The 911,018-nt window shown below is 64.8% G+C and carries 866 protein-coding genes, 5 tRNA genes, 3 rRNA genes and 17 pseudogenes; 404 read left to right on the forward strand and 487 right to left on the reverse strand.

Annotated features, from left to right (window positions below; genetic code table 11):
• Positions 1 to 8: 8 nt before the first annotated feature.
• From rrf to murA, 4 genes are all read right to left on the reverse strand, one after another.
• Positions 9 to 123: ribosomal RNA gene (gene rrf / locus ACWW36_RS00005) — 5S ribosomal RNA — on the reverse strand.
• A gap of 108 nt (positions 124 to 231) precedes the next feature.
• Positions 232 to 3,361: ribosomal RNA gene (locus tag ACWW36_RS00010) — 23S ribosomal RNA — on the reverse strand.
• Between the two features lie 401 nt (positions 3,362 to 3,762).
• Positions 3,763 to 5,285, reverse strand: a 16S ribosomal RNA gene (locus ACWW36_RS00015).
• The 16S, 23S and 5S rRNA genes sit together here, the layout of an rRNA operon.
• 307 nt (positions 5,286 to 5,592) lie before the next feature.
• Positions 5,593 to 6,846 (reverse strand): UDP-N-acetylglucosamine 1-carboxyvinyltransferase, encoded by a 1,254-nt coding sequence (gene murA / locus ACWW36_RS00020; protein ID WP_456139585.1) that lies wholly within the window; start codon positions 6,844 to 6,846, stop codon positions 5,593 to 5,595.
• 71 nt (positions 6,847 to 6,917) lie between these two features.
• Here murA and ACWW36_RS00025 point away from each other — a divergent pair, with 71 nt between their 5' ends.
• Positions 6,918 to 7,496, forward strand: a complete 579-nt coding sequence (locus ACWW36_RS00025) for a cob(I)yrinic acid a,c-diamide adenosyltransferase (RefSeq protein ID WP_456139586.1) — start codon at positions 6,918 to 6,920, stop codon at positions 7,494 to 7,496.
• On the opposite strand, the gene ACWW36_RS00030 is transcribed toward ACWW36_RS00025, so the two are convergent.
• The 11 genes from ACWW36_RS00030 to ACWW36_RS00080 all read right to left on the reverse strand — a co-directional run bounded on the left by ACWW36_RS00030 (position 7,493) and on the right by ACWW36_RS00080 (position 17,316).
• On the reverse strand, positions 7,493 to 7,939 hold the full coding sequence (locus tag ACWW36_RS00030) for a DUF2550 domain-containing protein (RefSeq protein WP_456139587.1): 447 nt from the start codon (positions 7,937 to 7,939) through the stop codon (positions 7,493 to 7,495). The two genes, ACWW36_RS00025 and ACWW36_RS00030, sit on opposite strands and share 4 nt — an antisense overlap.
• An 8-nt stretch (positions 7,940 to 7,947) precedes the next feature.
• Positions 7,948 to 8,313, reverse strand: a complete 366-nt coding sequence (locus ACWW36_RS00035; protein WP_456139588.1) for a F0F1 ATP synthase subunit epsilon — start codon at positions 8,311 to 8,313, stop codon at positions 7,948 to 7,950.
• Positions 8,314 to 8,342: 29 nt separating this feature from the next.
• Positions 8,343 to 9,866: a F0F1 ATP synthase subunit beta gene (atpD, locus tag ACWW36_RS00040; RefSeq protein WP_456139589.1), complete on the reverse strand. Its 1,524-nt coding sequence runs from the start codon at positions 9,864 to 9,866 to the stop codon at positions 8,343 to 8,345.
• Positions 9,867 to 9,886: 20 nt separating this feature from the next.
• Positions 9,887 to 10,810, reverse strand: coding sequence for a F0F1 ATP synthase subunit gamma (locus ACWW36_RS00045; protein ID WP_456139590.1), 924 nt, complete (start codon positions 10,808 to 10,810; stop codon positions 9,887 to 9,889).
• Between the two features lie 5 nt (positions 10,811 to 10,815).
• A complete protein-coding gene (gene atpA / locus ACWW36_RS00050; RefSeq protein ID WP_456139591.1) occupies positions 10,816 to 12,462 on the reverse strand; it encodes a F0F1 ATP synthase subunit alpha in 1,647 nt (548 codons plus the stop codon).
• A 52-nt stretch (positions 12,463 to 12,514) separates the two neighbouring features.
• A complete protein-coding gene (locus ACWW36_RS00055; RefSeq protein ID WP_456139592.1) occupies positions 12,515 to 13,852 on the reverse strand; it encodes a F0F1 ATP synthase subunit B/delta in 1,338 nt (445 codons plus the stop codon).
• A gap of 4 nt (positions 13,853 to 13,856) precedes the next feature.
• The gene (locus ACWW36_RS00060) at positions 13,857 to 14,366 is read right to left on the reverse strand and encodes a F0F1 ATP synthase subunit B (protein WP_456139593.1); all 510 of its coding nucleotides are present in this window, start codon (positions 14,364 to 14,366) and stop codon (positions 13,857 to 13,859) included.
• A gap of 9 nt (positions 14,367 to 14,375) precedes the next feature.
• The gene (locus tag ACWW36_RS00065; protein WP_456139594.1) at positions 14,376 to 14,621 is read right to left on the reverse strand and encodes a F0F1 ATP synthase subunit C; all 246 of its coding nucleotides are present in this window, start codon (positions 14,619 to 14,621) and stop codon (positions 14,376 to 14,378) included.
• Between the two features lie 65 nt (positions 14,622 to 14,686).
• Positions 14,687 to 15,442: a F0F1 ATP synthase subunit A gene (gene atpB, locus ACWW36_RS00070; RefSeq protein WP_456139595.1), complete on the reverse strand. Its 756-nt coding sequence runs from the start codon at positions 15,440 to 15,442 to the stop codon at positions 14,687 to 14,689.
• Positions 15,439 to 15,885 (reverse strand): ATP synthase subunit I, encoded by a 447-nt coding sequence (locus ACWW36_RS00075; RefSeq protein WP_456139596.1) that lies wholly within the window; start codon positions 15,883 to 15,885, stop codon positions 15,439 to 15,441. Before ACWW36_RS00075 ends, atpB begins: the two co-directional genes overlap by 4 nt.
• Positions 15,886 to 16,122: 237 nt before the next feature.
• Positions 16,123 to 17,316 (reverse strand): glycosyltransferase family 4 protein, encoded by a 1,194-nt coding sequence (locus ACWW36_RS00080; RefSeq protein ID WP_456139597.1) that lies wholly within the window; start codon positions 17,314 to 17,316, stop codon positions 16,123 to 16,125.
• A gap of 116 nt (positions 17,317 to 17,432) precedes the next feature.
• Here ACWW36_RS00080 and ACWW36_RS00085 point away from each other — a divergent pair, with 116 nt between their 5' ends.
• Complete coding sequence (locus ACWW36_RS00085) at positions 17,433 to 17,915, forward strand: hypothetical protein (protein WP_456139598.1); 483 nt, start codon at positions 17,433 to 17,435, stop codon at positions 17,913 to 17,915.
• Here the strand turns inward: ACWW36_RS00085 and ACWW36_RS00090 are convergent, their stop codons facing one another.
• From ACWW36_RS00090 to rpmE, 4 genes are all read right to left on the reverse strand, one after another.
• Complete coding sequence (locus ACWW36_RS00090; RefSeq protein ID WP_456139599.1) at positions 17,916 to 18,569, reverse strand: L-threonylcarbamoyladenylate synthase; 654 nt, start codon at positions 18,567 to 18,569, stop codon at positions 17,916 to 17,918. It abuts the gene before it with no gap.
• Positions 18,566 to 19,405, reverse strand: a complete 840-nt coding sequence (gene prmC / locus ACWW36_RS00095; RefSeq protein WP_456139600.1) for a peptide chain release factor N(5)-glutamine methyltransferase — start codon at positions 19,403 to 19,405, stop codon at positions 18,566 to 18,568. The genes ACWW36_RS00090 and prmC overlap by 4 nt, the downstream gene beginning before the upstream one ends.
• Entirely contained in the window at positions 19,402 to 20,466 is a 1,065-nt protein-coding gene (prfA, locus tag ACWW36_RS00100; protein WP_456139601.1) for a peptide chain release factor 1, read from the reverse strand. Before prfA ends, prmC begins: the two co-directional genes overlap by 4 nt.
• 75 nt (positions 20,467 to 20,541) lie before the next feature.
• On the reverse strand, positions 20,542 to 20,778 hold the full coding sequence (rpmE, locus tag ACWW36_RS00105; protein WP_456139602.1) for a 50S ribosomal protein L31: 237 nt from the start codon (positions 20,776 to 20,778) through the stop codon (positions 20,542 to 20,544).
• Between the two features lie 268 nt (positions 20,779 to 21,046).
• On the opposite strand from rpmE, the gene ACWW36_RS00110 reads away from it, so the two are divergent.
• Positions 21,047 to 21,652, forward strand: a complete 606-nt coding sequence (locus ACWW36_RS00110; RefSeq protein WP_456139603.1) for a TetR/AcrR family transcriptional regulator — start codon at positions 21,047 to 21,049, stop codon at positions 21,650 to 21,652.
• Here the strand turns inward: ACWW36_RS00110 and rho are convergent.
• From rho to argS, 6 genes are all read right to left on the reverse strand, one after another.
• Entirely contained in the window at positions 21,649 to 23,544 is a 1,896-nt protein-coding gene (gene rho, locus ACWW36_RS00115; RefSeq protein ID WP_456139604.1) for a transcription termination factor Rho, read from the reverse strand. The genes ACWW36_RS00110 and rho overlap by 4 nt on opposite strands.
• Before the next feature lie 290 nt (positions 23,545 to 23,834).
• Positions 23,835 to 24,779 carry a homoserine kinase gene (thrB, locus tag ACWW36_RS00120; RefSeq protein ID WP_456139605.1) on the reverse strand — a complete coding sequence of 315 codons (945 nt, stop codon included), beginning with the start codon at positions 24,777 to 24,779 and terminating at the stop codon, positions 23,835 to 23,837.
• 4 nt (positions 24,780 to 24,783) lie between these two features.
• A complete protein-coding gene (gene thrC, locus ACWW36_RS00125; RefSeq protein WP_456139606.1) occupies positions 24,784 to 25,866 on the reverse strand; it encodes a threonine synthase in 1,083 nt (360 codons plus the stop codon).
• Positions 25,863 to 27,188: a homoserine dehydrogenase gene (locus tag ACWW36_RS00130; RefSeq protein ID WP_456139607.1), complete on the reverse strand. Its 1,326-nt coding sequence runs from the start codon at positions 27,186 to 27,188 to the stop codon at positions 25,863 to 25,865. The genes thrC and ACWW36_RS00130 overlap by 4 nt, the downstream gene beginning before the upstream one ends.
• A complete protein-coding gene (lysA, locus tag ACWW36_RS00135) occupies positions 27,185 to 28,606 on the reverse strand; it encodes a diaminopimelate decarboxylase (RefSeq protein WP_456139608.1) in 1,422 nt (473 codons plus the stop codon). Before lysA ends, ACWW36_RS00130 begins: the two co-directional genes overlap by 4 nt.
• A complete protein-coding gene (gene argS, locus ACWW36_RS00140) occupies positions 28,603 to 30,255 on the reverse strand; it encodes an arginine--tRNA ligase (RefSeq protein ID WP_456139609.1) in 1,653 nt (550 codons plus the stop codon). Before argS ends, lysA begins: the two co-directional genes overlap by 4 nt.
• Before the next feature lie 104 nt (positions 30,256 to 30,359).
• Between argS and ACWW36_RS00145 the strand changes: the two genes are divergently transcribed.
• The 3 genes from ACWW36_RS00145 to ACWW36_RS00155 all read left to right on the forward strand — a co-directional run bounded on the left by ACWW36_RS00145 (position 30,360) and on the right by ACWW36_RS00155 (position 31,581).
• A tRNA-Arg gene (locus tag ACWW36_RS00145) sits at positions 30,360 to 30,432 on the forward strand.
• A gap of 145 nt (positions 30,433 to 30,577) precedes the next feature.
• A complete protein-coding gene (locus ACWW36_RS00150; RefSeq protein ID WP_456139610.1) occupies positions 30,578 to 31,225 on the forward strand; it encodes a hypothetical protein in 648 nt (215 codons plus the stop codon).
• A gap of 152 nt (positions 31,226 to 31,377) precedes the next feature.
• The gene (locus tag ACWW36_RS00155; RefSeq protein ID WP_456139611.1) at positions 31,378 to 31,581 is read left to right on the forward strand and encodes a hypothetical protein; all 204 of its coding nucleotides are present in this window, start codon (positions 31,378 to 31,380) and stop codon (positions 31,579 to 31,581) included.
• 135 nt (positions 31,582 to 31,716) lie between these two features.
• Here the strand turns inward: ACWW36_RS00155 and ACWW36_RS00160 are convergent, their stop codons facing one another.
• The gene (locus tag ACWW36_RS00160; protein WP_456139612.1) at positions 31,717 to 32,070 is read right to left on the reverse strand and encodes a DUF732 domain-containing protein; all 354 of its coding nucleotides are present in this window, start codon (positions 32,068 to 32,070) and stop codon (positions 31,717 to 31,719) included.
• A 228-nt stretch (positions 32,071 to 32,298) separates the two neighbouring features.
• Positions 32,299 to 32,532, reverse strand: coding sequence for a hypothetical protein (locus tag ACWW36_RS00165; RefSeq protein ID WP_456139613.1), 234 nt, complete (start codon positions 32,530 to 32,532; stop codon positions 32,299 to 32,301).
• Between the two features lie 170 nt (positions 32,533 to 32,702).
• Between ACWW36_RS00165 and ACWW36_RS00170 the strand changes: the two genes are divergently transcribed.
• Complete coding sequence (locus ACWW36_RS00170; RefSeq protein WP_456139614.1) at positions 32,703 to 32,939, forward strand: hypothetical protein; 237 nt, start codon at positions 32,703 to 32,705, stop codon at positions 32,937 to 32,939.
• A 136-nt stretch (positions 32,940 to 33,075) separates the two neighbouring features.
• Here the strand turns inward: ACWW36_RS00170 and ACWW36_RS00175 are convergent, their stop codons facing one another.
• From ACWW36_RS00175 to ACWW36_RS00190, 4 genes are all read right to left on the reverse strand, one after another.
• Entirely contained in the window at positions 33,076 to 33,849 is a 774-nt protein-coding gene (locus ACWW36_RS00175) for a cyclase family protein (protein ID WP_456139615.1), read from the reverse strand.
• Positions 33,850 to 33,913: 64 nt separating this feature from the next.
• Positions 33,914 to 34,780, reverse strand: coding sequence for a DUF4436 domain-containing protein (locus ACWW36_RS00180; RefSeq protein WP_456142308.1), 867 nt, complete (start codon positions 34,778 to 34,780; stop codon positions 33,914 to 33,916).
• Between the two features lie 196 nt (positions 34,781 to 34,976).
• Positions 34,977 to 35,852 (reverse strand): LLM class flavin-dependent oxidoreductase, encoded by an 876-nt coding sequence (locus ACWW36_RS00185; RefSeq protein WP_456142309.1) that lies wholly within the window; start codon positions 35,850 to 35,852, stop codon positions 34,977 to 34,979.
• 41 nt (positions 35,853 to 35,893) lie between these two features.
• On the reverse strand, positions 35,894 to 36,319 hold the full coding sequence (locus ACWW36_RS00190; RefSeq protein WP_456139616.1) for a DoxX family protein: 426 nt from the start codon (positions 36,317 to 36,319) through the stop codon (positions 35,894 to 35,896).
• Between the two features lie 96 nt (positions 36,320 to 36,415).
• Here ACWW36_RS00190 and ACWW36_RS00195 point away from each other — a divergent pair, with 96 nt between their 5' ends.
• The gene (locus ACWW36_RS00195) at positions 36,416 to 36,829 is read left to right on the forward strand and encodes a VOC family protein (RefSeq protein WP_456139617.1); all 414 of its coding nucleotides are present in this window, start codon (positions 36,416 to 36,418) and stop codon (positions 36,827 to 36,829) included.
• Here ACWW36_RS00195 and ACWW36_RS00200 read toward each other — a convergent pair whose 3' ends face one another.
• Positions 36,830 to 37,672: a class I SAM-dependent methyltransferase gene (locus tag ACWW36_RS00200; RefSeq protein WP_456139618.1), complete on the reverse strand. Its 843-nt coding sequence runs from the start codon at positions 37,670 to 37,672 to the stop codon at positions 36,830 to 36,832.
• Positions 37,673 to 37,693: 21 nt separating this feature from the next.
• Positions 37,694 to 38,818, reverse strand: a complete 1,125-nt coding sequence (locus tag ACWW36_RS00205) for a TDT family transporter (protein ID WP_456139619.1) — start codon at positions 38,816 to 38,818, stop codon at positions 37,694 to 37,696.
• A gap of 91 nt (positions 38,819 to 38,909) precedes the next feature.
• Between ACWW36_RS00205 and ACWW36_RS00210 the strand changes: the two genes are divergently transcribed.
• Genes ACWW36_RS00210 through ACWW36_RS00220 form a run of 3 tightly spaced genes read left to right on the forward strand, consistent with a single transcriptional unit; the run spans position 38,910 to position 41,766 of the window.
• Complete coding sequence (locus ACWW36_RS00210) at positions 38,910 to 40,226, forward strand: histidine kinase (protein WP_456139620.1); 1,317 nt, start codon at positions 38,910 to 38,912, stop codon at positions 40,224 to 40,226.
• A complete protein-coding gene (locus ACWW36_RS00215; RefSeq protein WP_456139621.1) occupies positions 40,214 to 40,858 on the forward strand; it encodes a response regulator transcription factor in 645 nt (214 codons plus the stop codon). Before ACWW36_RS00210 ends, ACWW36_RS00215 begins: the two co-directional genes overlap by 13 nt.
• 20 nt (positions 40,859 to 40,878) lie before the next feature.
• Positions 40,879 to 41,766 carry a DUF4097 family beta strand repeat-containing protein gene (locus tag ACWW36_RS00220; RefSeq protein WP_456139622.1) on the forward strand — a complete coding sequence of 296 codons (888 nt, stop codon included), beginning with the start codon at positions 40,879 to 40,881 and terminating at the stop codon, positions 41,764 to 41,766.
• A gap of 82 nt (positions 41,767 to 41,848) precedes the next feature.
• On the opposite strand, the gene ACWW36_RS00225 is transcribed toward ACWW36_RS00220, so the two are convergent.
• Together ACWW36_RS00225 and ACWW36_RS00230 are read right to left on the reverse strand one after the other, a co-directional pair.
• Entirely contained in the window at positions 41,849 to 42,862 is a 1,014-nt protein-coding gene (locus ACWW36_RS00225) for a nitronate monooxygenase (RefSeq protein WP_456139623.1), read from the reverse strand.
• Between the two features lie 18 nt (positions 42,863 to 42,880).
• Complete coding sequence (locus ACWW36_RS00230) at positions 42,881 to 43,411, reverse strand: GNAT family N-acetyltransferase (protein ID WP_456139624.1); 531 nt, start codon at positions 43,409 to 43,411, stop codon at positions 42,881 to 42,883.
• Positions 43,412 to 43,448: 37 nt separating this feature from the next.
• Between ACWW36_RS00230 and ACWW36_RS00235 the strand changes: the two genes are divergently transcribed.
• Positions 43,449 to 43,835 (forward strand): VOC family protein, encoded by a 387-nt coding sequence (locus ACWW36_RS00235; protein ID WP_456142310.1) that lies wholly within the window; start codon positions 43,449 to 43,451, stop codon positions 43,833 to 43,835.
• Here the strand turns inward: ACWW36_RS00235 and ACWW36_RS00240 are convergent.
• Positions 43,804 to 44,460 (reverse strand): maleylpyruvate isomerase family mycothiol-dependent enzyme, encoded by a 657-nt coding sequence (locus ACWW36_RS00240; protein ID WP_456139625.1) that lies wholly within the window; start codon positions 44,458 to 44,460, stop codon positions 43,804 to 43,806. The two genes, ACWW36_RS00235 and ACWW36_RS00240, sit on opposite strands and share 32 nt — an antisense overlap.
• Positions 44,447 to 45,346: an alpha/beta hydrolase gene (locus ACWW36_RS00245; RefSeq protein WP_456139626.1), complete on the reverse strand. Its 900-nt coding sequence runs from the start codon at positions 45,344 to 45,346 to the stop codon at positions 44,447 to 44,449. Before ACWW36_RS00245 ends, ACWW36_RS00240 begins: the two co-directional genes overlap by 14 nt.
• Before the next feature lie 76 nt (positions 45,347 to 45,422).
• On the opposite strand from ACWW36_RS00245, the gene ACWW36_RS00250 reads away from it, so the two are divergent.
• Positions 45,423 to 46,052 carry a TetR/AcrR family transcriptional regulator C-terminal domain-containing protein gene (locus ACWW36_RS00250; RefSeq protein WP_456139627.1) on the forward strand — a complete coding sequence of 210 codons (630 nt, stop codon included), beginning with the start codon at positions 45,423 to 45,425 and terminating at the stop codon, positions 46,050 to 46,052.
• Here ACWW36_RS00250 and ACWW36_RS00255 read toward each other — a convergent pair.
• Together ACWW36_RS00255 and ACWW36_RS00260 are read right to left on the reverse strand one after the other, a co-directional pair.
• On the reverse strand, positions 46,049 to 46,525 hold the full coding sequence (locus ACWW36_RS00255; protein WP_456139628.1) for an Rrf2 family transcriptional regulator: 477 nt from the start codon (positions 46,523 to 46,525) through the stop codon (positions 46,049 to 46,051). The two genes, ACWW36_RS00250 and ACWW36_RS00255, sit on opposite strands and share 4 nt — an antisense overlap.
• Before the next feature lie 39 nt (positions 46,526 to 46,564).
• Entirely contained in the window at positions 46,565 to 47,785 is a 1,221-nt protein-coding gene (locus ACWW36_RS00260) for a cytochrome P450 (protein ID WP_456139629.1), read from the reverse strand.
• Between the two features lie 93 nt (positions 47,786 to 47,878).
• Between ACWW36_RS00260 and ACWW36_RS00265 the strand changes: the two genes are divergently transcribed.
• Positions 47,879 to 48,508, forward strand: a complete 630-nt coding sequence (locus ACWW36_RS00265; protein WP_456139630.1) for a TetR/AcrR family transcriptional regulator — start codon at positions 47,879 to 47,881, stop codon at positions 48,506 to 48,508.
• Positions 48,509 to 48,518: 10 nt separating this feature from the next.
• On the opposite strand, the gene ACWW36_RS00270 is transcribed toward ACWW36_RS00265, so the two are convergent.
• From ACWW36_RS00270 to cysD, 4 genes are read right to left on the reverse strand one after another with little or no spacing between them, the layout of a single operon-like run.
• A complete protein-coding gene (locus ACWW36_RS00270) occupies positions 48,519 to 49,118 on the reverse strand; it encodes a cysteine hydrolase family protein (RefSeq protein ID WP_456139631.1) in 600 nt (199 codons plus the stop codon).
• A 10-nt stretch (positions 49,119 to 49,128) separates the two neighbouring features.
• On the reverse strand, positions 49,129 to 49,881 hold the full coding sequence (locus ACWW36_RS00275; RefSeq protein WP_456139632.1) for a 3'(2'),5'-bisphosphate nucleotidase CysQ: 753 nt from the start codon (positions 49,879 to 49,881) through the stop codon (positions 49,129 to 49,131).
• Positions 49,878 to 51,722: a sulfate adenylyltransferase subunit CysN gene (gene cysN / locus ACWW36_RS00280; RefSeq protein WP_456139633.1), complete on the reverse strand. Its 1,845-nt coding sequence runs from the start codon at positions 51,720 to 51,722 to the stop codon at positions 49,878 to 49,880. The genes ACWW36_RS00275 and cysN overlap by 4 nt, the downstream gene beginning before the upstream one ends.
• Positions 51,723 to 51,753: 31 nt before the next feature.
• Complete coding sequence (gene cysD / locus ACWW36_RS00285) at positions 51,754 to 52,680, reverse strand: sulfate adenylyltransferase subunit CysD (protein ID WP_456139634.1); 927 nt, start codon at positions 52,678 to 52,680, stop codon at positions 51,754 to 51,756.
• 205 nt (positions 52,681 to 52,885) lie between these two features.
• On the opposite strand from cysD, the gene ACWW36_RS00290 reads away from it, so the two are divergent.
• On the forward strand, positions 52,886 to 53,311 hold the full coding sequence (locus ACWW36_RS00290; protein WP_456139635.1) for a PaaI family thioesterase: 426 nt from the start codon (positions 52,886 to 52,888) through the stop codon (positions 53,309 to 53,311).
• Here the strand turns inward: ACWW36_RS00290 and ACWW36_RS00295 are convergent.
• The 6 genes from ACWW36_RS00295 to ACWW36_RS00320 form a co-directional block, all read right to left on the reverse strand.
• Positions 53,308 to 53,799, reverse strand: coding sequence for a beta-class carbonic anhydrase (locus ACWW36_RS00295; RefSeq protein WP_456139636.1), 492 nt, complete (start codon positions 53,797 to 53,799; stop codon positions 53,308 to 53,310). The genes ACWW36_RS00290 and ACWW36_RS00295 overlap by 4 nt on opposite strands.
• A gap of 314 nt (positions 53,800 to 54,113) precedes the next feature.
• Positions 54,114 to 56,003: an ArnT family glycosyltransferase gene (locus ACWW36_RS00300; RefSeq protein ID WP_456139637.1), complete on the reverse strand. Its 1,890-nt coding sequence runs from the start codon at positions 56,001 to 56,003 to the stop codon at positions 54,114 to 54,116.
• A 29-nt stretch (positions 56,004 to 56,032) separates the two neighbouring features.
• Positions 56,033 to 57,307 (reverse strand): glycosyltransferase, encoded by a 1,275-nt coding sequence (locus ACWW36_RS00305; protein ID WP_456139638.1) that lies wholly within the window; start codon positions 57,305 to 57,307, stop codon positions 56,033 to 56,035.
• A gap of 47 nt (positions 57,308 to 57,354) precedes the next feature.
• Entirely contained in the window at positions 57,355 to 59,214 is a 1,860-nt protein-coding gene (locus tag ACWW36_RS00310) for a glycosyltransferase family 39 protein (RefSeq protein WP_456139639.1), read from the reverse strand.
• Positions 59,215 to 59,236: 22 nt separating this feature from the next.
• Positions 59,237 to 60,811, reverse strand: a complete 1,575-nt coding sequence (locus ACWW36_RS00315) for an ATP-binding protein (RefSeq protein WP_456139640.1) — start codon at positions 60,809 to 60,811, stop codon at positions 59,237 to 59,239.
• Entirely contained in the window at positions 60,789 to 61,493 is a 705-nt protein-coding gene (locus tag ACWW36_RS00320) for a response regulator transcription factor (protein WP_456142311.1), read from the reverse strand. Before ACWW36_RS00320 ends, ACWW36_RS00315 begins: the two co-directional genes overlap by 23 nt.
• A gap of 175 nt (positions 61,494 to 61,668) precedes the next feature.
• Between ACWW36_RS00320 and ACWW36_RS00325 the strand changes: the two genes are divergently transcribed.
• Positions 61,669 to 62,226, forward strand: coding sequence for a hypothetical protein (locus ACWW36_RS00325; protein ID WP_456139641.1), 558 nt, complete (start codon positions 61,669 to 61,671; stop codon positions 62,224 to 62,226).
• Positions 62,227 to 62,228: 2 nt separating this feature from the next.
• Here the strand turns inward: ACWW36_RS00325 and ACWW36_RS00330 are convergent, their stop codons facing one another.
• The 3 genes from ACWW36_RS00330 to ACWW36_RS00340 form a co-directional block, all read right to left on the reverse strand.
• Complete coding sequence (locus tag ACWW36_RS00330) at positions 62,229 to 62,468, reverse strand: hypothetical protein (protein WP_456139642.1); 240 nt, start codon at positions 62,466 to 62,468, stop codon at positions 62,229 to 62,231.
• A 133-nt stretch (positions 62,469 to 62,601) separates the two neighbouring features.
• The gene (locus tag ACWW36_RS00335) at positions 62,602 to 62,844 is read right to left on the reverse strand and encodes a hypothetical protein (protein ID WP_456139643.1); all 243 of its coding nucleotides are present in this window, start codon (positions 62,842 to 62,844) and stop codon (positions 62,602 to 62,604) included.
• 127 nt (positions 62,845 to 62,971) lie between these two features.
• The gene (locus tag ACWW36_RS00340) at positions 62,972 to 63,232 is read right to left on the reverse strand and encodes a hypothetical protein (RefSeq protein ID WP_456139644.1); all 261 of its coding nucleotides are present in this window, start codon (positions 63,230 to 63,232) and stop codon (positions 62,972 to 62,974) included.
• Between the two features lie 216 nt (positions 63,233 to 63,448).
• Here ACWW36_RS00340 and ACWW36_RS00345 point away from each other — a divergent pair, with 216 nt between their 5' ends.
• From ACWW36_RS00345 to ACWW36_RS00360, 4 genes are read left to right on the forward strand one after another with little or no spacing between them, the layout of a single operon-like run.
• Positions 63,449 to 64,426 carry an ABC transporter permease gene (locus tag ACWW36_RS00345; RefSeq protein ID WP_456139645.1) on the forward strand — a complete coding sequence of 326 codons (978 nt, stop codon included), beginning with the start codon at positions 63,449 to 63,451 and terminating at the stop codon, positions 64,424 to 64,426.
• Positions 64,423 to 65,352 (forward strand): ABC transporter permease, encoded by a 930-nt coding sequence (locus ACWW36_RS00350; protein WP_456139646.1) that lies wholly within the window; start codon positions 64,423 to 64,425, stop codon positions 65,350 to 65,352. The genes ACWW36_RS00345 and ACWW36_RS00350 overlap by 4 nt, the downstream gene beginning before the upstream one ends.
• A 26-nt stretch (positions 65,353 to 65,378) precedes the next feature.
• A complete protein-coding gene (locus ACWW36_RS00355; RefSeq protein ID WP_456142312.1) occupies positions 65,379 to 67,184 on the forward strand; it encodes a dipeptide ABC transporter ATP-binding protein in 1,806 nt (601 codons plus the stop codon).
• An 11-nt stretch (positions 67,185 to 67,195) separates the two neighbouring features.
• The gene (locus ACWW36_RS00360) at positions 67,196 to 68,866 is read left to right on the forward strand and encodes an ABC transporter family substrate-binding protein (protein ID WP_456139647.1); all 1,671 of its coding nucleotides are present in this window, start codon (positions 67,196 to 67,198) and stop codon (positions 68,864 to 68,866) included.
• Here ACWW36_RS00360 and ACWW36_RS00365 read toward each other — a convergent pair.
• On the reverse strand, positions 68,853 to 70,109 hold the full coding sequence (locus tag ACWW36_RS00365; RefSeq protein ID WP_456139648.1) for an alpha/beta fold hydrolase: 1,257 nt from the start codon (positions 70,107 to 70,109) through the stop codon (positions 68,853 to 68,855). The genes ACWW36_RS00360 and ACWW36_RS00365 overlap by 14 nt on opposite strands.
• 145 nt (positions 70,110 to 70,254) lie before the next feature.
• Here ACWW36_RS00365 and ACWW36_RS00370 point away from each other — a divergent pair, with 145 nt between their 5' ends.
• Positions 70,255 to 71,622, forward strand: a complete 1,368-nt coding sequence (locus ACWW36_RS00370) for a wax ester/triacylglycerol synthase domain-containing protein (RefSeq protein ID WP_456139649.1) — start codon at positions 70,255 to 70,257, stop codon at positions 71,620 to 71,622.
• Here ACWW36_RS00370 and hutI read toward each other — a convergent pair.
• From hutI to ACWW36_RS00415, 9 genes are read right to left on the reverse strand one after another with little or no spacing between them, the layout of a single operon-like run.
• Positions 71,619 to 72,797 (reverse strand): imidazolonepropionase, encoded by a 1,179-nt coding sequence (gene hutI / locus ACWW36_RS00375; protein WP_456139650.1) that lies wholly within the window; start codon positions 72,795 to 72,797, stop codon positions 71,619 to 71,621. The genes ACWW36_RS00370 and hutI overlap by 4 nt on opposite strands.
• Positions 72,794 to 74,152, reverse strand: coding sequence for a formimidoylglutamate deiminase (locus tag ACWW36_RS00380; RefSeq protein ID WP_456139651.1), 1,359 nt, complete (start codon positions 74,150 to 74,152; stop codon positions 72,794 to 72,796). The genes hutI and ACWW36_RS00380 overlap by 4 nt, the downstream gene beginning before the upstream one ends.
• On the reverse strand, positions 74,149 to 75,375 hold the full coding sequence (locus ACWW36_RS00385; RefSeq protein ID WP_456139652.1) for an allantoate amidohydrolase: 1,227 nt from the start codon (positions 75,373 to 75,375) through the stop codon (positions 74,149 to 74,151). Before ACWW36_RS00385 ends, ACWW36_RS00380 begins: the two co-directional genes overlap by 4 nt.
• A complete protein-coding gene (gene hutU, locus ACWW36_RS00390) occupies positions 75,372 to 77,039 on the reverse strand; it encodes a urocanate hydratase (RefSeq protein ID WP_456139653.1) in 1,668 nt (555 codons plus the stop codon). The genes ACWW36_RS00385 and hutU overlap by 4 nt, the downstream gene beginning before the upstream one ends.
• A gap of 43 nt (positions 77,040 to 77,082) precedes the next feature.
• Positions 77,083 to 78,015 carry an ABC transporter substrate-binding protein gene (locus ACWW36_RS00395; RefSeq protein ID WP_456139654.1) on the reverse strand — a complete coding sequence of 311 codons (933 nt, stop codon included), beginning with the start codon at positions 78,013 to 78,015 and terminating at the stop codon, positions 77,083 to 77,085.
• Positions 78,016 to 78,064: 49 nt separating this feature from the next.
• A complete protein-coding gene (locus ACWW36_RS00400; RefSeq protein WP_456139655.1) occupies positions 78,065 to 78,817 on the reverse strand; it encodes an ABC transporter permease in 753 nt (250 codons plus the stop codon).
• Complete coding sequence (locus ACWW36_RS00405) at positions 78,790 to 79,434, reverse strand: ABC transporter permease (protein WP_456139656.1); 645 nt, start codon at positions 79,432 to 79,434, stop codon at positions 78,790 to 78,792. Before ACWW36_RS00405 ends, ACWW36_RS00400 begins: the two co-directional genes overlap by 28 nt.
• Positions 79,431 to 80,537 carry an ABC transporter ATP-binding protein gene (locus ACWW36_RS00410; RefSeq protein WP_456139657.1) on the reverse strand — a complete coding sequence of 369 codons (1,107 nt, stop codon included), beginning with the start codon at positions 80,535 to 80,537 and terminating at the stop codon, positions 79,431 to 79,433. The genes ACWW36_RS00405 and ACWW36_RS00410 overlap by 4 nt, the downstream gene beginning before the upstream one ends.
• Positions 80,534 to 81,214: an IclR family transcriptional regulator gene (locus ACWW36_RS00415; protein WP_456139658.1), complete on the reverse strand. Its 681-nt coding sequence runs from the start codon at positions 81,212 to 81,214 to the stop codon at positions 80,534 to 80,536. The genes ACWW36_RS00410 and ACWW36_RS00415 overlap by 4 nt, the downstream gene beginning before the upstream one ends.
• A 162-nt stretch (positions 81,215 to 81,376) precedes the next feature.
• Here ACWW36_RS00415 and ACWW36_RS00420 point away from each other — a divergent pair, with 162 nt between their 5' ends.
• Positions 81,377 to 82,819, forward strand: a complete 1,443-nt coding sequence (locus tag ACWW36_RS00420; protein WP_456139659.1) for an aromatic amino acid lyase — start codon at positions 81,377 to 81,379, stop codon at positions 82,817 to 82,819.
• A gap of 8 nt (positions 82,820 to 82,827) precedes the next feature.
• Here the strand turns inward: ACWW36_RS00420 and hutH are convergent, their stop codons facing one another.
• From hutH to ACWW36_RS00440, 4 genes are read right to left on the reverse strand one after another with little or no spacing between them, the layout of a single operon-like run.
• Positions 82,828 to 84,366, reverse strand: coding sequence for a histidine ammonia-lyase (hutH, locus tag ACWW36_RS00425; protein WP_456139660.1), 1,539 nt, complete (start codon positions 84,364 to 84,366; stop codon positions 82,828 to 82,830).
• A 33-nt stretch (positions 84,367 to 84,399) separates the two neighbouring features.
• Positions 84,400 to 85,911 (reverse strand): GMC family oxidoreductase, encoded by a 1,512-nt coding sequence (locus ACWW36_RS00430; protein WP_456139661.1) that lies wholly within the window; start codon positions 85,909 to 85,911, stop codon positions 84,400 to 84,402.
• Between the two features lie 36 nt (positions 85,912 to 85,947).
• Positions 85,948 to 86,802, reverse strand: a complete 855-nt coding sequence (locus ACWW36_RS00435) for an alpha/beta fold hydrolase (RefSeq protein WP_456139662.1) — start codon at positions 86,800 to 86,802, stop codon at positions 85,948 to 85,950.
• Positions 86,799 to 88,361 carry an MFS transporter gene (locus tag ACWW36_RS00440; protein ID WP_456139663.1) on the reverse strand — a complete coding sequence of 521 codons (1,563 nt, stop codon included), beginning with the start codon at positions 88,359 to 88,361 and terminating at the stop codon, positions 86,799 to 86,801. Before ACWW36_RS00440 ends, ACWW36_RS00435 begins: the two co-directional genes overlap by 4 nt.
• A 78-nt stretch (positions 88,362 to 88,439) precedes the next feature.
• Between ACWW36_RS00440 and ACWW36_RS00445 the strand changes: the two genes are divergently transcribed.
• Positions 88,440 to 89,099 (forward strand): winged helix-turn-helix transcriptional regulator, encoded by a 660-nt coding sequence (locus ACWW36_RS00445; protein ID WP_456139664.1) that lies wholly within the window; start codon positions 88,440 to 88,442, stop codon positions 89,097 to 89,099.
• Positions 89,100 to 89,158: 59 nt separating this feature from the next.
• Here the strand turns inward: ACWW36_RS00445 and ACWW36_RS00450 are convergent, their stop codons facing one another.
• The 5 genes from ACWW36_RS00450 to ACWW36_RS00470 all read right to left on the reverse strand — a co-directional run bounded on the left by ACWW36_RS00450 (position 89,159) and on the right by ACWW36_RS00470 (position 95,476).
• The gene (locus ACWW36_RS00450; protein ID WP_456142313.1) at positions 89,159 to 89,974 is read right to left on the reverse strand and encodes a hypothetical protein; all 816 of its coding nucleotides are present in this window, start codon (positions 89,972 to 89,974) and stop codon (positions 89,159 to 89,161) included.
• 220 nt (positions 89,975 to 90,194) lie between these two features.
• A complete protein-coding gene (locus ACWW36_RS00455; RefSeq protein ID WP_456139665.1) occupies positions 90,195 to 90,818 on the reverse strand; it encodes a DUF1326 domain-containing protein in 624 nt (207 codons plus the stop codon).
• A gap of 14 nt (positions 90,819 to 90,832) precedes the next feature.
• Positions 90,833 to 91,606 (reverse strand): DUF2182 domain-containing protein, encoded by a 774-nt coding sequence (locus ACWW36_RS00460; RefSeq protein ID WP_456139666.1) that lies wholly within the window; start codon positions 91,604 to 91,606, stop codon positions 90,833 to 90,835.
• 73 nt (positions 91,607 to 91,679) lie between these two features.
• A complete protein-coding gene (locus ACWW36_RS00465) occupies positions 91,680 to 94,331 on the reverse strand; it encodes an AAA family ATPase (protein ID WP_456139667.1) in 2,652 nt (883 codons plus the stop codon).
• The gene (locus ACWW36_RS00470) at positions 94,328 to 95,476 is read right to left on the reverse strand and encodes a metallophosphoesterase family protein (RefSeq protein ID WP_456139668.1); all 1,149 of its coding nucleotides are present in this window, start codon (positions 95,474 to 95,476) and stop codon (positions 94,328 to 94,330) included. Before ACWW36_RS00470 ends, ACWW36_RS00465 begins: the two co-directional genes overlap by 4 nt.
• Positions 95,477 to 95,579: 103 nt before the next feature.
• Between ACWW36_RS00470 and ACWW36_RS00475 the strand changes: the two genes are divergently transcribed.
• A complete protein-coding gene (locus ACWW36_RS00475) occupies positions 95,580 to 96,086 on the forward strand; it encodes a SixA phosphatase family protein (protein ID WP_456139669.1) in 507 nt (168 codons plus the stop codon).
• Here ACWW36_RS00475 and ACWW36_RS00480 read toward each other — a convergent pair.
• Together ACWW36_RS00480 and ACWW36_RS00485 are read right to left on the reverse strand one after the other, a co-directional pair.
• Positions 96,083 to 96,643: a DUF3558 domain-containing protein gene (locus ACWW36_RS00480; RefSeq protein WP_456139670.1), complete on the reverse strand. Its 561-nt coding sequence runs from the start codon at positions 96,641 to 96,643 to the stop codon at positions 96,083 to 96,085. The genes ACWW36_RS00475 and ACWW36_RS00480 overlap by 4 nt on opposite strands.
• Entirely contained in the window at positions 96,640 to 97,212 is a 573-nt protein-coding gene (locus ACWW36_RS00485; protein WP_456139671.1) for a DUF3558 domain-containing protein, read from the reverse strand. The genes ACWW36_RS00480 and ACWW36_RS00485 overlap by 4 nt, the downstream gene beginning before the upstream one ends.
• A gap of 298 nt (positions 97,213 to 97,510) precedes the next feature.
• Between ACWW36_RS00485 and ACWW36_RS00490 the strand changes: the two genes are divergently transcribed.
• The 5 genes from ACWW36_RS00490 to ACWW36_RS00510 all read left to right on the forward strand — a co-directional run bounded on the left by ACWW36_RS00490 (position 97,511) and on the right by ACWW36_RS00510 (position 112,616).
• Positions 97,511 to 101,488 (forward strand): hypothetical protein, encoded by a 3,978-nt coding sequence (locus ACWW36_RS00490; RefSeq protein WP_456139672.1) that lies wholly within the window; start codon positions 97,511 to 97,513, stop codon positions 101,486 to 101,488.
• 23 nt (positions 101,489 to 101,511) lie between these two features.
• The gene (locus ACWW36_RS00495; protein WP_456139673.1) at positions 101,512 to 106,647 is read left to right on the forward strand and encodes a hypothetical protein; all 5,136 of its coding nucleotides are present in this window, start codon (positions 101,512 to 101,514) and stop codon (positions 106,645 to 106,647) included.
• A gap of 152 nt (positions 106,648 to 106,799) precedes the next feature.
• Positions 106,800 to 108,527 (forward strand): ABC transporter ATP-binding protein, encoded by a 1,728-nt coding sequence (locus ACWW36_RS00500; RefSeq protein ID WP_456139674.1) that lies wholly within the window; start codon positions 106,800 to 106,802, stop codon positions 108,525 to 108,527.
• Positions 108,476 to 110,422, forward strand: coding sequence for an ABC transporter ATP-binding protein (locus ACWW36_RS00505; protein ID WP_456139675.1), 1,947 nt, complete (start codon positions 108,476 to 108,478; stop codon positions 110,420 to 110,422). Before ACWW36_RS00500 ends, ACWW36_RS00505 begins: the two co-directional genes overlap by 52 nt.
• Positions 110,423 to 110,438: 16 nt before the next feature.
• Entirely contained in the window at positions 110,439 to 112,616 is a 2,178-nt protein-coding gene (locus tag ACWW36_RS00510; RefSeq protein WP_456139676.1) for a molybdopterin-containing oxidoreductase family protein, read from the forward strand.
• Here the strand turns inward: ACWW36_RS00510 and ACWW36_RS00515 are convergent.
• On the reverse strand, positions 112,613 to 113,188 hold the full coding sequence (locus tag ACWW36_RS00515; RefSeq protein ID WP_456139677.1) for a hypothetical protein: 576 nt from the start codon (positions 113,186 to 113,188) through the stop codon (positions 112,613 to 112,615). The genes ACWW36_RS00510 and ACWW36_RS00515 overlap by 4 nt on opposite strands.
• A 41-nt stretch (positions 113,189 to 113,229) precedes the next feature.
• Positions 113,230 to 113,850: a class I SAM-dependent methyltransferase gene (locus ACWW36_RS00520; protein ID WP_456139678.1), complete on the reverse strand. Its 621-nt coding sequence runs from the start codon at positions 113,848 to 113,850 to the stop codon at positions 113,230 to 113,232.
• A gap of 45 nt (positions 113,851 to 113,895) precedes the next feature.
• Here ACWW36_RS00520 and ACWW36_RS00525 point away from each other — a divergent pair, with 45 nt between their 5' ends.
• A complete protein-coding gene (locus ACWW36_RS00525; RefSeq protein WP_456139679.1) occupies positions 113,896 to 114,336 on the forward strand; it encodes a MerR family transcriptional regulator in 441 nt (146 codons plus the stop codon).
• Here ACWW36_RS00525 and ACWW36_RS00530 read toward each other — a convergent pair.
• Positions 114,323 to 114,523, reverse strand: a complete 201-nt coding sequence (locus ACWW36_RS00530) for a hypothetical protein (RefSeq protein ID WP_456139680.1) — start codon at positions 114,521 to 114,523, stop codon at positions 114,323 to 114,325. The two genes, ACWW36_RS00525 and ACWW36_RS00530, sit on opposite strands and share 14 nt — an antisense overlap.
• Before the next feature lie 18 nt (positions 114,524 to 114,541).
• Complete coding sequence (gene dtd, locus ACWW36_RS00535; RefSeq protein WP_456139681.1) at positions 114,542 to 114,973, reverse strand: D-aminoacyl-tRNA deacylase; 432 nt, start codon at positions 114,971 to 114,973, stop codon at positions 114,542 to 114,544.
• Positions 114,974 to 115,118: 145 nt separating this feature from the next.
• Here dtd and ripA point away from each other — a divergent pair, with 145 nt between their 5' ends.
• Positions 115,119 to 116,456: an NlpC/P60 family peptidoglycan endopeptidase RipA gene (gene ripA / locus ACWW36_RS00540; protein WP_456139682.1), complete on the forward strand. Its 1,338-nt coding sequence runs from the start codon at positions 115,119 to 115,121 to the stop codon at positions 116,454 to 116,456.
• A gap of 15 nt (positions 116,457 to 116,471) precedes the next feature.
• On the opposite strand, the gene ACWW36_RS00545 is transcribed toward ripA, so the two are convergent.
• Complete coding sequence (locus ACWW36_RS00545; protein WP_456142314.1) at positions 116,472 to 117,263, reverse strand: polysaccharide deacetylase family protein; 792 nt, start codon at positions 117,261 to 117,263, stop codon at positions 116,472 to 116,474.
• A gap of 182 nt (positions 117,264 to 117,445) precedes the next feature.
• On the opposite strand from ACWW36_RS00545, the gene ACWW36_RS00550 reads away from it, so the two are divergent.
• The gene (locus ACWW36_RS00550; RefSeq protein WP_456139683.1) at positions 117,446 to 118,162 is read left to right on the forward strand and encodes a hypothetical protein; all 717 of its coding nucleotides are present in this window, start codon (positions 117,446 to 117,448) and stop codon (positions 118,160 to 118,162) included.
• Positions 118,163 to 118,171: 9 nt separating this feature from the next.
• Positions 118,172 to 119,530 (forward strand): adenylate/guanylate cyclase domain-containing protein, encoded by a 1,359-nt coding sequence (locus ACWW36_RS00555; protein WP_456139684.1) that lies wholly within the window; start codon positions 118,172 to 118,174, stop codon positions 119,528 to 119,530.
• Between the two features lie 33 nt (positions 119,531 to 119,563).
• Here ACWW36_RS00555 and ACWW36_RS00560 read toward each other — a convergent pair whose 3' ends face one another.
• Positions 119,564 to 120,508, reverse strand: coding sequence for a M56 family metallopeptidase (locus tag ACWW36_RS00560; RefSeq protein ID WP_456139685.1), 945 nt, complete (start codon positions 120,506 to 120,508; stop codon positions 119,564 to 119,566).
• Positions 120,505 to 120,891 carry a BlaI/MecI/CopY family transcriptional regulator gene (locus ACWW36_RS00565; RefSeq protein ID WP_456139686.1) on the reverse strand — a complete coding sequence of 129 codons (387 nt, stop codon included), beginning with the start codon at positions 120,889 to 120,891 and terminating at the stop codon, positions 120,505 to 120,507. Before ACWW36_RS00565 ends, ACWW36_RS00560 begins: the two co-directional genes overlap by 4 nt.
• 233 nt (positions 120,892 to 121,124) lie before the next feature.
• Here ACWW36_RS00565 and ACWW36_RS00570 point away from each other — a divergent pair, with 233 nt between their 5' ends.
• Together ACWW36_RS00570 and ACWW36_RS00575 are read left to right on the forward strand one after the other, a co-directional pair.
• Positions 121,125 to 122,327: a L,D-transpeptidase gene (locus tag ACWW36_RS00570; protein ID WP_456139687.1), complete on the forward strand. Its 1,203-nt coding sequence runs from the start codon at positions 121,125 to 121,127 to the stop codon at positions 122,325 to 122,327.
• 79 nt (positions 122,328 to 122,406) lie between these two features.
• Positions 122,407 to 123,003, forward strand: coding sequence for a class I SAM-dependent methyltransferase (locus ACWW36_RS00575; protein ID WP_456139688.1), 597 nt, complete (start codon positions 122,407 to 122,409; stop codon positions 123,001 to 123,003).
• Positions 123,004 to 123,040: 37 nt separating this feature from the next.
• Here the strand turns inward: ACWW36_RS00575 and ACWW36_RS00580 are convergent, their stop codons facing one another.
• Both ACWW36_RS00580 and ACWW36_RS00585 read right to left on the reverse strand, forming a co-directional pair.
• A complete protein-coding gene (locus ACWW36_RS00580; protein ID WP_456139689.1) occupies positions 123,041 to 125,293 on the reverse strand; it encodes a heavy metal translocating P-type ATPase in 2,253 nt (750 codons plus the stop codon).
• Between the two features lie 32 nt (positions 125,294 to 125,325).
• Positions 125,326 to 125,532, reverse strand: coding sequence for a heavy-metal-associated domain-containing protein (locus ACWW36_RS00585; protein ID WP_456139690.1), 207 nt, complete (start codon positions 125,530 to 125,532; stop codon positions 125,326 to 125,328).
• Between the two features lie 345 nt (positions 125,533 to 125,877).
• Here ACWW36_RS00585 and ACWW36_RS00590 point away from each other — a divergent pair, with 345 nt between their 5' ends.
• The 4 genes from ACWW36_RS00590 to ACWW36_RS00605 all read left to right on the forward strand — a co-directional run bounded on the left by ACWW36_RS00590 (position 125,878) and on the right by ACWW36_RS00605 (position 129,368).
• Entirely contained in the window at positions 125,878 to 126,105 is a 228-nt protein-coding gene (locus tag ACWW36_RS00590; RefSeq protein ID WP_456139691.1) for a DUF2933 domain-containing protein, read from the forward strand.
• A 94-nt stretch (positions 126,106 to 126,199) separates the two neighbouring features.
• Positions 126,200 to 126,847 (forward strand): ATP-binding cassette domain-containing protein, encoded by a 648-nt coding sequence (locus ACWW36_RS00595; RefSeq protein WP_456142315.1) that lies wholly within the window; start codon positions 126,200 to 126,202, stop codon positions 126,845 to 126,847.
• Positions 126,844 to 128,370 carry an ABC transporter permease gene (locus ACWW36_RS00600; RefSeq protein WP_456139692.1) on the forward strand — a complete coding sequence of 509 codons (1,527 nt, stop codon included), beginning with the start codon at positions 126,844 to 126,846 and terminating at the stop codon, positions 128,368 to 128,370. Before ACWW36_RS00595 ends, ACWW36_RS00600 begins: the two co-directional genes overlap by 4 nt.
• Positions 128,367 to 129,368 carry a Gfo/Idh/MocA family protein gene (locus tag ACWW36_RS00605; protein ID WP_456139693.1) on the forward strand — a complete coding sequence of 334 codons (1,002 nt, stop codon included), beginning with the start codon at positions 128,367 to 128,369 and terminating at the stop codon, positions 129,366 to 129,368. Before ACWW36_RS00600 ends, ACWW36_RS00605 begins: the two co-directional genes overlap by 4 nt.
• 28 nt (positions 129,369 to 129,396) lie before the next feature.
• On the opposite strand, the gene ACWW36_RS00610 is transcribed toward ACWW36_RS00605, so the two are convergent.
• The 6 genes from ACWW36_RS00610 to ACWW36_RS00635 form a co-directional block, all read right to left on the reverse strand.
• A complete protein-coding gene (locus ACWW36_RS00610; protein ID WP_456139694.1) occupies positions 129,397 to 130,593 on the reverse strand; it encodes an MBL fold metallo-hydrolase in 1,197 nt (398 codons plus the stop codon).
• 160 nt (positions 130,594 to 130,753) lie between these two features.
• Positions 130,754 to 131,281, reverse strand: coding sequence for a pyridoxamine 5'-phosphate oxidase family protein (locus ACWW36_RS00615; protein WP_456139695.1), 528 nt, complete (start codon positions 131,279 to 131,281; stop codon positions 130,754 to 130,756).
• 24 nt (positions 131,282 to 131,305) lie between these two features.
• On the reverse strand, positions 131,306 to 131,509 hold the full coding sequence (locus ACWW36_RS00620; RefSeq protein ID WP_456139696.1) for a DUF2933 domain-containing protein: 204 nt from the start codon (positions 131,507 to 131,509) through the stop codon (positions 131,306 to 131,308).
• Between the two features lie 182 nt (positions 131,510 to 131,691).
• Positions 131,692 to 134,046 (reverse strand): heavy metal translocating P-type ATPase, encoded by a 2,355-nt coding sequence (locus tag ACWW36_RS00625; protein ID WP_456139697.1) that lies wholly within the window; start codon positions 134,044 to 134,046, stop codon positions 131,692 to 131,694.
• A gap of 53 nt (positions 134,047 to 134,099) precedes the next feature.
• Positions 134,100 to 135,266 (reverse strand): permease, encoded by a 1,167-nt coding sequence (locus ACWW36_RS00630; protein WP_456139698.1) that lies wholly within the window; start codon positions 135,264 to 135,266, stop codon positions 134,100 to 134,102.
• A 9-nt stretch (positions 135,267 to 135,275) separates the two neighbouring features.
• On the reverse strand, positions 135,276 to 136,775 hold the full coding sequence (locus ACWW36_RS00635; protein WP_456139699.1) for a multicopper oxidase family protein: 1,500 nt from the start codon (positions 136,773 to 136,775) through the stop codon (positions 135,276 to 135,278).
• 269 nt (positions 136,776 to 137,044) lie between these two features.
• On the opposite strand from ACWW36_RS00635, the gene ACWW36_RS00640 reads away from it, so the two are divergent.
• Together ACWW36_RS00640 and ACWW36_RS00645 are read left to right on the forward strand one after the other, a co-directional pair.
• Complete coding sequence (locus tag ACWW36_RS00640; RefSeq protein ID WP_456139700.1) at positions 137,045 to 137,779, forward strand: response regulator; 735 nt, start codon at positions 137,045 to 137,047, stop codon at positions 137,777 to 137,779.
• Positions 137,776 to 138,876, forward strand: a complete 1,101-nt coding sequence (locus ACWW36_RS00645) for a HAMP domain-containing sensor histidine kinase (RefSeq protein WP_456139701.1) — start codon at positions 137,776 to 137,778, stop codon at positions 138,874 to 138,876. The genes ACWW36_RS00640 and ACWW36_RS00645 overlap by 4 nt, the downstream gene beginning before the upstream one ends.
• A 4-nt stretch (positions 138,877 to 138,880) precedes the next feature.
• On the opposite strand, the gene ACWW36_RS00650 is transcribed toward ACWW36_RS00645, so the two are convergent.
• From ACWW36_RS00650 to ACWW36_RS00665, 4 genes are all read right to left on the reverse strand, one after another.
• Positions 138,881 to 139,612 (reverse strand): DUF305 domain-containing protein, encoded by a 732-nt coding sequence (locus tag ACWW36_RS00650; protein ID WP_456142316.1) that lies wholly within the window; start codon positions 139,610 to 139,612, stop codon positions 138,881 to 138,883.
• A 72-nt stretch (positions 139,613 to 139,684) separates the two neighbouring features.
• A complete protein-coding gene (locus tag ACWW36_RS00655; RefSeq protein ID WP_456139702.1) occupies positions 139,685 to 141,061 on the reverse strand; it encodes a 13E12 repeat family protein in 1,377 nt (458 codons plus the stop codon).
• Between the two features lie 75 nt (positions 141,062 to 141,136).
• Positions 141,137 to 142,258, reverse strand: a complete 1,122-nt coding sequence (locus ACWW36_RS00660; RefSeq protein ID WP_456139703.1) for an adenylate cyclase regulatory domain-containing protein — start codon at positions 142,256 to 142,258, stop codon at positions 141,137 to 141,139.
• A 10-nt stretch (positions 142,259 to 142,268) separates the two neighbouring features.
• The gene (locus tag ACWW36_RS00665) at positions 142,269 to 143,387 is read right to left on the reverse strand and encodes an adenylate cyclase regulatory domain-containing protein (RefSeq protein WP_456139704.1); all 1,119 of its coding nucleotides are present in this window, start codon (positions 143,385 to 143,387) and stop codon (positions 142,269 to 142,271) included.
• 43 nt (positions 143,388 to 143,430) lie between these two features.
• On the opposite strand from ACWW36_RS00665, the gene ACWW36_RS00670 reads away from it, so the two are divergent.
• Positions 143,431 to 143,925 carry a DNA-deoxyinosine glycosylase gene (locus ACWW36_RS00670; RefSeq protein WP_456139705.1) on the forward strand — a complete coding sequence of 165 codons (495 nt, stop codon included), beginning with the start codon at positions 143,431 to 143,433 and terminating at the stop codon, positions 143,923 to 143,925.
• Here the strand turns inward: ACWW36_RS00670 and ACWW36_RS00675 are convergent.
• From ACWW36_RS00675 to ACWW36_RS00685, 3 genes are read right to left on the reverse strand one after another with little or no spacing between them, the layout of a single operon-like run.
• Positions 143,920 to 145,299 carry an amidase gene (locus tag ACWW36_RS00675; protein ID WP_456139706.1) on the reverse strand — a complete coding sequence of 460 codons (1,380 nt, stop codon included), beginning with the start codon at positions 145,297 to 145,299 and terminating at the stop codon, positions 143,920 to 143,922. The genes ACWW36_RS00670 and ACWW36_RS00675 overlap by 6 nt on opposite strands.
• Before the next feature lie 17 nt (positions 145,300 to 145,316).
• Entirely contained in the window at positions 145,317 to 146,141 is an 825-nt protein-coding gene (locus tag ACWW36_RS00680) for an AraC family transcriptional regulator (RefSeq protein WP_456139707.1), read from the reverse strand.
• Positions 146,107 to 146,385, reverse strand: a complete 279-nt coding sequence (locus ACWW36_RS00685) for a hypothetical protein (RefSeq protein WP_456139708.1) — start codon at positions 146,383 to 146,385, stop codon at positions 146,107 to 146,109. The genes ACWW36_RS00680 and ACWW36_RS00685 overlap by 35 nt, the downstream gene beginning before the upstream one ends.
• A gap of 78 nt (positions 146,386 to 146,463) precedes the next feature.
• Between ACWW36_RS00685 and ACWW36_RS00690 the strand changes: the two genes are divergently transcribed.
• From ACWW36_RS00690 to ACWW36_RS00700, 3 genes are read left to right on the forward strand one after another with little or no spacing between them, the layout of a single operon-like run.
• Positions 146,464 to 146,937, forward strand: a complete 474-nt coding sequence (locus tag ACWW36_RS00690) for a VOC family protein (RefSeq protein WP_456139709.1) — start codon at positions 146,464 to 146,466, stop codon at positions 146,935 to 146,937.
• 17 nt (positions 146,938 to 146,954) lie between these two features.
• On the forward strand, positions 146,955 to 147,392 hold the full coding sequence (locus tag ACWW36_RS00695; RefSeq protein WP_456139710.1) for an HIT family protein: 438 nt from the start codon (positions 146,955 to 146,957) through the stop codon (positions 147,390 to 147,392).
• A 5-nt stretch (positions 147,393 to 147,397) separates the two neighbouring features.
• Positions 147,398 to 147,850, forward strand: a complete 453-nt coding sequence (locus ACWW36_RS00700; RefSeq protein ID WP_456139711.1) for a nitroreductase family deazaflavin-dependent oxidoreductase — start codon at positions 147,398 to 147,400, stop codon at positions 147,848 to 147,850.
• Between the two features lie 22 nt (positions 147,851 to 147,872).
• On the opposite strand, the gene ACWW36_RS00705 is transcribed toward ACWW36_RS00700, so the two are convergent.
• Positions 147,873 to 148,910, reverse strand: coding sequence for an LLM class flavin-dependent oxidoreductase (locus tag ACWW36_RS00705; RefSeq protein WP_456142317.1), 1,038 nt, complete (start codon positions 148,908 to 148,910; stop codon positions 147,873 to 147,875).
• Between the two features lie 190 nt (positions 148,911 to 149,100).
• Between ACWW36_RS00705 and ACWW36_RS00710 the strand changes: the two genes are divergently transcribed.
• Positions 149,101 to 149,241 carry a hypothetical protein gene (locus ACWW36_RS00710; protein WP_456139712.1) on the forward strand — a complete coding sequence of 47 codons (141 nt, stop codon included), beginning with the start codon at positions 149,101 to 149,103 and terminating at the stop codon, positions 149,239 to 149,241.
• On the opposite strand, the gene ACWW36_RS00715 is transcribed toward ACWW36_RS00710, so the two are convergent.
• On the reverse strand, positions 149,234 to 150,064 hold the full coding sequence (locus ACWW36_RS00715; RefSeq protein ID WP_456139713.1) for a uracil-DNA glycosylase: 831 nt from the start codon (positions 150,062 to 150,064) through the stop codon (positions 149,234 to 149,236). The genes ACWW36_RS00710 and ACWW36_RS00715 overlap by 8 nt on opposite strands.
• A 75-nt stretch (positions 150,065 to 150,139) precedes the next feature.
• Here ACWW36_RS00715 and ACWW36_RS00720 point away from each other — a divergent pair, with 75 nt between their 5' ends.
• A complete protein-coding gene (locus ACWW36_RS00720) occupies positions 150,140 to 151,387 on the forward strand; it encodes an MFS transporter (protein WP_456139714.1) in 1,248 nt (415 codons plus the stop codon).
• On the opposite strand, the gene ACWW36_RS00725 is transcribed toward ACWW36_RS00720, so the two are convergent.
• A complete protein-coding gene (locus ACWW36_RS00725) occupies positions 151,356 to 152,360 on the reverse strand; it encodes an acyl-ACP desaturase (protein ID WP_456139715.1) in 1,005 nt (334 codons plus the stop codon). The genes ACWW36_RS00720 and ACWW36_RS00725 overlap by 32 nt on opposite strands.
• Before the next feature lie 100 nt (positions 152,361 to 152,460).
• On the opposite strand from ACWW36_RS00725, the gene ACWW36_RS00730 reads away from it, so the two are divergent.
• From ACWW36_RS00730 to ACWW36_RS00740, 3 genes are read left to right on the forward strand one after another with little or no spacing between them, the layout of a single operon-like run.
• A complete protein-coding gene (locus ACWW36_RS00730; protein ID WP_456139716.1) occupies positions 152,461 to 153,825 on the forward strand; it encodes an FAD-binding oxidoreductase in 1,365 nt (454 codons plus the stop codon).
• A gap of 45 nt (positions 153,826 to 153,870) precedes the next feature.
• A complete protein-coding gene (locus ACWW36_RS00735) occupies positions 153,871 to 155,112 on the forward strand; it encodes a cytochrome P450 (RefSeq protein WP_456139717.1) in 1,242 nt (413 codons plus the stop codon).
• Positions 155,112 to 155,693 carry a TetR/AcrR family transcriptional regulator gene (locus tag ACWW36_RS00740; RefSeq protein WP_456139718.1) on the forward strand — a complete coding sequence of 194 codons (582 nt, stop codon included), beginning with the start codon at positions 155,112 to 155,114 and terminating at the stop codon, positions 155,691 to 155,693. The genes ACWW36_RS00735 and ACWW36_RS00740 overlap by 1 nt, the downstream gene beginning before the upstream one ends.
• Here the strand turns inward: ACWW36_RS00740 and ACWW36_RS00745 are convergent.
• Both ACWW36_RS00745 and ACWW36_RS00750 read right to left on the reverse strand, forming a co-directional pair.
• The gene (locus ACWW36_RS00745) at positions 155,667 to 156,866 is read right to left on the reverse strand and encodes an acyltransferase family protein (protein ID WP_456139719.1); all 1,200 of its coding nucleotides are present in this window, start codon (positions 156,864 to 156,866) and stop codon (positions 155,667 to 155,669) included. The two genes, ACWW36_RS00740 and ACWW36_RS00745, sit on opposite strands and share 27 nt — an antisense overlap.
• Entirely contained in the window at positions 156,863 to 158,554 is a 1,692-nt protein-coding gene (locus tag ACWW36_RS00750; RefSeq protein ID WP_456139720.1) for a DEAD/DEAH box helicase, read from the reverse strand. Before ACWW36_RS00750 ends, ACWW36_RS00745 begins: the two co-directional genes overlap by 4 nt.
• A 133-nt stretch (positions 158,555 to 158,687) precedes the next feature.
• On the opposite strand from ACWW36_RS00750, the gene ACWW36_RS00755 reads away from it, so the two are divergent.
• From ACWW36_RS00755 to ACWW36_RS00775, 5 genes are all read left to right on the forward strand, one after another.
• Positions 158,688 to 159,296 carry a TetR/AcrR family transcriptional regulator gene (locus tag ACWW36_RS00755; RefSeq protein ID WP_456139721.1) on the forward strand — a complete coding sequence of 203 codons (609 nt, stop codon included), beginning with the start codon at positions 158,688 to 158,690 and terminating at the stop codon, positions 159,294 to 159,296.
• A gap of 94 nt (positions 159,297 to 159,390) precedes the next feature.
• Complete coding sequence (locus ACWW36_RS00760; RefSeq protein WP_456139722.1) at positions 159,391 to 160,977, forward strand: FAD-dependent monooxygenase; 1,587 nt, start codon at positions 159,391 to 159,393, stop codon at positions 160,975 to 160,977.
• A gap of 71 nt (positions 160,978 to 161,048) precedes the next feature.
• Positions 161,049 to 161,585, forward strand: a complete 537-nt coding sequence (locus tag ACWW36_RS00765; RefSeq protein ID WP_456142318.1) for an LppP/LprE family lipoprotein — start codon at positions 161,049 to 161,051, stop codon at positions 161,583 to 161,585.
• 48 nt (positions 161,586 to 161,633) lie between these two features.
• Complete coding sequence (locus ACWW36_RS00770) at positions 161,634 to 165,035, forward strand: TM0106 family RecB-like putative nuclease (protein WP_456139723.1); 3,402 nt, start codon at positions 161,634 to 161,636, stop codon at positions 165,033 to 165,035.
• The gene (locus tag ACWW36_RS00775; RefSeq protein WP_456139724.1) at positions 165,032 to 166,378 is read left to right on the forward strand and encodes an FAD-binding oxidoreductase; all 1,347 of its coding nucleotides are present in this window, start codon (positions 165,032 to 165,034) and stop codon (positions 166,376 to 166,378) included. Before ACWW36_RS00770 ends, ACWW36_RS00775 begins: the two co-directional genes overlap by 4 nt.
• Here ACWW36_RS00775 and ACWW36_RS00780 read toward each other — a convergent pair.
• Positions 166,375 to 168,570: an MFS transporter gene (locus ACWW36_RS00780; RefSeq protein ID WP_456139725.1), complete on the reverse strand. Its 2,196-nt coding sequence runs from the start codon at positions 168,568 to 168,570 to the stop codon at positions 166,375 to 166,377. The genes ACWW36_RS00775 and ACWW36_RS00780 overlap by 4 nt on opposite strands.
• A gap of 88 nt (positions 168,571 to 168,658) precedes the next feature.
• Complete coding sequence (locus ACWW36_RS00785) at positions 168,659 to 169,945, reverse strand: multidrug effflux MFS transporter (protein WP_456139726.1); 1,287 nt, start codon at positions 169,943 to 169,945, stop codon at positions 168,659 to 168,661.
• A 174-nt stretch (positions 169,946 to 170,119) separates the two neighbouring features.
• On the opposite strand from ACWW36_RS00785, the gene ACWW36_RS00790 reads away from it, so the two are divergent.
• The 5 genes from ACWW36_RS00790 (at position 170,120) to ACWW36_RS00810 (ending at position 176,908) form a co-directional block, all read left to right on the forward strand.
• Positions 170,120 to 170,863, forward strand: a complete 744-nt coding sequence (locus ACWW36_RS00790; protein ID WP_456139727.1) for a hypothetical protein — start codon at positions 170,120 to 170,122, stop codon at positions 170,861 to 170,863.
• A gap of 231 nt (positions 170,864 to 171,094) precedes the next feature.
• The gene (locus ACWW36_RS00795; RefSeq protein ID WP_456142319.1) at positions 171,095 to 174,766 is read left to right on the forward strand and encodes a multifunctional oxoglutarate decarboxylase/oxoglutarate dehydrogenase thiamine pyrophosphate-binding subunit/dihydrolipoyllysine-residue succinyltransferase subunit; all 3,672 of its coding nucleotides are present in this window, start codon (positions 171,095 to 171,097) and stop codon (positions 174,764 to 174,766) included.
• A gap of 12 nt (positions 174,767 to 174,778) precedes the next feature.
• Positions 174,779 to 175,195, forward strand: a complete 417-nt coding sequence (locus tag ACWW36_RS00800; RefSeq protein ID WP_456139728.1) for a hypothetical protein — start codon at positions 174,779 to 174,781, stop codon at positions 175,193 to 175,195.
• Positions 175,196 to 175,245: 50 nt separating this feature from the next.
• Entirely contained in the window at positions 175,246 to 176,016 is a 771-nt protein-coding gene (locus tag ACWW36_RS00805; protein ID WP_456139729.1) for a class I SAM-dependent methyltransferase, read from the forward strand.
• A 61-nt stretch (positions 176,017 to 176,077) separates the two neighbouring features.
• On the forward strand, positions 176,078 to 176,908 hold the full coding sequence (locus ACWW36_RS00810) for an SDR family NAD(P)-dependent oxidoreductase (protein WP_456139730.1): 831 nt from the start codon (positions 176,078 to 176,080) through the stop codon (positions 176,906 to 176,908).
• A gap of 83 nt (positions 176,909 to 176,991) precedes the next feature.
• On the opposite strand, the gene ACWW36_RS00815 is transcribed toward ACWW36_RS00810, so the two are convergent.
• The 3 genes from ACWW36_RS00815 to ACWW36_RS00825 are packed head-to-tail and all read right to left on the reverse strand — an operon-like array spanning position 176,992 to position 180,029.
• On the reverse strand, positions 176,992 to 177,828 hold the full coding sequence (locus tag ACWW36_RS00815; RefSeq protein WP_456139731.1) for a glycine betaine ABC transporter substrate-binding protein: 837 nt from the start codon (positions 177,826 to 177,828) through the stop codon (positions 176,992 to 176,994).
• A 3-nt stretch (positions 177,829 to 177,831) separates the two neighbouring features.
• Positions 177,832 to 179,001, reverse strand: a complete 1,170-nt coding sequence (locus ACWW36_RS00820; protein ID WP_456139732.1) for an NAD(P)-dependent malic enzyme — start codon at positions 178,999 to 179,001, stop codon at positions 177,832 to 177,834.
• Between the two features lie 41 nt (positions 179,002 to 179,042).
• Positions 179,043 to 180,029, reverse strand: a complete 987-nt coding sequence (locus ACWW36_RS00825; RefSeq protein ID WP_456139733.1) for a malate dehydrogenase — start codon at positions 180,027 to 180,029, stop codon at positions 179,043 to 179,045.
• Between the two features lie 133 nt (positions 180,030 to 180,162).
• On the opposite strand from ACWW36_RS00825, the gene corA reads away from it, so the two are divergent.
• Positions 180,163 to 181,266, forward strand: coding sequence for a magnesium/cobalt transporter CorA (gene corA, locus ACWW36_RS00830; RefSeq protein WP_456139734.1), 1,104 nt, complete (start codon positions 180,163 to 180,165; stop codon positions 181,264 to 181,266).
• 12 nt (positions 181,267 to 181,278) lie between these two features.
• On the opposite strand, the gene ACWW36_RS00835 is transcribed toward corA, so the two are convergent.
• From ACWW36_RS00835 to ACWW36_RS00860, 6 genes are all read right to left on the reverse strand, one after another.
• Positions 181,279 to 181,872 carry a suppressor of fused domain protein gene (locus tag ACWW36_RS00835; protein ID WP_456139735.1) on the reverse strand — a complete coding sequence of 198 codons (594 nt, stop codon included), beginning with the start codon at positions 181,870 to 181,872 and terminating at the stop codon, positions 181,279 to 181,281.
• The gene (locus ACWW36_RS00840) at positions 181,869 to 183,089 is read right to left on the reverse strand and encodes an ABC transporter ATP-binding protein (RefSeq protein WP_456139736.1); all 1,221 of its coding nucleotides are present in this window, start codon (positions 183,087 to 183,089) and stop codon (positions 181,869 to 181,871) included. The genes ACWW36_RS00835 and ACWW36_RS00840 overlap by 4 nt, the downstream gene beginning before the upstream one ends.
• A 4-nt stretch (positions 183,090 to 183,093) precedes the next feature.
• Positions 183,094 to 183,930 (reverse strand): carbohydrate ABC transporter permease, encoded by an 837-nt coding sequence (locus ACWW36_RS00845; RefSeq protein WP_456139737.1) that lies wholly within the window; start codon positions 183,928 to 183,930, stop codon positions 183,094 to 183,096.
• A 1-nt stretch (position 183,931) separates the two neighbouring features.
• The gene (locus tag ACWW36_RS00850) at positions 183,932 to 184,867 is read right to left on the reverse strand and encodes a carbohydrate ABC transporter permease (RefSeq protein WP_456139738.1); all 936 of its coding nucleotides are present in this window, start codon (positions 184,865 to 184,867) and stop codon (positions 183,932 to 183,934) included.
• On the reverse strand, positions 184,864 to 186,261 hold the full coding sequence (locus tag ACWW36_RS00855; RefSeq protein WP_456139739.1) for an ABC transporter substrate-binding protein: 1,398 nt from the start codon (positions 186,259 to 186,261) through the stop codon (positions 184,864 to 184,866). Before ACWW36_RS00855 ends, ACWW36_RS00850 begins: the two co-directional genes overlap by 4 nt.
• Positions 186,262 to 186,418: 157 nt before the next feature.
• Positions 186,419 to 186,946, reverse strand: a complete 528-nt coding sequence (locus ACWW36_RS00860) for a general stress protein (protein WP_456139740.1) — start codon at positions 186,944 to 186,946, stop codon at positions 186,419 to 186,421.
• A 106-nt stretch (positions 186,947 to 187,052) separates the two neighbouring features.
• Between ACWW36_RS00860 and ACWW36_RS00865 the strand changes: the two genes are divergently transcribed.
• Together ACWW36_RS00865 and ACWW36_RS00870 are read left to right on the forward strand one after the other, a co-directional pair.
• The gene (locus tag ACWW36_RS00865; RefSeq protein ID WP_456139741.1) at positions 187,053 to 187,760 is read left to right on the forward strand and encodes a DUF4190 domain-containing protein; all 708 of its coding nucleotides are present in this window, start codon (positions 187,053 to 187,055) and stop codon (positions 187,758 to 187,760) included.
• A gap of 2 nt (positions 187,761 to 187,762) precedes the next feature.
• Positions 187,763 to 188,200 carry a DUF4190 domain-containing protein gene (locus tag ACWW36_RS00870; RefSeq protein ID WP_456139742.1) on the forward strand — a complete coding sequence of 146 codons (438 nt, stop codon included), beginning with the start codon at positions 187,763 to 187,765 and terminating at the stop codon, positions 188,198 to 188,200.
• An 18-nt stretch (positions 188,201 to 188,218) separates the two neighbouring features.
• On the opposite strand, the gene ACWW36_RS00875 is transcribed toward ACWW36_RS00870, so the two are convergent.
• The gene (locus ACWW36_RS00875) at positions 188,219 to 189,175 is read right to left on the reverse strand and encodes an HpcH/HpaI aldolase/citrate lyase family protein (RefSeq protein WP_456139743.1); all 957 of its coding nucleotides are present in this window, start codon (positions 189,173 to 189,175) and stop codon (positions 188,219 to 188,221) included.
• Positions 189,176 to 189,200: 25 nt separating this feature from the next.
• On the opposite strand from ACWW36_RS00875, the gene ACWW36_RS00880 reads away from it, so the two are divergent.
• From ACWW36_RS00880 to ACWW36_RS00895, 4 genes are all read left to right on the forward strand, one after another.
• Positions 189,201 to 190,496 (forward strand): magnesium transporter MgtE N-terminal domain-containing protein, encoded by a 1,296-nt coding sequence (locus tag ACWW36_RS00880; protein ID WP_456139744.1) that lies wholly within the window; start codon positions 189,201 to 189,203, stop codon positions 190,494 to 190,496.
• On the forward strand, positions 190,493 to 191,041 hold the full coding sequence (locus ACWW36_RS00885) for a DUF1003 domain-containing protein (RefSeq protein ID WP_456139745.1): 549 nt from the start codon (positions 190,493 to 190,495) through the stop codon (positions 191,039 to 191,041). Before ACWW36_RS00880 ends, ACWW36_RS00885 begins: the two co-directional genes overlap by 4 nt.
• A gap of 84 nt (positions 191,042 to 191,125) precedes the next feature.
• Entirely contained in the window at positions 191,126 to 192,478 is a 1,353-nt protein-coding gene (locus ACWW36_RS00890; RefSeq protein WP_456139746.1) for a lytic transglycosylase domain-containing protein, read from the forward strand.
• A gap of 45 nt (positions 192,479 to 192,523) precedes the next feature.
• Positions 192,524 to 193,675, forward strand: a complete 1,152-nt coding sequence (locus ACWW36_RS00895; RefSeq protein ID WP_456139747.1) for an Mrp/NBP35 family ATP-binding protein — start codon at positions 192,524 to 192,526, stop codon at positions 193,673 to 193,675.
• A 65-nt stretch (positions 193,676 to 193,740) separates the two neighbouring features.
• On the opposite strand, the gene tatB is transcribed toward ACWW36_RS00895, so the two are convergent.
• From tatB to sigE, 4 genes are all read right to left on the reverse strand, one after another.
• On the reverse strand, positions 193,741 to 194,136 hold the full coding sequence (gene tatB, locus ACWW36_RS00900) for a Sec-independent protein translocase protein TatB (RefSeq protein ID WP_456139748.1): 396 nt from the start codon (positions 194,134 to 194,136) through the stop codon (positions 193,741 to 193,743).
• A 2-nt stretch (positions 194,137 to 194,138) separates the two neighbouring features.
• Positions 194,139 to 195,632, reverse strand: coding sequence for a serine protease HtrA (gene htrA, locus ACWW36_RS00905; protein ID WP_456139749.1), 1,494 nt, complete (start codon positions 195,630 to 195,632; stop codon positions 194,139 to 194,141).
• A 73-nt stretch (positions 195,633 to 195,705) separates the two neighbouring features.
• Entirely contained in the window at positions 195,706 to 196,101 is a 396-nt protein-coding gene (gene rseA / locus ACWW36_RS00910) for an anti-sigma E factor RseA (RefSeq protein ID WP_456139750.1), read from the reverse strand.
• Between the two features lie 88 nt (positions 196,102 to 196,189).
• Positions 196,190 to 196,921, reverse strand: coding sequence for an RNA polymerase sigma factor SigE (gene sigE, locus ACWW36_RS00915; RefSeq protein ID WP_456142320.1), 732 nt, complete (start codon positions 196,919 to 196,921; stop codon positions 196,190 to 196,192).
• Between the two features lie 253 nt (positions 196,922 to 197,174).
• Here sigE and ACWW36_RS00920 point away from each other — a divergent pair, with 253 nt between their 5' ends.
• Positions 197,175 to 197,834: an O-methyltransferase gene (locus ACWW36_RS00920; RefSeq protein WP_456139751.1), complete on the forward strand. Its 660-nt coding sequence runs from the start codon at positions 197,175 to 197,177 to the stop codon at positions 197,832 to 197,834.
• Between the two features lie 3 nt (positions 197,835 to 197,837).
• Here the strand turns inward: ACWW36_RS00920 and ACWW36_RS00925 are convergent, their stop codons facing one another.
• Complete coding sequence (locus tag ACWW36_RS00925; protein ID WP_456139752.1) at positions 197,838 to 199,055, reverse strand: acyl-CoA dehydrogenase family protein; 1,218 nt, start codon at positions 199,053 to 199,055, stop codon at positions 197,838 to 197,840.
• A gap of 199 nt (positions 199,056 to 199,254) precedes the next feature.
• On the opposite strand from ACWW36_RS00925, the gene ACWW36_RS00930 reads away from it, so the two are divergent.
• The 5 genes from ACWW36_RS00930 to ACWW36_RS00950 are packed head-to-tail and all read left to right on the forward strand — an operon-like array spanning position 199,255 to position 203,848.
• Positions 199,255 to 199,947 (forward strand): TetR family transcriptional regulator, encoded by a 693-nt coding sequence (locus tag ACWW36_RS00930; RefSeq protein WP_456139753.1) that lies wholly within the window; start codon positions 199,255 to 199,257, stop codon positions 199,945 to 199,947.
• Positions 199,910 to 200,851: an ABC transporter ATP-binding protein gene (locus ACWW36_RS00935; protein ID WP_456139754.1), complete on the forward strand. Its 942-nt coding sequence runs from the start codon at positions 199,910 to 199,912 to the stop codon at positions 200,849 to 200,851. Before ACWW36_RS00930 ends, ACWW36_RS00935 begins: the two co-directional genes overlap by 38 nt.
• A complete protein-coding gene (locus ACWW36_RS00940; protein ID WP_456139755.1) occupies positions 200,851 to 202,476 on the forward strand; it encodes an ABC transporter permease in 1,626 nt (541 codons plus the stop codon). The genes ACWW36_RS00935 and ACWW36_RS00940 overlap by 1 nt, the downstream gene beginning before the upstream one ends.
• Before the next feature lie 12 nt (positions 202,477 to 202,488).
• Positions 202,489 to 203,163 (forward strand): methyltransferase family protein, encoded by a 675-nt coding sequence (locus ACWW36_RS00945; protein ID WP_456139756.1) that lies wholly within the window; start codon positions 202,489 to 202,491, stop codon positions 203,161 to 203,163.
• A 10-nt stretch (positions 203,164 to 203,173) separates the two neighbouring features.
• On the forward strand, positions 203,174 to 203,848 hold the full coding sequence (locus ACWW36_RS00950; protein WP_456139757.1) for a methyltransferase family protein: 675 nt from the start codon (positions 203,174 to 203,176) through the stop codon (positions 203,846 to 203,848).
• Here ACWW36_RS00950 and ACWW36_RS00955 read toward each other — a convergent pair.
• Positions 203,821 to 204,222 (reverse strand): hypothetical protein, encoded by a 402-nt coding sequence (locus tag ACWW36_RS00955; RefSeq protein ID WP_456139758.1) that lies wholly within the window; start codon positions 204,220 to 204,222, stop codon positions 203,821 to 203,823. The genes ACWW36_RS00950 and ACWW36_RS00955 overlap by 28 nt on opposite strands.
• 91 nt (positions 204,223 to 204,313) lie before the next feature.
• Here ACWW36_RS00955 and ACWW36_RS00960 point away from each other — a divergent pair, with 91 nt between their 5' ends.
• A complete protein-coding gene (locus ACWW36_RS00960) occupies positions 204,314 to 205,165 on the forward strand; it encodes a sigma-70 family RNA polymerase sigma factor (RefSeq protein ID WP_456139759.1) in 852 nt (283 codons plus the stop codon).
• A gap of 10 nt (positions 205,166 to 205,175) precedes the next feature.
• Complete coding sequence (locus ACWW36_RS00965) at positions 205,176 to 205,766, forward strand: DUF4126 domain-containing protein (RefSeq protein WP_456139760.1); 591 nt, start codon at positions 205,176 to 205,178, stop codon at positions 205,764 to 205,766.
• Positions 205,767 to 205,812: 46 nt separating this feature from the next.
• On the opposite strand, the gene glgC is transcribed toward ACWW36_RS00965, so the two are convergent.
• Positions 205,813 to 207,027: a glucose-1-phosphate adenylyltransferase gene (glgC, locus tag ACWW36_RS00970; RefSeq protein WP_456139761.1), complete on the reverse strand. Its 1,215-nt coding sequence runs from the start codon at positions 207,025 to 207,027 to the stop codon at positions 205,813 to 205,815.
• 125 nt (positions 207,028 to 207,152) lie between these two features.
• On the opposite strand from glgC, the gene glgA reads away from it, so the two are divergent.
• Positions 207,153 to 208,316 carry a glycogen synthase gene (glgA, locus tag ACWW36_RS00975; RefSeq protein ID WP_456139762.1) on the forward strand — a complete coding sequence of 388 codons (1,164 nt, stop codon included), beginning with the start codon at positions 207,153 to 207,155 and terminating at the stop codon, positions 208,314 to 208,316.
• A 6-nt stretch (positions 208,317 to 208,322) separates the two neighbouring features.
• On the opposite strand, the gene ACWW36_RS00980 is transcribed toward glgA, so the two are convergent.
• From ACWW36_RS00980 to ACWW36_RS01010, 7 genes are all read right to left on the reverse strand, one after another.
• Positions 208,323 to 208,490, reverse strand: coding sequence for a DUF3117 domain-containing protein (locus ACWW36_RS00980; RefSeq protein WP_003931055.1), 168 nt, complete (start codon positions 208,488 to 208,490; stop codon positions 208,323 to 208,325).
• 93 nt (positions 208,491 to 208,583) lie between these two features.
• Positions 208,584 to 209,183, reverse strand: a complete 600-nt coding sequence (locus ACWW36_RS00985) for a DNA-3-methyladenine glycosylase I (protein ID WP_456139763.1) — start codon at positions 209,181 to 209,183, stop codon at positions 208,584 to 208,586.
• Positions 209,180 to 209,554, reverse strand: a complete 375-nt coding sequence (locus tag ACWW36_RS00990) for a DivIVA domain-containing protein (protein ID WP_456139764.1) — start codon at positions 209,552 to 209,554, stop codon at positions 209,180 to 209,182. The genes ACWW36_RS00985 and ACWW36_RS00990 overlap by 4 nt, the downstream gene beginning before the upstream one ends.
• A gap of 33 nt (positions 209,555 to 209,587) precedes the next feature.
• Positions 209,588 to 210,532, reverse strand: a complete 945-nt coding sequence (locus ACWW36_RS00995; RefSeq protein ID WP_456139765.1) for a glucosyl-3-phosphoglycerate synthase — start codon at positions 210,530 to 210,532, stop codon at positions 209,588 to 209,590.
• Positions 210,529 to 211,353 (reverse strand): dihydropteroate synthase, encoded by an 825-nt coding sequence (folP, locus tag ACWW36_RS01000; RefSeq protein ID WP_456142321.1) that lies wholly within the window; start codon positions 211,351 to 211,353, stop codon positions 210,529 to 210,531. Before folP ends, ACWW36_RS00995 begins: the two co-directional genes overlap by 4 nt.
• 120 nt (positions 211,354 to 211,473) lie before the next feature.
• Positions 211,474 to 213,279: a long-chain-acyl-CoA synthetase FadD6 gene (fadD6, locus tag ACWW36_RS01005; protein WP_456139766.1), complete on the reverse strand. Its 1,806-nt coding sequence runs from the start codon at positions 213,277 to 213,279 to the stop codon at positions 211,474 to 211,476.
• A 52-nt stretch (positions 213,280 to 213,331) separates the two neighbouring features.
• Positions 213,332 to 213,892: an LOG family protein gene (locus tag ACWW36_RS01010; protein WP_456139767.1), complete on the reverse strand. Its 561-nt coding sequence runs from the start codon at positions 213,890 to 213,892 to the stop codon at positions 213,332 to 213,334.
• 29 nt (positions 213,893 to 213,921) lie between these two features.
• Between ACWW36_RS01010 and ACWW36_RS01015 the strand changes: the two genes are divergently transcribed.
• Complete coding sequence (locus tag ACWW36_RS01015; protein WP_456139768.1) at positions 213,922 to 215,997, forward strand: AAA family ATPase; 2,076 nt, start codon at positions 213,922 to 213,924, stop codon at positions 215,995 to 215,997.
• 76 nt (positions 215,998 to 216,073) lie between these two features.
• Positions 216,074 to 216,868, forward strand: coding sequence for an ESX-1 secretion-associated protein (locus ACWW36_RS01020; RefSeq protein WP_456139769.1), 795 nt, complete (start codon positions 216,074 to 216,076; stop codon positions 216,866 to 216,868).
• On the opposite strand, the gene ACWW36_RS01025 is transcribed toward ACWW36_RS01020, so the two are convergent.
• The 5 genes and pseudogenes from ACWW36_RS01025 to dapE form a co-directional block, all read right to left on the reverse strand.
• Positions 216,869 to 217,570 (reverse strand): hypothetical protein, encoded by a 702-nt coding sequence (locus ACWW36_RS01025; RefSeq protein ID WP_456139770.1) that lies wholly within the window; start codon positions 217,568 to 217,570, stop codon positions 216,869 to 216,871.
• Between the two features lie 18 nt (positions 217,571 to 217,588).
• Positions 217,589 to 218,722, reverse strand: a complete 1,134-nt coding sequence (locus ACWW36_RS01030) for a hypothetical protein (protein WP_456139771.1) — start codon at positions 218,720 to 218,722, stop codon at positions 217,589 to 217,591.
• Positions 218,723 to 218,788: 66 nt separating this feature from the next.
• Positions 218,789 to 219,745 carry an ATP-binding cassette domain-containing protein gene (locus tag ACWW36_RS01035; protein ID WP_456142322.1) on the reverse strand — a complete coding sequence of 319 codons (957 nt, stop codon included), beginning with the start codon at positions 219,743 to 219,745 and terminating at the stop codon, positions 218,789 to 218,791.
• A gap of 111 nt (positions 219,746 to 219,856) precedes the next feature.
• Positions 219,857 to 220,351: pseudogene (locus tag ACWW36_RS01040) on the reverse strand (ATP-binding cassette domain-containing protein); the annotation flags it as partial.
• Between the two features lie 78 nt (positions 220,352 to 220,429).
• On the reverse strand, positions 220,430 to 221,497 hold the full coding sequence (gene dapE / locus ACWW36_RS01045) for a succinyl-diaminopimelate desuccinylase (RefSeq protein ID WP_456139772.1): 1,068 nt from the start codon (positions 221,495 to 221,497) through the stop codon (positions 220,430 to 220,432).
• A 1-nt stretch (position 221,498) separates the two neighbouring features.
• Here dapE and dapD point away from each other — a divergent pair, with 1 nt between their 5' ends.
• Together dapD and ACWW36_RS01055 are read left to right on the forward strand one after the other, a co-directional pair.
• Positions 221,499 to 222,476 carry a 2,3,4,5-tetrahydropyridine-2,6-dicarboxylate N-succinyltransferase gene (dapD, locus tag ACWW36_RS01050; protein ID WP_456139773.1) on the forward strand — a complete coding sequence of 326 codons (978 nt, stop codon included), beginning with the start codon at positions 221,499 to 221,501 and terminating at the stop codon, positions 222,474 to 222,476.
• A gap of 319 nt (positions 222,477 to 222,795) precedes the next feature.
• Complete coding sequence (locus ACWW36_RS01055; protein ID WP_456139774.1) at positions 222,796 to 223,731, forward strand: alpha/beta fold hydrolase; 936 nt, start codon at positions 222,796 to 222,798, stop codon at positions 223,729 to 223,731.
• A gap of 71 nt (positions 223,732 to 223,802) precedes the next feature.
• Here ACWW36_RS01055 and ACWW36_RS01060 read toward each other — a convergent pair whose 3' ends face one another.
• From ACWW36_RS01060 to ACWW36_RS01070, 3 genes are read right to left on the reverse strand one after another with little or no spacing between them, the layout of a single operon-like run.
• Positions 223,803 to 224,360 carry a M15 family metallopeptidase gene (locus tag ACWW36_RS01060; protein ID WP_456142323.1) on the reverse strand — a complete coding sequence of 186 codons (558 nt, stop codon included), beginning with the start codon at positions 224,358 to 224,360 and terminating at the stop codon, positions 223,803 to 223,805.
• Positions 224,361 to 224,386: 26 nt separating this feature from the next.
• Positions 224,387 to 224,737 carry a VOC family protein gene (locus ACWW36_RS01065; protein ID WP_456139775.1) on the reverse strand — a complete coding sequence of 117 codons (351 nt, stop codon included), beginning with the start codon at positions 224,735 to 224,737 and terminating at the stop codon, positions 224,387 to 224,389.
• Positions 224,734 to 226,131: an acyl-CoA synthetase gene (locus ACWW36_RS01070; protein WP_456142324.1), complete on the reverse strand. Its 1,398-nt coding sequence runs from the start codon at positions 226,129 to 226,131 to the stop codon at positions 224,734 to 224,736. The genes ACWW36_RS01065 and ACWW36_RS01070 overlap by 4 nt, the downstream gene beginning before the upstream one ends.
• 43 nt (positions 226,132 to 226,174) lie before the next feature.
• Between ACWW36_RS01070 and ACWW36_RS01075 the strand changes: the two genes are divergently transcribed.
• Complete coding sequence (locus tag ACWW36_RS01075; protein WP_456139776.1) at positions 226,175 to 226,717, forward strand: NUDIX domain-containing protein; 543 nt, start codon at positions 226,175 to 226,177, stop codon at positions 226,715 to 226,717.
• Here ACWW36_RS01075 and ACWW36_RS01080 read toward each other — a convergent pair.
• On the reverse strand, positions 226,714 to 228,042 hold the full coding sequence (locus tag ACWW36_RS01080) for an MFS transporter (RefSeq protein WP_456139777.1): 1,329 nt from the start codon (positions 228,040 to 228,042) through the stop codon (positions 226,714 to 226,716). The two genes, ACWW36_RS01075 and ACWW36_RS01080, sit on opposite strands and share 4 nt — an antisense overlap.
• 96 nt (positions 228,043 to 228,138) lie before the next feature.
• On the opposite strand from ACWW36_RS01080, the gene ACWW36_RS01085 reads away from it, so the two are divergent.
• The 3 genes from ACWW36_RS01085 (at position 228,139) to ACWW36_RS01095 (ending at position 229,818) form a co-directional block, all read left to right on the forward strand.
• Positions 228,139 to 228,675 (forward strand): pyridoxamine 5'-phosphate oxidase family protein, encoded by a 537-nt coding sequence (locus ACWW36_RS01085; RefSeq protein ID WP_456139778.1) that lies wholly within the window; start codon positions 228,139 to 228,141, stop codon positions 228,673 to 228,675.
• A 164-nt stretch (positions 228,676 to 228,839) separates the two neighbouring features.
• Positions 228,840 to 229,244 (forward strand): YybH family protein, encoded by a 405-nt coding sequence (locus tag ACWW36_RS01090; RefSeq protein ID WP_456139779.1) that lies wholly within the window; start codon positions 228,840 to 228,842, stop codon positions 229,242 to 229,244.
• A gap of 70 nt (positions 229,245 to 229,314) precedes the next feature.
• Positions 229,315 to 229,818, forward strand: coding sequence for an Rv2253 family sensor-like surface protein (locus ACWW36_RS01095; protein WP_456139780.1), 504 nt, complete (start codon positions 229,315 to 229,317; stop codon positions 229,816 to 229,818).
• Here ACWW36_RS01095 and ACWW36_RS01100 read toward each other — a convergent pair.
• Together ACWW36_RS01100 and pruA are read right to left on the reverse strand one after the other, a co-directional pair.
• Positions 229,815 to 230,783, reverse strand: a complete 969-nt coding sequence (locus ACWW36_RS01100; protein WP_456139781.1) for a proline dehydrogenase family protein — start codon at positions 230,781 to 230,783, stop codon at positions 229,815 to 229,817. The two genes, ACWW36_RS01095 and ACWW36_RS01100, sit on opposite strands and share 4 nt — an antisense overlap.
• Positions 230,784 to 232,412: an L-glutamate gamma-semialdehyde dehydrogenase gene (gene pruA, locus ACWW36_RS01105; protein WP_456139782.1), complete on the reverse strand. Its 1,629-nt coding sequence runs from the start codon at positions 232,410 to 232,412 to the stop codon at positions 230,784 to 230,786. It abuts the gene before it with no gap.
• 93 nt (positions 232,413 to 232,505) lie between these two features.
• Here pruA and ACWW36_RS01110 point away from each other — a divergent pair, with 93 nt between their 5' ends.
• Complete coding sequence (locus tag ACWW36_RS01110) at positions 232,506 to 234,095, forward strand: PucR family transcriptional regulator (protein ID WP_456139783.1); 1,590 nt, start codon at positions 232,506 to 232,508, stop codon at positions 234,093 to 234,095.
• Between the two features lie 71 nt (positions 234,096 to 234,166).
• Here the strand turns inward: ACWW36_RS01110 and dapC are convergent, their stop codons facing one another.
• A complete protein-coding gene (gene dapC, locus ACWW36_RS01115) occupies positions 234,167 to 235,255 on the reverse strand; it encodes a succinyldiaminopimelate transaminase (RefSeq protein WP_456142325.1) in 1,089 nt (362 codons plus the stop codon).
• A gap of 29 nt (positions 235,256 to 235,284) precedes the next feature.
• Positions 235,285 to 235,611: a ferredoxin gene (fdxA, locus tag ACWW36_RS01120; protein WP_353382732.1), complete on the reverse strand. Its 327-nt coding sequence runs from the start codon at positions 235,609 to 235,611 to the stop codon at positions 235,285 to 235,287.
• Positions 235,612 to 235,935: 324 nt separating this feature from the next.
• On the opposite strand from fdxA (ACWW36_RS01120), the gene ACWW36_RS01125 reads away from it, so the two are divergent.
• Complete coding sequence (locus ACWW36_RS01125) at positions 235,936 to 236,496, forward strand: YceI family protein (protein ID WP_456139784.1); 561 nt, start codon at positions 235,936 to 235,938, stop codon at positions 236,494 to 236,496.
• A gap of 21 nt (positions 236,497 to 236,517) precedes the next feature.
• On the opposite strand, the gene ACWW36_RS01130 is transcribed toward ACWW36_RS01125, so the two are convergent.
• Together ACWW36_RS01130 and ACWW36_RS01135 are read right to left on the reverse strand one after the other, a co-directional pair.
• Positions 236,518 to 236,979 carry a DUF2231 domain-containing protein gene (locus ACWW36_RS01130; protein ID WP_456139785.1) on the reverse strand — a complete coding sequence of 154 codons (462 nt, stop codon included), beginning with the start codon at positions 236,977 to 236,979 and terminating at the stop codon, positions 236,518 to 236,520.
• A gap of 47 nt (positions 236,980 to 237,026) precedes the next feature.
• Positions 237,027 to 239,606 carry a bifunctional FO biosynthesis protein CofGH gene (locus tag ACWW36_RS01135; RefSeq protein ID WP_456139786.1) on the reverse strand — a complete coding sequence of 860 codons (2,580 nt, stop codon included), beginning with the start codon at positions 239,604 to 239,606 and terminating at the stop codon, positions 237,027 to 237,029.
• Positions 239,607 to 239,846: 240 nt separating this feature from the next.
• Between ACWW36_RS01135 and ACWW36_RS01140 the strand changes: the two genes are divergently transcribed.
• On the forward strand, positions 239,847 to 240,920 hold the full coding sequence (locus ACWW36_RS01140; RefSeq protein WP_456139787.1) for a hypothetical protein: 1,074 nt from the start codon (positions 239,847 to 239,849) through the stop codon (positions 240,918 to 240,920).
• Here the strand turns inward: ACWW36_RS01140 and ACWW36_RS01145 are convergent.
• Together ACWW36_RS01145 and mshB are read right to left on the reverse strand one after the other, a co-directional pair.
• Complete coding sequence (locus ACWW36_RS01145; protein ID WP_456139788.1) at positions 240,855 to 241,283, reverse strand: hypothetical protein; 429 nt, start codon at positions 241,281 to 241,283, stop codon at positions 240,855 to 240,857. The two genes, ACWW36_RS01140 and ACWW36_RS01145, sit on opposite strands and share 66 nt — an antisense overlap.
• 113 nt (positions 241,284 to 241,396) lie before the next feature.
• Positions 241,397 to 242,272 carry an N-acetyl-1-D-myo-inositol-2-amino-2-deoxy-alpha-D-glucopyranoside deacetylase gene (gene mshB, locus ACWW36_RS01150; protein WP_456139789.1) on the reverse strand — a complete coding sequence of 292 codons (876 nt, stop codon included), beginning with the start codon at positions 242,270 to 242,272 and terminating at the stop codon, positions 241,397 to 241,399.
• Between the two features lie 50 nt (positions 242,273 to 242,322).
• Here mshB and ACWW36_RS01155 point away from each other — a divergent pair, with 50 nt between their 5' ends.
• Positions 242,323 to 243,564 (forward strand): chloride channel protein, encoded by a 1,242-nt coding sequence (locus ACWW36_RS01155; protein WP_456139790.1) that lies wholly within the window; start codon positions 242,323 to 242,325, stop codon positions 243,562 to 243,564.
• Between the two features lie 439 nt (positions 243,565 to 244,003).
• Positions 244,004 to 245,302, forward strand: a complete 1,299-nt coding sequence (locus tag ACWW36_RS01160; protein ID WP_456139791.1) for a hypothetical protein — start codon at positions 244,004 to 244,006, stop codon at positions 245,300 to 245,302.
• Positions 245,303 to 245,361: 59 nt separating this feature from the next.
• Here the strand turns inward: ACWW36_RS01160 and ACWW36_RS01165 are convergent, their stop codons facing one another.
• From ACWW36_RS01165 to ACWW36_RS01190, 6 genes and pseudogenes are all read right to left on the reverse strand, one after another.
• Positions 245,362 to 247,182 (reverse strand): ABC transporter family substrate-binding protein, encoded by a 1,821-nt coding sequence (locus ACWW36_RS01165; protein ID WP_456142326.1) that lies wholly within the window; start codon positions 247,180 to 247,182, stop codon positions 245,362 to 245,364.
• Between the two features lie 63 nt (positions 247,183 to 247,245).
• Positions 247,246 to 249,135: a translational GTPase TypA gene (gene typA, locus ACWW36_RS01170; protein ID WP_456139792.1), complete on the reverse strand. Its 1,890-nt coding sequence runs from the start codon at positions 249,133 to 249,135 to the stop codon at positions 247,246 to 247,248.
• Between the two features lie 133 nt (positions 249,136 to 249,268).
• Positions 249,269 to 250,348 (reverse strand): hypothetical protein, encoded by a 1,080-nt coding sequence (locus tag ACWW36_RS01175; protein ID WP_456139793.1) that lies wholly within the window; start codon positions 250,346 to 250,348, stop codon positions 249,269 to 249,271.
• A 65-nt stretch (positions 250,349 to 250,413) separates the two neighbouring features.
• Complete coding sequence (locus tag ACWW36_RS01180) at positions 250,414 to 250,983, reverse strand: N-acetyltransferase family protein (protein WP_456142327.1); 570 nt, start codon at positions 250,981 to 250,983, stop codon at positions 250,414 to 250,416.
• A gap of 12 nt (positions 250,984 to 250,995) precedes the next feature.
• Positions 250,996 to 251,376, reverse strand: a pseudogene (locus tag ACWW36_RS01185) ((deoxy)nucleoside triphosphate pyrophosphohydrolase); the annotation flags it as partial.
• A 23-nt stretch (positions 251,377 to 251,399) separates the two neighbouring features.
• Positions 251,400 to 251,861: a hypothetical protein gene (locus ACWW36_RS01190; protein ID WP_456139794.1), complete on the reverse strand. Its 462-nt coding sequence runs from the start codon at positions 251,859 to 251,861 to the stop codon at positions 251,400 to 251,402.
• 85 nt (positions 251,862 to 251,946) lie between these two features.
• Between ACWW36_RS01190 and ACWW36_RS01195 the strand changes: the two genes are divergently transcribed.
• A complete protein-coding gene (locus tag ACWW36_RS01195; RefSeq protein ID WP_456139795.1) occupies positions 251,947 to 252,234 on the forward strand; it encodes a 4a-hydroxytetrahydrobiopterin dehydratase in 288 nt (95 codons plus the stop codon).
• Here ACWW36_RS01195 and ACWW36_RS01200 read toward each other — a convergent pair.
• Positions 252,176 to 253,405 (reverse strand): mannosyltransferase, encoded by a 1,230-nt coding sequence (locus ACWW36_RS01200; RefSeq protein ID WP_456142328.1) that lies wholly within the window; start codon positions 253,403 to 253,405, stop codon positions 252,176 to 252,178. The genes ACWW36_RS01195 and ACWW36_RS01200 overlap by 59 nt on opposite strands.
• A 138-nt stretch (positions 253,406 to 253,543) precedes the next feature.
• Here ACWW36_RS01200 and ACWW36_RS01205 point away from each other — a divergent pair, with 138 nt between their 5' ends.
• Entirely contained in the window at positions 253,544 to 254,077 is a 534-nt protein-coding gene (locus ACWW36_RS01205; RefSeq protein ID WP_456139796.1) for a hypothetical protein, read from the forward strand.
• A gap of 44 nt (positions 254,078 to 254,121) precedes the next feature.
• Positions 254,122 to 255,060: an Rv1157c family protein gene (locus ACWW36_RS01210; RefSeq protein WP_456139797.1), complete on the forward strand. Its 939-nt coding sequence runs from the start codon at positions 254,122 to 254,124 to the stop codon at positions 255,058 to 255,060.
• A 12-nt stretch (positions 255,061 to 255,072) separates the two neighbouring features.
• Here the strand turns inward: ACWW36_RS01210 and ACWW36_RS01215 are convergent, their stop codons facing one another.
• Positions 255,073 to 255,219 carry a DUF1059 domain-containing protein gene (locus ACWW36_RS01215; protein WP_456139798.1) on the reverse strand — a complete coding sequence of 49 codons (147 nt, stop codon included), beginning with the start codon at positions 255,217 to 255,219 and terminating at the stop codon, positions 255,073 to 255,075.
• Positions 255,220 to 255,255: 36 nt separating this feature from the next.
• Between ACWW36_RS01215 and ACWW36_RS01220 the strand changes: the two genes are divergently transcribed.
• Both ACWW36_RS01220 and ACWW36_RS01225 read left to right on the forward strand, forming a co-directional pair.
• Positions 255,256 to 255,915, forward strand: a complete 660-nt coding sequence (locus ACWW36_RS01220; RefSeq protein ID WP_456139799.1) for a nitroreductase family protein — start codon at positions 255,256 to 255,258, stop codon at positions 255,913 to 255,915.
• A 59-nt stretch (positions 255,916 to 255,974) separates the two neighbouring features.
• Entirely contained in the window at positions 255,975 to 256,361 is a 387-nt protein-coding gene (locus ACWW36_RS01225; RefSeq protein WP_456139800.1) for a recombinase family protein, read from the forward strand.
• Between the two features lie 29 nt (positions 256,362 to 256,390).
• Here the strand turns inward: ACWW36_RS01225 and ACWW36_RS01230 are convergent, their stop codons facing one another.
• Complete coding sequence (locus ACWW36_RS01230; protein WP_456139801.1) at positions 256,391 to 256,969, reverse strand: HhH-GPD-type base excision DNA repair protein; 579 nt, start codon at positions 256,967 to 256,969, stop codon at positions 256,391 to 256,393.
• A 114-nt stretch (positions 256,970 to 257,083) separates the two neighbouring features.
• Between ACWW36_RS01230 and ACWW36_RS01235 the strand changes: the two genes are divergently transcribed.
• The 3 genes from ACWW36_RS01235 to ACWW36_RS01245 are packed head-to-tail and all read left to right on the forward strand — an operon-like array spanning position 257,084 to position 260,303.
• Positions 257,084 to 257,437 carry a DUF485 domain-containing protein gene (locus tag ACWW36_RS01235; RefSeq protein WP_456139802.1) on the forward strand — a complete coding sequence of 118 codons (354 nt, stop codon included), beginning with the start codon at positions 257,084 to 257,086 and terminating at the stop codon, positions 257,435 to 257,437.
• Positions 257,434 to 259,062: a solute symporter family protein gene (locus ACWW36_RS01240; protein ID WP_456139803.1), complete on the forward strand. Its 1,629-nt coding sequence runs from the start codon at positions 257,434 to 257,436 to the stop codon at positions 259,060 to 259,062. Before ACWW36_RS01235 ends, ACWW36_RS01240 begins: the two co-directional genes overlap by 4 nt.
• A 35-nt stretch (positions 259,063 to 259,097) precedes the next feature.
• Positions 259,098 to 260,303: an MFS transporter gene (locus ACWW36_RS01245; RefSeq protein ID WP_456139804.1), complete on the forward strand. Its 1,206-nt coding sequence runs from the start codon at positions 259,098 to 259,100 to the stop codon at positions 260,301 to 260,303.
• Here ACWW36_RS01245 and ACWW36_RS01250 read toward each other — a convergent pair.
• Both ACWW36_RS01250 and ACWW36_RS01255 read right to left on the reverse strand, forming a co-directional pair.
• Entirely contained in the window at positions 260,300 to 260,953 is a 654-nt protein-coding gene (locus ACWW36_RS01250; RefSeq protein WP_456139805.1) for an enoyl-CoA hydratase/isomerase family protein, read from the reverse strand. The two genes, ACWW36_RS01245 and ACWW36_RS01250, sit on opposite strands and share 4 nt — an antisense overlap.
• 9 nt (positions 260,954 to 260,962) lie before the next feature.
• Positions 260,963 to 261,559 (reverse strand): TetR/AcrR family transcriptional regulator, encoded by a 597-nt coding sequence (locus ACWW36_RS01255; RefSeq protein ID WP_456139806.1) that lies wholly within the window; start codon positions 261,557 to 261,559, stop codon positions 260,963 to 260,965.
• 158 nt (positions 261,560 to 261,717) lie between these two features.
• Here ACWW36_RS01255 and ACWW36_RS01260 point away from each other — a divergent pair, with 158 nt between their 5' ends.
• Positions 261,718 to 263,049: an acyltransferase family protein gene (locus tag ACWW36_RS01260; protein WP_456139807.1), complete on the forward strand. Its 1,332-nt coding sequence runs from the start codon at positions 261,718 to 261,720 to the stop codon at positions 263,047 to 263,049.
• Here the strand turns inward: ACWW36_RS01260 and ACWW36_RS01265 are convergent.
• Genes ACWW36_RS01265 through ACWW36_RS01275 form a run of 3 tightly spaced genes read right to left on the reverse strand, consistent with a single transcriptional unit; the run spans position 263,007 to position 264,250 of the window.
• Positions 263,007 to 263,618: a LysE family translocator gene (locus ACWW36_RS01265; protein WP_456139808.1), complete on the reverse strand. Its 612-nt coding sequence runs from the start codon at positions 263,616 to 263,618 to the stop codon at positions 263,007 to 263,009. The two genes, ACWW36_RS01260 and ACWW36_RS01265, sit on opposite strands and share 43 nt — an antisense overlap.
• 2 nt (positions 263,619 to 263,620) lie before the next feature.
• Positions 263,621 to 263,791, reverse strand: coding sequence for a DUF5302 domain-containing protein (locus ACWW36_RS01270; RefSeq protein ID WP_456139809.1), 171 nt, complete (start codon positions 263,789 to 263,791; stop codon positions 263,621 to 263,623).
• Positions 263,792 to 263,806: 15 nt separating this feature from the next.
• The gene (locus ACWW36_RS01275; RefSeq protein ID WP_456139810.1) at positions 263,807 to 264,250 is read right to left on the reverse strand and encodes a PPOX class F420-dependent oxidoreductase; all 444 of its coding nucleotides are present in this window, start codon (positions 264,248 to 264,250) and stop codon (positions 263,807 to 263,809) included.
• Between the two features lie 114 nt (positions 264,251 to 264,364).
• On the opposite strand from ACWW36_RS01275, the gene ACWW36_RS01280 reads away from it, so the two are divergent.
• On the forward strand, positions 264,365 to 264,883 hold the full coding sequence (locus ACWW36_RS01280) for a DUF1697 domain-containing protein (RefSeq protein ID WP_456139811.1): 519 nt from the start codon (positions 264,365 to 264,367) through the stop codon (positions 264,881 to 264,883).
• Positions 264,880 to 265,719 (forward strand): class I SAM-dependent methyltransferase, encoded by an 840-nt coding sequence (locus tag ACWW36_RS01285; protein WP_456139812.1) that lies wholly within the window; start codon positions 264,880 to 264,882, stop codon positions 265,717 to 265,719. The genes ACWW36_RS01280 and ACWW36_RS01285 overlap by 4 nt, the downstream gene beginning before the upstream one ends.
• Here ACWW36_RS01285 and ACWW36_RS01290 read toward each other — a convergent pair.
• Positions 265,716 to 266,081 carry a GntR family transcriptional regulator gene (locus ACWW36_RS01290; RefSeq protein WP_456139813.1) on the reverse strand — a complete coding sequence of 122 codons (366 nt, stop codon included), beginning with the start codon at positions 266,079 to 266,081 and terminating at the stop codon, positions 265,716 to 265,718. The genes ACWW36_RS01285 and ACWW36_RS01290 overlap by 4 nt on opposite strands.
• 36 nt (positions 266,082 to 266,117) lie before the next feature.
• Between ACWW36_RS01290 and ACWW36_RS01295 the strand changes: the two genes are divergently transcribed.
• Positions 266,118 to 266,831 carry an NAD-dependent deacylase gene (locus ACWW36_RS01295; protein WP_456139814.1) on the forward strand — a complete coding sequence of 238 codons (714 nt, stop codon included), beginning with the start codon at positions 266,118 to 266,120 and terminating at the stop codon, positions 266,829 to 266,831.
• Positions 266,832 to 266,885: 54 nt separating this feature from the next.
• Here ACWW36_RS01295 and ACWW36_RS01300 read toward each other — a convergent pair whose 3' ends face one another.
• The 3 genes from ACWW36_RS01300 to ACWW36_RS01310 are packed head-to-tail and all read right to left on the reverse strand — an operon-like array spanning position 266,886 to position 270,478.
• Positions 266,886 to 267,521: a class I SAM-dependent methyltransferase gene (locus ACWW36_RS01300; protein WP_456139815.1), complete on the reverse strand. Its 636-nt coding sequence runs from the start codon at positions 267,519 to 267,521 to the stop codon at positions 266,886 to 266,888.
• Positions 267,499 to 268,197, reverse strand: a complete 699-nt coding sequence (locus tag ACWW36_RS01305; RefSeq protein WP_456139816.1) for a TetR/AcrR family transcriptional regulator — start codon at positions 268,195 to 268,197, stop codon at positions 267,499 to 267,501. Before ACWW36_RS01305 ends, ACWW36_RS01300 begins: the two co-directional genes overlap by 23 nt.
• A gap of 1 nt (position 268,198) precedes the next feature.
• On the reverse strand, positions 268,199 to 270,478 hold the full coding sequence (locus ACWW36_RS01310) for an MMPL family transporter (protein WP_456139817.1): 2,280 nt from the start codon (positions 270,476 to 270,478) through the stop codon (positions 268,199 to 268,201).
• 230 nt (positions 270,479 to 270,708) lie between these two features.
• On the opposite strand from ACWW36_RS01310, the gene ACWW36_RS01315 reads away from it, so the two are divergent.
• Together ACWW36_RS01315 and ACWW36_RS01320 are read left to right on the forward strand one after the other, a co-directional pair.
• Positions 270,709 to 271,254, forward strand: coding sequence for a DoxX family protein (locus tag ACWW36_RS01315; protein WP_456139818.1), 546 nt, complete (start codon positions 270,709 to 270,711; stop codon positions 271,252 to 271,254).
• Between the two features lie 125 nt (positions 271,255 to 271,379).
• On the forward strand, positions 271,380 to 271,511 hold the full coding sequence (locus ACWW36_RS01320; RefSeq protein ID WP_101953086.1) for a hypothetical protein: 132 nt from the start codon (positions 271,380 to 271,382) through the stop codon (positions 271,509 to 271,511).
• 77 nt (positions 271,512 to 271,588) lie between these two features.
• On the opposite strand, the gene ACWW36_RS01325 is transcribed toward ACWW36_RS01320, so the two are convergent.
• Genes ACWW36_RS01325 through ACWW36_RS01335 form a run of 3 tightly spaced genes read right to left on the reverse strand, consistent with a single transcriptional unit; the run spans position 271,589 to position 274,477 of the window.
• Positions 271,589 to 272,587 (reverse strand): NAD(P)H-dependent flavin oxidoreductase, encoded by a 999-nt coding sequence (locus ACWW36_RS01325; RefSeq protein ID WP_456139819.1) that lies wholly within the window; start codon positions 272,585 to 272,587, stop codon positions 271,589 to 271,591.
• A 28-nt stretch (positions 272,588 to 272,615) separates the two neighbouring features.
• Positions 272,616 to 273,368: a 3-hydroxyacyl-CoA dehydrogenase gene (locus ACWW36_RS01330; protein ID WP_456139820.1), complete on the reverse strand. Its 753-nt coding sequence runs from the start codon at positions 273,366 to 273,368 to the stop codon at positions 272,616 to 272,618.
• Positions 273,369 to 273,385: 17 nt separating this feature from the next.
• Positions 273,386 to 274,477, reverse strand: coding sequence for a CaiB/BaiF CoA transferase family protein (locus tag ACWW36_RS01335; protein ID WP_456139821.1), 1,092 nt, complete (start codon positions 274,475 to 274,477; stop codon positions 273,386 to 273,388).
• Positions 274,478 to 274,553: 76 nt separating this feature from the next.
• On the opposite strand from ACWW36_RS01335, the gene ACWW36_RS01340 reads away from it, so the two are divergent.
• On the forward strand, positions 274,554 to 275,375 hold the full coding sequence (locus ACWW36_RS01340) for an enoyl-CoA hydratase (RefSeq protein WP_456139822.1): 822 nt from the start codon (positions 274,554 to 274,556) through the stop codon (positions 275,373 to 275,375).
• A 12-nt stretch (positions 275,376 to 275,387) separates the two neighbouring features.
• On the opposite strand, the gene ACWW36_RS01345 is transcribed toward ACWW36_RS01340, so the two are convergent.
• The 3 genes from ACWW36_RS01345 to ACWW36_RS01355 are packed head-to-tail and all read right to left on the reverse strand — an operon-like array spanning position 275,388 to position 277,830.
• Complete coding sequence (locus tag ACWW36_RS01345; RefSeq protein WP_456139823.1) at positions 275,388 to 276,107, reverse strand: CPBP family intramembrane glutamic endopeptidase; 720 nt, start codon at positions 276,105 to 276,107, stop codon at positions 275,388 to 275,390.
• Positions 276,104 to 277,255, reverse strand: coding sequence for an NAD(P)H-binding protein (locus ACWW36_RS01350; protein WP_456139824.1), 1,152 nt, complete (start codon positions 277,253 to 277,255; stop codon positions 276,104 to 276,106). The genes ACWW36_RS01345 and ACWW36_RS01350 overlap by 4 nt, the downstream gene beginning before the upstream one ends.
• A 59-nt stretch (positions 277,256 to 277,314) precedes the next feature.
• Positions 277,315 to 277,830 carry a sigma-70 family RNA polymerase sigma factor gene (locus ACWW36_RS01355; protein ID WP_456142329.1) on the reverse strand — a complete coding sequence of 172 codons (516 nt, stop codon included), beginning with the start codon at positions 277,828 to 277,830 and terminating at the stop codon, positions 277,315 to 277,317.
• 133 nt (positions 277,831 to 277,963) lie between these two features.
• Between ACWW36_RS01355 and ACWW36_RS01360 the strand changes: the two genes are divergently transcribed.
• The gene (locus ACWW36_RS01360) at positions 277,964 to 278,974 is read left to right on the forward strand and encodes a TIGR03617 family F420-dependent LLM class oxidoreductase (protein ID WP_456139825.1); all 1,011 of its coding nucleotides are present in this window, start codon (positions 277,964 to 277,966) and stop codon (positions 278,972 to 278,974) included.
• Between the two features lie 4 nt (positions 278,975 to 278,978).
• On the opposite strand, the gene ACWW36_RS01365 is transcribed toward ACWW36_RS01360, so the two are convergent.
• Positions 278,979 to 279,935, reverse strand: a complete 957-nt coding sequence (locus ACWW36_RS01365; RefSeq protein WP_456142330.1) for a GlxA family transcriptional regulator — start codon at positions 279,933 to 279,935, stop codon at positions 278,979 to 278,981.
• Between the two features lie 83 nt (positions 279,936 to 280,018).
• Between ACWW36_RS01365 and ACWW36_RS01370 the strand changes: the two genes are divergently transcribed.
• Both ACWW36_RS01370 and ACWW36_RS01375 read left to right on the forward strand, forming a co-directional pair.
• Complete coding sequence (locus ACWW36_RS01370) at positions 280,019 to 281,290, forward strand: MFS transporter (protein ID WP_456139826.1); 1,272 nt, start codon at positions 280,019 to 280,021, stop codon at positions 281,288 to 281,290.
• Positions 281,291 to 281,380: 90 nt separating this feature from the next.
• Positions 281,381 to 282,094, forward strand: a complete 714-nt coding sequence (locus tag ACWW36_RS01375; protein WP_456139827.1) for a fasciclin domain-containing protein — start codon at positions 281,381 to 281,383, stop codon at positions 282,092 to 282,094.
• A 3-nt stretch (positions 282,095 to 282,097) separates the two neighbouring features.
• On the opposite strand, the gene ACWW36_RS01380 is transcribed toward ACWW36_RS01375, so the two are convergent.
• From ACWW36_RS01380 to ACWW36_RS01390, 3 genes are read right to left on the reverse strand one after another with little or no spacing between them, the layout of a single operon-like run.
• A complete protein-coding gene (locus ACWW36_RS01380) occupies positions 282,098 to 283,240 on the reverse strand; it encodes an acyl-CoA dehydrogenase family protein (RefSeq protein ID WP_456139828.1) in 1,143 nt (380 codons plus the stop codon).
• A gap of 5 nt (positions 283,241 to 283,245) precedes the next feature.
• Positions 283,246 to 284,046 (reverse strand): crotonase/enoyl-CoA hydratase family protein, encoded by an 801-nt coding sequence (locus tag ACWW36_RS01385; RefSeq protein ID WP_456139829.1) that lies wholly within the window; start codon positions 284,044 to 284,046, stop codon positions 283,246 to 283,248.
• A complete protein-coding gene (locus ACWW36_RS01390) occupies positions 284,043 to 285,188 on the reverse strand; it encodes a thiolase family protein (RefSeq protein ID WP_456139830.1) in 1,146 nt (381 codons plus the stop codon). The genes ACWW36_RS01385 and ACWW36_RS01390 overlap by 4 nt, the downstream gene beginning before the upstream one ends.
• Before the next feature lie 170 nt (positions 285,189 to 285,358).
• Here ACWW36_RS01390 and ACWW36_RS01395 point away from each other — a divergent pair, with 170 nt between their 5' ends.
• Positions 285,359 to 286,150, forward strand: a complete 792-nt coding sequence (locus ACWW36_RS01395) for a FadR/GntR family transcriptional regulator (protein ID WP_456139831.1) — start codon at positions 285,359 to 285,361, stop codon at positions 286,148 to 286,150.
• Between the two features lie 107 nt (positions 286,151 to 286,257).
• Here the strand turns inward: ACWW36_RS01395 and ACWW36_RS01400 are convergent, their stop codons facing one another.
• The 5 genes from ACWW36_RS01400 to ACWW36_RS01420 form a co-directional block, all read right to left on the reverse strand.
• On the reverse strand, positions 286,258 to 286,623 hold the full coding sequence (locus ACWW36_RS01400; RefSeq protein WP_456139832.1) for a hypothetical protein: 366 nt from the start codon (positions 286,621 to 286,623) through the stop codon (positions 286,258 to 286,260).
• A gap of 4 nt (positions 286,624 to 286,627) precedes the next feature.
• On the reverse strand, positions 286,628 to 288,370 hold the full coding sequence (locus tag ACWW36_RS01405; RefSeq protein WP_456139833.1) for a DUF3556 domain-containing protein: 1,743 nt from the start codon (positions 288,368 to 288,370) through the stop codon (positions 286,628 to 286,630).
• Positions 288,371 to 288,431: 61 nt separating this feature from the next.
• Positions 288,432 to 288,962 (reverse strand): DoxX family protein, encoded by a 531-nt coding sequence (locus ACWW36_RS01410; RefSeq protein ID WP_456139834.1) that lies wholly within the window; start codon positions 288,960 to 288,962, stop codon positions 288,432 to 288,434.
• Between the two features lie 56 nt (positions 288,963 to 289,018).
• A complete protein-coding gene (locus tag ACWW36_RS01415; protein ID WP_456142331.1) occupies positions 289,019 to 289,906 on the reverse strand; it encodes an NAD(P)H-dependent flavin oxidoreductase in 888 nt (295 codons plus the stop codon).
• Between the two features lie 64 nt (positions 289,907 to 289,970).
• Positions 289,971 to 290,294, reverse strand: a complete 324-nt coding sequence (locus ACWW36_RS01420; RefSeq protein ID WP_456139835.1) for a winged helix-turn-helix transcriptional regulator — start codon at positions 290,292 to 290,294, stop codon at positions 289,971 to 289,973.
• A gap of 75 nt (positions 290,295 to 290,369) precedes the next feature.
• Between ACWW36_RS01420 and ACWW36_RS01425 the strand changes: the two genes are divergently transcribed.
• Entirely contained in the window at positions 290,370 to 290,978 is a 609-nt protein-coding gene (locus ACWW36_RS01425; RefSeq protein WP_456139836.1) for an NADPH-dependent F420 reductase, read from the forward strand.
• Between the two features lie 125 nt (positions 290,979 to 291,103).
• On the opposite strand, the gene ACWW36_RS01430 is transcribed toward ACWW36_RS01425, so the two are convergent.
• The gene (locus ACWW36_RS01430) at positions 291,104 to 292,363 is read right to left on the reverse strand and encodes a DUF1298 domain-containing protein (RefSeq protein ID WP_456139837.1); all 1,260 of its coding nucleotides are present in this window, start codon (positions 292,361 to 292,363) and stop codon (positions 291,104 to 291,106) included.
• Positions 292,364 to 292,386: 23 nt separating this feature from the next.
• Here ACWW36_RS01430 and ACWW36_RS01435 point away from each other — a divergent pair, with 23 nt between their 5' ends.
• Positions 292,387 to 293,190, forward strand: a complete 804-nt coding sequence (locus tag ACWW36_RS01435; RefSeq protein WP_456139838.1) for an SDR family NAD(P)-dependent oxidoreductase — start codon at positions 292,387 to 292,389, stop codon at positions 293,188 to 293,190.
• On the opposite strand, the gene ACWW36_RS01440 is transcribed toward ACWW36_RS01435, so the two are convergent.
• The 13 genes from ACWW36_RS01440 to ACWW36_RS01500 all read right to left on the reverse strand — a co-directional run bounded on the left by ACWW36_RS01440 (position 293,187) and on the right by ACWW36_RS01500 (position 306,534).
• The gene (locus ACWW36_RS01440; RefSeq protein WP_456139839.1) at positions 293,187 to 294,092 is read right to left on the reverse strand and encodes an alpha/beta fold hydrolase; all 906 of its coding nucleotides are present in this window, start codon (positions 294,090 to 294,092) and stop codon (positions 293,187 to 293,189) included. The genes ACWW36_RS01435 and ACWW36_RS01440 overlap by 4 nt on opposite strands.
• A gap of 1 nt (position 294,093) precedes the next feature.
• Positions 294,094 to 294,756, reverse strand: coding sequence for a hypothetical protein (locus ACWW36_RS01445; protein ID WP_456139840.1), 663 nt, complete (start codon positions 294,754 to 294,756; stop codon positions 294,094 to 294,096).
• A complete protein-coding gene (locus tag ACWW36_RS01450; RefSeq protein ID WP_456139841.1) occupies positions 294,753 to 295,448 on the reverse strand; it encodes an Mce protein in 696 nt (231 codons plus the stop codon). The genes ACWW36_RS01445 and ACWW36_RS01450 overlap by 4 nt, the downstream gene beginning before the upstream one ends.
• Entirely contained in the window at positions 295,412 to 296,914 is a 1,503-nt protein-coding gene (locus tag ACWW36_RS01455; RefSeq protein WP_456139842.1) for an MCE family protein, read from the reverse strand. The genes ACWW36_RS01450 and ACWW36_RS01455 overlap by 37 nt, the downstream gene beginning before the upstream one ends.
• Position 296,915: 1 nt before the next feature.
• Positions 296,916 to 298,070: a virulence factor Mce family protein gene (locus ACWW36_RS01460; RefSeq protein WP_456139843.1), complete on the reverse strand. Its 1,155-nt coding sequence runs from the start codon at positions 298,068 to 298,070 to the stop codon at positions 296,916 to 296,918.
• Positions 298,067 to 299,383 carry an MCE family protein gene (locus tag ACWW36_RS01465; protein WP_456139844.1) on the reverse strand — a complete coding sequence of 439 codons (1,317 nt, stop codon included), beginning with the start codon at positions 299,381 to 299,383 and terminating at the stop codon, positions 298,067 to 298,069. Before ACWW36_RS01465 ends, ACWW36_RS01460 begins: the two co-directional genes overlap by 4 nt.
• Positions 299,380 to 300,714: an MCE family protein gene (locus ACWW36_RS01470; RefSeq protein WP_456139845.1), complete on the reverse strand. Its 1,335-nt coding sequence runs from the start codon at positions 300,712 to 300,714 to the stop codon at positions 299,380 to 299,382. Before ACWW36_RS01470 ends, ACWW36_RS01465 begins: the two co-directional genes overlap by 4 nt.
• Positions 300,711 to 301,742: a virulence factor Mce family protein gene (locus ACWW36_RS01475; protein WP_456139846.1), complete on the reverse strand. Its 1,032-nt coding sequence runs from the start codon at positions 301,740 to 301,742 to the stop codon at positions 300,711 to 300,713. Before ACWW36_RS01475 ends, ACWW36_RS01470 begins: the two co-directional genes overlap by 4 nt.
• Positions 301,743 to 301,777: 35 nt before the next feature.
• Positions 301,778 to 303,229, reverse strand: coding sequence for an MCE family protein (locus tag ACWW36_RS01480; protein WP_456139847.1), 1,452 nt, complete (start codon positions 303,227 to 303,229; stop codon positions 301,778 to 301,780).
• Positions 303,230 to 303,232: 3 nt separating this feature from the next.
• Positions 303,233 to 304,087 carry an ABC transporter permease gene (locus ACWW36_RS01485; protein WP_456139848.1) on the reverse strand — a complete coding sequence of 285 codons (855 nt, stop codon included), beginning with the start codon at positions 304,085 to 304,087 and terminating at the stop codon, positions 303,233 to 303,235.
• Positions 304,084 to 304,851, reverse strand: coding sequence for an MlaE family ABC transporter permease (locus tag ACWW36_RS01490; RefSeq protein WP_456139849.1), 768 nt, complete (start codon positions 304,849 to 304,851; stop codon positions 304,084 to 304,086). The genes ACWW36_RS01485 and ACWW36_RS01490 overlap by 4 nt, the downstream gene beginning before the upstream one ends.
• A 555-nt stretch (positions 304,852 to 305,406) precedes the next feature.
• A complete protein-coding gene (locus ACWW36_RS01495) occupies positions 305,407 to 305,880 on the reverse strand; it encodes a VOC family protein (protein ID WP_456139850.1) in 474 nt (157 codons plus the stop codon).
• A gap of 57 nt (positions 305,881 to 305,937) precedes the next feature.
• Positions 305,938 to 306,534, reverse strand: a complete 597-nt coding sequence (locus ACWW36_RS01500) for a TetR/AcrR family transcriptional regulator (protein ID WP_456139851.1) — start codon at positions 306,532 to 306,534, stop codon at positions 305,938 to 305,940.
• Between the two features lie 101 nt (positions 306,535 to 306,635).
• Here ACWW36_RS01500 and ACWW36_RS01505 point away from each other — a divergent pair, with 101 nt between their 5' ends.
• From ACWW36_RS01505 to ACWW36_RS01515, 3 genes are all read left to right on the forward strand, one after another.
• Complete coding sequence (locus ACWW36_RS01505; RefSeq protein ID WP_456139852.1) at positions 306,636 to 307,499, forward strand: alpha/beta fold hydrolase; 864 nt, start codon at positions 306,636 to 306,638, stop codon at positions 307,497 to 307,499.
• Positions 307,496 to 310,393 (forward strand): aminotransferase, encoded by a 2,898-nt coding sequence (locus ACWW36_RS01510; protein WP_456139853.1) that lies wholly within the window; start codon positions 307,496 to 307,498, stop codon positions 310,391 to 310,393. The genes ACWW36_RS01505 and ACWW36_RS01510 overlap by 4 nt, the downstream gene beginning before the upstream one ends.
• 189 nt (positions 310,394 to 310,582) lie before the next feature.
• A complete protein-coding gene (locus ACWW36_RS01515; protein ID WP_456139854.1) occupies positions 310,583 to 310,993 on the forward strand; it encodes a hypothetical protein in 411 nt (136 codons plus the stop codon).
• A 5-nt stretch (positions 310,994 to 310,998) separates the two neighbouring features.
• Here ACWW36_RS01515 and ACWW36_RS01520 read toward each other — a convergent pair whose 3' ends face one another.
• Positions 310,999 to 311,952 (reverse strand): hypothetical protein, encoded by a 954-nt coding sequence (locus ACWW36_RS01520; protein ID WP_456139855.1) that lies wholly within the window; start codon positions 311,950 to 311,952, stop codon positions 310,999 to 311,001.
• A 31-nt stretch (positions 311,953 to 311,983) separates the two neighbouring features.
• Between ACWW36_RS01520 and ACWW36_RS01525 the strand changes: the two genes are divergently transcribed.
• Positions 311,984 to 312,766, forward strand: a complete 783-nt coding sequence (locus tag ACWW36_RS01525; protein ID WP_456142332.1) for an adenylate/guanylate cyclase domain-containing protein — start codon at positions 311,984 to 311,986, stop codon at positions 312,764 to 312,766.
• Here the strand turns inward: ACWW36_RS01525 and ACWW36_RS01530 are convergent.
• Positions 312,763 to 312,927, reverse strand: a complete 165-nt coding sequence (locus tag ACWW36_RS01530) for a hypothetical protein (RefSeq protein WP_456139856.1) — start codon at positions 312,925 to 312,927, stop codon at positions 312,763 to 312,765. The genes ACWW36_RS01525 and ACWW36_RS01530 overlap by 4 nt on opposite strands.
• 41 nt (positions 312,928 to 312,968) lie before the next feature.
• Here ACWW36_RS01530 and ACWW36_RS01535 point away from each other — a divergent pair, with 41 nt between their 5' ends.
• Both ACWW36_RS01535 and ACWW36_RS01540 read left to right on the forward strand, forming a co-directional pair.
• Positions 312,969 to 313,646, forward strand: coding sequence for a guanylate cyclase (locus ACWW36_RS01535; protein ID WP_456142333.1), 678 nt, complete (start codon positions 312,969 to 312,971; stop codon positions 313,644 to 313,646).
• Positions 313,647 to 313,794: 148 nt separating this feature from the next.
• Positions 313,795 to 313,995 (forward strand): hypothetical protein, encoded by a 201-nt coding sequence (locus ACWW36_RS01540; RefSeq protein ID WP_456139857.1) that lies wholly within the window; start codon positions 313,795 to 313,797, stop codon positions 313,993 to 313,995.
• Between the two features lie 11 nt (positions 313,996 to 314,006).
• Here ACWW36_RS01540 and ACWW36_RS01545 read toward each other — a convergent pair whose 3' ends face one another.
• The 4 genes from ACWW36_RS01545 to ychF all read right to left on the reverse strand — a co-directional run bounded on the left by ACWW36_RS01545 (position 314,007) and on the right by ychF (position 318,336).
• Positions 314,007 to 315,005, reverse strand: a complete 999-nt coding sequence (locus ACWW36_RS01545) for an LmeA family phospholipid-binding protein (protein ID WP_456139858.1) — start codon at positions 315,003 to 315,005, stop codon at positions 314,007 to 314,009.
• Positions 315,006 to 315,074: 69 nt separating this feature from the next.
• Complete coding sequence (locus tag ACWW36_RS01550; protein ID WP_456142334.1) at positions 315,075 to 316,355, reverse strand: serine hydrolase domain-containing protein; 1,281 nt, start codon at positions 316,353 to 316,355, stop codon at positions 315,075 to 315,077.
• A 49-nt stretch (positions 316,356 to 316,404) separates the two neighbouring features.
• Positions 316,405 to 317,151 carry a class I SAM-dependent methyltransferase gene (locus ACWW36_RS01555; RefSeq protein WP_456139859.1) on the reverse strand — a complete coding sequence of 249 codons (747 nt, stop codon included), beginning with the start codon at positions 317,149 to 317,151 and terminating at the stop codon, positions 316,405 to 316,407.
• A gap of 111 nt (positions 317,152 to 317,262) precedes the next feature.
• Complete coding sequence (gene ychF / locus ACWW36_RS01560) at positions 317,263 to 318,336, reverse strand: redox-regulated ATPase YchF (protein WP_456139860.1); 1,074 nt, start codon at positions 318,334 to 318,336, stop codon at positions 317,263 to 317,265.
• 84 nt (positions 318,337 to 318,420) lie between these two features.
• Here ychF and ACWW36_RS01565 point away from each other — a divergent pair, with 84 nt between their 5' ends.
• Positions 318,421 to 319,464 (forward strand): DUF6542 domain-containing protein, encoded by a 1,044-nt coding sequence (locus ACWW36_RS01565; protein ID WP_456139861.1) that lies wholly within the window; start codon positions 318,421 to 318,423, stop codon positions 319,462 to 319,464.
• Here ACWW36_RS01565 and ACWW36_RS01570 read toward each other — a convergent pair.
• Positions 319,461 to 321,239: a penicillin-binding transpeptidase domain-containing protein gene (locus ACWW36_RS01570; RefSeq protein WP_456139862.1), complete on the reverse strand. Its 1,779-nt coding sequence runs from the start codon at positions 321,237 to 321,239 to the stop codon at positions 319,461 to 319,463. The genes ACWW36_RS01565 and ACWW36_RS01570 overlap by 4 nt on opposite strands.
• A gap of 29 nt (positions 321,240 to 321,268) precedes the next feature.
• Entirely contained in the window at positions 321,269 to 322,270 is a 1,002-nt protein-coding gene (locus ACWW36_RS01575; RefSeq protein ID WP_456139863.1) for a 4-hydroxy-3-methylbut-2-enyl diphosphate reductase, read from the reverse strand.
• Between the two features lie 54 nt (positions 322,271 to 322,324).
• Between ACWW36_RS01575 and ACWW36_RS01580 the strand changes: the two genes are divergently transcribed.
• From ACWW36_RS01580 to ACWW36_RS01595, 4 genes are read left to right on the forward strand one after another with little or no spacing between them, the layout of a single operon-like run.
• Positions 322,325 to 322,885 carry a lipid droplet-associated protein gene (locus tag ACWW36_RS01580; protein ID WP_456139864.1) on the forward strand — a complete coding sequence of 187 codons (561 nt, stop codon included), beginning with the start codon at positions 322,325 to 322,327 and terminating at the stop codon, positions 322,883 to 322,885.
• Complete coding sequence (xseA, locus tag ACWW36_RS01585) at positions 322,882 to 324,117, forward strand: exodeoxyribonuclease VII large subunit (protein ID WP_456139865.1); 1,236 nt, start codon at positions 322,882 to 322,884, stop codon at positions 324,115 to 324,117. The genes ACWW36_RS01580 and xseA overlap by 4 nt, the downstream gene beginning before the upstream one ends.
• On the forward strand, positions 324,114 to 324,326 hold the full coding sequence (locus tag ACWW36_RS01590) for an exodeoxyribonuclease VII small subunit (protein WP_456139866.1): 213 nt from the start codon (positions 324,114 to 324,116) through the stop codon (positions 324,324 to 324,326). Before xseA ends, ACWW36_RS01590 begins: the two co-directional genes overlap by 4 nt.
• A 51-nt stretch (positions 324,327 to 324,377) precedes the next feature.
• Positions 324,378 to 325,514 carry a 3-beta-hydroxysteroid dehydrogenase gene (locus ACWW36_RS01595; protein ID WP_456139867.1) on the forward strand — a complete coding sequence of 379 codons (1,137 nt, stop codon included), beginning with the start codon at positions 324,378 to 324,380 and terminating at the stop codon, positions 325,512 to 325,514.
• On the opposite strand, the pseudogene ACWW36_RS01600 reads toward ACWW36_RS01595, so the two are convergent.
• A pseudogene (locus ACWW36_RS01600) lies at positions 325,489 to 326,008 on the reverse strand (2'-5' RNA ligase family protein). The gene ACWW36_RS01595 and the pseudogene ACWW36_RS01600 overlap by 26 nt on opposite strands.
• A 3-nt stretch (positions 326,009 to 326,011) precedes the next feature.
• On the reverse strand, positions 326,012 to 326,290 hold the full coding sequence (locus ACWW36_RS01605) for a DUF1876 domain-containing protein (protein ID WP_456139868.1): 279 nt from the start codon (positions 326,288 to 326,290) through the stop codon (positions 326,012 to 326,014).
• A 143-nt stretch (positions 326,291 to 326,433) separates the two neighbouring features.
• On the opposite strand from ACWW36_RS01605, the gene ACWW36_RS01610 reads away from it, so the two are divergent.
• Genes ACWW36_RS01610 through ACWW36_RS01620 form a run of 3 tightly spaced genes read left to right on the forward strand, consistent with a single transcriptional unit; the run spans position 326,434 to position 329,730 of the window.
• Complete coding sequence (locus ACWW36_RS01610; protein ID WP_456139869.1) at positions 326,434 to 327,978, forward strand: arylsulfatase; 1,545 nt, start codon at positions 326,434 to 326,436, stop codon at positions 327,976 to 327,978.
• Positions 327,979 to 327,980: 2 nt separating this feature from the next.
• On the forward strand, positions 327,981 to 328,862 hold the full coding sequence (locus ACWW36_RS01615) for an HAD family hydrolase (RefSeq protein ID WP_456139870.1): 882 nt from the start codon (positions 327,981 to 327,983) through the stop codon (positions 328,860 to 328,862).
• Complete coding sequence (locus tag ACWW36_RS01620; protein WP_456139871.1) at positions 328,852 to 329,730, forward strand: formylglycine-generating enzyme family protein; 879 nt, start codon at positions 328,852 to 328,854, stop codon at positions 329,728 to 329,730. The genes ACWW36_RS01615 and ACWW36_RS01620 overlap by 11 nt, the downstream gene beginning before the upstream one ends.
• Here ACWW36_RS01620 and ACWW36_RS01625 read toward each other — a convergent pair.
• Positions 329,727 to 330,179, reverse strand: a complete 453-nt coding sequence (locus ACWW36_RS01625) for an SRPBCC family protein (RefSeq protein WP_456142335.1) — start codon at positions 330,177 to 330,179, stop codon at positions 329,727 to 329,729. The genes ACWW36_RS01620 and ACWW36_RS01625 overlap by 4 nt on opposite strands.
• 96 nt (positions 330,180 to 330,275) lie before the next feature.
• Between ACWW36_RS01625 and ACWW36_RS01630 the strand changes: the two genes are divergently transcribed.
• The 3 genes from ACWW36_RS01630 to ACWW36_RS01640 are packed head-to-tail and all read left to right on the forward strand — an operon-like array spanning position 330,276 to position 333,088.
• The gene (locus ACWW36_RS01630; protein WP_456139872.1) at positions 330,276 to 331,043 is read left to right on the forward strand and encodes an SDR family NAD(P)-dependent oxidoreductase; all 768 of its coding nucleotides are present in this window, start codon (positions 330,276 to 330,278) and stop codon (positions 331,041 to 331,043) included.
• Positions 331,040 to 331,870 carry an SDR family NAD(P)-dependent oxidoreductase gene (locus ACWW36_RS01635; RefSeq protein ID WP_456139873.1) on the forward strand — a complete coding sequence of 277 codons (831 nt, stop codon included), beginning with the start codon at positions 331,040 to 331,042 and terminating at the stop codon, positions 331,868 to 331,870. The genes ACWW36_RS01630 and ACWW36_RS01635 overlap by 4 nt, the downstream gene beginning before the upstream one ends.
• Before the next feature lie 45 nt (positions 331,871 to 331,915).
• Positions 331,916 to 333,088, forward strand: a complete 1,173-nt coding sequence (locus ACWW36_RS01640) for an AI-2E family transporter (RefSeq protein ID WP_456139874.1) — start codon at positions 331,916 to 331,918, stop codon at positions 333,086 to 333,088.
• A gap of 115 nt (positions 333,089 to 333,203) precedes the next feature.
• Here the strand turns inward: ACWW36_RS01640 and ACWW36_RS01645 are convergent, their stop codons facing one another.
• Positions 333,204 to 334,031, reverse strand: a complete 828-nt coding sequence (locus ACWW36_RS01645) for a dienelactone hydrolase family protein (RefSeq protein WP_456139875.1) — start codon at positions 334,029 to 334,031, stop codon at positions 333,204 to 333,206.
• 9 nt (positions 334,032 to 334,040) lie between these two features.
• Positions 334,041 to 334,685 carry a DUF4245 domain-containing protein gene (locus ACWW36_RS01650; RefSeq protein ID WP_456139876.1) on the reverse strand — a complete coding sequence of 215 codons (645 nt, stop codon included), beginning with the start codon at positions 334,683 to 334,685 and terminating at the stop codon, positions 334,041 to 334,043.
• A 54-nt stretch (positions 334,686 to 334,739) separates the two neighbouring features.
• On the opposite strand from ACWW36_RS01650, the gene glpX reads away from it, so the two are divergent.
• The 5 genes from glpX to ACWW36_RS01675 all read left to right on the forward strand — a co-directional run bounded on the left by glpX (position 334,740) and on the right by ACWW36_RS01675 (position 343,227).
• The gene (glpX, locus tag ACWW36_RS01655) at positions 334,740 to 335,768 is read left to right on the forward strand and encodes a class II fructose-bisphosphatase (protein ID WP_456139877.1); all 1,029 of its coding nucleotides are present in this window, start codon (positions 334,740 to 334,742) and stop codon (positions 335,766 to 335,768) included.
• A gap of 16 nt (positions 335,769 to 335,784) precedes the next feature.
• Positions 335,785 to 337,206: a class II fumarate hydratase gene (locus ACWW36_RS01660; protein ID WP_456139878.1), complete on the forward strand. Its 1,422-nt coding sequence runs from the start codon at positions 335,785 to 335,787 to the stop codon at positions 337,204 to 337,206.
• 99 nt (positions 337,207 to 337,305) lie between these two features.
• Positions 337,306 to 340,062, forward strand: a complete 2,757-nt coding sequence (locus tag ACWW36_RS01665; RefSeq protein ID WP_456139879.1) for an ATP-binding protein — start codon at positions 337,306 to 337,308, stop codon at positions 340,060 to 340,062.
• Between the two features lie 141 nt (positions 340,063 to 340,203).
• Positions 340,204 to 342,918 carry a helix-turn-helix transcriptional regulator gene (locus ACWW36_RS01670; protein WP_456139880.1) on the forward strand — a complete coding sequence of 905 codons (2,715 nt, stop codon included), beginning with the start codon at positions 340,204 to 340,206 and terminating at the stop codon, positions 342,916 to 342,918.
• Positions 342,919 to 343,014: 96 nt separating this feature from the next.
• The gene (locus ACWW36_RS01675; protein ID WP_456139881.1) at positions 343,015 to 343,227 is read left to right on the forward strand and encodes a hypothetical protein; all 213 of its coding nucleotides are present in this window, start codon (positions 343,015 to 343,017) and stop codon (positions 343,225 to 343,227) included.
• Here ACWW36_RS01675 and ACWW36_RS01680 read toward each other — a convergent pair.
• The 5 genes from ACWW36_RS01680 to ACWW36_RS01700 form a co-directional block, all read right to left on the reverse strand.
• Positions 343,224 to 344,105 carry a polysaccharide deacetylase family protein gene (locus ACWW36_RS01680; RefSeq protein ID WP_456139882.1) on the reverse strand — a complete coding sequence of 294 codons (882 nt, stop codon included), beginning with the start codon at positions 344,103 to 344,105 and terminating at the stop codon, positions 343,224 to 343,226. The genes ACWW36_RS01675 and ACWW36_RS01680 overlap by 4 nt on opposite strands.
• Positions 344,106 to 344,135: 30 nt before the next feature.
• Positions 344,136 to 345,449, reverse strand: a complete 1,314-nt coding sequence (locus ACWW36_RS01685) for a PhoH family protein (protein ID WP_456139883.1) — start codon at positions 345,447 to 345,449, stop codon at positions 344,136 to 344,138.
• A gap of 193 nt (positions 345,450 to 345,642) precedes the next feature.
• Positions 345,643 to 346,464, reverse strand: a complete 822-nt coding sequence (locus ACWW36_RS01690; protein ID WP_456139884.1) for an acyl-ACP desaturase — start codon at positions 346,462 to 346,464, stop codon at positions 345,643 to 345,645.
• Between the two features lie 60 nt (positions 346,465 to 346,524).
• Positions 346,525 to 347,988, reverse strand: coding sequence for a glycine hydroxymethyltransferase (locus tag ACWW36_RS01695; RefSeq protein ID WP_456139885.1), 1,464 nt, complete (start codon positions 347,986 to 347,988; stop codon positions 346,525 to 346,527).
• Positions 347,989 to 348,198: 210 nt separating this feature from the next.
• Entirely contained in the window at positions 348,199 to 349,395 is a 1,197-nt protein-coding gene (locus ACWW36_RS01700; protein WP_456139886.1) for a DUF885 domain-containing protein, read from the reverse strand.
• A 30-nt stretch (positions 349,396 to 349,425) separates the two neighbouring features.
• On the opposite strand from ACWW36_RS01700, the gene coaA reads away from it, so the two are divergent.
• Entirely contained in the window at positions 349,426 to 350,364 is a 939-nt protein-coding gene (coaA, locus tag ACWW36_RS01705; RefSeq protein ID WP_456139887.1) for a type I pantothenate kinase, read from the forward strand.
• Positions 350,365 to 350,404: 40 nt separating this feature from the next.
• On the opposite strand, the gene ACWW36_RS01710 is transcribed toward coaA, so the two are convergent.
• From ACWW36_RS01710 to ACWW36_RS01725, 4 genes are all read right to left on the reverse strand, one after another.
• The gene (locus ACWW36_RS01710; RefSeq protein ID WP_456139888.1) at positions 350,405 to 350,815 is read right to left on the reverse strand and encodes a hypothetical protein; all 411 of its coding nucleotides are present in this window, start codon (positions 350,813 to 350,815) and stop codon (positions 350,405 to 350,407) included.
• Between the two features lie 81 nt (positions 350,816 to 350,896).
• Positions 350,897 to 351,316 carry a hypothetical protein gene (locus ACWW36_RS01715; RefSeq protein WP_456139889.1) on the reverse strand — a complete coding sequence of 140 codons (420 nt, stop codon included), beginning with the start codon at positions 351,314 to 351,316 and terminating at the stop codon, positions 350,897 to 350,899.
• Between the two features lie 82 nt (positions 351,317 to 351,398).
• A complete protein-coding gene (locus tag ACWW36_RS01720; protein WP_456139890.1) occupies positions 351,399 to 352,751 on the reverse strand; it encodes a hypothetical protein in 1,353 nt (450 codons plus the stop codon).
• A 15-nt stretch (positions 352,752 to 352,766) separates the two neighbouring features.
• Positions 352,767 to 353,558, reverse strand: a complete 792-nt coding sequence (locus ACWW36_RS01725; protein WP_456139891.1) for a (2Z,6E)-farnesyl diphosphate synthase — start codon at positions 353,556 to 353,558, stop codon at positions 352,767 to 352,769.
• Between the two features lie 55 nt (positions 353,559 to 353,613).
• Between ACWW36_RS01725 and trhA the strand changes: the two genes are divergently transcribed.
• Positions 353,614 to 354,351, forward strand: a complete 738-nt coding sequence (gene trhA, locus ACWW36_RS01730) for a PAQR family membrane homeostasis protein TrhA (RefSeq protein WP_456139892.1) — start codon at positions 353,614 to 353,616, stop codon at positions 354,349 to 354,351.
• Between the two features lie 6 nt (positions 354,352 to 354,357).
• Here trhA and ACWW36_RS01735 read toward each other — a convergent pair whose 3' ends face one another.
• From ACWW36_RS01735 to mca, 4 genes are read right to left on the reverse strand one after another with little or no spacing between them, the layout of a single operon-like run.
• Complete coding sequence (locus tag ACWW36_RS01735; RefSeq protein ID WP_456139893.1) at positions 354,358 to 354,732, reverse strand: nuclear transport factor 2 family protein; 375 nt, start codon at positions 354,730 to 354,732, stop codon at positions 354,358 to 354,360.
• Between the two features lie 10 nt (positions 354,733 to 354,742).
• Positions 354,743 to 356,734, reverse strand: a complete 1,992-nt coding sequence (locus ACWW36_RS01740) for a thioredoxin domain-containing protein (protein WP_456139894.1) — start codon at positions 356,732 to 356,734, stop codon at positions 354,743 to 354,745.
• Complete coding sequence (locus ACWW36_RS01745; protein ID WP_456139895.1) at positions 356,718 to 356,948, reverse strand: hypothetical protein; 231 nt, start codon at positions 356,946 to 356,948, stop codon at positions 356,718 to 356,720. Before ACWW36_RS01745 ends, ACWW36_RS01740 begins: the two co-directional genes overlap by 17 nt.
• Positions 356,945 to 357,814 (reverse strand): mycothiol conjugate amidase Mca, encoded by an 870-nt coding sequence (gene mca / locus ACWW36_RS01750; protein WP_456139896.1) that lies wholly within the window; start codon positions 357,812 to 357,814, stop codon positions 356,945 to 356,947. Before mca ends, ACWW36_RS01745 begins: the two co-directional genes overlap by 4 nt.
• Positions 357,815 to 357,938: 124 nt before the next feature.
• Between mca and ACWW36_RS01755 the strand changes: the two genes are divergently transcribed.
• The 3 genes from ACWW36_RS01755 to ACWW36_RS01765 all read left to right on the forward strand — a co-directional run bounded on the left by ACWW36_RS01755 (position 357,939) and on the right by ACWW36_RS01765 (position 359,823).
• Positions 357,939 to 358,361, forward strand: a complete 423-nt coding sequence (locus ACWW36_RS01755) for a DUF4307 domain-containing protein (protein WP_456139897.1) — start codon at positions 357,939 to 357,941, stop codon at positions 358,359 to 358,361.
• A gap of 241 nt (positions 358,362 to 358,602) precedes the next feature.
• The gene (gene greA / locus ACWW36_RS01760) at positions 358,603 to 359,097 is read left to right on the forward strand and encodes a transcription elongation factor GreA (protein ID WP_456139898.1); all 495 of its coding nucleotides are present in this window, start codon (positions 358,603 to 358,605) and stop codon (positions 359,095 to 359,097) included.
• 63 nt (positions 359,098 to 359,160) lie between these two features.
• Positions 359,161 to 359,823 carry a GOLPH3/VPS74 family protein gene (locus tag ACWW36_RS01765; RefSeq protein ID WP_456139899.1) on the forward strand — a complete coding sequence of 221 codons (663 nt, stop codon included), beginning with the start codon at positions 359,161 to 359,163 and terminating at the stop codon, positions 359,821 to 359,823.
• 79 nt (positions 359,824 to 359,902) lie between these two features.
• Here ACWW36_RS01765 and ACWW36_RS01770 read toward each other — a convergent pair whose 3' ends face one another.
• Positions 359,903 to 361,057, reverse strand: coding sequence for a cystathionine gamma-synthase (locus ACWW36_RS01770; RefSeq protein WP_456139900.1), 1,155 nt, complete (start codon positions 361,055 to 361,057; stop codon positions 359,903 to 359,905).
• Positions 361,058 to 361,122: 65 nt separating this feature from the next.
• Between ACWW36_RS01770 and ACWW36_RS01775 the strand changes: the two genes are divergently transcribed.
• A complete protein-coding gene (locus ACWW36_RS01775) occupies positions 361,123 to 361,965 on the forward strand; it encodes an alpha/beta fold hydrolase (protein ID WP_456139901.1) in 843 nt (280 codons plus the stop codon).
• On the opposite strand, the gene ACWW36_RS01780 is transcribed toward ACWW36_RS01775, so the two are convergent.
• A complete protein-coding gene (locus ACWW36_RS01780; protein WP_456139902.1) occupies positions 361,962 to 363,446 on the reverse strand; it encodes an FAD-dependent oxidoreductase in 1,485 nt (494 codons plus the stop codon). The two genes, ACWW36_RS01775 and ACWW36_RS01780, sit on opposite strands and share 4 nt — an antisense overlap.
• Before the next feature lie 149 nt (positions 363,447 to 363,595).
• On the opposite strand from ACWW36_RS01780, the gene ACWW36_RS01785 reads away from it, so the two are divergent.
• A complete protein-coding gene (locus ACWW36_RS01785) occupies positions 363,596 to 364,768 on the forward strand; it encodes an acyl-CoA dehydrogenase family protein (protein ID WP_456139903.1) in 1,173 nt (390 codons plus the stop codon).
• 7 nt (positions 364,769 to 364,775) lie between these two features.
• On the opposite strand, the gene ACWW36_RS01790 is transcribed toward ACWW36_RS01785, so the two are convergent.
• The 4 genes from ACWW36_RS01790 to ACWW36_RS01805 form a co-directional block, all read right to left on the reverse strand.
• Positions 364,776 to 365,519 (reverse strand): RDD family protein, encoded by a 744-nt coding sequence (locus ACWW36_RS01790; RefSeq protein ID WP_456139904.1) that lies wholly within the window; start codon positions 365,517 to 365,519, stop codon positions 364,776 to 364,778.
• A gap of 28 nt (positions 365,520 to 365,547) precedes the next feature.
• Positions 365,548 to 366,195: an RDD family protein gene (locus tag ACWW36_RS01795; RefSeq protein WP_456139905.1), complete on the reverse strand. Its 648-nt coding sequence runs from the start codon at positions 366,193 to 366,195 to the stop codon at positions 365,548 to 365,550.
• A gap of 139 nt (positions 366,196 to 366,334) precedes the next feature.
• Positions 366,335 to 367,729, reverse strand: a complete 1,395-nt coding sequence (locus tag ACWW36_RS01800; RefSeq protein WP_456139906.1) for a cystathionine beta-synthase — start codon at positions 367,727 to 367,729, stop codon at positions 366,335 to 366,337.
• A 29-nt stretch (positions 367,730 to 367,758) separates the two neighbouring features.
• The gene (locus ACWW36_RS01805) at positions 367,759 to 368,811 is read right to left on the reverse strand and encodes an alpha/beta hydrolase (RefSeq protein WP_456139907.1); all 1,053 of its coding nucleotides are present in this window, start codon (positions 368,809 to 368,811) and stop codon (positions 367,759 to 367,761) included.
• 196 nt (positions 368,812 to 369,007) lie between these two features.
• Between ACWW36_RS01805 and ACWW36_RS01810 the strand changes: the two genes are divergently transcribed.
• Together ACWW36_RS01810 and ACWW36_RS01815 are read left to right on the forward strand one after the other, a co-directional pair.
• The gene (locus tag ACWW36_RS01810) at positions 369,008 to 369,973 is read left to right on the forward strand and encodes an SGNH/GDSL hydrolase family protein (RefSeq protein WP_456139908.1); all 966 of its coding nucleotides are present in this window, start codon (positions 369,008 to 369,010) and stop codon (positions 369,971 to 369,973) included.
• A 33-nt stretch (positions 369,974 to 370,006) separates the two neighbouring features.
• Complete coding sequence (locus tag ACWW36_RS01815) at positions 370,007 to 371,224, forward strand: acetyl-CoA C-acetyltransferase (protein ID WP_456139909.1); 1,218 nt, start codon at positions 370,007 to 370,009, stop codon at positions 371,222 to 371,224.
• A gap of 54 nt (positions 371,225 to 371,278) precedes the next feature.
• Here ACWW36_RS01815 and ACWW36_RS01820 read toward each other — a convergent pair whose 3' ends face one another.
• Both ACWW36_RS01820 and ACWW36_RS01825 read right to left on the reverse strand, forming a co-directional pair.
• Complete coding sequence (locus ACWW36_RS01820) at positions 371,279 to 372,133, reverse strand: endonuclease domain-containing protein (protein WP_456139910.1); 855 nt, start codon at positions 372,131 to 372,133, stop codon at positions 371,279 to 371,281.
• Positions 372,134 to 372,279: 146 nt separating this feature from the next.
• Entirely contained in the window at positions 372,280 to 373,125 is an 846-nt protein-coding gene (locus ACWW36_RS01825) for a Bax inhibitor-1/YccA family protein (protein ID WP_456139911.1), read from the reverse strand.
• 153 nt (positions 373,126 to 373,278) lie between these two features.
• Here ACWW36_RS01825 and ACWW36_RS01830 point away from each other — a divergent pair, with 153 nt between their 5' ends.
• The 3 genes from ACWW36_RS01830 (at position 373,279) to ACWW36_RS01840 (ending at position 376,871) form a co-directional block, all read left to right on the forward strand.
• Positions 373,279 to 374,319, forward strand: coding sequence for an enoyl-CoA hydratase/isomerase family protein (locus ACWW36_RS01830; RefSeq protein ID WP_456139912.1), 1,041 nt, complete (start codon positions 373,279 to 373,281; stop codon positions 374,317 to 374,319).
• Between the two features lie 73 nt (positions 374,320 to 374,392).
• A complete protein-coding gene (locus ACWW36_RS01835; protein WP_456139913.1) occupies positions 374,393 to 375,166 on the forward strand; it encodes an enoyl-CoA hydratase in 774 nt (257 codons plus the stop codon).
• Between the two features lie 10 nt (positions 375,167 to 375,176).
• Complete coding sequence (locus ACWW36_RS01840; protein WP_456139914.1) at positions 375,177 to 376,871, forward strand: alpha/beta hydrolase; 1,695 nt, start codon at positions 375,177 to 375,179, stop codon at positions 376,869 to 376,871.
• Between the two features lie 85 nt (positions 376,872 to 376,956).
• Here the strand turns inward: ACWW36_RS01840 and ACWW36_RS01845 are convergent, their stop codons facing one another.
• The 3 genes from ACWW36_RS01845 to ACWW36_RS01855 form a co-directional block, all read right to left on the reverse strand.
• On the reverse strand, positions 376,957 to 377,598 hold the full coding sequence (locus tag ACWW36_RS01845; RefSeq protein WP_456139915.1) for an NADPH-dependent F420 reductase: 642 nt from the start codon (positions 377,596 to 377,598) through the stop codon (positions 376,957 to 376,959).
• Positions 377,599 to 377,736: 138 nt separating this feature from the next.
• Positions 377,737 to 378,111 carry a rhodanese-like domain-containing protein gene (locus tag ACWW36_RS01850; RefSeq protein ID WP_456139916.1) on the reverse strand — a complete coding sequence of 125 codons (375 nt, stop codon included), beginning with the start codon at positions 378,109 to 378,111 and terminating at the stop codon, positions 377,737 to 377,739.
• Positions 378,111 to 378,662 (reverse strand): cysteine dioxygenase, encoded by a 552-nt coding sequence (locus ACWW36_RS01855; protein ID WP_456139917.1) that lies wholly within the window; start codon positions 378,660 to 378,662, stop codon positions 378,111 to 378,113. The genes ACWW36_RS01850 and ACWW36_RS01855 overlap by 1 nt, the downstream gene beginning before the upstream one ends.
• Positions 378,663 to 378,774: 112 nt before the next feature.
• Here ACWW36_RS01855 and ACWW36_RS01860 point away from each other — a divergent pair, with 112 nt between their 5' ends.
• Together ACWW36_RS01860 and ACWW36_RS01865 are read left to right on the forward strand one after the other, a co-directional pair.
• Positions 378,775 to 379,206 carry a lipoprotein LpqV gene (locus tag ACWW36_RS01860; protein ID WP_456139918.1) on the forward strand — a complete coding sequence of 144 codons (432 nt, stop codon included), beginning with the start codon at positions 378,775 to 378,777 and terminating at the stop codon, positions 379,204 to 379,206.
• A 76-nt stretch (positions 379,207 to 379,282) separates the two neighbouring features.
• Positions 379,283 to 380,236, forward strand: coding sequence for a patatin-like phospholipase family protein (locus ACWW36_RS01865; protein WP_456139919.1), 954 nt, complete (start codon positions 379,283 to 379,285; stop codon positions 380,234 to 380,236).
• Here the strand turns inward: ACWW36_RS01865 and ACWW36_RS01870 are convergent.
• A complete protein-coding gene (locus ACWW36_RS01870; RefSeq protein ID WP_456139920.1) occupies positions 380,233 to 381,090 on the reverse strand; it encodes a patatin-like phospholipase family protein in 858 nt (285 codons plus the stop codon). The genes ACWW36_RS01865 and ACWW36_RS01870 overlap by 4 nt on opposite strands.
• A 37-nt stretch (positions 381,091 to 381,127) precedes the next feature.
• Between ACWW36_RS01870 and ACWW36_RS01875 the strand changes: the two genes are divergently transcribed.
• Positions 381,128 to 381,853, forward strand: a complete 726-nt coding sequence (locus ACWW36_RS01875) for an HAD family acid phosphatase (RefSeq protein WP_456139921.1) — start codon at positions 381,128 to 381,130, stop codon at positions 381,851 to 381,853.
• Here ACWW36_RS01875 and ACWW36_RS01880 read toward each other — a convergent pair whose 3' ends face one another.
• Positions 381,854 to 382,717, reverse strand: a complete 864-nt coding sequence (locus tag ACWW36_RS01880) for a class II glutamine amidotransferase (RefSeq protein ID WP_456139922.1) — start codon at positions 382,715 to 382,717, stop codon at positions 381,854 to 381,856.
• Positions 382,718 to 382,751: 34 nt separating this feature from the next.
• On the opposite strand from ACWW36_RS01880, the gene ACWW36_RS01885 reads away from it, so the two are divergent.
• Together ACWW36_RS01885 and ACWW36_RS01890 are read left to right on the forward strand one after the other, a co-directional pair.
• Positions 382,752 to 383,795: a zinc-binding dehydrogenase gene (locus ACWW36_RS01885; RefSeq protein ID WP_456139923.1), complete on the forward strand. Its 1,044-nt coding sequence runs from the start codon at positions 382,752 to 382,754 to the stop codon at positions 383,793 to 383,795.
• Positions 383,792 to 384,532 (forward strand): SDR family NAD(P)-dependent oxidoreductase, encoded by a 741-nt coding sequence (locus ACWW36_RS01890; protein ID WP_456139924.1) that lies wholly within the window; start codon positions 383,792 to 383,794, stop codon positions 384,530 to 384,532. The genes ACWW36_RS01885 and ACWW36_RS01890 overlap by 4 nt, the downstream gene beginning before the upstream one ends.
• A gap of 79 nt (positions 384,533 to 384,611) precedes the next feature.
• Here ACWW36_RS01890 and ACWW36_RS01895 read toward each other — a convergent pair whose 3' ends face one another.
• Entirely contained in the window at positions 384,612 to 385,664 is a 1,053-nt protein-coding gene (locus ACWW36_RS01895; protein ID WP_456139925.1) for an NAD(P)H-dependent amine dehydrogenase family protein, read from the reverse strand.
• Positions 385,665 to 385,744: 80 nt separating this feature from the next.
• On the opposite strand from ACWW36_RS01895, the gene ACWW36_RS01900 reads away from it, so the two are divergent.
• The 7 genes from ACWW36_RS01900 (at position 385,745) to ACWW36_RS01930 (ending at position 391,661) form a co-directional block, all read left to right on the forward strand.
• The gene (locus tag ACWW36_RS01900) at positions 385,745 to 386,878 is read left to right on the forward strand and encodes a BTAD domain-containing putative transcriptional regulator (protein WP_456139926.1); all 1,134 of its coding nucleotides are present in this window, start codon (positions 385,745 to 385,747) and stop codon (positions 386,876 to 386,878) included.
• A 48-nt stretch (positions 386,879 to 386,926) separates the two neighbouring features.
• Entirely contained in the window at positions 386,927 to 388,669 is a 1,743-nt protein-coding gene (locus ACWW36_RS01905) for a serine/threonine-protein kinase (RefSeq protein ID WP_456139927.1), read from the forward strand.
• Between the two features lie 126 nt (positions 388,670 to 388,795).
• On the forward strand, positions 388,796 to 389,137 hold the full coding sequence (locus ACWW36_RS01910; RefSeq protein WP_456139928.1) for a DUF732 domain-containing protein: 342 nt from the start codon (positions 388,796 to 388,798) through the stop codon (positions 389,135 to 389,137).
• 68 nt (positions 389,138 to 389,205) lie between these two features.
• Positions 389,206 to 389,532, forward strand: a complete 327-nt coding sequence (locus ACWW36_RS01915) for a rhodanese-like domain-containing protein (RefSeq protein WP_456139929.1) — start codon at positions 389,206 to 389,208, stop codon at positions 389,530 to 389,532.
• A gap of 66 nt (positions 389,533 to 389,598) precedes the next feature.
• Entirely contained in the window at positions 389,599 to 390,789 is a 1,191-nt protein-coding gene (locus ACWW36_RS01920) for a lipid-transfer protein (protein WP_456139930.1), read from the forward strand.
• 90 nt (positions 390,790 to 390,879) lie between these two features.
• Positions 390,880 to 391,200, forward strand: a complete 321-nt coding sequence (locus tag ACWW36_RS01925; RefSeq protein ID WP_456139931.1) for a hypothetical protein — start codon at positions 390,880 to 390,882, stop codon at positions 391,198 to 391,200.
• A gap of 149 nt (positions 391,201 to 391,349) precedes the next feature.
• The gene (locus tag ACWW36_RS01930; RefSeq protein ID WP_456139932.1) at positions 391,350 to 391,661 is read left to right on the forward strand and encodes a hypothetical protein; all 312 of its coding nucleotides are present in this window, start codon (positions 391,350 to 391,352) and stop codon (positions 391,659 to 391,661) included.
• Positions 391,662 to 391,744: 83 nt separating this feature from the next.
• Here ACWW36_RS01930 and ACWW36_RS01935 read toward each other — a convergent pair whose 3' ends face one another.
• Positions 391,745 to 392,050 (reverse strand): hypothetical protein, encoded by a 306-nt coding sequence (locus ACWW36_RS01935; protein WP_456139933.1) that lies wholly within the window; start codon positions 392,048 to 392,050, stop codon positions 391,745 to 391,747.
• 209 nt (positions 392,051 to 392,259) lie between these two features.
• Entirely contained in the window at positions 392,260 to 393,639 is a 1,380-nt protein-coding gene (locus ACWW36_RS01940; RefSeq protein WP_456139934.1) for a cation:dicarboxylate symporter family transporter, read from the reverse strand.
• A 101-nt stretch (positions 393,640 to 393,740) separates the two neighbouring features.
• On the opposite strand from ACWW36_RS01940, the gene ACWW36_RS01945 reads away from it, so the two are divergent.
• Both ACWW36_RS01945 and ACWW36_RS01950 read left to right on the forward strand, forming a co-directional pair.
• Complete coding sequence (locus tag ACWW36_RS01945) at positions 393,741 to 395,291, forward strand: sensor histidine kinase (protein WP_456139935.1); 1,551 nt, start codon at positions 393,741 to 393,743, stop codon at positions 395,289 to 395,291.
• Positions 395,288 to 395,977, forward strand: coding sequence for a response regulator (locus ACWW36_RS01950; protein ID WP_456139936.1), 690 nt, complete (start codon positions 395,288 to 395,290; stop codon positions 395,975 to 395,977). Before ACWW36_RS01945 ends, ACWW36_RS01950 begins: the two co-directional genes overlap by 4 nt.
• Here the strand turns inward: ACWW36_RS01950 and ACWW36_RS01955 are convergent.
• The 8 genes from ACWW36_RS01955 to ACWW36_RS01990 form a co-directional block, all read right to left on the reverse strand.
• Complete coding sequence (locus ACWW36_RS01955; protein ID WP_456139937.1) at positions 395,864 to 396,913, reverse strand: DMT family transporter; 1,050 nt, start codon at positions 396,911 to 396,913, stop codon at positions 395,864 to 395,866. The genes ACWW36_RS01950 and ACWW36_RS01955 overlap by 114 nt on opposite strands.
• Positions 396,894 to 397,961: an aminotransferase class I/II-fold pyridoxal phosphate-dependent enzyme gene (locus ACWW36_RS01960; RefSeq protein ID WP_456139938.1), complete on the reverse strand. Its 1,068-nt coding sequence runs from the start codon at positions 397,959 to 397,961 to the stop codon at positions 396,894 to 396,896. Before ACWW36_RS01960 ends, ACWW36_RS01955 begins: the two co-directional genes overlap by 20 nt.
• A gap of 119 nt (positions 397,962 to 398,080) precedes the next feature.
• Complete coding sequence (locus tag ACWW36_RS01965) at positions 398,081 to 399,142, reverse strand: hypothetical protein (protein ID WP_456139939.1); 1,062 nt, start codon at positions 399,140 to 399,142, stop codon at positions 398,081 to 398,083.
• Between the two features lie 444 nt (positions 399,143 to 399,586).
• Entirely contained in the window at positions 399,587 to 400,000 is a 414-nt protein-coding gene (locus ACWW36_RS01970) for a YkvA family protein (RefSeq protein WP_456139940.1), read from the reverse strand.
• A 10-nt stretch (positions 400,001 to 400,010) separates the two neighbouring features.
• Positions 400,011 to 401,033, reverse strand: coding sequence for a peptidoglycan-binding protein (locus ACWW36_RS01975; protein WP_456139941.1), 1,023 nt, complete (start codon positions 401,031 to 401,033; stop codon positions 400,011 to 400,013).
• A 92-nt stretch (positions 401,034 to 401,125) separates the two neighbouring features.
• On the reverse strand, positions 401,126 to 401,314 hold the full coding sequence (locus ACWW36_RS01980) for a hypothetical protein (protein ID WP_456139942.1): 189 nt from the start codon (positions 401,312 to 401,314) through the stop codon (positions 401,126 to 401,128).
• A 9-nt stretch (positions 401,315 to 401,323) separates the two neighbouring features.
• Positions 401,324 to 402,229, reverse strand: a complete 906-nt coding sequence (locus ACWW36_RS01985) for an esterase family protein (protein WP_456142336.1) — start codon at positions 402,227 to 402,229, stop codon at positions 401,324 to 401,326.
• A gap of 147 nt (positions 402,230 to 402,376) precedes the next feature.
• A complete protein-coding gene (locus tag ACWW36_RS01990; RefSeq protein ID WP_456139943.1) occupies positions 402,377 to 403,222 on the reverse strand; it encodes a 2OG-Fe(II) oxygenase in 846 nt (281 codons plus the stop codon).
• A 392-nt stretch (positions 403,223 to 403,614) separates the two neighbouring features.
• On the opposite strand from ACWW36_RS01990, the gene ACWW36_RS01995 reads away from it, so the two are divergent.
• Entirely contained in the window at positions 403,615 to 405,810 is a 2,196-nt protein-coding gene (locus tag ACWW36_RS01995) for a PE family protein (protein ID WP_456139944.1), read from the forward strand.
• A 101-nt stretch (positions 405,811 to 405,911) separates the two neighbouring features.
• Here ACWW36_RS01995 and ACWW36_RS02000 read toward each other — a convergent pair whose 3' ends face one another.
• Entirely contained in the window at positions 405,912 to 407,192 is a 1,281-nt protein-coding gene (locus ACWW36_RS02000) for a hypothetical protein (protein WP_456139945.1), read from the reverse strand.
• Positions 407,193 to 407,713: 521 nt separating this feature from the next.
• Between ACWW36_RS02000 and ACWW36_RS02005 the strand changes: the two genes are divergently transcribed.
• Positions 407,714 to 408,667 (forward strand): alpha/beta hydrolase family esterase, encoded by a 954-nt coding sequence (locus tag ACWW36_RS02005; RefSeq protein WP_456139946.1) that lies wholly within the window; start codon positions 407,714 to 407,716, stop codon positions 408,665 to 408,667.
• Between the two features lie 300 nt (positions 408,668 to 408,967).
• Positions 408,968 to 409,519 (forward strand): hypothetical protein, encoded by a 552-nt coding sequence (locus ACWW36_RS02010; RefSeq protein ID WP_456139947.1) that lies wholly within the window; start codon positions 408,968 to 408,970, stop codon positions 409,517 to 409,519.
• A 62-nt stretch (positions 409,520 to 409,581) separates the two neighbouring features.
• Here the strand turns inward: ACWW36_RS02010 and ACWW36_RS02015 are convergent, their stop codons facing one another.
• Positions 409,582 to 411,048 (reverse strand): PQQ-dependent sugar dehydrogenase, encoded by a 1,467-nt coding sequence (locus tag ACWW36_RS02015; RefSeq protein WP_456139948.1) that lies wholly within the window; start codon positions 411,046 to 411,048, stop codon positions 409,582 to 409,584.
• A gap of 1 nt (position 411,049) precedes the next feature.
• Here ACWW36_RS02015 and ACWW36_RS02020 point away from each other — a divergent pair, with 1 nt between their 5' ends.
• On the forward strand, positions 411,050 to 411,580 hold the full coding sequence (locus tag ACWW36_RS02020; protein ID WP_456139949.1) for a hypothetical protein: 531 nt from the start codon (positions 411,050 to 411,052) through the stop codon (positions 411,578 to 411,580).
• 576 nt (positions 411,581 to 412,156) lie between these two features.
• Positions 412,157 to 412,720 (forward strand): hypothetical protein, encoded by a 564-nt coding sequence (locus ACWW36_RS02025; RefSeq protein WP_456139950.1) that lies wholly within the window; start codon positions 412,157 to 412,159, stop codon positions 412,718 to 412,720.
• Positions 412,721 to 412,907: 187 nt separating this feature from the next.
• Here ACWW36_RS02025 and ACWW36_RS02030 read toward each other — a convergent pair whose 3' ends face one another.
• Positions 412,908 to 413,405, reverse strand: a complete 498-nt coding sequence (locus tag ACWW36_RS02030) for a cupin domain-containing protein (RefSeq protein WP_456139951.1) — start codon at positions 413,403 to 413,405, stop codon at positions 412,908 to 412,910.
• A gap of 96 nt (positions 413,406 to 413,501) precedes the next feature.
• Positions 413,502 to 413,578, reverse strand: a tRNA-Leu gene (locus ACWW36_RS02035).
• 238 nt (positions 413,579 to 413,816) lie between these two features.
• Between ACWW36_RS02035 and ACWW36_RS02040 the strand changes: the two genes are divergently transcribed.
• Genes ACWW36_RS02040 through ACWW36_RS02070 form a run of 7 tightly spaced genes read left to right on the forward strand, consistent with a single transcriptional unit; the run spans position 413,817 to position 421,899 of the window.
• Positions 413,817 to 413,912 carry a potassium-transporting ATPase gene (locus tag ACWW36_RS02040; protein WP_456139952.1) on the forward strand — a complete coding sequence of 32 codons (96 nt, stop codon included), beginning with the start codon at positions 413,817 to 413,819 and terminating at the stop codon, positions 413,910 to 413,912.
• Positions 413,909 to 413,995 carry a potassium-transporting ATPase subunit F gene (locus ACWW36_RS02045; protein WP_456142337.1) on the forward strand — a complete coding sequence of 29 codons (87 nt, stop codon included), beginning with the start codon at positions 413,909 to 413,911 and terminating at the stop codon, positions 413,993 to 413,995. The genes ACWW36_RS02040 and ACWW36_RS02045 overlap by 4 nt, the downstream gene beginning before the upstream one ends.
• Entirely contained in the window at positions 413,995 to 415,665 is a 1,671-nt protein-coding gene (kdpA, locus tag ACWW36_RS02050) for a potassium-transporting ATPase subunit KdpA (protein ID WP_456139953.1), read from the forward strand. Before ACWW36_RS02045 ends, kdpA begins: the two co-directional genes overlap by 1 nt.
• Positions 415,665 to 417,800 (forward strand): potassium-transporting ATPase subunit KdpB, encoded by a 2,136-nt coding sequence (kdpB, locus tag ACWW36_RS02055; RefSeq protein ID WP_456139954.1) that lies wholly within the window; start codon positions 415,665 to 415,667, stop codon positions 417,798 to 417,800. Before kdpA ends, kdpB begins: the two co-directional genes overlap by 1 nt.
• A 1-nt stretch (position 417,801) precedes the next feature.
• A complete protein-coding gene (locus tag ACWW36_RS02060; RefSeq protein ID WP_456139955.1) occupies positions 417,802 to 418,674 on the forward strand; it encodes a potassium-transporting ATPase subunit C in 873 nt (290 codons plus the stop codon).
• Positions 418,652 to 421,210 carry a DUF4118 domain-containing protein gene (locus ACWW36_RS02065; RefSeq protein WP_456139956.1) on the forward strand — a complete coding sequence of 853 codons (2,559 nt, stop codon included), beginning with the start codon at positions 418,652 to 418,654 and terminating at the stop codon, positions 421,208 to 421,210. Before ACWW36_RS02060 ends, ACWW36_RS02065 begins: the two co-directional genes overlap by 23 nt.
• On the forward strand, positions 421,207 to 421,899 hold the full coding sequence (locus ACWW36_RS02070) for a response regulator (protein WP_456139957.1): 693 nt from the start codon (positions 421,207 to 421,209) through the stop codon (positions 421,897 to 421,899). Before ACWW36_RS02065 ends, ACWW36_RS02070 begins: the two co-directional genes overlap by 4 nt.
• Here ACWW36_RS02070 and ACWW36_RS02075 read toward each other — a convergent pair.
• On the reverse strand, positions 421,881 to 422,231 hold the full coding sequence (locus ACWW36_RS02075) for a hypothetical protein (protein ID WP_456139958.1): 351 nt from the start codon (positions 422,229 to 422,231) through the stop codon (positions 421,881 to 421,883). The two genes, ACWW36_RS02070 and ACWW36_RS02075, sit on opposite strands and share 19 nt — an antisense overlap.
• A 135-nt stretch (positions 422,232 to 422,366) precedes the next feature.
• Between ACWW36_RS02075 and ACWW36_RS02080 the strand changes: the two genes are divergently transcribed.
• Positions 422,367 to 424,370, forward strand: coding sequence for an APC family permease (locus tag ACWW36_RS02080; RefSeq protein ID WP_456139959.1), 2,004 nt, complete (start codon positions 422,367 to 422,369; stop codon positions 424,368 to 424,370).
• Positions 424,371 to 424,384: 14 nt separating this feature from the next.
• Here the strand turns inward: ACWW36_RS02080 and ACWW36_RS02085 are convergent, their stop codons facing one another.
• The 3 genes from ACWW36_RS02085 to ACWW36_RS02095 all read right to left on the reverse strand — a co-directional run bounded on the left by ACWW36_RS02085 (position 424,385) and on the right by ACWW36_RS02095 (position 426,357).
• A complete protein-coding gene (locus tag ACWW36_RS02085; protein ID WP_456139960.1) occupies positions 424,385 to 424,855 on the reverse strand; it encodes an SRPBCC family protein in 471 nt (156 codons plus the stop codon).
• Positions 424,856 to 424,972: 117 nt separating this feature from the next.
• Positions 424,973 to 425,452, reverse strand: a complete 480-nt coding sequence (locus tag ACWW36_RS02090) for a DUF309 domain-containing protein (RefSeq protein WP_456139961.1) — start codon at positions 425,450 to 425,452, stop codon at positions 424,973 to 424,975.
• 41 nt (positions 425,453 to 425,493) lie between these two features.
• On the reverse strand, positions 425,494 to 426,357 hold the full coding sequence (locus ACWW36_RS02095; protein WP_456139962.1) for an alpha/beta fold hydrolase: 864 nt from the start codon (positions 426,355 to 426,357) through the stop codon (positions 425,494 to 425,496).
• A gap of 42 nt (positions 426,358 to 426,399) precedes the next feature.
• Between ACWW36_RS02095 and ACWW36_RS02100 the strand changes: the two genes are divergently transcribed.
• Positions 426,400 to 428,271 (forward strand): propionyl-CoA synthetase, encoded by a 1,872-nt coding sequence (locus ACWW36_RS02100; RefSeq protein WP_456139963.1) that lies wholly within the window; start codon positions 426,400 to 426,402, stop codon positions 428,269 to 428,271.
• A 27-nt stretch (positions 428,272 to 428,298) separates the two neighbouring features.
• Here the strand turns inward: ACWW36_RS02100 and ACWW36_RS02105 are convergent, their stop codons facing one another.
• Positions 428,299 to 430,008, reverse strand: a complete 1,710-nt coding sequence (locus ACWW36_RS02105) for an alkaline phosphatase family protein (RefSeq protein WP_456139964.1) — start codon at positions 430,006 to 430,008, stop codon at positions 428,299 to 428,301.
• Between the two features lie 175 nt (positions 430,009 to 430,183).
• The gene (locus ACWW36_RS02110; protein ID WP_456139965.1) at positions 430,184 to 431,011 is read right to left on the reverse strand and encodes a PaaX family transcriptional regulator C-terminal domain-containing protein; all 828 of its coding nucleotides are present in this window, start codon (positions 431,009 to 431,011) and stop codon (positions 430,184 to 430,186) included.
• Between the two features lie 19 nt (positions 431,012 to 431,030).
• Between ACWW36_RS02110 and ACWW36_RS02115 the strand changes: the two genes are divergently transcribed.
• The 3 genes from ACWW36_RS02115 to ACWW36_RS02125 all read left to right on the forward strand — a co-directional run bounded on the left by ACWW36_RS02115 (position 431,031) and on the right by ACWW36_RS02125 (position 433,370).
• Entirely contained in the window at positions 431,031 to 432,200 is a 1,170-nt protein-coding gene (locus tag ACWW36_RS02115) for an aromatic ring-hydroxylating oxygenase subunit alpha (RefSeq protein ID WP_456139966.1), read from the forward strand.
• Entirely contained in the window at positions 432,197 to 433,012 is an 816-nt protein-coding gene (locus tag ACWW36_RS02120; RefSeq protein ID WP_456139967.1) for an enoyl-CoA hydratase/isomerase family protein, read from the forward strand. The genes ACWW36_RS02115 and ACWW36_RS02120 overlap by 4 nt, the downstream gene beginning before the upstream one ends.
• 88 nt (positions 433,013 to 433,100) lie before the next feature.
• Positions 433,101 to 433,370: a hypothetical protein gene (locus ACWW36_RS02125; RefSeq protein WP_456139968.1), complete on the forward strand. Its 270-nt coding sequence runs from the start codon at positions 433,101 to 433,103 to the stop codon at positions 433,368 to 433,370.
• 1 nt (position 433,371) lies between these two features.
• Here the strand turns inward: ACWW36_RS02125 and ACWW36_RS02130 are convergent, their stop codons facing one another.
• Positions 433,372 to 433,581 carry a three-helix bundle dimerization domain-containing protein gene (locus ACWW36_RS02130; protein ID WP_456139969.1) on the reverse strand — a complete coding sequence of 70 codons (210 nt, stop codon included), beginning with the start codon at positions 433,579 to 433,581 and terminating at the stop codon, positions 433,372 to 433,374.
• Positions 433,582 to 434,100: 519 nt separating this feature from the next.
• Here ACWW36_RS02130 and ACWW36_RS02135 point away from each other — a divergent pair.
• Positions 434,101 to 434,565 carry a DUF4383 domain-containing protein gene (locus ACWW36_RS02135; RefSeq protein WP_456139970.1) on the forward strand — a complete coding sequence of 155 codons (465 nt, stop codon included), beginning with the start codon at positions 434,101 to 434,103 and terminating at the stop codon, positions 434,563 to 434,565.
• Here the strand turns inward: ACWW36_RS02135 and ACWW36_RS02140 are convergent.
• Complete coding sequence (locus tag ACWW36_RS02140) at positions 434,562 to 434,966, reverse strand: group III truncated hemoglobin (protein WP_456139971.1); 405 nt, start codon at positions 434,964 to 434,966, stop codon at positions 434,562 to 434,564. The two genes, ACWW36_RS02135 and ACWW36_RS02140, sit on opposite strands and share 4 nt — an antisense overlap.
• Before the next feature lie 45 nt (positions 434,967 to 435,011).
• Between ACWW36_RS02140 and ACWW36_RS02145 the strand changes: the two genes are divergently transcribed.
• The 3 genes from ACWW36_RS02145 (at position 435,012) to ctaD (ACWW36_RS02155) (ending at position 438,520) form a co-directional block, all read left to right on the forward strand.
• On the forward strand, positions 435,012 to 435,668 hold the full coding sequence (locus ACWW36_RS02145) for a helix-turn-helix transcriptional regulator (RefSeq protein ID WP_456139972.1): 657 nt from the start codon (positions 435,012 to 435,014) through the stop codon (positions 435,666 to 435,668).
• A gap of 47 nt (positions 435,669 to 435,715) precedes the next feature.
• Positions 435,716 to 436,654, forward strand: coding sequence for an Acg family FMN-binding oxidoreductase (locus tag ACWW36_RS02150; protein WP_456142338.1), 939 nt, complete (start codon positions 435,716 to 435,718; stop codon positions 436,652 to 436,654).
• 135 nt (positions 436,655 to 436,789) lie between these two features.
• Complete coding sequence (gene ctaD, locus ACWW36_RS02155) at positions 436,790 to 438,520, forward strand: aa3-type cytochrome oxidase subunit I (protein ID WP_456139973.1); 1,731 nt, start codon at positions 436,790 to 436,792, stop codon at positions 438,518 to 438,520.
• An 8-nt stretch (positions 438,521 to 438,528) separates the two neighbouring features.
• On the opposite strand, the gene ACWW36_RS02160 is transcribed toward ctaD (ACWW36_RS02155), so the two are convergent.
• The 5 genes from ACWW36_RS02160 to ACWW36_RS02180 all read right to left on the reverse strand — a co-directional run bounded on the left by ACWW36_RS02160 (position 438,529) and on the right by ACWW36_RS02180 (position 442,674).
• Entirely contained in the window at positions 438,529 to 439,467 is a 939-nt protein-coding gene (locus tag ACWW36_RS02160) for a Ppx/GppA phosphatase family protein (protein ID WP_456139974.1), read from the reverse strand.
• Positions 439,464 to 439,955 (reverse strand): DUF501 domain-containing protein, encoded by a 492-nt coding sequence (locus ACWW36_RS02165; RefSeq protein ID WP_456139975.1) that lies wholly within the window; start codon positions 439,953 to 439,955, stop codon positions 439,464 to 439,466. The genes ACWW36_RS02160 and ACWW36_RS02165 overlap by 4 nt, the downstream gene beginning before the upstream one ends.
• The gene (locus ACWW36_RS02170; protein ID WP_456139976.1) at positions 439,948 to 440,571 is read right to left on the reverse strand and encodes an FtsB family cell division protein; all 624 of its coding nucleotides are present in this window, start codon (positions 440,569 to 440,571) and stop codon (positions 439,948 to 439,950) included. The genes ACWW36_RS02165 and ACWW36_RS02170 overlap by 8 nt, the downstream gene beginning before the upstream one ends.
• 3 nt (positions 440,572 to 440,574) lie before the next feature.
• Complete coding sequence (gene eno, locus ACWW36_RS02175) at positions 440,575 to 441,864, reverse strand: phosphopyruvate hydratase (protein WP_456139977.1); 1,290 nt, start codon at positions 441,862 to 441,864, stop codon at positions 440,575 to 440,577.
• Between the two features lie 78 nt (positions 441,865 to 441,942).
• Complete coding sequence (locus tag ACWW36_RS02180) at positions 441,943 to 442,674, reverse strand: lytic transglycosylase domain-containing protein (protein WP_456139978.1); 732 nt, start codon at positions 442,672 to 442,674, stop codon at positions 441,943 to 441,945.
• Positions 442,675 to 442,846: 172 nt separating this feature from the next.
• Here ACWW36_RS02180 and efeU point away from each other — a divergent pair, with 172 nt between their 5' ends.
• The 3 genes from efeU to efeB are packed head-to-tail and all read left to right on the forward strand — an operon-like array spanning position 442,847 to position 446,206.
• Positions 442,847 to 443,761 carry an iron uptake transporter permease EfeU gene (efeU, locus tag ACWW36_RS02185; RefSeq protein WP_456139979.1) on the forward strand — a complete coding sequence of 305 codons (915 nt, stop codon included), beginning with the start codon at positions 442,847 to 442,849 and terminating at the stop codon, positions 443,759 to 443,761.
• The gene (gene efeO, locus ACWW36_RS02190; RefSeq protein ID WP_456139980.1) at positions 443,758 to 444,912 is read left to right on the forward strand and encodes an iron uptake system protein EfeO; all 1,155 of its coding nucleotides are present in this window, start codon (positions 443,758 to 443,760) and stop codon (positions 444,910 to 444,912) included. The genes efeU and efeO overlap by 4 nt, the downstream gene beginning before the upstream one ends.
• Positions 444,893 to 446,206 (forward strand): iron uptake transporter deferrochelatase/peroxidase subunit, encoded by a 1,314-nt coding sequence (efeB, locus tag ACWW36_RS02195; RefSeq protein WP_456139981.1) that lies wholly within the window; start codon positions 444,893 to 444,895, stop codon positions 446,204 to 446,206. The genes efeO and efeB overlap by 20 nt, the downstream gene beginning before the upstream one ends.
• A 293-nt stretch (positions 446,207 to 446,499) precedes the next feature.
• Here efeB and ACWW36_RS02200 read toward each other — a convergent pair whose 3' ends face one another.
• Genes ACWW36_RS02200 through ACWW36_RS02210 form a run of 3 tightly spaced genes read right to left on the reverse strand, consistent with a single transcriptional unit; the run spans position 446,500 to position 451,922 of the window.
• Positions 446,500 to 447,612 (reverse strand): nucleoside triphosphate pyrophosphohydrolase, encoded by a 1,113-nt coding sequence (locus tag ACWW36_RS02200; RefSeq protein WP_456139982.1) that lies wholly within the window; start codon positions 447,610 to 447,612, stop codon positions 446,500 to 446,502.
• Entirely contained in the window at positions 447,609 to 451,268 is a 3,660-nt protein-coding gene (mfd, locus tag ACWW36_RS02205) for a transcription-repair coupling factor (RefSeq protein WP_456139983.1), read from the reverse strand. Before mfd ends, ACWW36_RS02200 begins: the two co-directional genes overlap by 4 nt.
• 48 nt (positions 451,269 to 451,316) lie before the next feature.
• The gene (locus tag ACWW36_RS02210) at positions 451,317 to 451,922 is read right to left on the reverse strand and encodes a TetR/AcrR family transcriptional regulator (RefSeq protein WP_456142339.1); all 606 of its coding nucleotides are present in this window, start codon (positions 451,920 to 451,922) and stop codon (positions 451,317 to 451,319) included.
• Between the two features lie 174 nt (positions 451,923 to 452,096).
• Between ACWW36_RS02210 and ACWW36_RS02215 the strand changes: the two genes are divergently transcribed.
• The 8 genes from ACWW36_RS02215 (at position 452,097) to pth (ending at position 458,021) form a co-directional block, all read left to right on the forward strand.
• Positions 452,097 to 452,168 (forward strand) — tRNA-Gln (locus ACWW36_RS02215).
• Positions 452,169 to 452,172: 4 nt separating this feature from the next.
• A complete protein-coding gene (gene glmU, locus ACWW36_RS02220) occupies positions 452,173 to 453,648 on the forward strand; it encodes a bifunctional UDP-N-acetylglucosamine diphosphorylase/glucosamine-1-phosphate N-acetyltransferase GlmU (protein WP_456139984.1) in 1,476 nt (491 codons plus the stop codon).
• A 74-nt stretch (positions 453,649 to 453,722) separates the two neighbouring features.
• Positions 453,723 to 454,703 (forward strand): ribose-phosphate diphosphokinase, encoded by a 981-nt coding sequence (locus ACWW36_RS02225; protein WP_456139985.1) that lies wholly within the window; start codon positions 453,723 to 453,725, stop codon positions 454,701 to 454,703.
• Positions 454,703 to 455,047, forward strand: coding sequence for an arsenate reductase (glutaredoxin) (arsC, locus tag ACWW36_RS02230; RefSeq protein WP_456139986.1), 345 nt, complete (start codon positions 454,703 to 454,705; stop codon positions 455,045 to 455,047). The genes ACWW36_RS02225 and arsC overlap by 1 nt, the downstream gene beginning before the upstream one ends.
• On the forward strand, positions 455,044 to 455,703 hold the full coding sequence (locus tag ACWW36_RS02235; RefSeq protein ID WP_456139987.1) for an LpqN/LpqT family lipoprotein: 660 nt from the start codon (positions 455,044 to 455,046) through the stop codon (positions 455,701 to 455,703). The genes arsC and ACWW36_RS02235 overlap by 4 nt, the downstream gene beginning before the upstream one ends.
• A 22-nt stretch (positions 455,704 to 455,725) precedes the next feature.
• Positions 455,726 to 456,595 (forward strand): oxidoreductase, encoded by an 870-nt coding sequence (locus tag ACWW36_RS02240; protein ID WP_456139988.1) that lies wholly within the window; start codon positions 455,726 to 455,728, stop codon positions 456,593 to 456,595.
• 163 nt (positions 456,596 to 456,758) lie between these two features.
• Positions 456,759 to 457,430, forward strand: a complete 672-nt coding sequence (locus tag ACWW36_RS02245) for a 50S ribosomal protein L25/general stress protein Ctc (RefSeq protein ID WP_456139989.1) — start codon at positions 456,759 to 456,761, stop codon at positions 457,428 to 457,430.
• Positions 457,431 to 457,442: 12 nt separating this feature from the next.
• Positions 457,443 to 458,021, forward strand: coding sequence for an aminoacyl-tRNA hydrolase (gene pth, locus ACWW36_RS02250; RefSeq protein ID WP_456139990.1), 579 nt, complete (start codon positions 457,443 to 457,445; stop codon positions 458,019 to 458,021).
• A 3-nt stretch (positions 458,022 to 458,024) separates the two neighbouring features.
• On the opposite strand, the gene ACWW36_RS02255 is transcribed toward pth, so the two are convergent.
• Positions 458,025 to 458,741 (reverse strand): cutinase family protein, encoded by a 717-nt coding sequence (locus tag ACWW36_RS02255; RefSeq protein WP_456139991.1) that lies wholly within the window; start codon positions 458,739 to 458,741, stop codon positions 458,025 to 458,027.
• 55 nt (positions 458,742 to 458,796) lie between these two features.
• The gene (locus tag ACWW36_RS02260; RefSeq protein WP_456139992.1) at positions 458,797 to 459,825 is read right to left on the reverse strand and encodes an epoxyqueuosine reductase; all 1,029 of its coding nucleotides are present in this window, start codon (positions 459,823 to 459,825) and stop codon (positions 458,797 to 458,799) included.
• A 97-nt stretch (positions 459,826 to 459,922) separates the two neighbouring features.
• On the opposite strand from ACWW36_RS02260, the gene ACWW36_RS02265 reads away from it, so the two are divergent.
• Complete coding sequence (locus tag ACWW36_RS02265) at positions 459,923 to 460,477, forward strand: DUF6611 family protein (protein ID WP_456139993.1); 555 nt, start codon at positions 459,923 to 459,925, stop codon at positions 460,475 to 460,477.
• A 2-nt stretch (positions 460,478 to 460,479) separates the two neighbouring features.
• On the opposite strand, the gene ACWW36_RS02270 is transcribed toward ACWW36_RS02265, so the two are convergent.
• Genes ACWW36_RS02270 through ACWW36_RS02280 form a run of 3 tightly spaced genes read right to left on the reverse strand, consistent with a single transcriptional unit; the run spans position 460,480 to position 463,111 of the window.
• Positions 460,480 to 461,208: an SDR family NAD(P)-dependent oxidoreductase gene (locus ACWW36_RS02270; RefSeq protein ID WP_456139994.1), complete on the reverse strand. Its 729-nt coding sequence runs from the start codon at positions 461,206 to 461,208 to the stop codon at positions 460,480 to 460,482.
• Positions 461,205 to 461,645 (reverse strand): VOC family protein, encoded by a 441-nt coding sequence (locus ACWW36_RS02275; RefSeq protein ID WP_456139995.1) that lies wholly within the window; start codon positions 461,643 to 461,645, stop codon positions 461,205 to 461,207. The genes ACWW36_RS02270 and ACWW36_RS02275 overlap by 4 nt, the downstream gene beginning before the upstream one ends.
• On the reverse strand, positions 461,642 to 463,111 hold the full coding sequence (locus tag ACWW36_RS02280; RefSeq protein WP_456139996.1) for a flavin-containing monooxygenase: 1,470 nt from the start codon (positions 463,109 to 463,111) through the stop codon (positions 461,642 to 461,644). Before ACWW36_RS02280 ends, ACWW36_RS02275 begins: the two co-directional genes overlap by 4 nt.
• Positions 463,112 to 463,354: 243 nt before the next feature.
• Here ACWW36_RS02280 and ACWW36_RS02285 point away from each other — a divergent pair, with 243 nt between their 5' ends.
• The 4 genes from ACWW36_RS02285 to usfY all read left to right on the forward strand — a co-directional run bounded on the left by ACWW36_RS02285 (position 463,355) and on the right by usfY (position 466,427).
• Positions 463,355 to 464,710, forward strand: coding sequence for a hypothetical protein (locus ACWW36_RS02285; protein ID WP_456139997.1), 1,356 nt, complete (start codon positions 463,355 to 463,357; stop codon positions 464,708 to 464,710).
• Between the two features lie 284 nt (positions 464,711 to 464,994).
• Entirely contained in the window at positions 464,995 to 465,615 is a 621-nt protein-coding gene (locus ACWW36_RS02290) for a sigma-70 family RNA polymerase sigma factor (RefSeq protein ID WP_456139998.1), read from the forward strand.
• The gene (locus tag ACWW36_RS02295; protein ID WP_456139999.1) at positions 465,612 to 465,992 is read left to right on the forward strand and encodes a hypothetical protein; all 381 of its coding nucleotides are present in this window, start codon (positions 465,612 to 465,614) and stop codon (positions 465,990 to 465,992) included. The genes ACWW36_RS02290 and ACWW36_RS02295 overlap by 4 nt, the downstream gene beginning before the upstream one ends.
• A 123-nt stretch (positions 465,993 to 466,115) precedes the next feature.
• Positions 466,116 to 466,427 (forward strand): protein UsfY, encoded by a 312-nt coding sequence (gene usfY / locus ACWW36_RS02300; RefSeq protein WP_456140000.1) that lies wholly within the window; start codon positions 466,116 to 466,118, stop codon positions 466,425 to 466,427.
• A 346-nt stretch (positions 466,428 to 466,773) separates the two neighbouring features.
• Here usfY and ACWW36_RS02305 read toward each other — a convergent pair.
• The 24 genes and pseudogenes from ACWW36_RS02305 to ACWW36_RS02420 form a co-directional block, all read right to left on the reverse strand.
• Positions 466,774 to 467,724: pseudogene (locus tag ACWW36_RS02305) on the reverse strand (nitrilase-related carbon-nitrogen hydrolase); the annotation flags it as partial.
• A gap of 60 nt (positions 467,725 to 467,784) precedes the next feature.
• A complete protein-coding gene (locus ACWW36_RS02310) occupies positions 467,785 to 469,023 on the reverse strand; it encodes a thiolase family protein (protein WP_456140001.1) in 1,239 nt (412 codons plus the stop codon).
• A gap of 98 nt (positions 469,024 to 469,121) precedes the next feature.
• Positions 469,122 to 469,508 carry a hypothetical protein gene (locus ACWW36_RS02315; RefSeq protein ID WP_456140002.1) on the reverse strand — a complete coding sequence of 129 codons (387 nt, stop codon included), beginning with the start codon at positions 469,506 to 469,508 and terminating at the stop codon, positions 469,122 to 469,124.
• Between the two features lie 461 nt (positions 469,509 to 469,969).
• The gene (locus tag ACWW36_RS02320) at positions 469,970 to 471,040 is read right to left on the reverse strand and encodes a sodium:calcium antiporter (protein ID WP_456140003.1); all 1,071 of its coding nucleotides are present in this window, start codon (positions 471,038 to 471,040) and stop codon (positions 469,970 to 469,972) included.
• A gap of 133 nt (positions 471,041 to 471,173) precedes the next feature.
• The gene (locus ACWW36_RS02325; protein ID WP_456140004.1) at positions 471,174 to 471,824 is read right to left on the reverse strand and encodes an RraA family protein; all 651 of its coding nucleotides are present in this window, start codon (positions 471,822 to 471,824) and stop codon (positions 471,174 to 471,176) included.
• A complete protein-coding gene (locus ACWW36_RS02330; RefSeq protein ID WP_456140005.1) occupies positions 471,824 to 472,099 on the reverse strand; it encodes a DUF6510 family protein in 276 nt (91 codons plus the stop codon). The genes ACWW36_RS02325 and ACWW36_RS02330 overlap by 1 nt, the downstream gene beginning before the upstream one ends.
• Positions 472,100 to 472,113: 14 nt before the next feature.
• Positions 472,114 to 472,854: a ferredoxin reductase gene (locus tag ACWW36_RS02335; protein WP_456140006.1), complete on the reverse strand. Its 741-nt coding sequence runs from the start codon at positions 472,852 to 472,854 to the stop codon at positions 472,114 to 472,116.
• A gap of 3 nt (positions 472,855 to 472,857) precedes the next feature.
• Positions 472,858 to 473,457, reverse strand: coding sequence for a sulfite oxidase-like oxidoreductase (locus ACWW36_RS02340; protein ID WP_456140007.1), 600 nt, complete (start codon positions 473,455 to 473,457; stop codon positions 472,858 to 472,860).
• 511 nt (positions 473,458 to 473,968) lie between these two features.
• Positions 473,969 to 474,493 (reverse strand): YetF domain-containing protein, encoded by a 525-nt coding sequence (locus ACWW36_RS02345; protein WP_456140008.1) that lies wholly within the window; start codon positions 474,491 to 474,493, stop codon positions 473,969 to 473,971.
• Positions 474,490 to 474,801, reverse strand: a complete 312-nt coding sequence (locus ACWW36_RS02350; RefSeq protein ID WP_456140009.1) for a hypothetical protein — start codon at positions 474,799 to 474,801, stop codon at positions 474,490 to 474,492. The genes ACWW36_RS02345 and ACWW36_RS02350 overlap by 4 nt, the downstream gene beginning before the upstream one ends.
• A gap of 10 nt (positions 474,802 to 474,811) precedes the next feature.
• Positions 474,812 to 475,108: a hypothetical protein gene (locus ACWW36_RS02355; protein ID WP_456140010.1), complete on the reverse strand. Its 297-nt coding sequence runs from the start codon at positions 475,106 to 475,108 to the stop codon at positions 474,812 to 474,814.
• Between the two features lie 299 nt (positions 475,109 to 475,407).
• A pseudogene (locus tag ACWW36_RS02360) lies at positions 475,408 to 475,635 on the reverse strand (cytochrome ubiquinol oxidase subunit I); the annotation flags it as partial.
• Positions 475,632 to 476,777: a transaldolase gene (gene tal, locus ACWW36_RS02365; protein WP_456140011.1), complete on the reverse strand. Its 1,146-nt coding sequence runs from the start codon at positions 476,775 to 476,777 to the stop codon at positions 475,632 to 475,634. The pseudogene ACWW36_RS02360 and the gene tal (ACWW36_RS02365), both read right to left, overlap by 4 nt.
• A 147-nt stretch (positions 476,778 to 476,924) precedes the next feature.
• Positions 476,925 to 477,473 carry a peptide-methionine (S)-S-oxide reductase MsrA gene (gene msrA, locus ACWW36_RS02370; protein WP_456140012.1) on the reverse strand — a complete coding sequence of 183 codons (549 nt, stop codon included), beginning with the start codon at positions 477,471 to 477,473 and terminating at the stop codon, positions 476,925 to 476,927.
• Positions 477,470 to 477,967, reverse strand: a complete 498-nt coding sequence (gene msrB / locus ACWW36_RS02375) for a peptide-methionine (R)-S-oxide reductase MsrB (protein WP_456140013.1) — start codon at positions 477,965 to 477,967, stop codon at positions 477,470 to 477,472. Before msrB ends, msrA begins: the two co-directional genes overlap by 4 nt.
• Before the next feature lie 51 nt (positions 477,968 to 478,018).
• Positions 478,019 to 478,795, reverse strand: a complete 777-nt coding sequence (locus tag ACWW36_RS02380; protein ID WP_456140014.1) for an SDR family NAD(P)-dependent oxidoreductase — start codon at positions 478,793 to 478,795, stop codon at positions 478,019 to 478,021.
• Between the two features lie 495 nt (positions 478,796 to 479,290).
• Entirely contained in the window at positions 479,291 to 479,713 is a 423-nt protein-coding gene (locus ACWW36_RS02385) for a GNAT family N-acetyltransferase (RefSeq protein WP_456140015.1), read from the reverse strand.
• A gap of 254 nt (positions 479,714 to 479,967) precedes the next feature.
• A complete protein-coding gene (locus ACWW36_RS02390) occupies positions 479,968 to 480,315 on the reverse strand; it encodes a hypothetical protein (protein WP_456140016.1) in 348 nt (115 codons plus the stop codon).
• 469 nt (positions 480,316 to 480,784) lie between these two features.
• Positions 480,785 to 481,255, reverse strand: coding sequence for a DUF5709 domain-containing protein (locus ACWW36_RS02395; RefSeq protein WP_456140017.1), 471 nt, complete (start codon positions 481,253 to 481,255; stop codon positions 480,785 to 480,787).
• Between the two features lie 251 nt (positions 481,256 to 481,506).
• A complete protein-coding gene (gene trxA, locus ACWW36_RS02400; RefSeq protein ID WP_456140018.1) occupies positions 481,507 to 481,836 on the reverse strand; it encodes a thioredoxin in 330 nt (109 codons plus the stop codon).
• A complete protein-coding gene (locus tag ACWW36_RS02405) occupies positions 481,833 to 482,810 on the reverse strand; it encodes an NAD(P)/FAD-dependent oxidoreductase (protein ID WP_456140019.1) in 978 nt (325 codons plus the stop codon). Before ACWW36_RS02405 ends, trxA begins: the two co-directional genes overlap by 4 nt.
• On the reverse strand, positions 482,810 to 483,151 hold the full coding sequence (locus tag ACWW36_RS02410; protein WP_456140020.1) for a tryptophanase: 342 nt from the start codon (positions 483,149 to 483,151) through the stop codon (positions 482,810 to 482,812). Before ACWW36_RS02410 ends, ACWW36_RS02405 begins: the two co-directional genes overlap by 1 nt.
• Positions 483,152 to 483,988: 837 nt before the next feature.
• On the reverse strand, positions 483,989 to 486,094 hold the full coding sequence (locus ACWW36_RS02415; RefSeq protein ID WP_456140021.1) for a LuxR C-terminal-related transcriptional regulator: 2,106 nt from the start codon (positions 486,092 to 486,094) through the stop codon (positions 483,989 to 483,991).
• A gap of 842 nt (positions 486,095 to 486,936) precedes the next feature.
• Positions 486,937 to 489,723, reverse strand: a complete 2,787-nt coding sequence (locus ACWW36_RS02420) for a helix-turn-helix transcriptional regulator (protein ID WP_456140022.1) — start codon at positions 489,721 to 489,723, stop codon at positions 486,937 to 486,939.
• 289 nt (positions 489,724 to 490,012) lie between these two features.
• On the opposite strand from ACWW36_RS02420, the gene ACWW36_RS02425 reads away from it, so the two are divergent.
• From ACWW36_RS02425 to ACWW36_RS02445, 5 genes are all read left to right on the forward strand, one after another.
• Positions 490,013 to 490,471 (forward strand): hypothetical protein, encoded by a 459-nt coding sequence (locus ACWW36_RS02425; protein WP_456140023.1) that lies wholly within the window; start codon positions 490,013 to 490,015, stop codon positions 490,469 to 490,471.
• A gap of 293 nt (positions 490,472 to 490,764) precedes the next feature.
• A complete protein-coding gene (locus tag ACWW36_RS02430; RefSeq protein WP_456140024.1) occupies positions 490,765 to 492,549 on the forward strand; it encodes a sigma-54-dependent Fis family transcriptional regulator in 1,785 nt (594 codons plus the stop codon).
• 197 nt (positions 492,550 to 492,746) lie between these two features.
• Positions 492,747 to 493,085 carry a hypothetical protein gene (locus ACWW36_RS02435; RefSeq protein WP_456140025.1) on the forward strand — a complete coding sequence of 113 codons (339 nt, stop codon included), beginning with the start codon at positions 492,747 to 492,749 and terminating at the stop codon, positions 493,083 to 493,085.
• Positions 493,086 to 493,095: 10 nt separating this feature from the next.
• Complete coding sequence (locus ACWW36_RS02440; protein ID WP_456140026.1) at positions 493,096 to 493,854, forward strand: SDR family oxidoreductase; 759 nt, start codon at positions 493,096 to 493,098, stop codon at positions 493,852 to 493,854.
• A gap of 132 nt (positions 493,855 to 493,986) precedes the next feature.
• Positions 493,987 to 494,436 (forward strand): hydrogenase, encoded by a 450-nt coding sequence (locus ACWW36_RS02445; RefSeq protein ID WP_456140027.1) that lies wholly within the window; start codon positions 493,987 to 493,989, stop codon positions 494,434 to 494,436.
• 43 nt (positions 494,437 to 494,479) lie between these two features.
• Here the strand turns inward: ACWW36_RS02445 and ACWW36_RS02450 are convergent, their stop codons facing one another.
• From ACWW36_RS02450 to ACWW36_RS02530, 17 genes are all read right to left on the reverse strand, one after another.
• Positions 494,480 to 495,397, reverse strand: a complete 918-nt coding sequence (locus tag ACWW36_RS02450; RefSeq protein ID WP_456140028.1) for an LLM class F420-dependent oxidoreductase — start codon at positions 495,395 to 495,397, stop codon at positions 494,480 to 494,482.
• A gap of 232 nt (positions 495,398 to 495,629) precedes the next feature.
• A complete protein-coding gene (locus tag ACWW36_RS02455; protein ID WP_456140029.1) occupies positions 495,630 to 496,265 on the reverse strand; it encodes a nitroreductase family protein in 636 nt (211 codons plus the stop codon).
• 105 nt (positions 496,266 to 496,370) lie between these two features.
• On the reverse strand, positions 496,371 to 496,961 hold the full coding sequence (locus ACWW36_RS02460) for a GNAT family N-acetyltransferase (RefSeq protein ID WP_456140030.1): 591 nt from the start codon (positions 496,959 to 496,961) through the stop codon (positions 496,371 to 496,373).
• A gap of 3 nt (positions 496,962 to 496,964) precedes the next feature.
• On the reverse strand, positions 496,965 to 498,500 hold the full coding sequence (locus tag ACWW36_RS02465) for a dihydrolipoyl dehydrogenase family protein (RefSeq protein ID WP_456140031.1): 1,536 nt from the start codon (positions 498,498 to 498,500) through the stop codon (positions 496,965 to 496,967).
• Positions 498,501 to 498,584: 84 nt separating this feature from the next.
• Positions 498,585 to 499,211, reverse strand: a complete 627-nt coding sequence (locus ACWW36_RS02470) for a hypothetical protein (RefSeq protein WP_456140032.1) — start codon at positions 499,209 to 499,211, stop codon at positions 498,585 to 498,587.
• An 82-nt stretch (positions 499,212 to 499,293) separates the two neighbouring features.
• Positions 499,294 to 500,064, reverse strand: coding sequence for an SDR family NAD(P)-dependent oxidoreductase (locus tag ACWW36_RS02475; protein ID WP_456140033.1), 771 nt, complete (start codon positions 500,062 to 500,064; stop codon positions 499,294 to 499,296).
• A 247-nt stretch (positions 500,065 to 500,311) separates the two neighbouring features.
• Positions 500,312 to 501,673: a cysteine--tRNA ligase gene (cysS, locus tag ACWW36_RS02480; protein WP_456140034.1), complete on the reverse strand. Its 1,362-nt coding sequence runs from the start codon at positions 501,671 to 501,673 to the stop codon at positions 500,312 to 500,314.
• 251 nt (positions 501,674 to 501,924) lie between these two features.
• Entirely contained in the window at positions 501,925 to 503,334 is a 1,410-nt protein-coding gene (gene lpdA, locus ACWW36_RS02485; protein ID WP_456140035.1) for a dihydrolipoyl dehydrogenase, read from the reverse strand.
• Positions 503,335 to 503,428: 94 nt separating this feature from the next.
• Positions 503,429 to 503,944, reverse strand: coding sequence for a YkgB family protein (locus ACWW36_RS02490; RefSeq protein ID WP_456142340.1), 516 nt, complete (start codon positions 503,942 to 503,944; stop codon positions 503,429 to 503,431).
• 277 nt (positions 503,945 to 504,221) lie between these two features.
• Complete coding sequence (locus ACWW36_RS02495; RefSeq protein WP_456140036.1) at positions 504,222 to 504,908, reverse strand: sigma-70 family RNA polymerase sigma factor; 687 nt, start codon at positions 504,906 to 504,908, stop codon at positions 504,222 to 504,224.
• A gap of 602 nt (positions 504,909 to 505,510) precedes the next feature.
• Positions 505,511 to 505,945 (reverse strand): cupin domain-containing protein, encoded by a 435-nt coding sequence (locus tag ACWW36_RS02500; protein WP_456140037.1) that lies wholly within the window; start codon positions 505,943 to 505,945, stop codon positions 505,511 to 505,513.
• 205 nt (positions 505,946 to 506,150) lie between these two features.
• Entirely contained in the window at positions 506,151 to 507,071 is a 921-nt protein-coding gene (locus ACWW36_RS02505) for an NADP-dependent oxidoreductase (protein WP_456140038.1), read from the reverse strand.
• Between the two features lie 602 nt (positions 507,072 to 507,673).
• Complete coding sequence (locus ACWW36_RS02510) at positions 507,674 to 508,726, reverse strand: alpha/beta hydrolase (RefSeq protein WP_456140039.1); 1,053 nt, start codon at positions 508,724 to 508,726, stop codon at positions 507,674 to 507,676.
• Between the two features lie 530 nt (positions 508,727 to 509,256).
• Entirely contained in the window at positions 509,257 to 509,670 is a 414-nt protein-coding gene (locus ACWW36_RS02515; protein WP_456140040.1) for a phosphoenolpyruvate carboxylase, read from the reverse strand.
• Between the two features lie 747 nt (positions 509,671 to 510,417).
• On the reverse strand, positions 510,418 to 511,197 hold the full coding sequence (locus tag ACWW36_RS02520; protein WP_456140041.1) for a universal stress protein: 780 nt from the start codon (positions 511,195 to 511,197) through the stop codon (positions 510,418 to 510,420).
• A 39-nt stretch (positions 511,198 to 511,236) separates the two neighbouring features.
• The gene (locus ACWW36_RS02525) at positions 511,237 to 511,608 is read right to left on the reverse strand and encodes a hypothetical protein (protein ID WP_456140042.1); all 372 of its coding nucleotides are present in this window, start codon (positions 511,606 to 511,608) and stop codon (positions 511,237 to 511,239) included.
• A gap of 11 nt (positions 511,609 to 511,619) precedes the next feature.
• Positions 511,620 to 512,390, reverse strand: a complete 771-nt coding sequence (locus tag ACWW36_RS02530; protein WP_456140043.1) for a GTP pyrophosphokinase — start codon at positions 512,388 to 512,390, stop codon at positions 511,620 to 511,622.
• 76 nt (positions 512,391 to 512,466) lie between these two features.
• Between ACWW36_RS02530 and ACWW36_RS02535 the strand changes: the two genes are divergently transcribed.
• Positions 512,467 to 513,264 carry a helix-turn-helix transcriptional regulator gene (locus tag ACWW36_RS02535; protein WP_456140044.1) on the forward strand — a complete coding sequence of 266 codons (798 nt, stop codon included), beginning with the start codon at positions 512,467 to 512,469 and terminating at the stop codon, positions 513,262 to 513,264.
• A 168-nt stretch (positions 513,265 to 513,432) separates the two neighbouring features.
• Here the strand turns inward: ACWW36_RS02535 and ACWW36_RS02540 are convergent, their stop codons facing one another.
• The 3 genes from ACWW36_RS02540 to ACWW36_RS02550 all read right to left on the reverse strand — a co-directional run bounded on the left by ACWW36_RS02540 (position 513,433) and on the right by ACWW36_RS02550 (position 516,749).
• Positions 513,433 to 514,665 (reverse strand): NAD(P)/FAD-dependent oxidoreductase, encoded by a 1,233-nt coding sequence (locus ACWW36_RS02540; RefSeq protein WP_456140045.1) that lies wholly within the window; start codon positions 514,663 to 514,665, stop codon positions 513,433 to 513,435.
• A 154-nt stretch (positions 514,666 to 514,819) separates the two neighbouring features.
• The gene (gene tal, locus ACWW36_RS02545) at positions 514,820 to 515,926 is read right to left on the reverse strand and encodes a transaldolase (RefSeq protein WP_456140046.1); all 1,107 of its coding nucleotides are present in this window, start codon (positions 515,924 to 515,926) and stop codon (positions 514,820 to 514,822) included.
• Positions 515,927 to 515,999: 73 nt separating this feature from the next.
• Complete coding sequence (locus tag ACWW36_RS02550; protein WP_456140047.1) at positions 516,000 to 516,749, reverse strand: helix-turn-helix transcriptional regulator; 750 nt, start codon at positions 516,747 to 516,749, stop codon at positions 516,000 to 516,002.
• Positions 516,750 to 516,840: 91 nt separating this feature from the next.
• On the opposite strand from ACWW36_RS02550, the gene ACWW36_RS02555 reads away from it, so the two are divergent.
• From ACWW36_RS02555 to ACWW36_RS02565, 3 genes and pseudogenes are all read left to right on the forward strand, one after another.
• Positions 516,841 to 517,320 (forward strand): hypothetical protein, encoded by a 480-nt coding sequence (locus tag ACWW36_RS02555; protein ID WP_456140048.1) that lies wholly within the window; start codon positions 516,841 to 516,843, stop codon positions 517,318 to 517,320.
• Positions 517,321 to 517,413: 93 nt separating this feature from the next.
• Positions 517,414 to 517,738, forward strand: a pseudogene (locus tag ACWW36_RS02560) (GTP cyclohydrolase I).
• A gap of 16 nt (positions 517,739 to 517,754) precedes the next feature.
• Positions 517,755 to 518,150 carry a DUF488 domain-containing protein gene (locus tag ACWW36_RS02565; protein WP_456140049.1) on the forward strand — a complete coding sequence of 132 codons (396 nt, stop codon included), beginning with the start codon at positions 517,755 to 517,757 and terminating at the stop codon, positions 518,148 to 518,150.
• A 41-nt stretch (positions 518,151 to 518,191) separates the two neighbouring features.
• Here ACWW36_RS02565 and ACWW36_RS02570 read toward each other — a convergent pair whose 3' ends face one another.
• The 3 genes from ACWW36_RS02570 to ACWW36_RS02580 all read right to left on the reverse strand — a co-directional run bounded on the left by ACWW36_RS02570 (position 518,192) and on the right by ACWW36_RS02580 (position 521,265).
• Entirely contained in the window at positions 518,192 to 518,653 is a 462-nt protein-coding gene (locus tag ACWW36_RS02570; RefSeq protein ID WP_456140050.1) for a VOC family protein, read from the reverse strand.
• Positions 518,654 to 518,954: 301 nt separating this feature from the next.
• Entirely contained in the window at positions 518,955 to 520,700 is a 1,746-nt protein-coding gene (gene ctaD / locus ACWW36_RS02575) for an aa3-type cytochrome oxidase subunit I (protein WP_456140051.1), read from the reverse strand.
• Positions 520,701 to 520,974: 274 nt separating this feature from the next.
• Positions 520,975 to 521,265: a DUF2249 domain-containing protein gene (locus ACWW36_RS02580; RefSeq protein ID WP_456140052.1), complete on the reverse strand. Its 291-nt coding sequence runs from the start codon at positions 521,263 to 521,265 to the stop codon at positions 520,975 to 520,977.
• A 47-nt stretch (positions 521,266 to 521,312) separates the two neighbouring features.
• On the opposite strand from ACWW36_RS02580, the gene fdxA (ACWW36_RS02585) reads away from it, so the two are divergent.
• The 10 genes from fdxA (ACWW36_RS02585) to ACWW36_RS02630 all read left to right on the forward strand — a co-directional run bounded on the left by fdxA (ACWW36_RS02585) (position 521,313) and on the right by ACWW36_RS02630 (position 529,091).
• Positions 521,313 to 521,657, forward strand: coding sequence for a ferredoxin (gene fdxA, locus ACWW36_RS02585; protein WP_456140053.1), 345 nt, complete (start codon positions 521,313 to 521,315; stop codon positions 521,655 to 521,657).
• A complete protein-coding gene (locus ACWW36_RS02590; RefSeq protein ID WP_456140054.1) occupies positions 521,657 to 522,352 on the forward strand; it encodes a helix-turn-helix transcriptional regulator in 696 nt (231 codons plus the stop codon). Before fdxA (ACWW36_RS02585) ends, ACWW36_RS02590 begins: the two co-directional genes overlap by 1 nt.
• Entirely contained in the window at positions 522,349 to 522,777 is a 429-nt protein-coding gene (locus ACWW36_RS02595) for a hypothetical protein (RefSeq protein WP_456140055.1), read from the forward strand. Before ACWW36_RS02590 ends, ACWW36_RS02595 begins: the two co-directional genes overlap by 4 nt.
• 33 nt (positions 522,778 to 522,810) lie before the next feature.
• Entirely contained in the window at positions 522,811 to 523,098 is a 288-nt protein-coding gene (locus tag ACWW36_RS02600; protein ID WP_456140056.1) for a hypothetical protein, read from the forward strand.
• Positions 523,099 to 523,115: 17 nt separating this feature from the next.
• The gene (locus ACWW36_RS02605) at positions 523,116 to 523,493 is read left to right on the forward strand and encodes a cupin domain-containing protein (RefSeq protein WP_456140057.1); all 378 of its coding nucleotides are present in this window, start codon (positions 523,116 to 523,118) and stop codon (positions 523,491 to 523,493) included.
• 155 nt (positions 523,494 to 523,648) lie between these two features.
• Positions 523,649 to 525,178 (forward strand): PucR family transcriptional regulator, encoded by a 1,530-nt coding sequence (locus tag ACWW36_RS02610; RefSeq protein ID WP_456140058.1) that lies wholly within the window; start codon positions 523,649 to 523,651, stop codon positions 525,176 to 525,178.
• A 217-nt stretch (positions 525,179 to 525,395) separates the two neighbouring features.
• On the forward strand, positions 525,396 to 526,055 hold the full coding sequence (locus ACWW36_RS02615) for an Rv1733c family protein (protein ID WP_456140059.1): 660 nt from the start codon (positions 525,396 to 525,398) through the stop codon (positions 526,053 to 526,055).
• Between the two features lie 406 nt (positions 526,056 to 526,461).
• Positions 526,462 to 527,727 (forward strand): NAD(P)/FAD-dependent oxidoreductase, encoded by a 1,266-nt coding sequence (locus tag ACWW36_RS02620; RefSeq protein ID WP_456142341.1) that lies wholly within the window; start codon positions 526,462 to 526,464, stop codon positions 527,725 to 527,727.
• A gap of 139 nt (positions 527,728 to 527,866) precedes the next feature.
• Complete coding sequence (locus ACWW36_RS02625) at positions 527,867 to 528,433, forward strand: GreA/GreB family elongation factor (RefSeq protein ID WP_456140060.1); 567 nt, start codon at positions 527,867 to 527,869, stop codon at positions 528,431 to 528,433.
• Between the two features lie 175 nt (positions 528,434 to 528,608).
• Entirely contained in the window at positions 528,609 to 529,091 is a 483-nt protein-coding gene (locus ACWW36_RS02630; RefSeq protein ID WP_456140061.1) for a GreA/GreB family elongation factor, read from the forward strand.
• Between the two features lie 145 nt (positions 529,092 to 529,236).
• Here the strand turns inward: ACWW36_RS02630 and ACWW36_RS02635 are convergent, their stop codons facing one another.
• On the reverse strand, positions 529,237 to 529,380 hold the full coding sequence (locus ACWW36_RS02635; protein WP_456140062.1) for a hypothetical protein: 144 nt from the start codon (positions 529,378 to 529,380) through the stop codon (positions 529,237 to 529,239).
• 587 nt (positions 529,381 to 529,967) lie between these two features.
• On the opposite strand from ACWW36_RS02635, the gene ACWW36_RS02640 reads away from it, so the two are divergent.
• Positions 529,968 to 530,453, forward strand: a complete 486-nt coding sequence (locus ACWW36_RS02640; protein ID WP_456140063.1) for a DUF5994 family protein — start codon at positions 529,968 to 529,970, stop codon at positions 530,451 to 530,453.
• Positions 530,454 to 530,822: 369 nt separating this feature from the next.
• A complete protein-coding gene (locus tag ACWW36_RS02645) occupies positions 530,823 to 531,395 on the forward strand; it encodes a hypothetical protein (RefSeq protein ID WP_456140064.1) in 573 nt (190 codons plus the stop codon).
• 68 nt (positions 531,396 to 531,463) lie between these two features.
• Here ACWW36_RS02645 and ACWW36_RS02650 read toward each other — a convergent pair whose 3' ends face one another.
• A complete protein-coding gene (locus tag ACWW36_RS02650; RefSeq protein WP_456140065.1) occupies positions 531,464 to 532,312 on the reverse strand; it encodes an ABC transporter permease in 849 nt (282 codons plus the stop codon).
• Positions 532,309 to 533,295 carry an ATP-binding cassette domain-containing protein gene (locus tag ACWW36_RS02655; RefSeq protein ID WP_456140066.1) on the reverse strand — a complete coding sequence of 329 codons (987 nt, stop codon included), beginning with the start codon at positions 533,293 to 533,295 and terminating at the stop codon, positions 532,309 to 532,311. The genes ACWW36_RS02650 and ACWW36_RS02655 overlap by 4 nt, the downstream gene beginning before the upstream one ends.
• A 92-nt stretch (positions 533,296 to 533,387) precedes the next feature.
• Between ACWW36_RS02655 and ACWW36_RS02660 the strand changes: the two genes are divergently transcribed.
• Both ACWW36_RS02660 and ACWW36_RS02665 read left to right on the forward strand, forming a co-directional pair.
• Complete coding sequence (locus tag ACWW36_RS02660) at positions 533,388 to 534,836, forward strand: lipase maturation factor family protein (protein ID WP_456140067.1); 1,449 nt, start codon at positions 533,388 to 533,390, stop codon at positions 534,834 to 534,836.
• A gap of 103 nt (positions 534,837 to 534,939) precedes the next feature.
• The gene (locus tag ACWW36_RS02665) at positions 534,940 to 535,383 is read left to right on the forward strand and encodes a hypothetical protein (protein ID WP_456140068.1); all 444 of its coding nucleotides are present in this window, start codon (positions 534,940 to 534,942) and stop codon (positions 535,381 to 535,383) included.
• Positions 535,384 to 535,468: 85 nt separating this feature from the next.
• On the opposite strand, the gene ACWW36_RS02670 is transcribed toward ACWW36_RS02665, so the two are convergent.
• Together ACWW36_RS02670 and ACWW36_RS02675 are read right to left on the reverse strand one after the other, a co-directional pair.
• Positions 535,469 to 535,978: a hypothetical protein gene (locus tag ACWW36_RS02670; RefSeq protein WP_456140069.1), complete on the reverse strand. Its 510-nt coding sequence runs from the start codon at positions 535,976 to 535,978 to the stop codon at positions 535,469 to 535,471.
• Between the two features lie 194 nt (positions 535,979 to 536,172).
• The gene (locus ACWW36_RS02675) at positions 536,173 to 536,442 is read right to left on the reverse strand and encodes a DUF4190 domain-containing protein (RefSeq protein WP_456140070.1); all 270 of its coding nucleotides are present in this window, start codon (positions 536,440 to 536,442) and stop codon (positions 536,173 to 536,175) included.
• A 290-nt stretch (positions 536,443 to 536,732) separates the two neighbouring features.
• Between ACWW36_RS02675 and ACWW36_RS02680 the strand changes: the two genes are divergently transcribed.
• Complete coding sequence (locus ACWW36_RS02680; protein ID WP_456140071.1) at positions 536,733 to 537,446, forward strand: DUF4189 domain-containing protein; 714 nt, start codon at positions 536,733 to 536,735, stop codon at positions 537,444 to 537,446.
• A 60-nt stretch (positions 537,447 to 537,506) separates the two neighbouring features.
• On the opposite strand, the gene ACWW36_RS02685 is transcribed toward ACWW36_RS02680, so the two are convergent.
• Together ACWW36_RS02685 and ACWW36_RS02690 are read right to left on the reverse strand one after the other, a co-directional pair.
• Complete coding sequence (locus tag ACWW36_RS02685) at positions 537,507 to 539,141, reverse strand: fatty acyl-AMP ligase (RefSeq protein ID WP_456140072.1); 1,635 nt, start codon at positions 539,139 to 539,141, stop codon at positions 537,507 to 537,509.
• A gap of 380 nt (positions 539,142 to 539,521) precedes the next feature.
• The gene (locus ACWW36_RS02690) at positions 539,522 to 540,487 is read right to left on the reverse strand and encodes a 4-(cytidine 5'-diphospho)-2-C-methyl-D-erythritol kinase (protein ID WP_456140073.1); all 966 of its coding nucleotides are present in this window, start codon (positions 540,485 to 540,487) and stop codon (positions 539,522 to 539,524) included.
• A gap of 105 nt (positions 540,488 to 540,592) precedes the next feature.
• Between ACWW36_RS02690 and ACWW36_RS02695 the strand changes: the two genes are divergently transcribed.
• Together ACWW36_RS02695 and ACWW36_RS02700 are read left to right on the forward strand one after the other, a co-directional pair.
• Positions 540,593 to 541,390, forward strand: a complete 798-nt coding sequence (locus ACWW36_RS02695; protein WP_456140074.1) for a serine/threonine-protein kinase — start codon at positions 540,593 to 540,595, stop codon at positions 541,388 to 541,390.
• A gap of 80 nt (positions 541,391 to 541,470) precedes the next feature.
• On the forward strand, positions 541,471 to 542,961 hold the full coding sequence (locus ACWW36_RS02700; protein ID WP_456140075.1) for an amino acid permease: 1,491 nt from the start codon (positions 541,471 to 541,473) through the stop codon (positions 542,959 to 542,961).
• Positions 542,962 to 542,964: 3 nt separating this feature from the next.
• Here ACWW36_RS02700 and rsmA read toward each other — a convergent pair whose 3' ends face one another.
• The 3 genes from rsmA to ACWW36_RS02715 form a co-directional block, all read right to left on the reverse strand.
• Entirely contained in the window at positions 542,965 to 543,945 is a 981-nt protein-coding gene (gene rsmA / locus ACWW36_RS02705) for a 16S rRNA (adenine(1518)-N(6)/adenine(1519)-N(6))-dimethyltransferase RsmA (RefSeq protein WP_456140076.1), read from the reverse strand.
• Positions 543,900 to 545,027: a transglycosylase family protein gene (locus ACWW36_RS02710; RefSeq protein ID WP_456140077.1), complete on the reverse strand. Its 1,128-nt coding sequence runs from the start codon at positions 545,025 to 545,027 to the stop codon at positions 543,900 to 543,902. Before ACWW36_RS02710 ends, rsmA begins: the two co-directional genes overlap by 46 nt.
• An 82-nt stretch (positions 545,028 to 545,109) precedes the next feature.
• Positions 545,110 to 545,952 (reverse strand): TatD family hydrolase, encoded by an 843-nt coding sequence (locus ACWW36_RS02715; RefSeq protein ID WP_456140078.1) that lies wholly within the window; start codon positions 545,950 to 545,952, stop codon positions 545,110 to 545,112.
• Between the two features lie 24 nt (positions 545,953 to 545,976).
• Between ACWW36_RS02715 and metG the strand changes: the two genes are divergently transcribed.
• The 6 genes from metG (at position 545,977) to ACWW36_RS02745 (ending at position 553,368) form a co-directional block, all read left to right on the forward strand.
• Complete coding sequence (gene metG, locus ACWW36_RS02720) at positions 545,977 to 547,533, forward strand: methionine--tRNA ligase (RefSeq protein WP_456140079.1); 1,557 nt, start codon at positions 545,977 to 545,979, stop codon at positions 547,531 to 547,533.
• Between the two features lie 71 nt (positions 547,534 to 547,604).
• Complete coding sequence (locus ACWW36_RS02725) at positions 547,605 to 548,903, forward strand: NtaA/DmoA family FMN-dependent monooxygenase (protein WP_456140080.1); 1,299 nt, start codon at positions 547,605 to 547,607, stop codon at positions 548,901 to 548,903.
• The gene (locus tag ACWW36_RS02730; RefSeq protein ID WP_456140081.1) at positions 548,903 to 550,204 is read left to right on the forward strand and encodes an NtaA/DmoA family FMN-dependent monooxygenase; all 1,302 of its coding nucleotides are present in this window, start codon (positions 548,903 to 548,905) and stop codon (positions 550,202 to 550,204) included. The genes ACWW36_RS02725 and ACWW36_RS02730 overlap by 1 nt, the downstream gene beginning before the upstream one ends.
• Position 550,205: 1 nt before the next feature.
• Positions 550,206 to 551,342: a 3,4-dihydroxy-2-butanone-4-phosphate synthase gene (ribB, locus tag ACWW36_RS02735; RefSeq protein WP_456140082.1), complete on the forward strand. Its 1,137-nt coding sequence runs from the start codon at positions 550,206 to 550,208 to the stop codon at positions 551,340 to 551,342.
• Between the two features lie 32 nt (positions 551,343 to 551,374).
• Entirely contained in the window at positions 551,375 to 552,502 is a 1,128-nt protein-coding gene (locus ACWW36_RS02740; RefSeq protein ID WP_456142342.1) for an MFS transporter, read from the forward strand.
• A gap of 233 nt (positions 552,503 to 552,735) precedes the next feature.
• Positions 552,736 to 553,368 (forward strand): GntR family transcriptional regulator, encoded by a 633-nt coding sequence (locus ACWW36_RS02745; RefSeq protein ID WP_456142343.1) that lies wholly within the window; start codon positions 552,736 to 552,738, stop codon positions 553,366 to 553,368.
• Positions 553,369 to 553,386: 18 nt separating this feature from the next.
• Here ACWW36_RS02745 and ACWW36_RS02750 read toward each other — a convergent pair.
• From ACWW36_RS02750 to ACWW36_RS02770, 5 genes and pseudogenes are all read right to left on the reverse strand, one after another.
• Positions 553,387 to 554,499, reverse strand: a pseudogene (locus tag ACWW36_RS02750) (MFS transporter); the annotation flags it as partial.
• Positions 554,500 to 554,510: 11 nt separating this feature from the next.
• On the reverse strand, positions 554,511 to 555,506 hold the full coding sequence (locus ACWW36_RS02755) for an ABC transporter permease (RefSeq protein WP_456140083.1): 996 nt from the start codon (positions 555,504 to 555,506) through the stop codon (positions 554,511 to 554,513).
• The gene (locus ACWW36_RS02760; protein WP_456140084.1) at positions 555,506 to 556,384 is read right to left on the reverse strand and encodes an ABC transporter permease; all 879 of its coding nucleotides are present in this window, start codon (positions 556,382 to 556,384) and stop codon (positions 555,506 to 555,508) included. Before ACWW36_RS02760 ends, ACWW36_RS02755 begins: the two co-directional genes overlap by 1 nt.
• Positions 556,385 to 556,419: 35 nt before the next feature.
• Complete coding sequence (locus ACWW36_RS02765) at positions 556,420 to 557,736, reverse strand: NtaA/DmoA family FMN-dependent monooxygenase (protein ID WP_456140085.1); 1,317 nt, start codon at positions 557,734 to 557,736, stop codon at positions 556,420 to 556,422.
• A gap of 62 nt (positions 557,737 to 557,798) precedes the next feature.
• On the reverse strand, positions 557,799 to 559,793 hold the full coding sequence (locus tag ACWW36_RS02770; protein ID WP_456140086.1) for a dipeptide ABC transporter ATP-binding protein: 1,995 nt from the start codon (positions 559,791 to 559,793) through the stop codon (positions 557,799 to 557,801).
• Positions 559,794 to 559,989: 196 nt separating this feature from the next.
• Between ACWW36_RS02770 and ACWW36_RS02775 the strand changes: the two genes are divergently transcribed.
• Entirely contained in the window at positions 559,990 to 560,475 is a 486-nt protein-coding gene (locus tag ACWW36_RS02775; RefSeq protein WP_456140087.1) for an NADPH-dependent FMN reductase, read from the forward strand.
• A complete protein-coding gene (locus ACWW36_RS02780) occupies positions 560,472 to 560,972 on the forward strand; it encodes a flavin reductase family protein (RefSeq protein WP_456140088.1) in 501 nt (166 codons plus the stop codon). Before ACWW36_RS02775 ends, ACWW36_RS02780 begins: the two co-directional genes overlap by 4 nt.
• On the opposite strand, the gene ACWW36_RS02785 is transcribed toward ACWW36_RS02780, so the two are convergent.
• Both ACWW36_RS02785 and ACWW36_RS02790 read right to left on the reverse strand, forming a co-directional pair.
• The gene (locus tag ACWW36_RS02785) at positions 560,969 to 562,594 is read right to left on the reverse strand and encodes an ABC transporter substrate-binding protein (RefSeq protein ID WP_456140089.1); all 1,626 of its coding nucleotides are present in this window, start codon (positions 562,592 to 562,594) and stop codon (positions 560,969 to 560,971) included. The genes ACWW36_RS02780 and ACWW36_RS02785 overlap by 4 nt on opposite strands.
• A gap of 139 nt (positions 562,595 to 562,733) precedes the next feature.
• Complete coding sequence (locus ACWW36_RS02790) at positions 562,734 to 564,047, reverse strand: NtaA/DmoA family FMN-dependent monooxygenase (RefSeq protein ID WP_456140090.1); 1,314 nt, start codon at positions 564,045 to 564,047, stop codon at positions 562,734 to 562,736.
• A 128-nt stretch (positions 564,048 to 564,175) separates the two neighbouring features.
• On the opposite strand from ACWW36_RS02790, the gene ACWW36_RS02795 reads away from it, so the two are divergent.
• From ACWW36_RS02795 to ACWW36_RS02810, 4 genes are all read left to right on the forward strand, one after another.
• Positions 564,176 to 565,357 (forward strand): NAD(P)/FAD-dependent oxidoreductase, encoded by a 1,182-nt coding sequence (locus ACWW36_RS02795; protein ID WP_456142344.1) that lies wholly within the window; start codon positions 564,176 to 564,178, stop codon positions 565,355 to 565,357.
• Positions 565,354 to 566,256, forward strand: coding sequence for an RNA polymerase sigma-70 factor (locus ACWW36_RS02800; RefSeq protein WP_456140091.1), 903 nt, complete (start codon positions 565,354 to 565,356; stop codon positions 566,254 to 566,256). The genes ACWW36_RS02795 and ACWW36_RS02800 overlap by 4 nt, the downstream gene beginning before the upstream one ends.
• Positions 566,257 to 566,376: 120 nt before the next feature.
• On the forward strand, positions 566,377 to 566,655 hold the full coding sequence (locus tag ACWW36_RS02805; RefSeq protein ID WP_456140092.1) for a 2TM domain-containing protein: 279 nt from the start codon (positions 566,377 to 566,379) through the stop codon (positions 566,653 to 566,655).
• Positions 566,656 to 566,701: 46 nt separating this feature from the next.
• The gene (locus ACWW36_RS02810) at positions 566,702 to 567,937 is read left to right on the forward strand and encodes an aminodeoxychorismate synthase component I (protein ID WP_456140093.1); all 1,236 of its coding nucleotides are present in this window, start codon (positions 566,702 to 566,704) and stop codon (positions 567,935 to 567,937) included.
• Here ACWW36_RS02810 and ACWW36_RS02815 read toward each other — a convergent pair.
• Positions 567,879 to 568,616 carry an alpha/beta fold hydrolase gene (locus ACWW36_RS02815; RefSeq protein ID WP_456140094.1) on the reverse strand — a complete coding sequence of 246 codons (738 nt, stop codon included), beginning with the start codon at positions 568,614 to 568,616 and terminating at the stop codon, positions 567,879 to 567,881. The two genes, ACWW36_RS02810 and ACWW36_RS02815, sit on opposite strands and share 59 nt — an antisense overlap.
• Positions 568,617 to 568,628: 12 nt before the next feature.
• Positions 568,629 to 569,465 carry a 16S rRNA (cytidine(1402)-2'-O)-methyltransferase gene (gene rsmI / locus ACWW36_RS02820; protein ID WP_456140095.1) on the reverse strand — a complete coding sequence of 279 codons (837 nt, stop codon included), beginning with the start codon at positions 569,463 to 569,465 and terminating at the stop codon, positions 568,629 to 568,631.
• Positions 569,466 to 569,489: 24 nt separating this feature from the next.
• Between rsmI and ACWW36_RS02825 the strand changes: the two genes are divergently transcribed.
• Positions 569,490 to 571,031 (forward strand): dolichyl-phosphate-mannose--protein mannosyltransferase, encoded by a 1,542-nt coding sequence (locus ACWW36_RS02825; protein WP_456140096.1) that lies wholly within the window; start codon positions 569,490 to 569,492, stop codon positions 571,029 to 571,031.
• Between the two features lie 948 nt (positions 571,032 to 571,979).
• Here ACWW36_RS02825 and arcA read toward each other — a convergent pair.
• Positions 571,980 to 573,212 carry an arginine deiminase gene (gene arcA, locus ACWW36_RS02830; protein WP_456140097.1) on the reverse strand — a complete coding sequence of 411 codons (1,233 nt, stop codon included), beginning with the start codon at positions 573,210 to 573,212 and terminating at the stop codon, positions 571,980 to 571,982.
• Between arcA and soxR the strand changes: the two genes are divergently transcribed.
• Both soxR and ACWW36_RS02840 read left to right on the forward strand, forming a co-directional pair.
• Positions 573,211 to 573,645, forward strand: a complete 435-nt coding sequence (soxR, locus tag ACWW36_RS02835) for a redox-sensitive transcriptional activator SoxR (protein WP_456140098.1) — start codon at positions 573,211 to 573,213, stop codon at positions 573,643 to 573,645. The two genes, arcA and soxR, sit on opposite strands and share 2 nt — an antisense overlap.
• A 32-nt stretch (positions 573,646 to 573,677) precedes the next feature.
• Positions 573,678 to 574,274 carry an alpha-ketoglutarate-dependent dioxygenase AlkB gene (locus ACWW36_RS02840; protein ID WP_456140099.1) on the forward strand — a complete coding sequence of 199 codons (597 nt, stop codon included), beginning with the start codon at positions 573,678 to 573,680 and terminating at the stop codon, positions 574,272 to 574,274.
• On the opposite strand, the gene ACWW36_RS02845 is transcribed toward ACWW36_RS02840, so the two are convergent.
• Positions 574,271 to 574,936, reverse strand: coding sequence for a DUF5642 family protein (locus ACWW36_RS02845; RefSeq protein ID WP_456140100.1), 666 nt, complete (start codon positions 574,934 to 574,936; stop codon positions 574,271 to 574,273). The genes ACWW36_RS02840 and ACWW36_RS02845 overlap by 4 nt on opposite strands.
• 28 nt (positions 574,937 to 574,964) lie before the next feature.
• Positions 574,965 to 575,618, reverse strand: a complete 654-nt coding sequence (locus ACWW36_RS02850; RefSeq protein WP_456140101.1) for a DUF5642 family protein — start codon at positions 575,616 to 575,618, stop codon at positions 574,965 to 574,967.
• An 87-nt stretch (positions 575,619 to 575,705) separates the two neighbouring features.
• Between ACWW36_RS02850 and ACWW36_RS02855 the strand changes: the two genes are divergently transcribed.
• Together ACWW36_RS02855 and ACWW36_RS02860 are read left to right on the forward strand one after the other, a co-directional pair.
• Positions 575,706 to 576,011: a hypothetical protein gene (locus ACWW36_RS02855; RefSeq protein WP_456140102.1), complete on the forward strand. Its 306-nt coding sequence runs from the start codon at positions 575,706 to 575,708 to the stop codon at positions 576,009 to 576,011.
• Positions 576,012 to 576,115: 104 nt separating this feature from the next.
• Complete coding sequence (locus tag ACWW36_RS02860) at positions 576,116 to 576,409, forward strand: hypothetical protein (RefSeq protein ID WP_456140103.1); 294 nt, start codon at positions 576,116 to 576,118, stop codon at positions 576,407 to 576,409.
• A gap of 7 nt (positions 576,410 to 576,416) precedes the next feature.
• On the opposite strand, the gene ACWW36_RS02865 is transcribed toward ACWW36_RS02860, so the two are convergent.
• Positions 576,417 to 578,069: a PE-PPE domain-containing protein gene (locus ACWW36_RS02865; RefSeq protein WP_456140104.1), complete on the reverse strand. Its 1,653-nt coding sequence runs from the start codon at positions 578,067 to 578,069 to the stop codon at positions 576,417 to 576,419.
• A gap of 345 nt (positions 578,070 to 578,414) precedes the next feature.
• On the opposite strand from ACWW36_RS02865, the gene ACWW36_RS02870 reads away from it, so the two are divergent.
• Entirely contained in the window at positions 578,415 to 579,113 is a 699-nt protein-coding gene (locus ACWW36_RS02870) for an LpqN/LpqT family lipoprotein (protein ID WP_456140105.1), read from the forward strand.
• Positions 579,114 to 579,154: 41 nt separating this feature from the next.
• On the opposite strand, the gene ACWW36_RS02875 is transcribed toward ACWW36_RS02870, so the two are convergent.
• Both ACWW36_RS02875 and ACWW36_RS02880 read right to left on the reverse strand, forming a co-directional pair.
• Positions 579,155 to 579,973, reverse strand: coding sequence for a shikimate 5-dehydrogenase (locus ACWW36_RS02875; RefSeq protein ID WP_456140106.1), 819 nt, complete (start codon positions 579,971 to 579,973; stop codon positions 579,155 to 579,157).
• The gene (locus ACWW36_RS02880; RefSeq protein WP_456140107.1) at positions 579,973 to 580,971 is read right to left on the reverse strand and encodes a GNAT family N-acetyltransferase; all 999 of its coding nucleotides are present in this window, start codon (positions 580,969 to 580,971) and stop codon (positions 579,973 to 579,975) included. The genes ACWW36_RS02875 and ACWW36_RS02880 overlap by 1 nt, the downstream gene beginning before the upstream one ends.
• Before the next feature lie 443 nt (positions 580,972 to 581,414).
• On the opposite strand from ACWW36_RS02880, the gene ACWW36_RS02885 reads away from it, so the two are divergent.
• Together ACWW36_RS02885 and ACWW36_RS02890 are read left to right on the forward strand one after the other, a co-directional pair.
• Complete coding sequence (locus ACWW36_RS02885; protein WP_456140108.1) at positions 581,415 to 583,169, forward strand: AMP-binding protein; 1,755 nt, start codon at positions 581,415 to 581,417, stop codon at positions 583,167 to 583,169.
• A 229-nt stretch (positions 583,170 to 583,398) separates the two neighbouring features.
• The gene (locus ACWW36_RS02890; protein WP_456140109.1) at positions 583,399 to 583,863 is read left to right on the forward strand and encodes a hypothetical protein; all 465 of its coding nucleotides are present in this window, start codon (positions 583,399 to 583,401) and stop codon (positions 583,861 to 583,863) included.
• 18 nt (positions 583,864 to 583,881) lie between these two features.
• On the opposite strand, the gene ACWW36_RS02895 is transcribed toward ACWW36_RS02890, so the two are convergent.
• Positions 583,882 to 584,601: a glycosyltransferase gene (locus ACWW36_RS02895; RefSeq protein ID WP_456140110.1), complete on the reverse strand. Its 720-nt coding sequence runs from the start codon at positions 584,599 to 584,601 to the stop codon at positions 583,882 to 583,884.
• 25 nt (positions 584,602 to 584,626) lie between these two features.
• A complete protein-coding gene (locus ACWW36_RS02900; protein ID WP_456140111.1) occupies positions 584,627 to 585,406 on the reverse strand; it encodes a glycosyltransferase family 2 protein in 780 nt (259 codons plus the stop codon).
• 439 nt (positions 585,407 to 585,845) lie between these two features.
• Here ACWW36_RS02900 and ACWW36_RS02905 point away from each other — a divergent pair, with 439 nt between their 5' ends.
• The 3 genes from ACWW36_RS02905 to ACWW36_RS02915 are packed head-to-tail and all read left to right on the forward strand — an operon-like array spanning position 585,846 to position 588,309.
• Positions 585,846 to 586,778, forward strand: coding sequence for an ATP-binding cassette domain-containing protein (locus ACWW36_RS02905; protein ID WP_456140112.1), 933 nt, complete (start codon positions 585,846 to 585,848; stop codon positions 586,776 to 586,778).
• Positions 586,775 to 587,518, forward strand: coding sequence for an ABC transporter permease (locus tag ACWW36_RS02910; RefSeq protein WP_456140113.1), 744 nt, complete (start codon positions 586,775 to 586,777; stop codon positions 587,516 to 587,518). Before ACWW36_RS02905 ends, ACWW36_RS02910 begins: the two co-directional genes overlap by 4 nt.
• Positions 587,515 to 588,309, forward strand: a complete 795-nt coding sequence (locus ACWW36_RS02915) for an ABC transporter permease (protein ID WP_456140114.1) — start codon at positions 587,515 to 587,517, stop codon at positions 588,307 to 588,309. The genes ACWW36_RS02910 and ACWW36_RS02915 overlap by 4 nt, the downstream gene beginning before the upstream one ends.
• A 31-nt stretch (positions 588,310 to 588,340) precedes the next feature.
• Here ACWW36_RS02915 and ACWW36_RS02920 read toward each other — a convergent pair whose 3' ends face one another.
• On the reverse strand, positions 588,341 to 591,532 hold the full coding sequence (locus ACWW36_RS02920; protein ID WP_456140115.1) for an MMPL/RND family transporter: 3,192 nt from the start codon (positions 591,530 to 591,532) through the stop codon (positions 588,341 to 588,343).
• 421 nt (positions 591,533 to 591,953) lie between these two features.
• Between ACWW36_RS02920 and ACWW36_RS02925 the strand changes: the two genes are divergently transcribed.
• Positions 591,954 to 593,219 carry a glycosyltransferase gene (locus ACWW36_RS02925; RefSeq protein WP_456140116.1) on the forward strand — a complete coding sequence of 422 codons (1,266 nt, stop codon included), beginning with the start codon at positions 591,954 to 591,956 and terminating at the stop codon, positions 593,217 to 593,219.
• 11 nt (positions 593,220 to 593,230) lie between these two features.
• Here ACWW36_RS02925 and ACWW36_RS02930 read toward each other — a convergent pair whose 3' ends face one another.
• From ACWW36_RS02930 to pks2, 6 genes are all read right to left on the reverse strand, one after another.
• A complete protein-coding gene (locus ACWW36_RS02930) occupies positions 593,231 to 594,994 on the reverse strand; it encodes an AMP-binding protein (RefSeq protein ID WP_456140117.1) in 1,764 nt (587 codons plus the stop codon).
• A gap of 177 nt (positions 594,995 to 595,171) precedes the next feature.
• Complete coding sequence (locus tag ACWW36_RS02935; protein ID WP_456140118.1) at positions 595,172 to 596,545, reverse strand: hypothetical protein; 1,374 nt, start codon at positions 596,543 to 596,545, stop codon at positions 595,172 to 595,174.
• Positions 596,545 to 597,867 carry a hypothetical protein gene (locus ACWW36_RS02940; protein ID WP_456140119.1) on the reverse strand — a complete coding sequence of 441 codons (1,323 nt, stop codon included), beginning with the start codon at positions 597,865 to 597,867 and terminating at the stop codon, positions 596,545 to 596,547. The genes ACWW36_RS02935 and ACWW36_RS02940 overlap by 1 nt, the downstream gene beginning before the upstream one ends.
• 96 nt (positions 597,868 to 597,963) lie before the next feature.
• The gene (locus ACWW36_RS02945) at positions 597,964 to 599,322 is read right to left on the reverse strand and encodes a hypothetical protein (protein WP_456140120.1); all 1,359 of its coding nucleotides are present in this window, start codon (positions 599,320 to 599,322) and stop codon (positions 597,964 to 597,966) included.
• A 40-nt stretch (positions 599,323 to 599,362) separates the two neighbouring features.
• Positions 599,363 to 600,796: a condensation domain-containing protein gene (locus tag ACWW36_RS02950; RefSeq protein ID WP_456140121.1), complete on the reverse strand. Its 1,434-nt coding sequence runs from the start codon at positions 600,794 to 600,796 to the stop codon at positions 599,363 to 599,365.
• A 28-nt stretch (positions 600,797 to 600,824) separates the two neighbouring features.
• Entirely contained in the window at positions 600,825 to 607,118 is a 6,294-nt protein-coding gene (gene pks2 / locus ACWW36_RS02955) for a sulfolipid-1 biosynthesis phthioceranic/hydroxyphthioceranic acid synthase (protein WP_456140122.1), read from the reverse strand.
• A 900-nt stretch (positions 607,119 to 608,018) separates the two neighbouring features.
• Between pks2 and ACWW36_RS02960 the strand changes: the two genes are divergently transcribed.
• From ACWW36_RS02960 to ACWW36_RS02980, 5 genes and pseudogenes are all read left to right on the forward strand, one after another.
• Positions 608,019 to 608,753 (forward strand): hypothetical protein, encoded by a 735-nt coding sequence (locus ACWW36_RS02960; RefSeq protein WP_456140123.1) that lies wholly within the window; start codon positions 608,019 to 608,021, stop codon positions 608,751 to 608,753.
• Between the two features lie 52 nt (positions 608,754 to 608,805).
• Positions 608,806 to 609,375, forward strand: a complete 570-nt coding sequence (locus ACWW36_RS02965) for a nucleoside deaminase (protein WP_456140124.1) — start codon at positions 608,806 to 608,808, stop codon at positions 609,373 to 609,375.
• Between the two features lie 78 nt (positions 609,376 to 609,453).
• Positions 609,454 to 610,035: a TetR/AcrR family transcriptional regulator gene (locus ACWW36_RS02970; RefSeq protein WP_456140125.1), complete on the forward strand. Its 582-nt coding sequence runs from the start codon at positions 609,454 to 609,456 to the stop codon at positions 610,033 to 610,035.
• Positions 610,032 to 610,856: a hypothetical protein gene (locus ACWW36_RS02975; protein ID WP_456140126.1), complete on the forward strand. Its 825-nt coding sequence runs from the start codon at positions 610,032 to 610,034 to the stop codon at positions 610,854 to 610,856. Before ACWW36_RS02970 ends, ACWW36_RS02975 begins: the two co-directional genes overlap by 4 nt.
• 467 nt (positions 610,857 to 611,323) lie before the next feature.
• A pseudogene (locus ACWW36_RS02980) lies at positions 611,324 to 611,389 on the forward strand (hypothetical protein); the annotation flags it as partial.
• A 56-nt stretch (positions 611,390 to 611,445) separates the two neighbouring features.
• On the opposite strand, the gene ACWW36_RS02985 reads toward ACWW36_RS02980, so the two are convergent.
• Positions 611,446 to 611,631: a hypothetical protein gene (locus ACWW36_RS02985; protein ID WP_456140127.1), complete on the reverse strand. Its 186-nt coding sequence runs from the start codon at positions 611,629 to 611,631 to the stop codon at positions 611,446 to 611,448.
• Positions 611,632 to 611,766: 135 nt separating this feature from the next.
• Entirely contained in the window at positions 611,767 to 612,462 is a 696-nt protein-coding gene (locus tag ACWW36_RS02990) for an SDR family NAD(P)-dependent oxidoreductase (protein WP_456140128.1), read from the reverse strand.
• Between the two features lie 225 nt (positions 612,463 to 612,687).
• On the opposite strand from ACWW36_RS02990, the gene ACWW36_RS02995 reads away from it, so the two are divergent.
• The 3 genes and pseudogenes from ACWW36_RS02995 (at position 612,688) to ACWW36_RS03005 (ending at position 614,663) form a co-directional block, all read left to right on the forward strand.
• On the forward strand, positions 612,688 to 613,224 hold the full coding sequence (locus ACWW36_RS02995; protein WP_456140129.1) for a sigma-70 family RNA polymerase sigma factor: 537 nt from the start codon (positions 612,688 to 612,690) through the stop codon (positions 613,222 to 613,224).
• A gap of 19 nt (positions 613,225 to 613,243) precedes the next feature.
• Positions 613,244 to 613,669, forward strand: a complete 426-nt coding sequence (locus ACWW36_RS03000; RefSeq protein ID WP_456140130.1) for a VOC family protein — start codon at positions 613,244 to 613,246, stop codon at positions 613,667 to 613,669.
• Positions 613,670 to 613,765: 96 nt separating this feature from the next.
• Positions 613,766 to 614,663 (forward strand): annotated as a pseudogene (locus ACWW36_RS03005) (IS5 family transposase).
• Here the strand turns inward: ACWW36_RS03005 and ACWW36_RS03010 are convergent.
• Together ACWW36_RS03010 and ACWW36_RS03015 are read right to left on the reverse strand one after the other, a co-directional pair.
• Positions 614,637 to 614,816 carry a hypothetical protein gene (locus ACWW36_RS03010; RefSeq protein ID WP_456142696.1) on the reverse strand — a complete coding sequence of 60 codons (180 nt, stop codon included), beginning with the start codon at positions 614,814 to 614,816 and terminating at the stop codon, positions 614,637 to 614,639. The pseudogene ACWW36_RS03005 and the gene ACWW36_RS03010 overlap by 27 nt on opposite strands.
• A 7-nt stretch (positions 614,817 to 614,823) precedes the next feature.
• Positions 614,824 to 615,597, reverse strand: a complete 774-nt coding sequence (locus ACWW36_RS03015) for an SDR family NAD(P)-dependent oxidoreductase (RefSeq protein WP_456140131.1) — start codon at positions 615,595 to 615,597, stop codon at positions 614,824 to 614,826.
• 120 nt (positions 615,598 to 615,717) lie between these two features.
• On the opposite strand from ACWW36_RS03015, the gene ACWW36_RS03020 reads away from it, so the two are divergent.
• The 3 genes and pseudogenes from ACWW36_RS03020 to ACWW36_RS03030 form a co-directional block, all read left to right on the forward strand.
• Positions 615,718 to 615,855 (forward strand): hypothetical protein, encoded by a 138-nt coding sequence (locus ACWW36_RS03020; protein ID WP_456140132.1) that lies wholly within the window; start codon positions 615,718 to 615,720, stop codon positions 615,853 to 615,855.
• A 115-nt stretch (positions 615,856 to 615,970) separates the two neighbouring features.
• A complete protein-coding gene (locus ACWW36_RS03025) occupies positions 615,971 to 616,621 on the forward strand; it encodes a TetR/AcrR family transcriptional regulator (protein WP_456140133.1) in 651 nt (216 codons plus the stop codon).
• A gap of 40 nt (positions 616,622 to 616,661) precedes the next feature.
• Positions 616,662 to 616,736: pseudogene (locus tag ACWW36_RS03030) on the forward strand (hypothetical protein); the annotation flags it as partial.
• Between the two features lie 264 nt (positions 616,737 to 617,000).
• Here ACWW36_RS03030 and ACWW36_RS03035 read toward each other — a convergent pair.
• Positions 617,001 to 617,561, reverse strand: coding sequence for a TetR/AcrR family transcriptional regulator (locus tag ACWW36_RS03035; RefSeq protein WP_456140134.1), 561 nt, complete (start codon positions 617,559 to 617,561; stop codon positions 617,001 to 617,003).
• A 98-nt stretch (positions 617,562 to 617,659) separates the two neighbouring features.
• Between ACWW36_RS03035 and ACWW36_RS03040 the strand changes: the two genes are divergently transcribed.
• From ACWW36_RS03040 to ACWW36_RS03055, 4 genes are all read left to right on the forward strand, one after another.
• Positions 617,660 to 618,598 carry an SDR family NAD(P)-dependent oxidoreductase gene (locus ACWW36_RS03040; protein ID WP_456140135.1) on the forward strand — a complete coding sequence of 313 codons (939 nt, stop codon included), beginning with the start codon at positions 617,660 to 617,662 and terminating at the stop codon, positions 618,596 to 618,598.
• 424 nt (positions 618,599 to 619,022) lie between these two features.
• Positions 619,023 to 620,246 carry a cytochrome P450 gene (locus tag ACWW36_RS03045; RefSeq protein WP_456140136.1) on the forward strand — a complete coding sequence of 408 codons (1,224 nt, stop codon included), beginning with the start codon at positions 619,023 to 619,025 and terminating at the stop codon, positions 620,244 to 620,246.
• Between the two features lie 13 nt (positions 620,247 to 620,259).
• Positions 620,260 to 621,249: an SDR family NAD(P)-dependent oxidoreductase gene (locus ACWW36_RS03050; protein ID WP_456140137.1), complete on the forward strand. Its 990-nt coding sequence runs from the start codon at positions 620,260 to 620,262 to the stop codon at positions 621,247 to 621,249.
• A complete protein-coding gene (locus ACWW36_RS03055) occupies positions 621,134 to 623,578 on the forward strand; it encodes a CoA transferase (RefSeq protein WP_456140138.1) in 2,445 nt (814 codons plus the stop codon). The genes ACWW36_RS03050 and ACWW36_RS03055 overlap by 116 nt, the downstream gene beginning before the upstream one ends.
• Before the next feature lie 125 nt (positions 623,579 to 623,703).
• Here ACWW36_RS03055 and ACWW36_RS03060 read toward each other — a convergent pair whose 3' ends face one another.
• The 4 genes from ACWW36_RS03060 to ACWW36_RS03075 form a co-directional block, all read right to left on the reverse strand.
• Complete coding sequence (locus tag ACWW36_RS03060) at positions 623,704 to 625,314, reverse strand: class I adenylate-forming enzyme family protein (protein WP_456140139.1); 1,611 nt, start codon at positions 625,312 to 625,314, stop codon at positions 623,704 to 623,706.
• 102 nt (positions 625,315 to 625,416) lie between these two features.
• On the reverse strand, positions 625,417 to 626,559 hold the full coding sequence (locus ACWW36_RS03065; protein WP_456140140.1) for an acyl-CoA dehydrogenase family protein: 1,143 nt from the start codon (positions 626,557 to 626,559) through the stop codon (positions 625,417 to 625,419).
• A gap of 105 nt (positions 626,560 to 626,664) precedes the next feature.
• Positions 626,665 to 627,843: an amidohydrolase family protein gene (locus ACWW36_RS03070; protein ID WP_456140141.1), complete on the reverse strand. Its 1,179-nt coding sequence runs from the start codon at positions 627,841 to 627,843 to the stop codon at positions 626,665 to 626,667.
• 284 nt (positions 627,844 to 628,127) lie between these two features.
• Entirely contained in the window at positions 628,128 to 628,349 is a 222-nt protein-coding gene (locus ACWW36_RS03075) for a zinc ribbon domain-containing protein (protein ID WP_456140142.1), read from the reverse strand.
• A 129-nt stretch (positions 628,350 to 628,478) separates the two neighbouring features.
• Here ACWW36_RS03075 and ACWW36_RS03080 point away from each other — a divergent pair, with 129 nt between their 5' ends.
• Positions 628,479 to 629,471 (forward strand): NAD(P)H-dependent flavin oxidoreductase, encoded by a 993-nt coding sequence (locus tag ACWW36_RS03080; RefSeq protein WP_456140143.1) that lies wholly within the window; start codon positions 628,479 to 628,481, stop codon positions 629,469 to 629,471.
• A 119-nt stretch (positions 629,472 to 629,590) separates the two neighbouring features.
• Complete coding sequence (locus ACWW36_RS03085) at positions 629,591 to 631,075, forward strand: FadR/GntR family transcriptional regulator (protein ID WP_456140144.1); 1,485 nt, start codon at positions 629,591 to 629,593, stop codon at positions 631,073 to 631,075.
• 10 nt (positions 631,076 to 631,085) lie between these two features.
• Here the strand turns inward: ACWW36_RS03085 and ACWW36_RS03090 are convergent, their stop codons facing one another.
• From ACWW36_RS03090 to ACWW36_RS03130, 9 genes are all read right to left on the reverse strand, one after another.
• Complete coding sequence (locus tag ACWW36_RS03090) at positions 631,086 to 631,862, reverse strand: enoyl-CoA hydratase/isomerase family protein (RefSeq protein WP_456140145.1); 777 nt, start codon at positions 631,860 to 631,862, stop codon at positions 631,086 to 631,088.
• Positions 631,863 to 631,900: 38 nt separating this feature from the next.
• Complete coding sequence (locus ACWW36_RS03095; RefSeq protein WP_456140146.1) at positions 631,901 to 633,133, reverse strand: CaiB/BaiF CoA transferase family protein; 1,233 nt, start codon at positions 633,131 to 633,133, stop codon at positions 631,901 to 631,903.
• A gap of 82 nt (positions 633,134 to 633,215) precedes the next feature.
• Positions 633,216 to 633,638, reverse strand: coding sequence for a hypothetical protein (locus ACWW36_RS03100; protein WP_456140147.1), 423 nt, complete (start codon positions 633,636 to 633,638; stop codon positions 633,216 to 633,218).
• Positions 633,635 to 634,840: an acyl-CoA dehydrogenase family protein gene (locus tag ACWW36_RS03105; RefSeq protein ID WP_456140148.1), complete on the reverse strand. Its 1,206-nt coding sequence runs from the start codon at positions 634,838 to 634,840 to the stop codon at positions 633,635 to 633,637. The genes ACWW36_RS03100 and ACWW36_RS03105 overlap by 4 nt, the downstream gene beginning before the upstream one ends.
• 18 nt (positions 634,841 to 634,858) lie before the next feature.
• A complete protein-coding gene (locus ACWW36_RS03110; protein WP_456140149.1) occupies positions 634,859 to 635,893 on the reverse strand; it encodes an acyl-CoA dehydrogenase family protein in 1,035 nt (344 codons plus the stop codon).
• Positions 635,894 to 635,899: 6 nt separating this feature from the next.
• Complete coding sequence (locus tag ACWW36_RS03115) at positions 635,900 to 637,387, reverse strand: class I adenylate-forming enzyme family protein (protein WP_456140150.1); 1,488 nt, start codon at positions 637,385 to 637,387, stop codon at positions 635,900 to 635,902.
• Positions 637,384 to 638,586: an acyl-CoA dehydrogenase family protein gene (locus tag ACWW36_RS03120; RefSeq protein ID WP_456140151.1), complete on the reverse strand. Its 1,203-nt coding sequence runs from the start codon at positions 638,584 to 638,586 to the stop codon at positions 637,384 to 637,386. The genes ACWW36_RS03115 and ACWW36_RS03120 overlap by 4 nt, the downstream gene beginning before the upstream one ends.
• 22 nt (positions 638,587 to 638,608) lie before the next feature.
• The gene (locus tag ACWW36_RS03125; RefSeq protein ID WP_456140152.1) at positions 638,609 to 639,718 is read right to left on the reverse strand and encodes an acyl-CoA dehydrogenase family protein; all 1,110 of its coding nucleotides are present in this window, start codon (positions 639,716 to 639,718) and stop codon (positions 638,609 to 638,611) included.
• 3 nt (positions 639,719 to 639,721) lie between these two features.
• On the reverse strand, positions 639,722 to 640,567 hold the full coding sequence (locus ACWW36_RS03130; protein ID WP_456140153.1) for an enoyl-CoA hydratase/isomerase family protein: 846 nt from the start codon (positions 640,565 to 640,567) through the stop codon (positions 639,722 to 639,724).
• Between the two features lie 304 nt (positions 640,568 to 640,871).
• Here ACWW36_RS03130 and ACWW36_RS03135 point away from each other — a divergent pair, with 304 nt between their 5' ends.
• Together ACWW36_RS03135 and ACWW36_RS03140 are read left to right on the forward strand one after the other, a co-directional pair.
• Positions 640,872 to 641,063 carry a ferredoxin gene (locus tag ACWW36_RS03135; RefSeq protein ID WP_456140154.1) on the forward strand — a complete coding sequence of 64 codons (192 nt, stop codon included), beginning with the start codon at positions 640,872 to 640,874 and terminating at the stop codon, positions 641,061 to 641,063.
• 99 nt (positions 641,064 to 641,162) lie between these two features.
• The gene (locus ACWW36_RS03140; RefSeq protein WP_456140155.1) at positions 641,163 to 642,368 is read left to right on the forward strand and encodes a cytochrome P450; all 1,206 of its coding nucleotides are present in this window, start codon (positions 641,163 to 641,165) and stop codon (positions 642,366 to 642,368) included.
• Between the two features lie 343 nt (positions 642,369 to 642,711).
• On the opposite strand, the gene ACWW36_RS03145 is transcribed toward ACWW36_RS03140, so the two are convergent.
• Both ACWW36_RS03145 and ACWW36_RS03150 read right to left on the reverse strand, forming a co-directional pair.
• A complete protein-coding gene (locus tag ACWW36_RS03145) occupies positions 642,712 to 643,965 on the reverse strand; it encodes an acyl-CoA dehydrogenase family protein (RefSeq protein ID WP_456140156.1) in 1,254 nt (417 codons plus the stop codon).
• A 32-nt stretch (positions 643,966 to 643,997) separates the two neighbouring features.
• Positions 643,998 to 645,284, reverse strand: a complete 1,287-nt coding sequence (locus ACWW36_RS03150; protein WP_456140157.1) for an FAS1-like dehydratase domain-containing protein — start codon at positions 645,282 to 645,284, stop codon at positions 643,998 to 644,000.
• A 195-nt stretch (positions 645,285 to 645,479) separates the two neighbouring features.
• Here ACWW36_RS03150 and ACWW36_RS03155 point away from each other — a divergent pair.
• Positions 645,480 to 645,828 (forward strand): annotated as a pseudogene (locus tag ACWW36_RS03155) (alpha/beta fold hydrolase); the annotation flags it as partial.
• Positions 645,829 to 646,424: 596 nt separating this feature from the next.
• On the opposite strand, the gene ACWW36_RS03160 reads toward ACWW36_RS03155, so the two are convergent.
• Positions 646,425 to 647,228 (reverse strand): crotonase/enoyl-CoA hydratase family protein, encoded by an 804-nt coding sequence (locus ACWW36_RS03160; RefSeq protein WP_456140158.1) that lies wholly within the window; start codon positions 647,226 to 647,228, stop codon positions 646,425 to 646,427.
• Positions 647,228 to 648,373: a thiolase family protein gene (locus ACWW36_RS03165; RefSeq protein ID WP_456140159.1), complete on the reverse strand. Its 1,146-nt coding sequence runs from the start codon at positions 648,371 to 648,373 to the stop codon at positions 647,228 to 647,230. Before ACWW36_RS03165 ends, ACWW36_RS03160 begins: the two co-directional genes overlap by 1 nt.
• A 244-nt stretch (positions 648,374 to 648,617) precedes the next feature.
• Here ACWW36_RS03165 and ACWW36_RS03170 point away from each other — a divergent pair, with 244 nt between their 5' ends.
• Entirely contained in the window at positions 648,618 to 649,391 is a 774-nt protein-coding gene (locus tag ACWW36_RS03170) for an enoyl-CoA hydratase/isomerase family protein (protein ID WP_456142345.1), read from the forward strand.
• Between the two features lie 320 nt (positions 649,392 to 649,711).
• On the opposite strand, the gene ACWW36_RS03175 is transcribed toward ACWW36_RS03170, so the two are convergent.
• A complete protein-coding gene (locus tag ACWW36_RS03175; RefSeq protein ID WP_456142346.1) occupies positions 649,712 to 650,374 on the reverse strand; it encodes a nitroreductase family protein in 663 nt (220 codons plus the stop codon).
• Between the two features lie 148 nt (positions 650,375 to 650,522).
• On the opposite strand from ACWW36_RS03175, the gene ACWW36_RS03180 reads away from it, so the two are divergent.
• Positions 650,523 to 650,753 (forward strand): (2Fe-2S)-binding protein, encoded by a 231-nt coding sequence (locus ACWW36_RS03180; RefSeq protein WP_456140160.1) that lies wholly within the window; start codon positions 650,523 to 650,525, stop codon positions 650,751 to 650,753.
• 853 nt (positions 650,754 to 651,606) lie between these two features.
• Positions 651,607 to 652,128 (forward strand): DoxX family protein, encoded by a 522-nt coding sequence (locus ACWW36_RS03185; RefSeq protein ID WP_456140161.1) that lies wholly within the window; start codon positions 651,607 to 651,609, stop codon positions 652,126 to 652,128.
• Positions 652,129 to 652,898: 770 nt separating this feature from the next.
• Here ACWW36_RS03185 and ACWW36_RS03190 read toward each other — a convergent pair.
• Both ACWW36_RS03190 and ACWW36_RS03195 read right to left on the reverse strand, forming a co-directional pair.
• Positions 652,899 to 653,585 (reverse strand): hypothetical protein, encoded by a 687-nt coding sequence (locus tag ACWW36_RS03190; protein WP_456140162.1) that lies wholly within the window; start codon positions 653,583 to 653,585, stop codon positions 652,899 to 652,901.
• Complete coding sequence (locus tag ACWW36_RS03195) at positions 653,582 to 654,292, reverse strand: Mce protein (protein WP_456140163.1); 711 nt, start codon at positions 654,290 to 654,292, stop codon at positions 653,582 to 653,584. Before ACWW36_RS03195 ends, ACWW36_RS03190 begins: the two co-directional genes overlap by 4 nt.
• Positions 654,293 to 654,394: 102 nt before the next feature.
• Between ACWW36_RS03195 and ACWW36_RS03200 the strand changes: the two genes are divergently transcribed.
• Complete coding sequence (locus ACWW36_RS03200; protein WP_456140164.1) at positions 654,395 to 654,850, forward strand: Zn-ribbon domain-containing OB-fold protein; 456 nt, start codon at positions 654,395 to 654,397, stop codon at positions 654,848 to 654,850.
• Positions 654,851 to 655,050: 200 nt separating this feature from the next.
• Here ACWW36_RS03200 and ACWW36_RS03205 read toward each other — a convergent pair.
• The 4 genes and pseudogenes from ACWW36_RS03205 to ACWW36_RS03220 all read right to left on the reverse strand — a co-directional run.
• Positions 655,051 to 655,267 (reverse strand): annotated as a pseudogene (locus ACWW36_RS03205) (LLM class F420-dependent oxidoreductase); the annotation flags it as partial.
• 49 nt (positions 655,268 to 655,316) lie between these two features.
• Complete coding sequence (locus ACWW36_RS03210; RefSeq protein ID WP_456140165.1) at positions 655,317 to 655,691, reverse strand: hypothetical protein; 375 nt, start codon at positions 655,689 to 655,691, stop codon at positions 655,317 to 655,319.
• Between the two features lie 1,011 nt (positions 655,692 to 656,702).
• Positions 656,703 to 657,896 carry a thiolase family protein gene (locus tag ACWW36_RS03215; protein WP_456140166.1) on the reverse strand — a complete coding sequence of 398 codons (1,194 nt, stop codon included), beginning with the start codon at positions 657,894 to 657,896 and terminating at the stop codon, positions 656,703 to 656,705.
• Positions 657,896 to 658,105, reverse strand: a complete 210-nt coding sequence (locus ACWW36_RS03220; protein ID WP_456140167.1) for a hypothetical protein — start codon at positions 658,103 to 658,105, stop codon at positions 657,896 to 657,898. The genes ACWW36_RS03215 and ACWW36_RS03220 overlap by 1 nt, the downstream gene beginning before the upstream one ends.
• A gap of 106 nt (positions 658,106 to 658,211) precedes the next feature.
• Here ACWW36_RS03220 and ACWW36_RS03225 point away from each other — a divergent pair, with 106 nt between their 5' ends.
• Both ACWW36_RS03225 and ACWW36_RS03230 read left to right on the forward strand, forming a co-directional pair.
• A complete protein-coding gene (locus ACWW36_RS03225) occupies positions 658,212 to 659,402 on the forward strand; it encodes a thiolase family protein (protein ID WP_456140168.1) in 1,191 nt (396 codons plus the stop codon).
• A 1-nt stretch (position 659,403) separates the two neighbouring features.
• Positions 659,404 to 659,829, forward strand: coding sequence for a Zn-ribbon domain-containing OB-fold protein (locus ACWW36_RS03230; RefSeq protein ID WP_456140169.1), 426 nt, complete (start codon positions 659,404 to 659,406; stop codon positions 659,827 to 659,829).
• 167 nt (positions 659,830 to 659,996) lie between these two features.
• Here ACWW36_RS03230 and ACWW36_RS03235 read toward each other — a convergent pair whose 3' ends face one another.
• From ACWW36_RS03235 to ACWW36_RS03245, 3 genes are all read right to left on the reverse strand, one after another.
• On the reverse strand, positions 659,997 to 660,869 hold the full coding sequence (locus tag ACWW36_RS03235; protein ID WP_456140170.1) for an alpha/beta fold hydrolase: 873 nt from the start codon (positions 660,867 to 660,869) through the stop codon (positions 659,997 to 659,999).
• Positions 660,870 to 660,998: 129 nt separating this feature from the next.
• Positions 660,999 to 661,301: a hypothetical protein gene (locus ACWW36_RS03240; protein ID WP_456140171.1), complete on the reverse strand. Its 303-nt coding sequence runs from the start codon at positions 661,299 to 661,301 to the stop codon at positions 660,999 to 661,001.
• Positions 661,298 to 662,800 (reverse strand): class I adenylate-forming enzyme family protein, encoded by a 1,503-nt coding sequence (locus tag ACWW36_RS03245; protein ID WP_456140172.1) that lies wholly within the window; start codon positions 662,798 to 662,800, stop codon positions 661,298 to 661,300. The genes ACWW36_RS03240 and ACWW36_RS03245 overlap by 4 nt, the downstream gene beginning before the upstream one ends.
• 78 nt (positions 662,801 to 662,878) lie before the next feature.
• Here ACWW36_RS03245 and ACWW36_RS03250 point away from each other — a divergent pair, with 78 nt between their 5' ends.
• A complete protein-coding gene (locus ACWW36_RS03250; protein ID WP_456140173.1) occupies positions 662,879 to 664,030 on the forward strand; it encodes a thiolase family protein in 1,152 nt (383 codons plus the stop codon).
• Between the two features lie 118 nt (positions 664,031 to 664,148).
• On the forward strand, positions 664,149 to 665,279 hold the full coding sequence (locus ACWW36_RS03255) for an acyl-CoA dehydrogenase family protein (RefSeq protein WP_456140174.1): 1,131 nt from the start codon (positions 664,149 to 664,151) through the stop codon (positions 665,277 to 665,279).
• Positions 665,280 to 665,349: 70 nt separating this feature from the next.
• On the opposite strand, the gene ACWW36_RS03260 is transcribed toward ACWW36_RS03255, so the two are convergent.
• Positions 665,350 to 666,687 (reverse strand): TetR/AcrR family transcriptional regulator, encoded by a 1,338-nt coding sequence (locus ACWW36_RS03260; RefSeq protein ID WP_456140175.1) that lies wholly within the window; start codon positions 666,685 to 666,687, stop codon positions 665,350 to 665,352.
• 11 nt (positions 666,688 to 666,698) lie between these two features.
• Complete coding sequence (locus tag ACWW36_RS03265; protein ID WP_456140176.1) at positions 666,699 to 667,010, reverse strand: acyl-CoA synthetase; 312 nt, start codon at positions 667,008 to 667,010, stop codon at positions 666,699 to 666,701.
• A 96-nt stretch (positions 667,011 to 667,106) separates the two neighbouring features.
• On the opposite strand from ACWW36_RS03265, the gene ACWW36_RS03270 reads away from it, so the two are divergent.
• Positions 667,107 to 668,306 (forward strand): amidohydrolase family protein, encoded by a 1,200-nt coding sequence (locus tag ACWW36_RS03270; RefSeq protein WP_456140177.1) that lies wholly within the window; start codon positions 667,107 to 667,109, stop codon positions 668,304 to 668,306.
• A 75-nt stretch (positions 668,307 to 668,381) separates the two neighbouring features.
• Here ACWW36_RS03270 and ACWW36_RS03275 read toward each other — a convergent pair whose 3' ends face one another.
• Positions 668,382 to 669,188 carry an SDR family NAD(P)-dependent oxidoreductase gene (locus ACWW36_RS03275; protein ID WP_456140178.1) on the reverse strand — a complete coding sequence of 269 codons (807 nt, stop codon included), beginning with the start codon at positions 669,186 to 669,188 and terminating at the stop codon, positions 668,382 to 668,384.
• A gap of 258 nt (positions 669,189 to 669,446) precedes the next feature.
• Here ACWW36_RS03275 and ACWW36_RS03280 point away from each other — a divergent pair, with 258 nt between their 5' ends.
• Both ACWW36_RS03280 and ACWW36_RS03285 read left to right on the forward strand, forming a co-directional pair.
• Positions 669,447 to 670,442 carry an NAD(P)H-dependent flavin oxidoreductase gene (locus ACWW36_RS03280; protein WP_456140179.1) on the forward strand — a complete coding sequence of 332 codons (996 nt, stop codon included), beginning with the start codon at positions 669,447 to 669,449 and terminating at the stop codon, positions 670,440 to 670,442.
• Positions 670,443 to 670,586: 144 nt separating this feature from the next.
• Positions 670,587 to 671,024 (forward strand): FAS1-like dehydratase domain-containing protein, encoded by a 438-nt coding sequence (locus ACWW36_RS03285; protein ID WP_456140180.1) that lies wholly within the window; start codon positions 670,587 to 670,589, stop codon positions 671,022 to 671,024.
• Positions 671,025 to 671,291: 267 nt separating this feature from the next.
• Here the strand turns inward: ACWW36_RS03285 and ACWW36_RS03290 are convergent, their stop codons facing one another.
• Positions 671,292 to 672,428, reverse strand: coding sequence for an NDMA-dependent alcohol dehydrogenase (locus ACWW36_RS03290; RefSeq protein ID WP_456142347.1), 1,137 nt, complete (start codon positions 672,426 to 672,428; stop codon positions 671,292 to 671,294).
• Between the two features lie 130 nt (positions 672,429 to 672,558).
• On the opposite strand from ACWW36_RS03290, the gene ACWW36_RS03295 reads away from it, so the two are divergent.
• The 6 genes from ACWW36_RS03295 to ACWW36_RS03320 all read left to right on the forward strand — a co-directional run bounded on the left by ACWW36_RS03295 (position 672,559) and on the right by ACWW36_RS03320 (position 678,986).
• Complete coding sequence (locus ACWW36_RS03295; protein ID WP_456140181.1) at positions 672,559 to 673,734, forward strand: amidohydrolase family protein; 1,176 nt, start codon at positions 672,559 to 672,561, stop codon at positions 673,732 to 673,734.
• Positions 673,727 to 675,169 carry an aldehyde dehydrogenase gene (locus ACWW36_RS03300; protein WP_456140182.1) on the forward strand — a complete coding sequence of 481 codons (1,443 nt, stop codon included), beginning with the start codon at positions 673,727 to 673,729 and terminating at the stop codon, positions 675,167 to 675,169. The genes ACWW36_RS03295 and ACWW36_RS03300 overlap by 8 nt, the downstream gene beginning before the upstream one ends.
• 12 nt (positions 675,170 to 675,181) lie before the next feature.
• Entirely contained in the window at positions 675,182 to 676,369 is a 1,188-nt protein-coding gene (locus tag ACWW36_RS03305) for an amidohydrolase family protein (protein WP_456140183.1), read from the forward strand.
• 80 nt (positions 676,370 to 676,449) lie between these two features.
• On the forward strand, positions 676,450 to 677,709 hold the full coding sequence (locus tag ACWW36_RS03310) for a cytochrome P450 (protein ID WP_456140184.1): 1,260 nt from the start codon (positions 676,450 to 676,452) through the stop codon (positions 677,707 to 677,709).
• Positions 677,710 to 677,743: 34 nt separating this feature from the next.
• Complete coding sequence (locus ACWW36_RS03315) at positions 677,744 to 678,241, forward strand: SRPBCC family protein (RefSeq protein WP_456140185.1); 498 nt, start codon at positions 677,744 to 677,746, stop codon at positions 678,239 to 678,241.
• 4 nt (positions 678,242 to 678,245) lie between these two features.
• Positions 678,246 to 678,986 (forward strand): alpha/beta fold hydrolase, encoded by a 741-nt coding sequence (locus ACWW36_RS03320; protein WP_456140186.1) that lies wholly within the window; start codon positions 678,246 to 678,248, stop codon positions 678,984 to 678,986.
• A gap of 300 nt (positions 678,987 to 679,286) precedes the next feature.
• On the opposite strand, the gene ACWW36_RS03325 is transcribed toward ACWW36_RS03320, so the two are convergent.
• The 5 genes and pseudogenes from ACWW36_RS03325 to ACWW36_RS03345 all read right to left on the reverse strand — a co-directional run bounded on the left by ACWW36_RS03325 (position 679,287) and on the right by ACWW36_RS03345 (position 682,997).
• On the reverse strand, positions 679,287 to 680,078 hold the full coding sequence (locus ACWW36_RS03325; RefSeq protein ID WP_456140187.1) for a TetR/AcrR family transcriptional regulator: 792 nt from the start codon (positions 680,076 to 680,078) through the stop codon (positions 679,287 to 679,289).
• Positions 680,079 to 680,138: 60 nt separating this feature from the next.
• The gene (locus tag ACWW36_RS03330; RefSeq protein ID WP_456140188.1) at positions 680,139 to 680,657 is read right to left on the reverse strand and encodes a nitroreductase family deazaflavin-dependent oxidoreductase; all 519 of its coding nucleotides are present in this window, start codon (positions 680,655 to 680,657) and stop codon (positions 680,139 to 680,141) included.
• Positions 680,658 to 681,001: 344 nt separating this feature from the next.
• Positions 681,002 to 681,883 carry a thioesterase family protein gene (locus ACWW36_RS03335; protein WP_456140189.1) on the reverse strand — a complete coding sequence of 294 codons (882 nt, stop codon included), beginning with the start codon at positions 681,881 to 681,883 and terminating at the stop codon, positions 681,002 to 681,004.
• Between the two features lie 88 nt (positions 681,884 to 681,971).
• Positions 681,972 to 682,106: pseudogene (locus ACWW36_RS03340) on the reverse strand (nitroreductase family protein); the annotation flags it as partial.
• A 9-nt stretch (positions 682,107 to 682,115) separates the two neighbouring features.
• Positions 682,116 to 682,997, reverse strand: coding sequence for a TIGR03619 family F420-dependent LLM class oxidoreductase (locus ACWW36_RS03345; RefSeq protein WP_456140190.1), 882 nt, complete (start codon positions 682,995 to 682,997; stop codon positions 682,116 to 682,118).
• Between the two features lie 232 nt (positions 682,998 to 683,229).
• Here ACWW36_RS03345 and ACWW36_RS03350 point away from each other — a divergent pair, with 232 nt between their 5' ends.
• From ACWW36_RS03350 to ACWW36_RS03435, 18 genes and pseudogenes are all read left to right on the forward strand, one after another.
• On the forward strand, positions 683,230 to 684,813 hold the full coding sequence (locus ACWW36_RS03350; protein WP_456140191.1) for an AMP-binding protein: 1,584 nt from the start codon (positions 683,230 to 683,232) through the stop codon (positions 684,811 to 684,813).
• A 108-nt stretch (positions 684,814 to 684,921) separates the two neighbouring features.
• Entirely contained in the window at positions 684,922 to 687,072 is a 2,151-nt protein-coding gene (locus tag ACWW36_RS03355) for an acyl-CoA dehydrogenase (protein ID WP_456140192.1), read from the forward strand.
• A gap of 194 nt (positions 687,073 to 687,266) precedes the next feature.
• The gene (locus tag ACWW36_RS03360) at positions 687,267 to 688,151 is read left to right on the forward strand and encodes an HpcH/HpaI aldolase/citrate lyase family protein (protein ID WP_456140193.1); all 885 of its coding nucleotides are present in this window, start codon (positions 687,267 to 687,269) and stop codon (positions 688,149 to 688,151) included.
• Positions 688,148 to 689,419 (forward strand): acetyl-CoA hydrolase/transferase family protein, encoded by a 1,272-nt coding sequence (locus tag ACWW36_RS03365; RefSeq protein ID WP_456140194.1) that lies wholly within the window; start codon positions 688,148 to 688,150, stop codon positions 689,417 to 689,419. Before ACWW36_RS03360 ends, ACWW36_RS03365 begins: the two co-directional genes overlap by 4 nt.
• A gap of 1 nt (position 689,420) precedes the next feature.
• Positions 689,421 to 690,188 carry an enoyl-CoA hydratase/isomerase family protein gene (locus ACWW36_RS03370; RefSeq protein ID WP_456140195.1) on the forward strand — a complete coding sequence of 256 codons (768 nt, stop codon included), beginning with the start codon at positions 689,421 to 689,423 and terminating at the stop codon, positions 690,186 to 690,188.
• A 256-nt stretch (positions 690,189 to 690,444) separates the two neighbouring features.
• Positions 690,445 to 691,641, forward strand: coding sequence for an acyl-CoA dehydrogenase family protein (locus tag ACWW36_RS03375; protein ID WP_456140196.1), 1,197 nt, complete (start codon positions 690,445 to 690,447; stop codon positions 691,639 to 691,641).
• A gap of 254 nt (positions 691,642 to 691,895) precedes the next feature.
• A pseudogene (locus ACWW36_RS03380) lies at positions 691,896 to 692,060 on the forward strand (acetyl-CoA hydrolase/transferase C-terminal domain-containing protein); the annotation flags it as partial.
• A gap of 10 nt (positions 692,061 to 692,070) precedes the next feature.
• Positions 692,071 to 692,982, forward strand: coding sequence for an SDR family NAD(P)-dependent oxidoreductase (locus tag ACWW36_RS03385; protein ID WP_456140197.1), 912 nt, complete (start codon positions 692,071 to 692,073; stop codon positions 692,980 to 692,982).
• 547 nt (positions 692,983 to 693,529) lie between these two features.
• Positions 693,530 to 694,063, forward strand: coding sequence for a hypothetical protein (locus ACWW36_RS03390; protein WP_456140198.1), 534 nt, complete (start codon positions 693,530 to 693,532; stop codon positions 694,061 to 694,063).
• Between the two features lie 49 nt (positions 694,064 to 694,112).
• Positions 694,113 to 695,357 (forward strand): alkyl sulfatase dimerization domain-containing protein, encoded by a 1,245-nt coding sequence (locus ACWW36_RS03395; protein ID WP_456140199.1) that lies wholly within the window; start codon positions 694,113 to 694,115, stop codon positions 695,355 to 695,357.
• Positions 695,282 to 696,616 (forward strand): sulfotransferase family protein, encoded by a 1,335-nt coding sequence (locus ACWW36_RS03400; RefSeq protein WP_456140200.1) that lies wholly within the window; start codon positions 695,282 to 695,284, stop codon positions 696,614 to 696,616. The genes ACWW36_RS03395 and ACWW36_RS03400 overlap by 76 nt, the downstream gene beginning before the upstream one ends.
• 19 nt (positions 696,617 to 696,635) lie before the next feature.
• A complete protein-coding gene (locus tag ACWW36_RS03405; protein ID WP_456140201.1) occupies positions 696,636 to 697,418 on the forward strand; it encodes an SDR family NAD(P)-dependent oxidoreductase in 783 nt (260 codons plus the stop codon).
• 118 nt (positions 697,419 to 697,536) lie between these two features.
• Entirely contained in the window at positions 697,537 to 698,337 is an 801-nt protein-coding gene (locus ACWW36_RS03410) for a mycofactocin-coupled SDR family oxidoreductase (protein ID WP_456140202.1), read from the forward strand.
• A 40-nt stretch (positions 698,338 to 698,377) separates the two neighbouring features.
• Complete coding sequence (locus tag ACWW36_RS03415; RefSeq protein ID WP_456140203.1) at positions 698,378 to 699,208, forward strand: carboxymuconolactone decarboxylase family protein; 831 nt, start codon at positions 698,378 to 698,380, stop codon at positions 699,206 to 699,208.
• Positions 699,201 to 700,217: a cyclase family protein gene (locus tag ACWW36_RS03420; protein WP_456140204.1), complete on the forward strand. Its 1,017-nt coding sequence runs from the start codon at positions 699,201 to 699,203 to the stop codon at positions 700,215 to 700,217. The genes ACWW36_RS03415 and ACWW36_RS03420 overlap by 8 nt, the downstream gene beginning before the upstream one ends.
• A 33-nt stretch (positions 700,218 to 700,250) precedes the next feature.
• The gene (locus tag ACWW36_RS03425) at positions 700,251 to 701,411 is read left to right on the forward strand and encodes an acyl-CoA dehydrogenase family protein (protein ID WP_456140205.1); all 1,161 of its coding nucleotides are present in this window, start codon (positions 700,251 to 700,253) and stop codon (positions 701,409 to 701,411) included.
• A gap of 117 nt (positions 701,412 to 701,528) precedes the next feature.
• Positions 701,529 to 702,863, forward strand: a complete 1,335-nt coding sequence (locus ACWW36_RS03430) for a phenylacetate--CoA ligase family protein (protein WP_456140206.1) — start codon at positions 701,529 to 701,531, stop codon at positions 702,861 to 702,863.
• A gap of 159 nt (positions 702,864 to 703,022) precedes the next feature.
• Positions 703,023 to 703,853, forward strand: coding sequence for a thioesterase family protein (locus ACWW36_RS03435; RefSeq protein WP_456140207.1), 831 nt, complete (start codon positions 703,023 to 703,025; stop codon positions 703,851 to 703,853).
• A gap of 350 nt (positions 703,854 to 704,203) precedes the next feature.
• Here the strand turns inward: ACWW36_RS03435 and ACWW36_RS03440 are convergent, their stop codons facing one another.
• Genes ACWW36_RS03440 through ACWW36_RS03450 form a run of 3 tightly spaced genes read right to left on the reverse strand, consistent with a single transcriptional unit; the run spans position 704,204 to position 706,469 of the window.
• Positions 704,204 to 705,025, reverse strand: coding sequence for an NAD(P)-dependent oxidoreductase (locus tag ACWW36_RS03440; RefSeq protein WP_456142348.1), 822 nt, complete (start codon positions 705,023 to 705,025; stop codon positions 704,204 to 704,206).
• 2 nt (positions 705,026 to 705,027) lie between these two features.
• Complete coding sequence (locus ACWW36_RS03445; RefSeq protein ID WP_456140208.1) at positions 705,028 to 705,246, reverse strand: ferredoxin; 219 nt, start codon at positions 705,244 to 705,246, stop codon at positions 705,028 to 705,030.
• A complete protein-coding gene (locus ACWW36_RS03450; RefSeq protein ID WP_456140209.1) occupies positions 705,243 to 706,469 on the reverse strand; it encodes a cytochrome P450 in 1,227 nt (408 codons plus the stop codon). Before ACWW36_RS03450 ends, ACWW36_RS03445 begins: the two co-directional genes overlap by 4 nt.
• A 107-nt stretch (positions 706,470 to 706,576) precedes the next feature.
• Between ACWW36_RS03450 and ACWW36_RS03455 the strand changes: the two genes are divergently transcribed.
• A complete protein-coding gene (locus tag ACWW36_RS03455) occupies positions 706,577 to 707,233 on the forward strand; it encodes a TetR/AcrR family transcriptional regulator (protein ID WP_456140210.1) in 657 nt (218 codons plus the stop codon).
• Between the two features lie 82 nt (positions 707,234 to 707,315).
• Here the strand turns inward: ACWW36_RS03455 and ACWW36_RS03460 are convergent, their stop codons facing one another.
• Both ACWW36_RS03460 and ACWW36_RS03465 read right to left on the reverse strand, forming a co-directional pair.
• On the reverse strand, positions 707,316 to 707,912 hold the full coding sequence (locus tag ACWW36_RS03460; protein WP_456140211.1) for a TetR/AcrR family transcriptional regulator: 597 nt from the start codon (positions 707,910 to 707,912) through the stop codon (positions 707,316 to 707,318).
• Positions 707,905 to 710,364 (reverse strand): CoA transferase, encoded by a 2,460-nt coding sequence (locus ACWW36_RS03465; protein WP_456140212.1) that lies wholly within the window; start codon positions 710,362 to 710,364, stop codon positions 707,905 to 707,907. Before ACWW36_RS03465 ends, ACWW36_RS03460 begins: the two co-directional genes overlap by 8 nt.
• Positions 710,365 to 710,578: 214 nt before the next feature.
• Here ACWW36_RS03465 and ACWW36_RS03470 point away from each other — a divergent pair, with 214 nt between their 5' ends.
• The 12 genes from ACWW36_RS03470 (at position 710,579) to ACWW36_RS03525 (ending at position 722,120) form a co-directional block, all read left to right on the forward strand.
• On the forward strand, positions 710,579 to 711,718 hold the full coding sequence (locus ACWW36_RS03470; protein ID WP_456140213.1) for an amidohydrolase family protein: 1,140 nt from the start codon (positions 710,579 to 710,581) through the stop codon (positions 711,716 to 711,718).
• Positions 711,719 to 711,722: 4 nt separating this feature from the next.
• The gene (locus ACWW36_RS03475) at positions 711,723 to 712,922 is read left to right on the forward strand and encodes a thiolase C-terminal domain-containing protein (protein WP_456140214.1); all 1,200 of its coding nucleotides are present in this window, start codon (positions 711,723 to 711,725) and stop codon (positions 712,920 to 712,922) included.
• On the forward strand, positions 712,919 to 713,371 hold the full coding sequence (locus ACWW36_RS03480) for a Zn-ribbon domain-containing OB-fold protein (protein ID WP_456140215.1): 453 nt from the start codon (positions 712,919 to 712,921) through the stop codon (positions 713,369 to 713,371). The genes ACWW36_RS03475 and ACWW36_RS03480 overlap by 4 nt, the downstream gene beginning before the upstream one ends.
• Positions 713,364 to 713,576, forward strand: a complete 213-nt coding sequence (locus ACWW36_RS03485) for a hypothetical protein (protein ID WP_456140216.1) — start codon at positions 713,364 to 713,366, stop codon at positions 713,574 to 713,576. The genes ACWW36_RS03480 and ACWW36_RS03485 overlap by 8 nt, the downstream gene beginning before the upstream one ends.
• Before the next feature lie 17 nt (positions 713,577 to 713,593).
• Positions 713,594 to 714,409 (forward strand): mycofactocin-coupled SDR family oxidoreductase, encoded by an 816-nt coding sequence (locus ACWW36_RS03490; protein WP_456140217.1) that lies wholly within the window; start codon positions 713,594 to 713,596, stop codon positions 714,407 to 714,409.
• A gap of 16 nt (positions 714,410 to 714,425) precedes the next feature.
• Positions 714,426 to 715,889 (forward strand): aldehyde dehydrogenase family protein, encoded by a 1,464-nt coding sequence (locus ACWW36_RS03495; protein ID WP_456140218.1) that lies wholly within the window; start codon positions 714,426 to 714,428, stop codon positions 715,887 to 715,889.
• A 132-nt stretch (positions 715,890 to 716,021) separates the two neighbouring features.
• Positions 716,022 to 716,921 carry a DUF2889 domain-containing protein gene (locus tag ACWW36_RS03500; RefSeq protein ID WP_456140219.1) on the forward strand — a complete coding sequence of 300 codons (900 nt, stop codon included), beginning with the start codon at positions 716,022 to 716,024 and terminating at the stop codon, positions 716,919 to 716,921.
• 175 nt (positions 716,922 to 717,096) lie between these two features.
• Positions 717,097 to 718,299 carry an acyl-CoA dehydrogenase family protein gene (locus ACWW36_RS03505; protein WP_456140220.1) on the forward strand — a complete coding sequence of 401 codons (1,203 nt, stop codon included), beginning with the start codon at positions 717,097 to 717,099 and terminating at the stop codon, positions 718,297 to 718,299.
• A 44-nt stretch (positions 718,300 to 718,343) separates the two neighbouring features.
• Complete coding sequence (locus ACWW36_RS03510; RefSeq protein ID WP_456142349.1) at positions 718,344 to 719,294, forward strand: acyl-CoA dehydrogenase family protein; 951 nt, start codon at positions 718,344 to 718,346, stop codon at positions 719,292 to 719,294.
• Positions 719,295 to 719,300: 6 nt separating this feature from the next.
• Positions 719,301 to 720,443, forward strand: coding sequence for an acyl-CoA dehydrogenase family protein (locus ACWW36_RS03515; RefSeq protein WP_456140221.1), 1,143 nt, complete (start codon positions 719,301 to 719,303; stop codon positions 720,441 to 720,443).
• Positions 720,444 to 720,546: 103 nt separating this feature from the next.
• Positions 720,547 to 721,287: a FadR/GntR family transcriptional regulator gene (locus tag ACWW36_RS03520; RefSeq protein WP_456140222.1), complete on the forward strand. Its 741-nt coding sequence runs from the start codon at positions 720,547 to 720,549 to the stop codon at positions 721,285 to 721,287.
• Positions 721,284 to 722,120 carry a PaaI family thioesterase gene (locus ACWW36_RS03525; protein ID WP_456140223.1) on the forward strand — a complete coding sequence of 279 codons (837 nt, stop codon included), beginning with the start codon at positions 721,284 to 721,286 and terminating at the stop codon, positions 722,118 to 722,120. Before ACWW36_RS03520 ends, ACWW36_RS03525 begins: the two co-directional genes overlap by 4 nt.
• Positions 722,121 to 722,220: 100 nt before the next feature.
• Here the strand turns inward: ACWW36_RS03525 and ACWW36_RS03530 are convergent, their stop codons facing one another.
• The 3 genes from ACWW36_RS03530 to ACWW36_RS03540 are packed head-to-tail and all read right to left on the reverse strand — an operon-like array spanning position 722,221 to position 725,228.
• Positions 722,221 to 723,741, reverse strand: a complete 1,521-nt coding sequence (locus ACWW36_RS03530) for a class I adenylate-forming enzyme family protein (RefSeq protein ID WP_456140224.1) — start codon at positions 723,739 to 723,741, stop codon at positions 722,221 to 722,223.
• Positions 723,742 to 723,799: 58 nt separating this feature from the next.
• Positions 723,800 to 724,165, reverse strand: coding sequence for an SDR family NAD(P)-dependent oxidoreductase (locus tag ACWW36_RS03535; RefSeq protein WP_456140225.1), 366 nt, complete (start codon positions 724,163 to 724,165; stop codon positions 723,800 to 723,802).
• Positions 724,158 to 725,228, reverse strand: coding sequence for an LLM class flavin-dependent oxidoreductase (locus ACWW36_RS03540; protein WP_456140226.1), 1,071 nt, complete (start codon positions 725,226 to 725,228; stop codon positions 724,158 to 724,160). The genes ACWW36_RS03535 and ACWW36_RS03540 overlap by 8 nt, the downstream gene beginning before the upstream one ends.
• A gap of 158 nt (positions 725,229 to 725,386) precedes the next feature.
• Between ACWW36_RS03540 and ACWW36_RS03545 the strand changes: the two genes are divergently transcribed.
• From ACWW36_RS03545 to ACWW36_RS03575, 7 genes are all read left to right on the forward strand, one after another.
• A complete protein-coding gene (locus ACWW36_RS03545) occupies positions 725,387 to 726,376 on the forward strand; it encodes a thiamine pyrophosphate-dependent dehydrogenase E1 component subunit alpha (protein ID WP_456140227.1) in 990 nt (329 codons plus the stop codon).
• The gene (locus ACWW36_RS03550; protein ID WP_456140228.1) at positions 726,373 to 727,368 is read left to right on the forward strand and encodes an alpha-ketoacid dehydrogenase subunit beta; all 996 of its coding nucleotides are present in this window, start codon (positions 726,373 to 726,375) and stop codon (positions 727,366 to 727,368) included. The genes ACWW36_RS03545 and ACWW36_RS03550 overlap by 4 nt, the downstream gene beginning before the upstream one ends.
• 24 nt (positions 727,369 to 727,392) lie before the next feature.
• Positions 727,393 to 727,632 (forward strand): biotin/lipoyl-containing protein, encoded by a 240-nt coding sequence (locus ACWW36_RS03555; protein WP_456140229.1) that lies wholly within the window; start codon positions 727,393 to 727,395, stop codon positions 727,630 to 727,632.
• Between the two features lie 18 nt (positions 727,633 to 727,650).
• Positions 727,651 to 729,051 (forward strand): aromatic ring-hydroxylating oxygenase subunit alpha, encoded by a 1,401-nt coding sequence (locus tag ACWW36_RS03560; protein WP_456140230.1) that lies wholly within the window; start codon positions 727,651 to 727,653, stop codon positions 729,049 to 729,051.
• A 13-nt stretch (positions 729,052 to 729,064) separates the two neighbouring features.
• Positions 729,065 to 729,403 (forward strand): 2Fe-2S iron-sulfur cluster-binding protein, encoded by a 339-nt coding sequence (locus ACWW36_RS03565; RefSeq protein ID WP_456142350.1) that lies wholly within the window; start codon positions 729,065 to 729,067, stop codon positions 729,401 to 729,403.
• The gene (locus tag ACWW36_RS03570) at positions 729,393 to 731,036 is read left to right on the forward strand and encodes an FAD-binding protein (protein ID WP_456140231.1); all 1,644 of its coding nucleotides are present in this window, start codon (positions 729,393 to 729,395) and stop codon (positions 731,034 to 731,036) included. The genes ACWW36_RS03565 and ACWW36_RS03570 overlap by 11 nt, the downstream gene beginning before the upstream one ends.
• 63 nt (positions 731,037 to 731,099) lie before the next feature.
• Entirely contained in the window at positions 731,100 to 731,732 is a 633-nt protein-coding gene (locus tag ACWW36_RS03575; protein ID WP_456140232.1) for a TetR/AcrR family transcriptional regulator, read from the forward strand.
• Positions 731,733 to 732,332: 600 nt separating this feature from the next.
• On the opposite strand, the gene ACWW36_RS03580 is transcribed toward ACWW36_RS03575, so the two are convergent.
• Both ACWW36_RS03580 and ACWW36_RS03585 read right to left on the reverse strand, forming a co-directional pair.
• Entirely contained in the window at positions 732,333 to 732,791 is a 459-nt protein-coding gene (locus ACWW36_RS03580) for a MaoC family dehydratase (RefSeq protein ID WP_456140233.1), read from the reverse strand.
• A 272-nt stretch (positions 732,792 to 733,063) separates the two neighbouring features.
• Positions 733,064 to 733,669 carry a TetR/AcrR family transcriptional regulator gene (locus ACWW36_RS03585; protein WP_456140234.1) on the reverse strand — a complete coding sequence of 202 codons (606 nt, stop codon included), beginning with the start codon at positions 733,667 to 733,669 and terminating at the stop codon, positions 733,064 to 733,066.
• Positions 733,670 to 733,837: 168 nt separating this feature from the next.
• Here ACWW36_RS03585 and ACWW36_RS03590 point away from each other — a divergent pair, with 168 nt between their 5' ends.
• The 3 genes from ACWW36_RS03590 (at position 733,838) to ACWW36_RS03600 (ending at position 737,031) form a co-directional block, all read left to right on the forward strand.
• Complete coding sequence (locus ACWW36_RS03590; RefSeq protein WP_456140235.1) at positions 733,838 to 735,073, forward strand: amidohydrolase family protein; 1,236 nt, start codon at positions 733,838 to 733,840, stop codon at positions 735,071 to 735,073.
• 145 nt (positions 735,074 to 735,218) lie between these two features.
• A complete protein-coding gene (locus ACWW36_RS03595) occupies positions 735,219 to 736,061 on the forward strand; it encodes an alpha/beta fold hydrolase (RefSeq protein WP_456140236.1) in 843 nt (280 codons plus the stop codon).
• 136 nt (positions 736,062 to 736,197) lie between these two features.
• Positions 736,198 to 737,031 carry a hotdog fold domain-containing protein gene (locus ACWW36_RS03600; protein WP_456140237.1) on the forward strand — a complete coding sequence of 278 codons (834 nt, stop codon included), beginning with the start codon at positions 736,198 to 736,200 and terminating at the stop codon, positions 737,029 to 737,031.
• Positions 737,032 to 737,091: 60 nt separating this feature from the next.
• Here ACWW36_RS03600 and ACWW36_RS03605 read toward each other — a convergent pair whose 3' ends face one another.
• The 5 genes from ACWW36_RS03605 to ACWW36_RS03625 all read right to left on the reverse strand — a co-directional run bounded on the left by ACWW36_RS03605 (position 737,092) and on the right by ACWW36_RS03625 (position 743,501).
• On the reverse strand, positions 737,092 to 737,898 hold the full coding sequence (locus ACWW36_RS03605; RefSeq protein ID WP_456140238.1) for an SDR family NAD(P)-dependent oxidoreductase: 807 nt from the start codon (positions 737,896 to 737,898) through the stop codon (positions 737,092 to 737,094).
• Between the two features lie 11 nt (positions 737,899 to 737,909).
• Entirely contained in the window at positions 737,910 to 739,124 is a 1,215-nt protein-coding gene (locus tag ACWW36_RS03610; protein WP_456140239.1) for a cytochrome P450, read from the reverse strand.
• Positions 739,125 to 739,527: 403 nt separating this feature from the next.
• Positions 739,528 to 740,619, reverse strand: a complete 1,092-nt coding sequence (locus ACWW36_RS03615) for a zinc-binding dehydrogenase (protein ID WP_456140240.1) — start codon at positions 740,617 to 740,619, stop codon at positions 739,528 to 739,530.
• A 142-nt stretch (positions 740,620 to 740,761) separates the two neighbouring features.
• On the reverse strand, positions 740,762 to 742,228 hold the full coding sequence (locus tag ACWW36_RS03620; protein ID WP_456142351.1) for an aldehyde dehydrogenase family protein: 1,467 nt from the start codon (positions 742,226 to 742,228) through the stop codon (positions 740,762 to 740,764).
• A gap of 58 nt (positions 742,229 to 742,286) precedes the next feature.
• Positions 742,287 to 743,501 carry a CaiB/BaiF CoA transferase family protein gene (locus ACWW36_RS03625; RefSeq protein ID WP_456140241.1) on the reverse strand — a complete coding sequence of 405 codons (1,215 nt, stop codon included), beginning with the start codon at positions 743,499 to 743,501 and terminating at the stop codon, positions 742,287 to 742,289.
• A gap of 251 nt (positions 743,502 to 743,752) precedes the next feature.
• Here ACWW36_RS03625 and ACWW36_RS03630 point away from each other — a divergent pair, with 251 nt between their 5' ends.
• Positions 743,753 to 744,577 carry an enoyl-CoA hydratase/isomerase family protein gene (locus ACWW36_RS03630; protein ID WP_456140242.1) on the forward strand — a complete coding sequence of 275 codons (825 nt, stop codon included), beginning with the start codon at positions 743,753 to 743,755 and terminating at the stop codon, positions 744,575 to 744,577.
• A gap of 179 nt (positions 744,578 to 744,756) precedes the next feature.
• On the opposite strand, the gene ACWW36_RS03635 is transcribed toward ACWW36_RS03630, so the two are convergent.
• On the reverse strand, positions 744,757 to 745,386 hold the full coding sequence (locus ACWW36_RS03635) for a TetR/AcrR family transcriptional regulator (protein WP_456140243.1): 630 nt from the start codon (positions 745,384 to 745,386) through the stop codon (positions 744,757 to 744,759).
• A 113-nt stretch (positions 745,387 to 745,499) separates the two neighbouring features.
• Between ACWW36_RS03635 and ACWW36_RS03640 the strand changes: the two genes are divergently transcribed.
• The 4 genes from ACWW36_RS03640 to ACWW36_RS03655 all read left to right on the forward strand — a co-directional run bounded on the left by ACWW36_RS03640 (position 745,500) and on the right by ACWW36_RS03655 (position 748,084).
• Entirely contained in the window at positions 745,500 to 745,745 is a 246-nt protein-coding gene (locus tag ACWW36_RS03640; RefSeq protein ID WP_456140244.1) for a hypothetical protein, read from the forward strand.
• Positions 745,742 to 746,947 (forward strand): thiolase family protein, encoded by a 1,206-nt coding sequence (locus ACWW36_RS03645; protein ID WP_456140245.1) that lies wholly within the window; start codon positions 745,742 to 745,744, stop codon positions 746,945 to 746,947. Before ACWW36_RS03640 ends, ACWW36_RS03645 begins: the two co-directional genes overlap by 4 nt.
• A complete protein-coding gene (locus ACWW36_RS03650) occupies positions 746,944 to 747,345 on the forward strand; it encodes a Zn-ribbon domain-containing OB-fold protein (protein WP_456140246.1) in 402 nt (133 codons plus the stop codon). Before ACWW36_RS03645 ends, ACWW36_RS03650 begins: the two co-directional genes overlap by 4 nt.
• Before the next feature lie 70 nt (positions 747,346 to 747,415).
• On the forward strand, positions 747,416 to 748,084 hold the full coding sequence (locus tag ACWW36_RS03655; protein WP_456140247.1) for a nitroreductase: 669 nt from the start codon (positions 747,416 to 747,418) through the stop codon (positions 748,082 to 748,084).
• Positions 748,085 to 748,318: 234 nt separating this feature from the next.
• Here ACWW36_RS03655 and ACWW36_RS03660 read toward each other — a convergent pair whose 3' ends face one another.
• From ACWW36_RS03660 to ACWW36_RS03675, 4 genes are all read right to left on the reverse strand, one after another.
• Positions 748,319 to 749,305, reverse strand: a complete 987-nt coding sequence (locus tag ACWW36_RS03660; RefSeq protein ID WP_456140248.1) for an LLM class flavin-dependent oxidoreductase — start codon at positions 749,303 to 749,305, stop codon at positions 748,319 to 748,321.
• 198 nt (positions 749,306 to 749,503) lie between these two features.
• Positions 749,504 to 750,445: a VOC family protein gene (locus tag ACWW36_RS03665; protein ID WP_456140249.1), complete on the reverse strand. Its 942-nt coding sequence runs from the start codon at positions 750,443 to 750,445 to the stop codon at positions 749,504 to 749,506.
• Between the two features lie 2 nt (positions 750,446 to 750,447).
• Entirely contained in the window at positions 750,448 to 751,659 is a 1,212-nt protein-coding gene (locus ACWW36_RS03670; RefSeq protein ID WP_456140250.1) for a CaiB/BaiF CoA transferase family protein, read from the reverse strand.
• Between the two features lie 39 nt (positions 751,660 to 751,698).
• The gene (locus ACWW36_RS03675; protein WP_456140251.1) at positions 751,699 to 753,195 is read right to left on the reverse strand and encodes an aldehyde dehydrogenase family protein; all 1,497 of its coding nucleotides are present in this window, start codon (positions 753,193 to 753,195) and stop codon (positions 751,699 to 751,701) included.
• A 126-nt stretch (positions 753,196 to 753,321) separates the two neighbouring features.
• On the opposite strand from ACWW36_RS03675, the gene ACWW36_RS03680 reads away from it, so the two are divergent.
• On the forward strand, positions 753,322 to 754,188 hold the full coding sequence (locus ACWW36_RS03680) for a mycofactocin-coupled SDR family oxidoreductase (protein WP_456140252.1): 867 nt from the start codon (positions 753,322 to 753,324) through the stop codon (positions 754,186 to 754,188).
• A 382-nt stretch (positions 754,189 to 754,570) separates the two neighbouring features.
• Here the strand turns inward: ACWW36_RS03680 and ACWW36_RS03685 are convergent, their stop codons facing one another.
• Positions 754,571 to 755,215 carry a TetR/AcrR family transcriptional regulator gene (locus tag ACWW36_RS03685; RefSeq protein WP_456140253.1) on the reverse strand — a complete coding sequence of 215 codons (645 nt, stop codon included), beginning with the start codon at positions 755,213 to 755,215 and terminating at the stop codon, positions 754,571 to 754,573.
• Positions 755,216 to 755,339: 124 nt separating this feature from the next.
• Here ACWW36_RS03685 and ACWW36_RS03690 point away from each other — a divergent pair, with 124 nt between their 5' ends.
• The 8 genes and pseudogenes from ACWW36_RS03690 to ACWW36_RS03725 all read left to right on the forward strand — a co-directional run.
• Positions 755,340 to 756,572: an acyl-CoA dehydrogenase family protein gene (locus tag ACWW36_RS03690; protein WP_456140254.1), complete on the forward strand. Its 1,233-nt coding sequence runs from the start codon at positions 755,340 to 755,342 to the stop codon at positions 756,570 to 756,572.
• A gap of 17 nt (positions 756,573 to 756,589) precedes the next feature.
• Positions 756,590 to 757,714 (forward strand): acyl-CoA dehydrogenase family protein, encoded by a 1,125-nt coding sequence (locus ACWW36_RS03695; protein WP_456140255.1) that lies wholly within the window; start codon positions 756,590 to 756,592, stop codon positions 757,712 to 757,714.
• Positions 757,715 to 757,856: 142 nt separating this feature from the next.
• Entirely contained in the window at positions 757,857 to 758,054 is a 198-nt protein-coding gene (locus ACWW36_RS03700) for a ferredoxin (protein WP_456140256.1), read from the forward strand.
• 116 nt (positions 758,055 to 758,170) lie between these two features.
• Positions 758,171 to 759,079 carry an enoyl-CoA hydratase gene (locus ACWW36_RS03705; protein ID WP_456140257.1) on the forward strand — a complete coding sequence of 303 codons (909 nt, stop codon included), beginning with the start codon at positions 758,171 to 758,173 and terminating at the stop codon, positions 759,077 to 759,079.
• A 347-nt stretch (positions 759,080 to 759,426) separates the two neighbouring features.
• Positions 759,427 to 760,182 (forward strand): acyl-CoA thioesterase, encoded by a 756-nt coding sequence (locus ACWW36_RS03710; RefSeq protein ID WP_456142352.1) that lies wholly within the window; start codon positions 759,427 to 759,429, stop codon positions 760,180 to 760,182.
• Positions 760,172 to 760,348: a hypothetical protein gene (locus tag ACWW36_RS03715; protein WP_456140258.1), complete on the forward strand. Its 177-nt coding sequence runs from the start codon at positions 760,172 to 760,174 to the stop codon at positions 760,346 to 760,348. Before ACWW36_RS03710 ends, ACWW36_RS03715 begins: the two co-directional genes overlap by 11 nt.
• Positions 760,345 to 761,136, forward strand: coding sequence for an SDR family NAD(P)-dependent oxidoreductase (locus ACWW36_RS03720; RefSeq protein ID WP_456140259.1), 792 nt, complete (start codon positions 760,345 to 760,347; stop codon positions 761,134 to 761,136). The genes ACWW36_RS03715 and ACWW36_RS03720 overlap by 4 nt, the downstream gene beginning before the upstream one ends.
• A 353-nt stretch (positions 761,137 to 761,489) precedes the next feature.
• Positions 761,490 to 761,658, forward strand: a pseudogene (locus ACWW36_RS03725) (thiolase family protein); the annotation flags it as partial.
• A gap of 210 nt (positions 761,659 to 761,868) precedes the next feature.
• On the opposite strand, the gene ACWW36_RS03730 reads toward ACWW36_RS03725, so the two are convergent.
• Positions 761,869 to 763,083, reverse strand: coding sequence for an acyl-CoA dehydrogenase family protein (locus tag ACWW36_RS03730; protein ID WP_456140260.1), 1,215 nt, complete (start codon positions 763,081 to 763,083; stop codon positions 761,869 to 761,871).
• A gap of 314 nt (positions 763,084 to 763,397) precedes the next feature.
• Between ACWW36_RS03730 and ACWW36_RS03735 the strand changes: the two genes are divergently transcribed.
• Positions 763,398 to 764,465, forward strand: coding sequence for a phosphotransferase (locus ACWW36_RS03735; protein ID WP_456140261.1), 1,068 nt, complete (start codon positions 763,398 to 763,400; stop codon positions 764,463 to 764,465).
• A gap of 229 nt (positions 764,466 to 764,694) precedes the next feature.
• Here ACWW36_RS03735 and ACWW36_RS03740 read toward each other — a convergent pair whose 3' ends face one another.
• The 3 genes from ACWW36_RS03740 to ACWW36_RS03750 form a co-directional block, all read right to left on the reverse strand.
• Positions 764,695 to 765,870 (reverse strand): cytochrome P450, encoded by a 1,176-nt coding sequence (locus tag ACWW36_RS03740; protein WP_456140262.1) that lies wholly within the window; start codon positions 765,868 to 765,870, stop codon positions 764,695 to 764,697.
• Positions 765,871 to 766,006: 136 nt separating this feature from the next.
• Positions 766,007 to 766,687, reverse strand: a complete 681-nt coding sequence (locus ACWW36_RS03745; protein ID WP_456140263.1) for a TetR/AcrR family transcriptional regulator — start codon at positions 766,685 to 766,687, stop codon at positions 766,007 to 766,009.
• Positions 766,684 to 767,913 (reverse strand): CaiB/BaiF CoA transferase family protein, encoded by a 1,230-nt coding sequence (locus tag ACWW36_RS03750; RefSeq protein ID WP_456140264.1) that lies wholly within the window; start codon positions 767,911 to 767,913, stop codon positions 766,684 to 766,686. Before ACWW36_RS03750 ends, ACWW36_RS03745 begins: the two co-directional genes overlap by 4 nt.
• A 350-nt stretch (positions 767,914 to 768,263) precedes the next feature.
• Between ACWW36_RS03750 and ACWW36_RS03755 the strand changes: the two genes are divergently transcribed.
• Together ACWW36_RS03755 and ACWW36_RS03760 are read left to right on the forward strand one after the other, a co-directional pair.
• Entirely contained in the window at positions 768,264 to 769,040 is a 777-nt protein-coding gene (locus tag ACWW36_RS03755; RefSeq protein ID WP_456140265.1) for an alpha/beta fold hydrolase, read from the forward strand.
• A 57-nt stretch (positions 769,041 to 769,097) separates the two neighbouring features.
• Positions 769,098 to 770,558: an MFS transporter gene (locus tag ACWW36_RS03760; RefSeq protein ID WP_456140266.1), complete on the forward strand. Its 1,461-nt coding sequence runs from the start codon at positions 769,098 to 769,100 to the stop codon at positions 770,556 to 770,558.
• A gap of 236 nt (positions 770,559 to 770,794) precedes the next feature.
• Here ACWW36_RS03760 and ACWW36_RS03765 read toward each other — a convergent pair whose 3' ends face one another.
• From ACWW36_RS03765 to ACWW36_RS03820, 12 genes are all read right to left on the reverse strand, one after another.
• Positions 770,795 to 771,079 (reverse strand): DUF1330 domain-containing protein, encoded by a 285-nt coding sequence (locus ACWW36_RS03765; protein WP_456140267.1) that lies wholly within the window; start codon positions 771,077 to 771,079, stop codon positions 770,795 to 770,797.
• A 104-nt stretch (positions 771,080 to 771,183) separates the two neighbouring features.
• Positions 771,184 to 772,332 (reverse strand): acyl-CoA dehydrogenase family protein, encoded by a 1,149-nt coding sequence (locus tag ACWW36_RS03770; protein WP_456140268.1) that lies wholly within the window; start codon positions 772,330 to 772,332, stop codon positions 771,184 to 771,186.
• 7 nt (positions 772,333 to 772,339) lie between these two features.
• A complete protein-coding gene (locus ACWW36_RS03775) occupies positions 772,340 to 773,488 on the reverse strand; it encodes a thiolase family protein (protein WP_456140269.1) in 1,149 nt (382 codons plus the stop codon).
• Positions 773,481 to 774,293, reverse strand: a complete 813-nt coding sequence (locus ACWW36_RS03780; protein WP_456140270.1) for an enoyl-CoA hydratase/isomerase family protein — start codon at positions 774,291 to 774,293, stop codon at positions 773,481 to 773,483. The genes ACWW36_RS03775 and ACWW36_RS03780 overlap by 8 nt, the downstream gene beginning before the upstream one ends.
• A 103-nt stretch (positions 774,294 to 774,396) precedes the next feature.
• The gene (locus tag ACWW36_RS03785) at positions 774,397 to 775,563 is read right to left on the reverse strand and encodes an acyl-CoA dehydrogenase family protein (RefSeq protein ID WP_456140271.1); all 1,167 of its coding nucleotides are present in this window, start codon (positions 775,561 to 775,563) and stop codon (positions 774,397 to 774,399) included.
• Between the two features lie 386 nt (positions 775,564 to 775,949).
• On the reverse strand, positions 775,950 to 776,762 hold the full coding sequence (locus ACWW36_RS03790; protein ID WP_456140272.1) for an enoyl-CoA hydratase/isomerase family protein: 813 nt from the start codon (positions 776,760 to 776,762) through the stop codon (positions 775,950 to 775,952).
• 11 nt (positions 776,763 to 776,773) lie between these two features.
• A complete protein-coding gene (locus ACWW36_RS03795) occupies positions 776,774 to 777,934 on the reverse strand; it encodes a thiolase C-terminal domain-containing protein (protein ID WP_456140273.1) in 1,161 nt (386 codons plus the stop codon).
• Positions 777,931 to 779,145, reverse strand: coding sequence for a Zn-ribbon domain-containing OB-fold protein (locus ACWW36_RS03800; protein WP_456140274.1), 1,215 nt, complete (start codon positions 779,143 to 779,145; stop codon positions 777,931 to 777,933). Before ACWW36_RS03800 ends, ACWW36_RS03795 begins: the two co-directional genes overlap by 4 nt.
• 299 nt (positions 779,146 to 779,444) lie before the next feature.
• Positions 779,445 to 780,275, reverse strand: coding sequence for an enoyl-CoA hydratase/isomerase family protein (locus tag ACWW36_RS03805; RefSeq protein ID WP_456140275.1), 831 nt, complete (start codon positions 780,273 to 780,275; stop codon positions 779,445 to 779,447).
• 120 nt (positions 780,276 to 780,395) lie between these two features.
• The gene (gene fabG / locus ACWW36_RS03810; protein ID WP_456140276.1) at positions 780,396 to 781,154 is read right to left on the reverse strand and encodes a 3-oxoacyl-ACP reductase FabG; all 759 of its coding nucleotides are present in this window, start codon (positions 781,152 to 781,154) and stop codon (positions 780,396 to 780,398) included.
• A 644-nt stretch (positions 781,155 to 781,798) separates the two neighbouring features.
• A complete protein-coding gene (locus tag ACWW36_RS03815; protein ID WP_456140277.1) occupies positions 781,799 to 782,872 on the reverse strand; it encodes a Rieske 2Fe-2S domain-containing protein in 1,074 nt (357 codons plus the stop codon).
• Between the two features lie 60 nt (positions 782,873 to 782,932).
• On the reverse strand, positions 782,933 to 783,541 hold the full coding sequence (locus tag ACWW36_RS03820; protein ID WP_456140278.1) for a TetR/AcrR family transcriptional regulator: 609 nt from the start codon (positions 783,539 to 783,541) through the stop codon (positions 782,933 to 782,935).
• Positions 783,542 to 783,968: 427 nt separating this feature from the next.
• On the opposite strand from ACWW36_RS03820, the gene ACWW36_RS03825 reads away from it, so the two are divergent.
• From ACWW36_RS03825 to ACWW36_RS03845, 5 genes are all read left to right on the forward strand, one after another.
• Entirely contained in the window at positions 783,969 to 784,712 is a 744-nt protein-coding gene (locus ACWW36_RS03825) for a FadR/GntR family transcriptional regulator (protein ID WP_456140279.1), read from the forward strand.
• A 530-nt stretch (positions 784,713 to 785,242) separates the two neighbouring features.
• The gene (locus ACWW36_RS03830) at positions 785,243 to 786,100 is read left to right on the forward strand and encodes an SDR family oxidoreductase (RefSeq protein ID WP_456140280.1); all 858 of its coding nucleotides are present in this window, start codon (positions 785,243 to 785,245) and stop codon (positions 786,098 to 786,100) included.
• A 7-nt stretch (positions 786,101 to 786,107) separates the two neighbouring features.
• Positions 786,108 to 787,256, forward strand: a complete 1,149-nt coding sequence (locus ACWW36_RS03835) for an acyl-CoA dehydrogenase family protein (RefSeq protein WP_456140281.1) — start codon at positions 786,108 to 786,110, stop codon at positions 787,254 to 787,256.
• Positions 787,253 to 788,326 carry an acyl-CoA dehydrogenase family protein gene (locus ACWW36_RS03840; RefSeq protein ID WP_456140282.1) on the forward strand — a complete coding sequence of 358 codons (1,074 nt, stop codon included), beginning with the start codon at positions 787,253 to 787,255 and terminating at the stop codon, positions 788,324 to 788,326. Before ACWW36_RS03835 ends, ACWW36_RS03840 begins: the two co-directional genes overlap by 4 nt.
• Before the next feature lie 30 nt (positions 788,327 to 788,356).
• Positions 788,357 to 789,136 carry an SDR family oxidoreductase gene (locus ACWW36_RS03845; protein WP_456140283.1) on the forward strand — a complete coding sequence of 260 codons (780 nt, stop codon included), beginning with the start codon at positions 788,357 to 788,359 and terminating at the stop codon, positions 789,134 to 789,136.
• Positions 789,137 to 789,878: 742 nt separating this feature from the next.
• On the opposite strand, the gene ACWW36_RS03850 is transcribed toward ACWW36_RS03845, so the two are convergent.
• The 13 genes from ACWW36_RS03850 to ACWW36_RS03910 all read right to left on the reverse strand — a co-directional run bounded on the left by ACWW36_RS03850 (position 789,879) and on the right by ACWW36_RS03910 (position 802,423).
• Entirely contained in the window at positions 789,879 to 790,715 is an 837-nt protein-coding gene (locus ACWW36_RS03850) for an alpha/beta hydrolase-fold protein (RefSeq protein ID WP_456142353.1), read from the reverse strand.
• Positions 790,716 to 790,818: 103 nt separating this feature from the next.
• Positions 790,819 to 791,466 (reverse strand): CAP domain-containing protein, encoded by a 648-nt coding sequence (locus tag ACWW36_RS03855; protein ID WP_456140284.1) that lies wholly within the window; start codon positions 791,464 to 791,466, stop codon positions 790,819 to 790,821.
• Between the two features lie 20 nt (positions 791,467 to 791,486).
• Complete coding sequence (locus ACWW36_RS03860; RefSeq protein ID WP_456140285.1) at positions 791,487 to 791,864, reverse strand: DUF732 domain-containing protein; 378 nt, start codon at positions 791,862 to 791,864, stop codon at positions 791,487 to 791,489.
• On the reverse strand, positions 791,834 to 792,463 hold the full coding sequence (locus ACWW36_RS03865; RefSeq protein ID WP_456140286.1) for a hypothetical protein: 630 nt from the start codon (positions 792,461 to 792,463) through the stop codon (positions 791,834 to 791,836). Before ACWW36_RS03865 ends, ACWW36_RS03860 begins: the two co-directional genes overlap by 31 nt.
• Positions 792,460 to 793,059 (reverse strand): tetratricopeptide repeat protein, encoded by a 600-nt coding sequence (locus tag ACWW36_RS03870; RefSeq protein ID WP_456140287.1) that lies wholly within the window; start codon positions 793,057 to 793,059, stop codon positions 792,460 to 792,462. Before ACWW36_RS03870 ends, ACWW36_RS03865 begins: the two co-directional genes overlap by 4 nt.
• Positions 793,026 to 794,492, reverse strand: a complete 1,467-nt coding sequence (locus ACWW36_RS03875; RefSeq protein ID WP_456140288.1) for an MCE family protein — start codon at positions 794,490 to 794,492, stop codon at positions 793,026 to 793,028. Before ACWW36_RS03875 ends, ACWW36_RS03870 begins: the two co-directional genes overlap by 34 nt.
• A 1-nt stretch (position 794,493) precedes the next feature.
• The gene (locus tag ACWW36_RS03880; RefSeq protein ID WP_456142354.1) at positions 794,494 to 795,600 is read right to left on the reverse strand and encodes an MCE family protein; all 1,107 of its coding nucleotides are present in this window, start codon (positions 795,598 to 795,600) and stop codon (positions 794,494 to 794,496) included.
• Positions 795,601 to 795,635: 35 nt separating this feature from the next.
• On the reverse strand, positions 795,636 to 796,988 hold the full coding sequence (locus ACWW36_RS03885; RefSeq protein WP_456140289.1) for an MCE family protein: 1,353 nt from the start codon (positions 796,986 to 796,988) through the stop codon (positions 795,636 to 795,638).
• Positions 796,985 to 798,349, reverse strand: coding sequence for a virulence factor Mce family protein (locus ACWW36_RS03890; RefSeq protein ID WP_456140290.1), 1,365 nt, complete (start codon positions 798,347 to 798,349; stop codon positions 796,985 to 796,987). The genes ACWW36_RS03885 and ACWW36_RS03890 overlap by 4 nt, the downstream gene beginning before the upstream one ends.
• Complete coding sequence (locus ACWW36_RS03895) at positions 798,346 to 799,374, reverse strand: MCE family protein (protein ID WP_456140291.1); 1,029 nt, start codon at positions 799,372 to 799,374, stop codon at positions 798,346 to 798,348. Before ACWW36_RS03895 ends, ACWW36_RS03890 begins: the two co-directional genes overlap by 4 nt.
• A 37-nt stretch (positions 799,375 to 799,411) precedes the next feature.
• Positions 799,412 to 800,767: an MCE family protein gene (locus ACWW36_RS03900; protein WP_456140292.1), complete on the reverse strand. Its 1,356-nt coding sequence runs from the start codon at positions 800,765 to 800,767 to the stop codon at positions 799,412 to 799,414.
• 4 nt (positions 800,768 to 800,771) lie between these two features.
• Positions 800,772 to 801,656, reverse strand: a complete 885-nt coding sequence (locus ACWW36_RS03905) for an ABC transporter permease (RefSeq protein ID WP_456140293.1) — start codon at positions 801,654 to 801,656, stop codon at positions 800,772 to 800,774.
• On the reverse strand, positions 801,653 to 802,423 hold the full coding sequence (locus tag ACWW36_RS03910) for an MlaE family ABC transporter permease (RefSeq protein WP_456140294.1): 771 nt from the start codon (positions 802,421 to 802,423) through the stop codon (positions 801,653 to 801,655). Before ACWW36_RS03910 ends, ACWW36_RS03905 begins: the two co-directional genes overlap by 4 nt.
• 311 nt (positions 802,424 to 802,734) lie before the next feature.
• On the opposite strand from ACWW36_RS03910, the gene ACWW36_RS03915 reads away from it, so the two are divergent.
• A complete protein-coding gene (locus tag ACWW36_RS03915) occupies positions 802,735 to 803,409 on the forward strand; it encodes a TetR/AcrR family transcriptional regulator (RefSeq protein ID WP_456140295.1) in 675 nt (224 codons plus the stop codon).
• A 1,184-nt stretch (positions 803,410 to 804,593) separates the two neighbouring features.
• Complete coding sequence (locus ACWW36_RS03920) at positions 804,594 to 805,832, forward strand: tyrosine-type recombinase/integrase (protein ID WP_456140296.1); 1,239 nt, start codon at positions 804,594 to 804,596, stop codon at positions 805,830 to 805,832.
• 51 nt (positions 805,833 to 805,883) lie between these two features.
• Here ACWW36_RS03920 and ACWW36_RS03925 read toward each other — a convergent pair.
• From ACWW36_RS03925 to ACWW36_RS03945, 5 genes are all read right to left on the reverse strand, one after another.
• Positions 805,884 to 805,959: transfer RNA gene (locus ACWW36_RS03925), tRNA-Ala, on the reverse strand.
• 53 nt (positions 805,960 to 806,012) lie between these two features.
• On the reverse strand, positions 806,013 to 807,053 hold the full coding sequence (gene sepX / locus ACWW36_RS03930; protein ID WP_456140297.1) for a divisome protein SepX/GlpR: 1,041 nt from the start codon (positions 807,051 to 807,053) through the stop codon (positions 806,013 to 806,015).
• 156 nt (positions 807,054 to 807,209) lie between these two features.
• Positions 807,210 to 807,866 (reverse strand): GNAT family N-acetyltransferase, encoded by a 657-nt coding sequence (locus ACWW36_RS03935; RefSeq protein WP_456140298.1) that lies wholly within the window; start codon positions 807,864 to 807,866, stop codon positions 807,210 to 807,212.
• 20 nt (positions 807,867 to 807,886) lie between these two features.
• On the reverse strand, positions 807,887 to 809,143 hold the full coding sequence (glp, locus tag ACWW36_RS03940; protein WP_456140299.1) for a molybdotransferase-like divisome protein Glp: 1,257 nt from the start codon (positions 809,141 to 809,143) through the stop codon (positions 807,887 to 807,889).
• A 40-nt stretch (positions 809,144 to 809,183) separates the two neighbouring features.
• Complete coding sequence (locus ACWW36_RS03945) at positions 809,184 to 810,095, reverse strand: UTP--glucose-1-phosphate uridylyltransferase (RefSeq protein WP_456140300.1); 912 nt, start codon at positions 810,093 to 810,095, stop codon at positions 809,184 to 809,186.
• 96 nt (positions 810,096 to 810,191) lie between these two features.
• On the opposite strand from ACWW36_RS03945, the gene ACWW36_RS03950 reads away from it, so the two are divergent.
• The 3 genes from ACWW36_RS03950 to ACWW36_RS03960 all read left to right on the forward strand — a co-directional run bounded on the left by ACWW36_RS03950 (position 810,192) and on the right by ACWW36_RS03960 (position 811,934).
• The gene (locus ACWW36_RS03950; protein WP_456140301.1) at positions 810,192 to 810,797 is read left to right on the forward strand and encodes a 5-formyltetrahydrofolate cyclo-ligase; all 606 of its coding nucleotides are present in this window, start codon (positions 810,192 to 810,194) and stop codon (positions 810,795 to 810,797) included.
• Between the two features lie 72 nt (positions 810,798 to 810,869).
• A complete protein-coding gene (locus ACWW36_RS03955; protein WP_456140302.1) occupies positions 810,870 to 811,202 on the forward strand; it encodes an FmdB family zinc ribbon protein in 333 nt (110 codons plus the stop codon).
• Between the two features lie 72 nt (positions 811,203 to 811,274).
• Positions 811,275 to 811,934, forward strand: coding sequence for an SAF domain-containing protein (locus ACWW36_RS03960; protein ID WP_456140303.1), 660 nt, complete (start codon positions 811,275 to 811,277; stop codon positions 811,932 to 811,934).
• A gap of 6 nt (positions 811,935 to 811,940) precedes the next feature.
• Here the strand turns inward: ACWW36_RS03960 and ACWW36_RS03965 are convergent, their stop codons facing one another.
• A complete protein-coding gene (locus tag ACWW36_RS03965) occupies positions 811,941 to 812,141 on the reverse strand; it encodes a hypothetical protein (protein ID WP_456140304.1) in 201 nt (66 codons plus the stop codon).
• Between the two features lie 138 nt (positions 812,142 to 812,279).
• Here ACWW36_RS03965 and mscL point away from each other — a divergent pair, with 138 nt between their 5' ends.
• On the forward strand, positions 812,280 to 812,738 hold the full coding sequence (mscL, locus tag ACWW36_RS03970) for a large-conductance mechanosensitive channel protein MscL (RefSeq protein ID WP_456140305.1): 459 nt from the start codon (positions 812,280 to 812,282) through the stop codon (positions 812,736 to 812,738).
• Here mscL and ACWW36_RS03975 read toward each other — a convergent pair.
• The 7 genes from ACWW36_RS03975 to rpmF all read right to left on the reverse strand — a co-directional run bounded on the left by ACWW36_RS03975 (position 812,735) and on the right by rpmF (position 819,380).
• On the reverse strand, positions 812,735 to 813,397 hold the full coding sequence (locus ACWW36_RS03975) for an MspA family porin (protein ID WP_456140306.1): 663 nt from the start codon (positions 813,395 to 813,397) through the stop codon (positions 812,735 to 812,737). The two genes, mscL and ACWW36_RS03975, sit on opposite strands and share 4 nt — an antisense overlap.
• Before the next feature lie 162 nt (positions 813,398 to 813,559).
• Entirely contained in the window at positions 813,560 to 814,210 is a 651-nt protein-coding gene (locus ACWW36_RS03980; RefSeq protein WP_456140307.1) for an MspA family porin, read from the reverse strand.
• A gap of 707 nt (positions 814,211 to 814,917) precedes the next feature.
• Positions 814,918 to 815,460 (reverse strand): MogA/MoaB family molybdenum cofactor biosynthesis protein, encoded by a 543-nt coding sequence (locus ACWW36_RS03985; RefSeq protein WP_456142355.1) that lies wholly within the window; start codon positions 815,458 to 815,460, stop codon positions 814,918 to 814,920.
• Between the two features lie 23 nt (positions 815,461 to 815,483).
• Entirely contained in the window at positions 815,484 to 816,821 is a 1,338-nt protein-coding gene (locus tag ACWW36_RS03990) for a trypsin-like peptidase domain-containing protein (RefSeq protein WP_456140308.1), read from the reverse strand.
• Between the two features lie 154 nt (positions 816,822 to 816,975).
• Positions 816,976 to 818,454, reverse strand: coding sequence for a HAMP domain-containing sensor histidine kinase (locus ACWW36_RS03995; protein WP_456140309.1), 1,479 nt, complete (start codon positions 818,452 to 818,454; stop codon positions 816,976 to 816,978).
• The gene (locus ACWW36_RS04000; RefSeq protein WP_325336146.1) at positions 818,454 to 819,140 is read right to left on the reverse strand and encodes a response regulator transcription factor; all 687 of its coding nucleotides are present in this window, start codon (positions 819,138 to 819,140) and stop codon (positions 818,454 to 818,456) included. Before ACWW36_RS04000 ends, ACWW36_RS03995 begins: the two co-directional genes overlap by 1 nt.
• Positions 819,141 to 819,206: 66 nt before the next feature.
• Positions 819,207 to 819,380, reverse strand: coding sequence for a 50S ribosomal protein L32 (gene rpmF / locus ACWW36_RS04005; RefSeq protein WP_325336148.1), 174 nt, complete (start codon positions 819,378 to 819,380; stop codon positions 819,207 to 819,209).
• Positions 819,381 to 819,617: 237 nt separating this feature from the next.
• On the opposite strand from rpmF, the gene ACWW36_RS04010 reads away from it, so the two are divergent.
• The 9 genes from ACWW36_RS04010 (at position 819,618) to ACWW36_RS04050 (ending at position 830,166) form a co-directional block, all read left to right on the forward strand.
• Positions 819,618 to 821,312, forward strand: a complete 1,695-nt coding sequence (locus ACWW36_RS04010) for an acyclic terpene utilization AtuA family protein (protein ID WP_456140310.1) — start codon at positions 819,618 to 819,620, stop codon at positions 821,310 to 821,312.
• Complete coding sequence (locus tag ACWW36_RS04015; protein ID WP_456140311.1) at positions 821,309 to 822,469, forward strand: acyl-CoA dehydrogenase family protein; 1,161 nt, start codon at positions 821,309 to 821,311, stop codon at positions 822,467 to 822,469. Before ACWW36_RS04010 ends, ACWW36_RS04015 begins: the two co-directional genes overlap by 4 nt.
• Entirely contained in the window at positions 822,466 to 824,061 is a 1,596-nt protein-coding gene (locus ACWW36_RS04020) for an acyl-CoA carboxylase subunit beta (RefSeq protein WP_456140312.1), read from the forward strand. The genes ACWW36_RS04015 and ACWW36_RS04020 overlap by 4 nt, the downstream gene beginning before the upstream one ends.
• A gap of 7 nt (positions 824,062 to 824,068) precedes the next feature.
• Complete coding sequence (locus ACWW36_RS04025) at positions 824,069 to 826,015, forward strand: acetyl/propionyl/methylcrotonyl-CoA carboxylase subunit alpha (RefSeq protein ID WP_456140313.1); 1,947 nt, start codon at positions 824,069 to 824,071, stop codon at positions 826,013 to 826,015.
• Complete coding sequence (locus ACWW36_RS04030; protein ID WP_456140314.1) at positions 826,012 to 827,172, forward strand: acyl-CoA dehydrogenase family protein; 1,161 nt, start codon at positions 826,012 to 826,014, stop codon at positions 827,170 to 827,172. Before ACWW36_RS04025 ends, ACWW36_RS04030 begins: the two co-directional genes overlap by 4 nt.
• Complete coding sequence (locus ACWW36_RS04035; protein WP_456140315.1) at positions 827,172 to 827,939, forward strand: enoyl-CoA hydratase family protein; 768 nt, start codon at positions 827,172 to 827,174, stop codon at positions 827,937 to 827,939. Before ACWW36_RS04030 ends, ACWW36_RS04035 begins: the two co-directional genes overlap by 1 nt.
• Positions 827,939 to 828,685, forward strand: a complete 747-nt coding sequence (locus tag ACWW36_RS04040; RefSeq protein WP_456140316.1) for a class I SAM-dependent methyltransferase — start codon at positions 827,939 to 827,941, stop codon at positions 828,683 to 828,685. The genes ACWW36_RS04035 and ACWW36_RS04040 overlap by 1 nt, the downstream gene beginning before the upstream one ends.
• A gap of 40 nt (positions 828,686 to 828,725) precedes the next feature.
• Positions 828,726 to 829,487 carry an SDR family oxidoreductase gene (locus ACWW36_RS04045; protein ID WP_456140317.1) on the forward strand — a complete coding sequence of 254 codons (762 nt, stop codon included), beginning with the start codon at positions 828,726 to 828,728 and terminating at the stop codon, positions 829,485 to 829,487.
• A 94-nt stretch (positions 829,488 to 829,581) separates the two neighbouring features.
• Positions 829,582 to 830,166 (forward strand): DUF1707 SHOCT-like domain-containing protein, encoded by a 585-nt coding sequence (locus ACWW36_RS04050; RefSeq protein WP_456140318.1) that lies wholly within the window; start codon positions 829,582 to 829,584, stop codon positions 830,164 to 830,166.
• A gap of 28 nt (positions 830,167 to 830,194) precedes the next feature.
• Here ACWW36_RS04050 and ACWW36_RS04055 read toward each other — a convergent pair whose 3' ends face one another.
• The 8 genes from ACWW36_RS04055 to sfnG all read right to left on the reverse strand — a co-directional run bounded on the left by ACWW36_RS04055 (position 830,195) and on the right by sfnG (position 840,330).
• Positions 830,195 to 830,752 carry a hypothetical protein gene (locus tag ACWW36_RS04055; protein WP_456140319.1) on the reverse strand — a complete coding sequence of 186 codons (558 nt, stop codon included), beginning with the start codon at positions 830,750 to 830,752 and terminating at the stop codon, positions 830,195 to 830,197.
• A gap of 443 nt (positions 830,753 to 831,195) precedes the next feature.
• Positions 831,196 to 833,187, reverse strand: a complete 1,992-nt coding sequence (locus ACWW36_RS04060) for a VWA domain-containing protein (protein WP_456140320.1) — start codon at positions 833,185 to 833,187, stop codon at positions 831,196 to 831,198.
• A complete protein-coding gene (locus tag ACWW36_RS04065; RefSeq protein WP_456140321.1) occupies positions 833,180 to 834,562 on the reverse strand; it encodes a sigma 54-interacting transcriptional regulator in 1,383 nt (460 codons plus the stop codon). The genes ACWW36_RS04060 and ACWW36_RS04065 overlap by 8 nt, the downstream gene beginning before the upstream one ends.
• Positions 834,563 to 834,668: 106 nt before the next feature.
• Positions 834,669 to 836,237 (reverse strand): bifunctional phosphoribosylaminoimidazolecarboxamide formyltransferase/IMP cyclohydrolase, encoded by a 1,569-nt coding sequence (gene purH / locus ACWW36_RS04070; protein WP_456140322.1) that lies wholly within the window; start codon positions 836,235 to 836,237, stop codon positions 834,669 to 834,671.
• A complete protein-coding gene (purN, locus tag ACWW36_RS04075; protein ID WP_456140323.1) occupies positions 836,234 to 836,863 on the reverse strand; it encodes a phosphoribosylglycinamide formyltransferase in 630 nt (209 codons plus the stop codon). Before purN ends, purH begins: the two co-directional genes overlap by 4 nt.
• Positions 836,864 to 836,883: 20 nt before the next feature.
• Positions 836,884 to 838,257 (reverse strand): cell division protein PerM, encoded by a 1,374-nt coding sequence (locus ACWW36_RS04080; RefSeq protein WP_456140324.1) that lies wholly within the window; start codon positions 838,255 to 838,257, stop codon positions 836,884 to 836,886.
• 56 nt (positions 838,258 to 838,313) lie between these two features.
• Positions 838,314 to 839,123, reverse strand: coding sequence for a DUF5336 domain-containing protein (locus ACWW36_RS04085; protein ID WP_456140325.1), 810 nt, complete (start codon positions 839,121 to 839,123; stop codon positions 838,314 to 838,316).
• 76 nt (positions 839,124 to 839,199) lie between these two features.
• Positions 839,200 to 840,330: a dimethylsulfone monooxygenase SfnG gene (sfnG, locus tag ACWW36_RS04090; RefSeq protein WP_456140326.1), complete on the reverse strand. Its 1,131-nt coding sequence runs from the start codon at positions 840,328 to 840,330 to the stop codon at positions 839,200 to 839,202.
• 123 nt (positions 840,331 to 840,453) lie between these two features.
• On the opposite strand from sfnG, the gene ACWW36_RS04095 reads away from it, so the two are divergent.
• The gene (locus ACWW36_RS04095; RefSeq protein ID WP_456140327.1) at positions 840,454 to 841,302 is read left to right on the forward strand and encodes an LLM class F420-dependent oxidoreductase; all 849 of its coding nucleotides are present in this window, start codon (positions 840,454 to 840,456) and stop codon (positions 841,300 to 841,302) included.
• A 64-nt stretch (positions 841,303 to 841,366) separates the two neighbouring features.
• The gene (locus ACWW36_RS04100) at positions 841,367 to 842,209 is read left to right on the forward strand and encodes an alpha/beta fold hydrolase (RefSeq protein WP_456140328.1); all 843 of its coding nucleotides are present in this window, start codon (positions 841,367 to 841,369) and stop codon (positions 842,207 to 842,209) included.
• Here the strand turns inward: ACWW36_RS04100 and ACWW36_RS04105 are convergent.
• The 3 genes from ACWW36_RS04105 to sucC form a co-directional block, all read right to left on the reverse strand.
• Positions 842,206 to 843,732, reverse strand: coding sequence for an acetyl-CoA acetyltransferase (locus ACWW36_RS04105; protein WP_456140329.1), 1,527 nt, complete (start codon positions 843,730 to 843,732; stop codon positions 842,206 to 842,208). The genes ACWW36_RS04100 and ACWW36_RS04105 overlap by 4 nt on opposite strands.
• 115 nt (positions 843,733 to 843,847) lie before the next feature.
• Complete coding sequence (gene sucD / locus ACWW36_RS04110) at positions 843,848 to 844,750, reverse strand: succinate--CoA ligase subunit alpha (RefSeq protein WP_456140330.1); 903 nt, start codon at positions 844,748 to 844,750, stop codon at positions 843,848 to 843,850.
• 10 nt (positions 844,751 to 844,760) lie between these two features.
• On the reverse strand, positions 844,761 to 845,936 hold the full coding sequence (gene sucC, locus ACWW36_RS04115; RefSeq protein ID WP_456140331.1) for an ADP-forming succinate--CoA ligase subunit beta: 1,176 nt from the start codon (positions 845,934 to 845,936) through the stop codon (positions 844,761 to 844,763).
• Between the two features lie 258 nt (positions 845,937 to 846,194).
• Here sucC and ACWW36_RS04120 point away from each other — a divergent pair, with 258 nt between their 5' ends.
• The 9 genes from ACWW36_RS04120 (at position 846,195) to ACWW36_RS04160 (ending at position 857,820) form a co-directional block, all read left to right on the forward strand.
• A complete protein-coding gene (locus ACWW36_RS04120; protein ID WP_456140332.1) occupies positions 846,195 to 847,268 on the forward strand; it encodes a M23 family metallopeptidase in 1,074 nt (357 codons plus the stop codon).
• Positions 847,269 to 847,270: 2 nt separating this feature from the next.
• Positions 847,271 to 847,870 (forward strand): hypothetical protein, encoded by a 600-nt coding sequence (locus tag ACWW36_RS04125; protein WP_456140333.1) that lies wholly within the window; start codon positions 847,271 to 847,273, stop codon positions 847,868 to 847,870.
• Positions 847,871 to 847,990: 120 nt separating this feature from the next.
• Positions 847,991 to 848,827, forward strand: coding sequence for an AfsR/SARP family transcriptional regulator (locus tag ACWW36_RS04130; RefSeq protein ID WP_456140334.1), 837 nt, complete (start codon positions 847,991 to 847,993; stop codon positions 848,825 to 848,827).
• Positions 848,828 to 848,874: 47 nt separating this feature from the next.
• Entirely contained in the window at positions 848,875 to 849,171 is a 297-nt protein-coding gene (locus tag ACWW36_RS04135) for a hypothetical protein (protein WP_456140335.1), read from the forward strand.
• The gene (locus ACWW36_RS04140) at positions 849,168 to 849,923 is read left to right on the forward strand and encodes a hypothetical protein (protein ID WP_456140336.1); all 756 of its coding nucleotides are present in this window, start codon (positions 849,168 to 849,170) and stop codon (positions 849,921 to 849,923) included. Before ACWW36_RS04135 ends, ACWW36_RS04140 begins: the two co-directional genes overlap by 4 nt.
• Positions 849,920 to 850,408 (forward strand): hypothetical protein, encoded by a 489-nt coding sequence (locus ACWW36_RS04145; protein WP_456140337.1) that lies wholly within the window; start codon positions 849,920 to 849,922, stop codon positions 850,406 to 850,408. Before ACWW36_RS04140 ends, ACWW36_RS04145 begins: the two co-directional genes overlap by 4 nt.
• 14 nt (positions 850,409 to 850,422) lie before the next feature.
• Positions 850,423 to 850,986, forward strand: a complete 564-nt coding sequence (locus ACWW36_RS04150) for a hypothetical protein (RefSeq protein ID WP_456140338.1) — start codon at positions 850,423 to 850,425, stop codon at positions 850,984 to 850,986.
• Positions 850,987 to 850,996: 10 nt separating this feature from the next.
• Positions 850,997 to 851,374 (forward strand): PASTA domain-containing protein, encoded by a 378-nt coding sequence (locus ACWW36_RS04155; protein ID WP_456140339.1) that lies wholly within the window; start codon positions 850,997 to 850,999, stop codon positions 851,372 to 851,374.
• 5 nt (positions 851,375 to 851,379) lie between these two features.
• Positions 851,380 to 857,820 carry an FAD-dependent oxidoreductase gene (locus ACWW36_RS04160; protein ID WP_456140340.1) on the forward strand — a complete coding sequence of 2,147 codons (6,441 nt, stop codon included), beginning with the start codon at positions 851,380 to 851,382 and terminating at the stop codon, positions 857,818 to 857,820.
• On the opposite strand, the gene pcrA is transcribed toward ACWW36_RS04160, so the two are convergent.
• A complete protein-coding gene (gene pcrA, locus ACWW36_RS04165; protein WP_456140341.1) occupies positions 857,817 to 860,141 on the reverse strand; it encodes a DNA helicase PcrA in 2,325 nt (774 codons plus the stop codon). The genes ACWW36_RS04160 and pcrA overlap by 4 nt on opposite strands.
• 202 nt (positions 860,142 to 860,343) lie before the next feature.
• On the opposite strand from pcrA, the gene ACWW36_RS04170 reads away from it, so the two are divergent.
• On the forward strand, positions 860,344 to 860,643 hold the full coding sequence (locus ACWW36_RS04170) for a chorismate mutase (protein WP_456140342.1): 300 nt from the start codon (positions 860,344 to 860,346) through the stop codon (positions 860,641 to 860,643).
• A gap of 60 nt (positions 860,644 to 860,703) precedes the next feature.
• On the opposite strand, the gene ACWW36_RS04175 is transcribed toward ACWW36_RS04170, so the two are convergent.
• Both ACWW36_RS04175 and ACWW36_RS04180 read right to left on the reverse strand, forming a co-directional pair.
• Positions 860,704 to 862,689, reverse strand: coding sequence for an acyltransferase family protein (locus ACWW36_RS04175; RefSeq protein WP_456140343.1), 1,986 nt, complete (start codon positions 862,687 to 862,689; stop codon positions 860,704 to 860,706).
• Positions 862,690 to 862,749: 60 nt separating this feature from the next.
• A complete protein-coding gene (locus ACWW36_RS04180) occupies positions 862,750 to 864,198 on the reverse strand; it encodes an NAD-dependent succinate-semialdehyde dehydrogenase (protein ID WP_456140344.1) in 1,449 nt (482 codons plus the stop codon).
• 50 nt (positions 864,199 to 864,248) lie between these two features.
• Here ACWW36_RS04180 and pgi point away from each other — a divergent pair, with 50 nt between their 5' ends.
• Positions 864,249 to 865,916 (forward strand): glucose-6-phosphate isomerase, encoded by a 1,668-nt coding sequence (pgi, locus tag ACWW36_RS04185; protein ID WP_456140345.1) that lies wholly within the window; start codon positions 864,249 to 864,251, stop codon positions 865,914 to 865,916.
• 9 nt (positions 865,917 to 865,925) lie between these two features.
• Here the strand turns inward: pgi and ACWW36_RS04190 are convergent, their stop codons facing one another.
• The 6 genes and pseudogenes from ACWW36_RS04190 to cobF form a co-directional block, all read right to left on the reverse strand.
• Positions 865,926 to 866,300, reverse strand: coding sequence for a hypothetical protein (locus ACWW36_RS04190; RefSeq protein ID WP_456140346.1), 375 nt, complete (start codon positions 866,298 to 866,300; stop codon positions 865,926 to 865,928).
• Between the two features lie 85 nt (positions 866,301 to 866,385).
• The gene (locus tag ACWW36_RS04195) at positions 866,386 to 867,135 is read right to left on the reverse strand and encodes an SDR family oxidoreductase (RefSeq protein WP_456140347.1); all 750 of its coding nucleotides are present in this window, start codon (positions 867,133 to 867,135) and stop codon (positions 866,386 to 866,388) included.
• Between the two features lie 9 nt (positions 867,136 to 867,144).
• Positions 867,145 to 867,612, reverse strand: a complete 468-nt coding sequence (locus tag ACWW36_RS04200; RefSeq protein ID WP_456142356.1) for a zinc finger domain-containing protein — start codon at positions 867,610 to 867,612, stop codon at positions 867,145 to 867,147.
• Between the two features lie 153 nt (positions 867,613 to 867,765).
• A pseudogene (locus ACWW36_RS04205) lies at positions 867,766 to 868,044 on the reverse strand (DNA-formamidopyrimidine glycosylase family protein); the annotation flags it as partial.
• 83 nt (positions 868,045 to 868,127) lie between these two features.
• Complete coding sequence (locus tag ACWW36_RS04210) at positions 868,128 to 868,529, reverse strand: phage holin family protein (protein WP_456140348.1); 402 nt, start codon at positions 868,527 to 868,529, stop codon at positions 868,128 to 868,130.
• 4 nt (positions 868,530 to 868,533) lie between these two features.
• Positions 868,534 to 869,277 (reverse strand): precorrin-6A synthase (deacetylating), encoded by a 744-nt coding sequence (gene cobF, locus ACWW36_RS04215; protein WP_456140349.1) that lies wholly within the window; start codon positions 869,275 to 869,277, stop codon positions 868,534 to 868,536.
• A gap of 206 nt (positions 869,278 to 869,483) precedes the next feature.
• Between cobF and ACWW36_RS04220 the strand changes: the two genes are divergently transcribed.
• Positions 869,484 to 870,374, forward strand: coding sequence for an AurF N-oxygenase family protein (locus tag ACWW36_RS04220; RefSeq protein WP_456140350.1), 891 nt, complete (start codon positions 869,484 to 869,486; stop codon positions 870,372 to 870,374).
• Positions 870,371 to 870,655: a DUF4873 domain-containing protein gene (locus ACWW36_RS04225; RefSeq protein ID WP_456140351.1), complete on the forward strand. Its 285-nt coding sequence runs from the start codon at positions 870,371 to 870,373 to the stop codon at positions 870,653 to 870,655. Before ACWW36_RS04220 ends, ACWW36_RS04225 begins: the two co-directional genes overlap by 4 nt.
• A gap of 11 nt (positions 870,656 to 870,666) precedes the next feature.
• Here ACWW36_RS04225 and ACWW36_RS04230 read toward each other — a convergent pair whose 3' ends face one another.
• Positions 870,667 to 871,851, reverse strand: coding sequence for an MFS transporter (locus ACWW36_RS04230; protein ID WP_456140352.1), 1,185 nt, complete (start codon positions 871,849 to 871,851; stop codon positions 870,667 to 870,669).
• 21 nt (positions 871,852 to 871,872) lie between these two features.
• Positions 871,873 to 872,145 carry a DUF4235 domain-containing protein gene (locus ACWW36_RS04235; protein WP_456140353.1) on the reverse strand — a complete coding sequence of 91 codons (273 nt, stop codon included), beginning with the start codon at positions 872,143 to 872,145 and terminating at the stop codon, positions 871,873 to 871,875.
• Positions 872,146 to 872,211: 66 nt separating this feature from the next.
• On the opposite strand from ACWW36_RS04235, the gene ACWW36_RS04240 reads away from it, so the two are divergent.
• Together ACWW36_RS04240 and ACWW36_RS04245 are read left to right on the forward strand one after the other, a co-directional pair.
• Positions 872,212 to 873,078 carry a TIGR03619 family F420-dependent LLM class oxidoreductase gene (locus ACWW36_RS04240; RefSeq protein WP_456140354.1) on the forward strand — a complete coding sequence of 289 codons (867 nt, stop codon included), beginning with the start codon at positions 872,212 to 872,214 and terminating at the stop codon, positions 873,076 to 873,078.
• A 52-nt stretch (positions 873,079 to 873,130) separates the two neighbouring features.
• Positions 873,131 to 873,898, forward strand: a complete 768-nt coding sequence (locus ACWW36_RS04245; RefSeq protein ID WP_456140355.1) for an STAS domain-containing protein — start codon at positions 873,131 to 873,133, stop codon at positions 873,896 to 873,898.
• A 360-nt stretch (positions 873,899 to 874,258) separates the two neighbouring features.
• On the opposite strand, the gene ACWW36_RS04250 is transcribed toward ACWW36_RS04245, so the two are convergent.
• Positions 874,259 to 874,741, reverse strand: coding sequence for a MarR family winged helix-turn-helix transcriptional regulator (locus tag ACWW36_RS04250; protein ID WP_456142357.1), 483 nt, complete (start codon positions 874,739 to 874,741; stop codon positions 874,259 to 874,261).
• A 98-nt stretch (positions 874,742 to 874,839) separates the two neighbouring features.
• On the opposite strand from ACWW36_RS04250, the gene ACWW36_RS04255 reads away from it, so the two are divergent.
• The 5 genes from ACWW36_RS04255 to ACWW36_RS04275 all read left to right on the forward strand — a co-directional run bounded on the left by ACWW36_RS04255 (position 874,840) and on the right by ACWW36_RS04275 (position 878,400).
• Entirely contained in the window at positions 874,840 to 875,472 is a 633-nt protein-coding gene (locus tag ACWW36_RS04255; protein WP_456140356.1) for an NADPH-dependent F420 reductase, read from the forward strand.
• A gap of 41 nt (positions 875,473 to 875,513) precedes the next feature.
• A complete protein-coding gene (locus tag ACWW36_RS04260) occupies positions 875,514 to 876,449 on the forward strand; it encodes an SDR family oxidoreductase (protein WP_456140357.1) in 936 nt (311 codons plus the stop codon).
• Positions 876,449 to 876,874: a hypothetical protein gene (locus tag ACWW36_RS04265; protein ID WP_456140358.1), complete on the forward strand. Its 426-nt coding sequence runs from the start codon at positions 876,449 to 876,451 to the stop codon at positions 876,872 to 876,874. Before ACWW36_RS04260 ends, ACWW36_RS04265 begins: the two co-directional genes overlap by 1 nt.
• A 62-nt stretch (positions 876,875 to 876,936) precedes the next feature.
• Positions 876,937 to 877,560 carry an NADPH-dependent F420 reductase gene (locus tag ACWW36_RS04270; protein ID WP_456140359.1) on the forward strand — a complete coding sequence of 208 codons (624 nt, stop codon included), beginning with the start codon at positions 876,937 to 876,939 and terminating at the stop codon, positions 877,558 to 877,560.
• Positions 877,561 to 877,656: 96 nt separating this feature from the next.
• Complete coding sequence (locus ACWW36_RS04275; protein ID WP_456140360.1) at positions 877,657 to 878,400, forward strand: SDR family NAD(P)-dependent oxidoreductase; 744 nt, start codon at positions 877,657 to 877,659, stop codon at positions 878,398 to 878,400.
• Positions 878,401 to 878,567: 167 nt separating this feature from the next.
• Here the strand turns inward: ACWW36_RS04275 and ACWW36_RS04280 are convergent, their stop codons facing one another.
• On the reverse strand, positions 878,568 to 879,752 hold the full coding sequence (locus ACWW36_RS04280) for an ROK family protein (RefSeq protein ID WP_456140361.1): 1,185 nt from the start codon (positions 879,750 to 879,752) through the stop codon (positions 878,568 to 878,570).
• Between the two features lie 86 nt (positions 879,753 to 879,838).
• Here ACWW36_RS04280 and zwf point away from each other — a divergent pair, with 86 nt between their 5' ends.
• From zwf to tsaA, 4 genes are read left to right on the forward strand one after another with little or no spacing between them, the layout of a single operon-like run.
• On the forward strand, positions 879,839 to 881,296 hold the full coding sequence (gene zwf, locus ACWW36_RS04285) for a glucose-6-phosphate dehydrogenase (protein ID WP_456140362.1): 1,458 nt from the start codon (positions 879,839 to 879,841) through the stop codon (positions 881,294 to 881,296).
• Positions 881,296 to 882,516, forward strand: a complete 1,221-nt coding sequence (locus ACWW36_RS04290) for an MFS transporter (protein WP_456140363.1) — start codon at positions 881,296 to 881,298, stop codon at positions 882,514 to 882,516. The genes zwf and ACWW36_RS04290 overlap by 1 nt, the downstream gene beginning before the upstream one ends.
• 4 nt (positions 882,517 to 882,520) lie before the next feature.
• Entirely contained in the window at positions 882,521 to 883,282 is a 762-nt protein-coding gene (locus tag ACWW36_RS04295) for an SDR family NAD(P)-dependent oxidoreductase (protein WP_456140364.1), read from the forward strand.
• 7 nt (positions 883,283 to 883,289) lie between these two features.
• Entirely contained in the window at positions 883,290 to 883,703 is a 414-nt protein-coding gene (gene tsaA, locus ACWW36_RS04300; RefSeq protein WP_456140365.1) for a tRNA (N6-threonylcarbamoyladenosine(37)-N6)-methyltransferase TrmO, read from the forward strand.
• An 8-nt stretch (positions 883,704 to 883,711) separates the two neighbouring features.
• On the opposite strand, the gene ACWW36_RS04305 is transcribed toward tsaA, so the two are convergent.
• Positions 883,712 to 884,107, reverse strand: a complete 396-nt coding sequence (locus ACWW36_RS04305; protein ID WP_456140366.1) for a hemophore-related protein — start codon at positions 884,105 to 884,107, stop codon at positions 883,712 to 883,714.
• A gap of 97 nt (positions 884,108 to 884,204) precedes the next feature.
• Positions 884,205 to 886,460, reverse strand: coding sequence for an ATP-dependent DNA ligase (locus ACWW36_RS04310; protein ID WP_456140367.1), 2,256 nt, complete (start codon positions 886,458 to 886,460; stop codon positions 884,205 to 884,207).
• 31 nt (positions 886,461 to 886,491) lie between these two features.
• On the opposite strand from ACWW36_RS04310, the gene ACWW36_RS04315 reads away from it, so the two are divergent.
• Complete coding sequence (locus ACWW36_RS04315; protein WP_456140368.1) at positions 886,492 to 886,719, forward strand: hypothetical protein; 228 nt, start codon at positions 886,492 to 886,494, stop codon at positions 886,717 to 886,719.
• 113 nt (positions 886,720 to 886,832) lie between these two features.
• On the opposite strand, the gene ACWW36_RS04320 is transcribed toward ACWW36_RS04315, so the two are convergent.
• From ACWW36_RS04320 to ACWW36_RS04345, 6 genes are read right to left on the reverse strand one after another with little or no spacing between them, the layout of a single operon-like run.
• Positions 886,833 to 888,104, reverse strand: coding sequence for a DUF4032 domain-containing protein (locus ACWW36_RS04320; RefSeq protein ID WP_456140369.1), 1,272 nt, complete (start codon positions 888,102 to 888,104; stop codon positions 886,833 to 886,835).
• A 2-nt stretch (positions 888,105 to 888,106) separates the two neighbouring features.
• Entirely contained in the window at positions 888,107 to 889,186 is a 1,080-nt protein-coding gene (locus tag ACWW36_RS04325; protein WP_456140370.1) for an ABC transporter ATP-binding protein, read from the reverse strand.
• Positions 889,187 to 889,226: 40 nt separating this feature from the next.
• Positions 889,227 to 890,096 carry a carbohydrate ABC transporter permease gene (locus tag ACWW36_RS04330; RefSeq protein ID WP_456140371.1) on the reverse strand — a complete coding sequence of 290 codons (870 nt, stop codon included), beginning with the start codon at positions 890,094 to 890,096 and terminating at the stop codon, positions 889,227 to 889,229.
• Positions 890,096 to 891,070 carry a carbohydrate ABC transporter permease gene (locus ACWW36_RS04335; protein WP_456140372.1) on the reverse strand — a complete coding sequence of 325 codons (975 nt, stop codon included), beginning with the start codon at positions 891,068 to 891,070 and terminating at the stop codon, positions 890,096 to 890,098. The genes ACWW36_RS04330 and ACWW36_RS04335 overlap by 1 nt, the downstream gene beginning before the upstream one ends.
• Positions 891,070 to 892,434, reverse strand: coding sequence for an ABC transporter substrate-binding protein (locus ACWW36_RS04340; RefSeq protein WP_456140373.1), 1,365 nt, complete (start codon positions 892,432 to 892,434; stop codon positions 891,070 to 891,072). The genes ACWW36_RS04335 and ACWW36_RS04340 overlap by 1 nt, the downstream gene beginning before the upstream one ends.
• A 14-nt stretch (positions 892,435 to 892,448) precedes the next feature.
• On the reverse strand, positions 892,449 to 893,453 hold the full coding sequence (locus tag ACWW36_RS04345) for a sugar-binding transcriptional regulator (protein ID WP_456140374.1): 1,005 nt from the start codon (positions 893,451 to 893,453) through the stop codon (positions 892,449 to 892,451).
• Between the two features lie 105 nt (positions 893,454 to 893,558).
• Here ACWW36_RS04345 and ACWW36_RS04350 point away from each other — a divergent pair, with 105 nt between their 5' ends.
• From ACWW36_RS04350 to ku, 4 genes are read left to right on the forward strand one after another with little or no spacing between them, the layout of a single operon-like run.
• Positions 893,559 to 894,560 (forward strand): NAD(P)-dependent alcohol dehydrogenase, encoded by a 1,002-nt coding sequence (locus tag ACWW36_RS04350; RefSeq protein ID WP_456142358.1) that lies wholly within the window; start codon positions 893,559 to 893,561, stop codon positions 894,558 to 894,560.
• Positions 894,557 to 895,981: a mannitol dehydrogenase family protein gene (locus ACWW36_RS04355; RefSeq protein WP_456140375.1), complete on the forward strand. Its 1,425-nt coding sequence runs from the start codon at positions 894,557 to 894,559 to the stop codon at positions 895,979 to 895,981. The genes ACWW36_RS04350 and ACWW36_RS04355 overlap by 4 nt, the downstream gene beginning before the upstream one ends.
• A complete protein-coding gene (locus ACWW36_RS04360; protein ID WP_456140376.1) occupies positions 895,978 to 896,946 on the forward strand; it encodes a carbohydrate kinase family protein in 969 nt (322 codons plus the stop codon). The genes ACWW36_RS04355 and ACWW36_RS04360 overlap by 4 nt, the downstream gene beginning before the upstream one ends.
• 9 nt (positions 896,947 to 896,955) lie before the next feature.
• Entirely contained in the window at positions 896,956 to 897,891 is a 936-nt protein-coding gene (gene ku / locus ACWW36_RS04365; protein WP_456140377.1) for a non-homologous end joining protein Ku, read from the forward strand.
• Here ku and ACWW36_RS04370 read toward each other — a convergent pair whose 3' ends face one another.
• The gene (locus ACWW36_RS04370; protein ID WP_456140378.1) at positions 897,892 to 898,359 is read right to left on the reverse strand and encodes a glucose-6-phosphate dehydrogenase; all 468 of its coding nucleotides are present in this window, start codon (positions 898,357 to 898,359) and stop codon (positions 897,892 to 897,894) included.
• Positions 898,360 to 898,546: 187 nt separating this feature from the next.
• On the opposite strand from ACWW36_RS04370, the gene ACWW36_RS04375 reads away from it, so the two are divergent.
• The 7 genes from ACWW36_RS04375 to ACWW36_RS04405 all read left to right on the forward strand — a co-directional run bounded on the left by ACWW36_RS04375 (position 898,547) and on the right by ACWW36_RS04405 (position 903,722).
• Complete coding sequence (locus ACWW36_RS04375) at positions 898,547 to 899,338, forward strand: SDR family oxidoreductase (RefSeq protein ID WP_456140379.1); 792 nt, start codon at positions 898,547 to 898,549, stop codon at positions 899,336 to 899,338.
• Positions 899,339 to 899,348: 10 nt separating this feature from the next.
• Complete coding sequence (locus ACWW36_RS04380) at positions 899,349 to 900,422, forward strand: NAD(P)H-dependent amine dehydrogenase family protein (protein WP_456140380.1); 1,074 nt, start codon at positions 899,349 to 899,351, stop codon at positions 900,420 to 900,422.
• A 29-nt stretch (positions 900,423 to 900,451) separates the two neighbouring features.
• On the forward strand, positions 900,452 to 900,739 hold the full coding sequence (locus ACWW36_RS04385; protein WP_456140381.1) for a hypothetical protein: 288 nt from the start codon (positions 900,452 to 900,454) through the stop codon (positions 900,737 to 900,739).
• 38 nt (positions 900,740 to 900,777) lie between these two features.
• On the forward strand, positions 900,778 to 901,026 hold the full coding sequence (locus ACWW36_RS04390; protein WP_456140382.1) for a hypothetical protein: 249 nt from the start codon (positions 900,778 to 900,780) through the stop codon (positions 901,024 to 901,026).
• A gap of 101 nt (positions 901,027 to 901,127) precedes the next feature.
• Complete coding sequence (locus tag ACWW36_RS04395; RefSeq protein ID WP_456140383.1) at positions 901,128 to 901,358, forward strand: hypothetical protein; 231 nt, start codon at positions 901,128 to 901,130, stop codon at positions 901,356 to 901,358.
• A gap of 72 nt (positions 901,359 to 901,430) precedes the next feature.
• Positions 901,431 to 902,657 (forward strand): Nramp family divalent metal transporter, encoded by a 1,227-nt coding sequence (locus ACWW36_RS04400; protein WP_456140384.1) that lies wholly within the window; start codon positions 901,431 to 901,433, stop codon positions 902,655 to 902,657.
• Entirely contained in the window at positions 902,658 to 903,722 is a 1,065-nt protein-coding gene (locus ACWW36_RS04405; RefSeq protein WP_456140385.1) for a poly-gamma-glutamate hydrolase family protein, read from the forward strand.
• Here the strand turns inward: ACWW36_RS04405 and ACWW36_RS04410 are convergent.
• Positions 903,701 to 905,266, reverse strand: coding sequence for an amidohydrolase (locus tag ACWW36_RS04410; RefSeq protein ID WP_456140386.1), 1,566 nt, complete (start codon positions 905,264 to 905,266; stop codon positions 903,701 to 903,703). The two genes, ACWW36_RS04405 and ACWW36_RS04410, sit on opposite strands and share 22 nt — an antisense overlap.
• 61 nt (positions 905,267 to 905,327) lie before the next feature.
• Between ACWW36_RS04410 and ACWW36_RS04415 the strand changes: the two genes are divergently transcribed.
• From ACWW36_RS04415 to ACWW36_RS04425, 3 genes are read left to right on the forward strand one after another with little or no spacing between them, the layout of a single operon-like run.
• Positions 905,328 to 906,092 carry a DUF1365 domain-containing protein gene (locus ACWW36_RS04415; protein ID WP_456140387.1) on the forward strand — a complete coding sequence of 255 codons (765 nt, stop codon included), beginning with the start codon at positions 905,328 to 905,330 and terminating at the stop codon, positions 906,090 to 906,092.
• The gene (locus ACWW36_RS04420) at positions 906,089 to 906,670 is read left to right on the forward strand and encodes a sigma-70 family RNA polymerase sigma factor (protein WP_456140388.1); all 582 of its coding nucleotides are present in this window, start codon (positions 906,089 to 906,091) and stop codon (positions 906,668 to 906,670) included. The genes ACWW36_RS04415 and ACWW36_RS04420 overlap by 4 nt, the downstream gene beginning before the upstream one ends.
• On the forward strand, positions 906,667 to 907,380 hold the full coding sequence (locus ACWW36_RS04425; RefSeq protein WP_456140389.1) for an anti-sigma factor: 714 nt from the start codon (positions 906,667 to 906,669) through the stop codon (positions 907,378 to 907,380). Before ACWW36_RS04420 ends, ACWW36_RS04425 begins: the two co-directional genes overlap by 4 nt.
• Here ACWW36_RS04425 and ACWW36_RS04430 read toward each other — a convergent pair.
• The gene (locus tag ACWW36_RS04430) at positions 907,377 to 908,468 is read right to left on the reverse strand and encodes a glutamate--cysteine ligase (protein ID WP_456140390.1); all 1,092 of its coding nucleotides are present in this window, start codon (positions 908,466 to 908,468) and stop codon (positions 907,377 to 907,379) included. The genes ACWW36_RS04425 and ACWW36_RS04430 overlap by 4 nt on opposite strands.
• Before the next feature lie 169 nt (positions 908,469 to 908,637).
• On the opposite strand from ACWW36_RS04430, the gene ACWW36_RS04435 reads away from it, so the two are divergent.
• Both ACWW36_RS04435 and ACWW36_RS04440 read left to right on the forward strand, forming a co-directional pair.
• The gene (locus ACWW36_RS04435; RefSeq protein WP_456140391.1) at positions 908,638 to 909,459 is read left to right on the forward strand and encodes an LLM class F420-dependent oxidoreductase; all 822 of its coding nucleotides are present in this window, start codon (positions 908,638 to 908,640) and stop codon (positions 909,457 to 909,459) included.
• A 29-nt stretch (positions 909,460 to 909,488) separates the two neighbouring features.
• Positions 909,489 to 909,561 (forward strand) — tRNA-Arg (locus tag ACWW36_RS04440).
• 96 nt (positions 909,562 to 909,657) lie between these two features.
• Here the strand turns inward: ACWW36_RS04440 and ACWW36_RS04445 are convergent.
• Complete coding sequence (locus ACWW36_RS04445; RefSeq protein ID WP_456140392.1) at positions 909,658 to 910,131, reverse strand: SRPBCC family protein; 474 nt, start codon at positions 910,129 to 910,131, stop codon at positions 909,658 to 909,660.
• Positions 910,132 to 910,214: 83 nt separating this feature from the next.
• Between ACWW36_RS04445 and ACWW36_RS04450 the strand changes: the two are divergent.
• Positions 910,215 to 910,469 (forward strand): annotated as a pseudogene (locus tag ACWW36_RS04450) (SDR family oxidoreductase); the annotation flags it as partial.
• Positions 910,470 to 910,489: 20 nt separating this feature from the next.
• Here ACWW36_RS04450 and ACWW36_RS04455 read toward each other — a convergent pair.
• Complete coding sequence (locus tag ACWW36_RS04455) at positions 910,490 to 910,945, reverse strand: hypothetical protein (protein WP_456140393.1); 456 nt, start codon at positions 910,943 to 910,945, stop codon at positions 910,490 to 910,492.
• Positions 910,946 to 911,018 lie beyond the last annotated feature (73 nt).

Consider the following 911,018-nt stretch of genomic DNA (forward strand, 5'->3'; position numbering starts at 1 on the left):
TAATTTGTGTTCGGCGGTGTCCTACTTTTCCACCCGGGTTGGGTAGTATCATTGGCGCTGGCAGGCTTAGCTTCCGGGTTCGGGATGGGTCCGGGCGTTTCCCTGCCGCTATTGACCGCCGTAACTTTATTCACTTTTTTTGAAGTGCCCACTGTGTGTGGTGGGTGGTGTTATTTGGTGGTGGGGCGCAGTGGTTTGATGCGCGTGGATTTTTGGTGTGGTTGCGAGTTTGTGGGTAAGTTTTCGGCCGGTTAGTGCCAGTTCCCTGAACTTATTGCTAAGTGTGTAGGTCTGGTCTATTGATCCCGTGGTCTGCGGGGGGCCTTATCCCACTTGATGGGTGAGAAGCCTGGTCTTGGAGGGGGTTTCCCGCTTAGATGCTTTCAGCGGTTATCCTGTCCGAACGTGGCTATCCAGCGGTGCCCCTGGTGGGACAACTGGTGGACCAGAGGTTCGTCCGTCCCGGTCCTCTCGTACTAGGGACAGGTTTCCTCAAGCTTCTGACGCGCGCGGCGGATAGAGACCGAACTGTCTCACGACGTTCTAAACCCAGCTCGCGTGCCGCTTTAATGGGCGAACAGCCCAACCCTTGGGACCTGCTCCAGCCCCAGGATGCGACGAGCCGACATCGAGGTGCCAAACCATCCCGTCGATATGGACTCTTGGGGAAGATCAGCCTGTTATCCCCGGGGTACCTTTTATCCGTTGAGCGACACCCCTTCCACTCGGGGGTGCCGGATCACTAGTCCCGACTTTCGTCCCTGCTTGACATGTTCGTCTCGCAGTCAAGCTCCCTTGTGCACTTACACTCAACACCTGATTGCCGTCCAGGTTGAGGGAACCTTTGGGCGCCTCCGTTACATTTTAGGAGGCAACCGCCCCAGTTAAACTACCCGCCAGGCACTGTCCCTGAACCGGATAGACGGTTCGAGGTTAGAGGCCCAATACGATCAGAGTGGTATTTCAACAATGACTCCACAACCACTGGCGTGGCTGCTTCTTAGTCTCCCACCTATCCTACACAAACCGTATCGAGCACCAATACCAAGTTGTAGTGAAGGTCCCGGGGTCTTTTCGTCCTGCCGCGCGTAACGAGCATCTTTACTCGTAATGCAATTTCGCCGAGTCTATGGTTGAGACAGTTGAGAAGTCGTTACGCCATTCGTGCAGGTCGGAACTTACCCGACAAGGAATTTCGCTACCTTAGGATGGTTATAGTTACCACCGCCGTTTACTGGGGCTTAAATTCTCCGCTTCACCCCCCGAAAGGGGTTGACGGGTCCTCTTAACCTTCCAGCACCGGGCAGGCGTCAGTCCGTATACATCGTCTTGCGACTTCGCACGGACCTGTGTTTTTAGTAAACAGTCGCTTCTCACTGGTTTGTGCCACCCACTTGTGCTCGAGACCGCGAGGGTCTGTCACACCGTGTGGGTCCCCCTTCTCCCGAAGTTACGGGGGTATTTTGCCGAGTTCCTTAACCATAGTTCACTCGTACGCCTCGGTATTCTCTACCTGACCACCTGTGTTGGTTTGGGGTACGGGCCGTGTGTGTGCTCGCTAGAGGCTTTTCTTGGCAGCATAGGATCACCGAATTCGCCTCACTCGGCTATGCATCACCTCTCGGACTTGTGTGACATCCGGATTTGCCTAGATGTCGTCCTACCGGTTTGCCCCAGTGTTACCACTGACTGGTACGGCTACCTTCCTGCGTCACCCCATCGCTTGACTACTACCAACCCGGGTCCCACGCAGCCGGCGACCGTCGTTTCCCGAAGGATCGGATCGGTCACCTTTTGGGTGGTTAGCAGGATTGTTTCGTCAGGGACGCGCACACACGGGTACGGGAATATCAACCCGTTGTCCATCGACTACGCCTGTCGGCCTCGCCTTAGGTCCCGACTCACCCTGGGCGGACTGGCCTGGCCCAGGAACCCTTGGTCTTCCGGCGGGCAAGGTTCTCACTTGCCTTATCGCTACTCATGCCTGCATTCTCACTCCCACACCCTCCACCACTGAATCACTTCGTGGCTTCACCGGATGCAGGACGCTCCCCTACCCAACGTACAAGTACGTTGCCGCGGCTTCGGCGGTGTGCTTGAGCCCCGCTACATTATCGGCGCACAATCACTTGACCAGTGAGCTATTACGCACTCTTTCAAGGGTGGCTGCTTCTAAGCCAACCTCCTGGTTGTCTTCGCGACTGCACATCCTTTTCCACTTAGCACACGCTTAGGGGCCTTAGCCGGCGATCTGGGCTGTTTCCCTCTCGACGCACGGAGCTTATCCCCCGCCGTCTCACTGCCACACTATTGACTTACCGGCATTCGGAGTTTGGCTGACGTCAGTAACCTAGTAGGGCCCATCGGCCATCCAGTAGCTCTACCTCCGGTAAGAAACATGTAACGCTGCACCTAAATGCATTTCGGGGAGAACCAGCTATCACGGAGTTTGATTGGCCTTTCACCCCTACCCACAACTCATCCCCTCAGTCTTCAACCTAAGTGGGTTCGGGCCTCCACGCGGTCTTACCCGCGCTTCACCCTGGCCATGGGTAGATCACTCCGCTTCGGGTCCAGAACACACCACTACACACGCCACTATTGACGTGATACGCCCTATTCAGACTCGCTTTCGCTGCGGCTACCCCACCCGGGTTAACCTCGCGACATGTCCCTGACTCGCAGGCTCATTCTTCAAAAGGCACGCCATCACCCCACGCAAAGCGAGGGCTTTGACGGATTGTAGGCACACGGTTTCAGGTACTCTTTCACTCCCCTCCCGGGGTACTTTTCACCATTCCCTCACGGTACTAATCCGCTATCGGTCACTGGAAAGTATTCAGGCTTACCGGGTGGTCCCGGCAGATTCACAGCAGATTCCACGGGCCCGCTGCTACTCGGGGAAAACGTTCCACGAAAGCCGTTGAGTTTTCGTCTACGGGGCTCTCACCCTCTACGGACAGACCATCCCAGGCCACTTCAACTAACCCAACGGTTTATCACTTCCGCCCCGGTCGGCGGACCGGAGAAAGAAACGCCCCACAACACCGCACACACAACCCCCGCCGGGTATCACATATGCACGGTTTAGCCATCCTCCGCTTTCGCTCGCCACTACTCACGGAATCACACTTGTTTTCTCTTCCTACGGGTACTGAGATGTTTCACTTCCCCGCGTTCCCCCCCGACACCTATGTATTCAGTGCCGGGTGACACGACATCACTCGCGCCGGGTTTCCCCATTCGGACATCCTCGGATCCACGCTCGGTTGACAGCTCCCCGAGGCATAACGCAGCCTCCCACGTCCTTCATCGGCTTCCAGTGCCAAGGCATCCACCATGCGCCCTTAAACACTTACACACAAAACAATTACATTCTCGGAAAAACAAGAAAATTGCATTAACACCCACAACAAACCACCAACCCCCCAAAAAAGAGAGCCAGCAATTCACTGCGAGATGCTCGCAACCACTATCCACAAATCAAACACCACACCCCACCACCAAAACTCGGGGCAACAACACTCCCTATCTCCGGTTTCCCACTCGGGACGAAGAGATAGCGGGCCTGTTGTCTCAAAGCCCAATAGTGTGCCTGGCAATCATTTTCGACCGGCGCCCCGAAGGGCTTCCCGAACCGGTCAGTTGTTTGTTGTGCACCAGACCCCCACCCACTACAGGCGAAAGGCCATCCAACGAATCGCTTGAGTCACCGAACCCCCACACGATGCGGGCGGGCTCAAGTCTCGTGGTGCTCCTTAGAAAGGAGGTGATCCAGCCGCACCTTCCGGTACGGCTACCTTGTTACGACTTCGTCCCAATCGCCGATCCCACCTTCGACCGCTCCCTCCCACAAGGGGTTAGGCCACGGGCTTCGGGTGTTACCGACTTTCATGACGTGACGGGCGGTGTGTACAAGGCCCGGGAACGTATTCACCGCAGCGTTGCTGATCTGCGATTACTAGCGACTCCGACTTCACGGGGTCGAGTTGCAGACCCCGATCCGAACTGAGACCGGCTTTGAAAGGATTCGCTCCACCTCACGGCATCGCAGCCCTTTGTACCGGCCATTGTAGCATGTGTGAAGCCCTGGACATAAGGGGCATGATGACTTGACGTCATCCCCACCTTCCTCCGAGTTGACCCCGGCAGTCTCTCACGAGTCCCCACCATGACGTGCTGGCAACATGAGACAAGGGTTGCGCTCGTTGCGGGACTTAACCCAACATCTCACGACACGAGCTGACGACAGCCATGCACCACCTGCACACAGGCCACAAGGGAATACCTATCTCTAGGCACGTCCTGTGCATGTCAAACCCAGGTAAGGTTCTTCGCGTTGCATCGAATTAATCCACATGCTCCGCCGCTTGTGCGGGCCCCCGTCAATTCCTTTGAGTTTTAGCCTTGCGGCCGTACTCCCCAGGCGGGGTACTTAATGCGTTAGCTACGGCACGGATCCCAAGGAAGGAAACCCACACCTAGTACCCACCGTTTACGGCGTGGACTACCAGGGTATCTAATCCTGTTCGCTCCCCACGCTTTCGCTCCTCAGCGTCAGTTACTGCCCAGAGACCCGCCTTCGCCACCGGTGTTCCTCCTGATATCTGCGCATTCCACCGCTACACCAGGAATTCCAGTCTCCCCTGCAGTACTCCAGTCTGCCCGTATCGCCCGCACGCCCACAGTTAAGCTGTGAGTTTTCACGAACAACGCGACAAACCACCTACGAGCTCTTTACGCCCAGTAATTCCGGACAACGCTCGCACCCTACGTATTACCGCGGCTGCTGGCACGTAGTTGGCCGGTGCTTCTTCTCTAGGTACCGTCACTTGCGCTTCGTCCCTAGTGAAAGAGGTTTACAACCCGAAGGCCGTCATCCCTCACGCGGCGTCGCTGCATCAGGCTTGCGCCCATTGTGCAATATTCCCCACTGCTGCCTCCCGTAGGAGTCTGGGCCGTATCTCAGTCCCAGTGTGGCCGGACACCCTCTCAGGCCGGCTACCCGTCGTCGCCTTGGTAGGCCATCACCCCACCAACAAGCTGATAGGCCGCGGGCCCATCCCACACCGCAAAAGCTTTCCCCCACCAGTCATGCAACCAGCAAGGTGTATTCGGTATTAGACCCAGTTTCCCAGGCTTATCCCAAAGTGCAGGGCAGATCACCCACGTGTTACTCACCCGTTCGCCACTCGAGCACCCCCGAAAGGGCCTTTCCGTTCGACTTGCATGTGTTAAGCACGCCGCCAGCGTTCGTCCTGAGCCAGGATCAAACTCTCCAAACAAAACCTAAAAAGGCCAATCAGGAAAACATCTGACCAAAGCAACCAGTCAAACTGGCAAAAAAACAAACCACACCCCTAAACGGGAAAAAGAAGTGCGGCAAAAACAACAACAAACAAAAACCACCAAACACACTATTGAGTTCTCAAACAACACACCCGCGCTGCAGGCAACCCTGCCACTGTACTCCACGTGGACAGAGACGTCAAACCGCGTCCTCCAGTCCTAATGGCCTGGGGCCGTTGGCTTCTCGTTAAAGACTACGCCTTCTCCGGCCCAGCCCAAAACTGGCCCCGAGGCCGTCCGAATCTAGACGACTCGCTCTATTTCGGCGCCGAGGCTGACCAGGTTCTCGACGAACAGCGGATAGCCGCGGTCGATGTGGAAAACGTCGTGAACTTCGGTGTCACCGTCCGCGACCAGGCCGGCCAGCACCAATCCAGCCCCAGCCCGAATATCTGACGACCACACCGGCGCGCTGGACAACTGCGGGATTCCCCGCACCACCGCATGGTGGCCGTCGGTCCGCGCGTCGGCACCAAGCCGGACCATCTCCTCGACGAACCGGAACCGAGCCTCGAATACGTTCTCGGTGATCATCGAAGTTCCGTCGGCGATGGACGCGAGGGCGATCGCCATCGGTTGGAGATCTGTCGGGAATCCAGGGAACGGCAGCGTCGCGACGTTGACGGCCTTGGGCCGCTCGTACTGGACCACGCGGAATCCGTCATCGGTCTGCGTGACCGTTGCGCCGGCATCGTGCAGCTTGTGCAGTACCAGCTGGAGATGCTGCGGATCCACACCGGTCACCGAGATGTCCCCTCGGGTCATCGCGGCGGCCAGGCCCCAGGTGGCTGCCACGATGCGGTCACCGATGACGCGATGCTCAGTCGGATGCAACCGGTCGACGCCCGTGATCGTCATCGTCGGCGTGCCCGCGCCAGTGATCTGGGCGCCCATCTGGTTGAGCATCGTGCACAGGTCAACGACGTCAGGTTCACGCGCTGCGTTGTGAATCGTCGTCACGCCTTCGGCGACAACGGCCGCCATCAGAATGTTCTCGGTGGCACCCACCGACGGAAATTCGAGCTGAATCTCCGCGCCGCGCAAGTGGTCTGCCTCTGCGACGACGCAGCCGTGCTCGATATTGCATCGCGCACCGAGCTGCCGCAGACCGGCCTGATGCATGTCCAGCGGCCGTGAACCGATCGCATCGCCGCCCGGCAACGCCACCTTGGCCCGCTTGCAACGGCCGACCAGCGGACCCAGCACGCACACGGAGGCGCGGAACTGCCGTACCGCGGCGAAATCAGCGTCGTACTTGGGTTCGTCGGGCGACGTGACCCGCACGATGTCGCCGTCCAGCTCGACCGTGGCTCCCAGACCCCTCAGGACCTCCGCCATCAGCGGCACATCAAGGATGTCTGGGCAGTTGGTGATGGTGCTGGTGCCCTCAGCCAGCAGCGATGCCGCCATCAGCTTCAATACGCTGTTCTTGGCCCCCCCGACAGCAACTTCGCCTGATAACCGGTTTCCACCGGTCACCACGAATCGCTCGCTCACGCCGGTTAGTGTAAACAGCGCCGCGGGGCAGTGTCAGTTTCCGCGTGTGGTCCGCCTAGTACGGTTTGCGTATGGCAGTTCATCTGACCCGCATATACACCCGGACCGGGGATGACGGGACCACGGGTCTGAGCGATTTCAGCAGGGTGTCGAAGAACGACCCGCGGCTCGCGGCATACGCCGACTGTGACGAAACAAACGCGGCCATCGGCGTCGCGATCGCGTTGGGCGACCCCGGCGAGCAAATCCGAAATGTGCTGCGGCAGATCCAGAACGATCTGTTCGATGCGGGTGCCGACCTGTCCACTCCTGTGGTCGAGAACCCCGAACATCCACCACTGCGGATCACGCAGAGCTACATCGACCGCCTGGAGTCGTGGTGCGACGAGTTCAACGAACCGTTGCCTGCGCTGAATTCGTTTGTGCTGCCGGGCGGTACGCCGCTGTCGGCGCTGCTGCATGTGGCGCGCACCGTAGCGCGCCGCGCGGAGCGTTCGGCGTGGCATGCGGTGGAAACGCACGAAGCTGCAATCAGCGTCTTGCCCGCCAAGTATCTGAACCGACTGTCGGACCTGCTGTTCATCCTGTCGCGGGTGGCCAATCCCGACGGCGATGTGTTGTGGCAACCCGGCGGGCCGGCAACGGATTAATACGTCCGGCGACGCGCGCGGGGCGACGGGCGCGATTCCAGCCACGACAAGAATGCCGTCAGAGCGCCGCGGTCAAGGGCGACTTCATATCCTTGTCGCCGCTCCGGGCTGGTGTCGCGCAGCTCCAGAATGACGATTTCGTCTGTCATGATGTCGAATTCGTCGCCCCGAGGTCCGCGGCGGGACACGATTTCCAAGCCACGGCGGCTGAGTGTCCTGTCGGGCCACCACCGCAGGCTCGACAGCCGATAGAAGCCGGCTTCTCCTCCGCGGTAACGCATTACGCCGTGACGCCAGCCGTGCCCTCCGACGGCAGGAACGTCACGCAGGATGGCTGCCGTGCCGCCGACCTGCCTCAGCTTCCACAGGCGGTAGGACAGGGCGACGACTACGACCAGCAGCACACCGACCAGCGCGACCATGACCATCATGGACGCGCTCATCGGCGGCCCTAATCGATCTTGCCCAGGGCGCGAAGCCTCGCTCGACCCTTGGCGGCAGTTGCGGCATCGTCGGATTCGGCGTCCTGCTGTGCGGCGGCTTCGTCGATCTCCGATTCGAATTCCGCACTCTCGGCCAGCACGGTCACACCCTGCTCCGTGACGGACAGAAAGCCTCCGTCCACCGCTACCCGCAGGTCGTCTTCGCCTTCGCGTTCGACGCGCACCATGGCGTCATCGACAAGCTGCGCCACCAGTGGAATGTGGTTCGGCAGTATGCCGATTTCACCCGAGGTGGTGCGGGTGAACAGAAAGGTTCCCTCGCCCGACCAGATCTTGCGGTCGACCGCGACGATGTCGATGTTCAATTCGGCCATCTCACATCACCTTTCGGTGCGGGCGGGGCCTAGTCATCCTTCTTCTCGCCCTCGTCCTTCTTGTCGGAGCCGTTGTCCTTCTTGCTGGACTGGCCGCCGTCTTCCAGCTTCACGCCGAAGCTCTCGGCCTTCTTGGCCAGGTCTTCGAGACCACCGATCAGGAAGAACGCCTGCTCGGGCACGTGGTCGAACTCGCCCTTGGTCAGCCGGTCGAATGCCTCGATGGTCTCCTTGACCGGAACCGTCGAACCGGGCTGGCCGGTGAACTGCTCGGCGGCCATCATGTTCTGCGACAGGAAGCGCTCGATGCGACGCGCGCGCTGCACCAGCTGCTTGTCCTCTTCGGACAGCTCGTCGATACCGAGAATCGCGATGATGTCCTGAAGATCCTTGTAGCGCTGCAGGATTCGGATGACTTCCTGCGCGACGCGGTAGTGCTCGTCACCGACAACACTCGGGTCCAGGATCGTCGAGCTCGACGCCAGCGGATCCACCGCCGGGAAGATGCCCTTGGAGAACACCGAACGGCTGAGCTCCGTGGTCGCATCGAGGTGGGCGAACGTGGTGGCCGGCGCCGGGTCGGTGTAGTCGTCGGCGGGCACATACACGGCCTGCATCGAGGTGATGGACCGGCCACGCGTCGAGGTGATGCGCTCCTGCAGCTCACCCATCTCGTCGGCCAGTGTCGGCTGGTAACCCACAGCGGAGGGCATACGACCGAGCAGAGTCGACACCTCAGAGCCGGCCTGGGTGAAGCGGAAGATGTTGTCGATGAACAACAACACGTCCTGTTGCTGCTCGTCGCGGAAGAACTCCGCCATCGTCAGCGCCGACAGCGCGACTCGCATACGGGTGCCGGGCGGCTCGTCCATCTGGCCGAACACCAGGGCGGTGTCCTTGAGAACGTCGGCTTCGCCGAGCTCCACCCACAGGTCGTTGCCCTCGCGAGTGCGCTCACCCACGCCCGCGAAAACCGATGTGCCACCGAAGTTGCGGGCGATACGGTTGATCATCTCCTGGATCAGAACCGTCTTGCCGACGCCGGCGCCACCGAACAGCGCGATCTTGCCGCCGCGCACGTACGGGGTGAGCAGGTCGACGACCTTCAGGCCGGTCTCGAGCATCTCGGTGCGCGGTTCCAGCTCGTCGAATGCCGGCGGCTTGCGGTGAATCGGCCAGCGGTCGAAGTCTTTTCCGTATTCCGTGTCGTCCAGGCAGGCGCCGAGCGCGTTCCACACGTGGCCCTTGACGCCGTCCCCGACCGGGACCGAGATCGACGCACCGGTGTCCACCACATCCACGCCGCGGACCAGGCCGTCGGTCGGCTGAAGCGAGATGCAGCGCACCAGGCTGTCACCGAGGTGCTGCGCAACCTCCAGCGTCAGCGTCTTGGCGAGCTCGGAGAACGTGACCTCGGCATGCAACGCGTTGAACAGCTCGGGCACCGAACCGCGCGGGAATTCGACGTCGACCACCGGGCCGGTGACCCGGACCACGCGACCGTTGGCGTCCTTCTTCTTTGCGTTGTCTGTCTTTTCGGCGGTAGCAGTCATCTCTTCTTCTTCCTAACGGGCTAACGTCTGGCATCGGCCAGCGCGTTAGCACCGCCGACGATTTCGCTGATTTCCTGGGTGATCTGGGCCTGCCGCTCGCGGTTGGCCTCCAACGTCAGAGCCTTGATGAGGTCGTCGGCGTTGTCGGTGGCCGACTTCATCGCGCGCTGGCGCGATGCCAGCTCGGAGGCCGCCGCTTCGAGCAGCGCGGCATACACCCGGGTGCTCAGATAACGCGGCAGCAGCGCGTCGAAAAGCGTTGTGGCGTCGGGCTCGAACGAGTACAGGGTCCGAGGACCGAGGTCTTCCTCGACGTACTCGACGACCATCGGCGCAATACGGTGCGCGACGGCGGTCTGCGACATCATCGACTTGAACTCCGTGTAGACGATGTGCAGTTCGTCTGCGCCGAGCACACCGTCGGGGCCGGGATCATCACCCTGGTCGTCGACTCCCGCCATGAAGGTGTCGACCAGCGTCGAGGCGATGTCCTGGGCGTTCTCGTATGTCGGCTGCTCAGAGAAGCCGGTCCACGACTCTGTGATGTTCCAATTGCGGAAACTGTAGTAGTTCAATGCCTTTCGCCCCACGGCGTAGACGATCGGCGTCTTGCCCTCCTGCCGGATCAGCGAGAACAGCTCTTCGGCGCGCCGGAACACGTTGGAGTTGTACGCGCCGCACAGGCCGCGATCCGACGACACCACCAACACGACGACCCGCTGGGGGTTCTCGCGCTCAACCAGCAGTGGGTGATCGAGGGCGGCCTCGTTGCCCAGGTTCGTCAGCATCGAGGTGATCTCGAAGGCGTACGGCCGCGCCGACTGGAGGCGGTTCTGCGCCCTGCCGATGCGCGACGTTGCGATCAGCTCCTGCGCCTTGGTGATCTTCTTGATCGAACCGGCGGAGCGGATGCGCCCCCGCAATTCACGAAGTGTGGCCGCCATATCGACTACTTCTTCTTCGGTGCGGGCTTACGGACCTTCACCGTTTCCTTCTCGAGGTCTTCTTCATCGAGCGCTTCGACATGCTCGTCGGGGACGACCGAGCTGCCGTCCGATGCAGCGAAGCCCTTCTTGAACTGGTTGATCGCCTCTTCGAGTTTCTCGCTGAGTTCGTCGCCGAGCTTTCCGGACTCGCGGATCTCCTTGAGGATCCCTTCCTCCGACGCGCGGAGGTGATCGAGGAATTCAGCCTCGAAGCGGCCAACGTCTTCAACCGGAACCGAGTCCAGATGGCCTTGCGTGCCAAGGAAAATCGAAACGACCTGCGCCTCCACCGGAAGTGGCTGATGCTGCGGCTGCTTGAGCAGCTCGACCAGCCGGGCACCGCGTTCCAGCTGCGCCTTCGACGTGGCGTCGAGGTCGGAGGCGAACGCAGCGAACGACTCCAGCTCGCGGTACTGGGACAGGTCAAGGCGGAGACTTCCTGCCACCTCTTTCATTGCCTTGATCTGTGCGGCGCCACCCACGCGGGACACCGAGACACCGACGTTGATGGCCGGACGCACGCCCTGGTTGAACAGATCGGACTCCAGGAAGCACTGGCCGTCGGTGATGGAGATGACGTTGGTCGGAATGTAGGCCGAGATGTCGTTGGCCTTGGTCTCGATGATCGGCAGACCCGTCAGCGAGCCGCCGCCCATCTCGTCGGACAGTTTCGCGCAGCGCTCCAGCAGGCGCGAGTGCAGGTAGAACACGTCGCCCGGGTAGGCCTCGCGACCCGGCGGCCGGCGCAGCAGCAGCGAGATGGCGCGGTAGGCCTCGGCCTGCTTGGACAGGTCGTCGAACACGATCAGCACGTGCTTGCCGTCATACATCCAGTGCTGGGCGATGGCTGAACCGGTATACGGCGCAAGCCATTTGAAGCCGGCGGAGTCGGATGCGGGCGCGGCCACGATGGTCGTGTAATCCATCGCTCCGCCCTCCTCCAGCGTGTTGTAGACGCTGGCGATGGTGGTGCCCTTCTGACCGATCGCGACGTAGACGCAGCGGACCTGCTTCTTCTCGTCGCCGGACTCCCAGTTCTGGCGCTGGTTGAGGATGGTGTCCACGCAGACCGCGGTCTTGCCCGTCTTGCGGTCGCCGATGATCAGCTGGCGCTGGCCGCGACCGATGGGGGTCATCGAGTCGATGGCCTTGATGCCGGTCTGCAGCGGCTCGCTCACGCCTTGGCGCTGCACCACGGACGGAGCCTGAATCTCCAGCGCGCGGCGGGCTTCGGGCTCGATGTCGCCCTTGCCGTCGATCGGCTGGCCGAGCGGGTTGACCACGCGGCCGAGGAACGCGTCGCCGACCGGCACCGACAACACCTCACCGGTGCGCTTGACCTGCTGGCCCTCTTGGATCTGCTCGTAGTCACCCAGGATCACGGCGCCGACGTTGTGCTCGTCGAGGTTGAGCGCCACACCCAGCACGCCGCCGGGGAACTCCAGCAGCTCTTGGGTCATAACCGAGGGCAGGCCCTCGACGTGCGCGATACCGTCGCCGGTGTCGATGACCGTACCGATCTCCTCGCGCGCAGTGTCTGCGGTGAAACTCGAGACGTAATCCTCGATCGCACCCTGGATATCGTCAGCGGAGATGGTCAACTCTGCCATGGCTTTTCGTCTTCCTGCTCTTACCGTGTGGGGTCTTGTCGTGTGTGGTTGGTCATTCCGGCAGCTTGATTTCGGCGGCTGCCAGTTTCGACGAAAGCGTGCCGTCGATCACCTCGTCGCCGACGGCGATGGACAGGCCGCCGAGCAACGCAGGATTGACGTGCAGCTGCACGGACACCGGATGCCCGTAGATGCGCGTCAGCACCTCGGTCAGCCGCGTCCGCTGCGCGTCACTCAAATCGGCCGCGGCGCTGACGTGAGCCACCACCTCGCCTCTGCGGGCAACCGCAAGCTCGGCGAGGTCGAGGACGGCGTCGTCGGCACGCTGGCCCCGTAGCAACTCGACGGTCTGCGAAAGCAGCTGCACCGTCGTGGCGTTCACGCCGGAGCCGCTTTCGAGCACGTCACGAAGGAGCCTGAGCCGGCCCTCGACAGGGGCCGTGTAGTCACTCAGCAGTGTGGAGAGCTGCGGTTGCGAATCGAGGACGCGATTGAAGCGGAACAGCTGCTCCTCCACGTCGCCGGCCTTGTCTTCGCGTTCTGCACGCACCAGCAGCGCCAACCGCGCGACGTGTTCGGTGGCGTCGACGAGGTTGTCGTCAGACGACCAGCGGCCCGACACTGCAGCCTTCAAGATCTCGAGCGCCGTGTCGCCGACCTTGTCCTCCAGCAGGGTCTCCAGCAGGCCGATCTTGGCCGACGGGTCGTCGGCAGGGTCGGCCAGGTGACGCGTCAGGATCGACTCGTGAGCCAGCAGCTTGGCGACCGAGGCCAGATCCTCTGCCACGGTGGACAATTGATTCGCCTTGAGGTCGGCCGTCGCCTCGTCGAAGCTGTTGACCAATGCCGCCAATGATTGCCGGCTCGCCGAGCGAAGCCGCGCGGTCGCCCGGTCTTCGATCACCGCTTCAGACGGTGCCATCGCGTCGAGCTCGTCGAGGAACCGATCGACGGTCGCCGACTGCGAATCGGGATCGGAAACATGTTCGCGCACCAGTTCGCCTGCGCGGCGGACCGATTCGCTGCCGAGGTCCTGACGCAGCTGACGGATCAACTGCGCGCGCAGTAGCTGAACCTGCTGGGCGCCTTGGACTTTGATCCGCTCGACCTCGGCGTCAGCCTGGGCGCGCAGCTGCTCCACGATGCGCTCGGCGTCTACCTTGGCCTCTTCGGTCACCCGCTTGGCCTCGGTCTTGGCTTGTTCGACGGCCTTCTCGTGCGCCTTCTCGGCCTCGCCCAGACGCTTCTTGGCCTCGGCGCTGTCCTCGAGTTGCTTGCGAACGGTTTCCTGCTGCGAGGTCATCATCTTGCGGACCGGCGGCACGACGTAGCGCCAGATGATGAACACGATGACCGCGAAACCGACGAGCTGACCGATGAATGTCGACATATCGTTACCGTCCCGACGCCGTTGTGGCGGCGTTGATCTCGACGCCCAGTACGCGGCTGGCCAAGGTTGTCGACAGCGTCTCCACCGAGGCACGCAAGTCAGACTCGATGGCATCGGACTGCCGCTTCAACTGGTCTGAGGCCTGCTGCAGTGTCGAAGCCACTTCGTCCGACGCCCGGCCGCGCATGTCCTCCAGGATCTTTCGACCTTCGGCACGCGCGCCGTCGCGAACGCCCGAGGCTTCCCCGCGGGCCTTGCTCATCTCCGCCTGGTAGTCCTCGTCCGCAGCGGAGAACTGGTCGGCCGCCCTCCGGGTGTCGTCGACGGTCTGCTTCACCATCGCTTCGCGGTCGTTCAGCACCTTGGAGATCGGCGGTACCACCCACTTGCCGATCACGCCGAGCACGATCAAGAAGATCGCGAGCACGACGAAGAAGGTGCCGTTGGGGACGAGGAAGTTGCTACCTCCCCCGCCTTCCTCGGCCGCCAATAGGACGACGTTCGGGTCAGGCATGAAAGTGGACTACTTCACCGGGGTGGCGAACACGAACAGCGCCATGAATGCCAGGTTGATGAAGTAGGCCGCCTCGACCAGACCGACCGTGATGAAGAACGGTGTGAACAGCCGGCCCTGCGCCTCTGGCTGCCGAGCGATGCCCGCGATCAGCGCGTTACCCGCTACACCGTCACCTATACCGGCGCCGATTGCACCGCCGGCCATGATCAGTCCACCGCCGATGAGCGCGCCGGCAGCGATAGTGGGATCCATTCCTTATCCTCCTTGATAACTGGTAGCGGTCCTACCAGGTTGTGGGTCCTGCATGTTCGGGTCGGCTAGTGGTGATCCTCGTCCAGTTCCATCGACTGGCTGAAGTACAAAATCGTCAGCAGCGCGAAGATGAAGGCCTGGATCGCGCCGACGAACAAGTCGAAGCTCTTCCAGATCGCGTTCGGCAGCCACATGATGTACGGCGGGAACAGCGCGATCAGCGCGACCAGGATGCCGCCGGCGAAGATGTTGCCAAAGAGTCGCAGCGACAACGAGATCGGCTTCGCCAACTCTTCGACGAGGTTGATCGGCGCGAGGAATGCGACGTGACCCTTGAGCAGCTTCACCGGGTGTCCGACGATGCCGCGGCGCCACACGCCGGCCGCGTGGTAGCAGATGAACACGAAGAGCGCGAGCGCCAGCACGAAGTTGATGTCGGAGGCGGGCGGCTTCAGCAGCTCGTGGGTGCCGCCATCGGAGGTCGTGTATTGCACCGGCAAGACGGACAGCCAGTTCGCGATCAAGATGAATACGAACAGCGTCACCGCGAGTGGCAGCACGAACGGCGCGATCTTCATGCCGATCGCCGTTTCGATCTGGTTGCGCAGCTGAGTCGTGATGGCTTCCCAGAATAACTGGACCCCACCGGGCACACCGGTCGATGTCACCTTGGCACGCAAGTAAAACGCCAGGCCGAGCACGATCACCGCGGCGATCGCGGTGGCGTAGACGGTGTCGGTGTTGACCGTCAGGCCGAACCACTTGGCGGTCTCGTGGTGACCGACCTCGATGGCGGCTTCGGCGAGGATCTTCTCGGTCATTGCTTAGGGGCCTCTCCTTCGAGTCCGTCAGCTGCACCTGCTCGCAGTTTCTTCATGACCGGCAGCGCGGTGGACACCACCAGCACTACCTGAAACAGGGCCATGCCAAACACCACCCCTAGCCCCTGCGGCCGGAAGATGAACGCAATCGTGAGCCCGATAACCGTCATGACCATCAAGCGGGTTGCGGAGTTCAGGGCCATCTTGCGCTTGAGCGGATGCGCATCCGCTGTGATCGCATCGACCGACCGTTGCACCAGCAGGGCGTTGAGCAAACCCAGCGCGAGTCCAACACCGAAGAACACACCGACCATCACGTGTCCAAGAAATCCGGCCGCCAGCGTCGCCAATCCGGCGAGCAGCACGCAGATCACGAACAGGCGCAATGGCCTGAAAGCAACGGACGGAAACACCAACGGCGCGTCTTGCGCTGGCGTCGTCACTGCTTCACCTCAATCCCGCGGTCATGAGTTGCTGTCCCGATGATCCTGTGAGTCGCGCCACGAGCGTATCGGAGGGCGACGGGCTCGCTGGAATCACCCAAGGGGCAGCTCCCTTTGTCGGTCGTTGTTCCGTGCCGATCGGCGGTGAACCGAAGGCCCGGAGGCCGGCAACCCGCGAGGTTTTTTCGGGCTCTAGCAGCACCCTAACACATGGTGAACGCCCCAAAAGGGGGCCTACTACTTTTTGTCGTACATTTCCTCGAGCTGGTCCTCGCGGCGGCGCAGAAGCGGGATCAGCGTGACGACGATCGCGACCACAATCGCTGCCAGCATGACGGCTCCGGTGTAGCGAGGATCGAAGAAAATCGTGCTCGCCGCGCCCAATGCGACGATGCCCACCCACAAATAAATCAACAGCACCACGCGGCGATGCGAGTGACCGATCTGCAGCAACCGGTGATGCAAGTGCATCTTGTCCGGAGTCGAGAAATGCACACCCGCACGGGTGCGGCGAATCACCGCCAGCAGCATGTCGAGCATCGGCACGAACATCACCGCAACCACCAACAGGAACGGTGACAGGAGGGCGAACACGTCGCGCGCCCCGTATGCGTTCTGCGAGATCGGGCCGGCCGCCGTGGTGGATGCTGCGGCCAGCATCAGTCCGATCAGCATCGAGCCCGAGTCGCCCATGAAGATGCGGGCGCGGTGAAAGTTGTGCGGCAGAAAGCCAAGACATGCACCTGCGAGGACGACGGAGATGACGGCGGGCGGGTAGAACAAAACGTCGCCGCCGTGGTCGTGCAGCAGTCCGATGGAGAAGATGCATATGGCCGACGCGGTGATGAGGCCCAGCCCCGCCGCGAGTCCGTCGAGCCCGTCGACGAAGTTCATCGCGTTGACGATCGCCACCGTAAGCGCAAGCGTCAGCAGGATTGAGGACACCTGGTCGAGGACGATGGTGCCGACACCGCCGATCGGGATGTAGAGCACGCTCCATGCCACGCCCATGGTGACCAGCACGCTGGCGGCGGTGATCTGGCCGGCGAACTTCGTCAACGCGTCGAGCCCCCAGCGATCGTCGATCAGACCGATTGCCATGATGAGTCCGCCGGCGACGACGACGGCTGGCATGCCTGACGAATACACGAAGCCCCGCGTCAGCGCCGGAAGCTGTGAGGCCAGAAGTACGGCGGCCACGACGCCGATGTACATGGCGAGACCGCCCATTCGCGGCGTCGGCTCCTGATGCACGTCGCGCTCACGCGGGTAGGCGACGGCGCCCAGCTTGGTGGCCAGCACCCTGACCCAGCCGGTGGCGAAGTAGGTGATGATCGCCGCGGTCAGGCCGACGAGCGCGAGCTCGCGCAGCGGCACGCCCGCGCCACGTTCGTTGAGCGGGAGCAGTCCGCTGGCCAGATCGCTCACCATTCGATGAACCGTACTTGAGAAGGTTGAGAGGACACCCCTCCGTGGCGCGTCAACACATGCTGACGCGTGCGGAAAGGGTTACTGGTCTTCGCCGATTGAAAGCGTACGGTCCCCGCATGCCGTCGTTCTTTTCCAGATTCGTCAGGATCGGTCGGTTGCCGCAGCCCCTGCGGATGCGGCTCGAGCCCGAGGGCATCATCCATGTGGCCGAACGGGTTCGGGTGCGCCAGCGCTTCAGCGGCTCGGCGCCGGGCTTGTTTTCCGCCGTGAGCGTCAACCGTCACATCGGGTTGGTGGTGTTTAGCCGCCAGCGCCTCTACGCGCTGTTGCCCACGATTCCGCGGCTGGGCGGTCCCCTCATCGACCGGCGATGGGACGCCGTCGACGACGGTCCCGTGAAGGTCGAGATTTCGGACTCGGGTGTGCAGATGGACATCGACGCCGGCGAGATCGACGCCCGGTTTCACGGACGCCTCTCGCTGCATTTCAAAACGGCCATTCCCGACGACGTGCTCGCCGCCCTTCCGGCACAGTCGGTGTCGTTCGGTGTGACGCCCGACTATGTGTTTCACCTGTTGGGTCTGCGGGTCCGGAATTGATCACTCGGTGAGCGTCTCGGGCTCCACGCCGAGCACTTCCGCGACGGATTCGACCGTGATGGGACCGGTGCGCAGCACTCGCGGATGCGCGCCGGTGAGGTCGACGATCGTCGACGCCGCCTGCTGTTCGGACGGACCCGCGTCGAGGTACACCTCGACGAGATCACCGAGCTGATTCCGCGCCTCCTCAGCCGTCACGGCGGCGGGGCGCCCGGAGATGTTGGCGCTCGACACCGCCATCGGACCGACGTCGCGCAGGAGTTCGATGGCGATGGGGTGGTTCGGCATGCGCAGCATGACCGTGCCGTGCGCGTCGCCGAGATCCCATTGCAACGACGGCGCCTGCCGCACCACGAGACTCAGCGCGCCCGGCCAGAACGCGCGGATGAGTTCCCGCGCGCTGTTGGGAACCGTGTACACCAGGCCGTCGATGGTGTGCCAGGAGCCGACCAACACGGGGACGGGCATGTCGCGGCCCCGGCCCTTCGCGGACAGCAGCGCGGCGACGGCGTCGCCGTCGAAGGCGTCGGCGCCGATCCCGTAGACGGTGTCGGTCGGCATTACGACGAGGCTGCCGCCCTTGAGTGCGCTGATCGCCGAGGCGATGCCGGTCATCCGCTGCTCGGCGTCGGAGCAGTCGAACAGCTGCGTCATGACGTCAGTATCCGGGTCGCGGTGACGAAGCGCGGCCTGCCCGTCAGGTCGTGTCGGGCGGTGACGTCTGTGAATTGCCCTGCCTGCGTGAAGGCTTCGACAGTGGCCTCTGAGGTGGTGTCGTCGTGCTCGACGGCGCAGCGGCCGCCGCTGCGCAACCAGCGTGCGGCAAGCTCGACGATGCGGTCGATGACCGCCATTCCGTCTGGGCCGCCGAACAGGGCGTGGGCCGGATCATGTTCGGCCACTTCGGGTTCCAGCGCGGCCCCGTCGGGAATGTAAGGCGGATTGGCTACCACGAGATCCACCTGACCGTCGAGTTCGGGAAGCAGATCGGGCCGGGTGACGTCGGCTTTGACGAGTTCGACGGGCGTTCCTGCAACGTTGCGTCGGGCGTAGACAAGGGCCTCGTCGGAGTCGTCGACGGCGACGACGCGGGCGTCGGGCCATGTTTTGGAGAGTGCGAGCGCAAGCGCACCCGAACCCGTGCACAGGTCGACAATTACGGGTTTTCGCGAGAGTTGTTGGGCCACAGCCCATTCCAGCAGCGATTCGGTTTCGGGTCGCGGAATGAACACGCCAGGGCCGACGTCTACCGTTACTGGGCCGAATGCCGCGGTGCCGGTGAGGTGTTGCAGCGGCACGCGACGTGCACGCCGGGTCACGAGGTCGTCGTAGCAGACGAGGAATTCACGGTCAGCTTCGGCAAGAACCAGCCGGCCGCGCTCGGTGCCGGCCGCGTGGGCGGCGAGCAATTCGGCGTCGGTGCGCGGCGATCCGACTCCCGCCTCGGCCAGCGCGACCGCAGCGGCGTCGATCACCTGGCGCATCGTCATGCCTGCTGCAGCCTGGCTTGCTTGTCGGCGGCGGCCAGCGCGTCGAACAACGCGTCGAGGTCGCCGTCGAGGACCTGGTCGAGATTGTGCGCCTTGAAGTTGATCCGGTGATCGGCGATCCGGTTTTCGGGGTAGTTGTACGTGCGGATGCGCTCGCTGCGGTCGACGGTGCGGATCTGGCTGGCACGGTCGGCGGAGGCGTCGGCCTGCGCCTGTTCTTCGGCCAGTGCTTGGAGCCGCGCGGCGAGCACCTGCAGGGCGCGGGCCTTGTTCTGCAACTGCGAGCGTTCGTTCTGACAGGTGACGACGATGCCCGTCGGCAGGTGGGTGATACGCACTGCGGAGTCGGTGGTGTTGACGCCTTGGCCACCCTTGCCCGACGACCGGTACACGTCGATGCGCAGATCGGACTCGTCGATCTGGACTTCCTCGACCTCTTCGGGTTCGGGATACACCAACACGCCCGCGGCCGACGTGTGCACGCGGCCCTGCGACTCGGTGACCGGCACCCGCTGCACGCGGTGCACGCCGCCTTCGAACTTCAGCCGCGACCAGACGCCGTCGGCGGAGTCGCCCTTGCTTCGGATCGATAGCGTCGCGTCCTTGTAGCCGCCGAGATCCGACGTCGTCTCGTCGAGCATCGTGACGGTCCATCCGTGCCGCTCGGCGTAGCGCATGTACATGCGTGCGAGGTCGGCCGCGAACAGGGCGGACTCCTCACCGCCCTCCCCCGACTTCACCTCGAGCACAATGTCGTCGGGGTCGTGTGGGTCGCGAGGGGCAAGCAGGTCGGTCAGATGCGTGTCGAGCTGCTCGACGGTGGCCTCGAGCTCGGGAACCTCGGCGGCGAAGGATTCGTCGTCCTTGGCTAGTTCCTTGGCGGCCTCGAGGTCGCCACGGGCAGCTTCGAGCTTGCGATAGGTCGAGACGATCGGGGCCAGCTGTGCAAACCGACGCCCGACCTTGCGCGCCTTACCCGCGTCGCTGTGCAGGTTCGGGTCGGAGAGCTGACGTTCGAGGTCGGCATGTTCGGCCAACAGCGCATCGATCATGTCTGCCATCTCAACCTCCTTCCCCGAACGCAAACCGACGCCCGGCCTGCGCTAGATGCGACAGATCGGGCGCCGGATAGGCAGCTATTTGTCGTCGGTGCTTTTCTCAGCAGCCTTGCGCTTGCCATAGCGCTTCTCGAAGCGGGCCACACGGCCGCCGCTGTCGAGAATCTTCTGCTTGCCGGTGTAGAACGGGTGGCACTGCGAGCAGACCTCGACGTGGATCTGGCCACTCTTCTTGGTGCTGCGCGTGGTGAACGAGTTACCGCAGCCGCAATGGACCGTGGTCTCGACATAGTCAGGGTGAATGCCCGATTTCATGGTTTCCTCTTCAATCGTGGCTCCGGGTCGCCCCTCCAGGATCTGGAGGTGTCGGCGTGAACCGGAACCGAGGGTCAGCGGTCCATTATGCCAGTTCAACCGCCAGCAGCCTAAACGCGTCGACGGGTACGGCTATTCCTGCGTCGACGCGCGAACGTGGGTTACCGTCACGCCGTCACCGCCAGAAGCGTGTTGGTAACCCACGTTCGCGCGGCGGTTGGGTCGCTGAACACATCGGCAGATGTGTCTACCGTGGCACAATGCCCTGGTGACGAGCAGCACCGCCACCAAGAACGTCCGCGATCGCTTGATCGATGCGGCCGAAGTATGCATGCGCGCCAAGGGGATTCGCGCGACGACGGTCTCAGAAATCGCCGAGGTCGCGGGCGTATCGCGAGGTTGGCTGTATCGCCACTTCCCCGACAAGGTCACGCTGCTCGGCGCGGCGATCGTGCGTCTCAACGACACGTACTGGTCGGAAGCCCACGCGATGCTCGAGCAGTTCGAAGGCTTGGATCGCCAGATCGCCGCAGGTATCCGCCATGGTCGCACCGCCTACGACGACCCAGGGGCACTGCTGATGAAGCTGCGGATGGAAGAGCCCGACGAATTCGCGGCGTGTGCCGGGGCCGGCGTGCAGGGCCTGGTGCCCGACTTGGCCGACTTCTGGTCGCGCTATCTGATCGCTTCCCGCGACCGCGGCGAGATCCATCCCGACACCGACATCGCCGAAGCGTCGGAATGGATTGCGCGCGTGGTGCTTTCGCTTACCACCGTGCCCGGCGACACGCTCGACCCGGCTGATGCCGACGCGGTCGCGGCCTACATGCGGCGCTACGTGATGCCCAGCTTGAAGGCGGATCCGACGGTTTAGTCGGAGTCCATGTTGCCCGGAGCGGTCTTGGAGACCTGCACCAGGAACTCGTAGTTGGTCTTGGTCTTGCGCAGCTGGCTCATCAGCAGGTCGATGGCCTGATGCGGATCAAGACCACTCAGCACCCGGCGCAGCTTGTGCACGACGGCGAACTCGTCCGTCGAGAGCAGCAGCTCGTCCTTACGGGTGCCCGACGGGTTGACGTCGACAGCCGGGAAGACGCGCCGCTCAGCGATCTTGCGGTCGAGCTTGAGCTCGGCGTTGCCGGTGCCCTTGAACTCCTCGAAGATGACGGTGTCACCGGTCGAACCGGTCTCCACCATCGCCGTGGCGATGATGGTCAGCGAGCCGCCGTCTTCGATGTTGCGGGCCGCGCCGAGGAACCGCTTCGGCGGGTACAGCGCGGTCGAGTCGACGCCACCGGACAGGATTCGGCCCGACGCTGGCGACGCGTTGTTGTACGCGCGGCCCAGCCGGGTGATCGAGTCGAGCAGCACGACGACGTCCTTGCCCTGCTCGACGAGGCGCTTGGCCCGCTCGATCGCGAGCTCTGCGGCCTGGGTGTGGTCTGACGGCGGCCGGTCGAAGGTCGAGGCGATGACCTCTCCCTTCACCGAGCGCTGCATGTCGGTGACCTCTTCCGGACGCTCGTCGACGAGCACCACCATCAGGTGGCATTCCGGGTTGTTCTTCGTGATCGCGTTCGCGATGTCCTGCAGGATCGTGGTCTTACCCGCCTTGGGTGGTGACACGATCAGGGCACGCTGGCCCTTGCCGATCGGCATGATCAGGTCGATCACGCGGGTGGTCAGGCGATCGGGCGTGGTCTCCAGGCGCAGCCGCTGGTTCGGATACAGCGGGGTGAGCTTGGTGAAGTCCGGACGCTTCTTGGCGTCGTCGACCGGCTTGCCGTTGATGGTGTCGATGCGCACCAGCGGGTTGAACTTCTGCCGCTGGTTGGGCTGCTCGCCGTCCTTCGGCACACGCACCGCGCCGGTGATCGCATCACCGCGGCGCAGGCCGTTCTTGCGCACCATGTTCATCGAGACGTAGACGTCGTTGGGGCCGGCCAGGTAGCCGGAGGTCCGGACGAACGCGTAGTTGTCGAGCACGTCGAGGATGCCCGCGACGGGCTGGACGACGTCGTCCTCGCGCAGCTCGGTGTCGCGGTCGCCGCCACCGCCGCCCTCACCGCCACGCTCGCGGCGCCGACGGTCACGGAAGCGGCGGCCCCGACGGCCTCCGCGGCCCTCGCCGTCGTCATCGGCGTTGCCGCCGCGGTTCTGGCCGCCCTGATCGCCTTGCTGCTCGCCGCTGTCGGTCTTGGTGTCCGACTTCTCGGACTTGGCCTGGTCGCCGTCGGTGTCGGCCTTGTTCTGCCGGCCGGCGTCCTGCTTGTCCTGCTCTTTGGTCTGCTCGCCGCCGCCGGGCGCGCCGGTCCCACGAGATGCGGTGCGGCGCTCGCGGCGCTGTTGTGTCCGCTGCTGGTCGTTCGCGTCGCCTGAGCCCTGGTCTTCGGTGCCGGTCTCGGTCGCGGTGTCGGCTGCGTCAGTGGTGCCGTTGTCGGCGGCGGCCTCCGCCCGTGGCTTCCCATTGGACTCGCCGCGGCGCTCTTTGATGGCGGCGACGAGTTCGCTTTTACGCATGCCCGAGGCGCCTTCGACGCCGATCTCCTTGGCAAGAGCGCGCAGCTCGGGCAGCACCATGGTCGAAAGCGACGCGGCGCGATCGCCGGAGGCGACATCGGCCGTCGGCGCGGTCTCCGCGGTGGGCGTCGCAACCGGCGCGTCCGCGGGAGCCGCGGGAGTTGAAGTATCTGTATTCACGGTTTCCGGCAGCTCAACGTTGTTTTCGTTGCTGCCGCCAGCCGTGATGAGGTCCGTTTCAGTCACGGATTTCCTTTCTGTCCCCCGCTGATCGACTCACGCGAGGGTTCCGTTGCATTCAGCAAATGCACTGAATGCAGAGGTCCCACCATTGCCTCTGCAACGGTGATCGCAGGGTGTCGCCGGTGTACGGCGAACCGTCATCCACAAGAGGAATTGGTGATCGTCCTAGTGTCGGCGCAGGCTGAGACGCTGCGATTGCCGGACGAGAGCGAGAATAGCCCGCTTCGGTGCTGGAAGCAAGAAACACCATGATTCGCGTGTGACTCCTGTTACCCGGCGTCAGCGCTGGGTAGTCAACTCCGAATGGCTACGCCCGACGTCCACCGGACGCCGTCGCCCACGGTCATCTTGCTGACGGTGAACCCATTGGCGGCGCCGTACTCCAGGGCTTCTGCGGGCAGTTCTGGCTGAGTGCTCAACGCGATGACCGCAGGACCTGCCCCGGATAACACCGCCGCAACACCACAACGCCGGAGTATCCGCAGGTATTCCGCCGATGCCGGCATGGCACTGGCCCGCTGCGGCTGATGCAGGACGTCCTCCGTCGCTTCCATGAGCAGATCGGGCCGCTCGGTCAGTGCGACGACGAGCAGGGCCGCCCGGCTGAGGTTGAACCGCGCGTCGGTGTGGCTGACCTGCTCGGGCAGCAGCACGCGGGTTTCGGCGGTCGACGACCGCTCCTCGGGGATAGCCGGGAACAGGTGGATGTCAGGATGCAGCCGCAGAGGTACCGCCGCGTAGCGCGGCAGCACACCTTCATGCTCGGTCCACGACACCACTGCCCCGCCGAGCACGGCCGCGGACGCGTTGTCAGGATGCCCCTCGAACTCCGACGACAGTTGGATCAGTTCGACTTCTGTAAGAGGCTTTGAACCCGCTTGTACCACAAGACCGTTCACCACAGCGAGTCCGCCGACGACCGCCGCGGCCGATGAACCCAGTCCACGAGAATGGGGAATCGCGTTGCGGCAGCGGACAACCAGGCCCGGTGCGGAGAAGCCCGTCGCCTGTAATCCATGCTCGATCGCCCGCACGACGAGGTGCGAGGCATCCAGCGGAACCTGGCCGGCGCCTTCGCCCTCCACTTCGACCGTGAGACCCGATTCGGTTGTCTCGACGACGATCTCGTCGTACAGACTCAGCGCGAGACCAAGACTGTCGAAGCCGGGCCCCAGGTTGGCGCTGGAGGCCGCGACGACGGCGGTGGCCGTCAGCCCGGCCGACAGAGACTGCGTCACGTCGCTAGACCAACCCCAGCTTCTCGACCACGGCGACGGGATCGACCGGTAGCGCGGTCACCGAAGGCATGCCCTTGAGCGCGGTGTCGGGATCCTTCAGACCATTACCGGTCACGGTGCACACCACGGTCGAACCCTTGGCCACCCAGCCGTCCTCGATCGACTTGAGCAGGCCCGCGATGCTGGCCGCGGAGGCCGGCTCCACGAACACGCCTTCGGTGCGCGCCACCAAGTGATATGCGGCGAGGATTTCTTCGTCCGTGGCGGCCAGGAATCGGCCGTTGGACTGCTGCTGGGCCTCGACCGCGGTCGTCCAGGACGCCGGAGAGCCGATGCGGATGGCAGTGGCGATGGTCTCCGGCTCGGATACCGGCTCGCCCAGTACCAGCGGCGCGGCGCCGGCGGCCTGCGTGCCCAGCATCCTTGGCAGCCGATCCGCGAGGCCGTCGCGGTGGTACTCCTTGTAACCCTTCCAGTACGCGGTGATGTTGCCCGCATTGCCGACGGGAAGGGAATGCACGTCGGGCGCGTTGCCCAGCGCGTCGACGATTTCGAACGCCGCGGTCTTCTGTCCCTCGATGCGGAACGGGTTGACCGAGTTGACCAGCGAAATCGTCGGGAAGTCGGCGGTGAGTTTCCGGGCCAACTCCAGGCAGTCGTCGAAATTGCCGTCGATCTGGATGATCTTCGCGCCATGCATGACGGCTTGCGCGAGCTTGCCCATCGCGATCTTGCCCTGGGGAATCAGTACCGCACACGTGATGCCGGCCCGCGCCGCGTATGCCGCGGCCGACGCGGATGTGTTGCCCGTGGACGCGCACAGCACGGCCTTCTGGCCGCGGGCCACCGCTTCCGTGACGGCCATCGTCATGCCACGGTCCTTGAACGAACCGGTCGGATTCAAACCCTCGACCTTGAGATGCACGGTGCAGCCGGTGTACTCGGACAGACGCGGAGCAGGCACCAGCGGGGTACCGCCCTCGAGCAGGGTGATCGCGGTCCAATGGTCCTCGACCGGCAGCCGGTCGCGGTAGGCGGCGATCAGACCGGGCCAGGGCTGGTGAACCGCCGTGCGCGGTACCGTCATTCGCTGGTTCCTTCCATGCGCAGCACGCTGTTCACGCTTTGCACGACATCGAGATCGGCAAGCGCCGCAACGGTCTCCGAGAGCGCGGCGTCGGTGGCCTGGTGCGTGACGACGACGATGCGTGCGCCGCAACGCTGTCCGCCCTCGTCGACCATGCCCTCCTGGCGCACCTCGGCGATGCTGACCTCTCGCTTACCGAATTCGGTTGCGACAGCGGCCAACACGCCGGGCCGGTCGGCGACGTTCATGTTGACGTAGTACCGGGTCGGGATGAACCCGATCGGCGAGATGGGCAACTTGGCGTACTTGGATTCGCGTGGGCCGCGACCGCCCTGCACACGGTTGCGGGCAGCCATCACGACGTCACCCATGACGGCCGACGCGGTCGGTGCCCCGCCTGCGCCCTGGCCGTAGAACATCAACCGGCCGGCGGCTTCGGCCTCGACCACGACGGCGTTGAACGCGCCGTTGACAGAGGCCAGCGGGTGATCCAGAGGTACGAGTGCGGGGTACACACGGGCCGAAACCCGTTGCTGCCCTTCATCGGTGGTGAGGCGCTCGCAGATGGCGAGCAGCTTGATTGTGCAGCCGAGCGCACGGGCGGACGCGAAGTCAGCCGACGTCACCTTGGTGATGCCTTCGCGGTACACGTCGTCGGCGGTGACGCGGGTGTGAAACGCGATCGAGGCGAGGATCGCGGCCTTGGCGGCGGCGTCGTAACCCTCGACGTCTGCGGTCGGATCCGCTTCGGCATAGCCGAGAGCGCTGGCGTCGGCCAGTGCGCTGGTGTAGTCCGCGCCGGTGCTGTCCATCTCCGAGAGGATGTAGTTGGTGGTGCCGTTGACGATGCCGGCGACGCGCAGCACGTTGTCCCCCGCAAGGGATTGCGTGAGCGGGCGGATGACGGGGATCGCGCCCGCCACGGCAGCTTCGAAGTAAAGGTCGACGTGCGCGTGTTCGGCGGCCTGCGCGAGTTCGCCCGTGGACACCGACATCAGCGCTTTGTTGGCGGTGACGACCGACTTGCGCTGTTCGAGGGCGGACAGGATCGCCTTGCGGGCGGGCTCGACGGGGCCCATCAGCTCGACGACGATGTCGACGTCGTCACGGGACACCAGCTCTTCGATGTTGTCGGTGAGCAATTCGACGGGCACGCCGCGATCGCCGGCGACACGACGCACGCCGATTCCCCGCAGCTCCAGCGGAGCGCCGATGCGCGCGGTGAGGTCGCTGGCGTCCTCCTGAATGATGCGGACCACCTCGCTGCCCACGTTGCCGAGCCCCAACACCGCTACGCCGATGGGCTTTTCAAGACCATTCATTCCGTTACCTCCAGACTGAGTAGATCGTCGACCGTTTCCCGGCGCAGAATCAGGCGGGCACGCCCGTCGCGCACGGCCACCACTGCGGGGCGGCCGATCAGGTTGTAACGGCTGGACATGGAATAGCAGTATGCGCCGGTGGCCGCGACGCCGAGTAGATCGCCCGGCGCAACGTCGTCGGGCACCCATGCGTCTTTGACCACGATATCGCCACTCTCACAATGCTTTCCGACCACACGGCCTAGTGCCGGAGACGCATCGCTGGTGCGTGAGAGCAGGCGCACGTCGTATTCGGCGCCGTACAACGCCGTGCGGATGTTGTCGCTCATGCCACCGTCGATGCTGACATAGCGTCGATGTGCGGTCGGACTGACCGCGACATCCTTGACGGTCCCGACCTGGTACAGCGTGATCGTTCCGGGGCCGGCGATGGCGCGGCCAGGTTCCACCACGAGTCGCGGCGCGCGCAGACCGACCGCCGCTGATTCGTTGTGGACTATGGCGCCGAGCTTGGCGGCGAGGTCTTGCACCGGCGGCGGATCATCCTGGGGCAGATACGAAATGCCCAGGCCGCCGCCAAGGTCGACGATCGTGAGCTGGCTGGTCTTGTCGACACCGAACTCCGCGACGACGTCACGGAGCAACCCGATCACCCGATGGGCCGCGAGCTCGAAGCCGTCGACCTCGAAGATCTGCGAACCGATGTGGCTGTGCAGGCCAACGAGGCGCAGATGGTCGGTGGCGAACACGCGCCTGATCGCGTCCATCGCCGCGCCGCTGGCGAGCGACAGCCCGAACTTCTGGTCTTCGTGGGCGGTGGAGATGAACTCGTGTGTGTGGGCCTCGACGCCGACGGTGACGCGTACGAGGACGTCCTGGACGACGCCGGCGGCGCCGGCGATCTCGTCGAGGCGCTCGATCTCGGTCATCGAGTCGAGCACGACGTGACCGATGCCCGCCTTCACCGCGGCGGTGAGTTCGTCGACGGACTTGTTGTTGCCGTGCAAGGCAATTCGCTCTGGCGGGAAGTCGGCGTGCAGGGCGACGGCAAGCTCGCCCCCACTGGCGACGTCCAGCGACAGGCCCTCGTCGTTGATCCAGCGCGCCACTTCGCTGCACAGGAATGCCTTGGCGGCGTAGTGCACGTACTCACCGCCGCCAAATGCTTCGGCGATTTCACGGCAGCGCGACCGGAAGTCGTCCTCGTCGATGACGAAGGTGGGCGTGCCGAACTCGGCGGCGACGTCGGTGACGGGTACACCGGCGATCGAGACGACACCATCGTCGCCGCGAACGGCGTTGCGGGGCCAGACATTCGGAGCAAGTGTCAGAATGTCGGTCGGCGACTGCGGCCGGGGCGGGGCACCGCCGTGGTGAATCTCCTCAGCGTGCCTGGGGCCGGCGGGATGAGCGATCACATCCGCTCCGGAGCGGTGACGCCGAGGATGGCAAGGCCGTTGGCGATGACCTGACGGGTGGCTTGGCACAGCGCCAGCCGCGCCGCGTGCAGGTCGTTGGGTGGTTCGTCGCCTTGGGGCAGCACTCGGCATGAGTCGTAGAAGCGGTGGTAATCGCCTGCCAGGTCTTCCAGGTAGCGGGAGACGCGGTGCGGTTCGCGCAGGGCCGCAGCGGTTTTGAGTACGCGGGGGAACTCACCGATGTTGCGAATGAGCGTGCCCTCTTTGTCGTCAATGAGGAGCTCGAGGTGTTCGGTGCTGGGCACGATGCCGAGTTCGGCCGCGTTGCGGGCCAGGGCCGAGAGCCGCGCGTGTGCGTATTGCACGTAGTAGACCGGGTTTTCGTTGGAGGCCGATGACCACAGCGCGAGGTCGATGTCGATCGGAGAGTCGGCCGAGGAACGGATGAGCGAGTAGCGGGCGGCGTCTACGCCGATGGCCTCGACGAGGTCGTCGAGGGTGATGACGGTGCCTGCGCGCTTGCTCATCCGGATGGGTTGGCCGTCGCGGACGAGGTTGACCATCTGGCCGATGAGCACCTCGACGGTGGCAGGGTCTTCACCGAGTGCGGCGGCGACGGCCTTGAGCCGGGCGATGTAGCCGTGATGATCGGCGCCGAGCATGTAGATGCACAGGTCGAATCCGCGTTGGCGCTTGTCGAGGTAGTAGGCGATGTCGGCGGCGACGTAGGCGGGCTGGCCGTCGCTCTTGATGACGACGCGGTCCTTGTCGTCACCAAAGTCGGTGGTGCGCAGCCAGACTGCGCCGTCCTTCTCGTAGATGCTGCCCGCTTCGCGAAGCTTGGCGATGGCCTGATCGACGCGTCCGGAGCTGTGCATCGAGTCTTCGTGGGTGTAGACGTCGAAGTCGGTGCCGAAGTCGTGCAGCGATTGCTTGATGTGGGTGAACATCAGGTCGACGCCGATGGCGCGGAAAGTCTCGTGCATCTCGTCGGCGGGCAGGCCCAGCGCGTCGGGGTCCTTGGCGAGCACCTGGGTGGCGATGTCTTTGATGTAGTCGCCGGCGTAGCCGTCGTCGGGCGTGGGTTCACCTTTGGCGGCGGCGATCAGAGAGTTGGTGAAGCGGTCGATCTGGGCGCCGTGGTCGTTGAAGTAGTACTCGCGTACGACTTTCGCGCCTTGGGTGGTCAGCAGCCGGCCGAGGGCGTCGCCGACGGCGGCCCAGCGGGTGCCACCGATGTGGATGGGCCCGGTGGGGTTGGCGGAGACGAACTCGAGGTTGATGCTGTGGCCCTTGAGCACGTCGGAGTGGCCGTAGTCAGGGCCGGCGTCGATGACGTTGTTGACGATGACGCCCTGGGCGGAGGCCTCGATGCGCAGGTTGACGAAGCCGGGGCCGGCGACGTCGGCGGAGGCGATGCCGTCCTGCTCGGCCAGGGCCGCGGCGAGCCAACCGGCCAGCTCACGGGGGTTGGCACCGACTTTCTTGCCGAGCTGAAGGGCCAGGTTGGTGGCGTAGTCGCCATGTTCGGGGTTGCGGGGGCGTTCGACCGTGACGGTGGCCGGCAAGGCTGAGGCGTCGAGGCCGCGCTCGGCCAGCACCGCGGAGGCGGTGGACTTGAGCAGCTCGGCCAGGTCGGCGGGGGTCACGAGGGTCCATCCTATGGTCTGGGGTGGTCAGCCCCCGAATCCGTTTCCCGCCACTTCGATGCGTTAGGCTGTCGGAGCCCATCGGCGCAGTGTCTCTGTCATGCGCCCCCGTAGCTCAGGGGATAGAGCGTCTGCCTCCGGAGCAGAAGGCCGCAGGTTCGAATCCTGCCGGGGGCACAATCTGACCAGCGCAGACGTGCATCCGTGCATGATTCGTGCAATTCGGCACTCGGGGTGGACCCGAAACAGAGGAGTCAACGGCGAGCACTCGGGCACGAGTTGCACGCGGGCAACGTCGAGCGTCATCGACCGGCGGGACAGCATGCGCGTCGGCGTCGGCTTGTCGTACTACCAGGCGGAGGACACCGCTCCCACTTTCGTCGTCCATCTCGATAGCGACAGGGTCGACCCTGACGGCCATCTCCGGATTGACGAGGCGATCTGGTTGCGGGACCAGTGCCGCTACATCGCCGCCGCGCTGAATGTCATGGTTGCAAAGGAGGGTCTGACCTACTACTTGGACCGCCATCCGATCCCCGGTGGCGGGCCGAGTCCCCTTCGGCCAAGCATGGCGAATGGTGTTTCACGACGCGCGCGACCTGTTAGCTTCATGGCAGCCTGGCAACACAGAGAAAGTGGGCGCGCGATGCGCACAGCAAAATCACGAACCGCTCGACTTTCAGTGGCAGTGGGTGCACTGTCCGCCGCGTTTGCCGTTATCGGTGCACCGATTGCCGTCGCTCACGCAGACGATCTGACGTGTTCAAACGGGGAGGTAGCGATGGATGGCACCTGCGTTCCGCCCACGGACAACACCTCCTCTGCCATGGGGCTTCCGCAAGGCAACGTCAGTGACGTGGTTTCGTCGCTCAACAACCCGAGCCTGTTCGAGCCTCCCTACCAGCTCACCGAAGCAGAGGTGGCTTCGCCAGGGTTCAATGCGCATCCCGGTGGCGGCGGCCATCGTTAAGAGTGGATCTCATAGGGTCCACGTGACCCAGATATCTGCATAACGGCGATCCTGTATCGGCTCGCGGAGCACGCCGCTACTGACGCCACAGCCATGGTGTCAGTCCCCGAAAGCTGCGCGCGCCGCCCTTACTAGAGCGCGTCATTACCACGATGTTGTTCGGCCGCGATCAGGCCTACCTCGACCAGCCATGGGTCAGTGCGCGCACCATCCAGGTCGAATCACCCGGCCTGAGCGTTGTCGACTTCGACATCTCCAGAACCGAAATCGAAGACTTCTGCGCGAAAGGCTATGCAGCGGCGCAGGATTTCCTGTCACGGTGGGATTGGCACACCTATCGCGACCGGTTCAGGTGACAAAATTTTTGAGGGTCCTTGCGATAGCGAGGTCGCGGACTTCGCGGCCCAGATATGACATCGGACCTCAGCCAGATACCGTGCACTGGTTGGGATCTAGCCAACCCGTCACCAGAACCTTCGGTGAATACTGGCTCAGTACTCGTCAACCACCGGCGCGGGATTGAGCACGCCATTGGCGTACGCCGACAGGACCGGCCAGGTGTCGGGGCACATGCCGTTCGCCGCCGCCCCCATGATGGTGCCTGTCTCGTAGTCCGCGTAGCCGAGTTGTCCAAGTTTGACGACGACTGTTCCCGGCGCAGTACCGATCCGGAGATCGTGGCAGGCAGCCTTGCCGAGGTCCATCATGTCGGAAATGCTGCCGTTGACGTAGACAACACCGGCATCGTCTAGCGCCGAGATGAAGTCGTATTGGTCTGCATTGGCCGGCGCGGCGAGGCCCATGGCCGTCGCGATGGCCGCGGCAGAAATGATCAGCCGCTTCATTGTTCAAGAACTCCTGTGATGCGTGAATTATTTGATGCTGCAAGAGAAATCGAGCGGATTTTCTTGCTCTCGGTCACACCCACCCCCGATAGGAACCGGACCGTGCATCAAATTGTCGCTCACAGCGCGCATCGACAAATCGGGTGTTTCCCTATGCCCCACAAGGTCGATTGGCAGACACAACGACGGCCACCTCGCAAGCTACGAGGCGGCCATCGCGTCAGTAATTTACTTCCACCACTTCCAGGGCTGATCCCAATGCCCCGGCGGCGGGATAAACGGAAGCTGGGCGATATGCCCAGGCGACGGGACTAATTGCCCAGGCGGCGGCACTGGATCACACCAGCCCCACCAGCACCAGTCGTCATCGGCTTGAGCCGGCCCCGCACCGATACCGACCGAAGCAAACCCGAGCGCCCCCAAGACCGCTGCCCCTGCTGCCATCTTCTTCAGTTTCATCATCGTGAACTCCTCTATCAGCTGGCTGCCTCGCCGCTACCAAGGAAGGCGGCTTGCCGGACACTGGCAAAACGGCAAGGCGCTCACGACTATTTTCCTATATGTTTATCGTCCCACCGGACGCGCCCGTTAGCCACAATGGCGGCGCCGCTTGCTAATTCAAGGAGTTGCGTATGGGCAACGAATGTCTTTCCGAATCACTGAAGGTGCTCGACGAGCTTGGCTACCGCGTGGTGTATGCCAGCTACGACGAGAACCCCTTTCAAGCGGGCTGGCATCCTCCCCTGAACCCAGGCGAGTACTACATAGAGACGTGGATGCCCGACTGGGCCGGCTACAGCCAAGAACATGTCATCCACGTCGAAGTCGATCCGGCCCGCCCGCTGCCGGAGGGCCTCCTCCTCAGGTGAGCCGCAACCGTCAACGGCCACCGCAGTCGCCTGCGCTGCTGCGCTGTCGCCAGCCGGGCAGCCAACCAAAATCCCGTCACGCGAAGAAAACTACAGAGGCCCTCTGACACAGCATTATTTGTGAACGGCTGTGAAATCACTCGTCAAATATGGCGACGGCCCGTGTCCAACCCGCCGACGCGGCGTGGATTTTGACCGGGAAGCAGGCGACCTGAAAGCCGTTGGGGGGCAGGTCTTCCAGGTTGTGGAGTTTCTCGATGTGAGAATATCCGATGGTTCGTCCGGCACGGTGCCCTTCCCAGATCACCGTGGGGTCATGGTCTTTGGCGTAGCGCCGCGCGGTGTAGACGAACGGGGCATCCCAGCTCCAGGCGTCGGTTCCGGTGAGGCGCACGCCGCGTTCAAGCAGATACAGGGTGGCCTCGCGACCCATCCCGCACCCCTTGCTGACGTACTCCGGCTGGCCGTAGTAGCGCCCTGCGCTGGTGTTGACCAGAACGATTTCCAACGGCGCCAGGGTGTGGCCGATGCGGGCAAGCTCGTGATCGACGTCAGCGGCGGTGACGACATACCCATCGTCGAAATGGCGAAAGTCCAGTTTCACTGCCGGCTGCAGACACCACTCCAGCGGCACCTCGTCGATGGTGATCGCCCGCTTGCCGCCGTCCATGGTCGCCGAGTAATGGTAGGGAGCGTCAACATGCGTGCCGTTGTGCGTGGTTATCCGCACCCGTTCGATGGCCCATCCTTCGCGGTCTGGCAGGTCATCGATGGTCGCCCCAGGGAAGAACGACACCACCTCCGCCGCGGTCTGGGCATGGTCGAAATAATCGATTTCCGGTAAGTGCCCGGGTGGATCCGAGGCGATCCCGGCTTGCAGCGGAACCGATATGTCAACGAGCCTGCGCATGCGAGCCATCGTACTTTCGTTCCCAACTACCCAAGCCGGTTTGCATGGGCCGCTGCGTGCTCGCTTAGTCGCCGTGCCGGAACCAGGCCACGAAGAACGTGACCATCGCGGCCACTAACGTGATCAGCACCCAAATGAAAATCGCCTGGTCGATCCATGAACCCGGAGGAGGCGCTCCGGGAAGGACGTTCCGCAGCGGAACGATCGCGAAAAGCATTGCAGCATACCAGGTCCCAAAGGCAGGCTGAAATTTCTTTCTTCCGCGTATGGTCTCGATCGCGACGAACAGCGCCAGTGCGGGCAGAGTGACGACCACCAGGCAGATGCCCAGATCGAAGGCGAGGGGCCCTCTGGCCCGTTCGAAGGTTATCGTCGCATCGTCTTCTCTTGCCGACGACTGGGTCGCGGGGCCGCTGCGGGTACTGCGAATGTTCCAGCCATAGAGATCGCCGGTCACTTCTACCCGTGCCGGGACGAATTCGCGGTTGTCACCCGAACCGACCAGCACTTCGGCGCTGATCGTGTCGGTGGTAAAGCTGTCGAATGGCCATTCTTCCGCGTCGCCTGATGCCGCAATGCTGGTCGTGAGCGAGGAGGGCACGTGCCCTTTCGCATATTGCAGCTCTCCAAGGTCGCTCGACGGATACAAGCGCACAGTAAGATCGGCGGCGAGTACGTCCAGCTGTTGATCCATCAATGATTCGTCGGGTAAAACGAGAACCTTTACATCAAGCCGGTTTTCGGTTGTGTGAAGCGCTTCGAGAGTCACTAGAACCACGGTGTCGGATACGGTCCCCAAATCGGGCGGATCCAACGGCTGTGAGGTACTCGATAACCACTCATAGCCCAGAAGCGAACCGACGTACACCAGCAGGATCGCCAACACCGTGCCGGCGCTGGTAAAGATCGTGCGTAGTCGCTTTCGTCGCATCGACCCTTGCGCACCATCGGCCACAACCGGCAGATGCTATCGGTATACGTAAACGCCTGTCAGCGTTTCTGGTGAACACTGAGCCTCAATTGTCGGCGAAGTTCGAATTCGACTTCGTCACGACCGCGCCAACCCGAGGGTTAAGACTTCCCGAAGCTCTGGGCCACATGGCATTACGACTGGACAGCGACGCGCTCTAAGCGAAGTCCTTCACCACGTCGGCCATTCGCCGCACCTGTTCGACGTCCGCGCTCGTCGGAATCAAATAGATCTCGTCGGTGCCGATCGCCTCGAATTTCCTTAGCACGTCATGCAATTCGTCGTCGCTTCCCGCCCAGCCGGTGGTAGGCGCCATCGCGTCGACGACCCCGCCAGGGATCCAGTTCATGTAGTGACGCAGATGCCGATGGATCTGCTCCCGGGCATCGTCGCCAATCGCGAACCAGAACGACGTCGCCAGGTGGGGGTTCGGCTTACCGGCCTCCGCCCACGCCTGGCGTGCGACGTCGAACAGCTCGTTCTGCTTGTCGACGTCCAAGTCCAGCGTCGTGCCGGCCAGTCCCTCCGCCCAACCCGCGGCGCTCCGCACGGTCTTCGGGCCCATCGTGCCCACCAGCAGCTGCGGGCCGCCGGCCTGAACGGGCGACGGCCCAACCGGGACGACGGTCTCGGTCACCTTCTCGCCGGCCCAAACCCGCTTCATCAAGGCGACGGCCTCGGCCATCGCCCGCATCGTCTGCGTCGAGGGATCGGCACCAACGGCGCGATAGTCCTCGTCGCGTCCACCGACGCCGAGGCCGACCGTCAACCGTCCGCCGCTGAGCACGTCACCAGTGGCCAGCCCCTTGGCCAGCATCACCGGATCATGCAGCTGGGGCACGATCACCGTCGTCACCAGCCGCACTCGGTCCGTCCACGCCGCCAGCGCACCCAACAGCGTCAGGCTCTCGGGATTGTCGAATGCGATCCGCTCGCCCCAGCACAGCGACGAGAACGGGCCGTCGTCGATCACGCGAGCCCAGCCCTTCAGCGTCGCCGCATCCAGGCTGGGCTCCATCACCGGCATGGTCATTCCGATTCGCACGACGGCGATTCTGGCATGGCCGCGCGTGACTAACTCCGGCGCAGGCCGATGACCCTCAGCAATTCCGGTCGCCGCATCGCCAAGCCGACCCACATGAGCACGCCGAGGTACACCGCGAACAACGTGTGGGTGAACAGAGGCGACTCGACGCGCATGTTGGCCGTGACCGCCCCACCCAAATACGCGGTGATCCCGAGCGCGCCCAGCACCGCGGTACGCGGGATCACATACACCGCAACGCAGATGGCGAGGACGAGGCCCATGATGAGTGCCTGGCCGGGTGGGAATCCGAGTGTTTCTGTGCCCTCCTTCACCTGCGGCACTCCTGCGAGCTTGCCGGCGGCGTCGAACACCAGAAACGCCGTGACCAGCGCGCTGATGACGATTCCGGTCTTGCGGGCCCGCGGGTGTTGCTCCGCGCCGTCGTGGACGGGTTCGGTCGAGGTGACGGTCATGATGCTGCTCCCTGTTGTCGTCGAGGTGGTGACGCTTAGACAGACAGCGGTACCGCCGGAAAATCATCGCGCCGCGGCGCCTGGCACCATGAGGCCATGCCGATCAGCACCTCTTCCATTGCCCACGTCCGGTTGACCGTCACGGACATCGAGCGGTCGCGACAGTTCTACGAGAGCGTCTTCGGATGGCGCATCCTCATCGAATCGCCCGAGAACGCCGACGAGGCCACCCGTGAGGCGCTGGGCTTTCTGTTCGGCGGTGTGATCTACGACCTCGGCGGCGCGCTGATCGGCCTTCGGCCCGTCGCGACAGACGCCTTCCATGAAGACCGCTGCGGGCTGGACCATCTGGCCTTCCGCGTCGGCAGCAAGTCCGAATTAGACGATGCAGCAAAGCATCTCGACGACCTGGGCATCACGCATGAGCCCATCAAAGACATTGGGCCGTCTTACATTCTGGAATTCCGCGACCCAGACAACATCGCCCTGGAGCTCACCGCGCCGAAGTAGCTAGCCGCGGGTGAGGCGGGCGACTCCGCTCCAGGTCTTGCCGCCGGGGTTACGCGGATCGGGCTGCGGCAACCACGCCAGAAACCGCATCCACCGCGGCACCCGATGGTATCGATGCGCGACGGTGAAGACAGATTCCACTTCGACGGTGCGCCAGCCCAGGTCTTCGAAATATGAAAGGCCGTTCGCCGGCGCGAACTTGAAGGGTGCCCTGCCCATCAAGCCGCGGGTCGACTTGTTCATCCGCTTCTGAAGGCCCGGCGACGAGAAATCGAGCATCCACCACGCGATCTCGGGCCGTGTGAACGCATCCGACAGCGCACGGACGTCGCTTTCCTCCAGATACATCAGCAGACCCTCGGTCAGCACAAGCGCTTTCGTGACACCCTCGAGTTCTTCGTTCAAGAACGCGTCCCGCGCGGCCGGATCGGCGAGGTCGACGGCGTGTCGCGTCAGCCGGCACCGCGGTGTCTCGTCGGCCAACAACTCCGCTTTTTCCGCAAGCAGGTCCGGTAGATCCGCTTCGACCCAGGCGAAATCGGACGGCAGGTCCAATCGGTACGGCCTGCTGTCCAGGCCGGCGGCCAGGTTCAGAACCTTGTCGCAGCCGTCGGCTATCGCCGCGGTGATCGCGTCGTCGATGATCTTGGTGCGCGCGACAAGCCACCAACCGTTGCGGATCGATCGAGGCGCCGCGGCCACGATGGCACGGCCTTGTTCCCCGGCAAGCCGGTCGGCGAGCGGATCGTGGAACAACGCATCCGGACGTGCCGATTCGATCGCCCGATAGGTCGCCACCCAACGAGCGGTATCCGAGACGTGTGAAATCAGGGGCTCTGTCACATTGCGAGTGTGCCACGCACGCTAGGTAGCAGACGTCGGGTCCTTGTGCGCCTTGACGGGGCCGGCCGGCGGCGGTGCGAATATGTTGCCGCGCAAGCCACCTCGTAACGTCCGCACCGCCACCAGACACCACGTGCTCAGTAGCCCGACGTACGCGATCGCGGCGGCCACGCGGAACGCCGGCAGACCGGTGTGCACGGCCAGTTGCGTAGTACCGGTGACGAAGGTCCCGACTGGGAACGTCAGGCTCCACCAGGTGAGCGCGAACGGCATCCCGCGGCGCGCGGTCCGGACGGTCAATGCGGTGGCCAACGAGATCCACAGCACCGCGAATCCCCACACCGGAACGCCGTACAGAACCGCGAAGACGCCCATGCCGTCCGCCAATTGCGGGGCGACGGCCAGCGCGGCGTTGGTACCGAGAAGGCCTGCGGCCGTGATGGATTGGCCCAGCGGGCCCAGCACGATCCACAGCGTCGGCACGCGCGCGGTGCCCGACGTGCCGAAGTGCGCGAGGCGACTCCACACCATCGTGATGATGATGAGCGACGCGACGAGCGACAGCCCGAACATCGCATAGCAGCCGTAGAGCATGGTTTGGCGTCCGGTGCCCGGCGCCATGTGCGGGATCAGCAGCGCGCCCGTCGCCGCCGACACCATCGGTGGCACCACCGGCATCAGCCAGCCGCCGAATGCCGCGTCGGGCTCGACGCGGTACTGGGTGAACATCAGATACGGGATGCTCATCGCGGTGAACAGGCCGCCGAGCGTCCCTGCCGTCCACAACACCCAGTGGAGGTCGACGGCCGCCCGCAGGCCGATCAGATCTTTGCCGACGAGGACCGCGCCGGCCCCGACCGTGAGCAACGCCATCGGTGCCGCGCCGTAGAAATGACCCATCTGCGGGTTGTACGCGTGACTGCGGGCCACGGTCGGGTGCCGCACCCAATGCGCGACCTCCGCGAGGATGAGGATCACCAGCCATACCGTCGCCGCCACCCACACCGCTTCGGCGAATGCCCGTAACCCGGGCACATGCAGCGGCAACGTCGCACCGGCCGTGGCCACGATGCCCGTTCCCATGACCGATGCGAACCAGTTCGGGCCCAGATTGCTCACTAGCCGGTGCCGCTCAGTCGTCGTCATTTGGTCATCATCGGCTGTGGGGGTTTTCCCCCGGCAGCTTCTCGGGAAAACGCTGTGTCGCGTGTCGGCTGCGGTCCATAAGTTTGAGGGCATGGTCGCAGTCACCGAGCCGATACCCGCCGCCAGTCCGGCGCCCGCCGCCGTCGACGACGGCCCCGCCGCGCCCCGCACCATCGGCGTGGTGCCGACCGCTTCGTTGCTCACCGGCGCGGCCGTCGCGTCGGTGTGGTTCTGGATTCCGTTGACGTTCGTGATCCTCGGCCTCTCCTCGATCCCCAGCGGCATCGGGTTCGCGCTGTCCGCGGTGGTGTTCGTGTATCTGATTCGAGGCGCCGAACATGTCGAACGACTCCGCAGCGAGGCGGTGTTCGGGCTCGGCATCGGCGTTCCGCCGCGGCGGATTTCGCCGTACGCCGGCATTCAGCGATGGCTGCATCAGCTGTGGCTGGACATCAGCAGCGCCCGATTCTGGAAAGCCGCCGCACACAACTACCTGCGGATGATCTACGACATGCTCGCCACGGGTATCGCCTTGGCGCTGCTGGCCTTCGCGTTCGTCGGCCCGGCGGCCGCGATCGCGATACGGCACAGCGACGTCGACGCGGGCTTGTCGTTCCTTTCGCCGCCACTGGCCTGGCTGCTGGCTGTCCTTGCGCTCGCCGCGGCGGTCGGGATTCTGATCTTCGCCCCGGCGCTCGACGCGGCGATCGACCGGTGGCTGCTGTCGCCGTCGCCGACGGCGGCGCTGCAGTACCAGGTCAGCGCGCTTGCCGATGCGCGCCGGGGCGCCGTGTCGTCGGCGCAGACCGAACGTCACCGCATCGAACGCGATCTGCACGACAGCGTGCAGCCGCGGCTGGTGTCGCTGGCGATGACGATCGGGTTGGCGCAGACCAAGCTCGACAGCGATCTGCCTGCAGCCAAGCAGCTGATCGCCGAGGCGCACGACGACGCCAAGAACGCGCTCGTCGAGCTGCGCAACGTGGTGCGGGGCATCGCGCCGACCATCCTGGCCGACCGCGGATTGGACGCGGCGCTGTCATCGGTGGTGCAGCGCACGGAAAACGCAGGGGTGCCGACCATATTGAATCTGCACCTTCCGCGGCGGTTGCCCGACGAAGTCGAGTCGGTCGCGTATTTCGTGGTCGCCGAGGCATTGACGAACATCGCCAAGCATGCGCACGCGTCGCAGGCCGTGGTGACGGTGCGGTTCGACGAGGCCGCCAACCAGCTGTATGTCACGGTGTTCGACGACGGCCGCGGCGGCGCGTCGATCACCACCGACGACAACGCGACCGGCCTGCGCGGGCTGGAAGAACGGGTGCGCGCGGCGCGCGGCACGTTCAGCGTGTCGAGCCCCGCGACGGGCCCCACCATCGTCACCGCGGTGCTCCCATGCGCATCGTGATCGCTGAGGATTCGGCGCTGTTGCGGGCGGGCATCGAGCGCATCCTCACCGATGCGGGCCACGAGGTGGTCGCCGGTGTGCCCGATGCGACCAATCTGCTGCGGCTGGTCAACGAGAAGCGGCCCGACCTCGCGATCGTCGACGTGCGGATGCCGCCGACGTTCACCGACGAAGGAATCCGCGCGGCGGCGCTGCTGCGCAGCCAGAACCCCGAGTCGCCGGTGCTTGTGCTGTCACACTATGTGGAGGAGCGCTACGCCACCGACCTGATCGCTTCGGACACAAAGGGATTCGGCTATCTGCTGAAGGATCGCGTGGCCGACGTTCCCGCGTTCCTCGACGCCGTCAAGGTAGTCGGCGGCGGGGGCACCGTGCTCGACCCCGAAGTGGTGTCGCAGATTCTGGTGCGCTCGCACCGTCGCAACGTGCTCGACGGCCTAACCCCCCGCGAGCGTGAGGTGCTGCAGTTGATGGCCGAGGGTAAGACGAACTCGGCGATCGCGTCGGCACTGCACATCTCTGTCGGCTCCGCCGAAAAGCACATCGCATCGATCTTCACCAAGTTGGACCTGGCTCCCGACGAGAGCGAGAACCGCCGCGTGCTGGCGGTGCTGCGCTACCTCGAGTCCTGAACCATTGAAAGGCTTCCATCGTGACAACTATTGCGCCCCCACCACCGGCACCGGTCACCCCTCCGCCTCCGCTCACCCCCGGCGGACGCACCGCGGTCCGCGTGACGCTCATCGCCGCTGCGGTGGTGCTGGTGGTGGGGGCCGTCGCGTCTCTGGGCACGTTGGCTTGGGGCATTGCCGGCTTCCGGGTGATCACCGACTCCAAGCCGCTGCCCGCGAGCATGCGGTCGCTGGTGGTCGACACCGGCTCCGTGCCGGTGGCCATCCGCATCACCACCGACCGTGCGGCCCGCGAGCCCAGGGCGGACCTCCGGATGGTCAACTCGACCCGCGCGGGCGCGAACCCATTGGCGGTCAACACCGATGCCACCAACGCGCGCATCACCATCAGCAGCGAGCTGTCGACGTTCTTGCAGTGGGGCCGCGCCGGTGAGATCACAGTCGTTCTCCCGCCGGATCTTGCGCGCAAGTTGACGGTCACCACGCAACAGGACACCGGTGTGGTGCTCTCGCAGGCGGACATCGACCAATTGATCGCCCGCACTGACAACGGCGAGGTGGTGTTGAGCGGGTCCGCCCGGCGTATCGAGATCCACACCGACAACGGAGACGTGGTCACTCGCGAACCGATGTCGGTGTCGGAATCGTTTAGCGCTACCACCGACAACGGGGATATCAAGGTGGACTTCTCGGGTGCAGCGCCCCGCACAATCGACGCCAACACCGACAACGGCGACGTCACTATCGCTCTGGCAGCGCGTGGTCCCTACATGGTGAACACGAGCGCCGACCAAGAGATCGGTTCGGCGGAGGTGCGGGTGCCGCAGACGACCGATCGCAACGCAGCTGCGGCCGTTGTCACCGCCCACTCGAACAACGGCGACGTCGTCATCGACGAACTGCGGTAACGGCATGGCGCCGGCGGCTATTCCGGCGGACATGCTTTTCGAACGCGTCAACACATGCTGACGCTTTCAGAAAGGGTGTGGGTTAGGTGAGCTGCCGCATGATCTCGGCCACCGGCCCCGGCTTGGCCTTCTGCCACCCGGTTCCTGCCCACACGTTGACACCGTGCGGATCGCCCGCACGCACCGACGCCGCTCGCACCGGGCTGGTCATCCAGTGGATCTCCGGATACCCGAACGGCGCCTCGGCCTCGTGCTCGTCGATGAACCTGTTGCGCAGGCCGCGGGCATAGCGGCCTGAAAATGCCCGTGTGACAAAGGTTTCGTTGAATTGCGGATCCTGCAACGCTGCACGGTGCACGGGGCTGCTGCCCGCCTCGTCGGAGAGCAGAAACGCCGTACCGAGCTGGGCCGCCACCGCGCCCGCCCGCAACACCCGCGCGACGTCATCACCGGTCATCAGCCCGCCCGCCGCCACGACCGGCACATCGACGGCCCCGATGACGTCGGCAAGCAGCTCGTCGAGCCGTTGAGTGGCCGGCTGCGCAGACGGGTCGAACGTGCCGCGGTGCCCGCCCGCCGACGGACCCTGCGCCGCCACCACATCGACACCGCGCGCAACCGCCTCGCGCGCCTCCGCCAGCGTCGTCACAGTCCCGACGACGGCGACGCCGGCATCGCGCAACCGCAGGCACTCGTCGGCGCTGGGCAGGCCGAACGTGAACGACGCCACCTCGGGCCGAACGTCGAGCAGGACGTCGATTTTCGCCGCCCAGTGATCGTCGTCGTATCGTGGCTCACCCAACTGCGCACCGTAGCGCTCCGCCTCGGGCGCCAGCGCCTTGGCGTACAGCTCGATTTCCTCCGGTATGCCCGCACTAGGTTGGGGCACAAAGAGATTCGCGCCTATCGGTCCGGAGGCAAGGCTTCTCGCCGCGGCGAGGCGCTCAGCGAACACCTCGGCGGTCAGATAGCCCGCGGCGACGAATCCGAGCCCGCCGGCGTTGGTGCCCGCGGCCGCCAGTTCGGGCGTCGACGGCCCACCCGCCATCGGCGCGACGATCACCGGAACAGCGAGATCACGAAAGTCGAACGCCATCGCTCTTTCGTATCACGCTCACCTGAGCGCCATGCCGAACAGCAGGCAGTCCTGCGGCTCGTCGCTGATGTTGGGCAGCACGGCGTAGCGCGCCAACTTGCCCTCGAACGTCAGGCCACTGCGTTCCAGCAGCCGTGCCGACGCGGTGTTGTCGACATGACAGTGGGCCGTCACCCGGTACACCGTCCGGTCACGACGCGCCTTGTCGAGCAGCAGCTCCACTACCTCGGACATGATTCCCTGCCGCCACCATCGGCGACCCAGGCAATAGCCGAAGTCGATGATGTGGGGCTGCGGCCGCCGCCACCCGCACAGACCGATCGGTCCGCCGCCGTCGCGCAAGTCGATGAGCCACGTGGTCTCACTGCCGACGTTGAAGAATTCCTTGATCACCCGACGGGTCTCGTCGACGTCCGGATGCGGTGTCCACGACAGGTACCGCGTCACCTCCGGGTCTGACGCGATCCGCTCGAATATGGCGTCGGCGTCGTCGAGCCGCGGCGGGCGCAGAATGACCCGCGGCCCCTCCAAAACCTCGACTACGGACATTGCCGCGATGTTATCGACAGTGGTTGACTGGATTGACATGGCCATCACGTTCAACCACACCATCGTCGCCGCGAAAGACCGGCAAGGGTCGGCCGACTTCTTCACCGAACTGTTCGGCCTGCCGCCTGCGAAGGAATTCGGGCCGTTTCTGGCCGTGGAGCTCAACCACGGCGTCAGCCTCGACTTCGCACAGGCGGGTGACGACATCCGTCCGCAGCACTATGCGTTCCTGGTGTCGGAAGAAGAGTTCGACGACATCTACGGGCGTATCCGCGAACGCGGACTGCAGCACTGGGCCGATCCACGAGGCAGCAGGCCCGGCGAGATCAACCACAACGACGGCGGGCGCGGCGTGTACTTCCAGGACCCCGCCGGGCACTATCTGGAAATCCTCACCCGGCCTTACGGATCGGGCGCCGGCTAACGCGCGACGCCAGCACGTCGACACCGTCGCCGTCGAGGCGGCCCAGCATTGCGGGCCGGTTGCCGAGCACTGACACCAACTCCCCCGCTCGGCCGTGGACTGCCGGCCCCCGACCGTGTGTCCAGTCGGCATCGGTGGCCACCAGCCGTACACCTCGGCCATTGCGGAAGGCGGGCACGAACGGATTCGGCACGGCCACTTGGGTGTTCAGCACCGCGACCAGTGCCTCCGCCGGGATCGACGGCTCGCGGCCGAGCCCGTAGAGGATGTCGAGTTCGTGGGTCACGTGGTCGCCAAGCAGCAGCCGGCGGGGAAAGTAGCGGCCAAGGCCGCGGGGCCGGTCGACCAATTGCTCGAATTCGCCGAGTAACTCCGCCGGACTCCAGGTCGCGGCCGTCCGCCGCGCCAGGCTGGCGTTCGCCCGGTCGAATGAGCCTGCGTGGCGGAGCATCTCACCCGTCAGGGCGAGCAATGCCGTTCGGTAGCCGACGACCAGGTGGGCCAGCACGTCGTGGTTGGTCCACTCGTCACACAGGCTCGGTTGTGACCAGTCGTCGTCGCTGAAGCCGCCCGCCAATGCACGAAACCGGTCGTCGTTGGCGCGCAGTAGCTCACGCGCAGACATGGAGATGCTCCTTGAGAAACGCGGTTTGGTCAGCGAGCACCGTGTCGACGAGCCGCGGATGGTATATCGCGAAGTGGTCGGAGTCGTAGTGGCGGGCTACGCCTCGAGGCGCGCGACGGGAGAGGTTCGCGGCGTACGCCGGATCCACCAGGGTTTCGCGGTCGCATACGCACACCAACAGGGGCGCGGTGACGGTGCGGGCTTGGCGCATCGCTGAGGTCGCGACCATGGCAACGGCGTCGGCGGCCGCGATCCGGTTGTCGAAGTCTCCGCCCGGCGGAACCGTGGAGTTCCACCCGGCTTCAGCGCCTGCGACGGTCACCATCGCGAAGCTGCCCGGCGGGCCGACGATCGGCACGTACCGGCGGGCGCGCCGTGTGACGATCCGCAGTAGGTCGTCGGCGATCGCGGGAGTCAACCGCAGCGCCGCCGTGAGACCGAGCCTGCGTGCCGCCGACGGCCCGTGCACGATCGGACACTGCACTACGGCCACCGCAACATCGTCGCGTGTAGCGGCGGTCCTGATCACGTTCATGCCGCCAAGGCTGGTGCCCCACAACCCGATGCGGGCGGCGTCGATCTCCGGCAGCGACTTCAGGTGATCCACCGCCTCTTCGACATCCTGACACTGGCCGCGTACCGAAATATGTTGGCGCGGTTGGCCGTCGGAGGCGCCGGTGTTGCGGTAGTCGAACGCCAAGGTCGCGATGCCTGCGGCGGCGAAGTGTTGTTCGTACTGCGCCAGCATCATGTCGTGCGTCGCGCCGAGGCCGTGGACCAGGACGACGGCCGGGTGAGGGCCGGGCGTGGGAGGCAGCGTCAGCCACGCTGCGCATCGGACACCTCGCGATCGGAAGTCGACGCGCTCGGTCGGAATGGTCTGCATGGCGGCTCCTCGTATAAGTACGATGTACGTATTCGCTAGACTGCTTTACGTACGCCGTACTTGTCAAGGGGCCCCGATGCGAGCACGCTTTACCACCGACGAAATCGCCGCTGCGGCATTGGGGATTGTCGACGAGGCCGGATTGGGCGCATTGAGCATGCGGTCGCTGGCCGCCGCGCTGGGCACCGGCCCAATGACGCTCTACAACTACGTCCGCGACAAGGAGGGCCTCGAGGAGCTGGTCGTGGAGGCGGTGGTCGCCGAGCTGGAAGTGCCCGAGCCGGGCGGTGATTGGCAGCAGGACGTGTACGCGATCGCCGACGCGATGTGGAGGGGCATCCGGGCGCATCCCGCCGCGATTCCGCTCGTGCTGACCCGCCGCACCTCCTCAGCGACCGGTTTCGCCGTCGTCGACGCCCTCATCGCCGGGCTCGGCAAGGCAGGGCTGGACGACCGCGACCGCCTTGCGGCCTTCCACGCCGTGCTTGGCTTCGTCGTCGGCGCCGCACAGGCCGAGCTGGCCGGCCCGCTGACACGGGGCCGTGACGCCGCTGACGCAGCGGCCCGCATCGGATCGGTGGCAGCCTCGACATATCCCCATGTGGAGGCGCTGTCCCGCGTCGCAATCGAGACGTCGGTTGACGAGGACTTCGAGCGCGGTCTGCGGATGTTGCTCGACGGCATCGCCGGCCGGGGCCGCCGCTAGTTGGCCGAGTGGCCGCGCTGCTCCTCCTGCCCCCGATAGTCGTCGGCCATCTTGGCGACGTGCCCGGGCAGCGCACCGGACGCGACGTCGGCGAGGCTGGTCTGCTCGAGCACCGAACGCATGCTCGCCCGCAGCGCGCGCCACACATCAGTCAGCGACGCGGTCGGTCCCGAATAGGGCAGGTCGCCGAGCCCGATGTCGCGAACACTGGCGAGCGGGCCGTCGATGCAGCGCAGCACGTCAGCGATGCTGATCTCGGCGGCGGGACGGGCCAGCTCGTAGCCGCCGTCGCGGCCGCGGTGGCTGCGCACGAGGCGGTCGGTGCGCAGATCGGAAAGGATGTCGACGAGAAACTGCGGCGGAATGCCTTGCGCCTTGGCGAGGTCGTCGGTCTTGACCAGGACGCCTTCCTCGACCGTGGCGAGCTGGACCATGGCCCGGACGGCATATTCCGCCTTGGCCGACATTCGCATGTTGGCCAGGTTAGTCGGGAATGTGCTCCAGTTCGGGCATCACCACGTGACGGGCAATTCCTTCATGCCATAGATGCCGGATTCGCCTTTGAACCTCAGTTCGTCGGGCGGCACCGCCAAGCGCAAGCCGGGCAACCGTCGAGCCAGCGTCGCGAAGGCGATCTGCATCTCAACTCGTGCGAGATTCTGTCCGATGCACTGATGCACGCCGTAGCCGAAACCCAAGTGTCCCCGGACGTTTCGGTCGGCGTCCAGCGTTTCCGGGTGGTCGACGAACTCGGTGTCCCAGTTCCCGGCGGGCAGGTTCATCACGAGCATGTCGCCGGCGCGTATCAATTGGCCGCCGATGGTGAGGTCTTCGATTGCCACCCGATCCACCTGGCTGTGCACGATCGTGAGATAGCGCATCAGCTCTTCGACGATGTTCGCGATGACGGCCTGATCCTCGGTGCGGCCGAGCCGTTCGAACATATCGTGATGCTGCAGCAGCGCAACCGTTCCCAACGCGATCATGTTCGCGGTGGTTTCGTGGCCGGCCTGCATCATGATCGCACCGTTGATGGCCGCGGTCTCGCGGTTGAGCTGGCCCGTCGCCACGTAGTCGGTGACGAGGCGGCTGATCAGGTCGTCGCCGGGATCGCGCTCCTTGAGGTCCACCAGCTCCCGGATGTAGGTGAACATCGCCCCGAAGGCCTGGGCCTTCTCCTCGTCGGACGTTCTCGTGTCCAGCCCGATCGTGGTGTTGCGATGGAACTGTTCGAGGTCCGCGGACGGCACCCCCAGCAACAGTGCGATCACCAAAGACGGCACCGGCAAAGCGAAGTCCCGCACGAGGTCGGCCGGCGGCCCGTTGCCGATCATCTCGTCGAGATATCGGTCGACTATCCCCTGAATCTGCGGGCGCATGCCGTCGGCCCGTCTGAAGGTGAAGTCTCGCGTCATCATGCGCCGCAGTCGGTGGTGTTCCGGGTCGTCGGTTCGTGCGAACATCACGGCCCTGTCGGCGTCGTGATCCGTCGGCATGATGGAGTCCGGAATGGTGTCCGCTGACAGCCGTGGATCGACCAGCGCGGCCCTGATGTCGAAGTATCGGCTCACCACCCAGGCCGGCCGGCCTTGGTACATCACCCGCCGCAGCCCGGGCTCTTCCCGCCAGTGCGCGAACTCGGCGGGTGGCGCAAGTGGACATCCAGCGGCGCGCGGGGCCGGGATCACGGGCAGATCAGTGTCGGAGCCGACGCCGGAAGTCGTTGAGGTCATTGACCGTTCCCATTAAGTGTCAGTTGGCTGCCAAGTTTTCTCGAGCGTAAATCCGGCAAGAGTGACAGTCAACTGTCAGGCTATTCTGGCCAAGTGACATCGGTTGCGGACCGACCATTGCGCGCAGACGCGGCACGCAACGCGGCACGCATTCTGCGTGCTGCGCGCGAGGTCTATGGCGAGTTGGGACCGGACGCACCTATCGAGGCCATCGCCCGTAGCGCAGAGGTCGGCGAACGGACGCTCTATCGCAGGTTTCCGACCAAGGGCGACCTGGTGAGGGCGGCGCTGGATCAGAGCATCGCCGAGGATCTTTCACCCGTAATCGAGCGTGCCCGCCGCGCCAAGGACCCCTTGCGCGGGTTCACCGAACTCGTCGAGGCGGCGCTGTCCCTGGGCGCCCGCGAACACAATCTCTTGGCGGCGGCGCGCAGAGCCGGCTCACTGACACCCGATGTCTCCACGCATCTCTACGAAGCGCTGGAGGATCTCGCCCGTCGCGCGCAGCAGGCTGGCCAGATCCGCGCGGATCTGGTAGCCGATGACCTACCGCGGATAGTCGCGATGCTCAACAGTGTGCTCTGGACAATGGATCTCGGAAGCGACGGCTGGCGCCGTTATGTCGCGCTGATGCTGGACGCGATTACCACCGATGGGCGGCGTCGTCTGCCTCCTTCAGCGCCTCTGCGCTACGCAGCCAGCACCAGTAACTGGCCGTTGTGAACACACAGCTCTAATCGGGTATGTCGCCCGCGGCGGGCACCACCACGGCGAACAGGTCGGCAATCGCAGCGAGGCTTGCGCTCTGCACCGCCTCGGCGGGAACCGTGGTGTCGTTCAATCCTGGCAGTGCGCGTGTCGCCGTCGCCGCCGCGACAACCGTCGGCGCGTACCCGAGGTTGAAGGCCCCTCGCGCAGTCGAGTTCACGCACATGTGGGTCATGAAGCCCGCCAGCACGAGGTTCGACGCGTTGGCGGTCTTCAGTACCTCGTCGAGATCCGTCTCCACGAACGCATTCGGATAGTTCTTCACGACCACCGGTTCCCCGTTGTGGGGCGCCACCCGAGACACGATCGCGCCGCTCTCCCCCTCGATGTCGTACAACGAGCCAGCGCCGTCGTCGTGCTGGATGTGGATAATGGGGATGCCCGCCGACCGGGCGCGATCGAGCAGGATCTCGACCTCGTCCAGCGCGGCCTGCACACCCTCGAGCTCCATCACGCCACGCGTGTAGGTGTTTTGGCAGTCGATCAGGACGAGCGTCGATTCAGCGAGGCTTACGGGCTGCTGGGGCATATCGGCCAACGCGCGCAGCGTGGTGGGTTCGGACACGCAGCTGACACTACTGGGCAGAGCCGGTGGAGGTGACTGCGAGCACCGCGTCGGCGAACTCCGGGCGACAGACGACCACGTCGGGCAGCAATGGGTCGGGCCGGTTGTACGCCAGCGGCGAACCGTCGATGCGCGACGTGTGCAGGCCCGCCGCACGTGCGACCGCGACGGGCGCCGCGGAGTCCCATTCATACTGCCCGCCCGCATGCACGTACACGTCGGACAGGCCCTGCACGACCGATGCGACTTTGGCTCCGGCCGAACCCATTTCGACCAGCGTGCCGTCCAGCGCGTCGCGCACCGCCAGCGCGATGGCAGGCGGCCGCGTGCGGGACACCACGATCCGCGGCTTGTCGGCTGTGGCCGGCGGTGGTGTGACGCTCGGCGTGGCCAGCGTGATCCCTTGCGCCGGAAGCGCTACCGCACCCGCGACGAGCTCACCGGCCTGCCACAGCGCGACGTGCACCGCCCAGTCTTCGCGGCCCGGTTCGGAGAACTCACGGGTGCCGTCGAGCGGGTCGACGATCCACACCCGCTCCGCGGACAGCCGGATCGGGTTGTCCGCGCCCTCTTCGGAGAGCACGGCGTCGCCCGGCCGCTCATCAGCCAGCGCCTCCATCAGGAAGTCGTGGGATCGCTTGTCCCCCGCTGCCTTACGTTCGGCCGCGGTCGCGTCGGCCAACTCGGCCCGTACGTCGAGCAGCAGCTTGCCCGCGTCCGTCGCGAGGCGTGCCGCGACTTGATGGTCATTGTGATCGGTCACCGCTTGCTTTCCAGCAGCTCGATCACCATGTCGGCGAGTTCTTCGGTCGTACGCTCCGGAGTCAGCCGGATGTCCGGATTCTTCGGCCGTTGATACGGGCTGTCGATGCCGGTGAAGTGGGTAATCTCCCCGGACCGTGCCTTGGCGTACAACCCTTTCGGGTCACGACGTTCGCAATCCTCCAGCGGGGTGTCGCAGAACACCTCGAAGAAGTCGAGACCCGCTTCGGTGGTCACCTTTCTCGCGAGTGCCCGGTGCTCTTCCAGCGGGCTGATCGCGGGCACCAACACGACCTGGCCGGAGTCGGCGAGAATAGCCGCGATGTGAGCCAGCCTGCGCTGGTTTTCGGCGCGGTCGGCCATGGAGAAGCCGAGGTCGGCGTTGAGGCCGTGCCGCAGGTTATCCCCGTCGAGAACATAAGCGGGAAAACCCTTTTCGAGCAGCTTCTGCTCGACCAGCATCGCCACCGAGGACTTGCCCGAGCCGGACAAGCCGGTGAACCACACGGTGCGGCCCTTCGACAGCCGGTCCTCGGCCGTGCACAGTGATTCGTGGCGCACCGTGTTGGGGCTCGCCGTGCGCGCGGTGACGAACGGCAGGATCATGCCGGCGGCGACGGTACCGTTGGTGTGCGGGTCGATCAGGATGAACGAACCCGTAGCCGCGTTGCGGCTGTACTCGTCGAGCAGCAGCGGAACCTGCGTGCGCAGCGAGATACGGCCCAGCTCATTGAGTTTGAGCGCGGTCGCGGTCTTGTCCCGATGCAACGTGTTGACGTCGAGCCGGTAATCGAGCGCAGTCACCTTCGCCCGCGTGGTGCGGGTCGTGTGCTTGATGATGTAGTCGCGGCCCGGCTCGAGTGAGGATTCGTCGGCCATCCAGCACACCGTGGCGTCGAAGTCCTGCGCCACCCTCGGCTGGTTGTTCGGCCGCGCGATCAGGTCACCCCGTGAGATGTCGATGTCGTCGGCGAGGCTGATCGACACCGCCATCGGTGGAAAGGCTTCCTGCACAGGCCCGCTCGGGCCCTGGATCTCACTGATGCGGCTGGATTTTCCGCTGGGCAGGACGACGACCTCGTCACCGGGACGCATCACACCGCTGGCCACGGTACCCGCATAGCTGCGGTGATCATGATGGTCGAGGCTCTGCGGCCGGATCACGTACTGAACAGGGAACCGAACGTCGACGAGGTTGCGATCGCCTGCGATGTACACCTCTTCGAGATGCGACAGCAGCGACGGTCCGTCGTACCACGGCGTGTTCTCCGACTTGGTGACGACGTTGTCACCCAATAGCGCAGACAACGGAATCGTCGTCACATCATGGACATCCAGTCGCGCGGCGAACTCGTGGAAGTCGTCACGGATCTTCTCGAACTGTTCACGGTCCCAGCCGATGAGGTCCATCTTGTTCACCGCGAGCACGATGTGCCGGATGCCAAGCAGCGACGCGAGGAAGGTGTGGCGGCGGGACTGCTCCAGCAGGCCGTTGCGCGCGTCGACGAGGACGATCGCCAGTTGCGCGGTCGATGCGCCGGTCACCATGTTGCGCGTGTACTGAACATGGCCGGGCGTGTCGGCGATGATGAACTTGCGCTTCGGCGTGGCGAAGTATCGGTACGCGACGTCGATCGTGATGCCCTGCTCGCGTTCAGCGCGCAGGCCGTCGGTCACCAACGCCAGGTCGGTGTAGTCGTGTCCGCGCTCCTTGGAAGTCCGTTCCACAGAAGCGAGTTGGTCTTCCATGACGGCCTTGGAGTCGTAAAGGAGCCGCCCGATCAGCGTGGACTTGCCGTCGTCGACGGATCCGGCAGTGGCCAGTCGCAGCAACGTCGTCATCAGAACTGTCCCTTCTTCGCGCGAGCGCTCATCAGAAGTACCCCTCACGCTTGCGGTCTTCCATACCGGCTTCAGAGATTCGGTCGTCGGCGCGGGTGGCACCGCGTTCGGTGAGCCGTGACACGGCGGTCTCGGCGATCACCTCGGACACCGTGCCCGCGAGCGATTCGACGCAGCCGGTGCATGTGACGTCGCCGACGGTGCGGAATCGCACGGTCTTCTCGACGACCGTCTCGTCCTTGCGCGGCTGCAGGTACTTGTGGACGGCCAACAACATGCCGTCGCGCTCGAAGACCTTGCGCTTGTGCGCGTAGTAGATCGACGGCAGCGTGATCTTCTCCGCGCCGATGTAGGACCAGATGTCGAATTCGGTCCAGTTCGACAGCGGGAACACCCGGATGTGCTCGCCCTTGTGGTGGCGCCCGTTGTAGATGTTCCAGAGCTCTGGCCGCTGCGCCTTGGGGTCCCATTGGCCGAACTCGTCGCGGAAGGAGAACACCCGCTCCTTGGCCCGCGCCTTCTCCTCGTCGCGGCGGGCACCGCCGAATGCGGCGTCGAACTTGTTCTCTCGGATAGCCCTGAGCAGAGTGACGGTCTGCAGGGGGTTGCGCGACGGGATCGTCTCGACCACGCGGCCGGCGTCGATGTCGTCCTGCACCTTGGCCACGATCAGCCGCACACCAGCTTCCTCGACCAACTGGTCGCGCGTCTCGAGCACCTCGTCGAAGTTGTGGCCGGTGTCGACATGCATCACCGGAAACGGCAGCCGTCCGGGCTTGAACGCCTTGAGCGCGAGATGCAGCATCACAATCGAGTCCTTGCCGCCGGAAAACAACAGCACAGGACGCTCGAACTCTGCGGCCACCTCGCGGATGATGTGGATCGCCTCAGCCTCCAGCGAGCGCAGATGGCTGAGCTCATAGCGACCCGCTTGGTTGACCTCTTGAGCTGTGGTCATAGTTTCCTCGTTAAGTTGGTAGAGATGACCAGATTTATTGCCTTAACCCGATATGAAACCAGTCCCGGTCTGCGATGTCAACGCTGCTTCTCTGGCGAACAGACGCAACGTGCTCGGAAACCTCGGCGTGTTGGCGCACGTTGCGTCTGCTCGCGCATGGAGTGGTTACCCCAGAGGTAATTGATCCGCCGCAGATACTGGAGTCATGTCGCTTCCAACAGGTGCCCAGACCGGCGCCCAGGTGATGGCCCAGTTCATCCCCTCCTCGCCGTTCGTCGCCAAACTCGGCATCGTCGCCGACGTCCTGGACGCCGAGGAGGTGCGGCTGCGGCTGCCGTGGGATCCGACGAACGTCACGATCGGCGACATGGTGCACGGCGGGGCGATCGCCGCGCTGGCCGATGTCGCGGTGATGGCCGCGGCGTGGGCCGGCACCGAGGTGCCGGACTCGCTGCGTGGCGTGACGACGTCGATGTCGATGCAGTTTCTGGCGCCGGCGCGGGCGACGGACCTGATCGCGATCGGACGGGTGTTGCGTCGCGGCAAGACGCTCGTCAACTGCGACGTCGACGTGGTTACGGCAGACGGTGAAGCCGTCGCGAAGGCGATCGCGACGTACAAGGTCGGCTAGAGCGTCACTTCGTTGAGCCGGCCGGTGGCGACGTCGAAGATGAACCCGCGCAGGGATTCGTGTTTGGTGACGAACGGGCTGGCCTCGATGCGGCGCAGCGACTGACGCACATCCTCTTCGAGGTCCTGAAACGCCTCGGCAGCCCATTCGGGTTTGATGCCGGTCTCGTCCTGGATCTGTTGTTTGAATCCGTCGTCGGTGAAAGTCAGCATGCCGCAATCGGTGTGGTGGATCAGGATGATCTCTCTCGTGCCGAGCAGTCGCTGGCTGATGGCAAGCGAGCGGATCTCGTCGCCGGTGACGACGCCGCCGGCGTTGCGGATGACGTGTGCCTCCCCGTCACCAAGGCCAAGGATTCGATACACGTCGAGCCGCGCATCCATGCACGCCACCACCGCAACGTGCTTGCTCGGGGGCAGCGGGAGCGGACCCGTGAATGTGCTGGCATACGTGTCGTTGTTCTTCAGATACTGGTCGGTCACGGACATGGGACCTCCTCGATCGCCTGACACGACGATATCGCCGGACACAATAGACACGATCAAAGAAAATCACCGCGATCAGATGGCGACGACGCCCTACCCCTGCACGCCTTTCACCTGGCCAGCGGCGTTCGCCTGACAGATTAGGCCGGGGCGTTAGTGCGTCGCTAGACGGCGACGGCCGCCCTGCCACGGGGGAAGCAGGGCGGCCGTCTGACCGGGCGGGCCGAGTGTCGTCCTTATCTGGGTCGGTCGTGACTACTGAAACGTCTGGTTACCAGCAGCGCGGCGAGAAATCCCGGCCTCATTTACCTTGCTACTCAGCGTGTTTGGCTCAGGTCGTACACGGTCGTGCCACCCACATCGATCGGGGTGAAGTTCTGCTCCACCCACGCCGTGATCTCGCTCCCGGTGCCCGACTTGCCACCCCCCGGCGGACCTTGGCGATCACCGGGGATAAAGTACCGAACCTCGTGGTTGGCGACGTATGCCTGGAACTGCTCGAGCGTTGGCGAATTGTCGCCGCCGGTGAACCCGCCGATCGCCATGATCGAAGCACCGGTCTTGAGCTCGAGACTGCCTACGGTCATCGAGCCGACACCGGCTGCTGCCCACCGGTTGTCGGCGCCCTCGACGAGGTCGGCCAGAGCCGCGTTGTCGGCTTGGCGACCGCCCGGCCCGCGACCTGCCGGTCCGCCAGGGCCACCGTCGAACCCACCCTCACGGGCAGGACCCGACATCGTGCCGGGACCGCTGCTCGAGTGCGTGATGTTGTAGATCGCGAACGCCGTCGGCGCTGCGAGCCCGAAAAGTGCTGCGGCGACGGCTACTACGGCAGTCAACCGGCCGAGCTTGTGCACACCGACAGCGAGTATCGAGGCAACGACGATGGATCCGGCCAGCACGATCCAGCGCAGGGCAGGCATCCAATCCGGTGTCCGGTCGAGCAGGATGAACGCCCAGACGCCAGTGGTCGCGGACATCGCCGCCAGCACTATGCGCGGTGCGAGAAACTCCTTGCCCCGCCATAGTTCTCGCACCGAAATACCCACCACCGCCGCGATCGCCGGAGCAAGCGCGACCGTGTAGTACGGGTGAATCGTGCCGTCCATGAAGCTGAACACCGCACCGGTCACCAGCAGCCAACCACCCCACAGCAGCAGGCCGGCGCGAACGGTTCCGGTACGCGGTGTACGGCGGGTGAACCACAGCCCCGCCAGAAGACCGATCAGCGCCGCCGGCAACAGCCAAGACGCTTCAGCGCCCATCGATTCGCCGAACAGCCGGGTAATTCCCGCTGCACCGCCGAAGAACAGGTTGCCGCCGCCACCCGGACCGCCACCACCACCTGGTCCTCCGCTGCCACCGGCGATGCGATCAATCCCGTTGTAGCCCAACGCCAGCTGCAGCAGGCTGTTGTCGGTCGAACCGCCGATGTACGGCCGCGAGTCCCCCGGCCACAGGCTGACCAATGCGATGTACCAGCCTGCCGACACCACCATCGCCACGGCACCGATGATTAGCTTCCCGATGCGCTTCCACAGCCCGACGGGCGCAGCGACGAGGAACACCAACGCGAAAGCCGGGGCGACAAGGAATGCCTGCAACATCTTCGTCAAGAACGCAAAGCCGATGGCGCAACCTGCCAACGCGATCCAGCGGGTGCTCGCCGTAGCGGTCGCCCGCACCACACAGTAGGCAGCAGCCACCAGCAGCAGCACCAGCAATGCGTCGGGATTGTTGAACCGGAACATCAACGCGGCCACGGGTGTCAGCGCCAGGACCGTGCCGGCGATCAGGCCAGCGGCAGGGCCGCTACTGCGGCGGACGGTCGCGTACAGCAGCGCGACGGCGCCAACCCCCATCAACGCCTCAGGGAGCAGCATCGTGAAGGCGCTGAAGCCGAACAGCCTGCCGGACAGCCCCATTACCCACAGGGCCGCAGGCGGCTTGTCGACTGTGATGGCGTTGCCGGAGTCCAGCGAGCCGAACAACCACGCCTTCCAGTCCTGCGTGCCAGCCTGCGCCGCGGCCGCGTAGTAGTCATTGGCCCAGCCGGACGAGCCCAAACCCCACAGATACAGCACCGCGGTGGCCGCCAGCAATGCCAGCATTGCGGGACGTACCCAACGCGGCTGCACGGTGCGCGCGTCGACGGGTTCTGACTGCGTCGCCGGCGGCACGGCGCCCACGTCGTGAGTGATCGTCATCAATCGATTCCTTTTGCGTTGAAGGGAAGTCAGCGGGATCTGCCGGGATGAAACACCCAGCCGCGCAGCAGCACGAACCGCACCGCGGTTGCCACGAGGTTCGCCAGGACCAGCACGGTGAGCTCAACCAGATGATGCGGCTGGCCGACAACCGCATGCAGCACGTTGAGCGCACCGCTCGTGATGGCCAGCGCGATCGCGAACACGATGAGGCCCTCGATGTGGTGACGGCCGGCGTTCGATCGGCCGCCGACACCAAACGTGAAGCGCCGGTTCGCCGCTGTGTTGGCGATCGCGGTCAGCAGGAGTGCGATCAGATTGGCAGCCTGTGCACCGGCCCAGCCCTGCATGAGCATGAACAACGCCATGTAGGCCGCCGTCGACACGGCGCCGATGGCGCCGAACCGGACGGCTTGTCGGAGTAACGAGCCGGGAGCCGCCGCGCGCCTCGACGAACCCAGCTGTGCGGCAATCATGTTCACCGGTATCGCGCCGTTGGCGAAACCTCGCAACAGCCGGCCGATGCCCTTGAGGTCGGCCGTCGCTGTCGCGACGATGTCGACCCGGCTGTCCGGATCGTCCACCCAGTCCACCGGAACCTCGTGGATGCGCAACCCGCTGCGCTCCGCCAGCACCAGCAGCTCGGTGTCGAAGAACCATCCGGTGTCGGTGACGTGCGGCAGCAGGCGCTGCGCGACGTCGGCGCGGATCGCCTTGAAACCACACTGGGCATCGGAAAAATGAGCGGCCAGAGTGGATTTCAGGATGAGGTTGTAGCAGCGGGAGATGATTTCCCGCTTGGGTCCACGCACCACTCGAGCACCGCGACCCAGCCGGGTGCCGATAGCCAAATCAGAGTGCCCCGAGATGAGCGGTGCGACCAGCGGTGCGAGCGCGGCCAGATCCGTGGAGAGGTCGACGTCCATGTATGCCAGCACCGGCGCATCCGAGTTGGACCACACCGCGTGCAGGGCGCGGCCGCGGCCCTTCTCCTCGAGCCGGACCACCCGAACGTCGGTGAGTTCGGCCGCGAGTTCGGCCGCGATCCGAGGCGTGTCATCGACGCTCGCATTGTCCGCGATCGTGATGCGCGTCGGGACCGTGAAATGGTCCTGAAGGTGGCGATGCAACCGGTGCACCGAATCCGCCAGCGCGGCTTGCTCGTTGTAGACCGGTACCACCACGTCCAGCACGGGCACCCCCGCCGCGCGAGCCGCCAGCATGGCGTTGGGCCGCGATTCGAAACGGGTGCGGTGAGTGCCGGTGATGTCACGCTCAAGCGCGATGTCTGTCATGAAATCCATGGTCGTGGCGCAGTTTGTGTTAGCCGTTGGCTGAAGCTATGCCCGAGCTATGAATTCTGCGCCGGCTGCGTGAGGTCGTAGATCACCACGTGGTCGACGGTCTGCGGGGTGTAGTGCGTTTGCACCCAGTCCGCGATGTCAGTGGCCTCCTGGCCACCGCTCGCACCGCCGCCCCAGTGTCCGATCATCGCGTTGCCGCGGATGAAGTAATGGATCTGCCGGTTGGCGACGAATTGTTTGAACTGCTCGAGCGTCGGCGACGGGTCGGTGCCGTTGAATCCACCGATCGCCATAACCGGCGCACCTCTGGCAAGTTGATAGCCCGCCGCGTTGTTGGAGCCCACCACGGCCGCGGTCCAGGTGAAGTCGTCCGCATTTGCGGTCAGTGTGGCCGTCAAGACCTGGCCGGGATTCGGGGAGTTCAGCAGTCCGCCCGGTCCGGCGAAGCCTTGGCCGGACGGCCCCACCGAGGGAACCGCGCCGCTGTGCGGGGTGGCCGCGGTCGCGATCGAATAGGCCGCGGGCGCGGCCAGGCACGCCACCACAGCCAGGGCTGCTACCACGCGCGCGACCGGTATTGTCAACCGTCCCGCCACGAGCAACAACGCTGCCGCGCCCACTCCCCCAACCGCGACGGCCGCTCGCAGCCAGGGCATCCACTCACCGTTGCGGGCCAGCAGCACCGCGGCGAGAACAGCGGTGACCAAAACCGCGCCGGACATCGCCGTCGCTGCCCGAAGGTCGGTTCGCTTGCGCCACAACAACGTTGCCCCGATACCGATGCCCCCACCGATCGCTGGCGCCAGCGCGACGGTGTAGTACGAATGCAATATGCCGTTGGCGAAGCTGAACACCACAGCGGTAACCATCAGCCAGCCGCCCCACACGATCAACGCCGCCCGCGTCGGGTCGGTGCGTGGTGCACGCCGGGTGATGACGAATCCCGCAGCGATGCAGATCAACGCCGCCGGAAGCAGCCACGCGATGTCCTGCCCCATGCTCGTGCCGAGCAGCCTGCCCCAACCGACGTCGAAGTTGAGGTTGCCGAGGCCGCCGGGCTCGTTGCCCGTCAGGCGTCCGAAGCCGTTGTAGCCCAAGGCAAGTTCGATGATGCTGTTGTGCTGCGAACCGCCGATGTAAGGGCGCGCCGATGCCGGCCACAGCTCGACGAGCACCAGATACCAACCAGCGGAGGCGACGACGGCCCCCGCTGCGACGCACACGTCTACCACCCGCTGCCGCAGCGGGTGATGGCCTGCCACCAGATAGGCGGCGGCGAAGCCGGGCAGCACCAGGAAGGCCTGCAGCATCTTGGTCAGGAATCCGAAGCCGACGACAGCGCCCGCCGCGATCAACCACCAACGGCTGGCATCCTTTTCGCATGCCCGCTGTACGCAATATGCGGCGGCCACCAGCAGCAGCACCAGCAGGGCGTCGGGATTGTTGAACCGGAACATCAACGCAGCGACCGGCGTCAGCGCGAGGACCGTGCCAGCCAACAGCCCTGCACCCGGTCCGCTGACCCTTCGGACCGCGGCGTAGAGCAACGCGACGGCGCCGGCCCCCTCCAGTGCTTGCGGCGCAAGGACACTCCACGAATTCAGGCCGAACAGCCGTACCGAGATGTCGATGATCCACAGCGCGGCCGGTGTCTTGTCGACGGTGATGGCGTTGGCGGCGTCGCTGGAGCCGAACAGCATTGCGGTCCAGTCACTCGCACCGGCCTGCGCCGCCGCCGAATAGAACGCGTTGGCCCATCCGCTGGCCGACAGGTTCCACAGGTAGAGCACCGCGGTCCCGACGAGAAGCACGCCCAGCCCCACCCGCGAGCAGACGGAAAGTATCCCAAAACTGCGGCGTGTCGGGGCCTTTTGCGCCTGCTCGGCATCGAGCGCCAGGGTCGTCACTCCAAGAGTTTCGTTGAGCGCGCTAGGTGGCGGATTTGAGATCGCTGTGGCTTGCCTGTGATTCCGCCGGAAGCGTCACCACGAACTCGGTCCTTCTCGCCACGCTCTGCACGGCGATGGTGCCGCGGTGGGCCCTGACGACCGCCGCGACGATCGCGAGGCCCAGACCGGTGCTGCCGCCGCGGCGCGACCGCGACGAATCGCCGCGGGCGAAGCGCTCGAAGATCTCCGGCCGCAGCCACTCCGGTATGCCGGGACCGTCGTCGGCGACGGTCAACACGGCACCGCCGGCGTCGTCGACCGTGAGCGAGGTGGTGACCGACGTGCCTGGTGGCGTGTGAGTCCGGGCGTTCGCGAGCAGATTGGCCAACACCTGATGCAGGCGGGCTTCGTCGCCGACGATGACCACTGGCTCGTCGGGCAGATCCAGCGACCACTCGTGGTCAGGCCCGGCAACGTGTGCATCGCTGACCGTGTCGACAACCAGACGCGACAGATCGACGGGCTCGCGCTCCAATGGCCGACCGGTGTCGAGTCGCGCGAGCAGCAACATGTCCCCCACGAGTTGCGTCATCCGTTCGGTCTCGGATTCCACGCGGCTCATCGCATGCGCGACATCGTCGGGCAGGTCGTCTCGTTTACGTTGCGCCAGTTCCGTATAGCCACTAATCGCCGCTAGTGGTGTGCGCAACTCGTGGCTGGCGTCCGCGACGAACTGCCGGATGCGTGTCTCGCTGGCATGTCGCGCCGACAATGCGCCTGCGATGCGGTCCAGCATGCGATTGAGCGCCGAGCCGAGCTGACCGATTTCGGTGTGCGCGGCGGCCGGGTCGACCTTGACGATCGGCGTGGGCAACTTCACCTCGCCCGTGTCCAGCTCGAGGTCGGCGACCTGCCTGGCGGCTTCGGAAACCCTTGCAAGCGGGGCGAGTTGCCGCCGAATGATCAGGATGCCTGCCGCGGTGCCGCCGATCAACGCGGTGGCGGCGACCACGCAGAAGATCACCGCCACTGACAGCAACGTGTCGTCGACGTCGGAGGTCGGCAAGCCAGACACGATCGTCTCGCCGGGGCGTGCATGCCTGGCGACGACGCGGTAGCGGCCCAGCCCGTCGAGTTCCACCGTGGTCGGTGTGTCGTTAGGTGCCACGGCCGCAAGCTGTTTCGCTGCGGTCGCGCTGATTTCGGTCTGGGTGCCGTCGGCGGTGATGACTCCGGCGTCGACGGGCGTACCGCGCGAAACCACCGCGCCAACGGTCCGCGCGGCCTGCCCGGGTGCGTTGAGGAAGTACGGGCCTGGACCGAAATCGTTACGAATGATGATTGGCCGCGGAAATCCGGGCGGCGGCACAAAATCAGGGGGCGGCGGGGGTCCGAATTCGAACAACCCCACCGAACGATGGCTGGTTTCGGCAACCCGATCGTCAAGCTGGTCGGTCAAAAACCGTTGCAGCGCAAGCTCTGTGCCCACCCCGATCGCCGCGCACACCAATGCGAGCAGAACAATCTGAGTGGCAAGCAGCCTGACCCGCAGCGACCATGTGCGCGGTGAAAGAATTCGGCTGCGGCCCACCTCAGCGTGCGGGCTTGAGGACATATCCGGCACCGCGCAGTGTGTGGATCATCGGCTCGCGTCCGCTGTCGATCTTCTTGCGCAGATAGGACACGTAGAGCTCGACGATGTTGGACCGGCCGCCGAAGTCATAGCTCCACACGCGATCGAGAATCTGAGCCTTGCTCAGCACGCGTTTGGCGTTGCGCATCATGAACCGCAGCAGCTCGAACTCGGTCGCCGTCAGCGGGATCAGCTCGCCGCCGCGGGTGACCTCGTGGCTGTCCTCGTCGAGCACCAGATCCCCGACAACGATCTTGGCTCCGCCGGTTTCGCTCGCGACGCCCGTGCGCCGCAGCAGTGCCCGCAAGCGCAGCACCACCTCTTCGAGACTGAACGGCTTGGTGACGTAGTCGTCGCCGCCCGCGGTCAGGCCTGCAATACGGTCCTCGACGGAGTCCTTGGCGGTCAAGAGCAACAAGGGCAGGCCGGGGATCTGTTCGCGCAGCCTGTGCAGGACGTCCAGCCCGCTCATGTCCGGCAGCATCACATCGAGGACGACGACGTCAGGCGGGGTGTCCCGCGCCGATGCGATGGCCGAAGCGCCGTCACCCGCCGTGGCGATTTCCCAGCCCTCGTACCGCAGGGCCATCGACACCAGTTCTGCCAACACCGGTTCGTCGTCGACGACCAGCACATGAATCGGATTGCCGTCGGCCCGGCGCATGACGACGCGCGAGGGATCGCTCTCATTGACAGGACTGGCCACGACCTCATTATTCGCAGTGGCCATGGGCGCGGGCTGTGCCTTATCTATGCTTTCGCTGTGAAGATGCCGAGACACACGGAATGCTCAATCGGCACACAGCCAGCACACATCTAGCACTTGCACTGTGGTCGGCATGACCACAGATCCGTTAGCCACGCAAGACCCGGTATGGGGTGCGCCGGACCCGTCCCCTCGGCGGTGGGGCATTCGCGAAACCGCGGTCGCCGTGGGCGTGGCGGCGGTGATCGCCGGACTCGGCGGGGCGGCGATCTACGCCGCGACCGATGGCAATTCGCATTCCATGGGCGGTGCCCACCAGCCGTTCGGAGGCGGACCCGGCGGACCGGGTGGCCAGCGCTTTGGACCTGGCGGTCCCATGAACGGCCCCGGGCCGTTCGGGCCGCCGCCTTTGCACGGCGAATTCGTCGTGCCCGACGGCTCGGGCGGCTACACCACGGAATTGAGCCAAACCGGCACCGTGACGGCCATATCGCCGACCTCTATCACCGTTCGAAGCGAAGACGGCTTCAGTCAGACCTATGTCATCCCGCAGACCACCCAGCCGCCGTTCGCCGTGGATGAACAGGTGAGCGTGCACGCAACACGAACAGGTCAAACTGTAACGGCGACCAGCATCGGCAAGCCCGAGGATGTCGGCCCCGGCGGACCTGTTGGCCCGCCGCACCGCTAGCGCTACGGCGTCGCGAATCCTGAGGGTGTCGTCGCCGTGACCGGCGGGGTTGCCACCGACGTCTCAGGCTTGCTCGGCGGGGTCGTCGTCGTGACGGTGTCGCCAAGCGTGATTTCCGGGCCCTTGCCGAAGGTTCCGTTGCCTGCAGGCGCCTGGGTCAAGACGACGGTGACCGCTCCCATAGCCACCACAGCACTGGCACCGATGCCCGCCGCGATCAGCTTGAGCTGCTTCGATCTCACCTCTGACCACTCCATTCGGTTTCTGGTCAGCCGTCTCGCCTGGCGGGACGGCACCTCGAATAGTTGGCGAGGGGTCCACGTCGACCCCTCCGCTGTCCTGGGTAGCCGAAGCGGTCAGAGGTGAAACGTGGCGTTAGGAGCCGGCGCCGCCGAACGGTGTGGCCTTTACCGCAGGTACCGCAATAGTGGTTTCCGGGGCGGCCGGCGGAGTTTCCTGAGTGCTTGTCGCACCCGTGCTCATCCCCGAGCTTGTCAACGTGGCCGGCCCGGCCTGTTCCTGGGTGATCGCCATGGTGAGCGCCCCCATTGCCACGACGGCGCTGCCGCCGATCACGGCGGCCAGCATCTTCACATTGGTTCGCCTGGTTCCATTCACTGCGTTTGCTCCGTTCTGTCATGAGCCGGTTCGGGCGGTGAACCGACAAACGTGCAGGTCGGAGTTAGTGAATGCGACGAAACTGTGAAGACCCTGTATCAGGGGTGCGAAGTACCTAAGTGAGTGCCTACGGCGCGGCCGGCCCCGCTTCCTCGGACGGCAGCGGTGCGGGGCCTTTCACCCCCGGCGCCGCCATCGTCGTCGCCTCGACCGTCGGCGGCGTCGTCTCGGTGGACGTCGAGCCGACGGTCATGGTCGTCGACTTGGCCGCATTGGCAGGCCCCGCTTCATGCAGCACGATGGCCGATACGGCGCCCATTGCTATCAGCGCGCTGCCGCCGATTACCGCGGCAAACAGTTTCAATGTGTTTCGGTTGGCGTCATCCATAGGTGGGGCTCCTCGTCTTGCTGGCGTTTGTCCACGTCGCCGCGACGCCGAGGCGACCGGTAAACCTGCAGGTAATACAGAGTCAACGCCCCGAAACTGGAAACGGGCTTAAGCGTCGGTAGGAATTCTCTAGCCACGCCGCAGGTGCAAGAACCGGCCGTCGCGGAGCCCATCTCATACCCTGTGCGTCATGCAGGCCGCCCCTGGACGTCACACATGACGCGATTTCTCGCGCGGCGGCTGCTGAATTACATCGTGCTGCTGGCGTTGGCGTCGTTCCTGACGTTCGCGCTGGCATCGGCGACGTTCAGACCGCTCGACAGCCTGCTGCAGCGCAACCCGCGGCCGCCTCAAGCCGTGATTGACGCCAAGGCCGCCGAACTGGATCTCAACAAGCCGATCCCCATCCGCTACGGCCACTGGGTGGCCGGCGTGGTGCGCGGTGATTTCGGCACCACGATCGGCGGGCAACCCGTGTCCAACGAATTGTGGCGGCGTATCGGAGTCAGCCTGCGACTACTGGTCATCGGCTCCGTCATCGGCACTGTGATCGGCGTGGTGGTCGGCGCGTGGGGAGCGATCCGGCAGTACCACCTGTCTGATCGAGTGATCACGGTGCTGTCGTTGTTGGTGATCAGCATTCCCATATTCGTGCTCGCCAATCTTTTGATCCTCGCCGCGTTGCGGATCAACTCGGTGCTGGGCGTGCAGCTGTTCGAGTACACCGGCGAGACCTCCCCGGACGCGGTCGGTGGGGCGTGGAACCAATTTGTCGATCGGGTACAGCACCTGGTGCTGCCGACGTTCACGTTGGCGCTCGGGGCAATCGCGGGATACAGCCGATACCAACGCAATGCCATGCTCGATGTGCTCGGCCAGGACTTCATCCGCACCGCCAGGGCCAAGGGCCTCACTCGTCGTCGGGCCTTGTTCAAACACGGTCTGCGCACAGCGCTGATCCCGATGGCCACCCTGTTCGCCTACAACATCGCCCTCTTGGTCACCGGCGCGCTGTTTGTCGAGACGATCTTCGGCTGGCACGGCATGGGTGAATGGGCCGTGAAAGGCATTGCTACCCAAGACATCAACGTCGTCGTCGCGATCACCTTCTTCTCTGCTGCGATGGTGCTGTTGGCCGGGCTGTTGTCGGACGTCATCTATGCCGCTCTCGACCCCAGGGTGCGGGTGACATGACCGAACCCGTCACGACAGAGACCGCAACGACCGCCAAATCGGGCGTCGACGTCGCACGGTTCGCCACACGACGCACCCTTGTGCTGCGCCGATTCCTGCGCAACAAGCCCGCGGTGGTCTCACTGGCTCTGCTGGTCGCCCTGTTCATCGGGTGCTACGCGTTGCCGCCGCTGCTCCCGTACAGCTACACCGATCTCGATTTCTACGCGCTGCAGGAACCGCCGAGTGTCGATCATTGGTTCGGCACCAACCCCCTCGGTCAAGACCTGCTGGCCCAAACTCTGCGCGGCATGCAGAAATCCATGCTCATCGGCGTCTGCGTGGCGTTCTTCTCCACGATCATCGCCGCGACGGTCGGCTCCATCGCCGGTTACTTCGGCGGCCGCCGAGACCGTGTGCTGATGTGGATCGTCGATCTGCTGTTGGTGGTGCCCGGCTTCATCCTGATCGCGATCATCACACCACGCACGAAACAAGCCGGCACCGTCTTGTGGTTGATCCTGCTGCTGTCCGTATTCGGCTGGATGATCAGTTCACGTGTCGTGCGTGGCATGACGATGAGCCTGCGAGAACGCGAATTCGTCTCCGCCGCACGATATATGGGCGTCAGCAATACACGCATCATCATCCGGCACATTTTGCCCAATGTGGCGTCGTTCCTGATCATCGACACCGCACTGAACGTCGGCATCGCGATCATGGCCGAAACCGGGTTGAGCTTCCTCGGCTTCGGTGTACAGCCACCCGACGTATCCCTTGGCACGCTGATCAACGACGGCAGGACGTCGGTGACGACGTTCCCTTGGGTGTTCCTGTTCCCCGCCAGTGTGCTGGTGCTGATCATCCTGTGCGCCAACCTGGTTGGCGACGGACTGCGTGATGCGCTCGATCCCAGTGCCCGGCCGCTGCGGAGGGCCCGCAAGTGAGCCTGCTCGAGGTCACCGACCTGGCGATGACGTTCCCAACCGATACCGAACGGGTAAACGCCGTACGCGGCATGAACTTTCACGTCTCCGCGGGTGAAGTGGTCGCGCTCGTCGGTGAATCCGGCTCGGGCAAGTCGGCCACTGCGATGGCCGTCGTCGGGCTGCTGCCCGATTACGCCGAGGTGTCGGGTTCTGTCCGGTTGCACGGCGACGAGTTGATCGGGTTATCCGACAACCGGATGTCGGACATCCGCGGAAAGACCATCGGAATGGTCTTTCAGGACCCGATGTCGGCGCTCACGCCGGTCTATACCGTCGGCGATCAGATCGCCGAGGCGCTCGAAGTGCACAACCGCGGAATCGGCAAGGCGACGGCCCGGGCCCGCGCCGTCGAACTGCTCGAACTCGTCGGCATCGCACAGCCCGAACGCCGGGCCCGCTCCTTCCCCCACGAACTGTCCGGCGGAGAACGCCAGCGTGTGGTGATCGCCATCGCCATCGCCAACGATCCCGACCTGTTGATCTGTGATGAGCCGACGACCGCGCTGGATGTCACGGTGCAGGCGCAGATCCTCGAGGTGCTCAAGAAGGCGCGCGACGTCACCGGTGCCGGCGTGCTGATCATCACCCACGATCTCGGGGTGGTCGCCGAATTCGCCGATCGCGCACTGGTGATGTATGCGGGCCGCGCGGTGGAGACGGCCGACGTCGACGTGCTGTACCGCGACCGCCGAATGCCTTACACCGCAGGGTTACTCGGTTCCGTGCCGCGGCTGGACGCGGCGCAGGGGGCTCGGCTGGTGCCGATTCCGGGCGCGCCGCCGTCACTGGCTGCGCTGCCACCCGGATGCCCTTTCGCGCCCCGCTGCCCGCTCGCCATCGACGACTGCCGCGCCGCGGAACCGGAACTTCTCAAGGTCGCCGACGGACATCGCGCGGCATGCATCCGCACCGAGCATGTCGTCGGTCGCACGCCCGCGGAAATCTACGGCGTGTCCACCGAACCGCAAGCCGCGGCCTCCACCGCGGACGCGCCGGTCGTACTGCGGGTACGCGATCTCGAGAAGACGTACACGCTGACCAAGGGAGTGGTGTTTCGCCGGCAGGTCGGCGAGGTCCGCGCGATCGACGGCATCAGCTTCGAGCTGCCGCAGGGTCGCACGCTGGGCATCGTCGGCGAATCAGGGTCCGGCAAGTCGACGACACTGCACCAGATCCTGGAGTTGTCGGCACCGCAATCGGGGTCGATTGAAGTGCTCGGCGCCGACGTCGCCGCTCTCGACCGGCGTGCCCGGCGCGCACTGCGCGGCGACCTGCAGGTGGTGTTTCAGGATCCGGTCGCGTCGCTTGATCCGCGGCTGCCAGTGTTCGACGTTCTGGCAGAACCGTTGCAGGCCAACGGCTTTGACAAGGCCCGCACCGATGAGCGCGTCGCCGAGTTGCTCGGCATCGTCGGGCTGCGCCGTGAGGATGCCAGCCGGTATCCGGCCGAGTTCTCCGGCGGACAGAAGCAGCGCATCGGCATTGCGCGGGCGCTGGCGCTACAGCCGAAGATCCTGGCCCTCGACGAGCCGGTGTCGGCACTGGACGTGTCGATCCAGGCCGGCATCATCAACCTGCTGCTGGATCTTCAGGACCGGTTCGGACTGTCGTATTTGTTCGTGTCGCACGACCTGTCGGTCGTCAAGCATCTCGCCCACCGTGTCGCGGTGATGTACAAGGGCAAGATCGTCGAACAGGGCGACGGCGACCAGGTGTTCGCCCATCCGCAGCAGGATTACACGCGGCGTTTGCTTGCCGCCGTTCCGCAACCTGACCCGAATCGCAGGTAACGTCTGTCGCCATGAAGATCCGCCACTTCGCCATCGCTGCCCTGGTCGCCGCCTTGACGCTGACCGCCTGCTCAGGCGGCAAGAAGGAGACACCGTCGGCAGGCGGATCCGCGGAGATCGGCACCACCAACGACATCAACCCGCAGGACGTATCCGCGCTGCAGCAGGGCGGCAATCTGCGGTTGGCGCTCACCGCGTTTCCGGAGAACTTCAACCCACTGCACATCGACGGCAACTCCGCAGACTCCGCAGGCATGCTGAAGGCCAGCATGCCTCGGGCCTTCCGGATCGCCGCCGACGGGTCGATGACGCTGAACACCGACTACTTCACCGGCGCCGACCTGGTCAGCACCAACCCGCAGGTGGTCAAGTGGACCATCAATCCGAAAGCGGTCTGGAGCGACGGCACCCCGATCACATGGGAGGACATCGCGGCCCAGATCCACGCAACCAGCGGGGTGGACAAGGCTTTTGCGAGCGCCAGCCCCAACGGGGCCGACAGGGTCGCGTCGGTGACGCGGGGTGACGACGATCGCCAGGCGATCATGACGTTCGCCAAGCCGTATGCGGAGTGGCGGGGCATGCTGTCCGGCAACACCATGCTGCTCCCGAAGAGCATGACCGCGACCGCAGAGGCATTCAACAAGGGTCAGCTCAACGGGCCGGGGCCGTCAGCGGGACCGTTCATCGTCTCCAACCTCGATCGCACGGCTCAGCGAATCGTGTTGACGCGCAACCCGAAATGGTGGGGAACTCCCGCGCTGCTGGACAGCGTCACCTATCTGGTGCTCGACGACGCCGCGCGTATCCCCGCCCTGCAGAACAACACCATCGACGCCACCGGGCTGGCAACGCTCGACGAGCTGACCATCGCGCGACGCACCGAGGGCGTCGCGATCCGCCGTGCGCCCGGAAACAGTTGGTACCACTTCACTTTCAACGGCGCTCCCGGCTCGATCCTGGCCGACAAAGCACTGCGGCTGGCGATCGGCAAGGCCATCGATCGGCAGACGATCGCCAACGTCACGCAGCGTGGGCTCGCCGACAACCCCGTGCCGCTGAACAACCACGTCTACGTCGCAGGCCAAGAGGGCTATCAGGACAACAGTGCGGTGGTCGCGTTCGACCCCGAGAAGGCCAAGCAGGAGCTCGACGCGCTGGGTTGGCGGATGAACGGCCAGTTCCGCGAGAAGGACGGACGCCAACTCGTCATCCGCGATGTGCTGTATGACTCGCTGAGCACCCGTCAGTTCGGCCAGATCGCGCAGAACAACCTCGCGCAGGTCGGAGTGAAACTGGATCTCGACGCCAAGGGCGGCGCCGGATTCTTCTCCAACCACATCAATGTCGGCGACTTCGACATCGCCCAGTTCTCCTGGGTCGGCGACGCATTCCCGTTGTCGGGCCTGCCTCAGATCTATGCGTCCAACGGCGAAAGCAACTTCGGCAAGATCGGCAGCCCGGAGATCGACGCAAAGATCGAGCAGACGCTCGAAGAACTGGACCCCGCCAAGGCGCGCAGCCTTGCCAACGAGGTCGACAAGCTGATCTGGGCCGAGGGCTTCAGTCTGCCGCTGACACAGTCGCCCGGAAACATCGCGGTGAGAAGCACTTTGGCGAACTTCGGCGCCTTCGGTTTGGCCGACGCGGACTACACGAAGATCGGCTTCATGAAGCGGTAACGCGCTGCACGGTGCGAGGCACGGCGGCAGGAAGCGCCTGCTCAAGGACGGCCGCCGCGGCGATGCCCCACACCAATAGCCTCACCGCGAACCCACCCGGCGTGGCGTCCAGTTTGTTCGCGCGCGCCGGCAGACCGCTGACCGTGTCGTCGTACACCGCCTTGACGATGTCCAGCGCCGCCCGTTCGCGGAGGTCGATCGCGCTGTGGCCGGCTGTCGCGAGGTTGACGAGTACGGCGTTCGGGATCAGCGATGTGATCCGTTGGGCCACCGTCGGCGGTGTGATCAGGTCGCGGCCGCCTGAGATGACGACCGTCGGCCAAGTGAAATTCGGCATCTCGGCGACGAAATCGAAGGGCTCAACCTCGAACTCCGTTGCATCAGTGGCGAACTCGCGAAACGCGACCGCCTGATCGAGTGGCTTGCCGTCGGGTTCCGCTCCGTAGTTCAGTTCGCGGTAGCCGATCCGGCCGACGAGATCGGGCTCGTGGCGGTACGGCGACTTGCGTTCGAACAGCAGTCGGGCGGCCTGCCCGAGCGCCGACCACAACCACCGGCGGCCGGCCAGCAGCAGATCGAGTTGGCGGTGCAGCACCGCCGGTCCGGCGAAACCGTAGACCGCGATGGCGAGTTGGGCGGCCGTCGGCGTCAGCACGTCGTCCTGCACCAGCTTGCGCACCTTAGGAGCGAGCCCTGCGGTTTCCGACTTCTCGCCGTCCCACAGCACGCGACGGGTGGCTTCCCGCACCGCGACGATGTCGTCGGCTGACAGCACCGGTGAATCGAGCACCATCGCATGCACCCGGTCGGGATGCCGCGCGCCGACCCCGGCGGCGAGGTACGTCCCGTAGGAGGTGCCATAGATGACGGCCTTGTCGACCTGCGCGTCGTCGAGGACAGCGGCCACATCGTCGACGACCTGCTCGATGGTCAATGCTTCGGGCGGCAGGTCGGCGCCGCTGTCGTCGTGGCGGGACATCCCCACACCGCGGTGCTCGACCATGATCACGTCCAGACCGTCGGCCGCGGCGCGGCGGCGAAAACCCCGGTAGAGCGCGATCGATGCGGCGCCTGGGCCGCCGGGGATGACCACCAGCGGATGCGCAGACTTGCGACCGGTGCGCACGTAGTAGAGATCGAACTCCTCGTGGTCACCCGCCCGGATCGGCCTGCGGACCGGACGCACACCGGGCAACGCGGCCAGCTTGTCGTGCGCGCGGCGACGTTTGGCGTTCATCGTCATCGCTGTTCATTCTGCCCCGCGTTGCGGTGATTTAGGACGTTCGAATGTGACCTCGGTAGCGACTTGTAAGGCACAAAGTCCTCGGACGGGTCCAGAGTGGTGACGATGCACGGCTGTGGTCATAGCGTGTGAACGGGAGCACACAATGACCGATTTCATGCGCAACACCGACGCGTTCACCTGGGCGATGGAAAGCGATCCACGGCTGAGATCAACCGTGGTGACCGTGATCATGCTCGACCGATCACCGGACTGGGACGAGGTCCGCAAGCGGTTTGACCTGGCCAGTCGCAAGCTGCCGATGTTCCGGCAGCGCGTGGTGCCGTCGCCTGCGCCGGCGCCGCCGCGATGGGAGCAGTGTCCCGATTTCGACCTCGACTTCCACATGCGCCGAGTCACTGCCGCCAAACCCGGCACTCTCGACACCGTGCTGGAGATGGCCCGGCTGGCTCAGATGGAGGACTTCGATCGCGCGCGGCCGTTGTGGAAGGCCACTTTGATCGATGGACTAGCCGACGGCGGAGCTGCCGTGCTGTGCACGTTCCACCACGCGTTGACCGACGGTGTCGGTGGCGTGCAGATCGGGATGACCCTTTTCGACCTCGACGAGCGGCCGCGGCAACGCGGTCCGCTGCCGGCTCAACCGGAAGCCACTGAGCCGTCGTGGCTGAGCGGTTACGGCGACACATTGCGATACGACGTGGACCTCGCGGGCAAAGCGTTCGCCGGCGCGGTCAAGTCGGCACCGAGCTTGCTGTACAACGGGATTCGGCGCCCGATCGAGACCATCAGCTCCGCGACGGCCACCGCGGCTTCGGTTTACCGGACGGTGCGTCCGGTCAACCGCACCGGCTCGCCCCTGATGAAACGCCGTAGCATGGTCCGCCACCTCGGGGTCTACGAGGTGCCGATGTCTGCGTTGCGCGAAGCGGCGCACCGCGGCGGTGGCGCGCTCAACGACGCGTTCGTCGCAGGCGTTGCCGGAGGTCTGCGTCGCTATCACGAAAAGCATGGAACGACCATCGGTGACCTTCACCTGACGATGCCGATCAGCCTGAGGGCCGAATCAGACACCATGGGCGGGAACCGCATCACGCTGATGCGCTTCGATGTGCCCGCGGGCCTTGCCGATCCGGCAGAACGAATCGGCGAGATCCACCGGCGCGCAAGCAATGTGCGTCACGAACGGTCCCTGCCGCATACGCAGTTGATAGCGGGGGTGCTCAACCTGATGCCCCGCTGGTACATCGGCTCGATCCTTCGCCACGTCGACTTCGTCGCCAGCGACGTGCCCGGCATCCCGGTGCCGGTATTCCTCGCGGGTGCACCGGTTCGCGCTCAGTACGCCTTCGGGCCGACGGTCGGCGCGGCGGTCAACATCACGCTTCTCACATACGTCGACGTCTGCGGCTTCGGCATCAACGTCGACACCGGCGCAATCCCAGATTATGAGGTCTTCCACGACTGCCTCGTCGAGGGCTTCGACGAGGTGCTGGCCTTGGCAGCCGATTAACAGTCCGCAGCTATAGGCGAACCGCCGACCACAACGTCACGCACCAGCGGTACCCCCGGCCGGTAGGCCAGGTAGACGTAGGTAGGCGCATCGAGCCGAACGAAGTCGGCCCGCTTGCCCGGGGCCAGCACCCCGACGTCGTCTCGGCGCAGCGCGGCGGCCCCGCCTGCGGTGGCTGACCACAACGCTTCCGCCGGTGTGAAATTCATGTCCCTGACCGCGACGGCGATGCAGAACGGCATGTTGGTGGTGAACGAGCTGCCGGGATTGCAATCGGTTGCCAGGGCGACCGTGACGCCGGCGTCGATCATCCGGCGGGCGTCCGGCCACGGTGCCCGGGTGGAGAACTCCGCCCCGGGCAACAGTGTGGCCACGGTGGAACCGGACACCAGCGCGTCGATGTCGTCGTCGGTCGCATACGTGCAGTGGTCGACCGATGCCGCGCCGAGCTCGACCGCGAGTTGGATGCCGGCGCCCGGCCCGAGCTGGCCTGCATGCACGCGCGCATGCAAGCCCGCAGTGAGCCCTGCCGTCAGCACGACACGCGCCTCGTCGACGTCGAACGCACCTCGATCGCAGAAAACGTCGATCCACCGCGCCAGTGAAGCGCACGCGTCAAGCATCGGGCCTGTCACCAAGTCGATGTAGCCCTGCCGGTCGGAACCGTACTCGGCAGGCACAACATGTGCACCTAAAAACGTTGTCTCCGTGGTGAATCTGCGCGCCACGGCCAGTGAACGCGACTCGTCCTCGACCGTCAGTCCGTAGCCGCTCTTGGTCTCGAACGTCGTCACGCCCGCGCCTCGTAGTTCGCGGGCGAGTCGGTCGACGCCCGCAGCCAACGTCGTGTCGTCGGCGGCGCGGGTCGATGCGACGGTCGTCGCGATTCCGCCCGCCGCGTACGGTTGCCCGCTCATTCGGGCGGCGAATTCGGCCGACCGGTCACCAGCGAACACCAAGTGCGCGTGGCTGTCGACGAATCCGGGGATGACACATGAACCGCCGCAATCGATACGGTCGTCGGCGTCGGGGGCATCACCCGACGGGCCCACCCACGCGATCGTGTTGTCGCTCACCACGATCGCGCCGTCCTCGACGATGCCCAGTGGGCTGCCGTCGCCCTGCGCCGAATCGTTGGTGACGAGCTCGGCGATGCCCGTGTACAGCGTGCTCACGACTTCAGCGCTTCTCGCGGGACGTCCATGAGGTCGGCGATGGCAGACGACAACTCGGCTGCGGTATCGACGCGGACGTGCCGACGGTCCGCCACTACCACCGTGCCGTCAACCACCACATCGGTGACGTCGCCGGCGGATGCTGCGAATACGACGGTCTCTGCGGTGACCTGTCCCCCGGCTGTGCGTACCGAGTTCATGTCAACGGCAACGAAATCCGCGCGTTGGCCTGTCGCGAGTTGTCCCGCGTCGGTCCACCCGAGTGCCCGCTGGCCGTCTCCGGTAGCGGCGTGCAAGAGGCGGGCGGCGTCGATGACACCACGCTCCTGGCTTGCAAGGCGCTCGTCGAGTTCGACGGCCCGTGCCTCCTCGAACATGTCGATCACGGCATGACTGTCCGAACCGAGGCTGAACGATCCGTCGACGAGCGCAGGCGCCGGGCCTATCCCGTCACCAAGATCGCGTTCAGTCGTCGGGCAGAAACACACGCCTGTCGCCGTGGCGTGCAAATCCGCGATGTCCTCGCCCGTCAGGTGCGTTGCGTGCACGGCAGTCGTCCGTGGGCCGAGTGCTCCGGCGTCGCGCAACACCGCCGTCGGTGTGCGTCCGTATACCGCCATGCACTGCTCGATCTCGGCCTTCTGCTCGGATGAGTGGACATGCAGTGGGGTCTGATTGACCGCGGCCCATTCCACCACCGCCGGCATGTCCTCGACTGGCACTCCACGCACCGAATGCAGGGCTGCGCCGATGAGAACCCGTGGGCTCTGGACTTGTTGGCGCAATGCCTCGACGCGCTGGGCCCAGTCCGCTCCGCTGCCGTCACCGAATCGCTGTTGTGCGCCGGCGTGCAGCGGTGTGCCGTCGGGAGCCGAACTGAGATAGCAGGTGTCCAGGAGGGTCAGCCGAACACCCGCATCGGCAGCACCTTCGATCAACGCGTGCCCCATCGCGTTCGGATCGGCATATCTGCGGCCACCAACGTCGTGATGCAGGTAGTGGAACTCACCGACAGAGGTGATTCCGGCCATCGCCATCTCCGCGTACACGGCGCGGGCCAACGCTCGGTAGCGGTCGGGGTCAAGCCGGTTCGCCGCTCGGTACATCAGGTCGCGCCAGGTCCAGAACGATCCTCGGTCGCGTTGCGTGCGCCCTCGCAGTGCGCGATGGAAGGCGTGCGAATGCGCATTGGCCAGTCCCGGTATCACGAGGCCGTCGAGGCGATGCGACGGCGGCTCGAATGCAGTCCCGGACCGAATCGACGTGATCCGCCCGTCCGCCACGGAGATCAGCACGCCGGCCTGGACGGTCTGTCCGCCGAGCCAGGCATGCTCGCACCACCACGTGCTCGTCATGCGGTGGTCCAGTCCGCCATCACGTCGGCGAGTGCCGAGGCGCCGATGTTGCAGTCAGCCATCTCCGCGTGCTCGGCAGGTGAATGCGAAACACCGGTTGGGTTGCGCACGAACAACATTGCGGTAGGTACGCGGGCGGACAGGATGCCGGCGTCGTGCCCTGCGGCGGTGGGTAGCACCGGTATGTCGCCCAGCTTGCCGAGGGCCTTGGTCAACCGTGCACGCGGGCCTTCCGGGAATTCGACGATCGGCGTGATCGATTCGGCGATGACGTCGAGGGTGATGGAATCCGATGTGGCGTGGTTGCGTGCTTCGGCGGTAATGCGCTCGACGAGCGACGTCAGGGTCGCCTCATCGGGCGCGCGGGCATCCAGCCAGGCACGGATCTGCGAGGGAATCGCGTTGGCCCCGTTGGGAGTGACGATCACCTTGCCGAACGTCGCGACCGCGTCGTATGCGGCAGCGGCGGACCTGGCGGAGTGCACCGAGGAGGCGAACGCGAGCATCGGGTCGCGGCGGTCGGCCAGACGCGTCGCTCCGGCGTGATTGGCTTCGCCGCCGAACGTGAACTCCCAGCGGCCGTGTGGCCATATCGACGATGCCACGGCGACCGGAGCGTCGAGCGGGCCGAGAGCACGGCCCTGCTCGACGTGCAGCTCGACGAACACGCCGACGCGTTCAGCCAGCCGATGGTCCTCGCCGAGGTCCTCGGGATTGCGCCCGACACGAACGAGAGCCTCCGCCAACGTGATTCCGTCGTTGTCGCGCAGCCCGCAAGCCCGTTCCGGCGTCAGCGCGCCGGTGGAGAGCTGCGACCCCACGCACGCGACGCCGAAGCGCGCGCCCTCTTCGTCGGAGAACGCGACCACCGCGACCGGAACCTTCGGCACCACACCTCGTTGTCGCAATTCGTCGACCGCCGCGAAGGCCGACACCACGCCGAGGGGTCCGTCGAACGCACCGCCGTCGGGAACGGAATCCAGATGCGAGCCGGTGACGAACGCGTCGCGGGGGTCTCCGCTCCACGACGGTGGCATCCACCACGCCCAGATGTTCCCGTTGCGATCGACTTCCACGTCCATGCCGCGACGATCAGCACAGTCGACAAACCACTCACGCAACGTCAAGTCGGCGTCGGTCCAGGCGAAGCGGCGATAGCCGCCCGAACCGGCGTCGCGTCCGACGTCGAGGATGGTTGGCCACAGCGCGTCGAACGCCGTCACACGTTCTCCTGCATAGGAATACGCACTCCGCGTTCGTGCGCCACCTTCGCGGCATACTCGTATCCCGCATCCACATGGCGGATCACGCCCATACCGGGGTCGTTGACGAGAACACGTGAAAGCTTCTCCGCGGCGAGTTCGGTGCCGTCGGCCACACACACTTGCCCGGCATGGATGGAACGCCCGATGCCGACTCCGCCGCCGTGATGAATGGACACCCACGACGCGCCTGACGCCGTGTTCAGCAGCGCGTTGAGCAGCGGCCAGTCGGCGATCGCGTCCGAGCCGTCCAGCATGGACTCAGTCTCGCGATAGGGCGACGCGACCGACCCAGAATCCAGGTGATCGCGGCCGATCACGACCGGCGCGGACAGTTCGCCGGATGCCACCATCTCGTTGAACTTCAGTCCGGCCCGGTGTCGTTCGCCGTACCCCAGCCAGCAGATGCGCGCGGGCAGGCCTTCGAACGCCACCTTTTCACCGGCCATGGTGATCCATCGGCGCAGGTGCGCATTGTCTCCGAACAACTCCAGAATCGCCCGGTCCGTCGCGGCGATGTCTGCGGGATCTCCCGACAGCGCCGCCCAGCGGAACGGCCCGAGTCCTTCCTCGAACAGCGGACGGATATAGGCGGGAACGAACCCCGGATAGGCGAACGCGCGATCGTAGCCCCCCTTGCGGGCCTCGTCACGGATCGAATTGCCATAGTCGAAGACCTCGGCGCCCCGGTCCATGAACCCGACCATCGCCTTGACGTGACGTGCCATCGACAACTGGGCCTGCTCGGTGAAATAGACGGGATCCTTGTCGGCCATCTTCTTCATGTCGTCGAAATCCACGCCCACCGGCAGGTACGACAGTGGGTCGTGTGCCGAGGTCTGATCGGTGACGATGTCGATCGGGGCATTGCGTTCCAGGAACGCGGGGAAGACCTCTGCGGCGTTGCCGACCAATCCGATCGACAACGGCCGCTTGGCATCCCGGGCTTCGATCGCCAGCTTCAGCGCCTCGTCGATACTGTCGGCCTTGGTATCGAGATAGCGGTGCGCGATACGCCGGTCGATTCGGCTCTCGTCACAGTCGACGCATATCGCAACGCCCTCGTTCATGGTGATCGCGAGCGGCTGAGCCCCACCCATGCCGCCCATTCCCGCGGTCAATGTGATCGTGCCCGCAAGGGTTCCGCCGAAGCGCTTGCGCGCCACTGCGCCAAAGGTTTCGAACGTGCCCTGCAGGATCCCCTGGGTGCCGATGTAGATCCACGAGCCGGCCGTCATCTGGCCGTACATGATCAAACCTTCCGCTTCCAGCTTGCGGAACTCCTCCCAGTTGGCCCAGTCACCAACGAGATTGGAGTTGGCCAGCAGCACCCGCGGTGCCCACACATTCGTGCGGAAGACGCCGACGGGCTTGCCGGACTGCACCAGCATGGTCTCGTCGTCCTCAAGGGACCGCAAGGTGCGGACAATCGCGTCGAACGCCTCCCAGCTGCGCGCAGCCCGCCCGGTGCCGCCGTACACCACGAGATCATCGGGATGTTCGGCGACTTCGGGGTCGAGGTTGTTCATCAGCATCCGCAGAGCGGCTTCCTGTTGCCAACCCTTGCAGGAGATTTCGGTGCCGCGCGCAGCACGGACTGGACGGGGACCGGCGATCGTTGCCATGGTGACGTGAAAATCCTTTGACGAGTAGTGCTTTGAATGGATGTCAGCTCTTGGAGATGCCCGCGTTGGCGAGCCACTTCTTGGCGATGTCGGACAGGTTGGTGCCCTTGGCCGCCTCAGCGTTCATCGAGATGAGGTCATCGGTGGTGAGCTTGGCCGACACCGCGTCAAGTGTCTTGGTGATCGTGTCGTTCTGTTTGCCCGACTTGATCAACGGAGCCACGTTTTCCGCGGCGAACAACGACTTGTCATCCTCAAGCGCAACAAGGTTGTTCGCCACGAGACCGGGGTCGGTGCTGAAGATGTCTCCGGCCTGGATCTGACCATTGGTCAGCGCCGTCATCGTCAGGGTGCCGCCTGCGTCGAGGCTGACGAAGTCCTTGAAGTTGAGACCGTATACGTCGCGCAGGCCGACCACGCCCTGCTGGCGGGTCTTCCATTCCGGTGGTCCACCGAGAACGAGCTCGCCGGCGACCGGCTTCAGGTCGGAAACCGTCTTCAGCTTGTACTTGTCGGCCGTGGCCTTGGTCACCGCCACCACGTCCTTGTCCTCTGCAGCAGACGGCGTCAGCATCGAGATCCCGGACGGCAGCTTGCCCTTGAGTTCGGTCGTCACCGCGTCGGAGGTCGCAGCGGTCGACTTCGGATCGAGGTAACTCAGCAGCGCGCCGGTGTACTCCGGGACCAGATCGATCGAGCCGTCCTTGAGAGCCGCCATGTAGACCTCGCGGCTGCCGATGTTGAACTGTTCTTTGACGCTGACACCAGCGGACTGCAAGGCCTGCGAATAGATGCTGGCGATCAACTGGCTTTCGGTGAAGTCGGCAGAACCCACAATGACTTGCGAACCCTGCGATCCGCTGTTGTTATCGCCGCCCGACAGCGGGTTACCACCACCGCCGCCGCACGCGGAAAGCGCGAGAACTGCGGTGGCGGCCAGTATGGACAGTCGGGATAGGAGCGTGCGTTTCTTCATCTTCTTTCTCCTGATGTGGTGGGCAGCAATGCTTGATGCCGGACGGCACCTAGGTCGTGGCCGGCTCGAGGACGGCGGTAGCGAGTGGGGAGCTTTCCTTCGTCGCCGTGCGCCGCAGACCGGGCGACACGATGACGCGGCCCAGCCAGGCGAAGCTGAACTCGAGGACGATGGCGAGGATCGCGACGAGGATTGCACCGCCTGCCATTTCGGCGAAGTTCGCCTGCGCCCTGCCGTCGAGGATGAATCTGCCAAGGCCCTGCAGGCCGAGGTACGCGGCGATGGTGGCCGTCGAAACGATCTGCAGTGTGGAAGCCCGAACGCCGGAGATCATCAGCGGCAACGCACACGGGAGCTGTACGCGCAGCAGGATTTGACGCTTGGTGAAGCCCATTCCCCGAGCGGCGCCGACGGCGTCGGGGTCGGCGGTCTGGATGCCGGCGTACGTACCGGTGAGGATCGGTGGAACAGCAAGCAGGACAAGCACGATGACTGTTGGCAGAACATACACGAGCTTGCCGGTGACCACCGGCGAGATGATGAGGAAGAGCAGCACGAGCAGGCCCAGGGACGGGAGCGCGCGCAGCGCGTTCGCGAGCCCGGCGACCAACGCTTCGCCGCGTCCGGTGTAGCCGATCAGAATCCCCAGCGGCACGGCGATGACCAAGGCGACCAGAAGCGCGATGGCGGAGTAGAAGAGGTGATACCCGACCTGGGCCGGTATGCCTCCCGAGCCCGACCAGTTCGACGGGTCGCTGAACCAATCGATGATGTTCACGACGTAACCGTCCTTTGCCGCCATGGGGTCAACAGCCTGTTCGCCAAGATGATCAGGCCGTCGAAGATGACCGCGAGCACCACGCACAGCACGATGCCGGTAACGAGGGGGACGTAGAGCCGAAGCTGAAATCCCTGCGTGAACAGCGAACCGAGCTGCGGGATGCCGAGCAGGGCCGCCATGGTGACGATGCTGACGTTGGAGACCACCGCGACCCGCAGCCCAGCCGCGATGACGGGCACCGCGACGGGAAGTTCGACCAGCAGCAGCCGCTGCCAGCTGCGATAGCCCATGGCCTCCGCTGCGGCGACGGTGTCGTGTGGGACCGAGCTCAGCCCGTCGGCGACAACACGCACCAGAAGGGCCAACGTGTAAAGCGTCAGCGCCACAACGATGTTGATCGGATCGAGGATCTTCGTCCCGAGTATGACCGGCAGAATGATGAACAGCGCCAGTGACGGGATCGTGTACAGCAGTCCTGCGGTTCCGACAATTGCGGCCTGGCCGCGCTTGGATCGATGAGCCCACCAGCCGAGTGGCAGAGCGAGAATGAGACCAACGATCGTCGGTGCCAGGGTCAGCCAGGCATGGCTGATCGTCAGCGAGACGATGCGGTCGATGTTGGACGAGATCCAGTTCATGCTGCCGACCGCGCTTCCTTGGCCCGCCTGATCGCGTCGATTACGTCGTGGTCGGTCGCCGTGCCGAGCAGCGCGCCCGCCTCGTCGGTGACCACACAGCGGCCGCTCGGGCTGGACAGCGCCGAGTTCAGCAGGTCGCGCAGCGGGTCGCCCCGAGTCGCCGAAGTGGCACAGAGGTTGACGTCGCTGTCCTGCACGTAGTCGCCGCGCACACTCTCGGTGTCCACCCATCCGAGTGGTGCCCGGTTACCGTCGACCACCAGGATCCATCGTCCCTGGACCGGCGGGATCGTCGATACTGCTTGTCCCACAGTGATGGTCGGCTCGTCGTTGAACTTCAGCAGCTCATCGGAGTTGTGGAACCCGAGCGCCCGGTAACCGCGTGCCGATCCGACGAAGTCGGCGACGAACGCATCGCTCGGCGAGGCCAGCAGCTCGGCGGGTGATGCCGCCTGCGCCAGAGTTCCGCCTTGGCGAAGGACCACGACCTGATCGCCGAGCTTCAGTGCTTCGTCGATGTCGTGGGTCACCATGACGATGGTCTTGGAGATGTCGGCCTGCAGGCGCAGAAATTCGTCCTGCAACTGACTGCGCACGATGGGGTCGACGGCGCTGAACGGCTCGTCCATCAGCAGGAAAGGTGGATCCGTCGCCAAGGCGCGCGCCACGCCGACCCGCTGCTGTTGCCCGCCGGACAGCTGCCACGGATAGCGCTTGGCGAACTTCGCGTCCAGTCCGACCCGCTCCAGGAGTTCCATTGCCGCCGAACGGGTTTCCTTCTTTCCGCCGCCTAGCAGCCGTGGCAGTGCGGCCACATTGTCGACGACCGTGCGATGAGGAAACAGGCCGGCGTTCTGGATGACGTAGCCGATTCTGCGGCGCAGCGCCACCCGATCGAGGGTCTGGGTATCGACTCCGTCGAGTGTGATGGTGCCCGACGTCGGCTCGATCAGCCGGTTGATCATGCGCATCGAGGTCGTCTTGCCGCATCCGGACGGACCGACCAGCGTGGTGATCTTGCCGTTCGGCGCGACGATCGTCAGCTTGTCGACCGCGACAGTGCCGTCGGGATAGACCTTTGAGACGTTGTCGAAGGTGATCATGATTGTCCTTCTGGCAGGCGGGATTTCGGCCGACTAAGTCCGGCGGACAGAGAGTCCGCCGCCAAGACGAGCATCCGGCCGTATTCGGCCGCTTGGGATGGGCTGAGCCGATAGCTCGGAACCACCAGACTCAGGGCAGCGACGATTCGCGCCTCCGAATGGACCGGGGACGCGATCGCGGTGACATCGGCCTCGACGCCGCGCTCGACGATCACGAAACCTTCGTCGGGCACAGAGCCGCGCAGCGCGTGACCCGCCGCGGAGATGTCGAGAGGCACGGTGCGGCCGACCCAGCTGGCGTGGCGGACCGAGTGGGTGCCCTCGACGATGCTGATGTACAGGGCGGTCCCCGCATGTCCCTCGACACTTAGATACGCGGACTCACCCGTCTCGGCGACCAGCTTCTCCATCACCGGTTTCGCGAAGTCGATCAGCGACTCGTTGGACAGCGCATATGCGCCGAGCTGGATGAGGCGACTGCCGGGGCGGTACATACCGCCGTCCACTTCCTTGCTGACGAACCCGGTGCTCTCCAGCGTGCGCAGTAGCCGAAGCGCCGTGCTCGGGGCGAGGTCACACTCTCGTGCACTGTCCGCGAGATTCGCCGCGCCCCGGTCGCAGATGGTGGCGAGCAGGGCGAGGGCGCGCTCCACGGTCCGCGTGGCCGGTTCGGCCATCGTGACCTCCTCTCACCGCCACGAAATCTACGAGGGCTTTGTTGCGAGCGATCTACCCTTGATTTCTGCTAGGTAAAATTTGAATTCCATCTAGCGGCAATGTGTCGTTTCGGTGATGATAGGTCTCGTCGCGCGTCTGCGATAGGGACCGAGGAGAATTCCATGCTTGTACTTAGCGGATCCGCGAGTATCGCCGACGTCGTAGCGCTCGCGGACCGTCGCGAGCAGGTCTCGGTTTCGCCGCGGGTCCTCGAGGCCGTCGACCGGGCGCACCGGGTCGCCGCGGATCTGAGCACCCGGTTCCCGATATATGGACGAACGACGGGCGTGGGCGCGAATCGCATGACGTCCGTGTCGCCGACCGACACCGAATACGGCATGCGGCTGCTGCGCAGCCACGCCGTCGACGCCGGGGATCCCCTCGACGAGCGAACAGTGCGCGCGATGCTCGCGGTGCGCCTCATCCAACTGTGCGTGCCCGGGGCGGGACTCGATCCCCGGATCTTGGCCGGGCTGGAGGCGATGCTCAATGACGATGTCCTGCCCGAGCTTCGGCAATACGCGTCAATCGGGACTGGAGACCTTGCGCCACTCGCCGGGACGGCGTTGACACTGATCGGAGAGCGCCCCGCATCCAAGCCGTTGACGCCGATGGAACCGTGGGGTGCCGACAGCGCGTTGCCCTTCATGAGCAGCAGCGCGCTGACGGTTGGACGCGGTTGCCTTGCGCTGGATGAACTTTCGCGACTAGAGCTCGCGTCGAGCGTGATCTACGCACTGAGTTTCCTCGCGCTCGACGGGAATCCCGAAGCGCTGTCATCGGTGGCGGCGCAGGCGTCGGCGGCGCCCTATGTCGACACCATTGCGGGCCGCCTGCGCTCGCTTCTGGCGACCAACACACGACCCGCGCGCATCCAGGACCCGTACGGATTGCGGGTGTATCCGATAGCCCAGGCGACCGTGTTGGCGTCGTTGCATTCGCTGGAGGCGCAACTCGAGCGGACGCTCAATGCCGCGCAGGAAAACCCGCTATTCGATATCGAGAACGATACCGTGGTCCACCATGGCGCCTTCTATCAAGCGTCCTTGTCACTGGAATTGGACGGCGCCACTCTGGCGCTCGCGCTTACCGCGCCGATCGCGCACTCGCGGATCCGGATGCTCAACGACCCGGAAACCAACGGCGGCAACGCATTCTTGGCCGCCGAAGCGGACGGGTCGTCCGGGCTGATGATGATTGAATACGTCGCCGCAGGGGCGATCGCCGAGATTCGTAACGCCGCGCAGCCCGCCTCGGCCGGCACGCTCGTGCTGTCGAGGGGCGCAGAGGAGGATGCCACCTTCGCCTCCCAGGGCGTGCAGCAACTCGAGCGCTCGATCGCCGCCTATCGGGTGTTGCACTGCTGCGAACTTGTTGGTGCAGTGCGGCTTTTACGCCAGCGCGGCCTTGATGACCGATTCAGCGGCGTCGTGGGCGATGCACTCGCGCTCGCCGACGTTCTGCCCCGCGACACCGAGGACCGCGACCTGCGGGGGGACATCGAGTTGGCGGAGTCGATCCTGGACGGCATCGGTCGACTGGTTCCCGTCGACAGTCGGCCGTAAGCCGAATGTCACGCGAGAGGACCGGTTACCGACTCCGCCGCGGCCACGAGCTTTCCGTCGCGGGCGAGTTCGACGACGGCCTCGATTTCGGGGGCGAGATGCCGGTCGGCGCCCGGTCCGGGGACCCGAGCGCGCACGGCAGAGATGACCGCACCCGTGGCCGCTGACGGCGCCAGCGGCGCGCGCATGTCGATTCCTCTTGCTGCGGTGAGGATTTCGATCGCAAGGACCCGCGTAAGCCCGTCAATCGCCTTTCGCAGTTTGCGCGCGGCGGACCAGCCCATGGAGACGTGGTCCTCCTGCATCGCCGATGAGGGAATCGAATCGACGCTGGCGGGGTTCGCCAGTCGTTTGAGATCGGAGACGATCGCCGCCTGCGTGTACTGCGCGATCATGTGGCCACTGTCGACGCCGGGATCGTCGGCGAGGAACGGGTTGAGCCCATGGCTCCTCGCGGGATCGAGGAAGCGGTCGGTACGTCGTTCGCTGATGCTGGCGAGGTCGGCGACGACGATGGCGAGAAAATCCAGGACATAGGCGATGGGCGCACCGTGGAAATTGCCGTTCGATTCGACGTTTCCATCAAGGGTGATGACGGGGTTGTCGATGATGCTGGCAAGTTCCTGGTTTGCGACATTGCGGGCGTGTGCCACCGTGTCTCGCGCGGCACCGGCGACCTGGGGTGCACACCGCAGCGAATACGCGTCCTGGACCAGGGTGCATTCCGGCCCGGAGTGGCTCGCCACGATCGGTGAGCCCACGAGGATCCGCGTCATGTTCGCCGCCGCGACGGCCTGCCCCGGCTGGGGCCGTAGTGCCTGCAGATGCGGCGCGAACACGCGGTCGGTGCCGAGAAGACCTTCGACGCTCATCGCCGCCGCGACGTCGGCGAGCACCAGAAGCCGGTCGAGGTCGGTCAACGCCAGAACCAGCTGGCCCAGCATGCCGTCGGTGCCGTTGATGAGGGCGAGACCCTCTTTCTCGGCAAGCACGATCGGTTCGAGGCCGACCTCACGCAAAGCGTCTGACGTTTGCGCCAACGCGCCCTCGGCGGTGCGGATCTGTCCCTCCCCCATGATTGCGAGCGCAACATGCGCAAGCGGCGCAAGGTCTCCGGAACAGCCAAGGCTGCCGAATTCGTAGACGACGGGCGTGAGCCCCGCCGAGAGCAATCCGGCATACGCCTGCGCGACTTCAGCTCGCACCCCGGTGCGGCCCGTCGCCAGTGTCGACAGCCTCAACAGCATCATCGCGCGGACGACTTCGCGTTCGACTTCTGGCCCCGAGCCCGCCGCGTGCGATCGGATAAGGCTGCGCTGCAGGTGAGTTCGCAGATCGTGCGGGATGTGGCGGTTTGCTAGAGCACCGAAGCCGGTCGAAACGCCGTACACCGGAGTCGAGATGTTGGCCAGGGCTTCGATGTGATCACGACTCGTCGTGATCACGGCGAGCGCCTCGGGGGCGGTAACGACCGCAGCGTCGTGTCGCGCCACGCGGACGACGTCGTCGAAAGTGACCGGTCCGATACCGACAACAACTGGAGCCATTCGACGATTGTCCACCGTCCTCACCGGCTGGCCTTAGCCCGCTGGGCGGATCAGGTCGCCAGCTATCTCGCCGATCAGCACGCTCGGCGCGTGGGTGTGCCCGCGGATGATCGTGGGCATTACCGACGCGTCGGCGACGCGCAACCCCTCGACACCGCGCACCCGCAGCTGCGGGTCGACCACGCTGGCGTCGTCGCTACCCATCCGGCAGGTGCCCGCCGGGTGATAAAGGGTGTGCGACAACGAGTTCAGCGCTCTTTCGAGCGTCTCGTCATCGAGGACCGTCGCTCCGAGCGGCCGCGCGACCTTGCCGATCACGTCCTTCAACGCGGGCGACTGCGCGATTGTTGCGCACATGCGCAGGCCCGCCATCAACGCCGCCCGGTCCGCGCCTTCGTCGTCGGTGAGGTATTGCGGGTCGATGACCGGCTTGTCCGTGGGGTCGGGCGACCGCAGCGTGATCGTGCCGCGGCTGTGTGGTTTGAGAAGGATCGGCCCCATCACCACGGCGTGGCGGTCGTAAGGGTCGCCGATGCCCTCCTCGAAATACGGTGCGGGAGCGAAGACCAGCTCCAGGTCGGGCAGCTCGAGATCCGGCCTGCTCTTGACGAACCCGTAGGCCTCACCGACGTTCGAGGTGAGCATGCCGCGCCTGCGCACCAGGTAATTGATCAACTGCACCGGCTTCTCGGCGGTGAACAGGGTGTCGTTCGGCACGTCGAAGCCGAGCGGAACGACCAAGTGGTCAAGCAGATTGGTCCCGACGTCAGGGGCGTCGGCCACCACGTCGATGCCATGCTCACTGAGCTGATCGCGGTCACCGATGCCCGAGAGCATCAGCAGTTGCGGACTGTTGATGGCGCCGCTGCACAGAACGACTTCGCGACGCGCTGTGACCACCTGCCGAGCGCTGGCCCTGTCGAATTCGACGCCGGTTGCGCGCTTTCCGTCGAACAGGACACGCGTCACGGCGGCCTCGGTGAGCAACGTCAAGTTGGTGCGCCGCAACGCCGGTTTGAGATACGCGTCGGCAGTGCTCCACCGCGCACCTCTGCGTTGGGTGACGCGGGTTTCGATGAACCCGTCGTGTCCGCATTCTTCAACGGCGGAGAGCCACGCGGCGGTTGACGAGCGGGGGCTGCGCTGTCGCGAAAGCACCAGCGGCCCGCTTTCGATGCGGTCGAAGTAGGGTTCGACGTTCGCGTAGCTCCACTGCTCGCCGGCATGCTCGGCCCACTCGTCGTAGTCGGCGGGGAAACCTCGCACCCACATCATCGCGTTCATCGACGACGATCCGCCGAGCACTTTTCCACGCGGCCAATAGATTTCGCGGCCGTCGAGTTGCTTCTGCGGTTCGGTCAGGTAGTTCCAGTCCATGTCGCTGCGGAACAGCTTGGCGAAGCCTGCGGGGATGTGGATGAACTTGTCCTTGTCCCGCGGGCCCGCCTCCAAGACCACGACCTGCACGGACGGATCCGCGCTGAGCCGGTTCGCCACGACCGATCCGGCCGAGCCCGTTCCTACGACGATGTAGTCGGCGTCCACGTAGCGGAGTCTAGGAGCCTGGCACGCGGTACACGGTCAATTCGTCCGCCGTAAGATTCTGGTCATTTCGTTGGGCCGCTCGAGAGCGGAGAAGTGGCCGGTGTCGGGCAGCGTGATGCGCTCGACTTCGGCCAGCAGACGTGCGACGTGCTCGCGCTCGGCAGGCCGTGACCAGTCCTGCTCGCTGTAGACCAGCGTCACGGGCACCGATACGTCCCGATAGCGTTCGCGTGCCTGCTGGAACCCTTTCAGGCTTCGGTAGACGGCCCTCGCTACTCGCGCATATCCCTTGCGGCGACCGCCGCGCCGCAGCTCGGCGATGAAGTCGCCGGGCAGCGCGGTCTTGTCGACGACGCCGCCGCGCATCACACCCTTCATGATCAGCGTGTTCTCCATCATCGCGAACACCGGCCCGAGGACCGGCGTGCGAACGCTGCCGATGATGAAGCGGGCGAACAAGTTGCCGCGCTCAAGGCCGCTCGGATAGTCGTAGCTGTTGAAAGCGACGACGCGGCTGACCCGATCCTTGAGGTCGATGGACGCCTGCAACGCCAGCGCGCCGCCGAGCGATTCCCCGGCCAGGGTGACGTCGTGCAGATCGAGTCCGGTGACGAACTCGACCACGGCGGCGCGCAAGTCCGGCTCCTCGTAGCGGGCGCCGGGCACGATGTCCGACCACCCCATGCCGGGGAGGTCGAGTGCGTAGACGGTGTATGCGTCCCACAGCTGCGGGATGACGCGGTGGAAATAGTCGAGCTGGGTGCGGATGGTGTGCATCAGAACCAGCGCGGGCCCGCTGCCTGCCGTGAGGTAGCGCAGGCGGGAACCATCGGATCGGGTGAAGTACTGGACGGAGCCGTGGCCTTCGGTCCAGGTGTCGGTGTAGCTCATGCGCACACCGCCTCAGGCTGGGCCGCAACGGCATTGACAGTTTGGGATGCCCGGGCGGGCAGCATGATCGCCACCGCGATCGCCGCCGCCAGCGCGATCCCGGCGCAGACCAGTGACCCGATCTGCATGCCGTCGAGGAATGCGGCGTTCACGGCCGCGCGGACGTCGGGAACGACCGATTGCGGTAATTGGCCGATGACGGCTTGCGCGGCGGCCATCGACCGATCCATGGTGGCGCGAACCTGTTCGGGCAGCCCGGATACGGCCGCGTTGGCACCGAGCCGACCGGTGTAGATGGACGCGAAAACGCTGCCGACGATCGCGACGCCAAGGGTGCCGCCGAGTTCACGGGTGGTGTCGTTGACGGCCGAACCGACGCCGGCCTTGTCTGCGGACAGCGAGCCCATGATCGATTCGGTGGCAGGGGCTGTCGTCAGGCCGAGTCCACCACCGAGAAGCACCATCTGCAAGGCGATTTGGAGATAGGGCGAGTTGGCGTCGGCGGTGGAGGCCCATGCCAGCCCGGCCGCGAAGATGGCAAGACCCGCGACGACCACCGCGGTGGTGCCGATCCGTTCCACGATCCGCGGGCCGACGATGCTGGCGACGGCGATCGAGATCGCGACCGGCAAGAGCCGCACGCCCGTCTCAAATGCGCTGTAGCCCTTGATGAACTGGAAATACTGGGTGATGACGAAGATGAAACCGAACAAGGTCAGGAAGCCCGCGGTGACGGCGAGGCTGCCACCGGAGAACCGGCGGTTGAGGAACACCGAAACGTCCAGCATCGGGTGCTCACTGTGGTGCTCCCACCATGCGAAGACGGCGAGGACGACGATCGCGAGCGCGAAGCCCGTTGCGGTGCGTGCGCTGGCCCATCCCCAGTTGGGCGCTTCGATGACCGTGTAGACGAGCGCGGTGATGCCGATGGATGACAGGACAAGGCCGGGCACGTCGACCGGCGGTGCGGCGGGGTCTCGTGACGTCGGCACGAACAGCGCTCCACCGATGATGGCTACGACTGCGACGGGCACGTTGACCATGAAGACCGAACCCCACGAGAAGTGTTCGAGCAGCCAGCCGCCGGTGATCGGGCCGGCGGCGACGCCCACGCCGACCATCGCGGCCCACAGGCCGATGGCCTTGGCCCGCTTCACGGGGTCGGCGAAGATATTGGTGATCAAGGAAAGCGTGGTCGGGAAGATGACCGCGGCGCCGACACCCATCGCGGCGCGGGCGGCGACCAGTGCTTCGGCCGAGCCGACCTGGGCTGCGACGGCGGACGTCACCGCGAATAGGGCGAGGCCGGAGCTGAGCCAGCCGCGGCGGCCGTAGCGGTCGGACAGGCTGCCTGCCGACAGCATTAGGCCCGCCATGACCAGGGTGTAGGCGTCCACGATCCACTGCAGCTGTGCGGTGTCCGCGTCGAGTTGTTTCGACAGTGTGGGCAGGGCGACGTTGACGATGGTGGCGTCGACGCTGATGACGAAGACGCTCAGGCAGATGAAGGCGAGCGCGGCGATCGGGTGATCTTTGAAAACTGGAGTTCGGTTACTCATGGACATGACCGTAAACCTTTCAGACAAGTTTTTCAAGTGATATGACTAGATACTAGTCTAAGTGGTAGAGTTATTCCCGTGCCAAGGAGCTATCAGCAGAACTGCCCCATCGCCAAAGGCCTCGACGTGCTCGGTGAGCGATGGACACTGCTGGTCTTGCGAGAACTCATCGGCGGTCCCCGTCGATACGGTGACCTGCGCGCACAGCTGCCCGGTATCGCCACCAACCTGCTGGCCGATCGCCTTCGAGAGCTCGAGGAGGTGGGTCTGGTCGATCGCGAGGAGCTCCCGCCACCGGTTGCCCGCACTGTCTACACCTTGAGTGAGACGGGGTGGCGAAAGGTGCTGCCGGTGGTGAAGGCGATCGCGACTTTCGGTCTGGACATGGTGGTGCCGGACGAAAGCGCACTGACTCCGCTGAACGGATTCCTCGCGGGCATTCTCTTGGCTTTCGAGCCCTCGGTGGCCGGTCACTTGAAGGCGTCGTATCGCGTCGAAATCGACGACCGCCGTTTCGAATTCGCGGTCGACGGTGGTGGGCTGACGGCCGTGAAAGGTGCGCCCGGGGTTACGGTGACCGCGACGGCTGCCGACTTGATCACCGCCCGGATGGGAGCGACGGCCGCGGAACGCAAGGCCGCGCTGCGGCGGGTGAAGTTCCACGGCGACGAGGACGCGGTGGATGCGATGCGAACGGCTTTTGCGCTAAGCGGCGACCCCGGCCTGCTCACCGCTTAATGCGCGAGCAGACGCAAAATGCCCCAATTCCTCGGCGTGTTGGGGCCTTTTGCGTCTGTTCAGCCGGCCAACTCAGCGCGGTCCAAGTGGTAGAAGATCCGTGCTACAAGATCAAGAGGTCTTTTACGCACGTCGTCGACGACGATTGGTATGACGCTGTAGCCGCATTCCTGCAGTCGTGCAGTCTTGATGCGGTCGTGCTTCAGCGCCTCAGGGCCGGCATGCCAGTCCATGCTTTCGTATTCCGCCACAACCATTGCCTCCGGCCAAGCGAAATCGACTCGCCATAGATCTCCGCAGCGGTCCAGGACCTGGTACTGGAGTGTAGGCAATGGCACTCCACCGTCGATAAACACCAACCGCGCTTCGCTTTCCATCGGCGACTCAGCGCGACCATCTGCGAACTGCATGAGTTCTCGCACCTTGACAATTCCGCGTCTCCCCTTTTGTTCGTGGATCGCCGCATTGAGCTCAACAGAGGTGCACAGTCCCGAATGCAGCGCCGCATCGAGCGTCGCAAGTGCACGAGGGCGACGGAGCGTGCGCGCGATTTCCACTGCCGTCCACGCTGGTGCGGTCGCGAGCCGGCGTTCGATCCGCCGCAACGGTGCTCCCACTCGTTGGTGCACCATCAAGCCGGACGTTGGTCGCATGCGAACGCCGGGGTCCAGGATGTGAATCCGGTCGTCGTTCTCGGTATCGAAGCCGTACAGTTGCGCGGCCGTGGCCATGCACGCGACGATCGCCTTGCCGGACAACAGATCCAGACCCGCCAGCCGATCAACCGTGCCAGGCGGATGTAATGCATAGATGCCGTGCCAGACCCTGACGATCGCCCCTGAATTCATATGGGCAGCAAGTGTCTTGCGCGACATCACGGAGAGCACCTGTTCCCTGGTGGCTAGGCCGCTGCCTGAAAAGAAGAGTTCGTCGATGAACACGGTTCCAAGACTGAAGGCGGCGACGTGGTCCCGAGGGACCCAAACAATCAATCTGTGGATAAGTCAGCGACTGTGCATTGCCCAGCAGACGCAAAGGCCTCCGACACGCCGAGAAAATGGAGCAATTTGCGTCTGCTCGCGCAGGGAGGGTGACTCAATTCGACCAGTCGAATTCGTAGTAGATCCAGTTCGTGTCGGTGAAGTCGAGGCGGACACCTTCGGCTTCGACCTGGAACGTCCCGATACCGCACTCACCCTTCTTCCAGATGAACCCGTCCGGCAGGACGATCTGTGCCTGGTGAGGCTCACCGGTGACCGGATTCTTGAAGGTGTCACCGGTGGCGCGGCCGAAGCCCTCGGCCGTCATCGTCGCCGTCACGCCGGCCCCCTCGAAACTGATCGGCGCCTTCACAAGCCCGGCGACCTCAAAGGTCGTGCCGAGTATTCCCCACGGGTCGCCGCCGAGCTGGCCGGTGTAGATCTGTGACAGGCAGCCGACCTGCTCGTCGGTGGTCTCCGGCGCGACGATGAAGACCGCCTTGCCGTTGCCGTCGTGAATCGCCTTCGGCCAGTCGATGACCGCGATCGCCTTGACCCCCGACAGGTCGACGTCACCGCAGGATCCTTCGAGGATGTGGTTGCCCACCATCGCCCTGCAGCTTCCGTCCGGCGACGTCGGAAACCCGTGGAAATTGCACCCACAACCGGGCGCACAGTTGCAGAACTCGTATCCGCGACCCTTGAGGTGATATTGCGTGCGTTGTTCGGTCGTTGTCATGGCGTGCCTTCCGATTAGACGAGACGGGTAACGAATGCTGGGTTGACGACGAGCACGACACCCAGAACCAGCAGCACGACCCCTGTCACCCGGGCGAGCTGTTCACCGAACGGCGCATCCTTCTCCAGCAGGATCAGCACCGCGAAAATCACCATCCACACCAATTGCATTGCGCCAAAAGCAATTAGGAGTGCCATCAACATCCAGCAGCAGCCGACGCAGTACACGCCGTGGCGACCGCCGGCGACGAACGCTCCAGTTGGACGGTCAAGGTTCTTGCCGTGGCGAAGGAAGAACGACATCGGCGACCGGCAATGCCGCAGGCACACCGACTTCAGCGGCGTGAGTTGATACAGGCCCGCGCCGATAGCCACGGCACCCGCAACTCGCCCCGCCCACGGGCTGCCCTCCATGAGCGGCCCGTTGAGCCGCCGCCACGCGAAGTACGCAGGGATGCCCACGAGCGCCCACAGCACGATGTATCCGCCGACGAACACTGCCACAGGTGCGACGTGTCCCCTGGCGGCTGCCCGCGAGTACAACCGGACCACCGGCACCACCGCCGGGAACATCATCGCGGCCATCATCGCCACCCACGCGACCAGAAACGCGACGAACGACACGGCCGGCTGCGGCTGCATCGACATGCCGTCGCCCATCCCGCCGCTGCCCATGTCTCCGGCACTGACTGCCGACCACCACCAGCCGACCCCCGCCAGAATGAGCAGCGCGACCGGCAGCCAGATGTCGCTTCTGGCTGCTACCCCACGGACTTCGCTCGCACCCACGCCGGCCCCCACCGCTTGGTCCCTTGACCAACTATGGCACCGTCAGCGCGCCAAGTCTGCGGATTTGCCAGCGCTACGCGGTCAGTTCGATGTGGTGGCCGCCGACGCTGGCGTAGCGCTCCGGGCTGCACGTCAGCACGATGACCTGGCCATCACCACCCACCGCGTTGAAGACGGCGCCCATCCTGGTCAGCCGGTCGGGGTCGGTGAAGCCCAAGGCATCGTCGATGATCACCGGGACGCTGTCTTCCTTGGCGACCAATGCCGCGCTCGCCAGCCGCGCGACGATGCCCATCTGCTCCTTGGCGCCACCGGACAGTGATTCGTAGGGGACCGTGCGCCCCGACAGCGTGCGGCTGCAAATGCGGAGGTCGCTGTCGATCTCGACTTCGAAGCTCTCGCCGAACACGATGCGGCCCAACCGCTCGACCTGACTGCGGAACGGGTCGACGTACCGACGGCGGGTGGCATCGCGGTGGCGCGTCATCACCGAGCGCAGCAGCTGAGCCGCACGGGCGCGACGGTGCACTCGCAGGTACTCGGCCTCGGCGCGCTCGCGTTCGGTTTCGGCGACGTCGAGCCGACCCTTGCGGCCTTCCGTGCCATAGACCTTCAACTGCGTCGTCACCTCGCGCAGCGCCTCGGCTGCTTCGTCGTGGCGGTCTTGAAGCGAGTCGGCACGGCGGATGGCATTGTCGAGCGTGGCAGCGACGGTCTCCGGTGCGGTGCCTGCCAATTCGGCGCCCAGCTCCGCGACGAGTCCTGTTGCGCGCCGCGCCTCTTCGCCATCGGCCTCCGCCTTGACCGCCAGTCCATCGTCGCTGACGGATTCCCGCTGCAGAGTCAATCTCTCACGCGCAACGGACAATTCGGTCTGTGCGGCTGTCAGCTTCTCTTGCAGCACGTTCGCGCGCGTCGACCGCTCCCCCAGCCGCTTCGCCGCAGCTTCGGCCACCTTGCGATGGGTTTCGCAGTCCGCCATCGCCTGCTTGTGCGCCGCCACCGCGGCGTTGAGCTCGTTACGCGCGGCATGCGGGTCCGCAGCGTCCCACAGCCCGGCTTCGCCGGGTATGCGCGCCTGCAATGCGGCTAGCCGCGTGCGCAGCTCGTCCGCGGCGTCGTCGCCGGTGAGCGCCTCAAATGTGGCGTGCGTCTTCGCACGGGCCGTGACCAACTCGCGCCGGCGCTGGTCGACAACGCGCGCGGCATTGACGTCCTCGACGCCTGCCTTCGCCAAGGCGGTGCCCAAAACCTCTTGAGCCGCTTCGAGTTTCGCCTGCATATCCGACGCAGGCGTTCCCGGCACGACACGTGCGGTCAAGACGCCAGGCAGCTCGATCTCGGTCGGCGCGCTGACGCCCGACGACCACGAGGCGCCCGCATCGAGGGTGACCGGCTCACCGTCGACGCGAAACTCGACGTCGCCGATCGCCGCGATCTCGACGTGGGCCGACGCAAGCTCGACCTGCCCGGCCGCACGTTCAACTGCGGCCGCGGCGGCCTCGATCACGCGCATGCCCTCGTCGGTCAGCGTGATGCCGGCGAGTTCGCGGTCCGTCCGTTCGAGGTCGCGCTGGGCGGTATCGATCTTGGCCAGACGAGCGGCCAACCGGTCGGCCTCCTCGCGAACGGACAGCTGCTCGACGGCGTCGCGCGCGGCGTCGACGCGGGCCTGCGAAGCTTCGACCGCAGCGCGCGCTCCTTCGGCGGCGTCCTCGGCCGCCTCCTGAACCTCCGCGGCGGTCGCAAGCTCTTCGGCGGCCTCGGCGGCTTGGCTTTCGAGTTGGGTGATCGCGGCGCTGCGCTCGTCGATGTCGGCTCGCAGCCGACGCCGTTCGGTGAGCGCGGCCACCGATGCGGCGTGCGTTGCATCGGCCGCTGCGGCGACCACTTCGGCCTGCTTGAGTTGCTGGGTCAGCGCGGCGACGGCTTCGGCGGCGTCGCGTGCGGCGGTGAGCCGTTTCGCCGCCTCGGCGCACTCGCCGGCGAGCCTGGCGATGTCCTCGGTGAGCAAGGTGTGCCGACGCACCGCGTCGTCGACCTCGGCGACCGCGGCCGCGCACCGGGCGACTTCCTCGTCGGCGGCACGCAGGCGGCTGCTCGCGGCCGCCCATTCACCGGTCGGACGGCCGGTGGGTGTGAAGTAGCGCAGATACTCGGCCTCGATGCGGTCGATCAACAACGCGTCCGTAGCGCCGGACCCGGTGCCAGAATATCCGGCGCCCGACAGCTGCACCGCCTCGCCGGCCGCCACGTCGAGAGCGCGCGACAGCGCATCGCTTCCGGACAGGTCCACTTCGTCGACGGACGCCGCCTGCAGAACGCGTTGAGCCTGCCACAGGTCCATGTCGACGGTCTCGTCCAGCATCGCGAGCACCCGCTCGTGCGCCTCGTCGCCGGTGAGCTGCTCGCGGCGCGGGGCCAGTACCGTCAGCTGCGTCTCCGCGCGCTTGTGGAATCGCTTGCGATAGACGAATCGATAAGGGCCCGTTGAGATTTCGGCCGTGATCTCGGCGCCGACGTCGGCGTGTGTCGGCTTGACCTGCTTGACTTCCTTCTTGCCCGAGCGGTCCTTGGCAGCCAGCAGCAGGTCGAGTGCCTCGATCATCGACGACTTGCCGATCTCGTTGGCGCCGCTGACCACGACCACGCCGCGGTCGGGAAATTCGATCTCGCGGTGGGTGATTCCGCGGTAGTTCGTCAGGGCCAGGCGATGCAGCTTCACGCCACACCCCTGTCGACGAGACGCAGCAGCAGCGCCAGCGCCGCGCGGGCGTCGTCGGCGTCGTCACCTTCGGACCGAGCCGTGGCGACCAATTCATCGACCGCGGAGGCCGCGAAGCCGCCGATGCCCAAATCGTCGAATTCACCGTCGGCGGGGATCACCGCGATGTCGGTCCGCTTGTCCCACGGCACGAGCGCGGCGAACAGCCGGGCGTATTTGTCCAGGCAGGCGTCCAGCGTGGCCTTGTTCGTCACCGTCAACGACCCGCTCAGCCCCAGCCGGACCACCGTGCGTTCCTTGTCGGGCATCAGGTCGAGGTTGATGTCGAGGTCGGCCACGTCGCGGCTGTTGTCCACCGAGCGGTGCAGGCTGATGAACCGCCACGTGCCGACACGCCGAGAGTCGACATGCACCGGCCGCGCCGGATCCTTGTCATCGACGTCGACGATCAGCACGTGTCCCGGATCCGGTTCGATGTCGTCGTAATTGGTGACCTCCGGCGACCCCGAATACCAGACCCTGCCGGTGGAGCCGACCTGCATACGAGAGTGCTTGTCGCCCAACGCAACATAGTGCACGGCGCCGCGGTCGATCGCGGCCTCGAGTGACGCCAGCCGGATCAGCGAGGGCCTGTCCTTATCGGGAACGAGAATGTCGACCGCACCGTGGCCGACGACAATGCGGGTGGTGCCGTCCGCGGGCAGATCGTCGAGCACGTCGGCAATCAGGTCGCTAGTCGGCGCTTTTGATCGCCACGGCGCGGCGACGATCTGCAGGCCCGGCCGCACCTGGTGTACACCGGCACGGTCGAGAACCGTGACGTTCTCCGGGCATTCGGTGGTGAACAGCGCGCTGGTGTACACCGACGACGCGTCGAGTGGGTCATGGTTGCCGGGCAGCAGGTAGACCGGAATGCCGATGGCGCGCATGGCTTCCAGTGACTGACTGACGACACGGGGAGCCAGCTGGTTGTCCTCGAAGACGTCGCCCGCAACGACGACGAACTCGGCGCCGGCTTCTTGAGCCAAGGTTCCCAAGGAGGCGACGACGTCGCGGCGCGCGGCCGAATACCGTGGCTGCGCCTCACCGTTCAGGAAGTAACGGGTCATACCGAGCTGCCAGTCGGCGGTGTGCACGAATCGCATCTCGGCCCATCCCTTCTACTCGTATCTCCCTAGGCATCGCGAGCGTAGCTCCGGGCGCCGACAAGTCTCGGGATCCGCATCGGCATGCCCTACGGTTAATCGTGTGACCGACCGCTACCGCACGTTGCTGTTGCTTCGGCACGCCAAGTCGGACTATCCGCCGGGGGTGCCTGATCACCAGCGTCCGCTCGCCTCACGCGGTGAACGCGAGGCAGGGCTGGCCGGTGACTGGCTGCGGGCACATGCTCCCGCGATCGACGCCGTGCTGTGTTCGACGGCGACCCGCACGCGCCAGACCCTGGCGCGTACCCGCATCGACGCGCCCGCGGAGTATGTCGACCGGCTCTACGACGCGACGCCCGGGGCGGTGATCGAAGAGATCAACAAGGTCAGTACCGACGTGGAGACTCTATTGGTGATCGGGCATGAACCGGCGATGTCGTCGGTCGCGCTGGCACTCGCTACCGCTGACGGCAGTAATACGACTGCAGCCGAACGCATTTCGACGAAGTTCCCGACATCGGCGATCGCCGTGCTGCGTACTGCCGAGCCGTGGGAGGTGCTGACGCTCAGCAGCGCTGCGCTAGTGACGTTCCACGTGCCCCGCTAGGACGCAGTCGCCAGCGTCAGCTCCATCAGCTTGATCGCCATCGCGCACGCGTCGATGCCCGGTGCCTGCGGGTTCACCCACCAGCCGACCGCGCCGCCGGCGTCGCTGGCCACCCCGCACGCGCCGTTCGGGTCAGTGGTCCGCATGACGATCGACGGGACACCGGCGATCGAACGGTTCTCGATCTGGTAGTTCAGCTGCTGCGCGGTCTTGCGCTCGTTGTCCAGGCTGTCCTGCTCGAACCAGAAGCGGGTGATGTCGATCAGGCCTGCGGGGTTGGCCGCCTGCCAGCGGCACACCGCCCCGACGAACGTGCTCTGGATGTCCAGTGGGTCGGCACCGACGGTCTTCGCGAGGATGTCCGTGGTCAGCACCTCGCATTCCTTGAGCAGGTTCGGGTACTGCTTTTCTGAGTTGTCGTTGCGCGGCACGTCGCCGCCGCCGGACTTGGCCGCCGTGCCCTCGACGGTCTTCGTGCATCCGGTCAGCACCGAGAAGGCTGCCACGGCGGCGATCAGTGCGGCCAGCGCGCGGCGGCCGAGAAGAGACCGGGTCATTTCGAATTCACTATCGATTGGCGGGTCAGTTCTTTGGCCACATCACAGGGATCGGGGAACGGCTGCTCGGCGAAGCTGATCGACCACTCGATGAAGTCGTCCTTGAACTGGATGCCGACCTCGCAGAGGTTGTTGCCGAGGTTTTGGTCGTCGCCGATCGCGATGAACCCGCTGTGGCCCTCGATGTTGATGTCCTCGACGCTGGTGCGCGACAGCTCTTCTGTCTTGCGTTCCCGCCCGATCGGGCTTCCGCGGTACCAGGTGAACGAGAAGTGCGGTCCCAGGATGCCGCCGCCCTGCAGCCACTGGCATCCGATCGAGTTTCGGGCCGTGTTGACCAGCCCGGTAACCCGCGTCTGCTGGGCGATCGTCTGGTCGGTGACGCCACCGCACTCCGGAAAGAACGGGCCGTGCGTGGCGTTCGGCGTCGGCGGCGGCGATTGCGGCGCGCTAGGAGAGTTCGGCTGCGAATCAGAGGAGCATGCGGCGAACACCGGAATCATCGCCGCAGCCGCAACGGCCAGCGCCTTGGCGCTCGAGCTGCACCTGCTGGTGGTCACGCCATGCACTGTAGCGGCAGCCCACTACCTCAACCACCGACAGGCCGATTGACCAGCTCTTTTATCGAATTCTCAGGTGTTGCGGCCTAACACAACTCGGCGACAATCGCGGCGGAGTCCAGCCCGCGGCACTTACCACGTGACCGGCCACGCTTGGGCGCTGCAGGGATTCGAGTAGTCGATTACTCGTGTGCCGCTGCTTGCCGGCGAAATACGTTCGCACCGTATCGCCGACCGCGATGTCCCGAGTCACACGACTCGTCGGCGCCCAGCGCGCCGAACAACCATGGCGTGAGAGGTCATTCTCATGGAAGAGCTGTTCCGCTTCATCCAGCAGGCGTTCGTGATTTCCGAACCTGGTCGTCCCATCGACCTGGCAACGGAATCGGACTTCCAGAAACAGCTGCGCGATTTGGTTGGCGGCGGGCAACCGTACAGCCAGGTGCGCGCCGCGGCGGCAAAGCTGCTCGACGATGTCTTCGACAACGGTGGCAACAGCCAGAACGCAGTCAACGACCAAAACGGCGGCAGCTACCGCGAGAGCCTCCAGCGGGCCCGACAATACGACCACCTGCACGACACACTGCTGGCGATGACGACGGTCACTGTGGACAACGTCAACCAGACGGTCAAAGACACGTTCGGCGAGTACGCCAGTGAGCTGGTGAAAACCACGCAATTCCAGACCGATAAGACAGTAGCCAGCGACGTCCTCGTCGCGGTCAAACTCGTCACCCGATTCGACCACGTCGACGTCGCCGCGATCACCACAATGCGTCGGGTCATCGCATTCATCGAAGATCTCGCCGCCGGACGCGTGCCGACCGGCTGGCATCCCCTCCAACTCGCGGAACCGTCCAACGCAGCGATCGACGGCGGCGTGGCCGCCGTGACACGCACGCCCACCGACATGTCGGTGTGGTGGATCGGCAAGGACGGCTCCGTGCAGACCGCGCAATGGACCGACACGAAGGGGTGGATCGATCCGGCAGCCGTAGCGGGTCCGCGCAGCGCCGCGCCGTCAAGCGGTCTGGCGGCCGTCAGTCGCAGCGCCGACGACATGCAGGTGTGGTGGGTCGCCGACGACGGGTCGGTACACACCGCCGCGTGGACGGAGACGCACGAGTGGGGCGAACCCGTCGAGGTGGCGGGCCCGCACAGCGCGGCGACGTCGAGCGGACTGGCGGCCCTGAGCCGCAGTGCCAGCGACGTGTTGGTGTGGTGGATCGGTGAGGACGGCGCGCTGCACAACGCGTGGCAGATCAATGGTGGCGACTGGCAGGTCAGTCAGCTCGCCGATCCGCACAGCGCCTCGACAGCCAGTGGCATTGCCGTGTTGTCGCGCAGCGCAACCCACATGGAGGTGTGGTGGGTCGGCGAAACCGGGGAGGTGTCCGGAGCCTGGTGGATCCAAGGCGACGGATGGCACGGCCCGTACACGGTTGCAGGTCCCCACAGCGCCGCGAAGTCGAGCGGTGTCGGGGCCGTGACGCGCACGTCCACCGATATGGACGTGTGGTGGGTCGGCGAGAGCGGTGAGGTACTCGACGCCCATTGGACCAAGGCCGACGGGTGGCACAAGCCGGTGCAGCTGGCCGGCGCGCACAGCGCGTCGACGTCGAGCGGGATTGCCGCGCTTACCCGTACGTCGACGCACATGTTGGTGTGGTGGATCGGTGAAATGGGATCCGTCCAAGGCGCGCAGTGGACTCCCGACGAATGGTCACCGCCTGCCACGGTGGCAGAGGCCAATAGCGCCTCGGCATCCAGTGGTCTCGCGGCGCTGACCCGGATTGCCACACATATGGAGTTGTGGTGGGTCGGCAAGGACGCCGCGGTGCAGGACGTGTGGTGGCTGGACGCACCGACACCTGGCTCCCCCACCGACAACCTGCGCGTGTTTCTCGGACGACCCCTGCAGATTCCGGCGAATTACCTGCCGCCGCCCCCAGCACGGCGGACCGTCGACAACTCGCCAGCCGAGCAAGGCGACGACCCGCACAACGACGTCGTGCGTGAGCACGACGCACTGTATGAGGCCTATCAGACGCTGATGACCGCGCGCCCTGCGCAACTGGCGATCACCGCCCTCGGCCAGCCTGATGCTCCACATCTAGCTGGGCCGGCGGAAGTCGTGCACGACCAGGCCCCCGCGGCCGGGCAATCACCCGCGGCGGCCAGCGAGCAGGCATCGGCCGCCAGCACCGTGCTCGGCGTGGCCTCGGCCACCCTGCAATCGATGGACGCGGTGGTTACCGACCACCTTCGCGCGCAGCTGGGCGACCCGGCTACCGCGTCTCTGCACGACGTTCTCGACGTCGTCAAACGGCGCTGGCTCGCAGTGAGTAGTCAGGTGGAGCCGGCACGAGTCCCCGCCCCGGCACGGATATTTCGGCTCGGAACGAACCTGTTCGCCGTGCAGGACTCCGGCGCCCGCCAACTCCACCTGGCGCAGGACGAGCTGCCTGACTTCAGCCACGCCGTCATCCGGCCGGTGGGAATCGGTGATCTGCAGATCGTGCGCCAGACACTGATCGGATACGAACCTGCAGACATCTCCCACATCGAGAACGCGCTGCCAGGCGAGTTGATGCGGCGGACCATCCTGCGGGAGGAGACAAGTGAACTCGTCATCACCGACGAGACCGAGACCACGCAGAGCCAGGAGCGCGACACCCAAACCACCGACCGCAACGAACTGGTCGCCGAATCGCAAAAAGAGGCAGGACAGCAGAGCAGCACCACGACCGACCAGACCAGCACCTCGAGCTACGGCCGCCTCGTCGAAAACAGCAAGACCAACTACGCGCGCAGCGTCACCGACCGCGCCGTGAACACCCTGACCCAAACCGTGCGCCAGCAACGCGTCCAACGAGAGCGAAAATTCCTCTCCGACAGAGCCTTTCACCAGCTCGATAACTCCGCCGGCCAAAAGACCGTTCGCGGCATCTACCAATGGGTCGACAAGACCTACCAAGTGCAGGTACTCAACTACGGCAAGCGGTTGCTCTACGACGTGGTCATCCCCGAGCCTGCGGCGTTCCTGATCGACGCGCTGAAAAACGCTGCGCAGCCGGAGAATTTCCAACTGACCAAACCCGTGGAGCCGACCCTCTCGCCCAGTGACCTGACTGCGGCCAACTACGCGCTATGGGCCGCGCAGTACGGGGTAACCGGATCGGTGACGCCGCCTCCAGTGGAGCTGACCACCACCTTCGCCAACACCAACGCCGACGTGGCAGGCGGGTCCATGGACGGCTACGGCAACAAATACAACGACAAACAGTTCTTCAGTCACTTCACCATTCAGGTACCCGACGGCTATACCGCGATCGGCGGCTACATCCAGCGCACCAATCTCAGGTTTGACAAGGCCACCGCAGCCCCCGATCAGCGGTGGCTGGAATTCTTCATCGGCGAGAACACCTTCAAACGCTTCTCCACCAATGACGATTTGAATTACTCGTTCACCCTCAACGGCGAAACCGGCCAGATCCCGGTCACCATGCGCACGTTCTCCCCCACACTGCAGTTCAATTACGCCGTCGGCATCAACTGCCGCCGCACCGACAACGCCTATGAACAGTGGCAGCTCAAGACCCACTCTGTGATCGTCGCCGGCTACCAGCGGCAGCGCACCAACTACCTCGACGAACTGTCCAAATACCAAGCTGCCGTGCGTACTCAGATGGCGCTGGCGCATGGCTTCTCCAGGGACTCGACCATGGAACGCCAAGAACTCAAGAAGGCCTTCCTGAACCTGCTCATGAGCGAGCACTTCAGCGACGTCTATTTCCCCACACCAGATCCCACCGCATTCCCGCCCGACCCCGAGTACGTCAAGAAGTGGGGCGCGGTCACCGCGTTCTTCGAGCGGGCCTTCGAATGGGAACACCTCATGTACCTCTATTACCCCTATTTCTGGGGGCGCAGAGCCAAGTGGGGTGAGCTCATCTTGATCCAAGATCTCGACCCGGCATTCGAGGCTTTCCTCACCGCAGGAGCCGCGCGGGTCGTCGTTCCGGTGCGGCCGGGGTTCGAGAACGCCCTCGCGCATTACCACGAAACCGGCGACGTGTGGATGGGCGAAGAGATCCCCGACATGTTCAGCGAGCAATACGTGTCCATCGTCGCCGAGATCAAGGCCCGCAACGCCGAGCCCGGCAATGAAGTCTGCGTCGCCGAATGGGAAGTGCGCCTGCCGACCACTTTGGTTATGGCGCGCGAAGACAACGAACTGCCCAGCTGGCCGAAGGTGTCTTCGACGCCCGCGCCCGACGCCTGATCCCCTGCGGCACCGTCACGGCCATGGGCAACGACCTGCAAGACCACTTGCGTGCGCGGGCACAGTGGTTCTTCGAAACCCAACTACGCCGCCTCAACATGGACACCTTCATGGGTCTGAACGCCGACACCGCCGATGCCGACGACAAGACCCTGCTGAAGCTGATCAGTGAACCGGCCGCGATCCCGGGGGTCCTGCCCGCTGACGCCCCGCTCGTGTACCTGGACAACCAACAGCCGGCATGGACCGGCGACGAGCATGTCCGGCGCAACGCCTTCGCTGCCGGGCTGATCGGGCGACGTTGTGACTGGTTGAATTTCACCGAGCCGCAACGCATTGTCGAGAACCTCGCCATCCTCGCCGAGGCCGCCTCGAAGGACACATTCGGTTCGGTGCTGGAACCCCAAGCCATCACCGCCGGCTTGGGCCCCTCGGCCCCCGGCGTGCTGCCGCGGCGTAAAGACGCCATGACCGACGACAACGCACAGGCGATCGCTCGCGCGATGATCGCCGACTCGAAACCGTGGCTGCTGCCCGAGCTCTACCGCCCGTCCGACCCTGCCAAGGGGCCCGACCAGTGGTTGACCAACCTCGAGCAGTTCATCGCCGACGTCGAAACCGAGCTGAGCATCGACACCGGCGGCGCACCCGGCGACCGCCCGCAGTTCGACCGCGCCGACGCCGACACGTACCGCCAATGGCTGCGCGATGCGATGAGCCGCCAAATCGGGCAGGAGCCGGCCACCACCTCCACCGACGCGCAACGCCAAGCCTTCTTCGACACCGTCAAAGCTCAACTGCTGCAACTTGTCGCCCCGCCGACCAAGCCGTCCAAGCCACCGAAGCGGCACCCCAAGGCGCCCGACCCATACGTGCCAACGCCCCCGCCGCCGCCGAAATACGTGTACGACATCCGCGTTGAAACCAACGGCTACCCGATGGGTAGCGCGGCGGCATACCCACATTCACACAAGGTGCCCTACTGGGCCCGCGCCATCGCCAACCCACTCAAAGAGGTCTACATCAGCAAGCCCGACTCCGACATGGGGCTGGTCACATTGATCCGCACACTGTATCTGCTCGGCACGATCCCCGAGTCAGTGGCCTCCGGCGACAAGATAACCTGGCGGACAACGACATTCAACAAGGACGACTTCGATGAGTTCTTCCGCCGGCGCACCCATGACAAATACTTCTACGACCAGCCTGACCAGTTCGAGCGCCTCGCGGACCTGCAGACCCGTCTGCGGATCATTCTCGAGACGAAGGGCGAATTCCCCGGCGCGGCGGCCCTGACCTTCTCCCCGATCATCGGCCGGGTGCTCCGGCAAGGCCTGCACCACTTCAAGTTCTGGCTCGACGAACCACAACGCGCCGTAAGCAACGACCAACTACAGAAGGCCCGAACGGATCTCGGCTACGACGAGGCCAAAAGCGAGATGGAGTACTGGTCAGAAAACCACTACCTGATGTTCTCCTCTAATGAATACCTCGCGGGGCAGCTGTGGGAATTCGACGACTTCCAGCCCGGCACGTTTTTCGGCCAGACCGACGGGCTGCTGACCGGCGCACAGCGCAAGGCTCGCGGCAAGGCGCGAGTGCTCAAATGGCTCAACCACCGGCTGATGTTCGGCTGGACGGAATTCAACGCTTCTGGATACCTGCGCGAGCACTTGTGGGCGCTGCTCAATCTCGTCGACTTCGCGATGGACACCGAGGTCCGCGAAAAGGCCACTGTCGTCACCGATTTACTGCTCTTCGACGTTGCCCGTTACCACCACAAGGGCGCCGCGGGCGCCGCGGGTGGACGATCCCAATTCAAGTCCAAGGCGTGCGGCTGGGACAACGCGCTCGACGATGTCGTCGAAATCCTTTTCGGGACACGCGGTATGTTCTGCGACGGCGACTCGCTCATCGGCGCGGCCATGGCGACCACCACCTACACAGTGCCCGATGTCTTGCTCGAAATCGGGGTCAATCCACCCCAGATCGCGATCGAGGACCGCTCCCGCGTGTCGATTGCCTTCGACGAGGCCTACCGCTACGGCATATGGTTCTCCCAGGAATCCGACGAAACCACCTCGCGGCGAGACGGTTACGCCGCCAAGCTGGCGCGGCGGTTCCCGTTCATCGCGGCGGTCAACGACGAAATCGCCCGGACCCACACCGACTACGGCGCCGAGGAGGACAGCACCGTCTTCTGGTGGACCACATCGTCGTTTATGAACGAACAAGTGGTCCACAAGTCACTGGACTGCGTCGACAAGTTCGGCCTCAGCGAAACGGGCATCTGGGCCAAACTGCCTAAGCTGCTGACGCTCTGGATCCCGCTGGTCAAAGCCCTCGGCCTGGGCGGCTTCGCCTACGGCGGGCTCTTCGGGACGTTCAAGTTCCTCGCCGGGCTTGGACCGATCGGCGGCCTGCTCGAGTTGATCACCGACGGTGACTCCGAGGATATCGCCGACGAATTCGCTGTTCTGATCGACGGATCCAGCCGCACCCGCGCGAACATCATCACCTACAGCAACGGCGACGTCATGCTTTCCAGCATCCAGAACTTCCGCGCCGGACAGCTCAACTACCAGTCCAACGTCAACCAAGTCACCCTGAACAAGGCGGTCAACGTCTTCACCACCGCCGGGTTCGCCGGCCTGGACATGTCCGCGCTCACCGTCGCCCTCGCCGGTCTGTTCTCACCGGCCGGCCCGATTGGATCGATCATCGCGCTGGCTGTCGAAGGCGGCCAGGAGGGCACCAACATATTCGGCGACGACGTAGACGGGCCCGGTTGGTGGACCGGCTATCTCGGACTGCCACGAATCGTTCAACACCGCGGCACGGCGATCATCGCCTACCAGTTCGGCGACATCCAGGAGACGCTGGCCCAAACGCAGTCGCATGCCTGGTTTCCCAAAGCGGGATTCACGACCACGGCCGAAGCACGCAGCGCCGCCTACGATGATGACAACTTCTTCCTGTCCGAGCCCTTCGACTTCAGCAAGAACGGCCACTGGCTGTTCGGCAAACTGGTGCACCCCGTCGAAGGCGTCGCGGCCGCCGACTGGCCAGAAGCCTACGTCGGGGTGTTCTCCAACAAGCGCCCAGAGTGGCTGAGCAGCGACGAGGACCAGGACGCCGACGTCTACGCTGAACGGCTGAAAAGCACGCGCGACAACCCGCCCGACAACGACGACCTCAAGAAGCGATGGCCGCAGATCTGGGCGGACCCGCTTCCCAAGGACTACTTCGCCGACAAAGACTGGAATGTCGAAGGCGACAACATCTGGATTGTCCAGGTAGGCAACAAAACTGAGTACGGCGACTTCGAGCAATTCAAAGACCGAGTCCGCACCGCCAAAGTAACCATCGACGACGTCGGCGACCTCGAATGCACCTATCACATGCCCAGACCGCTGACCGAAGGCGGCGGCAGCCAGGCTCTCAGCCTCAAGTACGGCGACAGCGGCGAGTTCACCCTCGACGGCGCGCCCGTGCAAACAGACCTCTACCCGCGATTCGAAAGCCCATACATCCGCGGCGTCAACGCATTTCCGGTCAACAACCGGGTTGAATGGGGTCAGCGCTCCTACACCATCGAATACAACGGCAAAATGCTCACACACGACTTCGTGGACTTCGACTTCACCCAGCCCGACGCCAAGCCCGTCCGCACGCAGACCGATACTGCTGGGGACCCAGACACCCTGCGCGCGTTGGTGATCTTCCCTCATACCGCCGGAGAAGAGATGGAGGAGTCGACCGTCGGGGCGGCAAACGTATCGATGGGCTGCCGCACCGTGGCCGACGATGAGATCATCGCAGTCGGCCCGGTCGACGAGGACACCGATCACGACGCTGAATGGATCTTTCTCGACAAGCCCACCCCGCTGACGCCCGACTTGACGATCGAACTTGCCCATCGCGCGTTCGGCGACGGCGATGACGACGCCGAATGGAACGTCACCTACACGCTCAAGGCCCTAATGGCCGATACGCGACTGCGAGACTGCGCGTTGTCGTTTTCCTCCGTGGCGTTCACCGACGACACCCGCCGCAGCGGGCCCATGCCGATCGCGGTCAAGACCGACCGGTGGCGCGGCTGGCAGGACGTCCCCAATAGCCGGATGACGGGCGCCGTGCTCTTGGTGACGCGCCCGCCCTGGCACCTCAGCTATTACGACCATTGCGATCTGCTGGTCGCGACGCCCGAACTATCGCTCTCGCATCGGCGCCTCGAGGTTTGTCTTGACGCCCCCGGGGTATGGTCCCAAATCCCCTCTGCACCAGGAGGCCCCGAGTTCAGTTCGGCGACAGCCGTGCAGGCGTTCTCGCGCTTCCCCGGCAACGTGGTCGCCTTCGCCCTGTCCCACGGCCGATTGTTCAGCGCGTCTGTCGATCAGAACACCCAGTGGTCACCCTGGACGGCCTCCCCGGATCTGACAACCGACTTCCCACCGGCTCCGGTGCCGTTCGCGGAACCGGGGGCGCTGCGCGCCGCGGCGACGGCCACAGGGGCGGAGATCATCGCGACCGGTTCCGACGGCCACCTGTACGCCAGCTACGACTGGCAGCCCGACCGAGTCAATCTGTGGAGCAGGCTGACGGTCACTGGTTTCGTACTCGACCAACACGGCGAGTGCATGGTCGCTAACGACACACTGCTGGTCCTCGGCACCGACGGATCAGTGTGGGCCGCCCCGCTCGACCGAAACCCGCTGGCCGCCGACCCCGGTTGGACGAAAATCAGCCTGCCGGACGTCGCCGTGCGTAATTACACCGTCGTCGACGAAGCCGCGCCGACACGGCTGCTGGCCGTAGCGAGCGATGGGCGTGTATGGGACGTCACGGTGCAGCTCGGCGTACCGCCACAGTGGACCCTTCTCGGCGTACCGGCCGGCCAGCCCTTACCGCCCGAAACCCGCGTCGCCTGCGCTGCTCCCGACAGCGGACGACTCGACATTGCCGCCGTTTCCGGTGGTACCACATACACCCGCACCTGGAGCGAGTCCGCGTGGGGCCCGTGGACATCAATAATGAACGTAGAACAGCCATTCCGTGCCGCCGACAAGTCGCCCCTGCTGATTCACCGGATCAACCGGCAACTCGAGCTTCTCGTCGAAACCGTCGACGGCGACCTAAAGCGCGCATGGTGGTCGTGAGCGCTCGAGTTTGACGTTGATCGTCACCGTTCGAAGATTGCCGCTTGCGGCGATGTCGCTGAGTTGGTGGTAGCAGGAGGTTTGCGGACGCCGCCGTCGCTGCGTGCCGGACGGAACAACTGGCACTTGGCGAGGTATGCGACAGTTACGAGATGCTCTGGGCGCTGCTGCGACGGTATGTGCGGCCGTATCGACGGCTGCTCAGCATCGTCGCCGTGCTCCAGCTGATCAGCACGTTGGCGTCGCTGTACCTGCCCACCGTCAACGCCGCGATCATCGACGACGGCGTGGCCCGGGGCGATCTGCACGCGATCGTGCGGCTCGGCGGCGTGATGCTTGCGGTCACCGCGCTGCAGGTGTTGTGTGCGGTCGGCGCGGTGTATTTCGGCTCGCGCGCAGGCATGGGTTTCGGCCGCGATCTGCGCTGGGCGATCTTTGGCCACGTGACCGGCTTTTCGGCGGAAGAGACGGCGCGGTTCGGTGCCCCGTCGCTGCTGACCCGCACCACCAACGACGTCCAGCAGATCCAGCTCCTCGTCCAGCTGACCTGCACCATGCTCATCACCGCGCCGATCATGTCGATCGGCGGCATCTTCATGGCTGTGCACCAGGACGCCGGCCTGTCGTGGCTGCTGCTCGTGAGCGTGCCGGTGCTCGCAATCGCCAACTACTGGATCGTGTCACACCTGCTGCCGATATTCCGGCGCGTGCAGCGGCTGATCGACAGCATCAACCGCGTCATGCGCGAACAACTCTCCGGCATCCGGGTCATCCGCGCATTCGCGCGAGAACCCTTCGAGCGCAATCGCTTCGCCGGTGCCAACCAGGACCTCGCCGATGCCGCACTGGAGGCGGGCCGCTGGCAGGCGCTGATGCTGCCCGCCACCACGCTGGTCATCAACATCTCCAGCGTCGCGCTGATCTGGTTCGGCGGAATGCGAATCGACGCCGGCCAGATGCAGGTCGGTTCGCTGATTGCGTTCCTGTCCTACTTCATGCAGATCCTGATGGCGGTCTTGCTGGCGACGTTCATGCTGGTGATGATTCCGCGCGCATCGGTCTGTGCCGAGCGGATCTCCGAGGTGCTGTCCACCACGTCCGCGATCGCCAGCCCCGCGGAGCCGGTACGGCCGGATGAGGTCGAGGGTGAGATCCGCTTGGACGGCGCGACTTTCAGCTATCCCGGTGCTGAGCGCCCTGTGCTGCAGGATGTTTCGCTGACCGCACGGCCGGGGACGACGACCGCGATCGTCGGCTCCACCGGCTCGGGCAAGTCGACGATGGTGTCTCTGATTTGCCGGTTGTATGACGTCACCGGCGGCTCGGTGAGCGTCGGCGGCGTCGACGTGCGCGACTACGACACCGAGCAACTATGGTCGGCGATCGGCCTTGTGCCGCAGCGTGGTTACCTGTTCTCGGGGACGGTCGCCGACAACCTGCGCTACGGCAAGGCCGACGCGACCGACGACGAGATGTGGGAGGCGCTGCGGGTCGCCGCCGCCGACGACTTCGTCCGTGCACACGCCGACGGGCTGGACATGCGAGTCGCCCAAGCCGGCATCAACTTCTCCGGCGGGCAGCGGCAACGGTTGGCGATCGCGCGTGCCGTCATCCGCAGGCCCGCGATCTATCTGTTCGACGACGCGTTCTCCGCACTCGACGTGCATACCGACGCCCGCGTTCGCGCGGCCCTGAAGGAGGTGTCTGCCGGTGCGACGGTCGTGATTGTGTCGCAGCGCATTTCGACCGTCGCCGCCGCCGACCAGGTCGTGGTCATCGACGACGGACGCGTCGTCGGCGTCGGCACGCACCAGAGCCTGCTCGCCGATTGCCCGACCTACGCGGAGTTCGCCGACTCCCAGTGGGTGGGCGCCCGGTGACGCGACCACTCGGCAGGCTTGCGCAAGCGCCGGCGGAGCGGTCCCGCGACTTCAAGGGTTCGGCGATCCGCTTGGTCAAGCGGCTCACGCCGCAGCGGGGGTTGACCTCGCTGGTGATCCTGCTCGGCGTCGGCGGCATCGCGATCGGGGTGATCGGGCCGCGAATCCTCGGGCATGCCACCGACCTGTTGTTCAACGGCGTGATCGGGCGCCAGTTGCCCGCCGGCCTGACCAAAGAGCAGGCGATAGCGGCTGCGCGGGCGCGCGGCGACAATACGTTCGCCGACCTGCTGTCTGGCATGAACGTGGTACCTGGACGCGGCGTGGACTTCGGCGCCGTCGGCCGCACTCTGCTGCTGGCGCTCGCGCTGTATCTCCTTGCCGCGCTGCTGGTTTGGCTGCAGGCCCGGATCCTCAACGTCACCGTGCAGCGCACGATGGTGGCGCTGCGGTCCGACGTCGAAGACAAGATTCACCGGATGCCGCTGCGCTATTTCGATTCACGCCAGCGCGGTGAGGTGCTGAGCCGGGTCACCAACGACATCGACAACATTCAGACCTCGTTGTCGATGACCATCAGTCAGCTGCTGACCTCGCTGCTGACGGTGGTGGCCGTGCTGGTGATGATGGTGACCATTTCCCCGCTGCTGACGTTGCTCACCATCGTGACGGTGCCGCTGTCGTTGTGGGTGACTCGGGCGATCGCCAGGCGGTCGCAGCGGCTGTTCGTCGACCAGTGGCGCAACACCGGCCGCCTCAACGCCCACATCGAGGAGACGTACAGCGGCTTCACCGTGGTGAAGACGTTCGGTCACCGGGCGCGAGCGCAGGAACAGTTCCGGGAGTTCAACGACGACGTCTACCACGCCAGCTTTGGGGCGCAGTTCTTTTCGGGCCTGGTGTCTCCCGCGACGGTGTTCATCGGCAACCTCAGCTATGTCGCCGTCGCGGTGGTCGGCGGTCTGCAGGTGGCGACGGGTCAGATCACGCTTGGCAGCATTCAGGCGTTCATTCAGTACGTACGCCAGTTCAACCAGCCACTGACGCAGGTGGCGGGCATGTACAACACGCTGCAATCCGGGGTGGCCAGCGCCGAGCGGGTTTTCGACCTCCTCGACGCCGAGGAGGAATCGCCCGACCCGCCTGCCACGCTTCCGTCCCCCGATGGGCAACGCCGAAGCGGCCGAGTCGAATTCGAGCACATCAACTTCAGCTACCAGCCCGGCACACCGGTGATCGAGGATCTGTCGCTGGTCGCAGAACCGGGCAGCACCGTCGCGATCGTCGGGCCGACAGGAGCGGGCAAGACGACGCTGGTGAACCTGCTGATGCGGTTTTACGACGTCGACTCCGGCCGGATTCTGATCGACGGGGTCAACATCTCGACGATCAGCCGCGAGTCGCTGCGCTCCCGGATCGGGATGGTGCTGCAGGACACGTGGCTGTTCGGCGGGACGATATACGACAACATCGCGTACGGGCGGCCGCGCGCCGCCGAAGGCGAGGTGATCGAAGCCGCCAAAGCGGCCTACGTCGACCGGTTCGTACACACACTGCCCGACGGCTACCAGACGTGGGTCAGCGACGACGGCGGCAACATCAGCGCTGGTGAAAAGCAGCTCATCACCATCGCCCGCGCATTTCTGGCCCGCCCGCAGCTGCTGGTTCTCGACGAGGCCACCAGTTCCGTGGACACCCGAACAGAGCTGTTGATCCAGCAGGCGATGGGCGAGCTGCGCCGCGACCGGACGAGTTTCATCATCGCGCACCGGCTTTCGACGATTCGCGACGCCGACATCATCCTGGTGATGGAGGCGGGCAGGATCGTCGAGCGAGGCAGCCATGCCGAGCTGTTGGAACGTCGCGGCGAATACTGGGCCATGACCCAGGCGTAGAAGGCAGGATGTCGGAATGAATGCTGGGCCGGATTCAAAGACGGTGTACACCTTCTGCCGGTACTGCCTGGCCTGCTGTGGTGTTGAAGTGGCGGTTGAGAACAACCGGGTCACGAAGATCTCCCCCGACAAACAAAACCCCCACACCTGGCACGACTTCTGCGCCAAGGGCAGAACCGCACACCAACTCGTCGAGCACCCTCGACGGATCGTGAATCCGATGCGCCGGGTCGGCGCCGGATACGTCGAGGCGACGTGGGACGAGGCGATCACCGACATCGCGGCGAGAATGAACGCTCTCATCGACGCCGACGGCCCCGACGCGATCGGCATCTATTACGGCAATCCATCCGGCTTCTCGTCGTCGAACATCATCTTCATGAACGCGTGGCTGGATGCCGTCGGCACGCACAACCGGTACTTCGTCGGCTCGGTCGACCAGAACGCCATGCACGTCGTCGCGTCCGCGATGTACGGCTCGATGCTGATGGCACCGGTGTCCGACATCGACAACTGCGATTACTTCCTGCTGGTCGGCACCAATCCGGCGGTGAGCGCGTGGAATTGGCTGGAGACTGTGCCCGGTGGCTGGCGGCGTGCACTGGAGCGGCAGAAACGCGGCGCGAAGATCGTCGTCGTCGACCCGTTGCGTACCGAGACCGCCGACAAGGCCGACGTCCACCTGGCGGTGCGGCCGGGCCAGGACTGGGCACTGCTGCTGGGGATGGTCAAGGTCATCCTCGACGAGGGGCTCGAGCACCGGCAGGACTGCACCGAACTCGCCACGGGCGTCGACGATTTACGCCGGCTCGTCGCCGATGCCGACCTCGACGACCTGGCTTCGCGCTGCGATGTCCCGAGGGCCCAGATCGAAAAGGTGGCACGGGAATTCGCCACCGCCCGCACCGCGATGGCGATCACGCGCACCGGCGTCTCGATGCATCTTGCCGGGACCGTCGCGGAGTGGCTTGGCCACGTGCTCAATGTGATAACCGGACGGATGGACCGCCCAGGCGGCCGCCGGTACGAGCCCGGCTACGTCGACGCATTGCGACTGTCCGACCTCGCCAAGGCCAAGCCGCACAAGAGCCGGGTGGCAGGCCGCGACATGGTGGCCGGTGCCCACGCCCTGAGTGAACTGCCCGGCGAAATCACCACTCCCGGACCCGGCCAGATCCGCGCGATGCTGATCAATTGCGGCAATCCCGTTGTATCCGGCCCCGACGGAGCCAAGCTCGACGAGGCGCTCGCGCAGCTGGATCTGTTGGTGGCCATCGACTTTGTTCAGCGCGAAAGCCACCGCCACGCGCATTGGCTGCTGCCGGCCGTGCATTGGCTGGAGCGCGACGACTTGCTGGCGTTCACCAGCAACATGCACGACGAGCCGTACGTGCAGTACGGCGCGAAGGCCGTGGATCCGCCGCCGGGCGCCAGGCAAGAATGGCGGATCTTCGTCGACCTCGCGATCGCGATGAACAAGCCGCTGTTCGGGGCCAAAGGACTCAACGGCTTTATAAAGACGACGCGTCGACTGGCACGGCTCACGCGCAGGCCCGCCATCGAGTTCGGGCCGCACTGGATCGACCGGTTGGTGGTGGCGACGGGGCGAAAGGTCAACGGCCGCAGGATCAAATGGCGTGATGTGATGGCGCACCCACACGGATGGGTGCTCGGGCCAAGGGAATTCGGTCACTTCAGGGATGCGCTGCGCACCGAGGACAAGAAGGTGCACGCGGCACCACCGGAGTTCGTGCAGCGTGCTCGCGAGCTTCTGGCCGAATCGGGTCCGGCGGCGCCGGAAGGTTATCCGTTCCAAATGGCGAACCGGCGTAATCGGCATTCGATGAATTCATGGCTCAACGAGCTTCCCGGCCTGCATCCGGCGGGCAAGCACAACGAGGTGGTCATCCATCCCGAGGATGCGGACGCACTCGGCATCAGCGACGGTGACCGGGTGAAGGTGTTCTCCCCCGTCGGTGCGATCGAGCTCGACGCCGCGGTCGACGACCGGCCTCGGCGAGGCGTTGTGATCGTCGACCACGGCTGGGGCTCAAGGATTTTCGACCCGCGAGGCGGGACGGATCCGGAGTCCTATGGCGCCAACCGGAATCTGCTCGTCGACGGCGGGCCGGTCGACCCGCTGTCGCAGACGTCCGCGTTGAACTCGTCGTACGTGGGCGTCGAACGCGTCTAGAGTTCCGGGCCTTCGGCGCGCAGATCGTCGACGTTCTTCATCGCCTCACGCAGCTTGCCCAGCCACTCGTCGGCATGCTCACCGACGAGCCGCACCGACCACGCCAGCGCATCAGAGCGCGACCGGGCCACACCGGCGTCGACCAGCGTGTCGAGTACCTGGCGCTCGGGCTGCTTGAGCCGGGTCATCACCGGTACGGCGATGTGGGTGAACAGGATCCGTTCATAGTTGTCGTCACCGACCGCCCCAATCTCGATGCCCCACGCCACCTTGCGGCCATAGCGCGCCTCGGCCTCGTCGGCAATGTGCATGCGCTCGGATCGGGTCTCTTCACGGAAACGGGCGACGCGTCCGGAGGCGTGGGCCTCACTCTCGGCGCTGTCGGTTTCGGGGAGGCGGCCAATGACAGTGATTTCTTCGCGGTCGACGACGACCGTCGGGTCGCCGGCGAACCAGCCGTCGGGCAGTCGACCGGCGAACCAGTCGGCGGCGTCGCTTGCGTCGGGTTGCTCGGCCTGCTGCCAGCCGCCGGGGCGGCCGGCCCGTCGGCCATGGATGTGATGATGTCGCATGATTACATGCTTACACCGTTACAACACTGGTGGCGAGGCTTTCACTGCGGGCGAACGGCGCGGAAGACGTCCAGGCTGGCGAGTTGGCGTCGGCCGACGTCGGTGAAGTGACCTCGCAGCGCCTCCTCGATTCGGCTCAGCTGATCTTCGGTAAGCCGCAGGCGTTTGGCGATGCGCGAAGGCGACGTGCCGCCATGCCAGGCGATCACGACGGTGCCGCCAGGGCGGAGCACCCGGTGCAGTTCGCGGACGCCGCGCGCGAGGTCGGGCCAGATCGCCACGTTGTTGACCGAGACGATGCGATCGACGCTGGCGTCGGGCAGACCGGTCTCCTCGGCGGTGCCGAGGTCGAGGCGGACCCGTCCGGATCTCACGCCAGCTCGGTTGAGCCTGCCGGCTTGATCGCGCATTTCTGGCGAAGGGTCGACGCCGTGGATGCTCGCGGCTTGGGTGCGTTCGGCGAGAAGCCGGATGAGACCGCCGGGCCCATAGCCGACCTCGAGAACGTGGTCGCCCGGATGGACATCGAGAGCGCCGACCACATCGTCCTGCTTGTTGGTCCAGCGCATGAACCGACCGGCAATCCGGCCGAGCCGGCCACGCGGATGCGCGAAGGGGTTATTGGCCGAGGGATCGAAGATGGACAGACTGTGCGCTTCCATGCCACCACGCTGGCACTTCAAGTCGACTTGAAGTCAAATGAAGACATGGAGCTTGTGACGATCGGTGAGGCGGCCCGGACACTGGCGCTCAACACCTCGGCGCTTCGCTACTACGAAGACCGCGGGCTGGTGGCACCCGAGCGCCGCGCCGGAAAACGCATGTACAGCCCGGAGCAGCTGCGGCGGCTGGCATTCATTCAATTGATGCAGCGCCTCGGCATCCGCCTAGAGGCGGCCGCGGCCGTGCTTGACGAGCCCAGCGATCAGTGGCGCGACGTGGTCCGCGACCAGATCGCCGCCATCGACGAATTGATCGCCAGGGCCAACGGCGCGCGCGACTTTCTACAGCATGCGTTGGCATGTCCGGCAGATCATCCTGTCGACCAATGCCCCCACATGATCGAAGCTCTCGACAAGCGGCTTGCCGGCGTCAGCCTCGAAGAGCTCGCCGCGCAACACGGGCAGCCGGTTCCTAACGCTTCATGAGCAGGACGGCACCGCCGCCCACCACCGCCCCGATCAGCAGCAGCACTGCCAGGGTTGGGCTGACCAACCACCACACGAGCCCCAGCGCGATGATCGCAGGCGAGAGCACGAACAGCACCATCAGCGGGTGCTGTTTGATGACCGCGAGAGCGCCCTGCGCCCGGACCCGGTCGATTTCCTTTGCCATGAGACAAGAATGCCAGTCTTACAGCTCGAGCAGCACCGTCACGGGGCCGTCGTTGACGAGTTCGACGTGCATGTGGGCGCCGAACACACCGGTTTCCACGTGGGCGCCGAGTCGCCGCAACGCGTCGGCGAGTGAGTTCACCAGTGGCTCGGCGACAGTGCCAGGCGCCGCGGCGTTCCATGTCGGCCGTCGGCCCTTGGTGGTGTTGGCGTAGAGCGTGAACTGGCTGACCACGAGGATCGGGGCGCCGACGTCGCTCGCGGACTTTTCATCGTCGAGAATGCGCAGTTGCCAAAGCTTTTCGGCCAAACGCTCCGCCTTCTGCTCGTCGTCGGTGTGAGTGACACCGACTAACGCGAGTAGCCCCTGGCCGGCCGGCTGTATTGCGCCGACCACCTCGCCGTCAACGGTCACCGACGCCGACACGACGCGTTGCACGAGAACACGCATGGACGCTGATGCTGCCAGACGGTCATCGTCGTAACCGAATCGTGGCCGTTACAGATGTGACAGATGTTTCTTTTGGGACTCGCCTGATGTACGTTCGCCCTACGTACTGAGTACCTACGTAGATAGTCAGCGGTGAGGGAGACCGATGCGACCAACAACGCTCGTGGTGATCGCACTGACCGCGGGACTCCTCGCCACCCCACCGGGAATCGCACGCGCCGGGCACAATTCGTCTCACCCTGATCCCGATGTCGTCACGCTGACAGCGGAAGTCGCCGAGGCCAACCAACAGCTGTCCGATCTAGGCGCTGCCATCCAGATGCGCCAGGAGGCGGTCAACAAGACGATCGTCGACGTGCAGTCCGCCCGCGACGCCGTCGCCGCCGCTCAGCGCGACGTCGACGCCAACCAACGCGCGCTCAGCGAGGCCAGCGCCGGAATCGACGGTGCCCAGCGGCGCTTCGACAGCCTCGCGGCGTCCACATACGTCAATGGGCCACCCGGCTCGTACCTCACGGGGACGAGCCCAGAAGAGCTCATTGCCACCGCAGCAGCCGGTCAGACGTTGTCGGTGGGATTCCAGCACGCACTGGACGATTTGCGACGTGCGCGAACCGAACTCACGAACAGGGAATCGGCGGCCCGTGGCGCCAAACAGAAGGCGGATGAGGTAGCCGTTGATGCTCGTCGCCGCCAGGACGCCGCCGTGGCGGCACTTACGGAGGCGCAGAAGAGCTTTGGGGCCCAGCAGAGCGAAATCGACAGGCTCGTCGCCCAGCGCGATGCCGCACGGACGCGGCTGGCCGCGGCGCGTGACCGCTGGGATGCCGACGCGCCACCGGGCACCCCGCCTCGAGCCGACACCGGTCAGTGGGACACGACACTGCCCATGGTGCCGAGCGCCAACCTCGGCGATCCCGTGGCGATTGTGAACTCGGTGCTGCAGATCTCCTCGTCCTCGATGCAGGTGACCGCCGAGCTGGGCCGAAAGTTTTTGTCGTCACTAGGGATAAACATGGGCGGTGGTCCGACGGCCGCAGACGCGGGCATCACCAACGGCCGGATTCCGCGGGTATACGGGCAGCAGGCATCCGAATATGTGATCCGGCGCGCCATGTCACAGCTCGGCGTGCCCTATTCGTGGGGTGGCGGAAACGCCAGCGGACCATCTCGCGGAATCGACGGTGGCGCCGACACCGTCGGCTTCGACTGTTCAGGGCTGGTTCTCTACGCGTTCGCGGGTGTCGGAATCAAGCTGCCGCACTATTCGGGCGACCAGTACAACGCGGGCCGCAAGATCCCGTCGTCACAGATGCGCCGCGGCGACTTGATCTTCTACGGGCCCAACGCAAGTCAGCACGAAGCCATGTACCTCGGAAACGGCATGATGCTCGAGGCGCCGTACACCGGATCACAAGTCAGGGTCGCACCGGTACGGTCCGGCGGCATGACGCCGTACGTCACTCGGTTGATCGAGTACTGATCCTGCTCGGCTCGATCACTGTGGCCCACCTGGATTTTGGTTCGGAAGGTCGGTGATCGGCAGATTCGGAGCGGGCCGCGGTGATGGGGTTGGCGGCAATGTGGGTATCTCGGCTGGCGGGATGTCTCGTATCTTGTTAACCGGCGGCCCGTTCTCCCGGCCACCGTAGCTGGTGCCGGGTTGACGATGGCCGAGGAGATGGCTGACCGTGACCATGTGATAGCCGTTGGCAATCAGCACCGGAAGGAACTGATACACAACGTCTACCGTGCTCGAGTAGGTGTCGTGAAGTAGCACGACCGAGCCCGGCCTGATCTGCGTCTTGAGCATGTACACGGTCGCGGCGATATCGGCGTCATTTATCCAATCGAAAGGTATGACATCCCAAAGGATTTCGGCGAGGCCCTGCCTGCCAGCCTCGTTACGAACCGCTGCGTTGGATAGTCCGCCGGCTGGGCGATAGAGGCTTGGTGCCGTCCCGGTGGCCGCGGCAATCGCAGAAGTTGCAGCGCTCAGTTGGCGCGGAATTTCTTCGGGCGCAATTGTGGACATGTTTGGGTGTTCCCAGGTGTGGTTGCCAACCTCCATCCCGGCATCGGAGATCCGTTTTGCCGCCGGCGGATCCAACGCCACCTTGTTGCCGATCAAGAAGAACGTCGCTTTTGCACCCTTGGCAGTCAACACGTCCAGCAACCGATCGGTGAACGGGCTCGGTCCGTCGTCGAACGTCAGCGCCACACACTTAGCCTTAGTGCAGTCCACCTCGTCGGCACTGACCGGACGCCGGGTTTGGACTGCAACCACCATTGCCGCCGCCACCAGGACCACCGCGAGAAGACCAACGGGTATCCACAGGTTGCCGCGCAAGCGATGCACCAGGCCAACTCCTTTGGACAGTCGCGCGCCACGTCGCGATGATCTGCAAACTCAGACAATTCAACAAATCTACTAGTCTGATCAGTAGGTACGTAGATCGCGTTGGGAGAATCATGGGTGCCGGGCAGAATTCCGGATCTGAGTCGTCGCGTACGGCGCACAAAGCGGTCACCCAGGCTCGCTCGGGCCGGCGCGGTGGCAGATGGTGGTGGATCGGCGGGACTGCCATCGTGGTGGCACTGCTAGTGGTCGTGATCGTCACCGCGCTCCGGACGAATGGCCAGCGCAGCTCACCGGATACCTCCGCATCCGGCTTGAACAACCCGCCGGCGACGGTCGCGGCTGGAGGCAATACCCCGCCGCCATGGCCCGCTCCCGCTGATGCCGCCGCGGCAGTGCAGGCCGCGGGATTGCCGATGTTGAACAGCGAGGGTGCGGTCGAGCACATTCACGCCCATCTCGACGTGCTGGTGGACGGGCAGGCGGTGCCGGTGCCCGCGACCATCGGTATCGACGCGAAGCATGGCACCATCAGTCCGCTCCACACCCACGATGCCTCCGGCGTCATCCACATCGAGTCGCCGGTGAAGCGCCAATTCAGCCTCGGCGAGTTCTTTTCGGAATGGGATGTCAGCTTGTCGGCAGACAACGTCGGGGCGTTGCGTGTGGGCGACGGCAAGAGTCTGCGAGTGTTCGTAAACGGCAAGCCGCAGTCCGGCGATCCGGCGGCGATCACATTTGGCCCGCACGATGAGATCGCCGTGGTGTACGGCAAACCGCAGCCCGGTGAGTCGATCCCGGCGAAATACGACTTTCCGCCCGGTGACTAGTGTGACGACATGACCGGGCCGTGGAGTCCGGACAAGCTCGCCGCTACTGCCGGTGAGCCCGAGGAGCGTCTTCGTCGGTATGCCGACGCGGGGTTACTTCACCGGCTAGCCAACGGCGACTTCGAGCCCGATTCACTGCACCGGTTGCGGCTCATTCAGTTCGCGCGCTCTCGCGGATTCGGCGATGAGCAACTCGCGGCGGCGACCGCCCGCCAAGGTGATCTTCTAGGCATTTTTCAGGAAGCCACTCCGCTCGATCTTGTTGCGGAAAACCTCATCGACATTGCCCAGGGTCTCGGCCTCGATGATGCCGTGTTCGGCGAGCTAGCCGAAATTCTGGACTGGGACGTCGAGAAGGGCACCGAATCCGACATCGCCACACTGCGACTGGTTGCCCGAGCGCTGGAGCTCGGGATGCCCCGAGACGCCCTCTTGCAGATTGTCCGCGTTTTCGCCGATGCGACGGATCGGCTTGCTGACGCAGTGGTGCGCACATTCCACAACTACGTCCATGAACGTTTCCGCGCTCAGGGACTTGTCGGACGGGAGCTGCTCGAAGCCACTGAGCGCGTCGGCAAGCCCGCGCTGGACCTTCTCGAGCCAACCTTGCTGCACTTCCATCGACGGGCCTATCAGCGCGCCAACCGTGAGGACCTGCTGCGCCATCTTGTCGAGCAGACCACACCGCCCTCGGCGGTGCCCGGCGAGGAGCAAGCCACCGTGCTGTTCGTCGATCTGGCGAGCTTTACCCCGCTGACCGCAACGATGGGTGATCAGGCGGCGGCAGACGTACTGCGCACGTTCAGCATCACCGTGCGCAGCAACGCGGCCCGGCATACGGGCAGGATTCTCAAACAAATCGGCGACGCGTTCATGCTGATGTTCACGCGGCCGGGCAACGCCATCGAATTCGGGCTGGCGATGGACAGTTTCGTCGACACACAACCCCAATTTCCGGCGCTGCACATCGGCGCGCACCACGGCGCCGTCCTTTACCGCGAAGGTGATTACGTCGGTGGCACCGTCAATCTCGCCGCACGGGTGGCATCGGCCGGCACCGCAGGCCAGTTCCTGATCACTGAAGAACTCCGTGGAGCGGCCGGAAATGTCGTCGATGCCGACTTCGTCGTGTTGCCACCCCGACGCCTGAAAGGCATCCCGGATCCGCTCCAGCTTGTCGAGGTACGCCACCGCATCTCGAAGCGCCAAGACCGGGAGACAGACCCCGTGTGCGGGATGCTTATGCGGCCCGACGACGTGGCGGCTTGGGCGACCTGGCAGGAGAACACCTACGCGTTCTGTGGTGACATGTGCAAGCGTGCGTTCGTCGAAAGTCCCGCTCGATTCGTTGTCGCTCAAGGCGATTAGAAACCAAACTGGTTTCCTATGACCTAGTCGCCATTAGATTCCACATAAGAGCACACCCCACGCTGCTAGCAGTGCGGTCGTCAATGGACCGCCCGCAACGATCGCGATCACGGTGATCGTCAGTGCCATCCGGCCAAAGCCAGCATCCCGTGCCATGACGAGGCGCTCGGCGCGATCCAGGACGGCGATCCCACTCGCCCCAAGTGCGCCGAACGGTGCGGGTGCGGCACGGGTCAGCGCCAGTAGCCCACCAATAAGCGAAGCGGAACCGTGCTTCTTTGCGGCGGTATCGTCAGCGCACATCTCAAGCAATCGCGAAACCTGCTGTGCCCCTTCGATCATGAGGGTCAACTTGGGGAATGTTGCGGCCAGGCTACGCAGGATAGCGATGATTTGCGGGTGGCGCCCTTCGATGTGAGCTCGCTCATGGGCAAGGATCGCTGCAAGCTCGCCTTCACCTAAAGATGCCAGAGCGGCGCTGGTGACAACAACAACGTGTGGGCGTCCTGGAACGCAGTAGGCCGCGGGCTCCGGGGCGTCGATGACCACCGCGTCCACACCCCTGACCCGGCGTCCGACGACGTGCACAGCGCGGGCGTGCCCGTCCGTTCGAGCCCGCATTCGAATAAGGATGCGCAACAACCGCGTGGTGCTGTAGGCGAATAGCGCCGCCCCGAGTCCGACGAGCACGAAGAGCACGACTTGCATTGCCTTGCCGGCGTTCCCGGCGGCAAGGTCTCCCAGGATTGAAAGACACGCGGCAATGGCAGCACCGGGATGGATCCAGTGGTGAGCGACATCGGCGACCGCCAAAGCCGTTGCCCCGAGCCAGGACACCACCACGCTTGCGATCGCGGTGATCCAGGCAGTCGCCCCAAGTCGCGGCGCGTGTCCGAAGCTGGTCAGCCTGCGCAGCAGCGGGGGGCCGCCGATGAGGACCACCACACTGTAGAGGAGGAGACAGACCGCAATACTCACTTGCGTGCCCTTCGGCTTCGTGACGCTATCTTGCGCAGCGCCGCCTGCAGGCGTTCGGATTCCTCGGGACTGATCTGGTCGATGAAGTGGCTGAGGACCAACTCCGAGCGCCCGCCGGATTCAAAGGCGTCGCGCATCAGTCTCGCGCTGTGCTCCTCCCGGGTGAGGGTGGGCCAGTACCGATATGCCTTCCCGTCCTTTTCGCGGGTCAACCATCCCTTGCTGTGCAGGTTATCCATCGTCGACATCACGGTCGTATAAGCGATAGAGCGTTCTGCGGCAAGTTCGTCGAAGATCTCGCGAACGGTCGTGGCCGCTCCCTCGCGGTTCCAGATGCGCTCCATGATGACCGCCTCGAGTTCGCCGAATCCCCGCGAGCGCATATGAACCTCCTACTACCTGGGTACGCAGATCGTAGACCGTCGCCGCGGGGTCATGCGGAGGATCTAGGGCGGGTCCACATGAATTTCGCCTACTATCTACGTACAGAGGCCGTAGGTACCTTTACGGAACCTTCATTGAACGACCAGTCAAGTGATATCGGCGCCACAAAGACTGAGAGGCACACCGCGGCACACCGGACGAATGGAGGTCGACTGATGCGGGGGCCCGCTCGATGACCGACCGACGGCGCAAAATGATCTGGCGGACATCAGTTTCCGCGTTGAGCGCCGCGGCGCTGCTACTCAGTGCGTGCAACCGCGCCCCAACACCTCCGGAGCCGCAGGTTATCAGCGAAAAGGGCACACCATTCGGCGATCTGCTGGTGCCCAAACTGCAGGCGTCCGTGACTGATGGCGCGATCGGCGTCCCGGTGGACTCTCCGGTGACGGTCGCCGCCGGCGACGGGGTACTCGGTGCGGTCAGCTTGGTGGACGACGAGGGCGAATCGCTGGACGGCGAAGTCGGCCCGGATGGCCTGACGTGGACGTCCTCCGAGCCGCTGGGGTACAACAAGCAATACACACTCACCGCCGAAGCGCTTGGGCTGAGCGGCGTCGCCCGTAAGCGCATGACGTTCCAAACGCACTCCCCAGAAAACCTGACGATGCCGTACGTCATGCCAAACGACGGCGAGGTGGTAGGCATCGGCCAGCCGATCGCGGTGCGGTTCGACGAGAGCATTCCCGACCGCGTAGCCGCCCAACGCGCTATCAAGGTCACCGCCAACCCTCCGATCGACGGCGCGTTTTACTGGCTGAGCGATCGCGAAGTGCGTTGGCGCCCAGAGAATTATTGGAAGCCCGGCACCACCGTGGACGTCGAGGTCAAGGCGTACGGCGTCGATCTGGGCGACGGCCTCTTTGGCCAGCAGGACGTCTCGACGCGGTTTACCATCGGCGATGAAGTCATCGCGACGGCCGACGATGCCACCAAGACGATGACCGTGCGGATCAATGGCAAGATCGCGAAGACTATGCCGATCTCAATGGGGAAGAACAGCACGCCGACCGACAACGGCAAGTACATAATCGGTGACCGCTACTCATTTTTGATCATGGACTCGTCGACATACGGTGTGCCGGTCAACTCTCCGGACGGGTATCGCACCGAGGTCGAGTGGGCGACGCAGATGTCGTACAGCGGGATCTACGTGCACTCCGCGCCGTGGTCAGTGGCTAGTCAAGGCCGCAGCAACGTCAGCCACGGCTGCCTAAACGTTAATCCCGCTAACGCAATCTGGTTCTACAACAACACCAAACGCGGGGACATCGTGGAAGTCGCCAACACCGTCGGCTCGACGCTGCCCGGCGCTGATGGCTTGGGCGACTGGAACATTCCGTGGGACCAGTGGCGAGCCGGCAACGCGAGCACCTAACGTCGGCGACAGCCAGGCGGGTTGAAACGTGCTCGATAGTAGCCCTTTCATTTATACCCCGTGGGGGTATAGTGCGGGTATGAAGCTCAATGCGATCGAACGAGCGGCGATGAACAATCCCGTGCGGGCCGCACATCAGCATCGTCGAGAGGCGACTTGGTTTCGACGTTTGGCGGGCGGCGACCTTTCGGGGCAACATGTGCTTGAAGTGGGCTGCGGCCGCGGCGTGGGTGGTGAGGTGATCCTCGACCGCCTTGGCGCCGAGCGGCTGACGGCCTTCGACTTGGACGAATCGATGGTCGAACTGGCCCGAAAACGCCTGCACGGTCGACCGGTATCGCTGTCGGTGGGTGACGTGTGCGAGATCGATCAGCCGTCCGGCGCCACCGACACCGTGGTTGACTTCGGGATCATCCACCATGTCCCCGACTGGCAGTCGTCGATAGCGGAAATCGCTCGCGTGCTGCGACCGGGTGGCTTGCTGTTGTTCGAGGAAGTCCCCCGCCACATTCTCAACACGTGGGCGTTCCGTACGTTTACCGTTCACCCGCGCGAGAACCGGTTCGAGGCAGCTGAATTCGCCGCCGAGCTCGCACGCCATGGGTTGCACGGCACTGGGCGGATCGAAACCCATCTTGGCGGCATGCTGTTCGTCGGCGCCGCGCGGAAGACATGACAATTCACGGCCGAACAAGAAATGCCGGAAGCGGGTTCTACGGTGATCGAGGCGCGCCGGTGGCAGACTCAAATCGCCTGAGCCGCAAGCTGTTGCTCACCACGAATATCGACGAAAAGGCCATCGCCGCACCGGCAAGCATCGGGTTCAGCAGCCCCGCTGCCGCCAACGGCAATGCGGCGACGTTGTAGGCGAACGCCCAGAAGAGATTGCCCTTGATCGTCGCCAATGTCTTGCGGGAGAGCCGGATGGCGTCGGGTACGGCGCGTAGATCGCCGCGCACCAGCGTCAGATCGCTGGCTTCGATCGCGACATCGGTGCCCGTACCCATCGCCAGCCCGAGATCGGCCTGTGCCAGCGCGGCGGCGTCGTTGATCCCATCACCGACCATGGCCACAACCCTGCCCTCGGCCTGCAACCGCTTCACCGTTTCGACCTTGTCCTGCGGCAACACTTCGGCGATCACGCTGTCAATGCCGACCTCGGCGGCGATCGTCCGCGCCGCCGCCGCGTTGTCACCGGTGAGCATGATCGGCGTCAACCCCAGCTCTCGCATCCGCCGAATTGCTTCCGCCGACGTTGGTTTGACGGCATCGGCGACGACGAGCACGGCGCGGGCCTTGCCATCCCAGCCGACCGCGACGACGGTTTTGCCCTCCGATTCAGCCTGAAGGGTCAGCTCCACGAGCCCCTCCGGCAGATGCTGGGACCAGTCGGCGAGGAACCGCTGCCGGCCCACGACGACGGCGTGGCCGTCGACGATGCCATGTACGCCCAGTCCCTCGACGTTCGCGAAGTCTTCGACAGCGGGCAAGTCGCCGACCTTCTCACGGGCGCCCTTCGCGATGGCTCTGGCGATGGGATGCTCGGAGGAATCCTCCAGCGCGCCAGCCAGTCTCAGCACCTCGTCCGGCCGTTCGCCGTCCGCGGTGATTACATCGAGCAACGTCATGGTGCCGGTGGTGACGGTGCCGGTCTTATCGAGCACGATCGTGTCGATTCGCCGCGTCGACTCCAACACCTCGGGTCCCTTGATCAAAATGCCGAGCTGAGCGCCGCGACCGGTGCCAACCATCAGAGCGGTCGGCGTGGCCAGCCCGAGCGCGCACGGGCAAGCGATGATCAGCACGGCCACGGCCGCAGTCAATGCGGCCGAGGCCGATTCGCCTGTGCCGAGCCAGAATCCCAGCGTCGCCACCGCGAGCGCGATGACGATGGGCACGAAGATCCCGGAGATCTTGTCGGCCAGCCGTTGCGCCTGCGCCTTGCCGGCCTGCGCCTCCTCGACGAGCCTGGCCATCTGTGCGAGCTGCGTGTCAGAACCGATCCGGTTGGCGCGCACCACAAGTCGTCCACCGACGTTGACGGTGGCTCCGACAACCTGGTCGTCGGGACCCACCTCTACCGGCACGGACTCCCCCGTCAGCATCGACGCGTCCACCGCCGAACTGCCCTCGATCACGACGCCGTCGGTGGCGATCTTCTCACCGGGACGAACCACGAACTCGTCGCCGACGCTCAGTTTCTCGATCGGAATCCGCTGTTCCACACCGTTTCTGCGAACCGCAACGTCCTTGGCACCCAGTTCGAGAAGCGCTCGCAGTGCTGCGCCCGCGCGACGCTTGGCGCGGGCCTCGAAGAACCTGCCGGCCAGGATGAAGGTCGTGACACCGGCAGCGACCTCGAAGTAGATGTTGGCGGTGCCGTCGGTTCGGGCGATCGTCAGCTCGAACGGGTGCCTCATTCCTGGCATTCCGGCGGTGCCCCAGAACAATGCGTAGACGGACCAGCTGAAGGCGGCGATCGTGCCCATCGAGATCAGCGTGTCCATAGTGGCTGCGCCGTGCCGCAGGTTGGTCCACGCGGCTTGGTGGAAAGGCCACGCACCCCACACAACGACGGGCGCCGCAAGCGTGAGAGATAGCCACTGCCAATTGGTGAATTGCAGCGCCGGGATCATCGCCATCGCGATCACCGGAACGGTTAATGCCAAGGAAATCAGCAGTCGCCGCCGCACCGACGCGGTGGGATCCTCTTCGACTGGCCGGCCTGGCGCGTCAGGAGTGTCAGGCTTGGGCAGCTCAGCGGTGTACCCGGCTTGTTCGACCATCTCCACGAGCTCGTTCGGAGAGACGTCTCCGACGTAGTCGACGCTGGCCTTCTCAGTTGCGAAGTTGACGGTTGCGGTGACCCCGTCGATCTTGTTGAGCTTCTTTTCGATTCGGGCGGCGCAGGATGCGCACGTCATTCCGCCAATCTGCAGCTCGACGTGGCCGGTGGCGGGGTTCATGGTGCGCTCCTTTCTTCGATTCCGGGTCAGTTTCAGCTGGCCAGCTCGTAGCCAGCTTCTTCAACGGCGCCCTTGACTGCTTGGGCCTCGACGTGTTGCTCGCTGTCGATGGTGACCTTCCCGCTGGCCAGGTCGACGTCAACAGCGGTGACGCCGGGAATGCTCCCGATCTCTTCGCGCACCGATGTGGCGCAATGACCGCAGGTCATTCCAGCGACCGTGACGGTGACTGTGTTCATACCGCTCCCTTCTCGCGACGATCAGTTCCCGTCCAACTATACCCCCGTAGGGTATGCAGGTGGCGAAGATTGTGCGTCGGATCACATACCCTAGCAGGGTATGGTATGCGGCAGCGGTTGGAACAACAGGTCGATACGTGCCCGATAGTTCGACAAGAGCTCCGCGGCCCGCTCTATCACGCTATGCCTGGTGATATGCGCCGCTGCGGCGCGGTCGGCGCACGACGAAGGGACTTTAGTCCATCGCAATTGTGACCTCCGTTCTACGTAGCAGCTACGTAGGTCCGTTGGTCTCGTCGCGTCGGTGACGCATCGTTGATCTGACACTGAGCGAGGGAGAGATCAATGAAGCGTCAGTACATGCCCTGGTACGCGGCCGCTCTGGCCGCAGCCGTTATCGGTGCGGTGGCCGTTGGTGTGCCGGCATCGACGATTCTGCTGGTGCTCGTCGTACTCGCCTGCCCGGCAATGATGATGTTCATGATGGGCGGAATGGGTGGAGGTCACGGCGACGGCTCTGATCGTGGGTCAGCCGATACCGGCGAGCACCGCGACCCAGCCGACCGGTCCTAGCCCATCCGCGAGGAGGCCGGTCGTGAACAAGATAGTGAGCGCAGCAGCAGTCACGAGGGCACCGATGGTCGAGGCTGGCTCAACGCCGGTGCTGATGGCCGAGGGCATTGAGAAGTCATTTCACCGGGGCATCTGGCCGATGTCACACCGCCAACAGGTGCTGCGTGGCGTCGATCTCACCTTGAAGCCGGGCGAGGTCGTCGGACTTGTCGGTGAAAACGGTTCTGGCAAGTCAACCATCATGAAGATCCTGGTCGGCGAGATAGCTGCAGACGCAGGCACTGTGACCCGATCCGGCGTGCTGGGTTACTGCCCACAACAGCCGGTCGTCTATGAACGCCTGACGTGCGACGAGCACATTGAACTGTTCGCCCGCGCCTATCGCATGACACACGAGGCCGAGCGGCGTGCACGCCGAGATCTTTACGAGGCGTTGGGATTTGAACGATATGCCGGCACTCGTGCGGATCGGCTGTCCGGTGGCACGCTGGCCAAGCTCAACCTCACCCTGGCCATGCTCGCCGATCCGGCAGTGCTGCTGCTGGATGAGCCCTACGCCGGCTTCGATTGGGATACCTATCTGAAGTTCTGGGATCTCGTCGGCCGTCGCCGCGACGACGGACGGTCGGTGCTGATCATCAGCCACTTCGTCGCCGACGAACAGCGCTTCGATCGCATCGTCAAACTCTGCGACGGGCGATTGTGCGAGGGGCAGTGCGACGGGCAAGAAGCACCACAATGACAACGGCGGCCCACGAACAATGGCGGCCCACACTGCTGCTGACTCGCAGTTTCATCACCGACTATGTACGCAACCCGGTGAACCTGATCATGCTGATCTTGGTGCCACTGGTATTCGTGCTCGTCGCGGCCGGATCGATCGCCGACGCGATGGAACTGTTGCGGGGGCGACCCGGCATCGCGACGCAAACCGCCACGGCCGGCTGGGCGGCCGGCTTCCTATCGGGACTGGCAATGTACTTCCAGATCCGCTCGGCGCGAAGGGCAGACAAGCGAATGCAACTCGCCGGTTTACCAGCTGCACGGCTGCTCGCCGCTCGCGCGGGCACGGGTCTGCTCATGGCCGGGCTCGTCTCGGCTGTAGCGCTCGCCGCCTTGGCCGTGCGCACCGGCATCGACAATCCTGTTCGCGTGATCGTCGGCACGCTGATGTTCGCGGTCATCTACCTGGCGATCGGCGCATTGATCGGGGTGGCGGTCGCCAATCCGGTCAACGGTGCTGTGATTATCTTGTTGATCTGGATGATCGACGTCTTCGTCGGACCAGCGGGCAGCGGCGGTGACTATGTGTTCACCCGCTGGTTTCCTACTCATTTCGTCACGTTGTGGATGGTCGACACGCCGTCACACCACGCCGGGCGGCTCGGCGATCTCGGCCTCGCATCGGTATGGATGGTCGGCGCCGTGGCCGTCGCTGGAGCGGTGGTGGCGGCTGGCTCCCGCACCGCGCGACGGCGTCAGCACACGGCCGGCCAGTTGGTGACCGCGCTGCGGTTCGGTCTGGTCGATCTGCGGCGCAACGCCGTGCTGCTGGCGCTCCTAGTGATCGTGCCGGTGGCGTTCGTACTGTTGGCGAAGGTGACCACTCCTGGACGGCCCCTACCGGTGTCGGTCACAGAGAACGGCACCACGTCCAACCAGCCATTCTGGTTTCCTGATGTACATGCCGGAGCGATGGCCCCCATCGGCATCGGGGCATTGGCTGCACTGGTTGGCATGTTCGTGGTACTCGATGCGGCCGGCGGAGACAGACGCCTACGGCTGTCCGGCTACCGCACTGGCGTTGTGCTCGCAGCCCGGTTGGGAGTAGTCGCCGTGGCCGCCGTCGTCATCACCGCGGCGACCATGGCGGTTACGGCGACCGTCTTCGACGCCAAGCAGTGGCCCGGATACATTGGCGCCAACCTACTGATCGCCACCGTCTACGCGCTGATCGGTGTCGTCATCGGGCCGGTGCTGGGCAAGGTCGCGGGGGTGTTCGTCGCATTCTTGATCCCATTCCTCGATCTGGGAATCATTCAAAGCCCGATGCTTCGCCCTGTACCTCAGGAGTGGGCGCAATTTCTGCCTGGATACGGCCTGACGCGGGTGCTGTTCGACACCAGTCTCACGGCGGGCTTCGATGAAACCTGGCCATTACTAACCGGATTCGCGTGGCTCGGTGGGCTACTCGTCGTTGCGGCACTGGTGCTTGCGCGTGGCGGCGAGGTGGGGACCGGACCAGTGCTAGCGTCTCGTCCGTGACGGGAAACGAGGTCGCCCCGCTGCGCATCGGCATCCTGGGCGCAGCACGCATCGCGCCGATGGCGCTCATCAAACCGGCCAAGCGAAACGCCGAGGTCGTGGTTGCTGCGGTGGCCGCACGAGACCCCTCGCGTGCGAAAGCTTTTGCCGCGAAACACGGCATCGCCCGGGTGCACGAAAGCTACCAGGCCCTCGTCGCCGACCCGGAGGTCGACGCGATCTACAACCCGCTGCCGAACAGTCTGCACGGCCGCTGGACGCGAGCCGCGCTGAACGCCGGCAAGCATGTCCTGTGCGAAAAGCCGTTCACCGCCAACGCCGCCGAAGCTCTTGAGGTCTCCGAACTGTCCGCAAAGTCCGGCCGGGTCGTAATGGAGGCGTTTCACTACCGGTACCATCCACTGGCCTTGCGAATTGAGCAGATCATTGCCTCGGGCGAACTGGGGACGCTCGAGCGCGTGGAGGCGACCCTGTGCTACCCGCTGCCCATGTTCTCCGACATCCGTTACAACTATTCGCTCGCCGGCGGCGCCACGATGGACGCCGGATGCTATACGGTCAATATGGCCCGTACATTCGGCGGTAATATTGCCGAAGTTGTTGCGGCGCAAGCGAAACTGCGTGATCGACAGATCGACAGGGCCATGACGGCCGAGTTGCGGTTCACCGGCGGACATACCGGCCGGATTCACTGCTCGATGTGGTCGTCGAATCTCCTGCAGATGAGCGCCAAGGTCGTCGGTGACCGCGGCGAGCTGCGTGTACTCAACCCGGTGATGCCGCAGTTCTTCCACCGCCTTTCGGTCCGGTCAGCCAACGGCACACGCGTTGAGCGTTTCTCGCGGCGAGCGTCGTACGCGTATCAACTCGACGCATTCGCCGCCGCAGTGCTGCGCGGCGAGCCGGTGAAGACGACACCGCAAGACGCGGTCGAGAACATGACCGTCATCGATGCGATCTACCGCGCCGCCGGCCTCCCACTCCGCGAGCCCAGCTGACGGCGCCAGCCGTGCCCGACGCCGAGAATCATCCGCTTGCCGCGGATAGCACTTCGTTGGCCGCGTCGATCGATTCAACAGGCTTTGGCGAGCGGTAGAAGCTCTTTCTGCGTCGTGGCCCCTTGGTGGCGTAGCCCATCTCGACCAACGACACGGCGATGATCTGCTGTAGGGCCATTGGAAAATAAGGGAATTCCAACGACAGGAAATGCTGCACCACCGGGTCGGCGATGCGTTGTCGAACATGCGTGTAGACCTCGTCGACCGTCAGCCCGTCGTGTGTCTCCACGATGTCTCGCAGTACGGCCTGGAAGTGTTTGTGCTCGGCAAGCAGCGTCCCCAGGAAGGCGACGGCCTCGTCCTGGCCGCGATAGACCATGTGGTGGTGTCCGTCGGTCAACAGCTGCACCGTGCCAGCAGCCGCCATGGCTTGGCATTTGCTCAGCAGCGTGCGGGTCACTGCGCCGTCGGAGGCGGGGAACGTCGGGAAGAACGGGAGCGTCAGATCAGCGGTGTGGAGCAGTTGGTGTTCGGGTAGGTAGAAAATCACCTCATCGGGCGTGTGGCCGCCCGCTTGCAGAACCCAGACGTCGTCATCGCCAAGTGCCCAACCTGTCCAGCTGACGTTTCCGATGACCAGCGACCGCTCGGGCAGCGATTCGTAGGTCTGCATGGTTTCCTGCGACGGATGGCTGGCCCCGAATTTCTTCAGATAGAGCGCAAAGACCAATTTCAGTGCCCGATATTCGCCCACCACCGCCTGTACGAGGTCGCGCCCGATACCTAGCGCCCGCCACCGCATTCGGTGTGCCTGGTAGCCGGATGTCAGGTCGTAGTAATCGCTTACCGTCGAGAACTGGGTGGCGAAATACGAGGGCGCGTCCAACAGAGCCAGCCCTGCTTTCGCGATGTAGTGATGGGTCTCCTTGGCCTGCACCGAGCGGATCACATCGTTGTTTCCAACGTGGTCCGCGTGTCCGTGGCTGTTCAACAGGGTGAACGATTGGACTGGGCCCACGTCGCGGAGCACGCTGAGGATGCTTGCCCGGATGGTCGGGCCGGCTCCGCTGTCCAGCAGATAAAGACGATCGCCTTTGCGGTACACGAGCACATTGGGGACATCCGCGGGCATATCACCGACAACGAACCACAGATTATCAGCCAATGACACGATGTCGCCGAGCATCTGACGCACCTCCTGGAAGAGCGCGACCTTCGCGCTCAAAGTTTGGTCTATATGCAATTACGCCCGCCGCAAGGCAATTCCGTAAGGGCATTTGGTCCCTCAATACATGTGGCTTGTCTCTGCAAAGGCGCTGGGCGTTGATACTCGAGAGGGGTCACAGGTCCCCATCCCCGCATCTGTTTCCGTACGGCGTTGCTTATCAACGATATTCGTCCGGGTTGACCACCTTGGCCGCCCCGGATTCCATGCGCCTTCTGACTTGCCAGATATTGGAGCCGACCATATATGTGTTGATCACGGGATCTGGAGTGATCTTCAGGAAGCAGATCCGCGATTCACCACGGCGATAGGACTTCTGATAGCCGTCCAGGATTCGGCGGCCCATCCAGAAGCGCTTGAAGACGTCAGTCCCCTCTTTATCAGTCCAATCAACGATCTCGGCCTGCCCGTGCAGCTGGATAGTCGGCGGTGGGAGAAACCACAACAGCCGCCTCGTCAAAGGCACCACCAGCGAGACACTCGGATTCTGCGCGATATTCCGCGCCTTCAGTAGATGTCTGCGTGTCATAACGTAAATCACCAGATCGCGACCCGGCGCCGACACACCGTAATTCACTCCGGCCGAGTGCGGCACGGCGTGTTCGTCACTCGTCGACAGCACAGCGAAGTTGCGCTTCCGAAGGTGTTTGAGTGTCAGCTCGAAAATCGCGCGTTGTGTCTTCGCCACGTCTCGACCTCCTCGACGTGGGCGTCAGCCGTCGCGCCGTTCATCCGGTCCGGACTGGTGGTCGCACCCTCGGCCACGGTCACCCCCGCGCATCAACAGCATCATCAATGGACATGCCAGCACCAGCAGGGGCACAAGAAGCGCAGACACGGGGACACCGATCGCAGCCGCGCCAAGGATGATCGTGACCAAAGTCAGCGCGTACCAAGGAAAAGACTTGAGACTCATTGGCGTCTACCTCCACACGACTCAGTTCTCACAGTGCACGCTTTGCCTCGCCACTTCCAACGGGACAACGTAAGCGCCCGAGGGTCCGAACGGCCCAATCCGAACTGACCTAAGACCCTCGACTTAGCACCCAATGCTTCACGGCGCCAATGCGTCCGCGGTGTAGAGCCGAGGACCGTACCTCATAGCCGAGACGGCGTTGGTGCTGGTTCCAACGCGGTTGTCGCAGCCGATGCCGACGATCCCGGGCGAGGAAGCTTGAGCCGTTTGAGCATCAACGCGTTGACTGCCACGATGAGGCTAGACCCCGACATGGACAAGGCGGCGATCTCCGGACGCAGCACCAAACCGAACGCGGGCTCGAACACCCCCGCGGCAATCGGCAATGCGATGACATTGTAACCGACTGCCCACCAGAGGTTTTGGCGCATCTTACGCACCGTGCCCCGCCCGATACGCAGCGCGATGGGCACGTCAAGCGGATCCGAACGCATCAACACCACATCGGCGGTTTCGATGGCGACGTCCGTACCGGCACCGATAGCGATGCCCAGGTCAGCCTGCGCCAACGCGGGAGCGTCGTTGACACCGTCGCCGACCATCGCGACCTTCTTGCCTGCGCGCTGCAGTGCGGCGATCTCGGAGGCCTTGTCGCCGGGCAGGACTTCGGCGATCACCGTATCGATACCGAGTTGGGCGGCAATCCGTTTCGCGGTTGCCTCGTTGTCCCCGCTCAGCATCACGACCTGCACGCCAAGCTCGTGTAGCGCGGCGACGGCGTCCGCCGACGTCTCCCTGGCGGCGTCGGCCAATGCAATGACCCCAACCCCACGTCCGTCCACGGCCACCAGTACCGCGGTCCGGCCACTGGAGGCGAGTTCGTCACGCCGTTCCATCAGCGCGCCGAAGTCGACGTTCTCCTCCACCATCAACTTGCGGTTGCCGACAGCCACGCGGCGGCCTTGGACCTCGGCGGTCGCCCCGTGCCCTGGGACATTGCGGAAGTCCTTGATTGGCAATGGTTTTATCCCGCGGTCGGCGGCGTAGCTCACGATTGCGGCCGCGAGCGGATGCTCCGATGCCGATTCGACCGCCGCCACCAAACCGAGAAACTCACCTTCGTCGATGCCGTCGACCACCACATCGGTGACCTCGGGTTCACCTTTGGTCAACGTGCCGGTCTTGTCCATCACCACGGTGTCGATGCGAGCCGAGGTCTCGAGCGCGGTCGCGTTCTTGAAGAGCACACCACGTTTGGCGCCGAGGCCGGTGCCGACCATGATCGCGGTGGGCGTTGCCAATCCGAGCGCGTCGGGGCAGGTGATCACCACGACGGTGATCGCGAACAGCAGCGCCGTCTGAACACCGGCGCCGACGGCCCACCACACCAAGAAGGTGGCCGTCCCGCCGACGAGAGCGACGAGTACCAACCAGAACGCGGCCCGGTCGGCCAGCCGCTGTCCCGGGGCCTTCGAGTTCTGCGCCTCCTGCACCATCTGCACGATCTGGGCCAGGACGGTGTCAGAGCCCACCTTCGTGGCGCGCACCCGCAAAGTGCCGGTCGTGTTGATGGACGCGCCGATTACCGTCGACCCGGAATCCTTTGTCACCGGCAGGCTTTCGCCGGTCACCATCGATTCGTCGACCTCCGAGTGGCCGTCCTCGACGGTGCCGTCCACCGGGATCTTGGCGCCGGGCCGGATCAACAGCAGATCGCCGACTGTCACCTCGGCGGTCGGGATCTCGACGGGTTCGCCGTCGCGCAACACCACCGCCATCGGCGGCGCGAGTTCCAGCAGCGTGCGGATGGCGTCGTTCGCCCCGCCCCGCGCACGCATCTCGAACCAGTGGCCCAGCAGCACGAAGGTCGTCAGGACCGACGCGGCTTCGTAAAAGACTTCGCCCCCGCCGGTGAGCGTCACACCGACGCTGTACAGCCAGCCCGCGCCGACCGCCACGGCGACGAGCACCATCATGTCGAGGGTGCGCGCACGCAGCGCGCGCCACGCCCCGTCGAAAAAGATCCAGGCCGAGTAGAAGACCACCGGAAGGCTCAGCAAGAGCGTGAAGACGTCGTCGCGCAATCCGAACGGTGCCGGCACCGTGAACCCGAACATGTCGCGGCCCATCGGCGACCACAACATGATCGGGATCGACAGCACCAACGCGACGAGGAAGCGGTTGCGCATGTCGCGGACCATGTGATCCATCGACATTCCGGCGTGGCCGCCGTGGCCCATCATTTCCTGCGGCGTCGCAGCGCCGTGGGCCTCGTGCTCGGTGGGCTCAGCCATCGGATCGCACACATGGCTGGGCACCGATTGGCCGGCACAGTGCAGTCCGCAATCGCGCACCCAGTCCGAGAGCTGAGCCACCGACGTCGTGGCCGGGTCGTATGTCACGGTGGCGGTTTGATTGGCCGCGTTCGCCGCGACGGAAACCACCCCGGGACGTCGCAGCAACGTGGCCTCGACGGACGCAGCCGAGGTCGCCCAATGAAGCCCACCAACGTGCAGCACGACGGTGCTGTTGACCATGGCTAGAGCCTCGCGCCGCGTCGTATGGCTCGGCTAGTCATTCGATGAAGATTTCATGAAGCATGGTGGTCGTGTCCGGCGTGTTCGGCATCGGGCGCGCCGCCCATCATCCGCAGCATCGGTATTCCTCCGGTCCGAACGAACCGAATCAGCAACAGCGCGGTGAGGATCAGGAAGGCGATGTTGAGCCACGTCGTGTAGTTCCAGGTGATGCCTTGTTCCATCACCGCCACGTCGCGATGCTCGGGAATGAGTCCCGCAGCGCCGAAGAGGATTTCGACGAGGTAACCGGCTCCGACCATGGTGAGGTAGAAGGTTCCCAAGAGCACGAACATCATCTTGACGCCGTAGTACTTCCGGTAGATGTTCAGGATCGGAATGATCAGCAGGTCGGCATAGATGAATGCGATGACGCCGCCGAAGCTGATGCCGCCGCTCCACAGCACGGCCGCCAGCGGCACGTTGCCGATAGAGCAGACGAAAGACAGGATCGAGACGAGCGGACCGACAATCGGTCCCCACACCGCCGCAAGTATGGGGTGATCGGTGAGAAAGAAGCCCTGCCAGAACGTTTCCGGAACCCAAGCTGCGATGGCGCCCGCGATCAGCAGACCGAGGACGATGTCACGCAGAATCGCGGCCCATTCCATCACGTAGATATGGGAAACGGCGGTGAGTCCTTGCGGAGAAAAGAGTCTGCGCCAGAAGGACCCTTCGGCCGCAACCGACATGTCCATCGCTGCGTGCCCCTCCATGGAACCGGCGACGCCGCGCTCGGCGTGACTGCGCGCTTCCTCGATCAACCTGGACCGCACGAAGATTCGGAACAGCAGCGCGAGCAACACGATCATGATCGGTCCGCCGACGAACTCGGCCGCGGTGAACTGCCAGCCCATCAGCAGCGCAAGAATGATGCCCAGTTCGATGACCATGTTGGTCGAAGCGATCTCGAAAGCCATCGCGGCGGTGAAGTTCGCACCCTTACGAAACAGCGATCGCGCCAGCGCGACCGCCGCATACGAACACGAGGACGACGCCGCGCCGAGGCCAGTTGCGACCGCCAGTGTGCGAGGCCGGTCGTCACCGAGCAGCCGCACGATTGTGGACTTACGCACCACCGCCTGCACCACCGCAGACAGGGCGAAGCCCAGAATCAGGGCCCACAAGATCTCCCATGTCATGGAGCCGGCGATGGCCAGTGCGTGTCCGATCGCCTCCATACGCCCTCCTTACGCCACGTAGGTCAGGCTTGTCATCATTCCCGCTTCCTGGTGGTACGTGTTGTGACAATGAAGCATCCACTCCCCCGGGTTGTCAGCAGTCAACTGCACGGTCAGCTGCTGCATCGGGCGAACGATGACTGTGTCCTTGCGTGGTCCTCTGATGCCACCGGAATTGAGCACCTGAAACGTATGGCCGTGCAGATGAATCGGATGCCACATCATCGACATGTTGTTGAACGTCAGCGTCACCCGCCGGCCCTCGGTAACCGTCAGTGGTTCGGTGTCTGCGAACGGACGCCCGTTGATCATCCAGTTGTAGCTCATCATCCCGCCGGACAGCTGGGCGGACAGTTCAGTGTCCGGCTTGCCGGCACCGAGGTCGACTTCCGGTGTAGCAGTGAACATGTCGACCGTGCCGACCCGCCCGTTGAGTTCGGGTGGACGGTAGGCGGCGTCCGGGGCGGCCCCGGCGGACGCGGAGAGCAACGCCCGCGCCAACGCATTCTTGCCCTCGGCGAGCGCCACCAACGGGAACACGCCGTCCCCCACGGTGACCAACACGTCGTACCGTTCACCCATACCCAGCAGAACCGCATCAACCTCGGTCGGCTCGACGGGATAGCCGTCCGTGTGGGTGACCGTCATGCGGTGCCCGGCGAGCGCCACGCGGAAGGCGGTATCGGAGCCGGCGTTGATGATCCTGATGCGCACCCGCTGCCCCGGCTTGGCGCTGAATGTGTTCGGGGCTGTCGGAATACGCCCATTGATCAGGTAATACGGGTAGTTGACGTCACCGCCGTCACCGCCCAACAGCGTGCTAGCGCTGCCGCCCATGCCCGACATTCCACCCATACCCGGCATTCCGCCCATGCCGGGCATTCCACCTCGGTGCAGGCCGTCGTAGATCTGTTGGGGGGACGAGCCGACGCCGTCGGTCCAATCATCCAATACCACAACCCATTCGGCGTCGTACCTGGCTGGATCGTTGGGATCGTCGACGATGATCGGCAAGTACAGTCCGGTGTCGGCGTCCAGTCCGGTGTGCGGGTGCGCCCAATAGGTGCCAGGGTGTGGCACCGAGAATCGATAAACGAATTCGGTGCCCGGGTCAATGTCCGGGCTGGCCGGTGAGGCGCCGTCCATGTCGTTGCGCAACGCGATGCCGTGCCAATGTATCGACGTCGGGTGGTTCAGCCGGTTCTTGACGGTAACCGCGAGGTCATCGCCCACATTGGCCCGAATCAGCGGACCGGGAACGGCGTCGCCGTAGGCGAATGTGGCCGCCCGCGTACCGCCGAGATCGATGTCGGCTCGTCCGGGGGTGAGTTCCACGGGGACCGTCCGCCCGGTGTGTGGCCTCGCTGCCTCAACGGCGGCGATCCGGTCGTTGGGGATTCGCACGGACTTCTCGGGCGCGCACGCGGCGAGCGCGAAGCCCGCGGCGACGGTGCCGGCGATAAATGTCCGACGGCTGATTCTGGTCGGGCTCGAAGGGATTTCAATCATGATCATCAGTTCTGCGACGGCGGCGAACTCGGGACCCAGCGGGGAACAGCGCGAGTGTTGCGGCAACTGGTATGGCCCAGAAAGCGACCACCACGAAGGCCACAACCAGCCAGCCGATGGTCATCACCGCCGCCTCCTTCCTGTGATATTCAGCGTCCTCCGTGCGTCCGAGACGATCGGTATGGGTTTTGTGAAGATTCGCTCAAGACTGGGGCCTGTTGTGATGAGGCTGGCCCGCAACCGGTTGGCCCCGGGGCACCATGAATGGCATGAAGCGGATCCCTGGTGGTGATTCGGCCGGGTACCGGGCCCTGGTCGTCGACGACGAGGTGCCGCTGGCCAGCGTCGTCGCCAGCTACCTGGAGCGTGAACACTTCGAGGTCAGCGTCGCCCACAACGGTCACGACGCCGTGGCGATGGCGCGGGAGATCGATCCCGACGTCGTGGTGCTCGACCTGGCACTGCCAGGGATCGACGGCTTGGAGGTGTGCAGGCAACTGCGGACCTTCTCCGATGCTTATGTGGTGATGCTGACCGCTCGCGACACCGAGATGGATACCGTCGTCGGCTTGTCGGTCGGCGCTGACGATTATGTGACCAAGCCGTTCAGCCCGCGCGAACTGGTGGCGCGGATTCGCGCGATGTTGCGGCGGCCGCGGACAGCGGCGGCTGACGTCGGCGCCGTGCCCGATCAACCACCGCCACGAGTCTTCGGTGACTTGCGGATCGATGTCGCCAGCCGGGAGGTGTTCATCGATGACGAGCCGATCACGTTGACTCGTACCGAATTCGACGTGCTCGCAGCCCTGTCCGCGAGACCCGGCGTTGTGTTCAGCCGCAGGCAGCTCCTCGATGGCGTATGGGCGGAGTCGTGGGTCGGCAACGAGCACCTCGTCGATGTTCATATCGGGCATTTGCGCCGCAAGCTGGGCGACGATCCCGCTGCTCCGCGCTATGTGATCACGGTGCGCGGCGTTGGATACCGGATGGGGAGCGGGAAATGAGCCGTCCGGGAATCGGCGCGCGACTGTTGCTGGCGCAGACCTTGGTGCTTGTCGCGGGCGCCGCCACGGTATGGATCGTGGCGGCCGTCGTCGGGCCGCCGCTTTTCCGCGAGCACCTCCACCGCGCGGGGGTGCCCGCAATGTCGAGTGAGCAGATGCATGCGGAACAGGCGTATACCTACGCCACGGCGATATCGATCGGGATGGCACTGGCTGTGTCGGCTCTGGCGGCGCTGGTGGTGACGTGGTATTTCAGCAGGCGCGTACAACGCTCGCTGACGGCGGTGTCGTCGGCCGCGGCCGCGGTCGCCGACGGTCATTACGACTCACGCGTTTCGCCGCCGCAGCTCGGCGACGACTTCGATTCCCTGGCAAGGGCGTTCAACCAGATGGCCAGCCGGCTCGAATCGGTGGAGGCCACGCGACGGCGGCTGTTCTCCGACCTGGCCCATGAGATCCGCACACCGGTCTCTGTGCTGGAAGCGTATCTCGAGGCCGTCGAAGACGGCGTGAAAACCCTTGACCGCGAGACCATCACGATGCTGCGCGACCAGACCCGCAGGCTGGTGCGATTCTCGCAGGACCTCTCCGCGCTCGCGCAGGCAGAAGAGAGCCAGGCCTCGATCGCGCCGACGTCCGTTGCACCCGACACCCTGATCGAAACAGCGGTATCCGCGGCGGCAGATCGCTTCGCCGCCAAGGATGTGACACTGATATCCCGGGTCGACGGCGATCTGCCCTCGCTATGGGCGGATCAGCACAGGCTTGGACAAGTATTGGCGAACCTGCTCGACAACGCGTTGCGCCACACGCCATCCGGGGGTCGGGTCATCATCGCGGCGGGCGCTGACGATGGCGCGCTGAGGATCACGGTGACTGACGATGGAGAAGGGATCCCCGCCGAGCACCTCCCGCATGTATTCGATCGCTTCTACCGGGCCGACGCCGCCCGGACTCGCGAACACGGCGGAGCCGGTATCGGTTTGGCGATCGCGAAGGCGATTGTGGAAGCACACGAAGGCCGTATCGCCGTGGACAGCCGGGGCCAGGGGGCCGGGGCGGCATTTACGATCACGCTGCCGGCCCGCCGCGACTAGGCGTCTATAGCGTGGCCAGGATGCCCTTCATCGTCTCGATTTCCTTCTGCTGCGACGTGACGATCGACTGCGCCAGCTCGATGGAGGCGGGATACTGACCGTCCTTGATCTCGTTCTGCCCCATGGTGATTGCGCCTTCGTGGTGAGCAATCATCTGCGTCAGGAACAGCTTGCTGGCTTCGACGCCTTGGGCGTTCTGAAGGGCTGCCATGTCCTGCCCGGACATCATGCCGGTCATACCGGGCGTACCTGAGGTAGTCGGCATGTTGCCGCCCGGCATGTTCCCGTGGCCCGGCATGTCACCGGATGGCATAGGCATGTTGCCCGACGGCATCGGCATGTTGCCCGATGGCGTTGGCATGTTGCCAGAAGGCATTGGCATGTTGCCCGACGGCATTGGCATGCCCCATTGCTTGAGCCAGCCCTGCATCTTCTCGATCTCCGGACCCTGCGCGGCCTTGATCTGGTTGGCCAGCTCGATAACCCGCGGATCGATGCCTTGCTTCGCCAGCACGATGTCGCTCATCTCGATTGCCTGCTGGTGATGGGGAATCATGTGCATCGCGAACATCGCATCGGCCTGGTTGTGCGCCTCACCGCTCGGCGTGGTCGTCGCGCTCGCTGTGGTGGCTGATTGGCTGCTCGCCTGTTCATTCCCCGAGCTATTACTGCAGCCCGCAGCGATGACGAGCGCAGCCAGGGCTGCCGTTCCGGTCACTAGTGTTCGTGTCCACATCACTCTTGCGAGCATCCCGACCGGCTGTGTGACTCGGCTAGCCGTTCAATGAAGATTCGATAAAGCCGACCGCTATGGACCTTCGTCTTCTTCTGGCAGTAGGTATTTCTCGGGGTGGTGGTAGTTGTTGACCCGGGTTTGGCCGGTGTCTAGGTGGGGTGGTGGGATCCATTCGGTGCGGCCGTCTTTTCGTTTTCGGGTGGTCCAGCCGCTGTGTTCGATGAGGCGGTTGTCGCCTGCGCAGGCCAGGGTCGTGGTGTTGATGTTGGTGTGGCCGTTGGCCGCGTTCCAGCCCTCGACGTGGTGGACTTGGCACCAGTAGCCCGGTGCGGTGCAGCCGGGTCGGGTGCAGCCGCGCTCCAGGGCGTGCAGCACGATGCGCTGGCCAGGGGTGGCGAAGCGTTTGGCGCGCCCGCAGTAGAGCTGTTGCCGATCGTGGTTGTCGTACACCACCAGGTAGTGATGCGACTGGGACGCCAGCCGGATCACGTCGCGCATCGGCAGCAGGGTGCCGCCGGCGGTGACACCACATCCGGCTCCGGCTTCGAGGTCTTGCAGGGTGGTGGTGACGATGATGGTGGCCGGCAGGCCGTTGAGATCACCGAGTTTGCCTGAGGCCAGCAGGGCGCGGCCCATCGCTTTGAGGGCGTCGTGGCGGCGCTGACCCGGCGTACGCACATCGCGTCGGACGAGCTCCTGGGAGGGCTCGCCGTCGATGCAGGGGTGTTCGTCGTCGGGGTTGCACATCCCGGGCGCACCCAGTTTGGCCATGATCGGCTCGAGGGTGGCGGCGCATTCGGCATCCAGGAGCCCGTGCACTTCGGTCAGCCCGTCGAGGCCTTGTTTACCGATCGTGAAGAAACGCCGCCGGGCCCGTTCGGCCTCATCGGGTGGGTCACCGTCCTGGTTGAGCAGTAAGGCCAACCGGTCGGCGGCTTGACCGAACTGTTCGGGCCCCACCCCGGCAGCGATATCGGCCAGGTGGGCTTCGGCGGCCTCCCGGGTCGGGTCGTCGATCCGGTTGGGCAGCGTGTGAAAGAACTTCTCGATCTTGGCAAGGTGTTCGGCCCCGATGTCCCCGCGGGCCTGGGAGGCCGCCACGTTGGGCAGTTGTGGTGGCAGCGGCTCACCGGTCATCGCGGTGCGCGGCCCCAACAGCTCGGCACGGTTGATGCGCTGCTTGGCGTCCTTGATGCTGATGCGCAACGCGGTGGCCAACAGGTCGGCGAGGTTTTTGCCGCCCAACGCTTTCGGATCGGCCTCGGCGGCGAGCCGGGCGATGAGCTGATGCTCGCCAGCGGCATGGCGGCGCGAGAGCACTTCGCGGCGGTTCAACAGCGTCAACAATTCGGTATGACTCAAACGGTCGACCGACAACCCGAGCACCTTGTCGAACGCAGCGTCCAGTTCGTCGTAGGCCGCCAACACGGCGTCGCGATCCGAACCCATACATCGAACACTAGTGCGAACCACCGACAAGCCCGGGAGTTATCCACAAGCAAAACCAAAGTGACACAAGTGAATTCACGGCGTGGCGTCTGCACCCCGCGTGACCCGAAACAGCTTCACTTCACCGCTCACGCCTTTTAGACGTCGGGCACCCGCCGGATGCCAATCAAAGTCTCCTGTGCTGCCAACGGCGTCGCGCGTCGACTCGGCGACCAACACCGTGCCGGGGCGAGCGGCACCAGTCACGCGGCTAGCCACGTTGACCGGACTGCCGAACCAGTCGCCCGCGCGGGTGACTGCACACCCCGAGGCGAGGCCGATTCGAAGGCGCGGCAAGTCATTTGCCGCTGCGGCATCGGCCAAATCGAGCATCGCCGACACCAGTGGTGCGGAGTCGAACGACACCAGCATCACCGCATCGCCGATCGATTTGACGAATCGCACCGGAGTGACGGCCACATCGTGGGCCAGTTCGGCCAACAAGCTGGCCACGTGCTCCAACTCCACTGGCGGCAGCGCCTCACCCAGCCGCGTGAACCCGGTGAGGTCGGCGAACGCCACGGTCACCGGCCGCGCACCGGGCAGAGTGCCTGCGGCTCGTTCGGCGGCGGTCACCGCCTCGATCTCGAACGAATGCCGCAGCACCATGCGAATCAGGTCTTCCATCAGCGGACCGACGTTCGGGGCCGCCAGGAGCGCCAACTGTTCGGATCCCGCGGCAAGCTCGATCTCGCTGGCCCCGGGCCGCATGATTGTTTTCAGCGCCGCCTCGCGCATGATCGCTGCGGCATGACCGAGGCTTTCCACGAGCACCCTCATGACGGCAACGGTGTCGTCAGGGCCAATACCCAAGTCCAGGAACATCTTTGCGTGTGCCGCAGCCTCGCCATCCGCCCGTAGCAAGACCGCGGCGTCCGGATCGTCGATCCTCGGCAAGCCGATGGCCCGCTGCAATCGCTGAAGCAGTTCGAGTTCGACACCGGTCGACTCACAGATCTCACGCGCGGACACGAACTCTCCGTCGTCGCCGAGCACCCGGTAGGCGGGCAGCATCAGCGGAGCGGCGACGGACGTGCGAATGTGCTGGATGGAAAACCCGCGCTCGAGCAGCCACTCGATCAGTTGCGCGCGCTCCTCGCGCGCTTCGCCTTCGAGGCCGTCAAGCAGGCCCAATGCCTCAAAATCGGGGTCCGCCACAGCATCAACCCTATTCCTCGTCGGACGGGCGAGCGCGGAAGAGCTTCACCTCGCCCTTTACCCCCTTGAGGTGCCGCGCGCCCGCGAAAGACCAGTCGAAGCCGTTGACTTCCCCAATTGCCTCACGGGTTGCTTCGGAGACGAGCACCGCGCCGGGTCTGGCGACGCCGGTGACACGACTCGCGACATTCACCGGACTTCCGAACCAATCTCCGGCACGGCTGACGGCCTGTCCCGATGCGATCCCGACGCGCAACTGCGGAAAGTCGTCGTACTTCTCGGCGACGGCGAGTAAAGCCAGGGCGACGCGCAGAAGTGCCACGGGATCGGTGCTGACGAACATCACCGCGTCGCCGATTGTCTTGATGAACCGCACAGGCGGCTCGACAACATCGCGGGCGAGATTGGACAGCCGGCTGGCCAACGATTCCAGCTCCTCGGGCGGCACCGCCTCGCCCAACCGGGTGAAGCCGACAAGGTCGGCGAACGCGACCGAAATGTCGCGGGCACCTGGGATCGTGCCTGCGGCTCGCTCGGCGACGTTCACCGCTTCGGTCTCCAGCGAGTGCCTGAGCTGGATCCGCAACACGTCATCGCATAACGGGCCGAGAAGGGGTGAGACCTGACGCACTACGGCCTCGTATGCCTGCGCGAGCTGTAGCTCCGTGGCACCCGGCTGAATGACCGCCTCGAGGACGACCTGACGCATCGCCTCGGCGGTCTGGGCAAGGCCCTGCCCCAGCACGCGGGACACACTGATCACCTGCTCGCGGCTCAAGCCCATATCGATGAAGACCCTCGCGCGTGCTGCGGACTCGCCGTCGACCCGCAGATGAACAAGCGCGTCGGGGTCCTCGGCGCGGGGAAGGCCCATTGCCCGTTCGATCGCTTCGAGGAGTTCGAGGTCGATACCCGTTTCGGCGCAGATCTGGCGCGCGGACACGCGGACGCCGTCGTCGCCGACGATTCGGCCTGCCGGCAGCAGCATCGGTGCGACCGCGCCGCGGATCTGCTCGACGGTGAACCCCTCGCCCAGCAGCCACTCGATCAGCTCGGCCCGCTCGGCGCGCGCCTGGCCCTCCAGACCGTCGAGCAGGCCGGACGCTTCGAGATCGAAGTCTTCGGCCACCGCCTCAACGTATACCGCCGCGAGCGTGCAATATTGAAGTTCGATGACGGAGACGACGCTCTATGGGCTGCCGCCGATCGTCGGCGACGACGCGCACACGCTGATCCTCGGCAACATGCCCAGCGTCATGTCGCTGGCCGCACAGCAGTACTACGCCAATCCACGCAATGCGTTCTGGCGAATCATGGGCGATCTGTTCGGCTTTGACGCCGAGACGCCGTACCCAGAACGCGTGGCGGCGGTTCAAAACCGGCACATCGCCGTGTGGGATGTGCTCAAGTCATGCCGTCGCGCCGGCAGCCTGGATTCCGCAGTGGAGCCGGACAGCATGGTGCCCAACGACTTTCGGAAGCTGTTCGAGGAGCATGTCGACATTCAGCGGGTGGTCTTCAACGGTGCCGCCGCCGAGAAGAACTTCAACCGACTGGTTCGTGTCGCGTCGGATCTGCAGTACCTGAGACTGCCGTCGACCAGCCCGGCGCAGACCATGAGGTATGCGGAAAAGCTGGACGCCTGGCGGGTGGTCGGCGAGCTATGACACCGGTGGGCGCCGCTGCGCCCATGGTCGCGCCTTTTCGATCTGACCGCTCAAGGACAGCAGCGTCGCTTCGTCGAAGGGCCTGCCCACCAGTTGAATTGACGTCGGCAAGCCGTTCACGTCGAATCCCCACGGCACGACGGCCGCCGGCTGGCCGGTCACATTGAACATCGCCTGGAACGGCACCCTGGCGGCGACGAGCATGAGTGTCGACACCGCACCTCGTCGCTGATACTGGCCGATGCGCGACGGACCCGTTGCGGTGCCGGGCGTGATCACCACGTCGACGTCGTCGAAGATCGACTGAATACGATCGGCCACTTCACCTTCCAAGGCGCGAATCGCCGTCATCCGCCGATCGGAAATCAATCCACCGATCCTGGCGAAACCACGCGTACGGGCGTCCAAACGTTCCGGGTGCGGCAGCATCTTCATATCGTCGTAGGCGCCGCGGAAATACCGCGGTAGTGCCTGCGTGAGCACCGCCGACGGAGGATAGTCCGGATCACGCGTGATCACGTCGTGGCCGAGTTCGCGCAGCAGGTCGCCGGCCTCCTCGACCGCGGCGCGCTGCGCCTTGCCGACACGTGCCGTCAACAGCGGAGGCACCTTGGTACTCAACGCAATTCGCAACCGACCCGGTTCACGCGCTGCGGCCGCCACGAACTCGCCGTCGGTCGTCGTGGCGTCTAGGAAGAGTGCGGCATCCTCGACCGTCCTCGCGATCGGACCGTTCACGCTCAAGCCGTTCCACGCGTCGTCGTGTGGCGCCAACGGAACCCTGTCGCGTTGCGGCTTGATGCCAAACAGCCCGCACCATGTCGACGGAATTCGAATCGAGCCCATGCCGTCTGAACCCAACGCAAAGGGCGCCATACCGGCAGCCACCGCCACTGCGCTTCCACCGCTGCTGCCGCCGGGCGTGTAGTCGGTGTTCCACGGATTGCGGGTCGCCCCGAATGTCACCGTCTCGGTGAACGACCAGATCATCAGCTCGGGCACCGCGGTCTTGCCGAGGATGACCGCGCCCGCCTCGCGCAGCCGTCGCACCACCTCGGCGTCGCGTGTGCAGGCGGGTCCGTGCGCGGCGCTTCCATACGTGGTGAACTCGCCGGCGACATCGACGTCGTCCTTGATCGCGATGGGAACACCCAGCAGCGGCAGCCGCTCCCCTTCGTTCAACCGGTCTTGTGCGATGCCCGCCTCCTGCCGCGCGGAGTCGGCGAGCACAACGCGGAACGAGCGCAGTTCACGGTCCAGCCGGGCGATCCGACGCAGGTACAGCTCGAGCAGCTCGGGTGCGGTGATGGCGCCGGCCGCCAGCATGCGGGCCTGCTCGGCGGCGCCGGTGAAGGCGAGATCGCTGCTGTCCACGGCGGCAGCGTATCGGCTCAATGGCCATGTCTGGCGGCGTATTCGCCAGGCGTGCAACCCAACATCGAGCGGAAGTCGTTGATGAAGTGCGCCTGGTCGTACCAACCGAGCCTTACCGCCAGGTCCGCGAAGTCGGCGCCTGGCCGGCTTTCGATCTCCAGCGCGGCCTGCTGCAGCCGATACCGGCAGAGCACCCACTTGACCGGGACGCCGACGTAGCGGCGGAACATCCGCTGTGTGGTGCGCGCGCTCCACGGCGAATGCTCCATCACCTGCTCCACACGATGGAGCCTGTCGTCGTCGCGTATCCGCTCGACCAGCTTGCGCAGAAGTCCATACGTATCGTCGAGCGGAGTATCGGTCGAGATCGCGGATTCCATTGTCTCCATGCATTTCTCGACGTCATGCGGCGCATCCGGCAGCAGCTCGTCTGCGCGTTCGACGCGGCCGGTCAACGATGCGGCGTCGCGGCCGTAGCGGGCGGTGAACCCGCCGGGATGAAAGCGTGCACCGACGACGGCGCCGGTGCCGCGGATCGTCGTGCGAAACACTCGTTCGACGACACCGTGCAACAGCACCGCAGGAAGCGCATGACCGTGGCGCGTGTCGTCGGTTCCCCACTCGTGGGTCAAGTGCACGGCCGGGAACGTGATCACCGTGCTCTCGAAGGGCTCGTCCAAGGCCCAGCGCACCGCCCAGAAATGCTCAACGAACTGCGCGACCGGACCCGTCGGCACCCACCGATCCAGGTCGAACACATCGCCGCTGGTCGCGCGGCCCACCAGGCCGCGCATCGGCGCCGCCGGGCTAGCTGATGCGGATGACGTACGTTCCGTCTTCATCGCGCTCAACCTGTCGGTCAATCGCACTGACCCAGACAGCGGGCTCGCTGGGCGAGCCCACGAATGCGGCCTGTATTCCGCCGCCCGGCCGTAGATACACGCTCCACTCCTCATTCGGCGAGAAGATGCTGACGATCTCTTCGCCGTCCGCGCGGCGGATCGACAGCGTTTGGGCGTTTTGGTCTTGTTCGTCGATCTCCGCTTCGTCCTCGTCCAACACGTCGGGGTCTACGTCGTCGTACATGGGAGTCAGCGTAGCGGCGCGCGGACATGTCGCGTTTTTCCAAGCATCCGCGCAAACCACGTCACGAGACTGGTGGACATGACCGTCAAACCGATTCCGGAGGGCTACACCAGCCTGACCCCATTCATCTGTGTCGACGGCGCAGCTGCGGCGATCGACTTCTACGTCAACGTGTTCGGCGCGAAGCTCGTGGACCGCATGGACGGCCCGAACCGCACCGTCGCGCACGCCGAACTCGACTTCGGCAACGGTCGGCTACAGCTCGGTGACCCCGCCGAGGCCTACCAGATCGCGGCCCCCGATCCGAAGGCGCCTGCCACCCACTCGATCGCCTTCTACTGCCCCGACGTCGACGACGTGGTGGCGCGCGCCGAGTCGGCCGGCGCCACGATCCGCGAGCCTGCGCAGACGTTCGTCACCGGCGACCGATTCGCGTCGATCCTCGACCCGTTCGGCCAGCGCTGGACCGTGATGACCCGCGTCGAGGACGTCTCGCCCGAGGAACGTGACCGCCGCATGGCCGAGTGGGCCAAGGAGAACGTCGGTAACTGAGCCGATACCGTGGCGGGATGTCCTGTGTGTTCTGCGCCATCGTCGCCGACGAGGCCCCGGCCATCCGGATCTACGAAGACGACGACTACCTGGCCATCCTCGACATCCGGCCGTTCACTCGCGGCCACACCCTCGTCCTTCCGAAACGCCATACCGTCGACCTGACCGACACGCCGCCGGACACGGTCGCCGATATGGTGCGCATCGGTCATCGCATTGCCCGCGCCGCGCGCAAGTCGGGGTTGCATGCCGACGGCAACCACGTCGTCATCAACGACGGCAAGGCCGCGGCCCAGAGCGTCTTCCACATCCACCTGCACGTTCTGCCCAGGCAGAACGGCGACAAATTGTCGTTCGCCAAGGGCATGCTGCTGCGACGGGATCCCGACCGCGAAGAGTCCGGCCGGCTGCTGCGCGAGGCCCTGGCGCAACTGGACTCGGCTACGCAAGACTGAGCCACATGACTGGCATGCCCGCATGGGAGAAGTACATCGGCGTTCCGCTGCTGCAACTGCACGACAGGATCTACAAGGGCACGAATGGCCGGATCGGGCACCGCATTCTGCCCGGCACCCCGCCCAACCTGCTGCTGCACACCGTCGGCGCCAAGACCGGTCAGCAGCGCACGAATTCGCTGACCTACGCCAAGGACGGCGACAGCTACCTTGTCGTCGCGTCCAAGGGCGGCGATCCCAAGGCGCCGGGCTGGTATCACAATTTGAAGGCCAATCCGAAGATCGAAATCAATGTTGGCCCAAAGCGATTCGGCGTGACGGCCAAGCCGGTGCTGCCCGACGACCCGGACTATGCGCGGCTATGGCAGATCGTCAACAAGAACAACGCCAACCGTTACGAGAACTACCAGAAGCGAACGTCACGGCCGATTCCGGTCGTGGTGCTGACGCCCGCCTGATTCGCCGAGGTAGTTCGCGGCCCTAGAACAGTTCCTTGGCGAGCAGTTCCAGCGTCGTATCGCGGGCAGGGGCGGTCGCCGGATCGGTGCCGCGGTACGCCGACGCGACGGGATTGACCATCACCTCGTCGACGCCGAACTCATCGGCCAGCGCGCGAATTTGGTCGGCAGCCTCGGTCGGTGAGCCGACGACCGCACGCCGCAGGGCCGATTCGCCGATTGCCTGCGCTTGCGGGCTGAGCTCGATTTCGGCGGCGTCCTCGACCAGATCCAGCGGTCCAAGCGGCTGGCCGGTGCGCAGCCGCGCCATCATCTGCAGGTTCGGCAGGATCAAAGCCATTGCCTCATCGCGTGTTTCGGCCACCGCCGCGTTGACCGTCAGGAATGTGACGGGCTCCGAAGCCAGGTCGCTCGGCCTGAACTCGCGGCGGTAGACGTCCAGCGCCTCCGCGGTGCCCTGGCCCGAGAAATGGTGCGCGAATACGTACGGCAGCCCCTTGGCTGCGGCCAGGTGTGCGGAGTACATCGAGGAGCCGAGCAGCCACAGCCTCGGCTCCGTCACCGCGGCCGGCGTGGCCTTGAGGATGTAGCGCTGGTTCGGAAAAGGCACCCGCACACCGCGGGCGCTCATCAGCGCGACGACGTCATCGAGATACTCGGGGAACGCCTCGATGTCGCGATCGTCGCGGCCGGCCGCACCGCGCAGCGCCAACGACGTGACGGGGTCCGAACCCGGCGCCCGGCCGATACCGAGATCGATGCGCCCCGGGTGCGCCGCCTCCAGCAACGCGAACTGCTCGGCGACCGCGAGTGGCGCATGGTTAGGCAGCATCACCCCGCCAGAACCCAGCCGCAATTGCGATGTCTGCGCGGCCAGATGGGCGATCAGCACCGGCGGGCTGGTGGCAGCGACAGCGGGCATGTTGTGGTGCTCGGCCAGCCAGTATCGGGTATAGCCAAGGCGGTCGGCGGTCTGCGCGAGATGCGTCGTCGCAGCCAACGCGTCCGAGGTCGACTGGTCGGTACGCACGGGAACGAGGTCCAGAACGGATAGCCGCATGGCTGTCACAACACCTCCCTGGCCGCATGCGTTCCCTCGCGCGGCGAATAGTTGAGAAGGCCAAGGCCCGGCCGATGTCAACGTACCAACGGGTTACATAACGCACGCATAGGTTCCGAACAGGGTCCTCCCATTGCGGCCGCCTAATTTGTCTGCACCACTATGACTTCCAAACGAGGCAGCGGTGTTCATGGATCCCGATTACGAACGGCTCTTCGACCAAGAGCGCCGCGTTGACGACGCCGCCGAAAAATGGACAGGCCCGATACTGCTCGGCATCGTCGTTGCCGTCGTTCTAGTTGCGCTTGCGGTGGTCGTCTGGGTCAGCTGAGCTGCAGGCCCGCAGCGACAGCGGCCTGACGGAAAATGTCGTCGAGCATCGCCGGTGTGAGCTTGCCGGTGAACGTGTTCTGCTGGCTGGGGTGGTAGCAGCCGATCAGGGTCACCGGCCCCAGGGTCGCCGTCGCGCCATGCCCGAACCGGGGAGCGGGCTTCGGCACCGTGCCGCCACCCTCGCGAATCATGTCGAGCGCCGCGCGCCACGCAAACCCGCCCAACGCGACGATCGCCCGCACGTCCGAACCGATCAGCCGCCACTCGGCGTCCAGCCACGGAGCACACGTCGCGCGCTCGGCCGGCGTTGGCGCGTTGCCCGGTGGCGCACACCGTACCGCCGCGGCTACACGAGTGTCGTTGAGCGCCAAGCCATCTGCGGCGTCCACGCACGTCGCCTGATTGGCCAGCCCGGTGCGATGCAACGCGGCGAACAAGAAATCGCCGGAGCGGTCACCGGTGAAGACGCGCCCAGTGCGATTGCCACCGTGCGCGGCGGGCGCGAGGCCGACGATCATCAGCTTCGGCCGCGGCGCCCCCCAGCCGGGAATCGGGCGGCCCCAGTAGGGTTCGCCGGCGAACGACTTGCGCTTGACGACGGCCACCTCTTCACGCCACTCGACCAGCCGCGGGCAGGCTCGGCACACCGAGACCTCCGCGTCGAGTTCCTCGATCGTCTTGACCGCCGCCGCCATCGTCGCGACGTGCGCCGCGGTCTCGGCCACCGCGGTCCTCGCCGTCGCTGGATCTCCCGGCCAGCCGGCGCCGGGCGGCACCGGCGAGTCGAACATCACGCCGGTGCGAGGATGGGCCAACTTCACAGGACAACTGTGCCTGCGCAGGAAAATCGCGTGCCCGGCGGCCCCGGCCGCTGTTAGATTCGGCCGCGATACCTCATGACCAATAGCAAGCGCGGCCCCCTGTTCCTGATCCTGTTCGCCGCGCTGATGGCCGGCGCGGGCAACGGCATATCGATAGTCGCGTTTCCATGGCTTGTGTTGCAGCGCAACGGCTCTGCTTTGGATGCGTCGGTGGTCGCGATGGCGGGCACGCTGCCCTTGCTCGTCGCGACCCTGATTGCAGGAGCGGCGGTCGACTACATCGGCCGCAAGCGGGTCTCGATGATCTCCGACGCGTTGTCCGCACTGTCAGTCGTGGCCGTGCCGGTTCTGGCGCTGACATTGGGTGTGCAGGCTGTCAACGTCGCGGTGCTGGCGGGGCTGGCGGCGCTGGGTGCCTTCTTCGACCCCGCCGGGATGACGGCCCGCGAGACCATGCTGCCCGAGGCGGCCGGCCGAGCCGGCTGGACTCTCGACCACGCCAACAGCGTGTACGAGGCGATTTTCAACCTCGCCTACATCGTCGGCCCTGGCATCGGCGGGCTGTTGATCGCCACGCTCGGCGGCGTTAACACCATGTGGGTGACCGCTTCCGCATTCGGGTTCTCGATCGTGGCCACCGCGGTGTTGCGGTTGGAGGGTACGGGCAAACCGGACCGCACCGCGCTGCCCGACGGCGTCATGGCAGGCATCCTCGAGGGCCTTCGGTTCGTTTGGCACAACCGAGTGCTGCGCACGCTCGCTTTCGTCGACCTGGCCGCGACCGGTCTGTACATGCCGATGGAAAGCGTGTTGTTCCCCAAGTACTTCACCGACCGCAATGAGCCGGCCCAGTTGGGTTGGGTGTTGATGGCGCTCAGCGTCGGCGGGCTGATCGGGGCGCTCGGGTATGCGGTGTTGTCGAAGTACATGAGCCGGCGCGCGACGATGCTGACCGCCGTGATCACGCTCGGAGTGGCGATGACGGTGATCGCGTTCCTGCCGCCGCTACCGCTGATCCTCGTGCTGTGCGCGGTTGTCGGGTTCGTCTACGGTCCGATCGCCCCGATCTACAACTACGTGATGCAGACGCGGGCCCCGCAGCACCTGCGGGGCCGGGTGGTCGGTGTCATGGGCTCGCTGGCCTACGCGGCAGGGCCATTAGGGCTGATCCTGGCTGGGCCGTTGGCCGACGCCGCGGGCTTGCACGCGACATTCCTGGCGTTATCGCTGCCGATGCTGGTGCTGGGTCTGGTCGCCGTGTACCTACCTGCGCTGCGCGAACTCGACCAGGTCACACTGACGCCGCCGACACACCTTCCTTAACGGAGGGCGCTTCGGCCTTGCGGGCCTCGCGGTCCAGGCGACGCTGCTTGGCTTCCTCGAACTTCTGGCAGGTCTCTTCGAGCTCGCCGACGAGCACTGCGAGGTCGTCGCGCATGCGCGCGGCTTCGCCGGTGAAGTCTTCGCGTTCGAAGATGCGCCACTTCTTGAGCACCGGCATCACCACGTCGTCGAGGTGGATGCGCGGGTCGTAGACACCGCCGACGGCGATGACCACGGCCTTGCGCCTGAAGTCCGGAACGGTGTAGCCGGGCATCTTGAAGTTACGCAACACGTGATGCAGCGAGTGCATGGCCTGATTGGGGGCGATCTCGAAGCCGGCCTCGGACACGTCGCGGTAGAAGATCATGTGCAGGTTCTCGTCGGCCGAAACCCGTTGCAGCAGTTGATCAGCGATCGTTTCGTCGCAGGCCTTGCCGGTGTTGCGGTGCGACACACGCGTCGCCAATTCCTGGAACGACACATAGATGACCGAGTCGAACAGGCTCGTGGCAAACAGATCGCTCTCGCCCTGTTGGTTCTGACCCGGACTGAAGCCGCGGGTGACCTGCTCGAGGCGGAGCTGCTCCAGCTCGACCGGGTCGATGGCGCGGGTGACGACGAGGTAGTCGCGCAGCGCGATGCCGTGCCGGTTCTCCTCGGCCGTCCAGCGGTTGACCCATTGGCCCCACGCGCCGTCGATACTGAAGTTCATCGCGATCTCGCGGTGATACGACGGCAGGTTGTCCTCTGTCAGCAAGTTGAGAATCATCGCCACCTGGGCGACCTCGGACAGCTGCGACTGCCCAGGCTCCCAGTCCTGGCCGCCGAGCGCGTAGTAGTTCTTGCCGTCCGACCACGGGATGTAGTCGTGCGGGTTCCAGTCCTTGCGCATCCGCAGGTGCCGATTGAGGTTCTGCTCGACGACAGGTTCGAGTTCCTTCAGGAGCTGCAGATCGGTCATGGCGTGCGTCATATGGGCCTCCCCCGTTATCTGTGCCCGCTCGTCGCAACAACGTACCTGTGTCGCCCAGTAACAGCAATATCGGCACGCCGGGCGCGCCTAGGATTGCTGTGTGGAGTCCGCTGTGGCCGAGCTCATCGCCGAGCTGCCCGAAGGCGTCGTCGTCACCGACCCCGACATCCTGGCGTCCTACCGGCAGGACCGCGCCTTCGACCCGAGCGCGGGTACGGCACTGGCCGTGGTTAGGCCGCGTCGCACCGACGAGGTGCAGACGGTGATGCGCTGGGCCACAAAGCACAAGATCGCCGTCGTGCCGCGCGGCATGGGCACCGGGCTCTCCGGCGGCGCGACGGCCCTGTCCGGCGGCATCGTGCTGTCCACGGAGAAGATGCGCGACATCACGGTCGACCCGGTGACGCGCACGGCCGTCGCACAGCCTGGACTGTTGAACGCCGAGGTGAAGAAGACCGTCGCCGAATACGGGCTGTGGTATCCGCCAGACCCGTCGTCGTTCGAAATCTGCAGCATCGGCGGCAACATCGCGACCAACGCCGGCGGGTTGTGCTGCGTGAAGTACGGCGTCACCACCGACTACGTGCTCGGCCTGCAAGTGGTGTTGGCCGACGGCACGGCGGTGCGGCTCGGCGGCCCGCGGCTCAAGGACGTGGCCGGGCTGTCTCTGACCAAGTTGTTCGTCGGCAGCGAGGGCACCCTCGGGGTCATCACCGAGGTGACGCTGCGGCTGCTGCCGCCGCAGCATGTGGCGAGCACGGTGGTCGCGACGTTCGACTCGGTCGAGGCCGCGGCGGGTGCCGTCGTGACGATCACCGGCAAGATCCGGCCGTCGATGCTGGAGTTCATGGACTCGGCGGCCATCAATGCGGTCGAAGACAAGCTGCGCATGGGCCTCGACCGGTCTGCGGCAGCGATGATGGTGGCAGCCACCGACGACCGCGGACCTTCCGGCGTCGAGGACGCGGAGTTCATGGCGCGTGTGTTCACCGAACACGGTGCCAAGGAAGTGTTTTCGACCGCTGACCCCGACGAGGGCGAGGCTTTCGTCGCCGCGCGCCGGTTCGCGATCCCCGCCGTGGAGTTGAAGGGCTCACTGCTGCTCGAGGACGTCGGCGTTCCGTTGCCGGCTTTGGCCGATCTCGTCGCTGGCATCGCCAAGATCGCCGCGAACCATGACCTGATGATCTCGGTGATCGCCCACGCCGGTGACGGCAACACCCACCCGCTGATCGTGTACGACCCCGCCGATGCCGCGATGGCAGAGCGGGCGCGGAAGGCGTTCGGCGAGATCATGGACCTGGCCGTCGGACTAGGCGGCACGATCACCGGCGAACACGGCGTCGGCCGGCTGAAACGGCCGTGGTTGGCGGGTCAGCTCGGGCCCGAGGCGATGGAGCTCAACCGGCGGGTCAAGCAGGCGTTGGACCCCGACGGCATCCTCAACCCCGGCGCGGCGATCTGACCGCTGCTGTTGACAGGCCCTGGGGTCGTGTCGTACCAATGAGACATGACAGCAACTCTGTCTCACGGTTCGCCGGTTCGATTCCAGCTGGCTGACGCCGACACCTGGCCGAACCCGTGGCCGATGTACGCCGCGCTGCGCGACCACGATCCGGTGCATCACGTCATCCCTGAAGGCAAGCCCGATCACGACTACTGGGTCCTGTCGCGTCATGCCGACGCGTGGAACGCCGCCCGCGACAACGAGACGTTCTCATCGGCGCAGGGGCTGACAATCAACTACGGTGAGCTCGAACTCATTGGGCTGCAAGACAATCCGCCGTTCGTGATGCAGGACCCGCCGGTGCACACCGAGTTCCGCAAGCTGGTGTCGCGCGGCTTCACGCCAAGGCAGGTCGAGGCGGTCGAGCCGAAAGTGCGCGAGTTCGTCGTCGAACGCCTCGAGCGGTTGCGCGCCAACGGCGGCGGCGACATCGTGACCGAGCTGTTCAAACCGTTGCCGTCAATGGTCGTCGCGCACTACCTAGGGGTGCCCGAAGCCGACCGCGATCAGTTCGACGGGTGGACCGAGGCGATCGTCGCGGCCAACACCACCTCCGGCGGTGTCGCCGGCGCACTGGGCGGACTGGGCGATGCGCTCGGCTCGATGATGGCCTACTTCACCGAGTTGATTGAACGCCGGCGCCGCGAACCAGAGGACGACACGATTTCGCATCTGGTCGCGGCGGGTGTCGGCGCCGACGGTGACATCCAGGGCACGCTGTCCGTGCTGGCGTTCACGTTCACGATGGTCACCGGCGGCAACGACACCACGACCGGCATGCTCGGCGGTTCTGTGCAGCTGCTGCACCAGCGGCCCGACCAGCGGCGGCTGCTGGCTTCGAACCCCGACTTGATTCCCGATGCGGTCGACGAATTTCTGCGGCTGACGTCGCCGGTGCAGGGCCTGGCCCGCACCACGACTCGCGATGTGACGATCCGCGACACCACGATTCCGGCCGGCCGCAGGGTGCTGCTGCTGTACGGGTCGGCCAATCGCGATGAGCGCGAATATGGTCCCGATGCAGCCGAACTCGATGTGAGGCGGCGGCCACGCAACATCATGACGTTCAGCCACGGCGCGCACTTCTGCCTCGGCGCCGCCGCGGCGCGCATGCAGTCACGCGTCGCATTGACCGAGCTGCTGGCCCGTTGTCCTGAGTTCGAAGTCGACGAGTCCGGGATCGTCTGGGCCGGAGGTAGTTACGTACGCCGGCCGCTGTCCGTTCCGTTCAAGGTGACGTCCTGATGCCCGGCGACTGGCTGGCCGCGCGGCGGACCGAGGTGGCCGCGGACCGGATTTTGGATGCGGCCGGCGAGCTGTTCGCACACAAGGAGGCCGCCGCGGTCGGCATGCACGAAATCGCCTCGGCGGCAGGGTGTTCGCGGGCCACGCTGTATCGGTACTTCGAAAACCGTGAAGCGTTGTACACCGCGTACGTGCACCGCGAGAGCTACCGGCTCTATCGCGAGATGACCGAGCAGATCAACTCCGTCGTCGACCCGCGCGATCGGTTGATCGAAGGCATCATGGCCTCCCTGCGCAACGTGCGAAAAAGCCCGGCGCTGGCATCGTGGTTCGCCACCACACAACGGCCCATCGGCGCCGAGATGGCCGAACAGTCCGAGGTGATCAAGGCGCTGACCGAGGCTTTCGTCATCTCGCTTGGACCCGACGACCCCGACCTGGTTGCGCACCGCGCTCGCTGGCTGGTCCGGGTGATGACGTCGCTGTTCATGTTCCCCGGACATGACGAGGACGACGAGCGAGCAATGCTCGACGAATTCGTCGTGCCGATCGTGCTACCGAGCCGCCAGGCCACCCAATAAGCTTGAGGCTCTTGTAGTCCTGGGGGGCGCCCAGTTTGAGCGCACGCGCGTGAAGCGGTGCAGCAGCCAGGCCAGCGGAACCGTGACCACGAACGTCACGACGAACAACGCGACGATCGAGCCGGTGTAGATCGGAAAACGCAGGATCTCGACCATCACCAATTCCATCGTGATCAGGTGGATGAGGAAGATTTCGTACGAGATCTCCCCCAGGAACACCATCGGCCGGCTCGCAAGGAATTTGGCGTACCAACCGCGGTCGCCGAGTGCCAGCGGCGCGACCATCAGCGTGGCGATCACGGCGTAGAACGCCGCCTTCACCAGGGCCGCGCGCAATTCGTTCGGAGACGTGGTGGGTTCGCCCGCGATCGGCGTCGAGGCGATGAAGAACGACACAAGCGCCAACGGAACACATGCCATCGCATAAGCCCGCACACCCAGAGGTTGCAGAACCGCCAGCATCATGCCGCCGATGAACCACGCGAGGTATGTCGGCAGCCACAGCCTCGCGCCGTCGGGAAGAAAGTCGGTGGTGTGCACAAGGGTCAGCCACGCCGGTGTGATCAACGCGAACCCGGCGAGCCCGGCAAGCAACAGGCCCGGTCGCCATCGCCGACGGCACAGCACGACGATCAGCAGATAGGCCATCAGTGGCAGCACCACATAGAAGGCGACCTCCACCGCAAGGCTCCACATCTGCGTAAGCCCTTGGTGCAGATACGAATACAGGTAGTTGTCGGTATAGATCTGCGTCAATGTCAGGTTGCGCAGCAACCCCATGGGGCTGTGGCCTGGATTCGGCCCGGCGGTGCGCCAGTGATACAGCAGATAGGCCACCAACACGGTGACGGCGTAGGCCGGCATGATGCGTCGTATCCGGTGCCAGGCGTAGCGGCGCACCGACGGCGGCGAAGTGTCCGACGCGGCGGCCTTGACCCACGGGGCGAACAACAGAAACCCGGACAATACGAAGAAGATCGGCACACCGATCTCCATCCGCGAATACACCAGCCCGACATAGCCATGCGTGTACTTACCGGTCGTGTAGGCGGCATGCGTCGCCATGACCAAAAGCGCTGCGACCGCCCGGATACCGGTCAGGGACGCGACGCGCTCGGCCTTGCTGACCGATTCCAGTCCGCCCTGCGCTGCCACGTCCTTCGACAGTGTCATGTCGATTTGTGGTTGTTCTTCCCGGCCTTGCGTGGCGGCCGGTCGGGTCGCAGATTGATCAGGATTCCCTGAATGCGAGTCCGCTCCAACGCCTTCACAGTCTCGCGGGGCAGCTTGGCGGGCAACTCGACCAGCGAGTGATCCGGCCGGATGGAGATATGCCCGAAATCGCTGCGATGCAGCCCGCCCTCATTGGCGATTGCGCCGACGATCGCACCCGGACTCACCTTGTGCCGCTTGCCAACCGCGATGCGATAGGTCGCGAAGCCCTGCCCCGGTTTGCGCGCATGCTTGGGACCGCGGTCGGACCGCTCGGGCCGCTCGTCGCGTCGACGCTTATCCGGGGGCGGCTCCGACATGAGGAACTGCTCACCGTCGCGGGACTGCGCCGCCAGCGCGGCGGCGATGTCGACCATCGGGACGTCGTTCTCACGCTCGTAGTCCTCGATCATCCGCCGGAACAGTTCGAAGCCCGGAGCGCCGAGGGCGTCGGTGATGGAGTCGGCGAACTTCGCCACACGCTGCGCATTGACGTGGTCGACGGTGGGCAGCTCGGCCTCGGTGAGTTGTTGGCGGGTCGCCTTCTCGATGGATTTGAGCATGTGCCGCTCGCGCGGCGACACGAACAGCAGCGCCTGCCCGGAGCGGCCGGCACGACCCGTGCGCCCGATGCGGTGCACATAGGACTCGGTGTCGTGCGGGATGTCGTAGTTCAGCACGTGCGAGATGCGTTCGACATCCAGCCCGCGGGCCGCGACGTCGGTTGCCACCAGAATGTCGACGGTCCCGTCCTTCAACGCCGCGATCGTGCGCTCGCGCTGCGCCTGTGGGATGTCGCCGTTGATCGCCGCCGCCGAGAACCCACGGGCCCGCAGTTTCTCGGCGACCTCCTCGGTGGCCTGCTTGGTGCGGACGAACACGATCATCGCCTCGAACGGCTCGACTTCGAGGAGACGGGTGAGCGCGTCCATCTTGCGTGGACCGGCGACCTGAATGTAGCGCTGCGTAATGTTTTCCGCGGTGGTGGTTTTCGCCGTGACCGACACCTCGACGGCATCGTGCAGATACTTCTTGGTGATCTTGCGGATCGCCGGCGGCATCGTGGCAGAGAACAGCGCGACCTGTTTGTACTCGGGTGTGTCGGCGAGGATGCGCTCGACGTCTTCGGCGAAGCCCATCTGCAGCATCTCGTCGGCCTCGTCGAGCACCAGGTAGTCGAGGTGGGTGAGATCGAGAGTGCCCTTCTCGAGGTGGTCGATCACCCGCCCCGGCGTACCGACGACGACCTGGGCGCCGCGCCGCAGACCGGCCAGCTGAGGGCCGTAGGACGAACCTCCGTAGATCGGCAACACGTTGATCTGAGGCAGGTGCGCGCCGTAGCGGCTGAACGCCTCGGCGACCTGCAGCGCAAGCTCGCGCGTCGGCGCCAGCACCAGCGCCTGCGTGGTCTTGTTGGCGGGGTCGATCTTGGACAGGATCGGGATGGCGAACGCGGCCGTCTTGCCAGTGCCGGTCTGGGCCAGTCCGACGACATCGGAGCCCGCCATCAACGCGGGAATGGTCGCGGCCTGGATGGCTGACGGCGACTCATAGCCGACGTCGCCGACGGCCTGCAGCACCGATGGGTGAATCTGCAGGTCTGCGAAGGTCAGATCGGCGCTGGTCGCGTCCGGTTCGGAGGACGTCATGTCGGGTCGAGTCTAGTGGCTGGAGGCGGGTTTCCCCGCCACGCGGTATGTCGCGCGGTCCCGGGCTCTGGTTCGAGCACACCTACAATTACTCGGAACGACCACGTTTCGAGTAAATCGGAGGTACCAGGCCATGACCGCCAAGGCCGGGCGAAATCCGGCCCGCTTCGACCGGGCACTGGATGCCGCCATCCTCGATGCGGCCCTCGCGGGCCTCGCCGAGCAGGGCTATGACCGGATGAGCATGGATGACGTCGCTTCGCGCGCGAGGGTGGGCAAAGCGGCAATCTATCGACGCTGGTCTTCGAAGGCCGAGGTGGTCGCTGAGGCGATCGCACATTGGCGACGACAAAGAGGGCCTGGCGCGCCACCGGACACCGGTAGCCTGCGCGGCGACATCGAAACCCTCGTCGCGTCGATACCCGACTACGACGAATCCGACTTGCACACAATAAAAGTGATCGCCGGAGTGGCGACAGCAGCCACGCGGGATCCTGTCTTAGCGGCAGCCATCGACGACCTCGTTCTGTCCACGCCGCGCCAGATGATGAGGTCGGTGCTAGATCGCGCTGTCGCACGCGGGGAAATCCCCGCCGGTCGAGACCTCAGCCTGGTGGCCGACACCGCCCTGGGCCTGAACGTGTTGCGCGTGATCACCGGCAGACCCATCGACCGCGTCTGGGTCCGCCGCATCCTCGAAGACGTGATTCTGCCGTTGGCCACTGCGCCGCCGACTTCGTAGCAATCTGGCCTTGCGTCGGCCTACAGGTCGTGCCACTGTCGAGATAGACGGAACTGATTAGTTCCGTCTGCGGGCTACAGACAGAGGAGGGGTTATGAACACCACACGGACACCCGTCCTGATCGTCGGCGCCGGCGCCGGCGGGCTTGCCATGTCCGCGCTGCTCGCCAAGCACGGCATCGGCTCGATGCTGGTGGAGAAGCGTCGCGAAGTGTTCTTGTATCCGAAAGCGCGCAACCTGAGCTTTCGCAGCCTGGAGATTCTGCGTGGCCTGGGCTTGGCCGACGAGATCCATGCCATCGCCAGCGGGATTTCGGCCATGGCCGTCAAGCCGGCGCTGAACAGCCCAGACGAAGAGCTGATCGACTTCAACTCGATGTTCGCCGAATTCGAGGCGGTGAGCCCCGAACCCTCCGTCCAGTACTGCCCGCAGAGCAGGCTCGAGCCGATCTTGTTGGCCTATACGCGCGGACAGGGCAACGAGGCGCGCTACGGAACAGAGTTGGTGTCATTCGAACAGGACCAGACCGGTGTCACCGCGGTAGTGCGAGATCTGGATTCGGGACAGGACGCCACCGTACGGGCCGATTACCTCGTCGCGGCCGACGGCGTGCACAGCCGCATCCGCGACATGCTGGGGGTGCGCACGACCGGGTACGGCGCACTGCCGATCTACGTAGTCTTCGTCTACTTTCGCGCACCCTGGCAGAGATTTGTTTCGCATCTGGGCGTCGGGGCCGGCGTTCAGGTGAAGAACGCCGATGTGAACGGGATATTTCTCGCAGCTGAGCATGACCTCGGGATGTTCATCCTGACCTATCTGCCCAGCAGCGGCGAGACGGCCGAGCAGTTCACCGCGCAACGGTGCCGCGAGTTGATCGCCAAGGCGGTCGGTGAGCCGATCGATGTCGACATCATCGACGTCGCGCCGTGGCGGCCGTATGAGCGGGTCGCCGATCAGTTCCGCTGCGGCAGAGTGTTTCTCGTCGGCGACGCGGCGCATGCGATGCCGCCTTTCAAGGCCGGTGGCGCCAACGCCGCGATCCAGAGCGCCGACAATCTGGCCTGGAAACTCGCCGCGGACCTGGCCGGGACGGCGGGGCACGGATTGTTGGGTACCTACCACGCCGAGCGATACCCGGTCGGGCGGTTCAGCGCGCACCAGTCACTGACCGGGCCGACTGTCTCATTCCTACGACTTGAAGCCAACGAGCCGATGCTGCCCGCGGACGAAGAGGCGCCGATGTTCGCCCTACTCGCCGGCTACCGGTACCACTCGGCTGCGGTTGTCACGGATGACGCCGGCCCGGCGGACGGCGTGGCGTTTGTCGACGAGTTGCGTGGCCAGGCCGGAACGCGGATGCCTCACATATGGATTGAGCGTGGGGGAACACGGGTGTCTACCCTCGACCTGCTAGGCCCGGGCTTCACACTGTTCACCGGCGACGATGGAGGCGCATGGGATGCGCCCGCGGCTTCAGCGGCAAAGACCGTCGGTGTCCCACTCAATGTTCATCGGCTTGACGAGGATGGGGCGTGGGTGCGTGCTACTGGGCTGGAGCCGGACGGCGCGTTGTTGGTCCGTCCCGATGCGTTCGTGGGATGGCGCACGCCGAGCCTTCCCCAGCGGCCCGATCATGAACTCGTGCACAGTCTGTCGACGATCCTGACTCGAGCGTGACGTCGGCCGGTGTGTCGGCGTATTCCTGCATGCTCGACCATGCAACGGTGGATCAAGTGAAGTGGACGATCATGATCGGCGTTGTGGCCCTGGCGCTCGCGGGATGCGGATCGAGCGACTCGACGGCCTCCAAGACACCGGAGCCGACCGCGGCTTCCCCCGCCCCCGCGACCCCTCGTCCTCCGGCGCCGACGGTGACGATCCCGACGACAACACAGGCCGCCGCCGACCCGTGTGCCGTCAACCTGACCGCACCCGAGATCGCCAAGGCCGTCTCGGAGCTGCCCCGCGATCCGCGCAGCAATCAAGGCTGGAACCCCGAGCCGCTGGCCGGTAACTACAACGAGTGCGCGCAGTTGTCGGCGGTGATCGTGAAGGCCAACACCAATTCCGAGAACCCGAACACCCGCGCGGTGATGTTCCATCTCGGCAAGTTCATCCCGACCGGTGTTCCGGATACCTATGGGTTCAACGGAATTGATCAGTCCACGACCACCGGCGATACCGTCGCGCTGCTGTACTCGGGTGGCGTCGAGGACCTCGCCAGCGTGGTGAAGTTCCGGTGGAACGGCAACGGCGTGGAGCTGATCGGCAACACGCCGGGCTGAGGTATCGCCAGGCGCCGGGGTGTCGGCTAGCTCACATACAGTGGCAGCGTGTTCGTCGCCGACGGCCAAGTGATCTACAGCGCATCCGACCTCGCAGCGGCCGCCCGCTGCGAGTACGCGTTGCTGCGCGCATTCGACGCCAAGCTCGGCTGGGGTCCGGCCGTCGCGGTCGAAGACGAGCTGCTGGCCCGGACGGCCACGCTCGGCGGTGAGCACGAACAGCGCCACCTCGACGAGCTGCGCTCCATCGCCGACGTCGCCATCATCGGTAGGCCGCCCTACACGATTGCGGGCCTGAGCGCCGCCGCCGAACAGACCATGCGCGCGGTCGAGCGGCGCGCACCCGTGATCTACCAAGCCGCGATGTTCGACGGCCGGTTCGTCGGATTCGCCGACTTTCTGGTGTTGGACGGCGAGCGGTATCGGCTACGCGACACCAAGCTGGCCCGCTCCGTCAAGGTCGAGGCCCTGCTTCAGCTCGCCGCGTATGCGGAGACGCTCGCCGAGGCCGGCGTGCCCGTCGCGCCCGAGGTGGAGTTGGTCCTCGGCGACGGCGCGACGGCGACTTACCGTGTCGACGAATTGCTCCCGGTGTACCGGCCGCGCCGCGCCGAGTTGCAGCGCCTGCTCGACGACCATGTCGCGGGCGGCAAGCCGGTCACATGGGAAGACGAAGATGTGCGAGCCTGCTTCCGGTGTCCCGAATGCACGCTGCAGGTCCGTGCCACCGACGACTTGCTCCTCGTGGCGGGCATGCGGGTCAGCCAGCGCGCCCGGCTGCTCGATGCCGGCATCACGACCATGACCGACCTCGCCCACCACGAGGGCGCCGTGCCCGAGCTGCCGATGCGGACGGTCGGATCGCTGACCTCGCAGGCGCGCTTGCAGATCTCCCCGCGTGTCGACGGAAGGCCACCGTTTGAGGTGGCCGACCCGCAGCCGCTGAACCTGCTGCCCGATCCGGACAAGGGCGACTTGTTCTTCGACTTCGAGGGCGATCCGTTGTGGACGACCGACGGCCACGACTGGGGGCTGGAGTACCTGTGGGGCGTGCTGGAGGCCGGGGGCACGTTTCGGCCGCTGTGGGCGCACGACCGCACAAGCGAACGCAAGGCGCTTGTCGACTTCCTGGCGATGGTGCGCAAGCGGCGCAAGCGCTTCCCGAAGATGCACATCTATCACTACGCGGCCTACGAGAAGACCGCGCTGCTGCGGCTGGCCGGCCGCTACGGCGTCGGCGAGGACGAGGTCGACGACCTGCTGCGCAGCGGTGTGCTCGTCGACCTTTTCCCGTTGGTGCGCAAGACCATTCGCGTCGGCACCGAGAGCTACAGCCTGAAATCGCTTGAGCCGCTGTATATGGGATCGGAGCTACGCACCGGTGACGTCACGACGGCCGCGGACTCGATCACGATGTACGCGCGATTCTGCGAGCTGCGCGCCGACGGGCATGCCGATGAGGCCGCCAATGTCCTCAAGGAGATCGAGGACTACAACCGCTACGACTGTCGTTCGACGCACAAGCTTCGTGACTGGCTGATCAAGATCGCGATCGAGTCGAGCGTGCCACCGCTCGGCCCGCAACCGGTGGCCGCCGGCACCACAGTCGAGGACACCGACGAACTCGCCCACACGCTGATGGCCTTCGCCGGCGACGGTGTCGACGAGCGCACCCCGGAACAGACCGCGGTCGCATTGTTCGCGGCCGCGCGTGGTTTTCACCGTCGTGAGGACAAGCCCTTCTGGTGGGCGCATTTCGACCGGCTCAACAACCCCGTCGACGAGTGGGGCGACAAGAGCGACGTGTTTCTTGCCGACTCCGCCGACGTCGTCCAGGACTGGCATCTGCCGCCACGGGCAAGAAAACCGCAACGCTGGGTAAAGCTCACCGGCACGCTGGCCGCAGGAGAGTTGGGCCGCAACGTGTTTGCGCTCTACGAGCCGCCCGCACCCCCCGGTCTCGTCGACAACCCCGACCGGCGCGCGGCGGGCAACGCCGAGATCATCGAGGTCGACGATCCGGCGATCCCGACAGAGGTGACCATCTGCGAGCGGGAACCGGCAGACGGGCCGTTCACACAGGTGCCGTTCGCCCTGACGCCGGGCGCCCCGATTGCGACGAAAAAGCTGCGCGAGTCCATCGACACTGCGGCCGCCGGCGTCGCCGCGATGCTGCCGGACCTGCCGGACACCGCCATCGCCGACATCCTGTTGCGGCGCAGCCCACGCACTCGAAGCGGCGCGCCGTTGCCCCACACCGGTGACGCCACGGCGGACATCACTGCGGCGCTGCTTGATCTCGATTCGTCATACCTTGCGGTGCACGGACCGCCTGGCACCGGCAAGACGTACACCGCGGCCAGGATCATCGCGACGTTGGTGAACGATCACCGGTGGCGGGTCGGGGTGGTCGCGCAGGCCCACGCCGTCGTCGAGAACCTGTTTTGCGGTCTGATCGAGGCCGGCGTCGACGCGACTCGAATCGCCAAGAAGGCGCACGGACGCGGTGCCACGTGGGAGGTCATCGACGAGAAGGCCTATGCCACGTTCATAGCCGACCATCCCGGCTGTGTAATCGGCGGCACCGCATGGGATTTCGCCAACGACACGCGGGTGGATGCCCGCAGCCTCGATCTGCTGGTGATCGAGGAGGCCGGGCAGTTCTGCCTGGCGAATACGATCGCGGTGGCGCGCGCCGCCGAAAACCTCATGCTGCTGGGTGATCCGCAACAGCTGCCACAGGTCAGTCAGGGCCACCACCCCGAGCCGGTCGACGCGTCGGCGCTGGGGTGGCTCGTCGACGCACATCGAACCCTGCCCGAGCAACTCGGCTATTTCCTGGACCGCTCGTATCGCATGCATCCCGCGGTGTGCGGCCCCGTCTCGCGGCTGTCCTACGAAGGCCGGCTACGTTCCGACGAGAGCCGGACCGCCGCACGCACAATCGACGGCTACCCACCCGGGGTGCGTGTGCTGGCCGTCTCGCACGACGGCAACTCGACGAGCAGCCCCGAAGAGGCGACGGCGATCGTGGCCGAGATTCGGCGTCTCCTGGGGTCCGACTGGACCGACGAGCACGACACGCGGCCATTGCGTCAAGACGACGTGCTCGTCGTCGCGCCGTACAACGCCCAGGTGTTGCTGCTTCGACAGCACCTCGACGCCGCGGGGTTCGACGGTGTCGCCGTCGGCACCGTCGACAAGTTCCAGGGCCGGCAGGCGCCGGTGGTGTTCGTCTCGATGACGGCGTCATCCATCGACGACGTCCCGCGCGGAATCTCGTTTCTGCTCAACCGCAATCGCCTCAACGTCGCCGTCAGCCGCGCCAAATACGCCAGCATCATCGTGCGTTCGGAGACGTTGACCGAGTACCTGCCATCCACACCGGACCGGCTGGTTGAGCTCGGCGCGTTCTTGTCGCTGGCCGCGTGTGATACACCCACGGGATGAGCTTGACCGACGAGCTGGCGACAATCGTCGGCGCCGCGCACGTCAGCACCGACGCCGACGTGCTGGAAGGCCGCAGCGTCGACCACACCGGGCGCTACCGCGGACATGCCAGCGCGCTGGTGCGGCCGGGGTCTGCCGAAGAAGTAGCGGCGGTGTTGCGGGCCTGCCGCGACGCGGGTGTCTACGTCACCGTGCAGGGCGGCCGAACCTCACTGGTGGCCGGGACTGTGCCCGAACACGACGACGTGCTGCTGTCCACGGAACGGCTGCGCGATGTCGGTGAGGTCGACGTCGTCGAACGCCGTGTCCACGTCGGCGCGGGCGTGACGTTGGCCGAGGTGCAGCGCGCAGCGGCCGCCGAGGGTCTGGTGTTCGGTGTCGACCTGGCCGCGCGGGATTCGGCCACCGTCGGCGGTATGGCGTCGACGAACGCCGGTGGGCTGCGCACCGTGCGGTACGGAAACATGGGCGAGCAGGTCATCGGGCTCGATGTGGCGTTGCCCAACGGGTCTGTGGTTCACCGGCACAGCAAGGTTCGCCGCGACAACACCGGATACGACCTGGCATCGCTGTTCATCGGCGCCGAGGGAACGCTGGGCGTGATCACCGGGCTGGATCTGCGGCTGCATCCCACGCCGAAGCAGCGGGTGACCGCGATATGCGGGTTCGCCGATCTGGACGCGCTCGTCGAAACCGGCCGTGTATTCCGGGATTTCGACGGCATCGCCGCGCTGGAGTTGATCGACGCACGCGCCAGCGCGCTGACCGCCGAACACGCTGGCGTCGCCGCGCCCGTCGACGGAGCGTGGCAGCTGCTGATAGAACTGGCCGGCGACACCGACCAAACCGAGCGGCTGGCTGATGCGCTGGGCGCCGCTGAGATGTCGGACGAACCCGCCGTCGGCGTCGACGTCGCTGCACAGCAGCGGCTGTGGCAAGTGCGCGAATCAGTGGCCGAGGTGCTCGGCGTGTACGGTCCACCTCTGAAATTCGATGTCTCGCTTCCGCTTTCGGCCATCGCAGCGTTCGCGGCAGAATCGGCTGACCTCGTCGCCAAACATGCCCCCGAGGCGATCGCCGTGATGTTCGGCCACATCGGTGAAGGCAACCTGCACCTGAATGTCGTACGCTGCGGACCCGATGCGGAGCGCGAACTGTATGCGCCGATGATGGAACTGATCGCCCGATGCGGCGGCAACGTCAGCTCGGAACACGGCGTCGGAACCCGCAAGCGCGACTACGTTTCGATGTCGCGCACGGAATCCGACATCGCGGCGATGCGCGCCGTCAAGGCGGCATTCGACCCGTCGGGTTATCTCAATCCCGCGGTGCTGTTCGACTAGTCGCGGCCGGGCATGGAGTGCCTGCCGTAGCGGGTCGCGTCGTCGGGGCCTTCGCCGCGGGAATGCCTGCCGTTGGACTCGAACCAGAACTGCCGCGGCTCGGGCTCGTCGTCCGGCAGATAGTGGCGGGCCCGCCGTCCATGGCGTGGCGGCGTGGGCTCGTCCGGCGGCTCTGGCTCGGGGTCAGGCAACGCCCCGAAATGCTCCTGCTCATCGACGTGAAAACCGTTGTGCGCAAATCCGATTGGTTCGACGTCCGGCTCGGGCAGCGGCTTGGCCGACTTGTCGCCCAGCAGGTCGTCGAGAACGCCGCGCCAGTGCTCCCGCGGCGGCTCCGGCGGCGGTGGGGGTGCTGGCGGCTCGGGCTCAGCTGTCGGCCCGGGCTCAGCGATTTCGTCGTCGTGCGCCCACCGCCACGCCTCGACCGGCGCGGTGTGCCAGGTGTCCGCGGGTGCATGAAGCACATGTTCGGCGCGTGATTCCAACGGTTCGGTGACGTCGTCGTCCTCGACGACCGGCGCGACCGGCTTTGGTTCGTCGTCCCAGTCATCCCACGAGACCGTGTATTCCAGGTACTCGTCGTCGTCGACGAACGCTTCGTCGCCGCCGTATTCGACGGCAAGGCCCGCATCGCGGTCCGGATCCTCACCGTCGAAGGGCTCGACCAGTTCGGCGTTTCCGAAGCCAAGAAGGAACATCGCCGCGACAACGCCGAACAACGCGAAAAAGGCTGGCAGCAGCATGGATTGGGACATCGCCGCGGCGAACGGTTCATGCAGCCACGCGGGCAGCCGCGCGACCGAGCCTTCGCCTTGCGGCGCCGCAGACGGCATCGGCGGCATCTCGGCGCTGATCCGCGACGTCATGAATGCCGCCATGCTCGCGCTGCCCAGCACCGACCCGACCTGCCGCGTGGTGTTGTACACACCGGAGCCGGCGCCGGCCAGATGCGGCGGCAGGTTGCGAGTCGCGGTCGCGGCAAGCGGTGACCATATGAATGCCATGCCGATACCCATCGCGGTAATCGGCAATATCAGTCGCCAGATCGGCGTCGCAGGCGTCGTTTCCAGCGACAGCCACAAGAGCGCAATCGCCAACACCGAGAAGCCGAAGCCGACCACCGGCCGCGGGTGCGAGCGGTCGACGATCTTGCCGACGAACGGCGCCAGCACACCCGTCGCGATCGCCATCGGTGCAATCAGCAGTGCCGAGCGCGTCGGCGAAAGCCCGCACACCGCCTGCGCGTAGAACATCACCGGCAGCAGCATCGCCGTCACCACGAAGCCGATGGTCGCGACGCCGAGATTCGACAGCGAAAAGTCGCGGTCGCGGAACATGACCAACGGCACGAGCGGCTCATTGCGGTTCACCGACTGCCACACCAGGAACGCCGCCGCGAATCCGATGCCGCCCGCCAAAGTGCCCCAGATCCACGGCGCCCAGTCGTGCGACTGCCCCTCCTGCAGCGCGAACACGATCAAGAACATGCCGACGCCCGAGAGCAGCACCCCGAGCACGTCGAACCCGTGCTTCTGGGTAGGTAGCGCGGGAATCAGCCAGACGGCCAGCGCCAGGCCGATCACACCGATCGGGACGTTGACGAAGAAGATCCATTGCCAGCCGAGCCGGTCGACCAGCACACCGCCTGCCAGCGGGCCGACCAGGGTCGCCACACCGGCCGTGGCGCCCCACACGCTCATCGCCACCCCGCGGCGCTCCGCAGGGAAGATCCGCGTGATCGTGGACAGCGTCTGCGGCGTCAGCAGCGCTGCACCGACGCCCTGCACGACGCGCGCGGCGATCAGCATTCCGATGGTGTCCGCCAGGCCGCACCACAGCGACGCCGCGGTGAACACCGCAAGGCCGAGCAGGTAGAGGTTCTTCGGGCCGTACCGGTCGCCAAGCCGGCCGGCCACCAGCAGCGGCACCGCGTACGCCAACAGGTAGGCGCTGGTGACCCAGATGACGGCGTCGTAGCTGGCCCCGAGCTTGTCCATGATGGACGGATTGGCGACGGCCACGATGGTGGCGTCGAGCAGAATCATGAAGAAGCCGACCAGCATCGCCCACAGCGCGTTCCACGGGTTGTCCGGCGTTCCGACAGCGAGCGGCCCCGCCGGTGCGGTGCGGCTGGGCTGGTGGCGCGCTGCGCGAGCGCGGCCGTCTTGCCGGGTAGTCAGCGTCTGAAACATCTCGGGTCGGCCAGGTAGACGAGGATTCAGCCGACGCTACGGACCTGAATATGCCCCGGACAAGTCCGGGTCACACTGGTAACAAACGTCAGGCTGGTTCGGCGACGGCGTCGCCGCTGACGCCGTCGTTCGTGTTGGCGGCTGGCACGCCGACCGCTACCAACGCCAGGAATGCGATCACCATGCCGGTCGTCATCACCAAGGCTAACGCGATCTCGTCGTTGCCGAGCACGCCGACCAGCGGTGCAACCGCGGCGCCGAGGCCGAACTGGGCCGCACCGAGCAACGCGGCCGCGGTGCCTGCGGCGTCGGGATGCCGCGACAACGCCACCGCCGGCGCGTTGGGGATGACGAACCCCATCGCCCCCAGGATCGCCCACACCGGCAGCACGAACCCCGGCAGGCCGCCGACGTGGGCCAACGACAGGCCGACGAACACCACGCCGGCCAGTGAGGCCGCGACTAGAGCCCACAGCACGATGGTTTGCGGCGCGAACCGCCGAAGCAGCACCACGTTGAATTGTGTCGCTCCGATCAGAGCGACGGCGCCGGCGCCGAACACCAGCGCGAACGCCTGCTGGCCGAGCCCGTAATGGCCTTGAAGCACGAACGACGCACCCGCGATATAGGCGAACAGCCCGGACATGCCGAGCGCACCGACCAGCACGAGGATGACGAAACGCACGTCACGCAGTAGTTCGACATAGGTGGCGGCGATACCGCGGACCTTCAGCGGCCGGCGATGCGGCACCGGCAGAGTCTCTGGCAGCGCGAGCGCCGCGAGCAGCAACAGCGCCCCGGCCAATACGACCAGTACGGCGAACACCCAGTGCCAGGAAGCCTTGAGCAGCACCGCGGCGCCCAGCGACGGCGCCACGACAGGCGCGACGCCGAGGATCAGCATCAGCCGCGACATCGCGGTGGCCGCCTGCGATTCTTCGAACAGGTCACCGACGACGGCGATGGCGACGACCATCGCGGCCGCCGCGCCCATGCCCTGCAGTCCGCGGGCCACGCCGAGCAGCGTGATGTTCGGCGCGAACAGGCAGAGGAGCGAGGCCACCATGTGCAGCACAATGCCGGCCATCAGCGGCCTGCGACGTCCGAGCGAGTCGGACAGCGGTCCGACGATCAATTGACCCAGCGCCAGGCCGGCCAGCGTGCCCGTCAGCGTGAGCTGTGCGACCGAAGACGACACCCCGAGGTCGTCGGCGATCTTCGGCAGCGCAGGCAGATACATGTCGATGGTGAGCGGCCCGAGGGCGACCATGGCGCCTAGGACCGCGATCATGCGGGCGCGACTGGGCGGCTTCGATTCCCCTGCCGGGGTCGAGAGATCGGCGATGGTCACGTCCACGTCGGTCGATGCTGCCATGGAAGTGGTTAGCGTCGCTTCTCAATAATTTGTTCCCGACTGGTCCTGGTGTGACTTCGACGACACTTGCCGAAGCATTGCGGCCTGCCGGAGAGACGCGGCACTAGCCCGCGCCGTCGTTCGTTAGCAAAGCGTTAGCCTGAAAGCATCGCTAGCCGGACATGGAGGCCGCATATGAGCGCTCGGTCGAGCACCAAGAGCCAGCTGCCTGCTGTCGCGGACGACAGTCCCGGCGCGGCCGCCAAGATCCTGTCGCAGATCCTCGAACGCGGCAGCCGAGTTCAGGCGCCGGCGATCAAGGCCTATGTCGACCGGCTTCGCGAGCGCAACCACGACGCGACTCCGGCGGAGATCGCCAAGAAGTTGGAGAAGCACTATCTGGCCGCGGTAATGGCCAGCGGTGCCGCCGTCGGCTCTGCCGCGGCGTTTCCGGGTATCGGCACACTGACGGCGATCGGCGCAGTGGCCGGGGAGACGGTCGTGTTTCTCGAAGCCACGTCGGTGTACGTGCTCGCGCTCGCGGAGGTGTACGGCATCCCGGCCGATCACCGGGAACGCCGGCGCGCCCTGGTGCTCTCGGTGCTGGTGGGCGAGGACAGCAAGCGTGCGGTCGCCGACCTGCTCGGGCCGGGCCGCACCAGCGGCGCCTGGGTTTCCGAGGGAGCGGCGACGTTGCCGTTGCCTGCCGTGACGCAACTGAATTCGCGGCTGATGCGCTACTTCGTGAAGCGCTACACGCTGCGACGCGGCGCGATCGCCTTCGGCAAGCTGCTGCCCGTCGGCATCGGAGCCGTCGTCGGTGGCGTCGGAAACAGGATGATGGGTAAGAAGATCATCGCCAACGCGCGCAACGCGTTCGGCAATCCGCCGTCACGGTGGCCGTCGACGCTTCACGTGCTGCCGGTGCCGCGCGACTAGCGAGGACTAGGGGCGGCAGCGCGGCCGCCCCCGGTGATACTGCCGTTCGCATGGTTTGGCCAACGGCAGACGCGTTAGCCTTTAGGCGGGTCAAAAGCGGGTAACCGCGGACCGCGAGAATTGAGGTGGCGAGCGTCTACCAGCACGCTTGCCCGAGTGAAGGAATTGAGGCGAGTAGCTGCCGTGAGCTCACCATCACCATTCGGACAGAACGAGTGGTTGGTCGAGGAGATGTATCGCAAGTTCCGCGAGGATCCCTCGTCGGTAGACCCGAGTTGGCATGAATTCCTGGTCGACTACTCCCCCGAGCCAACTGCCGAGCCGCAACCCACTGGCGGCAACGGGCAACCTGCCAAGGCGGCCGGCCCCGCACCGACCGCGCCCCCGGAACCCGCGCCCGCTCCCGCGCCGAAGGCGAAGCCAGCCGAGAGCAACGGCGCCACCGCGCCCGCGAAGCCGAAGCAGCCCGAACAGGAGCCGGCGAAGCCGAAGACCCCGACCCCCGCGCCCGCCGTCGGGGAGGAACGGCAGGTGCTGCGTGGCGCGGCCGCGGCGGTCGTCAAGAACATGTCGGCGTCGCTCGAAGTGCCGACCGCGACCAGCGTGCGCGCGATCCCGGCGAAGCTGATGATCGACAACCGGATCGTCATCAACAACCACCTCAAGCGCACCCGCGGCGGCAAGGTGTCGTTCACCCACCTGATCGGCTACGCGCTGGTGCAGGCGGTCAAGAAGTTCCCGAACATGAACCGCCACTTCGCAGAGGTGGACGGCAAGCCCACCGCGGTCACCCCTGAGCACGTCAACCTCGGGCTGGCCATCGACCTGCAGGGCAAGGACGGTAACCGACAGCTCGTCGTCGCCGGCATCAAGAAGTCCGAGACGATGCGGTTCGGCCAGTTCATCGCCGCGTACGAAGACATCGTGCGACGGGCCCGCGACGGCAAGCTGACCGCCGAAGACTTTGGCGGCGTGACGATTTCGCTGACCAACCCCGGCACCATCGGCACTGTGCACTCGGTGCCACGGCTGATGCGCGGTCAGGGCGCGATCATCGGTGTCGGCGCGATGGAGTACCCCGCGGAGTTCCAGGGCGCCAGCGAGGAACGCATCTCCGAGTTGGGCGTCGGCAAGCTGGTCACGTTCACGTCGACGTATGACCACCGCATCATCCAGGGCGCGGAGTCAGGCGATTTCCTGCGCACCGTGCACGAACTGTTGCTCTCCGACGAATTCTTCGACGAGATCTTCCGCGAACTCGGCATCCCGTACGAGCCGGTGCGCTGGCGCATCGACAATCCGGATTCGATCGAGGACAAGAACGGTCGCGTCATCGAGTTGATCGCGGCCTATCGCAACCGCGGCCACCTGATGGCCGATATCGACCCGCTGCGCCTGGACAAGGCGCGGTTCCGCAGCCACCCCGACCTCGACGTGCTCACCCACGGGCTGACGCTGTGGGATCTGGACCGGGTGTTCAAGGTCAACGGGTTCGCGGGCAAGGAGTACAAGAAGCTGCGCGACGTGCTCGGGCTGCTGCGCGACTCCTACTGCCGCCACGTCGGTGTGGAGTACACCCACATCCTGGAACCCGAGCAGCAGCAATGGTTGCAGGAGCGCGTCGAGGTCAAGCACGAAAAGCCGACGGTCGCGCAGCAGAAGTACATCCTGTCGAAGCTCAACGCCGCAGAGGCGTTCGAGACGTTCCTGCAGACGAAATATGTTGGGCAGAAACGGTTCTCGCTGGAAGGTGCCGAGACCGTCATTCCCTGCATGGACGCCGTCATCGACCAGGCCGCCGAACACGGGCTCGATGAGGTCGTCGTCGGCATGCCGCACCGCGGCCGGCTCAACGTGCTGGCCAACATCGTCGGCAAGCCGTACTCGCAGATCTTCTCGGAGTTCGAGGGCAACCTGAACCCGTCGCAGGCGCACGGTTCCGGCGACGTCAAGTACCACCTGGGCGCCACCGGTAACTACATTCAGATGTTCGGCGACAACGACATTCAGGTGTCGCTGGTGGCCAACCCGTCGCACCTCGAGGCTGTCGACCCCGTGCTTGAGGGGCTCGTCCGCGCCAAACAGGACCTGCTCGACAAAGGCGACGGGCCGGACGGATTCACCGTCGTACCGCTGATGCTGCACGGCGACGCCGCATTCGCGGGCCAGGGCGTGGTCGCCGAGACGCTGAACCTCGCGCTGCTGCGCGGGTATCGCACCGGCGGCACCATCCACATCATCGTCAACAACCAGATCGGTTTCACCACATCGCCTTCCGACGCCAAGTCGTCGGAGTACTGCACCGACGTCGCGAAGATGATCGGCGCGCCGATCTTCCATGTGAACGGTGACGATCCCGAGGCAGCAGCGTGGGTTGCGCGGCTGGCGATGGACTTCCGGCAGCAGTTCAAGAAGGACGTCGTCATCGACATGCTGTGCTACCGCCGCCGCGGGCACAACGAAGGTGACGACCCGTCGATGACGCAGCCGGCGATGTACGACGCGATCGACATCAAGCGCGGTGTCCGCAAGACCTACACCGAAGCGCTGATCGGCCGCGGTGACATTTCGATGAAAGAGGCCGAGGACGCCCTTCGCGACTACCAAGGTCAGCTCGAGCGTGTGTTCAACGAGGTCCGCGATCTGGAGAAGCACGCCATCGAGCCGAGCGCATCGGTGGAATCCGACCAGATGGTGCCGGCAGGGATGAACACCGCGGTGGACAAGGCGCTGCTCGCCCGCATCGGCGACGCGCACCTGGCGATGCCCGACGGCTTCACCGTGCATCCACGCGTCAAGCCGGTGCTGGAGAAGCGCCGTGAGATGGCCTACGAGGGCAAGGTCGACTGGGCATTCGCCGAACTGCTGGCGCTGGGATCGCTTATCGCCGAGGGCACAACTGTGCGGCTGTCCGGCCAGGACACCCGTCGCGGGACATTCACCCAGCGGCATTCGGTGGTCATCGACCGCAAGACGGGCGCGGAGTTCACGCCGCTTCAGCTCCTGACTGTCAACCAGGACGGAACGCCGACCGGCGGCAAGTTCATGGTGTACGACTCGGCGCTGTCGGAGTTCGCGGCCGTGGGCTTCGAGTACGGCTATTCGGTCGGCAACCCTGACGCACTTGTGTTGTGGGAAGCGCAGTTTGGTGACTTCGTCAACGGTGCGCAGTCGATCATCGACGAGTTCATTTCATCCGGTGAGGCCAAGTGGGGCCAGCTGTCGGACGTGGTGCTGCTGCTGCCACACGGCCACGAAGGCCAGGGGCCGGATCACACGTCGGGTCGTATCGAGCGATTCCTGCTGCTGTGGGCCGAGGGCTCGATGACGATTGCGGTGCCGTCGACGCCGGCGAACTACTTCCACCTGCTGCGGCGCCACGCGCTCGACGGAATCCACCGGCCTCTGATCGTGTTCACTCCGAAGTCCATGCTGCGCAACAAGGCTGCGGTCAGCGACGTTCGGGACTTCACCGAGGACAAGTTCCACTCGGTGATGGAAGAACCCACGTACACCGACGGCGACGGTGACCGCGGCAAGGCCAAACGGATGTTGTTGACCAGCGGCAAGATCTACTACGAGCTGGCGGCGCGCAAGACCAAGGAACAGCGCGACGACGTGGCGATCGTGCGAATCGAGCAGCTGGCTCCGCTGCCTAAGCGACGGCTGTCCGAGACGCTGGACCAGTACCCGAACGTCGAGCAGTACTTCTGGGTGCAGGAGGAGCCGGCGAACCAGGGTGCGTGGCCGACGTTCGGCCTGACACTTCCGGAAGTGTTGCCGGAGAAGCTGTCTGGCATCAAACGGATTTCGCGGCGGGCGATGTCTGCGCCGTCGTCGGGTTCGTCGAAGGTGCACGCGGTCGAGCAGCAGGAGATCATCGACGAGGCGTTCGCGGAGTAGGTTCGGTCGCACATGGCTGAAGACCCGGCGATCAATGATGATTTGACGAGGCAGGTGGAGCGCGAAGACGATCACGCTCGCCACGAGCTCAACACGGCGAAGCTGGTCGCGCCTTTCGCCTCGGCCATTGCGGCAACGTTTCTCGCCACCGCGCTGCAGGAAAAGCAGCCATCGTGCCTGGAAAAAGTCGGGTTGACAGCCAGCGCGATCTCGATGGTTGTTGCGTTTGGTCTCGCGGTCATAGTGGTGTTCTTACGCCGATCGCCGACCCGGGATCTGAGGCGCAAATCGACGGCGGAGCTCAATGCGTTGCTTGGCGCAACGGAGAAAAACGCACAGCGTGTGCACTGGCTCTTAATGGCGACTGTCGGGGTGTCAGCGCTGACGAGCTTCGTATCGCTTCTCACGATGCTTCCCGAATTCGGCTAGTCCAAGTACCTGGCGCCCTACGACTGCTCGCCGCGATCTACCGTGGGTGGATGACGGTTGTAGACCTTCGCGACCATAAGGCCGATTACGGGTATGACGGCGACTATCGCGTCATCTCCGCGCCGGCGCTTGCCGGCATCGTTGGTGCGACAAGTGCCGCGCTGCTCGCGGCGTCCGCTCGAAGTCTGTTGCGCGGCAAGCCGGTTGCCGCGGCGGTCACTGGCGGAACGGGCGCGTTCATCGCCATCACGGCGGCGCTGTTCATCCGCACCACGCGCGTCGGCAAGTTCGAGATCTGGGCGGAGCTGCTTAACAGCCTGAAGCTGCGTGGCGACGAGACCCTGCTCGATATCGGCTGTGGCCGCGGCGCCGTGTTGTTGGCGGCCGCGAAACTCCTACCGAACGGGCGCGCAATAGGCGTGGACATCTGGCGCGCCGACCAGACCGACAACTCCCAGCAGAACACGCTTCGCAACGCCGAACTCGAGGGCGTTGCCGAGCGTGTCGAGGTACGCACCGCCGATATCACCGCTCTCCCCTTCGCAGACAACAGCTTTGACGTGATCGTCAGCAGCCTGGTCGTGCACAACATCCCCGGTGCAAAAGCCCGCGCCAAAGCGATCAGCGAGGCGGCGCGGGTGCTGCGGCCCGGCGGCCGCCTAGTGCTTGCCGACATCTGGGCCACCGGACACCACGTCCGTCAGCTGCGCGACCTCGGGTGGACAGACGTCCGTCGTCGCGGCCTCGGCTGGCGGATGTGGTGGGGTCCGGGCATGGGCACGCACCTGATCACCGGCACCAAACCGGCGGAGCCCGGATAAGGCGGGACCGCGGGTACCGACTAACCTCGTGGCGAGTCGACTGACACGAGGGAGTGTGGACATGGAGGGCTTCGCCGGAAAGGTCGCCGTGGTGACCGGCGCCGGGTCGGGCATCGGGCAGGCATTGGCGATCGAGCTGGCCCGCTCGGGCGCGAGTGTGGCGATCAGCGACGTGAACACCGAAGGCCTCGCAACCACCGAGGAGCGGTTGACGGCCATCGGCGCATCGGTGAAAGCCGACCGTCTCGATGTCACCGAGCGCGAGGCGTTCGAGCTCTACGCCGACGCCGTCAAAGACCACTTCGGCAAGGTCAACCAGATCTACAACAACGCAGGCATCGCGTTCGCCGGCGACATCGAGGTCACCCAGTTCAAGGACATCGAGCGGGTGATGGACGTCGACTTCTACGGCGTGGTCAACGGCACGAAGGTGTTCCTCCCCCACCTGATCGACTCCGGCGACGGCCACGTCATCAACATCTCCAGCATCTTCGGGCTGTTCTCGGTGCCCGGTCAGGCCGCGTACAACGCGGCGAAGTTCGCGGTGCGCGGTTTCACCGAAGCGCTGCGCCAGGAGATGCAGCTAGCCGGCCATCCGGTGAAGGTGACGACGGTCCATCCGGGCGGCATCAAGACCGCGATCGCTCGCAATATGACGACCGCAGAGGGCCTCGACAAGGACGAGCTGGCGCAGCAATTCGACAAGAAGCTCGCCAGCACGTCGCCGCAGAAAGCGGCGCGCATCATCCTCGATGGCGTCCGCAAGAACAAAGCCCGCGTCCTCGTCGGTCCGGACGCCAAGGCGCTCGACGCCATAGTCCGCATCACGGGTTCGGGCTATCAACGGCTGTTCTCCACGGTGATGTCGCGAATGGTGCCCAACGCGCACTGAACCGTTCCGCGAACGTGGGTTACCCGCACGCGAAATGCGGCTCCGGCGTGTGGGTAACCCACGTTCGGCGATGCGCAAGGTGACTAGCGGCCCAGCGGGTGCGCGTCCAGCCACGCGTCGGCCACCAGGCCCGGGTCCTTGCCCTCAGCTACTTGGCGGCGCATGTCAGCGAGCGACCCCGTGTCGAGCACACCCGCAACCTCATTGAGTGCCAGCACCTGCTGCTCGTTCAGCTCGTTGCGGCGGTACAACGGGACCAGGTTCTCCGCGCGGATCAACGACGTCTTATCGGAGAGCACCACCAGCTCGGACGGAATGTTCGGCGTTGCCGCCGTCGTCCACGCCGCAGTGATCTGTCCCGCCCGCAGCGCGGCGAATAGCGTTGCGGCGTCTGGGTATTCGCGCGGCTTCGGCAATTTGCACGTCCCGATCGCCGACGGCGTCCGTGCACCGGTCACCGCGCCCGTCGACACCTTTGCACAGTTGCGCGCCGCCGCCGTCACGTCGCGCCCATCCCAGGCCTTCGCGGTCGCCTCGGTCACCGCGATCGTGGGTTTGTCCTCCGCTGCGGTGGTGTAGTCGCCGGCCGCGACGCCTTCTGGCAGCGCCGACACCATCGCGCGGTACACCTGCGCATCGGAGCGGGCGGCGGCGTCGGGATCAAACCGTTCGAGCAGCCGGCCCGTAAAGCCGGGCACGACGCGGATGGAGCCGGAGTCCAGTTCGTTCAACGGGTCGGGCACCGACTGCACGTCGGCCGCGCTGCCGTAGAACCGCAGCGCCGCCGCGTACAAGTGCGCCACCAATGCCGACTCGGGGTCCGAAGTGGAGCCGACGGCGGTCGACGCCGTGCCGTTGTGGCCGCCGCAGCCGGCGATGATCAGCGCACACAGCGCCAACGCCAGCCGGCGAAAACGCATGGACTAGACGCCGGAAGCCGCCGCAACCGCTTTCGCGACCGCGGGGCCGACCCGGGGATCCAGCGGGCTCGGCACGATCCGGTCCGGTGCGAGATCGTCGCCTGCCACCGAGAAAATCGCCTCGGCGGCGGCCACCTTCATCCGTTCCGTGATCCGCCGGGCACCCGCGTCCAGCGCGCCGCGGAACACACCAGGAAACGCCAGCACGTTGTTGATCTGGTTCGGGAAGTCGCTACGGCCCGTCGCCACCACCGACGCGTATCGCGCGGCGACATCGGGGTGGATCTCGGGGTCCGGGTTCGACAGCGCGAACACGATGCCGTCGGGTGCCATCGTCGCGACCAGATCCTCGGGCACCACGCCTCCCGAAACCCCGAGGAACATGTCCGCACCCTTGAGCGCCTCGACCATGCCGCCGGTGAGGCCGTCGGGGTTGGTGCGCTGCGCGAGCTCGGCCTTCACGCTCGTCAGACCGTCACGGCTGGAATGCAGGATGCCGCGCGTGTCCACCACCGTGATATCCGAAACACCGGCTGCCATAAGGATATTGGTGCACGCGACGCCGGCGGCGCCGACACCGGACACGACGACACGCAGCGACGACATGTCGCGGCCCAGCACCTTCGTCGCGCCCATCAGCGCTGCAAGGACGACGATTGCGGTGCCGTGCTGGTCGTCGTGCATCACCGGGCAGTCCAGCGCGTCGACGACACGTCGCTCGATCTCGAAGCAGCGCGGCGCCGAGATGTCCTCGAGGTTCACCGCCCCGAACGACGGCCGCAGCCGCACCAGAGTTTCGACGATCTCGTCAGGGTCCTTGGTGTCGAGGACGATCGGGATCGAGTCCAGGCCGGCGAACTCCTTGAACAGCGCGCACTTGCCCTCCATCACGGGCAGCGCCGCGGCAGGCCCGATGTCGCCGAGGCCGAGCACCGCGCTGCCGTCGCTGACCACGGCCACCAACCTGTTGGCCCACGTGTAGCGGGCGGCCAGGGTGTGATCGGCGGCGATCGCACGGCTGACCTGCGCCACCCCCGGGGTGTACGCGACCGAAAGCGCACGCTGGGTGTCCAGCGGCGCCTTGAGCTCGACGGAGAGCTTCCCGCCTACGTGGGCCTCGAAAATCTCTTCGTCAGTGATGACGACCTGCGGCGTCTCTGGCTTCTCAGACACGGGCTCAGGGTAATGACGAACTGGTAGGTAACCTAATCGCTTCAGATCAGGCCGAGCTCGGTGACGGCCTTGCGCTCGTCGGCAAGTTCGGCGGTCGACTTGTCGATCTTGCCGCGCGAGAACTCGTCGATGTCCAGGCCCTGAACGATCGTCCAGTCGCCACCCTTGGTGGTCACCGGGAACGACGAGATCAGGCCCTCCGGCACGCCGTAGCTGCCGTCGGAGAGGACCGCCATCGACACCCAGTCGCCCTCGGGGCTGCCGAAAAGCCAGTCCCTGGCGGCGTCGATGGTGGCCGACGCGGCCGAGGCGGCCGAGGAGGCCCCGCGCGCGTCGATGATCGCCGCGCCGCGCTTGGCGACGGTCGGGATGAAGTCGTTCTCGATCCAGGCTTGGTCGTTGACGACCTCGGCAGCGTTCTTGCCACCGACCTCGGCGTGGAACACGTCGGGGTACTGGGTGGCCGAATGGTTGCCCCAGATCGTCATCTTCTTGATGTCGGTGACCGCGGCGCCGGTCTTGCGGGCCAGCTGCGAGACCGCCCGGTTGTGGTCCAGGCGGGTCAGCGCGGAGAAGCGCTCGCGCGGGATGTCGGGGGCGTTGCTCATCGCGATCAGCGCGTTGGTGTTGGCGGGGTTGCCGGTCACCCCGATGCGGATGTCGTCAGCGGCCACCTCGTTGAGGGCCTTGCCCTGGGCGGTGAAGATCGCGCCGTTGGCCTCGAGCAGGTCGCCACGCTCCATGCCCGGTCCGCGCGGACGGGCACCCACGAGAAGGGCCAGGCTCACACCGTCGAAGATCTTGGTCGCATCGGACCCGATCTCGACACCGGCCAGCGTCCCGAACGCACAGTCGTCGAGCTCCATCACGACACCCTCGAGCGCCTTCAACGCGGGCTCGATCTCCAGCAGACGCAGCTCGATCGGGCGGTCGCCCAGCAGCGATCCGCTCGCCAGGCGGAACAACAGGCTGTAGCCGATCTGGCCGGCGGCACCGGTGACGGCGACCTTGAGGGGAGTTGTGCTCACGTCGGACGCTCCTTGGACTCCAATTGGGTTCGGGACGAAACTAGCGCACTCGGCTCCGCGATGAACCTCCGGTCCAACGCGTAGCATTTACCAGGGACTTCTCCCGAATGCCCGGCCGTCAAGGGAGGTTGAGATGCCATCGTTTCGCGCGTTACCTCCATCACTTCGGCCAGTCGTGCGTACGAAGTCCGCCCATCCGGACGCAAAATCCATCCATGTCCCAGTCGCGCGGGCGATGGTCGACTGCGGCATCTATGTCGACGGCCAGCGCGCACCCGGCAAGTACACCCACGCTGCCGCGCTGGCGAAGGTGCGGGAATTGGAGCGCGACGGCAAAGAAGCCTTCGTGTGGATCGGACTGCACGAGCCCGACGAGCACCAGATGCTCGCCGTGGCCGATGTGTTCAACCTGCACGAACTGGCCGTCGAGGACGCCGTTCATGCACACCAGCGGCCCAAGCTGGAGCGCTACGACAACACCCTGTTTCTCGTGCTCAAAACGGTGAACTACGTCGAACACGAATCCGTGGCTCTGGCACGCGAGATCGTCGAGACCGGCGAGATCATGATCTTCGTCGGCCCGGATTTCGTGGTCACGGTGCGGCACGGCGAGCACGGCGGCTTGGCAGGGGTGCGCAAGCGGCTCGACGCGTCGCCGGCGACCTTGAAGCTGGGGCCGTACGCGATCATGCACGCGATCGCCGACCATGTCGTCGACCACTACTTGGAGGTCACCGACATGATGGAAGTCGACATCGACGCGATGGAAGAGGACATCTTCTCGCCGGCCACTCAGACCAACATCGAGTGCATCTATCTCCTCAAACGCGAGGTCGTCGAAATGCGCCGCGCCGTCGGCCCGTTGACGACAGCGCTGCAGCGGATGCTGACCGACCACAATGACTTGATCTCAGTCGAGGTCCGTCGTTATATGCGCGACGTCAGCGATCACGCCAGCCAGGCGGCTGACCGCATCACCAGCTACGACGAAATGCTCAGCTCGCTGGTGCAGGCCGCGCTGGGCAAGGTCGCGATGCAGCAGAACGTCGACATGCGCAAGATTTCGGCGTGGGTGGCGATCGCAGCGGTGCCGACCGCGCTCGCCGGTATTTACGGTATGAACTTCGAGCACATGCCCGAATTGCATTGGGTGTGGGGCTATCCGGCGGTGCTGCTGGTCATGGCCGCCGTCTGCACGACGTTGTATCGGATCTTCCGCCACAACCATTGGCTTTAATTTCGCGGCAGGCTAGCTCGGCCGCGCGGCGGGACGCGACGGGTCGAGCACGTCGACGCCGTCCTGCTGCCATGCTTCGCGCATCGCGTCGGCGCCCTTGAGTCGCACCCACGCCGCCTCGGTCGCGGTGATCGGTGTGGCCGACAGCACCGTGACCGGTGGCAGCGGCGCCGTCAACGCGACGTCGTCAATGTCGCTGCGGCCCAACAGAAACGCGGTGAACGGTGCGGCATCCCACAGTGGCGACTCCAGATCGATCAGCGCGTCGGGCTCCAGCATGAGTCCTTCGACCACCGGTGCTGCGGCCAGGATGGCCACCGACCGAGCCAGTCCTTTGGGCGACGGCCCGCGCAGCGCAACCGTCACCTCGGCGCGAGGACCGTGCAGCGCATCGGTCACCATTTCGGTCGGCTCGAACATCGGATGACGTGAACAACCCAGCGACACATAGTGACTGACACCGTTGGCATCGGGTCCGAAGCGCAGCACGTCGATGCGTTCGGTGCCAAGGAACGTCACACTGGCCGCGTCCGGTTCGGCGGTGAACCCCGTCCCGGCGAAATGCTCGCGCAGATGCGCGCGCACCGCGGCCAGGACGTCGATCACTCGGTCTGCGCAGGCGGCTGCTCGGCCGCAGCCGGCTGGCCATTGGAACCGGCGACCGGGATGGTCAGATTCTCGCCTGTGTCCGCATCGAAGATCGCGATCTTGGAAGTGTCGAACGCCAGCTCGATGGTCTGGCCCTGAGCCGCCTTCGACTCGGTGGAAACGCGTGCCACGAACTCGTTTTCGCCGACGCCCGACTCGGCGGCCAGCTCGGCCAGCTGCGCCGCCTGCGCACCGGCGCCCTCCATCTTGAAATGCACATATTTGTCGGCGCCGAGCGACTCGACCATGTCGACTGTCACCTCGAACTTCAACGCCCGGATCCGGGCGTAGCCGTCGAGCAGCGACGCGTCTTCGAGATGCTCCGGCCGGATGCCGACGACCACGTTGTTGGGCTTCTTGTGCTGCGCGAGCAGGTCGTGCACTTCTTGAGTCAGGGTGACTTCGCCGAAGGGCAGGCGCACACCGACGTCGGTCAGCGTGGCAGGGAAGAAGTTCATCGCAGGCGAGCCGATGAATCCCGCGACGAACAGGTTGACGGGGCTGCTGTACAGCTCCTCGGGTGTGCCGATCTGCTGGGCGACTCCGGCGAGCAGGACGACAACCCTGTCGCCCAACGTCATCGCCTCGGTCTGGTCATGGGTGACGTACACGGTGGTGGTGCCCAGCCGGTGCTGCAGCCTGGCGATCTCCGAACGCATCTGCACACGCAGCTTGGCGTCGAGGTTCGACAGCGGCTCGTCCATCAGAAAGGCCTTGGGATTGCGCACGATCGCGCGGCCCATCGCCACGCGCTGACGCTGGCCGCCGGACAGCTGAGCCGGTTTGCGGTCCAAGAACTCAGTCAGGTCAAGGATTTTCGCGGTCTCTTCGACCTTCTGCGCGATCTCGGCCTTCTTCACCTTGGCCAACGTCAACGGGAACGCGATATTCTGCCGCACCGTCATATGCGGGTAAAGCGCGTAGGACTGGAACACCATCGCGATGTCGCGGTCCTTGGGCGCCTTGTCGTTGACCCGCTCGCCGCCGATGCGCAACTCACCGGAGGTGATCTCCTCCAGTCCGGCAATCATGTTCAGCGTGGTGGACTTTCCGCACCCGGACGGCCCGACAAGGATGATGAACTCGCCGTCGGCGATCGTGAGCGAAAGATCCTTCACGGCCGCCGCGCCGTTCGGGTAACTCTTGGTCACCCGGTCCAACACAATTTCGGCCATCGAATTACCCCTTTACCGCACCGGACGTCAACCCAGCGACGATCCGTCGTTGGAAGATCAGAACAAAGATAATGATCGGAATCGTGATGACCATCGCGCCAGCCGCGATGGATCCCGTCGGCTCCTCGAATTGCGAACTGCCGGTGAAGTTGGCGATCGCCACCGGCGCCGTGATCGCGCGCTGCGTAGCGGTCAGCGACAACGCCAGCAGCAGGTCGTTCCACGCGAAGATGAACACCAGGATCGCGGCGGTGACGATGCCCGGCGCGGCCAGGGGCGCAATGACTTTGCGGAAAGCCTGCCCCGGCGAGGCGCCGTCCATCTTCGCGGCCTTCTCGAGATCCCAGGGGATTTCGCGGAAGAACGCAGACAGCGTGTAGATCGCCAACGGCAGCGCGAAGGTGATGTACGGAATGATCAGTCCGGGCCAGGTGTCGAAAAGGCCGAGCCGCCGTTCGATGTTGAAGATCGGTGTGACCAACGAAATGTGCGGGAACATGGCGATCATCAAGGCGACGCCGATGAGGAGTTGCTTGCCGGGGAACGCCAACCGCGCCACCGCATAGGCCGCCATGCCGCCGATCACCACCGCGATGGCCGTGGTGATCAAACCGATGCCGATCGAGTTGATCAGCGCCGAACTGAACGCGCTGCCGTGAAAGATGGCTTTGTAGTTGTCGAACGAGATCTTCGTCGGAATCAGCTTGCCGTCCTTGACGCTTGACGTCGGCTTCAACGACAACGACAAGATCCACAGCACCGGAAACAGCGCGTAGATGACGACCAGAATGTTGATGATCGTCCAGCCCGTGGCGCGCTGCGGGCCTACTCGCTCGGCCATATCAGCGCCTCTCCTCGTCCGCCCCGGGCGCCGCCGCGCCGAAGACCTTGATGAAGATGAACGCGATCAACGCGACCGACAGGAAGATCAGCACGCTGATCGCCGAGCCGAGTCCCACATTGAAAGCCTTGAAAAGGTTGTCGTAACCCAGGATTGACACCGAGCCCGTGTTGTTGGCGCCGCCGGTGAGGATGTAGATGTTGTCGAAGATGCGAAACGCGTCGAGCGTCCGGAACAGCAGCGCGACGAGAATGGCCGGTTTGATCAACGGGATCGTCACCTTGATCAGCCGCTTCCACGCGCCCGCCCCGTCGACCTGCGCGGCTTTCAGCAGATCCTCGGGCACCAACGCCAAGCCGGCCAGAAGCAACAACGACATGAACGGCGTCGTCTTCCACACCTCGGCCAAGACCACAATCGCCAGCGACGGAATCTGTTCGGTCAGCGGTGCGGAGCCCGTCGGCAGCAGATTGGCGAGATAGCCGGTGCTGGGCGTCCACGCGTAATACCAGCTGTACGCGGCGGCCACCGTCACGATGCCGTAAGGGATCAGGATCGCGGTGCGCACGAGTCCCTTCCCAAAGATCGTGCGGTGCATCACCAACGCGAGTGCCATGCCCAGAACCAACTCGATCGCGACCGAGACGATCGTGATGGCAAGGGTGACGATGAACGCGGTCCACCAGTAGCGGTCGCTGAGGATCGTGACGTAGTTGGACAGCCCGACGAATTGCGTGTCCTCGGGCGTGGCCATGTTGTAGCGCTGCAGGCTCAGCCACACCGCGTACCCGATCGGGTAAGCCGTCACCACCAGCATCAAGATGACGGCAGGCGCGATCAACAGGAATGCCAGCCTGCGCTGGGAACGGACGTCGTCGGTGGCGCGGTTGGCCGCGCCGACGGGCGCGGCGACCGGTTCGGCCGTGACCGCGGTCATGGAATCAGCCCCTTACCCTCGATGGCCTTCTGCACCTGGTCTGTCAACTCGTCGGCCGTCCGTTCCGGGTCGATGTCGGTGATCGGAGCCAGCGTCGCTGAAATCCGCGTGGACACCGCCTGATAGACGGGAGTGGCGGGCCGCACCGCGGCGTTGGTGAGCTGCTCGCGGATGATCGCGTATTGCGGGTACTTGGCCTGGAATGCCGGATCGTCGTACAACGATGCGCGCACGGCCGGCAGTCCGCCCTCGACTGAGGTGTAGCGCTGGTTCTCGACGTTGCGCAGGCAGCGGATCGCCTCGAACGCCTCCGCCTTGTGCTGAGTGGTCTTGGCGACCGCCAGGTTGAGGCCGCCGATCGTCACTTTGGCGGATTCACCGGGAAGCACCCCCGGGTAGTTCGCGAACCCGAACACCTTCTTGCTGGCGTCGTAGGCGGCCGTGAACTGCTCGTCGGTTGGGGAGAAGGTTCCGACGTCATTGATGCTGCCTGCCAAGTTGGCGTCCTTGTTCAGGGGTAAGAACGTCACCCCGCCCTTGACGGCGTTCTCGAGCAGCGAGGGCAACACGTACGGCCAGTTGACCTCCAGTGCGGCGTTGCCCTGTTCCAACGCCAATCGCGCAGTGGTCTCGTCCGTCTGAGTGACCGACGGGTCGGCACCCGGCGCGGTGGCAACGGATTTGATGATCTGCAGCGCCTTGACGGTCGCCGCGCGATGCTCGGACGTGTCGGTGAGCGTGACGGTCTTGCCGTCGTCGGAGAGCACTTGTCCGCCAGCGCTTTCCAGCAAAGTATTGAACCAAACGACAAGGCCTTCATATTGCTTGGCCTGCACGGCAATCCAGCTCGGCTTGCCGGCGGTGTGCAGCCGCGTCGCCTCGGCCACCATGCCGTCCCACGTCGTCGGTGGTTTGTCCATCAAATCCGCGCGGTACCAAAGCAATTGCGTATTCGTCGTGATGGGGGCGGCATAGAGCTTGTCCTGCCACTTGGCGGTTTCCAGCGGCCCGGGCAACGTATTGGTGGTTGCGTCGTTTTCGGCGAGGCCGGACGGGTCATCCGATAACGGCAAAGCCCAACCCGCCTCGGCGAACTCGGCTGTCCACACCACGTCGAGCGCCATCACATCAAGTGTTTTGTCGTTACCGGTGAGCCTTCTGGCCAGCTGAAGACGTTGATCGTCAGCACCCTTCGGCAAGCTGACCTGACGGATGGTGAAGCGCCCGCCGAGTTCTTCGTTGCAGCGCTTGGCCACTGCGGTGAACGTGGCCATCTCGTTAGCCGGGGTGTAGTAATTGATGACAGTGCCGCCGCCGCTTGAACCGCATGCCGACACCATCGACGCCGCCGTCATCGCGGCCAATGCCGCAGCACCTAGCCGCCGAGTGCGCACGTCGCGCCTCCCGTCCGCGTCTGAACGTCGCCGCCGGGGCGGCTCCGCCGGGAACCTCCCGCGCGCAAACCGTATTGCCAGATACGCGTGATTTGCAACACCTAGAAGGCGCGCGTCGCAATCGTGACCTGCGACCGAGCCTTTGGTTGCCGACCCGTTAGATCGTCAAGCGCGCCAGCAGATCCCGGCCCCGTTCGGCGTTCTGCGGATCGCAAAGCACGTCATAGCGACCGGCGACGAGCTGCATCGTCGAGCTGAAATCTCTTGTGCCGCGCGCCATCGCATACGGAATGGCCGACGTGATCAGGCCGAAGAACACGCCGGCGATCAGGCCGGTGATCAGCGCCCCCCACGGGCTGGGACTGAAGAAACCGAGAATCAGGCCGATGAAAAGGCCGAGCCAGGCACCGGTGAGCACGCCGCCGCCGAGCACCTTCGGCCAGGTCAGCCTGCCGGTCACGCGCTCAACCTGCATCAGGTCGACGCCGACGATGGTGACCTGCTGCACCGGGAACTGTTGGTCGGACAGGTAGTCCACCGCACGCTGCGCCTCGGCATAGGTCGGGTAGGAACCGATCGGCCACCCCTTCGGCGGCGTTGGCAGGCCCGCCGGACCACCACGTCCCGGGCTCTGAGCGCCTGCCGCGGCACTGGGATTCTGTCCAGACTGAAATGGGCTGGTCATCGATCTCATTCTCCTCTATGCGCGCCGAAATCTCGCGTCTGCTCTCATCCGGACCAACGCATCTACGGCCGCAATGGTGCCCTGCTCTTGCGCTAGGTTGATCAGCATGACAAATCCGGGCGAGGACGCAGGCCAAACGGCATCATCCGACTCCAGCGCAGGTGCGTCAGAACCGTCATCGGGCGGCTACGAGGCACCGTCGATCGAGCAATCCCAGGACCAGGCCGAGCAGTCGACCGCTCAAACCGACCAGTCCCAGGACCAGCCGGCCGATCCGCAGTCGCCCGAGCAGCCCAGCTACACGCCACCGCCGGCCTATCCGCCGCCAGGCGGATATGAGGCCCCGGGCTACCCGCAGGCGTCGGGATATCCACCACCCAGCTTCCCGCCGCCCGACTACACGCCGCCGCCGAGCTATCCGCCGCCAGGCGGTGCGCAGCCCGGTTACGCGCCGCCGCCCTACCCCGGCGCCCCCGGCTACGGCGCACCGTCGTATCCACCGCCGCAGTACGGGACCCCGCCTCCCGGCTACGGCCCGCCGCCGACCGGCTACCCGGCCCCCGATTACTCGGGCGCCTACGGTCAGCCGACGCAGGGCACCAACACGATGGCGATCGCATCGCTCATCGCGTCGGTCGTCGGGGTGTTGTGCGGCATTGGTTCGCTGATCGGCATCGTGCTCGGTGTGGTGGCGCTGAACCAGATCAAGCAGACCCGCGAAGGCGGCCACGGGCTGGCGATCGCCGGTATCGCCGTCGGGGCGTTCACCTTGCTCGTCAACCTGATCTGGACGATCGCGGTCATAAGTAACTGACGATGACCGGCAGCGGCCCCGAGCAACCCGCCGGCGGGTCCGAGTATCCGTCGGAGGCGCTGGACTACCCCGCGGATGCCGGGTTGCCGCCGCCGGTCTACCCGCCGCCGGTCTATCCGCCTCCGTATCCGGGTGCTTACTATCCGGGCTATCCCGGCGCCTACGACCCGTACCGGCCAACCAAGCCGCCAGGGACCAACGGCAAAGCGATCACCGCGCTGATAACGGCCGTCGCCGGGTTTTTCTGCTGTGGCCTACCGTCGATCGCCGGGCTGATCTTCGGTGTGATCGCGATGCGCGAGACACGGCGCACCGGCCAGGACGGCTATGCGATCGCGCTGGTCGCCACCATCATCGGCGGGCTTGTCACCGCCGGATGGATTGTGTACCTGCTGCTGTCGATCGGCCTGTATGCCAGCAGCTGGCAGTGGGCGCCGTAGCGACCCGGTAGGGAATTGTCAGGCGGGCGGGCGAAACGGTTCGGACGTGCGCTGCATGCCAGCCGCCCTGCCCTTGCCTGCGATCACCAGCGCCATCTTGCGGCTCGCCTCGTCGATCATCTCGTCGCCGAGCATCGCCGCACCGCGCGCGCCGCCGGCCCGCGACGTATGCCATTCGTAGGCTTCGAGGATCAGCTCGGCGTGGTCGTAGTCCTTCTGCCGCGGGCTGAAGATCTCATTGCCCGCCGCAATCTGATCGGGATGCAACACCCATTTGCCGTCATAGCCCAGCGCCGCCGAGCGACCGGCGATGCGACGGAAGCCGTCGACGTCACGAATCTTCAAGTACGGCCCGTCGATTGCCAGGATGCCGTGCGTCCGCGCCGCGACGAGGATTCGCATCAACACGTAGTGATGCGCGTCGCCGACGTCGTAGCCCTCGGGCTGTTCGCCGACCTCGAGCGTGCGCATATTGAGGCTTGCCGCCATATCCGCGGGACCCAACACGAGCGCCTGCATGCGCGGGCCCGCCGCGATCGCGTCAATGTTGGTCAGGCCCTGTGCATTTTCGATCTGCGCCTCGATGCCGATGCGTCCCACCGGGAGTCCGTGCGTGGCTTCGAGTTGGCTCAGCAGTAGATCCAGCGCCTGGATGTGGGAGACGTCAGTCACCTTGGGCAGCACCACAATGTCGAGCGACGCGCCCGCAGTCGAGACCACCTCGATGATGTCGCCGTGGGTCCACGGCGTCGTCCAATCGTTGACTCGCACGCCCCGCAGTTGACCGGCCCAGCCCGGCTCCGCGAGCGCGGCCGCGACCTGGGTGCGCGCCTCGGCCTTGGCATCCGGCGCGACGGCGTCTTCGAGGTCGAGGAACACCTCGTCGGCAGGCAGACCCTTGGCCTTCTCGATCATCTTGGCGTTGCTGCCGGGTACCGAAAGACATGTTCGACGGGGCCGATAGGCGTTTTCCACAGAGATACTCTCTACCCTTTGAGGCATGGCGGCGGTGAACAGGGTCTATGCGGCCCGGCTCGCGGGAATGGTGGTGCTCGGCCCCGACGGCGAGTCCATTGGTCGCGTGCGCGATGTGGTCATCAGCATCAGCATCGTGCGTCAACAGCCGCGAGTGCTCGGCCTTGTCGTCGAATTGCTCACGCGCCGAAGGATTTTCGTCCCCATCCTGCGCGTCACGGGAATCGAGCCAGGCGCGGTCACGTTGGCGACCGGCAGCGTGTCATTGCGACGGTTCGCGCAGCGGCCCGGTGAGGTGCTTGTGCTGGGCCAGGTGATCGAAACTCGGGTACGCGTCGACGATCCCGACCTGCCGCAGCTGGTTGGCGCCGACGTGATCGTCGTCGATCTGGGCATCGAACAAACCCGTACCCGCGACTGGATGGTCACCAAAGTGGCCGTGCGCGCGCAGCGGCGGCTGGGCCGCCGCGGCAATGTCCACATCGTCGACTGGCAGCACGTCCATGGGCTGACCCCGTCCGGTCTGGCCATGCCCGACCAGGGGGTCGCACAGCTTCTCGAGCTGTTCGAGGGACAGCGGGCCGTCGAGGTCGCAGACGCGATCCGGGAACTACCGGCGAAGCGCCGCTACGAGGTGGTCAACGCCCTCGACGACGAACGGCTTGCCGACGTGCTGCAGGAGCTGCCCGAGGACGAGCAGGCCGACGTGCTGCGCCAGCTGAAGACAGACCGCGCCGCGGACGTGCTGGAAGCGATGGACCCCGACGACGCCGCCGACCTTCTGGGCACGATGACGCCCGCCGACGCCGAACAATTTCTGCGCCGGATGGATCCCGAGGATTCCGAGGACGTGCGGCGGCTGCTGTCCCACTCCCCCGATACGGCAGGCGGTCTGATGACGTCCGAGCCGATCGTGCTGGCGCCGGACACCACCGTCGCCGAGGCGCTGGCGCGCGTTCGCGACCCCGACCTCACGCCGGCGCTGGCCTCCCTGGTGTTCGTGGTGCGCCCACCGACCGCCACCCCGACCGGCCGCTATCTGGGCTGCGTGCACCTGCAGCGGTTGCTTCGTGAGCCACCGGCGGAATTGGTCAGCGGGGTCGTCGACACCGAGCTGCCCAACCTGAACCCCGACGATTCGCTGGCCGCCGTCACCCGGTACTTCGCCGCCTACAATCTCGTCTGCGGTCCCGTCGTCGACGAAGAGAACCACCTGCTGGGCGCGGTGTCCGTCGACGACGTGCTCGACCACCTGCTGCCAGACGACTGGCGCGAGCGCATCGAAGAACCCGAACTCTCCGGCTCTGAAGGGGTGACATGAGCGACTTGTCGGCCCGCCAGCGGCTCGACACGCCCCGCGATTCGCGTCGATTCACGTTCAACGTCGATCCGGAGGCCGTCGGCAAGTTCAGCGAGTCGATCGCCCGGTTTCTGGGCACCGGCCGCTACCTGCTTTGGCAGACGATCCTCGTCATCGTCTGGGTGGCGCTGAACCTGTTCGCGGTCAGCCTGCGCTGGGACCCATATCCCTTTATCCTGCTCAACCTGGCGTTTTCCACTCAGGCGGCATATGCGGCGCCGTTGATCCTGCTGGCGCAGAACCGCCAGGAAAACCGGGACCGCGTGATCATCGAAGAGGACCGTCGCCGGGCCGAACAAACCAAGGCCGACACCGAATATCTGGCCCGCGAACTGGCCGCGCTGCGGCTGGCCGTCGGCGAGGTCGCCACCCGCGACTACCTGCGGCGGGAGCTCGAGGAACTGCGCGAGATGCTGGCCGAACTGCACCAGCCGAAGGCCGGATCCGACGGGGACGCGGCGGCCAAACCGGACGGCGCCGAACGGCGGTCAAAACGGCCGGGCTGAATCGGCTCTGACCATTGCTGCAACACGCGTAACGAGACTAGGTATGGTGACCTGGTTCACAAGTCACACAGCTAGGACGGTTGAGTGCATATAGGGGGACAAGCCGCCCGCGAGGCAGCGCGGCGCCGAGCAGGGCGAGCAGTGCGCGCGCCTGCCTTCGGCGTCGCGATCATCACCCCGATAATCCTGGCCGGCGCGGTCGGCGCCTCAGCCCCTTCGGGCACTGCGCCCCTGCGTGACAACGCGGTGACGCCGCTTGCCTCCGTGCAGTCGTCATCGGGCAACCGCTCCGGGGTTTCGGTGGTGGCTGTCACCAAGACGCCGACGGCGTTTCACATCGCCGCCACTTCAAACGTGTCATCTCCCGCGCCCGCTGCGGTCGTGAATTCGCCTGGGACACTTCGCATTCCGGCGATGGCGTTGTCTGCGTATCGCAATGCCGAACAGATGATGGCCGGCGCGTCCCCAGGCTGCGGCATCAGCTGGAACCTGCTGGCCGGCATCGGGCGCATCGAATCGATGCACGCCAACGGCGGCGCTACCGACTCACGCGGCACCGCGGTGCGGCCCATCTACGGGCCGGTGCTGGACGGCACGCTGCCCGGCAACGAGGTCATCGTCCAGAGCCGCGCGGCCGACCGGGTTTCCTACGCGCGTGCGATGGGCCCGATGCAGTTCCTTCCTGGAACCTGGGCGCGCTACGCCTCGGACGGCGACGGCGACGGCAAGGCCGACGTGCAAAACCTGTACGACTCCACACTGGCGGCGGCTCGCTATCTTTGCAGCGGCGGGCTGAACCTGCGCGATCCGTCCCAGGTGATGTCGTCGATCCTGCGCTACAACAACTCCGTCGCCTATGCGCGCAACGTGCTCGGCTGGGCCGCGGCGTACGCGACCGGTGTGGTGCCTGTCGATCTGCCGCCGATCACCGGCCCCGTCCCGCCGATTGGTGATGCGCACCTCGACCGATACGAAGGCCTCGGCCCCGGTCTGCCGACGAACGCCCTGGGACTGCCTGCCAACGATCCGCTGGCGCTGATGCCGCTGATGGGAACGGGAAGCCAGCTCTACCCCGGCCAGACCTTGGGCCCGCTGCCAGGGCCCGCACCTCTGGTGGTTCCGCAGCCGGTGCAAACCGAGCAGCCCGCGGCTCCCCCGTGGGTGCCGCCATGGATGCAGCCGCCGCCACAACAGGAGCAGGCCCGGCCGCCTGGGTGTGCGGTGTTCTGCATCACGACTCCGCCGGCGGCGCCATCAGCGCCGGGCGATGCGCAGCTGCTGATGCCGCAGGCCCCGCCGGCGCCAGGCGCAGCGCCCGCGGTTGCGCCCGGCCCGGCACCCGCAGTTGTTCCCGACGCGGCGTCACCGACGACGGAGCCGGTGCTTCCCCCGGCATTGGGTCCTGCACCTGGCCCCGCGCCCGGTCCGCCTGCCTGACCGCCGGTTAAGGACACCCGTCGAGTCGGCCTAGACTCGGCTTCAATGTCCGAGATGTCTCAAACTCCCACTGACACCGCAGCTGCGGTTCGCGCCGCGCTGGCCAAGGTGATCGACCCCGAGCTGCGGCGCCCGATCACCGAGCTCGGCATGGTCAAGAACGTCACCGTCGACGCCGATGCCGGTGTGCACGTCGAGGTGTATCTGACCACCGAGGCGTGCCCGAAGAAGGCCGAGATCTCTGAGCGTGTCAGCCGCGCCGTCGCCGATGTCCCAGGGACCGGCGCGGTCAAGGTCAGCCTCGACGTGATGAGTGATGAGCAGCGCACCGAACTGCGCAAGCAGCTGCGCGGCGATGCGCGTGAGCCGGTGATTCCGTTCGCGCAGCCGGGCTCGCTGACCCGGGTGTACGCCGTCGCATCGGGCAAGGGCGGCGTCGGCAAGTCCAGCGTGACGGTCAACCTGGCCGCGGCGATGGCTGCGCGGGGGCTGTCCGTCGGCGTGCTCGACGCCGATATCTACGGCCACTCCGTCCCGCGGATGATGGGCACCACCGACCGGCCCACCCAGGTCGAGTCGATGATCCTGCCGCCAGTCGCCCACGACGTGCGTGTGATTTCGATTGCGATGTTCACCCAGGGCAACACGCCCGTCGTGTGGCGTGGCCCGATGCTGCACCGGGCGCTACAGCAGTTCCTCGCCGACGTGTACTGGGGCGATCTCGACGTGCTGCTGCTCGACCTGCCGCCGGGCACCGGCGACGTCGCGATCTCGGTGGCGCAGCTGATTCCCGGCGCCGAGATTCTCGTGGTGACGACGCCACAGCTGGCCGCGGCCGAGGTCGCCGAGCGCGCCGGCGCGATCGCGCTGCAGACGCGGCAGCGGATCGTCGGCGTGGTGGAGAACATGTCCGGGCTGCTGCTGCCCGACGGCACCACGATGCAGATCTTCGGTGAAGGCGGCGGCAAGCAGGTCGCCGAACGGTTGTCCCGCGCAATCGGCGCCGACGTGCCGCTGCTGGGCCAGGTGCCGCTGGACCCAGCGCTCGTCGCGGCCGGCGACTCCGGGGTGCCGCTGGTGTTGTCCGCACCGGATTCGGTGGCCGGCAAGGAATTACGCAAGGTCGCCGACGCGCTGTCGAGCCGCAAACGCGGGTTGGCGGGCATGTCGTTGGGCCTGGACCCCGCCGGCCGCTAGCTCGGCGAACAGACGCAAACGGCTCGAAAACGACGGCGTGTCGGGGCCTTTTCCGTCTGCTCGCGCTACGTGGCGTCGGTGTCGAACGGTGTCGTGGCTGGCTGGCCCGGCGCAGTCATCGGCGGCGGCGGCGACGGGGTTGGCGGCGGCGGAGCCTGCTGAGTCGAGTCGAACTTGCCCGTGAAGATCGAATCATCGCCGTCGAGTAGATGTTTGGTGAGCGCGGCCCGCGGCGTCATCCCCCGCAGCTTGTTCAGCTCACTGAGCGGCTCGCGCAGATCCTCGAATTCGGGTCCGAGGTCTTCGCGCAGCTGGCTCGTCGCGCCGCTGATGTAATCGCGCGCCTGACGCAGCGCATTCGACGTCCAGCGGATCGCGCCCGGCAGTCGCTCCGGACCCAGAATCACCAGACCGGCGACCACCAGGACCAGCATTTCGCCCCAGCCGACGTTCGAGAACATGGCTACGCGCTGTTGTCGGCGCCGGGAGTAACCATCAGCGTGACATGCCGGCCGTCGCGCACCACCTCGATCGGTGCCTCCTGCCCGATGGCCAGCTGACGCACCGCGACGACGAACTCGTCGGCATCGGCCACAGTGCGGTTGCCGACCTTGACGACGACGTCGTTCTCGAGGATCCCGCCCTTCTCAGCGGGGCCGCCGACCTTCACGTTGGCCACCTGTGCACCGGACGCGATGTCGTTGCTCACCGAGCGTGCGGTCAGACCCAGCGTCGGATGCGCGATCTTGCCGTCCTTGATCAGGGTCTCGACGACCTGCTTGACCTCGTTGACGGGGATTGCGAAACCTAGGCCGCTGGCGCTGTCCGACAACGACTTTCCTGCGGTGTTGATGCCGATGACTTCGGAATCCATGTTGATCAGCGGGCCGCCGGAGTTGCCGTGGTTGATCGACGCGTCGGTCTGCACACCGTCGATGACGGTGTCGGTGTCGCTGCCGTCACCCGACAGCGGCACAGGGCGGTGCAGCGCGCTGATTATGCCGTGGGTGACCGTGCTGCGCAGGCCGAGCGGGGCGCCCGCGGCGATCACCTCGTCACCGACGTGGAGCTTCTCGGAATCACCGAAGCGGGCCACGACGAGGTTGTCGACGTTGTCGACCTTCAGCACCGCCAGGTCCGTCTTCGGGTCGCGGCCAACGAGATTGGCAGGCACCTGCTTGCCGTCGTTGAACACCACCGTCGTCTTGTACTGGCTCGGATTCGCCGCGGCCTCGGAGATCACGTGATTGTTCGTGACGATGTAGCCACGGCCGTCGATGACAACGCCGGACCCCTGCGAGCCTTCCTGATCGCTGACGGCCTCGATCGTCACCACCGAATCCGCAACGGCCGCAGCGACTTTCGCGAATCGTCCGGTCGGCTGTTCAGGATTGTCGTCGGTCTCCAGCGTCACCTTCGAGGTGGTGAACGCCTCGACCACCTGGGCGGTCTTTCTGCCTACCCAGCCACCGGCGAGGCCGATGACGAGCGCGATGATCGCGAGCACCGCCAAGGCGACGTAAGACACCTTGCGGCCGAAGAGCACCTCGCGCACGCCGAGCTTGCCCATCCCGAGCGTCGACGACGCCGGCATCGGTTGCGGCAGCGCGGGCGTCCCCAACGCGGCGGCCGCGCCGGGATTGCGCCAAGGGTCGTCGGGCTCGTCGCCGCCTTGTCCGTCACGTTCGGCATCGAGTGCGCCCGCGTCGGCCGGGTGCCGTTGCAGCGACTCGCGCTCGGAATAGGGGCGGCCGAACGCCTCGGCCAGCACGGGGTCTGGCGCCTTGTTGGTCGGCGTGTACTCGCCCAGGTCGCGGTAGCGGTCCAGACCCACGAAGGATCCGTCGACGCCGTCGGGCCGGCCGAACGCGCGTTGCGAGGCCGGATCGACGGGTGGACGCGAGACAGGGCGCGGCTCCAGGCGGTTGTCTACGCCGGACTGGTCCTGATTGGTCACCCGAATATCACTCTCTAGTGGGAGCGCCCCGCCCGAAAAATGGGCGTCCGGCGCGCGTCATTATTCATCCACCCTACCGGCGCTTACGCCGACTCCGCGGCGTGCCGTCAGCTAACTGCGGCTGATCGGGCTGGTCGGGGGGATCTTGCGGAGCGTCATGCGGTATCTGGGACAACATCCCGAGCAGGGTGCTCGGTATGACGATCGGGCACGAGTCCCGCAAAGCGGCGCGGGCCTGACGCTGGGCGTCCACCTCGGCCGCGCAGTCCGGGCACAGCGACAGGTGGTGCGCCGCGCGCAGATGAGCGGTCATTCTCAGCTCGCCATCAACGAAGGCGGCGACGGCCTCGATGGACAGGTGCTCGGTGGAGCCGAACTGCCGCGGCCCGACCGGCGCGTCACTCTGCGAGGCGAACTGAGAAGGCAGCCAGGAGAATGCGCGACGGAACACATGTCCCGGGTCGACCATCGCCCCAGCTCCTTTCATGTACTTGCCTCGCAAAAGACGGTGCTGAGTCGAATGTAGCGCGGCGCGCTGTAACCGACACCCGTGAGCGTCAGGCTGATTTGGCCGTGTTGTCGGGTGCGACGCCGGGATGGCTGGCCAAATAGTCCCTCAGCGCCTGCCTGCCGCGGTGAATTCGACTGCGCACCGTGCCGAGCTTGACGCCCAGCGTGGCGCCGATTTCCTCGTAGGACAGGCCCTCGATGTCGCACAGGACGACGGCGGCGCGGAATTCCGGCGGCAAGGAGTCCAGCGCGGCCTGCAAGTCAGGGCCGAGCCGCGAATCGTGGTAGATCTGCTCCGGGTTCGGCTCGTCGGCCGGCACCCGGTCGTAGTCCTCGGGCAGCGACTCCATGCGAATGCGACCGCGCCGCCGGACCATGTCGAGGAACAGGTTCGTGGTGATGCGGTGCAGCCAGCCCTCGAAGGTGCCGGGCTGGTAGTTCTGCACCGAGCGGAATACGCGGATGAACGTTTCCTGAGTGAGGTCCTCGGCGTCGTGCTGGTTGCCGGACAACCGGTAGGCCAGCCGATACACGCGGTCAGCGTGCTGACGCACCAGCTCGTCCCAGGACGGCATGGTCGCCGCATCTCCTGTGGCGTCGAACACCGCGGTGCCCGACAACTCATCGGATTGTTCGACCCAAGTCCCGTCGGTGTACTGCTCGAGGTGGGCCATCGACGCAGGGGCTGCAGGGGCGCTCACTGTGGTGGTCGTCAGATCCTCCATGTCATCGGCACTTCGCGCGAGCCGCTCATCACTGTCACAGCCGTCAGCGGACATCGACGGCTCGATGTCGACGGGAACACGTCGCAGGTCGTGCTTATTCCCATAAGGCCAACGTCCGCCGTCTTCCATGGGTGTAACCGTCTCCGACCCGGGTGAGGTTGGCATATGAGCAAACTGAACATTTCCTGAGAAAGATCGCTACCCATTTTTCGACCAGGGAAAACCGCACCGTTTCGGGCCGATTCTCGCATTTGCACACGGGCGTGTCGCCGCAGCGGCCCACATCGGTTGGATCTACGCTGCGGGCATGGCCGGCATGGACGACATCATCGGACCGCACAGCCGGGCCGAGTCGATCGTCACGCACGCCGAAGGATCCATTTCCGAGGACGCGATTGTCGCCGCCGCCCGTGAACGGGCCGTCGACATCGGCGCCGGAGCCGTCACTCCCGCCGTCGGTGCGCTGCTGTGCGTGCTGGCCAAGCTGACGGGCGCCAAGGCCGTCGTGGAGGTCGGCACGGGAGCCGGCGTGAGCGGGCTGTGGTTGCTCTCAGGCATGCGCGAGGACGGTGTGCTCACCACGATCGATGTGGAGCCCGAGCATCAGCGGCTTGCCAAGCAGGCATTCACCGAAGCCGGCGTGGGCCCGTCACGCACGCGGCTGATCAGCGGCCGGGCGCAGGAAGTGCTCACCAGGCTGGCCGACGAGTCCTACGACCTGGTGTTCATCGACGGTGACCCGATCGACCAGCCGCAGTTCGTCGTCGAAGGCGTGCGGCTGCTGCGGCCCGGCGGCGCGATCGTCGTGCACCGGGCGGCTTTGGGTGGACGTGCAGGGGATGCGAACGCCAAGGACGACGAGGTCGCCGCGGTGCGGGAAGCGGCGCGGCTGATCGCCGAGGACGAACGGCTCACCCCGGTGCTGATCCCGCTCGGCGACGGCCTGCTCGCCGCGGCGCGCGACTAGCTCCTATCGAATCGCCAGTCCGGTCAATGCCCTTGCCATGACGAGGCGCTGGATCTCGCTGGTGCCCTCGAAGATCGTGAAGATCTTCGCGTCGCGGTGCATGCGCTCCACGGGGTAGTCGCGCGTGTAGCCGTTTCCGCCCAAGATCTGGATGGCTTCGTCGGTGACATACACCGCGGTCTCACTGGCGTAGAGCTTGGCCATCGAGCCCTCCGCAGAGGTGAACGGTTTGTTGTTGCGCTGCATCCACCCGGCCCGCCACACCAGCATTCGGGACGCGTCGATCCGGCTCTTCATATCTGCGAGCTTGAATGCGATGGCCTGGAACTCGCCGATCTTGCGGCCGAATTGCTCACGCTGGCAGGCATAGTCGAGCGCATACTCATAGGCGGCGCGGGCCACGCCGAGCGCCATCGCGCCTACCACAGGCCGGGTGCGCTCGAACGTCATCATCGCGGCCTGGCTCGACGTGCGTTGGCCGTCACGGACTTTCGCGACGCGGTTCTCGAATCGCTCACGGCCGCCGAGGATCAGGCCTCCGGGGAGCCGCACGTCATCGAGGACGACCTCGGCTGTGTGCGAGGCCCGGATTCCATGCTTCTTGAACTTCTGCCCCTGGCTCAGACCCTTTGTGCCCGGCGGGACGATGAACGTCGCCTGCCCTCGCGTGCCCAGATCCGGATACACCGATGCGACGACGATGTGCACGTTGGCGATGCCACCGTTGGTGGCCCACGTCTTGGTGCCGTTGAGCACCCATTCGTCCGCCGCTTCGTCGTAGCGCGCCCGCGTCCGCACGGCACCGACGTCGGAGCCCGCCCCTGGTTCGGACGAACAGAACGCGGCGAGCTGCGGATCGCCCGGGCTGCCGAACATTTGGGGCAGGAACTCGCCGAGCTGTTCCGGCGTGCCACTCGCGACAAGTGCCGCCGCGGCCAAGCCCGTGCCGAGGATCGACAACGCGATGCCGGCATCGCCCCAGAACATCTCCTCGAAGACAGTCAGCAGACCGATGCCGCTGGGCTCCACGGACATCTGCGCGAAGAGGTCGGGCGTATACAACCCGACCTTGGCCGCCTCGGCGATGATCGGCCACGGCGTTTCCTCGCGCTCGTCCCACTCCGCGGCGGCAGGCCGGATCACCTCGGCGGCGAATTCATGCACCCAGTCGCGGACGTGCACTACTTCTTCCGGCAGTTCCAACGAGAAACCGGCGTCCATGTCGATCCCCTTCCTCAAAGTCAGTAAACGACTGTACGCCGACAGCAGAAAAGCCAGTAGACCCTCCCGCGATCCTCGTCTGTTAAATACGCCACAAGATCGGTACAACCGTTCACTCAAATCGCGCGGCGCCATCTTTACGAATCCTTTACGGCAAGGTCCTTGACCACGCACTAAACGCGTGTTTAGTGTATTGAACATGCGTTCAGCCGCAGACGATCGCACGGCCATCGCCCGGATCCGCGATGCCGCGATCGACCAATGGGGACAGCACGGCTTCAACGTCGGGCTGCGGAGCATCGCCGAAGCCGCCGGTGTCAGCGCCGCATTGGTGATCCACCATTTCGGGTCCAAAGACGGGCTGCGCAAGGCGTGCGACGACTACATCGCCGAGGAGATCCGCACCGGCAAGTCGGCGTCGCTACAGACCAAAGACCCCGCCGACTGGTTCGCCCAGATTGCGGAGATGGAGTCGTACGCGCCGATGATGGCCTACCTGTTCCGCAGCATGCAGACCGGCACCGATCTCGCAAAGATGCTGTGGCAGAAAATGATCGACAACGCCGAAGAATACCTCGAAGAAGGGGTACGCAACGGCCTGCTCAAGCCAAGCCGCGATCCGCGGGCTCGCGCAAAGTTTCTCGGCATGACGGGCGGCGGTGCATTCTTCCTCTACGTGCAAATGCACGACACCCCAACCGATCTGCGTGCCGTCCTGCGCGACTACGGCGAAGAGATGGTGCTGCCTGCCCTCGAGCTCTACACCGAAGGCTTGATGACCGATTCGACGATGTACGACGCATTCCTCGAAGCACGTGAAAAGGGCATTCCTTTAACAGGACAAGGAGATGGCGATGACGGCTCAAACAAACGGGTACCCGAAGCGCTTTGACACGACCGAAAGGTCGCAACTCGCTGTCGAAATCCGGGGTCTGTCAAAGTCGTTCGGCCGAACCAAAGCGCTCGACGGCCTCGACCTGACAGTCGCACCGGGTGATATCACCGGCTTCCTCGGCCCGAATGGCGCGGGCAAGTCGACGACCCTCCGCGTTCTGCTCGGGCTGCTTCGCGCCGACGGAGGAAGCACTCGGCTGCTCGGCGGTGATCCTTGGCGCGACGCGGTGGAACTGCATCGCAGGATCGCTTATGTGCCAGGCGATGTCACGTTGTGGCCGAATCTCACCGGGCTGCAGGCCATCGATTTCTTGGCCCGCCTGCGCGGCAACGGCGTCGACACGCGCCGTCGTGACGAGCTGATCGATCGGTTCGAACTCGACCCGCACAAGAAAGCCCGCACGTACTCGAAGGGCAACCGCCAGAAGGTGGCCATCGTCGCCGCCTTCTCCACCAACGCCGAGCTCTATATCCTCGACGAACCGACATCGGGGCTGGACCCATTGATGGAGAAGGCGTTTCAGACCTGTGTCGAGGAGGTCGCAGGCAGCGGCGCGGCGGTGCTGCTGTCCAGCCACATCCTGGCCGAGGTGGAGAAGCTCTGCGACAAGGTCACGATCATCCGCGCCGGCCGAGCGGTGAAGTCCGGCACACTCGATGAACTGCGGCACTTGATGCGCACCACGGTCACAGTGCGCACACGCGGCGACGGCAAGTCGCTGCAGGAGCTTCCGTACGTACACGACTTCAACGCCGACAACGGCCAGGTCCGGTTCTCGGTGGACCGCAACGATCTGGACTTCACCATGGAACACCTCACCGATCTGGGCATCCAGGAGCTTACGGTGACGCCGGCGTCGCTCGAAGACCTGTTCCTTCGCGAGTATCAGGGGGTGAGCTGATGTCCGGCACCGCCACCGTCGAACGGGAAGCCGGCCGGCATGAAGCCGCACCCGCCGGCTCGCCGTGGACCGGCCTCGGCGGCCTTGTCAGGCTGGCGTTGCGGCGCGATCGCGTCCGGCTGTCGGTGTGGATCGCCGTGCTCACGCTGATGATGGTGTACGCGCCGAATGCGGTGAAGCTGGCGTATCCCGAAGAGACGCAGCGGCAGGCCAGGGTGAACCTGCTCAAGACGCCCGCCGGAATCATCATGGGCGGACCGACGTTCGGCATCCGCGAGACCGACCTTGGCGTGATGATGGCCAACGAGCTGATGCTCACGCTGATCGTCGCGGCGTCGATCCTGTCGATCCTCACTGTCATCCGCCACACTCGCGCCGAGGAGGAAAGCGGCGCAGCGGAATTGGTGTTGTCGTCGGTGGTGGGCCGGTACGCCCGCACCTCGGCAGCGCTGGTGGTCGTCGGTGGAGTGAACGCGATTCTCGCGGTGACGATGACGTTGGCGATGGCGTCGACGGGCTTCGCGGTGGTGGACACCGCCGCGATGTGCCTTGGCATCACCGGCGTGGCCACGGTGTTCGGCGCGGTCGCCGCGGTCACCGCTCAGCTGTGGCGGCAGGCGCGCGCCGCGACCGGTGCGGCCATGGGCGCGCTGGCACTGGCCGCGCTGATCCGCGGAATCGGCGACGTCATCAAGAATTCCGGCAGCGCCCTGAGCTGGTTCTCCCCCATCGCGTGGGCTCAGCAGATGCGCTCATTCGTCGACCTGCGGTGGTGGCCGTTCGCACTGCTGGTGGTCCTGACCATCGGGCTGATGGCGCTGGCGGCGATCCTCGAAAGCCGGCGCCAGTACGATGACGGCACCATCCCGTCGACCGGTGAAAGCCCGAACGCGCATCCGATTCGCGGCGTCTTCGGCCTGCACCTGACGCTTCAACGCGGCCAGACGATCGGGTGGACCGTCGGACTGTTCTTGGCGGGCTTGGCTTTTGGTTCGATGACCAAGTCGCTGCTCGACGCGGCCAAGGGCAACGAACTGCTCGCCCGGGTACTCGAGGCGCAGGGCAACGACGGCGTGTACACCACGCTGACGCAGTTCCTCGCCGCCGCGGCCACCGCGTACGTCGTCAGCGCTGTGTTGCGGGTATTCAGCGACGAGGAGTCCGGACTAGGCGAGGCGGTGCTGGCCGGTGCGGTGTCGCGTTGGAAGTGGTTGCTCACGGCAGTGGCGTCGGCACTGGTGGGCTCGGTCGTGCTGATGTTCGTCGCGGGCCTGGGCAATGGGCTCGGTGCGGGCATCACGCTCGGTCAGGCAGACACCGTCGTGCGGTTGACGCTGGCAGGCTTGGCGTACGTGCCTGCGATGGCGGTCATGGCCGGTATCGCTGCGCTGGCCGTGGCGCTGCGGCGGACGTGGATCGGTTGGCTCGCAGTCACTTTCGTCGTGGTGTCGCTATATCTGGGGGCGCTCTTGCGATTGCCCCGATGGCTGATCGACCTGTCGCCGGTCGGGCGGACCACCGTGCCGTCGAGTGTGCCCGTCATCGCGCTCGTCGTGATGGCGCTCGCGGCCGCGGCGCTGGCACTGCTCGCCGGGTGGATCTACCGCCGTCGGGACGCGCTGTAGGAGGCGAGGGACATGAAGATTGCTTTGCAGGCAATGACGTCGGGACTCATCGGCGTCGTAGCGTTCGGGCTGCTGGTGTTCTGGCCGGCGGGCACCTTCGACTACTGGCGGGGATGGGCGTTCATCGCGGTGTTCGCCGCGGCCACGACGATCCCCAGCCTCTACCTCGCAGTGAAGAACCCGGCGGCTCTCAAGCGGCGGATGCAGGCCGGTCCGGCGGCGGAGTCCAGGCCGTTGCAGAAGGTCATCATCTCGGTGGCGTTCCTGTCGATGGGCGCCACGATCGTGGTCAGCGCGTTGGACTTTCGCTTCGGCTGCTCCTCGGTGCCCGCGGCGATCTCAGTGGCGGGCGATGTGCTGGTGGCGGTCGGGCTCGGTATCGCAATGCTCACGACGATCCAGAACGGCTATGCCTCGGCCAACATCACCGTCGAGTCCGGGCAGGAGTTGGTGTCGACGGGTCTGTACGCGCTTGTGCGCCACCCGATGTACTTCGGGAACGTGGTGCTGATGATCGGCATCCCACTCGCGCTGGGCTCGTATTGGGCTCTGCTCTTCGTGATCCTGGGCCTCGCCGTACTTGCCGTGAGGATCCGCGACGAGGAGAACGTGCTGCGGCAGGAGCTGGCCGGCTACCGCGAATACGAGCAGCGAGTGCACTACCGGCTGGTGCCGTACGTCTGGTGAGGGAGGAATCGTGAAGCTGTTGATTCAAGCGGTTGCGGCGAGCCTGTCAGGGTTGCTGTTCTTCGGCGCGTTGCTGTTCTGGCCCGCGGGCACGTTCGACTATTGGCAGGCATGGGTTTTCATCGCCGTCTTCACCGTGGTGTCGTTCGCCCCGACGATGTACTGGGGGCTGCGCAAGCCCGAGGTTCTGCGGCGCCGTATGCATTCCGGACCGCTCGCCGAGACGAGAACCGCTCAGAAGGTGGCCACCGTCGGCATCTTCACGATGATCGCGGCGATGCTGGTCGTCAGTGCCCTCGATCACCGTTTCGGTTGGTCGAGCGTGCCGATATGGCTCGTCATCGTCGGCGACGTTCTGGTTGCCGTTGGCCTCGGCATGTCGATGCTGGTCGTCAACCAGAACAACTACGCCGCCGCCACCATCACGGTCGAGGAGAAGCAACCCGTGATCTCGACGGGTCTGTACGGCGTTGTGCGGCACCCGATGTACGTCGGCGCGGTGATCATGATGGTGGGCATGCCCCTTGCGCTCGACTCCTATTGGGCACTGCTCACCGTCGTGCCCAGCCTGGCGGTGCTTGCGATGCGAATCGACGACGAGGAGAAGATGCTCCGGCAGGATCTCGACGGGTACGGCGAGTACGCGGAGAAGGTGCGCTATCGGTTGGTGCCTGGTGTGTGGTGACGCCGGGCCGCCTGCCACACGACCACGAACACCACCACGACGGTGAAGCGCAGGACGGTGTTGGCGATCATCGTGCCGTCGGCCTTCGTCAAGCTGATGTAGACGACGTCGAGCACGCCGCTGGCCAGATGCAGCGTCACGAAAGTCGTCACGATCAGCCGTAGGGCAGCTAGGTCAGTGATGCGGGTGGCACCGAATGACAGCACGGCGACGGCCAGTTCGGCCGCGGCGACCAGGTAGACCAGCAGGTAATCCGATCGCTCGATGGTGATTCCCACCAACGACGGGATAGCGGTCGGGAATGCAGTCAGCACGACGGCGCCGGCCAGGGTTATCAGTCCGTGCACGACGAAAACCGCTTGAAGCATCCTCATGTCATCCCCTTCCTGTCATAACGACACACAGTCAACCGTCATAGAGATGACGTGGTGAAAGAGCGGAGTATGACGGGAAGGAGGTGTGCGGGTGCAGGCAGAGTCGTTCGAACAGCACCGCCAACACCTGCGGGCGGTCGCCTACCGGATGCTCGGCTCACTGACCGAGGCCGACGACGCCGTGCAAGAGGCGTGGCTGCGGATGGACCGCGCCGACATCAGCGACGTCCGCAATGTCGGCGGCTGGCTGACCACCGTCGTCGCGCGCATCTGTTTGGACATGCTGCGCGCCCGCAGCACGCGATCCGAAGAGCCGCTCGAGGTCGCGCCTGCTATCGCTGCACCAGAGGCGGTCGACCCGCAAGCCGAGGCGGAGCTTGCCGACTCGATCGGTGTGGCGCTGCTCGTGATCCTGCAGACCCTGTCACCGGCGGAGCGGCTGGCGTTCGTCCTGCACGACATGTTCGACCTGCCGTACTCCGAAATCGCGCCGATCGTCGGCCGCTCGGAAAACACTGCGGCACAGCTGGCGTCGCGCGCCCGTCGCCGTGTCCGTGGTAAAACGCCGGACCAGGCAACCGATTTCATCCAGCAACGCCGCCTCGTCGATGCTTTCCTGGCGGCGGCGCGCGACGGCGACTTCGATTCGCTGCTGACGCTTTTGGATAGCGATGTCGTACTTCACGTCGACGCCGCGGCGGCCGGAGCGCCGCGAACCATCCGAGGTGCGCGAGTGGTGGCCGCCAACGCACGGATGTTCTCGGCCAACGCACGCTTTGCCGAGCCCGCGCTCATCGACGGCGCCGTCGGGATCGTCGTCGCGCCTCACGGGCAGCTGTCGATCGTGCTGCGCTTCAAGGTCGCCGCCGACAAGATCGTTGAGATCGACATCGTCGCTGATCCGCAAGCGCTGCGCGGGTTCGATCTGGCGTTGCTCGACTGATAATGCAGATATGGAACTGCTGACCGGCTTGGGCCTTGCCACGGCGGCAGGCCTGAACGCGTACATCCCGCTGCTGGCACTCGGCCTGCTGGCCCGCTTCACCGACCTGGTCTCGCTGCCGCACGCCTGGGCGTGGCTGGAGAACGGCTGGGTGATGACGATCGTCGCCGTGCTGCTCGTCGTGGAGGTCGTCGCGGACAAGGTGCCGGCGCTCGACACCGTCAACGACACCGTTCAGACGTTCGTGCGGCCGACGGCGGGCGGAATCGTATTCGGTTCGGGCACAGCGGCGCAGACGTCGGCGGTCACCGATCCCGGTGCGTTCGCCCAGTCGGGTCAATGGATTCCTGTCGTCATCGGTGTGGTCGTCGCGCTGGTGGTGTCGCTGACGAAATCGACGGTGCGGCCTGCGGCCAATGTCGCCACTGCCGGCATGGCCGCGCCGGTGCTGTCGACGATCGAGGACGTGGTCAGCGTCGTACTGGTTTTCCTCGCGATCCTGATCCCGGTGCTGGTGTTGGTCGCCGTCGTCGCCATGGTGTGGGCCGTCGTGAGGATCGTGCGCCGCCGGCGCCGCCGTCAAGCGCGAGCAGACGCATAAAGACCCGACACGCCGGGAAAATGGAGCACTTTGCGTCTGCTCGCGCTTAAATCCAGACGCCCTTGCCGACCGCGACCACTCCCCCGGCACTGATCGCAAACCGCTCGCGGTCCTTCTCCAGGTCGACACCGACCATCTCGCCGGGGCCCACGACGACGTTCTTGTCCAGGATCGCGTGGCGCACCACAGCGCCGCGGCCCACCCGTGTGCCGGGCATGATCACACTGCCCTCGACGATCGCGCCGTCGTCGACCACCACGTTGGACGACAGCACTGAATTGCGAACGGACGCAGCCGAAATGATGCTGCCGGCCCCCACCACCGATTCCTGGGCTGAGCCGCCGTTGACGAATTTCGCCGGCGCCAGGTTCTCCGACTCACCGCGGATCGGCCAGCGCTTGTTGTAGAGGTTGAACACCGGGTGAACCGACACCAGGTCCATGTGTGCGTCGTAAAACGCGTCGAGCGTCCCGACGTCGCGCCAGTAGCCGTGATCGCGTTCGGTGGCGCCGGGCACCTCGTTGTTGCTGAAGTCGTAGACCGCGGCCATCCCGTCGGAGACCAGCCGCGGGATGATGTCGCCGCCCATGTCGTGATCGGAGTCGTCGTCGTCCGCGTCGGCGCGGATCGCGTCGATGAGCACCTTCGTGGTGAAGATGTAGTTGCCCATCGACGCGAACGTCTGCTCCGGATCGTCGGGCGTCCCTGGCGGGTCAGCCGGCTTCTCGACGAAGCTGCGGATGCGGCCCGATTCGTCGGAGTCGATGCAGCCGAAGGCGGTGGCCTCGGCGCGGGGCACCCGGATACCCGCGACGGTCGCGCCTGCGCCGCTCTCGATGTGGAACTGGACCATCTGCTCGGGGTCCATGCGGTAAACGTGGTCGGCGCCGAATACGACGATGTAGTCGGGGTCCTCGTCGTAGATCAGGTTCAGCGACTGGTAGATGGCGTCGGCCGAACCGGTGTACCAGCGCGGGCCGAGCCGCTGCTGGGCGGGCACCGGCGTGATGTACTCGCCGGCAAGCCCCGATAGCCGCCAGTTCTGCGAAATGTGACGGTCCAGCGAATGCGATTTGTATTGGGTCAGTACGCAGATTCGAAGGTATCGGGCATTGACGAGATTGGACAGGACGAAGTCGATGAGCCGGTAGGCGCCGCCGAAGGGAACAGCGGGTTTGGCCCGGTCCGCCGTCAGCGGATAAAGCCGTTTGCCCTCGCCGCCCGCCAGGACGATGCCCAGCACGTGTGGCAATTCCCGCATGATCCAAACCTATCCGGAGCCGTGCACCAGGGCCAGCATTCGCGCCATGTACGTCAAGCTATTTGGCGCCTGCGACGTTCAAAACACAGCTGCGGCGGCGGGCAACGGACACTACCGTCGTAAGCATGCGGGTGGCGATGATGACTCGGGAATATCCACCCGAGGTCTACGGCGGCGCGGGCGTGCATGTCACCGAGCTTGTCGCGCAACTGAAGCATCTATGCGAGGTCGACGTGCACTGCATGGGGGCGCCGCGGCCCGGTGTGATCGTCGCGCAGCCCGATGCCGCCCTGAAGGGCGCCAACGCGGCGCTGTCGACGCTGTCGGCGGATCTGAACATGGTCAACGGAGCGTCGGCCGCCACGGTCGTGCATTCGCACACCTGGTACACCGGGCTGGCGGGCCACCTGGCCGCGCTGCTGTACGGCATCCCTCACGTGCTGACCGCGCATTCGCTCGAGCCGATGCGGCCGTGGAAGGCCGAGCAACTCGGGGGTGGGTATCGGGTGTCGTCGTGGGTCGAGAAGACCGCGGTCGAGGCCGCCGACGCGGTGATCGCGGTCAGCTCGGGCATGCGCGACGACGTGCTCAAGACCTACCCGGCGCTGGATCCGAACCGAGTGCACGTGGTGCGCAACGGGATCGACACCGACGTCTGGTATCCGGTCCAACCCGAACACGGCGATTCGGTGCTCGAAGAACTCGGTGTCGACCTGTCCCGTCCGATCGTTGCGTTCGTCGGGCGGATCACCCGGCAGAAAGGCGTCGCGCATCTGGTCGCGGCCGCTCACTATTTCGCCCCCGAGATCCAGCTCGTGTTGTGCGCGGGCGCACCGGACACTCCCGAGATCGCGGCCGAGGTGACGTCGGCGGTGCAGGAACTGGCCCGCGCGCGCACCGGCGTGTTCTGGGTGCGCGAGATGCTGCCGATCGGCAAAATTCGCGAAATACTGTCGGCAGCAACGGTTTTCGTATGCCCGTCGGTGTACGAGCCGCTGGGAATCGTGAACCTCGAGGCGATGGCATGCGCGACGGCCGTGGTGGCGAGCGATGTCGGCGGCATTCCGGAGGTGGTGGCCGACCATCAAACCGGGCTGCTTGTGCACTACGACCCGAGTGATGCGGCGTTCTTCGAACGAAGGCTGGCCGAGGCGGTCAATTCACTGGTGGCCGAGCCGGAGAAGGCGCGCCGATACGGCCAAGCCGGCCGGCAGCGTTGTATCCAGGAGTTTTCCTGGGCTCATATTGCCGAGCAGACCTTGGAGATCTACCGGAAGGTGTGCTCGTAGTCGGTACTAGCTGGTGACGCCCTTGAGTTCGTCGCCGAGGGCAGCCGCTTCTTCGGGGGTGAGTTCGACGACGAGTCGGCCACCGCCTTCCAGTGGTACCCGCATCACGATGCCGCGCCCCTCCTTGGTTGCTTCCAGTGGACCGTCGCCGGTCCGGGGCTTCATGGCCGCCATCGAGTGCTCCCTCCACATGAGCTGGCCCGCGTCGGGCTAGTGATCTTCTCCCTATTGTTCCCTATCCGCGCGGTTCGGTGTGCAAAGACCCGGCTAAGGGCGTCGTGACGGCGCCTTCGTGGTGGCAGGAACCCAGCAGCCCGCGGTGTGGTCGTCGACCATTCCGGTCGCCTGCATCAACGCGTACGCGGTCGTCGGGCCGACGAATCGGAAGCCTCGGCGCTTGAGTTCCTTGGCCATCGCGGTCGACTCGGGCGTGACCGCCGGAACATGGGACATGTCGGCGGGCCGCGGCCGCGGCGCCGGGGCGAACGACCACAACAGCTCGGCCAGGTCCACGTCGAGATCCGCGACGGCACGAGCATTGGCGATGGTGGCCTCGACCTTCGCGCGGTTGCGCACGATCCCGGTGTCGGCCATCAGCCGGGCGATGTCCTTGTCGGTGTAACGGGCGATGCGCTCGACGTCGAAACGGTGGAACGCGCGACGGAAGTTCTCCCGCTTACGCAGGATGATCAGCCATGACAGTCCGCTTTGAAACGCCTCGAGGCTGATCCGCTCGAACAGCGCGGCCGAGTCACGCAGCGGCCGGCCCCACTCGGTGTCGTGGTAGTCCCGGTAGAGGATGAAATCAGCTGGCGCTAAACGTGATTCGTCGATCCATGCACACCGGACGCGTCCGTCGTCGGTCATGAGTCGTCGTTTTCTTCCGAGGCGAGCGCGTGCGCACCGCCCTCGACGGGCTCGCCGGGCTCGTCCTGCTCGTCGTCAACGCCGTAGGCGGCCCGCACGGCCGCGAGCTGGCCGCGCAGCAGGTCGAGCTCCTGGCCCAGCCGGTCGAGCACCCAGTCCACTTCGCTGGTCTTGTAGCCGCGCAGCGTCTGGGTGAACTTGACCGATTCGACGTCGTCCCCGGTCACGCCCGAGGCCGGCAACACGGTGGCGGTGGTGGCGCGCGGCAGCGGCGGCAACGGCTCACCGCGACCGAACAGCACGCTGCCCAGTGCGAACAGCACGATGGCCACCAGGATCAGCACTACCAGGTACAGCAGAACCAGGGTCACGCCTCGATATTGCCCGACGGCGCCGACAAGGGGCTAACCGCGCAGCGTGTTCATCGGCGGACGGTCGTCCAGCGACACCGAGGAGGTCCGCGGCGTGTAGTCGTCGCCGTCGGCGAAGAACTGCGTCAGCGCGACGCCGGAGTCCGGGACGCCGCAGCGGGACAGGAGCGTGGCGATGACCTGACGGCTCATGGACGCCAGCTCGGTCAGCGGGCGATTGCGGTGGGTCCGCACGCCGAGGTTGACCTGCGCGATCGCATCCAGGCCGAGGCGGTCGTACGTGTCGACCAGCAGACCGATCTCGACGCCGTAGGCAGGCGCGAACGGCACCGACGTCAGCAGCTCACGGGTGCCGGCGTATTCGCCGCCAAGGGGCTGCATGATGCAGCTCAGCTCCGGCCGCAGCGACGCCAGCAGCGGGCGCGCGACGAGCTCGGTGACCCGGCCGCCGCCATTGGCGTCCTCGCTGCCGCTGACCTTCAGCGGCCGCCGGTAGAACCCCTTGACCAGATGCACGCCGTCGGTGGTCAGCAGCGGACCGACGAGTTTGGGGACGAACATCGGGTCGGGGTCGATCAGGTCGGAGTCGACGAACACGATGATGTCGCCCGTGGCGGCGGCCAGCGAGCGCCACAACACCTCGCCCTTGCCGGGCTGCGGCTCGACCTCAGGCAGCGCGACCTCACGGCTGATCACCCGCGCGCCCGCGGCGAGCGCACGGATCTCGGTGTCGTCGGTGGAGCCGGAGTCCAGCACGATGAGCTCGTCGACCAGGCCGCCGAGCAGCGGGGTGATGGTCTCGACGACGCTGCCGACCGTGTCTTCCTCGTTGAGCGCGGGCAACACCACGGAGATGGTGCGTCCGGCCTTGGCGGACTCGAGCTCGGCGATGGTCCACGACGGCCGGTTCCAGCTGTGATCGGTCAGCCATCTCCCGATGACGACGTCCGTTCCGGGCAACTCGGGTGTCAGTGTCATGCCAGTCCCCTCACCGTGCGCGTCGGCGGACGCACGCCCTGGATCGACGCGACCATGTCCAGCACGCGTCGCGTGGGCCCGACTTCATGCACCCGGAACATCGCGGCACCCTCGGCCGCGGCGATGGCCGTCGCCGCCAAGGTGCCCTCCAGGCGTTCGGTCAGACCCACACCCAGAGTTTCCCCGACGAAATCTTTGTTGCTCAGCGCCATCAGGACGGGCCATCCAGTGTTAACAAGGTCTTTTACGTGGCGCAACAAACTAAGACCGTGATAAGTGTTTTTGCCGAAATCGTGTGTCGGGTCAATTAACACCGCGTCTTTGGAGACGCCGACGGCCACCGCACGCTCGGCCGCTGCGGTCACCTCGGCGATCACGTCGTCGACGACACCGCGTTCGGTGATGCCGTAGTTGACCCGAAACGGTCGCGTCCGTGGCGTCGCGCCGCCGGTGTGCGAGCACACCAGCCCGGCCCCGAATTCCGCGGCGACTTCGGGCAGACCGGGGTCGTGTCCGCCCCAGGTGTCGTTGATCAGGTCGGCGCCGGCCGCGCAGGCCTGTTTGGCCACTTGAGCGCGCCAGGTGTCGACGCTGATCAGCTGGTCAGGGTAGGCGCCACGCAGCCATTCGATGAACGGCACGACGCGAGCGATCTCCTCGTCGACGTCGACGGAATCCCCTGGGCCCGCCTTCACGCCGCCGATGTCGACGACGTCGGCGCCCTCTTCGATCACCCGATGCGCCGCCGACTTCGCGGCCTCGTCCGTGAAGGTGGCGCCGCGGTCGTAGAACGAATCCGGTGTCCGGTTCACGATCGCCATGATCAGCGCGCGATCACCGGCCACCGGGCGGCCGCAGAACGTCGACAACACGCCCTCCAGGCTACGGGCCTGCGACTTGTGTGCAGTTACCCGCGCTCAGCGCGGGTTGGTGCACAGAACTCAGTCGATCACCGAGCCCTTGGGTTTCTTGCCGGCCTTCACTTCCTCGGGGTAGTCGTCGTAGAACTCGACGTAGCCCTCGTCGCGGCCTGACAGCACGTAGATCGGGTCCTCGATGTCGACGTCGTCGCCAGCGCCGTAGCCCTCCTTGCGCAGGTCCACCTTCTGGCTCTTGAACGTCGACGTGTGCGCCAGCTCCTTGACGATCCGCACGAACAAAGGCACCGCGTAGCCGGGCAGCCGCTCGTAGGCAGCCTTGGCCAGCGACTTGCCGTCGAACTTCTCGCCCTCCTTGAGGTGGATGGCCGCCATGCCCGCACGCCCGCCGGTGCCGGGCACCTCGACGCCGAACACCGTCGCCTCCTCGACCTGAGGGTCGGTGGAAATCGCGGCCTCCACTTCGGTGGTGGCGACGTTTTCGCCCTTCCACCGGAACGTGTCGCCGAGCCGGTCGGTGAAGGCCGCATGCCCGAAGCCCTGCGAGCGCATCAGGTCGCCGGTGTTGAACCAGACGTCACCGTCACGAAAAGCGTTGCGCACCAACTTCTTTTCAGATTCCTTCTTGTCCGTGTAGCCGTCGAATGGCTGGAAGCTGCTCACCTTCGACAACAGCAGCCCGGGCTCGCCGTTCTTCACCTTCTTGACGCGGCCGTTCTCGTCACGCAGCGGTTCGCCGCTTTCGCCGTCGTACTGAACGAATGCGACGGGCGTCGGGCAGATCCCGGTGGTCTTGTCGAGGTTCAGCACGTTGACGAACGCCGTGTTGCCTTCGCTGGCCGCATAGAACTCGCACACCCGCTCGATGCCGAAGCGTTCGGTGAACTCGTCCCAGATCGACGGCCGCAGCCCGTTGCCGGCGATCACCCTCACCTTGTTCTTGCGGTCGGTGTCCTTCGGCGGCTGGTTGAGCAGATACGCACAGATCTCACCGATGTAGATGAACGCGGTCGCGTCGTAGCGCATCACGTCATCCCAGAACTTCGACGCGGAGAACGACTTGCCGAGCGCCAGCGTCGCGCCGGAATTCAGCACCGAGGACAACGCAACCGTCAACGCGTTGTTGTGGTAGAGCGGCAGGCAGCAGTACAGCGTGTCGTGGCTGTTCAGACGCATGCCGAGGCCGCCGAAGCCGGCAAGGGCCCGCAGCCACCGGTAGTGCGTCATCACGCTGGCCTTGGGCATGCCGGTGGTGCCCGACGTGAAGATGTAGAACGCCTTGTCTTTCGCGAGGACCGCCGCCGTCGTCGCCGGATTGCCGGTGGGCGCGGTGGCCGCCAGGCGCCGCAGCTCGTCGACGGTCATCAAGCCGGTGGTGTCGGCGCCGCTGTCGTTGATCGCCTCGATCATGTCGGTTTCGGCGACGACGGCCTTCGCGCCGAGCAACCCGAAGCTGTGCTTGAGGACGTCGCCGCGCTGGTGGTAGTTCAGCATCCCGGCGATCGCCCCGCATTTGACGGTGGCCAGCATCAGAAGGACCGAGTCGGGCGAGTTGCGCAACATGATGCCGACGACGTCACCATGGCCGACGCCACGGGCGGCCAGCACTGCGGCATAACGGTTGGCTGTCTCGTTGGCCTCGCGGTAGGTGATCCGCTCGTCGCCGAACTTGATGAACACCTTGTCGGCGTATTGGGCCGCACGGTCCTGGAACACCTTGCCGATGGAGGTCTTGGCCGTCGGGCGGGCTCCGAATCCAGTGATGACGCCGCGCAGGATCGTCGGCGCATCCATCAGCAGCCCCGGCACATGGCTGGCGATGTCCAACAGCCCGACGCTGCCGCGGGTCCCCGAATTCTCGTCACTCATCGCCGCTTGTCCCCTCCACTGTTCGTTTGTCGCAACACCCTAGTGATCACGATCACCCGGTCGGAGAGCAGACCGCCATTGCCGCATCGACGTCATCCACCACGACCAGCCGGTCCAGTGCGCCCTGGGCGACGTACCCGCTGTCGATGAGCCCGTACAGCCACGCCAGCAGGCCGTCGTAATGCCCCATCGGGTCGAGCATCACCACCGGCTTGTCATGCATACCCAAATAGCCAGCTGTCCAGGCTTCGAAGAATTCCTCGAGGGTGCCGATGCCGCCCGGCAGCGCGATGAACGCGTCGGCCCGGTCTTCCATCACCTGCTTGCGCTCACGCATGGTGTCAACGACGACGAGCTCGTCGGCATCGGTGTCGGCGACCTCACGATGCACCAAGGCCTTGGGGATGACGCCGACGGTGCGTCCACCACGCGCGCGGGCAGAAGTCGCCAACGCGCCCATCGCCGAGACGTTGCCGCCGCCGGACACGAGCGTCCAGCCCCGTTGCGCGATCGCTTCACCTACTTGTGCGGCCAGCTCCAGCAGCTCCGGGTGAGTGGGGCCCGACGCGCAGTACACACACACCGCCCAGTCGCGGTCGGTTTTTCCGGACACGCGCACAAACCTAGCCATAGACTCCGGCGGTGCCTGTCGACTGGGTGACCGCACCGCCCGAACCGGCACTCGAACTGATCGAATCAGGCTTACGCGACCGCGCAGGCGCGGTCCTCATCGGACCCGCGGGTGTGGGTAAGACGACGATCGCGCGGATCGCGGCGCAACGGTTCGGCGCCACGTTCGGCCGCGTCGACTGGGCGATGGCGACCGCTCCGGCGGTTCCCTTCGCGGCTTTCGGCCATCTGCTCGACGTGCCGACGACGGGCAGGACCGCCGCGGTGTTGCGGACGGCTCGTGAATCGTTGGGCGACGGGCGACTGCTGGTCGTCGACGACGCCCACGTGTTGGACACGTTGTCCGCCTCACTGGTCTACCAGCTGGCCGTCAGCGGGGCGGCCAAGCTCATCGTGACGGTCGCCGCGGGATGCCCTGTCCCCGAGGAGATTTCGGCCCTGTGGCGTGACGGCCTGCTGACACGGATCGACGTCGAGCCGCCGAACCATGACAACAGCCGGGTCGCGACGCTGGTCGAGCAGTTCGTGTCGACGCTGCCTGGGCCCGTGCATCGGGTGCTGGAGTACCTGGCCGTCGAAAATCCTGTGCCGCGAGCCGACCTGTCGGCAGTGGTGGGCGATGCCGTCGCGGAGGCCGAGTCGTCGGGCGTGATCGTCGTGGAAGGCGACACGGTCCGGCCCGCGCATCCGCTGTTCGTCGACGCGGTTCGCGACGCGCTCGGCGGGCCGGAGCTGCGCCGGCTGCGCACCGAACTGGTGCAGCGACTGGCCGCGTCGGCCCCCCGTGACGTGATCGATCAGCTGCGGCTGGCGGTGCTGGCACTGGACAGCGACCGGCCGCAACCGGTGTCGGACGTCGTCGCGGCGGCCGAAGAAGCGCTGCGGCTGGGCGATTTGGCGCTCAGTGAACGGCTGGGCCGCGCGGCGGTCGAGCGGGGTGGCGGTTTGACGGCCCGCCAGACGCTGGCCTACGCGTTGGCGTGGCAGGGCTGCGGCCGGGACGCCGACGAGGTGCTGGCCGGCGTGGATCCGGCTTCGCTGTCGGAGACGGAGCTGATGGCGTGGGCGTTGCCGCGGGCGGCCAACCAGTTCTGGATGCTGTCCGAGCCGGAACGCGCCACCGCATTTCTGCGGGCGACCCGCAATCGGGTGTCGTCGCCGGGCGCGCAAACCACGCTGGATGCGTTGTCGGCCATGTTCGCGATGAACGCCGGCAACATGGGCCGGGCATTGGAGATCGCCGACGAGGTGCTGGCATCGCCGTCGGCCGACGAAACCGCGGTCGGGTGGGCGGCGGCGGCCGCAGCGTTGAGCTCGGCGCGAATGGGCCGGTTCGCCAACGTCGACGCGCTGGCCGAGCGGGCGATCTCCGCGGGTCAGCCGGGCTTGCTCCGGTTCACCAGCGGATTCGGCCAGACGACGGCGCTGCTGATGGCCGGCGAGCCGGACCGGGCGCAAACTCTTGGGCAGCAGCTGACGGACTTCGCTCAGCTGCAACAGCCCGGCCGCGCGATCGGTGAGGTGTTGGTGGCTGACGTGTTGATCGCCAAAGGCGAACTCGATGCGGCCGTCGGGCTGTTGCGCGGTGCCGCAGCAGCATTGGCGCCCACCGGGTATTCGTGGGGGCCGCTGGCATTGATGCTGCTCGCGCAGGCGCTCGGCCAGCTCGGAGAAACGGTCGAAGCGGGAAAGGTGTTGTCGCGGGCCGAATCTCGGCACGGATTGAAGTCGATGATGTTCGCGCCCGAACTGGCGCTCGCGCGCGCATGGACGATGTCGGCGCGGCGAGACCCGCACGGGGCGGTCGCGGCCGCCCGCGATGCTGCGCGCAGCGCCGAACGCGGTGGGCAGTTCGCCGTCGCGCTGCGCGCGCTGCACGACGCGGCTCGGCTCGGCGACCTCCGAGCAGCCGACGGTATCGCTCGGTTGACGGGCGAAATCGATTGCGCCTTTGGGCAATTGGCGCTTGAGCACGCGCGGGCCGTAATGCGGCGCGACGCCGAGGCGCTGCGTGACGTGGCCACACGCTTCGACGCGATCGGGATGAAGCGGTCGGCGGCCGACGCCGCGGCGCAGGCCGAGAACTGACCGCAAAGTTCATGCGCGGACCATCGCCAGTGCGGCCATAGGATTGAGGCGCGACAGCTAACCCAAGGGAAGTGACATGTCCGATCCGCTATTCGTGCATACAGACGGCGTGCGGTCGATCGCGCAGATCCACGACGAGGTGGTGGCCGGCCTATCGCAGGTGATGGGCGCGGCGGCACCCGAAGCGGCGGGCGTGCAGACCAGTCACGGGGCGATAGCCTCCGCGGTCAGTACCGCATTGAGCAATGTGCTCGGCGCGCGGCAGGGCACGTTGCAGACCACCGCGACGTCCGGCAGCACGATCTCGGAGCTACTCCAGAAGGCCGCCGAGATGTACGAACAGGGCGATCAGCAGGGCGCCGAGAAGCTGAAGGCGGCCGCAGAGGCGCTCGAAGGAAAACAGGGTGGCCAAGGCGCACCGGGCTCGCCGGCTGGTTCCTCCTCGGCCGGCACCCCTGCAAGCGCCGCGGGCACCAGCGGAAGCGGTAGTGGCGGTGGCGCCGAATCGATGGGGCAGATATTCGGCCAGGTCGGGCAGCAGGCTGCCCAGATGGCTCAAGCGGTTATGCAGCCGTTGGGAGCCATCGCCCAAGGGCTGGGCCAGATACCGCAGCAGATCATGCAGGGCGTTCAGCAGGCTGCGCAGGCAGGTCAGTCGTCGGCTGCCAAGGCCGGGGCCGAGCGCCTCGGGGGCGAGCGTCAGGACGACCGCCCGAAAGAGCCGACGTCGGAGAAACCCGAGGAGCGTCGCGAGCAGACCCCGCGAAAGCACGCCGACGGCGCTGCCCCCGGCGCCTCCGCGCAGACTGGGCCCGCGCCAGCGCCGGCACCGCCTCGCGCAGAGCGGGCCCAGACGCGTCCGGCCGACTAGTTAGAGCCGACGGCCGAGATCGTCGCCGCGCGGTTGTGCAGGCGGCGTCACGGGAGCCGCGCCGCGCTGCCCGTCGCTAGAGGGCCCGAACAGTGTCCGGTCGTCGGCGCGATGCAGCGGCTCACGCTCTTCGTGCCGCGGCGTTTCGCGCTCCTCGTGTTCGGTGGGTTGATCTTGGGCTGCGGGCTGCTCCGGCACGGCGTCCTCGCGCTCTTGCGGTTGGCCAACTACGCCGGCCACACCGGCACCGCCAACTGCGCCGGCACCGCCAGCCGCACCGCCCGACGACTGGCCTCCGGCCCCGCCGCCGTGAGCCCCTTGCATGGCCTGTTGCATCAGCGAACCGAACATGCCGGTCTGCCCGCCGAGCGCCTGCATCGGCGCACCTGCCATCTGCCCCATCTGACCGGCTTGCTGGCCGACCTGTCCGAGCATGCCGACGATCTGGCCGACGGACTGCGAGCCGGAGTCGTCGGAGTTCTGATATGCCGCCTGCGCAGCTCCCAGCTTCCCGGAGAACATGTTCTCCTTCGCTGACAGCGTCGCCACGTTGGCGGTGAGCTCAGCCGCCAGTGTCGGGAGCACCGCCGCGATGGTCGAGCTCAACGCGTCCTGGCCCGGCTGGATCGTCGGTATCTCAGGAAGCTCGATAGAGGCCGCATTCCAGCTGATCCCCTCGGGCTTCCTCAGTGGCATGCTCATTGCGCGTCTCCCCTGTCGTCACCAGTCATCGTCGTCGTCGCCTTCATCGAGATCGTGTTCGAGCGGCGCGGGCACCGCCAGGCTGGCAGCCGTGCCACCGCTTTCGCCGCGCTGACCCATATGGGGCGCCATGCCGCCCATTCCGCCCATTCCCGCGGACGTCGGGGCGACCCCGCCAGTGGCGGTGGACCCGGCCATCGCGCCCTCGGGCGGCGCAGTGCTCACCGCCTTCGTGCCCGTGAGTTTTGACATCTGTGATGTCTGCAGCGGCGTTCCGCCGGACCCGGGCAGCGACGCCGCCTTCACCAGACCCGAGCCACCGCCCGCACCCGAGCCGCCCGCGAGCGGATGGTTCGAGAACGAGGAGAACGGCAGGCCGGCGGCTCCCAGTGAATCCGCCTTGCCCCCGGAGCCGAACGTCGACATCAGCTGTTGCAGCGGCTGCGACAACTGCTGCAGCTGCTGGCCCATCTGCTGCGGCACAGCCATCACCGCCTGGCCGAGCTGCATGGGGATCTGCGCGGCCATCGATGCCATCTGGCCCATCATCTGCATGGCCTGCTGCGATCCGCCACCAGCTTGTTTCGCGGCCTCCTCAGAGCTGTCTTTCGCTTCTTTCCCGCCGGGAACCGACGGGGCAGCGCCGGCGAACGGGATGCTCGGGGGCACGGCGAGGGTGTTGGCAAGTTCAGTCGTGTGGGCCGTCACGTTGGCGATGTTCTGGGACAACCCCATCTTGATGCGGCTCTGCACCAGCTCCTGGGCGTTGCTGAACGGCATCGCCGCGATGGCCTCGCACTCATGCTGGACCTCCTGCGCGATCGTGTTTGCCAGCATCTTGGCCTTGACGACGGTGGCCTCCATCGCGCGCAGCTTCATCGCGATCGCTGCCGCGTGGGCGGCGTTGGCCTCGTGGCCGCCGATGATCGTGGTCGCCTCGCCGGTGGCCGCCAACGACCCGACGCCCTCCCATTGGTCGGAGAGCTTCATCATCTGGGCCTGCTGCTGGGGCACGATCGATCCGGTGATTTTCGCGGCCAGCGCCTCATACGTCGCGGCCGCCTCGGCCAGCATCTCCTCGTCGACGTTCGGCCAGCCGGGACCCGTCACCGTCTGTGAGCCGTACGGGCTCGGATCGGGCTCTATTGCCATGACAACCAAATTTACCGTGCTCGCCATAGCTGTCGGTCCGCTAATCGAGTCGCCGATCAGGGCCGACTACGTCGACTCGAGCCGACCCTCCGATAGCCGGAGGCGGCGCTGGATGCCGATCTCGGCGAGGAATCGCTCGTCATGGCTGACGACGACGAACGCGCCCTCGTACGCATTCAATGCGGATGCGAGCTGGCCGACGCTGACGAGATCCAGATTGTTCGTCGGCTCGTCGAGCAACAGCAGCTGAGGCGCCGGTTCGGCGTAGAGCACACACGCAAGCGTGGCGCGCAGCCGTTCACCACCGGACAGCGCACCGATCGGCAGGTGAATTCGGCTGCCGCTGAACAGGAATCGGGCCAGCAGGTGCATGCGGCGGGTCTCGGACAGGCTGGGGGCGAACGTGGCGAGGCTCTCGGCCACAGTGCGATGGTCGTCGAGCAGGTCGAGCCGCTGTGAGAGATAGGCGATTCGGCCGTCTGCTCCGCTGATGATCCGCAGCAGCGTGGACTTTCCCGCGCCGTTCGGTCCGGTGAGCGCGATGCGTTCGGGTCCGCGAACGGTCAGGTCAATGCCTTCGAAGAGGCCCGCGACGGTCAAACCTTCTGCGGCGAACAGCGTTCGCCCGGCGGGCACCTGCGTGTCTGGTAGCTCTAGCGCGATCACGTCGTCGTCGCGAAGTGTGCGCTCAGCGTCGTCGAGCCGCGTCCTCGCGTCGGCCACCCGCGCGGCGTGAACGTCATCGGCTCGGCCCGCCGCCTCCTGGGCGCTGCGCTTGAGCGCGCCCGCGACGATCTTCGGCAGGCCTGCGTCCTTGACGTTTCGGGCGGCGGTGGCCGAACGCCTCGCTGCCCGCTCGCGCGCCTGTTGGCGTTGACGCTTCTCGCGTTTCAGTTGTTGCTCGGCTGTGCGGACGTTGTTCTCCGCGACCCGCTGGGCCTCGCCAACCGCCTGCTCATAGAGCGTGAAATTGCCTCCGTAGAAATGGATTTCGCCGCGGTGCAGTTCGGCGATGCGGTCCATCTTGTCGAGCAGCACACGGTCATGACTGACCAGCAGCAGGCATCCGGTGAAATCGCCGAGCGCGCCGTAGAGCTTGTGACGGGCGTCGGCGTCGAGGTTGTTGGTGGGCTCGTCGAGCAGAAGCACATTCGGACGCTTGAGCAGTTGCGCCGCCAGGCCGAGCGACACCACTTCACCACCGGACAGTGAGCCGAGCCGTCGGTCGAGGGCGATGTGGCCGAGGCCGAGCCGATCCAGTTGCGCGCCCGTACGTTCCTCGATATCCCAGTCGTCGCCGATCGCGGCGAATATGTGCTCGCCGGCGTCGCCCGCCGCGAGCGCAGCGAGCGCGTCGATGGTCGAGACGACACCGAGGACGTCGGCGACGGTTCGCTCGGCGACGAACGGAAGTGTTTGGGGCAGGTACCCGATCGTGCCGTCGACGGTGACCGAGCCCGCGGTCGGGCGGTAATCGCCGGCAATCAGCTTGAGCAGAGTGCTCTTTCCGGCGCCGTTGGGCGCGACGAGGCCGGTACGTCCGTCACCGACAGTGAATGACAGGTCCTCGAACACATGCGTGTCATCGGGCCAGGCGAACGACAGATTGGAACAAACGATGGAAGACATGCGAGAGATCTCTCGTGCATAGACGACGGGGAACGCGAGGTCCGGGTCTCACCGCATGGCTTCAGCGTAGGTGCGTCGTCAACCGGTTAAATATCGCCGCAACATGTCCGTCGCGGCCGTGATCTTGGCCGTCTCGACGCGCTCGTCGGCGCGGTGCGCGAGGTTCGGGTCGCCGGGCCCGTAGTTGACTGCCGGGATTCCCAGTGCGGCGAAGCGTGCGACGTCGGTCCATCCGTACTTGGCGCGCACCTGGCCACCGGCGGCCTGCACGAGCGCGGCGGCGGCGGGCTTGGACAACCCGGGTAGCGCGCCCGCGGCGGCGTCAGTCAGTTCGATGTGCACACCAAGCCCGTCGAATACCTCATGGACGTGTTGCAGAGCTTGTTCTGGACTGCGGTCAGGCGCGAACCGGAAGTTCACCGTCACCGATGCCGCATCGGGGATGACGTTGCCGGCCACCCCGCCGTCGATGCGCACAGCCGACAGCCCCTCGCGATAGACGCAGCCGTCGATGTCGACGTCGCGCGGCCGATAGGCCTTCAACCGGGCGAGCACGTCGCCGAGTTTGTGAATTGCGTTGTCGCCCAACCATGAACGTGCGGAGTGGGCACGGGTGCCGTCAGCGCTGACGACGACGCGCAGCGTGCCTTGACAACCGGCTTCGATGTAGCCACCGGACGGTTCGCCGAGGATCGCGACGTCGGCGTGCAGCCAGTCGGGCAGCTCACGTTCGATGCGGCCCAACCCGTTCGCGGCGGATTCGATTTCTTCGCAGTCGTACATCACCAGCGTGATGTCGTGCGCGGGTTCGGCGATCGTCGCGGCCAGGTGCAGGAAGACCGCGTCCCCGGACTTCATGTCCGATGTGCCGCAACCGTGGAGTTCGGCGCCTTCGAGGCGGCTGGGCAGATTGTCCGCGGCGGGCACGGTGTCGGTGTGACCGGCCAGCAGGACGCGCGAGGACCGACCGAGGTTGGTGCGGGCCAGCACCGCGTTGCCGTTGCGGACCACCTCGAAACCGCCGGCCTGGGCGCGCAGCGCGGCCTCGATCTCGTCGGCGATGCGCTGCTCGTTCCGCGACTCGCTGGGGATGTCCACCAGCGCCGCGGTCAGCGCGATCGGATCGTCGCCCAAATCCAGGCCCACAATGCTTGAGGCTAGTCGAGTACGGTTTTGGACCGTGACTTCTGCTTCTGGCGTCGGGCTGGCGACCATCGCCGCCGACGGATCTGTACTCGATACGTGGTTTCCCGCTCCCGAGCTGGACGCCGACGGCCCATCGGGCACCGTGCGGCTGTCGGTCGCCGAGGTGCCGCCTGAGCTGGCTGACCTGACGGGCCGCGACCACGACCGCGACGTCGAGACGGTGGCGGTACGCACGACGATCGCGTCGTTGGAGGACAAGGCCACTGACGCGTACGACGCATATCTGCGGCTGCACCTGCTGTCGCATCGGTTGGTCCAACCGCACGGCCTGAACGCCGACGGGTTCTTCGGCGTGCTGACCAACGTGGTGTGGACGAATTTCGGCCCGTGTGCCGTGGACGGCTTCGAGACGGTGCGGGCTCGGCTGCGCCGACGTGGGCCGGTGACGGTCTACGGGATCGACAAGTTCCCGCGGATGGTCGACTACGTGGTGCCGTCAGGCGTGCGGGTCGCCGACGCCGACCGCGTGCGGCTCGGCGCGCATCTGGCGTCGGGCACCACCGTGATGCACGAGGGATTCGTCAACTTCAACGCGGGCACACTGGGCAGCTCGATGGTGGAGGGCCGTATCTCGGCGGGCGTGGTCGTCGGCGACGGCTCGGATATCGGCGGAGGCGCGTCGATCATGGGCACGCTGTCCGGGGGCGGCAAGGAGATCATCTCCGTGGGCAAGGGCTGTCTTCTGGGCGCCAATGCGGGCCTTGGCATTTCGCTTGGCGACGACTGCGTCGTCGAGGCGGGGCTGTATGTGACTGCGGGGACTAAGGTGCAGACCGCCGACGGCCAGACCGTCAAGGCGCGTGAACTCTCCGGTGCCGATAACCTTCTGTTCCGGCGCAATTCATTGACCGGGGCGGTCGAGGTGGTGAAGCGTGACGGCAGTGGCATCACGCTCAACGAGGCCCTGCACCAGAACTAGCCCGCCCCGTCCTCCCCCGCGAGCGTGCTTGTCTGCGGGCGACACGCCGTCAAATTTCCGAAGTTTGCGCACGCTCGCGCGGGTCATCAACCCGCCGCGCTGGATTTCAACTGAGGCACCGGTCGAACCAACCCGGAGATCATTGGATTCCAACGACAACGGACGTCCGAGAGAGCGCCCTGCCACGACCGCATGCCGCCGCCGAAACCGATTACCGGTTGACCGCCGATTATCGAGGTGCCGACGCCACCATCACGACATCACGACCCGCGTGCGATGGCATTACATTGCCGCCCAGAACGGTCGGGACACACCATCGATGACACTGCTAGTTTCAGAGCCAGTGAGGACGAGACTATCGCGGCAGACGGCGCCCCCAACGGTGCCGTCGTGGTTCACCACCGCGCTCAGCAACAGGCCTGAGCATATGGATATCGACGTCGATGGCTGCCGTATACACCTGCGCGCGTGGGGACGCCGAGAACAAAGTCCACTGGTGCTCGTTCATGGAGGAGCAGCGCACTCTGGATGGTGGGATCACATCGCACCGTTCTTCTCGCACACCCACCGAGTCATCGCGCCGGATCTGAGCGGACATGGTGACAGCGGTACCCGCGCGACGTATCGCCTGGACACCTGGGCGCGCGAAATCCTTACTGCCGCAACGGCCGCGGGACCATCGGCCCGGCCGTCAATTGTCGGTCACAGCATGGGCGGGTGGATCACTGCACTGGCGGCGCAACTCCACGGTGCGCAGATCGACAGCATTGTGGTTATCGATTCACCGCTGCGCGACCACGCGCCCGAGCAGGCACGACTGCGCAATCGCACGCAAAGGTCGACTGGATACCAGACAAAGGACCAGATCCTGGGTCGATTCAGGCCAGTGCCATCACAAGAGACGGTGCTGCCCTACGTCGGACGTCATATCGCCGAGGAATCCGTGCGAAGGACACTGCGGGGTTGGGTCTGGAAATTCGACCCTGCCATCTTCGATGCACCATTGCTCGACGAAATACCCTCCGAGCAAGAAACGATGGAGCGTACACTCGCCGAAATGCCCTGTCGGATGGGCTATATACGCTGCGAGGCCGGCCTGGTTCCCCCTGATATGGGCGATTTCATCCGTTCCATTCTGGAGCTCAGAGGCCCCTTCGTGGAGCTAGCCGAGGCCGGCCATCATCCCATGCTCGATCAACCGCTACCACTGGTGGCTACTCTCAGGACGCTGCTCGAGATGTGGTCTATCACCTGACCGGCCTGACACGTCGAAGCCTCGTCGTCGTCCTACTGTCTCGCATGGCATTTCCGTAGGAACGGAACGGCTCAACCCGCCGCATTGGGGCGCAGCGGCGGGCAGTGGCCGCGATCGTCGACCGCCAGCTCGAAATGCCAGATCTCGTTCGCGTAGATCTGGCACAGGCCGAACTGGATGCCATTCCGGATCAGCCACTGGTCCGCGGCGACCGGTGCGACGTCCACGGCTTGGCCGAGGACGTGTTTGGACACCTCCGGCGAGGCCACGAATTCCCTTGCGACGTCAACGCTTCCGTACGTCGTGACGGCGTTATCGAACAGCCGCTGCTGAAAGCCAGGCGAGCGCCAGCCCGACGTGATCCTGACATCGATGCCCTCGGAGGCCGCTTTGCGGGTGGCATCCTGGATCGCCCGCAGCAGTGCCGGATCCAGTTGGGCGAGCGCCGGATTCGACACGTCGAACGGGCTGAGTGTCTGGCCTTCGGGAATCCACCCGCCAAACGTGTCCGTTGCGGCCTGGCCGATCGAAAGCTCTGCGTCCGGCCCCGGCGCGACTGACTCGGTGGTCGACACCGGCTCTATCGGCACCGCCGTAGCGCACCCACCGGCGAGCGCAACCACACCCATCGCCGCGGCGAACCGGACTCGCACCGTCAGTCCTTCGACGCGAGGATGCAGAATTCGTTGCCCTCAGGGTCGGCGAGCACCACCCACGTCTGCTCACCCTGGCCGACGTCGACATGGCGTGCGCCCAAGGCGATCACCCGATCCACCTCAGCCTGCTGGTCATCGGGACGGAAGTCCAAATGGATGCGGTTCTTGACCACCTTTTCGTCAGCCACCGCGAGAAACAACCAGTTGGGACCGGCGTCTGGTGGCGCCTCGAGCACGACATCGCCGTCCTTGTCGACATATGTCCGCCAGCCCAACAGCTTCGACCACCACGCACCGAGAGCCTGCGGATCGTGCGCGTCGATGCAGATCTCCTCGAACGTGAGGCTCATTCGGCCAGCTCCTTCTTGAGCACCTTGCCCATCGCGTTGCGCGGCAGACTGTCCACCAGTCGCACCTCCCGCGGTCGCTTGTGGATCGAAAGCTGCTGTGCGACAAAGTCGATCAACGCCTGGGGCTCTGCTTCACCGACGACGAACGCGACGATGCGCTGGCCGAGGTCGTCGTCCGGCAGACCAACGACGGCCACCTCCGTCACGCCTGGGTGCCCGAGAAGCACGGCCTCGATCTCACCGGCGCCCACCCGGAAGCCGCCGGTCTTGATCAGATCCACCGACTCGCGGCCGACAATGCGGTGCATCCCGTCGGCGTCGATGACCGCGACGTCGCCGGTGCGATACCAGTCGCCGTCGAAGGCGTCGGCGGTGGCATCCGGCCGGTTGAGATAGCCGTCGAACATCGTCGGGCTCCGAAGCTGTAGCCGCCCAATCGTTTCCCCGTCATGCGGAACCTCAGCCCCCTGTTCATCGACGAGGCGGGTCTCGACGCCGGACAGCGGCAGACCGACCCACCCGGCCCGCCGCTCACCGTCCGCGCGCGTACTAAGCGTGATCAGCGATTCGGTACTGCCGTACCGTTCCACCGGCTGATGTCCGGTCAGTCCGGCGAGCCTGTCGAACACCGGCACTGGAAGCGGCGCGCTGCCGGACACCAGCAGGCGCGCATCGGCAAGTGCCCGCGCCGCGTCGTCGTCGTCGACGATGCGTGACCACACCGTGGGCACCCCGAAGTACAACGAACCGCCGGCCGCCGCATACAGAGGCGGAGACGGTTTCCCGGTGTGCACGAAGCGATTTCCGATGCGCAACGATCCGAGCAGTCCCAATACCAGGCCGTGCACATGGTAGAGCGGAAGGCCGTGCACCAGGGTGTCGTCGGGCGTCCATTGCCAGGCCTCGGCGAGCATGTCGATGTCGGCCGCGATGGCCTGTCGACTTACCACCACGCCCTTGGGCGGACCGGTGGTGCCCGAGGTGTAGATGATCAGCGCTGTCGACTCCGGCGGCGGTTCGGCGTAGCGGTGCCACGAGCGCGCGTGCAGCCGCACTGGAATATGCGGTAAGCCGTCGGTGTCCTCTGGCTTCTCCCCCAACCACGCCTGCGCGCCGGAGTCGGTGAGGATGTGGCGGCGCTCGGCGGCGCCGACGTCGGCGGGCACAGGGACGACGGGCACACCGGCGATCAGTGCGCCGGTGACGGCCAGCACGGTCGTCGCGGTCGGCGTGGCGAGGACGGCGATCCGGTCGGCGGCGGCGACACGCTCGGCCACCGACGTCGCGGCGCCGACGAGGTCGCTGCGGCTGAGGACATTGCCGTCGATACGGACGGCGTCGCCGATGTCGGCGCCGGCGGCGACGGCGGACGGGTTCAGCGAGGCCAACAGCACGATCGTGAGGTTACCCATACGGCGCCCGCGCGATACTGGGCGCGTGAACCAGATACATCGGGTGGCGTCGCGTGAGGTGTACCGGAACAATTGGTTGACCCTGCGTGAAGACGACATCCGGCGCCCCGACGGCAGCGCGGGCATCTACTCGGTGATCGACAAGCCCACGTATGCGCTGGTGATCCCGCGCGACGGAGAGCGCTTCCACCTCGTCGAACAGTTCCGCTATCCACTGGGCATGCGGCGCTGGGAGTTTCCGCAGGGCACCGCGCCGGGCCAGGAGGATCCGGACCCGATCGAACTGGCCAATCGAGAGTTGCGTGAGGAGACCGGGTTGCGGGCGACCTCGATGGAGCTGCTGGGCATGCTCGATGTCGCCCCCGGGATGAGCAGCCAGCGCGGCCGCGTATTTCTTGCGACGGGAATCACCGAGGGCGAGCACGAGCGCGAGCACGAGGAGCAGGACATGCACAGCGACTGGTTCACGCGCGAAGACGTCGAGCGGATGATTCGCGGCGGCGAGATCACCGATGCCCAGTCGATCGCGGCGTGGACGTTGATGATGTTGGGCGAGGTCACTCGCTAGCCGTGCGCGTCCTGGTCGAGCCTGGGTTTGGCTCCCAGGTAGACGACCATCGCGGCGGCCGCCAGCGACAGCGCTCCAACCACCCACAACGCAAGCTTGGCGTTTCCGGTCAGATCGGTCAGCCACCCGGTGACATAGGGTCCGCTGAATCCACTGAGGTTTCCAAGCGAATTGATCAGGGCGATCCCGCCCGCCGCGCCCACTCCGGTAAGGAATGTGGACGGTAGCGCCCAGAAGACCGGCAAGGCGCACATGACCGAGCAGGTGGACAAGGTAACGGCGACCATCGCCAGATAGGGATCGGTCATGTACAGCGCGGCCGGTATCGACACACCCCCGACGATGGCTGGTATCGCAACGTGCCATACCCGTTCGCCGGTTCGGTCAGCGTGGCGCGCCCAGGGCACCATCACGATGGCTGCGATGGCGTAGGGAATCGACGTCACAAGGCCGCGCTCGATGACGTTCAGATGCGTGCCGTACTGCTCCTGGAAGCCGGCGACGATCGTCGGGAGAAAGAACCCAACAGCGTATAGCCCGTAGGTGATTCCGAAATAGATGAACGCCAGGGCGATGATCCTCGGATGGCTCAGCGCCTTCTTGAGCGGCCAGTGCTGGCCGGTCTCCGCTATCGATCGTTCAAGGTCGAGTGTTGTTTCCAGCCACTGCTTTTCATCGGTCTCCAGCCAGCCGGCCATGGCCGGGCGATCGGTGAGGTAGAACCAGCAGAAGAACGCGACGATGATCGCCGGCAGACCCTCGACCAGGAACATGAAGCGCCAGCCTTCGAGGCCGAGAACTCCATGCCCCCAATCGATAATCAACGAGGACAACGTCGATCCGATGGCGGTGGATACCGGCACCGCCACCATGAACAGCGAAATCGCCTTGGAGCGATGCCTTTCGGGGAACCAGAACGTGAGGTACAGGATGATTCCGGGGAAGAAGCCTGCTTCTGCCACGCCGAGCAGGAACCTCAGGACGACAAGGGTTTCCGCGTTGGGTACGAATGCGATTGCGGTGCTGATGATCCCCCAGGTCAGCATGATCCGGGCGAGCCACCGACGGCCGCCGAACTTGTTGAGCGCGATGTTGCTCGGCACTTCCAGCAGGACATACCCGAGAAAGAAGATGCCCGAGGCGAAGCCGAACATCGTGGAACTCATGCCGAGGTCGTGGTTCATGCCGTTCGGGCCGGCGAAGCTGATGTTGACGCGATCGAGGTAGTTGATGAAGTAGAGAAGGATCAGGAACGGGATCAGACGGCGAGTGACTTTCGTCATCGTCGTCTTTCCCGCGGCCGAATCGGGGAGGTACGTGGTCATCGCTGCCATTGTGCGTTGCTGGATGGGGTCCAGGAGCCGGAATGGGCACCTGGGTGGAGGCGATGAGTTCTGGTAGCCCGCCCGGTCTACACGGGTATGAAGGTCACACAACAACGCAACCTCGACGGCTATGGAACACCGCCGATCGCGTGGGAGAAGGTGAGCGACATCCTCGCCTCCGACCTCACGCAGGCACCCGATACCGGTGGGCCCAACCGGCACACAGCGTGGTTGACCACGATCAACCCGAACGGCATGCCGCATGCCACACCCGTTGGCTTCATCCAGATCGACGGCGTCTGGCACTTCACGTCCGGCCCCGGTACCCGCAAGTCGCGCAACATCGCTGCCGATGCGCGCTGCGTCGTCAGCGTCGCAACCCATCCGTTCGACGTGGTGATCGAGGGCACAGCTCAGCGCGTCACCGATGCCGACGAACTGCACACTGTCGCAGCGGCATACAACGACCTTGGCTGGCCCGCCCAGGTCGACGGTGATGCCTTTACGGCCGAGTACAGCGCGCCGTCAGCGGGCCCGCCGCCGTGGTACGTATACCGAATCACGCCGTCGACGGTGTTCGCGTTCGGCACGACAGAACCCTACGGCGCCACGAAGTTCGAACTGTCCGTGTAACGCTGAACCCACACGAACAACTACACAAGAGAACCGAGTTGAAAGGGGTGACACGATGAACGCCGCGTTCGGAATGATGGCCATGATGCCAGTGCTGTTCGCCAGCGCAGGCTATGTGCTCGTGTCATCCGGAGGCACCAACGAGCGGATGGGACATCACCGAAATGAGCGATGAAGAAGCGATACGAGATCTCATCACCCGCTGGGCGGAAGCTGCCCACACGGGCGACATGCAAACCCTGCTCGCCGACCATGATCCGGACATCGTGATGTTCGACGTACCGCCGCCCTACGACGGGTTGCGCGGCATCGACGCGTACCGCGACTCGTGGCCAGAGTTTTTCGAGTGGCAGCGCCAAGGCGCGGTGTTGGAGATCGTCGAGCTCGATGTGACGGCCGGCGCCGACGTGGCATTCGCGTGGGCGCTGCTGCGGTGCGGTAAGCCGGAAGACCTCGAAGCCAATCCGGACAACCGGCTGCGGCTCACAATCGGTTTGCGTAAGCGCAACGGTCGGTGGGTCGTCACCCATGAACACAGCTCGTTTCCCCTCACCGATATGAATCCGTAATCCGTTCGTAGCCAGGACATGCGGTGTCCCTTGGGCTGTTTTGACGGCCTAGGCAATTAGCCTGCGGTTGATGTGTGCCCGTCGGATGTGTAGCGCGTCGGTGGCTGCCGCCTCCGTTATCGCCGTCTGCGTCGTTACGCCAGCGACCGCAGAGGCGGCGGGTGCGCAATGGAATGGCCGGTACTCCATGGTCACCTACGCCTCGCTGAAGAACGGCAGCAGCTTGGCCAAGCTTCAGCCGGAATCGGACTTCAGCGCTCAATACACGTTGGCCACAGACTGCTCGAGCAGTCTGTGCGTCGCCACCGTCATCGACGGACCAGCGCCGAGCAACCCCACCATCCCGCAGCCGACGCGCTACACCTGGGACGGTTCACGGTGGGTGTTGGCGTACAACTGGCAATGGCAATGCTTCGTCGGCGAGGGTCTACCCAGCGAGTGGGCGCCCGCACGGTCACAGGTGTTCTACGCCCCCGGCCAGGGCGGTTCGCTGTCAGGGACATGGCGCACGGACATCCTCAGCGGGACATGTCGCGGTTTCGTCGTCATGCCCGTCGCCGCGTTTCCCGCTTAGTGCCGCCGTTCGGCCAGCGCGCGCAAGAAGAACGTCAGGTTGGCGGGACGCTCGGCCAGCCGCCGAACGAAGTAGCCGTACCACTGCGTGCCGAACGGAACGTACACGCGGACGTGATTGCCCTCGTCGGCCAACCTGGCCTGTTCGGCGGCGCGAATTCCGTACAGCATCTGGTATTCGAAATCGTCTACACCCCTGGCGTTCTCACGAGCCATTGACGGGACCGCTTCGATGATCTCGGGATCGTGCGAGGCCACCATCGGATAGCCGCTACCCGCCATCAGTACTCGCAGGCAGCGCAGGTATGAGTCGGTCACCTCGTCCCCGGCGCGGTACGCCACCGACGAGGGCTCGTCGTAGGCGCCCTTGCACAGCCGGATCCGCGCACCCGAGGCGGCGAATTCGTGGCAATCGGCCTCAGTGCGCTTCAGGTACGCCTGCAAAACCGTACCCAGCCAACCGAACTCGGTTCGCAGGTCACGCACGATTGACAGCGTCGAGTCGGTCGTGGTGTGGTCTTCGGCGTCCACGGTCACCCACACGCCCAGTTTCTGAGCCCGCTCGCAAATCGTGTGGGCGTTCTCGAGCGCGATCTTCTCCCCGTCGCGTGGCAACGCCTGGCCGAGCGCCGAGAGCTTCAGCGATACCTCCAGCGGGCGGACACCTGTAGTTGCTTCGCTTCGCGTTCCCAACGCATCCATCAGCTTCAGGTACGCGTCGACGGTGGCGTTGGCTGTGTCGATGTCGGTGACGTCCTCGCCCAGATAGTCGATGCTGACCAGGCGGCCCGAGTTCCGCAACTGCTCAACGGAATTCATCGCATCGGCGACTGTCTCACCCGGCACGAAGCGGTGCACCACCTCGCGGGTCACCGGCAGCCTCTCGGCGGTCCTGCGCAACCCCTCCCGCCGGCTCGCGGCCAGAATTGCCGGGCGCGCGACCCGGTGGAAGAGCTCGTCCAACATTTACGACTCCATGTGCGGGTAGTTGTGATCGGTGGGCGGGACGAACGTCTCCTTGATCGACCGGGCCGATGTCCACCGCAACAGGTTCAGCGCCGAGCCGGCCTTGTCGTTGGTGCCCGAACCGCGGGAACCGCCGAATGGCTGCTGTCCCACCACCGCGCCGGTGGGCTTGTCGTTGACGTAGAAGTTGCCTGCGGCGTGCCGTAGCCGCTGCTCGGCCTTCAACACGGCCGCACGATCGTCGGCGATCACGGCGCCGGTCAATGCGTACTTCGCTCCGGTGTCCACGACGTCGAGGATGCGGTCGTAGGCCTCGTCGGGATACACATGCACCGACAGGATCGGCCCGAAGTACTCGGTGCTGAAAGCCTCGTCGGTCGGATCGTCGGACAACAGCACCGTCGGCCGGACGAAATAGCCTTCGCTGTCGTCGTATTCGCCGCCGACCGCGATCGTGACATTAGCTGCGCTCTTGGCACGCTCGATGGCCTTGACATTCTTGGCGAACGCGCGGTCGTCGATCAGCGCGCCGCCGTAGTTCGTCAGATCGGTCACGTCGCCGTAGCGCAGCGCCTCGGTCGCCGAGAGGAAGTCGTCGCCCATGTTCTGCCATACCGAGCGCGGGATGAAGGCACGCGATGCCGCCGAGCATTTCTGACCCTGATAGTCGAAGGCACCGCGAATCAGCGCCGTGCGCAACGCATCTGGCCGCGCGCTGGAATGCGCCAACACGAAGTCCTTGCCGCCGGTCTCCCCGACCAGCCGCGGATACGTGTGATAGCGATCGATGTTGGTGCCGACCTCGCGCCACAGATGCTGGAAGGTTGCCGTCGAGCCGGTGAAATGGATGCCGGCCAGCCGCGGATCGGCAAGGGCCACATCGGAAACCGCGATGCCGTCGCCGGTCAGCATGTTGATCACGCCCGGCGGCAGGCCCGCGGCCTCGAGCAGCTGCATGGTCAGATACGCCGCGAACGTCTGGGTCGGCGACGGCTTCCACACCACGGTGTTGCCCATCAGCGCAGCCGCGGTCGGCAAATTGCCCGCGATCGCGGTGAAGTTGAACGGCGTGATCGCGTAGACGAATCCCTCGAGCGGCCGGTAGTCGGTGCGATTCCACACACCGCGGGTGCTTATCGGCTGCTGCGCCAAGATCTGGCGCGCGAACGCGACGTTGAACCGCCAGAAGTCGACGAGCTCACACGGCGCGTCGATCTCGGCCTGATACGCGGACTTGGACTGGCCGAGCATCGTCGCCGCCGCCAGCTTCTCCCGCCACGGACCTGCCAGCAGATCGGCGGCCCGCAGAAACACCGCCGCGCGTTCGTCGAACGGCGTGGCTTCCCAGTCCGCCTTGGCGGCCATCGCCGCCTCGATCGCCGCGGTCGCGTCGGAGTGCTCTGCGTTGGTGAAGGTGCCCAGCCGCGCCGAGTGGCGATGCGGCTGGACGACGTCGATGTGCTGGCCGCCGCCCATGCGGTGGGTGCCGCCGATGACGTGCGGCAGGTCGATGGCGTCAGCAGCCAGCGCCTTGAGCTGTTCGGTGAGCCGGGTGCGTTCACCCGAACCAGGTGCGTAGTCATGTATCGGCTCGTTGGCCGGCAAGGGCACGTCGGTGATGGCGTCCATGCAGCAAGGATGCCCTCATTGCGACGCGCAACACATGGCCGATCAGACAATGCCAATCAGCATCTATAGTCGAATCGGACAAAGGAGCGCGTGATGGCGGTGCAAGCGGCCGGGCTGGGGCTCGGGCAGCTGTTGCTTGCGCTGGACCGCACCATGGTGTCGCTGGTCGAGGCGCCGCGTGGATTGGACATGCCGGTCGGTTCGGTGGCGCTGGTGGACGCCGACGACGTGCGGCTCGGCCTGGCGGTCGGCCCGGGCTCGGCCGATCTGTTCTTCCTGCTCGGTGTGTCCGACGCGCAAGCCGTGGCGTGGCTCGAGCAGCAGTTTGCAGGCACCGGCCGCGTGCCGGCGGCGATCTTCGTCAAGGAACCTTCGGCCGCGGCGGTCAAACGGGCCGTCGCGCTCGGCACCGCGGTGGTGGCCGTCGAGCCGCGGGCACGGTGGGAACTGCTGTACAAACTCGTCAACCACGCCTTCGAACACCACGGTGACCGCGGCGATCCGCTGTACGACTCCGGGACCGATCTGTTCGGCCTCGCACAGTCCATCGCCGACCGCACGCACGGAATGATCAGCATCGAAGACGCCGACTCGCATGTGCTGGCCTACTCGGCGTCCAGCGACGAGGCCGACGAGCTGCGCCGGCTGAGCATCCTCGGCCGCGCAGGGCCGCCAGAGCATCTCGAATGGATCGGCCAATGGGGCATCTTCGACGCGTTGCGCGCCAGCGGTGACGTCGTGCGCGTCGCGGAGCGCCCCGAGTTGGGTCTTCGTCCGCGCTTAGCGGTCGGTATCCACCTGCCATCGACCGATGCCCGCCGCAGGCCCGGTTTTGCGGGAACGATTTGGCTGCAACAAGGTTCGGCGCCGCTGGCCGACGATGTCGAGGACGTCCTGCGAGGCGGGGCGGTGCTCGCATCCCGCATCATGTCGCGGCTTGCCGCCACGCCGTCAACGCACACCGTCCGTGTGCAAGAGCTACTTGGCCTCGCTGGGGACGACGTCGACATCGCGGCGGTCGCCCGCGAGCTCGGGATCGTCGCCGACGGCCGCGCCGCCTTGATCGGCTTCGTCGGCGTCAAGACGTCGGCACCCGCCGACGTGATTGCGTTGAGCGCCAGCGCATTTCGTTCCGATGCCCAGATCGCGTCGACGGGCGATCGGGTGTACGTGCTGCTGCCCAAGACTGGTGGGGCATCGTCGGTGACATCGTGGGTGCGCGGTGTCGTTGCGGCGCTACGACGGGAACTTGGGCTGACGCTGCGCGCGGCGATCGCCGCGCCGCTGAGCGGGCTCGCCGGCGCCGCGGGCGCGCGTGGCGAGGTGGACCGTGTATTCGACAGCGCCGAACGCCATCCCGGCGCCATCGGGCAAGTCACGACGCTCGACGAAGCGCGCACGACGGTGCTGCTCGACGAGATCGTGTCGCAGGTGGCCGGTCAGCCGCGGCTTGTCGACCCGCGGGTGCGCCAGTTGCGCGACGAGGAGCCGATGCTGGCCGACACACTGCAGGCGTACCTCGACGGGTTCGGCGACATCGCGGCGGTCGCACAGCGGCTGCACGTGCACCCGAACACGGTGCGGTATCGGATTCGCCGTATCGAGAAGCTGCTGTCGACGTCACTGGACGACCCCAACGACCGGCTAGTGCTCGCGCTGGGGTTGCGCGCGACCGAGGGCTGACCGCGGCGCTGAACGTGAGCTTGTGTGCGAAATTTTCGCGATTCTTCGCACACAACCTCACGTTCGCGTTCTCAAGACGTAAGGCGTTGCACCGCAGCGGATATCCGCTCGTCCGTCGCCGTCAACGCGACGCGCACATGATGCGATCCGCGCGGACCGTAAAACTCACCGGGCGCGACCAGGATTCCCCGCTGCGCCAGCCACGCGACGGTGTCCCGGCACGGCTCGCCGCGCGTCGCCCAGATATACAACCCAGCCTCGGAGTCATCGACCGTCAGGCCTGCCGACTGCAACGCCGGCAACAGCGCAGCCCGTCGGCGCGCATACCGCTCGCGCTGATCACGTTCGTGCGCATCGTCGTCCAGCGCGGCCACCATCGCGGCCTGTATCGGCGTCGGCACCATCATGCCCGCGTGCTTGCGCACCGCGAGCAGCTCCGCCACGACCGCCGGATCTCCGGCGACGAACCCGGCGCGATAGCCGGCGAGCGACGACGTCTTCGACAGCGAGTGCACTGCCAGCAGCCCGGTGTGGTCTCCATCGCAGACGTCCGGGTGCAGCACCGAGTACGGCTGCGCGTCCCAGCCGAGGCCCAGATAGCACTCGTCGGACGCCACGAGCGCTCCGCGGTCACGCGCCCATCCAACGACCTTGCGCAGGTGTTCGACACCCAGCACTTTGCCCGTCGGGTTACTCGGCGAATTGACGTAGATCAGCGCCGGCGATTGCGGGCCGAGCTGCGTCAGGGAGTCGGCGCGCAAGACCCGGGTGCCTGCCAGCTGCGCCCCGACTTCGTACGTGGGATACGCCAATTCGGGCACCACGACGAGGTCGTCGGCGCCGAGCCCGACAAGTGTCGGCAGCCACGCGATCAATTCCTTGGTGCCAATCACGGGCAGCACCGCGTCGTCAGCCAGTCCGGTGACGCCGTATCGGCGATTCAGCGCCGCCGCGGCCGACGCCCGCAGCGCGGGAGTGCCTGCCGTCGTCGGGTAGCCGGGCGCACCGCTGGCCGCGGCCAACGCCTCGCGAATCAGCGGCGCCACCGGATCGACAGGGGTGCCGACGGACAGGTCGACGATGCCGTCGGGGTGCGACTGCGCCAGCGAGGTGACGTCGGCCAGGGTGTCCCAGGGGAACACCGGAAGCGACGCCGACACCCGCCGGCGAGCCACGTCAGGCCTGACCGTTACGAGTCCTCACCTTGAGGCGGAAGGTCCTTGACCGACTGCGGGTCGTTCTCGGTCAGACCCACCTTCGACGCGCCGCCAGGCGAGCCGAGCTCGGCGAAGAAGTCGGCGTTGATCTGGGTGTATCCGCTCCACTGATCGGGCACATCATCTTCGTAGTAGATGGCCTCGACAGGGCAGACCGGCTCGCAGGCGCCGCAGTCGACGCACTCGTCCGGGTGGATGTACAGCATGCGTGCGCCCTCGTAGATGCAATCGACAGGGCACTCCTCGATACACGCCTTGTCTTTGATGTCGACGCAGGGTTCGGCAATCGTGTACGTCACTGGGAACTCCTCAAGTCTCCTCGATCTCCTGTCCAGTGGGGCTGCCAATCTGGTCGGGCCCGCGCTGTGAAGTCGCAGCAAGTATCCCAGCGGATACCTGGACGCCTGTCTCAGTGTGCCCTAACTTCCGCGCCGCCCGGTTAAGGGTGGCGCGTGGTTACTGATACTAGACGTAGCACATACAGCTCGCCTAGTGACACACGCCTACTGAATTTGTCGCATCCCGACACCGGTTCGCGGCCCCCGGGAATAGTTCCGGACTGTAGTCCGCTTTGGTGGATGAGGCGTTGGAAAGGCCGACGCCCCGAGGTGAAAGAGATCCACATGACTTCGACCTTTGACGCGACCGCAACCACTGCGCTCGGCGCCGGCACTTGGGCCATCGACCCGGTTCACTCGTCGATCGGGTTTTCCGTACGCCACCTGATGGTGAGCAAGGTGCGAGGCAACTTCGAGAACTTCAGCGGTGCGATCGTCGTCGGCGAGGACGGCGCTGCGTCGGTGACGGCCGAGATCGCAGTCGACTCGATCAATACGAACAACGAGCAGCGCGACGCGCACATCAAGTCGGCCGATTTCTTCGATGTCGACAAGTACCCCACCGCCACCTTCACGTCGACTGGCGTGCGCGCGAATGGCGACACCTATGTGCTCGACGGCGAATTCACCCTGAAGGGCATCACCAAGCCGATCAGCCTGGATCTCGAGTTCAACGGCGTGAATCCCGGCATGGGCCACGGTGAGGTCGCCGGCTTCGAGGCCTCAGTTGTGTTGAACCGCAAGGACTTCGGCATCGATATCGACATGCCGCTGGAAACCGGTGGCGCCGTCGTCGGCGACAAGGTCACCATCACGCTGGAGATCGAAGCCCTCAAGCAGGCCTGACGTCGCGTGGGGGCCGGGGTGTCAGCCGCTCCGGCCCCACACCGACTGCGCGCCGGCATCCCCGATCCGGTACACGCCGACGATCGACGACACACCGACCGCAAGCGCAACGACCGCCACGACGACGGTGGCGATGGTTCTCCGTTTGTCGGACCTGCTTTCAAGAAAGTGCAGGACGGCCAACGCGATGGCGACCACCAGCAGCGCGGCCGAGAAGTAGATCATCCATTCCCCGCGCTCGGCGTGCTCTTGAAGTATCGGGCTGGGCTGTTTTCTCTGGTCGTAGAGCCACTCGCCGGCTTCAGTGGTGAACGGCGTGAGAATGAAATTGACTGCCGCAAGCACAAGCACGAGCCACACCAGCCGTTGACGGGCCGCAGGCCACAATGCGCACAGGATTGCCAGCAGCGCGACCAGCGGCGCAAGCACGACGATTGCGTGAACCAATAGGGCGTGCGCGGGCAATCCCGCGATTGTCGTCATGGACGCACCCTATTCGGCACTTACTGTGAATGCGCTGTAAGTCTTGCCTACGCCGCCAACGGCGCATACGTCGTCGTGCGCTGACGGGCGGGGCGGCCGATGCCCGCGGCGATCTCGACGAGTTCCTCGACGGTCTTGGCCGAACCGAACTCCGAACCGGCCATCCGCGAGATCGTCTCCTCCATCAGCGTGCCGCCGAGGTCGTTGGCGCCGCCCTGGAGCATCACCTGCGTACGCTCGACGCCGAGCTTGACCCAGCTGGTCTGAATGTGAGAGATCCTGCCGTGCAGCATGATCCGTGCCAACGCATGAACGGCGCGGTTGTCGCGATGGGTCGGGCCCGGACGCGCGCCGCCGGCCAGATAGAGCGGGCTGCTCTGATGCACGAACGGCAGCGGCACGAATTCGGTGAAGCCGCCGGTCTGGTCCTGTATGCGGCGCAACACGTTCAGATGCCCGACCCAGTGGTGGGGCTGATCGACGTGGCCGTACATCATCGTCGAGCTCGACCGCAGCCCGACCTCGTGGGCCGTGGTGACGACCTCGATCCACATCGAGGTCGGCAGCTTGCCCTTGGTGAGCACCCAGCGCACCTCGTCGTCGAGGATCTCCGCGGCGGTGCCGGGGATGGTGTCCAGTCCCGCTTCGCGCAGGCTGATCAGCCATTCGCGAATGCTCAAGTCGCCCTTGGTGACTCCGTTGGCGATCTCCATCGGCGAGAACGCGTGCACGTGCATCGAGGGCACCCGCGCCTTGACCGCCCGCACTAGATCCGCATAGCCGGTCACCGGCAGCTCCGGATCGATGCCGCCCTGCATGCACACCTCCGTCGCCCCCGCGACGTGGGCTTCCCAGGCGCGGTCCGCAACCTCGTCGGTCGACAGGCTGTAGGCATCGGCGTCGCCCTTGCGCTGGGCGAAGGCGCAGAACCGGCAGCCGGTGTAGCAGATGTTGGTGAAGTTGATGTTGCGGTTGACGACGAAGGTGACGTCGTCGCCGACGGTGTCGCGACGCAGCGAATCTGCCAGCGCGGCAACGGCATCCATGGCCGGCCCGTCGGCGGTCGCCAGCGCCAGATACTCGTCGTCGCTGCAGCCGGCCGGGTCCCGCTCGGCCGAACGCAGCGCGGCCAACACGTCGGTGTCGATGCGCTCCGGCGCCCGCGCCGCCAGTTCGTGCACCTTTTCGCGGATCGACTCCCAATCACCGAACGCGCTACCCAAATCGCTGCGCGTCTCGGTCAGCCGGCCCTCGGAATCAATCGCCGCGTGCAAGTCGGTGCGGCCCAACGATTCGGTCGCCTCGTCGGGCTCCTGCCACGGCCGGCCCACTGGGTTGATGTCCAAGGCGAAGCCGGTATCCGGGTCGGCCAACGCGTCGACATGTCCGTGCACCCGCGGATCGATCCACGCCGCACCCGCCTGCACATACTGCGGTTGCGCGGTGAGCCGCTGCACCAAGTCATAGCCGGCCTCGGCAGTAACCGCCGACAGCTCGTCCAATGCCGGCCACGGCCGCTCGGGGTTGACGTGATCCGGCGTCAGCGGCGACACACCGCCCCAGTCGTCGACGCCCGCGCCGATCAGCGCGAGACACTCGCTGCGCGACACCAGGTTCGGCGGCGCTTGAATCCGCATCTTCGGACCCATCACCAGCCGCGTGACCGCGACTGTCGCCAGGAAATCCTCGAATCCTGCATCCGGCGTCGACGCCATCGCCGTGTTGTCCTTGGCGCGGAAGTTCTGCACGATGACTTCCTGAACGTGCCCGAACTCCTTGTGCGAGCGGCGAATCGCGTGAATGGTCTCGGCTCGCTCGTCAAGCGTCTCCCCGATGCCGACAAGCAGTCCCGTGGTGAACGGGATCGAGAGCCGACCCGCATCGGTCAAGACCCGTAGGCGTACTTCGGGATCCTTGTCCGGGCTGCCGTAGTGGGCCAAGCCCTTGGTCTCGAACAAGCGCCGCGATGTCGTCTCCAGCATCATGCCCATCGAAGGGGCCACCGGCTTGAGCCGCGACAGCTCCGACCACGACATCACGCCGGGGTTCAGATGCGGGAGCAGACCGGTTTCCTCGAGCACCCTGATCGCCATCGCCCGCACGTAGTCCAGCGTCGAGTCATAGCCCCGCTCGTCGAGCCACTGGCGCGCCTCGTCCCAGCGGGCCTCTGGCCGGTCGCCGAGCGTGAACAACGCTTCCTTGCAACCCAATTCGGCGCCGCGACGCGCGACGTCGAGAATCTCGTCGGGTTCCATGTACATGCCCTTGCCCTGCGCGCGCAGCTTGCCGGGCACGGTCACGAAGGTGCAGTAATGGCAGGTATCGCGGCACAGATGCGTGACGGGGATGAACACCTTGCGCGAGTAGGACACCGGCAACCGACCGTTCGGCCCTCGGCGGCCCGCTGATTCCAGGCCTGCATCCCGTACGCGCGCGGCACTCGCACAGAGATCCGCGAGGTCGTCTCCGCGCGCGGTCAACGCGATCGCTGCCTCGTCGACGTTGAGGGCTACGCCGTCACGAGCCCGTCGCAACACGCGCCGCATGGCGGCAGAGCTGGGGGCACCGGACTTCGGAGGCACCGCAGGGCTGGGCAGATCGGCGCCGCGGTGGGGGTTCAGAGCCACTCCCGTGTAACCCCGGCGTCGTCGAGAATCATCCGCGTGTCTCACAATCTGAAACCACTGCGCCTCGCATATCGGCCACAGTAGTCCCGGCTCGACGCTGCCGTGCGCGCCCGTCCTCCGAGGTGTTGGTGAATGTCGCACGGCGGGTTTAACGCCCGCGTAAGTTCACAGCCGGGGGGACCGCAGTCTGCGGGAGGGGTTCTCATGGTTCGTTCTGTTCGTTCACTTCTGGCGGTTGGCGTGGCAACGATCACCGCGGCGACCATCGCGTTTGTGCCGTCGGCCAAGGAGCCCGTGCCGACGGCGCCGCCGAAGGGTGTCGTGGTCGCGTCGGCGCCGATACAACTCGCCGCGCAGGTCCAACCCATCACGCCCGTGGTGACGGCCACGAATCTGCCGGACCTTCTCGTCGAATGGTTGCAACGGATCACGATTCCGCCGAGCGCCAGCCAGCCCTTCCCCACACCGCAGTTCCCGCCGGTGGTCACGCCCACTTCGATCGGCACCGGAATCAAATCGATCTACAACGCGGTCGAGCCGTGGGTGCAGTGGGGCTTCGACCTGGCTGCCTACGCGGTCGGCTGGGTTCCGTATGTCGGATGGTTGGCGCCGCAGATCACGATCTTTTACAACTTCGGCGAGCAGATCGTGCGCAGCATTACGTTCAACGTCGCTGACTGGCTCGACGGGCAGATCAGCTTCGGCCAGGGGCTGGTCAACGTCGGCGTCGACACCGTCAATGCGTTCATCTACCTCGCCAACGCCCAGCTGGCCTTCTGGTTGCCGCCGCTGCCGCCGATTCCACCGCTGCCGCCGATCTTCTTTCCGTTCTCGGCACCACAGGCGACGACGACCGCGTTGGTCGCCGACACACAGGTCGCGACGACGACGCCTCCGGATGGATTGCAGGACAACCAAAAGCTCAGCGAGATCAAGGAACTGAAGTCGGCAGACCAGACCGCCGACCCCGAAGCAGGGACCGCGACGGGTTCGGAGAAGACGGCTGTCGACGCGAAGGATGGGACGCTCGCCGCGACCGATACGAAGACCACGGAGTCCCCGGACGTCTCGAATACGGAAAAGAAGAGCACCACGACGCCGACGGCTAAAGACGGAACGGAGTCGTCAACCGACGCCTCCGCAACGGACGACGGGTCCGCGACGCACCATGACGCGGCAGCCAACCATGACGCGGCAGCCAAGCACGACGACGCGGGTCAGAAAAAGGACGGACCGAAGGATCGATCGTCAAACGGTACGGACTCGACGCCACAGCACCAGGGCGGGCGGCAGAGCACCCAGCACGATCAATAGCAGCGGCGCATACTCCATGACCCCGACGCCGCCGAACACGATGTCGTCGCCCGGCCCGCCCAGCGTCAGCCCCGCGACGGTCAGCAGCCAGCACCACAACGGCAGTGCGGCCAGCCGAGGACCCGACGTCCACTGAAGAGCCGCCCACACCAGCGCCGCATTGACCAGACCGCTCACGAGCGCGCTGATCGGAAACGGCACCGATCCGATTCGAACGGGAAGGAAAAAAGCCGCCGCCACCGCGGAGAGCACACCATCGACGGCGAGCAGCGTCAGCACGACGGGCCGCAGCCGCGCCGGTTCAAGGGTTGCTGTCAGGTCGGGATGCTGTCGAGTAGGGAGACGAGCGACCCGATCACCCACTGCAGGTTGTCTGCGCGGTCCTGCCAATGCTGCAGGTTGGGATCCATGTCGGGGTCCATTGCCATCCCTTCCACACGCTGGGTTGTTGGGCAGCTTACCGCGCGTCGCTTCTGCTATTCCAGGTTCAGCCCGGCGAGCAGGTCGGTTTCCCATCCGCGGGTGTCGCGTTCTCCGGGCGTTCCCGAGGCGAGGATGTAGTGCTCGACCGGCCCGATCGGTAACGCCATGTTGTTCGACAGCGCGCAGGAGCGTCCGTCGGGCGCGACGGTGACCTGGGTGGCGTGTGCACGCAACGACGCGACCTTGGCCGGCAGCCGGTCGGGCACCTCCATGACGGCGTCGATCGCGTCGTCGGGATAACCGAACGGCACGTCGTCGATCGAGACCCGAATCCAGTCCGGCGGCACGTCCTCCAATGCCTGCAGTCCCGCCGCCATCGCGGACTTCGACATCACTGTCCAGTAGACCTTGGGAACGTTCCACGGGTCGCCGGGAAAGTCGTCGCCACCGGATGCCGCGACGGCCGCCATCGTCACCTCGTGCGCATGGATGTGGTCCGGATGCCCGTAACCACCGTGGGCGTCGTAGGTGACGACGACGTGTGGGCGCAACTCGCGAATGATGGCGACCAGCGCTCCCACGGCTTCACGCGGATCGGCGTCGACGAACCTCTGCCGGTGTCGCGGCGGCGTGCCTTCCATGCCGGAGTCGCGCCAGCGGCCGGGACCGCCGAGGAAGACCGGCTCATCGACGCCGAGGGCGTTCAACGCGGCGGTCAACTCGCCGATGCGGTAGCCGCCCAGCTGATCGGCGTGGTCGACGGCGAGCTGCGCCCAGCGCTCGCCGATCACTTCACCCTCTTCGCCGAGCGTGCATGTGACAACGCAGACCTGCGCTCCCCGAGTGGCGTAGTGCGCGATCGTCGCACCCGTCGTCAAGGTCTCGTCGTCAGGATGTGCATGCACGAACAACAGACGCGGCGTCTCCATTCGCACAAGCTTGCCCGTTCCTCGGCGCTGAAGTGACATAGATTCAGCTCGTGACACGGCGCACCGTTGAGTTCGGATGCGCGATCGTCCTTATCGGCCTACTGGCGGGGGTCGCCGGTGGCGCCACCACCCTGCTGCTGCACAGCGTCGAACACCTCACGTATCACTACACATTCGGCACGCTGCTGACCGGCGTCGGCGGAAGCAGCCCGGTGCGCCGCGCGTTGGGCCCGATGATCGGCGGGGCGCTCGCGGGCTGTGGTTGGTGGATTCTCCGGCGGCGCACCTCGGTGCCGTCGTTGTCTGCGGCGATCAGAAGTCCTGACCCCCTGCCCCGTTGGTCGTTGTCGATCGACGCCGCTTTGCAAGTGTTGCTGGTCGGCGCTGGCGCGTCGCTTGGCCGCGAAGGCGCTCCGCGCCAATTAGCCGCTGCGCTAAGCGATTTCGGCACATCACGGTGGTCACTCACGGCTCGTGACCGCGAGATTCTGCTGGCGTGCGCGGCCGGCGCAGGCCTTGCAGCTGTCTACAGCGTGCCGCTGGGCGGTGCGTTGTTCGCCGCGCGGATCCTGCTCGGGACGTGGCATCCCCGCGCCGTTGGCGTCGCGCTGATCACGTCGAGCCTCGCCGTGGCCGTGGCGTCCCCCGTGACCCATCTCGAGCATGCGCTGACGTGGCCGGAGGCCAAACTGTCCTACCTGTTCGCGTTCCTGGCGTTGGCGATCGCGCCGTTGGCGGCCGCGGTGGGCCTCGCGTTCGATCGCGTCATGGCCGCCGCGCGACCGCGGGTACAGCTGGCCTCCTGGGTGCTGATCCCATCCGTCGCGGCCGCCGGCCTGCTGACCGGAATCTGCTCGATCTGGTGGCCCGAGTTGCCGGGCAATGGCAGGAGCATCCTGACGATCAGCGTGAACAGTGGCCTGACGCTGGGCGCCGCGGCCATCATCTTGGTGCTGAAGCCGCTTCTGACCGCGATATTCCTTCGCGCGGGCGCGGTCGGCGGCATGCTCACACCGGCGCTGGCCACGGGTGCTGCCGCGGGCTCGCTCGCCACGCTGGTGTTGAACCACTTGGCGGGCACCAACATCCACGTGTCGGCGGTGTCGTTGACGTGCGCGGCGGGCGTGCTGGCGATTACGCAGCGGGCGCCTTTGTTTGCGGCACTGTTCGTCTGGGAGCTGGCCCGTCCGCCGTACTGGCTACTCCTGGTGTTCGCCATCGCGGCCTACGCCGCGCACGGACTGCGGGTGCTTCGCGAGCGTCGCGAGGCCGCCGAGCCGTCACACGGCTGACGCGGTTTCGCTCCTGGTGCTTGCGATTGCAAACACGGACGCGTTGTCGCCGACCTTCGGCGGGCCATTGCCCTGTGCCAGGGGCTGAACCCGGACCTACTGAATCGGTTGCCCTGCGAAGCGTTGCCGCCGTGAAATCCCGGCAAAGAGTCCGCGCCGACGGATAACGGCAAAATTGACACTGTAGTAAGACCAGATGACAAGCTCAGCTAATTAACACCCGTTAAGCAATCTGCTCACGTGAGCGCGTCACCACGAGAACGGGCTTCGGATTTCCTTCTTTGCCGAATAGGAGTGAGCCTTATTTGGTCAGCTAAGTGTTGAGAGTTTCTCGCAAAAACCCGTGCCGAATTAATTCGGTGGAACGTGTTCTATTTCGACCTTACTTGCGAGTAAATTATGGCCGGCTGAAGTCACAGCTATGTCAAAAGGAGATGTCATGCAGGTTGCTGTCCGTCCCTATCTCAACGCGGGTGTCGCGCTTGTCGGTGCGAGTGTGATCGCCGCGGCACCGGTAGCGGCGCCGCCGATTCACATCGAAGTCCCGAAGGTGGTTTCAGCGGCAGTCAACCTGACTGCGGCAAGTGCGCTCGACGCCTATGCGGCGTTGCTCAACAACACCATCAACAACACGGGAGCTCTCGCTGGTCAGGCATTCGCGCACGGTGTCGCGCCGCTGTTGCAGCAGTTCATCGTGAACCAACTGACGTTGGCTCAGGGCCTCAACTCGGCTTTCAACGAGGTCTTTTCCTCGTCCAACCCGTCCGGCCTGCCGGCAATACTTCAAACGGCGTTGAGTCAGCTCGCTTCGGGCCACATCCAGGCCGCGGCCGAGACGATCTCGACAGGCGTCATCCAGGTGGCCTTCCCGTTCCTGCCGCCTTTGCTGCAGCCACTGAATAACTTTGTCGCTGTCATCGACCAACTGCCGAATATCGCCCTGGTTGCCGGTATCGGCTTGATAAGTCCGCCGCTCGCGCTGTTGCAAGCAGCCGGCGCCGCTATCCAATCCGTCGTCACCGCAATTTCCACCGGTGATATCGGCGGATTTATCAACGCCGTGATCAGTGCACCCGCGGTCATGCTCGACGGTTTCATCAACGGATATCAGCCGACCCAGACCGGTGGATTGCTCACGCCGGGCCTCGGAACGCTCAGCATCCTGGTCAACATCAGGGACATGATCGTCCAGGCGATCACCCCGCAGGCCGCTGCGACGACGACTGCGGCGAGCACGATGGTGACGTTGAATGTGCCGTCGACGACAGCCGAGGCGACCGCCGCGGCTGCGAAGACGGCCGAAACCACGGCCACTGACGCCGCGGCAACCGCTGCTGCGACCGACGCGACAACCGCGCCCAGCAGCACGGAGACTGCCGCTGCCGCCGCTGCCGCAACGACGCCGTCGGCGACTTCCACCGAGGAAGCGACGTCCGGGACAACCGCGACGGAGGTCAAGGCCGACGCCACCAAGGCCGACGAGGCCAAGACGGATGCGCAGACGAAGCCGGCGACCAGCACCACCGACGCCAAGACCGACACCGATACGGCCAAGGGCGACAACAACACTGGTAAGTCCGGCACCGACGCCAAGACCGACACCACCAAGACGGGCACCGACGCCAAGACCGACACCACCAAGTCCGGTGCCGACACCAAAGCGGGTGCCGACACCAAGGCCGGTGCCGACGCCAAGGCCAGCACCGCCAGCAAGTCCGGCGACTCCGGCAACGAGTAGCCGACCGACAAACGAAGCGGCCCCCTCCACATCGGAGGGGGCCGCTTTCGTATGCAGGACTACTGAGGCGTCTTGACCCACTTGCCTGCGTCGCCGACGATGCCGACCGGCACCGCGCCCGACAGGCTGACGTTCTGCACGCTGGGCCCGGCGGCGACGATCGTCGTGTCCTGCAGGATCGGCAGCACCGTCGACATGTTCCACAGCCGCGGTTCGACGGCGTTGATCACCTCGCCGATGTTCTGCGAGCCGTCGACCGCGGCATCGATCTTCGGCTGAATACTGCGGTCGCAGATGCCGGTGATATTGCTGGGGGCCTGCACCAGTGCGCCGCCTTCGGGCGGCGGGCTCGGCGTCGTCGGCGTAGCGGTTGTCGTCTGCGGCGGCGGCGACGGCGCGTTGCTGGTCGATGTCGACGACGGAGACGGCGTGCCCGGTGTGGTCGTCGAGACCGCCGTCGCCTCGAGCGCCGGACAGCCGTAGCGAGACGACAGGGCGGTGGCAAGGTCGCCGCCGGCCTGATGCCAGCCGACCACGGCGTCGACGCGATTGTTCACCAGCGCATCGCCGTAGAGCGCCACCGGATCCAGCGCCGACACCGACGCCGCGATGCCGACGCTGCGCAGTTGATCGGCAGCAGTGTTGGCGACCGCGACGGCAGTGGGATCGTTGGCGGCCACGCCCAGCCGCACCGCCAGCGGGATGCCGTCCTTGGTGATCTGGCCGCGGTTGTTGTTCGGCGGCGGGACGCCCGGCGTCGGCGGTGGCGTCGACTCTATTGGCGCGATCTGGTACCCGGCGTCGGCAAGCAACGCGAGCGCGGCGTCGCGGCCGAGCGCAGGAGGCGCGGTCGGCACATAGCCAGGGTCGGACGGCGAGCGCACCTGCGCCTGCGCGAGCGTGACGGTGTTGTCGTCGCCGGCGCCCACAGAGGCAAGCAGGTCGACGTCGAGCAAGCCCAGAATCGCTTTGCGCACTTGCGAATCCGCCAGCTGCGGCTGCTGCGCGCGCAGCGTCAACTGCATGACGCGTGGCGTGACGATTCGCGCGGTCCGCACGTCGGGAATCGCGGACAGTTGCGCGAACGCCGCCGCACCGCCGTGCACCTGCGCGACCTGGGTGTCGCCGTTGCGGATCGAGTCGGCCAGTGCGGCAGGCGCGCCGCCGCGACGGAACAGCACCTGGTCCGGTTTGGCCGGCGCGCTCCAATAGCGGTCGTTGCGCGTCAGCAGGATCTCGTCGCGCTGCGGGTCGATGGTTTCGACGCGGAACTGGCCGCCGGTGACCGGCAGTGCCCGCGCCAATCCCGCCGCGAAGCCGCCGGGCACGTCCTTGACGATGTGCGCCGGCAGGATGTCGTTGAACAGCTCACGCCACGCGGGATAGGGCTGCGAGAACGTGACCACCGCCGTCTTGCCGCCCTCGACGGACTGCACGCCGGTGATGAGGTCGTAGCCGGCCGGATCGACGACGCCGGGCTGGCCGACCATCTGCCGCCACAGGTACCAGAAGTCGTCGGCAGCGATCGGCGCGTTGTCCGTCCACTGCGCCTCGGGCCGAATCTTGTACGTGACCGTGAACGGATTCTGGCTGGTGACCTCGGCCGAATCCAGCAGCGTGGTGTCCAGTTCCCAGCGCGAACCGGTCGGCGAGCCGGGGTCGGGAACTGGTCGGAACGAACTCGGCAGGACCAGCGAGCTGATCGCGGCGTTCACCGGCGACTGGTCGGAAAGCAGATGCGGATTGAACCCGGGGCCGATCGAGTCGATGGCCATGATGATCTGCGTCGCGCGCGGAGGTGGCGGCGTTGTCGTCTCCGTCGTGTCCGTGCTCTGGGGTGCAGGCGGCGGGCTGACGGTGCAGCCCGAGACCACCAACATCAGCGCGGATATCGCGGCGACGACGCGTAGGGGGCCCGGCACGCTGTTCAGGGTATCGGCAGGCTATCCGCGGGCCTTGGCCCGCGAACGAGCCCGGGCCCGCGAGGTGGCGTCCAACTCGACCTTGCGTACGCGAACGATCTCGGGTGTCACCTCCACGCATTCGTCGCCGGCGCAGAACTCCATCGCCTGCTCGAGGTCGAGCTCGATGGGTCTGGCCAGCGTCTCGATCACGTCGGCCGTCGAGGACCGCATATTGGTCAGCTTCTTTTCGCGGGTCACGTTGACATCGAGGTCTTCGGCTCGCGGGTTGATTCCGACGACGTGGCCCTCGTAGGTGTCATCGCCGGGCTCGACGAAGAACTGTCCGCGGTCGGCCAGCTGGATCATCGCGAACGGGGTGATTGACCCCGCGCGGTCGGACACCAGCGAGCCGGTGTGCCTGGCGCGGATGTCCCCTGCCCACGGCCGGTAGCCGTCGAAGACGGCGTTGGCGATGCCGGTGCCGCGGGTCAACGTGAGGAAGTCGGTGCGAAAACCGATCAGGCCGCGGCTCGGCACGATGAAGTCCATCCGAACCCAGCCGGCGGCGTGGTTCGTCATCTCTTCCATGCGGCCCTTGCGGCCAGCCATCAGCTGGGTGATCGCGCCGACGAATTCGTCGGGGCAGTCGATGGTGAGCGCCTCGAACGGCTCGTGCAGCTTTCCGTCGATGGTCCGGGTGACCACTTGCGGCTTGCCGACGGTCAGCTCGAAGCCCTCCCGGCGCATCTGCTCGACCAGCACCGCCAGCGCCAGCTCGCCGCGGCCCTGGACCTCCCAGGCGTCCGGGCGGCCGATGTCGACCACGCGAATCGACACGTTGCCGACAAGCTCTTGGTCGAGCCGGCTGCGGACCATGCGGGCCGTCAGTTTGTGCCCGGAGACCTTGCCCGCCAGCGGTGATGTGTTCGTGCCGATCGTCACGGAGATCGCGGGCTCGTCGACGGTGATCCGCGGCAACGCGTGGGCGTGATCGGGGTCTGCCAGCGTGTCGCCGATCATGATTTCGGGCATGCCGGCCACGGCGACGATGTCGCCGGCGACGGCCTCGTCGGTGGGCGTGCGGTCCACTCCTTCGGTGGCCAGCAACTCGGTGATCTTGGCGTTGGTGATCACGGGCGCGCCGTCGACCTCACGCATCCACGCGATCTGCTGGCCCTTGCGCAGCCGGCCGTTGTAGATGCGGATCAGCGCGAGCCGGCCGAGGAACGCCGACGCGTCGAGGTTGGTCACCAGGGCCTGCAGCGGTTTGTCCGCTTCGCCGGTCGGCGGCGGGATGTGCTCGAGGAGCACGTCGAACAGCGGGTCGAGGTTCTCGCCGTCGGGCACCTGTCCGTCCTGCGGCTGGGTGGTGCTGGCGACGCCTGCGCGACCGGAGGCGAACAGCGTGGGCAGGCCCAGCGCGTGCTCGGCGGCCTTTTGGGCTTCGTCGTCGAGGTCGGAGGCGACGTCGAGCAGCAGGTCGTGGCTGTCGGAGACCACCTCGGCGATGCGGGCGTCGGGCCTGTCGGTCTTGTTGACCACGACGATGACCGGAAGGTGTGCGGCCAGAGCCTTGCGCAGCACGAAGCGGGTCTGCGGTAGCGGACCCTCCGACGCGTCGACCAGCAGCAGGACGCCGTCGACCATCGACAGGCCGCGCTCGACCTCGCCGCCGAAGTCGGCGTGGCCGGGGGTGTCGATGACGTTGATGACGGTCACGCTGCCGTCGGCGTGATGTCGGTGCACAGCGGTGTTCTTGGCGAGGATCGTGATGCCCTTTTCCCGCTCAAGGTCACCGGAATCCATCAACCGGTCGATGACATCGTCACCGCGGTGCGTCAGAGCGCCCGACTGGCGCAGCATTGCGTCGACGAGGGTCGTCTTCCCATGGTCGACGTGTGCCACGATGGCGACGTTGCGAAAATCCACGACCGTGATTGTCGCAGTGCAATCGGCCAATCACGAAAACGAGAGACGCCCGTCACTTGTCGCGAAGACGCATTGACTCTGCGCACAGGGCGCGAAAGTGCGAGTAGGTCACGCCCTCACCGCAGAGTCAACGTCATGGATACGACAGCAGCAGCATCACGCGACCGTCGGATGGCGCCTCCGGAAAGTCGTTTACGTCGAAGCCGTAGTACTTCTGCTGGTCTTCGGTGATGGAGTCGATCACCTTGCCCTGCGCCTTGAGTTGGCCGTTGCGGACGTCCTTCATCATGCCGACGAAGTCGGGCACCGACATCGACTCGGCGAGCAGCAGAGCGTCGCCGCCTGACGGAAGCTCAACCAGCACACCGGCACCCGCGTAATTGTTGCCGCCGCGGCCGGTGCCACGCGGCGCCCAGTACACCGCGTCGGAGCCCAATGTGCCTTCGATGCGCCGGTATTCGCCGGCATGCCCGGTGCCGTTGTCGACGGTGACCTCCGGCAGTGCGGCGACCGTCCGCTTCTCCTGCAACCACATCCATCCCAGCGGGATACAGACGATGGCATACATCATCACCATCAGCATCAGCACGGGCTTCCACGCGATTTCCCAGCCGAGCCTGCGTTGCGACATCCCCTCGGCCTCGGCCTGGGTGTCGAGTTGACGACGGCCGAATCGGAAGACGTACCAAGCCAATACGCGCGCCAACGCCATCAGCGCCAGAATGATCAGCCCGACAGTGCCTGCCACCCGCCAGTAGAACGTGCTGTCGCCGTGGTTGGTCGTCATCGCCACCATGACGGCTGGGATCGGAGCGGTGAGCAGAAGCAGCAGCGAGTACGACGGGTGGCTGCTCAAATACTTGTAGTGCGTGGTCCATTGCGGGTTGCCGACCATCACTTTGTAGTCGCCGACGTTGGCGCTCACCATTGGCGTCCACGTGCCCTCCACCACTCGCGGCCGGGTCAGGCTGCGAACAAAGAAGAGACCGCACACCAGCGAGACGACAAGTGCGCCCCAGAACACTCCGGGGATCGAGCCGCCGGTGCCGGGAACGCCGAAGGCGCCCCGGATGTCGATGATCTTGGCGATGAAGAACGCCAGCGGCACCGCGAAGAAGAACTCGATGAGCCAAATCTGGATGAGTTGCGGAATCCGCGATCCGACCCTGTCGAATGCCAGTACACCCCGCCAGATGAACCGCAGCACACGCATGGATCGGAAGAATAATGTGTGCCGACCGCCGGAGGGGCAAACGCGCGGCGAACTCCCCTGCGTCGCTATCGCGGGTAGCGCATGTAGATGCGCGCGCCGAAGCCCTTGAGCCTGCCGAACCGTTCCTTTTCGCTCTTGAAGTCCACGAAGCCGATCTTGCGATAGCAGTCGCGAGCCGAGGTGTTCACGTCCGTCACCTCGAGGACGTATTCGACATGACCGGTCTGCCGGATCACGCCCTCGACGAGTTTGGTGGCGACGCCCTGACGTCGCGCCCTTTCGGCCACCGCGACGAATTCGATGTAGCCGGTGCCGGCCGGGTAGTCGAGGCGAGACATGAAGGGCGGGGCGAGAATTCGTGCGGCAAGGGTCCCTCGGACGAGGCCGAGGTGACGGCGCCAGTCCTCCGCCCGGATGCGCATCGCGCGTCCGGCGTGATCCGTGCAGGCGATGGCTCCGATGACATCGCCGCCGCGATCGGCGACGAAGAACCGCTGGACCTCGATGCCGTCGGCGAGCGCGGCGGCGATCTTTCGCACGCTGCGCGAGAGCGTCGAGAACTCCCGGCGGTAGGCCTGCGCGATGACCGTGGCAATACCGTCGCGGTCGCGCTCGATCGCGGGCCGCACGGTCACGTCGGTCGTCTGCAGAGCCTGCGTCAGCTCAGGAACCCACGCCCGGTCGGCGGGTACCCACGCCAGGCCCTCGAGTTCGTCCGCGGTGATCCACCGCAACTCGCGGTGATCGTTGGGGTGAAGCTCGCCGCCCGTCTGCATGACGCGGTATGCGCGCAGGGTCGTGGTCGCATCGAGTGCGACGTCGACGCCGATGCGAGGACCGACGACTACGTCGACGCCGAGCTCTTCACTCAGTTCGCGCGCCAACGCCGTCGCGTCGCTTTCGCCCGCCGCGACCTTGCCGCCCGGCAGCTCCCACAGACCGGCCAGCTCGGGTGGCCGGGCACGCTGCGCCACGAGCAGCGAGGAGCCTGAAATCAGTGCACCCGCAACGACGATCTGAGCTGACATTGCCCGCGACGGTATACGCCGCGCTATCCGTCGGGAAACAGATGGGGGAACAACTCGTGCAGTCGTGGGTGTCGTGGCGGCGGTGGTGTCATCGTCTCGGCGGTCACCTGCGATGGCGGCATCGCCTCCGTCGGCGCTGCCGTGGTGTCCACAGGACGCGGCTGCTGAGCCGTGGTGGAGGGTAGCGGCATAGGCCCGGCCGACGCCGGACTGGGAGCGTGCGCAGAAGTCGACGTTGGATGAGACGGATTCACTTGCGTGCGTGGGTGTTTCGAATCATCGGATACCCAGATCACCGATATGGCGAGGGCGATGAGAAGGACGACGAAGACGCCTCCTCCGATCACAGCCCGAGCGGGGAGCCTCCGCGCGACGGCCGGCCGGTGGTCGGCGGGCCCAAGCGCACCGGCCGCGGCAGGCACGTCGGTAGCCGTCGCGGCCGGGGATTGCGGCGATGTCGGTCCGTCGTCGAGAAAAGCGCGCACTCCTCAATCTTGCTGGAGAACTCTGTTAGGTGCCTGTTAGGCGACCCATGCCGCCGACCGAACCTGCGGCGGTACGTTGGGCGTCATGGCTGTGTTAACGGACGAACAAGTAGACGCCGCACTGCCCGACCTCAATGGCTGGGAGCGCGCCGAGGGTGCCCTGCGCCGCTCGATCAAGTTTCCCTCATTCCTCGACGGCATCGACGCAGTGCGCCGCGTGGCCGAAAAGGCCGAGGAGAAAGATCACCATCCCGATATCGATATTCGCTGGCGGACAGTGACTTTCGCGTTGGTCACGCACTCAGAAGGCGGTATCACCGACAAGGATGTTCAGATGGCTCGGGAGATCGACGGAATCGTGGGGAACCCGTAGCGGCGATCCACGCCAGCGTGGCCAACGTCGCCACGATGTAGATCAGACCCGCCCAGGCCAGATACCACGGCCGGGGAATCACCCAGATTGTCGGCTGCGCGAAACTCAACAGCCACGGCACCCCGATCAGCGTCAGGGCCAGCCAGCCCCAGCCGAGGATCCGCGCACCCAGCTCGTCGCGCAGCGGGCCGTGCAGCAGCCAGATCATCAACGGGATCAACCACACCCAGTGATGCGTCCAGGAAATCGGCGAGAGCAGCAGCCCGAACAGTTGCACAACCACGATCGCGCCGAGCCGGTCCTCGGCGCCACCGATCGCGCGCCACGCCAGAAACGTCAACACGGCGGTGACAGCGATTCCCGCCAGCACGAGCGGCCCGTAGCCGGCGTCATGCCCGAGAATCCGTGAGATACCTCCACGCCACGACTGGTTGAACGACGTGCCGATCGGCCCCACCCGGCTGGCATCGCCGAGTAATTCCGTGAAGTAGTAACGGGTTTGGTCCCCGACGACGAGCGCCGAGATCGCCACCGTGCCAAGAAACACCACCGCCGAGAACAGCACCGCACCCCAGCGCCGCGCGCCGACGAAATACAACCCGGACACCGCAGGCGTCAGCTTCACACCCGCCGCGAGCCCGACGAGTAACCCGGACAACCACCATCGGGTGCTGTAGACCGCGTACAACACGGCCAGCACCAACAGCACGTTGATCTGCCCGTAGTCGAAGGTGCTGCGCAGCGGCTCGATCCAGATCCCGACGGCGGTCCACAGCATCGCCACGCGCCGGTCTCCGTTGCCCAGCAGTCGCTGGCTGATGCGCGCCACACCGTAGAGCGCGGCCATGATGCCCAGCTGCCAGGCGAAAGCGAGAAACCCGAACGGCAACAAGTGCAGCGGGTAGAACACGACGGCCGCGAACGGTGGATAGGTGAACGGCAGCGGGAAGTCGGGCGTCTGGTCGGCGTAGACGTAGTCGTACAGCGTGCCGGGGTGATCGAGCGCGCCTGCGCCGCCGACATAGACGTGGAGGTCGACGAAATTCGCCCCGTTGGGCACGAGGTAGGTCCACGCCAGCCGCGCGACGATGCTGACCGCCAACAAGACCGGCGCCCACCGGGCGAGCGTCCGCGGCGGGGCGGTGGCTGTGGCGGATTCCGTGGGGTTTATCCGTCCGACTCTAGCGAGCGGTCACCGTATGCCTTCACGTCCGTAACGTTTAAATAACCGCCACACGTGTCACAGAAGTAACACCAGTAACACGGCTAGCTTCGGTTCCAGGCGTGCCATCAACCGATTGGAAATACCATGCAGTTCACCAGAAAAGTGCTTGCCACCAGCATGATCACAGCCGCGAGTGCGGCGGGAGTCGCTTTGGCGCTCAGCGCCACCGCAGCGGCCGACCCCGTGGCTGCACCCGCCCCCTCCCCGGCCGTGCCGGGCCTGCCGTTCCTCCAGCAGCTCGCATCCAATCCAGCTGCGGCGACGCAGCTCATGCAGGGGCTCACCTCGGTGCTGGGCATGGTTCAGCCTGCCGCGGCAGCGCCGGCCGCCGCTCCGCCCGCCGCGAGCGCGTCGGTCAACCTGCCACAGCCGGCGGGCTTGCCTGCCGCCGCCGCGGCGCCGGCCGCCGCGCCCGCACCGCAGAGCACGCTGCCGTTCCTCCCGGTGCCGCTGCCGCAAGCGGGGGCGTTCCCCGGTGATCTCTCGGCACTGATGCCGTCCGCATTGCAGGCGCCGCTGACCAAGGCGGGTCCTGCGACGGCTCCGGAAGCGGCTGCGCCCGCCGCACCGGGTGGCGGACTGGCACCTGTGCTGATGCCGCTGTCCGCTCTGCCCTGACCGGCGACATTCAACGTCCACCACTACCAGGCATTGGGGGACCCATGTCATCGACCAGGACGATGCTCACCACCGCGGCAATCGCGGTGGGCTCGTCAGCCGCCCTTCTACTGGGCGGCGTAACACCAGTCGCCACCGCTGACCCGGCATCACCGGCGCCACCGCTGCCCATCGACGGGCTGCAGGCGCCGGGCTTGTCGGCGGTGCAGAGCCTCGGGCCCGCGATTCAGCAGGCGGCCGCGGACCCGACGAACGCCGCTTCGCAATTGATGGCCGCCGCAGCGGTATTCGCGGGTAACGCGGCAGCGCCGGCCGACTCGCGGAACGTGGCGTCGGCCGTCAACCAGTTCGTCGCTCAACCGGCGACGGCGCATGTGCCCGCGCCGGGCGCGGTGCCGGGCACCGAGGCGCACTTGCCGGCGGGCGTCAATCCCGCGCACGCCGTCGGGCCCGTGCCCGACGTGGTGCAGGCACCCGCTTCGGTGCCCGCGGCGGCACCCGCCCCGGCTCCGGCTCCCGCCGCAGTGCCGGCAGCGGCGCCTGCACCCGATGCGAATCCATCGTTCGGACCGGACTCCCCGCCTACGCAGGACTTCATGTACCCGTCGATCAGTAACGGGTGTCTGTCAGATGGCGGCAATGTGTTGGCGACGGCGATCTCGGTGGCGGGTCCGGCCAAGATCCCGGCACCGGGGCCCGCCGCGGGGCAGACGGCCTACGTCTTCACCGCGATCGGCACGCCCGGCCCGGCGGCCGAGCAGAGGCTGCCTCTCAACGTCACGTGGGTCAACCTGACGACGGGTAAGTCGGGCAGCGCGACACTCAAGCCGCGGTCGGATATCAACCCCAATGGCCCGACGACGCTGACGGCGATCGTCGACACCGGCTCGGGCAGCATCATCTCGACGATCTTCGGTCAGGTCACCACGACCGAAAAGCAGTGCCAGTTCATGCCGACCATCGGCTCGACGGTCGTGCCCTGATTCCGGTGTATTTCAGTAGGCCATGAAGAGGATGGCGTCCCGGTCGTACTCGCGACCGGGGTGCTTCTCAGTCAGGTGAGCCTGCGCCTTCTCGACCAGATCGTCTTCGTCCTCGCCGGTGATCGCTTCGCCGCACGGACAGTTCAAATGCGTCTTCATAGCTTCACAATCGCATAGATCAGCATGATGGGGTTCATGGATCTCTATGACGTGATGCGAACGACGGGTGCGGTGCGCGAATATACCGGCGACCCGCTGCCCGACGAGGTGCTCGAGCGCATCCTCGATAACGCCCGGTTCGCCCCTAGCGGCGGCAACCGCCAGGGCACCCGCGTCGTGATCGTCCGCGACGCGCAGACCCGCGAACGCCTGATCGAGCTCACCATCCCAGGCACCCAGCGATACATCGCCCAGCTTCGCAACGGTGAAGGCCCGTGGAATCCGTTGCAGCCGTGCGGAGTTGACGAGAAGACAATCGCCGAAGTCGAGGTACCGCCCCAAAGCCCGTTCCGTGAGGCAGACGTCGTGTTGGTGGTTTGCGTCGACCTGGCCGTCGTTGCGGCGTTCGACCAGGATCTGGACCGCGTCGGCCTGATTGCCGGCGCGTCGGTGTACCCGTTCGTTTGGAATGTCCTGCTGGCGGCCCGCAACGAGGGCTACGGCGGCGTGCTCACCACAAACGTGGTGGCCGAGGAACCCCGCGTCAAGGAACTGTTGGGCATACCCGACACGTACGCGGTCGCGGCGGTGTTGCCGCTCGGCAAGCCGGTGCGGCAGCTCAGCAAGCTCACACGCAGGCCTGTCGCCGAATTCGCCACCCGGGAACGGTTCGACGGGCAACCGTTCGCCGGTTAGCCACACCGTGATGGGCGTGTCTCTTCCGCAGAGCGTCCACATCGTGAGACCTTGAATTCGTGACCGCCACGCTGGGTTACGCCACAGCCAGCACCAACGGGCAGGCCCTCGATGGTCAGCTCGCGGAATTGACTGCTGCGGGGGTGGACCCGCGGCGCGTGTTCACCGACAAACTGTCCGACTCAGCCGACCGGGTGCGCGCCGGCCTTCACGCGATGCTCAGCTATGCCCGCTCGGGCGACACCGTCGTCGTGGTGGGACTGGATCGCCTGGGCCGATCAGTGGCCGAGGTGACGCGGACGATCGCTGATCTCACCGACCGCGGCATCACATTGCGGGCACTCAAGGAAGGCCTGGACACCGGCACGACGACTGGACGCGTCGTCGCGAACATCTTGCGCCGCCTCGCCGAACTCGACCTAGAGCCGGGACGCCAGACGCACTAGGCCTTGGCGGCCTTCGGTCTGTTGATGGCTCAGGCCTTGGCGGCCTTCGCCGCCGCCTTCGCCTGCTTCTTGTACGAGCGCACCTTCTCCAGCGTGCCCGCGTCTTTGACGTCGGCAACCGACATGAACGAGCCGGCCTTGCCGTAGTCGCCGGCAGCCTCACGCCAGCCGTTCGGCGTCACGCCGTACTGCTTGCCGAGCAGCGCCAGGAAGATCTTGGCCTTCTGCTCACCGAAGCCAGGCAAGCTCTTGAGCCGCTTCAACACCTCCGCGCCGTCGGGGTCGCCGGACGTCCATATCGACGCGGCGTCGCCGTCGTAGCGATCGACGATGATCTGCGCCAGTGTCTGGATCCGCTTGGCCATCGAGCCCGGGAACCGGTGTACGGCAGGGCGTTCGGCGCACAGAGCGGCGAACTTGTCGGGGTCGTAGTCGGCGATCTCGCGGGCGTCGACGCCGCCCATGCGGTCGGCGATCTTCTTGGGCCCGCCGAACGCCACCTCCATCGGGATCTGCTGATCGAGCAGCATGCCAACCAGCAGCGCGAATGGATTGGAATCCAGCAGCGCATCGGCCGCCGGATCTTGGACTAGCTGCAGTTTTGCCACTTGGTCAGTGTAGATCGCGGGTTTGGGCTGTAAGTTGGCTGGGAACCAGCTGACTGTGACGCACGTCTCATGACGCTGGCGCCCACAATTGCACATCGAGGTCAGGAGTCAGCGGTGCCCGAAACCGACCTTCCACCGACGCAAGCCGCCTCATCCGGCGGTGGTCAGTTCGTAGAAATCCAGGCCAGTCCCGAATTCCAAGAACTGCGAAGCCGGTTGCGCCGCTTCGTTTTCCCGATGAGCGCGTTCTTCCTCGTCTGGTATGGCACCTACGTATTCCTCGGAGCATTCGCTCACGACTTCATGGCAATCAAGGTGTGGGGCAACATCAACGTCGGTCTGCTGATCGGGTTGGGCCAATTCCTCACGACATTCGTCATCACGGGCATCTATGTCCGGTTCGCCAACCGAGAGCTCGATCCCCGCGCCGAAGCGATTCGCGCCGAGTTCGAGGGCAGCGTGAAATGAGGATCCTTGCCGCAGGCACGGCGGTTGGTAACCCCGTCGCGAACATCGGAATCTTCGCGCTCTTCGTCGCGGTGACCCTGTATATCGTGATCCGCGCCAGCAAGAAGAACGCCACCGCCACGGAGTTTTTCACCGCGGGCCGCGCATTCACCGGTCCACAGAACGGCATCGCGATCTCCGGCGACTATCTGTCGGCGGCGAGCTTCCTCGGCATCGCCGGCGCGATCGCGGTATACGGCTACGACGGCTTCCTCTATTCGATCGGCTTCCTGGTGGCCTGGCTGGTAGCGCTGCTCCTTGTTGCCGAATTACTGCGCAATGCAGGCAAATTCACGATGGCCGACGTACTGAGCTTCCGCCTGCGGCAACGGCCGGTTCGGATCGCGGCAGCCACCACGACGCTCATGGTGTGTCTGTTCTATCTGCTTGCCCAAATGGCCGGTGCCGGCGGGCTTGTGGCCCTGCTGCTCAACGTCAAGGGCAGCGTGGGCCAGGCCGTCGTGATCGCAGTCGTCGGTGTGCTGATGATCGTCTACGTCCTCGTCGGCGGGATGAAGGGCACCACCTGGGTGCAGATCATCAAGGCCGCCCTGCTGATCGGCGGCGCAGGCCTCATGACAGTCATGGTGGCGGCCAAGTTCGGAGCCAACTTCTCCGAGATGCTCGGCGCCGCACAGTCCGCGGTCTCCGAATCCGCCGACAAGGCGGTGGCCAAGCGCGACGTCCTCGCACCGGGCGCACAGTACGGCGCATCGTTGACGTCGCAGATCAACTTCATCTCACTTGCGCTCGCCCTGGTTCTCGGAACGGCGGGCCTGCCTCACGTCCTGATGCGCTTCTACACCGTGCCCAGCGCCAAGGAGGCACGCCGCTCGGTGGTGTGGGCGATCGCTCTCATCGGCGCCTTCTACCTGTTCACTTTGGCGCTGGGCTACGGCGCCGCGGCGCTCGTCGGTCCCGACAAAATCCTGGCGGCACCCGGCGCGCAGAACTCCGCCGCGCCATTGCTCGCGTTCGAGCTTGGCGGGGTGGTGCTACTCGGCGTCATCTCTGCGGTGGCGTTCGCGACGATCCTCGCGGTGGTCGCCGGGCTGACCATCACCGCGGCGACGTCGTTCGCGCACGACATCTATGCCAGCGTGATGAGGAGCCACGAGGTCACCGAGGGTGAGCAGGTGCGGGTGTCACGCATCACGGTCGTGGTGCTCGGCATCGCCGCGATCGGCCTGGGAATCCTTGCCAGCGGGCAGAACATCGCGTTCCTCGTCGCACTGGCGTTCGCGGTCGCGGCCGCTGCCAATCTGCCGACGATTCTGTACTCGCTGTACTGGCGCCGGTTCAACACGAGCGGCGCGTTGTGGAGCATGTACGGCGGTCTGATATCGACGATCGTGCTGATCATCTTCTCCCCCGCGGTGTCAGGGGCGAAGACGGCGATGCTGCCGCATGTCGACTTCGCCTGGTTCCCGCTGGCCAATCCGGGCATCGTGTCGATTCCGCTGGCGTTCCTGCTGGGTGTCGTCGGCACACTGACGTCGTCGGATCGCGGCGATCCGGAACTCAACGCCGAGTTCGAGGTCCGGGCGTTGACCGGCATCGGGGCGGAGAAGGCGGTCGTGCACTGAGCGCGGAATAACGCGCCCCACTAGCGTCGCTGTTGATGGACGTGCTCGAAACGACGCCAAAAACCCGATTCGCGTTCCCGCTGCTGGCCTATGCGTTCGCCGCCATCATGGTCGGCACCACGTTGCCGACGCCGATGTACGCGCTTTACGCCGAGCACATGCACTTTGCGGTGCTGACGACGACAGTGATCTACGCGACCTACGCCGGCGGCGTGCTGTTCGCGCTGCTGGCCTTCGGGCGATGGTCCGATGCGATCGGCCGACGTCCGATCCTGCTGGCCGGCGTGGTGTTCGCACTGGCTTCGGCCGCAGTGTTCCTCGTCGCCGATTCTGTGCCGATGCTATTGGTTGGCCGGGTGCTGTCAGGGTTGTCGGCGGGCATCTTCACGGGCACCGCGACCGCGGCCGTGATCGAGGCGGCGCCGCCGAACTGGCGTACCAGGGCCGCGGCCGTCGCGACGGTCGCCAACATCGGCGGGCTGGGCGCCGGGCCGCTGCTTGCCGGCCTGCTCGTCGAGTACGCACCCGAGCCGCTGAAGCTCAGCTTCATCGTCCACATCGTGTTGGCAGTGCTGGCCGGTGTGGCGGCGTTCGTCGTGCCCGAAACATCTCAGAAGACGGGACACATTGGGTTGCAGCGGCTCTCGGTGCCGGTCGAGGTGCGGGCGGTGTTCGTCATCGCCGCGCTCGCCGCGTTCGCAGGCTTCGCGGTGACGGGACTGTTCACCGCCGTGGCTCCGTCGTTCCTGGCCAACGTCGACGGCATCGACAACCACGCGGTCGCCGGGCTGATCGCCTGCTCGATCTTCGCGTCGTCGGCGGTGGCCCAGATTGCCGCCGGCGGGCTCAACCCGCAGCGCGCCGTGGCGATCGGCTGCGCCATCCTGGCGGTCGGCATGGTGATTCTCGCTCTGGCACTGCATCTTTCGTCACTGACGGGGTTGATCGCCGCCGCGGTGGTTTCGGGCATCGGACAGGGCATCAGCTTCAGCCGCGGCCTGGCAGCCGTCGCCGAGAAGACGCCGGCCGACCGGCGCGCGGAGGTCAGCTCGACGTATTTCGTCGTCGCCTATGTGGCGATCTCGCTGCCGGTGATCGGTGAGGGACTGGCCGCCCAGGCTTGGGGATTGCGCACCGCCGGAGTCAGTTTCGCCGTCGCCGTCGCGATCCTCGCCGTCATCTGCCTTGCCGCAATTCTGATGAGGGAGGCGCGCGAGGCGCGACGCCTGGTCGCGGTCTAGCCCTGTAGAGCGTCGATCACCGAGCTGAACATCGTCGACTTGATCGCCTTGAGGGTGGGCGCGTGCTTACCCTTCAACCCCGCAACGAGGTCGACGGCCGCGGCGGTGACTTTGCCTTCGGGTGCCGTGGCGGTGACCAAGCCGATCGCCTCTGCCTCGGGGCCTCCGTATCGGCGCGCCGTCGTCATGGCCTCCACTGCCGCGGCCGGCGTGAGTTTGGCCTGTATGAGCGCGGCCATGCCCGGTGTGAACGGGATCTGAATGTCGGCCTCGGGAAAGCAGTAGTAACCGCGGTCGCTTCGCATGACGCGAAAGTCATGGGCAATGCCGAGCATTGCGCCCGCGCCGAACGCGTGGCCGTTGACAGCCGCGACCGTCGGAACCGGCGCGGTGAGAACGCGGCCCAACAATGCGTGCACCTGCGCCACATACCACTCGGCCTGATCGCCGTGCGCGGCAAGCCATTCGAGATCCAACCCGTTGGAGTAGTACTTGCCCTGCCCGGTGGTGACCAAGGCTTTCGCCTCGCCGGCATCCACCCGGTCGAGCGCGTCGTTGACGGCGGCCAGCCACTCAGGCGAAAACCGGTTTTCGTCGTCGCCGAGGTTCAAAACCGCTACATCGTCGGTGATTTCGAGGTGTGTGGTCATAGGTACTCCTTACTTCCTGCGGGGCGGACCGACTGACAAGATCGCCTCGACTGCGGCGGCAAGCCGCCGGCGGGCGTCGGTGGTGGGTGGCATCGGGCGTCGCAACATCAGGCCGGTCGGCAGTCCGACCACGCAGTCCTCGATGACGGCGACAGCCGCGAAGTCTTTGCGGTCAAACACCGCGACCGACAGCCGGATCAGCAGGTCACGAAGTTCATCGTCGAGTGCCTTGAGTTCGGTCTGCACATCCGCGGGCGCATCGCCGATGAGTTCATCGCGCCGGGTAGCGAGCACTAGCCGGGCCGAGACTGGAAATTGCTCACTGAAGACCGCGGGGGCATCGGCCGCAGCCACCACGGCGCCAATCGGGTCGGCGGCCGCATCGACGAGGTCGCGCTGCAGCGCCAGAAATCGGCGTGCTGCCCTGGCCCACGCGCGCCCGACCAGTCCTCCCATCGAGCCGAATGCGTGGTAGATGGCCCCATTCGAGATGCCCGACAACTCGGACACGGCGCGAACGGTTACCGCCTTCGGCCCACCGCCCACGGCCAGCGCTTCCGCGGCGTCGAGCATCGCGTCGCGGTCGTGTACCTGCGGCCGGGGCATTTCCGCACCATAACAGAGCGCTTGCTCTAAAACAAAGGCTGACTCGCGACATGTCGAAAGTCGCTGCGCTGGAATGGGGTCAGTGGCGCCCCAGGCTGGGGGCAATCACCGCAAAGTTGAGTACATCTACCTAGGCGGTCCGGGCTTACCGTTACGGCATGGCAGTTGCCGCGTTGTTCCCCAGCCCGGGCCGGGTCGAGGCGGATACGCCCGCGACCCGTGACCGGGCCATCGACGTCATCCGCATCGTGTCGCTGGTGGGCGTCGTTGTCGGGCACACGATCATGGCCACCAGCACGGTGCGCGACGGCGTGTTCATCTGGACCAACCTGCTCACCGCGTCGCCGATCTTCCAGGCGCTGACGTGGGTCTTCCAGATCATGCCGCTGTTCTTCTTCGCCGGCGTCGCGGCGTCCATCGAGTCGTGGCAGCCGGGAACCAGCTGGGGTAACTGGCTGATGCGCCGATGCACCCGGCTCTACCGGCCGGTGTTCTACTACCTGGCCTTCTGGTGGGCTGCCCTAGCGGTGCTCAGCGCCATGCTGCCCGAGCATGTCTACGAGCCGGTCGCCGGGATTTCCATCCAACTCCTGTGGTTCCTCGGCGCTTACGTCCTGGTACTCGCCACCGTGCCGCTGCTGGCCCGGATCACCACCACCGGCCGTCTCGTCGCCGCGGTGGCAGGCACCTACCTGCTCATCGCGCTCGTCGACGCGATCCGGATCAACGTCGACGGATGGTCCGCGCTGGGCTACCTGAACATGATCGTGTGGGTGATACCGGGAATGTTCGGGGTCGCCTATCGCCGTCATCTGCTGGCCGGCCGTGCTGCGCTGGGGCTGGCCGTGGTGATGCTGGCGGTCAACCTGGCGCTGATGATGTTCGGGCCGTACGAGCTCAGCCTGGTCGGCATCGAGACCCAGCATCTGAAGAACATGACGCCGCCGTCGCTGCTGCTCGCCGGGCACGCAATCATGATGTGCGCCTTTGCAATTGCCGCCGCGCCCGCGATCGCCCGCTGGGCCCAACGGCCACGGGTGTGGTGGCTGACTGCCATCGGCAACTCGGGTGCGATGACGCTCTATCTGTGGCATATCCCGCCACTGCTGGCCATTCATCTGGTGTTCGATTACCTCGGCTACCCGCGGTTCGACCCCAGTTCACCAGGCTTCATTGCCCTGTCGGTGCTGCAGCTACTGATCATGGCCGCGTTGGTCGCGCTGGTGTTCGTCACGCTGCGTCCTCTCGAGAACAACCCGCTGCCACTGTGGGACGGCGGCTTCGTCGCGAGGACGGGCGGTCGCAGCATGGCCGTCGGCGCGTTGTTGTGCGTCGCAGGCGCGGCCACGCTGGCGTCGGTCGGCTGGGGCCTGAAGGACCAGGGCCTTTACCTCGTCGCGGTCATGCTTGTTGCCCTCGGAACCGCACGCTGGCTGGCCGGCGACAGTCAGCGGGTCTGCGCCGCGAGCCTGCCGGCGAGGATGACATAGGTCGCCGCGAAACTCCGCCGCATCCACGCCACGATCCGCGGGCGCGAGATCACCTCGCGACGGACGGCGGCCGCGAACACGCCGTAGATGCTGAACACCACCAGCGTCACCGCCATGAAGATCACGCTGAGCCACACCATCAGCAGCACGGCACCGTCACTGTCGGGCTGCACGAATTGCGGTAGGAACGCGAAGAAGAAAATCGTCAGCTTCGGGTTCAACACGTTCACCAGGACGCCGGACATGATGACGCGCCACGGCGAGACTTTCTCCGGACCGCCCGACACGTCGAACGTCGACCTGTCGCGAAAAGTCTTGACCGCCAAGTAAAGAAGGTACGCAACGCCAAGCCACTTGACGATGGAAAATGCCACCGCGCTGGCGTGCATGATCGCAGCCAGACCCGTCACCGCGGCGACCATGTGCGGCACGATCCCCAGCGTGCAGGCGAACGCGGCGATGAGGCTGGCGCGCGGGCCGCGCGAGAGCCCGGCTGCGACGGTATAAAGCACACCCGCACCGGGCGTGGCCACCACGATGAGCGTCGTCAGCAGGAATTCAGGCGTCACGGCTAGCCGCTCTTGCGGCGAAACTCCCGCCGATTCTCGAGCGGGCCATGCGCTCGCGGCTGCTTGGCGCCGCGGTCTTTGTGGTCGGAGCCGCTTGCCGCTTTGGCTTTCTTCTTCTCCAGCGCTTCCCGGAACTTGCGTTTCGTGTCGTCTTCCGGTGCATCCGATGCCATGTCCGCAGCGTAGTACTACCTCATCCCAGGAGGCATCCCATATACATGCGAAATCGGCAGCGTCATCAACACGCGGCGGTCATCGACCATGGCCCGCCGATAGTCGTCCCAGTCCGGATGCTCACCGGCGATATTGCGATACAACGCGATCAGAGCCTCCACCGTGTCGTCGTCGGGTGAAGCCGCCGCCGGTGTCAGGATCGCATCGCCCTCCGCGACGGCGTACGACCACCCGTCGTCGGAGCTGACATGGATCGCGGCGCGCGGGTCGCGTCGCAGGTTGCGGGTCTTGGCACGCGTTTCGGTGATCGACGCCTGGATGGTCAGATTTCGTTTGTCGAACCAATACGACACATTCGACAACTGCGGCCTGCCGTCGCGCTTGATGGTGGCCAGCACGCCCAGCGAGTTTCCGCCGATCAATGCCAACAGCTTGTCGTCGAACACGTCGCGGCCCATCCTGAGAGCCTACGTCTCTAGGATCGAAGTGATGACGGGCCTTTCTGGGTTTTCTTCAATGGACGGCAAGGGTCGCGAGGGCGTCACCGAGGCCAAGCGGCTGGAGTTCGGCTGATGACTCGCTACGTCGCGTTCCTGCGGGGTGTCAACGTCGGCGGGGTCAACCTGAAGATGGCCGAGGTCGCCAAGGCCTTCGAAGACGCCGGATTCACCGGTGTGCGAACGATATTGGCGAGCGGCAACGTCCTGCTGGAAAGCGGTTCAGGCGTAGAGGCGGTCAGGAAGAAGGCCGAAAAGGCGTTGCGTGACGCGTTCGGCTACGACGCCTGGGTGCTGGCGTACGACGTCGAGACCGTCGCGGCCATCTCCAAGGCCTACCCCTTCGAGCGCGAGGTCGAGGGGCAACACTCCTACGTCACGTTTGTCACCGATCCGAAGGTGCTCGACGAACTCGCCGCGCTCGGCAAGGAGGCCGGGCCCGACGAGAAGGTCAAACGCGGTAAGGGCGTCATCTACTGGCAGGCGCCCAAGGGCACGCTGGGCACCACGATCGGCAAGACGATGGGCAAGAAGCGCTACAAGTCGTCGACGACCACGCGAAACCTGCGCACCGTCGAGAAGGTGCTGAAATGAGTTCCGCACCGACGGCGAAGGCCGACGGCACCGTGTTGACCGGTGTCTCGGAGACGGCGTTGCTGACGTTGTGGGTGCGGGCGCATGAGGCGCGGCGGCCGGATTCCCTGATCGACGATCCGATGGCCATCGAGCTGGCCGACTCCATCGACTTCGACTTCGCCAAGTTCGGCTATTCGCGCCGCCAGGACATGGCGGTACGCGCGCTGGCCTACGACCGGCATACCCGTCGCTACCTTCTCGACCATCCCAAGGCCACGGTCGTCGCGCTTGCCGAGGGATTGCAGACCAGCTTCTACCGCCTCAACGCCGCCGATGTTGGTGACGAATTCCACTGGCTGACAGTCGATTTGCCTCCGATGATCGAGCTGCGCCGCAAGCTGCTTCCGGCGTCGGACAGGGTGCGCATGTGCGCGCAGTCGGCACTGGACTTCAGCTGGATGGACCTGGTCGACCCACAGCACGGGGTGTTCATCACCGCCGAAGGGCTGCTGATGTACCTGGAGCCCGACGAGGCGCTCGGGTTGATCACCGAATGCGCCAAACGCTTCCCAGGCGGGCAGATGATGTTCGACCTGCCTCCGGCGTGGTTCGCGGCGTGGGCCCGCCGCGGCTTGCGGACCTCGCTGCGCTACAAGGTGCCGCCGATGCCGTTCTCCCTGTCGCCAACGGAAGCGGCAAATCTGGTCGACACCGTGCCGGGCATCCGGGCCGTGCACGATCTGCCGATGCCGGCAGGCCGCGGCAACGTTTTCAACATCATGTTGTGGACCGCCCAGCGTCTGCCGTTGTTCGATCCGGTCCGGCCGGTGTTGGCCCTGCTGGAATTCGGTTAGCCGAACGACGCCTCGACGTATCGAAGCGCCTCGGCCTTGCTGATGCCGAGCGCCTTGGCCGCCGAAACGTAGGTATGCGCGGCGGTTGCCATCGCGGCGTCGGCAGGGTCCGCACGAGCGACGAAAGTACCGAAGCGCCCCCGGGTTTCAAGAATTCCCGCCGACTCCAGCTCACGATATGCGCGTGCCACCGTGTTGACAGCCAGGCCCAGCTGGCCCGCGAGTTCGCGCACCGTCGGCAACCGCGTACCGGGCGGCAGCACGCCGTCCCGGACTCCGTCGATGATCTGCGTCCTGAGCTGGTCGAAAAGCGGCCTTGCGGCATGTGGATCGACGCGCACCCAATCCCCCAACTCGGCCACGTGCTCAGTATCGCTTAAACCCGCTAGTTTGGTGGTGTGCAAGTGACGGTGCTCAGCGGAGCGGGCATTTCCGCCGAGAGCGGCGTGCCGACCTTCCGCGACGCCGAAACCGGCCTATGGGCGAAGGTCGACCCGTATGAGATCTCCAGCGCGCAGGGGTGGCGGTCGAACCCGGACAGGGTGTGGGCCTGGTACCTGTGGCGCCACTACATGATGAGCTCGGTGCAGCCCAACAACGGCCACCTGGCAGTCGCGGCCTGGGAGGACTACGCCGACGTGCATGTCGTCACCCAGAACGTCGACAACCTGCACGAGCGCGCCGGCAGCAAGCGCGTCTACCACCTACACGGCAGTTTGTTCGAATTCCGTTGCGACCGTTGTCAAACGGAATACGCCGACGAGTTGCCGCATATGCCCGAACCGACGGAGTCGGTCGACCCGCCGCGGTGTGTGTGCGGTGGCTTGATCCGGCCGAACGTGGTGTGGTTCGGCGAGCCGCTGCCCGACGACGCCTGGCAGCGATCCGTAGAGGCGGTCACCAACGCCGACGTGGTGATCGTGGTCGGCACGTCGTCGATCGTCTACCCCGCGGCGGGCCTGCCGGAGCTTGCACTGGCCAACGGCACCGCGGTGATCGAGGTCAACCCCGAGCGCACGCCGCTGTCCGATGCCGCGACGGTGTCGCTGCGCGAAACGGCGGCCACAGCGCTGCCGGGGCTCCTACAACGCCTCCCGGTGCTCCTCGGCTAGCGATTTGTGCACGCTTTGTCACGCTGAGCGATACAAAACGTGCACAAATCGCGTTTAGGCGGGCTTGACGGCGCGGCCGATCGCGACCTCCGTCGACGGAATCGGCACCCACCGGGGCAGCTGCCAGTCGCGCCGGGCCGTCTCGATCCGAAAGCCCGCATCGGCGATCGTGCGCTCGGTGTGGCGATGGGTGTGGCAGTTACCGGCCACCCGCGGCCAAAACGTCGCGTCGGCTAGCCGTTGCAGCTGGGCGCGCCAGCCACTGCTGGCGATGTGCTCGAGGTAGCGCAGCTCCCCACCGGGACGCAACAACGAAAACAATTGCCGCAAAACAGTATCCGGCTCGCCAACCGAGCACAACACCAGCGAGCAGACCACCGCGTCGAACGGCTCACTCGCATCGAGCGATTCGATCGTGCTCGAAGTAACCGTAACGGGTACCGCCGCCGACGCCGCCGCCCTCCGAGCGATTTCTGTCAATCGCCGCTCCGGTTCCACGGCAACAACCTCGGTGACCGTGTCGGGATACAGCGGGAAGTTCGAACCGGTTCCGGCTCCGACCTCCAGGACCCGGCCCGCAAGCCCGGCGAGATTTTCGCGCCGCCACGTTGCGACAATTTCGGGCTCATGGGCCGAAATGAACATCCACACCCGCGCGAAGAACGGGTTATCGACGGTGTTGGTGCTCATCGAGAATTCCCTTCAACTCGCTAACCGCTTCCTGCGGCGGCTGTGCCAGGTCGATCATGCCGGACATGATGTGTCCGGCGCACATCGCCCGCAGCACGCGGTCCGTGAACTGTTCGGCATCGCCCCACGGCATGTACGGCCGCGAAATCAGCATTGCGGCCACCCCATGCGCCGCCGCCCATAACTCCATGACGAACGTGGTGGAATCGCCTGCCGGATAGGTACCTTCGGCCATCAACGACTCAATCGCGCTGCGCATGTGTTCGAACGCAGAGCTGTTCAGCGCGATGTCGACGTCGCTACCGGGTCTGCCCTCACCCATCGTGGCAATGCGATACAGCTCAGGCGTTTTCAAGGCGAACCGCACGTAGGCAAGGCCCTGCGCCCGCAGCACCTCGATCGCCGACGGTTGGTCGGCCGATGCCCGTTGCATCTCCTCGTCGAGCTTCTCGAAGTACCGCGCGCACACGGCATCCAGCAGCGCGTCCTTGTCGGCGAAGTGTAGATAGATCGACGGCGGCGTGACCCCGACGCGCTGTGCCACCGACCGGATGGACACCGCCTTGGCGTGGCCCGTCTCCAGCAGCAGCTCAGTGGTCGCGTCGAGAATTTCATCGCGCAACTGCTCACCGGAACCGCGCGGCGCGCGGCGTCGGCGCAAGGGCTCGACCGTCACGCTAACCAGTGTCCGTTACAGAGACCGTGTGCCGTTCATCGTTGCGGCTCGGCGTCACCGTATCGTCACCGGATTCACTGATACCGATGCGCTCGTGCAGCCGGGCCAGCGGCTTGGGTGCCCACCAATTCCAGCGACCGAGCACATGCATGAACGCCGGCACCAACAGCATGCGCACCAACGTCGCATCGACGATCACTGCGAGCGTCAGCCCGACGCCGAACATCCTCATGAACGCCACCTGCGCTGCGATCAGCGCGGCAAACGAAATGGACATGATCAGCGCCGCAGCAGTGACCACGCGGCCCATGCGGGCCAACCCAAGCGCGACACTTTCGTCGTTGTCCGCCCGGGTGCGACCGGATGTCAGCCAGTACTCGCGGATCCGCGACACCAGGAACACCTCGTAGTCCATCGACAACCCGAACGCGATGCAGAACATCAGCACCGGCATGTTGGCCACCAACGTTCCGGTCGGTGTCGTGCCAAGGGCACCAAGGTGGCCGTCCTGGAAGATCCACACCAACGCGCCGAACGACGCGGTCAGCGATAAAACGTTGAGCACCAACGCCTTTAGCGGCAGCACCACGCTGCCGGTGAGCAGGAACAACAGCACGAAGGTGATGGCCGCGATCACACCGAGGACCAGCGGCAGGCGAGAGGTGACCGCCTCGGAGCTGTCGCGGTTGATCTGCGCGATGCCGGTCATCTGCACCGGCTGGCCGGCCGGTGGGCTCACCGCGCGCAGCCGATCAAGCTGAGCTTCCGAGGCGTCGGTGAACAGCGGCGCGGTGCTGCCGACCGTGACAAATGCGCTGCCGTCCTTGAGCCCGGTGGCCGCCGACGGCGGTCCGACAGGTCGGCCGCCGGCGAAGGTGCCGCCCGGCGCCGAGACAGACGACACGTTGGGCACTTGCGATAGCGCGCCGGCATAGCGGTCGAGTTCGGCGGGGGTGATCCCTTTGGTGTCGGGGATGACGACGGTGACGTTTCGCGCGGAGTCGACGGCGAAATTGTTGCGGAGGTCGTCGCCGACCTGGCGCGTCGACGCCGATTGCGGCAGCACGCGGTCGTCGGGAAAGCCCCACTTGATGCCGAGGAACGGCGCGCCGACCACGAGCAGTAGCGCGACGATCGCGAGCGCGATCGGAATTGCCCGGCGCTCAACCATTTTCGTGGATCGGTACCAGAAGTTCTGCTCAATCGGCTTGCGCACCGGGTCCGGTCGGCCCAGGATTCGGCGGGCCAGCCGCCGGACGTCCAGCGAGTCCAGCCGGTCACCGAGCAACACGATCGCCGCAGGGGCGACCACGATCGCAGCGACGGCCGCCAGCGCCACCACCGCGATACCGGCGTAGGCGAACGACTTCAGGAAGTACATCGGGAACAGCACCATCGCAACCATCGACAGCGCAACCGTCAGCGCCGAGAACAGGACGGTTCGTCCAGCCGTCGCCATGGTGCGCACAAGCGCCCGGTCGCGGTCCGCGCCCTCGGCGAGCTCGTCGCGGAACCTGCTGATGATCAGCAGCGTGTAGTCGACGGCCATCGCCAGGCCCAGCGCGACGGTGAGGTTCAGCGCGAAGATCGAAACGTCGGTAACCAGAGCGATGGCTCGCAGCACCGCCATCGAACCCAGAATCGCGAACCCGCCGACGGCCAGTGGCAGCGCAGCGGCCATCAGCCCGCCGAACACCCACACCAAAACCAGGAAGCTGAGCGGAATCGCGATCGACTCCATCAGCAACAGGTCTTTTTCGGTCTGGCCGTTGACCTGGACGTAGGTCATCGCCTCGCCGCCTGCGCGCACCGTCACGCCATCGCGGTCATGCACGAGCTGACCGGTCAGCGCCTTCGCATGCTTTTGCGCATCGCTCTCACCGCCGGTGATGCCGGCGACGATCAACCCGGTCTTGCCGTCCTTGCTGATGAGCGCCGGCGCGGCGGGCGGCGGCGCCGTCCACGCCGAGGTCACGTCGGCCACATATGGCGAAGCCTTCAGCTGCGCGGCGATGTCTGTGCCGACCGCCTGGGCTTCGGGGCTCTGCGCACCCGCGGCCGATGTGACGCTGATGAGCAGCTGCATGTCGCCTTGGCCGAACTTGTCGACGAGCAGCTTGGTCGCCTGAGCCGACTCCGAAGTGGGGTCCTTTAGGCCCCCGGCCGACAAGTGGTTGGCGACCGGAATTCCGAAGATGCCGCACGCGAGCATGACCAGAGCCGCGATCGCGATGATTCGTCGTGGCGCGGCGATGGCCAGCAGTGCGATGCGTTGCAGCACGGCATGTCCTTCCGCTAACTGGATTATCCACGATAACTTATCAGCGATAACTTGAGATGGTCAACAAGTTCCACCCCCCTTCGTTTGATACGAGGCGACACGGCTGGTTGTTCACTGTCAGACCGTCCTCGTCACTCCAGCAGCGGCCGATGAATTCTGCGATGCCGACAGGTCTGGTAGTACATGACCAACAACTCACAGCGCCCTCACAGCCACCTAGGCTGCCAACAATGACCACCACCGAAGCGACCGCGGAAACGAGCGCCACGACCACCTCGATGGCCGACATCGGCCTTTTGATCCTTCGTATCGGCGTCGGCGCCACCATGATTCAGGCCGGGCTGATCAAGGCGTTCGACTTCAACACGGCGGCCGGTTTCATGGAGCAGGGCGGCTGGAGGTTGCCGAAGTTCGCCGCATTCATGGTGACCGCCGCGGAGACCGCCGGCGGAATCGGCCTAGTGCTCGGTTTGCTGACACCCCTGGCCGCGATGGCGGTCGTCGCGGCGATGATCGACGCCTGGGCGGTCAACGTGTCCACCGCGGCGTTCTGGTCACAGCCCTTCAACGTGCCGTTTCTGCTCGCGGTGGGAGCGGCTGCGCTGCTGTTCACCGGGGCGGGCGCCTACTCGATCGATGCGCGGGTTCTGGGCAGCGTGCGCTATGGAAGCCGTGTTGCCGTCGGTCTGCTGATCGTCGGCATCGCCGCGGCGGTGTTTACCTGGATCCTGCTGAATGGAACCAACCCAATTCACTTCACGGCTCCGGCCAAGTAGCGCCAACGCTAGGCACGCTGGGCTACTCGCGGGTAGCTGGCGAACCTACCCCGAAGTAAGAATTGCCACCATTTTCCGAATCGTGACTCAAAGAATCCTTAATGGTGATGGTTACTGTTCAGTACATGTGGATCGACGACACCAGTGCTGATGTCATCAAGGTTGACTTCGAGGCGCTCTACCACGGCGATGTCCTGGTTGAGGGCGATACCTCGGAGCAGCTCGACGACGAGCACACCCTGCCCACCGCAGTCTGAGTAACCGCGCGCCGTGAGGCGCGCGATCACCGACGACGGTTTGCCCAGCACGGGCCCTTTGTCGATCTTCCTTTTTCCTACGCCACGTTCTCTTCAGCGTCTGGCTCGACCATGTCGGCCAGGCGTCCGGTGATCAGCTCCTCCGCCTCGTCGACAATGCGCGACACCAACTCGCCGCACGTTGGAATGTCGTTGATCAGGCCCATCGCGGTGCCGACCGACCAGATGCCGGCGTCCAGGTCGCCGACCTCGTAGACCTTCACGCCGCGCTTGCCCGCGACCAGATCCTTGACGTCGGAGAACTGACCGCCGCGGTTGAGGATCTCCACCACTTCCCGTGAGACGGCGTTACTCGCCACACGAGCGGTGTTGCGCAACGGGCGGAAGATCAGCTCGGTGTCGAGTTCGCTGCCCGCGACGATGGCTTCCTTGACGTTCTGGTGTATCGCCGACTCGACCGTGCACATGAACCGCGAGCCCATGTTGATGCCGTCGGCACCCAACGCCAAAGCCGCCACCAGCCCACGCGCGTCGGCGAACCCGCCCGAGGCGATCATCGGGATGTCGATCTTGGCCGACGCGGCCGGGATCAAGACCAAACCCGGGATGTCGTCCTCGCCGGGATGGCCGGCGCATTCGAAGCCGTCGATGCTGATGCCGTCCACGCCGAGGCTTTGGGCCTTGACCGCGTGCCGCACCGATGTGCACTTGTGCAGCACCTTGATCCCGTTGTCATGGAACATCGGCAGATGCGGCGCAGGATTGGAGCCCGCGGTCTCGACGATCTTGATGCCGGCGTCGACGATCACCTGGCGGTACTCGTCATAAGGCGGCGGGTTGATCGTCGGCAGGATCGTCAGGTTCACCCCGAACGGCTTGTCGGTCAGCTCGCGGCAGCGGGCGATCTCATTCGCCAGGTCCGCAGGCGTCGGCTGCGTCAGCGCGGTGATGAATCCCAGCGCACCCGCATTGGCAACGGCCGCAACCAATTCCGCGCGACCTACCCACTGCATGCCACCCTGCACGATCGGGTGCTCAATCCCGAACGTCTCGGTGAACTTCGTCGTGATCGTCACCTGTGCTCCCCGCTCTTCGCGCAAGCGCTCATCGCGGCGCCATCCGGATCGCGCCGTCCAGACGAATGACCTCACCGTTGAGCATCGGGTTCTCCACGATGTGCACCGCAAGCGCGCCGTACTCGTCGGGGTCACCCAGACGCGCGGGATGCGGCACCTGCTGGCCCAGCGACTTCTGAGCTTCCTCGGGAAGCGAACCAAGCAGCGGCGTCTTGAACAGTCCCGGCGCGATGGTGCACACACGGATCAATTCGCGCGACAAATCGCGGGCGATCGGCAACGTCATGCCGACGACGCCGCCCTTGGACGCCGAGTACGCCGCCTGGCCGATCTGACCCTCGAACGCGGCCACCGACGCGGTGTTGATGATGACGCCGCGCTCTTCGCCAATCGGTTCCGTCTTCGCGATGCGCTCGGCGGCCAACCGCAGCACGTTGAACGTGCCGATCAGGTTGACGTTGATGACCTTGGTGAATTCGTCGAGCGGAAAGGCGCCGTTCTTGGAGAGCGTCTTGATCGCGTTGCCGATGCCGGCGCAGTTGACGTTGATGCGCAGTGCGCCAAGCGATTCGGCGACGTCGAGGGCTTCGGTTACGGCCGCCTCGTCGGTAACGTTGGCGGAGACGAACTTCGCACGGTCGCCGAGTTCGTTCACCACCTCTTCGCCCTTGAGGTCAATGACCACCACCTGCGCGCCACGATCGAGAAGGCGCTTGGTGGTTGCGAGGCCGAGCCCGGAGGCACCGCCGGTGACGACGGCTACGGCGTCTCTGATCTCCACTGATTGGTTCCTTTCCTCTATACCCAGTCGCTGAGTACGGCTTCGGTGTCCGCGCCGGGCACGCCGGGCGGCTGCGGGGCGGACGGCACGCTTCTTGAAAACCGCGGCGCCGCCGCGGCGTGCAGGTAGTCACCGTCGCGATAGAAGGTGTCGCGTTCGGTGACGTGCGGCTCGGATTCGACTTCGCCGAAAGACAGCACGGGCGTACAGCAGGCGTCGCTGTCGGTGAACACCTTGGTCCAGTGGTCGCGGTCTTGCGACGCGAAGACCTCGGTCAGCCGGGCGCGCAGCTCGGGCCAGCGGCTGACGTCGTTCTGGTCGGGCAGCTCGGCTGCGTCGAGACCGAGCTTCGACAGCAGTTCGGCGAAGAACTGCGGCTCGATCGCGCCGACCGCGACGTAGCGGCCGTCGGCGCATGTGTAGGTGTCGTAATACGGCGCACCGGTGTCGAGCATGTTCACGCCACGCTCGTCGCTCCACATGCCCATCGCGCGGAACGCCCAGATCATTTGGGAGAGCACGCTCGAGCCGTCGATCATCGCGGCATCGATGACTTGGCCCTTGCCGGAGCGCTCGCGTTCCCACAATGCCGAGAGGACGCCGACAAGGAGAAACATTGAGCCGCCGCCGAAATCGCCTGCGAGGTTCAACGGCGGAACGGGTCGTTCGCCTGCGCGGCCGATGGCGTGCAGGACGCCGTTGAGCGAGATGTAGTTGATGTCGTGGCCGGCTTGCTGGCTGCGCGGGCCGGTCTGGCCCCATCCGGTCATCCGGGCGTAGATGAGACGTTCGTTGACCTTCGCGCAGTCTTCCGGGCCGAGCCCGAGCCGCTCGGTGACGCCAGGGCGCAGGCCTTCGATGAGCACATCCGCCTTCGCGACCAGGCGCAGCACCAAGTCGCGACCCTCGTCGGTCTTGAGGTTGGCGGCGACGGAGCGCCGGTTGCGCAACAGGTAGTCGCTGCCCTTGGTGGGGATGCCGGGGCCCTTGCCGGGCCGCTCGACTCGGACGACGTCGGCGCCGAGATCAGCGAGGATCATCGCGGCGTGCGGGCCAGGTCCGATGCTCGCCAGTTCCAGCACGCGCAGTCCGTGCAGTGGTCCAGCCATGGTGTACCGCCCTCCGTAGTCGACCGCCGACATAGCTTACTTGTATAACCAAGTCGTCAGACCTAGGGTGCCTGGTATGACGACCATCGACGCCACAACCGCCGCCTACACCAGCATCGACGACCTTTCCGTCGAGCTCGCCGACGGTGTGCTGTCGGTGACGCTGAACCGGCCGGACTCGTTGAATTCGTTGACCGCGGCGATGCTGAAGGGCATCGCCGACGCACTGGAGCAGGCCGCAGGCGATCCGCGGGTCAAGGTGGTGCGGCTCGGCGGGGCCGGACGCGGGTTCAGTTCGGGTGCCGGAATCAGCGAAGAGGATCACGCCAACCCCGGGGCGAGCGGCACACCGGCCGACGTGCTGGATGCGGCTAACCGTGCGGTGCGGTCGATTGTTTCCCTTCCGCAGCCGGCGGTCGCCGTCGTGCAGGGGCCCGCGGCGGGCGTCGGGGCGTCGTTGGCATTGGCGTGCGATGTCGTATTGGCTTCGGAGAAGGCGTTTTTCATGCTGGCGTTCACGAAGATCGGGCTGATGCCCGACGGCGGAGCGTCGGCGTTGATCGCCGCGGCGGTCGGGCGTATCCGCGCGATGCGGATGGCGTTGATGGCGGAGCGAATCGGCGCCGCGGAGGCATACGAGTGGGGCCTGGTGACCGCGGTGTATCCGGTCGACGAGTTCGACGCGGAGGTGTCCAAGGTGGTCGGCGCCCTGATGTCTGGTCCGGTCGTGGCGCTGCGCAAGACCAAGGACGCGATCAACGCGGCGACGCTGACGGAGTTGGAGGCGGCGCTCGAGCGGGAGAAGCAGGGTCAGTTAGTGCTGCTGGAATCCAACGATTTCCGTGAGGGCACCAAGGCCTTCCAGCAGCGCAGGGACGCGAAGTTCACAGACTCCTGAGCACCCGTTGCGCTAAACGCCGAACACCGGCGGCAACGCGAGCACCATCACAAGACCCCAGAAGAAGTGGGTGAGCATCGGTGCGAGCACGCCGCCGGTGGCTCGGCGTTCAAGTGCGCAGACCGCACCGAGGATCACCGCCGCAAAGCCCAGCATCGGATTGCCAGTGGTCGCCGTGGTGATCACGTAGATAGCGGTCGATATCACCGCCGGATACGCCTTGCCCAGCGCTGTATACAGCGCGCCCCGGAAGAACATCTCCTCTGCGATCCCGTTGACCACGGTGATGAACGTGACGAGGGCCAGCGGACCGTAGTCGGTGAATTCCAGTACGCGCGTGATGTATTCGCGCACACCCGGGATTTCACGGGCGATCAATCCGCCGACGACGAACACACCGCCGAGCAGTAGACCAACCGCAGTTCCCGTGAGCACCGGCCGCTGATTGCGGCCACGAAACCGAATGCAACCAAGGTGCAGGGGACCCGACGCAAGGGCTCCTACCGCCCAGACCGCGGCCAGCGCAAGCGTCAACCAATAGAACGATGAGTCACCCGGCGGTCGAGCGAGCGAATAGCCAAGCAGCGCAGCGCCAATCACCAGCACTACCGCGACAACAATCCGGCGCCGCCGGATCACTGCTGGCGGTTCGTGGTGGGCCACCGGGCAGGCGCTGATGATCTCCTTGGCTTCGTCCCTCCAGCCGCCGCGCGTCGAAGTCTGCTGCGTCACGCCAGGCTCGCCTTCGGCGCCAGGCCGATCAGCGTGTCCAGGCCGGTGCGCAACGCTGCGGCGACGGGGCCGGGGAATGCGCCCAGCAGGCCAAGCACCGGCGGCCGCGCGAACGCAGGCATGAGCGGGCGCGCCAATTGCTGGATACGCTGCGTGTCCCCGCCCGCCCACGGCGGGTCGGTGTCGGCCAGATGATGCGGATCGGCGAGCTCGTCGACGGGGCGCCGCCGATCACACGACAGCGCACGCGAAATCGCGTCGTCGATGCAAAGCAGGCCTCCTGGCGGATCGGGCACGAAATCGCGCAGCCTCGCATCGGACGCCATCATCGGGTGATCCAGCGACTCCACGAGGTCGGCGGCCAGGCCGCCGGGCACGGGCAGCACCGCGGCCGTCATCCACGACACCACGCTGGTATCCACCCGGTGTACGGATAGTTCCGCGCGCCACTTCCCGGTTATCCGCGCATACGCCCGCAGCAGATCGCCGTAGGAGGTGGTCTCGGGTCCGATGATGTCGAACGCGCCCGGTGGCACACGCCCTGCGTCGGCCGCTGCGACGAGGTAGTAGAGGACGTCTCGGATCGAAATCGGGTCTATCGGGTTGGCCGACCACGCCGGCAGCGGTATCAACACGAAGCGGTCGCCGACGTAGCGCAACATCTCGAACGACGTCGATCCGGACCCGATGATCATCGCCGCACCGAGCCACACCACATCCGCGCCGCCGTCGACGCTCAACGCGTGGGCGACTTCCGCACGGCTGGCCAGGTGTTCTGACAGATCGTCGACGTCGGGGACGAACCCCCCGAGGTACACGATCCGCCGCACTCCTGCGTCCTTGGCCGCGTTCGCCACATTGGCCGCGGCACGGTTGTCGGCGTCGCGAAAGTCCGGCTGACCGATGCCGTGCACGAGGTAGTACACGACGTCGATCGGGCCCGCCTCGGCGAACGCTTTCCTTGCCGAGATTTCGTCGTGCGCATCGAGAGTGACGCCGCTGACCCGGTCATACCAGCCAAAATCGCCCAGCCGGTCAGGGTTTCGGGTCGCGGCGACGACCTCGTAGCCCTCGTCGAGCAGAGCGGTGACCAGGCGTGAGCCGACGTAGCCGGTAGCGCCCGCGACCAGGATTCGCACGGTATTCACCGTAGGGCTGTACCCGGACCCGTCCTATCGGAATCGGAACGCCGTCTACTGCCTTCCGTTCATTCGCCGTCCTGCAAGGTCCGTCGCAGCGCTCGCAGCGCATGATGCAGCCTCGACTTGACGGTGCCTTCGGCGATCTGGAGATCTTCGGCGATGCGCGCCAGCGTCCAGCCCAGGTAATACGAGCGCCAGAGCACTGCCCGGTGGTCGACGGACAACTGAGTCAGCGCGTGCCTGACCATCAGCCGGTCAACCGTGGCGTTGGTGTCCTGCGGATCGACGGGCTCGCGGATGTCGGCGCCGTCAGGCATGGCTACTTCGTAACGGAACCGAGCACTGCGGCGGTCGTCGATGACGATGTTGCGCGCGACGGTGAAGAGCCACGCCCGCGGTGACCGATTGCTTTCTTCGGTGATCTCGGGGTGATGCCATGCGCGTATCAGTGTTTCCTGCACCACGTCGTGTGCATGATGCGCGTCGTGAGTCAATCGAAGGGCGTAGCGCCACAACGCGACCGAGTGCGCGTCGTAGAACACGCGCAATGAATCACTGGCCGCGTCCTTCGTCCCTGGCAAGGGTTCTGGAATTACAACCGACACCTCTTCGACTGTCACCCTCGAGGAGGGCCGTGTCGTCCCTGCTGCCACTCCTCAACGACCCCCCGCTACCGGGTATCGGCGCGGCCGACCGACGTGCGATCCTCGGCAGGTGAAGGTTCATCTTCAGGTCGACGGAGCACCGGCCACGCTCTCGGAAAGCATCGGCCGCATCGTCGCCGCCGGCGCAGACGGCATCTTCACTTTCGAGGGGCAGCACGACGTCTTCTTCCCCCTGGTGATCGCAACGCGGGAAACCGATCTGGAGCTGATGACCAATGTCGCGATCGCGTCGCCACGCAGTCCCCTCCACCTCGCGCATGCGGCGTACGACCTGCAGGTGCTGTCCGCAGGCAAGTTCCGGCTCGGCCTCGGTTCGCAGATCAGGGTGCACATCGAGAAGCGGTACGGCAGTGAGTGGGGCAAGCCTGCGCACCGGCTGGCCGAATCGGTTCGTGCCGTCAAAGCAATCTTCGATGCGTGGGAAGGCCGCTCCCGCTTGGACTTTCGCGGGGAGTTCTACACCCACACGCTGATGGCGCCCAATTTCAATCCCGGCCCCAACCCGTATGGAGCGCCACCGGTGCTGATGGGCGCGCTCGGCCCGATCATGACCCGCAATGCCGCCGAAGTCGCGGACGGGCTGCTGGTGATGCCGTTCAACAGCGGCCGCCATTTCGCGCAGCGGACCGTGCCCGCCCTCGAAGAGGGGTTCGCCCGTTCGGGCCGCGACCCCGCTCAGTTCGCAGTCATCGCGCAGGCGATGGTGGCGGTGGGCCGCACCGATGCCGAAATCGCCGCCGCCGTCCAAGGTGTGGGGTCGCTGATCGCGTTCTACGGCTCGACACCCGCATATCTTCCGGTGCTGCAGGCGCACGGGTGGGAGCACATCCAGCCGTCGCTCAACGCGTTGTCCAAGAAGGGCGCGTTCGACGAGATGCGCCTTCTCGTCACCGACGAGATGGTCGAAACCATCGGCGTGGTGGGCGATCCCGAACACTGCGCGGCCGAGATCACCAAGCGATTCGGTGAACGTGCCCGAGAAGTATGTTGCTATTTCCCGGGATACCAACCGACAGCAGAACACATCGCCGATTTGGTTCGGGCACTGCACAGCAGGTAACGGCCTAAGCGCCTTGGTACACCTTGCGATAACTCGACGGCGACATCCCGACGCCGCGACGTAGATGGTGGCGCAGATTGCCGCCCGACCCGAGGCCGGAGAGCCGAGCGACTTCGTCGACGGGCAGGGCACGCGACTCGAGCAATTCGCGGGCGCGGTCGACGCGCCGGTCGCGCACCCACACCCCTGGCGACTGGCCCGTTTCCTCGCGGAATCGCCGGCTGAACGTCCGCGCGCTCATCTTGGCGTGCCGGGCCAGCCGCTGCACCGTCAGCTCGTCGTCGAGGTGTTGCAGCGCCCATTCGCGTGTGGCGGCCGTGGAGAAGTCGTCGGGCTCGAGAACCTGCCGATCGATGAACTGCGCCTGGCCTCCCTCACGCCACGGCGGCACCACGCAATAGCGGGCAACCGCATTGGCCACCTGCACACCGTGATCCGATCGAATGATGTGCAGGCACAAGTCAATTCCGGCCGCTAGGCCGGCCGAGGTCAAGATGTCGCCGTCGTCGACGAACAGCACGTTCTCGTCGACCAGCACCTCGGGGTGAAGATTGCGCAGTGAGTCGGCGAACTTCCAGTGCGTGGTTGCGCGTCGCCCGTCGAGCAGGCCCGCCGCCGCGAGAATGAACGCGCCAGTGCAGATCGACACCAGACGCGTGCCTTGGCGGATCGTGGCCAACGCCGCGGATACCTCCGGCGCCAGCACCCCGTCGATCCGCGCAGGCGGGTAGCGCGTACCGGGGATCACCACCGTGTCGGCTGTCGCCAGCGCCTCCGGTCCTGCTGCGGGCACTAGACCGAATCCGGTGGTCGCCTCGACCGGTCCTGGTTCCAGCCCACATGTCACGACCTCGTAGAGCGCGTTGCCGTCGGCGTCGGTGGCGTTGGAGAACAGCAGGGGCGCGATCGCGGCGTCGAAGCCCACCACAGGCGGCACGAGGAGCACAGCGATCCGATGCATGCGGTCCATTTTGGCATGTTTTTGACGAATGGTGTCATTCATGCCACTAGCCGGCGACCACCGCGTTCCGCGACAGTGATCCGGTGACGCTCACCGCCGCTGAGAAGACCACCGCCCGCATCCACTGGGCCTGGGTGGTCGCGGCAGTGAGCTTCGTCGCGATCCTCGCGGCGGCGGGCTTCCGCTCGGTGCCGGGCGTGATGATGAACCCGCTGCATCACGAGTTCGGGTGGTCACACGGCGTCGTCGGGCTGGCGATGTCGGTCAACATGACGCTGTTCGGTCTGACCGCCCCGTTCGCGGCTGCGCTGATGGACCGTTTCGGTGTGCGGCCGGTGCTGTCGGCGGCTCTGGTGCTCATCGCCACCGGTTCGGCGCTGAGCGTGACGATGACGGCCAGCTGGCAGTTGGTGCTGTTCTGGGGCGTGCTGGTCGGCGTCGGCACCGGATCGATCTCGATGGGCTTTGTCGCCACCGTCGCGACCCGCTGGTTCGAAGCCCGCCGCGGACTGGTCACCGGTGTGCTGACCGCGGCGAGCGCGACGGGGCAGCTGATCTTTCTGCCGATCGTCGCCGAAGTGACGACGCGTCACGGCTGGCGGTGGGCGTCGCTGATCGTGGCGGCCGCGGCCCTTGGGGTGGTGCCCTTGGTGGTGGCCTTCATGCGAAACTATCCGCAGGACAAGGGTTTAACGGCCTACGGTGCCAGTGTCGCCGAGCCGGCCGTGGTTCCGGCGTCGAGTTTCAAGGCCGCCTTCGACGGGTTGCGCATCGGTGCGCGGGTACCGGCGTTCTGGCTGCTGGCCGCGAGCTTCGCGATCTGCGGGATGACGACGAACGGGTTGATCGGCACGCACTTCATCCCGGCGGCCAACGACCACGGCATGCCAACGACGGTGGCTGCGGGCCTGCTCGCGACGATCGGCATCCTCGACGTCGCAGGCACGGTGTTCTCGGGCTGGCTCACCGACCGCGTCGATCCCCGGCTGCTGCTGGTCGTCTACTACGCCGGCCGTGGGCTCTCGCTGCTGCTGTTGCCATCGCTGCTGTCGCCGCAGGCCGAGCCGAGTACGTGGGTGTTCGTCATCTTCTACGGGCTGGACTGGGTGGCCACCGTGCCTCCGACGATCGTGTTGTGCCGCAACTACTTCGGTTTGCGCACCCCGGTTGTGTTCGGCTGGGTGTTCGCATCTCACCAGCTCGGCGCGGCCATCGCGGCCGCAGGCGCAGGCCGGCTGCGCGATCTGCAGGGCAACTACGACATGGCGTTTTACCTCGCCGCAGGGCTGTGTTTCGTCGCCGTCGTGCTCTGCGCAAATGTGCGGAAAACCCAGGTCAGCATGGCCGCTGTATGAGGTCCACGTCACCCTGACTTTGGCGTTGTGCGATCGGTGCCCTTAACATGCGATGCGGGTTGAGGGACCTGACGAGCCGAGGAGCCGGAGTTGAAGACTCGCACCAGCAAGACCTTGGGCGCTGCCGCGGGCATCGCCGCGATCGTGGCAGCGCTGCCGCTCGCGATCAACGCGAACGCCGACCCTGCGACGCCGACCCCGACGACGACGATCGAGAATCCGTACCCCGATCTGCAGGGATCCGGCTGCGACGCGTTCAAGACATCGGTGCCCAACTTCAAGACACTGGCGAACTTGCCGGTCGGACAGGTGCTGAGCAGCATCCCCGACATCAGCACGTTCAACTCCGCGGTGTCGGGCGGGTTCAACCCCGCGGTCAACGTCGTGCCCGTCTTGGACAACGGCCCGTACGTGGTGTTCGCCCCGACCAACGATGCGTTCGCCGAGTTGCCGCCCCAGCAAGTCGATGCCCTGAAGGCCGATCCGAAGGCGCTCAGCGACCTGGTCTACTACCACGTGTTCCTGGGCCTGCTCGGTGTCGACGACGTGCACGGCCAGCGGCCCACCCAGCAGGGTGCGGAGATCAAGGTCGAGGGCAAGGGCGGCGACATCAAGATCAACGGCAACACCAAGGTGCTCTGCGGAGCGATTCAGGCCGCCAATGCGCGGATCTACCTGATCAACTCGGTGCTGGATCCCTCGCAGGGACCTGAGCCGATTACTCCGACGTCCACGAGCAGCACGTCGACAACGGCGACCACGACGACTACGACGCAGGCGCCGCCACCTCCGCCTGCCGGCTGAGTTCTAGAGGCCGAGGTCGCGGCCGATGATCTCCTTCATGATCTCGGTCGTGCCGCCGAAGATGGTCTGGATGCGCGAGTCGACGTAGTCGCGCGCGACGCGGTACTCCATCATGTAGCCGTAGCCGCCGTGTAACTGCACGCAGCCGTCGATGACCTTCTTCGCGGTCTCGGTGCACCACCACTTGGCCTTGGCCGCCTCGACCGCGGACAGATCGCCGTCGACCACGCCCTGCAGGCATCGGTCGATGAACTGCTCGGAGACGTCGAGTTCGGTGTCCATCTCGGCGAGCAGGAAACGGTTGTGCTGGAAGCTGCCGATCGGCTGGCCGAACGCCTTGCGGTCCTTGGCGTATTGCACTGTCTGGCGCCAGGTTTCGCGGGCGCCGGCGATCGCTGAGATCGCGATACCGAGTCGCTCCGACGGCAGATTCTGCATCAGGTGATAGAAACCGCGACCCTCCTGGCCGAGCACGTTGGCCGCAGGCACGCGGACGTTCTCGAAGTGAAGTTCCGACGTGTCCTGGGCGTGCAGGCCCATCTTCTCGAGCTTGCGGCCGCGGGTGAAGCCCTCCATGTCACGTTCCACCACCAGGAGCGTGAAGCCCTTGTGGCCGGCTTCGGGGTCGGTACGGCAGACCACCACGCAGAGGTCACAGTTGATGCCCGACGAAATGAATGTCTTGGAGCCGTTGACGATCCAGTCGTCGCCATCGCGTACCGCCGAGGTGCGGATCCCCGCAAGGTCGCTGCCCGCACCCGGCTCGGTCATCGCGATGGCAACGATGATTTCGCCGCTGGCGATGCCGGGCATCCAGCGCTTCAACTGTTCCTCGTTGGACAGGTGCTTGAAATACGGTGCGACGACATCGTTTTGCAGGCTCAAAGACGGCGCGGGGCCGCCGTAGCGCGCCAGCTCCTCATCGATCACAGCGTTGAACCGGAAGTCGTCGGACCCGCCGCCGCCATACTCTTCGGGCATGTTGAACCCGATCAGCCCGTACTTGCCCGCGGCGACGAACGCCGACCGGTCGACGATGCGCTCTGCTTCCCACTTCTCGGCGTTGGGCACCAGCTCGCTTTCGATGAACTGGCGCGTGGTTTCACGCAGAGCTTCGTGCTCGGGTTCGAATACGGTTCGTTTCATCGTGTCTACTTCGCTTTCCATACGGGCTGGCGCTTTTCGGCGAACGCCCGTGGCCCTTCCTTCGCGTCTTCGGACTTCATCAACTCGGCCACCTCGCGCATGGTGCGCGTCCAGCCAGCCTCATCGTCGGTGATGACGCCGTCGTCGACACCGACGGCTACCCGCTTGCTGGCCTGCACCGCCAGGGGTGCGTTCACGGTGATCCGCTCGGCCAGCGCCAGCGCGGCGTCGAGTTCGGTGCCGTCGGGCACGACCTCGTTGATCAGGCCCCATTTCAACGCGTCGGCCGACGACATCGGCTCACCGGTGAACATCAACTCCAGCGCGACCTTGCGGGGAAGCTGGTCGACAAGCCGGAACACCCCGCCCGCGGCGGCGATCAGACCCCGCTTCACTTCGGGCAGACCGAATTTCGCGCTTTCGCAGGCAACGACGAGATCGCTGGCCAACGCCAATTCGGTGCCGCCGCCCAGCGCGGTGCCGTTGACCGCGGCGATGGTCGGCTTGTCGATGAAGTGGCGGACATATCCGGCGAAACCCCACTTGGGTTTGTCGGGATGCAGGATGTTCTCGCCCTTGGCGAGCGCCTTGAGATCGGCTCCGGCGCAGAATGATTTGTCGCCGGCGCCCGTGATCACCACGACGCGGACGTCCGGATCTTGCTGGGCCTGTTCCATCGCCTCGCCGACCGCGATGCTGACCGCGGCGTTGATGGCGTTGCGGGCCTCTGGACGGTTGATCGTGATGACCATGACACTGCCGCGGCGCTCGACCAGAGCGCCGGGCGACGTCACGGTCTCTGTCACAACAGCTCCAGGATGGTGGCGTTGGCCTGTCCGCCACCCTCGCACATCGTCTGCAAGCCGTACTGAATTCCCTTGTCCCGCATGTGGTACAGCATGGTCGTCATGATGCGGGCACCGGACCCGCCGAGCGGGTGACCCAACGCGATCGCGCCGCCGTTGGGGTTGAGCTTCTTCTCGTCGGCGCCGATGTCCTTCAGCCACGCCAGCGGCACGGGTGCGAACGCCTCGTTGACCTCGAACACACCGATGTCCTCGACTCGCAGCCCGGATTTCTTCAATGCTTTCTGCGTGGCAGGGATCGGCGCGGTCAGCATGATCACCGGATCGGCGCCGGCCAGCGTCGCGGTGTGCACGCGCGCAATCGGCTTGAGGCCCAACGATTTCGCCTTCTCGGCCGACATGAACAGCAGTGCGGCCGAGCCGTCGGAGATCTGTGACGAGTTACCGGCGTGGATGACGCCGTCCTCCTTGAACGCGGGCTTGAGCTGACCCATCTTCTCGATGGTGGTGCCGCGACGAATGCCCTCGTCCTTGAGCACTGGGTTGCCGTCTTGGTCTTTGATCGCGACGATCTGGTCGTCGAAGGCACCCGAATCCTGTGCTGCCGCGGCCTTCTCGTGAGAGCCGAGCGAGAACTCGTCAAGCGCGGTGCGGTCGAAGCCCCACTGCTCGGCGATCATCTCCGCGCCGATGCCCTGGTTCGGCGTCTGGGTGTAGCGATTGCGGAAGGCCTCGGGGTACGGATGGCCGCCGTTGGCCAGCGAGGAACCCATGGGCACGCGCGACATCACCTCGACACCGCCGGCGACCACCGCGTCGTAGTGGCCGGCTACCACACCCGCCGCCGCGAAGTGAACGGACTGCTGGCTCGAACCGCACTGCCGGTCGACGGTCACGCCAGGGACGCTCTCGGGCCAGCCGGCCGCCAGCACGGCGGTGCGGGCGATGTCGAGCGCCTGCTCGCCGGCCTGCATGACGCAGCCCCAGATGACGTCGTCCACGATGGCGGGGTCGACTCCGGCGCGCTCAACCAGGCCGTTGAGGACCTGTGCGGAGAGCTCGCCGGGATGCACACCCGATAGTCCACCGTTGCGCTTGCCGACCGGCGACCGCACCGCCTCGACGATCACTGCTTCAGCCATGGAGCTCTCCTTCAGATATGTGTGGTGTACTCCGAACGTAAACGAACAAGGTTTACTAGGTCAACCTACTGGTTGGTAGGCTGCGGGCCTCGTTCATGCCGCGTCGGGGCGTGCACGACATGGTTTACTGAGTTGCATAGCTCGGAGAACCACTGTTTGGGGAGATGTTTGTGACGCGAAGCACACCGCTGGCGCCGATGATCGGCCCTGACGCCGTGCCGGCGAGTGCAGCCGTCCGATCACCGAAGACCGCTGAGCTCGTCGCGGGCACGCTGCGCCGCATGGTCGTCGACGGCCAGCTCAAGGACGGCGACTTCCTGCCCAACGAGGCCGAGCTGATGGCCCATTTCGGCGTGAGCCGCCCGACCCTGCGTGAAGCGGTGCGGGTGCTGGAATCCGAGCGCCTCGTGGAGGTGCGACGGGGATCGCGCACCGGCGCCCGCGTGCGAGTACCCGGGCCCGAGATCGTGGCGCGTCCCGCCGGTCTGCTGCTGGAGTTGTCCGGCGCCACCATCGCCGACGTGATGGTGGCACGCGCTGGCATCGAACCGATGGCCGCGCGCCTGCTGGCCGAATCCGGGTCCGAGGAGGCATTCGACGAGCTTGAACAGCTGCTCGCCGAGTCCATTCCGAATGGATGGCAGACGGACCGTCTCGCGCAAACGACCGGTGACTTCCACCGTCGGGTGGTGGAGCTGTCGGGCAATGCGACGCTTGCCATCATGGCGGGCATGCTGCACGAGATCACGGTGCGGCACACGGCATTCGCCTTCAAGGAAAATCGTCCGGTGTCGAAGGCCGATTACGACAAGCTGATGCGGTCCTATCGGAAGTTGATGCGGTTGTTGCGCTCGGGCGATGGCGCGGCGGCCGAGGCGCATTGGCGTAAGCACCTCGACGTCGCACGTGGTCTGTTGTTGCAGGGCATGGAGAGCGTCAAGGTCCGCGACGTCGTCGGTTAACGTGGGCACCGACCTCCCGACCACTATCCGCCAGATTCCCGGCTAGCGGCGACAATGTCGTCGACGGCGACAAAGTCGCCCATAGCTGGGCATCATGCGATGTGGCCCTAGTCCGGCCAGACCGCTAGGCGCGTGGCGGTGTCCGCCAGTCCCTGCTCGGTCTTCCATCGCATCGGCAGCAGCCGGTAACGCCAGCCGCCCTCATCCCCTTCGGCCCCGACATGATCGACGGTGATCGAAATGAGGTCCTCTGCAAGCTGTTTGGCATGAGTTTCCAGGTAGATACCCCGCTCATCGTCGAGTTCTGACATCAGCTCGCTGCCGTAGAGCAGCCGCGGACCCGGCGGCCTGTACAGCAGCACGCATTGGGGTCGGTCGGGGCAGTGCCCGCTGATCACCCGCACGACACAGTTGCTGTCGACGGGCCCAAGCTCGCTCATCAACTGTCCGGTCTCGTCGTACCAGACAGACACCGGTTCAGGTGGCGTCGGCGCTGTCCTTTTCCCACGTCACGTGCACCGGGACGGTGTCGTCCCACGGCTGCCGCGTCACCATGTCCGCGACTTTCACGTAGCCCCTTTCGAATTCGCCGGTGGCGGCGTCGACGAGCCGATACTCCTGCCTCTGCTTGTGAATGGGTTGCGCGTCGAGCAACAGGATCCGTATCTCACCGGGCTCGAAGTGACACCGCTCCTGCAGCGCCTCGATCAGCTGCTCGTTGTGCATGTGGCCATCACCGAAGTTCCAGCCGATGGCCGTCGAACACACCCGCTCGCCGTCGGTGAGCACGTAGTCGTCTTCGTTTTGGCCGACCATCGCGCGGTGCGCGAGTGTGAACATCGCGCGGCCGTGAGTGTTGAAGGCGCGGAACGCATATCCCATGTAGAGGTACATCTGCGCGGTCTCGGGGCTGCCGTAGTACCGCTCCATCTGCGCCTGGGGCATGCTCGCGATCGACACGATGTTTGCCTCGATCTTCTCCGTGGCCGACGGTTTGACGCACCACAACCCGGTATCCCAGTTCCCCGCGTAGTAGCGCATCCCTGGCAGGAAAGACACCTTGCGGGGGAACAGGTTTCCGATGACGACCGTGCCGGCCACCACGAGGAACAACACGATCGGCCATGGGCTCTGCAGGTCGCCCAATCCGACTCCGGCGTGGCCGACGAACAGTGCCAGCACGGAGAACATCATGAACACGTTCCATTCCAGCGGCACCCCCATCGGTATCGACGACAGGATGCCGAAGTGGAAGCACAGCATCACGAATGCGGCGATCGCCGTCGGCCAACCGCCGTGGGAGAAGAACAGCACCAGCGGGACGAGTCCCTCGATCGCGGTGCTGAAGTGTGCCAGCCACCGCGACAGCCGTCCCGGCCGCAAATCGTCGGGGAAATGCTCGAAGAACCTGCGTTTGATCCACCGCGGGCGGAACACCGGGTTGTTGCTCATCATCGTCGAGATCACAAACGGGAAATGTTTGTTGAGCTTCGACGTCGCCGCGCCGAGCCAGATCACCAGGCACACGAGTTTGGCGCCGATGACGATGTCCGCGCCGGTGAACAAGAACGCGACGGTCAGCGACGCGTACACCTCGCCGCGGGCGGCCAGGAAGATCACCTTGTCGCGCAGACCGAGCACCGCCAGCAGACCGAGGATCGTCCAGATCTGCCACAGCGGCAGCACGCCCACGGTGGTGCCGAGTGCCGGGATGGGCCCGGTGCCGTCTGAGAACAACGCGACCAGAAGCATCACGAGCAGCGCCCCGTACAGCGCGGCATCCACGGGTGTGCGGGTGGTGCCCTTCGTGAGCGGCACCCGGTTCGGCCAGGGTGGCAGCCGAATGGTCTTGGGCCGCAACCAGTACAGGATCGACCCCATGGGTGGGAAGAACCGGTTGTTCAGCGGGCCGAAACCGCAGCCGAGCCCGATGACCTCGAACAGCATCGTGTAGAGCACGACCTTTTCGAAGACGATCGGTTCGGCGTACCACGACGCCACGTTGGTGAACCCGTCGATGCCCTTGGTGGCCAGTGTGAACAACCACCCGCCGAGGATGTACAGCAGGATCTTGACCACATAGAACAGGTGCAGGACGACCGGAGTCCCGAAGCCCACCTCGGCCCAATGCCGGGCCATCGGCACGATCTTCTCGGCGCGCGTGCCCTTGCGCCACTCCTCGTAGTCGACGACGGGTGCGTCCTGCTTCAGGAATCCCATGGGCACCAAGACTAGAACGTGTTCTAGCGGCGCGGAATCGGTTTGGCTCGGCGCGCTACACCTAAGCCTCGGCCTTGGCTGGTGGCCGCCAGAAGATGACCAGCTGCCCGATGCCGCCGGCGAGTCCCAGCCCGGCCGAGATCAGCAGACCCCACCAGCCGTGCAGGTAGTCGTAGAAGCCGGTGCTGTGGAACAGCGCGTAGTCGAGGCTGAACTTGCCCGGCCCGACCGTGGCCACTGCCACCGCCGTCACCGCCAGGATCAGGTTGTACTCCCAGCCTTCCTTGACGATGAAAAAGCCGTTGGGCCGGTGCACGGTCCACGCCGCGACGAGCATCAGTGCGACGAAGCCTGCCGCGGGAATCGGCGTCAGCAAGCCGGCCGCCAGACCGAGCCCGGCCGACATCTCCGTCGAGGCGGCGACGCGGGCGTGGAACATGCCCGGCTTCATGCCCATGCTGTCGAACCAGCCCGCGGTGCCCTTCAGTCCGCCCGGGCCGAAGAACTTGTTGTAGCCGTGTGCGGCCATGGTCAGACCGAGCACCACCCGAAGAATCAGCAGTCCGGTGTCGATGGCTGTGTGGTCAGTCATGCAACAAAATCTAGGCCATGTGTTAAGCGGTCGCCCAGCCCCCCGCCGCGACGGCCTTAGCGCAACTTCGCCGCGTCGGCCGCCATGCGTTCGATGATCGTGGCCGCCGGCTCGATCGTGTCGATGAGTCCAGCGGCTTCGCCGAACCAGACGGCGGTGTCCTCGGGGTCGCCGTCGGCGAATGCCTGCAGGTAGCGGGGACCCTCGACCGCGGCCCGGCGTTGGAGCTCCGATTCTTGGCCGTGCCACCGGTCGACGAACGCATTGCGGTGGATGCGGGCGGTGAACTCCGCCGGCCAAGGCAGTTCACGCACGATGTCCGCCAGACGGGTGCGCAGCGTGGCATCGCCGTCGGACTCGATGATCGCCCGCTTGTGCAGCGGCTTGACCAATGATTCCTGCGATGCGCACAGTCGCGTACCGACGAGCACACCGTCGGCGCCGAGCGCCAACGCCGCCGCCAAGCCTCGGCCGTCGGCCACTCCGCCCGCGGCGACGAGCAAGGTGTCCGGTGAGGTACGGGCCAACATGTCGGCCACCTCGGGGACGAGCGTGAAGGTGCCACGGTCAGCACCGTGTCCGCCGGCCTCCGAGCCCTGTGCCACCACGATGTCCGCCTCAGCATCCAGTGCGGCGCGCACATGCGCGAGGTTCTGGCATTGGCAGATGAGACGCGCACCGGCAGCGTGGATTTCGGCGGCGAAGGTCATCGGATCCCCGAAGGACAGCATGACCGCGGCCGGCTTGTGGCGTAGCGAGGCGCTCACGACAGACGGCTTCCTGGCGGCCGACCACGTGATGAAGCCGATGCCGACTCGCTCGCCGCGCGCCGCGTCGAACTGCTCATCGATCCACTCGGCGTCGCCGTACCCGCCGCCGATGAGGCCGAGCCCGCCAGCGCGGCTGACCGCCGCCGCAAGCGCACCGCCGGCCGCATATGCCATCGGCGCGGAGATGATGGGGTGACGGATGCCCAAGGCATCAGTCAATCGATTCGCCGGCAACGTGCTACGCCACGCCGGCAGCCATGTGCCGCTTGCCCCACCGACACATCTCCTCGGTGACCGGCCGCAGCGACTCGCCGTATTCGGTCAGCGAATACTCGACGCGCGGCGGCACCTCGGCGAACACTTGGCGACGGACGATCCTGTCGGTCTCCAACTCGCGCAGTTGCCGGGTCAGTACGCGGTCACTGATCCCCGTCGTCTTGCGCTTCAACTCGGCGAAGCGGTGCGGTCCGGTGTGCATCATGTGGAAGATCAGCACGGCCTTCCACTTGCCACCGATGACTGCGAGGGTGGCCTCCACCGGGCATCCGAACTGATCGTCCATGCCAACCTCCCGGTCAGTAGCTCACCTCAAAGTGCGTTCTTATCAGCGACCGCCCTCGGCCGTAGCGTAACGCCGATGAAGATCGCAATCATCGGAGCCGGCAACGTGGGACGCGCCCTCGGCGGTGCGTGGCGCTCCGACCATGACATCACCTACGGCGTCCGCTCCCCCGACGATCCCAAGTACGCGGACCTCGACTCTCCAGCCGCCACAAACGACGCGGCAGCCGCCTCCAGCGATGTGGTCGTGTTGTGCACGCCGTGGCAGGGCACGCAGCAGGCCGTCGAGGCCTGCGGTGACGTGAGCGGCAAGGTGCTCATCGACTGCACCAACCCGCTCACGCCCGATTTCGCCGCACTGGAAGTTGGGCACACGACGTCGGGAGCCGAGCAGGTCGCGGGGTGGGCGCCCGGCGCACGCGTGTGCAAGGCGATGAACCAGATCGGCGCGCCGATGATGGACCATCCCCAATTGCCAAGCGCACCGGTCATGTTCATCTGCGGCGACGACGAGACCGCCAAGCAGGTGACCTCCGAGCTGGTGACACAGCTGGGCTTCGAGACGGTCGACGCGGGCGACCTCACTTTGGCGCGGCTGCTCGAGCCTTACGCGCTGATCTGGATTCACCTTGCCTTGCGGCGGGGCTTCGGCACCAACTGGGCGTTCGGACTCCTACGCGGCTAGTCCCTTCGGGGGGTACCTCGTGCAGAAGCTATCCGCGAGATCGACATGAGGGTTGTGAAAGCCTGGCTTAGTACTGGATTGAGCAGCCATGTTGTCGATCTCGGTGGCAGCATCCGCGGTGAGTCTCAGGTGCCCAGGGCGGCGTCCAGCCGGCCCATGTACGCGTCGACGTCACCGACCGCCGACTCGGCCGCGTGCACGCTGACGGCGATGGTGTCCCCGATCCCGTGCACACCATGCGTCAGCCCCATCATCGGTGACAGCCCCGGATAGCCGGCCGTCAGCACCACGGGTGCCTCGCCGAAATGCAGGTCGGCCGCTCCGCGGTTGACGCTGGACACCACCGTGTTGCCGGTCACCGCCGGCGACCTCACCGTCGGGTCGAATTGCTCGACGCCCCACCGCAGCAGCGGCGCCGGAACCGCGGCGGATGCTTGACTGGCCGCCAGCATCGCCGGGTGCGCTGCCCGGCGACGACGTAGCGCGAGATCCTCGGCGATGCGCGTCATTCGTTCGCTGAGCTCCAGCTCGGGATACAAGCCGATGCCGACATTTCCGAAGTGGTTATGCGACTGGCGCACAACGGCTTTCGCCATCGGAACTTCCGCACCTAGCGCAGCGGTGTCATCGCCAAGGTCGCGCAGATGGCCAGACAGCGCGGTCGAGATCGCCGCCAGCACGCCGACCGTGACGGTCGGGCCGGGGATCTGACTGCGATGACGAACGACGGTACGGACCATGCGCGTCCCTGACGGACGTGCATTACTGCGCAGTGCAGGACGCGGATCGGCTTGCGGCGGAACAATTCCCGCCTTGGTGTCGCGGACCAGTTGCCGATGCATGCGCGCGGCGCGAAAGCTCCGCCACGGCAGTGCCGCGGCACGAAACGGCGGCGGCGCCGTCACGGCAGGCACCTGCGCTGCACGCCCGAACAGCCACGCGGCCAGCGCCGAACACCGGATGCCGTCGGCAAGCGCGTGCGCAGCCTGCAGGACGGCCACCGTGCCCCTCGTCGAGCCAGGCAGCCCTTCGACACCCTCGAACACATGCAGCCGCCACGTCATCGCGCGTGCGTCCAGCTGGTCCTCATCCAACCGCGCGACTGCTGCCAAACATCCGGCCCAGCTGGTGTCAGCGGGCTCGTGCACGACGAACTGGTCGGGTCGCAGGTCGCCGATCACCCATGCGGGATAGCTGAAGAAGCCGCGCTCATGGACCCGCAGTCGCAGCTCCGGACAACCCCGCGCTCGCTCCCGGATCACACCGACGACGTGCTCGATGTCCGGCGTCCCGGCGAAGCCGTAAAGCAGGAACTGATCGTTGGGAATCTTGGCCGACATCCAATATGTTTGCGCATCGACTGCTGAGAGCCGACGGACCGTCATGCCCTCAGGCTAGGCTCTGCCCCATGCTCCCGCCTACACGCGGCGACGGCGTCGTCGTCGTCACCGGTGCGTCCTCCGGAATCGGCGAGGAGATCGCCCGCGAATTCGCTTGCCGTGGTTATAGATTGGTTCTGGTTGCGCGCCGGGCCGATCGCCTGCAGGTCCTGGCCGAAGAACTCAACGGGATGGCACACGTCCTGCCCGTCGATCTCTCGAACCGCGACGAGCGCGCGAGCCTGCCCGACCAGGTGGCCGCTCTCGGCGTCATAACCGAAGTCTTGATCAACAATGCGGGGCTCTCCACGCTGGGTCCGGTCGCCGATTCGGATCCGGAGGCCGAACTCAACCTGATCGAGGTCGACGTCGCCGCAGTGGTCGACCTCTGCAGCAGATTCGTGCCCGCGATGGTCGAGCGCGGACGGGGAGCGGTGCTCAACGTCGCATCGGTCGGCGCGTTCGGCCCCGTGCCTGGCCAGGCGTCGTACGGCGCGGCCAAGGCGTTCGTCCTGTCCTACACCCAGGCGATGCGAGAAGAGCTGCGCGGCACGGGCGTCACCGCCGCCACGCTCTGCCCCGGTCCGGTACGAACCGGGTTTGGTGAGGCCGCCGGCATTCCCGATGAAGAAGCCGAGAAGTCGCTGCCGAAGTTCCTGTGGAAGGAAGCCGACGCGGTGGCCAAGGCGGCTGTGGACGGGTTGGCGTCGGGCAAGGCCGTGATCATTCCCGGCGCGCCCAACCGGATCGCGTCGATGTTCTATCAGCACGGGCCGCGGCGGTTGCTGCTGCCGCTGATCGCCCGCAATCATCCCGGCTTGAAGAAGCCCTAGCCCGCCTGCCCGATGAAGTCGACGATGTGCCGTGCGACGACGTCAGGCTGATCGAGCTGCAAGAAGTGACCGGCCTTGTCCACGATCGCCAACTCACTGCCGTCCGGCAGGATCTTCTCCACCCAGTGGACGTAATCCGGTGTCGCACAGCCGTCGTCGGTGCCGTGCAGATACAACGTCGGCAGCCTCGGCGCCTCGAGCCAATACTTGTGCAGTTCGGCGTATTGCGCGGGCGGACGGGTGTTCCGCACCGTCGCGCGGTAGTAGCCGAGTGCGGCGCGCCACCGCTCCGGTGTGCCGATGGCGGCATCGACGTGGCGAAGATCTTCGTCGGCGCGATAGTTGGGCGACCATTGCCGCCACAGCCGGGGCACCACCCACGACGCTGAACGCTCAGGAAGCCAGGGCAATTGGAAATACATGATGTACCAACTGCGCATCAGCTGACGCGGTAGCAGTGCGGCGAGCCGGCCCGGGTGTTCAACCTTGCCCAGCGGCTGGAACGCGGCGGACGGTGGAACCGACATGATCACGGCTTTGGTGAAGGGGCTGTCGGGCATTGCGGCCAGTCCCGTGCCGGCGATGGCGCCCCAGTCGTGCCCGATGATCACGTCGCGTCCCGTCGGGCCCGCCGCCTCCAGCACCCGCAACGCGTCGTCCATCAGCGCACCGACGTGGTAACTGCGGTCGGTCGGTAACGACGACGGCACGTAGCCGCGCATGAACGGCGCGACGACCCGCCATCCCGCGGCTGCCAACAGTGGCGCTACCTTGCGCCATCCGTAGGCGGTGTCGGGAAAACCATGTAGACACACGGCAATTGGCGCGTCCGACGGACCCCACGTCAATGCCCGTAGTTGCACAGCGGGCGTCGAAACGTCGAGCCACTGTGGTTCGGTCACGCTATACCGGATCGAATTTCGAGATGAGCCAGCGGCCGTCGATCTTGTCCAGCGTCACGCGCACACTGGATGCGGTGTCCGACGGCGCGCCCTGGCCGACGACCACGGTCTGATTGACGAACACCAGAACCACGGCGTGATTGGGCTTGGCCGACACCGACGCCGCAGCCGGAACCGTTGCCACAGCGGAGATCTGCTTCTGCTTAGCGCCTGGAATCACGACGTCGTTGGTCAGCGACGTGTAGGAATCGCGGAACTCGCCGGTGAGCAGACTGCGGGCGGCCTGAAGCTGCTGCTCGACGGTGTCGGGCTTGTACGACAACATCGCGATCGTGTTGTCCTTAGCGGCCTGCACCGACTCGATGCTGGCGACGTCGCTGTCGCGCACCGAATTGTCCACCCACTTGAGGTATCCAGCGCCCAGCGCCAGGATCAACGCCAGCGCGGGCAACACCCCGTAGGCGACCACTCGCCCCCAATTGATGCGCCGCTTAGGCTTTTCCGGCTCAGCGCTGTCCGACGACTCGTCGACGACGTCCGTCGACTCCTCGGTTTTTTCCGTTGATTCCTCGGCGGCCTTTTCTTCGTCGACCTGTTCGGCGTCCGTATCGGCCGGCACTGTGGTTTCTTCCTTCGCGGTCTCGTCTTGGCTGTGCTTGTTCACGGTACGAACTCCACGTTTGACACCTTGGCCTCGTCTCCCACCTTCTGCACGGAGATGCGCATTCGCCAGGCACGCGGCGCTTGGTCGGGCGCACCGGCATTCGAGGTCTTGACGGTCACGGCGACCAGAACCTGAGCCCCGTCGCCGGATTCGGACTCCAGCCCGGCTTCGGCGATGGTGCCGACCGACTTCGACTGGGCCTGCTTGACCACCGTGACGAAGGGTTGCGACCGCTTCTGGAAGTCGTCATAGAAGGTTCCCGTTGCCGAGTCGAGGATGCGCTGCACATCGGCGTCGGCGTGCTCCCAGTCGATCGTGGTGAGGTTCAGCGCGCCCTGCCGGCCGACCTGTAGGAACAGCTTGCGTTGCGCATCGGCCTTGTGCGACTCGTAAGTGCGGAACCCCAGCCAGCCAGTCAGACCGGCGAGCGCCACCACGAGAGCCAACCCGATGATGGTCGCCAACCGCACATGCGACATCGGCGGCTTGGCAGGCTTCGGTTCCTCGTCCGCCTCGTCGGCGTCCTCGGCGTCGCCGGCGTCCTCGGCGCTGTCGACCGTATCGGCCTCGGTGGTTTCGCCTACGCCCGATTCGGGTTCGTCTGCGCTGGACTTCTCCTCGACTGCCGTCGATTCGGCATCCGAAGTCGACTTGCTCAATTCCCCTTCGGGGGCAGCAGCATCGTCTGCCATGTTTGCTCCTCTGTGGCGCGGGGGGCCAGGTTGGACTGTGTATACACACGCCCGTCCGGTCCAACGTACGTGCCTGTGGCGGGGTCGTATTCAGCGGCCGCTACTGGCGGCGGCGCCGGGCCCGGCGGCGGAGCTGCTTGTGCTGGTGGCGTCCCAGGTGGGAGCTGCGGGACGGCCTGGCCCGACAGCGTCGCGTTCGGGTCGCCCTTCCAGTTGTAGCCGTCGTTGAGCGGCACGTAATACTGGTTGCTTTCGCACATCTGCCACGTGGGCGCGCGTTTGCCCGGAACCGTCACGCAGGGGATGTTGCGGGCACCGCGGACGTTGAACGGCGCATCCTGCGGGACGCGGCAATACACATCGCCCGGTGGCCTGTCCGGGTAGTCCTCGAAGGTGGGCACCCGCTGCTGCTGGGCGGGAAGGAAACCCGTCGTGCACGGCGGCGGCAGCTGCTGCGGCGGCAGCGGTATCGGCGCAGGAAACGCAGGGATCATCAGGTTCAGGTTGAAGGTCAACGCATCGCCCATGTAGTCCTGCTTCGTGTTCCGCTTGTGCACGCCGACGGCCTGCGTGACGGCGGTGCCTTGCGGCAGCAGCACCAGCAGCTGTTCGAGGCTTGGCTGATATGTCACGGCCACTTCCCCGACGCTGACAAGGTTGGCCAGCACGATGGGCAGGGTGGGCCGCACCCGGTCGATCAATGCACGCACCTCATCGGCAGCCCCTGGGCCGCTGTCCAAGATCCCGGCCACGGCCGAGTCCTGGCTCTGCAGCTGTGTTGTGATGCTGGCCAAGTTCGATGCCCAGGCCTGGATCGACGGCGCGGTTTCTGTCTGCGAGTCCAGCACCGGCTTGGACTGGTCGATCAACGTCGTCAGCGGATCCAGGTTCTTACGCGCATCAATGGCCAGGTTGGTGCTGCCGTTGACCAACCTGCGTAACTCGGGACCCAGTCCGCCGACCGCCACATACGCCTCGTCGACGACGGTCTTCAGGTTGCCTTGCGGAATCGCCTGCAGACCGCGGGTCGTGTCGGTCAGAACCTTGTTGATATCCGTCGGGACGGTGGTGCGGTCCTCGGGGATCACGTCGCCGTTCGTCAGCATCGGACCTTTGCCGCTGCGCGGGTTCAGCTGGACGAATTGCTCGCCCACGGAGGACACGCTGTGTACTTCGGCTTCGACGTCGGCGGGGATCTTGATATTCGAGTCGAGTGAAAGGACCGCTTGCACACCGGAATTCGTCAGGTGCACGCTTTCCACCGTGCCAACCTGCGCGCCGCGATAGGTCACGTTGCCCCGCGGGTACAGGCCGCCGGTCTCGGGCAGCTCCACGGTCACGCGGTACTGCCCGATGCCGAGCATGTCCTGCACCCGCATGTAGCCGAATAACATGACAGCCAGGGCGGTCGTCGCAAGCAGGGCGAAAATCGCCATCTGGATGAGGATGCGTCGCGTCAAAATCATGTCAGGGCCCCTGATCGAAGCGGTACGGAGCGATCAGCGGGTTGCCGGCGGTACCGGGGCCGCCGGCCAGGCAGGGGCTCGGGAACTGGCCGATGGTGCGACCCCATTGCAGCTCCAGCCAGGTCAAGTCGCATTCCCACCGCGAACCCGTGAAGATTCCTTGGTCAATCCGGCTCAACGTCAGGTCAAGAATCAACGTCAGGTTGGCGTAGTCGCCGCGCATCCAGTTGGTCAGCGTCTCCTTGGGGAACGGGAATGTGGGAAGGAAGCTCAGCGCACGGGTCAGCGCCGGGCCGGCGTCGGCCAGTGATTGCAGCACTGGGCCAAGATCTTTGAGCTCCTTGACGAGCGCTTCCTTGGTCTGGTTGACAGAGTCGGCGGCCAGCGCGCTGAACTTGCCGAGCTGCGCGAGTGCTTCAGAGAGGTTGTTGCGCTGATCCTTGAGTACCACGAGTGCGTCGGGGATGGTCTTTAATGCCTTGTCTACCACGGGTTTCTGCGCCGCGAGCTGGCCGACCAGGTTGTTCAGGCTCTCTGTGGCAGCGATGATGTCGTCTTTTTGGTCGTTCAGGTAGCCGATGGCCTTGTCGAGCTGCTCGATCAGGCTGCGCAGGTCGTCCTCGCGCCCGGTGAAGGCGATGCTCAACGCGTCGGTGATGTCTTGAATGTTGCCGATGCCTCCGCCGTTGAGCAGCAACGCAATCGCGGACAACGTCTGCTCGGTGCTCGGGTACGCGCCCGACGACGCCAGCGGGATCAGCGAGCCGTCGTGCAGCTTGCCCTGCGGTGGCGCATCTTTCGGCGGCGCAAGTTCGATGTGCAGTGAACCCAGTAGGCTGGTCTGGCCGAGTGTGGCTGTGGCGTTGGCGGGCAATTGGACGTCGCCGTTGAGCTCCATCGTCACCAGCGCATGCCAGCCCTGACGTTCGATCCGTTTGACGGTGCCGACGTTCACGTCGCCGACGCGGACGCGTGAGTTCGGTTCGATGTTGTCCACGTCGGGCATTTGCGCCTGGATGGTGAACGCGCCAGGGCCGACGCCCTGCACGCCAGGCAGCGGAACTGAGTTCAGCCCTCGCCAGTTGCTGCAGCCCACCAACGCGAGGGCTAGCACCAGCATTCCCGCCGCGAACCGAATCCACTTGGCCCGCATCATGATCCGGCTCCCGGCGGCACCATCATCCCGGTCAAGCCGTCGGCGGGATTGGTCGCAACAGGTGCTTCTGCGGCGAGCGGCGGACCCGGCGGTGGCGGCGACGCGGCATCGGGCGGCGGCGCTGCACCCGGCGGCGGCTGCGGCGGAATGTAATCCGGACGCATCCAGTCCTCGCTGTAGGTCAACTCGTTTGGCCGCGTCGTGGCGCCGACGAATATGTTCTGCGCGACGGGCAAGAAGTTGTACTGCCGGTTCTTGATGATCGGCGCGAGGTATTGCACGCACAGCTTCGCCGACTGCTCGGCGCCCAACCGGGACGCCGCCTGAATAGCGCCGCACAGGAAGGAAATCGGATTGGCGAAGTTGTTGATCATCGGCACGCTGCTCACCGCGCCCTGGGCGGGTTGCCAGATGTTCACGTAGTTCTGCAATGTGTTGGGCGCCACGTGCAGGAACTGCTTGACGTCGGCAAGGCTGTCGTTCAACGCCTGGGTCACCCCTGCCAACTTGTCCGACGTGGTGCCCAAGGTTTCGCGATTGTCGGCGACGAATTGCTGCACCTGTGGCACGACGGCGTTGAGATCCCTTACCGCATCTGAGACTTCGTTGGGATTGTTGGCGAGCAGCCCGGTCACCGAGGCCAGGTTCTGATTGAGCTGGCGCATCAGGTTGGTGCTGTCCTGAAGGGCCGACACCAGGGTCGCAAGGTTCTTGACGGTCGAGAAGATATCGGTGCTGTGGTCGCCCAGCGCCGAAAACGCCTGCGACAGCTTGATAACGGTGTCACGGATGTTGGCGCCCTGGCCGCGCAGGTTGTCGGCGGTGGTGTTGATCAGCGAACCGAGCGGAGCCACGCCGCCCGGCTCGGTCGGCTGCAGGGTGTTGGCCAGCTTCTCCAATTGCGCTCGAACCTGATCCCATTCGACCGGAACAGCAGTGCGCTCCCGGGGGATCGTTGAGTTGTCCTTCAGCACCGGCCCGGTCGTGTAGACCGGGGTGAGTTGAATGGCTCGCGCGGTGACCAGCGTCGGCGACAGAATCGCGGCCTTCGCGTCGGCGGGCACCTTGTACTTGCTGTCGTAATAGAACGAGATCTTCACCCGCTCCGGCTGCGGTTGGATCTCGGTGATCTTGCCGACGTTCACACCGAGGATGCGGACGTCGTCGCCGACATAGATGCCGTTGCTGTTCTCGAAGTACGCGACGACGTTCGTGCGGTTGATGGTGTCGCTGGTCCGCAACAGCGCGACCACGCCGGCGACAAGCAGCACGACGAGGGCGACGGCGACCCAGCTCCTTCGAATGCGGTTCATCGTCCGGCCTCCCCAGGTGCGGGCACCATGACGGGGCTCGGCGTCGGCTGCGGCGTCGAATCCAATCCCGGCGGCGGCAGCGCGGGCGGTCCCGGCGGCGGACCGCCGGGCGGCGGCGCAGGCAGCGGCTCGCGGTACGGGTAGCAGCCGGTAGGTCCAGGCAGCGGCAAGCCTGGCGGACCGCAACCCTGATCACCCGGATTGCCGGTGATCGCGTCGGGCAGCGTCAGATGCGGTTCGCCTCCTTGCCCCGTCCGCGGGTAGGGCACCGGCAGTGCCGGTGTCCCCGGCTGGCCGACCTGCGGGTCGCTACGTTGCGACGGCAGCAGCGTGTTGGGATCCAGGCCGAGGTCGGAGAACGCGGCGTCGATGAACGGTTGAACGAACTGTCCCGGAAGCAGATTCGCGACATACGTCTTGAAGAAGGGCCCGGATGCCACCGATTCGCCCAGCGACATCGAGTATTCGGACAGAAGATGAAGCGACTTCTGCAGCCGTTCCTTACGGTTGTCCAACATCGTCAGCACGCCGTTGAGCTTGTCGAGCGCGGGCCTCATCGTCGCACGGTTCTCACCGATGAAACCCTGGAGCTGCTGCGACAGCGCCGAGATGTTCCCGGAGATCTGATCCAGTGCGGCGCTTTGACTTTCGAGCTCGGCCAACAATGCGTTGGTATTGCCAATCAGGCTGACCACCTGGTTACTGCGCTCGGCCAGTACCGTCGTCGCTTTATCGGCGTTGGTGAGCAAGCCGCGCAGCTGGGCGTCGCGCTCATTGAGCGTTTGCGAGAACCGAGACACACCTTCGACCGCGATCTTCAACTCCGGCGGGGTGTCGGCGAATGTCGTTGACAACACCCTTAACGAATCCGACAACTGGTTAGTGTTGAGACCGCTGATGGTCGTAGCGAGTTCGCCGAGCGCATCTGGCAGCTGGTACGGCGACGTGGTGCGATCGAGGGGAATCGTGCCGTCCTGTCGCCCCTCACCGCGTGAGGTGACCTCGAGGATCTTCGTGCCGAGCAGACCCTTGGTCTTGATCGCCGCTTCGGTGCGGTCGCCCAGCCGGATGTTCTTGTCGACAGTGAACTTGACCAGCACGCGCGTCCCGTCGAGCTCGATGGACTGGACCTTGCCGACCTCGAAACCCGAGACCTGAACGCCGGCATCGCCCATCAGCCCACCCGCGTCGGCGAAGTAGGCCGAATACTCCTTGCCCTGGTTGAGGAAGGGCAACTTGTCGTAGTTGACCGCCGCCAAGATGATGGCGATTGTGACGCCGAGCCCGATGGCGCCGATGACAAACAAATTGCGATCACTGAAGGGCTTCATCGTGGCGCGCACCTCCCGGTGCTCTGGCCAGCGACCTTGACGTACACCGGCTGGCCCCCCTTGCCATTGAGCTTCAGCACGACGTCGCACAGGTAGAAGCTGAAGAAGTCGCCGTAAATGCCTTGCCGCGCAAGCGCTTGATATGCGTCCGGCAGGGTGTTGAGGAAGTTGTCGAAATAGTCGTGGTCGGCCACCACGATCGCCGAGGCGCGGTCCGTCTCGTGGATGGTCTTGGCGAAGGGTGGGCGGGCCTGTGCCAACAGGTCGGTAATGCTCGCTGCGGCGGCGTTGGTGTAGGCCACGCCGTTGGTGATATCCTCCTTGCGCGACGCGAGGCCCTTCACCAGTTCGGAGAGCGCGTCCACGGCCTTCGCGAATTGGTCGCTTTGGTCACCGAGCGATCCGAGCACGGTGTTGAGGTTCACGATGACCTGACCGATCAACTGATCGCGGTCGGCCAGCGTGGTGGTCAGCGCCGCGGTCTGCGACAGGAACGAGTTGATCGTTCCGCCCTGGCCCTGCAGAGCGGCAATCAGCTGGCCGGACAGCGCATTCACCTGATCCGGGTCCAGCGCGCGAAACAGCGGCCGGAACCCGCCGATCAATGCATCGAGGTCCAGCGCGGGAGACGTACGGGCCAACGGGATCGTGTCGCCGGGGTTGAGCTTCTTGGTGCTGCCGGCGCCTTCCTCCAGGGCCAGATACCGGCCGCCGATGAGGTCGTCGTAGCGGATGACGGCACGGCTGCCTTCGGTCAGCACCACCGAATCGTTAGCGGTGAACTCGACCATCGCCGTCGTATCGGGTTGGATGGCAACCTTTTTGACCTGGCCGACCTCGACGCCGGCGATGCGGACGAAGTCGTCGTTTTGCAGCCCGGTCACGTTGGTGAACGCGGCCCGGTAGGTGTGTGTCTTCTCGCCGAAGCGCAGCTGGCCGAAGACCGCATACAGCGCGAACACGCCGAGTAGGCACACAGTCAGAAAGACAGCAAGGCGCACTGCGGTGCCTCGCAGGTTCTCTTTCATGACTGGTTACCTTTCATGGTGCAGGGACGGGACGGTCAGGGCGACGGGGTGACGTATTCCGGAAGAGGAACGGGCGGCAGCGGTGTCGGTTGCATCTGGGCGGGCGCCTGCACTTTGAACGGTTCCGAACCTGGTGTTGCGCCCGGATCCCGTGGCGCCATTGGCGGTGGCGCAGGCGGAAGCCCTGGCCACAGTGGGGTGCCGTCCGGCGCATACAGATCGGCACCGTAGGCCGGGGCACCCGGATAGGGGATCGGCCCCGGCGCAGGCCCGCCGAAGAGGTTACGAATGCTCGGCGGTTCGGGCACCGCGCGGGTGACCGGCAGGTAGTTGGCCCATGCCGGGAAGCCGATGCCGGGGTTCGGCCGCCAGTCGATGCCCGTGCCGAATCCAGTGTTGGTGACGAGGTTTCGCACCGGCCAGTTCTTGGCGACATCCGGCAGTGAGCCGCACCCCGGTTTGCCGCCCGGTCCGCCCTTGGCGCCGATGATCGGCAGGTTGTCCGGATAGTGGTATGGGTCGTCCCCGAGCGCCAGGGAGGTGTCGAGCACGAGTGTTCGGCCGTTGCCGCCAGCCGATTGGTAACCCCCGGTATCCAGGATGGTTTTCGCGCCCATGAGCAGGCAGGTGTATTCGGGGTTGTACTTGTACAGCAGGTCCGTCGTCGGCTCGAGCACATTGATGGCCTTGATCAAGTTGGCCTGATTCGGCGCCAGCAGGCTGATACCGCTGTTGGAAAGCCCAATGGTGGCCAGCAGCAAGGCATCCAGCTGCTTGGTGTGGCTCGTGATCGTCGCGCTAGTGGTGCTGGCAGCGTTGAGAACGGTCAGGATGTCTTGCGCCGCAGCGCTGTACGCGTCGTTGAAGCCCTTGAGCGCCTGCCAGTCGGCGCGGATCGTCTCGTTACGTGGATTGAGTTGCAGCAGAACCTGATTGGCATCAGTGGTGGCCTGGCCGATGCGCTCGCCTTGGCCGCGAACGCCCTCGGCCAGCGCAGACAGGGTGCTGTTGAGCTTGGCGGTGTCAATCTGCTTGAGCACCTCAACCACGTTCTGGAACACCGTGTTTACTTCGGTACTGACGTTGCGGGACTTCAGCACCTGGCCCGCCTCCAGCCGTTGCGCGCTGGGGTCCTCGGGATAGACGAGATCGACGAACTTGGCGCCGAATACGGTGGTGGCCCGGATCTGTGCCTCGATGTTCGCGGGGATGTACTTGATCTGGCTGGGATCGATCTCCAGGTTCAGCACGACGGGCTCTTTACCGCCGGTGATCTTTGCGACCCGCCCCACTTGGACGCCGCGCAGCTTGACCTTCGCGTTCGTCTCCATCACCAGACCGGCCCGGTCCGACGTGAGCGTCACCGGAACCGTCGACTTCAACGTGCCGGCGAACAGCGCGTAGGTCAACCAGATCAAAATGGCAAAGACCAGCACCAGGATCAGCGTGTGCCACGCCGGATGCAGACCGCCCTCGTCACTGTCCATGTGCTACCCGGCCAAGTTGAAGTTTCCGGACTGGCCGTACACGGCCAGCGACATCATGACGAGAACAAACGCGGCGAGAATGAGCGAGGTACGTACCGCACGCCCGACCGCCTCCCCCACACCGGCTGGTCCGCCCCGTGCGGTGAATCCGTAATAGGTGTGCACGAGCATGATCACCACGGCAAGCACGACGCATTGAAGGAAGGACCACATCAGATCGACCGGATTGAGGAAGGTTCGGAAGTAGTGGTCGTACACACCCGTCGACTGTCCGTAGAGGACGGTGGTGCCGAACTTCGCCGCCCAAAACGCCGCAATCACACCGACGCAATAGAGCGGGATGACGACGAGCAGACCGGCCACCACGCGCGTAGAAGCAAGGTAGGCCACCGATCGGATGCCCATCACCTCGAGCGCGTCGATCTCCTCGTTGATGCGCATCGCACCGAGTTGCGCGGTCGCACCGGCGCCGATGGTCGCCGACAGCGCGACCGCGGTGGTCGCCGGTGCGATCAGGCGGACGTTGAAGAACGCCGACGCGAATCCCGTCAGCGCCTCCACACCGATTTCGGAGAAGTCGGTGTAGCCCTGAACGGCCACAAGCGCTCCCGTGGTCACAGTCAGGAACCCGACGATCGCGACCGTTCCGCCGATCATGATGAGGGCGCCTGCGCCAAGACCCATCTGGGCAATCAGCCGGATCATCTCGACCCGATAATCGGTGAACGCGTAGTGAATCGAGCGCAGTGTTCGTCCGTAGAACTTCGTCTGGCTGCCGAGCCGGTTCCAGGGCTCGGCCACGCTTCGGAAGCGGCTTTTCAGCCACGGGAACTGGGAATGGGGCCTCGAAACCGTCATGCGGTCGCCTTCACAGCGACGGCTGTCGCGACGATGTTGATCGCGAACAATGCCATGAACGTGAAGACCACGGTTTCGTTGACCGCGTTGCCGACACCGGCGGGACCGCCGCCCACGGAAATGCCCTTATAGCAGGCAATCATTCCGGCGGAAAGCCCGAACAATGCCGCCTTTACCAAGGCGATGGTGACATCCACTGCACCGACTATCAGTGTCAGTCCCGCAGCGAATGCACCCGGTGAAACGTGCTGGACGTACACGCAGAAGATGTAGGCCCCCGCGAGGCCAACCAGGATCACGGTCGCCGCGAGCGCGAGCGATACCAACGTCGCCGCCAGCACCCGCGGAACAACAAGGGCCTGAATCGGATTCACACCCATCACCCGCAGGGCGTCGAGCTCCTCGCGAATGGTGCGCGCGCCCAGGTCGGCGCACATGGCGGTGGCACCGGCGCCGGCGACAACCAAGACGGTCACGATCGGGCCGATCTGCCGCACTGTGCCCAGTGCCGCGCCCGTGCCCGAAAAGTCCGCTGCGCCAAACTCTGTCAGCAGGATGTTGAACGTGAATGTCAGCAACACGGTGTACGGAATCGTCAACATCAACGTCGGCACGATCGACACCCGTGCGACAAACCAAGACTGCGAGAGAAATTCGCGCCACGCGAAGGGAGGCTTGACCATCGCCACGAACGTGTCGAGTGCCATCGCGTAAAAGCCGCCGAAGGCTCGTACCGGCTTGACGACAACGTTGGACGCCACCACTAGCGGGCCCTTCCCCGGCGGCTCCTCGTTCTCATGCCCGCTGTTCCCTCCGACGTGCCTAGCCCGCTGCGCATTCGCTGTGACTCGCGACACACGCGCTGACCGATGAACGGTACACCAACGTTTTCGCAGCGAGCAACACAGGACGAGCCACCGTGACCATCGCCACTAATGCCACCTGGTACACCATGAGCGGGACCGGAATCGCTTCTGCGCCAACGTGAACCAGCGATGAAAAGCCAGGTGTATGGCCGAAATTCGATATTTCGGGCGGCATACAGTTCGATAACGGTTGTCCCACGCCGAGCCCCAGACACATTCCTCCACAGGCCGCACAGCAAACTTTCTAAGGGCCTCTGGCGCCAGCATCTAACACCACTTCGGCGGGAAGAGGGGGCTGTTTCTCGCCATCTTAGGGCCGCTGGTCTCTGACATCGGCAGCCACATCGACGCCGCCACGGATCAGGCGGGCGAACTCAACGGCCAGCAAGCGTTCGAAGCCAACGCACGGGCGTGTCTGGAGGCGATGCGGGCAAACCGCCTGCGAGCTGACGGTTACGCGTCGCGGACCGCGTCTTCGAGTTCGGCGATGACGATCTTGCGCATGCCCAGCATGGCCTTCGTCGCGGCGGCGGCGCGGGCAGGGTCGGGATCGTTGATCAGCTCGAAAAGCCGGTCAGGCACGATCTGCCAGCGCAGCCCGTAGCGGTCCCTGAGCCAGCCGCATTGCGACTGCTCGCCGCCGTCTACCAGCCGGTCCCAGAAGTGGTCGACCTCAGCCTGGTCCTTGCAGCTGACCATGAACGAGACCGAGTCGTTGAACGCGTCGTGCGGTCCACCGTTGATACCCACGAACCGGTGACCGTCCAGCACGAACGTGCCCGAGACGACGTCCCCCGGCTTGCCGGGTCCAGCCTCGCTGTACCGGTTGACCTGCTCGATCGACGAGTTCGGGAAGATCGACGTGTAGAACTGCGCGGCTTCCTCAAGCTTGTTGTCGAACCAAAGAGACGGCGTGATCGACGGCATGCGGGTTTCCTTTCGTCAAGAAGGCCTATCGGGATAGACCGCCCCGCCACCCCGAACTCATCGATAGGCGCCGAGAGCGCGCAGGGCGAAGTCCAGCACGCGAACCTGAGCGCATTCCATTCCCCCGCCGTCCTGCGGCGGCTGACTCATCTCACGGCTGACGACGGCGCTGATGGCGATCGCGTCGCGCTCGGGATCGGCCAGCGGGAAGGAGCCGTCGTCCCGGCCCCGGCGCAAGATTTCGACGAGTGAGCGTTCGCGATCGGCATGGGCACGCTCGCGTGTTTCGCGGTATCCCTTCGCGGCGCGCACCTCGTCGGAGTCGATCACGGTGAGGTGCAGGCGCACCGTGGCGTCGTACACCAGACCGAACATCTGGGCGATCCACGCCTTGAGCTGGTCAATCGGCCCGCCGGGGGCCTCGTGGGCGATTCGATCCAGCCGGCCGGCCAGCGCGTCGCTCTCCTCTCGCAGCATCGCCAGGAACAGTTCGTCCTTGGATTCGAAGTGCCGGTAGAAGGCCCGAGTCGATACCCCGGCACGCTGCAGGATCGCGGCAACAGGGATCGGACCGCTGTGCGGCTCCGACAGGCAGGTGTAAGCAGCCTCGATGATGCATCCTCTGTCGTCGTCATCAGGGATATCGGGCTGCACGAACGGAAATTCTAGGGACGCTGGCGGGCCGCCGGGCCGAAGATCGGCGCAAATTGTCTCTTAGGTAACGTCAGGCTTCGGGAGCAGCCGAGAGGACGTCCGTGAGCACTACACGCAGCGAACCGCAAACGGTGGAGTTTCACGGTGTCGACGGCCTTGTGCTCGTCGCCGACGAATGGAACCGTGGAGCCGCAACGGCGGAGACGCGACCGACGGTCTTGATGCTGCACGGCGGCGGGCAGAACCGCTTTTCGTGGAAGAACACCGGCCAGATCCTGGCCGATGAAGGTTTTCACGTCGTCGCCCTGGACAGCCGCGGCCACGGCGATTCCGACCGCTCACCGGACGCGACCTACACCGTTGATGCGTTGTGCGCGGATGTCATGCGAGTGCTTGACCAGATCGGGCGGCCGGTGATTTTGATCGGGGCCAGCATGGGCGGAATGACGGGGATCCTCGTCGCCGACGCGGCCGGGCCGGAAAAGGTGACGAAGCTGGTCCTCGTCGACGTGGTGCCGCGGTACGAGAAGGACGGCAGCGCCCGGATTCGGGACTTCATGTTCAGCCACGTCCACGGCTTCGAGTCGCTGGAAGAGGCCGCCAACGCGGTCGCCGCCTACCTGCCGCACCGGACCAAGCCGCGCAGCCCCGAGGGCCTGAAGAAGAACCTGCGCCGCCGCGACGGCCGGTGGTACTGGCACTGGGACCCCAAGTTCCTCACCGCCCCTGCAGATAACGCATTTGTGCGGGAAGAGAAACTCGAACGGGCCGCGATCGACCTGACCATCCCGATCCTTCTGATCCGGGGCAAGCTGTCCGATGTCGTCAGCATGGAAGGCGTGCGGGACTTTCTTGAGAAAGTGCCGCACGCCGAGTTCGTGGAGTTGTCCGACGCCGGGCACACCGCAGCCGGTGACGACAACGAGGCGTTCTCCGAAGTCGTCGTGCAGTTCGTCGGCCGGTGACGGTCGGCTTCAACTTCCTTGAGGCACGGGAGCTTCCGGCACCTCAGGTCAGTGAGGCCCAGGCCCGCGAAATCCTTGCTGCGCACTACGGGCTGCAGGCCCTGGCGACATCGCTTGGCAGTCAGCAGGACAAGAACTTCGTCGTCACCGGCTCCGATGGCGCCATCGTCGGGGTGCTGAAGATCGCCAACCCGGCGTTCAATGCGCTCGAGATCGAGGCCCAAGACTTGGCGGCGCAACGGATCGCCGACGCTGAGCCGGCGTTGCGCATCGCCGTACCTCTGCCGAACGAAGGTGGCCAAAAGTGCACCGCCGTAACCGGATTGGTTGACGGGACAGCGTACGTACGGCTGCTGCGCTATCTCCCTGGCGGCACGCTCCTGGATTCCGGCTATCTATCGCCCACCGCGGTTGCCGCGCTGGGCGACGTAGCGGGTCGAGTGAGCCGGGCGCTTGCGGGCTTTACCCATCCGGGCCTGGACCGGGTTCTGCAATGGGATTTGCGCTATGGCGCTGACGTTGTGGCCGAATTGATTTCGCATATCGACGATCCTTCACAGAAGGCGCGGATCGAAGCGGTGACCCGTGACGCGTGGGCGAGAATCGCTGCGCTCGCCGACGAGCTGCCGCGGCAGGCGGTCCATCTGGACCTCACCGACGCCAACGTTGTGGTCTCGGCGTCACGGCATCCGGACGGAGTCATCGACTTCGGTGACTTGTCGGATAGTTGGGCCGTATCCGAACTGGCGATCACGGTTTCGTCGGTGCTTGGACATCCGGGAAGCGATCCCACGTCGATCCTGCCCGCGGTGCGCGCATTTCACGCCGTCCGGCCGCTGAACACAGCGGAGATGGATGCGCTGTGGCCACTGCTGGTGTTGCGCACCGCGGTGCTGATTGTCAGCGGCGCGCAGCAGGCAGCGTTGGATCCCGACAATCCGTACATCACCGAGCAGTCCGACGGCGAGTGGCGCATGTTCGAACAGGCCACGTCGGTTCCGATGGACGTGATGACGGAGGTGATCAGGGCCGAACTCGGCCTGGCCGCACAGCCGGAACCTGTTGGCGGGTCCGTCATCGATGTGGATCCATCGTCGGTGGCGACGCTCGACCTGGGAACTACATCCGACGTTTACGACTTCGCGTTCGAGCCGGACGGCTCCCTCAAAGCGGATGTCGAGGGCGAACTGGCAAGGGCGGCAGTGCAGAACGGCGCACGGCTCGTGGTGACTCGCTGGGGTCAGCCTCGGCTGAGCAGGACACGCAAGCTCAGCCAGGAAAGCCCCGAAGTCGTGGCGACCGGGATCAGCCTGTGGGCGGCGTCGACGACGAAGCTAGTGGCGCCGTGGGACGGCGAGATCGAAGAGTCGGTGCTCCGGGGAGCGCACTACGAGCTGACGCTGACCGGGGTGCAGGCGATGGCGTCGGGGAGTGTGCGTGCGGGCGAAGCGCTGGCCGATGCGCCCGCAGGGTGCTGGGTGGGGCTCGGTGTGCGACCAGTCGGTGCGCCCGTGGCACCGCTGTTCGCGCGGCCGGAGCTGGCGGCGGGATGGCTGGCGCTGTCGCGTGATCCCCGGCCGTTGCTGGGCGTTGATGCGGTAGAAGCAGCGAAGACCGGCGATCTGTTGTCGCGCCGCGACGCGAGTTTCGCGCCGGTGCAGGAGTTTTACTATCGGCGGCCGCCGCAGATCGAGCGTGGCCGCCGGCATTACCTGATGTCCACGGCGGGCCGGACCTATCTCGATATGGTCAACAACGTGACCGTGCTGGGCCACGCCCATCCGCGGATCGCCGACGCCGCCGCACGGCAGTTGCGCAAACTCAACACCAATTCGCGGTTCAACTACGAAGCGGTGGTCGAATTCAGTGAACGGCTCGCTGCGACGCTGCCTGACCCGCTGGACACGGTTTTCCTGGTGAATTCTGGTTCTGAGGCAAGCGATCTAGCGATCCGGCTTGCGATGGCGGCCACCGGCCGGCGCGACGTGGTGGCGGTGCGCGAGGCGTATCACGGATGGACGTACGGGACGGACGCGGTGTCGACGTCGACCGCCGATAACCCGAATGCGCTTGCCACGCGGCCGGGTTGGGTTCATACCGTCGAGTCACCGAACAGCTTCCGTGGCAAATACCGCGGCACAGATGCGGCGCGGTATGCCGGTGAAGCGGTGCAGCAGATTTCAGAGCTGACGGCCGATGGGCATCCGCCCGCGGCGTTCATCTGCGAAAGCGTATACGGCAATGCCGGTGGCATGGCGTTGCCGGATGGATATCTGCAGCAGGTGTATGCGTCGGTGCGGGCGGCGGGCGGTCTGGCGATCTCGGATGAGGTTCAGGTCGGTTATGGGCGTCTCGGCGAATGGTTTTGGGGCTTTCAGCAGCAGAATGCGGTGCCCGACATCGTGTCGATCGCGAAGTCAGCGGGCAATGGGTATCCGCTGGGTGCGGTGATCACGAGCCGCGCGGTGGCCGACGGGTTCCGGTCGCAGGGCTACTTCTTCTCGTCGACGGGCGGTAGTCCCTTGTCGTGCGCGATCGGGATCACTGTTCTCGACGTGCTGCGTGACGAGGGCCTGCCGCAGAACGCGAAACACGTTGGCGCGCATTTGAAGGCGAGATTGCAAGCGCTGCAGGGCAAGCATCCGATCATCGGCACGGTGCACGGCATAGGTCTCTACCTAGGTGTCGAGATGATCCGCGACCTCGACACGTTGGAGCCCGCGCCGGAGGAGACGTCGGCGATCTGCGAGCGCATGCTCGAGCTCGGGGTGATCATCCAGCCGACCGGCGACCACATGAACATTCTGAAAACGAAGCCGCCGTTGTGCATTGACATCGACTCGGCCGACGTCTACGTCGACACGCTGGACCGTGTCTTGACGGAGGGCTGGTAGGCACCCGCCCTCAGGTGCCGTCGCCGAGATCTACACCAGGGCTGTGTATTGCTGACCGAGCTGGTCGTCGACAGCCCTGGTGTCGAAATGGGCGATAGGGGGCGCGCGCACGTATGTGGCCAGATCCGAGCCAATCGTGGCCGAGATCGACCTAGGCACGTGTTGGTCGACGCCCTATCGTCTAGCCCGATGTCCGCCATTCTGCTCAGCGCCCATGTCATCGTCGCGATTCTCGCCGTCGGGCCAATTGCAGTAGCCGCCAGTATGTTTCCTCGCCTCGCTCGCGAGGGTTCCGCGGCGGCGCCCGTGCTGTACCGCATCTGCCAGACGTACGCCGTTGTGGGCGTGGCGGTCCCGCTGCTAGGCATCGCGACGGCAGTGTCGATGGGCGTGCTCACCCAAGCGTGGGTGCTGGTGTCGATTGCGCTCACGGCGGTTGCGGCCGTCGTGCTCGTCGCGAGCATCCTGCCCGATCAGCGCGCGGCACTCGACGGCAAGGCAGTCAGCACGCTGGCCATGACGACGGGCATCTTCAACCTGCTGTGGGTGGCCGTCACGGTGTTGATGATCCTGCGGCCCGGCTCGACGACGGGCGTGTAGTCAGGTCAGGCCCGCAGCGGTACGTCGTCGTGGCGAACGTCGGTGAGGATCTCGAACATCGCACGACGAGTGGCGACGAGCTCGGTGCGTTCAAAGGCTTTACCTGCCACTTGAACTCGACATGTCGCAATGGCGGAGTTGTAGCAGAACTTGGAGCCGCCGTCGGTGTCGGTGTAGGTCAAGCCGATGACGTCGTCCGGCTCTGTGGTGATCTCGCCCTCGATCATCTTCTCGCCCACCCGCCCGCCGAACGCCCATGAGAACGGCCGATACCTACCGTGGGTTTGCATGCTGCCGAGGATCGAGCGGACCGCAAATTCCTGGCCGGCGTGCCGGAAGACGAAAAGCGTGGCGGTCGGCAGCATGACGGGCCCGATGGCGGCGCGCGCCGTCACGATCTCCAGGGTCGACTCTGGTGCGTCGTCGAATCCACACACCTGGCCGAACGCATAGGCCGGCGTGTGCCGCGTCCCCCAGTTGTGGTTCACGCTGCCGGTCCAGCCGTCGACGACAAGCCGGATGTCGTCGAGTTCGAGCTGACCGTCGAACTCGGCCAGCGGGTGGCGCACCGTCGTCTTGGCAGTCGGGATGCGCGCCTTGTAGCCGCGCTCGGTCAGGAGTTTCACCGCGTCAGCAGAGCCTGGGCTGATGCGCAGATCCCACCGCGCCGAGCGGCTTCCACCGGTCACCACACCCTGCGCCGATCGGTCGTCGAGCGTCGTCGCCCCTATGCGGGCGGTCCAATCGTCGTAGTCGTAGGCCGCGGCGTCGATCGGGTACGGCTGCTTGAGCGCCCGGTTGCCCGCCCCGTCGGGGTCGAACACCATCACCCAGACATCGGCGACCGCATCACCGGCGGTCGGCAGCAGCAAGGTCTCGCGTAGCCACAGCGCTTGCGGCAGGTCGGGATGGTTAGCGCGGATGTAGCGACTCTCGTAATAGGGCGCCTTGGCGGACATCACGGCTTCAGCATCCAATACTTGAGCGGTGATGGGAGCGCAGATCGCGGCTTACGTACTGGCAGGCATCGCAGCGCTGGAAGCGGTGGGGCTGATCGTGCTGTGGGTGTACTACACGCGGCAGCATCGAGAACTTGACGAGCTGCGCCGCCGCGTCGACACCAGGAACATGCTTCTCACCGGTAGTCGTGAGGCCGTCAAGACGATGTGGCAGACCGCCAACATCCTGCGCAAAGACGGGTTCGGCGCCGCGGTCCGCTCGTCGATCGAGGACCTTGCGGACTGGGCGGAGGTCGAGCGACCGGACCTGGCTCGCCTGACGACAAGCGGCAAGGTCGTGATCCTGTTCTCCGACATCGAGGAGTCGACGGCACTCAACGAGCGCATCGGCGATCGAGCCTGGGTCAGGCTGCTCGGCAGTCACGACAAATTGGTACGCCGGCGCGTGGAGAAGCACGGCGGTTATGTGGTGAAAAGCCAGGGCGACGGTTTCATGGTCGCCTTCGCCGACCCGGAGGCAGCAGTGCGGTGCAGCCTCGATGTCCAGGGGGCACTACGCAAGCGCCCCAACGGTATTCGGGTTCGCATCGGCATCCACATGGGCAAATCGGTACGGCGTGGCGACGACTTGTTCGGCCGCAACGTCGCGATGGCGGCGCGGGTAGCCGGGCACGCCGAGGGCGGTGAGATTCTGGTCAGTGAGGTCGTGCGCGACGCTGTGAGCGATCACGACGACATCGAGTTCGACGAGGGCCGCGACGCCGAGCTCAAGGGGTTTTCCGGTACATACCGCCTGTACGCCGTGGCGGCCTAGTCTGCGGCTTCGCCGGCCTCGGCGAGGCGTTGGTGAAGGCGGGCGCGGATGTCGTCCGCGGAGTAGGAGTTGCGCCGGCGTTGGTCGCGAGCGACCAGCACCCCGCCCGCAACGACACCGGCGACACTGGCCAGCCCGACCCACTTCCATATCCCGCGCATGCGGAGAGTCTGCCTAAGCTGCGGTGGTGAATCAAAGCACGGTGTCGCTGCAGCGGGCGCTCGACGAGACGCGGACAGGGGACATCTGGCTGTTTCGCGGCCGCTCCGGGCCGGACCGGGCGATCCAGTCGATGACGAACAGTCCCGTCAACCACGTCGGGATGACGGTCGCGATCGACGATCTGCCGCCGTTGATCTGGCACGCCGAACTGGGCGACAAGCTCACCGATATGTGGACGGGCACGAATCACCGCGGCGTGCAGCTCAACGATGCACGGCAAGCAGTGGAACGCTGGATCAACAACTACGGACAGCGGTGTTGGTTACGCCAGCTCACGCCGTACGCCAACCGCGAGCAGGAAGACCGCATGCTGAAGGTCATCGCCCGGATGGACGGCACGCCCTTTCCCAGCACGGCGCGGTTGACGGGCCGATGGTTCCGTGGCCGGGTTCCCGTCGCCGGCGACTTCACCCGCGGAATCCCGTTCGTACACAGCAAGGTTCGGGAGTCGGCGCGACGCAAGAAGGCTGAAAAGCTCAAGGTGGGCCTGGAAACGGCCTACTGCGCGGAGACGGTCGCCATCACCTATGAGGAGATGGGGCTGCTGGCGACCGAAAAGCATTACAACTGGTTCGATCCCGGCTCGTTCTGGAGCGGAGACCATTTGCCGCTGGCGCCGGGCTACCGGCTGAGCGATGAAATCGCCGTCGTGCCATAGCCGCACACTCTGAGTGACGGCCGTGCCCGCGGCGCCCAATTCCAGCTAGCTGGAAGATCGATATGGACGTCAGCAGTGGCGACATCGGTTTGCCGGAGCGAGAGGCTTGAGGTGTCCGAACAGGACCACCGGCAAACAGGAGATCACCATGAAGGCAATCAAGTACCTCGCAGGCCCGTTAGCCGCCGCCACGATTGGTGGTGCCCTGCTTTTCGCGCCAATCGCCAGCGCCGACACCGATCCGCTCGTCCCGTATGGCACCGATCCACACGTCCCCGCGCTGGGCTACCACGTGTCCAACCACGACGAAGCGAACACGACGAACGGCTTCGTGGACACCGCCTTTTGATGCACCGGCTCTCAGAGTCGCGCGAAACAGGGGTTCGCGTCCTCCTTGGGAATCGACGCGTTCTGGCTGGAGAACTTGCCGACGACGCCCGTCCCGGTCACTTGGACACTGTCGGCATGGATACCGAGTGGATAGTTGTCGTTGAGCTTCTTGGTGAGGTCGTTCAGCGCTGACTGCACACCGTCCTTCGGCAGCGGGCCGTTGACGTCGACAACCTCCAGGTTCAGGTCACCGTCGGTGACGACGGGCTTGGCCGTGACGCTGTTGCTCCCGGCTTCCAGAACGATGGTGCCCGCGGCGGCGTCCGTGCTCACACCGGTGACCAAACTTCCCACCACCGGGAGGTTGGCGACCACCGTGTCCTTGATGCCCTCGGATTTCCAGGTGAGCGTCGCGTTCAGCGATCCGATGGTGCCCTTGGAATTCGCGGTGTCCTGCAGCCGCACGTCCCCGAGCGTCACGTCGGCCGTCATTCCCTTGGCTTCCTGGACTTGGTTTCCAGCAGTGGCGACCGAGATGTTCGTGTAGTGGCCGGTGATGTGCTGCCACAGGAAGGGCGGGTTCACCCCGAACGAGATCGTGGCGCCGTCCTTGACGACGCACTCGGCAACAGCCACGAGGATGCTGTCTGCACGGTGCCGGGCATAGAGTTCCGCGCCGGCAAGACCACCGGCCAGCAGCGCCACGATGATGACCGCAATCAGGATGATCGACTGCGGCGTTCGTAAGCTCGAGCCCCGCTGCTTCTTGGCGGGTGACTGTGGCGGTGACGGCGACGGTGGTGGCGGCGGCCGACGGATCTGTTCTGTCGGCGCGGAATCGGCAGGTGACGGCGGCTTCCGGAACTTCTCGGTCGGCCCTGGATCGCCGGGCCGGTATCGGCCGCGGATCTGTTCGGTCGGCGGCTCCGGTCGTCCGGGACGCGGAAGCCGTCGCGTCGCCTGATCCGGCGGCGGCACTCCCCTACCTCGCCATTCAGGCTGCCCGGGGCGCTGCGGCGGCTGTGTCATCTGCGCGATTCTGCCTGTATCGGACGGACACGTCGAGCATCGACACCGCAGACGGATCCTCCGAAGCAGTTACCTCGTGGTCGTCGGAGCCGGCGGAGGCGCCAGCGACAACCCGGCGTAGATCTCGTCGAGAAGCGTCGGCAACATGGCCTGCGCCGTCGTCTTGCCATCCGGCGACAGCGTCAGATTCGTCCAAATGACCAGTGCCACATCGTTATCCGGGTCGTAGCCCATGAACGAGTTGAAGCCAGGAAGTTCGCCGCCGTGGTAGTACATTGCCGCGTTCGGGCCGAATCGCTGATACGAGATGCCATACCCGTACTTCTGTCCATTGGGCGCGTCAGGATCCTCGGCCTGCAGGCTCGTCAACCACTGGTGGTGGTATTCGGCGTTGAAGAGCTTGCCCGAGACGAGCGCTTTCATCCATGTGGCCAGGTCGTCGGCCGTAGAGATCGCTCCGCCGGCGGCGGTGGCGTACGAAGGGTTCTGGTGGGTGTAGTCGACCGGTTGCAAGGTTCCGGCCTTGGCGGCGGCCTGCATATCGGCGGGGTACGGGATGTCGGCGAGGGCGTAGAAGCTGCCACCGTACATATAGCCGTGCGAGTAAGGAGCCGGCATCGATGTGTCTGCGGCGGCGGGCAGCGACGTCTGCGAAAGGCCGACGGGGCCGAACAGGCGGTCGGCGAACTGCTGTGCCAACGAGCGCCCTCCGACCTTCTCTGCGATTAGACCCAGAAGCGCATAGTTCGTGTTGCTGTAGTCGTAGGAGGCGTCAGGCGCGAACTGCGGCGGATGGCGGAACGCGATAGCCAGTACCTCCTGCGGCGTCCAGGCCTTTCCCGGGTCGGCATCCATCGCTGCGGAAAGCTCGGGGTCGGCCGTGTAGCCGTACAAGCCGCTGCGCATCTTCAAAAGCTGTGCGACCGTGATGTTTTCGCCGTTGGGTACATTCGGGATGTACGCCGACACGGGGTCGCTGAACTTCAGCTTGCCGTCCTGGGCGAGCAGGACGATCAGCGCCGCCGTCATGGTCTTGGTGTTCGACGCGATCCGGAAATGGGTGTTCGTCGCCGGCGGCGTCTGGGCGCCGAGTTCGGTCGTGCCGAACGCAAAGGTGAAGTCGCCTTGAGGCATGTGTAGTAGCACCATCGCCCCGGGGACCATGAGCTTCTTCGCGGCAGTGTCGACGACGGCCTGAAATGCCTTCGGATCTATGCGCTTCAGCGCGGACACCTGTGGTACCGCGCTGGTCGCAGTCGTCGTGGCAGAGGAAAGTGCGGTCGTCGGCTCGTTCGACGAACAGCTGGAGAGCGATAGCGCGACGCACGCCGCGAGCCCAGCGATGCACATGCGTTGGGCCCGGGAAACGATCAACGTCGCGGACTCGACCACGACGGACTCACACCGTCCCGCGAGCGGCCCACGCGGCGGCGGTGACGGTGAACGGCCCATCGCCGAGACGTTGGCGAGCCACCGATGCGAGACGCGCGCGGCCATCGGCGTCGAGTCGCTGGACGTAGTCACCGGCCGGGCCGACACCGTATGTGTAAGGCTCCCACCACTCCTCGAAGGTCGGATGTACAACGTCGACCGCTATGGAATCTTCTTCCACGTCGTTCAGGCCGGCCGCTTCGAATAGCTCCGTCAGGTGCCCCATGTGCGCCCCGGACAGTAGCGCTTCATCCTGGGCCTCGGGGTCGATCATGTGCACCGCATCCCAAAACGGCGCCAGTGCGCCGGTCGGCCCGTCCCAGACGCATGCTGCGACGACACCGCCGCGTCGCGTCACGCGCGCCATCTGTCTGATGCCGGCGACTGGGTCCGTCATGAAGTGCACCACCAATTGCGCAAGCGCGGCATCGAAAACTGCAGTGTCGTAAGGCAATTCCTCCGCTGCACCCCGACGCGCGTCAACGCCTGGGAAGCGAGCACTGATCGCGTCGATGAACGGCGGAGAAGGATCAATCGCCGTGACCTCGGCTCCGACGGACAGCAACTGCGCCGTAAGCGCGCCCGGTCCACAGCCCACGTCGAGCACCTCATCGCCAGCGCCGACCCCGGCAAATGCCACGAAAACCTCCGCAAGAGGCTCGGCATACCGGCCCATGTACCGTGCATACGCCTCCGGCGAGACGACGAAACTCACCAGGGAATGCTACGTCGCCGGATACGCCGCCAGGCCAGTTCGGCCGTTGACTCTGCGCGTAGGGCGTGAAAGTACGAGAGCACCTCGCCATAGCCGCAGAGTCAACGAGCGTCAGACATTAAATCTGAACTCGACCACGTCCCCGTCGGCCATCACGTAGTCCTTGCCCTCCATGCGAACCCTGCCCGCGGCCTTGGCGGCCGCCATCGAACCGGCTTCCATCAGGTCGTCATACGACACGATCTCAGCCTTGATGAAGCCCTTCTCGAAGTCGGTGTGGATGACACCGGCGGCCTTCGGCGCGGTATCGCCTTGGTGAATCGTCCACGCGCGCGACTCTTTTGGGCCCGCCGTCAGGAACGTCTGCAGCTTCAGCGTGTGAAAACCCGCACGCGCCAACGCATCCAGTCCACGCTCGGTCTGGCCGATCGATTCCAGCAGCTCAGCGGCCGACTCGTCGTCCAGCTCCTGGAGCTCCGCTTCGATCTTCGCGTCGAGGAAAACCGCGTCCGCGGGCGCGACCAGCTCACGCAAGGCAGCCACGCGTGCGTCGTCGGTCAGCACCGCCTCATCGGCGTTGAACACGTACAGGAACGGCTTTGTCGTCAGCAGGTTCAGCTCCCGCACCAGCGACGCATCGATACCCGCCGCGAAGAGCGTCTTGTCACCGTTGAGGATCTCCTGCGCCGCCACCGCCGCCTCATACGCCGGCCTGCGGTCCTTGTGCGTCCGCGCTTCCTTCTCCATCCGCGGCAGCGCACGCTCAAGCGTCTGCAGATCGGCCAGGATCAGCTCGGTCTCGATCACCTCGATGTCCGACTTGGGATCGATGCGGCCATCGACATGTGCGACATCGTCGTCGGTGAACACCCGCACGACCTGACAGATGGCATCGCTTTCGCGGATGTTGGCCAGGAACTTGTTCCCCAGACCTGCGCCCTCGGATGCGCCTTTGACGATGCCGGCAATATCGACGAACGTCACCGTCGCCGGCACGATTTTGTCCGAGGCAAACATTTTGGCCAGTTCAGCCAACCGCGGGTCGGGCAGCGGCACGACACCCTCGTTCGGCTCGATCGTCGCGAACGGATAGTTGGCCGCCAGCACGTTATTGCGCGTCAGCGCGTTGAACAGCGTTGACTTGCCAACATTCGGCAGTCCGACGATTCCCAGGTTCAGGCCCACAGGGTCCAGAGTCTAGGAGACTGTGATCGGCACGCCAGAAGCGCGCTGGCGACGACTTTTACGGATAGCCGGTACGGTCTACGTGTGTCCGGACAGCGCGCAAGGTCGGCGGTGGCGGCCGACCATCGCTCTGCGCATCCCAATATCCCGGGTCTTCCGTGGTGGGGTGCGGTGCTCGCGGCGGTCACGTTGACCGCCGTGGGCTTCGCCTACGACGCAGGCACAGGCAATAAAGAGCTGGGCATGGTCTTCGCCGGCTCGTACCTGGTGGGGTGCATCTTCGCCGTTCTCGCCGTGCGCCAATCGGGAATCTTCACCGCCGTCATCCAGCCGCCGCTCATCCTCTTCGTCAGCGTGCCGACGGCCTATTTCCTTTTTCACGGCGCGAACTTCAGCGGCATCAAGGACACGCTGATCAACTTTGGCTATCCGCTGATCGAGCGGTTTCCGCTGATGTTCTTCACCGCCGCGGCGGTGCTGCTGATCGGCATGGGCCGCTGGTACTACGGCATGTCTTCACGCCGCACCGCTGGGCTATCCGCGGAGAAGGAGCCCGCCAGCACCAGCCGCGCGTCGACCCTCACCGCCAAGGTGTCGTCGCTGTTCACCGCCGAGCCCGACGAGGACGACGCCGAGGACACCGAATCGCCGCGCCGCAAGCACACCATCGACCGTCCCAGCCGAGCTGCGCGGTCTACGACAGGTTCGACCCGCAGCGGCCGGACCACGAAACGCGCGACGCCGTCCCGGTCGCGCCACGCCCGCCCGCCGGAAACCGAGATCATCGAACCCGTCGCCGAGCGCCCGCGCCGCGCCCGTGCGCCCCGCAAGACCGATCAGCCGCCTGTAGAACCTCGGCGACGGAGCCGCACGTCGTCGACGCGCGAGCCACGCAAGTCCGTCCCTCCTGCCGACCGGCGCGCGTCCTACGAGCGACCCGAACGTCGCCGCCGTCTCGACGACTACGAACCGTTGGAGCCGCACGGCACCAACGGGAACGGGACGCATCACCCGGTGTCACGTGTGCGGTATCGCGGCGCCGACGACAGCGACAACCGCGCCGACTACCGAACTCGGTCTCGGTCGTCTCGCAATTGGCAAGCCGACAGCTGGGAATACGACGTCTAACTGCGCCCGCGCAGAAACCGGCCGGCCGCATCCACAGCAGGCGCGGAACTGCCTGCGTCACTGATGAATACGGACAGCGCCAGATCGCCGTCGATGCCCACGAACCAGCCGTGCGCGTGTTGGTCGTCGATGTATTCGGCGGTACCGGTCTTGCCCAGCATGCCGGGGATATCCTGCAGCTGCGTCGCGGTGCCGCCCGTAACCGTCTCGCGCATCATCGATTTCACCTGATCGGCGACGGCCGACGGAAGCGCGTCGGGAGCATGGTCCGGCTTGCCCGGTTGGCCGTTGACGATCGCCGGGGCAGGCACCGAGCCGTGCGCCAGAGCCGCGGCCAACAGCGCCATGCCGAACGGTGACGCGGTCACCTGGCCCTGGCCGATACCCTCCTCCACGCGCAACGCGGCGGTGTCGGCGGCGGGCACCTTTCCGGTGACGGTGGTCATGCCTGGCGCCGTGTAGTCGATCCCGAGACCGAGTTGCGCGGCCGCCTTGGTCAGGCCGTCGGGCGGCAGGTTGACGGCGAGCCGTCCCATCGTGGTGTTGCAGGACCGGGCGAACGCGGTGTGCAGCGGAACCTGGCCGAGGTCGAAGTTGTCGTCGTTGGGGATCTGACGGCCCTCGATGTTCTCCGTCCCAGGGCACGCGACGACGCTGTCGGGGGTGACCTGTCCGGCCTGCAGGGCAGCCGAGACTGTCACCGTCTTGAACGTCGAGCCGGGCGGATACAGGCCGGTGAGCGCGATCGGACCCTGCGCGTCGGCGGCGGCGTTCTGCGCGACCGCCAGCACGTTGCCCGTCGAGGGCTGGAGCACGACCATCGCGGCTGGGGTGGCGATCGGGGCCAGCGCGTTCTTGGCGGCGAGCACCATGCCGATGTCGAGCGTGCTGGCGATATCGGCTACGGGTTTGGGGTCCTGGCCGCCGACGCGCTGGGCACCGTTGGCGCCCTGGGCGCTCACCGCCCAGCCGGTGGCGTCGTCGGTGGCGTGCTGCCACAGGTCCGTCAGGCCCGACAGCGTGGGCGACGTCAGCGCCTTGTCGGCGGTCAGCAGCCGCGTCTGCGGTGCGAGCGTCACGTTCGGCAGCGCCTTCAGTTGCTCCTCGATCGGCGCCAAGTCGTCCGCCCGCAGCGTGATCGCGGTGACCGGCTGGCCGTTGGCGGCGCCGAGCTGCGTCTGCATCGAGTCCGCCGTGATACTCGAATCGAGCGGATTAAGAAGTGCTGCAACGGCACTCACGTCTGCGCCGGGCGCCACGTTGACCAGCGTGACGACTTGCTGGGTAAGCAACTCCGCGCCCGTGCGGTCGAGCACCCGCGCAGCGGGGTCCGGCACAACCGTGCTGTACGACAACGGCCCGACGTCCAGGCCGGGCGCGACGGTCGTCGGGCTCCACCGGATCTTCCAGTCGTCTCCGTTGGCGTCGGCGGCGCCGGTTGTGGTGTAGGTCCACTGATTTCGTCCGTCTGGCCCGAACTTCCAGGTCGCGTTCAACGTGAATGTGGCGGCGTTGTCCTTGCGATCGACCTTGCCGACCTCGACGTGTGCGTTCTTGCCGAGGCTGTCGAACAGCTTGCCCAACGTGTCGGATGCCGCGGCTTGATCGGTGGTCACGGCCGCCGCGGCGGAGGCGTCACCTTTCGTGAGCGCGTCAGCGAACGAATGGACCGTGGCGTTCAACCGGTCCGCGACATCGTCACCGCAGCCGGCGAGTACGAGGACGAGAACCGCGAGCAGTCGTAAAAGTGCCTCTCCGGAGCCGATTTTGGGCACTTTTGCGTCTGCTCGCGCAGGAAGGCGCATTACGTGCGTGCCGGGCGGATCTCCCGCGGAAGCGCGAACACCAACGTTTCGTTGGCTGTCGTGACGGGCTGCACGACGTCGAATCCGTACTCGGCGAGCCGCTCGAGGACCCCGCGCACCAGCACTTCGGGCACCGACGCGCCCGATGTGACGCCGACCGTCGTCACGCCCTCGAGCCACGCCGGGTCGATGTCGTCGGCGTAGTCCACAAGATGAGCGGCCTCCGAGCCGGCACCCAACGCGACCTCGACCAGCCGCACCGAGTTCGACGAGTTGCGCGATCCGACGACGATCACCAATTCGCACTCCGGCGCCATCGCCTTGACCGCGACCTGCCGGTTCTGCGTGGCGTAGCAGATGTCGTCGCTCGGCGGGTCCTGCAGCTTCGGGAAACGCTCCCGCAGCCGCTGCACGGTCTCCATCGTCTCGTCGACGCTCAACGTGGTCTGGGACAGCCAGATCACCTTGTCCTCGTCGCGCACGGTGACGCTGTCGACGGCATCCGGCCCGTCGACCAGCTGCACGTGGTCCGGCGCCTCGCCCGCGGTGCCGACAACTTCCTCGTGGCCCTCGTGACCGATCAGCAGGATGTCGTAGTCGTCACGGGCGAACCGCTTGGCCTCGTTGTGCACCTTGGTGACCAGCGGGCAGGTGGCGTCGATCACCTTGAGGTCGCGTGCGGCGGCCGTCTCGTGCACCGTCGGCGCGACGCCGTGCGCGGAGAACACAACAATGGAACCCTCGGGCACCTCGTCGTTGTCGTCGACGAACACCGCGCCGGCCTTCGCCAGCGTGTCGACCACGTGCCGGTTGTGCACGATCTCGTGGCGCACGTACACCGGCGCGCCGTGCTTTTCCAGCGCGCGTTCCACGGTTTCGACGGCGCGGTCGACGCCCGCGCAGTACCCGCGCGGCTCGGCCAGCAGCACTCGTTTACCGGCAACACCGCCGCTGACCGAGCTGGAGGCACCCGGGATCCCCATGTTTATCGTCGGCGGCATGGTTCCCAGGGTACTGATCCGCAAGGTAGGGAGGCCAGCCGTAGTCTGGAGGCCATGGCAACTGCACCGTACGGAGTCCGTCTGCTGGTAGGAGCGGCGGTAACCGCGATCGAGGAAACCCGAAAGCTTCCGCAGACCATCCTCATGTATCCGATGACCGTCGCGAGCCAGCTTGCACACCTTGTGATGAAGATGCAGCAAGACGTGGCCGACCTGGTTATCAAGGGCGACGAGACCCTCGACGCGATGTTCCCGCCCAAAGACGAGCAGCCGGAATGGGCAACATTTGACGAAGACGTCGACGACGACGCGCCGGCGCAGCCGGCCACTGACGGCGAGCGCCTCACCGAGGGTCGCTTCGCACTGTTCACCAACGGCGAGCCAGAGGATCCGAAGCCTGCTGACAAGGAGGCCCAGCTCGCCAAGGCCGATCCCCCCGACATCGTCACCGAGCTCGACTACGAGTCGCTGACCCTGGCCCAGCTGCGCGCACGAATGTCCTCGCTGCGGGTCGCCGACCTCGAGGCGTTGCTCGCCTTCGAAGGCGCCACCAAGGCGCGCGCACCCTTCCAGACCCTGCTGGCCAACAGGATCACCCGCGCGACCGCCAAGTGACCAGCCAGTCAAGCCACGTCGAACCCGGCCAGTCGCCCGAGAATCCGTGGCCGGTCCGTGCCGTGGCCACTAGGGTCGCCAAGTGGATTGACCGTCTGGGCATCGTCTGGGTCGAGGGGCAGCTGACCGAGCTCAAGGTGCGCGCGGACTCCAAGACTGTGTTCATGGTGCTACGCGATCCCGCGGCGGACATGTCGCTGAGCCTGACCTGCCCGCGCGACCTCGTGCACAACGCGCCGGTGAAGCTGTCGGAGGGCACTCAGGTGGTGGTGTGCGCCAAGCCGTACTTCCACACCGGGCGCGGTTCATTCTGGTTGCGGGTCAGCGAGATTCGTGCCGTCGGCATCGGCGAACTGCTGGCCCGTATCGAACGGCTGCGTCAACTGCTGCACGCCGAGGGCTTGTTCGATCCCCGGCTCAAGCGGCAGATCCCGTTCCTGCCGTCCAGGATCGGGTTGATCACCGGACGCGCATCAGCGGCTGAGCATGATGTGTTGACCGTCGCCGCCGGCCGCTGGCCCGCGGTGCGGTTCGAGGTACGCAACACCGTCGTGCAGGGACCCAACGCCGTTGTCCAGATCGTCGAGGCGCTGCGCGAATTGGACCGCGACCCTGCCGTCGACGTGATCGTCATCGCCCGCGGCGGCGGCAGCGTCGAGGACCTATTGCCGTTCTCCGACGAAACGCTGTGCCGGGCGATCGCCGCATGCACCACGCCGGTCGTCAGCGCAGTCGGCCACGAACCCGACAACCCGCTGTGCGACCTCGTTGCGGATCTGCGTGCGGCAACCCCGACCGACGCGGCCAAGCGGATCGTGCCCGACGCGGCAGCCGAGCAGGCCCTCGTCTTGGATCTGCGCCGACGCAGCGCACGTGCACTGCGCAATTGGGTGCACCGCGAGCAGCACATCGTGGGCCAACTGCGAAGCCGGCCGGTACTGGCACAGCCGCTGGCCGCGCTCACTGCCCGCGCCGACGAGATCCACCGCGCCCGCGCCTGTGTTCGGCGTGACATCACCCGGCTGGTGAACGCGGAGTCCGACCGGATCGGCCACCTGTCGGCACGCGTGTCCACACTGGGGCCGGCGGCCACGCTGGCGCGCGGCTACGCCGTCGTACAAACGGACGCCGGGGCGGTGTTGCGCACGAAGGCCGACGCGCCGGCAGGCACGCGGCTGCGCGTACGGGTCGCCGACGGGGCCGTCAGAGCCGTGAGCGAGGGCAGCGAATGAAGCCTATTAGTGAACTGGGGTACGAAGAAGCCCGCGACGAGTTGGTCGAAGTAGTCCAGCAGCTCGAGCAAGGCGGGCTGGACTTAGATACATCGCTGAAGCTCTGGGAAAGAGGTGAAGAGCTGGCTAAACGTTGCGAAGAACACTTAGCTGGCGCGCGGAAGCGAGTAGAGGATGCGCTAGCCTCCAGGGACGGCGAGGAAGCTTGAACGCGGAACGATTTTTCGGCTAAGGGCTCGAAACTGTAACACGTTTCATTTATGCTCTGCGGCATGGGTGATTCAACGTTGACCACCGCGCTGGGCCGCGTCCTCGTCACCGGGGGCTCCGGTTTCGTCGGCGCCAACCTGGTGACCGAGTTGCTCGACCGCGGTCATGACGTCCGCTCCTTCGACCGAGCCGCCTCGCCGCTACCTGCGCATCCCCGTCTCGAGGTGCTCGAAGGAGACATCTGCGACGCCGATACGGTCGCCAAGGCTGTCGACGGTATCGACACGATCATTCACACCGCGGCAATCATCGACTTGATGGGCGGGGCGTCGGTCACCGAGGAGTACCGCAAGCGCAGTTTCGCGGTCAACGTCGACGGCACCAAGAACCTCGTGCACGCCGCGCAGAAGGCGGGTGTGAAGCGGTTCGTCTACACCGCGTCCAACAGTGTGGTGATGGGAGGCCGGCGCATCTCGGGCGGCGACGAAACGCTGCCGTACACCGAACGTTTCAACGACCTGTACACCGAGACGAAGGTCGTCGCTGAGCGGTTTGTGTTGTCGCAGAACGCGTCCCCAAATGGCGGGGCCGGCTTACTCACATGTTCCATCCGGCCCAGCGGTATCTGGGGCCGCGGTGATCAGACGATGTTCCGCAAGGTGTTCGAAAGCGTGCTTGCGGGCCACGTCAAGGTGCTCGTCGGCAGCAAGCGGGTCAAGCTCGATAACTCGTACGTGCACAACCTGATTCACGGCTTCATCCTGGCCGCCGAGCATCTGGTGCCGGGCGGCACCGCACCTGGTCAGGCCTACTTCATCAACGACGGTGAGCCGATCAACATGTTCGAGTTCTCGCGGCCGGTCGTGGAGGCGTGCGGTCAGCCGTGGCCAAGGCTGCGGGTGCCGGGCCGGCTGGTGTGGTTCGTGATGACAGTGTGGCAATGGTTCCACTTCCGGTTCGGCTTGCCCAAGCCGTTGCTGGAACCGCTTGCGGTGGAACGGCTTTACCTCGACAACTACTTCTCGATCGCGAAGGCCGAACGGGATCTCGGGTATAGGCCGTTGTTCACCACCGAGCAGGCGATGGCAGAGTGCCTGCCCTACTACGTCGACCTGTTCCACCAGATGAAGTCGGAAGCGAAGCCGCACGCCGTCAGCATGCTCACGGAACAGCCCGCAGCGGGCTGATCTCCCCCGTGGCGCTGTTGACCAACGCGGCCCGGTCCAGCCGCGCGTGCAGCGGCAGGACGTCCAGCACCGACGCCACCACGGCCGGCAGCTGATCCAGCGTCGCGCGCGGCGCCAGCGAGCAGTGCGGCAGCCACACGCCGGGCCGGTAGTGCTTATGCAGTTCTGCGCCAGTGGCGGTCACCGCCTCGACCACCCGCTGTTGGCGCGCGACGAAGTCGGCGCTCACCCCCGCAACCAACCACGTCCGTCCGCGCCGGAACAACCCGATGCCGTCGAAGCTCAAGTCAACGGGTTCGCCGCCGTCGAGACCGGCGAGCGCGTCGCACACCGCCGCGAGGTCCCAGCTCCGCAAGACCGCGTACGACACATGCGGCACATGCCGACCGTGAGTGTGCGAACGCAGGCTCGGCACACCCTGCTCCTCGATCCCATAACGCCCGCACCGCCCGCTCGGATCGTCGGTCGAACAGCAGACAGACGGCCAGCGCCACGGTTCAGTGATACAGGTGCACCGACTGGTGCGTGGTCTGTTCGATCCTCGAGGACGCGCTCTGCAACAGCTCGGTGCCCAGCGCGATCAGACCGCGCGCGGCGGCGATCTCCTCGCCGATCATCGGCTGGCTGCTGTCCTTCGGGTTGCGGTAGGCGTCGCCCAACGTGGTGACCGTCTCGCCGGTGCCGCGCTGGGCCCGCACCGTCGCGTGCGTGTGGGTCTCGTCCTCGTCGAAGTCGATCTCGATGTGCCAGTTGGTGCTCAGATCCTTGTCGTACATCGCCATCACCCTCCAGCTACCAGGGTGCTCCGCGCCTGCGCCCGGCGCCAGATGTATTGGCGCTGAATCGTTGGTCAAATGCCGGATGACAGCGACGTTGCGCTCCTAGGCTTCGACGCAGACGTCGACCACAAGGAGCAGCCATGCCGAACGGTAAGCCGAACATTCTGGTCATCTGGGGCGACGACATCGGCATCTCGAACCTGAGCTGCTACAGCCGCGGCTTGATGGGTTACTTCACCCCCAACATCGACCGCATCGCCGACGAGGGGATGCTGTTCACAGACTCCTACGGCGAACAAAGTTGCACCGCTGGACGGGCGTCGTTCATTACCGGCCAGAGCGTCTATCGCACCGGCATGAGCAAGGTGGGCATGCCCGGGGTCGATGTCGGGCTGCAGAAGGAGGACCCGACGATCGCCGAGTTGCTCAAGCCATTGGGCTATGCGACCGGCCAGTTCGGCAAGAACCACCTCGGGGACCTCAACAAGTACCTGCCGACAGCGCATGGATTCGACGAGTTCTTCGGCAACCTCTATCACCTCAACGCTGAAGAAGAGCCGGAAAACCCCGACTACCCCACCGAGGAGGAAGCACCTCTACTGCGTCGGGCGCTCTTGCCGCGGGGCGTGGTTCACTCCTGGGCCACCGACGAAGATTCCGGCGAGGTCGACGAGCGGTACGGGCCCGTAGGCAAGCAGCGCATCGAGGACACCGGGCCCCTGACGAAGAAGCGAATGGAGACCATCGACGACGAAACCACCTCCGCGTGTGGCGATTTCATTCGGCGCCAGCACGACGCGGGCACGCCGTTCTTCGTCTGGATGAACATGACCCATATGCATTTCCGGACGCACACCAAGCCGGAGAGCCTCGGCCAGGCCGGGCGCTGGCAATCGCCGTACCACGACACGATGATCGACCACGACCGCAACGTCGGCCAACTCCTCGATCTGGTCGACGAGTTGGGCATCGCCGAGGACACCATCGTCATCTACAGCACCGACAACGGCCCTCATTCGAACAGCTGGCCCGACGGTGCCACGACTCCGTTCCGCAGCGAGAAGGCCACCAACTGGGAGGGCGCCTTCCGGGTCCCGGAGATGATCCGCTGGCCGGGAAAGATCAAGCCCCGCAGCGTGTCCAATGAGATCGTCCAGCATCACGATTGGCTGCCGACATTTCTGGCCGCCGCAGGGGACCCAGACATCGTCGACAAATTGAAGGCCGGCCACACCATCGGCGACCAGACGTACAAGGTTCACATCGACGGCTACAACCTGCTGCCCTATCTCACCGGCGAGGTGGCCAAGAGCCCGCGTCGCGGCATGATCTACTTTTCCGACGACTGTGACGTCCTGGGTATCCGGGCGGAGAACTGGAAGGTCGTCTTCATGGAGCAGCGCTGCCAGGGCACGTTGCAGCTGTGGCTCGAGCCGTTCACGAAACTGCGGGCGCCCAAGCTCTTCAACCTGCGTACCGATCCATACGAGCACGCCGATGTCACGTCGAATACGTACTGGGACTGGTTGATTGACCGAATCTTCCTCGTGCTCTACGGGTCCGCCATCGCGACGCAATTCCTGGAGACGTTCAAGGAGTTTCCGCCCCGGCAAGAGCCCGCGTCGTTCACCATCAACAACGCGGTCGAAGAGCTCAATAAATTCCTCGCCTCCAGGGGCGGGTGAGCGTGCTGGAGTCCTGGACCGACGGACCCACGAAGTCGGCGATCATCGACTTCGTCGACCAGGTCGTCGCCGACGTCGAAACCGATTCGCGGGTAGCGGTTTTCGACAACGACGGCACATTGTGGTGCGAGAAGCCGATGTACATCCAACTCGACTTCCTCATCCGCCGCTTTGCAGAGCAAGCCGATGCCGACCCGTCGCTGCGAGAGCGCCAGCCGTACAAAGCGGCGGCCAAGGGCGACCTGAAGTGGTTCGGCGAGGCCGTCGCCAAGCACTACCAGGGCGACGATGCTGACGTCAAACCCCTTGTGGGAGCGATACTTACCGCTCACCAGGAGATCACCGTCGAGGAACACCGTGACCGGGTCAGCGCGTTCTTCACCACGGCCACACACCCGACGCTGGAAAGGCCCTATACGTCGTGCGGGTACCGCCCGATGGTCGAGCTGCTGCGCTACCTCGAGGCAAACGACTTCACGTGCTACATCGTGTCTGGCGGGGCACGCGACTTCATGCGTCCGATCACCAGTCAGCTCTATGGAATTCCGCCCGAACGCGTGGTGGGAAGCTCGGTGGGTTTGGATTACCGGGATGGCGAACTGTTCACCACTTCGCAGCCGGAATTCCTCGACGATGGCCCGATGAAACCGGTGCGGTTGTGGAGCAGGATCGGTCGCAGGCCGATTCTGGCGGCAGGCAACTCCAACGGCGACATCGAAATGCTGGAGTTCACCAAGGGTATGCGCCTTTTGATTCTGCATGACGACGCCGATCGTGAATTCGGCTACACCGCAGGCGCGGAAAAGGCGCTCGAGCAGGCGGCGAAGGACGACTGGACCGTGGTCAGCATGCGCAACGACTGGACACACGTCTTTGACGAATGAACTCGTCTGGATTCCCGCGCAGACCGCGGTCCTGGGATCCGACCAGCGCTACGCCGAGGAGGGTCCCGCACGCTCGGTCAGCGTCGACGGATTCTGGATGCAGACCTATCCCGTGAGCAACGCCGAATTCGCCGAATTCGTCGCGGCCACCGGCTATCTCACGGTTGCCGAGCGTCCGCTGAACCCGCAGGACTATCCGGGTGCGCCCGCACAGAATCTGCAGCCAGGTTCGATGGTGTTCACCCGTACGGCGGGCCCGGTCGACCTGCGGCACCTCAACTTGTGGTGGACGTGGACGCCGGGGGCATCATGGCGGCATCCCGTCGGCCCGCACTCGTCGATCGACAAGCGTGCGGATCATCCGGTGGTCCACGTCGCCTATGCGGATGCCGACGCGTACGCGACATGGGCCGGTCTCGCGCTGCCGACGGAGGCGGAGTGGGAGATCGCGGCGCGCGGCGGCCTGGAACACGCCACGTACACATGGGGTGACGAGCCGGAGCAACCGGGGCAGCGGCTGGCCAACTACTGGCACGGCGACTTCCCGTGGCGTCCCGATCGGGGCTACGGCCGGACCACCGCCGTCGGCAGCTTTGCGTCCAACGCCTACGGACTGTTCGACATGGCCGGCAACGTGTGGGAGTGGACCGCCGACTGGTACGCGGACACCCGCGCCGGCGACCCGTGTTGCGAAGCCGGGAGCTACGACCCGCGCCAACCCCAATTTCGGGTGCCACGCAAGGTCATCAAGGGCGGCTCGTTCCTGTGCGCCGACGACTACTGCCTGCGGTACCGACCCGCCGCGCGGCGGCCTCAACCCGTCGACACTGGCATGAGCCACATCGGCTTCCGCTGCGTCAAGCGCTAGCGTATGGCTTCTGCCGCCTTCTTGATCGCGGCCAGCGTGGCGGGGATTCCAGTCTTCGCCGCCTCACGCCGCTTCTCGATCTCCACATCGGCCTGCGCACCGAGGCGCTCGCGGAATCCGGCGATGCCGCGCGGCAGGAACTCCCACGACTCGGTGAGCCGGGTGCCACCGTTCTCGGGTTCGAAGGCATAGCCCCAATACACCCAGCCGTTGTTGACTTCCCATGCAAATTCACGGCCGGGATCGGCGGACACCACCTGGCAGCGCGCCTCCCACGTCCGCTCCGGGGTCACGTTGCGTCCGGTGAACCATGCGCCTACCTGCGGACCTGCTCCGTCGTCCCACCAACACGCCTTGCAGACCGGGCTCCACTCGCCCATCCTCGTCACGTCCGACACCAGGGCATACAGGTCCTCCGGCGTCGCTGCCACGAAAATCGAATCCGACATCTTCAAATCGGTCACGGCTCGAGTCTGCTCTATTGCACTTTCGGCCCGCGAATGTGAGGTTGGAACGCGTTCTAATTCCGTCGTCGAAGGGCCTGGATGAGCACACAACGAATCGCGGTGGTCATCGGTGGAGCGTCTGGCATCGGCTGGGCTACGGCTCAGGCGCTTGCCGCCGACGGATGCCAAGTCACGGTGGCCGATCGCAACATCGACGGCGCGCGCACCAGGGCCGCCGAACTGGGCGACCCGCACACCGCCGCACACGTCGAGGTCACCGACGAGGGATCGGTGCAACGGCTGTTCGAGCAGATCGGCCCGCTGGACGTGGTCGTCAACTGCGCGGGATTCTCCACGGTCGGGCTGATCACCGACATGCCGGCGGAACAGTTCCGCGAAGTCGTCGACGTGTGCCTCACGGGCGCGTTCATCGTCGCCAAGTACGCCGGGCGCAGCCTGGGTCCCGGCGGCGTGCTCGTCTCGATCAGCTCGCTCAACGGGCGCCAGCCCGCCGCGGGGATGAGCGCCTACTGCGCGGCCAAGGCCGGGCTGTCGATGCTCACCCAGGTCGCCGCACTGGAGATGGGGCCGCGGGGAATTCGCGTCAACGCCGTAGCACCTGGCTTCGTGCACACTCCGCTCACCGAGCCGGCCGCGGCGGTACCCGGTGTCGTCGAGGAGTATCTGGAGAACACGGTGCTCGGCCGTGCGGGCACACCAGAGGACATCGCCAACGCGGTGGTGTATCTGTGTTCGCCTGCGGCGTCGTGGCTCACCGGTGAAGTGCTCGACCTCAACGGCGGCGCACACTTGAAGCGCTATCCCGACATCCTCCGCCATGTCATGAAACTGGCGGAGGCGCAATGAGTTTCGCGGGCAAGCAGGCGATCGTCACCGGCGCGGGCTCAGGCATCGGCGCTGCGTTGTGCCGCGCGCTGGCGGGCGCAGGCACGCATGTCGTGTGCACCGACATCGACGGCGACGCCGCGGACCGAACCGCCACGGCGCTCGGCGCCAACGCGCGTTCGGCTCGGCTCGACGTCACCGACGCCGCGGCTGTGCAGGCCGCCGTCGACGAGGTCGTGGACCGGACCGGCCGGCTGGACTTGATGTTCAACAACGCAGGCATTGTGTGGGGCGGCGACACGGAGCTGCTGACGCTCGACCAGTGGAACGCGATCATCGACGTCAACCTGCGCGGTGTCGTCCACGGGGTCGCGGCGGCGTACCCGCTGATGGTCAGGCAGGGCCATGGGCACATCGTCAACACCGCATCGATGGCGGGGCTGACCGCCGCCGGACAGATCACCAGCTACGTCGCGACCAAACACGCCGTCGTCGGGCTTTCCCTCGCGTTGCGCTCGGAAGCGGTATCCCGCGGGGTTGGTGTCCTGGTGGTCTGCCCTTCTGCGGTCGAGACGCCGATCCTCGATAAGGGCGCAGTCGGCGGGTTCGACGGACGGAACTATTTCCTTCAAGGCCAGGGCGTCAAGACCGCATACGACCCCGACCGGCTGGCCCGCGACACGTTGCGGGCCATCGAACGCAACAAGGCGATATTGGTGAAACCGCGTCTGGCGCATGCCCAGTGGCTATTGGCCCGGTTGTCGCCCGGTCTGATGCAACGCATGTCAGTCGGCTTCATCGAACGACAGCGCGCCAGCCAGGACGCCGCCCGCTCGCAGATCCGCTGAGCAAATACGCCTTTCGGGCCCCGCGGCCTGGCTAACGTTGCCGCAATGGATACCGAATTCACGGTGACGCAGAAGCGCGCGCTGGCCATCTGCACGGTGGCAGCCATCGCGTTCGGCGCGTACTTCCTGCGCGGCTATTTCATGCTGATCGTGGTAGCGGCTATCGCGGCGTACCTTTTCACGCCGTTGTTCAACTGGCTGAACAACCGATTCAGCAGAGGGCTGTCCGCGACGCTTACCCTGCTGGCGGCGCTCGCGGCCGTCATCATTCCCGTCGGCCTCCTTGTCCTTCTCGCGGTCGTGCAGATCAGCCACATGATCAAGAGCGTCGCCGACTGGATCGGCAGCACCGACGTCGGCGCGCTCGGCGACAAGGCGCTGGGGGTGGTCAACGAATTCCTCGCACGGCTGCCGTTCGCCAACAACGTTCATGTCACCGCTGATTCGGTGCGCGGCTGGATCACCAGCGTCGCCCAACACGTCGGCCAATGGGCGCTCGGTTTCCTGCAGACCGCAGCGGGCAGTGTGGTCGGCGGTATCACCGCCGCGATCTTGTTCCTCTACGTGTTCATTTCATTGCTGCTCAACAGCGATAAGGTGCGCACGCTGATCAGCCAGCTCAACCCGCTGGGTGAAGAGGTCACCGACCTGTACCTGGCCAAGATGGGCGCGATGGTGCGCGCCACCGTGCGTGGCCAGTTCGTCATCGCCCTGTGCCAGGGTGTCGCGGGGGCGGCGTCGATCTACATCGCCGGATTTCACCGCGGATTCTTCATCTTCGCGATCCTGCTGACTGCGCTGTCGATCATCCCGCTCGGCGGAGGCATCGTGACGATCCCGTTCGGAATCGGAATGATGTTCTTTGGCAACATTTTTGGCGGCGTCTTCATCATCGTTTGGCATCTGTTGGTCGTGACGAACATCGACAACGTCCTGCGCCCATTCCTGGTGCCTCGTGAGGCGCGCCTCGACCCCGCGCTGATGTTGCTCGCGGTGTTCGCGGGTATCACCATGTTCGGCCCCTGGGGCATCATCGTCGGGCCTGTGGTGATGATCGTCATCGTCACGACGATCAGCGTCTATCTGGCGGTGTACAAGGGTGTTCCGCTGGATCAACCCGATGAGGACGAAAAACGACAGCGCGGCAGGGTTTTCGGGTGGTTCGCGCGGCGGTTCAAGCGGGAAACGCCAGTTACTGATGCGGGCGCGGCGAGTTGACGGTTGCTCCGCGCTTTGCCCGCCTCATAGCGACTGAGTGCACGGTGGCCTCGTCTCTCTGCGCTGTCGCTCAAAGGCGGGCGAAAAGCGATATGACCCCGACGCGAGCCGCCGGTTACTTCAAACGCTCGCTGAGGAATTCGACGACGCGCTTGCGCGCCTCATAGGCGGGGTGCAGGTCGACCTCACGCACCTCCAACGTCAACACCGAATGGGCCATCTTGCCGAAGTTGTGCTCGTTGCCCTTCTTCGAGTTGATCTCGATGATCTCGAACGCGTCACCGAGCCGGTCCTTCAGCGTCTTGAACCGCGCCCCCGGCGACAACGGATCTTCACTGAACCGCAGGCCCAAAGCACACAGCCCGTCGTTGGCTGCCCGCTGTTCGACGATCTTCAGCTCGGCTTCCGACAGCCCCGGATCGCGTCGCTGTTTGGCCGTCAGCCCTATCGGCAGTGACGGCTGGCTCAGCACCGGCGCCAAGACGCTGTCATCGACCGCGGCCGCCAGCGCGAAGCCGCCGCTCCAGCACTGGCCGATCACACCGACACCCTTGCCCGGTGTCTTCTCGTTCAGGTCGCGAGCCAGCGCCCGCAGGTAGTGGGCGATCGGCCGGTCAGCGTTCGTCGCGAACGCCGCGAATTCCCTTGCCACACAACCGCGAAGCATCACCGGCACCGCACCCGGCCGAACGCCCGGTGCACCTGGAGTGCCGTAGAGCGACGGCGAGGCGACGGTGAATCCGTTGTCCACCAGATGATTACCGAGCGCCAGTACGCCTGGATGGATGCCGGGCATCTCGGGAATCAGCACCACACCGGGACCTTCGCCCTTGCGGTAGACGTCGTAGGTGAAACCGGCGGCCGAAAACGGCGAGGCGGTCCATCCGGTCAGGTCGGCTTCGGGAGCCGCCTGGCCGGCGACATTCGGATCAGGCGCGGTCATGGGCGACTCCTATTTGGCGGACAGCGGCGACTGGCTCTGCGTCGCTGCCGCAAGCGTACGGTACTCGTCCGTACCTGCGGCACCCGTTACGGCGATTTGGGCGGGGCCGCTCGGGCCGTTCAGCCGCGTCGTCCACACCGGCTCGGCCGGCTTACCCTCTTGTTCGCCGCCTTCGTACACCACCCACTTGACGCCGTTGACGTCCTGAGCACCGGTCGGTACCAGGCCCGGGTTGATGGAGGTCACCAGCTTGTCTTCGTCGGCATTGCTCTGGGTGAGAGCCAGATACATCCCGCTGGGCGTCAGGTAGCCGACGGTCGAGCTGACCGCGCGGGCGGCTTGACCCGACGGGTCTGTGCGCCCGGCATCGATGCCCTTGCGGCTGCCCGAGTTGGGCTGCCAGCCCTGCGGCAGCTGCGGCAGCCGGATCGGGATATGCAGGTCGTTTGCATCAGCCTGCAAAGCGGCTGGCGCGTCATACGAGGGCGCGGGACCCTTGCCCGGCCCGGTCGGCTGAAACGAGCACATGCCGAGCATCCCCGCCAGCACGACGCACGCGATCACCAGCGGCGCGATCGACCAGAACATGTCCCGGCCGTCCTGCAGCAGCCGCGGCTTGGCAGGCTTGGGCGCCGGAGCGGGCTGCGTCGTCATGGCCGCAAGTATCCCAGGTCCTGATCGCCGAACCCGTTCTGGGACAATCGGCGCATGAAACCGTCACGAGGGGAAGCCCCAGATCGCAACCTAGCCCTGGAGCTCGTGAGGGTCACCGAAGCCGGCGCGATGGCCGCCGGTCGCTGGGTCGGCCGGGGCGACAAAGAGGGCGGCGACGGCGCGGCGGTTGACGCCATGCGTGAGCTGGTCAACACGGTGTCCATGCGAGGCATCGTGGTCATCGGCGAAGGCGAGAAGGACAACGCGCCGATGCTCTACAACGGCGAAGAGGTCGGCAACGGCGACGGCCCGAACTGCGACTTCGCCGTCGACCCGATTGACGGCACCACGCTGATGAGCAAAGGCATCGCCAATGCGATCTCGGTGTTGGCGGTGTCGGAGCGTGGGACCATGTTCGACCCGTCCGCGGTGTTCTACATGAACAAGATCGCGGTCGGTCCGGAGGCGGTCGACGCGATCGACATCACCGCCCCGATCGGCGAGAACATCCGGCGCGTCGCAAAGGCCAAGAACGTCTCGGTATCCGATCTGACGGTGTGCATCCTGGACCGTCCACGGCATGCGCAGCTGATCGCCGACGTCCGCGCGGCCGGCGCCCGATGCCGCCTCATCTCCGACGGGGACGTGGCCGGCGCGATCTCCGCGTGCCGGCCCAACACCAGCACCGACATGCTCGCCGGAATCGGTGGCACCCCGGAGGGCATCATCGCTGCGGCGGCGATCCGCTGTATGGGGGGCGCCATCCAAGGCCAGCTGGCGCCGAAGGACGACGAGGAACGGCAGAAGGCGCTCGACCGCGGCTACGACCTGGATCAGATTCTCAGCACCGAGGATCTGGTGTCAGGAGACAACATCTTCTTCTGTGCCACCGGCGTGACCGACGGCGATCTGCTCAAGGGCGTCCACTACTACAGCGGCGGCTGCACCACGCAGTCCATTGTGATGCGGTCGAAGTCCGGCACGGTGCGGATGATCGAGGCCTATCACCGGCTGTCGAAGCTCAACGAATACTCCGCCATCGACTTCACCGGCGATTCCAGCGCCATTCAACCTCTGCCGTAACTAGAGAAGGGCACACATGACCGTCGACAGCGACAGCGACATTCGGACTGAATACCGCATCGAACACGACACCATGGGCGAGGTCCGGGTGCCGGTCACGGCGCTGTGGCGCGCGCAGACGCAGCGTGCCGTGGAGAACTTTCCGATTTCCGGCCGCGGGTTGGAGCGCACGCAGATCCGCGCGCTGGGACTGCTGAAAGGCGCCTGCGCACAGGTGAACAAGGACCTCGGGCTGCTGGCGCCGGAGAAGGCCGACGCGATCATCGCCGCGGCCGGTGAGATCGCCGACGGTCTGCACGACGACCAGTTCCCGATCGACGTGTTCCAGACCGGCTCGGGCACGAGCTCGAACATGAACACCAACGAGGTGATCGCCGGAATCGCCGCGCAGAACGGCGTGACCGTGCACCCCAACGACGACGTGAACATGTCGCAGTCGTCCAACGACACCTTCCCCACCGCGACGCACATCGCCGCGACGGAAGCCGCTGTGCGGCATCTGATTCCGGCGCTCGAAGTGTTGCACGAGTCGCTGTCCGGCAAGGCGCGGCAGTGGCGCACCGTGGTCAAATCCGGGCGCACGCACCTGATGGATGCGGTGCCGGTGACACTTGGTCAGGAATTTTCCGGCTATGCCCGCCAGATCGAGGCCGGCATCGAGCGGGTCAAGGCGACACTTCCGCGGCTTGGCGAGCTCGCGATTGGCGGCACGGCCGTCGGCACCGGCCTGAACGCCCCCGACGATTTCGACGAGCGAGTGGTCGCGGTGTTGACCGAGCAGACCGGCCTGGCCGAATTACGGGTGGCGGCAAACCATTTCGAGGCGCAGGCCGCGCGCGACGGGCTGGTCGAGGCGTCCGGTGCGTTGCGCACCATCGCGGTGTCGCTGACCAAGATCGCCAACGACATCCGGTGGATGGGATCGGGTCCGCTGACCGGTCTCGGCGAGATTCAGCTGCCGGATCTGCAACCGGGCAGCTCGATCATGCCGGGCAAGGTCAATCCGGTTATCCCGGAGGCGGTTACGCAGGTCGCGGCGCAGGTGATCGGTAACGACGCCGCGGTGGCATTTGGTGGCGCGTCCGGTGCCTTTGAACTCAATGTGTACATCCCGATGATGGCCCGCAACGTGCTGGAGTCGTTCAAGATCCTGACGAACGTCTCGAAGCTGTTCGCGGAGAGGTGCATTGACGGTTTGGTTGCGAACGAAGAGCGGCTGCGCGAGCTGGCCGAGTCGTCGCCGTCGATCGTCACCCCGCTGAATTCAGCGATCGGCTACGAGGAAGCCGCCGCCGTCGCCAAGCAGGCGCTGAAAGAGAAGAAGACGATCCGTCAGACCGTGATTGACCGCGGGCTGATCGGCGACAAACTCTCGGAAGAGGAACTCGACAAGCGCCTCGACGTGTTGGCCATGGCCAAGGTCAAGGACGGCGACTAGATCGGTCGTACCCGGGCTCCTCCGCGGGGCTGGCGCGTCTATTTGTCGCAACGGGGCCATATCGCCCCAACCTCACCCGATAGCTGCAATTCTGCAGTCATGCCTGATCGCATGGCGGCTCGCCCGATGGAGGCGAGAGCTGTTGCGGAGCTTCTGACCAGCGCGTCCAGCGCGCCGGCTGCGTTGATGATCGAGGGCGAGCCCGGCATCGGCAAGACGACACTGTGGTTGTTCGCGCAGGCGCAAGCGAATCAACTGGGCTTCCGGGTGTTGTCGGCACACGCGTCGGGGACAAAGTCCGTCCTGGCATATACATCGTTGGGCGACTTGCTGACCGGCGTCGACCCGATCACCTGGGCGGATCTACCGAGTCCGCAGCGCGCCGCAATCGATGAGGTCCTGCTGCGCGCACCCGCTGATTCCGCTACCGACCAACGTACCGTCGCGGCGGCATTCCTTTCGGTCATCGACCGGCTCACCGATGACGGACCCGTGCTGCTCGCGATCGACGACATGCAGTGGCTCGACCCGTCGAGCGCGCAGGTCATCGCCTTCGCCGGACGCCGGCTTTCGGGCCCCGTCGGCTTCCTCGGAACAGCGCGCACCGATACGGACGGGACGGCGACGACGAACTGGTTGCAGCTGCCCCGCCCCGACATGATCACCCGAATTCACCTCCGTCCCTTGACTGTTGGCGCCTTGAACAGTGTTGTCACAGAATGCCTTGGCCGGTCGCTTACCCGGCCGGCGTTGGTGCGAATCCATGAGGCATCCGGCGGGAACCCGTTTTACGCCATCGAACTCGCGCGAACGCTTGACGAACGGATGCCTGAGGGTGAGATCTCGCTGCCAGGCAGCCTTGCCGCGTTGGTGCGGGCCAGAATTGGCGCGCTTCGTCCGGAAGTTCACGAGGCTCTGCTGGCGGCGTCCTGCTTATCCGCACCGACGGTCGAGGTGATAGCGACCGCCACCGAGACCAACGCGGAACGGCTTGTCGATCTGCTCGAAGACGCTGAGGAAAAAGGCATCGTCGCGATTGACGGCAACAGGGTGCGCTTCACGCATCCGCTGCTTGCGCGGGGCGTCTACACCGACGCAACCGAAGTGCGACGCCACGCGATGCACCGTCGCCTCGCCACGATTCTCGACGAACCCGAATTGCGGGCCCGCCACCTGGCGCTGGCGTCGACGAGCGACGACCCTGTCACCCTGGCGGCGCTCGATGAGGCCGCGGAATCGGCACTCCGGCGCGGTGCCCCCGCGGCGGCGGCCGACCTGCTGAAGCTGGCGATCAGCCTCGGCGGTGATACGCCTGAACGCCGGATACGTTTGGCGACATGCTATTTCGACGCCGCCGATCCTGGCCCGACACGCCCGTTGCTGGAAGAGACCATCGCCAGCATGGCACCCGGGCGGCTCAGGGCGGACGCGTTGTTCACGCTCGCCAGGGTGCGCCTGCATGCCGACGGCTATCTCGAGGCGGCCGGACTGCTACAACGGGCGCTCGACGAGCCCGACGTCGATCTGGCTCAACGGGTTCAGATGCTGAGCCTGTTGGCGTACGCCCTGTTCAACATCGGCCAGCCGGAAGCCGGCGGAATCAAGGCGCAGGAAGCGGTCGCCGATGCCGAACGGCTAGGCCAGCCGGATTTATTGAGCCAAGCGCTCGGCGTGCGGGTGATGTTGGGCTTCCTTCGCGGCGACGGTGTCGACGAGGCGAGCCTGCGGCGTGCGCTTGAACTCGAAGACCCCGCGAAGCGCACGCCGATGGCCATCCGGCCGTCCCTGCTCAACGCGCTGCTGCTCGACTGGACCGGCCAACAGGAGCGGGCCTACCAGGAGATGCGGGCGATCCAGCGCCGCTGCTTCGAGGAAGGCGAGGAAGGCGATCTGATCCTCGTCGTCTTTTACATCGGCCTCAACACGATGTGGCGGGGCGACTTCGTGGAGGCCGCCCTCATCGCCGAAGACGCGATGGAACGAGCGTTGCAGCTCGGAGGCGACGTGCCACTGTTCGCGGCGCTGATACTTCGCGCATGGCTGGACATCTTCGCCGGCCGCGAAACGGAAGCCCGTCAGGCGGTGACCGACGCGCTGGCCGCCAGCGAGCGCAGCGAATCGCGCCGGCTGGCGGAGTGGGTGATCACGGGCCTGGGTTTCCTGGAGATCTCGCTCGGCAATTGGCATGAGGCACTGAGCGCGTTGCAGCCGTTGTTGGCGTCGCACCGCGCAGTGCCGGATTCGACCGAGATCGTCGCCGCGTCGTTCATCCCCGACGCGGTGGAGGCCTATGTGGAGTTGGGCCAGCTTGATGAGGCGGAGAAGCTTGCCGACGCACTTCAGCGCAACGGACGCCGGCTGGATCGCGCCTGGATGCTGGCGATCGGCGCCCGCTGCCGGGCGATGGTGCTTGCGGCCCGCGGCGATGCGGAAGCCGCGTTGCAAACCGCTGAACGAGCGATGGCAGAACACGATCGGCTCACGATGCCGTTCGACCGTGCACGGACCCAGCTACTCCTTGGCCGGCTTCAGGATCGCGTCCGCAACAGGGACGCGACCGCCACGCTGCACGAGGCGCTTACCGTCTTCGAGCAGCTTGACACCCCGTTGTGGGCCGACCGTGCCCGTGCCGAACTCGCGCGCACCGACCGCAGACCGCAGTCTCCCGACAAGCTCACCGCCGCCGAACAGCGCGTGGCGGAGCTCGCGGCGTCAGGGATGACAAATCGTGGTGTTGCGGGCTTGTTGTTCATCAGCCCCAAGACCGTGGAGGCCACGCTCGCGCGCGTCTACCGCAAGCTGGGCATCCGGTCGCGGGCCGAACTCGGAAATCGAATGGGTGAGTCTGGCGTGTAATGGGTAAACATACCGCCACGGACGTTGCCAGCCAGCGTCCCGCGTTCGATTCCAACCAAACTATGGACTGCTGGACCGTTAGCTGAGATTCTCTAGATTATGCCGGGGGTGGGCTCGCCAACCCGTCCGAGCGAGGTTCGGATGGTTGGTTCCTTCCTGACCTCGGCGGCCCGTGAGCCATCGGCGTTGCTGATCGAAGGTGAGGCCGGCATCGGCAAGACCACATTGTGGTTAACTGCGCTGGAGCAGGCGCAAGAGCGCGGATTTAGGGTGTTGTCTGCGCGAGCCGCGGCCGCGGAATCTGTGCTCGCCTATACGGTGCTGGCGGACCTGCTGGACGGCGTGGAGGCGTGGGCGTGGTCAGATCTGCCCGAGCCCCAGCAACTCGCAGTCGACAAGGTGTTGTTGCGCTCGGACAACGGCGCCGCGACGGACCAGCGTGCGGTGGCGGCCGCGTTCTTGTCGGTCGTCGAACGGCTCAGCGACGACGGTCCGATCGTGGTGGCGATCGACGACGTTCAGTGGATCGACGCCTCGAGCATGCATGTGATGGCATTCGCGGCACGGCGCCTCACCGGGCCGGTGGGAGTACTCGCCACGATGCGCACCGACACCGGGCGCGGCAGCGGCGCCGGCTGGCTTCAGCTGCCGCGACCCGACGCCCTCAACCGAATTGGATTGCACCCATTAGGTATTCATGATCTCAAGGCCGCGGTCTCGGCGCGGCTGCACCGGTCGTTTTCACGTACGACGATGGGCCGCATCCACGAGGTTTCCGGCGGAAACCCGTTCTATGCCATCGAATTGGCGCGGGAGATAGACGAACACGTCCCGGCGATCGAGACATCGCTACCGCGCACACTGGCCGACGTCGTAAGGGCGCGGATCGGCAATCTCGATCCCGATGTACACGACGCCCTGCTCGCCGCGTCGTGCGTGCCCTCCCCCACGGTGGAGCTCGTTTCGAGTGCGACGATCAGCGACGACGACCGACTGGTCGAAATCCTGGAAAATGCTGAGAGCAAAGGCATCATCGCGATCGAGGGGCACCGGATCCAGTTCGCGCACCCGCTGTTGGCGCGTGGCGTCTACACCGAGGCCGCGCCGGCGCAGCGCCGCACGATGCATCGCCGGCTGGCGGAGATCATCGACGAGCCGGAGCTGCGGGCGAGGCACCTCGCGCTCGCGGCGACGAGCGGCGACCCGCGCACACTGAAGGCACTCGATCAAGCCGCGGAGTCGGCGCGCAAGCGTGGTGCGCCGGAGGCCGCCGCCGAGCTCGTAGACCTGGCAATCGGGCTTGGCGGGGATACACCCGAACGCCGGCTTCTGTCTGCCCTGCATCACTTTGACGCCGGCGACCAGGATGTGGCGCGAGCCGTGCTCGAGGAAACGATCGAGCAGCTATCGCCGGGCAATCTGCGAGCGGAAGCGTTGAGCCGACTTGCCGTCGTGCGGCTTTACGGCGCCGGGTTTTTCGAGGGCACGCGTCTGCTGCGGCGCGCGTTGGGCGAGGCGGAACCGGACAGCCCGTTGCGGGTGCAGATATTGATCACGCTGGCGTACTCGATGCTCAACACCAACCAGATACAAGCCAGCGTGGCGACGGTGACCAAGGCGGTGACGCACGCCGAGCAACTCGGCGATCCCCACTTGCTGAGTATGGCACTCGGCATGCAGGCCATCCTTCGGTTCATCAACGGGGAAGGTCTCGATGACGTCAACCTTCGTCGCGCGGTGGAGCTGGAAGACCCGGAAGTATTCACGCCGTTGGTATTTCGTGCGTCGGTTCAGCACGCGCTGCTGATGTCCTGGAGCGGACACGTCGACGAGGGCCACCGCGAGATGCAGGCCATCCGCCGCCGATGCGTGGAGAGGGGCGAGGAGGGCGAACTCATCTTCATCGCCCAGCATGTGGTGCTCAGCAGCATCTGGCGCGGCGACTTCGGGGAGGCCGACCTGGTCGCCGAGGACGCGATGGAACGCGCGCGCCAGCTCGGCGGTGACACGCCGATGTTCTTGGCTCACGGGCTGCGGGCCAAGTTGGCTGTCTATGCCGGACTTGAAGCCGACGCGCGGCGTTCGGCAGATGAGGCGCTCGAAATCAGCAGGCGCACAGGCTCGTTCAGAATGGCCGAGCGGATTGTCGCCGCGCTGGGATTCCTGGAACTATCGCTTGGCAACTTTCAGGCCGCAGCCGCGACGCTGCAGCCACTGGTCAGCAAGTTCGATCCCGAGAGGAGCCCGACCGAACTTCCCAATGCGGCGTTCCTGCCCGACGCGATCGAGGCACTGGTGCAGTTGCGCCGGCTCGCCGAGGCGCAGCCCCTTGTGGAGGCGCTCGAGCGCAACGGCCGGCGGCTTGACCGTGCCTGGATGAAGGCCGTCGGCGCCAGGGGGCGAAGCATGTTGCAGGCTGCCCGCGGGGATCTCGATGCGGCCTGTTGCACTGCCGAGCGCGCGATGAAAGAACACGAGGGGCTGCCGATGCCATTCGAGAGGGCCCGAACGCTGTTGTTACTCGGGCAACTTCAGCGGCGGCAGCGCCGCAAGGAGGCGGCGTCGGCGAGCCTGCAGGAGGCATTCGACACATTCGAGAAGCTGCCGGCGCCGCTGTGGGCCGACCGCGCCCGCGCCGAACTCGTCCGCGCGAACGTCGGTCCGCGCCGGAGCGGGCAGCTCACTCCCTCCGAGCAGCGGGTCGCCGAGCTGGCCGCGTCGGGCATGAAAAACCGCGACGTCGCGACGGCACTGTTCATAAGCCCGAAGACCGTCGAGGCGAATCTGGCGCGGATCTACCGCAAGTTGGGCATCAAGTCGCGGGCCGAGCTCGGTCGGCACATGAGTAAAACCTAGACCCTCCATGTGTAGGGAAACACCCTATTTCTCAACGCTCTTGAGCGAATTAGCGTCGACCCGGCCGAGTGCGTCATGCCAAACGGAGGAGGATCGGTGCCCCAGAACATCCCCGCTACCTTTGCCCCGCAGAGCCACGCAGGCCTGGTCACGACGGGAACTAGCCAACCCGCTCTGCGCACCGGCTTCGCGGTGTTGGGCCTGGTCTCACTGCTCGACCTGCCGAAGGCCGAGCGTGCCGATCGGGTGGTGGCGCTGAGCGGCGCGGCCGCAGCGGGGTGGTTTCTGGTGCGGGGCCGCCGCCGCTAAGCCCCGTTGTTGGGGCCACCGGAGTTAGCGCCCTCGATATCGGTAATCGGGAAGTTCGGCATCGGCTTGGGCGACGGTGTGTTCGGCAGTGTCGGAATCTCCGACGGCGGGATGTCGGTGATGTCGTTGACCGGCGGCCCGTTTTCCCGGCTGCCGTAGGTGCTGCCCGGCTCGCGCGGCCCAAGCAGCTGGCTGACCGTCACCAAGTGGTAGCCGTTGGCCTTCAGCACAGGGATGAACTGGTAGACCACGTCGACCGTGCTCGAGTACGTGTCGTGGAACAACACCACCGAGCCCGGCTTGATCTGCGTCCTGAGCATGTACGTCGTCGCGGCGGTGTTCGCGTCGTTGATCCAGTCGAAAGGCACGACATCCCAGTTGATGTCGGCCATGCCCTGCTGCTTGGCCGCCGCGAGCACCTTGTCGTTGATCAGCCCGCCTGCCGTGCGCAGCAGGTTGGGCCGCTGGCCGGTGGCGGCTTGTATGGCGTCGTTGGCCTTGGAGATCTGGCTGGGAATCAAGTCCGGCGGGATGGTCGTCATGTTGGGGTGTTCCCACGTGTGGTTGCCCACCTCCATGCCGGCGTCGAGTATGCGTTTGGCGCCTGCGGGGTTGGCCGCGACCTTGTTGCCGATCAGGAAGAACGTCGACTTCGCGTCGTTGTCCTTGAGGATCTGCAGCAGCCGGTCGGTGTACGGGCTCGGCCCGTCGTCGAACGTCAGCGCCACGCACTTGACCTGTGAGCAGTCGACGCTGTCGGCGCCGGCCTTGCGAATGTGGCCGGTGAGCCCGCCGACGACCAGCACCGTGGCGGCGGCAAGCACACCCAAGACGGTGCGCCAGTACCTCCAGGCCTGGTTATCGGGTCGCTTCGGCACGCCCGAAGCCTACCGACTAGTGACTTCGCACTACGGAAGGGCGCCGGGGCTGATCTCCTCGAGCATCTCGGTGACCAGCGCCGCGATCGGCGACCGCTCGCTGCGCAGCAGCGTGATGTGAGCGAACAGCGGGTGGCCCTTGAGCTTCTCGATCACCGCGGCCACGCCGTCGTGGCGGCCGACCCGCAGGTTGTCCCGCTGGGCGACATCGTGGGTGAGCACGACACGCGATCCGGCGCCAAGGCGCGACAGCACGGTCAGCAGCACGTTGCGTTCTAGTGACTGCGCCTCGTCGACGATCACGAACGAGTCGTGCAGCGAGCGTCCGCGGATGTGGGTCAGCGGCAGCACCTCGAGCATGCCGCGCGACAGCACCTCTTCGAGCACCGCCGGGCTGGCCAACCCCTCCAGCGTGTCGAAGACGGCCTGCGCCCACGGTCCCATCTTTTCGCTCTCACTGCCTGGCAAATAGCCGAGGTCCTGGCCGCCGACCGCGTACAGCGGCCGGAAGACGACGACCTTGCGATGCGTGCGGCGTTCCAGCACGGCCTCCAGCCCGGCGCACAGCGCAAGCGCCGACTTGCCGGTGCCCGCCTTGCCGCCGAGCGACACGATGCCGACGGATTCGTCGAGCAGCAGGTCCAGCGCGACCCGCTGCTCGGCGGAGCGGCCGCGCAACCCGAACACCTCGCGGTCGCCGCGCACCAGCTGTACCCGCTTCTCGGCGTTGACCCGCCCGAGCGCATGCGAGCTTCCACCCAGCAGCCGAATACCGGTGTGGCATGGCAGATTACGCGCTGACTCCAGGTCGATCTCGCCGTCGGCGAACAGCGCGTCGATCTCGTCGGTGGAGACTTCGATCTCGTCCATCCCCGTCCAGCCGGACGTGATGACGTCTTGGGCGTGATACTCGTCGGCGGACAGACCGACGGCACCCGCCTTCACGCGTAGCGGAATGTCCTTGCTTACCAACGTGACTCGCTTGCCCTCGGCGGCGAGGTTCGCCGCGCAGGTCAGGATCCGCGCATCGTTGGTCTCGGTCCGGAAGCCCGCGGGCAGCACCGTGGGATCGCTGTGGTTCAGTTCGACGTGCAGCGTGCCGCCTTGCGTCCCAACGGGTATCGGCTGATCCAGCCTTCCGTGCTCGAGCCGCAAATCGTCGAACAACCGCAGTGCCTGCCGGGCGAACCAGCCAAGCTCGTGATGATGCCGCTTGGCTTCCAGTTCGCTGATGACCACGAGCGGGACCACAACTTCGTGTTCGGCAAACCTCGTGCAGGCCCAGGGATCCGACAGCAGCACGGAGGTGTCGAGCACGTAAGTCCGCAAGGGCGAATCAGTCACGTAGCGCTCCTCGAGCCCGCGTGGCCCCCGCGAACCTTCGGCGAGACACCGCGGTACGAGGACCGGGGCCGGTCCTCTCGTGATCGAAACGATCGGTACCGCCCGGACAGCAGAGCAGGACGCTAGCCATCGAGAAACGACGCTACTCTCGCTTTGGCATTCGCGCCGTGCAGGCGCGCCGTGGCTAACTACCTCAGACGAACTGCTTGAGCCGCGGCTCGTCGGCCAGGCCCCACGCGGTGATGCGATCGGCGATCACCTGACGCAACTGATCCGGTCCGAAGATGCCCGCCTCGGCCATGTTCGCGACCTTGTCCGCATACGCGTCGATATCGGCGCCGACCACTTGGAGTTCGCCGGCGCGGCGTGCGATCGCGTCGATCGTCTCGTCGCGGGAAGACGTCAGGAGGTGCGCGACGAGGTTCGCGAAGAACTCTTCGTGCCGCTCCTCGTCACGGGCGATGCGCCCGACCAGACCCTTCAGTACGGGCTCGGTGATCTGCGCTTCCAGGTTGCGGCAGAACACGGCGTGCTCACGCTCGAAGAACGCCATGAAGACCAACCGCTCGATCTGGCTGTAGGTGTCGGCGCGGTAGCCCTTCATCACGTGCTCGACGCGCACGTCCTCGTTGGCGGCCGGATCGATTTCGCGGGTCACCACGAGGTAATTGCGCAGCGCGATCGCGTGCAGGTGCTCCTCGGCGGTCCAGCGGCCGATCCAGCGGCCCCACTTCTCCTCGAGGATGAAGCTGAAGACGAACTCACGGTGATAACCGGCGAGGTTGTCCTTGGTGATTTGCAGGATTTCCAGCGCGTCAGTGACGGTCGTGGGCAGCGTCACCTCGGACGGATCCCAGTCCCGGCCGCCCAGGAAGGCGAAGTTCTCGCCCTGGTCAAACGGCACGTAGTCGTGCGCGTACCAGAGGTCTTCTGAGTCGATGTGACGACGGAGTTCCTGCTGGACGACCGGCTCGAGTTCGAGGATCAGCGCGTTAGGAACAGGTTTCTGTGCCATGCAGTTACAGTAACCCAATTCTGTGGGTTTCGTAAAATTCCGGTCCGGCGCGCCGCGCCGCTAGAGCGTGAGGCCTGGGTACAGCGGATTGGCGGCCAGCAACTCGGCCGATGCGGCGTGCACCCGGTCAGCGGTGCCGTCGGCCAGCACGTATTTGGCCTTGGAGGTGCCCTCCGGCTGGGTGTTGCTCAGCACGTCGACGATCAGTTCGGCGACCCGATCGAAGTCGTCGGGGCCGAACCCGCGGGTGGTCAGCGCGGGAGTACCCAAGCGGATGCCGCTGGTGTACCAGGCGCCGTTCGGGTCGGCCGGGATGGAGTTGCGGTTGGTCACCACACCGGCGTCCAGCAGTGCCGACTCGGCCTGGCGGCCGGTGAGGCCGAACGACGTAACGTCCAGCAGCACGATGTGGTTGTCGGTGCCGCCGGTGACCAGCCCGGCGTCACGCTTGAGGAAGCCGTCGGCGAGCGCCTGGGCGTTGTCGGCGACACACTGGGCATAGGTCTGGAACGACGGCTGCCTCGCCTCCGCGAGCGCGACGGCCTTGGCCGCCATCACGTGAGAAAGCGGACCGCCCAACACCATTGGGCAACCCTTGTCGACCGCGTCGGAATACTCGGGCTGAGCCAGCACCATCCCGCCACGCGGACCGCGCAGCGACTTGTGCGTCGTGGTGGTCGTGACGTGGGCGTGCGGAACAGGGTCCTCGTCGCCGGTGAACACCTTGCCTGCGACCAGCCCGGCGAAGTGGGCCATGTCGACCATCAGCGTCGCGCCGACCTCGTCCGCGATCTCACGCATCGTCGCGAAGTTGATCCGTCGGGGATAGGCGGAGTATCCGGCCACGATGATCAGCGGCTTGAACTCGCGAGCCGCTGCGGCCACCGCGCCGTAGTCCAAGAACCCAGTATCGGGATCCGTTCCGTAGCTGCGCTGGTGGAACATCTTGCCCGAGATGTTGGGCCGGAAGCCATGGGTGAGGTGCCCGCCGGCATCCAGTGACATGCCCAGCAGCCGTTGGTTGCCGAGCTTGCTGCGCAGCTGCTCCCAGTCGGCTTCGGACAGGTCGTTGATGTGCTTGGCGCCGGACTCCGCCAGCGCGGGCGCCTCGACCCGGGTGGCCAGGATCGCCCAGTACGCAACGAGGTTGGCGTCGATGCCGGAGTGCGGCTGGACGTAGGCGTACGGCGCGCCGAACAGCTCGCGGGCGTGCTCGGCCGCGACGCTCTCGACGGTGTCGACGTTCTGGCAGCCGGCGTAGAAGCGGTGGCCGATGGTGCCCTCGGCGTACTTGTCGGAGAACCAGCTGCCCATGGTCAGCAGAACGGCCGGCGACGCGTAGTTCTCGCTGGCGATCAACTTGAGCGAATCACGTTGGTCCGCAAGCTCTTTGCGTGTCGCCGCGGCGATACGAGGCTCGACGGACTCGATGACCTGCAGCGCTGCCCGATACGCCTCACTGGCGGTATCGGCGTAGTCGGCGCCGGGAGCGGTGACGGTGGTCGCGGTGCGGTCTGCTGCCATGGGGTTCAGCCTAATCGGGCAGCCGACGGCCGTTGCTACAGGCGTCTCGGATGTCTCTAGCTCGCGACCAACCCATGGTCGTCCCCGGGTAGTGGTTGTGTGCGTGCCCGGCTAGCGGCGACAAAGTCGTCGGTGGCGACAATGTCGCCGAGAGGCGGGCAACTAGGTGTCCCTGTCCCCAGGGACACCTGTGGCTGATGTGACGGGGCCTCAGGCCGCCCGCAAAGCCGACGGGATCAGCGGCTCGTCGAGCAACGTGCCGAACCGTGCGGTCAAGCTGACACCCTCGGGGCGAGCGTCCAGCCACCCCCGCAGCAGGCGATAGCCCTCGATGTATGTGCTGGTGTATGCCCGCCACAGCGGTGACGACAGAAAGCGCAGCATCTGACGGGCCCGCTCGTCGTTCACCAGCAGCCAACGCTTGAGGAAGGCCACGACGTCATCGACGTCACGGTGCTCGTCGTGCAGCATCAGCGCCGCATCCTGGCGTACGTCAGCGAGCGCCGCTGCGGCTTCTGACACCGCCTCTGCGCGGTCCCCGTCGAACCGCAGGCCGAGGTCGGCGTAGATCTCCGCGGCCCAGCCACCCCAGTTCGGACCTATCGCCGCGTACAGAGCCAAGTCGGCCAGCCCCTCGGCCATCAGGCACTGCGGCGTGTTGACCAGAAAGATGGTCTGCTCAGCCTGATTTCGCCCGGCTACTAGCCCAAACTCTTTGCGGCAGTGCTCGGTGTGGTGGCCGGGATACGACTCATGGGCGACCAGCCGCGGCAGATTCGACATCTGCTGCTTGAGGTCGGCGTTGACCGCCACGGTCGACTTGTAGTCGCCCAGGTAGTAGTTGAACCCCGACCATGGCTTGTCGGTGACGACCTCATAGGTGATGGTCTCGCTGTCGGGCAGCGGGTATTCGGCACGCACCCGGTCGCGCAGCGCGCTGGAGAACGCGTGGATGGCTTCCTCGAGGCGATCCGGCGGGATCTCCTCGGAGGCGCGATAGGCCTGCATCCGCTCGGCGAGCGGGCCGCTGCCGCCCAGCGCCTCGTCGAGTTTGAGGTGCGCCTGCCGGTACTGCTCGGGATCGCCCTTGGTGATGTGTACGTCGAAGTAGGCCTCGACCTCGTCGACGAAGCCGACGTCCTCGCCGGCGAACTTGCGGCCCGCGCATGCCAGCGCGCGCAGGTGGGCGCCGAGGTAATCCGCGCGCGCAGGTTCCAGCCCGCCGGGCAGCTCGGCGAGCAGGCGATCGGCTTGGCGCGCCAGATCGGCAGGGTCTGGCGGCGGCTCGTCGGCCACGGCGCGGTGCAGCGCGGGATCGCCGGTGAAGGAGTCGACGTAGCCCTCCTCGACGCGGTCAAAGCGCAGGCCGAGCAGCAGATACTCGCGGATCAGGGTGCCGGGCTCCATGGCAACCACGCTAACTGCAAGACTGACCGCATGGCGCGGCTGAGCGAACCCAGCCCCTATGTGGAGTTCGACCGAAGTCAATGGCGTGCGCTGCGCATGTCGACACCGCTGAAGCTCAGTGAAGACGAGGTGCTGCGACTTCGCGGTCTTGGTGAGAAGCTCGACCTGCTCGAAGTCGAAGAGGTCTACCTCCCGCTGGCCCGTTTGATCCACCTGCAGGTCGCCGCCCGGCAACGCTTGTTCGCCACGACAGCAGAGTTCCTCGGTGAGCCGCAGCAGAATCCGGACCGGCCGGTGCCGTTCGTCATCGGCGTGGCCGGCAGTGTGGCGGTCGGCAAGTCCACGACCGCCCGTGTGCTGCAGGCGCTTTTGGCGCGGTGGGAACACCATCCGCGCGTCGACCTCGTGACCACCGACGGCTTCCTCTACCCCAATGCCGAGTTGAACCGTCGAAACCTGATGCACCGCAAGGGTTTCCCGGAGAGCTACGACCGTCGTGCGCTGATGCGTTTCGTCACCGCCGTCAAGTCCGGCGCCGATCAGGTGTGCGCGCCGGTGTATTCGCATCTGCTCTACGACATCGTGCCGGACGAAAAGCAGATCATCAGGCATCCCGACATCCTGATCCTCGAGGGCCTCAATGTGCTTCAGACCGGCCCGGCGTTGATGGTCTCGGACCTGTTCGATTTTTCGGTCTACGTCGACGCCCGCATCGAAGACATCGAGCAGTGGTACATCAATCGGTTTCTCGGCCTGCGTTCTACCGCGTTCGCCGACCCCGCCTCGCACTTCCACCACTACGCGACGTTGACCGACGAGCAGGCGGTCTTCGCGGCAAGCGACATTTGGAATTCGATCAACCGTCCCAACCTGATTGAGAACATCTTGCCGACGCGGCCGCGCGCGACGCTGGTGCTGCGCAAGGACGCCGACCACTCCATCAACCGGCTGCGGCTACGCAAGCTGTAGGCCCGCCCGGCATCGCCGAACGGGCCTGCGCCACAGCCAGTTACCGCTTGATGCGCCGCACCCCTTGGTATTGGAGTTCGGCGAACACCAGCGTGTAGACGCCAAGGGCGAGTGTCAGCACCACACCAGTCGTCGTCAACGGGAGCACGTCCGCGAGCACGAACACCACCGATGCAACCGTGTACAGCAGGTTTCCGAACACAACGTAGATGCCTGCCCTCTTGACCTTCGGCAGGGCGGCCAGTCCGAACACGACGAGGCCGTAGGCGATGAAGAAGGCGCTCATCGAGTATTCGAATGTCGTTGTGGTGCCCGAGATCTCGGCCATCCACCCGGCGAGGGGGATCCCAGCGATACCAGCAAGGCCGGTGATGACGGCGTCGGCGCGCATCGCGAAACGCAGAAGCGAGTCGGTGGACTCGGTCAGTTTCGGAGTTGTCATGGCGGTCATGCGTTTTCCTTTCTTCGGGGGTTATCGGCGACCGTTCCGGAGCCGACGCCGCAACCTCTTACGACGGCGGCTCCGGACCAGTCATGAGGGAGTCACACCCAGGCGGCGCACTCCGAGGTACTGGGCCCAGGCGAAGGCCAGCGTGGCAACGGTGAACGCGATCGTCGCGACGACACCGAGCGGGGTCAGCGGTAGCCAATCCGCCACCAGCACAACGGTCACGAGAACCGAGAACGCGACATTCCCGGCGAGCACGCCAACGCCCACACGCCTGACATCGGGCAGGCCGGCGGCCATGAACAGCGCGACACCGTAGGCGACCAGTGCCGCTCCCCCGATCCATTCGGAAGTCGACGACAGGCCGGAGAGTCGCGACAGCGGGTCAGCGGCCATCGCGACAAGCAGCCCCAGCGCGGCGCACAACGTCGCGTCCGCGCGGAGGGCGAAACGCAGCAGCGAATCGGTGCTTTCCCGGACCGGGCGGCTATTGATTGCGGTCATGGCACTGAGACTGCTCAGGACTCACTGCCAGATCGACGCCAGACGCTGCCAGCTACTGCCAGCCGCAGGTCAACGCCGTGAACTAATCCTGCGCGGCGACAAGATTTCCGCGGAGATCGGCGGCGATCACCCGCGCCGCTGCGTTCTGCCAGTTGTGCAGCGACCGCTGCGGCACCTCGGTGACGAACCACTGCCACGCCTGTCGCGCGACGGGATCGAGGCCGGAGGCCGTGGCGTTCTGCGCGTAAGCCCGCACGCCGACGACATACGGGAAGTACAGCGAGTTGTAGTACCGCCACTCCTCGGTGGTGCCGAAGTCCCCGCCGTCGCGGGGTTTGAGCCGGGCGATGCGATCGGCCAGCAGGGCCTTGAGTTCGTTGGCCCGCTCCAGCGGCGCATCAGGAGCGCCGCGGGCGGCCAAGCGTTGGTCGATGATCGGCAGCGCGGTCAGCGGGCTGGCGACGAGCTTGGACAGGTCGCCGTAGTGGCCGAGGGCGCGTCGGGTCAGCCGCGTGAAGGTGTTCTCGTCGACACCGTCGAGCGGGCTGGCCGACCGTCGCGGCAACGCGGCCTCGGCGTCGCGCAACGCGGCGCGGTCGGCGCGCAGGGCGGGTGAGCGTGAGAACGCCAGCCGGTCAAGCAGACCGGCCAACGGATCGGCCAGCACGTTGATCGCGATCGCGACGGCCAGGCTGGTGAACAACAGCACCGTCAGCGCCGTCTGTTGGCCCGTCACCGCGAGCCCGATCAACAACTGGCCACCGAAAAGCAACGCCACCGCGGCCGTCGCCGCGAACGACCGCAGCATGTCGGCACGCAGCGCCTGACCCTCGTCGAATGCGTCCCACATCGCCACGGCGACGCCAAGCAGCGCGACGTCGCATCCCGTGGACGCCAACGCCAGCCAGCTCGGCACCAGGCCCAGCGGGATGATCAGGATTGCGTTGGCCAGCGCGAAGAACAGTGTCGCGACCACGATATAACCGACGACAGGTCTGGGCTGCCACGGCCCGAACACCGCGCGCAGCATCGCGCCCAGCGACGACAGCGAGATCGCTGCGAGCATCACCCAGTGACCCATCCGCAGCGGTCCGTCGACGTTTCCTGCCATCGCGGCGCCGAACAACGCGACGACCGCGACGGCGGCCACGAGCGCGATCTCGCCTGCGCGGCTTCGCCAGGTGTCGCTCGGCCGTGACATCTCCAGCAGCACCGCAAACCAGGCGATGCCGGGCACGGCGACCAGATAGACCTCGATACTGCTCAGCACGTCCGAACCGCTGACCACCCGGACCGCGTCGAGCGCCACCACCGACGCGAAACTCGTCAGCCCGATCGCGGCCAACGCCAAGACGGGTTTGCGCGGATCTCGGGCCAGCAGGTACAGGCCCAACCACCAGCTGAGCGCGAAGACCACTGCTGACAGCGCAGCCATGACTTCAGTGTCGCATCACATGCCGTAACGCCGATGCCGCGCGGTGTAGTCGCGCAGCGCGCGCAGGAAGTCCACCCGCCGGAACTCCGGCCAGTAGGCCTCGGTGAACCACATCTCCGAATACGCGCTCTGCCACAGCAGGAAACCGGACAGCCGCTGCTCCCCCGACGTGCGGATCACCAGATCGGGGTCCGGCTGGCCGGACGTGTAGAGGTTTTCGGAGATGGCGTCGATGGTGACGGCTTCGATCAGCTGCTCGCCGGTCACGCCGTTGGCGAGCTCCTTGCCGAGCAGTGCGCGCACCGCGTCGACGATTTCCTGACGCCCGCCGTAGCCGACCGCGAGGTTGACGTGAAATCCGCTGCCGTTGCCGTTGGTCGACTCGACCGCGTCACGCAGCCGCCGGGCAGGCTCCTCACCGATCAGCTCGAGATCGCCGACCGTGCGCACGCTCCACCGGTTGGCGGGGGCGCAAATTTCCTCGACGACGTCGGTGATGATGCCGATCAGCGACGACACCTCGTCGGGGTCGCGCTGCAGGTTCTCGGTGGACAGCAGGTACACCGTCGCCATTTCGACGCCGGCTTCCTGACACCAGCGCAGCATTTCCGCGATTTTCCGGGCGCCCATCCGGTAGCCGTAGCTGACGTCATCGTGACCAGCATCACGTGCCCACCGTCGGTTACCGTCGCATAGAACCGCGATATGCCGGGGCAGTTGGGATTTGGACCGCGCCAGCTCCTGACGCAACCGCATCTCGTAGAGCCGGTAGGCCGGTTCCTTGAGCCGCGGGGGAATGATGTCCACGAAGATCCAGACTACTGTGACCTTCGAATACCCCCATGGCATTAGTGGAGGTGAGATGGCTCAGGTCGAAACTGCCGACGAAGCTCAGCAGCAGCCGCCGCGGGTTTACGCCGAGGACTTCCCGGAAGCCGTCGTCGATGGCGTCGCCAATTTCATCGGTAAACCCCGGTTGCGGGGCTGGATCCACGTCTATGCCGCGGTCGTCGCGTTCATCGCGGGCGCGGCGCTGGTGTCGGTCTCATGGGCGGTGGAATCGACGCGCGCAGGGCTGGCCACGCTGCTCTACACCTTCACGATCGTGGCGATGTTCGCCGTCAGCGGCACCTATCACCGGGTGAACTGGAAATCGGCGTCCGCCCGCAAGTGGATGAAGCGCGCCGACCATTCGATGATCTTCATCTTCATCGCGGGCAGCTATACGCCGTTCGCCCTGCTGGCGCTGCCGTCCGAGAAGGGCTGGGTGCTGTTCTGGATCGTGTGGGGCGGAGCGATCGCGGGCGTTCTGCTCAAGATGTTCTGGCCATCCGCGCCACGGTGGTTCGGCGTGCCGCTTTACATCCTGCTGGGGTGGGTCGCGGCGTGGTTCGTCGGGCCCATCATGCAGGGCGCGGGCGTGGCCGCGTTGGTGTTGTTGATCGTCGGCGGCGCGCTGTATTCCATCGGCGGCGTGCTCTACGCGCTCAAATGGCCCAACCCCTGGCCGACGACATTCGGTCACCACGAGTTCTTCCACGCGTGCACCGCCGTCGCGGCGATCTGCCACTACATCGCGATGTGGTTCGCCGTCTTCTAGCGGCGGTTAGAGCTGCTCGACGTTCTCCGGGCCCCAGTAGGCCTTCATCGACGCGATCTTGCCCTCGTCGTCGAAGGTCATCACGCTGATGATCTCCATCCGCACACGGGCGTCGTTGCCGAGGTCGACCGTCATCGTCCAGAAGAACGCAACCTCGTTGCCCAGTGCGCGCAGAGTCCCGATTTCTGTTTCGGCCTTGATGTTTTCGATGCTGGAGTAGAAGCCGCGGATTGCCGGGCGGCCGATGTGAACCTCGGAACCGACGGGGTCCTCGAGGGTCGCGTCATCGGCGTACAGAGCGGCGACCTCGTCGGGCTGGGCCTTGGAAACCAGTTCGAGATAGCGGGTGACGGTGTTGGCGTTGTCTTCTGGGCTCGGCATGAGCGGCAGGCTACACGCCGACCCCCAGTGCGGCGGCGAGTTCCCCGGGCGTTGTGACCGGCAGGTCGCACACGCGGCCGCGGCAGACGTACGCGGCGTCGACGCCGCCCACACGGTCGCGGTCGATCAGCAGCTCCGACGAGTTCACCGGACCACCGACGACGACCGTCCCGCCCGGTGCCAGCTTGCGTGCGGCGGCCAGCAGTTCCGAGCGTTGCGGGTCGCAGGCCACCGCGATCTGGATGGGACCGCGCACAGCGGCTTCCGCAACGGCCAGCCAGTGGCCGCCCGAGCGTGCCGCCCGCGCCAGGATCGGCGTCGCACTGGCCAGGGTGGCGTCGGCAGCCGCCGCGTACCGGTCGGGCTCCTGCGCCAAGTGGGCGGCCAGCTGCAGGGCCTCCGCGATCGACGAGGCGCCCGAGGGAGTGGCGCCGTCGAGCGGGTCGGCCGGCCGGACCATCAACTGCTCGGCGTCGTCGGCGCTGTCGTACCAGCGGCCCTCGTGATCCGGGTCGGCGAAGTGATCTAGCGCGATGTCCACCAACGAGGTAGCCGCGTCGAGCCAGGCCGCATCGCCGGTCATCTGATGCAGCGTCAACAGTCCGGTGGCCAGCATCGCGTGGTCCTCGAGAATCGCGGCACTGTCGCCGACGCGGCGGCCAAGGCTTGCCCGACGCAACCGGCCGTCGACCACATGTAGGTCCAACAGTCTCCGCGCGCATTGTGTTGCGGCGTCAAGCAATTCATGCCTCTCCAGTGCGACACTGGCCTCGGCGAGCGCGGTGATCGTCAGGCCATTCCAAGCGGTCACGACCTTGTCGTCGCGGCCCGGTTGAGGCCTGGTGAGCCGTGCGGCGAGCAGTGCGGTACGCACCCGCTCGAAGCGATCCCAGTCGTCGGGATCGCGCAACAACTGCAGCACCGAACTGCCGTGCTCGAATGTGCCCGCGGCGGTGACATTGAAAAGCTCTGCGGCCCAACGCCCGTCGTCGCCGAGCACCTCGCGCAGCTGTGCCGGTGTCCAGACGTACGTCAGACCCTCTTGGCCGTCGGCGTCGGCGTCCAGCGACGACGTGAACATGCCGTCGGCGCCCAGTTCGTCGATCATGAACCGCGCGGTCTCGTCAGTGACCTTGCATGCCAACGGGTTTCCGCTGCGCCGCGCCCAATGCGCATAGACCCGAAGCAAGAGCGCGTTGTCGTAGAGCATCTTCTCGAAATGCGGCACCACCCACGAGGCGTCGACGCTGTAACGGGCGAAACCCCCGGCCAGCTGGTCGTAAATGCCGCCGCGCGCCATCGCCGTACACGTCCGCTCGACCGTCTCCAACGGCAACACGTCGCCGGTGCGCTCGTGGTTGCGCAGCAGCGCCTCCAGCAAGGCGGACGGCGGGAACTTCGGGGCGTTGCCGAATCCGCCGTTCTCGAGGTCCTCGTCTTGCAACACCGCCGCGACGGCGTGGTCGCACAGCGCTGGCACGACAGGAGGCCCACCGCCGGGCAGTCCGGACGCCATCGAACGCAGTTCGCCCGCGATCCGGTCGGAGGCCTCCTCGACGTCGTCGCGGCGGGTCCGCCAGGTTTCGGAGACGGCGGCAAGCAGCTGCAGAAAGTTCGGCTTCGGGTAATAGGTGCCGCAGAAGAACGGCCGCCCGTCGGGCGTGAGGAAACATGTCATCGGCCAGCCGCCCTGGCCGGTCAGCGCGACGGTGGCGTTCATGTAGACCGCGTCGAGGTCGGGCCGCTCCTCGCGATCGACCTTGATGCACACGAATCCGCCGTTCATCGCCGCAGCGACCTGCTCGTCCTCGAACGACTCGTGTGCCATGACGTGACACCAGTGGCACGCCGCGTATCCGATGGACAGCAGGATGGGCACGTCACGTGAGGCGGCCTCGGCGAGCGCTTCGGGCGTCCACTGTTGCCAGTGCACCGGGTTGTCGGCGTGCTGGCGCAGGTACGGGCTGGTGGCCTCGGAAAGCGTATTAGCCGCCGGGCTCACCTTTTTCGTCCTCTGTGGGCTGCTCCGACTCGTCGAAAGACTTGGGCAGCTTGCGCAGGTGCCGGTTCATCGACCACACCAACGCGAACGTGCCGATCAGCAGCACCACGATGATGACGAGGCCGAACGGGCTGGCCTTGCCGAAGTCGGGGCCGGTGTCGCGGGGAGCGTTGTCGGCGAGCAGACCGACGGCGAACAGCAGCGCGTCGTTCACCGGTCCTCGATCCCTGCGAACAGATCCGTCTCCGGGAACGACACCGGTACCCGTGATCGGGCCAGCTCGTATTCCTCTGTGGGCCAAAGCCGTTGCTGCCACTCCATGGGTGTGGCGAAGAAGAAGCTGTCGGGGTCGATCTGGGTTGCGTGTGCGCGAAGGGCATCGTCACGCTGTGGGAAGTACTTGGCGCACTCGATGCGCGTCGTCACCCGCTTCTCGAAGACGTCGTGGTCGGCGTCCCACTGCTCGAGCCACTTCGCGAACGGCCCCTCCTGACCGTGTTTGGCGAACTCGTCCTGCAGCAACTGCATGCGCTTCCGCAGGAAGCCGTGGTTGTAATAGAGCTTGCGCACGTCCCATGGTTCGCCCGCATCGGGGTACAGGCGGTAGTCGCCGGCGGCCTCATACGCCGCGACCGAAACCTGATGGCAGCGGATGTGGTCCGGATGCGGATAGCCACCGTTCTCGTCGTAGGTCGTCATCACGTGCGGTTTGAACTTGCGGACCACACGCACCAGCTCCTCGACGGGCTCCTCCAGCGGCACCACACCAAAGCAGCCCTCGGGCAGCGGCGGCGGTGGGTCGCCCTCGGGCAGGCCGGAGTCGACGAAGCCGAGCCAATGGTGCTCGACACCGAGGATCTCGGCGGCCTTGGCCATTTCGTCGCGGCGGATCTCGGCCATCCGGCCGTGTACGTCGGGAAGGTCCATCGCGGGGTTGAGGATGTCGCCGCGCTCACCGCCGGTCAGTGACACGACGAGCACGCGTACGCCTTCGTCGGCGTAACGCGCCATGGTCGCGGCACCCTTACTGGACTCGTCGTCCGGGTGGGCATGCACCGCCATCAACCGCAGTTCGCTCACCTGTTCCCTCTGCTCACCATTGCCCGGCCCTGTGCCGGCCGTCGTCGAGACCTTTCAACCAACTCGGGTAGCCCTATAGTTCCAGTTCTGTAGATCTATCCGACCGACGGGCATGCAAAACGAGATGATCGAGCGTCCCACCGCCCGCTACGGGCGGCAGCGGCTGACCCGTCGCAGCCGCCGGTGGATCGCGATCGGTTTGGCGCTGCTCGTCTTGGCCGTCGGAGTTGCGATCGCCGTGATCGCTTCGCACCGCCTCGGCAGCGGCGACGTCAAGGGCGAGCTGGGTGGATACCGGTTGATCGACAACGAGACCGTCGAGGTCACGGTCACCGTCACCCGCGACGACCCGTCGCGGCCGGTGGTGTGCATCGTGCGGGCCCGCTCGCTCGACGGCAGCGAAACCGGACGCCGCGAAGTTCTGGTGCCGCCGTCGAAGCAGGCGACGGTGCAGGTGACCACCCTCGTGAAGGCCAGCCGGCCGCCGGTCGTCGGGGACGTCTACGGCTGCGGGACCGACGTGCCGTCGTACCTGGTGGCGTCGTAGAAACACACCGTGAGCGGTCGGCGCAACAAACGCCGAACTGCGAATACGTAAAAATTCGCTGTCTTTGCGGTGCTATCATGGTCCGATACACGGTTCCTGCTGGGGCCGTGTATTGCTGCATTTTGTGCGCGGATTAGACGCTGACAATCGCGGCAATACACGAACGAAAGCTCCCGGCGCCGTACACACGAGACTTCTTACGCGAAGAGCGCGAGAGCAAAGACGACAGGAGCGCGACGACATGACCGATACCCAGGTCACCTGGCTGACTCAGGAGGCATACGACCGGCTGAAGGCGGAGCTCGATCAGCTGATCGCCAATCGGCCGGTCATCGCCGCAGAGATCAACGACCGCCGCGAGGAAGGCGACCTGCGCGAGAACGGCGGCTACCACGCCGCCCGCGAGGAGCAGGGCCAACAGGAAGCCCGCATCCGTCAGCTGCAGGAGCTGCTCAACAACGCCAAGGTGGGCGAGGCGCCCAAGCAGTCCGGTGTGGCGCTGCCCGGCTCGGTGGTAACCGTGTACTACGGCGACGACAAGTCCGACAAGGAAACCTTCCTGATCGCCACTCGCCAAGAAGGTGTCAGCGACGGCAAGCTCGAGGTCTACTCGCCGAAGTCACCTCTCGGCGAGGCGCTCATCGACGCCAAGGTCGGCGAGAGCCGCAGCTACACCGTGCCCAATGGCAACACCGTCAAGGTGACGCTGGTCAAGGCCGAGCCGTACCACTCCTGACGCGACCGGTCGCACCGCGGGCTTGATGCGCGCCCCCGGCGCGGGTCGGTTTAGAGTCCGCTCATGGCGCAGATCGCCGAGGATCTTTTTCTGCTGCTAGTGGATAACGCGTCCGCGCAGCCCGGTTTGGAAAGTCCCCGCCGCGAAAAGGTGCTGTCCGCTGCGGTGCTGCTCGATCTGGCACACGCGTGCCGGATTCGGCCGGCGATGGCCGGTGAGCCCGTCGAGCCGGGCCGGCTGGTGGCGCTGTCGGCGCCGGGGCCGATGGATCCGATTGTCGGGCCGGCATTCGAGCTGTTGCAACGAAAGCCGCTGCGGCCGGAGACGGCGGTCAGGCGGTTGTCCAAGCGTTCCGAGCAGGACATCACCGGTTGGCTGGAGTACACCGGCCAGATCCGCCGTGTTCGGTTGCAGTCCAAGCGATTCAGCCATCCCTATGCCTGGCCGTTGATCAACCGCGACCGGGTGAGCCATGCTCGCTCGGCGTTGCTGGCGGCGTTGTTCGACCGCAGGCCGCCGGCCCCGTCGACGGCGGCGATCATCTCGTTGCTGCATGCGGTCGACGGGCTGGGCGCGCTGCTGAGCCTCAACGACCGCGGCTGGCGCTGGGTACACGGCAGGGCAGGCGAAATCGCAATGGGTAGTTGGGTCGACGAATCTGCAACCGCGCTGCCGGAAGTGAATCTGGCCGTCACGGCCTCGGCGGTGCGTGCGGCGCTGGGCTAGTCCTGATGCAAATGCAGCGAGCGCGCAGTCTGGTACACGCAGCGCCGGATTTTGCGTACCAGGTTGCGCGCTCGCGGAGTTAGGCGAGCGCCTGCTCCAGGTCGGCGAGCAAGTCCGCGGAATCTTCGATACCCACCGACAGCCGCACAAGGTCGTCGGGCACTTCCAGTTGCGAGCCTGCGGTCGACGCGTGGGTCATCGCGCCGGGGTGCTCGATCAGCGATTCCACTCCGCCCAGCGACTCGGCGAGAATGAAAACCTCTGTGCGCGAGCAGAAGTCGCGCGCCGCCTGCAGACCACCGCGCAGCCGCACCGACACCATACCCCCGAATGCCGTCATCTGCCGCTTGGCGACCTCGTGTCCCGGGTGGCTCGGCAACCCCGGGTACAGCACGGAGTCGATGGCCGGATGGTTGTCGAGAAACTCGGCGACCAGCGCCGCGTTCTCGCTGTGCCGCTGCATGCGCAGCACCAGCGTCTTGAGCCCGCGCATCGTCAGATACGCGTCGAACGGTCCCGGCACCGCGCCCGCGCCGTTCTGCAAGAACGCGAACGCCGTATCGAGCTCTTCGTCGTTGGTCAGCAGTGCACCGCCCACCACATCGGAGTGCCCGCCGATGTACTTCGTCGTCGAGTGCAGCACGATGTCGGCCCCGAGGAGCAGCGGCTGTTGCAGCGCGGGTGAGGCAAAGGTGTTGTCCACCAATACTTTTGTATTCGACGATGCGGCGAGTTGCGCGATCGCGGCGATGTCCGCGATCGACAGCAGCGGGTTGGTCGGCGTCTCGACCCAGATCAGTCGGGTCTGTGGTGTGATGGCCGCGCGGACAGCGTCGAGGTCGGACAGCGCCACCGCCGTATACGTGATGCCCCAGTTGGTGAATACCTTGTCGATCAGGCGGAACGTGCCGCCGTAAGCGTCGTCGGGCATGACGAGATGATCACCGGGCCGAAGCAACGCCCGCAGCGCACAGTCGGTGGCAGCCATGCCCGAGGAAAAGGCGCGCCCGTATGCCGCCTCCTCGACCGCGGCCAGCGACGCCTCGAGCGCAGCGCGGGTCGGGTTGCCGGTGCGCGCGTACTCGAACCCGCCGCGAAGTCCGCCGACGCCGTCCTGGGCGAACGTCGAGCTGGCATAGATGGGGGCGTTGACGGCGCCCGTGCCCGGGTCGGGCCGAAACCCTGCGTGGATGGCCTTGGTCGCCAATCCCTGAAACCTGTGTTGATCAGTCATCATCGATCAGCGTAACGAGGCGTGATCGGCGGCCGGGCTGCGCGGCCGCGAGATACCGTTAGCCGATGGATCAGTTCCATCGCGGGGAGCTCGTGTTCGACGTCATCGATGCGGGGCCGGCGGACGGGCCGGTGGTCATTCTGCTGCATGGCTTTCCGGAGCAGAACACGATGTGGCAGTCGATCATTCCTCAGCTGACCGCGCAGGGATACCGTTGCCTGGCCCCTCGCCAGCGCGGTTATTCCCCGCGCGCTCGGCCGACGCGTCGCCGGGACTACCGCGTTGACGATCTCGCGGAGGATATCCGCACGCTTATCGATGCCAGTGGTGCGCAGCGGGTGCACCTGGTGGGTCATGACTGGGGCGCTACCGTCGCATGGCGCGTTGCTCAACTCTTTCCCGACCGCCTGCTCACCGCTACGTCAATGTCGGTGCCGCACCCTGGGGCGTTCTTCAAAGCCCTGATGACGAGCCGACAAGCGGTGGCCTCCTGGTACATCTTGTTTTTCCAGCTACCCCGGATACCGGAGTGGTACCTGACGCGCGGGCGCGGGACGTTCACGCTGTCCGGCCTGGTAAACGCCAGAGCACAGCATGCACCAGCGCTGGCCGAAGCGGAGGCAAAGGCGATGGCCGAGCCCGGGGCACTGACGGCTGCGCTCAACTGGTACCGCGCCGTCCCGCTGAGTAACGCACGGGACGCGAGCAAGAAGGTCACCGTGCCGACGATGTTCATATGGAGCGACGGCGACATCGCCTTGCGCGAGAAAGGTGCTCGACTCACCGGCGATTATGTGCTCGGCGAGTACCGCTTCGAGGTCCTCAGGGGCGTTTCACACTGGATCCTCGACGAGCAGCCCGACGCGACGGCCGATCTGTTGCTGGACTGGTTCGCAGCACACCGCTAGCGATGTGCCAGCGGACCGCACCGAACGCCGAACCGTTCGCGCACGGTGTCGAGCGTGTGCTGCAGGTGTTCGCGTCCGCGGCGTTGCGTCCGCATGAACTGGGCCGTGTCGACCAGGCGCCGCGGCAGCGGATACCAGCGGTTGACGTCGACCCCGCACTCGGTGAACACCTTGTTCGGGATGCGTCCTGTGATGAGGCCCAGGTTGTAAAGCGCGAGCGTGAACAAGGTGAACGGGAATGCCGCGTTCGACTTGTTTCGCAGCTCCATCGCGTCGAGCTCATACAGCGGGATGTCGCTCAGCTTGTCGAGCATCATCAAGTGCGTCATGAAATAGCCCATGACAGAAGTCAATTGGAGCGTGATGGAACGCGGATGAATGGATAGCACACCGCCGCCGGGGGAAGCGTAGGGCTCGTAGGGCCGGTTGTCGTATTTGAAGTATCCCGTGCAGTTCACGATCCAGCTGCCAGGCTCGATCGCCTTGGTCGATCCGCTGCGGAACACCAGATCGGTCTCCCCGTTACGGTCGACGACGTCAACCAGATGATCCATGATCACGTCGTTCAGGCCCGCGGCGATCGTCGTGTTCTCAGATTCGGAAAGCAGGCCCACCATGAAGTTTCCGGTGTCGGGCGTCAACCATGTGCCGTAGGTGTCGCGGAACCAGTCCTTGACCTCACCCTCGTTGGTGCCGTCGAAACGACTTGTCGCGTCCAGCGCGAGCCTGCTGAATGTCCTACCGCGCCACCATCTTCCAACGCCGGTGGGCAGTATGCGGTCACGGTTGAGGAAGTACGTTCCTGACCCCGCCACGAGGTTCACTTCACGGCCGGGGTATTCGGTGATCAGCGCGTGTGCAGTGTCCATCGCGGTCTTGCCGCCGCCGATGATCCACACCGGGCTGTCGCTGGCGCGCATGTCGTCGCACCGCATATCGCAGTAGTCAGGGGACACCGACTGAACGCGGTCGCTGGAGAACTCGAGCGGATCGTTCGGCTTCGACTGGAAGCCGTAGGCCTTGATCAGTCTCTTGGCTTCGATGATGCGGCGCTGTCCACCGGTCGACGTACAGGTGATCCGGACGACGCCGTCTATCTCCTCATGGGACTCGACTTCGCAGCCCAAGAACTCGTCGACGTGTAGCCGCCGACTTATCCGGTCGACGCAGTACGCGAAGTGGTCGAGCACCTCACCCTTCGTTGCCAGGTAGGAGCGGTCCTGGCCGAGGGTCCACTTGATGTTGCCGGCGGTGAACATGGGGTGCGGCTGATGCAATCGCACGTACGGATAGGCGTCGACCCACATTCCGCCGACTCGTTCGCGGCGGTCCACCAGGATGACTCGCTGATCGTCCGACAGATATCGGCTCACGACGAACAACGCGTTGAGTCCGGCGATACCGGCTCCGACAATGCAGACCTCGCAGCGCTCGATCGCGACTTCTCCGTCCGGCACACTGGCTGGTTGAAGTGCGGACATCGGCCCCTCCCCTTTTACGGCCCGCATCACGTCAGCACTCATTGTCTGCCTGCGCCAGAGGGCGGCATAGAGTATTCGACTACGCGACTTGTTTACCGTTGCAATTGATCCCCGCGTTACGGCCACATACCGGGGTGTAGACATAGGGCATGTCCGGTACCACGAAGCTCGAAGACCTGCTCGACCTCGACACGCTGCTCACCCCCGAGGACATCGAGCTGCGCCAGACCGTCCGCCGCTTCGGAGAGCAGCGGCTTCGCCCGCATATCGCCGACTGGTTCGAGGCCGGCGAAGTGCCGGTCCGGGAGCTGGCCTCAGACTTCGGCAAGCTCGGCGTGCTGGGCATGCACTTGAAGGGATACGGCTGCGGCGGCTCGACAGCCACCGCCTACGGACTCGTGTGCCAGGAACTCGAGGCGGTCGATTCCGGCCTGCGCAGCCTGGTGTCGGTGCAGGGCTCGCTGGCCATGTTCGCGATCTACCGGTGGGGCAGCGAAGAGCAACGCAACCAGTGGCTGCCTGCGATGGCCACCGGCGACGTCATCGGATGCTTCGGGCTCACGGAGCCGGACTTCGGATCCAATCCCGCGGGCATGCGGACCACCGCGCGCCGCGACGGGTCGGACTGGATACTCAACGGCTCGAAGATGTGGATCACCAACGGGACGGTCGCCGACATCGCGATCGTGTGGGCCCGTTCCGCCGACGGCATCGTCGGGTTCGTCGTGCCGGCGGGCACACCGGGGTTCACCGCACGCGATATGACGCACAAGCTGTCGCTGCGGGCGTCGGTGACCTCGGAGTTGCACCTCGATGACGTCCGGCTGCCCGCCGACGCCCAACTACCCGATGCGAATGGTCTTGCGGGACCGCTGAGTTGCCTGTCAGAGGCGCGGTTCGGCATCGTGTTCGGCAGCGTCGGCGCCGCGCGCGACTGCCTGCAGACCGCGCTGGATTACGTCGGCACCCGCGAGGTGTTCGACAAGCCGCTCGCGGGATATCAACTGACACAAGCCAAGATCGCCGATATGGCCGTCGAACTCGGCAAGGCCCAACTGCTGGCGCTGCATCTAGGAAAGCTCAAGGACGACGGGAAAATCCGCCCGGAGCAGGTCAGCGTCGGCAAGCTCAACAACGTCCGCGAAGCGATCAAGATCGCTCGGCAGTGCCGGACTCTGTTGGGCGCCAACGGAATCACGTTGGAGTACCCCGTCATCAGGCACGCCAACAACCTCGAATCGGTGCTGACCTACGAGGGCACGTCCGAGGTGCATCAGTTGGTCATCGGAGAAGCGCTGACGGGCGTCAGCGCCTTCCGATGAAACCGCTTTACTGCTGTGGTGGCTGACCGAACTGCTGCGGCGGCTGGGGCGGCAGCGGCTGCGGGTTGAGCCCCTGCCTTTCCAGCGGCACGCACACCGTCGACATGATCTTGTCGGCCAGCGTCTGGCGCTTCGGATCCCACAGCGGGAACAGGAATCCGATGTAGCAGATGACCGCGTCGACGACGTGAGCGATCGCACGCACGATCGACATGCCGAAACCAATTGGCTGCCAAGTCTTCTCGCTGACAACCTTGAACTTCAGCACCGACTTGCCGAGGCTCTGGCCGGTGGTCCCCTGCCGGTAGCCCCAGTTCCAGATGTAGTAGGCGAATGTCGCGATGTACGCCAAACCCAACAGGATCACACCGAATACCGAGAAGTTCGATGTGCAGTAGACGCCGTAGTCGTACTCGCCGCCGTTGCTGACGCACTGATTGTCGGCGGTGCCGAACGCGATGCCCTGGGCGATGCCCACCACGATCACCGCCGGAATGATGTCGATCAGATAGGCGCCGACGCGGTGCAGCCATGGTGTATAGGCCTCTTTCGGCAACACCGGTCCAGGCGGCGGGGGCGGCGGCGGGTAGCCGGGCGCGCCCTGCGGTGGCGGCGGGTAGCCACCCTGCTGCGGCGGTGGCGGGTATCCACTCGGCGGTGGGGGCGGAGGGTAGCCCCCCTGTTGCGGCTGCTGCTGGTAACCGCCGGGAGGTGGGTAACCGCCAGGAGGTGGAGGTGGTTGATCAGTCATGACACTTTCCAATCAGTCGGTGGAGCGCCTACAGCGGCAAGCAGATCGTCGACATGATCTTGTCGGCGATCGTCTGCCTCTTGGCGTCCCACAGCGGGAACAGGTAGCCGATGTAGCAGATTGCGCCATCGATGATGTGAGCCAGTTGACGCACGATTGACATGCCGAAACCGATTGGCTGTCCGGTCTTTTCGCTGACAACCTTGAACTTCATGATCGACTTGCCGATGCTCGACCCCGTCGTGCCCTGGCGGTAGCCATAGTTCCAGATGATGTAGGCGAGCGACAACACCCACGTGATGATGAATGACGTCTGGCCGAGTGTGGACGCACCGGTGGCACAGAACTCGCCGAGGTCGTACTCCGATGTGTCGGTGATGCACGCGGTTTCGCGCGTGCCCAGCAACAGGCCGTAGCCGATGCCCTCGAGGATGAACACCGGAATGAAGTCGATGATCCATGCCAGCACACGCGTCAGCCACGGTGTGTAGGCCTCTTTCGGCAACGCTGGAGGCGTGGCCGCCGGCGGCGGATAGCCGGTCGCGGCCTGCGGGGCTTGATAGCCGCCGCTGGGTGGGGGCGGATAACCGCCGCCTTGCGGGGGTGGCGGTGGCGGATAACCACCTGGCGGTGGCGAAGGCGGGGGGTAGTTACCAGGGGGCGGTTGATCGGTCATGACGCCTTCCAGAGATGTGTTAGCTGGCAACGAGCGTGCTAACCCTAACCTGAGGGATGGCCGATAGCAGGGCTTTCTAGCGGATGTTGATCACGCGTCCGCGGAGCCGAAATGTGGGTAAACCGTTCGTATCACGTCGCTAGCGGCGGGTGTTGCCGTCCGACAGGAATCCGAGCAGGTCGTGGCGGGTCAGCACGCCGACGGGCTTGCCTTCTTCGACGACCATCACCGCGTCGCACTCACGAAGTGTCTTGGCGGCCGTGCTGACCAATTCCCCGGCGCCGATCAGCGGCAGCGGCGGGCTCATGTGCTGCGCGACGGCGTCGGCAAGTTTCGCCCGGCCCTCGAACACCGCCGAAAGCAGTTCTCGCTCCGACACGCTGCCGGCCACTTCGCCGGCCATGACGGGCGGTTCGGCACCGACGACCGGCATCTGCGATACGCCGTATTCGCGCAGGATGCCGATCGCGTCGCGCACGGTTTCCGACGGATGGGTGTGCACCAGATCGGGCAGCGCGCCGGACTTGCCGCGCAGCACATCTCCGACGGTCGACTCCTCGACGGACCCGTCGAGGCGGCTGCGCAGGAATCCGTACGACGACATCCATGCATCGTTGAAAACCTTTGACAGATAACCTCTTCCGCCGTCGGGCAACAGCACGACCACCAACGCGTCGGGCCCCGCCTGCTCGGCAACTTTGATCGCGGCGACGACGGCCATGCCGCATGACCCGCCCACCAGCAGCGCCTCTTCGCGGGCCAGCCGCCTGGTCATGTCGAACGAATCCGCGTCGGACACAGCGATGATCTCGTCGGGCACCGTCGGGTCGTACGCCGACGGCCAGAAATCTTCGCCAACGCCTTCGACCAGGTAGGGCCTGCCGGTGCCGCCGGAGTACACCGACCCCTCGGGGTCAGCTCCGATCACCCGGACCTTGCCGCCGGACACCTCCTTGAGGTAGCGACCGGCGCCGGTGATGGTGCCGCCGGTGCCGACGCCCGCCACGAAGTGCGTGACCTTGCCGTCGGTGTCGGCCCAGATCTCCGGTCCCGTGGTTTCGTAGTGGCTCTCCGGGCCCATCGGGTTGGAGTACTGGTCGGGTTTCCACGCACCGTCGATCTCCTCGACCAGCCGATTGGAGACGCTGTAGTAGCTGTCGGGGTTGTCGGGCGCCACGGCCGTCGGGCACACCACCACGTCAGCGCCGTACGCGCGCAACACATTCTGCTTGTCCTCGCTGACCTTGTCCGGGCAGACGAAGATGCATTTGTAGCCGCGCTGCTGAGCCACCAGGGCAAGCCCGACACCGGTATTGCCCGACGTCGGCTCGACGATGGTGCCGCCCGGCTTGAGTTCACCGCTGGCTTCCGCGGCGTCGATCATCTTGACCGCGATGCGGTCCTTGGCGCTCCCGCCCGGGTTCAGGTATTCGATCTTTGCCGCAACCGTGCCTGCGCCGTCGGGAACAACCGAGTTCAGCTTTACCAGAGGGGTATTGCCGATGAGCTCACTGACGTGCCTGGCGATGCGCATGCGTCCATCGTCTCAGGCGCGCGGATGGGCTACCAGGTGGCCTCTCGGATGTAGTCGCCGATCTGCTTCAGCGAGCGCGTGGCCTCGGACACGGCGGGTGCCGCGAGCTGGAATACGTGCATCTGGCCGGGCCAGACGCGAATCTCGACCGGCACACCTGCCGCTGCGAGCAGGTGAGCGGCCTTGCGGGCGTCGCTGACGAGAACCTCGGAGCCGGAGACATGAATCAGGGTGCGCGGAAGGCCCGGCTCGATGTGGTCGAGCGGTTCGTAGACCGCCTCGGGCTTGCCGTCGACGATATGCCGTTCGGCGGCCTCTTCGACCAGCTCGACAAGGGCGTGGAAAGCCTTGGCGGGGAACATCGCATCGGTGCGGATGTTCGGATGGTTGGCGCGGGCTTCGTTGTCGATTTCGAACAGCGGCGACAGCGCGACCATTGCGGCGGGTTCTTCTCCCTCGGCCTGCAGGCGTTCGGCCAGGGCCAGTGCGAGATACCCACCGGCCGAGTCGCCGGCCAACACGATCTGGTCGGGGTCATAGCCCTTCAGACGCAGCCATTGGTAGGCGTCATAGCAGTCGTCGAGCGCCATGCCGACGGAGTGCTTCGGGATCATGCGGTAGTTGACGACCAGCACGGGGCTGTCGGCGTAGCGCGACAGCGCGGTGACCAACCGGCCGTGGGTGTTGGCGCCGCACGTCAGGAACGCACCGCCGTGCATGTAGACGATCACGCTGCGTTTGCCGTCGGCAGGTAGCACGCCGCTCGCGCGGACCAGCTGCGCAGTGCAGTGTGGCAAAGATATGGTGGCGCGCACGGTGCCGGGAGCGGGTCGGACGACGCGCGCGACGAAGTCGACCAAACCCCATGGCCACGGCAGCCGCGGAGCGTAGCTTCCGATAGCTAGAGTCGGCCGAACAGTTAGCAGAGCCGCCAGCGCAGTCACCCGTCCGGCGAGGCTCGGACCGTCTTCGACGACCTCTACAGGAGCGCCGTCACTGACTGGAAATTTGCGAAGTTTGCGCGATCTAGCTGGGCTGACACCAGCATGCGACGTTCTGGATACCTTGCTCGGTGCCGTCATCGCCACCACTCCTACGCCATCGTAGTGCCAGGGTGTCCCGCGTTTACTGGGCAAGCCCAACAGACTTAGCTTGACACCCTACAAGCTGTTCAACAATCGACGAGTCAAAATCGATACCGGAGTTGATACCGCAATGTGATCCCCGAACGCGTCTGCCACGCGGATGGAGGGGCGTTTCCCACATAAACTTGTCCTCGTGGGCATTCGTGCACCCCGTCGGTCGACCGTGGCCCTGGCGGCTGCGGCCACGCTCGCGTCGACAGGCTCCGCCTACGTCGGAGCCCGCAATCTGCTGAGCGGGCAGGCTGACCAGGCCCGACAGGTCATACCCAAGTCATGGGACATCCCGCCGCGCGCCGACGGCGTGTACTCGCCGGGCGGCGGACCTGTCGAGCGCTGGCACCGCGGCGTGCCCGTCGACCTGCACCTGATGGTCTTCGGCGACTCCACCGCCGCCGGATACGGCTGCCAGGACGCCGAGGAGTTGCCGGGGGTGCTGATCGCGCGGGGCCTGGCCGAAGAATCCGGCAAACGAATACGGCTGAGCACCAAAGCGATCGTCGGGGCGACATCGAAGGGTCTATCGGGCCAGATCGACGCGATGTTTGTGGCCGGTCCGCCCCCGGATGCGGCCGTGATCATGATCGGTGCCAACGACATCACCAAGCCGAACGGCATCGGACCGTCGGCACGTCGACTGGGTCGCGCGGTCCGGCGGCTGCGAAGTGCCGGCGCCGTCGTAGTCGTGGGCACCTGCCCGGATTTCGGCGTGATCACCGCGATCCCGCAGCCGTTGCGGTGGGTGACGCGCAGCCGCGGCCTGCGCCTGGCGCGGGCCCAAGCGTCGGCCGTGCGGTCAGCGGGCGGCGTCCCGGTCCCGTTTTCCGACCTGCTCGCACCCGACTTCCGCAAGATGCCGGAAGTGCTGTTCAGCCATGACATGTTCCACCCGTCGGGAGCCGGATACGCGTTGGCGGCCAGCCAGTTGCTGCCCGCATTGTGTAAAGCGTTGGGAGAGTTCGTCGGTCACCAAGTTCCCGACGACGCATTGGAATCGCGGTCGGCCGATCTCGGCTCGTGGCTCGCTCGGGTGGGCAACGTGGGCAGGCTGTGGCGCCGGTCGACTGGGGTCCCCGCGCCCATCGTGGTGACCGCCAGCTAGGTTCCTCGTATCCACTTGATGTGAGGAGCCGTCATGACTGAAGCCGTCATCGTTTCGACCGCGCGTTCACCGATCGGCCGCGCCGGAAAGGGTTCGCTGGTCGATATGCGACCCGACGACCTGGCCGCCCAGATGGTGCGTGCCGCGCTGGACAAGGTGCCTGCGCTGGATCCGCGCGAGATCGACGACCTGATGATGGGCTGCGGGCAGCCCGGCGGCGAGGCCGGCTTCAACATCGGCCGCGCGGTGGCCATCGAGCTGGGCTACGACTTCCTGCCGGGCACGACCGTGAACCGGTACTGCTCGTCGTCGCTGCAGACCACGCGGATGGCGTTCCACGCGATCAAGGCCGGCGAGGGCAGCGCGTTCATTTCCGCTGGGGTGGAAACGGTTTCGCGGTTCCCGAAGGGCACGTCGGACGGCTGGCCGGATTCGCACAACCCGCTGTTCTCTGACGCCGAGCAGCGTTCCGCACAGGCCGCCGCGGGCGCCGACGAATGGCACGACCCCCGCGCAGACGGCGTGCTGCCGGATGTCTACATCGCGATGGGTCAGACGGCCGAGAACGTCGCGCTCTACACGGGTATCAGCCGCGAGGACCAGGACCACTGGGGTGTGCGGTCGCAGAACCGTGCCGAAGAAGCCATCAACAGCGGCTTCTTCGAGCGCGAGATCGTGCCGGTGAAGCTGCCAGACGGCTCGACGGTTTCGACGGACGACGGGCCGCGCGCGGGCACCACCTACGAGAAGATCAGCCAGCTCAAGCCGGTGTTCCGGCCGAACGGCACCGTGACGGCCGGCAACGCGTGTCCGCTGAACGACGGCGCCGCCGCGGTCGTGGTGATGAGCGACACGAAGGCTCGTGAACTGGGCCTGACGCCGTTGGCACGCATCGTCGCGACGGGCGTGTCCGGGCTGTCGCCGGAGATCATGGGCCTAGGCCCCATCGAGGCGACGCGCAAGGCGCTGGCGAATGCGGGCATGACGATCGACGACCTCGACCTGTACGAGATCAACGAAGCGTTCGCGGTGCAGGTGCTGGGGTCGGCTCGCGAGTTGGGCATGGACCTGGACAAGCTCAACGTGTCCGGCGGGGCGATCGCGCTGGGGCATCCGTTCGGTATGACGGGTGCGCGTATCACCGCCACGCTGCTGAACAACCTCCAGACACACGACAAGACGTTCGGTCTGGAGACGATGTGCGTCGGCGGCGGCCAGGGCATGGCGATGATCATCGAGCGACTGAGCTAGCTTTCGAGCGTTGACTCTGCGCCTATGGCGTAAATGTGCGAGCAGCCCACGCCCTCAGCGCAGAGTCAATGCATCCCAGGCTCGCTGTAGCCGTCGAATGATGTCGGCGGCTCGATGCCTGGCCACGACGCGAACGTGCGTCCAGCCAAGCTCGCGGAGATCCTCGAGACGACGGATGTCGTAGGCCCATTGGCCCGGGTCGGAGCGATGATGATCGCCGTCGTATTCGGCGGCGAGTTTGATGTCTTCCCAACCCATATCGAGGTAGTACCACCGAAGACCATCCGGGCTTAGCACGGGAATCTGCGTCCGTGGCCGCGGAAAGCCAGCCCGAATTACCAAGAGCCGCAACCATGTTTCCTTCGGAGATTCGGCCCCGGCATCACCGAGGTGCAGCACTGCTTCGAGCTGGCGCAGACCACGTGTATGTCGGTGGCGAAAAGCCAATTCTTCGACCGCCGAAAGTTTGAAGTCAGTCGCCTGACCCAACGCATCCAACCGAGCCACAGCAGTACCGATGCGGCCCCTGCGGCCGAGGTCGAATGCGGTGCGCTCGGGCGTAGTCACGCGAAGGCCATCGAGTCGTTGAATCTCGTTCTCCAGCAAGAGCTGGTCACGCGTGACCACGCCTCTAGGCACGCGTGCATTGCGCCAGATCAACTCGACGGGCGAGTTGTCGTCGATCCATTTCGCTCCATGAAGAGCCGACGCGGCCAATCCGGAAACGACCGCTTCTCGACGCGACCATAGATACGCCGCGAGGGTGCGCTGGCGAAGCGATGGCTCCACTCGATTGTCGAGATAGACGTTCGGCATGATCGCCCGGTAATAGCGGCGCAATTCGTATCGGTTGAGCGATCCCGACGCCAGCGCCTCGCTGCCGATAAACGGCTGTTGCCCCTCCCCCATGGCCGCAGACTGTCAGCGATTACCGACACCAAAAGTTGATTCTGCGTTCACGGCGCGAAACTGTGGATAACTCGCGCCCTCGGCGCAGAGTCAACGCAAATGAAAAAGCCCGGCACGTTTTCGTGCCGGGCTTTTTCGCGTGCAAGCTAGTCGCTGTTGAAGTAACTCAGCAGCCGCAGGATCTCGAGGTAAAGCCACACGAGCGTCACGGTCAGGCCGAGCGCGATACCCCACGCGGCCTTTTCCGGCGCGCCTGCGCGGATCGCCCTGTCGGCCTCGTCGAAGTCCGACAGGAAGAAGAACGCCGCCAGCCCGATCATCAAGAGCGAGAAGACGATCGCCAGCGGGCCACCGTCGCGCAGCGGTCCTGCGCTGTGGGTGAACAGCCCGATCACCAAGTTGACGAGCATCAGCGCCACGGCACCGAAGCCGGCCGCGACGAGGAATCGGGTGAGCTTCGGCGTCACGCGGATCGCGCCGGTCTTGTAGACGACGAGCATGCCGAAGAACACGCCAAACGTGCCCACGACGGCCTGGCTGATCAACGCACCGGCGCTGATGCCGGACACCATCAGATTCGCGACGACGTACGAGAACGCGCCAAGCACCAGGCCCTCGCACGCGGCGTAGCTCAGCACGATCGCCGGGTTGTCCTGCTTGCGCGCGAAGATCGCGACCAGGATGAGCACCGTGCCGCCGATGAGGCCCCCGAAGAGAAGCGGCGTAGCCAAAGCCAGGTTCTGTCCCACCAAGAAGTAGGCCGCGGCGGCCACCGCCGTCAGCACTGCCAGCGTGATGCCGGTCTTGGTGACGACATCGTCGACGGTCAGGGGCCGAGAAACCCCGGTCTGCCGCTGCTCTGGGTAGGCGCCTGCGTACGGATCGGCATTTACTGCCTGCGCCCCGTAGCCGGCGGCTCCGGTACCGAATTGCGCATATCCACCCTGCGTCTTAGGCAGGGATCGAAATACCGGGTTGCTGGACTCCCGCACCGTCGGTTCCTCTCCTAGTGCTGTGGTTCGACAAGTTGCGAACACACACTCAACGTTCACGACCCGCAGGCGGTTCCCGTCTTCGCGGGTCATTCACAGAAAACCTTAACCCGGGCAGCGGCTGCTCAGGGTGACGATCTACATTGCTTACTCGTGACGGAAAACGAGGATGTCCTAGTAACTGTCGAGAACGGCGTCGGCCTGATCACCCTCAACCGTCCGAAGGCGATCAATTCGCTGACCCACCCCATGGTCAGCGCGCTGTCGAGGGTGCTGACCGACTGGGAGCACGACGACGCCATCCGCGCCGTGGTGCTGTCGGGTGCCGGCGAGCGCGGCCTCTGCGCGGGCGGCGACATCGTGGTGATCTATCACAGCGCGCGCGCCGACGGCTCCGAGGCGCGGCAGTTCTGGTACGACGAGTATCTGCTCAACGCGCAGATCGGCAGCTTCGGCAAGCCCTATGTCGCGCTGATGGACGGCATCGTCATGGGTGGCGGTGTCGGGGTCAGCGCACACGGCAGCGTCCGCGTCGTCACCGACACCACCAGAATGGCCATGCCCGAAGTCGGCATCGGCTTCATCCCCGACGTCGGCGGAACATTCATCTTGTCGCGGGCGCCGGGATTGCTCGGTCACCACGCCGCGCTGACGGGCGCCCAGTTCGACGGCGCCGACGCGATCGCACTGGGTTTCGCCGACACTTTCGTTCCTCACGACAAACTCCAGGACTTCACGCAAACGCTCATCGCCGATGGCATCGACGCGGCAGTCGCCTCATACGCTCAAGAGCCGCCACCCAGTTCGCTTCTGGCACAGCAGGATTGGATCGACCACTGCTATGCCGGCGAAACCATGGAAGACATCGTCGCCGCCCTGCGGGGAGATGACGCCGGTCCCGCCAACGAGGCGGCCAACCTGATAGCAAGCCGCTCCCCCATCTCGGTGTCTGTCGCGCTCGAGGCCGTCCGCCGCGCCGCGAAGCTCGACACATTGGAAGATGTGCTGCGCCAGGAATATCGGACGTCGTGCGGTTCGCTGCGCTCGCATGATCTAGTGGAGGGCATCCGCGCCCAAGTCATCGACAAAGACCGCAACCCGCAATGGTCGCCTGCGTCGCTGGCGGCCGTCACCACCGCCGACGTCGAGGCGTATTTCGCGCCGGCCGATCGCGAACTGGAGTTCAAGAGATGAGCTACCGAAGACGACAACGAGTGAGGATCGCAGCGACGAAGGAGCGAGGACCGGAGCGAGGAGGAGTCGAGGCATGAGCTACGAGACGATCCTGGTCACCCGTGACGAGCGCGTCGCAACCATCACGCTGAACCGGCCCAAGGCGCTCAACGCGCTCAACAGCCAGGTGATGAACGAAGTCACCACGGCCGCAGCGGAATTGGACAACGACTCCGGCATCGGGGCGATCGTCATCACCGGCAACGAGAAGGCGTTCGCCGCGGGCGCCGACATCAAGGAAATGGCCAGCCTGTCGTTCGCCGACGTGTTCGCCGCGGACTTCTTTGCCCAATGGGCCGAGTTCGCCGCCACCCGTACACCCACCATCGCCGCGGTCGCCGGTTACGCACTCGGCGGCGGTTGTGAGCTGGCGATGATGTGCGACGTTCTCATCGCCGCTGACACCGCGAAATTCGGTCAGCCCGAAATCAAGCTCGGCGTGCTGCCGGGCATGGGTGGCTCGCAGCGGCTTACCCGCGCGATCGGCAAGGCCAAGGCCATGGACCTGATCCTGACCGGCCGCAACATGGACGCCGAAGAGGCCGAACGCGCCGGGCTGGTCTCACGTGTGGTGCCGGCGGACAAGCTGCTGGAGGAGGCCGCTGCGGTCGCCAAGACCATCGCGGGCATGTCGCTGTCGGCGTCGCGGATGGCCAAGGAGGCCGTGAACCGGGCGTTCGAGTCCACCCTGGCCGAGGGGCTGCTCTACGAGCGACGGCTGTTCCACTCCGCCTTCGCCACCGACGATCAGACCGAAGGCATGAACGCGTTCACCGAGAAGCGCCCCCCGAACTTCACGCACCGGTAAATTTCCGTCCGTGACGGACACGGCGGAGACCACCGAGGCAGCCCCTCCCGAGGCGGAACCCGCCAAGAATCCGTGGTGGGAGCGCCGTTACACGTTCACCGGGACGGCCATCGGACTGGTGTTCATCTGGCTCTCGCTGACGCCGTCGCTGCTGCCGCGCGGACCGCTCTTCCAAGGCATCGTCAGCGGCTCGGCAGGCGCGATCGGATACGGCCTCGGAGTCTTCGCGGTGTGGCTGGTGCGCTACATGCAATCGAAGGACACCAGTCCGCCCGCACCGCGGTGGGCGTGGATCGCCCTCGTCGTCGTCGGGATCATCGGTCAGATCCTGATGATCATCTACTTTCACGTGTGGCAGAACGAAGTACGCGATCTCAACGGCGTACCGCACATGGGCTTTTGGGACCACCCGCTGACCGCAGTGCTGTCAGTTGTCTTTCTGTTCGTCTTCGTCGAAATCGGTCAGCTCATCGGCAAGCTGGTGCGCTATCTGGTGCGCCAGCTCAATCGCTTTGCCCCGCCGCGGGTTTCGGCCTTTGTTGTGGTCGGGCTACTCATCGCGCTGACGATCGCGCTTCTCAACGGTGTCGTGGTGCGGTTCGCGATGAGCACGATCAACAAGACGTTCGCGGCCGCCAACGACGAGACCGATCCGAAATTTCCTGCGCCGACGTCGTCGCTGCGCTCCGGCGGTCCCCAATCGTTGGTCAGCTGGGAATCGCTCGGCCATCAGGGACGGGTGTTCGTCTCCGCCGGCCCGACGATCGAGAAACTCACCAAGTTCAACGGCACACCCGCGATCGAACCGATCCGCGCCTACGCGGGACTCCATTCCGCCGACGGCATCAAGGCGACGGCCAAGCTGGCCGCCGAGGAACTGGTGCGTGAAGGCGGCCTCAACCGCGCAGTCGTCGCCGTCGCCACCACGACCGGAACCGGTTGGATCAACGAAGCGGAGGCCTCCGCGCTGGAGTACATGTACAACGGCAACACCGCCATCGTCTCCATGCAGTACTCATTCCTGCCGAGCTGGCTGTCGTTCCTGGTGGACAAGGAGAACGCGCGCCAGGCCGGCCAGGCGCTGTTCGAAGCCGTCGACGCGTTGATCCGCGAGATGCCAGAAGCCAAGCGACCCAAGCTCGTCGTGTTCGGCGAAAGCCTCGGATCGTTCGGTGGCGAGGCGCCGTTCCTGGCGCTCAACAATCTCGTCGCCCGCACGGACGGCGCGCTGTTCTCCGGCCCGACGTTCAACAACACGATCTGGGAAGACCTCACCCGCAACCGCGACAAGGACTCTCCCGAGTGGTTGCCGATCTACGACAAGGGTGAGAACGTCCGCTTCGTCGCGCGCCCGGACAACCTCAACAGGCCGCCGGATCCCTGGAGCCACCCACGGGCCGTCTATCTACAGCACGCATCGGATCCGATTGCGTGGTGGAACGTCGATCTGCTGTTCTCCGAACCGGATTGGCTAAGAGAGCCGCGCGGATACGACCTGTCCGGGCGCATGCAGTGGATCCCCGTGGTGACGTTCCTTCAGGTGTCCGCCGACATGGCGGTGGCGGTCGACGTGCCCGACGGACACGGCCACGTCTACGTCAAAGACGTCGCAAACGGTTGGGCCGCAGTTCTGCAACCGCCGGGCTGGACACCGGAGAAGACAGAGAAGCTGCGGCCGTTGCTGTCCAACGACGAGAACGCCTAGAGGTTCGGCTACTAGGAGCGAGGACCCGCGGCGATGCACCCGCCGCGCGCTTGGCCGCAGCGATCTCAGTCCACGTGATCTCAGGTCACGACTCAGCGAGATCCATTTCGGCGGGGCTAGCGCCGCTGATCGGTTGGGAGATGAAGCTGCGGGTGGTGAGCGGTCCGCCGAATTGTTGCAGCAGTCCGCCCTGATCGTTGCGGCCGAGGTCGATCGGCTGGAAGCCCAATTTGTCGATCAGCTCGGCGATTTCGGCGTTCGCGTCGGGCTGGTTTCCCGAGACGAACAGCACTCGCCGGCCGCCACGGCCGTCGCTTGGAGCATGTGCCAGGACCTTCGCCCATGTGTGTCCGAAGGCCTTCACCACTCGGGCGTTCGTCGCCCACTCGGCCACCAGATCCGACGACGGGCGTCCGCCCAGATCAGCTGGCGAGAAGTCCGCGTAATCGATTGCATTGGTGGCGTCCACGATGATTCGGCCGCCCCAGTCGTCAACTTGTTCGACCAACCCCTTGACCGCTTCGAACGGAACGGCCAGTACGACGACGTCGGCGCGCAGGGCTTCCGACAACTCTGCAGGCTGGATCGACTGCCCCAGTTCCTCGACGAGGGGAGCGATCGCTTGCGGCCCCCTCGCAGTTGCCACCGAGACGGTGAGACCGCTGCGTGCGAACTGGCGCGCTACTGCGGAACCGATGTTGCCTGATCCGATGATCGCGTAACTCACCGAAAGTCCCCTTCTGTTGGAGAGCACCCGCGACCTATATCGCCGTAACGTCCGCGCGCACCATTTGTACGGGTCCGTATAGAACCATACCGGTCGGTTTCCGTGGTGTCGAAACGGCGACGGACTGCGCCAAAGTACTTAGACCAGAACGCCTTCCGCCTTCAACGCGTGATAGCCGCCGACGACGTCGGTAGCGCGGTGCAGTCCCAGATCGAGCAGCGCCGCAGCGGCCAGGCTCGACGTGTAACCCTCTGAGCACAGCACGACCCACTCGACGTCGTCGCCGACGGCCTGCGGCAGCCTTGCGTCGCTGGTCGGGTCGCACCGCCACTCCAGCACATTGCGTTCGATCACCAGGGCGCCGGGCACGTCACCCTCGCGATGGCGCTGCGCCTGCGGGCGAATGTCAACCAAGACGGCGCCGCGCTCCAAGGCCGCAGGTACTTCGTCAGCAGTGAGCCTGCGCAGGCGCGTGCGAGCGTCATCGAGCACGCGGTCGATCCGGCTGCTCATCATCCCTCCGGTACGTCAGTGAGCTCGGTGCGCTTGCGGCGCAGCGTCTTTCGCTCGGTTACTTCGTAATACGACATTGCAGTAAGGGGCGGTGAATATGCGTGCACCGACAGCGTGGGGGTGACGGGTACCGATAGATCGCGTGCCGGTGTCCACACGACGTCATGCACCCAACCGAGTGGAAACGCCGCTTGATCACCGGCGCGCAGCCGACGGCGGCGCAACGCGTCACCGTCCCAACGTGTTTCGCGTAGCGCGCCGGACACGACGGTCAACGCGCCCAGCGAGCCGCCGTGGTCGTGCAGTTCGGTCGAGCGGTCCGGAACCCAGCTGATCAGCCAGATGTCGAGTTCGTCGTCGCCGTGCAGCCGCGTGAACCAGCGATCGTTGCGTGGCGGGCCACCCGTCGGCAACAGGTGGTCGTAGCGGCCCGACAGCACATCGTCGGCGTAGCGGTCCGTTTCGTGCAAAAGGTCGGGCAGCCGCAGCCGGGTGGGCGAAGAGACAGCGGGGACGGCAGACGGCAACACGGCAGGTTGTGCGGAAACCATGCAAGCTCCAGAAAAAGGACGGACGGATCAAGGGTTGGCGGCTACCCGCAACAACACTCCTGAAGTCCGGTCCTTTGGATCACGGCCGCCAGTGTTGCATAGATTGGGCGGCATGCGCAGATACCCTCAACGAGCCGCGCTGTGCATCGCAGTGGCCACGCTGGCGCTCGCGGGATGCTCGGGCGGCGAAGAGAAGCCCGCCCAATCCACGCAGACGCGGACCAGTGAACTGCCCCCGCTTCCGCCCGAGCCGGCGAAACCGGGTGCGGTCGAGGTATCGCCCGGCGGCGTGACCACCAAGGTCGACGTCCCTGCCGACGCCACAGAAGAGCAGTACGGCCAGGCCTGCCACGCCGCGAAGGTGTGGATGGACGGCCAGCAGGTCGATCCGAAGACGCTCGTCGAGCCGTACTTGAAGATCATTCAGGCGCCCGATTTCACCGGACCCGGCAACTTCAACACCCCGTGGGCTCAGCTGACACCGGCGCAGCAGGCCGGCGCGATCATGGCCGTCGAGGGGGCCGCCAACGCCGAATGCGGCTGACGGCGGGAATTCAAATCACGGGTGTAACTAATTCGGCCGTTGGGGCGCGACGGGTCCGCCGCGCAACAATGGACTCATGGCTGGCAAGCGGGTAGCGCTGGCCCTGGGTAGCGGCGGGGCCCGCGGGTACGCGCACATCGGGGTGATCCACGAACTGCAGGATCGCGGGTACGAGATCGTCGGCATTGCCGGCTCGTCGATGGGCGCGCTCGTCGGCGGCCTGCAGGCGGCGGGCAAGCTCGACGATTTCGCGGAGTGGGCCAAGTCGCTGACGCAGACGGCGGTGCTTCGGCTGCTGGACCCGTCGATCACCGCCGCAGGCGTACTGCGCGCCGCCAAGATCCTCGACGCGGTCCGCGACATCCTCGGCGAGGTCACCATCGAGGAACTGCCGATCCCCTACACCTCGGTGGCGACGGACCTGATCTCGGGCAAGTCGGTGTGGCTGCAGCGAGGCCCGGTTGACGCGGCGATCCGGGCGTCGATCGCGATCCCCGGCGTCATCACGCCGCATGTCCTCGACGGGCGGTTACTGGCCGACGGCGGCATCCTCGACCCGCTGCCGATGGCGCCGATCGCCGCGGTCGCCGCCGACCTGACCATCGCGGTCAGCCTCGCCGGAAGCGAGGCCGCCGGCGGTCGAGAAGCCGATGACGAGCCGAGGGCGACCACCGAATGGTTGACGCGCATGTGGCGCAGCACGACAGCATTGTTCGACACCCGCTCCGGCGGCGGTCCTGACGGCGGCAGCAGCGACGACGAACTCGTCGACGCCACCAAGGAGGTGACGGTGCCTAAGCTGCGCAGCTTCGAGGTGATGAACCGCACCATCGACATCGCGCAGGCCGCGCTGGCACGCCACACCCTCGCGGCCTACCCGCCGGACCTGCTCATCGAGGTGCCCCGTACCGCCTGCCGCAGCCTGGAGTTCCACCGTGCTTCCGAGGTCATCGACGTCGGCCGTGAGCTTGCATCGCAGGCGCTCGACGACTACCAGCACAAGGTGACCTCAGACCTGAGCCCTGGCTAGCCGCCAAGGAATTCGGCGACCGCGGCCGCCACTCTCCTGCCCTGTTCGCGACCGGCCAGTGCCGACGGCTTCCGGCACGCCGGGTCCAGAGGGTTGCGGCCGAACGCCGTGAGCGACTCGTCGTCGGCGAACACACCGAACGCGGCTCCGCCGAGCGCTGCGACCTCCTCGCCCGAGCCAGCGCCGAACGGCGACGGGGCCGAGGCACCCGACGGCACGAGCACCACGACGCGATCGCAATCGTCGGCGAGCGCGAGGTTCACAGTGCTGCCCACTCCGCCGTCCATGAATCGGCGGTCGCCGATCGTCACCGGCGGCCAGACACCCGGTACGGCGCAGCTGGCCGCCACCGCGTCGACCAGGCTGACGCCCGACGCCGGATCGAATACGACCAGCTCGCCAGTCGCGACGTCGATCGCGCTTATCCGCAGCGCCCGATCCGGCCAGTCGTGCGACGGCAGTCGCCGCGCGATCACGTCCCGCCGCACGTCTTCGCTCACGGTCTGTGTCGACAGCGCGGCCGCCCCGATCTTTCGGAGCTTGTCGGCCTTGCCGGCGCCGGGCGCCGTTACGGCCGCCATGAACAACTCGGCGATCTCGTCGATGCCGACGCCGGGGTGGATCTCCGCTGACGACTCTGTGATCTGCCGGTCGAACAGCGCATCGAGGCCGAGCCCGCTGCCGAGCTGAGCGGCGACCGTCGAACCCGCGGACGTGCCGACAAGCACATCGGAATCCAGCAGCTCTTGCGCGGTCACCGGTGATTCGTCGGCGATGCCCCGCAGAATGCCGGTCTCCCACGCGATTCCCGCCAACCCGCCACCCGCGAGCACCAACGCTCGTTTCGTCGTCACCGCAGCGATCCTGCCAGGCCGCCGTTAGGGTTTGCTCATGCGTACCGCCGGGCCGTTCGCCGCCGTCGTCGCGGTGCTGATCGGATTCGCACCTTCTGCATTCGCCGAGCCGCCCGCGCCGCCGGCGCCGATCATCCCGCCGCCGGTGCAGCCCGCCAACGTCGGCGACCTCAAAACCGAAGCAACGCAGTACTACGACAGCGGTGCCTATCTGACCGATCTGCAACTTGCGACGGCCCCTGCAATCCCATGGATCGACGACGAGGCGCCGCGGGTGCAGCGACCGGCCGTCGTTTTCGACATCGACGAGACGGCGTTGTCCAACTGGGAAGCCATTCAGGCCAACGACTTTAGCCGTGTCATCGACGGTTCATGCGACAAGCTACCGCAAGGACCCTGCGGTTGGCTGGCGTGGGATCTGCGGGCGCAGTCGACGATGATCCAGCCGACGATGGACGTTTTCAACACCGCAAAGGACGACGGGGCGGCGATCTTCTTCATCACCGGGCGCGACGAGCGTCAGCGCGAGGCGACCGTACGAAACCTGGAGGCCGTCGGCTACACCGGGTACACCCGGCTGATCATGGAACCAATTGGTGCGCATTATGTTTCGGCCGCCGACTTCAAGGCGCCGCAGCGGGCCGAAATCGAGCAGCAGGGTTACACGATCATCGCCAATCTCGGCGACCAGGGCTCGGATCTGGCGGGCGGATTCTCGGAGCAGACCTATCAGTTGCCCAACCCGTTCTATCGCATTCCGTGATCATGCGACCGAGGCATGTTGCGATGCAGCGGCTTTCGCGGTCAGGTCGTCGTGGGTCAGTTGATGCTTGGGCGGGTCGGGGAACGCGATTCGCCGCTTGATTTGCAGCTGGGCGTCGACATGCACCAGCTCGCCCGGGGCAAGCAGCTGCCAGTCGTCGTCATCCATCGGCTCGCTGGCGAACAGCACCGACGCGTCCGACGTCAGATGTTCTGAATGCGCACAGATGCGGCGGGTTTCCATTCGCAGACGCCGGTCCTTGACCTCGCGTCGGTCGAGCATGTACAGCTCATGGGTTTCGGGGTAGCGCAACGCCCACATGTCGGTGGCGGTGCTGAGCAGGACGTTGACCGCGAAGATCGGTACGGTTTCGGCCAGCCAGCCGACCGCGTCGACGATCCCTGCGCTCACGTCGCCGTGATGCTGGCGTGTGGACGCGGTGATCAGCGCGAAGATCCGTTCGGAGTCGGTCTCGCCGAGCACCAGGTCGTCAACGCCGAGCTCACGCAGTCGCGCGTCGAGCACGTCGAGACCCGTCACGACGCCGTTGTGGGCGAAGATCCGCCCGTCTTGCAGAAAAGGATGCGTGTTGCGCAGTTCCAGCGCCGCGCTCGATGAGTAGCGCACATGCGCGATGAACGTCGTGCCGGTCAATTCGTGTGCTTCCGTGGCGAATTCGCAATCCTGCCACGCCGCCATGGGCTGCTTGTCGACGACGGGCTTACCATCGGCTTCGAACACACCGATTCCGGTCCCATCCGGGTTTTGCTTGCTCTGCTCGACGAGGTTGTCGGGCGCGTCAAGTAGCCAGAACGTCGCTGTCACCGCACGCTTGTCGGCGTGCAGCCCGAACAGGCGGCACATGGTCCGATGGTAGCGTGGCCGCGAAGGGAGCGAAATGGCTGAAACCATGCGGGCCGAGCGCTTTTACGCTGATTCCAAAACCATTGCGGTGGAAGATGTTCCGATACCCGAGCCTGGACCCGGCGAAGTTCTGGTCAAGGTCGCATTCTGCGGGATCTGCCATTCCGACCTCAGCCTGATCAACGGAACCTTCCCACCGCAGCAGCCGGTCGTGACGCAGGGCCACGAGGCGTCAGGCACCATCGCCAAGCTCGGACCCGGCGTCACCGGCTGGGAGGAAGGCGACCGGGTGATCGTGCCGGCGGGGCGGCCGTGCACGACATGCCCGAACTGTCGGCGGGGCGATCTCGCGAACTGTCTTCGCATTCAGCTGATGGCGTTCGCGTACGACGGGGCATGGGCGGAGTACACCGTCGCCCAGGCGATCGGCCTGACGCGCATCCCCGACAACGTCTCGATGGAGCAGGCTGCGATCCTCGCCGACGCGGTGTCCACACCGTTCGGCGCCGTGGTGCGCACTGGAAAGGTCGGCATCGGCGAGTCGGTCGGAGTGTGGGGCGTCGGCGGCGTAGGCACCCACATCGTGCAGCTGGCGCGACTGGTCGGAGCCGTGCCCGTGATCGCCGTCGACATCAACCCGGATGTGCTCGACCGAGCGCTGGAAGTCGGCGCCGACCACGCGTTCGACGCCCGCGACGAGCAGCTCCGCGACAAGATCGCCGACCTCACCGGCGGACGCAAGCTCGACGTCGCGTTCGACGCGGTCGGCCTCAAGTCGACGTTCGAGCAGGCGCTCGACTGCGTGCGAGTCGGCGGCCGCCTGGTCGCCGTGGGAATGAGCGACCAGACGCCCGCGGTTGGACCCACCGCCATGTTCGCTTTGTCGCAGAAGCATGTGCTGGGCCATCTCGGCTACCAGAACGTCGACATCGAAACGCTCGCCGCGTTGGTTTCCACCGGACGGCTGGACCTTTCGCGGTCGATCAGCGACATCGTTTCCCTGGAGGACGTCAAGGTGGGCATCGGGAAGCTCGAACATCAAGAGGGCAACCCGATCCGGATCCTGGTCAAACCGTGAGCGCGTTGAACGGACGGGTGGCCCTGGTCACCGGTGCGTCCGGCGGCATCGGAAAGGGCATCGCCCGTGCCCTCGCCGACGAGGGTGTGGACCTGTTCCTTGCCTACGGACGCCACAGCGACGATGCGGACGAGGCCGCCGCCTACGCGCGTGGACTGGGCCGACGGGTCGTCGTCGCATCCGCCGATCTGGCCGACCCGGCCTCACCTGCCCGACTCGTCGAACAGGCCAACCGCGAACTGGGCGGCGTCGACATTCTGGTAGCCAACGCAGGCACCGCGACGATAACCGATTGGCGGGACATCGATTTGGAGTCGTGGAACACCACGCTCGCGATCAACCTGACCGCTCCGTTCCTGCTCGCGCAGCAGGTGTTGCCCGCCATGGTCGAAAAGGGGTTCGGGCGAGTGTTGTTCATCTCGTCGATCGCCGGGCTGAACGGCGGCGTCGTCGGGGCGCATTACGCCGCAAGCAAAGCCGGCCTGCACGGTGTGACGCATCACCTGGCCCCGCGAGTGGCCGCCGACGGCGTGACGGTCAACGCGCTGGCGCCTGCGCTGATCGGCGACACGAAGATGTTTCCCGTCGACCCCGAGACCGCGTCCACTCCGCTGCCGATACCGGTCGGGCGGGCCGGCAGGCCTCAGGAGGTTGCGGACATGGCAATTGCCATGCTGCGCAACGGCTACCTGACCAACAAGGTGGTCACGCTCGACGGCGGCATCCTGCCACGGTGAAGGGCTCCGGGTCTTCCCCACTACTCGAGTTGTCCGCCTCGCGGCGACAATGTCGCCGCTAGCCGGGCACAACACATAGTCACCCCCCGAGGCGCGGCGCGGCCCGTCCGCTGATCAGCGGTAGGTCGAGATAGGTCGCAATGCCGGGTTCGGCCGCGCACACCGCCGGGATGGAGTTCACGCAATGCGCGGCGGTGCCGACGATGCCGTACTCCGGGCCCTCCCCGCCTATCGCGGATTGGAAGCCCTTGACGCTGATGGAGATGTCCGGGTTGCCTTGGACTTCCATTTCGTATCGCTGTCCTTCGGGCCCGAATGTCCATGCGGGATCGAGGTTTTCCTCACCCATCAACCAGTTCACCGTGACACGGACAACCACGTCGTCGCCGACGAGAGCCTCCCAGTGGAACTTGCGGGCCGCCACCTGACCAGGTTGGATGACTCCGATCGGCGAGTCGATCGCCGCGGTCGCGACGGCGATCTCCTGTGACGAGCGGATTTTCGGGTCGGCTTTGAACCCCACCTTGTCGACGATCATCTGGACCGCCTGAATGAACCCGCCGTCGAGCAGCTTCTGCATCGGCCCGCTGAGCGCCTTCTCCGGAACCTCACCAAAACCCATCACATAGCGAACAACATCGGGGGCTTCGTAGGTACGCAGGTCCGAAAACTCCTCGGCGCGAACGAATGTCACTCCAGTCGACATCGCGGAGAACATCAGCGGGAACTTCTCGCTGATGCCCCCCGGCGCGATGCCCGTGCCGTGCAGCGTCGCGTTACCCTCGACCGCCGCGTCCCGCAGCGATCCGACCTGACTCTCACTCGGGTAGAACCAGCCGAGCGGTGTCACGACGTTCTTGCCGGACCGCAGCAGAGCCGCGACCTCCTCGGGGTTAGGCAGCAGCGGCGCGTACACCACGGCGTCGGCATCCAGCGCCAGGATCTCGTCGACGTTGTTGGTGGCGACGACACCCAGCGGTTTCGTGCCGATGATCTCGCCGACGTCCTTAACGGCCTTGGTCGGCGAGTGGACCCAGCAGCCGACCAGTTCGAGCTCGGGATGCTCCAGCACGCCGTTGATCGCCGCCACCCCGACGCCGCCCGTCGCCCACTGCACCACCCGCAGACCCATGTCGCTCCTCCGCAAAACTAGAACACGTTCTACTCAGGTCTACACCACGGCGGCGGCCAGGGGGGTCACAATTGCCGGTGATGGACAAGATCGGATTCGGTGTGCTCGGCCCGTTGGAGATGACGGTCGACGGTGCCCCCGTGCCGCTGGGCACCCCCAAGCAGCGCGCTGTGCTGGCCGTTCTGGTGATGAATCGCAACAGACCGGTGGGTATCGACTCGTTGATCACCGCGGCGTGGGAGCAGTGGCCGCCGTCAGAAGCCCGCGCGAGCCTGCACTCCTACATCTCCAACCTGCGCAAGCTGCTCAGCAGCGCAGGCGCCGACCCGCGGTCCGTGCTCGTCAACGCGCCGCCGGGATACCGGCTCGCCGTCGACGACACGGCCTGCGACATCGGCCGATTCGTGATCGAAAAGTCCGCAGGCGTACAGGCTGCGGCCGCGGGCCGCTTCGAACAAGCCAGCCAGCACCTCACCACGGCGCTGGCCGAGTGGCGCGGACCTGTGCTCGAAGACCTGCGCGACTTCCAGTTCGTCGACGCGTTCGCGACGGCTCTCACCGAGGACAAGATCGTGGCGCACACTGCTCGCGCCGAGGCCGAAATCGCTTGCGGGCGTGGCTATGCCGTAATCGGCGAACTGGAAAGCCTCACAGTCGAGCATCCCTACCGTGAGCCGCTGTGGGCTCAGCTGATCACCGCCTACTATCTGGCCGAACGGCAATCCGACGCGCTGGAGGCCTATCAGCGGCTGAAGACCACGCTCGCCGACGACCTGGGCATCGACCCGGGACCGACGGTGCGCGCCCTGCACGAGCGGATCCTTCGCCAGGAGCCGCTCGACGTGAAACGGGCCGCCAAGACCACGGCAGCGCAAACGATCGTGAACATCGACCTGCGCACAGCGGTCAACGCCACATCGGCCCTCGGGAGTCTGCGCTCGGCCTCCGGCCGCGTCTACCCGCTGGCCGCGGCCGCCACGCGCATCGGCCGGCTCCCCGACAACGACATCGTGCTCGACGACCCCAACGTCAGCCGCCACCACGCCGTCATCATCGACACCGGCACCAGCTTCGTGATCACCGATCTGCGCTCGGCCAACGGAGTCGACGTGGGCAACGAACGAATTCGCGCCACCGCGACCCTGGCAGACGGTGATCACATCCGTATCTGCGACCACGAGTTCACCTTCGAGATCGCGCCGCGCGAGACGTAACCCGGCATTAGGGTGTGTTCGCTGGCAAATGCACCCGAGGAGCGATTGATGAGCGACCCCGGCCGGGAATCACGTGTGGGTTCCACGATCGGTCCGTATCACCTGAGGCGGTTGCTCGGTAAAGGCGGCATGGGCGAGGTCTACGAGGCCGAAGACACCGTCAAGGACCGCATCGTCGCGCTAAAGCTCTTGCCCGCGGCCGTATCTGATGACCCGGTGTTCCGTAAGCGGCTGCAACGCGAGGCGCACTCGGCGGGCCGACTGCAGGAACCGCACGTCGTACCGATCCACGACTACGGAGAGATCGACGGCCTGCTTTACGTCGACATGCGAATGATCGACGGGACCGATCTGCGCAAGATGCTCAAGCGATTCGGGCCGATGACGCCGGCGCGGGCGGTGGCGATCGTGCGCCAGGTCGCGTCGGCGCTGGACGCTGCGCACGAAGCCGGTGTCATGCACCGCGACGTCAAGCCGGAGAACATCATCGTCACCCGCAGCGACTTCGCGTACCTCGTCGACTTCGGCATCGCCAACGCCGCCACGGACGAGAAGCTCACCGAACTAGGCACCGCGGTGGGCACCTACGCGTACATGGCGCCGGAGCGGTTCACCAACGACGAAGTGACGTATCGCGCCGACATCTACGCATTGACGTGCGTGCTGCACGAGTGCTTGATCGGCTCGCAGCCGTTTCCTGGAGACAGCGTCAGCGTGGTCATCACGGCCCACCTGATGCAGCCGATACCGAAGCCGAGCGAGCTTCGTCCGGGAATACCGAAGGAGTTCGACGACGTCATTGCGCGGGGCATGGCCAAGAAGCCCGAGGATCGTTACGCCAGCGCCGGTGATCTCGCGCTCGCCGCCAACCAGGCGCTGACCGCCCGCGACCAGGATCAGGCCGCGACCATCCTGCAGCGCAGCGAGGCCGCCACGCTGCCGAGTTCGATTCCGGTCGAACCGCCGCCGCGGCCCATCCATCAGACGCCACCGCCGACGCCTCCGCCCACCCCGCCGCCGACTCGCCCACCCGTAGCGGCCACTCCTGCGCCGTATCCGGCCGCGCAGCCCTCGGCGTTTCACACACCGCCACCTCCGGGGAGCGGACCGCCCAGCGGGCCGATGTGGACGACGGCACCGCACCCGCCCGGCCCGCCGCGTCCCGGTAACAAGGTGCCGTGGATACCGATCGCCGCCGCGGCCGCGGTATTCGTCGTCGTGCTGGGCGCGCTGGGGATCTGGTGGCTGGTCACACCCGACGACTCCTCGCCACCCGGGCCGACGGCGAGCGCGACCACCACACAGACCACGGAGTCGGAAACCACCCGAACCCGGCCGTCCAGAACAACCGCCACCAGCGAGCCGTCGCAGTCGTTCGACTCGAAGCTGATGGCGCTGCTGCCTGCCGGCTATGGCAGCGTCGCATGCCAAGAGGTCCATCCGCCGGCCCCTGGCGCGCTGGCCACCGTCGACTGCACGGCACCGTCCACCCCTGGCGGACCGGCGAATGCCCGCTATTCGTTGTTTGCCGATCTGGCCACGCTGGACAACCACTTCGACGGCGCGATCGCCGAGAACTCCGCGCTCGTGCAATGCCCGGGCAGCGGCGTCGATTCGCCGACGACGTGGCACTACACCGATACGCCGGCGAATGTGGAGGGCCGCATCGCGTGCGGCACCTACAACAACAACCCCGACGTCACGTGGACCAAGAATTCCGACCTGCTGCTCGCCGATGCGCAGGGCCCAAACCTCGATGACCTGCACAATTGGTGGCTGAAGTACGGATGAGCGCCAATCCACTGAAGCCTTAGGTGTGGCCGCCAAGAATCTTTCAAGAATTCGCCAAGGCCGCTATCGGACTCTGATGTCAGCCCGGAAAACCCACCGGGACAAACCGACATCACAAGGAGTCCAATGTTCGCTTCGTCCCGCCTCACCAAGTTCGCAGGCACCGCGCTCGTTGCGGGTGCTCTCGGGCTGGCCGCCGTTGCTACCGCCGGCACCGCCGGCGCGCTCAGGTCGTCGGACGACGCGTTTTTGAACGAAATCAGCAGCGAAGGCATTTCGTACGACAGCCCGAAGGCCGCCATCTCAAACGCCCACTACGTCTGCAGCTCGCTCGATGACGGCGCGGATCCGGTGGGCCTGGGCCAAGAGATCCTCGACAACACGGATCTGACCACACATCAGGCCGCCGTCTTTGTCGTCGCCTCCGTGAACGCCTACTGCCCGGAGCACGCCGGCTTGTTCAAGTAGACCCCTCCAGACGCGGGGGCCCCGCTGCGGCGGCGGGGCTCCCGCACCCCAACTAGAAAACGACCATCATGACCACTTCGCACCACGACCCCACCGGACCGATGCCAGTGCCACAACCGATCTCGGCTGCCACCGCACGCCGTCGCCATGATGCAGGCGCGCTGCTCGTCGACATCCGCCCCCAGGTCGCCCGCCATCAGGGCAGCATCACCGGGGCGTTGCTCATCGATCCCGCTGCCATCGCAGACCAGGTCACCGACCGTCGTCGCGAAATCGTGGTCTGCAGCGTTTCGTCGCGGCGCGCCATCCCCGCCGCCGAGCAGCTCAGCCGGCTCGGCTACGACCGCGTCCACTACCTGTCCGGCGGATACGCCGCCTGGTCGGGCCGTCGATAGGGCATCTAGACAGTTCGCCCACTTTGTGTTTCTGTCGATCACAGAAACAGCGAAGGGACAACTGCGATGCCGAACAAGGTTTTCGTCGCCGGTGTGGGGATGACGAAGTTCGAGAAGCCTGGCCGCCGCGAGGGCTGGGACTACCCGGACATGGCGCGCGAATCAGGGACCAATGCGTTGAAGGACGCGGGCATCGACTACCGGGAGGTGGAGCAGGGCTTCGTCGGCTATGTGGCCGGCGATTCCACGTCCGGCAACCGGGCGCTGTACGAGCTCGGCATGACAGGGATCCCGATCGTCAACGTCAACAACAACTGTTCGACCGGTTCGACGGCGTTGTTCCTCGCGGCGCAGGCCGTCCGCGGCGGGCTCGTCGACTGCGCGATCGCGCTCGGCTTCGAGAAGATGCAGCCCGGCCCGCTTCAAGGCGGCGCGCAGGACCGCGAGTCGCCGATGGGCAAGCACGTCAAGGCGATGTCCGAGATCGACGAGTTCGCATTCCCGGTTGCACCGTGGATGTTCGGCGCTGCCGGCCGCGAACACATGCGCCAATACGGCACCACCGCAGAACATTTCGCGAAAATCGGTTACAAGAACCACAAGCATTCGGTGAACAACCCGTATGCCCAATTCCAGGAGGAGTATTCGCTGGACGACATCCTGGCCGCGAAGATGATCTCCGATCCGCTGACAAAGCTGCAGTGCTCGCCGACCTCCGACGGATCGGGCGCGGCGATCGTGGCCAGCGAGGCGTTCGTCGACAAGCACGGGCTGGCGGGGCAGGCGGTCGAGATCGTCGGCCAAGCAATGACAACGGATTTCGAGTCGACGTTCGACGGCAGCGCCAAGAACCTGATCGGCTACGACATGAATGTCCAAGCGGCACAGAAGGTTTACGACCAGTCCGGTCTCGGCCCTTCGGACTTCCAGGTCATCGAGCTGCACGACTGTTTCTCGGCCAACGAGCTGCTGCTGTACGAGGCGCTGGGGCTGTGCGGCGAGGGCGAAGCGCCGAAGTTGATCGACAACAACGACACCACCTACGGCGGGCGCTGGGTGGTCAACCCGTCGGGCGGGCTGATCTCCAAGGGCCACCCGCTGGGCGCGACGGGTCTTGCGCAGTGCGCGGAGTTGACGTGGCAGCTGCGCGGCACCGCCGACAAGCGTCAGGTCGACGGCGTCACCGCGGCGCTGCAGCACAACATCGGACTGGGTGGCGCGGCCGTTGTGACGGCCTATCAGCGGGCCGAACGCTAGCCGCCGTCTGCTCTCAGCAACGTTTTCGCTGCTTGCAGCGATGTATCTGTGGGGACCCCACCCGTCCAGGCACAGATAGGGGGCGCACCGATGCGTCCAACATTGATATTGGCCGTTCTGGCCACCGCAACACTCGGAGCGCTCACAGTGCCCGCGGGGCTCGCGTCAGCGGAGCAGTCACCGGTAGAGACCATCGGCTTACTGGAAGCCGAGGGATACACCGTCAACGTCGACCGCGTCGGCAGCGCGCCGCTGGCGGATTGCGTCGTGACAAGCGTCCGCAATCCTCAGACCGTCACCAAATGGATCCGGGTCAGGGACAAGCACGACAAAGACGGCAAAGACGACTTTGTGCTGGTCCCGGTGGTTGTCAGTCGATCGATTTCGGTATCGCTGGACTGCTCGCGCTGACCTGCATTTGCGGCATTGAACCGCAGCGGCCTGTGCTTCGTTGGAGACAGGGATGATTCCGCATCGCGGCGGAACGAAAAAGTTCGCTCTGGCGATAGAAGTAGAGGATCATTGACCAGGCGAACCAGGCGAAGACGGGAGGTGCGGTTATGCGGCCAAAATGGACGCTCGCCGCTTTGGCTGTGGGTGTGTGCGGGGTGATCGCCGCGCCTGCGGGCCTCGCGTCGGCAGAAGAATCAGCGCAGCAAGTGATCAGCAGGCTGCAGAGTGAGGGATACACGGTCAACATCGACCGTGTGGGCAGTGGCCCGATTGAGAACTGTGTGGTGACCAGCGTGCGCAATCCGCAGCAGGTCACGCAGTGGGTGCCCTTCAACGGCCCTGGCAGCAACAGGGACCGCGTGCTAGTTCAGGTCGTCGTCAGCCAGTCGATTTCGGTGTCTCTCAACTGCTCACAGTGAACCGTTGGCGCCCAACCTGTTTGACGGAATTTTGGCGATAGCGAAAGCCCCGGCCGGATCGCTCCGGCCGGGGCTCTGGCGCGTCAGTGCGAGCAGTCCAGCGTCACCGTAACCGTGCGGGCGACGACCACCGGGACGAAGTCCCGATCACGTCCGCCACCGATCGCCGGAACGAGTTCCGTTCGCTCCCTTGGGTTTCGCACGTTGGTAACCACGCACTGATCGAGCGGTGCGCTGCCGAAGCGGTCGATCTTCACGTCGAACCCCTGAGCTTGCAGTTGGCCGATGGTGACTGCAGCTGATTCGGCAGAGGCGAAACCTGCTGGGGCAAGGATCAACCCGCACGCCGCCGCTGCTAACGCAACTTGTGTGAGAAATACGGCACGCATGGCGGGCCTCCGTTCTTCCGTTTAGTAGGTGTCAGCCGGTTCAACGGGCGAAGGTCTGCGCGGGTTCAATGGAATTTCAATAGCTTTGAGACGTCGCCGAAACTGCGGGGAGATCGCGATCCTGTGGGAATCTGCGATCTCCCCGCAGTTTCGAGGCAAGAGAAAGGCCCGGCCGTGGGGGGGTCGGCCGGGCCTTTCCTTCGCGCGCCCTACACCGGCACAGGGATTCGCTCCTGCGGCGGCTCTTCGGCGTGCGGGGTGCGATCGTCGTCAACCATGGTGAGTTCGTCGAATGGGTCCTCTCCACCCAGAACGGCGTTCACCTTGTCGTGATCGATCGTCTTCGTCCAGGACCCGACGAGCACGGTCGCGACGGCGTTCCCGGAGAAGTTCGTCACAGCGCGGGCTTCGGACATGAACCGGTCGATGCCGACGATCAGGCCGACTCCGTCGAGCAGGTCCGGGCGGTGGCTCTGCAGGCCACCCGCCAGCGTGGCCAACCCGGCACCGGTGACACCGGCCGCGCCCTTGGAGGCGACGATCATGAACACCAGAAGTCCGATCTGCTGACCGACGGACAGCGGGCTTCCCATTGCGTCGGCGATGAACAGCGACGCCATCGTCAGGTAGATCGCGGTGCCGTCCAGGTTGAACGAATAACCGGTCGGCACAACGACACCGACGGTGCTGCGATCGACGCCGAGGTGCTCCATCTTGGCGATCAGCCTTGGCAACGCGGATTCCGACGACGAGGTCGAGAAGATCAGCAGGTACTCGCGGGCCAGATACCGCACCAGCTTGAAGATCGAGACGCCCGACACCACGCGCAGCAGCGCACCGAGCACACCGAACACGAACACCACACAGGTGATGTAGAAGGCGAGCATCAGCGTCAGCAGCTGGGTCACCGCGGACCAGCCGGTCTGGCCGACGACATTGGCGATCGCGCCGAACGCGCCGATCGGAGCCAGCCACAGAATCATCACGAGAACCTTGAAGACCAGCTTCTGCAGATGCTCGATGCCGCGCAGGATCGGCTCGCCCTGGCGACCCATCGCCTGCAGCGCGAACCCGACGAGCAGCGCAACGAACAGCGCCTGCAGCACATTGCCTTCGGTCAGCGAGGAGAACAGCGTGTCGGGGATGATGTGCTGGATGAAGTCCATGATTCCCCCGGACTCATGTGCCTTCTCGGCGAGTTCGGCGCCCTTGCTGGCCGTCTTCTCGGTGATATGCATCCCGCTGCCGGGGTGGATCAGGTTCCCGACCACCAAGCCGATCGCGAGCGCAAAGGTCGACATCACCAGGAAGTAGACGAACGCCAGACCGCCGACCTTGCCGACGGTGGCGGCTTTACGCACCGAGCCGATGCCGAGCACGATCGTGCAGAAGATGACCGGCACGATCATCATCTTGATCAGGCTGACGAACATCGTGCCGAGCACGCCGACGCTCTTGCCGACGTCGGGGGCGATGAGGCCGACGGCGATGCCGGCGAGCACCGCAACGATGACGGCGATGTAGAGCCAATGGGTGCGGTCGCGGCGCCGCGGCGGCTCCGTTACCGGCGCCCTGTCCGTAGTGGTCATGGCTGTTCCTCCAAGTCGAGATCCAAAAGTGGTCTGCAAGGATGGTCTGCGAGGACGTGAGCCAGGTCACGTTTTAGTTCATTACGTTCAGGAGCAACGGGTTGAACAGGTGGTGGCCCCGATCGCTGGCCGGCCAGGCGATCGCCCTGCAGATCCTGGTGATCGCGGTGGTGGTGCTTGTCGGTAGCGCGCTGGCGCTGTTCGACGCCCGCAGCGACGGCGACGCCGCCGCGCGCCAGCAGGTGCTCGGCATCGCCACGGCGCTGGCCGACTCTCCGTCGACGGCCGCTGCGATCCAATCCGGAAGGGCGACCGAGACTTTGCAACCGGTCACCGAGGCGGTTCGCAAGAACACCGACATCGCGTTCATCACGATCATGGCGCCCGACCGGACGCGGTTCACTCACACCGACCCGAATCAGATCGGCGGCAAGTACATCGGCACCATCGAGCCGGCGCTGCGCGGTGAGACGTTCACCGAGGTGTACACCGGAACCCTGGGGCCGTCGATCCGCGCCGTGGCCCCGGTCCGCGACCAGACGGGCCGCATCGTCGGGCTCGTCTCCGCCGGCATCCTTCAGAAGAGCCTGGCCGAACGTTGGCGCTCCCAAGTGCCCATCATCGCGGCGGTAAGCCTCGGCGCCTTGGCCGTTGCGCTGGCTGGCGTGTGGGCGATCCGGCGTCGGCTGCTGCGCCAGACGCGCGGGCTGCGTCCCGACGAACTGCGCGTGATGTACGAGCATCACGACGCGATCCTGCATTCGGTGTCCGAGGGACTCATCGTGGTCGACCGCAATGGCGTGCCGTTGGTCAACGACGAGGCGCGCCGGTTGCTTTCACTGCCTGCCGGGCCGGTCGAGCGATCCGATCTACCCGAGTTCCTGCGCACCTACAATCCGGGAGCCCGCGACGAGGTGCACGTGACCGACGACCGCGTACTGGTGGTCAACCGCTCCCCCGTCGAGGATGCGCCACCCGAGTCCGAAGTCGTCACGATCCGCGACCGCACCGAATTGCAGGGCGCACTAGGCGAACTCAGCTCGCTGAAGGTGCTGACCGACACGCTGCGCTCACAGGCACACGAGGCGGCCAACAAGCTGCACACGATCGTCACGATGGTCGAGATGGGCCGCGCCGACGAGGCGGTGACGTTCGCGACGAACGAGCTCGAGCTGTCCCAGCGGCTCGTCGATCGGCTGTCGAGCGCCGTGAGCGAACCCGCACTGGTCGCGCTGCTACTGGGCAAGACGGCCCAGGCCGACGAGCGTGGCATCGAGTTGACCGTCACCGAGGACACCCATCTCCCGGCGAACGTCGACGACGTGCCGCTGACGGGCCAGGAGATGGTCACCGTGCTCGGCAATCTGATCGACAACGCGATGGACGCGTGCGATCGCGAGGATCCGTGGGTCGAGGTGACGGTGAGCCAGGACGACGGCACGCTGCTGATGCGGGTGGCCGACAGCGGGCCGGGCATGGATGCCAGCACTTTCGAAAAGGCGATGCAGCGTGGCTTTTCGACGAAGGGCTCCGATCCCGAACAGCACGGCCTGGGGCTGGCGTTGGTGGCGCAGGTGGTCAAGCGGCACAACGGCACACTGTCTGCCGACGTGACGTACGGGTCGGTGGTCACTGTGACGGTGAAATCATGATCAGCGTCTTGATCGTCGAGGACGAACCGTTGATCGCCGAGGCGCATCGCACCTATCTCGGTCGGCTGCCTGGCTTTTCGGTGACGGCCGTGGCGCACACCGCCCGTGACGCGATGCGCGCTGCGTCGGAGGCGGCCGCGGATGAAACACCGATTGACTTGGTATTGCTGGATATCGGGCTGCCCGATGCAAACGGCATCGCGCTGGCGTCCGGACTGTCCGGCCTGCGTCCCGCGCCGGACATCATCGCGATCACCTCCGAGCGCGACCTGGAGATGGTGCGGGCGGCGGTAGGCCACGGGGCGCTGGCGTATCTGCTCAAGCCGTTCACCTTCGCGGCGTTTCGCGATCGGCTGGAGCGCTATCAACGCTACCGCGAAGCGCTGCCGGCAGGCACCGATGCGGCCAGCCAGGCAGAGGTGGATCGCGCCCTGTCCGAATTGCGTGTCGGCACAGACAGATCCGCGGCCCCGAAGGGCGCCGCGCCGGGCACCAACGACGAGATCGCCCGCGCCGTCCGGGATTCGGCCGACGGGATCACCGCCGACGCGGTGGCCAAGCAGGTCGGGGTGTCACGTGTGACGGCTTGGCGCTATCTGGAGCGGCTCGCCGAGGAGGGCACGGTCAGCCGCCACACCGACTACGGCAAGGCGGGCCGGCCGAAGACCCGCTATCAGTGGCGCTAATCTCTTTCCGCGAGCAGTCGCAAATGGCTCCAAAGTTTCGGCGTGTCGGGGACTTTTGCGTCTGTTCGCGCTGAAGGCGATGACCGCCGCAGCGGCGACGATCGCTACACCGCCGAGCGCCTGGGCCGCTGAAATTCCCTCGCCGAGAACGCCAGCGGCCAGCACGACGGCTGACCCCGCTTCGAGCGTCGACACGACGGCCGTGTGGCTGGCACCGATGCGAGCCAACGCCGCGAACGTGAGTCCGAATGCGGCAGCGGTGGCTAAGCCGTAGCCGACGATCTGCAAGAGATGGCCGCTCGGAATATGCAGAGTGCCGCCGATGAGCCCACGGAGGGCCGACGACGTCGACGCGCCCGCCGCGACCCAGCATGCGGTGGTCATGGCATCACCGCGGCCACCGATGCCGCGGCCGACGACGAGATAGAGCGCATAGGCTGTCGCGGCCGACAATGCGAGCACGATGCCGACGACCGAGATCGACACGTCCCGGCCGATCGCCACGACAATCGTCGTACCCGCGATGGACAGCAACAGCGCGACCGCCGTGGCAATGGTCAATTGCATTCGGCCACGGAAGTATTCGATCCCAGTGACGATCGCCGGATAGGCGTAGAACAGCAGGATGCACGCGGCAGCAGAGCCATGCCCGAGCGACATGTAGAACAGCGTGGACTCCAGGGCGTAGCCGACTGCGCCAAGCAGGAAGGTCGGCAGCCTGTCGCCAGATCGCGGGCGCATCGAGGCTCCGCGCAGCCGCAGCAATACCGCGAGAACCGCTGCCGCGATGGCGAACCGGATGCCGAGCGCCGTTGCGGAGTCGACGCCCGAGCTGGCCAGCGCGCGGCCGATGACGGTAGCGACGCCGTAGCAGATGGCGCCCGCCGCGGCCAGGCCGACGCCAGCCAGCGGGCGGTCAGGCCGCGACGCGTTCATCGATCACATCGGCGATTGCGGCCGCGAATCGGTCACGTTCATCGTGGCGGGGCGCCACGATGCGCAGCGCATCGGGCCATACACCGTGTGCCGCACCAAGGATGCGCACCCCGATGCCGTGGCGCCGCAGGACGTCGGCGACCTCGCGCGACTGTTCACAGAACGCGTACTGGAAGTGCACATTCTTGTTGGCCTGAAGGTCGAGACCCGCTACCCGGGACAGGTTTTCGGCCAGCCAGGCGTTATCGACATGCATCTGCGTTCTGGAGCGGTCCGACCATTCGACACTGCGCACCGCCGCGCATGCCACTCGCACATCCACGCCGGACAGGCCCCAGTTCTCCTGCTGCCCGAAAAGGCATGCCAGCGGCTCGGGTTCGGCGCACCATGCGATGCCGGTGCGGGTTGCCGCTATCCCGTAGAACTTCGTCGTCGAACGCAGCACGACGACATTGGGTAGCTCGCAGCCGATGATCGACCAGCCACACGGGTCCGGTGTGAAGTCGATGTAGGACTCGTCGACAACCAGAGTCGCGGCGGGATGGGCGGCGGCGACGGAGATCAACCCGTCGGCGTCGAGATACGCGCCTGTCGGATTGTGCGGATTCGAGATGATCACCACGCCTGCGGCGTTGAGGGCGGCATCGATCTGGTCAAGCGACGGGAGTTGCACGCCACTGGGATTGAAACCGCGGCCGGGAAAGGCTTTGAGGTAGTCGGTGTAAGCGGGCGTCGGCACTTGTATCGATGCGTGATCGAGCTCGCGGCCCATCGCCCAGATGAACTCACTGGCCCCGCGGCCGGCGATCATCTGGCCGTGGGCCACTCCCGTTGCCTCGCGGTACAACTCGACAAGCTGCGGGCCGGCGTCGTAGGGATGCAACAGGATGTCGGCGGGCTCGATCGAGTGCAGCGCGGCGATGGCCGCTGGCGGTGGGCCGTAGCGATTGACACAGGTGCTGAGGTCCATGTCGACGCCGCGGCTCGGATCACCGCCCTGCGCACCGAAATCGAGCGCTGACAGGTCGGTCCTGATCGCGGCGGGCATGGTGTTCTCCTGGTCTGCGCATGTTGACGATTTGCGCTAGTGACCGTAGGAAGAACGACCGCGCCGGCACACGAGTAGTTCACTACCCGTTTGTCTGCGCGTAACGCGCAGCCGGTGTGTCAGACGGTTGCTGGCTCCAGCTTGCGCTGCTCGGGCAACGCAATCGGATCGGTGGCCATGAGCTGCGAGTACAGCAGCGGCAGCGCCGAGTCGACCGAGAACGCGGTGACTTCGCCGGCGTAGTCGGCCACATAGAGCCGATCACCGTGGGAATCGACTGTGACGCAAGACGGCCGCGCGCCGACGGTGACGGTGTTGACGACCTCGAGGCTGAGTGTGCACAGCACCGCGACGTGGTCGTAGTCGACGATGTAGGCGCGGGTCTTGTCAGGGCTCAGCGCCATTTGGGTGGGTGCACCGACGCCGAGATCCACGGTATCGGTGATCCGGTTGAGCGGCAGGTCGATCACGCTGACGGCGCCACCGCGGACTCGGTCGGACGTGAGGACGTAGGCGGTGCCATCGGCGAAGGCGATATCGCGGATCGGCGCCCCGACCGGGACCGTGCGGTCCACGCGGGCGGTTTCGGCGTCGATGAGGACGAGTTGGCTGCCAAGGACGTCGGTGGTCGCGACGTACAGGCGCTTACCGGTCGGGTCGACGTCGATGGCGTCGATGCCGATGCCTGCACCAGTGGCGACGTCGATCGTGCCGACGCGCTCAGCAGTGGTGTCGATGACCGCGATGTCGACACGGTCATGCCCGGTGCGGCCGGCGTAGACGCGCTTGCCGTCGGGGCTGATGGCCATCGCGGTGACGCTGAAGGCCAGCGGGTAGGTCGCGACGACGGTCCTGGTGTCGAGGTCGATCACCGAGATGCCGTCGTAGTTGTCGGACGACGTGCTGATGTATGCGCGGTCGCGGGAGACGACGACCGCGAACGGCTCGCCCTCCACGGCGACATTCCGCTCGACGGCAAGCGTCTCGGCCTTGAGGAAAGAAACGCTGTCGTTGCCGTAGTTCGTGACGATCACAGCGGCGTCTCCGCTGGCGATATCGCCGATCGGCCCGCGGCGGACCGCACCGCTGCCAACGGCGGTGACGTCCGGATCAATCTGATCCTCGTTAGTCACATGCGAACCACTAGTGCGCTTTGGCATCAAAAAGTTTGCCATCTTCATCGGTACCTCCACCGGTTTGGCGTGCACCGGCCCTAGATTTCAGGTCTGTCAGCGCCTGTTCGGCGCGATCTCGGTCGAGTGTAGCGACGAAAATAGGTGTTACGACGACGTGAACTGGCGAGTGGTCGGCAATCACCGAAAAGCTCTCAGACAGCGCTTAAGAAATTCTTTGTTATGTAATTGTTATGCCTTTTCAGCAAGGGTCTTTGTGGCGTTGATCTGCATATACGAATTCCTGGCAATCACACCAAGATCAGTTGTGAAATATGTCTGAACAACGGATTCTTAGGATTCGCGAGCCAAAGTGAGCGCCAAATCACACCCGACACGACAGCAAACTTCCCGACGCGCGGCATGCACGCGGGACATTGACGAAGCGTCAGCGGCGAGGTTCATCCGCGAACCGAGCGACCGCGGGGCCGGTGTTCGCTGGATTTGCGGTGTTCATGTGGTGTTCAACCGGCACAGACGCTTGAGGGCGGATAGCCCTTCTGCTGTGCCGGGCCAGTGCCTGTCCAATGCGTCGGGTCCGGCAGCCCGCGTCGCCGACCGCAACACGAGCGCGACGACGATCGCGTCGTCGGCGTAACCGAGTACGGGGATGAAGTCGGGAATCAGGTCGATGGGCAGCGCGAGGTAGCCGAGCAGCAGAAACAGCCGGACGCGGACGCCGCGCGGCGTCTCGGGATCAGCGGCGAGTCGCTTGATCAGCCGCAGGAGGTCGGGCAGGAGCCGCACGGCATCCCGGATTGCGTATTGGTCGGGCTTGGCGAACCACAGCACGATCGCAAATACGAACCAAAGCAGCAGAAGCCCGGCGAGGATACCGAGCGGAATCGACCACCAACCAGACCACATGAGTCCATAGTCAGGGTTGCGGGCCTCCCGTCGAGCCCGTCGCGACGATCTGCACCGCACGGTCGACGCCGGTGACCCCGTCGAAGGCGGGCCAGTCGTGGTAGTGGATGTGTGGGTTGCGCACGATGAAGTCGCCGACGACGATCGCCGTCCGGACCACCTTGACGAACGTCTCGGGCGTGTTGGCGAGGTTGAGCAGGGCAAGAAACTCGTTGGTCTGGATCAACTCGAGGATCTTCAGCGCGAACGGCAGTTCGAGCTCGAGCGGGGTGAGCGCCTCGTAGCCTAGGTGCAGCAGCGTGTCATCGGTAGCGGTCGCATACATGTCGCCGTCCAACACGAAATCGTATGTACGCGAACGGAACTGGTCTGGCGTATAGAGACGCGAGATGCCTGAGCCCGGCGGGTTGTTACCGAGCAGGGTGGGTCCCTGCGGGCGGCACGGGCTGCCGAAGGTGACAACCTTGAGCAGGTCGCCGGCGCGGTGAGCCAGCGGCTGTCCCGGCAACATCAGGCCCAGGGTGCGCACCACCACTTCGGCGCCTTGGCTGTAGCCGCAGAGGTAGAACTGCCCGGCGTTCATCAAGATCAGCCGCATGAGCTCGGCGACACCGAGTGCGACCGATTCGTTGTAGCTGAGGAATGGGTTCGGGTAGAGGAATCCGGCAGCGGGATATCCGACCGGCTGGTTGCGCACCAGGCCCATCTGCTCGAGTCGCCAGCCGACGTCGAATGGCGGTCCCATGAACGGTGTTTGCCAGGTGCCGGAGGCGCAGTAGAAGAAGGGCAGGGTGGTTGGCAGTGGTGCGGGTTGGTCGAAGTTGAGGGCGAGTCGGCCAAGCGTCCGCGGGCCGGCGACCCCATCGACCTGCAGCCCCGCGCGTCGCTGGAACTCTCTGACCACGCCAGTGGTGGCCGGGCCGTAGATGCCGTCGACAACGAGGTGGGAGTACAGCGGATAGTCGCGGTTCAGCCGGGCCTGCAGAAGCCGGACAAGATCGTTGTGGTCGCCGGGTCTCAGTACAACTGCCATACTTCGACGCTACGCCGAATTGTGTTCGGCAGTAAGGGAATTCATGATCAGTCAGGCGAGCAACGCAAGGCGCCGTCGCAGTACTTGTCCGATCAGCGCGAACGACGTCGCGCCGCGCCGATCGCAATGGCGATGCCGACCAGCGCGATGATCGGACCGAGGACGGACCAGGTGGTGGTGTTGCTCATCGGACTGCCTTGCACCACACCGAACCCCTGCAGTGTGAACAGCAGACCGAACAGTGCTACGACGATCCCGACGACGACGAGGGCAATGCGCATGCGTCCACTTTAGGGCTGTTGCGCGCCGATGATCCGGACCATGTCGGGTTTCATGGCCTGAAGCTGAGAGCCCCAGTAACCCCAGCTGTGCGTGCCGTCGGCGGGGAAGTTGAACACCGCGTTGTGACCGCCGGCCGCAAGGTACTTCTGCTGGAATTCCTTGTTGGTCGACAGCGTGATGTTCTCCAGGAACTGTGCGCTGTATTGAGCGCCGAAATCCGCGCCGTCGTCAAGATCTCCGGTCCTACCGTTGCCGCAGTAGATCCACAGCGCCGTGTTGTTCGCCACCAACGTGGGGATGTTGACCATTGGATCGTTGCGCCGCCATGCGGGATCGGACGTCGGACCCCACATGTTGGACGCGTTGTAGCCGCCGGCGTCCTTCATCGATACGCCAATGAGCGTGGGCCACAAGCCCGTCGACGGGTTGAGGTATCCGGACAGGGAACCGGCGAAGATGAACTGCGTCGGATGCCAGATGGCCAGGGTCAACGCCGCGCTGCCCGACATCGACAGTCCGACAACGGCGTTGCCCGTCGGTGCCTGGCCCTTGTTGGCGGCCAGCCAGGCAGGCAGTTCCTGAGTCAGGAAGGTCTCCCACTTGTACGTGGTGGTCCCTGAGCTGCCGGTCGCCGGCTGATACCAGTCCGAGTAAAAGCTGGACTGCCCGCCGACGGGCATGACGACCGAGATGCCCGACTGGTAGAACCACTCGAAAGCAGCTGTGTTGATGTCCCAGCCGTTGGCGTCGTCCTGGGCCCGAAGCCCGTCTAGCAGGTAGACGGAGTGGGGGCCGCCGCCCTGGAATTCGACCTGAATGTTGCGTCCCATCGACGGCGACGGCACGTCGAGGACCTCCACCGGAAGTCCCTTGCGTGAATAGGCCTCGGCGGTCGGCGTTTCGACGGCAATCATGGCAAGGACGAGCGCGAGCGTTCCGAGGAGCACCGAACACAACCTGCCAAGCCTTTTCGCAGCCACGTCGGCAAGCTAGCAGCGAGGCGCGGCGGTTTCCGCATGGCGCGCCCCCCTTGACCAGCTTGTTATCAAAGGGGGTGCGGGCTAGCGATGCGACTTGCGCGAGCCGAGGTTGATCAGCTTCCGGTACAGCACGGGCGGGACGAAATCGCCGATCATGTCTTGGCTTCTCGACCTGTAGTCCGGCGCATCTTCCGTCTCGCCGGGCCGCACCCTGAAATGCGTCGTGTGCTTTTTCTTGGTGTTGTTCCACGTCGCCGTGTAGTAGTACAGCGCGATGGAGCGGCGAGGCATCCCGTCCGGGTGGCTGACGGGGTGCGGGTTGCCGTGATTGCTGTTGGACGTCGTGTTGAAGATGACGCAGCGATTGAAGTCCGGCACATACGATTTCACGCGCGACTTCATGTCTTCGTCCCACAGCTCGAGCTGGGCGCCGTACTCGTCCTTCCAGTCCTTGTTGAGGTAGATCAGCACGTTGATCCGGCGCTCGACGTGCAGCCGCTGGTGGTAGTTGAAGTCGGCGTGCACGGACAGGTGGCCGCCCTGCGTCAACTCGTGATAGCCGCCGCCCTCGAAATACGGGTCGGGAATCAGTCCTTGGATGCCGCAGATGTTCTCCACGACCTGGATGAAGGGCCGGGAGTTGAAGGCGTAGAACAGGTTTCGTGAGAACGTCGGCAGCACGTCGGGCGTGAAGGCTCGCTTGAACCGCTCTTGCTTGCGGTCGTAGGAGTCGGTGACGCCCCTTGTGTCGGTTGGGAATTCGGCCAGGCACCGTTCGAGTATCGATTCGGGAAGGAAGTCGTCGATGGCGATATGAGGAAAGGGATCCGCGTCCTGGTAGGTCTTGCGTAGGTCACGTCCCTTGTCGATGACCTTCGCTTCGTCCAGCAAGCCAGTTTCTTGATCCATCTCCGACAGGAACGTCATCGCTTCCTTCCTCCAAGGCGCTCGGGGTGTCGTTAGCCGGCAGGCTCTCCCCGCAGTCTGCCGTGAGGTTAACCGGCACCGCATCAGAACGCGAGATCACACCAAGCGCAGGCGAATTCGGCGGGACCCAGGCAACTCCGACGCAATGTGCTGTAGTTGCAAATGGCTGTTCAGTTCTGCGACACCGCCGAGGCAGAAGGCTCGCCTGCCACCGCTGTGGGCACGGCATGCGACCCTCGCCGCGAGCATCAGTCGTTGCCACTACTTGCCTGGGGAAATTTGCTGTTTCCGATCCTGTGAAGTTCCCGATGGTGATCCACCGGCGGTGGGAGAATTTTCCCGCTGACCCGAATTGGGGAGATGTACAGGGTCGGCGCGGGGAGGGACTGGCGATGAGTATTGCGCCGCACAAGACGATGATCACAGCGGTTGTGGCAGCCGGCGTCTTGGCGGTGCCAAGCACCGGCAACCCTGGACACGCACCTCCGGTGCCGCCGATCAGGCCGCCCGTTGCCGCGACGTCATTCGAACCCGCGAGCCTGGCCGCCCGCGTCACGCCGAACGGGCTGTTCAAGGCACTTGCGAGATTGTCGCCGCAGGGCGGGGCGACCCTGGTTGCACCTGACTCGAATCGGCCTGTGCCGATCTACTTCACGCCGCCGCGGGTCGGCTCCCCCAATCACTTCGTCGCGGGCCATACCGCTCTGGTGGCACGACCCACTGTTTCCCGTGCGGGAGCTTTCGACACATCCGGATTGATCGGCCCAGCCGCGAGCCCTTCGACATTCAGCGGACCGATAACCACGGCGGCACCGGTCGCCCCCCTTGCCCCCGGCGACTTCGTCGCTGACTTCATCGCGATCTTCATCAGTAATGGCGACGAACCTGGCGAGAATGGCGGCCTGCTGATCGGCAACGGCGCCGATGGTGTCGAACCGGGTCAACCCGGTGGTCGCGGTGGCCTGTTGTTCGGCAACGGCGGCAACGGCGGTCCAGGCGCCGCCGGCGGCAGCGCGGGTCTGATTGGCGACGGCGGCGACGGCGGCGCCGGCTACGTCGATCCCATGACGGGTGTCGCCACGTCCGGCGGCGCCGGTGGCAACGGCGGCTTCTTGATCGGCACCGGCGGCGATGGCGGCGACGGCGCAGATGACATTCGCTTGACCGGCGACGCTGTTGGCGGAGCCGGCGGGAATGGTGGCAGCGGCGGACTTCTGTTCGGCGGCGGCGGAGCAGGAGGCAATGGCGGTGTCGCCCAAGGGGGTTCAAACGCGACCGGCGGCACGGGCGGCGACGGCGGAAGCACCGGACTGTTCGGTGACGCCGGCGATGGCGGCGCCGGCGGGACGGCAAAAACGACCAGCGACGAGGGCAGCGCCATCGGCGGAGCGGGCGGTACTGGCGGAACAGTACTTGGCATTGGCGACGCAGGCGCCGGCGGGGCGGGTGGCGATGCGACCTCGCTCGACCTGCATTCCGCCAGCACTATCGCAGGCGTTGGCGGTGACGGCGGCGCCGTCGGGCTCATCGGCGCAGGCGGCGCGGGCGGTGCAGGCGGGTCAGCAACGGGCTTCGCCGACACCACCGCCGGCTCTGGTGGCAGCGGCGGCAACGGCGGCTTCCTGAGCGGCGATGGCGGATCCGGCGGCAATGGAGGAGACGCCTCGAGCGGCATCGGCGCCGCAACAGCGGGCGATGGCGGCAGCGGCGGCACGTCCGGACTGATCGGCGACGCCGGTGACGGCGGCAGCGGGGGCGACGCGGCGTCGAAATTCCTCGACCAGGCCACCGCCGGTGACGGTGGAAATGGGGGCAACGCCCTGCTCGTCGGCAACGGAGGCGCAGGCGGTGACGGCGGGCTAGCCTCCGCACAAAACACGACCGATGCCTTCGCCGGATCCGGCGGCGATGGCGGTAACGGCGGCCTGCTGATCGGAGACGGCGGCGACGGCGGCGACGGCGGTGGCGCACAAGGCTTTCGGACTGTCATCGGAGGTGACGGCGGCGACGGGGGTAGCACTGGATTCTTGGGCAGCGGCGGGGACGGCGGTACGGGCGGTACGGTCACCACCACCGGCGACGAAAGCGATGCCATCGGCGGCGCGGGCGGTAACGGCGGCAACGTCATCGGCGTTGGCGATTCCGGGGCCGGCGGTACAGGCGGAGACGCGACGGCCCTCGACCTTCACAGCACAAGCACTCAAGGTGGCGACGGCGGCGCAGGCGGTAGCACCGGGATCAGCGGCGCGGGCGGTTCAGGCGGTGCAGGTGGGACGGCAACCGGCTTCTCCAACACCGTAGGAGGTGGCGGTGGCGACGGCGGAAACGGCGGCGCGCTCGGCGGTGGCGGGGGTACCGGCGGAACCGGCGGCACGGCCACGACCGGCTTCGGATCTGCTGATGGCGGAGATGGCGGCGACGGCGGAAACGGCAGCGCCTTCTCCTCCGGCGGGAACGGCGGCAACGGCGGCGATGCGCTCGGCGCCGGATCAAACCGCTTGGGCGGCGATGGTGGTGACGGCGGGTCGCCTGGCGGCACGGGAGGCAGCGGCGGCAGCCCGGGCGGAAGCGACGGCAGCAACGGCTGAATTGCCACCATGGGGGGCTAACTCGCTTTCACGACAATGGTTTTCGTGACGAACTGCGAGCCCCTGATGCGCGGTCGGCTCCCTGATGTCGAATCAGGCCGTCATCCCGTCCGCTGCCCCGCGATGACCGCCTTCGTCTGCGGATCGTTTTCGTCGCATTGCGCGGGGATCGTGCCGTTCAAGTACCCGCCGCCGACATTCCACGACTGCTGCGCGGTGTTCTTTTCGGAGCCGCTTGCCACGCAATTCTGTTCGCGCGATCGCGCGGCCGCCTCGATGCACCGCCAGTACGAATAGCGGGGATCCGTCTTGTCCGCCTCGGTCTCGACCCACTTGCTGAAATCGTCGAGATCGGTGAAGAGCTTGCCGTCGATGATCGTCCCGTACAACTCGAATCCCTTGTCGCACACGAGTGTGTTGTCGAAGGCTTCTGGATTGTTGAACCCCGGGTAGCCCTTCACCTTGGCTTGGATGTCGTTGTAAGAAGTGACCGTCGGGAAGTATTGCGCCAGTTCGTTCAGCGTGATGGGCTTGCCGTCCGGGCTGGTGGGCTTCTGGATCGTGAGTGTGTTGGTGAAAAGCTGCCACCGCCAGGCGAAGTCGTTCACCTGTGCAACCTGCTTGTCGTTGGCGGCCAGGTCACCATCGGCGATGGCCTTGGGTAGGAACTTGTCCTTGAAGAGCTTTTGCGGCACGGAATACGTCGACGTGGCACCGTTATAGGACAACTCGAGCGTGACAACCTGCTTGTCATTGTCCACGGTGTACTTGGCGTGTACCGAGGAGTCCGGCGAGCCATCCGGACTGCCCAGGGTGCGGATGGCGTATCCGGCGGGTGGCCCGCCGGCCCCGTTGCCCAACGCCATGGTCGGATACGCCGTCCAGCCATCGTAGGGCGTGTTGTTGAATCCGGACTGCCACGGCGAGTTCCACGCTGTCTGGGGTGGCGCATCGCCAGGGTCGAAACCGGTACTGCCAGCAGTGAGTTCGAAGTTGAACCCGCCGTTCGCCCAAAGCGTCTTGCCGCCCAAGAACCCGCAGTAGGTGGGCGCGACATCATCGAAGACGGGTATGGGCTGCATGATCGTCATCTGATCCCACAGACTCTGCGAGTTGTGGATCGGCGGCAACGCACTCTTGGTGACCGGCATGCTGAATGAGATTTCGTCAAAGTTGGCCTTGGCGAACATGTTCGGGCCGTCGTAGAAGCGGAACCACACGGGTGGCAATGCTTCACCGGCGCACTTGTGCACCTGCTGCCGGTACGCATCGGTCTTCCGGGTGGTGGTGAAAGTCCTGTCCCCCACAATGCTGATCGCATCACCCTCGGGAGTGATGCAGACAGCAGCCTGATTGTCGTTTTTCACCTCCAGCTGCGGCACTCCACACAGCTTGGCCAGGTACGCGCCGTCGGTGGCATAAAACTGCTCAGCAGACGGCGATGGAGAAGAAGCCTCTCCACGAGAGGAGCAGCTCACGAGGGAGAAGGTCAGCACTGGGATCACGACGATAGCCACAGCGGAAATTGGGGAAAAACGGAAACTCATGAGGTTTCCTCCTGTCTGGAGTCACCTCCTGCCGGGACTGTAACAGCATTCCCATGCATAAATAGCGCTTTCGTCAATACCCGTAGCGATATGCGGAAGTCCGTTAGTCATCATGATTGCGCGACTAGCAACGAGCGGGACGTTGGATCACCGCCAGATCGACGAACTCTGCGGGACTTTCCCAGTGGCACAGAGGAATCCGTCATCGCGGTCGACCCAGCTCAATCCGGTGACCGCACTGCCGCGAAATACCTTACGAGACAGCACGATTGCGTGCCAGTGGACCCTTGCAGGTGCGCGACCCAATGCAGGACGGGGCAAAGAAGTTGATCGAGTGTGCGGCGTAGAGTCAGGTCATGGAACGCCGCGGATCGAAACCGAAAGCGCCCGGCGCCACGCTTGATCGCAAACCGGTTGTCCATCCATCGCGTCGTATTGAAGGCGTCACCGCGTCGGCGTATGAGATTTCGGTATTGGGCACGAATCGCCGGTATCGGGTGATCAAGCCCTGCGGAACAGAGCCGGCCACGGTTCCGGCCATCATCGATTTGCACGGCAGCGGCTTGTCGCCCGAGGAGCATGTGGCGGTCACGGATGCGCGGTCGTTCGCTGCACTCGGGGCGTTCATCGTCGTGCCCCAAGCGGGCATTCCCTTTCGACTGCTGGCCGAGTGGCCCGAGGGGTGGGCATGGAACGTGCCCGACAGTCCACTGCCCGGTGAGTCCGTCGCCCGGGACGAGCCCAACGACATCGCGTTCATCGAAGCTCTCACCACCCGACTGATCGAGGACCACGGTGTCGACCCTCGCCGCATTCATCTCCGCGGGTTTTCGGGTGGTGCCCGACTGAGCTCGCACCTGGCGGTCGCGATGGCCGATCGACTGGCGTCGGTGTGTTGCGTCAGCGGGGTTCGCTTCGTTCCCTCATCAGGCGGGCTGCCCGCGTTGCTGGCCATCCACGGCGGCCTGGATTTCCTCAACCCGTACGAGGGCGGCAGTGGGCCACGGTGGTCGGAATCAGTGGAATCGGCCGTTCATCACTGGGCCATCGCGGCGGGGTGCGCCCCGACGCCGCAGTGCCGGGTCATATCCGACGAGGTCCGCGAAACTCGCTACGTCGACACCACAGGTTTCGCGGCAGTCCGGCTCATCACCATCGCTGATGCAGCACACTCCTGGCCGGGAACCTCGACTAGTGATCACATTGCGCAATTCGGCGCACCAGGGCAGTTCAGTGCCTCCGAAGCTCACTGGAACTTTGTTCACGAGGTTGACCACCGACAACACAGCCTGAGCGCGGGCGAAAGCTGACGGCGGATGACCTCTCACCAGGCCTGCAGTTCCCCCTTTACGACGTGAACCGACCGACTTGCACTGAGCCGCCGGTCATTTGGGCGAACTGACAAAGCGTCAGCGCAGGTCGGCTATCTTCGCTGTGTGGAGCCACCCCACCGCTACGTGCACGAGACAGCCTCTTCGGTGGTGCACCACGAGGACTACCTCAACCGCCGTAGTGACCACGCGCTCTGCGGGGTGGTGTTAGCGAATCCAGTTACGTTAGACCCGACGATCCCGGCAGTCGCCGTTTGCTCAGACTGTGAGGCGAGGTTGGTGGAATACCACCTCAAATGGTGGCGCGAGAAAGCCGAGGCGGCTACGGCGGAGCTTGACGCTCTGCGCGTCAAGTACAGCGAGCTAGCAGAGCATGTCGATAACCAGCCCCGTCATGTTGCCAGCTTGCACCATCCGGCGGAAGTCGGGGGAGAGCCGAAGGGCGTTGACGGTGGGATCGACGGAGAGCAGCAGGCCGACTCGACCGCTGAACACGACGAATCGGGGCCGACATCCCTCCTCGACCAGGCTCGCAAGGAACTAATAGAGCTCTGTCGGCCGTTTGATGAAGCCATTCCCTACTGGCGCGTGAAGCACAGCATGGACGCGTTCAGTGACAAGCTGAAATCCGACGAGAGGGTCCTTCTTGCGCAGGAGATCGGCGCTGACGGATCTTTCATTCGGTGGTGCACGAGAGAAATCGAAGGTCTCGGATTGCAGGTCACCAATAACCCTGTGCACGGCGACGCCGACGCAATGATGGACGCCTGGATCGAAGATTTTCACCAGCCACCGAAGAAGACCAAGCGGCGGCTGGGCCGGTCTCGGTAGCAGGACGGCAGTTGAGGCAGTTCACGAGGCTCGGCGTCGGCCGCGCGCATATCCTCTGCTCGTCACACCTGGATTGGTGTGGAGCCACCCGTCGGTGAGATGCGCACGAGTTCGCCCGGCTGGTATGTCAGGTGATAGAGGTTGCCGTCCGGTCCTTGGGCGAGCTTGACGGTTGTCCCCGCGTGAGCATCGAAGGTTTGTACCTCGCTGCACGATGAGAAGTCGGCTGCACAACTGAGCACCTTTATCCAGCCTTGGACCTCATCGGCGATGAAGACCTTGTTTAGGTAGCTCGGGTCGAAGGTGTCGCCGGTGTAGACGAGAACCGAGGTGATCGCCGCCCCGTTGCCGTGGGGGTAGGTAAAGATCGGGTTGACCGACGTGCAGCTGTTGCAGACGCCCTCAGCCGACGGCCACCCGTAGTTCTTACCGGCCTCGACGAGGTTGACCTCTTCCCAAGACACTTGGCCCACATCGGCGACGAGTAGTTGGTTGCCTGGTGTGAATGTCAGCCGGAACGGGTTGCGGAGACCGTAGGCATATATCTCCGGCCGCGCATCGGTGTGACCGAAGAACGGGTTGTCGCTTGGGGCGCTGCCGTCCGTGTTGAGTCGCAGTATCTTGCCACGCAGTGTCTGCAAATCCTGTGCGTTCGCGCCTATTCCGTTGTCGCCGATGCCCCAGTAGAGCTTGTTGTCGGGCCCGAAGCCGAGAGCTCCGCCGTGATGGATGAATCCTGCCGGCTCGGTTTCGAGCAGTACCGTCTCCGAGGCAGCGGTGTCGCCCGTTACGGTTATGCGCGACAACCGATCCCGGTTTTCCGCCGAAGTGTATGCGACATAGAGGAAGCCGTTTGTGCCGAAGTTCGGATCCACCGCCAATCCGCTGATTCCACGCTCCCCGCCGGTACCGGCCGATAGGACGATGAGCGGCTGACTTTGCAGCACACCATTCTTGACAACCCTTATCGCTCCACCTTGTTCGCCGATGACGATCCGCCCGTCCGGCAGGAACCGGAAATCCACTGGGTTGTTGAGACCAGACACCACGGGGGTCCGTTCGAATCCGATGTCGACGGTTGCGGTGGTGGTGTGCCCGGCGCTGCCGAGGAGTCCAAAGGTGAGCAGGTTGAGCAGGCCTGAGAACCCGTGGATGTGGAATCCGTTGTCGGCGTCGCTGACCGTGACGTCGAATGTGTCGTGGCCGGGGTAGTTCGGACCAGGGGTGTAGGTGAACGTGCCGTCGGCGTGTACGTCGACGGTGCCGAACGCGGGCTGGGTTGCGGTGACCGTCACGGCCTCACTGTCGGGATCGGCGGGGTGTAGTGCACCTACGGTGCGGCCGTCGACGATTTGGTTCTCGCTCGGGTTGTAGGCCAGCGTCGGAGTCTGGTTGAAGAAGGTCCGCTGGAATCCGACGAACAGCGTCTCTAGCAGGCCGGCCAGCGTCGGCGCGGGCGCGGCCGGCGCCGGCAAACCGTCGTCTGCGGCCAGCGGCCTCAGCTCGACCGTTGCTGATTTCGTTGTCACGTTGGTCGCCGCGGGAGCGGCCGGCTCGACAGACGCGGTCACCTGGGCTGGCGAAACCAGCGCAGCCGAATCGTCGACGGCCGGCGAATCGGCTTTGACAGGCGCAGCGGTATGGACCGCGGTGACGCTAGGCGCCGACTCGTCCGCCGTTGCCCGCGTGCGATGTGTCGATCGCTGTGTGGCCGTTGACGAATCCGACTTCGACGCGACCCCAGATTTCGGGCGGGACACTGAACCCGCATCGATGGACCGGGCGTCACCGGAGTCTTCGTCGGCATCAACTTCGTCGGATTCTGATGCCGTCGCCGACGTCGAATGGGTGGCGGAAGTCGACGCGGGACCCGAACCGACTGAGGAGGACGATGAGTTTGCAGCCGCGGAATTCGATGCCGAGTCCGACGACGACTGCGAGGCCGAATCGGAGGAGGCTGAACCTGAATCCGTGGCGTCGGCCGATGCGATCCCGTGTCCGGTGAACACCGCCGCCCCGACGCCGAGCGCAAAGGCCAGTCCGCCCACCCGCCCGATGTAGCGCGCGTAACCGCGCCCACAGTTGGCCCGCCGAGGCGGTCGTTCGAGTGTGCGGTGTGAATGTGCTGCCGATGCCCCCATGGCCCCATCCTCAAATCGGGACGGCGACCCAGCCCCAGTCGCGGGCTCGGCAGATCGCCCGTCGCTATTCGCGACGGTATCCCCGGGATTCGCCGGACACAGCGTTTTCGCGTTGCTGCTCGGGATTGCGTGAACAAACGAAAAGCACGTAACCGGGCCAAAATTCGTGCATCTGCGATGGCCTAAGACAGACTTTGCGCAAGCGCCGCGCGATTCAGCGAAGTAGCCGCCTCGGCCGGTGGGGCAGATTGCCCCACCAATGGCGCAGCGGGGAAGTTATAGCAACGATTATGCGATGCAACGGTTGTCGTTGGGGCCTTGGTCGCGACGGCCAGCACGTCACAATCGGTCAAAGGTCGCGGCGTGACTTGCGCCGACGGAATCGGCATCGCCCATATACAGGTAGCCCACTACGCTAGTCGCCCCGCGATTGCGTGGCGTTGAGTTGGCCCTAGCCGCTCACCGCGGGCGGTCGTGTCTGAACTGGAGGACCTTGATGACTAAGCAATTGACCGTTTCTTACGCCCGCCCCAGCGCGGGAATCGACATCTCGGAGACCCTGAGCGATGAGATGGTCCACAACGACTTCGCGGTCGGCAGTGACATCACCGACTTACTTGGTGTTGAACACGACCCGGCCGGCAGCGCGACATCGAAAACAATCAAGATGCGTGATCGCGACATCTTGGCTACTGACAACACCGTGCTGGCGTCCTTGAGCGGCATGTCCACGACCGTGACCAAGATGACCGACCCCCATGACGGGGCGCAGTGGCTGTTCATTGCGTTCACCTATCGGGTGACGTCGCGGGGCTGGCGCACGGGGCGAGGCTGGCCGACTGGTGAGCCACTCGGCATCCCACATGGGTTGTACTTCCTCAATCGGGACAGCGGCCCGATCTTCTCGTGGGGGTTCCCGACTCAAGACTTCACAACCGACTGCGGCTGGAACAACCACACGGTGTACTACCCGATTCGCGACCACGACTACGTGTCATGGTTCAGCGATTGGCATCGGGTGTCGTGGCGCCTGTCCGAGGGCTGGTTCTATCCCTGCTAGTCATCACGCCGAAGCGGCCAACAACGTCGGTGCCCCAGTCGGACTCGAACCGGCACTGGGCCAATTTCAAGGACGGGTTGTCGATGCGCGCATATTGACTGCGGCACAGCGAATCTGGGCGTTGCCGGTGAGGCTCCGGTACGGGGCCGTTGCGGGCTGCGTGGATTAGTAGATCGGATACGCCGCTTCAGCCGGCGTCGTCGGGGTCCGGATCCGACCACGCGGGTTCGATCACGGTGATGATCGAAGCGTCCGGTGGAAGGTTGAACGTGTCGGTGATGCGGACATCTTCGGTGCCGAGATTGGCGGCCGCCATCGGAATGTTGGGTGGCATGTAGTAGCACGTTCCGGCCGGGAAGGTCATCGGCTCATGACCTTCGACGAAGTCGGTCATCGTGCCACTCAGCACGCAGGTAAGGCCGCCGTAAGCGTGCACGTGGATCGGTGCGCGCGTTCCCGGTTTGCGCACGCCCTGGAAGACGACCAGCCGCTGACCGTCGGCGTCGGTGGTGTCGATCATGGTTGAGACCGCTTGCAGCGGCGCCAGCACACCGGCCGGGGCGGCGCCATTGATCGTCGACACCGGCGCCGGTGGAAGAGGTGGATTTGGATCAGCGTGCGCGATTCCGCACGTCATCCCGGTCAGGACTGCGGCCCCCCACGACACGAACGTGACCCCACGCATGCCCCGGAAACTTAGCCGCGGCGAGTTTGCTGGTCAATTACCTTCGGCTTTCCCGGCGATGCGAGTGCCGTTGAAGGCGCTGCGCAGTGCCAATCTTGGTGCCCCCACTGGGACTCGAACCCAGACTGTGCGGATTTTAAGTCCGCTGCCTCTGCCAATTGGGCTATGGGGGCTTGGCCTCCCGATCGTAGATACCTCTTTTGTCCGCCTAGCGAGCGACAGCCCTGACGCTCCACTGTTGTCGCTCGCTAGGCGGGCAATTTCCACACCATCCCTCCCTGCCAACCCGGCTCGTGCCAGATTCCGTAAAGACCCGAGCCGTCCGCGTCAAGAAACCGTTAAGGCTGGCATTAAGTCCCTGAGCTGGGGCGATTCTCCTATAGGCCCCCGAAATCCGGCGGTCCGTAAACGTTGGAGACGGACATGTCCATAGTCGTGTTCATCCTGTTGACGCTGGCGGTCTTCAGCCTGCTCGGCGTCATCCAAAGACTGGTCGAGCACCTGTGATCCAGAACCTCGTCGGCCTCGCCCTGGCCGTCGTCATCGCTGTCTTCCTCTTCGCCGCCCTGCTCTTCCCCGAGAGGTTTTAGTGAGCTCTACGACCGCGGGGATCCTCTTCCTCGCCTCGCTGATCCTTGCCCTGGCCGCCGTGCACGTGCCGCTTGGCGACTACATGTACCGCGTCTACACCACCGACAAGGATTCCCGCGCCGAACGCACCGTCTACCGACTCATCGGCGCCGACCCCAAGGCCGAACAGACCTGGGGCGCCTACGCCCGCTCTGTGCTTGCCTTCTCGGCCGTCAGCATCCTGTTCCTCTTCGTCTTCCAACTCGTCCAGGGCAAGCTGCCGCTTCACCTCAACGACCCCGCCACTCACATCACACCAGCGCTCGCCTGGAATACCGCGGTCAGCTTCGTCACCAACACCAACTGGCAGGCGTACTCCGGCGAATCCACCCAAGGCCACCTCGTCCAGATGGCCGGCCTCGCCGTGCAGAACTTCGTGTCCGCCGCCGTCGGCTTGGCCGTCGCCATCGCCTTCGTCCGCGGCCTGGCCCGACGCAACACCGGCGACCTCGGCAACTTCTGGGTCGACCTTGTCCGCGGCACCCTCCGAATCCTGTTGCCGCTCTCCATCATTGCCGCGATCATCCTCATCGCCGGCGGAGCCATCCAGAACTTCCACCTGCACGACCAAGTCGTCAACACGCTGGCCGGCGGCCAGCAGACCATCACCGGCGGACCCGTCGCCAGCCAGGAAGCCATCAAGGAACTCGGCACCAACGGCGGCGGCTTCTACAACGCCAACTCCGCGCACCCCTTCGAAAACCCCAACACGTGGACCAACTGGGTCGAGATCTTCCTGCTGCTCGTCGTCAGCTTCTCGCTCCCCCGCACCTTCGGGCGCATGGTGGGAAGCCGCAAGCAGGGATACGCGATCGTCGCCGTCATGGGCATCATCGCCACCGTCAGCGTCAGCCTCATGCTCCTCTTTCAGCTCCAACACCGTGGCACCGTCCCGACCGCAGTCGGCTCGGCCATGGAAGGCGTCGAACAGCGCTTCGGCGTGGCCAATTCGGCCGTCTTCGCCGACGCGACGACGCTCACCTCCACCGGCGCGGTCAACTCGTTCCACGACTCGTACACCAGCCTCGGCGGCCTGATCACGCTGTTCAACATGCAACTCGGCGAGGTCGCACCCGGCGGCACCGGCTCCGGCCTCTACGGCATGCTCGTCCTCGCGATCATCACCGTATTCGTCGCCGGGCTTATGGTCGGCCGGACCCCGGAGTACCTCGGAAAGAAGATCACTCCGCGCGAAATCAAGCTCGCCGCAACCTATTTCCTGATCACTCCGCTGATCGTGCTCACCGGTACCGCCGCCGCGATGGCGATGCCTGGCCAACGCGCAGGAATGCTCAACACCGGCCCCCATGGCCTGTCCGAAGTGCTGTACGCATTCACCTCCGCCGGCAACAACAACGGCTCGGCCTTCGCCGGCATCAGCGTCAACACCGACTGGTACAACACCGCTCTCGGGCTCGCGATGGCCTTTGGCCGCTTCCTGCCGATCATCTTCGTCCTCGCACTCGCCGGCTCGTTGGCCAAGCAGGGCAAGACGCCCGAATCGATCGGCACGCTTCCGACCCATCGTCCGCAGTTCGTCGGCATGGTCGCCGGCGTGACGCTGATCCTCGTAGCCCTGACCTTCCTGCCCATGCTCGCGCTCGGGCCCCTCGCCGAAGGAATCCACTGATGACCACTGCGACACTCGATGCTGCTCCCCCAAAACCCATGAACCCCAAAAAGATTCAAGGCGGCCTGCTCGACCCGAAGATCCTGTGGAGGTCGATGCCCGACGCGCTGCGCAAGCTCGACCCGCGCACACTGTGGCGCAACCCCGTCATGTTCATCGTCGAGATCGGTGCCGCGTGGAGCACGATCCTCGCCGTCATCGACCCGTCCTGGTTCGCCTGGCTGATCGTCATGTGGCTCTGGCTCACGGTCATCTTCGCCAACCTCGCCGAGGCCGTCGCCGAGGGTCGCGGCAAGGCGCAGGCCGAATCGCTGCGCAAGACGAAGACTTCCACCAAAGCCCGCCGACTCGCCGGGTGGCAGCCAGGAACACCCGGACGCGAAGAAGAGGTCGCCGCGCCGCTGCTTCAGCAGGGCGACGTCGTCGTGGTCGAAGCCGGCCAGGTCATTCCCGGGGACGGCGACGTCGTGGAAGGCATTGCGTCGGTGGACGAATCGGCCATCACTGGCGAGTCGGCGCCCGTCATCCGCGAATCCGGTGGCGATCGCTCGGCGGTCACCGGCGGGACCACGGTGCTGTCGGACCGCATCGTCGTCAAGATCACGCAGAAACCCGGCGAGAGTTTCATCGACCGGATGATCGCGCTCGTCGAAGGCGCCAACCGGCAGAAGACGCCCAACGAGATCGCGCTCAACATCCTGCTCGCGTCGCTGACGATCATCTTCGTGTTCGCCGTCGCGACCCTTCAGCCGCTGGCGATCTACTCCAAGATGAACAATCCCGGCGTCGCAGACAGCCAGGCGCTCACCAACAATGGTGTCACCGGCATCGTGATGGTGTCGCTTCTCGTCTGTCTTATCCCGACGACCATCGGCGCGCTGTTGTCCGCCATCGGCATCGCCGGTATGGACCGACTGGTGCAGCGCAACGTGCTGGCCATGTCCGGTCGCGCCGTCGAGGCCGCCGGTGACGTCAACACGCTGCTGCTCGACAAGACCGGCACCATCACCCTCGGCAACCGCCAGGCCGCGGCTTTCGTTCCGCTGCACGGTGTGACACCCGAGCAACTCGCGGACGCCGCCCAGCTGTCCAGCCTCGCCGACGAAACGCCCGAAGGCCGCTCCATCGTCGTGTTCGCGAAACAGGAATACGGCCTAAGGGCCCGCACACCCGGCGAGCTAGCCCACGCCCACTGGGTCGAGTTCAGCGCCACCACCCGGATGTCAGGCGTCGACCTCAACGGTCATCGGCTGCGCAAAGGCGCGGCCTCGTCGGTCGCCGAGTGGGTGCGCACCGAAGGCGGCTCGGTCCCAACCGAACTCGGCGAAATCGTCGACGGCATCTCCGCCGCCGGCGGCACGCCCCTGGTGGTCGGCGAGGTTATCGACGGGCAACCGCGGGTGCTCGGCGTCATCCATCTCAAGGACGTCGTCAAGCAAGGCATGCGGGAGCGGTTCGACGAAATGCGCCGCATGGGCATCCGCACAGTGATGATCACCGGCGACAACCCGTTGACCGCCAAGGCCATTGCCGACGAAGCCGGTGTCGACGACTTCCTTGCCGAGGCCACGCCCGAAGACAAGATGGCGCTGATCAAGCGTGAACAGGCCGGCGGCAAGCTGGTCGCGATGACCGGCGACGGCACCAACGACGCACCCGCGCTGGCACAGGCCGACGTCGGCGTCGCGATGAACACCGGCACGTCGGCGGCAAAAGAGGCCGGCAACATGGTCGATCTCGACTCCGACCCGACCAAGCTGATCGAGATCGTCGAGATCGGCAAGCAGCTGCTCATCACTCGCGGCGCGCTGACGACGTTCTCGATTGCCAACGACATCGCGAAGTATTTCGCCATCATCCCCGCGATGTTCGTCGTGCTGTTCCCCGGACTGGATCTGCTCAACGTGATGCGGCTGCACAGCCCGCAATCGGCCATATTGTCCGCGGTGATCTTCAACGCGATCATCATCGTGGCGCTCATCCCGTTGTCGCTGCGGGGTGTGCGCTACACGCCGAGTAGCGCGTCAAAGCTGTTGAGCCGCAACCTCTATGTCTACGGCCTCGGCGGCATCATCGCACCGTTCATCGGCATCAAGCTGATCGACCTCGTCATCCAACTCTTCCCGGGAATGTGACATGAGATTCTCCACCATTGCTCGTCAACACTGGGCCGCGCTGCGGGCGCTGCTGGTGCTCACCGTCATCGTGGGTATCGCGTACCCGCTCCTCATCTGGCTGATCGCCCAGCTTCCGGGCCTGCACAACAAGGCCAACGGGTCGGTCATCGAGGCGAACGGAAAACCAGTGGGCAGCAGCCTTATTGGGCAGTCGTTCACCGACAAGGATGGCAACCCATTGCCGCAGTACTTTCAGAGCAGGCCATCAGCCGCCGGCGACGGCTACGATCCGCTGGCCACCGGCGCGAGCAACCTCGGCCCCGAGAGCATCGTTGACACCCCCGACAAGCCAAGCCTGCTCACCCTCGTGTGCCAACGCAGCGCAGCCGTAGGCCAGCTCGACGGCGTGAACGGGACCCGCCCGTTCTGCACCGGTGACGGCGTCGGCGCGGTGCTGTCTGTGATGGGCCCACGCGACGCAACCGGCAACGTCGTGCACCCGACCCGCGTCGTCAGCGTCAATGAACTCTGCGACAAGGCGCCCAAGCCGTTCCTCAATACCTACGAGGGCGTGCGCGTCGAGTGCGCCAAGGACGGCGAGGACTACAGCATCGGCCAGATCGTCCCGATCCGCGGCAGTGCGCCCGCCGACCCTGCGGTACCCGCCGACGCCGTCACCGCCAGCGGCAGCGGCCTGGACCCCAACATCTCGATCGCCTACGCCGACCTGCAGGTGAACCGGGTCGCGAAGGCGCGCGGCGTCAGCGCAGACCAGGTCCGCCAGGCCGTGGCGGACAACACCGACGGGCGCGGCCTGGGCTTCCTCGGCGAACCCCGGGTCAACGTCGTGGCGCTGAATATCGAGCTCGATGCGAAGTATCCAGGTGGATGATGATCATGTGAGCCCGGATCGGCCCGACTACAAGAAGAAGCGCGGCGAGCTGCGCATCTACTTGGGCGCGGCTCCGGGCGTCGGTAAGACGTACGCGATGCTGGGTGAAGCGCATCGCCGGCTGGAACGCGGCACCGATCTGGTCGCAGCGATCGTCGAAACGCATGGCCGTCAGAAGACCGCCGACCTGATCGACGGCATCGAGATGGTGGCGCCCAAATACATCGAGTACCGCGGCAAGCGGTTCGGTGAGCTCGACGTCGAAGCAGTGCTGCGACGCAAGCCGCAGGTGGTCCTGGTCGACGAGCTGGCCCACACCAATACGCCCGGCAGCAAGAATCCCAAACGCTGGCAGGACGTCCAAGAGCTGCTCGACGCCGGCATCACCGTCATCTCGACGGTCAACGTGCAGCACCTGGAAAGCCTGAACGACGTCGTCACCCAGATCACGGGCATCGAGCAGCAGGAGAAGGTGCCCGACGAGGTCGTGCGGGCAGCCGACCAGATCGAGCTCGTCGACATCACACCGGAAGCGTTGCGGCGCAGACTCGCCCACGGCAATGTCTACGCTCCAGACCGCGTCGACGCCGCGCTGTCTAACTACTTCCGCCGCGGAAACCTCACGGCGTTAAGGGAATTGGCGCTGCTCTGGCTGGCCGACCAAGTCGACGCGGCGCTGGAGAAGTATCGCGAAGAAAACAAGATCACCGATACCTGGGAAGCGCGTGAACGCGTCGTCGTCGCCGTCACGGGTGGGCCCGAATCGGAGACCCTGGTACGCAGAGCATCCCGCATCGCGTCGAAGTCCAGCGCCGAACTGATGGTCGTACACGTTGTCCGCGGTGACGGGTTGGCGGGAGTCTCCGCACCACAGATGGGCAAGGTGCGCGAGCTGGCCACAAGTCTGGGTGCGACGGTCCACACCGTCATCGGAGACGACGTGCCCAGTGCGCTACTTGATTTCGCACGTGAGATGAACGCCACCCAGTTGGTGCTCGGCACCTCGCGACGGTCGCGGTGGGCGCGCATCTTCGACGAGGGCATCGGTGTCTCTGTGGTGCAGCAGTCGGGGAAGATCGACGTCCACATGGTCACGCACGAGGAAGCAGGACGAGCAACCTCGTGGTCGAGATTCATGCCTCAGCACCAACGGTTGATGTCGTGGCTTGCCGCAGTCGTCGTTCCTTCGGCGATCTGCGCGCTGGTGGTGCTGGTGCTCGATCGATACCTCGGAATCGGCGGAGAGAGCGCGATCTTCTTCATCGGCGTGCTCCTGGTGGCGCTGCTCGGCGGCGTCGCCCCGGCCATATTGTCGGCGGTGTTGTCGGGGCTGCTGCTGAACTACTTCCTGATCGAGCCGCGATACACCTTCACGATCGCCGAGCCTGACAGCGCAATCACGATCGTCGTGCTGCTGCTGGTCGCCATCGCCGTCGCCGTGCTCGTCGACGGTGCAGCGATCCGCGCACGCGAGGCAAAGCACGCGTCACAGGAAGCCGAACTGCTCGCGCTGTTCGCCGGATCGGTGTTGCGCGGCGCGGACCTGGACACGCTGCTGGAGCGCGTCCGTGAAACGTATTCACAGCGCGCCGTCAGCCTGCTGCGCGAAGGGACGGGCATTGTCGGTTGCGTGGGCAAGGATCCCTGCGTCACAGTCGATTCCGCCGACACGGCCGTTGAGGTCGGCGACGACGAATTCTGGCTGCTGATGGCAGGCCGGAAGCTGGCCGCCCGCGATCGCCGAGTTCTCGGTGCGGTGGCCAAACAAGCGGCGGGACTGGTCAAGCAACGGGAATTGACCGAAGAGGCAGGCAAGGCCGAGGCCATCGCGCAGGCCGACGAACTGCGACGCTCACTGCTATCGGCCGTCAGCCACGACCTGCGTACCCCGCTGGCCGGCGCCAAGGCGGCGGTGTCCAGCCTGCGCAGCAGCGACGTCGACTTCTCCGCCGAAGACACGGCCGAACTGCTGGCCACCATCGAGGAATCGGTCGATCAGCTCACCGCGCTCGTCGGCAACCTGCTCGACTCGTCACGGCTGGCCGCGGGGGTGCTGCGTCCAGAATTGCGGCGCGTGTACCTGGAGGAAACGGTGCAACGCGCGCTGCTGGGAATCAGCAAGGGGCTTACCGGTTTTCGCCGTCAGGGCATCGATCGGGTCAAGGTCGACGTGGACGACGCCGTGGTGTTGGCCGACAGCGGCCTGCTCGAGCGGGTGTTGGCCAACCTCATCGACAACGCCCTGCGCTATGCGCCGGACGGACCGGTGCGGGTGACCGCGGGCCGCGTCGGCGATCGGGTGCTCATCGCCGTCGTCGACGAGGGACCTGGAATACCGCGAGGTGCAGAAGAACAGATGTTCGCGCCGTTCCAGCGCCTCGGCGACCACGACACCAGCATCGGCGTCGGCCTCGGCCTGTCGGTCGCCCGCGGCTTCGTCGAAGCGATGGGCGGCGCCATCTCGGCGACCGATACACCCGGCGGCGGGCTCACCGTCGAAATCGACCTCGCCGCACCGAAGAACGGGTCGTCATGAACGCCCCGAAGACACGGGTGCTCGTCATCGACGACGAACCGCAGATCCTGCGGGCGTTGCGGATCAACCTGTCGGTGCGCGGCTACGACGTCTTCACTGCGGCCACCGGTACCGAGGCGCTCAAGACAGCGGCCGACCACCGCCCCGACGTCATCGTGCTCGACCTCGGTCTGCCCGATATGTCCGGAATCGACGTGCTGGCAGGGCTGCGTGGCTGGCTCACAGCGCCGGTGATCGTGCTGTCGGCGCGCACGGATTCGTCGGACAAGGTCGAAGCGCTGGACGCCGGTGCGGACGACTACGTCACCAAACCGTTTGGGATGGATGAATTCCTGGCACGCCTGCGGGCTGCAGTGCGCCGAGGAGCCGCGGCATCCGACACCGACGAACCGGTCATCGAAACGTCGTCGTTCACCGTCGACCTGGCGGCCAAGAAGGTGACCAAGAACGGCGACGAGGTCCATCTGACGCCCACCGAATGGGGCATGCTCGAGATGCTGGTGCGCAACCGCGGCAAGCTCGTCGGCCGTGAAGAGTTGCTCAAAGAGGTGTGGGGCCCGGCCTACGCCAAGGAAACTCACTATTTGCGTGTGTATTTGGCGCAGCTGCGACGCAAGCTCGAAGACGACCCGTCACACCCGGTGCATCTGCTGACCGAGGCCGGGATGGGCTACCGATTCCAGGAATGATCCTTGGCGCTGTCGGTGTGGTCGTACATGGCGGTCCACAGCGAGTAGCACGACAGTGCCTCGACAACCACACGACCGAGGTTGGTGTGCCGGTACAGCGCATCCACCGGCGGATCGTCCCAGCTTCCGTTGTCGTCCTTGGCCACCAACCCACGAGACCCGACAAGCCGCAACGCCGCAGTCAATCCGCGCCGGCCGGCGTGGACATGGGTGGTCAGGTCGCCAAGGGTCATTGGGCCGTGCGTGAGCGCGTCGAGGATCTCCAGCACGTACGGGTGGCTTACCAGCTCGCGCATGTGCGGCACGGAGGGCGATCCACCGGTAGCGGGCATTCGGGCACCGTAAGTGCCGAGGTCGCGCCGCTAAAAGGCTGATTACGGTATCCATACGTCGCCACGCAGGACTTTTACGAAATCTATACGGGCCGCGACGAGCGCTGGCACCGATTTCGACACTAGGCTTCGGCCGTGTCGTCACCGACGTCATTGGTTAAACGCTTGGTCGTCGGGCGGCCTTTCCGCAGCGACCGACTCGGCCATACCTTGTTGCCGAAACGGATCGCACTGCCCATCTTCGCCAGCGACCCGTTGTCCTCCGTCGCCTACGCGACGCAGGAAATCCTGCTGATCCTCACCCTCGGTGGGCTGACTTACCTCTACCTCACTCCGTGGATCGCGGCAGCTGTCGTGCTGCTGCTCGCCGTGGTGGTCCTCTCGTATCGGCAAGTTGTGCAGGCCTATCCGAGCGGTGGCGGGTCCTACGAAGTGGTTTCGCAGAACCTTGGCCCACGTGCCGGGCTTGTGGTCGCCGCCGCGCTGCTCGTCGACTACGTGATGACGGTGGCGGTCTCCGTCGCCGCAGGCGTGGACAACATCATTTCGGCGGTGCCCGAACTCAATTCGTATCGGGTGGGGATCAACATCGCATTCATCGTGGTGCTCACCGCGATGAACTTGCGCGGCGTACGCGAGTCCGGACGAGCGTTCTCCGTCCCGACCTACGCGTTCATCGCAGGAGTGATGCTGATGATCGCTCTCGGCTTGTTCCGCGCACTTGTTGGTGATGCGCCACAAGCCGAAAGTGCGCACTACGGGATTCACGCCGAGCAAGCCGGCCTGAATACCCTGGCGATATCGTTGTTGGCGCTTCGCGCCTTCTCCTCGGGCTGCACCGCCCTCACCGGGGTCGAGGCCATCTCCAACGGTGTGCCGGCGTTTCGGAAACCCAAGGCACTCAACGCCGCACGAACGATGACGTTGATGGGCACGCTGGCGATCACAATGTTCGCCGGGGTCACCGCGCTGGCGCTGATCGCGAATGTCCGCATCGCCGAACGTGCTTGTGACCTGATCGGGTTCCCCGGCGACTGCAATAACGACGCCCAGCGTACTGTCATCGCGCAGATCGCCGCCGCCGTGTTCGGCAACAACAGCATCCTGTTCTACTACATCCAAGGCGCGACGGCGCTGATCCTGATCCTGGCCGCGAACACCGCATACAACGGATTCCCGCTTCTCAGCTCGATTCTCGCTCACGACCGTTATCTGCCGCGCCAGCTGCACACCCGAGGCGACCGGCTGGCCTATTCGAACGGCATCATCCTGCTCGCCGTGATCGCAGGCGGGTTGATCTACGCGTTCGACGGTTCCACCACCCGATTGATCCAGCTCTACATCCTCGGCGTGTTCACGTCGTTCACGCTGTGCCAGATCGGCATGGTGGTGCACTGGAATCGGGCGTTGCGGGTCGCCGCGACCCCCGCAGAACGGCTACGGATCCACCGCGCCCGAGCCATCAACGCTTTCGGCGCGTGTTTCACCGGCGTAGTCCTCGTGGTCGTCATGGTCACCAAGTTCACCCATGGCGCCTACTTGGTGGTCATCGCGATTCCGGTGATATGCGTGCTGATGCAGAGCGTTCACCGGCACTATGCGGCCGTGCGGGCCGAGCTGCGCACCGGGGAAGATGAGCCGACGCTGCCTGCGAGGATTCATGCCATTGTGCTGATCTCGGGCTGGCACAAGGCAACTCAACGCGCACTGATGTTCGCCAAGGCGAATAGACCCGACACTCTCACGGCGCTGACCGTCAACGTCGACGATGCCGAGACCAGGGCACTAGTGCGCGAATGGGAAGAGCTCAGCGTCGACATCCCACTCAAGGTGATCGAGTCGCCGTACCGCGAGATCACCCGCCCCGTCGTCAACTACATCAAGAAACAACGACAGAACGGTCCGCGCGACGTGGTCAACATCTACATCCCGGAATATGTCGTCGGCCGGTGGTGGGAAAACGCGTTACACAACCAGAGTTCGTTGCGGCTCAAGGGCCGGCTACTGTTCGAGCCCGGCGTGATGGTCACCAGCGTGCCGTGGCAGCTGCATTCGTCGTCACACCGAGACCTCGCCCGCGTCGAACACGTCCCCGGCGAAATCCGTAGAGGCATCGACCGTTCGGCCGCGAGCTCATAGCACTGCTTTCCCGCTCACTCTGGCTCTTCCCGGCGTTCGGCCAGCGCGGCCATGCGCCGCAGGCATTCGCGATTCCTGGGCCATGCCGCAGCCAACGCCAGTCGGCGTGGCACCAGACTGAGCGGTCCGCCGATCGGAACCTCGGCCATGTCGATGCGACAGCCGCCGTCGGAATCGAAGAGCCGCAACGTAATTCGCGCACCACCGAACGGCCTGCCTTTCGCGCGCAGGACAAGCTCCTCCAGCGGCCTCGACGACTCGACCTCCGTCTCGTCGTTGAGCACCACCGGCCATATGCCGATGGTGTGGTGGATCTTGCTGCCGACGGCCGGCCAGTGCGGGTCGACCGCTCGCATTCGGGTGTTGCCCACGACCCACTGTGAATACGTCCAGCCGTCGGCAATGACGTTCCACACTTGTTGTCGCGTCGCCGTGGTGTCACGCGTCGCGGTCAACAAGCTGTCCGCCTCCTCCGGTTCCGCCATCCGATGTCCTCTCAGTCATTGGCCACTTATCCGCACGAAGCGCCGTCCTGTTGCCACGGTGTCGGGCTACCCGGCACCGGCGATGCCAAACGCTTGAAAGCCGAGTGAATCGCGCGGCTAGCCCCTGCGCCGCAGTCGCGGCCGCAAACGCTCGGCCGAGATGTCGGTTCCCCGGGCCAGATCGTCAACGAGCGCACGGGCGTAGGCGATCAGCCCGTCGACATCGACACCATGCGGCGCGCTGTCGGTCCGTTCAGCGAGCCGGTCTGCGGCCCGACGCACAACGGCTGCGGCGCCGGCAGCATTGCCACGCTGGATGTGGGTGATGCCCACTGCGAGCTGCGCCAATCCCTGCCACATCCTGCGCTCGTCATCGGGAGCGTTCTTCCACGCCGCCTCGAGCACCTCGTGGGCGTTGAACGCCAGTCCGCGGTCCAGCAGCTCCTGCGCGTACGCGAGCGAATCGGCGGGAGGCAGATCCAGATCGTCCGGAATGCGCGGTACGCCCTCGCGGCCATGCGGCAGCGGGCGTCCCAGCGCGTCACGCGGACGACTGCTGCGCGCCTTGCCCGACTCGTCGCGATCACGGTCCGCCACCAGTTCATCCTGACAGTTCGGTTGGACCCCACGGGAGCAGGTCAGTGAGCCGTCTCCCCGGCGAGCGCAATCAGCTTCGCCCGCACGTGGTCGGGCCGCTCGTCGATGATGAAGTGCGTCGTGTCGACCGTTTCCAGCGTGTAGTCGTCGGCGTTCGCGGTTTCTGGTGCGGCGAATGAGCGGTGAACGGCGGTGTCGCGCGTTCCGAACAGCGCGCGGATCGGCACGGTGGCCCGGCGTGTCTCGGAATGCCTTGCACTACTTGGGATCTCGCGTAGCCAGAACGTCCGGTATGTGTCCCGGCCGGCGCGGGCACACACCGGGTCACGGAAGCGGTCGGCGTACACCCGATACGTTTCGCGATCCATGGCGGATCCGATGCGAAAGACCAGGTTCAAGAACGGTGTGTGCCGCTGCAACAGCGCTCCGGCCGTGGCCATCTGCGGCTGATATGTGAGCAGCCGCCACATTTGTGGCAGAAGGACGCGCGGGGGGACCCACGGGTGGGCCATGTTGAGCGCGAGGAACCCGTCGAATCGCTCCGGTGCCCGCAAGACCATCAGATACCCGACGAATGCGCCCCAATCGTGGCCGACCAGCAGCACCCGGTCGAGGCCGAGCGCATCGAGGAGCGCGAAGACGTCGCTGGCGACGTCCTCCTTCGCCCATTTGTGCGGCGGCGGCCCCGACCAGCCGTATCCGGGCAGGTCGGGCGCGATGATGCGCAGCCCCTGCGGCGGATCGGCGAGCAGATCGCGGTACGCCCAATGGTGCTGCGGCCAGCCGTGCAGCGCGACGACGGGACGCCCGTCGGGCGGACCGGACTCCGTCACGTGAAACCGCACGCCGCGCGCTTCGACGTACGACCGGCGCACGCCGCCGATCGGCGGCGGATCGGCAGTCATGAATCGGACTATAGAGACTGCCTCCCGCGCTACGGTGCCGTTATGGCTGGATATCGCGACCTGTTCAACGCGAGCATCGCCGACCCCGTGGCGTTCTGGGCTGACGCCGCGCGGGCGGTGACCTGGACCCGCGAGCCGCAGCGCATCCTCGACGACTCCAACCCGCCCTTCTATCGGTGGTTCCCCGACGGGGAGCTGAACACCTGCGCCAACGCACTTGACCGCCACGTCGAGGGCGGTCGCGCCGACCAACCGGCATTGATCTACGACTCGCCCGTGACCGGCACGCAACGCACCTACACATATCGCGAATTGCTCGACCAGACAGCGCGATTCGCAGGCGCTCTGCGCGCCCTCGGCGTCGACAAGGGCGACCGGGTGATCATCTACATGCCGATGATCCCCGAGGCCGCCATCGCGATGCTGGCTTGCGCGCGACTGGGCGCTGTGCATTCGGTGGTGTTCGGTGGGTTCGCCGCCCACGAGCTCGCGACCCGAATCGACGATGCCCAACCCGCCGTTATCGTGTCGGCCTCATGCGGGATCGAGCCGTCGCGGACCGTCGACTACAAGCCGATGCTCGACGCCGCCATCGAAGCCGCCTCGCACCCGCCGCGCTCCTGCGTGATCGTGCAGCGCGACCGAAGCCGCTGCGAACTCACGCCCGACCGTGACCTTGACTGGGACGAGTTGATGGCCAACGCAGGGCCTGTCGATCCGGTACCTGTCGCGGCAACCGACCCGTTGTACGTCCTCTACACCTCAGGCACCACGGGAAAACCCAAAGGCATCGTCCGCGACAACGGCGGACACGCGGTCGCGCTGCTGTGGAGCATGCGCAACATCTACGACATCGCCCCCGGGGACGTGTTCTGGGCCGCGTCCGACGTCGGCTGGGTGGTCGGGCACTCCTATATCGTCTACGGCCCGCTGCTGCTCGGCGCCACGACGGTGCTCTACGAAGGCAAGCCGATCGGCACACCGGATGCGGGTGCGTTCTGGCGCGTCGCATCCGATCATGGGGTCAAGGCGTTGTTCACGGCGCCGACCGCGATACGCGCGATCAAAAGGGCGGACCCCGAGGCCATGCACCTCGGCAAGTACGACCTCTCGGCGATGAAGTATCTATTCCAGGCCGGCGAACGCCTGGATCCCGCCACCTACGGCTGGGCCTCCGACGTGCTCGGCATCCCCGTCGTCGATCACTGGTGGCAGACCGAAACCGGGTGGGCGATCGCCGCCAACCCCATGGGGCTGGAACCGATGCCGATCAAGCCAGGCTCGCCAACCGTGCCGATGCCCGGGTATGACGTTCGGATCCTGCACATCGACGGCTCCGAGTGCGGGCCCGGCGAAGAAGGTGCGATCTGTATCGGCTTGCCGCTGCCGCCTGGCACACTGCCGACGCTGTGGGGCGACGACGATCGCTATGAGGCCTCGTATCTGTGCGAGCATCCGGGTTACTACCTGACGGGCGACGGCGGATACTTCGACGAGGACGGATATCTGTTCGTGATGGGCCGCATCGACGACGTCATCAACGTTGCGGGACACCGGCTTTCGACGGGCTCGATCGAGGAGGTGCTAGCGTCTCACCCCGCCGTCGCGGAGTGCGCCGTCATTGGCGTCCACGACCAGATCAAGGGGCAGGTGCCGCGGGGCTTCGTCGTACTCAAGTCCGGCGCACAAGCGGAGGGCCTGGCCAAGGAGCTGATTGCGTTGGTGCGTCAGGAGATCGGCGCCGTCGCGTGCTTCAAGTTGGTGGATGTGGTGACGGCATTGCCCAAGACGCGATCAGGCAAGATTTTGCGTAAGACCATGCGCGGCATCGCACATGGCAAGAACGAGCCGGTCCCGTCGACGATCGAAGATCCAGCGGTGCTCGACGCGCTCAAACCTATTCTCCGCGACTGAGGCGCGCTTTCGCCACGGCCATTGACGTCAGTCGATTGTTCTTCCCAAGTCGGGTACGTGCCGCTGTCCGACCGCATTGGCGCGCGCCGATGTACGGGACGCCGACAGGTACGCGCGTGCGGCTCCATAGGTTGTAACCTGCTGGGCGCGTTGAAGGATCGCTTCGCGTTGGTCGGCCGGTGCGGCTCGGAGTTGATTCAGCAGTGCTGCACGAAGCTCTGAGTCGAGGCTGTGGTCGGGACTGTCGGCCAGCGATGTGCCGGCGGGAGGGGCGATGTCGTCAGGCGCCGGTGTCGACTTCAACGCCTCGACCAAGGTGACGGGGGCATCTGTCCGCGGCGTGTCCAAAGTGATGAGGTGGTTGAGGCCACTGCCCAACTTGTCGCGTTCGAGCAGAGGCGGAAGTCCGAAGACGCGCTCGACGGTTGCCAGTATTGCGCAGTGATCGAAATGACGGTGCTCGACAAGATTCCTGGGTGCCAACGGGGAGATGACGATTGTGGGCACGCGGGGCCCAAGCCGGTCGAAAGTGAATCCGTGGTCGCTACCTACGGAACCCGTGGGGCGGCCCGGCGGTGGGGCGACATGGTCGTAGAAGCCGCCGTGTTCGTCGTAGGTGACGATTGTCATGCTCTCACCCCAGAGCGGAGAGCGCCTGATGGCTTCGTAGGTTTCTTTGATGAAACGTTCACCCGCCGCGACACTGCCACGCGGATGCTGCGAATTCCCGCCTACCGAACTCTCTTCGATCAACGCGGTGTCGTAGTCCGGCTCGATAAATGTGTAGACAGGTTCGTAGTTGCCGGAGTTGATGTCGTCGGCGAAGCGTTCGTAGCTGTGTATGTCGGTGAGTTCGATGTCGTTTAGTTCTGCCGCATTCGGCGTGCCGTCATCTGTGTAGATGCGGAAAGGTAGTTTCGCCGCGCGAAGCCGGCTGAAGATCGTTCCTCCGGGGAAGGTGAAGCCGTGATGAATATGTGCCTGTCCGTCGGTAGGCCATGCGAGGATGAAGTCGGCGTCGATGCCGAAAATCGTTGAACCTTGCTTCGCTCCTGAAGGTGAATCGTCGTAATCTCTGCTCGTCGCGGCGTGTACGAACATTCGATTCGGCTCCGTAGGTCCAGGCATCGAACTGAACCAGTGGTCGCAGACAACGAACTCCCTAGCCAACTGCGTGAGCACCGGCAAGCTGTCGGGATTGAAGCACCTCATCACGTCGCCGGGATTCGTGGCCCCGTTTGCATGATAGGAGGCGACGAAGCCCGAGTTGTTGACATACGGGTACGGCCCATTTGGCGTGAGTTTCGCGCCCTGTCCGCACAATTGGGTCAGCACATCCGAGAACATGTGACCGGGCCCCGGCTCGTTGATGATCCTGTCCGGCGCGTCAGGTGACACGACAAACGTCGTCGAGTCAAACACATTCGATTGAATGTGCCCGTTCTGGTTGAGACCCTCTATCTGGGTGGGTTGACCGGTGGCGGCGTCTGTGCCGGTGATGCGAGAAAAACCTAGGAGATGGTCGAACGACCGATTCTCCATCATCAGTACGAATATGTGCTTCACCTTGCTCGAGCGGTGATCCCGGATGATCTGTGACTCATCTGTGCGGTGGTCGCGTACATCGGCGCCCGACATGTTGCCCCAGCCGCCTTGGGGCACAGGGAAGCCGGCATTGCCGCCCTGACCGCGATGATCCCGGATCGACACATTGACCTCCAGCTGATGGGAATTCATGGCCGCACCAGTCACCGCTAGTTGGGCTGAAGACTCGGCTAACAATACGACTTGGTCGGCAACACAACTCTTGCTCGTTTCACTCACTGAAACGCTTCTCATCTGCGTGCATTGCCGACGCGGGGCGCTCTCCGACATCGGCTCCGCACCTGGGGCGCGGACCGTGCGCGCAGAGTCAACGAAAAGCTGTACTCAGCAGTTGCTTGAACACGTCGTCGAAACGACGGTAGGTGTTGCGCAACTCGTGGCCCGGCCAATCTGTCGGCGTGAATTCCTTTGGCAGCAACGGGTCGAGTTGCAGATGCCGGACCACGGCGACGGACAGCGCGAACCGATAGGCGAAGTCGTCGGCGCCAGACGCTTCGGCCTCGAGCTCGTCGTGCATGGCATGCGTGAGCCTGCGGGCGTCGGCGGCCCAATCGCCAAGACTGAAAAGGGACCTCACGATGTCGACGGGAATGTCGGTGGCGGCACCGTGGAAATGCGTGCACTGCCGATCCAGCACCGCTCGCGACGCCGGAAGCCGTTGCGGGTCAAGGTTATCTGGACGTAACCACACACCTTCTCGCAGTTCGGCGAGATGCAACGCCGTTGCGGCTTTGCGCAGCGCGAGCCGGTCAGCCGCCGATCGGCGGTCCAGCGAGACGACCGCCAATTCCCACGTGCCATCCCAGGGCGCAGCCGCGACGTCCCTGATCCTCGACGCCTCGTCGACACGTTCCCGCCGTTCCAGCAAGGGACCGGCAAGCGCATAAGTTCCGTCGTCTGCAGTGAGTTCCCCGTTGGACGCCATTCGCCACAGGCATGTCCGGGCTGCGCCGTCGCTGATGCCGAACAGCGAGGCCATCGCCACGAGTTCACCCACTGTCAGGTGAGGCTGGTCGGCGCCCAGTAAGGCCGTCGCAAGGACCGACCGCGCGCTCAGCGGGCGGTCGCCGATCAAGTCGGTCACGCGGGCACGGCGTTCGCGTATCTCACGATACTGTTGACGCGTGACGGTCATAGTGTGATACTCGCACAGTATGAGCACACCGACAAGGGCGTCGGTCGCCGACGATGTGGAGATCGTTCGCCGCATCTTCGCGCACATCGACGCCGGCACGACCGATGAAGGCGCCCCCTGGCGCGAACCGGTCGAGAACTATTTGAACCCAATCCGATTCACCAAGGAACTCGAGGTCCTGCGCTCGTTTCCGAGCGTCTACCTACCATCCGCGGCGATCCCCAAGGCCGGCGACCACGCCGAGCGCGTGACCTTCGGCGTGCCCTTGTTCGCGGTGCGCGACCGCGACGGCCGGGCGCGGGTATTCCGCAACTCATGCCGGCACCGCGGGATGGCACTCGTCGAGGGGCCGGGCTGCACACATGCGTTGGTGTGCCGCTATCACGGCTGGACGTACCGCCTCGACGGCACCCTTTCACACGTTCCCCACGCCGAGGCCTTCCCCGACCTGGATATGTCCACCCGCGGACTGGTCGAAGTCGACAGCCGTGAAGTCGACGGCCTCATCGTCATCGGCCCGCTGTCGCCCTCCATCGATCCTCAACGCGCCGACGCCGCGATGGCGGCCTTGACCGACGGCAGCCCGTGGCGCGACAAGCTGCTGCCCGCCGATCGGCTCTTCACCGTGAGACCCGCGCTACGCGCGATGAACTGGAAGGTTCTCGTCGAGCAGTTCCTCGAGGGCTACCACATCCGCACGACGCACAAAGACACCTTCTACCCGATCCAGTACGACGACCTCAACGTCGTCGAGCCGTTCGGTCCGAACACCCGAATAACCTTCCCCTACCAGAACATTGAACGTTTGCGTGACCGTCCCGAGTCGACCTGGACCGTCGGGCACCGGGTGACCTACGTGTATCACCTGTTCCCGAATGTCATGGTCGCGACGTTCCCCAATCAAGTGCTCGTGATAACCATCGATCCGATCGACGTCGGCCACACCACCGTCACGATCTATGCGATGGTCACGCCCAACGTTTCCGAGCGCGTGTCGGCCAACCCCGAAGACGCCGCCGGAGCGCGCAACCTGCTCAACGAGGGCGGCGTGGAAGACAACGAAATGTCGGAAGGCGTACAGCGCGGCCTGTACGCCGGTGCCAACGAGTTCGTGGAGTTCGGCACACACGAAAGCGCGATCGGGCGCTTCCACGCCACCCTCGACGAGCGACTGGCGCACACCCGATGACCTACGAGCACCTGACCTACGAGCAGCGCGGCCCCGTCACGATCATCACGATCAACCGGCCCGAACGCATGAATGCCATTGGGCCGCAGACGCATCGGGAGCTCGTCGACGCGTGGAGCCGCTTTCGGGCCGACGACGACGCACTGGTCGGCATCCTCACCGGAGCAGGTGAGGATGCGTTCTGCGCGGGCGGTGACCTCAAGGCGGCGTTCGCGGGCGAGCTCGAGGTCGACGCCAGCCCGGACGACGGCGTCCTCGGTCCGTCGCGGTGGACCGACATCTACAAACCCACCATCGCGGCGGTCAACGGCGTCGCATACGCCGGCGGGTTGGAGTGGGCAAGCTGGACCGACCTGGCGATCGCCGACGAGCACGCATCGTTCGGCGTCACCTGCCGGCGCTGGAACATCGGGCTGGCCGACGGCGGCACCCAACGGCTCACCCGCATCCTCGGCTACCGCCGCGCGATCGAGTTGATCATCACCGGACGAGTCATCGACGCTCATGAAGCCCACCGCATCGGCCTCGTCAACGAAGTGGTACCCAAAGGCACGTGCCTGCAGCGGGCGCTCGACCTCGCGCAATCCATCGCCCAGCTCCCCCAGCCGGCGATGCGCACCGACATCGAAGCCGCCCGCACCGGTCAAGGCCGGCCACTCGACGAGGGTCTGAGCATCGAGGCGCAGTGCTTCAACCGGTCGATCAGCGCGCCGGAAACCTTCGAAGGCCTACGCCAGTTCAATGAACGCGACCACCCTGACCGTCGCACCGACATCACGCCGCTCACACCTGGCCTGAGTCGCTCGCTTTAGCGTCCCCGAAATTCATGTTGGACAACTAGATTCCTTCCCTAGCTGCCCCGAGTCGCCGACGGCCGGTAGCTCGGTTACCGTGTTCGCGATGGCAATTCCCAGCATCTCCCCAGATGATGCCGTGGCGCGCGTGTCCGATTCGCTACAGGCCGCGTACTTCCGCGGCGCACTCGCCGACTACCGCTTGGTGGTAGCCGCCAAGCTGTCGCGACAGACTGCCAAGCTGAACGCGATGTCGGGTAGGGCGGACTCGATGGCGATCAGCCGGATGCGTCGCCAGATCCGGGAAAACGAAGCCGAACACCGAAACCTCGACCGCATGATCGAGGCCATCGACCGCCGCTTCTCGGCGCTCTGAGCTACCCGGCCATAGCCCCGAGGCGGTCAAGCTCGCTCCTGGCGTTGCGCTCGACCAGCAGGGGGACGAAGTCACGCAGCGGTTTCCCGTCGTATCGGGAGTGCGCCTCACGGACCACCGCCGATACCGTTGCCTCGGAAATCGAGGGGTAACGACTGGTGAGGCGCGCGACTAGCTGCTCGATGACCGTCTGTTCGCTCAACTCGATCACCCCAACAGTTTCTCTGCCGTTCACCAAACCGTCAACGTTTTGGAGATCACGTGGGCGCCAAGCCTTTTCCGAGTCATGCACATCTGCTCACGGCCACCAGACACCAATTATGTCCAAAATGATCGGACCCATAGTCATGTGGGCATATGTTGATATGCGTCCACTCGAGAGGCCAGAGCAACAAGAGCAATAGAGGAGTTGATCTGCGATGCGAGTATCAGAAGTCAAGGCGGGTTCGGGCTGCACCTGTCATTGCAACGCCTGCGACAACGGCCACCACTGCGGAAACCCGCCCAACTGCAACGTTAAGAAGTAGCCGCCAGGCGGCGCGGCCGCCTACCAACAGCAAATAGCACGCGGAGTGTTCGCTCCGCGCATTTTGTCGTGTTTGCCCACCCTTCACCTGGGTACTTGATCGTCCCTACTCGGAGAAGGGGTGAGGATGGCAACCAAAACCGGGTTAGCCGCGCGGCGGTGGGGGTATTTCTCTTGCGTCAATAAGCCAGGGGAGGTGGGGTGATGGCGACAGCGCCCAAGTACATGGCGGTGCAGGGTGCCGCGATGATCGTCGGCGCCGGCTTCATCCTCGTCGGCATCCTGGGTTTCGTCCCGGGCGTGACGACCGACTTCGGCCACCTGAGCTGGGCCGGCCACCATTCCGGCGCCATGCTGTTCGGGGTGTTCGCAGTCTCCGGCCTGCACAACGTGCTGCACCTGGCACTCGGCGTACTGGGACTCGTGATGGCCCGAACGTACGCGGCCGCGCGGGCATACTTCCTCGGCGGTGGACTGCTCTACCTCGGGCTGTGGGTGTACGGCCTTGTCATCGACCACGGCAGTAACGCCAACTTCATGCCCGTCAACGCCGCCGACAACTGGTTGCACTTCGGCCTTGGCGCGGGCATGGTGCTTCTGGGCGTCACGCTCGCCGGGCAGCACGACCCGACGAAACGGCGCGTGAAGGTTCGCGCCTCGTCGTCTTAGCGGGAGACCAAAGCATCCAATTCACTCGCGTCGACGCCACGAAGCCGCCGGTGCATAGACTTGGCGATTCTAGCGGCCTGAATCTTTGCGCGGTCGGCCGCAGGACCGCGGTACAGCTCATCGACGGTGTCATTCCACAGTGTGAGCCATCGGGTGAAGTGGTTGGCGCACAACGGATACCGTTCATCGAGCAGCCGATGAACCACCAGAGCGTTGCCATGGTAGAGCCCGGAGCGAAACAACACGGTTTCCCAGAAGTCGCACATCACCGGCAGATGCGACTCAAGGCCTTTCGCCCGCAACTCGCTGAACGGTTCGGCGAGAGCCTCATCGTCGAACACCCGGCTGTAGAAGCGCACCAGCAGCAACCGCACATCGGCCCGATCGGCGAGATCCCTCATCGTTTCCTCTTTTTTATACAAACGCTATTGTATAAACTCTAACCCATGACGGACGTGACGGCCACAGGGACGGGCAGTCGTCGCGAGGACGTGCTGGCCGTGTTGAGGGGTGCGGCCAGCGCGATGTCGATAGTCGCTGTCGCGAAACAGCTTGACGTTCATCCGAACACGGTGCGATTCCACCTGGATGCATTGGTGGCCGACGGCCGCGTGGAACGCGTCGAACCAGACCATCGGCGCCCCGGGCGTCCGGCTCTGCTGTTCCGCGCCGTTCCGAAGATGGACCCCGGCGGTCCTCGGCGTTATCGATTGCTCGCGGAGATCCTCACCCACAGCATGGCAAGCGACCGCGAGGCCAGCGCCAACGCACTGAAGGCCGGCCGTGCGTGGGGAAGACAGATGACGTTGCCGACGCGCAAGGCGCTGGGATCGCGGCAATCGATCGACAGGCTGATCGGCCTGCTCGCCGAACTCGGCTTTGCGCCGCAGCGGCGGGGGGCCGACGGCGAGGTGCAAATCGGCTTGCGGCACTGCCCCTTCCTCGAACTGGCTGAGGACAGGTCCTCGGTCGTCTGCCCGATCCATCTGGGGCTCATGCAGGGAGCGTTGGAATCCTGGGGCGCACCGCTCACAGTCGACCGGCTGGAGGCGTTCGTCGAGCCGGATCTGTGCCTGGCCCATCTGACGGGGGCAGACCCGTGAGCGCCGGTCCGGCGATACCGGAACGAGACGTGCTCCAAGACGCGGTGATGCTCGCCTCGCGCGCGCCGTCGTTGCACAACAGCCAGCCCTGGCGATGGGTTGCCGACGGCGCAGCGATTCATTTGTTCGCCGATCGCAAGCGCCTTTTGCATGTCGCCGATCCCTCCGGTAGGGAACTTCACTTGAGCTGTGGAGCGGTACTAGATCACCTTCGGGTGGCAATGTCCGCAGCTGGCTGGGACTCTCACACCGAACGCTTTCCCGACGCCGAGGATCTCGACCACCTTGCGACCCTGGAGTTTTCACGCATTTCGGAGTCAAGCGACGGGCATCGCCAACGAGCGGACGCAATCCTTCGTCGCCGCACTGACCGATTGCCCTTCGCCGTACCACGGAACTGGGCTGCGCTGGAGTCAAGGATTCGCGACGCGATCGGCGCGGATGACGTCTCGGTGGATGTCGTGAGCGATGAAGACCGTCCCCAGCTCGCAGACGCATCCCGGCTCACCGAGGCGTTGCGACGGCAAGATCCCACCTACCAGTCTGAACTACGTTGGTGGACTTCACCTTTCGAGATTGACCAGGGAGTGCCGCCGAGCTCGCGGCCGGCGGCGTCGGAAGCCGGCCGCGTTGATGTCGCACGATCCTTCCCGACCGCCGGATACGGCGGACGTCGACCACAGGTCGCAGAGGACCACGCGAAGATAGTCGTGCTGTCCACAAGCGAAGATGACCGCGATGAAGTGTTGCGCTGCGGAGAGGCGCTGTCGGCGGTATTGCTCGAGTGCACGGTCGCCGGGCTCGCGACGTGCACCCTTACGCACATGACGGAAGTCGCGCCGAGCCGCGACCTCATCCGCCGGCTAACCGGCCAGCACGGCAAGCCTCAACTATTGATCCGCGTCGGCAGGACGCCGGCAACTGACGAGCACATTCCGGCGACACCACGCCGTCCGGTGGACCAGATCCTCGAATTTCGCAGCTAGCGGGTGGTTGAAGCCACGAGCAAGAGCGACGACAATGACACCCATCGGCCAGCGGCCCGCGCATGTGACAGATCTGCTTCGGTTCGCGACTGACGGAACGACCAAGGCGAAATCTCTCGTAGGTCTGGAGGCCCGATGACCGCCGAAGCGCCCCCGTTACAAGGACTTGAACCCCGCCGGCCGTTCCCGGCCCGGATGGGTCCGAAGGGCCACCTGATCTACAAGTTGGTGACGACGACCGATCACAAACTGATCGGCATCATGTACATGGTCGCCTGCTTCATCTTCTTCTTCATCGGCGGCCTGATGGCGCTGTTCATCCGCGCGGAGCTCGCGGTACCGGGCCTGCAGTTCCTGAGCAACGAGCAGTACAACCAGCTGTTCACCATGCACGGCACGGCGATGCTGCTGTTCTACGCGACCCCGGTCGTGTTCGGCTTCGCCAACATCGTGTTGCCGCTGCAGATCGGCGCGCCCGACGTCGCCTTCCCGCGCCTCAACGCGTTGTCGTTCTGGCTCTTCGTCTTCGGTGCGATGATCGCCCTGTCGGGCTTCCTCACCCCCGGCGGCGCCGCTGATTTCGGCTGGACCGCCTACGCGCCGTTGTCGGATGCGCTTCACAGCCCCGGCGTCGGCGGGGACTTGTGGATTCTTGGGCTGGGCGTCGGCGGCCTGGGCACGATTCTCGGTGGGGTCAACATGATCACCACGGTGGTGTGCATGCGCGCACCCGGCATGACCATGTTCCGGATGCCGATCCTCACCTGGAACATCATGGTCACCAGCATCCTGGTGCTGATGATCTTCCCGCTGCTCACCGCCGCGCTGTTCGGGCTCGAGGCGGACCGCCGCCTCGGCGCGCACATCTACGATCCGGCCAACGGGGGACCGATTCTCTGGCAGCACCTGTTCTGGTTCTTCGGCCACCCCGAGGTTTACGTCATCGCGCTGCCGTTCTTCGGCATCATCACCGAGGTCATCCCAGTTTTCGCCCGCAAGCCGCTGTTCGGCTACACCACGCTGGTTTATGCCACCTTGAGCATCGCGGCGCTGTCCATGGCGGTGTGGGCGCACCACATGTTCGCCACCGGCGCGGTGCTGTTGCCGTTCTTTTCCTTCATGACCTATTTGATTGCGGTGCCGACGGGGATCAAGTTCTTCAACTGGATCGGCACGATGTGGAAGGGTCAGTTGACCTTCGAGTCACCGATGTTGTTCGCGGTCGGGTTCCTGGTCACGTTCCTGGCCGGCGGGCTCACCGGCGTCATGCTGGCCAGCCCGCCGCTGGACTTCCATTTCACCGACTCGTATTTCGTTGTGGCGCACTTCCATTACGTGCTGTTCGGCACGATCGTGTTCGCCACCTACGCCGGCGTGTATTTCTGGTTCCCGAAGATGACGGGCCGTCTGCTCGACGAGCGGCTGGGCAAGCTGCACTTCTGGCTGACGTTCATCGGCTTCCACACCACGTTCCTGGTCCAGCACTGGCTCGGCGACGAAGGTATGCCGCGCCGCTACGCCGACTACCTGCCTACCGACGGATTCCAAGGGCTCAACGTGCTGTCCACCATCGGTGCGTTCATTCTCGGCATCTCGGTGCTGCCGTTCACCTGGAATGTGTTCAAGAGCTGGCGGTACGGCGAACCCGTCACCGTGGATGACCCATGGGGGTATGGCAATTCGCTGGAGTGGGCCACCAGCTGCCCGCCGCCGCGGCACAACTTCACCGAACTGCCACGCATCCGCTCGGAGCGCCCCGCATTCGAACTGCACTACCCGTGGATGATCGACCGCATGCGCGCCGAAGCCCACGTCGGCCGCCACCCCACCGAGACGGCGACACCCGCGGACAGCACTAGCGGCTGAGCGCAGCCTCAGGCGATGGACAGCGCGATGCCGTCGAGGATGTCGTGCTCGCTGACCACAAGCTCGTCGATCCCGGCCCGCTGGCCAAGCGCGTACGCCAGTTCCTCGACGACGATGGCGCCGCCGCCGATGACGTCGACACGGCCCTCGTGCATGGGGCCGAGCGCAGCGCGCTGTTGACGCGTCATCCCGATCAACTCGTCGCACACCCGCAGCAGGTCGCCGAAACCGACGCGCGACAAGTGAATGGCCTCCGAGTCGTAGATCGTCATCTGTTGTGCCAGAGCCGAAATCGTGGTCATCGTGCCGGCCACCCCGACCCAGGTGCGCGCGCGCTCGACGGGCACCGCCCGCAGCGCCTCCCCCAGCGCTTCGCGGACCACCTCCCGCGCTGCGGCGATTTCGACGGCCGTCGGCGGGTCGGAATGCAGACATCGCTCGGTCAACCGCACACAGCCGATGTCAGCGGAGAAGCTGGCCTGCACATCGCGCTCGCCGAGCACCACTTCGGTTGAGCCGCCGCCGAGGTCGACCACCACGAAAGGCGCTGAGGAGGGGTCTAATTCGTCGACCGCGCCGTGGAACGACAGCGCCGCCTCCTCGGTGCCGGTGATCACCTCGGCCACCGCGCCCGGCACGACCCTGCCGAGCACGTCGGCCGTCATCGCGAAGAACTCGTCGCGATTGCCCGCGTCCCTGGCGGCCGACGTCGCGACCATCCGTACCTTGGACACCTCATAGCTGCGCATCAACTCGGCGTAATCGCTCAGCGCCGCCTTCGTCCGTGCCAGCGCATCAGGCGCGAATTGCCCTGTGGCGTCGACTCCTTGGCCCAATCGGACGATGCGCATCTCGCGATGCACGTCGCGCAGCCTGCCGTCGGCCACGTCGGCGATCAACAACCGGATCGAGTTCGTGCCACAGTCAACGGCGCCGACGCGATTCACGTCCACCTCTTCCCGTCCAAGATGCCGGCCATCGCCGGCTCGCCGGCCAATATCGCCAGCGCCTCGTCGCCGAACGGATTCACCCCGGGCCCCTTGGCCAACGAATGCGCGATCAACACATGCAGGCACTTGACCCGGTCGGGCATACCACCACCGGAAAACGTTGTGCCAAGCGACTCTATCGCGTCGCGCTCGGCCAGATACGACTCGTGCGCCCGTCGGTACGCGGCCGCCAGCTCCGGATCCTGGCTTAGCCGTTCACTCATCTCGCGCATCAAACCTTCGGACTCCAGCCTGCTGGCCGCGGCGGTCAGCACCGGATGCGTCAGGTAGTACAGCGTCGGAAACGGTGTTCCATCAGGCAGTCTCGGCGCTGTCTTGACGACGCCGGGTTCGCCGTTCGGGCATCGGTAGGCGATCTCGAGCACGCCGCGGGGCTCGCGACCCAATTGTCGCGCCACGGCGTCCAGATCGGCCGCGTCAACCACCGGGAGGGGGCGCGGTGGGCGGCGCAGCGGGCGGCGCGTCGGGCGTGACGATCGGTGAAACGCCATGCGGTGCATCGGCGATCGTGTGCCACAGCGACGTGTACCACGGCTCGTCGGGGTTCTTCGCCGGCGCGTCGGCGCCTGGCGTCCCGGGTGCGGCGGCCCCCGGCGGCAGCTGGACTTGATACGGAATGTCGCCGGGCATCACGAATCCCAGCCGCTCCCGTGCCTGCGCCGCGATGAACACCGGATCGCCGAGTTTGACCTTCTGCTGTTCCAAATCGGCGATCTGCGTACGCAGTTGCGCCTCGGTGGCCTCCAGCTGCTTCATCTCCGTACGCTGCGCGAAATACGTTCGCACCGGTCCCGCGATGGTCAGGGTCAGCACGCAGATGACGGCGGCAAGGATCGCGGCCCGCCGCGCGGCCGAGCCGAAGCGCTGTTCCGATTGCTGCTCGGCGGACACCACGATCGATTCGCGGATGACCTCCTGCGGTGGAGCCTCCTGAGCAGACCGCGATTCGGCCGCGCGCGGTTTCCGGCGCGTCGGTGCCGCTCCTCGCGGCCGGGGCGCCGGGGACCGTCGCTTCGGATCGGGCCGTTTCGCTTCGGGCACAGGCTATTTGGCCTCCACCGAAAAGCGCGGGAACGCCAGGTCGCCCGCATAGCGGGCGGCGTCACCGAGCGTCTCCTCGATGCGCAGCAGCTGGTTGTACTTGGCGACACGCTCGCTGCGGGCCGGTGCGCCGGTCTTGATCTGCCCGCTGCCCACCGCGACCGCGAGGTCGGCGATTGTGGTGTCCTCGGTCTCGCCGCTGCGGTGGCTCATCATCGTGCGATAGCCGCTGGAGTGTGCAAGGGCCACCGCGTCGAGCGTCTCGGTCAGCGTGCCGATTTGGTTGACCTTCACCAAAAGAGCGTTGGCGGCGCCCTTGTCGATGCCCTCCTCGAGACGTTCGGGGTTGGTCACGAACAAGTCGTCGCCCACCAGCTGGACGCGATCGCCGATGGCCGTCGTCAGCGCCACCCAGCCGTCCCAGTCGTCCTCCGAGAGCGGGTCTTCGATCGACACCAGCGGGTACGAGTCGATCAACCCGGCGTAGAACTCCGACATCTGCTCGGCGGTGCGGGTCTCCTTCTCGAAGCTGTAACCGGTTCCCGCGGTGAAGAATTCGGTGGCGGCCACGTCGAGGGCCAGCGCAACGTCGGAGCCCGGCTTCAAGCCGGTGGCCTCGATGGCGCTCAGGATCAGATCCAATGCGGCCTTGGTGCCTGCGACGTCGGGCGCGAAACCGCCTTCGTCGCCGAGCCCGGTGGCCAGCCCCTGCTTCTTGAGCACCGCCTTCAGCGAGTGATATACCTCGGCGCCCCAGCGCAGCGACTCCTTGAAGTTCGGCGCACCGATCGGCGCGACCATGAACTCCTGCACGTCGACGCCGGTGTCGGCGTGCGCGCCGCCGTTGAGGATGTTCAACATCGGCACCGGCAAGATGTGGGCGTTCGGTCCCCCGAGGTAGCGGAACAACGGCAACGCCGCCGACTCCGCGGCGCCCTTGGCCACCGCGAGCGAAACACCGAGGATCGCGTTGGCGCCCAGCCGTGACTTGTCCGGGGTGCCGTCGAGGTCGACCAACGCCTGATCGACCAGCCGCTGATCGTCGGCGCTGAGCCCGATGACAGCCGGCGCGATCTCGTCGAGCACGGCCTGTACCGCCTTCTCGACACCCTTGCCGCCGTAGCGGGCGCCCCCGTCGCGCAGCTCTACGGCCTCGTGCTCGCCGGTGGATGCGCCCGACGGCACTGCGGCGCGGGCGAACGTGCCGTCCAGCAGGGCCACCTCGACCTCGACCGTCGGGTTACCACGCGAGTCGAGGATCTCTCGGGCTCCGACCTGCTCGATGATGGGCACTGGCGCCTCCTTGGTCTGGACTGAACGGGCTGTGACGGTCTCGGTTGAGCCTAGAGCGTGGGATGGCGACGGGCGTGGCTAGAGGGGGTGTCCGTCGGCGTAGGCCGTCGCCCAGTCCCGCACAGTGCGGGCGTACTGGTCGGACAGGTTGTAGGCGCGCAGTGCGTTCATCCAGCCGCGCGGCGTGGCCAGGTCTTTTCCGCGCCAGCACAGATAACCCGCCGCCGACAGCGCCGCATCGTCGAAATTGTCCGGGCTGATGATGCCGTCGTTGTTGGCGTCGACGCCGTAGAGCCGCCAGGTCTCGGGGATGAACTGCATCGGCCCCATCGCGCGGGCGTACTGCGGGTCGCCGTCGACGTGGCCGCCGTCGTTGTCGACGATCTCCAGGTTGCCGTTCGTCCCGTCCAGGCGAACTCCACGAATGGGCGGCGTGACATCGCCGGTCGGGCCGATGCGGGCCCCACGGTAGGTGCCGTGGTGGCTTTCCACCTGGCCGATACCGGCCAGGGTCGTCCAGGCGAGATGGCAGTCGGGGTTCTCCACCTCGGCGACGCGGGCGGCGTAGGCGTAGGCCTCGAGCGCCTCGACCGGCATGCCGAGTGCGGGTGCGCGTTCTGCCGCCCATTCGTGCAACTGATCGGCGGGTCTGCCCTTGGCGTGGGTGTCGATCTTCGGTACCGGATCACCCGCAGATGGCGGCACGCCGTCGGGGATGGGAGTGCCCAGCTGCCACGAACAACTCGAAGCCATCAGCAGCGCTGTCGCTGCTATTACCGCGACAGCCCGCAGCCAACGCACTGGCGACACCGGACTCCCTCAAACCCACTCTGGTCACTGCCATCGTCCCACGGGTTTCGAGATGCTCGGCACCGCCCGGTGGGCGTGTACCGTGCCGAGCCAAGCACTGCTAAGGTGAGCCACACCTTGCTTTGGCAAGCCAAAGTTAAGCATGCGGATCTGGCGTAGCGAGGACACGTTTATGACAGCCGGTACGGACTTCGGGGTCAGCATTCTGGCCGCTGCACCCAACCTGACGTCGCAGCTGTTCGGAAGCGGTTTGATCGGTCTGCGGGAGGGACTCGAGGCGGCCATCGTCGTCACGATCCTGGTGGCGTTTCTGGTCAAGGCGCAGCGCCGCGACGCACTCAAGTGGGTGTGGCTCGGGGTCGCAGCAGCAATCGTGATGACCGTCGCGGTGTTCGTCACGATTCAATTTTCGGCCTACACGATCAGCGGACTCGGTGCCGAAGCCATCGCCGGCATCGCGTCTCTGGTCGCCGTCGCGATCGTCACGACGATGGTGCTCTGGATGAGGAGAGCGTCCGCGGGGCTGTCGGGCGAGTTGCGCACCGGCATGGCGCGTGCGCTCGAGACGGGCTCGCTGGCCGTGCTGGCGCTGGCATTCCTTGCCGTCGGCCGTGAGGGTGTGGAGACCGCGCTGTTCATGGTCGGCTACGCCGAGGCCGAAACCGCTTGGCCGCTGGCCGGTTTGGTGATCGGCGTACTTCTGGCGGCGGCGATTGCCTACGGCATGTACATCGGCGCGGTGCGCATCAACTTGAGCAAGTTCTTCTCCTACACGGGGATCTTCCTGATCGTCGTCGCGGCCGGGATCCTGTCGTACGGCGTCGGCGCGCTGCAGACCGTCGGCTGGCTGCCGGGCCTGGGCAGCAAGGCGTTCGACCTCAGTGCGTGGTTCAACTGGTCGTCCTGGTACGGCGAAATCATCCAGGGCGTCTTCAACGTCACCCCCACCCCAACCGTGCTGCAGCTGACGGTATGGCTCGCGTATCTCGTCATCGTGCTGGCGATCTTCGTGCGCCCGCCCAAAATGCCTGCCAAACCCGAGACTTCGCCCGAACCCACCCCAACACCCGAAAGGTCCACTACGTGAAGTTCCAGACCTCGCTCGCCGCGCTGACGGCCGCGCTGGCCGCGCTTGCACTGACGAGCTGCCAGGCCAAAGAAGACAAGTCCGCGGGCGAAAGCAAGGGCGGCCCGTCGGAAATCACCGTCACTGCATCGGATAGCGCATGCGAGCTGTCGGGCGCCGAAAGCTCGACGGGGCCAAGCACTTTCGTGATCACCAACAACGGCACCAAGGTGACGGAGTTCTACGTCTACGGCGAGGGCGAGCGGGTGATGGGCGAGGTGGAGAACATCTCCCCCGGACTGCAGCGCAAGCTGATCGTGCAGCTGTCCGAGCCGGGCACCTATCAGACCGCCTGCAAGCCGGGCATGGTCGGCGACGGCATCCGCTCGGATTTCAAGGTCACCGGCGAAGCCGTGAAGGTCGACGACGAGGGCAAGTTCAAAGAGGCGTCCGACAGTTACAAGCGCTACGTGAACAGCCAGACCGACGCGCTTATCGCGGCGACCCAGCTGTTCGTCGATGCCGTCAAGAAGGGCGACGTCGCCGGCGCCAAGGCGCAGTATCCGATCGCCCGCACCTATTACGAGCGCATTGAGCCGGTGGCCGAGTCGTTCCCCAATGACCTCGATCCCCGAATCGACCTGCGCGAGGCTGACTTGGAACCCGGGCAGAAGTGGACCGGTTTCCACCGGTTGGAAAAGGACCTGTGGGTCACGGGGCCGCAGCCCGACAGCAATGCGATGGCCGACCAGTTGATGGCCGATGTCAAGGAACTCAACGACGGCGTGAAGGCCGCCGACTACAAGATCGACTCGACGCAGATCGCAGGCGGCGCACAGGGTCTGCTCGACGAGGTCTCGTCCAGCAAGATCAGCGGCGAAGAGGACATCTTCAGCCACACCGACCTGTGGGACTTCAAGGCCAACGTCGAGGGCTCGCAGACGGCCGTCGCCTCGGTGCGGCCGATTCTCGATGAGCGCAACGTCGAACTCGGCAAGAAGGTGGACCAGCGGTTCGCCGAGGTCGAGGCGCTGCTCGAAAAGTACCGTCAGGGCGACGGTTTCGTGTCCTACGACAAGGTGACCGAGCCGCAGCGTCAGGAGCTGTCGCGAGCTATCGACGCCCTGTCCAAGGAGGTCAGTCAGGTGCAGGGTGTCATCGCTCCCCAATGATCCTGTGACGGAACCGGATCCGCCGCGCGGAGGCCTCTCCCGACGCAAGCTGTTCGGCGCGGCGGGAATGACCGCCGCGGTTGTCGGCGCGGCGGGCGCCGGTGCATTGGCGGGCCGGGCGTCGGCGGCCAGCACCGATTTCAGCGGGCTGCACCAACCGATTCCGTTCCGTGGTGAGCGCCAGGCAGGCATCATCACCCCGCAGCAGGACCGCATGCACTTGTGCGCGTTCGACGTCACGACGGACAAACGCGACGACGTCATCGCACTGTTGAAGCAGTGGACACAGATGGCCGAGCGGATGACGCAGGGTCACGATGCGGTGCCCGACGGTGCCGTCGGCGGCAATCCCCATGCGCCGCCAGAAGATACGGGTGAAGCGCTCGGGCTGCCCGCATCGCAGCTGACCTTGACGATCGGTTTCGGGCCGTCGTTCTTCACCAAGGACGGCAAGGACCGGTTTGGCATCGCTTCCCAGCGTCCGGCTGGGCTTGCCGATCTTCCGAAGTTCCCGAACGAGACGATGGACCCGGCGAAGTGCGGCGGCGACATCGTCGTGCAGGCGTGTGCGAACGACCCGCAGGTCGCCGTGCACGCCATCCGCAACCTGGCGCGCGTCGGGTTCGGCACTGTCGCGGTGAAGTATTCGCAGTTGGGCTTCGGGCGGACGTCGTCGACCACGCGCGAGCAGGTGACGCCGCGAAACCTGATGGGGTTCAAGGACGGAACCAACAACCTCAAGGCCGAGGACGTAGGCGACCTGGACCGCAACGTGTGGGTGGCTCGCGGTGACGGGCCGGACTGGCTGGCCGGCGGCACGTACCTGGTGACACGACGCATCCGGATGCGCATCGAAGCCTGGGACCGCACAACGCTTCTCGAGCAGGAACGGGTGATCGGCCGGCAGAAGGGCAGCGGAGCGCCGAACGGCTACAGCGACGAGTTCGAGGAGCTCGATTTCGACAGCAAGGACGCCAAGGGCAATCCGTTGATCGATGTCGACGCGCACGTACGACTGGTCAAGCCGGAGCACGTCGGCGGGGTGAAGATGCTGCGCCGCGGCTACAACTTCACCGACGGGTCCGACGGCTTCGGGCACCTCGATGCCGGGTTGTTCTTCATCGCGTTCGTGCGCAACCCGAGCACGAATTTCATTCCGGTGCAGGCGCAGATGTCGAGCAGGGATGCGCTGAACGAATACATCACCCACACCGGTACGGGGGTGTTCGCCTGCCCGCCGGGGCTGCGCGAGGGCGACTCGTCGGCCTATTGGGGTTCGACGCTGTTCGGGTGAGAGGTCCGGCCCCATACGCGCTCAGTGCCCGCCTCGCGGCGACAATGTCGTCATCGGCGACTTTGTCGCCGCTAGCCGGGCGCGAACAGGTATGTACCCAAGCGGCGGCGCTGCCCTGCCCCCACATCGGCTTTCTGCCCGCCTCCGAGCGACTTTGTCGCTGATAGCCCGGCAATGAAAGATGTACCCGTCCGGCCCCATACACGCTCAGTGCCCGCCTCGCGGCGACAATGTCGTCATCGGCGACTTTGTCGCCGCTAGCCGGGCAGACAGTGGGTGTGCCTTGTCACCGCCTACGCGGTGAACTTCTCCTCGGAAGCGTCGCTGTCCTCGGAAGCCTCGGCCGGCGCTTCATCGGAGGGCGACGGCTCGGGAACGTCGACCGGTGACGGCTCAGGCACCTCAACCGGCCCCGGCTCGGGTACCTCCGCCGGCGAGGGCTCCGGGATGCGATCCGGCGCAGGCTCGGTGTCTTCGGCCGACGGCCAATAGGCCCGCCACTCCTCCTCGGTGACCTGGCCGAGCTGCGCGACGTCCAGCTCCTCCGGGACATCCTCGCCACGACGGCCCGCCGCGATCGCGTGCTCGACGCGACGCACCGTGTCCATGAACTCCAAAACCGATGACCGCAAAAAGTTTTCGGCGTCGACATTCGCACCGACGGTGACCGAGGTGAGCTGCTCCGGGACTAGCTCGGCGGGCAGCCCCGCAGCCGACACCCGCTCGAGAACCTTCTGCGCCAACGCCAATGCCGGCTGCGCGGTCGGCACATCGTCCATCGACGAGTTACGCGACTTTTCCAAGGCCTTGCGTTCTTCCCACTGAGCGAGCTGCTCGTCCAACGAGATCGGCTCGCCCGCAAGGACGGCCGGCACTCTGTTCCCGAGCTTTCGCAGTAGCGAGTCGGCGACGTCGTCGATCGTGAACGGGTGTTGCGGTGCGTCCTCTGCGATGCGGGCGTGAAATAGCACCTGCAGCAGGACGTCTCCGAGCTCCTCGCGCAACTCGTCGGCGTTGCCGCTGTGCACGGCGTCGAAAACCTCGTAGGTCTCCTCCAGCAGGTATCGCCGCAGAGTTTCGTGCGTCTGCTCGCTCTCCCACGGTCCCGACGTGCGCAGCTTGTCCATCATTGCGACCGCGTCGACCAAACGCTCACCCGGCGAAGGATCCGGCGCGGAAATCAGGCGATCGCCCGCTTCCAGGCGAGCCTTGACGGCCGGATGGTCAGGGTCGGACGACAGCAGCACCGGCGCGTCGTCACCGTCGTACGCCGGCCGTGCCGCGGGCAGTGACCACGGCACCTTGACGGGCATCTCCTCGGTGTACTGAACGTCACCGGTCAGCAGATCGATCGCCTCGACCGGAACCAGCGAAGGGCGGCGCGGATCGACCAAGACGACGGTCATGTCGCTTGTCGCTTGTCACTCACGGCCGGCCCTCCTCCGAACTTCGTTATATCAACACCTTCCTGCGGTTTTCCATCGAGGGCCAGTACCAGTCCGGCCACCATCGCGACGAGTTCAAGATCACGAATCCGTGGTGCCCCAACGCCAGAACCCGCTCGCGGGATCGGCACTTGCACCGTCGCCGTCGTCGCACGGTAGTGCGCGCCCGGGTACATCCGCTTGAGCCGCAGTTGCTGAGAGTCCGCCAGCTCCAGCGGCGACAGTCGCACCGTCGACTCGGAGATCGCACTGATCTCGGTGATCCCGTACGCGCGGCACAGCAGCCTCAGCCGCGCCACCGCAACCAGTCGCTCCGCGGCCGACGGCAGCGGCCCGTACCGGTCGATCAGTTCTTCGATGACGGCGTCCACGGCGGCGTCGTCGGCCGCGGCCGCCAACCGGCGGTACGCCTCCAGCCGCAGCCGGTCGCTGCCGATGTAGTCCGGTGGCAGATGCGCGTCGACCGGCAAATCGATCCGCACATCCTTCGGCTCTTCGGGCGCCAGAACGGTTTTCCCGTCGGCCGCCGCACGGTACGCCTCGACCGCCTCGCCGACCAGCCTGACGTACAGATCGAAGCCGACACCCGCCACGTGCCCAGACTGCTCGACACCGAGCACATTTCCCGCGCCGCGGATCTCGAGATCCTTCATCGCGACGGCCATGCCCGCGCCGAGTTCGTTGTTCTGCGCGATCGTCGCAAGCCGGTCGTACGCCGTCTCCGTCAGAGGAACCTCCGGCGGATACAGGAAGTAGGCATAGCCACGCTCGCGGCTGCGGCCGACGCGGCCACGCAGCTGATGTAGCTGCGAGAGACCGAACGTGTCGGCACGCTCGACGATCAGCGTGTTGGCATTCGAAATATCCAGGCCGGTCTCGACGATCGTCGTGCACACCAGAACGTCGAACTCCCGGTTCCAGAACCCCTCGACCGTGCGCTCCAAGAGATCTTCGGGCATCTGCCCGTGCGCGACGGCTACGCGTGCCTCCGGCACCAGCTGGCGCACCTTGGCCGCGGCCTGGTCGATGGAGCGCACCCGGTTGTGGATGTAGAAGACCTGACCGTCACGCAGCATCTCCCGTCGCAACGCCGCGGCGACCTGCTTGTCGTCGTGCGGCCCGACGTACGTCAGCACGGGGTAGCGCTCCTCGGGCGGGGTGAGGATCGTCGACATCTCACGGATGCCTGCCAGGCTCATCTCCAGCGTGCGCGGAATTGGGGTGGCGCTCATGGTCAGCACGTCGACGTGCGTGCGCATCGACTTGATGTGTTCCTTGTGCTCGACGCCGAACCGCTGCTCCTCGTCGACCACGACCAGGCCGAGGTCCTTCCAGGTCACGCCGGTCTGCAGCAGTCGGTGCGTGCCGATCACGATGTCGACCGACCCGTCCTTCATGCCCTCGAGCACCGCTTTGGATTCGGCCGGAGACGTGAACCGCGACAGCCCCTTGACGGTGATCGGGAAGCCCGCCATCCGCTCGCCGAACGTCTGCAGGTGCTGGTCCGCGAGCAGCGTCGTCGGCACCAGCACCGCGACCTGCTTGCCGTCCTGGACCGCCTTGAACGCCGCCCGCACCGCGATCTCGGTCTTGCCGTAGCCGACGTCGCCGCAGATCACCCGGTCCATCGGGATCGGCTTTTCCATGTCGGACTTGACCTCGGTGATCGCGGTCATCTGGTCGACGGTCTCGGTGAAGCCGAACGCGTCCTCCATCTCCGCCTGCCACGGAGTGTCGGGGCCGAACGCGTGACCCGCCGACGCCTGCCGCTTGGCGTACAGCGACACCAGCTCGGCGGCGATCTCACGGACCGCGCGGCGCGCCTTGGTCTTGGTGTTGGCCCAATCGCTGCCGCCCAAGCGGCTCAACGTCGGCGCTTCGCCGCCGACATACCGCGACAGCTGGTCCAGGGAGTCCATCGGCACGTAGAGCCGGTCCGAGCCGCCGCCTCGTTTACTCGATGCGTATTCGAGCACCAGGTATTCGCGGCGGGCGCCGCCGACGACACGTTCGGTCATCTCGACGAAGCGGCCGATGCCGTGCTGATCGTGCACCACCAGATCGCCGGCGGTGAGCGCAAGTGGGTCGACGACGTTGCGGCGTTTGGCGGCCAGCCGTTTGCCGTCAGTGGCGGTGGCACGGTTGCCGGTCAGGTCGGTTTCGGTGATCACGACGAGGTTGGCGCCCGCGATCACCACGCCGTCGTGCAGCGGGCCCTTCAGCACACCGACGACGCCCTCCTTCGGAGGCACGCCCGGCTCCAAAAAGGTTGCGGGAGTGTCTGATTCACCCAGTTGCTCGATGACGCGATGAGCGGTGCCGGTGCCAGGGGTGACCACTGCGGCATAGCCACCAGTCGCGACGTGGGCCCGCAGCATCGCGAAGATCTCGTCGATGTTGTGCTGCTGTCCGCGTGCCGATGGCGCGGGCCGGATGTTCAGCTCGACGGCCGACTCGTCGGACAGCTGACTCAACGTCCACCACGGATGCCCGCCCTCGCGGGCCGCGGCGCGCGCGTCGTCCAGATCGACGAATCCCGACGCGCCCAGCGCCTCGATGTCGATCGGCACGTCGCCGCCGACCGCGGCCGTCGACCACGAGGCTTCGAGGAATTCGCGCCCGGTCTTGATCAGGTCAGCAGCCCGGGTGCGAACCTTTTCCGGGTCGCAGATCAACAGCGGGGTTCCGTCGGGCAGGTGGTCCGACAGCGTCGACAAGTCGGTAGGACGCAGCAGCGGCAGCAGAGCCTCCATGCCATCGACCGGGATTCCCTCGGCCAGCTTGGCCAGCATGTCAGGCACGCTGCCCGGCACGCTGTTCTCAACCACGGGGTGCTCGGCGGCGAGCTTCGCGGCCCGGACGCGGACGTCGTCGGTGAGAAGCACCTCGCGGCACGGCACGGCAACGACATCGTCGACGGCGATCTCGGGGATCGAGCGCTGGTCGGCGACGGAGAACATCCGCATCTCGGAGATCTCGTCGCCCCAGAACTCGACGCGCACGGGATGCTCGGCCGTCGGCGGGAAGATGTCGAGGATGCCGCCGCGCACCGCGAACTCGCCGCGCTTGCCGACCATGTCGACGCGGGTGTAGGCCAGGTCGACGAGACGCGCGATGACGCCGTCGAATTCGGCCTCGGCGCCGAGTGTCAGCGTCACGGGGTCGATGTCGGCCACGTCGGGTGCCATCGGCTGCAGCAGCGACCGCGTCGTGGTGACCACGACGCGCAGCGGCGGCCCAAGCCGCGAGTCATCGGGGTGGGTCAGCCGGCGCAGCAGCATCAGCCGCGCGCCGACGGTGTCGACGCCTGGAGAGAGCCGCTCATGCGGCAGGGTCTCCCACGACGGGAACATCGCGACGGCGTCACCGAACACGCCGCGCAATTCGGCGGTCAGGTCGTCGGCTTCGCGGCCGGTCGCGGTGACGACGAGCAGCGGGCCGTTCTGGGCCAAGGCTGCCGCGGCGAAGACACGGGCGCTGGCCGGGCCGATGAGAGCGAGATCGGCGGGTCGGTCGGCGGCCCGGCGGGCGGCGTCTTGTAAGGAGGGATCGCGCAGCGCCAGGTCAACCAGCCCCGCGATCGGGGTCTGGACATGGGCGGTCCCCGATGCGGTCATGATGCGTCCATCGTATGCAAGCTCCGAAATGCTTGCCGGAGCGGGCAATTACTCGTCGAGCAGCTGCGGGTCGTCTTCGAGGTGCATCAGCCCGTTCCAGCAGAGGTTCACCAGATGCGCGGCCACCACTTCTTTCTTCGGCTCACGCACGTCGAGCCACCACTGCGCGGTCATCGACACCGAGCCGACCAGCGCTTGCGCATACAGAGGCGCCATGTCGGGGTCGAGGCCGCGGCGGGAGAAGTCGCCGGCCAGGATCGACGACACCTGGTTGACGGCCTCGTTGAGCAGGGTGGAGTAAGTGCCGCCCGAGGTGATGGCCGCAGGAGAATCGCGGATCAGGATGCGGAACCCGTCGGTGCGTTCGTCGACGTAGGTCAGCAGCGCCAGCGCGACCCGCTCGATGCGCAGCCGGGACCGGTTGTTGGTCATCCGCGTCAGCGACGACGTGATGCCGTCCAGCAGCGCGGACATCTCGCGGTCGACCACGACGGCGTACAGCCCCTCCTTGCCGCCGAAATGCTCGTAGACGACGGGTTTGGAGACGTTGGCCCGCTGCGCGATCTCCTCGATCGAGGTTCCCTCATAACCGCGCTCGGCGAAGAGCGTCCTTGCGACGTCGATCAGTTGATGGCGCCGCTCGGCGCCGGTCATCCTGGCCCGGGGTGCGCGCACTTCCTTGTCGGGTGCTGCCACGTCGTTCAGGGTATCTTTCGGCGTTGACTCTGCGGTGGTGGCGCGGAGTACTCGCACTTCTGCGCCCTGGGCGCAGAGTGAACGGCGTATCGGGCGTATCGGCCCATTCGACTAGCATCACGAGTTGATCAGTCCGTCGTGGTGTAATCGGCAGCACCTCTGATTTTGGTTCAGATAGTTCAGGTTCGAGTCCTGGCGACGGAGCTCTATGTCCAACGTGCACGGTGAGGCCGCCGTCGTGGTCCTGGCCGCGGGGGCGGGCACCCGCATGCGCTCAGACACCCCGAAGGTGCTGCACAACCTGGCCGGCCGCAGCATGCTCGCGCATGCCCTGCACGCGGTGGCCAAGGTGGCGCCGCAGCACCTGATCGTGGTCGTCGGCAAGGACCGCGAACGTGTCGCGCCGGCGGTCGAGCAGCTGGCCGATGACCTTGGCCGCGGCATCGACATCGCCGTGCAAGAAGAGCAACTCGGTACCGGACACGCGGTGGGATGCGGCCTGTCCGCGCTGCCCGACGACTTCACCGGAATCGTCGTCGTGACGTCGGGCGACGTCCCGCTGCTGGACGCCGACACGCTGACCGAGTTCATCGCCACGCACGCCGCGGCACCCGCCGCCGCGACCGTACTCACCACCACGCTGGCCGACCCGACCGGCTACGGCCGCATCCTGCGCACCCAGGACGGCGCCGTCATCGGCATCGTCGAGCAGGCCGACGCCACCCGACAGCAGCACGCCATCACCGAAGTCAACGCCGGCGTCTATGCGTTCGACATCGCCGCGCTGCGCTCGGCGCTGAGCCGCCTGCGGTCGGACAACGCTCAGCAGGAGCTCTACCTCACCGACGTGATCGCGATCGTGCGTTCGGACGGCCACATCGTTCGCGCCCATCACATCGACGACTCCGCACTGGTCGCCGGTGTGAACGACCGCGTCCAGCTGGCCGAGCTGGGCGCCGAACTGAACCGCCGCATCGTCGCCGCGCATCAACGCGCCGGTGTCACGATCGTCGACCCGGCGACCACCTGGATCGACGTCGACGTGACCATCGGCCGCGACACCGTCATCCACCCCGGCACGCAGCTGCTGGGCACCACGCGGATCGGCGGGCTCTGCCAGATCGGGCCGGACACCACGCTGACCGACGTCGTCGTCGGAGACAAGGCCGCCGTTGTCCGAACCCACGGCGGCCAGTCGACGATCGGCGACGGCGCGGCCGTCGGACCGTTCGCCTATTTGCGGCCGGGCACCGTGCTGGGCGCAGACGGCAAGCTCGGCGCGTTCGTCGAGACGAAGAACTCCACCATCGGCGCCGGCACCAAGGTGCCGCACCTGACCTACGTCGGCGACGCCGACATCGGCGAGCACAGCAACATCGGCGCGTCGAGCGTGTTCGTCAACTACGACGGAGAAAACAAGAACCGCACCACGATCGGCTCGCATGTGCGCACCGGGTCCGACACGATGTTCGTCGCGCCGGTCAACGTCGGCGACGGCGCGTACACCGGCGCGGGCACGGTCGTGCGCGAAGACGTGCCGCCGGGCGCGCTGGCAATTTCGGCGGGCCCGCAGCGCAACATCGAGGGCTGGGTGTCGCGCAAGCGGCCCGGCTCCGAAGCCGATAAGGCAGCCCGCCGCGCCTCCGGCGAACAAGACGACTCCGGCGACGATCGCAAGTCGTGAGCCGGTTGCCCGTTGTTGGCATTCCGGCTACCCGTACGATTAGGCCGTATCGATCCCCGAGCAATGAGGGCACCGTGGGCACCGAGTGGACCGACAACCGCAAGAATTTGATGCTCTTCTCGGGTCGCGCGCACCCTGAGCTGGCCGAGCAGGTGGCCAAGGAGCTCGACGTCCCGGTCACCGCGCAGACCGCCCGCGACTTTGCCAACGGCGAGATCTTCGTTCGCTTCGACGAATCCGTGCGTGGCTGCGACGCGTTCGTGTTGCAGAGCCATCCCTGGCCGCTCAATCAATGGCTGATGGAACAGCTGATCATGATCGATGCGCTCAAGCGCGGCAGCGCCAAGCGGATCACCGCGATCCTGCCGTTCTATCCGTACGCCCGGCAGGACAAGAAGCACCGCGGCCGCGAGCCGATCTCGGCGCGACTGGTCGCCGACCTGCTCAAGACCGCCGGCGTCGACCGCATCGTGACGGTGGACCTGCACACCGACCAGATCCAGGGCTTCTTCGACGGACCGGTCGATCACATGCGCGCGCAGAACTTGCTGTGCGGCCACATCGCCGAGAATTACGCCGACCACGACATGGTCGTCGTCTCCCCCGACTCCGGCCGCGTCCGCGTCGCCGAGAAGTGGGCCGACGCGCTGGGCGGAGTACCGCTGGCCTTCATCCACAAGACCCGCGACCCGCTGGTGCCCAACCAGGTGAAGTCCAACCGTGTCGTCGGCGACGTCAAGGGCAAGACGTGCATCCTCACCGACGACATGATCGACACCGGCGGCACGATCGCAGGCGCGGTCAAGTTACTGAAGAACGACGGTGCGGGCGACGTCATCATCGCCGCGACGCACGGTGTGCTGTCGGATCCGGCGCCGCAGCGGCTGGCCGAGTGCGGCGCCCGCGAGGTGATCGTCACGAACACCTTGCCGATCGGTGAGGACAAGCAGTTCCCGCAGTTGACCGTGCTGTCGATCGCACCGCTGCTGGCTAGCACCATTCGCGCGGTGTTCGAAAATGGCTCGGTGACAGGCCTTTTCGACGGGTCGGCGTAGTGGCTGACAGCTTCATCTATCACAACCCCCGCTGTTCGACTTCGCGCAAGACACTGGACTTGTTGCGCGACAACGGCGTTGAGCCGACTGTCATCCAGTACCTGAAAACGCCACCATCGCGTGCCGAGCTGGTCAAGATGATCAAGGATGCGGGTATCGACGTTCGCACCGCGGTGCGCAAGCGTGAGCCGCTGTACGCCGAACTGAACCTCGCCGATGCCAGCGACGACGAACTGCTCGACGCGATGGCCGCGAATCCGATTCTGATCGAGCGACCGTTCGTCGTCACACCCAAGGGCACTCGGCTGGCCAGGCCGATCGACAACGTCCGCGAGATTTTGTGAAGTTGCGCCGAGGCGTGGTGGCCGCGCTGGTGCTTCTCGTCGCCACGGGCTGCGGCGCGAAAAGCCCTGACTATCAGTCGGTTTGGTCGACATCGGCAACCACCACAACGCCGACGAGCACCGAGGCACCCGTGCCGATCTCGCAGTACCTCGAAAGTGCGGGCGTCACGGGCGAACCCGTCGCGCCCGACAAGCTCACCGACCTGATGGTGACGATGCCGCAACCGAAGGGCTGGCAGGGATACAGCAACCCGAATCTCGCGCCGGGCACGCGGGTGGTCGCCAAGGGCGACACCTATCCCACCGCGATGCTGATGGTGTTCAAACTCAACGGCAACTTCGACGTGAACGAGGCCATCAAGCACGGCTATGCCGACGCCGAACTATCGCAGAACTTCACGCGCCTGAACGCCTCGACCGACAATTGGCACGGGTTCCCGTCGTCGATGATCGAGGGCAGCTACGACCTCAACGGCCGCCGGATGCACAGCTACAACCGCATCGTCATCGCGACCGGCGCCCCGCCGGCGAATCAGCGGTACCTGGTGCAGTTCACCGTGACGGGCTACGCCGACAAAGCCGCCGAGGAGGCGCCCGACATCGAAGCGGTCATCGGGGGATTCGACGTCAAGGTTCCGCCCGCACCGCCGAAGTAACCGGCGCACTAGGGTAAGCGCCATGAGTCAGTGGACCGCTGCCGATCTGCCATCGTTCGCCGGGCGCACCGTCATCGTCACGGGCGCCAATAGCGGGCTCGGCTTGGTGACCGCGCGTGAACTCGCCCGCGTCGGAGCCAAGACCATCCTTGCGGTCCGCAACACCGCCAAGGGCGACGAAGCCGCGTCGGGCATGACCGGAGACGTCGAGGTCCGCAAGCTCGACCTACAGGACCTGTCGTCGGTGCGTGAATTCGCGGCAGGCGTCGACGGCGTCGACGTGTTGATCAACAACGCCGGCATCATGGCCGTGCCGTACGAGCTGACGGTCGACGGGTTCGAGAGCCAGATCGGCACCAACCACCTCGGCCACTTCGCGCTGACCAACCTGCTTCTGCCGAAGCTCACCGAGCGGGTGGTGACGGTGTCGTCGCAGATGCACCTGCTCGGCTACATCAGCCTCAAGGACCTGAACTGGAAGTCGCGGCCGTATTCGGCGTGGCTGGCGTACGGGCAGTCGAAGCTGGCGAACCTCATGTTCAGCAGTGAGCTGCAGCGGCGCCTCGACGCCGCGGGGTCGGCATTGAAGTCGCACGCGGCGCACCCCGGGTACTCCGCGACCAACCTGCAGGGGCACACCGGCAACCGGGTGGGCAGCTGGTTCTGGGACACCGGAAACCGCCTCGTGGCCACCGACGCCGACTTCGGCGCACGCCAGACTCTGTACGCGGCGTCGCAGAATCTGCCTGGCGACAGTTTCATCGGACCGCGGTTCGGGATGCGGGGCGCCACGGGGCGCTCCCCTCGCAGCCCGCTGGCCCACAACGGGAAGAAGGCGACGGCGCTGTGGGACCTATCTGAGCAGCTCACAGACACCAAATTTCCGCTGTAGGCAATTCATCGGATACCCTTGCTGCGCCCGATGTCGCCGCCGAGCGGCTCCGGGTGCGTCACGGCGAGGGTGGTCACAGCCACCGTTATCGACGGGATCCCGCATCTGATGGTTTGCGACCCTGGCCGTGCCCGAAACAACGACCGGCACAGGAGCAACACCCATGGCTAAGACTTCCACCGCGAACAAGCTGACCGCTGCCGTGCGCAGCGAGACCGGCAAGGGCGCGTCGCGCCGCGCCCGCCGCAACGGCAAGGTTCCTGCCGTCCTCTACGGCCACGGCACCGATCCGCAGCACCTCGAACTCGACGGGCACGACTTCGCGGCCGTGCTGCGTCACTCCGGCACCAACGCCGTGCTGACCCTCGACATCGACGGCAAGGAACAGCTCGCGCTGACCAAGGCCCTCGAAATCCACCCGATCCGCCGCAACATCCAGCACGCCGACCTGCTCGTCGTGCGTCGCGGCGAGAAGGTCACCGTCGAGGTCAACGTCGTCGTCGAGGGTGACGCCGCCTACGGCACCCTGGTCACCCAGGACGCCAACACCATCACGATCGAGTCGGATGTGCAGTCGATCCCCGAGCAGCTCACCGTTTCGATCGAGGGCGCCGAGATCGGCACGCAGTTCACCGCGAGCTCGATCACGCTGCCGTCGGGTGTGACGCTCGTGTCGGATCCCGACACGCTCGTCGTCAACGTCGTCGCGGCGCCTACCGCTGAGGAGATGGAAGGCGAGGGTGCCGGCGAGGCAGCCGAGGAAGCTGCCGGCGAGGAAGCCGAAGCCGCGGAGGGCGAGGCGGCCGAAGAGGCGCCCGCCGAAGAGTCCGAGTAGGCAGGCTCCGATATGGCCGAGCCACTTCTGGTGGTCGGCCTGGGAAACCCTGGTCCCCAGTACGCAACGACGCGACACAACCTCGGTTTCCTTGTCGCCGACATCCTTTCGGACCGCATCGGCTCGGGGTTCAAGGTGCACAAGAAGTCTGGGGCCGAAGTGGCCACGGGCCGGCTCGGCGGACGGTCGGTCGTGCTCGCCAAGCCGCGGTGCTACATGAACGAGTCCGGTCGGCAGATCGGTCCGCTGGCCAAGTTCTACTCCGTGCCGCCCGCCGACATCGTGGTGATCCACGACGAGCTCGACATCGAGTTCGGCCGCATCCGGCTCAAGGTCGGCGGCGGCGTCGCGGGGCACAACGGACTCCGGTCAGTGGCGTCGTCGTTGGGCACCAACGACTTTCAGCGAGTGCGCATCGGCATCGGCCGGCCTCCCGGCCGCATGGAAGGCGCGGCGTTCGTGTTGGGAAACTTCACCAACGCCGAGTGGCGTGACGTCCCCACCATCTGCGAGCAGGCCGCCGATGCCACCGAGCTGCTCGTCAAGGATGGTTTGGAGCCTGCTCAGAACATCGTGCACGCCTGGGGCTAGCGGCTACCGTTCGGCGTGGCCGGCCAGCGTGCTGACCGGCGCCTGGGTGGTGAGGCGCCCGGCGACGAATTGCGCTGCCTGCGTTGCCAATCCAGATTCGACGTAGAGGCTGTGGGCCGGTACGTCGTCACCGTTCGAGCACACCGGATCCGCCCCGTTGCACAGGTCGATCGTCTTGGAGCCGTACAGCGGGCTCAGCGCGGTCAACGGACCGCCGAGCAGCCGGATGGACGGGTTGCCGAAGACAGCTACCGCAGCGACGTGGTCTGCGATGTTGGCAGGCATGGGCTGGGTGAACCCGAGGGTCGGTTGATCGGCCACCGTGATGGCGTCGATGACGGCCGCGCCTTGGGAGTACCCGCCGAGGACGATCTTGGTGTCCGGGCACGTGGTGGCGATGTTCTGGACGAACAGACTCGCGTCGTTGGCGCCTTCGGCCGCACGCAGGAAGTCGCGCGTTGCGGGGTAGTTGACGGCGTAGACGGCGACGGACTTGCCCTTGACCTGGGGCCGAAGCGCGTCGACGAACCCGTCACCGACACGTCCGATGCCGTCCGGCTCGCCGGTGCCGCGTGCGAACACGACCTGCACTGCCGGGCAGGCCGTCGCTTGCGCAGAGGCGATGCTCGTCGCGCCGGAAGGAAGTACAGCCGGTGCGGCCAGCGTCACACCCGAAACCAATGCTGCCGCAACGATGATCAACAGCCGACGCATCTTCATGCTATGGGCAAACCACGTAGCCCGTAAAAGTATTCCGCCAGCGCTGCTAGCGGCTTCAACGTCCCTTGATGCCGCTGTCGACGACCTTTACTTGCTTGTGTGGGTAGCGACGTTCGGCGTGCGCCTTCGCCGCCGAGTTGGGCAACACGTAGAGCGTTTCCTTCTTCTCTTGCAGCGGCTTGAGCACGAGGTCCATGAACCCCTTGCGGTCGTCGAGGTAAGGCTCGATAACCTCCTCGCCCGCCGGGCAGACCGCCAGGCAATAGGCCGCCTTGTAATTGGCCTTGAACGACAGGCTTTGCCACATCGACGCGTTCTCCGAATCGCTGACACGTGAGCGGAAGTCGTCGGCGTCGGCGCTGTCGGCGATGGTCTGCGCCCAATCGGTGAACCCACCCATGAACTCGCGGTAGTTGTGCACCGAACAGGCGATGAAGTCGAACTCGCCGTCCTTCTTGATCGCACCGACCGGGCAGGCCGCCACGCACAGCTTGCATTCCAGACACGGCGAATAGTCCAGCGGCTCACCGTAACTGGTGATCGGAGCGGCCACCAGAATCGTGCCCAGCAGAATAAAGTTTCCGAACTTCGGATGGATCACATTGCGATGGATCCCCATCGCACCGAGCCCGGCTGCCACCGCGACCGGTTTGTGCGCCACCACCCAGATCCGTCCGGGAAACCGATCCATTTCCATCGGGAAGGACATCGACGGGTTGATCGCACGGTACCCGGCGTCCTGCAGCGCGCGGGTGATCCGGTGCGCGGCCTCGTTCATCATCTCGCCGCTGCGGTGGAATTCCTGGTTGGCCACGCTGCGCGCGGTCGACCGGACGTTATCGCGGTTCATCTTGACCACCAGCGAGATGTAGCTCTGCGTTCCCGGTAGCGCCGCCTCGACGTGTTCACGTTCGGAGGCCAGATCCGGGTTGTCCACGCTGGCGAACGCGACGTCGTCAGCACCGGCGTCAAGGCACACCTGACGCAACCATTCGGCGTCGATGGCGCCCGGCCGGAGTGTCTTTCGTGACCGCACGGCCTGCACAGTCGGATGGTCGGCGAGCCGCACCGGGATTTTGTCCATGCTGGGTATGGTACACACTACTCAGCCATGCGGGCGCCCCCGTAAAGATTGCGTCTGAATCCCCCGCTCGGCGCCTGAATGCGGGTACACCGGAGCTATGGACGAGGGCACACCCGGCCCGCTGCGCCACAGCTGGCAGCGGCTGATCGACGGTGACCGTCCATGGGGATCGATCGACATCCGGCCGGATCGCTTCGGGGTCACCCGCTACCGGCTGGTGGTCTATCCACCCGGCATCAGCGAATCCGAACGCCGAAGGGTGCGGGTCGCACGTGGCTGGCCGCAGTGGGGGGCGTTGGTGTGGATCGTCAGCGAAATCGTCCTCAGCCACACGATCGCGCCATGGGCTGCGTTCGCCATGTCGACGGCCGCTTTCCTCGGCTCTGGATTGGTGGCCTTTGCGATGGCAGGCACACCCCGTACGCGTGTTCGCACCATGGCCGCGATGGTGATGGTGGGTTTCCCCGATCCGGTCGCAGGGGCCGCCCGCGACAGACTGGAGACGTTGGCGGCCACACTGATGGAAGCCGACGACCGGCTTGCGGCCGGCCACATCTCGGCGATCCATCATGAGATGGTCTGGTGGCAGGTGTACGACGAAATGTCACCCAGCGATGCGCCCGGCATGCATCCGTCCGGCAGGGGTGCCTAGAGTCAATGCCCTTTGCGCAGGCGCTGCAGCTGTCCGTAAGCGTCGATCGGGCTGTGCAATGCCAGGCCGCCGTCGGCGAACACTATTTGCCCTGTGACCCAAGACATTTCGAGCAGCGCAACGATTGATTCGGCCACGTCGTCGGGCTGGCCGAGCCGCCCAAGGGCGGTGCGCTCCGTCAGGCCTTCGACCCAGCCGCGCAGTTGCTCGGGCTCACCGAGCATCGGCGTCCGGGTGACGCCGGGGCCGAGGGCGTTGACGCGGATGCCATGCGCACCCCATTCGGCGGCCGCGACGCGGACCAGCATGTCGATGCCGGCCTTGGACACGCAGTAGGCCCCCATGTCACGGTCTGCGAGCGTTCCGCTGATGCTCGACACGGCGACGATCGACCCACCCGAGCCCGCGTCGACCATCGCCCGTGCGGTCGCCCGCATCGTCAGCCAGGTGCCCGTCAGGTTGGTGTCCATGACCCGCTGCCAGTCGGCGGGCGACTGCTCGAGCAGCAGCCCTGATGCCCCGATGCCGGCGCAGGCAACTAGTCGGTCCGGCACACCATGGTCGGCGACTGTCTCGTCGATCGCGGCGGTTATCGAAGCGGAATCGCTGATGTCGCAATCGATATCGCCGCCCTGCAGGTCCCACACCACGACGTCGGCACCCGCTTTGCGCAGCCGGTCGGTGACCGCGCTGCCGATCCCGGACCCTCCTCCGGTGACGATCGCGATCACTCGGGCGGACCGATCAGTTCGACGAGTACACCGTCGGGCGCGGTGATCACCGCCATGGCAACGGTCTTGCCGCCCGGTGCAGGCATCTCGATGCGGCGTACACCGTCGTCGAAACCAAGCTCGGCCAGCCCGGCCAGTGTCGCATCGACATTCCGCTGCAGCGACAACAGGAAGAAGCCGAAGGCCGGCGCCGACGGCGTTGACGCACCGGGTTTGGCGTCATCGAACTGCACCAGTTCGACGATGCCGCTGTCGGGTGTGTTCGGGTCGCCGAGAAAGATCGACCGCAGCCGATCGGTCGTCGCCCCGAACAGGGTGGGCCAATCGCCGGTGAAGGTGTGGTCGAACAGCTCGGCGAATCCGAGGCCGTCACACCAGAACCGGATGGACCGCTCGACGTCGGCGGTGACGATCGCCGTGTGATGGATGCCGCTCACGCGGGTACCGCCATCCGTTCGAACGCTTCTAGTCCTACCTCCGCGAGCATCGCCACGAACTTTGTTCCGCTGTAGGGGAATTGCGTCACCACTTTGCCGTTCGGATGGCGGTAGTAGTTGTTGCAGTTGGCAAGCCAGACGGTGTTCTGCATGGCGCGTTGTATCTCGTCGTTGTACGCGTTGTGGATGTCGCGCCTGATGTCGATCGCGTGCACCCGTCGACGGACCATGTCGTCGAGGGTGCGGCGCACGAACTCGGCCTGGGCCTCGAGGATGTAGATGATCGAGGTGACGCCGTTGGTGTTGGGTCCGTAGAGGGTGAAGAGATTCGGGTAGCCGGGGACAACCGTCCCGAGGTAGGCCTCGGCACCGTCGCGCCAGTCGTCGCGCAGCCGGCGTCCGTCGGTGCCGTGCACATCGAGGCTGCACAGGTAATCGGCCGCGCGGAAGCCGGTGCCGTAGATGACGGTGTCGACCCCGTGTTCGGCCCCGTCCGCCGTACGGAGGCCTCGTTCGGTGAACTCCACGATGGGAGACGTCTCCAGGCGCACGTTGGGAAGCGCGAACGTCGGGAACCAGGCGCGCGATTGCAGCGGGCGCTTGCAGCCGACGGGATAGGAGGGAGTCAGCTTGGCACGCAGAACCGGATCCGGCACCTTGCGCTGAAGATAGGCGTAGGCCATCTCCGTCAGCTCTTTGGTCATCGTGGAGTCGACCGCGAAGTTGGCTGACTCGTATGCCTCGAAGGCGGCGTCGCGAACCTTCAGTGCCTCTTCCGGATTGCTCTCGAACAGATCCTGCTGATCGGCGGTAAACGGTTCGTCGTAGCGCGGTGACACCCAGATCGGCGTCCGCTGAAACACCGTCAAATGCTCAGTGTGCGGGGCGATCTCGGGGACATACTGGATGGCGCTGGCGCCTGTTCCGATGGACGCAACACGTTCGCCTGCCGTCGATTTCGAATGGTCCCATTTCGACGAGTGGAACCTGCGACCGCGGAATCGGTCGGCACCGGGAATGTCGGGGATGTTCGGGACGTCCAGCATGCCGACCGCGGTGACGACGACGTCGAACTCTCGCGTACCGCCGTCCTCGGTCTGCAGCGTCCACCGCATGTTCGTGTCCGACCACCGAAGGGCGGTGACGCGGGTGTGTGCGACGAGGTGATCGCCGAGCCGATTGTCCGCGGCGACCGTCTCCAGATAGGTGAGGATCTCCGGCTGGTTGGCGAACGTCTTGCTCCACCGCGGATTCAGCGCGAACGAGTACGAGTAAAAATGCGATGGCACGTCGCATGCGGCGCCGGGATAGGTGTTGTTGCGCCAGGTACCGCCGAACCCTTCTCCACGGTCGAAGATCGTGAAGTCGTATCCACCCTTGGCGAGCTGGATTCCCATCGCGATGCCGCCAGGGCCCGCACCGATGACCGCGACCTTCGGTTTTGCACCCGCCATCTTTGCAATCATTACATATATAGCGTAATGCGTAACGGTGGCGGGCCCGGGGTGATTGGCGGTGAGTTACCGCCGGTCCGATGTGCCGACGGGAAGCCGCGAATCGGACGGGCCGGGACGTCTTGTGCCCACGCCGTCGCACGTTGACTTCGTTACTGCAGCAGGCGCTGAAACAGGTACTGCATTACGCAAGCGGTGTATTGCCACCCAGCCATAGAGTGCCGCCAGGCGTATCTACTGCAAAGGGGGGCTTGGGTGAACGTCAACCTCAGGACGCTCTTCGCTAGAGCCGATCAGCCCGGCACCGACAACAATGCGTCGACGGTCGGCAAACCCTCCGATACCGGCGCCGCCGGCGGCGGCCTGACGGGATCGCTACGAATCCTGTTCGCGTGCTGGGTCGGCCTGGATGCCGCCGTGGTTATCGGACTGGCCGTCTGGAACACGACGCTGACCAGGTCCGCGTGGGACCTGATCGGGTCGGCCCTGTTACTGGGGATCGGTATCACCTGCGCGCTGGCATTCGGTCAGATTCTCACGGGTTCGGGAAACGCCGTACTGACCTCTATGGTGAGCCAGATCTTCATTGTCGGTCTTGCGGCCTACGTGTGGCTGGTCGACCAACGTTCCCCCGTGAGTCAATTGCTCGGAATCACCGGGATCGCGTTGACCCTGGGCTGCATCGCGCTGTTGTGGGTGCTCTACCTCGCGCGATTTGCACGCGGCGCGGTAACTAGGGGCGCTACAGTCGTCGTCGCGCTGTTCCCGTTGATCGGTCTCGTTCAGTTCTGGCTGGAGACCGAGTACCTGCCGCAGGCGTCTCGTCCGCTGGTCGATTTCAGCGCGGAGTTGTCGCCAATGGGCGCAACGGGGCCAGTCATCCACCTATTGGCCAAGGTGACGATGCACAATCGGGGTTCTGTCCAGGCCGATCTCCCGACTGCGCTGATGCGAGTCACGTCCTACCCTTTCGGGACGCCGAGCCAACCCGCCACGCCAGACACCGTGCTTGAGGGCATCAGGTCCAGCGGCTCCTACCGCGAAACGCCGACACCGACGGCAGATGCTCGGCTGCTCTATGCGGAGATCCTCGCCGCTCCGGACAGCGGCGCGTTTTTGGGTCCTGGCGACACCGCCGTATACAAGCGGGTGATTGACGTCGACTCCCGAACAGTGCGGCTAGTCCGCCTGACGGCCGACGGCAGTGTCGTGACTCAGCGAATGTTGGAGGATACCCACACCTGCAACTCCCCCCAGATCTCCTTCTCGAAGGATCCCCGGGGTTACAAGAAGGCGGCGGGGCAACTTCATGACTGGATAAGGCTGGGGCCAGCCATGTGCGCGGAAAGCCAGTTCGCTTCCAGAGGCGTCATCCAAGACTTGGTGTCCGATCACCCCGTGCTGAGAACCGTCGTCGTCGTCGACAACCCACAACATGCCATCGAGCTGCCGACGTTGTTTGCGTACTTTGGAACCCGCGAAACCATCGATGACCCTCTCGGGCTGGTCGACATTGGCCACAAGATCGAAACCGCCAATCCGGCCAGCTCCCTCGAGGATTCCGCGGAATATGCACCGTCGGACGCCGACCTCCACCGTGCACCAGGCTAGCCATCACGGCGCCGCGACCTCGCGGCCTGATCGAGAGCGAACAGCGCTGGCGTCAGAGGCCATTCGACGCCGCGCGGACTGACGACTACGTGAAGCGCTTCACGTGCAACTGCTCTGAAACGCGCCCGCCGAGTCCGCCGTGTGCGGCACACCCGCCGCAGGCCGCCGAGCGGGAAGCTGGAATTCGGTACGGTCGGACCCGAAAGCCGTTGCGACAGAATCACCCGGGTGAATCGGCGACGCGGACGATGACAACTCACCCTGACCCTAGCCAGGATGTGCCCATGGCAACAACGGTTGACCACCTAGCAGACAGCGGCTCACCTCTGGCTTCACGCGCGCCGGAGCTGACCGCGCGGTTCGTCAACGACGCGCTCCCGCATCTGAATCAACTCAACGACCGCGCCCGCCGACTGACCCGCAATGTCGTGGACGCCGAAGATCTCATGCAGGAAACGATGCTGAGGGCCTACGCCGGCTTCAACACCTTCTCCGACGGAACCAACCTTCTGGCGTGGCTGTTTCGCATCATGACCAGCACCTACATCAACGGTCTGCGCCGCGCGCAACACCGCCCAAGCGAGTACCTCACCGACCAAATCACCGACAGGCGACTAGGCCAGGATCGGCACTCTTCGCAAGGGCCGCGATCGGCCGAAGTCGATGCACTGGATGCATTGCGCGACGTCCGACTCGCCGAGGCGTTGGTGACATTGCCAGCGCGTTTTCGGCTGGCTGTTTACCGTCGCGATATCGCAGGACTCTGGAGCCGAGAGATCGCCGAGATCATGACGTGCTGCGCACGCACCGTCATGTCGCGTCTGCACCGCGGGCGGTGGATTTGGACGTCGACATCATTGTTCTTCGCCCAGCCAAAACTCAGCGACCTTGGTTCCTTGCCATGAGGCAAATCCTGGTGCGGGCAGTTTTGCTTCTGGCATCGTGGGCGATCGGACTACTGATTGCGGCGTGGATCGTTCCCGGAGTTTCGTCGTCGGTACCGGGGTTCATCGTCGCCGTAGCGGTGTTCGCAGTAACGCAGGCGATCCTGTCGTTGTCGATCTTGAAGTTGCCCCATCGGTATGCGTCGCTGCTTCTTGGGGGGACCGGCCTGGCATTGACGATCGTCGCCTTGATCCTTGCGTCGATTTCGACGCACGGACTCATTATTGAAGGCGTGGAATCCTGGGTGGCGACGACGGTTGTGGTGTGGCTCGTGACGACGATTGGGGCGATTACGTTGCCCGAGCTGTTCATCCGCGACAGTGCCGGCTCGACGTGACCACATATACGCCTCGCCGCACATGGGTGGATGGCGGTGTTCCGCGTCGAGATTTTGCATTTCGCCCGGGTTCGCGCAGTGACTGGAATTTTGCAATTTCGGCCGACGACGGAGGGAGCGGTGATGGGAGACACGCATGACGATCCGACGGATCACTCTCGGACCACTCAACCGCGCGCTGGCATCGTGTGGAAGGACAACTTCTTCTGGCCAGGGTTGATCCTTCTGGCCGTAGCGACGTTCGCGTTGATCTGCACGGCGGCAGCTGCTGCCTATCGAAATTACGAATGGCTGTCCACCACGGTGCTCATCGCCGTTCTCGGCACGGTCGCCGGAACGCTGTGGTTCGTCGTTGAGAATCGCCGCGTGACCCGCATCGAGGCGCAGTGGGACGCCGCGCACCCAGGTAGTCGGACGCGCTCGAGCACTCGCTAATCACGGCAGCCGAGCATCCTGTCGACAGTGATGTTCAGGTCTCCCAGCCGTAACGTCGATGTAGTTGATTGCGTTGCAAGGAAATTGCCGATTTGTGCCGATAGTTCCTGCGGGTGCGCGTGATGCCAACCGTTTTGGAGCACCACTCGGGTGCGGGCGGTCCAGAGATGGGCCGAAGAATTTGTGTCGGCGTGCGGTCTCGGCCACGTAGAATGAACCGACGCCGCTGCCCCGGCGGAAAATTGTTTGTCGCCAGCTGTTTTCGCCCAGCAGTACAGGCCCCCTTTGTACGGTTGCCTCCTTCGCGATATGTGCTACTTGTCGGTGCCTAATAGCGGACGCTCATCGGTGATTCTAGGCGAAATTCGATTTCGCGGAAACCGGTTCGGCTGAGGTGATGGTGTTTGCGATTCGCATCGAACATGCCGGCCTGTCGCCTCGTTGAGCACAAAAGTTCGAGGTCGACGTCGGCAATACAGTATTGCGGTTGGGTTGAAAAGCGTTGTTGGGCTAGACACACGCCGTTTTCCCAGATCATGGTCTGCCCATCCCAGGCGAGGTCGGTTGTGGATTCGCCCTCCCCCGCCGCCGCGTAGATGTACGCGGCGGTACAGCGAAGCGACGCTGACTGAGCCAGCAGGCATCGGTCTTCGGCTCGACCGATAGTGACGGGGCTTCCCGACAGGTTGGTGAGGACGGTGGCGCCGGCCAGGGCTGCGTGCGCGCTGGGCGGGATGGGGATCCACATGTCTTCGCAGATTTCAACGTGCAGCGTGAAGCCTGCCAGGTCGGAGGCGGTGAACAGTAGATCGGGACCGAACGGCGCGTGCGCGCGGGCTGTCGTGCGGCCCCACCGGATTTCATCGCAGATGTCGTCACCTGCGGCCATCTGACGAAGTTCGTAGAACTCGCGGTAGGTCGGTAGATGGGACTTCGGGGCGACGCCCAGTACGCGGCCGCGGTGGATCACGACGGCGGTGTTGTAGATGCGGTGCAGATGGCGCAGCGGGGCGCCGATCACCAGAACCGGCATCAACTCCACGGAAGCTTGTGTTATGCGTTGTAGTTCGTCTTCGACGGCGTCCAGGAGTGCGTCTTGCATCAGGATGTCATCGATCGAGTAACCGGTCAGTGCTAGTTCGGGGAAAACCGCCACTGCGGCGCGTTCGTCGTGGCATTCGCGCGCGATGTCGAGCACAGCATCTGCGTTGGCCGCCGGATCGCCCAACGTGGTTCGCAAGGTGCAAGCCGCGACGCGGATGGTCCGCGGTCGCGTGTGGGAGTTGTAGGCGTCCATCACTGAGTGTTCCAGGTTCCGGTGTGTCAGTGCATGTGAGGTGCGGGCGGGAAGTCGCGGTCAGGCCGCTTGCGGGTTCTCCAAAATCATTGCCACGCCTTGGCCTGAGCCGATGCACACGCCGATCGCGCCATAGCGAAGATGTCGTTCGCGTAGTTCGGTTCCTAGGGTCAGGGCGTAACGCGCGCCGGTGGCGCCGAACGGATGCCCGATGGCCACTGCACCCCCGTTAGGGGTGAGTTTGTCATCGGGAACTTGGAATCCGTCGAGTTGATTGGGCAGCTCTCGTAGTACACCCAGGGCTTGCGCGCTGAAGGCCTCGTGGATTTCCCATACGTCGATCTGTTCGGGGGTCAAGCCCGCGCGTCGGAGCGCCAGCGGTAGGGCCCAGGCCGGAGCGATGCCCATCAGCAGTGGATCGTTGCCGTAGACGGCTGAGGACACCACCCGGGCTAACGGGATGACGCCGAGGTCGTCGGCCCGTGCGGCGGAGGCCAGGATCAGCGCGGCGGCCCCGTCGGACAGCGGTGTGGAGTTGCCGGCGGTCATCTGGGTCGTCCCGGGCTGGGCGGGTAGGGCAGCCAGCAGTTCCAGGCTGGTGTCGTCGCGGATGAATTCGTCATGACTTACGGTGCGGTGCGGAGTCTTTCGGGTCGCGGGGATCGTGACGGGCATGATCTCTTTGGTGAGCCTGCCCGAGTCGCGGGCAGCGCGGGCGTGCTGTTGGGAGCGCAGCGCGAATGCGTCGATCTCTTCGCGACTGAGTTCGTAGCGATCGGCGACGTTCTGCGCCGTTTCGATCATGCCGATGTAGGCGTTGCGACTCAGCAAGACGGGGTTGGGTGGGCCGCCGGCGCCGGACCACATGGTGTCGAGCAACAGTTGGGGCCCGCGCGGGCTGAACGGGGCCTCGCCTTTCATGTATGCGAACCCCGAGCGCGACATCGACTCGGCCCCGCAGGCGATCCCGACACCGAGGTCGCCGGCTTTGATTGCATGCGCGATCATGGCCGTGGCGCTCAGCGACGATCCGCAGAATCTATTGATGGTGGCTCCCGCTGCCCGGTCGGGGAAGCCGGCGGCCAGCGCCGCCCAGCGGGCGAGATCTCCCATGCCTTCATGCGCCGGGTTCACACATCCGGCAATGATGTCTTCGATCTGGTCGCGATCAACACCGACGCGTTCGCAGGCCCCGGCCAAGGCCAACCCGAGCAGGTCATCAAGTCGCAGGTGCGATAGGGATCCGCCGTAGCGGGCGAAAGGGGTGCGCACACCGCCAAGCAGATAGGCCTCGGTCACCGTGTTCTCCTGTCGTGCAATCGTTCTGGGGCGGTCGGCGCCGCCGGTGTCTCACACTCGTCGCGGGCGGACGGTGCGGTACTGTGGCGCGATGCCGGTCACCATGCGACCGATTTCGACGCCGTCCGGGTTAGCGACCTGTTCTTTCGGCAGCGGCCCAGAGTTGTTGCGGCGATGGCCAGGGTGGTTTTGTGGGTGAGGTCGGTGGCGATGTCTCGACTCGACCATTTCCATGGCATGTCGCCCAGTCCGAGAGCCTGCGCCACCACGGCATTCGCCGAGACTAGCAGCAATATGTTGAGTGCGATCGCAGGAACAATCTGAATGCGGTGTGCCACTTCGGCAAAGCCGAGTGCGATGGCCGCCAGAGTCGCTTGTGCGAATTGTCCGGCGACGGCCCGCGCGCCGGTCGGCACTCCGCGGCCAATGAGTGCCTCGACGACCTGTACGGGTAGTTCGCTTCCGGGTCGATGGGTCAGTGCCATTTCAACGCGCTGTGAAGCTGCCATTGCGGCGCTGGCGGCGGCGGTGCGAGCCACAAAGTTCAATGGTTGTGGTTTGGAGCTCATGGCATGGCTTCGGATGCAAGCAGCCCGCACCTGAGTGCTTCTAGATCGGGAACGACGATATTCGGCTGGGGCAGGCCTGGGACGGTCAGCGGCTTGTGGGCCCGGCGCGCTTCGATTCTGATCGTGTGACATGCCGTCTCCGTTCGTATCGCATTGCGCCGCTTGGCCGTGCCGAACATTCGATCACTATCTGCGTGCATGAGGTGAATTGTCTTCACCCGGCTGCGGATTTCACCCGGGTGAGAGGCCGACGCGGAACAGATCCCCCGCGGACCGGTTGACAGCCATGACGCTTTCAGGCTGGTCAAGCGATCCGCTGCTGCGGTGAGGAAGAGCCACGCCTACTGCTGGCGCGAAGGCTGGTGGTCTTGTCACGGTCACCGCATGTTCGAGACGGTGAATAATCCGAGCATGCCCAGGCCGTAAAGGATGACGACGGCCAGCGAATCGACCCCCAGCCGGGCGATGCGGCGGCGGGGCCGAAACAGCAGACCCGCCGCATAGATCAGTGTCAACACGATCCCCAGTGCCGTGAGATAGATGTCGGTGCGCTGGGCCGAAGGCAACACGGCGTGCCCCGACAGCAGCGTTGCGGGCACAAAAAGCACCGGCAGGAAGGCGTTCCCACCGAAGATGTCGGATACGGCGAGCTGGTAGTCGCAATGACGCACCGACCTCAGGCCGGTGGACAATTCCGGCAGCGACGTGGCCGCGGCCAACACGGTCGCACCGAAAAGCACACCGGACAAACCGATGTGGCCGGCGATAGCCTCACCGCTGCGCTCCAGCACAACTCCGGCGATCAACGTGATCGCGGCGGCGAAGCCGAACGTCACTGCCGCCCTTGCAGTTCTGGTCCCCTCGGCAGTGGCCAGCTGCTCGGCGATCGCGGTGCGGTGTCCGCGGGGCTGCTGCTGGCCATCGGGGGGCTGGCCTGACTCCTGCCAGGGCAACGACCGTCCCGCTCGATGCAACAACACCAGGCCCAGCACCCACACCATCAGGATCAGCACCGGGGCAGGCGTCAGCCGCGCTGTGATCAGCGTTGCCGGCAGCTGGGTGCCGCCGATCACAATGGCCAGCACTGCGACGACCAGCGCGGCCTCCAGCACCAACACCAACGACGCCGCCCGATAGGTCAGCGGTCTGGATCCGCGCACGCCGAAAGCGTCGAGGGCCACCAGCACCACCGTCTGGATGGCGATGCCGCCGAGGATATTGCCCACCGCCACACCGATATTGCCCGACACCGCGGCAGCGGCGACGATGGCGATCTCGGGCAGGTTGGTGGCGATAGCCAACAGAATCAGGCCGCCGAGCGCCGAGCCGAGGCCCAGCCGCATGGTCAGCACATCCGTTTGGTCCGACAACTGAATGCCCGCCACCCAGATCGCCGCTCCCGCACCAACAAACATCACAACGGGCAGCCACACCGGTAATCCGCTCACGACGCAGTTTTCCGACCGCGGTTCCGATGCTCACGCAGATCGACCCCATCGCTGGACTCGTCGAACGACACGCAGTCATGCCCGATCAACATCGGCCCTGCCGTGATGGCGCTTTTGTTCTTCTGCGCACGAGTCAGTTCTCACTGTCTCCCAGTGTGTTTGGGCTTTCACGTCTGATTGCGACGATGGACTCCGCGTCCGCCGCCACGACCTGGTTGGCCGTGTGCAGCACAGCGCGCACGTCGCCCGCTGGTATCACCGCGGCGCCGGAAGCGTCGGCGAAGATATAGTCGCCGGGACAGATCGCCACCCCACCGATCACCACGGGACGGTTCGCCTCGAAGGGGGTGACGGTGTCACCGCCCCACCGAGTTGTTTCGCCACGGCAATAGATGGCCAGGTCGTAGTGCTCGAGCTCGGCGAAATCGCGCAGTCGGCCGTCTGCGAGAATGCCGGCGAGCCGATGGTTTTGGACACGCGACAGCTTTGTTCCGCCGCCCAGTGACGAATCGATGTAGCCGTTGCTGGCCAAGACCAGCACGTGCCCGTCAGCGCCACCTTCGATGGCCTGGTAGAACAACCTCTTGAAGTTGTAGCGCTCGGGCGGAAGGGCGGCCCCGCACGCCGGGAAGTAGGAGATGGTCACGGCTGGGCCGAAGAGCCGGCGACCGGGTGTCGGGCTCACCAGGTCGAGGAGATGACAGCGATGTCGGTGCAGTCGCCCCATTGCGTCCACGATGTCGGCGGTGCGCACCAGACTGGCGAGCGCGTCGAGGGACTCCATCAGCGGACCGGGAAAGGTATGCGCCAGGACTGGGCGCCGCGCAGGTCGAGCCACACGTCTGTTGGGGTTTGCACTAGGCGGGCCAGTACGTGGTCACAGCTTTGGCAGCGCACTACGGTGCCCGGCGCGCGTTGATAAACGTGCGTCTCGGCGAAGACCGCGACGCGACCGCATCCCGCGCAGGTCAACGTCGCGGTGGTGACATCGAATCCGAGCGCGTCCGCGAAGGCGCCCGCGGCGGCGTTACCGTCGACATGCGTCGGTTCTGTCATCATTCCTTCTTCCTCGATTAGCCGCTCGGCCCGAACCGCTCGGTCCGGATGGTCGATCGCGAATGTCCCTGACCGATCAGCTTCGTGGTCACCGATTCCACGAATCCCGTTGGACCGCAGACGTAGACGCGCAAGTCGTCGTCGGGCATCCACCCGGAAGTTGCGAGATCATCGGAGCCAACCCGGCCGGGCGGCCGGGCGGTCTGCGGCGTGGCCGCACGGGTGTAGATCACAGCGACCCGCAGCCACTCACAGTCGCGGTCGAGGTGGCCCAATTCTTGGGCGTAGTAGACATCGGCGGGACTGCGCACCGAGTAGACAAGACGAAACTCCGCAGTGCCCATCAATACCCGCTGTCGGAGCATCGCCATCAACGGCACAATGCCCGATCCGCCAGCGACCAAGAGTATCCGGGCATGCTCGGCCGGCCGCCAGACGAACCAGCCGCCGATGGGTCCGCGAAGCTCGATCTCCTCGCCGGGCCGTACTCCGGTGAGATAGGTCGAGACCTCGCCGTCGGCGATCTGCTGCACGGTGAGCTCGATGCGCTCACCGTCGACCGGTCTGCTCAGTGAATAGCTGCGTTGCGCGCTGTACCCGTCCTCAGCGGTCAGCCTGAGATCTATGTGTTGACCGGCCAAGTGGCCGTCCCAACCCGGCACAGCAAGCCCGATGGTTTGCGCAGAATCCGTCTCGGGTTCAGAGTCCACCACACGCGCAACCCGCCACTGCAACTTCGGCGTCAACCCACCGGTCACGAGTCAATCCCCGGCGTAGCGTTGTTCTCGCCACGGGTCACCGTAGCTGTGATAGCCCAAACCCTCCCAGAATCCGGGTATGTCGCTATCGCGCAACTCAATGGATCGCACCCACTTCGCGGACTTCCAAAAATACAAGTGCGGCACCAGCAGTCGCGCCGGGCCACCATGGACTGCGGGCAGTGGTTCACCCTGGTAGCCGTAGACGATCCAAGCCTTTCCACCGAGAAGATCGGCCACCGGGATGTTGGTGGTGTAGCCACCATGGGAACCGACCAATGCGAATTCGGCAGCGGTGTCGACCGATTCGAAAAGCGTGTCCAGCGATACGCCTTCCCATTCGGTATCGAGTTTGGACCACGTCGTAACGCAGTGAATGTCGACAGTGAGCCGCTCGCTGGGCAATAGCTTCAGCTCGGTCCACGTCCAGCCGTGTTCGACGCCACGCTCGTCGCGGACGGTGAACCGCCAGTCATCGAGATCGATGCGCGGAGTCGGTCCTGCCTGCAGGACAGGGAAGTCCGCGGTCAGATGCTGACCGGGCGGCAATTGGCGGGCAGACTCAGCGCGGCGCCCGCGAAAGCCTTTGTTGACGATAGTCATTGGTGCTCCTTCGTGGTGACGAGCCATCAATCAATCTCGGCTCGTTCTCGTGCCCTATCCGGTATTTTCTCGGTTTCCGGGGATGGCCGTCGGTGCCGGTGATGCGTGGACCGTCGGCGTGAACAGGTTTCCTCCGGTGGGATTTACGCTCTCGGTGGGGTTGATGCTCTTTTCGGTCGGCGCGGGTGGGGGTGCGCCCGCGGTCGGGGACTGCGTAGTTGTCGTCGGTGGCGGTTGGGTGGTCGACGGCGCGTTCGAGGCATCACCGCTACAACTGGCGATCGACGCCACCAACCCAACCAGAACCGCCACACCCCCCGCGACACGTTCCAGGCGTACAGCATTCGAGTTTCCCATCATGACATCTCCAATCGATTCGGCTTGATAACTGACTCATTGCCAGCGGCGTGGGCGAGAGCCGTTGGTAGCGAGGTCTATTGATGCTTCGGTCGTAGCAGTGGTGAAGGTGGTTAACTCGGCTCGTTCTGTGTTCACGAGAGCCGGGTGGAAATCAGACTTCACAGATCTCAGCACCTTCTCGAGGTTTTACCGGCATGCCAGCACCCAGAACGGAGATGGCCCCTTTGGCTTCGAGGATGGCCAGATGAACACTGTCGGCGTTGGGGTGCCCGTGTTCGCGCAGCACCGCCTCTAAATCGGCGGCGGTCAGGCCGCAGCGGCGCAGGTTGCGCCGATTCACTTCTCCGTTGCTGATCAGGACCATCAGGGGCGGGTCGATGAACCGGCACAAGGCGGGAATTAGGCGCAGTCGCGCGAGGACTGCGTGGGCGGCCAGAAGGCACAGCAGCGCGGTGGTCGCCTGCAGCCACGCGGTGTCGGTGGCGGTGGCTGCACGACCGACGATGGCGCCGGCGGCGACGGCGGCGATCCAGTCGAACGGCGCGAATTCCGCCAGGGTGCGTCGTTCGGTGAAACGGAACAGGATCGCCGCAGTCAAAAATATTGCCACGGTTTTGATCGCCACGTCCCCGACCGTGGGCAGATCACCGATGAGGACATGCACGATCCGGTTCACGCGGGCCCCGCCGATCGGAGCTGCGCCGTGGGAGTGAACGCGTCTTCGCGGTCGGATTGCCTGTGGGTGCCGTCGAGCAGGTGTCGCGCGCCGCTGTCGATACTCTCCCCGTCGATTGCCGCAGCCACGAGCAGTTCAGTAGGTGTTCCCGAGCCTGGCACGACGCGAACTGCCAGGTGCGCCAACTGAAGTGGAGGCGTGTCTTTCCCAGCGAGGACTTCGAGCACTGCCGAGCCGAGTCCTCCTTCGGGGCGGTAGTCCATCAGTTTGGTGTCGGTGATGACGCCGACCACCTCATCGAGTCGCATGGTGATGCCCCTACACCCGATACACGGCACGCGCGCCGTCGGCGAGGGTGCTGAACGGACGCGAGCAATGTGCGCAGTATCGCTGGTAAATCGCGTGCTGTAGATGTTGCTCATGGCACGGGTCGCACGCCAGTGCCTGAGCCCCGCAGCACTTCATTACGTAGATCCATTCGGCTGGTTTGGAACACTGACCGATCACCCTGAAGGGACGTACTGTGTTGTCGACCGTCTTGGAGTCGCAAAGACGCTCGTCCTCACCGATGTCCAGGATCTCGTCGATGGGGCGTTCCAGAAGACGTGTAGCCATCACCCCTCCGGATTCCGGCACCAGATACATTCGAGCTCGAAATCCGGGTCGCGCCAGTGGTTGCTCGTATGCGGAACGCCGTGACTTCCCGATGTGGCCGGAAGTCCCGGTCATGATCGATTGGAACTGATCCGTCATGGCGCGCTCTCCTCGGCTGTTGCCCCAACAGCAACCGCATCGTCGTGAAGCGTCTCGCGACTGGTGCGGCGGACATGGACTTCGTCGCGTGGCCGTTCGACCATGTGGGGGTAGTGGAGTTCGAATGCCGTTCGCACCGAACGGATTCGGGGCAGCTCGGACATCGGGGTGGCGTAGAACACCAGTATCACTGTGCCGTGCATGGTGAACAGTTGGTTGTACTGCTCGTTGAACAAGAAGGTGAAGCACGCGACGACGTACATCATGCCGATCACCTTGTGATCGGTGGTCGTCACCAGCTTGTAGAGCAGCGTGCCCTTTGGACCCAGCCGAGCCGGAAAGGGACGCCGAGCCTGCAGTTCTCCGATTAAGGGCCCGTGGGTTGTCAACGGTCCGGTTCTCCCCTGCCCTGGGCATTTTCGGCGATCCCCGCTGATCTGGGGTAGGCGTCGAGCAGTTCGCGCCAGGAGGCTGCGAACTTGGCGACGCCGTCGTTTTCGAGCACCTCGAAGACATCGGCGAGGTCGACGCCGACCGCGGTGATGCGGTCGAGCACCGATTGCGCGTGGTTGGCCGTGCCGGTGATGGAGTCGCCGACAACGACGCCGTGGTCAGCGAGCGCCTCCAGGGTGTGTTCGGGGATGGTGCTCACGGTGTGAGGTGCGATCAGCTCGGTGATGTACATGGTGTCGGGATACGCGGGGTTTTTCACACCGGTGGAGGCCCACAGCGGCCGCTGTACATTGGCGTCGGCGTAGCTGAGTGCGGCATAACGTGTTCCGGCTTCGAACACGTCCTGGTAAGCCGCATAGGCCAGGCGAGCATTGGCGATTGCCGCCTGTCCGCGCAGCGCGATGGCGGCATCGGTGCCGATCGCTTCCAGACGCTGATCGATTTCGGTATCGACCCGGGAGACGAACAGCGAAGCCACCGAATGGATTCCGGTGAGGTCCCGCCCGGCGTGTTGGGCGGCTTCCAGCCCGGCGAGATAGGCATCCATCACCTGGCGGTGACGCTCGACGGAGAAGATGAGTGTCACGTTGACTGAAATGCCTTCGGCCACTGTGGCGGTGATCGCCGGCATCCCGGCCGTCGTGGCGGGAATCTTGATGAAGAGGTTGGGCCGGTCGACGATCTTCCAGAGCTCGGCGGCTTGGCTGACCGTCGCCGCGGTGTCGTTGGCCAGCCGCGGGTCGACCTCGATCGATACGCGCCCATCCACGCCGCGGGAGGCTTCCCACTGCGGGCGCAGGACGTCGCAGGCCGCCCGCACGTCGTCGGTGATGACGGTGCGTATCGCCGAATCGGCGTCGGCACCGCGTTCGGCCAATTGGGTGAGCTGCCGCGTGTAGGCATCGCTGTGTGCGATCGCGTGTTGAAAGATCGACGGGTTGGTGGTGACGCCCACGACGCTCCTGGTGTCGATCAGCTGCTGCAAGTTGCCCGATGTCAGGCGGTCGCGGGACAGGTCGTCCAACCAGACCGATACCCCCGCCGCTGATAGCGCGCTCAGAACGAGGTCTTGCGTCATCGGAGAGCTGCCTGCGGCTGGTACCGGAGCGTCGACGAGATTCGCGGGGCCATCAGCACGGCGGCGAAAGCGATGACCGGCAAGTATGCGGCGGCCAGCATCTGCCGATCGCGCGCAGACATGCAGTGACGCCGCGCACGGTGGCTCTCATTCATGGCGGCTCGACTCAACCGTGCTGTGCTCCGCGCCACCAGATCCGCTGCGGGAAGCCAGTTTCCATTTCGGCCGCACGTAGTGGCAGGTGTAGCCGCCGGGGTTACGCTGCAGGTAGTCCTGGTGTTCTGGTTCGGCTTCCCAGAACTCACCGGCCGGCGTCACTTCGGTGACCACCGCGGCTGGCCACAGCCTCGATGCGTCCACATCGGCGATGGTGTCCAACGCGATGCGCTTCTGATCGTCGTCCAGATAGAAGATCGCCGAACGGTAGCTGCTGCCGAAGTCGTTGCCCTGGCGGTTCTTTGTTGTCGGGTCATGGATCTGGAAAAAGAACTCCAACAGGCTCCGATAGTCGGTGACTGCAGGGTCGTAGGTGATCTCGACCGCCTCGGCGTGTCCGGGGTGGTTGCGGTAGGTGGGATGCTCGTTGTCACCGCCGGTATAACCGACGCGAGTCGATATCACGCCGGGCCGCGCGCGGATGAGGTCTTGGACCCCCCAGAAACATCCGCCTGCCAGGATTGCGGTGGTGGCGGTCATCGTTGCTGGTCCGTGATCTCGGAGTCAGCTTGCTGCGCTGAGCTTTTCGCGGATTCGAAGAGGCTCAGGTAATCGCCATAACCCTCAGCCTCCAGATCGTCGCGGTGGATGAAACGCAGCGCAGCGGAATTGATGCAGTAGCGCAGGCCGCCTTCAGAACGGGGCCCGTCGGTGAAAACATGTCCGAGGTGGCTATCGCCGTGGCGCGAGCGCACTTCGGTGCGCACCATGAAGCCGCTGTGGTCGGACTTTTCGACGACGTTGTCGCCGCCGAGCGGCTTGGTGAAGCTCGGCCAGCCGGTGCCGCTGTCGAACTTGTCGAGCGACGCGAACAGCGGCTCACCAGACACTACGTCGACATAGATGCCCGGCTCGTGGTTGTCGAGGTATTCGCCGGTGAAGGGTCGCTCGGTGCCACTCTGCTGGGTGACGAAGTACTGCTCGGGGCGCAACGCGTCAATCGCCGCCGGATTCTTATGGTAGTCGTGCGTCACAGGTGCTCCTCGTGGTGAATGTGGGTTTGTTCCCGTGGGTATGCGGGTGGGCTAGTTGCGGCCGGCCATGATGCCGCCATCGACGTTGAGAATCGCGCCCGTGATCCAGCTTGCTTGTTCGGAGAGCAGAAAGGTGATGGCGTTGGCCACGTCGGCCGGGGTGCCGACGCGGCCCAGGGGATGAAGTGGCGCGAACGTCGCTAGCGTGGCGTCGATCTCGTTCTTGGGGATGAACCCTTCGTAGAGAGGTGTTTTCACCACCGCCGGTGCGACGGCGTTGACGCGGATCTGATGGCCGGCCAGCTCGATGGCGAGATTGTGGGTGAGGGCGTGTAGCCCTGCCTTCTGCATGGAGTAGACCGACGACGGCGTCAGGCCGATGGCCTGATGCGCCCACATGCTGCCGATATTGACTATCGAGCCACCCGCGCCGTTGGCGATCATGCCCGCGACCACGGTCTGGGTCAGAAAGAACAACGCGTAATTCAGATCGAGATACGAATCGTAGGACTGGGCGTCGTAGTCCAGGAACGGTTTTGGAATGAAGAAGCCAGCCGCGTTGACCATCAGCGTTACGTCGCCGTGGTGCTCAGATAAGGCACCCTGGACATCGGCAACCGCGGATCGGTCGGTGAGCTCGGCGGCGATCCCCCAGGCTTTACCCCCCTGGTTGGTCAGCTCGGCCACGGTGTCATCGACACGACCTTGCGAGCGTCCAATGATCACCGCGCTGCCACCGCGCTCGATGACGTCAAGCGCGGCTTGGCGTCCCATACCCGCACTGCCGCCAACAACAACGATCTTCTTACCGTCGAACTCTGCGCCCATCGGTGAGCCCCTTTCCCGGATCTCTTCACGTGTTCTCCCGCGCTGAACTTTTGGCTCTGTTGCGCCGAAACAATCGGTCATCGCCGCGCAGGTCTGTCGGAAGTCGAGCCTGGCCCACCTACGGGTGAGCTGTCTTCACCCCGCAGCGACAATCACCCGGGTGAGAACAGACCGAGGCCGCGACCGCGATATCGAGGACCCCAGCCCGCCGCAAACGGCGGTTGCTGATCTCGCTGGCGGCGCGATTGAGAACCGTTATCCTTATCAGGCGCAGCGTAATTACGCCGCATGATAGGGGCGCCAAAGCGGCTGCACCGCAGAATGACGCTGCTGATTCGCCCGGTGTCGGTGTCGCCGACACGGTGCGGTGCGGTTAGTGTTACCACAGTTGGAGCGCAGAGGCCCGAGATCAACCTGCGACCCGCGGCCATACCGTCGAAACCGGTTGTGGTCATTCATTGCTTGTCCATCACCGGTGTAGTACGCGGGATTTCGTCATCTCTCGACTTCGAGCGAGAAGTGATGAGCTGAAATCCGTAGGCGGTTCCGCATGTACAGCCGATGTGCAGCTGCGCGATCGCTCCCCACGCCTGAATCCAGGTGGACTCCTTCGCATTGGCGACGCTTGGCATCAGCGATTACCCACTGAATGAGTTCATCGGCAAATCCGTTGCCACGTGCTGTCTTCAGTGTGCTCATATCGTCGATGTACATGTAGTGCCCGAATGCAGTCGACCACAGCTCACGGAAACCAACGATTGATACCGCGGCACCCGATGAATGCTCGAACGCGCCCACCAGCCGATAGCCGGTCGGCCGAAGCTTGGTGTCAATGAAGTCGATAACGGCGTCGGTGGTCTTCCAGCGAGGCCTGAGTAAGAGCATTGCCTCGGCAGCTTGCGCGGTGTCGCCTGCCACGATTTCGCGTATCTCAGCCACGCGGCGTACGTGAAATGGCGAGGTCATAGCAGTCTCCATCCTTCGGCGGCGATGGTGTCGTCTTCCACGTTGATATGCATGGCCACTTCCTCAGCCGAGTCGCCCACGATGTAGGGATCAACGGCGGTGCTGCACACAGATGAAGCGGGCGTGCCACCAAGCACAATCAAGACCAAACACTCAATCCATCAGCACGGGTCCATCGGTGAGATCAGGCTTAATTCCGCGGCCTGCTATGCAGTTTCAACGGCGTCCGACTCGTCGGGGCAGCCGTCGTTGATCCAATGCTCAATCGAAAGTATGGAGTCGTCTGGCACTGCGTCGAAACCAACTGGCATGCGGGGAAACTTCGCATCAGGACCGGAGCCGAACGGCGGCTGACCTTTCAAAGACAAGATCAAATTCGAGTTCGCTCCGTCACCGAGCACCAGGATCGGTTGCCCGAGCAGCTTCTTAGCGACGAACTCATCCCGAGTGATACCGCGCCAGAAGGCGTGGTGCGGGGGGCCCACCTCAGTTCCTGGACCATTAACTGCCGCGTCGAGGATATCGACGACCTCACGAAAGGTGTTGATGCCCACCTGTTCTCTCCTATCTGGTTGTGTTTGACACCGCCAGGCGGCGGCTGAATCGAAGGCCCGAACTCTTGAACATGCGGACATTTGGCAGGGCGCGCGGCTACGGGCGAGCCCTTGTCGTGCCATCGCTGCAACAGGGCGATCTGTTTGGTGCTCCAGTGCAGACCGGGATTTTTCGGCATATCGCCAGCGCCGCTGTCGGTAACACGTCGTTGACGAACCGCGCGCTCAACTCTGAGTCGCGCGAAGCCAGCAACGAGCCGATGTCTGCTAGGTGGCCGACCGATGCTGCCATAGGCCTACCTTGTCTGGAATCGGTAGGAGCTGTCATCGCCCGCGTCGCTGATTCACCCGGGTGATTGTGTCGCAACGGCTTTGGAGATCCGACCGTCGGCAGGGTCAGGATGAGTGGCAAATCTCAGAACGTTTGGTGATGATCATTGTCTGGCGATAGGCCCAGAAGCGCGATGTCTCATCGGAGTCTCCATCGTTGGCTGGCGATGGTGTCGTCTTCTGCGATGATATGCATCGCCGCTTCCTCAGCCGACGCAGCACCGCCGTCGATCCCCACATCGTGGGCGCGGTAATCGCTAGTGGGATCTGTGGGATCGACTCCGAAAGCGACGAGCCGCCCTGCACGGCTGTCGCCGACCTGATCGTCGATGGGCTCGCCATCGCTGTCGGCGCTGTCACCGATCCCGTCACCGTCCCACCGGTCGGTCACGTCGGGCACCTCACGGGCCAGCCGGCGCGCCAGACTTTCATGGGACCGTGCTTCATTGGCGGTCAGTCCCCACTCCCCGAGTTCTCGCGGGCTTTCCGGGGGTGAATAGCCTTCATCCAGGTCGATACCAGTCTCTTCCGAGTCCAGGCTTTCTTCTGGTTCAAGCAGATGAGCTGCCACGTCATCGAACTCTGAATTCCCCATCAGTGCGTTCTCCATTCCCTATCGCGGTGTCGCCGCACAGCGCGGTCCGCTGCCCCATTCGGACAATTGGAGACTGACGCGCCTGCTCCCGGCAATGAGCATGCCGCGTTGTGGGGCGAGCTGTCTTCGCCCCACAACGTCATTCACCCGGGTGAGAGGTCGGCGCGGCGTCGGACTGTCGCCCTTCTTGTGAAGTCGCTTGAGAGATACTCCGACGCGAATCGAGACTTGTGGTGAGTGTGGCGCGAATGCTCTGCGAAAGTGTTTCAGAGATAGTCGCTGAATTCACTGAGGAGAGCGGATTTTCCGTGGGCGCCCACAATACAGGCGACCGCTTGGCCGCCCTTGAACATGATCATGGTAGGGATGGACACCACCTGGTACTGCTCAACGGCCAGGGGGTTGGTGTCAACGTCGAGCTTGGCCACGGTGAGGCGCTCGACGTTTTCGGCGGCGATTTGTTCAAGCACCGGCGCCACGGCGCGGCATGGGCCACACCACTGCGCCCAGAAGTCCACCAATACGGGTGTGGCGCTCTCGAGGACGTCGGCCATGAATGAGGCATCGGTGACAGTGATCACATGGGGCTGGGTCATTTTGGGGGATGGTCCTTCCTGATGACGACATTCGTTGTGGCAGCGCGCGATTGGGTGAGCCAGCGCTGCGCGTCGAGGGCGGCTTGGCAGCCGCTGGCGGCGGCGGTGACCGCTTGGCGGTACCGGTGGTCGATAAGGTCGCCGGCGGCGAAAACCCCATCTACGTACGTATGGGTGCCGTCGCGGGTCAGGACATAGCCGCGGGCATCGAGGTCAACCAGTCCCGCCAGCAGATCAGAGCGAGGAGTCTGACCGACGGCCACGAACACCGCGGCTACGTCGATGTCGTACTGGTCGGCGGTGTGCGCGGCGCGTACACGCAGCCCGGTGACTTGGTGTCGGCCTTTCACTGCCAGCACTTCGGTCGAGTCCAGGACAACGACATTGGGCTGACCGCGCAGCCGGGCAACCGCGCCGGTTGATGCGCGCAGTCTGGGCCGATGGTGGATGACAGTCACGCGGCGGGCCAGCGGCGCAAGAAACAACGCCTCTTCAGTGGCGGCATCGCCGCCGCCGACGACGGCGACCTCGCGGCCGGCGAACTGGTCACCGTCGCGTTTGGCACTGGCGCTGACACCATTGCCCCGCAGCTCCCACTCCCCGGGCACGTTGAGGGGCCGGTTGACTGCGCCCATCGCGAGGATCATCGCGGAAGCGTGATGCAGGTCGTCGTTGATGGCGACCGACTTGACCTCACCTTCTAGATCGAACCCATCGACGGCGCCGGTGTGGAACTCGGCACCGAAACGGTGTGCTTGTGCGCGCATCGCGCGAGCGAGGTCGGGTCCATCCACGGGCTGAGAAAAGCCGGGGTAATTGTCCATCTGCCCCGCAGCCATCAGGGCACCGCCGCGCACACGGCCCTCGACGACCAGGGTGTCGAGTCCGGCTCGTGCGGCATAGATCGCCGCGGTGCGGCCCGCGGCGCCCGACCCAACGATGACGACATCACGAACTCGGCCTACGCCCTGCATCAACGCGTGACGCTAACGTCGCTCGCAGGCGCGGCGGTGCGCCGCAAATCGCCACACGGCGCCTGTTGCGTGCATAACTGAATCGGCTCGAACCGCTGCGCCCGAACTTGAGCAAGCATTGTGCGCAGTTGCGGCTCTTCTGGGCTGCCGGCGTATCCGTCTAGCCAGCGGGCCAGCCTATCGAATATCGCTACCGGTAAGGTCATTCGGGTTGACAGCACCGCGTTGAGGATCCGCTCGATCGCGAGATGGTTTTCCCCGCAGCCCAATTCGACAAATATCATGGTGCGTTCATAACCGGTGAGACACACATTGGCTGCATCAGCGAGCATCCACGCCATGTCCGCATCTGAGATGACCGACAAGCCAACGGTAGTCGGCGCCGGCGATGACGACCCAACCGATCTCACCTTCGCGGATGGCGCCAATGTAGCGGTCATCTCAGACCGCGCCGTGTGATTGACGGACGTTGTGAGAGACCGCGGGCCTGATGGTCTCGCGGCGTAAACCGCAGCGACGACACCAAGAGTCAATGCGGGTTGCCCATGTATTTGGCATTAGATTGCCACCACGACTTGCAGGATGTCGGATGCGCTCAGAAGCGTTCTGCCACAGGTCGGGCAACGAGCGACACGACTGAATACTCGCCGCAGGGCCGTGGGCTGCATCTCCGCCGCCGTGCATTGCGCGGTGTATTCCAGCGCGTCTAGATGATCAGCGCACACGTAACCGCACGCGTTACCGTGCGCGTCGCAGTCGAAGCGTTGACAGTGGCCGACCATGTGAAATTCCACATACGCCACCGCCGGCAGGGCGCACCGGGATCCGTTGTCGAGGAACCCCAGCTGGCATTGTGGCGTGAGGTCACCGTGACAGACCACTGCGCGAGCAGCGGCCGCGGGACTCATCAGCGGAGTTCTGTTTGATATGCGATCCGGTGCGGGGCATCCGGTTTTGGCGTATGAACGCATGCTCTGATTCCTTCCCGGATTTCGTCAATGCCGCTGGGGGCCATTGCTTTTCATTGCTTTGCCCTCGGCCGAAGGCTGCTCCTCTTGAGGTTCCCACCGGGCGGGGTGAATGGTCATCACCCTTACCGCCTGTTCACCCGGGTGATTGCTGTGGGATTGTTCGCCCCCACGACGATGTGGGATCGGGCGAGGGTGTCGCTGGGTGGGTCAGAGCAGGCCGAGCTCGCGGGCGCGGGCGACCGCCGCGGCGCGGTCCTCGACGCAGAGTTTGCGGTACAGGGCGCGTTGGTGGGTCTTCACGGTGTTCAGTGAGATATAGAGCCGCTGGCCGATCTCACGGCGCGACAATCGGGTGGCCAGCAATCGAAGGATCTCGTGTTCTTTGGCGGTGAGCTCTTCGGCGACCATGCCCACCTGGTTGCGGGGACTTACCGCGACGCGGTTGCTGGGCTGGGCCGCGGTGAGCACGGTTTGCGTTATATCAGCGCCCGCAGAACCTCGAAGCAACGCGTCGGCTTCGTTCCAGCTCGCGGCCGCCGTCTCGTGATCGCCGAGTCGCTCGAGGATCTTGGCTCTGACCACCAGTGCCTTGGCAACTTCGAGGATTCCTGCACCCTTACGGGTCAACCCGACCGCGAGGTGAGCGGCGTCCGCGGCCGAAGCCATGTCGCCGCGCACATCAAGGACGATGGCCGCCGCTAGCGAAACGATCGCATTGACAAAGTGTTCGGCATCCGCAGGGTCTGAACCGACGCCCGTTGCGCGGCGAATTTGGTGCTCGGCATCCGCGAGCTGGCCAGATTCGGCCGCGATCAATGCTAGATAACCCAGCGCATAAATACGGCGGCGCCGGTCGCCTATCTTCTCGGCCAGGTGCGCCGCCCGCCGGAAAATGGCTTGGGCCTCGTCGGTGCTGCGCGAGAAGTACAGCGCGGATCCATAGGTGCAGCAGGCGACCGACCGCGCCTGCAGTGCGTTGTCGAAGTCGAGGGCCATCGCACGGCGACCCCCCTCGAGCGCCGCGGCGACGTCACCCGTCTTGAACGCGTGGACCTCGCGCAGGGCGACAAGTTCAGCATCGAGGCTGCTGTGATCGACGGTGTCAGTCGCGGCTTCGATCGCCTCGATCCACACCTCCGCGTCATCGAACTGGCCAACTTGCAACGCGATCCACGCCCGCGCCGCGCTCAACCGCGGATCCTGTCGGACAAACTCGTCGGGAAGGAGATCGAGCCAAGCGGAGACGGTCGACAGGCCACCGCCTTTGAATTCGTTGACCCAGTCAGCGGCGATGAGATCAGCACTCTCCGCGAAGTCACCGGCAGCGGCCAGGTGGCGCACCGCCTCATCGACAAGGCCCTCGGCCTCAAACCAGGCAGCGGCTCGGCGGTGCAGAGCCGCAACAAGATCGGGCTCGCTGCGGTTCAGCTCGGCGCGCAGCAACTCCCCGAAAAGGTGGTGATACCGATACCAACGGCGTGACATGTCCAGTGGCACCACAAACAGGTTTTCGCGCTCGATCCTCTCCAAGACCTGGGCCGAGTCCGACGTTTGAAGCATCGCGTCGCACAGCTCGCCGCTGAGGCGTCCCAGCACCGATGTGCGCAGCAGGAAACTGCGCATTTGCCCTGGCTGACTGTCGAGGACCTCGGTCATCAGATAGTCGACGATGTGACGGTTATCGCCTGCGAAGGTCCTGATGAATGTGGCCGCATCACGACGCCCGGCCAACGAGAGGGCGGCGAGGTAGAGGCCTGCAGCCCATCCTTCGGTGCGTCGGTGCAGTAGTTGAATATCTTCGTAAGCCAAGTCGAGCCCGAGCACATCGTTAAGCAGATGGTCCGCCTCAATAGCCCCGAAACGTAAATCGTCGCTTCGCATCTCGACAAGATCGCCACTGGCCCTCAGCCGAGCCAGCGGCAACGTCGGATCCGATCGGGTAGCCAATACCAAGTGGAGATTAACCGGCATCCGGCTGATAACGAATGCCATCTGCTCATGAACCGCTCGATTCACCACCAGGTGATAGTCATCGAGAATGAGCACCGTCGGGCTAGCGATCGTGTCCAGATCATTCAGCAGAGTGGGCAGAACGACCTGCACCGGGTCAGCACCCATGGTCAGGAGTTCGACCGCACGAGCCCCCAGCCCGGGAACGACATTCTGCAGCGCGGCGACCACGTACATCCAAAACCACACCGGGTCGTTGTCGGAAGCATCAAGCGACACCCAGCCGAACCGCTGGTCCTCGCCTGCACCCAAAGCCCATTGCGCCAGTAATGTCGTCTTGCCCCAGCCCGCGGGAGCGCTCATCAGCGTCAGCTTGCGGCATCGTCCCGCTGACAGGGCGTCTAGCAGTGCGGCCCGGTGAACGACCTGGCCTCCGATGGCTGGAACATGCAGTTTGGTGGCGAGCAGAACTGCTCGCTCCGCGCCTTCCGCGACGCCGTTGTCGCTACGTCCATTTGAGCCGATCATCTCCGAATTTCGCGAGTCAGGCCAACCGAGCGTTTGGGGGGGAACAGTCGGCATTGACACGTCCCGGGTAGGCGCTGGCTTCGCGGCGTGCCTGTTGTTCCCGACAACACCGCGCAGGCTTGTTCTGCGCGGCGATCGCGGAGACTCTATCGAATCAGATGTATTCTCCGCGATTGCCTCAGGCGCACGCTGGCGGCTCCCGTTTGACGTCCTCATGGCCGTCGGGACACCAACACGAGCCCGCCGACGCCGAACACCACCGGCATCATCATCAACATTCCGAACAATGTGCTCATCATTTTCTCAATCCCTCTATGTTGTTGCATTGGCCTCTGCGACCCATAACACCGCCGCACGCGGGTGGTGAGCGTCTCAACATGAGGTGAATGAGCGTCTCAAAGTGAGACGTCTGCGAGGCGGCCCGGCGGACCTTCGTCGGCGTGATCGCATGCTGATGGTCGTCGGGACACCAACGCGTACCGACGCCGAACACCACCGGCATCATCACCAACGTTCCCAACACGGTGCTCATCATCGTTTTCCCGATTTCTCAGCCCTGGATTGACTGGTGAATCCAACCTCGCATCGACGGTCGCCGGTCGAACCCTTGAAAGCCCGTAGTGGATCCGGTGGACCAGTGGTCTGTGCGACCACGTGCTGTGCGGAGGCCCGACCCGCTAACGCGGCGAGCTGGCGCCGCGGAGTTGTCGGCGCGACTTGATGCCGAGCTTTGCGAACACCTTGCGTAGGTGCCATTCGACGGTGTGTGAGCTGATGAACAGCTGTGCGCCGATTTCCTGATTTGTCAGTCCTTCGCCAGCGAGACGAGCGATCTGCGCCTCCTGCGCGGTGAGACCGCCGCCCGAACCCGTGGTGCGTTTGCGCACAGTCTCGCCGGTAGCCAGAAGCTCGCGGCGGCAGCGGTCGGCGAAAGCTTCGGCCCCGATACGGCTGAGCATCTCGTGGGCGATGTGCAGCTGTTCGCGCGCATCGACGCGTCGGTTCTCTCGGCGCAGCCACTCGCCGTAGAGCAGGTGGGCGCGGGCGAGATGGACGACGACCCGGGTGCGCGCCAGCCGCTCGATCGCCTCGCGGTACAGCTCCCCGGCCTCGCTGCCGCCGCTCAGCAATGCGCGCGACCGGGCCAGGATCCCGAGGGCCCAATCCGTTCCGCTGACCAGTGTGCGTTCCTCGAGTCGCTGCAGGGCTTCAACCGCCACCTCATGTTCGCCGCTTCGCGCGTCCGCCTCGATGAGTTCGACGAGGGTCCACCCGAAAAAACCCACATCCTCGTGCTCGCATGCCCGTTGCGCAGCGGCAAGTGCATCCTGATAGCGGCCGAGACCGTTGTAGAGCAGGGCGGTGGCGTACCCGGCCAAAGCGACGACCCTTCCCTCGCCCCTGGCGGTGGCGTCCTGGACGCCGGCCTCAATCAGCCTCACCGCCGCGGTCTCGTCGCCGCGCCAGGCGGCCAGCACCACCGAGTGATACTTCAACGGCGAATGGCCGGTGGCGGCGGTAATCGCGTCGGCCTCCTCGATCAACGCCGAGGCCGCAGCGAACTCACCGGCGTGTACATGCACGCCCGCGCGGTAGACGAGGGCCGCCGGTAATACGGCCAACGCGCCGGCGTCGCGGGCAAGACGCACCGCATGAGTAGCCAACTGGTGCCAGGCTTCGTCGTCCCACAGCTCGTGCGCGGCCGTTTCCTGCGCGATGGGAAACGCCAGCCAAAGCCAGCGGAGCACGTCGCCACCACTTCTTCGTTGAACCTCGCTTTGGATCGACCCCAGCGCGGCCCGCAGCTTCGGCAGACCAACCACAGGGCCACGGGTGATCAACGTCGCCATGCCATCGAGGAGGAGGTCGACCGGCCGCACCGGTTGCGCTCCGGGCGGCGTAGCAGCAGCGGCCTCTGCCGCGTCTTTCGCTCCGTGCGGGCCACCGAGTCGGCCCGCGAACATCGCAGCACCGATAGCTTCGATGTATGTCTCGCGACCCAAACCGCGGTCGAGCGGTTCGAGCCGCTTGGCGGCATCGAGAAGCTGCTTGGCGGCATCGAGAAGCATTGGCGTAGCGCCACTCCCGCGACTGCGGGCGAAGACGATCCGGGCCCCAAGCCGAACCACTAGTGCGCGCTGAAGCTCGTCCAACGGCCCCAGGTCAACCATCGCGAGAAGCTCGTACGCCGCGTCGAGGGCCCCCGCCTCGAATTCGGCCTGCGCAGCGGCGAGCCCCCGCGCTGCGCGTCGGGCGGGATCGGGGGTCAGTTCGGTGGCCCGCTGGAGGAACGCCGCCGCCGCCGCGACACCGCCGCGGACTTGTGCCCGGTCGGCGGACCGCTCCAGCTCGGCGGCCACGTCCTCGTCGGGCCCCACCGCCGCGTGGGCACGGTGCCACGCTCGACGATCAGCATCGGATTGGGGATCGGTGGCCTCGGCCAGCGCCCGGTGTATCTCCTGACGGTCGGCCAAATCCGCCGCCCGGTAGACCGCCGAGCGCACCAACGGATGACGGAATCGCACACGGGTGCCGATCTCGACCAATCCCGCCGCCTTGGCCGGCGCGGCCGCGTCCGCACCGATCCCGAGCTGCTGCACAGCGCGTGTCAACAAGGGCGCGTCGCCCACCGGTTCGGCGGCCGCGGTAAGCAGTAGTCGTTGCGTCTGCATCGGCAGTGAGTGGATACGTCGTATAAAGCTCTGCTCGATCTGCCCCGCCAGCGGCCCCGCATCGGGCAGCCCGAAACCGCCCGCCAATTCCGCTGCCGTGATGTCCCTGGGCAACTCCAGCAGCGCCAACGGGTTACCGCGCGTCTCAGCGACGATCCGGTCGCGCACCCGCTCATCCAGCCGTCCGAGTATCGCCGATTCCAGCAGCGCGCGAGCATCGCCGTTACGCAGGCCCCGAATCGTCAACTCCGGCAAGCCCGTTAACTCTTCGCCGGGCTCCCGGGATGCGAATACCAACGCGACCGGCTCGGCCATCAGGCGGCGGGCAACAAAAGCAAGCGTTTGCGCGGACACCCGGTCCAGCCATTGCGCGTCATCCACAAGACACACCACCGGTCCATCCTCGGCAGCTGCCGCCAGCAGGCTCAGCACGGCCAGCCCCACCAGGAACCGGTCCGGAGTGGTCCCAGCGCTCAATCCGAAAGCGGTCGTCAACGCGTCACGCTGGGGTTCGGGGAGGCGATCGCAACGGTCCAGTAGCGGTGCGCAGAGTTGCTGGAGACCGGCGAAAGCGAGCTCCATGTCGGACTGCACACCGGCGGCCCGCACGACGCAGAATCCCGACGCACGTTCCGACACATACTCCAGCAATGCGGTCTTCCCGATCCCCGCCTCGCCGCGCAGGACAAGTACCTGGCTCTGACCCGAACGTGCACCCGAAATCAGGCGTTCCAGCACTTCGCACTCATTGCTCCGCCCACGCAGCCGTTGTGCCGGATGGTTACTCGACATATGCACCGCCGCGACTAACCGTTCAGAACAGACAACATGGCCGGGCAACAACGCGACCCGTTCAACGCGGCACAGAGCTTAAGCCAACCGCCAACCGCCACCTCACCAGCATCTCACAGCAACCATTGCCGAGGACGCACCTCGGATTGAACCGGGCTATCGCGCATAAGGGCGAATCGGCGCTTCCGCTCGAGCGCACTTTAGCGATCCAAGATGTCCGCACCGCTCCACATCAACAATTTTTGAAGACATTAACTATTGCCGGTACGCGATACAGCAGGAAGAGTCGATGCACATGCCTGATCCGATCCGGGTCGTCCGGGTAGCTTTACGCGTGTCGCTCGCGGCGGCCTTTCTGTCCGCTGTTGCCGATCGATTCGGCTGGTGGGAGGCGTTTGGGCCGGGTAGTAGCTGGGGGAGCATGCGTGCCTTTGCCGACTATACCCACCAGCTTGTTCCGTTTGCTTCTGGATGGTTATTGACCGTCATTGTGTGGGCGGCCACCGCCACCGAAACGACCCTGGGAGTCTTGCTCCTGACCGGCTGGAGGCCCAAACTCGTTGGCGCGGCGGCTTGCTTGACGCTCATAGTGTTTGGAACCGCGATGGCTGTATCCCTCGGTATCGAATCACCGCTTAGCTACAGTGTCTTCTCCGCAGCAAGTGCAGCCGCGGCATACGCGATACTTGGCACAACACCGCCGCGACACACCACTGACACCACACACCCTGAGGTTCCCGGGAAGTAGTGGACATCCGAGATAGCGGGACCGTGGTTTCCTGGAAGGACGTTCCGCCCTAGGAATTCCTTCACCCCCGAGTACAAGGTCGAGGAGAGGCGCTCACGCACTGCCCGCTCACCGTATTTCTTCTCTTTGCCCATCGGTGCATTGGCTCCTACGACCAATGACAACGTTGCGCGCGTACAGTGAGTGTGTCTCAGGAGAGGTCTGACGTCTGTCGCCAGGATCCGCTGCGTTTCCAGCTGCGGGGACGGACACGGGTCGCGGCTCAATGACGCCGGGGTCGAGGTAGTTGAAGGATGAGGTCGCCGGCCGACTGCACGACCGAAGTTGAGCGGGTCAGGGAAAAGTTCCTGACCGTCGGGTCCGTTGATGCGGTGCGCTCAGTCGATGAGGACATTCTGCGGCCCGGTGTCCTCGACTCCTGGCGACGGTCCCAGGTCCTGCGCGTTCACACCGACCGGGTGGAGCTGCCATACGTGCGCGAACCCAATAGGGGCTCGCGGTTGGCGCGTGCGGCCGCGCCGGTGCTGCAGCGCGTCGCCGATGACCTGGCTGCGCAAACTGTCGGCGTTCTCCTGACATCAACTGACGCCGTGGTGCTTGAGCGGACCGCCGCAGAACTGTCGGTCCTCAACGCGTGGGACACGACCGGCATCGCACCGGGCTACAGAATGACTGAAGAGGCGGCGGGCACCAACGGGATTGGCACCGCGCTGGAGACTGGCCGGCCGGCATTCATCCGTGGCGGGGAGCACTACGTCGCGATGTGGTTCGGTTTCGCGTGCGCAGCGTCGCCGATCCGTGACCCGATAACACACAGGGTGGTGGGCGCCGTCAATCTGAGCTGTCTGGCGGTGGAATCCGATCCACTATTGCTCGCGCTGGCTACCAGCGCCGCCCGCCAGATTGAGGATCGCATGCAGGTGGTGGCTCATGAAGGCGAGATCGCACTTCTGGAGGCATATCTGCATCACGGGCGGCGATCTTCCAGCGGTGTGCTCGCCATCGGTAGCGATGTGGTGTTGATGAACCCCTACCTACGTCGGGCAATTACCGGTAACGACCAGACCGCGCTTCTCGAACACGCCTGGGATCTGCTCAGCTGCACGCTGTCAGGCACCGCGCTGGCGGTTCTGCCGAGCGGATCCATTGCCAAAATCACCGCCGCCGATCGGTCGACGCTGCGCGGCGGCCGCACCAATGTCGTTTTCCACGTTGATCTTTCCGCCCAGACCGGCTCGTCGCCGCCTCGAATCGACCACCCGGCGCGCACTCACATCCCTGGCCTGGCAGGCCGCAACAGCGCCTGGCTGCGCTGCTGCCAGCAGGTGCGCCAATGCTGCCGCGACCGCGACTGGGTCATGATCGAGGGTGAAAATGGATCCGGGCGCGCACGGCTGGCCCAGGCGGTGGGACAGCACGCGAAACCGGGCCGAACCGTTCGGGTGATGCGCGCTGAAACGTTTCCCAACGCGGCGCGTTTCGTCGCCGAGCTGGCCGCCGAGACCGGCGATGACGATTTCGCAGTCGTGATCGCCGACGTTGATGAGATCGACACGGACGCACTCGAAGCGATCGCCTCGATACTGGCCACGCGCGCAGGCCGGGGATGGATCGCGGCGACCAGCAGCGGCGGGTCTCCGTCAGCACCGATCAAGCAGCTGCTGCCGCTGTTCAGCCACACCGTCACCGTGCCGCCGCTGCGCCACAGGATCGACGACCTCGCCGAACTCGTGCCGGCGCTGCTTTCCGCGATCACCCGCGGTGCCGATGTGCGGTTAGCGCCCGATGCCATGCACCAACTGAGCAAGCTGCCGTGGCCGGGCAACGTTTCGCAACTGCGGCGGGTTCTGACCGCAACCGTTGCCCGCCAACGCTCAGGCATCATCAGCGCCGACAAATTGCCACCGGAGTGCCGCTCGGTCACGCGGCGCACGCTGACCCAAATCGAAGCCCTGGAACGCGACGCCATTGTCCGCAGCCTGCAAGACAACCGCGGCAACAAACAAGATGCAGCACGCGCCCTGGGAATGTCACGAGCCACCATCTACCGCAAGATCAACGACTACGGCATCGCATAACACGCCTCGGCGTTCTGCCCGAAAGCATTGGCTAACAAATCCCTGCCGCGACGCGCAGTTCAAAACACAAATCACCCGGGTGAATCCGTTCGCCGGGTGATGACCACTCACCCCGCGTCGGTGAACGCTGACTCAATAGCCGGCGAGCGGAGGAGCAAGTGGAGCCGACGATGTACCGGATCTGTGTTCAGGGCCGCTTGACCGAGCGGCTGGCGGCGGCACTCGAAGGCATGACCCTGCACAGCGGCGCCGTCAATACAGTATTCACCGGCGAAGTCAAAGACCAATCACAACTTTACGGACTCCTCGACCGGCTGCGCGATCTCGGCCTAGAGCTCATCAGCGTGCAGCCGGAGACCGCTGCCGATCGGGCAACCGACGACGACCAGACCGAAGGGAGGGTGAAGCTCCCAACGGACGGCCACACTCGCACCCAGCCCGGAGCAGACGTTTATCCGTCAGGAGAGCGATGTTCAGGGGATTCGATCGGCGGTGGAAGGCACACAACCGAAGTCAACAGTCAAACGGAACTCTGAAAGGCTCAAAATGAAGATCGTAGTCATTGGCGGTCGTGGGCTTATCGGCTCGAAAGTAGCGACGAAGCTCAGCGCGCAGGGACACGACGTGATCGCCGCCTCACGCCGATCAGGTGTCGATTCACTCACCGGTAAAGGCCTCGACAACGCGGTCGCCGGCGCGGATGTCCTCATCGACGTCGCCGATTCGCCATTGTTCGACGATGAGCCTGTGATGCACTTCTTCACAACCGCGACCGCCAATCTTCTCTCTGTTGAACAAGATGCGGGAGTCAAACACCATGTCGCCTTGTCGGTAGTGGGCGCGCAGATCATGCCGGATAGCGGTTACAACACCGCGAAAGCAGCTCAGGAAGACCTGATCAAGAATTCGGCCCGGCCTTACTCGATCGTGCGAGCAACTCCGTTCTACGAATTCGCACTGGGCTTGGCCGATTCCGCGACAGACGGAGACATTGTCAGATTGCCACACGCGTTGTTCCGCCCTATCGCCGCCGACGATGTCGCTACCGCCGTAGCCCGCGTGGCTTCCGGGCGCCCTATCAACGGAGTAACAGAGATCGCGGGGCCCGACGCGATGGGGATGGATGACTTTGTCCGCACGCGCCTTGCCGCCGGTGGTGATCAAAGGCGGGTTGTGACTGACGCCCAGGCGCCATACTTCGGTGCGGTGATCGATGATCGCAGCCTCGCGCCCGACGAGAACGCCACCATTTTCACGACTCGATACTCCGACTGGATCGACGCCAACTTCAGTCGATACATCTAGGGACATCGTATGGACCAAAGCGCCAATTAGGGTGCGCGGGTCGGACGCCGGACGCAGGGCGTAGTTGTGATTGGCTCCAGTGGAAGGACAACTCTTATGCGAACGGCTGATCGCGGGTTGATGTGGCATGGCATGTTTTTGTTCTTGATCGGGTTGGTTACGGGCCTGAACGAGCGCCGCTTCACGAATATGCGCATGGCGCTTTCCGCGCATCTGGAGGGCGTGATGAATGGCACGTTCCTGATGGCGCTCGGTGCGATCTGGGGCCACGTTGAATTCCCGCCACACGTAGAGAAAGCGGCACGGTGGTCGGCGCTTTACGGCACGTATGGCAACTGGCTGTTCACCACGCTCGGTGCCGCGATGGGTACCGCCGCAGCCAACCCCATCCTGTCGCAGGGCCATCACGGAAAGCCGTGGCAGGAAAGAGTTGCGGGTGCCGGCTTTCGCAGCATCGCGTATTCGATTCTCGTCGCCGTGGCGCTGATTCTGTGGGGTCTTGCACGACGGCGATCAGTCCCGGCCACCGCCGTCTCAGCGCGGGATGACAACGGATCTGTCGCTGCCTCCGAACACGGGTGATGCGAACACCGCGCGGGTCACCGCCACTAGCCGACCCCACTGGTCAGAGGGACGCGGCCACCCTCCAAAGTTCCTCGACCACATCGGCTCCCGTCCAGGCCAGCCCGCTTAGCACTACATCAGTCGCACCCGCATTCAGGTAGCTTTTGAGCTGACGCCTGACCGAGTCCGCTGTACCCACCGCGGCAAGGTCTACCACGCTAGCGATGCCCTCTCGTGCAATCACCTTCTGGTACGACGGAATTGACTCGAAGAAGCTCAACTGCTCGGCCGCGAAATTCTTTGCCGCATCAACGTTGTCGGACAGTATTGCGGGCACCTGTGCGATGATCCTGGGTTTCTGTCGTCCGGCGTCGGCAGCCGAGCTCGAGATGGCCGGTTCGATGAACTCCGCGATGGTCCGCGGACCGGCGAGGTACGGCAGGGTGCCATCGGCCAGCTCGCCGGTGACCTGCAACGCCTTTGGGCCCATCGCGGCCACGTACACCGGAACGGGCGTACCGCCAGCTACCTGCACCGGCCATCCGGGCTGAGCGCTGATCTCGTTGCCGCTGAAGTCCACCGCTCCGGTATCAAAGATGGATCTCAGCACCGTCAAATGCTCCCGAAGGCGTGTGATCGTGTTGGGCCACGACGTCCCGAAGGCTTGCCGCTCTGGCTGGTGCGAGCCGAGACCCAGTCCGAGGCTGAAGTTTCCGTGCGACGCAGCCTGTGCCGTCTGCGCCAGAGACGCGACGATCAGCGGGTGACGCGGGTTGATCGGAACTACCGACGTGCCGACGCCGAGCCCCGGTACGGCCGCGCCGACCACTGCGGCGAGGGCTATCGCGTCGTGATCATTTTGCTGGCTCAGCCAGACCTGGCGGACACCGAGCTCGAATGCACGGGTGGCCTGCGCCACCACGTCATCGACACGATTGATTGCTTGTGGGTTGGGAAACAACACGATTCCAGTCGGCATAACAACTAGAACGCACAGACCGATTCGGAACATCCCGATCTGGTCGGCTTGATCGGAAGTCCTGCCTCGCACCACGAGATATGCCAGGCCGGCGCAACGAGAAAATCGTAGTTATGCCAACACTTTTGACATGCGAAACCTCATGCGTTTCGTTATTGATGACGGGGCCGGACTGCCGCGGGTCTCGCGGGTGACTAGTCCGGTGAGGAACCCCCATGACCAACCTCTTCGGCTAGACGAATTCCAGAACATCGGCCACAGGACGGCGCGGCTTCTGGGGCCAGTTTTGCGGAAGCTTCGCCCCTACGGCCACCAGCATGACCGGCACTTCGTCCTCGGCAAGTCCGAACTCGCGCGCCAGCGGTTCCGGGTCGAAAGCGATCATCGGCGTCGAACCTAGGCCCAACGCGTTGGCCGCATACATCATCGCCGTGGCGGCAATGGCGCCCGTGCGTATAGCCTCGTCGCGTTGGCACTGCGGTTTTCCGAAATACAAACGGCGTGCTGCGTTTCCATAGTCCAGTACCATCTCTGCCCGCATGATGCCCGCTTCCACCACAGGTGCCAGGCGCTGGCGCACTACCTTGTGATCGGGCAACTGGCCGCAGATGATGAAAGTAACGGCTGCGGCGGTGATCTTGGGTTGACCCCAGGCGATCGGCCGCAGCCGAGCCTTGGCTTCCGGCGTGCGTACGGCGATGAAGCGCCAGTTCTGCAAGTGGAAGGATGTCGGCGCGGTAGTGGCGATTCGCACCAGGTCGCGAATTTGGTCGTCCGTCAAGGTGACGGCCGGATCGTACAGACTCGTCGTGCTGCGGCTCACGAGACTTTCGATAATGGGATTGGTCATGGTGATTCCGTCGGTCATGGTGATTCCTTTGGCGTGAAGGGATAGGTTGAAGGACAACGGCGTTGAGCCGCACCCTTCCGCGAGTGATGGACTACGCAGCACGCGGCGACAAAGGGCGGGTCACTATCGGCGCACGGCCGCAGTGGGTTCGGGGTAGTCCAGATCGGCTGCGGTGAGCCGGTAGATTTGCAGTGTGAGGCCGTAGTACTTGTCGGTCTCGCCGACCCACTCCATCCCGACGTGTCGCGCGGTCGCGACACCGCGGGTGTTCTCCAGGCGCACCACGGCGAACACCTCCGATACTCCGTTGGCGAAAGCCTGATGCGCCACCGCATGGCCGGCCTCAGCGCCGTAACCGTGCCCCCAGGCCGCAGGGGTGATTTGCCAACCGATTTCAAGGTCGGTGCAGCCGGGCGGCAACGGCAGCAGCGCGACCGCTCCGATGACCAGGCCGCTGTCACGTATCTCGATCGCCCAGTGGCCCAGTGGCCGCCCCGCTTCATCGTGTTCGGTGATCCACCGCACCAGCAATTGGCGCATTTCGTCACGATCGGCCACGCGCGGCATCGCCGGAGCGAGCCAGCGTGCGACTTCCCGCTGACCGAAGATCGCCAGCGCAGCGTCGACGTCGTCAACTGTCCACGCGCGCAACCGCAGGCGCTTGGTGATCAGCTCGTCGGCTCCCGCCACTTGGACGTGGGCGCCCTCGCACATCGATTACTCCTTATCGCCAAGCCGGGTGTCCAAACAGTCCGCCCTAGACGGTGGCCTCGGCACCTGGTCGAGGGCCTGTTTGAACATCGAGGTCGCGTCCCGGTCTTCAGTAACGGCAAGTTCGGATTCGTGGGCGAGCAGCGGATCCCAGACCTGACTGACTGTGGGGTGTGGCGCGACAGCATGACGTAGGAGGCTGATTGGAACCTTCGCGACGACAGCCAGGGTGGCTGCTTGAACGAGTTCGGAGAACTGTGGTCCCGCGAAAGTAGCTCCGAGCAGTGTGTTGGTCTTGGCGTCAATGACCAATTTCGCCCATCCTTCGAAGCCGTCCCTGTATAGGGCGAGGAATGCCACTTCGCCTGGGTAACAGGCGGTTCGGGTTCTTACCGCGAACCCTTCTGCTCGGGCCTGACTTTCCGTGCGTCCCACCCTGACTAGTTGAGGGTCGGTGAAGATTACCTGCGCCAGACTGCCGGCATCGCGGGCGGCCAGCTCGTTCTCGCCCAGTTCTCGCCCCGCGGCCCTGGCCGCGATGATGTCGGCCACGAGACGACCGTGGTATGTGGAGATATGAGAGAGCCGAGCACGCCCGGTGGTATCTCCCAATGCGTACAGCCAGTCGCCTGTGACGCCGAGCGCCTGTAGATGATCGTTAACAGAAACGATTCCGCCGCCCGGCAGACCAACATTTTCCAGTCCGATGTTGTCGGTGTTGGTGCACCGTCCGGTGGCTACGACGATCTCGTCTACCTCGATGGTCTGGCCGTGGAAGGTTGCGGTGACTGGCCCGCCCGCTACAGGGCGGGCTACCGCCGACAACGTTGCCTCAAAGTGAATCTTGACGCCGTCGCTTCGTAGTGACTGCGCGACCAACTCGCGGGCTTCCGGTTCGCAGTCGTGAAGCAGCGTGTTCCCACGTACCAAAAGTGTTACCGCAGAGCCCAAACCGGTCAGGATGGACGCGAACTCGACGGCGACAGGGCCGCCACCCACAACCAGCGTGCGAGGTGGCACTTGTGTCATGGTCGTCAAGTCTCGATTGGTCCACGGGCGTGCTTGCGCCAACCCATCTATCTCCGGCACGTTAGGACGAGTTCCGGTTGCCAATACGACCGCGTGGCGCGCAGTCAAGACGGCTTCGATGTTAGGGGCACGCGAAATGCGCACTGTTCGTTGGCCGCTCAACCGGCCGAACCCATGAAACACCGCTACACCTGCTTGCCGCAGTGATGCTACTCGGTCTTGATCCGAGAGGTGCTCAATGATCGCGTCGCGTTTCGCGAAGACGGCCGGAACATCCAGCCCTTCGCCCGACATCGCTTCTCGCACACCAGGAACAGCTTTCGCCAGGTTGAACACCTCGATCGAACGAAGCAGTGTTCTGCTCGGATTGCAGGCAAAATAGTGACACTCCCCAGCGACCAGACGATCCTCAACGAGAGCTACCGCAAGGCCTGCCGACGCCAGTTTCCGCACGGCGGCCACACCACCCACCCCGCCGCCTATGACGACCACGTCGAACTCTGCGTCAGTCACATCTACCCTCACTTCCGATGACCGGTACGTACAGCTGTGTATGGCTGCGGCCCAACCGTCTACAACGACAGGTGCGTTGGGGCTTCAGGGTCCATTGGTGCGATTTTCGTGCCACCGGCGCCTCGCATGTCGGTGCGGTCGCTCGAGGTGCGGTTCGTCGTGCTGTAGCCGGAAATCCAGTACCGCGAGCGGCGTCTGCGTATCGAGGAGAACGGAATCGTATTCGCACCGCATCACCGACGTCGTGTCGGTGTGTGGGTTGCGCGCGGTCAATTCGACCACCAGCCGCAGTCGCGTCGGCTCGGTCACGCCACGTCCCAGAACGTTGACCGCAGGCAGGTCGCTGAGCATGTCGAGTCGCATCGGTATGACCCTCATCGGGTGGCTGCTGGCGTCTGCGCGGTCGCGGTGGGATGTCAATGCGATGATGCCGGTGTCGGCGAGCAACAGGTCATTCGATAATGCGTTGCCGGTCAGAGTGATCGAGACTGAGCACTGCGATTGTGGCGGGTCTGCTGCGGCCATCGCGGTGGCTTCGGCCAACACCAGCTCACGGGTGGCCTTTCGCCATTGGTGTGCCCGCTCGTATTCGGAGTGGTGGCCTGTAGTCGCTGCGCCTGAACGCTCGGTCGCGGTCGCTTGGGTGACGTGGTATGGCTCCGGGTTTAACGCGTCGACCACGTCCTGGCTCTTGGGGTATTCGTGTGGCACGGATGCTCCTTGGTTGAGTGTGCAGTCGAATGTCCAGCGGGCCAGAATGTTCCGGATTCCTACCGCCCAGGATCTCGACCAGTTAGTTGCGGCCGGCCATGATCCCGCCGTCGACGTTGAGAATCGCGCCGGTAACCCAGCTGGCATGGTCGGAGAGCAGATAGGTGACGGCATTGGCGACGTCGGCGGCGGTGCCCACTCGTCCCAGGGGATGAAGCGGTGCGAAAGTGGCAAGCGTGGCGTCGATCTCCTGCTTGGGGATAAACCCTTCGTAGAGCGGTGTTTTCACCACCGCCGGTGCGACGGCGTTGACGCGGATCTTGTGCCCGGCAAGCTCGATGGCCAGGTTATGGGTGAGCGCATGCAGGCCGGCTTTTTGCATCGAGTATCCAGACGACGGGGTCAGGCCAATGGCCTGATGTGCCCACATGCTGCCGATGTTGACGATCGAGCCCCCCGCACCGTTGGTGATCATGCCCTCAACGACGGTCTGCGTCAGGAAGAACAGGGCATAGTTGAGGTCCATGTACGAGTCGTAGAACTGCTGGTCGTACTCGAGAAACGCCTTGGGGATGAAGAATCCGGCCGAGTTGACGAGCAGTGTCGCGTCGCTGTGATGCTCGGAAAGCGCGCGCTGCACATCGGCGACGGCAGCGCGATCTGTCAGCTCGGCGGCGATGCCCCAGGCTTCGCCACGCCGGCTCCTCAGTTCAGCGACGGTGTCATCGACACGGGCTTTCGAGCGTCCGACGATCACCGCGCTGCCGCCGTGGTCGACGACGTCGACCGCGATCTGTCGTCCCATGCCGGCACTACCGCCGATAACAATTACCTTCTTGGCCTCAAAATGCATATCAGGCTCCCTTCTTGGTTCTCCTTGACGGCTCCGGCTGGGCCGCCGTTCTCCCGTCGATGACACGTAACGACCTCAGCTGTGGTGCACCGCCGACGGCCCGGCATTCCTGCCCGCTTCTGGTCGTACTGAGACTGCAGCCAAGCCGGGTGAGATGTCCATCACCCGAACCACTTATTCACCCGGGTGATTAATGCGATGGCGTGGGCCGGAGCGCGCCTGGGAGCGAAGATGGATAAGGCTGCTCTTACTTGTCCTGACGCCACCATCGGGTGCCTTCAGGAGTGTCTTCGAGGGTGATGCCGCGGGTCGCTAGGTCCGTGCGGATCGCGTCGGCTTCGGCGAACCTGCGGTTGGTGCGCAGTCGCCATCGGCGTTCAACCGCTGCAGCGATTTCGTGGTCGTCACGCGCTCTCTGGTCGATGCGGAAGGTGTCGAACAGCTCATTGATTTCCTGGAGCAGCACGGCGGCGGTCGGGCCCGGTGGTGTGTTACTACGGTTCTGTTCCCGGATGTAGTCGAACAATACGGCGAGGGCTCCAGGTGTGTCGAAGTCGTCGTCTAGACGGCCGAAGAGTTCGGCGCGGGTCCGGTCGGCGAGTGCCTGCGCGGCGGACGTCTCGGAGGCAGTGATGGTTCGGGCGAAATTCTCGACACGCCGTCGGGCGAGGCGGGCCTGGTCGAGAGCATGCATGCTGAACTCCATGGCTGACCGGTAGTGCTGGCTCAAGAACGCATAGCGCACGGTGCGAAAGTCGTAGGCCGCCAGCGCTTCACGGATCGTCACAAAGCCCCCAGCACTCCTCGACACTTTTGCGCCGTCGACGTGCAGCAGACCGGTGTGCACCCAGTAGCGCACCATCGGCGAACGGCCGGACACCGATTCCATTTGCGCGATCTCAGCTTCGTGGTGTGGGAAAATGAGATCCACGGCGCCGCCGTGCAGATCGTATTGCGGGCCATAGATCGACGCCGTAATTGCAGTGTCTTCGATGTGCCAGCCGGGCCTCCCCGGACCCAGGGGCCCGTCCCAGAACGGCTCGCCCTCTTTCCGGGCCTTCCACAACGCGAAGTCGCCGGCATTGCGCTTGTCGACGCGGTGTTCGATCCGAGAAGCATAGCCTCCAGCACGCGAATCGATACGTCCCGAGAGCTTGCCGTAATCCGGGAACGAGGCCAGATCGAAGTACCACCCGTCATCTAGCTCGTAGGCATGCCCGCGCGCGATGAGTTGTACGATCTGAGAAGTGATTTCGCGGATGTAGTCGCTGGCGCGAACATAGTTGTCGACGCTGGAGATATGCAGCGCGGCCATATCCTGTAGGTAGCGCTTCTCGTAGGTAGCTGCCACCGTCACCGGATCAGTACCAATCTGCGCCGCGCGACCGATGATCTTGTCGTCGATGTCGGTGATGTTCTGCACGTATGTCACTCGGTACCCGCGTCTACGCAGATAGCGGGCAATCAGGTCGAACTGGGTATAGGTCTTGGCGTGCCCGAGGTGGCTGAGGTCGTAGACGGTCGGACCACACACGAACATGCGTACTGTGCCCGCGGTTATCGGCTCGAAGAGCTCTTTGCGTTTCGTGAGCGTGTTGTAAACGATCACGTCAATCCTTCGCCCTCGTTGCGAAGTATTCGCCGTAGCCGTGCTGCCAGCTCATGACTCGGAATGACGTCTCCGGTCATTACTGGCACTGTCACGCACGGCAGGCGTGGCCACATCGAAATCGAACATGACTGGCGACTGGCAACGTTGCGTCTGGCCATGGCACTTCCTGCATTTGTGATGAGTGGCCTTGGGAATACCGCGATACGGATCGGACGCCAATCAGCGACCGGTTGCGTGCCGCTGTTTCCCTACAGGTTGATGGCCTTGCCGGCCAGGGCGTGAAAGCATTCCTGTAGCCCTTCACCGAGTGTGGGATGGGTGTGTACGTTTCGCGCCAGCTCGGTGGCGGTGAGGTCCCACAGCTGCGCGAGCGTCAACTCCGGGAGGAGTTCGCTGACTTCGCTGCCCACCAAATGCGCTCCCAGCAGCTCGCCATGCGCTTCGTCGGCAATCATTTTGATGAAACCACCGCGTTCACCGAGTCCGTGGGCTTTGGCACTGGCCTGCATGGGAAAAGTAGCGACCCGCAAGCGGTGACCGGCGGCGCGCGCCTGTTCTTCGGTGTAGCCGAAGCTGGCGACTTGCGGCTGGCAGAACGTCACTCGTGGCATCATCCGATAGTCCAACGGCATCGTTTCCACGCCTGCAATGGTTTCGGCAGCGACCACGCCTTGTGCGGAAGCGACGTGGGCGAGTTGAACTTTGGCGGTGACGTCGCCGATCGCATAGACATGCGGCGCGGAAGTACGCATGTATTCATCGATGTCGATAGCGCCATCGGCGGTGACACGCACTCCAGCGGCGTCGAGACCGATTCCCTCGACGTTGGGACAAAATCCGATGCAGATGAAGGCCCGGGCGGCCTGCGCGCTAGCGGACGTTCCGTCAGCGCCGGTGTGGCTGACGACGACGTGCTCGCCGTGGTCGATGACTTTGTCCACCTGAGTGGATGTGCGAATCGCGATCCCGCGGCGCCGGTAGTGCCGCTGAAGTTCTTTTGAAACATCGGGGTCCTCGTTAGCGAGGACACGGTCGGCGAATTCCAGAATCTCGACGCGGACACCGTAACTGTGCAGGATGTACGCGAATTCCATGCCGATGGCGCCGCCGCCGATGATCACTATGGACTCGGGCAGATCGGCGCTGAGAATCTGTTGTTCATAGGTGACGATGTTGTCGCTGAGGGTCACTCCGGGCAGCATGCGCACGCGCGATCCGGTCGCGATCACGGCGTGGTCGAAGCTGACTAACCTACTGCCTCCTTCACGCAGGTCTACGTGAAGGTTGTGGGTATCGGTGAAACGGCCGTGACCGTCGATCTCAGTGATGTTGTTCTTGCGCATCAGAAAATGCACACCGCGGACCCGGGCGTCGGCGACTTCGCGGCTGCGTGACACGGCGCGGGAGTAGTCGAGACTGACGTCACCGGAGATGCCGAATGTGGCGGACTGGTGGGTGATGATGGAGGCAATCTCAGCGTTGCGCAGCAGCGCTTTTGAGGGAACGCAGCCCGTGTTGAGGCACACTCCACCCCAATAGCGTTCCTCGACTATCCCGACACTCATGCCCAGCTGGGCAGCGCGGATGGCTGCCACATAGCCCCCGGAGCCCGCGCCGAGGACGATGAGGTCGTAATGGTCACCGGCTGGCGGTGTCATCTTGGCTCCTGTGTTGTTGCGCGGAGTGCGCCCCCGGCGATCAGCGCGTGGGGCCCCGGCCTCCTCGTCGCAGGCAATCTCATCACCGGAAGTGTCAGGCCGCTTTGGCGACTTTCGCCTGTCTGCGGGTTGCGTCAATCGAGTCCGCCAGCAGCCACAGCGCTAAGCCGAGGTTCGCGATGTCTTTCATCAAGAACTCCCCGTCGGCGGACAACACGGGAAAGCCACCGGCAGATGCCTCGCCGACCCCGGGGGTCGTGACCATGAAGCTCAGCGTGGTCACAAAGAACAGCGAGGCGAATACGCCGCCCACCACGGAAGCCTTCGGGAACCACGGCTTGACTGCCAGCAGTGCTGCAACAATCAATTCAATTGAGCCGTTCAGTCGACCAAAGGCGTCGATGGACATGATGTTATACAGCCAACTCAAGAGCGGGCTGTTGGCCACCCAATGTGAAATGCCATGGGCCTCATAGGAAGTGAACTTCATGGCGCCGAACCAGGCCAGAACTATGACCAGACCATACCGTGCGACCAGCGCCGCGAGGGCGGTCGTTCGGGAGCTTTGTAGCTCATCAGCCATGATGCCTGTGGCGGTATTGTGTGACATCCCGTCTCCGTTCGTATTTCGTTGCGCCGCTGCGGACCTGTCGAACACTCTCTGCTTCTTCACATGAAAGGTTGATGTCCAGTGCTGCCGCTCGCGGCTCAGGTCACCGACCACTATCTGCGCACCGGGGGTGAGTTGTCCTCATCCAGCTGTGCTTTTCACCCGGGTGAGAGGCAGACGAGAACGGGTCTGCAGTGCAGATCCTCGGCCATGACGAGGTCGAGGCGAACCTGCGCTTGGGCGGCTGGTCCGCGGTTGTGCTCGACCGCCGCAAAGGTCACCCGTCACAACCGGCGCCGGTCCGCGTCGCCGACGCTGACGTCGGTGCCAGTAGTGCGTCGTTCGGCCGCACCGTCCGGTGACGTGCTCCTCCCTGAGGCCGCCGCCTGCTGGGCGAATCAATGAGCAGATTGCGCAACTGTTCTCGACCGCGGTTGATTCTTGAACTCACCGTTCCCTGTTCGGTCTCCATGATTGCGGCGATCTCTTTGTAGGAGAAGCCCGCAATGTCGGCAAGGTACACGGCAAGTCGGAACTGTTCGGGCAGGGCCTGCATCGCGGCCTTGATCTGAGGGTCCGGCAGCGTTGCGAGTGCGTGATCTTCGGCCGACCACAAGCCGGACGACCGGTGCGCGGCGCTGGTTGCAAGCTGTCGGTCCGTGATCTGATCGGTCGGGTACTGCGCCGGTTGGCGCTGTTTGGTTCGGTAGCCGTTGATGTATGTGTTGGTCATGATCCGGAACAGCCACGCCTTCAGATTCGTTAGCGGCTGAAAGGAATGCCTACCGGCGTAGGCTTTGAGCAGCGTTTCCTGCAGCAGATCCTCTGCGTCCGCGATGGTCGAGGTCATCTGAATCGCCCGCCTGCGGAGGGGCTCGAGCAGTGGGATCACATCACGTTCGAAGTGTGCGGCGCTTGCCGGATCCTCTGTCAGGCTGGCACATTCAGTACGTGCGCGCGCCACGATACATTCCCATTGTCACGTCTTGTACTTCATCGGTTGCACTTGCTCTCCACTCTCTGGCTGTTGAGCCAGCATCCACAGACTCGGGGTGAGCTGTCATCACCCGGCGAGCCAATTCACCCGGATGAGCACAACCCCGGAGTGGGGGGCATCACGTTGGACCCAGCTGCCGGAGGGTTCACATCTTCATACGAGTGCGCCGCGCTGAAAGCGGACGCGGCGTGTTATCCAGCGTCCCCACAACGTAATCGGCGTCAGTCGGATTGCGGAGGTCGCGAGTATCCAGACTGGATATGGCGCGGGTGGTACGCGGTTTCAAATGTCGTTTGACAGCGATGTCAGGTCAACGATCGCGTAGGCCGCGGCAGCGCTTGCTACGGAGAAGACGCTGTAGTTGAGCGGCGATTCCATACCGCGCGATACAGCCATAGCGATTCCGAATACCATGAGCGCCAGGCACATCGCCGCGCCAGTGCGATCCGGACAATCCGGATTCGGTAAGGCGTGTGCACGGACTCCTCCTGCTGTGCCGCATCGCGAAACGGATCTGCCCATTGTCTTAATGTCCAACAGCGGGAACATCTTCATCGCCATCACGAGGCTCATCCTGGCGCGTTGTCGTCCGTGGTGAGCGGGCCATCTCCGGTGTCGAGCAAGAAGACTGCGAGTAGTTCGGCGGGTTCCGTGGCGCTGGCATTTTCACTGATCGTGTGGTGCGCGCCGGGGGATTCATTCCACGTCTCGCCAGCGTGATAAACACGTGCAGGCTCGCCTTCGACTTGGCTGCGGATCGCTCCTGAGATCACGTAGGCGATGATGAACGCCGAATTTGCGTGGTGGTGAGCTCCGCTCTTTGCCCCTGGCGGATAGCTGACGGTCACTCCTACCAGTGATTTGCCCGGAATGTTGCTAGTTTGATCGAAAGCTGTTCGTACAACCGGGTTTTGGCCCGAATTCTCGGGCGCTGGCTCAGCATGGGCTGTAGGTGCGAGTATCGCCACAGCTATCAGCGCAGGGAACAATATTTTTACGGCCATGTTTGACTGCCTTCTCTTCGGGTTTCTTGACGACTAGCTGATGTGATCGGATGGTTTGGGGCGGCCTGCGCGGCCGCTGCCACCGAACACGCCGGTTTCACACCTTGATCGTCGCCCAGTGCATTGAGCAGGTGAGCGGTCGTGCCCGCCGCCGGCGTTGCGAGTGGAGCCGCTCAGGCGCCGTCCGATCATGCGAGGGTTCCTTTCAGTCTTCGACTACGCGCACGATCGTCTTGCCAGGGATGCGCTTGTCGGGAGCGAATGCGGCGGAGGCTTCAGCGAGTGGCAGCACGGTGCCCACCGCCGGCTTGAGGCGTCCATCCCGCACTCGCGCGGCGATGGCGGCGAGCTGGGCGCGATCGGCTTCGACGACGAAGAACACAGCCCGCCCGTCATGCGGCTGGGTCTGAGGGGGCTCGGCGACGGTGACGAGCGTTCCGCCGGCGCGCACCAGTGCGGCCGAGCGGGCCAGAATGTCTCCGCCGATCACGTCGAACACCAGGTCGACGTCCCCTGCGTCCTCTAGTTTTTCGGTATTCAGGTCCAGGAAGGTATGCACGCCAAGCTCAGCCGCCCGGTCGCGATCCGCGGTCCGGCCGGTACCAATGATGCGGGCGCCGACCTCCCGAGCGAGCTGCACCGCGGTCGATCCAACCGCACCGCCGACGCCGTGGATCAAAACCGTTTGTCCAGCGGTGAGGTGGCCGTGGTCGAACAGGCCCTGCCAGGCGGTCAATCCCGTGATCGGCAGGGCGGCGGCCACAGTATGGTCGATGTCGATCGGTAGCGGTGCCAGGTTACGGGCTTCCACCGCGGTGTACTCCGCCAGCGAGCCGTTGCGCGACCAGTCGGTCAACCCGAACACTCGCTGGCCAACGCTCAATCCGGTTGTGCCGTACCCCAACTCAGCCACGACTCCGGACAAATCGTGGCCGGGTACGCTCGGCGTGCGGTCACGACCCGCGCGATCGGTCCAGGTGTCCGGCCACTCAAGCTCATTGAATATGAAGCTCGCAGCGTGCACCCGCACAACGACATCGTTTGAGGCCGCCTCGGGGTGGGGCAAATCGGTAAACGACAGGCCGGCAACCCCGGCCTCACGGTCTGAAACAGCGATGGCTTTCATTACACGTCCTTCCTGATAAGGGTTGTTGTTTGAAACTGACCGCCTGGCCGCGCTACACGCGAAAAGGTGGTGTGGTGTGTTATGTCCAGTCGTGCGGCTGTGTCATCTCGGCGAATCTCCAAGTGCTGCAGTCGAAGATGCGCGGCAAACGATCGCGTTGATGGCGTATGAGAGCGTGAATATCAATACGCCTCCTTATCGTCGGTGGCCGGGTCAGCCGCGAGCTGCGGTTGTACGCTGACGAGCCCTCGGCCTAGCTGACGGACGCGGTCGAGGAGTCCGTAACGCGGTGACTGGTAGCGGATATCACCAGTCACCGTTTCGGTTGCGCCAGCCTCGATGCACGTCCCTTCCAGTAAGGACGATCCGCCGTTCTTAGCCACTTACCCTCCGCTCGCCAGCTTTTGAGTCAGCATCCACCGACCCGGGGTGAGTGGTCTTCACCCGGCGCGCCAATTCACCCGGGTGAGGCCAACGGGGGTACTGGGGCCGATCGGCAGGCATCAAGGGTGGACCGCCATCAGAGTTGGGACTCAGCGGCCGGAGTTGCTGACCGGTGGCAAGCCGCGAAATCCATCTTCGATGACCTCGGGGTCCCATGGTTATCCGGTCGCTTCGCGGATGTAGCGGCCGATCTGGCGCAGCGAGCGCGTGGCTTCGGGGATCATCGGCGCAGCGAGTTGGAACACATGAATTTGGCCCGGCCATACCTGGACTTCGACAGGCACGCCGGCGGCGGCCAGTCGTTGGGCCGCCAGCTGCGTGTCGTGGAGCAGCACCTCGCAACCGGACACATGGATCAAGGTGGGTGGCAGTCCGGGCGCAATGTGATCGAGCGGTTCGTACAGCGCATCGGGATCCGCGTCCGCGTCGCTGTGGGCCGCGGCGCGTGTGATCAGGCCGTGGAAGGCGTCGAATGCTCTGGGCGCAAACATCGCATCCGAGCCGGTGTTGGGGTGGGTCTTTTTGGGTTGTGTAGCCAGTTGCAGCAGCGGCGACATGGCCACCAGTGCGGCGGGCCGCTCGCCGTCGTCGAGCAGGCGTTGGGCCAACGCTAGCGCCAGGTAGCCGCCCGCGGAATCGCCGGCCACCACGATTTGGTCGGGCTGATAGCCTTTTTGACGCAACCACTGGTAGCCGGCGAAGCAGTCGTCGATCGCCTCGCGGATCGAATGTTTGGGAATCTTGCGGTAATTGAGCACCAGTACGGGGCTGTCTGCGAAGCTCGACAGCATGCTCGCCAGCCGGCCGTGCGAGTAGGGACCGCACGTGAGGAACGCCCCGCCGTGCAGATAGAGCACGACTCGACGGGTGCCGTCGGCCGGTCGCACTCCAGCGGCTCGGACGAGTTGCGCTGTGCACTGCCCGAGCCCAATGTCGGCACGCACCGTGCCTCGTATCGGCGCGATGGCGCGGGCGGCGAACTCGACGACGCCCCATGGCCATGGAGCCGAGGGCAGATAGCTGCCCACGACCAGCGCGGGCCGGATCATCAGCCGGGCGCTGAGCCAGCCGATGCGCCCGGCCATGCTCGGACCTTCCTGGATGACCTCAACGACGGCGTCCGCGCGGCGCGGGTACCGGCGAGTCTTTCCTGCCGTGGCTGCTCTTCGACTGGGTCGCGGCAACCCCGACATGGGGGCAGGTGCGCTCATGTCATTATTTCCACGCCGGGGTCATCGGGTGCCCCACGCCACGCAACCGATCCCACGTGACGCCAACCCGGAGCTCGCCGTCCCTCGGCGCACCCGTTCTGGGTTGCTCTCCCATCAGAACTGGCACCGGCCGCAGGCTCATCGTGTCGGCTCTGGGTTGAGGGCCGGCGCGGACGCCCCGCATAAGCGGGCATGCTGCCGGTCAACGAATCTAGGTGAGTCACTTAGTTTTTGGCGCGCGCCTCCGTATAACGGGCGCTGTTGGTCGGCGACGGTAGCCGCCTGCTGGTCACGGCGCTCCCAATTTGCCGCTCGTCCCCGGGTCGCCGCCTTGCGGCGTCGCCTGCCCATCTCATGCTGCCGCCGGGCGCCCTCGTCGTCGACATAGGCGATCAGCCCGGCTGCGACCGAGGATCCCGCACAAATGGCAGCGGCGACGCCGAAATCGACTAGCTGACAGTCGATCAACATGAGGGCCGCGTAGTCACCGGCCAGCACAGCCACAAATAGGAAGGCGATGCGTGTCCGGGTCATAATGCCAGTCCCTCTGGCCCGATCTGGCGCACAGCGAAGACACTGGGCAGGTATCGGGTGGGACGTCCGCAAGTGCTGCATACCGGGTGGGCGCCGCATCCGGACGCCATCTCGCGTTTGTCGCCCAAGTAGGTCGCCATCGCGCGTTGCACAGTAGCCAGGCAGGCTTGACAGAGCGTCTCGACGAGGTCGCCGTCTGGGCTTAGCCCCATCTGGTTGCATCCGTCGATGGCGTGTATCTCGGCGACCGCCACCGCCGGCGAGCCACACGCAGTGCCGGTCGACACCCGTTGAGCGCTGCAGATGGGCTGCAGCGTATGAAGTTGATCCTCGATCGCCGGGACGGCGTCCGTCGCGGCATCCCCTTTCCGATGCGCCGAACGCCGGGCAACAGCGGCGGCGTGTCGCATTCGATGCCATGGTGTTCGCGCGGCGCCGGATCCGCCTTCAGCATGCGATCGTTGAAATTGACGACGCTTCATATGGTTTCTCCCGTTAGTGGCGATGGCGTTGCGCAGTGATCAACACAGCCGGCTCGTCCACCGTTAACACGCCCCGTTGCTCGCTTGCGCGGCGTCGAACGCAGATCCGGTACACGGCTGCATTTACCGTCTGCTCGCCATTTCCTGAGCCAGCATTTACCCAAGTGGGATGACTGGTCATCACCCGGCGAACTGATTCACCCGGGTGATTGGCCGAGCATTCAACGGCGGCACGCGTAACCAGGCGAAACCTGTCTACGGGTGCGGTATTCGCAACGGCATCCGCATGGTTGGCCGAGCTGGCATGTATTGCCGAGGCGGCGGCGCGGCGCAAATCCGGAAGCGGTCAGCCGCCCGTCGGGTTGCCGCAAAGGTTTCGGACGCCGGCGCCAGTTAGCCGCCTTGGCTACCCGGAGCGTGTCAGAGCAAATGAGGGATACGGCGCTTCGCGATATTGATTGTGAGCCAATGTTTTTGGGCCAACAAGCGTAGGGATGTTACGCGATGCCGTAGTCGTTTATCTTGTGGTAGATCGTGACCCGTGACATTCCCAGGGTTGCCGAAGGCGGTCTGAAACGGCGGCTGCGCCGCCGGACGGGTCTCTCATCTTCATGGCGGATCCCCAAAACTAGACGGTTGTGCACGACCATGCCGCCGTCGCGTATCGGATCTCGATCACTGACGAACTAGCAGCACTGATCGGTTGGAGTCGCCGAGCAGCGGATGGTAGTCCGGCCAGCTGAGTCGGGCGACGTGTTCGGCGTCGGCGCTGCCAACTACTGCTAATTGGATTGAGTCGCTGTGGTTCTCGATGGGCCGCGTTCCTCTTCTGCGCGCGGCGACGGTTTGGACGTGAACGTCCGGATAGCGTCGTATCCAGCTATCGAGTCTCGTGTCGATGAGGAGGACCGGCGCCCTGCGTAGCCGGCCTTCCTGGATCGCGCGGTGTACGACGGCGTCGTTGTCTGGCTCGTCGTTTTGCACGGCAGCGATCCAACCGGTGTTCTTCTGAGGTGAGCCGCCGGACCGGACGATCGCTACGGGGCAGTGCGCATGCTTGACAAGGGCGGCCGCGGTCGAGCCTAGCGGCATGCGCGCGCATGGTCCCTTTCCCTCTGAACCGACGCACACCAGTGCAGCCCTGCGGGATTCATCGATGAGCACGCATTCGGGGCGCCCGCGCACGATGGCGGTTTCGATGTGGACCGGCCTTCGCATGTCTTGGACGGTCAGCTCTGCCCGATATAGAGCCAATTCGGCGTGTTCGTTGTTGCAGGAAACAACATCGACTCGCGATCGGCACGTATGTTTCGCGGCGCTGACGTATACGAGTCGCAGCGGCGCACCGAGGTTGACAGCCTCGGCTACTGCCCACGTGGCGGCGTCGAGTGCGGCTTGGGAGCCGTCGATGCCCACGACCACCGACTGTGATGGGCTCTGCTTCGTCATGTCCATGGTCGCGCCTTCGATCGTTTGACTGGGTGCTGTGGGGGTTTAGTGGAGCGCCACGGGCACGGTCATCGTCAGCACGACCAGCGTCAGCACTAGTAGGAACCAGCCGGCGCCCTGCCAGATCCACCAGCGACCGCGTGCCCGCCAGACCTGATAGGTACGGACGAACGCCCCGAGGCCACCGAGCAGCAGGATCAGCGGGGAGCCGATCCCCAGTAGGTTGCGTTGAACGCCATCGCATTGCGCTAGCGTGTCGTCTCCGGTCCCCGACTTGCACCCACTCACCCACAGCAGTCCCAACACCAGGACCAGCATTGCGACAGCCACGATGACGCCGGCGAACCGTAGGGCGGCAGCGAACGTCCGCTTCGCTTGTTCTCCGTCCGAGCCGGACGCCGTGGTTGGAGTGTTCATAGTTGCGTGGTTCACCTCTGCGCGGAAGGCTGGCCGGTGAGAGAGAATCCAGGCCGCCAGCCGTCGATTGTGTGTGGCGCCAGCATTTCGAGGTGACCACCGTTGTGGGTGCCCTGCGCGGCGGTGGGGTCGCCAACCTCGTCGAAGAGCCGCTGCATCGTCACATCGAGTCGATGTGCGGCCTCAGCGGCGTCGATCAGGTCGTTGAGCAATCGTCGTGGCACGGCGTGATCGTGCTTGTCGTGGATCTTGTGCTCCAGGTACGCCCACAAATCCACCGCGATCGTTCTGATCTGTAGTTCGACCGGCACCCGCTCGACCCGGTCGCACAGATAGACGGGGATCTCGAGGACCATGTGAAAGCTTTTGTAGCCGTTGGGCTTCGGGTGGGCGATGTAGTCCTCAACCTCGATGACGGTGAGGTCGGCCTGCCGGCTGAGCAAGGTGGCGACACGGTAGATATCCGAAATGAGGCCGCAGGTGACGCGGACCCCGGCGATATCGAGGATGTTGGTGCCGATCCCGTCGGCGGTGAGCGGGCAGCCGATCCGGGCGGCCTTACCCCGGATGCTTTCGGGCGATTTCACCCGGGAGGTGACGGCGCGGATCGGACAGTAGTGATCGGCGTGAGTGAACTCGCCCTGGAGAATGTTGACCTTGGACGTCAGCGCGGAAATAGCGCACTCGTACGGCCGCAAGAACCGGGCGAAGTCCGTGTGCGCAGGCGTGAACTCGGTCTGCAGTAGGTCACCGACCACGCTGTGCGCACCATCGACGATCATCTTCGCCTCTTCTTATCGCAACACTGCTAATATAAAGGAAGTATATCCGTTAAATATAAGAAGGGTAAGGGTGCTGGTGGGCGAAGAAACGGACTCCAAGGCCGGACGCAGCCGGCGAGATCGCCTGCCGCGCAACCGGCAACGTGAACGAGTACTCCAGATGGTGCGTGCGCACGGCGACGCGATTGACGCCGTCGAGCTCGCCTCGCGCATCGGGCTGCACGTCACCACCGTGCGCTTCCACCTGGACGCGCTGTGCGACGAGGGAGCGATCGAGCGCACCCGGATGAACCGGGAGGGAGTCGGCCGTCCCCGCACCGGATACCGCGCCGTCGAGGAGCGCCTGGACTATCGGATACTCGCCGAGATCCTCGCGATGGAGCTCGGCGAGACAGTGGAGGCACGAGCTCGTCGTGCCCAGCGCGTCGGAGTGCAGTGGGCCGGCCGGATCGCGGGTTCGCAGGACGAATCCGTTGCGGGCCAACATGTTGCGGACACCACGCAGGCCGGTGACCCGCTGGATCGAGGAGCGGTGCTGGCCACCGAAGTCTTCGACCGGATGGGGTTCGACCCCGAACTGGCTGCTGAATCCGAACCAATGGCATCGCTGTCGGCTGACAGCAAGCAGATCGTCGGACGGGAACGCGTCATACGGCTGCGCGGCTGCCCCGTACGGGATTTGGCCCGAGCGCACCCCGAGGTCGGTTGCGGCATACACCTGGGATTGCTGCAAGGCCTACTCGACCACGCTGCGACGGCCGGCGGAAGACCCGACACACGAACCCAAGGACTGTCGGCCAGACTCGACCCGTTCGTCGAACCAGAACTGTGCATAGCGAGGTTGCACGCCTCGCGAAAATCCAGGCGTGATTGAGACATGGCACGTGAGAATCCACTCACGAGAGGCGACGACGGACTCCCACCGCCAGGGCTTGCGCTGTAACGCATCCGCCCACAGTGGCCGCTCATTAACGAGGCTGCGGACTGCGCGGCGGCGGTATCGCGTTACGGGTGCAGAGTGTCGGTCGCTGTGGTCGGCGGGCTAAGCGGTCAGTTCTGTCAACGGCACGTCGGGGTCGGCCAGTTTCGATGGGTCGGGTTGCGCGGCGGAGCGCACCAGCGCCTCGATGGCGTCGGTGACATCCCATGTGTTGACGTTCATTCCGGCCAGCACTGTTCCGTCCTTCATCCAGAAGGCGATGAACTTGCCGCTGGCGATGTCACCGCGGAAGACGACCTCGTCGTAACCGTCGCGCGGCACGTATCCGGAATACTCCATGCCACGGTCGTATTGGTCGGAGAAGAAGTAGGGCACCTTGTCGTAGGCGGTGGCCGTGCCGATCATGTTCGCCGCGGCGACCGGTCCCTGGTTCAGGGCGGCCGACCAGTGCTCGAGGCGCAGGTGGGTGCCCAGTAGCGGGTAGTAAGTGTTGGCGACATCACCGGCGGCGAATACGTCGGGGTCGAGGGTGGCCAGGTGCTCGTCGACGACGACGCCATTGTCGATCGGCAGGCCTGCGGCCGCGGCCAGCTCGATGTTGGGCAGGATGCCCACGCCGATCACGACCGCATCAGCCGCCACGACGTCGCCGTCGGCCAGGCGCACGCCGGTCACCGTGTAGGCGTCGCCGAGGATCTCGGCCACCCCGCTGCCGGGCCGCAGCTCGACACCGTGGGCGCGGTGCAGGGCCGCGTAAGTCTCAGCCACCTCCGCGCCGAGCACACCCAGGAGCGGCAGTTTGTCCCGCTCAAGGAGAGTCACGTGGCAGCCGGCGGCGCGGGCGGCGGCCGCGGTCTCCAGGCCGATCCACCCGGCGCCGATAATGGCCACCCGCTGCGCGGCGGCGAACGCGGCCTGCAGTGCGTCGCTGTCGGCGACTGTGCGTAGGTAGTGCACACCGGGCAGGTCGGCCCCGGGCGCATCGAGGCGCCGGGGCGAGGACCCTGTCGCCAGCAGCAGCTTGTCGTAGCCAAGCGTTTCTCCCTGCGCGGTGCGCACTTGGTGTGCAGCGCGGTCGATTTCGGTGACTCGTATACCCAGACGCAGGTCGATGTCGTGTTCGGTGTGCCACTGGGCGGGATGGATGTAGATCCTTTCCCGCTCGGTGCTGCCCAGCAGGTAGTCCTTAGACAGTGGCGGTCGGTCGTAGGGACGGTCGGTCTCGTCGCCGATGAGGATGACCTTGCCGTCGAAACCGTTGGTGCGCAGCGCCTCAGCGGCCTTGGCGCCAGCCAGCCCGGCGCCCACGATGACGAATGTCTGTTGGGCACTCACGTGTGTCTCCCTCTTGTTGTGTGGGCAGAGTCGTGTTCACGTGCGACCCGGCCGAATCTTGTTGCGGTGCTTGCTTCTCGCGGCCCGCCGGAGCGCCACTGGCCGAGCGAGGCGTCGATCGTCAGCTCCCGCGTTCCGGGGTACGCAGAGTCGATCATTGCTGCGCTAGCTGGTGTGCTTTGGCGCGCAATGTGGTCAGCAGATCGGTGAACGACTGGTGGAAGCCGGCGACGCCCTGGTCTTCGAGGCTGCGCCCGACATCGTCCATGTCGATCCCCGCCGAGTGCAGGTTCTGCATGACGCTGGTCGCGGCCGCTAGATCGGTGTCGATGGTGCGCGCGAGCGTGCCGTGGTCCTCGAATGCGGTGATGGTGGATTCGGCCATCGTGTTGATCGTGTCGGGGCCGATGAGGCTGTCGACGTAAAGGGTGTCGGGGTAATCGGGGTTCTTGGTCGAAGTTGATGCCCACAACGGCGGTTGCGGGTGGGCGCCGAGGGAGGCCAGTTTCTCCCACCGCGGACCGGAGAATCGGTCCCGGAACATTTGGTAGGCCAGGCGTGCCTGCGCGATGCCGGCACGTCCGCGCAGCGCCGCCGCGTCGCCGCCGCCGATGTGGTCCAACCGGTTGTCGACCTGGGTGTCGACGCGGCTGACGAAGAACGACGCGACACTGCGGACCGCCGAGAGGACATCCCCGCGGCCGGCCAACGTTTCGAGGCCGGTCAGGTAGGCCTCGATGACCTGCTCGTAGCGGGACAGGGAGAAGATCAGGGTGACGTTGATGCTCAACCCACTGCCGATCGTCGCTGCGATCGCCGGAATGCCCTCGGCGGTGGCGGGGATCTTCACCAGCAGGTTGGGGCGGGCGATGCGTTCGTGTAATCGGGTGGCCGCGGCGATGGTGGCCCCGGTGTCGCGCGCCAGCTCGGGGGCGACTTCGATGGATACGAAACCATCGCTGCCGCGGGAGTTTTCGTAGGTCGGACGCAGCACCGCCAGGGCGTCAGCTACGTCGTGCACGGCCAATTCCCAATAGGCATCCTCGACCGAATAGCCCGCGGCGGTGAGGGCGAAAAACTGTGCGTCATAGAGATCGGACGCCCCGATGGCCTTGGCCAAGATCGTGGGATTGGCTGTCACTCCGCGTATCCCGTCGGCCACATAGGCGGCCAAGGTGTCGTCGCGCAGGTATGCGCGGGTGAGGTTGTCCAGCCAGGGGCTTTGCCGCTGTTCGGTGTAGAGCCGCTCGAGCCGGGTCATTACGCACACCCGCCTCGGTCGGTCCGCGCGGTCATCGTGTCGTGGGCGAGGACTGGCGACATGCTCAACGCAGTCATGGTGCTGGCCGATCAGGGGTTTCGCTGTCGGCGCGGACGGCTGGATGGGATCGGCGTCGGCGACGGGTGCGTGCCGACGGCTGCGCGTCGTGGACCACAACACAGCACCGGTCAGGCGCCGGATCGAGCTCGGCGTGCGCATGCGGGTGACCACACCCTGCGATGACCCCCTCGACGAGGCGTAAGTTCAGGCCGCACACCACGTCTCGGTGGTCGGCAGCGACCAAATGAAACGGGCAATTCCGTAGATCGATGCGGCCATCGTCATCGGCGTGGGGCAGGTAGCCGCAATTGCGCAGCGCGCCAACCACGCTTCCTCCGGTTTCCGCGCCGGCACGCCGGCCGGCCTCATGCGCTGCGCTGTTCACGGCCTGCTGCACCGCTCCGCTGGCGTCCTGTTCAACGGATGCGACGAGTAGGCGAGCCAGCAGTTCGTAATCCCGGGGCGGCACGCTGACGGTGATCTCCCGGGCGGCGCGGGTGTAGAGCTTGGCCGGGCGCCCGGCCCCCGGTCCCCCACGCCCAGCGGGCCGCTGGTAGCTGACGGTCAACAGTCCCACCTCGGCCAACTTGTCCAGGTGGTAGGCCGCCAGGGTGCGTCCGATCGACGCTGCGGCGGCGGCCTGCTCACGCGAAACCGGTCCGTCGCTCTCGATCACGTGCTCGTACAACTGCCGCCGCAACGGATCGTCCAGGTGACTCAGACCGTTCAGTGCGGCCAGGTCGGCAGGGCGGTTGATGGACATACGCCAACTCTAACACCAAAAAGTATTGACAAATAGGCGTCACCGGCAGATTCTAAAACTAGTCCTGATTGGTCTTACAAAGGAGATTGCGATGACCGCTTCAGCGCTACCCGCCTCAGCCGCCCACGCCTCCTCCGGGGTGCTACAGCGCGCCCGCTCCAATCCCGCCTACGCGGCGTTTCTGTTGCTGCGGATCGGATTCACGGTGTTGCCGATCGTGTTTGGCCTCGACAAATTCACGAACGTGCTCACCAAGTGGGAGGTCTACCTTGCTCCGTGGATCGTGGACATGAGCCCGATCAGCGCGCACCAGGTGATGCTGGTGGTCGGGGTAATCGAGATCGTGGCCGGCGTGGCCGTGGCGATCAAGCCGCGATACGCCGCCTACATCGTCGCGGCCTGGCTGGCCGGCATCATCGTCAACCTGCTGAGCTACCCCGGCTTCTACGACGTGGCGCTGCGTGACTTTGGCCTGCTGCTGGCCGCGCTCACCCTCGCTCGGCTGGCCTTTGTGTACGACCCGGCCTGGCATCGACGCGCCAGCTCGGGCACCGATACCCCGGCCGCGTAATCGACCGCACGTGCTGCCCTCCGTTCAGCCGGCGCCACCTACGCCTGCGACGGGTGAACGGAGGGACCCTCTCGTCTCCGGAAGGAACCCGCCATGCATTCCACCGCCGCTCTGCGGCTCATGCACGAATCACCCCGTCGCGATCTTGCCGCCGCGGAAGTCGCCGCCGCGGCATTCGTTCGGGCCCTGGGGATTTCACTGGATTCCGAAAGTCTTGCCGGCACACCCGCGCGGATGGCGCGCGGCTACGCCGAGCTGCTCACGCCCCGGACCTTTCGAGGCCGAGCACACCTGCATGACCCTGCGAGGCGTGCAGTCCGCCGGATCGGCAACTATCACCTCCACCCTTCTGGGCGCCCTGCGCGAAGACCCGCGATCACGCCAAGAGTTCTTCACGCTCACCGGCGCCAACACCTGACCAACAGGGAGATGTCATGACTCAACGACGAAACGTCAAGGCTCGCAGGATCTATGACCCCATACTGCCTGCGGATGGCACCCGAGTCCTCGTCGATCGCATCTGGCCGCGCGGTGTGAGTAAAGGCCGCGCGCATCTTGACGAATGGTGCAAGGACATCGCTCCGTCCACCGAACTGCGCAAGTGGTACAGCCACGACCCCGCGCTGTTCGAGGAGTTCGCTCACCGCTACCGCGACGAGCTGAGCGAGCCCACCCGCGCGGCCGCATTCGCGCATCTGCGCGATTTGGCGAAGGAAGGGCCGCTAACCCTGCTCACCGCCACCAAGAACGCCGACCTGAGCGAGGCCGCGGTCCTCGCCGATCTGGTCGGCTCGGGCCAACGCCGTCCCGAGGGGCGGGCGCCTCAATGACTATGCACCGGTGAGGCATTCACGTCGCAGGTGGCGCTTGCTCACGTCGCAACAGGTACCACCCCGCGCAGCCGCGACGCGATCAGCTCTCGCGGAAGCCGGCTCGGGCTGGGATAGGCGACGATGACCCTGCCGTGGTCGGGGTCGCAGCCCTCCACGAACGTCAACCCGTTCTCGGTATATGTATAGGTAGCCGGATCGTGGGCTCGCAGACGGCTGGTCACCCGCTCCAACTCAGCTTGGCTATCGGTGGCCCACATCAGGTATTCGATACCGATGGGGGCCAGCCGCGGCCGCCGAGACGGGCCCGCCGAGTGCAGGTAGATCTGAAACCCGTCCGGGGTCAACAGCAGCGCTGTGTCGGGTTCGCGCAGGGCGACCCGGCAGCAGAACACATCGCGATAGAAGCTCACCGATCGATCCAAGTCGGCTACCCGTATGACTGTCGAGGCGACCGTCGTTGTGACGCCACCGATGTGGGCTGGTTCAGTCGCCTGTGTCATGGACTCCACCTCAATCCATTTAGAGTATTTTACTCCTCTATAATAGCACTGCACGCTTTGAGTCGGAACAACTGAGTTGACGCGACAACCACGACCTTAGGTCCACCAGCGACGAACACGACGAGCGGTTAATTCACTGCGGACAGCGGCAATTCGACACGACACCGATGACGCATATGACGGTTGTGTCTTTCGATCACTTTTCGCTTAGGTGGGTGCCCCCGAGCCCGTCACCGGCTGTCGCGGCGCGGGGGCAGGGCCTTCGTCAAATGAGTCTCCGATCGGCACTTGCTCGCCGTGCTCATCCGCCGGAGGGGTTGTTCTTGGGTGCGGCCGGCGTTGCGCTTCCTGCGGCCACGTTGGAGTGTCCGTGGCGGCCGACGTGGGCTTCGGCGCGCATCCGGTCGCCCATGTGTGGGTAGTGCAGTTCGAAAGCGGGTCGCTCCGAACGGATCCGGGGCAATTCGGTGAAGTTGTGCCGTGGCGGTGGACAGGTCGTGACCCACTCCAGGGAGTTGCCGTAACCCCACGGGTCATCAACGACGACGACCTCGCCGTAGCGGTAACTCTTAAAGATGTTCCACACGAACGGCAGCATGGACGCCCCCAGGGTGAACGCCCCGATCGTCGACACGATGTTCAAAGTGGTGAACCCGTCGGCAGGCAGGTAGTCGGCGTAGCGGCGCGGCATGCCTTCGTTGCCCAGCCAGTGCTGCACCAAAAAGGTGGTGTGGAAGCCGATCAACGTCAGCCAGAAGTGCAGCTTGCCCAGCCGCTCGTCGAGCAGCCGGCCGGTCATCTTCGGGAACCAGAAGTAGATGCCGGCATAAGTGGCGAACACGATCGTGCCGAACAGCACGTAATGGAAGTGCGCGACCAGGAAATAGGTGTCGGTGACGTGGAAGTCGATCGGCGGGCTGGCCAGCATGACACCCGACAGACCGCCGAGCAGGAACGTGATCATGAAGCCCACCGAGAACAGCATCGGTGTCTCAAATGTCAACTGGCCGTGCCACATTGTGCCGATCCAGTTGAAGAACTTGATCCCGGTCGGGATCGCGATCAGATAGGACATGAACGAGAAGAACGGCAGCAGGACGGCGCCGGTTGCGAACATGTGGTGGGCCCACACCGCGGTCGACAGCGCGGCGATGCTCACGGTCGCGTACACCATGGTGGTGTAACCGAAGACAGGTTTGCGGCTGAACACCGGAACGATCTCGGTGATGATGCCGAAGAACGGGATCGCGACGATGTAGACCTCGGGATGACCGAAGAACCAGAACAGGTGCTGCCACAGGATCACTCCGCCGTTGGCCGGGTCATAGATGTGACCGCCCAAGTGCCGGTCGAACGCCAACCCCAGCAGCGCGGCCGTCAGGAGCGGGAACGCGATCAGCATCATGACGCTGGTGACCAGGATGTTCCAGGTGAAGATCGGCATCCGAAACATCGTCATCCCCGGCGCACGCATGCAGACCACGGTGGTGATCATGTTGACCGCGCCCAGGATGGTGCCCAGACCGGCGATGGCCAGCCCCATAATCCACAGATCGGCGCCCGCGCCCGGCGAATGCAGCGCGTCGCTGAGCGGCGTGTAGGCGGTCCACCCGAAGTCGGCCGCGCCCCCCGGGGTGAGGAACCCGCCGACGGTGACCAGCGCGCCGAACAGATACAGCCAATAACTGAGCGCATTGAGCCGCGGGAACGCCACGTCTGGCGCGCCGATCTGAAGCGGCAGAATGCAATTGGCGAAACCGAACACGATCGGGGTGGCATACAGCAACAGCATGATCGTGCCGTGCATGGTGAACAGCTGGTTGTACTGCTCATTGGACAAGAACTGCAACCCCGGCGCGCCCAGCTCAGAGCGCATCAGCAGCGCCATCAACCCGCCGGCCATGAAGAAGCCGACAGAGGTGACCGTGTACATGATGCCCAGCAGTTTGGGGTCGGTGGTCGTGAGCACGCGGTACACGAACGACCCCTTGACGCCCCGCCGCGGCGGGAACGGCCGGGTCGGTGCCAGTTCGACGACGGCGCTCACGGTGTACCCAGATCGGCGCGGGGATGGGCCATCTCGTGCGCCATGTGCACCACCACTTCCCATTGCCAAGATCCTATTTAACGGACTATAGCCCGTTAAATAGGATTGGGGTAAGCGGCGCAGGCACCAGCCCCCCGCGGCATGAGAGACCGCTGCCGCCTAGCGCACTGCCCCACCCATCGACGCGTTAACAATCGGCGCGTCAAAGCCGTTCGAACGCGAACACTCCGTCGACACGTTGTGACAGGGTTTCTCCGACGTCGATGACGTGGCGTCAGAGCAGGCCGGCGAGGTCGGGTTCGGTGATTCGGACGATCCGGATCCGCCACAGTCTGTCGGATTGGCTGCCCTCCAGATAGCGCCAGGCATACGCACCGGGGCGGTCGCGGGCGAACTCCTCGCGCAGGTGTATTGGGTCGTGACTGTTGACGAGTACGAACGACTCGCCGGCAGCCAGTGCGTCGAAGCGGGCGAAAATCATCGGGTGCCGTTGAGATTTGGGTATCTGCCGCACGTCGAGCTCGTCGGTGTCGGCCGCTGCATCCGCATCGTCGTAGAGGGTCATGGGCACATCCTATTCCTACAAGTGATAATTGGAGTAATGTCGTGGGCATGACATACGTGATCGGAGCGCCGTGCGTGGACATCAAGGACCGCGCCTGCGTGGATGAGTGCCCGGTGGACTGCATCTATGAGGGCGCACGGATGCTTTACATCCACCCTGACGAGTGTGTCGACTGCGGCGCGTGCGAGCCGGTATGCCCGGTTGAGGCGATCTACTACGAAGACGACGTGCCCGAACCGTTGCAGCCCTATATCGATGAAAACGTCAAGTTCTTCACCGACACCCTGCCCGGGCAGACCGATCCGCTGGGATCACCGGGAGGAGCCGCGAAACTCGGCGCCGTCGATGCCGACACCCCGATGGTGGCGGCACTGCCGCCGCAGGGCGACTGATGCCCACCGACGCAACATCTTCCGCACCGGGGATGGGTCCCCCGGGCCGCCGAGACGTCATTCTGCAGTTGCTGCGCGCCTCGGCCGAGCCGCGCAGCATCGCCAGCGTTGCCGATGAGCTCGGCGTGCACCCGAACACCGTTCGATTTCACATCGACGCGCTGCTGCGCGCGGGCCGCGTCGAACAAGTCCTCGGTGACTCCGCCGGTCGCGGCCGGCCCCCGATCCTGTTTCGCGCCAGCCGCAGGATGGACCCGACAGGGCCGACGAACTATCGGCTCCTGGCCAGCATTCTGACCGGCTATGTGGCCCGGGAACCCGATGCCGCCGGCATCGGGTTGCAGTTGGGCCGTTCTACGAGCCCGGCGCTGGTGCCATCGTCCGCGCAGCACCGCGCGCCGTCGAAAACCCGCGCGGTCACCGAATTAGTGGAGTTGTTGGCGGAGTTGGGTTTTGAGCCCGAACCCGCCGACGGCCGACGCGCGCGTGAGATCCGGTTGCGGCACTGCCCCTTTCAGAACCTGGCCGAACAACACGGCGAGGTGATCTGCTCTGTGCACCTGGGCCTGATGCAGGGTGCACTGAGCGCGATGCGGGCACCGGTCACCGTGGATCGTCTCGACCCGTTCGTCGAACCCGACTTGTGCGTGGCCCACCTCGCCCGCGCATCAACTCGTGATCGGGAATCGTTATGACCGAGCTCGCGATTCGGGTGGCTGCTGCGGCCGCGCTGGTCTGGCTGGGCATGGTGTTTGCGATCTCCTTCCTGGAAGCACCGCTAAAGTTTCGCGCCGAAGGCCTCGAGCTGCGGGTGGGCCTGGCCATCGGACGCATCGTGTTCCGGGCCCTCAACATCGCCGAAATCGTCTGGGCCGTGGTCATCGCGGTATGCCTGATCGTCACCGGAGCATCCGGTGCGGTGCTCGTACTCGCGGCGGTGACAGCTGTACTGCTCGGCGTCCAACTCCTATGGGTGCGGCCGAGGCTCAACCGTCGCTCAGCGCGTGTGCTCGCCGGCCACGACGCACCCCGCTCGCGCGCACACCACGCCTACATCGGGTTGGAGGCGCTCAAGGTCGCCGCCTTGGTCGGCCTTGGCGCCGCCCTCCTGGCGGGATGACGATCCCGCAACTCACCCACGAAGGAGAACACCATGACCGTTCATCAGCCGGCCCTCGAGGCGCTCGGCGATCACGACTATCTCCTCCGGTTTCGGCAGAACGAAGACACCGTCGTCGTGCGCGTGCACGCCGACCCTGCGGTGGTGGTGCAGATCGCCGACGACGAGCAGCGTGTCGTCGAGGCGACCGCGGCCTACCTGATCGCCCGTCAAAGCGCCGAGGACCTGCCCGAGCAGGTCGACCTCGACACGGTCGCCGCCGCCTACGACGGCTACGTCGCCGACCTTCACCACCAATTGACACCGCCATCGGGTCACTGACAACCGGAACGGCTCCCATGGACAAGGTTTCACTGACCGCACTCGCCCGACAGCATCTGGCCGCCGCGCATGACGCCCACAGCGGCCGCAGCGCGCACACCGTGTACGGCGGGCACCAACACACATTGCGACAAACCCTGATTGCCCTGACCGCGGGCACCAGCCTCGACGACCACGAAAGTCCTGGCGAGGCCACACTGCAGGTGTTGCACGGGCGGGTTCGGCTGACCAGTCCCGACACCAGCTGGGACGGCCGCCCCGGCGACCACCTCACCATCCCCTCCACCCGCCACGGCCTGCACGCCGTCGACGACTGCGTCGTCCTGCTCACCGTCGCCAAATCGGTTCAGCGCTACCGCGAAAGGGCCTATGACGACGATCTGCCTGGGCTATGAGTCGAACAGCCACTCGGAGGCTGCCATCGTGAACGGCTTCATGACCGACAACGACGATGCCGGCGATCACACCGATTCGACGGAGCTGTGATTCACCGACCGCTCGGTGAGCCGCTGGTTACGCTGGGTGATCGGTTCGGCCTGGGGAGCGGCTCGTGGTCACGTTAGACCGCCTGGTGAACGTGCTGGGAAGCTACGGCGTCCGGTTGCGGTTTTGCCCGATACCCCGGTCGACCGAGTTGCGCAGCGTCGTCATGCATGAGCGCCTCGAGGATCGCACCGTCGTCGGCGACGTGCTGCTGGGCGTCGGTGCGCGCTCGGTGAAAGAGGCGGTGCGCTGGGCCGCCTCAGCGCGGGCGGTTGTCGTGCTGATCCGCGAAGGCGACGATGACGACACCGCATTCTCCGGCGCCGCGGAGGGGATCGCGGTGATGGTGGTCGACCCGGCGATGACCTGGAGCGAGCTCGCCGCGGTCATCTACGGACTGGTCTTGGAGGGCCGCGAAACCGAATCCGGGCGTGGCCCAACGGATCTGTTCGCCCTCGCCGACAGTTTGGCGGACGCCACCGGCGGCGCGGTCATCATCGAGGACCGGCTCTCCCGCGTGCTGGCCTATTCCCGGCGCCAGCAAGACGCCGACCCAGCGCGGGTGGCGACCATCGTCGAGCGACAGGCACCCGAGCAGTTGCGCGCATTCTTCGACGCCCGCGGCGTGTACACCCATCTGGCGGCTTCCGACGAACCGCTGTTCGTCACCGGCGACCCGGATCACGGGATGACCGGGCGGATGGTGGTGGCGGTGCGGTCGGGACGTGAGCTGATGGGATCGGTGTGGGTGGAGTGTCGGGGGCCGTTGAAGGGGGCCGCGCTCACCGCGTTGGCCGACGGTGCCCGCACGGTGGCCCTGCACCTGTTGCGCTCGCGTGCCAGCGCGGATCTGGAGCGCCAGGTCGAATCCGAGCTGGTGATCCGGTTGCTGGAGGGCACCGCCGATGCTGCCACCGCGGCCAGCCGACTCGGCCTGCCCCACAACGTGTTACGGGTGATCGCGGTGCAGGCGTTCATCGGCGCCGAACGGGACGCCGCGCTGCTGTTGGCGTTCGAACGCGCCACCACCGGGTTCGGCTGGTCACGGCCCGGGCGCAGCGCGCTGGCCGGCAACACCGTCTACACCCTGCTGCCCGGCGACCAATCGGCGACGGCGCGCAAGTGGATTACCGGTCTGCAGGCAGCACTTCCCGAGCGGATGACCGTATTGGCCGGCATCAGCGGGCCCGCCGAGGTGGCCGACCTTGTCGCGGCCCGCCACGAGGCCGACGAGTGTCTGGCGCTGCACGAGATATGGCCCCCCGGCGGCACGCCGCCGGCCTACGACGAGTCCTGGGACGACATCCTGCTACAGCGGCTGCGCACAGCCGCGCGCTCAGGACGATCCCCCAACCGGGGACCGGTGGCCGAGCTGCGTCGCCACGACGCGGCCAACGCCACCGAATACGTGGTGACGCTGCGGGCCTGGCTGGAGGCCCAGGGCGACCCGACCGAAGCGGGCAACCGTCTGGGGGTGCACGAGAACACCGTGCGCTACCGGCTGCGCAAGATGGCCGAGATCACCAATCTGCAACTGGACGACGCGAAAAAGCGGTTGGCCATGATGATCGAACTCGCGGCCACCGACACCGACTGACCATGCGCTGTCGAAACACGACAAAGCGCCGCAGCGACGTTGTCTGACTGGGGTAAACCCTGCGGCAGCCCTCCACACCACCATGGAGATAACCGATGGTCGAGCCGTGGAGGTGGGTGATGGTCGCCAGGAAGCGACTCGACGCCACCGCTGCCGATCACGCCGGTAGGAATCGGGGCACCACCGGACGACGCCGACTCGCCGAGCGGGGATGTCGATGAAATCTCACGGTCCCCACGATCAACGCGGGACGGCCCACCGCAGTGCCGAGGAAGCCGCGATGGACACCTTCACCGTGCGCCTGCCCCGGTGGCCGGTGTTGCTGCGGCTGGCCGGCCGCGATCCACTGGTGCGCACCATCGATCGCATCGAAGCACTGGTCTTGGTGCTGACTGTCGCGGTGTCGCTGATTGCCGCCCCGATCGCCGCCACCGTGGGGACAGCGGTCTACGACTCGAGCCGCCGTACTTACGCCGAGCAGGCCCACACCCGCCACACCGTGGCCGCAACGGTCACCGACGTCCCTGCCTCCCAACAGATCTTGCGAACAGGAACCACCACCGCGTCGGCCCGATGGGCTGCGGCCGGCGCCGAACACACGGGTACAGTCGAGGCGCAATCAACCACCAAAACTGGTGACACCCTTGAGATCTGGGTCGACGCCAACGGAGCGCAGGCCCCTGCACCAGCCCCCACCAGCCGCGCCGCCGCCGAAGCAGCCATGGGCGCGCTGGTGATCTGGATATCCGCAGCCGCTATCGCAGCGACCCTGTTCACCGTTACCCGGGCCGTTTGTGACCGCATCCGCTTCACACGATGGCAATACGACCTCGACAACTTGGGCGGCAACGACGGGCACAAACCCAGCCACCCCTAAACGGCCGCCAATCCTCAAGTAGCCCATACATTCACGACTACAGAAGAGCCCGCTCATGTCCGCACCACCGTTGTCCTTCGACATCTCCCAAGCTCGCCGATGGACGATCGCGCATCCCGATTGCAGTTGAAGCCCGCGCACGGTTCTGCAGGTGTTGTGCAGGGCGGCTGGTGGCCGCTAACCGACCAGCTCTACATCGAACTTCGGCGCAGGGCGCGCGCAGCAAAGTACTGCCGGGCGTGCCGACGCGACCGAGGAGCAACTCGTGGTGGCTCTCGCCGCGCTCAAGAGGCCGCGTTGTCGGATCGCCACAATCTGACATCGGCTGCTTGTCGGAATCCAGCAAACGGCTCCCGCGTGGTGCAGGCCACCATGGAGATAGCAACGAGAGATGTGGAGGTTTGTGATGGGCGGCGGCGAGCGCATTGATGGCGGGCCCCGGTCGGCGATCGTGGTCGGTGCGGGCATCGTCGGGTTGTCGACGGCGTGGTTCCTGCAGGAGCGCGGGGTCGATGTCACCGTGGTGGACCGCACCGGCGTGGCCGCCGGCGCGTCGTGGGGCAACGCCGGCTGGATTTCGCCGGCGTTGACCCTTCCGCTGAACTCGCCGGGCGTGTTGCGCTACGGGCTGCGCTCGCTGCTCGACCCGGCCGCCCCGCTGCACATCCAGATGGCCGCCGACTCCGCGCTCGCGGTCTTCCTGATGCAGTTCGTCGCCAACTGCCGGCGTTCGTCGTGGAAGCGGGCGGTTCGCGCCAACGTGCCGCTCAACGAGGAAGCCATCGAAGCCTTCGACGTGCTCGTCGCAAACGGCGTGGACGCGCCGGTGACCGATGCCCCGATCACCGCGTTGTTCCGCAGCACAGAAGCCGCCGAGCGCATGGTGCGCGAGCTCCGCGCTCTCGAAACCGCCGGGCAGACAATGTCTGTCACCGGATTGACCGGCGAGGCACTTCGCGAACAAGTTCCCCTGGCCTCGCCGTCGATCATCGCCGCACTAAGCATCAACGGTCAACGCTTCGTCGACCCCGGCCGGTTCGTGCACGCGCTGGGACAAGCAGTCGCCGAGCGCGGCGCAACGCTGCGAACGTTGGAAGTTCGCAGCGTGTTCAGTTCCGGCAGCGGGGTGACGGTGTATCCGCGCGGCGGTAAGCCGTTAACCGCCGACACCGCGGTGATCGCCACCGGCGCATGGCTGTCGCGGCTGGTGGGCGGGCGGGTGCGCGTTCCGGTGCAGGCCGGTCGCGGCTACTCGTTCACCGTGCCGGTGGACCGCCCCATCCCCGGGCCCATCTATCTGCCCGACGTGCGGGTGGCGTGCACGCCCTACAACGGCGCACTGCGGGTGTCGGGAACCATGGAGTTCCGCCACCCGCACGAACCCGTGGTACCGGCACGGATAGGCGCCATCGTCGCCTCCGCCAGCTCATTGCTGGAGGGAGTGCGGTGGGCCGAACGCAGTGACATCTGGGTTGGTCCGCGCCCGGTCACCCCCGACGGCCGTCCCCTCATTGGGGAGATGTCGCGCGGTGTCTACGTCGCCGGCGGCCACGGCATGTGGGGACTGGCGCACGGCCCGGTGACCGGCCGGCTGCTGGCCGAACAGATCACCACCGGCAAGCTGCCCGAAGCCCTGCGCGACTTCGACCCGCTACGCCGAACTGGCCGCTAGAGCTCAGCTACCTCCCGCAGTCCACATCGCCCGTGATCCACCCTCGTGACGGGCGCCCGAGTCGTCAGGGGCGGCGCTTCCGCCACCGGCCCGCCCCTGACGACAACCCCCTACCTCGACGAAAAGGACACAACCGACAATGACTAGTACCGAACGTCTTTGGATGACACGTGAAGCCCACACTCGCCTGAAGACCGAACTGGCCGCCCTGCGTTCACGGCGCGGCATCGAAGTCCCCGATGACTTCATGGACTACGACGACAACCTCATGGCAGCCCACTCGGCGCGGCAAGCACGCATTCACCAGATTCAGGAGCTGTTAGGCAACGCGGTCGTCGGTGAGGATCCGCCCGATGACGGCATCGCCGAACCAGGAATGGTGCTGACCGTGCGCTACGACGACACCGGCGAGGTCGAAACCTTCCTGCTCGGCGTGCGTGGTGTCGAAGACGCCGACATCGACGTCTACTCAATGCAGTCCCCACTGGGCAGCGCGATCGCCGGCGCATGCGTCGGCGAACAACGCATCTACTCCATCCCCAGCGGAGCCAACCTACCCGTCACCCTGCTCAAGGCAGTCCCCTACGGAATGCACACGCCGAAATCCGCTCGGGCACAGACCCTTCCGCCGCGACGCACCAGCGCCGCTGCGCGGCCCGCGGCCAAGCGCACAACGACAGCACATCGCTCCGCAGCCGCAACCTAACGGGAGCTGGGCGCGATGAACAACACCGTTCCGCCGCTACCAGGCCACCGGTGCATGCCCGCCGCCCTATTGGGCGCAGCGAACGTTGCGCCGATAACACCGCCCACACCGAGACGTAAGCGAGTCGTCAAATACGGCACTGTGCTGAAGAACTCGCGCAACGAAAGGAACTGACATGGCCACGACTACACGGGTCTGGATCTCACCGCAGGCCCACGAGCGGCTGCACCGGGAACTGGACACGCTGCGTTTTCTGTTCTCCGCCGGAATCGCCGATGAGGACACCGACGAAAACGCAGCCGCCGTCAGACGCGCATGGGAGACACGAATGCAGCAGATTCATGACCTGCTGATCAACGCCGTCGTCGGCGAGGACCCACCCAACGACGGAATAGCCGAACCCGGCATGGTCGTCACCATCCGCCGCGACGCCACCGGGGACATCGAAACATTCCTACTGGGAGTACACGGCGCTGAATACGCCGACATGCCCGTCTACTCCATCGAATCACCGTTGGGCGCCGCCATCGCAGGGGCCCGCGCCGGTGAACGGCGCACCTACACCCTGCCCAATGGCATCCCCCTGGCGGTGACGCTCCTCAACGCAGTGCCCTACGGCCTTCACATCGATGCGCTGAACCAGCCTGCACCGCAATGAGATCGCACACCGATCAAAAGAGAACGCCCGCAGGCGGTTGAGAGGAAGTCCCGTGTCTCCAACAGCTCCCACGTTCGCCACGCTGAACGCCGAACTCAACAAGGCCCACCGCCGAATCCGCGAACTTGAAGGCCGCGAAACTGAGTTACTCGCCCAAAACAGAACCCTCTGTGCCGTCATCAACGAATTCATTCACGAGGATCACCTGCGCACCGGCGCCCAACTCACCTCGTCGCCCGGTGATGGCAGTGATGACAGGTTCGGCATCGGTGATCAGGTCGGCAGTCACACTAGCAAGTACCTCAGTCGTGCGAAGCGATCACCGGCTCCCGCGAAGCCTTCCGAGCTGGCGTCCGTATCCGGCACGCGCGCGGCTCGCATCAAAACGACGCGGTTCCCGTATGTTTAACCTCGATCCGATCGGGGCGGTGTTCCTCATAATCGCTGTGTTGTGGCTCATCGCCGCCGTCGCATACGGGCGTGACGACCGCTGACTAGGCGTGGGCCGCAACGGCGCCTTCGGCACGGATCTCCGGATACCAATGGTCCGCGTGACATCGAGCACGGAGATGACTGACCGGCCGATCTTGCGCTGTTCTACTGCGACAAAGACCAGCCCTGCAGTTGTCGAACGGCGGCAAGGCAGTCACGCAAATTCATACCACTATGGAAGATGTCCACCTTCGTTCACCGACGCAGTGGCTGTTGGGGACATCGAGCGCAACGACTGCGAACCCACGCACTCGACAACCCCAACACCCGAACATAACTCGCCGCGAATACACATCTCACAACAAGACGAGGCAGCACATGTTAACAATCACCGAGAACATCCACGACCTATCCGTGCGCCGGCCAGCCATAGGCACCCTGCGAATGCGGTTGAAGCCCGCACACCGGTCCTGCGGGTTTGTCCAGGGCGCCTGGTGGCCCCGATCAACGGAACTGACCAGCGAACTTCCCTCACTGCTGGCAGCACTCTCGCTACGTTTCGGCTCAATCGACAGCGTTGTCTACCACGAAAGTGACTGGTCCCCAGCACCACTGAGCATCAAACACCAGGGCAACCAGGTAATCGTCAGTGCCCATCAAGAGTGGCCCAACGTCATATCTGTGTTCGGACCGCGATTCGGGAGGTTGGACCTGCTGGTGGTACCGCCATACACCGAACCCACGCACGCCTACGACGTGGTGACAACGGCGACCAGCGTCAACGACGCATCCACACCCGACCAGCTACTCGGAATCACACGCCGCGCAGACGAACGCCTGCTGTCCCCCATCGCGCTTGAGCGATGGGAATCTGACGGGGGCGCAGTGCCGCCAGCCCGACCGTCTCAACTTGAGATACAGGACGCCTGAGCACTCGAGGCGCGCCAGATCGACTGCGGCAGCGACGCTCAAATCCCTATTCAGCCAATAGAATTCATAGGAGCCTCCGTGCATAGCCCAAGACTTCAGACGCAGAATTCAACTGCCCCAACTGAACTGACTACCCCCGGCTGCGCCGATGCAGGATCGAGCCTCAGCGGGTTAGTGAGGAGTACACCGAAATACTGGATCGGCTCGCCCGCACTGATAGCCGGCATCGGCGCCGTCGTGGCGTCGATCACGCTCGCTTCAACACCAGCTGGGCAAGTTCTCACATTAACGTTCGGGGCCTTCATAGCCCTCTTTGCGGTCCTGTCACTGCTGGCGCGTAATCAGACCCCCAGTCTTTGGGGGCTGTTCGTGGCCGGTTTCGTACTGTTCCTACTCCCCTGGCTGGGCGCAGGATTCGTCCCTGATCCAGCGGCCGCATGGACGGCGTGGGTGGTCGGATTCCTGGCCATGGTGCTCGGCGCGATCGGATGGCTAAGCAGCAGGCCGCCGACGGTATACGGCATCAACGAGAACACCAGCAGCCAGACGAAGCCCAGCGCTGTCGCCCGTTGTATCAGCATCGCAGCACTTGTCGTTGGGGTTGGCGCCGTGGTGCTGGGAGCCACGGTCGTGCAACCGTCCCCGGCCGCTGTCGCTGTCACAGTCGGGTTGGGCGGCTTCACGGCAGTGATCGCGATGTGGTCAATGCTCGCGGCCGACCCCACACGTGATTACTTCAGTCTGGCGGTTGTCGGGTCTGCGTTGTTCCTGGCCCCGTGGCTCGCCGGGTTCGCCGATAACGAGGCCGCATGGGCAGCCTGGGTCCCCGGCCTCACCGCCACAGCGCTCGGGGTGGCCGGATATCTACGCGGTGAAACCCTTAACTTCGCACGGACTGTCCGCGACGACGCCCACACGCGGTACCGCCAACAATTCGGCTGACTTCAACGGTCTCAGAGCAGACACGACGGACTTCGCGGAGCCACAGCCTAGGCGTTAGGTGACGACTCCTAGCCTGCGGTACGTCGCGCGTAGGCGCGCAGCGCGAACGGTGCGAAGACGGCCGTCAGCGCCAGTGACCACAGAATGGTCGCCAGCACCGGGTGATGCAGCGGCAGCTGGGCGCTCGCCGGTGCGGGCCCTCCGTTGCCCCACAGCTCGCGCATCGCCTGCGCCAGCGATGACACGGGGTTCCACTCCGCCATCACTCGCAGCCAATGCTGCATCGGCTCGGTAGGCGCAAAGGTGTTGGCCAGGAACGTGATCGGGAACAAGACGGTGAACATCACTCCGTTGACGGCTTCAACCGACCGCATCACCGAGCCGATGAGGATGCCGAACCAGATCATCGCGAATCCGAACAGAAGGATCAACGCGAATGCGAGCACGGCCGCGGCGACGCTGCCGCGAATCCGCCACCCGATGGCCAGCCCCGTCACCGCCATCACCGCCACGCCGATCGTCGAATGCAGCAGGCTCGCCACGCTGCGGCCGATCAACACCGACGACCGTGAGATCGGCAGCGACCGAAATCGGTCGATGATGCCCTTCTCCACGTCGGCGGTGATCCCCGACGCCACCACGAAGGCGGTGAACACGATGGTCTGTGCCTGGATCCCAGGCAGCAGGAACTCCCGGTACGACGCGCCGCCGCCAGTGGCGATGGACGCGCCAAACACAAACGCGAACAGCAGCACGAACATGATTGGCTGGACCGTGACGTCGCTCAGCATTTCGGGCATGCGCTTGGTGTGGATCATGTTGCGTTTCACCATGATCCACGACTGCTGCGCGATATTGGTGCGGTGGGTTCGCACAGGTTCCAGCTTGACGCGCGGCGGCGTCTCGACGGCGGTCATGCCTGTACCTCTTCCTCTTCGGTGCGATGGCCGGTCAGCGAGAGAAACACGTCGTCGAGGCTGGGCCTTGACAGCCCGATGTCGTCGACGTCGATGTCGCTGTCGCGTAGCCAGCCCGCGACGCGGACCATGTCGGCCAGCCCGTCGGCGGCCGCGGTGAGCTGGCGCGCACCGGCGTCGACGAACACTTCGGCACCGGTCTTGGCGAGCAGCGCCTGCGCGGCTGGCAGGTCGCCGGCGTCGGTGACAGTGACGATCAGGCTGGCGTTGCCCGCTTGCTGCTTGAGCTGCAGCGGCGAGCCCTCGGCGATGATGCGGCCCTTGTCGATCACCACGATGTTGTCGGCGAGCTGATCGGCTTCCTCCAGATACTGCGTGGTCAGCAGCAGCGTGGTGCCCTGCTCGACCAGCCCGCGCAGCACGTCCCACAAGTCGCTGCGGCTGCGGGGATCCAGCCCGGTCGTGGGCTCATCGAGGAACAGCACCGGCGGCGACGCCAGCAGGCTGACGGCCAGGTCGAGCCTGCGGCGCATGCCCCCGGAATACGACTTGACGACGCGGTCGGCGGCATCGGCGATCGAAAACTGTTCCAGCAGTTGATCTCCCAGCCTCGCGAGCTCTTTGCGCCGGATGCCGTACAGACCGCCGATCATCCGGATGTTCTCCCGGCCGGTGAGCAATTCGTCGACGGTGGCCACCTGGCCGGTGAGGCCCATGCTGCGGCGCACCTTGTCGGGCTCACGGCGGACGTCGTAGCCGGCCACCCGCGCCGTGCCGCCGGTGGGCTCCGTCAGCGTGGTCATCATCCGCACCGTGGTGGTCTTGCCCGCGCCGTTGGGGCCGAGCAACCCCAGCACGGTACCCGGCGGAACCGCGAAGCTGACATGGTCGACGGCCGTGTTCTCGCCGAAGCGCTTCACGAGGTCGATCGCCTCGATGGCGGGTGTGGGCATGCCACCGACCGTATCGGCGCCCCCCGACATCAAGCCAGCGATTTCCGGCAACGCGGACTAAATGGCCCGCTCACGGGGTACAACGAACGATATGACGAGCCATCGTCCGAGGAGTTGCCGTCATGGAATGGTTTGCGGCACCCGAATATTGGCTGGCTAGACAAGTCCTGCAGCGCGGCGTCGCGGCGATCTATCTGATCGCCTTCATCGCGGCGGCCCGACAGTTCCGTGCGCTGATGGGCGAACACGGGATGCTCCCCATCCCGCGCTTCGTGGCCCGGCAGAAATTCGGGAGGACGCCGAGCATCTTTCACTTCCACTACTCCGACCGGTTCTTCGCCGCGGTGTGCTGGTTCGGCGCCGCCCTGTCGGCGGCAATCCTTGCCGGTGCAATCGATTTGGTGCCGCTATGGGCCGCGATGCTCGGATGGCTGGTCCTGTGGGTGCTCTACCTGTCGATCGTCAACGTCGGGCAGAGGTGGTACGGATTCGGTTGGGAGTCTTTGCTCTTGGAGGCCGGCTTTCTGGCCATCTTCCTCGGCAACGACGACACGGCGCCGCCGCTGCTCGTGCTGTTCCTCATGCGGTGGCTGCTCTTCCGCGTCGAGTTCGGCGCCGGACTCATCAAATTGCGCGGCGACCGGTGCTGGCGCGACCTGACGTGCCTGTACTACCACCATGAGACACAACCGATGCCGGGGCCGCTGAGCTGGTTCTTCCATCACCTGCCCAAGCCGTTGCACCGGGTGGAGGTGGCCGGCAACCACTTCGCGCAATTGGTCGTGCCCTTCGCGCTGTTCGCCCCGCAGCCGGCGGCGAGCGTGGCCGCCGCGATCGTCGTCGTCACGCAAATGTGGCTGGTGATCTCAGGCAACTTCGCCTGGCTGAACTGGATCACGATCATCCTGGCCTTCAGTGCGATCGACCAATCCTCGTTCGCGGCGGTCCTGCCGATCCCTGACCCGCCCGCACTGCCCGGCCCGCCGCTGTGGTTCGCCGCCGTGGTCATCGCCGTCACGGCGGTGCTGGCCGTCCTGAGCTACTGGCCCGTGCGCAACATGATCTCGAGCCATCAGCGCATGAATGCGTCTTTCAACCCCTACCACCTCGTCAACACCTTCGGCGCCTTCGGCAGCGTCGGCCGCATCCGCTACGAGGTGGTGATCGAAGGCACCGACGAGCACGACATCACGGGCGAGACGGTGTGGAAGGAATACGGATTCAAGGGCAAACCCGGCGATCTGCACCGGCTACCGCGCCAGTGGGCGCCCTATCATCTGCGGCTGGACTGGCTGATGTGGTTCGCCGCGCTGTCACCGGCCTACGCGATGGATTGGCTCGGCCCGTTCGTCGTGCGGCTGTTGCGAAACGATGCTCCGACGCTGCACCTCTTGCGGCACAATCCATTTCCCGAGTCGCCGCCGCAATATGTGCGGGCACAGCTGTATCAGTACCGGTTCAGCACCTGGCAAGAGTTGAGGCGCGAGCACCTGTGGTGGCACCGGAGCCTGCTCGGTGAATACCTACCACCAATCGCACTCAACGAGGCGGGGTCGCGCTCTCCACGGTGAGCGATGAAAGACGGGCACCAGAAAGTGTCCCGTCTGGCCGCGGTCGCTGCCCATACCGACAGCGCAGCCATCCAGGCCGCGACCAAAGAACAGGAACCACAGCATGAAGACCACATCCACAAGAGCGAAAATGATTTCGGCACTGGGGGCCGCCGCGGTCGCCATCGCAGCACCCGCTGCAGTGCTGTTCGCCAGCGTCGGAACTGCCCACGCCGACGACGTGTGCACCACTCCCTACAACGAGGGCTACTTGGACGGCTCGTTCGGCGGCGTCGGCAAGTGCTATCTGGACCCGTCGAAGCAATCCTCGTACGACTCAGGTTTCGCGGACGGTTCGGCCGGACGGCCATCGAACCCGCCCGCTCCCTGGCCAACGATTCGTCCCAATCCCGGAGAAATTCCGCAGACGTCGATGAGCCCATGGGATGGAACTACCGGCAGTGGGATGCCTGAGCCTCCGGAATTCCCCGAATACCATGAGCCGCTCGAGCCGTACACGCCTGCTGAGCAGCCATGGGCCGAGATTGAGCCTCCGGTCATTCCCTGAGGTGGATTCCAGGCCAGCGCAGGACATGAGAACGCGCGGATCGGTCGTCGCCACGACCGGTCCGCGCGTTCGTCGGACCACTGCGTTATTTGCCTGCGGCCGTGAGCTTTTCGCTCAGCGCTTGCAGTTGCCGCCGGGTGTACCAGAAGAGCCCGATGCCCAGTACTGCGAGTACGAACGCGGAGACAGCGGCCCACAACGGCCCAGTGAAGATGCCCTGGACGCCGATCACCAGACCCCAGATGAAGACGGGGAACAGCGAGCGCCTGTTGGTCTTGAGGTCGCGGCCAATCCAATCGGGCCAGCGGCTGACGTCGCCGGACGGCTGACCCGACGCGACGGCGTTGTGATATCTGGCCAGTTCGGCACCATCGGCACTATGCGTCGACCGCGAGCTCAGCAGCGACGTGGACGCGCCCACCACCACGCCGACCACCACAGTGGTGATCCAGAAGTGGCCGACCGGGGCGCCCGCTATTTCTCCGCCGTTTCGCGCCGCGATGACAGCCACGGTACTGGCACAAATCAATCCCGCGTAGATCGCCAAGGCGATGAATCGCACTGGTAGCGGCAGCCTTGTCAAGATGAGATTCATCAGTGTTCCTCGTCGTGTCGGGCCGGTCACTGTCTCCGGCAGCGGTGCTGCTGGCGGGTCGCCAGTCACCTGGTAAGGGCCATCAGTGCGCTCAAGTCGGACAGTTTTTCTGCAGCGAATTTCGGCTGAGCGCGTCACCGCCGCTCAGCGCCCTTTTGTCGCACAACGTGGCCAAACGGTGAGGCCCCGCGCGCTCAACGTGAGACGAGGAAAAACAAGACCAGTGCCACCACCGCGGCGACAACGAAAAGCGCCAGCCACAGATAGCCGAAAACCAGCCCGACCGTGGCCAATTCATCGCCCCGCTCACCGGTTCGTCGAATCTGCCGCAGTGAAAGGTGCCCGAACGGAATCAACAGAATTGCGACCGGCCCGAGGAGCACGCTGATGACGAAGGTGGTGATCGCCAGCGTGTTGATGGGCGGGTATGGATAGGGCGGCCGGCTGTTCGGTGCGGTCATCATTGAGGTCTCCTTAACGTGATGCAGCCCTGCCGAACTGCATTCAGCTACTAGGAGCCTGCGACCCTGCCGAGGGGACACTTTTCCCCGTGGGACTCGGGAAAACATGCCTCGTGTCAACCGAAATTCGCAGTGCCACAGATCATTACCGGGAATCAAGCCATGTCGGTTCCGCTCAGCCCCACCGTGCCGATGCACTTCCCGCAAATACTGTCCCCTTTCACGCGGCTGGTCGCCCTTATCAAGTGAATGTGGACCAACAGGGCCACACCGAAACACAAAAGGACTTCATCGTGACCAGCAACAACACCTTGGGACGACACACGCGGATCGTGGCGGGCGTCATGCTCATGACCGCCGGGGCGAGCGTCGCCGGCCTGCTCGGCGCAGCAGCCCCAGCCAACGCAGCGCCCGACGCCTACGTCGCCCTGTCCGTCGGGTACGCCAACGACAACCCTCCCGTCAAGACGATTGGCGGCATGTCTATCGGACCGGACGCCGACCAGGCCAGCAAGGCATCACTGTCCAATTGCGTCGACAATGGCGGCGGGCAGTGCGTTTTCGAGATCAGCGCCAAGAACGCGTGTGCCGCAGCCGCGGCGAACGACTTCGGCGAGATCGAGGCGGCGTCTGATCCGTCGCTTCAAGTGGCACAGAACAACGCCAGGCAGAAGCTGCAGAACCAGCAGGGCGCACACATTGTCGTGTCCGGCTGCTCGAATGGGCAAGCGGCACCCCCGCCACCGAACCAGCCGCCGCCACCGAAGCAAGGACCGACCGTCAGCTTCAATCCTGTCGTCGGTGGTTTGGAAGCCCACATCACCGACCGCAGCGGGGTCTCCTCGCAATGCACCTACGTGACTGACAACTACAACCGCAGCTTCGCGCTGCCCGCCAACTCCACCTACGACCTGAGGATCGTTCCGGCCATACCCCGATTCAAGAACTGGAACGTGACGATCACCTGTGACAACGGCACCAAAACGCAGGCGACGACGTACTTCTGAGCAACCCGCGAGTCGGCCCGCCACCAAACGAACTGAGGTGGCGGGCCTTCGGGTCGAGCTCTAGGTGACGAGCGAGACGGAGTTGGAGCGGCGCAGCTTGCCCGACGGTGTCTTCGGGATGGTGCCCGGACCCAGCACGACGACGTTGCGTGGCCGCACGTCGACCTCGGCCACCACTTCGTGGGCGACCTGATGCTCGATGCGGCGCACCTCGGCCGGATCCTGCCAGGCGTTGGATTCCACAGCGACGGCGAACGTTTCGCGCGAATGCCCCGCGTCCAGCCGCACCGCGACGGCGCAGCCGGGACGAACGCCCTCGACGCGGCACGCGGCCCGCTCGATGTCGGTCGGGTAGATGTTGCGGCCGGCCATGATGATCACGTCCTTGACGCGACCGCACACGATGATGTGGCCGTTTTCCATCATGTAGCCGAGGTCGCCGGTGTCATACCAGCCGTGTTCGTCTTGGGCCGGGATGAAGCCGCCCATGGTGAGGTACCCCGGCGTCAGCGACTCGCCACGCAGCTCGATGACGCCCACCCCGCGCGGCGGCATGATGTTGCCGTGCTCGTCGATGATGCGGGCCTCGAGATCCTTCAGCAGCGGTCCCAATGACGCCAGCCGTCGGGTGTTGCCCTTGGTGGCGGGCACGGCGCGACGCAGCGCAGCCAGCAGATCGGCGTCGACCTCGTCGACAACCAGGCCCGCACCGCATGGGGAGAACGACACGGCCAGCGTCGTCTCGGCCATGCCGTAGGCCGGCAGGATCGCCTCGGGACTCAGCCCGAAGGGCTTACCTGCGTCCAGCAGATCCTCGACGTCGGCGGGCTCGACGGGCTCGGCGCCGGACAGCGCAAACCGCAGCGTGGACAAGTCGAACTGGCCGGGCTGGGCCTGCTTGCGCAGCCGCTTGGCGAACAGCGCGTAAGCGAAGTTCGGCGCCGCCGTCATGGTGCCCTTGTACTTGTCGATGAGCTTGGCCCACAGCAGCGTGTCCCGCAGGAAGTCCATCGGGGTGACCTTGACCAGCTCCGCGCCGAAGTACATCGGGATGGTCAGGAAGCCGACCATGCCCATGTCGTGGAAGCAGGGCAGCCAGCTGACCATGACGTCCTTGTCGACGTCGTATTCGGCGCCGATGAACATCGCCTCGGCGTTGGAGTAGATGTTGCGGTGCGTGATCTGCACGGCCTTGGGCGACCCAGTCGAGCCGGACGTCAGCTGCATCAGCGCGAGGTCATCCTCGCCGACCTCGACCGGGTCGATCGGATCCGACGCCAGTAGATCGGCGATGGTCAGAACCGAGATGCCCTTCTCCTCGAGCACAGGGATGGCAACCGTGAACGGTTCGGAGACGATGACGGCCTTGGCTTCGATCATGCCGATGACGGTCAGCGTGTCCTCGGCCCACATCGCCAGGTCGGTGCGTGGCGTGGGCTGGTGCAGCATGGTCAGGCTGGCGCCGCGCATCCACAGGCCCTGCGCGGTCGGGGCGATCTCCACCGGGAAGCCAGCAAGCACGCCGACCGCGTCGCCGTGGCCGATGCCCGCGTTGGCCAGACCGCCCGCGATGCAGCGGGCGCGCTCGTGAACCTCACCCCAGGTGTGCCGAACGGGCTCGTACGGTTCACCGGTGACCATGCCCGTCGTGACGGTGCGGGCGTTGCGGTACATCTTCTCGGTGAATCGGCTCACGACGACCTCCTCGGTTTCCGGAGCGCAAACGTCCGGGTGTAATGCTCCCGCTGATAGAAGGCGTTTCCGCGTAGGCGCGCACACATTTGGGGAGCGGTTATGTCTCGAATCGGTGATGCACCGGCTTGTCCTATATATCTGTTGAACCACCCACCGGGGTTACCGGTGGGAGAAAAAGACGCGCCCGATGCCTGACCGCTAGCTTTCACCGCCGCTCATCTTAAGCAACTCTTAAGTAGCCGCCAAACTGTAGCGAGAATTGAGGCCTGGGTCACACTCGCTCGTAATCACGGCGTAATGGCGCCAGGAGCCTGCGCAAATTCTGCATGAACGTCGAAAAAACTCGCTGGGGACAGCCCTCACGCAGAAATCGAGGTCAATCAAACCGACGTCGACGGTGCGGGCACCACCCTGGCGCCGTGCACGGGGCCGCTGGCCACCCTGACGGTGCGACACACGCCCGCACCCGCGAGCTGAGCGCCCACGTCGATCGCCGACGCTGCCGACGAGCACAAGAACGCACACGTCGGCCCGGAGCCCGAAACGATTCCTGCGAGCGCGCCGGCGTCTGCGCCTGCCCGCAGCGTGCGACGCAGCGCAGGGTCAAGGCTCAGTGCCGCCGGCTGCAGGTCGTTGCCGAGCAGTGGCGCCAGCTCTGTGGGGTCGCCCGACGCCAGCGCGGCCAGCACCGGCTCGGGGTCGTCGAGCCGCGGCGGCTGCTCGCGACCGCTCTCCCGCAACCGGTCGATCTCGCTGAACACCGCAGGGGTCGACAACCCGCCCTCGGCGAAGGCCAGCACCCAGTGGAACGTGTTGCGGGCAAGCACGGTGGTGAGCTCCTCGCCGCGGCCCGTGCCCAGCGCTGTGCCTCCGTGCAGCGCGAACGGCACGTCGCTGCCGAGCTGAGCGGCCAGCGCATGCAGGTCACGCCGTGGCACGCCGAGCTCCCACAGCGTGTTGATCGCGACCAGCACCGCCGCGGCGTCGGCGCTGCCGCCCGCCATCCCCCCGGCGACCGGAATGGACTTCTCGATGAAGACCGCGACATCGGGGGCCCGCCCGACGTGCTCTGCCATCAACTCGGCCGCCTGCCAGGCGAGATTTCGCTCGTCGGTGGGCAGCGACTCGACACCTTCGCCCGACATCTCCAGCGACAACACGTCGGCGTTGCGCACGGTGACCTCGTCGAGCAGCGACACGGCATGAAAGACGGTCGTCAGCTCGTGATAGCCATCCTCGCGACGGTCACCCACACCCAGATAGAGATTGACCTTGCCTGGGACCCGCACGGTCACCGACCCGGTGGGGACCCACTCGGAGGCGGTGTTTCCGTCGGAGGCAGACACGGCACGACACTAACGCCGCGACGCTCAAGGCACGTGCCGAAGTATCCAGATACCCGGCCGTTCTGGGGCGCCTCCAGACCGACAGCAAACCCCTAGGCTGTGAGGATGCTTGCGCCCGGCGCCCGGTTCGAGGGGTACGTCGTGGAGGCAGCATTAGGCCACGGCGGATATGCGACGGTGTACCGGGCGCACGACGCCGCGGGCCCAGACCGCGCGGTTGCCCTGAAGATTCTCGACGAGCAGCATCGGCATCTGGCTCAAGTCGCCCGCCTGCGCCGAGAATTCGAGTTCGCCCACCAGATGGACCACCCGCACATCGTCACCGTGTATGAACGCGGGCCCGGTTGGCTGTCCATGGAGCTCGTCTCCGGCGGCACCGTCGCCACGCTTACAGCAACGCCGGATCGGCTTGCGGCACTGGCCCAGATCGCCGATGCGCTGGACTACATACACAACCGGGGAGTCGTGCACTGCGACGTCAAGCCGTCGAATATTCTTGTGCACCAGGACTTTCAGCGCGATGGCGCGGTTCTCATCGATTTCGGGGTGGCCCTTTCGATCACCGACGACATCGGCTATCGCGCCACCCACATCGAGGCATCGCTGCCCTATTCGGCGCCGGAACTGCTCACCGGGCATGCGCCCAGCGAAGCCACCGACGAGTACGCACTGGCATGCACGACGGTTGAACTGCTCACGGGTTCACCACCGTTCACAGCCAACACCCAGATGGGACTGATCAACGCTCACCTGCACAGCCAACCGCCGCGCCTATCCCGCGAGATCGACTGGCTGCCACGCGTTTTCGATTCGATACTGGCCAAGGCCATGGCGAAGGATCCACACGATCGCTACCAATCCTGTCGCGAGTTTACTTCGTTGATCGCACGGGCGCTGCGGTAACCTCGGCCAAACCCGTTCGTAACGCACCTTTTACGGCTCCCGAGTTTCCGCCTGGACTGGGCAGCACTAGCGTCGGGCCAATGTCATCCACCACCGATTACGACACCTCAGCTCTGGCCCACGAGGACGAGGGTTACCACAAGGGCCTCAAACCGCGACAGCTGCAGATGATCGCCATCGGCGGCGCGATCGGCACCGGGCTCTTCATGGGCGCAGGCGGCCGTCTGCACACCGCGGGCCCAGGCCTGTTCATCGTCTACGCCGTGTGCGGGCTGTTCGTCTTCTTCATCCTGCGGGCGCTGGGTGAGCTTGTGCTGCACCGCCCTTCGTCGGGATCATTTGTGTCGTATGCGCGCGAATTCCTTGGCGAGAAGGCCGCTTACGTCGCGGGCTGGATGTACTTCTTCAACTGGGCGTGCACGTCGATCGTCGACGTCACTGCGATCGCGCTGTACATGCACTACTGGGGGGCATTCAAAGCCGTCCCGCAATGGACCATCGCGCTCATGGCGCTGGTCATCGTGCTGACGGTCAACATGATCTCCGTGAAACTCTTTGGAGAGATGGAGTTTTGGGCCGCATTGATCAAGGTCATCGCACTGGTGACGTTCCTCGTCGTCGGGATCATCTTCCTCGCAGGCCGGTTCACCATCGCTGGGCAGACCACGGGGCCCTCGGTCATCGCCGACCACGGCGGCATCCTGCCCACCGGGATACTGCAGCTGGTGATCATCACCTCCGGGGTGATCTTCGCTTATGCCGCAGTCGAATTGGTGGGCACCGCGGCGGGCGAGACGGAGAATCCCGCCCAGGTGATGCCGAGGGCGATCAACTCGGTGGTGTTCCGCATCGCGGTGTTCTACGTCGGGTCGCTGATTCTGCTGGCGCTGCTGCTGCCGTACAGCACGTACAAACAGGGCACCAGCCCGTTCGTCACGTTCTTCTCCTCCATCGGCGTTCCCGCTGCGGGAGACATCATGAACTTCGTGGTGCTCACCGCCGCACTGTCGAGCCTCAACGCCGGGCTCTACTCGACCGGCCGGATCCTGCGATCGATGGCGATGAACGGCAGCGCACCGCAGTTCACCGCCAAGATGACGAGCAGGGGTGTGCCGTTCGCCGGCATCGCGCTGACGGCCTGCTTCACCGTGGTGGGCGTCTTCCTGAACCTGGTGGTGCCGTCGGAGGCGTTCAACATCGCGCTCGACCTGTCGGCGCTGGGCATCATCGCCTCGTGGGGCACCATCGTCATCTGCCAGCTCCAGCTGTACCGCTGGTCGAAGCGCGGAATCCTGCAGCGGCCGTCGTTCCAACTGTTCGGCACGCCGTACACCAGCTACGCCACGCTCGTGTTCCTGGCCGCCGTGACCGGGCTGATGTGCTACGAGAACTACTGGAACCTGGTGGCGCTGGTCGTCATCGTGCCAGCGCTGATCGGCGGGTGGTACGCCGTGCGCGGCCGGGTGATGGAAATGGCACGCGAACGCGTCGGATTCACCGGCAACTACCCGGTGGTCGCGGAGACGCCACTGATGGACGAGCTGCTCGACAGGGACAACCGCGAAGGCTGAACGCTAGAGCGTTGTCCCGACGCCGGACTCCTCTGACCGCTCCCGCCGCTGCGACAGCGCTTGGCGGCCCCTTGGCTCTTCCCACTCGCCAGACCGCTGCAGCAGCCGGACGAAGTCCGCGATCGACAGCGTCTCGCCACGGCGGGACGGGTCGATGCTGGCCGCCAGCAATCGGCGTGCCGACTCGTTGCCCGAACCGGCCCACTCGGCGAACGCGTTGCGCGACGTCTTACGCCGCTGCGCGAAGGCCACGTCGATCAGCTCGAACACCTGAGCACGGAACTCGGGATCGGTTGGCCATTGCGAGGTTTCGTAGCGGTCGATGCGGACCAGCCCCGAGTACACCCGCGGGATCGGCCAGAACACCGTCGGCGAAACCATGCCGTAGCGCCGCACGTTGCCGAAGAACCGCACCTTGACGCTGGGCACCCCGTAGTCCTTGCCGCCAGGTTCGGCGGCCAGGCGCTCGGCGACCTCGGCCTGCACCATCACCATCACCGTCCGGATGGTCGGGAACTCGGCGAGCAGATGCAGCAGCGCCGGGACCGCGACGTTGTACGGCAGGTTGGCGACCAGCGCCGTCGGCTCCTCGGCCAGGTCGGGCGGGTGCACCGTCAAGATGTCCCGGTTGAGCACCGTGAGCCGGTTGATCTCGCTGTGCGAATGATCAGCGATGGTCTTGGGCAGCTGGCGCGCCAGGATCGGATCGATCTCAACGGCGGTGACCCTGGCACCCCGATCGAGCAGGGCCAACGTCAACGAACCGAGACCGGGACCGACCTCGAGGACATGGTCATGACGATTGACCCCGGAAGCCGAGACGATACGGCGCACGGTGTTGGCGTCATGTACGAAGTTTTGGCCGAACGACTTGCGTGGCCGGAAATCAATCTCTTTAGCGAGATGTCGTATCTCGGTTCGCCCGAGTAGTCGGATTGTCAGGACGCCCCCACTCTCCCACTGCACACGGGCCACGCGCCCCATCCTTGCCGCGCCCGAGTGACCTCAGCAATCGCGATCTGTTCTTCTCTTGTCGCCAGATCTGCCCTCGGAGCATACCTCAGACCGCCTTGTCGTTCCCAGGTGTTTTGATCAAATTGCACGCCACCGTAAAATCCATTGCCGGTATTGATAGCCCAATTACCTCCGGCTTCGCACCGAGAAAGGGCGTCCCAGACAGCTCCGTTCGTCACCGGAGGCACCTCAGTACCGGGCTTGGCGCCTACTCTCAGCACGCCGTCCCTTGCGGGCACAACTACGACATTGGCTACTGGCAACCTGCCGGTTTCTACCCCGTTCACCTTCGCGATGGCGAACGTTACGTCCTGCGTGCCCGGCTCTCCCGGATCGTCGACGACCTGACGACTCATGTTCATCGTCACGTCCTCGATCCGCTTGTTGTTCGGCGGCAGCGGGACACGTTCGGTCGTCTTTTCGATCCGGATGCGGGTCACCTGAATCTGCATCCCGTCGAACACCGGCGACGAAGCCGGGGGCTCGACCGTGTCGCGCTGCTGAAGGGGCACACCGGCGGCCTCCAGCAGACCGGCGACATTTGGCGCGGCGAGATGGACAGTGCGCACGGCGCCGCCATCGTTGAGCTGGACAGTCTTGGCGCTGACCACCGGCAGGGACATGCCGGCGAGCGGCACGCGGCTGCCGCGCGATGCGGCGGCAGGGGCTTTGTCGGTCATCTGAAGCTGCGCGAGTGCCTCGTCAACGGTGGACGCGGTCGTCCAGACCTGGCGGCTGTTCTCGCCGTCGAGGGAGACCTGCAGCGGCCGGCTGCGGCGCAGCACGATCGTGTCGGATGGATGGATGGCCTCGTTGGCGGCCGGGAAGAGGTCGTCGCGTTCGCCGACGTCGAATCCGTTCTCCTTCACGACGTCGATGACGCGTGACTTCATCGTCGACACCGTCGTGGACGAGCCGTCCACGTTAAGCGTCACTGTCTTATGCGCAGCAACGGCGTATCCACCGGCGAAAGTGAGCGCAAGCAACATCGCACCGACCAGAAGACGCAGGATGGGCGAGCGCTCTTCGTGGAGCTTCTGCAAAGTATTCAAAACGTGGTCTATCCCCGACTATCGGACGGTTGACGGCTGGGCCAGCTCCCCCCGTTCGATCACAGCACGGTAACGAAAAGGTCTAGAACCGGCAACTTGGCAGCCCGTAGGCTCGAACCGCCGTCGTAGTACTTTCCCGCGCAAGTTCTTCTGCGGGCCGCTCGACGACATCGGCGAGCGCTCGAACCGTGTAAGGCAGGCAGTACGGCTCGTTCGGGGCCCCACGATACGGGTGCGGGGTCAAAAAGGGCGCATCGGTCTCCACGAGCAGCTGGTCGGGCGGTATCAGCCGGGCCGCTTCGCGCAGCGCCTTGGCGTTCTTGAAGCTGACGGTGCCCGCCAGGCTCAGCAGCCATCCGTTGGCTACACAGGTGCGGGCCATCTGCGCGTCCGACGAGAAGCAGTGGAAGATCACGGTGTCGGGTGCACCCTCGGCGTTGAGCACGTCGAGAACCTCGGCGTCGGCGTCGCGGTTGTGGATCATCAGCGGCTTGCCGATGCGCTTGGCGAGGTCGATGTGCCAGGCGAAGGCGTCCTTCTGGGCGGCGGGGTCGGCGCAGCCGTCCAACTTTCCCGGCCAGTACATGTCCATGCCGGTCTCGCCGACGGCGACGACGCGCGGGTGTCCGGCCAGCTGTTCGATAACAGTCTTGGCTTCCTCGGTGAGCGCGCCTGCGCGCGTCGGATGCAACGCGACGGCGGCGTACACGCGGGGGTCCCAGTCGGCGGCCTCGGTCACCCAACGGGCGGACTCGAGGTCGTCGGCGATGGTGACGACGGCCTGTACGCCGACCGCCGCGGCGCGATCGACGATCGCGGTGACGCTTTGGGCGTCGGTGGCCCCGCAGGCGTCGAGATGGGTGTGCGCATCGACCAACGGGCTAAGCGGCTCCGGGGCGGGCGGCGCCGGGCGCTGTGAACTCACCCGGACACAATAAGCTGAGCGCAAATGAGCGAGCCGTACTACATAACGACAGCCATCGCCTATCCCAACGGCGACCCCCACGTCGGGCATGCCTACGAATACATCGCGACCGACGCGATCGCGCGATTCAAGCGCCTCGACGGATACGACGTGCGCTTCCTGACGGGAACCGACGTGCACGGACAGAAGATGGCTGAGACCGCGGCGGCCCAGGGCATTCCGGCGGCCGAACTGGCGCACCGCAATTCCGACGTGTTCCAGCGGATGCAGGAACGGCTGAACATTTCGTTCGACCGGTTCATCCGCACCTCGGATGCCGATCACTACGAGGCGTCCAAGGAGATCTGGCGGCGGATGAACGATGCCGGCGACATCTACCTGGACGCATACAAGGGCTGGTACTCCGTTCGCGACGAGCGCTTCTTCACCGAAGCCGAAACGGCCGTGGGCTCCGACGGTGTCCGGATCGCCACGGAGACCGGGGCGCCGGTGACGTGGACCGAGGAGCAGACGTACTTCTTCAAGTTGTCGGCTTACGCGGACAAGCTGCTGGCGCTCTACGAGGAGCATCCGGAGTTCATCGAGCCCGAGGTGCGTCGGAATGAGGTGGTCAGCTTCGTGTCCGGCGGGCTGCGCGACTTGTCGATCTCGCGGACGACGTTCGACTGGGGCGTGCCGGTCCCCGACCACCCAGATCACGTGATGTATGTGTGGGTCGACGCGCTGACGAATTACCTGACGGGCGTGGGGTTTCCGGACACATCCTCGGACTTGTTCAAGCGGTTCTGGCCGGCAGATCTGCACATGATCGGCAAGGACATCATCAGGTTTCACACGGTCTACTGGCCGGCGTTCTTGATGTCGGCGGGAATCGAGTTGCCGCGCAAGGTGTTTGTGCACGGCTTTCTGCTCAACCGTGGCGAGAAGATGAGCAAGTCGGTGGGCAACGTCGTCGACCCGCTGAACCTCGTCGACACGTTCGGCGTGGATCAGGTGCGCTACTTCTTCCTGCGGGAGGTGCCGTTCGGACAGGACGGCAGCTACAGCGAAGAAGCGATCATCGGGCGCATCAACGCCGACCTGGCCAACGAGTTGGGCAATCTCGCGCAACGCTCGCTGTCCATGGTGGCGAAGAACCTCGATGGCGTCGTCCCTGAGCCTGGCGAATTCACCGCCGACGACAAGGCGCTGCTGGATGCGGCCGACGCGTTGATGGATCGGGTTCGCGGCCATTACGACTCCACTGCAATGCATCTCGCGCTCGAGGCAATCTGGTCAGTGCTCGGCGCGGCCAACAAGTACTTCTCCGCACAGGAGCCGTGGGTGCTGCGTAAATCCGATCTGCCCGAAGATGCGGTGCGGTTCCGCACCGTGCTCTATACGACGTTGGAGACAGTGCGGATCGCGGCGTTGCTGAGTCAGCCGGTGATGCCGGAATCGACGGCGAAGCTGCTCGACCTGCTGGGGCAGCCGGACGAGGCCCGCACGTTCGCGGCCGTCGGCACCCGGTTAGCGCCTGGCACCGCGCTGCCTGCGCCCGTCGGGGTCTTCCCGCGCTACATCCCCGCCGAGCAGACGTAAACCGCGTAGCGCAATCTCAGCGGTACCGCGCGGACATGTTGGGGTAACGCCTGCCCACTTGTCTTGAGGGCATGAGCAACATGTTCCATCTGGGATGGTTCCTGAACTTCGTCGCCGACGAATGGAACGGGAATTGGGGCGACGGCGGTCGCGACTTCACCGGTGACTTCTACGTCGAAATGGCCAAGGATCTGGAGCGCGCCAAGTTCGACTATGTGCTGATCGAAGACAAGCTCATGGTGTCGACCGCCTACGGCGGCACGATGGAGCACGATCTCAAGCACGGGGTGAACCCCAAACACGACCCGGTTCCGCTCGCGGTGTTGATGGCCAACGCCACCAGCCGCCTCGGGGTGATCCCGACGATGTCCACCACCTTCTACCCGCCGTTCCTGCTAGCCCGCCTGTGCAGCACCATCGACCACATCGCGCGCGGACGCTTCGGGTGGAACGTCGTGACCTCCGGCGAGGACCGAGCCGCACAAAACTTCGGCCTCGACAAGCTCTACGAGCACGACGAGCGCTACGCCAGGGCCAGCGAGTACCTCGAAGTGGTCAGCAAGCTGTGGGAGTCGTGGGAGCCGGACGCGATCGAACGCGACTACACCACAGGCACATACGCCAACCACAAGAAGGTCCACACGATCGACTTCGAAGGCAAGTACTACAAGGTGCGCGGGCCGCTGAACACCGCGCCGTCACCGCAGTACCGCCCGACCATCGCCCAGGCCGGCGCGTCGCCGCCAGGGCGTGAGCTGGCCGCGCAGCACGCCGACACGATCGTCGCGCCGGCCAACGGCATCGAGGCGATGCGGTCCTACCGCGAGGACATCCATGCCCGCATGGAGGCCAACGGGCGTGACCCGTCGCACTGCAAGCTGTTGTATCTCGTGTCTCCCATCGTCGCCGACACGCACGAAGAGGCGATGGCCAAGCGGGAGCGGTGGTTCACCAGCGACCTGTACATCGAGTACATGCTGGCCGAGATCTCTTCGATCACCGAGATCGACTTCTCCCAGTTCGACCTCGACGAGCCGGTGCCGCCGGTGTCGACCAACGGCGAACGCGGTGCGCTGGAAAGCTTCCTGGCCCGCGGCAAAGGCAAGACGCTGCGCCAGATCGTCACCGGCAGCGGGCTCACGAGCAATCTAGAGCTCTGTGGCACGCCGGAGGAGGTGGCCGACGAGATGGGCGAGATCATGAAACAGGTTGGCGGCGACGGCTTTTTGATCACCAGCCCGGTGATGCGGCTGAACCGCCGCTACGTCACCGAGATCACCGACGGTCTGATCCCCGAATTACAGAAGCGCGGCCTCGTACGCTCCGAGTACACCGGCACGATGCTTCGCGACCACTTGCGTGAGTTCTGATGGCCGACAAGCGGTTCCACCTCGGCTGGTTCATGAACTTCACGACGAACGAGTGGAACACGCCGTTCGGCAACGACGGCATGCCCTGGAACGGGAAGTTCTACATCGAGATGGCGAAAGCCATGGAGAAAGCCTGCTTCGACTACATCATGATCGAGGACACGTTGATGGTGTCGGAGGCCTATGGCGGCAACTCCGAGGTGTACCTGAAGCACGCGACCATGGCGCCCAAGCACGATCCCGCACCGCTGGCGGCGATCATGGCCGCGGCGACGTCGAGAATGGGTGTGGTCGCAACGATGTCGACGACGTTCTATCCGCCGTTCCTGCTTGCGCGCCTGTGCTCCACGCTCGACGGCATCGCCGAGGGCCGCTTCGGCTGGAACATCGTCACCTCCGGAGAGGACGGGTCGGCGCAGAACTTCGGCATGGACAAGCTGACCGAGCATGACCTGCGCTACGACATCGCCGACGAATACGTCGACCTCGTCTGTCAGCTGTGGGATTCGTGGGAGCCCGACGCGGTGATACGCGACCGGGAAACCGACACTTACGCCGATTTCAAGAAGGTGCACGCAATTCACTTCGCGGGCAAGTACTTCAAGTCACGCGGCCCGCTGAACACGGTGCGCTCACCGCAGGGCCGGCCGACGTTCGTCCAGGCCGGCGGTTCCCCGAAAGGTCGGCAATTCGCGTCGAAGTACGCCGACTCGATCATCGCAGTGGCCAACGGCGTGGAAGGTATGAAGTCCTACCGCGACGACGTCCGGGCGCGGGCCGCGGCACAGGGTCGCAACCCCGACGACATCAAGGTGCTGTTCGTCGTGAGTCCAATCCTTGGCACGACCGAGGAAGAGGCGCAGGCGCGCAAGAAGGCCGGCGAAGAGGATCCGAATTTCATCGAGCAGTCCCTGGCCAGCATCTCGTCGGTCACCGACATCGACTTCTCGCAGTTCGATCTCGACGCCCCTCTACCGGAACTGGAGACAAACGGCGAACGCGGTTCCCTTGACAAGTTCGCTCAATGGGGCAGCGGGAAGACGTTGCGCCAGTTGGTTCTTGATGCCGGCGGAACGTCCAACTCCGTCGACTTGGTCGGCACACCCGATCAGGTCGCCGACAAGATGGGCGAGACGGCGGAGGCGGTCGGCGGCGACGGCTTCCTGATCAGCACGCAGCGGGTGAGCACGCAGTACATCACCGAGATCTGCGAAGGACTCATCCCGGCGCTTCAGCGTCGGGGGCTGACCCGCACCGAGTACACGCACGCACACCTGCGAGACACGCTGCGCGAGTTCTGAAATGCCGGTGATCGGTATCCGGCGGCGGTCAGACCGCACCGGTGACCCTGTTGGCGCGGCAGTGGCTGCGTTGCGCGCAGGCCGGATGGTGATCGTGGTCGACGCCGAAAACCCGCACGACGACGGCGATCTCATGCTCGCCGCGACCCACGCCACACCGGAGCGGGTGGCGTTCATGGTGCGCCACACCAGCGGCATCCTCTGCGTGCCCATGACCGCCACCGACCTCGACCGGTTGCAACTGCCGCCGATGGTCGCGGTCAACGAGGATCCCCGCGGCACCGGCTACACAGTGTCGCTCAATGCGCGCACCGGAATCACCACCGGCATCTCCGCGGCTGACCGGGCCCGCACGATCTCGCTGCTCGCCCACCCCGACACCCGGCCGGGTGATCTGAGCCGGCCCGGACATGTCTTCCCGCTACGCGCCGTCGACGGCGGTGTGTTGCGTCGCGCCGGGCACACGGAGGCGGCCGTCGACCTCGCGCGGATGGCGGGACTGCCGCCGGTCGCCGCGATGGGCGAAGTCGTCGACGACGACGGCGCCGTCGCCCGCGGCGCGCGGTTGCGCGCCTTCGCCACCAAGCACGGACTGGTGATCGTGACGATGTCGGAGCTGATCTCCTACCGGCATCGCACGGAACGCCTGGTCGAGTTCAAGGCCCGCAGCAGGCTGCCAACCGAACACGGCGAGTTCCAGGCATACGGCTTCCACTCCGTGCTCGACGGGCGCGAACACATCGCCCTGGCAATGGGAGACCTTGCCGGGCATGATCTTTCGCCGACGCTCGTGAGGGTGCATTCGGAATGCCTGACCGGCAACGTCTTCGGGTCCGAGGGCTGCGACTGCGGCGCCGAACTGGATCACGCCTTGGGCGCGATCGCCGCTGAGGGCCGCGGCGTGGTGATCTACATCCGCGGACACGAAGGCCGCCACGCGTATCACCTCGACGATGACGGCGCAGACGCCCGTGACTACGGCCTCGGCGCCCAGATGCTGGCCGACCTCGGTGTGCGGCGCATGCGACTGCTGACGAATCATCCGGTCAAGCGGATCGGGCTTGCGGCTTATGGTCTCGAGGTCGCCGAGATCGTCCCGTTGCCGATCCGAACCAGCCTGGCCTCGATGCCCAGTTGATGCGTACCCGGTCGCGATGGTTCCTGCCATTGATGGCGGCGAGCGGCGTGACGATGAGCCTCACCGCCCCGTTGGAAGTGCTCTTCGTTCGCGAATTCTGGCACAGCAGCACCTATATCGGCATCTTCATGCTCAGCGCCGGACTGGGGGTGATCGTCATCGACGTGTTCGGCACCGGATTCGTGCCGAGTCTCGACGCACGCGCCGCGCTCGTCGCTGGACTGTGCTTGTTCGGCCTTGCATGCATCGGCATGGGCCTGGCCTCCGGCGGCGTGCTGCTGATGGCGTCACGAATACTGCAGGGCTTCGGTGGCGGGATGGTGTTCGGAGCAGGGCTTCAGGCCGCGGTACGCGTCGACCTGCGCTCCGACAACCTGGTCCGGTCCCTTGGGCGGTTCAACGCCGCCTTCCTGTTCGGCGGCGCCGTCGGCTCACCGGGCGGCCTACTTGTCGCGGGCATCATTGCCGGACGGGCCGGCTATCAGGTGGCGTTCGTGGTTACTGGGACGCTGGCAGTGCTCGTCGCCCTCATATTGGCCGCAGCACTGCCCAGCCTGTCCGCACCTGCGGGCATGCCGCCGCCACGGATTGGGCTGCCCCGATTCAACAAGACCTCAGGCAGCGGGACCGCATTGGTACTGGCGATGAGCGGCGACTTTCTGCGTGGCGGCGTGTTGTTCACCGCCCTTCCCCTCGCCGGTGCGGCCAGGGAGTACTCGACGATCACGATCACGCTCGCCATCGCCCTGATGTCCGGCGTGGAAATCGCCGTTCTCTTGGTGGCTCACCGGATCATTCGCCGCATCGGGGTGGTCAGCCTGCTCATCGCGTCGTTCGCATTGGGTGTGCTCTGCGCGGCATTGATCGCTCTAATCCCGACCGCCCCAACATATCTGGTGGCGTCCGCATTGTTCGGGGTCAGCTTGGCCGGTGCGACCGCCAGCCTGCCCGTGATGGTGGTGGCCCAGGTCGGCGAATCCTCGGCCGGCCTGGCGAAGTTCCGGATTTCGGCGGGGATCGGGCTGCTGGCGGGGACCGTCGGTTGCGCGGTGCTCGAAGCCCAGGTCGGCATCGCCGCGCTGTTCGCCGTCATCGCGATCATCCTGCTGGTCAGCGCGCAGCTCGCGCACGTCGTAGGGCGGCGCAGGGCTGTGACGTAACTCGGGCGAATCAGCTACGCCCGTATCCGTTAACAATCGACTGGTCCAATGACGACGTGTCAACACGTGAACCAGCACTGTATGGACCATGCCGCGCGCGGCTGCACCCGGCCGGACAGGTTCGCCCCGAGGTGCTCTACCAACGCCAGCGGCAAAGCCCGGATCGGCTGAACAACTCGCCGCGACGCACCTACGATCTGCTCCGGTCGACGCTTGTGAGCACTGGCAGAAGCATGCAGCTCGTGGAAAGAGAACTGACAGAAGCGCTGTCGGCGAGCCGCAACACGGTGCGCGCGGTACTGCAACAGCTGGCCAGGGAAGGCCTCGTCACCCGCGAGCCCAAGAACGGCACCCGCGCCACGGGCTCGCTGCTGCTCCGCATCGACGAGCTCAGCACGGTCGCTCAATTCGCGACCGAACCGTCGCACACCGTCGAGGCGCGGACCCTCGAACGCCGACCGCTCGGCTGCCCACCGATGGTGCGCGACCGGTTACGCCTGCCGGTCGGCTGGACCGTTCTGATGATCGAGAGCCTGGTGCTGGAAAACGGACTGCCACTCGGCCTTTCGGTCAGCTACATCGCCCTCGGCGAGGACGAGTCGCCGGACTTCGACATCGACGAGCCCGACGTCATCCTGATCCTCGAGCAACAGCTCGGGATTCGCATCGGCGGCAGCCAGACCACCATCGGTGCGGTTGCCGCCGACGAGCAGACCGCGGAGCTCGTCGGCGTCGACGTCGGCGCTCCCCTTGTCTGGCTCGAGGACGTCATCGAGGACGAGAACGGACAGCCGCGCGCGCTCGCCCAGCTCCGGCTGCGCGGCGACCGAGTCGCCTTCTCCGCCAACGCTTATCGTTCGGCCTGAGGCCACTACGGTCACGGTGAGCGCCACCAGTCCGACAATGGCCGACACCAGCATCGCCTGCTGGGCGCCGAGCAGGCTCGACGTCACACCGAGCACCGCCATGCCGGTCGGCAGCGCCACGCCGATCGTGGTGGCGAGCAGTCCTAGCGCCGCCGCCCGCTCGTGCGGGGCGACGGCGGCGACCGGCAGCGTCGCCTGCGTGGAGCCGAAGAGGGCCTGCCCGATGCCCGCCACCGCCAGAATCAGCAGGGCAACCGTCACCACCGGGGTGTAGGCGAGTATCGCGAGGCAGCACAGACACAGAGCTACCCCAAACGTGTAGGCGCCCAGAGGGCGCCGGACCGGGCGCGCGATCAGCGCGGCGGTGATCACCAGCTGCACCACCCCGGCGGTCGCCCCGATCACGCCCGCCATCACGGCGCTGGCATTGAGGTAGCGGGCGATGACGGGCACAAGCGGCAGGAACGCGAAATAGCAGAGATTGCAGATGACGGTCACCAGCAGGATCACGACGAGTGCCGGCGAGCGCCGCAGCAGTCGCCAGTCGGCCATATCCCCGCCGCTCGTCGCCCCGCTGGGCGGTTCCGCCGGCAGCCCACGCGTGGTGATCCACAGCAGTGGAGCCGAAAGGGCCAGCAGCACAGCCGGAACGGCGAACGCGACGCCGAGGCCGAACACCTCGATGGTGACTCCGCCGATCAGCGGACCCAACATCATTGCGCTGGCCATCCCGGTCAGCTCGATGTTGAGGACCCGGGTGGAGCGCGACGGGCCGCCGATCCGGAACAACAACTCGCGCTGCGCGGTCATGTTGACCATCCCGCCGAACCCGTACGCGAGTTCGAATGGGTACACCATCCACGTCTCGACGATTCCGGTGCCGACGAGGACCGTCATGAGAACCGAAATCGGCAGCAGCACAAGCTCGGTGACGAGGACCAGTTTGCGCGGCACGAAGTCTGGTCGCGACGAGATCCAGCTGCCCAGCAGCATGGGGAGGAACATGGCGACGCCGACGAACTGGTTGGCGATCGGCGGCCCGCCGAGATGGGTGACGAGATACGTGCCGAGGAACAGGCCGTCCCATCGCGTCAGGTGCCAAAGCCACGAGCTGACAAGCAGCCACGGCAAGCAGCGGAGCTTCAGAGCGCGACTCTGGGATCGGCGATCGACTGCATGACGTCGACGGCGATGTTGGTCAGCACATAGAGCAGGCCGACGACCAGCGTCACCCCGGCGATCGCGTTGAAATCGGCTTTGTCGATCGCCCGGGAGATGTACAGCCCGATTCCTGGGCGGGCGAAGATCAGCTCGACGAGAATACAGTTGCCGACCATCACCGCCAGCTGCAGCCCGATCAACGCGAACACCGGGCCAACGGAGTTGCGCAGGGAGTGCGTGATCAGAATCTGCTTTTCGCCCAAGCCTTTTGCCCGTGACGTCCGGGTATGGTCGGCGCGCTGCGTTGCTTCCAGACTGCTGCGCAACACCCGCCCCACTGCTGCTGCCGGTGTCAATGCGAGGCAGAAGGCCGGCAACACAAGGTGGTAGAGGTCGTCGAGGACGACTTCGGGACGCCCGGACAACAAACCGTCGATGAGCAGGAAATGCGTTGGCCCGGTGGGCGCGTCGACATACGACGTCTGGCCCGTGACCGGCAGGATGGCGAGCCAACGGTAGAACACCAGCATCCCGAGAAGGCAGGCCAGAAACACCGGCACCGACGCTCCTGACACCATCAGCACCCGCAGCACTCCAGACCCGCGCCAGCCTTGCGCCGTCGCAAGGCCCATGAAGACGCCGATGATGACGGTGAAAATCAGGGCCATGAAGAGCAATTCCAATGTGACAGGCAGGAACTGCGACAGGTCGGACACGACTGGTGTGCGGGTGACGCTGGATTGACCGAGGTCCCCCTTCACCGCATGCGTCAGGTAATGCCAGAACTGCAGCGGCAGCGGCTGATCGAGTCCGAGCTGGCGCCGCGCGGCCTCGTACACCTCGGGCGAGGCCTTCGCGCCGACGAGGGCCGCGACGGGATCAACGGGCGCCACCTTCTGCAGGGTGAATACGGCGAGGACGAGAACGAGCAGGACAGGAATCGCGCCGAGCAGTCGCCGGGGCAGGACGGCGAGCATCAGCGGTCACGTATCCGGTCGCGGATCGCGTCACCGGCGAAGTTCGCGACGACCGCGATCAGTGCCACTGCGACGGCGGGCATGATCGGAATCCACCAGGCACTGAAGATGTAGGTGACGCCTTGGGCGCTCATGGAACCGAGTTCGGGCGCCGGTTGCGGTGCGCCGAGGCCGAGGAACGACAACCCGGCAACCATCAGGACGAGCGCGGCGATGTCCAGGCTCGCGGTCACGATCGTGACGGGCACCGCGCCAGGCAACAGATGGCGATACATCAACCGCCACCGGCCCGCGCCGCCGACGCGGGCGGCCTCCATATGCGGTGAGGCTTTCAGCCGTCGGACTTCGGACCGCACGATCCGCGTGTACAGCGGCCACCACACGATCGCCACGCCGATGAGGGTGTGGATGTACGAGCGCCCAAGCGCCGCAACCACTGCCAGCGCCAGGATCGGGCCGGGCAGCGACAGGAAGGCGTCGGTCACACGCATCAGGACGGCGTCCAACCAGCCGCCGCATGCCCCGGCGATCAGTCCGACGAGGCCGCCGAACACCACCCCGAACGCGCACACCGCAAGGGCACCGAACCAGCTGCTCTGCATGCCTGCCAGCACCCGGCTGAGGATGTCGCGCCCAACGGTGTCGGTGCCGAGCAGATTGGCGGCGTTCGGCGCCGTCATCGGTTGCCCCACTGCGGCCAGCGGATCGTACGGTGCGATCTGCCTGGCGAAGATCGCGATGATCATCACCGCGGCCAGTGCACCGAACGAGGCGTAGCTCCCCGCGGTGGTGCCCTGGAAATACTGCCGGATCCCCAGTCCGATGCGGCTCTGGTATCGGACCAGTGGCGTCGGTACGTAATACTCCGCGACCGCCATTGACGTCTCCTTCTGTGTTTCTTGCGATTTCGTTGCTAGAACTCGCGCAGCGTTTGACGCAGCGTCGACTTGGTGTACTCGGTGCGCGTCAACCCGAGCCGTTGCAATTCGGGCACCAGCCCGTCGGTGATCGACGAGATGTAGTTGCGGTTGAGATCCCAGCCCGGCTTCATGATCAGAAAGCCGTCCCCGCCGATCTCCTCCATGGTTTCGCCCATCTTGCGGGCCACCTGCTCCGGCGTTCCGATGAACTCGACGCCGGTGGTAGCCCAGTCAATAGCCAGCTGCCGCAACGTCTTCGGTCCCGGGCTGCCGTCGCCCCGCATGAAGTGCTCGAGCGACCCGCGCTCGCCGTTCGTGGTCAAGCCCTCGGGAAGCGGTTTGTCCCAGTCGAACTCCTTGAAGTCGATCTCGGTGTTGGACGAGATCCCTGCCAGCGACTTCTCGATATAGCTGTCCAGTGAGACGAGCCGGTCAACCTCGGCTCGCGCCTCGGCTTCGCTGGATGCGACCGTGGGCGACACACAGAACATCAGCTTGATGTCGTCGGGATTTCTGCCCGCCTCCTTGGCGCGGGCGCGGATGTCGTCACGGTAGGACTTCATGCCTTCGATGCCGGTGCCGACGGCGACGATCGCGTCCGCGGCCCGAGCCGCGAACGCCCGACCCCGCGGGGACGCTCCGGCCTGCAGAATCGTCGGCTTGTGCTGTGGCGATGGCACGGTGTTGAGAGGCCCGCGCGATTTGAAGTACTTGCCGACGAAGTCGATGGTCCGAACCTTCTTGAAATCGGCATAGGTGTGCGTTTCGCGGTCCATCACAACCGCGTCGGCGTCCCACGAGTCCCACAGTTCGCAGACCAGGTCGTAGTACTCGTCGGCGACGTTGTAGCGCTCGTCGTGCTCGGGTAGTGCATCCAGGCCGAAGTTCTGCGCGGCGCGATCCTCGGCCGACGACACGATGTTCCAGCCGAACCGGCCCTCGGCGATCGAATCCACCGTCGAAGCCAGCCGGGCCAGCAGGTACGGCGGGTAGAACGACGTCGACATCGTCGCCACCACACCCAATTTCGAGGTGTTCGCCGCGATCAACACCGCCAGGGGGACGGGATCATGCTTCGGCGCGAACACGGAGTTCTTCAGCGAACCCTCCATGGTGCCGCCGTAGCTGTCGGCCACCATCACCGTGTCCTCGATCATGATGTAGTCGAAGCAGGCCCGCTCCAGGCTTTTCGCCATGTCGACGTAGAACCGCCCGTTGGGCCACCTGGCCACATCCGGTGAGGCCCATGGCGTATCCCACTCCGGCGGAATGAAATTCATGAACCAGCCAAGGTGGAACTTGTTCGTCATCGTCATCTCCTCATCAGATCCCAGCGCTGCGTCGCAACGGATTCACCGTCATGGCAGTGCAATTACGCCACTTGTTCAGTTGTGTCTTCGTGTGCGGTCAGCAGGCACGATGCGAGGTGCAGGCTGGTGCCGTCCGTTGACAGCAGGGTCGGAACCTCGCTCGCGCACCTGTCGATCCGTTCGGCGCAGCGTGGGTGGAATCCGCAGCCGGTCGGGATCGCGAGCGGGCTAGCCGGCTCACCGGGAAGCCGCACGGGTTCGACTCCCGGGGTGGGCACCGCCGCGAGAAGCGCCTTCGTATAAGGGTGTTGCGGGTTGGTGATCAGCTCCTCGGTGGGTGCCAATTCGACGATCTGGCCGAGGTACATGACTGCGATGCGATCGGAGATGAACCTTGCGGCGGCCAGATCATGGGTGACGAACATGACGGCCATCCCCAGTTCGCGGCGCAGCTCCTGCAGGAGGTTCAACACCGAGGCCGCAAGAGAAGCGTCCAGTGCCGAGGTGGGCTCGTCGCACAGCAGCAGGCGGGGTGGCACGATGATCGCGCGCGCGAAGGCCACCCGCTGTCGCTGTCCGCCTGACAGGCTGGACGCCTTGACACCGGCCACATCCGGTGGCAGCCCGACCTGGCGAAGGGCCACCTCGACGCGGTCACGGCGCTCGGAACGCGATGTTGTCGTCAGCAGACGCTCGCCGACGATTTCGCCGACGCTCATCCACGGCGTGAGTGATGCGCCCGCGTCCTGGAATACCATCTGGGGCGGCGATCCCGTGTATTTGACCGAGCCCCCGTCGGGTTCCATCAGCCCTGCGACGACGCGAAGCAGCGTCGACTTGCCCGAACCGGATTCGCCGACGACGGCGATGGATTCGCCCGCGCCGACATCGAGGATGACGTGGCGCAGCGCGTGCAGGCTGTCACGCTTGGTCAAGCCACGCCGTACCGGGAAGTGTTTGTCAATCCCGTTGACCTGCAAGGCCAGCAGGGTTTCGTCGACCTCGATCATCGGGCGGAAGGGCAGTGTGTCCTGGCGGCGCTGCACGTCGGCAGTCGCGTTCTCGACGATGCACGCCGTCACGCCGGTGTGGGTCGCCGCGGGAACCGGCTCGGGCAGCGCTTCCGAGCACGCGGCGATCGCCGCCGCGCAACGCGGCGAGAACGCGCAGCCTTTCGGGTGTTCCCGCGGGTCGGGCGGCTGACCCGGGAGCGCATGGATCGCGCGGCCGCGTGGCAGGTCGAGGTCCAGCCGAGAGTTCAGCAATCCCACCGTGTATGGATGTGAAGGCGCTCGCAGTACCTCGTCCATCGAACCCATCTCGGCTACCCGGCCGCCGTACATCACTGCGACGCGGTCGGCGATCTGAGAGGCCACTCCGATGTCGTGAGTGACGACGATGAACGACGTGCCGAGTTCGTTGCACAGGTCCCGAAGGAGGCCGAGCACCTGCGCCTGGACCGTGACATCCAGGGCTGTGGTCGGTTCGTCGGCGATGACCAGGTCCGGCTTGCCTGCGACCGCCATCGCGATCATCACCCGCTGCCGCAGCCCTCCGGAGAGCTCGTGCGGAAAGGCTTTCATGCGACGGCCCGGGTCGGGCACACCGACGATTTCCAGCAGGCGCCGGGCCTCTTCGGAGTCTCCGGCCGCCTCGATCACCTGCCTGCCCACCCGCATGGTCGGGTCAAGCGATGTCATCGGGTCCTGAAAGACCGCGCCCAAGTGAGCCTTTCGGGTCCGGCGCCGCTCGTCTGGTGTAGCGGCGACCATGTCGATGCCGCAGACCTCGGCCCTACCAGTGATGACGGGTGCGGGTTCCCCGGCGAGCAGGCCGAGTAGCGCGAGGCCCATCACGCTCTTGCCGGATCCCGATTCCCCGACGAGGGCCAGCACCTCGCCGGGTTGCACGTCGAGGCTGACGCCACGCAGCGCGTGCAGCGCGACTCCGCGGCGCTCGAAGGTCACGTGCAGGTCGTGCACGCGGGCCCGCGGCATCGTCTGGTCGGGGTTGGTCGGCAGGCCTAGATGCACGACATCATTCGCGGTGACACTCATGTTCGACCCTCGGTTCCGGCGTGAGATTGCCACGGCGGTGTGGGATACGCACAGCACAACCGGTGCCCGTGACGGTGCTACTGCGGGGTGATGTCGAACAGATTGCGCCGCTGGTCAGGCTTCGACTCCGCATGGCGCAATCAAAGGTTTACCACTGGGCCGGGCCGTCGAAATCCCTGTCTTGTTCACTACAAGCATGACTGTCGTTGTGGTAGGAAATCCCAAGCCGATGTCGCGGACCCGGGCCGCGGCCGAGTTGGTGGCCGAAAGACTGACCGGCGTTGCGCCCCAACATGTTATCGATGTCGTCGACCTTGGCGCCGGCCTCCTTGGTTGGGGTGATCCTAAGGTGGCCGAGGCGAAGGAGATCGTGAAGTCCGCCGACTCGCTGGTGGTGGCGTCTCCGACGTTCAAGGCCACCTACACCGGCCTGCTCAAGCTGTTCCTCGACCAATTCGGGGCGGGCGAACTGGGCCAGATCACGACGTTCGCGCTGATGCTCGGCGGGTCGTATACACACGCATTGGCCCCCGAATTGTCGTTGCGCCCAGTCCTTGTCGAGATCGGCGCGAGCTGTCCTGCGCCAAGCCTGTACCTGCTCGATTCGGAGTATGAGACGTCAGAGGATCTCGAGAAATGGCTCACCATCGCTCGCCAGTTCGTGCCGGCGGTAACGCCATGATCACTGCGATCGACCACCAGTTCGACCAGGCTCTGTTGCGGCAGGCCTTCGGCTGCTTCCCAAGCGGCGTAACGGCGTTCTGCGGTCTACTCGACGGAGTTGCCGAGGGAATGGCGGCGAGTTCGTTCACCTCCGTGTCGCTGGACCCTGCCCTCGTCTCGGTATGCGTGGCCAATACGTCGACAACCTGGCCGAAATTGGCGACGCTCAACCGCCTCGGGCTTTCTGTCTTGGCAGGCGACCACGGCCCCGTCGCGCGTGCTCTCGCGTCGAAGACCGGTGACCGGTTCAGCGCCGTGGACTGGATGGCGACCGACAGCGGTGCGGTGTTCGTGCACGGCGCGACTCTGTGGCTCGAGTGCGCGCCTTACAAGCGTGTCGAGGCCGGCGACCACGAGATCGTTGTACTGCAGGTCGTCTCATTGGCGATGTACCCCGATGTCGCCCCGATGGTGTTCCACCGCAGCAATTTTCGCGAATTGGCCGCCGCGGGTTAAGCCCGCTTGAGGGATTGCGGCCAGAAGATCGGCGGGTAGAACGAGTTGTCCTCGACCCCCGTTACGTAGCTGTGCGTGATCGTGGAGTTCGGCGGGATGCAGAGGGGAATCCAGATCGCCTCGTCGAGGATCATCTGGCTGCACTTCTGATAGATCTGCTCGGCCTGCGCCCAGTCGGCTTGCTTGACCGCATCGTCCATCAGCTTGTCGAGCTCGGGGTTCGAATACTGATAGAAATTCAGGGGTTTGGCGCCGGTGCGCAGCAGGATGCGAAACGTCGTGTCCAGGTGCAGCGCGTCACCTCCCAGGAACGACACCAGCATGTCTGGCCGCTTCTCGGGTGGCTGGTTGGGCAGGTCGAACTCCTCGGCCACGGGCATGGTGCGCACCGTGACGTCGAGACCGAACGCCGCAAGCTGGTTCTGGATCAGCTCGGCCATCTGCCCGCGGGGTGCGCCGCCGTCGGCGCTCCACGCGAGGTCGATTTTCTTGGACGGCAGCGTCGGCACGATCGCCTTGAGTGCCGCAGTGTCCACCTGTGACGGGAACGGAGCAAGCGCCGGGTTGAGGGTGAGCTCCGGCCACATCGCATTCTGCACCTTCGCCAGGCCGCCCCATGCCGTGTCGACGATGGCCTTGCGGTCCAGCGCGGTGAGCATGGCCTTGCGCAATGCCTTGTTCGCGAAGATGCCCGACGTCGGGTTCAGCCAGATCGCCTCGCCGACACCGCCGAACGAGTTGACGACCGAGAACTGCGTGTTCTTCTGGTAGGCAAGTACGTCGGGGATCGCGAAACCCTTTGTCACCATGTCGAATGCGCCGGAATCGAGCTGCAGCTTCTGGGTCGCGACACTCGGCGTGATCTCGATGCGAATCGATTTGAACACGGGCTTCTCACCCCAGTAATCGGGGAAGGCCTCCAGCGTGTAGTGGCTGCCGGTGACGAACTCCTTGAAGATGTACGGTCCCGTGCCTGCGTCGTGAGTCTTCAACCATTCCTGCGCCATATCGTCGCCGACGGCGTTCTTGGCCACAGCGGTCGGGCTGACCGCGAACGGCTGCCACGGGCATGCGAGGTAGTGCAGGAACGCGTTGTTCGGCTCCTTGAGCGTGACGACGAACGTCGTCGGATCCGGCGCCTCGGTCTTGACCACACCCGCGACCATGTAGGCGGGCCCCTGGTCGATCTTCCCGCGCCGATCGAAACTCTTAGTCCACGCCTCTGCGTCGGCGATCGTTCCGTCGTGGAACTTCACGCCCGGCTGCAGCGTGAATGTGTACGTCAGTTGGTCGGGCGAAATCGTCCACGACTTCGCCAGACTCGGGAGGAACTGCGATGTGCCAGGCTTGTAGCGCACCAGACCCTCGTACGCCGATTCCATGACCTGGACGCCCTCGCCCTCGTACATGATGTCGGGGTCGGGAACCTGCATGTCGGCCAGGAAAGGCATGCGCAGGACGAGTGTCCCGCCGCTCCCTCCGCCGCCCGGCGCCCCGCCGCATGCGGCGATCAGCGACGCCAGGCTGATACCGCCGACGGTGATTCCGCTCGCCTTCAGGAATTTGCGTCGGTCCCACTGCGGACCGGACGGAATGCTGTTTGGGTGTGGCGTGTCGAACACGAATGCCTCCTACGTGGGTCAACTGTTGACCTGAGAGCACGGCATTCGCTGGCGTGCATGTGCGAGCAGTAAAGCGGCGGCGTGTGACGCATCCGCTTCGCGGCAATGCCCCACGTATTACGCCGGGATTGCGTCGCGACTAGAACTCCAGAAGGTTCTCGCGAAACGTGCTGTGGTGATAGCCGTCCCGGATAAGCCCGCGTTTACGCAGCGCCGGCGCAAGGCCGTCGGCGATCTCGGCGATATTGCGCCGGGTAACGGTCGGCGAGAGAAGAAAGCCGTCGCCGCCGACCTCCTCCATCGCCTCGCCCATCTTCGCCGCCACCGTGTCCGGCGAACCGACAAACGCCAGACCCGCATGGGTGTCGACGGTGGCGATCGCCTCGCGCAGTGTCTTACCCCTTGCCCCTTCGATGAACGTGCGCAGCGTGCTCGTCTCTCCGTTACCCCACACGTCGGGCACTTCCTTGTCGAGATCGAATGTGGAGAAGTCGAATTCGCCGCCGGACGTGTAACTCAAACCCCACAGTGCCTTTTCGATCGCATGGTCGCTCCACCGGGCAGCCAACATGTCCTCCTGGCGAGCCTGCGCGACGCGGTCGGTGTCGCCGAGGATCGGATCGATCAGGAACAGGATCTTCAGCGTGCCCGGATCGCGGCCGTACTCGCGCATCCGGCGGTGCATATCCTGCCGAAATGCCTTCATGCCCTCGATGCTGGTGCCATGCGCAAGCATCGACTCCGCATACTTGGCGGCCAGATCGCGGCCGGCGGGTGAGGCGCCAGCCTGCACGATGACCGGTCGGCGCTGTGGGCCGGGGATGGTGTTGAGCGGGCCGCGGGTCCGGAAGTACTTGCCGTCGAAGTCGACTGTGTGCACCTTGGTGTGGTCGGCGTAGCGCGGCGTCTCCTCGTCGACGAGGACGGCGCCTTCCTCCCACGAATCCCACAGCGCCCCAACCGCTTCCATCCATTCCTTGGCCATCTCGTAGCGTTCGCTGTGCAGCATCAGCTCGTCGTATCCGTACTGTTGCGCCGCGCGCGCCGAGCTTCCGGTCACGACGTTGAGGCCCACCCGGCCGTCGGTCAGGTGATCGAGGGTGGTCATCGTCCTGGCCGCCATGAAGGGGTGGTAGAAGCTCGTCGACAGCGTGACCGCGATGCCGATGTGTTTGGTGCGCTGAGTCAGCAGCGGGATGAGCGGGACGGGGTCGCATTTCGGGGCCAGCAGCCCGTACTTGAGCGTCGTCTCCATGGAGCGGCCGTAGGCGTCCTCGACCATGCTGGTGTCCTCGACAAGGAGGTAGTCGAAGCGGGCGCGTTCCAGCGACGCGGCCAGGTCGACGAACAAGTCGCCCTTCATCCAGTCGTGGCCGGTGTTGCCGGCCCACGGGTCTTGCGCCCATGTCTGGACGGAGAAACCACTGCCGAGAAACCAGCCGAGATGAAACATGTGACCAATGTGGCCTGCCGATGTTTCGGCGGGATGCGGCGGACGATTCCGCGCGCATTACGCTGCCGCGGATGAGTGATCCCGGTCACGTCGTGTCACGTTTCGGCGGCCGGCGGTGTCTTCAGGGCATGACTGAACACAGTGGAACCAACAAGGTCGTCGTCATCGGCGGCGGGTACGCCGGAACGATCGCGGCCAATCACCTGCGGATGCGCGCAGACGTGGACATCACGCTGGTCAACCCGCGGCCGAAGTTCGTCCAGCGCATCCGGCTGCATCAGTTCGTGGCCGGCAACTATGACGCGACGGTCGACTACGGCACGCTGCTCGGCGAAGGCGTCAAGCTGCTAGTCGACAGCGCCACCCGGATCGACGCCGCTGCGCGCAAGGTGGAGCTGGCATCGGGCGATGAGCTCGACTACGACTACGTCATCTACGCGGTCGGCAGCACCGGCGCGCCGCCGTCGACGGTGCCGGGCGCGGCCGAATATGCGCATCCGATCGCGGAACTGGAGTACGCCCAGTGGCTGCGCGACTCCCTCGACGAGCTGCACCCCGATGCGCCGGTCACAGTGGTCGGCGCCGGGTTGACCGGCACCGAGACGGCCGCCGAACTCGCCGAACAGGGACGTAACGTGACACTGGTGTGCGGCGGAACCCTCGTGCCATCGCTGAGCGAGCCGGGTCGCCGCTCGGCCGCCAGGTGGCTGTCACGTCATGGGGTGGCGGTGCTGGAGGACGACGTGGTCGTCGAGGTCCGGCCGAACGCGGTGGTGTTCGCCGACGGAGCGGTGCGTCCGAGCGCGCTGACCATCTGGACCGCCGGTTTCGGTGTGCCGGAGCTGGCCGCGGCCAGCGGGCTGAGCACCGACGGGCTCGGCCGACTGCTCACCGACGAGACGCTGACCAGCATCGACGACCCGCGGATCGTCGCGGCCGGGGACGCCGCGGCACCGTCGGGCCAGCCACTGCGGATGAGCTGCCAGGCGGCGGTGCCGCTGGGCACGCAGGCCGCTGACACAGTGCTGGCCCGCATCGCCGGAACCCAACCGGCCGTGATCGATCAGGCGTTCCTGGGCTCCAACGTCAGCCTGGGCCGGCGCGCCGCGGTCATCCAGTGGGCGCACAAGGACGACACACCGATGAACCTCTACTTCGGCGGGCGCGTTGGCGCCGCGATCAAGGAGGCGGTGTGCAAGGCCACGGTATGGGGCATCCGCCGCGAAGCACGCAAGCCTGGCTCGACGTTCTGGGCCAAGGGCGGCACGCGTCCGTCTCAGCCGTCGCTCGAGGTGGTCACGGAATCGTGACCACCTCGCAGGGCGAGCATGCCGAGCGGTTCACCCATCTGCGGCCGCTGCTGTTCACGATCGTCTACGAAATCCTCGGTTCGGCAACGGAATCCGACGACGTGCTGCAGGACAGCTATCTGCGCTGGGCCGAAGTGGACCTCGCGACGGTACGGGACACCAAGTCGTATCTGGCGCAATTGGTGACCCGGCAGGCGCTCAACGCGCTGCGGGCAGGCGCCCGCCGACGTGAGGATTACATCGGACCGTGGCTGCCCGAGCCGCTGCTGCTCGACGAGCGCGACGCCGCCGCCGACGTCGTGCTCGCCGAGTCGGTGTCGATGGCGATGCTCGTGCTGCTCGAAACCCTCACGCCGGACGAGCGCGCGGTGTTCGTCCTGCGTGAGGTGTTCGGCTTCGACTACGACGAAATCGCCGGCGCGGTAGGGAAATCCGCGACGACGGCGCGCCAGATCGCGCACCGTGCCCGCGAGCACGTGCACGCCAGGCGCAAGCGGTTCGAGCCCGTCGACACCGCCAAGACCGCGGAGCTGACCCAGCAGTTCATGGCCGCGGCGGCCACCGGCGATATGGACGGGCTGATGTCGATGCTGGCCCCGGATGCCACCTGGACGGCCGACAGCGGCGGCAAGGCCACCGCAGCTCGCACGCCGATCGTGGGTGCCGAGAAGGTGGCCAGGGCGATCATGGGCCTCTTCCGTTACGGCCAGCGCATGCCGGAAATGCGGTTCGAGATGGTGAACTGCAACAACGCACCCGCGGTGGTGGTCTACACCGGCGATCAGCTGGAAGGCGTTTTCCTGGTCGAGATCATCGACGGCAAGATCACCCACTTCTATGCGATGCGCAATCCGGACAAACTGGCCGCGATCGCCGTCCCGCGGGAGATCAGCCGCTAGGCACCGACAATCCGCAGTCCACGTCTGCGGCCTCACAGCCAAACGGCCATGTCACGAGTGACTTTGTGCCGTGGTGACTGTCGCCAGCCGGGAGTACTGATGGTTGAGGAGGTGCAAGACATGACCGACATGGAGTCCAACGACAGCGATCCCCGGCGCGCCGAGGCGATAGCTCGGTTGAAGAAGAAGCGGGAGTTCTACCAGCACCTGCTGGTCTATGTCCTCGTGAACGCATTCCTGATCGCGATCTGGTATTTCGTCGCCGGGCGAGGCTTCTTCTGGCCGATCTTTCCTCTGGGCGGCTGGGGAATCGGCCTGATCATGCACTCCTGGGACACGTTTTCACCTGGTCGGCCGACCGAGGACCAGATCCGCAAGGAAATCAACCGCTTGAACTAACGGACTCCCGCGCGAGCAGTCGCTAGGTCTCTGTCACGCTTGGTCGGTGCGGATCGAGCGGCTCGGCGACCTGGGCAGCGCCCCTGCGGTGCTGCGAGCGCTTGCCTATGCCGCCGAACGCCGTGGCCTGCCCCCGCCGGCCGCGTTGATCGGCGAGTGGTTCGGCTCGGCGGCCGTCATCGCGCCCTCATTGAAGGCCGTTGCGGTTGACGAGGTGTTCGCCGTCTCCACCGCCGCATCGGGCGGGGCGATCGGCGGCGGATGGTTCGGATATCTGTCCTATCCCGACGGCGGGGGTCGCGTGCCTGCAGCGGCCGGTGGCTGGTCGGACTGCGTGCTGCGACAGGACCGCGACGGGCAATGGTGGTATGAAAGCCTTTCCGGCGCAGCGATTTCCGCGTGGGTCGCAGAGGCGCTGGACGCTCGCGTGCTGCCCCGGTCCTTCGACATCGTCTGGGACGACGCGGACCGGGATGCCCACCGCCGCGGCGTGCTGGAGTGTCTGGAGGCCATCGCGGCGGGCGAGATTTATCAGGCGTGCGTGTGCACGCAGTTCGCCGGCCGGCTCAGCGGCCAGCCGATCGACTTCTTCGTCGACGCGGTGACCCGCACCGCGCCGGCGCGGGCGGCGTTCGTGGCGGGATCGTGGGGTGCCGTGGCGTCGTTGTCACCCGAGTTGTTTCTGCGACGGCGCGGCGAGATCGTGACGTCGAGCCCGATCAAGGGCACGCTGCCGCGGTACGCGGATCCGGCGGCGCTGCGGGCGTCGACCAAAGACGTGGCGGAGAACATCATGATCGTCGACCTGGTCCGCAACGACCTGGGCCGCGTCGCCATGACCGGCACCGTGACCGTGCCTGAGCTGCTGGCTGTGCGCCCGGCGCCGGGGGTATGGCATCTGGTGTCGACTGTGTCGGCGCGAGTCGACGCCGACATGCCGATGGCCGCGGTGCTCGACGCGACGTTCCCACCCGCTTCGGTGACGGGCACACCGAAGACACGGGCCCGTCAGCTCCTTGCCGAGTGGGAGCCGCATCGCCGCGGAGTTTATTGCGGCACAGTCGGTTTGGCGTCACCAGTTGCGGGCTGTGAGCTGAATGTCGCGATCCGCACCGTGGAGTTCGACGCCGCGGGCAACGCCGTTCTAGGGGTTGGCGGCGGGATCACCGCCGACTCGGATCCGGATCGCGAATGGGACGAATGCCTGCACAAGGCGGCACCCATCATCGATAGGCCCGACACCGCTCGACGAGAATTTCGGCCAATCGCTTCGGCTCGCTGATCATCAGGTCGTGACACGTATCCATCGGGAACATTGTCTGCACGCCGCCTAGGGCGGCGATGCTGTTGCGCTGCGACCTGACCGACAGCGCGCGATCGCGGGTGGTCAGAATCCAGGTCCGCGGTATCTCGTCGGGCATCTCACGCCGGGACACGTTTTCGGTCGCTATACAAGGCGAATCGGCATATAGGCGGTCGAGGAGGTATCGGCGCCGCGCACGGGGAACCCCGTTCACAAACGCGAAAGAGGCCACGGCAGCAGGTAATTCGCCGGTCTTGCGGGTTTTCGCGCCGCGCCTTGCATACCAGGCCAACGGCCCGGCGAGCGTGTCTACCACGGCGGTGCCTTCCGGCGGGACGAACGCCGTGGCGAAGATCAATTCGCGTACCCGCGACGAGCCGAGCTTGGCGGCGACGCCCGGAATCGTCACGCCCGCGAGCGAGTGGCCGACGATGACGACCTCGTCGAACCCGGCGTCCTCGATATCGGCGACGGCCGAACGCACCCAGTCGGCGGTCGAGTCCGTCTCGAGATTGCCTGGCTTGCCGCGTCGGCCCGGCAGGTCGACGGCGAGCACATCGAGTTCTGGTGCGAGCCTGTTGATTTCGTCGACGGTCAGATCCCAGCAGTCCGCCGCATGTGCGCCGCCGTGCACGAGTACAAGGGCGGGCAGTGCCATAACGCCTCCGTGTCAGGGCCGCGAGCGCAGAACCGCATCGTAAAGCTCACGCCGCGACGGTGCGCCGGGATTCGCGGCGACGACCTGCGCGCACGCATCCTTGACCCGCATGCCGTCCTCGACAAGCCCGTTCACCTCGGCCACCAGCGTCTCCAGATCGGCCTGCGGCCTGGCGCCGGCCAGCACGACGGTGATCTCGCCGAGCACGCCGCCGGACGCCCAGTCGGCCAGTTCGGCGAGCGACCCCCGGACGATCTCCTCGTGCGTCTTGGTGAGTTCGCGGCAGATGGCGGCTCTGCGCGACGGCCCGAGCACGTCGAGCGCGTCCTTCAGCGTGCCGGGCAACCGGCGCGGCGACTCGAAGAACACGCATGTGCGCGATTCGGCGGCCAGCGTCTTGAGCCAGGTCACACGCGCTGACTGCTTGCGTGGTGCAAAGCCTTCGAAGCAGAACCTGTCCGACGGCAGGCCGGACACGGCCAGTGCCGTCGTCACCGCGGAGGGACCGGGCAGGCAGCTGACCGATAGGCCTGCATCCACGCACGCAACCACGAGACGGTATCCGGGGTCGTTGATCAGCGGCATACCGGCATCGCTGACCAGCAAAACCGTCGCGCCCGCCCTGATGTCGTCGATCAGCGCCGGAATCCGCGACGCCTCGTTCTGGTCGAACAGGCTGACGACTTTGCCTGCCAGCTTGACCTCGAGGGCCTGGGCCAGGGTCCGGATCCGGCGGGTGTCCTCCGCGGCGATGACGTCGGCGCTGCCAAGGGCGCTCATCAGCCGCGCCGAGGCGTCCGAAGGCTGGCCCAGCGGCGTGGCGGCGATAAGCAGTCGGCCGGGGCTCATTCGGAACAGCCTACGATCGCTGTCGTGACCGCTCCCGCCACCGAAGCGCCGCGCGCGGTTCCCGTCATCAGCCCCGCGCCGCTGGTGCCGGTCGCCGACTTCGGGCCCGTCGACCGGCTGCAGGGCTGGGCGATGACGGCCGTCATCACGGCGCTGGCGGCGGTGACACGGTTTTTGAACCTGGGTTCGCCGACCGACGCGGGCACGCCGATCTTCGACGAGAAGCACTACGCGCCGCAGGCCTGGCAGCTGCTGCACAACCACGGCGTGGAGGACAACCCGGGCTACGGCCTGGTGGTGCACCCGCCGGTCGGCAAGCAGCTGATCGCGATCGGTGAGGCGCTGTTCGGCTACAACGGGCTGGGTTGGCGGTTCTCCGGCGCGGTGTGCGGCGTGATCCTCGTGCTGTTGGTGGTGCGGATCGGCCGGCGCATCAGCCGGTCGACGTTGGTCGGCGGTATCGCCGGGCTGCTGTTGATCGCCGACGGTGTCAGTTTCGTCGCGTCGCGCACGGCGCTGCTGGATGGGTTTCTGACGCTGTGGGTCGTCGCGGCGTTCGCGTGTCTGATGGTCGACCGCGACCAGGTTCGTGAGCGGATGCACGTCGCGCTGCTCGAGGGCCGCATCGCCGAGACGCCGTGGGGACCGCGGCTCGGTGTGCGGTGGTGGCGGTTCGGCGCGGGTGTGCTGCTCGGATTGGCTTGTGCGACAAAGTGGTCGGGGCTGTACTTCGTGGTGTTCTTCGGCCTGATGACGCTGGCGTTCGACATCGCCGCACGCAGGCAGTATCGAGTGCCGCGGCCGTGGGTGGGGACGTTAAGGCGCGACCTGGGGCCGTCGTTGTATGCGCTGGCGCTGATTCCGTTCGGGGTGTACCTGGCGTCGTATGCGCCGTGGTTCGCGTCGGAGACGGGAGTGAACCGGCACGAGGTGGGCCAGTCGATCGGTCCCGACAGCGCGCTGCCGATTCCGGATGCGCTGCGGTCGCTGTGGCACTACACGCATGCCGCGTACAAGTTCCACGCAGGCCTGACGAACGCGGATGGCAACCACCACCCGTGGGAGTCCAAGCCGTGGACGTGGCCGATGTCGCTGCGGCCGGTGCTGTACGCGATCGACAACCAGGATGTGCCGGGCTGTGGGGCGCAGTCGTGCGTGAAGGCCGTGATGTTGGTGGGCACGCCGGCGATGTGGTTCATCGCGGTGCCGGTGCTGGCGTGGGCGCTGTGGCGGGCGTTCGTCAAGCGGGATTGGCGCTACGGCGCGCTCCTCGTCGGCTACGGCGCGGGATTCCTGCCGTGGTTCGCCGACATCGACCGGCAGATGTATTTCTTCTATGCGGCGACGATGGCGCCGTTCCTGGTGTTGATGATCGCGATGATCCTCGGCGACATCTTGCACAAGCCCAATCAGAACTCGGAGCGACGAACGCTGGGGCTCATCGTCGTGAGTTGCTATGTGGCGCTGGTGATTACGAACTTCGCGTGGATGTACCCGATCCTGACGGGCCTGCCGATCTCGCAGTCGACGTGGAACATGCAGATCTGGCTCCCCAGTTGGCGCTAGTTGGCGTGCTAGCGCCGAGATTGCATACAGGGCTGTGATCGATATCCACAACCCTGAGTGCAATCTCGACGGTAGGAAGCCCAGATGTCAGTCGGGTTGGTCAGCATCCAGATCATGGATGACGTCTTCATCGGCAGCGAAGCGCTGGCGGCCGGTACGCTCTCCCGCGGCCAATTGCGCTGGAACTATCGGACCATCCTGCCAGACGTATATGTCCGCAAGAGCGCGACGCCGTCGCTTTCGCTTCGCACCCTCGGTGCATGGCTTTGGTCTCGACGCCAAGGGGTGATCGCCGGCCTCACCGCGGCTGCCCTGCACGGCTCACGATCGATCGACGAATCCTGCGATGTCGAATTGATCTGGCGCTGTGGGCGTCCGCCGCCAGGAATCGTCGTTCGAAACGAACGCATCGCAACCGACGAGATCGTGGAGATCGCCGGTCTGCCCGTCACTACACCCGAGCGGACCGCGCTAGACCTCGCGAGGCATTCCCCGCGCGACAATGCCATCCCTCACCTCGACGCACTAGCCCGCGCGACAGGCCTCACCGCTTCACATGTGCTGCCGTTAGTCGATCGCTATCGCGGAGCGCGAGAATTGCGCACATCAATCGACACGCTCGGCCTGATGGACGGGGGATCGCACACACCGAGGGAAAGCGTGATTCGCCTAGCCCTCATCGATGCGGGTTTTCCTGCCCCGAGAACCCGATTCACTGTCACCGACGGCACCAGTCTGGCACTCATTGCCATGGGCTACGAGGCGCCAAAGGTCGGAGTCGAATTCGGCACCGGTAAACCCGGTTTCCTCGCTGACGCCGGATGGACGATGATTTCCGCCGCCGGTGTGCACCACCCGAAGATCGTCGCGTACCTGGTCCGTGCAGCGGTGATCGAGCGCGGGTATCCACTATCGAGACTGCAGAGGCTTTCGCCGACGCGGCTGGCGCTAGAGCGGATCGCGGGCGGCGGGACACGACATACATCTCGGCCCGCCGCGGCCCGTGCCCAGCTCCGACGCTTCGATCGGCAACACCTCGATGCCCGAATCGGCCAGGCGGGCATTGGTTTCCGCATTGCGCTCGTAGGCGACGACGACGCCGGGCGCGACAGCCAACGTGTTGTTGCCGTCGTCCCACTGCTCGCGCTCAGCCGTCACCGGGTCCAGACCCGTCGCGATCACCCGCAGCTTGTCGATTTGCATCGCCGCGGCCGCCGCCTCCACGAACGGCGCCGCATCGTCGATCCGAACCCCACCATTCCCGTCGCGGTGAATCGTGAAGGCGGACAACGAATCCACGATGTTCGGATACATCACGACCGCGTCGACGTCGACCATCGTGCACACCGTGTCGAGGTGCATCTGTGCACGCTCCTGCGCGATCGGCACCGCCAGCACCGTATGCGCAAGGTCATCGTCGAACAGGCTGCGCGCCAACGCTTCCGCCCCGGCAGGCGTCGTCCGCTCCCCCACTCCGACCGCCACCACACCCGGTGCCAGCAGCAGCACGTCCCCGCCTTCGACCGGCGCCGAGCGCGATTCGTAAGCCCGCCGCACCCCAAGGAACCGCGGATGATGCGCATAGATCAGATCTGTCAGCGACGTCTCACGCACCCTGGCTGGCAGCGCCAGCGATGTGATCGCCACCCGCGGCCCGATCCAAAACGACGAGTCCCGGGTGAACAGCAAGTTAGGCAGTGGGTCGATCACGAAGTCTCCGCCGTGGTGCATGCGCCGCACCAACGACAGCTCGCCTCCGGAAAACGGCAGCTCGTTGAACGTCATCCCTGCCATCAACACGTGGGCCAACGGAGCCGTATCCAACGTCCGCAAATATGTCGAAAGCTCCTGCGCCAGCGGCAAACCCAGCCGTCGCGGATCCACCGCCGCCGCGATCCCGTGCATCCGCGCCGCGCCACTATGGGACAACGCCTCCGTCAACAGGTCCGCCAACAGCAGCACGTCGACTCCCCGCGACCGCAACAGCGCGGCGAACGCATCATGCTCTCGCTGCGCCTTGCTCACCCACGGCAGGCCGTCGAACAACAGCGCGTCGTTGTTGCGTGGCGTGAGCCGCTGCAGTTCGGCGCCAGGTCGATGCAAGATGACGGCACGCAGCCGGCCCACTTCCGAGTCGCAGCCCAAGTTCACACCTAGCACCTTAACTATGGTTGAGCTCATGGAGCTGATTCACGAACTCACTCCCGGCGAGATGTCAGACCGCAGCGGCGTCGCCGTCTCCGCGCTCCACTTCTACGAACGCGAAGGGCTCATCGCCAGCAAGCGCACCAGCGGCAACCAACGCAGATATGCCCGGGAGACGCTCAGACGCGTCGCGTTCATCCGCATGTCCCAGCGGCTCGGCATCCCGCTGGCCCGCATCCGCGAGGCACTCACGACGCTGCCCACCGATCGCGTTCCGACCAGCAAGGACTGGGCCAGACTCTCGGCGGGCTGGCGCCAAGACCTCGACGACCGGATAGTGCATCTGCAGCGGCTGCGGGACAATCTGGCGGGCTGCATCGGCTGCGGCTGCCTGAGCCTGAAGACCTGCGCGCTGTCCAACCCCGGCGACATGCTCGCCGAGCAGGGGCCCGGCGCGGTCCGCCTCTAAACCTTCGAACGCCTGTGCGATAAACTGATCTCATGGAAGTGGCTCTTCAGAGCTCACTCTTCGAGGCCGCCGATCGTCGTCACCTCGGCAACGGCGCGTGGATCGAGGTGCGCTCGGGCTGGCTGACCGACGCCGACACGCTGTTCGACGAACTGATGGACGTCGTCCCGTGGCGCGCGGAGCGCAGGCCGATGTACGACCGTGTCGTCGACGTGCCGCGACTGGTCAGCTTCCACAACCTCCTCGAGGAGCCTGCCCCGCATCCACGGCTGAAGCAGATGCGCCGGCGGCTCAACGACGCATACGCGGGCGAACTCGGCGAACCGTTCGTCTCCGCGGGCCTTTGCCTTTATCGCGACGGCAACGACAGCGTCGCATGGCACGGCGACACCATCGGCCGCAGCAGCACAGAGGACACCATGGTGGCGATCGTAAGCCTCGGCGCGACAAGGGTTTTCGCGTTACGACCGAAGGGCGGCGGCAAGTCGCTGCGCATCGCGCACCGTCACGGCGACCTACTGGTGATGGGTGGCTCTTGCCAGCGCACGTGGGAGCACTCGATTCCCAAGACCACGCGGCCGGTCGGCCCGCGCATCAGCATGCAGTTCCGCCCCCACGACGTGCGCTAGCCCTTGACCGCGGCCACGGCGGCCGCCAGCACATCGCGGGCGCGCTGCGTGTTGACCGGCGCGACGGGCTTGTCGGGTAGCACCAACGGGTTCGCGGTCACGATCACCAAGAAGGGCCCGAAGCTGGCGACGTAGTTGTAGAGCTCTCCGGTACGGGGCTTGCCGTCGACCGTCGTCTGCAGTACTCGGTGCGTGGCGACGGTGTGAACGCCGTCGATCTTCGGCGCCTCGACCACCTCGACAAGGCCGCGCACGCCCGGACCCGCGAACCCGACCTTCTGGCAGTTCTGCGCAGGATCGCTGGCCGGAACGGGTTCGGAGGTTTCGAGCGCGATCGCGATGAACCGGTTGCCATCGCCCTCGGCCGTGGTCGCCGCCATGTTGCCTTTCGCCCCAGGCGGCACCAGCTGCTGGCCGGCCGACTTCGCGCAGTCGGCCGGATCGAACGTCATGCCCTGCGGCAACGATTGGGGCCCCAGCAGCCGCGGATCGATGCCCGTCGGCCCGACGCTTGTCACCTGGAACTGCGGGCCGAAGCTGGACTTGATGTTCGCCACGTTGGCGATGTTGGCGTGCGAGAGGTCCGGCTCTGCCGATTGCCCGGTGGCGCATCCGGCAAGCGCGGCGGCGCATAGGACGGGCATCGCCCTTCGGGTCAACATCGCCGCCAATGTACCCGCAGGACTGTGTTCATCCGCGTAATGCCGACACCGTTTTGACGAGCAGTTCCGCGGCGAATTCCTGTCCGAGTGCGGGATTCGGCGAGCCGGGATCGCTGACGATGGTGACCATCGCGACGTAATCGCCCAGATAGGCGGTGAACGAGTCGGCATGTGAATGCGTTTCGGTGCCGCCCTCGACGACGGTTGTGGTCGCGACGGTCATGCCGACCGTCGCTGCACCGTCGATCGCAGGCGCTGCGACGGATGTGACACTTCCGCTGGTGCGCCCCGAGGTCAACGACCACTGGCCACACTCGGCGACGACCGACGGATCGAGGTCCGCGCGCGTCCCCGCCACCACCGCGTACACGATGCCTCCCGCACCTGAGGCGGACCACCCCCGAGTCGTCGGCGCATCGGCAGCCGGATCCGCGAGTGCGCCGCACCGCGGCGGGTCGGCCGCCCAACCGGGGCCGAAGCCCCAGAACAGGACCGGCGCCGCCCGGCCAGACAGCGGGGTCACCTCGTAGCCGGCTGGCAGGTCGCCGCGCACTCGCTCGATGCGTGCCGGGTTCACCTGTGCCGCCGAGCTCGACGGCGTCGGGGACGGTGCGAGCGACGGCGACCGGCCGCACGCCGCCACGAACAGCACCAGCGCCGCGAACAAGCCGAACAGCCGCACCCGGCGTTGATACCACAGAGAACGCTTAGAAATTGCTGGGAACAACCCGAGAGCCGCAAGCGATAGATCAATTTGGGAGGAGTTGTCATGCATGCGGTCCTCGGCGCGGCAGTAGCAGTCGCCGCGGTGGCTTTTGCGCCGACGGGAATGGCTGCCGCCCAGCCCGCCAGTGGGAGTGACGCCGAGCAGACAATCGAGCGGTTGGAAGCGGAGGGTTACGACGTCATTGTCGACCGTGTCGGCAATGGCGATATCGGACAGTGTGAGGTGACTGATGTCCGCCATCCACAGACGCTGACGCAGACGATCGTCACGGGTCACGATCACAATCGAGACGTCGTCACCGTCGTCGTGTCGAAGTCGATTCACGTGACGCTGGACTGCAACCGCTGAGATTCGCTGCGGGCCCGGTGCACGTCGGAATCAAATTGCGCTACAACGAGTTTCACTGTGTGGCCGGCCAGTGGCCAGCGAGATGAACGTGGAAGGCACCACGAATGAACAAATTGTTGCCTGCCGCCATTGCGGGAACATGCTTTGCGCTGAGCCTGGGGCTCCCGGCGGGCGCCAACGCGGCCCCGTCGGGCGTCGGATCGGCGCAGGACACGGTCAACGAATTGGAGAACAACGGCTACAAGGTGGTCCTCAACAAACTGGGCACCGGTCCGCTCGACCATTGCACGGTCGACTCCGTGCGGCCCGGTGAGATGGTCTCCCATGCCGCCGCGGCGGGCGGCGAGTTCGTCAGCCGAATTGTCTATCAGACCGTGTACTTGACGGCCAAGTGCTGATGCGCGCCTAGGCGGCGTTGTTCTCGGATTTGGCGGTGCTCTCAGCCGTACCGGTGCTCGGCTCGCTTCCGGCGGGCTGTTGTCCACCCGACGGGGACGACGGTGTCTGCGCTTGGGTCTTCTGCGAGTCGAATTCGATGGGGCCACGCACCTTGGGTGGGTCTGGTTCGGTTGCAGCGGGCGTCGTCTTCGTCTCCGGGGTCGACGTGCTCGCGGTCGGCTTCGCTGTCGGCGTGGGGGACGCCGACGGCGTGGCCGTCGCGGTCGGCTCGACCGATGTGGGTTTCACGTCGGAGTTGTTCCCAGCCGTGGGCGTTGCGGTCGCCGTGGGTTCGGACACTCGCCCGCTCGTCAGCGAATTGACTTGGGGTGTAGCCGTTTCGGTGTTGTCCTGTTCGACGGCGGGAGCCGACAGCGTGGACATGGTCGTGGTTGTGGTGGTGGTCGTCGCCGTCGGGGCCGGCGGCAGTGCCGGGCCGCCGACGCCGAACGGCCCCGCTGGGGTGGTGCCCAGCGCGCGGCCCACACCGAGCTCCTGTAAGGCATCGTCGATACCGACGGGGATGGACGCCAGCAGGTTCAGGGCCAGGGCGATCGGATTTCCGATCGGCAGAATGCTTGCTGGCGTGGGAGTCCCAGGGTTTACGTCTCGCGCATAGGCGTCCTCGATCAAGACCCGCAGCGGCGCGTCAAGGAGCCGGATGATCGGCGCGGGGACACCGATCTGCGCAAGAGGCGTCAAGATCGGAAGCGTGTCGGCGGTGAACAGGTAGTAGGTGGTGTCGCCCATCTTGCCTTGGAACTGGGCGTCGCTGAGCGGCCTGTTGATGACATTGCCGTGCAGGTAGGCAAACCCGGCGATCGCATTGAAGGTGGCCAGCAGATTCAACGGCCTGACCGGAAAGTCCCCGCCGAGCCCGTCGTACTGCTGTGCGACGTCGATGGTCGGATACAGGTAGGTGTCGTCGGTCGGATCGTCCGGCGTGCCACCGTCGTTCACCACTGGACTGTTCGTCGGCGCAGCACCATAGAAGGTGATGCCGAAGAACGGGATCGTCGGCAACCCCACGCCGCGCTCCAAGACACCGCCGTTGGGCCGCATCGCGTTTGCGACAAACTCGAACGACGTGCTCGGGTCGCCGGCCTGGAAGTTGTCGATCAGGTCTCGTTTGACCAGTGACGCGATCACGGCGCTCTCGGAGTAGCCAAAGACGATGAAGGTATCGCCGGGCTGCGGCGGGTCGGATCCGACCTGCGGGTCGACGGCCGGATCGTTGTTGAAATTGCAGGAGGCGTTCGCCTCCAGGCAGTTGTGCACATTCGCCCGGCCGATGGCTACCGACTCGTCGAAGGTCGACGAGCCGGATAACGGAAAGAACTCCGCAGGGTAGATGACCGCGACCGCGTTGTCGGCGGCCGACGTGCCTGTACCTGCGGCGGCCGCCGGACTGATGTAGCTGTTGACGGCGTTGTCGAGGTACGCCGTGACGAACGGGGGCTGGTCCTTCGGTGGCCCGAGCGGATGGTCGCGGCCCCCCATGATGAGCGCGGTCGCGGCCTGCAGTTGCACGGCGGTCGACATCGACCACGAGGCCGTCAGTACCACGGCCCCCAATAACGCCAGTAGGGCCGCGCACAGCGAACGAGTGAGAACACGCATGGTCAAGACTCCTTCGTCAAACACCGCAGACCCGGGACACGGTGCTGACCGTCCGTGACCTACAGCTGCGAGTTATGACATGCCCGCGTAGAAACAGCAGCACAGCCCGATTTTGCACCGATGACGGCGAATGATTGGCGGATTCGGCTCAGCCAGCGGCAGATATTTGATAATTCAAGCACTTCTGCTCGACCGTCCGGCCATCGGCAACGTCAAGATCGATCTAGCAAATGTCGACCACATCAAGCCTTGCAGGCGAACAGCCCGCCGTCGCGGATTTCACCTGCAACGAGTGTTTGCCGACCGTAGGCTACGGCGGAGATTTTCCAATCGACGGGAGCCCCTATGAAATCGTCAGTGCGGGCCGGTGTTGTCGCCATCGCGGCGGTCGCGCTCGGCATCGGCCTATCCGGCTGCGGATCGAACACCAAGAGCGAGCCGTCCACCTCGAAGACCACCTCGAGCGAGTCGAAGACGACCACAAGCAAGGCCGCACCCACGACGACGGCCGAGGCATCGGGGCCGAACAAGACGATCGTTGACTACATCAAGGAAAACAACATCGTCGAAACGCCGGTTCACCGCGGTGATCCCGGGTCGCCCACCATCGATTTGCCATTCCCGCCGGGATGGGAGGACGCAGGAAACCGCACACCGGAATGGGCTTATGGCGCAATCCTTTTCAGCGATCCCGCGATGGCCCAGGATCCGCCGACGATCATCGCCCTGGTGTCCAAGCTGACGGGCAACGTCGACCCTGCCAAGATCCTCGAGTTCGCGCCGGGTGAGATCAAGAACCTGCCCAACTACGACGGCGCGCAAGAGGGGACCAAGAGCACGCTCAGTGGTTTCGATGCCACCCAGATCGGCGGCGCGTACACCAGGGACGGCGTCAAGCGAGTCATCGCCCAGAAGACGGTGGTGATTCCTGGCAAGGACGGGCTGTATGTATTGCAGCTCAACGCCGATGGCACCGAGGATCAGATGGGTCCGCTGATGGATGCGACCGGCGTCATCGACGAGCAGACCAAGATCACTCCATAGCGCGACGATCCGGGACGGGCGGTTCGCCGCCCATCCCGGGGTCACGCTCGGGAAATGGCCGACGCCTCCGCCACCTGCTCGGCCGTCGGCCGCACGCCGGTGTAACGGTCGAACTGCTCAGCCGCCTGCAATGCGATCACTTCCGCACCGGTGATCACCGCGGCCCCCGCCGCGCGGGCCGCTTCGATCAGTGGCGTTTCCGACGGCAGAGCGACCACGTCGAAAACAACACGCGCGTTGTCAATCGTCTTCTCGTCGAACGGTTTTTCCTGCGCCTCGGGACCGCCGGCCATCCCGATCGGCGTGACGTTCACGACCACGGGCGCCGCCAGCCCGTCCACGTCACGGGCGTAGGCATAGCCAAGCCGGTCGGCGAGCGCGCGTCCTGTTTCCTCGTTTCGGGCGACCACAGTGCCAGAGTGAAAACCCTTGTCCCGAAAAGCGACACCGACCGCATTGGCCATGCCGCCGCTACCACGAATGATCACCGCGTCGTCTGAGTCCAGCCGATGTTGATCGATGAGTTGCTGCACGGCAAGGTAATCCGTGTTCGACGCCGTCAGGTACCCGTCGTCGTTGACGATCGTGTTCACGGCGTCGATCACACGCGCAGAGGGCTCCACCTCGTCGACGAGCGCGATGACGTCCTGCTTGAACGGCATTGACACGGAACAACCGCGGATGCCGAGAGCGCGTACGCCGCCAATCGCAGCGACGATGTCGGTGGTGGTGAACGCCTTGTAGATGAAGTCCAAGCCGAGCATCTCGTAGAGGTGGTTGTGGAACCTGGTGCCGATATTGCTCGGCCGCCCGGCCAGCGAGATACACAACCGGGTGTCCTTGGATAACGGCGGGCGCATCAGCCGACGGCCCGAATGACCTGACGAGTCACGTCACGGATCTGTCGTGTGAGCTCCGGTGAGAAGTGCAGTGTGCTGGGCTGGGGAACGTCGATGGACGTAGTCACGACGCCGAGATCCTCGCGGTGCCAGATCGCTCCGTACTGATCCAGGATCGTGCGCATGGGGACGTTCTCGGCCAGCACCCGCGCCGTAAACCGTTGCACGCCGTCGGAGCCCGCCGCGACGGCGAGGGCGCCCATGAGGAAGGTGCCGATGCCCCGACCCTGGTACGCGTCGGCGACGATGAACGCCACCTCGGCAACGGTGGGGTCATTCTCGTCTCGGACGAAACGTGCATCCGCGACCACCGGACCCTCGGGCCCATCGGTCATCACCCACACGAAGTGATCGACGTAGTCGACCTCGAACAGGTAGGTCATCAGAGATCTGGTGGGGGCTCGCATCGACTGGAATCGGCGGTAGAGCGTCTCGCTGGAGAACTCGACCGGGCCGTTTGCGGTGCGCTCGTTGTCCCCGGGCAGCACCGGCCGCAAAAACAATTCTGTGTTGTCGCGCAAAGGGACCCGAATCGGTGTGATGAACGCCGCCAGCCGCTGACGTGCCGTCCGGAGCAGCTTTTCCATCATGCCAGGGATCTCGAGCATGGTGGAGAATGCCTCGCGGCCGCCGACCCAGCCCGTCAGCCGTTCGGTCGCGACCACGGTCGCGGTGCGCGGCGCGTCGCGAAGTAACGAGATCTCGCCGACGACCAAGCCAGGGACTAACTCGACCACAGTGTCGTGGCCGTCGAGTCCGGTGTGGGTGACCTCCGCGCGACCGGACCCGATGATCAGGAACGACACCGCGAGTTCGCCCTGTTGCATGAGCACCTGGCCCGGCGCGGCCGACAGTGGACGAAGCTGCGCGGCGAGCGGTACCAAAGCCTCGGTCGTGCAGCCGGCGAAGACCTCCAATGCAGCGAGTTCGTCGGCTCGGACAGCAGTCAGGCCGGCCACGTCACGAGGCTACGGCGTCGTCCTCGCGGCGAGCAAGGAAGGCCCCAGGCGGCGCCGCCTCAGCGACTTTCGCCGTCTCGCTGCCCCACGTTGCCACCTGCGGTTTCAGGACACCACGAATCTTCAACGGTCAGTGATGCGAGGGACGGTTTACACCAATTTCTCATGAGAATTGATAGCTAGGGAGAATACATTTGCCATAGGGGCCAGTTACTCCCCCTTTCGCGCGGGTGGGAATCTTCAGCAAACCCTTAACCGCCGGGTTCTTTCGCGTTTCTCATGTACGTAGCGCGCGGGGTGGCGATGCTCCGTCATACACTTTCGGCGTTAGGGCGCAGCAGAGCGGCATTTGCCCTAAGCTCTACGAAATTGTCTTCAGCGTCAATTAGCAAACACGCAGCTCGGAGCGGGGACCGAGCCAGACAGGAAGGTGTCGCACACCGATGATGGGTTCTTCCATTCCCGCTGTGTTGCGCGAACGTGCCAGTCTGCAGCCCAATGACGAAGCATTCACGTTCATCGACTACGAACACGATCCGAAGGGCGTTCCCGAAACCCTGACGTGGTCGCAACTGTATCGACGAGCATTAAACGTCGCGCGCGAACTTCGCCTTTGCGGGGAACCCGGCGACCGGGCGGTGATATTGGCACCGCAGGGACTCGACTACATCGCCGCTTTCCTCGGATCACTGCAAGCCGGACTCATTGCGGTTCCACTTTCTGTTCCACACGCCGGGGCTCACGATGAGCGAGTCAATTCAGTCTTGCGCGATACGTCACCGTCAGTCATTCTCACCACCTCGTCGGTCGCAGCCGCTGTTGCCGAATATGCAACAGCAGTGGACGGCGAGGCGGCCCCGAAAATCATCGCGGTTGATTTGCTGGATTTGGATGCCAGGAAGGCGTTCAGAGATCCAGGCCTCAGCCGGCCGGATATCGCCTATTTGCAGTACACCTCCGGATCGACCCGTGAGCCCGCCGGCGTGATGGTGACGTACAGGAATCTGTCGGCGAACTTCGAGCAGATGTACGCCGACTACTTCGCGGACTGCGGGAAAGTCGCACCACCGGACACGACCGTGGTGTCGTGGCTGCCGTTCTACCACGACATGGGCCTGCTCCTGGGAGTGTGCGTGCCGATCCTGGGCGGGCTGCGTACCGTGCTCACGAGCCCTACAGCGTTCCTAGAGCGGCCGGCGCGCTGGATTCAGTTGTTGGCCAAGCATTCTCACGTCATGACAGCGGCGCCGAACTTCGCTTTCGAACTCGCGGTACGCCGGACAACCGACGACGACATGGCCGGCCTTGACCTTGGGAACGTCCTCGGCATCCTCAGCGGTAGCGAGCGCGTCCACACTGCGACACTGAAGCGCTTCACCGACCGGTTTTCCCGATTCGGCTTCCGCCCCAAGGCGATACGGCCGTCGTATGGGCTCGCAGAAGCGACGGTGTACGTCGCCACGCGTCGCCCCGGCGATCCGCCAGAAGTCGTGTACTTCGAATCCGAGAAGTTGTCCGCGGGACACGCGAAACGGTGCACGAATGCGTCGGGCTCTCCCCTGGTCAGCTACGGCACACCGGAATCGACGACGGTACGGATCGTCGACCCGGAGACCATGACCGAGTGCCCAGCCGGGAAGACCGGTGAGATCTGGGTGCACGGCGAAAACGTGGCGATCGGCTACTGGCACAAGCCGCAAGAGACCGAGCGAACGTTCGGTGGAAGGCTCGTCAATCCTTCGTCGGGTACACCGGATTCGTCATGGCTGCGAACGGGTGATCTGGGCTTCATCTCCGACGGCGAGCTGTTCATCATGGGGCGCATCAAGGACGTCCTCATCGTGTACGGGCGCAACCACTACCCCGAGGACATCGAGGCGACGATCCAGGAGATAACGGGAGGCCGGTGCGCGGCGATTTCGATCTCCGATGCCCGCACCGAAAAACTGGTGGCCATCGTCGAACTCAAGAAGCGAGGCGACACCGACGAAGAGGCAATGGCAAGGTTCGACGCCGTCAAGGGCGAAGTCACCTCGGCCATCTCGAACACGCACGGTTTGACGGTTTCGGATCTCGTGTGTGTGGCGCCGGGTTCGATACCGATCACCACGAGCGGCAAGATCCGGCGTTCGACGTGCGTCGAGCAGTACCGGGCCGGTCAGTTCGCGCGCGCAGACGTTTTAAGCAGCCGGGTGTAATTCATCAACGTCGATGGTTAATGCGGATCAGGTTGCTAGACGCCTATGTTGCCTCCGCTTTTGCGGGCTGGGCTCGTCCAGCAGATGACCGGAATTGATTGCCTTGGCGACAGGGGTTACCCGCATCGGCCATGACACGCTTGCCGCACCGGCGCCATTTCCGCGCAACGCCACAACATTTCTCACAGCTGCGACATATGATCGATGCGGCTACGTCAGGAGGAAAATAGTGAGTCTCAAACGCACCGCCCGGGTGGCGGTCACCACTGTGGCGAGCCTCGCGGCCCTCCTTGTCAGCGATGCGGTGGCAGCAGCCGATCCGCCGGATCCGCTAGTCGTCGACAACGCCGCCTCGGATAACGACAGACCGCGCGATGACCAGCAGCAGGCTCAGGATCCGAACTGCCCGATGTGTGATCTGGTCAAGGCCGCCCAAGAGCTACCGCCTCCGGACTTGTCCGGCTGGAACATACCGCCGCTGGTTGATGTGTCCGTCCCGGTGGGCTTCGGCGTCGGCCTCCCGAGCCCGGTTCCCGCCATCGCCTTCCCGATCACTTTGGGAGCTCCGCAGCTGCCACCACCGCCGGACCTCACCCAGTTGCCGGCACCGCAGCTGCCACCACCGCCGTCGCTTCCCCAGTGGCAGCCGGTGTGGTGCGGGCCAGGGGTTCCCGGCTTCACCCCGTGCATCTAGAACGACCGCCCGAGATCGTCAGCGGATCGCCTTCCACTCCTTGCTGGCCGACTTCTGCAGAAAGAAGACAGAGGTCGAGTTGCTGAACCATTCCCACACCAGGTTCGGCCAGCCGACGGCGTGCGCTCGTCTGCCCGTGTGATACACGGTGAGCTCGGGTTCGAACCGCGTTCTGCCGACCCGTGACAATCGTCGAAACAGGTCCATGTCTTCGGCCGCGGTCAGACGCTCGTTGAAGCCGCCGACCCTCCTGAACGCGTCGGCGAGCATCATTTGAAACTCGCCGCCGGCTCCGCCGACGCCGAGCACGTTGTTCTGAAATCGGAACTGCAGCGCAAGCATCGTGAACATCAAGCGATCAGCGGGCGTACTCGCTTCGGGGAAGACTTTGTAGCGCCCGGTAAGAGCGAGCAGTTCTTGATTCCGTCGAAAGTTCTGCTCCGCGGTGTCAAAGAACTCGTTGATATCTGGTATGACCACGTCGGCATCGAGAAATACCAGGTATTTGCCCCTCGCAGCGGCGGCGCCGATATTTCGCGCCATGGCTATCGTCTGCCTTTGCGGCCGGTCGTAGACGATCACCTTGTCCGCATAGCTTCTGGCAACCTCGACAGTGCCGTCGCGGCTGTCGCCGTCCGAAATGATGATCTCGTGTTCGCCGGAATACTCAGACACGCATCGGAGGGTCGTCTCGATCGTCTTTATCTCGTTGAGCGTCGGTATCACAAATGAAATCATGATCACTGTCCCCCAAGATGACCGTCTAGCGTCTAGTCGAATCCACGACCGAGAGTTGGCGAGCCGCGAGGGGTTCCTGCGGTGACGACGGCAATTGCATAACCGTGGTGCGCGTCGTCAGCAGTCGCCAGTCTTTGAGCCAATAGCGCCACGTACCGTAGCGGTAGCGAAACTGAGACCGCGCCGAGTAGAAACTGAATTGGTTGGCTGTCTTTCTGCCGAAATGGTTGATGTATGCCATTTCGGTGCCGTAAATGCCAAAACCGGCCACTCGCGCGCGCAGGCACAGGTCGACGTCGGCACCCCACGCGAATTTTCCAAATGACCGCTCGTCGAATCCGCCGACGGCGAGCCAGGCCGATCGAGTGATCATCATTGCGCACGCGTCGGTAAACGGCAGCTTGCGCAGGATGGGTTTGGGCTGGTAGTCGCATGCCGGGCCGCGGTAGTCGGAAAGAATCCTGGTGTGACCGCCCGTGTCGTCGTAGACCGGCACGACGATTCCCGCGTCTTCGGGAATGCGCGGATCGAGGATGCCGTCGACGAATCCAGGAGATAGCCGGGTGTCGTTATTCAGCGTCATCGCGTGGGTGTAGCCGTTGGCGAATGCGTAACGAAGGATGAAATTGGAGCCACCCGCCCAGCCGAGATTGCGCCCTGGCGTGATGACGTGTTCGTCGCCGATACGGGGATAGTCGCCCCGGTTGTCAACAATGACGAAGTCGGCCGGTTCGCGACGTAGGTCTGCAATTAGCGCGTGCGTGTATTCGTGTTGACCGTAGACGGGAACACCAATCAGCAGCATTAATTCGGCCTCCCCCTAATAACTGTCATCTGCCCCGATGCTAGACCGCTCCTGTCCGATGTCGGCGGCGTTTAGCGGATTTATTGTAAACAGTCGGCAGGGCATATGTCCTGCCGGAGTGGGCTTCGCTACAGTGTTTGCTGATAGACAGACAGCAATGCCTTCTGCCGGTTCAAATGCTCAATACCTATTGAAACTGACAGAAGTTGGCGATTACAGCAAAGCGCCCGATATATTGACGAGCTGGCCGGTGTCGCAGCTGATGGCCCGGCACTGCGACATGCGTTCGCCGACAAGGGCCTGAGTACGGCCGGCAGGTGGCACCAAAAAGCAGAGCGCCGGACATCGCCGTTCCACGCAACGCCGACGTCAATTCCATGAGAAGATGCCCTGAACCGGCCCGGTTGAGGGGCCACTGCCAACGGTATGGTGTGAATTCGTGATCGAGCTAAATGGCGTTGCCAAGACGTTTGGCGGCTCCGTGACCGCACTTCGTGACGTCAGCTTTTGCGTCCCCACCGGATCGGTCTGCGCTTTGCTAGGCCACAACGGCGCGGGTAAGACGACCGTGGTCAAGATTCTGTCCACGCTGCTGCGACCGACCCGCGGCGAGGCGGTGGTGGCCGGCTATGACGTCGTCAGGCAGCCCGACAAGGTTCGCGCGAGCATCGGGCTCACCGCGCAGGATGCCGCGCTGGATCCAATGCTCACCGGCAGGCAGAACCTGGTGCTGTTCGCTCGGCTGCGGGGAATGCGACGCACGGTTGCGCGCCAGCGGGCTGACGAGCTGATCGAGCGGTTCGATATGCAGCACGCCGCCGACCGGCGAGTGCATACCTACTCGGGAGGCATGCGGCGCCGAATCGACATCGCGGCCGCCCTGGTGGACCCCCCGAAAGTGCTGTTCCTCGACGAGCCGACGACGGGGCTGGACCCGCGCAGCCGCCGCGACGTCTGGGCGTTCGTGCAATCCCTGTCCGCCCAGGACATCACGGTCCTGTTGACCACGCAGTATCTCGAAGAGGCCGATGTTCTCAGCGATTCGGTCGTCATCATCGACCACGGTGAGGTCATTGCCAGCGGCACGGCCGACGACCTGAAGCGGCGCATGGGCTTTTCGTATTGCGAAGTGACACCGCTCAATCCGGCCGACCTGAGCCGCATATTCGCCGTGGTCGCCGACATCGAGGGCGCCGAGGTCGGCTACACGTCGAACACCGTTTCGGTTCCGGCCCCCGATGGCGTGGCGACTCTGGTCGAGGTGCTGCGCCGGATCGAAAGCCTTGGCGTCGAACTGCTCGACATCTCGCTTCGCAAGCCGTCGCTGGACGAGGTGTTCTTGCACCTGACTCCGTCGACTGTCACGGTATGACCGCGCTCGCGGCGCTGACCGAGCGCGCGGTGCTGGCGTCGCTGCGAGACAGAGACTTGCTTTTCGCGATTCTTGCGCCGGTCGTCACCTTCGTCGGTTTCACCTTCGCGTTGCAGAACGTGATCAACACCGGGGCCATGACCTATCCGCAGTACGTTCTGCCTGCCGTGGTCGTCCAAGCGATGCTGTTGGGCGCGTTGACCACATCGGAGGCAGCGGCCAAAGACCAGCGTCCCGGCTTCGGCGTTCGGCTGCGCACACTTCCGATCTCCGCGCTGGTTCCGCTGTCGGCTCGCATGATGTACTGCCTCATTCGCGGTGCGCTGTCGGTGTTCGCCGCGATCGCGGTCGCCTATCCGTTCGGCTTCCGGATGGCAGGCGGGTTCTTGTATGCGGTGGCGTTCGTCTTCGTTGCCCTGCTGTTGACCCTGGCGCTGTCGCTCGGCGCCGATGCGACAGGATCGATCGGCTGGAAATTGGATGCGGCCAGTCAGCTGCTGCTCATTCCCCAGCTGCTGCTGGTCCTGCTGTCCACTGGGCTGGCGCCGGTCGAAGCATTTCCCGGCTGGCTTCAACCATTCGTGCGCTACCAGCCCGTCTCACAGGTGACCGAAACCCTGCGTGGGCTTGCCAGCGGTGACGTCATCGGCAGCAATCTGGCCGCCAGCCTGGCGTGGTGCGTTGGCCTGCTTGTGGTCTTCGGCTTCATCGCATTGCGGATGCAACGGCGGCCGCAATGACCACGAATTCACCACCGCGGGCCTCGCTGGTCACCGAAAGCCTGTTGCTCGCGAGCCGGCATATAAACCGTTGGCGCACAGAGCCGTTGCTGCCGATCCAGAGCTTGGTGTTCCCGACACTGCTGCTGATCATCTACTACCTGCTCGTCGGCAAGTCCATGGTGACGATCGCCGGCACCGACAATCTCGACGGACTGGTCCCGCTGTGCGCGTTGGCGGGCGGGATGTTCGGCGCATTGGGCGCGGGCTTCGCCGTTCCCTTCGAACGTGCCAGCGGTCTACTCAGCCGGCTGTGGACATTTCCCGTGCACCGGGCCAGCGCGCTGATCGGCAGGCTGCTGGCCGAGGCGGCGCGAACATTGGTGTCGGCAGCGTTGATCACCGCGGTCGGCATTGCGCTCGGACTTCGGTTCCACGGCAGCTGGTTTGCGGTGATCCCGTTCCTCCTCGTGCCGGTCCTCGTGGTCGTCGTCTTTGCGACGATCGTCCTCACGGTTGCACTCGCCTCGGGACCCGAGATCAACTCCATGTTCACGTGGTTGGCAACGGGTTCCATCGGCCTGGTGTTCGCCAGCTCCGGCGTTGCCCCTGTCGAGCTGTTCCCGTCCTGGTTGCAGCCGATCATCCAGTTTCAGCCGATGTCACCGGCGATTGAATCGATGCGCGCACTCGCGGCAGGCGAATCCGCAATCTGGCCGCTGATGCTGACTGTCGCGTGGGCGCTGATCTTCGGCGCAGTGTTCGGGCCGCTGGCGGTCCGCAAGTACCGTCGCGCAGCCGAATCCGGCTAGCAGAACCGAAAACCCACTGCCGCAGCCAGATTCAGTACGTCACACCGGTTGGCACCGGACGCGCCGGACAGCGATTCGACCCGTTGGACCGGTCGATCGTTTTCGGCCGCTGGAGGTCAATACACTTTCGTGGCTTCGTCGACGACCCGGCGATAGCGAGCACCTCGGTGGGCAGCTCGTCGGTGACATACGCCTGCTGTTCGGCGGGCTTCTTCTTGTCGAAGTGCAGTTTCGCTGGCCACCAGTTCGCGTTGCCGAGCAGAACGGCGATCGCCGGCACGGTGATGGTGCGCACCAGGAACGTATCCAGAAGCAGCCCGACGCCTATCACGAAACCGATCTGCACCGCGCCGATGATGCTGCTGAACGTCAGGCCGAACATCGACGCCGCGAAAATCAAGCCTGCTGACGTGATGACGCCACCGGTCGCGCCGATGGTGCGGATCACCGCGGTGCGCACCCCGCGACTGGCCTCGTCACGGATACGGGAGATGAGCAGAAGGTTGTAGTCGGCGCCGACGGCCACCAGCACAAGGAACGTCATTCCTGGGACGCTCCAAGCGATTTCCTGCTTCAGGATGAACTGGAAGAAGACAACCCCGATGCCCAGCGCCGACATGTAGGACAGGATCACCGACCCCACCAGGTAGATCGGCGCGACGACCGAACGCAGCAGCGCGACGAGGATCAGGAACACGACAGCCAGTGTGACGATGATGATGAACCGGATATCGGCGTTGTAATAGTTGCGGATGTCGTTCTGCACCGCCGAGAACCCGACCATCGAGATCTTCGCGTCGGCCAACGTCGTGTTCGGCCGTGCGCTCTCGGCGGTCTTGATGATGTCCTTTACCTGGTCCATCGACTCGGTACCGAACGGGTTGAGTGCGGTCTGCACCAAATACCGCGCCGAGTGACCGTCCTTCGAGACGAAAAGCGTTGCGGCCTTTTTGAATTCCGCCTGCGTCAGGATCTGCGGCGGGACATAGAACCCGGACATCGGTGGATTGGCCGCATCCTGTTTCATCGCGAGAAGAAACGCCGATGCTTGATCCAAACCGCCGCCCATGGTCTTGGTCTGGTCGACTAGCAGCTGAACGCCCTCGGCGAGTTGCCTGCTGGAGTCGGCGAGTAGGTTCACGCCTTCCTGCGCCTTGGCGATCTGCTGCTGGATAGCGTCCGGATCGTCCAAGCCCATCTCGCGCGCCGCGTCGATCGCGGTATCCATGCTCTTGCCGAGTCCGCGCACGGTCTCGTCGAGCGTCTCGGTTCCCTTGATGCCCTGCAGCTGACGGCCGACGTCGGCGATCTTGTCCAGGGTGCCGTTGTTCTGAGCGTCGATGACCCGCTGTAGATCGGCCCGCGATGCCACGCACGCCGGATCGAGGTTGCACACCGGACTGACGTTGAGCGCGTTGACCATTGGCGTGGCCCACGTGTAGACGTCGGTGATCCGGGTCAGGTTGACGCCGAGCGCCTCCCCGAGCGAACGCATGTTGGCGACGAGGGTGGCGGTCTTGTCGATCTCGTCGAGAGTCTTGGATCCGCCGAACTTCTGCTCCATGTCGGCCAGCGCGCTCACCAGCGGACGCACGGTCACTATCCCCTGCGTGACTCCGTCGCGGAGCTGGTTGAGCGTGTCGGCGAGCTTGTGCGCACCGCCCGACAGCATGTTGAGATTGCCGTCGTTGTCGGCGATGAGTTTGGCTCCGTCGTTCAGCTTGTGGCCCACCTCGCCGGCTTGCCAGGTGGCCTTGGCTTGCTCCAGCACCTCACCGGTGGGGCGGGTGATGCCGCGCACCATGGCGATGTTCGGCACCTGACTCACCCGCTGGGCCATCTGCTCCATATCGGCGAGAGCCTTTGGCGTGCGCAGGTCTTGGGACGACTGGATGAGGATGAACTGCTGGACCGTGCTGCTGACCGGGAAGTGCTTGTCCAGCGCCGAGTAGCCCATATTGCTTTCGGCATCGGCAGGCAGGTTCTTCCGGTCGTCATAGTTGTACTTGATCAACGAGGTGCAAGCGGCCAGCCCGAGCAGAATCACGAGGCTTGCCGCCAGGTGCACGACGGGTCGGCGCACGATATGCACACCGGAACGCCGCCACCACCGGCCGGTCAAGTCCTTGCGCGGCTTGACCCAGCCCCGCCGCCCTGCGAGCACGAGGAAGGCGGGCAACAAAGTGACCGACGCGAGGAAGCCGACTCCGACAGTGACCGACAGGGCCGGGCCGACCGTCGAGAAGACACCAAGATTGGTGAACGCCATGCCGAAGAAGGCGATGGCGACCGTTCCCGCCGATCCGGCAATCACCTTTCCTATCGACTTCAGCGCGACAGCGACCGCGTCGTCGGAACTCATGCCGCTGCGAACACACTCGTGGTAGCGACTGAACAGAAATATGGCGTAATCGGTCCCCGCGCCCATCATCATCGCGGTGATCAACATGAACGTCTGCGGGCCAAGGCCCAGCACACCCAAATCGCCGAGTCCCGCCACGACCTGCTGCGCCACCACCAGCGCGACGGCGATCATCAGCATCGGCAGGATCATCGCGACCACGTTGCGGTACACCATGATCAGAATCGCGAGCACGATGATCACGGTGGCGATCTCGATGACGTGCTGATCGCGCGCGCCGATTTCGTTGAGGTCGTCGAATGTTGCGGCCGGGCCGATGACGTTGGCGGTCAAGGATGTGTTCGCCGTCGCGTCCTTGACCACCTTGACGAAGTTTCGGTAGGCCTCCTGGCCGTCCGCGACGCCCATCGTGCCCTTCAGGCTGACAGGCAGTTGCCAGGCTTTCTTGTCCTGACTGGTCATCACCTGCCGCAGCTCGGGGATCGCGAGGAAGTCCTGCGTCGACAGCACGTTGGTGGTGTCGGCCTTCAGCCGGTCCACCAGCTTCCGATAGGTGTCCTCGTCCTGCGGAGACAGTCCTTTGTCGTTGGTCAAGATGACGACGGCGGCGTTTCCGGCGCCTCCCTCGTCAAATGCCTTCTGCATTTCCTGGGCGGCAGTCATCACCGAAGAGCCGGCGGGCAGCAAACCCGGCGGATTCTTTTGGGCAACCTGCATCAACGGCGGGATCGTCAAGAACAGGACGGCAGCAAGCGCCAACCACGCAGCGATAACCAGCAGCGGGTGGCGAACGATAAACCGGCCTACCGCCGGAAATCGCGCCCCCTTGAACGCACCGCTGGATCTGGCGCGCCTCAACATCCCAATCAGGCTACACGGCAGCAGTGCCTTACGAGCGCGTAAACGAGTTTGCTCGCGTCGAAGCATAGTGTTGACCGAATCGCCTGCGATGGTGTTGGGTCCCGACCCGTCGCGACGATACCCAGAAAGTCCTCAAAGTGCCGTCCAAACCATTCAAAAACTCGGCTGGCGACGATAAACCCGACCTGCCACGCAATCTTCGACAACGACCATTTCGCCGCACACACCAGGAACAAAGATCAACGAATCCGATGCCGGCAAACCAATTGCCCATATCCGCCAGTAACACGGTGTCTTTGCCACGGCGACAACGATGGTCCCTGTGCTCTAATCGGGGCGTGCTCGCGACGATGTTGAAGAAAAGTCTCCGCCGTAGGCGGTATTTGCCGAATAGCCGTCGCGGGTCCTTGCGAGGCCGGCGATGAAATTCGTCGTGGCGGTTCACGGCACCCGTGGCGATGTCGAACCCTGCGCCGCTGTCAGCCTGGAGCTGCGCAACCGCGGGCATGACGTCCGCGTGGCCGTTCCCCCGAACCTGGCTGCCTTCGTCGAGGCGGCGGGCCTGTCCCCTGCCGTCTCGTATGGAGTGGACTCACAGCAACAGATGGACGCGGACATCTTCCGCAAGTACTGGAAGATCCAGAACCCCGTCACCGCCCTACGCGAACTGCGCGAGTACATCACGCAGGGCTGGGCGGAGATGAATACGACGCTGAGGTCCATGGCCGACGACGCCGACCTGATCCTGACCGGCACGACGTACCAAGAGGTCGCCGCCAACGTCGCGGAGTACTACGGCATCCCGCTGGCCGCATTGCACTACTTCCCTGCGCGGCCCAATAGCCAGGTCCTGCCTGTTCCGTTGCCGTCCGGCTTGATCCGGTCAGCCTGGAGCATCGCTGAGTGGGTGCATTGGCGCGCCCTCAAGGAGGCCGAGGACGCGCAACGAGCCGACCTCGGCCTGCCGAAGGCCACCGTCCGCGCGGTGCGGCGCATCATCGAGGGCGGCGCGCTGGAGATACAGGCCTACGACGAGGTGTTCTTCCCCGGGTTGGTGGCCGAATGGGGCTCCGACCGCCCGCTGGTCGGCTCGATGACGCTGGAGTTGGGCACGGCGAACGACGACGAGGTGGCGTCGTGGATCGCCGCGGGCACGCCACCGATCTATTTCGGCTTTGGGAGCATGCCGGTGCAATCCCCCGCCGATGCCGTCGCAATGATCACCGACGTCTGCGCGGAGCTGGGTGAGCGAGCGCTGATCTGCTCGGGAGTCTGGGATCTCAGCGACCTTGTCGACACCCCCGATGCCGAGCACGTGAAGCTCGTGAAGGCCGTCAACCATGCGGCGGTGTTCCCCGTTTGCCGCGCAGTCGTGCACCACGGTGGATCAGGCACCACCGCGGCGAGCGTGCGCGCTGGCGTACCGACATTGATCCTCTGGGTGGGAGCCGACCAACCGTTCTGGGCCACCCAGATAAATCGGCTCAAAGTCGGTACGGCTCTTCGGTTTTCACGCACAACCCGAGAATCCCTGCTCATCGCGTTGCAGACGATCCTCACCCCGCAGTACGCCGCCCGCGCAAGGGAAGTCGCCGGCTTGATGACCAAACCCGCCGCGAGCGTTTCACGAACAGCCGATCTGCTCGAGGATGCCGTCCGCAGAGGCCGTGCTCGCCGATTGGCTTGACAGGCAAGGCGTTAAGACGAACCGACCGATGCCGATGTCTGACCGTCCAACCGGGTGAACTGATCGCGGCGGTATTGCTCGACACAGCTGGCCCGCCGGATCTTTCCGCTCGTGGTGATCGGTATCGAACCACGTGGCACGAGAACGATGTCCGCGACGGCAAGACCGTGTGAATTCGAAATCGCCGAGGTCACTTCGCGTTTCACGTCGAGCAGCGCGTCCATCATCTCGTTCTCCGACGCACCGCGCTTCTTGACCTCGACGATCACGACAAGCTGTTCGCTCTGATCATCCTCGACGGAGATCGCCGCGACCCGGCCTCCGGATATCTCCTGAATCGTCGCCTCGATGTCGTCCGGGTAGTGATTCAACCCACGCACGATCAGGAGGTCTTTCATCCTGCCGACGATGAACAGCTCATCGTCGGAGACGAAGCCCAAGTCGCCGGTTCGAAGCCATGGTTCTGCGGGTGTGCCCGCCGACGGTGCGACGATCTTGGCGCCGAACGTCTTTTCGGTCTGCTCAGGTTTCTCCCAGTAGCCCAGGCAGACGTTGTCTCCCCGCACCCAGATCTCACCGACCATCCCGGCCGGGCGTTCGGCTGCCGTCTCCGGGTCGACGATGCGCACCATCGGCGATTCCGGATTGCCGTAGCTGACGAGCGGTGTACCGGTCTCGGTTCCACACCGCTTGGCGTGGCCTGCGGACAATTTCTCGGGTTCGAAGTGGACGACATTCGGCGGCTGATTGACCGGGCGCGTCGCCACGTAGAGCGTCGCTTCTGCAAGGCCGTACGAGGGCCGCAGCGCCTCCTGGTGCAGATTGAACTTGGCGAACCTCTGGAAGAAGCGCGTCAGGGTGGACACGTGCACGCGTTCGCTGCCGCTGAGCACGCGGAGAACCCCTGACAGGTCTAGGCCGGCCATGTCCTCGTCCGAGGTGCGTCCTGCCGCCAACTCGAAGGCGAAGTTGGGCGCTGCGGTCAAGGCGTGCGGATGCCGGGCCAGCAGCTGCATCCACCGGGCCGGCCTGGCCAAGAAGGACGCCGGCGTGGTGAACACGGAATGCCATCCGCCAAGAATGGGCGCGCACACGCCGAGCATCAAACCCATGTCGTGGTAGAACGGCAGCCACGAAACGGCGGTGGTGTTCGGGGGTGTGACCTTGCCGAAGTCCGGGAAGAAGTCGCCCATGATCTGCTCGAAATTGGCGGTGAGGTTCCTGTTGGAAACCATCACCCCAGCCGGGGTTCTGGTGGATCCGGACGTGTACTGCAGGTAGGCCGTCGCGGGCAGCGTCTCACGGCCCGAGCCGGATCGCCTGCGGGCGTCCAAGTCCAGTGCGTCGATCGCGACGACCTCTGGAGCGGGCCGGTCTGACCCCTCGGTGTATTCGGCCAGGTTTTCGGCGATCGTGGACGTGGTGAGGATGACGGTGGGCGTCGCGTCGCGCATCACCGCGCTGACTCGTTCGTCGTGGACGCCGACCATCGGAACCGAGAGCGGCACTCCGATCAGGCCAGCCTGCAACGAGGCGAGAAAAGCGACGACGTAGTCCAGGCCCTGCGGCGCCAGTATCAATGCGCGGTCCCCGATCGACCCGCGCTGTCGCAGCTCGTACGCGAGGCTGGACACCCGCCGGTTCAGCTGCGCCCAGGTCAGGGTCTGGGTGACGCCTTCCCATTCCCGTTCGTAGTCGACGAACGTGAACGCGATGTCCTCAGGCTGCAGGCTGGCGCGTTCACGCAGCACGCCGGTCACGGAAGAGTCGGTCATAGGCGTTACATTTTTACTCGATTGTCCCGGTGCCGTCGAACTCGGCCCGGCGCGCCGCGTACAGTTCGTGCATTTCGCCAGGTCGGCAGGCCACGAGTTTTGCTACGGCCGCGCTGGGGGATGCCGGCGGAGACTCGAGGGTCTTTGCTGAGAAATTAGCGCGCTTCTCGGCGTGCCCTACTCGATTTCGCCGGCTATATCGAATTCTGCAAGTGTGCGAGATATGCGCTCACACAGAATCTGCCTCGAGTTCTCCCCGCCGTGGTGATAAGCCCGGAAAGTAATGTAGAGCTTTCCGCAGCTGCGCCCCGAGCACAGATACAGTTCTCCGCTACTGAGTTCCGGGCTCTTTTCGGTCAAGTTTTGTTCCAGCATTCGGATCGAAAAGTAGTCGGCTGCGGTTCCGTCCACACACGCCACAGTCGGCTCGATGTCACCAAAATACGAACACCCCACCGGAAGGTCCGCGGCGTTCAATGCCGCCAACGGCAGCCGCCTGACGACGGCGGTCGGGACGAGTGGAGTGAGAGGGAGGACACTCTCCTGCTCTTTGAACTTTCCCAGCCCCTGCACGAGGGCCTGTTTGATATCGGCTCGGATTTTCCGAAGATCGGTTGTTACCGGCGCCGGGTCAACCGCGAAATCGATACCTTTAAGGGCATTTGCGCGCAAATCGTTCTCAGTGCGATCATTGACGGGATAATTCAGCGTTACCAAATCGTCCCTCGTGCGAACGCGGCCGAATTTCTCCGCAAGTTTTGCGGCGAATCCGGCAAATAGCGCGTTACTTGTTCCACCGAGGCGTTCGGCACACCCGTCCCAGTCGGCCAGGTCGATGTAGACCGTCGCGGTCGGCACGACCACAGGCCTATCTGGTCCACGCTTGGGCGCCGACGGCGCCGCCGATGCGCCCGGCCGGCCACGGGTGGGCCGGTTCTGCGCGGCCAGTTTGGTCATGGCGACCAGCGCGTGGCCGATCTCCGGTAGTCCCCTGGCGGCTTGACGGGCGTCCTCCACCAGTGCTCGCCGCCGGGGGCGTGAACGCGGCGGTGGATAACCGAAATCGTGTCTGACGCCGTTGACGGCGTCCCGCACGGCAAGACACAGCCCTGCCCCGTCGATCACGGTGTGTGAGGTCACCAGGCTGACCGCGGTTCCGTACCCCTCGATCGGAAGAACGCCGAGATGCCAGCCCGGGCCGAACTCTGGGTGTACGGGTCTTGCCGCCCGTTCCTCGATCCAGTCCGGCAGGGCCGCGGGCGTGCGAGCCGGCACGGCGACGTCGATTCCGGGCAACTCGTGACATGCCACCCAGCGGTGGCGCCCGAACGGAACAGGAGATCGCTCGATCCGGCGACCCACCAGCCCGTGGGCGAGGTTGTCGTGCATTCGGCGCAGTCCCTCGCGGTCGACGTCACGCCGATAGACCCAGTTGAACTGGATGCCATGCACGTGCCCACTGGCGCGCACCCACACGAACGACGCGTGGTCCATGAAGGCGAGCGTGTTGTCGACCGCGGGGGGAGCCGGATTGACCACGGACGCGACCATCAGAAGATCTCACCCGTGAGGCCGAATTCGGACAGCGTGCGCGCCGCCAGCTCACGCACACGGGTCTTCGTGTTCTCCGCGCCGGGCTGGTAGGCGACGATTCCGATGGAGATCTTGCCGCCGATGCGGCCCGCCACCACCACGAGTTGGCCACCCGCCCTTTCGATGTCGGCGCGTCTCACGTTCCGGTCGACACCGCGCACAAGGACATACTCGGCATCGGTGCCGTCCGGACGGCCCACTGCCGGATCGACATCGCCGAGATTGGAGCACGCCACCGAAAGATCGTCACCCGATCCGAAGAACAGATCGGCCACGCGCTTCAACGCCCGCCTTGGTACCAACGGAACCAGCGGAAGCAACTGCAGCGTCTCATCGGGGACTTCTCTGGCGGCCTTCAGGCCCTGCCTGATCGCGGTTCGCGCATCGCTGAGATCCGTTGTCACCGAAGACGGGTCGAGGCTCACCTGGGCGAACAGCATCGCGTTCGCGCGCGTATCCTCCAGCGTGGTGCGGTCGTTGAGCGCAATGAGCAGCGTCACGTTCCCGTCGGCACGTCGACGTCCCATATGTCCGCCGAGTTTCGCGGCAAACCCGGCGAGCAGCGAATAGCTGGTTCCGTTAAGGGTTTTCGCGCAAGTGTCCCACTCGGGTAGATCGATGAAGATCGAGATAGCGGGCACCACAATGGTCGAGTCGTCCTCGACAGCGCGGGTGGTCGGAGGTGTCGACGCGCTCGGCGCGGTCAGTTCGCGGCGGTGGCTGAATCCGAGTTTCCCCGCCGCGACCACCGTCCGGCCGACCTCGGGAAGGCCCTTCGCGCTTTCGCGCAGATCGGACAACGCGGCGCGAAAACGCTTGCGAGACCGGGGCGGTGGATAGCCGATGTCACGCCTGTTCCCGAAGACCGCCTCGACGATCGTGAGCAGGGCGCCGACGCCGTCGCCAAGACAATGCGAACCCACCAGAGTGATCGCCGTCGACCCGTCCGTCAGCGGCAGCACGGCCAGATGCCAGCCCGGACCCCATTCCGGATCGACGGGTAGCTCTGCCCGTTCGTCGGCCCAATCGGTGACTTCGGCACGGGGGCGAGGATGTTCGGCGAAGTATATGGGCGACTGCGGTCCCAGCGAGGACACCCAGCGAGGCCGGCCGAACGGCAGCGGGGAGCGCTCGATGCGCCGTCCGGCCAATCCGTAACCGAAATTACTGTGGAATCGCCTCAGCTCGTCGATGTCGACGGGATGCTCGTAGATCCACACCACCTGCATGAGCTTTCCGGTGCCGGTCGCCCGCTGAAGCGCAAGACCGGCCTGATCCATGAAGGACAGCCGGTTGTCTTGCGGCGCCTGACTTTTAACGGAACGGCGCCTGAATACCTGGCGGTTGGGGCGGACTTGAATGGCCACTGTCGTCCGCTATTCGATCACGCCGGTAAGACCGAACTCGGCCAGCGTGCTCGCGGCCAGCTGGCGCAGGTTGTGCTTCGAGTTCTCCTGACCGGGCCGGTAGGCGACGACAGTGATGGAGATCTTGCCACCGATGCGTCCGGCCAGCACGGTCAGCAGGCCGCCCCTTCGCTCGAGGTACTGACGCGTGACGTGTCGGTCCACCCCGCGCAACATCACGTATTCGGCGTCGGTGCCGTCGGCGCGGGCGACGACGGAGTCGACCTCACCGAGGTTGGAACACGATACGGGCAGATCGTCAAAGCCGAACACGACATCGGAGCCACGTTTGACCGCACGCTTCGGGATGAACGGGGTCAGCGGAAGAAGCTGCAGCGTCTCGTCCGGCGACTCGCGCATGTCCTTGAGCGCCTGCTTGATTACGACCCGAGCGCCGGACAGATCCGTCGTCACCTCGCTTGGGTCGAGGACAACCGTTGCGAGTGACGCCGCGTTCGCGCGCGTATCGTCTGGGACGCGGTCAGAGATGGGGACGTGCAGGGTGACGGCACCATCGCCGACACGGCGGCGATCCATGCGTTCGGCAATCTTGGCGGCGAGCCCGGCTACGAGTGAATAACTTGTGCCGCCAAGGGAATTCGCGCACTTATCCCAATCGTCCAGATCGATGTAGATGGTGGTCGCCGGCGCCACGACGTTGCAGTCGCCGTGTTCTGACGGAATGGCCTTCGGTCGCGATGTCCCCGACCGGGTGAATTCCCGCCTGCGACGAACTGCCAGCTTCGCCCCCGCGACCAGCGTCCTGGCGATTTCAGGCACACCTTGCGCGGTCTCGCGCAGATCGGCGGCCACAGCGCGCATTCGAGGCCGTGAACGCGGCGCGGGGAAACCAAAATCGCGTCTATTGCCTTTGACCGCATCGACAATCGTCTGCAGGCCCCCCAAGCCGTCGGACAGACAGTGCGACAGCACCAGGCTGACCGCGGTCGAGCCGTCGGTCATCGGGAGAACTCCCAGATGCCAACCGGGTCCCCACTCCGGGTCGATCGGCAATTGTGCACGTTCATCCGCCCAGTCGCTCAGGCCGGTGCGGGGACGGACCGGCTCGATGTCCATCTCCGACGCCGGCCCCAGCGAGGACACCCAACGATGCCTGCCGAACGGCAGCGGTGACCGCTCGATCCGCCGGCCGAACAACCCGTAACCGAAATTCTGGTGGAAACGCCTCAGCCCGTCGAAGTCGACCGCGTGCTCATATATCCACACGGCCTGCATGACAAGCTCTTGCCCGGTGGCCCGCTGTCCCAGAAACAACAGCTGATCGGTGAACGAGAGCCGATTGTCCAGCGGCGCAGCATATTCGGTCATCGACGCGACACCCCTTGGTTCTTCGTCCTGGTCAACCCCATCACCGATCGAGGTCGACGAGATCGGCCACCGGCGCCATCTCCCCGCGACCCTCGACGACGCGCACGAACACGGACTTCATCGCTTCGAGGTAACGGGCGACCGATTCGCGGGCGATCGGATTGTTCGGGAACGCCACCGTCACCGAAGTCCCGTTGCCGAACCGATTTACCCACATGCCGATCTGGTGCGCCGCCCCCAGTTCGCTGTAGATCTTGCCGTTCAGCCCGTTCCATTCGGCGACGACGGCGGGAGACAGCGGCGCAAGTGTCGCATCGAGGTAGGAGATCATCGGAACCCCAGGGCCCGGTTTCCGGACGCCGCACTCGGCTGCCAACTCCACGATTCGGTCGAACGGGACGTGCGCCAACTCGAGACCCGAATCGAACGACGCCTGTGCCGCACGGGCCGTATCGGTGAAAGATGTTGCGGTGACGGGGACGCCGACCGGTACTGTGCCGGTGAACCAGCCTGTGGTCATCATTTCCGCATGTGTGCTGCGGGTGCTCGTCGGCGTGATCACGTAATAGGTTTCGGAGCCGGTGAGTTGATGCTCGGCCAGCGCCGCGGCTGCGAACACCCCACCGATGAAACGGATGCCCGCATCCGTGCACGCCGACTCGAATCGGTTTGACTCTTCTTCGCCCATCAGCTGAACGGTGACGAGGTCACCCTCGCACGGCACCGATGGATCACCAAGGGGCAGAGGGAATTGCGGAAGGGTCCCGTTGTTGCGTTCTGTGAAGTTGATCCACTTGCGCACCTGCGGCGAATCCAAAGTCAGCTTGGAAGTGAATTCGCGTTGCCGGACGCAGTACTCGTCGTAGCTGCCGGCCGGGGGCAGCGGGATCGGCGCTCCGCCGCCCACCAGGGCCGCGTACATCATGTGGATCTCGACGAACGCCAATCCCATGAACATCGCGTCGACGTGCAGGTGATCGACGCACATCCAGAACGTGAAGTGGTCCGTACGCTGAATCACCCCGAACCGGAAGCAATCCCATTGCAGCGGGCTGGGAGTGGCCAGTATGTGCTCACGCCACTGGTCCACGGTCTTCTCGCCGTGCTGGGTCGCGACGAACTTGATGTCCTTGGGGTTGCGGATTGTGCGTCGCACGACGCGGTCGCCGTCGTCGAACTCGAACCAGCTGCGATAGGTGTCATGCCGGCGCAGATAGGCGTTGATCACGTACGTCATCGCGCGGATATCGCAGCGCCCTTGGATGTTCCACGCGGGAATCGTCATCCGCGCCATCTCGGTGTCGCGAGCGGCATGCTCGCGGTAAGCGCGAAGATGCTGCGCCTGTTGATAGCTTGCCGGGACCTCGGATACCGGGGCTTCGCTGGCCTTGGCCAATGCCGCCGGTGACGGGTTCCAGGAGATGAGCTCACCCGGGGCATCAATCCAGTCATGGATCGGTTCTAGTGCGAACACTTCGACTCCTCTTCTTGAAGGCTCGTGATCACGCTGATGCGGTTACGGTTTCGTCGGCGGACAGTGTGTCGCACAGGCTTTCGGCCAGTGCGCGGACGGTGTTGACTCCCATCGCCGTGATTCGGATGCCCGTCTCGGCCTCGATGCGGGTACGAAGCTCGAGGTTGCCCAGCGAGTCGAGCCCGTATTCGGACAGTGGGCGATCCGGATCGATCGCGCGACGCAGGATCAGGCCGACCTGTTCGGCGATCAGCCGGCGCAGATGCGTCGGCCACTCTTCCCGTGGCAGCGCCGCCAACTCGGCGCGCAATCTCCTTCCCTCGGTGGAACCTTGGCCCGCCGATTTGAACGCCGACGCGAACGGGCTGCGTTGCGCGAACGCGGTCAGCCACGGCGTGCCCAGGATCGGGGCGTAGCCGGTGTAGACGCGGTCGTAGCGCAGTAGCGACTCGAACGCGTACGCGCCCTCGTCGGGCAGGATCGCCCCGTCGCCTTCGGCCAGCGCGGTGCCACGACCGATCTCGGCCCACGCTCCCCATGCGATGGCACTGGCCGGAAGGCCTTGTGCCCGACGCCAATGTGTGAACGCGTCCAGCCAGCTGTTGGCGGCGGCATAGGCGCCCTGGCCCGGCGACCCGACCAGCGCCGCCGCCGACGAGAACGAGCAGAACCAGTCCAGCGGCTGCGACGCCGTCGCCTGGTGCAGGTTCCAGGCGCCGTATACCTTTGGCGCCCAGTCGCGTTCGACGAGCTCGTCGGTGATGTTGGGCAATGTGGCATCCTCGACGACTGCAGCCGCGTGCAGCACGCCGCGCAGCGGCAACCCGGTGGCCGTCGCCGCCGCCACCAGGCGCTCGGCCGTCCCCGCGGCGGCGATATCGCCGCACTCGACCACGATGTCGGCGCCGGTGGCGCTGATCAGCTCGATGATTTCCTGCGCCTTGACGGTCGGCTGGCTGCGCGACGTGAGCACGATGCGTCCACATCCGGCCGCGGCCATCTTCTCGGCGAGGAACAGGCCCAGACCGCCAAGACCACCGGTGACGATGTACGCACCGTCACTGCGGAACACCGGAACCTGCTCCGGCGGCACCACTACCTGGCTGTGTCCGGTGTGCGGCACGTCGAGCACCAACTTGCCCGTGTGTTGCGCTCCGCCGATCTGCCGGATCGCCGTGGCCGCCTCGGCGAGCGGGTAATGCGTGATGTCCGGCAAGGGCAGCGAGCCGTCCGCGGTCAGTTGGTACACCTTGTCCAGCAGCCTCCGGATCTTGTCCGGATGGGTGACGGTCATCAGCGCGAGGTCGACGGCGTAGAACGACAGGTTGCGGCGGAACGGGAACAGACCCAGGCGGGTGTCGCCGTAGATGTCCCGCTTGCCGATTTCGACGAACCGCCCGCCGAACGCGAGCAGCTCGAGGCCCGCGCGCTGCGCTGCGCCGGTCACGGAGTTGAGCACGATGTCCACGCCGTATCCGTCGGTGTCGCGGCGGATCTCGTCGGCGAACGCGGTGCTGCGGGAGTCGTAGACGTGCTCGATCCCCCAGTCGCGCAACAGCTGTCGCCGCTGTTCGCTGCCTGCGGTGGCGAAGATCTCCGCACCCGCGGCCCTGGCGACCGCAATCGCGGCCTGCCCCACCCCACCGGTCGCGGAGTGGATCAGCACCTTGTCGTCCGAGGAGATCCTGGCCAGTTCTTCAAGGCCGAGCCATACGGTCGCGTATGCCAGACCGACCGCGGCCGCTTCGTGCTCCTTGAGGTTGGCGGGCAAGGCGGTCGCGAGGTTGGCTTCACACGTCACGAACGTGCCCCAGCAGCCGTTGGCAGATACCCCGCCGACACGGTCGCCGACCTTGTGAGTCGTGACGCCTGGCCCGACCGCGGTGACCACGCCACCGAACTCAGAGCCGAGTTCCGGCAGCCGCCCGTCGAAGCTCGGGCACCGGCCGAACGCGACAAGGACGTCGGCGAAGTTGATGCTCGACGCGCTCACCGCGACCTCGATCTGACCCGGTCCCGGCGGAACCCGGTCGAACGCAACGAGTTCCAGCGATTCCAGGTCACCTGGCGTGCGAACCTGCAGCCGCATTCCGCCACGGTCGTTGTCGGCCGTCGTGGTGCGCCGCTCGTCGGCGCGCAGCGGAGCGGGGCACAACCGGGCCGTGTACCACTGGCCGTCGCGCCAAGCCGTCTCGTCCTCGTCCGACCCCGCGAGCAGCTGGCGAGCCAACTGCTCACTGTCCGTTGCCTCGTCGACGTCGATCTGGGTGGGACGCAACCGCGGATGCTCCATGCCCATCGCCCGCACGAAGCCGCGAAGCCCCGCCTGCTCCAAGTTTGGAATGTCTTCGGCGACAACGATTTGCGCGTTGCGGGCCACCACGTACAGGCGCGGCGGCTCACCGAGCACCTCGGGTAGCTCGCGCGTAATCCGCACCACATGACGCACGCAGTCGCCGCCGCGAACCCCGGTCTCGGCGTCCGTGTCGCCGTGCGACGGACCCGTCACGACAACCACACCCGTCAACGCCTGCTCGGCCAGGTAAGAGGCCAGCAGTTCGGCGTTGGCCTCGTGGTCGCTGAGCTGCGGCCAGGCCATCGTCGTGCACTCGGCGCCAGCGGATTTCAGCGCGTCGCTGAGGCTCGCGGCAAGGGCATTGCCGTTGTTGCTGGTGTTGATCAGCAGCCATGTACCCGCGTCGACAGCGTCGGCCTCGGGCAGCTCACGCTGCTGCCATTCGATGGTCAGCAGTCGATCGTTGAGCTGGCGTTCGGCCTGAGCTGTCTCCGAGGCGCCGGCGCCAAGCTGCAGACCGATCACGCTGAGCAGGACCGTGCCGTGCTCGTCGAGCACCTCGAGGTCCGCCTCGATGCCGTCGGCGTCGGCCTTGATGACCCGGCTGTAGCAGTAGTGGGCGTTTCGGGCTGACCCGTAGGCGCGAAGCCGGCGTACGCCCAACGGGAGCAACATGCCACCGGTGGCCGCGTTCTGCACGTCGGGATGGGCCACCACCGACTGGAAGCAGGCGTCCAGCAGCGCCGGATGCACGCCGTAGCCGCCTTGTTGTGACCGCAGCGGGCCGGGCAGCGCGACGGCGGCCAGCACCGTGTCCTTCGGCGCATCCGCGGTGTAAGCGGTCGCCAGCCCCGCGAAGGCGGCGCCGTGGTGGATACCGACGGTGTTGAACGCGGCCCGCAGGTCGGCCCCGTCGACGTCGTTGGGATGCGCCGCGAGCAGACCGTCGATGTCGTAAGCGGCGGGCTCGTCGGCGGACACGTCGGCCTGCAAGACCGCGGTGGCCCGTTTGGTGCGCTCGCCTGCCTGATAGGTCTCGACCGCGAATTCGACGACGCCCGGCGACAACACCGACGCCGATGCGGACACCGGCGTCTCCTCGTCGAGCAGCAGCATCTGCTCGAAAGACACGTCGCGGACTTCGCTGGAATCTCCGAGGACGGCGCGCGCAGCCGCCAACGCCATCTCGCAATAGGCCGCGCCCGGCAACACGGCGACCTCGTGCACCTGATGGTCGCTGAGCCACGGCTGCGCTTCGGTGCCAACCTCGCCCTGCCACATGTGCCGCTCCGGCTCCTCCGGCAGCACGACGTGCGAACCCAACAGCGGGTGCACCGAAATCGTGCATGCGCCGCGCGCAGTGGAGTCGTGCCCGTCGCGGTCCAACAGCAACGACGCGTGCGTCCAGGTGGGCAGCGGGGCATCCATTAGCCGGCCGGCGGGATAGAGCACCGAAAAGTCAACTACCGCACCGACACTGTGCAGATCGGCCACGAACCCGCGCAGCCCGTGGGGCAGCTCCTGCTGGCGACGCATCCCCGCCATCACCGCCAGGGGCACGTCCAGACTGCGCGCTGTCTGCTCGACGGCGTGAGTCAGCAACGGGTGGGGCGACAGCTCCGCGAACACCCGGTGGCCATCCTCCAAAGCGGCCTGCACCGCGGCCGCGAATCGCACGGTGTGACGCAGGTTGTCCACCCAGTAGTACGCATCCCACTCCGCCAGATCACGCGGGTCGTACAGGGTCGCCGAATAGTGCGGGATCTCCGGTTCCATCGGATTCAAGTCGGCCAGCACCTCGGCGAGCTCGTCGAGGATCGGATCGACCTGCGGTGAGTGAGACGCGACGTCGACGGCGACCTCACGAGCCATCACCCCGCGCTCCTCCCACGCGGCGACCAGATCGCGAATCGCTTGCGTGGCGCCGCCGACCACCGTCGACTGAGGTGAGGCGACAACCGAAAGCACGACATCGGTTGCACCACGCGCAGCCAGCTCCGAAAGCACTTGCTGGGCAGGCAGTTCCACGGATGCCATGGCTCCGGAACCTGAGATGCGCGACATCAACCGCGACCGCCTGCAGATGACCTTCACACCGTCTTCGAGCGTCAACGCGCCGGCAACGACGGCGGCCGCGACCTCACCCATGGAATGCCCGATGACGGCACCGGGGATCACGCCGTAGGACTTCATCGTCGCGGCCAGTGCGACCTGCACGGCGAATACGGTGGGCTGAATCCGGTCGATCCCGGTAATTGTCTCCGGCGCCGACATCGCTTCTGTGACAGAGAAATCCGATTCTCTGGCGATCAACGGCTCGAGCTCGGCGACCGTCGCGGCGAAGACCGGCTCCCGTGCCAGCAGCTCGGCGCCCATCCCGGCCCACTGTGAGCCCTGTCCGGAGAACACCCATACCGGCCCGCGGTCGTCCTGCGCGACGGCAGGCTGGTACGGGGTATCCCCGTCGGCGACCTCTCGCAATGCCGTGATCAGCTCGTCGCGGGTGCTGGCGATCACCGACGTCCGCACGGAACGGTGCCCGCGACGGCGCGTCAGGGTGTAGGCCAGGTCCGTCAAATCGATTGCGGGCCCGCGGCCGTTGCCATCTCCGCTCTGCGCAACCCAGTCGGCGAGCCGGCCTGCGGTCCGGCGCAGTTCGTCGGCAGATGTGGACGACAACGGGAACAGCAGGGGGCCATCCAGGTTGGGTCGTGCCGGCTCAGCAGCTTGCGGCTCGGGGGCTTGTTCCACGATGGCGTGCACATTCGTGCCCGACAGTCCGTAGGCCGAGACCCCGGCACGCCGGGGATGCTCTCCGTTGGTCGGCCACGCCGTATTAACCTGCGGCACAAACAGTTTCGTGTCGATCTTGGCAAGGTCATCTGGCAAACGGCTGAAGTGCAGATTCTGCGGTATGACACCGTGCTGGACCGCGAGGACCGCCTTCATCACCCCAAGAGCGCCCGCCGCTGATTGGGTGTGGCCGAAGTTGGTCTTGACCGACGCCAGCGCGCAGGGGCCGTCGGTGCCGTAGACCTTGGCCACGCTCGAGTACTCGAGAGGATCGCCGACCGGCGTACCGGTCCCATGGGCTTCGACCAGGCCGACGCTGCCGCCATCCACACCAGCCACCGCCAGGGCGGCTTGGTACACCGCGGTCTGGGCCTCCGCCGACGGTGTCGCGATGTTGATCGTTCGTCCATCGTTGTTCGTGGCGGTGCCGCGGATCACGGCCAGGATGCGGTCCCCATCGGCTACCGCGTCGTCGAGCCTCTTGAGTGTCAAGACGACACAGCCTTCGGCGGAGACGAATCCGTCGGCCGCGATGTCGAAGGCATGGCACCGGCCGGTCGGCGAGAGCATCCCCGCCGCGGAGCCGCCTGCCGCCTTACGCGGTTCCAGCAGCACCGAGACGCCGCCGGCCAGCGCGAGGTCACTCTCGCCGTTGTGGAGACTGCGGCACGCCGCGTGGATGGCGCTCAGGCCTGAAGAGCATGCGGTGTCGAGGGTGACGGCGGGACCGTGGACCCCGAGCGCATAGGAGATGCGGCCGGACGCCAGGCTGAAGCTCGTCCCGGTGAACCCCCACGGCCCTTCCAGCGTCTGGGTGTCCGCGGCGAGATGCCCGTAGTCGTTGTGCGTCACTCCCATGAACACACCGGTCTGCGAACCGGCGACCGCCGACGGGTTCAGGCCGGCGTGCTCCACGGCCTCCCACGCGGTCTCCAGCAGCAACCGATGTTGGGGATCGATCGCGATGGCCTCGCGTTCGGTGATACCGAAAAAATCGTTGTCGAATGCCGAGACGTCGTCCAGGAACGCGCCCCACTTGGACACCGACCGCCCTGGCACACCGGGCTCGGGGTCGTAGTATTCCTCGGCATCCCATCGGTCAGCGGGGACCTCGCTAACAAAGTCATCGCCACGCAGCAACGCCTCCCACAGCTGCTCAGGCGAGTTAATGCCCCCCGGAAGTCGACACGACATTCCAATTACAGCAACGGGAATAGCGCGTACTTGATCCACGTATGTTCGCCCCTTCTCAAAGCGCAATTGGGAAAGTGGGATTGTATTAGGAAACCGGCAAGAATGTACGCCAAGTCACGTGCGGAACACCAATGGAACAGCCGGCCGGCAACGCTGTCTCGCCGCATGCACGTGGGCATCATTAATAGCAAACGCCGACAACAAATGTTGTCGGCCCATCCACCCACAGCTGCACAGTCCGCGTGCCCGCAGACTCCCCTTCTCGACCATGACGACCCCGCTTCTGGCTTCGCTCAACAGCAGATGTGCGAACGGGTCGGCAAAATCGTGAGCAGCGTGCCCGCTTATCAGCTCCGCAGGCCAGTCAGTCGTCTCTTCTGTTTGCCACGGCTGTGTCAGCACCGTCATGCAGGCGAATCTAGCAGGAGGTTCCCAGATCTGGGACATTATTCCCAGATTCGCCATCCGAGTGTCGCGCTGTGCGGCCGCCTACATTTATAGCAAATCTTTGAAGTTCGGAGGAACCTTATCTACGATGGCGTAAAGGTGTTTATGGCGGGGAATGGCAAATATAGCGGCCTCACAGGGAGTGTCGTCCGATCGGCCGACAGGCCTCTCACCAGCGGCAATCGGGGAGTATCGGCAACGCCACCAATAGTTAACGGACGACCGATGATGACTATCCACAGGCGTTATAAGTTGCGGATACCGATCAACCGTTTGGCTTGAACCGTTCCGACCTTATGGTTCGTATCATTTGGCGAACGGCCGTGAATTAGCCCGCGTACCAAACTGTGGACAGGTCGCCGTTGACGCGATCGTTGAAAACCTCGATAGTCATGCGGAAATGAACAGTTTGTGTTAATGCGGCAACGAATAGACGAATCACCATGATTGGCTTAGAGTGTCTAATCGATTCCTGCGTCGAAGGCATTCGGCATGGCATTAGCAACACTCATCGCGATCACCTTGACGTGCATTGCATGGAGTCTGTGGATCCGCCGGGTTACGTGGTCATGCCGCTGGGAAGTCGCGGCAACCCTCAACATCGCACTGCAGGGCGCCGCCCTGTTTTTCATGTCGCCCTTCGCCTCGGAAACGGTCGGCCGGACGCTACACGCAATCAGTGGGGTGTGGAACCTCGAGGACTACATCGGCCACGACTGCTATGTCGTCGCGGCATCGGCGATCGTCTACAACGTCATCGGCCGGCTCGCCGACGACCACACCGTGGCGGCGTTGTTCAGGCGGCACGTCGAATTTCCGGCCACCTTGTGCATTCCGCTGCTGCTTGCGGCGTTCACGATCGGCAACGGGGCGAGCGTCTACCGGCCGGACTTCTTCGAGGTGCCGACCGATTTCTGGCTGAGCACCTACTGGCTGCTGCTCTGCGGAACACTCATCTACCTGTTGGCCTACGGCTCGCGGGCACTGCTCACTCTTCGCAAGGATCCACGATCGCGGTCCATCGCCACCTGGTACCTGGCGGCGTCGGCGAGCGGAATCATCGCGTGCATCATTCGGATCAGCACCGCCTGCGTCCCGGCGCTGCAGTCGATCGAAGGCGGCACGCTGGTGTGGTTCTTCGCATGCACGTGTGGCGCAGGATTCGCGCTGGCGTCGGCGCACTCGTGGAGAACCAAGATGAAGTGGTTCAGCGGGGCCAACCGGTAGCGACCTATCGTCCCTGAATAGCTCATGACACCGCGGGCTGGAAGGAAGACGATTGAGCGCGAGACAAGCATTCATGGCCGAGGCATGTCGGCTGGCCAAAGAGTCGGTCGACAACGGGTGGGGCGGTCCGTTCGGCGCAGTCCTGGTCAAGGACGACAAGATCGTGGCGCGAGGTCAGAACCGCGTCTTGCTCACAGGGGATCCCACCTGCCATGCCGAGATCGAAGCGATCCGTGCGGCGTCGTTCATCTTGAACCCAGAGGCGCCGTCCATCGCCGCCGATCGGGTGAACCAGTCACTGCTGGAGCTGGTTCCGCGGCCGGAAGGTTCGACGGATCCCGCTCCTGAACGCGCCAAAATGCTGATGGGACACGACCTCTACACCAGCGGTGCGCCATGCCCGATGTGCATGAGCGCCATCTACTGGGCGCGCATCGACGCGGTGTATTTCGCCAGCGACCTCGAGGCGACCCGCGAGATCGGTTTCGACGACGCGTTCCAGTACGAAGACTTCGTCAAGCCGCTGGACGAGCGTCGCATCCGCATCGAGCAGTTCGAACCTCAACTGGCAACGGCCGCCTACGCGGCCTGGGCCACACGCCCCAACAAGCATCCCTACTGATATCGGCGGGACGCCGCGGGCAATTTCATTGACGCCTGTCATTGACGGGTGCCAACGAGTGGACGTAGGGTCGCTTTCATGCAGTCGCCAGCCGGAGGCGTTCGGGAAGCTCGACGGCTCGAAACCCGCGCACGACTATTCGATGCCGCGCTGACCGAGATCGCGAAGCGCGGATTGGCCGCCGCCGATGTCAGTGCGATCGCCGATGCGGCGGGCGTGGTGCGGGGGACGTTCTACTTCCATTTCCCGACAAAAGAGCACGTCCTTGTCGAATTGGAACGCATCGAGGAAACGAAGATCGTCGCTGAACTCGGCGAAGCCACCGGCGATCTGGCGACGACGCTGTCTGCGCTGGTGCATCACGTGCTCGATGCTGAAAGTCGTTTAGGCGCGGTCATTTTCAGGGACATGCTGGGATTGCACTTCTCGTCAACGCGTCCCGTCGAGGACGAGCTGGCGCAGCACCCGCTGGCGGAGTTCCTGGTGAGCGCGATCAGGCGGGCGCAAGCCGCAGGGCGGGTCTCAGAAGGTACAGATGCCGCGGAACTCGGGATGTTCTTCCTGACCGGACTCTTCGCGCTGCTTGCCACCGGCGCAAATGACGCAGGCCTTCTGAGTCGGTACGTGACAACGATTGTCAAGGGAATGGAGAACCGATGAACGACAACGGTATTGACGGCTACAGAGACTTCCTTGCTAGGCGTGACGGCGAAGCCGACCTGCTCAATCGGAGGTTGGCGAATCGAGAGCAATTCTTCAACGAGCTCGAGGCCAACCCCGTCCGATCAGTCCATCCGGCAGACCGACCGACCTTTCTTCGGAACCTGCGGCGGCGCCGACCCGAACCTGGCCTGGACAAGAAGATGCTGTTCCTGCTGGCCACCGCCAAGCTCAATCAGGCGGAACGATTCGGTGTCGGACTCGGCGAAACGTACGGGCGCAACAGCGATGAGAATCTGCCGCCCGAGAACGTGTACCTAGAACTCGAAGAGCACTACCACACCCGGCTTCTGGCATACGTGCTCGATGTATTCGACCTGGCGTTCCAAGTGGTTCCACCGCCGTTCGTGATGCGACAGTTCGTCAAGACCGGGGTGTTTCTCCCCGAACGGCTCGGCATCATGTTCGTTGGAGCCGCAGAGATGGCCGGCTGCATCTTGTTCGACGAACTGCGCCGCGTCGGCGTCAGACTGTTCGCCGAGGAACCCGAAGTCGCGGAACGGATCGAACTGCTTTACAGCGACATCCTCACCGACGAAATCGGCCACGTCGGCTACTGCGCCTCACGCTGCACCACCGCAGAACGGGCAATCATGCGTCGTCTCTACCCACTCATTGGACGACTCTTCGCCCGCCAAACCGCTGAAATCAGCCTGCTCATCGACCCGAAGGAATTGCACGCCCGACTCGACCGGCCGTTCAACGTCGAGGAACTCACCGCGGACCTGAGCAACGAGACGTACCTCGTCGCGCACCCGTGATCAGATGCACCCTGACCAGTTCAATCTTGGTGGAGCTAAGGGGAATCGAACCCCTACGAATTGCTCACGAAATAGCATCTGAGCTGCGACGATTGTTCTTCCGGTGAGTTACGCGATGTCGCGATGTACTGGCGATATGCCTCGGTGTGTTACGCGACGTAACAGTGCTGGCGGCAGGCTGGTGGCTATGCCTCACTGGCTCACTATCCGCTGCGGCCCGCGGACAACCGTAAAGATCACGGGTTCCAGAGCGGCTACGACGGAGGTCGGATCAACTGCTCTCGCGCTTCATGGCACCTTCGCGTGACTGACGTTCGCTTCGATAATCGCGACTAATGTCGGCTTCGAGACGAAGCTACCGCTTCTGCGCCCCACGGTACCGATGACCAATTATGTTGCTCACCAGAGATATTCCCGGCCGCATGGATAATCTCTATTATCCATGAAGGATGTGGTCGTTTTCATTCCAGGCCGGAATGGTCGGGGTTAACGTTTCCATTCCGGTTCCTGTCGCCTACCACACCTTCGGCGGATAGAAGCGTTTCGACTTCGGTGATCTCAACCAGCACGGCCCCGCGGCGATCCAGTTCTACCCCAGCTTCGGTAATCCCTGCCGTCGCCGATCGACGTCGCCTCCGACGCAGGGCGTCCCAGCACCGGTAAGCACGACGACGCGGGCCTCCCAGTCGCTGGCGATCCGCTGCCATACGGTGCAGACCGCCAGATGAAGTTCATCGGAGAGTGCACTGAGGCTGTCGGGCTTGTTCAGGGTCACAATGCGGACGGCTCCGCCCGACTCGACCGTGAGGATGCCTCGCTCACGGTGTCTTGCTCCTTAGGTTTGATCAATTCCCTTTTCCGTGGTGCGCCGCGCACACCGTGGCCGACACCGCATTCGGCGGACAGATCGTCACCGTGCTCCCTTCGGGACGACCTCACCGCCCGGAGTCATCAAGACCTCCTTCGTGTCGCCCGCCGTCACGAGGGTGTACATACGGTCGGCTAACGCCTGCGGATCGAGCTCACCTTCGCGGACCTGACCCTCGATACCTATCGCCCCGGCCGCGGTATAGAACGCCGAGTGCACGCCCGTGTCACTCAGGCTCGCTCCAAGGGTGAGCGCGTAATTCCGCAGCCCCGCCATGGCTGGGCCGAGGTTGCCGAACATCGGCAGTGGCAGCCGCGCTGAACCGCCGCCGACGAATACCAGCGAACCGCGCCCGCGTGCGACCATGCGCTTCACCAGTATCTCGCCTACCGCGACAGCGCCGAGCACCAGCGCGGTCAAATGGGGAGCGACGTTGGCCACGGTCGCATCGCGTACGTCGACGATCGAGTCGTCCCCGCGCGGCTGATAGATCACCGCGTCGATGGGCTGCCGATCGTCCAGCCCGACCACGAGTCGGCTCAACTCCTCGTGCCGGGTCACGTCACCGACGTGGGCCTCGCAACGCACACCGTCGTCGCGCAGGGACTGCACGAGCTTTTCAAGCCGCGCCGAGTTTCGTGCAACGAGCTGCACATCCCAGTCGTTGCTGCCGAATGCACGGGCAGTTGCGCGCGCGAAGCCGGCCCCGGCCCCCACGATCACCAGGTTGTGCGACATGATCCCCATCCCTTGGACAATCGTCGTTTATCACTAAACATATAACCATATCTTTGCGTCCGTATCTCTTGCGCCGACGACCAGCTGCGCCACCGAGGGGACTAGTGGCGACGCATGCGCTGAACCCCCTGATAGAGCGGCGCGCTCCGGACTACGGACAACCAAGGGTTCGCGTCACGGGCCAAAGGGCGGATCTGATCTCAACAAACGACTTGGAGGTGTCCGATGACTGTTGCGTCTGTTCTGACAACGGAGAAGGACCTGGCGGCTCGTTTCGCCCGCGAAGCTGAGCCGCTATTCGACGTCCTGATGCGTGGCGCGCGGCGGCTGACCCGCAATGACGCCGACGCCGAAGATCTGTTGCAAGACGCACTCCTGCACGCGTACGCCGGATTTGGCACGTTCCGTGACGGCAGTAACCTCAAGGCCTGGCTGTTCCGGATTCTGTACAACCGGTGGATAAGCGCGTACCGCGCCAAACAGTCCCGCCCTTCGGAGGTTTCGGTCGACGAGCTCGACCTCGCCGATCACGCGGCGTGTTCGGCCGAAGCGGAGGCACTAGATATGTTGCCTGACAACGAGATCAAAGCGGCGATGGCTGCCTTACCTGACGGCTTCCGGGCAGCGGTGTTCTACGCCGACGTCCAGGGACACACCCTGGCCGAAACCGCCGCGATCATGGGCATCCCGCCCGGCACCGTCCTGTCTCGGGTGTCACGCGGCCGGCAGCGATTGCGCATCGCACTGCCTGACGTTGCTTGACGTCGGTTAGGGTGCAGCCATGAGTGACGCCCCCGCTATCACCGGCATCCACCACTTCTCCGTGACGGTTCGTGACATCGAAGCCAGCGTGGCCTGGTATCAGCGGGTGTTCAACGCTGACCGGGTCCCGATGGAATTCCCCCATTACGAGCGCGAGGACACCGGTTACGCCGTCTTGCTCGTCGAGCCGCGTTCGGGCCTGGCCATCGGTCTGCACAAGAACATTGGCAATACCGGTGACCAATTCGACGAAGCCCGAACGGGTTTGGACCATGTGGGTTTCAATGTGGCCACGCGTGAAGAGCTCGAAGCGTGGGTTGTGTGGCTCGACGACCTGGGCGTCGAGCACTCCGGCATCCGAACGGGCGACGCACCGTTTGCCTTCGCCACATTGGTGTTCCGCGATCCGGACAACATCCAACTCGAGCTCATCACGTTGCCCTGACGTCTAGGCTCACGCCGTTGCGCCGAAATCTGCGGCCAGATGCGGCCTAGGTCGTGTCTGACAAAGTTTCAGGGTGTCGTGCCTGAGGCTTGAGCTATGTCGCGGTTTCAGTTGCTTACCGATGCTCAGTGGTCGTTGATTGAAGATCTGCTTCCGGGCCGGACAGGTAAGCGGGGCAGGCCCTTTCAAGATGCTCGCTCGATGGTCGAGGGAATCATCTACCGGGACCGGTGCGGGATCGCCTGGCGAGATGTGCCCGAGGTGTACGGGCCGTGGCAGTCGATCTGGACCTGGCATCGACCGATGAGCGCCCAGGGCGTTTGGGATGTCGTGCTGGCGCGTTTGCTGGCTGCGGCCGAGGAAGCCGGGATCATCGACTGGGCTGTGGCGGTGGATTCTACGATCGCCCGCGCTCATCAACACGCCACCAACATCACCCGCGACACAGGGGGCTGGGTCGAATTACACGAATCTGGCGAGCGAGCCGCCTGACCACGGCATTGGCCGCTCCCGCGGAGGGTTGACCAGCAAGATTCATCACCTCGTCGATGGTCGCGGGCGGCCGTTGGTGGCGCTCGTGGGCGCTGGCCAAGCCCACGACGGCCCCGTGCTGGAGCATTTGCTCGCGCACCTGAAGGTCGATCGCCGCCGTGGTGGACGACCACGCACCCGTCCCGATCGCGTCCGCGGCGACAAGGCCTACTCCAGCCGAGCAACACGACAACGACTACGCCGGCGCGGCATAGTCGCGGTCATTCCCGAACCGTCCGACCAGATCGCTCACCGCAAACGTCGAGGTGTGCGCGGCGGCCGGCCGCCAGCCTTCAACGCCGAGGATTACAAGGGCCGCAACCTCGTTGAACGAAACTTCAACGAGGTCAAGCAATGGCGCTGACTGGCCACCCGCTACGACAAACTCGCCCTCGTCTACCGTGGCGCAGCGGTCTTGCGCGCCGTCACACTGTGGTTACCGCATTTGTCGGACACGCCCTAGCCGGCACTCGGCGACCACGTCGGTGAGGGGGCCGAGGATAGCCGGCGCCAGGTCTCCCAATACACCGCGCTGCATTTCCGACATCAGCACAGCCGTGTGCTGGGGACGGATCAGGTTCGCCAGGGCAAAGGGATTGCCGTCTTCGTCATTCATCTTTGCCTCAGCGGAGGTAGGTGTAGCCGCCGTCGACCATCAGCGTCGACCCAGTCAGGTAGTTAGCGTCATCGGATGCCAGAAACGCCACCACACGCCCCACATCGGTCTCGGGATCGCCGATGCGCCCCACCGGCACATCAGGCAGCAAATCGGTGTCGCGCGACAATCCCATCTCGCCTTCGAACGTGCTCAGCCCATCGGTCTGCGTGAACGGGCACAACGCCAGGGCGCGGATTCCGTAGCGACCCCATTCGACGGCGGCGACCCGGGTAAGCGCGCGCATCGCCTCCTTGGCCATCGCGTAAGCGGCCATCGCCGGTGGCGCGGAGATACCGGCACCCGACGCAACATTGACGATCAGTCCCTTAGATTCGCGCAACGCCGGAAAAGCCGCCTGCATGAGGTGCACGGCGGCCATCGGGCCGGTCCGCCACGACTCGTCGAAGTCCTGCGGTGCCAGCTTGCGAATCGGGCCGTAGTTGAAGCTCTGTGCCGAGTGCACGAGCACGTCGAGCCGCCCCAGACCGGTGATGGCGGTGTCAACCGTGCGAGCTATGTTCTCGGCGTCGTTGACATCGCACTGGATTGCGATGGCCTTGGCGCCACGATCTTCGATCTCGGCGGCGGCGCGCTCGCAGCGCTGCAGGTTTCGCCCCGCCACCGCGATCGCAGCGCCCTTGTCGGCCATCGCCAACGCGATGCCGCGGCCGACCCCGCTGCTGCCGCCCGTGATGAGCACCGTGCGCCCGTGCAGAGATGTTCCCTGGTCGTTACTCATACGCGTGGTCCCTTGTTCGCTCATAGGGTTTACGGAGAATCCTTGGCCCGCATGGGCCGGTCGACCAGTTCGACGTGTAGGCCGTCGGGGTCGGACAAGAAGTTCACGGACAGATGTCCGATGGAGGTGCCCGCAAGGGCGAATCTCAGCTACGTCAACCTCAACACCGCTGCCCCTCAGGCGGTCATCGGGTCGACCATCTCGTTGGCGCTGCCGAGCCGGACGATTCTCGTCGAACTCACTGCGTTCACCCCGTGATTCTCCGGCCCTGCCGACATCCACTTCCCTCCTTTGCGAACGCACGCTACATTTACGCCAACACTGTTTTCGCACGCGACCACGACGTTGTCAATAGGTAGAAGGATGGCAGCCAGTGACGGCAGAACCGGCTCCGCTTCGCCGCGACGCCGTCGCACGCGGACTCGCCGATAGGCAGGCTGCCGCGGACGCCGCGGTCGGCCAACTGCTTCAAATCGCCCAACGTCAGATCCGGCGAGACGGCACAGTGGATCTGAGTTTGCGCGAGTTGCTCGACGAGGCTGGAATCGGCACCAGGTGGTTTTACCGGCACTTCGAAAGCAAAGAGGCGTTCCTGCTGGTCATGCTCGAAGACCTGTTCACGGATCTGGCCGAATACCTGCGCCGCGCAATGGACCACGCCGGGGCGCCCCGCGACCGCGTCATCGCCTGGATCAACGGCGTCCTCGATCAAGCCGAACCCAGCGTTGCCGAGCTGGGCCGGCCATTGCTCGCTCACGCCGCCCGGCTCAATCAGCAATTCCCCGCCGCCTACCGCGCAGTCAGCCATGCGATGCTGGCGCCGCTGACCGCAGCCATCGCCGCTGGCATCGCCGACGACACGCTGCGCAGCGCTGATAGCGCCGCCGACGCGCGGGCGATCTTCTTTATGACCCTGTCGATCATGCAGTCGCATGTATTGGAGGGCACAACGTGCTCAGAACAAGAGCGCGCCGGTATCGCTGACTTCGCCCTACGGGCGTTGAGCAGCAACAGCGGCTCGTGAAAACCGCGGGAACACAACCCAATTGCAAGGAGGCGCCCTTGTGGATCTAAGCGGCAAAGTCGCTATCGTCACGGGGGCGAGTGGGGGCATAGGCACGGCCATCGCGATCGAGCTGGCCCGTGCGGGCGCCGACGTCGCACTTATGGCGCGCAGCACTGCCGACTCCCCCAACGTCCAATCCTTTTCAAGCCAGCGCCGGGCCGAGCGGCTGTTAGACCGAGATCGGCCGATTCTTGGTGCGGCCGTCGCCGCTGGGGTGGTTGATATCGATCAGGTCGCGGGCGATCTGCTCGCGAACCCGGACACGGCCAACCTGACCAAGAGTGGCACGGTCATAGCACGCCACTATGCGGCGCCGACCTGTCAGCCCCCTGTGGGACTACGAAGCGCGCAACCCGTCCAGGACGATCTCCGTGAGCCGCGCGGCAATCTCAGGCTTATAGATCTGCATCGCCTGGGCGCCGACCACCAGAGCCTTGACGTCGGGGACGTCGACATCACCGCGCACCGTGCCTGCGTTCTGCGCCGCGTGCAACAAATCCCCGAGCAAGCCCAGGAACGCCTGCTCGGCCTCGGGCACCGTGGCTTTCACGTCGATACCTGACCCGGCGAGGGCCTCGGCCAGCCCGCGGTCGGTCGCACACTCCAAGACCATCGACCGCACGAAGGTGAACAGCGCCTCTCCTGGGTCGTCGGATGCCAGCAGCGCTCGGCCGTCGGCGACGATGTGGTTGAGGCGGTCCTCGATGACGGCGCGGTAGAGGTCTTCTTTCGTGGGGAAGTGCCGGTACACAGTGCCTGCGCCGACGCCCGCGCGCCGGGCGATCTCGTCGACAGGAACGCCCAGGCCCTCGGCCGCGAACGTCTCGTAAGCGACCTCAAGCACTCGGGCGCGATTGCGTGCCGCGTCGGCACGCAGCGGTCTGGCCGTGCCGGTCATCTCACTTCACCTCGGGAATAGATAAGCGGGGCATGCGTTCCGTATAGTCGTCATCAAACGGGGAACCCGCCCCGTTTAACCGATTGTAGGAGATTCCCATGGGCAAGTGGACCACCGTCGACATTCCCGACCAGACCGGTCGCACGGCCGTCATCACCGGCGCCAACACCGGCCTCGGCTACGAGACCGCCACCGCGCTCGCCGCGAAGGGAGCAAACGTCGTCCTCGCCGTCCGCAATATCGAGAAGGGCAAGGCCGCGGCCGACCTCATCGCGCGTGCCCACCCCGGCGCCAGCGTGGCGATCCAGGAGCTGGACCTGACATCGCTGGACTCGATCCGCGCCGCTGCCGACGAATTGAAGTCCAACCACGACATCATCGACCTGCTGATCAACAACGCCGGCGTGATGACGACGCCGAAGTCCACCACCAAGGATGGCTTCGAATTACAGTTCGGCACAAACCATTTGGGCCACTTTGCCTTCACCGGCCTGTTGCTGGACCAGGTACTCGCGGCCGCGGGCTCGCGCGTGGTGACCGTCAGTAGCCTGGGCCATCGGCTCGCCCGCCGAGGCATCCGGTTCGAGGATCTGCAATGGGAAAACGGCTACAGCCGCACCGGCGCCTACGGCCAGGCGAAGCTGGCGAACTTGATGTTCACCTACGAACTGCAGCGGCGTCTGCTGGGCACCAACACCATCGCGGTGGCCGCGCATCCCGGAGGATCGAACACCGAACTGACCCGCAACCTGCCGCCGTTGGTCGCGACCATGATTCGGCCACTGGAGTCGCTCATGCTGCAGAGCGCCGAGATGGGTGCCCTGTCAACTCTGCGTGCGGCGACAGATCCCGGCGTGCTCGGCGGTCAGTACTACGGCCCCGACGGCATCGGCCAACAGCAGGGCTACCCGAAGGTCGTCGCGTCCAGCGACGTATCCCACGATGTCTCCGCGCAAAAGCGGCTGTGGGCGGTGTCGGAAGAACTGACCGGGGTCACGTATCCGGCTCACCTGACATCGAGGGTGCGGCCACAGTAGGGCCAGGAGTGCGCCGGGACGGTGGCCAGGTGGTGCGACGCAGAGCCCGCCGGGCACGGATCAGCCAGCGTTCTCGTCGCGCCACCCCGGTCCACCGTCTGCCTGGTTGAGTGGCGACTGTCATACCCTACGAGCATTGAGGCTACTCAAGCATTAACGCAACGGACTGGCAACAGGCATTCTTCCTGGTGCCCGGAGCGAGAAATGGGATTCTCCAAGGTCTTCGCCCTCGATAGCGCAGAAAACCGCCCGCGAGACACCGTAAATGAGTATCCTTAATTACGGGCATCCCCGGGGTGGCGCAGCATCGCGCCACGAGGTCGGCAGTCACGAACCCGTAGCGCAGTGGAAACATCCGCCGGTGCGGACGCTTCGGGTCGGTCAGCCAAGGACCACGAGGAAGTAAAGGGCACAGAGGCTGACAATGACAGAACAGATGATGCGTGAAGCCGACATACACTACGACCCATACGATTTCGAAATCGACGTCGATCCGTATCCGACATTTCGTCGTCTCCGCGATGATGCGCCGCTGTACTTCAACGAGCGGTACGATTTTTTCGCGTTGAGCCGCCACGAGGACGTCAGGAAGGCCAGCGTGGACTGGGCGACCTACAAATCCGGCCACGGCACCATCTTGGAATTCATCAAGGGCGGGTTGTCGATGCCACCCGGCAACATCTTGGCCGAGGACCCCCCCGACCACGATCTGCACCGGGGCCTGCTGAGCCGGGTGTTCACCATGCGACGAATCGCCGAGCTAGAAAGCAAGGTTCGCGCCTTCTGTCAAACCACCCTCGATCCGCTCGTCGACCGTGGCGGTTTCGACTTCATCGAAGACTTCGCCTTTTCGATACCGACGCAGACCATCGGAATGATGTTGGGAATTCCAGACTCCGATCAATCGCAGCATCGACGCGAGATCGACGAACGTATGAGACTCGAAGCGGGCGAGGCTCCTTCGGATCCGGTCTCGATGATGGTCGGCTTGCTCTCGCCTGATCGGTTCGGCGAGTACGTCGAATATCGGCGGGACAACCCCTCCGATGACCTCATGACCGACCTGCTCAACGTGAGCTATGTCGACGCAGATGGCAAGTCGCGGCACCTCGACACGGCAGTCATTCTCAATTACGTCGGAATCCTCGCTGCCGCAGGCAACGAAACGACGGTCCGGCTGATCGGATGGGCCGGAAAACTACTCGCCGAGCATCCCGATCAACGGCGCGAACTCGTCGAGGACCCGAGCTTGATCCCGGCGGCGATCGAAGAACTGCTGCGCTACGAAGCCCCATCGCCCGTGCAGGCCCGTTATGTCGATCGCGACATTGAGCATTACGGCACCAAAGTCCCGGCAGGCAGCGCAATGTTGTTGCTGACGGCCTCTGCCAACCGCGATGAGAGGATATTCGACGACCCGAACCGATTCGACATCCACCGTCAACCCCGCCAGCACCTGGCCTTCGGATTCGGGATTCACCACTGTCTTGGCGCTCATCTGGCTCGCCTTGAGGCCAGAGTGGCGCTCGAGGAGCTCCTCAAGCGATTTCCCGAGTGGGACATCGACTGGGACAACGCCGCGCAGGCCCACACGTCGACGGTGCGAGGCTGGGAGAAGCTTCCCATCATCACCAGCGCCACACGCTGATCTGAGAGTTGGCGTGAGGATCATCATCATCGGCGGCAACCGTGGCGTCGGCAAGGCCGTAGCATCGGCACTCGCTTCCGCCGGTCACGAAGTGGTAATCGCCTGCCGCGCAGTCGATGACGGCTGGACGGCTGCGGAGGCGATGTACGGCGACGTCGAGGTACAGCGGCTGGACTTGGCCGACCTTGCCAGTGTCCACAAGTTCGCCGAAGCGGCAGACGAAGTCGACATCCTGATCAACAACGCCGGGGTCCTTGGCTTACCTCCGACCCGCACACAAGGCGGGTTCGAGGCACATATGGGCACCAACCATCTCGGGCACTTCGCCCTGACTTGTCTACTCGGTGAGCGCATCAAGAACCGAATAATCTGTGTGACAAGCAGTCTCTACCAGTTCGCCCGTCTTCACGCCGATGACCTCAACCGCGAAAGGCGCCGATACTCAAGCTATTCGGCCTACGCCGAGTCGAAGCTCGCCAACATGCTCTTCGTCCACGAACTGGCCCGCCGCGGCCGAACTGCTTACGCGGCCGATCCTGGGAGCGTTGCAACCGACATATTCCGTGACGCGAATAGGGTTGCGGCGCTGTTCGGGCAGTTCTGTGGGCCGCTGTTCGCTCAGACCCTCGCGGATGGCGCACGCTCGACCCTGGCAGCTGTCACCACCACCCTGCCCAGCGGTACCTATTTCGCACCCCGCGGGCTGGCACACCAATGGGGAACGCCCCGCGCCCGTACTGCCGCGCCGCAAAGCTCGAGACACCGAGATGTCATCGAAGCTATGGGAGATGTCGGCGACGCCGACCAACAGCGCTTGGGCTACCTGAGCTCGAAAGACTCGGACGCTGAAAGTTTCTCTGAAATCCCGGATAAAAGGAGATCCAGCCTTGACGACTTTGGCCTGCGACATCACCCCGCCACTGCAACGCATTCGAGTGGTCGAGGTCAATCCCACTGCGGCAACCTCCATGGCGACGCAGTTTCTCGCCGACAGCGGCGCTGAAGTTGTCATCGTCGAGCCACCTGGTGGTTGCACTCTGCGCCAGCAAGCCGGATGGCCCATGCTCGGCCGCGGCAAGCAGAGCATCGAGCTCGATCTGCGCGGCGATGCTGACCGTCAGCGACTTTTCGAGCTGCTCGAAACTGCCGACATTCTTGTGGAGGCCGGGCGCCCGCAGACCAGCCTCACGGGGATGACCTCAGCCCAACTAGAGGCACGATATCCGCATCTCATCGCAGCGTCGCTGACGGGCTGGGGAAGCGGAGGTCCATGGCGAAACCTGATGGGTTACGAAGGTCTCGTGATGGCGAAAACCGGACTGATGTTCGCAGCGCGACGTATGCAGAACCCGCCGTGCGCCAGCTTTATTGCCGTCCCGTACGCCAGTTACGGCGCGGCGCATGCCCTCGTCCATGGCATCCTTGCTGCGCTGCTGGAACGTGAGTCCAGCGGCCTGGGGCAGAGCCTAGAAACCGATCTCGTCCGCGGCGCGCTCGCTATCGATACGTGGAATTGGTTCAGCGAACTCGCTTCTCTGAGATGGCCCGATGCCTACCCCGCAGTAGATGCCTGGGGCGAAGACGGCGAGCCGCGCAGTCCGGTACTGTTCGCATTGCTGACGGCTCCCACTAAAGACGGCCACTGGTTGCAATTCGCGCAGGTTTCACCCTCACTATTCGGTGCGATGCTAAGCGAGCTGGGACTCACCGAGCTGTTGGCAGAGCCGAAGTGGCAAGGCTTCCCAGACCTCGAGAGCGCGGATCTACGCCGTGAATTCTGGGGGATTCTGATTTCCAAGGTGCGCGAACGAACACTCGCCGAGTGGCGCGAGGTGTTCGCTCAGCGCCCAGATATCAGCGCCGAAATCTTCCGTCAGGGTCCGGAAATCCTTCAGCATCCTCAGCTGCTTCACGACGGCCGCACCATCACGGTCGAAACGGGTACCTACGGTGCAGTCACGCAACCGTCCACGCTCGTCCACAACAACGGCCAGCCATTGCTCACATTAGGCGCGCCGCCCGCACTCAATGCTCATGCCGCGGTGGATAAGTCGATGATCAGGACATCGCCCTCATCGAACGCTGAGCCCGCGACAACAACCGCATTGACAGGCGTCACCATCGTCGAGTTCGGCGAAATGTTCGCATCACCTTACGGCTCAAGCCTGCTGGCAGATCTAGGGGCCCGCGTGATCAAGGTCGAAAGCCTCGATGGCGACCAGATTCGCAACCTTCTCCCTTTTCCGGAGGTCACCGGCGCAAAAGTGATGCAAGGCAAGGAAAGTGTGCAGATCGATCTTCATTCCGAGCAAGGCCGCGCCATCGCTCATCGCCTTATCGCCAGCGCAGACATTGTCGTGCAATCATTTCGAGCTGGTGCCGCAGCCCGTCTCGGTATCGATGAGCCCACACTGCGGAGAATCAAACCCGACCTGATCTATCTCAATGCCTGCGGTTACGGAACCGACGGCCCCTCTGCGGGCAGCCCGGCTTATGCCTCAAGTATTGGTGCCGCTGGGGGTCTCGCACTGACCAATGTTCCTGATGCCCTCGAAGCCACCGATTCGATGGACGAGATCATGGCGATCGCGCCTCGACTGAACACCGCTGCTGGAATTCCCGACATCCAGGGTGACGCCCTCGCGGCAGTCGGTGTGGCGTCAGCGATGCTGCTTGGACTGGTCGCGCGCCGACGCCACGGTAGCGCTTGCCATTTCACGACGACGATGCTTGCATCGATGACCCATGTGCTCCCGCACTGGGTCACCGACTACGCGGGACGCCCGCCGGCACCTTCAGTCGACTCAGGCAGCAATGGATTCGGTCCGCTGTATCGACGCTATGAGGCGTCGGAAGGATCGATCTTTCTCGCCGCACCAAGCGCAGCAGATTGGCGTGCATTGACCATCGCACTACAGCCCTACGCCGATCTCGGCATCGACGAACGGTTTTCGACCCAGAAGCTCAGGAGCACCAACGGTGAGGCTCTGCAGGAGGCCCTTGCCTGCGTGTTCTCAAAAGGAAAGGCGACGTACTGGGAGTCCCTGATGTGCGACCTCAACGTCGGCTGCGTCGCAGTATCCGAGGAGAACCCGTCCCAGAAGTTCCAAACAGACCCGGGCCTCCTCGAACAGTTCACAACCATCGCAACCAGCCCTATCTTCGACGAACATCACAGGCTAGCCCCCTTGGTGACCTTCAGCCGCTCGGCAACCGACGCCAACGGAGGCTGCATCGCGGGCCAACATACCAGTGCCGTCATGGCGGAATTCGGTTACACGACAGCCGAAATCGACAAGTTACGAGGCGACGGCGTCATCGCAGGTAAGTGACGCGGTCGCCGTGTTCGTTCGGCGTTCTCGACACCGGTCAGGCCCTCAGCGGCGAATGTGCCAAATGCGGCCCCCTGCGCCGGGATTGGGATCTCCTGCCCGTGAGCAGGAAGTAGCAGTCGCCGCTATCGGAAGTGTGCGCTACGGATCTCGGCTTTGCGCACCTTGCCCGCTGCGGTCCGCGGCAGGGCGTCCACCACCACCAGCCGCTCGGGTGTCTTCTGTCGGGCCAACCCCGAGGCCGCGAAATGCCGCTGGAGTTCGGCCAAGTCGAGTTCGGCGCCGGTGCGCAGGACGACGACCGCCGCCACCACCTCGCCATAGCGGGGATCGGGCGCAGCCACCGCGACCGCCTCTGCCACAGCGGGATGTGCATCGAGCACGTCCTCGATCTGACCGGATGAGATGGTCTCGCCGCCGCGGATGATGACGTCCTTGATGCGATCGGTGATCGTCAGTCGCCCCTCGGAATCGAGTCGACCCAGATCCCCTGTGCGCAACCAGCCGTCGGCGGTGAACGCCTCCGCGTCGAGCGCCGGGTCCTGGTAGCCGATGAATTGGTCCGGGCCCTGCACCACGACTTCGCCGTCGACCCCCGTCGGCTGGTCAATTCCCTCGGCATTCACGATCCGCACCGCGCAGCCGCGCATGGGCACCCCGTCGGTACCCATGCGGATGGCGAGCGGGTCGTCTGCAGAGGCACTTGTAACGGTCGGATGCTCGGTCATCCCGTAACACCGGAACGTGGCAATCCCAGCCGCTTCCGCGCGAACGCCGACCTCCTTCCCCACGGTGGCCGCGCCCGTGAGGAATCGTCGAAGAGTCGCCAACTTGACCGCCGCGTCGTCAACGTCCAACAGCCCGTGGAGGTGGAACGGCGTCCCAGAGGTCGAGGTCACCGAGAACCTGCTGATGAGTTCTGCGGCGAGCTCGGGATCCCAGTGGTCGAGGAACACAGATCGCGTGCCGTTGATCATCGGCCGCAGCATCGAGTTCATTCCTCCCACATGGCCGGCCGGGAAATTGACCAGATGGACATCGTCGGGTCCGTCTCCGAGCAGGCCGGGCAGGGTGGCCTGCTCAGCGAGCAACGAATTGTGGCTGTGCTGAACACCTTTGGGGGCTGACACGGTACCCGAGGTATAGAGCAGCACACATACGTCATCGGCCCCGACCGTGGGCGGCGCGACGTAGTCGCGCCGATCGGCAGCGATCTGGGACCAGTCCAGTCCGCTGCGATCAGGTTGCATGGCATCCACCACGACGATGTGATCGAGACCTGGAAGCTGCGAAAGTCGAGGAATGCGATCGACATACGACGTCGATCGATGCCTCCCAGGCATGATGAGTGCCTTCGCCCGCGACTCCGACACGATGAACTCGACTTCGGCCACCCCGTAGATGTGCACGATCGGGACCAGAACGGCACCGGTCAGCAGTACCGCTTGATAGGCGATCGCGCATTCGAGACGGTTGGTCAACTGGACGGCAACGGAGTCCCCGGCCCGGATGCCCAACCTCTGCAGTCCGGCGGCGACCGACATCGCCGCTGCGTGTATCCGGCCGACGGTGTGGCACGTTTCGTTCCGGTGGCTCGCGAAGACTATCGGCACCGGCGCATGGACCGCCACTGCGTCGAGGAAGGCGTCGATGCACGTCCTCGCCGAGTAGAAGCTCTCCGCATACCACCTGGGCCGCAGGCCGACACGGTCGGACGCGATCTCAGACTGGGCCATCCCCGGGGCACTCCCTCACCGTCGTTCACATCGCACTGTTGCGAGATTGCTTACAGCTCATTGCAACCTGTTGTCCCCAAGCGCACACCGGGCCAGCGAGGTCTACAGACCCAGATCCCGCCCGATGATGTCCTTCATGATTTCGGTGCTGCCGCCAAGGATGGTTTGTATCCGGCAGTCGGCGTATTGTTTTGCGACCCGGTACTCGGTCATATAGCCGTAACCGCCGTGCAGCTGCACGCAACGGTCAATCACCTTGTTGGCCGTCTCCGTACACCACCACTTGGCCTTCGCAGCCTCGATAGCGGTCAGCTCGCCATCGAGCACCGCACGCAGACAGCGATCGACGTACTGCTCGCCGATCTCAAGTTCGGTGTCCATCTCTGCCAACAGGAAACGGTTGTGCTGAAAATGTCCGATGGGCTGCCCGAACGCCGTGCGGTCCTTTGCGTACTGCAAAGTCTGGCACCATGTTTCGCGCGCCCCTGCAATCGCCGAGATGGCAATCCCCAACCGTTCCGACGGCAGGTTGTACATCAAATGGTAAAAGCCGCGGCCCTCTTCGCCGAGCATGTTGGCCGCGGGTACCCGGACATTGTCGAAGTTCAGTTCGGCGGTGTCCTGCGCGTGAAGGCCCATCTTGTCGAGTTTGCGGCCGCGGGTGAAGCCCTCCATCCCGCGCTCCACGACCAACAACGTGAATCCCTTGTGACCGGCGTCGGGATCGGTTCGAGCCACCACGACGACCAGGTCGCTGTTGATGCCCGACGAGATGAAAGTCTTTGACCCGTTGAGGATCCAGTCGTCGCCGTCTCGCTTGGCGGCCGTCTTGATCCCGGCCAGATCGCTGCCGGCGGCTGGTTCTGACATCGCGATCGCCACGATGGACTCTCCGGCGATGATCCCGGGAAGCCACCGTTGCTTTTGCTCTTCGGTTGCCAGTGATTTGAAGTATGGTCCGACGATGTCGTTGAGCAAGCCCAGGGCCGGCGCGGGGCCGCCGTACTTGGCTATTTCCTCGGCGATGACTGCGTTGAATCGGAAGTCGTCTGAGCCGCCGCCACCGTACTCCTCGGGCATGTTGAAGCCGATGAGACCGTACTTGGCCGCTTCCAGCCATGCTTCTCGGTCGACGATGCGCTGGCCCTCCCACTTGTCCGCGTGGGGTGCGACCTCACGCTCGATGAATTCGCGGGTGGTCTCGCGCAACTGCTCGTGTTCGGCTTCGTAAATCAGGCGTTTCATCGGCGTCGTCCCTCTCGTCCAAGGAGCCGTCGCCGACGGCGCGCATCGCGCACGCCGCTGGCGGCGGCTTCTTAAAGTGTCCTCAAATGAACTGGCGCGCGGGGATCAACTGGCCCGCGGGAAGTTGAGCATGCGCCGCGCGTTGTCTTCGACGATGAGCGCACATTCGTCGTCGGGCACCGTGGCGAGCACTTCGGCCGCACGCTTGCGCGAGTTCGGCCAGTTCGAATCCGAGTGCGGGAAGTCGATCTCCAAGGTGATGCGGTCAACGCCGATCGTGTGGCGGTTGGCCAATCCGTGCTCATCATCGATGAAGCAGCCCCAGAAATGGGACCGGAAGAGATCAGAAGGGCGCGTGTCGAAATCGATCGGCTGGTAGTAGCGGTGACGCTCCCACACGTAGTCGGTGCGCTCCAAAATGTAAGGCAGCCAACCGATACCGCCCTCGGATAACGAGATCTGCAGGTTCGGGAACTTCTGCAGTTTGCCAGAGAACAGCAAGTCCACTGTTGACCACATGAGATTGGTCGCAAACAGCGCAATCGCGACCGCGAAAGGCGCCGAAACGTCTTGTTTAGCAAGATCGGCCTGCGAAGCGCTCATCCCCGAGAAAGAAAATCCCGGTACGTAACCGCCCGAACCGAAGTGCAGGGACAGCGGCATGCCCGCCTCGGAGCACACCTGCCACAGGTTGTCCCAATGGTCTGAATGAAACGATGGCAGACCCAGCGGCACCGGGCTGTCGGGGAACGACACGGTGCGCGCCCCCTTCGAGGCCAACCGCTCAGCCTCGATCACGCAGGCATCGACATCCCAGATCGGAAGCAAACCGAGCGGGATGAACCGGTCGGGCGCCGTCGCGCACCACTCGTCGATGTAAAAATCATTCCACGCCTTCACGCACAGCAGGGCCAGCTCGCGATCGTTGCCCCGGTGAAACGTACCCGCGGCGAATCCCGGGAAGGAGGGAAAGCACAACGCCGCCTGCACTCCGTCGAGGTCCATGTCTTTGACTCGGGCCGCGGGGTCATAGCAGCCCGGAATCATGTCCTCGTAGCGCACCGGATCGGTGCCCCACTCCTCTATCGGCTTGCCCGCGACGGCGTTTAGCCCGATCGTCGGATAAAGCGTGTTGTCGTACGACCACAGATGCTGGCCATCGACCTCGACGATCTTGGGTCCGGCCTCGCGAAACTTCTCCGGCAAGCGGTCTTGCCACACACGTGGATGCTCGATCAAATGATCGTCGACCGAAACGATCTGGTGATGATCCTGCAAAGGCATGGTGACCCTTTCTGTGCCGCGCTGCACGGGCTAACTCGGCCGTAGCTCATCCGATTCATATCTAGCGGCTCCGCGCTAATTTAGTGTACTTTATGACGCATAGTAGCCCGTCGCGTGGCTCAAGTCGATAACGGAACTCGTGACATCACCGGCCATGGATCGATACTCACGCAACTCGCGAAATCTGCTCCGACGCATGGCGATCGCCGCACGACAAGCCGGGCACATGGACGAACTCAACTGTTAGGCCTTTGGCGGCGCCGAAGTATTGAATGAATATTTATCTAGAGGAATGACTTTCCCGTTGCACGCATCCGACGGGAGCCAACGAAGGTGCGCAGTATGCCGGTGTCTGCGATCCGAACGCTGCGGAAGTCTCGTCCGCCGCACTTGGCGCAGCCGCTGCGCCGGTCGAAGTACCGTGCCTGGCAGTGTGTGCATTCATTCGCGACGAGATACGGCGCGTCGTCGAGCATCAAATAGTCCACAAGCGGGATGGAGTACACGACGCCCCTTTGGTCGGCAATGAGGATGCACTGAGGATACGCATTGACGCCCGCTGACGATCAGCCGCGACCGCTATAGAGTATCCTTTAGATCGCTCCTTTGTCTGAGCGTCCTCGCGGAAGGCGGTTATGGCACTCCCCTCACACGTTCGTGAGCGACTGACGCTGCCCGTCGTCTGTGCGCCGATGTTTCTCGTCAGCGGCCCAGCGTTGGTCCGCGAAGCGTGTAAGGCAGGTTTGGTCGGCGGCCTGCCACGGCACAATGTGCGCACGCTCGGGCAGTTCGACGACTGGCTCACCGAGATCCGGCGAGACCTCGACGCCCATCGCGACGCTCATCCGAGCGCGCGGATCGGACCGCTCGCCGTCAACCTCGCAACCAACCTGCCCCCCGATGTGCTCGAGCAACATCTCGATCTGCTCGATCGCCATGACGTGAAGATCGTGATCAGTGCCGCCGGTAACCCGGCCGATTTGATCAAGCACGTGCACGACCGTGGCGGCGTGGTCTGGGCCGACGTGACATCCGTGCGATTGGCCGAGAGCGCCGCGGCGGCCGGCGCGGACGGTTTGACGTGTATCGGAGCCGGTGGCGGCGGGCACTCCGGCACGGTCAGCCATCTCGCACTGGTGCCCCGGATTCGGGAATTCTTCGGCGGGACGATCATCATGGCCGGCGCGATCACAACCGGTGCGGCAGTCCGTGCCGCCGAAATTCTCGGTGCCGACCTGTCGTACCTCGGCACCCGTTTCATCGCCACACAGGAGTCAAACGCCGCACCGGAATACAAGCAGATGCTCGTCAACGGTGGATCGTCGGCGCTGCGCTACACCGGCGCCATTTCCGGCGTCCCCGCGAACTGGTTGGTGGACTCGATGCAAGCCCTCGACCTCGACCCCGACGACCTGCCGCCTCCCGCCGGCGCCATGCGTCACGACCACCTGCCGAAGCACGTGAAGCCGTGGAAGAATCTGTGGAGCGCCGGCCAAGGGATCGAGCTGATCACCGACGTTCCCTCGGTTGCCCAGCTCGTGGGAAGGCTGCGCGCGGAGTACGTCGCTGCGTGTGCGGTCCCGGACATGGCCGAGGTCGCCCGTCTGGTCGACCAAGCCCTGGCATAGCAACAGCCAGACGTCTCCACATAGAGTGCACTCAACCGCGACGCGCGGAGTAGTCTGGGGTACGACCTCGTCGTCGGGTTCGTATCCTCGAATGCCGTCTGGAGAACAGGAGCGCGACCATGACCGCAGATGCCGGGCTGCCTGTCCCGGCGGTGGTGGACAGCAGGGATGTTAACAGCCGGGGTCGCCCGCACGAGGTAAAACTGGCGCGCAGGACAGCCCGCCGGATAGAGGACGACATTCTCGAAGCCAACCTGCCGGTCGGGCATATCTACGCTTCCGAATCCGAACTGCGTGAGCGCTATGGGGTCAGCCGCGCCGTGCTGCGTGAAGCCATCAGGTTAGTCGAGCACCACGGACTTGCGGTGATGCGGCGCGGCCCATACGGCGGTCTGGTCCTGCGCTCCCCCGATGCCAGCGCGCTGACCCACGCGGTCGTCGTCTACCTGGAGTACGTAGGCACGACCGTTGAGGACCTACTTGCGGTTCGATGCCTTCTCGAGCCGCTGGCCGCACGTCTCGCCGCCCAGCACCTCACCGAGGACCACATTCAAACTCTTCGCCAGACTCTGGTCGAGGAACGGTCTTCCGGGGAGCTGACACCCGACAACCGCGACCCGCTGCACAACCTCCTGGGCAAGATCGGCGGCAACAGGGTCATCGGTATCTTCATCGACGTCCTCGTGGAGCTCACGTCCCGTTACGCGAGCATTCCGCGCCCACCTGTCGGGAAAACTGCCAAGGATCTCAGGGACGCAGCCGACAGGGCCCACGAACGCATCGCCGAGGCCATCATCGCGGGAAACGCGATGCTCGCCGAGCATCGCTGCCTCACGCATCTGCACGCGTTACGTGACTGGCTGCTGTCTACGCGACAGGATCCGATACAGCGCCGCAGCACCTCTGAGCTCGTCATCCCTGCCAACGGAGGAACGCAGAAGCTGGCAGAGGCTGTCGCGCGGCAACTCATGGCTGAAATCTCGGCCAGTCAGATCCCGGTCGGAGGCATCTTCGGCTCCGAACCCGAACTCCAGGCCCGCCTCGACGTCAGTCGATCGGTCTTCCGGGAAGCGGTGCGGCTCCTCGAATACCACTCGGTGGCCCGGATGCGCCGCGGGCCGTATGGCGGCCTCGTGGTGACCAGCCCCGACCCGTCCGCCAGCATCGACGCGATGGCGGTGTACCTCGATTATCAGAAGGTCGAGGCGGAGGAACTGCGCGTGGTCCGCGAGGCGCTCGAGTTAGGCGCCCTCGGACTGCTGACGCAGCGCAACACCGACGCCGGGCTGATGATGGAGCTTCACGCAGCGCAGAGAGTGGATCGTCAGACACCTCCGGAGGAGGTCGCAGGGCTGTCGCACGATTTCCATCTTCGAATCGCCGAGCTGACCGGAAACCCCGTGCTGTCCCTGTTCCTGCGCATCCTGCTCACGGTGTGGGATCGCCACTTCACCCGCCCGGCGCCCTCTGAGGACCGGTCAGCCACGATGGCGGCAGCGCACGCCCATGAGCGTGTCCTCGACGCCATCGCTGCCGGCGACCTTCCGCTCGCACAGCACCGAATGCACCGCCATCTGGAAGCGCTCGATCACTGGTGGCACTGATCGGGAGCGGTTATTCGTCGCGGCGATTCTCGGTCGCGAAATCGGCGGCGACGTCGGCAGGCGGCCGTCCCCTGAACCCCGGAAATCTCGCGGACAGCCGGGACCACTGCACCGCGTCCCGCTTGCTCAGATCTGACTCCACAGCGAAGTAGCCCATCATGGTTCGAACCCCTTCGGGGTGAAGGCTCGCGACATGAGTTGCGACGGCGAGAGCGGCCTCGTCGAGCTTCGCGGCAGGCTCGCACAGATTGACCAAACCGATGCTCTGCGCTTCCGGCCCGTCCAACGTCCTGTTAAGCAGCAAGATCTCCTTCGCCTTGTCCTGCCCGACCAGCCTGCTGAGCCGCGCCGGGCCGCCCCAACCCCCGAGTGCGAGGCCGAAGCGAGGCATATGCATATCCGAGATCGCGGCGGTATCGGCGGCGATGCGCAGATCGCAGGCAAGAACCAGTTCGAGGGCTCCTGTGGTGCATACGCCGTCGATCACCGCGATCGAAGGGGTGAGCATGTCATCGATCTGATTGGTCACCACGTGTCCACGGGGCTTGTCCGTCCCCGCGGTCTTCAGGTCCAGTCCGGCGCTGAAGCACGGTCGCCCGTCGCGCCGCGGAGCGCCGGTGAGGAGCCAGACGCGGACGTCAGGATCACGCTCGATCCGACCGGCTGCATCTTCCAACTCGGCCATCAGTCCGCTGTGAAATGCGTTGGCGACCTCGGGCCGGTTCAGGACGACACGCACAACGTGAGGGGCCGGGACTTCGTAGCGCAGGAATTGGTAGTCGGTCATCAACCGGCCCTTTCATAGGTGCACTTCACCTGGCGAGGTCAGGTCACCGCGCCGTCGATCTTCAGCTGGATCAACTCGTCTTCGGTGAGACCGAGCTCGCTCAAGACGTCCTCGGTGTGCTCAGCGAACTGTGGCGCGCGGGTGATCGACACCGGCATCTCGTCGAACTGAACCGGGTTGGCCACCAGCTCGCGCTGCACCCCTTCGGCGTCGACGACTTGCGCGATCATGCCAACCTCACGCAGCGCAGGATCGTTCCCGACTTCCCAGGCGTTCTGCACGATCGACCACTGGCCCTCGCCTCGCTCAAGCACGTCGGTCATCTCTTTCAGCGTCCGGGATCCGACGATCTCGGCGACCAGTTCTGCGGCCTGCGAGGCGTTGGCCATCAGCTTCTCGGTGGTGTCGAACCGCTCGTCGCCAGCCAAGTCCGGCCGCCCGGCGTTGGTCACGAACTCACCCCAGTAACGCCCAGGCTGCAGCATGCAGAGCTCCACCCAGCGGCCGTCCGAGGTCTTGTAGGCGCCGACGAGCGGATTGGTCGCCGAGCCGTGCTTCGGCTTCTCGGCCAACGGAAGTGGCCCACCTCCGAGCAGGGCGAGGTTGATCGAGAATTGGGTGGCCCATGCGCCGACGCCGAGCAGTGATACGTCCAGCACCGACGGTTCACCGGTAACTTTTCTCGAATAGAGCGCGGCGGCAATGCCTCCCGCGATCGTCATACCGCCGATCGAATCGCCGTAGGCGCCGGCGGGCATCCGCGGCACGCTGTCCGCGTCGGGGCCGCCCAACCCTTCGGCGCTGCCGCCACGCGACCAGAAGGCCGTCTGGTCGTAACCGCCTTTGTCAGCGTCGGGCCCGCGTCCGCCGAACCCGCTGCCTCGCACATAGATGATGTCGGGATTGATCGCGCGGATGTCGGCGACGTCGATGCCGAGCTTCGCCCGTGCCTCCGGAAGGAAGTTCGTGAGGAACACGTCGCTTGTGCGCACAAGCTCCTTGAGGACGCGGCGCGCGCCGGGCTTTTCCAGCGCTAGCCCAACGCTGCGTTTCCCGCGGTTGGGCCCTTCCATGATCGGGAAGAACGATGTTCCATTGCTCGCCACGTCAAGACCGAGCAACCGAATCAGCCCGCGCTGCGCGTCGCCACGCTCGGCATGTTCGACCTTGATGACGTCGGCTCCCCAGTCCGCCAGAACGGCCCCTGCGGCCGGAACGAAGGTGAATTGAGCCACCTCTAGGATCCGTACGCCCTCCATAGGACGATGCATAGAACCGCCTCGCTTCCCCGTCATTGAGTACACGAAATATGAGGCAGCCTACAGGCTCGCCTCGCCCCACCACAGAGGCCTGTCAGTTGCCGACGCCCTGGATCCGACGCAGCAGCGGCTGCAGTCCGGTGTCGTGCGGGTTCGGTCCGAGATACCTCCGCACAGATACCACCTCGCCCACCTGCGGAACGTCCTCGGGCATGTCATCGACCAGCACCGCGGGTGGTCCGTCCACCAGTTCGGCGGGTAGGTCCCATGGCTTTGCCGGATCGTCACGCACCTTGTCGAACGCCGCGTTGACAAGATCACCGATGCCGGTGTCGTTGGCCCTGCGCCGGGCGTATTCGGCTCCGCCGGCACTCCACAGGAGCACCGCGACGCCCCCCTCGCGAAGCGCCGTGAGAAGCTCACGGGCACCCGGCCGCAGCGAGCGTCCAGTGACACCGTCTACTAGCGTGCCGTCGACGTCGAACAGCCACCGGACGCGATCGGAGGGCGCGTTCACGATCCCGAACCCGTGAGGAACTTTCGGCTGCCGGGGAAATCCGCGCGCGGCAGGCCCAGCTCGTGCTCGGCGATGAGGCTCCGGAAAACCTCGTTCGTTCCACCGTAGGTCGCCGCGCCTTGGGCGTAGCGGTGCGCGAAATCGACCTGGCCGTCGGCTATCGCGCCTGTCGCCCCGTACGACAGAAGCCCCACCGGGCCAAGGAGATCGAGCAATTCGGCGGCACCGTCGTTCAACGCCTCTGAACATTTGACCTTGCCCGCAGGCCCGGGAGTATGCAGTGCGGCCTCGAGTTGAACCGCGACTGCACCGATGCGGTAGCGCACCACGGGATCGTCCGCAGGTAGGGTGCCGTCGGGTGCGGGAGTGTTGGCCCATGCGGTGACCGCGTCCAGCGTCCAATGCATCTGACGGGCGAAGTTGACCCCGGCTGAAATGTCCTTCAAGCCAGTGACATCGGCACCGACACCGTGCTCGACGTCCAGCGGTCCGTGCAGTACTGCCCAGCCCGCGTTGACGTCGCCGATGCGGTAGTCATCAGAGATCCGGACCTCGTCATAGAACACGGCGTTGGTGCGCTCGCCGCTGAACGCTCGCAGGCCTTTGATCTCGATACCCGGCGCGTCGAGGGGCACCAGGAACATCGTCAGCCCCTTGTGCTTCGGCAGGCTGGGATCGGTTCTGGTGATCAAGAAGGTGTACTTACACAAATGGGCGCCGGTGGTGAACATCTTGGCGCCGTTGATGATCCACTCGTCGCCGTCTCGCACCGCCCTGGTCTTGGCGCCGGCAATGTCGGAACCCCCGTCAGGCTCGGTGTAGCCGAGGCAGCAACGCACGCGGCCGTCCGCGGCACCAGCGAGCACCTCGTCGCGGAGCGCGTCGGAAGCGTACTTCTCAACGGCGAGAATCACCCAGCGCGTGGTCTCCCACAACGTCCACGGCAGCCCACCTTTCATCAGTTCGAGTTCGACGATCCGGGCGCCCAGCGGGTCGAGTCCCGCTCCGCCGCGATCGGCCGGCCACTCCGGGAAGATCCAGCCTCGCTGCCCCATCGCGAGGTGAACGCCCTCGTCGAAGTTGTCACCGGTGGCATGCTCGTTGGTTCGCACCTCGTCGGTGAGGTGTTCGTCGACGAACGCGCGCACTTCCTTTTGCAGGGAGCGGTGCTCGTCATCGAGTTCGATGATGCTGAAATCCACGGTCGGTCCTCTCCGAAGTCAGCGTGTCGCCGCGCTCGTCAGCCGGAGCTCGCCGACGCGCGCCGCATCCCTGCGAGGATCGCCGCCGGCAAGCGCCCAGCCTTTGGCGCGAAGGAAATACAGGCTCGCGTCGGCTTCGACGCTGAACCCGAGACCACCCTGCACATGCTGGGCCACGGTGACGCCGTGCGTGGCGACCTGTGCCGCGTACGCAAGAGCAGCGAACTGCAGCCCCGTTTCGACGTCTGGGTCGTGGTCGAGAAACCACGCCGCCCGCCGGAAGAGGTTGCGCCCACCGGCGATGCCGATCGCCACGTCGGCGAGCGGGAATGACACGCCCTGCAGTGTGCCGATGACCACACCCATCGTGCGACGGCTCTTGACGAATTCCAGCGCTGGCCCCAGTGCGCCCTCGGTGAGCCCGATCAGTGACGCCGCTGCCAGGACCTTCCATTCGCGTACCGCGCGCGCGAACAGTGCACGGCCGTCGGCAGCGAAGGACGATCGCTTCTCCGCCGACGCATCGACGATGGCGTAAGGCAGGCATGCCTGGTTCGGGAGGAGGGCGCGGTCGCCGTCGGCGGTCACCGTCACCAGCTCGTCGCCGTCAAGTCCCACGATGGTGTCGGCAGCAGCCGCGCTCGAGACCATCGTCGGCGCCGAGAGCGACGCAAACGCCAGACCGAGGATGCGGCTGCCGTCCATTGCGTCCGCGACGATGTCATCGGCGCCGCCGGCGGCAGCGAGCAGGCGGCTGGCCACCATGTGTTCCACCAGCGGCACCGGTGCGAGCGCCCTGCCGAGTTCCTCAGCGACCAAGCTGAGTTCGACAATGCCCGCCCCGTCGCCACCGGACTCCACCGGCAGCGGCATCGACGCCACACCGAGTGCGAGCAACTTGCTCCACAACTGCGCGTCATAGCCCAGCGGCTCGGCGGAACGCACCACCGACGTCGGACACTCTTTGACGAAGAACGCGCGAAAGGCTTCCTGTATCGCTTCATGGTCTTCGTCGAGGCTGAAGTCCAGCCGTCGCAACTCAAACGGATCCATTGACTCTCAATCTCCAGAGGTGACCATTCGAAGCACGCCGGCTCGGTCCAATTTGCCGTTCTCGGTACGCGGCAGGGCGGGCACTTGGACGATTCGGCGCGGAATCTCATAGCGCGCAAGCTCATTGCGCAACGCGGTCTGCAGACCTGCGATCGGCCCCAACTCGTCGTCGGCGACCACGACAGCCACCGGCACCTCACCCAGTCGTTCATCGGGCGCACCGGCGACCGCACTGTCGACGACTCCAGGGAGCTTGTTCAGCGCCGCCTCGACTATGGCGGGGTACACGTTGAAACCCCCGCAGATCAACATCTCTCGCAGGCGTCCGCGAACGAAAAGGAACCCATCGGCTTCCAATGTGCCGAGGTCGCCGGTGTGCACCCAACCTTGCGGCCCCGGCGAGATCGGACGGCCGTCCTCGCCGATGTAACCGGCCATCGACCCTCCACCGCGGGCGACGATCTCCCCGAGCTCCCCAGGGCCGAGATCCGCGCCGTCCGGCGAGACGATGCGCACCTCCACCCCCGGCGCGATCCGGCCGACGGTGCCTTCGGGTCGTCGGCCTACCGCGACGTCGTCGGAACGTTCGAAGGCGATCGCGCCGGAGAACTCGGTCTGCCCGTAATTGCGCAGCACCGGCAGCCCGTACCGACGTTCGAATTCCACTCGCGTGGCGTCCGGGATCGCGGCGGTGCCGACGGTCACCGACCGCACGTCGCCGAGGTCGCGCTGTTCGGGCCAGCGGGCGAGGTCGTACACCATCGCAGGGGTGAGCTTGAGGACGTTGACGCCAAACTCGTCGACCAGCCGCAACGCGACCTTGGCGTCGAACTTGGGGACGATCAGCACCGGCTTGCCGACATACCACCCGGACAGGACGCCCAGCATCCCCGCCATGTGCGCCATGGGGGTGAACATCGGAGACAGCCGGCGCGGTGGGTCAGCCGGCGAACGCCCCTGCTCGGGGAGCCCGCTGCCCAGCGCGATGCCCTGCAGCGAGCGGCTAAGGGCATCGACTGTCAGCACCGTGCCTTTGGGCCTACCGGTGGTGCCCGATGTGAACACGACGAGGGCCTCGTCCGGTTCGGCGGGCGACTGGCCGGGCGCCAACGTCGCGCTCACACCCTGCCTGCCGAGTACCGCGTCGCAGAACGTCTCACGCACACGGCGTTCGGCCTCGGCGTCGGGCAGCAGGGCGCCGAGGAGGACCGCCGACGCACCGCGCTGCCATACCGCGCAAATGCGGGCCACGCTGTCGTTGTCGTTGCCGGCGTGCACCGCGACCCGGCGGGCGCCTTCCGGGATTTCTGCGGCGTGCCGAGCGACCTGCTCCGAGAGGTCCGCGAACGTCCAGGACCGGCCGTCCAGTTCGACGATCGCGACGGCCGTCGGCGCGGTCTCGGCGGTCATCTCCACGACACTGCGGACATGGCTCGCTTGCTGACGTTCTGGGCCTTTCGGCGGGACGCCGGAAACGGTGTCTTGGTCGGTCATCGGGGCATCGCGGGATCGCGTGGAAGGCCAAGAACCTGCTCGGCGATGGTGTTGCGTTGAATCTCTGCTGTGCCCGCACCGATGGTCGATGCGCGGGTGCGCAGGAAGCCCCACACCCAGCGACCCTTCTGCACGGCATCCGGATCGGTCCTGCCGAGCACACCGGCGTCACCGAGCAGATCCACGGCGAACTCGTGCAGCTCCTGCTCGAAGGCGGTGTTGAACAGGCGAGACGTCGACGATGCTGGACCGGGCTCGCCGTGGGCGATGATGTCAGAGATCGTGCGCATCCCCGTGTAGCGCATGATCCTCACCCTCACCTCGAACTGCGAAAGACGTTCGCGGACAAGAGGATCAGCGGCGGCACCAAGTTCCTTAGCCAGGGCGATCAACTCGTCGAGCACGCGCCGGTACTGCGTGGCCTGGATCATCGCACCCGCGGCGCGCTCGTGTCCAAGACTGGTGCGCACCAGTTTCCAGCCGTCGTTCTCCTCCCCGACCCGGTCGGCGACCGGCACTCGCACGTCATCGAAGAAGATCTCGGTGAAGTCGGCCCCGCCGGTGAGGTCGCGCACGGGTCGGACGGTGACACCTGGTGCGTGCGCGTCGATGATCAGGTAGGAAATGCCGCGCTGGCGCGCATCCGGCGAACCCGTGCGCACCAAGGTGAACAGCAAGTCCGCGATCTCGGCGCGGCTACTCCACACCTTCTGTCCGTTGACGACATATTCGTCGCCGTCTCGGCGCGCGGTCGTCCTGAGCGCGGGCAGGTCGGACCCGGCTTCGGGCTCGGAATACGCTTGCGCCCAGACCTTTTCACCCCGCAGCATCGGCCTCAGCCAGCGCTGCTTCTGCTCCGGCGACCCGTATTTGACGATCGTCGGTCCGGCGATGCCGAGCCCGGTCGCGAGAGGTCCCGGCACCCGTGCCCTGGCATACTCTTCCTGGTAGACAACCTGCTTGCTGAAGCTGAGATCCATCCCGCCGTACTCCCGCGGCCACGCGGGTCCGGCGAAGCCAGCGTCGAAAAGAGTTGCCAGCCAATCCTTCTGCCAGGCAAGCCGCTTGTCGGGGTCGCTTGGTCTGCGGCCGGGGTGATTGTCGGTGAGGAACGTTCGCAGCCGCGCACGGAATTCGTCGTCGGTCTCGGTATCCGAGGCCTCTGATGAATGCCGGGCGGCGTATTCGGTGATGCTCATCGGGTTCTCCTTCGACGCACGGTCAGATGCCGACCAGATCGGCCAGTCGCGACCGGTGGTGCGTGGGCGAGCCGAGTAGCCGTTCGCCAGACTTGGCCCGTTTGAGGTGCAAGTGCGCGTCGTGCTCCCATGTGAAGCCGATGCCGCCGTGGATCTGGATGTTGTCCTTGGCCGCACTGGTGTAGCTAGGGGCACAAAAGGACCCGGCTACAGCCGCCGCGAGCAGCAGTTCGTCGACGTCGTCACCCGCAGCGGCCGCACACGCGTGCAACGACGCCGAGCGGGCGGCCTCGACCGCGACCACCATGTCCGCACACTTGTGCTTGATGGCCTGGAACGAGCCGATCGGTCTGCCGAATTGCACGCGGCTGCCAGCGTAGGAAACCGACGAATCGAGGCAGGCCGAGGCGCCGCCCACCTGTTCGGCGGCAAGCGCGACGGTGGCGAGAGCCAGCACCTGCCGAAGGAACTCTTCGCCGGTCGGCCCGACCTGAGTGCCTGGGGCCGAGGTCAACTCGATGCGTCCGAGCCGTCGGGTCGGATCGAGCGCGTCGAGGCGCCGTCTCACCACGCCCTCGGCGTCGCCGTCGACCGCGAAAAGCGCTGGGCCGTCTGGCCCCTCGGCGGCAACCAGCAGTAACGCGGCCGAGTCACCGTCGACGACGAGCGTCTTGATGCCGGTCAGCTCGAAAATTTCACCGCTGCGCTGGGCCGTCGTGGCCATCTCTGCGATCGTCGGACCTCGCCCTTCGCTGACGGCGACCGTGGCGGTCAACGTGCCATCGGCGATGCCAGGTAGCCAGCGGCGCATGGCCGCCTCGTCCTTGCTTGCGACCAGAGCCTGCCCCGCCAACACGACGGTGCCGAAGAAGGGCCCGGGGAGCAATGCGCGCCCGAGCTGCTCCTGCACCACACCGAGCTCGACCGGGCCGAAACCCGAGCCGCCAAAATCCGCCGGGATGGCCAGTCCCTGCAGACCGAGCTGGCCGGCCATCTGAGTCCACACGTCGGCATCGAGCCCATCGGGCGATTCAGCCCAGCTGCGAACCGACTCAATCGGCGCCTTCTCGGCGAGGAAGCGGCCCACCACATTCCCGAGCTCGAACTGTTCGGCCGTCAACGTCATTGTCATTTCTCACCGTCCGTCGAACCGTGGCGGGCGCCGCTCGCGCAACGACGCGATGCCCTCTTTGAAGTCGGCACTGCGTAGCGAAATCTCTTCTGTCAGCGCCTCTTGCGTGAGCGCCTGGGAGAGGTTGGCGTCGAGATGGCGATGCAGCATGGCCTTGGCCAGGCCGACGGACACCGTGGCCGCTGCCGCGAACTCGGCGACTACTTCCTCGACGCGGTTGTCCAGCTCGTCGTCGGAGACGAGTTCGGTGATCATTCCCCAACGTTCGGCGCGCTCGGCGTCGACCGGCTTGCCCAAAAGCACCATCTGCTTTGCCCTGGGCAACCCGATGAGCCGCGGTAGCAGCCATGTCGAGCCGCTGTCCGGGGTGAATCCCCGCCCCACGAACGGCGTCCAGAACTTCGCGGTGTCGGCGGCCACGATGTAGTCGGACAGCAATGCCAGGGTGTTACCCAGACCCGCCGCCCAACCGCGGACGCCGACCACCACGGGCAGCTGCAGTTCGCTGAATGCGCGAACCAACTCGTGAGCGCCGAGATTGATTCCGCGTTGGAGGTGGCCGATGCGTGGACGGACCGGTCCCTCCTGTGCGTCGGTTCTCTTTTCGGTATTCGCCTCGACAAGATCCACGCCAGTGCAGAAGTTCTTGCCGACCGCGGTCAGGGCGACGACTCGGAACTCGTTGGAGCGCCCGGCTTCCTCGATCGCGTCGCGCAGCGCCGTGATCGTGCTCGCGGCCAGTGCGTTGGCGGTCTTTTCCCGAGCGATCGTCAGCCGCAGAACCGGTCCGTCGCGATGGACGCGCAGGCCGGTCGCGTCCTCGGCCACCTGTGCCTCTGCCTCCGTCATGCCGTCCACGTCCCGGCGTCACACCCGATTTCGAGACCGATCACCTGCGTGCTCACCTATCCGTCGACCGCCGTCTATGCGTGATCGCAACGGCTATTGAGGATACTTTAGACGATTAAGACGTACGGTTGGCAAGCGGTCGGGACCACTGCGGGGGCTGATCGGTGCACTCAATTCGCGTCCGCAGGTGGCCATGGAAAGACGGCTTCTGACCATCGGCTGCGATTGCACGATGCGGGTTATTGCGGATACTTTATGCCATAGGAGCGCGTGGGTTGCCGCGCCCGTCGTCTTTGGAGGGCAAATGAAAGTTCGGATCAATCCGGACAAGTGCACCGGTCACGGCCAGTGTGCGGCGAACGCTCCCGCAGTGTTCGAACTCGATGATCGGGGATACGCCATTCCCTTCGATACCGTCGTTGATCCTCAGTCGGAGGAACAGGCACGACTCGGCGCTGCCGCCTGCCCGGAGCGCGCAGTCGAGATTCTCGACTGATTTGGGCCCACCCGCGCAAGTGGGCCACTAGAGTATTCTCAATGCTGCGCCGGCAGTCGCCAGGACAGTGCGGCCAAACAACGAGGAGCTCCGCCGAACATGACCAACGCAGAGACCGCAGCCAAGGGCCTGTACGAGGGCGTACCGGTGGTGGACTTCAACCACGGCGTGGAGTCACCTGTGCTGGGTCACGCGCAGAGAATGACGGAGCTGCGAAAGCTCGGTCCGATTCTGCGCAGCTCGGCGGCTCAGGGTTTCTGGGTGCTGACCGACGGCGAGATGGTGCGCGAGATGCTCACGGATCCCCAAACGTTCTCCAGCTCAGCGACAGTCCCGACCATGCCTGATCCGCCGTACCTCTGGATTCCCCAGATGCTCGATCCCCCGGAGCACACCGCCTGGCGCCGGCTGCTCGCACCGTACTTCTCGCCTGGCAATCTCGCGAAACTCGATGCCTCGGTGCAGTCGCGCTGCAACGACCTGTTGACCGAGATTGCCGAACAGGGCGGTTGCGCGTACCGCCGCGACTTCGCCGACCGGTATCCCACCTCGGTCTTCCTCGACATGTTCGGTGGGCCGATCGAGGAACTGCAGATGTTTCTCACATGGGAGAAGCAGATCCTGCATGCGACGCCGGACGAAGATCCCGATAGCTCGCGACAGATCTCGGCGATGATGGAGGTGATGGGTTACTTCAGCGAACTCATCGAGAAGCGCCGCAAAGATCCCCGCGATGACATCATCTCGCACAGCCTCACCTGGGAAATCGATGACAAGCCGATTCCCACCGAACAGCTGCTGTCCTTCTGCCTGCTGATGTTCATGGCCGGCCTGGACACGGTGTCCATTCAGCTGACCTACTCGACATGGCACCTGGCGACCCATCCCGAGGATCGCCGTCAGATCGTCGAGAACCCCGACATCATCCGCACCGCCGTGGAAGAATTGCTGCGACTCTATTCATTCGTCCCGCCGGGCCGGAAAGTGGCGCGCGACATCGAGTTTCACGGCGTTCCGATGAAAAAGGGCGACATGGTCTTCTCGGCGGTTTCGTCGCCGTCCCACGACCCGCGCTCGTACCCGGACCCGATGCGCGCACAGCTGGATCGTCAACCCAATCCGCACCCAGCGTTCGGCCTCGGCCCACACCGGTGTGTCGGTGCCGCACTCGCACGCCGAGAACTTGTCATCGCGATGGAGCAGTGGCATCAACGGATTCCGAACTACCGCATCAAAGACGGGTTCGTGCCGCTGGAGCGCGGTTCAATGCACGGCATCAAGGAACTCGAGCTCGAGTTCGTCTGAGTCGTCTACGTCCGCGGCCATCGGCGCCGAGTTCGTGGCGACCGGTTTCGACAAGCCTCGAATACAACCGGTACGTAGGCTTCTCGAGCACGACGGGATCTCCCGTCAGGGCGGCATCGGAACTGGCTGACACGCACGTCAGGTCCCGAGGCATTCGCGTACGCCCATCGCATGGATGATCTCTTGTTCATGAAATGGCCGGATCACTAATGGTATGTCGCGACTTCCTCTGTGTTGCAGCGGACTTGGATATCGTACGACGGCAAAAAGCGCCGTCCGAGCCATTGGGGCGCCCGGTAACAAGTACGGCTGCGGTATAGGCAATCACATTATCGTCGCGGGGTCACCCCGTTATGTCGCGTCCGATCAATTGGCGGGCCACGATCCACTGCTGCAACTCGTTGGCGCCTTCGAAAATTTCGAGGATCTTGGCGTCGCGGTACATCTCCTCTAGACGCACTGATTCCCCGGTTTCACCCACTTGGCGCGCGAAACCGAGGGCGCCGTGTATCTGGATGGCTTCACGTACGAGGTCGTTGGCCAGCCGGGTTCCGTACGCCTTCGCCATCGCTGCCTCAGGCTCGGCGGAGCGGTCGCCGAGATCCAGCAGCGTGGCCGCCTTTTGATAAAGTGTTCGCGCGCACTCGATTTCGGTGGCGCGTTGAGCCATGGTGAACTGCCAGTGCTGCATAGCTCCCAACGGCCCGCCAAAGACCTGACGAGTCCGCAGGCGTTCGACAGCGAGATCGAGCGCAGCTTGGGCCACGCCGACGCCGGCAGCGCCGATCCCGATCCGCCCCCGGACGAGTGCCGACAGTGCCACGCCGAGCCCTCCCCCAACGGTGCCCAGCAGATTCTCATGGGGAACGAACACGTCGGTGAACACGATATCGGCGGTGATCTGACCACGATGCCCCATCTTGAGGTCCGGCGTGCCGATTCGAACACCTTCGGATGAGAGGTCCACCAGCAACATCGTGGCACGGTTGCCGCTGGCGCCAGCCCGCACGAGAACCGAGACCCAGCCCGCGACAACGCTGTTGGTGATCCAGCGCTTGCGTCCGTTGACCACGAATCCCCCCGGCACCTCCTCGGCGACCGTTTGCATGCGCTCGGCGGTCAAGTCAGAACTGGTATCGGGCTCAGTGGTGGCGAAGGCGAACGCGGTTTGCCCGCTGATCAATTCTGGGATCAAACGTGCACGTAGCTGTTCGGTGGCGAATGTCAGCGTTTGCGGAACGAGAATGCACTGCCCGTCGTAGACACCCGCCATCGACGAGGAGTGGTAGGCGATCTCCTCGGCGACGGTGCATGTGCCCAACATGGGATGCCGCAGGCCGCGGCCGAACTCTTCGTCGAACGGAACCGCAAACAAGCCCTCGTCAGCGAGCCCACGGAATGCGGCCCATGGAAAGGAATCCGCGGCCTCCTCGCGCTGCCCGATATCGCGCGCATGGGGAACCAACTGACGTTGCACCGCTGCCCGTGCGTGCGATCGAAGTTCGACGATCTCGTCGGGCAGCCATACGTCGTGGGTCATCCGCTCCTGGGTGCGCGGCGCGAGCCCGACCACCTTAGGCGATTCGGCGATGCTCATATCGGTGCTACTCGCAAGACATGACTTGCTGCTCATTTGCCAGGCGTTCGCAGAATTTCTCCGTGCTGCTCAAGCATCCGGACTGCGTCGCGCTCCAATTCGCGGGGCACCCGCGGAAGGCTCGCCGCACCGTGTTCGCGGCTCGGAAGAGAGATTGTGGCCTTTGCCGTGGCGGTGCGCTCACCGCGCTGATTGTGGACCTCGACCGCTACATCCACCAGGTGCATACCATCGTCTTCACGTTTCCCGATGACCTTGCCCGTAAGGTACTGAATGTCGCCGTGATAGTTGAACTTTCGAATTTCGTCATGCTGTCGCACCACGAAGCCGTGATCGCCCATCCAGTCGCTCAGGTAGTGGTGGATCCAGCACTCCCGCAGCACCCCGTAGTCGTATGCGCGCGGATTTCCGATTGCCTTCGCCCACTCGGAGTCCCAGTGCACCCGCTGGGCAACATCGGGCACGCCGTACGCGTTGTCGATGTAGAAGGGCGCGATACGCTTCCTGTTGAGGTATGCCAACCGACCCGTCTTGAGCCCGTAGGGAACGAAACCATATCCGCCACAATGGAAGACGATCATGTCCGTGGTCGTCAGCGGCCCCTTGGCCATGGTTCCCATGTCGTCATTGTCGGCCACGTCTTCGATGTACCGCGGTTCCGCGCCCCGAACCTGCTCGGCCGCATAGACAGCGTCGAGTGCCTCGATGTCTTCCTTGGTATACGAAGGCTCTTCGATGGAGGAGTACTTACCCTTCTCGCGAGCCTTCTTGCGCTCCGTCATGATGACCAGAGTTCGGTAGACGCCGACCACCTCTGCGTTTTGATTCATCTTGACGTCACGCAGCACCCGGATGATGGACCGGCCAGCGAATTCCGAAACCTTCTCCTCAACCGACTCCAGCCCCGAGAAGCTGTACAGGGTGTCGCCGGGATGAATGGGCCGGTACCAGTCCCAGGTGCCGCCGGATACGAACGCGTGGATGCCGCGATAACTTCCGCCGCGCAGTTCCTTTGGCGGCTTCTCACCGCGCAGCGGTGCGTTCAGTACCGCCGCCATGATCTGAGGTGCGACCTGCGCGCCCCACCGCGAGGTGCGCCCATACGACGGGTCGGTGAAGAGGGGGTTGTCGTCACCGTAACTGCGGGCGAAGTTCCGAATCGCCTCAGGCGTCGCAGTCGACAACAGTTCTTCAGACTTCGAGGCGGCCCACACACCGAGGGCAGCCCGGTCCTTCTCCACGTCTGCTTGGTCGATCTCGAACGCAGTCGCTTCGGCGAACCGTTCCTCCGATGATTTCGTACTTCCGGTCTGAGTCATAGCTCGCCCTTCAATCGCGCAGATCACTGGTCACGATGTCTCATCGTTCCAGGCCGTTCGCGCTTAATCAACCTAGTTGACTAGGTAAACTCTACAAATATTTATCTTATTATTCGGCTACTACGCTCGCTGTCGAGGACTCATCGAGTCGCCGGCGGATGCGAAGGTCAGGAAAGCAGTTGCACACGTATGTAACTGCCCGATCTAGTACTCGTCCACGTTGGCGAACACGCCGCCGACTGCTGGGACCTCACTGTTGCCGAGTTGCGAAGGCGGGCACCGGAGTTCCGGGTGCTGGCAGTCGATCTGCCGGGTCGCGGACGCAAGCCAGGCGATCTGACGACAGCCACCATCGCAGACTGGGTGGACTCGATCTGCACCGAAATCGAGGAGGCGGGGCTCGGCCATGTCGTCGCGCGGCCAGTCGATGGCTGGGGTGATGATACCGGGCGTAGTCGCGCGGCTCGGCTCAGCGAGGGTACGCGAGATGATCTTGGTGAGCGCGTTCGTTCCGCCGCCGGGGTCGGCCATCGTGGGCACCCTGGCCCTGTCAACACCGCCGAGCGCTGCGATGCTGTCTCGCTGAGATGGATTGACCGGGTGATCACTGTCCCAGCGTGTCACGACGTGATGATCAGTGATCCAAAGACGTTGGCGTGCAGCCTCATTGAGCTGTGAAAGTCGAAGCAGTAATAGGGCCGACTATGCGACCGTCCGCATGACCGCCGTTGCGGTATCGAGATACTCGACGGCGCGGCAAGCGCGGCGCCACGCGGACTCGGCGTTCTCCGGCGCCCGAAGATCTGACATTGACCGCGTTGAGCCAGCCGATCGGCGCTGGCCGAGATGGACACCGAACTCGACATCGGCGAACGCCGGCGCTACCGGCCCCACCGCGACAGTTCCTCGTTGATAACGCATTCAACCGGAAGTCGTCGGACCCGCCGCCGCCGTACTCCTCGGGCATGTTGAACCCGATGAGTCCGTATCTGCCCGCAGCGACATAAGCCGACCGGTCGACGATTCCGTTCCCATTCCCACTTCTCGGCGTTCGGTTCCACCTCGCGCTCGATGTACCCCCGTGTCCTCTCCCGCAGCTACTCGTGTTCCCGCTCGAAAATCAGTCGCCTCACCGTGAATTCAGCGTGCCTTCCAAATCGGTTGCCGCTTCTCGGCAAAGGCGAGTGGACCTTCTTTGGCGTCTTCGGTTTTCAGCAGCTCGCCGAACTCCCGCTCCGTGCGACTCCACGCCGCTTCCTCTGTGGCGATCACGCCGTCGTCGGCGCCGTACGCGATCCGCTTGCTGGCTTGCACCGACAACGGCGCGTTGGCGGTGATCCGCTCGGCGAGGGCAAGGGCGGCTTCCAGCGCCGTGCCGTCGGGCACAACCCGGTTGATCAGTCCCCACTTGCCTGCGTCGACCGCCGAAATCGGCTCTCCGGTGAAGGTCAGCTCCAGTGCGATCTTGCGCGGAAGCTGCTCGACGATGCGAAACACGCCGCCGGCACCGGCGATCAGACCACGCTTGACCTCGGGCAGTCCGAACTTCGCACTTTCGTCTGCCACCACCAGATCGCTGGCCAGCGCGAGTTCGGTACCGCCGCCGAGGGCGATGCCGTTGACCGCCGCGATCGTCGGTTTGTCGATGAAATGGTGCACGTAACCGGCGAAACCCCAGTCGTCGTGATCGGGGTGAAGCACATTCTCACCACGGGATATCGCCTTGAGGTCGGCTCCGGCGCAAAAGGACTTGTCGCCGGCGCCGGTGATCACGACCGCCCGCACCTCGGGGTCGTCGTGCGCACGCTGTAGGGCATCGCCGACGGCGGTGCTTACCGCCCCGTTGACGGCGTTGCGCGCTTCCGGCCGGTTGATGGTGATCACCTCGACGTTGCCTCGCCTCTCGACGAGGGCCGCGGGCTCGGTGGCTGTTTCTGTCGTCATTACAGCAGCTCCAGAATGGTGGCGTTGGCCTGGCCGCCGCCCTCGCACATGGTCTGAAGGCCGTAGCGGATTCCCTTGTCGCGCATGTGATACAGCATCGTGGTCATGATGCGGGCACCCGAGCCGCCCAGCGGGTGGCCCAACGCTATCGCGCCTCCGTTCGGGTTGAGGTTCTTCTCGTCTGCGCCGATGTCCTTCAGCCAAGCCAGCGGCACCGGTGCGAACGCCTCATTGACCTCGAACACGCCGATGTCGTCGACCGTCAGCCCGGACTTGCGCAGGGCTTTCTGTGTGGCGGGAATCGGTGCGGTCAACATCATCACCGGGTCCGCACCAGCCAACACCGCGGTGTGCACCTTCGCGATTGGCCTGCAGCCGAGTTCCTTGGCCTTGTCCGCGGACATGAACAGAAGCGCCGCGGAGCCATCGGAGATCTGGCTGGAGTTGCCGGCGTGGATCACCCCGCCCTCCTTGAACGCAGGCTTCAGTTGCGCCATCTTCTCGATCGGCGTGCCGCGGCGGATGCCTTCATCCTTGAGCACGGGGTTGCCGTCCTGATCGGTGATGGCCACGATCTGATCATCGAAAGCGCCCGAATCCTGTGCTGTGGCGGCCTTTTCATGCGAGGCCAACGAGAACTCGTCCAGCGCGGTTCGGTCGAAGCTCCATTGCTCGGCGATCATCTCGGCGCCGATGCCCTGGTTGGGGACGACCCCGTAGCGGTCCATGAACTTCTGCGGGTACGGGTCACCGCCCGCAGCCCTCGAGGAGCCCATCGGCACCCGCGACATCGACTCGACACCACCGGCGACCGCGACGTCGTAGTGTCCGGCGGCGACGCCGGCGGCGGCGAAGTGCACGGACTGCTGGCTCGACCCGCACTGCCGATCGACAGTCACGCCGGGCACGCTCTCCGGCCAACCCGCCGTCAGTACAGCGGTGCGTGCGATATCGAGCGCCTGATCGCCGACCTGTCCCACACAACCCCAGATCACGTCATCGACCAGCGCCGGATCGACGCCCGCGCGCTCCACCAACGCGTTCAGCACCTGCGCGGACAGATCGGCGGGGTGAACGCCCGACAGGCCGCCGTTGCGTTTACCGACCGGCGACCGAACCGCCTCAACAATCACGGCTTCAGTCATTGCCTACTCCTTAACAGTTGAATGTATTACTAATTATTGCTCGGTGTCTTGGGAGGCCTCACGGCGGGGCCATTACTGCGCAACTCGAGCACCTCGGTCAGTCACCTGTCCACAGCCGGCCAAGCGCATCGTAGAGACCGCCAACGGCGCCGCATCGGCGGCATAGTTTACTAAGTTATCGTAGTAGCACGGCGGATCAATGGGGGCGTCAAGCCCGCATACACAAGGAGTGTTCGTGTCCGACATTTCGTCATTCGAAGCGATCGAGTTCGATGTCAGCGACCACATCGCCACGCTGACACTCAACAGGCCGGAGAAGATGAACTCGTTCAATCGACAGATGGCCGAGGAGGTTTCCTCGGCCTGGCGGCGGGTCCGTGAGGACGACGACATCCATGTGGCCGTCCTGCAGGCGAACGGTGACCGGGCCTTCTGTACGGGGCTCGACGTAGCAGAGGGGGTGTGGTGGTACCACCTGCCGGTCTTCAACCAGGAAGACCCCGGTGTGATGCTGGGGCCGAAGTCGCAATTGGTGTGGAAACCGGTCATCGCGGCGCTGCACGGCCTCGTCGCCGGCGGGGGGATGTACTTCGTCAACGAATGCGACTTCGCGATCTGCTCGGAGTCCGCCACTTTCTTCGACCCACACGCCAACGGCGGGGCCGTGTCTGCCCTCGAACCCATGGGCATGCTCGCCAGGGGAGTGCCCTACGGGGAAGTGATGAGGTGGGCGCTGCTCGGCAGCGAGGAACGCATCACCGCCCAGACCGCGCTGCGCATCGGCCTGGTGACCGAAATCGTGCCCGCCGATCAGCTTCGCACTCGGGCCGCTGAGCTGGCCGCCGAGATCGCCGCGCGACGACCGCAAGCCATTCAAGGTACGGTGCGGGCGATGTGGGAGGCCCGCGACCTGCCGCCTACCACCGCGCAGCGGCACGGACTCTCCTACACCCATATCGGCAACCCGGGCGCGAAAAACGATTCGCGAACGAACAAGCGTGCGCCACGATTGAGGTGAGCACGCCATCGACCGCCGCTGCGGCATCTTTCACCACAACGGCGTTGTCCGACTGAGTCATTCGCTCGTCGGGACCACCGCTCATGGCTACATCGACCACACCGGGCACATGTTTGATGCAACTCTCGACCTCGGCGGGATGTTTGATCATCTGCCGCTTGGCGCGACGTATGTGATCCACCCGTCGGGCTCGCGTCCGCCGAGACCACCGCTAAACGAAAGCCGTTGCAAGTCAACCGATTGCTGTCAAGGTATCCCGCGTCTGGCGGTCGCTATCTGTGCTCGCGTAATGCACTCGTGGCGCACCACGCTGGACGCGCTTAGAGCGGCGGACCGTCGAACCGCTCGCGGCTGGCGAATTCCGAGACCGGACGCCGCGTCAGCTTCGTCACCTGCTTGACGGGCTTGCCCAGCGGCAGCATGCATGCCACCGCGTAGTTGTCGGGGATGCCGAGCAGCTCGCGCACCCTCGGCTCCTGCGCCACCACCATGGTCGTCAGCACGCCGCCGTAGCCCTCGTTGCGCGCGGCCAGCAGGATGCTCCAGACGAACGGGTAGATCGACGCGCCGCTGATCACGCCGATGCGATCCAGGTGCTGATCGAATGCCGCCGCCACGCCGAGATCCAGGCACACCACGAGGACCACCTCGGCGCCCAGCAGTGTCCCGGTGACCATGCCGTCGGGGACCGGCGTCGCCTCGACGACCGCGGGGTCAATCCCGCAGGGCTGCAGGGGGTTCCACGGGTCTTCGCCGGCGGCGATCTGTGCGATGTACTGCCTGGCTCCGGGCTTGGACAGTTCGCCCAGCTTCTTGCGGGTTTCGACGTCACGCACCGCGATCACCCGCGTGCCCTGCCGGTTGCCGCCGCTCGGGGCGAAGCGCGCGTTGTCGAGGATGCGCTCGAGCACCTCGTCGGGCAGCGGCTCGCCGCTGAACTTGCGGGCTGCACCGGTCGTGCGCATGACGTCGTAAATCTCCATATCGACCAGCATGGCATTGGAAGGTGATGTGTATGGCTAAGACACACTTGAGTTGCCCCTGCGGCGAGGCGATTTCCGGCAGTGACGAGGACGATCTGGTCGAGAAGGCGCAGGCCCATCTCGCCGAGCAGCGCCCCGTCTCAGTCTCATGTACGTCTGCCTCTGTTCCACCGTGACCAGTGCTACGGCGCTCGAAGCGATCGACGAGGGCGCAACTTCGTCCAAGGAAGTGGCGCAAGCGTGCGGAGCGGACTCTGAATGCGGCCGCTGCCGTGCGACCGTTCGAGGGCTAATCGGCGGCCGGATTGCAGAACGGCGGTCTGCAGACGCAAAGCGCTCGCACAACGCACCCGTCAAACCTTATGTGCGGCCTCAATAATCGAACGAGACAGCCGATGGGTTGAGGGTAGCGTTGTCAACGATATAGTCAGCCGGCGAGCAGCAGCCCGGGGCCGCCCAGCGAGCACCGGCATGGCGATACATTGCCCGCGCCCGACAACTTCGATTGCCCGCCTCGTTCAAGCTTCGTCAGCCTCGGACCTCAACATCGCGATAGCTGACCGACCACTTCATCCCACGAGTGCGTGAGGTGATGGCAGCGCAGGCGCTCCGCCCAATGAGATGCTCTCGCCGCCTTGAGGTGCGACGCGCAGAGAATGATCGTCTGGCCACAACAGCGGGTCACCACTGAATAGCTGCCTGCGCGATCACAACTCTGGCTGGCCGTCGGCTGGGCGGCGTCTAGATAGACACCGAGAAAGTCGCAGTTCCGCTCGACACGGTGGCTGCTGATTGCCGCGCTCCTTCGGCGCGAGTTCAGCCACCGTCTCATTATTGACCGCACGCTCAGATCCGTCATAGCTCTTCGAAGCCCTCAACTCATGCCGCGAGGATCTTCCACACTGCACCCCTCACCTAAGGAGCGATTCAGCCCCCGCTCAGCGATCTGCCCAAGTGCCCGCCACGATTCTCCATTGCGCTTTGCGTTACCATATCATCTAATATTTACCTATTTAGGGTCTGTTGGTCGTACCGCATCTGCAGCGCGAGCGATCACAGTCGATCAAGGAAAGGGCATCGGCGATGGGCGCCTGCGGCGCGGTGTTGTTTGGCTATCGGTGGTGGTGTAGCACGTTTCTGGAACCCGTTGTGCACCAATGCCATCAACGGACCACTCGTAGGGATGCGGCCCGAATGCGCGGGCAGCTTCAGCATGTTCTATGCGCGGGCTCATGACTTCTTTCGACGTCGGCGTACTACTCCTGCGACTCGTGGTCGGTCTCACCATGGCTGCCCACGGCTACAACAAGTTCTTCGGCCAGGGTGGGTTGCAGGGAACGGCCAACTGGTTTGACAGCATGGGCATGAAGCCGGGCAAGTTCCACGCACGTATCGCGGCCACGACCGAGATGGCCGCCGGAGTCAGTCTGGCCGGTGGGCTGCTGACACCGATCCCCGCGGCTGGATTCGTGGCCCTGATGTTCGTCGCGGCCTGGACTGTCCACCGGCCCAACGGTTTCTTCATCGTGAAGGAAGGCTGGGAGTACAACCTCGTGCTCGCCTCCACTGCCGTAGCCATCGCCACCATTGGACCGGGTGACTTCAGCCTTGACTACACATTGTTCCACGCAACCGGCGTCTACAACTATCTGCACGGCTGGTGGGGCATGGTCATCTCACTCACCCTGGGCCTCGCGGGCGGCATCGGCCAACTGGCAATCTTTTGGCGCCCGCCGGCGTCGACCCCACTCTGAGTACCGCACACAAACCCGTGCTTGACCGAAAGCCGAACCCTTAGGTGGTATTCGGAGTCGGATTGCACCGCCGCGTCGGCACGGCGCTCGCACTGTGCGAGCGCCCATCGGCATTGCGTGACCGCGGACGGCCGCGTTCGACCTGTTGATCATCATCGGATCACTGATGTACGTCGCGCTACCTTCGGCGACGCCTCGAAGACGGCGTGCGATACCGCACACTCCTGCGGCCGAGCCGAGTCGTCGGCGATAGCAGCGGCCGAATAGTGAACACAAGTCCATGGAATCGATTGTGGCTGGCTGCTTCTCATCGACGATCGCGAGCACGGGTAGCCGCCACAACGCAGTTCCCTGACAGCCGATGGGGCCTGGACTACTTCTTGCCGTTGCGACTGCGCTGCTTGGCCTCGCGTCGGCGTTATAAATAGCTGGCAAAATCAGCGTATCGATGACTTGGCGTAGGAATCCGGCATCGAGCGTCAGCCCGGTGATCGCTCTCATTAGTCCCATCGCCGACATGACGTCGGCACCAATGACAAGTCCCGGTCGCCGATGTCACCGCGCTGTACTGCCTGAACCAAAATGGCGGTCACCACGCGGCGGCCTTTGCAGACCGGCGCCAGCGTCATCGTGTACGCCGCCGCGACCCTACAGCGCAACACAAGCCGAAACGTTAGTAACAACAGTAGGTTTCGCAACCACCCCGGATTGGCTCACCTAAGGGTTCTTCCCAACGACGTTTGGTTTCATGAGGACCCAGCTTCTGCCCCTTAGATCGGATCGAACTTCGTGATGAGCCAACGACCGTCGATCTTCTCCAAGGTCACCCGCACACTCGAGGCGGTGTCTGTCGGGGCAGATTGGCCAATCGTAGTGGTCTGGTCAACGAATACCAGTACCACGGCCTTGTTGGCATCGGCCGTTACCGACACCACCGCCGGGACCGACGCCACCGCGGAGATTTGCTTCTGCTTTGCGCCCGGGATCACAACGTCATTGATCAAGCCTGTGTACGACTCCTTGAAGTCACCAGCCAGCAGACCGCGTGCGTCGTTGAGTTGCCGTTCCACCGTGTCTGGCTTGTACGACAACATCGCCACGGTGCTGTCCTTGGCGGCCTGAACAGACTCCCTGCCAGCCTGATCGGCGGTGCGCGCCGAGTTGTCCACCCATTTGAGATATCCCGCGGCGAGCGCCAACAGCAAGGCGAGTGCCGGCAGCAGTCCGTATACGAAGATTCGCGACCAATTGACGTGCCGCTTGACCCTTTCGGGCGTCGACTCTTTCGAGGATTCCTCCGTAGACGTGCAGACTGCAGCGTCGGTCCCCTCGACGGCAATGGCGTCAGCGGAATCGCCGCTTGCGCCTACAGTCTGGTCGTGGGTCGTTTCTTCGGCCGGATCAATGGTCGCGGTTTCGGGTCCTTTTCCGGGACCCGGCCATCTGCGTCCCCTCACGGCACGAACTCCACATTCGAGACCTTGGCTTCGTCGTCGCCGGTCTTCTGCACCGAAATCCTCATCCGCCACGATCTCGGCTGCTGCTCCGGAGCGCCGGCGTTGGAGGTGTTAACGCTCACTGCCACCACCACTTGTGCTTCGTGGTCGGATGCGGACCCGACTCCCGCCTCGGTGATGTGGCCCGTGGACTTAGATTTCGCCTGTTTGACGACCTCGATGAACGGTGTCGCCCGCTTCTGGAAGTCGTCACGAAACGTTCGCGTCGATGAATCGACGACCCGCTGCACGTCCGCTTCGGCGTGCTCCCAGTCGATCGTCGTGAGGTTCAGCGCGCCCTGCCGACCCACCTCCAGGAATAAGTTGTGGAGGTTCTGGGCCTCCCGGGACTCATAAGTCCGGTAACCGAGCCACCCCGTCAATCCGCCGAGAGCCAACACCACCACCATGCCCGCCAAGGCGGCCATCCGTACATGCGACATCCGCGGCTTGGGCGCAGCGGGCTCGCCGGCCTCGGGGTCATCGGTAACGTCAGCGTCGCGGTCTGCTTCCGCGTTGTCGACCGCAATTTCGGCCGAGGTGTTGCCGGTCTCATCGGAGTCCTCGGAGGCATTTGCATCCGCCATTTCGTGACCCTCGGCCGCGATGCGGTCCTCCGACGTCGTTTCGCCGATCTCCGCCCCATTGATGGTTGTTTTATGGGCCATGCGATCCTTCTGCGGCCATCGGCCGGTTGGCCGGTACGGAGGAGCCTGAGCGCAATGTCAGCACTCTGCTCCTGAAGCGATATATAGTTTACTATTTGCATCATGTCGACCGACACCGCCTACTGCAGGCCCGATTTTCGGCTAGCTCCGTGTCCCTCAGCCGAATCACATGCCTTCTGGACCGGCGGTTCGCGTGGTCAACTGCTGATTTCGCGATGCCGCGCGTGCGGGCACTTCTATCATCCGCCGGGTCCGTCGTGCTGGCGCTGCCGCAGCACCGATGTCGGCGCTGAACCGGTGTCCGGACGGGCCACCGTGGCCGCGTACACCGTGAACCGTCAACCCTGGATTCCCGGTTTGAAGCCGCCTTACATCGTCGCCATGGTGGAACTCGAAGACGAGGCCGACGTGCGTCTCATCACCAACGTGGTCGACGTAACGCCCGACGACATCCACGTCGGCTTGCCGGTCGAGGTCTTCTTCGAAGATTGGACGGCCGTGGCGGGTGACGAAAACAGCCGCGTCTGGGTACCGCTATTCCGACTCCGGTCGAGTTGATCTCTGGGCCAATGCTTTTGCGATCACTCACAAGCGGATCGATGCGTGAACGCCCACGGTGCTTGTGGCCAACCCAACTCGTGGAGGGCATGCGGCTCGTTCACAGACACGAGCGATCACATCGAAATGACACTTTCGCGGCGATTTGTTGCAGCGACATCACGTGAGGACCTGAACCCGCCCTCATGCGCCTCCGTTGCTTAGCGCGTAGTCAAGGCTGCGGCCAGACGGCGCCACTGCTCGCGCGGAAACTCCGTTGGATCAGTTTTAAGGACTTGAAACGCAGACGTGGTCGGCGCCGGCCTGTCGATGCTCGTCAACCCTGCGGACGATGGCTTCTTCGTCGACCCAGGCGATGATCGCGTCGAACAGTGGGTCGCTAACAGATGCGAGGTCGTCGTCGGTGATGCCCCAGCGGCACTCCATACACCGACACCTGACAGGTCCGTGCGCGCATCCTTTCCGGTCACCGGCAATTGGTTGATCGATGGCTTATCAGCCCACGGCGGCGGCGCCAGGCCATCCCGACACCGGGTAGCGGCCTCTGCAAGGTGCTAGTCGTCTTCTGTAGATGCTGATGATTCGGCGCTATCTGCGGTTGCGGGGGCGCTGAAGCGGCGCAGTTGGTGTCCGCCATCACAAAGCGGTCGAGAGCGCCGCGCAGATTTTCGTAATCCTCGTGTAGTGCATACGTATCGAGCCATGCGGCGCACAGCAGTACGAGATGTGGACGCACCGGAACACCCTTGGCAGCAATGAGTTTGAGTAGTTGGCGAACTGCTTCGAACGTGTCGCCTGCGCCGATCGTAACGAAGGCATAATTGCGTTCACCGGTGTTCATCGCAGGCCTGGCAGCATCAACGAGCGCCCAAGCAAGGCGGGCTTCGTGTAGGTTTTGCACTGGAGTCACCGCCTGCCTGACACTTCACTTGGCGGTGTTTCTGACGCGACTCCCTCACGTGAGGGCCGCACTCTCACCAGTTCCCACGGACACACCATCCGAGGCGTACCGGTAGGTGTGGTGACCTGGACGAGCATGGTGCCGACATGGGTGACGGTGCCGACGCGCAGGCCTTCACGAACCTCGTCGCCGATATGAAATTGCATCTGTTGCCCTCCAGAACCTAACGCGTACTGCCCGAGACGCTGGTTGCCGTAGTGTTCTTCGCGGTCACCCGGACCGCGACTCCGGTTTCGTGGCGCATGCCAGCGGAGGGCATCTGTGCCGCGCGCCGTTCGACTTCGTATTCAATCGGGCCCGCACCAGCAATGACACCGGCGTCGTGGCGATGATCAGACAAGGAGCGGCATCGCCGAACACCGGTATCCGCGGGAGCGCCCGATATGTGCTTCACGTCAGCGATGTTTGATTTCGGCGACGAACCGGCGGCCGAGATTATCGACGACATCCCAGCAATACGGCCCGCGCAATTGCGTAACGCCCAGCGCATGGACAGTACGCCGTGCATCGACCTCCGCACCGATATCTGAGATACGTCGGCCGTCGCTAGTGACAACGATCCACATCGTTTGCCTACGTCGAATCGTTCCCGGTCGCCACGAGGGCGGTGGCCAGTTTCCCGATAACTACACACGCTGCGGTGTTCATCGCTGAACCTCCATTGCTCGAACGATGCTCCCCACCCTACCGCAGCAACAGCAATTCATCAAACTATTTATCTATTTATCCAAAGTGCGCAGGTCGTTGCCACGTAGTAGGTGATCATGAAAGCGCTGACCTTGCCATTTGGGCGGCCCTGCCGACTCCTCGCGAGTCGGGACCCAGGTCACGTATGCAAAGTCGTCTTACACGCCGATGAGCTGCCCCGGTCGCCACTATTGGACACGGCGGTTACCGGCTGCTCAGCAACATCGATCCAGCGACGGGTCCGCCGCCCACTCCGACGGCGACCACGTCCGGCGTCTTATGCGCCTGGCGGTCCCCGCCTTCGCCCCACATCTGCACGCATGCCTCATGCAGAAAGCCCAAGCCGTGCAGTCTTCCGCCCGACAATTGCCCACCGCTGGTGTTGATCGGCAGCTCGCCGTCCAGCGCGATGCGTTCGCCGCCTTCGATGAATTCTCCCACCGTGCCCTTTTCGCAGAAGCCGAGCGCTTCCAGCCACATCACGGTCAGGAACGAGAAGCCATCGTAGATCTGCGCCATGTCGACATCGCTTGGCGTCAATGTCGTGTGCTGCCAGAGTGATTCGGCCGAATCGTGGGCGGCCATCGTGGTAAGGTCGAAGCGCTGATCCCAGGTCGCGCGCTCGACCATGCCGGGCCCGACGGACTCCACCGTCAACGGATGGCGCCGCAGTCCCTTCGCGGCATCACGGCGCGAGACGATGACCGCGGTGGCTCCGTCGCAGGGGACGTCGCAGTCGTAAAGACACAGTGGTTCAGAGATCATGCGCGCGCTGAGATAGTCGTCCATGCTCATAGGTTCGCGGTATATGGCGTCAGGATTGCGTCCGGCGTTGCGGCGGGCGTTGATCGCGATCTCCCCGAGTTGTTCCCGGGTCATCCCGTAGTCGTGCATGTATCGCTGAGCCGGCATGGCGAGCCAGTTCGCCGCCGACAAAGCTCCAAACGGCGCCATCCACTCCAGGTGGGCGGGCAGCTTGCCGCCGCCGAACAGCACCGACGCCCTGCCGCCGCCCTGCTGCTGCGCCGCGGTTGACTCCCACACCGACCTGAACACCACAACGTGGTTGGCCAACCCCAGCGTGACGGCCATACACGCCTCGATCGCCGGGCCGATCTGTCCAGCGGTTTCGATCCCCGACATGTACCAGCGACTCCGCAGCCCAAGCGCGTTGCGCACGTCGTGGATACTGGCACCGGAAAACCCTGGATCAGCAACTCCCGGTCCGGGATAGCTGGCGATCCCGTCGACATCGTCGATGTCCAGGCCGGCGTCGGCGATCGCGCGCAGCACCGCCTCCAGCGTCAAGTCCAGTCCGGTGCGGCCCACCCTACGGCCGACCTGCGACTTGCCCGCTCCGGTGAGGACCGCTTTGCCGCCGAATGGGCCACCGCGCATCAGAACACGTACCTGGCGAGCAATTCGGCGACGGCGGCGGGCTTCTCCGGTCTGTCGACCTCGACGGTGTGCCGGACGGTGACGGTGACGGTGACGGCGTCCTCACCGGCTCTGACCGCGTCGGCGAGCCCCGAAGGCACAGGCGTCAGGAACCAGACCTTATTCAGCCTCTCGGCGTTCTCCGCGTCGACCGATCCGATCGTCTTCATTTCACTCCCGTCAGACCCCTGATACAGATATCTATTTAACGGTATACTCTGGGCGCGAACCAGGAGGTCCAATCGGGGGCCCGTCCGACTACTTTTCGGGAGACACATGACGCCGACGACGTCGCGCGCAGCCATCGTAGCCGCCGCCCGCACCGCTATCGGTACCGCCCGCAAAGGGACGCTCGTGCACATGCCTGCCGTTGAGCTGGCTAAACCGGTAGTCGCCGCGGCCATCGAACGATCAGGACTTGATGCCGCCGAGTTCGACGACCTGGTGCTTGCCGAGAGCCTGCAGGGCGGCGGTGACAGCGCGCGCTACGTCGCCCTCGATCTGGGCCTGACCGGCATTCCGGGGATGGCCGTCAACCGGCAATGCGCCTCGAGCCTCTCCGCCATCGCGGTGGCAGCAGGGCAGATCTCCGCGGGAATGAGTCGAGCGATCCTGGCCGGCGGGATGGAGTCGTTATCGACATCACCGCTGCTGCGCAAACGCAAGCCGTTCACCACCGGTAAGTCGCCGGAGGACTACGAGGACCCCTGGTATCCGCTGTCACACCCGCCGACAGCGGATGCGCCGGCCCTCGACATGTCGATTACGGTGGCGCACAACTGCGCAGTCCAGTACGGCCTCTCGCGCGAGGACCAAGACGCGTGGGCGCTACGCAGCCACCAGCGCGCGGTGAAGGCGATCGACGCCGGGTCCTTCGTCGACGAGATCGTGCCACTGCAGGTGCCGCAGGCCGATGGATCGACGGTCACCTTCGCCGAGGACGAGCACCCGCGCCGCGGCGCCACTCTGGAGACTCTGTCCGGGCTGAAGGTGCTGCATCCCGAGATCGAGGGATTCACGGTGACTGCAGGGAATTCGTCGGGGATCAATGACGCCGCCGCGGTGGTGGCACTGGCCAGGTCGGACACTGACAAGGACGTGCTGGCCGACGTGCTGGCGTGGAGTTCGGTGGGTGTGCCGCCGAATCGCACGGGGAGCGGGCCGATCTCGGCCATCCCGAAAGCGCTGGAGTTGGCCGGCCGCAAACTCGAGGATGTGGCGCTATTCGAGATCAACGAGGCGTTCGCCGCCCAGGCGGTGGCGTGCGCACGCGAACTCGGCCTCAATGAAGACATCGTCAACGTGTACGGATCCGGTATCAGCCTGGGTCATCCGATCGCCGCGACCGGCGCGCGGATGGTGACGTCGGCCATCTACGAACTACGTCGCCGCGGCGGCGGCATCGGCGTGCTGTCGATGTGCGCAGGCGGCGGAATGGGAGCGGCAATGGTTATCGAGGTGGCGTGACATGACTCAACTCATCGCAGACAATCTGTTCCGGCTCGACGGCGATCGCGCCGTGCTGTTGGGGTCGCGGCGCCGGTCGACGGGTGTGGTGAAATTCCCGGCCGAGCGGTCGGAGCTGTTCGACGCCAATCCTGAGGTTCAAGCAGACATCGAGCCGCTCGAGTTACCCACGGAAGGAACGCTTTTCACGTTCACCACTCAGCAGTTCCCCCCGCCCCTGCCGTACCAGGGTCACCGCTCGCCGGAGGCATTCCGGCCATACATCGTTGGGTACATCCAGCTCGGAGAGCGCGTCCTCGTCGAATCACTGATCATCGGTGCTGACGCGGCGGAACTGCGCATCGGTCAGCCGATGGTGAGCGCCACGACCACCGTGGAGACGGAGTCCGGCGAGTCGTTGCTCACGTACGCGTTTCGTCCGGCGTAGCGGCCACGGCCGCGATCGTCTCGGCCCCGGCTAGTTCTTCGCAGTGCGTTCAGACTCTCGCACACCTTCAATTCGGCGACCAATCCACTATGCCGGGTACCGGCAGGAATTCCGCCGGCGTGCCGGACAAGGATGAAGCAGCGCCCTCAGGACTCGGCGCTCGATCGTCAGCTCGCAGTGCCGAAAAGCTTGAGCCGCGACCGCACCCGGCGCTCGAGGAAGTCATCGAGCACGACTTCGAAGACCGCATTGTCGTCACCGGCCACCATGTGGTGCGCACCGGTAACCGACGCGAACTCGGCGTGCGGCACCAACTCCAGGAAACGCACCGCGTCGCCGACGCTGAGCACATCGGACTCGCCGCCGCGCACCAGCAGCGTGGGCAACCGGAGATCCCGTGCCGCAGCACCCAGCCGGGCGGGGTCGATGAGCTGATCGCGCTGCACGGCCTGATCGGTCGGTGACGCCATAAACGCGGGGTCCCAGTGCCAGAACCACCGGCCGTCGCGGAAGCGCAGGTTCTTCTTCAGCCCCTCGAGGTTGCGCGGCCGCGGCCGGTGCGGGACATAGGCCGCGACGGCATCGGCGGCCTCCTCCAGCGTCCCGAACCCAGACTCGGCGTGCGACACCATGAAGTCGCGGATCCGGCTTGTCCCCGCCGGTTGCAGGAACGGCGACACGTCCACCAGGACTAGGCCGAGCGCGAGATCGGGCCGGACCCCGATCGCCGCCAATGAGGCGTTGCCGCCGAGCGAGGCACCCACATAGACCGGTGGGCGGCCGAGGAAATCGGCCACCCGGGTGACATCGTTGGCGAACCGGTCCAGCCCGTAGTAGCCGTCGGGTGACCAGCTGCTGTCGCCGTGCCCCCGCAAGTCGACCGTGAGGGCATACCAGCCTTGGGCGCCGAGATCGGCAGCGGTCGAACCCCAGGAATGTCTGGTCTGACCGCCACCGTGCAGCAGCACCACGGGCGGATCCGACGGATCACCGTAAGCATCGGCGACCATCGTGACGTCACCCGCTGGAATCTTCAGCATCGCGTCTAGTTCCCGGCCTCGGGTGGCACTCTGGTCGCTCCTCAACTTGTCGCCGAGTGTTACGCCACCGCGAAAAACGCAGCAGATTCTCGCAATACGTTCACAGTGGGTACCTATCGTGACCCATGCTCAGTCGCTGGCCGGCAGCGGCTTGGCCTCTTTGAGTGAAAGCGGCGTCGCGCCGATGCTGAGCGTGCCGACGCCGGCCTTGGTGACCAGCACCTCGGCGCCGCCATCGTCGACGTAGCGCTTACCCATCGTGCTCCCGCCAGCCAGTGCAGGATCGAGGTCCGCGTGCGGTGACTTCTCGGCATCGAGTGTCACCATCGGCTCACCGCCGCAGCGCAGGTCGTCGAGGCTATCGGTGGCCCGCACGACGATCACCTGGGTGTCACAGACCTGGCTCTGCAGGCGGGTTCCGTTCTTGATCATGTTGTACTCCTGAGGTTTTCGGCCAGTTCTCGGATGATTTCGCGGCGTAACACCTTGCCAGTGTCAGTGGTCGGCAGCTGATTGACGATCTCGATGCGGTCCGGGGTGCGCGAACCGCGTAATGCCTTGTGCGCAAACGCCCGCAGGTCATCGGTCTCGAGCGCGGATAACGGCTCGGGCACCACCACGGCGACGATGATCTGCCCCCACTGCGGATCGTCGAGCCCGACGGCAACCACCTCACGTACGGCGGGATGCTCAATCAGGACATCCTCGATCTCGGCGGGGGCGATGTTCTCGCCACCCCGGATGATCGTGTCATCGGAACGCCCACCGATAAACAGGTAACCATCGTCGTCGACCATCGCGAGATCCCTTGTGGGAAACCAACCCTCGGCATCAAGAACCGATCCGAGTGCGGTGTAGCGCCCCGATACCTGCGGTCCCCGCACGAAGAGCTCACCGGTCTCGCCGGGTCCCAGTACGGCGCCGTCCTCGGAACGGATCTGAACCTCGATGCCGGGCACCGGCTGACCCACCGAACCGAGCCGACGCGCGGCCGCCGCATCGTCGGCGGCGTATGCCGCTCGATGGTCCTCAGGGGTTAGCACTGCGATCGTCGAGCTTGTCTCGGTCAACCCGTAGGCGTTGACCAGCCCGACCTCCGGAAGCAACTCCATCGTCTTGCGCACCAGCGGCAGGCCGACCTTCGACCCGCCGTACGCCAGGTTGCGCAGCGTCGGCAAGTCGGTCGGCGCGGACTGCAACTCCGCGATGATGCGGTCCAGCATGGTTGGTACGACGGTCGCCGTCGTCACCTTCTCCTCACGAACCAGCCGGACCCACTCCCGCGGATCGAACCTGGGTAGGTACACGATTTTTCGGCCTGCGTAGAGATTCGACAGCGCTGCGCCGACGCCGGCGATGTGATAGGGCGGGACGCACACCAGCGCCGCGTCCTCGGCATCGGCGCAAGCGAACTCAACCGTGGCCGTGACGTAACTCGTCAGGTTGTTGTGGGTCAGTTCGACGGCCTTGGGGCGTGACGTCGTGCCGGACGTGAACAGCACGATGGCGACGTCGTCGGGATCGGCAAAGTGCTCCACGGGATCGGCCGCATGGGCGGCGGCGAGGAACTCCCCGGAGCGCATGACTTGCCTGCCCGCGCCGGCGACCACGTCGACGTAGTCGTCGTCGGCGACCACTAGCGCCGACGGCAGCCGGTCGAGGAGTTGGCGCAAACCCTCGGTACTGAGCCGATAGTTCAACGGGGTGAACGGCACCGCCGCCCGCGCCGCGGCGAGAATCAGCGCCGGCAGCATCGTTCCGCCTGTCCCGACGTAGGCCACATGCTGCCCGCCGGAATCCGCAACGACCGCGGCTCCCCCACTGGCCAGCGCACTCAGTTCGGTGGTGGTCAGCCGGCTCTCGCCGTCGATCACCGCCGGCCGATCGGGGTCGCTCGAGACTGCCATCTCGAGCAGTAGTGCAATACTCAACGCCTCACCCCTTCGATAATTAGATATATAGTTATATCCTTAGCAGCTGGCCGGAGTCCACTTGACCTAAGGAAACCCATGAGCACACCGGACATCGCGATCATCGGCGTCGGAATCCACCCGTTCGGGCGGTATCAGGATCGCTCGGCACTTGAGATGGGCGCAGTTGCGATCGGCCGTGCGCTCAAGGATGCCGGGGTGCACTGGTCAGACGTCGGCAGCCTCTACGCGGGCAGCCTGGAGGTGGCCAACCCGGAGGCCGTGACCGGTCTCGCCGGGATGACTGGTATCCCTGCGCGAGCGACACTGAGCGGGTGCGCGACGGGCAACTCGCTACTCACCCTCGCCGCGCGCGACGTTCAGTTGGGCGAGGCCGAGATCGCGGTCGGCGTCGGTCTCGACAAACATCCGCGGGGCGCATTCGGCGGCGACCCCGCAAACACCGGGCTGCCGCAGTGGTACGGCCATCAGGGCCTGTTTCTGACCACTCACTACTTCGGCACCAAGATCATGCGCTACATGTACGACCACAACATCAGCGACGAGACGCTGGCCCGCGTCGCGGCCAAGAACCTCGCCAACGGCGCCGTGACCGATCATGCATGGCGCCGCAAGGCCATGAGCGTGGAGACCATTCTAGGCTCGCCGGTCGTCAACGCGCCCCTGCGCCAGTTCATGTACTGCAATCCGAACGAGGGCGCCGCGGCAGTCGTTGTGTGTCGGGCCGACGTCGCCAAGAAGTACACCGATACCCCGATCTACCTGCGGGCATCCGCGCAGCGCAGCCGTCGCGAGGGTGCCTACGAGCTGCTACGCACGTCGATCGAATTGCCGATCGTTCCGGGAACCACCGCCGAAGCTGCGAAGGCCGCGTACGAGCAGGCCGGGATCGGACCCGAGGACATCGACGTCGCGCAGCTTCAGGACACCGACGCCGGGTCCGAGGTCATCCACATGGCCGAAACCGGGCTCTGCAAGGACGGCGAGCAGGAGGGGCTACTGCACGACGGCGCTACTGAGATCGGTGGGCGGCTTCCGATCAACACCGATGGCGGCCTGCTGGCCAACGGCGAGCCGGTCGGCGCGTCCGGCCTACGCCAGGTTTACGAACTGGTCCACCAGCTACGGGGCACGGCGGGCGACCGTCAGGTGCCCAACGATCCGCGCGTCGCGCTGGCCCAGCTCTACGGCTCACCCGGGACCGCCGCAGTCGCCATCCTGTCGAAATAACTGGGCTGAAGAGACAAGCTGGCCCGAGCGCCTGGTCGGGGTCGACCAGTTCCCCCATGACCGGATTGGGGAAAGTGGCCAAATCCGAACTTGCAGCACGGATTTCAGGAGGAACTCGGTGACCACGCTGAACGATGACGAGCGCAGACACCTCGCCCAGTCCGTGCGTGCAGCGTGTGAGCGACTCTCGCCGGAGAGCCGGGTGCGTGCTGTCGCGTATGACGGACGTGAACAGCATCGCGGCTTCGACGCGCAACTCTGGAAAGTTCTGTGCAGCCAGGTCGGGGTCGCCTCGATCGGGCTTCCCGAGCGATTCGGCGGCGACGGCTACGGCGCGACCGCGATGGGCGTCGTTGCCCATGAACTCGGGCGCTCGCTGGCGTCCGTGCCGTTCGTCGCGTCCGCGGTGCTGGCCACCAGTCTCCTGCTGGCCGTCGACGACCCGGATGCCGATGAACGGCTGTCGGCGCTGATCGAGGGGAAACGCACCGCCGCCGCCGCACTCAGCAGAGACTGCGGCCTGTGGCAGCGCGACCGTGTGTCCGTGTCGGCCACGTACGCGACCTCATCGTGGACGCTCAACGGCGTTGTACGCCATGTCCTTCACGGCGGTTCGGCCGATGACCTGATCGTCGTGGCCCGCGCCGGCGGCGAACTCGCACTATTCGTCCTCGACGCGACGACCCAAGGGGTGGCGATTGCCGAGGAGAGTGTGCTCGACGGCACCCGGCAGATGGCGACCATCACCTTCACCTCAGCACCTGCCGCCCGCCTGTCCAGCGGCACCTCGGTTGAGGACGTCGTTTCGGGGAGCGTCGACCTAGCGATGGCGGTGTTGTCGGCCGAGCAGGTCGGCGCCTGTGAGCGCGTGTTGGAGATCGCGACCGACTACGCCCGCACCCGGGAGCAGTTCAACCGCCCCATCGGCAGTTTTCAGGCGATCAAGCACAAATGCGCCGATATGCTGTTGGACCTCGAGTGGGCGAGGTCTGCGTCGCAGGGCGCGCTGGACGCCAATGACGTCGGCCCGGCCGACGAATCCGCCTGGCGGGCAAGCATGGCAAAGGCGGTCTGCTCGGAATCGCTCCGTAACGCCGCGCATGCGAACGTGCAGATACACGGTGGCATCGGATTTACGTGGGAGGACTCTGCGCATCTTTACCTGCGTCGGGCCCGTACCGACGAGGTGCTGTTCGGCAGGCCCGCCGAGCACTGGGAACGACTAAGGGCTGAAGCCAACATCGTCTGACGCTCTGCCATCCCAGAGCATCCGCGCTTCGGCCCACGACGTTGCGGACCGCAGTCGGTGTTGAACGCCGTCAGGTCGGCTCGGTCTCGAACTTCATGCTCAGCGCACGGCTTATCACTAGCAACATCAAATCCGCTGTGTCGTAGTCAGATTCGGCCGTGCGCCTGGAACTCGTCAACTCGGTCAACCGGCCAAGCACCGCAAGAAAGATCGCCGCGCCCACGCGAAGGTCTATTTCTTCGGGCAATCCCGAACGGTTGAGTAGAGCTGTGGCCGCTTCTTGGAAAGGCCCGAGTCCGGCAGTGATGGCGTCAGCCAATTGCCCATTCAGGCCACCGTCGTACCAGGTTTGGGTGACGCTTCCATACCTACGATGGAAGCCAACGTAGCGTCTGAGCCACGCGTGCAAGGAATTTCGGCTGACGCGCCGATCGGCAAGTTCATGCAAGTCAGTGGCGAGGGCAACGCCCTCAGCGAGGGCACGCTGCGTAAGTTCAGAAAGGATCGCAACCTTCGTGCGGAAGTGGCGGTACAAGGTTGCCCGGCTGACGCCGGCCGCGGCGCCGATGTCATCCATTGCCACCGCGTAATACCCGTGTTCGGCGAAAAGCGACGCGGCGGCAGCGACGATGTCGGAGCGGATTGGCGAGGAGGGTGCCGGCGATGGAACGGATGGCACTGCACGGGGCGCATACGTCGACGCCGGCAGCGGATCAGTTGGCACTCTGATGAGGTCGCGCACCGCAGGCGGCGTGCCGGGAAACAGCAGCAACTGTAGCGCTACAGTCAAGGACGCCGTCACGGCGTGTGCGTCGGGTAGATCCCACATACCGCGGTACCGATAGAAGTTGACCATATGCGCGATGCGGACTACCGCAGCGGCGGCGTCCTCGGGCGCGATCCCTTCCACTCCCGCCTGCCGAGTCCGGTCCGTCACCGATTTCAGGTACCCATCCGACACCGAATCAGGCGCCGCGGCAATACTCGTCGAGAATCCGAGCCCCGGAAAAGCAAGCAGTACAACCGCGTTCTCGTCGTAAAGCGTCGTCCACTGGTCGAGCCACTGGTACAGGTTCTGGATTCCGGCGGCATCGGGACCGAGGGGGCCAAGGCGGGCTGCATGCTCGAGCACCTCCGGAACGCACTGTGCGGCGAGTTCCCGGTAGATGTCGTCTTTGTCTTGGAAATACTGGTACACCGTCGCCCGAGACGCGCCCGCCGCCTTGGCAATGGCATCAATAGACGTGCCATGAAAGCCGCGGTCGAGAAACAGCCGGGCCCCGCTGTGCAGGATGGACTCTCGGGTGTGCAGACCACGGCGTCCCAGCTCGACACTTGTGGGTGCATATCCGGCGCGGCGGACCTTCTGCGACTTCACCATGATGTTCACATCATGAACGAGTTCCACACGAGGCGCGTTTATTCTGCTTCGACGTCCGGCCCGGGCAAGTTGCGCCGCGCCTTCCCCGCGTAACCGAAGAAGCGCTCGAAGTTGGCGTCGTTGATGGGTTGCGCAGCATTGCGTCGCGCCGCCGCGCGTAATGCCTCGAGCCGATGCCGGGCGGTGGCCAAATCAGCCGCGGACCCGTGATCGGCGAGCTCAGCGACCTTGCGCTCGGCGGTGACAATCTCGATGCGGAGGCGCTCGCCCGCCTCGCCGAAAGTCAGAAGATCATGGTCGTCCTCGTCACTTTTTCCTCTTTCCGTTGGCAGTGCCGCGGGATCTGACATCGACGTCTCCTTCGCCCTTTACGGGTGCAATCTCCGTCATATAGTGTGTGAGACCAAGCGTCAGAAATCAAGACACAGCGTCAGAAGGGAAGGGCCATGCCACTTCGCGACGAACACCAGATCGTTTCCGTCGACGATCACCTAGTCGAGCATCCGCGAGTGTGGCAGGACCGTCTGCCGGAGAAGTTCCGCGAGGCCGGGCCGCGGATCGTCGAGAAGGACGGCATGCACCTGTGGAGCTATGACGGGCAGATCTTCCCCACCATCGGTTTGAACGCAGTGGCAGGCAAGCCGCCCGAGGAGTGGGGCCTAGACCCGGTGCGCTACGAGGACATGATCCCGGGATGCTATGACCCGGTGGCCCGCGTCGCTGACATGGATCTCGACGGCGTGCAGGCGGCGCTGTGCTTCCCCTCCTTCCCAGGCTTCGCCGGCGGCACCTTCCAGCGCGCCGACAACAAGGAACTGGCGTTGTTGTGCGTCAAGGCGTGGAACGACTTTTACATTGACGAATGGTGCGCGACCGCACCCGAGCGCTTCATCCCGCTGGCCATCCTGCCAACGTGGGACATCGATGCCTGTGTCTCCGAAGCGCAACGTGTCGCGGCCAAGGGCGCGCGCACCATCTCGTTCCCGGACAGTCCGGTGCCGTTGGGGTTGCCGTCGTTCCATTCGGATCACTGGGATCCGCTGTGGCGGGTGTGTTCGGAAACCAAGATGCCGGTGTCATTGCACTTCGGCTCGGGGTCCTACGTCCCCGGGTTCTCGTTTTCCGCATTAAAGGCCGACAACAGCATGGTCAACGCGCTGCCAGATGCGCCGTTCGCCGTCGCGACCACGTTGTTCGCCACCAACCTGATGTGGACCACCGTCGATTTCCTGTTCTCCGGCAAGTTGCAGCAGTTCCCCGAGCTGCAGATTTCGTTGGCTGAGGGCGGCATCGGCTGGGTGCCCTACATCCTGGAACGGTCGGATTACGTCTGGGAGCGCCACCGCTACTACCAGAACATCGATTTCGACACCCGCCCGTCGGACTTGTTCCGCAAACACTTCTGGGGGTGCTTCATCGACGACATCCACGGCTTGAAGAACCGCCATGAGGTCGGCGTCGACCGGATTACGCTCGAGATCGACTTCCCGCACTCCGATTCCAACTGGCCCAATTCGCGCAAGCGCGCCACCGAAGTGCTCGCCGAAGTGCCCGATGACGAGTGCGCGATGATCGTTGAGAACAACGCCCGCCGGATGCTGAACTTCCCGCGGGTAACGGCGGGTGAACCGGCGCTGGTGAGCTAACTGGCTCTTGGCGGTTCGGGCCCTTGGCGCATACCGCGTCGAGGGCCCGACCGCATTTCGACTTGACGAGCGCTGCTACCAATCACAACCAGTGAGTTCAGCCGAAATCTCCCACAGACGCCGTGCGTCGCGGGCATCACGCGCCTTGGCCGCCAATGCGGTGGGTTTGGGCCGACCCCATTGGTGCAAGAGTCCCCGGGGCGCGATGTAGCTGCCGTTCGGCAAGTCCGTCGAAATGGCCTGAATTGTTGACTGGGCGCCCTGCTCCGGGGTTTGCGCGAAACGGGGGGCGAGAACCCTGCCCGACCACCGAAGCGCTGCGGAGCCGTCCCTGATGATGTCGGTGTCCGTCATTCCCGGATCGGAGAGATACGCGGTGCGGCCACGCTGCACCAGTTCCCGCACGAACAGCATGTTCGCCAGCTTCGACTCGTTGTAGGCCCCGAAAGGGCTGTAGCGGCGGTGGTGGCAGTTCAGGTCGTCGAAGTGTATTCGGGCCAACGCGTAAACACTGCTGGCCACTGAGATGACACGGTCGCGGATCCTATCGCCGAGCAAGCACGTCAACGCGAAGTGGCCCAGGTGGTTGATGCCCATGTGGGCCTCGAAGCCGTCGGCGGTGCGAGTAAGGGGCAGACCGAGGACCCCGGCGTTGTTGACGAGGACATCCGTGTAATCAATAGCGTCGGCGAATCTGCGGACGCTGGCTAGATCGGCGAGGTCCACTTCTGCCAACTTGACGTCACCGACCATGGCACGAGCCGCATCGCGACCCTTCGACAGGGTCCGGCACGCGATGACAACTTCGTGGCCCGCGGCAGCCATCGCCGCCGCCGTCGCCTTACCCACCCCGCTGTTGCCCCCCGTGACGATAATTCGCATCCGGCCATTCCCTTCGCGCTCTCACTCGCCATCAGCATGAACGGTTTATAGTTATTTATATAACGGTATCGTAGTTCAGCACTGCCCTTACTTCGGATTCAGGTAACGAGAGGACCGCCGTGCCCGTCGACCGAATCCTGCCGACGCCAGAAGCACACGACTACATCGACGCCGCGCGGCGACGCGACGCCGACATGGCGTACTGGTGATCAGCCGTCAGCTGCGCGCCGCCGCGGAAAGCGACCGAAAGGACCACGTATGACACTGACGACGAAATTCACCAAGGCGTTCGGGGTCGAACATCCGATCGCCCAAGGCGGCATGCAATGGGTCGGCCGCGCCGAGTTGGTCGCCGCCGTCGCGAACGCCGGCGCACTCGGCTTCATCACCGCGCTGACGCAGCCCACGCCGGCCGATCTCGCCAGAGAGATACAAAGGTGCCGCGATCTCACTGACAAGCCGTTCGGGGTGAATCTCACCATCCTGCCCACCATCAATCCCCCGCCGTATGACGAATATCGCCGAGTGATCGTCAAGTCGGGGATCAAGATCGTCGAGACTGCGGGCTCCAATCCCGCTCCACACTTGCCGATGTTCCGTGACAACGGAGTCAAGGTGCTGCACAAATGTACGGCCGTGCGCCATGCCGTCAAGGCGCAGGAACTCGGGGTCGACGGAATAAGCATCGACGGCTTCGAATGCGCCGGTCACCCCGGTGAGGACGACATCCCGGGCTTAGTGTTGATACCCGCCGCCGCCAAGCAGATCGAGATACCCATGATCGCCTCCGGCGGCTTCGCCGACGCACGCGGTCTCGTCGCTGCACTCGCGCTGGGCGCGGACGGCATCAACATGGGCTCGCGCTTCATGTGCACCGTTGAATCGCCGATTCATCAGAACGTTAAGGAGGCCATCGTGGCAGGTGATGAGCGCGGCACCGAGCTGATCTTCCGCACGTTGCGCAACACCGGACGCGTCGCCAGCAACACGGTATCGCGCGAAGTCGTTGAAATCCTCAACGGCGGAGGGCAATTCGAGGACATCCAACACCTGGTTTCCGGTGTCCGCGGAGCGCGAGTGTACGAAACCGGAGACCTAGAAGCCGGAATCTGGTGGATCAGCACTGCCATGGGACTGATCAACAACATACCCACGGTCGATGCCATGATTTCCCAAATCATCGATGAGGCCGAGGATCTCATCAACGGCCGGCTCCGCGACGTGGTCGGCTCCCCCACGGCCGCAAGCGTGTAATCACGCCCTGACAAGTCTGGCGTCCTGGCAACGCGTCCGTCAAACCATACGATAAGGGAGCACGCGATTAACGATCCCGTTGCCGCGCCGCCGAGCGATCAGGCACCTCACCTACACCGTGGACGCACATGGCACGAGCTCCCGGTGGGACTATCCTTCCGCACTGGCAGCCGCACGATCACCGAAAGTGACTTCGTCCAGTTCGTCACCTGGGCCGGGTTCACTGAACCGCTCTTCATGGATGGGTCAGATGTCTTGGCGGGCAACGGCCGTCGACTAGTGCCGACGGCTCTGACCTATAGCGTGGTCGAGGGGCTGGTGATACAGACCCTGGCATTCGCTGGAACCGGGATCGCTTTCCTGGGTATGACTTTGACGGCAAGACGGCCTGTGTACGTCGGCGACACGCTGCATGCGGTGGTCACCATCACCGAATCCCGCGCGACGAAGAAGTCCGACCGGGGCATGGTGGCAAGCACCGTCAGCGTCCGCAACCAGCACTGCGAGGATGTCCTCGAGTATTCACCTACGCGGTTAGTCCGGAGCACAACGCCCGATGACGGCGGCACCGGCTCACCGTAAAGGCCAACCGGAGACGCGTTCGATCCGCGTGGTCAGACGCCGAGCTCGTCGCGGGGCTATCCGATCGCGTCGCCACCGCGGCGCCCGGATCGAGTCGCGCTCGCCGTCAATGTAGAGACGACGCTCGGGGTTAAATTTGATCGACGACACGGTCCGGCTGCGCAATCATGCGCCGTGGGCTCCCCCGTTTGCCCCGCGCCGAAAGGCCTATCCGCTTACTCATTCGCCCACCTTGATAGGTTGCGCACGTTCGAGGACTGGAGGCCCTCAAGGTCGAGCCCCCAGTGCGCTTTCATCCATGATGAGCACGCCGCGGATGTTCTTGCCGGTGCGCAGATCCTCGTAACCCTCGTTAATCTGCTCCAGTCGGTACCGTTTGGTGATTAATTCGTCGAGTTTCAGGTCGCCGCGACGGTAGGCCTGAAGAAGCTGAGGAATCTCGTAGCGCGGATTCGCCGACCCGAACAGCGAACCGCGAAGCGTCTTCTCCCAAAAAGTGAGCTCGACAAGACTCAGGTCAACACTCGTCTGCATGAACGGAGCAACTGCGGTCACCACCACGCGGCCTCGCTTGCCCACAAGATTCACAGTCGGTGATATCAACTCCGAGGTGGCAAGGCCGACCGTCAGAATCGCCACGTTCGCCATTTGGCCTTGCGTCGTTTCGGCGACGAGTTGCAGCGCCTCCTGAAGGCTGCTCGCAACGTGGGTGGCACCGAACATCTTCGCGTGTTCGCGCTTCCACTCGACAGGTTCGACGACCACCACATTGGCGGCGCCGGCCGCTCGCGCGCCTTGCACGGCGTTCATCCCAATTCCGCCAACACCGATCACGACGACGGTCTCCCCCGGACGAACGGCGCCGGCGTGAACGGCTGAACCCCACCCGGTGGCTACTCCGCAGCTCACCAGACAGGCAAGGTCCAGGGGCACGTCCTTGTCGATCTTGACGATGGATGCCTCGTTGACGACGGTGTGCTCGGCGAACGCTCCGAGCATGCACGCCAATCCGACGTCGCGGTCCCGGGCGTGTGCCCGGAATCCGCCGTCGGACAGGGCCCGACCAACCGGGATGTTCACACCGAGATCACACAGGTTCTGCTTTCCGTTGACGCACGACGGGCATCGCCCACACGACGGGACGAAGCTCATCGCGACGTGATCGCCGACCTCCACTGATGTCACCCCGGCGCCGACCTGAATCACCACGCCGGCACCTTCGTGGCCGCCCACTGTCGGCAGCACAATCGGTTGGTCTCCGGTGACCGAGTGCTCGTCGGTGTGACACAGCCCGGCCGCGGCCATCTTGATCAGTACCTCACCTGACTGCGGTGGATCCAGTTCGATTTCCTCTACGCTCCATCGCTCCCCGATGTTCCACAAAATCGCGGCTCTCGTCTGCACCTGTGTTCCTACCTTCATTGACCGTTGACTCCCTCACCTCGTAATGGTTACGGTAACTTCCAATCAACAGTCGGTGTGACGAATGACACAAGTTGTCGGCCGCAAATGAGACATGGGAATGGAGGGGCCGGTGCGCACAGCAGGGCTAACACTGGTATCGGCCAACGATCACTTGATCGAATCCGCCGATGTCTACGACCGACGGATGCCGCGCAAGTGGAGTGACCGCGCGCCGCGCGTTGATCGTCTTGACGGTGGCGGTCAGCAGTGGGTCTTCGAGGATCGGGCGATTCCTCTGTGGCGGAACTGTGCGGTCGCCGGGATGACGCCCGAAGAATGGCTGGGCCCGATGATCGTCTCTTACGAGGACATCCGCGAAGGCTGCTACGACCCACGGTCCCGGCTCGCCGACATGGACGCCGACGACGTCACGGCGTGCGCGCTGTACTCCTCTCCCGTTGGGATCGGTTTTGGCGGGGAGATGTTCGCTGCTGCTGCGAATGAACCGGAGCTCGGGATCGCGGCGATGCGAGCCTGGAACGACTGGTATCTCGAAACCTGGGTGGCGGCTGCCCCCGATCGCTTCATCCCCATTCAGGCGACCTGGTATCTCGATGCGCGTGTCGCCGCGGAGGAGATCTATCGCAACGCCGAGCGCGGCTTCCGCGGGGTAATGCTGCGCAACCCCACCGATCTGGGGCTTCCGTGGCTCGGTGACAGCAGCTGGGATCCGTTCCTGCGGGCTTGTCAGGAAACTGGCACGGTTATCTCGCATCACACCGCCGATCTCTCGCATTGGCCCAAGATCAATTGGAACCGCGACTTGGACACCGTGCCCTACGGTTTCGCGAGCACCATCTTCCAGTCAGGAGCCATCGAGGCCGTCGCCAGCTTTGTGTGGGCCGGTCTTGGCGTGCGGTTCCCGGGTCTGAAGGTCACAGTCGCGGAATCGGGCGGGACCTGGTTGCCGCACCTGATTGAACGGTTGCAGTGGTGCGTTGACTACTCGCTGCTGCATCGCCGTGGTTGGCCGGATCCTGATCGCACACCACTTGAGATGCTCCAGGAGACCTTCACCTTCAGCACCCTCGAACCGGCAAACGCTCGACGCCTCGCCGCCGAGACGGGTTTCACGAATTGGACCCTCGAGGTCGATTATCCGCACATGGAATCCCTTTGGCCCCACAGCAACTCAGTGTTCTCGAAGGAACTTGAGGGCGCCGCCGCTCAATTCGTCGAAGACATCACCTGGAGGCGACTGTCGGATCTTTATTCGTTCCCGGTCAAGGCGGCGGTCAATGCCTGACACCGCCTGCATGTTGATCGACGGCGTTGCGCGATCCGGATCGGGTGATGCATTCACGATCGTCGACTCGTCGACCGAGACCGCGGTCGAGACCGTCACCCTCGCTTCGCCACGTGACATCGACGATGCTGTCCGCGCGGCTCGCACCGCATTCGATGACCGCGGGTGGCGCCAAAGCACACCCGAGGAGCGGGCGAAATTGCTCGAAGCCTTGGGCCAGGCATTACTCGACCGAAGTCAAGCCATCGGCGAAACGATCAGCCGTGAGAACGGCAATCCCATCGCCACCTCAGTATTGATCCAAGCGTTGTCTCCAGTCGCCCTGACCCATTACTTCGCGCAAGTCGTGCGGGACTTCGAGTTCGACGAACCACCGCGCACGGGCTTCGGGGGCAACCCACTGTTGGTGAGTCGGGAACCGGTGGGAGTGGCGGCCGCAGTGGTGCCGTGGAACGTGCCGATAGCTATCGCTCTTCTCAAACTCGGCCCCGCCATCGCCGCCGGCTGCACGATCGTGATCAAACCCGACCCCCATACCGCGCTCGATGCTCAGTTTCTCGTTGAAGCCGTCAGGGACGCGGGATTCCCTGCGGGCGTGGTGAACATCGTGCCCGCCGACCGAGACGTGAGCGAGTATCTCGTCACCCACCCTGGTGTGGACAAGGTTTCGCTGACCGGATCCGCGGCGACTGGCAAACGTGTTGGGGCGCTATGCGGCGAACTGGTGCGTCCCGTCACTCTGGAACTTGGCGGCAAATCGGCTGCCATCGTGTGTGAAGACGCCGACCTCGATGAGGTTGTGGCGGGATTGCTACCCGGCATGACGATGATCAACGGACAAGCTTGCGTGGCGCAGACTCGGCTGCTCCTACCGGCCAATCGCGCCCCTGAATTCGTCGACGCGTTCGCCACTGCCTTCGGTCACTTGCGGGTGGGCAATGCTTTGGACCCTCTGACCGAAGTCGGTCCGCTGGTGTCAGCTAGGCAGCGCGATAGGGTCCTCGGTTACATCGAGCGAGGTGTCGCCGACGGCGCGGGAGTGGCCGTCGGCGGCAAGGCCGCAGATGTCGACGGCAAGGGCTACTTCGTGCAGCCAACGCTGCTCACCGATGTGCACCCCGATTCCGTTGTCGCACAGGAAGAAATCTTTGGACCCGTGGTCACCGTTCTGACCTATGACGACATCGATGAAGCTGTCTCGATCGCGAACAACTCCCGCTATGGGTTATCTGGATCGGTATGGACGTCAGACTCTGAATACGGAGTGCAGATCGCCCGGCGGGTCCAGACAGGCACGATCAACGTCAACTACTTCGGCACCGAGATGGCCGCGCCATTCGGTGGATACAAAGACTCGGGCCTGGGCCGCGAAAACGGCCCAGAGGCACTCGATGCCTACCTGCAATACAAGTCAGTTGGCGTCAAGGACGCGTAGGAGAACCACACCATGCCACTGCAGGATCATCATCACATCGTGTCGGTCGACGACCACCTGATCGAGCCGCCGAGGGTCTGGCAAGATCGCTTACCGGCGTCACTGCGCGACGCTGCGCCCCGCATCGTCGAGGTGGACGGAAATCATCTCTGGCAGTACGACGATCAAGTCTTTCCAACGCTGGGCCTCAATGCCGTTGCAGGCAAGCCGCGCGCCGATTGGGGTTTGGACCCGCTTCGTTACGAGGACATGATACCGGGCTGTTACGACCCTGCTGCAAGGGTCAAGGACATGGATCTCGACGGCGTGCAGGCCGCGGTGTGCTTCCCATCCTTTCCGGGATTTGGCGGCGGCACCTTCTTCCGCGCCAAGGACAAGACATTGGCTGCGCTGTGCTGCCAAGCCTGGAACGACTTCTACATCGACGAATGGTGTGCGACCGCTCCGGAGAGATTCATTCCCCTTGCGATTCTTCCCTTCTGGGATATCGAACTCGCGACACGCGAGGCTGAACGGGCGATCGCCAAAGGGGCGCGCACGATCTCCTTCCCGGACAGTCCGCAACCGCTGGGTTTGCCATCGTTCTACACCGATCACTGGGATCCGTTGTGGCGCATATGCTCCGATGCCGGCGTGCCGGTGTCGTTGCACTTCGGCTCAGGCTCCTACGTCCCAGGGTTTCCGTTTCAGGGCTCGGATGTCACGCCGGATATGGCCAAAAAGCCTGTGCCGTTTGTCGTAGCGATGATCCTGTTCTCGTCAAATCTCATGTGGACAACGGTGGACTTGTTGTTTTCCGGTGCCTTACAACGCTTCCCCGGATTGCAGTTCTCGTTGGCCGAAGGGGGTATTGGCTGGATTCCGTATCTGCTTGAACGCTGCGACTACGGATGGGAGCGGCACCGGTACTACCAAGACATCGACTTCGACGCACGACCGACTGAGCTGTTCCGGCAGCACTTCTATGGCTGCTTCATCGACGACGAACACGGCCTGAAAAGCCGGCACGAGATCGGGGTTGATCGCATTACGCTCGAAGTCGATTATCCCCATTCTGATTCCAACTGGCCGAACAGTCGCAAACGCGCCGCGGAAGTGTTCGCCGATGTCCCCGACGACGAGGTCGAAATGATGACGGAAACAAACGCCAGGCGCATGTTGCGCTTCCCTCGGCGTGATCAGGTCCTGCGTCAAAGTTAGTTACGAAGCCGAAGCTGTTGTGCGGCGGAAACGGAAGTGGGGAGCATATGGTGCACACGGCAGAATCCATGCCTGCGAAGGTGAAGCCGATCGACGCCGAGTTCGATCAGCATCAAGTCGAGTTCGGCGAATGGGCATTCGACATTCTCGATCTCAGCCGTGATACTCAGCGCATCTCGCGCAGCGAGTCTCACGGCGGGTTTTGGGTCATCACGGGATATCAGGATGTCGTCGACGTGGCACACAATCCTGCGACGTACTCGAACCGCAATGGTATTGGGTTTCCCGCCTTCGTCGCCAGCGAGGCGATGATACCCAGTTCTCTTGATCCACCGGAGAACATTCCCTATCGGCGAATTCTGGCCGAACCGTTCGGCCCAGCCGCTGTTATGAAGCGCGAGCAAGCGGTACGCAGTCTGGTCAATTACCTGATCGATGAGTTCGTCGAAGACGGGAAGGTGGACTTCTATCAGCAGCTGGGTACCCCGGTGGCCGCGATAGTCACGCTTCGCATGCTGGGCATGGATGCCACGCTGTGGCCCCGCTATGCCGAAACGTCGCACACGATTTGGGAAAACGGCTGGATCCCAAATCTGCCCCAGGAAAAGCTGGACGAGATCGGCCCCAAAATCTTCGAGAACTACACCTGGGTCTTCTCGACGATGCGCGAACGAGTCGAGCAGCTGCGTAAGGACAATCTGCCCGGCGATAGTGTGATGCATCACCTGGTGCGCGGATCGGTTAACGGAGAAGACATTCCCGTGGAGAAGCTGACGCATATCATTCACAACATTTACGAGGCCGGCCTGGACACGACCGCTTCGGCGGTGGGTTGCATGGCCGTCAGGCTGGGCCAGGATCCCGACTTGCGTGCACTGCTGGCGCGTGAACCTGACATGATTCCGGCGTTCATCGAGGAGTCGCTGCGCATTCAGTCACCGACGACGATGCTGGGTCGTGTCGCCGCCAAGGACTGCAAGATAGGTGAGCACCTGATCCGAGAGGGCGACACGGTATTGCTATCGTTCGCTGCCGCCAACCGCGACCCAAGAGTGTTCACCAATCCCACGAACTTCGAGCTCAACCGCAAGCCAAATCGCCATGTGGCCTTCGGGGTCGGGACGCACCGCTGTGTCGGTTCGCATATCGCTCGTTTGGAGTTGCGGGTCGTGCTCGAGGAACTGCTTCGCCGAATCCCCGATTTCACCGTCGATCCCGAGTCACTTGTACTGGCTCGGGATGCCGGCATCGTGTTCGGCTACCTCCAGGTCCCCGGCAAGTTCAATCCCGGCGCCCGGGAAAACAAGGCGGGGCCCGAACTTCTTTCGGACCCGTGGTGACCATCGACGCCAATAAAAGGCAGGTATCAACATCGTGACCGCACTCCGCAGTCCAGAACTGGACTTCTTGAACGAGGCACCGGTCAGACTCCACCGCACTGCGACAGTAGGCGTCTCCAAGGCTCGTCTCTTCGCCGTCATCGCAGAGAAGCCGCCAGAGTGGGGGCGTTGGTGCCCCGGCTTCACGACTGCGAGTCGATGGACCACGTCCGGACCGCCTGCTGTGGGCAGCAAGAGGACGATGCGCGCGTTCGGCACCGACTTTCACGAAACGGTACTGGCATTCGACGAAGGCGCCAGGTTCGCGTTTCGCCTGGACGAGTGTGTGGTTCCCGCGATGAAGGCGTTCGTCGAGGATTGGACCTTCGAAGCCGTGGAGGAGGGCACCACACCGAAAACGCGAGTCACGTGGTCCATGGCCGCTGATTCGGCATTGCCTGTCGCGGTGATGAGTTCATTCATCACGGGATTCCAGATTCTCTTGATGACGGGGGCGGTACGGCGACTAGAGCGGCGATACGGCGGTTCCTAGGCAGATGTCCGGCCAAGTCGGGGTCGTCTTCATCCACGGCGGACTCCACACCGCCCAGTGCTGGCGGCGGGTGCTCCCGCTAATTGAGGCGCCAGCGATAGCTCCCGATCTGCTCGGCCGCGGGAAGCGACCAGCGTTACTATCCGAGCTCCGGATAGTAGACGTTATCCGGGATGTCGTTGACGACGTGAAGGCCGCGGGCTGGCAACGCACGGTGGTGGTGGCCCACTCGCTCGGTGGCATCTCGGCTACCGGCATTTGCGAGTCCATCCCGGACCAGATTGCGCACGCTGTGTTCATGTCGGCCGTCGTTCCGCGTCCCGGCAAACGGCCGATCGATGACCTGCCCGTCGCCATGCGCTGGCTGGCCGAGTCGACGATGCGACGACAACGCAATCGGCGAAATGGAAGGTTTTCCTTGCCGAAATGGATTGCCCGCCAGATGTTCTGCAGCGACCTTTCCCCGAGCCTGACTGCTGAGCTGGAGCGCCAGTGGGTCCCCGACACACCGTGGCTCGCCTTCGACTCAGCGACGCAGAATCCGATTCCCGCGCAGATCGGACGTACTTACGTTCGGCTGACGGCCGACCGCGCGCTGTGGCCCCCGTTGCAGGACAGGATGATCCGAAACGCCGCGCCGGTGAACGTTATTTCGGAGCCACACGGGCACAGCGTCATGCTGAGTAACCCACAGCGGTGCGCTGAAATAGTCAATAACGTTGTTGCACAGTGTAAGTCCGGTTGAGGTTAGGATATCGGAAATCCGCTACCTGAAGCACCGGCCGAGCGCATCGCTGAATTGAGCGCCAGCGCCTTGCAATTCGCCAACACCCGGGCCGATGACGGAGTCACCGCCGCGTTGCAACGGCCGAAGGTGCGGCTCGCAGAGCTTCTGACGACCGTGTTGACCGGTTACGCGCGCCGGCTGGCCCTAGGGCAGCCATGACGTCGGCGATGGGGCCCACCGACAGGTTCCGTGCCGCCATACGCAATGGCGCCGTATCAGGATATGACGACATTCCCCGTGTGACGCGGGATCTCATCGCTAAGTATGTTGACGATCTGGCTGCGCTCGACCTCTTGGAGTCGACGGCCGCTTGGAACGAGGCGACGCCTCGATCGCCGCGCGGATGCCGTTAATAGTCAAGTCGAGCATGGTGTCGAACTGCTCGTCAGACCCAAATCTGGCGTCTCCCACGAATTCCGTTGGCAGCGAACTACTCAGGGAATGGGTCAGTTGCTCAACCAAGCCGCGATAGGGACTCGCTGCGTCGGTGTAGTCATCGCGGCGCAGCGCTGACGCGACGGTGAACAGCGACAGACCGATAAACGCGCGTACGGCCAAGTCAGCCCTGACCCCAGCAGCAACCATTGAGGTGACGTGACGGCGGGCGTGCTCGGCCATCGAATCGAAATCCGTTGATCCCGAGGGCATCACCTGGCCCCGAAAAAAGAGCAAATCCGCCAAAGAAGGGTGCCGCTTCAGGCTCTCCCGAATGGAGTGATAGTGCGCGCGCAGTTCTGCATCCCAGGCTGCGCCCTCAAGGTCCTCATGCTGGTCATACAATTCTGTGGCCGCGCGGTGGGCCATCGCGTCCAGAAGTTCATCTCGGCCGCGGAAATACGAGTAAAGCGTCATCACACCGACGCCCAGTTTTTTGGCAAGCAGAGTCATCGTCAATCCCTCGAGACCTACCTCCCGACTGGTCTCCAGCGCTGTCGACACGATCTGCTCCTCGGTCAGGGACCGCTGCACGCCTCCGCGCCTCGCGCTGCGCGACCGCCTCGCGGTAGATGACATGCGCGGCCTTTCCCGGGGCGATCGGTTGACAGTCATCCCAGCGTACGTCCCAGCTGGAACGTAGCGGCCAGCACCGAGCTCCGGTCCGTCTCCATGTCAGCTCGGGCTGAGCACCACTAACGGGATGTCGCGCTCGGTGTTGCGCTGGTAATCGGCAAAACTGGGCCACATCGCCACCATCCGCGGCCACCACACGCATCTCTCCTCACGTGTAGCCAAACGCGCGGTCACCGAGTGAGTATGGGAGCCCACCTGCACGGTGGCGGACTGCGCCGCCATCAGATTCAGATACCACTGCGGAGCACGGTCATCACCTGCGTAGGACCCGGCCACCACGTAGTTGTTCCCATCCCGCAAGTAATAGACCGGCGTTGTCCGAAGCCGCCCGGTTCGTCTGCCCGGCGCGGTGATCAACAAGGCGGGCGCACCCAGCGAGGTACCTAAATGGCCGCGGCCCAACCGGTAGAGCGCAGCGTGCGAACTCGACAGTGCACGCTGGAACGCGTCTTTGACTCGGGGAAAGCGAACAAGCCAGATCATCGGCATACCGCCGACTCGCCACAACCACGTCAACTTGGGCGGCTCGATTGACCCGGACGCCGCACCTTTTCCCACGATCCGTATCGTACAGCGTACGGTAACGTTTATGGCCGGTGCTCATATGTTGCGATGGCGCCGAGACAACAACCGGCCGTGGCTCGTCTGACAGCACAGACGGCGGGCCATACCCGACGAGGTTGCCCATATGACCACCGAGATCCATCCCGGCCCAGAACGCAGGCATCGAGCGTCCAGCGCTGCCGGACAACTCGTGACCGATAGGACGCATGACGGCGGTTATCTAAACCCGTTGCATGTAACAGTTTTCGCGTTATCCCGGTGATTTCGCATCTCAGTCGGGCCGCACCTGGTTCCGGCCGTGCCGGTTCTGCCAAGCACCGCGGGGCCCTCACCACCGGTCAGGTCCTGTCAATAGACGGTTCCAAACTTAATGATGTGGCTGGACCGGTCGATGGCGCCGGGGTGGCACACCGCAGCGGCGCGGTCGGTGCCGTGAACCCGGGGTGGTACAAGGCCGTGACCATCCCGCTCCCGATGGGTCCATCGCTGTCGAAGAGTGTGGCGCTGCCGGTGCCGATACCTGCATGGTGATAATGCGTTAGGGCGGCCAAGCCGATGTAGTCGCCGCGAGGGAGGCGACTGAGCGTCATCGTGTAGTCGGCATTGATGAATTGAAGACCGGCCGTTCCCCAGTTCGCGAGTGAACTGGTGATATCAGCCGCCATGGCTGCGCGAACGAAAGGTCCGAGTGGTTCGTCGTCAACGAGGGGATGGGTTTCCTTCACCCATGCATACTTTGGCCCGTCGTGCCGCCATTCATCGAGTCCGACACCGGCGCTCCCATGCACAGGATCGCGACCGTACGAGTGGATCAGCATGGGAACCTCGAGGGCCACTGAATCAGGGCCGGCGGGTGGCGTCGGCATCGATATCGGCGACGTCCACACTGCATTGGCTTCATGCTCGCTGGGGCCAAGGAAAAGTACACTGCCGCGGGCGACCAGGATGCCTCGCTGGGTCATCGTGGCGTCGATCAACCGCAACCGTCGCCCATCACGAATGAGAGAGGTTTCCACTGTTACGGGGTGGAGGCTGACCGGACGGAGCAGATCGACGGTCAGCCGGGCGGGCCGCAACTCGATCGTTGGCGCCGCTCGGTCAACGGCGTGAGCGAGCAGACCGCCAATGTAGTTGCCGGCCAACGACGGACCCCACGGCCCCCTGGCGATCGAGGTCGGCGCGAAGATGTCACCATCAGAGACGAAGAAGGGCGCTGGCATCAGCCGGCCACTCTCGGAGCGCTCTTACGTCGGACCCTACGGACGGGCGTGAACACTAGTACCTCCTCATCGTGCTGATTGCACACGACCATGAGTGTGGTGCCGGTGATGACGGGGCACGAATGGCCGCGTCCAGGATTCGGGCCTGGATTGCTCAAGGGATGGGATCTGGCTTCAGTCGCCGCATCGCGCGGGTCGTAGAGACAGCTTCGCGAGCGTCCATGGCGGAGCCTCAGCGGAGCCAGCGGCCGAGGGCGAGGGCGTAGTCATCGAGTTGACTCTCGTAGCGCTTGTGCGACAACCCGGTACCGAGCACGACTTCCTCGAAGCCGCGTCGTTCAAGCTCGGTCAGGTACTCCGCCAACGTGTCCAGGGGGCCGCTGTACGCGAGGCCGATGTACATCTTCAGATCGTCACGGTCGCGGCCGACGTTCGACAACTCTTCGTCGAGCATGACGAGACAGTCATCGATCTGTGGAACGGTCAGGCCCCACCCGAACCATCCGTCCCCGAGACGCGCCGTACGTCGAAGCGCGGCGCGGGTGTTGCCGCCGACCAGGATCGGCGGGTGAGGATTTTGGACGGGCTTGGGGTAGGCGACGACGTTCTCGAAGCGCACGAACTCGCCGTGGTAGGTCGACGGGTTCTCGGTCCACAAGGCTCTCATGGCCCCGACGTACTCATCACACCGCTGGCCTCGTCGTTCAAAGGGCACCCCGAGCGCGGCGTACTCCTCCTTGGCCCAGCCGATGCCGATGCCGTAGTCGAAGCGGCCCTTGGAGAAGTTGTCCAGGGTGGCGATGTCTCGGGCACGCACGATGGGGTTGCGTTCGGGGAGGATCTCCACGCTGAGTCCGACGCGCAGTTCAGTGGTGGCGAGCGCAGCGGCGGTGACGGTCAGAAGTGGTTCGAACAATCCCTGATCCTCGTGGAACCCAGCGTCGCCGAGGGCGCTATCGGGAGCGTGGGACATGTAGTTCTGAAAGAACACGATGTGATCGCCGCACCAGAACGACGCGAAGCCCCTCTGCTCCATGCCGACGGCGGTGGCCTGGATGAACTCCAACCCCCGACCTGGCCGACCGTCGATCATCTGCGTCATACCCAGCCGCATGAAACAACCCCGTTCCCATCATTGAACGCCAGAGGACATTGCGAAGGTCAACGACTATACCGGTATATGATTAGATGTATAGTCGGTACAGACTACGCCGGTGATCAGAATTGGGTGCAATGACTTTCGATCTCATGACATGGGTCGCCGTTGGGCGGCAAGTCGACTGCGCAGCGCGGCAGGCAAGACTGGGTGCGGCGCCATTAGGTGCGACTGCTGAATCACTGCACATATGAGTCGGTACGACCTGCAGTTCGAAAGCATCCCGAACATGGTGCGTGCCAGTGCGGACCGATTCGGTACCAGTGAGGCTCTCGTCGATCTGGATGCTGGAGTCCGATGGACCTTTGAGGACGTCGCCCGCCAGATGATCATGTCCGTTCGTGCGGCCATCGCGTTCGGCATCGAACCCGGCGATCGCGTCGCGGTGTGGGCGCCGAACAGCGCCGACTGGATCGTGGCTGCGCTGGGAGTGCTCGGTGCCGGCGGAATCCTCGTACCGGTGAACACTCGGTTCAAAGGCCCCGAAGCCGCCTATGTCCTGCAGAAGAGCGGCGCGAAAGCGGTGCTGGCGATTCCGGAGTTCCTGGGACAGGATTACGTCGCGATGCTGAGAGAGGAGGCAGTCAGCACCCCGATCGTCCTCATCGGACCCGGTGCGGCCAACGGCACTACAGGCTGGACCGAATACTTGGCCGCTGGCGAGCGAATTGCAGAATCCACGGCGCTGTCGAGAATCGCCGCCGTCCGGTCGGATGACCTGTCCGACATCATGTTCACCTCAGGCACCTCAGGGGCGCCCAAAGGCGTCATGCTCACGCACGGCCAATCTTTGCGCTCCCTCGGCTATCTCACCGAGGTATTCACGTTCCGTCCCGGTGACCGGAACCTCATCGTTCCGCCGTTCTTTCACGCATTTGGCTATAAGGCCGGCTGGATGGCATGCCTGATTCACGGGGTTTGCATCATCCCGCAAAAGGTGTTTGACGCCGACGTCGTCTTGCACCGCCTCGCCGACGAACGTGTATCGATTTTGCTGGGTCCGCCAACGATCTTCTATGACCTCATGGCACATCCTCGCCGTCGGGAGGTCGACCTGTCGCATCTGCGGGTAACCGTCCCATCGTCCTCCAGCGTGCCGCCGATCTTGTTCACCGAAGTGCGCGATGAACTCGGGTTTGACGTGGCGCTATCCGCCTATGGCTTGACTGAGTCGACGGCGATGGTTACTCACTCCGCGCCGGGTGACAGCCTCGACGACGTGGCGAACTCCGTTGGCCGTCCCGCGCGTGACATCGAGGTCAAGCTCGTCGACGATGCCGGCGCCGAAGTGGCCGCCGGCGAGCCCGGCGAGGTGCTTGTGCGTGGCTACAACGTGATGCGGGGGTACTGGAATGATCCGGATGCCACCGCACTCGCGATCGACTCGGACGGCTGGCTGCACACCGGGGACGTCGGCGTCATGAACGAGCGTGGCTTCTTGAAGCTCGTGGACCGCAAAAAAGACATGTACATCGCGGGGGGATTCAATGCCTACCCAGCCGAGATCGAGCACACCTTGCGCCAGCACGAGGGCATTCTCGACGTGGCTGTCATTGGCGTGCCTGACGAGCGGTTGGGCGAGGTGGGAGCCGCGTTCGTGGTTGCCGAGAATGTCCACGCGGACCAGCTCATCTCGTGGGCCCGTGGACGATTAGCCAATTACAAGGTGCCCCGGCACGTTGTCTTCGTTGAGCAGCTACCCCGCAACTCCAGCATGAAAGTCCTGAAGGGCACTCTGCGGCAGCAGTGGGCCGACTTGGCCGAAGCGCCGTGAACACCGTTGTCATCACTTCGAACGCGGACATCGATACGTCAATTCACTAGTAGCGCAACCAGTTAAGGGCCCAACCTTGACGTCGATAACGAGAAGGGAGCCTGTGCTGTGCCGCTGGCAATAACAGAAGACCATCGCGACCTCGCCGAGGTGGCCAGTGCCTTGGTGTCCGGCCGCGGGGGTCTCGCAGCCGCGCGTCGGACCCTCCTGGAACCGAATGTGCCCGATCGATGGTGGTCGACCGATCCCCTCTGGAAAGAGATGGTGTCAACCGGGTGGCTCGGAATGCACATCGACGAGACGTATGGTGGCCAAGGCTATGGCTTGGTTGAGCTGACCATCGTGCTCGAGCAGCTTGGCCGTGCCGCGCTCGGCGGTCCGTTCCTGCCCACGGTCGCGGCGTCGTCGGTAATTGCCGAGTTCGGCACCCACGAACAGCGCGAGCGTTGGTTGCCGGGGTTGGTGTCCGGAGATGTCGTTGCAGGCATCGCCTTCGCGGGCAATGCGCTCGCGGCGGGGTCGCGCATGTCGGTAGAGGCCGTCCCGGCACTCGCCGAACCGGGAGCCGACCTGTACCTGGTGTGGTCCGGACAGGATGTGTTGATCGTCCCGGCATGTGACGCCGTCGAGGCGCGGCGCACCGACAGTGTCGATCAGCTGATGAGATCCGTTGCAGCCGTGGTGATGTCGGAGGCGCCAATCGCCGATACGCTCGTCGGCGCAGCATCGCCTGCGTTGAAGATCCTGCGTCTGCTCGCCGCCGCCGAGGCCGCGGGTGGACTCGCCGCCTGCACCGACATGGCCACGACGTACGCTGCTACCCGCGAGCAGTTCGGCCGACCGATCGGGTCATTTCAGGCCGTGAAACACCACTGCGCCAACATGTTCGTCGACGCCGAACTGGCCACCGGAGTCGTCTGGGATGCTGCACGCGCCAACGGCGATGAGGCCGAACTGGCGGCCGCCATGGCCGCAGGCCATGCGCTGCCGGCATACCAACGGGTGTCATTGAAGAACATTCAGATACTTGGCGGCATCGGCTATACCTGGGAACACGATGCCCACCTGTATCTACGGCGCGCGACGGTGCTGAATTCGTTCTTCGGGGACCAGTCAGCGCTTCGCGACGCGGTCTACGACATGCAACGCGCCGGAATTCGCCGACGCAATTCCGTCGACCTGCCGCCAGATGCCGCGCAATACCGCGAGTCGGCCGAGCGGTTTCGAGCCGAGCTCGCCACAACGGACGATGAGGAAAGTCAAAAGCTTTGGGCGCGAAGCGGGTATCTGGAGCCGCACTGGCCGAAGCCTTTTGGTCGCGCCGCGGACTCGGTCGAACAGCTGGTGATCGACGAGGCTCTCGCCGGGTTGGACAAGCCGAGTCTTGGCTTGGGCGAATGGGTGTTGCCGACCCTGTTGCAGCATGGCACCGCTGAACAGATCGAGCGGTTGATGTGGCCTAGCATGGAAGGCCGTTTTCGATGGTGTCAGCTGTTCAGTGAGCCAGGTGCAGGATCCGACGCTGCGGCGGTGTCGACACGCGCCAAACGTGTCGAGGGTGGCTGGCTGGTCACCGGGCAGAAGGCATGGACCAGCCAGGCGATGAACTGCCAATGTGGCTTGGCCACCGTCCGGACGGACCCCGATGCCGCCAAACACAAAGGCATCACAGCGATGATCATCGACCTCGCCGCTCCCGGTGTGACAATTCGCCCCCTCACCGAAATCACCGGCGAGACACTCTTCAACGAAGTGTTCTTCGACGATGTTTTCGTCGCCGACCGCGATGTCGTCGGAGCCGTCAATGCTGGCTGGACAGTCGCCATGGCGACGCTCGGCAACGAGCGGGTATCGATCGGAGGCGGTTCGGTCACCATGGAGGCCGAATCCTTGCTCGATTTGATGAGGCGTCACGGCGGCGATGATCGTGGACTTGCCCGCGAGGTCGGCGCCTTGCTCGTCGAGGCTTACGGCATCGCAGCCCTGAACATGCGTCAGGCCGCCCGCGCGGTGTTCGCGTCAGGCCCCGGCGTCGAAGGCAATATCGTCAAGCTCGTGGGCGCCGAACATGCTCAGCGGGTGGCGGAGCTGGCAATGAGCATCGCCCGACCCGCTCTGCTCACCGGCGGCGGACTCGAGGTCGCGCACGATTACCTGTTCAGTCGGTGCTTGACGATCGCCGGCGGGACGTCAGAGATCATCAGAAACCTTGTGGCCGAACGTATTCTGGGACTTCCCCGTGAGCCCGCAGCGAAGTAGCGGACCCCGTCAGCGCGTTTCGGTGTATCGCCCGGTTAGCCCGCGGATGATCCTCAACGACATCGCCGAACGCTCGACATGCCTAAGAGCTGTTGAGGAGCGGGCCGGATCCAGCCAACGATCAGCCGGATTACGGGTCAAAGCTGAAGTGACAGAACCGGATTATGCCGATTAACCAAATGATGAGGATGCCGATGCCGATCACCGACCTGCCCAAGATGCGTTCGTGGCTGTTCGTGCCCGGCGACAGCGAGAAGAAGATGGCCAAGGCGGCCGCGAGCGCAGCCGACATCGTCGTGATCGACCTGGAGGACTCGGTTGCGCCCGCGTCCAGGGCGGCGGCGCGGTCACTGGTGCACGACTTCATTCACGCCAACCCCGATGAGCGCCACCGCCTATGGGTACGGGTCAACCCGCTCGACGGGCCGGACACGCTGGTCGATCTGGCGGCGGTCATGCCCGCGAACCCGGGCGGGATCATGCTGCCCAAAGTCTATGGCCGACAGGACATTGAGGTGATGAACCACTACCTGTCCGCGCTCGAAGTCACCAATGGCGTCACCGAAGGTTCGACACCGGTGATCGTGCTGGTGACCGAGACTGCCGAAGGCATGTTCCACTGCGGCGATTACAAGGGTGCACCACGCGTCGTCGCGCTGACTTGGGGCGCCGAGGACCTTGCCGACTCGATCGGCGCGACGTCGAACCGCAATCCCGACGGGTCATACTCGTTCACTTATGAGCTGGCGCGGTCGATGTGCCTGCTCGGCGCAGCGACCGCCGGGGTTGCGCCGATCGAAACGACCAGCGCCGACTTCAAGGACCTCGACGCGCTGCGTGACCGTGCCGAAAAGGTGCGGCGCGACGGTTATCGCGGCATGCTGGCGGTCCACCCGGCGCAGATCGATGTGATCAATGCCGCCTTCATGCCTAGCCCCGAGGAGATTGCCGAGGCCCGCGAGATCGTTGCGGTGTTCGCCGCGAACCCCGGCGTCGGCGCGATCGGCTGGAAAGGCGGCATGCTCGCCCGGCCTTACCTCGCGCGCGCAGAGACGGTGCTGCGACAGGCCGGCGAGTGACTACCTACATCACGGGCGAGGCGCTCGACCTCTCGGCTTATCTCAAGCGCGGCGACCGAATCGTCTTCGGCCAGGCCTGCGGCGAGCCGACCACGCTGGTCGAGGCGCTGATCGCGCAGGGGGCCGACATCGGAGGCCTGTCTGCGTTCATCGCCACTAGTTTTTCCGGCCTGTTCCAGCCGGACACAGCCAGCGCGTTTCGCCTCTCGAGCGTGGGCGCGATCGGCGTGCTGCGGACGATGGCCAAGGCACACGCGCTTGATGTCATCCCCGTCCACATCAGCCAGGTCGGGCCGCTGATCACCGCTGGCGTGATCGGCTGCGATGTCGCGATGATCCAGGTCAGCCCGGCCGACGCCGAGGGCAATCACAGCTGCGGCCTGATCAGCGATCATGTCCGCGCGGCGGTCGATAAGGCGCGCGTGGTCATCGCCGAAGTCAACGAGGCGGTGCCGTTCGTCGCTGGCGAGATGGTGCCGGGCGACGCGATCGACGTTGCCGTCATGGTGTCCCGCGCACCCGTCGAAGTCGCGGCGGCGAAGATCGGCGCGACCGACGAGGCGATCGCCAGGCTTTGCGCCCCCTATATCGGCGACGGTTCAGTGCTCCAGATCGGCATCGGCGCGGTGCCCGACGCGATCCTGCGCCAACTGCACGACCGCCGCGACCTTGGCGTTCACTCAGGGATGCTCGGCGACGGGCTGGTCGACCTGGCCGAAGCCGGCGTGCTGACCAATGCCCGCAAGGAGATCGATCCGGGCATCTCGATCAATGGCGCGCTGATCGGCACCCGGCGACTGTACGACTGGGCGAACCGCAACCCCGAGATCCGTATGGCGCCGACCAGCTACACGCATGATGCCGTCGTGTTGTCGCGACTGTCGCGGCTGGTGACGATCAACTCCGCGCTCGAGATCGATCTCACCGGACAGGTCAATGCCGAGCAGTCGGGCGCGGCTTACCTGGGCGGCACCGGCGGCCAGGTCGATTTCGTTCGCGCCGGCGCGCGCTCACCGGGCGGTGCCTCGCTGATAGTTCTGGGCTCGACCGCCAAAGGCGGCAGCGTGAGCAAGATCGTGCCGAGGCTCTCGGGTCCGGCGACCACCGCGCGCAGCGAGGTCGACGTGATCGTCACCGAATACGGCGCGGCCGAGCTCAAGGGGCAGACAATGGCCGAACGCGCCCGGCGTCTGGTCGCGATCGCCCATCCCGACTTCCGCGAGGCGCTCGACCGCGAGGCCCATGCGATCTCACAGAGGGGCTTCTGACATGACCGACGCCGTCCGTTACGACAGCCGACCCGACGGCATCGCCGTGCTGACCATCGACCGCCCCGACACGCGCAATGCGCTCAGCCGCGAAGTGCGCACCGGGTTGCGCGCTGCCTGGACGCGGTTCGAGGCGGACGACAACGCACGCATCGCCATCCTCACCGGCAGCGGCGAGAAGGCATTCTGCGCCGGCGGCGACCTCAAGGAGATGGTCGAGACGCAGATGCGCGTACCGCCGCGCGATATGTTCCCGCTGCCCTACGACAATATTGAGCTGACCAAGCCGACGATCGCCGCAGTCAACGGCGTCGCCTTCGCCGGCGGCTGGATGATCGCGCAAGCATGCGACTTGTGCGTCGCCAGCACCGCCGCCAAGTTCGCCATCACCGAGGTGAAGGTCGGTCGCGGATCGCCGTGGGCGGCGCCGCTGATCCACATGATCCCGCAGCGGATCATGATGGAGATCATCCTCACCGGCAAGCCGATCACCGCGCAACGCGCTTACGAGATCGGCTTGGTCAACCGACTGGCCGAGCCCGCGGCGCTGATGGACACCGCGATCGCTCTCGCCGCCGAAGTGCTCGAAGGCGCGCCGCTTTCGGTCAAGGCGGGCCGCGAAACGGTGATGTTGGCAACCGAGATGGGGCGTAACGCGGCGCTACAGGCCGCGCGCGCGGCCCACGAATTGACTTACAACAGCGACGACGCGCAGGAGGGCCCACTGGCGTTCGCGCAGAAGCGCAAGCCGGAGTGGTCGGGGAAGTAGCTTGCCCCCGGCGACATCAGCCCGCCAAACAGTCGGCATGAACACATATTCGGCCTTGGCATCGACGCCGCCCGCGAGTGCACAGTGGACATCGGAGAGAGCGGACCAGACTGGATCCGCACCCGATGGTCGGCTTGCCTAAGCGCCGATCCGGGTGGTTAACTCCTGAAAGCACTAACTGTTTATCGGTATTGTATCGGCCTAGGTGCACGGCACACATCTGAGCCGGTCACTTTCAACGCGACGGAATAGCTTCTTGGCGAATACAACACGTAACTCGACGACGTCACCTGACGTTCCGAGGGCTCACGGGACGAATGAGGACGTCGCGGCACTCCGGTCGCAGTTTCGTTCTTTCCTGGAGAGCGCACCGAAACCGCCGGGACTTAGGAACTACGGCCCCACGCCGACCGCCGACGACATTGAGCCAGGCCGTGCCTGGCACAAGTACCTGGCCCGGCACGGCTACGTGTGCCTGCACTGGCCGGTCGAATTCGGCGGTGCTGACGCGTCGGTTGCCTATCAGGCGCTGTTCGCCGAAGAGTGCGCTCGCGCCGGGGTGCCTCGCCAGCTTGCGATCACCGCCATCGACCTGGTCGGACCCGTCCTGATCAGATTCGGCTCCGAGCAACAGCGATCACGCCACCTCGAACCCATCCGACTTGGCGATCATGTTTGGACGCAGCTGTTCTCTGAGCCGGGTGCGGGGTCTGACCTGGCCGGCATCCGAACCAAAGCAGAGAAGACCGCGTCGGGATGGCGCATAGATGGACAGAAGGTCTGGAGTTCGGGCGCGAACTCGGCGCATTTCGGTCTGCTGCTCGCCCGCACCGGACCTGATCCGCACCGCGGGTTGAGCATGTTCATCGTGCCGATGGATTCCGCCGGTGTCTCGGTACGGCCGCTTCAGCAGATGGACGGTGAAAGCAAGTTCAACGAGGTCTTCTTCGACAGTGTCGAGTTGACTGACGATCAGTTGATCGGCGACGCGGGCCAAGGGTGGACCATCGCCCTTGTCACGCTCGGCCGGGAGCGGCTGACGCTGGGGTCGCAGGCCGTGGGAATGTTCAAGCTGCTCGATCGGATGGTGCAGGCGGCCCGCGACCGCGACCTCCTGGATCCTGTACTGGCTCAATCGATTACGAAGCTGTGGGCGCGAATGTGGCTGTTGCGGTTCACGTGGCAGCGCGCGATCGAGGAAGGGGACACGTCCTCGTCGGCCTTCTCGGTTCTCAAACTGATGACCTCCGAGACCGATCGCGACCTCGGTGACCTCGCCACAGAAGTGCTGGGCACCGACGTCTGCATCGACCCCTCTCACCACTCAGACGAGGCTGAGCTGGTCCGCGCCATGATGGTTGGACGCGCGCAAACGATCCTCGGCGGAACCAGCGAAATCCAGCGCAATATCCTCGGCGAGCGGATATTGGGTCTTCCCAAAGAGCCGCGATGACTGTCTATCCAGAGCAGACGGAATTCTCAACCGCGCTCCAGAACCACCTGCGCCCAGGCATGACCGTCGCGCTCGGCGACGGCGTCGGCGCACCGCGGTGTCTCGACGACGGCGCATCGGTGTGTGCCACGCTCAGCGCGGTGGCTCGCCGGATCGGTGGGATCCGACTTGTCGTCGGCTGGGTGCCCGCGCCCCTACAAGGACTCGAGGCGGACGCCTTCGCTGAAGTCGTGGCAATCATGCCGGGCTGGGGCCCATCCACGACGAACGGCCGCTCACCGTTCGTCGAGCAGTTGAGCAGACCGGCATCCACACCCGCATACGACATCGACCTCATCGTCACCGAATCAGGCCACGCCGACCTGCGCGGCGCGGACTGGAACCAGCGCAGGCGACTCATCGCCGCACTGTTCGGCTGAAGGAGCACACGTGGCTGCAGGAGCACTATCTGGGCGCGTCGTCCTGGTCACCGGTGGCGGCCATGGCGTCGGACGCGGCCTCTGCCTCGCACTGGCCGCTCATGGCGCTGCCGTTGTCGTCAACGACCCAGTCGTCTGCCCCGACGGCCGCGCGGGTGATGCTGGTCCCGCCGTCGAGGTCGTCGCTGAAATCGAAGCCGCCGGCGGCAAGGCGATTTCGCACACCGGGTCGGTGGCCTCCTGGAGGGACGTCGCCGACATGATCACCACGGCCGTTTCCACCTTCGGCACCCTGACCGGCGTGGTGAACAATGCAGGCATTGTCCAAGATGCGATGCTGGCCAACGCGACCGAGGACGATTGGGACGCGGTGCTCGCACTACATCTCAAGGGCACCTTCGCCGTCACCAAACACGCATGTGAGTACTGGCGCGCGCAAGCCAAGGCGGGCAACCCGATTGACGCCCGAATCGTCAACACGGTCTCCGACGCCGGCCTATGGGGCAATGCCAGCCAGATCGCCTACAGTGCCGCCAACGCCGCCGTCGCGAACCTCACCGTCGTCACGGCGATGGAAACACGTGCCTACGGCGTAGCGGTCAACGCCATCGCCCCGCTGGCTGCGACCCGCATCGACGAAGACTTCTTCAACGCAGAAAGGGCCAACGATCCCGCGCTGGGCCCGGCGCGCACGTCAGAGGTGGTGGCGTGGCTGCAATCCGCGGAATCCTTCTGGCTGACCGGTCAAATCCTGCGCATCGCAGATCACAAGCTCAGTCGGATCGAGGGTTTTACCGAGTCCCTCGGCTGCTATCACGCCAAAGACGGTGTATCGCTCACCTTTTCGGAGACCGGTCAGGCCGTCAGTTGGCTATATGGCACGTCACCGCGCGGACTGGCGGGGCCGCTGCCGACGACCTGATCCTTCGTCCGCGAACAACCCAGGCTGGCCTACGTTCGGCTCAAGACTTCGAATTGATGGCAGGCCCGTGCAATCGATCGTCGGCACTCCCCCACCCAGCCGGAGTCATTAGATTCTCACTCGTCTGCGTTCGTCGCTCTCGGGTTCGCCGGCCGCTGTATCGCTCGCAGAGTTGGCCAGAATACTTGACAAAGCCCGCAGTGGCAGCCACGATGCCATTAACAACTAAATAGTTATCTGTTTTGAATACCTTGTTGGAGCGTGGGGCCCCGCCTGCCGTGCGTTGCGGTGCTTCACATCACGGCTGGCCCATGGTCTGCTCCTGGCCCCTCCCCGATTCGGCGAAACACCCTCATAGTCAGCGGTTCACCGACCACTCGACTGCCCTTGTAGGAGAAGTATTCACTTCCATGGTTGATTTGAAAATCGCCTGCGGACTCACTACGAAGGCGCTGCTGGGTGACGAGAGCGAAGTCGACCTCCACGTCGCGTGGCCACTGTCTTCACCAGCGCTACGCATCGCGACTTCTAAGCGCGGTGGTACCCGGTGAGCGACGCAGTGGCCGTACCGGGGTATCCGCTAGGGAACGTCATGCAGTTGGCATGGGCGACAACAAATCTTGACAAAAGCCTGGAGCAGTTCCGGGAAATCTATAAGGTCCCGGAGTTTCTCGTGATGGAACAGAAGTTCCCGGCCGACGTGTTCGGCGAGAAGGGCGAAATGCACTTGCGGCTCGCATTGGCCAATGTGGACAACATTCAGTTCGAGCTGATCGAGCCCATCGGTGACGGTGTCAACCGGATATACCGCGACGAACTACCCAGAGATGGCAACCACGCCAACGTTTTCCACCACATTTGCGTGAAGGTCGACGGGGATCTCTCCGATTGGGATTCCCATCTCGCCGCTCTCGGCACGCACCAGCCGATTGTCTACACCGGCGACCTGGGCCCCGGAGCCCGCGTGGTCTACACCGATGAGCGCGACTCGATTGGTATGTACGTCGAACACGTTTGGTTCGGCCCTGAGCTCGAAGCGCAGATGGCCGCAATGATCCCGAGTTATACGACGAATCCGTGAGGTAGAGAACATCACTCGCTTCAAGACGCTCGACCATATCGTGCTGCCGATGATCCATTGGGACCCCGACCGTCCGGCTGAGTGGGTCGACAGCAATATTGCCGTGGTCCATGCGACGTCGAACGCGTACGTCGTAGCCGGGAACGACGGCGATGTAATCATCAACACCGGCACTGCCCAGCAAGCGCCTCGCGTGCGGGAAAAGTTCGAGAATCTGCTCGGCCGATCGCTCAGGCCTTCACAGATAGTCTTCACGCAAAGCCATCCTGATCATATCGGTGGCTGGCAGGTGTTTGCTGAAACTGGCACAGAGTTGATCGGGCAGCGGATGTTCGCTCAAATCTGTGCAGAAAGAAGGATGCTCGGCGCTTTCTTTGGCCGACGCAACGCAAATGTACTTGCGGCGATGATTCCTCCCGGCACACCGAATCACAACTGGTTCGACACCCCAGATCCTGTGCCGCTGAGAACTTTTGCCGACACACTGGAATTCACCACCTCCGGCCGCAACTACCGGCTGTTAAGCGTGCCTTCAGGAGAGACTCTCGACGCGCTGGCTGTATGGCTGCCAGCAGAGAAGATTCTGTTCACGGGCAACTGGGCCGGCGCTATCCACGGCGCACTTCCCAATTTCTACACTGCGCGCGGCGACCGTGATCGGTCGGTTCCCGGCTGGTTGGCGGACTGCGAGCGGCTGTTGGCGCTTGAACCCGATTTACTGATCACGGGCCACGAGCAACCAATAGCGGGCAAGCACCGCATCGCCGCCGATCTCGGCGCCATACGCGAGACGGTTCAGTTCATACACGACCATGTGGTACGTGGCATGAACGGGGCCCAGCCCCTATCGGTGATCATGGCGACCCTTGACTTGCCCACTCATCTGAGCCCGCGCGACGGTCGATGCCCACCGCACTGGATCGCGCGCACTGTGTGGGAGGAATACACGGGCTGGTTTCGTCAGGACTACACCAGCGAGTTGTATTCGACTCCGGCCAGCGCCGTGTGGCCGGAAGTGGCGGAGATGGCCGGCGGCGCAGCAAAGCTCGCCGAGCGGGCACGCCTGCATCTGGACACGAACGATGCCGAACGGGCGCTTCATTTCATCGAAATGGCGGTGGAGGCAGATCCGCACAATCGCCTCGTACGCGAGACTGAGCTGGCGATCTATGACGAACTTGCCGACCGCACAGAGGGAAAGGTCTTCGACCTACTCGGTTGGCTCGAAGGCCGAATGATCGCTACACGGGCAGCGCTTCAGGCAATGGGAATGCCCGACCGAGAAGAAAGTTGATACAACCGATGTCGGCACAAAAGGTGCGTATCACAGATCTGGCCAATCCGGTTCTGACCGATGTACAGAAGCAAGCCCTCGCTCTTGCCGAACAATTTCCCTTGCAACTCGAGGCAGACGCAGTGCTAAACGCCGCATGCGCTGCCACCGGTCTTACCAATTTCGGAGACAACAGCTTTCGGCCGCGCCTTGCCCTGTGGCTCGAGTGCTGCGCTCAGGATGACGGTCTGTCCGCTGTTGGGCGGGCCGCGATCTTCGGGCAGGCCGTTAATTATGCAACGCAACGCCTGTATCTGGAGGATCTGATCCAACGGCATCCGGAAATCGAGTCAGTTGACATCGACCGGCCGCTGATCATTGCAGGTCTGCCGCGCTCAGGTACGACCTACACGTTGGCGCTCATGGCCGGCGATCCGCGGCTGCGCTCGTTGCCGCACTGGGAGGGTGTGCGTCCCGTCGCAGAGCCCTACATCGTCGACGGCAAGGACACCCGATACGAACTGGCCGAACAAGATTGGGCGCAGTCCGATTCCCTCTTGCCCTTTACCAAGTTGATTCATGAATTCGCACCCGACCACATCACCGAAGACATTGAGTTGCAAGGGATGGATTTCGGCGGGTACTACATCGAATGGACGGCACACGTTCCGCGTTGGCGTGACTTCCAATTCTCGACCGACCGCACACCGTGGCTGCGGTACATGCACCGCGCGATGCAGGCGTTGACTTGGCAGCAGGGACCAAATCGCTGGGTCACGAAGTGTCCTCAACACATGGAACAGTTGACCGAGGTGAATGCCGTTCTGACTGGCGCGTTCACGGTGATCACCCACCGTGACCCCGTCGCCTCGATCCAATCAGCGATCACCGGGACTGCTTACGCGGCGCGACTGCTGCGAAAGTCCGTCGACAGGGAGCAGTTCGCGGAATATTGGATTGATCGATACGAGCGCCTACTTCGGGCCTGCGTTCGCGACCGCGATGCGCTGGACCCCGCACGGTCCTACGACCTCTATTTCGACGAACTGATGGCCGACCCTATGGGCGAGCTGAAAGCGATTTACCAGGCAGCAGATCTCCCGTTCGACGACACAACTCGTGCTGGGTTGGAAACGGCGATGACGAACAACAAGCGTGGCAAACATGGCCAGCTGGAATACGACCTTCGGGGGGACTTCGGACTCGATCCCGATGCCATCCGTGAACGTTTCGCCTTCTATTTCGACCGGTTCCCGAAGGTTCGTGTCGAAGTCCAGTAACACATCCAGGGAGAATGCAATGGCTGAGAATCTTTTCGATCTGGGCGGCAAGGTGGCGCTGGTCACGGGAGCGAACTCGGGACTCGGCTTCGCGATGGCCAGCGGCTTGGCGCGAGCGGGCGCCGATATCGTCATCTGGGGCCGGCGCGACGATTCGAACGCGAAAGCCGCCGCCGCGCTGGGTGCGTATGGCACGCGCATCGCGCATCGTTCCGTCGACGTCTCGGATGAGCGAGCGGTGACCGATGGGTTTGCCGCCGCGGTGGGCGAATTGGGCCGAGTCGACTGCGTCATCGTCAACGCCGGCACAGCAGGCATCGCACCGATCGATCAGCTCACCAGCGCCGACTGGCACGGTCTGCTGGCCACAAATCTGCACGGTGCGTTCTACACCGTCCGTGAGGCCGCCAGGCACATGAAAGCGCGAGCTGCCCTCGGCGACGACGGTGGCTCGATCATTATCAACGGCAGTTTGTCGGTATTCGCTGGGGTGCCAGGCCTTTCCCACTACGCCACCGCCAAGGGGGGCCTGAATTCGTTGGCTAAGACGCTCGCTGTGGAGCTCGGCGCCTACAACGTGCGGGTAAACGTGATCTGTCCAGGATTTATCCCCACCGATCTCTCAGGGGATGAGTCGATCCAACCAATAGTCGATGCCACGATCGCGCGCAGCCCCATCAAGCAGATCGGCCGGCCCGAGGACCTCGAAGGAATCGTCGTGTATCTCGCCAGCGACCGCGCGCGTTACCACACCGGAGACACCATCACGCTCGACGGCGGCATGATGGCACAGATCTATTGAGGACGGTTCGATTCTCGCGTTGACACCGGCTGCATCAGCCGCTGGCAACGTCACCACATCGATCTATCGCTTCGGGCAGCGTTGGACCCTGAATCCACAACTAGTGAAAGGCATTTCGATGGCACGCATGACCGGCAAGGTAGTCCTTGTCACCGGAGCCGGACGCGGAATGGGGCGCAGCCATGCCGTCCGGCTGGCTGAGGAGGGTGCCGACCTCATCCTCGTCGACATCTGCGCACCTATCGACGGGCTCAACTATGCGATGAGCTCGCCCGAGGACCTGGAGACCACGGTCAAAGAAGTGCAGGCGTTGGGTCGGCGGGTGCACGTCGCCCAGGCCGACGTTCGAGACCGCAAGTTGATGCAGGACGTTGTCAGCGCCGGCGTCGAACAACTTGGTGGGCTGGACGGAGCGGTGGCCAACGCCGGGGTGTTGACGACCGGAACTTGGGACACGGTGACCGACGAGCACTGGCGTACGGTCCTGGACGTCAATCTGATTGGTACCTGGAATACGTGTCTGGCCGCGATCCCTCACTTGTTGGAACGCGGGGGCAGCCTGGTCAACATCAGTTCGTCGGCAGGTATCAAAGGGTCTCCGCTGCAACACCCCTACACCGCAAGCAAGCATGGCGTGGTCGGTTTGAGTATGGCGTTGGCCAACGAGCTGGCTACCCACTCGATTCGGGTGAACACCGTGCACCCCACCGGCGTGCCCACTGGCATCGCCGCACCGGAACTGCTGGAATTGCTGGAAAACCAGCGTCAGGATCTCGCGCCGATCTTTCACAATGCGCTGCCCGTTTACCTGGTCGAACCCGTCGACATCAGTAACGCGGTGCTCTATCTGCTCTCCGACGAAGCCCGCTTCGTCACCGGCACCCAACTCAAAGTCGATGCAGGCGTGACGATTCGATGAAAGCACCCGAATACTCCGAACCAAAAGACGCGTGGAAAGCATGAGCGTCACCACGCTAACCGTGCACGCGGAGCAGCGACGTCGACAAGGGTTGGCGCTTTACCGCGAGATCATGGCTGTCGAGCCGGTTGAACCCGCCACTGCACGGGCAGCCACGTTGATCGACTTCGTCTTCGCCGAAATCTGGTCGCGTCCTGGCCTTCAGCTTCGCGACCGCCGCCTGATCGCGTTGACCTGCGCCGCCGGGGCCGACGCCCACACCAGTGTGTCCGACCACTTCTACGCGGCGCTGAAGACAGGCCAGTTCACCCTCGACGAACTCGACGAGTTCATCCTGCACTTCGCTGTGTACTGCGGCTGGCCCAAAGCACAGACCACCGAGTCGATTCTCGACCAGCAACTGACCCGGCTCGCCGACGAGGGCGCCACCCTGGCACCACGCCGCTGCCCGCAGCCCCTCAGCGCCGCACCTGCCGACCAGGAACTGCGCAAACAAGGCGGCGAGAAGGAATTTCGCGACGTCAACTGTTGTCCGGCACCACCCCGCGACGTTCCCTACTACGACAACGGCATCCTCAACTTCGTCTTCGGTGAAATGTGGAAACGCCCCGGCCTGAACCGACGCGACCGCCGATGGATAACCCTGGCGGCAGTGGGCCTCGATGACACCATCACCCCGATCCAGTCCCACGTCTACTCCGCGATGAAATCGGGCGACATCACCTACGACGAAATGCGCGAGATGGTCCTGCACTTCGCCGCCCACTCCGGATGGCCCAAGGCACAGTACATGCAGCAATCGGTCGACGAAATGCACGAACGAATCAAAGACGAGGCATCAGTAGGGCCGAAGGGAGAGGGGAATGTCTGATCGATGGACGCAGCGCCCGGAAGGATCGAACTGGGGCGACTTCGGTCCGGACGACCAGATCGGTCGCATGAACTTGCTCACGCCTGAAAGACGCTTAAAGGCGATTAAAGAGGTGGAGCATGGTTTGGCGTTTTGCCTGAGTTTGCCGCTCGATTATCCCGGTGGCAACGTCCTGGCACCTTACCGAAAGGGACCCGTCTTCCACTACGAGAAGCGCGGAACGGGGCATAACTTCAATTATGAAATGTCCCAGCAGTGCTCTTGCTACACCGACGTTGTGTCCGACGACGCCGTTACAATGTACCTTCAATACTCCACGCAGTGGGATGGTCTGGGACACCTTGGGCAGATTTTCGATACCAATGGAACCGGGGCGGAAAAAGTCTATTACAACGGCTATCGCGCGGGTGTCGATGTAGTCGGGCCTGACGACGCGACGAATGATCTTGGCGCGCACCGGCTTGGAATCGAGAACATGGCAACGGCCGGCGTTCAGGGGCGGGGCGTGCTCGTCGACCTTCATCAAATTTACGGTCGTGAGCGTGCGCAGGTTGGTTTCGACGCGCTGATGACGGCAATGGAGCGGCAGGGAGCATCAGTCGGGCCAGGCGACTTCCTTTGTCTTTATACCGGATTCGCCGACGTGTTGCTGGAAATGCAGAAAAGGCCGGACCGTGAAGTTTTGTCACGTTCGTGTGCCGTGCTCGACGGGCGTGATAAAGACCTGTTGAACTGGATCACCAGCAGCGAAATCGTCGCCATCTGCGCCGACAACTTTGCCGTAGAGGCTTATCCCGCCCGCCAGACGGAGGCCGACAGCTACCCGGCAATTCCCCTTCACGAGCACTGCATATTTAAATTGGGAGCCAGTTTGGGCGAGCTTTGGTACTTTCGCGAACTCGCTGATTGGCTACGCACGCACGGGCGTTCCAGCTTCCTTTTAACCGCGCCGCCGCTGCGTTTACCTGGCGCCGTCGGGTCGCCACTCACACCGATCGCCACAGTCTGAACTTCAGTTGGCTCAAAAACAGTAAGGAAACAAGTGTCCGTAATCTGGCAGCCCACGCTCGACAACGAATCCACCCGCTGGCGCGACATCGCCGTGTCGCTTACCCGAGCTCATTTTGCACCTAACGCAGCGGAAATCGATCGCGAGCAACGCTTCCCAGCGGAGAATGTCAGCAAGCTTTTTGAACACCGGCTGGGTGCGCTCTTCATTCCAAAGGAATATGGAGGCGAAGGAGCGAGCATTACCGCGACCGCCGCTGTCGTTGAAGCAGTGGGTACGGGTTGTGCCTCAACGGCCGCAGTCCTTTGCGTTTATCAGTTGGGGTCTTTCCCGATATTGCTGGGCGGAAATGAAGAGCAAAAACGATTTTATCTAGGTGAGGTAGCGAAAGGCGTTTTGACCAGCTTTGCACTCTCCGAGCGAACGACTGGTTCTGACGCTGCGGCCATCGAAACGCGGGCAGTGCGCACGGGAGATTCCTGGCGCCTCAAAGGCGAAAAATACTGGATAGGAGGTGGCGGCACCTCTCGCTACTATGTCGTATTTGCGAAGACCGACCCGGCTGCGGGCGGGCGTGGAATTTCTGCCTTCATCGTCGATGAGGAGCAGCCCGGAGTAATTGTCGATGAACTTTGCGACAAGATGGGCGTGCGCGGAAGCCCCACCTCCAACTTGAAACTCGACACCGTGGTGCCTGATGAAGCGCGCGTTGGACCGGAAAATCAAGCACTGCGCCTCTCTTTTCAGGCATTGAACGTCGGACGCATCATGGTCGCTGCACAGTGCCTTGGTCTTGCGTTGGCTTGCTATGACGAGGCCTCGCGACGCGCCGTTGACCGTCGCGCGTTTGGCAATTCCATTATCGATTATCAGGGCATCGGCTTCAAACTTGCCGACATGGCCACGGAAATCTCCGCGGCGCGGATGATGTTGTACGAGGCCGCAAAGGCATATGACGAGCGCAAGGATGTCACGCATTTGAGCGCCATGTGCAAGCTATATGCCTCTGAAGTCGCCCATCGCGCAGCAGATACGGCAATGCAGGTTTGGGGTGCTAGAGGATACTGCAAGCCCAGCGCTGTTGAGCGGTTCTATCGTGACCAACGTATATCCGAGATCTATGAGGGTACGTCTGAAATCCAGCGCTTGGTCCTTGCGCGCGCGGTGCGCAAGGAAGTTGAGGAGTCATTATGACGAGGAATCCGACAGGACTCTTCGTTGCCGATCCCCTTTTGGGGTCGGACGAGGCTGAATGGATGTGCAAGAGTGGTGTGCGCTATCCCGAGTACATTACTTATCGGAAAGCTAATCATGAAGCAGAATGATGGTCATCCTTGGTCTGCCGAAATTTGGGATGAAGTTGAGCTGTGGTCACGGGACCAGATCGAGTCGTTTCAGCTCACTGCGCTACAGCGTCAGCTCGATCGGGTTGCCCGCACGAGCCAGTACTATAAGGATGTTTTCAACCGCGCCGGTTTCAACCCAACTGACCTGCTTAGCCTGGATAGCCTGCAACAACTCCCATTGACATATAAGGAAGACTATGTAGCAAGCATCGCCGCGGATCCGCCATTCGGCACAATGCGTGCAGTCGAGGTGAGCGACGCAGTTCGCGTGCATTTCTCATCTGGCACTACCGGAGAGCCAAAACCAGCGCTGCATACTCAAAATGATCTTGATCTATGGGCAGATATTTGGGCTCGTTATTATTATGCGCAGGGACTGAGGCGGAACGACGTTTTCCAATGCATGTTCAATTACAACTGGTTTGCGGGCGGTCTTGGCGCAACATTAGGCGCCCAGCGCCTGGGCGCGCTTGTAATTCCCAGTGGCGCTGGGGACACTAAGCGCCAGATCGAGACGATCCGCCGATATGGGACGCGCTGCGTTGTCGGTACCCCATCGTTCATGGCCCATATCGCCGAGACGGCGAGCGACATGGGTTTCGATATTGGGACCAGTACGGTCGACATTCTGTCAATTGGCGGTGAGCCCGGCGCCAGCATTGCAGCGACGCGGTCGCGCCTTGAGGATGCGTGGAAGGCCAAGGCTTTCGACTGCTACGGATCACTAGAGTGTTCGCCGATCGGTTGGGAAACTCACCAGCAGTTGGGCCTTCAGGTACCGGAAGACTATATCTATATTGAAGTGCTCCATCCGATCACAAAGGAGCCGGTCGCCGACGGCGAACGCGGAGTGCTGGTCCTTACGCACTTGAACAAGGAAGCGAGCCCGTTGGTGCGCTGGTGGACCGGCGATACCGTAATGCGAACTCGTTCACCCGCTCCCGATGGCCGCACGCATGCTCGTCTGGTCGAGGGCGTGATCGGCCGAGCCGATGACATGCTTGTTATACGCGGCGTCAACCTCTTCCCGTCTGCTGTCGAAGAGATTGTACGAGCGATGCCCAACACCACGAATGAGTATGTAATCGTTGTCGATCAGTCGGTTGAGGATCCGAAAACTGGCTTTCTCAATTCGTTGAAAGTCCGTGTGGAACGAACTGATGACGCCCCAGAGGATCTGGCTCAGCGCCTGGCACATGAACTTCGCGAAAAGCTAAAGGTCCGGTTTGTTGTTGAAGTGCTACCAGCGGGAACGCTGCCTCGCACGGTTGTGAAAGCACAGCGAGTGGTCAGAGAGTAGAAAGGGTCTGAACTCGCCCTTGAAGTCGGCGCACGAGAGGTCGTTGGGCTGGGCGCCGGGCTACCTGCGCATGCGTGCGCAAAAGCGTGATAAGGAGGTACTGGTGTTCGCACCCGTCCGTACGGTCCGAGCCAAGGGTGGCCCGGGAGTCACCGGCTGATGGCAGGCCCCTTCTTCCTCTCAGATGGTGACATTTTCGCGCCGACCTCGATCGCCAGGGGGCCGTGGGGTCCGTCGTTGGCCGGCAACTACATTGGCGGTCTGCTCGCTCGAGCCATCGACCGAGCAGCGGCGCAGACGATCCGGTTGCGGCCCGCCCGGCTGACCGTCGATCTGCTCCGTCCGGTCAGCCTCGACCCCGTATCAGTGGAGACCTCTCTCGTTCGTGAGGGGCGTCGGTTGGCATTGTTCGACGCCACGATGACCCAGCAAGGCATCCTGGTCGCCCGCGGGAGTGCGCTATTCCTTGGCCCCGCCGAGCATGAAGCCAATGCAGTGTGGACGTCGCCGATTTCAATGCCGGCGCCGCCGGCAGACCCCGATCCGGTTGCCGTCAACGTTCCCATGGTGATTCAGTCGTACGGTCGCGATCCCGTGCATGGGATCACCGGTGTGGGAGTCGATGAGTGGCGGCACAACGGGCCGAAGTACGCATGGGTCAAGGAAACCCATCCCCTCGTTGATGACGAGCCACTTGCACCCTTCGTTCGCGCGGCCATGGCGGGTGATATCACCAGTTCGGTGTCTAACTTTGGAGTGGCCGGCCTCCAATTCATCAATGCCGACTACACGATGACACTCAGTCGCCTCCCTCGGAGTGACTACATCGGCCTGGCCGCCCTGACCCACTATCATCACACGGGAATCGCTGCCGGCAGCGCCACCCTCTTCGACAGCGACGGGCCCATCGGGAGCGGGATGGTCACGGCCTTGGCCCACCCCGGGTTCACGCCACCGGCCGCGCAGTTGCCATCCGCCACCCCGGCCTGACAGACCGGTCCACCGCAGCACTTTCGATCAGACGGTTCTCGAACAACTTTCCTGAGTCGGATCGCGCCATCTCGGCTTCGACGTGAATCGTCGGCGGAACTGTGGTGCGCTAATCGCTCCCTCGAGCACGCCAGCGGCTCATCGGCTTTCGCGTTATGGCATCAGCGGGTCCGAGGGTCTGGACTGCGTTGAGTACGGCTGACCCATTTCCACGGCGGGAATTCCGCGTACGGCCGACCGACCACGTAACCGTTTATCGGATTAAATAGCCGTGCACTCCGAACCGTGCAGCCAAGAACTTAGTCGGTCGTCGACGACGCGGTTTCGACCGTCCTGGTAGTCGTATTCCGTCACGCGTTCACCCCGCTGGTCTCGGTGAGGGATAACGGTCCGCGCCGGATAATGTCTTGGAGCAGGCCTAGATTGGTGCCCGCCTCCTGCGCCGCACTCAGAGCGGCGTCGACGTCCTTGCGGAGAAAGCGCCCCGCGGCCTCGGCGAAGTTGGCCATCCCGCCGATGCCACGCACATAACCCGCCACCTTGCTGTCCGCGCTGCAGGCCGCCAGCGCTTGCAGGAAGTCGTCCCCGTCGATATCGAGCCCCTCGGCGACTTCGACTGCAGCCCCGAGCAATTGCGCGTTGGCGGCAAAGAGGACGTTGTTGACGAGCTTGAGGTTCAACGCGGTTCCCAACTCACCAGTGGGAACCACGGTAGAGGCATAAGCGCCGACGATCGACGCCGCGGGCTGGACCGCATCGGAAGGTCCGCCGATCAAGACGGTCAACCGGCCGTTTTCGATGTCTTCTGCTGTGCCACTGACCGGAGCATCCAGCACGGTGAGCGCATGCCCGATCGACGCCAGTTCGCGCAACGTTCCCACCGTTCCTGTGGTGTGCGAGATGAAGACAGCGCCCGGCGGCGCATGAGCCAGCAACCCCGCCGACCCGAGCGCCAGTTCGCGAAGTTGGGCGTCGGAGAATAAGCAGCTCACGATGAACGGGCGACCACGAACCGCATCAACGACGGACTCGACCACAGTCGCGCCCGCCTCGCGCAAGCGGATCCGCACCTCGTCACGGCGCGCCAGCACCGTGACGGCGTGTCCCGCTTTCAGCAGCCGATGCACCATCGGCTCGCCCATCTGGCCTGCGCCGAGGAATCCGATCTGCATGGTCACCCTCCAAACGATGCTTCGACGGTGATCATCGCTATCGGTCGCATTGGGCAGGCGTCGGCCCCACGTTGAGCCTGCTCGACGAGATCGAGCGGCACCTGAGGGTCCGGCGGGATGCAATAGCCAGCGTCGTCGAGCTCGAAGACGTCCGGGGCCGCTGCCGCGCAAAGGGCGTGTCCAGCACAATGCTTGGCGTCGAAGCGGATTTGAACGGTCACAGATCGTCCTCCGTGCAAAGCCGCGGACCGGGTGCGAATGTCAGAGGCAAATGACGAATGGCCCAGACCTCGCCGGCATCTTCAAAGCGGACCGCCTCTCCGCCAAGCCGAAAGTCTGGCATCCGCTGGAGAATTTCGGCGAGCATCTCCTGGAACATCATGCGCGCAAGATGCGATCCGAGGCATCGGTGCATGCCCACTCCGAATGCCATGTGCTTCTGACTGTTCGGGCGGTCCAGGTCGACCTCGTCGGGGTTTTCGAACACAGCTGGGTCGCGGTTCGCCGCACCGTACATCATGATCACCCGGTCGCCCTGTTTCATATGACGGCCGTGAAAATCGACTGGACAGGAGACTGTGCGCGCCATACCTAGAGTCGGCGAGAAGCACCGCAGAAGTTCATCGGTGGCTTGCTTGATCTGGTCGGGATTGTGGGTGAGCCGCTGCTTCAACTCGGGTTGTTCTGTCAGGGCGTACAACACGTTGCCAGTCAGGCCGCTTGTGGTGTCCATCCCGCCGAGCATCATCAGCACGGTGTACATCAGGATCTGGGTGTCATCCAGGGGCACATCATCGATGTGCCCGTTGAGGATTCGGCCGAACAGGTCCTCGCCGAGTTCACCGCTCTCGCGACGCTTCGACATCTGTTTGTAGATCTCGCCAAAGAGTTCCATGACCGCTGCCCCGGCCTTTTCTTCGTCGTGGGCGCGGTCGTGGACCATGGAGTGCACCCATTGCACCCATTCGGCGTAGCGTGACTGGTCAAAGCCGAGCATGTGCAGGATCATTTTCGCCGGCAGCGGCGTGGTGAGTTCGTCGACGATGTCGCACTCGCCGCGTTCGATGAACTCGTTGACCATCTCCCGGGCCATTTTCCGTGCCAGTGGCCGAAGGGCCTCAGCCTGACCGGGAGAGAACGCCTTCACCGTCACGGCGCGTAGCTTCTGCGTCAGAGGCGGGTCGGTTTCGATCGGAAGGATCGGGAAGGGCGCTCCACTGGCCGGAACACCCACCGAAGGATACGAATTGAACACGGCATCATCACGCGATGCCCCGAACACGGACTGGTAGTCCAACAACGCCCAGAAGCCGCCGTGTTCGCTGGAACGCGTTATGGGGCAACGTGATCGCATCTCGGCCATCATCTCGTGCGGTGCATCACGAAACGATGGCGAATGATGATCGAACTTCTCCACAATCGAGGTATCCGTTGGCGACGACACTGCTGATTCCTCTCCGACAGTTAGGCACAATGTGTGCCGCCAACTACAGTACAACTAGTTATATAGTTTCGGTCACACGCTGGTATGCGGTGAAGATCGGGTCAACAATGGCTAGCAGGACGACCGCTGCGAACAGGCGGGGAACGGCCGAGCGGCAGCGCGCCCCGGCATGGGGCGCCGATCTTCCCATCACGGACGAGCAGGCCCGAGAGCGCCTCATCACGGCAGCCGAGGCATGCTTCGCCGAACGCGGCCCCAATAAGACGAGGATGACGCACGTGGCGGCGAAGGCCGGCGTCCACCGAACCACCGTCTACGCCTACTTCCCGAACATTGACGCGATACTCGCGGCGTGTTTCGTGCGTGCGAACATGGCTTTGGTTGCGACCGTCGAATTCCACTTCGAGCAAGATGGGCTGTTCGTGGACCGCCTGATCAACGCGGTGCTGGCCGGGCTTGACTTCGCCCGAAACTCCCCCGCCATCCTGTCGATGACTACGACGAATGAGTTGGCGCGGACGTTCCACGCTACCGAGCGGTCGACATCATGGCGGGCTGAGATCATCGGCCAGCTTGCCAACCGCTTCGCAGAGGCGCCTGACGGCGAGATACGTACCGATGTGCCGCCACAGTTGCTGGCGGAGTGGGTCGTTCGGGTGTGCTGGAGCCTGATCGAAGAGCCGGGGCGGCCAGGAGTTGGGGGGGACGAGGGACTCCTGCAGACGTTCCTTCCCGGCGCCATCAGGCCACAGCTGTCTGTCTGACGGTCGACGATTCTCACACGCCCGAGGAGTAGGCGCGCTGGGCATGTGCAGACAATCTGCACCAGGCTCGTCCCGGTGAAGGCTAAGCGGCGCCCAGACCGCGCAGTACGAAGCCCAGCAGCTGTTCGGCCTCGTCGGCAGCATCTACCGTCGACTTCTGATGGAACCGGTCGACAAGTGCGGCGTCGAAAGCCGCCCGTATCGACCGAGCATCCACCTCCGGGTTGCACGCGGTGAAGATTCCTTCGGCTTTGCCTCCGTGCAGGATCGCCGCGATTGAAGCTTGATCGGCCGCCAAGAGGAGTTCGAGTTCGCGGGCATAACCCGGAGTGCGCCGCAGCTCCTCGGAGTAGAAGATGGCGACCCTCTTGCGCTTGCGCGGATTCGACACCAGTTCGAACAGATGCGTCATCCACGCCCGCAGCGCCTCGACGGGGGTTTGGGCGCGCGCCACGACCTCGCGCAGTTGCGCCTGCACCATCTCGCGATCCCTACGAAACATTTCCAACAGAAGATCGTGTTTGGTGTTGAAGTTCCGATAGAAGGCCCGCGTTCCGAGACCCGCTTCATCGAGGATCTCGGTGATCGAAGCCGACGAGTTGCGGTCCAGACAACGGTAGGCGGCGTCGATGATGTGCTGCCGCTCCGATGAGCGATCGATCGACCGAGTCTCAACCACAATGGATCACACCGGCATCCTGCCACTTCGTGATTGTCGCGTCATCGTAACCGAACTCGCGCAGCACCGAGACGGTGTGCTGACCTGCCAGACATCCGCCGGGCGCCCTGACCTCTGATCGACTCATCCCGACGAGCGGCGAAAACCGCAGGTGCTCGTCGAAGATGGGGCTCACAGCAGCCACGGTGTATTCGGCCGCGAGTTGTGGATCCGTCTGGATGAGCCGTGCCGGAGCACCCTCGTACAGTTGCACACATCCAAGGCCCGCCGCCCCGAGATGTTTCTCCCAGAACGCCGCCGACTCTTTGCTGAATGCAGCCTCGAGACGTCGGGCGAGCTCGTCATCATTAGCCGCCCGGCCCTCCGCGGTCGAGAAGCGTTGATCACCGCCGAGATCGGCGAAATCCCGCAGCGCTGCCACGAGCGGCTGCCATTCCTTGGCTTGAGGTGTGGCCAGGAAAATGTGTCCCTCGCTGGCGTCGTAGATCCGGTAGAGCGCCGAGAGCCCTTTGCCGTCGTGTCGGGACGCTGAAGGCTCTGGAGCATCGGCGTAGTCGACGACCCAGTCGGTGAGCAGATGCGTCACCGTCGCAAGCATCGAGGTACGCACATCGTTGATCGGACGGCCGCGGTCGCGCCCGACAAGGGCAGTGAGGATCGCCGAAGCGACGCCGAGGGCGGCCACGCCATCGCTTTGCAACTCCGGTGTCGTTCCCGCGGACGTGACCCGCGGCACGTGGTGCATGACCTCGTCGAGGTTCGAGGTCATGCACGCGGCGTCCGGTGTGTTGGTCAGCGCCACTCCCCCGGCCGCAGAGATGCTCGGGGCGTACGCGGGACGTGAGCCGAAGGGTCCGTCGACGCCGTAGCCTGGCGCCGACACGTAAATGAGGTCGGGGTTGATTGCGTGCAGCGTCTCGGCACCGATACCCAGCCTGTCGGCAACGCCGGCCCGCATGGACTGCAGCACAACGTCGGCGGACGCGACGAGGCGGTGAGCCACCGCCCGTCCCTCCTCGGTGTGCAGATCAACCTGGATACTTTCCTTGCCCTGCATCACCTTCGCGCCAGCCGCTTCCGGAAACGGCAGGAGGTTGCGGATGTCGTCACCATTGATGTTCTCGAACTTGATGACGCGTGCGCCGAGGTCGGCGAGCACGCTCGAGGCGTAGGGAGCAGCGAACATCTCGCCGAACTCGACAATGGTGACGCCCGTTAGCGGCGGCGCCGATCGCGTGTCACCGGAGGCCTCGACGGCGGACGCATCAGCCGCCCAGATGCCTCCAGCGTTTCCGAGTCGAGGTGCCGGAGAAGGTCGGCGCAGCGTGCCATTCTGGGTGTGAACGAGGGTGCTCGGCTGGCGGACCAGCCCAACCTCGGGATCCTCGACGAGCGTCGACCGCCCCTCGTGCGCCAGCTGAGGATGACCGAGGACTTCAGGTCCGGAGCGGAACAACTCGGCACACAGGTCCGGGTTGTCGTCGAAACACTGCTGCCATTCGGCGAGGGTGCGTTCGCCGACTTTCGCCAACAGGATCGACCAGAATTCCTTGTACAGTTCCGGACTTTCCAGTGCCGGAAAGCCATTCCATTTCGGATCGGCGAGAAGTTCGGTCACTCCGAACTCGGTTAGCATCGCCGCGAACAAATTCGGCTTTACCTGGGCGAACTGCAACCAGTGCCCGTCCTTGGTAGGAGCGGCCAAGAGCGCCAACAGCATCGGACTCTGTGGGGTACCTTGCTCTGTCCAGGCGTCGACCGTGGTGTAGGCCTCGGGCCACCGGATACCGACCATCTCGCCGAACCAGTTCCACGCATCGATGGCGTGCACACCGCGGACGAGATCGGCCTCGACGATTTGGCCGAACCCACTGCGGTCGCGCTCACGCAGCGCTGCCAGGATTCCTTGCGCCGCAATGTGTCCAGTGGCGAAGCTTGCATAGGGAACGGAGACATACGACGGCCGTGGCGGATTCGCCATCCGGCGTACGGCATGAAACAGACCGGCCTTGGCGAGCACGAGCCCCTCGTAACCCTTCAGGTCCTGCCACGGCCCGCTGCGGCCCCAACCGGTGATGTGGGCGATCACCAACCGCGGATGACGCGCCAGCAGCGCCTCGGAATCCATGCCCAGATCCGCGAGCGCGGCGGGACTGTACGTCGTCACCGCGACGTCGGCGTCGTGCAGCACCTCATCCAGTTCGGCCGCCCCTGAGGTGGACCGCAGATCGACAACCCGGCTGCGCTTGCCGCGGCCGAGCGCGGGCCAGCCGCGCAGCGTGCGGACCGGACTTCCACCGGGCGCCTCGACCATCAGAACATCCGCACCGGAATCCGCCAGGAACTGTGTGCAGAACGCGCCGGGCAGCGTGGTGGATAGATCGACGACTCGTATGCCAGCCAGCGGTGTCGTCGGTTCGGGCGCGGCCTGAGCGCTGGCGGAAGGGGGCATTCGACGCGACTCCTTTGACCTTCTTACTTCGAAAAATCACTTTTCGTGGTCCACTACATCCCGGGACCAGATGTGACGTGCACCGCATGGTAGCGCTTCATCGTCGCAGGGTTCAAGAGCACTTTCGTCGACGGGCGTTGACATCGGCCGCCACGCGCCACTAACCTCGTTGAAAATCAATTTTTCATATGCTGACATCTGGCTGGAGGACCAAATGACCAAGATCTGGACGAACTCCGGCGACTCACACTTCCTGGAACCCGACGATCTCTGGCAGTCCCGGCTGCCCAAGCGGCTTGCCGAGTTGTGCCCGCGGGCGGAAAAGGACCCCGACGGCGAGTACGAGACCGTCTACGTCGACGGTCAGATCTTCAGGCGGAAACTGCCGTCGTCGGCCCTCGTCGCGTTCGCCGAAATGAGCTCGAGGCCGCAGGGCGTGCGAGACGCGCGCGCACGACTGGGTGACCTCGACCACGAAGGTGTGTGGGGCGAGGTGATCTTCCCGTCGCTGGGGATGTGGGGGTCCACCTTCCGCACACCGGAGCTGCTCAAGGCGTGCATGCGGGCCAGCAATGAGTGGGCGCTCGAAGAGATCGCCGCGGTGTCACCGCGGTACGTGGTCACCGCGCAAGTTTCCACGCTGGTGGTCGATGACGCGGTCGAGGAACTGCAGTGGGCGGCCGACAAGGGATTCAAGGCAGTCTTTCTTCCAACCACTCCTCATCCGAGTGCCCCGGACTGGAACCGCAACGATTGGGAGCCGCTATGGGCGGCTGCAGAAGAGGCCGGCATGGTGCTGGCCTTCCATATCGGCACCGATCCCGTCGATGCGACTGCAGGCAACAGCATCACCGGCGGCGCGGGTTTGGTGTACAGGGGCCCGGGTGGCGCCATCATGAACTACGCCGAGACCACCTTCTCCGGGCAGCGGGCCACCATGAAACTGGTGGCTGGCGGCGCGCTGGATCGGCATCCGAATTTGAAGGTGCTGATCTCCGAGGGCGGTGCGACATGGGTTCCGTTCCTGGGTGACCGGCTGTTGGAGGGGTATCGCCAACACCATATGGCGGTGCGCCCAAAGCTCAGCCGCAGCCCCAAAGAGATTCTGTACAGCCAGGTCTACGCGTCGTTTCAGCACGATGAAACCGCGGTCTCCGCCTTCGACCACATGGGTTACCACAACGTGATGTTCGGCAGCGACTATCCGCACATGGAGGGCACGTTCGGCCACACCCAGGACACGCTCAAGACGCTGTTCGACGGGGTCAGCGACGAAACACGGCTGCGTATCACCCAGGGCACCTTCTTCGAGCTGTTCCCTGATGTCCCCCCCATCCCAACCGAAAGTATCTGAGCCAGTGGTGAATTCGAAGGGTCTGCGGGATGTCGCCGTCGTCGGAATCGGTGCGACGCCTTACTACAAGCGCGGTGAGTCGCTCCCGAAGACCATCACCGAACTCGCCGGTGAGGCGATCCTCGCCGCGTGTGAGGACGCCGGGCTGGCAGTGCGCGACATAGACGGTTTCGCCTACTACTCGGGTGCCAGCGCCGGCTACAGCGAGAAGATGGACACCGGCGATTTCATGGAGACCCTCGGCATTCCCGAGGTCCGGTTCACTGCGGCGCTCACCTCGGGCGGCGGCGGTTCGGCCGGGGCGATCGGACTGGCGCGCGCGGCCATCGTCGCCGGAGACGCTTCAGTCGTGGTCACCGTGATGGCGCTGCAACAATCAAAACAACGGCTCGGATCAGTGTTCTCGGCGATACAGCCCGACCCGATCAACTCGTTCCTGCAGCCCTCAGGTCTTTTCGGCCCCGGTCAGCTGATGTCGGTGTTGGCGCGCCGACACATGCATCTGTACGGCACTCGGCGCGAGGCCTTCGCCGAGATCGCGATCTCCACACGCGCCAACGCACTGAATCGGCCCAAGGCCATGCATCGGGAACCGCTCACGCTCGAAGACTATTTCAACGCGCGGATGATCGCAGAACCGTTGTGCCTCTACGACTTCTGTCAGGAGACCGATGGTGCCGTCGCTGTGATCACCACGAGCATGGACCGGGCCCGCGACCTGCGTCAGCCACCGGTCCCGGTGGTCGCCGCCGCCCATGGTGGAGTCAAAGAGTGGGGACGCGCATTCGCGTGGATGGGCATGCCTGATGAGTACTTCGCGTCCTCGGGTAACAAACCAATCGCCGACCGGCTCTACCGGCAAGCCGGAATCACCGCCGCCGACATCGACGTGGCACTGCTCTACGACCACTTCACCCCGATGGTGCTGATGCAACTCGAGGACTACGGATTCTGTGACAAGGGCGAGGGCGGCGCGTTCGTGGAAAGCGGCGCGATCCGCTACGACGGCGGCTCCATCCCGCTCAACCCGCACGGCGGTCAACTGTCGGAGGGCTACATCGTCGGGATGACCCACATCATGGAAGGAGTCGAGCAGATGCGCGGCACCGCCATCAACCAAGTCAACGACGCCGAACTCGCGTTGGTCACCGGCGGTCCGGCGAGTCTGCCGGTCAGTGGCCTCATCCTGGGGCGTGCGGCATGAACGCGCCCCCTGTCACGCTGGCGGCCACCCTTCCTGGCGAGCGCGTCCGGATCGCGGTCAACAAAGACACCGAACCGTTCTGGCAGGCAGCAAAAGAGCGACGCCTTGTCGCACCGCAGTGCGCCGACTGCGGCACCTTCCGCCTACCACCCACTCCGTTCTGCCCTGGATGCCAGTCCAAGACCGTCAACTGGGTCCAGCTCAGCGGAACGGCAACCGTCTACAGCTACGCGGTCGTGCATGGCATTCCCGGCATGCCCGATCTAATCGTCGTGCCTGCGGTGGTAGACCTACCCGACGCACCCGGCGCTCGGCTTGTGAGCAACATCGTGGACGTAGCGCCCACCGACGTGACCATCGGAATGGCGTTGCACGTCGACTTCTCTCCCATCGCGGACGGCTGGCTACTTCCGGTGTTCCGCCCCAGCGCAGCAGCCAACCATGGCTGACCACGACAGCGCTCTGCACGAGAAACCGCTCGAATTCCTCGCCAGCATCGCCAACACCGGCGGCGACTGTGACGGGCAGGTGATTCTGCCCGAGAACGGTCACTTCCGCGCGTGGTGCACGTGCGGCAACTGGAGCGTCGAGGTCGACGACTCCGAAGAAGGTTTGAGATTGGCACGCATCCACACCGGCCACGCGCCGGACTGATAAGGGAGAGACACATCGTGGGAAATCTTGAAGGCAGAGTCGCCTTTATCACCGGCGCGGCTCGAGGGCAGGGCCGCGCCCATGCCGTCCGCCTGGCCAGTGAAGGCGCCGACATCATCGCACTGGATATCTGTGCCGACATCGACACCATGGACTATCCCAACGCGACACCTGCCGACCTCGAAGAGACGGTCAAGCTCGTGGAGGACCAGGGTCGGCGAATTGTGGCCCGCCAAGCCGACGTCCGCGACGGCGACGCCGTCGATGCCGTTGTCCGCGAGGGCGTCGACGAATTCGGCCGGCTGGACATCGTGGTGGCCAATGCCGGGATCGTGCGCCTCAGTGAGGGGTCGAACCGACGCGGGATATTCCGGGACATCGTCGACGTGAACTTGGTCGGTGTGTGGAACACCGTCGAGGCAGCGATCCCCACCCTGATCGACGGCGGCCGCGGCGGATCGATCGTGATGACAAGCTCGAGCGCTGGTTTGAAGGCCACCGGCACCGACCGTGCCGGCGGCCACGCTTACGCCGCCGCCAAACGCGGCATCGTCGGTTTGATGCAGGTATGGGCGAATCACCTTGGGCCGCACTCAATCCGGGTCAACACCATCCACCCGACCGGGGTGGCGACCGGCATGGTGATGAACGAGACGATGGCCAAGCTGTTCGAAGCCAATGACGAGGCGCTGTCATCCATGCAGAACGTCCTGCCCATACAGATCCTTCAACCCGAAGACATCGCCAATGCTGTCGCCTGGCTGGTTTCCGACGAGGCGAAGTTCATCACCGGCACTGCTTGGCCGCTCGACGCCGGCTTCGCGGTTCGATAACGGAGAGGTTGATGCAATGACGAGCTCGACACTCGATACAGCCCGCCCGGACATTTCACTGAGGATCGGCGGTGAGAAACGACATACCGGGTCCGGAGGCACTTTCCAACACATCAACCCGTGCGATGGGACGCCCGACGGCGACATCCCGCTGGCCGGCCCGGCCGAGATCGAAGAGGCTGTCGATGCCGCCCACTCTGCGTTTCTCGAGTGGCGGCAGACCAATCCGGTTGAGCGCAGGCGTATTCTGATGCGCTTTGCCGACTTGATCGAACGACACAGTGACGAGTTCGTCCGACTCGGCACCTTTGACAACGGCACCGCGTCGGGTGTGGTGGGCGGACTTGTCGCGATGTCGGTCGAGTGGACGCGTTACTACGCGGGTTGGGCCGACAAGATCACCAGTGAGATCTCGTCGTCGTTCAGAACTCACGGCGAGTTCAGCTATACGTTGAGCCAGCCTTATGGGGTGATTGGCGTGATCATCACCTGGAACGGTCCCCTCATCTCGTTGGCGATGAAAGTGCCTGCGGCCCTTGCCGCCGGCAACACCTTGGTCATCAAGCCGTCCGAGCTCACCCCATTCAGTTCCGACCTGTACGCCGATCTCGCTGCAGAAGCCGGGATTCCCGCCGGCGTGATTAACGTGGTACCCGGGTCCGCCGAAGCCGGAGCGGCGCTCGTCGCGCATCCGCTCGTCAAGAAGGTCACTTTCACCGGCGGCACGGATACCGCGCGCAAGATCCTGTCGGCCTGCGCCGAGCAGATCAAGCCGGCGGTCATGGAACTCGGCGGAAAATCCGGCAACATCCTCTTCGAGGACGCGAATCTCGACCTCGCCTGCAGCATCGGCACAATGAATTCGGTGGGGCTGTTGAGCGGCCAGGGATGCGCGTTTCCGACCCGAATGATCGTGGCACGGCCGCTATACGACGACGTCATCGCGCGAGTCTCGGCGATGGCGTCGATGATCAAGGTGGGCGACCCTTTCGAACCAGACACCCTGGCTGGTCCTGTCGTGAATGCCGCAGCGCTGGAACGGATCTTGGGCATGATCGAGCGCGCCAAGCGTGACGGCGCACGATTGGTCACAGGTGGTGAGCGTATTGGCGGTGACCTCGCGGATGGATATTTCCTGCAGCCCACCATATTCGCCGATGTCGACCCCAAGTCCGAACTGGCGCAGAAAGAGGTCTTCGGGCCGGTGTTATCGATCATGCCGTTCGACACCGAAGATGAAGCCATCGAGATCGCGAACAGCACACCTTATGGGCTGTCCGGGTATGTGTTCACCAACGATCTCAAGCGCGCACACCGGGTCGCCGAAGCACTCGAGACTGGAGAAGTGCTGATCAACGGCGCAATGAACATCCCAGCGCACCGACCCTTTGGCGGTATCGGCATCAGCGGCATGGGCAAGGAAGGCGGTCGACAAGGGCTCGACGAGTTCCTGCGAACCAAGAGCATCAGCATAGCCTGATTCACCGATATGAGCGGAACTGCTTTGGGCACACCCCGTTTCGGCCTACATCCGCTGCACGGTATTCACGAACCGACGCGTGGGACGCCGCCGCGGGTACCAGGCTCGGTGCGGCGAACCAGCTCCATCGATATGGCACGCGATCCGGGCTCCATGGATCCGGTGTACTTGTCGGGCCGAGCACGCGACCTCAAGACCGCCCGCGACGGCACGGCGACCGAAGTGGGCCGCGCCCGACTGCAGGCGACAGTCGAGATGATCGCTCGAGTCGTTCAGCACCTCGAGGTTGAACCGCCCGTTTCGGGTATGCATCTCGTCGGGGCGCCCGCCATGAGCGGGTTTCGCGCCGCGGTCGATAAGGCTGCGCCCAGTCTGAGAGCACGTCGAGACTTGCGCTATACGTTGCTCGACGATATTCCAGTCGCCACGCTCATCTCCGGACATGCCCTGTCGGCGTCGGGAGTGCTGGGAGTCGCGGCGAAGTCCGGCTATCTGCCGGTCGCCGACCAGTGCGCCGGCTTCGCCACCGGCGGCCTGCTGATGACGTCGTTCGAGAACGGGGACCCCGCCGTCGTGACCGGGCCGCCGGCGCCGCGTCTCGAAGGCCCCGACGACGCGCTGGCTTGGCACGAGATGGCGACGCTTCCCGTTCATGGGATGCGCCGTCGACGCAGGCTGGACGTGAGCAACAGCGGTGAAGGACGCGAAATCCAGATCGACGCGATGTTTCGCGACACTTACGTGCGCGCCGACGGCACGGAAACCATCGTCCACGAGTACACGCTCGAGGCAGCCGTGGATTCCGACACCGGGACCATCGTGCGCTCGGAGGCCGTACCTCGGGTACTGCCGTGGCAGGAATGTCCGGGCGCCGTGGCCAGCGCGACCCGCATCGTCGGAATGAGGTTGAACGAGTTGCACTTCCGTATCCGTCAAGAACTGCACGGTACGTCGACGTGCACGCACCTCAACGACCTCCTGCGCAGCATCGGCGACGCGGCAGCACTGATCGCACTGCTTCCCACTAACTGACAGTTCTGCAGAGGGAGTTTCCGGTTGAACTAGACCAATGGATCATGCCGACGCGTGGGACTTGCTCCTCCTGGACTGCGGGCGCGATGTAGTGTACCTGTTATAGATAATTGTTTAGCTGATTCGACACTCCCGGCTGATCGAATCGCAATTCGGCCCTGAAGGGGGTGACACGGTGTCGGCAGCCATCAACGACGTGGCGAACCGTAGCGACTATGTGTCGCAGGTCGCGATCTTCCGTCAAGATTTCCGGCAGTATCTACGCACGCTCGACTGCGTCGATGAGTGGCGGAGCGCCGCACACTCGACGGTCGAGGCCGAGCTCGCACACAGCGCGACTGTGATGGCCCGTCTGCACGCCGACGGTTGGAACCGCTACGGCTGGCCCGAGGCATTCGGCGGCTCGGGCGGGAATGAGATTCATCGTGCCGTCCTCTTCGAGGAGTTCGCGAACGCGATGCTGCCAACCCCGCCGCAGGCGTGGACGCTGGAGATCATGGGTTCCACAACCCTGAAGTTCGCCCCGCACCTGGCTCGTGAATACCTTCCCCGCTATCTGGAGGGCGCCGAGTGGTGGGGGCAGGGCTTCTCCGAGCCCGAATCCGGCAGCGACCTTGCCTCCCTGCGGACCCGGGCCACCGACGAGGGCTCACACGGATTCGTCGTGAACGGCCAAAAGATCTGGACCAGCCATGGTGCCACGGCCAAGCGGCTCTGCGTGCTCGTGCGCACGGGGTCGCCAGAGAGTAGGCACCGCGGCCTGACGATGTTGCTGATTGACACAGACACACCAGGGTTAACTGTGCGGCCAATCGCATTGGCCAGCGGGCGACGCGAGCTGGCCGAGGTGTTCTTCGACGACGTGCGGGTGCCGCCGGAACGGCTAATCGGCGAGGTCGGCGGCGGCTGGGCCGTGACGATGTTCCTGATGCAGTACGAGCGAGGCATGTACGGCTACGCGGCGCTGAACAAAGTGCTGGTCGAGTTGGGACGGCTGCGCGAATTGATGGTCACCCGCGGAGCGGGTTCGGCTCTTCGAGAACGCTTTGCGCGCGTCTACGTCGACGTCATCGCAGCGAAAGCCAGTGCAGCCACGACCGTGCGCAAACTGGCTGCCGGCGAGTCGGTAGGCCCCGAAAGCAGCATCGACAAGCTGCTGTGCAGCGAAGCCGAGCGTGCGGCCCACGACCTGATCCTCGACGTCGCGCGAGACCACATGATGGCCGGCAACGGCGGCGGTTCTGTCGAGCTCGACACCGCACGCGCGGGGTGGTGGTACTCACGGGCGGTCACGATCATGGGCGGGACCGCCGAGATTCAGCGCGGGCTCATCGCCGACCACATTTTGGGGTTGCCCAAGGAAAGGCGCGCGAAGTGACCATCCGCACGCGTATAGCGAATGCGACCGACGAATCGTGGCCGATGATCGAAGAGGCGGTCTTCCGCCAGTTCGACGAAGTCGCGACCAAGGGAGACCACGTCTCCATCGACGCACTGCTGTCCGAGCTCGGTTGGTCGGAGATTGAGTCGGAATACCCAGTAGACGCGTGTGCGCTGTTGTTCCGGGCACAGGGTCGGACCTTGGCGCTCACCGATGCGCTGGACCGTGTCATGCTGGCCGAACTCGCATCCTCGGTGGACTCACCGGTCGATGCCATAGTGCTGCCTGCCCTGTCCCACGGTGCCACGCCAAGTTCCGACGACGGTCAGGTGACGGGCATCCTGCTCGGTCCGCCGCGCGGGCGCGTCCTAATTCCGATCTCCGGCGCGATGGGAACGGTCTCCGTCGCCGTCGTCGACGCCGACCAGCTGCGAGCCGAACGACTCGACACCTTCGACGCAACGGTGATCTGGACTCGCGTCGAGGGGGCCGTCGACGGCGACCTCGCAGATGCGTCCACGGAATGGGGGCGTGCGATCGCCGCGGCGCATCGCTCGCTGGCGACCGAACTCGTAGCGCTGGCTGACCAGGCAATGCACATCGCAGTCGAACAGGTCAGCGTCCGCGTCCAATTCGGTTCGCCAATCGGATCACTGCAGGCCCCACGCCATGCCCTCGCGGCGGCTGCGGCCAGACTAGAAGGTGCCCGAGCGCTTCTCGACGACTCATGGCGGTATGGCGGGGTGTTGTCGGCCCAAGCCGCGAAGGTAGCAGCGGGTCGGGCACACCGAGGCGTCGCCGATGCTGTCTTGCAGGTGTGCGGGGCGGTGGGGTTGACCGCCGAACACGACCTCCACCGATATGTGAAGCGCGGCTTTCAGATCGACGCGTTGTGTGGCTCCTACCAGCAGCTGGAGTCGTTGCTCGCCGATCGCCTGTTTGACACGTATGCGCCCGGGCAGGCGCTGCCCGCGATCATCAACGTGGACTGAGGAAGCATGCGCCGCAACATTTTCGACGAGGTACATGACGATTTCCGCGCCACTGCGCGGGAGTTCTTCGAGCGAGAGTGCGTTCCCAATGTGGAGAAGTGGGAGCGCGACGGCAAGGTCAGCCGTGAAGCGTGGCTGGCCGCAGGCGAGCACGGTTTGATCGGCTGGGAGTTCGACGAGAAATACGGCGGACTCGGTGTGAAGGACTTCCGGTTCAACCAAATCATCTCCGAGGAATTGTTCATGACCGGCTCGGTCGGCATCGGCCTTGGCGTCCAAAACGACATCCTGATGCCCTATTTGAACAGCTTGACCACCGACGACCAGAAGGCGCGTTGGCTGCCGAAGTTCATCTCCGGCGAATACATCGGTTCGATTGCGATGTCCGAGCCGGCGGCGGGGTCCGATCTTGCCGGCATCAAGACGACTGCGCGCGACGAGGGCGATCATTGGGTGGTCAACGGGCAGAAGACATTTATCAGCAACGGGCTGCTGTCGAAGCTCGTGCTTACTGCGGTGAAGACTGATCCGGCGGCTGGGCGAAAAGGCATCAGCCTGCTGATGATCGAAGACGGTATGGAGGGTTTCACCCGCGGCCGCAAGCTCGACAAGATCGGGCAGTTCTCCGCAGACACCGCAGAGTTGTTCTTCGACAACGTAAGAGTGCCGAAAGAGAACCTCGTCGGGGAGCTGAATCGCGGCTTCTATCATCTGGTGTCCAACCTGCCCTTCGAACGAGTCGGTGTGGCCTGCTACGCCTTACCCGCGGCGCGGCGAGCCCTCGACCTCACAAAGGCGTATGCGCTGGAGCGAACGGCCTTCGGCCAGCCCATCGGAACGTTTCAAGTCAATCGGCACTTCATCGCCGAGATGCAGGTCAAACTCGATGCGGCACAGACGTATCTCGATCAGTGCGTGCTTGCGGTCAACGAGGGAACCCTGTCCGACGCCGACGCCGCGGGCCTGAAGTGGTGGACCTCCGAGGTGCAGTGGGAAATCATCGACCGATGCCTGCAGCTTCACGGCGGCTACGGCTACATCAACGAATACGAGGTGGCCCGGCTGTGGCGCGACTCTCGAGTGCAGCGACTCTATGCGGGCACCACCGAGATCATGAAGGACCTCATGGGCCGGGCGATGGGCTATTGAGCGTGAGTTTGCCCACCGTGATGGAGCGGATCGCCGCGTCAGTTGCCCATATCGATTAACATGTAAATAGTTATCTGTATTTGCGATACCGGTGGAGGTCGATATGGAGGTCACTAGCTTCCGCGAGCCGAAGATGGCCGATCGGGTGGCCACGGTGCTGCGCAGGATGTTCATCCGCGGCGAAATCCCTGAAGGGACGATGCTCCCACCGGAGTCAGAGCTCATGGAGCGGTTCGGTGTGTCACGGCCGACGCTGCGGGAGGCATTCCGCGTTCTCGAATCCGAATCGCTCATCGTCGTCCAGCGAGGCGTGCGTGGCGGCGCCCGGGTCACCCGGCCCAAACGCGAAATCCTCGCGCGTTATGCCGGACTGATTCTCGAGTACGAAGGTGTGACGCTCAAAGACGTCTACGAGGCACGAATGGCACTCGAGGCGCCGTTGGTCGTGCAGTTGGCCAAAGAGCGCAACGCAGACGTCATCTCGAAACTGGAGCAGATCGTCGAGGCCGAGGAACAGTTGAACCCAGGCAGCGATGCCGTGATCCAGCTGACATGCTTTCACGCCGCGATCGCACGGCTGTCGGACAATAAGACATTGCAGATCGTCAGCGACATGCTGCATCACATCGTCGAAAAGGCGAATCGCTCGTTGCAGCCCACCGACGGTGCCCCCGCAGAGCAGGCGGTCCGCCGATCGGCAAAAAGCCATCGCATGGTGCTGGATCTGGTCAAAGCCGGGGAGGCCGACAAGGCCGGCGAGCTGTGGAAAAGGCACCTGCAGAAGGCGGAAGAGTTCTTGCTGTCGGATTCCGAATCATCCACGGTCCTCGACCTTCTCGAATGACAGAGGTGAGCCGCGAAACCGACTATGACATCGAAACTCCGATCCAGCTGCTGCGGCGTTTCGGGATCGAGGTTTTGACCGCGGATCAGGAGTCCGCAATCGTGGAGATGTCGATGCCACTCGCGGGCATGCGCAACCCCTTCACCGACCTGCCGACCATTGCCCCGCTCGGCGTGCTCATCAATGCGGTTAGCGGAATGTCCAACCACTTGCGGCGTCGCGACGCTGAGTGGACGGTGTCCAGCGAATTAACCATTGAGCTGAGCCCCGATGGAAGCGAGCGGGCGACTGCGATAGGGGCTTGCCCCATCGTCGCGTCCGGGCGGCCGCTGGGCCTTCGCGACAGCGGGACAGCGCTTTCCGTTTGCACACTCACATGTGACGGCGTTGTCATCGGTGGCGGCACGATTCGCTCATACTTTGTCAAGCCTGAAGTACTCGACCTGAATGAGCCTCCAGAGACAATGACCAAGCGCGGTGGCACCTCTTTGGCGGAACTGATGGCTGTGTCGCCGATGCCCCCTGCCGACGGCGTCCGAGTCCTACGTCAGCACGTCGACCCGTTTCTGAACAACGCCGCCGGCGTCATCAACGGCGGGGTTGCTTCGGCGGGACTCGAGTTGGCCGCATCAGCGACGGTGAACACTGGTGGCGCGCCGATGCGCACCGCGTCCGTCAGAGTGAACTTCCTGCGTCCTTTCCGCGCCGGCGAACGGTCCCGCTATGAAGCGACGCCGTTGCGTATCGGACGCGGGACCGCCGTCGCGGAGGCACGTGCGATCGCGAACGATGGCAAGCCCGCGCTGGCGGCACGCGTAACCGCCTATCGCTAGTGGCTACTTCGTAGATCGAGCGCTGAATGCAGCGACTGGCTCCTGGGTCGGCCCGGTTCTTGCCGAACGTTCCGAGCGGACTTCGCTTGGGGGTCCTTAGCTAGCTCTTACCCGTGGGTCGGGGTAGACGCTCGCGCGCCAAATCGGCACGCCGTATCTTTCCCGCATCGCTTCGAGGCAAACTCTCAACCACCTCAACGGTTTTGGGGATCTTGTAGGCGGCGATCCGCTCGCGGCAGAAGTTCCGCAGCTCCTCCGATGACGGTGGGCTGGCAACGTCGGCCGGCACAACGATGGCGTGTACGCGCTCACCCCACTCGTCGTCCGGCAGCCCGACGACAACTGCGTCTATCACTCCCGGATGCTCCGTCAGCGCGCCCTCGACTTCGGCCGGATACACGTTCGCGCCGCCCGAGATGATCATGTCGACGCGACGATCGGCAAGGTATAGGTAGCCGTCCTCACCGACCCACCCCAAGTCGCCAAGAGAAGTGAAGTTGTCCGCATCGACACCGGCCGGCACGTCGCCCAGGTAGTTGAACACCGGTGAGGATTGACCTGGTCGGCGAACGTAAATCATCCCCGTCTCACCCGGCGGCAGATCACGCCCCTGCTCGTCGCGTATCCGCAACTCGGTGTTGAGCGGGCGTCCGACGGTTCCGGGGTGCGCCAACCATTCATCGCCTCGCGCGAAACAGGAGCCGGCATTTTCCGAGGATCCGTAGGCGACGAAAAACTTTGTCGGGCCGACACGGTCAATCCAGAATCGGGCCAACCACTGCGGCAATGGAGCACCGCCATGTAACAGCGACTCGATTGAGCTCAGGTCACGTCGCGTCACGTCAGGACACCGGGCCATCCGCTGCAGCATGATGGTCGTCGCCGTCAGCGTGTTCACCTTGTGACGCTCGATCACCTCGAGTACCAGTTCCGCGACGAAACGTTCCATCAGGATCACCGACTGCCCCCGCAGCAGCGATGGGTACGTAATTAGCGATCCATTGGTGTGATAAAGCGGTGCCGGCACCAACTGAACTTGGTCTGAGCGCTGCCCGGTGACGCGGGCGGGAAGGTTCTCGATACTGTCCAGGTCGAAAGTGCCGGACCCGCTGGCGCAGATCACTTTTGGAGTGCCGGTCGACCCCGAGCTGGCAATCGCTCGAGCAGGGTCGGCAATGCAGTCGGCGAGGGGCTCCGCGCTGACCGCCGGATCCTCGAGCGTCGCCGGACTGACTTGCTGCCACGCGCCCTCGGCCGTGCGCGATCCCACCACGGCCACCGGCTGGGCCACGTCCAACACCCGCGCGCGTTCCCAGTCGGGCAGATCCCAGCGCAGAGGCAGCACACACGCACCGAGCTTCCATGACGCGAAGGCGCAGACGATGTGCTCGACCGAATTGGGCAGCTCGACTACCACCATGTCACCCTGGCCGATGCCAATCCGCGCGAGCGAGCGCGCTACCCGATTACTCCGCTGATCGAGCTCCCGCCAGCTGACCTGCTGTTGATCACCGGTGACGGTGATGAACACCAGTGCAGTGGCATCGGGGTGCATCTCGGCGAGGTCCGACAACCGCTTACCATACGAAACAACGCGGTTTTGAGTCTGTGCGTCGCTCATTCTGCGTTACATCTCCTTGAACTCGAAACGGCCCAGACGCCGGCGAGGTTTGTGTCCACTATGTCGCGATACACCTGTTCATCGGTCGGGTCAGTTCTGCCTGGGGCACCACACCCGCGTTGGCCACAACGATGTCGATGTCGCCGAGTTCGGCGATGCCCGACTGCATGCACGCCTGCAGCTCGCCGAGCTCGCGGACGTCTGCGACATAGGCGGCACAGCGCCGCCCGGCATCCCGGACGAGTTGCGCGGTCTGCTCGAGTTTTTCCTTCGTCGCCAACGGGTACGGGATCGATTCGATGTCCGTGGCGATACCGACGGCGATGATGTCGGCGCCCTCAATGGCTAGCGCCGCGGCGTGGCTTCGTCCCTGTCCACGGGCTGCGCCGGTAACCACCGCGACCTTGTACGTGAATTCACCCATTTTTGGCACTCTGTCGGCTCACTTGGTCAACGACTGTGCGGGCATTTGACGCGGTCGCGACCGAATGGCTCTGCGCCCGGTAGGCCGGTAGCACTTGTTCAAAGTACAGCTGCAAGCTTGCCCATCCCGCCTCGGGATCCAGGCCACCCATCAGCGGTGTCAGCACGACGGGCTGTCCCAGGGAATCGAACTCATTCATCAGCGCGACGCAATCGTCAACGGTGACAACCTTATACAGCCCGGACGCGCGGGCCGCGGCAACATCCGCCACTGGTGCGAACGGCGAGTTGAGCGTGCCGGTAGTCGATTCCATCGCCCAACGCCCGTAGCTATTGAGTTCATGCAAGGCGTGCTTTCCGATGGTCTCCCAAGCCTTTCCGGGGTCTTCGGCGACGTGGACGAAGAGCGTCGACGGGGCTGCGACGATTCTTCCTGGCTCGTGCCCAAGCGACCGGCACTCGGCCCGGTATGCATCGTATAACTCCAGATTGGGCACCATGGGGGCGAATCCATCCGCGTATCGGGCCGCCCGCCGCGCCGCAGCGGCCACACCCCCGCCGACATACAAAGGCGGGCGAGGTCTCTGAACGGCTGTCGGGGTAACCACGAAAGTGTGGTCGCCGACGGTTACCTCCTGGCCGGCCAGTGCCGCGGCCAACTGCGGCAGCCCATCGTCGAGTAGGCGTGACCTATGCCCAAGCCTTCGACCGAACATCGCAAACTCGCTCGGGACATAACCGGCGCCGATCACGAGTTCCGCCCGCCCGTCGCTCATCTGGTCCAACACCAAAGTCTGCTCGGCAACCGCAATCGGGTTGTGCAGGGGAAGGAGCACCACACCCAGCCGGATTCGCGTCCGCTTCGTTCGCGCCGCCAGCCCGCCCGCGAGCACCGTCGGGGCCGGGCAATAGCCGTCGTCTGAGCCGTGGTGCTCACTGACCACCACCGCGTCGACCCCCCGCTCGTCGGCGTATGCAGCCATCTCAAGAGCGGCCGCGTACAGGTGGGCCAACGGCGGACCGAACGAAGGCCCGCGCATGTCGAACCTGAGGAGTGTTTCCATCCCTGGTGCTCCTTTCGCACAGTCTGTGTGGTAGCGGACACAAGCTTGACGCCGAGTGACCGCCGTCATACTCTACATAACAATCAATCAATTGATTAGTTAAATCAATGTCTGATTCGCCAGAGCTTGATCACACCAGCACGGGAGAAGCATTTGCGATGACCACGACGGAATCGAGCATCACGGCCGACACACGAGTTCAGCTGTATCGCAGCGCTTTTCGGATCTTGGCATTTGACGAGAAGTATCGGTCGTCAATGCTGGCCGGCAAAGTCGGCGGCATGTACTACTCGCCTCGTGGGCAAGAGTTTGCGGCGGCATCGGTGGCTGCCCACCTCGGCCAGAAAGACTACGTCGTCACCACTTATCGCGGAGTGCACGACCAGATCGCGAAGGGCGTGCCACTACGTGAGCTGTGGGCCGAATACCTGGGCAAAGCCACCGGTTCCTGCCGCGGCAAAGGCGGCCCCATGCATGTCACCTCGCCCAAGCATGGGCTCATGGTCACCACCGGCGTCGTCGGGGGCGGCTTACCCATCGCCAACGGATTGGCCTTGGCCTCGAAAATGCGCGACACCGGTCAAGTCACCGTCGTCAACTTCGGAGACGGCGCCAGCAACATCGGCGCCTTCCATGAAAGCCTGAACCTCGCGTCGGTCTGGAAACTGCCGGTGGTGTTCGTCTGCCAGAACAACAAGTGGGCCGAATACACCCGCCTCGAAGCCGGCACCAGCGTGGCCAACATCGCAGAGCGCGCGGCCGCCTACTCGATGCCCGGCGTGACCGTCGATGGCAACGAGCCGGTCGCCCTATACGAAGCGGCGGGTCAGGCGATTGTTCGGGCGCGGCACGGGGACGGCCCGACGTTGCTCGAAGCGGTGACGTACCGATTCTGCGGACATTATTTCGGCGATCAAGGGGAGTACATTCCTGCGGCTGAGTTAGCGGCGGCTGTGGCGGAAGACCCGATACCTCGTTATCGGCAGCGGTTGCTCGACGAGGGGTGGGCGACCTCCGCTGAACTGGAGGCCATCGAAAACGCGGCACGCCAAGAGGTCGATGACGCCGCGCAGTGGGCGTTCGAACAACCACTTCCCGATCTTTCAGAACTCGAAACCGACGTCTACGCCCAGGGGGCCGCTCGATGAGCACCGCGACCGCATCTCGCACCATGATGATGACCGACGCGATCCGCGATGCGCTCGAGGTCGCGCTGGACATGGATGCGAATGTCTTCCAGCTCGGTGAGGACATCGGCGACCCCAAGGGCGGCGGCTTCGGAATCCACAAGGGTCTGGAGACCAAATACGGTCCCGAACGGGTGCGCGACACACCGATCGCCGAGCAGGCCATCATGGGAGCCGCCATCGGTGCGGCCATCGCGGGAATGCGGCCCGTCGCCGAAATCATGCTGATGAACTTCATCGCCGTGGCGGCGGATCAATTGATCAACCATGCCGCGAAACTGCGGTACATGTCCGGCGGCGTGACGCCGGTACCGTTGACCGTGCGCACCACTACCGGTGCCGGAATGGGCTTTGGTGCGCAACACTCGGACATGCTCGAGGCGCAACTCGTCCACACCCCCGGGCTGAAGGTCGTCGTCCCCTGCACTGCCGCCGATGCGAAAGGCCTTCTGCTGTCGTGCATCTTCGACGATGACCCTTGTGTCGTCGTGGAAATGAACGCACTCTACTTCGCCGCCAAGGATGAGGTCCCCGTCGGCGATTACCGGGTTCCGCTGGGTTCGGCACGCATCGCCCGCGAGGGAACCGACCTGACGCTGATCACCTACGGACGGCAGGTGCTCGACTGCCTGGCAATCGCCGAACAGCTTGCCGGCGAAGGAGTCTCGATCGAGGTCGTCGACCTGCGATCACTGCAACCGCTCGACACCGACACCGTGTTCGGGTCGGTCGCCAAGACGCGTCGGGCCGTCGTCGTGCACGAGGCGGTCACACGCGGCGGGTTCGGTGCCGAACTGTCCGCCCAAATCCACAGCGAGCTATTCGGTGAACTCGCCGGACCCGTCGGAAGAGTCGGCGGCGCCAACACCCCTGTCCCCTACGCTTCCTCACTCGAACAGGCCTTCTTGCCGACCGGCCGCATCGAGTCCGCGGTGCGCGCACTCCTCGGCTGAACAGAAAACAGGCACAAGCAAACGATGGCAACACACGAAGTACGGATCCCCAAACTCGGCGTGACGATGGAAGAAGGCCAAATCACCGAATGGCTGTGCAATGACGGCGATGTCGTCGCCTCCGGGGAAATCATCTACACCTTGGCCACCGACAAGACCGAGACCGACATCGAGAGTCCTGGTGAGGGCCGGATCACCATCATCGGCGGAGTGGAAACCGCCTACCCAGTTGGCACACTCGTCGCCACGATTGACAGCCCCTAGGTCGAAGGAGGACCAACCATGACCACTCAGCTCAACCCGGAAACCGAAGCCCTGCCTGAGGTCACCCCTTACGTGCCGCAGCACAACGTCGACACGTCGAAGGTCCCATTTCGGATCGCCGACGGTGTGCATATCCCCGTGCAGCGTTACTACGACCAGGAATTCGCAGACCTCGAGTACTCGAAGATGTGGCTACATACCTGGCAGTGGGCCACACGCGCAGAATACATTCCGCTGCCCGGCGACTACATCGAGTACAACATCGGCGACAAGTCCGTCATCATCGTCCGGCAGCAGGACAACAGCATCAAGGTGTTGGAGAACGTATGCCCGCACCGCGCAACACAATTCGCAGAGCCCAACAGCTGCGGCACCTTTGGCGGCAACCAGATGGTGTGCCCGTTCCACGGCTGGCGTTTCAATCTCGACGGATCGCAGTCCTACATCTATGGCCGCAAGGGGTTCATCCCCGAGACCATCGACCCCGCCACACTCAACCTCAAGGAAGTGCGTTCGGCGGTCAAGTATGGGTTCGTCTGGATCAACTTCGACCACGAGGCACCCAGCCTCGAGGACTTCTTCGGCACCTTCGACAAGCACCTGGCGCCCGTCGCCATGGACCGCATGCGGGTGCGCTGGTGGAAGTACTCCGTCGTGCCGTGCAACTGGAAGATCACCATGGAAGCCTTCATGGAGGCCTACCACGTCATGCAGGCCCACCCGGAGCTGGCGCTGGGTGCCACCGGTGATGCCTATGACATGGACAGCGTCAAGTATTTCCACCACGGCATGGGCCATGTCGACACGACCGCACCGTTCGACCCCGAGAATCCGCAGACTTACATCTTGGCTGAGTCTCCCGTCGAGGGCATGAGCTTCGGTCGGTGGTTCATCGAGCAGAACCGTGTCCTGTTCGAGGGGACTGACGCGACGAACACCGCGCGCGACGAATACATCGCCGACCGCGTCCGCGACCTGCCTGACGACGAGCTGTTACCACGGTTTTTCGAGGAGTTGTATAAGTACGCCGGGGACGCCAAGATCCCAATGCCCATGCTGGACCCGAACGCCTCGGGCTATGGCTACATATTCCCCAACATGGCGTTTCTGGGCATACCGGGCAACATCCTGTTCTACCGGGTCCGCCCGAACGGTCACGACCCCAACTCCTCCACCTTCGAGGCGCTGGCCATGCAGATCCCGCGCGAGACCGACATGAACAACGCTTCGCCACCCGCGGAGGGCCCGCTCAAGAACGAAGACTGGCCGTTCGTGCTCCGCCAGGACATGGACAACGTTTCGCGCCAGCAGAAGGGCTACCGTTCGGGCGCGATCACCGAGGCGACGATGTCGCCGCGCTACGAACCCATGATCTTCTCACTGCACAACGAGGTCGATCGTTACATTGCCACCCACTGACCATACCGCCGTGATGCGGGTCGAACCCGTCGGCGTGGAGATCGAAGTTCGCCGCGGCGAAAGCCTGATCAAAGCGGCGTGGCGGGCCGGATATAGCTGGCCCACATTGTGTTACGGCGTCGGTCGGTGCACCGCTTGCCAGTGCGAGGTGGTCGAGGGTCTGCACCTGCTCTCCGCGCGGACCGAGGCGGAAAACCAGTTGCTACATGATCTTCATAGGCGCGTCCGGCGCGCGGACCCACGCCGGATTCGGTTGGCGTGCCAAGTCGAAATCAGCGGCGACGTCGTCATACGAAAAGCAGGAGTAAAGGTTGCACCTGACGGCGACGAGGAGGCCCGAAATGGCGGTTGAACCAACATCTTTCGATTTCGATGTCATCGTCGTCGGCTTCGGAATGGCTGGTGTCTGCGCAGCCATCTCTGCAGCCGAGAATGGCGCGAAAGTGCTTGTCGTCGATCGAGGTCTTGGCGGCGGCGCGTCGGCATTGTCCGGCGGCGTCGTGTACGCCGGAGGTGGGACGCCTTACCAGCAGGCTGCAGGCTACGACGATACGCCCGACAACATGTTCAAGTACTTGCGCCAAGAAGTGGGGGGCGTGGTTGACGAGGAAACGCTGCGGCGATTCTGCGACACCAGCGTCGAGCAACTGGCGTGGCTAGAAACGCATGGTGCTCGCTTCGCTGGCTCGCTGTGTGATTACAAGACGTCATATCCGACCGATCGTCACTACCTGTACTTCTCCGGCAATGAGAAGGCTCACCCATACAAACTGGACGCGATCCCGGCCCCGCGCGGGCATCGTCAGGTGGCGAAGGGCATGAGTTCGGGCAAGGTGCTGTGGACGGCTCTGCGTGACGCCGCCATCGATCTCGGCGTCACGTTTCTGCCGATGACGCGGGTCCATGACCTGATCATGGTCGACGGTGCTGTGCGCGGAATACGTTGCCGGACTTGGGTGGGCGATGGCAGTACGTCGATGACGCTGTATCGCCGCGCGGCCCCTGTCGGTGCGAAACTGACCAACTGGGTTCCTGCCTTGGGGCACACCATCAACCGATTCACCGACCACCTGTGGCATCGAGCCGCCGAGGAGCAGACGTTCACGGCACCAAACGTCGTCCTATCCGCAGGCGGGTTCATCTTCAATCGCGATATGGTTCGGCGCTATGCGCCCGATCACGAATTAGTGAGCCCGTTGGGCACTGAAGGAGATGACGGCAAGGCGATCCTGCTCGGCGTGAGCGCCGGCGGCGCAACCGAATACCTCGACCGCGTCACCGCATGGCGGTTCTTCTCCCCGCCCTCCGCCCTGTTGGAAGGCATCACTGTTGGGGTTAACGGCCAACGCGTCGCCAACGAAGATCTGTACGCGGCCACCCATTCAGAGATCGTGATTCGCCGCTTCCGCGGAAAAGCGTTCCTCATCCTCGACTCTGCAATGTGGAAACGCGCCATTTCGCAGATGTCGTCTCAGACCCAGTTCTTCCAGAAGGCAATGATGCTGCCGGTGTTCACGACCGGTCATCGGAAAGCCCCGGCCCTGCCCGAGCTAGCAGCCAAGCTCGGCATCTCTGCGACCGCCCTGCTTGCAACGGTCAAGGCATATAACGACGCAATCGAAACTGGCAATGAGGACCCGGCGCACAAGGCCGCCGATCTGTGCACACCCATCATTGAAGGACCGTTCTACGGGATCGACATCTCGGTGCGCCGAACGACCACCGATTTGGTGGCCGGCCTCACGTTGGGCGGCCTCAAAGTCGACGGAACCACAGGACTCGTGTTGACAGAGGGCGGGGACACTATCCCCGGCCTCTATGCCGCCGGCCGCACCGCCGTCGGGATTTGCTCGAACTCCTACGTCAGCGGCCTAGCGCTTGCGGACTGTGTCTTCACTGGGAGACGAGCCGGCCGGCATGCCGCCGCCAGCACGTTGACCGCAGCCTCGACAGTCAGCCTCAGCGAAGATTCATCAGGGGCTTGAGCCGCCGGCAGCGGCATAACGTGAGAAGCTTGGGTAGCAGAGCATCCCGATCCAGAGGACACCGTGTCGACCACAACGCCGCAGCTGGGTAGGCCCGTCGGTGCCAGCGGCGAAGAGACCCGTCAACGGATCATGTCGGCCACCATGAAATGTGTTGCCGAGGTGGGTTATTCACGCGCAACGATTCGTGAGATCGCCCGCCAAGCCGATATGACCAGCGGCAGCCTTTACCACTATTTTCCAAACAAGGCCGAACTCGTGACCACCACCATGGCAGAGTTCGCCCAGATCGCGATACCCCGATTGCAACAAGCCGGCCAGCGCGGAGGCAACTTTCGCGACCGGCTCGTGTCGCTGCTCGACAGTGTCGACGCGCTGATGAATGATTACCCGCATTGCGCAGCTTACGAGCGGGCGATCCGCGTCGAGAGCGCCCAGCATCTCCATCTGGCTGCGATTGCCGACACGGGGTTCAACGCGTTGCGGGACATCATCACCAACAACATCGAACAGGCTCACCGCGAAGGTGCGCTGGCGCCGGGCATCCACGTTGACGGCGCCTCGAGCGCCTTGTACGCAATGATGCGAGGTCTGTCCGAACACGGAGCAACCGCCTCCGCAGCGGAATATCACGCCACGTTAGAGGCCATGAAGCTGCTCATCCGCGGCACCTTATTCCGTGGAAATCCTCGGTGAGTACCACTGCTGCGGATCGCCAACTCACCTTCCGTCCGCAAGGCGTCGCGCCTGGTGACTGCAGCGTGTCGCCGCCCGCTCGGGAAAGCCGAATAAGGCGCCCGCCATGGTCGCAGGCTACGCGTTCTGCAATGGCAGGACCCGAGGGCGCAGCGGCGATTCGCGATGTCTCGATTGCAACCCAGAGGCAATGAGTACCGCAGCCGAGCCAGCCGACCGCAGCGACCTGCCCTTAGATGTGGCGCGCAGGTGGATTCTCACCAGGCGGGACCGCACTTTGTCGCTGACGTCCCAGCAGCGCAGCATCGACGCATTAGGCGGAGTACACAACGTCATCGCAGTCGATACCTGCCACGACGTGATGATTGGTCAGCCGACCCCGGTTAGCCGAGATCCTGGTCGAGCGGTGTCAGCTTTACGACACACCGCCTAGGCCTGAAGGACTTGAGCATGACTGACTGAAAGTCAGCAAGATCCACGATGGAGGGCGACGGCCACCGTGCTCTCGGCTGTTGCTTACACCTCCAAAGCGGCGCTCCGGATGAGCCTGGCGACGACACCGGATGTCGTGGAGCGCCTTTGACGGCTTGACTCGCTCCGTCAGAACACGAAACGTGAGACCAGTTCGGCAACTGCGGCCGGCTTCTCGGTCCCCTCGATCTCCACCGTGTGACGCACGGTGAGATTCACGGTGCTCTCATCGACTTTCACCGCATCGACGAGATCCGAACGCACCCGAATACGGCTACCGGCCCTCACTGGCGACAGGAAACGGACCTTGTTCACCCCGTAGTTCAGCCCCATCTTCGCGTTCTCGATACGGTAGTTGTCCTTACGCAGCTCGGGAATCAGCGACAGGATGAGAAAGCCATGTGCAATCGTTGTGCCATATGGGCTTTCGGTCTTTGACCGCTCGACGTCCACGTGGATCCACTGATGATCATTCGTGAGGTCGGCGAACTGGTCGATGCGCCCCTGGTCCACTTCGAACCATTGGCTCACGCCCAGCTCGTCGCCGAGTGTCGCGACCGCCTCATCGACCGACCCGATCGTTTTCATCGCTACTCCTGCCATTCAACAAATATCGATATCTATTTAACGATATCCTAACGTGGCTGAGATATGGCACCGTCTGGCCTATAAACCACATCAGAACACTTGGGAAGCAACGAGCGTCGGGACGCCATACACCGTCCCCTCGAAGAGCTCGCGGACGGCGTTTCGATCACGGGTCGGCCATGGATGCGCCGAACGCTTGGCCGATCCGGTGATCTCCGTACGCATCTGGGCAATGGCCCGTGTGCGGCCCGCAACCGTCCCCGACCGACTCGTCAGCTTGCGCGCGTCAAAGCAAAGATCATCTCGGCGACGGCTGCGATGACTTCGTCTCGATCCACTCGTACCGATTGGGTATGGGCTGCATACCACGAGCGTTCCAGTAGGCCCATCACAGCGACGCCAATGGCTTCCGGCGGATGTCGGCCATGGCTGGCGATGGCTTGGCCGAGTTTCCACGCGGTGCGTGTGACCGTATGGTCGCGCGATCGTCTGAACGCTTCGTCGTCCGGAGCGGAATGCTGAGCCGCTATCGAGAACGCACCATGTCGGTCCAGGTTCTCGAAATACTCAGCTACCCAACCCCTTACGTCGTCAAGGCCATACGATTCCGGAAAGGTCTCCCATCTGGCGATCACCGCCAGCGCGTCGTGGTAAACAGTCTCGCCCAGAATGTTGAAGACCTCGCGCTTGTCCTTGAAGTAGGTGTAGAACCCCGCGCGTGAAATGCCGCAGGCTTCGGTGATCGCGTTGATCGAAGTGCCGGCATACCCGCGCTCGAGGAACAATTTGCGGCTCGCCTCGAGAATGACCGCGCGCGTCCGCTCACCTCGGCCGCCCTCGACTGTGTCGACGGCCTGTGCTCCCGAAGTCACCGTCATGCCCCGAGGATATACGACATCTGAACGCGGTGGGCCGTCTTCTGACACTAGCGTCAGGTGGCCGAGCCACAGGTGGAGCTACATATAAAGGGTTAGACAGAAAAATGGTTGACACAATCGTCAAGTTGCGTCAGGCTTGGTTGAGAAAGCACGAGAGGAGCAGCAACCATGACGCCATTAACCGAGGTACCGATCTTTGACGCCGACCAGCACATCTATGAACCGCCGGAGGCCATAACCAAGTACCTGCCGGAGCAGTATGAGAAGGCAGTCCAGTTCGTGAAGGTGGGGAAACGCACCCGGATCGCGATCATGGGCAAGATCACCGAGTACATGCCCAACCCGACGTTCGAGGTCGTCGCCGCCCCGGGCGCATACGAAGCCTTCTTTTCGGGAAACAATCCCGAGGGCTTGACGCTGCGTGAAATGGCCGGCACACCGGTCAAGACACCGCCCGCTTCGCGTGATCGCGACGAGCGGATCAAACTGCTCGATCAGCAGGGTGTGGATGCGGTGCTGAACTATCCGACTCTGGCCAACCTGGTCGAGCATTCCGCCGCTGACGATCCCGAACTCACCGCGGCGATCATCCATGGGCTGAATCAGTGGATGCTCGAGGACTGGGGCTACACCTACAAGGACCGGATCCACACCACCCCGGTGATCACCCTCGGCATCCTCGACAATGCCCTTCGGGAGTTGGAGTACGTTCTCGAGAACGGTGCCAAGGTGGCACTCATCAAGCCTGCGCCGGTCAACACCTACCGCGGTTGGCGCTCACCGGCGCTTCCCGAGTTCGATCCTTTCTGGCGCGAGGTGGAAGCCGCCGGGCTGCCCATCGTGATCCACGCCAGCCAGCCTCCGCTGGAGGAATACACCCACCAGTGGGAACCACCGATGACCAACAGCGCCTTCGACATGTCGAGCTTCAAGCGAGTGGTTCTCGGGCATCGCGACATCTCCGACATGATCGCCAGCCTGATCTGCCATGGTCTCCTGACGCGATTCCCGAAATTGCGCATCGCCAGCGTAGAGAACGGGAGCTCGTGGATCGGTCGACTCTTCGAGGACCTCGAGGACGCCTACAAGAAGGCGCCGCAGACCTTCGACGAGCATCCGCACGATGTGTTCCGGCGCAACATCTGGGTGTCCCCGTTCTGGGAAGGCAGCGTGGCCGACGTCGTCAGCACCGTCGGCTGGGACAAGGTGCTGTTCGGCTCCGACTGGCCGCACCCCGAAGGGCTTCCCGAGCCCAAAGACTTCTACAAGTACGCCGAGGACATGGACGAGCGACGCGCGTACGACTACTTGGGTGACAACGCTCGCCGGTTCATGGGTCTGCCGATCAAGAACCCGGACCCGGACGCGACCAAACCGCCGGTTCTCGAAACCGCTGGCGTATAAGACCTATGGCTCTGGGGCGGTGCGTCCGCCTGCCCCAGAGCCATAACTCACCGCCGGTTCTCGAAACCGCTGGCGTATAAGGACTATGGCTCTGGGGCGGTGCATATGCCTGCCCCAGAGCCATAACTCACCGAAGGGGCCTGGGTTGCCTGACACCGTGGTAATCGACGATGCCGAGATCGAGTACACCGACACCGGAACGGGACCACCCATAGTTTTTGTCCACGGCGTCTACGTGGCCGGCGCGTTGTGGAGCGATGTCGCCGAGCAGCTCTCAGGCGATCATCGCTGTATCGTCCCGACCTGGCCGTTCGGCGCACAGCGCAAGCCGGCTGCCCCGGGCGTCGACCTCGGCGTGGCCGCCGCAGGCCAGCGGATTGTGAAGTTCCTTGAGGTGCTTGATCTTTCCGACGTCACGCTGGTGGCCAACGACACCGGCGGCGGCATTGTGCAGGCGGCGCTGGGCAACGAGCTACTTGACTTCGACAGGGTGGCGCGCTTGGTTTTCACCAACTGCGACAGCTTCGAGAACTTTCCGCCATCCGGCTTCGCTCCGCTCGTGAATATGTGCAAGCTCAATGCAACACTGGGCGCGACCGTGCTGCGGCTGTTGGCAACGGGCCCGGGGCTGAATGCGTTCGCCAAATCGGTCACCCGACACGGTATCGACAGCGCTCGACGGCCCGCCATATTCGGTGGCTTCGCCACCTCCGCCATGGTTCGCCGCGACGCGGTACGGCTCACAGCCGACCTAAGCCCACGCCACACCCTGGCCGCGAGCACCGCGATCGAAGCGTACGAGAAACCCGTGCTGATCGCCTGGGGCACTGCCGACAAGCTGTTCCCGATTGCCGACGCGCACCGGCTCGTCGACGCCTTCCCGCAAGCCACGCTGCGTGCCATCGAGGACAGTTCGACGTATGTGATGCTCGATCAACCGGAGGAGTTGGCCGAGGCGATCCGGACATTCGTGACGTCGGCATCATGACTGTGACAGGTGGCGTTGGCTTGCTGCCCCCGGGCACGATTTGTAAACTCGAGCAAAATAGCTAACTATTTTGCTTTTTCCGCGTCCCCAAGGAGGCATTGGTGTCGTTGCAACCGTGTGTCGTCGACTTGCTGCGATGACGCGCGTCGCGGAGGGAGCTGATCAGCAAGACCTCGAAACACCCGACCGGGTCATGCGCCGGTTCGGAGTCGAGATCCTGCAGGTTGACCCGGCGACGGCGACGGCGGTCATGTCGATGCCCCTTGCCGGCATGCGCAACCCGTTCACCGGCCAACCCACGATCGCAGCGCTCGCCATCCTCGCCGACATGGCATGCGGAACGGTCAATCATGTCCGACGGGGTCCGAACGAGTGGACAGTGTCGACTGAACTGTCCGTGGATGTAAACCCAGAAGCGGCGGCCCACGCGCTGGACGGCGCCGACAGCGTCGTTGCCGAGGCACGGCCGGTCGGGTCACGCGCCAGCAGTTCATTGTCGTGGTGCACGTTCACGTGCGACGAGATTGTCATCGGTCACGGAACGGTGCGGTCCTACTTCATTTCTGCTGACCGGCGGGTGCCTGCCGATCCGCCGGAAACCATCGCCAGAAGCGCACAGACGACACTGGCGGAGTTGATGGCGGTGGAACTCGGACCCGCTGTCGATGGGATGCGGGTGCTACGCCAGCTCGATGACCCGATCGTGCGCAACGGCATCGGAGTAGTTCACGGTGGTGTTGTGGTTGCCGCACTCGAAATGGCGGCTTCTGGGGTGATGAATACCGACGGCGCGCCGTTCCGATCGGCGTCGGTTCGCGCTAACTTCCTGCGCCCATTTCACGCCGGCGACCGGTCGCGATACGCCGCAACGTCCCTCGAGGTGGGGCGCGACACCGCGGTCAGCGATGCGCAGGCCATCGAGGCCGACGGCCGCGTCGCGGTCACGGCCCGGGTGACCGGTTACCGCTGACGGCCGCGCGGTCGTGCCGGTTCGTCGCCCCAGGCGATGAGGTATCGACTCACCCGAGATTCAAGGCAGATCGCAGTCCGTGAGTCGAGCGGAGAGCTCCCAGAGTCGATGTGCAGTCTCGGGATCTGTGGCTTTGGCATGCAGTTTCGCGGGTTCGGGTCTGCCCCACTGGTGTAGCAACCCTCGAGGCGCGAAGTACGTACCGCTGGGTTCAGTCGACGTGATGGCGGCGAGCGTCGAACGTGCGCCGTGCGCGGGGTCCTGACCGAATGGACGGGTGAACTTGGATAGCCATTGCGCACCCTTGCTGGCATCGCGCAGGATGTCGCTGTCAACGGTGCCTGGATCGGCCGCGTAAGCCGTGACGCCGCGACGCGTGAGTTCGTGAACGAAGAGCAGGTTGGCGAGTTTCGATTCCCCGTAGGCCACCCACGAGGAATAACGTCGGCGTTCCCAGTTGAGGTCATCGAGATGCAGTCGAGCCCAAAGGTAGCCGCTGCTGGTTACCGACACGACCCTGTTGGTGATGCGATCGGCGAGCAAGCAGGTCAGCGCGAAGTGGCCGAGGTGGTTGGTGCCCATGTGCGCCTCGAAGCCATCGGCGGTGCGCGTGAGCGGCAAGCCAAGCACACCAGCGTTATTGACCAGCACATCGACGGTGTCCACTGAATCAGCGAACTTGCGCACGCTGGTCAGATCCGCCAGGTCGAGGTGCTGGACCTCCACGTTGCCGGACATCGCTGATGCCGCCGCAACCCCCTTGCTGATTGTGCGGCAAGCGATTACTACTTGGTGTCCGGAAGCGGCAAGAGCAGCGGCTGTGGCCTGACCGACGCCGCTATTGCTTCCGGTGACAATGATTTTCATCGGGTGGCTCGTCATCGAGTAACGACGGGCAGCTTCTCCCACCCGCGCACAGTCGACGTGTGGGCTTGCACCGCATTGTCCCAGTCCACCTCCCAGTCGGGGAAGCGCTTGAGCACCTCTTCGAGCGCCACACGCGCCTCGAGTCGAGCCAGATGCGCCCCCAGACAGTGATGGATGCCAAAGCCGAAAGAGACGTGGTTGCGGGCTTTGCGGTGGATGTCGAAGCGGTCCGGGTCGTCGAACACTCGCTCATCACGGTTGGCTGACGCCGTCAGCAGCAGCATCACGCTGCCCTCCGCCACCGTGGTGCCGTAGTGCTCAACGTCCTGCGCGACATAGCGCGCCTGCACCGGCGAGGGCGCCTCATAGCGCAGAAGCTCCTCGATCGCCCCCGGAATCAGGCTCGGATCGTCAACGAGTTGCCGCCGCTGGTCCGGGTGTTCGGCGAGGACCTTGCCCGCCCAGCCGATCAGCCGCACCGTCGTCTCATTACCGGCCGCAGCCAGCAGCGCCACATAGGTCTGGATCGCCGCCTCCTCGAGATGTTTTTCGGCGCCGTCAGCGTCGGTGTAGGTCGCATTGAGGAGGTCGGTCATGAGATCGTCGGCGGGGTGCTGCCGTCGGTAGTCGATATAGGCACCGAACTGCTCGGCGCCGAAATTGTCAAGCAACGCGGTGCTGCCCTCGGGCGGCGCTTCGCCGGAGTCGAGCTTGAAGGTCTCATCCACCCGCTGCCGGTGTCGCGGTTGATCGGCGTCAGGAATACCAAGCATCATTCCGATGGTTCGCATCGGGATTTCGGAGCCGAGATCGGCCACGAAATCAAACCTGTCCAGTTCTGCGAGCCGGTCGAGCGTGGCCACACAGAAGGCCCTGACCTTCGGCTCGATCTCGGCGATCCGGCGCATGGTGAACACCCTGGCCAGCAGCCCACGGTGCAGGTCATGCACCGGCGGATCCTCGAAAAGGATAAACCCCGGCGGTATCGGCGCCCCACTCTTGATCAGTTCCAGCACGCTGCTCCGGCCCGACTGGTACGTCTCCCACTCGACACTGGCCTTCTTGACGTCCTCATAGCGGCTCAGCGCATAGAAGTCATACTTTTCGTTCCGGTACAGCGGTGCCTCATCCCGCAACCGGCGAAACGTCGGATAGGGATCGGCGTCGATGTCGAAATCATATGGGTCGTAATTGATCCCGCCAGGATGCAATGTGGTATCGCTCATGCGCCAAGCCTCCTCGGTTTCTTCATTGCCACTCCCGCCCATCCGCACCTATATCAATATCTATTTAACTATATTGTCGGCGCGCGGCGCCAGCTTATTGTTCGCCTGGTCGATGAGGTACTTACCGTCTGGCCTGACGGACAGCGCGGATCTCCACCCGTTGAGCGCGATCCTTGAAGTGCAAGATGCCGAGGACTGTCGTCGAAGGCTCCCCTGTTTCGGCCGGCTCGGCCTATGCCCCTGGACCGCGAAATTGGCGCAGTTCGGCACGGCCTTCTGTTCGGTTTCCGATGAGAGGCCTGGGAATCAGAAATACCCAGGGGGACAGCAGATCTCGCGAATCAACGGTGAAAGCTGCACTGCGCCGCTTAGCTGTCGGCAGACTTCTGATGCGCCCCAGCGGTCATAGGCCTGAAGTGATCACCACGCGCGTGACGTCAGGCTCGTGGATTAGTTCGTAACCTTCATTCACAGCATCCAGAGGGATGGTCCGCGAGATGAGGTCGTCGAGGTTGAAGCGCCCTTGAAGGTAGAGGTCTGCATAGAGAGGGATATCGCGTTTCGGTGTGGTCGATCCCATGTAAACGCCGTGTACTCGCTTCTGCGAAAAGATAAGCGATAGCCCTGACAGGGTGATGGTCGCTGTCGGGTCGAGGGCGCCGATGAGATACAAGCCGCCACCTGGGCGCACCATCTTGAGCGCTGATCGCGTCACAGCAGGCAGACCGACGAAATCGAACACCGCATCGGCTCCGCGACCTGTGATGGCTGTTACTTCGGCAACAGCGTCGACCGAGGTGGAGTTGATCGTGTGGGTCGCTCCAAATCGGCGCGCCTTTTCCAGAGTTTCATCGAAGATGTCCACCACGATGATCGTGGTAGCCCCGGCGATCTGAGCGCCGTTGACGGCGCTGAGCCCGACGCCGCCGGCTCCGATAATGACAACTGAGTCGCCCGCCTGGGTGTTCGCGGAGTTCAACACCGATCCGGCGCCCGTGACGACGCAGCACCCGAGGAGTGCCGCCTGCGGGAACGGGATCTTGTCGTTCACCTTCACCAACTGGTTCTCATGCACCAACGCCTTCTGCGCGAAGCCACCTAAGCCGAACCCCTGGTCCACTGACTCGCCTCCGATCGTGAGACGAGGTGCTTCACCGGACGCACGCAACGTCTCTTCAGGGTGGAGGCACAGGAATGTCCGCCCTGTGACACATGACTCGCACTTGCCACACGTCTGCACAAGGCAGCCCACGACGTGGTCGCCGACGGACAGCTCGGTGACGCCGGGTCCGACGGCGGCGACGATCCCCGCGACTTCGTGTCCTAGAAGGAAGGGAGGTGACGGACCGAAATGAGCTTTGGAGAAGGTGAGGTCGGTGTGGCATAGCCCTGATGCCTTGACCTCGACCAGCACTTCGCGGCCGACGGGGGAAGCGACGTCGACATCTTCGAGGACGAACCGCGCGCCGAGCTCACGAACAATCATGGCCTTCATCTGGTGTTTCCATTCGTCTGGCGACCTCGGCGAATTCGCTGAATAAGGTCGGCAAGAGCTGTGCTAGGGGCTTTTGTGGTTCGAGCACACGGAATCCGGCGACGCGAACCAGTCGCGCAGACCTCGTGCCGTCGGAGAAGAGTCAAGCTTCGAGGCCCACGCATTTGGTCTGCAGATACTCTGCGAACCCTTCGCGCCCCATTTCGCGACCGAGCCCACTTTGCTTGTACCCGCCGAACGGTGCGTCGGGACCGAAGAAACCACCCCTGTTGACCGCGAATGTTCCGGTTCGGATTTTACGCGCCACAGCCATAGCTCGATCGACATCGGCCGACTGCACCGCGCCGCTCAGGCCATACGGCGAGTCGTTGGCGATCCTGATGGCATCGGCCTCGTCCTCATAGGGGATGACAACCAGCACGGGCCCAAAGATCTCCTCCCGGGCAATGCGCATCGAGTTGTCAACGTCGGCGAACAAGGTCGGCTCGACGTAGTAGCCGCCAGTTTCAGGAAGAGCCGCCTTTCCACCGGTCACGAGGCGCGCGCCTTCTTGCTTGCCGAGTTCGATGTATCCCAGCACTCTGTCGAACTGGGCCTGCGAGATGAGCGGCCCCATGACCTGCGACCTGGACTGGGGGTCTCCGTACTCCACGGCCTCGAACATCCCCTTCAGAATCTCGATGGCCTCGTCGTAACGCGACCGCGGTACAAGCATCCGGGTCACGATGGTGCATCCCTGGCCGGCGTTGAAGCAGACTTGAAGACCTGTCTTCAGCGCCTCAGGAAACACCGCGTCATCCAAGATGATGTTGGCTGACTTGCCGCCCAGTTCAAGGAGCACTCGCTTGAGGGTGGGTGCCGCTGCTTCCATGATGCGCTTGCCAACGGCGGTAGAACCGGTGAAGGAGATCACATCGACCCGCGGATCGGTGACGAGCTGTTCGCCGGCGGCGGCCTTATCGCCGCTGGTGACGACGTTCAGCACGCCGGCAGGCAGGCCGGCTCGGTGGGCCGCCTCGCCCAGAAACGCGCCGGCCCAGGGTGTGTCGGGAGCCGGCTTGAGAACGACCGTGCAGCCCGCAGCCAGCGCTGCGCCGCATTTGGTCAAATTGGTTTGCAACGGCACGTTCCACGGGCTGATCGCTGCGACCACACCGGCCGCCTCCTTCAGCAGCACTCGGCGGCTGGGAACGCCGGTGTACGAGGCGACGCCGATATCCTCTGTCCACTCGAAGTTCTCAGCTAGGTCCAGCGCCCAGTCCAGCATGTCGATTGGACCGTTCAGATGGATGAAGTAGCTCATGGCGAGGGTGCTGCCCACCTCGGCCATGATGCGGGCGCGCCACTCTTCCGCTAGGTCGTGCATCGCCTGCTTCCAGCGTCTCAGTGCGGCAATGCGGGTGGTGTGATCGGTGGACCAGTTCGTGTCGTCGAATGCGCGTCGAGCAGCCGCGATCGCCGCGTCCACATCGATTTCTGTTGCGTCGGCGGCATGACCGGCGATCGTCCGATTAGTCGGGTCTTCGACTGGGAAGATGCGATTGCCCTCTGCGGGGCGAAGCTCTCCGTCAATCAATAGTAGAGAAGTGAAGTCGTCGGGCATGGTGATTCCTAGGGTCTGGCGGATCCGCGGGCCGAAAGCTGGGGCTGAATGCAGTACCGGCCGGCTACAGTTCTCCGCTGTCGATTGGTTTCATGTCCGGAGCGAATTCACGCAGTATGTCAGCCCGATCGGCGTCGAGACGAGATGCGGCGGTGTGCGATCGTGATCGAATAGCCCCGTAGCGCACCGGATTGCGCAGCGTGGTGATCGAGCGGCCATCGCCCTCGACTTCGAGGCGCAACTCGGCCGCGTCGAACTGGTCGGAGCTGGTGGTCTGCTCGATATTGCGAACTATCGCGTTGGTCACGCGGGCGCGCTCAAAGTCCGCGTGCCATTGGGCCGTTGTGCGGGTTCGCATGATCGCCTGCAACTTCGGCAACAGCGCGGCGCGGTTCTTGACTCGGTCACGGTATGTGGCGAACCGGGGATCGTCCCTCAGCTCGTCGTCATTGAAGACATCGAGGACGGCTGCCCAGTGGTGCGGGAGGTATGCGGCCAGCACTATGGTGCCGTCCGCGGTCTCGTATACGCCGGCGGGTGTGGACATACGGGGGAAGTTTCCCGTTCTGGTCACCGCGCGGCCCGTGCTTAGGTATTGCGTGAAGTCCTGGGCGTGCATGTGGCAGGCCACGTCATAGAGCGAGACTTTCAGGTGATCCCCACGGCCAGTGCGGTGGCGCATCAACAGTGCGGCCAACACGCCCTGCGCGGCGACGTAACCGGTCGCGGCGTCGATGGGCACTGCTCCGATCTTCATAGCCGGCCCGTCTGGCTCTCCGGTGATGTCCATCCAGCCTGCTTCGGCCTGCACAGCCAGGTCGACCGCACCGCGTTCAGCGTTCGGTCCACGGTCCCCGTAGCCGTTAACGGACACGTAGATCAGGCCCGGGTTGCGTTCGGAGAGCGTGTCGTATCCGAGTCCCAGTCGATCCATCGCACCCACGCGGGACGCTTCCAGCATGACGTCCGCCCTGTCCAGGAGCGCAAGCGCCACCGCGTGGTCAGCCTCGTTGCGAAGGTCCAGAACGATCGACTGCTTGTCCCTGTTGAAAGTCTCGTACACGCCGAGGAACGAACCGTCGGAGGTGGCATCCATGCTGCGAGAGGAGTCGCCTGCCGGCGGTTCCACCTTCACCACGCGGGCACCGAGGTCAGCCAGCACCATCGCCGCCAAGGGGCCAGCTACCAACTGGCAGAAGTCAACGACTAGTAAGCCCTCCAGTGGCCCACCTATGTCGGCGGCGTTCTCGTGCATCGTTGCAACGGAATCATCGATCACTTACGATACGATACCCGTTCGTATATTTGTCCGCAAGGCGTCTAAGATGGTTGTCGATGTAGCGTCGCAAAGCGTCCAGATAAACGAGATATCCCCGGAGGAAGAGTCACCTGATGAGGCAACTTTCACCGGAAACCAGCAGGCCTACGACCTGCGAGATGTGGCTTATATAGACGCTTTGCGTCTCATAACTTCAAGAATTAGCAACTCATCGTTCAGTGTGGCGATGAGCCCGACGGAAGAGGGCAGGAATGACAAAAGCGGAAGCGTTGGATCTCGTCACATATGAGGTGGATAACCAGGTCGCCTGGGTCACACTCAATAGACCGAGTGCGATGAACGCCTTGAGCATGGGGCTGATGTCACAGTTGGGTGACGCGTTTGCCCAGGTTGCCCACGACGACGGCGTGCTGGCGGTGGTGATTACCGGTGCTGGTGGGCGAGCATTCTCGACGGGCGCTGATCTCAAGGAGGTGGCCGCGGCGCAAGCGGCGCAGGCCGCCGCCGGTGGGCCGGCCAGCGATATGGGCGGCTGGGGCAGGGGCGCGTCAGGGGGCGGGTTCCGGGCGGTCGGGCGATGCGTGAAGCCGGTAATCGCGGCGATCGATGGCTATTGCATCGCCGGCGGGCTCGAGCTGGCACTCACGTGCGACATCCGGATCGCCACGCGGCAGTCAGTCTTCGGGTTGCCTGAAGCACGCCGAAGCCTGATCGCTGGGCCCGGGACGATTGAACTGCCTCGCCTGATCCCGCGTGCGGAGGCTTTGAAGATCGCGATCACCGGAACACCGATTACGGCGCAACGCGCGTATGAGATCGGACTGATTCAGGAGTTGGCGGAAGATCGGGATGAGCTAATGAACATCGCTCGATCCATGACCGCAGACATCACGCTGGGCGCACCGTTGGCGGTGCGCGACATCAAGCGTCTCGTGCGCGCGGCACCGGAGCTCTCGGTCGAGCAAGCAGGAGGGTTACGCGAGGTGCTGACGCGGCAGTTGGCGCAGACGGCGGACGCGAAAGAAGGGCCGAGGGCGTTCGCAGAGAAGAGGCTACCGAAGTGGACGAACAGCTAAGGTGAACGCCACGGATACTTCGCTGCGAACGGTGTTCGACGGTGGTGAGGCTAAGTGACCTTCTCCCGCCCCCCGAGCCTGTTCTAGAGCGCGTCCGGGCGCACCGCTCTTGGCGTCGATACGTCACCAGTTGCTGGTGGCGCGGCAGCGATACGCGTCTGCGGTCTGGATCGGTGGCCTCAGGTCCGTGTAGCAGTCCGCGGCTTCGGGGCGCGGCCAGTGTTCGCGCCGAGCACGAAGTCGACCAGCTGCCGGGCCAGCTCCGCCGTCGAGTGCCTGAGCTCATCGACCTTGTCCGGGGGGACCGTCAACGCGTGCATCATGGCCCCGCCAACCACGGTGTCGAGCAGCATGTCGAGAGAGGTCTCCGCCGCCAGTTCGCCCCGAGCGATCCCTCGCCGCACCATCGCCCGCGCCGCGAGAAGCTGCGCCAGCCGCGCCTCCCGGAAGTGCTCGCCGACCCCTGGGATCGAGTCGGCCTCCAGCATCAGCCGCATAGTCGCTTTGCCATTACGGCCGAGAAACCGGTCGAGGGATCTTTTCGCCAGGTGGACGAGGTCGCCGTCCAACGTGCCGGTATCGGCGTCGGCCACACCTGCCAGGTGTAGCGAGTGCGCGTCGCTCAGAAGCGCCTCTTTACTGTCCCACCGCAGGTAGATCGACGCCTTCCCTACCTGGGCGCGCCGCGCCACCGCCTCAATCGAGAACCCGGACCAGCCCACGTCCCCGAACAGGTCGAGCGCGGCCTGCATGATTCGCCCGTATACCTCGGGATCACGGGGCCGGCCGTTCGCCGCCGAAGTGCCCATCAAGACATCCTTCCACGTCTCCACGAGCCTTTGCAGAACGCGCTCTGAGTTGGTACTGTAACACACGCTGAACGTATACCGTTCAGTAATTCGGCCTCGAGAGTAAGGGAGCCATGCCGAAGCAGTCACCGATCCTGAACGGACTGGACAAGCCTTTTCATGCGGCGCTGAACGAAGATCGGCTGCTGGTCCAGAACCGCGCGATCGCCCATCCGGGGCAGGAGTTGGCGTTCGGCGGTGTCGTCACAGGCAAGCGCGAGGGCCGAGTCGTCGGCCCCGACATCTTCTGGCAACGCGGCGACAACGTGATGATGCCGGGCACCGCGGCCGTCGCTCAGCCGCTCCGGAGTGCGACGTGACCGGCCTGCGCGGTGAGGCGGCCATCGTCGGCATCGCCGAACTGCCCGCCGAGAGGAAGCTGAGCAGGCCGCCGTCGTTCACGCTCGATCAGTATGCGCGGCTTGCGCAGATGGTCATCGAGGACGCCGGTGTCGATCCCGCTGTGGTGAACGGGCTTTCGACCCACGGCATCTCCGAGTCGGATATGTTCGCGCCCGCGACCTTGTCCGAATACCTCGGACTGCCACTGGACTTCGGCGACCGCGTGGACCTGGGCGGCGCGTCCGCGGCGGCCATGGTGTGGCGGGCGGCCGCGGCCGTCGAGCTGGGGCAGTGCGACGCGGTGCTGGTCGTCACGACAGGTTCGATCAAGGTTCCGCGGTCCGAAGCACGACCCGGTCATAGCCTCGGCTGGTTCGGGGCGTCGAGCAACAGCTACGGCTCGCCGCAGGCGGAGTTCGAGATTCCGTACGGCAACGTCGGCCAGAACGGGCCGTACGCCCAGATCGCGCAGCGCTACGCCCACGAATTCGGCTACGATGCTGCGGCATTGGCGCGCATAGCGGTGCACCAGCGGGTAAACGCATGCGCTCACCCGGGCGCGGTCTTTCACGGCAAGCCGATCACCGTCGACGACGTGCTCAACAGCCCGGTGATCGCCGATCCCATCCACATGCTGGAAACCGTGATGCCGGTTCACGGTGGCGCCGCTGTGCTAGTCGCAAACGCCGACGTGGCCCGCCGATCTCGGAACCGTCCGGTGTGGGTCAAAGGGTTCGGCGAGCACATCCGCTACAAAACTCCCACTTACGCAGACGATCTCATAAACACACCGATCGCCCGTTCCGCGGAGCGCGCGTTCGCGATGGCTGGCGTGCAACGCTCCGACATCGACGTGGCTTCGATCTACGACTGCTACACGATCACCGTGCTGATGACACTGGAGGACGCCGGGTTCTGCCGGAAGGGTGAGGGCATGAAGTGGCTAACCGAGCACGACTTCACGTACCGAGGCGATTTTCCGATCAACACCGCCGGCGGACAACTGTCATTCGGACAGGCCGGAATGGCCGGCGGCATGCACCACGTCGTCGATGGCGCCCGCCAGGTGATGGGCCGCTCCGGCGACGCTCAGGTGCCGGACTGCCACCTCGCATTCGTCACCGGCAACGGCGGCATTATGAGCGAGCAGGTCGCGCTGATCCTGGGCGGTGACCGATGAGCATGCCGTTGCCGCTACCGACACCGGTGTCGCAGCCGTTCTGGGATGCGTTGCGCGAGCACCGGATCCTGATCCAGTACTCGCCGTCGGCGGACCGCTATGTGTTCTACCCGCGCACGCGGGCGCCGGGCACGTTGTCCGACGATTTGGAGTGGCGCGAGATCGACGGTGCCGGAACGCTGTACACATACAGCGTTGCGCGTCGACCCACCGGTCCGCCCTGGGCCGAGAAGGTGCCACAACTGCTGGCGGTTGTCGAATGGGACGCCGGCCCGCGGCTGAGCACCGAACTCGTCGACATCGACCCCGACGATATCCGCATCGGCATGCGCGTCGTCCCGGTCTTCTGCGACGAAGAGGGAATCACGCTGCTGCGGTATGGGCCCGCCGCGGAGTGAGGCTTGTCCGAGCGACCAGACTACATAGCCACATCCGTTGATCAGCAATCGAATTGAAGGGAAATCACGCATGCCAGACTTCGACACCGTCGTCAAGACACGACGATCCGTTCGGCGGTACCTGCCCACCCCCGTCCCCGAAGACGTCCTGACCAGAGTTCTGGACGCGGCTCAACACGCGCCGTCAAACTGCAACACCCAACCCTGGCAAGTTCACATCCTGTCCGGCGAGACCAAAGAAGCCTTCAGCAAGGCCATCATCGAGGCCTACGACAACGGAGAGGACACTAAGGACTTCTCCTTCTCCGTCGCCGATTACGACACCGATAGCCGAGCGCGGGCAAAAGCTCAGGGAGCCGCCTACTACGAGGCACTCGGCATCGCACGCGAAGACCGCGAACAACGCATCGACGCCGTGAAGATAAACTTGACGTTCTTCGGTGCCCCCCACGTCGCGCTGCTGTTCGCCCCCAGCGTCGGGGACAACGTGCGCATCGCCAGCGATATCGGAATGTACGCGCAGACGTTCCTGCTGGCATTGGTCGCCAACGGCCTGGCCGGAGTTCCGCAGACGAGCCTGGGTTCCTACGCCAAGCAGGCCCGATCGCTGCTGGGCCTACCCGAAGACCTGAAACTGCTCTTCGGCATCTCCTTCGGATACCCCGATACCGAAAGCCCTGCAGCCCGCTTCAACATCGGCCGAATGCCCGCCTCTCAGAGCGTATTCCATCACTCGTGATGGCTGTGGCTACGCGGTGGAAGGATGGGCACACGCCGGGGGCGGCACCGCTCAATACGGTTTGCGGACCGCCCTGCGCAACGCGCACCAGCATCTGGTGTCGGGCCGTGGCTGTCGGATACCGCTCAGGCATGGACCCGAATCATGTTGCAGCACTGTGCGATCGCCGAGTATTAGCGGTGAACTAGCAGGCTCGCCGCCGCTAGGCGTCGTGCTCCGTGGTCTTCTCGCCGCTTAGCCTTTCAGCAAGGGAGCGAGCTTCGTGCATATCGTCTGCACGTGCCGTAGCGCCCATTCTTCGGGCATCCCACCCAGCGAGGCCCACAAGAACACCGTCTCAGTGGGCGAATCGCCGATCATCGCGCGCACCTTCGACGCCATGGATTCTGGTGTCTCAAACCAGAAATAGTCCAAAACCCCCGCCTCGCGCTCGCGCAGTCGGTCTGGATCGACAGGGCGAGGTGGGGGACGTCCGGTCCCCTCCACCAGGTGTTTACGGTATGAATCAAGCTGATACGCAATATGTTTGGATACCACGGGCCAATCCGCCTCGGGATCGTCGGTGACCCACCCCTGCACCTGGCCGGCCATCCGCGCGGCGCTCACCTCGTGTCCACCCTCGACCAAACCCGCCCGGTACGGCTCCCAGAGGCGTCCATCCGCGCTCAGCAAGCTCTCACCGAGAAGGCCGGCCCGCCGCGCCCCTTGCGGTCCCTGATAACCCATCCAGATCGGCGGCCGTGACTGAACCGGTCGGGGCGTTACCCCGCCCGGGCCCCACAACCGTCGCACCTCGCGCGCACAAGCGTCGGTCTGGCCGTAGCGGCGCTCCAGGCTCTTGCCGAACAAGGCGTACTCGGGCACTCGGTAGCCCGCGCCGAGTCCGAGATCGAGGCGTCCGTCCGAGACGAGATCCACCACCGCAGACTGTTCGGCGATCTCGACGGGATGGTGCAGCGGAGCGATGAGGATCGCGGTGCCGATCCGGACCCGCGTGGTCCGTGCGGCCACCGCGGCCGCGAACGTCAGCGGCGAGGCGATGTAATCGTCGTCGAACTGGTGGTGCTCGGTGAGCCAGATCGAATGCGCGCCAAGATGTTCAGCCTCCTGGCAGAGCTCCAGTGCGAACGCGTGCAATCTGGCAGGGTCCTGCCGCCATCGAGGTGGATTGCGAAGGTCGAATTGCAACCCCACGTTGATCGGGGTCGTTGGTGACGGCACTGGGCCTCCTGGCACTGGTTGTTGATCATCTAACTATTTGCTCGGTGTCGTATACGCCCAAAGCTCCGGCGCTGCCGCGCGCTTGCATGCTTCCGTCACCGCGATGAAGGCGCGCGAATGCACGCCTTCATCGCGGCAGGAGCTTGGCACTGCTTCGTGGATCATTCATGGACATACAATGATCCGCCGCCTCCTATGTCAGCGAGTGAAGAACTTCAGCGGTCGCTCGACGAATTCGAAGACGACGCCGTCCGGTGAGCGCACGAATGCGACCCACAGACCATCGATGGGAGTTCCCGGTAGCGGGCAATAGATCGGCTCGCGCTGCCGTTCGACCCCATCCGGAACCAAAGACCATGCTTTCCGCACGTCTTCGACGCGCAGCGCGCACCGATACAGTCCCTGACTATTGCCACCCTCCGGGAGCGGATACTTGCTCGTGTCCGGGTGCTGCACCACCGTCACGGTGAACTGGTGTTGATCCTCGGGTAGTGCCAGCCGCGCCATGACACATTGCACCTCATTGTCGCCACCGCGTGGCGCTAGCTGATCCCCGATGATCCCTACGTCGGTCGGATCGCTCAGGACCGCGAATCCGATTGCGCTCAGAAATTCGATAGTGGCCATTGCGTCCACGGCCATGATCCGTATGCCGGCGAACAGTGCACCCGGCAAATCGCTTTCCGCTTCGGTCAGTTCGACGACGATGCCGTCGCCATCGACCACGAGCACCGAACGGGCACCGGAAATGAGCCCCGTAATCGGTTCGCTCACTTCGTATCCGGCGTCGCGAAGCTCAGTCACCGTGTAGTCGAGGTCATTGACGGTGAATAGGGCCGCGCGAATACCCGGGCGGACCGGATCCGTATTGTGGTCCGGTTTCAGGGGTGGGTCCTGCCACTCGATCACTTCGACCGAGCAGGCGTTGCGGCCGCCACGTGCGTCATACAGAAAAGTTGCGGTACTGCGCACGTCGCCCTCGAATCCGAGGACAGACCCATCGCCAGCCGCATCGGGGTCCGTGCGCATCCGCGCCGACAGGCCCAGCTGTTTCGCGTACAGCGCTTCGGTGGCATCCAGTGATCCACAATTGAGATTCACATGCAGGAATCGCCTCGCCAAGTCCTCGCTTACCGCCATCGCTACAACACCGCACCTTTCACCTTAAAATCGATTACTTCGTCCTCGCTGTAGCCGAGTTCGGCCAACAGGTCGTCGGTGTGTTCCCCATGCCCGGGCGCACGGCCGAGGTTCAGAGGGGATTCGTTGAACTGCACCGGGCTTGCCGCGAGCGCGAACTCGTTGCCATTCGCGTCGCGCGTGCGTGGCAGATAGCCATTGGCAAGTGCCTGGGGATCACTATGCAACTCGAGGGCGGTGCGGACCACGTCCCATACTCCCTCGAACCCGGCAAATGCTCTCTCCCAGTGCGCAAGGTCCTCTGCCTCGAATGTCTTGCACAGCTCGGCAATACAACTAACCCGGTTCTCAAAACGGACCGCTGCATTGGCGTAGCGCTCATCGTCGATCATGTCGGGGCGGTTGATGCGCTTACAGAAGTCGCCCCAGAACCGATCTGCCTGAAGCAAAACGAATTGAATGAATCGACCGTCGCGAGTCTTGTACGACCTGGCCACGGGATTGGGGAACTCGTCCCTTGGAAACATGGGGACGTCAGCCCCGGTGATGCCCGCGCCGACGATGTCGGGGCTCAGCTGCCAGATCGCGGAGCTGAGAAGGGAAACATCGACGATCGACGGTTCACCTGTTCGTTCCCGCTTGACGAGCGCACCTGCGATCCCAGCCGCGATCGCCAGCCCGCCGTAGACATCACCGAACGCCGCCCGCTGGGACGGCGGATAGGACCCATCGCTTGCGGCGTAGGCATTCGCGATGCCGCCGCGCGCCCAGTACGCGGCGGCATCGAAGCCGCCCTGGTCAGCCAACTCACCTTTGGTGCCGTAGCCAGAACCACGTGCGTAGATGATCTTCGGGTTGCGGGCCCGTAGGTGTTCGACGTCGATGCCCATCCGCTGCCGCGATCCCGGCAGCAGGTTCGTGAGAAACACGTCGGCTGATTCGACGAGCTTCATCAACAGCTCGAGCCCCTCAGGAGTAGAGGTGTCGAGGCCGATGCTGCGCTTACCGCGGTTGGGCAGCTCGATGAAATGGTTGACTCCGCTAGCGCCCGGAACCAAGCCCGAGCTGATCAAACCCCGTTGCGGGTCGCCAGTCTCAGGGTGTTCGATCTTGATGACGTCGGCGCCCCAGTCAGCGAGCACCGCACCCGCCGCCGGGACGAACGTCCATGCGGCCAGTTCGACCACACGGATACCACTGAGGATGTCTGTCATGCCGTCCTTCGTCTCTAATGAGTTGCCGCGGCGCCCTGCTCAGCCGACTGGGTAGCCAATGACTTTGGTTTGCAGGTACTGCTCGAAACCTTCGACACCGTTTTGGCGGCCGATGCCGCTCATCTTGTAGCCGCCGAATGGAGCATCGGGCCCATACCACATGCCGCCGTTGACCATCATCGCGCCGGTACGGATGCGACGGGCTACAGCCATTGCCCGCTCGGGCGAACCCATTACGCCGCCTGCCAACCCATACATCGAGTTGTTCGCCAGTTCGACGGCCCCATCGTCGCCGCCGTCGTAGGGAGTGATGGTCAGTACCGGGCCGAAGATCTCCTCCTGGAAGATGCGCATATCCGGGGTGACGTCGGCGAAAATGGTTGGCGCCACAAAATATCCGCGCTCGCACCCTTCCGGCGCACCGCCGCCGATCATCAGACGTGCACCTTGCGACTTGCCGCTGTCGATGTATTCCATGACACGGTCGCGCTGTTTGGCGGACACCAGCGGGCCGCAGAATATGGCCGGATCGGTTGGGTCGCCGCATTGAATCCCGGCGAACGTCGCGGTTGCGACCTCGACGGCCTGCTCGTAATTCTGCCGCGGGACCAGCATCCGGGTCGTCAGAGCGCAGCCCTGGCCGGAGTGGATCAACATTCCCATGCAGCCAGGCAGCGCCAGATTCATGTCGGCGTCGTCGAGAACGATGTAGGCCGATTTTCCGCCCAGTTCAAGCAGATTGCGCTTCATCGTGTCGCCGGACAGTCGCTGGATCAGTTTTCCGACGGCCGTCGACCCAGTGAAGGAGATCATGTCGACCCGCGGATCCGTGATCAACGTCTGGGCGATCTCATTGTCGGACGCCGGCACGATGTTGACTACGCCCGCGGGAATGTCGGTCTTCTCCGCGATGATGCGCCCCCACCGCAGCGCGCTCCACGGCGTCTCCATGGCAGGCTTTAGAACCATCGTGTTGCCGGTGGCAAGTATCTGGCCGATCTTGTTGCTGATGATTTCGAAGGGGAAGTTCCACGGGGTGATCGCGCCGACAACGCCCATCGGTTCCTTCACGACGAAACGGTTGGCGGGCATGCCCATCAACTCGCTCCGGTCGAGTTCTCTTTCCCATGGAAATTGTGTGATGTACTCGGCCGGCCACCGCACTGCGTCAGACAACGGCCATTCCAGCTGCGCAATATAGGTCGCACTCAGTGGAGCACCCACTTCGGCGACCAGCTCGGCGCGCATCTGTTCCTTCTCTTCCTGCAGCGCGTTGTGCAGCTGGAGCAGACAGCGCTGGCGGAACTCGTGGTTGGTCGACCAGTCGGTGGCGTCGAAAGCACGGCGCGCAGCGGCGACGGCCTCCTCCATGTCCTGGGGGCCGGCGTCGGAGGCCACCCCAAGGACCTCTTCGGTGGCCGGATTGGTGTTGTCGATCGTCTGGCCGGTCGACGACTCACGCAACCGACCGTCGACATACAGGCGTGACTCCGGATTGAAGCTCACGGTGGACGCGGCGACCGGCGATGTCGTCATTGGCAGGACCTCTCGCTTGCGATGCGGATGTGTTGTCTAGTGTACTAGAGTATCGCTAATTGTTTAGCTATTTTAACGCAGGTCCATCCGTGGCCGCTCCGGCCACTTGACGCACAGTGAGGTGCCATGAGCAACCGTCTTGACGGCAAAGTCGCATTCATCACCGGGGCGGGACGTGGCCAAGGCCGCGCCCACGCGGTCCGCATGGCGCAGGAAGGTGCCGACGTCATCGCCGTCGACATCTGCGAGGACATCAAGTCGAATCCGTATCCGATGGCATCGGCCGAAGACCTCGACCAGACGACGAAGTTGGTCACCGATCTTGGCCGCCGCATCCTGGCGATCAAGGCCGATGTGCGGGAGCGCGATCAGCTGCGCGCGGCCGTCGAGGCTGGTCTGTCGGAGTTCGGCCATCTCGACATCGTGGTAGCCAATGCGGGCATCCTGCCGATGGCGATGGGGGACCCGGAGGCCAGCGATTTCGTCGACGCGACCGACGTTGACCTGCTCGGTGTGATGAACGCCGTTGCGGTGTCGATTCGTCATCTTGGGGACGGGTCGTCCGTCATCGTCACCGGATCGACGGCGGGCATGATGCCCAACACCACCAATAATCCGGTGATGGGCCCCGGCGGTGCCGGGTATGGCTGGTCCAAGCGCACGCTCATCGGCTATGTCGAAGAGATGGCGGTGCATCTGGCGCCGCGGTTCATCCGGGTGAACGCCATCCATCCCACGAACGTCAACACCCATCTGCTGCATAACGAAGGCCTGTACAAATCGTTCCGCCCCGATTTGGAGAATCCCACCCGAGAAGACGTGGAACCGGCTTTCACCTTTTTCCAGGCCATGCCGATTCCCTACATTGAGCCGGAGGACGTCGCCAATCTTGCGGTGTTCCTGGCCAGCGACGAGTCGCGGTACATAACCGGGCAGCAGATCCGCATCGACGCCGGATCGTTGCTCAAGTTCCCCGCGGGTCCGCCACAGTGATGGTGATCAGCCACCGTGGGCACTGAGCCGGCGAGATAAATCCCGCAGCGGGGCGCCGGCTCGCGAAGTTGTCGCCGCCTACGCACGAAACGCGGAGTGTCGCCGCAGAAGTCCAAACCGGCGCACTCGGGGCCGAGTCGGTTCGCCGACCTGTGTGCGTACATCAGAGATCTTGTCGCCGACCCTCGCCGCGTGCTCGATGCTGCCCCGGGCACGCGGGTTGTGCATGCGACGTAGGAGGGGGTCTAGGCGCACGGGTTGGGAGGGAGCGTCTTTGGCGACTCCTGCGACGACGGCGCTCGTGCTCGGGCGCATCACCTCCACACCGACGACCTCGTCACGGAGTGGTCGAGTTCCGCGCCGCGGACGCTGTCCAGACGCATTAGTCAGCGGCGGGCACCAGTAGTGCTGAGCCTGATTGCACTTGCACCCCAGCAAGAATGATGTCGACCAACGACTCAGCGAACGTCGGAAATGTCTTGCGCAGCCGAGCGCGTCCGGTTTCAGCGGTCATCTCCCAATGGGTGCAAAGGCCGCCAACTAGGAGATCCACAATCGTCGACGATCGGACGCCTTTGGCGATTTCGCCGCGCTTGATAGCCCTTCGGGTGATGTCACGCGCTGCCTCCGTCCGCGGCCGCACGATGCGATCCCGGTGGAGTGCGAGCAGCGCGGGGTTGGCCTGACTGTCATAGGCGACCCGACGCGAAGCCAGCGCACGGTCGGGTTGCTCATACCACGCCACCCACTGGCGTGCGTAGTCGAGAAGGTCTTCACGAACCGACCCGCAGTCTCGTGCCGTCGGGAAGGCGGACATGTCAAGAGCGGCGATGAGCAGTTGCTCTCGATTGGACCAACGCCGGTAGATCGCAGGCTTTCCCACGCCCGCTTCACGCGCGATCGACTCGAAGGTGAAGCCACCCCAACCCTCGCGGGCGTACACGCGCAGGGCGGCGTCGAAAACGCGGGGTTCGATCAGCGGGTCCCGCTTGCGTCCCGGTGCACGGCGCGCGACAGCTTTTGGCATAACGCGTCCTTCCGCGAGCTCTTAGCGTACGGGTACCGTACGGATCTTACCGTCTTGCGTGTTACCCTGCTAACATATCGAACGTCATTCGTACGAAATCTTTAGCGTGAGGGGCCTCAGCCAGGTGACAGCACGAGAAGCTCAAACTGACGTTGTCACGCCCGAGGAGTTCCGCGTCGCGGTGCGTGAGTGGTTTCGCGCTAACGTCGACCCGGCCGCGGAAGCGACTTACACCGACGAGGATCGCAAGCGGACAACCGCCGCAGCGTACGACGCAGGGCTGCTGCACGTAACCTGGCCGGTCGAGTATGGCGGCCGTGGATTACCCCCGCAGTACCAGACCATCTTCAACGATGAATCCTCCTCTTACGCCTGGTCTTTGGTGTACAGCGCCGTCACCGTGGGGATCTGCGCGGCAACCCTGCTCGACACCGGCACCGAAGAGCAGAAGCGACGCCACATTCCCGCGATGCTGCGCGGTGATGAAGACTGGACCCAGCTGTTGTCCGAACCGGGCGCCGGTTCAGATCTGGGCGGTGCCGCCACCCGTGCGACGCGCGACGCCGACCAGTTCGTGCTCAACGGGCAGAAAGTCTGGACCTCCGGAGCCGCGGATGCGGACTTCGCGGCGGCACTCGTACGCACCGACGCCTCGGTGTCCAAGTACAAGGGCCTTTCCATGGTGATCGTCGACATGACCAGCCCTGGCATAGATGTGCGACCACTGCGGCAGATGACCGGCGAATCTCACTTCAACGAAGTGTTCCTCGACGACGTTCGCGTACCGCTCGCCAATCTGATGGGCGAGTACAACGGCGGCTGGAGCGTTCTGAACCGGATGCTCATGCACGAGCGCATCGCGCTGAGCGCCGGTACCACCGGCGACAACGTATTCGACCCAGACAGATTCGACGACCTGGTTGCCCTGGCCCGCGCCCGCGGAGTCGACGCTGATCCCTCGGTGCGTACCCGGCTGGCCAATGTCTACATCGACAAGCAGCTGATGAATTTCATGGGCCATCGGACCAGGGCGGCCGCCGCCGCGGGCTTGGAGATGGGTCCGGTGGGGTCCATCGGCAAGGTCGGCATCGCCCGCAACGCACGATCGACGGCCGAGACCGCGATCTATATCGGTGGGCCCGACGTACTCGCTTGGGAGCCAGGTGATCTCGACAGCGAGCGTTGGGCACACGACCTGTTGTTCTTCCCGATGACCGCCATCGCCGGCGGCACAACCGAGATCCAGAAGAACACGATCGCCGAACGGGTGCTCGGGTTGCCCCGCGAACCGCAGGCCGACCGAGACGTCCCGTTCAATCAGATCCCCAAAGACCCCGCCCGCTCCAACGGGCACTGACCGACAGCGAGGTACAAGTGTTCATTCCCGATGTAGTGAGCGAGGAACACGCCGAGCTGCGCGCAACGGTTCGCCGATTTCTGGAAAGCCGCTCCCCTGAGGCCGCCGTACGCAACGTTGTCGACAGCGAAGCCGGCTACGACGTCGAACTCTGGAGTCAGATGGCCGGGCAGCTGGGGCTTCACGGCCTCGGCCTGCCCGAAGCCTACGGCGGTTCCGGGTACGGCGCCGAGGAGACCACCATCGTCTACGAAGAACTGGGGCGGGCGCTGGTTCCCTCCCCGTTCTTCCCGACGGTCGCGCTGGCTGGAGGGCTGCTTGTCGCGATCGGCGACGGCGATGCGAACCAGCGTTACCTGACGGCCATCGCCAGCGGTGAGCTCGTCGCGACTGTAGCGATCGCCGAACGCGCCGGATCCTGGCAGCCCCAAGACTTGTCAGAGGTGGTCGCCGAGCTCCGTGACGGCGAATGGCGCCTCTCCGGCGAGAAGACCACCGTGTTGTCCGCCGACTCCGCAGGGTTGATTCTGGCGGTCGTCACGACCGACACCGGGACCAGTGTTTACGCGGTCGATCCGGCCGCGCCGGGAGTTGAGATCGTGCCACTGACGGCGCTCGACGTCACTCGTCGCCAGTCGAAGGTGCGCTTCGACAACGCGCCGGCCACACTCATCGGCGAGCACGGCGCCACAGCGGACGCCGTCGCGTCCATGCTTGACCACGCATCGGTCGCACTGGCTGCCGAACAAGCCGGTGCCGCAGGCTATTTGATGCAGCTGTCGGTGGATTACGCGAAACTCCGGTACCAGTTTGGCCGGCCGATCGGGTCATTCCAGGCGATCAAACACAAGCTCGCTGAGATGGCCTTCGACGTCGAACGGATGGACTCAGTGGTCCGCCACGCCGCCACAGTAGCGGCGGCCGAGTCGCCGGAATTGGCGGTGGTTGCCTCGATCGCCAAGGTGTTCTGCTCGGAAGCGTTCTTCCGCGTCGCCGCCGAGACGATCCAGGTCCACGGCGGCATCGGCTTCACGTGGGAGCACCCCGCGCACTTGTACTTCCGTCGGGCGAAGAGTGGCGAATACCTCCTCGGCAATCCGGCGAAGCACCGCGAGGTGCTGCTGGAGAAACTCGGCGTGTAGTGGTGAAACCGTCTCAGTGAATTGCGCTATTCCGTTATCTGTATAACTATATAGGCTGATGACCATCCGCCGCGCCGTCGAAATCTCAGTGGCAACAGGCCCCACAAGCTACGGCACAGCGCACAAAGTCCGGAGGTGACGCATGAAGGTTCGCGTGGACAACAGCAAGTGCATGGGTCATGCACAGTGCTGGGCGGTAAGCCCGGAGTTGTTCCCGATCGATGACTCCGGCTACTCGAATCTACAGACCCACGAAGTAAGGCCGCAGGATGAGCAGCTCACCCGGGAAGGCGTGGAGGCCTGCCCCGAGCGCGCGCTCGTCCTTGAAGATGACGGCTGACTTGCGCGGAGTCCGCACACCGCCGAGACCCGCCATTCCGGATCGCCGCGTGGCGATCTGCTGGGTCTCGACCCTGCCTATTAACAAACACGACACTAGGACGGAACGCACTCGCGATGACGGATTATCAGTTCATCACCTACGAAACCCTCGACCACGGGCTGATCGCCCGAATCATGCTCAACCGGCCGGACGTGCGAAACGCGCAGAACCGTGGATTGCTGGTCGAACTGAACGAGGCTTTCCTGCGGGCCGAGGCCGACGATCAGGTGCGAGTCGTGATCCTGGGCGCATTGGGCCCGATGTTCTCATCGGGTCACGATCTTGGTTCGAAGGCGTTCGTTAGCGAAAGTACGCCGGGACCGCAACAGCATCCGACCTTCCGGATCAACGGCGGCACCCGCCAAGGCGCAGAGCAGACCATGCTTCAGGAGTGGCATTACTTCTTCGAGAACACCCGGCGGTGGCGAAACCTGCGCAAAATCACTGTTGCCCAAGTACACGGCGATGTGTACGCCGCGGCCCTGATGCTGATGTGGGCGTGCGACCTGATCGTGGCCGCCGACAACACCCGCTTCGCCGACGTCGTTGGAACGCGCTTGGGCATGTGCGGCGTGGAGTACTTCGCCCATCCATGGGAATTCGGGCCACGCAAGACCAAGGAGCTGCTGCTCACGGGCGACTCGTTGTCGGTCGACGAGGCGTATCAACTAGGCATGGTGTCGAAGGTCTTTCCCGAGGCCGAGCTGGCCGACAGCACCTTGCAATTCGCCCGCCGTATCGCCGAACGGCCGACCATGGCAGCACTGCTCGCCAAGGAGGCAGTGAACCAAACCATGGACAACATGGGCTTCTACAACGCGCTCAATGCATGCTTCACACTGCATGAACTCAATCATTCACATTGGGCGCAGATCCACGACGATAAATACATGGCGGGCCGGGCTGAGGATGGCGTACCCGATTGGCGCACTGCTCCCCCAATCGTGCCCGCGCTAAAGGATCAGGTAAGCGCCACTACCTAGTCGCACCGGCGACCTTCTATTCTGGTGCGCTCGATGGAAAACGGTGACGCTCAATCCCTCCCCATTCGAAGATTAGGCGTCAAGATCATGCCGCCACTTCGCGACGGCATTCGGGCGGAGCTATCGATTTCGGGCACGAGCAGGTCGATCCACGCTCACTCGCGGCAACCCGCCGGGACACCATCGAGGTCGACAATCAATTCTCGAGCCGACCCGAGTTTGCGGTTCCTTCAAAGCGATACCGGAAGGATCTGACTTTGGTCGCGACAGTGGCTCACCTACTCGATCTACTCGATGTCGGTTTCGTCGATACACACCACTATCAAGGGGCAACGCCCGAGATCGGGATGGCCAGGGTTTTCGGCGGCCAAGCCGCAGCTCAGGCGTTGGTCGCAGCCGCGAAAACTGTCGATGCGCAACGCGTTCCCCATTCTCTGCATACGCAATTCCTGGGCGCTGGGCGGCTGGGGCCGCCGATCGATTTCCACGTGGAAAACGTTCGCGACTCGGCTGCCTTTTCTAGTCGCCGAGTGGTTGCCCTTCAAGAGGGGCGCAGTCTATTGACAGCGCATGCTTCGTTCCACATTCCGGAGCCCGGGCCGGAGCATCAACTCGTTGACCCCGACGTAGGCCGCCATGTTCGCGACCGCCAAGTGCCCTCACGGCCGTTTCCCGCAGAGTGGCCGGATTTCTACCGGCAATGGTCGTCGCTGGACGTCCACTGGGACCCCGCTGCCCACTTGAGCGGACCCCGTACGACCACGGGTCGGGGTGCGCGATCTGGCGTGTGGCTGCGGACATCGGAACCCATCGACGTTGCGCCGGCATTACATTGCGGGATTCTCGCGTGCGTATCAGACCTCACTCTGCTGACCACCGCCTTCGTCCCTCATGAAAAGACCCCTCACTCGGCCACTAGAACCTTCACGCTCGACCACTGCGTGTGGTTTCACCGCACATTTCGCGCCGACGAATGGTTGCACTTTGAGCAGCTATCACCGATCGCGGCAGAGGGCCGCGCATTCTGCATGGGGCGATTCGTCGACGCGCGTGGCCAACATGTCGCAACCGCAACTCAGGAAGGACTCATCCGTGAATGGTAAAGAACCTCAGAAGGTGGGGGCGGAGCTGGCTACCCACGTAATCGCGGGACGCCTCGACGCACCTGGACGACGCACATTCGCTAAGCACGCCGACCGCGAACTGATGGCCGAAGTGCTGGCAATCGGTGTGACTGGTCAGCGCTGGGACAGCCAGGTTGACGCATGACACGAAATGACTTGGACGCCCAGGCGGTCCGAACGCCGGCGGAGATGTTCGACCTGACCGGCCGCATCTGCATCGTCACCGGAGCATCCAGTGGCCTCGGCCAACGGTTTGCGCGGGTTCTGGCCCACTCAGGCGCCCAGGTGATCGCCGTTGCGCGGCGAGCTGACCGGCTCACCGCGCTTGACGACGCGCACGACAACATCCACTCACACCCAGCCGATGTGACGGACGAAGCGATGATGAGCGCACTCGTCGACGAGACCGTATCGCGATACGGCCGCATCGACGCATTGGTGAATAACGCCGGCGCAGGAAACCCGTCGCCGGCGACGCAGGAACCTCTCGAAGACTTCCGCCGCTCCCTCGAACTCAACCTCGTCGCCGTCTTCAACCTAGCGAGAATGGTCGCGGTCCCCATGCTCGCAGCGGGGAAAGGGTCGATCATCAATATCGCGTCGATCTACGGCTTGAGATCCTCGTGGCCGATCCCGAACAACAGCTACACCGCGTCAAAGGGCGCCGTCGTCAACTTAACCCGCGAACTCGGGTGTCAATGGGCGGACGCAGGCGTGCGTGTCAACGCCATCGCCCCGGGATTCTTCCCGTCCGAGTCGACGGTGGGCATGGAAGACCCCTCTAGCGCTAGGTTCATCAGACGTCGAACGCCAATGCGGCGCATGGGCATCCCTCATGAACTGGACGGCACCCTGGTCTACCTCGCTAGCGACGCGTCCTCGTTCGTCACCGGGCAGACTCTGGCCGTCGACGGCGGATGGACTTCGTACTGACAGCCCGCCAGACCAACTCCCCCACAACAGCCGCCCCAGGTGAGCCAGTGCCGATGTGATGGTCGTGTCCACCACCGAGCGCCCGCATCCACTGCGGGTGCGCCTTGACACGTACCCGATCATTCGGTCATTGAGCCCACCGTTACGGCGACATCGACGCTGATCGACAGCGGGCCATCGCATGCCCGGGGCGAGCAGTTGACGTTCGGCGGTGTTGTCGCCGCAATCCGGGCGGCGGACGTGAGCAGTGGTTTGGTGCGCGGCCACGTCGACCGTGACATCCTTTGCAAGCGCGGCAAGGACGTCTTGATGCCGAGTACCGCGACCGTCGGACTCGCGCAGGGAGGTGCGCAGTGACGGGCCTGCGCGGCGGGCGGCCGTCGTCGGCATTGCTGAACTGCCCGCCGAAAGCAGCAGAGCGCGCCGCCATCGTTGACCCTCGCCCAGTACGCGCGGTTGGCGAAGATGGTCGTCGAGGACGCTGGCGTGAAACCCACTGTGGTCAAGGGGCGTTCGACGCACAGCCAGGATGTTCGCGCTGCCGAAACGCTCGATCGTCACATCGACACAGTGCTGAGCGGCCTCGGCATCGATTGCGGGGCCGCGATGCCCACAGCGTTACCACCCACCTCGGAGGCAGCTGCGTCGGCGTGGTCCAGCGCGCGACGCGACTATCAGGTCCGCGCCGGCCTCGGCGAATGGATGCGCCATCCCCAGTCAGCTATTCCGATGTCATGATCCCAAGCGGTACTTTCGCAGCTCCTGGCGAGCGATGGCTCGTTTGTGAACCTCGTCGGGGCCATCAGCCAGCCGCAATGTCCGCAGACGCGTCCAGGCCATGGCCAAGGGGAAGTCTTCGGTCACCCCACCGGCTCCATGCACCTGGATCGCGCGGTCCACGATCTTCAGCGCGATCTTCGGGGCCGCCACCTTGATCGCCGCGATCTCCGTTTGCGCTGACTTGTTGCCTACGGTGTCCATCAGATGTGCGGCCTTGAGGGTAAGCAGCCGAATCATCTCGATGTCGATGCGGGCTTCGGCGATCCAATCACGAATATTGGCGTTGTCGCTCAACGGTTTGCCGAACGTCACCCGCGATAGCGCGCGGGTGCACAGCAACTCTAGCGCCCGCTCGGCCGTACCGATTGCACGCATGCAGTGATGAATGCGGCCGGGACCGAGGCGTGCCTGGCTGATGGCGAAACCCTCGCCTTCCCCCTTGAGGACGTCCTTGCGCGGAACGCGGACATCGGAGAAGTCGATTTCGGCGTGGCCTGGTCGCTCCTGATAGCCGAACACCGATAACCCCCGCATCACGGTGACGCCAGGCGCGTCGATGGGCACGACCATCATCGACTGCTGCCGGTGCGGCGCAGCCGTAGGATCAGTCTTCCCCATCACGATCATCACTTTGCAGTTCTTGTGTAACGCGTTGGATGCGAACCACTTACGGCCATTGAGGACGTAATCGTCGCCGTCACGCACCATCGACAGCTCGACATTGGTGGCATCCGAACTGGCGACCTGCGGCTCCGTCATAGCGAACGCCGAGGCCATCGTGCCCGCCAGCAACGGCTTGAGATACTTCTCCTTGTGCTCGTCTGAGCCGAACAATGTCAACACCTCGATATTGCCGGTGTCAGGAGCGTTGCAATTGCATGCTTCCGGCGCGAGGTGACTGCGTCCCATGATCTCGGCCAGCGGCGCGTACTCGAGGTTGGTCAGACCTGGACCATATTCGGGGTGGGGATGAAACAGGTTCCACAGGCCTCGCCGACGGGCCTCGACTTTGAGCTCCTCGAGCACCGGCGGCTGAAAGTGAGGGTCACCGGCACTGCGCATCTGCACCTCATAGACCGCTTCGGCTGGATAGACCGCCGAATCCATGAAGTCCAACAACTCGGCCTGATACTTAAGCGTCCGCTCTGACATCTCGAAGATGGCCATGAGACTCCTCGCGGTCAGTTTGCGGCCGGATGGCCCGCTATCTTCCTAATCTATAGCTGAATCCGGGTTCATATTCAACTCGCACCGCGTGCATGGTCGGGGGGATCACAGCGCAGTGGCCCAGACATCGATCGGCTCCAATGTCGTATTTTGCCAGAGTGATTCGTGCCGATCCTGCGGCCATCCTGCTGGGGTCGAAGCGCCAATCCCAGGCCCCTGATACAGATATCTATTTAACTGTATACTCTTAGGGTGAACCTGGGCCTCAATCGGGGGACTGAGCAATCTGAGCGTGCGTTGAAAAGGGGTAGCAGATGGAGGGCATGGCCGAGCTGATACCGGTGCTGCCCGCACACCGCTTCGACGTGGCCGCTCTGGCGCGCTATCTGCGTGGACGGCTTCCGGATTTTGACGGACAGCTGGACATTCGGCAGTTTCAAGGCGGGCAGAGCAATCCCACCTATCATCTGCGCACTTCTGGTGGCGAGTATGTGCTGCGCAAGAAGCCCCCGGGCAAGCTATTGCCCCGCGCGCACGAAGTAGAGCGCGAATATCGCGTCATGGCGGCGTTAGCCGACACCGATGTGCCGGTACCGCGGATGCGGCTGTTTTGCGACGACGAAACTATCCTCGGCACACCGTTTTTCGTCATGGATCACGTTCATGGTCGGGTATTCCCCGACCGAGTCATGCGCGCGGACACCCCGGCGCACCGTGCCGCGGTTTATGACGATCTGGCCCGCGTGCTGGCGGCCATGCATAGCGTGGATTGGCGCGCCGTGGGGCTGGAGGGTTTCGGCCGACCAGAGGGCTACATGCAACGTCAAGTGGCGCTGTGGACTCGCCAGTGGCTGGCAGCGCGCATGGAGGACATGCCCGCGATGGAGTTGTTGTCGCAATGGCTGCCCGACCACCTTCCGGCTGACGATGCCTCGGCCTGCATCGCCCACGGCGACTACCGCCTGGGCAATGTCTTGCTGCACCCGACCGAGCCGCGGGTCATAGCGGTGCTGGACTGGGAGTTGGCGACGATCGGCAATCCACTGGCCGATCTCGGCTATTTCTGCCTGACGTACCACCTCCCGGGCGGACCCAGCGGTCTGACCGGGGTACTCGGCGAGAACCTCGCGGGCACTGGGATTCCCGATCAGCGGTCCTTCGTCGAAAGCTATTGCGGCTATGCCGGCCGCACACCCCCGGATTCGCTTGACGTGTTCGTGGTGTTCTCGATGTTCCGGCTGGCCTCCATCACCGCAGGGGTGTGGCGGCGCGGGGTGGAGGGCAATGCCGCTCACGCACGCGCTGGTACAACCGAATATCGCGAGCGCTATCGCGGCATGGCCGACGCCGCATGGGCACTGGCGCAAAGAGTGTCCGGGTAAGCCGAATGCAGGATAGGTAGATCGCCAACGGTCCCGGCCCGCAAGACGATCAGCCATGCATCGGTGAACCAGGTTGAGCGACCGCACATCCGTCGGCCGCCCGACGCCGTCGCGGCAGGAAAAGAAGCGCGCGGTGGTGATCGCGTAGGGATCGTGGACACCTGCCGACCGGGTTAAGACATGTTGGCATTGAGTTGGATAGTCACTGGCGCCTTGGATGCAATCTGCATTACCAGCGCAGTGGTAAAGAGGTCAGCGAGAACGTGGACGAAGGGTATTCGATGTGTGGCGTGTAACCGGGTTCGACCTCGAAATCCGGTATGCGACTCAACCATTCGTTGACCACGAAGTTCAGCTCCAGGCGCGCCAGGTGCGACCCCAAACAGCGGTGCGGCCCGCCGCCGAATCCCCAATGCCGGTGCACTTTGCCGTCCATCACCAAACCATCGCCCGAAATATCGTCGATGCCGTCACGGTTGATGGCCGCGAGGCATAGGTGCACAGCAGTCCCAGTCGGCAGCGTGATACCGCCGATAGTCACGGGTTGGGTGGTTACGCGCGGCACGATCGGCGCAGGCGGCTCCAGCCGCACCATCTCCTCGATGAACACCTTGACCTGGTCGGGATCGCGGCGCAGCTCGCGGCGCAGTTGTGGGTTCTGGGCTAGCTCCAAAAGGGCAAACCCGATGGCTGCAGTCACGGTGTCCAGTCCAGCCAGGACAAACAGGTAACTAAGGCCGATCGCCTCACTATCGTCGAGCGGTTCCTCACCGGTGAGCACCTGCGACAAGATGTCCGGCCCCGGATTGGCGCGTCGCTCGTTGATCGCGTTGGTCAGGTAGGTGAACAACTCAACCGCCGGCGTCAGGTCGGCACCCTCGAGCGTTGGCCTGCCGCCAATTTCGATGACGGCGTCTTTCCATCGAACCAGCTGATCGCGATCGGCCAGCGGTAGCCCGTACAACGTCAAGAACACCTGCGACGGATACGGAATGGCCAAGTCGTTGACCACCTCGCATTGACCCTTCGCCGCAATGTCCTCGATGATCTCGGCGGCTTGGCCCTGCAGGTCCGCCATCATCGCGGTCAATGTCTTCGGGCTGAAGAACGGTTGCAGGATCTTGCGAAAACGCGTGTGTTCCGGCGGATCGAACGAAATGGGCACCAGCGGCAGCGGGCTCCCCAGGGTGTCGAACGCCTTTTTCGACGAGAAGACCTCCGGTGTGCGCAATGCATGCAGTACGTCCTCGCGACGGGTCACGTAATACCACCCGTTCAACAGCACGACGGGCCCCACGTCGCGCAACGCCGCCCATCCGGCACCCCGGTCAAAGGCCATCGGCAGCGAGGCCGCTTCGACTTCAGGCACACCCTCAATGCGGGTTCCTGCCGGCGTAGTCCCCATGCGACATCATCTCCTGATCGCTACTCTGCGTGGATCTAGTTATTTGTTTATCGGATTACGGTAGCACTCTTCTGCTCCGCGCAAGCGTGTGGCCACGAGCGAGAAAGGCGGCACGGCAGCGCGCTGCGTCGCCCCCTTAACCAGTCGCGCGAAGTTGCGCAGCCAGATTCTGCAGCGCTTCGACAGCAACCGATATTGCGTTCTCGACTTCGCGTGTACGGGAGAGGAGTTCTCCGCTGCCGTCGCCACGCGCCTCGAGCGCAGGCACAATGAAATGCCTTACTCGCTTGCGGATCGCCTCCTCGGATCGATCGATTTCCTCTGCAGCGAGGTAGAGCTGCTCGACGACGACGTCGACCATTTCATCAAGCGGTAGGTCTGTTCGAACCTCGCCATTGCGCTGCCCCTCCTCCAGGATCGGACCCACCGACATCATCGCGTGGCGGTGAGTGCCTGGATCATGTATCGACTGCGAACGTCGCGCCATCAACGCGGCTATGGCCGGATCCTTCGGCAACTCTCGGACGCTGTACAAAAACGACGCCTCGATCTTCTCGAACGCGCCAGTTTTGCCGTCCGTCAGCCGGCGGGCGGCGACAATGTGGCGTTCGGCGCGCAGCAGCGCCACTAGAGTGATCGCCTCGGAAATGCTGCCCAGCTGCCGAAAGGCGGTGGCTCGTGATACGCCGGCGCGCTTCGCGATGGCCTCCATCTGGATTTCGTCGATACCTCGGTCGGCGATCTCCGCGTCCGCGGCATGGATCAACCGGGTGCGTGCGCTGCCATTGGATGCGTCATCGATGTTGATAACCGTCACGTGATCGCGCCTGCCACCTTCAAACCAATGAGCTGCTCGTCGTCCACTCCGAGTTCCCGGAGCAGTTCATCAGTGTGCTCCGCGAACTGCGGAGCCCGGCTCAGCGACAATGCACCGTCGTCGAACTTCACTGGATTGGCCACAAGTTTGCGGCGCCGGCCGTCGGCGTCGACAACATCGGCGATGCGACCGTTAGCGACCAGGGCGGGGTCGTTGCCGACATCCCACCCGTCTTGCACGGGTGCCCATGGCCCGGTGCCGCGTTTGAGCAGTCTCACGCATTCGGCGAACGAATGATTTCCGACTGCGTCGGTCACAATGTCGAACGCGGCGTCGAAATTCTCGGCCATCGCCTCCAACGACTCGAAGCGCGGGTCGTCGGCGAATCTGTCGCAGCCCATCAGATGGCAGAACTCCGGCCAGTATCGAGTGGGCTGGAGCATCGACAGCTGTATCAGTTGTCCGTCGCGGGTGCGGTAGCAGCCGGTCAATGGATTGCACGGCGATGGCGTCCTGCCGTCCAACTTCGGCAGCGGCCCGCCTGCCAGAAGCGCCATGTTCACACTGAGCTGGGTCGCCCACGCGCCCACCGCGAGCAGGGACACATCGAGAACCGACGGTTGGCCCGTCGCCCGCCGGCCGTACAGCGCTGCGGCAACTCCTCCGGCGATCGCAAGTCCACCGATGTTGTCGCCATAAGCGCCCGTCGGCATGAACGCCGCTTGTTCTGCGTCCGAAGGCGTGACCCCGTCTGCGCTGCCGCCGCGCGCCCAAAAGGCGGTCGCGTCGTACGCGCCGTCGTCGCGGTCCGGGCCGTCGGTACCGTATCCGCTGCCGGCAACATAAATGATGTCGGGATTGATTGCACGGACATCGTCGACGGCGATATGAAGCTTCGCGCGGGCCGTCGGCAGATAATTCGTCAGAAAGACGTCGCTTCGACGAATCAGCTCTTCAAGTATCGGCCGCCCTTCGGCCACCGCCAACCCCAACCCGAGGCTGCGCTTTCCGCGGTTGGGCGCTTCCATCATCGGTTCGAACGATGATCCCCGGCTACTGGGCGCGTGACCGTACACAGTCACCAGCCCGCGTTGCGCATCACCAGTGACGGGGTTCTCGATCTTGATAACCTCGGCGCCCCAATCGGCCAATACTGCGCCTGCGGACGGGACAAACGTGAACTGTGCGATTTCGAGGACACGCACTCCCTGCAATGGCCGCTGCATCAGTTCCTCCACTCCAGCCGCACAACCTCTACGCCGTGCCGATGCCGCCCGTTTGGCTCTCCACCGTCATCACAACACGCCCCTGACGCGATCTAGACTGGGACATGTCTCACATATGAGATTATTACCACGTACAGTATCATCCGAATATGCGTCTGTCGAGACCTGGATCACATTTCTGGGGCCGGTCCGTTGCACGGCTAACGCGAGCCGGGGGTGCCGCGGCGTTTTGGACCGGCGCTCAGGAGGACACCGCATGTCGATAGCGCTGCTTCATCCCGTGCGGGCGACCGCTGCTAGTCACGGTGCTGTGGCGGACCCATCGGCACAATATCGTAAAATAGTTAAATATGTCATCGATTGACCGTCCGGCACGGGACGGCGCCGCCTTGTCACTTCCTGACCTCGTCCTGGTGCACGGTGGCGCGCACGCCGCCGACGCCTGGGACCTCACCGTCACAGAGTTGAACAGGCAGGCACCGGAATTGCGCGTCCTGGCCGTGGACCTCCCGGGTCGCCGCAGCAAGCCCGGAGATTTGGCGAGCGCCACGATCGCCTCGTGGGTCGATTCCGTCGTGGCCGATATCGATCAGCACCAGCTCGATGACATCGTGATCGTGGGTCATTCGATGGCCGGGGTGACAGTACCGGGGGTAGTCGCCAAGTTAGGAGCAGCGCGGGTGCGCGAGATGATTCTCGCTGCCGCATTCGTTCCACCGCAAGGCACTTCCATGGCGGACGCACTCGGCGGCCCCTTTGGCTGGCTCGCCCGTCGCCGCGCCAAGGCCGCCGGCGCGTCAGACCTACCAAAGACGTGGGCCCGCTTGGCATTCTGCAACGGCATGACACCGCAACAGCGTGCATTCACCCTGTCACGGCTCTACACCGAAGCCACATCCATTGCGGCGGAACCTGTCGATCGAAGCGATCTGCCCGCTGGAGTACCCCGGTCATGGATCATGACCACGCGCGATCGAACACTGTCGGTTCGGTCTCAGCGCAACAGCATCTCTGCGCTCGGTGGCGTCGGACTAGAGATCACCATCGACGCGTGCCACAACGTAATGATCAGCCACCCAGAGACGCTGGCACGGATACTCATTGAGCGGTGTCGAGCCCACACCTAGATCGGTCCCATCGCGAGCCGTGACGTCGTGGTGCTGCAGTGATTAAGGAGCGATGGGTTGATCTGTGCCGACGCGGCCGCGGATACACGTAGACGTGCCTGGCCGCTGATCACTGGGCTATGCGTGGTGGTGGTCACCGTCGCAGTTCTGCAGACTGCCGTGGTTCCGGTTCTGGGCGTAATCGCCACGCAACTAGACGCGTCTCCGGTCGCGGTGAGTTGGGCGGTTACGGCCAATCTGCTCGCCGCCGCGGCCGCGACGCCAACGATCGGTCGCCTGGCGGACCTACACAACAAGAAGCGGGTCCTGCTCGGCGTGATGTTCGTCGTTCTCGCCGGCTCCGTTTTGGCGTCGACGACGTCGTCCTTGCCGTTGTTGATCCTCGCCCGTGTGCTGCAGGCTGCTTCGTTCGCACTCTATCCGATCAGCGTGGCGATCCTGCGTGAGGAGTTATCCCCTCGCCGACTCGCTGGCGCGCTGCCGGTGATGTCCGGGGCGCTAGGTTTTGGCGCTGGAGCGGGCCTTGTCGTGGTGGGGCTGCTGATGAGCGGTGACGCGGGTTATCACCGGGTATTTTGGCTGACCACCGCGTTCTCACTCCTCGTCATCATCGTCGTGATGGTCGTCGTTCCATCACGGGAACGCCGAGCCACTGGCTCGATCGACTGGCTGGGTGCCGCCGGTCTCGCTGCCGGGTTGTCAACCGCCCTGCTGGCCATCACGCAGGGCAGCTCGTGGGGGTGGGCCTCGCCAGCGACCATCGGGTGCGCCGCGACCGCCGCCGTGGTCCTCACCGGGTGGTGGTTCTGGGAGCGACGCTGCAGGCAGCCATTGGTGTCGATCCGGATGCTCACGCGCCGACCGATATTGTTCACCAATCTCGCCACGGTGTTCGCCGGAATGGGCCTGTATTTCGCCTTTTTGGGCCTGGTGCAGTTTGTCCAGGTGCCGCGCGACGTTGCGGGATACGGCTTCGGGGCCAGTGTGTTGGACGCGAGCTTGGTCTATCAGCTGCCGGGCGCGATCGCCGGGTTTCTCGTTGCGTTGGCCAGCGGCCGATTCATTAACCGCCTCGGCGGCCAAGCGGTGCTTGTTGTCGGTGCCATTGTGGGATTCACCGGATTTCTCCTCATCGCGTTGGCCCATTCACAGACGTGGCAGGTCATCCTCGCCAGCATCCTGATGAACTCCTACATCAGCCTTGCCTACGGCGCGCTTCCTGCACTTGTTGTCGCCGAGGTCGATGAAGACGAAACGGGTGTGGCGACGAGTATGAATGCCATCGCCCGCACGGTGGGTAGTTCGACAGCGGCAGCAATCGTTGCGGTTCTGCTGAGCCGTTCGGTCAGTCCATCTCCGGTGCCGCTGGAAAGTAACTTTCGGGCGGTCTTTTTCGCAGGAGCCGTCACTGCGGCATTGGCCATGGTGATGATTGGGGTCTCCCGTCCACGAAAGCGTGGCGTCGAGTCCACCGAGGCCCAGTTGGAAGCGCGCGCCATGAGTCACGAGTGGGGGTGATGACCATGGCGGGTGACATCGGTGCGCAACTGGCACAGATCCGGGATCACCGCACCCGGCCGCTGGAACCCTATACATCCGGCAGGTCGCATAAGGTGGGCAACGCAGGGATGTTCCGCAACTCCACGCTAGCCAACGCCGCTGGTTCCCAGCGTCCCAACCTCCGTTGACGTAAGCCTGATGTGGCTACCTTTCGGACACGCCCTCAGGCGAGCGAGGACGTATCGATCACGAACCTATAGGCCGGACACAATCACAGCGTTGCAATCGGCGGCGGACTGCCGCACCTTGGCCGCTTTCTGATACGCCTCTGACTCGTACCAGGCTCGGGCGGCGTCCACCGACTCGAACTCGAGGACGACCGTCTGGTTTCCGTGCCAATCGCCTTCGACCACTTGCGGTTTGCTGTCGATCGACAGGATCCGCGCGCCGCCCATCGCCGGCTTGGCGAGCTTGGCGTACTCGGCCATTGCCGCTAGGTCATTAATGTCCTCGGTGAGGATGAAGTAAGCCTTAGGCACCTAATCTCCTTGAATAGTGGGTGATTTCACTGATGGATTGTTCTGGACAGTTCTCGATTACGTCCTGCGAGGCGGCCACCAGGCTCGCTTGGGCCCCCTGGTGGTCATAAACCCAGTGACTTGGCGATCATCATTTTCATCACCTCGCTGGTACCCGCGTAGATGCGCGCCACCCGCGCGTCGTTGTAAAGCCGAGCGATGGGGTATTCCATCATGTAGCCGTATCCGCCGAACAGCTGAAGACAGCGGTCGACCACCCGGGCCTGCATCTCGCTGCAGAACAGTTTCACCCGTGCGGCGTCGGCCCCCGACAGCTCGCCTTCGACGTGAAGGGCGACGGCACGGTCCAGCATTGCCTGAGCGGCCTCGACCTCCGTTGAGCATGCAGCGAGCTCGAACTTGGTGTTCTGGAACGACGCGACGGGCGTGCCGAAGGCCTTGCGGTTCTTGGTGTAGTCGATTGCGGCGTGGATCGCGGACCGTGCCTGAGCAACAGAGCCCACCGCGACGGTCAGCCGCTCCTGGGCCAGGTTGTGTCCGAGGTACCCGAAGGCCTCGCCCTCCTCCCCCAGCTGGTTGGCTGCCGGAACGCGCACATCTTGGAACGAGAGTTCGGCCGTGTCCTGGACCTTGCACCCCATCTTGTCTAGCTCGCGGCCGCGGATGAACCCTGGCATACCGTCCTCCACGACCAACAGTGTGAGGCCGCGGCGCCGGTTATCCGGGTCAGTCGATGTTCGGGCCACGACAACGACTAGGTCGGCCTGCATGCCGCCGGTGATGAAGGTCTTCGCGCCGTTGACTATGTAGTGGTCGCCGTCGCGCACCGCGGTGGTGCGCATGCCGGCCAGATCCGATCCGGTGCCGGGCTCGGTCATCGCGATCGCGGTGAGCAGCTTGCCCGCCGCCAATCCTGGGAACCAACGGTCGCGCTGCTCGGCGTTCGCGTAGTGCAGGAAGTACGGCAGAATCACCTCCAGCTGCGAGCGCACCGTCGACAGCGTGACGAGTGCGCGGGCAGCCTCTTCCTGCATCACCATGTAGTAGCGGTAGTCGGGAACGCCTGCGCCGCCGTATTCTTCGGGGATCGCCATGCCGAGCATGCCCAGCGCACCCATTTGTTCGAAGGCTTCGCGGGGCATCCGTCCGGCCTTCTCCCACTGCGGGTAGTTCGGGGCGACTTCCTTTTCAACGAAATCGCGGCACAGCTCGCGGAACGCCTCGTGGTCTTTGGTGAACAAATCGCGGCGCATGTATCTCCTAGCTGATGAGTTCGACGACAGTAGCGTTGGCGGTGCCGCCGCCCTCACACATCGTCTGCAAGCCGAAGCGAATTCCGTTGTCCCGCATGTGATTGAGCATGCGTGTCATCAGCACCGCGCCCGACGCCCCGAGCGGGTGGCCGAGCGCGATCGCTCCTCCGAGTGGGTTGAGCTTGGCTTCGTCGGCGCCCGTTTCGGCCAGCCAGGCCAGCGGCACGGCAGCGAACGCCTCGTTGACCTCGAATACTCCGACCTCGTCGAGAGAAATGCCGGCCTTGTGCAGAACCTTCTCGGTCGCCGGGATCGGAGCGGTCAGCATGAGCACCGGATCCGCACCGGTGACCGCGCCCGCGCGGTAGCGCGCGAGCGGCCGAAGTCCCATGGCCACTGCCCTCTCGGCGGTCATCACCAGCAGTGCGGCGGCGCCGTCGGAAATCTGGGACGCATTGCCCGCGTGGATGATGCCGTCCTCCTTGTACGCTGGCTTGATCCCGGCCAGCACCTCGACGGTGGTCCCCCGCCTGATCCCTTCATCAGCGATAACGGGCGGCGCACCGTCGACTGCCACCGGCACGATCTGGCTCGCGAAGGCGCCGCCGTCTTGCGCGCCCGCCGCGAGTTCGTGTGACCTGACGGAGTATTCGTCGAGGCGGGTCCTGGAAAAGCCCCACTTCTCCGCGATCATCTCCACCGAGATGCCCTGATTAAACGAGAAACCGCCATAGCGGGCAAGCACTTTGGGACCGTACGGCATCCCAATGGACCGGGTGGTGTTGATCGGCACACGGCTCATCACTTCGACACCACCAGCCACGACGACGTCCTGCTGGCCCGACATCACGCCCTGTACCGCGAAGTCCAGCGCCTGCTGACTTGATCCGCAGGCACGGTTGATAGTCGTACCGGGAATGGTCTCCGGCCAGCCCGCTGCCAACACCGAATACCGCCCGATGTTGCTCGACTGATCACCGACCTGCGAGGAACAACCCCACACCACGTCGTCGACGATCTCCGGGTCGATCCCTGCGCGTTCGGCTAGCGCGTTGAGGACGATGGCCGACAGGTCGGCGGCGTGCATATCGGACAATCCGCCGTTGCGCTTGCCGACAGGCGTGCGCACCGCCTCGACGATGACCGTGTCACGCATCTGTTTTCTCCGATCTCGCTATGGCCCACCGGCCAGTGAACGCGGGGTCGCGCTTTTGCGCGAACGCCACGAATGCCTCTGTAGAGTCTGTTGTTCCCAAGTTCGCCGTTTGCGCGCGGGCCTCACTGTTCAGCGCCTCGCGCAGCGTGGCGCCGGCACCCTCGTTGAGCAGCGCCTTGCTCTGGGCCAGTGCGACGGGCGGACCGCCCGCCAACCGGCCAGCAAGCTCTGCTGCAAACGCGTGGATCTCATCGGACGGCTTGACCCAGGTAACGAGGCCGAGCGAGTGCGCCTCATCGGCGTCTATCGTTTCAGCAAGCAGCACAAGGCGTTTGGCCTGCTGAAGTCCGACTAGCTTAGGCAAGAGCCACGATCCGCCGAGATCGATGGAGAGGCCGCGCTTCGAGAAGATCTGGCAGAACCGCGATTCCGGCGTCGCGACGACGAGGTCGCATCCGAGCGCGAGGTTCCAGCCGGCTCCGACAGCCACGCCGGTCACCTTGGCGATCGTCGGGATGGTCAACTCGTGCAGTGCAAGTGCGACATCGGTGAGCCTGCGCATCTTGTGTGTCGGGTGGATATCGTCTCGGTTGGCGATGTCGGCGCCGGCACAAAACGCGTCACCGGCGCCGGTAATGATCAGTGCGCGAACTTCGCGGTCCTCGGCGGCCGCCCTCAGCGCCTCGCGCAGTGCCACCCACAGTTGTGCATTGATCGCGTTCTTTACGCGCGGCCGATTCAACGTCAGCGTCCTGACGCCGTCCGAGTCGCTCGTCAACAGCACGGGCGCGTCGTTCGAAGACATGGGTTCTAGGCCCGACCTATCACGCCGCGTTCGCGCAGCACGGCGATCTTGCCGTCATTGACGCCCGGCGCGCAGCGGCCGGTCGGCTCGAAGTAGTTCGTCATCAGTAGCTCCTCGGTAGGCCGAGCACGTGTTGGCCGAGGAAGTTCAGGACCATCTCTTGGCTGACCGGGGCGATCCTCATCAGGCGTGACTCGCGGAAGTAGCGCGACACGTGATACTCCTCGGAGTAGCCCATCCCTCCATGCAGTTGCAGTGCCCGGTCGGCGGCATCGAATCCAGCGTCGGCGCACAGGTACTTCGCCGTATTCGCTTCTCTCCCACAGGGTTTGCCGTTGTCATAGAGCCACGTCGCCTTGCGCAGCACCAGTTCGGCGGCGTCGAGCCGGGCCAGTGAGTCCGCGAGTGGGAACTGCAGGCCTTGATTCATGCCGATGGGTCGGTTGAACACGACACGCTCGTTGCCGTACTTGACGGCCTTCTCCAGCGCCACCCTGCCGATGCCCAACGCCTCGGCGGCGATCAGCATCCGCTCTGGGTTCAGCCCATCGAGGATGTAGGAGAAGCCCTTGCCCTCCTCGCCGATGCGATCGGAGACCGGGACCATCAGGTCGTCGATGAATAACTCGTTGGAATCCACCGCGTTTCGGCCCATCTTCTTGATCGGCCGGATGTCGACGTGGTCGCGGTCGAGGTCAGTGAGGAACAGCGTCATTCCGTCGGTTTTCTTGGTGACCTCGTCGTACGGCGTGGTGCGGGTGAGCAGCAAGATCTTCTCGGACTCAAGTGCCTTGGAGATCCACACCTTTCGGCCGTTGACGCGATAGTGGTCGCCCTCGCGCTTGGCGAATGTCGTGATGCGTGATGTATCCAGGCCCGCACCGGGTTCGGTCACGCCGAGACAGATGTGCAAGTCGCCGTCGACGATTCGCGGCAGCGTCGCATTCTTGAGCTCCTCGGAGCCGTACTTGACCACCGGCTCCATACCGAAGATCACCATGTGGATGGCGCTGGCGCCGTTCATCGCCGCCCCGGAGCGCGCAACCTCCTCGATCAGAAGGGTCCCTTCTGTGATGCCCAGACCTTGGCCGCCGTACTCCTCCGGAATGGTCATCCCCAGCCAACCGCCCTTGGCGATGGCGTCGTAAAACTCTTGCGGGAACTCGTGCGCCTGGTCTTTGGCCATCCAGTAGTGGTCGTCGAACTTGCCCGCCAGCTCGGCGACGGACTTACGGATCAGCTCCTGATCCTCGGTCAGTTCGAAACTCATCCCGCCGGGCACAATGCCTCTCCTCTGTTCCACTATCGCAAATCGACAAATATTTATCTTATTTACGATTTAATCACCTGGGCCAACGCATAGGCAAGCGGACCATCGCGTGAGGGCCCAGCGGCAACAACAGAAGTAACACGAGTACGCAGGCAGGCGCAGCGGTCCTGACATCGTCAAGGCGGTGTCCTCGAGGCGAAACGGTCTCGATCAGAGTGACGCTCGGCGAGGCTTCTTCGCCATCGCCATCCCGATATGAGGCCTCACCCTGCGGATAGCGTGCGGTTCAACTGGGGCAGACGCACGGGCGATCGGTGAGGACAGTCGAACCGCCCTCACCGCTCGCGTAATCGCCTAACGGTGACCTCTGCCGGGCCGCCGGCGGCTTACGATCTCGAGCGTGCTCGAAACGCGGCGACCCGTTCCCGGAACTCCGGGGTCTTAAAGGACATGTGCTCGGCAGCGAGGGCGTATTCGAGCACCCCGAGCGCCGCGCGAGACAAGTGCATATTCATGGCGACCTTGGTCTCGCGCAACGCCTGCGGCGGCAGCGCGCACAGGCGCTCACCAATCGCCAGTGCCTCATCGAGGACGGCGCCGTCAGCAGTAACCTTCGTTACCAAATTCAGCTTCTCAGCGATGGCCGGGGTGATCCGTTCTCCTAGCAGGACGTACTCTTTGGCCTTCATCAGCCCGATGAGCAACGGCAGCATTACGGCGCCGCCGTCTCCTGCGACCAGCCCCACGGCGACATGGGGATCGGACAAAAAGCTGTTCTCCCCCATCACCATGAAGTCACTGAGCAGTGCGAGCGAACATCCCAGCCCCACCGCGGGACCATTCACCGCAGACACCAGCGGCTTGGAAAAGTTGACCGCCTCGAGGAACACGGTTCTACCGTCGGCGATCTGAGCCTGAAGGGCCGCCGGGTCCTCCATCATGCGACCGAACATCACCATGTCGCCTCCAGCCGAGAAGGCCTTGCCGCCCACACCGGTTAGCACGACCGCGCGAACATCGTCATCGGCGCTGAGAGCGCGCCAAATCTTCGTAAACGCGGTGTGCACACCCTCGTCCACCGCGTTGAAGGCTTCCGGGCGGTTGATGCTCAACACGTGCACGTTGCCGCGCTTTTCGACGAGAAGCGACGGGGCAAACTCCTCGTAGCCAGGCAGGGTAGCGATTGTTGAAGTGGTCATGACAGCTCCTATCAATTCTTCTTGTTCGAAAGTATGGTCACAGCCGACACGGCAGTCGGCCCACCAATGTTGTGCGCCAGCGCGATTCGCGCTCCGTCCACCTGGTTCTCCGCGTCACCCCGAAGCTGGTTGAACAGTTCGTAGCACTGTGCCACGCCGGTGGCACCGGGCGGGTGGCCCTTGGCCTTCAGGCCGCCGCTGGGGTTGACCGGGATGGCCCCACCGACGTAGTTCTCCTGCGCCTCAACCAATTTGTATGCTTCAAAACGGCTGGCGAACCCCAGATCCTCGTAGCTGATCAGCTCCACGCCGGTGAAGCAGTCATGCACCTCGGCCACATCGATGTCGCTGGGCGTGATTCCCGCCATCTTCATGGCGGACTTCGCCGCCCGCACGGTCGGCGGGAACGTTGTCATGTCCTGCTTGTGTTGATGCATGACGCGATCCATACCGATTCCGACACCGCGCACCCACACCGGGCGGTCGGTGTAGCGGTCGACGACGTCCTCGGCAGCCAGAATCACCGCCGCGGCACCGTCGCTCTGAGGTGTGCAGTCAAGCAGACCAAACGGCTCGACGACGATAGGCGCGGCCAACACTTGCTCGACGGTGACTTCGTACCGCAGTTGTGCCTTCGGGTTGTTGAGCGCATGGAAGTGATTCTTCACCGCGACCATGGCCATGTGTTCCTTGGTCGCCGGTGACTCGTGCAGGTAGCGGATTACGTGCAGCGCGAAGTTCGCCGGTGCGACCAGGCCGAGCGGGTAGTCCCACGCGTTATCCCGGGTCATTGCGGCCCAGTCCCAGAACGTGGTGTTCGACGCCGCCTCGCGTACCTTGTCCGCGCCCACGACGAGCACGACGTCGTAGAGACCGGACGCGATGGCCAGCACCCCGTTGCGAACCGCGTCATTACCTGTGGCACAAGCATTCTCGACGCGGGTCACCGGAATGTCGGTGAGGTCGAGGGTATCGGCCAGGATTCCGGACGGAAAGCCGTCGGTTGTCGACAGCTCGCCGAACCAGGCGGCCTCGATCTCCGGCTTCTCGATTCCCTTGTCGACACGCTCGGCGGCTTCGGCGTAGGCCATCGGCAACAGGTCTTTGACTCCCAGTTCGAAGTGTTCTCCGAAGGACGTCATGCCCGCACCGACGATGGCGACGTTTCTCATATCTTTGCTCCCATTTTCCCCCGACCCGGCCAGAAGGCATAGCCGTAGTCCGGGATGCCTGCGCGCGTGGCGATCTTCCGCAAAACCACCGAACCGGCCTGCCCGATGCTGGTCTCGCCGGCGGGCACGCCGGTCACCTTCATGAGGACTCGTACCGGGCTGCCGTCGAGCTGAACAACAGCCAGCGAGTAGGGACTGGGTAGGTCGGGAACCGGTATCCGTATCGTCGTATGGGTGTAGACGGTGCCGGTGCGCGGCAGCGGCTCCAGCCGGTATTCGGAGGCTAGTTGCCCCGATGTGTCGACCCGCAGGCGCGGCGGGAACTGCGGTGCGGCGTCGATACCCGGACGTTCGTCGAAGACGGCTGCCTCCCAACGGATCTTCGGTTCGAACGCGCGGCTGTAGGCGGGCATCGAGATCGGAATCCCCACTCCCTCCGCGGTCCGGATCGCGGGAAGTTCGCGTGTGGCGGCTTCATCGCGCACAATTTGTGGCTTGACGCCGTCGTGCAGTTGAGCCACGTTCATCGTCGACTGCTCGGCGGCGAACACGAGGCCCGCCACGCCCCGGTCGATCGCGTCGGCGATCAGCCGGATTACCGCCGAAGCCGAGACCCCGGGATCCTCGACGGCCGCAGACGTGTCGAATTCGCGGCCGAGCTGCGCCGCGGGCACACCGGTCACGGCGGCCACCGTCGCACCGGTCAGCTTCATCCGGCGCAGGGTGCCCCGTATGCCCACCTCACGCTGAAGTCGAGGATCAGCGTAGGAATGACGTTTCCCATCATCGCCCCGGGCCCGCAGCGGCAGGCTGCGGGTCTGGCGTCCGATGGGTAGCAACGTCGGCTCCCCCTGGCCCGTCAACACCGCGGCCGCACCGACTGACTCGTCGTTGTCGTCGGCGCCGATGACCAGCGTGCTCGCCGACGCGTTGGTGATCTGGTCCAGGACTGCGGGCGCGCCGCCGAGAACCTCAGCGACCGGAGTGTCGGCCGGTAGCGACAGCGCTGCCAGAAGGACGGCCCCGTTTCCTCCCTCCAGCAGCGGGAAGTCACGGGAGACGAGCACCACCTGACGGGCGGAGCCGTCGGGGTCGGCGGCTCGGCCGGCAGCCACTGCCATGGTCAGCGCGTCCTCGTCGGGCCCCTTCACCCGGCGCTCACCCTTCGACCAGGGTGGCGCATAGGTGCCGATGGATGTCACATGGGTCATGGTGGCTCGTTCCTGTGCCGTGGCTGGCTGACGTCGCTGTCATCAGACAATACGCTATATAGTTATAGCATTCGCGCGGCAGCGGGACGACTTCCGGTTCGTTGGCGAGCATATTCCTGACTACTGCTGCCCGCGCCCATCCTCGGTCGGCCAGGCTCATATCGGGTGAGACGGCTGGGCCTTGACGGTTTGGCCGTTTCCCGGTTACGGAAGCACTCTCGGCATGAATGCGGTCGTCAACGAACCGAACGCCCAGTGCTCCAACACCTTTCACGGCGCTCGATGCGTAGCCGCAGTATTCAGAGTCGGCCGTCGACCTGCAGGCCGGGGTGCACCCAATTCGGTGACCGCTTCTCCTTGAATGCTAGGAATCCCTCCAGGGCTTCGGGCCCGTCAAGGCTGGTCTTCATCCCTATCCGGTCGTAAAGCCCCAAGTAATTATCGAGGTCGGACTTGACGAGAGCGCGTGCACGGGGTGCCGTCCGGCAACACTGGGCGAGAACCTCGCGGGCGGCGGGCATGAGGTCGTCATGTGGCACCACCCGCGATACCATGCCCCACTCGAGCGCCTCTGCTGCTGACAACACTCGACCGGTGAACATCAAGTCTCGCGTTCGGACCGGACCGATCAACCTTGCGAGCATATGGCTGTAATAGGTGTCGGCGATGCCACGGTAGAGCTCCGGTACCCGAAACGTCGCCCGCTCGCTGACGACGGCCACGTCACTGCACATGGCGATCTGCAGTCCGCCGCCCTGGGCAAGACCGTTGACGGCCGCGATTACCGGCTTAGCCGACTGGCGCAATGCGTCAAACGGCGTGATGTCCATGCCCATGGTGGAGGCTAAATCCATCCAGTTGTCTGCCCCACCCTGGGCGAGGTCGCCTCCCGGCGCGAACACATCGCCCGTGCCGGTGATTAACAATCCGGCGAGATTCTCGTCAGAATTTACCCGCGATATCGCGTAGCGGATTCCGAAATACATCGCAGGCGTCATCGCATTGCGCGCCTTCGGACGATCAAGTGTCACCACGGCGAATCCGCCGTGGCGCTCGAACCTCAGGTAGGGCGTTCCCAGCCAATCGCCGCCAGGCGGCCGCGGGGAGGCTTCGTTTGATTGAGCCGACATGGCGCTCCTGAATCGTGTAGTCCGAGTGATTAACTCGGTCCGTTCTTCGATTGATCACGACTTTGACGGGGGGAGAGTTCGAGCTTGCGGCCTCCGGATACAGCACTAGCTGATGGCGCTCTACCTGGCCATGACCATTCCGCCGTCAGCTGCGATCACCTGTCCGGTGATATACCCAGCGTCCGACGATGCAAGGAAGGCATACGTGCCTGCGATTTCCTCGGGTTCAGCCCAGCGTTGAAGTGGGATCTTGCTCAGGGCTTTGTCTTTGAGCTTTTCATCGGTCCGAATCTTTTCCGTCATTGCGGTGGCCGCGGCAGGCGCGACGGCGTTGACCGTGATTCCATAGCGGGCCAGCTCCAACGCCGCCGACCGCGTGAGTCCCAATAGTGCAGCCTTGGCCGCCGAATAGTTGACCTGTCCCACGGTTCCGTTGATTCCGGCCGCAGAGGTCGTGAATATGATGCGACCACTGCGGCGCTCACGCATGCCTTCGACCACGGCTTGTAACCAATGGAAGGCGCCATTGAGGTGGATGTCAATCACCGTTGACCACTCCTCGACCGACATCTGCCACAGCATCGCCGGCCGGATCACACCTGCGTTGCTCACCAAAATATCGATAGGGCCCAACTCGTCCGAAATCTGTTGCGCCGCAGTCACTACCTGCTCGCGAGCAGACACATCACACGCAAGCGCGATTGCCCGAGCGCCTGAATGCTGAATCTCCTCAGCCACGGTCTTCGCATTTGCCTCGTCGACGTCGACGATGGCGATATGGGCGCCCTCTGAGGCCAAACGCTGGGCAATGGCACGACCCAACCCCTGACCAGCCCCTGTGACAGCTGCTACCTTGTGCGCGAGTCGTTGTCCAGTCATCCTGCCCACCTATCTCGTTGTTGTGCTATCGGTTCGTGCGACCGGCTCTGGTAGATCCTGGACACGCGTGCGGTACCGCAGCGTCCCCCGCTGGGCTCCGGCGCACCCTTCGCGTCGCCTGGATGCACGCATTCCGCTCAGGTAAGACTGGCGAACTGCCCCTCGATTGGAAGCGTGCTCGCCGGGTTTTACACCAAGGTCGCTGAGATCACGTCGCTTTCCTTCCGGGTCCTTCGACGGGCCATCCTACCTTAACAGTCAAATATTAAGCGATATTGCAGCCGTGCCTGTGCAACTGTGTTTTCGCCGCAGTCCGCCCCATCGAGGTGTCGCCACGGCCAGCACACGCCCTCTTAAGGATTGTGTCGGTCAGCGCGACAGGACGACCAGTATGTTGTCGTCGCGCGCTCTTGACGCTATCGATGCGCGTCAGATCGGATCGCGCGGCCTCGATTGGCTGCGCCGAGGTAGTCCGATTCCACGTCCGCATCCAATCTGTATTCACTTGTGTTGCCAAGCAACGAGATTCACCGACGGATGCACTTCCACAAGCCGCCGGAGATCTCAGTCACGCGATGAGATCAGCGGCGTTTGCGCCGCGTGGGGTCGACTGGCGCTCCGGTTCAATAAGAAACCCGGGCTTGCTAACTCTCGTCGATCGACGAAACGGCAGGTGCGGCGCGATCAGAACGGAGGCTGCCGTACTCGCCGGGCTTGGGCTGAAAAGTCTGGGCCCATCTGCGCATCATGCGGAACATCTTGGCCTCCTGGGTCTGAAGCGACGGTGGCTCGATGAACCGCTGGTGCTGCCAGATCGCCAGATCTTCGGGGAACACCGACTCGATGGCCTTGATCCTGGCGGAGCGTTCGCCGTCGCTTTCACCGTCGACCTTCTCGATGAAAAGTGTCTGGCGCAGCGTCGAGGTCTGAGCATCCACCGGCGTCGTGGAAATCACCGAGTGCGTGTTGTCGCGTCCGGAGAACCGGGTGTAGGCCATCCCGACGCCCCATTGCTTGAGGGTCACCGTGTCCTCCCGGGCAGCGGCGCCGACCCTGCGCTTACCTCGGGAGTGCACACGCAGCTTCGTCGTGAAGGACGCATCGGTGACGTGGTAATCCACCAGGGTGGGCAGATCGCGGGTGTGGTGCACATAGCGGAAATGGATGGGGTCGACGATGTTTTCGGCGACGACTCGCGGTTCGATGGACAGATCTCCGTAATCAAAGGTGCTCGCTGCGGTTGCCAAATCCCAGTACTCACCCGTGGGGTACTCATCACGCAGGTCTTCGAACAGATCCGGTATCGACCACGTCGGCGGTTGGCCGGCGACGTCGTGCCACAGATAGATGATGCCGTTGCGCTCGCACACAGGCCATGGCTCGATTCGGCGTTTACTCGTTCTTCCCTCTGGCACCGCCACGTTCTGCCCGTCCGGACCCCACGTCCACCCATGGAAGGGGCACACGATGCAGTCATTGACCACTTTGCCGCCGTAACCCAGATGCGCGCCGAGGTGTTGGCAGGTCGCCTCCAGACAGCACACCCCCCCGGCGGTCGACCGGTAGAGGACGAGTTCCTGGCCGAACACCTTGAGCGGCTTGATATCACCCGGTGCGAGGTCATGCGACCACCCGACGACGAACCAACCGCTCGGGGCCATCCACGCCGGGATCCGCACCTCCGATTCGGTGTCGGTCACCGTCAACGATTTACGCATAACAAGCCACCTCTCAAGCGCCTGGGTGACTCCAGATTAAACGATACTTAGACACTATCGTCAAGTATTGACTATCAGCGCTCTGACCATCGCCGTGGCGACGGTGACCGCCGAATGGCGACTTCCTGCAGATGTATCCATAGTCGCGGAGAACCACAAGGACTCGAGCATCGCTTCGAGTGCCAGCCCCTGGGAGAGGGGATCGCCGAGTGAATTTCCGCGGATGCGATCGATGTTGCGGCCGATGCGGGTCGCCCACCGCCGCTGCGCCTTCCAGCCGGACTGCTGCAAGGCGGGGTCGGCGAATGCGGCCTGCCGCCAAACCGTGGCGAACGCGCCGAAAACGTCGAAGTACGCAAAGAACTGCTGCACCCACGAGCCGAGTTCGGCGTCGGAGGGACATTGCGGCAGTGCATCGAGTGCCGCGAGGACCAGGGTCAGCTGCCCGACGGACCGTTCGGCGACCGCCAGAAACACATCCTGTTTAGTCGCGAAGTAGACATAGAAGGTAGGACGGGACACCCCGGCTCGCTTCGCAATGTGCTCGACTCGGGTGGACGCATAGCCGAGTTCCTGGAAGGTCAGACGAGCCCCTTCCAGGATCTGCGTTCGGGTTCGATCCGTCTTAGCCCCAGCCGCCCACGGCGGCGTGCGTTCACGCGACTTCATCGCCCGCGAGTCAAGCACACAGCACGGCGGCGCTACCCCGACAAGCACAAAGTGCATTCGCACAATGCGTGGACTTCTCGGGCGCGACGCTCAATCGAAGGGAGGTAGTGCGCCTGGTTCTGTGGGCCGCGATTGATGCGCCGCGCCGATCGCGCGGCCGCACTGAGTCGTTGCTCGCTGATGGCCTGTTCGGCCCCTATGCGGCCAGCGCACGCCGCCCAGGATCACCAATGTGGTCTGAGGAAGCAGCGAGGCAGAATTTCGGGCCGAGGCAGACGACGATTCCCGATGAAGGGCCTCATGGGATCCGCGATGGCATAGTAGCGATGAGTTTCGTCACCGTGCGGGCGTGCGTGCACGGCAGTTATCCTCAATTCGGTTAAACTACCAAATAGTTAGTTTGTTGCATCTAGCGGTGGAGGTCGATATGGAGGTCACCAGCCTTCGTGAGCCGAAGATGGCCGATCGAGTGGCCACTGTGCTTCGGCGCATGTTTATTCGCGGTGAGATTGCTGAAGGTACTATGCTGCCGCCCGAATCCGAGCTGATGGAGCGGTTCGGGGTGTCCCGGCCAACCCTGCGCGAAGCATTCCGGGTGCTGGAGTCTGAGTCGCTGATTGTGGTGCAGCGCGGCGTGCACGGCGGCGCACGGGTCACTCGGCCTCAACGGGAGACGCTTGCGCGATATGCCGGACTGATCCTGGAATACGAGGGTGTGACACTCAAGGACGTCTACGACGCGCGGGTGACTCTGGAAACACCGATGGTCGTCCAGTTGGCCAAGGATCGCAAACCTGCGGTGATCGCCGAGCTGGAGAAGATCGTCGAACGTGAGGGACAGCTGAGGCCTGGCGGTGAGGCCACCATCGACCAGCTGACTGATTTCCACGCCGCGATCGCACGCCTGTCGGGCAACAAGACGCTGCAGATCGTCAGTGACATGCTGCGCCACATCATCGAGAAGGCGAACCTTTCTCTACAGCCCACCGAGGGCACCCGCGCCGAGTCCGCCCTCCGTCGCTCCGTGAAGACACACCGCATGGTGCTCGATCACATTAAGGCCGGCAACGCCGAGGAGGCCGGCGAGCTGTGGAAAAAGCATCTGCGGAAGGCCGAGGAGTACGTGCTATCGGGGTCTGAATTGGCCACCGTGGTAGATCTTCTCGAATGAGAAGGCTAGACCGCGCGGTCGACAACGATTTCGACACACCGAATGATGGGCTGCCCGTAGATCGATCACTGACGTCCTGAGCCGATTGGCGCCGCCGCCCCATCGGAGTGCGGGTGCAGTCGTAGAGTTCGACCGGCCGACGACGATGTGCGGCCGCCAGCGCCGCTTCCGCGGGTGATCCCGTCACTCAATTTCGCGTATGGATTCTTCGGCGCAAGCAAGTGGTCCTTTGACGCGATCTCTCGTTGGCAGCTCGCCGAACGCGCGACGTGGACCTCGGACTACTCGACAGCCTTTCGACCCGCACTAGGACGCGGCGCAGGTCATCGGCCGGAGATCCTTGATGCCGAACTCGAAATGCTCGCCGACCGATGTCAAGCCCGCACCGACGATTTCACCCTTTCTCGATCGAAACGACAGGTCTCATCGACCGTCGCCTCGGGTACGGCGGGGTAGCGGAAGCCCACCCATTTAATACGCTATATAGTTAGCGCATTAGAGGTCATGTCTGCCTGCGGGAGGAGCAATGCGTGGGAAAAACGGTTCCTCGCACGCTGAAGGACCGCATCGTGCTGATCACCGGCGCTAGCCGAGGCATCGGACGAGAGATCGCGGTCCGCGCAGCCTCCGATGGCGCCGCGCTGGCACTTCTCGCCACGACGGACTGCCCCGACCCCAAACTGCCCGGCACGATTGGAGATACAGCCCGCGCGGTTCGCGACGCAGGCGGTCGAGCCCTGCCACTGGTCTGCGACATCCGCGACGCCGACGCCGCGGCCTGCGCCGTAGCCGAAGTGGCCGATGCCTTCGGCGGCATCGACGTCGTGATCAACAATGCCGGTGCGCTGGACCTGCGCAGGACGCCTTACCTGCCGCCCCAGAACTTCCGCAGGCTGCTGGAGATCAACGTCGAAGGACCGTTCTCGGTGGTGCAGGCCGCGCTGCCTTACTTGCGTCAGTCCGACGACGCGCACATTGTGAACGTGTCTCCACCGCTGAATTTGGATCCGCCGTGGGTGGGCGCTCACGTGGGTCACACCGTGGGCAAATACGCCGAGAGCCTGCTGACGCTCGGGTGGGCTGCGGAGTTCGCGTCGATCCCGATCGCGGTGAACTCCGTTTGGCCCGCAACCACCATTGCCAGCACCGGAATGATCGTCTCGATGGGCGACGGCATCCGCGCGCGGGCCCGTGACCCACGGATCATGGCCGATGCGGTGCACGCGTTGATCACCCGGTCCGCCGACTGTACCGGCCACTTCTACACCGACGAACAGCTACTCATCGAGGAGGGGGTCGGTGACCTGTCCTGCTATCTGATGGCGGCGACCGAGGACGACCTTCTGCCGAACTGCTATCTGCCGGCGACACCGCTGCCGACGATTTAGCTTGAGTATGAGTCACTTCGACGCGCTGCGCGCCAATGAGCCCGAACTCGCGAAGTTGCGTGCTTCGGTACGGGAGTTCTTAAGGGCCGACCAGGCCGAATACGGGTGGGTGCCAGCTGTCGACTCCTGGCTCGGACAGTGGGATGAAGGGTTCAGTGCGCGCCTCGGCGCAGCCGGTCTTGTGGGGCTGATCATTCCCGAGAAGTACGGCGGACAGGGGTTGAGCCACCTCCACCGGTACGTCGTGACCGAGGAACTGCTGACGGCAGGCGCCCCGATCGCCGCACACTGGGTCGCCGACCGACAGGTGGCTCCTGGCCTCATGGCTTACGGCAGTGAGGAGCAGCGCGAGCGCCTGCTGCCACGCATCGCCGCCGGAAATTTCTACTCCTGCATCGGCATGAGCGAGCACGGCGCAGGCTCCGACCTGGCGGCCGTGCAAACCAAGGCGACCAAGACCGACGGCGGCTGGCTGCTAAGCGGCACGAAGGTGTGGACGAGCGGCGCGCACCGCGCCCATCAGGTTGTGGTGCTGGCCAGAACGAGTCCGCCAGAGCCCCAACGACGGCACGACGGCTTCAGTCAGTTCCTGGTTCCCTGCGACGCCAAGGGCGTACTCATCGAACCGATCCTCCTCATGAATGGCGACCATCACTTCAACGAAGTGGTCTTCGAGGATGTCTTCGTACAAGACAGCGACGTACTCGGTGAGATCGGCCGAGGATGGCATCAGGTAACCGCCGAACTCTCGTTCGAACGCAGCGGCCCGGAACGGATTCTGTCCACGGCACCGCTCATCATGGCGGCAGTCGGGGCTCTGACCCACTCCGGCGACGCCGATGAAACGACCGTGGGCATCGTCGGTGACCTTGTGGCACGGTTGATCTCGTTGCGACAGCTGTCCGTTTGGGTGGCGCGGGCGCTCAGTGAGAACAAGGACGCGGCCAACCAGGCAGCGCTGGTCAAGGATCTCGGCACCCGGTTCGAGCAGCAGTCGATCGACGTGATCACTGACGTGCTCGACCACCTAAAGATGACGCCGCAACTGGCGGCGCTGAGGGCCACCGCAGCCTTGCACAAACCGTTGTTCACCTTGCGCGGTGGCACCAACGAGGTGTTGCGCGGTGTCGTCGCGCGCGGAATGGGGTTGCGATGACGGCGTTTTCGAGCGGCGTGTTCGCCAGCGACACCGGCGATGATGAACATGCCGAACTGCAGCAGCTGGTGGATGACATCGGCCGGCGATCGTTCGATGTCCGCATCGGTCAGCGCAGGATCCCCGAGCAATTCGACGCGCAGTTGTGGCGGAACCTCGAGGACACAGGCCTGGCGCGGTTGACGAGCACTGCTGATCTGGATGCCGGCCCTGCTGAGCTTGCCGTAGTGCTGTCAGGCATCGCTCAGCACGCGGGCGCCGTCCCGCTGGCCGAAACCGACGCTCTGGCAGGGTGGCTCGGCAACCTGGCGGGCATTGAACTGCCGGGCGGACCACTCACTGTCGCGGTGATCGACGACGACGCCTCCGGTGGACGCATCTGTGGGACGGCGACTGATGTTCCGTGGACCCGCGCGTGCTCGGCGGTGCTGCTTCTCGCGCGCGGCCACGAACAGGCGCGCGTGGGCGTCGTCGATATCAATACGGCCGAACTGGCGGAAAGCCACAATCTGGCCGGAGAGCCACGCGATCGACTGACCGTCAACCTAGCCGCCGACGAGCTCACTACCGTCGAACTGGCAGTCGCCGACGAGTTGTCGCTGCGCGGCTCATGGTGTCGCTGCGTCCAGATCATCGGCGCACTCGACGCCGCCGCAGCGCTGTCGGTGGCGCACACCAGCGAACGGATCCAATTCGGCCGAACGCTGATCAAATTTCAGTCCGTGCAGCATGCTCTTGCCGCGATTGCCGGCGAGGTCGAACGCGCTCGAGCCGCCGCCACGCTGGCCGTTGCAGCTGCCACAGAGTATGGATTCAGGAGCCGCAGAACGGAATACGCGGTTACCGTCGCAAGGGTGGCCGTCGGACGCGCCGTCACGCCGGTCACAACCATCGCCCACCAACTCCACGGCGCGATCGGCGTCACCGCTGAACATCCGTTGTCGTCTGTGACACTGCGCGCGCAGGCCTGGAGCAACGACTACGGCACGACGGCCGGGTATGCGCGTCGCCTCGGCCGGATGACCCTGAGCGCCGCCGATCCATGGGACCTAGTAATCGGCGATCTATGACCGGTGCAGTCAACTGAAAAAGGAGAACTAATGACAATCGAAAAATTCAAGGGTGCGTCCGCGATCGTCAGTGGAGGCGCGGGCGGGCTCGGTGAGGCCACGGTGCGGCGATTGCATGCCGAAGGCCTCGGCGTGGTGATCGCCGACCTGGCCGCCGACAAAGGCAAGGCGCTCGCCGACGAGTTGGGCAGCCGCGCGATCTTCGTGAGTACGGATGTGACGAACGAAGACTCGGTCAAGGCCGCGATCGAACAGGCCAACCAACTGGGCCAGCTGCGGTATGCCGTCGTGGCCCACGGCGGATTCGGCAAACCCCAACGCATCGTGCAGCGCGACAACAGCCCGGCGGATTTCGCCATCTTCACCAAGACAATCAATCTGTATCTCAACGGCACCTACAACCTCGCGCGGCTGGTCGCCGCTGACGTTGCGGCCGCGGAGCCGCGGCACGACGGCGAGCGAGGCGCACTGGTACTCACGGCATCCATCGCCGGCTACGAAGGCCAGATCGGTCAAACCGATTACGCTGCGGCCAAAGCCGGTGTGATCGGCTTGACAATCGCCGCCGCGCGCGACCTAAGCCCCCTGGGCATTCGGGTGAATACGATCGCCCCCGGGACGATGAAGACGCCGATCATGGAGTCGGTCGGCGAAGAGGCGATCGCGAAGTTCGCCGCCAACATTCCATTCCCCAAGCGCCTCGGCACGCCGGACGAGTTCGCAGATGCTGCGACGTTCCTGCTAACCAACGGCTACGTCAACGGCGAAGTGATGCGCCTGGACGGTGCACAGCGGTTCACTCCGCGGTAAGTGCTCCGCCCGCCCCGTCGAGAAGACTGGGCAGCAGATGGTCTTCCCGCTGGCCCGTGTGCGCGACAAAGCCGCACTAGAGGTGGATGCCGTCGTGGATGAGTTCTATTCCCCCTCCGCGGGCGCGGGAACTACCTACATCACCGCCGAGGAGCGGCTATCTCGTCCCGGACCCGCGGGCCGGCCCATGGTCGGCAATGTTCCTATCTTCGGCGACGGTGGCGAGGTGACGCGCGGGACAGACCGGAGCGATCTACGTCGACGCAGGCTATGCACTCGAGTACCGCAACGACGAAGCCAAAACCGTTGCATCTCATCATGACTCGGGCTCGATGACGGTCGGATATCGGTTACATGGATGACGAGGGGTACCTGGTTCTCACCGATCGACGTCGCCACACGCTCATCTCCGGGGAGTGAACATTTATCCGCAAGAGGCGGAGAACATGTCCGATCACCCATCCACAGGTGATGGACGCAGCCGTGTTCGGGATACCCGGACAACGAGATGGCCACAGCGTCAAAGCCGTCGTGTAGACCGTCGACCCCAGCCGATGGAACCGATGACTCGCCGGTGAACTGCTGACATGACTGCCGAACATCTGGCGCACGACAAGTGTCTTCGTTGCATCCTTCGAGCCACAACTGCCGTGAACGGACGCGGGCAAACTCGACAAGCAGACTTTGGTGACGAAGTACTCCGCTGGCTGGCCGACGGATGTGCCGTCCTTGCTCTAGGGCATTACTTGATCGTGGCGACGAGTTGGCCCGACATCGCACCAAGCTGACCAGACCAGGTGCCCCAGTCGTGCTGCGGGCCCTCGGGGAAATCGAAGTGCCCGTTGTGCCCGCCCACCGAGCGGTAGTGCTGGTAGAACGAGCGGTTGCTGCCCTGGGCTTGATCGCAGTAGCCGATCATCGCGGCGGGATCGCTGCATGTCAGCGTGGACGGGCTGAACACCCACAACCGGGTGTTGTTGTCTGCGAGCAACTGCACGTGCACGTCGGGGTCATGCCACTTCCACCGGCCGAGCTGTGGCATCCCCCACATGTTGCGGGTGTCGACGCCGCCGAACTGTGCCAACCCGGCGGTGATCGCGCCGTTCAAGGTCGTGGCCGATGGAGTGAGGAAACCGGACAGCGAGCCGGCGAACCGATAGCGGTCCGGATGGAAGGTCGCGATCGTCATCGCACCCGTGCCGCCCTGCGCGGCGCCGACGATGCCATGACCGTTGGGCGCCAGGCCCTTGTTGGCGGCCAGCCAGTCGGGCAGCTCATTGGCAAGGAAGGTCTCCCACTGCTTGCTGCCGTCCTGCTCCCAGTCGGTGTACATGCTCCACGCGCCGCTGGCCGGAGCGGCCACCGAGATGCCCTTGCCTGCAAGGGTATTCATGGCGTTGCCTGCCGTCACCCAGTTACTGACGTCCGGTGCGGCGTTGAACGCGTCGAGCAGCACCACCATGTGCGGGCCACCGCCCTGAAACGCGACGGGGATGTCGCGGCCCATCGCCGCAGACGGCACCATCAACGTTTCAACGCCGGCTGCCTTCGCCTGGGCCGCGTTCCACAGACAACACATCAGCACCGCAACCAGCGCAATCCGCAGCCCCAACACGCGGCGCTTGAATTCCTGATGTCCCAAGGACGAACCCATGTGACCTTCTCCCGTGATCATGCTCGGTTCATTGAGGCGGGTACGCGGGCGCCGGGAAGACGCCGCGAAGGATCCAGGGGAACCAATTCGTTCCCTGCTCGAGTTCGTCGCTGGCGTCATAGTCCGGGTTTGGATCGGTGGGACTGATCACCGGGACCTCGCGGTTAGGGGATCCGTAGAGGGCAACAACAACCGTTCGATCCAGGCTGTTCTCCGACCACACCCCCATCACGGTGTGGGAGCAGTCCTGCATCATCGCCAGCGCGGCGGGATCGTCGTGCAACCGGTTGATCAGTTCCAAGCTGCTGATCGATATCGCGGGATTGATGGTGACGGTTTCGGTGACGTCGCCCGGGAATCCGGCGGCGTTGGCGCGATCCTGAGGCGTCGAGCCATCAGTGCCGATGTCGCCGTCGAGGGCACGATTGTTCATCAGGTCGTTGGCGTGCCACTGCGCCGCCTGGTTCAGTTGCGGGTTGAGGTTGACGTCGTTGGTGCAGCCCGCCCGATGCTGGAGGATGTATACGCCCTGCACCAGACTGTCGTTGAGTCGGCTGTTGTTGGGAATCAATGTGTTGTTGTCGTGGTCGGCATGCGCGGTCGGATTCGTCAGCACCAGCCCGAGAACCGTTGCCACCGTGAGGGTTAACGCTGTGCGCGACAGTGATGGAATCATCGAGATCTTCCTCTCCTGACCTACGGCCCGGGCGGGCGGTAGGCCGCAGCCGATTTACGCAGTTGCCAAATCTGCGCCGGACACAACTCATTGGCCGCTTGGGTGATGAGATACGACGCCTGGTATTCATCGGAGGTGGAGAAGTCCGATTTGACGTCACCCATGATCTGCGCGTACCCGCGTCCCGCGGCGATCTTGTCGCAAACGCTCTGTCCGTACGCCAGTGCCGCGTCGGCGTTGGCGAAGTTGTAGCCCGGCCGTACCGTCACATTGATTAAGTACGCCACCGCATCCGCGTGAGCGTTCGGCGCGTTGACCAACGCACCCACTGGGCAAGCGGTAACCAGCCCGGCGACAAAGACGGAACTCAGAGCGGATCGAATTGTGAGATCAGCCATCGGCCTCGGTCTTTCTGGAGGGTTACTCGCACGGTCGACGACGTGGCGGTAGGCGCATCGCTTCCGATCACGACGCTCTGATCGATGAATAGCAGCACTACCGCGTGGTTAGGCGTGGCCGACATTGACGCCGCCGCCGGTACCGTCGCTATGGCGGAGATCTTCTTCTGCTTCGCGCCCGGGATGACGACATCGGTGATGAGCTTGGTGTACTCGTCGCGGAACGTCCCGGTCAGCCGTTCGCGCGCGGCGGGCAGCTGCTTGTCCGCGGTGTCGGGTTGATAGGACAGCAACGCGATGGTGCTGTCGCTGGCCGCCTGGACGGATTCGATCGTTGCGACCTGCGACTGGCGGACCGACTCGGCCTGGTATTTCAGAAATCCCGCCCCAGCGGCCAACAGTAAGGCCAGTCCCGGCAGCACGCCGTAGGCCAGGATTACTTTGGCGCGCAAGCGCTTTCGACCCGGTTGCTGCGTTTCAACCACCGCCGTGTTGTCGCTGGCCGCTACGACGGTCTCGTTGTCGCAAGCGTCGGACTCGCCACCGACGACCTCGACCTCGGGCACGCTTAGCTCCGATCCGTTCGTTGTCGTCATCATGGGACAAACACCACGTTCGTGACCTTGGCTAGGCCGTCGGACTTCTGCACATCGATCCGCATCCGCCATAGCCGCGGTTGTTGTTCGGGCGCACCGGCATACGAGGTCTTAACCGATACCGCGACCATGACCCGCGCTCGATCAGGCGACTCTGATTCCAGCGCGGCCGCCGTGACAGTTCCTTCGGTCTTTGACTGCGCCTTCTTCACCACTTCGACGAATGCCGGTGCCCGCGCGGCGAAGTCGTCGTGGAAGGTGCCAGCGGCAGAAGCCAGGACGCGCTGAACGTCGGCATCGGCTTGGGCGGCGTCGATGGTTGTGAGGTTGATCGCGGCCTGCCGGCCCGTCTGGAGAAAGATCTCACGCTGCTGTTGCGCCTGTCGGGCTTCATACGCCTGCCAACCGAGCCATCCGAACAAGCCGCCCAACGCGACAACGAATATCACGCCTGCGCCGACCGCCAAGCGCATGCTCGGCGGTCGTTGGCGCGGGGGTGGTTCGGCGTCGGCAGCCATCGACTGGTGGGCTTCGGCCTCGTCGTAGCCCTGCTCCGCGGCCGCGGTCAGCTGCCCGGCGGCATCAGCATCGTCTGCCAATTCTTCTCCTGCGGTGCGTTGTTGGCCAAGTCGGACTGTGTGTAGATCCGCCCGTCCGGCCCGACGTAACGCCCGGTGGCCGGGTCGTATTCGGCGGCGGCTAACGGTGTGGGCGCCGCCGGAGGCGGTGGGGCTGGCGGTGGCCCCGCGGCCGGAGGCGAACCGGGCGGCAGTTGCGGCACCGCTTGCCCCGACAGTGTCGCGTTCGGGTCACCTTTCCAGTTGTAACCGTCGTTGAGCGGGACGTACTGCTCGTCGCTGAGGCACATCTTCACCGTCGGCGCCCGCTTGCCCGGACGCTCAAGGCAGGGATAGTTCTTCGCCCCGCGGACATTGAACATCCCGTCCTGCGGAGTCCGGCAGTACAAGTCGCCCGGAGCGCGCGGCGGTGCGTCCTCGAACACCGGACCGCGGTGTTGCTGGGCCGGCAGAAACCCGGTGCTGCACGTCGGCGGCAGGTTGAGATTGGTGTTGAAACTCAGGTAGAAGCCACGATAGTCGGTCTTGTTGTACAAGTCGGGGATCATGCCCGCCGCTGCTGCCGCGGTGCCTTGCGGCAGCAGCACCAGCAGCTGCTCGATGGCGGGCTGGTAGACGACGGCAACCTTTTCGACGCTGACCAGGTTGGCCAGCACCGTCGGCAATGTCGGCTTGAGCCGGTCGAACAGCGCTCTCGCCTCGTCCGCCGCCGCGGGGCCCTTCTCGAGCACACCGGCCAATGCGCCGTCCTGGGTTTTCAACTGGCCGGTGATGGTGGCCAGATGCGCCGCCCAGGCATGGACCGAATCGGCGGTGTCGGTCTGCGAATCCAGCACCGGCTTGGAATCCTCGATCAGCGAGACCAGCGCGTCACGGTTTTTATCGGCGTCGATGGCCAGCGATGTGGCACCGTCGATCAGCCGAGCGAACTCCGGGCCCAGTCCCCCAAGCGCGGTGTAGCTCTCGTTGATGACCGTCTTCAGATTGTCGCCCGGGATCGCTTCCACCCCGCGGTTAGCCGCCTCAAGCAGCCTGCCGATGTTCGGCGGAGCCGAGGTGCGGTCGCGCGGGATCACGTCGCCGTTCTTCAGCGGCGGCGCCGGACCGCGCGGCAGCAACGCGACGTATTGTTCGCCGATGGCGGTCTGGCTGTGCACCTGGGCGTCCAGGTCCGAGGGGATCGGGATGTCCGACTTCAGCGACAGGTCGGCTTCCACTCCCGTATCGGTCAACCGCACCGCCGTGACCCTGCCCACCTCGCTGCCGCGATAGGTGACGTTCCCGGTGGGGTACAGGTTCCCTGACTCGGCAAGTTCCATCTTCACCGTGTATTGGCCGACGCCGAGAAAATAGGAGGGCAACGCCAGGTAGCCGAGGCCGACGGTCAGTGTCGCGACGAGCGCGACCACGGTGAAGACGACCAGCTGGATCTTGATGGTCTTGTTGAGGTTCATGTCACGGTCCCTGGTCGAAGCGGTAGGGGACGATCAGCGGATTGCCCGCGGTGTAGGGGCTGGGCATCTGGCCGATAGTGCGACCCCACTGCATTTCCAGTTCTGTCAGGTTGCCTTCCCATCGGGTGCCGGTCAGCAGACCGGCGTCGAGGCGGCTGAGCGTCAAGTCGAAGATGGCCGTTATGTTGCAGTAGTCGCCGCGGCACCACTTGTCGAGTGTCTCGTTGGGCCACGGGTAGGTGGCCAGCATGCTCAGCGACCTGGTGAGTGCCGGTCCCGCGTTGGCCAGCGATTCGACCACGGGACCGAGCTGGTTGAGTTCTTTGACGAGGTTGTCCTTGATCCCGTTGACGGTGTCTGCGGTCAGCGCGCTGAACTTGCCGACGCGGTCGACCGCTTCGGTCAGCTGTGTGCGGTTGTCCTTGAGTACCGTCAGCGCATCGGGCAGGGTCTTCAGCGCCCGGTCGATCACCGGGTCTGCCGCGGCGAATTGGCCGGCCAGATTATTGAGCTTCTCTGTGGCCGAGATGATGTCACCGGTCTGGTCGTTGAGATAGGTGACGAATTTGTCGAGTTGGTTGGTCAGGCTCCTGACGTCTTGTTCGCGGCCGGAGAACCCGGTACTCAACGCCTTGATGATGTCTTGAACCTGGCCTAGACCGCCGCCGTTGAGAAGCGCCGACACCGCGGCGAGGGTCTGCTCAGTTGACGGGTACGCACCAGCCGAGGACAACGGAATCAGCGAACCCTGGTGAAGCTTGCCGTGGGGGGCAATCCCGACCGGCGGCGCCAGCTCGACGTGCATCGATCCCAACAGGCTGGTCTGGCCGAGCTTGGCGGTTGCGTTTTCGGGTAGGTCGACGTCGCCGGCGAGCCGGACGGTCAAGAGCGCGTGCCAAGCCTGTCGCTCGATGCGGGTGACGTTCCCGACGGTTACGTCGGCGACGCGCACCCGCGAGTTCTCCTGAAGGTTCGTGGCGTCGGGCAGCTGCACTTGGATGGTGAAGGACCCCGGACCGCCGCCGGCGGTGCCCGGCAGCGGCAGCGAGTTCAGGCCACGCCACCCGCAGCCACTCACGGAGGTTAGGGCAACGATGGTGAGCACCATCGCCCCGAGTTGTTGCCGGATCCGATGTGTTCGGTTCACGATCCACCTCCGGGAGGCACCATGATGCCGGTCAGCCCTGCAGCGGGGTCGGTGGGTGTAGATCCGGTTGGCAGCGGCGCTTCGGCGGCCAATGGTGGCGCTGCCTCCGGAGCGGTAGCAGGGGGCGGCTGGTTGGTGGGCAGCGGCCCTTCGTAGAAGTCGCGCACCCGGCCGGGCTCGGTAAGGGGCCGCAGCCAATCCTCGCTGAAGGTCACCTCGTTCGGCCGCGCTTGCGCACCGGAGACGGGGTTTCCGCCGATGGGGAAGAAGTTGTACTGGCGGTTCTTGAAGATCGGCGCGAGGTATTGCACACACAGTTTCGACGACTGTTCGGCTCCGAGGCGCGAGGCTGCCTGGACGGCGCTGCATATGAACTGCAGCGGGTTAGCGAAGTTGTTGGCGGAAAGGGCACCCGTCATCGCCGACCCAGCAGCTTCGTAAACGTTCGTGAAATTCTGGAACGCAGTGGGAGCGACATGCAGCGCTTGTTTGACGTCGTCGAGGCTGTCGACCAGTGCCTGAGAGATCGAGGACAGCTTGTCGAACGTGGTGCCGAGGGCTTCTTTGTTGTCGGCGACGAAGCTCTGCACGTCGCCGAGCGCCGCATTGAGGTCTTTGACCGCGTTGCCAACCTCGTTGGAATCGTTGGATAGCAGACCGCTGGTCGAAGCAAGGTTCACGTTGAGCTGTTGCAGCAGGTCGGAGCTGGTGTGCAGGGCCTTGACGAGGACTGACAGATTCTTGAACGTGCCGAAGAGATCGTTGCTGTGATCCCCAAGCGCGGACAGCGCCTGGGACAGCTGGATCAGCATCTGGCGGATATTGGCGCCTTGGCCGCGAAGGTTGTCCGCGGCGGTGTCGACGAATGCGCCAAGGGTGCTCACCCCGCCGGGTTGGGTCGGCTGCAGGGTCTGGGTGAGTTTTTCCAGTTGTTGGCGCAGATCGTCGAATTCGACCGGTACTGCGGTGCGCTGCTGTGGGATGACGGCACCGCTTTGCAGCACCGGGCCGGCGCTATAGGCGGGGGTGAGCTGGATCGCGCGGGCGGTGATCAGTGACGGCGCGATGATGATGGCGTTGGCGTCGGCGGGCACCTTGTACTTGTTGTCGACGTGGAAGGTGATTTTGGCCCGCTGCGGCTGGGGTTCGATCGTGTCGATCGAGCCAACCGGCACACCCGCGATGAGTACGTCGTCGCCTTCGAAGATGCCGTTGCTGTTGTCGAAGTACGCGGTCATTTCGGTCTTGCCCGCTCCGGTCGACGGCCGCACCACGACGACGACGGCGGCGGCAAGGCAGCCCAGCAATACGAAGGCGACGGCAAGTCGGCGATTGCGCGAGATCCTCACGGCATACCTCCCTCACCGGTCGCGCTGCCGGGCTGCGGCGGCTCGTTCGCCGCCGGAGCAGGCATCGGACGCGGCGTCGGCTCGGTCGTCATTTCCAGTCCGGGCGGCGCCGGCGCCGGCGGCCCCGGCGGGGGTCCGCCCGGCGGGGGTGCAGGGATCGGTTCTCGGTACGGATAGCAGCCGGGGCCGGGCAGCGGCAGCCCTGGCGGACCACACGGCTGGTCCCCCGGTTTGCCGGTGATCGCGTCGGGGAGGGTCATACGTGGATCTCCACCCTGTCCGGTACGCGGATACGGCACCGGCAGGGCGGGCGTCCCCGGCTGGCCAGTCTGCGGATCGGTCAGTTCAGACGGCAATTTCGTATTGGGATCGACCCCCAAGTCGGAGAACGCGGCATCGATAAACGGCTGAATGTACTGGCCTGGCAGAAGATTGGGTAGGTAGGCGTTGAAGAACGGGCCTGATGAAACCGACTCGCCCAGCGATAGCGCATAGGTGTTGAGCAGCTTGATGGACTCTTGCACCTTGGCCTTGCGGTCGTCGACGATGGTGAGAACACCGTTGAGCTTGTCCAACGCCGGACGCAGCTGTTGGCGATTGTCGGCCACCAGTCCGGAGAGCTGCTTACTCACCCCGGATAGATGACCCGCCAGTGCATCCAGGGCGCTGCTTTCGGTAAGCAGTTGCGCCAGAAGAGAGTTGGTGTCACGGACCAGACCGACCACCTGGTCGGTGCGCTTGGCGAGCACCGTGGTTGCCTTGTTGGCGTTGGCGAGCAGTGAGCGAAGCTGCTCATCGCGTTTGTTCAAGGTTTGCGAGAACCGCGTCAAGCCCTCGACAGCGACCCTCAAATCGGGTGGGGTGTTCTTGAAGGTCTCCGACAATGTGGCCAGCGACTGTGACAACTGGTCGGTGTCGAGGCTCTTGACCGTCGACGTCAGATCGCCGAGCGCATCGGGCAACTGGTAGGGCGATCTGGTGCGCTCCAGCGGAATCGTTCCCGACAGCTGCCCTTCGCCTCGGGGGATCACCTCGACGATCTTCGTGCCCAGCAGGGTGTCGGTCTTGATGGCCGCCTCCGACCGATCGCCCAGCCGGACATCGCCTTTCACCGTGAACGTCACTTTGGCCTTCGACCCGTCGAGTTCGACATCGGTGACATCGCCCACTTCATAGCCGGACACCTGCACCTTGGTGCCCGACCGCATCGCGCCCGCGTCGGCGAAGTACGCGCTGTAAGACCTTCCGGATTCCAGGAACGGCAGCTTGTCGTATTGCGTGGCCACGATCAGCAAAGCCCCTACGACGGCAAGTCCGATTACGCCGATGGTGAATGGATTGCGTTCTGAAAAGCTCTTCACTTCGGCGTGCACCGCCCTGTGGCCTGGCTGGCCAGCTTCACGTACACGGGTTGGCCGCCCTTTCCGTTGAGCTTGATAACGAGGTCACATATGTAGAAGCTGAAGTAGTCGCCATAAAGGCCTTGACGGTTCAGGATCCTGTACTTGTCGGGCAGCCCGTCGATCAGGTGCTCGAGGTACTCGTGGTCGGCGACGGCGATTCCCGCGGCCCGATCCACTTGGTGGACGGTGTTCTGCAACGGCGGACGCGCCCGCGACAGTAGATCCATGACCGACCCGCTGGCCGCGTCGATGTAGGCCACTCCGTTGCTGATGTCCTCTTTGCGCTCGGCCAATCCTTTGACCAGTTGGGCAACCGAATCTACTGCCTTGTCGAGCTGCTGGCTGTCGTTGCCCAACGTTCCCAACAGAACATTAAGGTTGTTGATCACGTCACCGATCAGTTGATCTCGGTCGGCCAATGTGCTTGTCAGCGAAGCGGTTTGTGTCAGAAACTCCCCGATGGTTGCGCCCTGGCCCTGCAACACGGAGACCAGCTGACCGGTCAGGGCGTTGGCCTGGTCGGGGTTCAGCGCGCGCAGCAGCGGCCGGAATCCCCCGATCAGCGCGTCCAAATCCAGTGCAGGCTCGGTCCTTTCGAGAGGTATGGTCTGCCCCGGTTGCAGGGCCTTGACCGCCCCGGCTCCCTCCTCGAGAGCAAGGAATCGGTCGCCAACCACGTTCTGGTACTTGATGACCGCTCGGGTGCCCTCGGTGAGTACCACAGAACTGTCCGTCGCGAACTCCACGTTCACCGTCGCGTCTTCGCGCAGGGTGATTTTCTTGACCTTGCCCACCTCCACCCCGGCGACGCGCACGAAGTTGCCGTCCTTGAGTCCAGTAATGCTGGAAAAAACGGCGTTGTACCTCTTCTCGGGTTGATAGCGCAGCTGCCCGTAGATCGCGATGATCGCCACGATGCCCAACGTGCAGACCACCATGAAGACGGCTACTCGCCACAGAGTGCCTGTCAGGCTGCCTCTCATCGCTGGCTCCTCGGATGCATGGTGGTCACGGCGGCGGTCACTGGCCCGGCGCGGCAGGTTGAGCCTGCGGCGCGGGAGCCGGTTCGGCTTGCGGGGGCGCCGGGGTGGTCGGCCATGCATTCATTGGCGCCCCGAATGGTCCGGGCGGTGGTACGACGAGCCCAGGCGACGGCGGCCCCTGACACCGCACGCTAGGTGGCTCGGGCACTGCTCGGGTGGCCGGGAGCCAGTTGGCGTAGCAGGGATGTCCAAGCCCGATGTTGTCGCGGATGTCCATACCGGTCCCCCATCCGGTGTTGGTCACCAACTGCCGCACCGGGAATTGCTTCGTCGGATCCGGCAGAGACCCGCAGCCTGGCTTTCCGCCGGGCCCGCCTTTGGCCGCCACGATCGGCAGATTGTCTGGATACACGTATGGGTCGTTGCCCCACAGCAGCCCGGCGTCAACGATCAAGCTGTAACCGTTGTGACCGCCCGTTGTGTAATAACCCCCGTTGTCGAGAAACCACTTCGCACCCTGAAGTAAGCATGTGTACTCCGGGTTGTATTTCAACAGCAGCTCTGTCGTGGGCTCCAGGGTGTTGACGGTGTCCTTCAGGTTGCCCCCGTTGGCACCGAGCAATTCGATACCGCTGTTCGACAGGCCAGTCACGTTGAGTAGCAACGAATCCAGTTCCTTGGCGTGACTCGTGATGGTGCCGCTTGTGGTGCTGACGGCGTCCAACGTCGCGATAATGTCTTGCGCCGCAGCGCTATAGGTGTCGCTGAACGCGCCGAGCGCGCGCCAGTCCTCGCGTATGGTGTCGCTTCTCGCATTCAACTCGGTCAGTACCCGGTTGCCCGCGGAAATCGCCTGACCGATGCGCTCACCCTTCCCGCGCAGGCCCTCGGCCAGGGTGCTCAGCACCGCATTCAGTTTGGCAGGATCGATGTGGTGCAAGAGGTTGGTCACGTTCTCGAGCACGGTGTTCACTTCGACGGTGACGTTGCGAGACTGCAGCACTTGGCCAGCCGACAAGCGTTGCGGACTTGGGTTATCCGGGTAGATCAAGTCGACGTACTTGCTGCCGAACGCGGAGCTCGCCTCGATCTTCGCCTCGACGTTGGCTGGGATATAACGGATCTGGTCGGAGTCGATCTTCAGCTTTAGACCCACAGGTTGCTGTCCACCGACGATGGAGCTGACCTCCCCGACGTCGACCCCACGCATCTTCACCTTGGCGCCGGATTCCATCACCAGGCCTGAGCGGTCGGATGTGAGCGTGACCGGGACGTAGGGATTGAATGACCGGTTGAATACTGCGTAGGACATCACGATGAAGCCGACAACGATTACCACGAGGATGGCGGTCCACCACGCGGGATGCAGGCGGCTCTTCTGGTTGGGATTCACGCGGCTATCCCGAGAGATGGAAGTTTCCGTGGCGGCCGTAGATGGCCAGCGACATGAACAGGACGACGAAGACGGTGACAATCAACGACGTTCGGACTGCGCGGCCAACGGCCTCGCCGACTCCGGCCGGCCCGCCCGAAGCCGTATAGCCGTAGTAGGTGTGAATGAGCATCACGACAGTGCCGGCGACCATCACCAGTACAAGAGACCAGATAGCGTCCATCGGATTGAGGAATGTGTGCATGTAGTGGTTGTAGACACCGGACGACTGACCGTAGAGGCCAGAGATCAAGCGCAGCCCTAAAAAGCCCATCACTAGGGCCACGCAGTACAGCGGTACGACTACAAACACTCCCGCGATAACCCTGCTGGACGCCAGGTACGACACGGACCGCACTCCGATGACTTCAAGTGCGTCGATTTCCTCGTTGATGCGCATGGCACCAATCTGTGCGGTTGCCCCGGCACCGATGGTGGCGGTCAACGCGACGGTTGCGATCAGTGGCGCGATAACGCGGACATTGATGAAGCCTGCCAGGAAGCCCAACAGCGCCTCGACGCCGACGTGGTGCAGCGTGGCCCAACCTTGCTGACCCGTGAGAGTTCCGGCGGCGAACACCAAGAAGGCGACAACCACGACGGCTCCCCCAACTAAGACCAAAGCTCCTGTGCCCAAGCTCATTTGAGCGATCAACCGAACCAACTCGATCCGATAGTTGGCCAGCACATCGCCGATGGATCGGATCGTTGTGGCGTAGAACTGCGTCTGTCTGCCGACCCGATTCCACCCGGCGGCCCAACTGCGCGTTGTGCGGGTGATCCGTGGGAACAAGGTGCTCGGTGCGGCGCCGCCGTCTCCGTATGGCGGGAGCGAAAGGTCATGGCTCATATCGCACCAACCACGCTGAGCCCGATTTGCGTTGCGACGACGTTGATTGCGAACAGCGCCATGAAGGCATAGATGACGGTTTCGTTGACGGCGTTGCCGACACCCTGTGGCCCGCCGCCGACGGTGATGCCCTTGTAGCAGGCGATCAGGCTGGCGGCCATGCCGAAGAGCAGCGCCTTGATCATCCCCTGGATGACGTCGGGGAGTCCCACAAGGACCGTCAAGCCGGCGACGAACGCCCCCGGAGTGACGTGCTGGATATAGACAGACAGCACGAACGATCCCGCCAACCCGACGAGAGTCACCAATGCGTTCAGCATGAGCGCGACGAGCGTGGCGGCCAGCACCCTCGGCACCACCAGTGACTGGACAGGATTGAGGCCCATCACCCTCATCGCGTCGAGCTCCTCGCGTATGGTGCGCGCGCCGAGATCGGCACACATTGCGGTGGCACCCGCGCCCGAGACGACCAGCACGGTGACGACCGGTCCGATCTGGCTCACGGTGGCCACCGACGCAGTCGCCCCAGCGCCGTCCGCGGCGCCGAGCTCGAGCAGCAGGATGTTGAGGATGAACACAACGAAGGCGGTGAAGGGGATCGACAGCAGCAAGACTGGCGCCAGCGACACCCGCGCCACGAACCACGTCTGGTTGACGAACTCGCGCCAGGCGAACGGCGGCGTGAACATCGCGACGAACGTGTCGAGGGTCATCGCGAAAAAGCCGCCCACGGCGCTGACCGGCTTGATGAAGACGCCTTTAGGCATAGTTCCCAGATAAGTCAACGTGCGGGTCCCCCATGCCGCGTCGAGCCGTTCATCGACAACAATCCCTCCGTCAACTCCATATCCGCTGGCACCGCCGGGAATATCTGTGAACCAAGACACACTCGGCTGGGCTGAACCGTACACCACACATTTCATCGCGAGCAACTGTTCGACGTTTGATTCGTGATTCCTAGCGCACCTATGGATTGGCGTGGCTGGCTTTGCTGGCACAACATGCCATTGACTGCGTCGATCAACCGCCGGCAGATGACGCTCCCGTGGCGGAGTGTGACTGTGACACACTGCGACACATGTCCCGGCGACGTTCTCCGACGTCTCTCCCCAGTTACCGGGCGGTGTCGACGGCCGAACGGCATGAGGCGACGCACCGTGAGATCGTTGCCGCCGCAGTACACGCCTTCCGTGTTCGCGGCTACGCGGCGACGACAATGTCGACGGTTGCTGCCATTGCCGGGGTCTCCCCGCGCACACTGTATCGGTATTTCGGCGGCAAAAGCGAGCTATTTGCAGCAACGGTGGAAGAGGTCAACGCTGAATTTCTTCAGCAGCTGTCGGAGAGAATTCAAATCTCGTCAATTCATGATGCAATTATTGGCGCTGTCGAGAACGCTTATCGTGAATTGAATGGAGAAAGCCGTGAAATGATGCGACTTACCGCGGCAGACCAAAACGCGTGGCGATACTTTCTCGGGGCGGCAAGCAGAATGCAACCAACACTGGCCGCTGCCCTGCGATCTGCCGCCGGGCAAGGCGAAGGCCAGGACTGCACCGACGAGCAGTTGGTCTGGGAGGTGCGGGCGAGCGCACTACTTGGGGCGATAAGCACCGCTTACCGCCGTTGGGCCACGTCGCCCGGCTCCGAGCTCTCCGACCTCATCGCCGTGGCGGTGGAAGTCGTCCTGCCCGCAGTCGCAACCCGCGCCGGACCCGATAACGCGAGCCCATCCGCCTCCCGTTCCGATTAATATATAACTAATTGTGCCGCAATCTGTTTCCACATCACCACGTTCGGCACGGCGGTCGCCCAGATAGCAACGCGGTCTGGAAATCACGACAGCCGTCTTCGACTCAAACAACAGAGCTCCTAAATAGATATCCATTTATCGGATTTCCTCGATACCGACCAGGTCAGAGTTGGAGCTAACAGACTTCAACCAATCCGCACAGCTTCCGGCGATCACCTTCGGCTGCTCATCATTTAGAGCGGATCGCACCCTCGGCCGAGGTGTTGTGGCCAAGTAGATCCAGCAGAATTCCAGGGGTGTCATGCGTAAATGTCGGCCCGAGCGGTGCTGCCGAAGGCGCAGCGGACGGCCCGCCTCAGCGCATTGATCACTCGCACACCGCCGTCACACCGGTGCGTCGTCGTCGGTCAGGCATCTACCAGCGATCATTGACGACGTACCGCCAGGCCTTAGTGGCTACCGTTCCCGCGGGTCGCGAGCCGATTGACGACTGCTCAACGGCAGCCTCTCGGAAACCGGCCTGAGGCCCCTGACTCGACGGGTGATGCGCGCTGCGGCAGTCCGGCAGATTCTCCTGACTCTGAGACGATCAGCCGAGGCGCCGACACATGGCGCGGCGAAGTCGTATCGGCACCGTTGCGGTTCATCCGCGGTGCCGACGCCCAGGGAAGTGAGTCGCAATGGGTGCGCGTGCCTTCGCGAGCACGTCGTTCACCAGTGGGTGCTCGCGCGGCGGACACGGACCAACGGTAGCGGTGTCACGGGCGTTGTTTCGCGCAAGCCGGTGAAACTGCTTCACGAATTCCTCAACGGCGCATGACTTTCCCAGGCTGTCATCGAGTGCAACTGAAGACGGCGCGCGATCGGTCGGGTACGTCTCCCCTGACGCGACACGCCCAATCACCGGTGCAGCGGGATGCAAGCACCGTTCCAACCGCGTTTTCGAGGGGCTGCCACATAGCGTGTTCACGCCTCATCTGAGGTGTGACTTTACTGCGCGGAACCACCTCGACGCCCCGGGCGGAGTCTAGTTCCATTGACCAGTCCGCGATGTCGTCCAGCAGGCCGCCAATCTCGTGCGCCGCCTTGCTGCGCGATCTCCACAGCGCGAGAGACGCCCTGTACGAGATCGCACGGTTTGAACCGTCACCCGAAGATGCTCCCAAGAAGAAAGCTTCATCAAAATGACCAGCCGCAACCGCCGTGCCGGTGTAGAGGACCGATGGCACAAGACAATTCGCGACGAGCACGGCAACGAAAAGAAGGTGCCCAGTTCGAAATATGGGCGCGGTCTGCGCTGGCAGGTCCGCTGGGTCGATGACGACGGCTACGAGCAATCCAAGTCGTTCGGCACCAAAGGTGCGGCGAAGCAGTGGCTCGACACCGAGGTAACCGCCAAGGTGGCGACCGGCACCTACGTGCCGCCACGAGCCGGTGTGCTCACCGTGGCCGAGGTCTACACGTCGTGGTCGGCCTCGCAAGGCCATATCAGCGCCAAGACTGCTGCGACGCGAAAAAGCGCATGGCACAGTCGCGTTGAGCCGCAGTGGGGCGCGGTGGCAGTGGCTGATGTGAAGACCGCTGCGGTGCGTGCGTGGGTCGCCAAACTGAATTCTGAAGGTGTGGGCGTACCGGGCATTGAAAACGCGTTCGGTCTGCTGCGTCAGGTGCTTGGTGCAGCCGTCGAGGACAGCCGCATCCCGCGCAATCCGTGCGACGGAGTGAAGCTGCCCAAGCGGCAGCACTCGGATCGCGGGTACCTCACGCACGGCCAGGTGGTCGCGCTCGCCGCTGCGGTCGAACGGGACGGCACAGTGGTGCGGTTCCTGGCATACACCGGTCTGCGATGGGGTGAGATGGCTGCGCTGCGCGTGCAGGATTTCGACATGCTGCGCCGCCGCGTCAACGTGTCGCGCTCGGTGACCGAAGCTGCCGAGGTCGGGCTGGTGTGGACACCGGGCAAGACACACGAGCGCCGCTCGGTGCCGTTCCCTGCCGTGTTGGCCGACGAACTGGCCGCGTTGATGGTCGGCAAGGCGCGTGATCCGTTGGTGTTCACCGACATGCGCGGCGGCGTTCTGCGGAACTCGAATTGGCGGGCGCGGGTGTTCGCGCCAGCCGTCGCCGCGTGCCAACAGGCCGACGAGTCGTTCCCGACGATCACGCCGAACGATCTGCGGCACACCGCCGCCTCTCTGGCGATCAGCGCGGGGGCCAATGTGAAGGCGGTGCAACGGATGCTCGGCCACGCGAAGGCCAGCATGACACTGGATGTCTATGCCGACCTGTTCGACACCGACCTTGATGCGGTGGCCGTGGAGTTGGATGCGGCCATTAAATCCGCTGCTGCACAGGCCAATCGAGGGCCAAAATCAAAGACTGCTGCGGGCCGGTTGCGGGCCGGAATGCCTGAGCCGGATTAGTCCGCTAACGAACGAAACCTCTCTGATGCTGGTCAGAGAGGGTTTGGCTTGTGGTGGAGCTAAGGGGAATCGAACCCCTGACCTACTCGATGCGAACGAGTCGCGCTACCAACTGCGCCATAGCCCCTGGTACCGGTAGCAGGCTACCAGCCGTGGCGTCGCCGCCGGAAATCGATCGAGCTACTGCCCCGCGGCGTGTGGCAGGTCGAAGTCACGTGCGAACGGGGCGTAGTCGAGGTGCTCGAAGGCGGGGTCTTCGTCGTCGATTTCCAGGACCACAGAGCCGGGCCTGCGCAGGCGGGAGGGCACGACGTCGTACTGGCGGTCCTCGGTGTTCTCTACGCCGAGGCGAGCCCGCGCCATCCGTTGGGCTCGGCGCCGGCGCAGCCGCTCCTCGATGCGGGTCTGACGGCGCAGATATCCCAGGTAGATCACCGTCATCACCGCGAGGGAACCGCATGCCCACCATGCGGCCGAAGCCACGGTGAACGCGACGACGGCCGAGGCCACCAGCAGCGCCGCCATGACCATGAGTAAGCGCTTGCGGAACTTGTACTTGCGGGCACTGACGGTCGCGGCGGTCTTCGACTCATAACGGCGCCGGCGCGCAGCGCTCAGCGAGTCAGCCAGCTGCAGCTCGGCGTCCGACGGGGCCTCGAGGCCCGACGAGTCGGCCACATATTCGTACTCGTCGTCGGCGTGGTCGTCCTCGGTGTCGTACTCGTCCTGCGGCTCTTCGACTTCGGCAGGCTCGTCGAAATCCAAAGGCAGCTCGTCCGTTTGGCCGACGGGCTCTGGCTCAGGCTCGACCGTTTCCTCGACGGGCTCGTCGGCCTCGCTGACCAGCGCTCCGACCGGCAGTGCGCCGGAGTCCTCGACGACGTCGACGTCGAGGTAGTCGGGGCCGGTGTCGTCCTCGGTGTCGACGACAGCCGCCCTGACGACGGACCGGCGCTCTGCGGGTTCATCGTCGACGTCGTCGAGCTCGTCGTCCATGTCATCGCTGGAGGGGCGCCAGTCCGGATCACTGCGGTGGCCCGCCGCCGGACCTCCCCGCCGCAAAAGCCTTGCGCGCCTGCCGCTATTCAGAACTCGCGTCGCCAACGCCACATCGCTGGTGCGGCGTACCGCGTCACGCTTGCTGATCAACATCGGGACTAGCACGAAGAGCCAGAGCACGACGAGAGAGATCCACAGGAGGGATTGGGGGATGCTTGGCATGTCGCCTGCTCCTTTCCCCTTCAGGCTAGGTCCGTGACCAGCGCATCCGGAGACGGCGCGCCGGAGTCAATTACACACCTGTAATTCGCAGCTTACAAGCACCAACAGTCACAAATGTCACATTAGTAACACCCGAGCAGTGACTTTGCGGCCCCGCTAGGCCCAACTCGCGTGGCCCTGGCGCACTAGCGCCGACGCTGCGGAGCCGCTGAGCTCCTCGACGGTGATGGCCACGAGCAGGTGATCGCGCCACGCCCCGTCGACCTCGAGGTAGCGACGCAGCAGGCCTTCTTCGCGGAACCCGACCTTTGCCAGCACCGCGCGGCTCGCAGCGTTCTCGGGGCGGACGGTGGCCTCGACCCGGTGCAATGTGACTGGGCCAAAACAGTGGTCAAGTCCCAGCGCGAGCGCCGCGGTCGCCACGCCGCCGCCCGTCGCGGTGCTGGCCACCCAATATCCGATCCACGCCGACCGCAGCGCGCCGTGGGTGACGTTCCCGACGGTCAGCTGACCGGAAAATTGTCCGTCGACCTCGATGACATAGGGCAGCATTCGGCCCCTTCGTGCTTCCGAACGCAAACCTGAACAAACCGATGGCCACGACGAAATAGCATGGCGCACATCCCAATTGAGTTCGGTAACCGGCTCCCAAGGTTCCAGGTGAGCGCGGTCGGCGAGCCTGATCCGGCTCCACTGCGCGCCGTCGCGCAGCCGCACCGGCCGCAAACGCACCAACCCGGCCGGAACGCGAAGCGGACCGACGGGCATCGGCCAGCCAGGATGCGTGGTGGAACTGGATCGCCACAGGTTCATGACGGCACGCCGGTTCGGGCTCAGCCGCGCTGCGCCAGGAACGCGACGTCGACGATCTCGCCAGTGCGGATCTGCTCGGCCTCGCTCGGAACGACCACCAGACAGTTTGCTTCTGCCAGCGTCGCCAGCAGATGCGACGACGCGCCCGGCTCCCCGCCGAGCGCCTGCACCAGGTATTCGCCGGTGTCCTGGTCGCGCATCAACTGACCGCGCAGGAACCCCTTTCGGCCGGCCACCGAGGCGATCGGCGACAAGGTGCGCGCCTGCACGACACGACGCAACGGCTGACGCTTGCCCAGCGACAGCCGGATCAGCGGCCGCACCATGACCTCGAAGACCACCAATGCGCTGACCGGGTTCGCGGGCAACAAGAACACCGGCACGCCTTCCGGGCCGAGCTGGCCGAAGCCCTGCACCGAGCCGGGATGCATCGCGATGCGGGTGACCTCCATCTCGCCGAGTTGCGAGAGCACTGACCGCACCCCTTCGGCCGCCGCGCCACCGACCGCACCCGCGATCACCACCACCTCGGCGCGATTGAGTTGGCCCTCAACGATTTCCCGCAATTCCTTGGGCTCGGTGTCGACGATGCCGACACGATTCACCTCTGCACCGGCGTCGCGGCCCGCCGCGGCCAGGGCGTAGGAGTTGACGTCGTAGACCTGGCCGTTGCCGGGTGTCCTGGAGATGTCGACGAGCTCACCGCCGACGCACATCACCGACAACCGGGGCCGCGGGTGCACCAGCACGCGCTCCCGTCCCACCGCGGCGAGCAGGCCGACCTGTGCCGGGCCGATGATGGTGCCCGCGCGCACCGCGACGTCACCGGGCTGCACGTCGTCGCCGGTGCGACGCACATACGCTCCCGACCGCACGCCGCGCAGCACGGTCACCCGCGACTCGCCGCCGTCCGTCCAGCGCAACGGCAGCACGGCGTCGGCCAGCGTCGGCATCGGCGCGCCCGTCTGCACGCGAGCCGCCTGGCGTGGCTGCAAGCGGCTCGGTGTACGGGCTCCCGCCTCGATCGAGCCCATCACGGGCAGGCTGACTTCGCCGTTGCCCTCGTCGTCGCCATCGGCGGCACCGACGCCAAGCACGTCGACACTGCGAACGGCGTACCCATCGATGGCGGCCTGATCGAAACCGGGCAGCGGGCGTTCGGTGACGACCTCCTCGGCGCACATCAATCCCTGCGCTTCGGCGATGGCTACTCGGACCGGTCGTGGCGCCACAGCGGCGGCCGCTACGCGAGCCTGCTGCTCCTCAACCGAACGCACTACACGCCTTTCTCCCGCTCGCGGGCCTCTTCGCGCGGTTCTAGTGTTCGGCCAGGCCCAATCGCTCTACCAACCACCGCCGCAGCTCGGGTCCGTAGTCGTCGCGCTCCAACGCAAAGTCAACCGCAGCCTTGAGGTACCCGCCGGGATTTCCCAGGTCGTGTCGAGATCCGCGATGAACCACCACGTGTACCGGATGGCCTTCTTCGATGAGCAGCGCAACCGCGTCGGTCAACTGAATCTCGCCGCCGGCGCCGCGCGGAACACGCCGCAGCGCATCGAAAATCGCGCGATCGAGCACGTAACGGCCCGCCGCCGCAAACAGCGATGGCGCGTCCTCGGCCTTTGGTTTCTCGACCATGCCCTTCACCCGCAACACGTTCGGGTTCGCTGCGTCGGGCACCGTCTCGACGTCGAAAACGCCGTAGGCGCTTATCTCGTCGGGCTTGACCTCGATCGCGCACAGCACGGTGCCGCCGCGTTTGGCGCGCACTTTCGACATGATCTCCAGCACGCCGGTGGGCAGCACGAGATCGTCGGGCAGCAGCACGGCGATGGCGTCTTCATCCGGCGACAGACTGCCTTCGACGCACCCGACGGCGTGACCGAGGCCCAGCGGCTTGGCCTGAACGACCGACTCGACCTTTATCAACGCCGGCGCACGCCGCACCTTCTCCAGCATCGACTGTTTGCCGCGCGCTTCCAGCGTGCCCTCGAGGACGAGGTCTTCGACGAAGTGCGCGACAACGCCGTCCTTGCCCTCGGAGGTGATGATGATCAGCCGCTCCGCACCCGCTTCGGCTGCCTCGGCGGCCACGAGCTCAATGCCCGGCGTGTCCACGACGGGCAGCAATTCCTTGGGCACCGTCTTGGTGGCAGGCAGAAATCGTGTCCCCAAGCCCGCGGCCGGGACGACCGCTGTGCGCGGTATAGGAACCTCAGGCCGTGTCATCGTTCACACATTAACCGCATTAGCTTGGTTAAACCCCGCAAGGCCAAGTTCTGTCGGCTTTGCGGTGCCCGCGAGTTGCCTGTCATCGTTGACGCCGTGACCGGCCCCACCAAGACCGAGCTTCGCGCCGACATTCTGGCGGCTCGCCGCGCGCTGGCGCCACAGGTGCACGACGCGGAGGCGCACGCCTTGTGCGGAGGCCTGTCGGCCGTCGTCGACAGCGGTCAAACCGTATGTGCCTATGTGCCCGTGGGTTCCGAGCCGGGCTCGATCGAGTTGATCGATTCCCTGGTGCGGCGAGGGGTGCGCGTGCTGCTGCCGGTTGCCCGCCACGATGCCGCGGGCATCCCGATGCCGTTGCAGTGGGGAGAGTATCGGCCCGGCAACCTTGTCGAAGGGCGATTCGGGCTGCGCGAACCGGCCGCCCCCTGGCTTGCGGCCGAGGCGATTGCCTCCGCGGTTGTGGTGGTCGTGCCTGCGCTTGCCGTGGACCGCGACGGCGTTCGGTTGGGGCGCGGCGCGGGTTTCTACGATCGCTCGCTGCCGCTGGCCGATCCGGCCGCCCGACTGGTGGCGGTGGTCCGCGACGACGAGCTACTCGACCGGCTCCCCGCCGAACCACACGATGTCCGGATGACGCATGCGCTGACGCCACAGCGCGGCGTGGTCGCGCTGGACGAAGGGGGCACACCGCGGGAATGACGCGGCTCACGTAGCGGTTCTAGCACTTGAGACGGTAGAGTGCTAAGAAGTTTGATCACCTCGGAGGTTTTCGTGCCTACCTATTCCTATGCGTGCACCGAGTGCGGCGACCGCTTTGACGCGGTGCAGGCGTTCAGCGACGCCGCGCTGACGACGTGCAGCAAGTGCAATGGGCGACTGCGCAAGCTCTTCGGAAACGTGGGAGTGGTGTTCAAGGGCAGCGGTTTCTACCGCACCGACAGCCGGGAGGCGAGCAAGAGCTCGTCCAACGGATCGTCGTCCAGCCCCTCCAACGGCTCATCCAACGGCTCGGAATCGTCGAGCACCTCGTCGTCGTCGGAGAAGTCCACCTCGACCACGTCGGGCACGAGCAGTCCGGCGCCCGCCGCAGCCGCTTCGAGCTGACGTCGGCGAAGTTATCCACAGCCGCGGCCTGACCCCGGGCCGATATCGTCTTCTGCTGCCTAGCGTGGCGGCATGGGGCAGTCTCTCAATCCGCCGGCGCTGAGTCGGCTGCTCGGCGCTGTCCGGCCCGACTGGACGCGCACCGTGGCGGCCCGACGGGTGGCGGCGGGTGCACTGGTCGTCCTGGCCGCCGTCGCGGCCCTGCGCTCCGATCCGGACGGTGACCGAACCGCGATCGTCGTCGCCGCGCGTGACCTCGGACCGGGTGTCGAACTGAGCGACGCGGATGTGCGGATCGAAATGCGTTCGGCCACAATGATTCCCGATGGATCGCAATCAGATGTGGCTTCCGTGGTCGGCGCACGGCTGGCAGGCCCCGCCCGTCGCGGAGAGGTGCTGACCGACGTGCGACTGCTGGGGCCGCGGCTGGCCGAATCCACGGCCGGACCCGACGCACGCATCGTGCCGTTATCCCTGTCTGACACCGCCCTGCTGGACCTGGTCCGTCCCGGTGATGTGGTCGACGTGCTGGCGGCGGCGACGTCGGACACCGGCGCAGACGCCAAGCCTCAAATCGTCGCGACCGACGCCGTCGTCGTCTTGGTGTCCGAGAAGCCGAAGGGAGCCGGGGCGGGCAGCGACAGGGTGGTGCTGGTGGCGTTGCCGGCTCACGTCGCCAACGACGTGGCTGCCGCGGCGCTCGTGCACACGGTGACGCTCACCTTCCACTGATCGCCGTCAGCGCGGCGGGGCGGGCACCGGCGTCGTCGTCGGCGCCGCAGGCCCACGGTGCTCGATCGCGTCCATCACCATGTCGGCCAACTCATCGGACGAGGACGTCGTTGGGGTCGGCGGTGCCGGATCGGCGTTTGCCGTCGCGACCGCCACCGACGAGACGCCAATGAGCAAACCCGCCACCACCGTCAACAGCCCCCGCATCGCCGCTCCGTTCGTTTTCGCCTGCCGCACAGGTTGATTCCCCGAGAAGCTAGCACCGACCCTCAAACGCCGCATGCGCAACCCGACTAACGTCGTGCATCTGTAGACAGCACACGATTGCGGGAGGGATCTGAGCGCATGTTGAAGGGCTTCAAGGAGTTTCTGTCGAGGGGCAACATCGTCGACCTGGCGGTTGCGGTGGTCATCGGCACCGCGTTCACGGCGCTGGTCACCAAATTCACCGAGAGCATCATTCAGCCGTTGATCAACCGCATAGGCGCCGGCGGCGATTCGAAATACGGCGTCCTGCGGATCGGCATCGGCGGTGGCCAGGCCATCGACCTGAACATCCTGCTGTCGGCGATCATCAACTTCGTTCTTGTCGCCGCAGTGGTCTACTTCCTCGTCGTCCTTCCGTACAACCGGCTGCGGAAGAAGGGGGAGGTCGAGCAGGCCCAGGACACAGAGCTGAGCCTGCTGACCGAGATCCGCAACATCCTCGCCGAGACGGACGGGCAGTCGGGCAAGCATGTCAGCGGCCCGGGCACAGGCCCGAGCCCTGACACTGCGAAGACAACCAGTGCGGACAAGTCCTAGTTCATGTTCCAGGGCTCGCCGTAGGTGGTGACGCTGTCACCGGCCTTGGAGATCAGGCGGGCGAACGGACGCAGCAGCACACCACCGGCGGCACCGGTCACCGTGCCGTGCGCGTTGGACACCGCCACCTTGCCGTGCGGACCGGAAACGTCCACCGAGAAGGTCGCCACTTCCTGAATACCGGGGCCGTTACCCAGGTCAGCGCTGATCGACACACCCGGGAACAGGTTCGGGGTAATGACCGAACCCAGCGGGGCGAACCCATTACCCAACGGCGGCGGCGCGATCGACGCGTCGTCGAGCAGGATGTTCGGCGTGGTGTAGCTGAAGTTGATGCCCACACCCAGCGACCACGGGAAGCCGATCTGGTAACCGAGTTCGAGAGTGCCCTCAAACGAATCGGCGCCCGGGCCGGCCACGTTGTACACCGCGCTGCCCGAGTGGAACCACTCGCGAGTCAGCCGGTTGCGGTCCAAGGGGAACACACCATTGAGGAAGGTGTCCCACTGCTGGATCGTCAGCGTCCGGTCCTGACCATCAACCAGACTCAGTTCGTTGTCCAGACCTGCGTGAGAGGTGCCAGTGCTCACGAACAGAGCCGCGATGGATCCAGATATCGCGAGGACCATCGCCATCAGCACCCGACTGATTGCCTTCATATTGTTGCCGACCCTTCTGACCTGGCTAATTTCCCCAGCAATCACTGGTTGTGTTGTAATCGTTACTGAAGTTGAATTTGTTTCAGCCGTTACTGCAGAGATTGCACAAAAACAGCCCCCGACCGAAGCCGGGGGCTGTTTTCTTAGGGCCTGAGCTGGGAGTTAGTTCATGTTCCAGGGCTCGCCGTAGGTGGTGACGCTGTCACCGGCCTTGGAGATCAGGCGGGCGAACGGACGCAGCAGCACACCACCGGCCGCACCGGTCACCGTGCCGTGCGCGTTGGACACCGCCACCTTGCCGTGCGGACCGGAAACGTCCACCGAGAAGGTCGCCACTTCCTGAATACCCGGGCCGTTACCCAGGTCAGCGCTGATCGACACACCCGGGAACAGGTTCGGGGTAATGACCGAACCCAGCGGGGCGAACCCATTACCCAACGGCGGCGGCGCGATCGACGCGTCGTCGAGCAGGATGTTCGGCGTGGTGTAGCTGAAGTTGATGCCCACACCCAGCGACCACGGGAAGCCGATCTGGTAACCGAGTTCGAGAGTGCCCTCAAACGAATCGGCGCCCGGGCCGGCCACGTTGTACACCGCGCTGCCCGAGTGGAACCACTCGCGAGTCAGCCGGTTGCGGTCCAAGGGGAACACACCATTGAGGAAGGTGTCCCACTGCTGGATCGTCAGCGTCCGGTCCTGACCATCAACCAGACTCAGTTCGTTGTCCAGACCTGCGTGAGAGGTGCCAGTGCTCACGAACAGAGCCGCGATGGCCGCGACCATCGCGATCAGCACCCGACTGATTGCCTTCATGTTCTCCCTAGCTATGTCGGCGGTGAACCGGCAGTTCACCGCGTTGTTGTTCGTGCCTGGCCCCTACTGCTACACCACACACGACGCACGAGCCTCATGTGACCCAAATGAGAGACCTCACATGCTGCTCTTACGTTTCGCTCATCGTTGACACGAGGAACATAACGGGGAGGCATCCGACCGGCAACGCGTAACCATCAACATCACTAAGCAACCTGCCGAAATCGCAGAGTTTGCTGAAATTGCCGTGACGGTCGCCGACAACAGTCACTTAGCCGGGCTTGACGAGTAGACGAGATAACTTGGCCACCTTCGCTTCGCACATCAGTGGCAGCTCCTGACGTTCAAAGTCCGCCCGCCATTGTCCGCGCTTATCGCGAAATCACAGGTCATTGATGGTGAGGGGGCATATTGTCCCGCAACCATCGATCGTGCTCGGCCTCGTCTTCCGGCGAAAAATTGTCGCGCTCGTCAGATGGCAGCTCTGGCAACGGATCTCCGAAGATCTTGTTAACTGCATCGCGCGCCGGCTTTGAAGGTTCCTTCACAGTTTCGCTCCTGTGTGACAAAGATCACATTTTGGGAAACATTGCCGTTCACAGGCGTGTAACAGACGCGGCATGGCCGCCATTTGCCGTCGGTGAATCGGCGCGGGTGAGGCGCCCAGTCTGCGTCGTGACGGCGTAAGCCCAGAAAGGGGCAATCAGTTAGATCTCCAAGCTGGATAGCTGGCCGATGATCTGGACAGCCAGAGGGTTCAGCGTCGCCATGCCATCGCGCACCGCGGCACGGGAGCCAGCGAGGTTAACTACGAGCGTGCTGCCGGAGATACCGGCCAGGCCGCGGGAGACGCCGGCATCGGGGATCCCAGCCGACAGACCCGACGCGCGCAGCGCCTCGGAGATGCCCAACAGCTCGCGATCGAGGAGGTCGCGCGTGGCCTCGGGCGTGACATCGCGCGGCGTCACACCTGTGCCGCCGACCGACACCACAAGGTCGACTCCGCCGATCACCGCGGTGTTCAACGCGTTGCGGATCTCGACCTCATCAGCGGAGACCACGACCACGCCGTCCACGACGAACCCCGCCTCACCGAGCAATTCGGTGACCAACGGCCCGCTGTGGTCCTCCTCGCCGTGAGCAGTGCGGTCATCGACAACCACGACCAGTGCTCGGCCCACCAACTCCCCTGGCTGTTCCATGAGTGCAACCGTATATCCGGGGCCGGACAGCGGCGCGGCCACTCTCAATGTGGCCTGGCGTGGTGCGGTTTTCACTGCTGCGCCTTGCCGAGGGTGACCTCGACCGTCTGCGGCTTACCCGCGGGGTCGAGATAAGTCAGCGTCACTTTGTCACCCGGCGCCTTCGATCGAACCGCGGCGACGAGCGCGTCGGCGCTGTTGATCACGCGATCATCGACCTTGGTCACCACGACACCGCTCGGTAGCCCGGCGGCTGCGGCGGCACCGCCGCTGGTGACCTCGACGATCTTCGCCCCGTCGGTGGTCGAGTCGTTGCCGACCTGCACGCCCAGCGAAGCGTGTGACGCGCTGCCGTTCTTGATCAGCTCGTCGGAGATCCGTTTGGCTTGATCGACGGGAATCGCGAAGCCCAACCCGATCGAACCGCTCTGCGCCTGCGGCCCTGCGTCGCCGCCCAAGGTCGCGATCGCCGAGTTGATGCCCACCAGCTCACCGTTCATGTTGACCAGCGCGCCACCCGAGTTGCCGGGGTTGATCGCGGCGTCGGTCTGAATGGCGTCGAGCACGGTGTTCTGGTTCTGCCTATCGCCACCCGCCGCCACCGGCCGATTCAGCGCGCTGATGATGCCGGTGGTCACGGTGCCTTCCAGGCCCAGCGGCGAGCCGATCGCCACGACGTCCTGCCCCACGCGCAGGTTCGCCGAGGAGCCCAGGGTGATCGGGGTCAGACCGGAAACGCCTTGAGCCCGGACCACGGCGATGTCACTGCTGGGGTCGGTGCCGACGACGGTGAATTGCGTGGTGTGGCCGTCGGCGAAGGTCACCTTCGTCTGCGCGCCGGCGGGTCCGCCGGGTCCGTCTTTGGCCGCCGACACGACGTGGTTGTTCGTCATGATCAGGCCGTCGGAAGACAGGATGATGCCGGAGCCCTCCTCGGACTGCTTACCCATGTCGGTCTCCAGCTTGACGACGCTCGGCACCACCTTCGCCGCGACCTGCTCGACGGAGCCGGCCGGAAGGCTGGCGGCGGGCACACTCGGGGCCATCCCGGCCACGCTCGAACTCGTCGTGTGCCGATCCGGCTGGACCAGCACTGCGACGCCGCCACCGATGCCGGCGGAGACGATGGCCACCGCGACCGCGCCTGCCGTCAAAGCGCCTGCGCGAGAACGCTTTTGCGGACCCTGAGGCGGGGGCATGAGCGACGGCTGCGGCGCACCGCGATACGGGTCGTAGGGCGCGCGAAATTGCTGAGGCTGCTGCTGCTGGGTCGCATAGCGCCAGTCATACGGCTGCTGCTGGTACGGACCTGGCCGAGGCGCTCCGGGGTATCCGGGTGCCGCCTGATTATGGCCACCGGCCTGATGGCCCGGCTGCGGTGGCGGCGAGTACCTCGGGTGGTTCGTCATCTCGGTGTGATGCTCTTCCTTCAGTAGGGTCCGACATCTGAAACAACGACGGATACAGGCTCAGGGTGCCCACTTGGGCTGAGAATCCACTTAGAGAACAATCGGGACATCCACAGACTTCTTCCCCCAAGTGGCGCCTCAACCCCCGACCCGATCACCCATTGTCGGCGATGGCCACTGATTCGTTCGTATCTTCGGTGCGCTGTGTCGACGGTATCGGCCTGCCTGGCAACACGACGTGAATGGAAGTGCCCGGCGGTTGGCCACCTGGAACCGTGTCCTCGACCCGCAGCGTGCCCCCGTGTTTGAGCACAACTTGTTTGACGATGGCGAGCCCGAGTCCGGAGCCTGGCATGGCGCGCGCAGCCGTCGACCGATAGAACCGCTCGAACACCAGCCGTCGCTCCTGCGGCGGAATGCCTGGACCGGTGTCGGACACGACCAATTCGGCGTGCAGTGGGTCGACCTGAGTCAACCGAACGCCGACGCGGCCCCCGACCGGACTCCACTTGGCAGCATTGTCGAGGAGGTTGAGCACTGCACGTGCCAACCCGCCGCTATCGCCGTATACCTGCCATCCAGTTACCGAGACGTCGAAGTCAATGTCGTTGCGGCGGCGGCGGACTCGCTCCAATGAACGGTCCACGACGTCAGCCAGGTCGACGGGCTCGTGAATGACGTTGGCCGCCTCCTCGCGGGTAAGGTCCACCAAATCGCCTACCAGAGTTGACAATTCCTCGATTTGGGCTAGCACGTCGGCGCGCAGCCCAGCCATCTCGTCTTCGGGCAACCGTGGCGCACCGGGCTCCATCGAGGCCATCAGCAGTTCGACGTTCGTACGCAGTGACGTCAACGGGGTACGCAGCTCGTGGCCCGCGTCGGTGACCAGCCGCGCCTGGCGTTCGCGCGACTCGGCGAGGGCACGCAGCATCATGTTGAACGCCTCGGTGAGACGGGCGAGTTCGTCGCTGCCGAACACCGGGATCGGTCTCAGGTCGTCTGTGCGGGCGACGCGTTCGGCCGCTTCGGTGAGCCGGGCCACCGGCCGAAGTCCCGCACGCGCCACCGCCCCGCCGGCGACCGCGGCCACCGCTACACCGAGCCCGCCGACGATGAGCAGGACGGTGCCCAACCGTTTGAGCACCTGACCGGTGGGGGCCAGGCTCTTGGAGATCAGCAAGGAGCTGCCGTTGGTGAGGTGAATGGCCAGCACCCGTTGGTGGTTCGCGGTTCGCAGTGACATCAACAACTCCCCCGACACCACCGCCTTTTCCGGCTCGCCCAGTGGCAGCGTCTGGCCCTGCTGGTTGGCGGTGTAGATCGATCGTCCCGGATTGACCAGCATCGCGTTGACGTCCGAATAAGCGGTGCCCTCGATGGCCTTGCCCGGATCGGCGGCCAGCGACCCGCTTTCGATCAGCAGCCGTGCCCTGCTGTGCAGTTGGTTGTCGATGTCGTCGTAGAGCGCGCGGGACACCACCGCGTAGACCGCGACGGACATCAGCACCACGACCATCGCCACCATCGACATGGCCAGGAGCATCACGCGCCAGCGCAGCGACAATGAGCTGGTGGCTGAGAGGGAAGGCCGCACGTGCGCCCGCGGCCAGAACCTCAACTTCTGGGTGGCCATCAGGGGGGTGTTTCGCGCAGCACATAACCCACCCCGCGAACGGTGTGGATCAGCCGCGGCTCTCCTTCTGCTTCTGTCTTACGGCGTAGGTAGCCGACGTAGACCTCGAGTGCGTTACCCGACGTCGGGAAGTCGAAGCCCCACACCTCTTCGAGGATGCGGCTGCGGGTCAGCACGCGGCGTGGGTTTGCGATCAGCATTTCCAGCAGTGCGAATTCGGTGCGCGTCAGGCTGATCTCACGGTCGCCACGGGTGACTTCACGGGTCACCGGGTCGAGGGACAGATCGGAGAAGGTCATCGCGGGCGAGTCGGCCGCGTCGTCGGGGGTGGTGCGGCGCAACAAGGCCCGCATCCGCGCGAGCAATTCCTCGAGCGCGAACGGCTTGGGCAGGTAGTCGTCGGCGCCGGCATCCAAGCCAGCCACCCGCTCTGACACCGAATCGCGCGCGGTCAATACCAGTATCGGGAGGTCGTCGCCGGTGCTGCGCAGTTGCCTGCACACCTCCAGCCCGTCGAGCCTCGGCATCATCACGTCGAGCACGAGAGCGTCGGGCCGATCACTGGCGATCCGGTCGAGGGCTTCGCGGCCGTCCTGCGCCAGTTCGACCGAATACCCGTTGAAGGAAAGCGACCGGCGCAGCGATTCGCGCACAGCGCGATCGTCGTCAACGACAAGTATGCGCACAGGCACAGTGTCTATCTATCACCTGAGACGCGCCTGAGAGGCGCGCCAATGCGCGCCGCGCCGGAGTTAGCGGCGGTCGAGATCGATCAGGCCGAGACGAGCGGCCTTGAGCAGGCGCCGCGGCACCTTGTGCTGCTGACCGGCGACGGTGACACCGACCAGCTCGGGGCGCTTGGCCTTCCACTGCGCGCGCCGGCTACGGGTGTTCGCACGCGACATCCTGCGCTTGGGCACAGCCATGATCGAGCTTCTCCTCTATACGGGTGCTGCCGAGCGAAAGACTCTGGCGCCGGCAATTGCACTTCAGGATAGCCGGTGAGCTGCGTAGCCTCCAAAACAGTGGATTCGGCGCGGTCAGCCGCGCTCAGCGCCCGTCAGCAGCGCCGAGACCGAAAAGTGGGAGCGCCTTGACGCGTTACCAGCGGTAGCCGCTAACCTACCGGTTGGTTGGGGGCAATTGGCGATGGGAGGCCTTGCGTGACTGGTCCGGTCCGCATCGGCAATTGCTCGGGTTTCTACGGCGACCGGCTGGCCGCGATGCGCGAGATGCTCACCGGCGGCGACCTGGACTATCTGACAGGCGACTATCTCGCCGAGCTGACCATGCTGATCCTGGCCCGCGACCGCGCGAAGTCACCGGAGCGCGGGTACGCCAAGACGTTTCTCATCCAGCTCGAGGACTGCCTGGGCCTTGCCCTCGACAAGGGCGTGCGGATCGTCGCCAACGCCGGCGGCCTGAATCCCGCGGGCCTGGCCGCTGCGGTGCGCGCGCTGGCCGAGCGCCTCGGGTTGTCGGTGAACGTCGCGCACGTCGAGGGTGACGACCTCTTGCCGCGGGCCGAAGAACTCGGATTGGGCACGCCGCTGGCGGCCAACGCCTACCTCGGCGCCTGGGGCATCGTCGACTGCCTTGGCAGCGGCGCCGACGTCGTCGTCACCGGTCGGGTCACCGATGCCTCCGTGATCGTCGGTCCTGCCGCCGCGCACTTCGGGTGGGCGCGCACCGATTACGACGCGCTCGCTGGCGCCGTGGCCGCAGGTCATGTCATCGAATGCGGCGCCCAGGCGACCGGCGGCAACTACGCGTTCTTCACCGAGATCGGTGACCTGACCCATCCCGGCTTCCCGCTCGCCGAGATCTATCCCGATGGCTCGTCGGTGATCACCAAGCACCCGGGTACCGGCGGCGCCGTGAGTGTCGGCACTGTGACGGCGCAGTTGCTGTACGAGGTCGGCGGGGCGCGGTATGCGAATCCAGACGTGACGCTGCGGGTCGACACCGTCGAATTGGCTGAAGAAGGTCCTGACCGGGTGCGGATCAGCGGCGTGAAAGGGGAGCCGCCGCCGCCGACGCTGAAGGTGTCGCTCAACAGCATCGGCGGTTTCCGCAACGAGATGGCCTTGGTGTTGACGGGGCTGGACATCGAGGCCAAGGCAGACCTTGTGCGGCGGCAACTCGAGACGAGTCTCACCGTCAAACCCGCCGAGATGCAGTGGACGCTGGCGCGCACCGATCATCCCGATGCCGACACCGAGGAAGCCGCCAGCGCGCTGTTGCGGTGTGTGGTGCGCGATCCCGACCCCGCGAACGTGGGCCGCCAATTCTCTTCGGCCGCAGTCGAACTCGCCTTGGCCAGCTATCCGGGCTTCACCAGCACGTCCCCGCCGGGGGATGGCCAGGTGTACGGAGTCTTCACGGCCGGGTTCGTATCCGCCACCGATGTTCCGCACACCGCGGTACTTGCCGACGGCACACGTGTGGACATCGCAGCGGCTACCCAGACGTTGGAGCTGGCGCCCGTAGCGCCCTTCGCGCTTCCTGAGCCGTTGCCGTTCGGCGAGACGCGGCGGCTGCCGCTCGGTGTGATCGCCGGCGCTCGCAGCGGCGACAAGGGCGGCAGCGCAAACGTCGGCGTATGGGTGCGCACCGCAGATCAATGGCGCTGGCTGGTACACACGTTGAGCGTCGAGAAACTTCGCGAAATGCTGCCCGAGACAGCCGATTTGCCCGTGACCCGCCACGTGCTTTCGAACCTGAAGGCGCTCAATTTCATCATCGACGGCATCCTCGGCCAAGGCGTGGCGTATCAAGCCCGATTCGACCCGCAGGCCAAGGGCCTGGGTGAGTGGCTGCGCAGCCGGACCATCGACGTACCGGAAAGTTTCCTATGAGCATCTGGCACAGCCCCGAACGCGAGCAGCTGCGAAAGACGGTGCGCGCGTTCGCCGAACGTGAAGTTCTTCCGCACGTCGACGAGTGGGAGCGCATCGGTGAGCTGCCGCGCGAGCTGCATCGCAAAGCCGGCGACGCCGGACTGCTCGGCGCGGGCCTGCCGGAGGCGGTCGGCGGTGGCGGCGGCGACGGCGCGGACTCGGTGATCATCTGCGAGGAGATGCACTACGCCGGCTCGCCGGGCGGGGTGTTCGCGTCGCTGTTCACCTGCGGGATCGCCGTGCCGCACATGATCGCCTCGGGTGATCAGCGGTTGATCGACACCTATGTGCGGCCGACGTTGCAGGGCAACAAGATCGGAAGCCTGGCCATCACCGAACCCGGCGGCGGCTCGGACGTCGGCCACCTGACCACACGCGCCGTGCGCTGTGCTGATTCGGCTGGCGACTTCTACCTCATCAACGGCGCCAAGACCTACATCACCTCCGGAGTGCGGGCCGACTATGTGGTGACCGCGGCGCGCACCGGCGGTCCCGGTGCGGCCGGCGTGTCACTGATCGTGGTCGACAAGGGCACGCCCGGCTTCGAGGTGAGCCGCAAACTGGACAAGATGGGCTGGCGCTCCTCGGACACCGCTGAGCTGTCCTATACCGACGTGCGGGTTCCGGCGGCCAACCTGATCGGCGGCGAGAACAGCGGTTTCGCACAGATCGCGGGGGCATTCGTTTCCGAGCGCGTCGGCCTCGCCGCGCAGGCGTATGCGAGCGCGCAGCGCTGCCTGGATCTCACGGTGGAGTGGTGCCGCAACCGCGAAACTTTCGGCAGGCCATTGATTTCCCGTCAGCAGGTACAGAACACGCTGGCTGAGATGGCCCGGCGGGTGGACGTGGCGCGGGTGTACACGCACCATCTTGTGGAGCGCCAGCTAAGTGGCGAAACCAATTTGATTACCGAGGTGTGCTTTGCCAAGAACACGGCCGTCGAGGCCGGTGAATGGGTGGCCAACCAGGCGGTGCAGCTGTTCGGCGGGATGGGTTATATGACTGAGTCCGAGGTCGAACGTCAGTACCGAGACATGCGCATCCTCGGGATCGGCGGCGGAACAACCGAAATACTGACCGCGCTCGCAGCCAAGACGCTTGGATTCCAATCATGACGGCGTTGCGTTCGACTCTGGACCCGAAGGCGCCCGCCTACAGCGAGGCGGCAGAAGTGATGGCGGCCAAACTCGCCGAGCTCGACGCCGAGCACGCCAAGGCGCTTGCCGGAGGCGGTCCGAAATACGTGGAGCGCCACCACGCCCGCGGCAAGCTCACCCCGCGCGAACGTATCGAGCTACTGCTCGACCCGGACTCACCGTTTCTGGAGCTGAGCCCGCTGGCGGCGTGGGGCAGCGACTTCGCGGTCGGCGCCAGCGTGGTGGTCGGTATCGGCGCGGTCAGCGGCGTGGAGTGCCTCGTCGTCGCCAACGACCCGACCGTCAAGGGCGGCACGAGCAACCCGTGGACGTTGAAGAAGATCCTGCGCGCCAATCAGATTGCGATGGAGAACCGGTTGCCGGTGATCTCGCTGGTGGAGTCCGGCGGCGCGGACCTGCCGACGCAGAAGGAGATCTTCATCCCCGGCGGGCAGATGTTCCGCGACCTGACGCGACTTTCCGCGGCGGGCATTCCCACCATCGCGCTGGTGTTCGGCAACTCGACGGCGGGCGGGGCTTACGTCCCTGGCATGTCGGATCACGTGGTGATGATCAAGGAACGGTCGAAGGTGTTCTTGGCCGGTCCCCCACTGGTCAAGATGGCCACCGGTGAGGAGTCCGACGACGAATCGCTGGGCGGCGCCGAAATGCACGCCCGCACTTCAGGTCTGGCGGACTACTTCGCCGTCGACGAACCCGACGCCGTTCGCATCGGCCGGCGCATCGTGGCCCGGCTCAACTGGCGCAAGCACGGTCCGACCCCTGGCCCGGTCCGCGAGCCGCTGTTCGACTCCGAGGAATTGCTCGGCATTGTGCCGTCCGATCTGCGCGTGCCGTTCGATCCGCGCGAGGTGATCGCGCGCATCGTCGACGGCTCGGAGTTCGACGAATTCAAGGCCATGTACGGCTCATCGTTGGTGACGGGCTGGGCCACTCTATATGGCTATCCGATCGGCATCTTGGCCAACCACCGCGGTGTGTTGTTTTCCGAGGAGTCGCAAAAGGCCACGCAATTCATCCAGCTGGCCAACCGTTCTGACACGCCATTGTTGTTCCTGCACAACACGACCGGGTACATGGTCGGTAAGCAGTACGAGGAAGGCGGAATGATCAAGCACGGCTCGATGATGATCAACGCCGTGTCTAACTCGACGGTGCCCCACATCTCGCTGCTGATCGGCGCGTCCTACGGCGCGGGTCATTACGGCATGTGTGGGCGGGCCTACGACCCGCGGTTCTTGTTCGCCTGGCCGAGCGCGAAGTCGGCGGTGATGGGTGGCACGCAATTGGCCGGGGTGTTGTCGATCGTCAGCCGCGCCGCGGCCGCCGCCCGCGGCCAGCAGGTCGACGAGGATGCCGATGCCGCGCTGCGGGCGGCCGTCGAGGCGCAGATCGAGGCGGAGTCACTACCGATGTTCTTGTCCGGTCGCCTCTACGACGACGGCGTCATCGACCCCCGCGACACGCGCACGGTGTTGGGAATGTGCTTGTCCGCCATCGCCAATGGCCCGATCAAGGGGACGTCGAACTTCGGCGTCTTCCGGATGTGAGCACCACATGATTACCCGAGTCTTGGTGGCCAACCGCGGAGAGATCGCGCAGCGGGTGTTCGCCACGTGCCGGCGTCTGGGCATCGGCACCGTCGCCGTGTACACCGATCCCGACGCCGCGTCTCCACACGTGGCCGAGGCTGACGCGCGGGTGCGGCTCGACGGCACGACGGGCTATCTGGACGCTGGTCAGCTGATAGCCGCGGCGAAGGCCGCCGGTGCGGACGCCATCCATCCCGGATATGGATTTCTTTCGGAGAACGCCGATTTCGCCGAGGCTGTGGCCGCAGCGGGGCTGACGTGGATCGGGCCGCCGGCGGCTGCCGTGGCCGCGATGGGCTCCAAGATCGAGGCCAAGAAACTGATGGCCGCAGCGGGAGTGCCCGTGCTCGACGAGCTCGACCCCGACACAGTGACGGCCGATCAGCTGCCGGTGTTGATCAAGGCGTCCGCAGGCGGCGGCGGCAGAGGCATGCGGGTGGTCCGCGAATTGTCCGAAATGCCCTCGCAAGTGGCCGCCGCACGTCGGGAGTCGCAGTCCGCGTTCGGCGACCCCACCGTGTTCTGCGAGCGCTATCTGGCGGCGGGGCATCACGTCGAAGTGCAAGTGCTCGCAGACGAGCACGGGACCGTATGGGCCGTCGGCGAACGCGAATGCTCGATTCAGCGACGTCATCAGAAGATCATCGAAGAGGCGCCGTCACCTCTTGTCGAACGCACACCGGGCATGCGCGCCAAGCTGTTCGACGCGGCCCGGCTGGCCGCCACCGCGATCGGTTACACCGGTGCGGGCACCGTCGAGTTCATGGCCGACGAGCGCGGTGATTTCTTCTTCCTCGAGATGAACACCCGGCTACAGGTCGAGCATCCCGTCACCGAAGCCACCACCGGCGTCGACCTCGTCGAGCTGCAACTCCACGTCGCCGACGGCGGCCGCCTCGACCCCGAACCTCCGCCGTCGCGGGGGTATTCGATCGAGGCGCGGCTCTACGCCGAGGACCCTGCCAAAGACTGGCGTCCGCAAGCCGGAACTGTGCACCACTTCGACGTGCCAGGTGATGTGCGCGTCGACACCGGAATCGTCGACGGATCGGTCGTGTCCATCTACTACGATCCGATGATCGCCAAGGTCATCTCCTATGCGCCGGTGCGACGTCAGGCCGCAGGCGTGCTGGCCGACGCGCTGGCCCGTGCCCGCATCCACGGCGTGCGCACCAACCGCGACCTGCTGGTCAACGTGCTGCGGCATCCGGCGTTCGTCGACGGCGCCACCGACACCGCTTTTTTCGACACCCACGGACTCGCTGAGCTGGCCGCTCCGCTGACCGACCAACGCGCAGTCGCATTGTCGGCGCTGGCGGCCGCGCTCGCCGATGCCGCGCAGAACCGCCACACCGCACGGGTTTTCGTGGCCGCACCCAGCGGCTGGCGCAACCTTGCTTCTGGATTCCAGACGAAGACCTACAGCGACGCGTCCGGCGAGACCCATGACGTCCGCTACCGGTTCACCCGCAACGGCGTGCAATCGCCCGACCATGACGGCGTCAGCCTCGTGTCATCCGCACCCGATCGGGTGGTGCTGTCCGTCGGCGGGGTCGACCGGCCCTTCGACGTGGCCCGATACGGAGAACCCGATTCCTCGCAGGTGTTCGTCGACTCCCCGTTGGGTCCAGTACAACTCGTTGCACTCCCGCGCTTCGGCGATCCCGACGCCGCCGTCGCTGCCGGCTCACTGCTGGCGCCGATGCCGGGTTCGGTTCTGCGCGTCGGCGCCGCGGTCGGCGACTCCGTCACGGCCGGACAGCCGCTGATCTGGCTGGAGGCGATGAAGATGGAGCACACCATCACGGCGCCTGCCGACGGTGTGCTCACCGAACTCAACGTCGAATCCGGCCAGCAGGTCGATGTCGGCGCCGTGCTTGCCCGAGTCGACAACACTGGAGGAGACCAATGACCAGCTTTGTGGAAACCGAAGAGCAGCAAGCGCTGCGCAAGGCCGTCGCGGCCATGGCCTCCAATTACGGCCAGGACTACTACCTCGAAAAGGCCCGCGCCGGCCAGCACACCGACGAATTGTGGCAAGAGGCAGGCAAACTCGGCTTCATCGGCGTCAACCTGCCCGAGGAGTACGGTGGCGGCGGCGCCGGCATGTACGAGCTGTCGATGGTGATGGAGGAGATGGCCGCCGCCGGGTCCGCGCTGCTGATGATGGTGGTCTCCCCTGCCATCAACGGCACGATCATCTCCAAGTTCGGCACCGAGGCGCAGAAGAAGCGCTGGCTACCCGGCATCGCCGACGGCTCGATCACGATGGCGTTCGCGATCACCGAGCCCGACGCCGGGTCGAACAGCCACCGCATCACCACCACCGCCCGCCGCGACGGCAGCGACTGGATCCTCAAGGGCCAGAAGGTGTTCATCTCCGGTATCGACCAGGCGCAAGCGGTGCTCATCGTCGGCCGCACCGAGGAAGCAAAAACCGGCAACCTGCGCCCGGCGCTGTTCATCGTGCCCACCGACACCAAAGGTCTGAGCTGGACCAAGATCGAGATGGAACTGGTCAGCCCGGAAAGCCAGTTTCAGGTGTTCCTCGACGATGTGCGGTTGCCGTCGGATGCCCTGGTCGGTTCGGAGGACGCGGCGATCGCGCAGTTGTTCGCGGGCCTGAACCCGGAGCGGATCATGGGCGCTGCCAGTGCGGTCGGCATGGGCCGGTTCGCGATCAACAAGGCCGTCGACTACGTCAAGACCCGCCAGGTGTGGAAGACGCCGATCGGCGCACACCAAGGACTTTCGCATCCGTTGGCGCAGAACCACATTGAGATCGAGTTGGCCAAGCTGATGATGCAGAAGGCGGCCACGCTCTACGACATCGGCGACGACGCCGGCGCCGCAGAGGCCGCGAACATGGCCAAGTACGCCGCGGGCGAGGCGTCGGTGCGCGCCGTCGACCAGGCCGTCCAGTCCCTCGGCGGCAACGGGTTGACCAAGGAATACGGCATCGCCGCCGCGGTCACGGCGTCGAAACTTGCCCGTATAGCGCCGGTCAGCCGTGAGATGGTTCTCAACTTTGTAGCCCAGACGTCACTCGGTCTGCCACGCTCGTATTGATGCCAACACTCGTCCACTACGCCGTCGAGGGGCCGGTCGCCCGGATCACCCTCGATTCGCCCGACAACCGCAACGCGCTGTCGAGCGCCCTGGTCCACCAGCTGCACCAAGGTCTCACCGATGCGACCGAGGAATCCGACGTCCGGGCCGTCGTGCTCGGACATACTGGCGGAACGTTTTGCGCCGGAGCCGATTTAGCCGAGGCAGCAGGGCGTGACCCCGGCGACGTCGCCGTCGACCGCGCCCGTGAACTGACCCACTTGCTGCGCCGGATACTCGAGTTGCCGATGCCGGTGATCGGCGCGATCAACGGCCACGTCCGCGCGGGCGGCCTCGGGCTGGTCGGCGCCTGCGACATCGTGGTTGCGGGGCAAGCCAGCACGTTCGCGTTGACCGAAGCACGCATCGGCGTCGCGCCGTCGATCATTTCGCTGGCCCTGCTGCCGAAGATGACCACCCGCGCGGCAGGCCGTTACTTCCTCACCGGAGAGAAGTTCGGTGCGGCCGAGGCTGCCGACATCGGCCTGATCACCGTGGCCGCCGACGACGTCGACGCCACGGTTTCCGCACTCACCGCAGAGGTCGGTAAGGCATCACCTCAGGGTTTGGCCGCATCAAAAGCGTTGACCACCGCAAGCATTCTGGAAGCGTTCGACCGGCACGCCGACGAGTTGACCGAACAATCCGCCCGGCTGTTCACGTCCGACGAAGCGCGCGAAGGCATGCTCGCCTTCTTGCAGAAACGGCCGCCGCGCTGGGTCGGCTGATGGCGATGGCGCGCTACGACCAGACCGGTCACCACTACGCGCGAACGCGCCGTCCCGATTCACGCGTGGCGGCGTCCATCGAGCGGGCGCTAGCGGGGACGGCTTCGGTCGCCAATGTCGGCGCAGGCACCGGCTCCTACGAACCGCCGCAGACGGTAGTGGCCGTGGAGCCCAGCAAAGTGATGATCGCTCAGCGTCCGACGGCTTCGGCGCCGGCCGTGCGCGCGATGGCCGAACATCTTCCGCTCGCCACCGATTCGGTCGACGCCACGCTGGCGGTGCTGACTGCACACCACTGGCAGGACTTGGACCGTGGCCTTGCCGAGCTGGTCCGCGTCGCACGGCGCCGGGTGGTGATCCTGACCTGGGATCACACCGTGACCAAGCACTTTTGGTTAATGCGCGACTATCTTCCTGTAGCCGTCGAGACCGACGAGCGGCTGGCCATTCCGATCTCCCGGTTCGGCGAATTGCCCGGCACCGTCACGATTCACGCTGTGCCGGTCCCGCACGACTGCGCCGACGGTTTCGCCGGCGCGTACTGGCGACGACCCGAGGCCTACCTCGACCCACAGATTCGGGCCGGCATGTCGCTGTTCACTCAGACGACCGACGCATCCATCGACAGCCAGCTGTCGGTGCTAGCCGCGGATCTGCGCAGCGGTGAATGGCATCGCCGAAATGCCGCACTGCTCAACCGAACCGAGATGGATCTCGGGTACCGGATCGTCGTCGCGGAACTGTGAACCCCACACTCACAGGCGCTTCGCCGCCTAATCTTGGCTGATGGGCCGTGAAGTTCTTGTCACCGGAGCGACCGGCACGCTAGGCCGCGAGCTGGTGGGCGCGGCCACGGAGGCCGGTCATCAGGTGCGAGCCATGAGCCGGCGCAGTCACGTCGGCTATACGGGCGTGCACTGGACTCAGGCTGATCTACTGAGTGGCGACGGCGTGGATGCCGCCGTCGACGGCACAGAGGTCGTCGTGCATTGCGCGACGCAGGGAACCCGCGACAAGGACGTCACCTCGACCACGAATCTCATCTCGGCGGCACACCGAGCCGGTGTCGCACACATCGTGTACGTGTCCATTGTCGGAATCGACCGGATTCCACTGCCCTACTACCAGACCAAGCTTCGCGTCGAGCGCGCGCTCGAATCCTCGGGCGTCGGACATACGATCTTGCGCGCCACCCAGTTTCACGACCTGATCAAGACGAGCTTCTCGATTCAGCGGTTCTCACCCGTGCTGTGGACCCTGCGCGGGGTGCGCTTTCAACCGATCGACACTCGCGACGTGGCGGCACGGCTAGTGGAGTTGGTCGACGGTGCGCCGATGGGGCGGGCGGCGGATATCGGTGGTCCAGCGGTACACACACACGCAGAACTGGCCCACATGTACCTGTCGGCCCGCTCGGGCCGGCGCCCGGTGGTTGATGTGCCCGTGCCGGGACGCATCGCCGGCGGCTACCGTGCTGGCGCGAACCTCGCACCCGACAGGGCCGTCGGCAGGATCGGCTTCGCTGAGTACCTCGCCCAATCCAAATAAAGTTTGCTCATCTATCTGCTTCGCCGGCGAGCGCGAGGGCACAGTTTAGTCAACGGCCTTGCATGTGCCAGCGTTCGTCGTAGGCTCGACGGTGATGAGCACTCCAGCGTCGCGAAACGGTTCGATGCGTGCTGCTGACACCGATCGGATTCAGGTGGCGCAGTTGCTCACGGATGCCGCCGCGCAGGGGCAGCTCCAGATGAGTGAATACGAAGAGCGCTTGACCAGAGCTTATGCGGCGCAGACGTACGAAGAACTCGACCGGATCAGCGCCGACCTGCCCGGGGCCGTCACCCGGCCACGTAGCGGCGGCCCGTGCCGGCCGGCGCCGTCGACGCTGCTGCTGGCCATCATGAGCGGCTTCGAGCGCCGCGGTCGCTGGAACGTGCCAAGACGCATGACGACCGTCGCTCTGTTCGGCGGCGGGGTGGTGGATTTGCGCTACGCCGACTTCACGTCGCCCGAGGTGGAAATCCACTCGTACTCGATCATGGGCGGACAGACGATTCTCGTGCCGCCTGAGGTCAATGTGGATTCACGCGGCATCGGCGTAATGGGTAATTTCGATCACAGTGTCGACGGCGAGGGCACCCCCGGCGCGCCTTGCGTGCGAATCCGCGGTTTTTCGCTGTGGGGCAGCGTCGGCGTCAAACGCAAGAAGCGCAAGCCTCCCGTGTAAGACGCCTAACGGCAGGCGTCGCTCAGTCCTACGGGCTCTTCGAAGTGCACTGTGCGCTGCCCGCGCCGGTGACGCCGTCCCAACCACCAGTGGCCACCCTGGCGCCATTGACGGTGTTCCACTGCATCTGGCATTCGTGGATGTTCACGGTCTGTGCGTACACCTTGCCCGGGATCGTGGACGGTGCGCCACTGCCGCCACCACCGACACCGGTGTTCAGGATGCCGGTGACGCGCCCGTTAGTGGCGGCCGGCAGGCCGGCGACTCCGGCACCAACTGATGAATATCCGAACGCGTCGTGGTACGCCTGCCCAAGCGGAGAAGCGTTGAGCTGTGCCCGAATTGCCGCGGTGATCGGGTCGTCGGTCGTGTTCGGATCGAACGTGGAGTCTCCGATGCTCTGTGTCATCCGCACAACAGGCGCCGGATTGGTGAAGTTGGGTCGGCCACCCGTGGACTCACCCGGGCTGGCGTCGTCGGCCAAAGCGAGAGCGGCCGGTCCTGCAACGAGCAGAACGCCCGCGCCGGCGATGCCTCCCGCCACGGTGCGGCCCCGTCGCGCGGAAACTAAGCGATGTTTTGCCATGAATTTCCGTCCTTTCAAGCGTCAAGCACCGGCTGCAGGAAAGGTGATACTCGGCAGGAAAGGCCGCACCGCTCCTGGTCAGCGAACCGTAGCGCACGAATTGTTTTCCGCGTCAAATATTCTGCGCGCTAATGCTGGACATATTTGCGTATGCAAATACTGTGGCCGAGGCGGGCCCCAGACTCATTTGTCACAACAGCTTCACTGGCCCCACAAATCACAGATCCGTCTACATAGCTGCAGGTCACGCGGCTTAGGCCACTGAGCCCGTACCGGCGTCGACGGGCGTACTCCCTGTGAGCCAGCTGAAAGATTCGCGCGGCAGCCACGGTGAACGTGTCGGCCCAACTTCGGGCTGCAAAGGCGAATCCGGTCCGAGCAACGTCCGCGGAGCGGCGGTGCTGGCAAAGAAAACCGATTCGTCGTCGCACCGGCGAGGAGGTTTACCGGCGGCGCCGGGAGCGCAGATAGTCGCCGACCACCGCGGCCCCCAGCCCGTCGAGGTCGGGCACCACTACCCTGCCCTCCACTCGCCTGGCGACCTGGTCGATAAAGCGGGCCAGGCCGGGATCGCTGCCGAGCCGGAAGATGGTCACCTGGGCGCCCAGCCGCGCGACGTCGTCGAAGCCCTTGACCGTATGGGCAATCGTGCGGGGGTGAGGCGGATAGTCGAAAAACACCGACGAACCCTCGCCGTCAACATCTTCCAGATGCGCGGTCGGCTCGCCATCGGTGACGACGAGCACCACCGGTTGCGCATTGGGATGGCGGCGCAGATGACGACCGGCCAGCGCCAGCGCATGATGCAGGTTGGTGCCCTGCTCGTAGACACCCTCGAGCGCGGTCAACTCAGCCGCCGACACTGTGCGCGCATACCGGCCAAAGGCGATGATCTGCAACGCATCCGAGCGGAACCGCGTGCTGACGAGGTGATTGAGCGCGAGCGCCGTGCGCTTCATCGGCAGCCACCGGTTCTCCATCACCATCGAGAACGACGTGTCCACCAGCAGCGCGACGGCGGCCTGAGTTCGTGTCTCGGTCTCGGAGATCTCGACGTCGTCGACGGTGAACTTCAACGGCAATTCCGCGACGCCGCTGCCCGCCCGCCGCAGCACCGCATTTGTCAGCGACCGGGTGACGTTCCATGGCTCGGTATCGCCGAACTCCCACGCCCGCGTCGCACCGGTCAGCTCACCTGCTGCGCCGGCGCGACGGGTATCGCGTTCCCCATGTCGGCCCGAAAGTTGTTGTGCCACATCGCGTAGCGCGGCCTGGCCAAGCTGACGCATGGCCTTCGGCGACAGCCGCCATTGCCCGTCGGAGCCACGGTCCAAGAAACCCTGGTTGACGAGCGCTCGCTCGAGTTCGGCCAGCGTCTTGGCGTCAACGGCCGCGTCGTCGCCCAGCTGGCGAGCGAGCATGTCGAGGTCGACGTCATCCATCGTGGCGCCTGCGTAGCTCTGCGACAGCGCCTCGGCGAGTTCCTCGAGTTCGGCGATGTCGGCCAGCGCCTGTGTGCCCTGGCCCATGCCGAGCGGATCGTCCCCGGAGAACCGCGACGAACCCGTCCAGTCCTCCCCCGGCCTCGCCGCTTGCAGGTGCCCGTCGAGCCGGTTGAGCGCGTTCATCAACGACGGCGAGCCAAATGCCTGCTGCGCCAACGCGTCCAGTTCGGCGCGCTGCTCGGCCGACAGGCTGTTGCGGAACCGTTGAGCGGCGGCCGCCCGCTTGGCCAGCGAGTCGAGCAGCTCTTCGACGTTTTGCGGGTTCTCCGGGAAGAACTCGCCGTGCTTGTTCATGAAGTCTTGAAAGTCTTGCTGAGAGTCCTCGCCGCGAGAATGCTTGTCCAGCAAGTCATTCAGGTCATCGAGCATCTCGTTGACCCGTTGGCGGTCCTCGTCGGTGGCGTTCTCCAGCGCCTGCTTCATACCGGCGAACCGCTGGTCGAGCATCTCGCGACCGAGCAAATCCTTGATCTGCTCGTACTTTTCGCGTGCTTCTGCGCTGCGCCAGTCGTAGTCGGACAGCTCCTGCACGGCCTTGGCCGGCGACGGCGGAAGGTTCTCTATCCGCATTTCGTTGAACCGCGCGTCGTCGTCGAGCGCACGCGCCAGTTCCTTGCGCTCGGCCAGCACGGCCTCGTCGAGCAGCTTCTTGACTTCCTGGAGGGTGCCGTCGAGGTTGTTGCGCTGCAACAGTTCCCGTCGGCGCCGGTTCGCCTCGGCCGCCAGCTTGTCGGCGCCGCGCATGTTCTGCGTACCCCGCCGTAACAGCTCGGACAACGCTCGCCGCGGCGAGCTGCCCTCCATGACGTCCTGCCCGATCTGCTCCAGTGCCTCGCGCAGATCGACCGGCGGCGCCAGCGGATCGGGTCCGCCGGTGTACGCCGAGTATCGCGATGATCGCGCGTGGCGCTCAGATCCTGGTTTAGCCATACACGGTTTCGCCTTCTCCAGACACCTTGTCAATGCGCTTGGCCAGATACAGTGCCTCCAAAGCCAGTTCGACGGCGGCCGCACGCTGGCCGTCGGTCTTGGCCTCGAGTCGCTGCTGAATCTGGGCGATCGCGGGCACTTCGGGGACAGCTGCCAGCACGTCGCGCGCGGAGACCCGCTCACCGGTGGTGACGGCCGAACCGTTTTCGATCGCAATCACCAGCGGCCCGACGTCGATGCCGCCGAGCAGCCGCTGAGCGGTGTCCGCGGTGGACCTGCGCAACAGGTGCTCGAGCACCGCCTGCTCGCGGCCTTCTTCGCCAGACTCGAATTCGAGTTTGCCGCGCAGCACGTCGATCACATTGCCGAGATCGACCACCCGGGCAACGGCTTCGGTCTCACCGAGCAATGCGGCGCGATGCCGCGCCGAGGCCGCCACTGTTTCGGCGGCCGCGATCGCGAACCGCGCCGAGACACCCGAGCGCTGGTCGATCGATCGCGACTCGCGCAGGTGCCGGGCGAACCGGGCCAGCACAGCCAGCAGGTACTCAGGCACCTCGGCGGCCAGATGCGACTCCTGTTTGATGACGCCGATTTCGGCCTCGAGTTGCCGCGGATAGTGGGTGCGGATCTCGGCGCCGAACCTGTCCTTGAGCGGAGTGATGATGCGTCCGCGGTTGGTGTAGTCCTCGGGGTTGGCGCTAGCAACAACAAGAACGTCCAGCGGCAGGCGCAGCGTGTAGCCGCGCACCTGAATGTCGCGCTCCTCCATCACGTTCAGCATCGCCACCTGGATCCGCTCGGCGAGGTCGGGCAGCTCGTTGACGGCGACGATGCCGCGATGCGCGCGAGGGATCAGGCCGTAGGCGATGGTTTCGGGGTCTCCGAGACTGCGGCCCTCCGCGACCTTGATCGGGTCGATGTCGCCGACGAGGTCGGCCACGCTGGTGTCTGGAGTGGCCAGCTTCTCGGTATAGCGCTCGCTGCGGTGCCGCCACGCGACGGGCAGGTCGTCGCCGGAGTCGGCGGCGCGCCGGATGGATTCAGGGGTGATCGGGCTATACGGGTGCTCGCCGAGTTCCGAGCCGGCGATCACCGGGGTCCATTCGTCGAGCAGGCCGGTCAGCGCACGCAGCAGCCGTGTCTTACCCTGTCCTCGCTCACCGAGCAGCACGAGGTCGTGGCCAGCGATCAGAGCCCGTTCGAGCTGCGGAATCACGGTGTCCTCGAAGCCGAGAATGCCAGGCCACGCGTCGCGGCCCTCGGCCAGCGCGGCCAGCAGATTCTCCCGGATTTCGGCTTTGACGCCCCGCTCGCGATGACCAGAGGCTTTCAGCTCGCCGACGGTCCGGGGCAGATCATGGGGTTGGGTCACCACTCCACGCTACGACTGCTGTCGAGCTGGGGCCCGACGAACGTGGGTTACCCGCACACTTCCCTCCTAGAAACCGTGCGGGTAACCCACGTTCGGCGCCAGGAGGTCAGTGCGCGAAGTGGCGGGCGCCGGTGAGGTAGAGCGAGATGCCGGCCTTCGCGGCGGCCTCGGTGACGACGTCGTCGCGCATCGACCCGCCGGGATGCACGACGGCCTTCACCCCCGCTTCTGTGAGCGTCTCGAGCCCGTCGGGGAACGGGAAGAACGCATCCGACGCCGCGACCGCGCCGCGCACGCGATCTCCCCCACGCTGCACGGCCAGCCGGGCCGCGTCGACCCGGTTGACCTGACCCATCCCGACTCCGATCGTGGCGCCGTCTGCTGCGATGACGATCGCGTTGGACTTCACCGCACGGCATGTCCGCCACGCGAACTTCAGGTCGGCGAGAGTGGCCGGGTCGGCGGGTGAGCCGGTGGCCAGGGTCCAGTCAAGCGGGTCGTCGCCGGGTGCGTCGAGCGCGTCGCGCTGCTGCAACAGCAGGCCGCCGCTGATCTGACGGAACTCCGCACCGCCCACCTGCGGCTCCGACGCCAGCAGCACGCGGATATTCTTCTTGCGCGCAAGCACTTCCACGGCGCCGGGCTCGTAGGCGGGCGCGATGATCACCTCGGTGAAGATGTCGGCGACCGTCTCGGCCATCTCGACAGTGACTTCGGTGTTGGCCGCGATCACGCCACCGAACGCCGACAGCGGGTCGCATTCGTGGGCCTTGCGGTGGGCGTCGGCGACCGAGACCGACGAAATGGCGATACCGCACGGATTGGCGTGCTTGATGATCGCCACGCAGATCTCTTCGTGGTCGAACGCGGCCCGCCACGCGGCGTCGGCGTCGGTGTAGTTGTTGTAGGACATCTCTTTTCCGTGCAGCTGCTCGGCCTGGGCCAGGCCGGGCCACGCGCCCTCGTTGAGGTACAGCGCTGCCTGCTGGTGCGGGTTCTCCCCGTATCGCAACTGCGCTGAACGCCGCCACGTCGCGCCGAGCCACGCCGGCAACTGCTGCGCGTGCTCTTCTGGAGCCAGCACCGATCCCATCCACGACGCCACCGCCACGTCGTATTCGGCAGTGTGCCGAAACGCTAACGACGCCAGTATCTTTCGCTCGGCGAGGGTGAAGCCGCCGGCTCGGACCGCGGCGAGCACGCCGTCGTAGCCCAGCGGCTCGACGACGACCGCGACGCTCGGGTGGTTTTTCGCGGCGGCGCGCACCATCGACGGCCCGCCGATGTCGATCTGCTCGACGCACTCGTCGACGCTCGCGCCGGAGTTGACGGTCTCGGTGAACGGATACAGGTTGACGACCACGAGCTCGAACGGTGAAATGCCCAGTTCCGCCAGCGCCGCTACGTGTTCGTTCTTGCGTTGATCGGCCAGCAGCCCGGCGTGCACGTGCGGATGCAGGGTCTTGACCCGGCCGTCGAGCACCTCGGGAAAGCCCGTGACGTCTTCTACCCGTGCGACCGGAACACCCTCAGCTGCAATGGTTTTCGCCGTGGACCCGGTCGACACGATGTCCACTCCGGCCTCGTGCAGGCCGCGAGCGAGTTCGGCAAGACCGGTCTTGTCGTAGACGCTGATCAATGCGCGCCGGATCGGCTTGCGTCCGTCCTCAGTCATCCTATCGTTGCCTTTCGTCCGGTCCAGGTCACGCCGCGGGTTGCCACCGCAGCCAGAACGTCTACCAGCAGCCGTCTTTCGACGACCTTGATTCTCTCGTGCAGGGTTGCTTCGTCGTCGTCATCGAAGACGGGCACCGGCTCCTGCGCCAGGATCGGGCCCGTGTCCGTGCCCGCGTCGACAAGATGCACACTGCACCCGGTCACCTTGACACCGTAGGCCAGCGCCTCCGGAACGGCGTGTGCACCGGGGAACGCCGGCAACAGTGCAGGGTGGGTATTGATGATGCGGCCCATGAATCGCGAAAGAAACCGGGGTCCAAGGATTTTCATGAATCCGGCAGACACGATGAGGTCTGGATGGTGCGCGGCAGTGGCTTCCGCCATGGCGGCGTCCCAAGCGTCGCGGTCCGGATAGTCGCGCAACCGCACGGTGTACGTCGGCACCGACGCCGCCGACGCGATATCGACGGCGGCGCAGTCACGATCCACCCCTACCGCGACGATCGACCCGGGGTAGTCGCCACCGGTGGCGTCGAGCAGGGACCGCAGCAGCGAACCGGTGCCAGAAGCCAGGACCACCACTCGTGCCGGCACACTCGGGGGCACATGGAGCGGTTGCTGCACGCATCGACAATAGTGGGTGCCTAATCGTCCTTGAGCTTCTCGGCATCACCCGTGCTCGCCGTGGCGTCGTCGTCAGCAACGAAATGGTCCTCGGCGTCGTCGGGACCCAGTGACGCCGCGGCCAGATCGTCGGCCACCGGCGTCACTTCGACTGGCGCGTCTTCGTCGAGGAACTCTTCGTCGGGTTCAGGTTCAGGTTCAGTCTCGGGTTCCGGCACAGGTTTGGGCCGCTTGGGCCGGCGCGTGATGCCGCCGGACATCGCAACGGTCAACGCGCCGATGCCGACGAACCACACGAATACGGCCGGACCGAAGGTGACCTGGTCGACGCCGACGTCGCCGAAATTGCCGAGGCGACCCCCGCTCGCGTACCCGAGAAGCATCATGGCCAGCGCGGCGACCAGTGCGGCGACCACGAGCTTGGCCACCGCGGGCAGTAGCGGCAGTGGTCGCCGTGCGCACTGCTGGCCCACCGCGACACCCGACGCCGCGGCAACGATGAGCAGCGCCACCCAGACCGGCCCGAGAGGCGGCGTCGGCACGGCGGCAAGAACGGGAAGCGCCGGAATGTCACCGCCGAACACCGTGAAGGAACTGAACGTGGCCAGACCCACATGTGCGCTCGACCCGACGGCTACCGCCGCCGTACCGACCATCACGTTGGGGATGTACAGCACCGACAGGACGGTCAGGCTGAACTGCCCGAACACCGATTCGGTGATCGAGTACAGGTCGTGCATCGTCGCCCAATGCACCACGAGCGACCCGGCCATGACGACGCCGGAGAGGCCGACAAGCGCCAGTACGCCTGCGGTAGCGGCGCGGAACGCGTCGGGCAGCCAGTTCGGCAGCGGTGAGTCGACCAAGACGCGACGGCCGATGCGCCACCCGACGCCGATCACGGCACCGATGGCGTGTACGGCCAGGACCCCGGTGAACGCCCGCAGGGCGTTCGGTGTCTGCAGTTCGGTCAGCACCGACGCTGCGTCATGAATGACGGCCAGACAGATCGCGGCGATCAACAGCGGGCCGCCAAGGGCCGACGCGATCACCCACCGGACGACGAACCACGACGCATTGCCCGTCGTCCCTGGCCGAGCGGGACCGGAGGCCGCGCTGGCTGCCGCGGTGGTGCGCGCAGTGCCCCACACCATCGCGAGGACCGGAAGCAGCGGCATCACGCCGAGCTCGCGGCCGCCGATCGATACGGGTACCTGATGCACGCCGAGCCACATGCTGGCGATCGCGCCGAGCGCGCCGGTCATGTCGCTGTTGGCGATGAGCAACTGCAGGAGCGTCACCGCCGCGATGACGACCAGCGCCACGACTGACGGCCCGAATGCGACCCGAAGCAGCTCACGCGCCTGGCGTGTGCCGACTGGTCGGTTATCCACTAAGGCCGCTCCTCGCGCAAGCTAAACGCGCGAAGTTGACGCACGCGCGGCTCAGACTACGACGGCGCCTGGCCGGACTGCGAGGATGACGACGATTGCGGCTGCGCCGGCACCTGTTGGGTCGGCGCGTTGCTGGACGGCGGCTGGCCGTAGGTCGGGAAACCGGTCGGCGGCGTCGGAGGCCCTCCCTGCTGTCCGCCGGAGTAGCCGCCCGTCGGCGGACCACCCGGGTAGCCACCGGGGTACGGGGACGGATAGCCGGGACGCTGCTGCGGGGCCTGCTGAGGCGGGCCGCCGTGCTGCGGCTGTCCGTAATAAGGTCCTTGGCCGCCGTACTGGCCGTACTGCTGCGGTTGCTCGTAGCGCGGCCGCGGCACGGGCGGGGTGATGACACCTGCGTCGAAGAGCAGCACCGCTACTGCGACGATCGCCTGGACCACCGAGAACGCGATGATCAGATACAGCCCCCAGTCGATGGAGACGCCGTCGGGCACGGTCAGCACGATGGCGAGCACCAGTAAAAAGCCCAGCACGGACAGGACTGCCACCCACGCGGGAGATGCCGTCTGCTTCGGGATCAGGGCCACTCCGGCGATCAAGGCCGCGAGGAGCGACGCCACCACCCCGAGGTCAAGCAACGTCGGCGTGAAGAAGTCGGCGCTCGCGGTGAACAGCGGGCCGAAGCTCGACAGGTAAACCGCAAGACCCAGCGCCGCCACGGCCGCGGTCAGATACAGAGGCAGCTTGCTCGGGCCCTCGGCGGCGGCCGTGTCGGGCTTGCCGAACTGCTGAGTCGGCGCAGCGAACTGATTAGTCGGTTGCTGCTGTGCGGGCGGATATCCGGGGCTACCGGGCGGGTAAGTCATGACCTCTCCTGTGCTGGATGGGCGTCGACCATCCACGCTAGCGCACCCTCATAAGAGGGTCATGGACATCTACACCTCAGGCAGACGCCAGCACGGGTGAATCGGCCGAATTCTCTTCGGAATCCTCGATTTCACGCACGAGCGGCAGCACGCGCGATCCGAAGTATTCGATCTCTTCCTGGAAGTGCAGGAAGCCACCCAAGATCAAGTCGACGCCGCGTTTGCGGTACGCCGCAACGCGTTCCGCGATTTGCTCGGGTGTTCCGATCAGCTGCGTGCGGAAGCCGTCGTTGTACTGAACCAAATCCTCGAACGTCGAGTCGGCCCACATGCCGCGCTTATCGGAGGTCGCATTGCCTGCCTGTTGTACGGCCGCGCGGAATCCTTCTACCGCTGGCCGGTTGGCCTTTTCGATGATTTCGCGCAACGTATCGCGGGCCTCTTTCTCCGTGTCGCGCGCGATGATGAATCCATTGAGCCCGAAGTGGACTTCTCGGCCCGCTTCTCGTGCGTGGTCGCGCACCTCCACGACCTGCTCGGTGACGCCGTCGAAATCTTTGCCGTTGGAGAAGTACCAGTCGGCGTAGCGGCCGCCGTTGCGCCGCGCGGCCGTCGAATTGCCGCCCTGGAATATCTCGGGATTGGGCCGGTCGGGGGTGTTGACCGGTTTGGGCTTGAGCGTGAAGTCGTGGATGCGGTAGAAGTCGCCGCGAAAATCCACGTCGTCCTCGGTCCAGATCTTGCGCAGCACCTTCAGAAACTCCGCGGTGCGGCGGTAGCGCTCGTCGTGCTCGAGCCACGGCTCGCCCAGGTGGGTGAACTCGTCCTTGAACCAGCCCGACACGACGTTGACCGCGAAGCGGCCGTTGGACAGCTGGTCGGCGGTGGCACCGAGCTTGGCGAGCACGGCAGGCTGCCACAGGCCCGGGTGGACGGCGGCGATCACTTTGAGCCGCTGCGTGGCGAGCAGCAGCGCCAGGGAAAAGCTCGTGGACTCGTGCTGGTACTCGGCGCCATAGCTGGCCTCATAGCGGACTTGAGACAGGGCGTACTCGAAGCCGTTGTTCTCGGCGGTCTGGGCGAGTTTTGCGTTGTACTCGTAGTTCCAGTCGGTGCGCTGCTCGATGTCGCTGGTGACAAGGCCGCCGCTGACATTGGGCACCCAGTACGCGAACTTGACGTGGTCTGCGATGCGTTCGGTTGTCATGGTGAGCCATCCCAGCAGCGACGCTCGGGTGTCGTCGCGGGTAACGCTCGGGGTGAAGGAAAGTCAACTAGTCACGTACCCCCGCCCTTGCCCCTCAGACTGGAACACGTTCTAATTCTCGGCATGGACTACGGGCTTGTGCTTTTCACCAGCGACCGCGGCATCACGCCGGCGGCGGCGGCCAAACTAGCCGACGACCACGGCTTTGCCACCTTCTACGTGCCCGAGCACACCCACATCCCGATCAAGCGTCAGGCGGCACACCCGACGACGGGCGACGAATCACTGCCCGACGACCGCTACATGCGCACCCTGGATCCATGGGTCTCGCTCGGCACGGCCGCGGCGGTGACGTCGCGCGTGCGATTGTCGACGGCGGTGGCACTGCCGGTTGAGCACGACCCGATCACGCTGGCGAAGTCGATCGCGACGTTGGATCACCTCTCCGGCGGGCGGGTCAGCGTCGGCGTCGGATTCGGTTGGAACACAGACGAACTCGAAGACCACAACGTGCCGCCCGGCCGTCGGCGCACCATGCTTCGCGAGTACCTGGAAGCGATGCGGGCGTTGTGGACCGAGGAAGAGGCTTCCTACGACGGCGAGTTCGTGAATTTCGGCCCATCCTGGGCGTGGCCCAAGCCGGTGCAGTCGCATATCCCGGTGCTCGTCGGCGCGGCCGGCACGGAAAAGAACTTCAAGTGGATCGCCCGAAGTGCGGACGGGTGGATCACCACGCCCCGCGACTTCGACATCGACGAACCCGTCAAGCTGCTGCAAGACACGTGGGCGGCTGCGGGCCGCGACGGTGCGCCCCAAATCGTCGCGTTGGACTTCAAGCCGGATCCCGAGAAGCTGGCTCGATGGGCCGACCTTGGCGTGACGGAGGTGCTGTTCGGTCTGCCGGATCGCTCGGCCGACGACGTCGCGGCGTACGTCGAGCGGCTCGCCGGGAAGCTAGCCGCAGCGGTGTAGCACGACGTTGCCCTAACGTCGAGATTGCAGTCAGGGTTGTGACCAGTGCACTCCCGGGAGCGCGATGGAGCGAATGGTCCAGACGAACGGCGTCGAGCTGTGCACGGAGCCGTTCGGGGATCCAGGCGACCCGCCGATCTTGCTGGTGATGGGCACCGGCGCGTCGATGCTGTGGTGGGACGACGGTTTCTGCCGGATGCTCGCCGAGCGCGGACGGTTCGTGATTCGCTACGACCATCGCGACACCGGCCGATCGATCACCTGTGAGCCGGGACGCCCCGGATACACGAATGCGGACCTAGTCGCCGATGCGGCCGGAGTGATCGACGCATACGGCCTTTCGGCTGCGCACGTGGTCGGAGTTTCGGCGGGCGGCGCGATCGCGCAACTGCTTGCCATCGGCTTCCCTGACCGCGTGCGATCTCTCGTCCTGATCAGTACCTCTCTGGCACTGTCGGGCGGACCCGAACTCCCTTCGCCGACTGAGGATTTCACGCGGTTCGTGACAACGATGGAAGTTGACTGGTCCGACTCGGAGTCGGTGATCGAGTACTTGGTCGAATATTCGCGCGTGCTCGCGGGGGGCGTACGCCCGTTCGATGAGGAGCCGATGCGCGCGCTCATTCGCCGCGACGTCGAGCGAGCGCACAATTTCGCGGCGGCGCAGAACCACGACGTGTTGCCCGACGGCGAGCCGCCAACCGCGTCCCTGTCGTCGATCTCCGCGCCGACACTGGTCATCCATGGCAGTGCAGATCCGATGTTCCCGCCGCCGCACGGCGAAGCGCTGGCGGAGGCGATCCCCGGCGCAAAGCTGTTGCCGCTGCAGCGAGCCGGTCACGGAGTCGATCGCGCCGACTGGGCGATGATCGTCCGTGCGATCGTCGAGCACACCGCCGCCGTCTAGCCGAGCGCGGCCCGATTTCCGTTCTCGGTGGACCACACGCTGATCGCAGCGCCGAGCGGATCACCGTCGGACATCAGCGCCACCAGATCGTCGTCTTCGGTGGTGGCCATGAAGCGGCTGTTGTCGGCGTCGAGACGGCCGACGATGATCCCGGTCCGGATCGGCCAGTCGTAGCGCACCGAGTAGGTTTCGATTGTGGCGGGGCCGTCAGGATTTCGGGCCACAGGGACCTTTGGCAGGGCCGCGATCTGTGCCTTCAGTTCCTCGCTGCGGTCGGTCCGCCAGTCGACGGGCTCCGTGGAGTAGATGCCGACCGAGTACTTGCTCATGATGCCGCCGTTGGCGCCGACGAAGCCGAATCGCCCTGGCGCCTCGCGCATTTCGCTCACCGTTTCGGCGATTCCGTGCAGTGAGTAGCTGTTGCCGGGGCCGCCGAAGTACGGCAGTCCGCCGGTCAGCGTCAAGCCGCGTGGATCGCCACCGTCGATACCGAGCGCCTCGCAGATGACGAAAACGGGGAACGGGAAGCAGCTGTACAGATCGAAGGTGGCGATGTCATCGACCCCGATTCCGGCCACCCGCAACGCTTCTCGCGCGGCCATCACCGACGCCGGGCTGGCGCCCAGGTCGGCGCGGTCCAGTGTCGCCTGCTCGATCATGTCGGCGTGGCCGTGCACGTACACCCACTTCTGTTCGGGCACACCGAGCCGACGGGCCGCCTCGACCGACATCATGATCGCCGCCGCGCCCTGGTTGACCTGATCGCGTGCCACGAGAAGGCGGGGATACGGGTCACAGATCATCCGGTTGTCGTCGGTGACGGTGACGATCTCGTCGACCGACCGCTCCACCGGTGACGACGAAAATGGGTTCTTGGCAGCCACTTTCGAGAACGGGGCGAAGAGTTCGGCCATCGTCCGGCGATAGTCGGCCACGCTCAATCCGAGGCGCGCCCGACGGGCGTTCTCGAGCAGCCCGTACTGCACCGGAGCGCCCGTCAACCCGTGTTGGATCGTGTAATCGTCGATGTAGCTGAAGATCTGGTGACCGCGGTCCTCGAGCTGCCCGTCGACGTGCTCGGTGAAATCCGGCTTGTCATCGCGGTTGGCGAAGTATCGCGCGGTCGAGCCCGGCTCGGAGCCCATGATCATCACGACGTCGGCGTCGCCCGCCACGATGGTGTTGCCCGCCTCGGTGACGAGCTTTTGCGGGCTTTGTCCGCCCACGGGTTCAAGCACGACGCGGGCCGGGTCGCCGCCCAGCCGGTTCATCACCGAGCGCGGGTAATTGTTGGACTTGCCCAGCGTCGCAGGCATCGGCCCGGAGATCTCGAACTGCCGCAGCCCGTACACCGTGTCGATCGCCGCTGCGACCTTCGCCGTGGCCACGCCCGTATCGGCGAGCGCGGCGCGCGCGGCCTCGGTCGCCAGCTCCACCGCCGACATCCCCCGATATGAAGGATCGTCGATGCGTTCGGTGAACTGGCCGACGCCAACGACGACCGGGGTCCGCGGGTCGACCATTACAGACCTCCTGACGGGTGTTAATTCGAGAGACTAACCAAATTTGCCCAACAGACGCAAAAGTCCCCGACACGCCGGACGTGTGGGGACCTTTGCGTCTGCTCGCGCGAGCGAGCTACAGGCTCTGCAAGATCTCTCTGGCCAGGCGGGCGGTCTCCGACGGGGTCTTGCCGACCTTCACCCCGGCGGCCTCGAGGGCCTCCTTCTTGGCGGCGGCGGTTCCCGACGAGCCGGACACGATCGCGCCCGCATGGCCCATCGTCTTGCCCTCGGGGGCGGTGAAGCCCGCGACGTAACCGACGACCGGCTTGGAGACGTTGGCCTTGATGTAGTCGGCGGCACGTTCCTCGGCGTCGCCGCCGATCTCGCCGATCATCACGATGACCTTGGTGTCGGGATCCTTCTCGAACGCCTCGATGGCGTCGATGTGCGTCGTGCCGATGACGGGGTCACCGCCGATGCCGATCGACGTCGTGAAGCCGAAATCGCGCAGCTCGAACATCATCTGGTAGGTCAGCGTGCCCGACTTGGACACCAGCCCGATCGGACCCGGGCCGCTGATGTTGGCCGGCGTGATGCCAACCAGCGACTGACCGGGCGTGATGATGCCTGGGCAGTTCGGGCCGATGATGCGGGTCTTGTTGCCCTTCTCGACGTTGTAGGCCCACGCATATGCGCTGTCCTGCACCGGAATTCCCTCGGTGATGACCACAAGCAGCGGGATCTCTGCGTCGATCGCCTCGATGATCGCGTCCTTGGCGAACTTCGGCGGCACGAAGATGATCGACACGTCGGCGCCGGTCTTCTCGATCGCCTCGACGACGGTGCCGAACACCGGCAACTCGACGTCTTTGTCATTGACGTCCTTGTGCGACACCGTCGTTCCCGCCTTGCGCGCATTCACGCCGCCGACGATCTGGGTGCCTGCCTTCAGCATCCGCGCGGTGTGCGTGGTGGCCTCGCCGCCCGTGATGCCCTGGACGATGACCTTGTTGTCCTTCGTCAAAAAGATTGCCATGTCAGTCCTTTCAGGCCTTCGCAGCTTCGGCGGCCTTGGCGGCGGCGACGTCGGCGGCTTCGTCCATCGTCCCCACCTCCGTCACGAGTGGGTGGTTGGCTTCGGCCAGGATGCGACGGCCCTCGTCGACGTTGTTGCCGTCGAGCCGGACCACCAGCGGCTTGTTGGCCTCGTCGCCGAGGATCTGCAGCGCCTGGACGATGCCGTTGGCCACGGCGTCGCATGCGGTGATGCCGCCGAACACGTTGACGAAGACGCTTTTCACCTGCGGGTCATGCAGGATGACGTCGAGGCCCGCGGCCATCACCGCGGCCGATGCGCCGCCGCCGATGTCGAGGAAGTTGGCGGGCTTCACGCCGCCGTGCTTTTCGCCGGCGTAGGCGACGACATCGAGCGTGGACATCACCAGGCCCGCGCCGTTGCCGATGATGCCGACCTCACCGTCGAGCTTGACGTAGTTGAGGTCGTTCTCCTTGGCCTTGAGTTCGAGCGGATCGGTGGCATCGCGGTCCTCGAACTCCGCGTGGCCCGGCTGGCGGAAGTCAGCGTTGGCGTCCAGCGTGACCTTGCCGTCCAGCGCGAGGATCTGGTCATCCGGCGTGCGGACCAACGGGTTCACCTCGACCAGCGTGGCGTCCTCGGCGACGAAGACCTCCCACAGCTTCTGGATCGTCACCGCCGCGGCGTCGAGCACCTCGGCCGGCAGGTGGCCCTGCTCGGCGATGGAGCGTGCGAACGCCAGGTCGACGCCCTTGACGGCGTTGACGGGCACCTTGGCCAGCCGCTCGGGCTTGGTCGCGGCGACCTCTTCGATCTCCATGCCGCCCTCGACCGAGCACATCGCGAGGTAGGTGCGGTTGGCGCGGTCCAGCAGGAAGGAGATGTAGTACTCCTCCGCGATGTCGCTGGCCTCCGCGACCAACAGCTTCTTGACGATGTGCCCTTTGATGTCCAAACCGAGGATGTTCTGCGCGTGGGTGAACGCGTCCTCAGGGGTGGCCGCGTACTTCACGCCGCCGGCCTTGCCGCGGCCGCCGGCCTTCACCTGAGCCTTGACCATGACGGGCTTGCCGATTTCCTCGGCGATCGCCTTGGCGCCTTCAGCGGTGTCGGTTACGCGACCGGGCGTGGTTGGCACGTTGTGCTTGGCGAACAGCTCTTTCGCTTGGTATTCGAAGAGATCCATGGACTCACTGTCTGTTTACGTTGACGGTCAAGTTAATTCAAGGTTTGCGCCGAAAGGGCTGGGGGAACTTTATCCACACGCGTCGCGAGGATCTGCACCGCCTACCGGTCATGTGGCAGATCTCACCGCCGGGCCTCACGTGATACACGTCACAATCCCCGGCGGAATACCCGCTCGGGTTGCCACCAACATTGGGATTTGGTTAACGTGCCTCTGGTCTAGATCACGTTTCGGTCACGACTAGAAGGACTTTCCAGGTTGGCGCAGCACCGTTTGTCCAGATCTCCGCAAGGAGTCTCGACGAACAGTCGGCACCGCAGGATCGCCGTAGCGGCCCCGGAAGACGCCACCGAAATCACCGACATCATCCCGTTCAACGAGTTCGGTGACCTCGCTGACCTCGACTTTCGCGAGAACATGGCGTTCGACCGCGAATCGCAGGTCATCCGCGCGCCCGAGCTGGACGACCTGCATGACACCGACGATCTGATCCCGCTGCGGCTGGCGGTGCCGTCGGAGTTCCGGCCCGATGCGCGCGAAGAGCGCCGCTCGAATCATGCCTATCGCGACAGCCACACCGACGTCAGCGACGGTGTGGCCGCCACCGACATCATCGACATCTCCGGACGGCGAGGTCTGCACCGAAAGCAGGACGTACCCGTCAAGGGCCGCCTGATGGTCGCGGCGATGGCCGTCGGCGCCACCGCCGCCGGCGCGTACTCGATGACGCACGCCTCCGAGAAAGAGCCCGCCGAGACCGTGCTCGCCGCCGACCAGACCATGGGTGCGGGCGCCATCGCAGGCTCGGTGGACGGCATGCAGGTCGTCGCCGTCACCCCGGCGTCAGTTGAGACCGTGCACGCCGAGGAGATCACCAAGGCCGCCGCGTTCGCACAGGAGCGCGCTGAACGCGAGGCACGGCTGAACCGGCCGCTGTTCGTGATGCCGACGAAGGGCGTCTGGACGTCCGGCTTCGGCTACCGCTGGGGCGTTCTGCACGGCGGCATCGACATCGCCAACTCGATCGGCACGCCGATCGTCGCGGCGTCCGACGGTGTGGTCATCGACGCCGGCCCGACCGCGGGCTACGGCGCGTGGGTCAAGATCCGGCACAACGACGGCACCGTGACGCTGTACGGACACGTCAACACGTGGCTGGTCAGCAAGGGCGAGCGCGTGATGGCCGGTGACCAGATCGCCACCATCGGCAACCGCGGCAACTCGACCGGACCGCACTTGCACTTCGAGGTCTTGCTCAACGGCACCAACCGCGTCGACCCTGTTCCGTGGTTGGCGCAGCGGGGACTGTCCCCGGGCAACTACGTTGGCTAAGTGTGAGTGACGGCCCGTCCGACAAAGCCTTTTCCGAACCCGCTCCCGAACAACCGCGCATCCGGCGTCAGCCCGATGGACCCACCACGTCCGCGCCGCAACCCGCGCACTCCGAGCCGCAGACCTCGATCATCCGCAGGCATCCGACCGGCGAGATCCCGGTCGCCGATCCGCAAACGAATTACATCCCGCGGGCCACGCCTGTCGCCGTGGGGTCGTCGCGACCCAAGCCGGCGAACCCGAAAGCAGCGATCGCGACGGCGGTCGTCAGCATTTTTGCCGGCTGGGCGACGGCGGTCATTGCCACAGACCTGATCACCGGATGGTGGAAATCTGACCCGCTGTTCTGCGTTGCGATCGGCTTTCTGACGGCCGTGTCCGCTGCGGCCAGCATCAGCGGCCTGATCGCGCTGCTGCTGCGCCGCCGGATGGCCCGGCTGCTGATCGTGGTCGGGGCGGTCGTCGCACTGCTGATCTTCGCGGGCTTGTTCGTCGCCGGCGCGAAACTGTCACCCGTCGTCTATGCAATTCCCGCGCTGCCGGTGGTCACCATCCTGCTCGCACTGCTGCCGGCGACGGGACGCTGGGCCCGCGCGGGCTGACACAGCCCAAGACGCGCCGGACGAGCTCACGCTTGCCATCAACGCCGATGCCGCGCCGCTGTCGTTCACTCGAGAGTGCCCGCGGTCGAATTCAAGTAGTGCACTACTCAAGAATTCTGTATGGCCAGTGCCGACACTGAGGACAGCAGCGATCAATCCGGGGGGGCCGAGATGACGACAGCCTGCTGCGGCACAGACGATTTCACGCACACTGGAACGCATTTGAGCCTGATGGGTGGGTTTGCGCTCAGGGTGACCGGCAAACACCTCAGTCTGCCTCTGCATGCCCGCCGCGTGCTGGCCTACTTGTCTCTCGACAAGATGGTGGCACCCGACTGCGACCGCGGCATACTGGCCGACCGGCTGTGGGCCGATGCCTCCTATGAGCGTTCGCGCGCCAGTCTTCGCACCGCGCTGTGGCGGATACGCTGTGCAGCAACCGATCTCGTCACAGGGGACGCGAACCGACTGGCGCTGGGAGAGTCGGTGTCGGTGGACGTCCACCAATTCCGCAGACAGGCCGAGGATCTACTCAACGAGCAGTTGCCGTGGCACCGCGAGCACTCTGGGTTCATGGGCCGCACTGCCGAACTGCTTCCCGGCTGGGACGAGGATTGGCTGCTTCTCGCGCGAGAACAGCTTAGACAACTGCGTTTGCACGCGCTGGAAGCCAGCGCGGCACGCCTTCAAGCGGCGGGGCGCTACCCGGAGGCGATCGACATCATGCTTGCGGTCATAGCGGATGAACCCTTACGCGAGTCTGCGCACGCCGCTTTGATCGACGCTCATCTACGGCAGGGAAACCTGTGTGAGGCGCGCAGACAGTTCAGCACGATGGCCAGACTGCTATGGAACGAGTTAAGGGTAAGGCCCGCGCCCGAATTGGCACGCAAAGTCGGCCTCGAGCCGTTGCGGCAGCCGGCGCCGATTGCCGGCGAACGCCCAGTTGTGCGCTGACGAATCGTTGACGACATACAGACGCGTAGCCTTCACGCTGTCGACCCATGTCGGGCAAGACCAAAGCCATGGTCGTGCGAGCGTGGCGAGACCACGACAAGTTGCTGGTTCGGGTGTTGGAGACGAGTTCGTCCACAGTCGCTACCCGGGAATTCGTCTGTACGAGCATCGATGAGGCGTGCGCCGTCGTCTCCGCGCTGTTGCGGGAAGTGTGCGTCACCCCCGACCGCCATCACGCGTCGTTGACGCCAGCACACACGCTACTCGATACGGCGCCGGAGACGATCGGCGATACAAGCATCCCCGACAGTGGTTTCGAACGCGACCACATGGAGGAGCGATGACCGGTACAGAGACCTACTACCCGTCCCTTCGCGATGCTCTCGACGATCGCTTCGCCGCACTGTCCGACGCAGAAATCGACGAGGCCTTCGGGGCAGCATTCGGCGAAGGTGTCTCGGCGGCCGAATACGAGGAGTTCTTCAGTTCCCTCGGGAAGGCGCTGAAGAAGGCGGCACCGACGCTGGCCGCGTTTGGTAAGGGCGCGCTCAGCGGTGCCGCCGCCGGCAGCGCACTCGGACCGTTCGGCGCGCTCGGGGGTGCGCTCATCGGCGGCACGGGCGGCGCGCTCGCCAAGAGCGGCAGGGGCCCGCTGCGGGATATCGGCCGGGTCGCCGGTGGAGTTGTAGGCACCGCAGGCCAACTGCTTCCCGGCGGTGCGGCCGCAAACGTATTCCAGACCATATTGCAGCGTCCGGAGACCGCGAAGGCGTTATCCGCCGTGCTGTCCGGCCGCAATGTCGCGGTCCCCCTTGGCTCCTCGGGTATTTCGGTTCCAGCGAACGCGTTCGCCGGTCTGCTCGGCAGCCTCGCGAGGGAGTCCGTCGACAGCGAACCCGAATGGGCCGACAACGAGGAAGTCACTGATCCAGACATCGGACAAGAGCAGCTGCTTCAGCTTCTCGCCGCCATTCCACCCGAGTCGGACGAATCCGATGAGTTCGAGGCCGACTACGACGATGCCTACGACGACGCCGACGCACTCGACTCCGACGAGAGCTTCGAGTCGGACGAATTCTGGATGGAGAGGGTATGACGATGACAGTCGCAGAACCAATCACGAGTCTTCTGCAGCGTCACCTTGCCGGTGAGGACATCTCCGGACAGGTCGCCGAAATGGTCGGCGGCGATCCGCAACTCGCCGCCGTTGCGCAGATGCTCGCGGAGCGCCAGTCCGGGCTCGAATCACAGCTCGACGCCTATGAAGACGACGGCGCTGAAGAACCGGTCGTTACCGAAGCCCGGCAAGAGCGCGCCGAGGAATTGCGCGCGCAATGGGAACACTTGTCCGTCGAACTCGAACGACTGTGTACCACACTCGACGAGGTCGCCGCCGCACTCGGCGCCTGCCCCAGGTGCCTGGGTGCCGACGTTGAATGCGCGTTGTGCCACGGCCGAAGCGGACCCGGCACTCTGCCGCCAGATGCATTGAGTTTCAACCGAATTGTGCTGCCCGCGGTGCGCGCACATTCTTACAGTCGTTCGCGGAAGGTCCGCGATCGTGAGTGCACAACTACTTGAGAAAGGGGTGCCTGATGACCGTCACCGATTTGGACGAACTCGAGTCCCTACTGGATGACATCGATAGCGACGAAAGCGACGAGGCCTACCGGCGGCCGTTGCGGACACCGACGCGGCGGGGAAGTTTCCAGGCGCGCACGGGGCCGTCGCCCGCCAGCCAGGGCCAAGTGCAAGCCACCGCCCGTAGCCTCGACGCGAAGATCGAAACGCTGTCGAACGCGGTGAAGGCGTTGGAGTCTCGCACAAACGGCATTGCGTCGAGCCAGACGAAAACAACTGCCGCGCTTCGCAAAGAAACGATCGACCGGCGAAAGGGCCTGGACGGCACTCGGGCCGACCTGCAGCAGACCAAGATGCTCAGCGTCCTACTGCCGATGCTCACGCAGGAGACTGTCACCGTCAAGGACGGCGACAAGGAACTAGACGTGCTGACGGCGAGCAAGAACCAGTTCGCCACCATGCTGCCCCTGCTGTTCCTGATGACGCCGTCCTCCGGCGGTGACGCCGCGAAGTCACCGCTGGGCGACCCGATGATGCTGATCCTGCTGCTCATCGCCATGAAGCCGAAGACTTCGTAAGGGGGACGTCATGGCAACCGTCTTCAACATAGGTGGCTCGGGTAGCACAGCCCAGTCCGGCGACATCGCGGTTCCCGACGTTCTCGGGTGGGCGCGGACCAATGCCGAGAACGAGATCGCGGAACGGGGGCTGAAATCCGTCGTGATCCCGGTCGAGGGTGGCGAGGGTGACGAGATCGGCACCGTCTACGACCAGGATCCGCGCAAGCCCAAACTGGTCGCCAAGGATTCGACTGTCACGCTGTACGTCTACAAGGCGGCCGTGCCCGACGTGATCGTGGAGCGTTTCGACAAGGTGGACAAAGGCATCGAACAGATTCTCAAGAAGCTCGATGGCCTGTCCGGCGGGTCGACCACGCCTTCGCCCGGGGCAGAAACGAAGAAGTAGGTCCGGTGGATCCCGCGTTGCAGGAGCTGGCCCGCCCTGCCGCGGGCCCTCCGGAAGAACAGGTCTCCATCATCGTGCGGCTGCGCGACGCCGACCAAGCTCCTCCCGGCATGCACGTCGTTTCCAGGTTCGGAGACATCGTCACCGCTCGCGTTGCCCGCGAGTCGATTCAGGCGATATGGGAGGACAGCAGCACCGTCAGCGTCAAGGCGCCTCACCGCTATTCCGCAGAGGTCGAACCGCCAGATCCGTTGCGGGATCATGCCATCACCGAAACAGTACGCGGTTGCGCTTTGCCCGTCAGCGGTGACGGCGTTGTGGTCGGCCTTGTCGACTGGGGCTGGGACATCGCCCACCCGGACCTGCGCCGTCCGGACGGACAAACCCGCCTCATCGCGATGTGGGATCAGCGCGATCGCTATGGCGATCACCACGCCGGCCCCTACGGCTACGGCCGCATCATCGACGCCGCGGAGATCAATTCCGCCTTGGAGACCGAAAATCCTTACACCACACTGGACTACGACGTCGCCGACTTCGACCACGGACCTGGGGCCCACGGCAGCCACACGTCAAGCATTGTCGCCGGCCTGGCCGATAGTGCGCGCTTCGTATTTGTGAACATGGGCCGCGAGGCCGTCGACCAGCTACCGCTCGGGGATTCCTGCGAACTACTCGAGGCGCTGCACTACATCCATTCCGTTGCCGGCGACCGACCATGTGTGATCAACCTCAGTCTCGGGCGGCATGCCGGCGAGCACACCGGCCACACGCTGGTCGAGCTGGCGATGGACAGATTCCTCAGCGAGAACCCGGGCCGGGCCATCGTGCAGTCCTGCGGGAATTACTACGAACGGCACACGCACGAATCCTGGACGCTGCGTCAGGGCGAAACCCGGCATGTCTATGTCGACGTTGATCCCGCCGACACCAGTCTCAACGAGATCGATATCTGGTATCCGGGGTCCGATCGGTTGACCGTCGAGATCGCCACACCCGATGGCGAACTACAGGCATCCGCGGGACCGAATGCGACGGCCGAGATCGTCGATGAAACCGGTGTCGTCGGCCGTATCCACCACCGCCTCCATGACCCGAACAACGGCGACAACCAATGCAGCATCTTCATCGACCCCGCAGTGAAGGTGCCGCGGTGGGAGATCCGGCTCATCGGTGATGACGTAACAGACGGCCGGGTGCATGCCTGGATCGAGCGTGACACCGGCTGCTACCGATGCCAGTCGCGGTTTACCGCCGACAGCGCAGACCCGACAACCACGACGGGCAGCATCGCCAACGGGCGGTTGCCGATCGTGGTGGGCGCCTATGACCCGCATCTGGCGGGGCGCCCGCTCGGGCACTTCTCGAGTTCCGGACACACCCGCGATGGCCGTCAGAAACCCGACTGCGTGGCGCCGGGAGTGCTGATCGACGGCGCACGTTCTGGTGGAGGCCGCACGCGGATGTCGGGCACCAGCATGGCCGCACCCGCTGTCACCGCGACGGTCGCGTTGATGTTCGAAGCCGCGGGCCGACCCCTGCACATCGGCGAAACACGCGATGCGTTGCTTGGCTCCTGCCGAACCGCGAGCGACGGAATCGACCCTCTGCGAGCCGGTTTCGGCTATCTCGACATAGAACGTGCCGTTGCCGCAGTCTCCGCAGCACCTCCATCTGAAAGTGAGGCCGACGACGAAATGGACGAGACGGACACCAAGGTACTCACCTGCCCCCACTTCGCCAACGATCCTGACCTTGCCGACGTGCTCGCCGGCCGGCTGAGACTGGGCGCCCCCGGCACTTCGCCGTACCCCGCTCCTGTCCGCTCCGAAGGAGATGCGGTACGGAAGGTGCAGCGGGCGCTCGTCGACGCCGGCTATCCGCTACCGTCCGGTGTGGACGGCAAGTTCGGGCCCGAAACCGGCCGTGCGGTAGTGCAATTCAAGAAGGCTCACGGGATCACGCCCGACGACCCGGTGGTGGGCCCCAAGACCATTACTGCGCTCGACCGCGAGTGCGGCGCACCCACACCGACAGAGCCCGGAACGTTTCGCGTCTCCGCCTCGGGTCGTAACAGCGCGGCGATGGCCTACCAGGTGCCTCCGCGGACACCGATACCCGTGCGTGCGCTCTCCGAGGACGAGCCCTGTCCGAAGGAACTGCGGATCGCGGTCGTCGGTGGCGGGTTCGCAGGCCTCATGGCCGCATGGTCGCTGCAAGACGGCGGATTCAACGTCACGCTGTTCGAAGCCAGGGATCAACTCGGTGGCCGGGTTCGCACCGACCGGAAAGTGATCGCAGGCAAGATCGTCGAGGCGGGAGCCGAGCTGATCGGCGAGAACCACCCCACCTGGATCATGCTCGCCAAGAAGTTCAAACTCCAGCTCGAAAAGATCAGCACTGACGACGACTACGCCCGGCAGGGGCTGCGGACGCGGATAATCCTCGGCGGTCATGAGCTGACCGCTGCGGAGAAGAAGCAAGTCGACAAGGAGCTCAACCGCGTTCTGACGGTGATGGGCAACGAAGCCAAGACGGTGTCCGCGGTGGCGCCGTGGACCGCGAAATCGGCTGCGAAATGGGACAACATGTCGGTCGCCGATCGCTTCAACGAAGCGGACATGTTCGGCACCACCTCCAGCCTGGCTCGCAGCTATCTCGAGTTCACCATCGAGAACGACAACTGCGCGCCGGTGGCCAAGCACAGCTATCTCGCCCTTCTCGCGGCGGTCAGCGCAGGCCGGATGGGTAACGACATGCTGGGCTACTGGACGCACACCGAAACGCACCGCTGCGCCGGTGGCAACGACCAGATCGCCAGCCATCTGGCCAAGGGGGTCAAGGATATTCGGCTGAGCAGCCCTGTCGAGTCGATCACGCTCGGCACCGGCGCGACGCGGCTGACCTACCGGCAGGCCAGTGGCCAGCAACACGAAGCATTCGACTACGTCATCCTCGCCGGGCCGCCGATCACCTGGCCGCGTGTGCATTCCACGCCCGAGTTCGACGCCACCAAGTTCACCGTCTCGCATGGCCCGGCTGTGAAGTTCATCAGCACGTTCACCAACAAGTTCTGGGAGAAGCACAAGCTCGCGCCGGTAGCCAAATCCGACGCCGTCGGCAGCGTGTGGGAGGCGACGGATAAACAGAAGGGCACCAAGGGTTTCGGGCTCACCGTCTACGCCGGCGGCGGCTTCGTCCAGAACGAAGCCACCTACACCAAGCGGATGGACGGCCTCTACCCCGACTATCTGAAGAACCGGGTGGACAAGCTGATGGTCGACTGGCCGAACGAGCCCTTCATCAAGAGCGGGTATGCCGTCCCCGCCCAGGGGGAAGTCACCACCATCGTCAAGAACCTGAACGGGTCGTTCCGGGATCGGATCTACTTCGCCGGCGAGCAAGCATCGCCGGGGTTTTTCGGCTATATGGAGGGTGCACTGCAATCCGGGCTGCAAGCCGCCGGGCGCGTCGCCGTCGCGATCGCACGACGATGCGCGAAGGCCACCCTCCGCGGGCCGATGCCGCCGATAGCGGCCAGTGACGCCGCCGAGCTGTTCGACCGGATCAGCGCGGGAATGCCCGACGATCCGAGATTCCGCACGATCGCGGCCCCCAACCAACCGCTGAGTTGTCCACTGCACCAAGGCGATCTGGTCATCGCCAGAGGCCGTGGCAGCCCATTCACCAGCGTCGCCGTGGTCGCAGGTCCACACCTGCAGGCGCGCCGAAGCGGTGTTCCCGGGCTGTTCGTGCCCGTCATGGACCGGCCCGACGGTCATCGGGTGGCCGGCATGGACCGCGTGGTCCCTGCACATACCGTGGTGGTGCGCGCGCTGAGTGAGGCGACGCCAGACTCCTGCCCGGATCTCCCCGTCCCGCCGAGCCAACGACCGAAGTTCCTCAAGAGGCCGGTGATCCACCGGGCTGTTCGCGAGATCCAGCACAAGCTGAACGCGATGCATGGATATCTGGTCGCCAACGGTCAACCAGGGCTTGAGGACTGCCCCTTAGTGGTCGACTGCAATTTCGGCAAGCACACCGAGAAAGCCGTCAAAGCCTTCCAGCGCTTGGTGTTTCCCGGCCAGACCGACCATCACACCGGACTGGTCGGTGAGAAGACATGGGCACATCTCGATGCGATCGCGGTAGCACCCGACGGCGTCGCGCAGGTGACCGCGACCGGGTGCCGATTCGATGGACCTTCCGGCCCTCTTGCCTGGGATGATGTCATCGGGCATGGCGTCGCGGCGGTCGATATCGAGTGTGAGGCAAGCGGGATCCCGATTCCGATCATGCCGGCATCGGTCACCGTTGACGTCACGGCGCTGTCCCCCAACGGGGTTACCGGCCCGGCCGTTTCGACGAGTACGCGGATCACCCTCCACCAAGTGGCCAGCACCCAGGCCGTGACAACGGTCAGCTACCGCGCGCCCGCGGTCTCCCCCGCGCAACTGCCGATCACGAGCGGGGGCAACAACTCGGTGACCACGATAGGCCGGCCGGGTGCCTCCAGCGACGCGAAATTCCGCGCGGCTGTGGGTGGTCCGCTGCGCGGGTTCGCCACGCAGCCGCTGACACCAGGGACGCGAACGTCCAATGAGAGCCGACAGGAGCCCGATGCCGAAGCTCTGTTGAAGTCCGCGGGCGTCGAGGTGCTCAAGCTGGCGATGACAGCGGTGCCGCGCTGGAAGTTGCCGGCCCCGGTGTTTCGGCAGATCCGCAGGCCGGCCATATTCGTGTACTACGCCGGCCACGGACTGATGAAGTCCGGGAAGCTGGTGCTCAATACGTTGGGTGGCCCGTGCGGTTCGCATGGCAACTATGTCGACTGGGTCGGCCCTGCGGATCTGCTTCCGCACTGGCGCAACAACGACGGCCCCTCCGTGTTGATCATCGCCGGATGCTCGGTGTTGGTGAGCAAACACGCCAAGGCGTGGGCGGAACTACTGAAGTGCCGCAAGGGATCGCTCACGGCGATCCTCGGATATGCGGACGCGGCGCCGTGCGACGGCAGCGGCGGCGACAAGTTCGCCGACGAGATGGCCCGCCAGATCGCGAGCGGCTCAACGAATTACGTCAACGATTGGCTGACCATCAACGGCAGAGGGCACGGCTGGAACGCGGTGGGCATCGACTGCAAAGGGTATTGGTCGATCGACGAAGGCGTGTTCAAGGGACGCATGGGGTGGGACATCGTGGGGCCGGGCCCGATACCCGGGGAGGCGGCGGACGAGGAATCAATCACGCCCGCAGCCGCATTGGAGAGCCTGCGATTCGTCGGCGACCGGGAACTCGAGGCTGTCCTCGCAGGGACACTTCGGCTAGGAGCCAAGGGAACTGCGCCGTTCCCGGCACCGGTTCAGCATGAAGGACGGGCAATCGCCGCGGTGCAGCAGGCGCTGACGGACCTTGGCTACCCGGTCGGCCCGCGCGGCGTCGACGGAAAGTTCGGCCCGGATACCGGTGCGGCCGTGGTGAAGTTCAAGAAGGACTGGCACATTACACCGGGTGATCCGGTGATCGGCCGAGCCACCATCACCGCGCTGGACCGCGACATCTCCGCCCACGACCGGGGGTTGACACCGCCCCCACCGCCACCACCCCCGCCTCCGCCAGTGGACCGCTACGGCCGTCAGCCCGCAGCGGTGTCGATGATCCCGGCGGCACTGGCGACAGTCGCGACATTCCGGGCGAGCACGGCCGCCGGTCCGTGGGCACACTTGGACCGGGCCGGCGTCGCGACGGCGATCGCCGAACGCGTCAACAAACCCGACGGCGCCGAGCAGGGCGGAAACGGACTGTGCACCGTCGCCGCATTCGTCAACGTCTGGGCCCAGGACGCGCCGGCGGCGTATGCGGCGTTCGCCACGGCCCTGTTCGACCGCGGTGAAGCACTCCTGGCACCCAAGCAAAACTGGCCGCGGGGAATGCGGGTCGTCGCGAGCAAGGCGCTGCGGGACGCCAACTATCCGGAGATAGTCAAGCGCATGCGGGCGGACCAACGGCCGAACCAAGCGGACTGGATGGTCATGTCCGCCATCCGCGACCACACCAATCTGCTCTTCAAGTTCACAGGCGATCCGGACGACTGGCTCAGTAAAAGCCAGGGCGATAGCTCGACCCACAGCGAATTGACGGATTGGCTGCGCAGTGCCGGCGCGTGGTCCGGCGTGGTCGACGAATCGACCGTATACACCACGTCAAGCCTGGATCACGCCAAGAAGCTCGAACCCGACCGCAGTCGATGCATCCTGCACATCGGTACGGCCATGTTGCTCAACAAAACGGGGCGTCACAGTGCCGTGTTGCGCTCTCCGGTGATCGAGACATCATCCGGCATGATCGAATTCCGACTATGGACGTGGGCCGACACACAGGACGTTTCCGTCTCTAAGGAGAAGTTCGAGAAGAACTACTACGGCGCGACGAAGGCATTCCTCTAGAGCTTGGCCACCGGCGCGTGGTTGTGCATCAGCTTGACGCGACCCGAGCTGCCAAAGTCGATGAGCGACATGGCCGATTCGCCGACGCCGGACACTTCCTCCACGCGACCGAGCCCGTACTTGTCGTGGGTGACCCGGTCGCCCGGCTCCAGCACAAGCAGTGGGCGTTTACCGGCCGATGAACGCGTGGGCGACGGCCTTCGCATTTCAGGGGTGCCGAACCGGCCCGCCCCGCTGACAGGAGAGCTGAAGCCCGGTGTGGGGTCGGTGCGCCGCCAGTCGATCAGGTGTTGCGGGATCTCCTTGAGGAATCGCGACTCGGGATTGAGCATCGGTTGCCCCCATGACGAGCGCACCTTGGCCCGGCTGACGTAGAGCCGCTGCCGGGCTCTGGTGATGCCGACGTATGCCAGCCGCCGTTCCTCGGACAATTCGGTGGGATCGCCCAATGCCCGCATATGCGGGAACATCCCGTCCTCCCAGCCGGTCACGAACACCACGGGAAACTCCAGGCCCTTGGCGGTGTGCAGGGTCATCATCGTCACCACACCGGCGCCGTGCTCGGGCAGTTCGTCGGCATCGGCCACCAGCGAGACCCGCTCCAGGAACTTCGCCAGGACCCCCGTGTCGGGCACATCTTCGTCCGCGGGATCTACCTCGCCCAGTGCCTCGGCGTTGGCCAGGTCGGTGCTGAATTCGTGTGCGACGCTGACTAATTCGTTTAGGTTGTCCAGCCGCGCCAAATCTTGTGGGTCGCTGGAGGATTCGAGCTCCGAACGGTACCCGGTTCGGTCGAGTACGGCCTCGACGAGTTCACCCAGCTCCCCGTCGAGACGCCTGCGCAGATCATCCATCAGCTCGACGAAACTCGAAATGCACTTTTCCGAGCGGGTATTCAGCATCGGAACCTTGCCCTCGGCAGCCGCCTGCAGGGCATCGTTGAAGCTCAACCCGGTGTTCTCGGCGTACACCGCCACACACGCCTCGGCACGATCACCGATGCCGCGTCGCGGCGTGTTCAGGATGCGCCGCATGCTCACCGAGTCGCCGGGATTGTCGAGCACCCGCAGGTACGCCACGATGTCGCGGATCTCCTTGCGCTCGTAAAACCGGACGCCCCCAACGACTTTGTACGGAATGCCCGCCCTGATGAAGACCTCTTCCAGAGCACGCGACGAGTTGTTGGTGCGGTAGAAGACCGCGACGTCGTTGTAGGTGATCTCGCCCTTGTCGGCGAGCGCGTCGATCTCTTCGGCAACGAACCGGGCCTCGTCGTGCTCGTTGTCGGCGACATAGCCGACGATCAGCTCGCCTTCCCCCGCGTCGGTCCACAGCCGCTTCTCGCGGCGGCCGGCATTGCGAGAGATCACCGAGTTGGCTGCGTTCAAGATGTTCTGCGTCGACCGGTAGTTCTGCTCGAGCAGAATCGTTGTGGCGTTGGGGAAGTCGCGTTCGAAGTCCTCGATGTTGCGGATCGTCGCTCCGCGGAACGCATAGATCGACTGATCCGCGTCGCCGACCACACACAGTTCGGCGGGTGCGACGCCGTCCTCGGTCTCACGTCCGACCAGCTCTCGGACCAAGACGTACTGCGCGTGGTTGGTGTCCTGATACTCGTCGACCAGAATGTGCCGGAACCGCCGCCGGTAGTACTGCGCGATCTGCGGAAAGGCTTGCAGCACAGCGACTGTCTCACCGATCAGGTCATCGAAGTCAAGCGCGTTCGCCGCTCGCAGCCGACGCTGGTACTCCGCGAAGACCTCGGCGATGATTCGGGGCAAGTCCTCCATGGCGTTCGACGCGTCATAGGCCGCCTGCTCGGGACCGATCAGCTCGTTCTTCAGATTCGAAATCCCATTGGCCAGCAGCCGCGGCGAGTACCGCTTGGTGTCCAGCCCCATGTCCTTACCGATCATCAGCAGCAGCCGCCGCGAGTCGTCGGCGTCATAGATCGAGAAGTTGGAGTTCAGCCCCGGCAGCAGCGAGGCCTGGTTGCGCAGGATCCGGACGCAGGTGGAGTGGAACGTCGACACCCACATCGAGCGGGCACGCAGGCCCACCAGTTGCACCACGCGCTCGCGCATCTCCGCGGCGGCCTTGTTGGTGAAGGTGATGGCCAGCACCTGACCGACGCCGACGTCGCGGGCGGCCAGCAGGTAGGCGATGCGGCGGGTCAGCACCGCCGTCTTGCCCGACCCGGCACCGGCAACGATCAGCAACGGCGAGCCTTCATGCAGCACCGCCTGGCGCTGTTGGGGGTTGAGGCCCTCCAGTAATTCGTCGCTGGTCACAGGATCTAAGCCGGTCACGTGCACACTCATGTCGCAATCAAACTTACCGCTGAGCAGGGACACTTTTTGCCATGGCGCGGCTGTTGGTGGCAGACTCATTCTCGTGCTCAACAGGCAGCATCGATTTTTTGACGGGTACCGGCCAGCGGTGCCCGTGGTTTAGCTGCTTTCCAGAGCCCCGCGGTCCGCTTCCGGATCCGGGGCTCGTCTCTTGTGTGAGGCCCGAAACCGGATGAGACCAGATCCCCCACACAACGAGGAGCCACCAGTGACTATCGAAACAGAACCCGTGCCAGACATCGACGACCTTCGCCAGGAGATCGACCAGCTCGACGCGACGATCCTCGAGGCCGTCAAGCGTCGCACCGAGGTGTCCAAGCTGATCGGCAAGGCCCGGATGGCCTCCGGCGGCACCCGCCTGGTGCACAGCCGCGAGATGAAGGTCATCGAGCGCTACAGCGAGCTCGGCCCCGAGGGCAAAGACCTCGCGATGCTGCTGCTGCGCCTAGGCCGCGGCCGCCTCGGCCACTGACGCGAATTTCGCGAAATAGCATTCCGGGCTGTGATTCCGGCGGTTCGACGACCAGGAACGCTATTTCGCGGGAATCGCCGGACCCGCGGGCCCCAGCAGCGCGTCGGTCAGCCACGGCGTCAACCACTTGACGGCCTCCGGTGTCGGATGCACGCCGTCCATCCGCATCTTGATGCCGTCGACCTTGTTGGTGTAGTAGCCGTTAGGGCATAGCTTGGCGTGCAAATCCAGCACCGTCACGTTGGGGCGATGCCCGACCGCATCGCGCAACAACTTGTTCCAGCGATCGACGCGCGCAGGCTGGTCCTCGGGGTACAGGCTTCCGTCCGGTTTCTCCGCGCGCCGGTTGTAGGGTTCCGTCGTCACCACCACGCGCGCGCCGGTCGAGCCGAGAATGTCCAGAGCGCGGCTGAGTTCGCCGCTCAGATAGGCGTCGTATGCCGGATCGCCGATGTGGGTCCAGTGGCCCTCGTTCATCCGGTCAACCACTTCCCAGCGGCCGACGATCAATAGCACCACGTCGGGACGGTCATGGTTGATCCGCTGCGCCCATCTGGTCGGCCAGGTATCGCACTCGGGCTTCTGGTTGAGCGTGTCCCCGACGTATCGGTACGGCCCGCCGCGGGCAATACCGCAGCCGATGGTCGTGTAGTTGGTGAAGCTCAGCCCGGGTGTCGGCGGCAGGTACCGCATCATCGTCCATGCCACCGAATCGCCGAACACCGCGACGCGCTTGGTCCCCGGAGCAAGCTGTCCCGACGGGGCTTTGACCTCGACCGGCACCTCGGGCGCGATCAGTGCGGCGGTGTCGACGCTGCTGGGGTTCGGCTCCGCGGGTTTGACTCCCACCGGCATCACCGTCATTGTCACCACCGCGGCGGTCGCGGCCGTTGCAGCAGCCAGCGGAAGCATCGGAACGATCACCGGCCGCCACCGACGGATCGGCTGCTCGAGCAGCCACCACGACGCGGTCGCCACGGCGATCGTCACCGCGCACCGCAGCGCCAACAGCGACCAGCCGGACCAGCCGGTGCGTTCTCCGTTGAGCGCCAAGAAGATCGGCCAGTGCCACAGGTACACGCCATACGAGATCGCGCCCAACCACACCAGCGGCCGCAATGCGAGCACGCGGGCGACGGGTGAGCCTTGGTCCAGCGCCACCGGCGCGACCACCAGCACAGCCGCGACGGCCACCACGATGAGCAGCCCGCCGCGGAACTCACGGACACTGCCCGTCGCGAAATGCGCTGCGGCGGCCAACACCGCCAGCCCGACGACCGACAACCCGCCGGCAGCCCATCGCCGCAACCGCGTGCGAATCAGCGTGCCGCCGTCGATCAGCACTGACCAATCCCTCACCAGCAGCGCGGCCGCCGCGGCACCCACCAGTAACGCCTGCGCGCGGGTGTCGGTGCCGAAGTAGACGCGGTTCAGCGACGCGTCTGTGGTGAACACGATGGTCGCCGCCGCCGATGCCAGCACGCCCGCGGTCGCGAGCACGAACACGGCCAACCGGGCCCGCGCCCGAAACAGTGCGGCGACCGCCAGCAGGATCAGCGGCCAGATCAGGTAGTACTGCTCCTCGACGCCGAGCGACCACGTGTGCTGAAGCGGCGACGGGGTGGCGCCCTGCGAAAAGTAGTCCGTCTTCTGCGCGACGAACGCCCAGTTGGACATCCAGAAGAACGAGGCGACGGAGTCGTCGCGCAGCGTCGCGGTGGCCTCGGAAGGAAAGAACTCCCGAGCGGCGACAACGGCGAGCACCATCGCGATCAGCGCAGGCAGCAGTCGGCGTGCGCGTCGAATCCAGAAGTCGCGCAGACCGATTCGGCCTGTTCGGCCGATTTCGTCGAGCAGCAGTGAGGTGATCAGGAATCCGCTGAGCACGAAGAAGACGTCGACGCCGAGGAACCCGCCCGACACCCCCGGGATGCCGCCGTGGTCTGCCAGCACGAGCGCGACGGCCACGGCGCGCACGCCGTCCAGCGCGGGAATGCCCCGGGCCCGAGCGGCATGTCGACGCAGAACGACACGGACCGGGCGCACTGGCCGAAGTTTAGGTGCGTTGGCGCGACCAATCCGGAAGGCGCGCCTGGTGTTAGCGGGTTACTTCGTCAGCGCGATGTACTTCACATCGAGGTATTCGTCGATGCCCTCGAAACCGCCCTCCCGGCCGAAACCGGACTCCTTGACGCCGCCGAACGGGGCGGCAGGGTCGGAGATCACGCCGCGGTTGACGCCGACCATGCCGGATTGGATTCCCTCGGCCACGCGCAGGGCGCGGTCCAACGACTGGGTGTAGATGTAGGCGGCCAGGCCGTATTCGGTGTCGTTGGCCGCCGCCAGGCCTTCCTCTTCGGTGTCGAAGCCGGTGATCGGCGCGACGGGGCCGAACACCTCCTCTTTGAGGATGCGCGCATCGGCAGGCACGTCGGCGAGAACCGTCGCCGGGTAGAAGTTGCCCGGCCCGCCGGGGGCGACGCCGCCGACGGCGACGGTCGCACCGCGCGATACCGCGTCGGACACCAGGTCCTCGACGGTGGCGACCTGCTTGGAGTTGATCAGCGGACCCAGCGTCGACGACTCGTCGATGCCCTTGCCGAGGGTGAACTCGCTCATCCGCTTGACCATCTTCTCGGTGAACTCTTCGCGCACCGCGTTGGCGACGTGGAACCGGTTGGCCGCGGTGCATGCCTCACCGCCGTTGCGCATCTTGGCCAGGATCGCGCCGTCCACCGCGGCGTCCACGTCGGCGTCGTCGAACACGACGAACGGCGCGTTGCCGCCAAGCTCCATGGAGGTGCGCAGGAGCTTGTCCGACGATTGCTTCACCAACGCCTTGCCGACACCCGTGGAGCCGGTGAAGGTCAGCTTGCGCAGCCGACCATCGTCGATCAGCGCGGTCGTCACATCGCCGGGACTGGTGGTCGGCACGACCGACAACACGCCCTTGGGCAGCCCGGCCTCGTCCATCAGCTTGGCCAGCAGCAGCATCGTCAACGGCGTTTCCTGGGCCGGTTTGACGATCATCGTGCAGCCCGCCGCCATCGCGGGACCGATCTTGCGGGTACCCATCGCCAGCGGGAAGTTCCACGGCGTGATCGCGTAGCAAGGCCCGACGGGCTGCTTGGTGACGAGGATGCGGCCAGTGCCCGCCGGGCTCGGGGTGAACCGGCCGGCGATGCGCACGGCCTCTTCGGCGAACCAGCGGAAAAACTCCGCGCCATATTTGACTTCGCCCATGCTCTCGGGCAGGACCTTGCCCATCTCCAGGGTCATCAGCGTGGCAACGTCTTCGGCGCGTTCGGAGATCTTCTCGAAGACCGCGCGCAGGATCTCGCCCCGCTCGCGGGGCGGGGTGGCCGCCCACTCCGCCTGCACGGCGCAGGCGGCGTCGAGCGCGGCGATCGCGTCTTCGGCGGTGCCGTCGGCGACGGCGGTCAACACCTGATCGTCGGACGGGTCGAGCACGTTGAACGTTGACTTGCCTTCGCGTTCCTCGCCGCCGATCCATAGACCGGTGGGTACTGACTTCAGCAGTGCGGTGGTGTCCATACATCCATCATTTACACCTTCAATGTTCGGACCGCACTAGGGTCGTCAACATGACTGCCGACACCCAGCAGATCCCCGATATCGCCGCCACTCCCGCCTGGCAGGCCCTGCAACGGCATCACGACGACATCGGCGCAAAGAGCCTGCGTGAGCTCTTCGCCGACGACCCCGATCGCGGCACGGAACTGGCGCTGACGGTCGGCGATCTGTACATCGACTACAGCAAGCACCGCATCACCCGCGACACCGTGAAGCTGCTGATCGACCTCGCCCGTACGGCTCGTCTGGAGCAGCGCCGCGACGCGATGTTCTCGGGTGTGCACATCAACACGTCGGAGAACCGCGCAGTCCTGCACACCGCGTTGCGGCTGCCGCGCGGCGCCGAGCTGACCGTCGACGGCCAGAACGTCGTCGAGGACGTCCATGCGGTGCTCGACAAGATGGGCGACTTCACCGACCGGCTGCGCAGCGGTGAATGGAAGGGCGCCACCGGCGAACGCATAAAGACCGTCGTCAACATCGGCATCGGCGGCTCGGACCTCGGCCCGGTGATGGTCGACCAGGCGCTGCGCCATTACGCCGACGCCGGCATAACGGCGCGGTTCGTCTCGAACGTCGACCCTGCCGACCTCGTCGCCAAACTCGACGGACTGGACCCTGCCACAACGCTTTTCATCGTCGCTTCCAAGACGTTCTCCACTCTCGAGACGCTGACCAACGCGACCGCTGCCCGTCGTTGGCTGACGGATTCGCTTGGCGACGCCGCGGTGTCCAAACATTTCGTCGCGGTGTCGACGAACAAGAAACTGGTCGACGATTTCGGCATCAACACAGACAACATGTTCGGCTTCTGGGATTGGGTCGGCGGACGCTATTCGGTAGACAGCGCAATCGGTTTGAGCGTGATGGCCGTCATCGGCCGAGAGCGCTTCGCTGAGTTCCTGGCCGGCTTCCACATTGTCGACGAGCACTTCCGCACCGCCCCGCTCGAGTCCAACGCTCCGGTACTGCTCGGGCTAATTGGCTTGTGGTACAACAACTTCTTCGGCGCGCAGTCGCGCGCTGTGCTGCCGTACTCCAACGACCTGGCGCGCTTTGCCGCCTATCTGCAGCAGCTCACCATGGAATCCAACGGCAAGTCGGTGCGTGCCGACGGCACACCCGTCACCGCCGATACCGGCGAAATCTTTTGGGGCGAGCCGGGAACCAACGGCCAGCATGCGTTCTACCAACTGCTGCACCAAGGCACGCGGTTGGTTCCGGCCGACTTCATCGGGTTCTCGCAGCCCACCGACGATTTGGCGACAGCGGACGGCACCGGCAGCATGCATGACCTGCTCATGAGCAATTTCTTCGCTCAGACTCAGGTGCTGGCATTCGGCAAGACGGCAGAGGAGATCGCCGCCGAGGGCACTCCCCCCGACGTCGTGCCGCACAAGGTGATGCCGGGCAATCGGCCGACGACGTCGATTCTCGCTACCAAGCTCACCCCGTCGGCCGTCGGCCAGTTGATCGCCCTCTACGAACACCAAGTGTTCACCGAGGGCGTCATCTGGGGCATCGACTCGTTCGACCAATGGGGCGTCGAGCTCGGCAAGACCCAGGCCAAGGCGCTGCTGCCGGTGATCACCGGCGAGGATTCGCCTGCCGAGCAGTCAGACTCGTCGACCGACGCGCTAGTGCGCCGCTACCGCACGGAGCGCGGTCGCAGCGCCTAGCGACATTCGTTACGGAGCCGGGATGTTGATGCAGCCCACGTTCGGGATGCATCCGCTGGCGCCACCGGGCCCTGCCGTGCCACCCGGGCCGTAGGGCGAGAGTGAACCGCTGGCGCCACCCTGGTCAGCCGTGCCACCCGGTCCGTAGGGAATCTCGCCGGAGGCCCCGCCACGGTCAGCTTCGCCTGACGGGCCATAAGGGATGTTCACCTCGGCGCCACCTGGGCCGACGTTGCCGAGATCCGAGCAGGGCGTGCCGTCGGCGTTGACGCACGGTGGCGGAGGAGGCGGCGGGTCGGCCATGGCTGGCGGAGCAACGGCGATCGCAGCCGCCGCGGCACCGACGAACAGTGCGGGCGTGATCTTCGATAGTTGCAGCTTCATGCAGATCGGCTACCACGATCGCAAGACGCCTAAACATGTAGTGGGCCTAAGAACAGGCGCACCGCTTTACCTCTGCAACAGGCGCCTAGGCGAATTTGGCGGCCAGTTGCGGCGGTAACAGCCGCAACACCTGCACCAGCGGTGCCCACGGCCACGACGGCACAGCGGCCCTGCCGGGTTCACGCTCGATCGCGTCGACCATCGCCTTCGTGCCGGTCGCGTTGTCCACCATCAGCGTGGTGGTGTCGGCCTTGGCGGTCATCTCAGATTCGATGTAGCCCGGCTCGATCACGGTCACCTTGATCGGTCCCTTGGCGTATTCGGCGCGCAGCGATTCACCCAGCGACGACAGTCCCGCCTTGCTCGCGGCGTAAGCAGCCCGCACGCCCGGCACTCCCTTGTTGGCCAGGACCGACGAGATCAGCACCAGATGCCCGCCGCCGGCTCTCGTGAACATCTCCACTGCGGTTTCGATTTGCACCAGCGCCGCAACGAGATTCGTCTCGACGGTCGCCTTGTTGGCCCACAGCTTTCCCGACCCCAACGGTGCGCCCTTGCCGATACCGGCGTTGACGATGATGCGGTCGATGCCGCCGAGTTCGTCCGAAAGCTCCGCGAACACCTTGGGCACCTGTTCGTGGTCGTTGACGTCGAGTTCGGCGACCGCGACCGTGATGCCGGGGTGCTTTTCGAGCAGCTCGGCCTTCAGCTCATCGAGCCGGTCGGTGCGCCGGGCGCACAGGGCAAGGTCGCGACCCTTGGCTGCGAAAGCGCGGGCCATGCCCGCACCTAGGCCAGACGACGCGCCGGTGATCAAGATCTTCTGCCGAGTCACGCGCTTAGCCTATTTGAGCAGCCTCGATAGCCGTCGGTCGGCCAGCACCTTGCCACCGGTCTGGCATGTGGGGCAGTACTGAAAGGACTTGTCGGCGAACGACACCTCGCGCACCGTGTCGCCGCACACCGGGCAGGGCAGGCCGGTGCGGGCGTGCACTCGCAGCCCCGACCGCTTCTCCCCCTTCAGGGTCGCTGCCTGCTGGCCGACGGACCGCTCGACGGCATCGGTGAGGACGCCGATCATCGCGTCGTGCAGCGCGGACAGCTGCGCGTCGGTGAGCTTGCCCGCCGTTGCGAACGGGGAGATCTTGGCGACGTGCAGGATCTCGTCGCTGTAGGCGTTGCCGATGCCTGCGATCACCTTCTGGTCGGTGATGACGGTTTTGATCCGCCCGCTGTTGCCGGCCAGCACCCCGGCGAGGTCCTCGGGGCCCAACGACAACGCGTCGGGTCCGAGCGCGGCGATGCCCGGCACCTTGGCCGGGTCGTCGACCAGCCACACCGCCAGCCGTTTCTGGGTGCCGGCCTCGGTGAGGTCGAAACCTGGTGCGTCCCCTGGTTTTCCGAGGTGAACGCGCAGCGCGATCGGCCCCTTGCCTGGCTTCAGCGGCGCCGCGGCGAGCTTGTCCGACCATCGCAGCCAGCCCGCACGTGACAGGTGCGTGATCAGGTGCAGGTCGCCTGCCTGCATGCCGAGGTACTTGCCCCACCGGTTGGCTGCCGTGACGGACTGACCGTGCAGCACATTGATCGGCGGGTCGAACGTCTTGAGCACCGATAGCGCCGACACGTCGATGCGGCCGATCGTCAGTCCGACGGCGTGACGGCGCAGGTGGTCGGCGAGCGCTTCGATCTCGGGCAGTTCGGGCACCCGTCCAGTCTGCCGATCGCCGACGTTGACGTCCACGCACTCGCGGGCGAAGTATCACGAATGAAGGCGACCACGATGCCAGGCGTGAAACGAATGCCCGTACGGCTGCTGAACCGCGTCTAGGTGCGGGCTGCGCGGCGCGCGTCGCGTGTGACCACCGACAGCAGCCAGCTCACGATCGACAACACGATCGCCGCCCATATCGCGGTCCACCAGAAGTGGTCGATGGCCAGACCCCAATGGGTGGTGTGCTCGGTGATCCACGCGGTGATCCACAACATCAGTGCATTGATGACGATATGGATCAAGCCGAGCGTCAAGATGTACAGGGGCAACGAAACGATCTGCACGATCGGCTTGATGATCGCGTTGACGAGCCCGAAGATCACCCCGACGACAAAGATGATGCCGATTCGCCCCAATCTCGTGTCCCCGCCGACGAAGTCGATTCCAGGAACGATCAGCGTCACCACCCAGAGGGCAAAACCCGTCAATGCTGCGCGCAGCAGGAATGCTCCCATGCGCTCAGTCTGCCGGTCGCAGTAGGTACGTGTCCATGATCCAGCCGTGACGGGTGCGCGCCTCGGCCCGCAAGTCGACGATCGTGGAGCCGATTTCCGCCACCGTGCCGGCGGCCAGCAGCTCGTCTGGCGAACCCAGATAGGCGCCCCACCAGATGCGTGTCTGTGGCGGGCAGGTCCGAAACGAGCACTCGCCGTCGAGCATCACCACGGTGGCGCCTGCCAACCCGTGCTCGCGCAACTGCCTGCCGGTAGTGATCTGTACGGGTTCGCCAATGTCGTTGAGCGGTATGCGATGTCGCGCAGTAAGCGCCTGGATCGCGGTGATGCCAGGGATCACGTCGTACTCGAAATCCACGTGAGCAGCGACCATCTCGAGGATGCGCAGGGTGCTGTCGTAGAGCGACGGGTCGCCCCACGCCAGGAACGCACCGACGCCGTCGGGCGCAAGCTCGGTCTCGATCGCCTTCGCCCACATCCGCGCCCGAGCCATATGCCAATCCGCGACCGCCTGGCGGTAGTCGCCGTCCTTTGCGCGCGAAGGGTCGGGCAGCGCAACAAAGCGATAGCCGGGCTCGCGGATGAACCGTTCGCAGATATGTCGCCGCAGCGCCACCAACTCGTCTTTGGCTTCCCCTTTGTCCATCGCGAAGAACACCTGGGTGTCGTTGAGCGCCTCCACTGCCTGCGCCGTCACATAACCGGGATCGCCGGCACCGATGCCGATGACATGGATCCGCCGAGTCACGCAGGCGAGTATGCGCCAGTCCTCCCGGCCGCGCGTACGCCGCAGCCGTCTCGCGCGTTTGACGTCCTTCTCTGCGGCGGCAGCTTTGGCAAGTCGTTCAAACGCTGACCTGCGACTACCGCAGGTATGCGGTACCGCAGGTATTGACATCTTGCCGCTTCGCCACTTACGTTTTGAACAACGCCTTCAACGAAGGGACGTCAACGATGACCGCACCCACTCGTCAGGAATTCTCCGAACGCCTGCTGAAGGGCTCAGTCAAGAAGTCCTATGCGCCGGTCGTCGACATCGACTGGGATGCGCCACTGGACCCGGACAAGTTCTTCCTGCCGCCCAAGACGGTGTCGCTGTACGGCACGCCGCTGTGGGACAACATGACTCGCGAGCAGCGCATCGAGTTGTCGCGGCAGGAGCTGGTCAACACCCTGTCCGCGGGCATTTGGTTCGAAAACATCCTCAACCAGGCGCTGCTGCGCAAGATGATGCACCAGGATCCCACCGCAAGCGCCACGCACTACGAGCTCACCGAGCTGGGCGACGAAACCCGGCATATGGTGATGTTCGGCAAGGCGATCGACCGGGTCGGTGCAAAGCCGGTGCGGCCCAAGCTGTATCAGCGCCTCATCATCAACGCGCTGCCATTCACCTTCCAGGGATCACTGCTGTGGGTCGCGGCGCTGATCGGCGAAGAGATTTTCGACTCCCTGCAGCGGCAGATGATGGATGACGACGAATTGCAGCCAATGGTGCAGCGGCTCATGCGCATTCACGTCACCGAGGAGGCTCGCCACATCCAGTTCGCCCGTGACGGCTTGCGCAAGCGGGTTCCAAACATGCGACGGCTCAACCGCTGGTGGGTCGCCAATCTCAACGGTGTCGGCGGCTTGTTCTTCCGCTACCTGTTCACCAACCGCGTGCAGTACCGCCGGGTGGGGCTCGACGCCCGCGCCGCGCGCCGCATGGCCCGCAACAGTCCGCACCGCCGTGAGACCCAGATTCTCGGGTTCGCCCCACTGGCAGCGTTTCTCGAAGAGGTCGGGTTGATGGGTCCGATCGCGCGCCGCATGTGGAGACGGACCGGGTTCCTGCCCCGATGACCGACGTGTACGACGGCCCTGCCGACATCCGTGTCGACGACGTGGACCACCCGGTGCGTGTCCGCCTGACCGGTCATCTTGATCCGATCGACGGCAAGTACCACTGGCGAGGGATGGTTTACGAGTTACCCTCCGACGCAGCCCTTCGGATGCCGCAACGGGTCTGTGTGTCGATCGGTCCCCGCACCGCCGAAGCCCAGGTGACCGAGGTGACCCCGTGGGGCACGCATTCCGTGGCGGGCGTCGGCGCTCCCCCCTATGCGATGGACGGCTACGGCTAATACACGCGTGGTCACGAGCGATGTGGCTGCAAAGGATATCGGGGTCGGATGAGCGAGCCGGCCAGCAGCGCGATCGCGAACACACCCCCGACAATGCCCGAGATCAGCAGCGGCATCCGGCCGTCGGCGCCCCACAGGAACCCAGCCCACAAACCCGCCGCCAGCACGGCAAAGCCACTGGCGCCCTGGAAAACTCCCTGCGCACTGGCCTGAAGTTCCGGGCCAACCAGCGACGAAATCCACGCTTTACCAACGCCGTCGGTGCATCCGGTGAACAATCCGTACGCCCCGATCAACAGCCAAGCCACGACCGTATTCGTCGTCAAGCCCAGCCCGGTATAACCGACCGCGAAGAACACCAGCCCGATGCCGAACACCGCCGGGCGCGGAATGCGGTCGGCCAGCATCCCGGCCGGATAACTCGACAACGCGTACACGGCGTTGTAGGTGACATAGGCAAGGATCACCTCGACTACCGAGAACCCGATCTCGTTGAGCCGCAACAACAGCAGAGCGTCGGGAAAGTTCACGACACCGAACAGGACAAGGACCGTCGTCACTCGCCAGTAACGCCGCGGCAGCTCGCTGACGCGCGCGAAAATCGCGCGCCGCTGCGGGCGAGCCAATACCCGACGCTGTTCGCGAACGAGGAACACCAACGCCACGCTCAGCACGGCCGGCACGACCGCCACCCACAGCAACGGTGCGATCCGATGATCGAGCAATTCGTATCCGGCCAGGCCGATCAACGGTCCGACCACCGCGCCAAGAGTGTCCATCGCGCGGTGGAATCCGAACACCCGACCGCGAGCGGCCTCGTCGATGTCGACCACTAGCAGGGCGTCGCGCGGCGCACCGCGAATGCCCTTCCCGAGCCGATCGACCACGCGGCCTGCGAGCACACCCGGCCACGCCGATGCCGCCGCCACCATGACCTTGCCCAGCGCCGCCATGCCGTAGCCCGTCGCGATCAGTGGCCGCCGCGCGAACCGGTCGCCTAGCGGTCCGGACGCCAATTTGGTCAGCGACGCCGCACCCTCCGCGGCGCCTTCCACGGCGCCCACCACCGACGGGGGCGCGCCGAGCACCGCGGTCAGATAGATGGGAAGGAGCGGATAGAGCAGCTCGCTGGCCGCATCCTGAAGGAACGAAACGGCCGAAAGCACCCGTACATTGCGGGTGAGCCAGGTGCGCACCTAGTACATGATGCCCGGGGTCTACTCGGGACTCTCGTTGGTGACCGCGCGGTAGCCGTGGGCGCCGGCCCGGTCGACAAGCGCCCGCACTAAGCCGAACACCAGCCCCTGTAGCGCCGCGGCGGCGATGGCCTCGCGGCCGGAGCGGTCGAGGTCCTTGGGGTCTGGCGGCTCCTGATCGGACGGGCTGATGCGTTGCCAAACCTCAGTGAAGACCTTGCCTGCCAACAAGCCACCCGCGACGCTTATCGCGATCTGCAGGGGCAGGTACATGGCCTTGGATACCGCGCTCATGGCCGCCATGTTCCCCACGCGCCAATACTCAAACCTTCCCACTAGAACACGTTCTAATATGGCCGGGTGCGTTTCACGTTCGCCGAGGCGATGACCGACCCGACGTTCTACATCCCCCTGGCCAAGGCCGCGGAGGCGGCCGGCTATCACGCAATGACGATTCCCGACAGCGTCGCCTACCCGTTCGAGTCGGACTCCAAGTATCCCTACACCGCCGACGGCAGCCGTGAGTTTCTCGACGGCAAGGCGTTCATCGAGGCGTTTGTGATGGCCGGCGCGCTGTGCGCGGTGACGACGACGCTGCGGTTCAACTTCTTCGTTCTCAAGCTCCCCATCCGGCCGCCTGCATTGGTTGCCAAGCAGGCGGGGTCGCTGGCCGCCGTGTTCGACAACCGGCTCGGCCTTGGCGTCGGCACCAGCCCGTGGCCGGAGGACTACGAATTGATGGGTGTCCCATTTGCGAAGCGGGGCAAGCGCATGGACGAGTGCATCGAGATCATCAGAGGGCTGACGTCCGGTGAGTACTTCGAATTCCACGGCGAGTTCTACGACATCCCGAAAACTAAAATGACGCCTGCGCCAAATAAACCGATTCCCATACTCATTGGCGGGCACGCCGAAGCGGCGCTGAAGCGCGCCGCCCGATGCGACGGGTGGATGCACGGCGGCGGTGACCCCGAGGAGCTTGACCGACTGATCAAGCGCCTCAAGCAGATTCGCGAGGAAGAAGGCCGCACCGGCCCCTTCGAGATTCACGTCATCTCCGTCGACGCCTTCACCCTCGACGGCATCAAGCGTTTGGAGGACAAGGGAGTTACGGACGTCATTGTGGGCTTCCGGATCCCCTACATCACCGGTGAGGACACCGAGCCGCTGGACAAAAAGATCCGGCATCTGGAGATGTTCGCGGAGAACGTAATCGCCAAGCTGTAATTGGGGCAGCGCAATCGGTTAGCCGACCGATTAGTGGGGTAACCCCACTTCAATGGCAACCACCCGTTGGCCACAGGCTCTGAATGTCACCGTCGAATTCGTCGGCGATACCGTTGTGCTCGATGCGCGTGGCGTCTTGGACGAGACAAGCTATCTGGCCCTGCGGGACAAGATCATTCAGGAAGCACTGGCCGAACCCAGAGCGGTCGTCATCGACGTCTCCGGCCTGGATGTCCCGGCAGAATCGGCGTGGCTGGTCTTCAGCAGTGCGCGGTGGCAGGTCGACCGCTGGCCGCATGTTCCGATCGGGCTGGTATGCCACGACGAGACCGGCCGCAGCGCGATCGCACACAGCGGTATCGGGGATCGGGTACCGGTCTTTGCCACTCTTGAAGCCGCGGTTCGTGCGCTGGGCAGCACCGCCGTAAGCCAGAGGCGCCGCGCTCGCGCCGAACTGCAGCCGACACCCGAGTGCCTGCACCGAGCCCGCGAATTGGTGGCGGACTGGTTGGGGGCGTGGTCGCTGACCGACCTGGTCCCGGTAACCAAGATTGTGGTCACCGAGTTCGTCGAAAACGTCCTTCGCCACACCGACAGCAATCCCATGATCCGACTGGAGACCGACGGCGCAGCAGTGATCGTGGCGGTCGAGGACTCCAGCCACACCCTCGCTGCGGTGTCCGAAGCGAGGGCATCGGTTGCGGGCATTCCTCCAACGGGCTTGCGAATCGTTTCCGCTTTTTGCCGCATGTGGGCCAACGCACCGACGTCGACGGGCAAGACGGTGTGGGCGATGATCGGCCAGGAGAACCGGCTCTGACTCGCAGTTAGTTGCGAAGCGTCGTATTCGGGTGTTTGCCGTACACCCGCCGATACAGCACAGCGAAACGGTCGCCGTGTGCAAACCCCCCCAGCGTGCTGCGACGTCCGTCACGATGGCGCCTAGCGCCACGTCATTGGCGACATTGCTCTCGATGTAGGAGATGGCGCGGCGCAACAAGACCGGATGATGATCGGTGCGCCGGATGCGCTGAATCGCACCGGCCTCGAGACGCTCACGACCTTGTGCGGGCCTGTCTCTTATGAGGCAACAGCGTTGTCGCTCTTGCAGTTTGGGTCAGTGGGGCTTTCCTGGGGTTGTTCGTAGGCCGAATGGCTGAATCCCTCAAGGCCGATGGGGTTATGAAGGCTCGTCTTCGGCGGGGGAGTCGTAGTTCGTCGCCAGGTGCTGCAGGATTCGTTCGTTGAGGGTGGCGAGCAGGTCGAGCTCTGCTGGGGTGAGCAGATCGATGAAGTTCCGGCGGACGTCCGCCACGTGCCCGGGCGCCGCCTTCTCGATGGCCGCGCGGCCAGCCGGCAGCAGGCAGACCAGGGTGCTGCGGGCGTCGGCTGGGTTGGACTCGCGGCTGATCAGCCCGTCCTTCTGCATGCGCCGCAATTGGTGGGAGAGACGGCTCTTCTCCCAGCCCAGTGCGTTGCGTAGCTCATGGGAAGGCATTCGGTCTCCGTCGTGCTCCGAGAGCAACGCCAGGACCTCATAGTCGGCCCCGGACAGGCCCGATCCCTGCAGGCCCCGCTCCAGGTGCACGCCGACCTGATGACGCGCGTCTATGAAGGCCCGCCAGGCCCGGTGTTCACGAGGGTTCAGCCAGTTCGGTTCCATCGACCCCCACGCTACCTCCCGATTGGTTGACGCGTCATCCATTCCGTGTATGGTTGAGTCATCAACCTTTCCGATCGTCAACCAAGACGGGAAATGTCATGAGCAGCATCAGCATCATCGGCGTGGGGAGCATGGCCAGCGCCTTGGCCGGCCGTGCGCTCACCGGCGGCAACACCGTCGAGATCATCGGCCGCGACCCGGCCAAGGCGAAAGCGTTGGCCGCCGCGCTCGGCGGCGCAACTGTCGGGACAGTCGGCACCGCCCCGGCCGGGGACATCGTCATCGTCGCCGTGCCCTACGCCAGCGCGACGGCGGTGGTCAGCGAGTACAGCGAGGCATTGAACGGCAAGGTCATCGTCGACATCACCAACCCCATCCGCGCCGATTTCACGGGCTTCGTCACCTCTGACGGCAGTTCCGGCGCACAGGAGATCGCCAAGGCCGCCCCCGCCGGCGCGCATGTTGTCAAGGCGTTCAACACCCTGCCCTGCGACGTTCTGGCGGCCGGGTCGGTCGAGGGTCGCCCAGTGGACGTGTTCATCGCCGGCGACGACACGCAGGCAAAGGCACGTGTGTCGGTGTTCATCGAGAGCCTGGGAATGCACCCGATGGATGCCGGGCAGTTGCCGATGGCGCGGGCACTGGAGAACGCCAGCCTGCTGCAGCTGGGCCTTATCGCCCACGCCGTCAAGAACACCAACCTCTTCCTGGGCGTCAGCGTTCTGCGCTGAGGCACCCACACCCATTCCACCAATTTGAGAAGGACAGTCACATGCGCGTTTTAGTCACTGGCGGAACCGGCCATGCCGGCTCCCATATCATCCCCGAACTCATTGCCGCCGGGCACGAGGTCACCGGCCTGGCCCGGTCGGACGCGTCCGCGGAGGCCCTGTCCGCGCTCGGCGCGACGGTGCGCCGCGGCAGCCTCGAGGATCTCGACGGGCTCAAGGAGGCGGCCGCGGACTCCGACGGCGTCATCCACGTCGCGCACAGGCAAGACCTGCTGCCGACTGGCGGGATGGACGCCGTGGCGGCCGCGGAGCTGCCGATCATGCTCGCCTACGGCGAGGCACTCGCGGGAACCGGAAAGCCACTCGTCGCCGCGGGCAGCATCGGCTCGCCTGGAAACCTGGGCCGACCGGCCACCGAAGAAGACCCGGCCCTACCCAGTCGCGACGAGGACACGGGCACCCTGCGGGCACGCAACATCGTGGAACGCACCGTCGTCGGCCTCGCCGAGCAGGGAGTGCGGTCGTCGATCGTGCGGCTTCCCCTCATCGCGCACAGCACGACTGATAGTGCCGGGTTCCTGCCGGGGCTGATCGCGCTCGCCAAGGAGAAGGGTGTCGCCGGCTACCCCGGAGACGGCACGAATCTGTGGTGCGCCGTGCACATTCGCGATGTCGCCTCCCTGTTCCGCCTGGCGCTGGAGAAGGGTCCCGCCGGCAGATATTGGCACGCGGTTCAGGATGAGGGCATCGCGTTCCGCGACATCGCCGAGGCCATCGGCAGCCGGCTGGACCTGCCCGCCGTCAGCATCCCCATGGACGTGCTGATGCTGCCGGGATACTTCGGCCAGTTCATGAATTTGGTCACGGGCTCCTTCCCGGCCGCCAGCCTCATCACGCGTCAGAGCCTCGGCTGGGAACCTTCGCAGCCCGGTCTGTTCGCCGATTTGGACAACGGCCATTACTTCCCGGCCGCCTAATGACCACATTCGCCCCGCACCGCGACACCTTGGAGTCCTTCGTCGACTGCATCAACTGCGGCGCAGACAAAGGCATCCTCACCGGGTTGCTCGCGAAAGACGTGGTGCTGCACGGCCCGTTCAGCGATGAGCCGATCGTCGGCCGCGAGGTCGCCGTGGAAACCATAAAGACCGTCAACGGACTCTCGTCCGACGACACATACATGGAAGTCCTCAGCGGCCAGACGCACCACGCGGCACACTTCCGGCTACAAGTCGGAGACGCCGCGGTCAACGGAATCTTCTTCGTCCTGCTCGACGCGGACGGCAAGATCGCCGAGGTAAGCATCTTCTATCGCACGCTGCCGGCCGGCGTCGCATTGCAGCGCAACCTTTCAGAGGCAATCGGCATGCCGCGTTGGGAACTGCGCACCAACGGGGAGTGACGCCCTCACGGCGGCCCAGCCAGTTCAGCCATTTTCAATCATCAATCAAGACGGGACATCTCATGAGCAATATCAGCATCATCGGCACCGGAAACATGGCCCGCACCATCGCCACGCTGGCAGTAGCGGGCGGCAACACCGTCGAGATCATCGGCCGCGATCAGTCCAAGGCCGCCGAGCTGGCCAAGACTCTGGGCGGCAGCTCCACGACCGCAGACTTCGGTGCAGTTCCGGCCGGGGACATCGTCATCGTGGCCCTCGGGTACGCCAACGTCGTTCCTGTCGTCGCCCAGTACGTAGACGCACTCGCGGGCAAGGTCATCGTCGACATCTGCAACCCCGTCAATGCCGCGGCCGACGGGCTCGCCACCCCCGACGGCACCTCGAGCGCGCAAGAAGTCGTCAATGCGGCCCCGGCCAGCGCCAGCGTGGTGAAGGCCTTCAACACCACCTTCGGTGCTGTCCTGGCCAAGGGCCAGCCGCTGGACGTCCTCATCGCCGGCGACGACGCAAAGGCCAAGGCGGCCGTGGCGGAGTTCATCGATAGCCTCAAGCTGCGCCCGCTAGACGTCGGCGGCTTGACCATGGCGCATCACCTGGAAGGAACGGGCCTGGTCATGATCGGTCTCGCACAGCACGGCGTGGGGAACTTCGACTTCGCTCTCGGTGTCACCGCGTACAGCTGAGCCGCCCCGCCGTCGGACCACGCCGTGCACGAACAGCCCAAATTCGTCGTCACTGGAGGACCGAAGGATCCGCGCAGTCGTCCGAAAGGAGTAGTCATGGGAAAGCTTGACGGCAAGGTGGCGGTGATCACGGGCGGATCAAGCGGCATAGCGCTGGCCGGTGCCAAGTTGTTCGTTGACGAAGGAGCTCACGTTGTCATCTCGGGTCGGCGGCAGGAAGCTCTGGACCATGCCGTTGAGCTGATCGGCCGGAATGTGACTGCCGTGCAGGCTGATTCGGCCAACCTGGACGATCTGGACCGTTTGTTCGACGCGGTCAGGCAGGAAAAGGGCGCCATCGACGTGTTGTGGACCAGTGCCGGGAAAGCCGAGGAAGGCACGCTCGGCGAGATCACCGAGGAGCACTTCGACGCGGCTTTCGGGCTGAACGCGCGCGGCACCCTGTTCACGGTGCAAAAGGCGTTGCCACTGTTCAACGACGGTGGCTCGATCTTCATGACCGGGTCGATCGCTTCGATTAGGGGTTATCCGGCTTGGAGTGTCTACGCCGCGAGCAAGGCTGCGCTGCATGCGTACGCCCGCGTGTGGTTGGCCGAGTTGAAGGACCGCAGGATCCGGGTCAACGTACTGACCCCGGGCCAGGTAGTCGCGCCAGGACAGGAGCAGCTGTTCGACGACGAGACGAAGGCCGCGATGGACGCGCGGGAGGCGTTGATCCCACGGGGAGTGAACGGCAGCCCTCAGGAGATTGCGACGGTCGCATTGTTCCTCGCCTCGAACGATTCAAGCTTTGTAAATGGTATGGAGTTGGTTGTCGACGGCGGCACCACGGCAGTGTGACTACGGCGGTGGTTGTTAAACACCAATGGCACAACAGCTTTCCGAACACGGCGTACCGCTGTTGACAAGTCAGCTTTCCGGCAGGTTCTGCTCACTCGACTTCTCTAGCGCCTCATAGTTCTTCTGCTTCCGAGCACCAATCACCAGCGGCGTGGCATTCGCCGGGACTAACGCGCCGATCGTAGTGACGCGTCGATCGCCGAAGGACTCAGCACATGGTCGAGCACCATTGTCGCGCTGCCGATGACACCCGAGCGGTCTCCATACGTCGACGGCACTACCTGCAAGACGCGCGTTGCCAATGCAGTCGCGTTGCCGTACAACGTTTCTCGCAGTCCCGCAACGAAGACGTCGTAGGCGCCTGCCATGTCGCCGGCCACGACAAGCACGGCGGGGTTGAGCAGATTCACCGCGCCGGCAAGGACCTCGCCGATATGACGTCCGCTGTCGCGGATCATGCGGCGGGCGTCGGGGTCACCGCTGTTGGCCAGCTCCACGACGTCTCGCAGGTGAGCGACTGCGCGACCGTCGGCCTGCAGCGCCTTGACCAAGGCCCAACCGCCGGCGATCGCCTCAAGGCAACCGGTGTCCCCGCAGCGGCACGGCACGCCGGCCGCGGCTGCGGTCTTGTTGTGGCCGAATTCCCCTGCCGCCTGCACCGCGCCGCGCTGCAGCGACCCACCGGAGATGATGCCCGCGCCCAGCCCCGTCGACGCCTTGACCACGAGCAGATCGTCGAAGGCCTGCCGATCGCCGCGCCGTTCGGCCAGCGCGATCACGTTGGCGTCGTTGTCGAGAATGACAGGGGCATCGGTCAGCTCGGCGAAGTACGGCGGCAGCGGCACCCCGTCCCAGCCGCTCATGATCGGCGAGTCCAGACTGCAGCCGCGCTGCCGGTCGACGGTGCCGGGCAGGCTCAGTCCGACACCGTAGATGCGGGCCTCGCGATGGCCGGAGTCGTCAAGCAGCGCGTCGAGGCGCTTGACGACGTCGGGCATCAGGTCGTCGGGGCCTAGCCCGGGTTCCTGGTCGATATCGGTCGACGCCAGGATGTCGCCGGCCATATTGCACACCGCGAGGCGGGTGCGGCTGCGACCGATGGCCGCGGCCAGCACGACGCCGGCGTCGGTGTTGAAGGACACATAGGCCGCAGGACGGCCTCCTGTCGACGGGGCGAACTCGCGCTCGATGACCAAACCCCGCGCCGCCAGCGGCGCGACCCGGGCCGTCACCGCCGTGCGGGACAAGCCGGTGAGCTGGCCGATCTCGGTGCGGGTGATATCGCATCGCTGTCTGATCAGCCCGTAGATGTCACCTGCGGACGACGACGGCGAAGTCCTCCGTAAAGCCATGTTTGCAGCGTAACCTCGATCACTTTTGTATTTCAAGTACCTAAGTGGGTTTGCATAGCATCTAAAGTCTGCCTACCGTGGGCCGCATGGTTGACCCCTGCGACTTCGTGATTTTCGGCGGCACGGGCGACCTCGCCGTGCGCAAGCTGTTGCCCGCGCTGTACCTGCGTGACCGCGACCGCGAGCTGAGCCCCGACACCAGCATCATCGCCGTGGCGCGGGCCGGGCTCGACGAGCCCGGATACCGCGACAAGGTCCACGCCGAACTGGGCCGATTCGTCACAGCCGAGCTGCTCGACCCCGAGACCGTCGACCGCTTCCTTGGGCGGCTCCGGTTCGTCAGCATCGACCTCACCGAGCCCGCCGACTACGTGGCCGTCACCGACGTACTGGCGAACTCGCGCGTCGACATCCGGGTGTTCTACTTGGCGTGCGCACCCGCGCTCTTCGGCCCAATCTGCGACTCCTTGGGCAGGCAGGGGCTGGTCACGACGTCGTCACGGGTGGTGCTCGAGAAGCCGATCGGACACGACTTGGCGTCGGCGCAGGCCATCAACGACGCGGTCGGCGCGGTGTTCGATGAGCGGCAGATCTTCCGCATCGACCACTACCTCGGCAAGGAAAGCGTGCAGAACCTGCTCGTCACGCGGTTCGCGAACACACTGCTCGAACCGCTGTGGAACTCGAGCTGGATAGACCACGTCCAGATCACGGCTGCCGAGTCGCTCGGCGTCGGCGCCCGCGGCGACTACTACGACCGATCGGGCGCGCTGCGCGACATGGTGCAGAACCACCTGCTGCAGCTGCTGTGCCTGGTCGCGATGGAACCGCCCACGTACATCGATCGCGAGACCGTGCGCGACGAGAAGCTCAAAGTGCTGCAGGCACTCAAACCGCTGTCGGACGATGACATCGCCCGACAGACCGTGACAGGTCAGTACGGGCCCGGCTTGGTCGACGGCGCCGTTGTCGACGGGTACCGGCAGGACGCCGAAAACCCGGACAGCACAACGGAAACGTTCGTGGCGCTCAAGGCCGAGATCAACAACTGGCGATGGGCAGGCGTGCCGTTCTATCTGCGGACCGGGAAGCGGATGGCGCAGCGGTACTCCGAAATCGTCGTGCAGTTCAAACCCGTTCCGTTGCAGATGTTCCCCGGCAGCGAAGGAACCTCGGAGCCGAATCGGCTGGTGATCTCACTGCAGCCGAACGAGGAGCTTCGCCTGGAGATGACGGCGAAAGAGCCTGGGCCAGGCGGTATCCGGATGCGTCCCGTGTCGCTGTCACTGAACTACACCCAGGCGTTTCAGCGGCGCTCACCTGATGCCTACGAACGGCTGCTGATGGATGTGGTACGTGGCGACCCGACACTGTTCATGCGCCGTGACGAGGTAGAAGCCGCATGGGCGTGGGCCGAACCGATTCTGCGCCAGTGGCAGAACTCGCGGCGGGTGCCCCGCGTGTACCCGGCAGGCACGGATGGGCCTGTCGACGGGGCCACACTGCTCGAACGCGAGGGCCGTCGCTGGCACGAAGGAGCTTGATGACGATTTCACTCCACCGTCCGTCGGGACCCGTCTCCGTTGTGGCACCCGACCCGACGGTGCGCTGGCTCGCGGTGCTCGCACTGGCCTTGGGCGGGTTCGGTATCGGCACAGCCGAGTTCGTCGCGATGGGTCTGCTGCCTGACATCGCGTCCAGCCTCGGAATCACTGAACCCACTGCGGGACACGTTATTTCGGCATACGCGTTGGGCGTTGTGATCGGCGCTCCGCTGATCGCGGCGCTTGCGGCACGGGTGCCGCGAAAGACCTTGTTGCTCGTCTTGATGGCCGTGTTCACGCTTGGCAACCTGGCCAGTGTGGTGGCGCCGTCATACGAGACGCTGATGATCGCCCGTTTCGTCGCGGGGCTGCCGCACGGCGCGTACTTCGGCGTGGCCGCCCTGGTGGCCGCGCACTTGATGGGCCCGCAGAACAGGGCGAAAGCGGTCGCCCACGTCATGTGTGGCCTGACGGTGGCCACCGTGGTCGGTGTGCCGATCGCGTCCTGGCTGGGCCAGGCCCTGGGCTGGCGCAGCGCGTTTGGTTTGGTGGTGGCCGTCGGTGCTGTCACGCTCGCAGCGCTGTGGTTCTGGCTCCCCGCGCAACTGCGGTCCATGCAGATCACCAGCCCCGTCACCGAACTGGGTGCGCTCAAGCGGCTGCAGGTTTGGTTGGCACTGCTCGTCGGCATGATCGGATTCGGTGGCATGTTCGCCGTTTACACCTACATCACGACGACGATGACGGATGTGGCCGGCCTTCCCCGCGCGTTGGTTCCATTGGCGCTCATGGTGTTTGGCGGCGGCATGGTGGTCGGCAACCTCGTCGGCGGCCGACTGGCTGACCAATCCGTCATCCGCGCGCTGTACCAGTCACTGGGCGCACTAGCGATCGTGCTCGCGGTATTCGTACTTGCTTCCCACAATTCGTGGACAGCGCTGCTGGTGCTGTTCGGCATTGGAGCGGCGGGCTCAGCTGTCGCGCCGGCGCTACAGACGCGGTTGATGGACGTCGCGCACGACGCGCAGACATTGGCCGCCGCGCTGAACCATTCGTCGCTCAACATCGGCAACGCCACCGGCGCCTGGATAGGCGGGCTTGTGATCGCGGCCGGCTACGGTTACAGCGCCCCGGCCGCCGCGGGTGCACTGTTGGCCGCGGCCGGGTTGTTGGTGCTCACGGTGTCCGTACTGGTGCAGCGGCGACGGGCGCTAGTCTGACCGGATGCCCGTACTCGACAAGTTCCGACTCGACGACAAGGTCGTCATCGTCACCGGTGCCTCTTCCGGGTTGGGTGTGTCGTTCGCCCAGGCATGCGCGGAGGCAGGCGCCGACGTGGTCCTGGCCGCCAGGCGCGTCGACAAGCTCTATGCCACAGCGCGTCTCGTCGAGGAGGCCGGGCGGCGTGCGTTGACGGTGGCCACCGACGTCGCCGATCCTGGCCAATGCCAGGCGATGGTCGACGCAGCGATGAGCGAGTTCGGTCACGTCGATGTCCTGGTAAACAACGCCGGGGTCGGTACCGCTGTACCGGCCACCCGCGAGACGCCCGACGAGTTCCGCGCCGTCGTCGACATCAACCTCAACGGCTCCTACTGGGCCGCGCAGGCATGCGCGCGGGTGATGCAGCCAGGCAGTTCCATCGTGAACATCTCCAGCGTGCTCGGTCTGACGACAGCGGGCCTGCCGCAAGCCGCGTACAGCGCGACCAAGGCCGCGATCATGGGTTTGACTCGCGACCTCGCGCAGCAGTGGGGCCCTCGCAAGGGCATCCGCGTCAATGCCATCGCACCGGGATTTTTCGAGTCCGAGATGACCGACGCCTACCGGCCCGGCTACATCGAAAGCCTCAAGCCGCGAGTGTTGTTGGGCCGCATGGGCGATCCAGTCGAATTGGCCGCGACGCTCGTCTGGCTCGCATCCGATGCCGGCGGATTCGTCACCGGGCAGACAATCGTCGTCGACGGCGGCGTCACGATCACGTGATTTCCACATGACGCCCGAGTTTGCATTGCGCCCGATCGGCTATGTCGAGTCCACGCTGACTGAGCCAACCGCGGCGCCACGTCAAGGTGACGAAGGTGCGCCGGACTGTTGGCTGGTTTTCGAACCGCACGTGAGGGCAGCGCTCGACGGGTTGAGCGTTGGCGACGACATCGTCGTGGTGACGTGGTTGCATCAGGCGGATCGCAATGTCCTGCAGGTGCATCCGCGCGGTGATACCAGCCGGCCCATCCGCGGGGTGTTCTCGACGCGTTCACAGCATCGCCCGAATCCGCTTGGCATTCACGCCGTCACGATTCTCGCGATCGACGACCTTCGTATCCGCGTGAAAGGTCTCGAGGCGATCGACAAGACACCCGTCGTGGACATCAAATCGGTGCTCGAGGCCCGCGGCGAACGCTAGAACTAAGGCTACGAGGCCATCGCGTCGAACAGCCTCGCGATCTGTGCGGGTGCCACATCGACGTCGCACTGCTGTCGCAGGGTGGCCAGCGGACGCGCGATGCCTTGCAGGTCCATCCACTCCTGCGGATGGGCAACGAAATACGCCCGAATCGCGTTCTCGGCGTCTCCCGGTGCCAGCGCGCCAGAGTTCGTGATCGCGTCATCTGCACCGGGATGGGCTGCCAGATACTGGCCGGTCGCTGTCGAGACCGTACCAAGCGCGCTGCTCAGCCCTGCCGCGGTGCATCCAGGCTGAGCAGACGCGGTCGGAACCGCGATCGTCACGGCTGCCAGACCACCGAGTGCGCCGGCAGCAAGTCCAGCGAAAGCTCCGCGTCGCATATCGATACCAGAGATCTGCATTTCCAACCCCCTCAATAGCGGCGCTGTTGTTTCGCCGACCTTAGGGTCTACCCCGCATCGAGCTGACCAAACCCTGTGTCTGAATTGCTGATAACGGCTACTGTTCCCAGCGCACCTCGTCCGGCGTCTTGTCGGGCCGCAGCCCGCGCCAACTCGGCTGACGTAGCCGGCCATCGCTGGTGCGTTCGCTGTAGCGCACTTCGCCGACGAGCTCCGGCCTGACGAACGTCACACCCTTGGCGTCCTGTGCGGGAAGCCGTGTGTTGAACGGTGATTCGTCGGTGTGCAGCGGCTTGAGCATGTCCTTGAGCCTTGCCAGGTCCTTCTCGGTGAACCCTGTGCCGACACGGCCTGCGAAATGCAGTCGCCCGTCCTCGGGGATGCCCAGCATCAGCGCACCGATACCGCTGGAGCGACCGCCCTCACCTTGGCGCCACCCGCCGATCACGACCTCTTGCGTGTTCCAGATCTTGTCTTTGATCCACGACGACGACCGCCGGCCGGGTTGGTACGTCGAGTCCCGCTTCTTTGCGATGACGCCTTCCCACTTCTTCTTACGAGCGAACTCCAGCGCCGCGGCTCCATCACCCGGGAGCAGCTCCGGCACGATCACGCCACCACCTTCGGCCAGCGTCTCGAGCAGCCGGCGGCGATCGGAGTACTTGGCCCGCAACAACGATCGTCCGTCCAGATGCAGAATGTCGAAGGCCCAGAACTCCACGCGCGTGGAGCGGGCCCGGTTCTGCATCTCCGAAAAGCTCGGCACGCCGGACTCGTCGAGAGCCACCGCCTCGCCGTCGAGGATGACGTGGTGGTCGGCGAGATCTGCCGCCAGTGCTTCGAATTGGGGATACTCGTTGGTGACCTCCCGCCCGCGTCGGGAACGCACATTCAACGTTCCGTGGTCGGCGTCGACAAGCACCCGGTAGCCGTCCCACTTGCCCTCGAACGCCCACTGCGCCGACTTGAGGTTTTCCACCGAACCTTCGGTGGTCAACATCGGCGCCAGATCGGCGGCGTGGGGATGCTGTTGGTCCTTCATCCGGTGCGCGAGCCAGTTCTTGCCGTCGGTCTGGATCAGGGCGTACCGGCCGTCGATCTTCTTGCCGTGCAGCGTGACGATGACCTCACCCCTTTCTTCAGCGGAGTCGTTGAACTTCTCCGTCTCGTAGGTGCCGGTATCCCAGACGATCATTTTGCCCGCGCCGTACTCGCCTTGCGGAATGGTGCCGTGAAAGGTCAAGTACTCCAACGGGTGATCCTCGGTATGCACCGCGAGGTGATTGACGGCAGGAGTGTCGGGCAGGTTCTTCGGCACCGCCCAGCTCACCAAGACCCCGTCACGCTCTAGCCGCAGGTCGTAATGCAATCTGCGGGCGTGATGTTCCTGGATGACGAACAGGTCGTTGTTTCCGGCTCTTGGCGGCTTCTTTGGCACCGGCTCCGGCGTCTTCGCCGCGTCACGCATGCTGCGGTACTTGGTCAGCCGATCTTCAGTCGGCACCTTGTCGTCAAGTTCGGACAGCAGGTCGCCGTACTTATCCACGCGCTCAAGCACCTCGTCGAAACGCAGATGCCGCAGCTTCGGATCCGAGATCTCGTCCCAGGTGCGGGGCGCCGCGACGGTCGGATGTTCGCGTCCGCGAAGGGAATACGGCGCGATCGTCGTCTTCGATGCGTTGTTCTGGCTCCAATCCAGGAATACCTTGCCGGTCCTCAGGCTCTTGGTCATCGTCGACGTGACGAGTTTGGGCATCGCGTTTTCCAGTTGCTGCGCAACACGTTTGGCCAACACCACCGCGCCGTGCGAGCTGACCGGCTCCTCGAGCGGGGCGTACAGGTGCAGGCCCTTACTACCGCTGGTGAGCGGATAGGTCGTCAGCCCGATGTCGCCCATCAGCTCCTTGACGGCCTGCGCGACTTCGCAGAGCTGTTTCATCGTGATGCCTTCGCCCGGATCCAAGTCGAACACCAATCGGGTGGCAGGCCCGGGTCCGTCGCTCGTGAACCGCCACTGCGGCACGTGCACCTCGAGCGAGGCCTGCTGAGCGAGCCACGCCACGCCTTCGACGGTGTCGACGATCGGATATGTCGTCGTGCCTGACTTGTGCACGATGGTGCCGCGCTCCAACCACTCCGGCGCCGACGATGCGAGCTGCTTTTCGAAGAACGACGGTTCGTCGACGCCGTTGGGCCAGCGCTTACGGGTCACCGCGCGGCCGGCGATGTGCGGGATCATGACCTCGGCGATGTTGACGTAATAGTCGAACACCTCGGCCTTGGTGGTACCCGTCGCCGGGTACAGCACCTTGTCGGGGTTGGTCAGCCGAACCCGACCGTATCGATCCACCACTTCACGGTATTACCCGCAGTACCGTTGGACTATGACGAGAACGTTCACGGCGTGCCTGCTCACAGCGGCGGCCATCCTCGTCGGAGCCCCGCACGCAGCAGCTGACCCGGAAGATCGATTGCCCTACTGCTCCGGGGACCAGACCCCGATGGACGACTACTGCAGGGCAATGCCTCACCAGGTCTTCACCGACGACGCACCGGGCGCCAACCCCGGTGTGCCGCTCGGCACCAACCCGGGCCTCGAACCGGTCACGTAGCCACTTCTCGTCGACTAGCCCAACGCCGAACGTGGGTTACCGTCACGCTCCAATGCCTCAAGCCGTGCTGGTAACCCACGTTCGCGCGGAAGCGGCGGAAGCGGCGGAAGCGGTTAGGAGTCGTCGTCGATCCGGATGACCGCGAACGGCGCGGTCGGTATCTCGGCGATGGCCATCTTCGCAGCGGAGTCGGTGGGGATGACGTCGCGAGCCAGCGCCGCAAGCGCTCGGTTGGTCCCGACGTCGTGACCGTCGTTCTCGCTGAGTAGCCAACGCACCTCGAGCAGATCGCAGTAGGCCTGGATGGGTGTGCCGGTGTGGTGTACCGCTTCGTGTGCCAACTGCTCGTACGGTGTCAACACCTCGATGACCCACAGCCGAGCAGCGGTCCGCTCGTCGACATCGTGTCCAACTTCGCGGCACAGCTGCGCCTGGTAAGCGCGCAGATCGCCGAGCAGGATGCGGGCCTGCCCTTCGCCGACGTCCAGCCCGGTGAGGTCGTGCAGACGCTGGGCATGGTAGCGCCGATCGCCCACGGCGACATGGAGTTTGAGCTGGCTCGGATCCGCGCTGTCCGCCTGGAGCGACAGTTCGTCGACGGCGAAGCCGAGTTCGTTGAGGCGCCGGATCGTCCCTTCCACGCGGTACCGATCGCTGAACCCGAACACCGGCTCGGCGTGCAGGACCTCCCAGAGCGTTTCGTAACGGGCCTGAACCTGTTCGGCTTCGGCGATCAGCGTGGCGTGCATCTCCTCGGGCTGACCGAGCCGCTCGGCGAGGTCGACCAAACCCTCCGCCACGTTCTCCACCAGAATCTCGAGGTCGTGCCTGCGCTGCCCACGGCTCAGCGACGGGTGTATTTCGGACGTCTCGGCGTCGACCAGCCAGGCCGCCAGTAGCTGCCCGTCGCGCGAGAACAACGTGTTCGCCAACGAACAGTCACCCCAGAAGACGCCGTGGCGATGCAGCTCGACCAGCAGACCCGCCATGGCATCCAGCAGGCGGGCCCGGTGCCGCGGCTGGTCGGGCGGCAGACGCATGAACAGCCTGCGGTACTGCCATGAGCCTTCGAGGTAGCGGGTGACCAGGATCGCGGTGTCGAACTCCGGCTGTAGAACCAGGCCGGCCGGACGCACTGCGGGCAGCCCCATGTCTTCGAGCCGACGCAGCACGTCGTACTCCTTGACGGCCACCCGCGGCGGCATGTCCTTGACCGCCCACAGGTGATCGTCGGCCTCGACGAACTTGACCAGGTGGCGGCTCATCCCAACGGCGATGTCGCGCAACGGAACATCGGGGACCACCCACTCCGACAGCGGTCGGTCCCATGGCAACGCGAGGAGGCCGGGGGTTGGTGCACGGAGCCGCAACTCCGGCGCGCTCATGTTCAGTTGATGCGTTCGCCCGTCTGCGGGTGGAACAGGTGCACCGCCCCCTCGGGATGCCTGCGCAACCGCACCGAGTCGGCCAGTTTGGGCGCCGTGCGCGGATTGCACCGCGCCACCAGTTCGACGCCGGAGCCCGCGTGGGTGTACACGTACGCCTCGCTGCCGAGATCCTCGACCAGGTCGACGACGACCTCCACGCCACCGGAATCGGTGAGCTCGAGCTGCTCGGGGCGGATGCCGAAGGTGACCTCCGACAGGCCGGCCTCGGACAGCCGCGTCAGGTCGGCGCGCTCCAATTCCATTGTGGAGTCGCCGATCTTGACACCGTCGGGCGTGATCGGCACCGTCACGAGGTTCATGGCGGGCGATCCGATGAAGCCGGCGACGAATGCATTGGCCGGCTTGTCGTACAGGTCGTTGGGCGCGGCGAACTGCTGCAGCTTGCCGAACCGCAATACGGCCACGCGGTCGCCCATCGTCATCGCCTCGACCTGGTCGTGAGTGACGTAGACGGTGGTGGTGCCGAGCCGTCGTTGCAGCGCGGCGATCTGGGTGCGGGTCTGCACGCGCAGCTTCGCGTCCAGGTTGGACAGCGGCTCGTCCATGCAGAACACCTGTGGCTCGCGCACGATGGCACGGCCCATCGCAACGCGCTGACGCTGACCGCCGGAGAGCTTGGCGGGTTTGCGGTCGAGGAAGTCGGTGAGGTCCAGGATCTTGGCCGCCTCCTCGACCTTCTTGCGTCGCTCGTCGGCCGAAACCCCGCGCAGCTTCAGCGCGAAACCCATGTTCTCGGCGACCGTCTTGTTCGGGTACAGCGCGTAGTTCTGGAACACCATCGCGATGTCGCGATCCTTCGACGGCACGCCGGTCATGTCCTTGCCGCCGATCTCGATGCTGCCCTCGTCGATGTCCTCGAGGCCGGCGAGCATCCGCAGCGCGGTGCTCTTGCCGGAGCCCGAAGGCCCGACCAGGACGACGAACTCGCCGTCGGAGATGTCGAGGTTGAGTGAGTCGACGGCAAGTGTGTCCGCCTGCTCGTAGATGCAGGAGGCGTTCTTGTAAGCGATTGATGCCATGGCTTCTGTTCTCTTCTCTTCTTCGGGGTGCGGGGGGCCGTTATTTGATTGCGCCGAACGAAAGTCCGCGCACCAGCTTGTTTTGGGCGAACCACCCGCAGAGGATCACGGGCAGCGCGGCCATGGTTGCCGCCGCCGACAGGACGGCCCAGTACTGACCCTCACCGGCGATGAATCCGACAAGGTAAACCGGCATCGTCTGGGCGTTCACCGCGGTCAGGTTCACCGCGAAGAAGAACTCGTTCCAGGCGAAGATCACGCAGATCAGCGCGGTGGCCGCGATGCCGGGCGACACCAGCGGCAGGATCACCTCGCGCACGGACCGCCACAGGCTCGCACCATCAAGGCTCGCCGCCTCGAGCAATTCACCGGGCACCTCGAGGAAGAACGACCTCATCATCCACACCGCGATAGGCAGGTTCATCGAGGTGTAAAGGATGACCAGCGCCCAGATGTTGTCCAGCAGACCGATATTGGACACGATCACATACAGCGGCAGGATAGCGGCGACGATCGGCAGCATCTTCGTACTCATGAAGAAGAACAACGCGTCCTGCGTCTTGCGCACCGGCCGCAGGGACAACGCGAAGGCGGCGGGCGTCCCGAGCAGCAGCACGAGCAGGGTCGAAACGCCGGTAGCGAAAACCGAATTCAGCATCGCAGGCCCGATGCCCTTGTCGAACACCGCGGAGAACTGGTCCAGCGTCGGTGTGAAGAACAACTTCGGTGGACTGGTCGCCGCGTCGCCCTCCTGTTTGAAGGCCGTCAGCACCATCCAGAACACGGGGAAGAAGAACCCGAGCCCGACGAGCCACGCCACCACTCCCCACGGACTGAACTTGCGGCTCTTCTTCTTTGAGGCAGCGGCTGAATGCGTTGCCGCCGTGGTCTTCTCAACTGTGGTAGTCATCAGGCTGCCTCTTCCTTGCCGGAAAACGATTTGAAGATCAACCGAAGTGCGAAGCTCGCGATGATCATTGTGAAGATCACCACGACCACGCCCATCGCCGCGGCCTGGCCCATGTCGAAACCGAGGAAGGCACGTTGATAGATGTAGAACGGCAGGTTCGCGCTGGCGATACCCGGGCCGCCCTGGGTCAGCATGTAGATGGTGTCAAACGTATTGACCAGGTAGATCGCGCCGAGCACGACACCCAGTTCGATGAAGCGCCGAAGGTGGGGCAACGTCAACTCACGGAAGAGTTGAAGCGCGCCCGCACCGTCGACTCGACCGGCCTCCAGGATGTCGCGAGGCATCGACTGGAGGCCGGCGAGGATCAGCAGCATCATGAACGGCGTCCACTGCCAGATCAGCACGACCATCACCATGGTCAAGGGGAACTGGCCGATCCAGTCCACCTTGCCGATCCCGACCAGCGACAGCACCCAGTTCAGGATGCCGTTCGTGGCGTCGAGGATCGTGGTCTTCCAGATCAGCGCCGCCGCAACGGGTGTCACGAGGAACGGGGTGATCAGCAGCGTCCGTACGACACCTCGACCCAGGAATGCGCGATCGAGCAGCAATGCCAGCAGCAGTCCGAGCAATGCCGAGACCAGTACCACGACGACGATCAGCAGGACGGTGTTGAAGGCGACCGTCCAGAACTGGCTGTCCTTGACGACCGCGATGTAGTTGTTCAGTCCCACGAACCGGCGGGACCCGGGGCGAACCAGGTTCCACGACAGCGTCGAGTAGTACAGCGTGAACAGGAACGGAATCTGCGTGACGAGGATCATGAAGATCAGCGCCGGAAGCAACGGCCCGCGTCTGCGCCACCCTTCGGCGCGGCTCACGCCGGCGTCTTGCGCTTCCCGTATCTTGCGAACTCGTTCGGCCACCGCCTTTTCGCTGGCGGCAGCTTCGGTTTCAGCGGTAACAGTCATCACTTCTCCTGATAGCTTCGGCCGACGACCTCGGCGTACTCCTGTGCTTGCTTGAGCGCGTCGTCAACAGACTTCTGGCCGGCGATCGCGGCGCTGATCTGCTGACTCACTCGCGTCCCGAGATCCTGGAACTCCGGGATCCCGACGAACTGCACGCCGGTGTACGGAACCGGTTGCACCGTGGGCTTGTTCGGGGTCGATCCCTCGATCGACTTCAAGGTCAACGGCCCGTAGGACTTCGAGATCGCCTGGTATTCCGGCAGGCTCGTGTACGTCGAGGTCCGACTGCCGGGTGGGACGCGCGCCCAGCCCAGCTTCTCGCCGACCAGCTTCATATAGTCCTTACTGGTCATCCACGAGATGAACTTCCATGCGCCGTCGGGATTCTTGGCACCTTTCGGGATGCCCAGCGACCAGGTGTAGAGCCAACCCGAATTCGGCTTCTCGACGATCGGCGCAGGCAGGTAGCCGATCTTGCCGACCAGATCCGGGTACGTCTTCGGATCTTCGAGCACCGAGACTGCCGATGTGGCGTCGTACCACATCGCCGTTTGGCCCTGACCGAACAGGTTGGCGCACTCCTGGAAACCGGTTGAGGACGCGCCGAGTTCGCCTGCCTGATTGATCAGATTGACGTAGAAGTTGACTGCCTTGCTCACCTCGGGACTGTTGAGTTGCGCATTCCACTTCTCGTCGAACCACCGTCCGCCGAAGGTGTTGATAACGGTGTCCAGTGGCGCCAGCACCTCGCCCCAGCCGGGCTTGCCGCGCAGGCATATACCCGCGTCCGAGACGCCCTTCTCCTTGATGGTCTTCGCCCACTGCGCGACCTCTTGCCACTGGGGCTGGTAGTTCGGATCCTGGTTGACCTGGATCCCCGCCTTCTCGAACATGTCCTTGCGGTACATCAGGAACGACGACTCGCCGTAGAACGGCACCGAGTACATGTTGCCGTCGCGAGATAGCGACTCACGCAGGGACGGAATGAAGTCGTTCATGTCGTAGCCCGGCGTATTGTTCGCATAGTCCGAAAGGTTGAGCAGCCAACCGTCTTTCGCCCACTGCGGGGTTTCGAAGTTGCTGATCATCACGACGTCGAACTCGCTGCCGCCCATCGCGGTCGACATGGTGATCTTGGCTCGCGCCTGGTTCTCCGACAACGTGATGAATTTCAGCTTCGTTCCGGGATTCTGTTTCTCGAACTCCGTCGACAACTTCTGGGCGTCCGTCATCTGCGAGTTGGAAACCAGCGCGATCGTCACCTCGTTCGCCGACGACCCCAAGCTGCCCGCGCCCGCGCATCCGGACGTGACGACGAGCCCGGCCGCCGTGGCACACAATGCCAACTTTCTGAACAGTTTCACGTGCTTCTCACCTCTCACTGCGCCAATAACCAACGCGCACAATCGATGTCACAAACCAAAAGCCGAGCGAGCTTGCCGCGCAGTGCGCCAAGAGTCGCGTGATGCTTTGCCGCGCCGCTGGAGATCAAAATCGTCTTCTCACACGTGCGGATGTCTTCCAGCGGAACCGATACCGCACGCTGCTGAAGTTCGGTGTCGACGGATGCGCCCTGAGCGTCGAAGAACCGGCCCCCGATCTCGCCGACCGCACCGAGCGAGATGAGTTCGTCGAGCATCTTGGTGTCGAGGAAGCTGCCTTCGAACAGCGTCGTCGACGTCGACACGGCGCCCACTCCGAACAGCATCACGTCGGCGCGCCTGCCGGCCTCCAGGGTGCGGGAGATCACGGAGTCGCTGCGCATGGAGGCAACCGTCGACGGGTCGGCGTACAACGGTGCCGGAAGCCGGATAGTGGTGGCCCGCAACACGTCCGCGCAGCGGCCGAGGATGAATTCGGTGCCGGTCTGGTAGGTGGCCGACGACATCGCGCCGTCGAGCTGGACCACCGCGCGGCAGCTGGCGACACCGGGCGCCAGCGCGGTGGCGACGGCGACTTGCTCAGGCCCCCATGTGAATCCGAGAACGTCATCGGCCGAGAGCCGTCGCATCAGCAGTGCGGCCGCCGCCCGGCCCACACTCGCGAATGCGGCGGGGCGTCCCGGCGCTCCGATGTCGACGCCGTGGCCGGCGACCACCGCCTCGGTCAACCCGAATCTCTGCTCGAGTTCACGCTCTTCTTCGGCGTGCAGATCGTCGCTCATGTCCGGCGGGACGACGACCTCGATGCGGACCAGCCCCTTGGCTTTGGCGCGGGCGACCAGCCGACCCGCCGTCGGGCGGGAGACGCCCAGTCGCGACGCGATCTCGGCTTGGGTGAGGCCGTCGAGGTAGTACAGCGTCGCCGCACGCAACGCGAGCCGAAGATCCTCGGGGGTCCCGGCACGCGAGACCACCTCGCCATTCGACGTCGGTGCGGCCACGTCGCCTCCTGTCCGCAGGTGAGCATTTGCTCAGGGGTGCGAGTAGATGCTCATCACGTTAGCATGGCAGGTGTGACGCACACAACACTCTCCCCAGCCGCTCGGATGCGGGCCGCTGTCCTCGTCGAACCAGGCCGCATCGAGACCCAGGAGCGGCCAGTTCCGGCGCCAGGCCCCGGTGACGTGCTGATACGGGTGTCGTCAGTGGGTGTATGCGGGTCGGACACGCATTACTACCGCGACGGTCGACTGGGCAGCTTCGTCGTCGACGCGCCCTTGGTGCTCGGCCACGAGGCCGCGGGCAGAATCGTCGACGTCGGCGATGGAGTCGACCACTCGCGCATCGGTCAGCGGGTTTCGATCGAACCGCAGCGACCCGACCCCGCCAGCGACGAGACCCGCCGCGGCCACTACAACCTCTGCCCGCACATGCGGTTCTTCGCGACGCCACCGGTCGACGGCGCCTTCTGCGACTACGTGACCATCGGTGCGGCTTACGCCCATCCCGTGCCGGAGTCGGTGTCCGACGACGCCGCCGCGCTGTGCGAGCCGCTGTCGGTGGGGATCGCCGCGGTGCGCAAGGCGAGGCTCGCAGCCGGATCGCGTGTGCTGATCGCGGGTGCGGGGCCGATCGGCATCATGGTGGCCCAGGTTGCACGGGCCTACGGCGCGACGGACATCGTCGTCAGCGATCCCGACGAGTCCCGCCGCTTGCAGGCCGAGGACTTCGGCGCGACGACGGTGCTCGACCCGACCACCGGGCCGATCGGCGACTTGCGAGTCGATGCGTTCATCGACGCGTCGGGTGCTCCGGCCGCCGTCGTCGACGGCATCCGCGCGGTGCGGCCTGCCGGGACCGTGGTGCTGGTCGGTTCGGGCGCCGAGACGATGGAGCTGCCGACGCAGGTGATCCAGAATCGCGAGCTGGTGTTGACCGGTGTGTTTCGCTATGCGAACACCTGGCCGACGGCGATCGCGCTCGTGGAGTCGGGACGCGTCAATCTGGACGCGATGGTGACCGCGCATTTTCCGTTGGAGAAGGCCGCAGAGGCCCTGGACTCCGACCGCACGCCGGGTAGCGTCAAGAGTGTGGTGACGGTGTCATGAAGCTCAGCAAGTCGACACTGGCGCAGATCCCGATCGACAAGCCCAGCTATGACCGCGACGAGATCACCGTCGGCATAGTGCATTTCGGGGTCGGCGGATTTCATCGTGCACATCAGGCCATGTATGTCGATCGCCTGCTGGAGATGGGGCTCGCCAAAGACTGGGGCATCTGCGGCGTCGGCGTGCTGCCCGCTGACCGCAGGATGGCCGACGTGATGGCGGCCCAAGACGGGCTGTACACGCTGTTGCTGCAGAATCCGGACGGCACCCGTGACGCCCGGGTGATCGGCTCGATCGTCGACTACCGCTACGCGCCCGACGATCCCGAAGCCGTCATCGAACTGCTGGCGGCGCCGACCACCCGGATCATCTCGCTGACGATCACCGAGGGCGGCTACAACATCGACAACCTCGGTGGCAACGACGTGAACGTGTTCGGCCTCGTCGCAGAGGCGTTGGCACGGCGCCGCGACCGCGGTATCGCCTCGCCGACGATCGTGTCGTGCGACAACATCGAGGGCAACGGTGAGGTCGCGCGGCATGCTTTCACCACGTACGCCGATCGCGTGCATCCCGGTCTCGGTGAGTGGATGAATGCCCATACCCGCTTCCCCAATTCGATGGTGGACCGGATCACGCCGGTCACTACAGCGGACGTAATCGAGGTTCTTGCAAGCGAATTGGGAGTGGAAGACCAGTGGCCGGTGGTCGCCGAGCCGTTCACGTCGTGGGTGCTCGAAGACTCCTTTTCCGACGGACGGCCGCCACTGGACGAGGTGGATGTGCTGCTGGTCGACGACGTGACGCCGTACGAGTTGATGAAGCTGCGGCTGCTCAACGCCAGCCACCAGAGTCTGTGCTACTTCGCCTATCTGGCGGGCTATCGGCTGGTACACGACGCGGCCGCTGACCCGCTCTTCGCCGAATTCCTTCGCGCATACATGGATTCAGAGGCCACGCCGACGTTGAAGCCGGTGCCGGGCATCGACCTGCCCGACTACAAGCGCACGCTGATCGAACGGTTCGCCAACCCCGGCGTGAAGGACACGATCGCGCGCCTGTGCTTCGGCTCATCGGACCGCATCCCGAAGTGGCTGCTGCCCGTCGTGCGCGCGAACCTGGCCACCGACGGCCCCGTTAGGTTGTCGGCGGCCACCGTCGCGAGTTGGGCCCGCTATGCAGAAGGCGTCGACGAGCAGGGCTCTCCGATCGAGGTTCAGGATCAACTGGCCGACACACTCGTGCCGCTGGCCCGCTCGCAGCGCGAGCACCCGACGGCGTTCATCGAAAACACCGACGTCTTTGGTGATCTGGCATCACAGCCACGGTTTGTCGAGGCGTATCTGTGGGCACTCGAGTCTCTGCACCGTGACGGTGCACGTGCGACTTTGGAGACGCTGCTTCGTAAGGAGACGCCATGACTGCATCCGGCGTGCCCGAACGTGCGCTGGTGATCGGCGAGGCGTTGATCGACATCGTCGAACGCGAGGGCACGGTCACCGGCGAGCATGTCGGCGGCAGCCCGTTGAACGTCGCGGTCGGTCTGTCCCGGCTGGGCCGCGGCGTCGACTTCCTCACGCACATCGGCGCCGACCAGCGCGGCCAGCGCATCGTGGACTATTTGAAATCTTCTGGGGTCCAACTCGTTTCAGGAAGCACGACTGCAGAGCGCACGCCTACGGCGCTGGCCACACTCGACGCGAATGGGTCAGCGCAGTATGAATTCGACATCGACTGGCAACTGACGGGGACGGCGCAGGGGGCGCCGCCGCTGGTGGCGCACTCCGGCTCGATCGCGACGGTGCTCGAACCAGGCTGCCGGGCCACGGCGGCGCTGCTGGACGCCTATCACGCGTCGGCGACGATCACGTTCGACCCGAATGTGCGGCCGGCGTTGATTGAGGACGCCGACATCGTGCGCGGCCGCATCGACCGCCTGATCGAACGCAGCGATGTGGTGAAGGCCAGCGACGAGGACATGCGCTGGATCGACCCGAACAGGCCGCCCGAGCACATCGCCCGGACGTGGTTGGGGCTGGGTCCGTCGATCGTGGCGGTGACGATGGGTGACCGTGGTGCGTTCGCCGTGTGCGCGGCGGGGATCGTGCGGGTGCCTGCGCTTCGGGTGAACGTCGTGGACACCGTCGGAGCGGGCGACGCATTCATGACGGGGCTGATCGATGCGCTGTGGTCGCTGGGCCTGCTGGGCGCCGAACGGCGACGCGACCTCGCCCGCATCGGTCTCGACGCGCTGACCGGCGTGGTGCAGACGGCGGCGCTGTCGTCGGCGCTGACGGTCGCCAGGGCAGGCGCTGACCTGCCGGATCGGGCGACGCGGGACGCCGCGGCGGCCGGGTCGGGCCCGTTGTTGCCCCAACCCGGCTAACCTGGCCTTATGCGTTCCATATGGAAAGGTTCGATCGCCTTCGGCCTGGTGAACGTTCCGGTCAAGGTCTACAGCGCGACCGAAGACCACGACATCAAGTTCCACCAGGTCCACGCGAAGGACAACGGACGCATCCGCTACAAGCGGGTCTGCGAGGTATGCGGCGAGGTCGTCGAATACCGCGACATCGCCAGGGCCTACGAATCCGACGACGGCCAGACGGTCGTGATCACCGACGAGGACATCTCGACACTGCCCGAGGAACGCAGCCGCGAGATCGAGGTGCTGGAGTTCGTTCCGGCCAACGAACTCGACCCGATGATGTATGACCGAAGCTACTTCCTCGAGCCCGACGGCAAGTCGTCGAAGTCCTATGTGCTGCTGGCCAAGACTCTGATGGAGACCGACCGGGTCGCCATCGTGCACTTTGCCTTGCGCAACAAGACGCGGCTCGCGGCGTTGCGGGTGAAGGATTTTTCTAAGCGCGACGTGATGGTCATCCACACGCTGTTGTGGCCGGACGAGATACGCGATCCCGATTTCCCGGTGCTGGACAAGGAAGTTGAGATCAAACCCGCCGAGCTGAAGATGGCCGGCCAGGTGGTCGAGTCGATGACCGACGACTTCAACCCGGACCGTTACCACGACGACTACCAGGAGCAGCTGCACGAGTTGGTACAGGCGAAACTCGAAGGCGGCGAAGCGTTTACCACCGAGGAGCAGCCGAAGGAGCTCGACGAGACCGAGGATGTCTCGGATCTGCTGGCCAAGCTGGAGGCCAGCGTGAAGGCGCGACGGTCCGGTGGTTCATCGAGTGACGGGGAACGTCCCGCGAAGAAGGCGCCGGCCAAGAAAGCCGCCGCCAAGAAAGCGCCTGCGAAGAAGGCAGCCGCCAAGAAGTCGCCCGTAAAGAAAGCGGCGAAGAAGGCCGCCGCGAAGAAGTAGCTATCCGGGCAGATCCACCCGCAGCGCCAAGTGCTCATCGAGTATCCGGCGCAGCGCGGCGTCCATCGGATGAGCCGCTGCGAGGTCACGGCAGAAGCCACTGTCGACCACGACAACGTCGCCCTCACGCAGTTCGGCGGTGTCGATCTGATCGACGAACGGATCGAACAACCCGGGCGGCGTCGCCACGTAATACAGCGCCCCGCGCGACTCGTTCAATCCGGCGGCGTAAATGAGTCCTTGCTGCGTGATCACAAAGAGTTCCGAAGTGATCCTGGCATTGGAGGTCTCGGCTGTGCCCCACGCCATCGCCGCGCGCCGGATCTGGGCCAGTCGATCCGGGATGTCGTCGGCGAGCGCGAGCAACCTCTCGACCAGTGGTGCACCCACTTGTGGATATGCCCCGATCGCGGGTCTGAAGTACCGCTCGAAGATCTCACCGAAGAAGTCGTATCGTTGCTCGCTCATCGCGGCTCCCAGATCTCGGACGTACACCCCAATTGTGCGCCCGAACCGTCTGCGGAGCGTGAGTTTGGTCAGCAGTCTTCGGAAAGGGAGTCCGCCTTCCTGAGAAAACTAGAACGTGTTTCAAAAAGGTGCCCCACGAGGCCCCTGCCGCTGCTAGCGTGTCGCCCGGCGAGGGAAGGAAACGAACGTGATTCTTGACAGATTCCGCCTGGACGACCAGGTCGCAGTGGTGACCGGAGCCGGGCGTGGCCTCGGCGCGGCGATCGCGGTGGCATTCGCGGAAGTCGGTGCGGACGTGCTCATTGCGGCCCGGACGCAATCGCAGCTCGAGGAGGTCGCCGACCAGATTCAGTCAGTCGGCCGCAAAGCGCATATCGTCGTCGCTGACCTCGCCCACCCCGAAGACACAGCCAAGCTGGCGGGTGAAGCGGTCGAGGCCTTCGGGAAACTAGACATCGTCGTGAACAACGTCGGCGGCACCATGCCGAATACGTTGCTGACGACGTCGGTCAAGGACATGAAGGACGCCTTCACCTTCAACGTGCTCACCGCTCACGCCCTGACCACCGCCGCGGTCCCGCTCATGCTCGAGCACTCGGGCGGCGGCAACATCATCAACATCACCTCGACCATGGGTCGGTTGGCCGGCCGCGGATTCGCCGCATACGCCACCGCCAAGGGCGCGCTTGCGCACTACACCCGCCAGGCCGCCCTCGATCTGTGCCCGCGGATCCGGGTCAACGCCATCGCCCCTGGTTCGATCCTCACCTCCGCGCTCGAAATCGTCGCGTCCAACGACGAACTACGCGACCCGATGGAGAAGGCCACGCCCATGCGACGACTCGGTGACCCGGCCGACATCGCCGCGGCCGCGGTGTACCTCGCATCGCCCGCCGGCAACTTCCTGACGGGCAAGATGCTCGAGGTCGACGGCGGGCTCACCGTTCCCAATCTCGACCTGCCCATCCCGGACCTGTGAGGAGCTAGCCATGGCCATCAAAGTCGCGCAGATCGGCACCGGCAACGTCGGCCGCCACGCACTGACGCAGCTCATCACCGACCCCCGCTTCGAGCTGACCGGCGTCTGGGTGTCCAGCGACGCCAAGGCTGGCAAGGATGCGGGAGAGCTTGCAGGACTTGACAATTCGACCGGCATCACCGCCACCACCGACCTCGACGCGGTTCTGGCCACCCATCCGCAGTGCGCCGTCTACTGCGCGATGGCCGACAACCGCCTGCCCGACGCGCTCGAGGACTACCGCCGCATCCTGGCCGCGGGCGTCAACGTCGTCGGCAGTAGCGCGGTGTTCCTGCAATACCCCTGGCAGGTCTTGCCCGAGGAGCTCGTCAAGCCGATCGAGGATGCCGCGAAGGCCGGTAACGCAAGCGTTTTCGTCAACGGCATCGACCCCGGATTCGCCAACGACCTGCTTCCCTTCGCGCTCGCCGGCACCTGCCAGAGCGTCGAGCAGATCCGGTGCATGGAGATCGTCGACTACGCGACCTACGACAGCGCCACGGTGATGTTCGACGTGATGGGTTTCGGTAAGCCGCTCGATGAGCTTCCGATGCTGTTGCAGCCCGGCGTGCTGAGCCTCGCGTGGGGTTCGGTAGTCCGGCAACTCGCGGCGGGGCTCGGCGTCGAACTCGACGAGGTGGCCGAGACCTACGTGCGCGAGCCCGCGCCCGAGGACTTCGACATCGCGTCCGGCCACATCCCCAAGGGCAGCGCCGCCGCGCTTCGCTTCGAGGTGCGCGGGATGAAGAACGGCAAAGCCGCAGTCGTGCTGGAACACGTCACCCGGCTTCGTGCCGACCTCTGCCCGGATTGGCCACAACCCGCCCAGGAGGGCGGCTCCTACCGCGTCGAGGTCACGGGCGAACCGTCCTACGCGTTGGACCTCTGCCTGAGCAGCCGAAAGGGCGACCACAACCACGCCGGCCTCGTCGCCACCGCCGCCCGCGTCGTCAACGCGATACCCGCCGTTGTCGAGGCTGCGCCCGGGATCACGACGACCCTGGACTTGCCGTTGATTACTGGAAAAGGGCTGTACGCTAGCTAAATAACCGGGGGCGACAAAAGGACGTGCCTATGCGGAGGATCCTGCGATATCTCACACCGCTCATAGCGGCCGCAGGCGCCGCCGCGGCCCTCGGAGCCGCCCCCGCCGCCATAGCGGACACCACGTTGCCGTCATGCATAGGGGTCGGTGGCAATGACGTCACCGGCGGTGCAACCGAATGCGCGACGCCAGGCAACGTGCAATTGAATGCCACTCCGCCCGAACCGGATTACCCGTATCCGTGGGACGACGAGTTCTACGGCCCAGCGCTGATCATCGGCGGTGGCGGAGGAGGCCACGGCGGCGGAGGCCGCTAACCAGTTTTTATCCGCGGCCCGTGTTAAGGAGGCCAACCATGCGGACCCAGGTTCATTATCTCTCAACACTTTTCGCGGCTGCTGGCGCTTGCGCCGCGGTCGCTATGGCGCCCATCGCCGCGGCCGCACCCCAGTGCACGACCACCGCTCCGAACACGACGCAGTGCCAGACCAACGGCAGCACCGCGATCGTCACCTCACCCCAGCAGAACAACTGGTACGGCGGCTGGCCGTGGTGGGGCGGCGGCCTGGTCATCGGCATCGGCGGTATCGGCATCGGGTGGTAAGCACTGACAGAGGGCCCTGCTGGAGATAGACCAACAGCTCTATTGGATTGGCGGCAGAGCCACAAGTATTCCTAGTGAAACTCGCTGGGAAGGACGCCACCATGGCGAATCGGCTACGGCGCATCGCACCTGTTCTGGTCGCTACCGTTTGGATCACGTTGGTATCCGCACCCATTTCTGCAGCGAGCCCGCAATGCACAAACACCGGCCTTCGCACGACCACCTGTCAGAACCCCGGCAATGCCCAAATCGTCACGACGCCTCCGGTCAACCCATATCCATGGGGCTGGCCGTGGGGCGGCGGCTTCGTCTTCAGCATCGGCGGCTGGTGACCCACGAGCTTGACCTAGCATTTCGGGTAACCTAACTTTTCTATTCGTATCTCCGGATAGAAGGTGGGTTGGTTGGCACAGGACACCGAAGTCCGGCTGCGTCCGAGCTGGTTCCTGCTCGGGCCTGCGTTCGTCGCTGCCATCGCATACGTCGATCCCGGCAACGTCGCCGCCAACGTCAGTGCCGGCGCCCAGTTCGGCTTCCTGCTCGTCTGGGTCATCGTCGTCGCCAACGCGATGGCGGGCCTCGTGCAGTACCTGTCCGCCAAGCTCGGACTCGTCACCGGCCGCTCCCTGCCCGAGGCCGTCGCCGACCACACCAGCACACGCACTCGCATCACATACTGGCTCCAGGCCGAATTGGTTGCCATGGCAACGGATCTCGCCGAAGTCATGGGCGGCGCGATCGCGCTGCACCTGCTGTTCGATCTTCCGCTGTTGGCGGGCGGCGTGATCACCGGTGTGGTGTCGCTTCTGCTGCTCGCCATCCAGAATCGGCGCGGTCAGCGCATGTTCGAGCGTGTGATCAGCGGGCTGCTGTTGATCATCGCCATCGGATTCCTGACGAGCCTGTTCGTTGACACACCACCTGCGAGCGAGGTCGCCGCAGGCCTGCTGCCGCGGTTCGAGGGCGCCGAAAGCGTGCTGCTGGCCACCGCGATGCTGGGCGCGACGGTCATGCCGCATGCCGTCTACTTGCACTCCGGCCTGGCCCGCGACCGGCACGGCCATCCCGACGCCGGCCCACGCCGCCGCCAGCTGCTCAAAGTCACCCGCCTCGACGTGGGGCTGGCGATGCTCGTCGCCGGGGCGGTGAATCTGTCGATGTTGCTCATCGCGGCGACCAACCTGCAGGGCCGCGCCGACACCGACTCCATCGAAGGCGCATACGCCGCGGTTCGCGACACCCTCGGCCCGACGATCGCGTTGTTCTTCGCGATCGGGTTGCTCGCTTCGGGTCTGGCGTCGACGTCGGTGGGCGCCTACGCGGGGGCGATGATCATGCAGGGCTTGCTGCGGCGCTCGTACCCGTTGCTGCTGCGGCGGCTCGTCACGCTGATCCCGGCGCTGGCGATCCTGGCGATCGGTTTGGATCCGAGCCGGGCGCTGGTGTTGTCGCAGGTCGTGCTGTCCTTCGGCATCCCGTTCGCGCTAATCCCACTGGTGCGGCTGACCAGCAGGCACTCGCTGATGGGCGAAGACACGAACCACCGCGTGACGACCGCCCTGGGGTGGTGTGTGGCCGCATTGATTACCCTGCTGAACGTGGTGTTGATCTATTTGACCGTCGCCCGCTAGATGCGGGCTAGCCATAGCTACTTCGCGTACGGGTCCAACCTGTGCGTGAGGCAGATGGCGCGGCGGTGCCCCGGCGCGGTCGATCCCCGGCCGGCAACCCTTGCCGACCACGACTGGCTGATCAACGAGCGTGGCGTCGCCACCGTCGAACCGTTCGACGGCTCGAAGGTGCACGGCGTGGTGTGGCGGTTGACCGACCACGACCTCAAGGTGCTCGACAGCGCCGAGGGCGTACCGGTGCGGTATCGCCGCGACAAGCTCACCGTGCACACCGACGATGGCCCGTCCGAAGCGTGGGTCTACATCGACCATCGCGTCGACCCCGGCCCGCCCCGCCCCGGCTACCTGGAGCGCATTGTCGACGGCGCCGTGCACCACGGCCTGCCGCACCGCTGGATCGAATTCCTCAAGCGATGGGACCCCGCACACTGGCCGCGGCGCGGCGACAAGGCGAATTCGCCTGCGCCACGGTCGCTTTCGGAGCTACTCGCCAACCCTGCGATCGTCGAAGAGTGCACACTGCGCTCACGATTCGGCTTCCTCGCCATTCACGGCGGTGGGCTGGAGCAGATGACCGATGTCATCGCCGAACGTGCTGCCGAGGCCGCAGGCGCCTCGGTCTACGTGGTCCGCCACCCCGACCACTACCCCCACCACCTGCCGTCGGCCCTGTACCGGGCGCAAGAGTCCGAGCGGCTCGCCGAATTCCTCGACCACGTCGAGGTCGCAGTGTCGCTGCACGGGTACGGGCGCATCGGCCGCAGCACGCACCTGCTCGCCGGCGGGCAAAACCGCAGCCTTACGGAGCACTTGGCCCGCCATGTCGTGGTGCCCGGCTATCAAGTGATCACCGACCTCAACTCGATCCCGCGGGAACTGCGCGGACTGCACCCCGACAACCCGGTCAACCGGGTTCGTGGTGGGGGCACGCAGCTCGAATTGTCGCCGCGGGTGCGGGGCATCAGTCCCCGAAGCGGACTGCCCGGAGACGACGGCCTGTCCCCCGCGACGTCCACATTGGTCCAGGGTCTCGTCGCGACCGCTCATTCCTGGGAACTGGGGTAGACGCGCTCGCCGCGCAGGTAAGTCCCGACGACCTGCACCTGTCCGACGTCGGTGGTCCGCGGATCGCGGTCGAGCCAGACGAGATCGGCGCTGGCGCCCGGCCCGAGCGTGCCCCACTGCCCCTCGGCGAACGCCTGGTACGCGACGCCGGCCGTATAGGCGCTCAACGCCGGCTCGATCGGCAGAATCTCGGCTGGCGTCCATCCACCTCTCGACACCGCGACGGCTATGCCGTCCAGCGGCGCGCCCGAGGACACCGGCCAATCGGATCCGAACGCCAAAGTCGCTCCTGACTCGTCGAGACTTCGCATGCGGTATTGCTTCTCGCTGCGCTCGCCACCGAGGCGCGGGATCGTCAGCTCGACCATCAGTGGATCGAGCTGCGCCCACAGCGGTTGCATGTTGGCGACCACGCCGAGCCGTGCGAACCGGTCCATGTCGGCGTCGTCGATCAGCTGGGCATGCGCGATGACCGGTCGCCGGTCGCGAATTCCATTGGTGGACACCACATATTCGATCGCGTCCAGTGCTTGCCGCACCGCGGCGTCGCCGATCGCGTGGATGTGGATCTGGAATCCGAGCTCGTCGACGGCGCGCGCCGCCTCGGCAAGGTCTTCCCATACCTGCATGCCGTGGCTGTGTAGCGCACCGCAGTACGGCGCGAGCAGCGCACCGGTCTCGTTCTCGATGACACCGTCGGCGAAGAACTTCACGGTGTGCGCGGTCAGCAGCGGCGAGCCCAGCTCCTCGACCCTGTGTCGCGCCTGCGCGAACTGTTCGAGCTGAGCATTGAACCTGCGCGGATCGGCGTACAGGCCCAGGTTGAACCGCACACCGAGTTGGCCTTGGCGGGCCGCGTCGATGTAAGTGTCGACGTCCTTCGGCTCGACCCACGCGTCCTGCACCCAGGTGACGCCGCGGGCCAGGTAGTAGTCGGCTGCCCTTCGAAGCGCGCCGATGCGTACGGCCGGATCGCGCTCGGGCGCAACGGCATGCACCAGGTCGACCGCACCCCACTCACGCAGCGTGCCCAGCACCGAGCCGTCGTCGCGACGCGGAATCTCGCCGAGCACCGGATCCGGGGTGTCAGCGGTGATGCCGGCCCGCTCGAGCGCCACGGTGTTGCACCACACCGTGTGGTAGTCCCATGCCCGCAGCAGCACGGGGCGGTCGGGCACGGCCGCGTCGAGCCAGCGGGCGTCGAACAGTCCGCCCGGCGCAAGGCTGCTTTCGTAGGACGCCCCGATGATCCAGTCCTGCTCCGGATGTTCGGAGGCGAATTTCCCTACGGCATAGACGATCTCGGCCACCGATGTGCATTGCCGGATCTGCGGCCCGACGGCCTCCAGGCCGCCGAGTAGCGGGTGCGCATGCCCATCGCCGAACGAGGGCATCAGGAAGCCGCCGCGAAGGTCGACGCGCTCAGCGTCCCTCGGCGCCTGGTCCACCGGCCGCACGACGCCGTCGACCACCAGCAGCGCGTCGGTCGTCTGGCCGTTGACACCGGTCCAGATGGTCCCGCCGTGAAAGTAGGTCGAGGGCATCCCGCGACGGTACGACACCCATCCGCGCGCCGCATGGCTCCGAATACAGGGTGTGGAACGCATGCCAGCCCTGTACCGGACGCGTGTCACGCACTTGCGTCGCACCCCGGTCCGTCACTACTTCGAGCACACCGGCTACAGCTGGTATGTCGACGTGGACGCGCTGCCCCGGTTGCCGCGCTGGATCCGGCCGTTCGCGCGGTTCGATGCCCGCGATCACTTCGACGGAGCGCCGGACGAACCACTGCGCCAACGCGTTGACGCGTTTCTGGCCGAACGCGGCGTCGAACTCGACGGCGGCACGATCACGGCACTGCTTCAGGCCAGGGTGCTGGGCTACGTGTTCAACCCGGTCAGCCTGTACTGGTGCCACGGCGCCGACGGTGCGCTGCGCCACATCGTCGTCGAGATGCACAACACCCGCGGCGAGCGGCACGCATACTTGCTGCCACCGGCGGACGACCAGCCCGCGATGGTGGTGAAGAAGCTGCCCATGTCACCGTTCACAGTTGTCGACGGCCACTACCTCGTGCTCGCACCACCGCCCAATGGCGAACTGAACGTGCGGATTTCACTGCATCGGGACAATCACGCGGCGTTCGTCTCGACCCTTCGCGGCACCCGCCGACGGGCCACCATCGGCCAGCTGTTGTGGCTACAGTTCGTGGCGCCACTCGCCCCACTGATGGGCGCCTTGGAGATTCGGATTCAGAACGCGATGCTGAGGATGCGACGAGATTCAACGACGCCGCGCCGTCCTGTCGACGAATTGCCCGCTGATACAAGGGGTTTCGTGGTGGATGCCCGCAGATCTCGATTATCGTGACGATATTGGCACCGGTGGATAGGCTACCGCTCGTGACCACCGAACTCGACGGACTGCTGCGCCAGGTGGCCCAGCGGGACGTCGAGGCGTTCGCCACGTTCTACGACCGCACCCGATCCAGGGTGTTCGGCCTGGTCACCCGCGTCCTGCGCGACCCCGGCTACAGCGAGGAAACCACCCAGGACATTTACTTGCAGGTATGGCGGACCGCCGAGAACTACGACCCGTCTGCCGGTTCACCGCTGGCCTGGCTGATGACGCTGGCTCATCGCCGCGCAGTCGACCGGGTGCGCTCCGAGCAGGCGGCCAGTCAGCGTGAGTCTCGATACGGCGCAGCCAATGTCGACCCGCCGTCAGATCAGGTGGCTGATTCGGTGATCCTGCGCGACGAGAGGCGCCAGGTCGCCGACTGCCTCGGGTCGCTTACCGATGCGCAACGCGAGTGCATCCAGCTCGCCTACTACGACGGGCTGACGTATGTCCAAGTGTCCGAACGGTTGTCGGCCAACCTCGCGACCATCAAATCGCGGATGCGCGACGCTATCCGCGGCCTCCGCCGGTGTCTGGGGATCCCATGACCGAGCCTACTGATCCGGATCTCATCGCTCTCGCGACGCCATACGCGCTTCATGCGGGCACCGACGCTGAGCTAGCCGACATCGAGCGGCGGGTCGCAGCTGCGCCACCGGCCGTCGCGCAGGCCTTCGCTGACGAGGTCCGCGCCGTGCGGGAAACGATGGCGGCGGTCTCGGCGGCCACCGCGGTCGAGCCGCCCCAGCAGCTGCGCGATCGCCTGCTCGCCGACATCGGCGCGGACAACGTTCGGCCGTTGCAGCCGCGGATCAAACGTTGGCAGACGGGCGTCCTCGCCGCTGCCGCGGCACTCGTCATCGGGTTGGGCGCGCTCGGAGTCGGTTTGGCGCTGCGGCCCACACCCGCACCCTCGACCGCCGACCAGGTGTTCGCCGCGCCCGACGTGCGGACGGTGTCGGAGCCCATTCCGTCCGGCGGCACGGCGACGGTGGTGTTCTCCCGCGAAAAGAACGCCGGCGTATTGGTGATGAACAACGTCGCGCCGCCTGCGCCGGGCACCGTGTACCAGATGTGGTTGGTCGGCGACAACGGGCCGCGCTCGGCCGGCACGATGGACGCCAAGGCCGTCGCGCCGTCGACCACGGCCGTGCTCCCCGATCTCGGTAGCGCGCAGACCCTTGCATTCACAGTGGAGCCCGGCAGCGGCTCTGCGCAACCGACCAGCCCCATCTTCGCCAAGCTGCCGTTGGCCTAAGGGATTGTGGTTGTTGACAATTCGGCTACGACGTCGGCTACGTCGCGCCGCTGCCGCCAGGCTCGCCGTTGTCGCGTCGCGCCGTTGCCCTGCTCGATGACACGCGCCAGCTCGTCGCGCGCCATGTCGTAGTCACCGAGATCCTCCAGCGCCGGGCGGACATGCTCGACAAGGCGCTCCAACAACTCGCGGGCGGGCAGCACTGCGTGGCTTTCGAGCAGGTCGACCGCGTCACCCTCCAGGCCGTCGCGCGCGGACTTCCAGTACGCCACCTTCAGAGCGTGCGGCGACAGCGGCAGCGTGGCTTCACCGCGGCGTTCCTCGTCGAGAGCCGTCATCACGCTGGCGCGTATCAGGGTGGCCAGCAGCACGGTCTCGGCGACCGTCGCGGGCACGTCGGCGACGCGCACCTCGAGCGTCGGGAACTTGGCCGAAGCGCGGACGTCCCAATAAACCATGCCGTCGTCGAGCACCGCCCCGGCGCGGCGCAACATCTCGACCAGCCCGTCGTACTCGTCGACGGAGTCGAAATGAGGAGGCGGACCGGCGCTCGGCCAGCGGGCCCAGACGATACTGCGCCAGCTGGCATAGCGGGTGTCGGTGTTGCGGTATATCGCCGAATTCGCAGTCAGCGCAAGCAACAACGGCAGCCAGGGCCGTAGCCGGTTGCTCACCCGGACGGCGAGCTCGCGGCTGGGCACCGAGACGTGCACATGCGCCCCGCAGATGCCCTCCTCCGCGACCATGCCGAACCTGTCGGCGATCTCGCGATAGCGCGGCGTGTCGGTGATCGGGAACTCGGACGGCCGGGTCGGTGGCAGTGCGGCGGCGAGCAGTTTCGCCCCGCTGGCCTCTGCGGCCTCGCCGGCGATCCGCCGCAGCCGCGTCAGCTGGCGTCGAAGTTCACCGCTGCCACCGACGACGTCGCTGTTGGTCTCGATCTGACAGCTCGTCAACTCGAGCTGCAGTTTGACGCCGTGCTCGGCGGCGTGCCGGGCGGCGGCTCGGTTTACGGCGACCGGTTCGCCGGTCGTCGGGTCGACGAGTAGAAACTCTTCTTCGACACCGATAGTGGGATGGCTGGCCATGGCATAAAGATCGATCCGGCCCGTCGGATATCTCAACGACGGGCCGGATCCGGTAGACGGTCCTTTGAGTTGTGGACTTCGGGGTGAAGTCGGCGGAGGAAGTTTGCCCGCCCCCGCGGCGCCTCAAACCTCGAACATTGCTGGCGATCTTGAGGAATACGATCGGCGCATGATCAAAGACTTCCGGTTCGGTTTGAGTCTGCACGACGCACGGTCGCGCGCGAAGGTTCAGGACGTGGCGCGTCGTGCCGAGGACTTCGGCTTCGACGTCATCCACGTGCCAGACCACCTCGGAGCGCCCGCGCCATTCCCCGCGCTGATGTCCGCGGCGGCAGCGACGAGCACTCTGCGATTGGGGACGTTTGTCCTCAATGCGGGTTTCTACAAGCCCGCGTTGTTGGCCCGCGACGTCGAGGCGATCCGCGACCTCACCGACGGACGGTTCGAGATCGGATTGGGCGCAGGGTATGTCCGCGAGGAGTTCGAGGCGGCCGAGCTGCCGTTCCCGAGCGCTCGGCAGCGCGTCGAGTATCTGCAGCACGTCACCGAATACATGCGCGAACATCTGCCCGATGTGCCGATCTTGATTGCGGGCAACGGCGACCGGCTGCTGACGGTGGCCGCTAGATACGCCAACATCATCGGCCTGACCGGAGGCGACCGTGCGCCCGGCGGCGGCGACCCGCTGGCGGAGCGGATCGGGTTCGTCCGCGAGGCGGCAGGCGATCGCTTCGACGACCTCGAGCTCAACATCGCGATCACGGCGATGCCGCTCGACAGTTCGGGAATGCCGGACTTGTCGATTCCCCGTCGCTTCTTACCGGCGCTCAGTGATGAGGAGTTGCTGCGCCACCCGGGCGTGCTGTCGGGGTCGACGCGCGACATGGCGGACCGGATACGGGAATACCGCGACACCTACGGGGTGAGCTACATCATCGTGCAGGCGCCTCACGCCGAATCGTTCGCGAAGGTGATCGCCGAGCTGCGCTGAGTCCGTTCGGTAAGCTCCGTGCGGGTCACGCCCTCGTAGCTCAGGGGATAGAGCACGGCTCTCCTAAAGCCGGTGTCGCAGGTTCGAATCCTGCCGGGGGCACTTATTTGCGCAGGTCAGCGGTCATTTTTGAGTCACGTTCAGCCCCGGAAGAGGGGCAGGCCAGACGACCTTCTGAGGCGCACTACCGGGCGGGGGTCAGCGAACGAGCTGGTTCGCGAGTTCCTCCAGCGATTGGCGAGCCCAGCCGTGCCAGGCCTTTCCGAGCATCCCGACCACCGGTCTCGTCAGCGCCGATCGCGGATAAACCGTCCAACGCCAAGTTGCCTTGGTACCCGCGTCTTCGGGCGTGAACTCGAACTCGCCGTCGATGCCGCTGGCGGCCAAGGACAACGGGCCCTTGATATTTCCTACGTGGTAGGCGAAGTAATGTGGCGCGTTAACCTTGGTCAATTCCTCTAGCGTGCTGCCGCCACCAGCCATCTTCAGAGTTCGGGTCTGGCCGACGGTGCCCCATGTATTGGCCTCGTTGATCACTTGGCGAATGGGTGGGAACGGCCCGTACCGACGGTGGAACACAGCGGGCACATCCATCATCAAAGTGCCTTGAAAGGCGTCCTCGACACTGACTGATATTGAACGCGATTGCTCCACGACGACCGGCTCAGCCACCTGCGCATGGTAGGCAGCCTGGGCTGCAGTTGTAAGCGGTTCTGTAAAGAGCCTCCATTGTGGCTGAGGACCCGGTGTCCGCCCGTCACATCGCGAACAACTGGGGCGGCCAAGGGGTCCGCTGCAACGGCGTCATGCCCGGTCTGGTCATGGGCGAAACGCAGGAACGCCAGGACGACCAACGGATGCAGCAGATGTTCCTGATGGCCGCCAAGACCACTCGGCTGGGCCGGCCCGCCGACCTTGCCGCCATCACCGCTTTCCTGTTGTCCGACGACGCCGAATGGATCAACGGTCAAACGTGGTACGTCGGCGGCGCATCGCACATGCGGCAGTGAGTCAAGGCGTTCGAAGCGATTCAGCCCAGCGCAGCCGGGTCGGCCGTGACATAACACCGCCGGGTGTTCGTCATGATCAGCACGTCGGACACCGCGGCCGGGTCGATATCGACAAACTCGAACAGGCGGAGTTCGCCAGGGCCGAGCAGGGTGCGTTGGGCGCGATCGCTGCCGGTCTGCGTACGGACGAGCACGGTGACGGGCTCGGTGTCGTCGCTCGAGTAAGTGACGACGATGCCCGCGCCGAAGGGATTCGTGCCCCATGCATCGGTAGCCGGGCATCGCGGGTCGCCGTCAGCGTTCGGTGGCATTGCGACGGTGTTTGCTCCCGCTTTGGCCACGGCCGCGGCTGCGGGGGGCGCCGAATTCACCGTGTGCGCGACGTCGACGGCCTCTGGCGCCGCGTGTGACGCGCATCCCACGACCGTCGCGGCGGCTGCCGCGGCGACGGCGATAGCGGATATCCCGGTGTACACAAGCCCCCCTGGCGTGCCTCCCCCGACAACACCGGCATACCCCTTTACGTGCGCGTCAATCGCGTTTTCGGCA

It is taken from the genome of Mycobacterium sp. MMS18-G62 (assembly GCF_053877835.1).

Coding starts and splice junctions, on each gene's coding strand:
- ACWW36_RS00025 (WP_456139586.1), top strand. CDS start 6,918: ATGGCAGTTCATCTGACCCGCATATACACCCGGACCGGGGATGACGGG.
- ACWW36_RS00030 (WP_456139587.1), bottom strand. CDS start 7,939: ATGAGCGCGTCCATGATGGTCATGGTCGCGCTGGTCGGTGTGCTGCTG.
- ACWW36_RS00035 (WP_456139588.1), bottom strand. CDS start 8,313: ATGGCCGAATTGAACATCGACATCGTCGCGGTCGACCGCAAGATCTGG.
- atpD (WP_456139589.1), bottom strand. CDS start 9,866: ATGACTGCTACCGCCGAAAAGACAGACAACGCAAAGAAGAAGGACGCC.
- ACWW36_RS00045 (WP_456139590.1), bottom strand. CDS start 10,810: ATGGCGGCCACACTTCGTGAATTGCGGGGGCGCATCCGCTCCGCCGGT.
- atpA (WP_456139591.1), bottom strand. CDS start 12,462: ATGGCAGAGTTGACCATCTCCGCTGACGATATCCAGGGTGCGATCGAG.
- ACWW36_RS00055 (WP_456139592.1), bottom strand. CDS start 13,852: ATGTCGACATTCATCGGTCAGCTCGTCGGTTTCGCGGTCATCGTGTTC.
- ACWW36_RS00060 (WP_456139593.1), bottom strand. CDS start 14,366: ATGCCTGACCCGAACGTCGTCCTATTGGCGGCCGAGGAAGGCGGGGGA.
- ACWW36_RS00065 (WP_456139594.1), bottom strand. CDS start 14,621: ATGGATCCCACTATCGCTGCCGGCGCGCTCATCGGCGGTGGACTGATC.
- atpB (WP_456139595.1), bottom strand. CDS start 15,442: ATGACCGAGAAGATCCTCGCCGAAGCCGCCATCGAGGTCGGTCACCAC.
- ACWW36_RS00080 (WP_456139597.1), bottom strand. CDS start 17,316: ATGGTGAGCGATCTGGCCAGCGGACTGCTCCCGCTCAACGAACGTGGC.
- ACWW36_RS00085 (WP_456139598.1), top strand. CDS start 17,433: ATGCCGTCGTTCTTTTCCAGATTCGTCAGGATCGGTCGGTTGCCGCAG.
- ACWW36_RS00090 (WP_456139599.1), bottom strand. CDS start 18,569: ATGACGCAGCTGTTCGACTGCTCCGACGCCGAGCAGCGGATGACCGGC.
- prmC (WP_456139600.1), bottom strand. CDS start 19,405: ATGACGATGCGCCAGGTGATCGACGCCGCTGCGGTCGCGCTGGCCGAG.
- prfA (WP_456139601.1), bottom strand. CDS start 20,466: ATGGCAGACATGATCGATGCGCTGTTGGCCGAACATGCCGACCTCGAA.
- rpmE (WP_456139602.1), bottom strand. CDS start 20,778: ATGAAATCGGGCATTCACCCTGACTATGTCGAGACCACGGTCCATTGC.
- thrC (WP_456139606.1), bottom strand. CDS start 25,866: ATGACGGTACCGCGCACGGCGGTTCACCAGCCCTGGCCCGGTCTGATC.
- ACWW36_RS00130 (WP_456139607.1), bottom strand. CDS start 27,188: ATGAATGGTCTTGAAAAGCCCATCGGCGTAGCGGTGTTGGGGCTCGGC.
- ACWW36_RS00150 (WP_456139610.1), top strand. CDS start 30,578: ATGCGCGTCGGCGTCGGCTTGTCGTACTACCAGGCGGAGGACACCGCT.
- ACWW36_RS00155 (WP_456139611.1), top strand. CDS start 31,378: ATGTTGTTCGGCCGCGATCAGGCCTACCTCGACCAGCCATGGGTCAGT.
- ACWW36_RS00160 (WP_456139612.1), bottom strand. CDS start 32,070: ATGAAGCGGCTGATCATTTCTGCCGCGGCCATCGCGACGGCCATGGGC.
- ACWW36_RS00165 (WP_456139613.1), bottom strand. CDS start 32,532: ATGATGAAACTGAAGAAGATGGCAGCAGGGGCAGCGGTCTTGGGGGCG.
- ACWW36_RS00170 (WP_456139614.1), top strand. CDS start 32,703: ATGGGCAACGAATGTCTTTCCGAATCACTGAAGGTGCTCGACGAGCTT.
- ACWW36_RS00175 (WP_456139615.1), bottom strand. CDS start 33,849: ATGCGCAGGCTCGTTGACATATCGGTTCCGCTGCAAGCCGGGATCGCC.
- ACWW36_RS00180 (WP_456142308.1), bottom strand. CDS start 34,780: ATGCGACGAAAGCGACTACGCACGATCTTTACCAGCGCCGGCACGGTG.
- ACWW36_RS00185 (WP_456142309.1), bottom strand. CDS start 35,852: ATGACCATGCCGGTGATGGAGCCCAGCCTGGATGCGGCGACGCTGAAG.
- ACWW36_RS00190 (WP_456139616.1), bottom strand. CDS start 36,319: ATGACCGTCACCTCGACCGAACCCGTCCACGACGGCGCGGAGCAACAC.
- ACWW36_RS00195 (WP_456139617.1), top strand. CDS start 36,416: ATGCCGATCAGCACCTCTTCCATTGCCCACGTCCGGTTGACCGTCACG.
- ACWW36_RS00205 (WP_456139619.1), bottom strand. CDS start 38,818: ATGACGACGACTGAGCGGCACCGGCTAGTGAGCAATCTGGGCCCGAAC.
- ACWW36_RS00210 (WP_456139620.1), top strand. CDS start 38,910: ATGGTCGCAGTCACCGAGCCGATACCCGCCGCCAGTCCGGCGCCCGCC.
- ACWW36_RS00215 (WP_456139621.1), top strand. CDS start 40,214: ATGCGCATCGTGATCGCTGAGGATTCGGCGCTGTTGCGGGCGGGCATC.
- ACWW36_RS00225 (WP_456139623.1), bottom strand. CDS start 42,862: ATGGCGTTCGACTTTCGTGATCTCGCTGTTCCGGTGATCGTCGCGCCG.
- ACWW36_RS00230 (WP_456139624.1), bottom strand. CDS start 43,411: ATGTCCGTAGTCGAGGTTTTGGAGGGGCCGCGGGTCATTCTGCGCCCG.
- ACWW36_RS00235 (WP_456142310.1), top strand. CDS start 43,449: ATGGCCATCACGTTCAACCACACCATCGTCGCCGCGAAAGACCGGCAA.
- ACWW36_RS00240 (WP_456139625.1), bottom strand. CDS start 44,460: ATGTCTGCGCGTGAGCTACTGCGCGCCAACGACGACCGGTTTCGTGCA.
- ACWW36_RS00245 (WP_456139626.1), bottom strand. CDS start 45,346: ATGCAGACCATTCCGACCGAGCGCGTCGACTTCCGATCGCGAGGTGTC.
- ACWW36_RS00250 (WP_456139627.1), top strand. CDS start 45,423: ATGCGAGCACGCTTTACCACCGACGAAATCGCCGCTGCGGCATTGGGG.
- ACWW36_RS00255 (WP_456139628.1), bottom strand. CDS start 46,525: ATGCGAATGTCGGCCAAGGCGGAATATGCCGTCCGGGCCATGGTCCAG.
- ACWW36_RS00260 (WP_456139629.1), bottom strand. CDS start 47,785: ATGACCTCAACGACTTCCGGCGTCGGCTCCGACACTGATCTGCCCGTG.
- cysN (WP_456139633.1), bottom strand. CDS start 51,722: ATGACGACGTTGCTGCGACTGGCCACTGCCGGATCCGTCGACGACGGC.
- cysD (WP_456139634.1), bottom strand. CDS start 52,680: ATGACCACAGCTCAAGAGGTCAACCAAGCGGGTCGCTATGAGCTCAGC.
- ACWW36_RS00290 (WP_456139635.1), top strand. CDS start 52,886: ATGTCGCTTCCAACAGGTGCCCAGACCGGCGCCCAGGTGATGGCCCAG.
- ACWW36_RS00295 (WP_456139636.1), bottom strand. CDS start 53,799: ATGTCCGTGACCGACCAGTATCTGAAGAACAACGACACGTATGCCAGC.
- ACWW36_RS00300 (WP_456139637.1), bottom strand. CDS start 56,003: ATGACGATCACTCACGACGTGGGCGCCGTGCCGCCGGCGACGCAGTCA.
- ACWW36_RS00305 (WP_456139638.1), bottom strand. CDS start 57,307: ATGGATTTCATGACAGACATCGCGCTTGAGCGTGACATCACCGGCACT.
- ACWW36_RS00315 (WP_456139640.1), bottom strand. CDS start 60,811: ATGTCCTCAAGCCCGCACGCTGAGGTGGGCCGCAGCCGAATTCTTTCA.
- ACWW36_RS00320 (WP_456142311.1), bottom strand. CDS start 61,493: ATGCGCCGGGCCGACGGCAATCCGATTCATGTGCTGGTCGTCGACGAC.
- ACWW36_RS00325 (WP_456139641.1), top strand. CDS start 61,669: ATGACCACAGATCCGTTAGCCACGCAAGACCCGGTATGGGGTGCGCCG.
- ACWW36_RS00340 (WP_456139644.1), bottom strand. CDS start 63,232: ATGGATGACGCCAACCGAAACACATTGAAACTGTTTGCCGCGGTAATC.
- ACWW36_RS00345 (WP_456139645.1), top strand. CDS start 63,449: ATGACGCGATTTCTCGCGCGGCGGCTGCTGAATTACATCGTGCTGCTG.
- ACWW36_RS00350 (WP_456139646.1), top strand. CDS start 64,423: ATGACCGAACCCGTCACGACAGAGACCGCAACGACCGCCAAATCGGGC.
- ACWW36_RS00355 (WP_456142312.1), top strand. CDS start 65,379: ATGACGTTCCCAACCGATACCGAACGGGTAAACGCCGTACGCGGCATG.
- ACWW36_RS00360 (WP_456139647.1), top strand. CDS start 67,196: ATGAAGATCCGCCACTTCGCCATCGCTGCCCTGGTCGCCGCCTTGACG.
- ACWW36_RS00365 (WP_456139648.1), bottom strand. CDS start 70,109: ATGACGATGAACGCCAAACGTCGCCGCGCGCACGACAAGCTGGCCGCG.
- ACWW36_RS00370 (WP_456139649.1), top strand. CDS start 70,255: ATGACCGATTTCATGCGCAACACCGACGCGTTCACCTGGGCGATGGAA.
- ACWW36_RS00380 (WP_456139651.1), bottom strand. CDS start 74,152: ATGACGAGCACGTGGTGGTGCGAGCATGCCTGGCTCGGCGGACAGACC.
- hutU (WP_456139653.1), bottom strand. CDS start 77,039: ATGGCAACGATCGCCGGTCCCCGTCCAGTCCGTGCTGCGCGCGGCACC.
- ACWW36_RS00395 (WP_456139654.1), bottom strand. CDS start 78,015: ATGAAGAAACGCACGCTCCTATCCCGACTGTCCATACTGGCCGCCACC.
- ACWW36_RS00400 (WP_456139655.1), bottom strand. CDS start 78,817: ATGGCGGCAAAGGACGGTTACGTCGTGAACATCATCGATTGGTTCAGC.
- ACWW36_RS00405 (WP_456139656.1), bottom strand. CDS start 79,434: ATGAACTGGATCTCGTCCAACATCGACCGCATCGTCTCGCTGACGATC.
- ACWW36_RS00410 (WP_456139657.1), bottom strand. CDS start 80,537: ATGATCACCTTCGACAACGTCTCAAAGGTCTATCCCGACGGCACTGTC.
- ACWW36_RS00415 (WP_456139658.1), bottom strand. CDS start 81,214: ATGGCCGAACCGGCCACGCGGACCGTGGAGCGCGCCCTCGCCCTGCTC.
- ACWW36_RS00420 (WP_456139659.1), top strand. CDS start 81,377: ATGCTTGTACTTAGCGGATCCGCGAGTATCGCCGACGTCGTAGCGCTC.
- hutH (WP_456139660.1), bottom strand. CDS start 84,366: ATGGCTCCAGTTGTTGTCGGTATCGGACCGGTCACTTTCGACGACGTC.
- ACWW36_RS00435 (WP_456139662.1), bottom strand. CDS start 86,802: ATGAGCTACACCGACACCTGGACCGAAGGCCACGGCTCCGTCCAGTAC.
- ACWW36_RS00440 (WP_456139663.1), bottom strand. CDS start 88,361: ATGAGTAACCGAACTCCAGTTTTCAAAGATCACCCGATCGCCGCGCTC.
- ACWW36_RS00450 (WP_456142313.1), bottom strand. CDS start 89,974: ATGTCGCGCAAGACACTTGCTGCCCATATGAATTCAGGGGCGATCGTC.
- ACWW36_RS00455 (WP_456139665.1), bottom strand. CDS start 90,818: ATGACAACGACCGAACAACGCACGCAATATCACCTCAAGGGTCGCGGA.
- ACWW36_RS00470 (WP_456139668.1), bottom strand. CDS start 95,476: ATGCGATTCGTGCACACCGCCGACTGGCAGCTCGGTATGACCCGTTAC.
- ACWW36_RS00480 (WP_456139670.1), bottom strand. CDS start 96,643: ATGACCCGGTCTCTTCTCGGCCGCCGCGCGCTGGCCGCACTGATCGCC.
- ACWW36_RS00490 (WP_456139672.1), top strand. CDS start 97,511: ATGGAAGAGCTGTTCCGCTTCATCCAGCAGGCGTTCGTGATTTCCGAA.
- ACWW36_RS00495 (WP_456139673.1), top strand. CDS start 101,512: ATGGGCAACGACCTGCAAGACCACTTGCGTGCGCGGGCACAGTGGTTC.
- ACWW36_RS00500 (WP_456139674.1), top strand. CDS start 106,800: ATGCTCTGGGCGCTGCTGCGACGGTATGTGCGGCCGTATCGACGGCTG.
- ACWW36_RS00510 (WP_456139676.1), top strand. CDS start 110,439: ATGAATGCTGGGCCGGATTCAAAGACGGTGTACACCTTCTGCCGGTAC.
- ACWW36_RS00515 (WP_456139677.1), bottom strand. CDS start 113,188: ATGCGACATCATCACATCCATGGCCGACGGGCCGGCCGCCCCGGCGGC.
- ACWW36_RS00520 (WP_456139678.1), bottom strand. CDS start 113,850: ATGGAAGCGCACAGTCTGTCCATCTTCGATCCCTCGGCCAATAACCCC.
- ACWW36_RS00525 (WP_456139679.1), top strand. CDS start 113,896: ATGGAGCTTGTGACGATCGGTGAGGCGGCCCGGACACTGGCGCTCAAC.
- ACWW36_RS00530 (WP_456139680.1), bottom strand. CDS start 114,523: ATGGCAAAGGAAATCGACCGGGTCCGGGCGCAGGGCGCTCTCGCGGTC.
- dtd (WP_456139681.1), bottom strand. CDS start 114,973: ATGCGTGTTCTCGTGCAACGCGTCGTGTCGGCGTCGGTGACCGTTGAC.
- ripA (WP_456139682.1), top strand. CDS start 115,119: ATGCGACCAACAACGCTCGTGGTGATCGCACTGACCGCGGGACTCCTC.
- ACWW36_RS00545 (WP_456142314.1), bottom strand. CDS start 117,263: ATGGTGGTTGCAGTCCAAACCCGGCGTCCGGTCAGTGCCGACGAGGTG.
- ACWW36_RS00550 (WP_456139683.1), top strand. CDS start 117,446: ATGGGTGCCGGGCAGAATTCCGGATCTGAGTCGTCGCGTACGGCGCAC.
- ACWW36_RS00555 (WP_456139684.1), top strand. CDS start 118,172: ATGACCGGGCCGTGGAGTCCGGACAAGCTCGCCGCTACTGCCGGTGAG.
- ACWW36_RS00565 (WP_456139686.1), bottom strand. CDS start 120,891: ATGCGCTCGCGGGGATTCGGCGAACTCGAGGCGGTCATCATGGAGCGC.
- ACWW36_RS00570 (WP_456139687.1), top strand. CDS start 121,125: ATGACCGACCGACGGCGCAAAATGATCTGGCGGACATCAGTTTCCGCG.
- ACWW36_RS00575 (WP_456139688.1), top strand. CDS start 122,407: ATGAAGCTCAATGCGATCGAACGAGCGGCGATGAACAATCCCGTGCGG.
- ACWW36_RS00580 (WP_456139689.1), bottom strand. CDS start 125,293: ATGAACCCCGCCACCGGCCACGTCGAGCTGCAGATTGGCGGAATGACG.
- ACWW36_RS00585 (WP_456139690.1), bottom strand. CDS start 125,532: ATGAACACAGTCACCGTCACGGTCGCTGGAATGACCTGCGGTCATTGC.
- ACWW36_RS00590 (WP_456139691.1), top strand. CDS start 125,878: ATGAAGCGTCAGTACATGCCCTGGTACGCGGCCGCTCTGGCCGCAGCC.
- ACWW36_RS00595 (WP_456142315.1), top strand. CDS start 126,200: ATGGCCGAGGGCATTGAGAAGTCATTTCACCGGGGCATCTGGCCGATG.
- ACWW36_RS00600 (WP_456139692.1), top strand. CDS start 126,844: ATGACAACGGCGGCCCACGAACAATGGCGGCCCACACTGCTGCTGACT.
- ACWW36_RS00620 (WP_456139696.1), bottom strand. CDS start 131,509: ATGAGTCTCAAGTCTTTTCCTTGGTACGCGCTGACTTTGGTCACGATC.
- ACWW36_RS00625 (WP_456139697.1), bottom strand. CDS start 134,046: ATGGTCAACAGCACCGTCGTGCTGCACGTTGGTGGGCTTCATTGGGCG.
- ACWW36_RS00630 (WP_456139698.1), bottom strand. CDS start 135,266: ATGGAGGCGATCGGACACGCACTGGCCATCGCCGGCTCCATGACATGG.
- ACWW36_RS00635 (WP_456139699.1), bottom strand. CDS start 136,775: ATGATTGAAATCCCTTCGAGCCCGACCAGAATCAGCCGTCGGACATTT.
- ACWW36_RS00640 (WP_456139700.1), top strand. CDS start 137,045: ATGAAGCGGATCCCTGGTGGTGATTCGGCCGGGTACCGGGCCCTGGTC.
- ACWW36_RS00645 (WP_456139701.1), top strand. CDS start 137,776: ATGAGCCGTCCGGGAATCGGCGCGCGACTGTTGCTGGCGCAGACCTTG.
- ACWW36_RS00650 (WP_456142316.1), bottom strand. CDS start 139,612: ATGTGGACACGAACACTAGTGACCGGAACGGCAGCCCTGGCTGCGCTC.
- ACWW36_RS00655 (WP_456139702.1), bottom strand. CDS start 141,061: ATGGGTTCGGATCGCGACGCCGTGTTGGCGGCCTACGACGAACTGGAC.
- ACWW36_RS00670 (WP_456139705.1), top strand. CDS start 143,431: ATGACGGAGACGACGCTCTATGGGCTGCCGCCGATCGTCGGCGACGAC.
- ACWW36_RS00680 (WP_456139707.1), bottom strand. CDS start 146,141: ATGAAGACGGAACGTACGTCATCCGCATCAGCTAGCCCGGCGGCGCCG.
- ACWW36_RS00685 (WP_456139708.1), bottom strand. CDS start 146,385: ATGTACGACGACGTAGACCCCGACGTGTTGGACGAGGACGAAGCGGAG.
- ACWW36_RS00690 (WP_456139709.1), top strand. CDS start 146,464: ATGACCGTCAAACCGATTCCGGAGGGCTACACCAGCCTGACCCCATTC.
- ACWW36_RS00695 (WP_456139710.1), top strand. CDS start 146,955: ATGTCCTGTGTGTTCTGCGCCATCGTCGCCGACGAGGCCCCGGCCATC.
- ACWW36_RS00700 (WP_456139711.1), top strand. CDS start 147,398: ATGACTGGCATGCCCGCATGGGAGAAGTACATCGGCGTTCCGCTGCTG.
- ACWW36_RS00705 (WP_456142317.1), bottom strand. CDS start 148,910: ATGCGGCTATCCGTTCTGGACCTCGTTCCCGTGCGTACCGACCAGTCG.
- ACWW36_RS00710 (WP_456139712.1), top strand. CDS start 149,101: ATGGATCCCGATTACGAACGGCTCTTCGACCAAGAGCGCCGCGTTGAC.
- ACWW36_RS00720 (WP_456139714.1), top strand. CDS start 150,140: ATGACCAATAGCAAGCGCGGCCCCCTGTTCCTGATCCTGTTCGCCGCG.
- ACWW36_RS00725 (WP_456139715.1), bottom strand. CDS start 152,360: ATGACGCACGCCATGACCGATCTGCAGCTCCTGAAGGAACTCGAACCT.
- ACWW36_RS00735 (WP_456139717.1), top strand. CDS start 153,871: ATGACAGCAACTCTGTCTCACGGTTCGCCGGTTCGATTCCAGCTGGCT.
- ACWW36_RS00740 (WP_456139718.1), top strand. CDS start 155,112: ATGCCCGGCGACTGGCTGGCCGCGCGGCGGACCGAGGTGGCCGCGGAC.
- ACWW36_RS00745 (WP_456139719.1), bottom strand. CDS start 156,866: ATGACACTGTCGAAGGACGTGGCAGCGCAGGGCGGACTGGAATCGGTC.
- ACWW36_RS00750 (WP_456139720.1), bottom strand. CDS start 158,554: ATGACGTCCTCCGAACCGGACGCGACCAGCGCCGATCTGACCTTCGCA.
- ACWW36_RS00755 (WP_456139721.1), top strand. CDS start 158,688: ATGACCGCCAAGGCCGGGCGAAATCCGGCCCGCTTCGACCGGGCACTG.
- ACWW36_RS00760 (WP_456139722.1), top strand. CDS start 159,391: ATGAACACCACACGGACACCCGTCCTGATCGTCGGCGCCGGCGCCGGC.
- ACWW36_RS00765 (WP_456142318.1), top strand. CDS start 161,049: ATGATCGGCGTTGTGGCCCTGGCGCTCGCGGGATGCGGATCGAGCGAC.
- ACWW36_RS00775 (WP_456139724.1), top strand. CDS start 165,032: ATGAGCTTGACCGACGAGCTGGCGACAATCGTCGGCGCCGCGCACGTC.
- ACWW36_RS00780 (WP_456139725.1), bottom strand. CDS start 168,570: ATGTTTCAGACGCTGACTACCCGGCAAGACGGCCGCGCTCGCGCAGCG.
- ACWW36_RS00785 (WP_456139726.1), bottom strand. CDS start 169,945: ATGGCAGCATCGACCGACGTGGACGTGACCATCGCCGATCTCTCGACC.
- ACWW36_RS00790 (WP_456139727.1), top strand. CDS start 170,120: ATGAGCGCTCGGTCGAGCACCAAGAGCCAGCTGCCTGCTGTCGCGGAC.
- ACWW36_RS00795 (WP_456142319.1), top strand. CDS start 171,095: ATGTATCGCAAGTTCCGCGAGGATCCCTCGTCGGTAGACCCGAGTTGG.
- ACWW36_RS00800 (WP_456139728.1), top strand. CDS start 174,779: ATGGCTGAAGACCCGGCGATCAATGATGATTTGACGAGGCAGGTGGAG.
- ACWW36_RS00805 (WP_456139729.1), top strand. CDS start 175,246: ATGACGGTTGTAGACCTTCGCGACCATAAGGCCGATTACGGGTATGAC.
- ACWW36_RS00810 (WP_456139730.1), top strand. CDS start 176,078: ATGGAGGGCTTCGCCGGAAAGGTCGCCGTGGTGACCGGCGCCGGGTCG.
- ACWW36_RS00815 (WP_456139731.1), bottom strand. CDS start 177,828: ATGCGTTTTCGCCGGCTGGCGTTGGCGCTGTGTGCGCTGATCATCGCC.
- corA (WP_456139734.1), top strand. CDS start 180,163: ATGCCATCGTTTCGCGCGTTACCTCCATCACTTCGGCCAGTCGTGCGT.
- ACWW36_RS00840 (WP_456139736.1), bottom strand. CDS start 183,089: ATGGCCGAAATTGTGTTGGACCGGGTGACCAAGAGTTACCCGAACGGC.
- ACWW36_RS00845 (WP_456139737.1), bottom strand. CDS start 183,930: ATGGCCGAGCGAGTAGGCCCGCAGCGCGCCACGGGCTGGACGATCATC.
- ACWW36_RS00850 (WP_456139738.1), bottom strand. CDS start 184,867: ATGACCGCGGTCACGGCCGAACCGGTCGCCGCGCCCGTCGGCGCGGCC.
- ACWW36_RS00860 (WP_456139740.1), bottom strand. CDS start 186,946: ATGACCAGCCCATTTCAGTCTGGACAGAATCCCAGTGCCGCGGCAGGC.
- ACWW36_RS00865 (WP_456139741.1), top strand. CDS start 187,053: ATGACAAATCCGGGCGAGGACGCAGGCCAAACGGCATCATCCGACTCC.
- ACWW36_RS00870 (WP_456139742.1), top strand. CDS start 187,763: ATGACCGGCAGCGGCCCCGAGCAACCCGCCGGCGGGTCCGAGTATCCG.
- ACWW36_RS00880 (WP_456139744.1), top strand. CDS start 189,201: ATGGCGGCGGTGAACAGGGTCTATGCGGCCCGGCTCGCGGGAATGGTG.
- ACWW36_RS00885 (WP_456139745.1), top strand. CDS start 190,493: ATGAGCGACTTGTCGGCCCGCCAGCGGCTCGACACGCCCCGCGATTCG.
- ACWW36_RS00895 (WP_456139747.1), top strand. CDS start 192,524: ATGTCCGAGATGTCTCAAACTCCCACTGACACCGCAGCTGCGGTTCGC.
- tatB (WP_456139748.1), bottom strand. CDS start 194,136: ATGTTCTCGAACGTCGGCTGGGGCGAAATGCTGGTCCTGGTGGTCGCC.
- rseA (WP_456139750.1), bottom strand. CDS start 196,101: ATGGTCGACCCGGGACATGTGTTCCGTCGCGCATTCTCCTGGCTGCCT.
- sigE (WP_456142320.1), bottom strand. CDS start 196,921: ATGTCCGCTGACGGCTGTGACAGTGATGAGCGGCTCGCGCGAAGTGCC.
- ACWW36_RS00920 (WP_456139751.1), top strand. CDS start 197,175: ATGGCCGGCATGGACGACATCATCGGACCGCACAGCCGGGCCGAGTCG.
- ACWW36_RS00925 (WP_456139752.1), bottom strand. CDS start 199,055: ATGGACGCCGGTTTCTCGTTGGAACTGCCGGAAGAAGTAGTGCACGTC.
- ACWW36_RS00930 (WP_456139753.1), top strand. CDS start 199,255: ATGCGTTCAGCCGCAGACGATCGCACGGCCATCGCCCGGATCCGCGAT.
- ACWW36_RS00935 (WP_456139754.1), top strand. CDS start 199,910: ATGACGGCTCAAACAAACGGGTACCCGAAGCGCTTTGACACGACCGAA.
- ACWW36_RS00940 (WP_456139755.1), top strand. CDS start 200,851: ATGTCCGGCACCGCCACCGTCGAACGGGAAGCCGGCCGGCATGAAGCC.
- ACWW36_RS00945 (WP_456139756.1), top strand. CDS start 202,489: ATGAAGATTGCTTTGCAGGCAATGACGTCGGGACTCATCGGCGTCGTA.
- ACWW36_RS00955 (WP_456139758.1), bottom strand. CDS start 204,222: ATGAGGATGCTTCAAGCGGTTTTCGTCGTGCACGGACTGATAACCCTG.
- ACWW36_RS00965 (WP_456139760.1), top strand. CDS start 205,176: ATGGAACTGCTGACCGGCTTGGGCCTTGCCACGGCGGCAGGCCTGAAC.
- glgC (WP_456139761.1), bottom strand. CDS start 207,027: ATGCGGGAATTGCCACACGTGCTGGGCATCGTCCTGGCGGGCGGCGAG.
- glgA (WP_456139762.1), top strand. CDS start 207,153: ATGCGGGTGGCGATGATGACTCGGGAATATCCACCCGAGGTCTACGGC.
- ACWW36_RS00980 (WP_003931055.1), bottom strand. CDS start 208,490: ATGGCGGCCATGAAGCCCCGGACCGGCGACGGTCCACTGGAAGCAACC.
- ACWW36_RS00985 (WP_456139763.1), bottom strand. CDS start 209,183: ATGACCGACGACGGACGCGTCCGGTGTGCATGGATCGACGAATCACGT.
- ACWW36_RS00995 (WP_456139765.1), bottom strand. CDS start 210,532: ATGACACTGACACCCGAGTTGCCCGGAACGGACGTCGTCATCGGGAGA.
- folP (WP_456142321.1), bottom strand. CDS start 211,353: ATGGCGATCGTGAACCGGACACCGGATTCGTTCTACGACCGCGGCGCC.
- fadD6 (WP_456139766.1), bottom strand. CDS start 213,279: ATGAGTGACGAGAATTCGGGGACCCGCGGCAGCGTCGGGCTGTTGGAC.
- ACWW36_RS01020 (WP_456139769.1), top strand. CDS start 216,074: ATGTCCGATCCGCTATTCGTGCATACAGACGGCGTGCGGTCGATCGCG.
- ACWW36_RS01025 (WP_456139770.1), bottom strand. CDS start 217,570: ATGAGCATGCCACTGAGGAAGCCCGAGGGGATCAGCTGGAATGCGGCC.
- ACWW36_RS01030 (WP_456139771.1), bottom strand. CDS start 218,722: ATGGCAATAGAGCCCGATCCGAGCCCGTACGGCTCACAGACGGTGACG.
- ACWW36_RS01035 (WP_456142322.1), bottom strand. CDS start 219,745: ATGGACCGCATCGCCGAACTGCACCGCGGCGAAATCCATTTCTACGGA.
- dapD (WP_456139773.1), top strand. CDS start 221,499: ATGCTTGAGGCTAGTCGAGTACGGTTTTGGACCGTGACTTCTGCTTCT.
- ACWW36_RS01055 (WP_456139774.1), top strand. CDS start 222,796: ATGACACTGCTAGTTTCAGAGCCAGTGAGGACGAGACTATCGCGGCAG.
- ACWW36_RS01060 (WP_456142323.1), bottom strand. CDS start 224,360: ATGGGTGTGGTTGCGCTCGCCGGTGGGTGCGCTACGGCGGTGCCGATA.
- ACWW36_RS01065 (WP_456139775.1), bottom strand. CDS start 224,737: ATGAGCCTCACGTTCGAGGAGATCTGCATCGACGCGCACGATCCGCAG.
- ACWW36_RS01080 (WP_456139777.1), bottom strand. CDS start 228,042: ATGACCACGTACCTCCCCGATTCGGCCGCGGGAAAGACGACGATGACG.
- ACWW36_RS01085 (WP_456139778.1), top strand. CDS start 228,139: ATGAAGGTCACACAACAACGCAACCTCGACGGCTATGGAACACCGCCG.
- ACWW36_RS01090 (WP_456139779.1), top strand. CDS start 228,840: ATGAGCGATGAAGAAGCGATACGAGATCTCATCACCCGCTGGGCGGAA.
- ACWW36_RS01095 (WP_456139780.1), top strand. CDS start 229,315: ATGTGTGCCCGTCGGATGTGTAGCGCGTCGGTGGCTGCCGCCTCCGTT.
- ACWW36_RS01100 (WP_456139781.1), bottom strand. CDS start 230,783: ATGTTGGACGAGCTCTTCCACCGGGTCGCGCGCCCGGCAATTCTGGCC.
- pruA (WP_456139782.1), bottom strand. CDS start 232,412: ATGGACGCCATCACCGACGTGCCCTTGCCGGCCAACGAGCCGATACAT.
- ACWW36_RS01110 (WP_456139783.1), top strand. CDS start 232,506: ATGGCGGTGCAAGCGGCCGGGCTGGGGCTCGGGCAGCTGTTGCTTGCG.
- ACWW36_RS01125 (WP_456139784.1), top strand. CDS start 235,936: ATGACTTCGACCTTTGACGCGACCGCAACCACTGCGCTCGGCGCCGGC.
- ACWW36_RS01130 (WP_456139785.1), bottom strand. CDS start 236,979: ATGACGACAATCGCGGGATTGCCCGCGCACGCCCTATTGGTTCACGCA.
- mshB (WP_456139789.1), bottom strand. CDS start 242,272: ATGGAGACGCCGCGTCTGTTGTTCGTGCATGCACATCCTGACGACGAG.
- ACWW36_RS01160 (WP_456139791.1), top strand. CDS start 244,004: ATGCAGGTTGCTGTCCGTCCCTATCTCAACGCGGGTGTCGCGCTTGTC.
- ACWW36_RS01165 (WP_456142326.1), bottom strand. CDS start 247,182: ATGTTGGTGGTCTCGGGCTGCACCGTCAGCCCGCCGCCTGCACCCCAG.
- ACWW36_RS01175 (WP_456139793.1), bottom strand. CDS start 250,348: ATGCGTGTGCTGCGGTTCATCTGGCGGGGTGTACTGGCATTCGACAGG.
- ACWW36_RS01195 (WP_456139795.1), top strand. CDS start 251,947: ATGGCTGTGTTAACGGACGAACAAGTAGACGCCGCACTGCCCGACCTC.
- ACWW36_RS01205 (WP_456139796.1), top strand. CDS start 253,544: ATGCAGTTCACCAGAAAAGTGCTTGCCACCAGCATGATCACAGCCGCG.
- ACWW36_RS01210 (WP_456139797.1), top strand. CDS start 254,122: ATGTCATCGACCAGGACGATGCTCACCACCGCGGCAATCGCGGTGGGC.
- ACWW36_RS01215 (WP_456139798.1), bottom strand. CDS start 255,219: ATGAAGACGCATTTGAACTGTCCGTGCGGCGAAGCGATCACCGGCGAG.
- ACWW36_RS01220 (WP_456139799.1), top strand. CDS start 255,256: ATGGATCTCTATGACGTGATGCGAACGACGGGTGCGGTGCGCGAATAT.
- ACWW36_RS01240 (WP_456139803.1), top strand. CDS start 257,434: ATGAGGATCCTTGCCGCAGGCACGGCGGTTGGTAACCCCGTCGCGAAC.
- ACWW36_RS01245 (WP_456139804.1), top strand. CDS start 259,098: ATGGACGTGCTCGAAACGACGCCAAAAACCCGATTCGCGTTCCCGCTG.
- ACWW36_RS01250 (WP_456139805.1), bottom strand. CDS start 260,953: ATGACCACACACCTCGAAATCACCGACGATGTAGCGGTTTTGAACCTC.
- ACWW36_RS01255 (WP_456139806.1), bottom strand. CDS start 261,559: ATGCCCCGGCCGCAGGTACACGACCGCGACGCGATGCTCGACGCCGCG.
- ACWW36_RS01260 (WP_456139807.1), top strand. CDS start 261,718: ATGGCAGTTGCCGCGTTGTTCCCCAGCCCGGGCCGGGTCGAGGCGGAT.
- ACWW36_RS01270 (WP_456139809.1), bottom strand. CDS start 263,791: ATGGCATCGGATGCACCGGAAGACGACACGAAACGCAAGTTCCGGGAA.
- ACWW36_RS01275 (WP_456139810.1), bottom strand. CDS start 264,250: ATGGGCCGCGACGTGTTCGACGACAAGCTGTTGGCATTGATCGGCGGA.
- ACWW36_RS01280 (WP_456139811.1), top strand. CDS start 264,365: ATGACTCGCTACGTCGCGTTCCTGCGGGGTGTCAACGTCGGCGGGGTC.
- ACWW36_RS01285 (WP_456139812.1), top strand. CDS start 264,880: ATGAGTTCCGCACCGACGGCGAAGGCCGACGGCACCGTGTTGACCGGT.
- ACWW36_RS01300 (WP_456139815.1), bottom strand. CDS start 267,521: ATGAGCACCAACACCGTCGATAACCCGTTCTTCGCGCGGGTGTGGATG.
- ACWW36_RS01315 (WP_456139818.1), top strand. CDS start 270,709: ATGACCACCACCGAAGCGACCGCGGAAACGAGCGCCACGACCACCTCG.
- ACWW36_RS01320 (WP_101953086.1), top strand. CDS start 271,380: ATGTGGATCGACGACACCAGTGCTGATGTCATCAAGGTTGACTTCGAG.
- ACWW36_RS01335 (WP_456139821.1), bottom strand. CDS start 274,477: ATGGCTGGACCACTGCACGGACTGCGCGTGCTGGAACTGGCGAGCATC.
- ACWW36_RS01340 (WP_456139822.1), top strand. CDS start 274,554: ATGACGACCATCGACGCCACAACCGCCGCCTACACCAGCATCGACGAC.
- ACWW36_RS01365 (WP_456142330.1), bottom strand. CDS start 279,935: ATGCATCGGATCGCTGTGCTCCTCGTGCCGCCTGTGGTGGGCTTCGAC.
- ACWW36_RS01380 (WP_456139828.1), bottom strand. CDS start 283,240: ATGAAACGAACCGTATTCGAACCCGAGCACGAAGCTCTGCGTGAAACC.
- ACWW36_RS01390 (WP_456139830.1), bottom strand. CDS start 285,188: ATGGCTGAAGCAGTGATCGTCGAGGCGGTGCGGTCGCCGGTCGGCAAG.
- ACWW36_RS01405 (WP_456139833.1), bottom strand. CDS start 288,370: ATGGGATTCCTGAAGCAGGACGCACCCGTCGTCGACTACGAGGAGTGG.
- ACWW36_RS01410 (WP_456139834.1), bottom strand. CDS start 288,962: ATGACTGACCACACAGCCATCGACACCGGACTGCTGATTCTTCGGGTG.
- ACWW36_RS01415 (WP_456142331.1), bottom strand. CDS start 289,906: ATGGCATATGCGGCCGGCGGTGCGCTTGCGGCGGCGGTCAGCCGCGCT.
- ACWW36_RS01420 (WP_456139835.1), bottom strand. CDS start 290,294: ATGGACGATCAGTTCGGATGCCCGGTGGAGGCCACCCTCGCAGTCATC.
- ACWW36_RS01425 (WP_456139836.1), top strand. CDS start 290,370: ATGAAGATCGCAATCATCGGAGCCGGCAACGTGGGACGCGCCCTCGGC.
- ACWW36_RS01430 (WP_456139837.1), bottom strand. CDS start 292,363: ATGACGGTCCGTCGGCTCTCAGCAGTCGATGCGCAAACATATTGGATG.
- ACWW36_RS01435 (WP_456139838.1), top strand. CDS start 292,387: ATGCTCCCGCCTACACGCGGCGACGGCGTCGTCGTCGTCACCGGTGCG.
- ACWW36_RS01450 (WP_456139841.1), bottom strand. CDS start 295,448: ATGGCAGACGATGCTGCTGCCCCCGAAGGGGAATTGAGCAAGTCGACT.
- ACWW36_RS01455 (WP_456139842.1), bottom strand. CDS start 296,914: ATGATTTTGACGCGACGCATCCTCATCCAGATGGCGATTTTCGCCCTG.
- ACWW36_RS01460 (WP_456139843.1), bottom strand. CDS start 298,070: ATGATGCGGGCCAAGTGGATTCGGTTCGCGGCGGGAATGCTGGTGCTA.
- ACWW36_RS01465 (WP_456139844.1), bottom strand. CDS start 299,383: ATGAACCGCATTCGAAGGAGCTGGGTCGCCGTCGCCCTCGTCGTGCTG.
- ACWW36_RS01470 (WP_456139845.1), bottom strand. CDS start 300,714: ATGAAGCCCTTCAGTGATCGCAATTTGTTTGTCATCGGCGCCATCGGG.
- ACWW36_RS01475 (WP_456139846.1), bottom strand. CDS start 301,742: ATGAAAGAGAACCTGCGAGGCACCGCAGTGCGCCTTGCTGTCTTTCTG.
- ACWW36_RS01480 (WP_456139847.1), bottom strand. CDS start 303,229: ATGGACAGTGACGAGGGCGGTCTGCATCCGGCGTGGCACACGCTGATC.
- ACWW36_RS01485 (WP_456139848.1), bottom strand. CDS start 304,087: ATGACGGTTTCGAGGCCCCATTCCCAGTTCCCGTGGCTGAAAAGCCGC.
- ACWW36_RS01495 (WP_456139850.1), bottom strand. CDS start 305,880: ATGCCGTCGATCACGCCGTCTCTTTGGTTCGACAACAAGCTTGAGGAA.
- ACWW36_RS01515 (WP_456139854.1), top strand. CDS start 310,583: ATGTCCGCCATTCTGCTCAGCGCCCATGTCATCGTCGCGATTCTCGCC.
- ACWW36_RS01520 (WP_456139855.1), bottom strand. CDS start 311,952: ATGTCCGCCAAGGCGCCCTATTACGAGAGTCGCTACATCCGCGCTAAC.
- ACWW36_RS01525 (WP_456142332.1), top strand. CDS start 311,984: ATGGGAGCGCAGATCGCGGCTTACGTACTGGCAGGCATCGCAGCGCTG.
- ACWW36_RS01530 (WP_456139856.1), bottom strand. CDS start 312,927: ATGCGCGGGATATGGAAGTGGGTCGGGCTGGCCAGTGTCGCCGGTGTC.
- ACWW36_RS01540 (WP_456139857.1), top strand. CDS start 313,795: ATGAAGGCAATCAAGTACCTCGCAGGCCCGTTAGCCGCCGCCACGATT.
- ACWW36_RS01545 (WP_456139858.1), bottom strand. CDS start 315,005: ATGACACAGCCGCCGCAGCGCCCCGGGCAGCCTGAATGGCGAGGTAGG.
- ACWW36_RS01550 (WP_456142334.1), bottom strand. CDS start 316,355: ATGTGCATCGCTGGGCTCGCGGCGTGCGTCGCGCTATCGCTCTCCAGC.
- ACWW36_RS01575 (WP_456139863.1), bottom strand. CDS start 322,270: ATGCCGCCGACGATAAACATGGGGATCCCGGGTGCCTCCAGCTCGGTC.
- ACWW36_RS01580 (WP_456139864.1), top strand. CDS start 322,325: ATGGCAACTGCACCGTACGGAGTCCGTCTGCTGGTAGGAGCGGCGGTA.
- ACWW36_RS01590 (WP_456139866.1), top strand. CDS start 324,114: ATGAAGCCTATTAGTGAACTGGGGTACGAAGAAGCCCGCGACGAGTTG.
- ACWW36_RS01595 (WP_456139867.1), top strand. CDS start 324,378: ATGCTCTGCGGCATGGGTGATTCAACGTTGACCACCGCGCTGGGCCGC.
- ACWW36_RS01605 (WP_456139868.1), bottom strand. CDS start 326,290: ATGTACGACAAGGATCTGAGCACCAACTGGCACATCGAGATCGACTTC.
- ACWW36_RS01610 (WP_456139869.1), top strand. CDS start 326,434: ATGCCGAACGGTAAGCCGAACATTCTGGTCATCTGGGGCGACGACATC.
- ACWW36_RS01625 (WP_456142335.1), bottom strand. CDS start 330,179: ATGTCGGATTCGATTTTCGTGGCAGCGACGCCGGAGGACCTGTATGCC.
- ACWW36_RS01630 (WP_456139872.1), top strand. CDS start 330,276: ATGAGCACACAACGAATCGCGGTGGTCATCGGTGGAGCGTCTGGCATC.
- ACWW36_RS01635 (WP_456139873.1), top strand. CDS start 331,040: ATGAGTTTCGCGGGCAAGCAGGCGATCGTCACCGGCGCGGGCTCAGGC.
- ACWW36_RS01640 (WP_456139874.1), top strand. CDS start 331,916: ATGGATACCGAATTCACGGTGACGCAGAAGCGCGCGCTGGCCATCTGC.
- ACWW36_RS01645 (WP_456139875.1), bottom strand. CDS start 334,031: ATGACCGCGCCTGATCCGAATGTCGCCGGCCAGGCGGCTCCCGAAGCC.
- ACWW36_RS01650 (WP_456139876.1), bottom strand. CDS start 334,685: ATGACGACGCAGCCCGCTCCGGCGCCCAAGCCTGCCAAGCCGCGGCTG.
- glpX (WP_456139877.1), top strand. CDS start 334,740: ATGAAACCGTCACGAGGGGAAGCCCCAGATCGCAACCTAGCCCTGGAG.
- ACWW36_RS01660 (WP_456139878.1), top strand. CDS start 335,785: ATGACCGTCGACAGCGACAGCGACATTCGGACTGAATACCGCATCGAA.
- ACWW36_RS01665 (WP_456139879.1), top strand. CDS start 337,306: ATGCCTGATCGCATGGCGGCTCGCCCGATGGAGGCGAGAGCTGTTGCG.
- ACWW36_RS01670 (WP_456139880.1), top strand. CDS start 340,204: ATGGTTGGTTCCTTCCTGACCTCGGCGGCCCGTGAGCCATCGGCGTTG.
- ACWW36_RS01690 (WP_456139884.1), bottom strand. CDS start 346,464: ATGGCACAGAAACCTGTTCCTAACGCGCTGATCCTCGAACTCGAGCCG.
- ACWW36_RS01695 (WP_456139885.1), bottom strand. CDS start 347,988: ATGGCAGCAGACCGCACCGCGACCACCGTCACCGCTCCCGGCGCCGAC.
- ACWW36_RS01700 (WP_456139886.1), bottom strand. CDS start 349,395: ATGGAGCCCGGCACCCTGATCCGCGAGTATCTGCTGCTCGGCCTGCGC.
- coaA (WP_456139887.1), top strand. CDS start 349,426: ATGGCGCGGCTGAGCGAACCCAGCCCCTATGTGGAGTTCGACCGAAGT.
- ACWW36_RS01710 (WP_456139888.1), bottom strand. CDS start 350,815: ATGACCGCCATGACAACTCCGAAACTGACCGAGTCCACCGACTCGCTT.
- ACWW36_RS01715 (WP_456139889.1), bottom strand. CDS start 351,316: ATGACCGCAATCAATAGCCGCCCGGTCCGGGAAAGCACCGATTCGCTG.
- ACWW36_RS01720 (WP_456139890.1), bottom strand. CDS start 352,751: ATGGCTGCGCTGTCAGCAGTGGTCTTCGCGCTCAGCTGGTGGTTGGGC.
- trhA (WP_456139892.1), top strand. CDS start 353,614: ATGGCTCAGGTCGAAACTGCCGACGAAGCTCAGCAGCAGCCGCCGCGG.
- ACWW36_RS01735 (WP_456139893.1), bottom strand. CDS start 354,732: ATGCCGAGCCCAGAAGACAACGCCAACACCGTCACCCGCTATCTCGAA.
- ACWW36_RS01755 (WP_456139897.1), top strand. CDS start 357,939: ATGATCGAGCGTCCCACCGCCCGCTACGGGCGGCAGCGGCTGACCCGT.
- greA (WP_456139898.1), top strand. CDS start 358,603: ATGACCGATACCCAGGTCACCTGGCTGACTCAGGAGGCATACGACCGG.
- ACWW36_RS01765 (WP_456139899.1), top strand. CDS start 359,161: ATGGCGCAGATCGCCGAGGATCTTTTTCTGCTGCTAGTGGATAACGCG.
- ACWW36_RS01770 (WP_456139900.1), bottom strand. CDS start 361,057: ATGACTGATCAACACAGGTTTCAGGGATTGGCGACCAAGGCCATCCAC.
- ACWW36_RS01775 (WP_456139901.1), top strand. CDS start 361,123: ATGGATCAGTTCCATCGCGGGGAGCTCGTGTTCGACGTCATCGATGCG.
- ACWW36_RS01780 (WP_456139902.1), bottom strand. CDS start 363,446: ATGTCCGCACTTCAACCAGCCAGTGTGCCGGACGGAGAAGTCGCGATC.
- ACWW36_RS01785 (WP_456139903.1), top strand. CDS start 363,596: ATGTCCGGTACCACGAAGCTCGAAGACCTGCTCGACCTCGACACGCTG.
- ACWW36_RS01790 (WP_456139904.1), bottom strand. CDS start 365,519: ATGACTGATCAACCACCTCCACCTCCTGGCGGTTACCCACCTCCCGGC.
- ACWW36_RS01795 (WP_456139905.1), bottom strand. CDS start 366,195: ATGACCGATCAACCGCCCCCTGGTAACTACCCCCCGCCTTCGCCACCG.
- ACWW36_RS01800 (WP_456139906.1), bottom strand. CDS start 367,729: ATGCGCATCGCCAGGCACGTCAGTGAGCTCATCGGCAATACCCCTCTG.
- ACWW36_RS01805 (WP_456139907.1), bottom strand. CDS start 368,811: ATGACGGCACCGAGCAAGGTATCCAGAACGTCGCATGCTGGTGTCAGC.
- ACWW36_RS01815 (WP_456139909.1), top strand. CDS start 370,007: ATGACTGAAGCCGTCATCGTTTCGACCGCGCGTTCACCGATCGGCCGC.
- ACWW36_RS01820 (WP_456139910.1), bottom strand. CDS start 372,133: ATGGGGGAGGGGCAACAGCCGTTTATCGGCAGCGAGGCGCTGGCGTCG.
- ACWW36_RS01835 (WP_456139913.1), top strand. CDS start 374,393: ATGAGCTACGAGACGATCCTGGTCACCCGTGACGAGCGCGTCGCAACC.
- ACWW36_RS01850 (WP_456139916.1), bottom strand. CDS start 378,111: ATGAGCAGCCGGATCGACCGCGTGCTCGATGACGCTCGCACGCGCCTG.
- ACWW36_RS01855 (WP_456139917.1), bottom strand. CDS start 378,662: ATGGTTTCCGCACAACCTGCCGTGTTGCCGTCTGCCGTCCCCGCTGTC.
- ACWW36_RS01860 (WP_456139918.1), top strand. CDS start 378,775: ATGCGCAGATACCCTCAACGAGCCGCGCTGTGCATCGCAGTGGCCACG.
- ACWW36_RS01865 (WP_456139919.1), top strand. CDS start 379,283: ATGGCTGGCAAGCGGGTAGCGCTGGCCCTGGGTAGCGGCGGGGCCCGC.
- ACWW36_RS01875 (WP_456139921.1), top strand. CDS start 381,128: ATGCGTACCGCCGGGCCGTTCGCCGCCGTCGTCGCGGTGCTGATCGGA.
- ACWW36_RS01880 (WP_456139922.1), bottom strand. CDS start 382,717: ATGTGCCGCCTGTTCGGGCTGCACGCCGACAAGCGTGCGGTGACAGCG.
- ACWW36_RS01885 (WP_456139923.1), top strand. CDS start 382,752: ATGGCTGAAACCATGCGGGCCGAGCGCTTTTACGCTGATTCCAAAACC.
- ACWW36_RS01895 (WP_456139925.1), bottom strand. CDS start 385,664: ATGGGTCTGCGGGTGGTGCAGTGGGCGACGGGCGGCGTCGGGGTGGCG.
- ACWW36_RS01900 (WP_456139926.1), top strand. CDS start 385,745: ATGGACAAGATCGGATTCGGTGTGCTCGGCCCGTTGGAGATGACGGTC.
- ACWW36_RS01905 (WP_456139927.1), top strand. CDS start 386,927: ATGAGCGACCCCGGCCGGGAATCACGTGTGGGTTCCACGATCGGTCCG.
- ACWW36_RS01910 (WP_456139928.1), top strand. CDS start 388,796: ATGTTCGCTTCGTCCCGCCTCACCAAGTTCGCAGGCACCGCGCTCGTT.
- ACWW36_RS01915 (WP_456139929.1), top strand. CDS start 389,206: ATGACCACTTCGCACCACGACCCCACCGGACCGATGCCAGTGCCACAA.
- ACWW36_RS01920 (WP_456139930.1), top strand. CDS start 389,599: ATGCCGAACAAGGTTTTCGTCGCCGGTGTGGGGATGACGAAGTTCGAG.
- ACWW36_RS01925 (WP_456139931.1), top strand. CDS start 390,880: ATGCGTCCAACATTGATATTGGCCGTTCTGGCCACCGCAACACTCGGA.
- ACWW36_RS01930 (WP_456139932.1), top strand. CDS start 391,350: ATGCGGCCAAAATGGACGCTCGCCGCTTTGGCTGTGGGTGTGTGCGGG.
- ACWW36_RS01935 (WP_456139933.1), bottom strand. CDS start 392,050: ATGCGTGCCGTATTTCTCACACAAGTTGCGTTAGCAGCGGCGGCGTGC.
- ACWW36_RS01940 (WP_456139934.1), bottom strand. CDS start 393,639: ATGACCACTACGGACAGGGCGCCGGTAACGGAGCCGCCGCGGCGCCGC.
- ACWW36_RS01950 (WP_456139936.1), top strand. CDS start 395,288: ATGATCAGCGTCTTGATCGTCGAGGACGAACCGTTGATCGCCGAGGCG.
- ACWW36_RS01955 (WP_456139937.1), bottom strand. CDS start 396,913: ATGAACGCGTCGCGGCCTGACCGCCCGCTGGCTGGCGTCGGCCTGGCC.
- ACWW36_RS01960 (WP_456139938.1), bottom strand. CDS start 397,961: ATGCCCGCCGCGATCAGGACCGACCTGTCAGCGCTCGATTTCGGTGCG.
- ACWW36_RS01965 (WP_456139939.1), bottom strand. CDS start 399,142: ATGAAGATGGCAAACTTTTTGATGCCAAAGCGCACTAGTGGTTCGCAT.
- ACWW36_RS01970 (WP_456139940.1), bottom strand. CDS start 400,000: ATGTGGTCTGGTTGGTGGTCGATTCCGCTCGGTATCCTCGCCGGGCTT.
- ACWW36_RS01975 (WP_456139941.1), bottom strand. CDS start 401,033: ATGGCAGTTGTACTGAGACCCGGCGACCACAACGATCTTGTCCGGCTT.
- ACWW36_RS01980 (WP_456139942.1), bottom strand. CDS start 401,314: ATGCGCATTGCCCTCGTCGTCGTCGGGATCGTCGTAGCACTGTTCGGT.
- ACWW36_RS01985 (WP_456142336.1), bottom strand. CDS start 402,229: ATGATTGCCGTCGAAACGCCGACCGCCGAGGCCTATTCACGCAAGGGA.
- ACWW36_RS01990 (WP_456139943.1), bottom strand. CDS start 403,222: ATGACGTTCCTGTCGGAGATGGATCAAGAAACTGGCTTGCTGGACGAA.
- ACWW36_RS01995 (WP_456139944.1), top strand. CDS start 403,615: ATGAGTATTGCGCCGCACAAGACGATGATCACAGCGGTTGTGGCAGCC.
- ACWW36_RS02005 (WP_456139946.1), top strand. CDS start 407,714: ATGGAACGCCGCGGATCGAAACCGAAAGCGCCCGGCGCCACGCTTGAT.
- ACWW36_RS02025 (WP_456139950.1), top strand. CDS start 412,157: ATGACTAAGCAATTGACCGTTTCTTACGCCCGCCCCAGCGCGGGAATC.
- ACWW36_RS02030 (WP_456139951.1), bottom strand. CDS start 413,405: ATGCGTGGGGTCACGTTCGTGTCGTGGGGGGCCGCAGTCCTGACCGGG.
- kdpB (WP_456139954.1), top strand. CDS start 415,665: ATGACCACTGCGACACTCGATGCTGCTCCCCCAAAACCCATGAACCCC.
- ACWW36_RS02060 (WP_456139955.1), top strand. CDS start 417,802: ATGAGATTCTCCACCATTGCTCGTCAACACTGGGCCGCGCTGCGGGCG.
- ACWW36_RS02065 (WP_456139956.1), top strand. CDS start 418,652: ATGCGAAGTATCCAGGTGGATGATGATCATGTGAGCCCGGATCGGCCC.
- ACWW36_RS02070 (WP_456139957.1), top strand. CDS start 421,207: ATGAACGCCCCGAAGACACGGGTGCTCGTCATCGACGACGAACCGCAG.
- ACWW36_RS02075 (WP_456139958.1), bottom strand. CDS start 422,231: ATGCCCGCTACCGGTGGATCGCCCTCCGTGCCGCACATGCGCGAGCTG.
- ACWW36_RS02085 (WP_456139960.1), bottom strand. CDS start 424,855: ATGGCGGAACCGGAGGAGGCGGACAGCTTGTTGACCGCGACGCGTGAC.
- ACWW36_RS02095 (WP_456139962.1), bottom strand. CDS start 426,357: ATGACTGCCGATCCGCCGCCGATCGGCGGCGTGCGCCGGTCGTACGTC.
- ACWW36_RS02100 (WP_456139963.1), top strand. CDS start 426,400: ATGGCTGGATATCGCGACCTGTTCAACGCGAGCATCGCCGACCCCGTG.
- ACWW36_RS02105 (WP_456139964.1), bottom strand. CDS start 430,008: ATGAATTCCCATCAGCTGGAGGTCAATGTGTCGATCCGGGATCATCGC.
- ACWW36_RS02110 (WP_456139965.1), bottom strand. CDS start 431,011: ATGACCGTCACGCGTCAACAGTATCGTGAGATACGCGAACGCCGTGCC.
- ACWW36_RS02115 (WP_456139966.1), top strand. CDS start 431,031: ATGAGCACACCGACAAGGGCGTCGGTCGCCGACGATGTGGAGATCGTT.
- ACWW36_RS02120 (WP_456139967.1), top strand. CDS start 432,197: ATGACCTACGAGCACCTGACCTACGAGCAGCGCGGCCCCGTCACGATC.
- ACWW36_RS02125 (WP_456139968.1), top strand. CDS start 433,101: ATGGCAATTCCCAGCATCTCCCCAGATGATGCCGTGGCGCGCGTGTCC.
- ACWW36_RS02135 (WP_456139970.1), top strand. CDS start 434,101: ATGGCGACAGCGCCCAAGTACATGGCGGTGCAGGGTGCCGCGATGATC.
- ACWW36_RS02140 (WP_456139971.1), bottom strand. CDS start 434,966: ATGAGGGATCTCGCCGATCGGGCCGATGTGCGGTTGCTGCTGGTGCGC.
- ACWW36_RS02145 (WP_456139972.1), top strand. CDS start 435,012: ATGACGGACGTGACGGCCACAGGGACGGGCAGTCGTCGCGAGGACGTG.
- ACWW36_RS02150 (WP_456142338.1), top strand. CDS start 435,716: ATGCTCGCCTCGCGCGCGCCGTCGTTGCACAACAGCCAGCCCTGGCGA.
- ctaD (WP_456139973.1), top strand. CDS start 436,790: ATGACCGCCGAAGCGCCCCCGTTACAAGGACTTGAACCCCGCCGGCCG.
- efeU (WP_456139979.1), top strand. CDS start 442,847: ATGACAGCCGGTACGGACTTCGGGGTCAGCATTCTGGCCGCTGCACCC.
- ACWW36_RS02200 (WP_456139982.1), bottom strand. CDS start 447,612: ATGACCGTCGTCTTGGTCGATCCGCGCCGCCCTTCGCTGGTTCCGGTC.
- mfd (WP_456139983.1), bottom strand. CDS start 451,268: ATGACCGCATCGGGGACCGCCCATGTCCAGACCCCGATCGCGGGGCTG.
- ACWW36_RS02210 (WP_456142339.1), bottom strand. CDS start 451,922: ATGACCGGCGCCGAGCGGCGCCATCAACTGATCGACGTCGCAAGGACG.
- glmU (WP_456139984.1), top strand. CDS start 452,173: ATGTCCAACGTGCACGGTGAGGCCGCCGTCGTGGTCCTGGCCGCGGGG.
- ACWW36_RS02240 (WP_456139988.1), top strand. CDS start 455,726: ATGAGTCAGTGGACCGCTGCCGATCTGCCATCGTTCGCCGGGCGCACC.
- ACWW36_RS02245 (WP_456139989.1), top strand. CDS start 456,759: ATGGCTAAGACTTCCACCGCGAACAAGCTGACCGCTGCCGTGCGCAGC.
- pth (WP_456139990.1), top strand. CDS start 457,443: ATGGCCGAGCCACTTCTGGTGGTCGGCCTGGGAAACCCTGGTCCCCAG.
- ACWW36_RS02255 (WP_456139991.1), bottom strand. CDS start 458,741: ATGAAGATGCGTCGGCTGTTGATCATCGTTGCGGCAGCATTGGTTTCG.
- ACWW36_RS02260 (WP_456139992.1), bottom strand. CDS start 459,825: ATGGACAAAATCCCGGTGCGGCTCGCCGACCATCCGACTGTGCAGGCC.
- ACWW36_RS02265 (WP_456139993.1), top strand. CDS start 459,923: ATGGACGAGGGCACACCCGGCCCGCTGCGCCACAGCTGGCAGCGGCTG.
- ACWW36_RS02280 (WP_456139996.1), bottom strand. CDS start 463,111: ATGATTGCAAAGATGGCGGGTGCAAAACCGAAGGTCGCGGTCATCGGT.
- ACWW36_RS02290 (WP_456139998.1), top strand. CDS start 464,995: ATGGCAACAACGGTTGACCACCTAGCAGACAGCGGCTCACCTCTGGCT.
- ACWW36_RS02295 (WP_456139999.1), top strand. CDS start 465,612: ATGAGGCAAATCCTGGTGCGGGCAGTTTTGCTTCTGGCATCGTGGGCG.
- usfY (WP_456140000.1), top strand. CDS start 466,116: ATGGGAGACACGCATGACGATCCGACGGATCACTCTCGGACCACTCAA.
- ACWW36_RS02315 (WP_456140002.1), bottom strand. CDS start 469,508: ATGGCACTGACCCATCGACCCGGAAGCGAACTACCCGTACAGGTCGTC.
- ACWW36_RS02325 (WP_456140004.1), bottom strand. CDS start 471,824: ATGGAGTCCCTCGACGCGCTCGCCAGTCTGGTGCGCACCGCCGACATC.
- ACWW36_RS02330 (WP_456140005.1), bottom strand. CDS start 472,099: ATGATGACAGAACCGACGCATGTCGACGGTAACGCCGCCGCGGGCGCC.
- ACWW36_RS02340 (WP_456140007.1), bottom strand. CDS start 473,457: ATGACTATCGTCAACAAAGGCTTTCGCGGGCGCCGCGCTGAGTCTGCC.
- ACWW36_RS02350 (WP_456140009.1), bottom strand. CDS start 474,801: ATGCGACTCGATGAGGTGGTCGGCGTCATCACCGACACCAAACTGATG.
- ACWW36_RS02355 (WP_456140010.1), bottom strand. CDS start 475,108: ATGGCTACACGTCTTCTGGAACGCCCCATCGACGAGATCCTGGACATC.
- tal (WP_456140011.1), bottom strand. CDS start 476,777: ATGACGCAAGACCTCGTTCTGAGCGCGCTATCAGCGGCGGGGGTATCG.
- msrA (WP_456140012.1), bottom strand. CDS start 477,473: ATGACCGCCACCACCGCAATCCTGGCAGGCGGATGTTTCTGGGGGGTC.
- ACWW36_RS02380 (WP_456140014.1), bottom strand. CDS start 478,795: ATGGGCGCAGAGTTCGACGGTAAGAAGATCGTTGTTGTTGGCGGCAGT.
- ACWW36_RS02395 (WP_456140017.1), bottom strand. CDS start 481,255: ATGGAGAACGCACTGATGGGGAATTCAGAGTTCGATGACGTGGCAGCT.
- trxA (WP_456140018.1), bottom strand. CDS start 481,836: ATGACCCAGCCCCATGTGATCACTGTCACCGATGCCTCATTCATGGCC.
- ACWW36_RS02405 (WP_456140019.1), bottom strand. CDS start 482,810: ATGCAGGGCGTAGGCCGAGTTCGTGATGTCGTCATCGTTGGGTCGGGC.
- ACWW36_RS02410 (WP_456140020.1), bottom strand. CDS start 483,151: ATGGCGTGGATGCTCGCTGATGCAGCCAATGTGTGTCTCACCGGTTAT.
- ACWW36_RS02415 (WP_456140021.1), bottom strand. CDS start 486,094: ATGAGCGCTCCCGCGGGCTGGGGCAAGACGACATTACTGGCGCAATGG.
- ACWW36_RS02420 (WP_456140022.1), bottom strand. CDS start 489,723: ATGTCGAGTAACCATCCGGCACAACGGCTGCGTGGGCGGAGCAATGAG.
- ACWW36_RS02425 (WP_456140023.1), top strand. CDS start 490,013: ATGCACATGCCTGATCCGATCCGGGTCGTCCGGGTAGCTTTACGCGTG.
- ACWW36_RS02430 (WP_456140024.1), top strand. CDS start 490,765: ATGAGGTCGCCGGCCGACTGCACGACCGAAGTTGAGCGGGTCAGGGAA.
- ACWW36_RS02440 (WP_456140026.1), top strand. CDS start 493,096: ATGAAGATCGTAGTCATTGGCGGTCGTGGGCTTATCGGCTCGAAAGTA.
- ACWW36_RS02445 (WP_456140027.1), top strand. CDS start 493,987: ATGTTTTTGTTCTTGATCGGGTTGGTTACGGGCCTGAACGAGCGCCGC.
- ACWW36_RS02450 (WP_456140028.1), bottom strand. CDS start 495,397: ATGCCGACTGGAATCGTGTTGTTTCCCAACCCACAAGCAATCAATCGT.
- ACWW36_RS02455 (WP_456140029.1), bottom strand. CDS start 496,265: ATGACCGACGGAATCACCATGACCAATCCCATTATCGAAAGTCTCGTG.
- ACWW36_RS02460 (WP_456140030.1), bottom strand. CDS start 496,961: ATGTGCGAGGGCGCCCACGTCCAAGTGGCGGGAGCCGACGAGCTGATC.
- ACWW36_RS02475 (WP_456140033.1), bottom strand. CDS start 500,064: ATGCATTTTGAGGCCAAGAAGGTAATTGTTATCGGCGGTAGTGCCGGC.
- lpdA (WP_456140035.1), bottom strand. CDS start 503,334: ATGACACCGCCAGCCGGTGACCATTACGACCTCATCGTCCTCGGCGCG.
- ACWW36_RS02490 (WP_456142340.1), bottom strand. CDS start 503,944: ATGTCACACAATACCGCCACAGGCATCATGGCTGATGAGCTACAAAGC.
- ACWW36_RS02500 (WP_456140037.1), bottom strand. CDS start 505,945: ATGGCCGTAAAAATATTGTTCCCTGCGCTGATAGCTGTGGCGATACTC.
- ACWW36_RS02505 (WP_456140038.1), bottom strand. CDS start 507,071: ATGAAAGCCATCGCTGTTTCAGACCGTGAGGCCGGGGTTGCCGGCCTG.
- ACWW36_RS02510 (WP_456140039.1), bottom strand. CDS start 508,726: ATGAGCGCACCTGCCCCCATGTCGGGGTTGCCGCGACCCAGTCGAAGA.
- ACWW36_RS02515 (WP_456140040.1), bottom strand. CDS start 509,670: ATGCGACACGCCGCCGCTGTTGCCCGGCGTTCGGCGCATCGGAAAGGG.
- ACWW36_RS02520 (WP_456140041.1), bottom strand. CDS start 511,197: ATGGACATGACGAAGCAGAGCCCATCACAGTCGGTGGTCGTGGGCATC.
- ACWW36_RS02525 (WP_456140042.1), bottom strand. CDS start 511,608: ATGAACACTCCAACCACGGCGTCCGGCTCGGACGGAGAACAAGCGAAG.
- ACWW36_RS02530 (WP_456140043.1), bottom strand. CDS start 512,390: ATGATCGTCGATGGTGCGCACAGCGTGGTCGGTGACCTACTGCAGACC.
- tal (WP_456140046.1), bottom strand. CDS start 515,926: ATGACCCGGCTCGAGCGGCTCTACACCGAACAGCGGCAAAGCCCCTGG.
- ACWW36_RS02550 (WP_456140047.1), bottom strand. CDS start 516,749: ATGTCCATCAACCGCCCTGCCGACCTGGCCGCACTGAACGGTCTGAGT.
- ACWW36_RS02555 (WP_456140048.1), top strand. CDS start 516,841: ATGACCGCTTCAGCGCTACCCGCCTCAGCCGCCCACGCCTCCTCCGGG.
- ACWW36_RS02565 (WP_456140049.1), top strand. CDS start 517,755: ATGACTCAACGACGAAACGTCAAGGCTCGCAGGATCTATGACCCCATA.
- ACWW36_RS02570 (WP_456140050.1), bottom strand. CDS start 518,653: ATGACACAGGCGACTGAACCAGCCCACATCGGTGGCGTCACAACGACG.
- ACWW36_RS02580 (WP_456140052.1), bottom strand. CDS start 521,265: ATGACCCTCTACGACGATGCGGATGCAGCGGCCGACACCGACGAGCTC.
- fdxA (WP_456140053.1), top strand. CDS start 521,313: ATGACATACGTGATCGGAGCGCCGTGCGTGGACATCAAGGACCGCGCC.
- ACWW36_RS02590 (WP_456140054.1), top strand. CDS start 521,657: ATGCCCACCGACGCAACATCTTCCGCACCGGGGATGGGTCCCCCGGGC.
- ACWW36_RS02595 (WP_456140055.1), top strand. CDS start 522,349: ATGACCGAGCTCGCGATTCGGGTGGCTGCTGCGGCCGCGCTGGTCTGG.
- ACWW36_RS02600 (WP_456140056.1), top strand. CDS start 522,811: ATGACCGTTCATCAGCCGGCCCTCGAGGCGCTCGGCGATCACGACTAT.
- ACWW36_RS02605 (WP_456140057.1), top strand. CDS start 523,116: ATGGACAAGGTTTCACTGACCGCACTCGCCCGACAGCATCTGGCCGCC.
- ACWW36_RS02615 (WP_456140059.1), top strand. CDS start 525,396: ATGAAATCTCACGGTCCCCACGATCAACGCGGGACGGCCCACCGCAGT.
- ACWW36_RS02620 (WP_456142341.1), top strand. CDS start 526,462: ATGGGCGGCGGCGAGCGCATTGATGGCGGGCCCCGGTCGGCGATCGTG.
- ACWW36_RS02625 (WP_456140060.1), top strand. CDS start 527,867: ATGACTAGTACCGAACGTCTTTGGATGACACGTGAAGCCCACACTCGC.
- ACWW36_RS02630 (WP_456140061.1), top strand. CDS start 528,609: ATGGCCACGACTACACGGGTCTGGATCTCACCGCAGGCCCACGAGCGG.
- ACWW36_RS02640 (WP_456140063.1), top strand. CDS start 529,968: ATGCGGTTGAAGCCCGCACACCGGTCCTGCGGGTTTGTCCAGGGCGCC.
- ACWW36_RS02650 (WP_456140065.1), bottom strand. CDS start 532,312: ATGACCGCCGTCGAGACGCCGCCGCGCGTCAAGCTGGAACCTGTGCGA.
- ACWW36_RS02655 (WP_456140066.1), bottom strand. CDS start 533,295: ATGTCGGGGGGCGCCGATACGGTCGGTGGCATGCCCACACCCGCCATC.
- ACWW36_RS02660 (WP_456140067.1), top strand. CDS start 533,388: ATGGAATGGTTTGCGGCACCCGAATATTGGCTGGCTAGACAAGTCCTG.
- ACWW36_RS02665 (WP_456140068.1), top strand. CDS start 534,940: ATGAAGACCACATCCACAAGAGCGAAAATGATTTCGGCACTGGGGGCC.
- ACWW36_RS02670 (WP_456140069.1), bottom strand. CDS start 535,978: ATGAATCTCATCTTGACAAGGCTGCCGCTACCAGTGCGATTCATCGCC.
- ACWW36_RS02675 (WP_456140070.1), bottom strand. CDS start 536,442: ATGATGACCGCACCGAACAGCCGGCCGCCCTATCCATACCCGCCCATC.
- ACWW36_RS02695 (WP_456140074.1), top strand. CDS start 540,593: ATGCTTGCGCCCGGCGCCCGGTTCGAGGGGTACGTCGTGGAGGCAGCA.
- ACWW36_RS02700 (WP_456140075.1), top strand. CDS start 541,471: ATGTCATCCACCACCGATTACGACACCTCAGCTCTGGCCCACGAGGAC.
- rsmA (WP_456140076.1), bottom strand. CDS start 543,945: ATGGGGCGCGTGGCCCGTGTGCAGTGGGAGAGTGGGGGCGTCCTGACA.
- metG (WP_456140079.1), top strand. CDS start 545,977: ATGAGCGAGCCGTACTACATAACGACAGCCATCGCCTATCCCAACGGC.
- ACWW36_RS02725 (WP_456140080.1), top strand. CDS start 547,605: ATGAGCAACATGTTCCATCTGGGATGGTTCCTGAACTTCGTCGCCGAC.
- ACWW36_RS02730 (WP_456140081.1), top strand. CDS start 548,903: ATGGCCGACAAGCGGTTCCACCTCGGCTGGTTCATGAACTTCACGACG.
- ribB (WP_456140082.1), top strand. CDS start 550,206: ATGCCGGTGATCGGTATCCGGCGGCGGTCAGACCGCACCGGTGACCCT.
- ACWW36_RS02740 (WP_456142342.1), top strand. CDS start 551,375: ATGGCGGCGAGCGGCGTGACGATGAGCCTCACCGCCCCGTTGGAAGTG.
- ACWW36_RS02745 (WP_456142343.1), top strand. CDS start 552,736: ATGCAGCTCGTGGAAAGAGAACTGACAGAAGCGCTGTCGGCGAGCCGC.
- ACWW36_RS02755 (WP_456140083.1), bottom strand. CDS start 555,506: ATGCTCGCCGTCCTGCCCCGGCGACTGCTCGGCGCGATTCCTGTCCTG.
- ACWW36_RS02760 (WP_456140084.1), bottom strand. CDS start 556,384: ATGGCGGTCGCGGAGTATTACGTACCGACGCCACTGGTCCGATACCAG.
- ACWW36_RS02765 (WP_456140085.1), bottom strand. CDS start 557,736: ATGACGAACAAGTTCCACCTTGGCTGGTTCATGAATTTCATTCCGCCG.
- ACWW36_RS02770 (WP_456140086.1), bottom strand. CDS start 559,793: ATGAGTGTCACCGCGAATGATGTCGTGCATCTAGGCCTGCCGACCAAC.
- ACWW36_RS02775 (WP_456140087.1), top strand. CDS start 559,990: ATGACTGTCGTTGTGGTAGGAAATCCCAAGCCGATGTCGCGGACCCGG.
- ACWW36_RS02780 (WP_456140088.1), top strand. CDS start 560,472: ATGATCACTGCGATCGACCACCAGTTCGACCAGGCTCTGTTGCGGCAG.
- ACWW36_RS02790 (WP_456140090.1), bottom strand. CDS start 564,047: ATGTTTCATCTCGGCTGGTTTCTCGGCAGTGGTTTCTCCGTCCAGACA.
- ACWW36_RS02795 (WP_456142344.1), top strand. CDS start 564,176: ATGACTGAACACAGTGGAACCAACAAGGTCGTCGTCATCGGCGGCGGG.
- ACWW36_RS02805 (WP_456140092.1), top strand. CDS start 566,377: ATGACCGACATGGAGTCCAACGACAGCGATCCCCGGCGCGCCGAGGCG.
- ACWW36_RS02815 (WP_456140094.1), bottom strand. CDS start 568,616: ATGGCACTGCCCGCCCTTGTACTCGTGCACGGCGGCGCACATGCGGCG.
- rsmI (WP_456140095.1), bottom strand. CDS start 569,465: ATGAGCCCCGGCCGACTGCTTATCGCCGCCACGCCGCTGGGCCAGCCT.
- soxR (WP_456140098.1), top strand. CDS start 573,211: ATGGAGCTGATTCACGAACTCACTCCCGGCGAGATGTCAGACCGCAGC.
- arcA (WP_456140097.1), bottom strand. CDS start 573,212: ATGAGCTCAACCATAGTTAAGGTGCTAGGTGTGAACTTGGGCTGCGAC.
- ACWW36_RS02840 (WP_456140099.1), top strand. CDS start 573,678: ATGGAAGTGGCTCTTCAGAGCTCACTCTTCGAGGCCGCCGATCGTCGT.
- ACWW36_RS02845 (WP_456140100.1), bottom strand. CDS start 574,936: ATGTTGACCCGAAGGGCGATGCCCGTCCTATGCGCCGCCGCGCTTGCC.
- ACWW36_RS02855 (WP_456140102.1), top strand. CDS start 575,706: ATGCATGCGGTCCTCGGCGCGGCAGTAGCAGTCGCCGCGGTGGCTTTT.
- ACWW36_RS02860 (WP_456140103.1), top strand. CDS start 576,116: ATGAACAAATTGTTGCCTGCCGCCATTGCGGGAACATGCTTTGCGCTG.
- ACWW36_RS02865 (WP_456140104.1), bottom strand. CDS start 578,069: ATGCGTGTTCTCACTCGTTCGCTGTGCGCGGCCCTACTGGCGTTATTG.
- ACWW36_RS02870 (WP_456140105.1), top strand. CDS start 578,415: ATGAAATCGTCAGTGCGGGCCGGTGTTGTCGCCATCGCGGCGGTCGCG.
- ACWW36_RS02875 (WP_456140106.1), bottom strand. CDS start 579,973: ATGCGCCCGCCGTTATCCAAGGACACCCGGTTGTGTATCTCGCTGGCC.
- ACWW36_RS02885 (WP_456140108.1), top strand. CDS start 581,415: ATGATGGGTTCTTCCATTCCCGCTGTGTTGCGCGAACGTGCCAGTCTG.
- ACWW36_RS02895 (WP_456140110.1), bottom strand. CDS start 584,601: ATGATTTCATTTGTGATACCGACGCTCAACGAGATAAAGACGATCGAG.
- ACWW36_RS02900 (WP_456140111.1), bottom strand. CDS start 585,406: ATGCTGCTGATTGGTGTTCCCGTCTACGGTCAACACGAATACACGCAC.
- ACWW36_RS02910 (WP_456140113.1), top strand. CDS start 586,775: ATGACCGCGCTCGCGGCGCTGACCGAGCGCGCGGTGCTGGCGTCGCTG.
- ACWW36_RS02915 (WP_456140114.1), top strand. CDS start 587,515: ATGACCACGAATTCACCACCGCGGGCCTCGCTGGTCACCGAAAGCCTG.
- ACWW36_RS02920 (WP_456140115.1), bottom strand. CDS start 591,532: ATGTTGAGGCGCGCCAGATCCAGCGGTGCGTTCAAGGGGGCGCGATTT.
- ACWW36_RS02925 (WP_456140116.1), top strand. CDS start 591,954: ATGAAATTCGTCGTGGCGGTTCACGGCACCCGTGGCGATGTCGAACCC.
- ACWW36_RS02930 (WP_456140117.1), bottom strand. CDS start 594,994: ATGACCGACTCTTCCGTGACCGGCGTGCTGCGTGAACGCGCCAGCCTG.
- ACWW36_RS02935 (WP_456140118.1), bottom strand. CDS start 596,545: ATGGTCGCGTCCGTGGTCAATCCGGCTCCCCCCGCGGTCGACAACACG.
- ACWW36_RS02940 (WP_456140119.1), bottom strand. CDS start 597,867: ATGGATCAGGCCGGTCTTGCGCTTCAGCGGGCGACCGGCACCGGAAAG.
- ACWW36_RS02945 (WP_456140120.1), bottom strand. CDS start 599,322: ATGACCGAATATGCTGCGCCGCTGGACAATCGGCTCTCGTTCACCGAT.
- ACWW36_RS02960 (WP_456140123.1), top strand. CDS start 608,019: ATGGCATTAGCAACACTCATCGCGATCACCTTGACGTGCATTGCATGG.
- ACWW36_RS02970 (WP_456140125.1), top strand. CDS start 609,454: ATGCAGTCGCCAGCCGGAGGCGTTCGGGAAGCTCGACGGCTCGAAACC.
- ACWW36_RS02975 (WP_456140126.1), top strand. CDS start 610,032: ATGAACGACAACGGTATTGACGGCTACAGAGACTTCCTTGCTAGGCGT.
- ACWW36_RS02990 (WP_456140128.1), bottom strand. CDS start 612,462: ATGTCGCACAACCTGGTGATCGTGGGGGCCGGGGCCGGCTTCGCGCGC.
- ACWW36_RS02995 (WP_456140129.1), top strand. CDS start 612,688: ATGACTGTTGCGTCTGTTCTGACAACGGAGAAGGACCTGGCGGCTCGT.
- ACWW36_RS03000 (WP_456140130.1), top strand. CDS start 613,244: ATGAGTGACGCCCCCGCTATCACCGGCATCCACCACTTCTCCGTGACG.
- ACWW36_RS03010 (WP_456142696.1), bottom strand. CDS start 614,816: ATGAATGACGAAGACGGCAATCCCTTTGCCCTGGCGAACCTGATCCGT.
- ACWW36_RS03015 (WP_456140131.1), bottom strand. CDS start 615,597: ATGAGTAACGACCAGGGAACATCTCTGCACGGGCGCACGGTGCTCATC.
- ACWW36_RS03020 (WP_456140132.1), top strand. CDS start 615,718: ATGGAGGTGCCCGCAAGGGCGAATCTCAGCTACGTCAACCTCAACACC.
- ACWW36_RS03035 (WP_456140134.1), bottom strand. CDS start 617,561: ATGACCGGCACGGCCAGACCGCTGCGTGCCGACGCGGCACGCAATCGC.
- ACWW36_RS03040 (WP_456140135.1), top strand. CDS start 617,660: ATGGGCAAGTGGACCACCGTCGACATTCCCGACCAGACCGGTCGCACG.
- ACWW36_RS03045 (WP_456140136.1), top strand. CDS start 619,023: ATGACAGAACAGATGATGCGTGAAGCCGACATACACTACGACCCATAC.
- ACWW36_RS03060 (WP_456140139.1), bottom strand. CDS start 625,314: ATGGCCCAGTCTGAGATCGCGTCCGACCGTGTCGGCCTGCGGCCCAGG.
- ACWW36_RS03065 (WP_456140140.1), bottom strand. CDS start 626,559: ATGAAACGCCTGATTTACGAAGCCGAACACGAGCAGTTGCGCGAGACC.
- ACWW36_RS03070 (WP_456140141.1), bottom strand. CDS start 627,843: ATGCCTTTGCAGGATCATCACCAGATCGTTTCGGTCGACGATCATTTG.
- ACWW36_RS03080 (WP_456140143.1), top strand. CDS start 628,479: ATGGCACTCCCCTCACACGTTCGTGAGCGACTGACGCTGCCCGTCGTC.
- ACWW36_RS03085 (WP_456140144.1), top strand. CDS start 629,591: ATGACCGCAGATGCCGGGCTGCCTGTCCCGGCGGTGGTGGACAGCAGG.
- ACWW36_RS03090 (WP_456140145.1), bottom strand. CDS start 631,862: ATGACCGACTACCAATTCCTGCGCTACGAAGTCCCGGCCCCTCACGTT.
- ACWW36_RS03095 (WP_456140146.1), bottom strand. CDS start 633,133: ATGCATCGTCCTATGGAGGGCGTACGGATCCTAGAGGTGGCTCAATTC.
- ACWW36_RS03110 (WP_456140149.1), bottom strand. CDS start 635,893: ATGGATCCGTTTGAGTTGCGACGGCTGGACTTCAGCCTCGACGAAGAC.
- ACWW36_RS03115 (WP_456140150.1), bottom strand. CDS start 637,387: ATGACCGACCAAGACACCGTTTCCGGCGTCCCGCCGAAAGGCCCAGAA.
- ACWW36_RS03120 (WP_456140151.1), bottom strand. CDS start 638,586: ATGAGCATCACCGAATACGCCGCCCGGCATTCATCAGAGGCCTCGGAT.
- ACWW36_RS03125 (WP_456140152.1), bottom strand. CDS start 639,718: ATGACAATGACGTTGACGGCCGAACAGTTCGAGCTCGGGAATGTGGTG.
- ACWW36_RS03130 (WP_456140153.1), bottom strand. CDS start 640,567: ATGACGGAGGCAGAGGCACAGGTGGCCGAGGACGCGACCGGCCTGCGC.
- ACWW36_RS03135 (WP_456140154.1), top strand. CDS start 640,872: ATGAAAGTTCGGATCAATCCGGACAAGTGCACCGGTCACGGCCAGTGT.
- ACWW36_RS03140 (WP_456140155.1), top strand. CDS start 641,163: ATGACCAACGCAGAGACCGCAGCCAAGGGCCTGTACGAGGGCGTACCG.
- ACWW36_RS03145 (WP_456140156.1), bottom strand. CDS start 643,965: ATGAGCATCGCCGAATCGCCTAAGGTGGTCGGGCTCGCGCCGCGCACC.
- ACWW36_RS03150 (WP_456140157.1), bottom strand. CDS start 645,284: ATGACTCAGACCGGAAGTACGAAATCATCGGAGGAACGGTTCGCCGAA.
- ACWW36_RS03160 (WP_456140158.1), bottom strand. CDS start 647,228: ATGACGACAGAAACAGCCACCGAGCCCGCGGCCCTCGTCGAGAGGCGA.
- ACWW36_RS03165 (WP_456140159.1), bottom strand. CDS start 648,373: ATGACTGAAGCCGTGATTGTTGAGGCGGTTCGGTCGCCGGTCGGTAAA.
- ACWW36_RS03175 (WP_456142346.1), bottom strand. CDS start 650,374: ATGGAGATTTACGACGTCATGCGCACGACCGGTGCAGCCCGCAAGTTC.
- ACWW36_RS03180 (WP_456140160.1), top strand. CDS start 650,523: ATGTACGTCTGCCTCTGTTCCACCGTGACCAGTGCTACGGCGCTCGAA.
- ACWW36_RS03185 (WP_456140161.1), top strand. CDS start 651,607: ATGACTTCTTTCGACGTCGGCGTACTACTCCTGCGACTCGTGGTCGGT.
- ACWW36_RS03195 (WP_456140163.1), bottom strand. CDS start 654,292: ATGGCCCATAAAACAACCATCAATGGGGCGGAGATCGGCGAAACGACG.
- ACWW36_RS03200 (WP_456140164.1), top strand. CDS start 654,395: ATGTCGACCGACACCGCCTACTGCAGGCCCGATTTTCGGCTAGCTCCG.
- ACWW36_RS03210 (WP_456140165.1), bottom strand. CDS start 655,691: ATGAACACCGGTGAACGCAATTATGCCTTCGTTACGATCGGCGCAGGC.
- ACWW36_RS03215 (WP_456140166.1), bottom strand. CDS start 657,896: ATGCGCGGTGGCCCATTCGGCGGCAAAGCGGTCCTCACCGGAGCGGGC.
- ACWW36_RS03220 (WP_456140167.1), bottom strand. CDS start 658,105: ATGAAGACGATCGGATCGGTCGACGCGGAGAACGCCGAGAGGCTGAAT.
- ACWW36_RS03225 (WP_456140168.1), top strand. CDS start 658,212: ATGACGCCGACGACGTCGCGCGCAGCCATCGTAGCCGCCGCCCGCACC.
- ACWW36_RS03230 (WP_456140169.1), top strand. CDS start 659,404: ATGACTCAACTCATCGCAGACAATCTGTTCCGGCTCGACGGCGATCGC.
- ACWW36_RS03235 (WP_456140170.1), bottom strand. CDS start 660,869: ATGCTGAAGATTCCAGCGGGTGACGTCACGATGGTCGCCGATGCTTAC.
- ACWW36_RS03240 (WP_456140171.1), bottom strand. CDS start 661,301: ATGATCAAGAACGGAACCCGCCTGCAGAGCCAGGTCTGTGACACCCAG.
- ACWW36_RS03250 (WP_456140173.1), top strand. CDS start 662,879: ATGAGCACACCGGACATCGCGATCATCGGCGTCGGAATCCACCCGTTC.
- ACWW36_RS03265 (WP_456140176.1), bottom strand. CDS start 667,010: ATGTCAGATCCCGCGGCACTGCCAACGGAAAGAGGAAAAAGTGACGAG.
- ACWW36_RS03270 (WP_456140177.1), top strand. CDS start 667,107: ATGCCACTTCGCGACGAACACCAGATCGTTTCCGTCGACGATCACCTA.
- ACWW36_RS03275 (WP_456140178.1), bottom strand. CDS start 669,188: ATGCGAATTATCGTCACGGGGGGCAACAGCGGGGTGGGTAAGGCGACG.
- ACWW36_RS03280 (WP_456140179.1), top strand. CDS start 669,447: ATGACACTGACGACGAAATTCACCAAGGCGTTCGGGGTCGAACATCCG.
- ACWW36_RS03300 (WP_456140182.1), top strand. CDS start 673,727: ATGCCTGACACCGCCTGCATGTTGATCGACGGCGTTGCGCGATCCGGA.
- ACWW36_RS03305 (WP_456140183.1), top strand. CDS start 675,182: ATGCCACTGCAGGATCATCATCACATCGTGTCGGTCGACGACCACCTG.
- ACWW36_RS03320 (WP_456140186.1), top strand. CDS start 678,246: ATGTCCGGCCAAGTCGGGGTCGTCTTCATCCACGGCGGACTCCACACC.
- ACWW36_RS03325 (WP_456140187.1), bottom strand. CDS start 680,078: ATGACTGTCAACCGATCGCCCCGGGAAAGGCCGCGCATGTCATCTACC.
- ACWW36_RS03335 (WP_456140189.1), bottom strand. CDS start 681,883: ATGCCAGCGCCCTTCTTCGTCTCTGATGGTGACATCTTCGCGCCGACC.
- ACWW36_RS03345 (WP_456140190.1), bottom strand. CDS start 682,997: ATGCGGCTGGGTATGACGCAGATGATCGACGGTCGGCCAGGTCGGGGG.
- ACWW36_RS03350 (WP_456140191.1), top strand. CDS start 683,230: ATGAGTCGGTACGACCTGCAGTTCGAAAGCATCCCGAACATGGTGCGT.
- ACWW36_RS03360 (WP_456140193.1), top strand. CDS start 687,267: ATGCCGATCACCGACCTGCCCAAGATGCGTTCGTGGCTGTTCGTGCCC.
- ACWW36_RS03370 (WP_456140195.1), top strand. CDS start 689,421: ATGACCGACGCCGTCCGTTACGACAGCCGACCCGACGGCATCGCCGTG.
- ACWW36_RS03395 (WP_456140199.1), top strand. CDS start 694,113: ATGATCCATTGGGACCCCGACCGTCCGGCTGAGTGGGTCGACAGCAAT.
- ACWW36_RS03405 (WP_456140201.1), top strand. CDS start 696,636: ATGGCTGAGAATCTTTTCGATCTGGGCGGCAAGGTGGCGCTGGTCACG.
- ACWW36_RS03410 (WP_456140202.1), top strand. CDS start 697,537: ATGGCACGCATGACCGGCAAGGTAGTCCTTGTCACCGGAGCCGGACGC.
- ACWW36_RS03415 (WP_456140203.1), top strand. CDS start 698,378: ATGAGCGTCACCACGCTAACCGTGCACGCGGAGCAGCGACGTCGACAA.
- ACWW36_RS03420 (WP_456140204.1), top strand. CDS start 699,201: ATGTCTGATCGATGGACGCAGCGCCCGGAAGGATCGAACTGGGGCGAC.
- ACWW36_RS03430 (WP_456140206.1), top strand. CDS start 701,529: ATGAAGCAGAATGATGGTCATCCTTGGTCTGCCGAAATTTGGGATGAA.
- ACWW36_RS03435 (WP_456140207.1), top strand. CDS start 703,023: ATGGCAGGCCCCTTCTTCCTCTCAGATGGTGACATTTTCGCGCCGACC.
- ACWW36_RS03440 (WP_456142348.1), bottom strand. CDS start 705,025: ATGCAGATCGGATTCCTCGGCGCAGGCCAGATGGGCGAGCCGATGGTG.
- ACWW36_RS03455 (WP_456140210.1), top strand. CDS start 706,577: ATGGCTAGCAGGACGACCGCTGCGAACAGGCGGGGAACGGCCGAGCGG.
- ACWW36_RS03465 (WP_456140212.1), bottom strand. CDS start 710,364: ATGCCCCCTTCCGCCAGCGCTCAGGCCGCGCCCGAACCGACGACACCG.
- ACWW36_RS03470 (WP_456140213.1), top strand. CDS start 710,579: ATGACCAAGATCTGGACGAACTCCGGCGACTCACACTTCCTGGAACCC.
- ACWW36_RS03480 (WP_456140215.1), top strand. CDS start 712,919: ATGAACGCGCCCCCTGTCACGCTGGCGGCCACCCTTCCTGGCGAGCGC.
- ACWW36_RS03485 (WP_456140216.1), top strand. CDS start 713,364: ATGGCTGACCACGACAGCGCTCTGCACGAGAAACCGCTCGAATTCCTC.
- ACWW36_RS03495 (WP_456140218.1), top strand. CDS start 714,426: ATGACGAGCTCGACACTCGATACAGCCCGCCCGGACATTTCACTGAGG.
- ACWW36_RS03500 (WP_456140219.1), top strand. CDS start 716,022: ATGGCACGCGATCCGGGCTCCATGGATCCGGTGTACTTGTCGGGCCGA.
- ACWW36_RS03510 (WP_456142349.1), top strand. CDS start 718,344: ATGATCGAAGAGGCGGTCTTCCGCCAGTTCGACGAAGTCGCGACCAAG.
- ACWW36_RS03515 (WP_456140221.1), top strand. CDS start 719,301: ATGCGCCGCAACATTTTCGACGAGGTACATGACGATTTCCGCGCCACT.
- ACWW36_RS03520 (WP_456140222.1), top strand. CDS start 720,547: ATGGAGGTCACTAGCTTCCGCGAGCCGAAGATGGCCGATCGGGTGGCC.
- ACWW36_RS03525 (WP_456140223.1), top strand. CDS start 721,284: ATGACAGAGGTGAGCCGCGAAACCGACTATGACATCGAAACTCCGATC.
- ACWW36_RS03530 (WP_456140224.1), bottom strand. CDS start 723,741: ATGAGCGACGCACAGACTCAAAACCGCGTTGTTTCGTATGGTAAGCGG.
- ACWW36_RS03535 (WP_456140225.1), bottom strand. CDS start 724,165: ATGGGTGAATTCACGTACAAGGTCGCGGTGGTTACCGGCGCAGCCCGT.
- ACWW36_RS03540 (WP_456140226.1), bottom strand. CDS start 725,228: ATGGAAACACTCCTCAGGTTCGACATGCGCGGGCCTTCGTTCGGTCCG.
- ACWW36_RS03545 (WP_456140227.1), top strand. CDS start 725,387: ATGACCACGACGGAATCGAGCATCACGGCCGACACACGAGTTCAGCTG.
- ACWW36_RS03550 (WP_456140228.1), top strand. CDS start 726,373: ATGAGCACCGCGACCGCATCTCGCACCATGATGATGACCGACGCGATC.
- ACWW36_RS03555 (WP_456140229.1), top strand. CDS start 727,393: ATGGCAACACACGAAGTACGGATCCCCAAACTCGGCGTGACGATGGAA.
- ACWW36_RS03560 (WP_456140230.1), top strand. CDS start 727,651: ATGACCACTCAGCTCAACCCGGAAACCGAAGCCCTGCCTGAGGTCACC.
- ACWW36_RS03565 (WP_456142350.1), top strand. CDS start 729,065: ATGCGGGTCGAACCCGTCGGCGTGGAGATCGAAGTTCGCCGCGGCGAA.
- ACWW36_RS03570 (WP_456140231.1), top strand. CDS start 729,393: ATGGCGGTTGAACCAACATCTTTCGATTTCGATGTCATCGTCGTCGGC.
- ACWW36_RS03580 (WP_456140233.1), bottom strand. CDS start 732,791: ATGAAAACGATCGGGTCGGTCGATGAGGCGGTCGCGACACTCGGCGAC.
- ACWW36_RS03585 (WP_456140234.1), bottom strand. CDS start 733,669: ATGACGGTGACTTCGGGAGCACAGGCCGTCGACACAGTCGAGGGCGGC.
- ACWW36_RS03590 (WP_456140235.1), top strand. CDS start 733,838: ATGACGCCATTAACCGAGGTACCGATCTTTGACGCCGACCAGCACATC.
- ACWW36_RS03600 (WP_456140237.1), top strand. CDS start 736,198: ATGACGCGCGTCGCGGAGGGAGCTGATCAGCAAGACCTCGAAACACCC.
- ACWW36_RS03605 (WP_456140238.1), bottom strand. CDS start 737,898: ATGAAAATCATTGTCACCGGAAGCAATAGCGGCGTCGGTCAGGCCACA.
- ACWW36_RS03610 (WP_456140239.1), bottom strand. CDS start 739,124: ATGAGCGATACCACATTGCATCCTGGCGGGATCAATTACGACCCATAT.
- ACWW36_RS03615 (WP_456140240.1), bottom strand. CDS start 740,619: ATGAAGGCCATGATTGTTCGTGAGCTCGGCGCGCGGTTCGTCCTCGAA.
- ACWW36_RS03630 (WP_456140242.1), top strand. CDS start 743,753: ATGACAAAAGCGGAAGCGTTGGATCTCGTCACATATGAGGTGGATAAC.
- ACWW36_RS03635 (WP_456140243.1), bottom strand. CDS start 745,386: ATGGGCACTTCGGCGGCGAACGGCCGGCCCCGTGATCCCGAGGTATAC.
- ACWW36_RS03640 (WP_456140244.1), top strand. CDS start 745,500: ATGCCGAAGCAGTCACCGATCCTGAACGGACTGGACAAGCCTTTTCAT.
- ACWW36_RS03650 (WP_456140246.1), top strand. CDS start 746,944: ATGAGCATGCCGTTGCCGCTACCGACACCGGTGTCGCAGCCGTTCTGG.
- ACWW36_RS03655 (WP_456140247.1), top strand. CDS start 747,416: ATGCCAGACTTCGACACCGTCGTCAAGACACGACGATCCGTTCGGCGG.
- ACWW36_RS03665 (WP_456140249.1), bottom strand. CDS start 750,445: ATGGCGGTAAGCGAGGACTTGGCGAGGCGATTCCTGCATGTGAATCTC.
- ACWW36_RS03670 (WP_456140250.1), bottom strand. CDS start 751,659: ATGACAGACATCCTCAGTGGTATCCGTGTGGTCGAACTGGCCGCATGG.
- ACWW36_RS03675 (WP_456140251.1), bottom strand. CDS start 753,195: ATGACGACATCGCCGGTCGCCGCGTCCACCGTGAGCTTCAATCCGGAG.
- ACWW36_RS03680 (WP_456140252.1), top strand. CDS start 753,322: ATGAGCAACCGTCTTGACGGCAAAGTCGCATTCATCACCGGGGCGGGA.
- ACWW36_RS03685 (WP_456140253.1), bottom strand. CDS start 755,215: ATGCCAAAAGCTGTCGCGCGCCGTGCACCGGGACGCAAGCGGGACCCG.
- ACWW36_RS03700 (WP_456140256.1), top strand. CDS start 757,857: ATGAAGGTTCGCGTGGACAACAGCAAGTGCATGGGTCATGCACAGTGC.
- ACWW36_RS03705 (WP_456140257.1), top strand. CDS start 758,171: ATGACGGATTATCAGTTCATCACCTACGAAACCCTCGACCACGGGCTG.
- ACWW36_RS03710 (WP_456142352.1), top strand. CDS start 759,427: ATGGCCAGGGTTTTCGGCGGCCAAGCCGCAGCTCAGGCGTTGGTCGCA.
- ACWW36_RS03720 (WP_456140259.1), top strand. CDS start 760,345: ATGACACGAAATGACTTGGACGCCCAGGCGGTCCGAACGCCGGCGGAG.
- ACWW36_RS03730 (WP_456140260.1), bottom strand. CDS start 763,083: ATGGCCATCTTCGAGATGTCAGAGCGGACGCTTAAGTATCAGGCCGAG.
- ACWW36_RS03735 (WP_456140261.1), top strand. CDS start 763,398: ATGGAGGGCATGGCCGAGCTGATACCGGTGCTGCCCGCACACCGCTTC.
- ACWW36_RS03740 (WP_456140262.1), bottom strand. CDS start 765,870: ATGGGGACTACGCCGGCAGGAACCCGCATTGAGGGTGTGCCTGAAGTC.
- ACWW36_RS03750 (WP_456140264.1), bottom strand. CDS start 767,913: ATGCAGCGGCCATTGCAGGGAGTGCGTGTCCTCGAAATCGCACAGTTC.
- ACWW36_RS03755 (WP_456140265.1), top strand. CDS start 768,264: ATGTCATCGATTGACCGTCCGGCACGGGACGGCGCCGCCTTGTCACTT.
- ACWW36_RS03770 (WP_456140268.1), bottom strand. CDS start 772,332: ATGCGCCGCGATTTGTTCACCAAAGACCACGAGGCGTTCCGCGAGCTG.
- ACWW36_RS03775 (WP_456140269.1), bottom strand. CDS start 773,488: ATGCGTGACACGGTCATCGTCGAGGCGGTGCGCACGCCTGTCGGCAAG.
- ACWW36_RS03780 (WP_456140270.1), bottom strand. CDS start 774,293: ATGTCTTCGAACGACGCGCCCGTGCTGTTGACGAGCGACTCGGACGGC.
- ACWW36_RS03785 (WP_456140271.1), bottom strand. CDS start 775,563: ATGAGTTTCGAACTGACCGAGGATCAGGAGCTGATCCGTAAGTCCGTC.
- ACWW36_RS03790 (WP_456140272.1), bottom strand. CDS start 776,762: ATGACCACTTCAACAATCGCTACCCTGCCTGGCTACGAGGAGTTTGCC.
- ACWW36_RS03795 (WP_456140273.1), bottom strand. CDS start 777,934: ATGAGAAACGTCGCCATCGTCGGTGCGGGCATGACGTCCTTCGGAGAA.
- ACWW36_RS03800 (WP_456140274.1), bottom strand. CDS start 779,145: ATGACCCATGTGACATCCATCGGCACCTATGCGCCACCCTGGTCGAAG.
- ACWW36_RS03805 (WP_456140275.1), bottom strand. CDS start 780,275: ATGTCGGCTCAATCAAACGAAGCCTCCCCGCGGCCGCCTGGCGGCGAT.
- fabG (WP_456140276.1), bottom strand. CDS start 781,154: ATGACTGGACAACGACTCGCGCACAAGGTAGCAGCTGTCACAGGGGCT.
- ACWW36_RS03815 (WP_456140277.1), bottom strand. CDS start 782,872: ATGCGTAAATCGTTGACGGTGACCGACACCGAATCGGAGGTGCGGATC.
- ACWW36_RS03820 (WP_456140278.1), bottom strand. CDS start 783,541: ATGAAGTCGCGTGAACGCACGCCGCCGTGGGCGGCTGGGGCTAAGACG.
- ACWW36_RS03825 (WP_456140279.1), top strand. CDS start 783,969: ATGGAGGTCACCAGCCTTCGTGAGCCGAAGATGGCCGATCGAGTGGCC.
- ACWW36_RS03835 (WP_456140281.1), top strand. CDS start 786,108: ATGAGTCACTTCGACGCGCTGCGCGCCAATGAGCCCGAACTCGCGAAG.
- ACWW36_RS03840 (WP_456140282.1), top strand. CDS start 787,253: ATGACGGCGTTTTCGAGCGGCGTGTTCGCCAGCGACACCGGCGATGAT.
- ACWW36_RS03845 (WP_456140283.1), top strand. CDS start 788,357: ATGACAATCGAAAAATTCAAGGGTGCGTCCGCGATCGTCAGTGGAGGC.
- ACWW36_RS03850 (WP_456142353.1), bottom strand. CDS start 790,715: ATGTGTTGTCTGTGGAACGCGGCCCAGGCGAAGGCAGCCGGCGTTGAA.
- ACWW36_RS03855 (WP_456140284.1), bottom strand. CDS start 791,466: ATGATTCCATCACTGTCGCGCACAGCGTTAACCCTCACGGTGGCAACG.
- ACWW36_RS03860 (WP_456140285.1), bottom strand. CDS start 791,864: ATGGCTGATCTCACAATTCGATCCGCTCTGAGTTCCGTCTTTGTCGCC.
- ACWW36_RS03865 (WP_456140286.1), bottom strand. CDS start 792,463: ATGATGACGACAACGAACGGATCGGAGCTAAGCGTGCCCGAGGTCGAG.
- ACWW36_RS03875 (WP_456140288.1), bottom strand. CDS start 794,492: ATGAACCTCAACAAGACCATCAAGATCCAGCTGGTCGTCTTCACCGTG.
- ACWW36_RS03880 (WP_456142354.1), bottom strand. CDS start 795,600: ATGGTGCTCACCATCGTTGCCCTAACCTCCGTGAGTGGCTGCGGGTGG.
- ACWW36_RS03895 (WP_456140291.1), bottom strand. CDS start 799,374: ATGAGAGGCAGCCTGACAGGCACTCTGTGGCGAGTAGCCGTCTTCATG.
- ACWW36_RS03905 (WP_456140293.1), bottom strand. CDS start 801,656: ATGAGCCATGACCTTTCGCTCCCGCCATACGGAGACGGCGGCGCCGCA.
- ACWW36_RS03910 (WP_456140294.1), bottom strand. CDS start 802,423: ATGCCTAAAGGCGTCTTCATCAAGCCGGTCAGCGCCGTGGGCGGCTTT.
- ACWW36_RS03915 (WP_456140295.1), top strand. CDS start 802,735: ATGTCCCGGCGACGTTCTCCGACGTCTCTCCCCAGTTACCGGGCGGTG.
- ACWW36_RS03920 (WP_456140296.1), top strand. CDS start 804,594: ATGACCAGCCGCAACCGCCGTGCCGGTGTAGAGGACCGATGGCACAAG.
- sepX (WP_456140297.1), bottom strand. CDS start 807,053: ATGCCAAGCATCCCCCAATCCCTCCTGTGGATCTCTCTCGTCGTGCTC.
- ACWW36_RS03935 (WP_456140298.1), bottom strand. CDS start 807,866: ATGAACCTGTGGCGATCCAGTTCCACCACGCATCCTGGCTGGCCGATG.
- ACWW36_RS03945 (WP_456140300.1), bottom strand. CDS start 810,095: ATGACACGGCCTGAGGTTCCTATACCGCGCACAGCGGTCGTCCCGGCC.
- ACWW36_RS03960 (WP_456140303.1), top strand. CDS start 811,275: ATGGGGCAGTCTCTCAATCCGCCGGCGCTGAGTCGGCTGCTCGGCGCT.
- ACWW36_RS03965 (WP_456140304.1), bottom strand. CDS start 812,141: ATGCGGGGGCTGTTGACGGTGGTGGCGGGTTTGCTCATTGGCGTCTCG.
- mscL (WP_456140305.1), top strand. CDS start 812,280: ATGTTGAAGGGCTTCAAGGAGTTTCTGTCGAGGGGCAACATCGTCGAC.
- ACWW36_RS03975 (WP_456140306.1), bottom strand. CDS start 813,397: ATGAAGGCAATCAGTCGGGTGCTGATGGCGATGGTCCTCGCGATATCT.
- ACWW36_RS03980 (WP_456140307.1), bottom strand. CDS start 814,210: ATGAAGGCAATCAGTCGGGTGCTGATCGCGATGGTCGCGGCCATCGCG.
- ACWW36_RS03990 (WP_456140308.1), bottom strand. CDS start 816,821: ATGACGAACCACCCGAGGTACTCGCCGCCACCGCAGCCGGGCCATCAG.
- ACWW36_RS03995 (WP_456140309.1), bottom strand. CDS start 818,454: ATGGCCACCCAGAAGTTGAGGTTCTGGCCGCGGGCGCACGTGCGGCCT.
- rpmF (WP_325336148.1), bottom strand. CDS start 819,380: ATGGCTGTGCCCAAGCGCAGGATGTCGCGTGCGAACACCCGTAGCCGG.
- ACWW36_RS04015 (WP_456140311.1), top strand. CDS start 821,309: ATGAGCATCTGGCACAGCCCCGAACGCGAGCAGCTGCGAAAGACGGTG.
- ACWW36_RS04020 (WP_456140312.1), top strand. CDS start 822,466: ATGACGGCGTTGCGTTCGACTCTGGACCCGAAGGCGCCCGCCTACAGC.
- ACWW36_RS04025 (WP_456140313.1), top strand. CDS start 824,069: ATGATTACCCGAGTCTTGGTGGCCAACCGCGGAGAGATCGCGCAGCGG.
- ACWW36_RS04030 (WP_456140314.1), top strand. CDS start 826,012: ATGACCAGCTTTGTGGAAACCGAAGAGCAGCAAGCGCTGCGCAAGGCC.
- ACWW36_RS04035 (WP_456140315.1), top strand. CDS start 827,172: ATGCCAACACTCGTCCACTACGCCGTCGAGGGGCCGGTCGCCCGGATC.
- ACWW36_RS04040 (WP_456140316.1), top strand. CDS start 827,939: ATGGCGATGGCGCGCTACGACCAGACCGGTCACCACTACGCGCGAACG.
- ACWW36_RS04045 (WP_456140317.1), top strand. CDS start 828,726: ATGGGCCGTGAAGTTCTTGTCACCGGAGCGACCGGCACGCTAGGCCGC.
- ACWW36_RS04050 (WP_456140318.1), top strand. CDS start 829,582: ATGAGCACTCCAGCGTCGCGAAACGGTTCGATGCGTGCTGCTGACACC.
- ACWW36_RS04055 (WP_456140319.1), bottom strand. CDS start 830,752: ATGGCAAAACATCGCTTAGTTTCCGCGCGACGGGGCCGCACCGTGGCG.
- ACWW36_RS04060 (WP_456140320.1), bottom strand. CDS start 833,187: ATGGCTAAACCAGGATCTGAGCGCCACGCGCGATCATCGCGATACTCG.
- purH (WP_456140322.1), bottom strand. CDS start 836,237: ATGACTGAGGACGGACGCAAGCCGATCCGGCGCGCATTGATCAGCGTC.
- ACWW36_RS04085 (WP_456140325.1), bottom strand. CDS start 839,123: ATGACTTACCCGCCCGGTAGCCCCGGATATCCGCCCGCACAGCAGCAA.
- sfnG (WP_456140326.1), bottom strand. CDS start 840,330: ATGACAACCGAACGCATCGCAGACCACGTCAAGTTCGCGTACTGGGTG.
- ACWW36_RS04095 (WP_456140327.1), top strand. CDS start 840,454: ATGGACTACGGGCTTGTGCTTTTCACCAGCGACCGCGGCATCACGCCG.
- ACWW36_RS04100 (WP_456140328.1), top strand. CDS start 841,367: ATGGAGCGAATGGTCCAGACGAACGGCGTCGAGCTGTGCACGGAGCCG.
- ACWW36_RS04105 (WP_456140329.1), bottom strand. CDS start 843,732: ATGGTCGACCCGCGGACCCCGGTCGTCGTTGGCGTCGGCCAGTTCACC.
- sucD (WP_456140330.1), bottom strand. CDS start 844,750: ATGGCAATCTTTTTGACGAAGGACAACAAGGTCATCGTCCAGGGCATC.
- sucC (WP_456140331.1), bottom strand. CDS start 845,936: ATGGATCTCTTCGAATACCAAGCGAAAGAGCTGTTCGCCAAGCACAAC.
- ACWW36_RS04130 (WP_456140334.1), top strand. CDS start 847,991: ATGGCCAGTGCCGACACTGAGGACAGCAGCGATCAATCCGGGGGGGCC.
- ACWW36_RS04135 (WP_456140335.1), top strand. CDS start 848,875: ATGTCGGGCAAGACCAAAGCCATGGTCGTGCGAGCGTGGCGAGACCAC.
- ACWW36_RS04140 (WP_456140336.1), top strand. CDS start 849,168: ATGACCGGTACAGAGACCTACTACCCGTCCCTTCGCGATGCTCTCGAC.
- ACWW36_RS04145 (WP_456140337.1), top strand. CDS start 849,920: ATGACGATGACAGTCGCAGAACCAATCACGAGTCTTCTGCAGCGTCAC.
- ACWW36_RS04150 (WP_456140338.1), top strand. CDS start 850,423: ATGACCGTCACCGATTTGGACGAACTCGAGTCCCTACTGGATGACATC.
- ACWW36_RS04155 (WP_456140339.1), top strand. CDS start 850,997: ATGGCAACCGTCTTCAACATAGGTGGCTCGGGTAGCACAGCCCAGTCC.
- pcrA (WP_456140341.1), bottom strand. CDS start 860,141: ATGAGTGTGCACGTGACCGGCTTAGATCCTGTGACCAGCGACGAATTA.
- ACWW36_RS04170 (WP_456140342.1), top strand. CDS start 860,344: ATGAGACCAGATCCCCCACACAACGAGGAGCCACCAGTGACTATCGAA.
- ACWW36_RS04180 (WP_456140344.1), bottom strand. CDS start 864,198: ATGGACACCACCGCACTGCTGAAGTCAGTACCCACCGGTCTATGGATC.
- pgi (WP_456140345.1), top strand. CDS start 864,249: ATGACTGCCGACACCCAGCAGATCCCCGATATCGCCGCCACTCCCGCC.
- ACWW36_RS04190 (WP_456140346.1), bottom strand. CDS start 866,300: ATGAAGCTGCAACTATCGAAGATCACGCCCGCACTGTTCGTCGGTGCC.
- ACWW36_RS04210 (WP_456140348.1), bottom strand. CDS start 868,529: ATGGGAGCATTCCTGCTGCGCGCAGCATTGACGGGTTTTGCCCTCTGG.
- ACWW36_RS04220 (WP_456140350.1), top strand. CDS start 869,484: ATGACCGCACCCACTCGTCAGGAATTCTCCGAACGCCTGCTGAAGGGC.
- ACWW36_RS04225 (WP_456140351.1), top strand. CDS start 870,371: ATGACCGACGTGTACGACGGCCCTGCCGACATCCGTGTCGACGACGTG.
- ACWW36_RS04235 (WP_456140353.1), bottom strand. CDS start 872,145: ATGAGCGCGGTATCCAAGGCCATGTACCTGCCCCTGCAGATCGCGATA.
- ACWW36_RS04245 (WP_456140355.1), top strand. CDS start 873,131: ATGGCAACCACCCGTTGGCCACAGGCTCTGAATGTCACCGTCGAATTC.
- ACWW36_RS04250 (WP_456142357.1), bottom strand. CDS start 874,741: ATGGAACCGAACTGGCTGAACCCTCGTGAACACCGGGCCTGGCGGGCC.
- ACWW36_RS04255 (WP_456140356.1), top strand. CDS start 874,840: ATGAGCAGCATCAGCATCATCGGCGTGGGGAGCATGGCCAGCGCCTTG.
- ACWW36_RS04260 (WP_456140357.1), top strand. CDS start 875,514: ATGCGCGTTTTAGTCACTGGCGGAACCGGCCATGCCGGCTCCCATATC.
- ACWW36_RS04265 (WP_456140358.1), top strand. CDS start 876,449: ATGACCACATTCGCCCCGCACCGCGACACCTTGGAGTCCTTCGTCGAC.
- ACWW36_RS04270 (WP_456140359.1), top strand. CDS start 876,937: ATGAGCAATATCAGCATCATCGGCACCGGAAACATGGCCCGCACCATC.
- ACWW36_RS04275 (WP_456140360.1), top strand. CDS start 877,657: ATGGGAAAGCTTGACGGCAAGGTGGCGGTGATCACGGGCGGATCAAGC.
- ACWW36_RS04280 (WP_456140361.1), bottom strand. CDS start 879,752: ATGGCTTTACGGAGGACTTCGCCGTCGTCGTCCGCAGGTGACATCTAC.
- zwf (WP_456140362.1), top strand. CDS start 879,839: ATGGTTGACCCCTGCGACTTCGTGATTTTCGGCGGCACGGGCGACCTC.
- ACWW36_RS04290 (WP_456140363.1), top strand. CDS start 881,296: ATGACGATTTCACTCCACCGTCCGTCGGGACCCGTCTCCGTTGTGGCA.
- ACWW36_RS04295 (WP_456140364.1), top strand. CDS start 882,521: ATGCCCGTACTCGACAAGTTCCGACTCGACGACAAGGTCGTCATCGTC.
- tsaA (WP_456140365.1), top strand. CDS start 883,290: ATGACGCCCGAGTTTGCATTGCGCCCGATCGGCTATGTCGAGTCCACG.
- ACWW36_RS04305 (WP_456140366.1), bottom strand. CDS start 884,107: ATGCAGATCTCTGGTATCGATATGCGACGCGGAGCTTTCGCTGGACTT.
- ACWW36_RS04315 (WP_456140368.1), top strand. CDS start 886,492: ATGACGAGAACGTTCACGGCGTGCCTGCTCACAGCGGCGGCCATCCTC.
- ACWW36_RS04320 (WP_456140369.1), bottom strand. CDS start 888,104: ATGAGCGCGCCGGAGTTGCGGCTCCGTGCACCAACCCCCGGCCTCCTC.
- ACWW36_RS04325 (WP_456140370.1), bottom strand. CDS start 889,186: ATGGCATCAATCGCTTACAAGAACGCCTCCTGCATCTACGAGCAGGCG.
- ACWW36_RS04330 (WP_456140371.1), bottom strand. CDS start 890,096: ATGACTACCACAGTTGAGAAGACCACGGCGGCAACGCATTCAGCCGCT.
- ACWW36_RS04335 (WP_456140372.1), bottom strand. CDS start 891,070: ATGACTGTTACCGCTGAAACCGAAGCTGCCGCCAGCGAAAAGGCGGTG.
- ACWW36_RS04350 (WP_456142358.1), top strand. CDS start 893,559: ATGCGGGCCGCTGTCCTCGTCGAACCAGGCCGCATCGAGACCCAGGAG.
- ACWW36_RS04355 (WP_456140375.1), top strand. CDS start 894,557: ATGAAGCTCAGCAAGTCGACACTGGCGCAGATCCCGATCGACAAGCCC.
- ACWW36_RS04360 (WP_456140376.1), top strand. CDS start 895,978: ATGACTGCATCCGGCGTGCCCGAACGTGCGCTGGTGATCGGCGAGGCG.
- ku (WP_456140377.1), top strand. CDS start 896,956: ATGCGTTCCATATGGAAAGGTTCGATCGCCTTCGGCCTGGTGAACGTT.
- ACWW36_RS04370 (WP_456140378.1), bottom strand. CDS start 898,359: ATGAGCGAGCAACGATACGACTTCTTCGGTGAGATCTTCGAGCGGTAC.
- ACWW36_RS04380 (WP_456140380.1), top strand. CDS start 899,349: ATGGCCATCAAAGTCGCGCAGATCGGCACCGGCAACGTCGGCCGCCAC.
- ACWW36_RS04385 (WP_456140381.1), top strand. CDS start 900,452: ATGCGGAGGATCCTGCGATATCTCACACCGCTCATAGCGGCCGCAGGC.
- ACWW36_RS04390 (WP_456140382.1), top strand. CDS start 900,778: ATGCGGACCCAGGTTCATTATCTCTCAACACTTTTCGCGGCTGCTGGC.
- ACWW36_RS04395 (WP_456140383.1), top strand. CDS start 901,128: ATGGCGAATCGGCTACGGCGCATCGCACCTGTTCTGGTCGCTACCGTT.
- ACWW36_RS04405 (WP_456140385.1), top strand. CDS start 902,658: ATGCGGGCTAGCCATAGCTACTTCGCGTACGGGTCCAACCTGTGCGTG.
- ACWW36_RS04410 (WP_456140386.1), bottom strand. CDS start 905,266: ATGCCCTCGACCTACTTTCACGGCGGGACCATCTGGACCGGTGTCAAC.
- ACWW36_RS04415 (WP_456140387.1), top strand. CDS start 905,328: ATGCCAGCCCTGTACCGGACGCGTGTCACGCACTTGCGTCGCACCCCG.
- ACWW36_RS04425 (WP_456140389.1), top strand. CDS start 906,667: ATGACCGAGCCTACTGATCCGGATCTCATCGCTCTCGCGACGCCATAC.
- ACWW36_RS04430 (WP_456140390.1), bottom strand. CDS start 908,468: ATGGCCAGCCATCCCACTATCGGTGTCGAAGAAGAGTTTCTACTCGTC.
- ACWW36_RS04435 (WP_456140391.1), top strand. CDS start 908,638: ATGATCAAAGACTTCCGGTTCGGTTTGAGTCTGCACGACGCACGGTCG.